The organism is Mycolicibacterium fallax (genome assembly GCF_010726955.1).
GTDB classification, from domain to species: Bacteria; Actinomycetota; Actinomycetes; order Mycobacteriales; family Mycobacteriaceae; genus Mycobacterium; species Mycobacterium fallax.
On the sequence record NZ_AP022603.1, the window covers coordinates 1,823,062 to 2,737,016 of the forward strand.

Sequence of the window (913,955 nt, forward strand, 5' to 3'; positions counted from 1 at the left end):
CGTTCACCGCGCCGGTGACTTCGCTAAGGTGCGTTATGCGCGCCATCCAGATCACCCGACTCGACGGGCCCGAGGCCGTGGAGCTCAACGAGGTCCCCGAACCGGTGGCCGGCCCGGATTCGGTGATCATCGACGTGCACGCGGCCGGCGTCGCCTACCCGGATGCACTGCTCACCCGGGGCCGCTACCAGTACACCCCGACGCTGCCGTTCACTCCCGGCGGTGAGGTCGCCGGGGTGGTGCGCAGCGCCCCGGACGGCACCGGCCTGACGGCCGGGGACCGGGTGCTGGGGCTCAGCATGATCGTCGACGGGATGGCCGAAACCATCGCGCTGCCGCCCGAGCGGGTCTTCGCACTGCCCGACAACATCTCCTTCGAGGCCGGCGCCGGGACGTTGTTCAACGACCTGACCGTGCTTTTCGCGCTGCGCACCCGGGGCAGGCTGATGCCCGAGGAAACCGTGCTGGTGCACGGGGCCGCCGGCGGCATCGGCACCTCGGCACTGCGGTTGGCCCGCGCCCTGGGCGCCGGGCGGACCATCGCGGTGGTCTCGGGCGCCGACAAGATCGACGCGGCGACGGCGGCCGGGGCCGACGAGGTGGTGCTGGCCGACGGATTCCGCGCCGCGGTGACCGAACTGACCGGCGGGCGCGGGGTGGACATCGTCGTCGACCCGGTCGGCGGCGACCGCTTCACCGACTCGCTGCGCAGCCTGGCCCCGGCCGGGCGCCTGCTGGTGATCGGGTTCACCGGCGGGGAGATCCCGACGGTGCGGGTGAACCGCTTGCTGCTCAACAACATTGACGTCGTCGGTGTCGGCTGGGGCGCCTGGGCGCTGAGCCACCCGGGCTATCTGGCCGAGGCCTGGGACCAGCTCAGCGCACTGCTGACCTCCGGCGCGGTGACCGCGCCCGACCCGCAGGTGTTCGAGCTGGCCCGCGCCGGGGAGGCGATCGCCGCGCTGGAGAACCGCGCCGCCCGGGGCAAGATCGTGCTGAAGGTGCGGTGACCCGATGGCCGAAGAAGTGGATGTCGTCATCATCGGCGCCGGCTTCGCCGGGCTGGCCGCCGCCCGCCAGCTGGCACGCACCGGCCTCGACGTGCTGGTGCTGGAGGGCCGCGACCGCGTCGGCGGACGATCCTGGACCCAGGCGACCGCCGGTATCCCGCTCGACCTCGGCGCGACCTTCGTCGGTCCCGGCCAGGACGCGGTGCTGGAGTTGGCCCGGGAACTCGGCGTCGCGACGACCCCGACGTACTGCGCGGGCAACAACGTCATCCACTGGCGCGGCAAGCTGCGCAGCTACCGCGGCACCGTTCCGAAGCTGTCGCCGGCGACGCTGGCCAACCTCGGCTGGGTGCGCTGGCAGCTGGCCCGGCTGACCCGCGACGTCCCGATCGACGCGCCGTGGAAGGCGCCGGAGGCCCGCCGGCTGGACGCCATGTCGCTGCGGCAGTGGCTGGTATCGGTCCGCGCCGCCCCGGCCACCCACGACCTGATGGCGATCGCCGCGCGGGTGACCTGGGGCGCCGAGCCCGACGACGTGTCGATGCTGCATGTACTGCGCTACGTCAAGGCCGCCGGCGGGCTGGATCGGATGCTGGATGTGACCGGCGGCGCCCAACAGGACCGCTTCCCCGGCGGCACCCAGGAGATCGCCGAGAAGATGGCCGCCGAACTCGGTGACCGGGTGCGGCTGTCGACGTTGGTCGACCGGATCATCCGGGACGAACGCGGCGTGCGGGTCCGCTGCGGGCAACCCGAAAAACCCGCCGGCGACGACGAGAACTGCGAGGTGAACGCCCGCACCGCGATCATCGCGATCCCGCCGCAGCACCGCGCCGCGATCGAGTTCTCCCCCGCGCTGCCCGCGGAATACCAGCGGCTGATGCGCTGCTGGCCGCAGGGCCGGCTGTCGAAGGCCTACGCCGTCTACGAGTACCCGTTCTGGCGGATCGACGGCCGCTCCGGGGAGGGCCTGTCCGACACCGGCCCGGTGTTCATCACCTTCGATGTGAGCCCGAGCCCGGCCGGGCCGGGTGTGCTGCTTGGCTTCGTCGACCCGCGCAATTTCGACGAGCTGGAACCCGGTCAACGCCGCGAGGCCGCCCTGGCCGGGTTCGCGAACCTGTTCGGCGAGCGGGCCCGGCACCCGGTCGCCTACGTCGACCACAGTTGGGGCGGTGAGGAATTCGCTCCCGGCGGGCCGACGGCCGCGGTGCCGACCGGGTCCTGGACCGGGGTCGGGCCATGGCTGCGCAAGCCGCTGGGGCCGATCTTCTGGGCCGGCACCGAGACCGCCGACGAGTGGACCGGTTTCCTCGACGGCGCGGTTCGCTCGGGCTATCGGGCCGCCGATGAGGCGGCGTCCTGGTTGGCCCGGCCGGACTGAGCTACCCGGCGGCCGCGGCGATCAGCGCGCGCAGGTGCCCGTTGACGGCTGCCGGGTGCTCCAGGATGGTGGAATGCCCGCCGGGCAGTTCGACGACGCCGAACACGTTCGGCGCGGACTGGGCGATCCGGTGGGTGGCGCCGATCGGCAGCAGCCGGTCGGCCTGACCGCCGATGACCAGCGTCGGCACCACCAGAGCGTCGAGCCGAATGTGCTTGCGGTCCATCGTTTCCAGCAGCATCCGGCCGTATTCGGCCCGGCCGCGCCGCGACGTCGAGGTGGCCAGGTGGTGCATGACGGCATGCACGTCGGGGTGCGCGTCATCGCCGACGGCCAGTCGGGACACCAGCAGGTTGGTCGGCTTGTGCACCGCGCGGGGGGCCGGCACCGCGCCGAGGTGGCGCACCACCCGCCGGCCGATGGCCGCGCGTCCGCCGGCCAGTCGCTCCGGGGCCGAGAGCAGCTTGATCTGCCGGAGCACGTCGCCGGTGGAACTGTTGATCAGCGCCACCCCGTCGGCCCGGTCGGGCACCCGGTGCGGGTAGCGCTCCGACCACGCGCCGATGGCCATGCCGCCCATCGAGTGACCGGCGATGACCGCCCGCTGACCCGGCGCCAGGGTTGCCTCAAGTACCGCATCGAGGTCGGCCGCCAGATGGTTGAGGCTGTAGTGGCCACGGCCGGGCACCCCGCTGCGGCCGTGCCCGCGGTGGTCGAAGGCGATCACCTTGTGGTCGCGGGACAGGTCGATGATCTGCTCGCGCCAGATGCCCATCGCGCAGACGAACCCGTGGGTGAGCACGATCGGATAGCCGTCCTCGGGCCCGAAGACCCGGGTGTGCAGGTGAGTGCCGTCGGCCGCGCGGACATCGACGTCCCGGCTGGCCGGCAGCAGCAGGTGTGCAGCCATCGGGGCAGCCTAGCCAATACCGGTACCGGCAGTCACGCACAGTCGACGCGTCGGCCGGCCGCCGCACCGGGCGCGGGCCGGGCGGCTACCGGTAAATCAGCCGGTCACCAGAGCACGGCCACCGCGGCCGCGGCGAGGGTGGCCAGGCCGGCGGTCCAGAACAGCGCCGGCGGTGCCGGTTCGCCGTTGCGCTTCTGCCGCGCGCTGCCGATGCCGAGCACCGCGCCGATGACCAGCAGCAGCGCCAGCTTCACGGTGATCTTCGGGTAGTTCAGTACCGCTCCGCCCCAGGGCGCGGCCAGCGCGAAGCCGGTGACGAAGGACAGTGCCAGGCCGTAGTTCATCACCGAGGTGATGCGGAACCGGCGCGCGGCCGCCTCGGCGACCCAGGCGCCGAAGATGATCGCGAAACCGACGACGTGCAGCAGCACAACTACATTCCGTAGTACTTCCATGGCTCGTAGGGTACCCGGGTTCGGATATCCCGGCACCGTGCGGCGCGGTGTGCTGGGATGACGGCATGGTGGACCCTGCCCCCACAGATACCGGCCGTGCCCCGGCCGACGAGCCGGCCGCGCGCCCGGCCGTGCGGATCGCCGTCGCCCAGCGGGTCCCGCCCCGATACGGCGACCCGCCGGCGCTGCGCCGGCTGGCCACCGCGGCCACCGACGCCAACGGCGCGGACCTGCTGCTGGTGCCCGAGCTGTACCCGGCGGGCTTTCGCCTGGACACCGACGAGCTCGCCGAACTGGCCGAGTCGCGGGAGAGCTTCGCAGCGCACCTCGGTGCGGTGGCCCGCACCCACCGGATAGCGATCGTCGCGGGTTATCCGGAACGCGGCCCCGACGACACGGTGTACTCCTCGGCGATTTTCGTCGACGCCGACGGCACCGAGCTGGCCCACTACCGCAAGCTGCACCTGTTCGGCGACGAGACCGCCGCCTTCGGCCGCGGCCACCAGGTGCCGCCGGTGTGCCGCTGGCGCGGCTGGGGCGTCGGTCTGGCGCTCTGCTACGACATCGAGTTCCCCGAGCTGGCGCGGCTGCTGGCCGACCGCGGGGCCGACCTGATCTGCGTGCCGGCCGGGAACATGGTCGGCTACAGCGAGGTCCCCGAGGTGCTGGTCCCGGCCCGCGCCTGCGAGAACCAGGTGTTCGTGGCGTACGCCAACTACTGCAACTCGGACGACGAGTTCGACTACGACGGGCACAGCGTCGTCGCCTCCCCGTACGGGTCGCTGTTGGCCGAGGCCGGCCAGGACGAGCCGCAGGTGCTGATGGTCGACCTGGACCCGGGCCTGCAGGCCGCGGCCCGGGCACACAACACCCATCGCAACGACCGGCGCCACGACGTGTATCGGGGACCGGACCCGACCATCGGGTGACGGCAGCGCCGAAATCTTCGCGCCGACCGGTTCCGCCGGCCGCCCGCGCGGATTACTGTCGAAAACATGGGTAAGGCAACGGTGGCGCGCAGGGCGGGCGCCGCGGCGGTGGCCGTGGCGATGATCGGTGCGGGAGCGGCCTGCAGTTCGGGCACCTCCGGCGGACCGGAACCGAGTACCTCGGCGAGCACCTCGCAGACCGCGCCGGCCGAGCCGTTCACCGGGTTCATCGAACCCGTCACCGGCACCGCGGGCACCGTCAGCTACACCGCGGAACTGCCGCAGTTGCGCGGCGGCGACGCCGCGGTCCGGGACCGGTTCAACGCCGCCATGCGCGCGGCGCTGGACGGCTATCTCACGCCCACCGAGGACAACACGCCGATGACGGTGGCGCCCGGCATCCTCGACGAGGACGACCGCAGCGAGGTCGCCCACATCGGCACCGGCGCGGTGGCCGGGGTGCTGCTGCTCAACATCTTCGTCGACCACGCCGCGCACCCGTTCAACACGGTGGCCACCGCGGTGATCGACGCGCGCACCGCCGAGCCGATCATGATCCGCGACCTGTTCACCGACGAGGCTGCCGGACTGGCCAAGCTGGTCGAGGGGATCACCGCCGACATCGCCGACGAGGACAAGCTGGTCGGCCAGAGCGCCCCCGAACCGGTCGCCGAGCAACTCGCCAATTGGCTGCCCGACGATGACGGCCTGGTCGTCTACATTCCGGTTGCGCACGTGCTCGGCGACTACTACCCGGCGACGGTGGACTGGAACAGCCTGGCCGACGTTCTGGTGCCCGGGATGCGGGAGAAGCTGACGAGGTAGCGGCCCGGCACAACCCCGCGCCGTGGCACCATCCACGGTCTACGCCGGCACGATTTCTGCCAGACTGGCCCCATGGATTCCACCGCCGGGCGGCTCGGCGAACCCAACCTCACCCTGAGCTCGCTGGGCGCGGCGAGCACGGTGACCGGCTCCAAGCATCTGCTGGAGGCCGACGGCAAGCGGATCCTGGTGGACTGCGGCCTGTTCCAGGGCCTGAAGAACCTGCGCGAACTGAACTGGAAACGGCTGCCGATCGACGCCGAGAGCATCGCCGCCGTGATCCTCACCCACGCCCATCTCGACCACACCGGCTACCTGCCGCGATTGGTGCGCGACGGGTTCCGCGGGCCGATCTTCGCCACCGCGGCGACCGGCGCGGTGGCCGAGATCATCCTGCGGGACAGCGCCTACCTGCAGGAACGCGAGGCCGACTTCCTCAACCGGCACCATGTCACCAAGCACTCCCCCGCCCAGCCGCTCTATGACGGCCAGGACGCCGAGCGCACCCTGGAGCTGTTTGCCACCCGGGAGTTCGGCCGGGAGTTCACCGTGCCCGACGGCGGGCCGACGGTGCGGTTCCGTCGCGCCGGCCACATCCTCGGTGCCGCCACCGTCGAGCTGTGCTGGCACGGCCGGCGGATCGTGTTCACCGGGGACCTCGGCCGCTACGACGATCCGCTGATGCTCGACCCCGAGCCGGTACCGGCCGCGGACTACCTGGTGATGGAATCCACCTACGGCGACCGGGTGCACGAGCGCAGCGACCCGGCCGACACCCTGGCCGGCATCGTCGATGAGACGGTCGCCCGCGGCGGCACCATCGTGGTCCCGGCGTTCGCGGTCGGCCGCGCCCAGACGTTGCTCTACTACCTGTGGCAGCTGCGGCGCGCCGGGCGGCTGCCGAGCGTCCCGATCTACCTGGACAGTCCGATGGCGATCAACGCCTCCGACCTGCTGGGCCGATACCGCGACGATCACCGGCTCACCCCGGACGTCTACCAGGACATGTGCGCGATCGCCACCTACACCCGCGACGTCGAGGAGTCCAAGCTGCTCTCGGCCGACCGCGCTCCCAAGATCATCATCTCGGCCAGCGGAATGGCCACCGGCGGCCGGATTCTGCACCACCTCAAGGCCTTTGCCTCCGACCGCCGCAACACCATCATGCTGACCGGCTACCAGTCGCCGGGCACCCGCGGTCGCGCCATCGCCGACGGCACGCCGCAGGTGAAGATCTTCGGCGACTGGGTGCCGATCCGGGCGCAGGTGGCCAACCTGCGGATGCTCTCGGCCCACGCCGACGCCGACGAACTGATCCGGTGGGCCGGCGGCTTCGACACCGCCCCGCAGCGGGTGTTCGTCGTGCACGGCGAACCGCAGGCCGCGGACGCGCTGCGGTCCCGACTGGATCGGGAATTCGGTTGGTCGGCAACGGTTCCCCGACAGAATCAGGTGTTCAACCTGTAGCCGCGGGCAACCGGTTCGCGGCGTTCATCGGCGCGCCCGCACCCCGGACGCAGGATCCGGTGTGCCCTCGGTCACAATTGTCCGCATGTCCGTTCCACGTCGCGTGCGCGAAGAACAAGAACTCAAGCCCTTCCAGGCGGAGTTGCTCAAACTCCAGCGGCACCTGGAGGACGAAAACCGCCGGATGGTCGTGCTGTTCGAGGGCCGTGACGCCGCGGGCAAGGGCGGCACCATCCGGCGCGTCACCCGCTACATGAACGAGAAGCACTACCGGGTGGTGGCGCTCGGCAAGCCCACCGAGGAACAGCGCAGCCAGTGGTACTTCCAGCGCTACGTGGCGCAGTTCCCCACCGGCGGTGAGATGGTCCTGTTCGACCGGTCCTGGTACAACCGGGCGATGGTCGAGCCGGTGTTCGGCTTCTGCACCGACGAGGAGTACCGCAACTTCCTCAAGGGCGTGGTGGGCTTCGAGAAGGACCTGGTCCGCCAGGGCACCATCCTGGTGAAGCTGTACTTCAGCGTCACCAAGGACGAGCAGGCCCGCCGGTTCGAGCGGCGGCGCGACGATCCGCTGCGGCAGTGGAAGCTCTCGGAGATCGACGTGCAGGCCCAGGAGCACTGGGACGACTTCACCGACGCGAAGTACCAGATGCTGCGGCGCACCAGCACCAACGATGCCCCGTGGACCATCATCCGTTCGGAGAACAAGCACGACGCCCGGCTCAACGCGATCCGCGTCATCCTCAACGCCGTGCACTACCCGGGGCGCTCCGAAGATGTGGACTTCGTCCCCGATCCGGCGATCGTCGTCCCGGCCGCGCAGGAGCTCGCGCTGATGGAGGCCGACCGCATCCGCAGCGGCAAGTTCACCGGCTGACCGCGCGGGCCGGCCCGCGCGGCCGGCCCGCGCCGGCGGCCCGCGCCGGCGGTTGCAGCTCGGCGCGTCAGCCGGCGTTGGCCAGGGTCCGCACCGACTTGGCCGACCCGCCCGCGGCGTGCCAGGCCGCCAGCGCCTCGACCGGGCCGTCGGCCGCGGCGGGGACCGCCGCCTGGTGCCCGGCGGCGTAGACGATCGACAGCGGGTGCGGTTCGACGCTGGCCCGGGCGACCGCCGCGGCGAACTCCGGGACCGCCGGGTCGTGCTGCGGGAAGAGGTTGACCACCTGGGCGCAATCGGTGCCGTCGTCGGCCAGGGTGTCGACGAAGTCGCCGGACACCACGGTGCAGTGGATGCCGCGGCGGCCGAACTCCGCGCGCATCGCGTACAGGGTGGTCTCGTCGGCGCGCTTGCTCGCCGCGATCGGCTCGTAGCCCTTCAGCACGCCCTTGTCGGGGTAGAAGTGCGCCTGGTTGCTGGTGATGAACACGATCCGGGCGCCGGGGGCCATCAGCGGCAGCGCGGCCTCGACCAGGCGGCGCTGCGCGTCACGCTTGGCCGGCTTGGCATCGGTGCTGGTGACGGCGTTGAGCACCAGGGTGTCGAGGTGGCCGAAGCGGTGCGCCACGTCGTCGATCATGGCGGTGACGGCGTCGTCGTCGACGATGTCGGCGGACACCGCCGAGGCGTGTCCGCCGGATCGGCGGATGGCGCCCACCACGGTGTCGGCCTCCCCCCGGCGATTGCGGTGGTTGACGATGACGTGGGCGCCGGTGCGCGCGAGGTGTCGGGCGACCTCGGCTCCCAGTCCGCAGGACGCGCCCGTGACCAGTGCGATTGGTGATTGAGCAGGCATATCGGGACCTTTCGCTGTGGTTTGCGCCCGGGGCGGTTGCCTTCGGGGCGCGTAGCCGAGACAGCTTCGGCGGTTATGCATGCCCACCCTACACCTAAATTAAGAATCCTAAGAAGGAGTTTAAGGTAACGGTGAGGTCAGGGTTTAGCGGTCAATCCCGTCACGCGCAGACGTCCGGGGCGTCGATGCGGGCCGGTGCGCCGGCCGGCAGCGTGTAGGTCACCACCACCGTCGCGGTATCCGGCCCGGCATTGGTCACCCGGTGCACGACGCCGGCGGGAATGAACACCGCCGCGCCCTGCCCGTGCTCGGCCCCGGCGCAGCCACCGGCCGTCTGCACTGCGACGGTGCCCGCGGTGATCGCCGAATACTCCGGACCGGGGTGGGAGTGCCACCCGCTGCCGCCCCCGGGACGCAGCGCCAGGCTCTGCACGGTCAGCGTCGTCGGGGCACCGTCGGTGACGATGTGGATCGGCGTCGTCGCGGTGCCCTCGGCCAGGTCGGTGCGCTCCACCTCCCCTTCCGGCGGTGTCGCCGCCGCGGGTGCCGCAGCACCCCACAGCAGCAGACCGGCAGCGGCACTGGCAACGACGAGCGGGACACCGCGGCGATGCATCATGGCCTCATTGTGCGCACCATCGGTGCCGCGCGGGCGACGATCGCCGCGGCCGCAGCCACCGGCGCCCGCCATTCCCGACAATTTCCCGGGGGGCCCGGGCTAGGGTTGCCGAGCATCTGAAAGCTGTTTCACATCGGGGGATTCCATCATGATTCGTGCGTTGTTGGCTGCTGTCGCCATCTCGGCTGTCGGGGTGAACATCGCGCCCGTCGCCGTCGCCGCGCCGTACAAGAACTGCACCGAGGCCCGCAAGAACGGCGACACCAACATCCCCTCGAGCAGCGACAAGTACGGCGAACACCTGGACCGCGACGGCGACGGCTTCGGCTGCGAGTCGTGATGCTGCGGGGCGGCGCGCTCGCCGCGCTCGCGGTGATCCTGCTGGCCGGGCTGCTCGGTGCGCCGGTGGCCGCGGCCGAATCGGTGCCGACCACCGCGACCGTGCTCAAGGTGGTCGACGGCGACACCATCGATGTGCGCGATGACAACCGGGGCCGGCTGCGGATCCGGGTCCTGGGCATCGACACCCCGGAGACCAAGAGGCCCGGCTACACCGTCGGCTGCGGCGGCCCGGAGGCCACCGCGTTCGCCCGGGAGAACCTGCTGAACCAGCGGGTCGCGATCATCTACGACCCCGGCCAGGAACTCCACGACCGTTGGGGCCGCACGCTGGCCTACCTGGTCAAGGGCGACGGCTGGGACTACTCGGTGGAGGCCGCCCGCGCCGGGATGGCGCACGCCTACGTCTTCGGCGGAAAACCCGTGGCACGCTACCCGCAGATCGCCGCCGCCGAGTCCGAGGCCCGCGCCGCCGGCCGCGGTCTCTGGGGCCCGCCGTGCCGAGGCAACACCGAGTCGACCAAGCGCTGACGCCCGCCGCGTATAACTACAACCGGGTCGCCGACACCGGCACGGGGTCGGCACACACCGGATGACGAGGGCGGTACGTGAGCGACATCGGTAGGCAGCTGGTCGACAGTCTCTACACGGAGCTGATGATCGACGGCGAATGGGCGGTGCGCCGGGACCGGGGCTTCACCTGGTGGGGGTACCGACTGGCCCAGCACGTCGAGGCCAGCCCGACGGTGCACCTCGGCGACCAGCAGCGCTGCGTGGTCCGGGTCTGGACCGAGGTCGCCCGGGAGGTCGCCCCGGCAAGCAACCCGGCCGCGGCGCTGGCCGCGGTCAACCGCCAGCAGTCCATGAGCGCCGCGGTGTGGGACCGGCCGGCCCGGCGGGTCAACGAGTGCGCCACCACCGTGGTCAGCACCGACACCCTGGACTGGCACACCCAGCTGCTCGCGACGGCGGCGGTGCTGCAGAACGTTTCCGCGCACGCCAACGCCCCCGCGCTGGCCCAGGCCTGCGGCGGCACCCCGGCGCTGTCGAACCATCCGGACGCCGGGGAGCGCGCCGAGATGGACGGCGTGCTCGGCGTCCCGGCGCAGCGAGTGATCCCGGCCGGCGCGGGAGGTTCGCGCTACACCGGGCCGCTGGTCGAAGGCCTCGGCGGGTACGCCGCCAAACTGGGTTTCCGGGCCACCGCCGACGCCACCGGGCTGGTGTGCGAGGTGCCCTACCCGGCGCAGTCCGGCCGGGACACCGCGCTGCTGCGGATCAGCACCACCCAGGCCCACCCGGTCCTCGGCCACGGCGCGCTGGTGGTGCTGCGGCTGCCGGTGGCCCCGGGCGGCATGCGGGTGGCCCGGCTGGCCAACGAGCTCAACGCCGCCGAGGCCCGCGGCGAGAGCGCGGTCCCGCTGCTGGGCGCCTGGTGCCCGGACGTGCTGGCGACCGACGGCAACGGGCTGGCCTTCACCTGTTTCCTGCCGAATCTGCTGGCCCGGACCGGGCTGCTGGAGGACCAGATCGGCTACCAGGCCGCGCGCGCGAGGTTTGCGCAGGCCCAGCTGTCGGGTTAGGCGTCGATGCCCAGCCGGCGCGCCAGGTCCGGCCCGCCGACCGCGCGGACGAACTCCGGGTCGCGCACACGTTATCTGTAGGCGTGCGTCGGGTGTATCCGACTGTGTCTCATGGTTTGTGGCGAGCCATGTTTGATCGTGCGGAGCAGTGTTATCTGTGGGGCTGTGTCTGATGGTCCGGAGTTCGGTGAGCGAGTTCGTTGAAGCATTGGCATGTCGTTCTTGCCTGAGCTGATGCGGGCGACCATCGGCAGCGCCCGAGGTGCCTGTTTAGGCAGTGGTGGGTCAGGACTTTCGGGCGGCGCCGATGAAGATGAGTCCTCCGAGGTGGTGTTCGATCCGCGCGGTGCCGTGGAGGCCGTGGCGGGACAATTCTGCAGTGAATTCGTTTGGTTCGAAACGGTTTTCGCGTGGGTGAACGGTGAACTTGCGGAATGTCCAGGTGTCGAGGATGTGGCGTGGGACTTCTTCGAACAGCAGCAGCCCGTCGGGGCGTAGTACGCGGGCGATTTCTGCGATGGCCTGTTGCCAGTGCGGGACGTGGTGGATGATGCCGAAGTCGACGGCTGTGTCGTGGCTGGCGGCGGGTTGCTGGATGTCGCAGATGTCGCCGACCGAAAGGGACACGGGCCGCTGGTGTAGGCGTTGGCGCGCGAGTTCGACCATCGTGTCGTCGAGGTCGAATGCGGTGACGTGATTGGCGTGGAGGCGGTCGAGGAGGACTTCGGCGCCGACGCCTCGGCCGCAGCCGACCTCGAGCACGTTCTGGCCGGCCAGGTTGCCGCCGGCGAGCCGGTGAAACCACGCGGCCTCCCGGTGGTGTTGATGGGCGGCGCGGATCGGATTGTTCATTGCTGCTCGTTCGATCGCGTTCAGTTTCATCGGGTTACCTCGTCATCGGAATTGGGGTGAGGCGGCTGTTGGCTGGCACCGGTGGCCGATCATTCGATAAACACGCTATCATCGGAATATGCCGATGAATAGTTGGGAATCCGAGATGATACCGCCGGGGCGTGAGGGGCGTGAGGGGCTGGATGCGGCGGTGGCGTTGTTTCACGGCCTGTCGGACCCGACCCGGCTGGCGATCACCCGTCGGCTCGCCCACGGAGAGGCCCGCGTGGTGGACCTGACCCGGCAGCTGGGGTTGCCGCAGTCCACCATCTCCTCGCATCTGGCCTGCCTGCGTGACTGCGGTCTGGTGGTCGGCCGGGCGCAAGGCCGCCAGATGTTCTACAGCCTCACCCGCCCCGAGCTGATGGACCTGTTCGCCGCCGCCGAGACGCTGTTGGCCGCTACCGGTAACGCGGTGGCGCTGTGCCCGAATTACGGCACCACACCCAGTACGAAGCGTGCTGACTCGACCGGAAAGGCGGCGTCGCGATGAGCGACGCGTGCGGCTGCGGAAACGATGAACCCCGCACCGGCGAGGACGGCGGGGAGCACGAACCCGAGCGGCTGTGGGAGATCACCGAACTGCGCGCTGCTGCCGCCTCGGGGGTGCTGCTGGCGGCCGGGTTGATCATCGGATGGGTTGGCGGACCACACACGGTCAAGCTGGTGCTCGAGTGGTTGGCCCTGCTGATCGGCGCCTACACATTCGTTCCCTCGACGCTCAAGCGGCTGGCCAAGGGCCAGATCGGGGTCGGCACGCTGATGACCATCGCCGCGGTCGGCGCGGTGATTCTGGGCGAGGTGGGCGAGGCCGCGATGCTGGCCTTCCTGTTCTCCATCAGTGAGGGCCTGGAGGAATACGCCCTGGCCCGCACCCGCCGCGGTCTGCGCGCCCTGCTGTCCTTGGTGCCCGATGAGGCCACCGTGCTGCGCGACGGCACCGAAATCGTTGTCGCCCCAACCGAATTGCGGGTCGGTGACCGGATTCTGGTCAAGCCCGGTGAGCGCGTCGCCACTGACGGCACTATCGTGTCGGGCCGCACTGCCCTGGATGTCTCGGCGATCACTGGCGAGTCGATGCCGGTGGAGGCCGGACCCGGTGACGAGGTGTTCGCCGGGTCGATCAACGGCACCGGGGTGCTGACCGTCGAGGTGACTGCCGGCGCCGAGGACAACTCCCTGGCCCGCATCGTTCGCATCGTCGAGGCCGAACAGTCCCGCAAGGGCGCCAGCCAGCGGCTGGCCGACCGCATCGCCAAACCGCTGGTGCCCGGCATCATGGTCGCCGCGGCGCTGATCGCCGGGATCGGGAGCCTGCTCGGTGATCCGTTGGTGTGGATCGAACGCGCCCTGGTGGTGCTGGTCGCCGCCTCACCGTGCGCGCTGGCGATCTCGGTGCCGGTCACCGTGGTGGCCGCGATCGGCGCGGCCAGCAAGCTTGGTGTCCTGGTCAAGGGCGGGGCGGCGCTGGAAGCCCTGGGCGCGGTGCGAACTGTGGCTCTGGACAAGACCGGCACCCTGACCGCCAACCGTCCCACCGTCATCGAGGTGGCCACCACCAACGGCGCCACCCGCGAGCACGTGCTGGCGACGGCGGCAGCGTTGGAGGCCCGCAGCGAACATCCCCTGGCCGCGGCGATCATGGCCGCCGCCGGCCCCGTCTCCCCGGCCGAGGATGTGGAGGCCGTCACCGGCGCCGGGCTGACCGGTCACCGCGACGGGCGTCGGCTTCGGCTGGGGCGGCCCGGGTGGCTGGATGCGGGCCCGCTGGCCGAGCAGGTGGCGGCCATGCAGGCCGCCGGGGCGACCGCAGTCCTCGTCGAAGACAACCACCAGCTCATCGGGGCGATCGCGGTCCGTGACGAACTGCGGCCCGAAGCCCGCCAGGTCGTCGAGGACTTGCGGCGCAGCGGCTACCGGGTCGCGATGCTCACCGGTGACAACACCGCCACCGCTGAGGCCCTCGCGCGGGAGGTGGGCATCGATACGGTGCATGCCGATCTGCGTCCCGAAGGCAAAGCCGAGCTGATTGGTCAACTGCGCCAACACCAGTCGACGGCGATGGTCGGCGACGGCGTCAACGACGCCCCCGCGCTGGCGACCGCCGATCTCGGCGTCGCGATGGGTGCGATGGGCACCGACGTGGCCATCGAAACCGCCGACGTCGCCCTCATGGGCGAAGACCTGCGCCACCTCACCCAGGCCCTGGCCCATGCCCGCCGGGCCCGGCGGATCATGCTGCAAAACGTCGGCCTATCGCTGGGATTGATCGCGGTACTCATTCCCCTGGCGCTGTCTGGCGTGTTGGGTTTGGCTGCCGTTGTCGCGGTGCACGAACTCGCCGAAATCGTCGTCATCGCCAATGGTGTCCGTGCCGGACGCACCAAGCAACTGGCCATCACCACAGCGCCCGAACCCACTGTCACGCCGGCGATACCAGCGGCCACCCGGTAATGAGCTTGCCGGGGCGCGTCAGCCGGGGACAGATTTCGGTGTGTACTGGTATTTCCGTTTAGGTAAGCCGATCTGAGTTGGCTCCGACCGGAAACGGGTTGTCATTCGTGGGGCTGTGCCTGATGGTCGGCGGTGAGTCGGTGGGCGAGTTCATCGACGCGGGTGGCGATGTCGTCGCGGATCAGCCGCATTCGGTCGATGCCCTCGATGCCGCGCAGTGAGGGTTCTTCGGTGTCCCAGATTTCGACCGGTGTGCGGCCGGCAGGTCGATCGAGTTGTGCTTGGGTGCCGAGGATCACGATGAGGTCGGCGGCGGCGATGAGGGTGTCGTCGAGTTGGGTCGGTTGGTGTCCGCTGATGTCGATGCCGAGTTCGGCGAGCACTTGCGCGGAAAGGGTGTTGACGCTGGTTTTGGCGTGGGTGCCTGCGGAGGTGGCGGCGATCCGCTCTGCGGCGGTGTGCCGCATGAGCCCTTGGGCCATCACGGATTTGCCGGAGTTGCTGACGCAGATAAACAGCACTGTCGGTGTGCTCGGTTCGCTCATGTGGGGCTGTCCTGGAGTTGGGGGTTAGAGGCCGGTGCGGGTGCTGCGGCGTTCGAGAAGCAGGACGTCGCGCCAGCGGCCGTGGTGTTGGCCGAGGCGCTGTTGAGTGCCGACGATGCGGAATCCCGCGTTGTGGTGCAGGGCCAGGCTGGCGGTGTTCTCGGGGAAGATCCCGCATTGCAGGGTCCAGATCCCGGCGGTCTCGGTGGAGGTGATCAAGGTGTCGAGCAGGTGCGTGCCCAGGTGTTGCCGGCGAGCCGCAGCACTGATGTAGACGCTGTGCTCGATGACGCCGGCGTAGACGCAGCGCGAGGAGATCGGCGCGGCGGCAACCCATCCCGCCACGTGTCCGCCCTGATCGAGGGCCACGTGGCGGTGGGCGGGCAGGTGTTCGGTGTCGAAACTGGCCCAGTCGCCGGCGGTCGTGGCGAAGGTGGCATGGCCATCGTCGATGCCTTGCTGGTAGATCGCGAGCACATCCTGGGCGTGCTCGGCGGTCATCGCCACGATCCGAGGCGGGCCTGCGCTCATCCGATGGGGACGTTGAGTTCGGCTAGCAGGGTGCGCACGCGTTGTTCGATGAGGTCGCGGATGGGCCGCACGGTCTCGACCCCTTGGCCGGCGGGGTCGGGCAGTTCCCAGTTCTCGTAACGCTTTCCGGGGAAGATGGGGCAGGCGTCCCCGCAACCCATGGTGATCACGACGTCAGCGGCTTGCACGATTTCGTCGGTCCAGGGCTTGGGGAATTCGCCGGTGATGTCGATGTCGACTTCAGCCATCGCCGCGATGGCGGCGGGGTTGATCTCGTTGCCGGGCTCCGAACCGCCCGACCAGGCCAGCGCCTGCTCACCGGCGAGGTGGGTGAAGTAGCCTAAAGCCATTTGGGAGCGGCCGGCGTTGTGGGTGCATAAGAACAGCACGGTGGGTTTGCCGTCGCTGATTTTGCCTTCCACGCGGGCCAGGGCGTACAGCCGTTGGCGGGCGAACCGTTCGGCCAGCAGTGGCAGGAACCGGGCGATGGTGGCCCGCCCGGCGAACTGGTCGTAGGACGACTCGAGGAATCGCTGGATGGTTTCGGTGCCGAAACTGTCGGCGAATTCGGTCTGCAGCCGGGTGGCTGCGGTGCGCAGCGCGAGTTGCTGATCGATGGAAAGGTCGCGGGTCGTGTGGGTGACGGGACTCTCGGTCATCGGTGGGCTCCAGGCTCGGCAGTGGGCAACACGGGATCAACGGTGGGTGTTGTGGTGGGGGCGAAGCGTTTTCGCAGCGCCAGGGAGACGTAGACCAGTGCCACCAGGACGGGGACTTCGATCAGGGGGCCGACGACGCCGGCCAGGGCTTGCCCGGAGGTCGCGCCGTAGGTGGCGATCGCCACAGCGATCGCCAGCTCGAAGTTGTTGCCCGCCGCGGTAAACGCCAGCGTGGTGGTCCGCTCGTAGCCCAGCCCGAGAGCGGCGCCCAGTGCGTAGCCGCCACCCCACATGATCGCGAAGTAGGCCAACAGGGGCAGCGCGATGCGGGCCACGTCGAAGGGATGGGTGGTGATCTGTTCACCTTGGAGCGCGAAGAGGATCACGATGGTGAACAGCAGCCCGTAGAGGGCCCACGGCCCGATGCGGGGCAGGAATTTCGACTCGTACCAGTCGCGGCCCTTGGTGGCTTCCCCGAGGCGCCGTGAGAGGTAACCGGCGGCCAGGGGGACGCCCAGGAAAATGAGCACCGATTTCGCGATCTGCCACGGCGAGGTGTCGATGGTGGTCTGTTCCAGTCCCAGCCAGCCGGGCAGCACCGCGAGGTAGAACCAGCCCAGCACGGCGAACATCACCACCTGGAAGATGGAGTTCAGCGCCACCAGCACGGCGGCGGCTTCGCGGTCACCACAGGCCAGGTCGTTCCAGATGATGACCATGGCGATGCAGCGGGCCAGCCCGACGATTATCAGCCCGGTGCGGTATTCGGGCAGATCCGGCAGCAGCAGCCACGCCAGGGCGAACATCAACGCCGGCCCGAACACCCAGTTGAGCACCAGCGAGGAGATCAGCAGTTTGCGGTCACCGGTGACGGTGTCGAGACGGTCGTAGCGCACCTTGGCCAGCACCGGATACATCATGATCAGCAGGCCCAGAGCGATCGGCAGCGAAACCCCGTCGATGGCAACACTTTCCAGAGCTGTGTTCAATCCGGGGATCGCGCGGCCCAGCAGCAGCCCGGCGAGCATCGCCGCACCGATCCAGACCGGCAGAAACCTGTCCAGGGTGGAGAGCTTGCCGACGACCGCCGGCGGTGTCGCGGTGTCGGTCATGCCGGCACCCCCGCCGCGGTGTCGGCGGTGGTGGCGCCGAGCAGCACCGCCAGGCTGGCCAACGCATCGGGAACCACCGCGTAATACACCCAGGAGGCTCGCCGCTCCGAGGTCAGCAGCCCGGCATCGCGCAACACCTTGAGGTGATGGGAGACCGTCGGCTGGGAAACCTCCACCCCGACGGAGATGTCACAGACACATGCCTGGCCGCCGGCGTGGCTGGCGATCGCCGAGAACAACAGCAGCCGCACCGGATCGGCCAGCGCTTTGAGTTTGACCGCCATATCCGCGGCGGTGGCCGCCGAAAGCGGCTCACTCAGCAACGCCCCAGGCGGGCAGCACTGCTGCTCCAACAGATCCCTCGATTTCGACATGCATCGATATTGACAGGCATCGAATCTGAGGGCAAACGAACACCGGATGAACACTGCCTGGGAAAACCTTCTGGGTGAAGATCGTGTCGTATCTGTTCAGTTCCAGTGCCGGGGAGGAATCCTTCGTGGCCTGCGACGCCTAGCGGCAGCCGCAGGGCGAGCACCTACTTAGGTTATTATCTAGTTATGGATGCAGATAGTGAGGCTTCGCGTGGGCCGATCGGCGAGGATCAGGCCGCGCTGATCGTCGAGGTGTTCCGGATGCTGTCGGATGCCACCCGCATCCAGCTGTTGTGGGCCCTGGTCGACGGGGAACGCTCGGTCAACGAGCTGGCCGAACACATCGACAAACCCGCACCGTCGGTGTCCCAGCATCTGGCCAAATTGCGGATGGCGCAGTTGGTCGGCACCCGACGCGCGGGCACCACGATCTTCTACAGCATCGACAACGAGCACGTCCGCCAGCTGGTCACCGACGCGGTGTTCAACGCCGAACACGCCGGCCCCGGTGTGCCCGAGCACCATCGCGACCACAACGTGGCCAGCTTCGAGGGGGCACGCCGCACCACCGGCCAGCACTGATCCGCCATGCGCGATCGAAAGCCCTGACATGTTCGCGATCCTCAAGAACCCCACCTTCGCCCGGCTGTTCGCCGCCCAAGTTGTGGCCCTGCTGGGCACCGGGTTGCTCACCGTCGCACTGGGACTGTTGGCCTACGATCTGGCCGGCAGCCGCGCCGGCGCGGTATTGGGCACCGCGTTGGCGGTCAAGATGTTCGCCTATGTCGCGGTGGCTCCGGTCATTTCGGCAGTGACCTACCGGGTATCGCGACGCATCCTGCTGATCGGCTCCAACATCGTGCGCGCCAGCATTGCGGTGCTGCTGCCGTTGGTTGGCCAGACCTGGCAGATCTACGTGTTGATCTTCGCCCTGCAGGCCGCCTCGGCCACCTTCACCCCGGCGTTCCAGTCGGTCATCCCCGCCGTACTGGTCGACGAAGACGACTACACCAAAGGTCTGTCGCTGTCGCGGCTGGCCTACGACCTCGAATCCCTGCTGAGCCCCGTCATCGCCGCCGCGCTGCTAGCAGTGATGGCCTACAACTACCTGTTCATCGGGACTGTCGCCGGGTTTGCGGTCTCGGCAGCCCTGGTGCTCACCACCACGCTGCCGGCGATCGCCGGCGATAAATCCAGTGAATCCTTTTGGCAGCGCACCACTTCCGGTGCGCGAGTGATGTTGGACCGTCCCGTGCTGCGGGCCCTGCTGGCATTGAACATGGTCGTCGCGGCCGCCACCGGCTTGGTGATCGTCAACACCGTCGTCTACGTCCACGACATGCTGGGCTCCACAAATACCGCGCTCGCGCTGCTGCTGGCCTGCTATGGCGGCGGCTCGATGGTCATCGCCGTCGCTTTGCCGCGGGTGCTGCACGCCATCGCCGACCGGTGGGTCATGCTCACCGGAGCAACCGTCATCCCCGTCGTCCTGGCCGCCACCGCCGGCCTGCTGGTCCTGCACCCCAGCCCCGCGGTCGGCTGGGCGGGCTTCATCACCGCCTGGATCTTGCTGGGCGCCGCCACCTCACTGATCAACACCCCCTCAGCGCGGCTACTGCGCTACCAATCCGCACCCGATGCGCTGCCCTCGGTGTTCACCGCCCAGTTCTCCCTGTCGCACGCCTGCTTCTTCCTCACCTACCTGCTGGCCGGATGGCTCGGTGTGGCGGTCGGCCAACCGGCCGCCGCCGCGACCCTGGCCGTCCTCGCCGCGTTCGCGGCGATCCTGGCGGCACGGATCTGGCCCGCCAAGCACGCCACGATCAGCGACCCCCATCGAACGCCCGCGGCTGCCCACCGCTGACGAGCACCGCCCAGTAGCCCGGTGAGAGCGGCGAGTCCAGTCCTGCAGCAGTCCGGTGAAGGGGGTGCCCGGTGGCTGGTCAGGTTGCCGCGGCCAGGCGTTCCAGCTCGCCTTGGAGGGCGGCGATGACGGTGTCGCGTTGGCGCAGTAGGGTTCTCAGGTCGGCGATCTGGGTGTCTTTGGCGGTCAGCCGGGTCCTCAGCGCGGCGATGATGCTCGATTCGGGTCCGGCGCCAGAACGTGGTGGGTGCGCCTCGGTGACCGCTTCCAGTGGTTGATGGGCCCGGATCATGGCCAGCAGCTCGGGGCGGCGGTAGATGCTGTTGCGGCCCACTCCGGCGCGCTGTGCCACGCTGCTGGCGGTGATGGCGGCGTTCTCGCGGCGCATCTCCTTGAGCGCTTTGCGGACCCGTTTGTCCACGGAGTCACGCCGGGTTTGGGTGTGGGCGGCCAGGGCGGCCAGCGAGGCTTGGGTGGCGGTCACGCGCCGGCCTGGGGGTCGGCTTTGCGCAGTGCCGAATCGTGGGCGCCGCGGGTGGCGATGGGCTGCAACGGTAGCCGCCCGGTGGTGCCGGCCCCGCTGATCGCCGCGCTGTGAGCGGCCTGCTCCTTGGTCAGTCGCCCCAGGATGGCGTCCAGGGAATGCAGCTCGCGCAGCCGTGCGGCGATCCACACGTTGTCGTCGGTCAACTCGCGGCCGGTGCGGGCCAGGTACTGACTGCGGCGGACTTCGATCAGGGCGGTGGTTTTGGCGTGCTGGTCGGCCAGCTCATCAGCATGGGTGGCGTCGGTGGCGAAATGCCCGCAGCTCAAACACGCATTGCCTTTGTCGCACGATTTCAGCGGCGGCAGCAGGCACACCCCGTTGGGCAGCACCCGGTCGGTGCGGGCCGAAAGTTGGGTCATGTCCAGGATGTCGGCCGGGCTGATCGCGATGTCCACCCCGTGGGCGCCGATCTTCTTGTGTTTGAGGAACTCGGCTTCGGCGGTGGCCGCCAGGGTGGCCGCATAGCGCAGCGTCATCTCCGGGCTCTTGTGCCCGAGATAGCGCTGCACCACGTGGATCGGCACCCCGTCGTTGAGCAGTTCGGTGGCCCGGGTGTGCCGCAGCCGATGGGTTTGGCTGAACCGCAACGGATTACCCGCGGCATCGGTCATCCCGTGCAGCGCGTCGAGTTTGTTCAAGGACTGGCTGTAGGTGGCATAGGGGCGGGGCCGTTGACCGTTGAGGTTCGACCTGGTGCCGATGAACAGATACTTCGGCGTGAGGTGCCCAAAGTTCTGGGCCAGCCACTGCTGCTGTTCGGTGATCACGTTGACCACGGCTTGCTCCACCAGGATGGTGGGTTCCACGCCGTCGACTTTGGTCTGCTGGTAGCGCAGCTTGGCCACGAAGGCATCCGAGTCCTCGGAGTCCGTTGGGCGCTGCGCCCCCGGGATCGGTTGCAGCGGACGGTGATCGAGCATCAGGATTTCTGAGGCGCGGCGCCCGGTCAACGCTTGCAGCAGCCAGATCCGGGCGGCCTGCGGGTCACCGAGTCCCTTGATCAGCGACGCACTGCCATCGGGGTGGGTCAGCCCGACCAAGGTGGAACGGTCAGCGCCCAGCACATCGAGGTAGGCCAGCATGCGTTGCAGATCAGCGGTGCCATACCAGCTCAGCTCCCGGACCCGGTTGGCGCGGCGGCTGCGAAACGCCGGACCCCACAGCCGGGTATGGGCGGCACCGAGCTGCGCCCACCGAGGATCGCCGGTCGCGGCGGCAGCCTCAGGGGCGTGGTCGACCATAAACGTGTAGAACACCTGGGTTTGGGACTGGATCGCGTCGATCGCCGCCGGGGTCAACGGCTTGTCCGGGTTGGCGGCCGCGGCCGGGGATCTCAGATATTCGGTGAACGCGGTGAAGATCAGCCGCAACTGCGCAGGGTCCTCGGCCAGGACGGGGTCGGTGTCGCCGCGGGCGGTCAGAAACGGGCCCAGGTGCCGCGCGGTGTCGCGGGCCCGCTCCACCACCGAGGACCAGCGCAGCAGTTCGGCGTCCAGGGCGGTGCGCAGCCAGAACCGCACCCCCTCCCGCAGCCAGCCCGGGTTGATCGCGGCGAGGTTGACTGACAGGTCGTGGCGCGGTTCGTGTTCTCGCTGAGGAATGCGGGGATCGGCGTCCAGATCCCAGAGGTCATGCGCCCACCAGTCGGTGTCGCTGCAGCGCACCGACAGATGCAGGTGCAGATGCTCGACCAGGTGGGTGATATTGCGCCGGGCCCCCGCCGACGGCAGCCGTGCGTTGCGCCGCTCGAAGACCAGCACCGCCTGGCGCAGTATCGCCGCCACGCCCAGGTCGGTGATGCTCACCGGTGGATGGCCGTGTTGCGCGCGGTAGTCCGCGGTGGCGGCGGTCAATGCCTGGCCAGCCCACCGCAACAGAGACGGCTCGATTTTGCGCAGGCCTTCGTGATGACAGAGCCACACCCACCAGGCGATCTCGTCGGCGAAGCGGGTCGGCACCCCGACCGGGGTGAAGTCATGCTCAGTGTGCGCCCGGTTTTCCCGCAGGTAGTAGCGGTTACGCAGAAACACTGTGTTGGCAGGGGCGCTATCGATCCGATACACCGGTGTTCGCCACGGCGGCGGCACCAACGCCCACTGCGCCTGCCACGAGCGGTCCTCATGCCGCCGAACGGGTTTCGGGTCGTCATGGCCGGCCATCGGCAAGGCCCTTCCAGCCGGCGACGTAGTTCTTCCAATGGGCCAGGGAACGCATCTCGGCGTCCTGGGTGACCCATCCGTAGGTCGAGAGGGTGGTCTGCACGTCGGCGTGCCCGAGGCGGCGCATCACCACATGCTCGGGTACCCCGGCCAGCAGCAGCGCAGTGGCATGGGTATGGCGCAGCCAGTGCGGGCTCCAGTCCACCGGCAACTGTGGGTGGGCTCCTTTGATGCCGCGGACCTTCTCATAGACAGTCTCGACTCGCATCGGCGAAAATCGGGGGCCACGAACCAGATTCACGAACACGAAGTGTGTGGCCAGATCTGGCACGGTCACATCTGCGGCCATCGCCACCAGCTGCCAGACATATTCCGAATACAGCGCTTCGAGGTCGTCTCCGACGTAGACCCGCCGCGACCCGGTCTTCACCCGCACCCCGTGCGGGTGATCCTGGCGGTCGACGATCTCGATGAACGGAGTCGCCCCGGCGCCGATGTGAAAGTCGTGATGGCGCAGCGACAATGCTTCACCGAGGCGCATCCCGGTCTCGGCCAGCACCGCGAACAACAACCGGTTACGCACCCCCGCCGGCCCACCCGACCACCCACCTTCATCGGTTTGGGTCGAGCAGCCATCCAGGATGGTGTTGACCTGTGCCGGGGTCAGCACCGGGGTGGCGGAGCGGTTCGGGGTCCGCATCCGGTAGATCGGGTGATCCCCTCGGCGGGCAGGCCCGACCCCGTCGAGGAAACCGACATAGCGGCGATAGCGGCGCCAAGAACCCCGCGAGGTGAACAACCGGCCATAGGGCACATCGGTGCCGTGTGCATCGGCGTGGTAGCGGTACATCGACAACACCGCCGCGGCCCGAGGCTGCAACGAGGACGCGGCCAGCTTCTGAGTCGGTGCTCCGATCCGGGCCGCACCGGGCAGATCCCCGGTCCGCAGATACCGCAGAAACTGCCCAAACAGAGTGGTGGGAAAGTCATCCCACGCGTGCCCGGTGTGCTCCAGCACAGTGAACCACTCCGCCAGGCCCGCACAATATGCCCGCACGGTGTGCGGGGAGGCCCCACCGTCGCGCAGAAACCGCAGATACGCCGCGGCCGGGCCGATCGGCAGATGATCAGCACCGACCACTGTGTAAGTGTCGGATTCGCCGTCGCTGAAACTGACCCGCTGTACTCGCGCCACCGCTGACCTGACCCCCGAGAACCCGTCAGCCCCGCCGCCGGCCCACCGGCAACGTCAACACATTGGAGTGCGTACCGGTCATCGCCACCGCCGGCGCCGGATCTGCCACCGCCCGGGCCGCGTTGACAGCTACACCGGTGCGCTGACCAACAGTGAAGTCCTCCAACATGTCCTGGGGCCACATCAGGTCATAGGGGGCCAGCATCATCGCCGAAGTCGCCGAGAACGCCATCTCCAACCACTTACTGATCAGCCGGGGCCGCTCCACATCCCGGTCGTTCCAGCCTGGCTCCACCCGACCCCATGTGGTGTCGGTTTCGGTGTTGGTGCGGGTGTAAAGCTGGCGGCGCAACGCCTCAAACCGCTGATCACTCAACAGCTTCGAGGTATGCAGGTGTTTGAGCAACGCCCCCAGCGATATACCCCACCGGGCTTTGACCGGCAACAACTCCGCCAGCGACGGCGCCCGCGACACCTCGTCGGCGAGCACAGCCGCCGGCGCCAACAACTCCGAAGCGAACCGTGAGGCCTGCTCCTCACGCTCCTCATTGACACTGCCCGAGGCGTGCAACGCCAGGTGCCCAACCTCATGGGCCAGCGTCCAGCGTGTGCGCTCCCACGAATGTGACTGCCGCACAACGATCAACGGCCGCGTGTTGAACTCACCGACCCGCACCGAGTACCCCAGATGCTTGTCGAGTTTCCCAGTGGAATCCTCATCGCCGAGGATGCGCCGCGACGACGACGTCAACAGCCGGCGCATCACGATCGCCACACCATTGCGTTCGATCTCATGGGTCAGGTAGTCGACCGGCCCATCAGTATCCAGCCCCCACGCCTTGCGCACCGCCTCGGCGGCCTGATCGACCGGGGTCTCACTGTCCAGGACCGGCAACCGCACCGGCGGCAACTTCACCCGGGTATGCAACTCGTCGAGAAACTCCCCAGTCAACGCGGCAAACTGGGCCAGATACTCCCGCTCAGTGGCCGTGATCGAGCGCGGCGCCCGAAACAGCAGATCTGTGGGATGCACCCGCGATGTCGGTGCGGTGGTGAAGAACTTCGGCGGGAACCGCAGCACTGCCACCAACTGCTCAAAGTCCTCGACCGGCAACGCCGTGGTCGCCGAACGCTCCAAACGGTTGAGCCGAGAATGCTTCCAGCCCAACGCTTCCATCACCGCGGTCACCGTCATCGCACGGATCACCCGAGCCTGGTTGACCCGCACTCCATACACATCCACGGTCGCCTTCATCGCAGCCCCGATTCAACAACGACCCCACGACATGAAATACGCCGCCCCCCACCGCAACCACCATCATCGCGTGCTACGCCGGTTCCGGCTCGTCGGGATCGTCGGTACCCGACCCCGAAGCAGGAGGCGCCCATTCGCCGAAGTCGTCCACCGGCGCCACCGGCGGCCGCTTGCCCGCCGCCAACAACGGCGACTCCGTCACCGGCGGCAACGCCGCCGTCGCCAAAACCTGTACCCGAGAAGCATTGTCGACATCCAACACCGCCGCCAACACCGCCTCCGCCAGGCCGAACCCGTCGTCGGTCGGCCACCACAACGCGAAGATGTCCGGCTTGCCCGCCGGCGTAACCTTCGGAACCGGGAACATCTCGGCACCCGACCCCTCGTCGAGGATCATCTGCTCGCCCTCGGTCGCCGGCACTCGCACCAGCGGATGCCCACCCCCACCCGGAGTGACCACGGTTCGCACCCGCTCCCCGTGCAGCACCCGCGACGGCCACCGCCGCATCCGAAAATCCATCCCCCGCGAATCCGACACCTGCACCGACAACCCGCTGCCGCACGTCGTCAACAACGTGTCCCCAGGCATCGGCCCGCGCAATTCCCGCATCCGCAACACCATCAACCGCACATCGGTACAAAACGCCTGCCCGTGAATACTCCGCGGATCGTCGAACAGCGGCTTCCACATCTCGGCGACCCGAGGAATCACCCGCTCCAAGTCGTAACGCAACGTCGCGCACGACGGCCGATGATCGGTGACCACCCGATCCAGCCACCCCTGTAGGTTCATGCGGCGAATTTCGCACACTAAAGCAGTCTATGCAAGCAACACGCCCAAGGGGCGTACCACCCAAATTCTCACCGGCCAGCATCACCATAGGATACGTGTTCCTGACGATGAAACCGCAGATAAACACGCTAAATGGACACAAAATATTGTGTACCTACTGATAAGTCACCACGGGAAGTGCAGTTCGATACCCGCATCGGTGGGTCTCCTCGGAGAGCTTCGTCAGTCCGGCGAGTTTATTCGTGGAGTGGAACCACCGTGATCCTTTCGACCGGATGCTGGCTGCCCAGGCCATACTCGAATCGATGACCCTCGTTACAGGCGACGCCGCCTTTGGCGGACTTCCCGGCCTACGGACGCTGTGGTGACCATCCGGCGCTGAGTCCGCGCCGTCTCCTCAGATGCCCAGGCGGTGAGCAAGTTCCGGGCCGCCAACCGTCCGGAGGAAGTCGGGGTCGCCGCACACCACGAGCTGATCGCGGGCCCTGGACAGCCCGACGTAGAGCCGTTCACGGGAGCGTTCGAAGGCCTGCTGTTCGTTGACGACAAGGACGACCGCCCGTCGTTCCAGGCCCTTGAATCCGAGCACGTGCCCGTAGAAGACCTGCTCGGTGTCCCAGAAGCTGGCCCAGTAGGCGGTGTTGCCGGCGGCTTGGCGTTCGCGCTGCTCGGGGTGCCGGCTGCCGGTGGTCAGCAGCGCGACGTCCTCGGGCCGCCAGCCCTGGTCCAGCAGCCAGTCCACCTGGTCGTCGCCGGCGTCCATCGCGGTGTCCGCCGTGCAGGCCACAAAGCTGACCGTCGGCCCGTCACCGCCGAGGAACCGCATCGGGTGGTCGACCAGCGGCTGGAACGCCTGGGCGATCTGGCGGGTGTTGCGCAGATTGTGGTCGAGGACCAGCGGCACCAGCGGCACCGGCGGTGACCCGTACCGGTCGAAGACCCGCTGCCCCTCGTCGCTGAAGACGTAGAGCCCGCCGGCCTCCTCGTCGCGCAGCGCGCCCAGCAGCGGCTCCCACCAGGCGTCGGCGAAGTCCTGGGCCTCGTCCACCACGATCGCGTCGAAGCGCTGGCCGTCGTCGAGCCCGGCCGCCAACTCGGCCATCTGGCGGGGCAGCTCATGCTCCCAGAACCGCACGGTGTCCTCGTTGCGCAGCGCCTCGTCCGGGCCGGCGGGCGCTCCCCAGGTCTTGCCGAGGTCGTGGAATTCGCCGACGTAGGCCGGGCGCTGGCTCCTGTTCCAGCCGGCGGTGACCCGTTCCAGATACGACGCCAACCCGTGCGAATAACAGACCAGGGCCACCCGCTGGCCGGCGCGGGCCAGCCGGCGGGCCTGTTCCATCGCCAGGAACGTCTTGCCGCTGCCCGCCCCGCCGCGGATCTCCACCCGGTTCAGCAGCTGGATGGCGCCCAGGATCACCGCCTGCTGGTCGGTGAGCACGTCGGCGGCGTCCTCGTTCTCCCGCGCCCGGGACACCACGTCGAGCTGTGGCAGGCCGCGCCCGCCCAGCGCGACACCGAGTTGCTCGATGCCCGCGGCGCCCAGCAGCGGCCGCGGGAGCTCCTGGTCGAGCAGGACCTTGCGCAGCCGAGCGGCGAGCTCGCCCAGTTCGGTGCGATCGATGACCTTCCAGCGCGGGCAGTCCGGCAGCGCAAAGCCTTCGGGCAGTTCGGTATTCGGCAGCACGACGAGGTGATCCCAGCGCTGTCGGCCCTGCGTCCAGCGCGGGTCGCCCTCGACGAAGCTGCGCAGCGCGTAGCAGGCCTCACGGGCCTGCCGGACCGGCTCGATGGTGTGGTCGCTACGGCCGCGGCGCTGCCGCCAGGACTGGCCGTCGTGCCAGACCTGTCCGCCCTTCACCTCGAGGCACGCGATGCCCGCACCCTCGATGGCCACCACGAGGTCGACCTCGTGGTCCTTGAGGTGGTCGGTGACCCGCTGGCCGGGGATCAGCAGGTCTTCGGGCTTCAGCTGGTCATCGAGCGCCTGCCAGACGGTGCGCTCGGCACCGTTGGCCAGCCGGGGCTTTTCCCTGGACACTGCTAGACGAACAGCCCCGGCAGCGGGCGCGCGACTCGACGGATCATGGTGAGACTTCCTTCCGGCTGAGCCTTGCCGCCTTCCGGCGGGGCCTTGCCACCCCCGGCTGGGCCTTGCTACAAGGTATCGGCTTGCCCGCGGATACCCGGCGTCGCCACGCACGAATGCCCGCGGGTATCCGAGTCGCGGGCGGGGGTCAGCCCAATCGCTGCCGCACCCAGGCCCAGTCGATGCGTTCCTGTTCCAGGCGAACCCGCTCGCCCAGCACGTCGGTGACCAGTTCCTCGTACAACCGCGCTTCGGACGCGGTCAGCCGGGTCAGCGACGACGTGGCCGGGCGATCCTCACTGCCCCACCGGTCCCGGTGGGCAACCAGGGTGTCCCGGTCCATCAACACCGACCGGGCGTGCGGAACCCAGGCCCGCAGCCGGTCCAGGATGGCGAAGCCGTGGGTGTCGATGTCTCCCCAATAGATCACCTCGGCCTCGGCCAGCCAGGGCAGCCGACCCACCGCGTCCACCTCGAAGCCTTTGCCCCAGATCACGACGCCGCCCGCAGGCACCTCAACCGACAGGTAGCTGATCTCGTTCTCGATGACCAGCACCGTCCGCGGTGCCAGCGGGAGCCGCGCCAATTCCCCCACTCGCAGCGCCAACTCGGTGATCGGGGCCGGCAGCCACGGTGCCGGCGCCGGACGCAACCGCACCAACGCCGGCTTGGCGCGCAGTCCCAGGCCGTCGAGGAAACCGGCCGCGCCCGACGACACCCCCAGCATCGCGGCCAGCGTCGCGCGGTGCCGTTCGGCGAATTTCGTGTCGACCCCGGGCGCGGTGATCTCGCGCAGATACCGGCCCGAATCGCGCTGTGCGTCGAGCCAGTCGTAGGCGGCGATCAGCCTCGGCAGCTCCGCGGCCAGGGTCAGCGCGGCATGCGGATGCCCAACGATCCACTCCCACACCGGCCCTCGTTCGCCGGCCGCGGCCAGAAGTTCGTCGAAGCGCCGGACCGCACCCGCCACCCCCAGCAACGCCTGGGCCTGCTCAGGCGTGTCGACCGTGGCACTGACCGGCAGCCGATTGCGCCCGATCCGCCGTCCACCGATCTCCCGCCACTGCAGTGCGTAGCGGCGGTCGTCGTGCCGGCCGACGTCCAGCGCCGCGACCCAGTCCCGGGCCGCGCCGAGATCGTCGCCGATCTGCGAGGGCTTCGGGCCGCGCAGCGGCACCTTGATCGGTGCGAACGGCTCTCCGACGGCGTGCGCGCGCAGCAGCGACCCGTCGTCCCAGCGCCGCCGTACCCGGGCGGCGATGTCGGCGGGCGTGGTCCACCCGGCGGTCACGACGCCGGCTCGCGACGGCGGCCGCGGTATTCCTCGATGGTCATCGTCTGCAACCGGGAGTAGGCCCCGTCTGGGTTGTCGACGAATCCGATCGCCTGCACGTAGGGCTCGATGACCTGCACCTTCTGCAGCGGCGTGACGATCAACAACTGCAGGCCGAGCTTGGCAAAGAGCTCAAGAGCGTAGCGGGTGGAGACGTCCGAGCCACGCCCGAACGCCTCGTCGATGACGGCGAACCGGAAATCCCGAGACTTCTCCGCGCCCCACTCCAGGCCGAACTGGTAGGCCAGCGACGCGGCCAGGATGGTGTAGGCCAGCTTCTCCTTCTGTCCCCCGGACTTGCCGTCGGAATCGCTGTAGTGTTCGCACTCCACATCGGTTTCCAGGTCCCGCTCGGAGGCCGAGAAGACGAACCAGTTTCGGACGTCGGTGACGTGCCGGGTCCACTTGCGGTCGGTGTCGGCGTAGCCGTCGCGGCCGCGGAATCGTTCGATGATCCGCTTGACGTCAAGGAACCGCTGCTCGGCATACTGGTCGCCGTCGACGGCCAGGCTGTCGTTGGTCAGATTGCGCAGCTCCGAACGGAACTGCACGACATCCTGGTTCGTGGTCGCCAGTGGAACCAGCTTGATGTAGTGACCGGGGTTGTAGGGCACCGCGCCCAGCGCCTCGTTGATCCGGTCTACCCGCTCGTCGATGACCGACGCCTGCCGGCCCAGCCAGTTGTTGAAGCCGGCGAGCTCCTGGATCGCGTTCTTGTTGAGCTGGTCTTTGAACTCCTGCTCAAAGCGCGGCAGGTCGTCGGTGGCAACCCGGTTCCGCAGGGCCAGGAACTCCTGGCGGGCCTCCACGCCGGCGTCCAGGTCCGCGCGCAACTCCGGCCAGCGGCGCAGCACCTCGGCCATCTGCTGGCCCAGGTTCTGGCCGTAGCCACCGAGCTCACGGGTGAGCTTCTCGATCCGCCGGTGCAGGTCCTCGGACAGTTGATCCTGCGCGGCAGCGCAGTCCGCCGCCCGCGTCGGTCGCTTCGCACCCAGCCGGGCCTGCAACCCGGGGTAGGACTCACGCGCCGCGGCGCGTTCCCGATCTGGGTGCGCCGCCAGCAGCGCATCGTCGCGATCCTTCTCCGCCTGGGCCCGCTGCACGGCGGCCTGCAGGGTGGCGAGCCGGCCGGTGAGATCCTTGATCAGCGCGGCCACCGCCTCGGCCTCGGCGGCGTTGCGGTCCAGCGCGCGGGTGATCTCCTCCAGCCGCGACGAACCGGCCTGCAGCCGAACCCGTTCGGCGTCATGGTCGTTCGCGCGATCAAGCGCCTCCGCAACATCCAGGTCGATCCAGGCCCGGAAGCCCTCGATGCGCAGCAGCGCATCGAGGCGCTCCTGCAGGCCCGCACGCCCCTGGTCGAGCCGCCGTTCCTCGGCGGCGGCCGCCGCGTGCTGGGCCTCCAGTTCCTCCAATTCGGCGCGCAGCGCGGCGATCTTGCGTTCGTTGGCCCAGCCGAGCACCCAGCGCCGCGGGTCATCGACGCGGTGCCGGTCGTCCTTCTCGTGGCGCTCCCCGGAGCGGACCTGCCCCTCGACCGTGACGGCGCGCCGCAGCCCGGAGAACTCGGCGAGGGTGGACGCGCAGCGGAAGTCGGCGCGTTTGGTCAGTTCGTTGCGCAGGTAGTCGTGGAACGGACCGTCCTTGATCTCGATGCAGTCGGCGAGCAGCAGCCCGTCGTGCGGCGACTGCTGCAGCCGGACCTGTTGGCGTGGAACGCGCTCGTAGACCAGTTTCGCGCCGGTGAGTCGACCGCCGCGGCCGCGAAACGTCAGGCGACGGCCGTTGACCCAGCTCGCGACCGCATCGTAGTGCTGCTGCGGCACCAGCAGCGACAGGGCGAACCCACGCAGTACCCGCTCGGCGGCCCCACGCCACTGTGCCTGTTCGTCACGCACATCGAGCAGCTCACCGGCATACGGCAGCTCATCGGGCCGCAGTCCCAGCGCGGCACAGAGCTCATCGCGAAGCTCGACCTGCTCCGGCGGCAGGTTGGAGGTGCGCTGCGCCAGGCTGGCCAGCTCCTCGGTGACCGCGTCACATCGACGCCGGCAGTCCCGGGTGTTTCCGATCGCCTCCGCGGTGGCGGCGTCGAGGTCGCGTTTCTCGCCGGCCAGCCGTGGCCGCTCGGTGCTCACCAGCGCCGACAGCGCCGCGAAGCCCTCCGCGCCGTCAACCGGCGCGAGCCCCGCGGCCCCGACCGCGTCGTCGAACCGGGTTCGGTTGTCACGACGGGTGTCGGCCTGCGCACGGGCTTCGCCGGCCAGTCGCTCCAGTTCGCCGATCCGGTCCCCGCCCGCGGTGGCACGCTCCTCGATGAGCGAGTCGCGCTGCGCGGCCAGGGCACGCTGGTTCGCCTCGGCGGCCTCCAGCTCCTGCAATCCGGCGCCACCGTCGGTCTGCAGCGCGATGATCTCACCGGCCAGCAGATCCGAACGCAGCTCCGCGATGAACAGCCGCACCGAGGCTCGCTGTCGCTCCAGGGTGTCCCGGTCTTCCAGCGCCGCATCATATTTCGCGGTCGTCACGGCTATCGGTTCGAGAGCCTCGAGCTGTTCGCGGGCACGCTTGACCGCGTCGTGGGCCTTGGTCAGATCGTCGAAGTGCGCGATGATGTCGCGAACCCGGTCGCCGGCGTCGCTGGGCTCCAGCATGTGGTCGCGGACGAAGTCGTTGAGGTTGCCCACCGACTTCATCGAAACGGTCTGGTGGAACAACTCCAGGGCCTGTTCGGAACGGATCCCGAGCAGCCGTCGCAACGACGTCGCGTACTTGGGGAACTCGTCGAAAAGTTCTGCGCCGCCGGCGCGCAGCCGCCTACGCAGATCGCGCAGGTCGGTGCCGAAGTCGGCGAAGTCGGTGGCGATCGACAGTGCCTTCGGCGCGGTGACGAAGAACCGGTACGGCTGGCCGGTGGTTTCGCGCTGCTGAAACACCTGCGCCAGCGTCACGGTCTCGTCGTATCCGGAGTTGACGAAGACGCCCAGCACCACCGAGTAACTGCGGGCGTTCTCCCGCAGGCCCTTGGCTCGGGATTTCCCGGTGGCCTCGTTGCGCTCGGATTTGTAATGCCCCTCCACGTAGGAGCGAAGCGTGCGCTCCTTGGCATCGGCGCCGGCGGCCTTGTTGTAGGCCGCCTTGTGGCTGGGCACCAGCAGCGTGGTGAGCGCGTCGACGATGGTCGATTTTCCGGAGCCGATGTCTCCGGTGAGCAGCGCGGTGTCCGCCCCGGGACTGAACCGCCACACGTGCTTGTCGAAGGTGCCCCAGTTGTGCACCTCCACGTACTGCAGCCGGTAACCGGCCCGCGGTGAGCTGCCGAGTTCGACCGCGCTGAACAGTCCCTCAGTCATCGGTGGCCACCTGTCCGGCGTACTGGCGCAGCTTGGCCGCGAAGTCCGACAGGGTTTGGGCGTCGACGTAGGCCTTGAGGATCCGGCGCACCTCCCACTGGTCGCGCTGATTGCGCAACTGCCGCAGGAAGCCCAGTTCCGCGGCCTTGCGGATAGTCGTCTCGGCCTGGTCGACGACGCGGGCATCGTTGGTGGAGTCGGCCTGGAACAGTCTCAGCATCTCCACCATCTGATCGGTGCTGAGCACCAACCGGCCCTCCCCGCCGCCGGTTTCGAACTCGACGAGCCGCTTGCGCAGCAACACCAGCAGCAGGCTGACGTTGTAGGTCAGCGCCCGCCGCCGAACCAGACGCGGCAGCGCCTCCTCGCCCTCGGAATCCGGGCGAGATCGCAGGTAGGCATATCCCTCGACGTCGTCGATCACCACGTCAACGCCGATCGCGGCGAAATGATCCCGGACCCCGGCACCGGAGCGGTCCAGCGTCTGCCAGCTGTCCTCGTCGGAATCGCGATAGACCACGCCCTGCATCAGCCGGATGATCGCTCCGGCGACGGCATGTTCGGTACTCATCGTCGTCGCACCGTCACCCTCGGCAGTGTCGCCCGCCGCAGAATGCTGCGATCGCTCGGATCGGCGTACTCCAACACGGTTTCCTCGGCATCGTCCATCTCGACGGTCAGGTCCTCGTCGTCCAGCGCAAGATAGCCGACGATCTCCGCGGCGCCCTGCTCGATGGGATGCACCACCAGCACATCGGACAGCAGCGCCGAGGTGTTTTCCGGCAGGGTCGCCCGGATGGCATCGGCCAGCCGCGCCGAGTCAATGTAGGTCTGGGCGAACAGCAGTCCGGTGTCGGCGTCCTCGGTCGCGGCGGTCACCGCACTTTCCACGGCGACGGCCACCGGCATCTGATAGAGCGGACGTTCGAACGGCAGCGCGATGTCCAGCCCCGGCTCGTCAACCAACAGGCCGAAGTCGGGCGGGCGGGCGCGCGCGTCGAGCGCCGCGGCCTCGACCGCTCGGACCAACTCCAGCACCCGGCGGTTCTCCAGCCACACCTGGTCGTCGAGAAACCGGCGCAGTTGCTCGGAGATCTGGCGGACGGTGCGCTGAGCGCGGTCGGCTGCCTCCGACCAGTCGTGGTGGATGCCCCGGATGCGCGAGTCCGCGTCGATGGTGTCCAGCGCGGACACCTTCACCAGCAGGTCGGTCAGCTCACCCTGGCGAGCCTCGGAGAGCAGGAAGTCGTAAAACGCCTGGAAACTGCGGCCCTGGTCGGATCCCGCGATCTGCGAGCGGCTGCCAACGAGGTCGGCCAGCAACTCGCCCTTGGACCCGTCCCAGGCGGCGATCTTCTCCCGAGCGGCCCGGTCCAGCTGCCGGAAGTTCTCCTCCACCTCGCGGAAGTCCGACAGCAGCTCGCGGGCAGTGGACGACAGCTGCTGGTAGCGATCCCGGATGCCGGTGGGATCCAACACGGCCAGGTCGCCGGCCTGCACGTCGGCGATCTCAGCGTCGATCTCGGCGCGCCGACGACGTAGTTCGGCCAGCCGGACCTCCGGCTCGATCTCGGTACCGTGCACGATCTGGCGCAGCAACTCCACGACGATGTGCAGCCGGGATTCGGTGCCGACGAACGCCCGGCCGCGCAGCCCGGTCACCCAGGCGTAGGCCTTCTCGAAGGCCGGAGTCACCTCGTAGTGCACCTCGTCGTCGCCGGGTGGGTAGAACCGGCGCAGGTAGCCCGCATCCGTGGCGGCCCAGTCCTCCAGGTAGCCGCGCGGCTCCTTGGGGTAGCGGACCTCCTCGGCGTTCAGCGCGTAGAGCAGATCATCGAGGGCGTCGGCGACCGCGCCGGCGGCGCAGGCCCCGCGATTGCCCTCCACGAAGAACTCCCCGAGGAAGGACAGGATCAGCGGGGCATTGCCGGCGCGCAGCAATCGCCAGGCGGGATGGTTCTCCCGCAGTGCCGTGATGCCCTGATAATCCACCCCGTCAGGGTAAGCACGCCCTCCGACATTCAGCCGCGGCAGCCCGCGCTCACCCCGGCCCGGCCGGCTCCCACATCTGCATCACCCGGTCCAGGGTGGTGTCGGCCAGCGCCGCCACCGGCAACCCGTCCTGGTCCGGTCGCGCCCGCATGCCGTCGAGCAGCATCTCGACGTACCGGCGCCACAGCTGCGAATCGACCTCACCGGCGAACTCGCTGACCGTGCCGGCCAGCAGCGCGAAGATCGGCAGGTCCGTCGAGCTCACCCCGTCGCGCAGATGCCCGTCGGCCTGTGCCCGGGCGACCAGTTGCTGCAGCAGCGGCACCAGCCGGTCCCGGGCCTCGCGGACCCGCTCCCCGCCGTAGGCCTTGCTGAAGACGATCTCGCGCATCGCGCGATCGGTCGCGGTCTTCTCGCACATCTGCCGAACGTAGAATTCGAAGCCCAGCCACGAATCCTCCAGGCGCAACGCCGATTCCGCCAACCCCGTCAGCATGCCGAGACCGTCGGCGTAGATCTCCTCGATCAGCTGCTCCTTGCCGGGGAAGCGCCGGTACACCGTGCCCACCCCGACACCTGCGTGCCTGGCCACGTCGTTGAGGTTCGGCTCCAACCCCTTGGCCGCGAACAGTTCCTGGGCCGCGTCGATGATCCGCCGCCGATTGAGCTCGGCGTCCCGGCGCAGCGGGCGCCCGGCGGTCGGACAGCTGTTCATCGCGCCGAGTGTAATGGCCATGACACCGAAGGGGATTGACTTGATCCACTTAGCCCCGATAACTTGACCCGAGAACATCGCGCACGGGCGAGCATCCCGCGGACCAGGAACCCTGAAAGGCAGATGAATTGATCAGGCTGATCCGTCGGGCGTGGCTGCCCATCCTGATTCTCGTCGCCGCCTCCGCCGGTGCGCTGGTGGTGTCGAACGTGCGCACGGTTTTCGGCGCCCATCCGGTGATCATCACCGACATCACCTCTGACAACGCCGAAGACTTCAACCCGACCGTCGTGATCTACGAGATCTACGGCTCGGGCAACACCGCCGTCATCAACTACATGGACCTCGAGGGCAAGCCGCAGCGCGCCGAAGACGTGCCGTTGCCGTGGACGCTGCGGCTGGAGACCACCCTGCCCTCGGTGCAGCCCAACATCATGGCCCAGACCGACGGCGACAGCATCAGCTGCCGCGTGACCGTCGACGACGTGGTCAAAGACGAGAGGACGGCCACCGGAGTGACTGCCCAGACCTTCTGCTACGTCAAGGCGGCGTGAGCGTGTCCACCGACGACACCGCGACCGCTCCGGCCGCTAAGGCAAAGGGACAGCCGCACCCCAAGGGGCACGGCGGCATCGCACGCTTCATCCGGATCTTCGCGGTTCCGATCATCCTGGCGTGGATCGTCATCGTCGCGGTGCTGAACACCGTTGTCCCGCAGCTCAACGTCGTCAGCGAGCTGCGCGCGGTGTCGATGAACCCCAACGACGCGCCGTCGATGATCGCGGTCAAGGAAGTCGGCAAGGTCTTCCAGGAGTACGACACCAGCAGTTCGGTGATGGTCGTGCTCGAGGGCGAGCAGCCGCTGGGCTTCGAGGCCCACGAGTTCTACGACGAGATGGTCCGAGACCTGCGCGCCGACACCGCCCACGTGCAGCACGTCCAGGACTTCTGGGGTGACACCCTGACCGCCAAGGGCGCCCAGAGCCGCGACGGCAAGGCCGCCTACGTGCAGGTCTACATCGCCGGCGACCAGGGTGAGGCGCTGGCCAACGAATCCGTCGACGCGGTGCGCACGATCGCCACCGATCGGCCCACTCCCGACGGCGTCAAGGCCTATGTCACCGGGTCCGCCGCGGCCAGCACCGACCAGCGCCTGGTCGGCGACCGCAGCATGCACGTGATCGAGGGGGTGACCTTCCTGGTCATCACCGTCATGCTGCTGATGGTCTACCGGTCCATCGTCACCACCGCGATCGTGCTGGCCATGGTGGTCCTCGAGCTCGCCGGCGCCCGGGGCGCGATCGCCTTTCTCGGCTATCACGAGTTCTTCGGCCTGACGACGTTCGCGACGAACCTGTTGATCACCCTGGCCATCGCCGCGGCAACCGACTACGCGATCTTCCTGATAGGCCGATATCAGGAGGGCCGCCGCAACGGCTTGGACAAGGAATCGGCCTACTACGACATGTATCACGGCACCGCGCACGTGGTGCTGGCCTCCGGCCTGACGATCGCCGGTGCGACGTTCTGCCTGCACTTCACCCGGCTGCCCTACTTCCAGACCATGGGCATCCCGCTGTCGATCGGCATGCTGGTCGTGCTCACCATGGCCCTGACGCTGGGGCCCGCGGTGATCTCGGTCGTGACGCGGTTCGGCAAGATCCTGGAATCCAAGCGCCAGCACAAGGCGCACGGCTGGCACAAGGTCGGCACCGCCACCGTGCGCTGGCCGGGGGCCATCCTGGTCACCGCCGTGGCGCTCTCGCTGATCGGCCTGCTCACCCTGCCCGGCTATCACACCAGCTACGACGATCGCATCTATCTGCCCGAGGACACCCCGGCCAACGTCGGCTACGACGCCGCGTTCCGGCACTTCTCCGAGGCCAAGATGAACCCCGACCTGATGATGATCGAGACCGACCGCGATCTGCGGAACCCGGCCGACTTCCTGGTCATCGACAAGATCGCCAAGGCCCTGCGCAACGTGCACGGGATCGCCCAGGTGCAGACCATCACCCGGCCCGACGGCGAGCCGATCAAGCACTCGACTATCCCCTACGTGGTGGGCCAGAGCGGCAGCGCGCAGATCATGAACAACGACTACGCGCAGGCCAACCTGGAGAACATCCGCAGTCAGATCGACGATCTGCAGGACAGCATCGACGCGATGACCGAGATGATGAGCATCCAGACCAAGCTGGCCGAGGTGTCCCAGCGGATGGCCGACAAGATGCAGACCACCTCCGACCACATGGGTGACACCCGCGATCATCTCGCCGACTTCGACGATCAGTTCCGGCCGCTGCGCAACTACCTGTACTGGGAGCCGCACTGCTTCGACATCCCGGTCTGCTGGTCGATGCGGGCGGTGTTCGAGAGCATCGACGGCATCGCGATCATGAGCGACGATTTCGAGGACCTGGTCCCCGAGATGCACCGGATGGCCGAACTGATGCCGCAGATGGTCGCGGTGATGCCGGCCCAGATCAAATCGCTGAAGAACCAGAAGAAGACCCTGCAGACCCAGTACCAGATCCAGAAGGCACAGCAGGATCAGGCGATGGCGATGCAGGACAACGCCACCGCGATGGGTGAGGCGTTCGACACCGCCAAGAACGACGACTCGTTCTACCTGCCGCCGGAGGCCTTCGAGACCGAGGACTTCAAGCGGGGCATCAAGCTGTTCATGTCCCCCGACGGTCATGCCGTGCGGTTCACCATCATTCACCAGGGCGACCCGCTGACCCCGGAGGGCATTGCCCGCATCGAGCCGCTGAAGGTCGCCGCGACCGATGCCATCAAGGGCACCCCGTTCGAGGGCGCCAAGATCTACCTCGGCGGTAGTTCGGCCACCTTCAACGACATTCAGCTCGGCGCGGACTACGACCTGCTGGCCGTCGCGGCGGCCGCTCTGGTGCTGATCTTCATCATCATGCTGGTGCTGACCCGCGCCGTGGTGGCCGCGGCGGTGATCGTCGGCACGGTGGCGCTCAGCCTGGCCTCGGCGTTCGGCCTGTCGGTGCTGCTGTGGCAGCACATCATCGGTATCCCGTTGCAGTGGATGGTGCTGCCGATGTCGGTCATTGTGCTGCTGGCCGTCGGCGCGGACTACAACCTGCTGCTGGTCTCCCGGATCAAGGAGGAGGTCGGTGCCGGGATCAACACCGGCATCATCCGCGCCATGGTCGGCACCGGCTCGGTGGTGACGGCGGCCGGCATGGTGTTCGCCTTCACCATGATCGGGATGTCGGTCAGCCAGCTGATCACCATCGGCCAGGTCGGTACGACGATCGGGCTGGGCCTGCTGTTCGACACCCTGGTGGTGCGCTCGCTGATGACCCCCTCCATCGCCGCCCTGCTCGGGCGCTGGTTCTGGTGGCCGCAGCATGTGCGCCAGCGTCCGGTGCCCCAGCCCTGGCCCAAGCCCAAGGCTGAGCCGGAGCCGGAGCCCGAGCTGGTTTCCTGACGTCCGACGGCTGCCCCGGTAGTTGCCTGCCCCGGTAGTTGCCTGCGGCGGTAGTTGCCGCCAGCGCTCAGATGTGTACACGTTTTTCGGCGTGTCGCGTACCGGGCTGCGCGCTGGGCCAACAGCCCTGCCGCCAGCGCTCAGTTGCGTACACGATTTTCGGCGCGTCGCGTACCAGGGTGCGCGCTGGGCAGTGAGCGGCCCGGCACCCGCGGCACCCGCGGCCCTCAGGTCGGGGCCGGACCGCGATGGGTGGCCCGCCGACCGTCGTCGCCGCCCAGGCGCATCGCGGCGAAGCCGAACAGCAGGACCGACAGCGCAGGGGCGCCCAGCAGCAGCAGCATTGCGGCGACCGGGCCGACCGAGCCGGCCAGCGCCTCCGCGGCGGCGAACGTCGCGGCAAGGTAGGTCAGCACGGCGGTCGGGGCCAGCACCAGCGCCGCTATCGCGATGCTCCGGGAACTGCCGTAGTAGGCCGCGCTGGTGGTGACCAGGATCAGCGCCGCCGGTGCCACCAGAATCAGCGCCGAAAGCCACAGCATCATCGGCCGGTCCAGGAACCACGACGCCGGCAGCGCCAGGAATGCGGTGAGAATCGCCGCCACCACCACCCCGGCGGCGGTCATGCTGCGAACGCTGGAAATGTTCATTGCACTGGGGTTCCCCCGCCGCGGCCGGCCAAACCTTCGCGGGGCTGCAGGGACGGGTGCGACGGCTGTGATCCGACACGCCGGGGCGGCCCACCCGCGGCTCGGGCGATGTCGGCCCGGTGCCCTATCTTGGACCGTCCGACATCGACGCGGCGCAGAAGGGAGCGGCTCGTGGATCACCCCGGTACCGCGGCGTCCGCCGCCGTGACCCCGGTCACCGAACTGGTCGAGCAGTACCGCGACATCCAGGGCTCCCCCGCGCTGCGACTGCTGGCCACCCTGAATCTCGGCCTGTACGCCACCCTGATGGAGCGGCACCTGACCGCCGGGGTGATGGCCGAGACCGAGCTCGTCGTCGCCCTGGAGCGCGACCTGGCCGAGCTGGGGCATCCCGACGGCCAGTCCGGGCTGTCGCTGATCAAGACGTGGGCCAGCCAGGGCTGGCTGCACCGGGTCGCCGACAGCCGGGCCGGCCACGAGCGCAACCTGTGCTACCTGACCCAGGACGCCCGCCGCGCGCTGGATTTCCTGCGCGGGCTGCGGCGCGGGGACACCATCGCCACCGGCGGCTCGATCGGCGGTATCGCGGCCCGGCTCAAGCAGGTCGCGCTGCGGGTCGGCACCGACCCGGATCGGCTTCGCGCCGGCATCGAGGCCGAGATCGCCGCCCTGCACGCCGAGCTCGACGCGCTGGCCGACCGGCCCGCCGCCGGCCCCGCCGCCACCGACGCCGAGCTCACCGACTCCTACGACGAGGCCCGCGCCATCGCGCTGCAGATGGAGCGGCTGATCACCGACATCGGCCAGTACGGGGCGATGATCGAGGCCGCCACCGCCGCGCTGGACGAGCCGATCGACACCAACACCGAATACCGCGACCGCCAGCGCCAGATGTACGCCGACTACCAGGCGGCCTGGGATTCGCAGGGCCGCGACAGTCACCGGGCGTTCCTGCGGATGATCAACGACCCGGATCAGCGCGCGGAGTTCGAGGCCGACGTGGCCGCCGTCGCCGCGGCGCTGCCCGCCCTGGACCCGGAGCTGCGCACCGTGATGGCCGGGTTCTTCGAACTGGTCGGCCACCAGATCGACGAGGTGGAACGCATCCAGCAGCGCTGCGCTCAGCGGGTCAAGCGGTTCACCGCATTCGGCACCCTGGAGCAGAGCCGCGGGGTGGCCCGTCAGCTCAACGAGGCGATCGGCGCCGCCCGCAATCTGCTGCGCGCCTCGCTGACCGACTCGCGGCTGGACCTCGATCTGCCGCTGGCCCGGCACACCATCAGTTCCGTTGGGGCACTGAGCTTCCGGATCGGCGAGCTGTCGCAGCCGCAGCCCGCGCTGGCCGCCGAGGCCGACCTGGATCTGTCCGGGTTCTCCGCGCTGACCAGCCAGGTCGACGCACCGGCGATGTCGGCGATGATCAACGACGCGCTGGCCGACGGCCCGTTGTCGCTGCCCGATGCCGTCGAGCGGCTGGAGTCGGCCTACCTGGGTCACGTGATCGTGCTGTGGTCCTGGGCGCTGGCGCAGCCCGGCGCCGACCCGGTCGCCCCCGAATCGGCCCGGGTGCGGTTCCGCTCCCTCGACGGCGGCGACCGGCTGATGGACGTGCCCCGGCTGCTGTTCACCGAACCGATCTCGACGCTGCTGGGAGCCGCACCGTGACCCTGGAACCGGACACCGACTACGCCGCGCTGGCCGCGCTGCCCGAGGTCGACCAGAGTGCCCGCACCCCGGCGCGGCGGCGACCGCGGTTCGAGGGCGACGTCTCCGAGCTGCCGGACCGGGCCTGCTGGGCGCTGCAGCACCTGCTGGCCCGGCGCTACATCTCCGCCGAGACCGACCGGGACCTGTACGGCTGGGTGCTGGAGTACCGCCCGCAGCTCACCGTGCGGCTCTCCGAGCTGGACCTGATGCTGCGGGTCGCCGACGGCATCGTCGAGGGCGGCGGCGTCGCGTTCGTCGAGCAGGCCCGCTACGAGTCCGCCCGCGGGGTCAAGCTGCTGCGCCGCGAACCACTGGGCACCTACGACTCCATCCTGGCGCTGCACCTGGCCCAGTTCATGCGCGCGGCCGGCGATCAGAACGTGGTGATCAGCCGCGACGAAATGCACGGGCTGTTCGCCGGGGTGCTCAACGAGGTGGACCGCGACGCGGTGGCGTTCACCGCCCGCATCGACGCCGCGATCGCCCGGCTGACGTCGTTGGAGATCCTGCGCCGCAGCCGCGACGACGAGGACAGCTACACCGTCAGCCCGGTCATCTCCGCGGTGCTGACGGCCTCGGTGATCAGCGAGCTGCAGCAGCAGTTCGAGGCGCTGCTGGGCGGCACGCCGGTCGATTCCGCCGGCGCGCCCACCGACGAGGAAGCCGAACTCGATGTCTGAACAGTTCCACCTGTCCCGGCTGCAGATCATCAACTGGGGGGTGTTCGACGGCTACCACGACATCGGCTTCAGCGCCGGCGGCGCGCTGATCGCGGGCGCCTCCGGCAGCGGCAAATCCTCACTGCTCGATGCGATTTCGCTGGGCTTCCTGCCGTTCAACCGGCGCAACTTCAACGCCTCCGGCGATCACACCGCGGCCGGCTCCAGTGCCGGGCGGCGCACCGTCGACAAGTACGTGCGCGGTGCCTGGGGCCAGCGCAGCGACGGCGGCACCGCCAAGGTGATGTACCTGCGCGGCGAGGGCACCGCCTGGTCGGCGGTGGCGGTGACCTACACCGGGGACAGCGGCCGGGCCGTCACCGGGCTGGTGCTCAAATGGCTGACCGGCGAATCGCGCACCGACTCCTCGAGCCGGTTCGTGCTCGCCGACGGCGACCGGGACATCGAGGACGTCTGCAACCGTTGGGCGGCAGCACGTTTCGCCGCCCCGGTGTTCAAGGACGACGACTGGCGGTTCTCCACCAAGGTGGAGTCGCAGTACCTGGCCCAGTTGTACGCCACCATCGGCATCCGCGGCTCCGATGCCGCCCAGCAGCTGCTCGGCAAGGCCAAATCGCTCAAGTCGGTGGGCGGACTGGAGCAGTTCGTCCGCGACTTCATGCTCGACGAGCCCGAAAGCCTGGCCCGGCTGCCCGAGGCGCTCAAGCAGATCGACCCGCTGGTGGAGGCCCGCGAGCTGCTGGCCGTCGCGCAGCGCAAGCGCAAGATCCTCGGCGACATCGAGAAGATCCAGCAGCGCTACGCCTCGGAGTCCTCGGACCTGGGCATCATCGACCTGGTGGACGCCCCGATGGTGCGGGCCTACACCGATCACCTGCGGCTGGCGTCCTGCCCGGGGCAGATCGCCTCGCTGGATCAGACCATCGACCAGCTCGGCAACGAGTACGAGGACATCACCCGGGCGCTGAATCTGGCCAAGGCCGAGGCGGATTCGCTCAACGGGCAGATCAGCGGGTCCAGCTCCAGCATCGGGCCGCTGCAGTCGCAGGTGGCCGCCGCCGAGGCCGCCGCCGAGGAGGTGTCCCGCCGCCGCGCCGGGTACGAGACCCTGCTGGCCGCGCAGCAGCTCGACGTCCCCGAGACCGCCGAGCAGTTCTGGAACCTGCGCGAGGAACTCGCCGGCCAGGCCACCGAGCTGCTGGCCCGGCTGGACCGCGGCCGGGAGGCCTCCACCGACGCCGAGTACACCCAGAAGTCGGCCCGGCTGGCCCGCGACCAGGCCGCCAAGGAACTCGCGCGCGTCGAGCAGGTCGGGTCTGCGCTGCCGGAGTCGGCGATCACCGTGCGCGACCACATCTGCGCCGCCGTCGGGCTCGATCCCGCCGAGCTGCCCTATGTCGCCGAGTTGCTGGACCTGCGACCGGAGCAGAACCGGTGGCGGGTCGCGGTGGAGAAGGTGCTGCGCGGGGTGGGGCTGCGGCTGCTGGTGCCCGATAAGCATTACGGCGCGGTGCTGCGGTTCGTCAACGAGACGAACATGCGCGGCCGGCTGCAACTGCACCACGTGCGGGCCTCGCTGGTCGGCGCGGACCCGGCCGAGGCCGAGCCGAAAACGTTGGCCGGCAAGCTGTTTGTCGTCGACCCCGGCCATCCGTGCGCGGCCGAGGCCGCCGACATCATCGCCGCGGCCGGCGACCACATCTGCGTCGACAGCCCGGACGTCTTCGTCCGGTTCCGCCGCGCGGTCACCGACACCGGCCTGCACAAGGACTCCGAGCGGCTGGCGATCAAGGACGACCGCCGTCCGCTGCGGCCCTCGGAGTACATCTACCAGGGCGAGGTGGCCGCCAAGATCGACGCGCTGACCGTCGAGCTGGCCAACGCCGAGCAGTCCTATCAGCAGGCCCGCCGGGCCGCCGACGACATCGCCGCGCAGCGGCAGCAATGGCGCGACCGGGCCGGCGCCGGCAAGGCGATCTGCGAGCAGTTCCCGCAGTGGAATCACGTCGACGTCGAGACCGCCGACCAGCACGCCGACCGGCTGCGCGAGCAGTTCGAGATTCTGCTGGCCGATCACCCCGACATTGAGGCGCTGTCGGCCCGCGCCGAGGAATGCTGGACCGAGATCCAGACCCTGATGACCCGCCGCGGGGCGATCGCCACCCGCCGCGACGATCTCGACCAGCGCCGCACCCGGCTGCTGGAGCTGCAGGATCGGCTGAGCCCGGCGTTCGTCTCCGAGCCGCTGACCGAACTGCTGCACCGCTACGCCGCCGAGCTGCCGGTGTCGCTGGAGCTGCTCAGCCCCGAGCCGCACCGCGAGGCGCTGTTCGGCGCGATCCGCCGGGAGCGCGATCAGTTGCGGGACAGTCGCCGTCGGTCCTACGACGAGCTGGCCCGCATCCTGGCCACCTTCGACACCGCCTTCCCCGACGCGATCCCCAACGACAGCGACGTGTTCGACGAGCGGGTGCACGACTATGTCGCGCTGTGCCGGCACATCGACGAGCGGGAACTGCCCGAGGCCTACGAGCGGATGATGCGGCTGGTGACCGAGCAGGCGCCCGACGCGATCCTGACGCTGCACCGGGTCGCCGAGCAGGAGGCCCGCCGGATCAGCGACCAGATCGCCCGGGTGAACACCGGCCTGGGGGCGGTGGAGTTCAACTCCGGCACCCGGCTGACCCTGCGGGCCACCCCGCGCCCGCTCACCGCGGTGGCCGAGCTGACCGACATCGTGCGGGCCATCTCGCGGCGCATCGCGGAGGTCGGGCTCGGCGACAAGCAGGCGATCCTGGACCAGTACGCCGACATCCTGCGGCTGCGCAACCGGTTGGCCTCCACCGCCCCGGAGGACCGGGCCTGGACCCGCGACGCCCTGGATGTGCGCAACCGGTTCGCCTTCGACTGCGCGGAGTGGGACGCGCGCAGCGACGAGCTGATCCGCACGCACAGCAACGCCGGGGACAACTCCGGCGGCGAGCAGGAGAAGCTGATGGCGTTCTGCCTGGCCGGGGCGCTGAGCTTCAACCTGGCCGCGCCCGGCAGCGCCGACGGGGAGCAGGCCAATCGGCCGGTGTTCGCCCAGTTGATGCTCGATGAGGCGTTCTCCAAGTCCGATCCGCAGTTCGCCCAGCAGGCGCTGCAGGCGTTCCGGAAGTTCGGCTTCCAGCTGGTGATCGTCGCGACCGTGCAGAACGCCACCACCATCCAGCCCTACATCGACTCGGTGGTGATGGTGTCCAAGCGCGGCGGCCAGGGCCGCAACGCCCGCCCGGTGGCCTCGGTGGTGACCAAGACGATCTCGGAGTTCACCACGCTGCGCCAGGAGATGACCGCGGCCGAGCGGGTGCCGGCGGGGGTGTAGGCCGCAAGTGCGCCGCAGCGCTGCGGGACAATGATCCGATGGCCGCCGACCTGCTTGACGAGTTCGCCCGCTGGGTCGATGCTCACCGAACTCCCGACGCCGACAACGTTGTGAACAGCGTCGACACCTTCCTGAGTTGGTGGGACGGCGCCGGCCGCGGTGACCTGTCGTCCCTCGGCGAGGAGCACCTGCGGGAATTTCTGCTGCGCTGGTGCCCGCGGCATCTGTCCGCCGCCCCGGAGGAATCGGCCCAGATCTGCGGCGCCCTGGCCGACTTCATCGACTTCCTGGCTGAGACCCGGCGGTTGCCGCGCCGCGCCGCGCCGCTGGCGCGAGTCACCCTCGACCTGGCCGACGCCATGCAGGCCGCGATGGCCGACCCGAGCAATTGGGGCATGAGCAAGACCCTGTTCGCCGGCATCGTGGGCGCCGAGTCGATGTCCGAGGACGAACTGCGGGCCGCACTGGCGCGCCGCGTCGAGGAGCACAATGCGCTGCCCCTGGAGCAGCGCCGGGCCGCGACCGACGCGTTCTTCGACGCTCCGCCGGCTGCGCTGGAGCTGCCGTTTTTGCATGTGCCGCCGCCGGAGGCAGAGGTGGCCGCCGCCGCCGCATCGGCCGAGCTGCCCGCGCGGATCCAGGCGCTGCGCGACTATCTCGGCGAGAACGGCAAGACCCTGACCGCCAAGGGCAACCTGAAACTCGCCGACGGGCGGGCGCTGGTCGAGATCCTGGACACCGGCGACGAAATGGATCCGGCGTTCGGCGATCGTATCTACCGCACCCGCTCGACCGCGGACCTGAGTTACCTCAGTTATCTGCTGGCCGTCGCCGACGCCGCAGGCGCGGTCCGCGTGGTCAACAACCGGCTCGTCCCGGTCAAGGCGTGGGCCCGGCGCGCCCCCGTCGACGCCGCGTCCAAGCTCTTTGACACGGTGCTCGAATACGGTGTGATGTCAATGAATTCGCATGCGACCGGTTTCTACGGCGAGATGCACGACTTTCTCGACGACGGGGTCCCGCATTGGCTGTCCCGGCTGCTGGATCCGGGACTGGCACTGCCATTCGACAAGCTGCTCGAGCTGCATCAGCACATGCTGTCTCAACAGCTCGACGGCTATACGGCCGAGTACTACCAGTACGAGGGCGGGCTGGCCCGCGACCTGAGCCGGATCGTGAGCGTCCTGGCGCTGACCGGCGCGGTGGCCTGGACGGATCGAACGCAGACGCAAAGCAAATGGGGACCGGCCTACGACACCGGCGGCACCATCACCATGACGGCGCTCGGCCGGCACGCCCTGCCCCCGCTGCTGCCGGCGGCGGGCATCGAGTTGCGCAGCGCCGAGGACGTCACCGACCTTGAGCTGGCAGATCTGATCGACGTCATGGCGGACGTGCCGCACGAACAGCATTCGGCGCTGCTGCAGCAGTGGCGCCCCGCGCTGACGGCGACCGAGCGCGCGGCGCTGGTCTCGGCGCTGATCGCCGAGGCCGACGACGCGCACACCCGGCTCGTCGGCTTGCGCCTGCTCGGCATGTTCGATACCGCGGTGGCCGAGTCACAGATGCGGCAACTGCTCGACAGCACCGCGGCCGGGCATGCGGCGATCTGGTTGCTCGAGGAGGGCCTGGCCGACGCCGACAGCGTCAGCGGGTTCATCACGCCCGCGGTGCTGCTCGACATGCTGTCGCTGCTCGTCGACGAACCCGACGAACTGTGCCGGCTGTTTCTCGCCGGCCACCACCCCGAGGACGCCCTGGAGTTCTTTTGGCGGCACCGGGCGCCGGAAACCGCCGAGGTGCTCGACATCCTGGGCCGGCATCTGCCCGACGCGAAGCTGGCGAAACAGGCCCGCAAGGCGGCCATGCGCCACCGCAGTTGGATCGCCAACCGCGGCCTCGGCTGATCGAGGCCGGCCGCGGATCGGTGCAGCCCGGCCGATTCAGCAGGCCGGACTAGGCTGCGCGCATGCCGGAATTCACGACGTCGCCACCACCGCTGCTCGACGACGTGCCGTCGGCGACGGGCACGCTGCCCGGCCCCGACGCCCTGCTCGGCCGGCCGTACGCGATCCCGGTGGACATCCTCGGCGAGCTGCACGGCCCGATCTTCTACGCCGACTACAACGGGCCCCGCAAGCTGTATGTGTGCTCGCTGGAGTTGGTGGCCGAGGTGTGCGACGAGAGCCGGTTCGCCAAGAACCTGACCGGGACACTGGTGCGGGTGCGTCCGCTGGCCGGCGACGGGCTGTTCACCGCCTTCTACGGTGAACCGAATTGGCGCAAGGCGCACGACGTGCTGCTGCCCGGCTTCAGCTATGCCGGGCTGCGCAACTATCACGGCGCGATGCTCGACATCAATGCCCAGCTGATCGCCCGCTGGGATGCCGCCGTGGGCCAGCACCGCGTCGACGTCTCCGGGGATCTGCAGAAACTCGCGATGGACACCGTCGGGCTGGCCGGGTTCGGCGCCCGCTTCGACTCCTACGCCCACGACGGCCTGGCGCCGATCCCCCGGTGTTTCACCGACGCGCTGATCGAGTCGGTGAACAACGGCGTCACAGCGGATTTCGAGCGCGACCGGGACAGGTTGCACCGCTACTTCGCCGAGATGATCGCCGAGCACCGCGCCGACGGCCGCGGCGACGACCTGCTCTCGCTGATGCTGGCCGAGGACGCCGACGGCACACCGGTGCTCGAGGCCGACAACGTCGTCAACCAGATCATGACGTTCCTGATCGCGGGCCAGTTGACCACCTCCGAGCTGATGCCCTCGGTGATGTACAACCTGGTCCGTCATCCGGCGGTGCTCAACCGGGTGCGCCGCGAGGTCGACGCGGTCTTCGGCCCCGACGACGACTATCTGCCGAGCTACGACGACATCGGCAAGCTCGGCTACCTGAGCCAGGTGATCAGCGAAACGCTGCGACTGTCTCCCCCGGTGCTGGGTTTCGACCGAATGGCGCTGGAGGACACCGTGATCGGCGACCGGTACCCGGTGCGCCGGGGCGAGGCCGTCACGGTGCTGACCGGGGCGCTGCACCGCCAGCCGCAGTGGGGCGACAACGTCGAGTTCTTCGACCCGGACCGGTTCGAGCCGGACCGGGTCGCCGCCCGACCCACCGCGCTGTTCAAACCGTTCGGCACCGGCGAGCGGTCCTGCATCGGGCGCCAGTTCGCGCTGCACGAGGCCGCCATGCTGATCGCCCGGGTGGTGCACCGGTACCGGCTGATCGACTCGGACCACTATGTGCTGCAGTCCGAAAGCGCGATCAGCCACCGGCCGGTCGGCTTCGAGCTGGACCTGGCCCGCCGCACCCCGCAGGACCGTCGAGTCCCGGTCGAGGCCGCAGCGGCCCCGGCGACCGGCGCCGGGGCGGGCGCGGTGACACCGGTGCGGGCCGGAACCGCCGTCGCGGTTCTGCACGGCTCAAACCTGGGTACCTGCCGCACACTGGCCGCGCTGCTGGCCGAGGAGATCACCGACCTGGGCTGCGCCGCGACGGTCGGTGCGCTCGACGACGCGGCCGGCGGCTTCCCGGCGGCCGACGTGGTGCTGATCGTGGCTTCGTCGTACAACGGGCAACCGACCGATGACGCCCGCGCGTTTCAGGACTGGCTGCTGGGCGCCGACGCCGCCGTGCCGGCGCAGACCCAGTTCGCGATCCTCGGTGTGGGGGACCACAACTGGGCCGACACCTACCAGTCCGTGCCGATCCGGTTCGAGGAGCAACTGAGCGCCCTCGGCGCCCGGATGCTGCTGCCGCGAGCCTCGGCGGACACCTCCGGGGATCTCACCGGCGCCGTCGAGGAGTTCAGCACCGCGCTGGCCGGCGCCCTGTCGGCCGGCTTCGGTGACCCCGACGCGGTCCCCCGAAGCGACGAGAACGAACCGCTCTACGACCTGCGCACCATCACCGGGCCGGTCACCGCCGCCATCGACGCCCGGTTCCGGGTGCAGCCGATGGAGGTGGTGCTCAACGACGAACTGGTCGCCGCGCAGGACTCCGTCGGACAGGCCAAACGCTATGTGCGGGTGAGCCTTCCCGAGGGCGTCGAATACCGCACCGGTGATCACCTGACGGTGCTCGCCGACAATCCGCCCGAGGCCGTCGACGCCGCCCTCGAGCTGCTCGACATCGATCCGGAGTTGCGGTTGTCGATCAACCCGCGGCGCACCTCGCGCCGGGTGATCGCACTGGACCGCGAGGTCAGTGTGCGAGAACTGTTGACCCACTTCGTCGAACTGCGCAAGCCCGCGACGCCGAGCCAGCTGCGCCGGCTGGCCGCGGCCAACCCGTGCCCGCCCGAACGGCAGCGGCTCACCGAGCTCGCCGACGGCCCGGCGGCCTGCGAACTCAGCACGCTGGAGTGCCTGCAGGAGTTCCCGGCGTGCGCGCTGACCGGCGCGGACCTGCTGGAGCTGCTGGAACCGATGACCCCGCGGCACTATTCGATCGCATCGTCCTCGCGGCTGTCCCCGCGGGAGGTGGCGCTGGTGGTCAGCGTGCTGGACACCCCGGCGCGCTCGGGCCACGGCCTGTTCAAGGGGGTGGCCTCCAACCATCTGGCCGACCTGCCGCCCGGCGCGCAGATCCGGGCCCGGATCGACCCGGCGCGCCAGGCGTTCCGGGCCGGCGCGGAACCGCAGCGCAACGTGATCCTGGTCAGCGCCGGTACCGGCGTCGCCCCGTTCTGCGGTTTCCTCGGCGACCGGCTGGCCGCCCGGCAAAATCGCCAACCCTACGCACCGGCGTTGTGCTTCTTCGGTGTTCGCGATCCCGACGTCGACTATATCTTCCGCGACACCTTCGAGATGGCCGAGCACTTTGGCCTGATCCGGATGCGCCCGGCGTTCTCCCGAGCCCCGCAGAACGGGGTGCGTTACGTGCAGGACCGGATCGCCGCCGAGGCCGACGAGGTGTGGGAGTTGCTCGGCGACCCCGCCCGGGACACCCACGTGTACGTCTGCGGCGACGGGGCCCGGATGGCCCCGGCGGTGCGGACGGCGTTCCGCGACATCTACCGGGCGCGCACCGGCGCCGACGAGGACGCCGCCCGGGATTGGCTGGAGTCGCTGGTGGCCGCCGACCGCTACGTCGAGGACGTCTGGGCCGGCTGAGCGTCCCCCCCGAATCATCCGGTGACGGTGTGCCGGTGCGGCTACGGTGACCTGATGGTCCTGATCAGCCTGGGCGCCCAGTGAGCGCCGACGAATTCGACACCGCCCGACTGCAGCGCTGGCTCGGCGCCGAGGTCGACCCGACCATCACCGGCCTGACGGTGACCCGGATGGGCGGCGGCAACTCCAGCGGCGCCTGGCAACTGGATTTCCGGACCTCCGCCGGGCCGGGGATGCTGGTGCTCAAGACCACCTCGGACACCGGGCTGGTCTATGACTGCCGGGCCTCCCGGGAGGGCCGAATCTTCGCCGCGGCCAACCGGGTTGGCGCCCCGCTGCCCGCGGTGGTCGCCATCGACGACGCCGACGCGGCGGTCGGCCGGCCGTGCTTTGTGATGGAGCGCATCGCGGGCCGCACCGTCCCAGAGTCGACTCCGGCCAGCTTCCACGGCGACGGCTGGTTCCGCGACGAGGACGCCGCGGTCCAGCAGGCGGTGTGGTGGTCCTTCCTGGACACCCTGGCGGCCCTGCACGCGGTGCCGCCCAACGACATTCCCGCGCACTACGACACCCCCGGACCCGCTGGTGTCCTGGACTACTGGCGCGGCTCCCTGCTCGATGCCGCGCCCGCGGACCGGGTGCCGCGCCAGCTCGCGGCGATCGACTGGCTGCGCGACAACCTTCCCGAGGATGCCGACGAGCAGCCGGCACTGTGCATGGGCGATGCGCGGCTGGGCAATGCGCTGCTCGACGGCAACCGGGTCACCACGCTGGTGGACTTCGAGGTGGCCTACATCGGTAACCCCGCCGCCGACATCGGGTACTGCCTGATGCAGGAGTCGTTCACCCGCCTGCTGACCGATCGCCCGGCGACCGGAATCCCGTCGCCGCAGCAGACCTGGGACCGCTGGGAACAGCTCACCGGCCGCTCGGTGCCGCAGCGCGACTACTGGACGGCGTTCGGCGCCACCGTGTTGTGCGTGACCGGCACCCGGGCGATGCTGAGCTGGGGTGTCCCGGTGGAGACCATCGACACCGCCAACATCGTTGTGCCGGAATGGGAAGCGCTGATCGAACGCGCCGCCGCGGCCTAGGGCTGCGCGGCGGCGTGCGCCCCGGCCCGCCGCCCGGAGAACACGCAGTCCGAGATCGACAGCCCGCTGACGTAGGAGTTGGCGCAGATCCCGACGGCGGTGCGCCCGGCCGCGTACAGCCCGCGGATCGGCGCGCCGTCGGCGGTGGTGACCTCGCCGGTCTCCTCGTCGACCCGCACCCCGCCGAGGGTGAACATCGGGCACGGGTAGATGACGCTGGGCCGCACCGAGATGTCGAGCAGGGTGTACGGGCCGTCGCCGATCACCCGGGTGAAGTCGGCCGGTTTGCCCATCGGGTCGGGGTTGCCCTGCGCCAGCGCCGCGTTGTGGGCGGCGACGGTCGCGGTCAGTCCGGCCGCGTCGATGCCGGCCTTGCCCGCGACCTCGGCCAGGGTCTTGCCCCGGACCCGCCCGGCGGAGACCAGGCCCAGGGTCAGCACCAGCTGGAACCACAGCGATTCGCGCGGCAACTGCCGGGCCGCGGTGCGCATGGTCGCGGCGTCGGCCAGGATCCAGCCGCGGCCGTCGTGGTCGCGGACCAGGGTGCGGCCCAGCGCCGCACCGTAGCGGCTTTCGTCGATCATCCGGTTGCCCTGCTCGTCGACCACGATCGCCCCGAAGAAGGCGCTCGGCGGGGTGATGAACCGCCAGGCGGACACGTCGTCGAGGTGGTCGGTGACCCCGCCGGCCGCGACGGCCATCGCGATGGCGGCGCCGTCGTCGCCGGTGGTGCCGAGCGCCAGGCCGCCGGCGAATTGCGGTGCGTGGGTGGCGATCATCTCGGTGTTGGCGATGTAGCCGCCGGCGGACAGGATCACGCCCTTGCTCGCGCGGATCCGGATCCGCCGGCCGAACTTGGCCTCCAGGCGCGCCATCCGGGACTCCAGCACCCGCCGCATCGGCGGGTAGTAGATGCCGGGCTTGGCGGCCAGCGCCGCCATCCTCGCGAACCGGCGGCTGATCCGCGCGGGCGCGTCGGCCAGCGTCACCGCCTCGGCGCCGACCACCCGGCCGTCCTCGACGATCAGCCCGGTCACCCTGGTGTGCAACCGAATTCGGGCACCGGAGCGCTGCACCGAGGCGGCCAGCGGGCCGAAGACCTTCTTGCCGGAGGCGCCGCGGCCCTTGGCCCGGTGCCCGCGCTGCACCGGCGGGGTCAGGTCCCGGAACGCCCCGGAGGCCTCGCTGCCCGAGTAGTACAGGTAGTAGCGGTTGTTCGGATACGACGTCTTGTACGGGCAGACCGACGCATCGAACGGCACGCCGTGCTCGCTGAGCCAGTCGATCATCGCCGGGCTGGTGTCCACGAAGCGCTGCAGCGTCTCGGGGCGCACCGCGTCGCCGACCTCGGCCCGCAGGTAGGTCAGCATGCCCTCGGCGGTGTCCTGCACGCCGGCGGCGCGCTGCACGGAGGTGCCGGCGCCGGCGTAGATGATGCCGCCGGAGATCGCCGTCGCGCCGCCGCCGTTGAACCGGTCGACGACCAGCACCTCGGCGCCGGCGGCCCGGGCCTCCAGCGCCGCGCTGGCCCCTGCCGCGCCGAATCCGACGACCAGGACCTCGGTGCTCAGTTCCCCGTCGGGTGTCCCCGACCCGCCGACCGCGCTTGCAGTTTCGCTCACGGCTGCCGATGGTAGCCGTCGCCGGTTCGGCCGGCGGTCACCACGGGCTGGGCGCGTAGTCCTTCAGGAAGCAGCCGAACAGGTCCTCGCCGAGTTCGCCGCGCACGATCGGGTCGTACACCCGGGCGGCGCCGTCGACCAGGTCCAGCGGCGCGTGGAAGCCCTCCTCGGCCAGCCGCAGCTTGGTCGGGTGCGGGCGCTCGTCGGTGATCCAGCCGGTGTCCACCGCGGTCATCAGAATGCCGTCGGAGCTGAGCATCTCCGCCGCGCTGGTGCGGGTCAGCATGTTCAGCGCGGCCTTGGCCATGTTGGTGTGCGGATGCCCGGGCCCCTTGTAGCCGCGGCCGAACTGGCCCTCCATCGCCGAGACGTTGACGACGTACTTACGCCGGGCCGCCGCCGCGGCCAGCGCCGGACGCAGCCGGCTCACCAGAATGAACGGCGCGGTCTGGTTGCACAGCTGCACCTCCAGCAGTTCCATCGCGTCGACCTCGTGCACCCGCTGGGTCCAGCTGTTGATCGAGGCGGTGTCGGGCAGCAGGCCGCCGGCGTCGATCGCGAGCCCGGCGGCGATCCGCTCCGGGGAGGCGCTGCGGGCCGTCAGCGACAGTTCGGTCAGGGCTTCCGGCTCCAGATGATCACCGGTCAGGGCGTGCGGGGCCGGGTGCTCGCCCAGGCTGCCGGCCAGGGCGTGCGGGTGGGCGTCGCTGACGTGGTCGAAGGTGATGACGTCCACCAGCTCCGGAGGCGGGGTGCGTTCGGCCTCCACCAGCGCGGCGTAGGAGCCGGGCGGGCGGCGGACCGTCTGCGCGGCGTTGTTGATCAGGATGTCCAGCGGCCCGCGGCCGGCGACCTCGTCGGCCAGGGCGACCACCTGGGCCGGGTCGCGCAGGTCGATGCCCACCACCCGCAGCCGGTGCAGCCAGTCGGCGCTGTCCTCCATCGCGGCGAACCGGCGCACCGCGTCGTTGGGGAAACGGGTGGTGATGGTGGTGTGCGCGCCGTCGCGCAGCAGCCGCAGCGCGATGTACATGCCGATCTTGGCCCGCCCGCCGGTCAGCAGCGCGGTCCGCCCGGTCAGATCGGCGCGGGCGTCGCGCTTGGCCCGGTTGATCGCCGCGCAGTCCGGGCACAGCTGGTGGTAGAACGCGTCGACGACGGTGTAGTGCTGCTTGCAGATGTAGCAGGGGCGCGAGCGCAGCAGGGTGCCGGCGCTGGCGCCGACCGCGGTGGACACCAGCGGCAGGCCCTGGGTTTCGTCGTCGATCCGGCCGGGTGCACCGGTGGCGGTGGCGGCGACGACGGCGCGGTCGGCGGCGGCGATGGCGTCGCGCTTGGCGTGCCGCCGCGCCCGCTTGACCGCCTTGAACAGGCCCGCGGTGGCCCGGCGCACGCTGAGCGCGTCGGGATGTTCGGGCGGCAGCGCGGTCACCTCGGCCAGCACCCGCAGGCAGGTCTGCAGGTCCTCGGGATCGATCTCGGTCACCGTCGCAGGGTACGGGGATCGGGCCGGACACCGGGAATGCGCGGTCCCCGACACTCGGAGACCCGCGTCGGGGTGAGCCGGCGTCGGCGGCTTGTGCTCGGGCCTTCGGTACCGGTCGCCAGCGGGTTCGGTGCGGCAACCGGCCGCACCGCTCAGTGCTGGCGCAGCGCGTCGATCAACTCGTCCTTCTTCATTGACGACCGCCCGTCGATGCCGATCTCGCGGGCCCGCTTGCGCAGATCGGTGACGTTCCAGTCCTCGTACGACGGCGACGAACCGCCGCGCCGGCCGACGACGCTGCGGCCGGATTTCGCGGCGGCATTGGCGATGCGCGCCGCCTTCTGCTTGGAGGCGCCTTCGTCGCGGAGTTCCTCGTAGAGCTTCTTGTCCTTGACGCTGGGCCCGGGATCACGCTTGGGCATGGTCAATCCTTCCGCTGGTGCGATCATCGCTGTCGGCCGGATACCCAGACCCCCGCGGCTTCACACCACCGGGTCAGCCGTCGTCGCGGGCCGCCTGGATCTGGGCCTTGATCTCCCGGAAGGCCGCGACGCGGGCCATCACCCGGTCGGTGCCCGAGTCGAGCTCCGGAATCGCCGGGGTGGACTCGATCCCGTAGAGCAGCCCGCTGAGCCTGCCGTGCAACTCGGCGCGCTGCTCGGCGGTGCGGGCGTCGGCGCGCTCCTGGCGCAGCGATTCGTCGATGCCGTGGGCCTCGCTCGCGCATTTGCGAATGAGTTTCACGCGCTCGGTGGCCGCCGATTCCAGGGCCTCGGCCGTCGCGTTCGCCTCGGCGAGGATCCGGCGATCCTCGGCGCTGGGGTTGTCCAGGGCCGACAGTTCGTCGATCACGCTGCGCAGGGCGTGCGCCTTGCGGAAATTCTCGGTGATCGCGGCGATGTCGGCGCTGAAGTCGACGTCGCCGAGCCAGCCCACCCGGGCCGCCTCGGTGCCGGCGAGTTGGCGCGCCGCGCTCTGCGCGGAATCGACCCGCGCCGCGTTCTTGTCCCCGAGCAACGCGATCCGCTGTCGCCTCGCCTCGGCCGCTTCGGCGGCCCGCTGCCGGCGTTGGCGTTCGGCGGTCTCCAGCTTGTTCTTCTCGACGGCCTTGGCGATGCCGTGGGCGGCCCACGCCAGCAGGGCCATGCCGACGCCGATGCCGATCATGATCCAGATCTCCTTCGGGATGGCGCTGATCACCGTCACCACCACGACGAGGGAAAACAACACGCTGCCTCCGCAGCCGCTCTTGGACCCCTCGGCCACCCTTGCCCCCTTTCCCGCGCTCCCCCAGCAGCGGTCTGCCTGGATGCTATCGGCGGACTCCGACAGCCGGCGGCGGTCGTGACATTCCCACGCCGGCCAGCTCCTCGACGACGCCGAGTTCGGCACCCAAGCGGGCGATCACGTGCAGGCCGGAGCCAGCCCGTCAACCGATTCCAGCACCGCGCGCCACCTGTTGCCACGCTCTGAAATTGCCTACGGTGCTGTCACTTTCGGTGCACGCGAAGCGCGGAGTGGTTCGCGTGCACCCACATCCGGTACGCACTCGGACGTCGCGGCGTAGCATGCCAGCCTGCCGAGACACCCAAGGAGACTCCATAACCTGCCTCGATCCGTCGCCGACCGGAGACTCTGACCACGACGACGTCCACCTCCGCCTCATCTGGCCCCAGTGGCAGGGCGCGGGCAAATCCAGCGTCCAGGCGTTCGCACCCGAATTTCCCCTCGATGTCGCCCGCCGCGGGTACAGCGTGGGCACGGCCATCCTCGAAGCGGTGTTGCCGCCGCACGACGGGCCTACCGCGACCGCGCCGGTCACACTGTCCGACCAAGGCCTTGAGGAGCACGGCGGTGTCGAGGCCAAGGCGGTCATCTTGGACCAGCTCGCAGGCGCCCTCAGAGTCATCCGCGAGCAGGACCCGGCGCGAATCACGACCTTGGGCGGCGAGTGTTCGGTGAGCGTGGCACCGTTCACCGAGCTCGCCTGCCGCTACGGCGACGACCTGGCGGTCGTCTGGATCGACGCGCACCCCGACATCGGCACCCCGAAAAGTGAGTACCCGGGCTACCACGCGATGGCCGTTGCCACGCTCACCGGCCACGGCGACTCCGATGTACAGGAACTGCTCCCGGCGAACGTCTCGCCGGACCGGGTCGCCCTCGTGGGGCTGCACTCCTGGACCGAGGACGACTTCCCGAACGTGGCCGAATGGGGCATCCGCTCATTCGGCCCCGACGAGCTTCGCACGTCCACTGAGCCCCTGCTCAACTGGCTCGCGGCCACCGGCTGCTCGCGGGTGGCCGTTCACTTCGACCTTGACGCAATCGACAGCAACGAGGTCGTGCTCGCGCTTGGTATCGAACCGGACGGGCTCACCAGCGCCCAGGCGCGGCGCATCGTCAAGGACGTCGAGGGGGCCGTGGACATCGTCGGGCTCACCATCGCGGAGTTCATCCCCCGACAGGTGATGCACTTGCAACAGCTCCTGACCGGCTTCCCGCTACTCTCCGCAAGGACGGCCCGAGACGATTTATAGTCTGGCAGCCCGTTCTCGTCACAGTGTCACAGTGTGATTCATAGTTTGAGCGATGATTCATAGTTTGAGCGGTCAGAGGCCTTCACGTCGCCCTACCGACCTTGGCCAGACCGTCGATACCGCGTGTTTCGACGGCCCCGCCCTCCCTCACTGGAGAGTCGGCCGACCCGAACGAGCGCATTGAGGCCCCTCGGCCGTCGGTGACAGCAAGGCCGGCGTTCAGGATCGCTCGCTGCATATCGGAGAGCCCTGCGCTCGGAGCAACCGCCGCCAACCAACCGATGTCCGTGGATGAGAGCGCGGCGGTCACCACACGCCGGCCGGTCCGGGCCATCGGCGACACCCGACGTGCCCGCCCGAGGAGCTACGCGACGACGTTGGCCAGCGCCTCGATGCGCTGGCGGGCCTGCTCGGCGAGCGCCGCGACGTCGTGGCCACCGGACCTGCTGCAGGTGGTGATCTCGATCGCCGCGTTGTGGGCGGCCACGAACGCGTTGTCGCAGTTCCAGTCCGGATTGCGCAGCGCCCACAGCACCGCGGTCGGTGACTCGGCGCCGGCCTGCACCTCGAAGGGGTCGACGTCGCCGTCGAGCGTGGTGACGGTGATCGTGGTCCCCACGCACGACTCGATGGTCGCCCGGGTGCTGCGCATCGCGGCGACCGGGTCGAAGCCCGACGGATAGACGGCCACCATCTCCTCGACGACGGTGCGGCCCACCTCGGTCATCCAGTGTCCGCCGGTGGAGGTCAGCGGCCCGAGTGACTGCAGCAGCGGCGGGTCCACTTCCCGGGCGGCCCCGGCGCACCGCTCGGGGTCGACGACGGAGAACAGGTCGCCGTCGCCGTGGCCGGCCCGCTTGCTGAGCAGGTCGTTGACCTGAAGTTCGGAAATCGGCGCCGCCGTCGACGCCGGGCTGGGCACTGTGCTGGGTTCGCCGCTGTCGACGACCCGCGTGCAGCCGCACATCGTCAGGGCGAGCGCAGCGGCGATCATCGCCGTCCGCGGTGTCCGGTTCGCGGTCATGGTCTCGAGCCTATGGCGCGCTGGCCGGGGTCGCCGACGCCGATCACCCAGATGTCGCCGGCACCGGCGGCCGCGGGGAGGGCCGGCAGCGCGTCGGTCACCTCGCCACAGATCAGCCGCACGTCGGCGCCGTCGGGCACCGGCAGCTCGCGGGAGGTGAACACGAAGGTGGGCTTGTCGCCAAAGAGCCTCTGCCACTTGGCCGGTTCGGCGATCAGGTTCTCGTTGCGCAGCACCCACTCGTAGGTGTGGGATCCCTCGACCAGCACTGCGGCGTCGGCCGGGTACTGCTCCGGTGTGGGCGCGGCGCCGCCCTCGACGGCGAACAGCCAGTCCAGGGAATGGTTCTCGTCGGCGATCCACCCGTTCAGCGTTGTCGCGGCGTCATAGATGATCCGGCCCATATCTCTCGAAAGTACCCCGGCGGGACGTCACACCGGGGTGCCCAGATCAGCGCAGGAAAGCTGTCGGTGCCCGGTCGTAATCTCGGCACCAACCAGGAGGTGTGCCATGAAGATCCTCGTCGCAACAGCACTGACCCAGGGCGCCCGCAGCAACGACTACTGCTACTGCGTCAGCGGGGAGCCCGTCTGGGTCCAGGACCCGTGCGATCGGGACCGACGCGACCCCAACGACGAATGCGGCTGCAGCCGGGGTTTCGCCGGCGCCGCGTCCCACCGGGCCACGACCACGGCGCAGGTGGCCGACCTGCCGCTGACCCGCGCCGAGCTCATCGACGCCATGCGGATGAGCCTGGACGACGGCGGCTGGCCGGTGGAATGGGCCGAAGACGTGGTCGACGACAACTTGATCATCGCGTCGGTGTTTTCCGTCGGGACGGTCATCGAGCGCAGTTTTGATCAGTTTCGGCCGCGGGCCGCGTGAGGTTCACGGGCGCCTGGGTGCGCCCCCGCGCGGCCCAGAACCGCTGCTAAGACAGAGTCCGGGCGACCGGATTGCCGGCCTCACCAGCACTCGCCGGCGTGCTCCTGGTGGCATTGCGCGCAGACGTTGCGCGCCTCGGGTTGCTTGGACGGTCGACGGCTTCGCCCATCGCAGCGAAGCGGCTCAAACAGCTGATTCGGCCGGTGCTCCGCCTTGATCCGCGCCAGCCGGCTGTCGATGTACTGGCGCAGGCCGCCGGACAGCTCTGCGGGAAAGTGCAGCAGGGCGCGCAGCACGGCCTGCTCGTAGTCGGCTTGGCGCGAGCCGTTCGAGAGTCGACCATCCACGACGTGGCGGACTTCGCCCCGCAACTCGCTAATGCGGTCCGGCTGAACCTTGCGCTTCAGCGCGGCTTCTTTCTCGCTCAGCCCTTCTTCCTGGTCGCGCACCGTGTTGCCGTAGTGGCAATTTGCGCGTCGCAGAAACCCCAGAATTTCGTCGCGGTGGACAAACTCGTCGGCCACTGATCTCCCCCTTCGTCCCGATTGTCATCGAAGCGCGGTATGTCACTCCGGTCGGCGTTTTCTCACGACCGGCATTCCTCGTCCTCGCCCGGCACGCACTCTAGGACGACGGTCTGACAATCGGCCCGAACGTCCTTCGGCCGGACACCGCCCGCGCGAACTCGGTGTCCCCAGGAATGATGAGCGCATGGACGTTTCCCTGGCCGACGCGGTCCTCCCGCTGATCCGCACCCGCGCCGACCTCCATCGGTACAGCAGCGCCAACCAGCACGGCCACCAGATGCACGAGGCCATCGACATTCTGGAGTCGGCCATCTCCTCGACCGATCCGGCCGAGGTTTACACCGTCACGCACAAGGCGCTGGCGAGTGCGATCGGGGTGATCGCGCGGGCCGACGACTCGGCGGGGATCATCGGTGACGCCTGCCGGCGGTTGCTCGCGTTGCACCCCACCGCCGCGGCGGCCGCCCGCGTGCCGGCGGCCAGGTTGGTCGATTGGATGATGAAGTTCCAGTTCGACGGCGACGTCGACTATTTCGAACTCGATCCCGTCGCCTACGCCCCGGCGCTCGGCGGCGCCGGGATGGCGAAGTATCGGGCCAGGCTCATGGAGGTACGCACGGGGCTGAGCCCAGACCCCGGGGATCTCCTGGCCCCCGACCCGGACCGAGGCGCTCGGTGGGTCGTGGAATGGAATGACCGGCGACTGGCGGTCCTCGATCACGACGTCGATGCGGTCATCCGGACCCACGCCCGGGATCGCCGTGTCGCCGCGTGGTTCGTCGACACCGCCGAGGCCTTGACCGAGATCGGCGAGTTCGACCTGGCGATCGACTGGGCCCGCCAAGGCGTGGACATCGGTCCGTGGCACCAGTCGCTCAAGGCCGCCGACTTCTGGTGCCGGCTGCTCTCCGAGCACCGACCCGCCGAGGAACTCGACGCCCGGCTGACGGTGTTCCGGTGCTGGCCATCCTCGAGTACGGCCGCCCAGCTGCACAAGACGGCCGGCGGTGAGTGGCCGTCGTACGCCGAGGAGGTCATGACCACCCTGTCCGAGAGCCCAAGAAACGCAGTCCAGTTCGCACTGCACACGCTGAAGAACGCGAACCTGGCGTGGGAGCTGGCGCACTCGCTGGCACTCGACGACGACAGCCTCTGGGCCGAACTGGTCAAGTCCTACGAGAAGATCGATCCGGTCGCGACCCTGCCGGTGCACCGTCGGCTGGTCGACGGTGCACTCGTCTCGGCCGACGCGCAGCAGTACCGCCGCGCCGCACGCCGGCTGGCCAAGATGCGCAAGATTGCCGCCGGGACCGACCAGTCCGCCGCGGTCGACGACTACGTCGCCGAGTTGCGCGAGGCGCACCGGCGTCGGCCTCGGCTGCAGCAGGAATTCGACCGCGCCGGGCTGCCCTGACCGCACCCGCGGTTTCTCCGCCGACGGCGGGCCTGGCCGGGCCGGCCGACGCCGTCGGCTACCCGGGTTCGGGGCTGGTTGGCCAACCGGGCGGGAATGCGACATCGAGGCGCTGGATCCGCCGGTACCCAGCCCAGGTGGGCACGCCGGCGGGTTGACCGCGGTAGATGCCCCGAGCCGCGGCAACCACCCGGTCGTGCTGAACCGGCCACTGAATGTCGTCGGCGATCGCTTCGAGGACCTGCCGGTCGCGGTCAAGCACCCGATGCACGAGCCCGACGGCAGGCACCGAGCCGCTCTTGTCGCCGTTGCACCGCCGGCAGGCCAGCACCAGGTTCGCCAGGCCATCGATGCCCACCAGCGACCACGGCAGCACGTGGTCGATGGGGCTGCCGGCGGGTAGGCCGGCCTGGCAGTAGAAGCAGTACGGGCCGAAAGCGTCCTTGAAGGGCTCACGCACCGCGGCGAGTGCCTGGCGTGTTCGTCCGAACAGGTGGCCCGCGATATCGGGAACACCGTCTTCGAGGAACTTGTTCATTCGGCGAACGTCGTCCACCCACATGATCTCCAGCGCCGGCCTGAGCAGTCCGGACAGCCGCGCAAGTCCGTGCGCAACGCCCGGCTTCAGAACGATCGAAAAGTAATGCTCCTCGAGAACTTTCCGAGACACCTTGTCGTGCAGGAAGGAGTCGTCGTAGAGGAACGCGTCCTCGCCGTCGGCACCGGGCAGACGCTGCAATCGATACAGCGGTTGTTGCGCCAGGCACATGGTGATGTCGTCGATGGCGCGCTGGTATTCATCAGGCGCACGCAGTTTTACGACGTCAACCGATCGGCGCGGCTGGCCCGCGGCCACCCACAGCCGACGGGTGGCATCGATGATCCGCGCCTTCTTCCCGTTCATCTGCCGAAGCTCGCGGCCCTCGAAGGGACGGATCTGCGGCCAGTAGGAGTCGAGCACCCGGGCCGCCAGATCCGGAATCGGAACGGTGAGGGTGTCGGACGATTGCGCGGGGAGATTCTCCACGCAGTGATCGATCAGCGCCCGCAGTGCCGCCAGCTTGTACGTCGCCGTTCGCTGACCCGTTTCCAATATCGCGACGACCCGCTGCCCCAGCAGCAGCGGATCATCACCCACCCCAGGACCTCCGCAGCCGGCGCTGTGCCGGGCCGGCTGTTCTGGGGCATCGAAATGCTGCGGCATCGTTCCAGTATCGCCAGGGAACCAGCCTCACGTGCGTCCTTCGCTGCCGTCGTCCTCGATCGCCTCCCGCAGCTGGGCGGCGAACCCGCGGGCCACCGTCGGCAGTGCGCCGTAGGGCAGTTCCGTGCCGTCCTCCCAGTTGGCCAGCAGTACCTCGAGGTGGTCCAGCAGTTCACCGGTCGGGCGGGCCGTCGCGCGGTCGACTCGGCGCAGCTGTCGTTGTCGTTCCGCAGCGGCCGCGTTGAGATGGGCGAACTTTCGCTCGATCTGGGCCGGCGTCAGGATGCGCCAGATGTTTCCGCAGTCGCAGTCCCACCGCTCCGGATTCTCCTGGGTGGGCGCCGGATTCGGATGATGGCCGGCGCTCAGGTGACCCTCGACCCATTCTTCGCGGTTCATTTCAGCTCCTCTGCAACGGCGATCCGATCGCCCTTCGGTGTGCGGTCATCACTCATCGGCCGGCCCTTCGTCGCGGTCGGCCGCCGCCAGCAGCGTGGTGAAGATCCCGTTGACCTGATCGACGGTCAGCACGCCGTTGTCCTCGGCGACGCTGAGCCAGATCAGGTCGTCGTCCTCGGGGACCCGCGCGCTGCGGTGATAGACCTCGGCCCAGTCGGCCGGCTTCTCCACGACGCCGCTGCGGGCATCCCAACGGCCCAGCACGCCGTCGGTCAGGGCCTGCAGGTCCCGGTCGTGCTCATAGCGTTCGGTCAGGATCTTGATCGAATCCCTTTGGCTACCAACGCCGTTGGATTCTTCGGCCGGACCCTTACTCGACAGTTCCGGTTCCTCGAAGGATTCGAGGACACCGCTCGGCAGCAGGGTGGCGCCCCACCAGTGCCCGTTGCGGAACTGCTCCTCGTAGCTGCGGTGCCGTCTGACCATCCGTTCCTCGGCGGTCTTGACCGATGCTTCGATGAACACGGTGTGCACGAGGGGATCGGCATCATCGTGGCTCGGTTTCCAGCCGGCCGGGACCGCCATCTCCATCAGGACGTTGCGGCCGAAGCGGATGCTCGCCAGCATCAGCCGGTGGGCGATCTCCCAGGCCTCCTCGTAGACCAGCGGAACGGTCTCCATCGGCGACATTGCGCCCTTGGGTATCCCGAGGTTGGAGGTGACCATCAGCTCCGCGATCTCGTCGGGGTCGACGACGACGAAGCCCTCCGTCAGCCCATGCTCCGGATCCTGGCGAAAGGTCGTCTTGCCGGCACACGGGATGCCCCACAGGTAGACAAACCGTCCCTCACGCCCGGCCGTCGACGCCTGGCTCGCCCACCGATAGTCCAGGACTCGCCGCTGATCGGCGCGCCGTTCGGGCGGCCAGAGCACCCACCCGCGGACGACCCGGCCGAATTCCGTTCGGGTGTCGATGTTTTTCGACCGTGCCCATTCCAGCGCAGCCTCGACCCGATGAACATGCTCGGCATAACTGTCATTGCTGAATTCGAAGTTCGCCATTCCTACTTTCCCCCCCGGGTGTTTTTCGCTAAGTGATGATCAATCCGTGTCCGGATCCAGCCGGCGCAGCGCCGCCCGGAAGTCCGCATTCGGGTCGGCGGCCGGCAGGGCCGCCAGCACCTCGGCCAATGCCTGGCCGACGCCGATTCCGGCCCGGCGCGCCCCGTACAGCGCCGCGACGGTGGGCGTGCGGCTTTGGGCGGAGACGCAGTGCAGCAACACCGTTCGGCCCTGGGCCCGCAACTCCTCGACCGCCCGAACCGAGTCGAGCAGCACGAAGTCCAGGTGTGGATTGGCGTCCACCCGGTCGATCAGGCGCACCTCGACGCACTCGACCCCGCCCAACTCGACCTCGGGGATGCGGCACAGCGACACCACCGCATCCACGCCGTCGGGTCGATGCAGCAGCGCGTCCACCCCGCCGATCCATACGCCGTCGTCGTGCGGATGGCGCGCCAGTGCCTCGGTGCCGCCCCAGCCGGTGTAGTCCACCGGCGAGTGCAACGGGCCGGTGGCGATGGCGGTGGCCAGCCGGATCAGGTCCGGGGTGCGCAGGCCGGGCCAGCCGTGCAGGATCCGCCGCCAGTGCGCGGGAACCGCGGAGGCCCCGTGGGCCGCACCGAGCAGGCCGCCGGCGATCGCCGCGACGGTGTCGGTGTCATGCCCGCCGCGCACCGCGGCTTCCAGCGCCAACCGCAGGTGATCGGCGCGGAACGTCCCGGCGGCCGGGTCGTCGCCGGGCACCGCGGTGGTGACGATCGCCGACCAGGCGCCCTGCAGCGCGTGCACCACCCAGCCGTTGCGGGTGAAGTCGCGGGGCCGGGAGTTCTCGGCCTCGACGATCCGGTCCTCCCACAGCGTTCGGCGCTCGGCGTCGATGTGCCCCAGCCCGATCCGTACGTCCAGTTCGCCGGTGAGGACCGCGTGCCGGATGGCCGCGCACCAGAGCACGCAGGCGTCGGCCGCCTCGGGGTCGTAGTGGGTCAGCACGCTGATGGCGCGGGCCGCCTGCACCAGGGCCGCCTCGTCGTCGAGGTAGGCCAGCGCGACCGGCGCGGTGCGCATCAGCGAGCCGTTGCCGCCGCTGCGTCCCCCGCTGCGGTGATGCGAAGCCGCCGCCTCCCGGGCGGCCGCCGCGGTGCTGCCGGACCTGGCGGCCGAACTCAGCACCGAGGAGGTCTGCACCCCAATGTCGCGGGCGACCGCGCGCCACTGGTTCCAGCGGTCGATCAGCCGGTCCTGGCTGGCCTCGTCGCGCAGATCGGCGCCGGTGGCGGCGATCTCGGCGATGGCGATCGCCATCGAGGTGTCGTCGGTCCACTCCCCCGGCGCGAACGGCCCCAGGCCGCCGCCGATCATGGCGACCGGCGTCTCGGGCGGCATCGGCGCCCCGAACTCGTAGCCGGCGCCCAGCGCGTCCCCGGCGGCGGTGGCCAGCAGCGCCCCGCAGGCCCGATCAAGTTGTTGGCTGGTGAGTTTCATTTCGCTTCCCCTTCGGTGGTGAATTCACGTGCCGCGACCCACACGTAGTTGCTCGGGTCGATGCGACCTTCGCCGGCCGACCAGCGGTAGGCCATCAGGACGTTGCTCTTGATCGCGCTGAAGTCGACGCACGCGGTGTAGTCCGTCCAGTCCTGTTGGCGGATCGGTTCTTTTCCGCGGCGCCAGTAGTGGCCGTAGAACACCGGCACCTGATCGGTGTAGCGGTGCGAGTTCGATTCCGCCACAGTGGTGTTCGGCAGTGGCGGATATTTGGTTCCGTCCGTGGCGCGAAAGTTTCCCATTTCGGCGAGATCGCGCAGCGTGACCGCCGCCGGGTCCCACCAGCGCATCCTGGCACGCTTGCGCTCGATGCCGTCCTTGTCGCGGTAGGCGGGTTGCCCGTGGTCGACGAGGCTGATCTCGGGGCCCTTGAGGATCGTCTCGACCGCGGTGTACAGCTCGTCGCCGGGATCCGAGGCCCTCGCCAGCTGGGCGACGGTGCGGAACCGGTCGCCGCCGAGGGCGCTCTCCAGCAGGCTGATCGAGTCCGGGTGCCAGCAGGCGTGCACGACCCGGATCTCGCCGAGGTCCAGCCACAGCGGCTGGGTCCAGAACCACTTCAGGTGACGCTTCCGGTATTTCCCGCGGACCTGCCCCACGAACGCCTTGTGCTGGCGCTCGTTCTTCTCCGACCACCCGTTTTCCGGGTCGCCGTGCGGGCGCAGGTACTTTCCGGGCTTGGCCGGATCCTCGGTGTGATAGGCCATCGCGTTGAATTCGTGGTTGCCGAGGACCATTTGGGCGGCGCCGGCGTCCACCATGTCCTTGACGATCCGCAGCACCCGCAGTTGCTCGGGTCCGCGGTCGATCAGGTCGCCGACGTAGAGGGCCTGCCGGCTCTGATGCCGGTAGGCGCCGTCGTCGCCCTGGCGGTAGTCCAGCCGGGTCAGCAGTGACTCCAGCTCGGTCGCGCATCCGTGGATGTCGCCGATGATGTCGTAGCCGTCAAATTTGTTGTGTGTCATGTTCATCCCCCTTCACTGCATTGAATTTCTGACGGACCCGTACCGCCACCGGAGTGGCGGCACGGGTTCGCGTGGCCGGCGGGCACCAATCGGGTGCACCGGGTGGCGCGTTCCTAGGAACCGCGGAAGTGAATCGTGGACATTGCCGGACTCCCGAAGGGTCGGGCCTCCGTCGGGAGGCGCTCTTGCCGATCCCGGTCGGGGTCGGCCGCTTCGTCATCCGAGCCACCCAACGAGCGTGGGGTTGGCGTGCCATCAAGTCGGAGCTTTGCGACGGCAACTCGTGAAGCTATGTCCATTATACCGACGGCACCGACAAGTCCGGCCGACGCCACCTCGGTCACGGGCAGCGCTCGGTGTCGACGCGAACCACACCGAAATTGATCGCGGTGTCCTTGGTGAACGTCGCCCCGGGCGCCGGCGTGGACGTGCACACCTGCCAGTTGCGGTCCAGCACCTGGTTCCGCCCCCGGCCGGTGAGGTCGGTCGAGCTGGTGAAAAACACCTCGTCATTGGTCAGCGCCTGGATGGCGTCCTGCGCCGCCTGCAGATTCCGTCCGGTCAGATCCGGCATCGTCCAACTCCGCGTCGGCGCCGAGGTCGGCACCACCACCGAGGTCGGCGCCTCGGTGTCCTCCGTCGGTGCGGCCGCGACCGAGGTGACGGTCTCCCGAACCGTCACGGTCGACGGCGAACTGTCGGCCTGCTCGCTGCCGCACCCCGCCAGCGTCACGGCCGTGGCAACCGTCAACAAAATCAGTCGACGCATCCGGATCCCCCCCTTGTTGATGAGTCGAAACTGACGTTAGACCATGCCTCCGACAAAGAGGTTGAACGGACGCACGAGCGTGGCGATACCCCACTGCATCACGCAGGATGCAGTTGCGATCAGCATCGCGCCGACACACGAAGCACCGCTCAAGCAACCGCCGCACGCGCGCCAAGGTAGATCTCGGTGGGCATGGGTCGATGTAGGCGCCAGGTAATCGCCATCGGCCGGGATCCCTCGTGGGTCACGTAGTCGGCCGGCCCGAGAAATACGTAGGGCGCGGGACCGAAGGCATCCGTCTTCGTCGCCCGCACAAACAGCAGAATCCGCGAGCCACCCTGCCGGTGATTGATGTACCGCCGCCCAGTCGGCGAGGTATCCGACGTGGTTGATTGCGACTCCCAGTGGAACAGCTCGGGGCTCAGCGCGAAATCGCGGTACATCGTCGTGGGTGAGTAGTCGCGGTCGGACTTGTTCAGCGTAATCAGGAACGCGTCAGCGTTGACGCCCTCACACCACGCCACGCCTTCACGCATCGTCGCTGGAGTTCGCTTCTGCGACGCCCAGCCCAACCCGGCGAGAATCTCCTCGCGCAGGTAGCTGGCGTGCAATTGCAGGGGCACATCAGCGAGTTCGGCATCGAGGAACCCCAGTCCGGTGGTGCTCCGCCGCGCGGCATCGAAGGCGATGCCGACGACCTGCTGGAGTTCGTCCACGATGGCCTCGCCGCGTAGGGCCGCAAGTCCCGCCGCCGCGCTATCGAATTCGCCGCCGTTCGGGAACAGGGAGAAGAACAACATCGCGGCGACCCGCAGTTCGAGTTCGCTCTGCGGCTGCTCGCCAGCCAGCAATCTGCGATACCACTGGTGCCGCACCGGGTCGTCCACGTGGGCGAAAGCCCGAACCCGCTTGACCAGATCGGCTTCCAACGGCCCCCGCTCTGGGCTCAGCTTTCCGGCATCGCGGCATAGGGATGTCCAGGATCGGTCTTTCCTCAGGACATCTGCTAAACCACGGCCCCAGTTGTCCAGGTAACCGGCAAGGCTGCGGTCCGGGTGATCGCGCACCTCGGCGATCAGTGTGGCGCGCCGCGGCGCCACCTGCTGCTTGATGCTGTCCAGCACAATGTCTTGCGCTACGGAGTCCAACACGATCTGACTGCCCGAAGGGAGGAACGGAAAACCCCGCTCAACTTGGCGTTGCAACTGTTTCCCGCCGACGCCGGTTAGGGCACGGAACCGCAGGTCGAATCGAAAGTCCTTGTTCTGATGCCCGACAAAGTCCAAGGCCGTCAGGACCGTCTTGCCTGGCGCCAGCCGCAACCCACGCCCCAACTGCTGCAGAAACACCGTCGCACTTTCGGTGGGGCGGAGGAACAGCACGGTGTCGACGTCGGGGATGTCGAGACCCTCGTTGAACAGGTCGACGGCGAACACGATCTTGATCTCGCGTCTCCGCAGTGCCGCGAGGGCCTGCTCCCGTTCCGAACTCGACGAGTCGCCCGACACCGCGGTCGCGCTGATTCCCGCTTCGTTGAATCGCGCGGCCATGTAGTGGGCATGGGCGACCGATACGCAGAATCCCAAGGCACGCATGGAAGAAACGTCGCCAACCTTGTCGACAAGCTCCTTCACGATGATGCGGGTGCGCGCATCGCCGGCGGTGTAAAGATTGCCCAGTTCCGTCGAGTCGTACCCGCTGCCACGCCGCCAGGCGATCCGGGCAAGATCAGTTCCGTCGTAGATTCCGAAGTACTGAAATGGGCACAGCAGGTCCTGCTCCAGGGCGTCCCACAGGCGCAGCTCCGCCGCTACCCGACCACCAAAGAAGCTGCGGACATCGGTGCCGTCAGAGCGCTCAGGAGTGGCGGTCAGACCGAGCATCTCTTTGGGTCGCACATGGTCGAGCAACCGGCGGTAGGAGGCCGCCTCGGCGTGATGAAACTCGTCGATGACGACGACATCGAAGTGCGCCGGGTCCAGGGTGGCCAAGCGTGCTGCCGAAAGCGATTGGACACTGGCAAAGACATGCGTCCAGCGGGTGGGTGTGTTTCCGTCAACCAGCAGTTCCCCGAACGTGGCGTCGGTGAGCACTTCCTGATACATCCGCCGGGCCTGCTGCAGGATCTCCTTGCGGTGCGCGACAAACAGCAGGCGCAGGTCCCGGTTCGCGGACGCTAACAATCGCCGGTAGTCCAACGCCGCGACGACCGTCTTGCCGGTCCCGGTCGCCGCGACGACCAGATTGCGATGACGGTCATGCAAGCTGCGCTCCGCATCGAGCTGCTCCAGGATCTCCGCTTGAAAGGGCTTCGGTGTGACTTCCAGCCCGGACAGAGTGATGACGGTGGTGTCGCGCTGCCGTGTTCCCGAGGCAACTTCGAGGGCAACCGTCAGGCGCTCGCCATCGTCCTCGGGGCGGTAGAGCTCGAATGCCCGGTTGGTCCAATAGGAGTCAAACGTGGCGCGGAACTTCTCCAACAGGTGAGGGGTGGAAACTGCGGAAAGCCGAACATTCCATTCCAAGCCGTCGACCAACGCGGCGTGCGACAGGTTGCTGGACCCGACGTAGGCGGTGTGGAAGCCGGTGTTGCGCCGCAACAGCCAGGCCTTGGCGTGCAACCGGGTGTGGTCCGTCTCGTAGTTGATCCGCACCTCGGCCCCGAACTCGTTGACCAGAGCGTCTAGCGCACGGGCATCGGTGGCACCGAGATAGGTCGTGGTGATCACCCGAAGTGGAATACCGCGTTCCCGCAGTAGCTTGAGCTCGTTTTCCAGCACCCGAAGCCCATGCCATTTCACGAAGGCACACAACAGATCAACGTGATCGGCGGTAGCCAGTTCCGCGCGCAGTTCGGCGGCCAAGTTCGGCTCGTTACGCGCGTTGGTCATCAGCGCGGCGTCTGAAAATGGGGTCGCTGGCCGCGGCAACCGTTGGGCGCCACCATCACGGGCGGCAACAATTTGGTCGAGTCGACTGATGCGGCCAGGCAGGTGCGGGTGCAGGGCGTGCTCAGGCGCCTCGGCATCGGGGAGCACCGCGAGGATGTCCCTCACCAGCTGCTGTCGGTCCTCGACGGACCGCAAGCCCCGCATCGAGTGCTCGATGATCGGCGCCAGGTGGCGAGCAAGTGCCAGGGGCTGTTCGGTGTCGTCGACGGTGTCGTAGCCGGGCAGAACCCCCTCGGCGCCGGCAAGTTCGGCGGCCAGTCGCTCGGTGAGCAGCGACTCATATATCCCCTGATCCATGCGGCGCACGTTAGCTGACGAGGACCCCGGAATCGCCCCGCCGCCCCGCCACGAATCGACGGTCGCCACGGCTCACGCCCCGCCGGAGTCCGACGCGCCCCCGCACGCCTCGACAAACGCGTTGAGCGTGCCGATCAACCGCATGTCCTCGACGGTCCCGGCTCGGGTATCCAGCAGCGCGTCGGTGCACACCAGGTAGGCCAGGCAGCGGGCACGGCTCACGGCGACGTTGAGGCGGTTACGGGAGAACAGGAAGTCCGTCCCGCGGACCATGTCGCCACCGGTGGAAGTCGCCATGCTGAAGAACACCACCGCCGCTTCCCGGCCCTGGAACTTGTCGACCGTGCCGACCTCGACCGCCTCCAGTTCCGGATCCTGATTGAGGCGCGTGCGGATGGTTTTCACCTGGTCGTTGTAGGGCACCACGATCATGAAGTCGTTGGGCCGCAGTGGCTGGGTGGCGCTGTCGTGGTTGGTCCAGGCGCTTCCCATCAGCCGCGTCAACTCCGCGGCAATCACCTCGGCTTCCTCCACCGAGCGGGTGCGGTTGCCGGTGTGGTCGACCCGCAGCCAGCGCAGCCCGGTGCCTGAACCACCCCGGGTTTGATGCACACCTTCTTTCGAGGGAAGGTAAGGCGCATCATGCCGAAGAAGTACGACGACGAGTTCAGGGCCCGGGCGGTGCGGTTGGTCATCGACCATGCCGAGGAGTACGACACCCGCACGGCGTGTATCAGCGCGGTGGCCAAGCGGTTGGGGGTGTCGTATGAATCGCTGCGTCGGTGGGTCAACCAGGCCGAGGTCGACACCGGCCAGCGTGACGGGTGTCCTCCGATGCCGTACGGGAGTTGCGCGAGCTCAAACGCAAGAACCGTGAGCTTGAGGAGACCATCGAGATCTTGAAGGCGGCGACAAGTTTCTTCGTGCGGGAGAGCGACCCGCGACACCGTTGATCTGTGCGTTCATCGCCGAGCATCGCGCTCGGTTCGGGTCGCTCCGATCTGCCGCGTGCTCACCGAGCACGGCTGCCAGATTGCCCCGAGAACGTTCCACGCCTGGCTGAAACGGCCGCCGTCGAAGCGTGCGTTGTCCGATATCGCCCTGACCGGGGTGCTGGCCGGCTACTACGAGCCTGATCAGGCGGGCCGACGCGCCCCGGAGTCGTTGTACGGGGCGGTGAAGATGTGGGCGACCCTGCGGCGTCAGGGCATCGAGGTGGCCCGCTGCACGGTGGAGCGGTTGATGCGGGCCAACGGCTGGCGCGGGGTCACCCGCCGGCGCAAGGTCCGCACCACGATCGCCGATCCCGCCGCCGAGCGCGCGGCCGACCTGGTCGATCGCCAGTTCGGGGCGCCCGCGCCCAGCGTGCTGCTGGTGGCCGATTTCACCTACGTGCGCCTGGCGTGCGGGATGTTCGTCTATACCGCGTTCGTCATCGACGCCTACGCCGGGCGGATCGTGGGCTGGGCATGTTCGACGAGCAAGAGCGACCTGTTGGTGCGTCGAGCGATCCGGCACGCGGCACAACTCCGCGAACGTGAGGGTAAACCATTGCAGGGCAAGGTGATTCACCACTCGGATGCGGGCTCGCAGTACACCTCTGTGTGCTGTGGGGAGACCTTGGCCCTGTCCGGGCTGATCCCGTCGATCGGCTCGGTCGGCGACGCCTACGACAACGCACTGGCCGAGACCACCATCGGCTTGTACAAGCACGAGGCCGTCCGAGCGGACTCCCCGTTCCGCCGCGGCCCGCTGCGCCGACTGGCCGACGTGGAACTGCTCACCGCCGACTGGGTCAGCTGGTACAACACCGACCGGATCATGCACCGCCTCGGCCGGATCCCACCCATCGAATACGAGCAGATCCACTACGCTCAAAACACAGCCCAATCCGCGGCTGCACACCAGTAACCAAGTGTGCATCAAACCCGGGGTGGTTCAGCCCTCGACCGTGCGCTGCTTGTGTTTTGTCAATAGGTTTCCGGCCGTTTGAGCGCTAATTTTCCGGCCATGTTGTTGGGATTTCCGGCCATGTGAGCGCTGCGGTTGGGCGATGGGCTGGGTCATGGTCGGATTGTGTTGCGGCACTGTGGATTTGTGGTCGGAGGGGGTGGGTCAGAAGGGTGGCTGGTGGGGGTTCGGTGTCGGTGGGGGCTGGTGGCGGGGCTCCAATCGTCGAAGTTGTCGGGCTAGGGCGCGGGGCGGCCGGTGCCGTCGTAGAAGTCGGATTCGCCGTCGCCGGTGAGCATCGCGGTGTTGAGGCGGTCTCGTTCGGTGGCGTCGGGGACGCCGAGGTGGGCGTAGGGTGTTCGGTCATCGCTGTTGGTTTTCCTGGTCCGGTGGGTGGGGTCATTTCATGAGGGCGTGGCTGACGCGGTAGGAGTCGCCGCGGAAGCGTAGGAGCCGTCCGTGGTGCACGAGGCGGTCGATGATCGCCGCGGCCATGTTGTCGTCTCCGAACACCGTTCCCCACTTCGAGAATTCAAGGTTGGTGGTGATGATGAGGCTGCGTTTTTCGTAGGCCTCGGAGATGACCTGGAACAGCAGCCGCGCTCCTTCGGGGTCGATCGGTAGGTAGCCGAGTTCGTCGAGGACCAGCAGCGGGATTTTGGCGAGGGTGGCCAGCTCCCGGTCGAGGCGGCCGGTGTCTTTGGCGCGGCGCAGCGTCATCACCAGGCTGGAGGTGGTGAAGTAGCGGGCCGGGATGCCGCGCTGGCAGGCTTCGGCGGCCAAGGCGGTGGCCAGATGCGTTTGCCGGTCCCGACATCGCCGAAGAGGATCAGGTCTTGGGCGTGGTCGAGGAATTCCAGGTCGGCGAGCTGCTGGCGTCCGTAGCCGTCGGGGAACCCGACGGCGGTCCAGTCGTAGCCGTCGAGGGATTTGGCTGCGGGCAGCCGGGCGGCGGTCAGCAGCCGGGCCCGCCGGGAACGGGCCCGGGAGTCGTTCTCCGCGGTCAGCATCCCGTGGAGATACTCACGCTGGCGCGGGTGGCCTTGGTCGCCCATTCCTGCAGCACCGCCACGGTCAGATACGCCTGCCGGCCCGCGGCGACGACATCGGCGACGCTGACCGCGCTCACGCCGACACCTGCCCGGCGTCAGCGGCGGCCATCGCGGTTTGGTCCAGTGCTGTGGCCTCGGCGATGGCGAGGGTGTCGTAGACGCTCAGGTCCACGGCCGAGGCCAGGGGTTCGGCGCCGGCGGCGATGCGCCGGGCCAGCATGCCGACCGCGGCTGGTTCCGCGGCGCCGGTGGCGATGACGGTCTCCGCGGCGATGATGGTGTTGCCGAAGCCCGCTGGGCCGGCCGCCGCGTGGATCGCGGCGAGCATGTCACGGCGCTCCCGGACGGCGGCGGCGTCGAGCCAGTCCCGCACCGGGTCGCTGACCAGGGCGCGGACCGGGGTTGCCCCAGGTGCCGGGCTTGGCCGCCAGCAGCGGCAACAGTGCCACCGGGTCGAACACCGTCTCGGTGGTGTTGGTGTAGGCCCGCGGCAATGAGATCACCGGGTGGCCGTGGGCATCGAGGAACTCGATGCGGTCAAAACGCACTCCGACGGTGACCGTCTGGGCGGCCATCGCCGGCCCGGCGCAGTAGGAACGGCCCTCGACGAGCAGACTGCCGGTCTTGTCGGTGCGCCGCGCCACATAGCGCACCGGGTCGAACCCGACACCGGGCAGCGCCAGCAGCGCGGCCCGGTCGGCGTCAAACAGTTCACTGATCGGGGTCTGCTTGCGGTAATGCCCCGTGGCGGCGAGCTCCTCGCAGCGGGCCAGCAGCATCGCGTTGAGCCCGGACAAGCTCTCGGCCCGGGGTTCGGGGACCATCAGGTTGCGGCGCAAGAACCCCACCGCGTTCTCCACACTGCCCTTCTCATGCCCGGAATACGGGTTGCAGTACCGCGCCGCACACCGATAGTGCGCGCGGAACGCCCCAAACAGCGTCGATTCGACGACCTTCTCCCCGCGACGGCGCCCCGCCCCGGCGGCGTTGTCGAAAATCAGCTCCCGCGCCGCGCCGCCGATGTGCTCGAAGATCACCCGCAGGCCATGGCACACGCTCTCAGCAGTTTCCCCCGGATAGGCCTGGACATAGCGCATGTTGGAGTGCGGGAAGGTGACCACCAGCACGTGCAGCACCTGCATCACCCGGCGATCACCGCTTGGGCCTGCCCGAAGTCGACCTGCCCGACCCCCGGCGGCCACACCAACTCGGAGAACCCCTGCCGCGCGCTGCGGCGCGCGGCCCGGTAGGCCTTCACATAGCGCTGCACCGCCGAATACGACCCCCCATACCCGTGTTCGGCGACCAGCCGGTCACAGACCCGCTGGGCAGTGTGGCGCTGCTTGCGGGCCGACCCTCATCCTCGGCCAGCCACTCATCGATCACCGACGTGAACCCGGTCAGCACCGAAGCACCCGGACGCCGATGAATCACCGGCGGCTTCGGTGAGAAATCCTGCACGGCAATGTATTTCGCGACCGAGTCGCGGGAGATCCCCAGATCCTTGGCGATCTGGCGGGCCGAAACACCGGCAGCGTCGAGCTTCCGGATCTGTTCTTGCATCGTCATAGCTATCGTCATCTGCTTTCCGGTTCTCCCCTTCCACGAGCCGCTGCACAACCGCAGCAGCACCGCGAGAGAACCTACGAAGGGACACACCACCGCAGCACCGACTGGCCGGATTCTTACCGCTGAAATGGCAGGAAACCAGCCGCGCAGCTGGCAGGAAAACCCCGCCGAAACGGACTACCTATAGACGATCACAGACAGACCATCCACGCGCACGGTGACTCAATTTCTGGACGAGTGGTTCACCGCCGTTGAGGCATCGATGGACGCGACGACTTGGCAGAACTGGAGGGACTACGCGAAAAGCTACGTCGTGCCGCATATCGGGGACGTAAAGCTCCAGCAGCTTGATGAGCCAGAGCTGCTGCGGCTTTACGCGAAGTTGCTGATCGAAGGCCGGATCAAGCAAGACCGAAACTACGAAATGTACTGCTATTGGCGTCGCCATGCGATCGACGGAGAGTCGCCGACGCCGCGCGAAGTCGCCGACGCCTGTGGCACAACGATTCACGCCGCGCGCGCCGCTGTCCGGCGATACAAGAGCGGCATCCTTCCGACAAGGGTGGATCCCGGACTGGCGCCAAAGACCGTTCGAAACGTTCACGCCATGATCCATCGAGCGATGGCTGATGCCGTCGCGTGGAAGTACAAGGCTCACAATCCAGCGGCGAACGTTCGACCACCGAAGCGCTCCCGCTCGCGACGCACCGTGTGGAACCCAGAGGACATACAGAAGTTCCTCCGCGCGGTCAGCCACGACCGATTCGCTGCTCTCTTTCTGCTGGAGCTCACGACCGGCATACGTCGTGGGCAGATCTGCGGCCTTCGATGGCCCGACGTCGACCTGAACGTTCGCGAGGTCACCGTGCACGACAACCGAGTAGTGGTCGCCGGGCATGCGAGAGACAAATCGGCTCTTCCGGTTTGGGAGTGCGTGGCGGGGTGTGGCGCTGACGCGGTGAGGCTGGGGATGTAGGCGGGCCCTGGGGTGTGAGGATGAGAGTTCCTACACACTTATCGACCACCCACAGGACCCAATGTCTGAGCCTACGTGCCTTGTTGCTGACACCATCTGCCGAACGGTCGAGTTGGGGGTGGCGATCACCGGCGCGGCGATCGCCAAGGAGCTGACCTGGATCGATTGCCGGCCGGTCGAACACGATCCGACCTGCCCGAAATGCGGCCAGCCCGGTGGGTTGCGTGATCACGTTGAACGAGTCCTGACCGACCTACCCGTCGTCGGGCATCCGACCCGGTTGCGGGTCCGCGTACCGAGGTTCACCTGCGGCAACGACGGCTGCGCGGTGACGATCTTCCGGCAGCGCACCGACCGGGTCGCCGCACCGAAAGCGTCGACGACCCGCCGCTGCGCCCGCTGGATTGTGCAGCGGCTGGCGATCGACAAGATGTCAGTGGCAGCGATCGCCAAAGCCCTGGGCTTGAGCTGGAACACCGTCAACATCGTGGCAGCGGAGTTGGCGCGTGAGCTGGTGTTCGGCTCCCCGGCCCATCTCGCCGGAGTCCGCTACCTCGGGGTCGATGAGCACAAGTGGAAACACCGCCGCGGCCAGGGCGACCCGGACTTCGTGACCGTGCTGGTCGATCTGACCCCGGTCATCGACGGCACCGGCCCCGCCCGGCTGCTCGACATGGTCGCAGGGCGCTCCGCCGAGGTCCTCAAGGGCTGGCTCAACGCCCGCGAGGCGAACTTCCGCAGCCGAGTCACGGTGGTGGCGATGGACGGGTTCGCCGGCTACCGCACCGCCACCGCCGATGCCCTGCCCGCAGCACGGGCCGTCATGGATCCATTTCACGTAATCCACTTAGCAGCAGACAAACTCACTGTATGCCGCCAGCGCATCCAGCAGGACACCTGCGGTCATCGCGGCCGCACCGGTGACCCGCTGTTCGGAATCCGGAGGATTCTGCTCACCCGAACTGAGCTGCTCACCGACAAGCAGAAAGCCAAGCTGGACAAGGCCCTTGCCGCCCATGATGCGCACGCAGCGGTGGAGGTCACCGCCTGCTACTACCAGGACTTGATCGGCGCCTACGCCGACCCCGACCGGCGGGCGGGCAAGTTGGCGATGTTCAAGTGCCTCAAACGGATCCGATCCGGGCTGCCCAAGGGTCTGGAGGAGTTGGCGCAGCTGGGCCGCAGCCTATGGAAACGCCGTCGCGAGATCCTGGCCTACTTCGACGTCGGCGTCTCCAACGGCCCCGTCGAAGCCATCAACGGCCGCCTGGAACACCTACGCGGCATCGCCCTGGGATTCCGCAACCTCAACCACTACATCATCCGAGCCCTGATCCACTCCGGCCAACTTCAGGATCGGATCAACGCACTCTGAATCAGGAAGAGCCGACAAGGCTCTTCGCAGTTGAGGGTGTAGTGGTGGCTGGCGCGTCGTTGCCGCGGTAGGGGTCGAGGTCTTCCGATGATGGAGGTTCCTACGCCGCCCATCCGAAAGACCTCGACGTGCCTGACGCTACCTTCGCCTGCCCTGACCTGACCACGTTCTGCCGCCTCGCCGAGCTCGGTCTGGAGGTGACCGGACAGCGGCTTGAGCCTGACCGAGCGATGCTGGCCTGTCGGATCATCGAGGACGATCGCTGGTGTCGGCGCTGCGGGGAGGAAGGCAGCCCGCGTGACACGGTTACCCGGCAATTGGCCCACGAACCGTTCGGGTGGCGACCCACCACGCTGCTGGTCACCGTCCGCCGCTACCGCTGCGCCGGCTGTGCTCATGTATGGCGCCAAGACGCCAGTAAGGCCGCTGAGCCGCGAGCATCGTTGTCTCGTCGCGCTCTGCAGTGGGCGCTGAAAGCTATTGTCTGCCAGCACCTGAGCGTGGCCCGGGTCGCCGAAGGACTCGCGGTGTCGTGGAACACCGCCAACAACGCGGTGCTCGCCGAAGGCCGTCGCGTCCTCATCGCCGATCCGGCCCGCTTCGACGGTGCGGCAGTGATCGGCGTCGATGAACACGTGTGGCGCCACACCCGCCGCGGCGACAAGTACGTCACCGTCATCATCGACTTGACCCCCGTACGCGACGGGACCGGTCCGGCGCGGCTGTTGGACATGGTCGAGGGACGCTCCAAGAAAGCGTTCCAACAATGGCTGGCCGAGCGGCCCGAACAATGGCGTGATCGCGTGGAAGTAGTTGCCATGGACGGCTTCACGGGTTTCAAGACCGCGACCGCCGAAGAGCTACCCGAGGCAGTGGCGGTGATGGATCCCTTCCATGTGGTCCGGCTGGCTGGCAACGCCCTCGATGAGTGCCGGCGCCGGGTCCAACTGGCCACCTGCGGGCACCGCGGCCGAAGAACCGACCCGCTCTACCGATCGCGGCGGACCCTGCACACCGGAGCTGATCTGCTCACCGACAAACAGAAAGCCCGGCTGCAGGCACTGTTCGCCGTTGACGCCCACGCCGAGGTCGAAGCCACCTGGACGATGTATCAGCGCACCGTGGCCGCCTACCGACACCCCGACCGCAAGACGGGCCGCGCACTCATGTCAACGCTGATCGGCACCCTCAGCGCCAGCGTGCCCAAGCCCCTGCAGGAACTCATCACCCTCGGACGGACACTGAACAAACGCGCCGCCGACGTCCTGGCCTACTTCGACCGACCCGGCACCTCCAACGGTCCGACCGAAGCGATCAACGGCCGCCTGGAGCACCTGCGCGGATCGGCCCTAGGATTTCGCAACCTCACCAACTACATCGCCAGATCACTCCTGGAAGCCGGCGGATTCAGACCCCAACTACACCGTCAATTCTGAAGAGCCGCTAATCTTCCCAGCCCTGGAAGCCGTCGGCGAACGCAAGCACACGCGGAGCAAGGGGGCTCAGAGGCGGGCACATGTTCCTACGCGTGAAGCCGGGTCCGTTCTGCAACGCCCGGTATCCCTCTGCACCTTCCGGATACCGAGCCAAGAACTCCCGTATTGTCGCAGCGTCTACGCCGGCATCGGGATATAGGACTCGGTCCAGCTTCTCCTGCAACGGCCCCATTAGCGGCTGAAGTTTTTTGATCATGTCCAGCACGCCGGGGTCAGACGTCATGTTTTCCAACTCGTCACGCTTCAGCCAGGGCTTTCCCCGTTCCTCCTTGGTGAACTCGAACATGTACCGACGATCCATGTACACGTTGACGGCGTTCTCCCCCTTGAGACGCGCGGCGAAGTCGTACTTGAAAGCGTTGATGTCTCCGTGCAGCAAGGCATCGCGCATCTTGAGCAGCCAACGGTACTCAAACGAGGTCGCCTTCAGTTCGGTGAACAGCGCGAGTACGGCCTGTTCCTGGGGTGTTTTGCGGGCGAAGGTTTCGCGCACTGCGCGAAGGGTTTGATCTTCATGGCTCTGTAGGGCGCTGGTGAAGCTAATCAGCGCGGACCGCACTTGGCGCCTGTGCTCATCCCACGCATCTTCATCGAAGATGCCGATCCTATTGTCCTGCAGGTCTTTAAGTATCGAGACCAGCTGGTCCAGAAACCTGTCGCTCTCATCGGATATGTGTCCCAGTAGCTCACTGTCCAACATCTTCCGAAGCCGTTCGTACGCATCGCGATACCGCTTGTGGTCGTCTTCAGTCAACGAACACACCTTCTCGAAAATTGGGGCGTCGGAGCGGCTGGGGTCCAGATGGATCAGGATCGCGCCGTATGGGTCTGTTGCGGCCTCTGCGTCCTGTGCCTCAAGTTCGGCGTTAAGCTTCCCCAGCAGTTCCATCGCTTCCTGCATCTGCTTGGCCGCGCCGGCAATGCGCTGCTCAACCTCGTCGGTTGCGGGCAGACCTTCAGTGAGCCAACGCTTGCTACCAGACAACACATCGTCCAGCGCAGCCTTCAGGTGCGCGTGGGCAGTGGCGCGGGAGTATCTATCTCGCACGTCAGGCGTGTCTGCCCAGTCTACGATCACGTCGGTCGTCGCCTGCGTTACTGCGACGACGGCTTCCAGCGCCAGCAGCATCGCGGGCGTCCGAGACGCGACGATGTGCGGCATCACCACGGCCTGCAGAGCCTCAAGTGCGTTATTGGCAAAATCGGTCGCGCTGTCGCCGTCGATGTCGCCTAACGCCCAGGCAAACTTCTCCAGCCGGTCGACCCAGCTTCGTACCCGATCTAATTCTTCCTGATTGTCGTCCTCCACGTCCGTACCTTTCCTCGTACTGTCACACCGTCTGTGGCTCCCTTCGTGTGGGCAGCCGTACAGAATGACACACGAGCCCGACAAGCGCACGACAATTTCGGGTCGTGTCGTCCACCCACCTGCCCTCACCGCGGCGGGGTCGGGCGGTAAAGGAGCCGCGACCACTATTGGTTGCAGACCCAGACCCCCGGGGCGAGACGCGTGGCCGCGGCCGGGCCGCTCAGGACGATGACCGTCGTCGTTATTCACGGCTAGGACCCATCGCGTGAACGCATGGTGCTCCACGCGATTGGTGTCCTGCATGACCGCGGGTGCCACAGCGTGCGGATTGAAGCCGGCGAGAGTTCGACGGGCATGTGGTACGAGGACCACCGCGGCTATTGGCGCGTCGGCCGAGATCCGTTTCCGAAGCCGCCGCCACTCGTGCATGACGTTGGGCCGTCTCCTGGTTGACCCGATTTGGGGCCGAGGAAGCGCTCGATGCTCGCCGCCTTCGTCGGCAAAACAAGCTGCACGCGCGCGCCGTTCATGGACTGGGGGCCTAGCACCCATAGGCTGTTGCTCGCCAACTACGCTCCGCCCGAGAGCCCGTTCAACCCTGCAGCCGCATGAATGGCGGTCTTGAGTTCGTCGAAGGAACACTGCCTCGGCCCAAGGGCTAGCAGCGGTCCGAGCCTAATCTTCTTCTGCTCCGGAACTTTTCGGTTAAGTTCGCTCGTGGGCATCACATAGAACGTCCATTGCCTGACGTCGAGCGGATCGACCGGTTCGCCAATCGAGCCATTCAGCAGGCAGAAGACGTACACTTTGGCGCTTCGCCTCGCACTGGGCGCATAGGTGTTGGTGTGGGCGTCCCAGCCCTTTGCCGGACCAATGCCGAACTCGATCACCGAGGGTCGGGTCTGCTCCCACGATTGCACGTAGGCAGCCGATTTCACTTCCACCCCGACCTTGACACCGTCGAGGTCGACGTCGAGGTCGTGACTGTGCCATTCGACGCGCTTCACCTCATCAATGCCGAGTGCTGTCGCCACGATGTACTCGGCCAGCACGCCGCGGGTGGTGTTGGCGAGCAGGTCGTCGTACGCCCAGGCTTGGAACTTCTGTTTGTCCATCCGAGTCATCGCCGAGCCTTCAACGCTTGAGCCGTCCCCCTGCCAAGTACTGTCGTCACTTTGAGCCGATCGATGTCGTCGATGGTCAGGACCGCTTCGGGTCGGGTGATCCGCTTGATGTCCTCGGCTTGCGGTTGCGGCGCCAACAGAGCCAGTTCGCGTGCCTCGTCAACGTCGATGTTTGTATGTACCCACTGGCGCTGATCGGTGCGCACGTGGTCGACGCTCACGAACCAGTTAGCCAAGAATTCCTGCAGGTGCGGGATCAGTGTCCACACCTTGCGCCGGGCCAGCGCCGAACGCGCATCTGGCCGGGTGAATGCGAGCCAGACGAGTTCTTCACTATCGGTGTCAGTGAGCTTCCAGAACACCCGGCCGTTGTGCGCCAAGGGCCGGGTGACAGCGATGCGCTCTCCGGTCTCGCGGGCCCGCATGGTGTAGTCGGGAAGCGTGTCGGTGTGGTCGGGAACGCTGTAGAAATAGTCGTGTGGCCTCTGCGGTCCCGGCCGTCCGGTTCGATTGTTGTCCATCAAACGCGCCCTCTCACCGCCAAGAATGTTGCCATGTCATCGGCCCCCGCGTCTGACGATCCGACTAGGGGTCGTTGGCCGAACGGCAACAGAGTCGCACACGCCTCCGACAAGACGCCGCCGGCAGGGGTCCTACATAACCCCGAGGGCACCATCGCCGGCATCCCGGAGGACGCCGCACTCTCAGACGGTCATGGAAAATCCGCCGAATCCGGATCACTCAGGTATTCGCGGAACACTCTCAAGAAAGTAGTGGATCGGACAGCACCAGTGCCTACGACATTGGGCTTGGCCCATACCGTCCTGCCGCCACGGTGTTTCGTTTCGTTTCGTCGTTTCGTTTCGTCGTTTCGTTTCGTTAATTGCTCTCGTCGTCGCGCCTGCGGAAGTACCTCAATGCGCTCGCCGTGGACCATCTGTGCCGCCGGCGACAGCGACACCCAACCCGCTCACCGAGGCCGAGCAGACCACTCGCGGTCAGCTCACGCTCGTAGTTGCGAGGGAAGCCACAGACCGGCGCGGAAGGCCACCCCGGAGGAGTGCGCTCTCTCGTTTAGCGTGGCTAATGTTCACAAATGCGTTCACAAACCCCATGAGAACGGCCCCCGGAGTCTCCTCCGAGGGCCGTTCTACCTAGTAGCGGGGACAGGATTCGAACCTGCGACCTCTGGGTTATGAGAAGCCGCCCGCAACAGACCGCAGGAAACCGCAGAAATCAGGGGTCTACCAGCGGTTTGACCAGCGAGAACGGCAAATCGCCAGGTAGTTCGACTGCGGGAACCTATGTCATAAACGTCGAATAAACGTCGAATATCTTGATGCTTACAGCGCAGAACTAGCGTTACGCTGCGTTGAACAAGTCAGACTCGGCGGTCTGTTCGAGGGTAGCCGATCACTCCCCCGCTGCTCAGCGTCACGTCCCTGCCCGAGCTTCCCACCTGTCGGAGTCCAGAGGGAAGCTCGGCTCATGGACATCGACAGCATCAGGGCGCGCTGCTCATCAGGCATCAGCGTGGATGAGGGCTGGCGTCCCCTGCTCATCACCCTGGACGCGGCGTTGACCGAAGCTGACCCCGAGCTGCGCTACCTCACCATCAGCCAGAAGTACGGGCGGCTGTCGGTCATCCTCACCAGCGACACCAACGAGGAAGCCCGTCAGCTCATCCGTGATGCCGAGGAAGCGGCGCTGAAAACCTGTGAGATGTGCGGTGACAACACCGCGACCCTGTGCCAGCGCGGATCCTGGTTACGCACCCTGTGCCCGTCCTGCGCTGCTGAACAGAAGTACGTGGTGAAGACGTGACCGAAGACGAACTCGACCACATCCGGAGGCGGTTCTCGCGGATCTACAGCCCGTTCATCGACGTAGGCAAGGGTTGGTACCTGATCCTCATCGAGCTAGACGCTGAACTCGCCACCATCGACCCCGACCTGCGGTACGTCCAGATCAAAGAGAGATTCGGCGAGTTGCGGACATACACCACCCGCGCCTGTCCGGAGACTTGGAACAGAGTTCGAGACGCCAAGCTCAAGGCGCGGGAGAAGGCTGCGGTGACATGTGAGTCCTGCGGCAGGACGGGAACCCTGCACGTCAACACGGGCTGGTATCGCACCTTGTGCCCGAGTTGCGCCGCCGAGGCTGACTACGTTTCTGTCCAACAGTGAGTCCACTGGAACAGCCCCGTTCCGAACGTAGTGAGGATCCTGCATGCCCGCCTAGCGGCGGCACCTTCTAGGAAGTCCCGTGGGCTGTACCTGGGAACCTCTACGTCCCCAGAGAGCCGTTAACGTCCCCTGAACACCTACGCCGCAGCGTCCTCCCGCAGCGTGCGATACAACGCTGACCGTCCCGAGCGTTCGCGATTCCGTGAGAAATCGCTCTGCGAGAGTCCAGTGTCACAGTTCGTCACCCCGCTGGCACTCGGATGCCCCGAGCACGTCGTGTCCCGCCTGGGTTCCCGTTTCCCGGGCGATGAGATAGAGAGGCGTTCGGCACATGTTCCATAAAAGAGCCAGGTCAAGAGCTATTTCTTCGACATCCTGGGTTGATGGCTTGTGGTCGCTGTATAGCGTTGGTATGGGATTCCTCTAGTTTTCGTTTAGTCTGGTAGGCGACTGATGAGGGAGGTGAAAACGATGAATAAGTACCAGCGCCAGATGCGGATGCAGCAGACGGCGGTTGGCGTGCTGCGTCGTGACCCCTCCCTGCTCAATGATCCCAGATTGCTTGATCGCTTGGACACCATCTCCGAACATACATTCGGAGAGCCTTACAGGCAGTGCATCGAGCGGTGGCGGAGCCTCCTTCAACGTGGAGACCTCGACACCCTGTCTCACATGGTCTTGGAGGACAGCGAGTACGGCGGGTACCTGCGCACCGTGTCACCGCTAGGGATGTTGCTCACTGGTGAGCAGCGTCGCGCGGTTGTCTATGGCAACGCCCTCGTCGCGGCGTGAGGGTTGACCAGCTCGCCCTCGGGATCGCCGAAGCATGTCGTGTACTGCATGAGCCATTTGTTGTGGTGTTCGGTTCACAGTCCATCCTGGGTAGCTACTCGGAAACCCAGCTCCCTGCCGTGGTGACACGTTCACGCGAAATGGATGTGTCGCCGTGGCGGGAGCTGGTCAACAATGCCACTCGCGAGGAGATTGCCGACGCCATCAACACCGTCAACTATCACCTCGGCGAGGAATCGAAGTTCGACTACCAGCACGGTTTCTACATCGAGGCGATTTCCCGCGACATGGTGTTACTGCCAGAAGGTTGGGACAACCGCCTGGTGCATTTCACCGCCGAGCTTTCCGACCAGTCCTACGGTGTCAAAGGGTTCTGCCTGGAACCGCATGACCTCTGCGTGTCCAAAGCCCTTGCAGGGCGGGAACATGATCACGTATTCGTCGCCGAACTGATCAAGGCTGAACTCGTTGACCCCCAGGTGATCCTAAGCCGCCTTCAAGGGACGATTCTGTGGACGCCCGACTACACCCATAACAAGGACTTGGCGGTGAAACGCGCGGTGGATCACGTCAAGTTCGTGATGCGCGGCGCCTCGGACTGACATCCAACGAAGCGGTACTACGCCGCGTCCTCACGAAGCGCCCGATACAACGTGCTCCGCCCCACGCCCAGCGTCTTCGCAACGTCGCCAACTCTGTGACCCGCTGACACCAACGTCTGTGCTTGTGCCAGCTGATCCCTGGTGACGGCAGCAGGTCGCCCGATGCGGGCACCACGGGCACGGGCAGCTTCCAGCCCCGCAGCGGTGCGTTCCCGGATGAGTTCCCGTTCAAATTCGGCAAGCGCGCCGAACACCGACAACACCAGCCGTCCCGACGCCGAGCTGGTGTCGATGCTCTCCGTCAAGCTCCGCAGGTGAACGCCGCGCTGGGACAGAAGCTCAACCAGGTCGAGGAGATTACGCAGGGAGCGGGCAGCCCTGTCGAGTCGCCAGACGCACAAAACGTCACCCTCCCGCAGCATGTCGAGGCACTTGTCCCACTCAGGACGGGATGCGAGGGAACCGGACACACCCTGATCCGTGTAGACCTTCTCCACGCCCGCAGCCTCTAACGCCCGAAGCTGAAGGTCGGCGTTCTGGTCGGCGGTGGAGACGCGGGCGTATCCGATCAGCATGGTTCAGAACCCTCCGACTCGCTATTAACGGGAATCACGTTGCGGGACAGGGTTTCAGGAACCCAAACGTTAAGGTCAGCACAACACCGTCGCGCAGCGCGGCGCTGTACCTGTAGGCAACGTTTGCGGGACATCAGGAAAGCCCCTTCGGGCACTTCTTGTACGCACCGCAGCATCGGCGCGGCTTCGGCACCGTCACGGTCGCGGGTCGCGGCGTCGGCGGGGTCAGGAATCCAGCGATCCCCGAGTGCCAGGTGTTGTGCTCGTGTCCGCAGTCGTAGATGACACCCCGCTTGTGGGGTCGTCCCGCGAGTCGGTTCACCAGCACCAGTTCCCCGGGGACGGGAAGCAGCACCTGGGCAGCCCAGCACGCCGCGTTGAAGGTGTTCGCCTGTTCGTGAGCGGCACTGAGCGCGGCAGCGCAGCGGGACAGTTCCGTGTCCCCTGACCAAACGCCAGTGGCGAGGTTCGTCCGCGTCCAGGTGAGAGTCCGCCCAGCGGGGTCGCTGACGGTGAAGGCGTCCATCCAGGGGAACTCGCTGCGGGTCTGGAGCGGGCAGGTAGTCGGGGCGGTCATCGTGTCTCCTCTAACTTGACGGTCAGCGTCCATGTGTTCGTTGACACCGCAATCGACATGCTCTGCGGCACCAGGAAATTCAGCGTCCCCAGGTCTACTTCGTCGGGCAGGTCGAGGGCGTCTCGGAGCTTGGTCATGTTCATAGTCCCGTCCGGGTTCAGGAAGCGTCCCCTAGCCGAGACGTTGCCAAAGGTGACGGTGACAATCGGACTCATGTTGCCCTCCGAAGCGTTGTGCCAACGGTGATGGAATCCAGCTCCTGAGCAGCCGCCAGGATGGTCTCCACGTAGCCCACAGCGGCGGGATGCGGGTCGATGTCCGTGTCCCCGCCCGTTTCCACCAGCAGCGCGGCGACACGGATCGGTGAGTAGTTCTTGCCCAGCTCCTGGGCGTAGTCAGCGCAGGCACCCGTCCATGTCGCAACGTCCCATTCGGCGATGACGTTGTTGTCGCGGTCTAGGATTTCGAGGGGCTTCACTGTGGTTCCACCAGGTCGAGTCGGATGCTGAACTGGCGGCAGGACAGCCGCACCAGCGGTCGCCAGGAGAGCTGGCGGTCAACCTCCGCGCACACCTTCAGGTACAGCCGCTCATCATCCAGGTAGTGCAGGAGACCGAGTTCCTTTGCGGCTTCCTCTATCCCGCAACAGAGGACGGGGATAGGCGCGGCGTCCAGGTAATCTCCTGTCGCCGTTCGGGTTCCACCATCAGGCAGCGTGACGGTGACGCGGCACCAGACGTGTCCTTCGGCGGCGTCGGTGTACGCGGCGGGGTTGTACCGCAGGGTCTCAGACACGCTCAACCACCACGGTTCCGCACTCGCCCAGCTCCACCTCGGCTTCATCGTCGGACAGCAGCTGGTAGCAGATCGCATACAACGTGCGGTAGACGAACATGTCCGTGAACCAGTCGCAGGGCAGATCCATGTCGGCAGCCGCTTCCAGCAGCGCATCCGAGGTGAGATCACGCAGCGTGTGAGACACGGGCGTCCCGTTCAGGTACCAGGTCAGGCAGTATCCCGTCATCGTCCCGCCTTGTCGTCCAGTAGTGCCTTCAGCACCAACAGGGAAACGACTAGAACACCCAGCCCAGCGACGACCAGGAAAACCACATACTCGGCGGTGAACCCCTCTCCCGCACTGACGATTACGAGTGCTAGAAGCGAGCCGATGAACAGCGCGGCGTTGCGGTACGGCTTCATGGAACGAGCTTCGCTCGGCTGTCCGACATCTCCAAACACCATTTTCGGGACACCTATTCAGACGGGCTTAACAGCGTCGGGCTGCGGGTCGCTGAGCCGCTCGATGCGGGCAACCTCGGTGCTCACCCTGGTCTGTACCCGTGTCGCGGTGTCGTCCAACGCGACGTAGAAACTCTCGCCCACTTTCGGAAACGCCTTCACGCACCAGATGCGCTGCGGGACACCATCACCCTGGAAGTTTCCGCGTCCCCGCCCAGGTCGGCGGGTGTACGTCCAAGCGTCGAGATCCCACACATGCGTGCTGCCCTGGGTGGTTACCAGCCATCGACCAGTCATGTCGGCGGTCAGTTCATCAACGGTCTCGGTTTCGTTTTCGCTCATTCACCGAGCATCGCTCCGCTCGGTGCTGGAAATCCAGTTCTACGGGGACGTGACGGAAGCGCTGCGCGGGCGTGTTCAGGCGTGATTAACAGGGTCGCGCCGCGTCGTGCCTTCCCAAGGGAATGCCTAGAAGTGTGCGTCCGATAGGACGCATCGGGGCTCGTCCCTGGGGACTTACACAGCAGCGAGGAGGTCGAGGGGGTCACCAGTCACTGGCGGCGCGGCTGGTGCTGGGTCACCAACCACAGGAGCGGGCGGGGCGGGCTGTTCCGTCACAGGCGCGGGCGCGGCTGGTGGTGGAACCACGGGCTGTTCGGGCGCAGCGGCAGGTGCTGGTGCGGGAGCATCAGCCTCGGTGGTCTCCAGACGGAAGATCCCGTGTCCCGCCGAGTCAACCTTCGCCACTTCCTCGATTGGCTTCACTTCGCCGGACTCCATCAGCACTTCGCCATTACCGATAGCGACTCCCGTTCCGTCCGCGCCCTTCACAACATCCCCTGGCTGTACGTCCATTGGCGGTACTGGCTGACCAATATCGGTTCCCATCGGCGGGAGCTGGAAACCAGCTCTGTCGGCGGCGTCGTACAGCGAAACAGGGTTCTCCGGGTTGGACGCTGCCATTGTGCGAACCATGTCCGCCAGCTTCTCGTTCGGGAACGTCACCGTCTTGCCGTCAGGAAGCTGTACAGTCCGCTTCTGCTCGTCGGTGGGCTCTGGCGCTGCGGGTTCAGGTGTGGTGACGGGATCACCGTTCTCATCCGTCACCACTTCGCCATCGGAAGTGTCGTCGGACTTCTCCGGAGAATCGTCCGTGCTGTCCACGGTCTGGGGGTCGGTGAGTTCAGCCTTGTCGTCGTCAGACTTATCCGTGTCCTCGGCGGCGGTGTCCTCATCGCCCAGGGGGACTTCCGTTCCCTCGAACAGCTCAGGTGTCGCCTCGGGCTGGTTGCCCATCAGCGAGTCGAACGCTGCGGGGGTCATCATGCTGGACGTTGGTGTCGCCGCGCTGGGCGTTCCCATGCTTGGTGTCTGCATAGACCCCAGGGGGCTGGACATGGACGGTGTGCCCATGCTGGGGGTCTGAACATTGCCCCGGGGGCTTGTTGGTGTCGCGGTCGTCGGCGTCTGCGCCCCTGGGGACGTGTCACTCGGACTGTCCGTGCTCGGTGACGTGTTACTCGGACTGTCCGTGCTCGGTGACGTGCCCAGGGGGCTTGCTGCGATGTCACCGAGGTTGCCCAGGGGGTTGATGCCGTCGCCAACACCAGGAATGTGGTCAGGAATGATGCCGTCCACAGCGTCCGTTACCTTGCCCCACACGTCCCCGAGGGCGTTCTTGGCGCGGTCGAGGACACCCTCCCCGCTGCGCGTCGCGCCACCGAAATCCGCAACGGTGGCGTTGAACCGCTCCACGTCGTCGTCGGCATCACCAAGTGCCGCTTTGGCTTTCCCCGCGGCGTCGTCCAGGCGGGTGTCGAGGGCTTCCTTGATGTCGTCCGGGAAGTGGTCTCCCCACAACCCGCTGACGAGTCCAGCGCCTACCGCGCCGATCCCTGCGCCGACTATCCCTTTCTTGAGTCCTGCGGCTGCTCCCGCTGCGGTCGCTGTCCAGGAGAAGCCCGACTGACCATGCGTGTATCCGTGTGCCAAGTCCGCTCGGGTTTTCCTAATTGTGTTGCGCAGCAAGGACTGCGCTTCCTCCGCTGCGGAGTTGGTGCTTCCCAACATCTTCCCCGCCGCCTGGCTGATGGTCTGCACCTCGTCCTGGCGGTCGGACAGGGTGCCGTACCTCTGCTGGATCAGGGTCTGCACCCACGGCTCATCAGAGGCGGAGTTGAGGTCGGAGATGGTGTCGCCGTAGGCGTCGTGAACCGCTGCGAAGTACTTGTCAGCGACATCTGCTGTCAGCGTTGAAGGTTCGGTGATGGTGTCTACGCAGCCGTCCACACATTTGAAGTTGTGGAAGCTGCGGATGGATTCGCTGTCGTACCCGAAGGTTTTGGCGTTGAGATCGGCGGTCAGGGAGTCCAGCTTGTCAACGTCCGCCGCGTCGTCGTAGTTGCCGTTTCCGGTTACCGGATAGAACTGCGTGCGTCCATGCTCGGGAGCCTTGCATGCCCATTTGTGGTCACCTTCACCCGCGAGCTGGTCGGTGATTTTTGGGGTGATGAGGCTGGCGGCGTAGGTCGCCATGCCCACGATCCCGGCTTTCTTCAGGATGCGGGACAGAGCTGCTTTGCGCGCGGGACTGAGATTGTCGAGGTGACGCTGCGCGGCGTTGACGAGTCCCTGTTTGCCAGGAGACACGTTGCGCGCCTTGATTTTCGGCTTGTCATCGTCGTACTCGACGCTGATCACCTCGGCGTCTATGACGTTGCTGTTCTTGTTCTTGGTCATGGTGTCCAACTCGCGCAGGTTTTAGGGGTTCCGGTGTAACCGGCGTCCATTGCCTTGGCGGACTTGGATCCGTACAAGACGTTCTTCATGCGCTCCAAGGGAAGTTGACCCATCGCGGAGTCGCTGGTGGTCATCGTCCAACGCGAGTACCCCGCAGCGAGGCAGTCAGCCCGCACTTCCTTCGTCATCAGATCGTCGCCCGCTGAGTTCCAGCCATCGAGGACAACATGCGCGACTTCATGGGCGATAGTTGCGCGAATCGTATCGCTAAGCGTCGCACCACGTTCCACAGCCCATGAACGCAGCAGTGCTGGGTTCCATCCGCCAGTGTGAGTGCTGACGCATGTCCAGGCTGTTGCGGACACGTCGCGTCCATGCGGGCAGTCCGCCGCACCGTTCTTGTAGAGGTGAAGATTAGGATTGACGTTGAGGTTCTTCCACATGTTTGCGACATCAACAATGGACTCGGACACCAGTCGGTCAACCTCGTCATCGGACGCCCCGAGGTTGCAGTTGTCGCCGTCACACGCGGACACGGACGGAAGTGCGGCGGTGGGGTTCGCGTTCGGCGCGGCGCTCGGTGAAGTGGTGGTCGGCGCTGCGTCAACACACTTGCCGATCTTGGACAGGACTGTGCCACTAGGGCAAGTGACAGAGGTTGTGGTGGTTGAAGTTTCCTGCACGCGCGGCGGTTCGGCGGTAGAGCAGCCACCGAGAACCAGTGTTGCTGCTACCGCTGAAATCCCAAGTACGCGCGCAGTTTTCATTATCCAGCTTTCTTGTTCATCAATCTCTTGACGCTTTCGCGCATGGCTTCTTGCATGCGGTCTTTCTCAGCTTCGCGAGCCTTGTCTGTGGCAGCGAGGCTGTCACGGCTCAGCGAGCCAGAGTTCACGCTTTGGTCGTCATCGTCGCGCTTCGTGAACAGCGATTCCAGGTCAAAGCGTTTCGATGACCTCTTGCTTGCGGTGTCGGACTTGCTGCCCGCTCCGATGGGCGCTCCACCGCCCACCATTCCACCGCTACCGCCCATACCGCGCTGATTGTTGGCGTTGGCTGCTCCCGGTACTTGTCCAGCGGTGCTCAAGCCAGTTGAAGGCTTCCCGGAAACGTCGCGGGTCGTGATGCCCGTACCGCTCGTTCCCCTGTCGATGGGCACAGGTGTCGCTACTGGCGCTGCGATTGGCAACACGCCCCTGTCGATGTCACTGTCCTGGCGCTTGTCCTTGTCCCGATCACGGGGGCGCGGACTGTTCAGCGACATGCTGGGCGACTGTGACTGCGGCATACCCGCCGAGGGCGACATCGCCGCCGATGGCTGTTGCTGCTGTTGCTGAGCCTGCTGCGGCGTAACGCTTGGGTACGCTTGCTGCTGTTGCTGGGTCGGCGTCGCGGTGTCCGAACTCAGCTTGGTCTGCCCAGGGCTGTCGGATGAGGTGCTATCTCCAGGCGAATCCCCAGGCTTATCCGATGAAGGACTGTCCCCGGGCTTGTCCGAGGACGGCTTGGGCTTGGTCGGATCCTGGTCATCGTCGCGCCAGTCCTTGCTGTTGTCAATTGGGCTACCGTCATCACCAATACCGAGGATCTTCGCCAGGATGTCCGCCAGCTTCGCCAACAGTTCCTTCTCGCGGCGGTCGTACTCGGTCTGCGCGGCTTCCAGCGCGTCCTTGGCTTCCTGCACCCCTTTGTCGTAGGTTTCCTGGTCGCTCTGGTCGGCGGCGTAGGCATCATCGAGCGCCTTCTCCGCAGCGTCCAGTTTCTGCGCTTCCTCGATAGCTTCCGCCGCAACGTCCTTCAACTCGTCCAGAACGTCGGCGGTGATGGTGACCGAGCCGTTGAGCTTCGCGAGACGCCCGCCGAAGGCATCAGCGACGATGCCCTGGAACTCGGTGGGGTCGATGGTGAGAGGCGAATCTGCCATATCCCGCGCGCTGTCACCTGGTCTGGTCGCCATCTCACGCCCCCTGCAGCGTGCGCCAGGTGTGGTAGGTCTCCTTGAGCTTCGCCGAGGCTGCGCGAATCAGCTTCGGGTCGGAGGTGTTGTTGATGACGCGGTTGAACTCCCGCTCGGCGCGCTCGTAGGTGCGCTTCGCGTCATCTACGACGGAGGTGCTGGTGGTGGTCATGGTCGTTTCCCCTTCGGTTCTATCTTGCACGGTCTGTTGAGCGCTTCGTAACAGCGAATCGCGGCGGTGAGCGGTGATCACGCGGCTGACCGCTGACTGGTCGATGTGAGCCAGTGCGGCGACCTCCATCTGCGTCATGCCCGAGTAGTAAGCATCGACAATGAGCTTGTCCCGCTGCGTGCGCAGCAATGGTGAGTTCCCCAGCGTCTCGCCCAGAGCCTGAAGCTCTTCACGGACAGACTCCTCATGTGTCTGTTTATTATCCGCATATGTGACGGTCATATACCTACAATAACTCGACTTACGCGAAATAGGAAGCGTTTAGCTGTTACAAGTTTATTATCAATTTGACGGGGACGGAAAATGAATAGAAATAGGTTAAACTAACGAGAAAGAAAAGGAGACTTCCATGTCTAATCAAATTCCAACCAGCTGGGACACACCAGCTGTGACAAACGCTGGCGACACGTCCGGGGTGGACTCGACGGCGGTAAACTCGCTGGCAGGCAAGCTGGACGGGCGCGCGACGGCGCTGCGCGGAGTCGCTGGACAAGGCTCAGGTATCGCCACTGCAGCACGGAAGAAGGCAACAGAATCCTGCCGTGGGAAACTCCCAGGGGATTGTGATGCGTTGTTCGCGAAGCTGGACGACGTGGGGGCGGCGCTCAAAACCGCAGTTGACTCGCTCGCCACTAGTGCGGAAACGGATGCAACCAATCTGCGGACGGTTGTCACAGGACGTGAACACATCGAAGCGGACACCAAGAAGAAACTGGACAATCTCCAGCCCGGTGGCACGTACATCTGACCGCTGCGGAACCGACCGCATTGTTCCCCGCTCAGGCGGGGATGACTCCAACGCGACCTCCACCGCCGCGTCGCTGGTTGAGTATTCCCCGCCAACGCGGGGTGTTGTTCCCCGTAACGGGGTTAGAAAGCCCCGGAAATTCCACGGGGGCTTTCTCCATGTCCAGGGGAAAACCTAGGAGTGCGACCGCCGCCTCGAAGACGCCCGCCATTGCGGTAACGACGCTTCCGGCATTCGGGTGTATCCACCCTCACTTGGGATCGTCAAGGCTCCAGCGGATGTATGCCTTGCCAGGCGCACAATCTGGTGTGATGCTAACAAATCGGTAGACGCTATAATCGGTGTCGCGGTACTGAATATCGTCGCCAGTTGTCCAGTTCGTCAGCTCAGCGCCTGAGCGTAACGATGGATAACACACGATGGGGGCGCTGCCATCGCGTTCCTTCGAAGGGCGAGGCGTAAGCACCGCATCGGGGTAATATCCCGCGATGTAGTCGCGCCACTCATCATTGGGCATAAAGAAGTCGATGCCACTGTCAGTATGTCCAACAATATCCGTTGCCGATTGTGGGATCCGAATCTTGAGAAGGCTAACGATATCGCTTCCTTTGTCGGTTTGCCCAGGTCCGACGAAGCAACTCGTAGTCAGCAAAAGCACCGACACGGCGTGTAAGGATCCTAGAATTGGGTGACGCAACCTGATCATGGATACGTGCTTCTCTGTTAGCTGGAAGTTCCTACGGTGTCAAAGTTTTGCGCCCATCCTGCTCTATGTAGATTATTCAAGTCCGACGCCTGAGGATAACCGGATCTATTCGGTTGAGTGGTTTCGTAGTTGTAGTAGTCGTAAATACTCGTGCGAGAGGAGACGGTGTAGTTTCCCTCACTGGTGGGAGTAGCGATTCCGCTTGATTGGTAGCTGAACGTCCCTACCGTTGCCCACCAATCAGGGTTGGACGTGAGCGAAGGACGCGCGGGTGATCCGTCTGGTCTGGTATTGCTGTAGTCGCTTTGAAACGCAACTGGTCCTTTATAGCCCGCCGGCATAGCTGCTATCGCCGTCGCAACGGTTGCGCGAGTCTGCGCCTGAGCCGCGTCCTTAAACCAGGGCATATCGTAGAGCATGTTATCGACGGGAATCTTCATGGTCGTCCCAGACCCGTCAAGGAAGTGCTGTAGCGCGCTCGCTGCAAAGGGCATTGGCATGTCGGTCGCACTAATTCCCGCTTCGGCTATGAGCTTGGTACGCTGAAGCAAGAGTTTGTGATTCCAGTCTGGATGGTCGGTGTTGTATTGATTTGGACCAGATCCATCCGCGTTGGCATCGGTCTTAGGATCCGTTGGGAGCGCTGTTTGCGGGGGAAAATATGTCGGGGTGTATGTCAAGTCAAATGACTCGCCCAGCAGTGCTCTGGTGGTGTTTTGATCGTAGAGATTACCCGCGAGCTCTGCCGTCGCCAACAAAGACCGGAGGGACGTTTCCAGTGTGGCTCTAGCCATTTCAGCGTTCCGCTGATCTTCTCTTGTCTTGAGGGATTCGGCGTACTCCTCCGTGAGGTCGACATTTCCATCGTCAGCAATGAGGTACATCCGTTTATTGTCTGGGTCGTCTTTGATGTCGAGGATCGCTGTGCGAAGTAACCCCATCTGCTCCGCAGCTTCGTCCAGAACCGTAGCGGCGTTGTTCCAGCGCTTCGCTTTTGCTTCGAGCACTTGCGCGTGATCCTTTCCATCGACCTTCGCCCGGTCACGGGTGTCGCCGTCCCAGTCGTCCGGTGTGAGTCCTGCGAAGCCGTTGATCAATGACACTGCGCCACTGCTCAGGGTTGTTGCCCCGCTGCGCAGCCCAGTCGCAGTTGTAGTCAAATCACTCAGCGTCCAGGAACGAACCTGGGGGATTGTCAGACTCACAGGTCGCGGTCGATGGCGGGTGCGGTGGGGACGCGGCTTTCACTGACGCGGCGGATCGAGTCGATGGCAGTTTTCATATTCGCGGCGTAGGTGTCTAGCCCATCAGTGACACGGCAAATGTCGCTGTACTCGTCAACGGCGTTCTTACCCAACCCATTGACCAGAGCGGTTCCTTCGCAGGCTCCTGCCCCGCCATGGAGCACATTGTCTATTCGCGTTTTCGACACGGCGTCAGATACTTCATACGCACGTCCGATGTAGGCGAGTACACGCTCGTAGTCCAGCGCCACACGTTTCTGCATATCGTCCCTCCCCCATGGCGTGATTCCGGTTTGAGGGTATCAGCGTGCGTCAAAGTGAAGCCCTCAGCCGCGTCTGTCAACGCGGTCGGACTTGTCGCGAGTTTTCAGCCACTGGTGGTATTCCGCCTCGTCGGCGGGTTTCACATTCGCGGGGGCCGGTGGGATGACCAGCGTGAAATGTCTCCATGACGATCCAGGCTCCACCGCGCGGACATTCCCACATCTGTCCAGAACGGACGGAACGAGACGCCCAACGTCGAGCCTGCGCTGCTTGAGGAACGCGAACACGGGCTCGTTGCTCACAACATAGGGCGGACTGTTCACGTCAGGCTTGTCCGTTGCCCACTGGTGCACAACCAACGGCGTCGGCGAAGGGAACACCTCGACGGTCTCCCAATCATCATCTGCATACGGTGTCGCATGAATCATGCCAAGGACGCTACGGACGTTGGCGCTGCAGTTCTACGTCTTCGGGGATCGTGTCGCGCAGCGGGGTCAGAGGCGGTGTTGGGCGCAGTACGCGGCGTACTCATCCGGTGTCATCATCACGCCGTCGAAGTCATCACTCTCGAAGATGGCGTACTCCTCGGCGCGCGCCAGGATCTCCTCAGTGGTGCGCAACCGATGAGGTTCGGGGACTTCAGGCATCAGGACGAGGGTACTCGCGGCGTTTCGGTACGGCAGACGGCGCGGCGTACCGGAAGTAGGCGGCGCGGGGATACCCCCAGGATGGCTGTTTCGCGGCGGACAGCGACCCGTATACGGGCGGAACGCGGCGGGTGGGGTGATGTGGGTTGGGCGGCGGCTTCTGGGCGTGTTCAGCGCGGCGTTGACAAAACCTCCCAGAAAACATGGGAGTTATGGGAGGTTTCTCCCATGTTTTCACTGGCGCGAATATCCGGGAGCGCGGCGTCCTTCATAACACGAAGTGATAAATTTTCTATTTTATATAATATAGCCTCTGAGCTGCGGTTATACAGTTAGGCTCCTACGCGGCGGTACAAACTTGAGGGCTCCCGCACACACGCGGCGTCAACCTCCCAAAACTCCCAAAACCCCCATGTTTGGCTGTTTCATGGGAGAATGACAGCTTTCCATGGGAGGTTCCATTGCGTCACGTCCCAACCATAAACGCGGCGGATTATGCGTCATCGCTACTCGTTTTCGCCGCCATCTAGCGGCGACCGTTCGTTACCAAATTGTTACATTCTGCCATTTCGGTGTTAAGGCGACATTAGACCCGCAGGTAGGCGTCCTGGCATTTTGCAAGAAACTGGTGAAGTTAAGCCCTGATTAACAGAAACGGCAGGTCAAAGGCTGTTTTGACTATTGACTTCTGTTTATTAGGAGTTAAATTTGGCACAAGAACAAAGCGGCGGCTTGATAACTACGTAGAGGAGGTCAAATGGACACCACGGGAACTATTGCGAAACGGTACGGACTGACTTCAAACGCTGTATGGATGGCGGTAAGTCAAGGACGGCTCAAAGCCACAAGCGTGCCTAGCGGGTCACGGAGCATGCATCTTGTAGATCCACAGGACGCTGAACGCCTCTGGGGGCATCGCCTCCAGAAAGCCTCATAGATGACAAAACCCCCGCGCCAACGGGGGCTTGTCGGACAAGAACATGACATCAACCAACAAGGACTCTAGCATGACTTCATCAACAAGCCAAGACAAACCTACAACTAATTCCGGGACTACCGGGAACGCGGCGTCATCTATGCAAGTCGCGGCGGACGCGTACAACAAACCGTGCACTCCACAATTCTCCTACATTGATGACGGGGAGGAGCCTCACCTTCTCGCGGTTTCAGAACTGTACGCGGAGGTGATGAATTGCGGCGTCCCGTTACTGGAAATCTTCGAAGCGCAGGCGCGCGGCTATCAGTTCGGAAACCCGCTCGGCGTACTCGCTAAGGGCATAGCCACAGCGGCGTGTGACGCACCCGGCGCGGGTGTGGCAACAGGCGTCGGTTCCCGCCCCGCCCCGCTGAACTTCCAAAAGCTCTACGTGGCACCTAGCGGCGTTGGTAAAGGGCTCAGCATGGATGCTCCGATGGTGTGCGCCTCCCCGATGGGGGGCTATCGCAGGGACGCTGCTCCTGCCTCCGGGGAAGCGCTCATCAACATGTTCTACGAAGAGGTACCCCCCGCTGACGGTAAGGGGAAACCGGAAACGCAACGGCACACCGATCCTGTTTGGGTGTCGTGGGGGGAGATTGACTCCCTCACGGCGAAGGCGTCGAACGCTAGCTCAACCCTGGACTCGCACATGCGCGCTATATGGAGCGGGGAGAACGTGGGAGACATTTCCATCACTCGGCAGAAAAACGGCATGGGCTGTTTCCTGGAGGAGGACTCATATCGTTGCGTCATCAGCATCGGCGCGCAGCGGGATCACTTGACGCACATTCTCGCGGACGAAACGGGCGGGACGCTGCAGCGTTGCCTTTTCATCCCTATTGACGATGAGGACGCGCCGGATAAGTGCGCCGATATTGACGCCTACTGCCACAAGCTCTACCGCTTAATTGGACGCACGGCAGGAGTAAACCTGGATAGGGCACCGATAATCTCCGTATGGGGACCCGGAAACGGGATCACGGTGGACGCGGCGATCAGGGAAGAAATCAAGGAGCACCGTGCGAAAGTCATTAAAGGCACGATTGAGGTAGACCCCCTCGACACACACGCGAACAACCTTCGTGCGCGTCTCGCAGCGGTGTTTGCAGGTTGGGTAGCCGGACAGGGAAACCCGGCAATTGTAGACCGCAACGCCTGGTGGTGGGCAGGTTGCCTTATGGCTATCAGCAGGAGCCTCCGCGAGGAACTCCGTGACGAAGCGCAGAAAAAGAAAACGAAGGGCGCGCGGGATCAGGGCAAGACCGACGCGGAACGGTGGGACGCGCGTCAGGAAGCACTCCGTGAAAAGGAAATCGCGCGGCAGCTTAAGTACAACGAAACCTATGTCAAAGCGGCGGTGAGGATCGCTAAGCGAAGCGGACGCGGCGCATCTATGGGGGAAATCAGCGCGGAGGTAGGTCGCGGCGGCGCTCGTGACAACCTGAAGGATTACGGCGAAGAAGTATTGAAGTACCTCGTTGATACGGGCGAATTCGTCTTCGAGGCAGGTAAACCCAACAGGTACATGCCAAACATAAAACGCATGAACGCAGCAGCGTGACCGTTAACCAAGCCCAACAACGAACAGGAGAACTGACATGGCACTTTTCGCGCCCGACCCCGCCGCCGTGCTCGCAGAGCGCCGCCGCGTCTTGCGTGAGGTGCTTCTTCGTGGCGGCATGAAGCCGCGCGCCGAGCCTGATCGCGTATATCGCGAAGCGCTCGCAGAACTCGACCGCGACGGATTCGCGTGGGCTGACGACCGCGACGTTCTGCGTCCCCATGTCGATGCCGACGAGGCTGCCGAACACGACGTGATCGTCTCTGCGCGCTGGGTTCTCGTTGAACTGGAGAACGCCAGCGACCGCGCGCTCTCAATGGACACGCTGCGTGATCGGTCAACCGCCGAGCGCATCCCCGAGGACACCCTGAAGGCAGGCGTCCGCTGGCTCCGCGGCGCTGATCTGTGCAAGCTCAAGGACGGTGTTCTCCGCGATGTCACCGGGGAGAAGGGACGGAAGGCAGACCGCGCCATCCGTCCCGAGCTGAAGACGCTGCGCCGTCCGGTGCCCGCGCCGACTCCGCCGCCAGCTCCCGCACCGCGCACGGTCACACCGTCGCGGATGGATCCTCACGACGATCCTTTTCACCCCAGCCATCCGGACTACATCGCACCGTCGCCGCCACCGCGCCCGAAGCCGCCCGCGCCCCCTGCTCCTGTCCGCGCCACCGCCCCAGTGGGCAAGGGAACGGACAGCAGCAGCGATTCCCGGGGATCTCTTTCTGCGACCGCTACGGCACCCGCACCACCGAGCGTCGGCAACGGGATGGAGATCCTGCTCGATGTCCACCGCCGCGTGAAGCGCCTGGAGGACGCCTTCGCCTCAACGGAGCCAGACGTTGCGGACGTGAGCACACTCATCACAGCCGCTCATCCGGACACGGTGAACTGCTTGCGGAGATTGTGCGTCTTGCTGCAGGTGTACGGCGACTCTAAACGTCACGCACTCACCGATGGGCGCATCAGCACAAAGTTCAAAGTCCGTCTTCCAGAAGCGATTTCGCTCGGATTACGGACGGGGACGCTCGGATTATCAACGTCCGACGGGAAATCGCTCACGCTGCGCGACCACGCCGTTGCAATGTCCGACGCCGAGCTTGAACAGCGTGCCGCAGAACAGCGGGAGCGGGACAGCAAGAGAGGCAAGAAGCGTGCCTGATTGCGGGGACGTGACGCCCCACTCTGACCGATTTTGACCGGCTGGTTCCGGTCGAAAACTGGAGCTAGCTTCTTCGAACCAAATGCTTAAAGGGAGAGAGAAAATGAACGGAACGAACTCACCACCCAAGGCGGACAACCTCGCCCGCTGGGTGTCCTGGCTCGTGCTCATCGCCTTCACCGCGCTGAGCTGCTATCTGAACGCGGAGTACGCACGCGCACACGGAGACGCTGTGAACTATCACGTTGCGCTCCCGCTGTTGGCGCTGACGGCAGGGCTGTACGCCGAGATCATCTACCTGTCTCAGGTACGCCGCACTGTCCGATGGGTGACGGGCGTTCTGGTCGGCGTCGGCTTCATCGTGGTGATGATCGCGTCCTACATCAGCATCCGTGGCGTGGTCTACGTCCAGTACACGACCTTCCCCGGTTGGCTCAACGACGCCATCGCCGCCTTCCCTGATGGGTTCATGATCATCGCCGCAACCGTTCTCCTGGCGCACCGCTGGACGCGCGTGAAGGGCATGGCGACAGCCGCCGCGAAGCCCTTCACCCCGTCGCCCGCGAAGCAGATCCTGGGCAACTACACGCGGAGATGGGTTGAGCACAGTGAGGGGAAGGAAGCGCAGGCAGAACCCCTCGTGGAGGTTCGTGAAACCTTCACAGCGCCCTCTCTGAATGCGCGCGTAGAGGGAGCTGAGCCCTCTGCAGCGCCCGCCGTGGAGGTCGCCAAGCCCTCTCCGAAGCCATCTTCCAAGCCGCCCGTGAAGGTGCGCAAGCAGTCCGTGGAGCCCTCTGTGGACGAGACCCTGATCCCCTTCATGGACGCCGCTGGGCACATGGTGGAGACCTCCGTGGTGGCGCGCAAGACCGCCGCCGAACTCGCCCAGGTGATCGCTGCGGTGGAGGCTGGGAAGTCGCCGAACGCCATCAAGTCCGAACTCGGTATCAGCCCCAGCACGACGGCGAAGGTCAGCGCCGCGTGGGCTGAGTGGCGGCGTGAACACCGTCTGGTAGCGGTGTAGCAACGCCGCGTCGCCCCCCCCGATCAGAACCCCTCACCGACTCTCCCCGGTGAGGGGTTCTTCTCGTTCCAGGCGTGTTACAGGCATCGGGAAACGGGTGCTTCCTGAACCCGACCTTCTCTCACGCCGACGCTTCCCTATAGCGGGCTGAAAAGGCTGTTTACGGCGTCCCGGGAGCCTTGTCGGGCACGGAGCACCTGTTACAGGTGCTGTTACGGGTGTGCTGCTACAGAGGGTGTTCCGAACCGCGTTCCAGACGGCGTTACAGAGTCCGTTACAGACCAACGTCAGTGCCGCCCGATGCCCCGCGCGATGGCTTCCAGCGCCTTCACTTCACGCCGCTGCATCCCCTTATCGTCGGTATTGCTCGGATACCCAGCGGTATGACCCCGCAGGACATCCATCGTCAGGTCGTAGCTGTCCGTGTACTTGTGCCCGTGCATGTCGTAATAAGTGATCGTGGCGGTGAAGTCGTCGGGCGTCGGTTCGTCGTTGTCGTTGGCGTCTTGGTACGAGTTGTACAGTGCCAGCCCTGGCGGAAATGTCGGGATAACCTGGCTGTAGCGCCGTTGCAGGTACGGAGTCGCAAGTCCCTCAGCAGCGTCCCCCTCCAGGACGGGCAGTGGCGGGTCGAAGTCCACCTTCACATCCCTGGCGACCGACTGACCCACGTTCCTCACGATGAACTCCGCGTCACGGGTGAGCACCGCCGCACGCAGCTCCGCGAGGATCACTGGACGGGTGCGGTCAGCGCTGTCGCGTTTCAGCGCGACGAGAGTCCATATCGCCACCACGGCGGCGGTGATGGTGGCGAGAGAACCGAACGCCGTCCAGGTCGTCGCCGCGTTCGCCACGTCATTCGCCGACAACCACGCGACACCACCCAACAGCGCGGCGAGGCTCACCAACGCCGCTGCCGAGACCTTGGCGACCGTCTCCTTGCTCCTAGCCATCGGACGGAAACCTATCTAAGTTTCGGACGGGAATCTCATCCCGATCAGATGCGAACACCGACAGATCGTATGCGTCACCACGGTCTGCCCTCCCCCACAGCGTCCCGACCTGTGCGACTGTCAGTAGTAGCAAGGGGCTGATTTCCAGTAGCGGGCTGCCACGTCAGGGTGGGTCACTTCGGACAGCTTGTATATCTTCTGCCCGCTTCCCAAGCTGAACGATGTGTCCATCGTCTTGGTGATACGCAGCCGCGCCCGCGTCACGTCCCTGTCGTTTGTGCTGATCACGGAGCTTTTTGGCTCGCTCATGGTAGGGTTTTCCCATCTCTTGTAGGTGAGATAGCCCCGCATTGCCGTCCAAAGCTCGCGGGGTTTTCTCGTTTCTGGCGGCGGTTGCCGCCATCGCGAGTGTCACGGACTCGAACCGTGATGTGCCGCCGGTCGGCTCACCCATCCGGCTACGCGGACACCTTCGCCGCGTTTTCGCCCCAGACGGCGTCCTCGTGCCGCTGGACATCAGCCAGGCGGTACATCGCCCGGTGCCCGAACTTCCTGAACTCCGGACCTTTGCCTTCGCGTCCCCACGCCTCCAGCGTCCTGGTGCTGATCCCCCACCGTTTGGCGAGTTCAGCCCTGGTCAGGAAGGGCGTTTCCGCTACCTTCATCGTTCACATCTCCTGCGCTACATTCCGCAACAAACCAGTATTATTGCGTTGTTAGAAGTAACTCTAGCATGCAATCGCGCTTATTCGCGCTCCTGCGCGCATTTTATCTGGTATATTGCGTTCCATGACTCAGCAAGACTGGCAGCAGACCACGGTGGATCGTGTCGGCGAAGCGGTGAAAGCGCTGCGTGGAGACCGTTCGGCTCAGTGGCTCAGCGACGTGACCGACGAACTCGGGTGCAGGGTTGGACGGTCAACCATCAGCGACATCGAAAACGGACGGCGCAAGTACATCGCAGTCCACGAGCTGATCCTCATCGCCGCCGCGTTGGGCACGTCCCCCGCCGTGTTGCTGACGTTCGGCAGCGTCCCTGACGGTGAACTAGAACTTCTCCCCGGACGTAACACCAGCGGTATTGACGCGGCGGACTGGATCGGCGGTGGGAGGCTGAACCGCTTCACACCAGCGGCTGCTGGTCTCCCCCAGGATCACGAACCGTCAGCACAGCTCATCGCGGCGGCACGGGAACGGCGACGGGTCAACAGCGCCCTCATCGAGACCCAGCTTGGCGGACTGACCGACTACCCCGATCCCGCTCTCGTCCCCGCACTCAAAGAGCGGTTGTCCGGACTCATCAGCCGTATCCGTGAACTCGGCGGCGTCATCCGAGACGGTGGTGGCGATGCCTCGGGGTAGACCGCCGCTGAAGATCGGTCAGCACGGCAAGATCGCCCGCGACCAGATTGCTCCGAACGTGTGGGTGGCTCGGTGTCGATACCGCGCATTGGATGGTGTCGTTCATCCCGCGCAGCGTCAGACACCCGAAGGGGTGAAGGATCGTCACGGCGCGGCGGCAGAAGCGGCTCTGGAGTCCCATCTCGCCGAACTACTCAGCGGTGGGACAGGTGGCGGTGATGGCGTGGTTACCAGCGGCACTCTGGTCAGCACGCTGCTGGAGCGTCATCTCCAGGCGCTGCGGGACGCGGAGAAGGCACCCCGCACCATCGACACCTACATGCTGCGGGTGAAACACTGGAACGCGGTAGCCAGCGGCATCACCGTGGGCGACTGCACCCCCGGACAACTCAACCGCCACATCGAGCAGGTTCGCAAGGGTCACGGGGACACGGACGCGAAACAGCTCCGCAGTCTTCTCGGGTTCGCGCTCGACTACGCGGTGAATGACGGTGTGCTGGACTCCAACCCCGCACGGGCGACCAAGACTCCGCCGACCAAGAAGAAGCCGAAGGACACGGGCGCTGCCCCGCTCGACCCGACCGTCCTGCCCTCGGTGTTGAAGGCACTGCTGGAGTCGGAGGCGTGTCGGACAAAGGATCTGACAGACGGCATCCTCTTGCATCTGGCGACGGGGCTGCGGGTGTCCGAGGTGATGGGGTTCCTGTGGGAGGAGTTCGACCCTGACGCGGCGACCATCACCAGCACGGGACGAATTATCAGGCAAAGCGGCGTCGGACTGCGGCGGACACCTGTGGAGAACAGCAGCAAGGGAACCTCGGGTGTCATTCACCTCCCACCGTTCGCCGTCGCCGCACTGCTCACCCGCTCCCAGGAGGAACGCCCGAACAAGTACGGACTGATCTTCCCGTCCGCAACAGGCACCATGCGCGACCCCAACAACTTCGCCCGTCAGTGGAGAGAAGTGCGCGACGACCTGGAACACCTGGCGGGCACTACAGGGCACTCGTTCAGGAAGACTGTCTCCGACCTCGCGGCGGACGGTTCAGGCGATCCCCGTGTGGCTGCGGATGTGCTCGGACACCGTGACGTAGCTACCACGCTGCGGCACTACCTGTCTCGCGGGCGACAGCACCCCGAGGTAGCTCAGTGGATCGAGAAGGCGGTCACGGGGAAGCCAGCCAAGCCACGTCGGGTGAAGAAGTCAGCGTGAACCGTGCCGTGTAATAAACGTCGAATAGACGTCGATTCAGGGTCTTGAAAAGAAAGCAGGTCAGAGGCAAAACAGCCTCTGACCTGCTCACATAGTAGCGGGGACAGGATTCGAACCTGCGACCTCTGGGTTATGAGCCCAGCGAGCTACCGAGCTGCTCCACCCCGCGGCGGTAATGACTAGGTTACCGGGCGGGGTCGAACGCTCCAAATCGCCTGCTCAGCACCGTTAATCGCCGGCGATTGCACGGTCAAAGACCGGCCATCGGCGACGCAGAACAGCCATCCTCAGGGGCAAGCCGTCGCAGCACCACGCGAGCACGAAGCGCACGCCGCCGAAATACCGCCCGCCACCGCAGAATTCACGCAGGCGCCACACGTCCACCTAGCCGGCGGCAACCGCCGGACCCGTCGCCCGGCCGGCGGTCCCCCACCGCGCCGCCCGTCAGCCGCTACGGCGCGCTGTCGTACTTGTCCATCGCGTCGTTGAGCTTGTCCAGTGCCTGGCCGTACTCGCCGAAGTTGCCGGACTGCTGCGCCTTGCGGGCCGCATCCAGGGCCTGGCCGATCTCGGTCAGCGCCGCGGACTTCTGCGGCGACAGCGTCACCGGGGCGCCCGGGGGCAGCGCGGCGGCCGGCAGCGGCGCGGCCGGGACGTTCTGCGCGCCGTCCGGGGTCGCGGCCGGCTGCTCGCCGTCGGGAACCGCGGCCGGCGGCGGGGCGCCGCCGGCGGCCGGGGCCGGGCCGGTGGCCGCCGCGCCGGCGCCGCGGCCGAAGATGCCGTCCAGCGCATCGCGGACCGTCGGGCCGTAACCGACCCGGTCGCCGTACATCATCGCCACCCGGATCAACCGCGGGTACGTCGATCCGGCGTCGGTGTTGGGCGAGGCGTAGATCGGCGCCACATACAGCAGGCCGCTGGTCCCGACCGGCAGGGTCAGCAGGTTGCCCCAGCGGATCCGGTTCTGGTTGTCCCGGCCGATCATGCCCAGGTCCTGGCTGACGGTGGTGTCGGTGCTCATCGCGTTGAACGCCAGCTTGGGGCCGTTGACCTGCCCCGGGATGGTCAGCACGGTGATCTTGCCGTAGGTGTCCGGGTCACTGCTGGCGCTGATGTAGGACGCCAGGAAGTCCCGCCGCAGCCGGTTCATCGCGCTGGTCAGCTGGAACGACGCCGTCTTGTTCTGCGCGGCCAGGTTCTGCGCCACGATGTAGTACGGCGGCTGGTAGCTCGACGCCGTCGGGTTCGGGTCGGCAGGCACGTCCCAGAAGTCCTGCGCGGAGAAGAACTCCACCGGATCGTTGACGTGGTACTTGGCCAGGAGCGCGCGCTGCACCTTGAACAGGTCCTCCGGGTAGCGCAGGTGCTCGGCGAGCTCCTCGGAGATGTCGCTCTTGGGCTTGACCGTGCCCGGGAACACCTTCATCCAGGCCTGCAGCACCGGGTCGGCCTCGTCTTGGGCGTACAGCGTGACGGTGCCGTCATAGGCGTCGACGGTGGCCTTCACCGAGTTGCGGATGTAGGACACCTGCTTGTCGGGCACCAGCCGGTTCAGCGCCACCTCGTTGGAGTCCGCGGTCGCCGAGGACAGCGAGGTCAGCTCCGAGTACGGGTAGTTGTCCAGGGTGGTGTAGCCGTCGATGATCCACACCAGCCGCTTGTTGACGATCGCCGGGTACTGGCTGGAGTCGGTGGTCAGCCACGGCGCGGCGGCCTGCACCCGCTTGGCCGGGTCCCGGTTGAACAGCAGCTTGGAGTCCGGGCCGATCACCCCGGAGAACAGGAAGTTGCGCTCGGCGAACTTCGCCGCGAACAGCGAGCGGTTCAGCCAGTTGCCGATCGGCACGCCGCCGGAGCCGGTGTAGGTGTAGTTCTTGGTCTCGGTGTTGGTCTCGTAGTCGTACTCCCGATCCCCCTCGCCGTTGTCGCCGACGATCGCGTAGTCGGCCGCGGTGCTGGCGATGATCGGGCCGTAGTAGATCCGCGGCTGGTCCAGCGGCGCCGGGCCCGGGGACACCACGGTGCCGCCCGCGCCGACCACCGAGGACAGGAACTGCGGGTAGCCGCCGTTCTGGTTCGGGTCGTTGGCGATGCCGCGCACCGTGTTGGCCGGGGAGGCGATGAACCCGTTGCCGTGGGTGTACACCGAGTGCCGGTTGATCCAGTCGCGCTGGTTGTCGATCAGCCGGGTCGGGTTGAGTTCGCGGGCCGCCACGACGAAGTCGCGCAGCTGCCCGTCACCCATCGTGTAGCGGTCCATGGACAGCTGGTCGGGGAAGCTGTAGAAGTTCTTGCCCTGCTGGAACTGGGTGAACGCCGGGGCCACGATCGCCGGGTCGAGCACCCGGATGTTGGACACGGTGGCCCGGTCGGCGGCGATCTCCTTGGCCGTGGTCGGGGTGTCGCCGCTGTAGTCGCGGTAGGTGACGTGCTCCTCGGTCAGCCCGTAGGCGTCTCGGGTGGCGGTGATGGAGCGCTGGATGAACGCCGACTCCTTCTGCGCGGCGTTCGGCTTCACCGAGAACTGCTCGACGATCATCGGCCAGCCCGCGCCGATCACCAGCGAGGACACCAGCAGCAGCACCAGACCGATCGCCGGGATCCGCAAGTCCTTGAGCACCAGCGCGGAGAACACCGCGATCGCGCAGATGACCGCGATGGCCAGCATGATCATCTTGGCCGGCAGCACCGCGTTGATGTCGGTGTAGCCCGCCCCGGTGAACGGCTTGCCGGCGCGGGTGTGGCTGAGCAGCTCGTAGCGGTCCATCCAGTAGGCGACGGCCTTGAGCAGCACCAGCACCCCGACGATCGCCACCAGCTGGATGCGCGCCGGACGCGACAGCATGCCGTCGCCACCGGTCAGCCGCAGGCCGCCGAAGATGTAATGGCCGACCAGGTTGGCCAGCAGCGCCAGGAAGAACGCCACCATCAGCAGGGTCAGCAGCATCCGGTAGAACGGCAGGTCGAAGGCGTAGAAGCCCATGTCCTTGCCGAATTCGGGATCGGTGATGCCGAAGCTGCCGCCGTGCAGGTACAGCTGCACCAGCACCCAGTAGGACTGCGCCACCAGCCCGGCCAGCAGGCCGATCACCGCGGGAATGCCGAACCCGAACAGCTTGAGCCGCATCAGCGCGGCGGTCCGGTAGCGGGCCACCGGATCCTCCGGCCCGGACACCGGCACGAACACCGGCCGCATGGTGTAGGACAGCGCCAGCCCGGCGAACACGATCGCCCCGACGCCGAGGAACACCGCGGCGAACACCAGCAGCCGGGTGCCCAGCACGGTGGTGAACACCGACCGGTAGCCCAGTTCGCCGAACCACAGCCAGTCGACGTAGGTGTCGATCACCCGGGGGCCGGCCAGCAGCGCCAGCATGGCCAGCGCGGCCAACACGATCAGCATCCGGCTGCGTCGGGTAAGTGCCGGCATCCGGGCCGCGGGCCTCATTGCCACGTCTGCGCTCCTGGGGGTGTCGATGGCGTGGGGCGACCTCGGACCGAGGCCGGTTCGCCACAACTCTACGCAAACTCCCAGGCGAGTCGGCAGCCGCGGCGTTTCAGCAGGTGGGGGCGTCGCCGCCGGCGGTGAGGGACTTCAGCGCGTCGACCGCCGAGGTCAGCGTGTCCACCTTCACCAGCGTCATGCCGCCGTTGTGCGCGGTCTCGGCCTCCGCGCAGTTGCCGGCCGGCACCAGGAACACCTCGGCCCCGGCCTCCTCGGCGGCCAGGATCTTGTGGGTGATGCCGCCGATCGAGCCGACCTCCCCGGCCGGGTTGATGGTGCCGGTGCCGGCGACGAACTTGCCGCCGTTGAGGTCGCCGTCGGTCAGCTTGTCGACGACGGCGAGGCTGAACATCAGCCCGGCCGACGGGCCGCCGACGTTGGCCAGGTTGAAGTCGATCTCGAACGGGGCCCACGGGGTGTCCATCACCGCGACCCCGACGTAGCCGCGGTCCGGTTCCGGACCGGGCCCCAGCGTGATGGCGGCGATGCCGGGCGGCTCGTTCTTGCGCCGGTAGTCGATGACGACGCGCTGGCCGGGCTTGGTGTTCTTCAGGTACTCGGTGAACTCATCGACGGTGGCGATCGGGTGTCCGTCGACGGCGTCGACCGCGTCGCCGGGCTCCAGGTGCCCCTTGGCCGGGCCGTCGTCGGTCACCGACTGCACGGTCGCGGCCTTCGGGTAGTCCAGGTAGCCCAGCGCGGCGAACTCGGCGCTGTCCTCGGAGCGCTTGAAGTCCTTCGAGTTCTGGTCCTCGACGTCCTTTTTGGTCTTGTCCGGCGGGAACACCATGGCCCGGGGCACGATCTGCTCGCGCCCGGACAGCCACATCAGCATCGCCTGGGCCAGGGTCAGGCCGTCGCGCTGGGCGACGGTGGTCATGTTCAGGTGCCCGCCGTAGGCCTTGAGGTCGGCGCCGCGGACGTCGACGACCTTCTTGCCGTCGTACTCGCCGAGGGTGTCGAACGTCGGCCCGGGCCCCAGCGACACGAACGGCACCCGCACCGCCCCGAGCAGCACCCCGAACACCAGGATCGGCGCCAACGCCACCATCAGGGTCATGACCCGCCTGTTCACGTCGGACAGCGTAGACGGTTGGGTGCGGCGGCTTCTCTGAGAGCACAACCCGGGCCTACGCACGCCCGGCCCGCGACCAGTACCGTTGAGGGATGGCTGATCTTCCGTTCGGATTCTCCTCAGGCGGGGACGGCGACGACCGCGACAAGGCGCGCGGCGCCGACCCGTTCGGGCTGGGCGGGGCCGGGTTCAACCCCGGTGACCTGGGCGAGCTGTTCACCAAGCTGGGCCAGATGTTCGCCGGGGCGGGCAGCGCGATGGCGTCGGGCTCGGGCGGGGCGGTCAACTACGACCTGGCCCGCCAGCTGGCGTCCAACTCGATCGGGTTCGTCGCGCCGATCCCGGCCGGCACCACCCAGGCCGTCGGCGACGCCCTGCACCTGGCCGACACCTGGCTCGACGCGGTCACCGCGCTGCCCGCGGGCAGCACCTCGGCCGTGGCGTGGACCCCGTCGGACTGGATCGACCACACCCTGGGCACCTGGAAGCGGCTGTGCGACCCGGTCGCCGAGCAGATCTCCTCGGTGTGGACCCAGGCGATGCCCGAGGAGGCCAAGGCGATGGCCGGGCCGCTGCTGGCGATGATGTCGCAGATGGGCGGGATGGCGTTCGGCTCGCAGCTCGGGCAGGCGCTGGGCACGCTGAGCAAGGAGGTGCTGACCTCCACCGACATCGGGCTGCCGCTCGGGCCGGTCGGCACCGCCGCGCTGATGCCCGCGGCGATCGACGCGTTCTCCGAGGGCCTGGAGCAGCCCAAGAGCGAGATCCTGACCTTCCTGGCCGCCCGCGAGGCCGCCCACCACCGGCTGTTCGCCGGGGTGCCGTGGCTGGCGCCGCAGCTGCTGGGCGCGGTCGAGTCCTACGCCAAGGGCATCACCATCGACATCTCCGGCATCGAGGAGCTGGCCCAGGGCCTGAACCCGATGGCGATGACCGACCCGGCGCAGATGGAGCAGCTGCTCGGCGAGGGCATCTTCGAGCCGAAGATCTCCCCCGAGCAGACCGCCGCCCTGGAGCGGCTGGAAACGCTGCTGGCGCTGGTCGAGGGCTGGGTGCAGACCGTCGTCGCCGCGGCGCTGGGCGACCGGCTGCCGGGCGCGGCGGCGCTGGCCGAGACGCTGCGCCGCCGGCGCGCCTCCGGCGGGCCGGCCGAGCAGACCTTCGCCACCCTGGTGGGCCTGGAGCTGCGGCCGCGCAAGATGCGCGAGGCGGCCGCGCTGTGGCAGCGGCTGACCGACGCCGTCGGGATCGACGTGCGCGAGGGCGTCTGGGGGCACCCGGACCTGCTGCCCGGCAGTGCCGACCTGGACGAGCCGGCCGGGTTCATCGACCGGGTGATCGGCGGGGACACCTCCGGTATCGACGACGAGATCGCCAAGCTGGAGCGGCAGTTCGGCAGTCCCCCCGAGGACCCCAGCCAGGACTGAACTGACAGCGCGCCGGCGGCGTGCTTGGCTGCGGTATGACCGGACCGCGGTATCGGCTCGACCCGCATCTGGCGGTGCTGTGCCGGCCCGACGGCAGCGCCCAAATCGGCTGGGATCCGCGCCGCGCGGTGCTGGTCCGGCCCGACGACGGGCTCGATCCGGCCGGGCTGGCCGCGGTGCTTGCGGAACTGCAGGCCGGGGCCGAGCTGTCGTCGTTGACGGCGCGGTATCCGGGCCCGGTGATCGACGAGCTGGTGCGGGGGCTGCGCGCGGCGGGGTTGCTGGACGTCGCGCCGTCGGCGGCGGCGGTGCGGACCCCGGTGATCCGGGTGCATGGGCCCGGGCCGATCGCGACGGCGCTGGCCGACGGGCTGCGCTGCAGCGGTGCCCGGATCAGCCGCAGCACCGGCCCGCACTTCACCGTCAGTCCGGCCGGCACCGACCTGGTGCTGCTGGCCGACACCCAGGTGGTCAACCCGCGACTGGTCCGCGAGCTGACCCGCGGGCGGGTCGCGCACCTGCCGGTGCGGTTTCGCGACGGGCTCGGGGTGGTGGGGCCGCTGGTGCTGCCGGGCACGACGTCGTGCCTGCGCTGCGCGGATCTGCACCGCACCGACCGGGACCCGGAGTGGCCGGCGCTGGCCGCTCAGCTGCGCGACCGGGTCGGGTCGGCGGATCGGGCCACCCTGCTGGCGACGGTGGCGCTGGCGCTGCGGCAGGTGTCGGCGGTGATGGCGGCGGTCCGGTCCGGCGGGTCCGGGTCTGGGCCGGCGCCGGCGACGCTGTGGACGACGCTGGAGGTCGATGTCGGGGCGGGGTCGATCCTGACCCGGCGCTGGCCCAAGCATCCGGCCTGCGGCTGCTGACAGCGCGCGTTGCCAATAGCCGCGGTTATGTTCAGCCGGTTGGGGGATGATGGTCCGCGTGGCAGAGATCAAGCGCACCGGGATGGCCCGCAACGCCAAGCTGGTCGGGTTGGCCGGCGGGGTGGCGGGCCGCGCCGCACTGGGCCTGGGCAAGCGGCTGACCGGCGCGTCCAAGGATGAGGTCAACGCCGAGCTGATGGACAAGGCCGCCAAGCAGCTGTTTCAGGTGCTCGGGGAGCTCAAGGGCGGCGCGATGAAGGTCGGGCAGGCGCTGTCGGTGATGGAGGCCGCGATCCCCGAGCAGTACGGCAAGCCGTACCGCGAGGCGCTGACCAAGCTGCAGAAGGACGCGCCGCCGCTGCCGGCGGACAAGGTGCACCGGGTGCTCGACGGGCAGCTCGGGACCCGCTGGCGGGAGCGTTTCGCGTCGTTCGACGACGCGCCGAAGGCGTCGGCGAGCATCGGGCAGGTGCACAAGGCGGTGTGGCACGACGGGCGCGAGGTGGCCGTCAAGATCCAGTACCCGGGTGCCGACGAGGCGCTGCGCGCGGACCTGAAGACGATGAAGCGGCTGGTGTCGGTGTTCAAGCAGGTGGCGCCGGGCGCGGACGTGCAGGGCGTGATCGACGAGCTGATCGAGCGCACCGAGATGGAGTTGGACTACCGGCTGGAGGCCGACAATCAGCGGGCGTTCGCCAAGGCCTACGACGGGCATCCGCACTTCGTGGTGCCGCACGTGGTGGCCAGCGCGCCGAAGGTGGTGATCAGCGAGTGGATCGAGGGCATTCCGCTGGCGGAGATCATCCGCAACGGCACCCGCGAGCAGCGCGATCTGATGGGCTACCGGCTGTTCGAACTGACCAGCGACGCGCCGCTGCGGGTCGGGCTGATGCACGGCGATCCGCATCCGGGGAACTTCATGCTGATGCCCGGGAACAAGATGGGCATCATCGACTTCGGTGCGGTGGCGCCGATGCCGGGCGGGCAGCCCCGCGAGCTGGGCGAGATCCTGCGGTACTCGGTGGACAAGGAGTACGACAAGCTGCTGCCGACGATGGAGCGGATCGGCTTCATCCAGTCCGGCGGTCAGGTCTCGACTGTCAACATCGACGACATCGACAACATGCTCAGGCAGTACGTCGAGCCGCTGGGGGTGCCGGTCTTCCACTACAACCGCAAGTGGTTGCAGCGGATGGCGGCGAACAACATGGACCGGGCCCCCGGGCAGCTCAAGACGGCGCGGCAGATGAACATCCCGCCGCGATTGATCATCCCGATGCGGGTGATCGCCTCGATTGTGGCGATCTCGTGCCAGCTGGACGCGCACGTGCCGGTGCGGCAGATCGCCGACGAGCTGGTGCCGGGGTTCGCGGACGCGGAGTAGAGCGCGGGGCTACCGGCGGCGGGGCGGGGCCGGCTGGCGGGCACCATCGGCCCCGGCAGGCTCAGCACGCACCAGAGCCACAACAGACACTGGCGCCTCAGTGAACACCGGCGCCTCAGCAGGCCCGCCATCGAAGGCATGCGCCGAGTGCCCACCTATGAGCGACGGATTCTCGCCCCTAGCGACTCTGTGCCACGGTGAGCGACAACCCCCGGCTGGCCGAAAGGAAGCACGTGGGGCGGGCGAGGCAAGGGGGCCGGTCCGCGCCGGGCAGCGGGCCCGACCGAACCGGAGCCGACAGCCGGAGGGCGCACCAGAGCGAGAGGGCCGGTCAGCTCGGCGTGGAGCGGCCAAACCGGCCGGCTCAGGAGCAGCCAGGCCGGCCGAGTCAGGAGTGCCCGCCGGCCGAGTCAGGAGTGCCCGCCGGCCCTGACCCCAAGTGGGCCGGCCCAACCCCACACCAGGGGCAGACCGGCCACCCCTCACCAGGGGCCGGCCCAATCCCTCACCAGGGGCGGGCCGGCCCACCGTCAGGCGGCGGCGGGGGTCTTGCGGGGGCGGCCGCGGGGGCGCTTGCGGGCGACGATCGCTCCCCGCTCCAGGATCTCCCCGCCCCAGACGCCCCAGGGCTCGGCGCGCTCGAGAGCGGCCGTCAGGCAGGCCCGTCGCAGCGGGCACGCGCCACACAGCTGCTTGGCCGTCTCCAGGTCCGCCGGGTCGTCGGCGAACCACAGGTCCGCATCGTTGACATGACACGGCAGGGCGGGGCGCGTTCGTTCGAGGGTCGGTGCGGTCATCGTGTTCACCTGCTTCCTGGTCGGGCGAGTCGATCGCGGGAGCGACTCGGTGGGGCCGGAGCGGTGACCAGGGTTTCGGCGGGCTGTCCCGCGAAAAACAATGGCCACGGATCCGGGTGATCGGGTCCGTGGCCATTTCGGCTGCTCGTGGTTCTGGCTAGGCAAAACCTCGAATCGGGGACCCGGTCGTCGCGGCGTGACGCTTGGCCGCCGGAGCGGCGGCAGCGGCCTGCCAGCCGGCAAACGGCGCGGCGGCGGCATGCCAGGCGGCAAACAGCGCAACGGTCGCCAGGGCGGCGACGGGAGCGGCGAACTGCACGGCATCCACGGTTACGGTGATGCTGTTCATGTCGCCCCTCCTCTCGGGTCCGAAAATTTCCACGTGTCGACGGCCGGCTGGCACGGTCGACGGGTTCGAGGCTAACCGCCCCGCGGCGATCGCCACAACCCATTTTTGACCTGCGGTTATGTGTCCCTCATCGCTCAGCCGTCGGCGCGGGCGCGCACCATCGCCAACACGTCGTCGCCGAACTGCTCCAGTTTGCGCGCGCCGATCCCGGGAATCGCGGTCAGCGCCGCCGCGTCGGTGGGCAGCGATTCGGCGATCGCGATCAGGGTGTTGTCGGTGAACACCACGTAGGCGGGCACCTTCAGCTCGTCCTTCATCCGCGAGCGCCAGTCCTTCAGCTCGGCCAACAGCGTCTCGTCCAGATTCGACGGGCAGGTCGAACACCGGCCGACGATGATCGCGTCCCGCTCGCTCAGCACCGCGTTGCACACCCGGCACCGCGCCGGCCCACCCTTGCCGCGCCGCGACCCGGACCGAGCCGGGCGGGCCGCCGTCGTCGCGCTCTGCGGCGCGATCCCGTTGAGGAACCGCGACGGCCGCCGGGACTGCCGGCCACCCGGCGCCCGGGCCAGCGCCCAGCTCAGGCCGAGATGCTCGCGCGCCCGGGTCACCCCGACGTAGAGCAGCCTGCGCTCCTCCTCGACCGCCTCGCTGTCCGGGCCGTGCGCCAGCGCATGCGAGATCGGCAGGGTGTTGTCGGCCAGCCCGACCAGGAACACCGCATCCCACTCCAGCCCCTTGGCCGCGTGCAGCGACGCCAGCGTGACGCCCTGCACCACCGGTGGGTGCCGGGAGTCGGCGCGCACCCGCAGCTCGGCGACCAGCGCGGGCAGGTCCAGCTCCGGGCGCAGCGTGAGCTCCTCGTCGACCAGCTCGGCCAGCGCGTCCAGGGCGTCCCAGCGTTCCCGGGCCCGCGCGCCGGTCGGCGGCGCCGCGGTCAGCCCCAGCGGTTCGAGCAGCTCGCGGACCAGCCCGGCCAGGTCGGTGTCCGGGTCGGGCCGACGCTCGGCGGCGCGCTGCAGCGCGACCAGCGCCTGCCGGATCTCCTGGCGGCTGAAGAACCCCTCGCCGCCGCGGACCTGGAACGGGATGGACGCCGCGGTCAGCGCCTCCTCGTACACCTCGGACTGGGCGTTGATCCGGTACAGCACGGCGATCTCGGCGGGCTCGGTGCCGGCCTCGATCAACGCGGCGATGGCCCGCGCCACCCCGGTGGCCTCGGCGACCTCGTCGGGATACTCGTCGAACGTCGGCTCCGGGCCGGGCGGGCGCTGTCCGATCAACTGCAGCCGGCTGCCGGCGACCCGGCCGCGCGCCGCCCCGATCACCCGGTTGGCCAGCGACACCACCTGCGGGGTGGACCGGTAGTCGCGCTCCAGCCGCACCACCGTCGCCTCCGGGTAGCGCCGGGAGAAGTCCAGCAGGTAGTTGGGGGTGGCGCCGGTGAACGAGTAGATGGTCTGGTTGGCGTCGCCGACGACGGTCAGGTCGTCGCGCTCCCCCAGCCACGCCGTCAGCACCCGGTGCTGCAGCGGGGTGACGTCCTGGAACTCGTCGACGACAAAGCAGCGGTACCGGTCGCGGAACTCCCCGGCGACCGCGGCGTCGTTCTCGATGGCCGCGGCGGTGTGCAGCAGCAGGTCGTCGAAGTCCAGCAGCGCCACCTCGCCGCGGGCCTTGAGCGACTCGTAGTTCGCGTACACGGTGGCGATCTGGGCGGCGTCCATCGGCACGTCGCGGGCGGTCTTGGCGGCCGCGGCGGCGTAGCCCTCCGGGGTGATCAGCGACGCCTTGGCCCACTCGATCTCGCCGGCCAGGTCCCGGACGGTGTCGGTGCCGGTGCCGACCCTGGCCCGGTTGGCGGCCTGCGCGACGATGGCGAACTTGCTGTCCAGCAGCTGCCAGCCGGTGCCGCCGACCACCCGGGGCCAGAAGTACTGCAGCTGACGGCGGGCGGCGGCGTGAAAGGTCAGGGCCTGCACCGAGCCGAGCCGGGCCACCCCGCCGTCGCACGACTCCAGCGCGCGCAGCCGGCCGCGCATCTCCCCGGCGGCGCGGGCGGTGAACGTCACCGCCAGCACCTGCGAGGCCGCGACGTGGCCGGAGGCCACCAGGTGCGCGATCCGGTGGGTGATGGTCCGGGTCTTGCCGGTGCCGGCGCCGGCCAGCACGCACACCGGGCCGCGCCCGGCCAGCACGGCCGCACGCTGCTCGTCGTCGAGACCGGCCACCAGGGCCGAGGAGATCGCGTTCATGGTTCGCGCCCAGTCTGTCAGGCCGCACCGACAGGTCCGATACGTTGGTAGGCACTATGAGCGACCAACTGATCATGTACACCACGGTGTGGTGCGGCTACTGCCGCCGGCTGGAAACCCAGATGAAGGCCGCCGGCATCGACTACGGCAAGGTCGACATCGAGCACGATCCGGCGGCCGCGAAGTTCGTGGCCGGGGTCAACGGCGGCAATCAGACCGTCCCGACGCTGAAGTTCCCCGACGGCAGCACGATGACCAACCCGAGCATCCGCGAGGTCAAGGCGAAGCTGGGCATCTGATGACCGCGGAGGCCGGCATGGACGAGGAGTTCGGCCGGTACCGGCTGCGCGGGACCCTCGGCACCGGCGGGATGGGTCAGGTGTACCGGGCCTACGACACCGCGCTCAACCGCGAGGTCGCGCTGAAGGTGCTGCACGCCGGGGCGGCCAGCGACCCGGTGTTCGTGGCCCGGTTCAAGCGCGAGGCGCTGGTGGCGGCCGGCATCGACGAGCCGCACGTGGTGCCGATCTATGACTCCGGGGAGATCAACGGCCGGCTGTTCATCGCGATGCGGCTGATCGCCGGAACCGACGTCGCCAGCATGCTCAAAAAGGGCCCGCTGCCGCCCGAGCAGGCCGTGTCGCTGATCGAACAGGCCGCTGCCGCACTGGATTCCGCGCACGACGCCGGTCTGGAGCACCGCGACATCAAGCCCGGCAACCTGCTCGTCACGCCGAAGAACTTCCTGTACCTGATCGACTTCGGGATCGCCCGCGCGCCCGGCGAGGCGCAGCTGACCAACACCGATGCGACGATCGGGACCGCGGCCTACATCGCGCCGGAGCGGCTCACCCGCGGTGTCGCCGACCACCGCGCCGACGTCTACTCGCTGGCCTGCGTGCTCTTCGAGTGCCTCACCGGGTCCAAGCCGTATGCCGGGGAGTCGCTGGAGCGTCAGCTCTACGCGCACGTGCACGAGCCGCCGCCGCGGCCCAGCGAGGTCAACCCGGCGGTGCCCGCGGCGTTCGACGCGGTCATCGCCCGGGGCATGGCCGTGGACCCCGACCAGCGCTTCAGCAGCGCCCCGTCGCTGGCCGCGGCCGCCCGGGCCGCGCTCACCGAGGGCGGGTCGGCGCCGGTGCTGTCCACCGCAGAGATGGCGATGCCGGACTTCACCGGGGAGCTGCCGACGCCTACCGGGCCTACCGGGCCGGGTGGGCCGTTCGGTCCGAACCCGACGCGGCAGCTGGAAACCCCCGGCCCGGGCTACCCCGACACCCGGATCCTGCCGGCCGATGCGCTGCCCCCTGCCGTGCTGCCCCCTGCCGTGCCGCCTCCTGCTGTGCCGCCTCCTGCCGTGCCGCCGCCGGCGGTCGTGCCCGCGGCCGTGGCGCCGACTCCCCCGCCGCTGCCGCCGGAGCTCGCCGAACCCGCGGAGACCCCGGCACCGAACCGGCGGCGCCGCTGGATCGTCGTGCTGGCCGCCGCGGCGGCCGCGGTGATGCTGGTCGTCGCCGTCGCGATCGGGCTCCCCGGCGGCGACGACGCCGCCGAGCCCGGTCCCGTCGTCACGCCGACGCAGGCCACGGTGTTCTCGGTCGGCGGTGAACCCGACCACCCGGACCGGGCCGGGCGGGCCATCGACGGCAACCCGGACACCGGGTGGACCACCGACATCTACTCCGACGCGACGCCGTTCCCGACCTTCAAGGCCGGCGTCGGCCTGATGCTCACCCTGCCCAGCCCGACCCGGGTCGCCACCGTGAGCGTGGCGGTACCCAGCACCGGAACCGCCGTCGAGATCCGCTCGGCGCAGACCGCCAACCCCGCGTCGCTGGCCGACACCACCGTGCTGGCCGGGCCGACCACCCTGACCCCCGGCGACAACACCATCACCGTCGGCGCGACAGAGCCGACATCCCATCTGCTGGTGTGGATTTCCACCCTCGGCAGCACCGACGGCCAGAGCCGCACCCGGCTCTCGGAGATCGTGGTCCACGCCGCCAGGTAGGACGCCGGGTGGTCAGCCCTGCTCGGCGTAGGCCCAGGACTCGATGATCTCCCGGGCGATCGACACCGCGCCGGGCAGCAGGTACTCGGCGGTCGACCCCGGCGTCGTCCAATCCCCGGCGGCCAGCGCCGCGCACACCTGCGCGCGGCTGAACCAGCGGGCCTCGGCGATCTCGCCGTCGAGATAGGCGAACGCCTGGGCCGGGTCGCCGAGGGCGTGGAAGCCCACCATCAGCGACCGCGGGAACGGCCACGGCTGGCTGCCCAGGTAGCGCACGTCGGTGACGTCGATGCCGATCTCCTCGCGGATCTCGCGCACCACGCAGGTCTCGAAGGATTCGCCGGCCTCCACGAACCCGGCCAGCAGCGAGTACATCCGCTCCGGCCAGCCGTGCTGGCGGGCCAGCACGATGCGGTCGGCGCCGTCGTGCACCAGCGCGATGATCGCCGGGTCGATCCGCGGGAACTCCTCCCGGCCGGTCACCGGATCGGCGCGGGCCCAGCCGGCGCGCACCACCCGGGTCGGGGTCCCGTCGATCGGGCTGAACCGCGCGTTGTCGTGCCAGTTCAGCAGGGCGGTCGCGGTGACCAGCAGCTGGGCGCTGAGGTCGTCGAGGTCCACCCCGCCGCGGCGCAGATCCACCACCCGGGCCGCCGCGTCGCCCGGGTCGGGCAGCGGGCCGCGCAGCGCCCAGGCGTGCCGGCCGTCGGGCAGCCGGCCGACAAACACCGCCTCGGCCGGCGGGGTGTCGCCCAGCCCGCCGGTCGATGACAGCACCACGGTGTTGCCCGCGACCAGCGCCTGGCCCCGGCCGTCGACCCATAGCACCGCGGCGTCGGTCCAGCCGGCCACGGCGGCGTCGATGTCGGTGCGCAGTTCGTCGCTGCGGTCGGCGCCCACCCGGGACAGCAGCGGGACCGCGCGCAGCCGGAAGTCAGCCATCGCGGAGGTCAGGCATCCTCGTCGGCGACGGTGCGGACGTAGAGCAGCCGGTCCTCGGCCTCCACCGCGTCGGCCCGCGGGTCCCCGACCCGCATCAGCTTCCCGTCGCGCACGATGCCCAGCACCATGTCGCCGAGGTGCTTGGGCGACCCGCCGATCTCCTTGCGCTCGACCGCGCGCTCGGAGATCGCGAAACCGGCGTCCGGGGTCAGCAGGTCCTCGATCAGCTCCACCACGCTGGGCATCGCGGTGGCGATGCCCAGCAGCCGGCCGGCGGTCTCCGAGGACACCACCACCGAGTCCGCGCCGGACTGCTTGAGCAGGTGCTGGTTCTCCGACTCCCGGATCGAGGCGATGATCTTGGCGTTCGGCGCGAGTTCGCGGGCGGTCAGGGTGACCATCACCGCGGTCGGGTCGCTGTTGGGCGCCACGATGATCGAGGAGGCGTGCTGGGCGCCGGCCAGCCGCAGCACGTCGGCGCGGTTGGCGTCGCCGCGGACGGTGACCAGGCCCGCCGAGGCGGCCCGCTCCAACATCACCGGGTCGGTGTCGACGACGACGATCTCCGCGGGCGGCACCCCGTCGCTGACCATCGCGGCGATCGCGGTCTTTCCCTTGGTGCCGTAGCCGACGACGATGGTGTGTTTACGCACCGATCTCCTCCAACGCTGAATCTTGAACGCCTGCCGCGACGCCGCGGTCAGCGTCTCGACGGTGGTGCCGATCAGCACGATCAGGAACGCCACCCGCAGCGGGGTGATGACCAGGACGTTGACCAGCCGGGCCGACGGGCTGATCGGGGTGACGTCGCCGTAACCGGTCGTCGACAGCGACACCGTGGCGTAGTACAGGCAGTCCAGGAACGACAGCTCGTTGCCCTGCGCGTCAATGTAGCCATGCCGGTCGATGTAGACGATGAACACCGCGGCGAACAGTGCGCCGAGGGCGTACAGGATCCGGCGAGTGATTCGGTTGACCGGGCTGACGAACCGCTCCGGCATGTGCAGGGTGTCCGCCAGCACCGCCACCGGCTTGTTGGTGAGGCTGTCATCGAGGCCGCGCAGCCGGCGGCGCAGTCTGTTACTGGCCACGCCGTTGACTCACCGATTCCGCCCGACGCACCCCACAATGAAAGCATGACCCTTCCCCTGAGCCGGACCGACGCACCCGATCCCGGCAAACTCGCGCTCGGCATGGCCGCGACGCTCGGCCTGATGGGCGTGGTGCATTTCGCGGCGCCCAAACCGTTCGACGCGATCGTGCCCGAGCAGCTGCCCGGCGGCCAGCGGCTCTACACCTACGCCTCCGGGGTCGCCGAGCTCGGCACGGCGGCCCTGCTGGCGGCGCCGCAGACCCGGCGGGCCGGCGGGCTGGCCGCGATGCTGGTGTTCATCGGGGTCTACCCGGCGAACATCTACATGGCGGTGCAGTGGTGGCACAAGCCACTGCCGATGCGGCTCATCGCGTTGGCGCGGCTGCCGTTGCAGATCCCGATGATCCTGGCGGCGCGCCGGGTGTGGCGGCACTCCTAGCGCCGGTGGCGGCCTGGGCGGCGGGCTCGGTTGCCGTCTCGGCGGTCTCGGCGGCGGTCTCGGCGGCGCCCTCGGCGCGGCCGATCAGCGCCGCCAGCTGCCCGGCGCCGGGCAGCGCCTCCGGGTAGACGGTGTCACCGGAGCGCACGTAGTGGAACGCCGCGCGGACCTGTTCGGGGTCGCAGCCGCGCAGGCCGGCCCACGCGATTCGGTACACCGCGAGCTGAATCGCGTTCTGGCGCAGGGTTTCCGGGTCGGTCGGCGGTGAGCCGGTCTTCCAGTCCAGCACGGTGAAGTCGTCGCCGTCGGCGAACACCGCGTCGATCCGGCCGCGCACCACCTTGCCGCCGATGGACATCTCGAAGGGCACCTCGATGTCGACCGGGGTGCGGTTGGACCACGGCGAGGCGGTGAACGCGGCCTGCAGCGCGGCCAGCTGGTCGGGGTCCACCGGCGCGGCGTCGGCGGCGCCGGGCAGGTCCTCCAGGTCGAAGAGCCGGTCGGCGCGGTAGAACCGCTGCACCCATTCGTGAAACGCGGTGCCCAGCAGCGCGTGCGAGTCCGGGCGCGACGGCAGCCGGCGGCGCAGCCGGATCGCCGCCGCCGTCGGATCGCGGTCCAGGTCGACCAGCGCGCTGACCGACAGTTGCGGGGGCAGCGCGGCCGGCCGGGCCTGCCGCGGGCGGGCCCGCTCGGCCAGCAGCGCGTCGACCTCGGCGGCCCAGCCGTGCGGGTCCCCGGGCGCGGCGGATTCGGGATCTGGTTCGGCGGGTTCGGGTTCGGGAGCGGCATCGGTGCCAGCCGCGGCCATCGCGGCGGCCACCAGCGCGGCCCCGCGCTGCACGTCGGCGCGGGCACCGCCGAGCGGATCGTCGGGCCAGGACACCTCGACGGTGTTCTCCTGCAACGGGTTCTGCGCGCCGACCGGTGGCTCCGGGGCCCACTGGTCGACCTCGCCGCAGGGGTCGCCGGCGGCGCGGTCGGCCTCGATGATGCCGGCGAGCTCGGTGAGGAACTCCGAGGGCCCGCGCGGCTTTTGCCCCGTCTCGCCCCAGTGGTGACCGGAGATCAGCAGGGTGTCCTCGGCGCGGGTCAGCGCGACGTACAGCAGCCGGCGTTCCTCGTCGTTGCGGCGCTGGGCCAGCTGCGCCTTGTGCGCGGCGATGATGTCGGCCAGCTGCTTGCGGTCGGTGACCTCCGCGGTGTCGAGCACCGGGACGCCGTGCTCGCCGAGGGTGACCCGGTCCCCGCGCAGCACCGGCGGCAGGTCGCCGGGGCTGCTCAACCAGGTCCGGCCGGTGGCCCCGGACGGGAACACCCCGGCCGACAGGTGCGGCACCGCGACCAGCTGCCACTCCAGGCCCTTGGCGGCGTGCACGGTCAGGATCTGCACCCGGTCGGCCGCGGCGGTGACCTCCGCCGGGCTCAGACCGCCCTCCTGCTCGACGGCGGCGTCCAGGTAGCCGAGCAGCCCCAGCACCGGGTCGGTGTCGCGGGCGCTGACCCGGGCGGCGTAGCCGTCGACGACGGCGGCGAACGCGTCGAGCTGCTCGGTGCCGCTGCGGCCCGGTCCGCCGTGCGCGGCGGTGACCTCGACGTCGACGCCGAGGGTGGCCCGCACCGCGGCGACCAGGTCGGCCAGCGGGTGCTGCAGCTGGGCGCGCAGCGCGGTCAGCTCGGCGGCCAGCGCGGTGATCCGGCGGTGCCCGGCCGGGGAGTAGGCCTGTGCGGGGCCGGGATCGCAGATCGCATCGGCCAGCGCGGGGCTGTCGGCGTCGGGCGCCAGCTCGGCGACGACCGCCGCGGCCGCCGTTGCCGTCGCGGCGGCCCCGGGCCGGTAGTCCAGGTCGCGGGCCCGGCGCCACAGCGCGGCGAGGTCGGCGGCGCCCAGCCGCCAGCGCGGCCCGGTCAGCACCCGCAGCGCGGCGCTGCCGGCGGCCGGGTCGGCGACCAGCCGCAGCATCGCCACCACGTCGGCGACCTCGTCGATGGCCAGCAACCCGGCCAGCCCGACCACCTCGGCGGGCACCCCGAGGGCGCGCAGTTCCTCGGCGATCGGGGCGGAGTCGGCGTTGCGCCGGACCAGCACCGCGGCGGTCGGCGGGTCCTGGCCGGCGGCGGTCGCGGCGTGCCAGCGGCGGGCGATCTGTTCGGCGACCCAGCGGCGTTCGGCGACGACGTCGGGGCACAGCGCCAGCGCGACGGTGCCCGGTTCGGCGCCGGGCTTGGGCAACAGCTCGCCGACCTCCACCGATCGCCGGCGGGCCGGTTCGGACACCGCGTTGGCCAGCCGCAGCGTCGAGGGCGGGTTGCGCCAGCTGGTGCGCAGTTCCAGCATCGGCGCCGGGCCGCCATCGGCCAGCGGGAAGTCGGTGGCAAAACGCGGCAGGTTGGTCGCCGACGCGCCGCGCCAGCCGTAGATGGACTGGATCGGGTCGCCCACCGCGGTCAGCGCCAGGCCGTCGTCGGCACCCCCGCCGAACAGTCCGGACAGCAGCACCCGCTGGGCGTGGCCGGTGTCCTGGTACTCGTCGAGCAGCACCACCCGGTAGCGCTCGCGCAGCGCCCGGCCGACCTCGGGGGTGCGCTGCACCAGCCGGGCCGCCGCCGACATCTGGGCGCCGAAGTCCATCACCTTGGCCTCGCGCATCCGGGCGGCGACGGCGTCGATCAGCGGCACCAGCTCGGCGCGCTGCTCCTGGATCTCCAGAATGGCCAGCAGGTCCTTGGTCGGCTCGGCGCGCTGGCGCGGACCCGGCGGCAGGGTGGTGATCAGCCGGCCCAGCTCCTGGTGGGTGAACCGCACCGCGTCGGTGTCCACCAGGTGCTCGGCCAGCTGGCCGGCCAGGTCCAGCACGATGCCGGTGACCGCGGCCGGGGTCCGTTCCATCTCCAGGGCGCCCGGGTAGCGGCTGACCACGTCGAAGGCCAGCTGCCAGGTCTCGGTCCGGTCGATCAGCCGGGCGTCGGGCTCCACCGGCAACAGCAGCCCGAACTCGGTCAGCAGGGTGCCGGCGAACGCGTGATAGGTGGCCACCGCGGGCGGGGTGTCGTCGACGGTGCCCGGCGGCACCAGGCCGGCGGCGGCCAGCCGGGCCAGCCGGGTGCGGACCCGCCGGGCCAGTTGGCCGGCGGCCTTGCGGGTGAAGGTCAGCCCGAGCACCTGCCCGGGGGTGGCGTAGCCGTTGGCGACCAGCCACACCACCCGGGCGGCCATCGTCTCGGTCTTGCCGGCACCGGCGCCGGCGATCACGACGAGCGGCCCCGGCGGGGCGGCGATGACGGCGGCCTGCTCGTCGGTGGGCTGGTGCAGGCCGAGGATGTCGGCGAGTTCGGTCGGTGACAGCGGGTTCATCGGCGGCTCCCCGGGTCGCGGTGCGCGGGACAGCCGGCCCGCATCGGGCAGTTGCCGCAGCCGGTGTTGCGCCGGGCGGTGTAGGCCGGGCCGGCCATGTCGGCCGCCGCGGCGTCGATCCGCTGGCGCCAGTCGGCCCGGGTCTGCTCGGTCAGCGGATCCTGCTCGCGCACGGTGGCCCCGTCGCGGCCGGTCTTGGCCAGGTAGACCAGCCGGGCCCCGCCGGGGGTCTCCTCCGCGCCGAGCAGGCCCTCGGCGACGGCCAGCTGGTACATGGCCAGCTGGGCGTGCGCGGCGGCGTCGGCCTTGCTGACCGGGCTGCGGCCGGTCTTGATGTCGACGATCACCAGTCGGCCGGCCTCGTCGCGCTCCACCCGGTCGGCCCGGCCACGGACCGCCACCCGCTCGTCGAGGGCACCGGTCACCGCCAGCTCGGTGCCGACCTCGGTGAGCTCGCCGCGGGTGCGGGCCCGCCAGTCGTGGAACGCCTCCAGCATGGCCAGGTGCCGGCGCAGCTCGTTGCGGGCATGCCACGGCGATCCGAAAGGCAGCTGCTCCCAAAGCTTTTCCAGTTCGTTGGCCAGCGCCTCGGGGCCGCGGTGCCCGTCGGCGATCAGGGCGTGCACCAGGGTGCCCAGCGCCGACGGCAGATCGCGGGGATCGGCGCCGCCGTGCCGTTCGGCCAGCCAGCGCAGCGGGCAGTCGGTCACCGTCTGCAGCACCGACGGGGACATCCCGACGACGGCGTCGGCGGCGAACACCGGCGCGTCGGTGCTGACCGGGGCCAGCCCGTACCAGTGCGCCGGGTCGGCGCCGGGCACCCCGGCGGCGGCCAGCCGGGCCAGCTGGCTGGCGGCGGCGAACCGGTCGGCGTCCTCGATCGCGCCGTCGGGGGCGCAGACCGCCGCGCGCAGCCGGCCGACGACCGAGGACTCCGAGAGCACCGCCGGCGCGATCAGCGGGGCCGGCGCTTGGTCTGGGCCTGGGCCTGGGCCGCCCGGATCGCCGGGGATCGCCAGCCGGGCGATCTCGTGGAAGAACGCCGAGGGCAGTTCCACCCCGTCGCCGCTGCCGCCGGTCTCGGCGTCCACCGCGGTGACGATCAGCGTCCGCCGGGCCCGGCCCATCGCGGTCAGCAGCAGCCGGCGCTCGTCGGCGACCAGCGGGGCGCGCACCGAAACCGTGCCGGTGACGCCGTCGAGCAGGTCCAGCAGGCCCTGGGTGCCGAGCACCCCGCCGCGCGGAATGGTGTTGGGCCACAAGCCTTCCTGCAGTCCGGCGATGACCACCACGTCCCATTCGGCGCCGAGGGACTGCTGCGGGCTGAGCACGGTGACCGCGTCGGGGGCCTCGATCGGTTCGGTTGCGGTGATCGGCAGGGTCAGGCCCCGGACGTGGTCGACGAGGGTGGCCGGGGTCGCGCCGGGGCTGCGGTCGACGAACTGGTCGGCGATGTCGAAGAGCTCGGTGACGGCGTCGAGGTCGGCCTCGGCGCGGGCGGCGCCGGGGCCGCCGCGCTCGATCGCCGCGAGCAGCCGGGCCTGCAAGCCGCTGCGCTGCCAGGCCTGCCACAGGCCGCGGCGGGGGTCGTCGGAGCCGGCGGCCGCGGCCGCGTCGAGCACCTTCTTCAGCCGCTGCAGCGGGCGGGCGTGCGGGCCGGCCAGCCCGTCGGGCACCGGGCCGGCCAGCGCCGCGACGACCAGTTCGCCGAAGCCCAGCGGCGGGGCCGCGCCGTCCAGCCGGCGCAGTGCGCGGCGCAGTTGGCGCAGCGTGACCGGGTCGAGCCGGCCCAGCGGGCCGGACAGCAGGGCCAGCGCGTCCTCGCCGGTCAGCCCGTCGTCGGCGGCGCCGAGCACGGTCAGCAGCGCCCGAACGGTCGGGTTCTCGGCCAGCGGCGGGCGGCTGCGCCCGGGGGCCACCGGCACCCCGGCGGCGGTCAGGGTGCGGGTCAGCGCGGCGCCGACCCGGGACACCGAGCGGACGATGACGGCCATCTGCGACCACGGGGTGCCGCCGATCAGGTGCGCGCGGCGCAGCGCGTCGGCGATGGCGGCGGCCTCGGCGTGCGGGGACCCGGCCAGCAGGGCGCGGACCCGGCCCGGGTCGGGCTCGGCGGTGTCCGCGGCCGGCGCGGCGGCGCCGTCGATTCGGCGGGCCGGGCCGGCGCCGGGCAGCCCGGCGGCCACCGCGGTGATGGCCGCGGCGACCGCCGGCGCGCAGCGGTGCGAATCGTGCAGTTCCAGGGCCGGGCCGTCGGCGTCGTCGAGCAGCAGTTCCGGGGAGGCGCCGCGGAACCCGAACGCCGCCTGGTTGGGGTCACCGGCGATGACGGTGAGCGCCGGGCCGGGGGCCAGCAGCCGGACCAGGCGGACGGCCTGCGGATCCAGGTGCTGGGCGTCGTCGACGAGCAGCACGCTGAGCCGGGCCCGTTCGGCGGCCAGCAGATCCGGGTCGGTGAGCAGCGCGTCGGCGGCGGCGCCGATCATCTCGGCGGCGCCAAGGGCGGGCACGGTGGCCTGCGGGGCGGCCATCCCGACCGCGGCGCGCAGCAGCATGACCTGCTCGTACTGCTGGGCGAACCGGCCGGCGGCCGCCCATTCCGGGCGGCGCATCCGGGTGCCCAGGCGGCGCAGGTCGGTGCCGTCGAGGCCGCGTTCGGCGCAGCGGGCCAGCAGGTCGCGCAGTTCGGTGGCGAACGCGGCGGTGCCCAGCGCGGGGCGCAGCGGCGGCGGCCAGTGTTCGGCGCCGTCGGCCTGGTCGCCGGCCAGCAGTTCGCGGATGATGCCGTCCTGCTCGGTGCCGGTGATCAGCCGCGGCGGCGGGTCCCCGGCGCGCTGGGCGGCCCGGGCCAGCAGCGCGAACGCGTAGCTGTGGGCGGTGCGGACCAGCGGTTCGCGCACCACGGCCGACTCCGCCGGCGTGCCGACGCCGGTGGTGAGCAGCGCGGTGGTCAGCGCGGCGCGGGTGGCGGCGGCGGGCCGGCCGGCGCCGGTGAGCAGCAGCACCGATTCGGGGTCGGCGCCGGCGGCGATCCGGTCGGCGGCCAGGCCGATCAGCAGCGCGCTCTTGCCGGTGCCGGGACCGCCGAGCACCCGGACGATCCCGCGCGCGTCGTGCAGCGCGGCGGCACCACCCGGGAGTTCGGCGGCGTAGCTGATCGTCATGGGGACATGACAGCACGGCGGTCCGACATTTCCGGGCGCCGACACAGCGGGCCGCCCGCGGCGCAGCGGGCCCTGTCAGCGCCCGGCGCGGGCGGGCGACTTGACCAGCAGCGCCATCGCGACCACGACCCCGCCGATCACCGCCCCGAGCAGGAACGCGGTGTGCAGCCCGGCGGCGTCGGGCACCGGGAACTCCGAGCGGGTGGCCATCGCCGCAACGGTGACGAACAGCGCGATGCCCAGTGCCCCCACCACCTGCTGCACGGTGGCCATGATCGCGCTGCCGTGCGAGTACAGCTGCTCGGGAAGCGCCGACAGCGCGTCGGTCATCAGCGGCGTCATCATCATCCCGACGCCCGACATCAGCAGCACGTGCGCCACGACGACCAGCCACAGCGGAGTGTGCGCGCCGAGCACCGCCAGCAGGCACAGCCCGACGAACGAGATGACCGCCCCGGGCAGCACCAGGATGCGGGCGCCGAGCCGGTCATAGACCCGCCCGACGATCGGGCCGAGCACGCCGAGGACCAGGCCGCCGGGCAGCATGACCAGGCCGCTGACCAGGGTGCCCTCCCCGTGCACGGTCTGCAGGTACAGCGGCAGCAGCACCGCGACGACGGCGATCATGCACATGAACAGCATGGCGACCATGCTCAGCGCGACGGCGAAGGTGCGGTTGGCCATCGGGCGCAGGTCCAGCATGGCGCGGTCGCGTTTCTGCATCCGCAGTTGCCGCAGGATGAACGCCGTCAACCCGAGCGCGCCGACACCCAGGGTCACCCCGGTCACCGCGGGCGCGGTGCCGCCCGCGCCGACCGCCGACAGCCCGTAGAGCAGGCCGCCGAACCCGATCGCCGCCAGCGGGATGGACAGCACGTCGAGCGGGACCGCGCGGGCCGAGGCCCCCGCGGAGAGCTTGACCAGACCGACGGCCAGGGTCAGGACCATCAGCGGCAGCACGCTCCAGAACAGCCAGCGCCAGTCCAGCCGGGCCAGGATCACCCCGCCGACGGTCGGGCCGAGGGCCGGTGCGAAGGCGATGACCACGGTGATGATGCCGATGACGCCGCCGCGGCGGGATTCCGGGACCATCCGCATGACCGTCGTCATCAGCAGCGGCATCACCATCGCGGTGCCGCAGGCCTGCAGCACCCGGCCCACCATCAGCACGCCGAACCCGGCCGCGAGCGCGCAGATCAGGGTGCCCGCGGTGAACAGCAGGCAGGCGGCCAGGAACACCTGGCGTTCGGTGAACCGCTCCAGCAGGTAGCCGGTGGTGGGGATCACCACCGCGGTGGTCAGCAGGAAACCGCTGGTCACCCACTGCACGGTGGAGGTCGAGATCCGCAGCTGGTCGCTGAGGGTGGGCAGCGCGACGCTGAGCACGGTCTCGTTGAGCAGCATCACGAAGGCGGCCAGCACCAGGACCGCGATGACCAGCCCGGCGCCCGCGGGCAGGGCGGCGGACGAGCCCCGCTGGTCGGCCTCGGAGCTGGGATGTTCGGTCTGGGATTTGCCGGCGGCGGAGCGCACGGAACCTCCTGCGGCCGCGTCGCTTCGGCGTGGACACGGCGGTTTTGGGTGGAGACGCAACGATATTGACATCGGGCGTGGCCCGCAAACGATATTGACATCGGGCGTGGCCCGCAAAACGTTATCCGGCGGGTGGCAGCATGGCGCTCATGCCCGCACCGCTGCACGTGTACCGCTACGGCCCGGCCGGCCCCGCCCGGGTGCTGGCCCTGCACGGCCTGACCGGCCACGGCAGGCGCTGGGAGCATCTGGCAAACGGTTTCCTGCCCGACGTGCCGGTCCTGGCACCCGACCTGATCGGGCACGGCCGCTCGTCGTGGGCGGCGCCGTGGAACTTCGACGCCAACATTGCGGCGCTCGCCGCGCTGCTGGAGGCCGACGGCGGCGGGCCGGTCGTGGTTGTCGGTCATTCGTTCGGCTGCGCGGTGGCGGTGCAGCTGGCCGAGCGGCGTCCCGATCTGGTCGCCGGGCTGGTGCTGCTGGACGCCGCGGTGGGTCTGGACGGCGACTGGATGTCGCAGATCGCCGCGGCGATGCTGTCCTCCCCCGACTACCCGGACCGGGCGGAGGCGCGCGAGGAGAAGTCCGGCGGGTCGTGGGCCGACGTCGACCCCGAGTTGCTCGACGCCGACGTGGACGAGCATCTGATCACGCTGCCCAACGGTCGTTTCGGCTGGCGGATCTGCATCCCGGCGATGGTGTCGTACTGGAGCGAGCTGGCCCGGCCGGTGGCCTACCCGCGGCCCGGGACGCCGACGGTGCTGGTCCGGGCCCGCTGGACCGATCCGCCGTATGTGACCGAGGAGCTGATCGGCGGGCTGCGCGAACGGTTGGGCGACGCGCTGCGGCTGGTCGAGCTGGACTGCCTGCACATGGTGGCCCAGGCCAAGCCGGCCGAGACCGCGGCGCTGATCCTCGAGCTGCTGGACCACTGAGATGGCCAAGGTCGGCGACGCCGACATCGAGCGGGTGCGCGCGTTGATCGCCGCGGTCCCGCCCGGCCGGGTCGTCACCTACGGCGACGTCGCGGCGGCCGCCGGGCTGTCCAGCCCGCGGATCGTCGGCTGGATTCTGCGCACCGATGCCGCGGACCTGCCCTGGCACCGGGTGATCGCCGCGTCGGGGCGGCCGGCCACCCACAAGAGCAACCGGCAGCTCGAGCTGCTGCGCGCCGAGGGGGTGCTGGCCGACGACGGGCGAATTGCGTTGGGTGAGTACCGGTTTGTGTTCTGACCGCAGGTTGCAACCTGCGGTGTCGGGCGCGAAAGTTAAAGTGACGCCGCGGACGACGGTGGCGCCGGGGAGGATGAGCAAATGACGAATAGCGGACTGCCTGCAGTACCGGTGTGGACTTTGACGACGCAAGAGGTCAACGTCCCCGAGATCTTGGCTGACGCAGTGTCGCCGGAACGTCTGCGTGAGCTTCGCGGCGTCCTGGCTGCGATGGCCGCGGCTCCCATCGTGACGCTTGAGGCCCATCCGGCCCCCACAGATCTCGACCGCAGCACCGGGATGCCGCTCGACGCGGCAAGCCCGCTCGCCACGCACCTGTCCAATCTCATCAAGCAGACCTCTACACCTGTTGGCCAAGCCGGCGCCAGCAGCGAAACCCTCTACCGAATGGTGGTGCCGGCAAAGGTGGCTTCTGAGTGGAGCTCAGGGTTGGTGAAGCCGATGGCGTCAAAGGCAGCGGCGGGAGGGATTTACGGCGCGCTGACGAAATCCTCGGGGATCGCCGCACAGGCCACCTTTATCCCAGTAGCCGGGGGTAAGGCCGCGGCCGCTGGCGCAGTCGGCGGCTCGGCCGCGACCGTTGGAGCTACCGCCGCCACGGCCACTGCGCTGACGGTTGCAGCGCCGCTGGTGCTGATGGCGGTAGCGGTGGGAGTCAGTGCCCACGCCGAGCAGAAACGCCAGCAAGCGATCGAAAAGATCACCTCGCTGCTGGAGAAGTTGCATGACGATGCACTTCAGCAAGAACGGACTGCTCTGAACGGCTGCCGATCTGCAATCGAAACAGCGACCGCCATCCTGCTCGATCAGGGCCGCATTGGCGCATCGGTGGGGCTCGGTAACGCAGTTCATACGATCAACACCGCAGTCGCCCAGGCTGAGCACCGGCTGCAAACGTGGAAGAAAGCCCTCAAGAGGTTCCAGGGGCGCCGGGTTGGCCTCGCATCACTTCGCGAAAAGTTCACAGGTATAGACGACGGGAATGGTGGGCTCTTCCGTGCCCACTTGGACATTGCGGAACTGGCGATCGCACTGAAGAAGCGGGTGCTGGTTCTGCAGGCCGTCGAGCACGCCCAAATGGACGAATCGAATGCGTTCGAAAGTTTTGTTCGGGCAATCAAGACCGACCAACGCCACCTCGAAGAACTTGAGGCCGGCATCGCTGAAGTCCTAACGGGTCTGTCGAATCTGGAGCTCGATCGCGCTCGAGGTATCCGAGACGTGGTGTTCTCTCGCGGAGAGGTGGACGAGCTTCTGCACACCTCGCACCTGCTCCATGAATTGGGCAACGAGATCAGTATCGAGGATCCACGCGCGGAGGTCGCGATCGAGATGCTCCGGGCCCCAAACGGATCGGTCACGGTATTCCCCGCCCACGCCATCTGAGAACCCCGGTCGCGATGGACCGGTTTGTGTTCTAGCCCGCAGCCCGCACGGTCGGCCAGAACAGCGTGAACAGCCGCTGGCGCCAGTCCTCGGCGCGCGCGCCGGTGCGCGAGTATTCGGCCAGGTAGGACCCGACGATGGCGTCGATCAGGGTTGCGGCGTCGAGGTCCGCGCGCATTGAACCGTCGGCCCGGCCGGCCTCGACGGCGGCGATCAGGGGCGCCCGCTGGTCGGCGAGGATCCGGCGGAACAGCTCGGTGAAGGCCGGGTCGTCGTCGGTCAGCAGCAGGGCCGCGCGCCCACCCAGCCCGATGCCGTGATCCACCGGATCGATGGCGTGTTCGATGATCCAGCGGAGCCGGTCCGCCGCGCTGGTGCCGAACTCCGGCGGCGGCGGGATGACCACCCTCGACAGCGCGGTGGCCAGCATGTCCCGGCGGTCCGGGTGCCGCCGGTAGATCGTCGTCTTGGCGATGCCCGAGTGATCCGCGACCGCTTCGACGTTGACCGCGCGCGGGCCGCCGGTGCGCAGCAGGTGCAGCGTGGACTCGGCGATACGGTCCTCGATCGTCGCCATCCTGGGCTCCTCCGTCATCGGGGAATAAAACCGGGCCGCGAAACGCTACACGTAGCGTTTCCATCTCGTAAGGACTCTCGTGAGGTAACCATCATGTTCAAGAACTACAGCGGGATGTCGCTGGCCGTCGCCGCGTTCTCCTGCCTACTCCTCGCATTCATCTCCCTGGGCACCATGGTCGTCAGCCTGGCCAGCGGCAGCACGCTGGCCGTCATCGCCGGCGTCTGCCTGGTGGTGTTCATGACCGCGGCCATCATCGGATTCCGGATGTCGGCGGTCCGGCTGGCCAACGCCCGCAAGCGTGGCGGCGGTGCCACCAGCGCGGGTGTCTTCGGCGAAGCGCTCCGGCGCGACCAGGTCGATCGATACCTGCAGACCTACCGCGGCGCACACTGACCCGCCGTCAGAGCACCAGCCGCACCAGCGCCGCGGTCCGGGCCAGCCCCGGGAACGCCGCGGCGGTGGAACGCGGGTGCAGTGCGTGCACCGCGAGCCGGAACATCAACGCGCGCAACAACATCTGCGGCCACTCCGGCAGCGCGTCCCAGCGATCGATCAGCCCGTCGTCGGCGTCGCCCCAGGACAGCGCGTCGACGACGGCCACCCCCGCCGCCCACGGCGCCGGCCGCCAGTACGGCGTGATGTCGGTGATGCCGGGCGCGGCAGCCCCGGCGAACAGCACGGTGCCGTACAGGTCGCCGTGCACCAATTGATTGGGGCTGCGGGTCGGCTTGCGCAGGGTGGCCAGCTCGTTGAGCAGATCGACCGAGCGCTGGCCGTCGGCCGACCCCGGGGACAGTCGCGCGCCCGACGGCAGCGAGTGCAGCGGGCGTTCCTCCCAGGCGGCCCGGTCCGCGGCGGTGAACACGTCGACCTCCGACCACGGCGCGATCGGCGGCTGAGTCAGAAAGCGCGGCCGCTCCAGCTTGGCGGTGCCCTCGTGCAGCCGCACCGCGGCGGAGACCACCTCGTCGTGCCGCGGCTCGGGGGTGCCGGCGACGTAGGTGTCCGCCCGCCAGCCCGAGACCACGAACCGGCCGTCGGTGGAGCGCACCGGCCGGGCCAGCCGCAGGCCGTCGACGAACAGCGTCTCGCGGACCTTGGCCGACCAGGCCGCCCGGGCGTGGTCGGCGACCAGCGACAACACCACCTCGCCGAAGCGCCAGCCGTCCTCCCAACCGGCGCCGAGCTGCACCGAGCGGGCGGCGTTCAGCCCGAACGCGGCAAGCACGTGATCCGGTGGCCGTTCGACAGTCACCGGATCACCCTAACGCCGCGACCCCGGCGGCCCGGGCTTGCGGCGGGCTGTGTCGCGCCTCAGTAGACGACCATGTCGGGGTCGAACCGCCGCGCCCACTCGACGATGCCGCCCGTCAGCGACACCACATCGGTGATCCCGGCCGCGCGCAGGGTGGCCGCCACATCGGCCGAGCGCAGCCCGGATTTGCAGTACAGCACCACCGGGCGGTCGGCCGGCACCCGGTCCAGACCCACCCCGGCGTCGATCTCGGACTTGGGCACCAGCACCGCGCCGTCGATCCGGTTGATCGCCCACTCCCCCGGCTCGCGAACGTCGATCAGCGCGAACTCTGTTCCCGCGCAGCGCAGTTCGTGCAGCTCGGCGGGACCGATGGTGCCGACGCCGGTCGGGGCGGCCGGGATGCCGCAGAACTCGTCGTAGTCGATCAGCCCGGTGATCGGCGCGCCCGCCGGGTCCTTACCGAGCCGGATGGTGCGGTAGGTCATGGCCAGCGCGTCATAGAGCATCAGCCGGCCGAGCAGGGATTCACCGGTGCCGGTGATCAGCTTGATCGCCTCGGTGCCCATGATCGAGGCGACCGAGCCGCACAGCACACCGAGCACCCCGCCCTCGGCGCACGACGGCACCATGCCCGGCGGCGGGGGTTCGGGGTACAGGTCGCGCAGGTTCAGCCCGCGGCCGTCCGGGGCGTCCTCCCAGAACACCGCGATCTGCCCGGTGAACCGGTAGATCGATCCCCAGACGTAGGGCTTGTGCGCCAGCGCGGCGGCGTCGTTGACCAGGTAGCGGGTGGCGAAGTTGTCGGCCCCGTCCAGGATCAGGTCGTAGTCGGCGAACAGCTCGACGGCATTGGCCGCCTCCAGCCGAAACTCGTGCAGCCGCACCGTGATTGCCGGATTGAGCGCCAGCACCGACTCGCGCGCGCTGACCGCCTTGGGCCGACCGACGTCGGCCTGGCCGTGAATGATCTGACGCTGCAGGTTGGATTCCTCGACGACGTCGAAGTCGATGATGCCCAGGGTGCCCACCCCGGCGGCGGCCAGGTACAGCAGCGCCGGGGAGCCCAGCCCACCGGCCCCGATCACCAGCACCCGGGCGTTCTTCAGCCGTCGCTGCGCCTCGTCGCCGAAACCGGGGATGATCAAATGTCGGCTGTACCGGGTGATTTCGTCCCGGGACAGCTCGGCGGCGGGTTCCACCACGGGTGGCAGCGACGGCATGGTGAGCTCGGATCAGGCGATCGGGTAGGGCCAGGGGTTGAATCGACAGGACTTGCCGTCGGCCCCGACCTGCCCGGGGTCGAACTTCGAGGCGTCGTCGTTGGAGGTGGAGAAGGTCTGCTGCATCATGATCGGCGCCAGCGCCCCGTTCTCGGCGCACGGCTCGTGCTGCTGGTAGCCGATGGCGTGGCCGACCTCGTGGTTGATCAGGTACTGCCGGTAGGAGCCGATGTCGCCCTGGAACGGCATCGCGCCGCGCACCCAGCGGGCCTCGTTGAGGAACACCCGGGACTGCGGTTCGCCGCCGTCGGCCGGCCGATAGGCCGGGTTGAAGCAGGAGGCTTCCAGCTCGATCTCGTAGCCGCAGCCCTCCCGCACCGTCATCGGCGAGGTCAGTGACACCCGGAAGTCCGGTTCCCCCTCGAACCCGGCATCCACCCGGCGGAACGCGATCCGCGGGTCATGGGTCCAGCTCTTCGGGCTGGCCAGGGTCTGGGTGACCATCGCGGCGAACGCGTCGTCGCCGTAGTAGTTGGTCGGGTCCAGCCCGTCCTCCACCTCGATGGTGTAGTTGAACACCTTCACCGTGCCCTGCCCGACCTGCTCACCGGTGCCCGGCACGATGCGCCAGCTGCGCTCCCCGGCCTCGGTGTAGGGGTCGTTGCCGGGCAGCAGGCCGGTCGGCAGGTTGGCGTCGAATTCGGTCAGGCCCTTGGGCGGGGCGCCGATGATCGTGGTGGCGTGCGCGCCGAGTTCCGAGCCCTGCGCCGGCGGCTCCTCGATGGCGGCCGGCGGCGTCGAGCTGCCGGCCACCGTCTGGTACAGCACGATCACGGTGACGACGGTCAGCACCGGCAGCGCGTAGGCACGCCAGCCGTAGGTGGCGATGAAGCGGCCCAGCCAGCTCTGCTTGGGGTACTGGCGGCGATCGTCGCGGTTGGACCGGGGCCGGCCGGCGTCCCCGGCCAGCGGGTCGCGCTGGGCGCGCAGGGGTTCCCGCAGGTCGCTGCGCAGCACGGGCACGCGACTTCCTCCGCCACGTCCCGGGTAGGTCACCGTCCCAGGATGGCACATTCGGCGGTACCGCCCGGTTTGGCGCGCCCACCGCACCCGGCCACTGCTGCCGGGGCTGCGGCCGCGACAGGAGTAAGGTCGGGACGGCGTTGGGCCATCGGGCCGTCGCCGCGACCGCCCGCCGACCGTGAGGGAATTTGATGAGCAATCTGGCCAATTCGGCCCGCCCGAACGGCGGTTCCCCGGACGGCGCGGAGCGCACATCGGGTTCCGGTTCGAGCCGCCGCGGGGTCCGGATGCCGCGCGACGAGCGCCGCGGCCAGCTGCTGCGGTCGGCCTCGGAGGTGTTCGTCGACCGCGGCTATCACGCCGCGGGCATGGACGAGATCGCCGACCGGGCCGGGGTCTCCAAACCGGTGCTCTACCAGCACTTCGCCTCCAAGCTGGAGCTGTACCTGGCGGTGCTGGCGCTGCACGTGGACAACCTGGTCTCCGGGGTGCGACGGGCCCTGCGCACCACCACCGACAACCGGCTGCGGGTGCGCTCCGCGGTGCAGGCGTTCTTCGACTTCATCGAGCAGGACGACCAGGGCTACCGGCTGATCTTCGCCAACGACTACACCAGCGAGCCGACCGTCAACGCCCAGGTCAAGGTCGCCACCGAGTCCTGCATCGACGCGGTGTTCGACCTGGTCAGCCACGACTCCGGGCTGGACCCGCACCGCGCCCGGATGATCGCCGTCGGGCTGGTGGCGATCAGCGTGGACTCGGCGCGCTACTGGCTGGACAACGGGAAGCCGATCACCAAGGATTCCGCCGTCGAGGGCACCGTCGCGTTCATCTGGGGCGGCCTGTCGCACGTCCCGCTGGCGCGGGCCTGACGCCGACAGCGGGTTCGACAAAAACCGGCCGAGCGGTGTGCCCGCCCGGCCGGTGTCGTTCTGGGAGCTGCTGCGGCTACTTGGCCGCACCGCCGATGCCGAAGCCGACCCGGCCGCCGTCGGCGGGGCCGATCTCCACGTAGGAGATCTTGGCGGTCTGCACCAGGAAGCGGCGGCCCTTCTCGTCGGTCAGGCTCAGCACCGAGTTGCCGTCGCCGGACAGCGCGGCGCTGACCTGCTTCTCCAGCTCCTCGGGGGTTTCGGTGCTGGCGAAGACGAGCTCGCGCGGGCTGTCCGTGATGCCGATCTTGACGTCCACGCTGGACCCTTTCCTTGGTCGGATATGCCTTGCCAGGCTAATCGACGTGGCAGCGCTGCGGCGGCGTGGGCCGTTCGCGCTGCGCGAAGCCCGATCACCGGACACACCGCCGCGGTTCGCCCCCGATACCGCGAACGTCCGTACCATCGAGTTAGAGAAGTGACTGATGTGACAGATGTGAAATCGAGTGTGCGGGTGGTGAGGCAATGAACAGGCCGTACTGGAACGGCGGGACCGGTTACGCCGACGACCGCGGCGGCCGGCGCTACGGCCGTCGCTCGGCGACCACCGCGCTCTACGACGACGCCCCGGAGTACCAGCCCGAATACACCCGCAACCTCGGCTACGACGATGACACGCAGGACCTCGGCGAGCCGATGGACTACGAGGATTACGACGACTTCGACGACGGGCACCCGGGCTACTACGGCGCCGACAACCGCTGGCGCTGGGTCGCCGCGATCGCCGGAGTGGTGCTGCTGATCGCGCTGGTCGGCACCGCCGTCGCGTTGCGCGGCGGGGACGCCTCCACCGCGGCCACCACCCCGACCGCCAGCAGCCCGGTGCAGGACGCCGTCACCACCACCCCGCGGACCGTCACCGCGACGGTTTCGCCGCGCACCCCGGCCGCCCCGGTGCCCCAGCAGTCGCTGCCCCCGGAAACCGTCGTCACCGTGCCGCCGAACCCGTCGGACCATCAGAACCCGCAGGACATTCCGGTGCCGCCGCCGGCTGCCGTCGTCGACCCGACCGTCGCCGCCCGGACCATCACCTACTCGGTGACCGGCGACCGGCAGCTGTTCGACCTGGTCACCGTCATCTACACCGACGCGCAGGGCTTCCCGCGCACCGACATCAACGTCGCGCTGCCGTGGACCCGCACGGTGGTGCTCAATCCGGGGGTGTCGCTGAAGTCGGTCACCGCCACCAGCATCGGCGGCAAGCTGAACTGCGCGATCTCCGACGGCACCGGCGCGGTGCTGACCCAGCAGAACGCGGGCACCATGCTGGCGGCCTGCTCCAACTGACGCCCCTTGCGGGGGCCCTTTTGGCGGGTCCCTTTGCGCGGCCGGGCGGGCCCCCTTTGCGCCGAGCGCTCACCTGTGTACAGCGTCCACGGCGTGTCCTGTACCTGGATGAGAGCTCGGCAAATCCGGCCCGCGCCAGCGCTCAACTGTGTACAGATTCCCCGGCGTGGCGTGTGCCTGAGTGAGCGCTCGGCAAAAAAAAGGGGGCAGCTCGGCAAATCCGGCCCGCGCCAGCGCTCAACTGTGTACAGATTCCCCGGCGTGGCGTGTACCTGAGTGAGCGCTCGGCAATAAAGGGGGCGGCCCGGCAGCTGTGCACGGCAAAAAGGGGCCAGCCAGGAAAAGGGGCCTAGGCCAGGCCGAGCTCGGCCATCCGGTCGGCGTGGGTGCGCTGCAGCCGCTCGAAGAACTCGGCCAGGTGCCCGAGCCCGTCGGTGCCGGAGACCACCAGGTCCACCAGCTCGTCGCGCTCGGCCAGCACGTACTGCGCCTGGGTGATCGCCTCGCCGAGCAGCCGGCGGGACCACAGCGCGAGCCGGTGCCGCTGCTGCTGGCTGGCCGTCACCGCGGCCCGCACCTCGGACACCACAAACTGCGAGTTCCCGGTCTCGGCCAGCACCTCGCGGACCACGCCGGCCACCTCCTCGGGCAGCGCGTCGGCGATCTCCAGGTAGAAATCGGCCGCCAGCGCGTCACCGATGTAGGTCTTGACCAGCGCCTCCAGCCAGGTGCGCGGGATGGTCTGGGAGTGGTAGGACTCCAGCACCGGCGCGTACGCCGCCATTGCCTCCTGCACGTCGACGCCGCGCTGCTGCAGGGCCTCGCGTAGCAGGCCGTAGTGGCCCATCTCGGCGGCGGCCATCTGGGCCATGTTGATCCGGCCGCTCAGGTCCGGGGCCATCCGCGCCTCGTCGGTCAGCCGGTAGAACGCGGCCACCTCGCCGTAGGCCAGCAGGGCGAACAGTTCGTTGATCCCGGGGTGGTCCGCCGAGACCGTTGTCGAACGCATGCGGTCACTCTAAGGCCTGCGCCGCGGGCGGCCGGTCCGGCCCCGTGAGCACGCGAAAGCGGCTTGTGAGCATGCGGGGGGTTATGCTAATTGCAGGCAGTGGCAATCCGTGCTGCTACCTGGTAAGTGTGCGTGCACGCAGTCGGTCCGCCTCAGACAGAGCGCCGGGCCCCGCGAATCCGGCACCGAAACGTGCCGGAGCCTCGTTCGAATCCGAACTCGTGCGCGCGTTGGACGACGCGACGAGCAAAAACTCGGACCAGAATTGAAAGGCACCTCCGCACCCTCATGACTCATATCAACAAGTCCTTCGCCGAACTCGGCGTGCGCGACGAGATCGTCCGCGCCCTGCGTGAGCGCGGCATCGAGCATCCGTTCGCCATCCAGGAACTCACCCTGCCGATGGCCCTGGCCGGCGACGACCTGATCGGCCAGGCCCGCACCGGCATGGGCAAGACCTTCGCCTTCGGCGTGCCGCTGCTGCACAAGGTCAGCACCGACGCCGACCGCCCGCTGTCCGGCGCGCCGCGCGCGCTGATCGTGGTGCCCACCCGCGAGCTGTGCATCCAGGTCTACGAGGACCTGTGCGGCGCCGCCCAGTACCTGACCGCCCCCGCCGGCGAGGGCGAGCGCCCGCTGTCGGTCGTCGCCATCTACGGCGGACGGCCCTACGAGCCACAGATCGAGGCGCTGCAGGCCGGCGCCGACGTCGTCGTCGGCACCCCGGGCCGGCTGCTGGACCTGGCCAACCAGGGCCACCTGCAGCTCGGCGGGCTGTCGGTGCTGGTGCTCGACGAGGCCGACGAGATGCTGGACCTGGGCTTCCTGCCCGACATCGAGCGGATCCTGCGGCTGACCCCGGACACCCGGCAGTCGATGCTGTTCTCCGCGACGATGCCGGATCCGATCATCACGCTGGCCCGCACCTTCATGAACCAGCCGACCCACATCCGGGCCGAGGCCCCGCATTCGGCGGCCACCCACGACACCACCGAGCAGTTTGCCTACCGTGCGCACGCGCTGGACAAGGTGGAGATGGTCAGCCGGATCCTGCAGGCCGAGGGCCGCGGCGCCACGATGATCTTCACCCGCACCAAGCGGACCGCGCAGAAGGTCGCCGACGAGCTCGGCGAGCGCGGCTTCAAGGTCGGCGCCGTACACGGTGACCTGGGCCAGATCGCCCGGGAGAAGGCGCTGGCGGCGTTCCGCACCGGCGACGTCGACGTGCTGGTCGCCACCGATGTCGCCGCCCGCGGCATCGACATCGACGACATCACCCACGTGATCAACTACCAGATCCCCGACGACGAGCAGTCCTACGTGCACCGGATCGGGCGCACCGGCCGGGCCGGCAAGACCGGCATCGCCGTCACCCTGGTGGACTGGGACGAGATGCCGCGCTGGGGCATGATCGACAAGGCCCTTGGCCTGGACACCCCGGAGCCGGCCGAGACCTACTCCAACTCGCCGCACCTCTACGAGGAGCTCAACATCCCGACCGGCGCGACCGGCAGCATCGGCGCGCCGAAGCGGACGTCGTCCAAGCGAACCGAGCGCGCCCCGCGCGCCGAGCGGGAGTCCAAGCCGCGCGAGCGCACCCGGGAGCGTCGCCGCACCCGCGGTGGCCAGGCCGCGACCGCCGCCGCCGCGGCCGACGGGTCCGAGGCCACCGCGACCGTCATCGCCGAGCCGTCCGCCGGATCCGCCGAGGGTTCCGAGGCGCCGCGGCGTCGTCGCCGCCGGCGCCCGCGCAAGGCCCCGGCCGCCGCTGCCGCCGCCCCGGCCGCCGACGGCTGATCCCGCCCGCGTCCGCACCCGATGGTCAAACCCGAGCGCCGCACCCGCGGCGACCTGATCGCTGCCGGGGTGATCGCCGTCGTCGTGATCCTGGTGGCCGGCGTGTTCTGGTGGACCAGCGATTCGCGGGCCACCGAGCAGCGGTCGGCCACCGAGCCGCTGCCGACCCCGGCCAAGGCCACCGAGGTGCCCACCGGGCTGCGTGAACTGTGGCAGGCCGCCAGCCCGGCCACCGCCCGGCCGGTGCTGGTCGGCAACGCCGTGATCAGCGGCGAGGGCGGCACCATGGCCGGCCGCGACCCGGTCAGCGGCGAGGTGCGCTGGAGCTACCGCCGGGACCGGCCGCTGTGCGGGGTCACCTACGTCTACCACTGGGCGGTCGGGGTGTACCCGGACTCGCGCGGCTGCGGGCAGGTGTCGGCGATCAAGGGCGCCACCGGCGGGCGCGGCCCGACCCGGACCTCCTACGCCGACAAGACGGTGACGCTGTCCTCCGACGGCAGCACCATCTTGTCCGCCGGCGACACCCGGCTGGAGCAGTGGCGCACCGACCTGGTCCGCACCATCGCGTTCGGCGAGGTCGACGCCCGCTACAAGCCCGGCCACATCGGCCTGGGCAAGGGCTGCCGGCTGCTGTCGGCGGCGGCCACCGCGTCGTCCACCGCGGTGCTGCAGGCCTGCCCGGACCAGGCTGACGTCAAGCTCACCCTGCTCAAGCCCGCCGACAACGACGACGAGCCGACCGTCCGCGACGTCCCGCAGCCCGGGGTCACCGCGGACTCCGGGGCCCGGGTGGTGGCGGTGTCCTCGTCGACGACGGCGGTCTACGTGCCGACGCCCAAGCCGAAGCTGTCGATCATCGACGAGAACGGCGAGGAGACCGCCGCGGTGCTGCTCAACGAGCCGCCGACGTCCCCGATCGGGCCGACGGCGACGTCGACGGCGGGCAGCGTGCTCACCTGGTGGACCGGCCGGACCGTGGTGGTACTGAGCACCGACACCATGCGCTACAAGTACTCGGTGGTGGCCGCCGGCACCGATGTGCCGCTGGGGCCGGCGACGATCATGGCCGACAAGCTGCTCATCCCGCTGACCGGCGGGATCGGCGTGTTCGACGTCAAGACCGGCATCAAGCAGCGGCTGATCCCGGTGGCGCGGCCCGCCTCGGTGACCGCGGTGACGCTGGCGGTCAGCGGGTCGACGATCATCGAGCAGCGCGGCGACCAGCTCGTCGGTCTGGGCGCCTGAACCCGCCGGGGCCCAAACCTGCGGGGTTGGCGGGTCGGTTCCCCGCCGAGCCTGGCCTAAACCTCCGGGGTGAACGTCGGCATGGCGGTCCCGGACTTCCAGTACCGCAGCAGCGACGCCGCCAGCTCCCGGTAGGCGATCGCACCCTTGTTCTTGCGGCCGGACAGCACCGTGGCGCCCGACGCGCTGGCCTCGGCGAACCGCACGGTGCGCGGGATCGGCGGCGCGAGCACCGGCAGCTGGTAGCGGTCGGCGACGTCGAGCAGCACGTCCCGGCTGTGGGTGGTCCGCGAGTCGTAGAGGGTGGGCAGCGCGCCCAGCAGGGTCAGGTCGGGGTTGGTGATCTGCTGCACGTCGGCGACGGTGCGCAGGAACTGCCCGACGCCCCGATGCGCCAGCGTCTCGCACTGCAGCGGCACGATCACCTCGCCCGCGGCGGTCAGCCCGTTGAGTGTCAGCACCCCCAGCGACGGCGGGCAGTCCAGGATCACCACGTCGAACCGGTCGGCGATCTTGGCCAGCGCCCGCTTCAGCGCGTACTCGCGCCCGGCGCGCATCAGCAGCATCGCCTCGGCGCCGGCCAGGTCGATGTTGGCCGGCAGCAGCATCATGCCCTCGGTGGTCTCGACCAGCGCCGCATCCGGCTCGACGTCACCGAGCAGCACCTCGTGCACCGACACCGGCAACTTGTCCGGGTCCTGGCCCAGCGAGAAGGTCAGGCAGCCCTGCGGATCCAGGTCGACCAGCAGCACCCGCTTACCCTCGGCGGTCAGCGCCGCGCCCAGCGACGCCACCGTCGTGGTCTTGGCCACGCCGCCCTTCTGATTGGCCACCGCCAGCACATGCGTCCCGCTCACGCGCACCATCCTGGCACGGCGACTTCCGGCCCGGCGGGAGCGACCCCACCGCGGCGCCGCGATCCGGCAGAATCGGTGAACGTGAGTGTGGGTAATCATCGGCCGGTCCTGTTGCGCCGCGGCCAGAACGGTGCCGCGCGGTGACCCCGGCGTTCGTCCTGACCGGCAAGGACGGCACCGTCGTCGGCGCCGGGGCGGCGGCCACCTACACCGACCCCGCCGACGCCGCGGAGGCGCTGCGCCGCGGATCGGTGCCGCTGGTGGCAGGCGCGCTGCCGTTCGACCCGGCCGCCCCGGCCGCGCTGACCGCCCCCGCCACCCTCGGCGACCGGCTGCCGGACTCCCCCGGCGCCGCGCTGCCCGGCGGCGCCGACGTCGTCGCCCACCCCGCCCCGGCCACCCACCGGGGCCGGGTCGCGGCCGCCATCGAACGGCTGCGGGCGCCCGGCCCGCTGGACAAGGTGGTGCTGGCCCGGGCGCTGACGCTGACCGCGCGCGACGGCGGGTGGGATCCGCTGACGGTGCTGCACCGGCTGCTGGCCGCCGACCCGGCCTGCTACGGCTACCTGGTCGACCTGTCCCCGGCCGGCGGGGGGTATCGGGGTGCCACGCTGGTCGGCGCCAGCCCGGAGCTGCTGGTGGCCCGGGCCGGCGACGTGGTCAGCTGCCATCCGTTCGCCGGGTCGGCGCCGCGCGACGCCGACCCGGAGGTGGACGCCGCCAACGGGGCCGCGCTGGCCGCCTCCGGCAAGAACCGGCACGAGCACGCGCTGGTGATCGACGCGATGCGCGAGGTGCTCTCCCCGCTGTGCAGTTCGCTGGAGATCGCCGACGGGCCGGAGCTGCACCGCACCGACGCGCTGTGGCATCTGGGCACCCCGATCACCGGGCGGCTGCGGTCGCCGGCGACGACGGCGCTGGACCTGGCGCTGGCGCTGCACCCCACCCCGGCCGTCGGCGGGGTGCCGACCGCCGCGGCCACCGAGGTGATCGCCGAGCTGGAGGGCGACCGCGGCTTCTACGCCGGGGCGGTCGGCTGGTGCGACGCCGCCGGCGACGGCCGCTGGGTGGTGTCCATCCGCTGCGCCCGAATCGCCGCCGGCGGCGGCACCGCGACCGTGCACAGCGGCGGCGGGATCGTCGCCGAATCCGATCCCGACGACGAGGTCGCCGAGACCACCGCAAAGTTCCGCACCATCCTGTCCGGACTGGGAGTCACACCATGACCGTCATCCGCCCCGCCCGCCCCACCGATGTGGCCGAGATCGTCGCGATGATCCGCGAGCTCGCCGAGTTCGAACGCGCGCTGGATCAGTGCACCGTCACCGAGGCCCAGCTGCACGCCGCGCTGTTCGGGCCCGAGCCGGTGGCCAGCGGGTTCGTCGTCGAGGTCGACGGCGCGGTGGCGGCCACCGCGGTGTGGTTCGTCAACTTCTCCACCTGGGACGGCGTCGGCGGCATCCATCTGGAGGACCTGTATGTACGCCCGGCGTACCGCCGCCGCGGACTGGCCCGCGCGTTGCTGGCCGAGCTGGCCCGGGTCTGCGTGGCCCGCGGCTACACCCGGCTGAGCTGGGCGGTGCTGAACTGGAACGTCGATGCCATCGCGCTGTACGACGCCGTCGGCGGGGTGCCGCAGCACGAATGGACCGGCTACCGGGTGTCCGGCGCCGAGCTGACGGCGCTGGCCGAAGAGGCCCGGCCCTAACCGGTCCGGTCCGCGGTCAGGTCTCGGTGGGCGGCGGGGCGGGCCGGCCGGCGTCGCCGGAGCGGGCCACCCAGTTCACCGCGGACGGGCTGAACAGCAGCACCAGCGCGGCCACCGCGGTCAGCGCGACCAGCGCCGCCCACAGCGGCTGGCCGTCGCCGCGGATGTACCAGGCCACGCCGAGCAGGATCAGGTTGGCGAACACCGCGATGCCGCGGCCCCACCGTCGTCCGGTGATCAGCGCCCAGCCCGCGGCCAGCACCCCGGCGCCCATGATCACGAACCAGCCGGCGGTGCCGTAGCCGAACCCGCCGGCCCCGGCCTGATCACCACGCACCACGTCGCTGTTGGTGCCGGTCAGCGCGTGCAGCAGGTAGATCGCGGCGACCAGCAGAGCCGCCGCGCCCTCGGCGGTGACCAGGTATCCGGCGTAGCGGACGGTGTTGGGCCGGTTCATCCGGCGAGCCGTTCGGCGAGGTAGCGCACCGCGAACTCGTAGCCCAGCGGGCCGGCGCCGGAGATCACCGTGTCGGCGACCGCGGAAACATAGGAGTGGTGCCGGAACGCCTCGCGGCGGGCGATGTTGGACAGGTGCACCTCGGCGACGGGCAGCTCGACGGCCGCCAGCGCGTCGGCGATCGCGACGGAGGTGTGGCTGTAGGCGGCCGGGTTGATGATGATGCCGGCGCAGTCGGCGCGGGCGGCCTGAATCGCGTCGACGAGCTCGCCCTCGTGGTTGCTCTGCACGGCGCGGATCTCCAGGCCGTGCTCGGCGGCCACCGCGCGGACCCGGTCGACGATCTCGGCGAGCGTGCCGGCGCCGTAGATCTCGGGTTGCCGGGTGCCGAGCAGGTTGAGGTTCGGTCCGTTGAGCAGAAGCAGGCGCCGTTCGGTCACGGGTGTACCGTACCGCCGGCCGGACCCGCGGCGCCCCCGCGCATCGCGCCGCGGTCAGCCTCGGCGTTGAGTAAGGTCGTTGCCCATGTCCCGGATCAGCCGCGCCGCCGCAACCGCGGGAAGCGCCCTGGCGACCGCCGCCGCCGGCGCACTGGCCGTCGTCGCGCTGGCCGGGCCCGCGTCGGTCCCGGCGCCGGCCTCCGCGACCGCGGCGATCCGGCTGGTCGACAACACCGGCGCGCTGACCCCGTTCGACACCGCCGACCCCAGCGTCGGCCGGCTCGACCCGGCGCTGCTGTCGGCGATCCAGCAGGCCGCGGCCGCCGCGGCCACCGAGGGTATCGCCATGACCGTCACCTCCGGCTGGCGGACACCGGAGTTCCAGCAGCAACTGCTCGACGACGCGATCGCGACCTACGGCAGTTACGCCGCGGCCCGCCAGTACGTGCAGACCCCCGAGCATTCCCGGCACGTCACCGGCCAGGCCGTCGACATCGGCGGCTACGGCGCGAACCAGTGGCTGATCGACAACGGCGCCCGGTTCGGGTTGTGCCGGATCTACGCCAACGAGATGTGGCACTTTGAGCTGGCCACCGATGCCGCGGGCCGGTGCCCGGCGCTGCTGCCCAACGCTGCCGCCTGACCCACCCTCGGCGGGTTAGGCTCTGGGATCGTGCGCGCCGTGCTGATCGTCAACCCCAACGCCACCTCCACCACCCCGGCGGGCCGCGACCTGCTCGCGCATGCGCTGGAGAGCCGGACGCGGCTGACCGTCGCCCACACCGGCCACCGTGGCCACGCCATCGAGATCGCCCAGCAGGCCGTCGAGGACAACATCGACGTGGTCATCGCGCACGGCGGCGACGGCACCGTCAACGAGGTGGTCAACGGCCTGCTCGGCAAGCCGGGCCGGCTGCCGCTGGGCCAGCTGCCCGCCGTCGCGGTGGTCCCGGGCGGCTCGGCCAACGTGTTCGCCCGCTCGCTGGGCATCCCGGCAGATCCCGTCGAGGCGACCAACCTGCTCGTCGACCTGATCGACGCGCACGTCGCCGCCGGCGGCGGGGACTGGCGCCGGGTCGGCCTCATGGACTGCGGGGAGCGCTGGGGGGTGTTCACCGCCGGGATGGGCGTGGACGGCGAGATCGTCGCGGCCGTCGAGGCGCACCGCAAGGACCGCCAGAAGGGGGTCAGCGCGGGCCGCTACATCCGCGTCGCGGTGCCCGCCCTGCTGCGCAGCACCCGTCGGGAACCGCAGTTGACCCTGCATTTGCCGGACCGCGAGCCGATCAGCGGCGTGCACTTCGCGTTCGTGTCCAACTCCAGCCCGTGGACGTTTGCCAACGCCCGGCCGATCTACACCAACCCGGACTGCCGGTTCGAGACCGGGCTGGGAGTGTTCGCGACGACCAGCATGAGCGCGTGGCGCAATCTGTGGCTGGCCAGGCGGATGTGGTCGAAGCGGGCGGACATCAAGGGCCCGCACCTGATTCGCGACGACGACGTCGCCTCGGTGAAGATCACCGCCGCCACCCCGATCGCCGCCCAGATCGACGGTGATTACATCGGCGAACGCGAATCCATGACCTTCGTCTCGGTGCCCCGGGCCCTGAGTGTGGTGGCACCGCCGCCGCAGCCGACCGACCAGCGCTGATGTTCGCGCTGCCGTAGATTTCAGGCGCAGCTGGGTTGATATTAGCCCAGTCAACCAGCCACGCCGGTCACCCCCCGGCCTAGTGACATCCCCCACTTGTTAACTGAGTCCTATTGACATCTGTTCATGCTCTGGAACGATCAGATGCAACGGCGCGGAAACATTTAGCTGCGCGAGTTAACAGCAACACTAATTGGCGGGCATATCCGCACGCCCAGATAGGAGTTAAGGCCATGGATTGGCGGCATAAGGCAGTCTGTCGTGACGAGGATCCGGAACTGTTCTTCCCGGTGGGGAACAGCGGGCCGGCGCTCGCCCAGATCGCCGACGCGAAGCTGGTCTGCAACCGCTGCCCGGTGACCACCGAGTGCCTGACCTGGGCGCTGGAGTCCGGCCAGGACGCCGGGGTGTGGGGCGGCATGAGCGAGGACGAGCGTCGCGCGCTCAAGCGTCGCAATGCCCGCACCAAGGCGCGCACCGGCGTGTAGCGAACTCCCCATTCCACCGCGATGGCCTCGGCAATTTGCCGGGGCCATCGTTTTTGTTTGCCGCTATTGACCCAATCGGGCGCGCCGGCCCAGCGGAACGCTCAGCAGCACGTCGGTGCCGCCCTCGGCGACCTCGCGCACGCTCAGCGTGCCGCCGAGCTCGGCGGAGACCAGGGTCTGCACGATCTGCAGCCCGAGCCGGTCGGACTTCTCCAGGCTGAACCCGTCCGGGATGCCGCGGCCGTCGTCGCGGACCACCACGTCCAGCGAGCGCGCCGAGCGCTCGGAACGGATGGTGACGGTGCCGACCCGGTCGTCGGGGCCGTAGGCGTGCTCGATGGCGTTCTGCACCAGTTCGGTGATCACCATCACCAGCGCGGTCGCCCGGTCCGCGTCGAGCACCCCGAGGGAGCCCTCCCGGTTGATCCGGATCGGCCGGTCGACGGAGGCCACGTCGTTCATCATCGGCAGGATCCGGTCGACGACGTCATCAAGGTTGACCTCCTCGTCGACCGACATCGACAGCGCCTCATGCACCTGGGCGATAGAGGCGACCCGGCGCACCGATTCCATCAGCGCCTCGCGGCCCTCGGCGTTGTTGGTGCGACGGGCCTGCAACCGCAGCAGCGCGGCGACGGTCTGCAGGTTGTTCTTCACCCGGTGGTGAATCTCCCGGATGGTGGCGTCCTTGCTCAGCAGCGCCCGGTCGCGACGCTTGATCTCGGTGACGTCGCGGATCAGCACCGCCGCTCCGACCGCCGCGCCGTGCAGCACCAGCGGCATGGTCCGCAGCAGCACGGTGGCCCCGCCGGCATCGACCTCCATCCGCATGCTCGCCCCGCCGGAGATCGAATCGCGGATGTGCGCGGCCAACTCCTGGGCCTCGAACGGGTCGGAGATCACCGGCCGGGTGATGGCCAGCAGGTTCTGCCCCTCCAACTCCAGCGCCAGCCCCATCCGGTGAAACGCCGACAGCGCGTTGGGGCTGGCGAACTCGATGTTGCCGTCGACGTCGAGGCGGAGGAAGCCGTCGCCCACCCGCGGCGAGGACCGCGACATGGACAGGTCCCCGACGTTGGGGAAGGTGCCCTCCGAGAGCATGTCGATCAGGTCGTCGGCGCAAGCCAGGTAGGCCCGCTCCAGCGGAGAGGAGACCCGGCGGGCGGCCAGCGCGGTGCGATGGGTCAGCACGGCGACGACGGCGTCGTCGTAGCGGACCGGGACCGCCTGGACGTCCAGGCCGGTGCGGCCGGCGTCGGCGCCGTCGGGCTCGCGCACGATGGCGCCGGTCGCGAAGGCCTCGCTGACCAGCGGCAGCTCCGCGGCGGTGGCGACCGAGCCGACCGCATCGCTGAGCAGCACGGTGGAGGCGGTGTTGGGCCGGACCTGCGCGACGCACACCAGCGGGCCGTCGTCGCGGCGCACCCACATCAGGTAGTCGGCGAAGGACAGGTCGGCCAGGATCTGCCACTCCCCGACCAGGGTGTGCAGGTGATCGACCGCGCTGCCCGGCAGGACGGTGTGCTCGGCGAGCAGGTCACCGAGGGTGGACACCGCTAGTCGATGACGGCGATGAGGTGACCGGCCTGAATCTGGTCACCCGCGGCGACGTGCACCGCCGTCACCGTGCCGGCGACCTCGGCGAGCACCGGGATCTCCATCTTCATCGACTCCAGCAGCACCAGGGTGTCGCCGGTATTGACCGGGTCGCCCTCGCGGACCAGCACTTCAAGCACGGTTGCCACGATCTCGGCGAGCACGTCCTCGGCCATCGTCACCTCACTCCTCATACATCGCACGACGTCGCATCTATGGAACCACAGGCACCGGGATTTCCGGGCGGTGGCAGGCACATGAGACAATGGGCGACGACGTCCCCCGGCTGTTTTCCGAAACCGCGCCGGAGGCGGACCGCACCCAGCGACCAACCTATGGAGGTTCACCATGGCCAAGCGTGGCCGTAAGAAGCGCGACCGCAAGCACAGCAAGGCCAACCACGGCAAGCGCCCCAACTGCGGGTCGAAGTCCGTCTAGAGCTCTACCGGGGCCGATGTCCCCGCAAATCCGCCCGAGCGCAGTGCGCCCGGGCGGATTTTTTGTGCTCCGGTCCGGCCGGTCAGGCGGCCAGCTCCGCCGCGGGGTCGGCGGCAGCGGGGTCGGCCGCGCCGCGGTTGGCGCCGCCGTTGTCGAACAGCCTGCCCTCATCTGCCGCGGCCGCCTGCAGCTGCGGGATGGTCAGCTCGCCCCACTCGTCGACCCGGCCGGTCGGGTTGCCCAGCCAGGGCACCACACCCGGGTCGGGGCTGACCCCCAGGTGGTGGGCCTGCACGGCCGGCAGGTGGTACTGGAAGAAGTTGACGGCCACGTCGATGATCACCACCGGAAGGAACAGCGGGCTGCGATCGAGCAGCGCGGCGGCGTTGATCATCGGGTAGGCCGCCTCCTGGTCGCCGATCATCACGATGTTGCCGTAGTGCGGCTTGTTGCTGCCGCCGGGCATGATCCGCATGATCGGTCCGAGCCCGGGCACGTCGGAGGAGAAGTAGGCGGCGGCGTCGCCGTAGGTCAGCACGTTGACGAAGTTGGAGTCGGCGCCGTTGTTGTTGCCGGGGTTGACGGTGTTGAGTCCCGGGCCCTCGAACCCGATGCCGCCCAGGCCGGTGTTCTGCGCGACGTACTGGGCCTCCCAGGCGCCCAGCGAGTGCCCGGTGACGAAGATGTCCTCGTCGGCGTAGCCCTGCTTGTGCGCCTCCGCCTGGACCTGCTGGGCGAAGTCCAGCGAGTCGTGGAACGCCCACGGGGTGGTGCGGGTGGCGATCACCTGCACGTCGGCGAGGATCTGGGTCACCGCGATCACCGGGTTCACCAGCAGGTTGGTCCCGCCGGTGGTGCCCGAGTAGGCGATGATGACCTGCCCCTCCGGGGTCACCCACGCCGTGCCGGACATGCCCGAGAGGGTGTTGGTGGACTGCATCTGCTGCCCGTCGACCACGAACGGCTTCAGGTCGCCGGGCTGGCCGCCCAGCACGTACTTGGCGCTCGAGGCGTTCAGGAACTGCGCGACGGTGGGGGTCTTGGTGGTGCAGGTGTTGTGCTCGGAGCAGGTGTAGCCCAGCGACGTGGTGGTGGGCTGCTCGGCCGGGGTCCGGCTCAGCCCGAGGAGGTCCTCCACCTCGCGGAACACCGCGAAGATGGCCTGGTCGATCGGGCTCCAGTCAAACGGGCTGCGCGGGCCGTTCTCGGACACCGTGAGGTCCAGGACCTGCAGCACGGTGTTGATCAGCCGGGCCGGGGCCTGGGCCAGTTTCGCGATCTTCGACAGCGGCTGCGGCTCCGGGATGTCCTCGACGGCGGGGTCGGGGGCCACGGCCGGGTCCGGCACCACGGCCAGCGCCGGGCGGGGCGAGTCCACGACCTGCGGGCGGTCCAGCACCTCGCGCAGCGGGCGGGGCACCAGCTCAAGCAGCGGGCGCGGGCCGGCCTGCCGGTCGGCGGCGAGCTCCCGCGGCTCGGACAGGTTGGAAAGACGCGGCGCGTCCGCGGCCAGTTCCCGCGGCAGTGCGGCCAGCTCGCGGGGCAGCGCCGCCAGCTCCCGCGGCAGGGCCGCCAGCTCGCGCGGCAGGTCGGCTGCCTCCGAGACCAGCCGCAGCAGCCTGCCCTGCGCCGGTCCGGTCAGCGGCCGGTCCGGGTTCTCGGTCGGTGCCGCGCCGTCGGCAGCAGCGCCGTCGGTAACAGCGCCGCCGGCAGCCGGCTCGTCGGTACCGGGCCGGGGCACCAACGCCGCGGCGACCCGGTCCAGCGGCCCCGTGACGGCGGCGACCAGATCGGTGACGGCCGGCGGCCGGAACGCCACACCGGGCCGGTCCGAGGATTGCCCGGCGGCGGTGGGCTTGGCCTCGGCCGGATCGGCCTGCACCCGCGCCCGGATCTGCTTCAAGCGCGACAGCGGATCGCGCGGCCGGTTGTCCTCGCGCGAGCCGAATCTGCTCGAGGTGGTGGACTTCCGTTCGGAGCGGTCGCGCCGCGGCGCCGTCGACCCGGGCGCCGTCCGCTCAGCTGTCGTATCCTCAGACGACGCCTCGCGCGCCGACGAGCCGGGTGCCGTCGACCCGGACCCCATCGAACCGGACTTGCTGTCCGGTCCGTCTGAGCGGTCCTGGGTCGCCGCGGGCCGGGCCGGCCCACCGCCGTCGCCGGCGGCGTCATCGGCCCAGGCGACCGGGGACGCGCCGGTCAGCGCGATCCCCACCCCCAGGGCCACCGCCACCAATCCGTACCGACCGGACGTGCGCCAACCACCATGCTGCATGGGTTCCCCGTGCTTTCTCCTCGTCGATCCCACGGACCGACAAGGAGGTCGTCGATCGATGGACCGACAAGGAGACTGCCACCGATCGTTGGCGCCCCGGTGGCAAATGGCGCAAACTCACCGCGGCCGCCCGATGGCGGTGAGACTCAGAACAGGCCGGTTTCCCGCACGATGGTGGTGCGGCTGATCTCAATGCGCAGCCGGGCCCGCAGCGTCTCGGGCGCCTTCTCCCCCGCGCACTTGACCGCGATGAGCTTCTTGACCCGTTCCTCCACGCCGTACTGGCGCAGGCAGGCCGGGCATTCGTCGAGGTGGTGCCGCAGCTTCTCCCGGGTTTCCGGGGTGGTCTCGCCGTCGAGCAGCATCCACACCTCGGCCATCACCGTCGAGCAGTCCTGGTGGTCGGGATCGATCGGGCCGATCGGCACCTGGCAGCCGCGCTCCAGTTCGTTGTCATCGGTCACGATGACACCTCCTCGGCCGCGGCGGCCGGTTGGCCGCGCAGGAATCCCCGGTCCTTGGCGACGTCGGCGAGCAGTTCACGCAGTTGACGACGGCCCCGGTGCAGCCGGGACATCACCGTCCCGATCGGCGTATCCATGATCTCGGCGATCTCCTTGTACGGGAAACCTTCGACGTCGGCGTAGTACACCGCCATCCGGAATTCTTCGGGCAGCTGCTGCAGCGCCTCTTTGATCTCGCTGTCGGGCAGCGCTTCGAGGGCCTCGACCTCCGCCGAGCGCAGCCCGGTCGAGGTGTGCCCGGCGGTCGCCGCGAGCTGCCAGTCGGTGATCTCGTCGGTGGGGTATTCGGCCGGCTGCCGCTGCTTCTTGCGGTAGCCGTTGATGTAGGTGTTGGTCATGATCCGGTACAGCCAGGCCTTGAGATTGGTGCCGGCGCGGAAGGACCGGAACCCGGCGAAGGCCTTGACCATGGTTTCCTGCACCAGGTCCTCGGCGTCGGCGGGATTGCGGGTCATCCGCAGCGCGGCGCCGTAGAGCTGGTCGACCAGCGGGATCGCGTCGTTTTCGAATCGGGCGGTGAGCTGCTCGTCGGTCTCCTCGACCGGCTCGGCATCCACCGCCCGCTCGTCGGTTGTGGCCTCGTCCTCGGTTTCGCTCATCCTGGTTGACCTTAGACCGTCGCCGCCGCGGTGGCCTGCCCGCGAGCCCGGACCGGCCAGTACCCGGGTGCTCGGACCCGCGGCGGGCAGCGAAACCGGGGTCGCCGACGAGGCCCGGACCCGTTCCGGGGCGCGGGTCCGGTCCATGCACAGCGCGGCCACCGCATCCCCTTTCCACCGGTCTGCGCCCGTTGCGGTCTGCACCGGGTCTGCCTGAACAACGAGTTTTGTCGGCCGAGTATTTCCGGCGACGTCTACCCTCGACCCGTGGCGAAGGCGGCGACCCCGGCGATCGCGGCGCTGGTGGCCGCCGGCGCCGACCACCAAGTTCTGCAGTATCACCACGATCCCCGCAGTCACGACTTCGGCGCTGAGGCCGTCGCGGCCCTGACCGGCGCGCAGCTGGTGGCCGGGCAGATCCTCAAGACGCTGGTGCTGGCGCTGCCCGCCGGGCTGGCGGTGGCGGTGCTGCCGGTGCCGGCGAAGTTGTCGCTGAAGGCGGCCGCCGCCGCGCTGGGGGTGCCGAAGGTCGCGATGGCCGACCCGGCCGACGCGCAGCGCTCCTCCGGGTACGTGCTGGGCGGCATCTCGCCGCTGGGCCAGCGCCGCCGACTGCCGACGGTGCTCGACCGCGGCGCGCTGGACTTCGATCGGGTGCTGGTCAGCGCGGGCAAGCGGGGCCTGTCGCTGGCGGTGGCGCCGCAGGATCTGGTGCTGCTGACCGATGCGGTGGTGGCCGACCTCTGCGCGCAATAGAGTCGAGGCCATGTCCTCGAGTGCAGCTCCCCTGGCCGGCAAGACCCTGTTCATCTCCGGCGCGAGCCGCGGCATCGGCCTGGCGATCGCCAAGAAGGTCGCCGCCGACGGCGCCAACATCGCCCTGGTCGCCAAGACCGCCGAACCACATCCCAAGCTCGACGGCACCGTCTACACCGCCGCCCGCGAGATCGAGCAGGCCGGCGGGCAGGCGCTGCCGATCGTCGGCGACATCCGCGACGGCGATTCGGTGGCCGCGGCGGTCGCGGCGGCCGTCGAACAGTTCGGCGGCATCGACATCTGCGTGAACAACGCCTCGGCGATCAACCTCGGCTCCATCGAGGAGGTCGGGCTCAAACGCTTCGACCTGATGAACGGCATCCAGGTGCGCGGCACCTACGCCGTCGCGCAGGCCTGCATCCCGCACATGAAGGGCCGGGAGAATCCGCACATTCTGACCCTGTCGCCGCCGATCCGGCTGGAGCCCAAGTGGCTCAAGCCGACCCCGTACATGATGGCGAAGTACGGGATGACGTTGTGCGCGTTGGGTATTGCCGAGGAGATGCGTCAGCACGGGATCGCCTCCAACACGCTGTGGCCGCGGACCATGGTGGCCACCGCCGCGGTGCAGAACCTGCTCGGCGGCGACGAGGCGATGGCCCGGTCCCGCAAGCCGGAGGTGTACTCCGATGCGGCCTACGCGGTGCTGACCCGGCCGTCGAGCTACACCGGTAACTCGCTGCTGTGCGAGGACGTGCTGCTGGACTCCGGCGTCACCGACCTGTCGGTCTACGACTGTGTGCCCGGCTCGGATCTCGGGGTGGACCTGTGGGTGGACACGGTGAACCCGCCCGGTTACACCGCGCCGTGAGCCTGTGGTCGCGGGGCCGGTATCAGGCGGTCGGCACCCGGATCGCCGGGATCGCCGCGGCCACCGTCGCCGCGGCGGGCCCGCTGGCCGGACGCCACGTCGTCGACCTGGCCTGCGGGACCGGGAACGCCGCGCTGGCCGCGGCCGACGCCGGCGCCCGGGTGACGGCGGTGGACCTGACCCCGGAGCTGATCGCGCTGGGGGCCGAGGCCGCCGGCGCGCGGCCGATCGACTGGGTGGTCGCCGACGCCGCCGACACCGGCCTGCCCGCCGCGAGTTTCGACGCCGCGGTGTCCAACATGGGCATCATCTTCGTCGACCCGCGGCGCCAGCTCGACGAGATCGCCCGACTGCTCAAACCCGGCGGGACGCTAGCGTTTTCGGCGTGGGTGCGCACCGGGTCCAGCCCGCTGCAGGACCCGGTCGCCGCGGTGTTCGGGCCGCCGCCGGACATCGGGTTCAGCCCCGAGCAGTGGGGCGACCCCGAGATCGTCGCCGCCCGGCTCGGCCGGCGGTTCACCGACCTGGCGCTCACCGCCGGGGTGCACCGCTGGGAATTCGACTCGCTCGCCGCGGCAATGCACTTCATCACCGCCGAGTCCCCGATGCACGTCGCGGCGTTCGAGCGCGCCGACGCCGAGCAGCGCGCCCGGCTGTCCGCCGGGTTCGAGGCGGCGCTGCGCGCGCACGCCGACCCGGCCGGCGCGGTGTCCTTCGATTCGCCGTACCTGGTGATCAGCGCCGCCCGGGCGGCAACTGTCTGACCGGGTGCAGGATGCCGCGGGCGATGCCCTGGCGGATCTCCGGCAGCGCGGCGTCGGCCAGCGCCTCGGCGTCGACGCCGTGGTGGGTGGCCAGCAGCTCCAGCAGGGCGCCCAGCGGCACCTCGCCGCGGCAGCCGGCCAGCAGCGCGGTGAACACCTCGTCGACACCCAGTGCCGCGCCGGGACCGCCGGGGCGGCGCACCACCGCCGAAATCTGCTGCCAGCCCTGCGGTCCGGGCAGCGCGTGGCGCTCCAGCAGCACCGGCGCGGTGGACAGCCGGGTGGCCAGCAACTCGTCGTCGGTGTGCTCGTGCAGGTAGTCCATTCGGGCGAAGAACGCGGCCACCTCGGCCCCGGTGAGGGCGTCGTCGGGGCCGGTGAGTTCCTCGCACACCCGTCGCGGCGCCCTCGTATGGGCGGCGGCGCGCACCGTGATGGTGCCCATCCCGATCCCGGTGATGCCCTGCTCGTCGAACCAGTCCAGCCAGGCGCCGCCCCGGCGGGCGGTCTCGGCGGGGGTTTCCCCGGCGTCGGCGGTCCACAGCGCGACGTAGCTCAGCGGGTCGGCCAGCTCGCGCTGCACCACCCAGGCGTCCAAAGGCGTTGCCGCCAGCCAGCCGTCGACCCGGCCGCGCCAGTCCGCGCCGTCGCGGACCACCCAGTTGGCCATGATCTGCGCGACGCCGCCGGGCGCCAGGTGATCGGCGACCTGCTCGATCAGGCTGCGGCACAACCCGTCTCCGGCGATGCCGGAGTCGCGGTAGATGTAGTCGCGGCCCCCGGCGCCGACCACGAACGGCGGGTTGGACACGATCAGGTCGAAGCGGTCCCCGGCAACCGGCTCGAACAGGCTGCCCGCCCGCAGCTCCCAGCTCAGGCCGTTGATCCGGGCGGTGGCCGCCGCCAGCGCGAGCGCGCGGTCGTTGGTGTCGGTGGCGACGATGTGCTCGGCGTGTCCGGACAGGTGCAGCGCCTGGATGCCGCAGCCGGTGCCCAGGTCCAGCGCGGTGCGCACCGGTTCGCGGATCACCGCCCGCGCCAAGGACATCGAGGCGCCACCGACGCCGAGGACGTGATCGCGGCGGACCGGGCCGTCGCGCATTCCGGCGTCCAGGTCGGCGATGACCAGGAAGTCCGGTGTGGCGCCGGGCTGCGGCCGGATGTCCAGGGCGGCGGCGACGCCGCCGTCGGGCCGGGTCTCCAGCACCCCGGCCGCCAGCAGCGCGGGCAATCCGGCCGCCGGGAAGGCGTCCTCGACGCGGCCGGCGGGTTCGGCCGCGCCGAGGGTGAACAGTCGCACGATGGTGGCCAGCGGGGTGTCCGCGGCGGCGGTGGCGCGCAGGGCGGGCCAGCGCAGGCCCCGGCCGAGCGCGGCGCGGACCGGTTCGCCGAGCAGATCGGTGACGGCCTGCACGCCGTAGCCGGCGGCGCGCAGGTCCGCGCCCAGCGCGTCGACGACCGTCAGATCCGACAGCGGTTGGGGATTCAAAACAGTTCCGCCTGTTCGGGTTTCGGTTCGGCTGGGGCGATCAGCTCCGGGCCGTTGTTGCGGGCGCTGTTGACCAGGGTGGACACCTCGCGGATGGCGATGCGGTCGAGGTCGCCGTGGCCGCGCAGCAGCCCGGGGTCCAGTGGCGCGTCGGGGTCCAGCCAGCGGTCGGCGTCGGCGGCGCTGATCGACAGCGGCATCCGGTCGTGGATGCCGGCCAGCGGCCCGGCGGAGTCGGTGGTGATGATGGTGGTGCTCAGCAGCGCGGGCCGGGCCGGCTCGCCGCCGCGCCACACCGACCACAGCCCGGCCATCAGCAGCGGTTGCCCGTCGTCGGCGTAGAGGTAGAACGGGGTCTTGGCGCCCTTCTCCCCGCGCCACTCGTACCAGCCGTCCATCGGGATCAGGCAGCGTTTGTGCGCGGCGGAGGTCCGGAACGCCGGCGAGTCGGCCAGCGTCTCGGCGCGGGCGTTGATCAGCAGCGGGCCACCGGCGGCCGGGGTGCCGTCGGCGCGCGGTTTGGTCCACGAGGTCACCAGGCCCCAGCGCATCAGCCGCAGCCGCCGGATCGGCTCGGAGTCCGGGTCGTCGCGGTCACGCCGGGACACCAGGGTGCAGATGCCGGTGGTGGGGGCGACGTTGTAGTTCGGGCCCGGGCCGGCGGCCGCCGGCGCGTCTTCGGGCTGCGGCGGGACCTCGTTGACCGCATCGAGCCGCCGGGCCAGCAGCGCCGGGTCGGTCGTCACCGCGAACCGTCCGCACACGTTTGGTTCCTCTCCGCCGCCCCGTCCACCCGATGCCGGCGCCGGCCGCTCGTCCGCCGGACCAGCGGTTCGACGGGGCCCGCGGCGCCGTCGCACCGGCCCGCGACCGGCGCCATTTTATCCCGGTTGCCCACCCCGGGGCGGCCGCGGCGCCCGCCGGCGGTGGGGAGGTGGCCCCGCGGGAGCGGCGGACTTGGCAGGATGGGGGCATGTCCGAGCTCCCGCTGTGGCCCGCCCCGAGCGCCTCGACGCCGGTGCGCGCCACGGTGGCCGTCCCCGGATCGAAGTCGCTGACCAACCGCACCCTGGTGCTCTCCGCGGTGGCCGCCGCCCGCGGCGCCGGCGCCTCCACCATCACCGGGGCGCTGCGCAGCCGCGACACCGACCTGATGATCGGGGCGCTGCGGACCCTCGGGCTGTCCGTCGAGGGCGCCGGCACCGAGCTGACCGTCGCCGGCGCGCTGGCCGCCGAGGTCACCGGGCCGGTGGACTGCGGGCTGGCCGGCACCGTGCTGCGCTTCGTGCCGCCGCTGGCGGCCCTGGGCACCGCCCGGGTGATCTTCGACGGCGACGAGCAGGCCCGGTCCCGCCCGATCGCCCCGCTGCTGGGCGCGCTGCGCTCACTCGGAGTGGCGCTCGACGGAGACCGGCTGCCGTTCACCGTGACCGGCACCGCCGAGGTGCCCGGCGGCGCCGTGGCGATCGACGCGTCGGCGTCCTCGCAGTTCGTCTCCGGGCTGCTGCTGTCGGCGGCGGCGTTCACCGGGGGTGTCACGGTGCGGCACTGCCCCGGACCCGGCGGCGCGGCGGTCCCGTCGGCCCCGCACATCGCCATGACCATCGACATGCTGCGCCAGGCCGGGGTTCTCGTCGACGACGGCGAGCCCAACGTGTGGCGGGTGCACCCCGGCCCGGTCGCCGCGCGGCACTGGATCGTCGAACCCGACCTGTCCAACGCGGTCCCGTTCATCGCCGCCGCGCTGGTCACCGGCGGCCGGGTGCGGATCCGGAACTGGCCGACCCCGAGCCTGCAGCCCGCCGGCGCCATCTTCGACCTGCTGGCCAAGCTGGACGCCCGAATCACCCCGGCCGATGCCCACCTGGAGGTCAGCGGCCCGGAACGCTACGGCGGGTTCGACGCCGACCTGTCCGACATCGGTGAGCTCGCCCCGGCCGCGGCGGCGCTGGCCGCCCTGGCCACCGACGGATCGGTGTCCCGGCTGACCGGTATCGCGCACCTGCGCGGCCATGAGACCGACCGGCTGGCGGCGCTGAGCACCGAGATCAACGCCCTGGGCGGGGACTGCCGGGAGATCCCCGACGGCCTGGTCATCACCGCGGGCCCGCTGCACGGCGGCACCTGGCACTCCTACGCCGATCACCGGATGGCGACCGCGGGCGCGATCATCGGCCTGCGGACCCCCGGGGTGCGGATCGAGGACATCGCCACCACCGCCAAGACGCTGCCCGATTTCCCCGGCATGTGGACGGCCATGCTGGCGGGCCGGGACTAGAGCACCCCGGTGGCCAGGCGCGAGTACGACGAGTCCGACGTCCGGATCCGCCCCGGCAAGGGCAGCCGCCCGCGCACCAAGACCCGGCCCGAGCACGCCGACGCCGAGCCGGCGATGGTGGTCACCGTGGACCGCGGCCGGTGGGGCTGCGTGCTCGGCGGCGACCCGGACCGGCCGGTCACCACCATGCGGGCCCGCGAGCTGGGCCGCACCCCGATCGTCGTCGGCGACGGCGTCGACGTGGTCGGTGACCTGTCCGGCCGCCCGGACACCCTGGCCCGGATCGTCCGGCGGGCGCCGCGGCGAACGGTGTTGCGCCGCACCGCCGATGACACCGATCCGACCGAGCGGGTGGTGGTCGCCAACGCCGATCAGCTGGTCATCGTGGTCGCGCTGGCCGATCCGCCGCCGCGCACCGGGTTCGTCGAGCGGGCCCTGATCGCCGCCTACGCCGGCGGCCTGTCACCGATCCTTTGCCTGACCAAATCCGATCTGGCCCAACCCGATTCGTTCGCCGCCCACTTCACCGACCTGGACCTGCGGATCGTCACCGCCGGACGCGGCGACGACATCGGCGAGCTGAGCGAGCTGCTGACCGGGAAACTGACCGTGCTGCTGGGGCATTCCGGGGTGGGCAAGTCGACGCTGGTGAACCGGCTGGTGCCCGACGCCGGCCGGGCGATCGGCACGGTGTCCGGGGTCGGCAAGGGCCGGCACACCTCCACCCAGTCGGTGGCGCTGGCGCTGCCCGGCGGCGGCTGGGTGATCGACACCCCCGGGGTGCGGTCGTTCGGCCTGGCGCACATCAGCCCCGACGACGTGCTGTTGGCCTTCTCGGATCTGGCCGCGGCGATCGAGGACTGCCCGCGCGGCTGCGGCCACCTGGGACCGCCGACCGACCCGGAGTGCGCGCTGGACGAGCTGACCGGGCCTGCGGTACGACGGGTGGCCGCCGCCCGGGTGCTGCTGGCGCTGCTGCGCGACGGGGAGGCCGCCGAGCCGGGCCGCTGACACCGGCCGGGGCGTTGACACCGGCCGGGGCGGGCAGCAGGCTGGCCCGATGGGAACCGTGACGAACATCGAACTGAACGACGGCCACACCATCCCCGCGCTGGGCTTCGGGGTCTTTCAGGTGCCGCCCGCGCAGACCGCGGCGACCGTCCGGGCCGCGCTGGAGGCCGGCTACCGGCACATCGACACCGCGCAGATGTACGCCAACGAGCACGGGGTGGGCGAGGGTATCCGCGATTCCGGGCTGGACCGCGCGCAGGTGTTCGTCACCACCAAGCTCAACAACGGCAAGCACCTGCCCGAGGACGCCCGGCGGGCGTTTGACGCCAGCCTGGCCGCCCTTGGGATGGACTACGTCGACCTGTTTCTGATCCACTGGCCGCTGCCGGGGCTCTACGACGGTGATTTCGTCTCCACCTGGAAGACCCTGGAGGAGTTCCGCGACCAGGGCCGGGCCCGCAGCATCGGGGTGTCGAACTTCCAGGTCGGGCACCTGCGGCGGCTGGCCGCCGAGACCGCCACCGTGCCGGCGGTCAATCAGATTGAGGTGCACCCGCATTGGGGCAACAACGAGGTGCGCCGCTACGGCGCCGAGCACGGCATCGCCACCGAGGCGTGGTCGCCGATCGCGCAGGGCCGGGTGCTCGACGACCCGGTGATCACCGGGATCGCCGACGGCCTGGGCAAGTCGGCGGCCCAGGTGGTGCTGCGCTGGCACATCCAGAACCACAACATCGTGTTCCCGAAAACCATGTCACCGCAACGGATGCGGGAAAACTTCGCGATCTTCGACTTCGTCCTGGACGACGCCGCGATGGCCGCGATCGACGGGCTGGACCGGGGCACCGCGGGCCGGATCGGCCCGGACCCCGACGAGTTCAACTGGATCCCCGAGTAGGCCGGGCCATCCCGGCAGCCGGCAGGGTGGCGCCGTAGGGCAGCACCTCGGATTCGGCGTACACCGGGGGTGCGGGTCTTCGGCCCGTCACGACGGAGGTTTGCGCCCCGACCCGGTGCCGGGCAACGGCTCGGCTCAGGCCGCTACCGGCCCGTCCTGGCCGGACCGCGGGGCCCCGGCGTCGGGGACCGGGGTGGGGGTCTTCGCGGCCCGCTTGCGGGCGCGACGACGCTCCTGCCGGGCCACCCGGGCCGCGGTGATGGCGCTCTTGAGCCCGCGCCTGCCATACGGGGACGGCCCCTCGGCCTCGACAACGAGGCCGGCGAACATCAGCTCACTGCGGGTCTCCGGGGCGTCGTCGGCGGTGTCGCGGAGGAACTTGTCCGGCACCGACAGCTTGGCGATCGTCCGCCAGGTCTTGGCGTACTGCACCAGGAACGGCCCGGTGGTGTAGGGCAGGTCGTAGCGCTCGCAGATCTGCTGCACCCGCAGCGACACCTCATAGAGCCGGTTGCTGGGCAGGTCCGGATACAGGTGATGCTCGATCTGGTGGCACAGGTTGCCACTCATGAACCGCAGCGCCGGCCCGTTCTCGAAGTTGGCGCTGCCCAGCATCTGGCGCAGGTACCACTGCCCCTTCGACTCGCCGACCATGTCGGTCTTGGTGAACTTCTCCGCGCCGTCGGGGAAGTGACCGCAGAAGATCACCGCGTTGGACCAGATGTTGCGGATGATGTTCGCCACCGCGTTCGCGCTCGCGGTGGATCGGTAGGTCGCCGCCGGCGACAGCGAGGTCAGCGCCGGGAACATCACGTAATCCTTGAAGATCTGCCGGCCGGCCTTGCTGGTGAACTCGCCGAGCCGGACCAGGGTGGCCTGGCGGTCGTCGCGGTCCTTGAAGATCTTGCCGAGCTCCAGGTGCTGCAACGCCACCCCCCACTCGAACAGCACGCTGAGCATGGCGTTGTAGACCACGTTGAACACGTGGTTGGGCTTCCATCGCTCGTCCCGGGTGACCCGCAGCAGGCCGTAGCCCACGTCGTCGTCCATCCCGAGGATGTTGGTGTACTTGTGGTGCATGAAGTTGTGGGTGAACCGCCAGTGCTTGGACGCCCCGGCCATGTCCCACTCCCAGCTGGAGGAGTGAATCTCGGGATCGTTCATCCAATCCCACTGGCCGTGCATGACGTTGTGGCCGATCTCCATGTTCTCGATGATCTTGGCCGTCGCCAGGGTCGCCGTCCCGGCCCACCACGCCTTGCGCTTGGAGCTGGCCGCCAGGATCAGCCGGCCGGCCACCTCCAGCGCGCGCTGGGCGGCGATGGTGCGGCGGATGTAGCGGGCGTCGCGTTCACCGAGCGACTCTTCGATATCCCGGCGGATCTCGTCGAGTTCCGCACCGAGATTCTCGATGTCGGCGGCGGTGAGATGCGCGAACTCCGGCACGTCGGTAATCGCCATGCACGGTCTCCTTTCCGTTACCTACGTCAGGGTAACCTACGGAACCGTAAGTTACCTAGCAGTAAAGATTTAGGCGTTCACCACGCAGTCGCCCGACGGCGAGGAGACGCAGGTCTGGATCCGGGTGCCCGGATCGTGTTCCACCCCGGTGCGCAGGTCCCGGACATGCCCGTCGACCAGCTCCACCACGCAGGACTGGCAGATGCCCATCCGGCAGCCGAACGGCATCAGCTCACCGACCCCCTCGCCGGCCTCCAGCACCGACGTCGCCGCATCCGCGGCCACGGTCTTGCCGCTGCGGGCGAAGGTGATGGTGCCGCCGGCGCCGTGCGGGGCGGCCCGGGACACCGCGAACCGTTCCAGATGCAGCCGGTCGGCGATCCCGGCACGGGTCCACACCCGCTCGGCGTCGGCCAGCATGGCCTCGGGCCCGCAGGCCCAGACCTGACGCTCCCGCCAGTCCGGCACCTCGTCGTCGAGGCGATCCAGGTTCAGCCGACCGTCCGAGCGGGTGGCCCGCACCCGCAGCCGGTAGCCCGGGTGCTCGCGCTGCAGGGCGGCCAGCTCGTCGGCGAACAGCACGTCCGGGGCGGTCGGCGCGGAATGCACGTGCACGATGTCGGTGATCTGGTCGTGGCGCACCAGGGTGCGCAGCATCGACATCACCGGGGTGACGCCGGAGCCGGCCGTCACGAACAGCACCTTCTCCGGCGCCGGGTCGGGCATCACGAAGTTGCCCTGCGGGTCGGCCAGCCGGACGACGGTGCCCGCGGCGATGCCGTCCACCAGGTGCGAGGACAGAAAGCCCTCCGGCATCGCCTTGACGGTGATCGAGATGGTGCGGTCGCGCCGGTCCCCGGCGACCACCGGGGCCGAGGTCAGCGAATAGGACCGCCAGCGCCACCGGCCGTCCATCAACACGCCGATCCCGACGTACTGGCCGGGCTGGTAGTCGAAGCTGAAGCCCCAGCCCGGGCGGACCACCAGGGTCGCCGAGTCGGCGGTCTCGCGGTGCACCGACACCACCCGGCCGCGCAGCTCCCGCGCCGACCACAGCGGGTTCACCAGGTGCAGGTAGTCATCGGGCAGCAGCGGCGTGGTCATCCGCTCCACCACGCCGCGCACCGAATGCCAGATCGGGTGCCGGTCGGCGCCGGCCACCGTCGGCCGGATGGTGTCGACCACCTTGGCGTTGGTCTTGGTGTAGTTCTTGGCCATCGTTGCCCCTGCTCGCCCCGAGGTCGGAAGTCTGGAGTTCCGGGCCGGCCGTAGATCCGCCGCACCCGGTGTCTAACCTACGGTACCGTAAGTTACGGTTCCGTAGCCAGCCCGCTCCACAGATTCACAGGAACTCCAGCAGGAACGGCAACTCCTGGGTGGCGTACCAGGCCAGGTCGTGGTCCAGCGCGTCACCGACCACCAACTCGGCGTCCTCATCGCCGAGATCGGCCTCGTCGATCACCCGGATCGCCGCGCGCACCGCGGGCTCCGCCGCGGCGTTGTCGACGAATCCCGCGGCCACCCGATCCAGGGTCACCGGACCGGCCAACCGCACCACCGCATCGTCGAGATCCGGTCGCGCCGTGGCGTTGTCGACGTCGGCGACCAGCACCACCCGGCGCGGCCGGACCGGCGAATCGGCGTCCCCGCCGTCGGGCAGCTCGGCGGCCAGCAGCCGGATCGAGGCCAGCGCCGCCTCGCGCAGCGCCACCTCGGCCAGCTCGTCCTCGTCGCCGGCGGCGTAGGCCTCCCGCAGCGTCGGGGTGACCGCGAACGCGGTGCCGTTGACCACGCTCAGCTCCGCATCCGCGACCAGGGCCGCCACCATCGGCAGCGTCGCCGGAAGATAGACCCGCATCGGCGCGCTAGGACCGATCACCGAGCAGGCTGGCGACGTGGTCGGGCACAAACGTCGACAGGTCCCGGGACGGGCGGACATAGCTGCCCGCGGGCCGGTGCTTGGGCAGTTCCACCACCGGCCGTTCCACGTCGTGGTAGTCGATGCTGGACAGCAGGTGCGCCATCATGTTGAGCCGGGCGTGCTTCTTGACGTCGGATTCGACGACGTACCACGGGCTGGACTTGGTGTCGGTGTGCACCATCATCTCGTCCTTGGCCCGCGAGTAATCCTCCCACCGGTACAGCGACTCCAGGTCCATCGGCGAGAGCTTCCACTGCCGCACCGGGTCGTTGAGCCGGGCCCGGAACCGCCGCAGCTGCTCGGCGTCGGACACCGAGAACCAGTACTTGCGCAGGATGATCCCGTCGTCCTGGAGCATGTTCTCGAAGATCGGGGTCTGCCGCAGGAACAGCGTGTGCTCCTGCGGCGTGCAGAATCCCATCACCTTCTCCACCCCGGCCCGGTTGTACCAGGACCGGTCGAACAGCACGATCTCGCCCTTGGTGGGCAGGTGCTGGACGTAGCGCTGGAAGTACCACTCGCCCTTCTGCCGCTCGGTGGGCGCCGGCAGCGCCGCGATCCGCGCGGCCCGGGGGCTCAGGTACTCGGTGATCCGCTTGATGGTGCCGCCCTTGCCCGCGGCGTCGCGGCCCTCGAAAAGCACCACGATGCGCGCACCGGTGGCCTTCGCCCATTCCTGCATCCGAACGAACTCGGTTTGCAGCCGGAACAATTCGGCCTCGTAGACGTCGCCGGTCAGCTTCGGCGCCGACTTCGCCTTCTTGTCGGAACCGTTCTTCTTCGACTTACCGGCCGCACCGTTGGACTTTGGCATTGGGGCATCCTACGTCGGCCGGCCGAGCCGGCGGGCCGGACTCAGCGGGCGGCTTCGAGCAGCTCTTCGAGCGACTCGGTCAGCAGGGTCGGCAGCATGTCGACGTCGCTCATCGCCTCCCGGTCGGCATTGATCCCGAAGTACAACATGCCGTTGTAAGAGGTGACGCCGATCGCCAGCACCTGATCGTGCAGCAGCGGCGGCACGGCGTAGGTCTCCAGCAGCTTGGTGCCGGCGATGTACATCTGTGCCTGGGCGCCGGGCACATTGGTGATCAGCAGGTTGAACTGGCGCGCCGAGAAGCCGGTCGCCACCCGGATGCCCATGGCGTGCAGGGTCGGCGGCGCGAACCCGGACAGCGTGACGATGGTGCGGGCGTCGACCAGGCTCGCGGCGGTGGAATGCGATTCGGTGGCGTGCGAGATGTGCGACAGCCGGATGACCGCGTTGCCCTCCCCGACCGGCAGGTCCACCAGGAACGGCGCCACCTCGTCGACAGCCTGACCGGGCCCGGCCGAGCCGTCCGAATCCGGGTCGGCGTACACCGACATCGGCGCCATCGCCCGCACCGTGGTGGTCGGGGTGACCGGCTCGCCGCGGGACAGCAGCCAGTTGCGCAGCGCCCCGGCCACCACCGCGAGCACCACGTCGTTGACGTCGCAGTCGTAGCGGGTGCGCAGCATCCGGTAGTCCTCCAGCCGCCCGCCGGCCACCGCGAACCGACGGTTGCGCGACACCGTGGTGTTCAGCGGGCTGCTCGGCGCGGTACCGCGGGCGAAGGTGCGGGCCACGTCGGCCAGCCGGCGCCCGGCGTCCACCAGCTCCGAGGAACTGGTGACCATGCCGACCAGCGTCGACTGCACGGCGCCGAGCTGCTGGCGCGGCCCGGCGATCCAGTCCCCCACCGCGCCCAGCAGCAGCGACCCGGTGCCCGGCTCGCGGCCCGGCACCCAGATGTCCTCGCCGAACGCCGGCGGCTTCGGCGTGCGATCGGCGATGACGTGCCCGATCTCCAGGGCGGACATGCCGTTGACCAGCGACTGGTGGGTCTTGGTGTAGATCGCCACCCGGTTGCCGGCCAGCCCCTCGACCAGGTACATCTCCCACAGCGGGCGGGTTCGGTCCAGCGGCCGCGACCCCAGCCGGGCGATCAGGTCGTGCAGCTGATCGTCGGAGCCCGGCGACGGCAGCGCGGAGCGCCGGATGTGATAGGTGATGTCAAAATCTCGGTCGTCGATCCACACCGGGCGGGCCAGCCCGAGGGTCACCTCGCGGACCTTCTGCCGGTACCGCGGGATCAGCGGCAGCCGCTGCTCGACGGTCTCCAGCAGGGTCTCGTAGCTCAGCCCGCCGCGCGGCTTGCGCAGGATCGACAGCGACCCGACATACATCGGGGTGGAGCTGTTCTCCAGCCGGTAGAACGAAGCGTCCGACGACGACAGCCGAGTCACCATTGGCCCGCCTCCTCCCCCACCCGAATTCGCCATTCACGGTACCGGCGGCGGGCATCGCTGCACACGCGCCGGCCGACGATCTGCCATGATCGCATGTGTCTGTTTCTCTCCGGCAGGCCACATCCACCGTCGCGCGCGGCGCGTGCGAAGACCGCTGGAGGCCACCATGACCGTCGTCCCCGTCATCGATTACGAGCCGCCCGCCGGACCGGCCGAGCGCCCCGCGCCGGCACCGCGCGCGGTGTGCCGGTCGCTGCCGCCGCATCGCCCCCGGGCCGCGGCCCGGGCCGGCCAGTCGGCCCGGCACCGGGACGCCGCGCGGTTCGCCGAGGCGGCGCTGCGGGCGGTGCTGGAGGCCGTCGACCGGCGCCGCCAACCCGGCCAGCTGCGCGCCCTGCTGGCCGGCCGGCTGCTCGACGCGGTGGACGCGCTGCGGCACCGGGTCGGCGCCGGGGCCGAGACCGCGGTGCTGCGCCGGGTCCGGCTGCAGGCCGTCGACCCGGCCGAGACCGCGTTCGAGGTCGCCGCGAGCTACGCCCGCGGCCCCCGGGTGCATGCCATCGCGGCCCGGATCGGGCCGGCGCCGGGAACCCGCTGGCGGGTCACCGCGCTGCACATCGGCTGACGGCTCAGCGCTTGTTCTTGGCCCGGCGCTGCGCCTCGCGGCGCTCCTTGCGGCTCCCGCCGGCCGGCCGCGACGGCGCCGGGGTGCCGTCGTGGTTCTGCACCGCGGCGCTGCCGTCCTCCGACGGCCCGGTGTAGGTGAGCTTGCGGTTGTCCTCGCCCGCGATGCCCTTGGCCCGCAGTTCGCGCTGCGGGGCCGCCGGCTCGGCGTCCTCGCCGCCCTCGCGGGCCTTGGCGGCGAACTCGGCCAGCCCCTCGGGCACCGCGATCGGCGCGACCGTCGGGGCCGGGGCGGCCTCGACCGCCACGTTGAACAGGAAGCCGACCGACTCCTCCTTGAGGCCGTCGAGCATCGCGGTGAACATGTCGTAGCCCTCGCGCTGGTACTCGACCAGCGGGTCGCGCTGGGCCATCGCGCGCAGCCCAATGCCCTCCTTGAGGTAGTCCATCTCGTAGAGGTGCTCGCGCCACTTGCGGTCGATCACGTTGAGCAGCACGTTGCGCTCCAGTTGGCGCATCGCGCCCTCGCCGGCCAGCGAGGTGATCTCGGCCTCGCGCCGGGCGTAGGCCGCCTCGGCGTCCTCGACCAGCGCGTCGAGCAGTTCCTCGCGGGTCAGCTCGCCGGGCTCGCCGATCTCGTCGGAGCCCATCAGGTCGTGGTGGTCGATGCCCACCGGGTAGAGGGTGCCCAGCGCCTCCCACAGCTGCCCGAGGTCCCAGTCCTCGGAGTAGCCCTCGGCGGTGGCGCCGTTGACGTAGGCGGTGATGACGTCGACCAGCATGTCGTGGGCCTGCTCGGCGAGGTTCTCGCCCTCCAGGATCCGCTTGCGCTCGGCGTAGATGACCTTGCGCTGCTGGTTCATCACCTCGTCGTACTTGAGCACGTTCTTGCGGACCTCGAAGTTCTGCTGCTCGACCTGGGTCTGCGCGCTCTTGATCGCCCGGGACACCATCTTGGCCTCGATCGGCACGTCGTCGGGCAGGTTGAGCCGGTTGAGCAGCGACTCCAGCGTCTCGCCGTTGAACCGTCGCATCAGCTCATCGCCCAGCGACAGGTAGAACCGGGACTCGCCCGGGTCGCCCTGACGCCCGGACCGGCCGCGCAGCTGGTTGTCGATGCGGCGGGACTCGTGCCGCTCGGTGCCGAGCACGTACAGCCCGCCGGCCTCGCGAACCTGCTCGGCCTCCTCCTCGACCTCGGCCTTGATCTTCTCCAGGACCTCGTCCCAGCCGGCCTCGTACTCCTCGGGCGTCTCGACCGGGTCCAGGCCGCGTTCCCGCAGCCGCACGTCGGCCAGGAAGTCGACGTTGCCGCCGAGCACGATGTCGGTACCGCGGCCGGCCATGTTGGTGGCCACCGTGACCGCGCCGAGCCGGCCGGCCTCGGCGATGATGTTGGCCTCCTGCTCGTGGAACTTGGCGTTGAGCACGTTGTGCGGGATCTTGCGCTTGGTGAACTGGCGCGACAGGTACTCCGAGCGCTCGACGCTGGTGGTACCGATCAGCACCGGCTGGCCCTGTTCGTGGCGCTCGGACACGTCGTCGACGACGGCGATGAACTTGGCTTCCTCGGTCTTGTAGATCAGGTCGCCCTGATCGGCGCGGACCATCGGCCGGTTGGTCGGGATCGGCACCACGCCGAGCTTGTAGATCTCGTGCAGCTCGGAGGCCTCGGTCTCGGCGGTACCGGTCATCCCGGCCAGCTTGTCGTAGAGCCGGAAGTAGTTCTGCAGCGTGATGGTCGCCAGGGTCTGGTTCTCGGCCTTGATCTCGACGCGCTCCTTGGCCTCGATGGCCTGGTGCATGCCCTCGTTGTAGCGCCGGCCCACCAGCACCCGGCCGGTGAACTCGTCGACGATGACCACCTCGCCGTCGCGGACGATGTAGTCCTTGTCGCGCAGGAACAGTTCCTTGGCCTTCAGCGCGTTGTTCAGGTAGCTGACCAGCGGCGAGTTGGCCGCCTCGTAGAGGTTTTCGATGCCGAGCTGGTCCTCGACGAACTCCACGCCCAGCTCGTGCACGCCGACGGTGCGCTTGCGCAGGTCGATCTCGTAGTGCACGTCCTTCTCCATCAGCGGCACGATCCGGGCGAACTCGGTGTACCAGTGCGAGCTGCCGTCGGCCGGGCCGGAGATGATCAGCGGGGTGCGGGCCTCGTCGATCAGAATGGAGTCGACCTCGTCGACGATGGCGAAGTTGTGGCCGCGCTGCACCATGTCCTCGACCGAGTGCGCCATGTTGTCGCGCAGGTAGTCGAAGCCGAACTCGTTGTTGGTGCCGTAGGTGATGTCCGCGGCGTAGGCGGTGCGGCGCTCCTCCGGGGTCAGCCCGCTCAGGATCACCCCGACCTCCAGGCCGAGGAACCGGTGCACCCGGCCCATCCATTCCGCGTCGCGTTTGGCCAGGTAGTCGTTGACGGTGACGACGTGCACACCCTTGCCGCCGATGGCGTTGAGGTAGGCCGGCAGCACACAGGTCAGGGTCTTGCCCTCACCGGTCTTCATCTCCGAGACGTTGCCCAGGTGCAGCGCCGCCCCGCCCATCAGCTGGACGTCGAACGGGCGCTGCAGCAGCACCCGGGCCGCGGCCTCGCGGGCGACGGCGAACGCCTCGGGCAGCAGCTCGTCGAGGCTCTCCCCGTCGGCGTGCCGGCTGCGGAACTCGTCGGTCTTGGCGCGCAGCTCGTCATCGCTGAGCTTCTCCACACCGTCGGACAGTGTCCCGATGTGGGCTGCGACCCCCTTGAGCCGCTTGACCATGCGGCCTTCCCCGACACGCAGAACTTTAGACAGCACTGACACAGATTTCCCCTTTAAGGGTCGACGCGTTGTTCGCGTCCATCGTAGGGGACGCCCCAACGGACACGGCCCGACCGGAATGCCGGTCGGGCCGTGTCGGTGCTGCGGGGCCGCTCAGACGAGGCGGATCAGGCCGTAGTCGAAGGCGTGCCGGCGGTAGACGACCGACGGCTTCTCGGTCTCCTTGTCGTAGAACAGGAAGAAGTCGTGGCCGACGAGCTCCATCTCGTAGAGCGCGTCGTCGACGGTCATCGGCTTGCTCTCGTGGTCCTTGACGCGCACCACCTGGCCGGGCTCGGCGTGGTCGCGGGCGGCGTCGGCGGCCTCGACGGCGTCGATGTCCTCGGGCGAGGCGGCGTTGGGCTCGAACGCCGGCGCGATCGCGGCCGCCTCATGCAGCGCGACCGGGGTCTTCTCGCCGTAGTGGATCTTGCGCCGATCCTTGCTGCGACGCAGCCGCTTCTGCAGCTTGGTCAGGGCCAATTCCAGTGCGGCGTAGAAGTTTTCCGCGCTGGCCTCGCCGCGGATGACCGGGCCCTTGCCGCGGGCGGTGATGTCCACGTGCTGGCTGCTCTTGCGCTGGCGCCGATTGGGCTCGTGGTAGAGCTCGACGTCGAACATGTAGATGGTGCTGTCGTAGCGCTCGAGACGAGACAGCTTCTCACCGACGTGCACCCGGAAGTGGTCGGGCACCTCGACGTTGCGGCCCTTGACCACGATGTCGGCGTTGCCTTCGCCGGGGGCTACGGCCTGGACGGCATCAACAGACTGGCTTGACATGCTCGTCAACTCGTTTCTCTTGCTTCGCGCGCAAAATTGCGCACTGAACTGTCACAACAACAACTTGAACGGGGAGTCTACGGGGTCTGTCACCCCCGGCGGCGGGGGTGGTCGCATCACCTCCTGCCGAATGGGCCCGTCCCGGATCGCGCCGGACGACTAGTCCCGACCGTAGTCCGATTCAACCCGCTCTTGCCACCCCTATTGCGCACCATTTGCCGGTTCTTTGGACCCTTGTTACATGGCCGGGAGTCCCTGCGGGGTGCGCCGACCCGCTCAGGCGTAGGCCAGCGTCAGCACCGCCACGACCGGGACTCCCGCCGACCGCAGCACCCGCACCGATTCCGCGGCGGTGGCCCCGGTGGTGACGATGTCGTCGACCAGCAGCACCTCGCCGCCGGGCAGCGGGCACCCGGTCAGCCGGACCCGGCCGGCCAGGTTGCGCTGCCGGGCGTCGACGCCCAGGCCCACCGAGTCGCGCACCCCGGCGGCGGTGCGCAGCGCGGCGGCCACGGTGATGCCGGGCGCGGCGGCGGTGGCGGTGCGGGCCAGCAGCGTCACCGGGTCCCCGCCGCGACGACGGGCCGCCCAGCGCCGGGTGGGTGCGGGCACCACGGTCAGCGGGGTTTCGACGATGCCCCAGCACAGCAGCCGGTGCAGCCCGGTGGCCAGCGCGACGGCCAGCGGCCCGCGCAGGTCACGGCGGCCGTGTTCCTTGAGCGCCACGATCGCCGAGCGCCGCGGTCCGGCGTGCCTGCCCAGCGCGAACACCGGCACGCCGGGGTCCAACCGCGGGCTGACCAGCAGCGGCTCGTCGGCGTGCACCCGCAGCGCCGTCGCGCAGACCGGGCACCAGCGCTGCCCGGGCGTCCCGCAGCCGCCGCATTCGACCGGCAACACCAGGTCCAGCAACGCGCCGAGCATGGCGCCAGTGTGCGCCGGCGCGGGCCCGGGCGCAGTTCAGCCCGGCAGCACCGGCACCGCGCCGTCGATCATCAGCGGCCGCACCTCGGTCCAGAGCTGCTGCCCGGCCTCGGCACCGGCGCCCGAGAGCGCCATGATCCCGCGCCGGTCGGCGACGTAGACCGTCGACGGGTTGGCGGCCACCACCGACACCGGCGCCGACAACCCCACCGCCGGGCCGTCGGAGTTGACCCCGTCGAGGTTCACATAGGACACCGGGTGCTCGGGATCGGTGCGGGTGACGACCATGTCGTCGCCGGTCCGCCAGGACAGCGACACCACCGAATCGCCCAGCCCGTAGCCCAGCCGGCGCGGCCGGGTCAGCGCGAACTCGCCGCCGGGGGCCTGCTCCACCCCGGCCAGCACCACCCGGCCGTCGATCACCATCGCCGCCCGGGTGCTGTCCCGCGACAGCGCCAACTCGGTGATCGCGCCGGGGAACTTGCCGGCCACCGCGGTGCTGTCGACCGGGACGCGGGCCGGCTGCCCGGAGGCCGCCTCGGTGATCACCCGCACCACGTTGTTGCCGTCGAGCACCACCCACACCGCGTTGTCCAGCGCCCAGCTGGGCCGGGAGATGCTGCGGCCCTCGGTGCCCAGCACACCGGCGCCGCCGTCCGGGCCCATCCACAGCTGGGAGGCCATGTCGGGGGCGCCGGGCCGGGTGACCACGACCGAGGCGATGGACCGGCCGTCGCGCGACAGGGCGGCGGCGCGCTGCTCGGGCAGCTGCCCGAAGGTGCCGCCGACCCGGTCGAAGCGCGGACCGTCCAGCGCGACCAGCGACCCGCCGACCAGCGCGTGCAGCCCGGCCGCGGCCCCGTCGGAGGCGCCCGGGTCGGTGGCCGCCACATCGGTGGTCGCCCAGCCCTCGGCGAACCGGTCGTCCAGGGCGGCGCCGTCGGCGTTGATCACGTACGGGCCGCGGATGTCGGCGCGCACCAGCGTCCAGATCAGCTGGGCGGCCAGCAGCAGCCGGCTCTGCGGGTCGGTGGTCGACAGGTTCTCCAGGTCGATGCGGGCTCCGCCGTAGCCCTTGCCGATGCCGGTCTTGCCGCCGTCGGCGCGGGTGACCGGGCCGCTCAGCTTCAGCGGCGCGCCGGCCAGGTTGCGCACGCTGTGCTCCAGTTCCGGCCGCGGCCCGGCGATCAGCTTGCTGACCAGTTCGGTCGGCAGCTGGTCGGCGTCGGAGACCGCCAGGTAACGCGGGTCCGGCACGGTGGTGTGCCCGGTGGGGTCGACGAAGTACAGCGTGTAGCGCTTGTAGGTGGCCTGGAACTGCGCCCAGTCCAGGTACACCCCGTTGGGCAGCTTGTCGATCCGCCAGCCGTCCGGGGTTCGCACCAGCTCGATCGGTCCGGGGTCGGGCAGCGCGCCGTCGGCGGTCTCGAATACCCCCATGTCCGAGAGGGAGCCGAGGATGTCGGCCTTCATCTGTACCGAAACCCGGTCGGCGGCCCGGGTTTCCACGAACACCACCTGGTCGATGAGCAGCGCGCTGCCGGCGTCGTCCCAGCCGTTGGAGGCGTTCTCGGTGAGGAACTGCCGGGCGGCCAGGTGCCGGTTGGACGGATCCGCGGTGGCCTTGAGGAACTCCCGCAGCAGCATGTCGGGGTCCATGCCCGGGGTCGGCTTGGGCAGGCTGCGCGGCGCCGGGGTTTCCACCGTGCCAATGGCCTGCGGTGCCGACGTGCTGGGCACCCCGGCACAACCGGCCGCCGTGACCACGAGGACGACCGCGGTCAGCAGGGTCCACGCCGCGCGGATCATCCGGGCTCCCCCGACTCGATGCTGAGTTGCCGCCGCGCGGCGGCCCGCTCGGCGCTCGGCGGTTTCAGCGGCAGCGGCGAGGTGGTCACCTTGTGCCCGCGCACCAGCGGCAGGGTGAGCCGGAAGCAGGCGCCGTTGCCGGGCTCGCCCCAGGCCTCCAGCCGGCCCTGATGCAACCGGGCGTCCTCGATGCTGATCGCCAGGCCCAGGCCGGTGCCGCCGGAGCGGCGCACCCGGGACGGGTCCGAGCGCCAGAACCGGCTGAACACCAGCTTCTCCTCGCCCGGACGCAGGCCCACCCCGAAGTCGCGGACGCTGACCGCGGCGGTGTCCTCGTCGGCGGCCATCCTAATCTGCACCGGCCGGTGTTCGGCGTGGTCGATGGCGTTGGCGATCAGGTTGCGCAGGATCCGCTCCACCCGGCGGGCGTCGACCTCGGCGATCACCTCGTCCTCGGGCATGTCGAACTGCAGCTCGACGCCGGCCTCGGCGGCCAGGTGCCCGACGTTGTCCAGCGCGCTGTTGACCGTCGAGCGCAGGTCGATCGACTCCACCGACAGCTCGGCCACCCCGGCGTCGTGCCGGGAGATTTCCAGCAGGTCGCCCAGCAGCGACTCGAACCGGTCCAGTTCGGCGACCATCAGCTCGGTGGAGCGGCGCAGCGCCGGGTCGAGTTCCTCGCTGTGGTCGTAGATCAGGTCGGCGGCCATCCGCACCGTGGTCAGCGGGGTGCGCAGCTCGTGGCTGACGTCGGAGGTGAATCGGCGCTGCAGGTTGCCGAACTCCTCCAGCTGGGTGATCTGCCGGCTCAGGCTCTCGGCCATGTCGTTGAAGGACACCGCCAGCCGGGCCATGTCGTCCTCGCCGCGCACCGGCATCCGCTCGCTGAGGTGGCCCTCGGCGAACCGTTCGGCGGTCCGCGAGGCCGACCGCACCGGCAGCACCACCTGCCGGGACACCACCGCGGCGATGCCGGCCAGCAACAGCAGCAGCACCAACCCGCCGGTGGCCATGGTGCCGCGGACCAGCGAGATGGTGTTCTCCTCGCTGCTCAGCGGGAAAATCAGGTACAGCTCCAGGTTCGCCACCCGCGAGGACGCCGGGGTGCCGACGATCAGGGCGCGGCCGGAGAACGACTCGGTGCTCACCGTGGCGTACTGGTAGCTGACCTGCCCGGCCCGGACGAACTCGCGCAGCGGCGCGGGGACCTGCCCGACCGGACCGGCCGACGTCGCCTCCCGCGGGCCGTCGCCGGGCACCACCAGCACCGCGTCGAAGGCCCCGGCCAGCCCGGCACCGGAGGTCGGTTCGGGCTTGGACAGCAGGGTGTTCCGGGCCAGCTGCAGGCTGGAGTGCAGCGAACGGGTCTCCTCGCCGCCGACGATGCCGCCGACCGCGACCCGGGCGCGTTCGACCTCCTCGGTCGCGGCCCGGACCTTCACGTCGAGGATCCGATCGGTGATCTGGCTGGTCAGCACGAAGCCGAGCACCAGCAGCACGGCCAGCGACAGGCCGAGCGTCAGGACCACCACGCGCAACTGCAGGGAACGCCGCCACAGCACGCCGACGGCGCGGCCGATGGCCTTCAGTCCGCGGACCAGCGGATCGGCCGGTCCCCAACTGCCCTGAATGCGCCGTTTAGAGCGCCACATGCATCAACCCGGGCATGGCTACGGAGGGCCGGCCTTGTAGCCGACGCCGCGGACGGTCAGCACCACCTGCGGGTTCTCCGGGTCCTTCTCCACCTTGGCGCGCAGTCGCTGCACGTGCACGTTCACCAGCCGGGTGTCGGCCGGATGACGGTAGCCCCAAACCTGCTCGAGCAGCACCTCGCGGGTGAACACCTGGCGCGGCTTGCGGGCCAGCGCCACCAGCAGGTCGAACTCCAGCGGGGTCAGCGCGATCTGCTCGTCGTTGCGGGTGACCTTGTGGGCGGGCACGTCGATGTCGATGTCGGCGATGGAGAGCATCTCGGCCGGCTCGTCCTCGTTGCGGCGCAGCCGGGCCCGCACCCGGGCGACCAGTTCCTTGGGCTTGAACGGCTTCATCACGTAGTCGTCGGCGCCGGACTCCAGCCCGAGCACCACGTCGACGGTGTCGGTCTTGGCGGTCAGCATGACGATCGGCACGCCGGATTCGTTGCGGATCGCGCGGCACACGTCGATGCCGTTCATGCCGGGCAGCATCAGGTCCAGCAGCACCAGGTCGGGACGCAGTTCGCGCACCGCGGCCAGCGCCTGGCTGCCGTCGCCCACGACGGCGGTGTCGAATCCCTCCGCGCGCAGCACGATGGTGAGCATCTCGGCCAATGATGCGTCGTCGTCGACGACAAGGATCCGTTGCCTCATGGCGTCCATGTTGTCATCAGATCGCAACAATCCTGGGTGTCCCACGCCGGGGGCGGCCGTTTGTATTTTGCCGGCCCCGCTGTTTTGCCGACCCCGCTGCGTGGCCACCGGGTCGGCGAGGTCAGGCGCCCAGCGCGGCGGTGACCGTCGCCGCGGTGGCGGCCGGCCCGACGGTCAGCCAGCGGCCCGCCCAGTTCGCCGCGGCCAGCCCGGCGTAGACGGCGGCGGTGCGCCGCTGCAGGCCGTCGTCGCGTTCGTAGCGGTCCCGGGCCCGGTCGGACTCGGCGGCCTCGCGGCCGCGAGCCCGGTCGGCGGCCAGCTCCGGGGAGACGTCGAGCAGCAGCTGCCAGTCCGGCTTCGGCAGTCCGAGCCGGCCGAACTCCAGGTCGCCGATCCAGTCGACGGCGTCCCCGTCGGCGTCCTGGTGCAGCCGCGCGGCGGTGTAGGCGGCGTTCGAGGCGACGTAGCGGTCCAGGATGACGACGTCGTGCTCGCCGCACAGGGTCTGGATCCGGCCGGCGGCGCCCGCCCGGTCCAGCGCGAACAGCATCGCCATCGCGTAGATCGAGTCGGCCAGCCCGTCCTGGCCGCCGTGCAGTGCCTGCGCGGCCATGTCGGCGGGCATCGAGTCGCCGTACCGCGGGAATGCCAACGTCGCGACGGATTTCCCGTCGGCCTGCAGGTGGGCTTGCAGACCGTCGGCAAGGGTCCGCTTCCCCGCGCCGTCCAGGCCCTCGATGACGATCAGCACGCGCCGAGCCTAACCGGCGACGCGCGGGGACCCGCGCCGGATTCGGCGCGGCTGCGATCAGTACCGGTAGTGCTCCGGCTTGTACGGGCCCTCGACGTCGACGCCGATGTACTCGGCCTGATCCTTGGACAGCTTGGTCAGCGTGGCGCCGAGTGCCTCGACGTGGATCCGGGCGACCTTCTCATCGAGGTGCTTGGGCAGCCGGTAGACGGCGTTGTCGTACTCGTCGTTCTTGGTCCACAGCTCGATCTGGGCGATCACCTGGTTGGCGAAGCTGTTGCTCATCACGAACGACGGGTGGCCGGTGGCGTTGCCGAGGTTGAGCAGCCGGCCCTCGCTCAGCACGATGATCGAGCGGCCGGAGTCGAAGGCCCACTCGTCGACCTGCGGCTTGATGTTGATCCGGGTGGCGCCGCTGCTCTCCAGGGCGGCCATGTCGATCTCGTTGTCGAAGTGGCCGATGTTGCCCAGGATGGCCTTGTCCTTCATCGCCTTCATGTGGTCGAGGGTGATGATGTCCTTGTTGCCGGTGGCGGTGATGACGATGTCGGCGGTGCCGATCGCCTCCTCCACGGTCACCACGTCGAAGCCCTCCATCAGCGCCTGCAGGGCGTTGATCGGGTCGATCTCGGTGACCGCGACCCGGGCGCCCTGGCCCTTGAGGGACTCCGCGCAGCCCTTGCCGACGTCGCCGTAGCCGCAGATCAGCACCCGCTTGCCGCCGGTCAGCACGTCGGTGCCGCGGTTGATGCCGTCGATCAGCGAGTGCCGGGTGCCGTACTTGTTGTCGAACTTGCTCTTGGTGACCGAGTCGTTGACGTTGATCGCCGGGAACGGCAGCTCACCGGCGGCCTCGAACTGGTAGAGCCGCAGCACGCCGGTGGTGGTCTCCTCGGTGACGCCCTGGACCGAGTCGGCGATGATGCCCCACTTGGTCTTGTCGGTCTCGAAGCGCTCGCGCAGCAGGTTCAGGAAGACCTTGTACTCGGCGGAGTCGCCGTCCTCGGCGGGCGGCACCACGCCGGCCTTCTCGAACTGGGCGCCGCGCAGCACCAGCATGGTGGCGTCGCCGCCGTCGTCGAGGATCATGTTGGCGGGCTTGTCGGCGTCCGGCCAGGTCAGCATCTGCTCGGCGCACCACCAGTACTCCTCCAGCGTCTCGCCCTTCCAGGCGAACACCGGGGTGCCCTGGGGCTCCTCCTCGGTACCGTGCGGGCCGACCACGACGGCGGCGGCGGCGTGGTCCTGGGTGGAGAAGATGTTGCAGGACGCCCAGCGCACCTCGGCGCCGAGGTCGACCAGCGTCTCGATCAGCACCGCGGTCTGCACGGTCATGTGCAGCGACCCGGAGATCCGGGCGCCGCGCAGCGGGGCGACGTCGGCGTATTCGCGGCGCAACGACATCAGGCCCGGCATCTCGTGCTCGGCAAGCCGGATCTCCTTGCGACCGAACTCGGCCTCGGACAGGTCGGCGACCTTGAAGTCGATGCCGTTGCGGCTATCGGCGGTCAGCGTCATGCGGGCCCACTTTCTCGGGGTGCGGGGTTAGTTAGCTCGGGTACACATTAGACCGGCGGCCGGGCCGTGTGCGGCCCCGGCTCAATCGACCTGCCCGCCACCGTACCGGTCGACGAACGGCGCCATCAGCCGCGCGAGATCGGCGGCGACGTCGTGGTCGGCCTCCGGCGGCATCGAGACGTAGCTGATCGCCAGCCGCACGATCGCCCGCGCCAGCACCCCGGCGTCCTCGGCGCCGATCGGAATCCAGCTGCCCAGCAGGGCATCGGTGAGCCGGGCCGAGCAGCGGGTGATGATCGGCGCGCTGTCGGTGGTGATGATCTGCAGCAGGTCGGGCTTGGCCGCCCCGGTCAGCAGCGAGATCACCAGCGGGTCGGCGGCCGAGGTGGCGAAGAAGTGCCGAAAGCCCTCCAGGAACGCGGCGTCCGCGTGCCCGACGTTGCCGTCGATGGCGACCCCGATGGCGTCGACGAGCCGGTCGGCCAGCCGCAGCGCGTAGCCCTGGGCCAGGCCGTGCCGGGACCCGAACTCGTTGTAGATACTCTGCCGGCTGACCCCGGCCGCGCCGGCGACGTCGGACAGCGTGATCGAGGACCAGTCCCGGCTCAGCAGCAGGTCGTGCATGGCGTCGAGCACCATCGCGCGCAGCAGACCCCGAGACGCCTCGGCGTAGCCGGCAGCCCGACCCCGCCGCGGCGGGGTCGGGCTCGACGGCGTCATACCGGAGAGCGTAACCGTCACGACCGGACGACCTCGATCATCTCGAAGTCCTCCTTGGCCGCCCCGCAGTCCGGGCAGCTCCAGTCGTCAGGAATGTCGTCCCAGCGGGTGCCCGGGGCCAGCCCGTCCTCCGGCCAGCCCTTGGCCTCGTCGTACTCGAATCCGCACTGCATGCAGCGGAACAGTTTGTAGGGTTGCTCGCGCATCTTCGGCTGCCTTTCGCTGTTCGTGGCCGCTAGGCGACCGGGGTGAAGTCGACCTTTTCCCGCACCCCGCAGTCGGGGCAGCACCAGGCGTCGGGCACATCGGCCCAGGCGGTGCCGGCCGGGAAGCCCTCGCGGGGCGCGCCGATCGTCACGTCGTAGACGTAGCTGCAGTTGGGGCACTGGTACCGGGTCGCGACCAGCGTCGCGACCGCGGCGACCGGGGCCTCGGCGACGGTCTCCGGGCCGGCCGCCGGGGCTGCGCCGCCGTAGCGGGCCAGGATCTTCGCCCGCTTGGACGGCTGGATGTTCACCCGGGTGATGTCGCCCTGGTAGTGCTCCAGCACCCGGTGGTCCATCATCCGGCGCCACAGCGGCGGGAAGTAGGTCAGCCCGATCAGGCTGGCGTAGCCGGTCGGCAGGTTCGGCGAGCCGTCCATGCTGCGCAGCGTCTGGTAGCGCCGGGTCGGGTTGGCGTGGTGATCGCTGTGCCGCTGCAGGTGGTACAGGAACAGGTTGGTCACGATGTGGTCGGAGTTCCAGCTGTGCTGCGGCGTGCAGCGCTCGTACCGGCCGCTGGGCAGCTTCTGGCGCAACAATCCGTAGTGCTCCAGGTAGTTCACCGATTCCAGCAGGGAGAACCCGAACACCGACGAGATCACGATGAACGGCCACAGCGACCAGCCGAAGACGGCGATCAGCGCGCCCCAGAACACCAGCGACATCACCCAGGCGTTCAGCACGTCGTTGGACGGGTGCCAGGTGCTCTTGCCGGCCCGGCGCAGCCGGTTGGCCTCCAGCTCCCAGCCCGACTTCAGCCCGCCCCACACGCTGCGCGGCAGGAAGGTCCAGAACGACTCGCCGAACCGCGACGACGCCGGATCCTCCGGGGTGGCGACCCGGACGTGGTGACCGCGGTTGTGCTCGATGTAGAAGTGCCCGTAGCAGGTCTGCGCGAGGGCGGCCTTGGACAGCCAGCGCTCGACCTCTTCCTTCTTGTGCCCGAGCTCGTGCGCGGTGTTGATGGCGACACCACCCAGGGTGCCCACCGACAGGGCCACGCCGATCTTGGCCGGCCACGGCAGCGCGCCGTCGAAACCGAGCCAGCTCAGGTCCGCGGCGGTGAACAGGTACGCGCCGAGGATCACGCTGATGTACTGGAACGGCAGGTAGAGGTAGATGCAGCGGCGGTAGTACTGATCGCGCTCGAGCGCCTCCATCACGTCATCGGGCGGGTTCTGGCCGTCCGGCCCGAAGCGCAGGTCCAGCAGCGGCAGCAGCACGAACAGCAGCAGCGGCCCGATCCACAGCGGCACCTGCGCGGCGGTGTGCCAGCCGAGCTGGTTGAGCCCGTAGACCACCGGCATCATCACCAGCAGCGCCACCGCGGGGATCAGGCCCATCAACCACAGGTGGCGCTTTTTGTCGCGCCACTGCGTGGTCGGTTCCTTGGCCTCCAGTGAAGTCATCTGCCACCTCCATGTGAACGGCATCACGTCGATGACTTGACTATAGGCGGTAATTTGTCACATGTCTAGACATATGACCTTCCATTGTAAAGTCGTTGGCGACGACCTGTGGATGACGGACTCCGGCCGGTGCCACGGCAGCGCCACGGTGGGGCATGGATCGGATATTCCTCGGGAAAGAGGCGCTGGCGGCGGAAACCGTCACCCGCCAGGACCTGCGCCGGTACTGCACCCGGTTGCTGCCCGGCGTCTACGCCAACGCCTCGATCACCCCCACGTTCGCCGACCGCACCCGGGCCGCGTGGCTCTGGTCGCGCCGACGCGGGGTGATCACCAGCCTGGCCGCCGCGTCGTTGCTCGGCGCTCAATGGGTCGACGACGAGGAGCCCGTCGACCTGAACTTCGCCAACAACAAGGCCCCGGCGGGGGTGCGCACGCACCGCAACCTGCTGCTGCCCCAGGAGACCGCGCCGATCGGCGAGATGACCGCGACGGTCCCCGCGCGCACCGCGCTGGACCTGGCCCGCAGCGGCACCCTCCGGCAGGCCGTCGCCCGACTCGACGCGCTGGCCCGCGCCACCGCGGTCACCGCCGATGCGGTGCTGGAACTCGCGCGCCTGCACCCCAACCTGCGCGGCGTCCGCCGGGTCAGCGAGGCACTGACCCTGATGGACCCCGGCGCCGAGTCACCGCGGGAGACCTGGCTGCGGCTGATGTTCATCGAGGCGGGGTTCCCGCGGCCCCAGACGCAACTGCCGGTGCTGCGCGACGACGGCGAGTCCAGCTTCTTCCTCGACCTGGGCTGGCAGGAGGTCATGGTCGCCGCCGAGTACGAGGGTGACCAGCACCGCACCGACCCGGAGCAATACCGCGACGACATCACCCGCCTGGAGTACATCCAGTCGCAGGGCTGGACCGTCATCCGGGTCGCCGCCCAGATGCCCCGCACCGAAATTCTGCGCCGCACCCGGTTGGCCTGGCAGGCTGCGCGGACTGCCGGCCGGGGCACCGCGGCGGATGCGCCCATCGAGTGAGAACCCAGGGACGTTGGTGGGAAGTTTCGGTGGGCGGCGGCATCGAGTGAGAACCCAGGGACGTTGGTGAGACATTTCGGCGGGCGGCTGCATCGAGTGAGAACTCAGGGACGCTGGTGAGAAGCCACGGACGCTAGTGAGACATTTCGAAAGCCCCGCCCATCGAGTGAGAACTCAGGGACGTTGGTGAGAAGCCACGGACGCTAGTGAGAACCCAGGGCGTCGCTCAGCATCGAAAGAGAATCTAGGGACACGTTGTTCGAGAAGACCCCGCCCAGAGTTCTCACTCGATGAAAGCAGCCGCCACCACGTCTCACCAACGTCCCTGAGTTCTCACTAGCGTCCACCAGTTCTCACTCGATGCAGCCACCCGCCGAAACGTCTCACCAACGTCCCTGGGTTCTCGCCAACCGCCACCAGGTCTCACTCGATGACGGCAGCCGCCACCACGTCGCCGTCGACCGCCGCCACGTCGCCGCCACCCGCCGCCACGTCGCCGTCGACCGCCCGCAGTTCTCACCAACGTCCACCAGGTCTCGATGCAGCCGCAACGGTCAGCCCCGGACGCAGCCCTCAGCCCTTGGCGCGCTCGGCCTCGGCGACCCGGGAGTGGCGGTATCCGTAGAGCAGGTAGACCACCACGCCGATGGCCATCCAGATGCCGAACCGGATCCAGGTCAGCCCGGTGAGGTTCAGCATCAGCCACAGGCACGCGATGATCGCGGCGATCGGCAGCCACGGCGACAGCGGCACCCGGAAACCGCGCTTGAGATCGGGGCGGGTGCGGCGCAGGATCAGGACGCCGGCGGAGACCAGCACGAAGGCGAACAGGGTGCCGACGTTGACCATCTCTTCGAGCTTGTCCATCGGGAAGACCACCCCGGCAAGGACGATCAGCACCGAGATCAGCACCGTCAGCCGCACCGGGGTGCCGCGGCTGCCGGTCTTGGCCAGCGATCGGGGCAGCAATCCGTCGCGCGACATCGCGAACAGCACCCGGGTCTGGCCGAGCACCAGCACCATCACCACCGTGGTCAGGCCGGCCAGCGCGCCGACGGAGATCAGCACGGCCGCCCAGTCGACGCCGTTGGCGGTGAACGCGGTGGCCAGGTTGGCGCGCTGCCCGTCGGGCCCGGTGCGCAGTTCGGTGTAGGACACCATCCCGGACATCACCACCGCCACCGCGACGTAGAGCACCGTCACGATCGCCAGCGACGCGAGGATGCCCTTGGCCACATCGCGCTGCGGATCCTTGGTCTCCTCGGCGGTGGTCGCCACCACGTCGAAGCCGATGAAGGCGAAGAACACGATCGAGGCGCCGGCCAGTACGCCGAAGATGCCGTAGTGGCTGGTGGTCGCGCCGGTCAGCATGGAGAACAGCGACTGGTCGACGCCGGTGCCTGCGACCGAACCGGCCTCGGCCGGCGGGATGAACGGCGAATAGTTGGCCGGGTTGATGTGGAACGCCCCGACCGCGACGACGATCAGCACCACCGTCACCTTGATCGCGGTCACCACCAGCGAGAACCGCGAGGACAGCCGGGTGCCCAGGCAGAGCACGGTGGCGACCACCGCGATGATGGCGACCGCGCCGAAATCCACGTGCAGCACGCCGAACTCCCAGCGCAGGCTGCCGATGTCGAACCGGTAGCCCAGCACCGTGGACAGGTACGACGACCAGCCCTGGGCCACCACCGCCGCGGCGACCGCGAACTCCAGGATCAGGTCCCAGCCGATGATCCAGGCGATGAACTCACCGAAGGTGGCGTAGGAGAAGGTGTAGGCGCTGCCGGCCACCGGCACGGTCGAGGCGAACTCGGCGTAACACAGCGCGGCCAGCCCGCAGGTCACCGCCGCGATCAGGAACGAGACGATGATCGCCGGGCCGGTGATGTTGCCGGCGGTCGAGGCGGTGACGGTGAAGATGCCGGCGCCGATCACGATCGACACCCCGAAGATGGTCAGGTCGACCCAGGTCAGGTCCTTGCGCAACCGGGTACCCGGCTCGTCGGTGTCGGCGATCGACTGCTCGACGGATTTGGTGCGCCAGTTCACAGCCATTCGGGGAATCTACAGCGCGGCCGGGCCGTCGCGGGCTCAGTCCTCGCCGCCCAGCCCGACGGTCGCCCGGAACAGTTGGGCCGGCTCGGCGGCGCGCAGCCGCAGCGGCCCGTCGTCGGCCGGCACCCAGGCCGCGTCGCCGCGGTCAAGATCCAGCGTGCCGGCCTTGCCCCGGACCTCGACCGTGCCCCGGGTGCACACCAGGATCTGCGGCCCCTCATACGGGCACGGCGCGTCGATCTCGTGGCCGAGCCACTCCCCCTCGATGTCGAACACCGACACCGCGAACTCCGGGGTCGGGGTCCGATAGATCCGCATGCAGCCGTCGTGGTCGACGTCGGGCCGCAGGTCGGCCTCGGCCACCGGATGAAAGTCCAGCACCCGCATCAGCTCCGGCACGTCGACGTGCTTGGGCGTCAGGCCGCCGCGCAGCACGTTGTCGGAGTTGGCCATCACCTCGATGCCGACGCCACGCAGATAGCTGTGCAGGTTCCCGGCCGGCAGCGCGATCGCCTGACCGGGGTCCAGATGCATCCGGTTGAGCAGCAGCGCGGCCAGCACCCCCGCGTCGCCCGGGTAGCGTTCCCCGAGCTCCAGCAGGGTGCGGGCCTCGGCGGCGAACTCGGTGCGCCCGGACTGCACGTAGCTGATCGCGCCCTCCAGCACCGCGGGCACCAGCACGTCGAGCCCCGGCTGCGGGGCGGTGATCCAGGTGGTGAACAGCGCGCGCAGGCCGTCGGCCTCCGGCTGACCGGCCAGCAGGTTGATGTAGGGATCCAGGTCGGCGACGGCCAGCGCCCGCATCAGCGCGATGGTCTGCTCGACGGGGCGGAAACCCGCCAGCGCCTCGAACGGCCCGAGCGCGACCAGGATCTCCGGCTTGTGGCTGCTGTCGCGGTAGTTGCGCTCCGAGGAGGACAGCGGGATGCCCATCCGATCCTCCCGCTCGAAACCCTCCACCGCCTGCGCGCTGCTGGGGTGGGCCTGCAGCGACAGCGGCTCGTCGGCGGCGAGCACCTTCACCAGAAACGGCAGCAGCTCGCCGAACCGGTCACACACCGCCGCGCCGAGCTGCCCGTCGGGATCGGCGCGCAGCAACTCCGGCAGCGACTCCTCGCCGTCGGCGGTGGTCACGGTAGCCGGATCGCCGGGATGGGCGCCCAGCCACAACTCGGCCTCCGGGTGCGGGGCCGGGGTGGGGCGTCCGGTGAAGTCGGCGATCGCGGTGCGCGATCCCCAGGCGTAGGTCCGAATCGCGCCGCGCATCCGGTTCACGACGCCGCCCCCTCGACCAGCCGCAGGTACGCCGCGGCCATCTCCAGGCGCACCGCCAGCACCGCCAGCTGCGGTTCCGGGCGCAGCGCCGCGGCGGGCGCCCCGGCGACCGGGGACCGCTCCGGGGACGGCAGGCCGTCGTCGACGGGCCGGCCCTCCCCGGCCGGCTCGCCGCCGGGCGCGACATCACCGATGCCGATCAGCTCGACGTCGCCGTACCCGGCGGTGCGCGCCTCGGCCACCGCGCGGTCGGCGACCAGCGTCGGCACCAGCACCAGCGGGCGGTCCGGCAGCGGTCCGTCGAGTTCCTCGTCGTGGAACAGCGCGGCCACGTCCGCGCCGCCGGTGCCCGCCAGGCCGGTGTGCAGGGCGACCAGGGCATCGGCCAGCCCGGCCGCCGCGACCACCCGATGCCCGACCCGCAGCAGCACCTCGGCGGCGTGCCGGGCCAGCGCCAGCGTCGCCGCGCAGTCCCCGGCCAGCACCGTGGCATGCCCCGAAATCCGTTGCGCCAGAATCTTTGCCGGGTTGGTGAACAGGTCGCGGCCGGCGCTGTTGCGCAACGCCTCGGCGTCCAGGTCGTCGGCCAGCGCGGCCAGGTCGAGTCGCGCGGCGGGGTCGATCGCGCCGGCCACCGCCAGCCCGACGGCCAGGTAGCGGCTCAGCCCGAACTCGTCGGGCACCGGCAGCCGCGGCGCCAGCTCGGCGGCCCGGCCCGCAACCGCGTCGCGCAGCGGTCCCTCCAGCGGCGCGGCGACCACCACCCGGGCACCGCGGCGCACCCCCACCCCGGCGGCGTGCACCAGCGCCGGGTCCGCGGGGTCGTCGCCGGCGAGCACCAGCACGTCCAGCGCGCCGATCCACGGCGGCACCGTCGGGGTCAGCACCATCGGCGCGGCGGCGACCGGGGCCAGCGTCGCGGCCAGCATGGCACCGGCGGTGGCGGCCGGGCCGCGGCCGGCGACCCAGATCAGGCAGCGGGGCTGCTCGGAGCCCAGCCGGGCCAGCGCGCCCTCGTCGAGGGCGGCGGCGACCGCGCGGACCTGCGCGCCGGCCATCGAGGCGCCGCGCAGCAGACCCTCGCGGTCCGCGCCGATCAGCCCGTCGGCGTCATCGAGGTCCAGCCGCTGGCGCACAGCGCTCACGGCGCTCCGGTCTGCGCGTCGATCACCGCACTGACCTGTTCGACGATCCGGGCGACCCCGGCCTCATCGGGGGCCTCGGCGTTCAGCCGCAACAGCGGCTCGGTGTTGGAGCTGCGCAGGTTGAACCAGACGCCGTCGCCGAGGTCGACGGTGACGCCGTCGAGCCGGTCGGTGTCGACGATCTGCGCGGCGAACCGCTCCAGCACGGCGGCCACGCAGGCCGGCGCGTCGGCGACGGTGAAGTTGATCTCGCCGGAGGCGGCGTAGCGCTCGTAGCCGGCGGCCAGCTCCGACAGCGGCCGATCCTGCCCGCCGAGCTCGGCCAGCACATACAGCGCGGCCAGCATGCCGGAGTCCGCGCACCAGAAGTCCCGGAAGTAGTAGTGCGCGGAGTGCTCGCCGCCGAAGATCGCGCCGGTCTCGGCCATCAGCGCCTTGATGTAGGAATGCCCGACCCGGGAGCGCACCGGCGTGCCGCCCCGCTCGGCGACCAGCTCCGGCACCGCCCGGGAGGTGATCAGGTTGTGGATCACCGTGCCGCCGGGCACCCGGGTCAGCTCGCGGGCGGCGACCAGCGCGGTCACCGCCGACGGGGACACCGCCTGGCCGCGCTCGTCGACGACGAAGCACCGGTCGGCGTCGCCGTCGAAGGCCAGGCCGATGTCGGCGCCGGTCTCCACGACGAAGCGCTGCAGGTCCACCAGGTTCGCCGGATCCAGCGGGTTGGCCTCGTGGTTGGGGAAGCTGCCGTCGAGCTCGAAGTACAGCGGCAGCATGGTCAGCGCCTCGATCGGGCCGAGCACCGCCGGGGCGGTGTGCCCGGCCATGCCGTTGCCGGCGTCGACGGCCACCCGCAGCGGACGCAGTCCGGTCACGTCGACCAGGGTGCGCAGGAACGCGCCGTAGTCGGCGAGCACGTCACGGTCGGTGACCGCGCCGGGCGGGCCGTCGTGGCCGGGCACCCCGGCGATGACCTCGTCGCGGATCTCGGCCAGCCCGGTGTCCTGGCCGACCGGTTTGGCGCCGGCCCGGCACAGCTTGATGCCGTTGTAGGCGGCCGGGTTGTGGCTCGCGGTGAACATCGCGCCGGGGCAGTCCAGCAGGCCGGAGGCGAAGTACAGCTGGTCGGTGGAGGCCAGCCCGATCCGCACCACGTCGAGTCCCTGCGCCCGCACCCCGTCGGCGAACGCGGCCGCCAGCGCCGGGGAACTCTCCCGCATGTCGTGGCCGATCACCACCTGGGACGCCTCGCCGCGGACCAGCCGGGCAAACGCGCCGCCGACCTCGGCGACGAACGCCTCGTCGATCTGTTCGCCGACGACGCCGCGGACGTCGTAGGCCTTGATGACACGGTGGACCGCCGCGGCGGGTCGGGACATCGGAAAACTCCTGACGGGACGGGGAATGTCTGCCGTCAGCCTAGTCGGTCGCCGTAGCGCTGTTGCCGCTCCGCGGAGACTAGTCGGCCGGGTCCGGCAAAACCCGCAGGTGCCCGCGGCGCCGACCCATCGTGGTCGGCCGGTTGGCCGGCGGGCTCAGCAGCGAGGCGGTCGCCGGGGCGCCGCCCGGGGAGCCGGCCGGATCGACGAACCCGGCCCGCACCGCGGCACCGCGGGTGTCGCGGCCGCCCTCGCGGACCGCGTCGGCCAGCGCGACCAGGTCGTCCTCGTCGGGATTGGTGGGCAGCGGTCCGGCGTGCCGGACCAGCTCCCAGCCCCGGGGGGCGGTGATCCGGCTGGCGTGGCCGACGCACAGATCCCAGGAGTGCGGCTCACGGATCGTGGCCAGCGGGCCGACGACGGCGGTGGAGTCCGCGTAGACGAAGGTCAGCGTCGCCACGGCATAATGGGGGCACCCCGGCCGGCAGCAGCGACGAGCAACATTCACGGCTGTGAGGCTATCCTGCCGGGTCGGCCACCGGGTACCGGACACGCGGCATCGCGGCCGCTCCGATGTCCAACCGTTACGATCCCAGCGTGGCCAAACCCCGCAGTGCCCGCGCCGCCGCGCGGCACGGACGCGCATTCCGTGGGCCGCTGCTGCCGCCGTCGGTCCCGGGTTGGCGCAGCCGCGCCGAGCGTTTCGACATGGCGGTGCTGGAGGCCTACGAGCCGATCGAACGGCGCTGGCATCAGCGGCTGTCCGAGCTGGATGTGGCGGTCGACGAGATCCCGCGAATCTCCGCGCGCGACCCGGAGAACGTGAACTTCCCGCCCGAGGTGATTGCCGACGGGCCGATCGCGCTGGCCCGGCTGATCCCGGCGGGCGTGGACGTCCGGGGCCAGGCCACCCGGGCACGAATCGTGTTGTTCCGCCGCCCGATTGAACGGCGCGCCAAAGACACCGTGGAATTGGGGGATCTGCTGCACGAGATCCTGGTCGCCCAGGTGGCCACCCATCTTGGAGTCGAACCCTCCGTTATCGACCCCACGATCGGCGACTGACCTCGCAGCGGTTGCCGGCGTGGCCGGCTCGGGTACTGCCGGCTAGATCACGCCGCGTTTGAGCCGACGACGCTCCCGCTCGGACAGTCCGCCCCAGATGCCGAACCGCTCATCGTTGGCCAGCGCGTACTCCAGGCACGCGTCCTTGACCTCGCAGCCCAGGCAGATGCGCTTGGCCTCGCGGGTGGAGCCGCCCTTCTCCGGGAAGAACGCCTCGGGGTCGGTCTGCGCGCACAGCGCGCGCTCCTGCCACTGATCGTCGACAAGTTCCGATCCGGCGTCGAACGCGTCGGTCACCAGGCTCAGGTGCGGCCGAGGCGGCAGGCCCGGCAGCCCCAGCGGAGTCGGAACGATGTCGGCGCGGGAAGTATTTGCCATCGCGCCCAAAAAATGCTCAAAGGACATGTTCCCCCTCCTCATCCTCGTGTCGTGGTTGTCGTCCGCAAGATCGTGCTCATCCACTATTGAACTGGCGCCATTTCATTCGAACATTCGATCGAATTCCGGTCTGCGACACCGGAACCGGTGTGACGTACCGGGAAATGACACTGGTGTGATTAGACACGGGTTAGCTGCCGAGGTCAAGCGATTCGGGCGTCCGCCATAGCATTTTCCGCCGACAATCCGGTGTGTCGAAACACCCGCGTGTCGTGTTAGTAACCACACCGAGACGCCGGTCAACCCCGGCGGCCGGCGACGCCCTAGGCTCGTTCGACGTGAAGGTCACCGTTTTGGTCGGCGGCGTCGGCGGCGCCCGGTTCCTGTTGGGTGTGCAGAAGTTGCTGGGGCTCGGGCAGTTCGCCGGGTCCGGCGCCGACCCCGGCGAGCACCAACTGACCGCCGTGGTCAATATCGGCGACGACGCCTGGATGCACGGGGTGCGGATCTGCCCGGACCTCGACACCTGCATGTACACCCTCGGCGGCGGCATCGACCCGGAACGCGGCTGGGGCCATCGCAACGAAACCTGGCACGCCAAGGAGGAACTGGCCGCCTACGGCATACAACCGGACTGGTTCGGCCTCGGCGACCGCGACCTGGCCACCCACCTGGTGCGCAGCCAGATGCTGCGGGCCGGGTATCCGCTCGGCCAGGTCACCGAGGCGCTGTGCGCGCGCTGGCAGCCCGGCGCCGCCCTGCTGCCGGCCAGCGACGACCGCTGCGAAACCCACGTGGTGATCACCGATCCGGACACCGGGGACCGCCGGGCCATCCACTTCCAGGAGTGGTGGGTGCGCTACCGGGCCCAGATCCCCACGCACAGCTTCGCGTTCGTCGGCGCCGAACAGGCCACCGCGGGCCCCGGGGTCGCCGAGGCGCTGGCCGAGGCCGACGTCGTGTTCCTCGCGCCGTCGAACCCGGTGGTCAGCATCGGGGCGATCCTGGCCGTCCCGGGGATCCGCGGCGCGCTGCGCTCCACCGCCGCACCGGTGATCGGCTACTCCCCCATCATCGCCGGAAAACCGCTGCGCGGGATGGCCGACGAATGCCTGAGTGTGCTCGGCGTGGAATCCAGTTCGCAGGCCGTGGCGCAGCATTACGGTGCGCGTTCGGGTACCGGACTGCTCGACGGCTGGCTGATCAGCGAGGGCGACCGCGCCGAGGTGCCGGGCGTGCAGGTGCGCGCGGTACCGCTTTTGATGACCGATCCGGCGGCCACCGCGCAGATGGTGCGCGCCGGGCTGGACCTGGCCGGGTTGCCGGCGTGACCGTCGTTGAGCACGGCACCGGCGCCGAACTGCAGGTGCTGCCGGTGGCCGGGCTGCCGGAGTTTCGGCCGGGCGACGACCTGGCGGCCGCACTGGCGGCCGCGGCGCCCTGGCTGACCGATGCCGACGTCGTTGTCGTCACCAGCAAGATCGTGTCCAAGTGCGAGGGCCGCATCGTCGCCGCGCCTGCCGACCCCGAGCAGCGGGATGCGTTGCGGCGCAAGCTGATCGACGAGGAGGCGGTGCGGGTGCTGGCCCGCAAGGGCCGCACGCTGATCACCGAGAACTCCTACGGCCTGATCCAGGCCGCCGCCGGGGTGGACGGCTCGAACGTCGACAGCGGCGAATTGGCCCTGCTGCCAACCGATCCCGATGCCAGCGCGGCAGCTCTGCGGTCGCGGCTGCGCGAGCTGCTCGGCATCGAGGTCGCCATCGTCATCACCGACACGATGGGCCGGGCCTGGCGCAACGGGCAGACCGACACCGCGATCGGCGCCGCGGGGCTGCCGGTGCTCTACAACTACTGCGGCGCCGTCGACGAGCACGGCAACGACCTGCTGGTCACCGAGGTGGCCCTCGCCGACGAGATCGCCGCGGCCGCCGACCTGGTCAAGGGCAAGCTCACCGGCATCCCGGTCGCGGTGGTCCGCGGGCTGCGGCTGCCCGACGACGGGTCCACCGGCCGCGACCTGCTGCGCGCAGGCACCGAGGATCTGTTCTGGCTGGGCACCGCCGAGGCGATCGAGCTGGGCCGCCGCCAGGCGGTGCCGCTGCGCCGTTCGGTGCGCCGGTTCGCCGCCGCGCCGGTCGCCCCGGAGCTGATCGAGGCGGCCTGCGCCGACGCGCTGACCGCCCCGGCCCCGCACCACAGCCGGCCGGTCCGGTTCCTCTGGCTGCGCACCCCGGCCCGCCGCGCCGCGGTGCTGGCGGCGTTGACCGAACGCTGGCGCGCCGACCTGCGCGGCGACGGCCGGTCGGCCGAATCGGTGCAGGCCCGGCTGGCCCGCGGGCAGATCCTCTACGACGCGCCGGAGGTGCTGATCCCGTTCCTGGTGCCCGAGGGCGCGCACCACTATCCCGACGCCGCGCGCAACGCCGCCGAGCAGACCATGTTCACCGTCGCCGCGGGCGCGGCCGTGCAGGCCCTGCTGGTGGCGCTGGCCGCCCGCGGGGTGGGCAGCTGCTGGATCGGCTCGACGATCTTCGCCCCCGATGTGGTGCGCGCCGAGTTGGCGCTGCCGCCGGACTGGGCACCGTTGGGCGCCGTCGCCGTCGGATATCCGGAGGATCCCGACGCGCTGACCGAGCCGCGCCCGGTCGGTCCGGCCGGCGACCTGCTGGTCACGCTGTGAGCCTGCACGCCTCGGTGGTCGCGACGCTGACCGACTGGGACGCCCCCGACGACGACCGGGACGCGCTGCGCCAGGCGGTGCTCGGTTTCGTGCTGGCCCGCGCCGACGCCTGCGAGCGGGCCTGCGAGCCCGGGCACATCACCGCCTCGGCGGCGGTGCTCGACCACACCGGGACCCGGGTGCTGCTGACGCTGCATCCGCGGCTGGGCCGCTGGGTGCAGCTCGGCGGGCACTGCGAACCCGAGGACGGCGACATCCGCGCGGCGGCGCTGCGGGAGGCCACCGAGGAGTCCGGCATCGCCGGGCTGCGGCTGCTGCCCGACCTGGCCACCCTGCACGTGCACGCGCTGACCTGCTCGTTGGGCCGCCCGACCCGGCACCTGGATCTGCAGTTCGTCGCCGTCGCGCCGCCGGGCGCCGAGCCCGCCCGCAGCGACGAGTCGCTGGATCTGGGCTGGTGGCCGGTGGACGCGCTGCCGGCCGGCAGCGACGCCGCGCTGACCCGGCTGGTCGCGGTGGCCACCGCGGCGGCGGCGAACTACACGTCGCTGGAGTAGCGGATCCCGCAGTCCGGCAGCACCACGCCCGGCCACACCCGGGCGCCGCGCAGCAGCTCGCAGCGGGCGCCGATGTCGGCGCCGTCGCCGACGATGCCGTCCCGGATCAGCGCCCGCGGCCCGATCTTCGCGCCGTAGCCGACGATCGACCGCTCGATCACCGAACCGGCCTCGACCTTGGCGCCGTCGAAGATCACCGCGCCGTCCAGCCGCACCCCCGGCCCGATCTCGGCGCCGCGGCCGACCACGGTGCCGCCGTAGAGCAGCGCGCCCGGCGCGACCGAGGCCCCGTCGTGCACCAGTGATTCGCCGCGGTGCCCGGCCAGCGCCGGCGACGGCGCGATGCCGCGCACCAGATCCGCCGAGCCGCGCACGAAGTCCTCCGGGGTGCCCATGTCGCGCCAGTAGCTGGCGTCGACGTAGCCGAAGATCGGCACCCCGTCGGCCAGCAGTCGCGGGAACACCTCGCGCTCCACCGACAGTTCGCGCCCGCGCGGCAGCGCCTCGATGACGGCGCGGTTGAACACGTAGCAGCCGGCGTTGATCTGGTCGGTGGGCGGATCCTGGGTCTTCTCCAGGAACGCGGTGACCCGGCCGTCGGCGTCGGTGGGCACCGAGCCGAAGGCGCGCGGGTCGGCCACCCGCACCAGGTGCAGCGTGACGTCGGCGTTCTTCTCGGCGTGGAAGCGCAGCAGCTCGAGCTCGTCGACGCCGGAGAGCACGTCGCCGTTGAACACCGCGACGGTGTCGTGGCGCAGCGCGGGCAGCACGTTGGCGATGCCGCCGCCGGTGCCCAGCGGCTCCGGCTCGAAGACGTAGTCGATCTGCAACCCCAGCTTGGCGCCGTCACCGAACTCGACCTCGAACACCTCGGCCTGGAACGAGGTGCCGAGCACCACGTGCTCGATGCCGGCCGCGGCGATCCGAGACAGCAGGTGGGTCAGGAACGGCAGCCCGGCGGTCGGCAGCATCGGCTTGGGCTTGGACAGCGTCAGCGGACGCAGCCGGGTGCCCTTGCCGCCGACCAGAACGACCGCGTCGACCTGCTTGGGATCCAGTGTGCTCATCGGTTGCCCTTCCTCATCTCCCGCCGGGACATCTCCCGCCGGGACTTGCGCACCACCAGCCGCGACCGCGCCGCCAGGGCGCCGCGCATCGCCCAGCGCAGCGGGGCCTTGGCGGCCCCGGTGTGCCGGTCGGACAGGTAGGTCCAGGTGCTCCGGTGATGCGCGGCCAGGTTGCGGGCCGGATCCCGGCCGGTGGAATGCCCCTTGTCGTGCAGGATTTCCGCGGACGGGGCGAAGACGTTCTGCCAGCCGGCCCGGCCCAGCCGGTCGCCGAGGTCGACGTCCTCCATGTACATGAAGTAGCGCTCGTCGAAGCCGCCGATCTCCTCGAATGCCTCGCGCCGGACCAGCAGACAGGACCCCGACAGCCAGCCGACGGCACGCTCGCTGGGCGCCTGGTGATCCTGGCGGTAGGCGGCGGTCCACGGGTTGCTCTTCCAGAACGGGCCGACGACGGCGTGCATGCCGCCCCGCACGATGCTGGGCAGCTGCCGCGCCGAGGGGTACACCGAGCCGTCCGGGTCGCGGATCAGCGGGCCCACCGCGCCGGCCCGCGGCCAGCGCCGCGCCACCTCCAGCAGCGCGTCGATGCTGCCGGGGCTCCACACCACGTCGGGGTTGGCGATCACGATGAACTCCGGGTCGCCGTCGGCGACGCTGGCGACGCCGCGGTTGACCGCGCTGCCGTAACCGAGGTTGCCGCCGGTGCGCAGCAACACCGCGTTGGGGTAGCGCTCGACGGCCTCCTCGGGGGCTCCGTCGGTGGACCCGTTGTCGGCGATCACCACCGTCGCCGGGCGGTCGGTGGCCACTGTCAGCGACGACAGGAACCGTTCGAGGTGCTCACCCGGTGAATAGGTCACCGTCACCACGGGCAATTCGTCGGTCACCGCTAGAGGGTAAACGGTCAGCGGTGGCCGGGGCCGCCGACGCCGCTCAGCGCATCGTCGAGGGCGGCCCGCCAGTCCCGCAACCGGGTCAGTCCGGCCCGTTCGGACAGCACCGAGCCGAGCGCCGAGTAGCCCGGCCGGGCCGCCGGGCGCGGGTGCCGGGCGCTGGGCACCGGCCGCACCAGTTTCGGGTCGGCGCCCGCCGCGGCGTACACCGCGCGGGCCTGCCGGTACCGGCTGACCGCACCGGCGTTCGCGGCGTGCACGATCGGCATCGTCACGTCGAGATCGACGATCGTCAGCAGCGCGGTGACCAGGTCCCGGACGTAGGTCGGCGAGCCGATCTGGTCGTCGACCACCTCCGACACCTCCCCCGCCCTGGCCCGGGCCCGCATCACCGAGACGAAGTCGCGGCCGCCGTCGTCGCCGGTATAAACCCAGGCAGTGCGGACAATCCGGGCCTGCGGGCAGGCCGCCAGCACGGCGCGTTCACCGTCGAGCTTGGTCCGGCCGTAGACCGACAGCGGCGCGGGCTGATCGTCGGGTTCATAGGGCCGGTCCCGGCCGGGCGCCCCGCCGAAGACGTAGTCGGTGGAGATGTGGATCAGCCGCGCGCCGACCGCCGCGCAGGCCGTCGCCAGGTGCTCGGGTCCGGCGGCGTTGACCGCGCGGGCCCGCTCCGGATTCGCTTCGGCGCCATCGACGTCGGTGAAGGCCGCGCAGTTGATCAGCACGTCGCCGGGCTCGATCAGGTCCCGGGCCGCAGCCGGATCGGTGATGTCCCACTCGGCGGAGGTGAATCCGGTCACGCTGCGGCCGACGGCGGCGCGCACCAGGGCGCGCCCGACCTGGCCTGCGGCGCCGGTCACCACGATCCGGGCGAGCCGGACGCTGGCGGCGGCTTGGGAAGGGGGCACCCGCCGAGTCTGGCACGCCGGTACCTCGGTTACCGGGGAAGGCGCGGACCCGCCAGTAACCTGAGGTCGTGCCGAACCGGATCTTTCGCGCCTTCGTGACGCTGATGGCGGTGACCATCGTCTGCGGCACCGGCCTGGCCTGGACGAAGGTCCGCTCGTTCGAAAACGGCATCCACCACATCAGCACCACCGCGCTCGGCGGCGGCAAGGACGACGGCGCGATCGACATTCTGCTGATCGGGATGGACAGCCGCACCGACGCGCACGGCAACCCGCTGTCGTCCGACGAGCTGGCCCGGTTGCGCGCCGGCGACGACGTGGCCACCAACACCGACACCATCATCCTGGTGCGCATCCCGAACAACGGGCAGTCGGCGACGGCGATCTCCATCCCGCGCGACTCCTACGTCAACGCCCCCGGCCTGCGCAAGATGAAGATCAACGGGGTGTTCGGCGAGGTCAAGCTGGACACTATGAAGGAGCTGATCGAGCAGCAGGGTGTGGACCCGGCGATCGGCGAGAAGCGCGGCACCGAGGCCGGCCGCGAGGCGCTGATCGAGACCGTCGCCGACCTGACCGGGGTGACCGTCGACCACTACGCCGAGATCGGCCTGCTGGGGTTCGCGCTGATCACCGACGCGCTCGGCGGCGTCGACGTGTGCCTGAAGAACGACGTCTACGAGCCGCTGTCGGGCGCGGACTTCCGGTCCGGCTGGCAGAAGCTCGACGGCGCGCAGGCGCTGAGCTTCGTGCGGCAGCGCCACGACCTGCCCCGCGGCGACCTGGACCGGGTGGTCCGCCAGCAGGTGGTGATGGCGCAGCTGGCCCACAACGTGATTTCCGGCAAGACGCTGACCAGCCCGTCGACCCTGAGCGCGCTGCAGGAGGCGGTGCAGCGTTCGGTGGTGCTGTCCGACGGCTGGGACATCATGAACTTCATCCAGCAGCTGCAGGACCTGGCCGGCGGCAAGGTGGTCTTTGCCACCATTCCGGTGCTGCGGGAGGACGGCTGGAGCGACGACGGCGAGCAGTCCGTGGTGCGGATCGACTCGGCGGAGGTCAAGGACTGGGTCGCCGGCCTGCTGCACGACCAGGCCGAGGGCAAGTCCGAGGAGGTCAGCTACACCCCGGACAAGACCACCGTCGAGGTGTACAACGACACCGACATCAACGGGCTGGCCTCGTCGGTGTCGACGGTGCTGGCGGGCAAGGGGTTCTCGGAGGGCCCGGTCGGCAACCATGAGGGCGATCGCGCGGAGAAGTCGCAGGTGGTGGGCAGCTCCGCGGACGACCTCGGCACCAAGGCGGTGGCCGAGGCGCTCGGTGGGCTGCCGGTCGTCGCCGACGAGTCGATGCCGACCGGACGGGTGCGGGTGGTGCTGGCCGACGACTACGCCGGCCCCGGTTCGGGCCTCGACGGCGGCTACCTCTCCCTCGGCGGGACCGAGACGACCACCACCACCACCGAGGAGGAGGTGCCGGTGCTGCCGCCGTCGCCCGTCTTCACCGCCGGAAACGATGATCCGCAGTGCGTGAACTGACCCTGACCGGCGCGCTGCTGGATCCGATGCTGGCCGCCGACCCGATGGGTCCGCGGATCACCTTCTACGACGATGCGACCGGCGAGCGGATCGAGCTGTCGGCGGTGACGCTGGCGAACTGGGCCGCCAAGACCGCCAATCTGCTGCGCGACGAGTTGCTCGCCGGTCCGGGCAGCCGGGTCGCGGTGCTGCTGCCGGCGCACTGGCAGAGCGCGGCGGTGTTTCTCGGGGTCTGGTGGATCGGCGCCGAGGCAGTGCTGTCCGGGCCCGCCGACGTGGCGGTGTGCACCGCCGACCGGCTCGACGAGGCCGACGACGCGGTGTCCGCGGCGATGGGCGAGGTCGCGGTGGCCTCGCTGGATCCGTTCGGCCGGCCCGTCGAGGACCTGCCGATCGGGCTGACCGACTATGCGACCGCGGTGCGGGTGCACGGCGACCAGATCGTGCCGGAGGCCCAGCCCGGCCCGGCGCTGGCCGGCAAGTCGGCGACCGAGGTGCTCGCCGCGGCCCAAAGTGCCGCCGCCGCAGCGGGTTTGCGCCCCGGCGAACGGGTGCTCTCGACGGCGGACTGGGACAGCCCGGACGCCTTGATCGCCAACCTGCTGGCGGTGTTCGCCGTCGGCGGCTCGCTGGTGCAGGTCGCCAACCCCGATCCCGCCGCGCTGGGGCGCCGGACCCAGACCGAGAAGGTCACCCGGGTCCTCTAGCCCCCTTTTGCCGCGCCCCCTTTTGGCGCGAGCTCTCAACTGTGTACGCAATCCACGCCGTGTCGCGTACCAGGATGAGCGCTGGGCATTACTCCGCTGCGCCAGCGCTCAACGGTGTACACAATCCGCGGCGCGTCGCGTACCAGGTTGAGCGCTCGGCGGGGTGGGGGCGCGCGGCCCGCGGGGCTAGGCTGGCCGCCGTGACCGCCGATCGCGCCCCACTGGACCCGGACTTTCTGCGCTCCCACGCCCCGAGCTGGCGGCGCCTGGACGTCGTCGACGAAACCGGTTCCACCAACGCCGATCTGGTGGCCCGCGCGGCCGCCGGCGAGGAGATCGCCGGCGCCGTGCTGCTGGCCGAGGCGCAGACCGCGGGCAAGGGCCGGCACGGTCGCAGCTGGACCACCCCGCCGATGGCGCAGGTCGCGCTGTCGGCCGGTGTCGCCGTCGACGGCGTCGGGCCCGACGGCTGGGGCTGGCTTCCGCTGCTGACCGGGGTGGCGGTCGTCGACGCGGTCCGCGCCGTCGCGGGGGTCGACGCCGGGCTGAAGTGGCCCAACGACGTGCTGGTGGCGGGCCGCAAGCTGGCCGGGATCCTCGCCGAGGTGGCCGCCGGCCCGGTGATCGTGGTCGGGCTGGGCCTCAACGTCTCGCTGCGCGCCGAGGAGGCGCCGGTGGACACCGCCACCTCGCTGGCCATGCTGGGCCGCCCCGGCGACCGAAATGTGTTGGCGGCGGCGGTCCTGGAGAACCTCGCCGCCCGGGTGTCGGACTGGCGCGCGGCCGGCGGTGCGTCCGCCGCGCTGCGGGCGGATTACCGCCGGCTCAGCGTCACGCTCGGCGCACCGGTGCGGGTGCTGATGCCCGGCGAGGCCGAGATCACCGGAACCGCAGTCGATCTCGACGAGCTGGGCCGCGTCGTCGTCGACGACGGCAACGCGCGCACCGCGGTGGCCGCCGGCGACGTCACCCATCTGCGCCCGCAGCACTGACGCCGCGAGCGCTCACCCCGATAACCGGGGTGAGCGCTCGCGGAACGGCGTCAGCGCAACAGCGCGCGGCTCATCACCACCCGCTGAATCTGGTTGGTGCCCTCGTAGATCTGGGTGATCTTGGCGTCGCGCATCATCCGCTCGACCGGGAAGTCGACGGTGTAACCGGCGCCGCCGAACAGCTGCACCGCGTCGGTGGTGACCTCCATCGCCACATCCGAGGCCCAGCACTTGCTGGCCGCCGAGATGAAGCCCAGGTTGGTCTCGCCACGCTCGGCGCGGGCGGCGGCGTGGTAGACCATCAGCCGCGCCGACTCCAGCTTCATCGCCATGTCGGCGAGCATGAACTGCACGGCCTGGAACTCGCTGATCGACTTGCCGAACTGCTTGCGGTCCTTGGTGTATTCGAGCGCCGCGTCCAGTGCGCCCTGGGCGATGCCGACGGCCTGGGCGCCGATGGTCGGGCGGGTGTGATCCAGGGTGGCCAGCGCGGTCTTGAAGCCGGTGCCGGGATCGCCGATGATCCGGTCGCCCGGGATCCGGCAGTTCTCGAAGTGCAGCTCGGTGGTCGGGCTGCCCTTGATGCCGAGCTTGCGCTCCTTGGATCCGACGATGAAGCCCTCGTCGTCGGCGTGCACCATGAACGCGGAGATGCCGTTGGCACCCTTGTCGGGGTCGGTCACCGCCATCACGGTGTACCAGGTGGACTTGCCACCGTTGGTGATCCAGCACTTGGTGCCGTTGAGGATCCAGTCGTCGCCGTCGGCCTTGGCCCGGGTCCGCATCGCGGCGGCGTCGGAGCCGGCCTCGCGCTCGGACAGCGCGTAGGAGGCCATCGCCTCACCGGCGGCGATCGACGGCAGCACCTGGGCCTTGAGCTCGTCGGAGCCGCGCAGGATCAGGCCCATGGTGCCCAGCTTGTTGACCGCCGGGATCAGCGAGGCCGAGCAGTCGACGCGGGCGACCTCCTCGATGACGATGCAGGCCGCCACCGAGTCCGCGCCCTGGCCACCGAACTCCTCGGGCACGTGCACGGCGTTGAAGCCCGAGGCGACCAGTGCGTCCAGCGCCTCCTGCGGGAAGCGGGCGTTCTCGTCGACGTCGGCGGCGTGCGGCGCGATCTCCTTCTCGGCGAGCGCGCGAATCGCGGCCCGCAGTTCCTGGTGCTCCTCGGGCAACTGGAACAGATCGAACGACGGGTTTCCACCCCATGCGGCCATCAGAATCCTCCTAAGCTACTCGCCGGTAACCCTACTCGGCGTGCCCCGGCTCCGGGAAATCAAACGCCGCAGACCAATTCTGGCAGGGACGCGCGCCGAATCGGCCGTCACTGCAACAATCGGCGCCGCAGCGCCTCGTCCTTCTCCAGCACCATCGCCTCCAGGTCCTCCTGGAACTCGACCATCTTGTCCCGCAGCTCACGGTCGGCGGCGCCCAGAATCCGGACCGCCAGCAGGCCGGCGTTGCGCGCCCCGCCGATGGACACCGTCGCCACCGGCACCCCGGCCGGCATCTGCACGATCGACAGCAGCGAATCCATCCCGTCGAGCCGGGCCAGCGGCACCGGCACCCCGATCACCGGCAGCGGGGTGGCCGCGGCGACCATGCCCGGCAGGTGCGCGGCCCCACCGGCACCGGCGATGATCACCTCGATGCCGCGGTCGGCGGCGCCGCGCGCGTAGTCCATCATCCGCGTCGGCGTGCGGTGCGCGGACACCACGCCCACCTCGAAGGGCACCTCGAAATCGGCCAGCGCCTCGGCCGCGGCGTCCATCACCGACCAGTCGCTGTCACTGCCCATGATCAGCCCCACCCGGGGCCCCGGTCCACTCATCGCGTTCTCCTCGGTCATGACGAATGCGGGTCCCATCCGTCGGTCCACTCCGCGTGCGACAGCCAGTGCGACGCCCGGTTCGCCCGCTCGCGCACGGTCGCCACGTCCTCACCCGGCCGGCCGACGACATTGACGTGCCCGAGCTTGCGCCCGGCCCGCTCCCCCTTGCCGTACATGTGCACCTTGGCATCGGGAATCCGGGCGAACAGGTGATGCACCCGCTCGTCGAGGCACATCGCCGGCGGCTGCGGCGCGCCGAGCACGTTGGACATCACCGTCACCTCCGAGCGGGCCGCGGTGTCGCCGAGCGGATAGTCCAGCACCGCGCGCAGATGCTGCTCGAACTGGCTGGTCACCGCGCCGTCCATGGTCCAGTGCCCGGAGTTGTGCGGGCGCATCGCCAGCTCGTTGACCAGAATCTCGCCGTCGACGGTCTCGAACAGCTCCACCGCCAGCACGCCGACCACGCCGAGTTCCTCGGCCAGCCGCAACCCGAGTTGCTGCGCGGCGGCGGCCGTCGCCGCAGGCAGCTCCGGCGCGGGGGCCAGCGTCTCCACGCAGATGCCGTCGCGCTGCACGGTCTGCACCACCGGCCAGGCCGCACCCTGCCCGAACGCCGAGCGGGCCACCAGCGCCGACAGTTCGCGGCGCATCGCCACCCGGTCCTCGATCAGGATCGGCACCGACTCCGCGAGGTACCCGGCGGCGGCCTCGCGGGCCTGCTCGACGGTGTCGCACAGCACCACGCCGCGGCCGTCGTAACCGCCGCGAATCGTCTTGATCACCGCGCCGCCACCGGCCTGCGCGGCGAACGCGGCGGCCCCCTCGGCCGAGTCGACGGCGGCAAACCGCGGCACCGGGGCCCCCAGCGCGGTGAGCCGCCGGCGCATCACCAGCTTGTCCTGGGCGTGCACCAGCGCCTCCGGCGGCGGGGCGACGTCGACGCCGTTGGCCACCAGCCGCCGCAGGTGTTCGGTCGGCACGTGCTCGTGGTCGAAGGTGACCACGGTGGCGCCGTCGGCGACCCGGACCAGCGCGTCATAGTCGGTGTGCGCGCCCAGCACGATATCGGGGCTGACCTGCGCGGCCGGGTCGGTGGCGTCGACGGCCAGCACCCGTAGCGTCTGGCCGAGCGCGATGGCGGCCTGGTGGGTCATGCGGGCCAACTGGCCGCCGCCGATCATGGCGACCACCGGCGCGGTCGGCCGCGGCCTGCGGGGCGGATTGTCACGGGGTTCGGGCACCCGGATATGGTGGCACGCCGGGCCCCGCTGCCCCGAGCGTGGTCAATCTCACCCGGGCAGATCGGGTCTTCGTTTGGGTCCAGAGGTCCCAGTTTCCGTACACTGGACTCTCGTGTCCTTCGCCGATGCCACGATCGCCCGCCTGCCGCGGCAGATCCGTCCCCTAGCCGAGCGGCACCATGAGCTGATCAAGTTCGCGATCGTCGGCGCCACCACGTTCGTCATCGATATGGCGATCTTCTTCTCGCTGAAGCTGACGATCCTGGAACCCAAGCCGGTGACCGCCAAGATCATCGCCGGCATCGTCGCGGTGATCGCGTCCTACATCCTGAACCGGGAGTGGAGCTTCCGGGACCGCGGTGGGCGCGAACGCCACCACGAGGCGCTGCTGTTCTTCGGGGTCAGCGGCATCGGCGTGCTGCTGTCCATGGTCCCGTTGTGGTTCTCCAGCTACGTGCTGATGCTGCGGGTGCCGATGGTGTCGCTGGCCGTGGAGAACATCGCCGACTTCGTCGCCGCTTACATCATCGGCAACCTGCTGCAGATGGCGTTCCGGTTCTGGGCGTTCCGCCGATTCGTGTTCCCGGAGGAATTCGCCCGCGACCCGGAGAAGGCGCTGGAGTCCGCGCTGACCTCCGGTGGCGTCGCCGAGGCGCTGGAGGACGGCTTCGAGGCCCGTCACCTGGGCGACGACGTGATCCGCTCCGGGGTCGACCTCGGCCCCAACGTCACCCCGCTGCGCCGGTCGCGGCGCCGGGCCGCCCGTCAGCTGGACCGCCACCCCGATCCCCGGATCCCCAAGTCCAGCTAGCGCTCGTCGGCATCGAGGGTGTCGAACACCTCGTGGTAGAGCAGCGAATGCACCCGCTCGACCCGGGGCACGTCGTAGAACTCCAGCGGGTCCTGGCTGGCCGATTCGATGATCAGCGTGCCGGTGCGCAGCAGTCGATCGAAGAGCCCGTGGGTGAATTCGACGCTGTTGATCCGGGCCAGCGGAATATCTATGCCGCTGCGGGTCAGCAGGCCGTGCCGGAACATCACCCGGCGGTCGGTGACGACGAAGTGGGTGCTCAACCAGGTCAGGAACGGCCACAGCGTCAGCCAGCAGACCAGCAGCAGCCAGATCGCGCCGATCACCGCCGAAACCACCGCCTTGGCGTTGGGCGCCCAGGACAGCGAATCCACCCAGGCCGCCGCGGCGGCCGCCAGGAACGTCGCGATCAGCAGGATCAGCACCGGCCCGACCAGGCGTTTCCAGTGCGGATGCCGGTGCAGGACCACCACTTCGTCGTCGGCCAGAACGCTGTCGGGATACCCCATGGCAGGAACCCTAACCGCCGCCGGCGGACCCGGTCACGGCCCGATCTCGGCGACACCTTAAGGAATAAATAAGACCCTCTCCCCATCGGCGCCCACCCTGCCGATAACATCAACGGATGACCAGCGTCTCCGAGCACACCGCCGAACCGGCCGCCGAGCACACCATCGACATCCACACCACGGCGGGCAAGCTCGCCGAGCTGCGCAAGCGCGCCGAGGAGGCGCTGCATCCGGTCGGCGAGAAGGCGATCGAGCGGGTCCATGAGAAGGGCAAGCTGACCGCCCGCGAGCGGGTCCTGGCCCTGCTCGACGACGGCTCCTTCGTCGAACTCGACGCCCTGGCCAAGCACCGCAGCAACAACTTCGGCATGGAGTCCAAGCGGCCGCTCGGCGACGGCGTCATCACCGGCTACGGCACCATCGACGGCCGCGAGGTCTGCGTGTTCAGCCAGGACGCCACCGTGTTCGGCGGCAGCCTCGGCGAGGTCTACGGCGAGAAGATCGTCAAGGTGCAGGAGCTGGCGATCAAGACCGGCCGCCCGCTGATCGGCATCAACGACGGCGCCGGCGCGCGCATCCAGGAGGGCGTGGTCTCCCTCGGCCTGTACAGCAAGATCTTCCGCAACAACATCCTGGCCTCCGGGGTCATCCCGCAGATCTCGCTGATCATGGGCGCGGCGGCCGGCGGCCACGTGTACTCCCCCGCGCTGACCGACTTCATCGTGATGGTCGACCAGACCTCCCAGATGTTCATCACCGGCCCCGACGTGATCAAGACGGTGACCGGCGAGGACGTCACCCAGGAGGAACTCGGCGGCGCCCACACCCACATGGGCAAGTCCGGCACCGTGCACTACGTGGCCTCCGGCGAGCAGGATGCCCTGGACTACGTCCGTGACCTGCTCGGCTACCTGCCCCCGAACAACTACGCCGAGCCGCCGCGCTACCCGGCGCCGGCGCACCCGGGTGCCATCGAGGACAACCTCACCGCCGACGACCTTGAGCTCGACACGCTGATCCCGGATTCCCCGAACCAGCCCTACGACATGCACGAGGTGATCAACCGGATCCTCGACGACGCCGAGTTCCTGGAGGTCCAGGCCGGCTACGCGGCGAACGTGATCTGCGGCTTCGGCCGGGTCGACGGCCGGGCGGTGGGCGTGGTGGCCAACCAGCCCACCCAGTTCGCCGGCTGCCTGGACATCAACGCCTCGGAGAAGGCCGCCCGGTTCGTGCGGACCTGCGACGCGTTCAACATCCCGATCATCATGCTGGTCGACGTCCCGGGCTTCCTGCCGGGCACCGACCAGGAGTACAACGGCATCATCCGCCGCGGCGCCAAGCTGCTCTACGCCTACGGTGAGGCCACCGTCGCCAAGGTCACCGTCATCACCCGCAAGGCCTACGGCGGTGCGTACTGCGTGATGGGTTCCAAGGACATGGGCTGCGACGTGAACGTCGCCTGGCCGACCGCGCAGATCGCGGTGATGGGCGCCTCCGGCGCGGTGGGCTTCGTCTATCGCAACCAGCTCAAGGAGGCCGCCGCCAGCGGCGAGGACGTCGACGCGCTCCGGCTGCAACTGCAGGACGAGTACGAGGACACCCTGGTGAACCCCTACGTGGCGGCCGAGCGCGGCTACATCGACGCCGTCATCCCGCCGTCGCACACCCGCGGCTACATCTCCACCGCACTGCGGCTGCTGGAGCGCAAGATCGTGCAGCTGCCGCCGAAGAAGCACGGCAACATCCCGCTGTAGTTGATGGTCGATTCATCAACGAGCCTGCCGAGCAAAGGATTTCGACCATGAACCACGATGCCGACATCACCGAGGTCAGCGACCACCGGGACATCACCATCGATGACCCCAAGCGCGATGCGCCGGAGATCCGTGTCGTCAAGGGCAATCCGACCGACGAGGACGTCGCTGCCCTGACCACGGTGCTGTCCGGGTTGACGGCCAACGGCGGCGATCCCGGCCCCCAGGAGTACAACCCCTGGGGACACCCGGTGGACAAGCTGCGCTACGCGTTGACCAGCTGGCAGCGGGTGACCCTGCTGGAGCGCACCCACCTGCGGCGATGACAGTGCGTCGAGCCCGCCGGTGACCCGCCTGGTGCTGGGGTCGGCCTCCACCGGCCGGCTCTCGGTGCTGCGCGGTGCCGGCGTCGAACCGACGGTGATCGTCTCCGACGTCGACGAGGACGCGGTGCTGGCCGCGCACGCCGGGGCCGATCCGGCGGATGCGGTGGCGGCGCTGGCCCGCGCCAAGGCCGAGGTGGTGGCCGCACGGGTGCCGCCCGGCCTGGCCTCCGATTGCGTTGTGATCGGCTGCGATTCGATGCTGCTGTTGCGGGATCGTTTGTGCGGCAAACCCGGGACCGTCGAACGCGCCCGCGCTCAATGGGCGTCGATGGCAGGGCACTCCGGACGACTGCTCAGCGGGCACGCCGCAATTCGGTTGCGCGACGGCGAGATTGCCGGCATCGAGACCGGAACCGATTCCACCACCGTGTATTTCGGCACTCCGACACCGGACGACCTGGATGCCTACCTGGCTTCCGGCGAACCGCTGGGAGTGGCCGGCGGATTCACCCTGGACGGGCTGGGCGGCTGGTTCGTCGACCGGATCGACGGCGACCCGTCGAATGTCGTCGGGTTGAGCCTGCCGCTGCTGCGCCGGTTGCTGGCTCGCCTGCAGGTTTCGGTGGCCGCGGTGTGGGCGGCCAATCCGCCCCGCTGACGTCCGCCCGCGGACAGGAATGCACCGTGCCGCCGTGGGCCCCGGAGTAGGCTCGCCAGCGTGCCGCTGCCTGCAGATCCCAGCCCCGAACTCGCCGCCTACGCCCACCCGGAACGCCTGGTCACCGCTGACTGGCTGTCCGCGCACCTCGGCTCACCCGGCCTGGCCATCGTCGAATCCGACGAGGACACCCTGCTCTACGACATCGGCCACATCCCCGGTGCGGTGAAGGTCGACTGGCACACCGATCTCAATGATCCGGTGGTCCGCGACTACATCGACGGTGCGCGGTTCGCCGCGCTGATGGACAGCAAGGGCATCTCCCGAGACGACACCGTGGTCATCTACGGCGACAAGTCCAACTGGTGGGCCGCCTACGCGCTGTGGGTCTTCACCCTGTTCGGCCACCCCGACGTCCGGCTGCTCGACGGCGGCCGGGACCTGTGGCTCTCCGACGGCCGGGAGACCACCCTGGACGTCCCGTCCCGGACCAGCACCGGCTACCCCGTCGTCACCCGCGGGGACGCCGCGATCCGCGCCTACAAGGACGACGTGCTGGCCACCCTCGGCGCCGAGACCCTGATCGACGTGCGCTCCCCGCAGGAATACACCGGCGAACGCACCCACATGCCGGACTACCCGGAGGAGGGCGCGCTGCGCGGCGGGCACATCCCCACCGCGGTGTCGGTGCCGTGGTCGCGCGCGGCGGCCGACAACGGGCGGTTCCGCCCGCGCGCCGAACTGGAACAGGTCTACGACTTCGTGCTGGACAACCCCGAGGACAAGGTGATCGCCTACTGCCGGATCGGGGAACGCTCCAGCCACACCTGGTTCGTGCTCACCCACCTGCTCGGTGTGCCGGGCGTGCGCAACTACGACGGCTCCTGGACCGAGTGGGGCAATCTGGTGCGGGTGCCGGTCGTCGCCGGCGAGGAACCCGGCACCGCACCCGGAGCCTGAGCCGCCGCATGACGATGCCCGCCGCACTGGCCGAGGTGGTCGCCGACTTCACCGAGGTGACCGGCCAGGACAAGCTCGCCCTGCTGCTGGAGTTCGCCGGGGAACTGCCGCCGCTGCCGCCGGAACTGCAGGAGGCGGCGATGGAACCGGTACCCGAATGCCAGTCGCCGCTGTTCCTGCACGTCGACGCGGCCGACCCGGCGCGGGTGCGGCTGTATTTCAGCGCCCCGCCGGAGGCGCCGACCACCCGCGGCTTCGCGTCCATCCTGGCCACCGGGCTCGACGGCCAGTCCGCCGCCGAGATCCTGGCGGTTCCGGACGATTTCTACGCCGAATTGGGCCTTGCGGCGCTGATCAGCCCGCTGCGACTGCGCGGCATGTCCGCAATGCTCACTCGGATCAAGCGCCGCATCCGGTCCCAAACCCGACCCTGACCAGCCCCCGGGTCGCCACCGCCGCCCCGGATCAAGCGCCGCATCCGGTCCCAAACCCGACCCTGACCAGCCCCCGGGTCGCCACCGCCGACTCGGATCAAGCGCCGCATCCGGTCCGAAACCCGAGCCTGACCAGCCCCATGGTCGCCACCGCCGCCCCGGATCAAGCGCCGCATCCGGTCCGAAACCCAAGCCTGACCAGCCCCATGGTCGCCACCGCCGCCTCGGATCAAGCGCCGTATCCGGTCCGAAACCCAAGCCTCGGGAAACAACCCAACCCGCCAGTAACCCGGACCCGCTCGCCGAGAGCGAACCAGCGTGCTTAAACTCTGACCCGACGCATTATTAAAGACCTTTCTTAGAGATGCCAGCTGCTAGGAGGCACAGGTGCCCAATTCCGCTAACGCGACCATCACCAAGGTCCTGGTAGCCAACCGTGGAGAGATCGCCGTCCGCGTGATCCGCGCCGCCAAGGATGCCGGTCTGGCCAGCGTGGCGGTCTACGCCGAGCCCGACGCCAGCGCCCCGCACGTGCGGCTGGCCGACGAGGCGTTCGCCCTGGGCGGGCAGACCTCGGCCGAGTCGTACCTGGACTTCGCCAAGCTGCTGGACGCGGCCGCCAAGTCCGGCGCCAACGCGATTCACCCCGGCTACGGCTTCCTCTCGGAGAACGCCGAATTCGCCCAGGCCGTCATCGACGCCGGGCTGATCTGGATCGGGCCCAGCCCGCAGTCGATCCGGGACCTCGGCGACAAGGTCACCGCCCGGCACATCGCCGCCCGCGCCAAGGCCCCGCTGGTGCCCGGCACCCCGGACCCGGTCAAGGACGCCGACGAGGTCGTCGCGTTCGCCAAGGAGTACGGCGTGCCGATCGCGATCAAGGCCGCCTTCGGCGGTGGCGGCCGCGGCATGAAGGTCGCCCGCACCATCGAGGAGATCCCCGAGCTGTTCGAGTCGGCCACCCGCGAGGCCGTGGCCGCGTTCGGCCGGGGCGAGTGCTTCGTCGAGCGCTACCTGGACAAGCCGCGCCACGTCGAGGCCCAGGTCATCGCCGACCAGCACGGCAACGTCGTCGTCGCCGGCACCCGCGACTGCTCGCTGCAGCGCCGCTTCCAGAAGCTCGTCGAGGAGGCCCCGGCACCGTTCCTGAGCGACGCCCAGCGCACCGAGATCCACGAGTCCGCCAAGCGGATCTGCAAGGAGGCCGGCTACTACGGCGCGGGCACGGTGGAGTACCTGGTCGGCCAGGACGGCCTGATCTCCTTCCTGGAGGTCAACACCCGCCTGCAGGTGGAGCACCCGGTCACCGAGGAGACCTCCGGCATCGACCTGGTGCGCGAGCAGTTCCGCATCGCCAACGGCGAGAAGTTGGACATCACCGAGGACCCGGAGCCGCGCGGGCACTCCATCGAGTTCCGGATCAACGGCGAGGACGCCGGCCGCGGCTTCCTGCCGGCCCCCGGCCCGGTCACCCGTTTCGACCCGCCCACCGGCCCCGGCATCCGGATGGACTCCGGTGTGGAGACCGGTTCGGTGATCGGCGGCCAGTTCGACTCGATGCTGGCCAAGCTGATCGTCACCGGCGCGAACCGCACCGAGGCGCTGGAGCGCGCCCGTCGCGCCCTGGACGAGTTCCACGTCGAGGGCCTGGCCACGGTCATCCCGTTCGACCGCGTGGTGGTTCGTGACCCGGCCTTCGTCGGCGACGAGAACGGGTTCACCGTGCACACCCGCTGGATCGAGACCGAGTGGGACAACACCGTCGAACCGTTCACCGGTGGCGGCGAGAACGACGCGGAAGAGGCCGAGCCGCGGCAGAAGGTCGTCGTCGAGGTCGGCGGCCGTCGCCTCGAGGTCTCGCTGCCCGCCGACCTGGTCGCCGGCAACGGCGGCGGACACGGCGCCGTGCGGCGCAAGCCCAAGGCCCGCAAGCGCGCCGGCGGCGGTGGCGCCAAGGCCTCCGGCGACTCGGTGACCGCCCCGATGCAGGGCACCGTCGTCAAGGTCGCCGTCGAGGAGGGCCAGCAGGTCGCCGCCGGTGATCTGGTGGTGGTCCTGGAGGCCATGAAGATGGAGAACCCGGTCACCGCGCACAAGGACGGCACCATCACCGGCCTGGCGGTGGAGGCCGGCGCGGCCGTCACCCAGGGCACCGTCATCGCCGAGATCAAGGACTAGCCTCCCCCGAGGATGCAGCCGATCGAGATCAACGCCGGCGGGTGGTACCTGCGCGCGCTGCGGTCCGACGAGCGGATGGACGATCGCCCCGCGCTGGCCGACCTGGGCACCGATGACCCCGGTTACGTCGCGCGGTGCGAGGCCGACTGGGCCGCCGACCGGCGGTACAGCTGGGCGGTCTGTGAGCCGACGACCGGCGAGATGCTGGCCGAGCTGACCCTGGACCCGGCCACCGGCGCGGTCGACTCCCGGGCCCGCGACGGGCACGCTGAGGCCGCCCGGGTCGGCGCCGACGCCGTGCGTCGTTTCGCCGCCGCGCACCCCTTAGGGTGAACGCCATGACCCGACCCCAGATCGTCACCGTCACCGGGGCCGCCGGCCAGATCGGCTACGCGGCCCTGTTTCGGATCGCCGCCGGCGCCATGCTCGGCCACGACACCCCGATCGTGCTGCGGCTGCTGGAGCTGCCCGCCGCGGTGCGGGCCGCCGAGGGCGTGGTGATGGAACTCGACGACTGCTCGTTCCCGCTGCTGGCCGGCCTGGAGATCTACGACGACCCGGTCCGGGCGTTCGACGGCGTCGACGTCGCGCTGCTGGTCGGCGCCAAGCCGCGCAGCAAGGGCATGGAGCGCGCCGACCTGCTCGGCGCGAACGCCGAGATCTTCGCCACCGCCGGCAACGCGCTGAACGCCGGGGCCGGCGCCGACGTGCGGGTGCTGGTGGTCGGCAACCCGGCCAACACCAACGCGATGGTCACCGCCAAGCACGCCCCGGACATCCCCGCCGAGCGGTTCACCGCGCTGACCCGGCTGGACCACAACCGGGCGGTGGCGGCGCTGTCCCGGCACAGCGGCGTGCCGGTCGCCGACATCACCCGGATGACCATCTGGGGCAACCACTCGGCCACCCAGTACCCGGACATCTTCCACGCCCGGGTCGCCGGCCGCTCCGGCGCCGACTATGCCGCCGACACCGACTGGCTGACCGAGGACTTCATCCCGACGGTCGCCAAGCGCGGCACCGCGATCATCGAGGCCCGCGGCGCGAGTTCGGCGGCCTCGGCCGCCAACGGCGCCATCGACCACATCGACGACTGGGTGCACGGCACCGATCCGGACAACTGGACGTCGGTCGCACTGCCCTCCCCCGGGGTCTACGGCATCGAGGAGGGGCTGGTGTGCTCGCTGCCGTGCCGCTCGGTCGACGGCCACTGGCAGGTCGTCGAGGGCCTGCAGATCAACGAGTTCTCCCGGCAGCGCATCGACGCCTCGGTCGCCGAGCTGCGCGGCGAGCGCGACGCCGTCGCCGCCCTGGGCCTGCTGTAACGGACCGGCGACGACCAGCGGTTAACCCGGTGCTGGGGTACATTCGCCACAGACCACGATGATGGGGGTTTCACCATGAGGCGCACTGCCGCGCTGGCCATCACCGCCCTGTTGCTTGCCGGTCCGTTCGCGACGGCCGGCACCGCCGCCGCCGACGACGACGAGGGCGGCTCCGGAGTCGCGATGCCCGACCTGCGCGGCGGCAGCCTGGCCGAGGCCCAGGAGACCATGGCGCACCTGGACGCCGGGTTCCCCGTCGAGCTCGACTCGATCAACATTGCCGGCTACCCGCAGAAGCAGTACGCCACCAACATGTGGAAGGTGTGCTCGCAGCTGCCCAAGCCGGGCACCGCCGTCACACCGGAGACCTACGCCGCCGTCGGCGTGGTCCGCAAGGGCGAGAGATGCGGCTGACCCACGGCGTGGGCGGCTAACCCGCGCTCAGGCCCGAGCCGGCCAGCGCCGGCAAGAACGTGGTCAGGACCAGCACCATCAGCGTCAGCAGGAACCAGCCGACGCCCTGCCACCCCCACCAGGTGCGCCGGACCCGCCACACCCGGATGGTCTTGACGAACGCGTAGCAGGCGGTACCGAACAACACCAGCGGCGACAGCACCGCCAGCGAGATGCGTTCGGGCCGGCCGCACGCCGCGGTGCTGACGTCGGTCATCGGCCCGCAGCCCCGCAGCCAGAACGACGTGATCAGCAACACCAGTCCGGCGGCCGCGGTGGCGATCACCGCGAATCGGAACGACGCGCGCACGTCGTCGTCGATACGGCCGAGATTGTCACCGGTGCTGGGTTCTGGTTTGTCGGGCATAGCGCCATTGTCCCTGGCGCGCCCCGGACTGTCAGTGCCGGCACATACTCTCGGCCCCGTGCGACTCACCTCAGCGCTGCCGGCCGGGCTGCTCGCCGGCGCAGCGGTCGCGGCCGCCGGGGCCGACCCGCGGTTCGCCCTGGCGGTGGCCGCGCTCGCCGTGCTGGGGCCGATCGCCACCTCCCGCCCGGTCGCCGGGTTCCTGGCCGGCACTCTGACCGGACTGCGCACGCCGCGGCCCGGCGAGGACCGCGGCGCCCGGCACTTGGCGATGTCGGGCACCGAGTTCGAGGAGCACATCGCCAACCTGGCCCGCGGCGCCGGCCTGCCGGTGATCATGACGCCCTACTCCGGCGATTGGGGGGTGGACCTGATCGTCGGGCACCGGCCCCGCCGCGTTGCCGTGCAGTGCAAGCGGCTGTCCCGCCCGGTCGGCCCGGACGCGGTGCAGCAGGTGGTGGCCGGCGCCCCGATGCAGGACTGCACGCGCACCATGGTGGTGTCCAACCAGGGCTTCACCCCGGCGGCCCGGCGGCTGGCCGAAGAGCATGGCTGCACGCTGGTCGGCGGGTCGGAGCTGACCCGGTTCCGCCGGATCCTGCGCGAGGTGACCTTGGACCCCGACGACGGTGACCGCTGCACCGGCTGAGCAAGGTTTGGCATGGCTAAACTCTGAACTGCCGCGGGCATCGTCGCCCCGGCCGAGCATGCCCCCGAGAGGCCCGACGATGTCCGAGTCCCCACCCGCAGCGTCCCCACCCGCAGCGTCCCCACCCGCAGCGTCCCCACCCGCAGCGCCGTTCTCGCTGACCCAGCTCAAGACCGGGTCCAGCGCGCTGATCGTCGGGCTGTCCGAAGACGCCCCGGTCGAGGTCACCACGCGGCTGCGCCACCTGGGCTTTCGCGCGGGCAACGTCGTCGAGGCCCGCCGCCGGGCGCCGCTGCGAGACCCGGTGATGTACCGCCTGCTCGGCTACGACATGTGTCTGCGAGCCAACGAGGCGTGCCACGTCTCGGTGGTCGCGCTGTGACCGCGGCCTGCCACGGCCCCGACGCCTCCGTCGAGCCGACCCCGGGGACTACCCGGATCGCGCTGGTCGGCAGCCCCAACGCCGGCAAGACCAGCGTCTACAACCAGCTGACCGGGATGCGCGCGCGGACCGGCAACTACCCCGGGGTGACCGTCACCCGAACCGTCGGCACCGGGCGGTACAAGGGCCCCGACGGCATCGTCGAGTTCACCATCGAGGACCTGCCGGGCACCTACAGCCTGCACCCGATCAGCCCGGACGAACAGATCGTCGCCGACGTGCTGAACGGCGAGATGACCGGTATCACCGCACCGGAGTCGCTGTCCGTCGTCGTCGATGTCACCGTGCTGGAACGGTCGATGTCGCTGATCGCCCAGGCGATGTCACTGGGCAAGCCGACCATGATCGTGTTGACCATGATCGACGAACTCGCCACCCGCGGCGGGCACGTCGACATCGACGCGTTCGCCGCGGCGATGGGCGTCCCGGTGGTCGGCGTGGTCGGCAGCCGGGGCAAAGGCTTCGACGCGCTGCGCCGGCTGCTGGCCGCCCCGCAGGACTGGCCGCGGGCGCCCATCGCGCCGCCGCGCGACGACGACGAGTTCAACGCGTGGATCACCTCGGTGCTCGACGCCGCCCGGTACCGGGCCCCCGAGCCGGACGCCCGCAGCGCCCGCATCGACCGGCTGCTGCTGCATCCGATCTTCGGCACGCTGATCTTCTTCGCGGTGATGTTCCTGTTCTTCCAGGTCATCTTCACCGTCGCGGCGCCGCTGCAGGACCTCGTCGAGCAGGGCTTCGGCTGGCTCGGCACCCAGGCCGCCGAGCTGATCCCGAACTCGATGATCGCCGGGCTGGTCGCCAACGGCATCATCGGCGGCGTCGGCGCGGTGCTGGTGTTCATCCCGCAGATCATGCTGATGTTCCTGCTGCTGGCGCTGCTGGAGAACGTCGGCTACATGTCCCGGGCGGCCTTCCTGGTCGACCGGGTGATGGCGCTGACCGGCCTGGAGGGTCGGGCGTTCGTGGCGATGCTGTCATCGATGGCGTGCGCGGTGCCCGGCATCATGGCCACCCGCACCATGCCGTCGTCGCGGGACCGGATCGCCACCTCGATGGCGGCCCCGCTGATGACCTGCTCGGCGCGGCTGCCGGTCTACATCCTGCTGATCGGGCTGCTGGTCGACAACTCCTCGCGGGTTGGCCCGTTCTCCACCCAGGGCATCGCGATGTTCGGCATGTACCTGCTGGGCGGCGTGTCAGCGATGCTGGCGGCCGGGGTGTTCAAGGCCCGCGTCCTGGGCGGCGAACTGCTGCCGTTCTACATGGAGATGCCGCCCTACCGGTTCCCGTCGCCCAGGTCGGTGGCGCTGAGCCTGTGGGACTCCACCCGGGCATTCCTGCAGCGCGCCGGCACCATCATCCTGGCCACCTCGATCGTGCTGTGGTTCCTGCTGAACCTGCCGACCCGCACCGCCGAGATCGCCGGGATGAGCGAGGCGGACGCCGCGGCCCACGTGCTGGACAATTCCATCGCCGCGTCGATCGGCAAGTTCCTGGCGCCGATCTTCGAACCGCTGGGCTTCGACTGGCGCATCGTCGTCGGCCTGATCGGCGCGATGGCCGCCCGCGAGGTGTTCATCTCCACGATGGGCCAGATCTTCGCCGCCGTCGACCCCGAGAACCCGACGCTGTCGCTGACCAGCGCGGCCTGGACCTCCGGCCCGCACCAGGGCGAACTGCTGTTCAACACGCCGACGATCGTCGCGCTGCTGATCTTCTTCGCCTACGCGCTGCTGTGCATGTCGACGGTCGCGACGATCCGGCGGGAGACCAACTCGTGGCGCTGGCCGGCGATCGCGTGGACCTACATGATCGTGCTCGCCTGGGTGGGCGCCTTCCTCGCTCGCCAATTAACGCTTGCGCTCACCGGGTGACAGACTGGTCGCCATGAGCAGCGGCCCGGCCACCACCACGGTGTCGCTGCACCCGCAGGCATCCACCGATCCCCAGATGCTGCGCTGGGTCACCACCGCGACGCTGCCCGCCGAACTGCCCGTGCTGGACCGGCTGGTCGCCGACGGCGTGCTGGCCAGGTCGGAGATCGGCGCCGGGGAGATCCGCACGTGGCTGGCCGACGGCAGCTCCTGGGACACCGCGGGCCCGGTGGTGCGCACCGCCCTGTTCGCCGCGCTGCGCCAACTGCCGCACACCCCCGCGCTGTCCGGCGAGCTGCTGGCCGAGCGGATCGCCGAGCTGATCGCCCGCGAGGTCGCGCCGGTCGCGGCCTCACACGGCGGCGGCATCACCGTCGAATCCGTGCGCGAGGGCGTCCTGACCGTCGCCATGACCGGCGCCTGTCACGGCTGCTCGCTGGGGCACAAGACCCTCGACGATCTGGTCCGCGAGACCGTCACCGCACACTTCCCGCAGATCCACACGGTCCGGGCGGCCAACCCCCGCCGATCCCGATTCGCCCTGGGTATCCCCGGCCTCAAGAAAAGCAAGTAAAGGGACACGATTTTCATGGGACTGCTGTCCACCCCGTTTCGGGTTGCTCAGTTCGCCGTGGGCGCCGCCCTGGTCGGCGGCGACACCGCGCTCAAGGCCGGCCGCAACGTCACCGGGGCGGTGCTCGGCGCGGCGCTGGCCCCGGTGCCGCAGGCCGCCGAACTGGTGCAGGACGCCGCGGGCATGGTGGTCGAGGCGCTGTCCGGTCCGCCGGTGCGGCGCACCAGTACCCGCGGCGAGCGCCGGTGGATCGAGGTGCGCGGCCTGGCCGGCCCGCACGGCGAGCGGATCGCCGCCGAGGTGGCGATTTTCCTCACCGAGACCGACGGGGTCCGCGACGCCGTCGTCAACCAGGCCACCGCGCGCGTCGTGGTCACCGTCGGCGAGCACGGGCCGAGTGCCCGCGCGCTGGCACGGATCGTCGCCGAGGCCGAGGAACACGCCGCAGGCGAGCGGCAACGCGAACTGCCGACCACGCTGCCCGGCGACGACGCCGCGCTGGCCGGCCGGCTGCTGGCCGCCTCGGTGTCCACCGTCGGGCTGGGCATCGGTACCGCCGGTGCCGCGCTGCGGATGATGGGCCTGACCCGGGCGGTGGCGGCACCGTTCACGCTGGCCGGCTCGTCGCCGACGGTCCGCCGCCGGATCCAGGCGCACCTGGGACCCTACGGCAGCGAACTCGCGATGGCACTGGCCGCCGGCGTCACCGGCACCGTGACCCTGTCCGCCACCGGGCTGGCCAACGAGGCCGCCACCCGGTGGATGCTGGCCGCCGAGACACTGACCGCCCGACGCGGCTGGCAGCTCGCCGAGGAACAGCTGGCCCGTCAGGCCCTCGCCGCCCCCGACACCCACCCCAGGGTGCCGCGCAACGCCGCCGACCTGGCCCGCGGCGTCGGAGACCGCTACGCCGACCGGGCCGCGGCCGTCGGGCTGGGCGCGGCCGCCGCGCTCGGCGTCTTCACCCGCGACAGCGACCTGGCCGGCGCGGCCGCCGTGACCGCCGCCGCCCTACCCGTCCGCAGCACCCGGGAGTCGTTCGCGATCTCGCTGGGCCGCGGGCTGATCGGCCGGCACGACGCGCTGATCCTGCGCCCGGCGGTGCTGCGTCGGCTCGACGTCATCGACACTCTGCTGATCGACCCGCGGGTGCTGCACACCGACGAGCTGACCGTGACCCAGATCACCGGCGTCGACCCCGCCGATCGCGGGCCGGCCTGGGCGGCCGCCCGGGCCGCCCTGCAAGAGGGTGCGCTGTCCCCCGGCTGGCACCCGCTGGCCGACATCCCCGGAGCCGGCGACACCGGGCAGGCCCTGGTCAGCCCGCTGCGCGATCCGCTGGCGGCCGCGCTGGTCACCGAGGCCCGCCGGGTCGGGCTGCGGGTCGTCGCGCTCGCCGACGACGGGCTGCGCTCGCTCGGCCAGGGCTTCGACGAACTGTTCGCGCACACCGGCTCCGCCGACGCGGCGCTGGCCGCCGCGCTCGGCGAGCTGCACGACGCCGAGCGGCAGGTCGCGGTGCTGACCGGCTCGGCCGAGGTGGCCGCGCTGCCCAGCGCGATCACCGTCGGACTGTGGCGCGACGGCAGCACCCCGCCCTGGGGTGCGGACCTGCTGCTGCCGGACCTGGCCGGGGTGTGGCGGTTTGTCCGCGCCCTGCCTGCCGCCGCCCGGGCCGCCGAACGCGGCGTGCAGGCCGCGGCGTCGGGCTCGGTGCTCGGCGCCCTGATGCTGATCCCCGACGTGCCCGGCAGCGGCCCCGGCTCGGTCAACCTGTCCGCGCTGGCCGCACTGTGGACCGGTTACCGGCTCGGCGCGAAGGTGTTCGACGGTCCGCTGCCGCACCCGGAGTCCGGCCACGACTGGCACGCGCTGCCGGTCGACGAGGTGACCCGGCTGCTGCCGCGCCCGGATCGCACCGACGAGGCCGCCGACGGTGACGACGGCACCGTGCTGGCCGGCGCGCTGACGCCGCTGCGGCCGCTGACGGCGGCCGTCGGGGCCGTCTGGGGCTGGGCCGGCGACATGTTCGAGGCGATCCGCGAAGACCTCGACGACCCGATCACCCCGATCCTGGCGACCGGTGCCGTGGCCACCGCGCTGCTGGGTTCGCCGCTGGACGCCGCCATGGTCGGCGGGGTGTTGCTGCTGAACACCAGCATCTCCGCGCAGCAGTCGGTGCACGCCGAACGCGTGCTCGGCGAGTTGCTGGCCGTGCAGGAGCCGCTGGCCCGCCGGCTGCGCGGCGCCGTCGGGGAACCGGACTTCGAGATGGTGCCGGCCGGGCGGTTGGCGCTCGGCGACCTGATTCTGGTGGTCTCCGGCGAGGTGGTGCCGGCCGACGGCCGGATCCTGGCCGCCGAATCCGCTGAGGCCGACGAGTCCGCGCTGACCGGGGAATCGCTGCCGGTGCCCAAGGACCTCGACCCCACCCCGGGCGCCCCGCTGGCCGAACGCTCCGGAATGCTCTTCGCCGGCACCACCCTGGTGACCGGCCGGGCCACCGCCGTCGTCACCGCCGTCGGCGGCAGCACCCAGATGAACCGGGCCTCGGCGATGCAGGCCCGCAAGGCCCGCAAGGTCGGCCTGCAGGCCCAGCTGACCCGGATCACCAACCAGGCGCTGCCGTGGAGCCTCGCCGGCGGCGGTGCGGTCGGGCTGCTGTCGCTGCTGCGCGGCAACCCGCTGCGGACGTCGGCCGCCTCCGGGGTGGCGATCGCGGTGGCCGCGGTACCCGAGGGGCTGCCGTTGGTGGTGACGCTGGCGCAGCTGGCCGCCGCCCGCCGGCTGACCGAGAACGAGGTGCTGATCCGCAACCCGCGGGCCATCGAGGCGTTCGCCCGGCTCGATGTGGTGTGCTTCGACAAGACCGGTACGCTCAGCGAGAACCGGCTGCAGGTCACCGCCCTGCGCGGGGTCAACGGCGTCGATCAGGCCGACCTGCTCAGCGCCGCCCTCGACACCGTGCTGCCGCGCAAGGGCCAGCGCATCGACCACGCCACCGACGAGGCGATCCGGCTCAAGGCCACCGAACTCGGCCTGGACATCACCGGCGTCGACGTACACCTGCCGTTCCAGTCCGATCGGCAGTACGCCGCGGCGATCAACGGCAACCGGTTGTCGGTCAAGGGTGCCCCCGAGGCCATCGTCGGCGCGCTGTACGGCGGCGACCCGCTCAGCCCGCTGATCGCGGAGATGACCGCGGCCGGGCTGCGGGTCATCGCCGTCGCCGACCGGTACCTGACCGACGAGCAGGTGGCGGCCGCCGAGGCCGATCCGGTGGTGTTCGCCGAGCTGTGCGCCGCCGAGCTGTCCCCGATCGGTGCAATCGGCATCGCCGACACCCCGCGGCCGTCGGCCCGACCGCTGCTGGCGGAACTGCAGTCCCGCGGCATCGGGGTGCGGCTGATCACCGGCGACCACCCGGTCACAGCCAGGGTGATCGCCGGCGACCTGGGCCTGACGGTGTCCGACACGGAGATCATCACCGGCACCGAATGGGAGGTGCTGACCACCGACGGCCGGATCGAGGCGGTCCGGCGCTGCCAGGTGTTCGCCCGGATGGCGCCCGAGCACAAGGTGCAGGTGGTGCAGGCCCTGGAGGCCGCCGACCTGGTCACCGCGATGGTCGGCGACGGCGCCAACGACGCGGCCGCGATCCGCGCCGCCACCGTCGGCGTCGGGCTGGTCGCCAGCGGCAGCGACACCGCCCGCACCGCCGCCGACGTGCTGCTGCTCGACGGCCAGATCGGCGCGCTGGTCGACGCCATCGACGAGGGCCACCAGCTGTGGCGGCGGGTGCAGGCCGCGGTGTCGATGCTCGTCGGACACAACCTCGGTGAGGTCGCCTTCGCGCTGATCACCAGCCTGCTGACCGGGCAGCCGGCGCTGTCGGCCCGGCAGATCCTGCTGATCAACATGCTCACCGACGCGCTGCCCGCGGCGGCGCTGGCGGTCAGCCCGCAGCTGGGCAACGGGCTGGCCGACTTCGACGAGGACGCGCTGTGGCGGGCGATCTACGTGCACGGCGCCTCGACCACGCTCGGCGCGACGACGGCGTGGGCGATGGGCCGGATGACCGGGCGACCCGAACGCGCGGCGACCGTCGGCCTGGCCGGGCTGGTGTTGACCCAGCTGTTCTCGATCGTCTCGGAGTCACACGGGCCGCTGGTGGTGGCCACCAGCGCCGGCACCTTCGTGGTGATGGCCGGGATGATCAGCACTCCCGGGATCAGCCAGCTGTTCGGCTGCACCCCGCTCGGGCCGATCGGCTGGGGTCAGGCGGCACTGGCCGCGGGCGCGGCAACCGCGTTCGCCAAGGTGGCCCCGGACCTCGTCGAGAAGGCCGGTCAGTGGGCCGGGCAGAAGCTGGCGTCCGGCGCGGAGACGGTACTGAAGTCCGCGGACACTGCCGTCCCCGGGGACCGGGAGCGGGCCGAACGCCGGCGCGAAGCCGAAGAGCAGGCCGACGAATCGTTGGGTGCGCAGGTCGCCGAGGAGGCCGTGCTGGATCTGGTGGCGGACCTCATCGAGGACCTGTGATGCCCGCTTGCGCTACGGCGGGGTCAGTCGTCGGCGTTGCCGGGACGACGGGACCCGCCTCCGCTGGCGCTACGGCGGGTCAGTCGTCGGCGTTGCCGGGACGACGGGACCCGCCTCCGCTGGCGCTACGGCGGGGTCAGTCGTCGGCGTTGCCGGGACGACGGGACCCGCCTCCGCTGGCGCTACGGCGGGGTCAGTCGTCGATGACGAGGACGCCCGCGCGGACCAGCAGCGCGTAGAACTCGCGAATGGGCGGGGTGAGCAGCTGGACACCGGTCGACAGCAGGGTGTCCGGACTCATTGCCCGAGCGATCTCACTCATGTAGGGCAGCCTAACCGAAGCATCGGTAAAAAGTCAGTACTCAGTGACTGAACGGAGATAAAAATGTTGGAATCGACGAAATCGTTCGTGGACGAGCACCGGGACATCAGCAAGCTGGTGCAGCAGGCCGAGCGGTTCTCCATCCAGCTTCCGCTGGTCGGGCGGGTTTCGGTACCCCCGCCCCGGCAACTCGCGTTCTACGGCGCCCTTGGTGCGCTGGCCGCGCTGCAGGTGCTCGACTGGCCGGTCGCGCTGGCCGTCGGCGTCGGGCACCTGGTCACCACCCGCAGCCTGACCCAGCGGGTGGAGGCCGCCGAGGCCGACGTCCAGCACACCGAGGAACTGCTGGAGCAGGTCCAGGCCGCCGTCGAGGACGTCGTCGTCGCACCGGCCACCCCGGCCGGGGCCGCGTCCGTCTCGGCGGCTGCCGCCCCGGCCAAGAAGGCCACGCCCGCCGCCAAGAAAACCACTCCCTCGGCGAAAAAGGCGCCGCTGAAAAAGGCGCCGGCGAAGAAGGCGCCGGTGAAGAAGACAGCCGCCACATCGACCGCCCGGAAGGCCCCCGCCAAGAAGGCATCGGCCACGACCGCCGCGGGCACCCCGGCGAAGAAGGCACCCGCCAAGAAGGCCGCCGGCAAGGCCTCGCCCAAGACCTCGCAGACCTGAGTCACGCCCTCCGGTACGCCCGCGACACCGACTGTCGGGGCCCGTTGGCACCATGGAGGGATGGACCGCAGCCCCGACCCGTTGGCGCGGTTCTCCCCGCTGACCCGGGAGTGGTTCGCCGGCACCTTCGCCGCCCCCACCGCCGCCCAGGCGCAGGCCTGGGACGCCATCGCCGACGGCGAGAACACCCTCGTCATCGCCCCCACCGGCTCCGGCAAGACCCTGGCGGCGTTCCTGTGGGCCGTCGACCGCCTCGCCGCACCCGCGGCGCCCGAGGCCCACGAGCCTGCCGCCCACGAACGCGCTGCCCCGGCCACCCGGGTGCTCTACATCTCGCCACTGAAGGCGCTGGCCGTCGACGTCGAACGCAACCTGCGCACCCCGCTGGCCGGCATTGCCCGCACCGCCGCCCGGCACGGCCTACCGGCCCCGGAGATCACCGTCGGCGTCCGTTCCGGCGACACCCCGCCGCACCGGCGCCGCGAGCTCGTCACCCGCCCGCCGGACATCCTGATCACCACCCCCGAGTCGCTGTTCCTGATGCTGACCTCGGCGGCCCGGTCCACCCTGAGCGGCGTCAGCACCGTGATCGTCGACGAGGTGCACGCCGTCGCGGGCACCAAGCGCGGCACCCACCTGGCGCTGTCGCTGGAACGCCTCGATGCGCTGCTGGAGCGCCCGGCACAGCGGATCGGCCTGTCCGCAACGGTGCGCCCGCCCGAGGAAGTCGCCCGGTTCCTGTCCGGGGCCCGGCCGGCCAGGATCGTCGCTCCCCCGGCGGCCAAGACCTTCGAGCTCGACGTGGTCGTCCCGGTGCCCGATATGACCGACCTCGACGGCGGATCACTGTGGCCCGACGTCGAAGCGCGCATCGTCGACCTGATCGAGACGCACAATTCCTCGATCGTGTTCGCCAACTCCCGTCGGCTGGCCGAACGACTCACCGCCCGGATCAACGAGATTCACGCCGAACGCTCCGGGGTCACCCTCGGCGGCCACAACCCGGCGGTACCCGGCGGCGCACCCGCGCAGATCCAGGGCAGCGGCCAGACCTACGGCGCCGAGTTGGTGCTGGCCCGCGCCCACCACGGCTCGGTGTCCAAGGAAACCCGCGCCGAGGTGGAGGAATCCCTCAAACGCGGCAGCCTGCGCGCCGTCGTCGCCACCTCCAGCCTGGAGCTCGGGATCGACATGGGCGCGGTCGATCTGGTCATCCAGGTGGGCTCGCCGCCATCGGTGGCCAGCGGCCTGCAGCGCATCGGGCGGGCCGGCCACCAGGTCGGCGAGATCAGCCGCGGTGTGCTGTTCCCCCGGTTCCGCAGCGATCTGATCGGCTGCGCGGTCACCGTCGAGCGCATGCGGGCCGGGCGGATCGAGACCCTCACCGTGCCGTCGAACCCGCTCGACGTGCTGGCCCAGCACACCGTCGCCGCCTGCGCGCTGGAGCAGCTCAACGCCGACGACTGGTTCGACACGGTGCGCCGCAGCGCGCCGTTTGCGGCGTTGCCGCGCAGCGCGTTTGAGGCCACCCTGGACCTGCTTTCGGGTAAGTACCCGTCCACCGAGTTCGCCGAACTGCGGCCGCGGATCGTCTACGACCGGGACACCGCGACCCTGACCGGCCGGCCGGGGGCGCAGCGACTGGCGGTGACCTCCGGCGGCGCGATCCCCGACCGTGGCCAGTTCACCGTGTACCTGTCCGGCTCCGACGTCGAAAAGCCCACCCGGGTCGGCGAACTCGACGAGGAGATGGTCTACGAGTCCCGGCCCGGGGACGTCATCTCGCTGGGCGCCACCAGCTGGCGGATCACCGAGATCACCCACGATCGGGTGCTGGTGCTGCCGGCTCCGGGTGCCCCGGCCCGGCTGCCGTTCTGGCGCGGCGACAACGTCGGTCGGCCCGCCGAGCTGGGTGCCGCGGTCGGCGCATTCACCACTGAGCTGGCCGGCCTGGAACCCGGCGACTTCGAGGCACGCTGCGCGGCAATCCGTTTCGACGACTACGCCACCGAAAATCTGCGCCGGCTGTTGGAGGAGCAGCGCGCCGCGACCGGCGCGGTTCCCGGGGACCGCACCCTGGTGGTGGAACGGTTCCGCGATGAGCTCGGCGACTGGCGGATCATCCTGCACTCCCCCTACGGCCTGGGCGTGCACGGTCCGCTGGCGCTGGCCATCGGCCGCCGGCTGCGGGATCGCTACGGCATCGACGAGAAGCCGACCGCCTCCGACGACGGCATCATCGTCCGACTGCCCGACAGCACCGCGCAAACCCCGCCCGGGGCTGAGCTTTTCGTGTTCGACGCCGACGAGATCGAGCCCGTGGTGACCGCCGAGGTGGGCGGCTCGGCACTGTTCGCCGCCCGGTTCCGCGAGTGCGCCGCCCGCGCGCTGCTGCTGCCGCGGCGCCACCCGGGCAAACGCTCCCCGCTGTGGCATCAGCGCCAGCGGGCCGCGCAGCTGCTCGACGTGGCCCGGCGCTACCCCGACTTCCCGATCGTGCTGGAGACGGTCCGCGAGTGCCTGCAGGACGTCTACGACGTGCCCGCGCTGACCGCGCTGATGCGCGACGTCGCCGGGCGCCGAATCCGCGTCGTCGAGGTGGAAACCGGCAGCCCGTCCCCGTTCGCCGCGGCGCTGCTGTTCGGCTACGTCGGGGCGTTCATGTACGAGGGCGACAGCCCGCTGGCCGAACGCCGCGCCGCCGCACTGGCACTGGACACCACGCTGCTGGCCGAGCTGCTCGGCCGGGTGGAGTTGCGCGAGCTGCTCGATCCCGACGTCATCGCGAGCACCGGCGCCGCGCTGCAGCATCTTGATCCCGACCGGGCCGCCCGCGATGCCGAGGGGGTGGCCGACCTGCTGCGGATGCTCGGCCCGCTGACCAGCGCCGAAGTCGCCGCGCGCGCCGCCGCGGACCCCGCCGGCTGGCTGGGCGAACTGCACCGGGCGCGGCGGGTGCTGGCGGTCAATTACGCCGGGGCGCAGTGGTGGACCGCGATCGAGGACATCGGCCGGTTGCGCGACGGCGTCGGGGTCGCCGTCCCGCCCGGGGTGCCGGCCGAATTCACCGACCCGGTCACCGACCCGCTCGGCGAGCTGCTCGGCCGCTACGCCCGCACCCGGGCACCGTTCTGCACGGCCGACGCGGCCGCCCGATTCGGGCTGGGCCTGCGGGTCGCCGGGGACGTGCTGGCCCGGCTGGCCGTCGACGGCCGGCTGATCCGCGGCGAATTCACCGACGCCCCAACCGATTCCCCGGGCGCCGAGCAGTGGTGCGACGCCGGGGTGCTGCGGGTGCTGCGGCGCCGCTCGCTGGCCGCGCTGCGGGCCCAGATCGAGCCGGTCTCCACCGCCGCCTACGCCCGCTTCCTGCCGGCCTGGCAGCAGTTCGGTGCCGGCTCCGGGCCCGACGGGCTGCTGGCGGTGATCGATCAGCTGGCCGGGGTGCCGCTGGCCGCCTCCGCCGTCGAACCGCTGATCTTCGGGCAACGGGTCCGGGACTACTCCGCCGCGATGCTCGACGAGCTGCTGGCCTCCGGGGAGGTGCTGTGGTCCGGCGCCGGGGCGCTGCCCGGCGGCGACGGCTGGGTCGCCTTCCACCCGGCCGACACCGCCCCGGCCACCCTGGCCGCCCCCGCCGAGCTGGACCTGTCCCCGGCCCACACCGCGATCCTGGCCGCGCTGGCCGGCGGCGGCGCGTACTTCTTCCGGCAGCTCGAAGCCGGGGTGCTTGACGCCGCGGTGCCCAAGGAGGAGGCCACCGAGGCGCTCTGGCAGCTGATCTGGTCCGGCCGGGTCACCGGGGACACCTTCGCCCCGGTGCGCGCCCGGCTGCTCGGCCCGGCGCGTCGGCCGCGGCCCGGCACCCCCGGTCGACGGCGGCCGGCGCGGCCCAGCCGGTTCGGCCAGCTCGGCGCGCACCCCCGGTCGGTGGATCCGACGGTGGCCGGGCGCTGGTCGGCGCTGCCCGAGCCGGCGCCCGACAGCACCGCCGGGATGGCCCTGCTGGCCGATCTGCTGCTGGCCCGGCACGGCGTGCTGACCCGCGGCGCGGCGACCGCCGAGCAGGTGCCCGGCGGGTTCGCCATGCTCTACAAGGTGCTGACCGCGCTGGAGGAGGCCGGCGGCTGCCAGCGCGGCTACTTCGTGGAGTCCCTGGGCGGGGCGCAGTTCGCCTCGGCCGCGACGGTCGACCGGTTGCGCGGCTTCGCCGATCCGCTGGAGCCCGCGGCCGGCCCGCCGACCGGCCTGGTGCTGGCCGCGACCGATCCGGCGAACCCCTACGGCGCCGCGCTGGGCTGGCCGTCGCGACCCGACCAGGCCGACGGCGCGCACCGGCCGGGCCGGCGGGCCGGGGCGCTGGTGGTGCTGGTCGACGGCGAGCTGGTGTGGTTTCTGGAACGCGGCGGCAAGTCCCTGCTGAGCTTTCCCGCCGACCCGGCGGCGCTGACCGTCGCCGCCGAGGCCCTGGCCCGGCTGGTCGGCGAGCACCGGATCGGCGGCCTGCTGGTGCAGCGGATCGACGGGGTGTCGGCCCTGGACGCCCGCGGCCCCGATCCGGCCGCGCTGGTCGAGGCGGGCTTCGCGCGCACCCCGCGCGGACTGCGGCTGCGGAGCTGAGGCCGTGCCCGAGGGCGACACCGTCTACCGCACCGCCGCCGCGCTGCGCACCGCGCTGACCGCGCAGGTGTTGACGCGCTGCGACATCCGGGTACCGCGGTTCGCGACGGTGGATCTGACCGGCGCGAGGGTCGATGAGGTGTTCTGCCGCGGCAAGCACCTGTTCATCCGGGCCGGCCGGGCCAGCATCCACTCGCACCTGGGGATGGACGGCACCTGGCGACTCGGGCCGCCGCGGGTGCCCGACCACCGCATCCGGGTGATCCTGGCGACCGCCGAGAACCGCGCCACCGGGGTGGATCTGGACCTGCTGGAGGTGCTGGATCGCTCGGCGGACCTGGCCGCGGTGGCCCAGCTGGGCCCGGACCTGCTCGGCCCGGACTGGGATCCGGGGCCGGCGGTGGCCAACCTGCTGGCCGCCCCGGACCGCCCGCTGGCCGCGGCGCTGCTGGATCAGCGCAACCTGGCCGGTATCGGCAATGTGTACGCCAACGAGCTGTGTTTCGTCACCGGCGTCGCCCCGGGGTCCCCGGTGCGCGCCGTTCCCGACCCGGTCCGGCTGGTCAATCGGGCCCGACTGATGTTGTCGACCAACCTGACCCGGGCCATCCGGACCACCACCGGCGACACCCGCCGCGGCCGGGAGCTGTGGGTGTACGGCCGGGCCGGCCGGGACTGCCGGCGCTGCGGCACGCCGATCCGGCGCTCCGACGACGGTCCGCGGATCAGCTTCTGGTGCCCGTCGTGCCAGCGCTGACCCGCAGCCAAGAGCGCCCCGGCCGGTTTCCCGGCCGGGGCGCCCGGCGGTCGATGAGCTACCCGGTGATCGCCTTCACCCGGTAGGGCTTGACCGACGGCTCGCCGGCATCGCGAACAACCTCGCCGGCGGCCTCGGCGGCCTGGCGGGCGTCGAACTCGGCCCGGACCTGGCGGCGCGGGGCCCGCTTGGCACGCTCGCCGATGCCGCCGAGGCCCGGCGGCAGCGCCAGCTTGATGATCTTCTTGATCACCGAGCCGAACTGCTTGTGAATCGGGCCGCTGTTGTACGGGATGCCGTAGCGGCGGCAGATGTCCTGCACCTGCGGGGAGATCTCCTGGTAGCGGTGCGCCGGCAGGTCCGGGAACAGGTGGTGCTCGATCTGGAACGACAGGTTGCCGCTGAAGATGTGGAACCACTTGCCGCCGGTGAGGTTCGCCGAACCCAGCACCTGACGGAAGTACCAGTGGCCGCGGGACTCCTCACGCGCCTCGTCGAGGGAGAACTCGCTGACGCCGGCCGGAAAGTGACCGCAGAAGATGATCGTGTACGACCACACATTGCGCATCAGGTTGGCGACCATGTTGCCGGCGAACACCACCGGCGCGAACGGCCCGGCCAGCAGCGGGAAGGCCACGTAGTCCTTCATCGTCTGCTTCTTGACCTTGCCCCAGACCTCGGAGAGCACCTCGCGCTTGTCCCGGAAGCCGATCTCGCCGTCCCGGATCCGCTCGGCCTCCAGCTCGTGCAGCGCCACGCCGTACTGGAACAGCACCATCAGCAGGAACGCCCACAGCGGGTTGAACAGGAAGTAGGGATCCCACTTCTGCTCCTTGCTCATCCGCAGGATGCCGTAGCCGACGTCCCGGTCCAGGTCGACGACATTGGTGTAGGTGTGGTGCATGTAGTTGTGGGTGTAGCGCCACTGGTCGGCCGGGCAGGCGTTGTCCCACTCGAACTCCTGGCCGCGCAGGCCCGGATCGCCCATCCAGTCGTACTGGCCGTGCATGACGTTGTGGCCGATCTCCATGTTGTCGAGGATCTTGGCCAGGCCGAGCATCGTGGTGCCGGCCAGCCAGGCCGGCGGCAGGATGCCCAGGAACAGCAGCGCGCGGCCGCCGACCTCCAGCTTGCGCTGCAGCTTGATGATGTCGCGGATGTACTCGGCGTCCCGGGTGCCCAGGTCGGCGAGGATCCGGTGCCGGATGGCGTCGAGCTCGCGGCCGAACTCGTCCATCTCGGTCTTGGTCAGCCGGACGTGGACGTCGCCCACCTGCTTCTCGAAGACCTGCTCGGGCTGGAGAACCTCGGCGGTGTCGTCGATGTAGATCGGTTCTGCGACAGCAGTCATGTCGCGTCCTTTCTGGGGAGTGTTCTAAGGGGTTGGCGGGATGCGGGTGGTTCGGATTCAGAGCTCGACGACGACGTCGCCGCAGGGCACCGTCACGCAGATCTGGATTTCTTCTTCCTCGGCCGAGGACACGACGCCGGTGGTGACGTTCTTGACCACGCCGCTGGACTTCAGCCGGGTGCAGCCGTGGCAGATGCCCATCCGGCAGCCGAACTCCGGGGTGAGCCCGACGTTCTCGGCCTGCTCCAGCAGGGTCTTGCCGTCGTCCTCGACGAACACCTCGCTGCCGGCGAACGAGACCAGGCCGCCGGAGGCGGCACCGGGGCGAAACGCCGGCGGCACGAAGCTCTCCGAGCGGGCCTCGGGGTGCACCTCGCGCACCGCGTCGACCAGCGCGGCGGGGCCGCAGACGTAGACCGCATCCGGGTCGGCCAACGCGGTGGCCAGGTGCTCGGCGCGCAGGTGGCCGGACAGTTCGCCGGCGCCGGAGCGGGTGTAGCCGAACAGCACGGTGGTGTGCTCGGCGGCGGCCAGCTCGCGCAGTTCGGCGGCGTAGGCGACGTCCTCGGGGGTGCGGGCGTAGTGCACGAAGGCCACCTCGCCGGTGTGGCCGCCGGCTCGCAGGGTGCGCAGCATGGACAGCACCGGGGTGATGCCGCTGCCGCCGGAGACCAGCAGGATCCGGGCGTCGGTCGGGTCGAGCACGAAGTCGCCGGCCGGTGCGCCGATCCCGACCACGGTGCCGGGGCGGGCGTGCCGGTACAGGTGGTCCGACACCAGGCCGCCGTCGTGCCGGCCGATGGTCAGCTCGATCAGCGCACTGCCCTCGGCGGCCACCGGCGAGTAGCACCGGGTGTGCCGGCGGCCGTCGATCTCGACCGCGACGTTGATGTGCTGCCCGGCCCGAAAATCGGCGAACAACTGTGCTCCGAGCGCGTTCGGGCGCAGGGTAAGGGTGACGCTGCGCGGGGTCTGCCAGCGCACCGCGGTGACGGTGGCGCGACCCTCGTGCTGCGTCCAGGACCGGTCGGCGACCTCGGTGAAGCTGTCCACACCCTGCGGCCAGGACAGCACCTTCAGCAGCGACGATTCCGACACTCGCGCTTTGAGGCGAGGGCTCAGCATTTCAGTGAACATGTGTACACCATGCGGGCGGGCGGCCTGGTTCGTCAATGGCGAATCGCCGATTGTGTTAGCGTTCACATTCAGTGGACAGTCGTACACCCAAACCGTCATCCGGACGCGCCGCGCGCATCCGGGAGGCTCGTGCGCGCTCGAACTCGCGGTCCCGCGGAACGACCGACGCCGCGGTGGCCACCTCCCGCGACGAGCGCAAGGAAGCGACCCGGCGGGCGATCCTGGACGCGGCCCTTGACCTGCTGTCCGAGCGCAGCTTCTCCGCGCTGAGCCTGCGCGAGGTGGCCCGCGGGGCCGGCATCGCCCCGACCGCGTTCTACCGGCACTTCGACTCGATGGACGCCCTGGGCCTGGTGCTGATCGACGAATCGTTTCGCACCCTGCGCGACCTGCTGCGCAGCGCCCGCACCGGCCAACTCGACCCCAGCCGCATCATCGAGTCCTCGATCGACATCCTGATCAGCGGCGTACGCCAGGAGCCCGAGCACTGGCGGTTCATCGCCCGCGAACGGCACAGCGGGGTGGCCACCCTGCGGCACGCCATCCGCAGCGAGATCCGGATCATCACCTCCGAGCTGGCCGTCGACCTGGCCCGCATCCCCGGCCTGACCCGCTGGACGCACGAGGACCTCAATGTGCTGGCCAGCCTGATGGTCAACTCGATGATCTCGATCGCCGAGGCCACCGAGGACTCCACCGACCCGGCCACCGTCGAACAGATCCGCCAGACCGCGGTGCGGCAGCTGCGGATGATGCTGGTCGGGGTCTACAACTGGCGCAGCGGCGGGCAACCGTCGGCCACCGAGCAACTCGGCCCGCGGTCCGCGGCCAACTGAGCCCGGCTGACGAACCGCCGCAGCGCGCCGGTGCTCGGGTCGGTGAACTCCAGGCTGTGCGCCAACAACTGCAGCGGGGCGCCGAAGTCGTCGGGGGCGACGTCGATCACCTCGGGGTAGAGCGGGTCCCCCTGGATCGGCAGGCCGAGGGAGGCCAGCTGCACCCGCAGCTGATGGGTCCGCCCGGTCCGCGGCGTCAGCCGGTACAGCCCGTCGCCGAGATGCTCGATGCGGGTCTCGGCGTTGGGCTCCCCCGGTTCCTCGAAGGCCTGCAGCCGACCGCGCTGCTTGATGATGCGCGAGCGCAGGGTGATCGGAAACCGCAGCGCCGGGTCGACGCCGGCGCGGGCCAGGTAGGTCTTGTGCACCTCGCCGCGGGCGAACAGGCCCTGGTAGGCCGCGCGGATCTCGCGGCGGGTGGTGAACATCAGCACCCCGGCGGTCAGCCGGTCCAGCCGGTGCGCGGGCGAGAGCTCGGGCAGGTCCAGGTCGCGGCGCAGTCGCACCAGCGCGGTCTGCACCACGTGCCTGCCGCGCGGCATGGTGGCCAGAAAGTGCGGCTTGTCGACGACGACGAGGTCGTCGTCGCGGTGCAGGATCGGGATCGCAAAAGGCACCGGGACCTCCTCGGGCAGGTCGCGGTAGAGGTAGACCGGCGCGCCGGGCCGCGCCGTGGTGGCCGCATCGACGATCCCGCCGTCGGCGGTGACCACCTCACCGGCCCGCACCTTGGCGGCGGCCGCCGGCCCGAACCGCCGGGTCAGCTCGGCCAGCACCGGTCCGCCCTCCAGCCGGACCCGGGTTGGGCCCAGCCCGTCGCGGACCGGCAGCGGGGCGGCGCGGCGGCGCGTCACGGCCCGTTGAGCGGCACCGGTTCGAGGATCTCCGCGCGCGCCTCGGGCGCGGCGACGCGCAGCGCGTCGGCGGATTCGTCGTCGGGCTGGGCCTGGGACAGCACCTCGGCCTCCACCCGGGCGGTGTAGCCGGCCACCTCCCGGTCGATGTCCGCCTCGCTCCAGCCGAGGATCGGCGCGACGATCTGCGCGACCTCGCGAGCGCAGTCCACCCCGCGGTGCGGGTATTCGATGGAGATCCGCATCCGGCGGGACAGGATGTCCTCCAGGTGCAGCGCGCCCTCGGCCGCCGCGGCGTAGGCGGCCTCCACCTTCAGGTAGACCGGTGCGGCGGTGATCGGCTCCAGCAGCTCGGGGTCGGCGCCCGCCAGCTCCAGCACGTCGCCGATCAACGAGCCGTAGCGGTCCAGCAGGTGCCGGACCCGGTACGGGTGCAGCCCGAACGGCTCGCCGACGTGCTGGGTCTGGTTGACCAGCGCGAAGTAGCCGTCGGCGCCGACCAGCGGCACCTTCTCGGTGATCGACGGCGCCACCCGGGTCGGCACGAACTCGGCGGCCGCGTCGATCGCGTCGGCGGCCATCACCCGGTAGGTGGTGTATTTGCCGCCGGCGATCGCGACCAGCCCGGGCGCGGCGATGGCCACCGCGTGCTCGCGGGACAGCTTGGAGGTCTCGTCGCTCTCCCCGGCCAGCAGCGGCCGCAGCCCGGCGTACACGCCGTCGATGTCGTCGTGGTTCAGCGGCGTGACCAGCACCCGGTTCACCTGGTCCAGGATGTAGTCGATGTCGGCCTTGGTGGCCGCCGGGTGCGCGAGATCGAGGTTCCAGTCGGTGTCGGTGGTGCCGATGATCCAGTGCGTGCCCCACGGGATGACGAACAGCACCGACTTCTCGGTGCGCAGGATGATCGCGACCTCGCTGACGATCCGGTCCCGGGGCACCACGATGTGCACCCCCTTGGATGCCCGCACCCGGAACCGGCCGCGCTGCCGGGACAGCGCCTGGATCTCGTCGGTCCACACCCCGGTGGCGTTGATGACGACGTGCCCGCGCACCTCGGTGACCGCGCCGTCCTCCGAGTCCCGCACCCGCACCCCGACCACCCGGTCGCCCTCCCGCAGCATGCCGACCACCTGGGTGGAGGTGCGCAGCACCGCGCCGTAGTGCACGGCGGTGCGGGCCACCGTCATGGTGTGCCGGGCGTCGTCGACGACGGTGTCGAAGTAGCGGATGCCGCCGACCAGCGAGCTGCGCTTGAGCCCGGGGGCCAGCCGCAGCGCCCCGGCCCGGAACAGGTGCTTCTGGGCGGGCACCGACTTGGCGCCGCCGAGCTGGTCGTAGAGGAAGAAGCCGGCGGCCATGTAGGGCCGCTCCCACCAGCGTTTGGTCAGCGGGAACAGGAACGGCAGCGGCTTGACCAGGTGCGGGGCCAGCGTCTTGAGCGACAGCTCGCGCTCGTGCAGGGCCTCGCGGACCAGTCCGAACTCCAGCTGCTCCAGGTAGCGCAGCCCGCCGTGGAACATCTTCGAGGACCGGCTGGAGGTGCCCGAGGCCAGGTCGCGGGCCTCCACCAGCGCCACCTTCAGCCCGCGGGTCGCGGCGTCCAGCGCGGCGCCCGCGCCGACCACGCCCCCGCCGATCACCACGACGTCGAACTGCTCGCTGCCCAGCCGCGCCCAGCTTTCGGCGCGCTGGGCCGGATTCAGCATCGAGCTCGGCAGCGGTTCACTCACCGGTGCACCCCTTTGTTACTCGTCGGTACGGGCACCAGACTACGGCCTAATCCAGGTCGTCGTGGGCCATCAGTCGGCGCGCGGCCTCCACGATCGACCCGGACAGCGACGGGTACACCGACAGCGTCTGGGCCAGATCGGTCACCGAGATCCGGTTCTGCACGGCCAGCGCGATCGGCAGGATCAGCTCGGAGGCGATCGGCGCGACCACCACGCCGCCGATCACCACGCCGGTGGCCGGCCGGCAGAAGATCTTGACGAAACCGTGCCGCAGCAGGCTCATCTTCGCCCGCGCGTTGGTGGTCAGCGGCAGCATGATGGTCCGCGCCGGCACCGACCCGTCGTCGATGGCGCGCTGCGGGATCCCGACGGCGGCGATCTGCGGCCGGGTGAAGGTGGCCGAGGCGACCGTCCGCAGCCGGATCGGATTGACCCCCTCACCGAGGGCGTGATACATCGCGATGCGGCCCTGCATGGCGGCCACCGACGCCAGCGGCAGCAGCCCGGTGCAGTCACCGGCCGCGTAGACGCCCGACGCCGGGGTCCGCGACACCCGATCCACCGGGATGTGCCCGCTGGGCGTCAGCTCGATGCCGACGTTCTCCAACCCCAGCCCGGCGGTGTTCGGGGTGGAGCCGATGCTCATCAGGGCGTGGCTGCCGTGCACCTCCCGGCCGTCGGCCAGCGCCACCTTGATCCCGTCGGCGGTGCGGGTCACCGATTCGGCGCGGCCGTTCTTGACCAGGGTGACGCCGCGCTCGGCGAACACCTGCTCCAGCACGGCGGCGGCGTCGGGGTCCTCGTGCGGCAGGATCAGGTCCCGGCTCGCCACCACGGTGACGGTCACGCCGAGCTCGGTGTAGGCGTTGCAGAACTCCGCACCGGTCACCCCGGAGCCGACGATCACCAGGTGTTCGGGCAGTTCGGCGAGGTTGTAGAGCTGACGCCAGGTCAGGATCCGCTGGCCGTCGGGCACCGCGTTCGGCAGGATCCGCGGGCTCGCGCCGGTGGCGATCAGCACCACCTCGGCCTTGAGCACCCCGACCTGACCGTTGCTGGCGGTCACCCGGACCCGGTGGTGCGCCATCCCGGGCACGTCGTCGACGAGTTCGCCGCGCCCGCGCACGATGGTCACCCCGGCGTTGCTGAGCTGGGTGCCGATGTCCACCGACTGGGACACCGCCAGCGTCAGGGCCCGCCGGTTGAGCTCGGGCAGGGTGACCGTCGCGTCGTCAACGCCGATGTCGAAGCCCAGGCCCTCGGCGCGGCGCAGCTCGGTGCGCACCCCGGTCGCGTCGATGAACGCCTTGGACGGCACGCAGTCCCACAGCACGCACGCGCCGCCGATGCCGTCGGAATCCACCACCGTCACCCGGACCTCGGGCCCGCGCGCCGCGGCGACCAGCGCCGCCTCGTAGCCCGCCGGTCCACCGCCGATGACCACAATCCGGGTTATCACGGGCATCAACCTATCGCCTGCGAGCGGCCCCCACCGGCGGACGGCGAACCGCGGCCCCGTTTAAGATCAGCCCGTGCCGCTGTACGCCGCCTACGGGTCCAACATGCATCCCGACCAGATGCTGGAGCGGGCCCCGCATTCCCCGATGGCGGGCACCGGCTGGCTGCACGGCTGGCGGCTGACCTTCGGCGGTGCCGACATCGGCTGGGAGGGCGCGCTGGCCACCGTCGTTCAGGATCCCGGCTCGCGGGTGTTCGTGGTGCTCTACGACATGACCTCCGAGGACGAGAAGAGCCTGGACCGCTGGGAGGGCTCCGAGCTCGGCATCCACAAGAAGATCCGCTGCCGGGTGCATCGGGAATCCTCGGACACCACCACCGATCCGGTGCTGGCCTGGCTGTATGTCGTGGACGCCTGGGAGGGCGGGCTGCCCTCGGCGCGCTATCTCGGGGTGATGGCCGACGCGGCCGAGATCGCCGGCGCGCCCGGGGAGTACGTGCACCACATCCGCACCCGGCCGGCCCGCAACATCGGGCCCGGCACCCCGGCATAGCGGGCGATCAGAACGCGGCGCTCTGCCGCACCAGGTTGACCAGCACCCGAACCCCAATGGCCAGGGCCCGCTCGTCGATGTCGAAGTTGGGCTGGTGCAGGTCCAGCTGCGGGCCGACGCCGCTCCACACGCCCAGCCGGGCCATCGCGCCGGGCACCTTCTCCAGGTACCAGGAGAAGTCCTCGCCGCCGCCGGACTGGCGGGTGTCGGCCAACGCGTCGGGCCCGACGTCCTCGATGGCGTGACTGAAGATCCGGGTGCTGACCTCGTCGTTGACCACCGGCGGCACCCCGCGGGTGTACTGCACGGTGTGCTCGATGTTCAGCGGGGCCAGCAGGCAGTCCACCACCTCGCGGACCAGGTCCTCCATCTGCGCCCAGGCGGTGCGGCTGGCGGTGCGCACGGTGCCCGACAGGGTCCCGCTCTGCGGGATCGCGTTGGCCGCCATCCCGGCGTTCACCGCGCCCCACACCATCACGGTGGAGTCCCGCGGGTCGATCCGCCGGGACAGCACGCCGGGCACCCCGGTGATCAGCGTGCCCAGCGCGTAGACCAGGTCGCCGGTCAGGTGCGGCCGGGAGGTGTGCCCGCCCGGTGAGGACAGCGTGACGGTCAGCCAGTCCGCGGCCGAGGTGATCGGGCCCGCGGTGATCGCGACCTTGCCGGCGGCCAGCCGCGGATCGCAGTGCAGCGCAAAAATCCGGGACACCCCGGCCAGCGCGTCGGCGGCGATGACGTCCAGCGCGCCGCCGGGCATCAGCTCCTCGGCCGGCTGGAACACCAGCCGGACCCCGACCGGCAGGTCGGGCACCTCGGCCAGCGCCAGCCCGGCGCCCAGCAGCATCGCGGTGTGCGCGTCGTGCCCGCAGGCGTGCGCGACGCCGGGCACCGTCGAGCTGAACGGCCGGCCGGTCTGCTCGGCCATCGGCAGCGCGTCCATGTCGGCGCGCAGCGCGATGCGGGGCCGGAAGTCCGGGCCGATGTCGCAGGTCAGGCCGGTGCCGCCGGGCAGCAGCCGTGGCGACAGGCCGGCCGCCGCCAATTTTTCGGCGACGAAGGCGGTGGTGGCGTGTTCCCGACGGCCCAGTTCGGGGTGGGCGTGGATGTGCCTGCGCCAGGCGACGACGTCATCGACGTTGCGGGCCAGCCAGCCCTCCGCGATCTGGGTCATGCTCACGTCCTGCCTCCCCCGGGTGCGGCGGCGGCGATCGGCATTGGTGCAGTATCCCACCCGCGACCCCCGCGGATTAAGCTGCCCGGCCATGAGCCCCGACCCGATGCGGTCCGCCGCGGCCGCGGCCGCGGTGATCGCCGAGCGCACCGCCGTCCCCGAGCACGACGTGGCGGTGGTGCTGGGGTCGGGCTGGGCGCCGGCCGCCGATGCGCTCGGGGCGCCCGACACCGTGCTGGCGATGGCCGAGCTGCCCGGGTTCAGCGCGCCGACGGCCGCCGGCCACGGCGGGCAGCTGCGGTCGCTGCGGATCGGCGCGCACCGGGTGCTGGTGCTGCTGGGCCGCATCCACGGCTATGAGGGCCACCCACCGGCCGACGTCGTGCACCCGGTGCGCACCGCGTGCGCGGCGGGGGCTGGCACGGTGGTTCTGACCAACGCCGCCGGCGGCCTGCGCCCGGAGTACACCGTCGGTCAGCCGGTGCTGATCGCCGACCATCTGAACCTGACCGCCCGGTCACCGCTGGTCGGCGCCCAGTTCGTCGACCTGGTCGACGCGTATTCGCCGCGGCTGCGGGCGGCGGCCCGCCGGGTCGACCCGGCCCTGGCCGAGGGCGTCTACGCCGGCCTGCCCGGCCCGCACTACGAGACCCCGGCCGAGATCCGGATGCTGCGCACCCTCGGCGCGGACCTGGTCGGGATGTCGACGGTGCACGAGACGATCGCCGCGCGCGCGGCCGGCGCCGAGGTGCTCGGGATGTCGCTGGTGACGAACCTGGCGGCCGGGATGACCGGTGAGCCGCTGTCGCACGCCGAGGTGCTGGCGGCCGGCCGTCGTTCGGCGGCGGCGATGGGCGCGCTGCTGGCCGCCACCATCGCCGGGCTGTGACGTCGGCGGGGTGATCGGATCGGCTCAGCGCGGCCCGAACTGGCGGTCCCCGGCGTCGCCGAGCCCCGGCACGATGAACGCATCCGGGTTGAGGCCGTCGTCGACGACGGCGGTGATCAGCCGCAGCCCCGGCATCGCCGCCTCGGCCGCCGCCAGCCCCTGCGGCGCGCACACCACGCACACCGCGGTCACGTTGGTGGCACCCCGCTCGGCCAGCCGGCGCAGCGCATCGACCATCGACCCGCCGGTGGCCAGCATCGGGTCCAGCACCAGCACCGGGGTGCCGCGCAGGTCCTCGGGCAGCGAGACCAGGTATTCGTCGGCCCGGTGGGTGTGCTCGTCGCGGGCCACGCCGATGAACCCGCAGCGCGACTCCGGCAGCAGCGCCTGGGCGGCCGCCAGCATGCCCAGCCCGGCGCGCAGCACCGGGACCAGCAGCGGCGGGGTGGCCAGCCGGTAGCCGAGCGTCTCGGTCAGCGGGGTGGCGACCGGGTAGCCGACCCGATCCAGATCGCGGGTGGCCTCGTAGACCAGCATGGTGGCCAGCTCGGCCAGGGCCACCCGAAACGCCGCGTCGCCGGTGTCGCGATCGCGCAGGGTGCTCAGCCGAACCGCGGCCAGCGGATGGTCGACGACGCGGATGTCCATGCGGGCAAACCCTACGAGATAGCCGAGCCGGGGTGCGCACCTTCGACAACAGCGCCGTTATCCTTGCCCGCATGGCAGCTGACCTCGTACCGATCCGGCTGAGCGTGACCGCCGGCGACCTGTTCACCATCTGGGCCCCGCCGTGGCGCGACGCCGGAGACGAGTGGGAGGCCTTCCTCGGCAACGACGAGGACCTGTACGGCTTCGACAGCGTGGCCGAGCTGACCGCGTTCGTGCGGTCCGGTGCGGCCAACGATCTGAACGATCACCCGGCCTGGGCGGCGCTGACCGAGGCCAACGCGCACGCCCTGGACCCCGACGAGGAGCACCGGTTCGACCTGGTCGGCGTCGAGGAACTGTTCGCCGGGAAGCCGACGGAAGAGTCGGTGTCCGCGCTGGCCGCGATCCTGGCGGTGGTGTCGGCGATCGGCTCGGTGTGTGAGCTGCCGCCGGTGACGAAGTTCTTCAACGGCAACCCGTCGCTGGCCATGCTGAACAACGGCGTGCTGGAGTTCGGCGGCCGGGTCGGACGCAAGCGCTGGGCGGCGCTGGCCGAGATCGTCGGACGGAACTGGGAGAAGGTGCTCGGCGCGATCGAGGAGGTGCTCACCAGCCCGGAGGTCGACGAGTCGGCGGTGGACGCCGCCAAGGAGCAGTTGGCCGCCGATCCGCCGGAGCCCGAGGAGATCGAGGAGATCCTCGCGGTCGACGAGGACACCTCCGACGAGGACGACGATGACCAGGACGAGACCAACGACGCCCGGGCGGCCGGTGACACCGCGGTGCTGGGCAGCGACGCCGATTTCTGGGGTCGGGTCGGCATCGACCCGGTCCGGCTGATGTTCGGCACCGGCACGCTGTACTCGCTGCGCTGCTACTTCGGCGACCGGCCGCTGTTCCTCGGCCGCAACGGCCGGATCAGCGTGTTCGGCTCCGAGCGCGCACTGGCCCGCTACCTGGCCGACGAGCACGATCACGACCTGGCGAACCTGGTCACCTACGACGACATCCGCACCGCCGCCAACGACGGCTCGCTGGTGGTGAAGGTGACCGACGAGAACGTCTACGTGCTGACCGGGCTGGCCGACGACATCGCCGACGGCCCGGACGCGGTCGATCACCAGCAGTTGGAGCTGGCCGTCGAGCTGCTGCGCGACGTCGGTGACTACTCCGAGGACGACACCGTCGACACCGCCCTTGACCCGGAGCAGCCGTTCGGCGGGTTCGTCAGCCGGGTGCTCGACGACGCCGAGGTCGAGGTTTCCGCGCAGCGGGCCGCCGAGGCCTACGAGGCGCTGGAGCGCTTCGTGGAGTCACGGCTGCGCCGGGAATGAGTCGCGGCCGCTAACCGCCGATCAGCACCGCGTAGCGGGGCTTGATGACGTCGTCGATCAGCGCCAGCCGCTGATCGAACGGGTAAAACGCGGATTTCATCGCGTTGATGGTGAACCGCTGCAGGTCGGCCCAGCCGTAGCCGAAGGTTTCTACCAGTCGCAGCATCTCCCGGCTCATGCTGGTGTCACTCATCAGCCGGTTGTCGGTGTTGACGGTGACCCGAAACCGCAGCCGGGCCAGCAGATCGAACGGGTGCTCGGCGAAGCTGGGCACCGCCCCGGTCTGCACGTTCGACGACGGGCACAGCTCCAGCGGCACCCGGTTGTCGCGGACCAGCGCGGCCAGCCGGCCCAGCCGCTGGCCGCCGTCGGCGGCCTCGGTGATGTCGTCGACGATCCGCACCCCGTGCCCGAGCCGGTCGGCGCCGCAGAACGCCAGCGCCTCGTGGATCGACGGCAGCCCGAACGCCTCGCCGGCGTGGATGGTGGAGTGCCCGTTGTACTCCCGGATGTGCTCGAAGGCGTCGAGGTGGCGGGTCGGCGGGTGACCGGCCTCGGCCCCGGCGATGTCGAAGCCGCACACCCCGCGGTCGCGGTAGTCGATCGCCAGCTCGGCGATGTCCAGCGAGCGGGCGGCGTGGCGCATCGCGGTGACCAGGGTGCGGACCACGATCGGGGTGCCGGCCGCCGCGGCGTCCTGCTGGCCGGCGGCGAAGCCGGCCAGCACCGCCTCGACGACCTGGGGCAGGGTCAGCCCGGCGGCCAGGTGCAGTTCCGGGGCGAATCGCACCTCGGCGTAGACCACCGCGTCGGCGGCCAGGTCCCGCACGCACTCGTAGGCCACCCGATGCAGCGCCTCGGCGGTCTGCATGACCGCGACGGTGTGCGCGAACGGCTGCAGGTAGCGCTCCAGCGAGCCGCTGTGCGCGGCGGTGCGGAACCAGTCGGCCAGCGCCACCGGCTCGTCGGCGGGCAGCTCGCGGTAGCCGGCCCGCTCGGCGAGTTCCAGCACGGTGTCCGGGCGCAGTCCGCCGTCGAGGTGGTCGTGCAGCAGCACCTTCGGCGCGTGCCGGATCGAGCCGAGGTCCAGTTCGGTGGTCACGGCGTCACTCCTCAACTCGGCCCAGCAGCAGTCGCCGGGGTGGCGGGGGCAGCGCCCCGATGCTCCAGGCGCCGTCGAGCTCGGCCAGCGCCGGGGCCAGCCGCTCGGCAGTATCGGCGGACAAGGTGAACAGTGGTTGGCCGGCGGCCACCGGCTCGCCGGGGCGGCGGTGCAGTTCGATGCCTGCCCCGGCGGCGACCGCGTCGCCCGGCGCGGTGCGTCCGGCACCGAGGCGCCAAACCGCCCTGCCGACGGCCAGCGCGTCGATGTCGCCCATCACCCCGGAGTCGGGCGCGATGACGGTCTCGGTGCAGGCGCCGGTCGGCAGCGGCGCGTCCGGGTCGCCGCCCTGGGCGCGCACCAACGCCCGGTAGGCGTCCATCGCGGTGCCGTCGGCCAGCGTGTCGGCGGGGTCGCGGCCGTCCAGGCCGGCCAGGTCCAGCATCTCGGCGGCCAGCGCCAGGGTCAGCTCGAGGACGTCGGGCGGCCCGCCGCCGGCGAGCACCTGCACGGATTCGACGACCTCGACGGCGTTGCCGACCATCCGGCCCAGCGGCACCGACATATCGGTGAGCAGCGCCCGGGTCGGCACCCCGTAGGCCGCGCCGAGTCCGACCATGGTGCTGGCCAGCCGGGCCGCCTCCGCCGGATCCTGCAGGAATGCCCCGGAGCCGGACTTGACGTCGAGCACCAGCGACCGGGTGCCCTCGGCGAGTTTCTTGCTCATGATCGACGAGGCGATCAGCGGCAGCGAGTCGACGGTGGCGGTGATGTCGCGCAGCGCGTACAGCTTGCGGTCGGCCGGGACCAGTTCGCCGGCGGCGAAGATCGCGGCACCGATGCCGGCCAGTTGGTCGCGGATCTGCGCGACGGACAGTTCGGCGGAGAACCCGGGGATGGTCTCCAGCTTGTCCAGGGTGCCGCCGGTGTGGCCCAGTCCCCGGCCGGAGGCCTGCGGGACCGCGCCGCCGCAGGCCACGATGATCGGCACCAACGGGATGGTGATCTTGTCGCCGACCCCGCCGGTGGAGTGCTTGTCCACCAGCGTCAGCGGCTTGCCGCCGGGCCCGCGCAGGTCGGCAAAGTCCAGCCGGGGCCCGGAGTTGATCATCGCCGCGGTCCAGCGGGTGATCTCCTCGGCGTCCATGCCGCGCAGGAAGATCGCCATCAGCAGGGCGGCCATCTGTTCGTCGCCGACGGTCCCCGCGGTGTAGGCGTCGATCACCCAGTCGATGGCGGCGTCGGGCAGGCGCCCGCCATCCCTCTTCATCCGAATCACGGTCGGAGCGTCGAACGGAGGCGGCGTCTTTTCCGCCGACGGGCGACGCGACATCTGATCCCGCGCGTCGAACGGAGGCGGCGTCTTTTCCGCCGACGGGCGACCCGCGTTCATCGGCGCACCCGGTCCAGATCCTCGGGCCCGAACGCGTCCGGCAGCAGCTCGGCCAGCCGGCGCGGGCCGGCCCCGGTGTCGACCAGCAGGTCCGGTCCGCCGTGTTCGTGCAGCAGTTGTCGGCACCGTCCGCACGGCATCAGGGCGCGCCCGTCGGCGTCGACACAGGCCAGCGCGCGCAGCCGTCCGCCGCCGCCGGCGAACAGGGCGCAGACCACAGCGCACTCCGCGCAGAGACCCAGGCCATATGAGACATTCTCCACATTGCAGCCGGTCAGCACGCGCCCGTCGTCGACCAGCGCGGCGGCCCCGACCGGGAACCCGGAATACGGCGCGTAGGCCCGGGCCGAAACCGCTATTGCACTGTCGCGCAACAGCTTCCAGTCGATCGATGATTCTGTCGGCATTATCGGTCCCGTTCTTCTGAATCCATTCCGACCGTCACCGCTACGCGCAAGTAAGCTAGGATAGCCAAACCTGACCCCTCCGTTTCGTCATTGCCCATACCACCGAGTCGGTTGGTTCGCCGCCGCGCAATGGGACTAGAGTCCACCCGACGGTCTTCCCGGTTGACTTGCCCTCGCTCCGGGAGTCTTGAAACACCGCCACGCCGGGGTGGGCACGCCTCCCCGGCGTCCACCGACGACGTTGGAGGCGCTGATGACAGCAGCGGCACCGGCAGAGCCCGCCAAGACGGGCACCCGACGCCGACGCAGCCTGTACCGGGGCGACCCGGGCATGTGGTCGTGGGTACTGCACCGAATCACCGGTGCGACCATCTTCTTCTTCTTGTTCGTGCACGTGCTGGACACCGCCCTGGTGCGGGTCAGCCCGGAGGCGTACAACGCCGTCGTCGGCACCTACAAGACTCCGCTGGTCGGGCTGATGGAGGTGGGGCTGGTCGCGGCCGTGCTGTTCCACGCCCTCAACGGTATCCGGGTCATCCTGATCGACTTCTGGTCCGAGGGCCCGCGTCATCAGAAGAAGATGCTGATCGCCGTCGCCGCCGTGTGGCTGGTGGTCATGGTTCCCGCGCTGGTCGTGCTGGGTATGCACATGGCAGAGAGGTTCCTGTAGATGACTGCCCCGTGGACTCCCCATCACCGTGACGGCCGCGCCGCCCCCGTGCTGGAGAAGGAATACGACCGGCCGGCCGCCCTGGATCACCCGCGCGCCCCGCGCCGGCCGCGCGGCGTCCCGTACTTCGAGAAGTACGCCTGGCTGTTCATGCGGTTCTCCGGTGTGGCGCTGGTCTTCCTGGTCATCGGCCACCTGTTCATCATGCTGATGTGGTCCGACGGCGTGTACCGGATCGACTTCAACTATGTCGCCGAGCGCTGGGCCTCGCCGTTCTGGCAGATCTGGGACATGTCCCTGCTGTGGTTGGCGATGCTGCACGGTGCCAACGGGATGCGCACCATCATCGGTGACTACACCCGCAAGAACACCACCAAGTTCTATCTGAATTCGCTGCTGCTGCTGGCCACCGGGTTCACCGTCGTCCTGGGCAGCTACGTCCTGGTGACGTTCAACCCGAACATCGGTTAACCCGGGAGGATCCTCGATGATTCAGGAACACCGCTACGACGTCGTGATCGTCGGCGCCGGCGGCGCCGGGATGCGCGCCGCGGTCGAGGCGGGCCCGCGGGCCCGCACCGCCGTGCTGACCAAGCTCTACCCGACCCGCTCCCACACCGGCGCGGCGCAGGGCGGCATGTGCGCCGCGCTGGCCAACGTCGAGGAAGACAACTGGGAGTGGCACACCTTCGACACCGTCAAGGGCGGCGACTACCTCGCCGACCAGGACGCCGTGGAGATCATGTGCAAGGAGGCGATCGACGCCGTCCTGGATCTGGAAAAGATGGGGATGCCGTTCAACCGCACCCCCGAGGGCCGCATCGATCAGCGCCGGTTCGGCGGTCACACCCGTGACCACGGCAAGGCCCCGGTCCGCCGGGCCTGCTACGCCGCCGACCGCACCGGCCACATGATCCTGCAGACGCTGTACCAAAACTGCGTCAAGCACGACGTGGAGTTCTTCAACGAGTTCTACGCCCTGGACGTGACGCTGACCGACACCCCGTCGGGCCCGGTCGCCACCGGTGTCATCGCCTACGAGCTGGCCACCGGCGACATCCACATCTTCCACGCCAAGGCGATCGTGTTCGCCACCGGCGGTTCGGGGCGGATGTACAAGACCACCTCCAACGCGCACACCCTGACCGGCGACGGGCTGGGCATCATCTTCCGCAAGGGCCTGCCGCTGGAGGACATGGAGTTCCACCAGTTCCACCCGACCGGCCTGGCCGGCCTGGGCATCCTGATCTCCGAGGCCGTGCGCGGCGAGGGCGGCCGGTTGCTCAACGCCGACGGCGAGCGGTTCATGGAGCGCTACGCACCGACCATCGTCGACCTGGCCCCGCGCGACATCGTGGCCCGTTCGATGGTCATCGAGGTGCTGGAGGGTCGCGGCGCCGGACCGAACAAGGACTACGTCTACATCGACGTGCGGCACCTCGGCGCCGACGTGCTGGAGGCCAAGCTCCCCGACATCACCGAGTTCGCCCGCACCTACCTGGGCGTGGACCCGGTCACCGAGCTGGTGCCGGTGTACCCGACCTGCCACTACGTGATGGGTGGTATTCCCACCAACGTGCACGGCCAGGTGCTGCGGGACAACAACAACTACGTGCCGGGCCTGTACGCGGCGGGCGAGTGCGCCTGCGTGTCGGTGCACGGCGCCAACCGGTTGGGCACCAACTCGCTGCTGGACATCAACGTGTTTGGTCGGCGGGCCGGCCTGGCCGCCGCCGAGTACGCCGCCAGCCACGACTTCGTCGACCTGCCGCCGGAGCCGGCGCGGATGGTCGTCGAGTGGGTCGGCGACATCCTCGGTGAGCACGGCCACGAGCGGGTCGCCGACATCCGCGGTGCGCTGCAGCAGACGATGGACAACAACGCCGCGGTGTTCCGCACCGAGGAGACCCTCAAGCAGGCGCTGACCGACATTCACGCGCTCAAGGAGCGCTACGGCCGGATCACCGTGCACGACAAGGGCAAGCGGTTCAACTCCGATCTGCTGGAGGCCATCGAGCTGGGCTTCCTGCTGGAGCTGGCCGAGGTCACCGTCGCCGGGGCGCTCAACCGCAAGGAATCCCGCGGCGGCCACGCCCGGGAGGACTACCCGAACCGCGACGACACCAACTACCTGCGGCACACCATGGCCTACAAGGAAGGTGCCGAACTGCTGTCCGACATCCGGCTGGACTACAAGCCCGTCGTCCAGACCCGGTACGAGCCGATGGAGCGGAAGTACTGATGAGTGCACCTGTCGTGGATCAGCCCGAAGCCGGCGATCCGCCGCTGCCCCCGGTGCCCGACGGCGCGGTCATGGTGACGTTGAAGATCGCCCGGTTCAACCCGGAGGATCCCGACGCCGCCGGATTCCAGAGCTTCCGGGTGCCGTGCCTGCCCAGTGACCGGCTGCTGAACCTGCTGCTGTACGTGAAGGGTTACCTGGACGGCACGCTGACGTTCCGCCGGTCCTGCGCGCACGGGGTGTGCGGCTCGGACGCGATGCGGATCAACGGCGTCAACCGGTTGGCCTGCAAGGTTCTGATGCGCGATCTGCTGCCCAAGAACGGCAAGCCGCTGACCATCACCATCGAGCCGATCCGCGGCCTGCCCGTGGAGAAGGACCTGGTGGTCGACATGGAGCCGTTCTTCGACGCGTTCCGCGCGGTCAAGCCGTTCCTGATCACCAGCGGCAACCCGCCGACCCGCGAGCGGATCCAGTCGCCGACCGACCGGGCCCGCTTCGATGACACCACCAAGTGCATCCTGTGCGCCTGCTGCACGACGAGCTGCCCGGTGTTCTGGAGCGAGGGTTCCTACTTCGGCCCGGCCGCCATCGTCAACGCGCACCGGTTCATCTTCGATTCCCGGGATGAGGCGGCCGCCGAGCGCCTCGACATCCTCAATGAGGTCGACGGCGTGTGGCGCTGCCGCACCACGTTCAACTGCACCGACGCCTGCCCCCGCGGCATCGAGGTCACCAAGGCGATCCAGGAGGTCAAGCGGGCGCTGATGTTCGCCCGCTGACGACCGAGGTCGACGAAGGAGACCGAGGGAGGAAGCGGGCGCGTCGATACCGCCCGCTGACGACCGAGGTCGACGCCCCCTACCCGGTTGGCCCCGGCTTGCCCTTGTGGTCGCCGTACGGCTCGTCACGCTCCCGGACGGCCTCGCGGAACCCGACGGTCGCCGCCCGCAGCTGGAAGGCGTAGCCCTCCCGGGTGTGCCGCGACACCCCGTCGAAGACGGTGCTGATCATGGTGGAGTTCGCCACGCCCTGCGCCAGCAGCGCCGAGTTCAATGCGAGTTTGGCCATCATCAGCTGGTTGACCGGCATCCGGGCGATCCGCTCGACGAGGTCTTCGGCGCGCTCGTCGAGGGACTCCGGCGGGCAGGATTCGACCGCCAGCCCCCATTCCGCGGCCTGCCGTCCGCTGATCCGATCGCCGGTGAACAGCAGGCGTTTGGCCCGCTGGTCGCCGAGCCGGTGCGCCCACATCCCGGCGGCCGGGATGCCCCAGACCCGGGTCGGCGGGTAGCCGATCATCGCGTCGTCGGCACAGATGATCTGGTCGCAGTACAACGCGATGTCGGTGCCGCCGGCGATCGCGAAGCCGTGGATCTTCGCGACGGTCGGTTTGTTCGCGTGCAGCAGCGAGGCGAAGCCCTTGTTGAAGCGGCTCATCATCGCGTAGTCGAGCATCGGATCCCAGCCGCGCCACGGATTGTGGTTGCTGGCCTGCACCACCGGGTCGATGGCGCTGCCTGCGGTGGCGTGCTCACCGACCCCGCCGCCGCCGGCCCCGCCCTCGGCGAAGATCTGCAGGTCGTAGCCGCCGCAGAAGCCCTTGCCACGCCCGGACAGCAGCACCACGTGCACTCGGGGGTCGAGGTCGGCGGTCTCGACGGCGTGCGCGAGGTCCAGCGGGGTGTCCGCGGTGATCGCGTTGCCCTGCTCGGGGCGGTTGAAGGTGATCCGGGCGATCCGGCCGGTGCGCCGATAGGTCAGCGTGCGGTAGTCCCGGTCGTCGGCGGGTTCGGGGCGGTCGCGCCAGGGCGAGTCCGGCGCCTCGGTCCAGTTCTCGTACCAGGCCGCTGCGCGGTTTCCGTCATGGTCGTGCTGTTGCACCTGCGGGTCCTCACTGTTGGATCGGGTCGGGCACGCCGAGGGCTCGGCGCAACAGCTTTGGGTCAAGCAATCGATCCGGCGCCGAAATCGCCGCCTCTCAAGTAACAATCGCAACTTTAATCCCACCAGCCACAGCGCGGCGCGGCAAGATCGCCGCTCCGCTGGCCTACTCTGCTCCTCACCATGCTGACTTCACGTAGCCCCCGGACCCGGCTGGCGGCGCTGACGGCGGCGCTGTTCATCGCCGCCGCGCCGGCCGCGCTGACCCCGGCCACGGCGCTGGCCGACCCCGAGCCGCCCGCCCCGGAATGCCCGTTCCGGATCACCACCCCACCGGCCGTCGACGCCTCCGAGGTGCCCAAGCCCGGCGAGCCCGAACCCGGCCCGCTGGCGGTGCCCGCCAAGACCGTCGGTGGGTCCGATCTGGCCGGCTGCGGCATCATCACCGCCGCCGACACCCCGCCGGTGCCCGGGGACGTCTCCGCCGAGGCCTGGCTGGTCGCCGACCTGGACTCCGGCGAGGTGATCGCCGCCCGCGACCCGCACGGCAGGCACCGGCCCGCCTCGGTGATCAAGGCGCTGACCGCGATGGCCTCGATCAACGAACTCAACCTGAACAAGCCGGTCGCCGGCACCGTCGAGGACGCCCGCTCCGAGGGCACCAAGGTCGGCGTCGACGTCGGCGGCACCTACACCGTCAACGACCTGCTGCACGGGCTGCTGATGCACTCCGGCAACGACGCCGCGCACGCGCTGGCCGGCCAGCTCGGCGGCATGCCGGTGGCCCTGGGCAAGCTCAACACGATGGCCGCCCTGCTGGGCGCCCGCGACACCCGGGTCGCCACCCCGTCCGGGCTGGACGGCCCCGGCATGAGCACCTCGGCCTACGACATCGGCCTGATCTACCGGTACGCCTGGCAGAACCCGACGTTCGCCCAGATCGTGGCCACCCGGACCTACAACTTCCCCGGCCACTTCACCCCGGAGACCGGCGACCACCCGGCCTACGAGCTGGAGAACGACAACAAGCTGCTGGTCAACTACCCCGGCGCCCTCGGCGGCAAGACCGGCTACACCGACGACGCCGGACAGACCTTCGTCGGCGCGGCCGAGCGGGACGGCCGCCGGCTGGTGGCGGTGCTGCTGCGCGGCACCCGCCAGCCCATCGCGCCGTGGGAGCAGGCCGCCCGGCTGCTGGACTACGGCTTCGCGACCGCGCCCGGCACCGCGATCGGCCAGCTGGTCGACCCCGACCCGGCGCTGACCCGCGTCGAACCCGAGCCGACCGCCGCCGTCAACGCCGCCACCCTGATCCCGGCCGCCGACGCGACGCCGGTGCGGGTGGGCGTCGGAGTGGTCGGCACCCTGGTGGTGTTCAGCCTGATCATGGTCGCCCGGTCGATCAACCGTCGCAGCGTCGGCGCCGGCCTGGCCCGCTGAGCCCGCCTCGGGTCAGCGCGCCCAGCGCCCCAACAGCCCGGCGGCCTGCCCGCAGAGGTCGTCGAGCACCACCGCGGCCGGACGCGCGGCGCGCACCGCCCCGACGCCCTGGCCGGCGTTGACCGGCAGCGCGGCGCCGTCGGCGTCGACGAGCACCCGCTCCGGCTGCCACGACGGCCACGAATAGCCCAGCGCCAGGTCGAACTCGCTGGTGTTGACGGTGTCGGTGGACGCCGCGGCCAGCAGCAGATCGCGGTCGGCGGGCCGGGTCAGCGCCTCGGTGCTGGCCGCCAGCACCGTGCCCAGCCACGCCCCGGCCGCCCCGGCGGCCAGCACCGCGGCCAGCGCCCGGCCGGTGGCGATCCCGCCGGCGGCCAGCACCGGCACCTCGACCGCGTCGAGCACCTCGGCCAGCAGCGGCAGCGTGCCGACCCGCGGCTCGCCGTGCCCGCCGCCCTCGGCGCCGCGGGCCACCAGCACCTGGACCCCGGCGTCGACCGCGCGCAGCGCCGCGGGCACGGAGGCGACCTGGGTGGCCGTGCTGATGCCCGCGGCGCGCGCCCGGGACACCCAGGACCACTCGTCGCCGAAACTGACGCACAGCAGGTCCGGGCGGGCGGCCAGCGCGGTGTCCAGCAGACCCGGTGCGGCCTCGGTCACCCAGTGCACCAGGCCGATGCCGAACGGCCGGACCGCGCCGAGCTCGGCCAGCTCGGCGGTCAGTGCCTCGGCGCTGGCGGCCGAGCCCATCCCGATCATCCCCAGCCCGCCGGCCGCGCTGACCGCGGCGGCCAGCCGGCCGCCGGCCGCGCCGCCCATCGGCGCGTTGACGACCGGGTGGCGCAGACCCAGCGAGGCACTCCACGGCGTCGCGATCGGCATGGCCGCGACGCTACTCGGGTTGCTACCGTCGCCAGTGCCACACCCCGTGGCACCGGACGAGGGGCCCCGTACCCGGTCAGCGACAAGACGGCGCCGGAAGGTTGCTGTCATGGCCTGGCTGATCCTGGTGCTCTCCGGCGCGCTGGAGGCGGTGTGGGCGACCGCGCTGAGCCGCTCCGACGGGCTGACCCGCCCGATTCCCACCGCGATCTTCGGGGTGTCGGTGGTGATCTCGATGTTCGGGCTGGGCTACGCGATGCGCTTCCTGCCGCCGGGCACCAGCTACGCGGTGTGGGTCGGCATCGGTGCCGCGCTGACCGTGCTGGTCGCCATGATCACCGGCACCGAGGCGGCCTCGCTGGCCAAGGTGGCCCTGCTGACCGGCCTGATCGGCTGCGTCATCGGGCTGCAACTGGTCAGTCAGTGACGCCGGGCCCGCGACGACGGGTCAGCGACGACGGCGGCGGCCCAGCAGCCAGCCGCCGACCCCCGCCGCCGCGGCCGCCGCGGCGGCCGGCCCCAGCGCGGGCCGGGTGATCACCCGGTTGCGGATCACCGCCGGCCCGGGCGGCACGATCTCCGGGGCCAGGTTCTCCCGCGCGGTGGCCGCCCACGCGGTGGCGAACAGCACCAGCCGCGCGGTGACGTAGGCGAACACCATCAGGCCGAGTACCGGGCCGAACGTCGCCCCGGCCGGGCCGGTGAGCACCGACTTGAGGTAGATCGAGGCGACCTGCTTGAACGCCTCGAAGCCGACGGCGGCGATCAGCCCGGCCCGCAGACAGGACCGCAGGCTGGCCGATTCGCGTGGCAGCCGGGCGATCATCCAGGTGAACAGCGCCCAGCCGACCAGCACCGACATCACGATCGACGCCGCCCGCAGCGCCGCCGAGGTCAGCGGCGAGTCCGGCACCCCGGCCCAGCGCAGCAGGTCGGCCAGCAGCGAGGTGCTGCCGAGGGCGGTCAGCCCGATGGTCAGCCCGAGCGCCACCCCCGCCGAGGCCAGCGCACCCAGGTCCGACAGCTTGCCGCGAATGAAGGTCGGCTTGACGGTGCGCTGGCTGCCCCACATCTGGGTCAGCGCCTCCCGGACGTTGTTCATCCAGCCCAGCCCGGCCCACGCCGCGGTGGCCAGGCCGATCACCCCGACGGAGGTGCGCGAGGCGATCGCGGAATCCATCAGCGCGATCAGCTGCTCCCCCAGCTCCCCGGACACCACGCCCTTGATCTGCCCCTCGATGCTGTCGAGCAGCTCGGGGTGGTTGACCAGGATGAAGCCGCCGACCGCAAACGCCACCATCAGCAGCGGGAACAGCGAGAAGATCGTGTAGTAGGTGATGCCGGCGGCGTAGAAGTCGCCCTTGCTGTCGTTGTAGCGCTGCTGGGCCCGCCAGACATGGTCGAACCAGCGCCAGCGGGCCCGCAACCGAGCCAGGACGCCCGGGCGCGCTGCCGTCTCCGGCAGCTCCGCTCGCGCGTCCGTCGTTGTCATCTCAGGACCGTCGGGGCAGCAATCCGAGCGCGTCGTAGGCCCGGGCGACGGTCCGCTCCGCGACCTGTCCGGCCCGCTGCGCTCCGGCGGCCAGGATCGATTCCAGTTCGGCGGGGTCGGCCAGCAGCTCGGTGACCCGGGCCCGGATCGGCGTGACGTACTCGACGACGACCTCGGCGGTCTCCTTCTTCAGGTCGCCGTAGCCGCGCCCGTCGTAGCCGGCGACCAGCTCGGCCACCGGGGTGCCGGTGACCGCGGACTGAATGGTCAGCAGGTTGGAGATGCCGGGCTTGTGCTCCGGGTCGAAGCGGATCTCCCGCTCGCTGTCGGTGACGGCCGAGCGGATCTTCTTGGCGATCCGGGCCGGATCGTCGAGCAGCGCGATCAGCCCGGCGTCGGTGGCCGCGGACTTGCTCATCTTCGCCGACGGGTCGGCCAGGTCGTAGATCTTGGCGGTGGCCTTCGGGATCAGCGCGTCGGGCACCACGAAGGTGCCCGGGAACCGGGCGTTGAACCGTTGCGCCAGGTCGCGGGCCAGCTCCAGGTGCTGGCGCTGATCCTCCCCGACGGGCACCAGGTTGGCGTCGTAGAGCAGGATGTCGGCGGCCATCAGCACCGGGTAGGTGAACAGCCCGACGGTGGTGGCGTCGGCGCCGTGCCGGACCGACTTGTCCTTGAACTGCGTCATCCGCGACGCCTGCCCGAAGCCGGTGAAACACCCCAGCACCCAGGCCAGTTCGGCGTGCGCGGGCACGTGGCTCTGCACGAAGACGGTGGCCCGGGCCGGGTCGATGCCCAGCGCCAGGTACTGCGCGGCGGTGGTCAGGGTGCGGCGGCGCAGCTCGGCGGGATCCTGCGCGACGGTGATGGCGTGCAGGTCCACCACGCAGAAGTACGCGTCGTGATCGTCCTGCATGGCCGCCCACTGCTTGACCGCGCCAAGGGCATTGCCCAGGTGCAGCGAGTCGGAGGTGGGCTGGGCTCCGGAGAAGACGACCTGCTTAGCGCTCATGATCCGACGATCTTGTCACGCTGCCCCGGCCCGGCGGCGTCGGCCGGGCGCGGGGCGTACTCGACGGTGACCGGCGCGTGGTCAGACCAGCGCAGCGCGTAGGCGCCCGGGCGTTCGGTGCCGCCGGCGATCGCCCGGCCGGCCAGCCCGGCGGTGGCCAGCTGGTAGTCGATCCGCCAGCCGGCATCGTTGTCGAAGGCCTGGCCGCGCCAGCTCCACCAGCTGTACGGGCCGGTGACCTCGGGGTGCAGGGTGCGCATCACGTCGACCCAGCCGCCGGACAGCCGGTCGGCGACCCAGGCGCGTTCCTCCGGCAGGAACCCGGCCTTTTTCAGGTTGCCCTTCCAGTTCTTCAGGTCGGCCTCGGCCGGGGCGATGTTCCAGTCCCCGCACAGCACCGCGTCGGGACCCCCCGACCCCGCCCGGGCGGCCAGCTCGGCCATCCGGGCCTCGGTGGCCGCCAGGAAGCGTTCCTTCTCGGCCTGCCGCTCGGTCAGCGCCTCCCCGGTCGGCACGTAGATGCTGGCCACCGTCAGCGGCTGGCCGCCGTCGTCGAGGTCGACCTCCAGGTAGCGGCCGTGGTCGGCGAACTCGTCGTGCCCGCAGCCGGCCCGCACCTCGGTGATCGGGACCCGGGACAGCACCGCCACCCCGTTGCGGCCCTTGCGCTCCGACAGCGCCGAGGCCAGCTGCCAGCCGTCGGCCAGCGCGGGGGCCAGCGCCTCGGTGAGCTGACCGTCGTCGGCGCGGGTCTCCTGCAGGCACACCACGTCGGCGCGGGTTTCCTTCAGCCAGGCCAGCAGCCCGGGATTGTCGGTGGAGCGCTCCCGGACCGCGGCCCGGATGCCGTTGACGTTGACGGTCGTGACGATCACGGCCGTCAAGGTTAGGTCACCGCCGCGACCCGGCCCCGGCCCGATACCGGCGGTACCGGCTGATTGCTACTGTCAAGGAATGAGGCCCGTGCGCGACGCCATTCACCTGGGATCCGGCGAACCGGTGCTGCTGCTGCACCCGTTCATGATGTCGCAGAACGTCTGGAAGGACGTCGCGCCAATGCTGGCCGACACCGGCCGCTACGAGGTGTACGCCCCCACCATGCCCGGCCACAACGGCGGGGTGAAGGCCCGGATGTTCCTCGACACCAAGGAACTCGCCGACGACGTCGAGCGGCGGATGGACGAGCTGGGCTGGCCCACCGCGCACATCGTCGGCAATTCGCTGGGCGGCTGGGTGGCCTTCGAGATGATGCGCCGCGGCCGGGCCCGCACCCTGACCGCAATCGCCCCGGCCGGCGGCTGGCGACACTTCTCCCCGGTCAAGTTCGAGATCGTGGCCAAGTTCCTGCTCGGCTTCCCGGTCTGGATCATCGCCAAGCTGCTGGGTGCCGGGCGGGTGCTGAAGTTCCCGTTCACCCGCTGGTTCGCCAGCGTGCCGATCAGCGCGACGCCGCAGGCCCTGCCGGAGGCCGACCTGCCCGCCATCCTCGACGACGTCACGCACTGCGCGGCCTACTACCAGCTGCTGGTCAAGGCACTGCTGCTGCCGGGACTGCAGGAGCTGGCCAACGCCGACGCCCCGACCAACCTGGTGCTCTGCGAGAAGGACCGGGTGCTGCCGCACCCGCGGTTCGCCCGCCAGTTCATCCGCGAGCTGCCCGCAGACACCGTGGTCACCCGGATGGACCGGGTCGGCCACATCCCGATGTTCGAGGACCCGGCCCGCACCGCGGCGCTGATCACCGACTTCATCGAGGCGAACCGGGTTCCGCCGGCCGCCGAACAACCCGCCTGAGAAGGCACCGAGCTGGCAGAGTTTCACCGGATTGCGATACTCTGCATATCGGTCATGAGCGCCAGCATCAAGCCCCGGCTTGCTGGCCGGCAACCCTCCACCGCGGTGGGGTGCCCCGGGTGATGACCAGGTTGAGTAGCCACGGCTACGCGGCAAGCGCGGGTCCGACCATTCTCCGGGCCCCATAGAGACAAGGGAGCCTGATGCGGTCCGATATGTGTCCCTGCTGAGGTCAGTCAATCCACATCATTTGACCCCCGCAAGGAGAAGTTCGTGTCCACCCCCACCACGGCCGACTGGTCGTTTGAAACCAAGCAGATTCACGCCGGCCAGCAGCCCGACCCCGCCACCGGGGCGCGCGCGCTGCCGATCTACCAGACCACGTCGTATGTCTTCAACGACACCGACCACGCCGCCGCGCTGTTCAGCCTGGCCGAGCCGGGCAACATCTACACCCGGATCATGAACCCGACCGCCGACGTCGTCGAGCAGCGGATCGCCGCGCTCGAGGGCGGGGTGGCCGGGCTGTTCCTGTCCTCCGGGCAGGCCGCGACGACGCTGGCGTTGCTCAACGTGGCCGGTGCCGGAGACCACATCGTGTCCTCACCCCGGCTCTACGGCGGCACCTACAACCTGCTGCACCACACGCTGCGCCGGCTCGGCATCGAGATCAGCTTCGTCGCCGATCCCGACGACCCGCAGTCCTGGGCCGCCCAGGTCCGGGAGAACACCCGGGCGTTCTTCGGCGAGACGATCTCCAACCCGCAGGGCGACATCTTCGACATCCCCGGCGTCGCCGAGGTCGCGCACGCCGACGGCATTCCGCTGATCCTGGACAACACCATCGCCACGCCGTACCTGATCCGGCCGTTCGAGCACGGCGCCGACGTCGTCGTGCACTCGGCCACGAAGTACCTCAGCGGGCACGGCACCGCGATCGCCGGGGTGATCGTCGACGGCGGCACCTTCGACTGGACCCAGGGCAGGCACCCCGGCTTCACCACCGGCGACGACAGCTACCACGGCGTGGTGTACGCCGACCTGGGCGCACCGGCGTTCGCGCTCAAGGCCCGGGTGCAGCTGCTGCGCGACCTGGGCTCGGCCGGGTCGCCGTTCAACGCGTTCCTGGTGTCCCAGGGCCTGGAGACGCTGAGCCTGCGGGTCGAGCGGCACGTCGCCAACGCCGCGCGGGTGGCGCAGTTCCTGGCGGACCGCGACGAGGTCACCGCCGTGCACTACGCCGGGCTGCCGAGCTCGCCGTGGCACCAGCGGGCCCAGCGGCTGGCGCCGCGCGGCACCGGCGCGGTGCTGGCCTTCGAGCTGGCCGGCGGGCTGGCGGCCGGCAAGGCGTTCGTCGACGCGCTGACCCTGCACAGTCACGTCGCCAACATCGGCGACGTGCGCTCGCTGGTGATCCATCCGGCCTCGACCACCCACCAGCAGCTCTCCGAGGCCGAACAGCGGGCCTCCGGCGTGACGCCGGGCCTGGTCCGGCTGGCCGTCGGGATCGAGGGCATCGACGACATTCTGGCCGACCTGGAGCGCGGCCTGGCGGCCGCCGCGACCGCCGCCTAGGGGCGAGAGGTGACCATTTCCGAGATCCCAACCACCGTGGCCCTGCCGGCTCAGGGCGAGGTCGGCATCGTCGACATCGGTGAGCTGAAGCTGGAGAACGGCGCGCTGCTCGACAACGTCAGCATCGCCGTGCAGCGCTGGGGCGAGCTGTCCCCCACCCGGGACAACGCCGTCATCGCGCTGCACGCGCTGACCGGCGACTCGCACGTCATCGGGCCCGCCGGCCCCGGGCATCCCACCCCCGGCTGGTGGGACGGGATGGCCGGCCCCGGCGCGGCGATCGACACCGACCGCTGGTGCCTGATCGCGACGAACGTGCTGGGCGGCTGCCGCGGCTCGACCGGTCCGGGCTCGCTGGCCCGCGACGGCCGGCCGTGGGGCTCCCGGTTCCCGCAGCTGACCATCCGCGACCAGGTCGCCGCCGACGTGGCCGCGCTGGCCGCGCTCGGCATCACCGAGGTGGCGGCGGTGCTCGGCGGTTCGATGGGCGGTGCCCGGGCACTGGAATGGGCGCTGGCACACCCGGAATCGGTGCGTGCGGCGCTGGTGCTGGCGGTCGGTGCGCGCGCCACCGCCGACCAGATCGGCACCCAGAGCACCCAGATCGCGGCGATCAAGACCGACCCGAACTGGCTCGGCGGCGACTACCACGGCACCGGGCGGCGCCCGGACGCCGGCCTGGAGGTGGCCCGCCGGGTCGCGCATCTGACCTACCGCGGCGAGGTCGAGCTCGACGAGCGGTTCGGCAACGCCGCGCAGGGCGGTGAGGATCCGCTGACCGGCGGCCGGTACGCCGTGCAGAGCTACCTGGAACATCAGGGCGCCAAGCTGGTCAACCGGTTCGACGCGGGCAGCTACGTCGCGCTGTCCGACGCGCTGAGCAGCCACGACGTCGGCCGCGGCCGGGGCGGGGTGGCCGCGGCACTGGCGGCCTGCCCGGTGCCGACGGTCGTCGGCGGGATCACCTCCGACCGGCTCTACCCGCTGCGGCTGCAGCAGGAGATCGCCGAGCTGCTGCCCGGCTGCGCCGGCCTGGACGTCATCGACTCCCCGAGTGGGCACGACGGCTTCCTGATCGAGGCCGACGCGGTGGCGGCGCTGCTGCGCCGCACCCTCGAGCTGGCCGGGCAATGAACGCAACGCCGCGCTCGCTGTCCTTCGGCTCGCAGGCCGCGGCCTACGAGCGGGGCCGGCCCTCCTACCCGCCGGAGGCGGTTGACTGGCTGCTGCCCACCGGCGCGCGCACCGTGCTGGATCTGGGCGCGGGCACCGGGAAGCTGACCACCCGGCTGGTCGAACGCGGCCTGGACGTGGTGGCCGTCGACCCGATCGCCGAGATGCTCGAGGTGCTCTCCGCGTCGCTGCCGGACACCCCCGCGCTGCTCGGCACCGCCGAGGAGATCCCGCTGCCCGACGACAGCGTCGACGCGGTGCTGGTCGCGCAGGCCTGGCACTGGGTGGACCCGGATCGGGCGATCCCGGAGGTGGCCCGGGTGCTGCGGCCCGGCGGCCGGCTCGGCCTGCTGTGGAACACCCCGGATCAGCGGCTGGGCTGGGTCCGCGAACTCGGCGAGATCGTCGGCTTCGACCACGATCCGCTCGATGCACATTCCGGGCTGCCCGCGCCGTTCGCCGAGGTGGCCCGGCACCGGGTGGAGTGGACCAACTACCTGACCCCGAAGGCGCTGATCGACCTGGTTGCCTCGCGCAGCTACTGCATCACCTCGCCGGCGGAGGTCCGGACCCGGGCGCTGCAGGGGGTACGCGATCTGCTGGCCCGGCACCCGGCGCTGACCAACTCCCCCGGCGTGGCGCTGCCCTACATCACCACCTGCGTGCGCGCCGACCTGCCCGCGGGCGACTGACCGCGGCGACCGGTCCGGGCGCGGTCAGCTGGTCCCGAGCGGGTCGATGGTCGCGGCGATGAACATCATCGCGGTCGCGGCACTGGCCATGGTGGCGAAGTCCAGCGCGCGGGAGCGGATCACCAGCAGCCCGGCGGCCTCCTCGCCGAGCAGCAGCCGCAGCCCGGCGCCGACCGCCACCCCGATGCCGATCAGCAGCGCACCGCGGCGCCAGAACCCGGCGGCGACCAGACCGAACGCGCCGACGAAGATCAGGAACACGCAGATGATCGGCCACTGCCGACGGACCCCGGCCTGCCAGTTCCAGCCCGCGGCGGTGTTCACCCGAGCGACTCGGCGCGCTCGACGACGTTGGTGAGCAGAAACGCCCGGGTCAGCGGGCCGACGCCGCCCGGGTTGGGCGAGACGTGGCCGGCCACCTCCCACACGTCGGGGTGCACGTCGCCGGTGAGCTTGCCCTCGACCCGGGACACCCCGACGTCGACGACGGCCGCGCCGGGGCGAACCATGTCGGCGGTCACCAGGTGCGGCGCCCCGACGGCGGCGACGATGATGTCGGCCTGCCGGGTCAGCGCGGGCAGGTCGGCGGTGCCGGTGTGGCACAGCGTGACGGTGGCGTTCTCGCTGCGCCGGGTCAGCAGCAGCCCCAGCGGGCGCCCGACGGTGACGCCACGGCCGATCACCACCACGTGCGCGCCGGCGATCGGCACGTCGAAGCGGCGCAGCAGCGCCACGATGCCGCGCGGCGTGCACGGCAGCGGCGCCGGGGTGCCGAGCACCAACCGGCCCAGGTTCGTCGGGTGCAGCCCGTCGGCGTCCTTGTCCGGGTCGATGCGCTCCAGCGCGGCGTTCTCGTCGAGCTGCCGCGGCAGCGGCAACTGCACGATGTAGCCGGTGCAGGCCGGGTCGGCGTTGAGCTCGTCGATGGCCGCGTTGAGCTGCTCGGTGGTGGTGTCGGCGGGCAGGTCGCGGCGAATCGAGGTGATGCCGACCTTGGCGCAGTCGGCGTGCTTGCCGCGGACGTAGGCCTGCGAGCCCGGATCGTCGCCGACCAGGATGGTGCCCAGTCCGGGGGTCCGGCCCGCCGCCGTCAGCGCCGCCACCCGGGCGGTGAGGTCGACGAGGATCTCGTCCCGGGTTGCCTTGCCGTCGAGCACCATCGCAGTCACGGCCGCAATTCTGCCACCGGTGCCCGCACCCGCCGCGATTGACACCGGTGGCGTCACCGTGTTGGAGTGCGGAGGTGAACACCAGCCCAAATGTGTTTAGTCCGGCCAAACTGGGTCCGATCACGCTGCGCAACCGCGTGATCAAGGCCGCCACCTTCGAGGCATCCACCCCGGAGGCCCTGGTCACCGACGATCTGATCACCTACCACCGGCGCCCGGCCGCCGGTGGCGTCGGCATGACGACGGTGGCCTACTGCGCGGTCACCCCGGGCGGGCGCACCGACCGCAGACAGATCTGGATGCGGCCCGAGGCGGTGCCCGGACTGACCCGGCTGACCGAGGCCATCCACGCCGAGGGCGCGGCGATCAGCGCGCAGATCGGCCATGCCGGCCCGGTCGCCGACTCCCGCTCCAACCGGGCCGACGGGCTGGCCCCGGTCCGGTTCTTCAACCCGATCGCGATGAAGTTCGCCCGCCGCGCCACCCGCGACGACATTCTCGATGTGATGGCCGCGCACGCCAACGCCGCCCGGATCGCCATCGACTCGGGGTTCGACGCCGTCGAGATTCATCTCGGCCACAACTACCTGGCCAGCTCGTTCCTGTCTCCGCTGATCAACCGCCGCAAAGACGAGTTCGGTGGGTCGCTGGAGAACCGGGCGAAGGTGGCCCGCGGGGTGGTCCGCGCGGTCCGCCAGGCGGTCGACGAGTACGGCGGCGGCAAGATCGCGGTGACCGCCAAGCTGAATATGTCCGACGGCGTGCGCGGCGGGATCAACCTCGACGAGTCGATCCAGACCGCGCGCTGGCTGCAGGAGGACGGCGGCCTGGACGCCCTGGAGCTGACCTCGGGCAGTTCGCTGCTCAACCCGATGTACCTGTTCCGCGGCGGCGCCCCGATCAAGGACTTCGCCGCCGCGTTCTCCCCGCCGATGAGCTGGGGGATCCGGATCAGTGGCAAAAAGTTCCTGCGCGAGTACCCGTACCAGGAGGCCTACCTGTTGAAGGAGGCCCGACGGTTCCGCGCCGAGCTGACCCTGCCGCTGATCCTGCTCGGCGGGATCACCAATCGCGAGACGATGGACCTGGCGATGGACGAGGGCTTCGAGTTCGTCGCGATGGGCCGCGCGCTGCTGGCCGAGCCGGATCTGCTGAACCGGATCGAGGCCGACGGCCGGGTGCGTTCGGTGTGCAACCACTGCAACGAGTGCATGCCCACCATCTACAGCCACACCTACTGCACGCTGACCGGTGCGCCGGACCGGTAGCCCATTGGGCAGCCGTTAAGGTTGGTCGCGATGACTGGATCCGCCGCGCCCACGTTGACCGTTCGCTACGACGGCTCGCAGCGCAACTTCGCCCCCGGCAGTGACATCGTCGTCGGGCGCGATCTGCGCGCCGACGTTCGAGTCGCCCACCCGCTGATCTCCCGCGCGCATCTGATCCTGCGCTTCGACAACGGCCGCTGGGTCGCGATCGACAACGGGTCGCTCAACGGCATGTACCGCAACGGCCAGCGGGTGCCGACCGCCGACATCCACGACGGCGCGGCGCTGAACCTGGGCAACCCGGACGGCCCGCTGCTGTCCTTCGAGGTGGGCCGGCACGTCGGCTCGGCCGGCCGGACGCCGACGACGGCGGTGCCGGTGGTCGGCGGCTATCCGCCCGCGGGCGGCCCCGGCTACCCGCCCGGCGGCCCCCGCCCGCCGTTCCCGCCCAGCGGCGCCCAGCCGCAGTACCCGACCGGCGGCCCCCGCCCGCCGTTCCCGCCCAGCGGCGCCCAGCCGCAGTATCAGACCGGCGCCCGCCCGCAGTACCCGACCGGCGCCCGGCCGCAGTACCCGCCGAGCGGGCAGCTGCCGCCGCAGAACCTGCCGCCGGCCCCCGGCAACACGCCGACGATGATGGGTCCGGCGGCCACCCCGCCGCCGGCCGGCGGCGACGGCGCCAACCTGGCCACCAGCATGCTCAAGATGCTGCGGCCCGGCCGCACCCCGGCCGCCCCGCCCGGGTCGATCAAGATCGGTCGCGCCACCGACAACGACATCGTCATCCCCGACGTGCTGGCCTCCCGCCACCACGCCACCCTGGTGACCACGCCGGCCGGCACCCAGATCCTGGACAACCGCTCGATCAACGGCACCTTCGTCAACGGCCAGCGCGTCGAGTCGGCGATGCTGCGTCCCGGCGACACCGTCACCATCGGCAACATCGACCTGGTCTTCGACGGCGCCACGCTGGGCCGTCGCACCCAGACCGAGGCCGACACCAAGACCGGTGGCCTGGAGGTCCGCGGCCTGACCTGGACCATCGAGGGCAACAAGACGCTGCTGGACAACATCTCGGTCACCGCCCGGCCGGGCACCCTGACCGCGGTGATCGGCCCGTCCGGCGCGGGCAAGTCCACCTTCGCCCGCCAGGTCGCCGGCGTCACCAGCCCGACCACCGGCACCGTCAGCTTCGAGGGCCACGACATCCACGCCGAGTACGCCTCGCTGCGCTCCCGGATCGGGATGGTCCCGCAGGACGACGTGGTGCACGGCCAGCTGACCGTGCACCAGGCGCTGATGTACGCCGCCGAGCTGCGGCTGCCGCCGGACACCACCAAGGAAGACCGCGAGCAGGTCGTCGCGCAGGTCCTCGAGGAACTCGAGATGACCAAGCACCGCGACACCCGGGTGGAGAAACTCTCCGGCGGCCAGCGCAAGCGCGCGTCGGTGGCCATGGAGCTGCTGACCGGCCCGTCGCTGCTGATCCTCGACGAGCCGACCTCGGGCCTGGATCCGGCGCTGGACCGCGCGGTGATGACGATGCTGCGCCAGCTGGCCGACGCCGGCCGCGTGGTGCTGGTGGTCACCCACTCGCTGACCTACCTGGACGTCTGCGATCAGGTGCTGCTGCTGGCCCCGGGCGGCAAGACCGCGTTCTTCGGCCCGCCGTCGCAGATCGGGCCGGAGCTGGGCACCACCAACTGGGCCGACATCTTCTCCACCGTGGCCGCCGACCCGGAGACCGCCGGGCGCCGGTACCTGGAGCGCTCCGGCCCGGCACCGGTGGCACCGCCCACCCAAACCCCATCGGATCTCGGCAAACCCGCCAAGACCAGCCTGATCCGGCAGTTCTCCACGGTGGCCCGCCGCCAGGTCAAGCTGGTGCTCGCCGACCGCGCCTACACCGGCTTCCTACTGTTTCTGCCGTTCATCATGGGCGTGCTGTCACTGTCGGTGCCCGGCGGCGGGGAGAACGACAAGAGCGTGGGCTTCGGTCAGGCGGTGCCGGCCATTCAGGGCGGCGCGGCGCCGAACGAGCCGGGCCAGATCCTGGTCATGCTCAACGTCGGCGCGATCTTCATGGGCACCGCGCTGACCATCCGCGCGCTGATCGGCGAGCGGGCGATCTTCCGCCGCGAGCAGGCCGTCGGGCTGTCCACCACCGCCTATCTGGGCGCCAAGGTCGCGGTGTTCACGGTGTTCGCGATCGTGCAGTCCTCGATCGTGATAACCATCACCCTGATCGGCAAGGGCTGGGGTCCGGGCGCCGTCGAGCACGGCGCGTTCTTCAGCAACCGCAGCCTGGAGATGTACGTCGACATGTCGATGACCTGTATCGCCGCGGCGATGACCGGATTGGCACTGTCGGGCCTGGCCAAATCCGCCGAGCAGATCATGCCGCTGCTGGTGGTGGCGGTGATGAGCCAGCTGGTGTTCTCCGGTGGCCTGATCCCGGTGACCGGGCGGGTGGTCCTGGACCAGCTGTCCTGGGTCACCCCGGCCCGCTGGGGCTTCGGGGCCTCGGCGTCCACCATCGACCTGACCCGGCTGGTCGGGCCGCCGCTGCTGCCCGACGACCCGTTCTGGCATCACACGGCGGGCGCCTGGTGGACCAACATCGGCCTGCTGATCCTGCTGTGCGTGGTCTACACCGGGTGGGTGCGCTGGCACATCCGGCTCAAGGGCGAGGGCACCCTGCTGCGCCGGGTCACCAAACGCGCGGTCAGTTAGCGCCGACGACCAGCCCGTGCGCGACGGCGTAGGCCAGCGCCTGGTCCACGTCGATCCGCGCCCCGCGCAGCGACGCCGTCGTCCACAGGTCGGCGCCCACCCGGGCGCCGCGCAGGTCGGCGCCGTCCAGCCGGGTGCCGACGGTCCGCGCCCCGGACAGGTCCGCCCCGGTCAGGTTCGCCTCGCGCAGGTCGGCCTGCACCAGCGAGGCCTCCCGCAGCCGGCAGCCGGACAGATCCGCCTTGCGCAGATCGGCGCCGCCGAGCACCGCGAGGGTCAGATCGACCTCGTGGAAGGTCACCGGGCGCAGCCGGCAGTCGCCGAACACCGCGCCGACCATTGAGCAGCCGGTGAAGCTGGACTGCCACAGCGTGGCCCGGGTGAAGACGCAGTTGCGAAACGCCGAGCCGACGTGGTGCGAGTCGGTCAGGGTGGCTCCGGTGAAGTCGCAGCCGTCGAACACCGTGCGTTCGGTGCGCAGCCCGGCCAGGTCGTCGTCGCGGAAGTCGGCGCCGGTGAACTCCCGGTCGGTCCATTCGAGTTCGGCCATGCTGACATCATCGTCGACATGTTCCGTGTCCTGTTCCACAGCCCCCGGATCGCCCCCAACACCGGCAACGCGATCCGGATGGTCGCGGGCACCGGGGCCGAGCTGCACCTGGTCGAACCGCTGGGCTTCGACCTGTCCGAGCCGAAGCTGCGCCGGGCCGGGCTGGACTACCACGACCTGGCCTCGGTGACCGTGCACGCGTCGCTGCCCGCGGCCTGGCGGGCACTGATGCCGGCGCGGGTGTTCGCGTTCACCGCCCGTGCGCAGACGTCGTTCACCGACATCGCTTACCGGCCCGGGGATGTGCTGATGTTCGGACCCGAGCCCACCGGCCTGGACCAGCAGACGCTGGCCGACCCGCACATCAGCGCGCAGGTGCGGATCCCGATGCTGGCCGGCCGGCGGTCGATGAACCTGTCCAACGCCGCGGCGGTGGCCGCCTACGAGGCGTGGCGCCAGCAGGGTTTCGCCGGCGCGGGGTGAGCGACCGCGGGCGCTACCAGCTGTTCCAGTGCGTGAGGTCCGCGGCGGGCAGCCGCTGCACCTTCCGGAAGTCGGTGCCCTTGGTGTAGGCGATCGGGAACAGCCCGCCCTGCGCGTACTGCTCGAACGGGATGCCGAGCAGCTCGGCGGCCTGCCGCTCGCCCTCGCCCAGCAGGTGCAGCGTGGTCCACGACGAGCCCAGCCCGCGGGCCCGCAGCGCCAGCATGAAGCTCCACACCGCCGGCAGCAGCGAGCCCCAGTAGGAGGCGGTCAGCCCGGCCTCCGCCCCGTCGGGCCGGCCCTCCAGGCACGGGACCATCAGCACCGGGGCCTTCTCGAAGTTCTCGCTGAGGTAGCGGGCCGAGTCCTGCACCTTGGTGATCTGCTGATCGCGGATGTCGCCGCGCTCCGGGCTCGGCAGGCTCAGGTACGGCGTCGCGTTCATCCGGTAGATGTCGGCCAGCGCCTTCTTCTTGTCCGGGTCGTCGACGAAGACCCACTGCCAGCCCTGGGCGTTGGAGCCGGTCGGCGCCTGCAGGGCGATGTCCAGGCACTCCATCAGGATCTCCCGCGGCACCGGCCGGTCGAAATCGAGACGTTTGCGCACCGAGCGGGTGGTGGTCAGCAGCTCGTCGTTGGTCAGTTCCAGGGTCATGCCTGTGAGATTACCGCCCGCACCACCGACCCAGTGAACACATTGCCAAAGTTGTACACAATGCTCAGCGGAAATCCCGCGACCGCGACCCCACCCCCAGCTCCAGCCGGGCCATCGCGTCGGCGATGACGGTGACCGCGCCGCTGGCGTTCTGCACGATGCCGCGGATCTCCAGCGCGACCGCGGTCTGCGCCAGCCGCCGGTAGCGCGCCCACACCCCGGGCGAGCACAGCACGTTGACCATGCCGGTCTCGTCCTCCAGGTTGACGAACGTCACCCCGCCGGCGGTGGCCGGGCGCTGCCGGTGGGTGACCGCCCCGGCCACCAGCACCCGGGTCCCGTCGGGCACCGACGGCAAGGCCGCGGCGGGCAGCACCCCGCGCTCGTCGAGCACCCCGCGCAGGAACTCGGTGGGGAAGCTGTCCGGACTGACCCCGGTGGCCCACACGTCGGCGGCGGCCAGTTCCAGCCGGCTCATGCCCGGCAGGCTCGGCGCGGCGGCGACGGTGCCGATCCCGGGCAGCCGGTCGGGCCGTTCGGCCGCGGCCGCCCCGGCCGCCCACAGCGCCCGACGACGGTCGGTCCCGAAGCAACCCAGCGCCCCGGCGGTGGCCAGCGCCTCGGTCTGCGGCACGCTCAGCCGGATCCGGCCGGTCAGATCCAGCAGCGAGGAGAACGCCCCACCCGCTTCGCGTTCGGCGACCAGCCGCTCGGCGAGCTCGGTGCCGATCTGCCGGACCGCGCCGAGGCCGAGCCGCAGCTCGGCACCGCGGTTCTCCAGGGTGGCGTGCACCAGGCTGGCGTTCACACACGGACCGTGCACGATGACCCCGTGCCTGCGGGCATCGGCGACCAGCGATTGCGGCGAGTAGAAGCCCATCGGCTGGGCGCGCAGCAGCGCCGCGCAGAACGCCGCCGGGTAGTGCAGCTTGAGCCAGGACGAGTAGAACACCAGCGAGGCGAAGCTCAGCGCATGGCTCTCCGGGAACCCGAAATTGGCGAAGGCCTCCAACTTCTCATAGATCCGCTCGGCCAGCTCGCCGGTGACGCCGTGCAGCCGCTCCATCCCCTGGTAGAACCGCCCGCGCAGCCGATGCATCCGCTCGGTGGAGCGTTTGGAGCCCATCGCCCGGCGCAGCTGATCGGCCTCGGCCGCGGTGAACCCGGCGCAGTCCACCGCCAGCTGCATCAACTGTTCCTGAAACAGCGGAACCCCCAAGGTTTTCCGCAGCGCATTCTGCATCGACGGGTGCTCGCAGTCCGGCGGCTCCAGGCCGTTGCGGCGCCGGATGTAGGGGTGCACCGAGCCGCCCTGGATCGGCCCGGGCCGGATCAGCGCCACCTCGACCACCAGGTCGTAGAACTCCCGCGGCTTGAGCCGGGGCAGGGTGGCCATCTGGGCGCGGGACTCCACCTGGAACACCCCAACCGAGTCAGCGCGCTGCAGCATTTCGTAGACCGCCGGTTCGGCGAGGTCCAGCTTGGCGAAGTCGACCTCGATGCCGTGGTGCTCGGCCACCAGGTCCTTCGCGTAGTGCAGCGCCGAGAGCATGCCCAGCCCCAGCAGGTCGAACTTCACCAAACCGATTGCCGCACAGTCGTCCTTGTCCCACTGCAGCACGCTGCGGCCCGGCATCCGGGCCCATTCCACCGGGCACACCTCGGCGATCGGCCGGTCGCAGATCACCATGCCGCCGGAGTGGATGCCCAGATGCCGTGGCAGATCACGAATCTGGCCGGCCAACTCCAGCACCTGCTCGGGGATGCCCTCGGTGTCGACAGGCCCGGATCGCCCCCAGCGGCCGATCTGCTTGCTCCAGGCATCCTGCTGGCCCTGCGAAAATCCCAGCGCCCTGGCCATGTCGCGCACCGCGCTGCGGCCGCGGTAGGTGATGACGTTGGCCACCTGCGCGGCGTGCTCACGGCCGTACCGTTGGTAGACGTACTGGATGACCTCCTCGCGGCGGTCCGATTCGATGTCGATGTCGATGTCGGGCGGCCCGTCGCGGGCCGGGGACAGGAACCGCTCGAAGAGCAGGTTGTTGACGATCGGGTCCACCGCGGTGACCCCGATCGCGTAGCAGACCGCGGAGTTGGCCGCCGATCCGCGGCCCTGGCACAGGATGTCCTGCTCGCGGCAGAACGCGACGATGTCATGCACCACCAGGAAGTACCCGGCGAAGCCCAGCTGGGCGATGATGCCCAGCTCGCGGTCCAGCTGGTGGTAGGCCCGCTCGGCGGTGGCCGGCGGCCCGTAGCGGTCGGCGGCGCCGACCCGGACCAGCTCACCCAGCCAGCTGTCCTCGGTGTGCCCGTCGGGAACCGCGAACGGCGGCAGCCGGGGCGCGATGAGCGCCAGCCCGAACGCGCACTGCTCGCCGAGTTCGGCGGCGGCGGTGACGACCTCGGGCCGGTGGGCGAAGATCGCCGCCATCTCCGCCCCGGACCGCAGGTGCGCCCCGCCGAGCGGGGCCAGCCAGCCCGCGGCGGCGTCCACCGACTGCCGCGCCCGGATGGCTCCCATCGCCGCGGCCAGCCGGCCCCGGTCCGGGGTGGCGAAGTGCGCCCCGGTGGTGGCCACCACCCCCACCCCGAACCGCGGGGCCAGCGCGGCCAGCGCGGCGTTGCGCTCGTCGTCGAGCGGGTGGCCGTGGTGGGTCAGCTCGACGCTGACCCGGTCGGCGCCGAACCGGTCCACCAGGTCGGCCAGCGCGGCCGCGGCGGCGTCCGGCCCGGCTGCGGTCAGCGCCGAGCGCACATGGCCCTTGCGACAGCCGGTCAGGATCTGCCAGTGTCCGCCGGCGGCCTCGGTCAGTGCATCGAAGTCGTACCGCGGCTTGCCTTTTCGGCCGCCCGACAGGTGCGCGGCGGCCAGTTGCCGGGACAGTCGCCGGTAGCCCTCGGGACCGCGCGCCAGCACCAGCAGGTGCGGGCCGGGCGGGTCGGGATGGTCGGTGCGCTCCCCCGGCCCCGGGTCCAGGGAAAGCTCGGCGCCGAACACCGTGGCCAGCTCCAGCTCGCGGGCGGCCTCGGCCAGTCGCACCACGCCGTAGAGCCCGTCGTGATCGGTCAGCGCCAGCGCCCGCAGGCCCAGCCGGGCCGCCTCGGCGGCCAGCTCCTCGGGGGTGCTTGCGCCGTCGAGGAAGCTGTAAGCCGAATGCGCGTGCAGCTCGGCATACGCCACGTCGGCACCGGCTGCCCCGCCACCGGCCCTCGCCGGGGCCCGCGGCTTCGGCCGGGCCGGTGAATCCAGCGGCAGGCCCGCGCGCCGGTGCGATCCGCCGGCCGGCCGGCCGCCCAGCACCCGTTCCATCTCGGCCCAGCTCGGCGGCCCGTTGTGCCAACCCACCCGAACAGATTATCGAATCTTTGTTCGAAGCGCCACGGCGGCCGCCGACCCGCCCGCCCCGCCGTCGGGCCGGGCTTTGGGCCCGAGGTCCCCGTCGGCACCGCCCTCCGGCACTGCTGAGACCCACCTCACAGCGGGCATAGTGGAGATATGGAGCAGCTCTCGGTTCTGGATGCCGGGTTCCTGCAGGTCGAGGACTCCGACCCGCGGATCAGCCTGGCCATCGGCAGCGTCACGGTGCTGGAGGGTCCGCCGCCGGGCTTCGACGAACTCGCCGACAGCCTGGCCCAGCGGCTGGCCCGGGCGCCCCGGCTGCGCCAGGCGGTGCGGACCCACCCGCTGGACCTAGAGCCCCCGCACTGGGTCGACGTGCCCGACCTGGACCTCGGCCACCACCTGCGCCACGTCGCGCTGCCGGCCCCCGGCTCCGACACCGAACTGTTCGCCCTGGTCTCCGACATCATCGAGCGCCGCCTGGATCGCGACTACCCGCTGTGGGAATGCTGGGTGGTCGAGGGGCTGGCCGAGGGGCGCTGGGCGCTGATCATCAAGCTGCACCACTGCATCGCCGACGGGGTCTCGGCGACGGCGATGATGGCCGCCTTCAGCGACGACGGCGAGCTGGACTCGTTCGCCACCCAGCTGCCAGACGCCCACTCACCCGACGCCCCCGCCGACGCCGGCCCGCTGTCCCGGATCAGCCTCAACCCGCTGGACTGGGGCAAGGCGGTCTGGGAGCTGTCCAGCGGCGCCGCCGACCTGGCCGCGCAAACCGTACGCGGCACCCTCGGCATCGTCGGTGACATCGTGCGCCCCACCTCGGGCAACTCGCTCAACGGGCCGGTCGGGAGCCTGCGCCGGTACCGCGCCGCCCGGGTTTCGATCGACGACATCCGCGCGATCGGCCGCGCCTTCGACGCCACCTTCAACGACGTCGCGCTGGCCGCGGTCACCCACGGCTACCGGCAGGTGCTGCTGCACCGCGGCGAGACGCCCCGACACGATTCGCTGCGCACGCTGATCCCGGTCTCGGTGCGCGACACCGCCGCGCTGCACACCCCGGACAATCGGGTGTCGCTGATGCTGCCGCTGCTGCCCGTCGACGAGCCCACCCCGCTGGCCCAGCTCAAGGCGCTGCGGCTGCGGATGCGCCGAGCCAAGTCCAACGGCCAGCGCCAGGCCGGGGCCAACGTCGTCGGCGCCGCCAACCGGTTCCTGCCGTTCCCGCTCACCGCGTGGACGGTGCGCGCGGTCAGCCGACTGCCGCAGCGCAACGTCACCGGGCTGGCGACCAACGTGCCCGGTCCCCGCCAGCCGGTGCGGATGTTCGGCCGCCGGGTACTGACCATGCTGCCGATCCCACCGCTGGCCCTGCGGCTGCGGGTCGGCATCGCCATGCTCTCCTACACCGACCAACTGACCTTCGGCATCCTCGCCGACTACGACAGCAGCCCGGACCTCGAGGTGCTCGTCGACGGCATCGAATCGGCGATCGCCGGGCTCGCCGAACTGGCCCGGCGGGCCTGACCGCCGCTACCGCGCGCGGGCGGCCTCCAACAGGATCCGCTGCTCGGCGGCAGCCACCACCCGGCGGGTGGCCGCCGCCGCGTCCGGGTTCACCGATATCGAGGTGATCCCCATCCGGACCAGATGTTCGGCGAACGCCGGATCATTCGACGGGGCCTGCCCGCACAGCGACGAGGTGATCCCGCCCCGCCGGGCCGCCGCGATGATCTGGCCGATCGCGTCGAGCACCGCCTCATCGGCGGTGTCGAACAACTCCGCGCAGATGTCGGAGTCCCGGTCCACCCCGAGCATCAACTGGGTCAGGTCGTTGCTGCCGATCGACACCCCGTCGATGCCCAGCCCGATGTAGGCCGGCAGCCAGTGCACCACCGAGGGCACCTCGGCCATCACCCAGCGGTGCAACCCGCGCTGGGCGCCCAGCTCACTGCGGTCGACCAGCGAAAGGCATTCCTCCAGTTCCCATTTCGTTCGCACGAACGGGATCATCAGCCCCAGGTTGGGGCTGGATTCGCGGATCTGGGCCAGCGCCCGGCACTCCAGCGCAAACAGCTCGGGTTCGGTGACGTAGCGGTAGCAGCCGCGGTAGCCGATCATCGGATTGTGTTCGACGGGTTCGTATTCCGCGCCCCCGGCCAGATTCGCGAACTCGTTGCTGCGAAAGTCGGTGGCACGGTAGATGACCGGGCGGTTGCCGAACGCGGCGGCGATCTGCCCGACCGACTCGACCAGCGCGGCCACCAGCGCGTCGCCCTCTCCGGCGGCGATCAGGGCCCGCGGATGCCGCCCGCCCAGCGCCCCGGTCAGGATCAGCTCGGCCCGCAGCAGCCCCACCCCGTCGACGTCCTGGGCGGCAACCGCCTGCGCGGTGTCCGGCATCCCCAGGTTGACGTAGATCCGGGTGGCGGTGATCGGCGCGACGGCGGCGGCCGCCACCGGACGTTCGGCGACGGTCACCGGCGCCGCGGCCGGCGCACCGGCGCGCACCTGCCCGTGCGTGCCGTCCACGGTGACGTCGATCCCGTCGGCCAGATCGGTGGTGGCCGAACGGGCCCCGACAATGCACGGCACGCCCAGCTCGCGCGCGACGATTGCGGCGTGGCAGGTCATGCCGCCGGTGTCGGTGACGATCGCCGCGGCCCGGCGCAGCGTCGGCAGCCAGTCCGGGTTGGTCATTGGGGCCACCAGCACCTCGCCGTCGGCCAGCCGGACGCCCTGGTCGGGGGTGCGCAGCACCCGCACCCGCCCTCCCGCCACCCCGGGGGCGGCCGACAGCCCGCGGGCCAGCACGGTGCCGGCGGCCGGGGCGGCGGTGCCCAGGGTGGTGATCGGGCGGGCCTGCACCAACCAGGTGTTCCCGTCGGCGATCGCCCACTCGGTGTCCTGCGGGCAGCCGTAGTGCCGTTCGACGGCCACCGCCAGCCCGGCCACCCGCGCCAGCGCGGCGTCGTCGAGCACTCGGGCGCCGGCCAATTCGACGCCGAGCTTCTCGGTGCGGTCGTGGCCGTCGTCGCCCCGGACGATCCGGAAGTCCTGGTGACCGACGCGGACGTCGAGCACCCTCAGCCCGTCCTTGTCCAGCACGTAGGTGTCGGGCTGCACCAACCCGGAGACCACCACCTCGCCCTGACCGAACGCGGCTTCCACCACCACGTGATCGCGGGCCCCGGTCGACGGGTCAGCGGTGAACGCCACCCCCGAGCGCTCCGAGGCGATCATCACCTGCACCACCACCGCCATCGCCGGTTCGGCGGTGAAGCCGCGGCTGGCCCGGTAGGCGATCACCCGCGGCCCGAACAGCGACATCCAGCATTGCCGCACCGCGTCGAGGAGTTCCTCGTCGCCGGTGACGTTGGTCAGCGTCTCGTTCATGCCCGCGAACGACGCATCCTTGCCGTCCTCGCCGGTGGCCGAGGACCGCACCGCCACCGCCACGTCGGGGCCCAGGCGGTGGTAGTGCTCCAGCAGCTCGGCACGGACCGCGGCGGTCATCCCGGCCTGGGACACCAGCTCACGGCAGCGGCTGGACAACTCGCCCAGCCGCGTCTCGTCGGCCGATGCCTCCAACGCCTCGCGGTGCAACCGGAGCAGCTCCCGGTCGACGCCGACCGCGCGCACCGACTCCCGGTAGGCGTCCCGCAGCAACACGAAGCCGGGCGGCACCGGCAGCCCGGCCGAGGTCATCTCACCGAGGTTGGCGCCCTTGCCGCCGGCTTCCTCGGCGTCGGCCAGCCGCAGCTCCGCGAAATCCCGCACCGTGCCCGTTGTCGTCATGATGCCCCCTGTCACCGGCCGTCCTTCGATACTGGCCGTCGAATCGCCCGCGCGCCAGCCATCGGGCGTCCCCGGCACCCCGCAATGGTCACGATGCACCCGTGACATTCGGCCCTAGTTGTTCGCCGACCCGCGCATTCGGGCGCCGTAACCGCCGGCAACGACGATGATCGCGCCATGCTCGTCACGATCACGATGAATCCGGCGCTGGATGTCACCACCGACACCGACACGGTGCGGCCCACCCACAAGCTGCGCTGCCACAGCGTCCGGCACGACGCCGGCGGCGGCGGCATCAATGTCGCCAAGGTCGCGCACGTGCTCGGCGCGCAGGTGGTCGCGATCTTCCCGGCCGGCGGGGTGGCCGGCGAGACGGTGTGCCGGCTGCTCGACGCCGCCCAGGTGCCCATCGCCCCGGTGCAGGCCGCCGAGGCGACCCGGGAGAGCATCTCGGTCAACGAGCTGTGCAGCCGGGACCAGTACCGGTTCGTGCTGCCCGGGCCGCGGATCTCCGAGGCCGAACAGATCGAATGCCTGCAGCGGCTGCGGGAGGTGGCCGCCGGCGCCGAGTTCGTGGTGGCCAGCGGCAGCCTGCCGCCCAGCGTGCCGGCCGACTTCCATCAGCGGATCTCTGATATCTGCGGGCAGCTGGGCACCCGGCTGATCGTGGACTCCTCGGGCCCCGGGCTGGCCGGATTGCGCACCGGCGCGTTTCTGATCAAGCCCAGCCTGTCGGAGCTGCGCGCCGTCGTCGGCGACGATCTGGCCACCCTCGGCGCCCAGGCCGCCGCCGCGCGGACGCTGATCGCGGCCGGGCGCGCCGAGAACGTGGTGGTGTCGATGGGCGGCGACGGCGCACTGCTGGTGACCGCGGACGCCGCCTGGCACTATCCGCCGCTGCGGGTGGCGCCGGGCAGCGGCGTCGGGGCCGGCGACGCGATGGTCGCCGGCATCGCCACCGCGCTGGCCCGCGGCGAGGCACTGACCGACGCCGTCGCGCTGGGGATGGCGTGCGGGGCGGCGATGCTGCTCACCCCCGGATCCGCCGCGTGCACCCGCACCGACGTGGCCCGCCTGCTGGCCGCCGCACCTGCCCCGCGGCCTGTTTAGGACCTCCGCTGCGCTACGGGTCAGCCCCGAACAGCATCATCACGCTCGGGAGGCTGACCCTCCGCTGCGCTACGGGTCAGCCCCGAGCAGCATCATCACGCTCGGGAGGCTGACCCTCCGCTGCGCTACGGGTCAGCCCCGAGCGACGATCACCGGCATGCGGACGGACTGCACCACCGACGCGCTGACCGACCCCAGCAGCATTCCGGCGAAACCACCGCGGCCGTGACTGCCGACCACCACCAGCTGGGCGCCCTCGGACTGTTCGACCAGGGTGCGAGCCGGCTTGTCCCACACCACGATCCGCCGGACCGCGACGTCGGGGAAGCGCTCGGCGAAACCGGCGAGCCGCTCGGCGAGGATCTCCTGGCCGCGCTGCTCGAACTCGGCGAACTCCCGGCCCGGCATCGACAGCACATCGGAGTCGCTCATGGCGTGCAGGGCGATCAAGTCGACGCCGCGGCGCGACGCCTCGTCAAAAGCGATCTCGGTGGCGGCCTCCGAGGCCGGTGAACCGTCGACGCCGACGAGCACCGGCGCCTTCGCCGGCTCCGGCATCAGCGGGTCCTCGTCGTGGATAACCGCGACCGGGCACTTGGCGTGCCGAACCAGGCTGGAGCTGACCGAGCCGAGCAGGCCCCGGGCCACCGCGCCGCGACCCCGGCAGCCGACCACCACGATGGCCGACTCCTTGGACAGCTCGATCATGGTGGACAGCGTTGGGCCACTGATCAGTTCGCTGGTCACCGTGATGTCGGGGGCGGCCTCGGCGGCCGTCGCCTCCGCGTCGTCGAGGGTCTCGCGGCCCTGCTCCTCCTGCCACTGCAGGTACCCGTCGGGCAGCGGCGCCTCGGGCCAGGCCATCATCACCGGCGGGCTCAGCACACTGACCAGCCGAAGCGGGCGGCCGTGCAGTTTCGCGTACCGGGCGGCCCAGTCGACGGCTACCCGCGCCGACGGCGAACCGTCTACCCCGACCAGTACCGCGCGATTCGATTCGGACGTCGACATATTGGAGCTCCCTTCCACCGGCGACCTTAGTCGGCTCCGGACCGGAAGTCCGGGAGGACGAGGTCCCCGAGTTCCGGGCCGAACGGCACTGGCACCCGGGTACCGGCCCACCCATGATGTCCTCATGGTCGACTCCAGCGTGCTCAGCCGTGCCGTCTCGCTCGCCTCGCGGGCGCCCTCGTTGCACAACACCCAACCGTGGCGCTGGGTCGCCTACCGCGGCACCCTGGCGCTGCATCTGGACCGTCGGCGCATCGTCACCAACACCGACGACGCGGGCCGCCAGGCGCTGATCAGCTGCGGGGTGATGCTCGATCACCTACGGGTGGCGATGGCCGCCGCCGGCTGGCGGTCCAGCATCCACCGGTTCCCAAACGACCGGGACCCCGACCTGCTGGCCACCGTGTCATTCACCGCCGCCGACCCGGAGCCCACCGACCTGGCCCGGGCCGACGCGATCCTGCACCGGCGCACCGACCGGCTGCCGCTGCTGGCGCCGACGGACTGGACCATCGTCGAGGCCGCCGTGCAAGACCTGCTCGATGGGCCCGACGGCGTCGATCCGGCCCCGGCACTGCTGGACACCCTGGCCGAGGAGCTGCGCCCGGATCTGTCCCGCGCGGCGTCACTGACCGAGGCGATCCGCCGGTTCGATTCCGCCTACCAGCGTGATCTCGATTGGTGGACAACACCGTTCGAGTACACCGAGGGGATTCCGCGGACCGCGCTCACCTCGGTCGACGAATCCGACCGGGTGGAGGTGAACCGGTCCTTCCCGGTGGAGGGCCGCGGTCATCGCCGCCCCGGGGTGGGCGAGGACCAGGCTCAGATCCTGCTGCTGTCCACCGGCGGCGACACCGCCGCCGACGCCCTTGGCGCCGGCGAGGCACTGTCGCGGGTGCTGCTGGAATGCACGGTCGCCGGGCTGGCGACCTGCCCGGTCACCCATGTCACCGAGCTGCCGGAGGTGCGGTCGGCCATCGCGGCGGTCACCGCCGTCGACACCGTGCCGCAGGCCCTGATCCGGGTCGGCCAGATCCCCGGCGCCCTGACCGAGAACCCGGCGATCACCCCGCGCCGGCCGGTCGCCGAAATCCTGCGATTCGCCGGCTGAGACCGGCGGCGTCAGCGCACGGCGGCGCAGCGTTCGCGGGCCTGCGCCAGCGACTCGGCCGGCGGGCGGGTGGTGTCCACCTGCGTTGCACCCGGCCAGGTTCGGCCCTCGCGGCGCTCGGCGATCGCGCCGGCGATCGCGCCGGTGGCGTCGGAGGTGGTGTTCGTCCGGGTCGCGATCCGCACCCGGGCGTGCTCCAGCGGGGCCACGCATTCGAGTTCGACCAGCCCCGCCCGGGCGGCCTGCGCCGTTTCCTCGGCTGCCCGGCGGTGCGCCGGATCGAGCCAGGTGCCATCGAGAATCACCGAATGTCCTGCGCCAAGCCAGATCCGGGCCTGCCGCAGCACGGCGGTGTAGACCGCGGCGACGTTGGCCGCCGAGTACAACCCGGTGTCCAGTGAACCCGGATCGCCCTCAATGACCCCGTCGCGCAGCAATTCGCGCCGCACGTCGTCGGTGGAGATCACCCGGGCACCCACGTCGGCGGCCAGCGCGCGAGCCAGCGTGGTCTTTCCGGTGCCCGGCCCGCCGCCGACGAGCACCAGCCGCACCGTCGCGGCCCGCAGATGCGCCTCGCCGAGCTCCAGGTGCGCCAGCGCGTCGGCCTTCGCCGCGGCGTGGCCCTGCCGGTACCGGATGCAGTCGACCTTGCCCCGCATCACCGCCCGGTAGGCAATGTAGAAGTGCCGCAACGATTCCGGGGCCCGGTCGGCGGCGTGCCCGCAGTACCGGGCCAGGAATTCGGCGGCCAGGTCGGGGCGGCCGAGGAACTCCAGGTCCATCGCCAGGCAGGCCGCGTCGTCGAGACCGTCGACGAAACGCAGCTTGTCGTCGAAGTCCAGGCAGTCCAGCAGCACCGGGGTGCCCGCCCCGCAGAAGATGTCGTCGGCCAGCAGGTCGGCGTGCCCGTCCACGATGCGCCGATCGGCGATCCGCTCGGCGAACAGCACCGCGCGGCCGGCCAGGTAGCGGTGCGCCAACTCGGCGATCCGGGCCACCAGCTCGGCGGGCACCACGTCATCGGTGAACGCGCCGAGCTCGGCGATGTTGGCGTCCCAGCGGGCCGTGACGGCGCACAGCCGGCCGGCGTCGTCGATCCGCGGGCCGCGGGCCGCGCCGGTGTGAAAGTCGGCGAGGATCTCGGCGACCGCGTTCAGGTCGGCGGGCAGTCCGTCGGCGCCGCGGCGCACCCGGGTGGCCAGCCGGGTCTCGTCGGGATAGCGCTGCATCACCAGCACCGGCTCCCCCTCGCCCGACTCGACACCGTCGAAGGTCCCGATGCCCAGGTAGGCCTGCGGCGCCAGCCGGGCGTTGAGCTCGAGTTCGCGGCGCAGCGCCGCCTCGCGCCGCTCCCGGGTGGAGAAGTCCAGAAAGTCGGTGACGACGGGCCGCTTGGTCTTGTAGGCACGATCGCCGACCATGACGACGAGGCCGGAGTGGGTCTCGGCGACCTGGGCATACGGCTGCATACTTCGATGGTGCCCGGTTCGGCCCGCTCCGGCAAAGATTCCTGGGTCACCCCGCGCCGGGACCTAAGAACTCAGGCCGACTCCCCGTCGACCCGCCCGGCTCCGACAGGTCCGACGAGCCACCCGGCTGCGCGCGGACCGGCGCGGCATGGCTGGATAGGGGGCATGGCGGCGTCGCTCAACGACATCCTGGCAGTGCTGCGTCCGGTGCCCGAGGGCCCGAACGTCTACCTGGGCCCGCAGCCCGACGACGGGTCGGCGCGGCTGCGGGTGTACGGCGGCCAGGTGGCCGCCCAGTCGGTGCTCGCCGCCGCCGACACGGTGGCCGGGCGACGACTGCACTCCCTGCACGTGGCGTTCCTGCGGCCCGGCAACCCGCGAATCCCGCTGCGCTACGAGGTCACCTCGCTGCGAGAGGGCCGCACCTTCTCCACCCGCCGGGTCACGGTCACCCAGGAGGGCGTCTTCCTGATGGAGGCGCTGGCGTCGTTCATCGCCGACGTCGACGGGCCGGAGTTCGCCGCGACGATCCCGGCGGTGCCCGCCCCCGAGTCGCTGCCCCCGGTCACCGCGCAGGTCGGCCCCGAGGACTTCAGCCCCACCGAGTCCGCCGGTCCCAATGCCGGCGGACCTCTTCCTCGCGGAACTACACCGCTCGTCGAGTCCGCCGAGCTGGCCTGGCTGAACACCTGGGACATGCGCTACATCGACCCGCCGCCGCTGCGCAGCGCGCTGAACCGGCCCGCCGCGGCGATCACCGACGGTGCCGCGCGGTGCCGGATGTGGCTGCGCGCCGCCGAGGATCTGCCCGACGAGTTGCTGGCGGACCCGCTGCTGGCCACCGCGCTGCTGGTCTACATCACCGACTGGTCGGTGCTGGATCCGGTGCAGCTGGCGGTGCGGCGCAACTGGCAGGACCTGGAGTCGATGGCCTCGCTGGATCACGCGGTCTGGTTTCACCGGCCGGTCGACTTCACCGACTGGCTGCTGTTCGATCACCGCTGCGCCTCGGTCGCCGGCGGCACCGGGCTGGGCGGCGGCGAGGTGTACAACCGCTCCGGCTCGCTGGTCTGCACGGTGACCCAGGAAGGGTTCCTCGGCCGCCGATGAACACCCGACGCCTCCCCGTCTTCGCCGACGTCGACACCGGGGTCGACGACGCGATGGCGCTGGTCTACCTGCTGGCCAGCCCGGAGGCCGACCTGATCGGCCTCGGCTCAACCGCCGGAAACGTTGGCGCGCAACAGGTCTGCGCCAACAACCTGGCGCTGATGGAACTGTGCGGACGCCCCGACATCCCGGTGTCGCTGGGATCGGCGGTGCCGCTGAGCATTCCGCTGCGCACCGCCGAAGACACCCACGGCCCAACCGGTCTGGGCTACGCGCAACTGCCCGTCGCGCGCGCCGCACCGACCGGGCATGACGCCGCGACGGCCTGGATCCGGTCGGCCCGCGACCATCCGGGCGAGCTGATCGGGCTGGCCACCGGACCACTGACCAATCTGGCGCTGGCCCTGCGCGCCGAGCCCGAGCTGCCCCGGCTGCTGCGCCGGCTGGTGATCATGGGCGGCGCATTCGACTACCGGGGCAACACCACCCCGGCCTCGGAATGGAACATCGCCGTCGACCCGGAGGCCGCGGCCGAAGTGTTCGGCGCCTGGGGCGACGCGGTCGCCGCCGGGCACGTCGGCGAACTGCCCATCGTCTGCGGGCTCAACATCACCGAGCGGATGGCGCTGCACCCGCCGTACCTGGACCGGCTCGCCGAGGCGGCCGGCCCGCATCCGGTGATCGGGGTGCTGCGGGAGGCGCTGCGGTTCTACTTCGAGTTCCACGACTCCGTCGGCGAGGGCTACCTGGCGCACGTGCACGACCCGTTCGCCGCCGCCGTCGCACTGGATCCGGCGCTGGTGATCACCCGGGACGCCTGCGTCGGTGTGGAACTCGACGGCGCGCTGACCCGCGGCATGACGGTCGCCGACTGGGCCGGGCACTGGGGACGGCCGGCCAACGCCCGCATCGCCGTCGACGGGCCGGGCCTGCCCGAGGTGTTCTTCGACCGGTATCTGGCGCGGGTGGCCCCGTTCGCCCGCGGGCTCGGGGAGGCAATGTGAGGCTGCGACAACGTCACCCTTCGGGATCAGCGGCTACCTTCTGATTCTCTGTTCGACCATGACCGCCATTGTCGCCCAAGGCTCAACCGCGACCCGTCTCGCGCCACTTGTCGAGCGCTCTGCGGTCCCGTTTCGTGGGTCGCCCGGTACCGCGGTCGCGGACCGCCACGGGTGCTGCGGCCACCGGCCCCACCGGGGCGCGGTCCAGATAGCAGGTCGCAGCGTCGGGCCGGGTCTTGGTCAAGCGCACCGCCCACAGCCACCGGTCCACGCGCGTCGATTCCATGGGGTCCATGATGGGCGCTCCGGAGCGGGGAGCGGCGGGAAGTATGGCGACTGCTGGCATCGTTCCGGGTCGAACCGGCCACCGAGATCATCGCGCGTCGCGCCGGCGGCTTCCAGCGTCAGTATCGGCGGAATCATGTCGGGATCGGCCTCGGTGACTATCTGATCGCCGGAACGGCGGAGGTAAAAGGCTGTGGCTTGGCGACATTGACCGTGCGGCACTTCCCGATGTTCCCGAACTTGCGGGCACGGTTCGATTTCTGACCTCAGGTCAGTCGTCCCGATAGGTGACCAGCAGTGCAGCATGGTCGGACCGGCGCTGTTCTGGGGTGGCTTCCTTGTCGACGGCGACCGACACCGCGCGTGCCGCGAGCCCCGGGGTGGCCAGTTGGTGGTCGACCCGCCAGCCGACGTCGTTGCCGAACGACCATCCGGCCCAACTCCACCAGGTCAGCGGGCCGGGCCGGTCACCGTGCCGCAGCCGCACCACGTCGACCAACCGCCGAGTCCCGAGCACCCCGTCGAACCACTGCCGGTCCTCCGGCAGGAAACCGTCCATCCGTCCGGCGGTACGCCAGTTGGTGACGTCGTACCGGGTGTGTGCCACGTTCAGGTCGCCGAGCAACAGATAATCGCGTCCGGCCCGCACCGCCGCGCGCCGGTTGCGGTCCAGTTCGCGGCCGAATGCGGCGAAGAAACGTTGCTTGCGTGCATGTTTGGCACCGCCGTCGGGCTTCTCGCGCATCGAACCCGCCCGTTGCAGGTGTGCGGGCAGGCCGCCTTTGGGCAGGTACAGGGAGGCGACGGTCAACGGACGGTCGGCCAGGTCCACCTCCACCCAGCGGCCGTGGTCGGCGAACTCGGCGAGCCCGCGGGCCTTCGGTGGATGTGTCGTCCAGCTCCGCACGGCTGCGGGTTCGGTCCGGGTCAGCAGCGCCACCCCGTTGCGGCCGGGAATCGACCCGACGTCCAGAGCTGCGGCATACCCCGGGAAGTCGCCGACGTCCATCGCGCTGCACCGCAGTTCCTGCAAGGCGACGATGTCCGGTGCCCGATCGGCCAGCCAATCGTCGAAGCCGCGGCGGCGGGCCGCGCGGATGCCGTTGACGTTGAACGTGGCGACGGTGAAGCGGTTCAAATCTTGCCCATCGTCTTGGCTGCCTGCGTGAGCATGTCGCGGGCAGAGTCCTTGCCGCCGTTCCAGCAGCAGAACCAACCCACCTTATTCATACATGAAGGCCACGCCTGGTCGCTTCGGCGGCGAGTGCCTTATTGAAAGTCGCCAGGCTTGCCCGGTTTCCGAATTGCGACATCGAGGACACAGCAGTCTGGCAGCTTCAGACGCGTCGTGGCCCGAAGTTCGGCCAGCCGAAGCGATTCCCCGTCATCGCGCGCAGCGATGACGATCCCGGCGGCCTGCAGGTCAGCATGCATCGACGCGCCCTGCCCGATCCGGACGCCGCCCACCAGGACTTCCGCCAGTGTGATGCTGTGCACCAGCATCTCGCCAGCCGATCCTGCCAGCAGGATCTCGGTAGCCGTCGCGTGGTGCGGATCGGCCGGATTCAGATGCGCGATGAGGACGCTGGCATCCAGCGTGATCACGCCGGCCAGTCCTCCCGCAGTTCCGCGAGATAGCCGGGTCCGAACGCCTCCCCGTAGCGACCGGCACTGGCCAATACCGCGGCTCGATGATTGCGGTCTTCGGCGTTCTCCTCACGCTCCAGAGCGCTGCTCCCCGCCTCGACCAGACGCACCAGCAGTTTCGAGCGAGGCTCACCGGGCCAGCGCTTCGCGGCCCGGTCCAGGGCCCGCGCGACGGCTGGCGTCTCGGTCACCTGATGACGTGGGCGGATCGTCGGCACACCGAAGTGTGTCACCGGAGCAACAGGTGACACACCTTGAACGGGGCCACTGTTCGCCCCCGGATCGCTACTCATAACCCCCCTCCAGGTACCAGCGTTTACGCCGGTAGCACAGCAGCAATGCCACACCCGGATCCCCGTCGAGCAGCACCTGGGCGCGCGCGGTCCGCCCCGGTGAAGCCGCCTGCGGGTCCCACCAGCGTTCGTCGACCGGCCACGGCCCCGCCCACCAGGCCAGCGGACCGGCGTAGCGCCCGGACAGCCGGGCCGGGGTGGAGCTGAACAGGCCCCGGCCGGTGACATGCACCGCCGCGCCGTCGCCGTCGAGCAGCTCCACCGGGTCGTCGAGCAGCACCGCGGGCGCCGGTTCGGGCAGCCGGCCCGGCCAGGGCTGGTCCGGGTCGAACCGGATGACCGGCTCGTCGCCGAGCGGGGTCAGCGCCACCTGGTCGGCCGGGCCGCGGCCGCCGCAGCGCACCGGGATCTGCACCGCCTCCGGGCCGAGCAGTCCTTGCACCCGGACCAGGGCGCGACGGGCCCGCTGCCGGTCGGCGTCGCCGGCGCCGCCCCACAGCGGCAACTGCAGCGCCGCCGCGGTGATCACCTCGACCGGCTCCAGCCGCAGCGTCGTCACCGGCCCGTCCAGTCGGTCGGCCCCGCGCCGGTTGAGCCAGCCGTCGAGCTGCCAGCGCACCCGGTCGGCGGTGGCCTCGGCGGTCAGCGGTTCCGCGCACCGCCAGACCCGGACCAGTTCGGACCCGGTGTCGGTGACGGCGTGGATCGCCAGCCGGGTGCAGCCGACACCGGCGGACTCCAGGCCGCGGTGCAGCGTGGCGGCCAGCGACCGGCCGGCGAACGCCGCGGCGTCCACCCGGTCGATCGGCGGGTCGCAGCGCAGTTCGACGGCCAGCTCGGCCGGCGGTTCCCGGCCGGCCGGGGGCCGCATCGGTTCGGCGCAGGCCATCCGGTGCGCGATCACCGCGTCGGCGCCGAACCGAGTGGCCACCTCGGCCCGGCCCAGTGCGGCGAATTGGCCGAACCTGCGAATCCCCATCCGCCACAACAGATCCACCAGGTCGGCGCGACCCGGGCCGGACAGTCCGGGTTCGGTGGCCAGCTCCCGGATCGACAGTTCGGACAGGAACGCCGCGTCCCGCCCGGGTTCGACGGCGACTCCCGCGCGGGCGGCCAGCACCGCGGTGGCCAACTGCCCGGCCAGCCCGATCTGGCATTCCGCGCCGGCGGCGGCCACCGCATCGGCCAACCGCTCAGCGGCCAGCGACTCCGACCCGAAATAGCGGGCCGGCCCGGCCGCGGCGGCCACCAGCAGGCCGGGTCGCAGCACCTCGGCGCGGGGAATCAGGTCCTCGACGGCGGTCAGCACGGCCTCGAAGAACCGGGCGTCACGCCCGGCGTCGGCGACGGCGACGTGCGCCGCCGGGCAGCGGGCCTGCGCCTCCCGGCGGCGCAGCCCGCGCCGGACGCCGGCGGCCCGGGCCGCGGCCGAGCAGGCGATCACCCGGTTGGTGCAGGTGACCGCCACCGGCGTGGTGGCAGGCAGGTCCGCGGCCGCCGCGGCCGCCGCCGCGGGCCAATCCATGCACCAGACCGCCAGCACCCGGGCGGCCCCGTCGCGGCCGCTCATGCCGACCGGATGCCCACCCCGCGGCCGCGGGCCCGCACCGCCAGCCGCACCCGGGACAGCCGACCGCAGCCGGGCGTCGCCGAGGTCGTCTCATAGCCGCGCACCCGGGCGTCCAACCGCAGGGCGGTGCCCGGCCAGTCCCCGTCGACGACCACCAGCGCGGCGCCGCTGTGCCGCAGCCGCCCGGCCACCACCCGGGCCCGCGACGGCGCCACCGCCGCGCCGCGCAGCCCCAGCAGCACCAGGTCGACGCCGTCGGCGAGCACCGCGGCCACCTCCACCGGATCGGCCCCGGGATCCGGGATGACCGCGATCCGGCTCAGGTCCGCGCCCATCGCCGCGGCGGCCAGCAACCCCGCCCCGGGCAGCCCGACGATCGCCGCGTGCCCGCCGGCCGCGGTCACCGCCGCGACCATGCCCAGCGGCAGCGAACGGGCCCCGGACGTCACCGCCACCGCGCCCCGCGGCAACCCGCCGGGAAGCGCCCCGAGCAGCGATTCCGGGACCGGCAGCAAACTTTTTGTCGCAACCTCGGCGGCCGACGACGGCGGCCCCGCGCGATGCCCGGCACCGACTCGCCCGGAGATCGCCGCCATCCGCTGACGCAGCTGTTTCAGCTGGTCATCTCGATTTTCCTGGGTGGCAACCGCCATTACCGACAACCTCCGCGCACACCGAACACTCACCCATGTTCGAATATTTGTTCGATGTGCTCGAGTAAACACCCGCCCACCGACAGGCGTCAACGGCCATCCGTCGCCCTCGGCGTGTCTACGGCGTGTTGCACCCCCGGTGCCTCAGCAGCCCCCGGCGCCTCAGCGGCTCAGCGTGCCGTCCGAGACGACGTCGAACGCTTCCGCCGAGGTTTCACCGGCCCGAGGCCGGTCGGCTACTCCCACTCGATGGTGCCCGGCGGCTTGCTGGTGACGTCCAGCACCACCCGGTTCACCTCGGGCACCTCGTTGGTGATCCGGGTCGAGATCCGCTCCAGCACCTCGTAGGGCACCCGGGTCCAGTCCGCGGTCATGGCGTCCTCACTGGAGACCGGCCGCAGCACGATCGGATGCCCGTAGGTCCGGCCGTCGCCCTGCACCCCGACCGAGCGGACGTCGGCCAGCAGCACCACCGGGCACTGCCAGATCTGCTGGTCGAGCCCGGCCATAGTGAGTTCCTCGCGGGCGATCGCGTCGGCCCGGCGCAGCGTGTCCAGCCGATCGGCGGTCACCTCCCCGACGATCCGGATGCCCAGCCCGGGTCCCGGGAAGGGTTGGCGGGCAACGATTTCCTCGGGCAGGCCCAGCTCGCGGCCGACCGCGCGGACCTCGTCCTTGAACAGCAGCCGCAGCGGCTCGACGAGCTTGAACTTCAGGTCCGCGGGCAGGCCGCCGACATTGTGGTGACTCTTGATGTTGGCGGTGCCGCTGCCGCCGCCGGATTCGACGACGTCGGGATAGAGCGTGCCCTGCACCAGGAACTCGGTCTCGGTCTCGGAGCTGCCGAGCGCGCCGCGCACCGCGGCCTCGAACGACCGGATGAACTCCCGGCCGATGATCTTGCGTTTGCCCTCCGGGTTGGTCACCCCGACCAGCGCGTCCAGGAACTGGTCGCGGGCCTCAATGGTCACCAGCTTGGCGCCGGTGGCGGCGACGAAGTCGCGCTCCACCTGGGTGCGCTCGCCGGCCCGCAGCAGCCCATGATCTACGAACACACAGGTCAGCCGGTCTCCGATGGCGCGCTGCACCAGCGCGGCGGCGACCGCCGAGTCCACCCCGCCGGACAGCCCGCAGATCGCCTGACCGTCGCCGATCTGCTCGCGGACCGCCTCGATGAGTCCCCCGGCGATGTTGGCCGGGGTCCACACCGCGTCGATGCCGGCCATCTCGTGCAGGAACCGGCTCAGCACCTGCTGGCCGTGCGGGGAATGCAGCACCTCGGGGTGGTACTGCACGCCGGCCAGCCGTCGGGCACGATCCTCGAACGCCGCGACCGGGGCACCGGCGCTGTGGGCCACCACCTCGAATCCCGACGGGGCCTCGGTCACCGCGTCGCCGTGGCTCATCCACACCGGCTGCAACGACGGCAGACCCGAATGCAGCACTCCGCCGGTCACATTCAGGTCGGTGCGGCCGTATTCACTGGTGCCGGTGCGGGCGACCGTGCCGCCCAGCGCCCGGGTCATCACCTGGAATCCGTAGCAGATCCCGAACACCGGAATGTCCAGATCGAACAGCGCCGGATCCACCGTCGGCGCACCCTCGGCGTACACGCTGGCCGGGCCGCCGGAGAGCACCACCGCCAGCGGATTGCGCTCGGCGATCTCGGCGGCGGTGATGGTGTGCGGGACGACCTCGGAGTACACCCGGGCCTCTCGGACCCGGCGAGCGATCAGCTGGGCGTACTGCGCGCCGAAGTCGACGACGAGTACCGGGCGGGGGGCATGGGAGGCGGGCGGCGTTTCCACCGGCTCAGTCTAATGATCCAACCCCATCGCGTTTTCGCCGTACCGCTCATGGGGGCGACGCCCTGCCGCCGGTCCCCCGGCTGGCGCCCTCACCGCCGCCGCCACCGGCCACTGCCGCGGATACCCCGCCGGCAACGCCTGGGTCGCGGTCCCGGCATTTCGAGTGTCCCAGCATTCGAGTGAGCACTCAGGGACGTTGGTGAGAAGCCAGGGAGGTGCCCGACATCGAGTGAGAACCCAGGGACGTTGGTGAGAATCGACGGGGGCACCCGATATCGAGTGAGAACCCAGGGACGTTGGTGAGAACTCAGGGACGTCCGTGAGAACTGAGGGCGGGTGCCGTCATCGAGTGAGACAACTGGGCGGGGTCTACTCGAACAACGCGTCCCAGGATTCCCTCTCGATGACGGCGCCCGCCACCAGTTCTCACTAACCGCCGAGGGTTCTCACCAGCGTCCCTGGTTTCCCACTCGATGCGAACCCCCGCCGCCAGTTCTCACCAACGTCCCTGGTTTCCCACTCGATGCGAACCCCCGCCGCCAGTTCTCACCAACGTCCCTGGCTTCCCACTCGATGAGCCGCCCCGTCGCGGTGCCCGGCTAGCTCTCTGCCGGCTCCTGCTCGGTCTTGCGGACCGGCTCGATCGGCAGCCGCCGCAGTGCACCCGGTGCGTCGGCCGGGACCACCGGCCGGTTCGGCGCGACCGGATCCAGCCGGCGGTACGCCTCGCCCTGGGCCGGACGCAGATCCTCTTCACCCCGGTTCGGCCACAGCGAGGTGGCCCGCTCGGCCTGGGCGGTGATGGTCAGCGACGGGTTCACCCCGAGGTTCGCCGAGACCGCGGTGCCGTCCATGACGTGCAGCGTCGGGTAGTTGTACACCCGCTGATACGGGTCGATGACGCCGCTGTCGGCCTTGTCGGAGATCACCGCGCCGCCGAGGAAATGCGCGGTCAGCGGGATGTTCGCGATCTCGCCCCAGGTCCCGCCCGCCACGCCGTCGATCTTCGCGGCGATCCGGCGGGTGACCTCGTTGCCGGCCGGGATCCAGGTCGGATTCGGCTCGCCGTGGCCCTGCTTGCTGTCCATCACCCGGATACCGGCCTTGGTCTTGCGGGTGAAAGTGGTGATCGAGTTGTCCAGGTGCTGCATGACCAGCGCGATCACGGTGCGCTCGCTCCACTGCTTCGGGTTCAGCAGCCGGGCCATCCGCCTGGGGTTCTCCCGGACCTGGTCGACCAACTGCTTCCACCGCGGCACGTCGGTGCCCTCGGGACCGGTGCCGTCGGTCATCAGGGTCTGCAGCAACCCCATCGCGTTGGAGCCCTTGCCGTAGCGCACCGGTTCCACGTGGGTGTCCGGGGTGGGGTGGATCGAAGAGGTGATCGCGACGCCGTGGGTCAGGTCCAGATCACTGCCGACCTCCAGCCGACCGGCGCCGACGATGGACTCCGAGTTGGTCCGGGTCAGCACACCCAACTGGTCGGACAGCTTCGACAGCCTGCCGGTGTCACGCATCTTGAACAGCAGCTTCTGGCTGTTGTAGGTCCCGGCGGCGACGATCACGTGCCGCGCGGTGAAGGTCAGCTTCCGGCGCCGGGCCTTGCTCCCGGTGCGCACCGTGTGCACCTCCCAGATGCCGTCGTTGCGCTGCTCGAAGCTGGTCACCGTGGTCAGCGGGAACACCTGCGCGCCCGCCGACTCCGCGAGCCCCAGGTAGTTCTTGACCAGGGTGTTCTTGGCGTTCCAGCGACAGCCGGTCATGCACTCGCCGCATTCGATGCAGCCGGTGCGCGCCGGTCCGGCCCCGCCGAAGTACGGGTCGGGCACCGTCTCGCCGGGAGTCTGGGTGCCGTCGGGACCGAAGAACACCCCGACCGGGGTGTGCACGAAGGTGTCACCGCAGCCCATGTCCTCGGCGACTTCCTTCATCACCCGGTCGGCGTCGGTGAAGGTGGGGTTCATGACGACGCCGAGCATCCGCTTGGCCTGCTCGTAATGCGGCATCAGCTCCGCGCGCCAGTCGGTGATGTGCGCCCACTGCTTGTCGGCGAAGAACGGCTCCGGCGGCACGTAGAGGGTGTTGGCGTAGTTCAGCGAACCACCGCCCACCCCGGCCCCGGCCAGGATCATCACGTTGCGCAGCAGGTGGATTCGCTGGATGCCGTAGCAGCCCAACTGCGGCGCCCACAGGAATTTGCGCAGGTCCCAGGAGGTGGAGGCGAACTCCTCGTCGGTGAACCGGCGGCCGGCCTCCAGGACGCCGACGCGGTAGCCCTTCTCGGTGAGCCGGAGCGCGCTGACGCTGCCCCCGAAGCCCGAGCCGATGATCAGAACGTCATAATCGGGATCCATCGGGCCAGTATGGCGCTACCCCGCAGTAACCGGCTAGATAGGCAAACCTAACTCTGACCTCTTCCTCGCGGAAAAACGCCGCTCGTCGAGTCAGCCGTTCCATCCGGCTGACCTCTTCCTCGCGGAAAAACGCCGCTCGTCGAGTCAGCCGTTCCATCCGGCTGACCTCTTCCTCGCGGAAAAACGCCGCTCGTCGAGTCAGCCGCGAGTCAGCCGGCGACCGACAGCCCGACCTTCTGGAACTCCTTGAGGTCGCAGTACCCGGCCTTGGCCATCGCCCGGCGCAGGCCGCCGACGAGGTTCAGCGACCCGAACGGGTCGTCGGACGGGCCGGAGAGCACCTGCTCCAGCGAGGGCCGCTCCTCCACCTCGACCTGCAGCAGCGCGCCGCGCGGCAGCGACGGGTGCGCCGCGGCCGACGGCCAGTACCAGCCGCCGCCCAGCGACTCGGCGGCCGCGGCCAGCGGGGTCCCGAGCATCACGGCGTCGGCGCCGCAGGCGATCGCCTTGGCCAGGTCGCCGGAGGTGTGGATGTCGCCGTCGGCCAGCACGTGCACGTAGCGGCCGCCGGTCTCGTCGAGGTATTCGCGGCGCGCGGCGGCGGCGTCGGCGATCGCGGTCGCCATCGGCACGCTGATGCCCAGCACCTGATCGCTGGTGGTCACCCCGGCCGTCGAGCCGTAGCCCACGATCACCCCGGCCGCGCCGGTCCGCATCAGGTGCAGCGCGGTGCGGTGGTCGAGCACGCCGCCGGCGACGACGGGGATGTCGAGCTCGGAGATGAAGGTCTTCAGGTTCAGCGGCTCGCCGCCGTCGTTGTCCTGGCTCACCCGCTCCGCGGAAATGATGGTGCCCTGGATGACCAGCAGGTCGATGCCGGCGGCCACCAGCGCGGGGGTCAGCGCCGCCGCGTTCTGCGGGCTGACCCGCACCGCGGTCGTCACCCCTGCCTCGCGGATCCGGGTCACCGCCGCGCCGAGCAGCTCCGGGTCCAGCGGCGCGGCGTGCAGCTGCTGCAGCAACCGGATCGCGGCGGTGGAACCGAACGGGCCGTCGGGATCGCTGGCGGCGACCTCGATGACCCGGGCGACCTGCGCCTCGACGTCGGCGTGCCGGCCGATCAGTCCCTCGCCGTTGAGCACCCCGAGCCCGCCGTTGCGCCCGAGCTCGATGGCGAACTCCACCGACGTCAGTGCGTCCGTCGGATGGGAGAGCACCGGGATCTCGAACCGGTAGGCGTCCAGCTGCCAGGCCGTCGACACGTCCTTGGAGGACCGGGTCCGCCGGCTCGGCACAATATTGATGTCATCGAGTTCATAGGTACGACGGGCGGTACGGCCCATGCCGATCTCGACCAGATCACGCATATTGATTTGTCCCCTAGCGGGAGTAGTAGTTCGGCGCTTCGACGGTCATGGTGATGTCGTGCGGGTGGCTCTCCTTGAGCCCGGCGGCGGTGATCCGGACGAACTGGGCCCGCTGCAGATCCTCGATGGTCGCCGCACCGGTGTAGCCCATCGCCGCGCGCAGCCCGCCGACCAACTGGTGAATCACCGTGTTCAGCGGCCCGCGAACCGGAACCCGGCCCTCGATGCCCTCCGGCACCAGCTTGTCCTCGGACAGCACGTCGTCCTGGAAGTAGCGGTCCTTGGAGTAGGACCGGCCCTCGCCGCGGCCCTGCATCGCGCCGAGCGAGCCCATACCGCGGTAGCTCTTGAACTGCTTGCCGTTGACGAAGATCAGGTCGCCCGGGGACTCCGCGGTCCCGGCCAGCAGCGAGCCGAGCATCGCCGTCGACGCCCCGGCGGCCAGCGCCTTGGCGATGTCACCGGAGTACTGCAGGCCGCCGTCGGCGATCACCGGGACGCCGTGCGGCGCGCACGCCGCGGTGGCCTCCAGGATCGCGGTGATCTGCGGCGCGCCCACCCCGGCGACGACCCGGGTGGTGCAGATGGAGCCCGGTCCGACGCCGACCTTCACCGCGTCGGCACCCGCCTCGACCAGCGCCGTGGCCGCGGCGCGGGTCGCGACGTTGCCGCCGACGACCTCCACCCGCTCGCCGACCTCGGCCTTGATCTTGCCGACCATCTGCAACACCATCCGGTTGTGCGCGTGCGCGGTGTCGACGATCAGCACGTCCACCCCGGCGTCGACCAGGGTCATCGCCCGCAGCCAGGAGTCGTCGCCGACGCCGACGGCGGCACCGACGAGCAGTCGGCCGTCACTGTCCTTGGTCGCATTGGGGTGCTGCTCGGTCTTGACGAAGTCCTTGACGGTGATCAGGCCGGTCAGCTTGCCGTTGCCGTCGACGATCGGCAGCTTTTCGATCTTGTTGCGGCGCAGCAGCCCCAGCGCGGCGTCGGCCGACACCCCCTCGCGGGCGGTGATCAGCGGCGCCTTGGTCATCACCTCGGCGACCGGCTTGTCCTGGTCGGCCTCAAAGCGCATGTCCCGGTTGGTGATGATGCCGACGAGTTCGCCGCCGTCATTGACCACCGGAAGCCCGGAGATCCGGAACCGCGCGCACATCGCGTCGACCTCGGCCAGGGTGTCGCTCGGCGAGCAGGTGACCGGATCGGTCACCATGCCGGCCTCGGACCGCTTGACGGTTTCCACCTGGCTGGCCTGGTCGGCCACCGGCAGGTTGCGGTGCAGCACTCCCATGCCGCCGGCCCGGGCCATCGCGATCGCCATCCGGGCCTCGGTGACGGTGTCCATCGCGGAGCTGACCAGCGGAACGTTCAGCCGGATCCGGCGAGTCAGCTGGCTGGAGGTGTCGACGGTCGCCGGGATGACATCGGAGGCCGCCGGAAGCAGCAGCACATCGTCGAAGGTCAGACCGAGCATCGCGATCTTGTGCGGGTCGTCCCCGCCGGTCGGGACACCGCCGTCTGTGAACCCTTCGGCAACGGGCATAACTTGGGCCTCCCATCGGCGCACGCGAGGACTTCATCTTATCGGCGCGGTGGTGGCCGTGGCGCCGGGCCTCGAGCCGGGCCCGCGGCTGGCCCGTTGACGTGTGTCTCGGTGGCGCTTTGTCGGCCCGGCTGCGTAGGGTGGACGCGTGCGCGACCACCTGCCCCCGGGTTTGCCGCCCGATCCCTTCGCCGACGACCCGTCGGATCCGGCGGCCGCGCTCGAGGCGATGGAGCCGGGCCAACCCCTGGATTCGCACGAGCGCACCGCGGTCGAGGCCGACCTCGCCGACCTCGCCGTCTACGAGGCGCTGCTCGCCCACCGCGGCGTCCGCGGCCTGGTGGTCTGCTGCGACGACTGCCAGCAGGATCACTACCACGACTGGGACATGCTGCGTGCGAACCTGCTGCAGCTGCTGGTCGACGGCACCGTCCGGCCGCACGAGCCGGCCTACGATCCCGAGCCCGAGGCCTACGTCACCTGGGACTACTGCCGCGGCTACGCCGACGCCTCGCTGAACGGCGCGACGCCGGACCCCGACGGCTTCCGCCGCTGAGCGGCCCCTGGTCCAGCGGGTCCGGCTAGTTCAACAGATTCGGCTTAGTTCAACAGGTCCGGCAGCGCCGGGAGCTGCGGCAGCTGCAGTCCCCGCTGGCTGGCCGGCGCATGATGCACCGTCGGCGCCTCGCCACCGGCCGGTGCCGATTCACCCGCCGGCGCTGATTCACCCGCCGGCGCCTGGTCGCCGGCCGGCACCTGCACCGACGTTTCCGGCTCCGCCGCCGGAACCTCCGTGGTGGGGGCCGAGGTTGGGGCGGTCTCCGGCGCCGCGCGCTCGGTCTGGGTGGTGGTCACCGCGGACTCCGAGGTGGCCGCATTCGAGGTCGCGGTCGTCGACGGAGCAGCCGTGCTCGACGGCGCAGCGCTCGAGGTGGCCGCGCTCGAGGTCGCCGCGCTCGAGGTCGCCGCGCTCGAGGTCGCGGTCGTCGCCTCGCTGGTGGTCGTCGCGGCGCTGGTCGTCTCGCTGCCCGAGGTCGCCGTGCTCGACGTCGGACTGGTCGCCGTCGAACTGGTAGAGGTCTCGGCGCCCGAGGTGCCCGTCGTCGGCGTGGTCGACGTCGCGCCGGTGTCGGTGCTGGTGACCGGCACCGAGGTGCTCACCGGGCTGGCGCCCGGGTCGGTGCTGGTCGGCGTCACCGTCGCCGCCGGATCCCGGTTCTCCACCTTCACGTTCAGCTGGTTCCACTCGTCGAGCAGATCCTGCTTGACGGTCTGGTTGCCGACGTCGGCGACCTTGGTGCTGATCACCTCGAGCCGCTCCTGGGCCTGCTCCCACTTGCCGTTGTCGATCAGCTGGCGCACCTCGGCCATCTCCGACTTGGCGGCCAGCGCCACGGTGTCGTCACGAACCGAGGACACCTCGCCGAACAGCACGCTGCGCAGTCCGTACAGACTGTCGCCGGGCCCGGCGCCGTGGATCACCGCGCCGAAACCGCCGAGCGCCATCACCGCCGCCGCCAGCGACCCGACCAGCGCGAACCCGCGCCGCGGCCGGTGCATGTGGTGCGTGGTCAGGCCGTCGCGCAGCGCGGCGGCGGCCTCCCCGTCGGTGACGACGTCGTCGTGCGAGTGCAGCCGGATGTCGTCGCGCCAGCCTTCCAGCAGGGCGATCAACTCGATATCGGCGGCATCGTTGGCGACGATGCGCCGCTCATCCGCGAGCGCGTCGAACAGCCCGGCACTGCGGGCGATGTCCTCTAAGCGTTCCGGCTCAGGCATGGTCGTATCCCGTCGCCGCGATTTCGGTCCGAAGTTTGGTCAAGGCGCGGTGTTGGGCGACCCGTACCGCGCCGGCGGTACTGCCGACGGCGTCCGCGGTCTCCTCCGCGGAGAGCCCGACGACGACGCGCAGGATCACGATCTCGCGTTGCTTGTCCGGCAGGATCTTGAGCAACGCGTCCATCCGGGTTGCGGCGTCGGCGTCGATCGCCCGCTGCTCCGGGCCCGAATCGAGTGAGTACCGCTCCGGCACCTCGTCGGTGGGTTCGGCGCGATTGCGGGCTGAGGCGCGGTGGGCGTCAGCAACCTTGTGCGCTGCGATGCCGTACACGAAGGCCAGGAAGGGTCGCCCCTGGTCCTGGTAGCGCGGCAGCGCCGTCATGGCGGCCAAGCACACCTCCTGTGCCACATCGTCAGCTGACAGACCGCTGCGTTCCGCGGTTCCGATCCGGGCCCGGCAATACCGGACCACGATCGGGCGGATGGTCGCCAGCACTTCCTGAAGGGCACCTCGATCGCCGGCGATCGCTTCCACGACCGCAGCGTCAAGACGCTCTCCTGGAATGGTCATCGACGGCGGTCTCTCCAACGTTACGAGCCGGTCGTCCCCGGCTAGAGCGGCACCAGCCCACAATAACGGCAGGCCATCTCAGTTCTGTTCACGCTCGGTCTCAACTCCGCCAGACACCGCCGCGATACCGGACCAGTTCGGCGGCCTCGTCCCGGATCACGGCGACCTCAGCGGCGGTGTGCGCCGCGCTGCCGATGCCGGCCAACAGGCTCGCCAGTGCCCAGCGCAGCGGCACCAATCCGTGCCGCGCGGTCGCCGCCAGCCCGTCGTCGGCCAGCGCCCGGGCCTCCGCCACATTGCCCGCACAGCACTGCGCGGCGGCCAGCACCACCGCGCTCTTGACCCGGTGCCGCACCGACGGCAGGTCGGCGGCCAGCGCCACGGCATGGCGGGCGCGCTCCAGCGCGACGGCCCCGTCGCCGGTGGCCATCGCCAGCTCGGCGCCGACCCAGCCCAACCGCACGGCGCACCGGCCCGGCGCCCCGTCGTCGACGGGGCCGGCGGCGCGCCGCAGTAACACTGCCGAGGCGGCGAAGCGGCCGAGCCCGAGGGCGTCGGCGGCCAGCCCGGTCAGCGCGTCGGCGCGGGATTCGGCGTCGGTGGCCAGCGCCAGCGCGCGGCCGTCCCAGCCGCGGGCCAGCCGGTGCCCACCGAGCTGGCGCAGCAACGACCCGCGGGTGCTGTGTGCCAGGGAGGCTACCGATCCACCGGCGTCCAGCAACCTTTCAAGGTCGGCGTCCGCGGACGCGTAGCGGCCCTGGCCGCCGGCCGCGACCGCCCGCAGCCAACGCTGCTCGGGGGTGTGCGCGGCCGGCAGTGGCCAGCGTTCCGGCACGCCGCCGAACGCGGCGTCGGTGAGAATGTCCCGGCCCATCCGCGAACGTTAACAGTTGACCTACCCGGTGCTACGCACAGGCCGCAGCCGCGTTTCGGCGCGGCAAACCGAATTGCCCTCACCGGAGCAAAACCCCAGCTCACCGGCCGGTGACTAGCATCAATGCGCCGAATACGGAAATCAAAATGATGAACGTGACGTAAATTCTCGGCCTGCCACTATGCGATTCCGCACAGCCGTCGGCTATTGACTCAATTTCGGCATCAGCCCTACCTTGAGTGCGACGAGGGGTCATCGACGACCGCACTCGGATCGGTTCCACGTCCAGCTCAGGACCCGCGCGTCGCGACGTGCACACAGGGAGAAGGTGTTCCCACATGCCACAGCCACAGCAACTTCCCGGCCCGAACGCCGACGTCTGGGATTGGCAGATGAACGGCCTGTGCCGCGGAGAGGATTCCGCGGTCTTCTTCCACCCCGACGGCGAACGCGGCCATGCCCGCGCCGCCCGGGAGAGTCGCGCCAAGCAGATGTGCCGGCAGTGCCCGGTGATGACGCAGTGCCGCACCCACGCGCTGGCCGTCGGCGAGCCGTACGGCATCTGGGGCGGGCTCAGCGAGACCGAACGCGGCCTGCTGCTCAAGCAGGGCATCCGCCGCACCGCCTGAACCGCCCCCGGCGTGACAGGATGACGCCGTGCTCGCCCGCCACGCACTGATCCGCCGGACCTCCGACCTCCTCGCCGACGGACTGGTCACCCACATCGACCGCCGCCCGGTCGACATCGAGTTGGCCCGGCGGCAGTGGGACGGCTACCGGGCCGCGCTGCACCAGGCCGGCTGGACCACCCACGAGGTGGACCCCGCCCCGGACTGTCCGGACTCGGTGTTCGTCGAGGACACCATGGTCGTCTACGGCGACCTGGCGGTGATCAGCCGCCCGGGCGCCCCCGAACGCCGGCCCGAGACCGTCGCCGCCGAACAGGCGGTGCGGGCTCGGGGCTACCGGATCGCCCGCATCGAGGCGCCCGGCACCCTCGACGGCGGTGACGTGCTGAAGCACGGCGGCACGGTCTGGGTCGGGCAGGGCGGGCGGACCAACGCCGCGGGCATCGCGCAGTTGCGCGCGCACCTGGCGCCGCTGGGCGCCGACGTCGTCGCGGTGCCGCTGACCAAGGTGCTGCATCTGAAGACGGCGGTCACCGCGCTGCCCGACAGCACCGTGATCGGCTACCCGCCGCTGGTCGACGACCCGGCGGTGTGGGCTGAGCGGTTCCTGGCGGTGCCGGAGGAGTCCGGTGCGCACGTGGTGCTGCTCGACGACGACGCGCTGTTGATGGCAGCGTCGGCGCCGCGGACCGCGGCGCTGCTGCGCGAGCGCGGCTACCGCGTACTGACCGTGGACATCTCCGAGTACGAGAAGCTCGAGGGCTGCGTCACCTGCCTGTCGGTACGGCTGCGGCGCCACCCGTAACGATGACCGACTGGTTCACCGCCCACGGCCTGGAGTTGTTCGGCTTCGTCACCGGCGGGCTGTGCGTGTGGCTGGCCGCCCGGCGCAACATCTGGAACTTCCCGCTGGGTCTGCTCAACAGCTCGGTGTTCATCGTGGTGTTCACCGGCGCCGCGCTCTACGCCGCCGCCGGGCTGCAGCTGGTGTACATCGCACTGGGCATCGCCGGCTGGATCGGCTGGCAGCGCGGCGCCCACCTGCGCGACGACCGGATCGCCACCCTGCGCACCCCGCGCGCCGCGGTGCTGCCGCTGGCGGTGGCCGCCGTCGCGATGACCGGGCTGCTGTGCTGGGTGCTGGACACCTGGACCGACTCGACCACCCAGCTGGCCGACGGGGCCACCACCGCGGTGAGCCTGACCGCGCAGTTCATGCTCAACCGGCGCTGGCTGGGCAGCTGGCTGGTGTGGATCGCCGTCGACATCGGCTTGGTCGGGCTGTACCTGTTCAAGGGGCTGGTGCCGACGGCATTGCTGTACCTGATCTTCATCGGCATCGCGGTCGGCGGTTACCGCAGTTGGCGGGCGGCGCTGACCGACGATCCGGTGCCGGCGCGGTGAGCCGGCGCTACCGGCACGGCCTGGTGATCGGCAAGTTCTACCCGCCGCACGCCGGGCACGCCGCGCTGATCCGGCGGGCGAGCACCGACTGCGACCGGGTCACCGTGCAGGTGCTGGCCTCGCAGGTGGAGAGCATCGCGCTGGAGCACCGGATGGCGTGGCTGCGCGAGGAGCATCCCACCGCGACGGTGGTCGGCGGCTACGACGAGGCCGAGGTGGACTTCGACTCGGCGACGGCCTGGGACGCCCACATGCGGGTGATCGCGGCGCTGCTGGACGGGCCGGTGGACGCGGTGTTCACCGGCGACGACTACGGGGCGGAGCTGGCCCGCCGGTTGCGCGCGGCCTGGGTTCGGCTGGACCGCGCCGCGATCCCGGTGTCCGGGCGCGCGGTGCGCGCCGATCTGGCCGGGCACTGGCGGCTGCTGCCGGCCGCGGTCCGGGCGGCGCTGACCCCGCGGGTGGTGATCCTGGGCGCCGAATCCACCGGAACCACCACCTTGGCCGCCGACCTCGCCGGCGCCCTGGACACCGACTGGGTGCCCGAATACGGCCGGGAGTACAGCGTCATCCGGCCCGGCGGGCCCACCGCACCGTGGCGCGACGACGAGTTCGACCTGATCGCTGACCGGCAGCTGGCGCTGGAGGCCGCCGCGGCCCGGCGGGTGCGACGACCGGTGCTGATCTGCGACACCGACATGCTGGCCACCGCGCTGTGGTTCGAGCGCTACCGCGGGCACTGGCCGGCCGCCCTGCACCGCCGCGCGCTGGCCCATCCCCCGCTGCTGTACCTGCTGACCGGGGACGAGATCCCGTTCGTGGCCGACGGTCTGCGCGACGGCGAGCATCTGCGCGCGGACATGGCCGACCGATTTCGGGCGGTGCTGGCCGATCAGCCGGTGCCGTGGGTCGAGCTGCGCGGCGACCGCCGGGAGCGGCTGGCCGCGGCCCTCGACGCCGTGCGGGCGGAGCTGACCGACGCCTTCCGGTTTGCCGACCCGCTGGAAATGCGCGACCGGGAGGGCGTTTCCGCGCCGATAGACTGACCGCCATGGCCGACCACTGGGGGCACGTGTCGCAGTCACCCACCCGACCGCAGGCGGTCACCGCCGGCCCGTTGACCGCCACCGACCTGTTCGGCGAGCGGGTCCCGGCCACCCCGCCGCTGGATGAACGGCTGCGCCAGGCCTACTTCTGGATCGTCAACAACGCGGTCATCTCACCGTTCTACGACATCAGTTTCACCGGCGACACCGGCCTGTCGGTGCCGGTCGGCGACGCCGGCGCGGTGCTCGAACTCGGTGGAGACCAGAGCTATTCGTCGAACGTACTGCTGCCGCTGCTGAGCTTCGCCGTCGGCGGGCGCTGCCTGCTCATCGGCGGCCCGGGCCGCGGCAAGACGTCGCTGGCGGTGGTGCTGGGCGTGCTGGCCGGCACCGACCCGCAGCGGGTGCGCACCGCGGTCGTTCAGGGCCAGCCCCAGCTGACCGTCAGCGATCTGGTCGGCACCCCGCTGCCCAAGGACCTGATCGGCGCCGAACGCCTCGACGAGGTGCGGGTGGCCTGGCGCAACTGGCTGCGCCTGCCGGTGAAGATCATCGACGAGTACAACCGGATCCCCACCAAGACCCAGTCCGCGCTGCTGACCATGGTCGCCGAGGGCTACGTGGAAACCTACGACCAGTCACTGTCGACGACCGGGGACACCGGCATCGACAGCTGGTTCTTCACCGCCAACGACGACAGCGGCGGCGGCACCTTCGCGGTGATCCAGGCGCTGCGCGACCGGATGGACGTGACGGTCGCCGCGCTCGGCTTCAACTCCCGCTTCCTCGACGAGTTGATCGCCCGGGTGGAGGCGAACGAGCGCCCGGAGGAACACCTCCCGGCCGAGTTGCTGCTCAGCGACCAGGACCGCCGTGACATCGCCGCGGCGATCCGGGCGGTGCCGGTGCCCGACCCGGTACGGCGGCGCATCGAGTTCTTCGTCTCGCACTTCGAGTTCGTCCAGCACGGCGGGCGACGCTTCGAGTACCGCACCAAGGACACCGCCGCGACCGCCGCCGCCGACATCGGCGATGTCGTCGAACGCAACTCCGGCGCCGACCTGGAGATCGACCCGGGTGCCCAAACCACCACCAGCATCTCGGTGCGGGCCATCCTGGTGCTGATCAACTACGCCAAGGCGATCGCCTGGTTCCGCGGCCAGCCCGAGGTGGGCATCGACGACGTCGGGGCGGTGCTGCCGTTCGTGCTGCGCGGCAAGCTGCTGCCCAACCCGCGCCATCCGCGCTTCGACGGCGACGCCGACCGGGAGCTGGGCCTGGACTCGGTGAGTTGGCTGGCCGACCTGTGGTCCGAGTCGAATCGTCAATTCGTCGGCCTGGGCAGGGATTCCGACGATCCGGTGGGCGCGCTGCTGGCCGAGTTCGACGCCGGCATCGACGGGCTGGACCGGGTGCAGGTGGCCGGCCGCATCACCGCGGTGGAGGCCGAGATCAACCGGATCGCCGGCACCGGCAAGCTCTACGGTCGGGACTACGACGATCTGCTGGCGCTGAAGTACCTGCACCAGCGCTACGGCAACTACCGACGCTGGCTCGACGCCACGCGATGATCGCCGCGGGCTTCGCCGTCAACGCCGCGGTCCCCGGCGCCGCCGAGCTGCCCGCCGGCGCACCGGCGGAACTGCGCGACACCGTCGACCGGGTCCGGGGCTGGTTCGGTGACCCCGGCCGCTACCGCCACTTCCTCGGCGCCGCAATGGTTTTGCCCGCCGGCGACACCGAGGTGCTGCGCTCGGCGGCGGTGCTGGCCGGCTGGCGCGCGGGCGTGCTGCGGCTGCGCGCCGACGCGCTGGCCCGCGCCGCCGCGTTGCCCGCGGCGGTGACCGAGGCCGCCCTCGGGCTGCCGGCCGGTGGCGCCGCGGGGTTCCTGGCCGGCCAGGCCCGCGACCCGTTTCACTTTCCCGGCGCCGCGCCGTTCATCGGGCTGGCCGGCGGATTCCGCGGCCTCGGCGGCCCGTGGTTGCAGCCACCGGACCGGGTGCACACGACCGGCGCCGCGACGGTCGCCGCGCGCACCGGCACCCAGTGGTGGCAGCTGACCGCCGACGTCTTCGGCGTGCTGATCCGGCCCGTCGAGGATCCGCAGCCAGCGGCCCCGGGGCTGCTGACCGCCGACCTCGGCACCTCCTACCACGTGTGGTTATCCCGATGCCCGCGTTGACATTCGCGCCGCTGACCGCGGCGCAGCGCGACGCCTGGGAGGACGCCCAGGACCTGTGGGGAGTGCGGCTGCACGACGCCCGCCAGGCCCCCGACGCCGCGCAGCCCAGCTTCGCCTGGTTCAGCTTCCCGCCGTCGATCACCATCGATCCGGTGCTGGCTGCCCGGATGGGCGCGGACGTCGAGTTGGCCACCGTCTTCGCCCACGAGATCGGCCACCACGTGCTGGCACCGTCCACCCGGCGCAATTCCCTGCTGATCAACCAGCAGATGGCCCGCGCCCTGAGCGCCAGCAGCGCCGGGATCCTGGTCAACCCGGCCGGCACCGCGGCGCTGGCCGCGAACCTGTGGTGCGACCTGCTGATCAACACCAAGGTGATCGACCTGCAGCGCCGCCGCGACCCGGCCGCCGAGCCCGGCATGGTGCGGTTGTGGCGCATCCTCGCCACCCCGCGACCCGACCCGCTGTTCTGGGTGGTGCTGCGGGCCAGCGAGGAACTGTGGGGCCTGCCCGACGGCACCATCTGCCCGGCCGCCGCCCCACCGGCCCCGCCGCCGAGCACCTACGGCACCGAGGTCCTCGCGGTCGCCGACCCGGCGCTCGACGCCCGGCTGTTGGCCCGCAGCGCCCGGCTGTTCGCCACCGACCCGGTCCGCGGGGCCCTGCGGTTCGGTCTGATCGCCGCGCCGTATCTGCTCGCCGAGTCCGATCACCGGTCCGGGGCGTGTGGGGGTGACGCGACCGCGGGCCCGCCGTCGGCGGCCGAGCTCGCCGACGTGCTGCGCGACGCGCGACTGCGGGAGCTGCCGATCCATCCGGCTCTGGAGGCCCGCGGCGGCGTCGAGGGGCGTGCCGCCGCGGAGGGCGCCGCCGACGACGACCCGCAGGCCGGCGGGCAGGGCTACGGCCTGGCCGAGACGCTGCGACTGTACGCGACCATGCCGGTGACCGACGTGCTGACCGCCTGGTACACCGAGCGGTCCCGGCCGTGGGTGCGGCCGTTCCGGCAGCCCGACGAGCCGCCGCCGCAGGACCTCGACACCCCCGGCGCGGTGACCCTGTGGGAGGTCGACGACGACCCGGCGCTGTTGGACTGGCCGGCCACCGTCGCGGCCAGTCCGTGGGTGATTCCGGGGGTGACCACCCGGCGCCGGGAGCCGATCTCCGAACGCCCGGCGCGCCCGGACGCTCCGGTGGAGCTGGACCTGTACATCGATTCCTCGGGCTCGATGCCCGCCCCCGAACGGGATTCGCCGGCGCTGCTGGCCGGGGCGATCCTGGTGCAGTCGGTGCTCGCCGGCGGCGGACGGGTTCAGGTGACGTCGTTCTCCGGGCCGGGGCAGGTCGCCGGGACCGCACAGCCCACCGCCAACCGCACCGAGGCGATCGCCGCGCTGCTGCACTTTTTCCGCGGCGGCACCACCTTTCCGCTGGACCTGCTGGCCGCCCGCTACGACCGGTTGCGCCCCGAGGTGCGCCGGCATCTGGTGGTGCTGTCCGACGAGGGGTTGCACTCGTTCTTCGGCCGCGGCCAGGACGACTACGCGGGGGTGGCCGCCGCGGTGCGCAGCAAATGCGAGACCGCGACGCTGATCCTGCTCGACTCGCGACACTCCACCGCCGCCGACGCCGCGGCCGCCGGATACGACGTGGAGTACCTGGACTCGATGGCCGACGCCCCGGCGGCCTGCGCGCGGCTGGCCGAACGGATCCGCAATGGCTGACTACCAACCACCCGCCGACGAGTTGCCCGCCGAGCTGGCGGCCTGGTTCGCCCTGGGCTACGACGAGCCGGCCCTGTGGCTGCGGCTGACGCCCGGGCCGGCGCTGCGCGCGATCACCACCCGGCTCGGCACGCTGCCCGCCGACTTCCTCGACGAGCGGGTCGCGCTGCCGGCGCTGGCCGCCGACGTGCTGGGCGCCGATGTGCTCGGGAGCCCCGAGCTGCGTGCACTGACCGGGTTCGCCACGGCCCGGCTCGGTGCGGCCGTCGGGCTGTGGCTGCTGGCCAGCCAGCACGTCGTCGACCCGTTTGACCCGCGGATCGCCGAGTCCGCGGCACTGCCCGCGCTCGCCGCGCTCGGCCTGCGACTCGCGCCGGTGGTGGCACCGCGGCGCTGGCTGTCCGAACCGGATCGCCGGGAGGAGGCGGCCCGGCTGTTCCTGCTCTGGTGCGGGCATCACCCGGCCGGTGAAACGCCCGTCGTCGCAAGGTCTTTCGCGGACCGGCTGGACTCGATCGGCCGCGACCGGGAGCTGGCCGCCGTCGCCGAGGAGCATCGGCACCGGATGGAGGTGCAGCGCCGGCTGCGGGAACGCCGCGCCCAGGAGGCGGCCGCCCGGTACACCCATGAGTGACCCGGACGCCCCGGATCCGTTGGCGCTGGCCGACTATGCCCCCGGCGCCGGGGTCGAGCTGTCCGATGCCCAGCGCTGGCCGGGGATGACCGCCACCCAGCGGGCCGCCTTGGCCGCCGTCCGAGGCGATCCGAACGCCCCGCCGTGGCGGCACCGCGCCGGGCACCGGCTCGACGCCGCGGCGCTGGCCCGGGCCCGCGAGCCGCTGCCGCACACCGGTTGGCTGGCCGAGCACCTCGGGATCGCCCGCCGACTGCCGGCCTACCGGCGCTACCCGAAACTTGCCGCGCTGCAAGATTTTCCGCTGCTGACCCGCGATCATCTGCGGGCCGACATCGCGGCCTTCGTGCCACTGGACGCCGACCTGGACCGGATGGTGACCGGGTCCAGTTCCGGCACCACCGGCGCGGCGCTGATGATTCCCGACGACGTCGAGGACGTCGCCCGGACATTCTGGCTGCTGGTCCGGCTGCTGGCCGCACACGGCATCGCCTGGGCACCGGACCCGGACCGGCTGGCGCTGGCGTATCTGGTGTGGCAGCGCCAGGCCTTCACCTACGCCTCGCTGGTGCCCGGGTTCGGCGACGCAGCGATGGCCCGGCTGAACCTCGATCCGCGGGACTGGGATCCGTCGGCCCGAGACAGCTTCCTGCGCCGGTGGGATCCGCAGCTGCTCAGCGGCAGCCCGCCGAGCCTGGCCGCGCTGCTGGACAGCCCGGCCGCCGACCGGCTGCACCCGCTGGCGATCGTCTCCGGCGCCCAGCACCTGTCGGCCGGGCTGCGCGCGGCGCTGCAGCACCGATTCGGGGTGCCGGTCTTCGACATCTACGGCCTGCACGAGACCCGGCCGATCGCCGTCAGCCCGGACGGCGGGCCGTTCCGGTTACTGCCGACCCGGGTGCACGTCGAGGTCGTCGACGATCGGGGCCGGCCGCTGCCGGCGGGCGAGCGCGGCGAACTCGTCGTCACCTCCGGCGCCAACCCGCTGCTGCCGCTGGTGCGCTACCGCACCGGCGATTACGGCAGGCTGGTCCACCTCGACGGTGCGGTGGCCATCGCCGAGCTGGAGGGCCGGGCGGACGTGGTGTTCACCGCCGCCGACGGCTCGGCCGTCCCCTGCGTGGATCTCACCCAGCAGTTGCAGGACGCCGGGGCGCTGGGCTGGGTGGTCGAGCAGTCCGGCGACGGGGTCCGCGCGACGGTGTGCGGCGGGGATGATCGCGACGTCGCCGCTCGGCTGCGGCTGATCTTCGGGACGCCGGTTCCCGTCCGCACCGTCGACAGCCTGGCCGACCTCGGCGAGGGCAAGCCGCGGCGGTATCGAGTGCTTCCCAGGCCCTGACCGCACGGCGTATCGTTCGGCCATGCAGACGGTGCTGTTCGAACTGGGGCTGGCGCTGTTTCTGCTCGGCCTGCTGACCGGGTTGGCCATCCCAGCCATGAAAAACCCTCGGATGGGCCTGTCCAGCCACCTTGAGGCCGTGCTCAACGGCATGTTCCTGGTGCTGCTTGGGCTGCTCTGGCCGCACGTGGAGCTGACGCCGGGCCTTGGCCTGACCGCCGTCGTGCTGATCGGCTATGCGGCCTATGCGAATTGGCTGGCGACCCTGCTGGGCGCCGTGTGGGGGGCCGGCCGCCGGTTCGCGCCCATCGCGACCGGCGAGCACCGAGCCTCCTCAGCCCGGGAGCGGATCGTCGAGGTGCTGCTGGCGTCCCTGGCGGTCGCCATCATCATCGGGGTGATCCTGGTGATGATCGGCCTGGCGTAGTCACGCGTCCGCGCCGGCGGCGATCACCTCGTCCACCTCGGCGACCCGGCGGGTCATCTCGCCGCGCGCCCGATCCAGCGCCGCGGCGTGGTCCTCGTCGGCCTGCATCATCGCGTCGATGTCGAAGCCGGCCATGTCGAGCACACCCATGTCGGCGAACGCCCGCCGCACCTTTGGACCCCACAGGCCGATGTCCTTGACGATCGGCACGATTCGGCTGAACAGGTGCGCCCGGAACTGGGCCATCATCGGCGCGGATTCGACCCAATCGGTGCAGGCCTTGACGTCCAGGCCCAGGGTCTCGAAGGTCTCATCGCCGCGGAACCGGTCGCGCATCAGGTAGCAGGCGTCCACCACGAACTCCTCGCGCTCAGCGCGTTCGGCATCGGAGAGCTCGGCGTAGTAGTCCTTCAGTGAGATCCGCCCGAACGCGACGTGCCGTGCCTCGTCCTGCATGACGTAGGCCAGCACGTGCTTGGCCAGTGAGCCCGGTGCGGCCAGGTCACGCTGCACCCCGAAGGCGGCGAGCGCCAGCCCCTCGATGAGCACCTGCATACCGAGATACGGCATGTCCCAACGGGAGTCGCTCAGGGTGTCGTCGAGCAGCGAGGACAGGTGGGGGTTGATCGGGTAGACCAGGCCGACCTTCTCCTGCAGGAACCGGCCGAAGGTTTCGACGTGCCGGGCCTCGTCCATGGTCTGGGTGGCGGCGTAGAACTTGGCGTCCAGGTCGGGCACGACCTCGACGATCTTGGCCGCGCACACCATCGCGCCCTGCTCGCCGTGCAGGAACTGGGAGAACTGCCAGGCCTGGAAGTGCTGGCGCATCTCGGCTCGGCGGGCCTCGTCGGCGGCCTCCCACATCGGGCTGCCGAACAGCGGCATGACCTCGTCGGGCAGCCCGATCGGGTTGAACGGATCGACATCCTGGCTCCAGTCGATCCGCGACGCGGCGTCCCACTGCTTGTCCTTGCCCTTTTGGTACAGCGACAGCAGCCGGGCCCGGCCGTCGTCGTACTCCCAGGTGAAACGGGCATCGCCGGCGCTGGGCACGGCCCGCGAGTACGGGGAGGGCACCTCGGTGTACATCGGTTTGGTGGACATGTGAGCAGCCTCCCGGCCCCGCAGGTACGTGACCCACATCACGATCCTCGCGGGGCGGGCGGGCGTCAACACCCGAATGGACGAGGCGCGGCGGGTACCGGGCGCGTCACACTCCGCTGTTCACGAACACCCACCTGGGCCAAGCCCCGTACCCGTATCCCCTCGCCGTTAGAGACCGAGCAGGGCTCCCCTCGAAAACATCGAATCGTGGACCTTGATCGCCTCGGGCGTCGCACCGGGCGGGATGTCGAACGCCACGCTCGCGTCAATGCTCAGGCCGGGATTGATGTCCTCAATCCAGTGTTCGTCGCTGATAGAGCTGGAAGCGTCGTACTTATTGCCATCGATGATCAGATGCTGATTGGAGGCGGAGAAGCTCCGAGCGTCGTCACCGACGTTCGTCACCCGGAGACGGACAGTGAAGAACTCCCCCTTGGCCTGTGTCGACGAAAAGGTCCCCTGCTTCGACGATGATCGCTCGACGCCGAGCACCTGGAACTCGAATTTGCCATCACGGACCGACGACCCCGCGGGCGCGGGTACGTCAGTGGCGGGCGGCACGGATGCGCTCGCCGGGGATGTCGACTCCCTGTCGAACAACGACGCACTCGGAGTGGTCGACCCGGATTTGGCCTCATTGTTCTTGTCGGCGCCGCTCCCGATTGAGCTGAGAACGCTCAGGGCAAGAATGCCTCCCACGACACCGAGGACAATCTTCGCGCCCTTGGACATTCCGGGCTTCACGGGTAGGTCAGAGCCCGGCGGCTGAGTCGACAACGGGGCGTAGTTCTCCGTCCACACACTGCCGTCGAAGTATCGCTGACGGCTCGGATCAGTTGGATCTGGAAACCAGCCTGCGCTCGGTTGTGTCATGAAATTCCCCCCTCGTTGTTCACCTGCTCTGCTACGGCGCGAGAAGACTATCCACGGGGTCTGACACCGCGCGGAATGCCATCGCTGACGTCCGGATCTCTTCCGTTGAATCAACCGCTGCCGAGATGACAGAAGACCCTCAGCTTCTGGAAGCTGAGGGTCTTCTGCGTCGATCAACTAGTGGGCGTGACCGTGGTGGCCGTGCCCGTCGTCGGCCTCCTCGGCCGGCTTGTCCACAACCGCCGTCTCGGTGGTGAGGATCATCCGGGCGACCGACGCGGCGTTGAGCACCGCATTGCGGGTCACCTTGACCGGGTCGATGATGCCCTCGGCAACCAGGTCTCCGTAGCTCAGGGTCGCGGCGTTGAAGCCTTGTCCCGCAGGCAGTTCGGCAACCTTGCTGACCACGACCGCACCGTCGAGGCCGGCGTTGGCGGCGATCCAGAACAGCGGCGCGGTGATCGCGGCCTCGAAGACGTCGACGCCGAGCGCCTCGTCACCGGGCAGCGAACCGCGCAGCGACTCCAGCGCGGCGCGGGCCTGCACCAGCGCCGAACCGCCACCGGGGATGACGCCCTCCTCGACCGCGGCCTTGGCCGCGGCGACCGCGTCCTCGACGCGCATCTTGCGCTCCTTGAGCGCGGTCTCGGTGGCCGCACCGACCTTGATGACCGCGACGCCGCCGGCCAGCTTGGCCAGCCGCTCCTGCAGCTTCTCGCGGTCCCAGTCCGAATCGCTGGTCTCGATCTCGGCGCGCAGCACCCGGACCCGATCGGCGATGGCCTCCTTGCTGCCACCCCCGTCGACGATCACCGTGGCGTCCTTGCTGACGGTGACCCGGCGGGCGGTGCCCAGCACGTCGAGGCCGGCCTCCCGCAGCGTCAGGCCGACGTCGGGGTTGACCACCTGGGCGCCGGTGACGACGGCGAGGTCCTCCAGGAACGCCTTGCGGCGATCGCCGAAGAACGGCGCCTTGACGGCAACGGCCTTGAGCGTCTTACGGATTGCGTTGACGACCAGGGTCGACAGCGGCTCACCCTCGACGTCCTCGGCGATGATCAGCAGCGGCTTGCCGGATTCGGCAACCTTCTCCAGCAGCGGCAGCAGATCCGGCAGCGAGCTGATCTTGTCGCGGTGCAGCAGGATCAGCGGGTCGTCGAGAACCGCCTCCTGCAGGTCGAAGTCGGTGACGAAGTAGGCCGACAGGAAGCCCTTGTCGAAGCCGACGCCGTCGGTGATCTCCAGCTCGGTGTTCAGCGTGGAGGACTCCTCGATGGACACCACGCCGTCGTTGCCGACCTTGGTCATCGCCTCGCCGACCAGCGCGCCGACCTCCTCGTCGCGCGAGGACACCGTGGCGACCTGCGCGATGGCGCCCTCGCCGGACACCGGGTTGGCGGCGGCCAGCAGCGCGTCGGAGACCGCGTCGGCGGCCTTGCCGATGCCGGCGCCCAGCGCGATCGGGTTCGCACCGGCGGCGACGTTGCGCAGGCCGGCCCGCACCAGGGCCTGCGCCAGCACGGTCGCGGTGGTGGTGCCGTCGCCGGCGACGTCGTTGGTCTTGGTGGCCACCGACTTCACCAGCTGCGCGCCGAGGTTCTCGAACGGGTCTTCCAGGTCGATCTCGCGGGCGATCGTCACGCCGTCGTTGGTGACGACCGGACCGCCGAATGCCTTGGCCAGCACCACATGCCGGCCGCGCGGGCCCAGAGTGACCCGGACGGCGTCGGCGAGCTTGTCGACGCCGGCCTCCAGGGCCCGGCGCGCTGACTCGTTGAACTCAATTAGCTTGCTCAAAATTATTTCCCTCTTGCCGGACGTGATTGGCTGCTGGACGCGCACCGCCCCGGAGACCACCCGAATGTGCGGGAATCTCCGGGGCGGAACACGATTCGTTTACTTGCCGATGACAGCCAGCACGTCGCGCGCCGACAGGATCAGGTACTCCTGGCCGTTGTACTTGATCTCGGTGCCGCCGTACTTGCTGTAGATGACCACGTCGCCCTCCGACACGTCCAGCGGAATCCGCTCGTCGCCGTCTTCATTCCAGCGGCCGGGGCCAACTGCGACGACGGTGCCTTCCTGCGGCTTCTCCTTGGCGGTGTCGGGGATGACCAGACCGGACGCGGTCGTGGTCTCGGCCTCGTTGGCCTGCACGAGGATCTTGTCCTCAAGCGGCTTGATGTTCACGCTCGCCACGATGTGGAGCCCCTTCACTAATGAGGTTGTGGTCCGGGACCTGGCCCGGACCGTTGTTACCAGGTATCGGCAGATGGCCAAGCCCCTCGCATCGTCGTCGCGGGTGCCGACACAGGGGATATCCACCTGCCGCCTAGCACTCTATACATCCGAGTGCTAGCACTCAAGGGCAGGGCTGTGCGGAATCGGCGATGCTCGCTGTGGGCGAACGGCACCGGCCCATCCCGCCAAGGCGGCCGAAAATCTTATCGAACAATTATTCGATACGGGTGGATTTGCCCTGGCGAGTGTCGCAAACCGGGCGTAGATTAGACAGTATGTTCGAATCAACGGTGTACGACCCCGGGGAACTCACCGCCCTGGACGACGCCGCCCTGATCGACACCATCACCGACGCCACCCGCATCACCGCCGCGATAGAAGCCCGGCGCCTGGCCGCCCTGGCCGAATTCGCCCACCGCCGCTGCGACCAAGCCCTACACCCCTCCTGGGGCTGCGACGACTGGGACAACGCCGCCGCCGAAATCGCCGCCGCCCTGACCCTGCACCACGGCCGCGCAATGAACCTGATGGACACCGGCCTGGCCCTACGCGACCGACTCCCCGCCATCGGCGCCCTACTACTCGGCGGCCACATCACCGCGGCCACCGCCACCACCATCGCCCACCGCACCGCCCTGATCAACGACCCCACCGCCCTGACCCAGGTCGACACCGACCTCGCCGACGCCGCCACCAGTTGGGGCCCACTGTCGAACTACAAACTCGACCAGGCCATCGACACCATCGTCGACCGCCACGACCCCGACGCCGTCCGCCGCGCCCGCACCACCATCCGCAGCCGCGACATCACCATCGGCGACCCCCGCACCGACCGCGACGGCCTGACCGCCCTCTACGGCCGACTCGCCACCCCCGACGCCGCCCTGCTCGACGCCACCCTGACCGCCATGGCCAAAAGCGTCTGCGACGACGACCCCCGCACCCTGGCCCAACGCCGCGCCGACGCCCTCGGCGCCCTGGCCGCCCACACCGACCACCTCACCTGCGCCTGCGAGGACCCCGACTGCACCGCCAAAACCGGGCCCCACCCCGCCACCCACATCACCATCCACATCCTGGCCAACGCCGCCACCGCCACCCCCGCGGCACTGGCCCGAGCCGCCCGCACCTCCATCCACGGCACCGGCAAAAACCCCCGCACCACCCGCGGGAACAACAGCACCGAACTGCGCCCCGAGCCCGGCACCCCCGCACCCTCGGGCATCGTCCCGGGCCGCTCCGGAGCCACCATCCCCGCCCCACTGCTGGCCGACCTCATCGCCCACGGCGCCCGCATCCGCACCGTCACCACCCCCACCGGCCCCGCCGAACCCCGCTACCGGCCCTCCGCCCGACTCGACGAGTTCATCCGCTCCCGCGACATCACCTGCCGCCACCCCGGCTGCGACCGCCCCGCCACCGACTGCGACCTCGACCACATCATCGCCCGCAACAACGGCGGACCCACCCACCCCGCCAACCTCGGACCCCGCTGCCGACTGCACCACCTACTCAAAACCTTCTGGCCCGGCTGGACCGACACCATGACCCCCGACGGCACCCTCACCATCACCACCCCCACCGGCCACAGCTACACCCAAAAACCACTGAGCCACCTCCTGTTCCCCGACTGGAACACCACCACCGGGCCAGCCCCACCACCACGACCACCCACCCGAAAAACCCGCAGCCCCGGCGCCACCGTGATGATGCCCACCCGAAAACAACCCCGCAGCAAAACCCGCGCCCAACACATCACCACCGAACGCGCCGCCAACGCCGCCCAAGCCGCCACCGAACGCGCCGCCATCATCGCCAAAGCCAAAGCCGAAAACCGCACCCCACCACCGGACTACCACGACCCACCACCCTTCTGACGTAGCGTCACGGGTATGAACACCGCCGTCGTGGTCGGCGCCGGGCCCAACGGCCTGGCCGCCGCCGTCACCCTGGCCGCGGCGGGCATGACGGTCACCGTGTTGGAGGCGGCCCCGACGATCGGCGGCGGCACCCGGTCCGGCGAAGCGATCGTGCCCGGCCTGCTGCACGATGACTGCTCGGCCATCCATCCGATGGCCGTCGGCTCGGCGTTCCTGACCGGCCTGGACCTGGAGCGCTACGGGCTGAGTTGGCGCTGGCCCGAGATCGACTGCGTCCACCCGCTCGACGACGGCTCGGCCGGGGTGCTGCACCGGTCGGTCGAGCAGACCGCGGCCGGCCTCGGCCGCGACGGCGCGCGCTGGCGAGCGTTGTTCGACGGGCCGTCGGCCAGCTACGACACCCTGGCGCAGGACATCACCCGGCCCCTGCTGCACATTCCGGCGCACCCGCTGACGCTGGCCCGATTCGGCGTGCCGACGGTGCTGCCGGCATCCGCGCTGGCCCGGGTGTTCCGCACCGAGGCCGCCCGCGCGCTGTTCGGCGGCGTCGCCGCGCACGCGTTCCGGCCGCTGCACCTGCCGCTGACCTCGGCGATCGGGCTGGGCATCCTGACCGCCGGGCACCGGCACGGCTGGGCGGTGGCCGCCGGCGGCTCGCAGGCCATCACCGCCGCGCTGGCCGCCAAGCTCGCCGACCTGGGCGGCACCATCGAGACCGGGGTGCGCGTCGACTCCGCCGATCAGTTGCCGCCGGCCGACATCACCATGTTCGACCTGGCTCCCACCGCCGTGGCAGACATCCTCGGCGACCGGTTGCCGTCCCGGATCTCCCGGGCGCTGGCCCGGTTCCGGTACGGCCCGGGCGCCTTCAAGGTGGACTTCGCCGTCGACGGGCCGGTGCCGTGGACCCATCCGGCCGCCGCCCGGGCCGGGACCGTGCACCTGGGCGGCGACTACGCCGAGATCGCCGCCACCGAGCGCGCGGTGAACGCGGGGCAGATGCCGCAGCGGCCCTTCGTGCTGGTCGGCCAGCAGTACCTCGCCGACCCAGCGCGCTCGGTGGGCGACGTGCACCCGCTGTGGTCCTATGCGCACGTCCCGCACGGGTACACCGGCGACGCCACCGAGGCGATCATCGCCCAGATCGAACGGTTCGCCCCCGGCTTCCGCGATCGGATCGTCGGCTACCGCACCCGCTCAACGACCGAAATGTCCTGCTACAACGCCAATTACGTGGGCGGAGACATTCTCACCGGGGCCAAGGACATCCGGCAGCTGGTGTTCGGTCCGCGGGTCACGTTGCGGCCGTACGCGCTCGGCACGCCCGGGCGGTATCTCTGCTCGGCGGCCACCCCGCCGGGGCCCGGGGCACACGGGATGTGCGGCGCCAATGCCGCGGAGGTCGCGCTGGCCGCGCTGCGCGCGCGCCGCTGAGCTCAGCCGAGGTCCATCAGCAGATGCTCGGACACGTCGCCGACCATCTCCACCTGGACAATGCGCTCGGTGAAGTACCAGCCGTCGGCGTCGCGGGCAAAGGCGTCCCGGTACCGCCCGACCACAATGGGCTGCAACGGCAGCGTCTCGGTCCGCTGCACCACACAGAACGTCGAGCGCGCGGTCGCCCGGTCCCCGTCAACCTGCACGATCGGGTTGAGCACCAGGTGCCGGGTCCGCGGGGTGCCGCCGGAATCCGGGTGACGACGGGTGGTCGCGGCGAACAGTTCCCCAATCGCGGCCGCACCGGCCACCCCCATGAAGGTGCCGCGGCCCAGCAGCACGCCGACCCCGTCGAAGTCCCCGTCGTCGATGAGTTCGGCGTAGCGATAGAGCAGTTCGGTGATCGCCGCGGCGTCGCTCATGACACCTGGCTCGCGACGATCGGCAGCCCCGGGTCGCTGGCCACCGTCAACGGTGACGGCGCGGCCCCGGCGGCCAGCAGCTGCGCGGCGAACGCCGCGATCATCCCGCCGTTGTCGGTGCACAGCCGCGGCGGGGGCACCCGCAGCGTTAATCCTGCTGCCGCGCAACGCTGTTCGGCCAGCTCCCGCAGCCGCGAGTTGGCGGCCACCCCGCCGCCGATCAGCAGCGTGCCGACCCCGAGATCGGTCGCCGCGCGAACCGCCTTGCGGGTCAACACATCGGCGACGGATTCCTGAAAGCCGGCGGCGATGTCGGCCGGCGATGCGTCGGGGTTGGCCTCCAGGTAGCGGGCCACCGCGGTCTTGAGCCCGGAGAAGCTGAACACGTACGGGTCATCGCGCGGCCCGGTCATCCCGCGCGGGAACACGATCGCGCCCGGGTCGCCGGTGCGGGCCAACTCGTCGAGCACCCGGCCGCCCGGGTAGCCCAGGCCCAGCAGCCGGGCCACCTTGTCGTAGGCCTCCCCCGCCGCGTCGTCCACCGTGCTGCCGAGCTCGACGATCGGCTCCCCCAGCGACCGGACGTGCAGCAGGTGGGTGTGCCCACCGGATACCAGCAGCGCAACGCATTCCGGCAGCGGCCCGTGCGCGTAGACGTCGGCGGCCAAATGCCCGCCGAGGTGGTTGACGGCGTAGAACGGCACGCCCCAGGCGGCGGCGTAGGCCTTCGCCGCGGCGACCCCGACCAGCAGCGCCCCGGCCAGGCCCGGGCCGATCGTGGTCGCGACGACGTCGGGCCGGTCGATCCCGGCGGTGTCCAGCGCCCGGCGCATCGTCGGCCCGAGCGCCTCCAGGTGCGCCCGCGAGGCGATCTCGGGCACCACCCCGCCGTAACGGGTGTGCTCGTCGACGCTGGAGGCCACCTCATCGGCCAGCAGGGTGATTCCGCCGTCGGCGTCGAGTTCGGCGATCCCGACACCGGTTTCGTCGCAGGAACTTTCGATGGCCAGCACGGTGGTGCCCCGTCGCACGGTCATGTGGTCTCCTCGGGATCGCGGCGCATGGTGAACGCATCGGCCCGGCTGCCCGGGTAGTACCGCTTGCGCACTCCGACCGTGACGAACCCGACGCTCTGGTAGAGCGCCAGGGCCGCCGCGTTGTCGGTGCGGACCTCCAGGAAGGTGGGCCCGTCGGCGGCGAACGCCAGCAGGTCGGCCAGCAGCCGCCGCCCGATGCCGCGGCCCTGCTGCGCCGGATCCACGCCGATGGTGTGCACCTCGTACTCGAACGGCGGCCGCACGCCCAGCCGGGCCGCCCCGGCGTAGCCGACCAGCCGGCCGTCCAGCCGCGCGGCGACGTAATGGTTCTGCGGTGCACCGAGTTGCTCGACGAACGCCCGCGCCGGCCACGGGTCGTCGCCGGGAAACAGCAGCGCCTCCAGTTCGCCGCAGCGCGCGCCGTCGGCGCGGGTCAGGGCGTCCAGCACGACGACGCCGGGCTGCGGATCGGTCACGCCAGCCCCCGCTCCGCCAGCGTCCGGGCATCCGGGCGGCGCAGGTACAGCGGCACCAGCGGCTCCGGTTCGGCAGCCCAATCCGGCACCGCGCCAACAAGTCCCAGCGCCGACGGGTACTCCCGGTCGATCACCGGGAGGCCGAACTGCGCGGCGACCGCGGCCGGTCCGGCCACCGCGGCCACGCCGTCCACCGCGACGTCGGCGGGCGCGCTGACGCCCGGCCCGCCGGTCCGGACTCCGTCGCGGTAACGCGCCCAGTACACCTCGCGCCGGCGCGCGTCGGTGACCACCAGCAGCTGTCCCGAGGTTCCCGCGGCGATCGCGTCCAGGCTGCACACCCCGTGCACCGGGATGCCGAGCGCCTGACCGAATGCCGCGGCGGTGGCCATCCCGACCCGCAGCCCGGTGAACGGCCCCGGCCCGCAGCCGACCACCACCGCGGCCAGCGCCGCCATCTCCAGCTGCGCATCCGCCAGCGCGGCAAGCACATTCGGGGTCAGCCGCTCGGCGTGCGCGCGGGGGTCCACGGTGATCCGCTCGGCCAGCAGCTCGGGCCGCGCGCCGCCGAGCCGGATCAGCCCCGCGGTCACCGCCGGGGTGGCGGTGTCCAGGGCGAGCACCACGCGGCTCATCGCGGTGCCCCCCAGCTCCACACCGCGGTGCGGGTCTCGGAGTCGACGGCCCGGTCCAGCCGGACATCGAGGTGCCGCTCGGAGAGCCGCTCGGCCAGGCCCTCGCCCCACTCGACCACCACGACGGCCTCCTCCAGGTCGGTGTCCAGGTCCAGCGAATCCAATTCGCCGAGCAGATCGGTGGCGTGGTCCAGCAGTCGGTAGACGTCGACGTGCACCAGGTCGGGTGCGCCGGCCCGGCGGGCGGGATGCACCCGGGCCAGCACGTAGGTCGGCGAGGTGACCGGGCCGTCGACGTCCATGCCCGCGGCAATGCCCTTGGTCAGCATGGTCTTTCCGGCTCCCAGCGGCCCGGCCAGCACCACCACGTCGCCGGCGGACAGGCCGGCGCCGATCCGGGCGCCCAGCACCAGGGTGTCCTCGGCGGTGTCCAGCACCGCCGACCCGTCGGGGATCCGCGCGGGTTCAGCCACGGGTCCGCAGCCGGTAGCGCACCCGGCGGGTCAGCGCGACCATCCGGTTCGGGGTGGCCCGGACCACCAGCCGCTGCAGCGCGTCGTTGATCACCTCGGGCTCCTCCAACTGCACCATGTGGCCGGCGTCGCCGACGATCAGCAGTTCGGCGCCGGGCAGTTCGGCGGCCATCTCCAGGGAGTGCTCCGGGGTGGTCAGCACATCCGCGGAGCCGCAGGCGATCAGCACCGGCACCCGGGCCAGCGCGGGCAGGCCGTCGACCTCGTCGTGCACGCTCAGCGCGTGCAGGAAGCCGACCATGGTCGGCACCGGGGTGCGATGGATGATCCCGTCGTTGTACCGGGCCACCGTAGGGCTGACCTCGTCGTTGCCGAACGAGGCGGCCTGCAGCACCGGGGCCAGCACCGACCGGGCCAGGCCGCGGCCCCGCTGGATCACCCCGGGCGCGTAGCGGGCGGTGAACCGGGCCGCCTCCAGCGCCGGGTTCTGCAGGATCTCCCCGAGCGGGGACCGGGACAGGCCCTGGGCGGCCGAGGAGATGATCGCGGCACCGGAGATGGTGGTGCCGTAGCGCTCCGGGTGCTGACGGGCATGCGACAGCACGGTCATGCCGCCCATCGAATGGCCGACCAGCACCACCGAACCGCGCGGCGTCAGCAGTTTCAGCACCGTCTCCAGGTCCCGGCCGAGCTGGTCGATGGAGTAGCTGGCCGGGTCCCCGGCGGTGGATTCGCCGTGGCCGCGCTGGTCGTAGAACACCATCCGGACCTGCTCGCCCCACATCTCGACCATGTCGCGGCGCTGAAAGTGGTAGGCGCGCATGCTGTTACAGAAGCCGTGCGAAAACACCACGGTGACCCGGGCGTCGGCAGGCCCGACCTCGCGGATCTGCAGGTCCACCCCGTCGGGGGTGGTCACCACGCAGCTGCGGTCGGCGTCGAACACGCCAAAGTCCTCGCCGCGGTGCGGATCCCGGCCGCGGCGCCGGGCCACCGCCCGGGCGGTGGACATGCCGGCCACCGTCCCGACCGTGCCGATGCCGGCCGCGCCGGCCAGCCAGCGCCGGTTGTTGCGGGTGTCCTTCATCGGGCACCGCCCCGATACCGGCGGGTCACCCGGCCGCGCGGGCTGGTGACCACCTCGTAGTCGATGGTGTCGATCAGCTCGGCGACATCGGTGGCGGTGGCCTCACCGGCGGAGCCGGGGCCGAACAGCAGCGCCGCGTCGCCCTCGGTGACATCGACCGTCCCGGGGCCCAGGTCCACCACGAACTGGTCCATGCAGATCCGGCCCACGTTCGGGTAGCGCCGCCCGTTGATGGCGACCTGCAGCCGACCGCTGAGCGCGCGGAACACCCCGTCTGCGTAGCCGAGCGGGATCAGCGCGACGGTGGTGTCACGCTCGGCGGTCCAGGTGTGCCCGTAGGACACCCCCGCGCCGGCGCGGACCCGTTTGACCATCGTCACCGGGGCGCTCAGCGTCATCGCCGGGGTCAGCGGCGCGTCGCTGTACCGCGGCACCGGGTTGAGCCCGTACACCGCGATGCCCGGGCGGACCACGTCGAAGGCCAGGTCCGGGCGGGTCAGGGTGGCCGCCGAATTGGCCAGGTGCGCGACCCGGAACCGCACCCCGCGGCGCTCGGCGGCGGCCCGCAGGTCGGCGAGCAACCCGGCCTGCGCGTCGTTGGCGGGGTGCCCGGGCTCGTCGGCGCAGGCCAGGTGCGACATCAGGCCGTCCACCCGCACCGCCCCGGCGGCCGCCGCGCGGCCGAGGTCGTCGATCAGCGCGTCGAAGTCCTCGGCGGGGACCCCGGAGCGGTTCAGGCCGGTGTCGGCCTTGACGGTGACCGCGGCGGTCTGTCCGGTGCGCTCGGCGGCGTCGAGCACCTCACCGAGCTGGCGCCGTGAGCTGACGCCCAGCCCGATCCCGGCGAGCAGCGCCGGACCGAAATCGGTGCCCGGCGGGTGCAGCCAGGCCAGCAACGGGGCGTCGACGCCGTCGGCGCGCAGCGCCAGCGCCTCCCCGACGGTGGCAACGCCCAGCTCGGCGGCCCCGGCGGCCAGCGCCACCCGGGCCACCGCGGCGGCGCCGTGTCCGTAGCCGTCGGCCTTCACCACCGCCATGACCTGCGCCGATCCGGCGGAATCGCGCAGCACGGCGACGTTCGCGGCGATTGCGTCGAGGTCGACAAGGACCGTCGGGGTCACCGACGGGTCAGCGGGGGCCCTGCTCGGGGCGGGTTCAGTCATCACCGCCCGCCATTGTCCCAGGCCCGCCCTCAGTGGGCGAAATGCTCCTCCGTGGCAAACCCACCCGGGCGCAGCCGGTCCAGCTTGGCCAGCACCTCGACAATGTCGTCGCGCATGGCCCGGGCCAGGTTCATCGAGAAGCCCTCGCGGACCACGATCCGCAGCACCGCGACGTCGGTGGCGTCGGCGGGCATGGTGTAGGCCGGCACCTGCCAGCCGTACTGGCGCAGCCCGGCCGAGACGTCGAACACCGTGTACCCGGGGTCGCCGATCAGCCGGAAGGCCAGCACCGGCAGCTCGGTGCCGTCGCTGATGACCTCGAAGCGGGACATCTCCGCGAGCTCGCGGGCCAGCCACTGCGCGATCTGCCGCAGCGTCCGCATCACCGTGGTGTAGCCGTCGCGGCCCAGTCGCAGAAAGTTGTAGTACTGGCCCACCACCTGGTTGCCGGACCGGGAGAAGTTCAGCGTGAACGTCGGCATCTCCCCGCCGAGGTAGTTCACCCGGAAGATCAGATCCTCGGGCAACGCGTCGGCGTTGCGCCACACCACGAACCCGATCCCCGGATAGGTCAGCCCGTACTTGTGGCCGCTGACGTTGATCGAGACCACCCGGGGCAGCCGGAAGTCCCACACCCGCTCGGGCTGCAGGAACGGCACGACAAAACCGCCGCTGGCCGCGTCGACGTGCACCGGAATGTCGCACTCGGGCCGCTTTTCGGCCAGCGCGTCCAGCGCGGCGCAGATCTCGGCGACCGGTTCCAGCTCACCGGTGTAGGTGGTGCCCAGGATCGCGACCACGCCGATGGTGTCCTCGTCGACCGCCTCGACCACCTGCTCGGGGGTGATGGTGTAGCGGCCTTCGGCCATCGGCAGGTAGCGCGCCTCGACGTCGAAGTAACGGCAGAACTTCTCCCACACCACCTGAACGTTGGAGCCCAGCACCAGGTTCGGGGTCCGGCCGCGCCAGGCGTCCTTGCCGTGCCGGGCCTCAAACCGCCGGCGCCACTGCCACTTCATCGCCAGCCCACCGAGCATCACCGCCTCGCTGGAGCCCACGGTGGACGCCCCGACCGCGCTGGACGGGTCGTCGTCCCGCAGGTCCTCGGCGTGGAACAGGTCGGCCACCATGCACACGCAGCGCTGCTCAATCGCAGCGGTGATCGGGTACTCGTCCTTGTCGATCATGTTCTTGTCGAAGGTTTCGGCCATCAACTGCTCGGCCTCGGGATCCATCCAGGTGGTCACGAAGGTGGCCAGGTTCTGCCGCGAGCTGCCGTCGAGCATCAGCTCGTCGTGGACGAACCGGTACACCTGGCCGGGGTCCATCGACTCGTCGGGCAACCGGAGCGCGGGGATCGGGGCGACGGACATCCGGCCGGTGTAGGCCGGGGTGATCGAGGACTGCGAGATGTACGGCATGGTGTCCTGTCTACAGAATTGTCGCCAGCGCCGCTCGCAGGTGGCCGAGTATCCGCGTGGCGGAAATCGGGACCGCCGCCGGGCCGGGGTCTTTCGCGGCCAGATCGGCGGCCGCCGAATGCACGAACGCGCCCGCGGCGGCCGCCTCGGCCACCGGCAGCCCGGCGGCCAGCAGCGCGCCGATGACGCCGCTGAGCACGTCGCCGGAGCCGGCGGTGGCCGCCCAGGAGTTCCCCGCGGGGTTCAGGTAGGCCGGGCCGTCCGGGCCGGCGATCACGGTGACATTGCCCTTGAGCAGCACCGTGGCGCCGAGGCGGGCGGCCAGGGCGCGGGCGGCGCCGAGGCGGTCGGGCCCGGGCGGCCGCCCGGCCAGCCGGGCGAACTCCCCGGCGTGCGGGGTCAGCAGGGTGGGCGCCGCGCGGTCGGCGACCAGCTCGGGGTGAGCGGCCAGCACGGTCAGCGCGTCGGCGTCGACGAGCACCGGCAGGTCGGTGGCCAGCGCGAAGCGCAGCACCGCCGACGCGTCGTGGCCGGTGCCCAGCCCCGGCCCGACCACCCAAGCCTGCACCCGGCCGGCGGCGCGGTGATCGGCGACCGCGATGGTCTCCGGCCAGTGCGACACCACCTCCGCGGCGGCCGGGCCGGCGTAGCGCACCATGCCCGAGTGGCTCGCGACGGCGGCGCCGGCGCACAGGATCGCCGCGCCCGGGTACGTCGCCGAACCGGCCAGCACCCCGGTGACCCCCTGGGTGTACTTGTCGTCGGCGCGGCCGGGAACCGGCCAGCGGGCGGCGACGTCGGCGGCCTGCATGCCGCGCAGGTCAGACTCGGGCAGCTCCAGGCCGATGTCGACGAGTTCGACCCGGCCGCAGTCGGCCAGCGCATGCACCGGTTTCAGGCCGCCGAAGGTCACCGTGAGTGCCGGACGCACCGCGGGGCCGGTGATTTCGCCGGTCTCGACGTGCACGCCGCTGGGGGTGTCGACGGCGACGACCGGGGCGGTGTTGGCCGCGAAGAGTTCCGCCGCGGCCGGCCGCAGCGGACCGGTCGCGCCGATGCCGACCACCCCGTCGATCACCAAATCGGTTGCGGGCAGGATACTTTCAACGATTCGCCCGCCAGCCGCCCGGAACGCGGCCAGCGCCGCGCGGTGGGCGCGGTCGGGGTTGAGCAGCACCGCGTCGGCGGCCGCGCCGCGGCGGCGCAGGAAGGTTGCCGCCCACAGCGCGTCGCCGCCGTTGTCGCCGGAGCCCACCACCGCGCACACCCGCCGGCCGGCCACCGCACCGGTGCGGCGGCGCAGTTCGGCGGCGATCGCGACCGCCAGCGGCCAGGCGGCCCGGCGCATCAGCGCCCCGTCGGGCAGGGCGGCCAGCAGCGGGGCCTCGGCCGCGCGGATCTGTTGGGCGCAGTAGTAGTGCCGCATGAGGACCAGAATGGCACGCGGATCAGCCCCGGCGTGCCGGGTCGGGCCTGACGAGCCGGCCGTGCGCGACCAGCTCGATGGTCACCGCGACCGCGCAGCTCTGCGCCAGCAGCAGCCCGACCAGCACCAGCACCTGAACGGCGCCGGCCTGGGCGGCCGACCCGGTGCTCAACAACACCCCGACAAAGGCGCCCGGCAGGGTGACCAGCCCGGCGGTTCGCGCCTGATCCACGCTCGGCAGCAGCGCATCCGGAGCCGACTCCCGGATGACCAGCAGCCGCGCCTCGCGCTCCAGGAACCCCAGGCTCAGCGCCGCCTCCACCTCTCCCACGCCGGTACCCAGCGCGTCCAGCGCCCGGCGGGCCGCCAGGCTGACCGCGGTCATGGTGCCGCCCAACAGGATTCCGGTGATCGGCACCAGCGCGACGCCGGTCAGCGGCACCAGGTCGGTGACCAGCAGCAGCGGCAGCACCGATGCCAGCCCGAGCGCAATCGGCGCCGCCAACCACCAGGAGCCGCGCGCGGCCCTGCTGCGCCGCGCCGCCGTCGCCGCGGCCACGCTGAACATCACCAGCAGAATCAGCAGCGACGACCACAGCCGCGCCATCGCGGCCGTCAACACCACCGCCACCGCCGCCAGCTGCACCGCGGCCCGCACCGAGGCGCTCGGCACCACCCACCATGGCCCCAGGTCGGCCAGCCGGTAGACCAGCGCCGCCAGCAGCGCCAGCACCGCGCAGACCACCAGCAGGGTCGGCCCGAGCACCGTGGACGTCATCGGTTCAGTGTCCGCCACGGCGCGGCCGCTATGGTTGCGGCATGGCGAGGAACCTTCGGTGGCTGTTCGCGGCGGCGCTGGTGGCGCCGTACGGGCTGATCTCCCCGATGCTGCCGACAGCGACCGCCGACAACCCGATCCCGATCTGCCCGCCGAATCAGGTGTCCGGCTTCGACGGCAATCAGTGCACGCCGCAGCCCTGCCAGCCGCCGTTTCAGCAGGGCATGATGCCGCCGTGCATCATGCCGATCACCCAGGTCTGCCCGCCGGGAATGGTGTCGTACTACAACGGCTCGCCGTGCACCCCGCAGCCCTGCACCCCGCCGTACGCCCCGGGAATACCGCCGTGCTTCATGCCGCCGCCGACGATCGGGCCCAACGGCATGCCGGGGATGGGCTGAGTCACCGCGCGATCACGCCCGGGTCTGCACAGATGTCCGCTGGGAGCGGACTCATCTGGATAATCCACTTGGACCCCTGAATTTCACCCCATTTGTGCAGGCTCCGCCGCGGACTCCTACTCGACGGCATCCCCGCGCCGATCCGCGCCACGGACTCCTGCGCTGGGGCTCCTCCGTCGCCCCGCTCCGTCGCCCGCGCGCTACTCGACGGTGACGCTCTTGGCCAGGTTCCGCGGCTTGTCGACGTCGTAGCCGCGGGCCCGGGCCACCGAGGCCGCGAAGACCTGCAGCGGGATGGTCGCCAGCAACGGCTGCAGCAGCGTCGACACCGCGGGCAGCTCGATCAGGTGGTCGGCGTACGGGCGCACCGTCTCGTCGCCCTCCTCGGCGATGACGATGGTGACCGCGCCGCGGGCCTGGATCTCGCGGATGTTGCTAAGCAGCTTGGAGTGCAGCAGCGGCGCGCCCTTGGGCGAGGGCATCACCACGATCACCGGCAGATCGTCCTCGATCAGCGCGATCGGGCCGTGCTTGAGCTCGCCGGCGGCGAACCCCTCGGCGTGCATGTAGGCCAGCTCCTTGAGCTTGAGCGCACCCTCCAGCGCCACCGGGTAACCGACGTGCCGCCCCAGGAACAGCACCGTCGGGGACGCGGCGAAGCGCTGGGCCAGCTCGGTGACCGGATCCATCCGGTCGATCACCCGCCCGACGAGGTCGGGCATCGCCTCCAGCTCGCGGTACTCGCGGGCCACCTCGTCGGGGTACTTGGTGCCGCGGGCCTGGGCCAGCGCCAGCCCGACCAGGTACGCCGCCACGATCTGGGCGAGGAAGGTCTTGGTGGCCGCGACGCCGATCTCCGGCCCGGCCCGGGTGTAGAGCACCGCGTCGCACTCCCGCGGGATCTGGCTGCCGTTGGTGTTGCAGATCGCCAGCACCTTGGCCTTCTGATCCTTGGCGTGCCGGACGGCCTCCAGGGTGTCGGCGGTCTCGCCGGACTGCGACACCGCCACCACCAGGGTGCCGCGGTCCAGCACCGGGTCCCGGTAGCGGAACTCGCTGGCCAACTCGACCTCGACCGGCAGCCGGGTCCAATGCTCGATGGCGTACTTGGCGACCAGACCCGCGTGGTAGGCGGTCCCGCAGGCCACCACGAACACCTTGTCGATGTCGCGCAGTTCCTGATCGGAGAGCCGCTGCTCGTCGAGGATCACCCGGTTGTCGGCGAAGTGCCCCAGCAGGGTGTCGCCGACGGCGGCCGGCTGCTCGGCGATCTCCTTGAGCATGAAGTAGTCGAAGCCGCCCTTCTGCGCGGCCGACAGGTCCCAGTCGATGTGAAACAGCCGGGACCGGTCCGAGGAGTCGTTGCCGTCGAAGTCCAGGATCTCGGCGCCGTCGGCGCGCAGCACCACGGCGGTGTCCTGGCCGAGTTCGATGGCGTCGCGGGTGTGCTCGATGAACGCCGCCACGTCCGAGCCGATGAACATCTCCCCGTCTCCGACCCCGACCACCAGCGGGGTGGACCGCCGCGCGGCCACGATGGTGCCGGGATCGTCGGCGCTGGCGAAGACCAGGGTGAAGTGGCCCTCCAGCCGGCGCAGCACCGCCAGCACCGAGGCGACGAAGTCCCCGGCGGTCTCCCCGGTGCGGTAGGCGCGGGCGACCAGGTGCACGGCCACCTCGGTGTCGGTGTCGCTGGAGAACTCGACGCCGTCGTCCTCCAGTTCGGCGCGCAGCGGCGCGAAGTTCTCGATGATGCCGTTGTGCACGACGGCGAACCGGCCGGAGGCGTCCCGATGCGGGTGGGCGTTGCGGTCGGTGGGCCGGCCGTGGGTGGCCCAGCGGGTGTGCCCGACACCGGTGGTACCCGCCAGTTCCGCCGGATCGGTGCCGGCCAGCTCCTCCTCCAGGTTGGCCAGCCGACCGGCGCGACGCCGCACCACCAGACCCTGCTCGGGGTCCACCAGGGCCAGGCCCGAGGAGTCATAACCGCGGTATTCCATCCGGCGCAGCGCATCGACGACGATGCCACAGGCCGGTCTGGGCCCGACGTAGCCGACGATTCCGCACATGACTGACCAGGGTAGTGCAGAGTCCCACATCACCCGCTGTCGCCGACGGTGAGCTAGGTTCATCGGGTGGCCAGACCCAAGGGACTCCTCGCCCGGCTCACCCACCGCGGACCGCACCGCATTCTGCGCGGTGACCTGGCCTTTGCCGGTGTTCCGGGGATCGTGTACACCCCGGAATCCGGCTTCGGACTGCCCGGGCTGGCCTTCGGCCACGATTGGATCACACCCGTCGCCGGATACGCCGGACTGCTCGAACATCTGGCGTCCTGGGGCATCGTGGCGGCCGCACCGGCGACCGAGACCGGGCCGGTGCCCTCGGTGCTGAACCTGGCGCACGACCTGGGCAGCACCCTGGACATCATCTGCGGGGTGCGGCTCGGTCCCGGAAAGATCAGCGTCGACCCGGCCAAGCTGGCCGCGGCCGGGCACGGTTTCGGCGCATCGGCGGCGGTGTTCGCCACCGCCGGGCTCGGGTCCCGGCTGCGCACCGCGGCCGCCGTCTTCCCGTCGGTGACCAAGCCCGACGCGGTCGCCCCGGCGGCGACGCTGCGGACCCCGGGCGTGGTGTTCGGCGCGCCGGGCGACGAGCTCAGCATCACCGCGAACTCGCTGCAGCTGGCGGCGGCCTGGCCGGGCGCGACGCTGCGGATCGTCGACAAAGCCGCGCCGGGTGGGCTGGCGTCGGGACGACGGCTGCACCGGTTCGCCGGGCTGCCGGGCACCGACCGGCGGACCCAGAGCGCCGTCCGCGGCCTGCTGACCGGCTACCTGCTCTACACCCTGACCGGCGACAAGCAGTACCGGACGTTCGCCGACGCCGAGGCCGAACTGCCCAAGACCTCCGCCCCGGCACCCGAGCTGGCGCCGGCCGGGCCGGAGGAGAAGTTCGTCGCGCTGCTGCGCGGCTGAATCCCGCAGTTCAGGCGCCCACCTGGGGCAGCGCGTCGGCAGCGATCTCACAGGGGGTGGCCGGCGGGTCGGCGGTAACCTCCGGCTCCGCGAGCACGGGCTCGGCGGCGGATTCGGGGTCTGCGGCGTCGGGGTCTGCGGGCTCGGAGTCATCGGCGTCGGGGTCTTCAGGATCGGCGTCATCGGGGCCGGGGTCATCGGCGTCTTCGGGCTCAGCGTCTTCAGGCTCAGCGTCTTCGGGCTCAGCTTCTTCGGGCTCAGCTTCTTCGGGCTCAGCGTCTTCGGGCTCAGCTTCGTTGGCGTCGGGGCCCGGTTCATCGACGGGGCCGACATCTTCGAGTGCCCCGAAATCGGGGCTGCCGGACTCCGGGACGCCGAAGTCGGGGATGCCCAAATCCGGGATGCCCAATCCGGGTAGCGGGGACCCACCGGAGCCCGCCGGGCTCGGCGGCGCGGCAAAACCCGGATCCGGGGCGGGCGGCGGAACCGCGGCCGCCGCGGGAACCGTTGCCGGAGGCGTTGTGGGAGCCGTTGTGGGTGGCGGAACCGGCTCGGCGCCGAGCGGCGGTGCGCCGAGCGGCTCACCGGGCGGCGGGGCACCGGCTGCCGAGCCCGCCGGCGGCGCCATCCCCGGGCCGGCCAGAGCCATCGGCGGAGGCGGCACCAGGTCGCCGGGCACCTCAAAAAATGCCGGCGGCGCGGCGGCCAGCTCGGCCGCCGCGCCGCGGCAGGCCTCGTCGACCGCGCCCAGCGCGGTCCGCATCGCCGACAGCCACTCGCCGCAAACATGCTGGACAACAAAGGGTTTGACCTCGTCGTCGACGGTCCGCAGCACCGCTTCGTCGGTGCCGCCGGCGATCACGGCAGCGCTCGCGGCCCGCCAGTCGGCGCGCCGCCCGGCGGCCGCGCCCAGCACCGCCGCCACCGCGGACACCTTCGCGTCCACCGCCTCCCACAGTCGGTCCCGCAGCCCGCCGTAGCAGCGCAGCGCACCGCGCAACCGACCGCACACCAGCTCGGCCGCGGCCAGGTGCCGGTCCAGGAAACCCTGGGCGGCGCCGCCGGAACCACCGGCCCACGCCGCGGCCAGTGCCCGGCGCTGCTCGCCGCCGTCGCGCAGCGCCTCGGCGGCCCGCTCCCCCAGCGCGCGCAGCGTCGCGCAATCGGCGTCCAATGCGGCCAGGTCCAGGCCGTCCTCGGTGGCGTACCAGTCCCGGACCTGGCCCGGATGCAGGGTCAGATCGGGATGCTGGAACCCGCGCAGGTGCGCGGCCCACACGTATCCGCCGATCTCCTCGATCGCTTCGCGGCCCTCGGCCAGCCGGGCCGCGACGTCGTAGCGGGCGGCCACGGCTCAGCGCAGTCCGGCCGCGGCGGCGGCCTCGGCGTCGCGATACCGCCGCGCCCCGCAGGACAGTCCGGCCCCGATCTCGGCGGCCGCCAGCGCCCAGGCGGCCAGCTCCGCGGCCAGCGGGTCGACGGCCCGGCGTACCCCCTGGCCCGCCGCCAGATGTGCGCGGCCGGCCGTCACACCGTCAAACAGCAGGCGCGACAAACCATTTCGCCCGCACTCGGCGAGCCCAGCGGCCAGCGCGTTGAACCGCCCGGCCACCGCGTCGACCGCGGCAAGGTCAACCGATGTCCCGGCGGGAATTCCCATACCCGCTTTTGACGCGGCGAACCCGCCGGCGGTTCCCCTCAGCCGTGCGCGGCGACGGCGTCGGCCACCCGCCGCGCCAGCCGGTCGGCGGTGTCGGCATCGGCGGCCTCGACCATCACCCGGACCAGCGGTTCGGTGCCCGAGGGCCGCAGCAGGATCCGGCCGGTGTCGCCGAGCTCGGCCACCGCGGCGGCCACCGCCGCAGCCACCTCGGGGGCGGCCGCGACCGTCGCCTTGTCCGCGACGGCCACGTTGATCAGGATCTGCGGCAGGGTCCGCATTGCGGCGGCCAACTGCGCCAGCGAACGGCCGGTGGCCGCCATCCGCGACATCAGCCGCAGCCCGGTGACGATGCCGTCGCCGGTGGTGCCGAATGCCGGCAGCACGATGTGCCCGGACTGCTCACCGCCGAGGCTGAAGCCGCCGCGCAGTTCCTCCAGCACGTAGCGGTCACCGACCGCGGTGGTGCGGACCTCGATGCCGGCCTCGCGCATCGCCAGGTGCAGGCCCAGGTTGCTCATCACGGTGGCCACCAGGGTGTTCGACGCCAGCTCGGCGGATTCGGCCATCGCCAGGGCCAGCACCACCATGATGTGGTCACCGTCGACGATGTTGCCCTCGGCGTCCACCGCCAGGCAGCGGTCCGCGTCGCCGTCGTGGGCCAGGCCCAGATCGGCGCCGTGCGCCGCGACGGCGGCCCGCACCACGTCCAGATGGGTGGAGCCGCAGCCGTCGTTGATGTTCAGCCCGTCCGGCTCGGCGTTGATCGCCAGCACCGTTGCCCCCGCCGCCCGGTAGGCGGCCGGCGCGGCCGCCGACGCGGCGCCGTGCGCGCAGTCCACCACCACCGTCAGCCCGTCCAGCGGCGCGGTGGCCGCCTTGCCGACGTGGCGCAGGTAGCGGTCCAGCGCGTCGGGGGCCTCCAGCACCCGGCCGAGGCCGGCCCCGACCGGACGCTCTCCGGGGCCCGCGGCGTAGAGCTCCTCGATCCGGTCCTCGGTGTCGTCGTCGAGCTTGTGGCCGCCGGGGCCGAAGAATTTGATGCCGTTGTCGGGCATCGGGTTGTGCGAGGCGGAGATCATCACGCCAAGGTCGGCGTCGTAGCCGCCGGTCAGGTAGGCGACCGCCGGGGTGGGCAGCACGCCGACCCGCAGCACGTCGACGCCCTCGCTGGTCAGCCCGGCGATCACCGCGGCCTCCAGCATTTCGCCGCTGGCCCGCGGGTCGCGCCCGACGACGGCGGTGCGGCGCCGGCGCTCGCCGACGCACAATCGGCGGGCGGCCGCCGAGCTCAGTCCCAGTGCCAGTTCCGCGGTCAGCTCGCGGTTGGCGAGGCCTCGCACGCCGTCGGTGCCGAACAGTCGGGCCACCACCGCCCCTTTCGCTCAAGGTTTGCGATACACCGCGGGCGGGCGTGCCAGACTGCGGCACGCCCGCCCGTGGAGACAGACAGGTCGATCAGCGCTTGCTGTACTGCGGCGCCTTACGGGCCTTCTTCAGGCCGTACTTCTTACGCTCGGTGGCACGCGGGTCACGAGTCAGGAAGCCGGCCTTCTTCAGCGCCGGACGGTCCTCGGGCGACACCAGGATCAGCGCCCGGGCGATGGCCAGCCGCAGCGCGCCGGCCTGGCCGGACGGGCCGCCACCATCGAGGTGGGCGTAGATGTCGAAGCTCTCCAGCCGATCCACGGTGACCAGCGGGGCCTTGATCAGCTGCTGGTGCACCTTGTTCGGGAAGTAGTTCTCCAGGGTGCGGCCGTCCAGCTCGAACTTGCCGGTGCCGGGCACCAGGCGGACGCGGACGACGGCCTCCTTGCGGCGGCCGACGGTCTGGATCGGACGGTCGATGTAGACCGGCTCACGCGGGGTGGACACCTCAACGGTCTCGGGGGTCTCGACGACCTCCACGACCTCGGTGGTTTCGATCTCGGTCACTGGCTCACCTGCTTGATCTCGTAGACCTGGGGCTGCTGGGCCGCGTGCGGGTGGTTGGGGCCCGCGTAGACCTTCAGCTTCTTCTGGACCTGCCGGGACAGCTTGTTGTGCGGCAGCATCCCGACGATCGCGTTCTCCACGACCCGGGTCGGGTGCTTCTCCAGCAGCTCACCGATGGTGCGCTTGCGCAGGCCGCCGGGGTAACCGGAGTGGCTGTAGGCAAACTTCTTGGTGAGCTTGTTGCCCGACAGGGCAATCTTCTCGGCATTGATGATGATGACGAAGTCACCCTCATCGGTGTTCGGCGTGAATGTCGGCTTGCCCTTGCCGCGCAGCAAATCCGCTGCGGTGACGGCAAGGCGGCCGAGCACCACGTCGGTGGCGTCGATGACGTACCACGCACGCGTGGTGTCACCCGCCTTCGGCGTGTATGTAGGCACAGATCTACCTCTCCGGTTATTCCAGATGCCGGTCAACAGGTGCGATGTGGACAATCCCGGCGACCGACATTGACCCGGGTCCAACAGCCCGAGAACGGGCACGCACACCAGCGCAGGAGCTTACCGGCCGTCGTCACCGCTGGTCAAAACCACCGGCAGCACGCTGCGCAGGATCGCCGCCGAGGTGCGCGCAACCGCGGCCCCGAACGCGGCGAAGTCCCGGATCGAATCCCGGCCGGCCAGGTCCGACAACGCCCGGATGACCAGCCAGCGCACCCCGAAGCTCTCGCAGACCTGGGCCAGCGCGCCGCCCTCCATCTCGATGGCCGCGCCGGTGAACTCGGCGTGCAACCGGTTGCGGGTGTCCTCGCAGTGCAGGTACTGGTCGCCGGTCAGCACGGTGTCGTAGACGACGCGGGCGTCCAGCCGCACCCCGGACAGCGCCTCGCGGACCCGGGCCAGCAGCTGCGGGTCGGTGTCGTAGCCCAGCCGGTCGGTCGGGTTGAAGAACTCGACGTGCCCGGGCTGGTAGACCCGCAGCCGGCCGTCCTCGATCCGCCCGGCGTCGCATTGGATGACGCGGTCGGCGATCACCACGTCGCCGACGTTCAGGTCCGGCCGCAGGCCGCCGGCCACCCCGGTGAACACCACCGCGCGGGCGCCGAACCGTTCGATCAGCAGGGTGGCCACCACCGCGGTGTTGACCTTGCCCATCCCGGCGCCCACCAGCACCACCCGGTGCCCGTCGAGGGTGCCCTCGACGAACCGGGTGTGCGCGATGTCGGTGTGCGTTTCGGCGATCAGCGCGGCGCTGAGGGCGGCCAGTTCGGACTCGATGGCGCAGATCAGGCCGATGGTCACCGCGCCGAGTGTAGGTCAGCGCGGGGCCGGCTACCGGTAGTCGATGACGACGCGGCCGTCGATCTCACCGCGCTTCATCCGGTCGAACACCTCGTTGATGTCCTCGAGCGCCGCCGTCTCGACGATCGGGTGGATCAGCCCGCGGGCATAGAAGTCCAGCGCCTCGACCATGTCCTGCCGGGTGCCGACGATCGACCCCCGAATGGTCAGTCCCTTGAGCACGATGTCGAAGATCGGCGCCGGGAAGTCGCCCGGCGGCAGGCCGTTGAACACGATGGTGCCGCCGCGGCGGGCCAGCCCGATGGCTTGGCCGAAGGCCTGCGGATGCACCGCGGTGACCAGCACCCCGTGCACGCCGCCGGTGGCCTGCTGCACCTCGGCGATGACATCGGCGGTCCTGGCGTTCACCGTGACCTCGGCGCCCAGCCGAGTGGCCAGGGCCAGCTTGGCGTCGTCGATGTCGATGGCCACCACCCGCAGCCCCATCGCCCGGGCGTATTGCACGGCAACGTGTCCCAGGCCGCCGACACCGGATATCGCCACCCACTGGCCGGGCCGGGTGTCGGTGACCTTCAGGCCCTTGTAGACCGTCACGCCGGCGCACAGGATCGGCGCCACCTCGACCAGATCGACGCCGTCGGGGATCCGCGCCGCATAGGCCGCGTTGACCAGCATGTAGCTGCCGAAACTGCCGTCCACCGAGTAGCCGCCGTTGCGCTGCTTTTCGCACAGCGTCTCCCAGCCGGTGCGGCAGTACTCGCAGGTGCCGCACGCCGACCACAGCCAGGCGTTGCCGACCTTGTCGCCGACCGCGAGGTCCTCGACGCCCGGCCCGAGCGCGACGACGGTGCCGCAACCCTCGTGACCGGGGATGAACGGCGGGCTGGGTTTGACCGGCCAGTCACCTTGCGCCGCATGCAGATCGGTGTGGCACACGCCGGAGGTCTCCAGTTTGACCAACGCCTCGCCCGGGCCGGGGGTTGGCAGTTCGGTCTCCGAAACCTGCAGCGGCGCACCGAATTCGGTGACGACGGCGGCGCGCATCGCGGCCGAGGGATCCAGGGTCTGTGTCATGATCGTCTCCAAGTCTTGTTGTTCGGGGGATTCGTGATTGGTCGGCGCCGGCTTCAGAAGAAGCCCTGGCCCTTGGCCGCGTAGGACACCAACAGGTTCTTGGTCTGCTGGTAGTGATCGAGCATCATCAGGTGGTTCTCCCGACCGATACCGGACTGCTTATAACCACCGAACGCCGCATGCGCCGGATACTGGTGATACGTGTTCGTCCACACCCGACCCGCCTTGATATCCCGGCCCGCCCGATACGCCAACGCGCCATCGCGACTCCACACCCCCGCCCCCAACCCATACGGCGTGTCATTGGCAATCCGAATCGCCTCGTCATAATCGGCGAACGGCGTCACCGCCAACACCGGACCGAAAATCTCCTCCTGAAAAATCCGCATCCCGTTATCACCGGTGAACACCGTCGGCGTGATGTAGTAACCACCACCCAAATCACCACCCAGATCGGCCCGCTCACCACCGGTCACCAACCGAGCACCCTCACTCTTACCGATCTCGATATACGACAAGATCTTGTCCAACTGCTCCTTGGACGCCTGCGCACCGATCATCGTGTCGGTGTCCAACGGATCACCCTGACGAATCTCCTTCGTCCGGATCTCCGCCAAACCCAAAATCATCAAAATACCGGCCTGAATCAACGACCGCGACGGACACGTACACACCTCCCCCTGATTCAACGCGAACATCGCAAACCCCTCCAACGCCTTGTCACAGAAGTCATCACTGGCCGCCATCACATCGGCAAAGAAAATGTTCGGACTCTTCCCACCGAGCTCCAACGTCACCGGAATCAGATTCTCGGTGGCATACCCCATGATCAACCGGCCCGTACCGGTCTCCCCGGTGAACGCAATCTTCGAAATCCGCGGACTCGACGCCAACGGCTTACCGGCCTCCACCCCAAAACCATTGACCACGTTGACCACCCCGGCCGGCAACAAATCCCCAATGATCTCCATCAGGAACAACACCGACACCGGCGTCTGCTCAGCCGGCTTCAGCACAATCGCATTCCCCGCCGCCAACGCCGGCGCCAACTTCCACACCGCCATCAAAATCGGGAAATTCCACGGAATGATCTGCCCCACCACCCCCAACGGCTCGTGAAAGTGATACGCGACAGTGTCCTCATCGATCTGACTCAACGACCCCTGCTGCGCCCGAATCGCCCCCGCAAAATACCGAAAATGATCCACCGCCAACGGAATATCGGCGTTCAACGTCTCCCGGATCGGCTTACCGTTATCCCACGACTCCGCAAGAGCAATCGCCTCCAGATGCTGCTCCATCCGATCAGCAATCCGATTCAACACCAACGCCCGCTGTGCCGGCGACGTCCTACCCCACCCCGGCGCCGCCGCATGCGCAGCATCCAGCGCCAGCTCCACATCCTCAGCACCAGAACGAGCAACCTCACAAAACACCTCACCGGTCACCGGACTGCGATTCTCGAAATACCGGCCCCCCACCGGAGCCACCCACCCCCCACCAATGAAATTCTCATAACGCGACTTAAACGACATCGCCGCACCCTCAGCGCCCGGTCGCGAATAAACAGTCATCACAGCCTCCAGAATGTGTTGTTGATCACACCCTAGGAGTTGCCGGGTTGCATCACCGTTGCAGCGGTGGACCCGTCAGACCGGGGCGCGAGGTGTCCTTGAGGTCCACCCCGGAGCGGCCCAGTTCCCGCGCCCCGGCGACCAGACCGGCGGCGATCCGGGCCGCCTCGGCGTAGCCGAGCCCGTCGGGCGGGTGGATGTTGGAGATGCAATTGCGGTCGGCGTCGGACAGTCCGACTCGGGGCCGGTGGGTCAGGTAGATGCCCAGGCTGTCGGCGACCGACAGGCCGGGGCGTTCGCCGATGATGACCAGCACGGTGTCGAATCCGGCTCGGGCGCCGATGTGGTCGCCGAGGCCGACGCGGGCCTGGGTGGCGATCACCGGCGGCGCCAACCGGTGCCGCGGGCCGAGCGCGGCGACCAGTTCGGCCAGCAGCGCTGCGCCGTGCCGCGCCAGGGCGCGCGGGCTCAACCCGTCGGCGAGCACGAACCCGACGTCCCAGTGCCCGTCGGGCAGCGCCATCGGCTCGGCGGGCAGCCGGCCCAGGTCGGGGCGGCGCAGGTAGTCGGCGCGGGTACCGGCGCGGCTGGCCACCACCAGCGGCTCGCCGATGCCGACGCCGGCGACCCCGGCGGCCAGTGCCGCGACATCGAGCGGTTCGTGCACGGCGTCGCGGGCCGCGGCGTGCGCGGCGGCCAGTTCCAGCACGTCGCGGGTGCGCAGCGAGTTGCCGGCCCGGCCCAGCCCGATCCGGGCCGCGGTGCCGTCCCGCAGTTCGACCCAGAAGTCCTGAACCGCAGCATCATTGGGCGCCGCAGCATCATTGGGCGCCGCAGCATCATTGGGCACGGTGGCCTCCGGCGATCGCGCGCAGCGGTGAGTGGGCCAGGTCCAGCGGGGTGAGCCGGCCGGTGTCGTCGACCATGCCGACGCCGCGCAGCCAGTCCTCGAACTCCGGGGCGGGACGCAGCCCGAAGGTGCGCCGGGTGACCAGGGCGTCGTGGAAGGACAGGCTTTGGTAGCCGAGCATCACGTCGTCGGCGCCGGGCACCGTGATGACGAACGCCACCCCGGCGGCGGCCAGCAGGTTCAGCAGCACGTCCATGTCGTTCTGGTCGGCCTCGGCGTGGTTGGTGTAGCAGACGTCCACCCCCATCGGCAGGCCGAGCAGCTTGCCGCAGAAGTGGTCCTCCAGCCCGGCGCGGATGATCTGCCTGCCGTCGTAGAGGTACTCCGGTCCGATGAACCCGACGACGGTGTTGACCAGCAGCGGTTGCAGGTCCCGGGCCACCGCGTAGCCGCGGGCCTCCAGGGTCTGCTGGTCGACCGGTTTACCGTCGGTGCCCAGGTGGGTGCCCGAGCTCAGCGCCGAGCCCTGCCCGGTCTCCAGGTACATCACGTTGCTGCCGACGGTGCCGCGGTGCAGCGACCGGGCCGCGTCGTTGCCCTCCCGCAGCAGCGCCAGGTCCACCCCGAACGCCCGGTTGGCGGCCTCGGTGCCGGCCACCGACTGGAACACCAGGTCCACCGGGGCGCCCGCCTCGATCAGGCCGATGGTGGTGGTGATGTGCGAGAGCACGCAGGACTGGGCGGGGATGGCGAAGCGCTGCCGAATGTCGTCGAGCAGGTGCAGCAGGTCCGCGGTGGCCCGCGGCGAGTCGGTGGCCGGGTTGATCCCGATGACGGCGTCGCCGCAGCCCAGCAGCAGCCCGTCGAGCACGGCGGCGGCGATGCCGCGCGGATCGTCGGTCGGGTGGTTGGGCTGCAGCCGGGTGGCCAGGGTGCCCGGCAGCCCGATGGTGGTGCGCAGCGCCGCGGTCACCCGCAGCGCCGCCGCCACCGCGATCAGGTCCTGGTTCCGCATGATCTTCGCGGTCGCGGCGACCATCTCCGGGGTCAGCCCGGGGGCCACCGCGGCGATCCGGGCCGCGCCGTCGTCGGCGGTGATGGTCTCCAGCAGCCAGTCCCGGAACCCGCCGACGCTGAGCTGCGCGATCGGCGCGAACGCCGCCCGGTCATGGCCGTCGATGATCAGCCGGGTGACCTCGTCGGTCTCGTACGGCACCACCAGCTCGGTCAGGAACACCTCCAGCGGCAGGTCGGCCAGCAGCCAGGCCGCCGCGGCGCGTTCGGCGTCGTGCTCGGCCGCGCAGCCGGCCAGCTGGTCGCCGGAGCGCAGCGGGGTGGCCTTGGCCATCAGCTCGACCAGCCCGTCGAAGGCGTAGTTCACCCCGCCCAGCTGCTGGTGGCGCCTCACTTGAGGTCGTCCTCCGCCGCCGCCAGCATGGCGAACTCCTCGTCGGGCGAGTTGGCCACCAGCCGATGGCGGCTGTACAGCGCGAAGTAGGCCATGAAGGCGGCGAACACCAGCAGGCACAGGCCGGCGGCGGTCGGGCTGACCAGGAAGGTCGCGATGACCGCGACGACGGCGACGGCCAGCGCGAAGCCGGTGGTGAGCACGCCACCCGGGGTGCGGTAGGGCCGGGGCATCTCCGGCTCGCGGATCCGCAGCACGATGTGGCTGACCATCATCAGCACGTAGCTCAGCGCGGCACCGAACACCGCCATGTTGAGGATCAGTTCGCCGTGCCCGGTCAGCGACAGCAGGAAGCCGATCGCGCCGGGCACGATCAGCGCCAGCGTCGGGGCCTTTCGCCGGTTGGTGATCGACAGCGTGGTGGGCAGGTAGCCGGCCCGCGACAACGCGAAGGTCTGCCGGGAGTAGGCGTAGATGATGGAGAAGAAGCTGGCGACCAGGCCGGCCAGCCCGATGTAGTTGACCAGTTTGGCCGCGATGCCCTGCCCGCCGAGCGCCTGCACCAGCGGATCGTCGACCCCCGACATGGCCTCGGCGCCGCCGGCGCCGGTGGTCAGCAGCAGCACCGTCACGCAGGTGACGATCAGCACCGCCATCGCGGCGATGATGCCGCGCGGCACGTTGCGCTCCGGGTTGGCGGTCTCCTCGGCGGCCAGCGGCACCCCCTCGACGGCCAGGAAGAACCAGATCGCGAACGGGATGGCCGCCCAAATGCCCAGGTAGCCGTGCGGCAGGAACGACGACGCCCCCGCCGCGGTGGCATCCGGCACGATGTTGGTCAGGTTGGCCGCGTCGAACCGCCCGATCGCGTTGACCGCGAAGACGACCAGTCCCAGCAGCGCGACGGCGGTGATCACGAACATCAGCCGCAGCGCCTCACCGACGCCGGCCAGGTGGATGCCGATGAAGATGACGAACGCCGCCAGGTAGATCCACCAGCCCTTGTCGATGCCGAACAGCCCGAGGGACTCCACGTAGCCGCCGATGAAGGTCGCGATCGCCGCCGGGGCGATCGAGTACTCGATCAGCACCGCGGTGCCGGTGGCGAAGCCGCCCCACGGCCCCAGCGCCCGGCGGGCGAAGGTGTAGCCGCCGCCGGCGGCCGGCAGCGCCGAGGACAGCTCGGCCAGCCCGAGCACCATGCAGAAGTACATCGCGGCGATGACGACGACGGCCAGCAGCAGGCCACCGAAGCCGCCCTCGGCCAGGCCGTAGTTCCAGCCCGAGTAGTCCCCGGAGATGACGTAGCTGACACCGAGGCCGGCCAGCAGCAGCCAGCCGGCACTGCCCTTGCGCAGCTGGCGCCTGCGCAGGTACTCGTCGCTCTCCAGATGCTCCTCGACGGTGAGGTCAAGGTGGTGTTCGTTTGACTGCGGATGCGACATGAGGGAACTCCTCAATTACCTTCGGGGAAGGCCCAATTCGTGATCGGACGGCGTCGGCCGAGTCAGAAGAAGCCCTGGCCCTTGGCAGCGTAGGACACCAACAGGTTCTTGGTCTGCTGGTAGTGATCGAGCATCATCAGGTGGTTCTCCCGACCGATACCGGACTGCTTATAACCACCGAACGCCGCATGCGCCGGATACTGGTGATACGTGTTCGTCCACACCCGACCCGCCTTGATATCCCGGCCCGCCCGATACGCCAACGCGCCATCGCGACTCCACACCCCCGCCCCCAACCCATACGGCGTGTCATTGGCAATCCGAATCGCCTCGTCATAATCGGCGAACGGCGTCACCGCCAACACCGGACCGAAAATCTCCTCCTGAAAAATCCGCATCCCGTTATCACCGGTGAACACCGTCGGCGTGATGTAGTAACCACCACCCAAATCACCACCCAGATCGGCCCGCTCACCACCGGTCACCAACCGAGCACCCTCACTCTTACCGATCTCGATATACGACAAGATCTTGTCCAACTGCTCCTTGGACGCCTGCGCACCGATCATCGTGTCGGTGTCCAACGGATCACCCTGACGAATCTCCTTCGTCCGGATCTCCGCCAAACCCAAAAAATCATCAAAAATACCGGCCTGAATCAACGACCGCGACGGACACGTACACACCTCCCCCTGATTCAACGCGAACATCGCAAACCCCTCCAACGCCTTGTCACAGAAGTCATCACTGGCCGCCATCACATCGGCAAAGAAAATGTTCGGACTCTTCCCACCGAGCTCCAACGTCACCGGAATCAGATTCTCGGTGGCATACCCCATGATCAACCGGCCCGTACCGGTCTCCCCGGTGAACGCAATCTTCGAAATCCGCGGACTCGACGCCAACGGCTTACCGGCCTCCACCCCAAAACCATTGACCACGTTGACCACCCCGGCCGGCAACAAATCCCCAATGATCTCCATCAGGAACAACACCGACACCGGCGTCTGCTCAGCCGGCTTCAGCACAATCGCATTCCCCGCCGCCAACGCCGGCGCCAACTTCCACACCGCCATCAAAATCGGGAAATTCCACGGAATGATCTGCCCCACCACCCCCAACGGCTCGTGAAAGTGATACGCGACAGTGTCCTCATCGATCTGACTCAACGACCCTGCTGCGCCCGAATCGCCCCGCAAAATACCGAAAATGATCCACCGCCAACGGAATATCGGCGTTCAACGTCTCCCGGATCGGCTTACCGTTATCCCACGACTCCGCAAGAGCAATCGCCTCCAGATGCTGCTCCATCCGATCAGCAATCCGATTCAACACCAACGCCCGCTGTGCCGGCGACGTCCTACCCCACCCCGGCGCCGCCGCATGCGCAGCATCCAGCGCCAGCTCCACATCCTCAGCACCAGAACGAGCAACCTCACAAAACACCTCACCGGTCACCGGACTGCGATTCTCGAAATACCGGCCCCCCACCGGAGCCACCCACCCCCCACCAATGAAATTCTCATAACGCGACTTAAACGACATCGCCGCACCCTCAGCGCCCGGTCGCGAATAAACAGTCATCACAGCCTCCAGAATGTGTTGGTCGTCACAGACCCTACGGGTGGCGCCGGGCTCAGGGCCCGGGCCGGCCGAACGCGTAGTCAATGCCGGCCATCTGCCCGGCCGCGCGCGCCCGGGCGACGGGTTCCTCGGCGCCGTCGCGCAGCGCGCACCAGCCGTCCCGGTCGTCGCGGCCCTCCGGCAGTTCCAGCCAGCGGCGCAGCAGCGCCGAATTGCCGCGGGCGGATTCGGCCAGCACGGCGGCGCGCAGGCTGGCCGACAGTTCGGCGCGCAACCGGGCCACCGCCGGGGACACCGACTGCGGCAGCAGCGGGCCCGGATAGCCGAACAGCGCGGCCCGCAGGTCCCCGGCGTCCAGGGCGGCCAGCACCGCACCGACGTCGCTGGTGATCGGTTCGCGCAGCCGGTAGGGCCGCGACGCCAGCTGCCGGGCGCCGATCACCTTGCGCAGCCGGGACATCTCGGCGCGGACGGTGACGACGTCGAGGTCCTTCTCGTCGAGCAGCACCGCCAAGTGGTCGGCCGACAGTCCCTCCGGGTGGCGGCTGAGCACCACCAGAATGTCGGCGTGCCGGCCGGTCAGGGTGCGGACCCGCGGGCAGCCGGTGTCGGTGCCGGTGATCCAGCGCGGCCGCTGGGCACCGAGCACCGCCAGGTGCGCGGGCGCCGCGGCCGGGACCGCACCGGCGCCGGTCAGCCGCAGCAACGCCAGGTGGTTCTCCACCGCGACGGCGGTGGCCCGGACCAGCGCCAGGGTCTGCGCGGAGGCCACCGCCATCCCGCCGGTCAGGTCGATCGCGCCGAGGGCGACACCGGTGCCCGGGTCGTGCACCGGTACCGCGGTGCAGCTCCACGGCCGGGCGGCGCGGGAGAAGTGCTCCGGCCCGGTGATCTGCACCTCCCGGTCCAGTGCCAGCGCGGTGCCGGGGGCATTGGTCCCGGCGCCGGGCTCGCTCCAGTCCGCGCCCGGCACGAAGTTCATCCGTTCCACCCGGCGGCAGGCCGCCGGGTCGCCCTCGACCCACAGCAGGGTGCCGTCGGCGGCGCTGACGGCCACCACCACCCCGGCGTCGAGGGCGTCGGCGACCAGCAGCTTGCGGATCACCGGCAGCGCGGCGGCCAGCGGGTGGGCCGCCCGGACGTCGTCGAGGGAGCGGGTCGTCGGCGCGGGCACCAGGTCGGGGTCCACGCCGCTGGCCAGGCTGCGCTGCCAGCTGCCGGCGATCACCGGCCGCACCACCGGGTCCAGCGCAGCGGCATTCAGCTCACCGGCCAGGAACCGGTCGTGAGCGGCGCGCAGCGCTCGGGCCGCGGTCCGGTCCGAGGTCTGGGATATCCCGTCGGCCATCGCCCCAGCGTAATCCCGATGACCGCCGCGCGGACGGGCATTGCGGTGCCCGGGCGGCCCGGCGGAGCTCTCCTCTCCGGCCGGGCCCCCGGATCGTTTCAGGCCCAGCGGCGGGCCTCGGCCCGGTCGGCGTCGGCGACGCCGTCGGCGCCGGTTCCGACGGCCACCGCCAGCCGGTCCAGGATCGCGTTGAGCGCCCCGGCCGCCCGGTTCCAGCGGTCGGCTTCGACGCCGAACGCGGCGGCGGTCTGCCGGGTCCAGCTGGCCCGCAGCGGCGCCACCCGGGCGCGCAGGTCGGCGAGGCTGCCGTTGAGCAGCGCGGAGGTGGCCCGGATCTGCCGGCCCACCTGGTCCTCGATGGCGGCGAAGTCGTAGGAGATGGTGTCGTCCATGCTGCTCACCGCCCCGGCAGCTCGGCGCCGACGGCGGCGATCCGGTCGGCGTGCCCACGGCTGGCCTCACCCAGCCCGGCGGCGTTGCCCCGCAACGTGGTGGCGATCGCCGACAGGGCCGCGCACAGTTGCACCGACTCGCGGTTCCACCGCGCCATCACGGCGCGGAACTGGTGGGCGGCCGCGCCGCCCCACACCGCCGGCGGTACCGCCAGCATGTCGTTGCCGAAGCGGGTCAGCGACATCCGCAGCTCACCGCTGCGGGCGTCGGCGAGATCGGCCACCGCGGCCATCAGGGTGAAGTCACTGCGCAGAGCGTTGGTCGGGTCCATCGGTCTCCCCTCACGGGTTGTGGGTCGGGCTTTGGTTGTGCGTCGACGGGTATTCAGACATCGGGTATTCAGACGTCGGGTATTCAGACGTCGGGGCCGCCGTTCCGGTTCCCCGGGCCGAGGCGACCGCGGCGTCGCAGACCGCGTCGATGCCGCGGCGCTGCCCGGGTGCGCTCTGGCAGCCGATGCCGATCCGCAGCCGGCCCTCGATCAGCACCACCCAGTCGATGTCGCGGCCGGGCCTGCGCTCCCGGTAGGTGATCGCCGGCCGGTCCGCCCGCCGGGCGTCGGGGGTGAAGTCGACGAACACCCCGGCCGGTTGCGCCGCGATGGCCCGGCGCAGCGTGTCGGCGGCGGCGGCCCGGTCGGCGCCCGAGCGGGCCTGGGTGACATGCAGCATCTCGGCCGGGTTGGTCGGCGAGGCGACCTCCAGGCGCGGCGAGCCCGGTCCCGCGGTGATCCGGCGCACCGTCCAGTCCGCGGGGACCTGGATCGCCACCGCGCCCTCGATCAGGGTGGTGCCGGCCCCCGGGGGCGGCGGCCGAGGCACGGTCGCCGCGATCACCGGCGCCGCGGCGGCCACCAGCAGCGCCGCGGCCAGCAGCAGGAGCCGCCGACGGCTCCGGTGCCGGGCCGGGTCGGCCGGCTCGGCCGGTGGGTTCGCGGGTGGGGCCGTGGGTGGGGCCGCGGCCGCCAGCAGCGCGGCGGGGCTCGGCGTCGTGACGGTGTGCCCGCCGCGGCGCAGCCGGGTCATGATGAGCGCGGCCAGCGCGGCCGCCCCGGGTACCGGCGGCGGTGCGTCCAGCAGCACCGGGCCGGGTGGGCACAGGGCCGCGGCGACGGCGTCGGCGACCGCGCCGGGATCCCGGTCGCGGGTCACCCGCGCCACCATCCGGCTGCCGCCGCCCGGGGTGCCCCGGCTGATCAGCACGGCCTCGGCGTCCACCTCGAGCAGCCAGTGCCCCGGACGGGACAGCAGCGCCGCGCGGCTGTGGGTGCTGACCGGGCGGCCGAGAAGGTCGGCGGCGATCCCGGCGACCAGCCGGGTGCGCCGGGGCGGCCAGCCGCTGGGGTGGACCAGCACCGCGTCGCCGGCGCCGGCCAGCGGCGGGCCCAGCGCCAGCCGCCAGGCCTGCGCGGTGTCGACGACGCGGTCGGCCAGCAGGGTGACCGGGTCGTCCCCGGCCTCCAGTGCCGCGGCGACGGCCACCGGGTCGGGCGCGGCGGCGCCGCCGGGCGCATCGATCCCGGCCGGGCCGAGGGCACAGACCACGGTCATTGCGGTGCGCTCCAGGCCAGTTGCACCAGCTGCTGCCCGCCGTCGCGGGTGAGCAGCACCGCCCGGCCGGGCGGCAGTCGGCGCGGCCGGATCCGCTCGAAGACCGGTGGCTCCTCCGGGTTGCCGCCGAGCTGCACGCCGATCGGGTCGGCCTCGCGCAGCGCGGCCAGCAGCGGCTCGTAGCTGGCCCGGCCGGTGCCGGTGCTGCGCCGGGCCAGCAGCACCGGCATGCCGATGTCGCGGGCGCGCGGCAGCAGCTCGACCAGCCCGGCCAGCGCGCCGGACCCGGCGGCCCCGACCAGGTCGTGATCGTCGATGACGACGACGGTGTCCGGGCCCGGCTCGGCGGCCAGCCGGTCGGCGGCCAGCACCCCGGCCAGGGTGCGCCGCGGATCGCACAGGAAGAAGCGCCGGCTCGGGTCCCGTGCCAGCGCCAGGCACAGCAGCCGCAGCAGCGCGGTCTTGCCGGTGCCGGCGTCACCGAGCACCAGCAGCTGCGGCTGGTTTTCCACATCGATGGTGGCGACGCTGGATTCGTCGTCCTCGGCCACCCCGATCGGGATGCCGGCGCCGGTCGCGGCGGGCAGCTCGGCGACCGGAAGCAGCGACGGCAGCAGCCGTACCGGGGCGACCCGGGCGCCGTTGTGCCGAGCCGTCAGCCGACCGGTGAGTTCGGCGGCCGGCGCGGGCCGGGCCAGGGTGGCCGGCAGTCCGTCCGGGGCCAGCGCCGCGCCGGGCCGCCCGATCGGCACCGCGCGGGCGCGCTGCCGGTCGATCTCGGAGTCCAGCGGCTCACCGAGGCGCAGCTCGATCCGGGTACCGAGCTGGTCCTTGATCCCCGGGCGCAGGTCGGCCCAGCGGTGCGCGGTCAGGATCAGGTGCACGCCGTGGCTCAGGCCGGTGCCGGCGATCGCGGTGATCACCGGTTCCAGGGCATCGAATTCGGCGCGCAGCGTGCTCCAGCCGTCGATCACCAGGACCAGCCGTCCGGGCCGCAGCCCGCCGCCCGGCCCGTCGTCGCGGCGACGCAGTTCGGCCTCGACGTGGCCGACGATGCGCCGCACCAGATCCGGCTGCGCCCGGGTGGCCACCGCCGCGACCTGGGGCAGGTCCGCCAGCTCCAGAAGTGCGCCGCCGCCGAAATCCACGCAGCAGAAGCAGATCTCGTCGGGGCCGTGGCGCAGTGCCAGCGCGCCGATCAGGGTGGCGACGGCGGCCGATTTGCCCGCGTGCGCACCGCCGATCACCGCGACGTTGCCCTGGGCCCCGGACAGGTCCACGCACCAGCTGCCGCGGCGCTGCTCGGCGACCCGGTCGATCAGGCCGATCGCCACCTGTAGCGCTCCGGCCGGCTGGCTCAGCTCGGCCAGTGCCGGGGACTGCCGCAGCGGCGGCAGCCAGATCTGATGGGCCCTCGCGCCGACGGCGGCCGCCCGGGCCAGCACGGTCTCGGCGGGCGTGGGCGCCGGGGTCGCCGCGGTCGTGCGCGCCGCGGCGGTGAACAGCTGCGGGCGCCCGAGCGCGGCGGGCCGGTCCCCCGGCGCGGGACCGGAGACATAGGCGGCCCGGAACCCGACCGGATCGGCGGCGCCGACCTGCAGGTACGCGGCGCCGGGGGCGTTCGGCAGCCGGTAGGCCGCGTCGCTGCCGAGCACCGCCCGGGATTCGCCTGCCGACAGCGTGCGCAGGCAGATCCGGTAGGACAGATGGGATTCCAGGCCGCGCAGCCGGCCCTCCTCCAGCCGTTGGGTGGCCAGCAGCAGGTGCATGCCCAGTGACCGGCCCAACCGGCCGATCGCGGCGAACACCTCGGCGAACTCCGGGTGCTGGGCCAGCAGTTCGGAGAACTCGTCGATGATCAGCAGCAGGGTCGGCAGCGGGGTCAGTGCGGCCCCACCGGCGCGGGCCCGGCGATAGTCGGCGATGCCGGCGAGGTTCCCGGCCTCGCGCAGGATCTGCTGGCGGCGGTTGATCTCACCGGTGAGCGCCTCGGCCATCCGGTCGACCAGGTGCGCCTCGTCGGCGAGGTTGGTGATCACCGCGGCGGTGTGCCCGGTGCCGTCGAGGTCGAGAAAGGTTGCGCCGCCCTTGAAGTCGATCAGCGCGAGGTTGAGTTCGTCGGGGTGGTGGGCGGCGATCATGCCGAGGGTGATGGTGCGCAGCAGCTCGGATTTCCCCGAGCCGGTGGCGCCGACGCACAGCCCGTGCGGCCCCATTCCGCCGGCCGCCGCCTCCTTGATGTCCAGAAACGCCGGTGCGCCGTCGCTGCCGCGGCCCAGCGGCACCCGAAGGTCCCCGGCGCGCTCCAGCAGGTCGGGCCAGTCGGTGCGGGGGCGGCGCGGGTCGGCGGCCAGTCGGCGCGCGCAGGCCGCGGCGGTGGCCGAATCCAGCAGGTCGGGCACCGCGCCGGGCAGCGGGCCGAGGCCGGCCGCGCGCACCCACTCCGGGGTGACGGCCAGGCTGCGCCGCGCGGCGTCGCGTGGTCCGGCGTGCTCGTCGCCGGGCGGCGCGACGGCCAGGATGCAGGCGCCGGGCAGCGGGCCCGGCTGCCCGGCGGTGCCGGTGTCGGTGTCGCAGACCAGCAGCAGCGGTCCGGTCGCGCCGCGGCGGGCGGCCGCCGGGTCGGGGTACAGCGGCGGGTCGGCGTGCGGCAGCCACTTGAGCCACTCCCATTGCGGCCGGGTCGTTTCGGTGACGACGGCGGCGATCGCCAGGTCGGTGGGCCGGTGCCGCGCGGCGATCCCGCAAACCATCGCGCGCAGCAGCGCCCGGGTGTGCTGCGGGTCGCCGGCGACGGCGATGACGGTCCCGGCGGCAAGTGGCACGGCGACCGGTGCGGCGGGGACGCTGCGGTGCGCGCGCAGCACGGCGCCGAACGCGTCCCGGGCGACCGGGTCACCGGCATCGGCGGGTTCGGGCAGCGGCTGCTCGGCGGCGACCGCACCGAGCCCGATCCGGGCGTGGCCGAAGTCCGGGTCGGCGGGGTCGGCCGGTTCGGCCCGGTCGGTCGGTTCGGCCCACAGCGTCGCCGGGTCGGGGTAGCGCGCCAGCAGCCGATTTCGTTGCGCGGCATCGGCATCGAGCAACCGGCGGTGCGCGGCGGCCAGCGCCGCCAGGTAGTCGCGGCGCTGCTCGTCGAGATCCCGGCGATACTGACCGCGGGAGCCGGAGGCGGCCAGCCCGGCCAGCGCCGAACCGAGCATGGTAACCGGGAACAGCAGGCTGACCGGATTGTGCGCCAGCGGCGAGCCGGACCCGGCCAGCACCGCCAGCATCCCGATGCTGGAGAGCACCATCAGCAGGGGCAGCGCCCGGGTGACCGGCGGCACCCGCACCGGCCGGGGCGGGGTCGGTGGCGGCGGCGGTTCGCCTGCGGCGGCCATGCCGTGACGGTAGGCCCCGCGCCCGGCGCCCGCAATTCAGTGCCCGGCACCGGCAATGGGGGTGTGCATGACCGACTACCCCGACCGCGGCGGCGGTCCTACCGTGGCCCGATGTCCGAGGTAAACCCCGCCGTTGCAGGCGATTCGGTGCGCGTTGCGGTGTGGTTGGGCGAGGCCGGCGCGGATCTGACGGTGCCGTCGCGGTTGCCGGTGGCGGCGCTCATCCCGGAGCTGCACGCGCTGCTGTGCGACGCGGTGGCACCCGGGCTGGCCCCGCCGCGCTGGTTGCGCACCCCGACCGGGCCGCCGCTGGATCCGGCCACCGGGCTGGCCGACAACGGGATCGGTGACGGTGCCACCCTGCTGCTGTGCACCGCACCGGGAGCCCCGGACCCCGAACCGCTGGATGCCGCCGCGGCGCTGGCCGAGACCGCCCGGCGCGGGCTGCGGCCCTGGTCGGGTGCGGCCGCCCGGTGCGCGGCCGGCTGCGCGGCGGTGTGGGGCGCGGGCCTGGCCGGTGCCCTGGCGCTGCCCGCCGAGGCCGGCGCGCCGTGGGGCTCGCCGCCGCGGCTGCTGCTGGCCGGCGCGGCCGCCGGTACCGCGGCCGTGCTGTGCCGCCGGTTGTGTACCGGCAACCCAATGGTTTTCACCATGCTGGCGGCGGCGGCCGGACCGGTTTGGCTGGCCGCGCTGGTCGCCACGGTGCTGCCGGTCCGGCCCGCCGCCGTCGGCGCCCTGACGGTGCTGGCCACCCTGGTGGGCCTGTCCGCGGCGGCCCGGTTGGCGCTGCGGCTGGGCGACCCGGACGGCGCGGCCGACCGGTTGACCGCGCTGACCGCCGGGACCGCGGCGGCCGCGGCGCTCGGCGCGCTGCTCGCTCAGCTGGTGCCGACCGGCCCGACGGTGGCCCTCGGTGTCGCGGCCGCGGCGGTGCTGGCCGCCCGGGTGCCGCCGGAGCTCGATGCGCTGCGGCGCGCGGCGCTGCTGGCCGGTGCGGCCGGCTGTGTGAGCGCCGCGGCGATCGGGCTGGCCCGCTGCTGGCCCGGCCACGGCGGGTGGCCGGCGTGCGGAACCCTGGGCGCCGCAGTGGGTTTGGCCGCACTGGGCAGGCTGCGGCCGGCCGGCGCGGACCTGCCGCGGCGCTGGCCGCCGCCGCTGGGCGCGCTGGCGCTGGCCGCGACGGTGCCGCTGACGGTGTGGACGCTGGGGTTTCCGGGGTGGCCGCGGTGAGTGCGGCCGGGCGGCTGCTGGCGGTCGCGGCGGCCACCCTGATCGGGGTCGCCCCGGGTGTCGCCCCGTGCGCCGCCGCCCCGGCCGGCTTGCTGCCGCCGCCGGTGGACCCCGCCGCGTTGCCGCCGCCGGCCACCCCGCGCCCGGCGGTGCCGACCGCGCAGCGGGTGACCTGCACCGCGCACCCGGTGGCCCGTCATCCCGGGCCGGGGCCGCTGGCCGGCCTTGACCTGCCCGCGCTGTGGGCGCTGAGCCGGGGCCGCGGGCAGCAGGTGGCGGTGATCGACACCGGGGTGAGCAGGCACCGGCGGCTGCGCGACGTCCGCGGCGGCGGCGACTTCGTCTCGACCGGGGACGGCACCGGCGACTGCGACGGGCATGGCACGCTGGTCGCCGGGCTGATCGCGGCGGCCCCCGATCCGGCCGATCCGGCCGGTTTCGCCGGGGTCGCACCGGAGGCCACCGTGCTGGCCATCCGGCAGACCAGCGTCAAGTTCGGCCCGGCCGCCGAGCGCGACACGGTGGGGGTCGGCGACGTGGACTCGCTGGCCCGGGCGGTGCGTACGGCCGCCGATCTGGGCGCCGGCGTGATCAACATTTCGACGGTGGCCTGCCGGGTGGGCTCGATCGACGACCGGGCACTGGGGGCGGCCCTCGGCTACGCCGTCGACGTGAAGGACGCCGTCGTCGTCGCCGCGGCGGGCAACACCGGCGGGCTCGGGCAGTGCCCGGCGCAGTTGCCCACCGGCGCCGGGCTGAGCTGGGACACCGCCACGGTCGCGGTCAGCCCGGCCTGGTACGACGACTACGTGCTCACGGTGGCCGCGGCGGCGCCGGACGGGACGGCCTCGGCCTTCTCGATGCCCGGCCCGTGGGTCGACGTCGCCGCCCCGGGCGAGGGGCTGGTGTCGCTGAACCCGGACGGGTCCGGGCTGCTCGACCAGGTCGAGACGTTCGGCCGGCTCGGCCCGGTGTCGGGCACCAGCTACGCCGCGCCGGTGGTCGCCGGGCTGGTGGCGCTGGTCCGGGCCCGGTTTCCGGAGCTGTCCGCGCGGCAGGTGATGGCCCGGATCGAGGCGACCGCGACCGGTCCGGGCTGGAATCCGGCGCTGGGCAATGGGCTGATCGATCCGGCCGCCGCGCTGCGTCCGGACACCGCGCCGCCGGCCCCGGCGCCCGGCACCTCGGCGGTGCCGGCCCCGGACCCGGGGCCGACCCGGATGCCAGCCGGCCGGGTTCCCGCGGTCACCGGGTCGGCGGTCTGCGCGGTGCTGCTGGCCGGCTGCTGGGCGCTCAGCCGTCGCGGGCGACCAGCGCGGCGGAGCGGGTGAGCCGCGCACCGGCCGGCAGCGCGGCGATCAGCCCGGGCGGCGCGGGCACCGGATCGTCGCCGAGCCCCAGCGCGGCGGTGGCCTCGTCGTCCAGGCCGAACCGAACCCCGGTGTCGGTGATCAGCCAGCGTCCGGCCCGGTCCCGGGCGTACACGCTGCGGCCGGGCGGCACCCCGACGGCGTCGACGCCGGGTCCGGGCCCGTCGGCCCCGGCCAGCCGGACCGGGCGAACCCCGGCCGGCCGCGACCCGGTCCACACCCGCAGCTCCCCCGGGGTCCAGGCCGCGCACAGCTCGCCGGGTCCGGCGCCCGCCACCGCATCGAGGTGGTCGGGCAGCTCGCGCAGCGCCAGCACACCGACCGTCGGGACGGCGGCCAGGGCGGCCGGGTCGACGGTGCCGATGCCCGGGTCGGGGCGCCCACTGGTGAACCGGACCAGGTCGGCGGCCAGCGCACCGATGCGCTGCACCCCGCCGGCGAGCACCAGGTAGTACTCGGTGGTTCCGGCCCGCTGGGTGCGCAGCACGTCGCCGACGGCGGCGGGCCCGAGCGCGGCCGGCCCGGGCCCGCCGGCGCCGGGGATGACCGGCGCGGTCAGCGGCGGGCGTTCGGGTATCAGCGCGAGCAGGGCCGCGGACACCCGGCGGGGCCGCAGGCCGTCCAGGTGCAGCGCCCGGGTGACGCCCGGGTCGCCGACCGGGACCTGGTGGCGGTGGCCGTCGGCGATCAGCTGCAGGCGCCCGGACGGGCCGGCGGCCAGCACGGCGGTGTCCGGGCCGGTCCGGCCCTCGCCGATCAGCACCGTGCTGGCGGCGCCGTCGCAGACGGTCCAGGTCAGCCCGGCGGCCGGCAGCGGGATGCCCGGGTCGTCGGGGGCGCCGGGGATGCCGAGCAGCGGGCCGCGGCCGGCCTCGCGCAGCGCCGCGGCGGCGATCCGGCGGGGCGGGTCGGTCGATCCGGTGATCAGCCGCGCCGAGGTCAGGTTGCGGACCGGGTGCACCAGTTCGCCGATCCGCACGTACAGCGCGCCGGTGTCGGCGGTCATCACGATCGGTGCGTCGGGCAGGGTCGGCGCGGGGCGCAGCAGGCTCAGCGCAGCGGCCCCGGCGGCCAGCAGCGCGGCGACGACGGTGCCCGCGGCCAGTGCCGCCGCGGCGGCCCCGGAGTCCTCGGCCGCGTCCGGGTCACCGCTGCGCAGCGCCGCCGCGGCGCGGCGGCGCAGGAAGCGGGGGGCCGACGCGGTGGTCACGGACCGACGCTAGGACGCTGCCCCCGCCGCGGTGAGTCCGTTGTGCACAGACTCCGTTGTGCACAGCCGCCCTCAGGCCGGTCCGGCCTGCGCGCGGCGTTCCCGGTAGGCGGCGACGTGCTGGCGGTTGCCGCAGTTGCCGGTGTCGCAGAACCGCCGGGACCGGTTGCGGGACAGGTCGATCAGCACCGCGTCGCAGTCCGGGGCCGCGCAGCTCTTCAGCCGGCGCAGTTCGCCGTCGCGGATGACGTCGGCCAGCGCCATCGCGGTTTCCGCGCCCATCCGCCGGGCCAGCGGATCCTGGTCGTCGGCCAGGTGCAGATGCCAGTCCGGCAGTTCGGCGTGCCGGGTCAGCCAGGGCCGGGCCTGGGTGTCGGCCAGCAGCGCGTTGACCTCGGCGACCATCGCCTCCTCGTCGCGGGCCAGCGTCCACATCGCGCCGAGCCGGGTGCGCAGCGCGTGCACGGCGGCCAGTTCGGCGTCGTCGCGGTCGCGTCGCCCGGTCCAGCCCCATTCGGTCAGGAAGTCGTCCAGCGCGGCGACCTGGCCGAGCTGCTCGCCGTCGACCCGGTCGGTGTTGACCAGCGCGCACGCCGACCGCAGCGACAACTCCGTGTCATGACTGAAATTCATTTGACTCGTGACCCCCTCCGGCCGTAGTGTCATGAGCAATATCGACTTTACTCATGAGGGGTGCGCGATGTTGCAGCGGATCTCCCCGGCCGATCACTTCCGCATGGGCCTGGCTTTTGCGCTGACCTCGGCGCTGTGCTTCGGGCTGTCCGGACCGTTCGCCAAGTCCCTGATGGTGGCCGGCTGGAGCCCGACCGCCGCGGTCACCGCCCGGCTGTTCGGCGGCGCCGTGGTGATGGCCGTCGTCGCCACCGCGGTCAACCCGAGCTGGCTGGGTGAGGCCCGCGCGCATGCCCGCACCATCGTGCTGTACGGACTGTTCCCGATCGCCGGGGCACAACTGTGCTTCTACAACGGGGTCAAGCACCTCTCGGTCGGGGTCGCGCTGCTGCTCGAATACACCGCCCCGGTGCTGGTGGTGGCCTGGCTGTGGGCGCGGACCCGGCGCCGGCCCGGGACCCGGACGCTGGCCGGGGTGGCGATGGCGATCATCGGCATCACGGTGGTGCTCGACGTGTTCCACGGCGCCAGCATCAACGCGATCGGGGTGGCCTGGGGCCTGGGCGCCGCGGTCTGCGCGGCCAGCTACTTCATGATGAGCGACATCAGCGACACCACCGCCGCGGGCACCCCGCTGAGCCCGATCACCCTGGCCGCCGGTGGCCTGTGGGTGGGCGCGGCCGGCGTCGGGCTGCTCGGCCTCACCGGGGTGATGCCGCTGACCGTCACCGCCGACGACGTGCTGCTCGCCGGCGCGACCCTGCCGCCCGCTGTCGCGGTGGCCGCGCTGGCGATCCTGTCCACCGCCGTCGCCTACACCCTCGGCATCGTCGGGGTGGCCCTGCTCAAACCCGGTTTCGCCTCGCTGCTGGGGCTCTCGGAGGTGCTGTTCGCGGTGCTGTGGGCGTGGCTGCTGGTCGGCGAGGCGCTGAGCACCACCCAGGTGATCGGCGGCGCGGTGGTGCTGGCCGGGCTCGCGCTGGCCCGCCCCGGCGACCGGCGCGGCGAACCGCCGGCGGGCACCGGAGCGGCCACCGAGGCCCGCGGCCCGCAAACTTCGGCAAAACTCGCTGCTCGCAGCGGCTAACATCGCGGGGGTGAATACCGACATAACCGTCGTGCCCCGCACTCACCGCACCCGTGCCCCGTTTGTCGCCCGCGCGCTGCTGGCCGCCGCCGCAGGCGCGCTGACCGTCGGCCTGCTGAGCGCAGCCCCCGCGCCGGTCGCCGCGCCCGCCCAGGCCGCACCGTGCCCGGACATCGAGGTGGTCTTCGCCCGCGGCACCACCGAGGATCCGGGGGTGGGCCGGGTCGGCAACTCCTTCATCCAGGACCTGCGCGGCATGGTCGGCGGCCGCTCGGTCGGCGCGTACGGGGTCAACTACCCGGCCGACTACGACTTCATGCAGGCCGCCGCGGGCGCCAACGACGCCAGCGCGCACGTCCAGTGGATGATGAACAACTGCCCGGCCACCCGGCTGGTGCTCGGCGGCTACTCCCAGGGCGCCGCGGTGATCGACACCATCGCCGCGGTGCCGGTGCCCGGCCTCGGCTTCGACAACCCGCTGCCGCCGAACGCGCCCGAGCACGTCGCCGCCATCGCGGTGTTCGGCAACCCGAGCGCCAAGCTCGGCCTGCCGCTGACCAGCAGCCCGGTCTGGGGTGCCCGGTCCATCGACCTGTGCATCCCCGGGGATCCGGTCTGCAACCTGGGCCTGTTCGAGGCCACCGACGTCGAGGCGCACCGCGCCTACCCCGGCGGCGCCACCCAGCAGGCCGCGGGCTTCGTCGCGGGCCGGCTCTGATCGGACGGGGGCCGGCCATGTCGCGCGCGCACGTCACCACCGCACTGGGTGCCGCCGTTTTCGGCGTCGCCGCAACGCTGCTGGTGACGCCCGCGGCCGCGACGGCCACCCCCTGCCCCGACGTCGAGCTGATCTTCGCCCGCGGCACCAGCGAGGACCCCGGCCTCGGCCGGGTCGGCACCAAGCTGGAAAGCGAGTTGCGCGCCAAGCTGCCGGACAAGACGCTGACGACGTACTCGGTCACCTACCCGGCGACCTGGGACTTCCTGGCCGCCCAGGACGGCGCGCTGGACGCCCAGAACCGGATCGTGACGATGTCCTCGACCTGCCCGGACACCCGGCTGGTGCTCGGTGGCTATTCCCAGGGCGCGGCGATCATGGACATGCTGATGGGTGTGCCGCCACTGGGCGACAAGATCGGTGCGATCGGGTCGGCCCCGCCGCTGCCGGCCACCCTGCGGCACAACATCGCCGCGATCGCGGTGTTCGGCAACCCGTCGACCAAGTTCAGCAAGCCGATCACCATCGGCCAGCTCGGCAACCGGTCGATCGACCTGTGCAGCGACGGCGATCCGATCTGCTCGCGCGGACGCAACCCGTTCGCGCATACCAACTACGAGGACGGCCCGATGGTGGGCCAGGCCGCCGAGTTCGCCGCCAACCTGATCTGAACCGCTACCGGTCCGTGACCTTAGCCAGCTGGCAGTCGGCGTAACGCTGGCTACCATGGAGCTGTGAGGGGTCGCCGATGGTCAGCGCTGCTGGCGGCGGCCCTGTTGGTCGGTCTACCCGCGGTGGCACCCCAACAGCTTCGACTCACCCCCGCCGCCGAGGCGGCCGGCTGCCCGGACACCGAGTTGGTGTTCGCGCGCGGCCGCAACGAGGCGCCCGGCGCCGGGCAGATCGGCAACACCCTGTTCACTCGGTTGCAGGCCAAGACCGGCAAGAACATCCGGCTCTATGCGGTGCGCTATCCGGCCAACACCGAGGTCGACCTCGGCGCCAACGATATGAGCCGGCACATTCAGGCAATGGTCGCCAGCTGCCCGCGGACCCGGATCGTGGTCGGCGGCTACTCGCTCGGCGCGGCAGTCAGCGATGTGGTGCTGGCGGTGCCGCTGCCGTTCGTCACGTTCCGCAACCCGCTGCCCGCCGCGGCGGCCGGCAATATCGCCGCGGTTGCACTGTTCGGCAACGGGTTCCAGTGGGTCGGGCCGATCACCAGCTTCAGCCCGGTGTACCGCGACCGCACCATCGAGCTGTGCCACGGCGACGACCCGGTGTGCAATCCGACCATCCCGCAGAACTGGCGGGCCCGCTGGCCCGACCACCTGGCACCGGCCTACATCAAGGCCGGGCTGGTGGAGCGAGCCGCGAATTTCGTCGCGGGCCGGATTTGACCGTCAGTCGGCGAGTTCGTTGCCCGCGGCGTCCCGATGCCACTTGCTGCCGGGCGCCGACACCAGAATCAGGATGCCCTCGACGAGGCCCCAGATTCCACCGATGCCGAGGGTGACCACAGTGACCACGATCTGGATGATCCCGCGGGTGTTGTTGCCCAGGTAAAAGTTGTGAACGCCCAGGCTGCCCAACAGGATTCCCAGAATTCCCGCGACGACCTTAGATTTCTGCGCAACACCGTAGCCATTGCCCTGTGTCATTTCTGCCCCAATTCTCGTGATTTTCGAACCTTCCGCAGGAACACTAGCTGCGGGGAAGGCGCCCGCGCGTCCGACGTTCGGCGGACACCGATTCAGCGCGGGTCGGTGCGCAGGTCCCGGGTGATCAGCGTCCGTGCGGCGAGTTGGTCCTCGGCCGGGTAGTCCACCCCGACCAGGCTCAGCCCGCGCGCCGGGGCGGCCGCGAAATCGCTGGACCGGCGGTCGGATTCGAGCAGTCCGACGATCCAATCGGGCGACCGGCGGCCTTCCCCCACCGCCAGCAGCGCGCCGATCAGCGAGCGCACCATGTTCCAGCAGAACGCGTCCGCGCTGACCCACGCGACGACATCGTCGCCGTCGCGCTCGATCTGCAGCCGCTGCAGTTCGCGGATCGTCGTCGCGCCCTCCCGGCGCCGACAGAACGCGGCAAAATCATGCAGCCCCAACAGTTTCGCCGCGGCGGCGTTCATCGCCTCGACGTCCAGCGGGCGCGGCCATGGCGTGACGAACCGGGCGCGCTGCGGATCCACCCCGAACGGCGCGGTGGTCAGCCGGTAGACGTAGTGCCGGCGCAGCGCGGAGAACCGCGCATCGAATCCGGCCGGGGCACGGGTGATGTCGCGGACCCGGACGTCGGAGGGCAGGAAGCGGGCCAGCCGGCGGATCAGCGGAAGGAACTCGGCCTCCCCGCCCGGTCGCGGCGTGCGCGGACGGCCGTGCCGCAGCGCGGATTCCGGTACGTCGACGTGCGCGACCTGACCGGTGGCGTGCACCCCGGCGTCGGTGCGACCGGCGGCCCGCAGGATCACCGGCTGCCGAAACACCGTCGACAGCGCGTCCTCGATCACCCCGGCGACGGTGCGCTGCCCGGCCTGGGTGGCCCACCCGGCGAATTCGGTTCCGTCGTAGGCGATGTCGAGCCGCAGCCGGACCGGTTCGCAAACACCGACATGCCCGCCACCGGTGTCGGTGACGGGCATGTCGGGTGTCTTACCGCTACTTGGCAGCGTCATCCTCGGCGGGCGCGTCGGCCTCAGCCTCGGTGACCTCAGCCTCGGTGACCTCAGCCTCGGTGGCTTCAGCCTCGACGACCTCGGGCTCGGCGGCCTCAGCCGCGGCGGCCTCAGCCTGCTTGGCGGCGGCACGTCGGGCACGGTCGGCCTCGGAGGTGACGGTCTTCTCCCGGACCAGCTCGATGACCGCCATCGGGGCGTTGTCGCCCTTGCGGTTCTCGACCTTGATGATCCGGGTGTAACCGCCGGCGCGGTCGGCGTAGAACGGCGCGATCTCCGCGAACAGGACGTGCACGATGTCCTTGTCGCGGATCTTCTTCATCACCTCACGACGGTTGTGCAGCGCACCCTTCTTGGCGTGGGTGATCAGCTTCTCCGCGTACGGCCGCAGCGCCCGGGCCTTCGGCTCGGTGGTGGTGATCCGGCCGTGCTCGAACAGCGCGGTGGCCAGGTTGGCCAGCAGCGCCTGCTGGTGCGAGGACGACCCGCCGAAACGGGCACCCTTGGTGGGCTTGGGCATTGCGACTATCTCCTAAATGGGGCCGGCCCCCGTATCAGGTAGGACCGGGACGGTGGGTTTGAAAACCCCGGTGGGTCAGAGCTGCTCGGTCTCGGCGTAGTCCTGGTTGTCGTCCAGGTCGTAGCCGGCTTCGCTGTTCCAGGTGCCGGTGGCGACGTCGTAACCGGCCACCTCCGACGGATCGAAGGAGGCGGGCGAGTCCTTGAGTGCCAGACCCAGCTGATGCAGCTTGATCTTGACCTCGTCGATGGACTTCTGGCCGAAGTTGCGGATGTCCAGCAGGTCGGACTCGGTGCGGGCCACCAGCTCGCCGACGGTGTGCACACCCTCGCGCTTGAGGCAGTTGTACGAGCGCACCGTCAGGTCCAGGTCGTCGATCGGCAGCGCGAAGCTGGCGATGTGATCGGCCTCGGCCGGGGACGGCCCGATCTCGATGCCCTCGGCGTCGACGTTGAGCTCGCGGGCCAGACCGAACAGCTCGACCAGGGTCTTGCCGGCCGACGCCAGGGCGTCGCGCGGGCTGATCGAGTTCTTGGTCTCGACGTCCAGGATCAGCCGGTCGAAGTCGGTGCGCTGCTCGACGCGGGTGGCCTCCACCTTGTAGGTGACCTTCAGCACCGGCGAGTAGATCGAGTCGACCGGGATCCGGCCGATCTCGGCGCCCGAGGCCTTGTTCTGCACGGCCGGGACGTACCCGCGGCCGCGCTCGACGACGAGCTCGACCTCCAGCTTGCCCTTGTCGTTGAGGGTGGCGATGTGCATGTCCGGGTTGTGCACGGTGACCCCGGCCGGCGGCACGATGTCCGCCGCGGTGACCTCACCCGGGCCCTGCTTGCGCAGGTACATGGTGACCGGCTCGTCCTCGTCGGAGGACACCACCAGGCTCTTGAGGTTCAAGATGATGTCGGTGACATCCTCCTTGACCCCCGGCACGGTGGTGAACTCGTGCAGCACCCCGTCGATCCGGATGCTGGTGACCGCCGCGCCCGGGATGGACGACAGCAGGGTGCGGCGCAGCGAGTTGCCGAGGGTGTAGCCGAAGCCCGGCTCCAGCGGCTCGATGACGAACTGCGACCGGTCGTCGGCCAGTACCTCTTCGCTCAGGGTGGGTCGCTGAGAGATCAGCATGGTGTTTCTCCTTCTCGGCACCCGCTATTTGATGCCGGTTGGGGTGGTCCCCCGCGGCACGTCGCCGCGGAGGACCCTCATCGGTTACTTCGAGTAGAGCTCAACGATCAGCTGCTCGGACAGCGGCACGCTGATCTGCGCGCGCTCGGGCAGCTGGTGAACCAGGATGCGCTGACGCTCGCCGACGACCTGCAGCCAGCCCGGGATCGGGCGCTCACCGGCGGTTTCCCGCGCGATGATGAACGGGTCGGTGTTCAGCGACTTGTCCCGCACATCGATGATGTCGTACTGCGACACCCGGTAGCTCGGGACGTCGACGCGCACGCCGTTGACGGTGAAGTGGCCGTGGCTGACCAGCTGACGGGCCATCCGCCGGGTACGGGCCAGGCCCGCGCGGTAGACGACGTTGTCCAGCCGGCTCTCCAGGATGCGCAGCAGGTTCTCGCCGGTCTTGCCCGGCTTGCGAACCGCTTCCTCGTAGTAGCGGCGGAACTGCTTCTCCATGACGCCGTAGGTGAAGCGAGCCTTCTGCTTCTCCTGCAGCTGCAGCCGGTATTCGCTCTCCTTGATCCGCGCGCGGCCGTGCTGGCCGGGCGGGTAGGGGCGCTTCTCGAACGACTGATCGCCGCCGACGAGGTCGACGCCGAGGCGGCGCGACTTGCGGGTGACGGGTCCGGTGTAACGAGCCATCTTTCTAAATCCTCCCTAGCCCTAGACCCGGCGCCGCTTGGGCGGACGGCAACCGTTGTGCGGCTGCGGGGTGACGTCGGAGATCTGACCGACCTCGAGGCCGGCGGCCTGCAGCGAACGGATGGCGGTTTCACGGCCCGAACCCGGGCCCTTGACGAACACGTCGACCTTCTTGACGCCGTGCTCCTGCGCCTTGCGGGCGGCGTTCTCGGCGGCCAGCTGGGCGGCGAACGGGGTCGACTTACGCGAACCCTTGAATCCCACGTGACCCGAGGAGGCCCACGCGATCACGTTGCCCTGGGGGTCGGTGATCGAAACGATGGTGTTGTTGAAGGTGCTCTTGATGTGAGCGGCACCGTGCGGAACGTTCTTCTTTTCCTTGCGCCGCGTGGTGGTCTTGCCGCGCTTGGCGGTGGCGGCTTTCTTCTGCGGGGGCATCTGCTTACCTGGCCTTCTTCTTGCCGGCGATGGTGCGCTTCGGGCCCTTGCGGGTGCGCGCGTTGGTCTTGGTCCGCTGGCCGCGCACCGGCAGGCCGCGACGGTGCCGCAGGCCCTGGTAGCAGCCGATCTCGATCTTGCGGCGAATGTCGGCCTGCACCTCGCGGCGCAGATCACCCTCCACCTTGAGGTTGCCCTCGATGTAGTCGCGCAGCTGGGTCACCTGATCGTCGGTCAGGTCCTTGCTGCGCTGGTCCCGGTCGATGCCGGTCGCATCCAGGATCTCCTGGGAGCGGGTACGGCCGATGCCGTAGATGTAGGTCAGCGCGATCTCCATGCGCTTATCGCGCGGGAGGTCGACGCCCATGAGACGTGCCATGTGGCAGTTTTCCTTCTTCAGTGCGGAGGTCTGGTCCCAGCCCGTTCCCTGATGGGGCCCGGCCTCCGTGCCGGGCGTTGTCGGGCGGCCAATCCGCCCGGTGGTGCTGGGAGTTCATCGTTGAGTTGTCGGTATTGAGTTGTGGGTACTGCGATGTGGGTACTGCTGACGCCGGCCCGCGGGCAGGCGCCGATCTGCTAACCCTGCCGCTGCTTGTGGCGGGGATCGGAGCAGATCACCATGACCCGCCCATGCCGGCGGATCACCCTGCACTTGTCGCAGATCGGCTTGACGCTCGGGTTCACCTTCACGGCTGTTCGATCCTTTGGGGTCTCGGGCGCCACGGACGGAGCCGTCCGCGGCGCGGGGTTTCGGTTGTGTGTGACCGGCGGGTGCTACTTGTAGCGGTAGACGATGCGACCGCGGGACAGGTCATAGGGCGAGAGCTCCACGACCACGCGGTCCTCGGGCAGGATGCGGATGTAGTGCTGCCGCATCTTGCCGCTGATGTGGGCGAGCACCTTGTGTCCGTTCTCCAGCTCAATGCGGAACATCGCATTGGGCAGGGGCTCGATCACGCGGCCCTCAACCTCGATGGCGCCCTCTTTCTTGGCCATGCTTACTGACGATCCTGTCGCTCGGTTTCGTGTCTGCGCTGTGTCACTGCACCTGTCTGGCGGCAGCCAACACTCCGACTAAAACGTGGGATCCTAACTGGGCATACCGCCATGCGAAGAAAACACGCAAAAAAGCCGGCGCGATGGCCGCACCGTCTGCCCACGATACCCGCTGCGAGGCCAGGCACCAAAACCGCGCGGAACCCGCCGGCCGCCGGCAAATCTGCCGCTCTCCACCACGCCCCGGCGCTGCCACAATGGAATCCGCGGGGCCGGCCCGCGCCCGGGAGAGGAAGCTGTGACCGCAGCATATGTGGCGATGTTCGCCGTCGGGGCGATCGCGGTCCTGACCGCACTGCTGCTCACCGACTTCGATCTCGGCGCGCACCACGACGGGCTGCCGTTTTTGAGCCTGACCGGGCTGTCGGCCGGCCTGATCGGCGCGGGCACCGGCGGCCTGATCAGCAGCTGGGCCGGGCTGCCCGCGGTGGGCGCGGGCGCCGTCGCGCTCGGTTGCGGCGTCACGCTGATGGCCGCCTTCCAGTACCTGCTGCTGCCGTATCTGCGCAGGCAGGAGGGCAATTCCCACCGCGGCCGGGCGGACTACATCGGCCGGCTGGGCACCGTCACCCTGGAGGTGGCCCCCGGCGGCTGGGGCGAGGTCACCTTCCTCGACGCCGACGGCAACCGGGTGCACGCCCGGGCCGTCACCGCCGAACCCGCACCGCTGGCCAAGTCCACCCGGATCTACATCGCCGACGTCGACGCCGACGTCGTGCACGTCGTCGCTGTCCCCGAGTCCTGACCCCCAGTCCTAGCGCTCCCGAGTCCAAGCACCCCCGAGTCCTGCCGAGAAAGGCCCCCGCTTGTCCACCCTGCTGATCGTCGTCATCGCCGTGCTGGCCGTCCTGCTGCTGGTCGCGCTGCCCATCGTGTACGTGAAGAACTACATCAAGGTGCCGCCCAACGAGGTCGCGGTGTTCACCGGCCGCGGCACCCCGAAGGTGGTGCGCGGCGGCGCGCGGTTCCGGATGCCGGGCATCGAACGCGTCGACATCATGAGCCTGGAGCCGTTCAACGTCAGCATCAACCTGCAGAACGCGCTGAGCAACAACGGGGTGCCGGTCAACGTCGAGGCCGTCGGCCTGGTCCGGATCGGCTCGGCCGATGAGGCCGTGCAGACCGCGGTGCAACGCTTCCTGACCTCCGACCTGGCCGAGCTGCAGCGCCAGATCAACGAAATCCTGGCCGGCAGCCTGCGCGGCATCACCGCGACCATGACCGTCGAGGACCTGAACTCCAACCGCGACTCGCTGGCCCGCAGCGTGGTGGAGGAGGCGGGCACCGACCTCGCCCGGATCGGCATGGAGGTCGACGTGCTCAAGATCGCCGGCATCTCCGACCGCAACGGCTACCTGGAATCCCTGGGCCAGCGCCGGATCGCCGAGGTCAAGCGCGACGCCACCGTCGGCACCGCCGAGGCCGAGCGGGACGCCCAGATCCAGTCCGCCAAGGCCCGCCAGGAGGGCTCGATCGCCCAGGCCGAGGCCGACACCGCGATCGCCACCGCCAACCAGCGCCGCGACGTGGAACTGGCCCGGTTGCGCGCGCAGACCGAGGCGGAGAACGCCCAGGCCGATCAGGCCGGGCCGCTGGCCAATGCGCGGGCCCAGAAGGACGTCGGCATCGCCGTCGAGCAGGCCGAGGCCGCCCGGGTGCAGGCCCGCATCGAGGTCGAGCAGCGCCGCAGCGAGCAGGCCCAGGCCGCGCTGGCGGCCGACGTGATCGCCCCGGCCGAGGCGCAGCGCCAGGCCGACGTGAAGCTGGCCGAGGGCCGGCGGCAGGCCGCGATTCTGGCCGCCGAGGCATCGGCCGCGGCCGCCCGCCAGGCCGGCGAGGCCGAGGCCGACGCCCGCAAGGCCGCCGCCGACGCGCTGCGGGTGGAACGTCAGGCTCAGGCCGACGGCACCCGGGCCGAACTGCTGGCCCAGGCCGAGGGCACCAAGGCGGAGCTGACCGCCAAGGCCGACGGCACCAAGGCCGAGCTGATGGCCGAGGCCGACGGCATCAAGGCCCGGCTGTTCGCCGAGGCGGAGGGCAAGAAGGAGGTCGCCGCGGCGCTGAACAGCTTCAGCCCGGAGGCCGCCCGGCTGCAGACGCTGCCGGACGTACTCAACTCCGTGGTCAAGGCGACCGAGGCCGCCGCGTCGCCGCTGTCCTCCATCGACCGGCTGTCCATCATCGGCGGGTCGGCCGACGCCCAGGCCGGAATCGCCGGCCTGCTCGGGGTCAGCCCGCTGGCGGTCGCGAACATCGTGGAGGCGCTGAAGTCCTCGGGCATCGATCTGGCCGCGCTGCTGGGCCGGCCGTCGAACCCGGAGCCCGGCCCGGCCGACTGAGCGGCCGGGCGCTGCTCACAGCAGGTGGCCCCTCTCGGTCGGCCGCCGGATCGTCGCGCAGGGCCAGCAGTCGGCCACAGTGCCCGGAAACCGACACTGGTGCACCGTGGCCGCAACCGGCGGGCCCGCCGACGCCAACTCACTCCCCGGGGCATCACCGGCCCGAGCCCGCCCGCATTCTTATCGAACATTTATTCGATCAGGGTCTTGCGCTCTTGTGTCGACGGAGTACTCTCGAACATATAGGCGAATAAACCCTCGCCACCGCGTACCCCACCGCCCGACCCGACACGGGTCGAGCACCGACAGGCTCCCCCACCGAGCCGACTCACGTATCCACCCTCGATCGCATCCCCGCCCCGGGATGCATCCGCTGGGAAGTACCGGTACCCGCCATGACCAACCCCCACCCCGCCGGCGGCCTCGACGCCGTCATCGCCGGACTCGACGCCTTCATCAACACCCTGATCGACCAGCTCGCCCCGACCCCGGCCACCGGGAACGACGACGACGGCGGCCGATCCCTGTTCCAGCTGCTGCACACCGCGTCTTCGACGACACCCACCTGCTGACCGTGCTCAAATCCGCGGTCACCCTCACCAACCTGACCACCCACCTGATCGCCACAGCAACCGCGGCCTGCGAACGCGCCGGCGTCCCCGCCCGCCAACACGCCCGCCACGGCGCCGACCTGCTCACAACCTCGCCCTCACCCCGGCGCCGCCCACCGCTACACCCGCGTCGGACGCGCCGCCGTCCTACTGCCCGCCACCACCCGGCTCCAACGCCTCGGCGCCATCAGCATCGAACTCGCCGACGCCATCGGCAAAGGCCTGACCCACATCGAGCGCCGCACCGAACTCACCGACGACGACCGCACCCGGATCGAACAACAACTGCTCACCCAAACCACCCCGGCCACCGTGGCCAACAAAGCCCGCCACATCGCCATCGCCCGAACCCCCGGCCCCGGCCAACCCGGCGCACCCACAATCCCCGCCGCCGAAAACACCGACCTCAACGACATGACCCTGACCCAAAACGACGAAGGCCGCATCACCGCCACCCTCGACCTCGACGTCCTGACCGGCGAAGAACTCACCACCGCCCTCGCCCCGCTGACCCGGCCCATCCCCCAACCCGACGGCACCCCCGACCCCCGCCCCGCACCACAACGCCGCGCCGACGCCCTCGGCCACGTCATCCGCCACTACCTACACGGCTACCAGCGCCCCACCTCCGGCGGCGTCCTACCCCACGTCACCCTCATCCGGCCCCCCACCACCGCCTTCGGCCAACCGACCCCAACACCCACCGGAACCGCGACCGAAGTCGACTTCCTCGCCTTCACCGGCCCCATCAGCTGCCACACCGCCGACCTGATCACCTGCGACTGCACCCTCGACACCGCCCACCTCGACCACAACGGCGTCCCGCTGGACATCGGCCGCAGCAAACGCCTCTTCACCCCAGAAATCCGCAAAGCCCTCGGCCTGCGCGACCAAGGCTGCGCCTTCCCCGGCTGCGGACGCCCCATCGCCTGGTGCGACGCCCACCACATCCACCACTGGCACGCCGACCACGGCCACACCTGCCTCGACAACGGCGTCCTACTCTGCCGCCACCACCACACCCTCATCCACCACACCGACTGGCAGATCTACCTCGGCCCCGACCGACACCCCTGGTTCATCCCACCCACCGACCCCAAACACCCCAACCGACCACCAGAGCACCTACGCTCCCACGCCCGCCGCACCCTCACCACAGAATCCGCCGCCGCATAACCAGCAGCAAACACCGTCGCCAAACACGCAGCTTGACAACTACACAGCGGAAAATACGGCGGGCGCCGGCCCACCCTGAAAGGAATCGGACCGGCACCCGCCACGACGCCAGGGCCGCCCGGCCGAGCGATAGGGTTTCGGTATGCGACTGCTGGTGACCGGAGGGGCGGGGTTCATCGGCGCCAACTTCGTGCACAGCACCGTCGCCGAGCACCCCGAGGACACCGTCACGGTGCTGGATTCGCTGACATACGCCGGCAGCGCCGAGGCGCTCGCGCCGCTCGGCGACGCGGCGACGCTGGTGGTCGGCGACATCACCGATGCGCCGCTGGTCGACGAGCTGGTCGCGGGCGCCGACGCGGTCGTGCACTTCGCCGCCGAGACGCACGTCGACAATTCGCTGGCGGATCCGTCGGCGTTCGTCACGTCCAACCTGGTCGGCACGTTCACCGTGCTGGAGGCGGTGCGCCGCCGCGGCGTGCGGTTGCACCACGTGTCGACCGACGAGGTGTACGGCGACCTGCCGCTGGAGGATCCGACCGTCCGGTTCACCGCGGACACCCCGTACAACCCGTCCAGTCCGTACGCGGCGACCAAGGCCGGCTCGGACCTGCTGGTGCGGGCCTGGGTGCGCTCCTACGGGGTGGCGGCCACGCTGTCGAACTGCTCGAACAACTTCGGGCCGTATCAGCACGTGGAGAAGTTCATCCCGCGTCAGATCACCAACCTGCTGACCGGGCGGCGGGCCAAGCTGTACGGCACCGGCGCCAATGTCCGGGACTGGATCCACGTCGCCGACCACAACACCGCGGTCCGGGCGATCCTGGCCGGCGGACGGGTCGGGCAGACGTATCTGATCGGCGCCGACTGCCAGCGCTCCAACCTCGATGTGCTGCGTACCCTGCTGGGGATCATGGGCCGCGACCCGGACGACTTCGACCACGTCAGCGACCGGGCCGGGCACGACCTGCGCTACGCCATCGACCCGACCGCGCTGCGCGACGAGCTGGGCTGGGCACCGGTGCACACCGATTTCGCCGCCGCGCTGGCGGCGACGGTGCACTGGTACCGCGACAACGAGGCCTGGTGGGCGCCGCTGAAGGACGCCGTCGAGGCCGGCTACGCGAAACGGGGGCAGTAGATGGCATTCCGCGAACTGGCGGTCCCGGGGGCCTGGGAACTCGTCCCGACCGTGCACGACGACGACCGCGGCAGCTTCTTCGAGTGGTTCACCGACGCCGAGTTCACCGCGATGACCGGGCACCGGCTGGACCTGGCGCAGGCCAACTGCTCGAGCTCCTCGGCCGGGGTGCTGCGCGGGCTGCACTTCGCCCAGACCCCGCCGGGGCAGGCCAAGTACGTCGGCTGCCTGCGCGGTTCGGTGTACGACGTGGTCGTCGACGTCCGGGTCGGCTCACCCAGCTACGGGCACTGGGACGCGGTGACCCTGTCGGCCCAGCGGCACAACTCGGTGTACCTGGCCGAGGGGCTCGCGCACGGATTCCTGGCCCTGGAGGACGACGCGACGGTGGTCTACCTGTGTTCGGCGGGCTACTCCCCCGGCCGCGAGCACACCATCAGCGCCACCGATCCGGCCATCGGGATCCGCTGGCCCGACACCGTGTTCGGCGCGGTGCACCTGCAGTCCGATCGGGACCGGGACGCCCCGACGCTGGCGCAGGTCGCCGCGGCCGGGCTGCTGCCGGACTGGGCGCAGACCCGGGCGTACATCGAGGGCCTGGGCCGGTGAGACGGCCGCCGGCGCCGTCGGTGGCAGCACTGCTCCGGGACGCCTGCGGCCCGCTCGCCGAAGCGCTGGGCCAACACTCCGACGCCGAGGTCCGCGACGTCCGCCGCGGCAACGGGCCGTTCGGACCGCTGCCCGGACCGTTCCAGCGGTGACGACCGGGGGTCAGACCCTTGCGCAAGATACTTGCACGTCCTACCATTATTCCGTTACTAGGACATCCAAGTATTTCCCAACAGCAACTCCCAAACGCAGCTAAGAACCAGGACACCACCATGACCACCCAGATTCCGCACTTCATCGACGGCCAGCGCGCCACCCTGACCTCCACCCGCACCGCCGACGTGCTCGACCCCAGCACCGGCGGCGTGCAGGCCCAGGTGCTGATGGCCTCCACCGACGACGTCAACGCCGCCGTCGCCTCGGCCGTCGAGGCGCAGAAGGGCTGGGCCGCCTGGAACCCGCAGCGCCGCGCCCGGGTGCTGATGAAGTTCATCGAGCTGGTCAACGCCAACGCCGACGAGCTGGCCGAGCTGCTGTCCAAGGAACACGGCAAGACCGTCGCCGACTCGCTCGGCGACATCCAGCGCGGCGTCGAGGTCATCGAGTTCGCCGTCGGCATCCCGCACCTGCTCAAGGGCGAGTTCACCGAGGGCGCCGGCACCGGCATCGACGTGTACTCGATCCGCCAGCCGCTCGGCGTGGTCGCCGGCATCACCCCGTTCAACTTCCCGGCGATGATCCCGCTGTGGAAGGCCGGGCCGGCGCTGGCCTGCGGCAACGCCCTGATCCTCAAGCCGTCCGAGCGGGACCCGTCGGTGCCGCTGCGGCTGGCCGAGCTGTTCAGCGAGGCCGGCCTGCCCCCGGGCGTGCTGCAGGTCGTCAACGGCGACAAGGAGGCCGTCGACGCCATCATCGAGCACCCCGACATCAAGGCCATCGGCTTCGTCGGCAGCTCCGACATCGCGCAGTACATCTACTCCGGCGCGGCCGCGCACGGTAAGCGGGCGCAGTGCTTCGGCGGCGCCAAGAACCACATGGTCGTGATGCCCGACGCCGACCTCGACCAGGCCGTCGACGCGCTGATCGGCGCCGGCTACGGCAGCGCCGGGGAGCGCTGCATGGCGATCAGCGTGGCGGTCCCGGTCGGCGAGGAGACCGCGAACCGGCTGCGCAACCGGCTGGTCGAGCGGATCGAGCAGCTGCGCGTCGGGCACAGCCTGGACCCGAAGGCCGACTACGGCCCGCTGGTCACCGGTGCCGCCCTGGAGCGGGTGCGCGGCTACATCGCCGCCGGCGTGGAGGCCGGCGCCGAGCTGGTCGTCGACGGCCGGGACCGCGGCGCCACCGAGCTGACCTTCGGCGACGAGGACCTGTCCAAGGGCTACTTCATCGGACCCACGCTGTTCGACAACGTCACCACCGACATGTCGATCTACACCGACGAGATCTTCGGCCCGGTGCTGTGCATCGTGCGGGCGCACGACTACGAGGAAGCGCTGCGGCTGCCGTCGGAGCACGAGTACGGCAACGGCGTTGCGGTGTTCACCCGCGACGGCGACACCGCCCGCGACTTCGTGTCCCGGGTGCAGGTCGGCATGGTCGGCGTCAACGTGCCGATCCCGGTGCCGGTGTCCTACCACAGCTTCGGCGGCTGGAAGCGGTCCGGCTTCGGCGACCTGAACCAGTACGGCACCGCGTCGATCCAGTTCTACACCAAGGTCAAGACGGTGACCGAGCGCTGGCCGTCGGGCATCAAGGATGGCGCCGAGTTCGTCATCCCGACGTTCAAGTAGGCACCGTTGACCGCCACCTACGAACTCGACGAGGACGATCGGGTCATCACCGAAACCGCCGCCGCCTTCGCGGCCAAGCGGCTGGCCCCGTTCGCCCGGGAGTGGGACGAGACCAAGCACTTCCCCGTCGACGTGCTGCGCGAGGCCGCCGAGCTCGGCATGGCGGCGGTCTATTGCGCCGAGGAGGTCGGCGGCTCCGGGCTGCGGCGGATCGACGCGGTGCGGATCTTCACCGAACTGGCCGCCGCCGACCCGGCGATCGCGTCGTTCCTGTCCATCCACAACATGTGCGCCTGGATGGTGGACAGCTACGGCACCGATGCGCAGCGGGCCCACTGGATCCCCCGGCTGGCCTCGATGCAGACCGTCGCCAGCTACTGCCTGACCGAGCCGGGCGCCGGCTCCGACGCCGCCGCGCTCAGCACCCGTGCGGTGCGCGACGGCGACGAGTACGTGCTCGACGGGGTCAAGCAGTTCATCTCCGGGGCCGGTGTGTCAGACCTGTACCTGGTGATGGCGCGCACCGGCGCCGAGGGGCCGCGCGGCATCTCGGCGTTCCTCATCGAGCGGGACACCCCCGGGCTGTCCTTCGGGGTCAACGAGGCGAAGATGGGCTGGTCCGCCCAGCCCACCGCGCAGGTGATCCTGGAGGGCGTCCGGGTGCCGGCCGACGCGCTGCTCGGCGGGCCGACCGCCGAGGGCACCGGGTTCGGCATCGCGATGAACGGGCTCAACGGCGGCCGGATCAACATCGCGGCCTGTTCGCTGGGCGGCGCCCGGACCGCCTACGAACAGGCCCGCGGCTACGTCGCGGACCGCCAGGCCTTCGGCGGCGCGCTGATCGACGAGCCGACCATCCGGTTCACCCTGGCCGACATGGCCACCGCGCTGGAAACCTCCCGGCTGATGCTGTGGCGCGCCGCGGCAGCCCTCGACGCCGGCGCGCCGGACAAGGTCGAGCTGTGCGCGATGGCCAAGCGCTACGTCACCGACGCCTGCTACGACGTCGCCGACTCGGCGCTGCAGCTGCACGGCGGCTACGGCTACCTGCGCGAATACGGCGTCGAAAAGATCCTCCGGGACCTGCGGGTGCACCGCATCCTGGAGGGCACCAACGAGATCATGCGGGTGGTGATCGGGCGCGCCGAGGCCACCCGGGCCCGCGCGTCGGCATGACCGGCGACCACACACACGAGAGGCAGACCGCGATGACATCCACGACAGCGGCAACGGTGGCGTTCCTGGGACTGGGCCACATGGGCGGGCCGATGGCCGCCAACCTGGTCTCCGCGGGGTTCGCGGTGCGCGGCTTCGACCCGGTGCCGGCCGCCCAGCAGGCCGCCGCGGCCAACGGTGTGACGGTCCTGGGCAGCGTCGCCGAGGCGGTCACCGGCGCCGACGTGGTGCTCACCATGCTGCCCAACGGGGACCTGGTGCGCAGCTGCTACGCCGACATCCTGCCGGCCGCCAAGCCCGGCGCGCTGCTGATCGACAGCTCGACCATCTCGGTCGACGACGCCCGCGCGGTCAACCGGCTGGCCGACGACGCCGGCTTCGCCCAGCTCGACGCGCCGGTGTCCGGCGGGGTCAAGGGCGCGGTCGCCGGCACCCTGGCGTTCATGGTCGGCGGCAGCGACGACGCCGTCGCCGCCGCCCGGCCGGTGCTCGAGCCGATGGCCGGCAAGGTGGTGCACTGCGGGGCCCCCGGCGCCGGCCAGGCCGCCAAGGTCTGCAACAACATGGTGCTGGCCGTGCAGCAGATCGCCATCGGCGAGGCCTTCGTGCTGGCCGAGCACCTCGGGCTGTCCGCCCAGTCGCTGTTCGACGTGATCACCGGCGCGACCGGCAACTGCTGGGCCGTGCACACCAACTGCCCGGTGCCCGGACCGGTGCCGACCTCGCCGGCCAACAACGACTTCCAACCCGGCTTCGCGACCGCGCTGATGAACAAGGACCTGCAGCTGGCGATGAGCGCGGTGGCCTCCACCGGCAGCACCGCCCCGCTGGGCAGCCACGCCGCGCAGATCTACGCCGATTTCGCCGCCGAGCATGCCGGGCTGGATTTCAGCGCCGTCATCCAGGCGCTGCGCGAGAGCTAGAAGTCGCCGGCGCTGCGCCGCAGGGTGTCGATCACCGCGGCCAGCGTGCGGGAGTCCGCACCGGAGACCCCGATGTCGGCGAACACCTCGTCGTTCAGCGTCGCGGTGGCCTGCTCGACGGTGCGCCTGCCGTCCTCGGTGATCTGCACCAAGGTGGTCCGCCCGTCGGTCGGATGCGGCAGCCGGCGCACCAGCCCGGCGTCCTCCAGCCGGCGGATCGCGTGGGTGACGCTGGTGACGTGCACCTGCAGCCGCGCCGACGCCTTCGCGATGGGCAGCGAACCGGTCCGGCTGAACGCCAGCAGCCGCAGCAGCTCGAATCGGGAGAAGCTCAGCTCGTAGGGCCGCAGCGCCGTCTCCACCCGGGCCAGCAGGATCTGGTGGGCCCGCATCACCGAGGTGACCGCGACCATCCCGTCGGCGACATCGCCCCACCCGGCACGCACCCAGTGTGCGCGCGCGGTGGCTATCGGGTCCGGTTTGTCCGGTGTGTCGGGCATCGGTTCACGCGAGGGTCAGGATCCGCGGGCCGTCGTCGGTGACCGCGACGGTGTGCTCCCAGTGCGCGGCGCGCGACCCGTCGGCGGTCACCACCGTCCAGTCGTCGGCCAGGATCCGGGTCTTGGTGGTGCCCAGGGTCAGCATCGGCTCGATGGCCAGCACCGACCCGGCGGCCAGCCGCGGCCCGCGGCCGGGGGCGCCCTCGTTGGCCAGGAACGGGTCCATGTGCATCTCCCGGCCGATGCCGTGGCCGCCGTAGCCGGCGACGATCCCGAACGCCCGGCCGAACCGGTCGGCCGCCGCGCGGGTGCCGCGCTCGATGGCGTGCGAGACGTCGGTCAGCCGGTTGCCGGGCAGCATCGCCGCGATGCCCGCCTCCAGGGATTCCCGGGTCGCCGCGCTCAGCGCGGCGTCCGCCTCGCCGAGCGGCCCGACCCCGAAGGTGATCGCCGAGTCGCCGTGCCAGCCGTCCACGATGGCGCCGCAGTCGATGGAGACCAGGTCCCCGGCCGCCAGCCGCTCGCGGGCCGTCGGGATGCCGTGCACGACGCGGTCGTTCACCGACGCGCAGATGGTGGCCGGAAAGCCGTGGTAGCCCAGGAACGACGGGACGCCGGCGCCGTCGCGGATGACGGATTCGGCAACCTCGTCGAGCTCCAGCGTGGACACCCCGAGGGCGGCCGCCTCCCGGACCGCGGCCAGCGCCCGGGCCACCAGCGCGCCCGCGGCGGCCATCGCGTCGAGCTCACCGGCGGTGCGCTGGGGCACCACCTTGCGGCCGCGCAGCCCGGGGATGCCCATCCCCGGTTACCGGCCCAGTGCCCGCAGGGCCCGGCCGAAGACCTCGTCGAGTTCGCCGACGGCCTCGACGGTCTTCAGCTCGGCGCGGTAGAAGTCCAGCAGCGGTGCAGTCTCGCTCTGGTACACCTTCATCCGGTTGCGGATGATGTCCTCGGTGTCGTCGGCGCGGCCGCGGCCCTTGAGCCGGGCGACCAGCTCGTCCTCGGGCACCCGGAACTCCAGCACCGCGTCCAGCCGCAGGCCGCGGCGGGCCAGCATCTCGGCCAGCGCCTCGGCCTGCTCCACCGACCGCGGGAAGCCGTCCAGGATGAAGCCGGCCGCCGCATCCTGGTCGTTCAGCCGGTCGTCGACCAGCGCGTTGGTCAGCGACGCGGGGACCAGATCGCCGGCATCGAGGTACTTCTTGGCCGCCACCCCGAGTTCGGTGCCTGCGCCGATGTTGTGCCGGAACAGGTCGCCGGTGGAGATCTGCGGGACGCCGAGGGTCTCGGACAGCTTGATCGCCTGGGTGCCCTTACCGGCGCCCGGGGCACCGAGCAGAACAATTCTCACTTCAGGAACCCTTCGTAGTTGCGCTGCATGAGCTGGCTTTCAATCTGCTTCACGGTATCGAGTCCGACGCCGATCATGATCAGAACGGCCACACCGCCGAACGGCAGGTTCTGCAGCGTCTGCCCGCCGCCCATCTGCAGGAACACGTTGGGCAGCACCGCGATGACGCCCAGGTAGATCGACCCGGGCAGGGTGATCCGGCTGAGCACGTAGCGCAGGTAGTCGGCCGTCGGCTTGCCGGGCCGGATGCCCGGGATGAAGCCGCCGAACTTCTTCATCTCGTCGGCCCGCTCGTCGGGGTTGAAGGTGATCGAGACGTAGAAGTAGGTGAAGAAGATGATCAGCCCGAAGTAGACGGCGATGTAGATCGGATCGGCCGGGTTGGTCAGGTTGTTGCCGACGAACTTGTCCCACCAGCTGGTGCCCGCATCGGCCCGGCCGCTGTTGACCAGCTGGGTGATGAGGTTCGGGATGTAGATCAGCGAGGAGGCGAAGATGACCGGGATGACGCCGGCCTGGTTGACCTTCAGCGGCAGGTAGGTCGAGGTGCCGCCGTACATCTTGCGGCCGACCATCCGCTTGGCGTACTGCACCGGGATGCGGCGCTGGCCCTGCTCGACGAAGATCACGCCGACCAGGATGGCCATCGCGGCCACGCAGACCAGGGTGAAGGTGGCGGCGCCACGGCTCTCCAGGATCATCCCGCCCTCGGACGGGATGCGCGCGGCGATGCCGGCGAAGATCAGCAGCGACATGCCGTTGCCGATGCCGCGCTCGGTGATCAGCTCGCCCATCCACATCACCAGGGCCGCGCCGCCGGTCATCACGATGACGATCACGAACAGCGTGAAGATGGAGTCGTCGATCAGGATCTGCGCGTCGCAGCCCTGCATCAGGCCGCCGTTGGCGGCCAGCGCGACCACGCTGGTGGCCTGCAGGATCGCCAGCGCGATCGACAGGTAGCGGGTGTACTGCGTCATCTTGGCCTGGCCCGCCTGGCCCTCCTTGCGCAACTGCTCGAAGCGCGGGATGACCACGGTCAGCAGCTGCACGATGATGCTGGCGGTGATGTAGGGCATGACGCCGACGGCGAACACCGCCAGCTGCAGCAGTGCCCCGCCGGAGAACAGCGTGATCAGCGAGTACAGCTGCGCCGAGTCACCGCTCTGCAGCTGATCCAGGCACTGGTGCACGTTGCGGTAGTTGACCCCGGGCGAGGGCAGCGAGGCGCCGACCCGGTAGAGCACCACCAGCGCCAAGGTGATGAGGATCTTGCGCCTGAGGTCCGGTGTCCGCAGCGCAGAGGTGAAAGCGGAGAGCACTCATTCCTCCTGGGCCGCCGGGTCGGGTCTCGGCGTGCCGGTGGGGCTGGTCTGACCAGCGTCGGATAATCCTGGGTCGAGCACCGACACCGTCAGACCGGGCGGCCTGTGGACTCGGGCGTCAAACAGTCTACGAGAGTAACAGTTGATGCTGACCGTCCCCGAATGCGGCGAGCTCAGCGGATTCACAGCCGGGACCACTAGCATCAGTTACATCGCCTAACTAATTGTTGGGCCCGACGAGAATGAGGTGCCCGATGGCCCGAACCGCCGACGACAGCTGGGACCTGGCCTCCAGCGTGGGCGCCACCGCCACCATGGTCGCCGCCGCCCGCGCGGTGGCCAGCCGCGGCCCCGACGCCGTCATCGACGACCCGTTCGCCGAGCCGCTGGTGCGCGCCGTCGGAATGGACTTCTTCACCCGGCTGGCCGCCGGCGAGCTGACCGCCGAGCACCTCGACACCGACGACTCTCCCACCGACATCACCGCCTTCGTCAACGGGATGGCCGCCCGCACCCGGTTCTTCGACGACTTCTTCGCCGCCGCGGTGGCCGCCGGGGTGCGCCAGGCGGTGATCCTGGCCTCCGGTCTGGACTCCCGGGCCTGGCGGCTGGACTGGCCGGCGGACATGGTGGTCTTCGAGATCGACCAGCCCGAGGTGATCGCCTTCAAGTCCACCACCCTGGCCGGGCTCGGCGCGGCACCGAAGGTGCAGTTGCGCCCGGTCGCGGTGGACCTGCGCGCCGACTGGCCGGCCGCGCTGGCCGCCGCCGGCTTCGACGCCGCCGCGCCGACCGCCTGGATCGCCGAGGGCCTGCTGGGCTACCTGCCGCCGGAGGCCCAGGACCGGCTGCTGCAGACCATCGGTGAACTGTCCGCCCCCGGCAGTCGGCTGGCGGTGGAGTCGGTGCCCTCACAGCACGCCGCCCCCGACGACAAACTCGCCAGCCGGATGCAGCAGGTCCGCGAGCAGTGGCAGCGGCACGGTTTCGACCTGGATTTCTCCGAGCTGGTCTATCTCGGCGAGCGCGCCGACGTCGGCGACTACCTGACCGCCCGCAACTGGTCGGTCCGGGTGCTGTCGTCCAACGACATCCTGACCGGCTGCGGGCTGCCCGCGATCGAGGACCCCGAGCGCCTCCCGACGGCCGCCTACCTGACCGCAACCCGGTGACCCGCACCGACAGCGACAGCTGGGACCTGGCCTCCGGCGTCGGCATCACCGCCACCATGGTCGCCGCCGCCCGCGCGCTCGCCAGCGCCGAGCCCGAACCGCTGATCCACGATCCGTTCGCCGCGCCGCTGGTGCGGGCCGTGGGCGTCGAGCACTTCGTCGGGCTGGTCGACGGCACCGCCGCGGTGCCCGAGCAGGCCGCGGACGCGGTCGCGATGCTGACCGCCGTGCTGGCCGTGCGAACCCGGTTCTTCGACGATTTCTTCGCCGACGCGGCGGCCGCCGGGGTGCGTCAGGCGGTGATCCTGGCCAGCGGCCTGGATTCGCGCGCCTACCGGCTGGACTGGCCCGCGGGCACCACGGTCTACGAAATCGACCAGCAGGCCGTGCTGGACGGCAAGAACGCCGCGCTGGCCGCGCTGGGCGCCGCCCCGACCGCCGAGCGCCGCGCGGTGACCGTCGACCTGCGCGAGGACTGGCCCGCCGCGCTGCGCGCCGCCGGCTTCGACACCGCCGCGCCCACCGCCTGGATCGCCGAGGGCCTGCTGATCTACCTGCCGCCGCAGGCCCAGGACCGGCTGTTCGACAACATCACCGCACTGTCGGCCCCCGGCAGCCGGCTGGCCACCGAGTTTCACCGCGGCGACGTCGTCGCGGCCCTGAACGAGCGATCCCAACAGTTGGCCGACTCCTGGAAAGGTGCCGGAGTGGGCCTGGATTTCGCCGCGCTGACCTACCGTGGTGAGCGCAACGACGCGGCGCAGTATCTCGCCGAGCGCGGCTGGTCGGTGACCGGCCGGGCCCGCACCGAGGTGTTCGCCGGCTACGGGCGTGCCTTCCCGACCGGGCAGGAGGCGGCCGGGCTGAGCGACTCCACCGCGATCGTCGCGATCCGCGACTGAGCCGGCCCCGCAGGAGGCGAGCATGACCCGATCCGACAATGACAGCTGGGACCTGGCCTCCAGCGTGGGCGCGACGGCGACCATGGTCGCCGTCGGCCGCGCGTTGGCCAGCCGCGATCCGCGGCCGCTGATCGATGACCCGTTCGCCGCCCCGCTGGCCCGGGCGGTCGGCATCGAGTTCTTCACCCGGGTGCTCGACGGCGACATCGACACCCAGATCCCCGGCGCCTCCCCGGCGCGCACCCAGGCCATGATCGACGGGATGGCGGTGCGAACCCGGTTCTTCGACGACTACTTCACCGAGGCCACCGCCGCCGGGATCCGGCAGGTCGTCATCCTCGCCGCCGGCCTGGACGCCCGGGCCTACCGGCTGGCCTGGCCGGCGGGCACCGTGGTCTACGAGATCGACCAGCCCGAGGTGATCGCGTTCAAGTCCGAGACGCTGGCCGGCATCGGGGCCGTCCCGACCGCCACCCGGCGCACCGTCGCCATCGACCTGCGCGAGGACTGGCCGGCCGCGCTGGCCGCGGCCGGTTTCGATCCGGCCGCGCCGACCGCGTGGCTGGCCGAGGGGCTGCTGATCTACCTGCCGCCGGAGGCCCAGGACCGGCTGTTCGACGAGATCGCCGCGCTGTCCGCGCCGGCAAGCGCGGTGGCCACCGAATACGTGCCCGGGATCATGGACTTCGACCGGGAGCAGGCCAGGGCGGCCTCCACCCAGCTGCGCGAGCGGGGCCTGGACATCGACATGGGCGCGCTGGTGTTCGCCGGTGCCCGCAGCCACGTGATGGACTACCTGACCGGCCAGGGCTGGGCGGTCACCGGGGTGCCGCGCGCGGAGCTGTTCACCCGGCACGACCGGGTGCTGCCCGCCCCCGAGGAGGACGACGTGCTCGGCGAGATCGTCTACGTGTCGGCGACCCGCTAGTCAGAACCGCCAGTCGCCCAGCCACAGCGCGTTGACGCCGTTGAGCGCGCGGCCGGTCTGCTCGACCGCGCCGGCCACCGAGCCCAGTACCGCGCCGGCCAGCACATCGGCCAGCGCCGCGGCCGGCTGCGAGGACGCCTTGGGCCGCAGCAGGTCCTTGACCGACGAACCGGGCAGGAACTCCGCCTTCACCTTGGTGTCCGGGTCGATGCCGGCCAGGATCTTGGCCCGGCGGATCGCGGTGCGCAGCCCGCCGAGCTCGTCGACCAGCCCGCGCTCGGCGGCGTCGGCGCCGGTCCAGACCCGGCCCCGGGCCACCTCGTGCACCGCCTCGACGGTCATCTCCCGGCCCTCGGCGACCCGGGCGACGAAGTCGTCGTAGAACATCTCCGCCGACGCCGCCACCTGGGCGTGCTGGTCGGCGGTGAACGGCGCGTCCGGCGACCAGGCGTCGGCGTTGGCGTTGGTGCGCACCACGTCCGAGCCGACCCCGAGCTTGTCCTTGAGGCCGCGCGCGATGAGCTTGCCGGTGATCACCCCGATCGAGCCGGTCAGGGTGCCCGGGTTGGCGACGATCGCGTCGGCGGCCATCGACACGTAGTAGCCGCCGGAGGCCGCCACCGCGCCCATCGAGGCGACCACCGGGATGCCGCGCTCGCGGGCCCGCACCACCTCCCGCCAGATGGTCTCCGAGGCGGTCACCGACCCGCCGGGACTGTCCACCCGCAGCACGATCGCCGCCGTGCCCGGCGCCGCGGCGGCCTGCCGCAGCGCCGCGGCGATGGTGTCCCCGCCGGCGCTGGAGCCGCCCAGCGGCAGCAGCGGGCGCTCCCCTCGGCCGTTGACGATCGGGCCGGACAGCGTGACGACGGCGATCCGGCGGTCGGACTTGACCCCCGGCAGCGACGGCGTCGGCAGCCCCGGGGCCCCGGAGCGGGCGTAGCGGGCCAAAAACAGCCGCTGCGGGGCGTCGTCGCCGTCGGCGCCGGCCGGGCCGGTCACCGGCGCGCCGGCCAGCTCGGCAATCCGGGCGTAGGCCTGGTCCCGGAAACCGATCCGGTCGACCAGCTTGGCCTCGACGGCGGCATCGCGGCGCAGCGGCGCCCGATCGGCCAGCGCGTCCAGGGCGGCCTCGTCGATACCGCGGCTGGCGGCGACGTCGCGCCAGACCTGCTCGGCCAGGCTGTCGAGTAGCCGGGCGTCGGCCTCCCGGTGTGCCTCGGTGTAGGCCTGCTCGGTGAACATGTTGGCCGCCGACTTGTACTCGCCCTTGGCGATGAACTCCGCCGAGACCCCGGCCTTGTCCAGGGCGTCGCGCAGGAACATCGGGTGGGTGGCGAAGCCGATCAGGCCGACGGTGCCCGACGGCTGCAGCCAGACCTCGCCGAACGCCGAGGCCAGGTAGTAGGACAGCGTGCCCGGGTAGTCCTCGGCCCAGGCCAGCGACGGCTTGGCGGCGGTGAACGCGGCGATCGCCTCGCGCAGCTCCTGCACCGGACCCGGTGCGGCGGCGCTGAGCTGTACCCGGGCGATCAGCCCGGCGACCCGGTCGTCCTCGGCGGCCCGGTGGATCGCGGCGACCGTCTCGCGCAGCAGCAGCGGGCGACGGCCGCCGGCCAGGCTGCTGACGATCGCGACCGGATCGAAGTGCGCGGTCTCGGCGGGCACCGTGGTCAGATCGAGCTCCAGGATGCACCCGGCCGGGACGCCGTGATGGCGGGCGGTGTCGACACGACGGGCGATGGCACGAAAGTCGTCGGCTCCGGGCAGGCCGGACAGCAAAGACAGCATGCGTCGAGCCTACCGAGCGGGTTGTGCCCTACCGGCCGATGTAGCGGCCGTACTGCGGGCAGTACGTCGCGACCGACATCCGCAGCAGCGTGACGGCCTGCGGCTTGGTCAACCCGTTGGATTCCAGGGTCGACACCGTGCCGCGGACCGCGGGCACCGGGTTGATCTGCCCCTTCAGGCCGGAGGTCATGATGTCGCAGACCTGCCGGCCGAGCGCCGGGATGTTCTGGTCGGGCGCCACCGGGATGCCGAGCTGATTGAAGGCCTCGGTGAACTTGGTGTCGGCGGCGGTGGGCACCGGATCCTCGGTCGGATCCGCCGAGGCCGCCCCGGCCGCGGTTACCGCGGCGGCAGCACACCCGAGGGCGACGCACCCGGCGGCGAGCACCGCCGTGACGAACCGATGACTGGACACGTTTGTCTATCTCCTCATTCACCCCACCCGTTACCGGGCCGACGCCAGTTTAGTCGGCGCGCCGACCTCCCGCTTCCCACGACCGGGCACCGGCGGCGGCCGAGCGAATTCCGGGCTCGTTCCCGATCCGCGGCGCTGTTGAATCCGTCACACTGAATCGGTGGGGCCGGCACCGTTCATCGGCGCCTCGCCGTCGCGGGTCCCGGCGGCGCGGTCCCTCCCGGCGGCCCCGGACCGGCTGCGCCGGATCGTGCTGCACCGCTGGATTCTGGCCGGCGCCGGGGTCAACGCCCTCGGCGGCGCGATCGTCTTTCTCTTCCTGTTCCTCGCCGCGCCGATCCTGCTGACCCCCGAACAGTTCCGCGAGCAGTTGGCGCTGGCCGGGATCGCGGTCGGGGCGGTGCTGGCCGTGGTGCTGCCGCTGCTGCTGCGACACCGGCGGCGACAGTTCGCCGCCGCGACCGCCTGGCTGGCCGAGAACCGGTTGCCGACGCCGGCCGAGGCTCAGCTGACCCTGGCCGCGCCGTGGGATGCCGCCCGGATCTCGGCGGCGATCTGGACCGGCTGCGCGGTGCTCTGCGCGGGGCTGGCGCTGCGCGCGACGCCGGCCGCCGCGGCGTACGTGCTGTGCGCGGTGCTGCTGTGCGGCCTGAGCACCACCGGGGTGTGGTACCTGGTGGTGGAATGGGTGATGCGGCCGCTGTCGGCCGGCGTGCTGGACGGCAGCTCGCCGCACCGCGACTACGGCCCCACCATCACCCGTCGGCTGCTGGCGGCCTGGACGCTGGCCACCGGGGTGCCGCTGGTCGGGATCGCCACCCTGACCATCGGCTATCTGACCGCCGCCGAGTTCCGGGTGCCGCGCACGCTGGCCGCGATTCTGGTGCTGGTGACCTCGGCGGTGGTGACCGGGCTGTCGCTGATCGTGATCGCGGTCCGGTCGATCGCCGCGCGGATCGGCGCGCTGCGGGCCGCACTGCGCCGAGTGCAGCAGGGTGACTACGCGGTGCGGGTGCTGGTCGACGACGCCAGCGAGATCGGCCGGCTGCAGGTCGGGTTCAACGCGATGACCGCCGGGCTGGCCGAGCGGGAACGGATCCGGCGGACCTTCGGCACCTACGTCGACCGCGACGTCGCCGAGCACATCCTGCGCACCGAGTCGGGCCCACCGGCCGAGGAGGTCGAGGTGACGATGATGTTCGTCGACGTCCGGGGGTTCACCGCGCTGGCCGAGGCGCTGTCCCCGGCCGCGGTGGTGGCGATCCTCAACCGGCTCTTCGAGACGATCGTGCCGCTGGTGCACGCCCACGGCGGACACGTCGACAAGTACGCCGGCGACGGGCTGCTGGCGGTGTTCGGGGCGCCGCGGCGCCAGCCCGACCACGCCGAGCGGGCGCTCACCGCGGCGCTGGCCATCCCCGAGGCGGTGCGCACCGAGTTCGGCGACACCCTGTCGGTGGGCGTCGGGCTGAATTCCGGGCCGGTGATCGCCGGGAATGTCGGCGGGGCCGGGCGGCTGGAGTTCTCGGTGATCGGCGACGCGGTCAACGTCGCCGCACGGGTCGAGTCGGCCACCCGCCAGACCGGCGACACCGTACTGCTGACCCAGCACACCCGGGAGCTGCTGGGTGCCAGCCCGGTCACGCTGGTGGAGCGGCCCGGCATTCAGCTCAAGGGCAAGACCGCCGCGGTCCGCCTCTTCGCTCCCCTCGACGCCCCCGGCTGACGCCGGCCGGCCCGAAACGGCCGAAAGGGGCCCCCGCCGAAGCGGGAGCCCCTGTCGTGCTTGGTCGAACTACAGCTCGGTGGCGGTGCCGCCGGCGGCGGTGATCGCCTCCCGGGCGGAGCCGGAGAACTTGTGCGCGGTGACGTCGACCTTGACGGCCAGCTTGCCGTCGCCGAGCACCTTCACCAGCACGTTCTTGCGGACCAGGCCCGCATCCACCAGCTCGGAAACACCGATGGTGCCGCCGTTCGGGAACGCCTTGGCGATGTCGCCGACGTTCACCGGGCCGTACTCGGTGCGGAACCGGTTGCGGAAGCCCTTCAGCTTGGGCAGCCGCATGTGGATCGGCATCTGGCCACCCTCGAAGGTGACCGGCACGTTCTTGCGCGCCTTGGTGCCCTTGGTGCCGCGGCCCGCGGTCTTACCCTTGGATCCCTCACCGCGACCGACGCGGGTCTTGGCCTTCTTGGAGCCGGGAGCCGGCTTCAGGTCGTGCAGCTTGATGACGCTCATTTGACTTCCTCCACCTCGACGAGGTGATCAACAACGCGGATCAGGCCGCGGGTCGCCGGGGTGTCCTCACGGACCACCGACTGGCGGATCTTGCGCAGGCCCAGCGTCCGCAGGCTTTCCCGCTGATTCCAGCGCGCCCCGACGATGCCCCGCACCTGGGTGATCTTCAACTCGGCCATGGCTACACATTTCCTTCACGCGCGGCCGCGGCGGCCTGCGCCTCGCTCTCGCGACGCGCACGCAGCATGCCCGCCGGCGCGACGTCCTCGATGGGCAGACCGCGACGGGCCGCCACCTCTTCGGGACGCTGCAGCATCTTCAGCGCGGCAACGGTGGCGTGCACCACGTTGATCGCGTTGTCGCTGCCCAGCGACTTGGCCAGGATGTCGTGCACGCCGGCGCATTCCAGCACCGCGCGCGCCGCACCGCCGGCGATCACACCGGTACCGGGGCTGGCCGGGCGCAGCATCACGACGCCCGCAGCGGCCTCGCCCTGCACCGGGTGGACGATGGTCCCGCCGATCAGCGGCACCCGGAAGAAGTTCTTCCGAGCCTCTTCGACGCCCTTGGCGATGGCGGCCGGAACTTCCTTGGCCTTGCCGTAGCCCACGCCGACCATGCCCTTGCCGTCGCCGACGATGACCAGTGCGGTGAAGCTGAACCGCCGACCGCCCTTGACCACCTTCGACACCCGGTTGATGGTGACGACGCGCTCCAGGTAGTTGCTCTTGTCGCCGCGGTCGTCACGGCCACCCCGGCCGCCGCGATCGTCCCGACGGCCACGGCCGCCGCGATCGTCGCGACGCCCACGGTCGTCGTTGCCGCCACCGGTGGTGGCAGCGCTGGTTCCGGCGTCAGCGGCCGTAGTCTGCTCCGCCATCATGCGGTCCTTCCGTTGTTGGAAAAGTCGTTCACTAGAACTTCAGCCCCCCTTCACGGGCGGCGTCGGCCAGTGCCGCGATCCGCCCGCCGTAGGAGTAGCCGCCGCGGTCGAAGACCACGGTCTCCACGCCGGCGGCCTTCGCGCGCTCGGCGATCAGCTGACCGACCCGGGTGCTGACGGCCTTCTTGTCACCGTCGACCCCGCGGACGTCGGCCTCGATGGAGGACGCGGCGGCCAGCGTGGTGCCGGTCAGGTCGTCGATGAGCTGCACGTGGATATGCCGCGACGACCGGTTGACCATCAGGCGGGGACGCTCGGCGGTGCCGGCGACCTTCTTGCGCAGCCGGGCGTGGCGGCGCAGCCGCGCGACCCGACGGGTGGCCGAGACGTTCTGCCCGACCGGCTGATGCTTCTTGGTTGCTTCGTCAGTCTTGGCCATGACTACTTACCTGTCTTTCCGACCTTGCGGCGGATCTGCTCACCCTCGTAGCGGATGCCCTTGCCCTTGTACGGGTCGTTCTTCCGCAGCCGACGGATGTTGGCCGCGATCTGGCCGACCTTCTGCTTGTCGATGCCGGACACCGTGAACCGGGTGGGGTTCTCCACTGTGAAGCTGACGCCCTCGGGGGCGGTGATCAGCACCGGGTGGCTGAAGCCCAGAGCGAACTCCAGGTCAGAACCCTTGGCGACGACGCGGTAGCCCACGCCGTGGATTTCCATCTTGCGGGTGTAGCCCTCGGTCACACCGGCGATCAGGTTGGCGATCAGGGTCCGCGACAGCCCGTGCAGGCTGCGGTTCTCCCGATCATCGTTGGGACGGCTCACCACGATGGCGCCGTCGTCGTTGCGGGCGACCGAGATGGGCTCGGCGACATCCAGGGTCAGGGTGCCCTTGGGGCCCTTGACCGAAACGTTCTGCCCGTCGATCGTGACGTCGACCCCAGCGGGGACCGGGACCGGCTGCTTTCCAATACGCGACATGTCTACTGGCTCCTATCCCGCTACCAGACGTACGCGAGGACTTCGCCGCCCACGCCCTGACGGGCCGCCTGGCGATCGGTCAACAGGCCGGTGGACGTGGAGATGATCGCCACGCCCAGGCCACCGAGCACCCGCGGCAAACTGGTGGACTTCGCGTAGACCCGCAGGCCGGGCTTGGAAACCCGGCGCAGGCCCGCGATGCTGCGCTCACGGCTGGGGCCGTACTTGAGCTGAACAACCAGCGACTTGCCCACCCGGGCATCCTCCGTGCGGTAGTCGCTGATGTAACCCTCGCGCTTCAGGATCTCGGCGATGTTGGCCTTGATCTTGCTGTGCGGCAGGGTCACCTCGTCGTGATACGCCGAGTTGGCGTTGCGCAGACGCGTCAAGAAGTCTGCGATCGGATCCGTCATTGTCATGACAGCGGTGTCACCTTCCTCGCGGCGGTTCCCGGCCCGGACCTCATCCGGCGGGCCTGCCGCGCACCTTTGTTAGTGGTCTGTTGGTCTGTGGTGCGCCGGGTTCGTCGCGTAGTTCTGCGGGGACGAGGCACGGCGCTTCCGTCTCTGTGGGTTACCAGCTGGACTTCTGCACACCCGGCAGCTCGCCGGCGTGCGCCATCTCGCGCAGGCAGATCCGGCACAGGCCGAACTTGCGGTACACGGAGTGCGGGCGACCGCACTTGTTGCAGCGGGTGTAGCCACGCACCGCGAACTTCGGCTTCTTGTTGGCCTTGTTGACCAGAGCCTTCTTTGCCATCTGCTCAGTTCTCCTTGAACGGGAAGCCAAGGGCCCGCAGCAGTGCTCGCCCTTCGTCGTCGGTCGCCGCCGAGGTGACGACGGTGATGTCCATGCCGCGCGGACGGTCGATCGAGTCGACGTCGATCTCGTGGAACACCGACTGCTCGGTCAGGCCGAAGGTGTAGTTGCCGGTGCCGTCGAACTGCTTGGGGCTCAGGCCGCGGAAGTCGCGGATACGCGGCAGCGAGATCGACACCAGGCGGTCCAGGAACTCCCACATCCGGTCGCCGCGCAGGGTGACGCGGGCGCCGATCGGCATGCCCTCACGGAGCTTGAACTGGGCGATGGACTTGCGGGCCTTGCGGATCTCGGGCTTCTGGCCGGTGATCAGGGTGAGGTCGTTGACCGCACCGTTGATCAGCTTCGCGTCCCGGGCGGCCTCGCCGACACCCATGTTCACCACGACCTTGACCACGCCCGGGATGAGCATGACGTTCGGGTAGGCGAACTCCTTGTTCAGCGTGTCCCGGATTTCCTCGCGGTAGCGCTGCTTCAGCCGCGGCTGAACCTTTTCTGTCGTTGTCATGCCTTGATGTCCTTGCCGTTGGTCTTGGCGATGCGGACCCGCTTGCCGGTCTCGGAATCGGTGCGGTAGCCGACCCGGGTCGGCTTGCCGTCGGAGTCCAGCACCATCACGTTGGAGACGTGGATGGACGCTTCCTGGGTGACGATGCCGCCGGACTGCGCGCCACGCTCGTTGGCCGAGACCGCGGTGTGCTTCTTGATCCGGTTGACGCCCTCAACGAGGATCCGGTTGCGGGTCGGGAAGGCGCGCAGCACCTTGCCCTTGGCGCCCTTGTCCTTGCCGGAGACAACCAGAACGGTGTCGCCCTTGTGGACCTTCATTTACAAAACCTCCGGAGCCAGCGAGACGATCTTCATGAAGCGCTTCTCGCGCAGCTCGCGACCCACCGGGCCGAAGATGCGGGTGCCGCGCGGATCGTTGTCGTTCTTGATGATGACGGCGGCGTTCTCGTCGAAGCTGATGTAGCTGCCGTCGGCCCGACGACGTTCCTTCTGGGTGCGCACCACGACGGCCTTGACGATCTCGCCGCGCTTGACGTTGCCGCCCGGGATGGCGTCCTTGACGGTCGCCACGATGATGTCACCGATGCCGGCGTAGCGCCGCTTCGAGCCACCGAGCACGCGGATGCACAAGATCTCCTTGGCGCCCGTGTTGTCGGCGACCTTCAACCGCGATTCCTGCTGAATCACTCGATCTCCCTGTTTCTTGTGTGCATGGCAGAAAAGGCCGCCCCGAAGGGCAGTCTGAGTAACCTGACATGCGCGGTCTTTGTCACCGAAAGGCACGCGGGGCCGACTGACGCCGGCCGAGGTCTGCCCACGGCAACCCCCTGAGTCTAGGGGAGAAGCGCCCGGTCGCCAAATTGTCGCCGGCCGGGGCGCCAGGACGGGCGGGCCGGGCGGGGGCCGCCAACCTCAGCGGAGCCGCTCAGTGGATCCGCGAGGCCGCGGCACCTCGCCCCGTACTCCATCAATGGGCCCGCCTCGCGGTTCCGCAACCAGTCGGCGATGGCGGCCTCCCCTTGCCACGATTGCGGTCCACCGGTCCCGCGCAAGACGCGGGGTTCGAGCGATTGCAGTCCAGCCTCGGGCTTTCAGGAGGCCCCGTGCCGCAACCGAGGAAAGGGACTCCGAACTGGGATGATTCGGCTTACCCATGGTCGAATATTGGCAGCTGAAGGAGTCCTTTCCGGCGGGCAAGTCGACGACGTGGCACCCGTCGCGGTGCGCCGACGCCACCACCGCATTCTTGTCGAACATTTATTCGATCAGGGTCTTGCACTCTTGTGTCGACGGAGTACTCTCGAACATATAGGCGAATAAACCCTCGCCACCGCGTACCCCACCGCCCGACCCGACACGGGTCGAGCACCGACAGGCTCCCCCACCGAGCCGACTCACGTATCCACCCTCGATCGCATCCCCGCCCCGGGATGCATCCGCTGGGAAGTACCGGTACCCGCCATGACCAACCCCCACCCCGGCGGCGGCCTCGACGCCGTCATCGCCGGACTCGACGCCTTCATCGACACCCTGATCGACCAGCTCGCCCCGACCCCGGCCACCGGGAACGACGACGACGGCGGCCGATCCCTGTTCCAGCTGCTGCACACCCCACACCGCGTCTTCGACGACACCCACCTGCTGACCGTGCTCAAATCCGCGGTCACCCTCACCAACCTGACCACCCACCTGATCGCCACAGCAACCGCGGCCTGCGAACGCGCCGGCGTCCCCGCCCGCCAACACGCCCGCCACGGCGCCGACCTGCTCACCAACCTCGCCCTCACCCCCGGCGCCGCCCACCGCTACACCCGCGTCGGACGCGCCGCCGTCCTACTGCCCGCCACCACCCGGCTCCAACGCCTCGGCGCCATCAGCATCGAACTCACCGACGCCATCGGCAAAGGCCTGACCCACATCCAGCGCCGCACCGAACTCACCGACGACGACCGCGCCCGGATCGAACAACAACTGCTCACCCAAACCACCCCGGCCACCGTGGCCAACAAAGCCCGCCACATCGCCATCGCCCGAACCCCCGGCCCCGGCCAACCCGGCGCACCCACAATCCCCGCCGCCGAAAACACCGACCTCAACGACATGACCCTGACCCAAAACGACGAAGGCCGCATCACCGCCACCCTCGACCTCGACGTCCTGACCGGCGAAGAACTCATCACCGCCCTCGACCCGCTGACCCGGCCCATCCCCCAACCCGACGGCACCCCCGACCCCCGCCCCGCACCACAACGCCGCGCCGACGCCCTCGGCCACGTCATCCGCCACTACCTACACGGCTACCAGCGCCCCACCTCCGGCGGCGTCCTACCCCACGTCACCCTCATCCGGCCCCCCACCACCGCCTTCGGCCAGCCGACCCCAACACCCACCGGGCCCGCGACCGAAGTGGACTTCCTCGCCTTCACCGGCCCCATCAGCTGCCACACCGCCGACCTGATCACCTGCGACTGCACCCTCGACACCGCCCACCTCGACCACAACGGCGTCCCGCTGGACATCGGCCGCAGCAAACGCCTCTTCACCCCAGAAATCCGCAAAGCCCTCGGCCTGCGCGACCAAGGCTGCGCCTTCCCCGGCTGCGGACGCCCCATCGCCTGGTGCGACGCCCACCACATCCACCACTGGCACGCCGACCACGGCCACACCTGCCTCGACAACGGCGTCCTACTCTGCCGCCACCACCACACCCTCATCCACCACACCGACTGGCAGATCTACCTCGGCCCCGACCGACACCCCTGGTTCATCCCACCCACCGACCCCAAACACCCCAACCGACCACCAGAGCACCTGCGCTCCCACGCCCGCCGCACCCTCACCACAGAATCCGCCGCCGCATAACCAGCAGCAAACACCGTCGCCAAACACGCAGCTTGACAACTACACAGCGGAAAATACGGCGGGCGCCGGCCCACCCTGAAAGGAATCGGACCGGCACCCGCCACGACGCCAGGGCCGCCCGGCCGAGAGGCCGGCTGTCGCCGGGTCAGCGCGGTGCGCGCACCTTGAACACGACGCAGTCGTGCAGGCACCCGGAGTCCGCGACCGCCGCCGGCTCGGCCCGCCGGTGCAGCAGCGCCTTGGTCGGCACCACGCGCAGGGTGTCGGCGGCGGGCTCGGCGCGGCCGTCGACCATCAGGGCGTAGCCGCCCGGCTGCCGCGGCGGCCACAGCAGGGTGACCATCGGGTGGCCGGCGATGTTGGTCGCGGTGTGGCCACCGAATGCGCCGACGTCGAACACGCCGTCAACCAGCACCGGGTCGACCATGACCGAATGCGGGAGGTGGTCGTCGCCGACGGTGACCAGAAACGCCTGGTCGTAGTCGGGCAACGCGTTCGCCAGTCGCTCCAGATCAACGCTGCTCATGGGGTTCCTCCCGGTCGGTCTTCCCAGGATCTCACTCCGGCAGCCGGCGCCCCGATGCTCGTACCCCGGCGCAGGTCAGCGGGGCGTCGGGCCCGCATACGGCAGCAGCGCCATCTCCCGGGCGTTCTTGATGGCGGTGGCCACCTGCCGTTGCTGTTGCACGGTCAGTCCGGTCACCGCGCGTGATCGGATCTTGCCGCGATCGGAGATGAACAGCCGCAGCGTCGCGGTGTCCTTGTAATCGACGGTCGTCACCCCGAGCTGGCGCAGCAGGTTCTTCCTGGCCGGCCGGGCTTCGGCGCGGCGGGCGCGGGCTCTGGACGCCTGGGGGGCCATCAGCGCTCCTCCCGGAACTCGACGTGCCGGCGCACGATCGGGTCGTATTTGCGCAGCACCAGCCGGTCGGGGTCGTTGCGGCGGTTCTTGCGGGTGACGTAGGTGTAGCCGGTGCCGGCGGTCGAGCGCAGCTTCACCACGGGCCGGATGTCGGTGGCTCGGGCCATCAGATTCGCTGCCCGTCTCGGCGCAGCCGGGCGATGACGGCGTCGATGCCGTCGCGGTCGATGACCTTGATGCCCTTGGCGCTGACCCGCAGCGTGACGCGGCGGCCCTCCGAGGGCAGGTAGTAGGTCTTGGACTGGATGTTCGGGTTCCAGCGGCGCCGGCTGCGCCGGTGCGAGTGCGAAACGGTGTTGCCGAAGCTCGGCTTGGCGCCGGTGACCTGGCAGTGGGCGGACACGGGGTGTTTCCTCCTTCGCGGCCGCACCGGGCGGCTTAATGAAAATCATTTTCGACAAGGTCGGCCTCGGACTGTACTCTCAAACCCGAACTAATGAAAATGATTGTCATTAACGGTTCGGCGGGCGCCCTCTTCCAGCGCGCCTCGCGGCCAACCGTTCGCGACGAAGGAGGCAAATGCGGACCCCGGTGATACTGGTCAGCGGTCAGTGCGGCAGCGACGCCGTCGTCGATCAACTGGTGCGACACCCCGGAACAGTGGTGGTCTCGCACCGCTTCGACGGTCACGTTGTGCACCGCAGCACCCGCACCATCGTGCGAGAGGTGACACTGCGCAACGAGATGGTGCTGGAGCTCGCGCACGGCTGCACCGCGTGCACCATCCGCAACGACCTGCTGGTGCTGCTGCGTCAACTGCACCGCCGCGACGAGGTCGCCCGCATCGTGGTGCACCTGGAGCCCTGGCTGGAGCCCGAACCGATCTGCTGGGCGATCCGGCACGCCCGGGTCACCGGGATGCCGGGCGCCGTGGACGGGCCGGCCGTCCGGGACGTGATGATCGCCGCCGTCATCACCTGCATCGACGAGAGCCGTTGGCTGCAGCAGGCGCTCGGGGGCGCCGATCTGCCCGACGGTCGCACGGTGGCCCAGGTGGTGGTGGGCCAGGCCGAGTTCGCGGACCTGCTGGTCTGCGGCGGGGACGCCGAACTCGACGCCGTCCTGCACCGACTGTCCCCGCGGGCGCTGGTGGTGCCCGCGGCCGACGACGTCGAGGCGGCACTGACCCGGTTGCCCTCCGCGGCGCGGCGCGGCGACCAGGACCACCCGCACGGCCCACTGTTGGCCGGCCAGCCGCCGCTGCAACCGGCCGGCCGGGTCACGCTGCTGCACTACCGGGCCAGCCGGCCGTTCCACCCGGCCAGGCTGGACGCGGCGCTGGAGGTCCTGCTCGACGGCGTGGTGCGTACCCGCGGCCGAATCTGGCTGGCCAGCAACGACACTCAGGCGATGTGGCTGGAGACGGCCGGCGGCGGCCTCCGCGCGACGGCGGGCGGCAAGTGGCTGGCCGCGATGACCGACTCCGAGGCCGCCTACGTCTGCCCGCAACGACGGGTGCTGTCGAGCCTGATCTGGGACCGGGTGCACGGCGACCGGCACACCGCCATGACGATCCTGGTCTGCGGCGCCGACCCGGAGGAATTGGTCAGCGCGCTCGACGGCGCGCTGCTGACCGCCGGGGAAATGCGCCGCAGCGCGGACTGGTCCCGGCTGCCCGATCCGTTCGGCGACTGGAGCCGAGACGGCGCCGACGCCGAAGACCTGGTCTCCCTCACCGACGAGGGGGGCCACCGGTGAGGGCCGCCCGCCCGCCCGCGCAAAGCGCCGAGGACTGGGACTGGCAGCTGCGGGCGCGCTGCCGTGGGCTGCCGGCCGAAACGTTCTTCACCACCGCGAGGGAAAAGGGCCGCCGGCGCGACGAGCACGAGGAGACCGCAAAGGCGATCTGCCGGCGGTGCCCGGTGCTGCGCCGCTGCCTCGACTACGCACTCGCGGCCGACGAGACCTACGGCATCTGGGGTGCCACCACCCCCGGCGAGCGCCGGGCGCTGCGCCCCCCGGACTCCGCAGCGCAGCGGGCGGCCGGATAGCTCACCGCACGCAGCGGAACCCGATGTGGGTGGTCGCGCTGTCCTGGGACTGCGGGGAACGGGCGGCCGGCCGGTAGCGGTGGCAGTACTCCGGGGCGCACAGGTGCGAGCCGCCCTTGAGCACCTGGTTGACCGACGGATCGGGCTCGCGCCCCGGCGTGCAGCAGCCGCTGCGCTGTCCCGGCCGATGCCCGCCGCGGAACCGGGTCGTGGTCCATTCCCAGACGTTGCCGATCATGTCCACCAGCCCGAAGCCGTTGGCCGGAAAGGTGCCCACCGGCGAGCTGCCGACCCAGCCCAGCGCCCCGTCGTTGCGGTACGGAAACGCGCCGCGCCAGGTGTTGGCCATCGGCCGTCCGCCCGGGGCGGGGTCCTCGCCCCACGGGTAGGTCGATGTCGTCCCGGCCCGGGCGGCGTACTCCCACTCGGCCTCGGTCGGCAGCCGCCGGCCGGCCCACCCGGCGTAGGCGGCGGCATCGGGGTAGGCGATCTGGACGACGGGATGGTCGCCGCGGTCGGCGATCGAACTGTCCGGCCCGAACGGGCGGCGCCAGCAGGCCCCCGGCACCCAGGCCCACCACTGCCGCCAGTCGGTCAGGTCCACCGGTCCCGGCGTCGGGGTGAAGACCAGCGCCCCGGGCGCCAGGTCCGCGGCGGCGACGCCGGGATAGTCGGCGGGATCCATCGGGCGTTCGGCGACGGTGCGGTAGCCGGTGTCGGCGACGAACCGGGCGAACTGCGCGTTGGTCACCGGATGGCGTTCGACGGCCAGCGGACCGACCGATACGGTGTGGACCGGCATCTCCTCGGGATAGAAGTCCGCGGAACCCAGGGTGACGGTGCCGCCGGGCAGCTCGACGAGGTCGGTGAGCGGCGCCGTGACCATCGCACCAGTGTAAAGCCCGATTTACCCGCCCGAGTCGCGGCATCCGGTTTACCGTCGAGTCACCAACCTGGAGGAACCAATGGGCAGCATGGTCAAGAAGTTCGTCATGGCGGTGGCCGCCGCCGCGGTACCGGCCATGGTGGTGAGCGCCGTCCCGGCACACGCCAACGGGCTCACGCTGACCGCCGCCCCGCAAATCACCGATCAAGGCGTCTGGATCGGCTGGGTCGGCGGCAGTGGCGCGTCCTGGTGCACGGTTAGCACCGACTGGCTGACCAGCAAGGCGTTCCAGGACGATCAGGGCAAGGGCGGCGTGCTGATGGGCAGCACCCCGCTGTGGCGGGCGTCGAACTACCAGGTCAGCTGCGAGAACGGCGACGAGGGGTTCATCGGCGGCGTCTGGTACTGACCCGCCGGACGGTCAGTCCCGCTCGAACGCGGCGGCCAGCTCGGCCTCGGCGTCCAGGTAGGGCGTCCCGGAGATGTCCACGGTCACCGTCGCGATGGTCGCGCCGGTCAGTGGGTTGGGCGCGCCGTAGCTCGCCGACACCGCCTGCCCGGAGTTGCGCCCCACCCTCGCGCTGACCCCACCGAGTCCGAAGGTGCCCGGATGCGTCCGGACCTCGTCGCGGGTGCCGACCACGGCGTCGTCGACGTAGAGCGTGAGCACCCCGACCGGGGTGTGGCTGCCCTCGGCGGTGCCGGTGCGCTCGAACCGGGCACCCAGCACATGCCGGCCCGACGGCAGCGGCGCCTCGGCGCGGACCAGCTGCTCGTCGGCGCCCATGAAGTTGTAGACGAACGACAGTCGGCCGTCGTCGACGAACAGCACGTAGCCGCCGTGCCCGCAGCCGTGTTTGAAGATCACCCCGTCCGGCTCGGGCCCCAGCTCGACCTCGGCGAGCACCGAGAACGACTGCCCGCGCAGTTCCGGCGCCGCCCCCATGCCGACGTCGGCGGTGCCCGGGTAGAAGGTGAACCGCTCGCGCTCCCCCGCCACGCCGGGCCGGGCCCGGCCGAAGATCTCCGCGACGCTCAGGTCCGCCAGCGGCAGGCCGTGGTACTTCGCCGCCTCGGCGAACCACAGCTGCTGCATCTCGGCGAGCTTGTCGGGCTGCTCGGCGGCCAGGTCGCGGCATTGGCTGCGGTCGGCGTCGATGTGGAACAGTTCCCAGCGGTCGTCCTCGAAATGGCCCCAGCCGCTGGGGGTGGCCGCGTGCACGGTGTTGGCGAACCAGCCGCGATGCCAGATCCCGCGGGTGCCGAGCATGCTGTAGAACTGGGTCTCCTTGCCGGTCGGCAGCTCCGGATCGCGCAGCGCCGCGGCGAAGCTGGTGCCCTCCAGCGGCCGCTGCGGGATGCCGCGCACGGTGGCCGGCGGCGTGATGCCGAGCAGCTCGTACACCGTCGGGGTGACGTCGGCGACGCTGATGTAGTTGTCCCGGAGTTCCCCGGCCGCGCCGATCCCGGCCGGCCAGGAGATGATCGCGGTGTCGGCGATGCCGCCCTCGTGGCTGGCGTAGCGCTTGAACAGCTTGTAGGGCGTGTTGAACGCCATCGCCCAGCCGATCGGGTAGTGCCCGTAGGTCGACGGGCTGCCCAGCTCGTCGTAGAACCGCAGGCTTTCGGCGACGGTGTCGATGTAGCCGTTGAAGAACTTGACCTCGTTGACCGAGCCGTTCGGACCGCCCTCGCCGCTGGCCCCGTTGTCGGAGATGACGACGATGATGGTGTTGTCCAGCTGACCGGACTCCTCCAGGTAGTCCAGGATCCGGCCGATCTGCGCATCGGTGTAGGACAGGAACCCAGCGAACACCTCCGCCATCCGGGCGAACAGCCGCCGCTCGTCGTCGGACAGTTCGTCCCACGGCCGGACGGTGTCCTGGACCGGCCAGGGCTGCCCGGCCGGCCCGGTGACCTCGGCGTACGGGTTCATCGGGGAGAGCTCGGTGTCCGGCGGGACGACGCCGAGCCGCTTCTGGTTCTCCAGCACGATCTCCCGGTACGCCTCATAGCCCATGTCGAAGCGCCCGGCGTAGCGGTCGGCCCACTCGCGCGACACCTGGTGCGGGGCGTGCCCGGCGCCTGGGCAGACGTAGGAGAACCACGGCTTGTCCGGCGCGATCACCTTGGCGTCGCGGATGAACTCGATGGTCTTGTCGGCGAGGTCCTTGGACAGGTGGTAGCCCTGCTCCGGGGTGGCCGGCGGGTCGACGGGATGGTTGTCGTAGACCAGCTCCGGGTACCACTGGTCGGTTTCCCCGCCCATGAACCCGTAGAACCGGTCGAAGCCGCGCGAGCACGGCCAGTGCCGCCGGGTGGCGGCCAGGTTGGATTCCTCCAGCGGGGCCAGGTGCCATTTCCCGACGGCGTAGGTGCTCCAGCCGCGTTCGGCCAGCACCTCCGAGAGCAGCGCGGTCTCGGCCGGGATTCGCCCGTTGCTGTTCGGGAAGCCCTCGGTGAATTCCTCGACGGTGGCCATCCCGACCGACGTGGCGTTGCGCCCGGTCAGCAGCGAGGCCCGGGTCGGCGAGCACAGCGCGGTGGTGTGGAACTGGGTCAGCCGCACCCCGGCATCGGCGATCCGGGTCATGTTCGGCATTTCGACCAGGCCGCCGAAGCAGTCCCAGGTGGCGATCCCGGTGTCATCCCAGACCAGGTACAGCACGTTCGGGGCGCCGTCGGGGGCGTTCGGCGCGACGTAGGGCGCCCAGTCCGGTTCGGAGTCCCGGATGTCCAGGGCGATCTTCCCGTTGAATTCTGCTGCCATGGCGGTTCCTCGAGGTCCGGCCGCGGCCGCTCCGCGGGGCATACACCGACGACACTAATCACCGCGGGCCCCCCCGACCACCGGTTTCCGCGGCACTCGTTTGCCACCGGGGCGGCTATTCCCGATCGCCGGCCGACGGTTCGAACACCCGGTACAGCCGCCAGTTCGGCTGACTGTCGCCGTCGTTGGCGATCTCCAATTCCAGGGTCGCCACCTCGGCGCCGGTCTCGTACAGGGTTGGGTACCGCTGGTTCAGGGCGTCCGAGGCGCCGCGTCCGGTGTCCGGGACGGCAAGCAGGTACCGCACATCGCCGCCGATCGGATCGTTGAGCAGCTGCACGAAATCCGGATCGGACGGGATGACGAAGGTCCGGGGCTTGCGCGAGGCGGCGACCACGGCGAAACCGTAGACCGTGTCGGTGATGACCGAGCTTTCCGGCAGGTTCAGCCGATCCAGATACTCCGCGATCTGCCGCTCGGTGGAAAACGTCGCCGCGATCCGCCGCTCGACGGTCTTGCGGGCACTGGTGTCGTCGGGGTCCGGGCGCAGCACCGCACCCAGCGCGTATTCCTGCGGCGCGTACTTCGGCAGGCTCATCCCCCACCCGGCGACCGGCAGTCCCACCGCCAACAGCACCGCGACCACCGGGTAACCGGCGCGGCCGGCCCGGGTGGTCGCGACGGTGGCCGGCGGCGGGGCGTGCCGACCGGGTCGCTTGGCGGGCAGCAGCGGCCCCTCGGGTACCGCCAGCATGGCCAGGCAGGCCGCCAGTGGCAGCGCCGCGATGTAGAACCGCAGGAATCCGAAGGTGGAACCGGTGGCGTAGGAGTGGGCCTGAAACACCAGCACCGCGCCGAACATCACCGTCGGCACCAGCAGCACCGTCCAGTTCGGCCGGCGCCACCGGACCCAGCCCGCCCACACCGCGATCGGGATGACGGTGGGCGCCAGCAGCAGTACCGACACCGCCGCGAACAACAGCCCCGACCCGAACCCGCCCACCTGCGAGCCGCCGGATTGCGCCAGGATCGCCGCGTTGCCGTAGCGGGAGCTGAACTGTGCGAAGGCGTCCCCGGTGATCAGCCAACTCGCGGCCGCCCAGCCCAGAAACGACCCCGCCCCGGGCCCGGCCACCAGGATCAGATCCAGCAGCGCCCGCCGGATCCTCGGCGGCGCCGGCGCCCGCAGGTAGGTGGTGGCGAAGACCAGCGCCCCCGCACCGGCCACCGCGCCGGCGGCGTCGTAGCGGGTCAGGTAGGCCAGCCCCATCGCGATGAAACCGGCACTGATCAGGTGGTGGACGTCGTCGTCGACCATCCACAGAATCAGCCGGCGGACCGCCCAGATGCTGAAGAACAGGAACGGGGCTTCGCTCATGCCGTTGGAGCCGTAGAAAAGGATCATCGGGTTCAGGGCGAACATCGCGGTGATGGCCAGTCGGTAGCGCCGCGGCAGTCCCCGGTCGGTTCCAATGCCCAGGATCTGTACCGCCGCGCCGGCCATGAACAGCGCCGAGACGATGCTGCCGGCCAGCGCCCGGCCGGTCAGCTCCGGCAGCACCTGCATGAACGGCATCGCCGGCAGCTCGATCAGCGCGGTCAGCGGGGTGAAGACGAAGCCGACCGCGGCCACGTGCGGGCTGCGGCTGTACAGCACGCTCTCGGCCGCGGCCACCCGGGACAGCGCGTCACCGAGGATGAAGCCGTTGCACACCTGCAACCAGTAGCCGACCCCCAGGTACAGCGCGAACAGCAGGCAATAGACCAGCACCGCCAGCCGGCGATCCGAGAGCCGGCTCACGGCGGCGGTTCCGCGGGCCGCTGGGCCAGCCCGTGAAAGGTCTTCTCCCAGTACGACGGGTTGCGGATCAGCTGGTAGGTGCCCTTCGCCGCGGCCACGCTCATCATCAGCCAGAACGCCGGCACGGTGAGCGCCGGGACCAGCAGGTCGGGCCGGTCGTCCTCACGCAGCGCGATGACGTTCATGTACAGCGTCGCGGCATTGCCCAGCACCAGCGCGACCAGCGCGGGAAAGTAGATGAACCACGGGAAGATGGACCCGACGACGGCCGGCTGACCCAGGAACCACACCATGGTGATGAACCAGAACACCAGGTTGAGCACCGCGATGAGCGGCGTGCCGGCCAGCACCAGGTTGAACCGCAGAAAGCTGCGCGGCCCCAGCGTGCGGTACAGCTGAAGCGGCTGGCGAATGTTCACCAGCCAGGTCTGCAGGTAGCCCTTGTACCAGCGGGAGCGCTGCCGGATCCAGTTGATCGGATCGCTGTTGGCCTCCTCCAGCGTGGACGAATCCAGCACGGCGGTGTGATAGCCGGACGCGTCGATGCGCAGGCCGAGGTCAGCGTCCTCGGTGACGTTGAACGGATCCCAGGACCCGATCTCGTCAAGCACCTCGCGCCGCAGATGGTTGGAGGTGCCGCCCAGCGGGATCGGCGAACCGCTGCTCATCATGCCCGGCAGCAGGTAGCCGAACCACAGACCGTATTCGGCGGTGAACCAGCCGGTCAGGAGGTTCTGCCCGCCGTTGTGGTAGACCAGCTTGGCCTGCACGCAGGCCACCTCATCGGGGAGCTGCGCGAACGCCGCAACCACCCGGCGCAGTTGCAGCGGCTCGGGCAGATCCTCGGCGTCGTAGATGGTGACGATCTCGCCGGTGGCGAAGAACAGCCCGTAGTTGCAGGCCTTCGGTTTGGTCCGGGGATCGGCCGGCGGCACCTCCAGGATGGTGATGACCTCGGAGGACGCGCAGCCCTGCGCCGCGGCGATGGTGACCGCGTCGTCGGCCTCCAGCAACAGCAGCACCTGCAGCTTGTCGACCGGATAGTCCAGCGCGCCCATCGCGGCGATCAGGTCGCCGACCACCTCGGGCTCGTCGTAGGCCGGTACCAAGATGGTGTACGGCGGCAGCTCGTCGTCGGGGATCGCGCGGGCCTGCTCGTCGGAGATCAAGATCGGCCGGGACTTCAGGCCCTGCCGGAAGATCAACACCCGGTCGGTCATGGTGAGCACGTAACCCAGCGTGCACAGCCCGATCAGGAAGATCGCGGTGCCCATCGGGCGCCAGACGGCGAAGCCGCCGAGGACCGCCAACAGCGAGTAGAGCGCCGGTTTCTGCCAGCCCCAGATCGAGACCGACGACGAGCGGATCGGATGGTCCTCGCGCAGCCCGTTGATCGCCCGGTCCAGCGCCCACTCCGGGTCGACGCCCGGCGGCGTGCTCATCGGGACGGCCCCGCCCCGGCGAACTGCCGGTCAACCACCCCACGGGCGAACTCCAGCACCAGGTCGTCGTCCTTGAGGTTGGGTTGGTCGTCGGTGAGCGCGGCGTTCCCGCGGAACAGCAGGATCAGGATGGTGTTGAGGGTCTGTACCAGCCCGCCGGTCGGTTCCGGGAACGGCGCCTTGTCCTCATGGTTGTCCACCGCGACCACCATCATCCGCTGCGACTGGGTGCCGTTGGTCCAGGTCCAGGTGAGTTCCTTCCAAGTGACCAGCAGCCGGTCGTCGACCGCGCTGCCCAGGCTGCCGGTCACCCCGTGCCCGAGATCGACGGTGCGCGACGCGCCGAACCGCAGTTCGCTGGTGTCGTAGATGACGACCGGCGGGAACACCTTGAGCCGGTGCGGGAACTCGGTGGTGAGGGTGTCGAGCACCAACGTGCGGGGCCGGGCGAACTTGTCGAATCGGTGGTCGCCGGTGACCGCGGCGAGCTTCTGCCGCTGCAGCAGCGCGTCGCGGCCGAACACCCGGCTCACCCACGGGTAGTCGGCGGTGGCGGCCACCCGCCAGCCGGGCGGCGGGGCGGGCGGCCCGTCGAGCATCCGCGCGTCAACATGCCGGGGCACGCCGGTCTCGGGCTCGGGCAGCGGCACCAGCGACAGCCCGACGGCGACGGCGGCGATCACCGGCACCACCTTCCACACCTGGTTGGTCGACAGCGGTTCCATCTTGCGGTCGAACAGTCTCTTGGGCGCGCCGCGCCGTGACAGCAGGTACATCGCCAGGCCCGTCCCGGCGATCGCCGTCAGCGCCGGGAGCAGCTGGTAGACGACGATCGGGACGTTCGGGGCGATGAGCGCCAGCAACCCCAGCACACCCAGCCCGACCGCCCAGGCCACTGCGGCGCCGATCACCCCGCGGCGGGCGGTGCGACCGACCGCGATGCCGGCGGCCGCCCCGGCGATCGCCAGGGTGCCGACGGCCGCCGCGCCGGAGCCGCCGCCGGCCAGGATGACCAGCAGGTAGTACCACAGCGGGAAGACCGCGCCCATCAGGACCCAGACCGCGGTGAACCGGATCACCGGCCGCAGCCCGAACAGCAGGGTCGCCGCGCACACCAGGAAAACCCACATCGCCAGCAGATCCAGCTGCAGCAGCCGGTAGTACTGCTGGTAGCGGGCCAGCAGCACCGAATGCAGCAGGACGCTGAGCACCAGGCCCATGCCGCCGACGATGAGGTCGGTCTGCCGGTCGTGGATCGGCAACTCGGTGCGCTGCCGGCGGGCCACCCCGAGCGCCGCGAGGGCACCGGCCGGCGGCAACAGCCATACGTAACTGATCAGGCTGCCGCCGGAGGTGGCCAGCACCAGGTCGGCGAGGCTGCGGTGGAAGGCGACGACGGTCAGCACCGCGATCAGCGCCCAGCGCAGCACCAGACGCGCGGAGGGATGCCAGTGCTCGAGCTCCCAGATCCGGGTCCGGGTCCGGGTCACCGTCGGCGCGGCGGCGACCGTCTCAGTCACCGGCGGCACGCCGCCGCAACAGCAGCACCGCGGCCCCGACCAGCGCGGCCCCGGCCAGCACGCCCGTCAGGGTCCAGGCCCAGGTCGGCATGGTCGGGCCCGCGGCGGCGACGGGGACGGCGATTTCCGGCACCAGCACCGGGTCGCGGCCCGGCACCGACAGCAGCGCCCGCCCGTCCAGGTTAGACCAGCGGCGCTCGTCGGCGGCCAGCCAGTCCAGCAGCCTGTCGAGTTCGGCGGGCGCCCCGTTGGACGTCGCGACCAGCACCGTACGCCCGCGCTGGTACACCACCTCCAGCGCACCGAACCGCAGCGCCGGATCCAGCGTCAGGGTGGTCGACTCTCCGGTGCTGTCGGTCACGTTGATGGTCGTCGGCACGGTGTCCGGGGCCCGCAGCGGCAGCGGGATCTCCTCGAAGGTCCAGTCGCCGGGGGCGATCACCACCGCCGGGAGCGCCGAGGCCACCGCGTCGGCGGTGTCCACCACCTGCGGATCCAACGGCAGTGCACTCAGCCGCTGCAGGCCCACCACCACGCCGATCGCCCGGTCGATGTCGCCGCGGCTGCTGCTTTCGATACCGATCTGGGTTTTCGGCATCAGGGCCTGGGGCAACGACTGGAAACCCTCCGGGATCGGCGGCGCGGCCGGGGTGCTGGTGACCACACTCTCCCCGTCGATCATCAGGGTGACCGGCTGGAACTCACCGCAGCGCCCGGTATTGCCGGAGATGCCCACCTGGACGGTGAGGTTCATGTACCGCTTGAGCAGGCGGTCGGGCACGTCGACCCACCGGTCGATGACGCCGCCCGGTTCGGCGGGCCAGCGTGCCAGCGTCTCACCGGCGAGCGCGACCACCACCTGGCCACCGATGTCGCCGGGCAGCGGGGTGTAGGACCCGATCAGGTGCACCCGCACCGATTTGACCGATCGGCCCAGCCTGGTCTGGTCCAGCGCGACGCCGACCATCGGGTTCAGCGCGCTGGCGTTGACTCCGGGCTGGCCCAGCTGCCGGATGGTGGTGGTGTTCGCGGGCAGCTGGGCCGACCGATGCAGCGGTCCGGCCACGGCCGCCGAACTCAGCGCGAAATACAGCGTGCCCGAGGTCAGCAGCCGGGTCTGGTTGATCAGCTCGTTGCGGGGCCCCGACACCAGCAGCGCCGGCACGCCGCCGGCGCCGGGCAGCAGCGACACCCCGGTGTCGTCGCGTTCGGAGATCACGATGTGGCGTTCGAACGGTGCGGCCGGCGCCGGCGGCACCGCGCCGGGCCCCGGCAGGCCGGCCACCTCGATCGCCGGGTTCTGGTCCCCGTAGCGGGCGGCGATCGCCGCGGCGAGGTTGACCACGGCGTCGGCCTCCGCCCAGGTCGGCTCGGGCCGCACATAGAAGATCAGCTTGCGCAGCACCGGCGGCAGAAAGTCCGCGACGACGGTCGGCGGCCGCTCGGTGCCGGCGAAGGTGACGCCGATTTCGGTCAACCGCAGCGGGTTCGTCGGGTCCAGGCAGTAGCCGTCCAGCGGCAGCAGGTAGGAACGCAGCTGGACAGTCACCGCGTTCTCCCGGACCCGGGCTCCGGCCAGCGGGATCACCAGCGGCCCCGCCGGTCCGGGCGGCACCTCGACGGTGGCCAGCACCCGCTCGTCCTGCGACACCGTGATCGAGGCCGAACGGACGTAGACCGGCAGGCCGACCGTCACGTTCAGCGACGCCGGGTCCATTCCGGCCGGCACCGGGATGGTGAGCGTAGCGGTGCCCTGCTGCCCATAGAGCGCCAGGTCGGGGGTGGAGGCGCCGAGCTCCAGCAGCCGCAGCGTCGGCGAACTCGCCAGCGCCGGTTCGGCCGGGGTGGCCTGCTCGCCGGGCTCCGCCCCGGCCGGCGGCGCACCCAGGAACGTCACGGCCACCGCGAGCAGTGCGGCGAGCAGCCGAATACCCGGAGGGAGTGTCATGAAAACGCAGCATACGCACAGTTATCCCGAGTACCCATCGATCCCGCGTACCCATCATTCGCGGTCCCCCCGGGACCCAAAAAAGCCCGGCGCGGGGCGCCGGGCTCTTCTGGGTTCGCGGTCTTACTTGGCCTTCTCCAGGACCTCGACCAGCCGCCACCGCTTGGTGGCCGACAGCGGCCGGGTCTCCATCAGCGAGACGCGGTCGCCGATGCCGGCGTCGCCGTTCTCGTCGTGCGCCTTGACCTTCTTGGTGGTCCGGATGATCTTGCCGTAGAGCGGGTGCATCTTGCGATCCTCCAACTCGACGACGATCGTCTTCTGCATCTTGTCGCTGACCACGTAGCCGATGACCGTCTTACGACGGCCGCGCGGCTGCTCGGTGCGCGGGGTGTGGTTGGGCCCCTTGGTGCCAGTGTCTGCCATTACGATTCCTCACCTGCGGGCCCGGCGGACAGGCCCAGTTCACGTTCGTTCAGCACGGTGTAGAGCCGCGCGATCTCCTTGCGGACCCGGCCCAGCGCGTGGTTCTTGTCCAGCTGACCGGTGGCCAGCTGAAAGCGCAGGTTGAACAGCTCTTCCTTCGACTTGCGCAGGCGATCGGTGAGCTCCTCATCGGTGAGCTCGCGCAGTTCGCCAGCGGTAACTCCCACTGCCATCAGAACTGCTCCTCTCGGGTGACGATGCGTGCCTTGATCGGCAGCTTGTGGATCGCGCGGGTGAGCGCCGCCCGCGCGGTTTCTTCATTGGGGTAGCTCAGCTCGAACAGCACGCGTCCGGGCTTGACGTTGGCGACCCACCACTCCGGCGAACCCTTACCCGAACCCATCCGGGTCTCGGCGGGCTTCTTGGTCAGCGGGCGGTCCGGGAAGATGTTGATCCACACCTTGCCGCCACGCTTGATGTGCCGGTTGATGGCGATACGAGCGGACTCGATCTGCCGGTTGGTGATGTAGGCGTGCTCCAGGGCCTGGATGCCGTAGTCACCGAAGGTCACGGTCGTGCCGCCGCTGGCCAGCCCACGCTGCTTGGGGTGGTGCTGCTTGCGGTGCTTGACCCTGCGGGGAATCAACATGGCTAGCTCTCCGTATTCTCTGCGGCCGGCGCCTCGACGGTGACCGGGGTCGCCGACTCAGCGGTCTCGGCAGCGCCGTCGCTGGCCGCCCGGCCGGCATCGGTGCTGGTGGCCGTGGTGCCCGAGGCGCCGCTGCGACGCGGGCGGGTGCCCGTCGGACGCTCCCGGCGGGGGCGATCGGCGGGCGCAGCAGCGGCCAGCTCGCGACGGCCACCGACGACGTCACCCTTGTAGATCCACACCTTCACGCCGATCCGGCCGAAGGTGGTCTTGGCCTCGTACAGGCCGTAGTCGATGTCGGCGCGCAGCGTGTGCAGCGGCACCCGGCCCTCGCGGTAGAACTCCGAACGGCTCATCTCCGCACCGCCCAGGCGGCCGGAGCACTGCACCCGGATGCCCTTGACGTTGGGCTGACGCATCGCCGATTGGATGGCCTTGCGCATCGCGCGGCGGAACGCCACCCGGTTGCTCAGCTGCTCGGCGACACCCTGGGCGACCAGTTGGGCCTGGCTCTCCGGGTTCTTCACCTCGAGGATGTTCAGCTGAACCTGCTTGCCGGTCAGCTTCTCCAGGTCGGTGCGGATCCGGTCGGCCTCGGTGCCGCGGCGACCGATGACGATGCCCGGCCGCGCGGTGTGGATGTCGACCCGAACCCGGTCACGGGTCCGCTCGATCTCCACATCGGCGATGCCGGCCCGCTCCAGGCCGGTGGCCAGCAGCTTGCGGATGGCCACGTCTTCCTTGACGTAGTCGGCGTACTGCTTGTCGGCGTACCAACGGGACTTCCAGTCGGTGGTGATCCCGAGGCGGAAGCCGTGGGGATTGATCTTCTGGCCCACTACTTCGAGCCTCCCTTCGCTTCGCTCGAAGCCTCGGTGCCTGCAGTTGCCTTCTTCGCCGCGGCGGCCTTGCTGCCCTGGGCGCGACGTGCGCGGGCACCGGAGGCGCTCGCACCGGACTTCTTTTCCTTGGCCGGGCGGCTCTCCACGATCACCGTGATGTGGCTGGTCCGCTTGCGGATCCGGAACGCCCGCCCCTGGGCGCGCGGCCGGATGCGCTTGGCGGTCGGGCCCTCGTCGGCGTAGACGGTGGCCACCACCAGGGTGGCCGGGTCCAGGCCGTCATTGTTCTGGGCGTTGGCGGCGGCGGAGGCGATCACCTTGGCGACCGGCTCACTGGCGGCCTGGGGCGCCCAGCGCAGGATGTCGAGGGCCTCCTCGACGGACTTGCCGCGGACCAGGTCGATGACCCGGCGAGCCTTGCTGGCCGAGACCCGGACGAACCGGGCCTTCGCGGTGGCGGACGGGTATTCGGTAACGGTGCTCATCGGCGCTTACTCTTCCGGTCGTCCTTGATGTGACCCTTGAAGGTCCGCGTCGGGGCGAACTCGCCGAGCTTGTGCCCGACCATCGACTCCGTCACGAACACCGGCACGTGCTTGCGGCCGTCGTGGACGGCGAAGGTGTGTCCGATGAAGTCGGGGATGATGGTCGACCGACGGGACCAGGTCTTGATGACCTGCTTGGTGTTCTTCTCGTTCTGGACGTCGACCTTCTTCAACAGATGGTCGTCGACGAACGGACCCTTCTTCAGGCTGCGTGGCATGCTCTGTGTCTCCTCTTCCGGATCCGGCTAGCGCTTCTTGCCGGTGCGCCGGCGGCGGACGATGAGCTTGTCGCTCGGCTTGTTCGGTTTGCGGGTGCGGCCCTCGGGCTTGCCCCACGGGCTGACCGGGTGGCGACCACCGGAGGTCTTGCCCTCACCACCACCGTGCGGGTGGTCGACCGGGTTCATCACGACACCGCGGACGGTGGGGCGCTTGCCCTTCCACCGCATCCGGCCGGCCTTGCCCCAGTTGATGTTCGCCTGCTCGGCGTTGCCGACCTCGCCGACGGTGGCGCGGCAGCGCACGTCGACGCGGCGGATCTCGCCGGAGGGCATACGCAGCGTGGCGTAGCTGCCTTCCTTGCCGAGCAGCTGGATGCTGACACCGGCGGAGCGAGCCAGCTTGGCGCCGCCGCCCGGCCGCAGCTCCACGGCGTGGATAACGGTACCGGCCGGGATGTTGCGCAGCGGCAGGTTGTTGCCGGGCTTGATGTCGGCGGTCGGGCCGGCCTCAACAATGTCGCCCTGCTTCAGGCCCTGCGGCGCGATGATGTAGCGCTTCTCGCCGTCCAGGAAGTGCAGCAGCGCGATGTTCGCGGTGCGGTTGGGGTCGTACTCGATGTGCGCGACCTTGGCGTTGACGCCGTCCTTGTCGTGGCGACGGAAGTCGATGACGCGGTAGGCGCGCTTGTGCCCGCCACCCTTGTGCCGGGTGGTGATCCGGCCGTGGGCGTTGCGACCGCCGGTCCCGTGCAGCGGGCGGACCAGCGACTTCTCCGGATGGTCGCGCGTGATTTCGGCGAAATCGGAGACGCTAGAGCCGCGGCGACCGGGGGTCGTCGGCTTGTACTTGCGAATTCCCATCAGTAGGTCTCTCTAGTCTTTCGTCGGCCGGCCTCAGGCCGGCGCTCCGAACACGTCGATCGGCTTCTCGCCGGCGGCCAGGGTGACGATCGCGCGCTTGGTGCTCTTGCGCTGTCCGAAGCCGGCCCGGGTGCGCTTGCGCTTGCCCTGCCGGTTGGCGGTGTTCACCGAGTCGACCTTCACCTGGTAGATCTTCTCGACGGCGATCTTGATCTGCGTCTTGTTCGAGTCCGGGTGGACCAGGAACGTGTACACGTTGCCCTCGATCAGGCCGTAGGCCTTCTCCGAGATCACCGGTGCCAGGATGATGTCGTGGGGTGCGGAGACGGTTGCCATCAGGCGGAGACCTCCTGCTCGGTGTTGGCGGCGATGTAGGCGTTGAGCGCCTCCACCGAGAACACCACGTCGTCGGCGTAAAGCACGTCGTAGGTGTTCAGCTGGTCCGGGGCGATGATGTGCACGCCCGGCAGGTTGCGCACGCTGCGCGCGCCAACCTCATCGGTGCGGCCGATCACCACGAGCACCTTGCCGTTGGAGGTCAGCTCGGCCAGGAACGACTTGGCGCTCTTGGTCGAGGGGGCCTGACCGCTGACCAGCTCGGTGACGGCGTGGATCCGGTCGTTGCGGGCCCGGTCGCTGAGTGCACCGCGCAGCGCGGCGGCGATCATCTTCTTCGGGGTCCGCTGGCTGTAGTCGCGCGGCTTGGGGCCGTGCACGACGCCACCGCCGGTGAACTGCGGGGCGCGGGTCGAGCCCTGACGGGCGCGGCCGGTGCCCTTCTGCCGGTACGGCTTCTTGCCGCCGCCGGAGACCTCAGCGCGGGTCTTGGTCGAGTGGGTGCCCTGACGCTTTGCGGCCTGCTGCGCGATGACCACCTGGTGCATCAGCGCGATGTTGGGCTCGACGTCGAACAGGGCGGCCGGGAGCTCAACCGTGCCGTCGGTCTTGCCGCCCGGGGTCCGGACGTCAATCTTGAGTGCCATAACTACTTCTCACCTCGTTTGATCGCAGTGCGAACCATGACGAGCCCGCCGTTGCGGCCGGGGATGGCGCCCTTGATCAGCAGCACGCCGTTCTCGGCGTCCACCTTGTGCACCTTCAGGTTCTGCGTGGTGACCTTCTCGTGGCCCATCCGGCCCGACATCCGGGTGCCCTTGAATACCCGGCCGGGGGTGGCGCAGCCACCGATGGAGCCGGGACGACGGTGCACCGCCTGGGTGCCGTGGCTGGCGCCCTGGCCGCTGAAGCCGTGCCGCTTCATGGTGCCGGCGAAGCCCTTGCCCTTGGAGGTGCCGGTGACGTCGACGTAGCTGCCGTCGGCGAAGATCTCGGCGGTCAGCTCCTGGCCGACCTGGTAGTCGGCGGCGGCGGCCTCGTCGTCGAGACGCAGCTCGGCGAGGTGGCGACGCGGGTTGACCCCGGCGGCGGCGTACTGGCCGGTGACCGGCTTGTTCACCTTGCGGGGGCTGATCTCACCGTAGGCGAGCTGCACGGCGGAGTAGCCGTCGCGCTCAGTGGTACGGATGCGGGTCACCACGTTGGGGCCGGCCTTGACGACGGTCACCGGGACCACCCGGTTGTTCTCGTCGAACACCTGCGTCATGCCCAGCTTGGTGCCCAGAATGCCTTTTCTAGCCATTGTGTTCTGGTCTCCTACTGGATGTTCACGTCGACGCTGGCCGGCAGGTCGATGCGCATGAGGGCATCCACCGTCTTCGGCGTCGGGTCGAGGATGTCGATGAGGCGCTTGTGGGTCCGCATCTCGAAGTGCTCGCGCGAATCCTTGTACTTATGCGGAGACCGGATGACGCAGTACACGTTCTTCTCGGTCGGCAGCGGCACCGGGCCGACCACACTGGCGCCCGTACGGGTGACCGTTTCCACGATCTTGCGCGCCGAGGCGTCGATCGCCTCATGGTCGTAGGCCTTGAGCCTGATGCGGATCTTCTGTCCCGCCACGCTTCTCCTACCTCACTGTCATGCCTGGCCACCTGGCCAGACGTGGTGCCTCCGGCGCATTTCGCGCTCGATTGCCGCCGCTGTTTACCTGTCTGAAGTTCACCGACCCCCGCGCTCGGGCGTGTCGCCGTTGCGCAGCCCGGAGGGTTCCGAGAGATTCTCGTCGCCGTCCAGGTTGGGACCGGACGCGCCCGCATGGGCGCCGGTCGTATGCCCGGCCAGGTGCGAACCCGGCTCAAGGCAACCCGAACAGTATGCCCCAGATCGGCGCACGCTCCAAATGCGGTGGTATCTGCGCCGAGGACGCCCCGCGGGGTGCCCGGCGGCCGTCCCGCGGGCGTCTAACTTACTTTGAAGTAAGATGGTGGTCATGAGCGTCTCCCCCACCTACCGGGCCTGGCAGCGACTGTCCGGCAAGCCCGGCGGCTCGGCCCTGTTCTCCGCCGCGATGATCGCCCGGGTGCCGTATTTCGCCTCCGTCGTCCCGCACGTACACCGGATGGAACCGGGGCGCTGCGAGGTGACCGCGCCCAAGTGGTACGGCGTCTACAACCATCTCGGCACCTTTCACGCGATCGCCGCCTGCAACCTCGCCGAGGTGTCGATGGGCATGCTGATGGAGGCCACCGTGCCGGCCAGCCACCGCTGGATCCCCAAGGCGATGACGGTGCAGTACCTGACCAAGGCCAAAACCTCGCTGCGCGCGGTGGCGACGCTGGCGGTCCCGGATTTCGCCGCGATCACCGAGGGCACCGAGGTGACGGTGCCGATCAGCATCACCGACCGCGACGGCACCGAGGTGGTCAGCGCCGAGATCACCACCTGGGTCACCCCGGCCTGAGCCCGGTCAGCTGCCCAGCCCGGCCCAGAACTCGCAGCGGTGCTCGGCGGCGTAGTCGGAGATCGGCCGGGAACCGTCGGTCCGCAGCGACAGCACCGGGCCCGCGCCGGCGGCATCGGCGACGGCGGGCCAGCTCGGCGCGCCGGGAACCGCGGGCACCCCGGTGGTCACGAACGCCGACCAGTACCCGATCATCTGCGCCGACAACCGGCGCTGGGCGGCGCTGAGCGCCGGCGCGCCGACGATGTCGAACAGGTACCGCAGGTCCAGCGAGTGGCTGGCGCCCACCCGGAATGGCACCCGGGTCAACGGCTCGGGCCGCGGCGCCGCCGGGTCGTCGAACTCGTAGAAGTAGACCGGCGCCGCACCCGCGAGCGCGGCCGCCATCCGGGTCGCCGGGCAGGCGAACGCGCCGTCGGTGACCGTCCGGGCGTACCGCTCGGTGACCTGCGCGGGCGTCGCGCCCGCGGGCAGCGGGTAGCGGGCCGCGACCGCAGCGCCGTGCCGCCCGAAGGCCTGCGCCAGCAGGCCCGGGTAGTCCGCGGCCGTCGGCAGCCCGGCACCGGTGCGCAGATACTGCAGCGCCGGGAACAGGGTGAACTCGTCGGCGGTGGTGCCGATCAGCACCGGCACCGACACCGCGTCGGGTCCGCCCATCGCGGTGACCGGGTCGACCGGCAGCACCGGGGTGCCCAGCACCGGGCCGGTCAGCGGCTCATCCCCGAGCCGGGTGTACCACGGGGATTCCTCCAGGTCGGTGGCCGCGATCGCCCGCAGGCAGCCGGCGATCTCCTCGTCGCGCCCGCGCGCGCAGCCCGCCGCCGCGACATAGTCGCGGCCCACCCGCTCGGCGGTGGCCCGGTCGGCCTGGGCCCGGCACGGGCCGCTGGCGATGACGGCAGAGCGGAACAGTCCGGCCGAATCCGGCGCGGCCAGGTGGTCGCAGACCGACATCGCCCCGGCGGATTCCCCGGCGATGGTCACCCGGTCCGGGTCGCCGCCGAAGCCGGCGATGTTGGCGCGGACCCAGCGCAGCGCGGCCTGCTGATCGGCCAGCCCGTAGTTGCCCTCGCCGAGGGCCGGATGGATCAGGAAACCGAGCGCGCCGAGCCGATAGTTCAGTGTGACCACCACGACGTCACCCTCGGTGGTCAGCCGGCGGGCGTCGTACATCGCGCCGCTGCCGTTGGCGAAGCCGCCGCCGTGGATCCACACCAGCACCGGCCGGGCCACCGCGCCCGCCGGGCTCCACACGTTGACGAACAGGCAGTCCTCGGAGTCGCCGTGCCCGCCGCCGGGATCGAGCCGGACGTCCTGGATGCAGCGCTTGCCCGGCCGGCTGGCGTCGCGGATCCCGGGCCAGGGCTCCGCCGGCCGCGGCGGCTGCCAGCGCAGCGGTCCGATCGGGGCTGCCGCATAGGGGATGCCCTGGAACAGCCGGTAGCCCTGGCCGATCTCGCCGCGGACCCGCCCGGCGGTGGTGTGCACCATCCCGTCGTCCAGGCCCGGGTCCGGCGGCGCGGGCAGCGCGGTGCCGGCGGGGGCGGATCCGCGGGTTCCGCAGCCGCCCAGCGCGGTGGTCAGCATCAGCAGTGCGGCCGCGACGGCTGCCCACCTCGCGGTCCGAGGCGCCCGATGCTGCACGACCGCCGTGCCTAGGGCTGCTCGGACGCGGCCGGCCGGCCGTAGACGTGCAGGAATCCCTCGACGGAGGCGCGGACGGTCTCCCGGTAGTCGGCGTCGACCAGGGTGGAGAGCCGGGCGGTGACCAACGGCCCGACCAGCAGCGTCATCGCGGTGGCCCGGTCGAACTCGACGAGTTCGGCGGCGGTCTGCGGGCTGTCGAAGATCGCGTCGAACGGCGCCGCGTACTGCTGGGCGATCCGCTCGCGCAGGGTGCGCACCTCCTCGCTGTCCGAGGACGCGTGCGTGTCCGGCATCTGTTCGAGGTCGCGGCCCAGCGCCAGCCAGTTCATCGCGGTCAGCAACGCCGGCGCCTCGGCGATGTGCTCGGCGAAGGCCTGCAGCAGCCCGGTCAGCCGGTCCCGCAGCGAGCCGTCCTCCGGCGGCATCGGGGCCGGCGGGATCAGCGACTGGAACGCGGCCGCCAGCAGGTCGGTGCCGCTGGAGAAGTGTCGGTACAGCGTGGCCCGGGCGACGTTCGCCCCGCGCAGCACCGCGTCGACGGTCACCGCGCTCGGGCCGCCGGAGTTCAGCAGCGTGGTCGCGGCCTCCAGCAGCCGGGCCCGGGATCGGGCCGGGCGCGGATCGGTACGGCCACCGCTCACCGGGTCACCTCCCTGATCTCGGGGCGCAGCGATTCCATGCTGGCGAACGCGTGGGCCCCGCGCGGGCAAACCGCGCGATCCGGGCCGATCCAGTTTACAAGACTGTTAGTCTCGGACAGATTTGAGACACAGCGTCTCGAAACGTGCGACGGGAGCGCCCGGTGACCGATGCCCTGCTCGCCCCGCCCGAGCCCGGCACCGCCACCGCCCACCGCCGCGGCTGGACCCTGACGGTGGCCTGCCTGGGCGTGCTGCTGGTGATGTCGTCGATGGTCGCGCTGAACACCGCGCTCGGTGACATCGCGATCCAGACCTCGGCCAGTCAGACCCAGCTCACCTGGATCGTCGACGGCTACACCCTGGCGCTGGCCTGCCTGCTGCTGCCCGCCGGCGCGATCGGCGACCGGTTCGGCCGCCGCGGCGCCCTGCTGTTCGGCCTGGTGCTGTTCGGCGCGTCGTCGTTCCTGCCGATCTTCGTCGCCGACGCGACCACCCTGATCGTCTCCCGCGCCATCGCCGGGCTCGGGGCCGCGTTCGTCATGCCGGCCACCCTGTCGCTGATCACCTCGGTCTACAGCCGGCAGCAGCGCACCAAGGCCGTCGGCGTGTGGGCCGGGGTGTCCAGCTGCGGGGGCATCGTCGGGATGCTGGGATCTGGTGTGCTGCTGCACTTCTGGTCCTGGCCGTCGATCTTCTGGGCGTTCGCGCTTTCGGCGATCCTGCTGATCCCGCTGACCCTGCTGGCGCGAGGTTCCAAGGAGGAGAACCCGCATCCGCTCGATGGCACCGGCGCGGCGCTGATCGCCGCGGCGGTGGCGGCGTTCGTGTTCGGGATCCTGGAGGCGCCGGCCCGGGGCTGGTCGGACCCGGTGGTCTACGGCTGCCTGATCGCTGGTGTCGGGCTGGCGGCCGGCTTCGCCGCGGTCGAGGTGCGGCACGAATTTCCGCTGCTGGATGTTCGGCTGTTCGCCGACACCATGTTCGCCACCGGTGCGGCCGCCATCACCGTGGTGTTCTTCGCACTGTTCGGCTTCTTCTTCATCTACATGCAGTTCATCCAGCTCGCCCTGGACTACAGCGCGCTAGGCACCGCGGTGGCGATCAGTCCGCTGGCGGTGCCGCTGCTGATCCTGTCGCTGCTGTCGTTCTGGTACCTGCCCCGAATGGGACTGCGGCTGGTGGTGTTCCTCGGCCTGGCCATCACCGGGGTCGGTTTCCTGTGCATGCGGTTCCTGTCACTGGATTCGGACTACTGGGCGCTGGCCTGGCCGCTGCTGGTGCTGTCGGCCGGCCTCGGCCTGACCGTGGCGCCGACCACCTCGGCGATCATGACCGCCATTCCCGACGACAAGCAGGGCGTCGGATCGGCGATCAACGACACCACCCGGGAGGTCGGCGCCGCCCTGGGCATCGCGCTGGCCGGCTCGATGCTGGCCTCGCAGTACGCCCAGGTGCTGCGACCGCTGCTGTCGGCGTTCCCCGAGCCGATCCGGGAGTCCGCGGCCCGCTCGCTGGGCGAGGCACTCGGGGTGGCCGGTTCGCTCGGCCCGGACGGCCAGGCGCTGGCCGACGCCGCCCGGGCCGCCTTCACCGAGTCGGTGCACTCCTCGCTGACCGCGCTCGGTGCGGTGACGACGATCTCCGCGGTGCTGATCGGCGCCTGGGCGCCCGGGCGCGACGGCCGTCAGCTCGCGATCGTGCGGCGGCTGCGCGGGCAGCGCCCCGGCGGCAGGCATCGGCGCCGGGCGGGCGCCTGAACCGTCAGCCGGCCGTGACGAACGATGCGGCCCGGTGCGCGATCATCACCGTGCTGGCGTGTGGCCCGCGGCTCGGGACGCTGGGCAGCACCGACCCGTCGATCACCCACAGATTCTGCGCCCCGCGAACCCGGCAGCGCTCATCGAGCACCGCCCGTGAGTCGCTCTCGCCGCCCATCGGCGCGGTGCCGCACAGATGCTGCGAGGTGGCCCACGCCGGATCACCGAGTCTGACTGTGCCACCGAGGATTTCGCGGACCAGGCCGACACCTTTGGCCAGTGCTCGAGCGTCACCGTCGGCACTGTCGTAGCGGTGCCGGATCTCCGGGCCGATCCGCGGATCCGCGGAGAGGAGCCGAAGTCGTCCTCGCGCAATCGGATTCATCAGCGCGACGCCGATCTGCGGACGATCATCGGAAACCTCGCCAGCGCCCGTCATTGCGGCGAAACCCTGTGTGTAGGGCCGTATTTCAATGCCATCGGCGGTGCTCAGCACCGCTTGCAGTGCCGGCCCCGGCGCGCCGGATGCCCAGTCCGTCGGCAGCAGCCACTCCGGGTGGTCGGCGAACGCAGCCCCGACGGGCGCCTCGATCAGCGGCTCAATGCCCAAGTCTCGCAACATATCCGGATCGCCGATACCGGAGCGCAGCAACAGCGTGGCCGAGCCGATCGCGCCGGCCGACAGCACGATCCGGTCGGCGGTGAACACCGTGGCCGAGTCCGGTCCGGTCGCCTCGACACCGGTCGCGCGCAGCCCGTCGAACCGGATCCGGTGCACGCTGCGCACCGGCAGCACGCTCAGGTTGGGCCGGCCGGCGGTCCGGGCCAGGAAAACCTCACCGGGGCCGTAGCGGTGCCCGCCCAGGATGTTCGACGGCACCGCGCCGATCCCGTCGACCGGGCCGGCGCCGTCGGTACCGCCGTTGAGGTCGTCGATCCAGCCGAAGCCGGCATCGGCCGCCGCGGCGGCCAGGGCGGCGGCCGGCCCGGTCAGCTCGGCGGCCCGGCGCACCGGAACCGGGCCGTCGCGGCCGTGCAGCGGCCCGGCCACATCGTGATCGGTCTCGATCGCCCGGAAGTGCCCGAGCACGTCGGGCCAGGCCCAGCCGGGCAGTGCCCAGCCGTCGAAATCCCGCGGCAGGCCGCGGCAGAAGTAGCCGCCGTTGACCGCGCCGGAGCCGCCGACGGTGGCGCCGCGGACCAGTTCGGCCGGCCGGGCCGGGTCGTCGGTGAGCACCGCGGAGTACCGCGCGATCACCGGGCTGTCGGCGGCCAGCGGCAGCCGGGTGCCGTCCCCGGTCAGCGCGGCCACCCGGGGGTCCGGACCGGGACCCGCCTCCAGCACCGTGACCCGGCAGCCGGGGTCCGCCGAAAGGCGTTCGGCCAGGACGGATCCGGCACTGCCCGCACCAACGATGAGGACGTCGCTGTGCACCGCCGCGATCACATCCGAATCTGTGGACGCAGCGGCACCAGGGTCTGGTTGCGCAGCACCGAGTACCACAGCCCGGCCCCGTAGGCGAGGTCGTCGAGCCGCTTGAGCAGCAGGTAGGCGATCGGACCCACCGGCCGCACCTCGTCGTCGTCGGCGGCGCCGCTGCGGTGCCCCAGCCAATCGGCCACCCCGTCCAGGACGGCCGCCAGCAGCACCACCTGGCGAAACCGCGGTGAGAGCACCGCGGCCACCGCCGCCACCGGCCAGTAGTGCCGGCAGATCGCCGCCGCCAGTTGCAGCCCCGCCGCGCCGAGCCCGCGGGCGGCGACCACCGCCACGTCGCGCGGCGCGGCCTCCGGGGACCGCATCGAGCGGGCCACCTTGGCGCCGACCACCCCGGCGGCCAGCAGCGAGGCCAGCGCCGTCAACCGGGTGCCCAGCGCCAGCAGCAGCCAGGTCAGCAGCGACCAGCCCGAGATGACCATCGGGGCCACCTTGCCCGGGTGCCGGGCCGACAGCGGCCCGGTCGAGGTGCCGTAGAACGCCTTGCGCCGCAGCCACGCCCCCGGTTCGATCCGGTGCTCGTGGGAGACCAGGGCGATCGGCTCGTAGCGCAGCCGCGCCCCGGTTTCGATCAGCCGCCAGCACAGGTCGACGTCCTCGCCGCAGCGCATGTCCTCGTCGAACCCGCCGACCGCGCGCAGCGTCGCGACCCGGCCGATGATCGCCGCGCTGGGCAGATAGGACACCGTGCCGTACGGGGTCACCGGCGCCTCCCGCCGGCCCAGGTCCAGCGAGGAGCGCACCGCCTCGTAGCGGGCCAGCAGGTTGTCCGGGCCGGGCAGGCCGACGATCCGCGGGGCGACCAGGGCCACCGCCGGATCGCAGAAGTGCCCGAGCAGCACCTCCAGCCAGCCGCGGCGCGGCAGCACATCCGAATCCAGGAACGCCACGAAGTCGGTGTCGCAGGCCGCCAGGCCGGTGTTGCGGGCCGCGGCCGGACCGCGCGGTTCGTCGTGCCGCAGGATCGTCACCTCGCAGCCGGCACCCTGGAAATCGTTGCCGGACAACGGCACCGGTGAACCGTCGTCGACGACGACGACCCGGACCCCGCGCAGCGCGCCGACCAGCCGGATCACCCCGGCCGGGTTGTCGTGCACCGGGATCACCACCGTGACATCCAGGTAGGACGGGCCGGTGGCCGGCCGGGGGTGGGCGACGGTGGCGTCCAGCAGGGCCCGGGCCAGCTGGGCGCTGCTGGCGTCGCGGACCTCCAGCCGACCGTCCCCGAGCATGTCGCGGGCGGCCGGCGCCAGCCGCAGCAGCCGGGTCGGGGAACCGCCGAGCAGCGCGCTGCCCGCGCCGAGCACTCGAACCCGGCGATCGACCTGCACCGCGAAACCGTCGGGCAGCCGGGGCCCGGCGGTCACGCCAGCATCCCCGTCCCGCCCGGATTCCACTCGCCGATGCGGCGCGCGCACCCGTCGACCATGGCGGCCAGGATGCGCGCCCCCGCCGCAGCGGTCGCCGTCCTCGGATCGCCCAAGATACCTACCTCGCTCACTGCTGCCAGTCCCCCTCGGCGCATCATCGGCATCAGCTCGCTCAGCGGCGCGCTGTTGCCGGCCTCGATTCGTTCGGTCCGCACATCCGCCGGGCAAAGATGCAGCAGGACCGAGGTTTCGGTGTGCCCCGCGTGCGCGTCGGCACCGTCGACCAGCGGGGCGCACCAGGCGACGTCGCGGCCCTCGGCGCGCAATCGACGCACCGCGCCGACCAGCGCGGGCACGTTACCGCCGTGCCCGTTGACGAACACCACCCGCCGGGTCCAGCGGCACGCCGAGCGGCCGTACTCGACCAGCACCGATTCCAGCACCTCGGTGCCGATGGAGACGGTGCCGGCAAAGCCCTCGTGCTCGCCGCTGGCCCCGTAACACAGCGCCGGGGCGCCCAGGTAAGCCCCGGGCGCCAACCGGTCCAGCACGGCGGCGACCACGGCGTTCGCTATCCGGGTGTCGGTGTCCAGCGGCAGGTGCGGCCCGTGCTGCTCGACCGAGCCCACCGGAACCACCAGCGTCGGGTCCAGCGGGGCCACCTCGCTCGAGGTCGAGTCTGCAAGCCAGGTGGGGGACTCCACGCTTGAGAATGTTAGGCGGTATCCATCCGGCGCGCACCGGTTGTTGGGGTCCGGTTTGCACTTCTTGCGGCCCGCTGACCGCATAGCGCCACCGTGGTCCCGCCAGTCCCGGGCGCCACAGGCGCCCGCCCGGGGCGTCTCAGATGTTGGGCACGCCCAGCGCGCGGGTGAAGCCCTCCGGGATCAGGATGTCCTCGGCGGACAGCTCGTGGATGGAACTGCGGCCCAGACCCATCAGCGCGGAGTCGATGCCACCGCGCAGGATGTCGAGCACGTTCTCCACGCCGGTCTGCCCGCCCGCGGCCAGGCCCCACAGGTAGGCCCGGCCGATCATCACCGCGCGCGCCCCCAGCGCGACCGACTTGACCACGTCGCTGCCGCGGCGGATGCCACCGTCGAGCAGCACCTCGACCTCGTCGCCGACCGCGTCGGCAATCGCCGGCAGGCAGCGGATCGAGGCCGGTGTGCCGTCCAGGTTGTTGCCGCCGTGGTTGGACACCGAAATGGCCGAAACCCCGGCATCCACAGCACGTTTGGCGTCGTCAACGCGGACGATGCCCTTGAGCATGAACGGGCCGCCCCACAGCTCCCGCAGCCAGGCGATGTCCTCCCAGGTGGGCGGCGGGGTGCCCATCCATTCGCCGTAGGCCTGGAAGAACGGCGGACCCGGCTCACCGCGTCCGCCCTGGTTGGGCACCCGCAGGTTCGGCGGTCGCAGGGTCTTGGCCCATTGCAGGAACCAGCCCGGCCGGCTCAGCCCCTCGGGCATCATCTTGGCGATGGTCTTGAGGTCCATCTGCTCGGGGATCTGCGGGCTGCCCCAGTCCCGGCCGTGCGAGAAGCTCCAGTCGGTCGTCACGATCAGGCCGACCGCACCGGCCTCCTTGGCGCGCTGAGCCCGGGCGGCGATCGCCGCGCGATCCCCCAGCCAGTAGATCTGGAAGAAGATCTTGCCGTTGACGGCGACGACCTCCTCGATCGGCTTGCTGGCGAACGAGGACAGCCCCATCGCGGTGCCGCGGGCCGCAGCGGCGCGGGCAACGGCCACCTCACCGTCGGGATCGACCGCCTGAACCCCGGTCGGCGAGATGATGACCGGCATCGAAATCTCTTGGCCCATAACGGTGGTCGCCATGTCGCGCTTCTCCGGCGCGCCGATGACATGCGGCGCGAACCCGAGTTCGCCGAAGGACTCGACATTGTCGGCGACGGTCAGCCCCTTCTCGCTCGCCGAGATCAGCGAGGAGTAGACCGACTTGGGCAGCCGCTTCTTCGCCCGCTGTTGGGCGATCGCGACCGTCTCGAACCAGGTGTTGCGTGGCATTGCTCAGACCGGGCTTTCGTTGCAGAACTTCTTCGGCGGAGTTGTCAGGAGCTTCAACGGGATCGGGCCCGCGGGGGTGCCGCGGCCGCCGGACCGGGAGTGGTCGATGTGCGAGCGCGGCTTGTCCCGGTCGCCGGCCAGCGCCGACTCCCCGTGGCCGACAACGCATTCGGGATCCGGGCCGTCCATCGGCAGGCCGGTGAAGAACTTCGCGGCCATGCAGCCGCCGCGGCAGGCGTCGTAGTGACCGCAGCTCCCGCAGGCGCCGGCCGACTGTGGTTCGCGCAGCTCACGGAACAGCTCCGCGTTCTTCCACACGTGGTCAAAACCGCCGTCGGACAACACGTTTCCGGCCAGGAACTTTTCGTGGATGGCGAACGGGCAGGCATAGACGTCGCCGACCGGATCGATCAGGCAGACCACCCGCCCGGCCCCGCACAGGTTCAGCCCGGCCAGCGCACCGGGCTCGCCCAGCCCGGACAGGTGGAAGAACGAGTCACCGGTCAGCACCCCCTCGCCGTGCGCGACCAGCCAGTCGTAGAGGGTGACCTGCTGGGCGGCGGTGGGGTGCAGGTCGTCCCAGACGTCGGCGCCGCGGCCCGATGGGCGCAGCCGGGTGATCCGCAGGGTGGCGCCGAAGCTGTCGGCCAGCGCCTTGAAGTCGTCGAGTTGCTCGACGTTGTGCCGGGTCACCACCACCGAGATCTTCGCGTCGCGGAAGCCCGCATCGCGCAGGTTCTCCAGCGCCCGCACCGCCATCGCGAACGAGCCGGGCCCGCGCACCGCGTCGTTGATCTCGGCGGTCGCGCCGTCCAGTGAGATCTGGACGTCGACGTAATCGCTGGCGGCCAGCCGGGCGGCGACCTCCGGGGTGATCCGAACTCCGTTGGTGGAAAACTTGACTCCGACCTGGTGGGCGGTCGCGTAGTCGACCAGTTCCCAGAAGTCCGAGCGCACGGTGGGCTCACCGCCGCCGATGTTGACGTAGAACACCTGCATCCGCTGCAACTCGTCGATGATCGACTTGCACTGCTCGGTGGTCAGCTCGCGCGGATCCCGCTTGCCCGAGGAGGACAGGCAGTGCACGCAGGACAGGTTGCAGGCGTAGGTGAGCTCCCAGGTCAGGCAGATGGGAGCGTCCAAGCCCAGCTCGAACTGATCGACGAGCCGGGGCACCGGGGCGACCGCGGTCACGGATTCTCCTTCGGGACAATCATTCTGGAAGTGGCGAGCACGCTCAACGCGTGCAGGTAGGGCGCCCGGGCGTCGTCGTCGATGTCGACGGCGCGGCAGGCCGCGGCGACGTCGTCATGCTCGCCGAGCACCCGGACCAAATCGGCCACCGTGCGGTTTTTGAGGAAGGACAGCTTGCGGGTGCCGAAGTGGTAGAGCAGCGCGCCGAACGGCTCCGGGCGCACCGCGACCTGCGGGTGCAGGCGCCAGCCACGATCCGGGTCGAACGGCGGCGGCCGCCCGGTCCCGGCGGTGACTGGCGCCGCCGACACGGTCAGTAGACCCCGCACATACCGTCGATGGACACCTCTTCAACGAGGGCCTCGGCGACGAGCTCGGTGTCGACCTGCTGGTTTTCTGCCATCTGCTGCACCTTTCGTGATGTGGTCCTCGACACATCGGTCGGGCTCGGTAAGAATATGGCATCGAGTGCAGAAATGGAAGGTGGGATTTTCATGACGACGGTTTCGGGCCCCCGGGCCGGCCGGCGGCCGTCGACCACCCACGATCAGATCGCCGCCGTCGCGATCGAACTGTTCGGCGAACGCGGCTTCGACGCGGTCAGCGTCGACGACGTGGCCGCCGCCGCCGGCATCGCCCGGCGCACCCTGTTCCGCTACTACTCGTCGAAGAACGCCATCTGCTGGGGCGACTTCGACACCCACCTGGACCACCTGCGCGGCCTGCTGGCGAGCGCCGACCCCGCACTGTCGATGCGCGACGCGCTGCGCGCGGCGCTGCTGGACTTCAACGACTTCGGCGACACCGAGGCGCACCGGCACCGCCAGCGGATGCGGGTGATCCTGGAAACCGCCGAACTGCAGGCGTATTCGATGACGATGTACGCGGGCTGGCGCGCGGTCATCGCCGAGTTCGTGGCCCGCCGCCGCGGCGAGTCCGCCCGCGACCTCGCGCCGCAGACCATCGCCTGGACCATGCTCGGGGTGGCGCTGGCGGCCTACGAGCACTGGCTGGCCGACGAGTCGGTGGCGCTGCCGCAGGCTCTCGGCGCGGCGTTCGACCTGGCCGCACCCGGCGACCGCCCGCGGGTCTGAGAGTCGGCCGCCGCGGGCGGCTACCCCAGCACGTCGGCGATTGGGGCGCCCGCGGCGATCTTGGCGCGCACCTTCATCACCTTGCCGGGCATTCCGCCGCCGACCACACCGACCACCATGCCGTCGCGCTCGTAGAAGGCCAGGAACTTACGGCCGTCGTCTTCGACCAGATGCACGATGTCGTCGGCCTCGGGTTCACCCAGGCACTGGATCTTGACGTCGTACTGGTCGCTCCAGAAGTACGGCACCACAACGGCTTCCGGGGCGTCGGAGCCCAGCAGCGCGGGCACCAGCACGCGCGCCTGCTCGGCGACGTTGCTCCAGTGCTCGACGCGCACCTGGTGGCCGGACGCGTCACGCCAGGACGCCACATCCCCGAGCGCCCAGACGTGCGGCGCGCTGGTGCGGCCCACGTTGTCGCAGACGATGCCGTTGTCGACCTCGATGTCGGAGTCGGCCAGCCAGTCGGTGGCCGGGCGCGAGCCGATCCCGACCACGACCAGATCGGCCGCCACCTCGGTGCCGTCGGACAGCGTGACCCCGGCGACCCGGTCCTGGCCGGTCACTCCGGAAACCCCGGTGCCGGTGCGCACATCGACGCCCTCGGCGCGGTGCAGCCGACTGACCAGCCCGCCGATCTGGGTGCCCAGCACCGAGGCCAACGGCTCGGCCTGCGGCTCGACGAGCACGACCTCGACGCCAAGGGCGCGCAGGCTGGCGGCCACCTCGCAGCCGATGAAACCGGCGCCGACGATCACCGCGCGCCGCGCCGAACCGGCCTCGGCCCGCAGCTTGGCGCCCTCGTCGTAGTTGCGCAGCACGTGGATGCCGTCCAGCTCCGGGAACGACGGGATCCGCTTGGGCACCACGCCGGTGGCGATGATCAGGTCGTCATAGCCCAGCGCGGCGCCGTCGGACAGCGCCACCGTCTTGGCCTTGACGTCGACCCCGGTCGCGGCGGCGCCGAGACGCAGGGTGATGTTCTGCTCGTCGTAGAAGGCCTGCGGCTTGAGCGTGACATCGATGTCGGGGTTGCGCAGCACCTCCTTGGACAGCGGCGGACGATCGTAGGGCAGATGCAACTCGTCGCTGACGATGGTGATCGGGCCGGCGTACTCCGCCCGACGCAGCTGCTCGGCGAGCCGGGTCGCACCCAGCCCACCGCCGACGATCACAGTTCCGATTTCGCTCACGCGTCCGTTAATACACGATGAACCCCGAGTACCGGTTATCCACCCTCGCCCGGATCGGCGGTCCGGGACCGGTCGATCAGATTGGTCAGCACCACGATCGATTCGCTGCGCTTGAGGTCGGCCCGGCTGCGGATGCGTTCCAGCGCGCTTTCCAGATGCTGCATGTCCCGGGCCAGCACGTGCAGGATCGCGTCCGCGGTGCCGGTGACGGTGGCCGCGCTGAGCACCTCCGGAATGTCCTCCCAGGCCCGGCGCAGCTCCGCCGGAGCGATCGCACCCTGGCAGTACACCTGCACGTAGGCCTCGGTGTGCCAGCCCAGCGCGCTGCGGTCCACCACGGTGGTGAAGCCACGGATCACCCCGAGGTCGAGCAGCCGATCGACCCGGCGCTTGACCGCGGGCGCCGACAGATTCACCCGCGCACCGATTTCGGCGAAGGTGGCCCGGGCGTTGTCGGTGAGCGCGGCCAGGATCTGCTCGTCGGTGGCGTCCAGCCGAGGCAACACGGCTCCCTTCCGGCCAAGGACGCAACAAAGCGCCCGCGAATTTGAATCGACACATTGTTTGCTGTTTGTACTCGCACTATATGGCGATTGCTTGCGTATTTCTCCGCCAATACGCTCGTTTCATGACGATCCTTGATGTTTCGCCCGGGGTCTTCCGCGCCGCCCGCCCCCGGCACTACGTGATGGCGCCGCCCACCCACTTCGCCGTGACCTACGAGATCAACCCGTGGATGGACGCCAGCCGCGGGGTCGACCGCGCGCTGGCGCACCGGCAGTGGGACGCGCTGCGGCAGACCTACCTGAGCCTCGGGCACCGCGTCGAGGTGCTCGATGCGGTGCCCGGACTGCCGGACATGGTGTTCGCCGCCAATGGCGGCACCGTCATCGGCGGTACGGCCGTGCTGGCCCAGTTCAAGTTTGCCCAGCGGGCCGACGAGGCACTGGCGCACCGAGCCTGGATGACCGCCGCCGGCCACCGCCCGATCCCCACCACCGGCGTCAACGAGGGTCAGGGCGACCTGCTGACGGTGGGCTCGATGATCCTGGCGGGCACCGGATTTCGCACCGACCGGCACAGCCACGCCGAGATCGCCGCGATCACCGGGCTGCCGGTGATCAGCCTGCAGCTGGTCGATCCGCGGTTCTACCACCTCGACGTCGCGCTGGCCGTGCTCGACGACCACACCATCGCCTACTTCCCGGCGGCCTTCGCCCCCGAATCCCGGCTGCTGCTGGCCGAGTTGTTCCCGGGCGCCATCGAGGTTGGCGAGGCCGACGCGCTGGCGCTGGGTCTCAACGCCGTCTCCGACGGTCGGCACGTCGTGCTGCCCGCCGCTGCCACCGGTTTCGCCGCCCGGCTTCGCGACGCCGGATTTGCGCCGATCGCCATCGACCTTTCCGAACTGATCAAGGGCGGCGGGTCCGTCAAATGCTGCACATTGGAGGTGCATCCGTGATCATGCTGAACACCGTGACCGACAGCTTCGCCGACGCCGCGACCGATGGCCTGACCAACACCGATCTGGCCATCGAGCTGGAGGCCAAGCACACCGCGCGCAACTACGCGCCGCTGCCGGTGGTGGCGCACTCGGCCACCGGTGCCTGGATCACCGATGTGGACGGTCGCCGCTACCTGGACTGCCTGGCCGCCTATTCCGCGGTCAACTTCGGGCACCGCAACCCGACGATCACCGCGGCCGCGCACGCCCAGCTCGACATCATGACGCTGGCCAGCCGGGCGTTCCACTCCGACCGGCTCGGCCCGTTCAACGAGGCGCTGTCCCGGCTGGCCGGCAAGGACATGGTGCTGCCGATGAACAGCGGCGCCGAGGCCGTCGAGAGCGGGATCAAGGTGGCCCGCAAGTGGGGCGCCGAGGTCAAGGGCGTGCCGGCCGGCCTGGCCAATATCGTGGTGGCCGAGAACAACTTCCACGGCCGCACCATCAGCATCGTGAGCTTCTCCTCGGACCCGGTGGCCCGGGACGGCTTCGGCCCCTACACCCCCGGCTTCCGGGCGGTGCCGTTCGGCGACGCCGACGCGGTGGCCGCGACCATCGACGAGAACACCGTCGCGGTGCTGCTGGAACCGATCCAGGGCGAGGCGGGCATCATCATGCCGCCCGAGGACTTCCTGCCCCGGGTCCGCCGGATCTGCACCGACCACAACGTGCTGATGATCGCCGACGAGATCCAGTCCGGCCTGGCGCGCACCGGCTACACCTTCGCCTGCGAGCACTGGGGCGTGGTGCCGGATGTCTACCTGCTCGGCAAGGCGCTCGGCGGCGCGGTGGTGCCGCTGTCGGCGGTGGTGGCCGACGCCGATGTGCTCGGCGTGCTCAACCCCGGCGAGCACGGCTCCACCTTCGGCGGCAACCCGCTGGCCACCGCGATCGGCACCACCGTGGTGGAGATGCTCGCCACCGGCGAATTCCAGTCCCGCTCAAAGGAATTGGGCGCCCGGCTGCACGAGCGGCTGCGGGCCCTCATCGGCCGCGGCGTGCTGGCGGTCCGCGGGCTCGGGCTGTGGGCCGGCGTCGACGTCGACCCGGCGCTGGGCACCGGCAAGCAGCTGAGCCTCGCGCTGGCCGACCGGGGCATCCTGGTCAAGGACACCCACGGTTCGACGCTGCGGTTCGCCCCGCCGATCGTGATCACCGCCGAGGAGATCGACTGGGCGGTGGACCAGCTCGCCGAGGCGCTGGCCCACGACCTGCCGCGCTGACCGCTGCTCAGTAGCGCATCACGCCGCGGTCGATGTTGATCTGCGAGCCGGACAGGTTGCCCGAACCGTCCCCGGCCAGCCAGGCCACCACGTCGGCGATGTCGGTGACGGTCATGAAGTCCGAGCGCTGGGCGTCCCCGGAGGGCACCGGCTGATACGGCATCGGCGCGAAGGCGTGCAGATAGTTCGGATGCTTCTGCAGGATGCCGATCATCGAGTCGTTCTCGATCATCGGGGTGGCCACCGAGTACGGGTGAATCGAGTTGACCCGGATGCCGTACTCGCCGGCCTCCAGCGCCAGCGAGTTCGTCAGGGCGGTCAGGCCGAACTTCGACGCCGCGTAGTGCCCGTTGCCCGGGGAGGCCTTGATGCCGGCCGCACTGCTGACGATGATGATCGAGCCGCCGTTGCCGGCCTCGATGATGGCGGGCACCGCGGCCCGGATGGTGCGCCAGGTGCCGGTCAGGTTGGTGTCGATGACGGTGTTCCACTGGTCGTCGGTGAGCTCCCAGAGCCGGCCCCAGCTGAGCACCCCGGCGTTGGCGACGACGATGTCGAGCCGGCCGAACTCGGCGACCCCGTCGGCGACCGCCTGGCGCACGGCCGCGTCGTCGCGGACGTCGACCCGGCGGGACAGGATCCTGGCGCCGGTGGCCTGCACCTCGGCGACGGTCTGCGCGAGGTCCTCGGGCGTCGCCGCGGCGTAGGGCACCGAGTCGTCGACCGGACCGCAGATGTCGATGGCGATGATGTCGGCGCCCTCGGAGGCCAGCCGGACCGCGTGCGCCCGGCCCTGCCCGCGGGCCGCGCCCGTCACGAATGCCACTCGCCCCTGCAGCGGTCCACCGGTCATCCTCGGTCCTTTCGGCTCTGCATGCTGATCGCATCGAGGCTACCAGCCGAAATAGAACGTGTTCTAGAAATGTCGCATCCCCGAGCGCTCATCCCGGTACCCGACACGCCGCGACCGGCGTACCCCGTTGCGCGGTGGCGGAGGGCAGCCGGGCCGGAAACGACAATGGCGCCCACCCCCGAAGGGGTGAGCGCCACGGTCGTTGTGGTCGAGCTAGATCACTTGATGATCTTGGTGACCCGGCCGGCACCAACGGTACGGCCGCCCTCGCGGATCGCGAAGCGCAGGCCCTCGTCCATGGCGACGGGCTGGATCAGCTTGACGGAGATGTCGGTGTTGTCACCGGGCATCACCATCTCGGTACCCTCCGGCAGCGTCACAACACCGGTCACGTCGGTGGTGCGGAAGTAGAACTGCGGGCGGTAGTTGTTGAAGAACGGGGTGTGACGACCACCCTCGTCCTTGCTCAGGATGTACACCTGGCCCTCGAACTCGGTGTGCGGGGTGGTGGTGCCGGGCTTGACCACGACCTGGCCGCGCTCGACGTCCTCACGCTTGATGCCACGCACCAGCAGACCGACGTTGTCGCCCGCCATGCCCTGATCCAGCAGCTTGCGGAACATCTCGACACCGGTGACGGTGGTCTTGGTCGAGGTCGGGCGGATGCCGACGATCTCGACTTCCTCGTTCACGTTGATCACACCGCGCTCGATGCGACCGGTCACCACGGTGCCACGACCGGTGATGGTGAACACGTCCTCGACGGGCATCAGGAACGGCTTGTCGGTCTCGCGGACCGGGTCCGGGATCGACTCGTCGACGGCCTCCATCAGGTCCTCGACGGACTTGACCCACTTCGGGTCGCCCTCGAGCGCCTTCAGCGCGGAGATCGGGATGACCGGGGCGTCCTCGTCGAAGTCCTGGCTGGCCAGCAGTTCGCGGACCTCCATCTCGACGAGCTCCAGCAGCTCCTCGTCGTCAACCATGTCGGCCTTGTTCAGGGCGACCAGGATGTAGGGCACACCGACCTGGCGGGCCAGCAGCACGTGCTCGCGGGTCTGCGGCATCGGGCCGTCGGTGGCGGCGACCACCAGGATCGCGCCGTCCATCTGGGCGGCACCGGTGATCATGTTCTTGATGTAGTCAGCGTGACCGGGGGCGTCCACGTGGGCGTAGTGCCGCTTCTCGGTCTGGTACTCCACGTGGGAGATGTTGATGGTGATACCGCGCTGACGCTCCTCGGGCGCATTGTCGATCTGGTCGAATGCGCGCGACTCGTTCAAATCGGGGTACTTGTCGTGCAGCACCTTGGTGATCGCTGCAGTCGTGGTGGTCTTGCCGTGGTCAACGTGACCGATGGTCCCGATGTTGACGTGCGGCTTCGTCCGCTCGAACTTCGCCTTCGCCACTTCTGTGTCCTCCTGGACTGTTGTGCTTTGTGTAAAGCAGGTTGGTTACTTCAGTTGTTTGCCGGGTTAGCAGCGTAATGCACACTTCCCCGCCGCCGTCGCTCGCCTGGGCGTGCGGTTGGCACGACTCCGGACTACTCGCCCGTCGCCTTCGCCAGACCTTACGACTCGGCTCCGGACTCGTTCGCTACGCTCACTCGCCCGTCGCCTTCGCGATGATCTCCTTCGCCACCTGCGCCGGAACCTCGGCGTAGGAGTCGAACACCATGGAGTAGTTGGCCCGGCCCTGGGTCTTCGACCGGAGGTCGCCGACGTAGCCGAACATCTCCGACAGCGGCACCTGCGCCTTGACGACGCGCGCACCGCTGCGCTCCTCCATGGCCTGGATCTGGCCACGGCGGGAGTTCAGGTCGCCGATCACGTCGCCCATGTAGTCCTCGGGCGTGGTGACCTCGACGGCCATGATCGGTTCCAGGATGACCGGCTGCGCGGCCTGCGCGGCCTTCTTCAGCACCTGGGAACCGGCGATCTTGAAGGCCATTTCCGAGGAGTCGACGTCGTGGTAGGCGCCGTCGAGCAGGGTGACCTTCAGGTTCACCAGCGGGTAGCCGGCCAGCACGCCGTACTGCATGGCGTCCTGGGCGCCGGCGTCCACCGACGGGATGTACTCGCGCGGGATGCGGCCACCGGTGACCTTGTTCTCGAACTCGTAGGTGGCGCCGTCCTCGCCGCTGAACGGCTCCAGGCTGATCAGCACCTTCGCGAACTGGCCCGATCCACCGGTCTGCTTCTTGTGGGTGAACTCCACCTTCTCGACCGTCTTGCGGATGGTCTCGCGGTAGGCCACCTGCGGCTTGCCGACGTTGGCCTCGACCTTGAACTCGCGGCGCATCCGGTCCACCAGGATGTCCAGGTGCAGCTCGCCCATGCCGCCGATGACGGTCTGGCCGGTCTCGGAATCCTGGTGCACCTTGAAGGTGGGATCCTCTTCGGCCAGCTTCTGGATGGCCAGCGACAGCTTCTCCTGGTCGCTCTTGGTCTTGGGCTCGATGGCCACCTCGATCACCGGATCGGGGAAGGTCATCGACTCCAGCACGATCTGGTTACTCGGATCGCACAGGGTGTCACCGGTGGTGGTGTCCTTGAGGCCGATGACCGCGTAGATGTGGCCGGCGGCCGCGGAATCGACCGGGTTCTCCTTGTTGGCGTGCATCTGGAACAGCTTGCCCAGCCGCTCCTTCTTGCCCTTGGTCGCGTTGACGACCTGGGCGCCGGACTCCACGTGACCGGAGTACACCCGGACGTAGGTCAGCTTGCCGAAGAACGGGTGCGAGGCCACCTTGAACGCCAGGGCCGAGAACGGCTCGTCGATCGAGGGCTTGCGGCTGATCGGCTCGTCTTCCTTGCCGGGCACGTGGCCCACGGCGGCGGCGACGTCCAGCGGGGTCGGCAGGTAGTCGACAACAGCGTCGAGCATGGGCTGCACGCCCTTGTTCTTGAACGCCGAGCCGCACAGCACCGGGTAGATCTCGGAGTTGACCGTCAGCTTGCGGATGCCGCCCTTGATCTCCTCGATGGTGAGCTCCTCGCCACCGAGATACTTCTCCAGCAGCTCCTCATCGGTCTCGGCGACCACTTCGAGCAGCTTGGTCCGGTATTCGTCGGCCTTTTCCTGCAGCTCGGCCGGGATCTCGACGACCTCGTACTTCTCGCCCATCTTGGTCTCGCCGCGCCACACCTTGGCGACCATCTCGACCAGGTCGACGACGCCCTCGAAGTCGTTCTCGGCGCCGATCGGCAGCTGGATCGGGATGGCGCGGGCGCCCAGGCGCTCCTCCATGGTGCGCACCGAGAAGTAGAAGTCGGCGCCCAGCTTGTCCATCTTGTTGACGAAGCAGATACGCGGGACGTCGTACTTGTCGGCCTGCCGCCAGACCTGCTCGGACTGCGGCTCCACGCCCTCCTTGCCGTCGAACACCGCGACGGCGCCGTCGAGCACCCGCAGCGACCGCTCCACCTCAACGGTGAAGTCGACGTGCCCGGGGGTGTCGATGATGTTGATCTGCGTGCCGTTCCAGAAACAGGTCACCGCAGCGGAGGTGATGGTGATACCCCGCTCCTGCTCCTGCTCCATCCAGTCGGTGGTGGCACCGCCATCGTGGGTCTCACCGATCTTGTAGTTGACCCCGGTGTAGAACAGGATCCGCTCGGTGGTCGTGGTCTTGCCGGCATCGATGTGCGCCATGATGCCGATATTGCGGACCTTGCTCAGGTCGGTGAGCACCTCTTGTGCCACGGCTAAATTCCCACTCTTTCGATCAACTTGTCCAGGTAAGCGGCGGCGGCGCCGGCGGTCAACATCGACCGCCGGGCGTCATCACCAACGGTAATGAGCGAAGGCCCGGTTGGCCTCGGCCATCTTGTGGGTGTCCTCACGCCGCTTGACCGACGCGCCCAGGCCATTGCTGGCATCGAGGATCTCGTTGGCCAGCCGCTCGACCATGGTCTTCTCCCGGCGCTGCCGAGAGAAGCTCACCAGCCAGCGCAGCGCCAGCGTGGTGGACCGGTCCGGACGGACCTCGACGGGCACCTGGTAGGTGGCGCCGCCGACGCGGCGGCTGCGGACCTCCAGCGAGGGCTTGACGTTGTCCAGCGCGCGCTTGAGGGTGACGACGGGATCGGTGCCGGTCTTGTCCCGGGCCTGCTCCATCGCACCGTAGACGATCCGCTCAGCCAGCGACTTCTTGCCGTCGAGCAGGATCTTGTTGACCAGCTGGGTGACCAGCTGCGACCCGTAGACCGGATCGTTGACCAGGGGGCGCTTCGGCGCCGGGCCCTTGCGCGGCATTAGCTCTTCTCCTTCTTGGCGCCGTAGCGGCTACGTGCCTGCTTGCGGTTCTTGACACCCTGGGTGTCCAGCGACCCGCGGATGATCTTGTAGCGCACACCGGGGAGGTCCTTCACTCGACCGCCGCGCACCAGCACCATGGAGTGCTCCTGCAGGTTGTGCCCCTCGCCCGGGATGTAGGCGGTGACCTCGACCGCGCTGGTCAGCCGCACGCGGGCGACCTTGCGAAGCGCCGAGTTCGGCTTCTTCGGGGTGGTGGTGTACACCCGGGTGCACACGCCACGGCGCTGCGGGCTGCCCTTGAGGGCCGCGGTCTTCACCTTGGCGGCCTTGTCGTGGCGGCCCTTGCGGACCAGCTGGTTGATGGTTGGCATTTACCGGCTTCCTGTGTTGCTACTTCTCTAAGGTTGTCGACGCGAGGTCTCTGTACTGCAGTTATGCCCCGGTCGCTTAACCTGACCGGGCGTGTCGCGCGAGCCCGCTCGGCCCCAATCGCCTAGATTGGAACTCCGATGCTTGCACATGCGAATTCGCCCGGCGTGCGCACATAACCGCTGGTCACCCAGGGCGTGCGCGCCTGGTGGCCAGGCACGAGGTACTAGCTTACCTGCCGCCCGTAGTGCAGGTCAAAGCGCCCGATCACTGCTTCCGCAGCCCCGCCGCCAGTCGCTGCACCATATCGGCGAAGACCGCGTCGGCGTCGACGTCGTCCATCACCCCGGTCATCTCCAACAGCACAAAGCCGTGCATCGCCGACCAGAACTCCAGCGCCGCGAAATAGGCCTGCTCGCCGTCCAGGCCGTAGGAGGCCAGCACCGCGATGACCGGCGCCGCGGCCAACCGGGTGGCGGCGGCGTACCCGGGATCGTCGTCACCGAACGGCAGTCTGGTGAAGGCGGCGTACCGGCCCGGGTGATGGTGGGCGTAGCTGCGGTAGGCGCCCGCCATCACCAGCACCGCGTCCTCGCGGACCCGGCCCTCGGCGGCGGTGTTGATCATCGAAATGATGTCGTCGATCACCCGCATCCGGACGGTGCGGCGCAGATCGTCGAGGCTGGCGACGTGGTTGTACAGCGACGGGCCCTTGGTGCCCAGCTGGCCGGCCAGCGCGTTGATGGTCAACGCGTCCCAGCCCTCCCGGTCCAGGAAGGACAGCGCGGCGTTGACGATGAGGTCGCGGCTGAGCTTGGTGGCCCGCCCCGATGTGCGCGTACGCGCCGGATCGGTGGATGGCGGCATGCCGGGTCCTCTCGGGTCGGAACTGGTCAGCAACGAACCTTAGTTGACGTAGGCTGCCGAACATGAGGCGGAGTTTGGCCGGCGGCACAGCGATCATTGCCAGCATGTCCCTGGCCGCGGCCTGCGCGGCCGTGGCGGGCGGCATCGGCGCACCGGTGGCCGCCGCGAAGAACGGTGACACCCACATCTACAACATCAATACGGTGGTCACCATCGACTGCAACAACGCCACCGTGTTCGTCAACGGGTCAGGCAACACGGTCAACGCGCTGGGCAGCTGCTGGGCGGTGACGACGCAGGGTTCGGACAACACCGTCATCGCCGACAACGTCGTCAACGACATCACCGTGTACGGCTTCAACAATTCGGTGATGTACAAGTCCGGCGACCCGTTCATCTGGGACCGCGGCCGCGAGTTGGGTATGACCAACATCATCAGCCGGATTCCGGGCTGACCGCCGCCGCGACCACCCGGGCCGGCGCAGCCGCGCTGCTGGCGACGCTGATGCTGGCCGGCTGCGGTTCGCCGGCCGGCACCGACGAGCACGGCGGCAGCATCGACGGGCCGATCAGCTATTCACCGGTCGGCACCACCATGACCATCGACTGCGGCCCGGGCCGGGCGCTGAACATCACCGGGTCGAACAACGCGCTGACCGTCACCGGTCGCTGCAGCGACGTCGAGATCACCGGCAGCGACAACCGGGTCACCGTCGAGGAGATCAGCGGCACCATCCGGGCCGCCGGGGTGAACAACACGGTGACCTACCGGGCCGGCACGCCGCGGATGACGGTCTCCGGCGCCGGCAACACCGTGGCGCGCGGTTAGGGCCCGGCGCGGTTAGGCTTGCGCGCCGTGCCGGCCCGCCCCGTCGGCGAACCGCCGGGCCCCGGCGACCGACTCCTCGGCCACCCCGGCCGCACCGGCGAACTCGCCGGCCAGCGCGTCGGCCTCGCTCATCCCCCACTGCTCGATCGCCGAGCGCCGGTCCGCGCGCAGGCAGCGCTGCGGCAGGGCGGCCAGTTCGGCGGCGAGTTCCTCGGCCACCGCCCGGGCCTGTCCCGGCTCGACGACCCGGTTGACCAGGCCGATGTCGAGGGCCTCGGCCGCGCCGACGGCGCGGCCGGTCAGGATCAGGTCCATCGCGCGGCCGTGTCCGATCAGCCGGGGCAGCCGCACCGTGCCGCCGTCGATCAGCGGCACCCCCCAGCGCCGGCAGAACACGCCGAAGGTGGCGTCGGACTCGGCGACGCGCAGATCGCACCACAGCGCCAGTTCCAGGCCGCCGGCCACCGCGTAGCCGCTGACCGCGGCGATCACCGGCTTGGACAGCTGCATCCGGGTCGGTCCCATCGGGCCGGGACCGTCTGGCTCGACGCGGTTCATCTCCGGGGTGCCGAACGCCTTGAGGTCCGCGCCCGCGCAGAAGGTGCCGTCGTCGCCGCAGAGCACCGCGACCGCGGCGGTCTCGTCGGCGTCGAACTCGGCGAACGCGGCATACAGTTCCGCGGCCGCCGACCGGTTCACCGCGTTGCGCGCGCCGGGCCGGTTCATGATGATCGTGGTGACCGCGCCGTCGCGCTGCACCCGCAGTCCACCCGCGGTCATTCGGTTCTCCTCGCGCTCAGACGTCGATCCGCCGGCCCAGGCCCTCCAGTGGGTTCCAGGACCGGCTGTGGGCCACCACATGCAGGTAGTAGGCGTAGTTCGCGGTCAGCATCGCGGTGACGCCGGTGACCAGGTTGCCGAGCTGACCCAGCGCCGCGGGCCACTCGGCGGCGGACAGCACCAGCGGGATGGTGAGGTTGATCGCCAGCAGGGTCAGGCCCTTGCGCCACATGCCCTTGACGAAGAAGTACAGCGCGGCGAACAGGAAGCCCCAGACGTTGACCTTCATGGTCAGCCGGGGCGCCAGCGTCAGCCGGGCCAGCGCCGCCCGGGCGCTCGGCGACGACGGCGCGCCGTAGCGATCGTAGAAGTCGAACCGGTACTGCCAGATGGCCGGCAGCGCGGCGTACTTCGAGGACGGTTGGGTCATGACGGCCAGGCTAGCGGGGGCGGCGCCGGGGTCGGTCATGGCACCGCGACCGTCCGGCCGCGGGCGGCGAACTCGACGGCGAAATCGCGGTAGGCCACGCGCAGCTCGTCGCCGGGCCAGCCGCCGGGCAGCAGCTCGGCCGGCAGCACCGGGTCGCTGCGCAGCAGCCGCACCGTGGCCGCGGCGACGGTGAACCGGGCCGGCACGTCCGGGGCCGCCGCCATCGCCGCCAGCAGCCGGTGGCCCGCGGCCGACCAGCCGGGCAGATCCCACAGCGTCGCGGCCAGGCCGGCCGGATCGGCATCCCGGGCGCGCAGCTCCCGCGCCCGGCCGGCCAGTTCGGCCCGCAGCTCCGGGTCCGGCGCCAGGTTCGCCGGCCGCAGCCAGATGCCCTCGCGCAGCTCGCCGAATCGGGCCTCGCGCAGCCGGCCGCGCAGCGCCGCCCGGGATCGGGCGTCGGCGCCGACGGCGGTGATCACCAGCGTGCTCCAGTCGCCGTCCCAGGGCTCCGTCCGGGGCACCAGCGCGGCGTCCTGGCGGCGCTGGCGTTCCCGCAGCCGGTCGGCGAGCCGGTAGCCGTCGTCGCAGCGGATCAGGTCACCGGCGGCGACCATCCGGGTCAACGCGACCCGCAGCGTCGACTCCCGGATGCCGAAGCCGTCGGTCAGCCGGATCAGGTCGGCCGCGGTCGCGCACGCCGGATGGGCGCCCAGCAGCACCGAAAGCACCACCGAGCGGGCGGTGAGGCGGCGCTCAGACACCCTTGACCAGGGCCCGTTCCAGGATCGGCGCCAGGTCGAGGCCGGTCGGCAGGGTGCCGTAGGCGCCGCCCCGCCTGCCGTCGAGCCGGGTGCTCAGGAACGCCTCGGCGACCGCCGGATGCCCGTGGTCGACCAGCAGGGCGCCCTGCAGCGCCAGCGCGATGTCCTCGGCGACCCGGCGGGCCCGGTATTCCAGGGTTGCGGCGTCGCCGAGCTGTCGGCGCAGACCGGCCACGTGTGCGGCCAGCCGCGGGTCCCGGGCGGCCGGGTCGGCCAGCTCGTCGAACAGCACCTCGACGCATTCGGGCTTGGTGACCATGGCGCGCAGGGTGTCCAGCGCGCTGACGTTGCCGGAGCCCTCCCAGATGCCCATCAGCGGCGCTTCCCGGTAGATCCGCGGCATGCCGGATTCCTCGGCGTAGCCGTTGCCGCCGAAGCATTCCATCGCCTCGGCGGCGTGCGCGGTGGCCTGCTTGCAGATCCAGTACTTGGCGGCGGCCAGGCCGATCCGGCGCAGCAGGGTCTCCCGCTCATCGCCGCGGACCGCGCGGTCGGTGGCACCGGCCATCCGGACCGCCAGCATGGTGGCCGCCTCGGCCTCGACGGCCAGGTCGGCGAGCACGTTGCGCATCAGCGGCTGGTCGATCAGGTAGGCGCCGAAGGCCTTGCGGTGGGTGGTGTGGTGCATCGCCCGGGCCAGGCCCTGGCGCATCGAGGTGGCGCTGCCCAGCGCACAGTCCAGCCGGGTCAGATTGACCATCTCGATGATGGTCCGCACTCCCCTGCCCTCCTCGCCGACCGGCCAGGCGATCGCGCCGTCGTACTCGATCTCGCTGGAGGCGTTCGCGCGGTTGCCGAGCTTGTCCTTGAGCCGCGCGATGTGCATCCCGTTGCGAGTGCCGTCGGGCAGCACCCGCGGCAACAGGAAGCAGCTCAACCCGCCCGGCGCCTGCGCCAGCACCAGGAAGATGTCGCTCATCGCGGCCGAGGTGAACCACTTGTGCCCGGTCAGCCGGTAGCTGCCGTCGCCGTTGGGCACCGCCTGGGTGGTTCCGGCGCGCACGTCGGAGCCGCCCTGCTTCTCGGTCATCGACATGCCGGCGGTGATGCCCGCCTTGCCGGCCGGGACGACGAGTTCGGGGTCGTACACCCGGGAGGTCAGCAGCGGCTCGTAGCGGGCGGCCAGCTCCGGGTTGGCCCGCAGCGCGGGAACCACGGCGTAGGTCATCGAGATCGGGCACAGGTGGCCGGGTTCGACGGTCCAGACCCCGTTCTTCACCGCGCGCACGACGTGCGCGCCGGGCCGGTCGTCGGCCCACGGCGCGGCGTGCAGGCCGTGCGCGACGGCGGTCCGCATCAGCTCGTGATAGGCGGGGTCGTACTCGATCTCGTCGATCCGGTGGCCGTACCGATCGTGGGTGTGCAGGATCGGCACGTTGCGGTCGGCCAGCTCGCCCCAGCGTTCGGCGGTCGCGGTACCCGACAGCGCGCCGAGCTCGAAGACCTCCTCGGCGCCCCAGCCGCCGCCCTCGCGCACCAGCGCCTCGGACAGCACCGGCGAGGTGGCGGGGTTGTACCCGCACAGCGGCGGGACCTGGTTGAACACGGTGTGGGTGGCCGACATGACCACATATTACATTTTTTCGCCAGTTGTGAACATATTGTTCGCGGCTCAGGCGTAGCCGGTGATGGTGCCTTCTTTACGGTCGACGACGAGCAGCGCGCCGGGCGCCACCACCAGGTCGTCGGCGGGCACGTGCAGGTCGGCGCCGGGCAGCGGCGCGCACGCCCCGGAGTCGGTGGCGCGGTACGCCCGGACGCCGTCGCGGGTGCCGATCAGCAGCATCGAGCCCAGCCCGGCCACCGTCACACCGCCGGTGCCCTGGACGTCCACGCTGCACCGCAGCCGCCCGTCGACGCCGTCGTACAGGCCGAGGGTGCGGCCGCCGAAGATCGGCGACTCGGTGACGAACCCGTCGGGGCCGTCGCCGCGGGCCAGGGCGCCGGGGCGCAGCGGGAAGACCCGCCCGGTCGCCACGTTGAGATACCGAGGCTGGCCGTCGCCGCCGGCGAAGACCAGGCCGTCGCGACCGGCGGCCTCGGCGCTCACCCCACCGCCCTCCCACCGCGGATACCGCCCGACCGCAATGTCGTGCCGGATCGCGCCGGTCGCCGGATCGACCGCCAGGTAGCGCATCGCGACGTCCTGCTGCTGCACCTGGCCGCTGAAAAGCCCGATGTCCGCGCCGGTGCCTGCGACCAGGTGGCTGTTCGGGTAGCCGATGTCGGTGCGCCACAGGTCCCGGCCGGTGCGGGTGTCGATCCGGGTCAGGTTCGGTCCGCTGAACGTGACGAGGTAATGCGCCTGGCCGTCGGTGGGGGTGTCGCCGGGGGTGTCGGTGACGGCCACCACCAGCACCCGGTCGTCGGTGCGCCACAGCAGCGTCCCGGTCTCGGCGTCCAGGCCGACCAGCACACCGGCCTGATGCGCCCCGGAATCGAACCGCACCACGACGGTGCCGCCGTCGTCGTAGACGCCGAGGTACGTGGCGTCCCAGTCCCGGTGCCGGTGCGCCCAGCGCAGCTGCCCGGACACATCGAAGGCCCGCACCCCGTCGGGGGTGCGCACCACGAACCCCGCCCCGGCGGCCCGGACCGCGTCCTCACCGATGCCGTCGACCCGGACGGTGAACGCCGGCACCCGGCCCACGTCGGTGGGCACCGGGGGCGCCGGGCCCCCCGCCGCCGCCGTCGTCGCCTCGAAGCCCCGGCCCGGATCACCGTCGGGCAGCACCAGCACCGCGGCCGCCAGCCCCGCGATCAGTCCGGCCGCGCCGCCGCCGAGCAGCGCGCCGGGACGGATCGCGCGGCCCCGGCCCAGGTAACCGAGGGCGCCGCCGGCCACCAGCAGCGCACCGAGCAGCCCGAACCACCACGCCAGGTATGCCGTCGGCACCCGCTGCGAGGACAGGTAGTCGTCGGTGATCGCGGCGTAGTTGCCGGGTAGCGCACTGAGCGCGAAGGGCGGCGCCGCGAAGCCGGCAACGACGGCCAGCACGATCCAGGACCGGCCGCCGACCGCGATGGCCACCACGGCCGCCACCAGCACCAGGGTGCCGAGGACGACCGCGAGCCAGCTGGCGAACCCCGGGGTGCTGGCGTCCCAGCGCAGATTGACCACCGGCAGCGCACTGCTGCTGGCCCGCGTTCGGCTGAAGTGCCCGAACCCGATCGCCGCGGCCAGCAGCAGCAGTCCGGCGCCGAGGCAGAGCGCGACGATCACCGGGCGGCGCCGCGGGGCGCCCGCGCGCAGCTCAGCACGGGTCATCTGCTCAACCTACGGCCCGGCCGCGCCCGGGCCGGACAGTAATCTGCCGATCCGGCGGTTGGCCGCCGGGGACCGTGCCGCGGACATGACAAGCCCGGAGACGAGAACTGCCCCCGCCGAGGCGGGGGCAGTGCTCGTTATGACCGGTGACTAGCGGTAGTCGCTGTAGCCGTAGTCGTCCAGCGGAACCGCGGCGCCGGTGCTCTGACCGAAGTCCGGGCTGTAGTACTGATCCTCGTAGGACGGGATCGTGTACGCCGCCGCCCGGGCCTCCTCGGTGGGCTCCACCTGGATGTTGCGGTACCGGGAGATGCCGGTGCCGGCCGGGATCAGCTTGCCGATGATCACGTTCTCCTTCAGGCCCTGGAGCTTGTCGCTGCGGCAGTTGATCGCCGCATCGGTCAGCACCCGGGTGGTCTCCTGGAAGGAGGCCGCCGACAGCCAGGAGTCGGTGGCCAGGCTCGCCTTGGTGATGCCCATCAGCACCGGACGGCCGGCCGCGGGCTCGCCGCCCTCGGCCACCACGCGCCGGTTCTCCGACTCGAACTCGCCGCGCTCGGTCAGCGAACCGGGCAGGAACTCGGTGGCGCCCGAGTCGATGATGGTCACCCGGCGCAGCATCTGCCGGACGATCACCTCGATGTGCTTGTCGTGGATCGACACGCCCTGCGCCCGGTACACGTCCTGCACCTCGTCGACGAGGTGGACCTGCACCGCACGCGGACCCTGCACCCGCAGCACCTCGTGCGGATCGGCCGAGCCCTCCATCAGCTGCTGGCCGACCTCGACGTGGTCACCGTTGGCCAGCGGACGCTCTTCGCCGTCCTCGTGCTTGAACACCTTCAGGCGCTGGCGTCGCGGCAGCTTGTCGTAGACGACTTCCTCGCCGCCGTCGTCGGGGACGACGGTGATCTTGTAGAACTTGTCGCCCTCCTCCAGCTGCACCCGGCCGCTGACGTCGGCGATTGGGGCCCGCGCCCGCGGCACCCGGGCCTCGAACAGCTCCTGCACCCGCGGCAGACCGCCGGTGATGTCGCCACCGACACCACCCTGGTGGAAGGTCCGCATGGTCAGCTGCGTGCCGGGCTCACCGATGGACTGCGCGGCGACGATGCCGACGGCCTCGCCGATGTCGACCAGCTTGCCGGTCGCCATCGAGCGGCCGTAGCAGGTCGCGCACACCCCGGTACCGGTCGTGCAGGTCAGCACCGAACGCACCTTCACCGCGGTGATACCCGCGGCCAGCAGCGCGTCGATGGCCGGGTCGCCCAGGTCGTGACCGCGCTCGATGATCACGGCGCCGTTGGCGTCGACCGCGTCGGCGGCCAGGGTCCGGGCGAACGCGCTGGTCTCGACGTGAGCGTCGCGGATCAGCGTGCCGTCGGGCTGACGCTCGGCGATGGTGACGGTGATGCCCCGCTCGGTTCCGCAGTCGTGCTCGCGGACGATGACGTCCTGGCTGACGTCCACCAGACGACGGGTCAGGTAGCCCGAGTCGGCGGTACGCAGCGCGGTGTCGGCCAGACCCTTGCGGGCACCGTGGGTGTTGATGAAGTACTCCAGCACCGTCAGGCCCTCGCGGAACGAAGACTTGATCGGACGCGGGATGTACTCGCCCTTCGGGTTGGTCACCAGGCCCTTCATGCCGGCCAGGTTGCGCACCTGGGTCAGGTTGCCGGTGGCACCCGACTTCGGCAGCAGGGTGATCGGGTTGTCCTCCGGGTAGTAATCCTCCAGAGCCTTACCGACCTTCTCGGTGGCCTCCTGCCAGATCTTGACCAGGGCCTCGTTGCGCTCCTCGTGGTTGAGCTTGCCGCGCTGGTACTGCTTCTCGATCGCGTCGGCCTCGCCCTCGTAGTGGTCGAGGATCTCCTTCTTCTGCGGCGGCACCAGCACGTCGGCCATCGAGACCGTCACGCCGGAGCGGGTCGCCCAGTGGAAGCCGGCGTCCTTGAGCTTGTCGACGGTCTGCGCGACCACGATCATCGGGTAGCGCTCGGCGAGATCGTTGATGATCGCCGCCTGCACCTTCTTGTGCATCTGCGCGTTGACGAACGGGTAGCCCATCGGCAGCAGCTCGTTGAAGAGCACCCGGCCCAGGGTGGTCTCGGCGATCCAGGCGTCGCCGGGACGCCAGCCGTTGGCACCGAACAGCTCGGTCTCCACGGCGGCGGCCGGACGCTGGTGGGTCAGCCGCACCTTGATCGGCGCGCGGGCGCTCAGCGCACCGCGGTCCATCGCCATGATGGCCTCGGCCGGGCTGCTGTACACGCCGGCCTCCGGGCCGTCGGCGTCGGCGGGGGCGTAGGCCCCCGGGGAGTCGGCGATCTCGGTGGTCAGGAAGTACAGCCCGGTCACCATGTCCAGCCGGGGCATGGCCAGCGGGCGGCCGGACGCCGGGGACAGGATGTTGTTCGAGGACAGCATCAGGATGCGGGCCTCGGCCTGCGCCTCGGCGCTCAGCGGCAGGTGCACGGCCATCTGGTCACCGTCGAAGTCGGCGTTGAACGCCTCACAGACCAGCGGGTGCAGCTGGATGGCCTTGCCCTCCACCAGCTGCGGCTCGAAGGCCTGGATGCCCAGGCGGTGCAGCGTGGGGGCGCGGTTGAGCAGCACCGGGTGTTCGGCGATGACCTCTTCGAGCACGTCCCACACCTGGGCGCGCTGCCGCTCGACCATCCGCTTGGCGCTCTTGATGTTCTGCGCGTGGTTCAGGTCGACCAGCCGCTTCATCACGAACGGCTTGAACAGCTCCAGCGCCATCAGCTTCGGCAGGCCGCACTGGTGCAGCTTGAGCTGCGGGCCGACCACGATGACCGAGCGGCCCGAGTAGTCGACGCGCTTGCCCAGCAGGTTCTGCCGGAACCGGCCCTGCTTGCCCTTGAGCAGATCGGACAGCGACTTGAGCGGGCGGTTGCCCGGGCCGGTGACCGGCCGGCCGCGACGGCCGTTGTCGAACAGCGCGTCGACGGACTCCTGCAGCATCCGCTTCTCGTTGTTGACGATGATCTCGGGCGCGCCGAGGTCGATCAGTCGCTTGAGCCGGTTATTGCGGTTGATCACCCGGCGGTACAGGTCGTTGAGGTCGCTGGTGGCGAACCGGCCACCGTCGAGCTGCACCATCGGACGCAGCTCCGGCGGGATCACCGGGACGGCGTCGAGCACCATGCCCATCGGCGAGTTGCCGGACTGCTGGAACGCGGCGACGACCTTCAGTCGCTTGAGCGCACGCAGCTTCTTCTGGCCCTTACCGTTCTTGATGATGTCGCGCAGCAGCTCGGCTTCGGCGTCGATGTCGAAGGTCTGGATGAGCTTCTGGATCGACTCGGCGCCCATCGAGCCCTCGAAGTACTCGCCGTAGCGGTCGACGATCTCGCGGTAGAGGTTCTCGTCGATGATCAGCTGCTTGGGGGCGAGCTTGACGAAGGTGGTCCAGATCTCGTCGAGCCGGTCCAGCTCACGCTGGGCACGGTCCCGCAGCTGACGCATCTCGCGCTCGCCGCCGTCCCGCACCTTGCGCTTGACGTCGCTCTTGGCGCCCTCGGCCTCCAGCTCGGCCAGGTCGGCCTCCAGCTTCTGCGAGCGCTCGGCCAGGTCGAGGTCACGCTGATCCTCGACCCGCTTCTTCTCCACCACCATCTCCGCCTCGAGCGTGGACAGCTCGTTGTGGCGCATCTCGGTGTCGACGGCGGTGATCACATACGCCGCGAAGTAGATGATCTTTTCCAGGTCCTTGGGAGCCAGGTCCAGCAGGTAGCCCAGCCGGCTCGGCACACCCTTGAAGTACCAGATGTGGGTGACCGGCGCGGCCAGCTCGATGTGACCCATCCGCTCACGACGCACCTTGGCGCGGGTCACCTCGACGCCGCAGCGCTCGCAGATGATGCCCTTGAAGCGGACCCGCTTGTACTTGCCGCAGTAGCACTCCCAGTCGCGAGTCGGTCCGAAGATCTTCTCGCAGAACAGGCCGTCCTTCTCGGGCTTGAGCGTGCGGTAGTTGATGGTCTCCGGCTTCTTGACCTCGCCGTAGGACCAGTTACGGATGTCCTCCGCGGTGGCCAGGCCGATGCGGAGCTCATCGAAGAAGTTGACGTCTAGCACGTAAACTCCCTTTCCCCTTGCGGGATAGAAACTTCAATACGGACGAGGGCTCAGACCGGACCTAGGCCAGGTCCTCGACGGAGGCCGATTCGTTGCGGGACAGGTTGATGCCGAGGTTGGCAGCGGCACGCTCCAAGTCCTCGTCGTCGCCGTCGCGCATTTCGATCGCGGCACCGTCGCTGGAGAGCACCTCGACGTTGAGGCACAGCGACTGCAATTCCTTGAGCAACACCTTGAACGACTCCGGGATGCCCGGCTCGGGGATGTTCTCGCCCTTGACGATGGCCTCGTACACCTTGACCCGCCCGACGGTGTCGTCGGACTTGATCGTCAGCAGCTCCTGCAGCGTGTAGGCGGCGCCGTAGGCCTGCATGGCCCAGCACTCCATCTCGCCGAACCGCTGGCCACCGAACTGCGCCTTACCGCCCAGCGGCTGCTGGGTGATCATCGAGTACGGGCCGGTGGAGCGGGCGTGAATCTTGTCGTCCACCAGGTGGTGCAGCTTGAGGATGTACATGTAGCCGACCGTGACCGGGTACGGGAACGGCTCGCCGGAGCGGCCGTCGAACAGCCGCGCCTTGCCGTCGCCGCCGACCATGGTCTCGCCGTCGCGGTTGGGCAGCGTCGAGCTCAGCAGCCCCTGCAGTTCCTCCTCGCGGGCACCGTCGAACACCGGGGTGCTGACGATGCTGTCGCTGGGCGCGCTGAGCAGCTCCGCGGGCAGCTTGGCGGCCCACTCGGGGACCTCGCCGTTGCCGTCCGCGCCGGGGATGTTCCAGCCGGCCTTGGCCGCCCAGCCCAGGTGGGTCTCCAGGATCTGGCCGATGTTCATCCGTCGCGGCACACCGTGGGTGTTCAGGATGATGTCGACCGGGGTGCCGTCCGGCAGGAACGGCATGTCCTCGATCGGCAGGATCTTGCCGATGACGCCCTTGTTGCCGTGCCGGCCGGCGAGCTTGTCGCCGTCGGAGATCTTGCGCTTCTGCGCCACGTAGACGCGGACCAGCTCGTTGACGCCGGCGGGCAGCTCGTCGTCGTCCTCGCGGGAGAACACCCGGATGCCGATGACCTTGCCGGACTCGCCGTGCGGCACCTTCAGCGAGGTGTCGCGGACCTCGCGGGCCTTCTCGCCGAAGATGGCACGCAGCAGCCGCTCCTCCGGGGTCAGCTCGGTCTCGCCCTTCGGGGTGACCTTGCCGACCAGGATGTCGCCGTCGCGGACCTCGGCGCCGATGCGGACGATGCCGCGCTCGTCGAGATCGGCCAGCACCTCATCGGAGACGTTCGGGATGTCCCGGGTGATCTCCTCGGCGCCCAGCTTGGTGTCGCGGGCATCGATCTCGTGCTCCTCGATGTGGATGGACGTCAGGACGTCCTCCTCGACCAGGCGCTGCGAGAGGATGATGGCGTCCTCGTAGTTGTGGCCCTCCCACGGCATGACCGCGACCAGCAGGTTCTTGCCGAGCGCCATCTCGCCGTTCTCGGTGCACGGCCCGTCGGCGACGACCTGGCCGGACTCCACCCGCTGACCGGCGTCGACGATCGGACGCTGGTTGGCGCAGGTGCCGTGGTTGGAGCGGGCGAACTTGCGCATCCGGTAGGTCTGCCGGGTGCCGTCGTCGGCCATCACGGTGATGTAGTCGGCGGAAACCTCCTCGACCACACCGGACTTCTCCGACACCACCACGTCGCCGGCGTCGATGGCGGCCCGCAGCTCCATGCCGGTACCGACCAGCGGCGCCTCGCTGCGCACCAGCGGCACCGCCTGACGCTGCATGTTCGCCCCCATCAGGGCGCGGTTGGCGTCGTCGTGCTCCAGGAACGGGATCATCGCGGTGGCCACCGACACCATCTGGCGCGGCGACACATCCATGTAGTCCACGTCGTCCGAGGAGACGTACTCGACCTCGCCGCCCTTACGGCGGACCAGCACGCGCGGCTCGGCAAACCGCAGGCCCTCCACCGTGTCGGCGGTCGGCGAGTTGGCCTGCGCCACGACGTGGCGGTCCTCCTCGTCGGCGGTCAGGTAATCGATCTGGTCGCTGATCACGCCGTCGATGACCTTGCGGTACGGCGTCTCGATGAAGCCGAACGGGTTGACCCGGGCGTACACCGACAGCGAGCCGATCAGGCCGATGTTCGGGCCTTCCGGGGTCTCGATCGGGCACATCCGGCCGTAGTGGCTGGCGTGCACGTCGCGGACCTCCAGGCCGGCGCGCTCACGGGACAGACCGCCGGGGCCAAGCGCGGACAGCCGGCGCTTGTGGGTCAGGCCCGACAGCGGGTTGTTCTGGTCCATGAACTGCGACAGCTGGCTGGTCCCGAAGAACTCCTTGATCGCCGCCACCACGGGACGGATGTTGATCAGGGTCTGCGGGGTGATCGCCTCGACGTCCTGGGTGGTCATCCGCTCGCGGACGACGCGCTCCATCCGGGACAGGCCGACCCGGATCTGGTTCTGGATCAGCTCGCCCACGGTGCGCAGCCGGCGGTTGCCGAAGTGGTCGATGTCGTCGACGTCGACCGGCACCTCGACGCCACCGGGCACCGTCATGCTGGTCTGGCCCTCGTGCAGCCGGACCAGGTACTCGATGGTGGCGACGATGTCCTCTTCGGTCAGCGTCGAGCTGGTGATCGGCTGGCCGGCGTTGAGGCCGAGCTTCTTGTTCACCTTGTACCGGCCCACCCGGGCCAGGTCGTAGCGCTTCTCCTTGAAGAACAGGTTCTCCAGCAGGGTCTGCGCGGACTCCTTGGTCGGCGGCTCGCCCGGACGCAGCTTGCGGTAGATCTCCAGCAGTGCCTCGTCGGGACCGGCGGTGGGATCCTTCTCCAGGGTGCCCATCATGATCTCGGAGAAGCCGAAGCGTTCCCGGATCTGGTCGTTGGTCCAGCCGAGCGCCTTGAGCAGCACGGTGACCGGCTGACGGCGCTTGCGGTCGATACGCACGCCGACGGTGTCGCGCTTGTCGACGTCGAACTCCAGCCAGGCACCGCGGCCCGGGATCACCTTGACGCTGTGCAGCGTCTTCTCGGTGGACTTGTCGATGCTGTCGTCGAAGTAGACGCCCGGCGAGCGGACCAGCTGGCTGACCACGACACGCTCGGTGCCGTTGATGATGAAGGTGCCCTTCTCGGTCATCATCGGGAAGTCACCCATGAAGACCGTCTGGCTCTTGATCTCGCCGGTGTTGTTGTTGATGAACTCGGCCGTGACGAACAGCGGCGCCGCGTACGTCATGTCCTTGTCTTTGCACTCCTCGACGGGGGCCTTCACCTCGTCGAAGCGCGGATCGGTGAAGCTCAGCGACATCGCGCCGGAGAAGTCCTCGATCGGGGACAGCTCGTCGAGCACCTCCTCGAGGCCACCCTTGGGGTTGGCGATGTCGCCGCGGGCGGCCGCTTTGTCACGCCACCGCTGCGATCCGATCAGCCACTCGAACGAATCCGTCTGCACATCAAGCAGCCCCGGAACTTCCAGCGGCTCGCGAAGTTTGGCGAAGGAAATCCGGTTCGGCGCTCCGGGAACGGAGTTGGTAGCCACTGACTTGCTCTGGCGGGAGACAGCCAAGATGCGTCCTTCCAGCACCTCATGCGACTTGCTCAGACTCCCGGCGGCCGCCGGATGATGCTCGCACGTCGCGTTATCTGCGTAGTTTGGCCGGCGGCACCCCACCCAGGCCCTAGACGCACGACACGAGGCCGGTCACTGAGCAGGGCTCAGGCTCGGTCCACGTTGACCGGTGCGGGTCGGAATTGTGTGATGGGCAGGAGGCAGCCAGCGCAACGTCCAACAATAGCGCAGGACGGCGCATTCCTCAACTGTCCGGTAAATACCGCATGTCAACGACCTTCAAGCGCTGGCCGGCAGCCCGATCGATCCGTTGAAACATGCTGCCCAACAGAGTGGCCCCTTGGCGCCCGTCCGTCAAGGGGCCCGCGCCGCTAACCCTCCTGCTGGACCGGAATGACCGCGGTGGCCTCGTCGTCGCGCTTGCCCAGGCTGACCGTCTCGGCGTCGTAATCGGCCGGGGCGTCGCCACCGGTGGCGGCCAGGTCGGCGCGGATGGCCTCCTGGGCGGCCAGCGGCAGGGTGTGCATCATCTCGCGCACCCGGGCCTGCCGACGGGCGACGGCCTTGCGCACCGGCATCCCCGGGGAGGCGGTCAGCTGCGGGGGCACCCCGCTGACCTCCTCGACACCGCCGTGCCCCTGACCCATCTCCAGGGCGGCGGCCTCGGCGGCGGCGGTGGCCTCGTCCTTTTCCTCCGACATGCCGATCGGACCGATCCGGCGGCCGTTGAGGAACTGCTCGACGGCGGGCTCCTCGCTGGTCAGCAGCACCTCGCGGGGCCCGAACATGACCAGCTTCTTGCGGTAGAGCATGCCGATGTCGTCCGGCACGGTACGCACGATGTTGATGTTGTGCGTCACGATCAGGATGGTGGCGTCGATCTGCGCGTTGATGTCGATCAGCAGCTGCGACAGGTACGCGGTACGCACCGGGTCCAGACCGGAGTCCGGCTCGTCGACCAGGATGATCTCCGGATCGAGCACCAGCGCGCGGGCCAGGCCGGCACGCTTGCGCATACCGCCGGAGATCTCGCCGGGCATCTTGAGCTCGTGGCCGGTCAGACCCACGATCTCCAGCTTGTCCATGACGATCTTGCGGATGTCGCTCTCGCTCTTCTTCGTGTGTTCACGAAGCGGGAACGCGGTGTTGTCGTAGAGGTTCATCGACCCGAACAGCGCGCCGTCCTGGAACATCACTCCGAACAGCGTGCGGATCTCGTAGAGCTCCTTGGCCGAGCACTGGATGATGTCGGTGCCGTCGACGATGATCTTGCCGCGCTCGGGCCGCAGCAGGCCGATCAGCGACTTCAGGAACACCGACTTACCGGTACCGGACGGCCCCAGCATGACGCTGACCTCGCCGGCGGGCAGATCGAACGTGACGTCTTCCCAGATGCGCTGAGACCCGAAAGACTTGGTGAGCCCCTCGATCTGGATACCAATGCCCACGTTCGATCCTTCCGACTTCGGCACACGGCCGATCTGTGGTTTGCGGGGACGGAGGCAGTCTCCGACCTGTGGTAGGGCTCACTGTATCGCACGGCCAACGGCCCCACTCACGTTGTGCGAACACCCGTTTTATACCGCAGTGGCCCTCGGACACCAATTGCCGTGGAATCCCAGCGGCACCCGCTGCGGCAGATGCACGGTCGCAACGGTCTCCAGGGTGCCCGCGTCGAGCACCAACAGCCGGCCCTCATCCCGGTCGCGGTGCCAGCCGAAGCCCATCAGCACGCCGTCGTCCTCGGCGGTGCCGCCTGGCGTCGGGACGAAGCACAGCTCGCCAACCGCGACGCCCGGCTCCAGCCGGGCCGCAACGGTGCCGCCGGTGTGGAAGTCCTGCTTGAACACCGAGCCGCGCAGGTCGGCCGCCCCGGCGAACAGGCCGTCGATGCCGACGGTGTAGCCGAACCGGTGCGGCCGCCCGGTGCGGGACTCGTTGATCCGGGGGAATTCCTGCGGGCGGTCGTCGCGGGTCTGGCCGGTGACCCGGCCGGTGCTCAGGTTGATCTCCCAGCGGTCCAGCCGGGCCTCGCCCTCGCTGGGCCCGCGGCGGTCCCGGTCGAACATCCGCTCGTACCGGATCACATCGAGGACCAGCACCTCCTGGCCGTCGCGCTGCTCGCTGAAGCCGTTGACCGGATGGAAGACGAAGCACGGATCGACGTCGAACCAGCGGATGTCGTCGGCCTCGCCGTCGCGCGGCAGCACCCCGACCCGGGCCGGGTAATCCGGGTTCCAGGCGAACGGCAGCGACTGCAGCGCGGTGGTGTCGGCGGCGATCCGGGCCGCGATCGGTCCGGGTACCCGAACCCGGCCGGCCAGCCGCGAGATCAACGCGCGGGCCGCCGGGCGGACCAGCCGCGGCACGCTGTCCGGGATGGCGCCGGCGGGGTCGAAGGTGACCGGCAGGTCGTAGATCACCACGTACTTCTCGGTCAGGGTGAAGTCGTGCATCATCGGGAAGCCGTGCACCGGGATGTCGACGCTGCGCCGCAGCCGGCCGGCGGCGTCGATCACCGAGTAGGTCACATTGGTTCCGCGCGCGAACGAGTAGGACACCGCGTGCAGTTCACCGGTGTGCGGGTCGCGGTGCGGATGAGCGGTGTAGCCGCCGCGCAACGTGCCGTCGAAGTCACAGGTGCCCAGGGTGCCGAGGTCCTCGGACAGCCGATAGTTCGCGCCGCCGCCTTCGACCAGCGCGAGGGTCTGCCCGGCGTGCTCGATGACGTTGGTGTTGGGCGCGACGGACAGCATGCCGGCGCCGGGGTCCAGCGGCGGCCTCGGCTCACCGAGGGTCCGCGCCACCGCCGCGGTGCGCACCCACCGGTTGCGGTACCACAGTGCCCGGCCGTCGCGCAGCGCCAGGCCGTGCACCATGGCGTCGCCGGCGAACCAGTGGTAGCGCGCCGGGTCCACCGGGCCGGCCGGGTTGGGCCCGTTGCGCAGGTAGCGGCCGTCCAGGTGTGCGGGCAACTCGCCGGTGACCCGCAGATCGGTGGCCTCGACCTCGGCGGCGACCGGACCCAGCACCCCGGTCAGGTACGGGTTGGTGGCCGCGGGGGCGGGCGTCGATGTCGTCATGAGTCCTCCAGAAGGCCGATTCGACCAGCTATAACATTGTTATGCGGAATGACTCCGAGGCTACCCCGGTGCCGCGGGTGGGGCAACGGGCAAAATCAGAGTGCTCTGCATCCGGCTCAGAATCGACGGCGATGACTCAACCCCCCGGCGCACCGCCCACCGTGCGCGACAACCTGCTGACCGCGGCGTTGGCCCTGCTCGACGACCACGGCCCCGACGCGCTGCAGACCCGCCGGATCGCCACCGCGGCGGGCACCTCCACGATGGCCGTCTACACCCACTTCGGCGGGATGCCCGCGCTGATCGCCGCCGTCGCCGACCGCGGACTCGACGAGTTCGACGCCGCGCTGACCCTGCCCGACACCGCCGATCCGGTCGCCGACCTGCTGTCCTGCGGTACCGCCTACCGCCGCTTCGCCATCGAACGCCCGCATCTGTACCGGCTGATGTTCGGCAGCACCAGCGCGCATGGCATCAACGCCCCGGCCCGCGACATCCGCGCCGGCGAGCCGGCCCGGGACCTGCACCCCAGCCTGCTGCATCTGGTGCGCCTGGTGCGACGGGCCGTCGCGGTCGGCCGGATCACCGCCACCGGCGCCGACGACGAGGCCGCGGTGCTGGCCATCGCCGCGCAGTTCTGGACGATGATGCACGGCTTCGTGATGCTGGAGCTGGCCGGCTTCTACGGCAGCGACGGCACCGCCGTGCCGCCGGTGCTCGGCGCGCTGGCCGCCCACACCCTGATCGGCCTCGGCGACACCGCGCCGGCGCTGCAGGCGTCGCTGCAGGCGAGCACGGCCCGGCCCTGAGCGAGGCACCCGCACCAAACCGTCCCGGGTGCGGCCAGGTCGGGCGCCAAGCCGGGTGAACCGAGCCGGCGAACCGGGCCGGGAAAATGCCGGATCCCCGGAGATCCGAAGATCTCCGGGGATCCGGAAAAGCGGGGAAACCTACTTGACGGTGACCGACGCGCCGGCCGCCTCGAGCTTGCCCTTGGCGTCCTCGGCGGCCTCCTTGGTGACCTTCTCCAGCAGCGCCTTGGGGGCGCTGTCGACCAGATCCTTGGCCTCCTTGAGGCCCAGGCCGGAGACGATCTCGCGGACGACCTTGATCACGCCGATCTTCTTGTCGCCAGCACCCTCGAGGATGACGTCGAACTCGGACTGCTCCTCGGCGGCCTCGGCGCCGGCGCCACCGGCGGCCGGGGCGGCGGCAACGGCGACCGGAGCGGCGGCGGTGACCTCGAAGGTCTCCTCGAACTTCTTAACGAACTCCGACAGCTCGAGCAGGGTCAGGTCCTTGAACGCGTCGAGCAGCTCGTCGGTGGTCAGCTTGGCCATTGTGTGTCCTTTCGGAGGGGTTGATTGATTGCCGGATTGTTGACGTGGGTTATTCGGCGGCTTCGGTGGCGTCGGCCTCGGCGGCCGGAGCCTCAGCAGCCGGAGCCTCGGCGGCCGGGGACTGCTCGCCCTCGGCTTCCCGCTTCTCCTGCAGCGCGGCCGCGAGGCGTGCGACCTGCGACGCCGGAGCGTTGAACAGGGCCGCGGCCTTGGACAGGTTGGCCTTCATCGCGCCGGCCAGCTTGGCCAGCAGCACCTCGCGGCTCTCCAGGTCGGCGATCGCCTCGACCTGAGCGACGGTCAGTGCGGCACCGTCCATGTAGCCGCCCTTGATGACCAGCTGCTTGTGGTCCTTGGCGAACTTCTTCAGCGCCTTGGCCGCATCGACCGGCTCGCCCTCGATGAAGGCGATCGCGGTCGGTCCGGCGAACAGCTCGTCCAGGCCCTCGATACCCGCCTCCACCGCGGCACGCTTGGCCAGGGTGTTCTTGGCAACCGAGTAGGTGGCCGTGGCACCGAGCGCGCGGCGCAGTTCGACCAGGCTGGCCACGGAAAGACCGCGGTACTCGGTGATGACCGTTGCCGTCGAAGCCTTGAACTGCTCGGCGATCTCGGCAACGGCGGTGGCCTTGTCAGCCTTGGCCATGCATGCCTCCTGGGGTGTCGGGGACCTGTTTGTCGAGAAAAGTCGGGTTGTCCCACCCAAGAACGTCAAACGCCCCGGCGCAGGAATGCGGCCGGGGCGTGCACGATGGTGTCTGCCTCGTCCTCCTGCGTGGGCCGCCGGGAGTTATCCCGGACCTTCAACCGATTGCTCGGTGACCGACGGTCTTCGGTGGATCGCCGACAACGATAACGGCTCGACGCCGTTCTGCCAAACCGGCGGCGCTCAGTCGGTGCGCAGCAGCGCGGCCGCGCCGATCAGCCCGGCCTCGCCACCAAGTTCGGCGGGGATCACCTCCAGCTCGGCGATGAACTCCAGCCCGGCGTACCGGGCCAGCGCGGCGTGCAGCGGCTCAAAAAGCAGCTCACCGGCCTTGGCCACCCCGCCACCGACCACCACCAGATCCAGGTCGCAGACCGCCGCCACCGACGCGATCATCGCGGCCAGCGCGGTACCGGAGCGGGCGAACGCAGACCGCGCGATGGGGTCGCCGTCGGCCGCTGCGGCGGCCAGCGCACGGGCGTCGCCGGCCGGCCCCGACCAGCCCTGCGTCTTGGCCCAGGCCACCATCGACGGGCCCGCGGCGATGGTCTCCACACAGCCGTGCCCGCCGCAGGCGCACGGTCCCCCGGCGGTGTCGACGACGACGTGCCCGACGTGCCCGGCGTTGCCGGTCCGCCCCGGGTAGGGCTGCCCGTCGAGCACCAGGCCACCGCCGATGCCGGTGGACACCACCATGCCGAGCAGGAAACCGGCGCCCTGCCCGGCGCCGCGCCAATGCTCACCGAGCGCCATCGCGACACCGTCGCCGGCCAGCCGGACCGGCCGGCCCGGCAGCAGTTCGGCGACCCGGTCGCGCAGCGGGAAGTCCCGCCAGTCCGGCACGTTGATCGGGCTGACCGTGCCGGCCTGCAGCTGCACCGGCCCCGCCGAGACGACGCCGGCACCGCGCACCCCGACCCCGGCCGTCAGCTCCGCAACCAGGTCGGCGACCACCGCCCACACCGCCTCGGCACCGGCCCCGCGCGGAGTGGGCCGCTGCTGCGAGGTCAGCAGGGCGCCCCCGGGGTCGACCAGGCCCGCCGCGATCTTGGTACCGCCGATGTCGATGGCCAGCACGTTCTCGGACATCTGCCGATTGTGCGCCATCTGCCGATTTCGGGTGAGCACCGCCCGCGCGGCAACCACCGTCATGTGACGTTCACCTGGCCGCGCTGCCGTCGCAACGTTTGCGTGCCACCCTGGAAGCACTGTGAATAATCAACATCGCACCGGGTCGTCCTGGCCCGATCCGCTGTCCCTGGGTTGGCAGGCCCACCGCGGCCTGCTGTTGCTGCGACTGCGCTGGCACCAGAGCTCCCCGCGACTGCGGGTGGTATTGCGCAGGCACTGAACCCGCGCCCGTCACAATCACCACACTCGCGTGACCGAGACCATAAAAGTGCAGGTCACGAAAGTTCGTGGGGCTGCGGCGAAGTTTGAGACACTACAACGATGAGTGCGACCAAACAGCATCGGGAGGTCACCAAGCTGGACCGGGTGCCGCTTCCCGCCGAGGCCGTCCGGATCGGCACCACCGGCTGGCAACTGGCCTGCACCGCGGCCCGGTTCGCCGGCCGGATTCCCACCCCGGCAACCTGGCAGTCCAAGCTGATCGGGGAGATCCCGCAGACCTTCGCCGACCTCGGCCCGACCTACGTCAAGTTCGGCCAGATCATCGCCTCCAGCCCCGGGGCGTTCGGCGAGCCGCTGTCCCGGGAGTTCCGCAGCCTGCTCGACGCGGTGCCGCCGGCCGACCCCGACGATGTGCACCAACTGTTCATCGAGGAACTCGGCGATACACCGCAGAACCTCTTCAAGCACTTCGAGGAGCGGCCGTTCGCCTCGGCGTCGATCGCCCAGGTGCACTTCGCCACCCTGCACAACGGCACCGAGGTGGTGGTCAAGATCCAGCGCCCCGGCATCCGGACCCGGGTGGCCGCCGACCTGCAGATCCTCAAACGGTTCGCCCAGCTCGTCGAGGTGGCCAAGGTGGGGCGCCGGCTGTCCGCCCGCGACGTCGTCGCCGACTTCTCCGACAACCTCGCCGAGGAACTCGACTTCCGGATCGAGGCGCAGTCGATGGAGGCCTGGGTCAGCGGACTGCGGTCCTCTCCGCTGGGCAACAACATCAAGGTGCCCGACGTGCACTGGGACTTCACCAGCGAGCGGGTGCTGACCATGGAGCGGGTGCACGGCGTGCGGATCGACGACGTCGCCGCGATCCGCAAACAGGGCTTCGACGGCACCGAGTTGGTCAAGGCGCTGCTGTTTGCCACCTTCGAGGGCGGCCTGCGGCACGGCCTGTTCCACGGCGACCTGCACGCGGGCAACCTGCTCGTCGACGACCAGGGCCGGATCGTCTTCCTGGACTTCGGCATCATGGGCCGGATCGATCCGCGCACCCGCTGGCTGCTGCGCGAATTGATCCACGCCCTGCTGGTGAAGAAGGACCATGCCGCCGCCGGCAAGATCGTCGTGCTGCTCGGCGCCGTCGGGCGCACCAAGCCGGAGGCCCAGGCCGCCAAGGACCTGGAGTCCTTCGCCGCGCCGCTGACCCTGAAAACCCTCGGCGACATGTCGTACGCGGAGATCGGCAAGCAGCTGTCCACGCTGGCCGACGCCTACGACGTCAAGCTGCCCCGGGAACTGGTGCTGATCGGCAAGCAGTTCCTGTACGTCGAGCGGTACATGAAGCTGCTCGCCCCGAGGTGGCAGATGATGAGCGACCCGCAGTTCTCCGGCTACTTCGCCAACTTCATGGTGGAGGTCAGCCGCGACCACCGCGAGGACCTGGACCTCGACGACAGCGCGGCACCGGCTCCCGACGCCGCGGCAACGCCACCCGGCGAGGCGGTCCGGTGACCGCCGCGGTGCGCTCCGGCGTCGCCCGCTCCGGCGACCTGGACATCTACTACGAGGACATGGGCGATCCCACCGATCCGGCGGTGCTGCTGATCATGGGTCTGGGCGCTCAGTTGCTGCTGTGGCGGCCCGGCTTCTGCCAGCAGATCATCGACCGCGGATACCGGGTGATCCGGTTCGACAACCGCGACGTCGGCCTGTCCAGCAAACTCGATGGGCAGCGGGTACCCGGATCGCAGTACGCCGGCATGGTGCGCTCGACGCTGGGCCGGCCCAGCCCCGCGGTGTACACCCTGGAGGACATGGCCGACGACGCCGCGGCCGTCCTCGACCACCTGAGCCTCGACGGTGCCCACATCGTCGGCGCCTCGATGGGCGGGATGATCGCCCAGGTGCTGGCCTCCCGGCACGCCGAACGCACCCGCTCGCTCGGCGTCATCTTCTCCAGCAACAACCGGGCCGCGCTCCCGCCGCCGCACCCGAAGGCGCTGTTCGCGCTGCTCAAGGGCCCGCCGGTGGATTCGCCGCGGGAGGTGATCATCGACAACTCGGTGCGGGTCAGCCGCATCATCGGCAGCCCCGGTTTCCCGGCGCCGGAGGAGCGGCTGCGCGCCGATGCCGCCGAGGGCTACGACCGCAGCTACTACCCGGTCGGCATCGCCCGGCAGTTCGGCGCCATCCTGGGCAGCGGCAGCCTGCGCCACCACAATCGGCGCACCACCGCACCGACGGTGGTGATCCACGGTCGCGCCGACCGGCTGATGCGGCCGACCGGCGGCCGGTCGATCGCCGGCAACATCGACGGTGCCCGGCTGGTGCTGCTCGACGGGATGGGTCACGACCTGCCCGAGCCGTTGTGGACACCGATCGTCGACGAGCTCGACACGACCTTCCGCGCGACGCCGAATTAGCCGCTGCGACCAGCGCAAACACCGCGGCGGACGGTTCGAAAACCCCGCCCGCGGCGGCACGGTCGTACCATTGACCCGGTAGCACCAACGAACCGGGAGGTCGTTGTGACCGAGAAGTCAAAGCTGAGCCCGAAATACGAGGAACTCGCCGAGATCTACGACATCTCCAACGAGTTCTACCAGCTGTTTCTGGGCGAGACCATGGGCTATACCTGCGGTTATTTCGAGCGCGAGGACATGACCGGCGACCAGGCCCAGCTGGCGAAGTTCGATCTGGCGCTGGGCAAGCTCGGCCTGCGGCCCGGCATGACGCTGCTCGACATCGGCTGCGGCTGGGGCGCCGGCCTGGCCCGCGCGGTGCAGCAATACGACGTCAACGTGATCGGGCTGACGCTCAGCCGCGAGCAGCAGCGGTACGCCGTCGAGAAGCTGGCCACCATCGACACCGACCGGACCATCGAGGTCCGACTGCAGGGCTGGGAGGAGTTCGACGACCACGTCGACCGCATCGTGTCGATCGGCGCCTTCGAGCATTTCGGCTTCGACCGCTACCCGGCGTTCTTCGAAACCACCCACCGCGCGCTGCCCGACGACGGCGTCATGCTGCTGCACACCATCACCGGCTTCGACCTGCGCCGGGCCCAGGAACTGGGACTGTCGCTGACGTTCGAGCACGCCCGGTTCGCCAAGTTCATCGCCGACGAGATCTTCCCCGGCGGCCGACTGCCGTCGGTGCCCAAGGTCGAGGAGAACGCGGTGGCGGCGGGCTTCACCGTCGCCCGGGTGCACGAGATCGGTCCGCACTACGTGCGCACCCTCAAGATCTGGGAGGACGCCCTGACCGCGCACCGCGACGAGGCGATCGCGCTGCAGGGCCAGGTGGTTTACGACCGGTTCGCCAAGTACCTCACCGGCTGCCAGAAGTACTTCGCCTCCGGGCACATCAGCGTGCACCAGTTCACCCTGACCAAATAGCTCAGGTCAGCGGAACCTCGATGATCGGCCGGTCGACGGCGGCGCCGGGCCCGTCAAAGTGCCACCATTCCCCGGAATACACCGTCAGCCCGCCGGCGGCCATCGCCTCCCGCAGCAGCGCCCGGTTGGCCCGCTGGGCGGCGGTCACCCCGTCGGTGGCGTAGGCCAGCGCGGGCGGGGTGAAGCTGTCGAAATCGGTGCCCATGTCGACCAGTCGGCCGGCCGCGTCGGCCAGCGTCACGTCCACCGAACGGCCCGCGGTGTGGCTGCGTGCGGTGCTGCCCGGGCGGGCCACCCAGTTCGGGTTCGACACCACCTCAAACATCGTGACCTGCACCGAATGCGGCCGGTAGCAGTCCCAGAACACCAGCCGCGCGCCCGCGGCGCGCAGCGTCGCGGCGGCGGTGGCCAGCCCGGGGGCCAGCGACTGGTGCACCAGGCAGCGGGCACCGGTCGGGTAGAGCTGCCGGCCGGTGAAATTGTTGGCCCCGGCGTAGCGCAGGTCGACCAGCGCGTCGGGCACCGCCCGGTGGATCTCGACGAACCCGGCGTCGGCCGCGGTCGGCGCCGCCTGCGCGGGCGCCGACAGCGCCACCGCGGCACCCAGGCCCACCGAAACGACAATGGACCTGCTGCGCATTGTCCGAATCGTCATGCGCATCAGGTCCACGGTCGATGGGAGCGGCTCGGCCTACTCCTCGGTATCAATGGTCGGATCCGGCCAGCGCCGGCTCCGCAAGCTCCGCCGGCTCGGCCTACTCCTCGGTGCCAATGGTCGGATCCGGCCAGCGCCGGCTCCGCAAGCTCCGCCGGCTCGGCCTACTCCTCGGTGAAGTTCCGGGTGACGGTCGTGTCGACCGGGATGCCCGGGCCGGTGGTGGTGGAGACGACGATCTTCTTCAGGTAGCGGCCCTTGGACGACGACGGCTTGGCCCGCAGGATCTCGTCGAGGGCGGCGCCGTAGTTCTCGGCGAGCTTCTTCTCATCGAAGGAGGCCTTGCCGATCACGAAGTGCAGGTTGGCCTGCTTGTCGACGCGGAAGTTGATCTTGCCGCCCTTGATGTCGGCGACCGCCTTGGCGACGTCGGCGGTGACGGTGCCGGTCTTGGGGTTCGGCATCAGGCCGCGGGGCCCGAGCACACGCGCGATCCGGCCGACCTTGGCCATCTGGTCCGGGGTGGCGATCGCGGCGTCGAAGTCCAGGAACCCGCCCTGGATCTTCTCGATCAGGTCCTCGCTGCCGACCACATCGGCGCCGGCGGCCAGGGCCGCCTCGGCCTTCTCGCCCACCGCGAACACCGCGACGCGGGCGGTCTTACCGGTGCCGTGCGGCAGGTTCACGGTGCCGCGGACCATCTGGTCGGCCTTGCGCGGGTCCACGCCGAGCCGGATCGCAACCTCAACGGTGGCGTCCTGGTTCTTCGACGAGGTTTCCTTGGCCAGCTTGGCGGCCGCCAGCGGGCTGTACGCCTGGGTCTTGTCGATCTTGGCGGCGGCCTCGCGGTAGGCCTTGCTGTTCTTGCTCATTGCACTCTCCTGATTTCAGAGGTTGTGGTTGCGGGCCGAAGCGGGCCCTCCCACGGGGTGTCGATCACTCGACGGTCTTGGTTGCGTCGACAGGTCCGTCGGACTACTCGACGGTGATACCCATCGACCGGGCGGTGCCGGCGATGATCTTCGCCGCGGCGTCGATGTCGTTGGCGTTCAGATCGGCCTTCTTGGTCTCGGCGATTTCCCGGACCTGGTCCCAGCTGACCTTGGCGACCTTCGTCTTGTGCGGCTCGCCCGAACCCTTCTGCACACCGGCGGCCTTGAGCAGCAGCTTGGCGGCGGGCGGGGTCTTCAGGGCGAAGGTGAAGCTGCGGTCCTCGTAGACGGTGATCTCCACGGGGATGACGTTGCCGCGCTGCGACTCGGTCGCCGCGTTGTACGCCTTGCAGAACTCCATGATGTTGACGCCGTGCTGACCGAGCGCGGGGCCGACCGGCGGGGCGGGGTTGGCCTGCCCGGCCTGGATCTGCAGCTTGATCAGCCCGGCGACCTTCTTCTTCGGTGCCATTGGGGGGTGTTTCCTTTCCTAAGTTCAGATCTTGGCGACCTGGTTGAAGCCCAGTTCCACGGGCGTCTCGCGTCCAAAAATGGACACCAGCACCTTGAGCTTCTGCTGTTCGGCATTGACCTCGCTGATCGACGCGGGCAGCGTCGCGAACGGGCCGTCCATGACGGTGACGGATTCACCGACCTCGAAGTCGACCAGGATCTCCGGCTGCTCCAGGCTGGCCTCGGAGCTCGCACCGGCCGCGGCCGCCGCGGAGGACTTCGCGGCCTTCTTGGCCGCGCCCTGCGGAAGCAGGAACTTCACCACGTCGTCGAGCGAGAGCGAGGTCGGCCGCGACGTGGCGCCCACGAATCCGGTCACCCCGGGGGTGTTGCGCACCGCGGACCAGGAGTCGTCGGTGAGGTCCATCCGGACCAGGATGTAGCCCGGCAGCACCTTGCGGTTGACCTGCTTGCGCTGGCCGTTCTTGATCTCGGTGACCTCTTCGGTGGGGACCTCCACCTGGAAGATGTAGTCGCCGACGTCGAGGTTCTGCACGCGGGTCTCGAGGTTGGCTTTCACCTTGTTCTCGTAGCCGGCGTAGGAGTGGATGACGTACCAGTCGCCGGGCTTGGACCGCAGCTCCTTCTTCAGCGCAACGGCCGGATCCAGCTCCTCTTCGGCCGGGCTCTGGGCAGCGGTCTCGACGACGTCCTCGGCGACCGCGGCAGTCGCGTCGCCCGAGTCGGCCTGGGGCGTATCGCCCTCGGAGCTCGTCACGGTTGTCAGTCCTCTCTCAAATCCTCGGTACCCGGCGGTCAGCCGAACACCGACAGCACCAGTTTGGCCAGCCCCAGGTCGGCCAGGGAGATCAACGTCACCATGAACACCAGGAACGCCAGCACCACCGAGGTGTAGGTCACCATCTGCTTGCGGTTCGGCCAGATCACCTTCCGCAACTCGGCGATGACCTGCTTGAGGTAGTTGAAGACGAACACAAACGGGTTGCGCGACGGCCCGGTGCGGGCCTTCTTCTTCGGCTTCTTCTTCGCCTTGCCGGCGGCCGCCTCGTCGTCGTCCTTCTCGACGGACTTGACGTCCAGCGCCTCGGTGATCTCGGCGCCCTCGGCCTGTCCGGCCCGCTCGCGGCGCCGCTTTCCGGTCGGACGCGGCGGCGTCCCGGCCCGGGCCGTCAGGCCAGCAGCGCCCGCGTCATCGCCGCCACCGACGATGTCGTCGGCGTCGTCGCGCTCGTCGCTCACCCGCCAGCTCCTTTAATGGTTCAGCATTGCTTTATTCAGTTGAGCAGGGGCGACAGGACTTGAACCTGCAACCTGCGGTTTTGGAGACCGCTGCTCTGCCAATTGAGCTACGCCCCTCGGCCTGCTCCGGAAATCCCCGACAAAACTCGCGCGCTCTCCGATCGGTCCAACCTACCGAACCGCCGAACAGCGCGCTTGTCCCGGGAGAATCCCGAGGTCCGAGTGTACATCGGCGTTTGGCCGATGTACTAATCCGCTACCCGGGTGACCTGACCGGTGGCAACGTCGAACTTGATCTTCGCGGACTCCTCGCCCTGCTGGCCCATCATGGTGGTGAAGGCCTCCAGCATCACCTCGCCGTTCTCGTCGTGCAGCACGTTGCGGGTCACCACGATGTCCGCCCCGAACCGCTCGTCGACGGAGTGGATGTGCATGACCGGGAACAGTTTGTCGCCGACCTTGATCGGCCGGTGGTAGATGAACTGCTGGTCAACCTGCACGATCTGCATGGTCTCGAAGCCGGTGTCGACCTTGCGGAAGAAGTCCTGCTGCACGATGAGCGCGACGGTGGAGACAAAGGTCAGCGACGCCACCAGCCCGTCGTAGCCCAGCTCGGCGGCGGCGGCATCGTCGTGGGTCGCCGGGTCCATCGACTTGACGGCCTTGGCAAACTCGCGAACCTTCTCACGCCCCACCACGAAGTAGTCGTCGTAGGTGTGGACCATGCCCCGGATGTCGGTCTTGATCGCCATCCGTCAGGCCAGCCTCGCCTTGGCGATGGCGCGGCCGAAGATCTTCTTACCCCCGGTGGTCGCGTTGATCGCGATGGTGGCGATCTTGGTCTCCTCATCGACCGACTTGACCCGGCCGTTGAAGACCAGCTCGGCGCCGCGGCCGTCGTTGGGGACCGGGACGATCGCGGTGAAGCGGACGTTGTACTCGGTCACCGCGCCGGGGTCGCCGACCCATTCGGTCACATAGCCGCCACCGATGCCCATGGTCAGCATGCCGTGCGCGATCGCGGTGTCCAGGCCGACAATCTTGGCGATCTCGTCGTCCCAGTGGATCGGGTTCAGGTCGCCGGAAACGCCGGCATAGTTCACCAGATCCTGCCGGGTCAGCGGGATGACCTTCTCGGGCAGCTCATCGCCCACCTTGACCGAGTCGAAACTACGCAGTGCCATCGCTAAAGCCACTCTCTCCATTATCTTCGTCGCTACGCCCCGCCAGGGTGGTGTAGGCCTCCTGCACAACGTCACCGTCCTGATTGGAGATGACCGTCTTGTTGACGATGATGTCCGTGCCGTGCGCCTTGCGCACCGAATCCACGGTCACATCGCAGTAGAGCCTGTCGCCGGCCTTGATCTGCCGGACGAACCGCAGCTCCTGATCGACGTGCACGATCTGGGCATCCGCGAGGGCGATACCGGCGTCTTCGAACATGGCGACCTGGGCGGTGTAGCCGAAAACCGAGATGAAAGTGAGCGGAGCGGGCAGGCTGTCATAGCCCAGCTCGGCGGCGGCAGCCTCATTGAAAAACGACCGGTCTTCGTTCTTGACGGCCTTGGCGTATTCGCGAATCTTCTCGCGTTCGACCTCGTAATGATCGGGATACCGAAAATGGTGCCCGAGAAGCTTTTCACTCAGCACGGTCTTGAACCTACCTAATCGGACCCGACGAATCGAACCCGCGCCGTGGCGTTGGTTCGATTCATCAGCGAGTCGCTTCGATCAGCGAGATTCGCGGTGCGCCTGATGCTGGCCGCAGTTCGGGCAGAACTTCTTCAGTTCCAGCCGATCCGGGTCGTTGCGGCGGTTCTTCTTGGTGATGTAGTTGCGATGCTTGCACACCTCGCAGGCCAAGGTGATCTTCGGCCGCACATCGGTACTGGAGGCCACGTCAGCTGCCCTCTACTTTCACGTCTCGATTGCTTTGTAGCGGTGGGGGGACTCGATCCCCCGACCTCACGATTATGAGTCGTGCGCTCTAACCAGCTGAGCTACACCGCCCCGATAGGCGCGGGCGGCGCTGGGCCGCGCGTCCACCGAGCCCCCTAACGGAATCGAACCGTTGACCTTTTCCTTACCATGGAAACGCTCTGCCGACTGAGCTAAGGGGGCCAGACCTGCATGCCTCTCCCGGCGACGCCGGGTGAGCCTTAAGAAGGGTACAGGCTGGCACTGGGCTACACCAAACCGCTGGTCAAACCGGCCGAAACCGGCCGAAACCGGCCGATCCGGGCGGGTGGGCCCGAACCGGCCGGCGTCGTCACGGCCGGGTGCGGCTCAGTTCAGCAGCCAGTCGTTGGGGCTGAACAGCTCGCAGTGCACCCGGGCGGCCGGCACCCCGGACATCGTCAACGCGTCGCGCTGCGCCCGGACGAAGCCGTCCGGACCGCAGAGGTAGACGTTTGCGCCGGCGGGGACGTCGACGTCGCCGATGCTCATCTGGCCGGGGCGGGCGGCCACCTCCTCGGCGCCCTGCTCGTACCACAGTTCGACGGTGGCGTTCGGCAGCCGCCTGGCCAGCTCGAGCTGGCGGTCGCGCAGCGGGTGGCTGGCGGCGCTGCGGTCGGCGTGCAGCACCCGCACGATGGCCTGCGGGGCCTGCTCGGCCAGGTGCTGAAGGATCGAGATCATCGGGGTGATGCCGATGCCCGCGGAGATCAGCACGATCGGCGCGGACGCGTCGGGCATCGGCAGATCCCCGAACGGCACCGTGACATCGAGCAGGTCGCCGACCTGCAGGTTGTCCCGCAGCCAGTTGGACACCTCGCCGGCGGGGGTGTCGCCGGTCGACTCGACGGGCTTGACGGCGAAGGTCAGCGCCTCCCCGTCGATGCCGACCAGGCTGTACTGACGCAGCTGGCGGGCGCCGTCGGGCAGCGTCACACCGACCGAGACGTACTGCCCGGGCAGCGCCTGCGCGGCACCGGCGTTGACGGTGATCAGCAGCACGCCCGAGGGGTCCTCGCTGCGCTCGAGCACCCGCAGCCGGCGAAAGACGTCGCCGTCGGACACCCCGGCCGCGCGGTAGAGCTCGCGTTCCTCGTCGATCAGCGATTCGGCCATCACCCAGAACACCCGGTCCCAGGCAGTGGCAACCTCCTCGGTCACCACGTCGGCCCCGAGCACCGTCACGATCGCGGCGAACAGGTTTTCGTAGACGATCGGGTACTGCTCGGCGACGATGCCCAGCGAGGTGTGCTTGTGCGCGATGCGGCTCATCAGCTCGGCCGGGTGCGGCAGGTTGGGATCGATCAGGTGGGTGGCGAACGTCGCAACGGAGGCGGCCAGCGCCTTCTGCTGGGCGCCCTGGGCCTGGTTGCCCCGGTTGAACAGGTTGCGGATCAGCTCGGGGTGGGCGGCGAACATCCGCTGGTAGAACTCCGTGGTGATCTCTTCGATATGGGCCCCGACCAGTGGCAACGTGGCCTTGATCACCTCGGCCTGCTCGGGCGAGAGTTCGGCGCGTTCGACGGCGACGGTCATGACGGGATCCTTTCGGTGGTCAGCAGAACGTCGGTGTTCAGCTGCAATACGACGGGGAGCGAGCTGTCCCCGGCGAGTTCGGTGACGGTGTGCCGGTCCAGTTCGGCGTAGAACGCCTCCTTGGCGGCCGCCATCGCGCGGCGCAACCGGCAGGCGCTCACCAACGGGCAGGGCTGGTCCCCCGCACAGTCGATGACCTCCTGGTCACCCTCCAGGCGACGGACCAGCCAGCCGACGGACACGTTGCGGCCGGCGTCGGTCAGCGCCAGTCCGCCGGCCCGCCCGCGCCGGGTCGCGACGAGGCCGAGTTCGGCCAGCCGGGACACCGCCTTGGCGATGTGGTTCTCCGACGCCCCCGCCGCGGTGGCGATGCTGCGGGTGGTGACCCGCTGCTCGCGGGCCTCGGCGGCGGCGAGCAGCATCACGGCCCGAAGGCCGAGGTCGGTGAACCGGGTGAGCTGCACAAGATGCACGCTAATAAAATGCGCATCAACGATGCCAGTTTTAAATGTGTGCCCTTAAACACCCTTTGAAATGCGGTTTTTGTAGCTGCGAGGACCGTGTCGGGCGGCACCGGTGGGCGCCGCCGGGACACTTCCGTAAGCTCACCGCATGGCTTCCGGTAACGACGACCGCCTCTACTTCCGCCAGCTGCTGTCCGGGCGGGATTTTGCCGCGGGCGACATGATCGCCACCCAGATGCGCAACTTCGCCTACCTGATCGGCGACCGGGAGACCGGTGACGCGGTGGTGGTGGATCCGGCCTACGCCGCCGGCGACCTCGTCGACGTGTTGGAGAACGACGGGATGCGGCTGTCCGGCGTGCTGGTCACCCACCACCATCCCGACCACGTCGGCGGCACCATGATGGGGTTCACGCTGTCCGGGCTGGCCGAACTGCTGGAGCGAACCAGCGTCCCGGTGCACGTCAACGAGCTGGAGGCGGACTGGGTGGCGAATGTCACCGGCATTGCGCGCAGCGAGCTGACCGGGCACCGGCACGGCGACACGGTGTCCGTCGGCGACATCGACATCGAACTGCTGCACACCCCCGGGCACACCCCGGGCAGCCAGTGTTTCCTGCTGGACAACCGGCTGGTCGCCGGGGACACCCTGTTCCTGGACGGCTGCGGCCGCACCGACTTCCCCGGCGGCAACGTCGACGACATGTTCGCCAGCCTGCAGCAACTGGCCCGACTGTCCGGCGATCCGACCGTCTTCCCGGGGCACTGGTACTCCGAAGAGCCCAGCGCCGCACTGGAGGACGTCAAGCGGACCAACTACGTCTATCGGGCCTCGAACCTGCAGCAATGGCAGATGCTGATGGGCGGCTGAGCGCGGCTCAGCAGACGGCGCCGCAGAAGAACGCGGCGGCAACCAGCCCGATGATGATCGCGATGGTGGGTTGGCCACTGAGCGTGGCAACCACGACGCCGGTCAAGGCGGCGACGGCGATGAGGACGAACATGATCGCCATCAGCAGCCGAATCCCATTGACCGAGCCACCGGCGGCCGGCGGCATCGAGCTGCCGGTGCGAGGCGTCCGATCCTTGAAGTCGACCATCGCTCATCCCTTCGATAACGTGTTACAAAACACATTCTAGGGATTTCTGTGAATTACGCCACTTACGTAAGCCTGCCTAATTACGAGCTGTACTAACGGATTTCGGAAATCCGTTCGGTGAACGAGGCTCGATTCAGTGCGCGGAAAGCTTTGGTCGGCTCGATTCAGTGCGCGGGCAGCTGTGGTCGGCGATCCGGATGCTCGGCCAACCAGCGCCGCTCCACCCGGTTCACCCGGTGGTGTTCGGCGGTGATCAACGCGAAACCGGCCACCATCAGCGCCGCCGTCAACAGGCCCAGCGGTGGCAACAGCTCGAGGTGGCGGTAGGCGATGGCGGCGATGAAGCCGGCGACGCCCAGCACCCCCAGCGCGATGGACAGCAGGCCGGGCAGCCACAACGTGTCGATGAACGATTCCCCGGCATGCGGTTGCGTGGTTCGGGAGTGGTCAACCGGATCCCGATAGGCGCCTTTCATGTCGCGCCTCCCTTCGGCGAGGATGCCCGTATCCTACGCCGAAATGTGACAACAATCACTTGCGCGTTGCTGCCGCACGGGTTCCTGCTGCCGGCTACACGTTCCGACTGCCGGCTACACGTTCTGACTGAAAGCACTGCCGCGGCGCCACTGCTCCCACGGCACGCTCCAGTCACCGCCCTGCGCCAGCGTCAGCCCCGGCCCGCCGGTGTTCTTGACCTCGACGATGTCGCCGGGCTGGGCGAAGTCGTAGAACCACTTGGCGTTCTCACTGCTGAGGTTCAGGCAGCCGTGCGAGACGTTGGTGTTGCCCTGGGCCCAGATGGTCGAGTTGAGCTGGTGCAGGTAGATGCCGTTGGTGCTGATCCGGGTCGCCCACGGAATGGTCAGCTTGTAGCCCAGTCGGGAGCCGACCGGCACCCCGTAGGTGGACGAGTCCATCACCACCGACTCGGCCTTGTCGAAGACGCTGTAAACCCCCGGCGGGGTCCAGTAGGTCAGGGTGGTCCCGTTGATGGTCTCGACGCCACCCATCCCCATCGAGGTCGGCATGGTGCGGACCAGTTGCTGGTTCTCATACACCCGGACCTGCTTGTCGACGTCGTCGACGATGCTGACCCGGCGCGACCCGATCACGAAGGAGACCTTCTCGTCCTGGGCGCCGTAGAGCCCGTCGCCGAGCCGGGCGCCGTAGATCGGCACGTCGACGGTGACCTTGGTGCCGGTCGGGTAGTAGTTCTCCGGGCGCCAGTGCGCGGTCTGCTCGTCGACCCAGTTCCAGGAGCCGGCCAGCGGCGGGTCGGTGACGACCTTCATCCGGGTCTCGGCGACCGCGCGGTCGGCGATCGGGGTGTCAAAGCGCGCCGAGATGACCGCGCCGACCCCGTACATGCCGCCCTCGGCGATCGGGATGCCCGAGGTCATCCGCAGGTAGACCTGGGTCTGGTAGTCCGGCGCGACCGTCGTGAACGACGAGACCCGTCGGGACGGGGTGCCGCCGGGGCCCTGCGCCGCCACGGTCATGGTGTAGGTCCGGCCGTATCCCAGCTCGGTGGCCGGGCGCCAGCTGGTCCGGTCGTCCGACAGCGTGCCGGCCACCTCGGTGCCGTACTCGTTGACCATGCTGACCGCGACGAGCTGGCCGGTGTAGGCCGTCACCCGCACCGGTGCGCTCGGCGACACGTCGGAGGCATCCGGCGAGGGCACGATGGCCAGTCGGGCCGGCGCGGGCGTCGGCGGCACCGCGTCGACGGGATGGCTGGTGTGCAGCACGCTCGGGCAGCGGCCCGGGCACTCCGGCAACCAGGTCACCAGCACTCCGCCGGAAACCGCAAGGACCGCGAAAACTGCCGCGAGGCCCGCCCCAAAGAAACGGCGATTACGACGCAAAACACCCAACTCCACTATGAATTCAGCCAAACCGGCCCGACCGATTCCCGGCTGGCTCCATAGATGTTAGCCCGCAACCGCTACCCGTGAGTATTCGCCACGCTCGGCACGCGCGTCGGCCCAGCCGGGCCCGGCGCGTCGGGTCAGCGACCCGCCGGGATGAAGCCCGGACCCCAGGTTCCGGACCCGTCGCGGACGTAGGCCACCAGGGCGTCGATCGGGAATCCGTAGGCACCCAACTCGGCCCCGTTGTCGGCGTCGGTCAGGTGCCCGATGGTGATGCCGTAGAGCACCGGGCCCGACTCGTCCTCGCCGTACCAGGGCGAGCCGCTGTCCCCCGGTGACGCCGTCAGCGTCGAGCGCATCACCGAGTACCGCGGGTAGTCGGCGTCGAGGGTGACCGTGCCGATGGTGCCGCCGGTTTCGGCGGTGGTGCTGCCGTACTTGTGCACCGGGTCGCCGGGGCGCGGGTTGGCGTAGCGGGTGAAGAAGGCGTCGGGAATCTCGACGTCGTCGGCGAGCACCAGGATCGTCACGCCGAACCCGTCGGCGAGCACGCTGCCGTCGCCCTGCTGGGCGACGACCTCGCCGTCGCCGTACTTGTTGTAGACCAGCTTGCCGACGCCCTGCGCGCAGTGCCCGGCCGTCACCCCGAGCCGGCGGCCGGCATCGTTGCCGGCCAGGAACCCCAGCGTGCAGGCGCCGCCGCTCTCCAGCACGATCGCCATGCCGGGGGCCACCCCGACCCGGGCGGTCGCCGGCGGCGCCGGGCACAGCGCCGCGGCGAGTGCCACCGCACCCGCGAGCACCAGCAGCCGTCGTCGCATCGTGGTCGGACCATAACGCGTGGTTCGCGGCGCGGTCCGAAAACAACTCAGGCCCCCTTAAAAAAGGGGGCCTGAGCAGGTGTGGCAGGTACAGGATTCGAACCTGTGTAGGCGTAAGCCGACGGATTTACAGTCCGCTCCCATTGGCCGCTCGGGCAACCTGCCGGGTACCGCGCCGCCCCGCGACCCTCCGATGTGGGAGGGTCTGGTTTGGTGCGATAAGCAGGGTACAACGAGGATGTACCCAACACGAAAACGGCCAGCTGAGCAGAGGAGACGGACCCAGTGGCGGATTCATCGTTCGACGTCGTGAGCAAGGTCGACCGGCAGGAGGTCGACAACGCGCTCAACCAGGCGGCCAAGGAACTGTCCACCCGCTTCGACTTCCGGGGCACCGACACCAGCATCGCCTGGAAGGGCGAGGAGCAGATCGAACTGGTCAGCTCCACCGAGGAGCGGCTCAAGGCCGCCGTGGACGTCTTCAAGGAGAAGCTGGTCCGCCGGGACATCTCGATGAAGGCGTTCGATGCGGGCGAGCCGCAGGCCAGCGGCAAGGTCCACAAGGTCACCGGTTCGCTCAAGCAGGGCATCGACAGCGAGCAGGCCAAGAAAATCACCAAGATCATCCGGGATGCCGGCCCCAAGGGCGTCAAGGCGCAGATCCAGGGCGAGGAGATCCGGGTCAGCTCCAAGAAGCGCGACGACCTGCAGGCCGTCATCGCGCTGCTCAAGGGCTCCGACCTGGACGTCGCGCTGCAATTCGTGAACTACCGCTGAGAAACGGGGACACCGTGGATGCCAACCCGCCGTTCGTCGACGTCGTCATCATCGGCGCCGGAATCTCCGGCATCGGCGCGGCCTACCGCATCGCCGAACGCAACCCGCGGTTGCGCTACGTCATCCTGGAGCAGCGCGCGCGGATCGGCGGCACCTGGGATCTGTTCCGCTACCCCGGCGTGCGCAGCGACAGCAGCATTTTCAGCCTGAGCTTTCCGTGGGAGCCGTGGACCCGCCGGGAGGGCGTCGCCGAGGGCGCCGACATCCGCGACTATCTGGCCGAGACCGCGCACCGGCACGGCATCGACGAGCACATCCGGTTCGGCCACCGGGTGCGCTCGGCGGACTGGGACAGCGGCACCGACACCTGGACGGTGCGGGCCGCCGTCGGCGACACCGAGCAGACCTACCGCGCCCGGTTCGTGTTCTTCGGCACCGGCTACTACGACTACGACGCCGGGCACACCCCGGAGCTGCCCGGCAGCGCCGAGTTCGGCGGCACCGTGGTGCATCCGCAGCACTGGCCCGAGGACCTGGACTGCGCCGGTAAGCGGGTGGTGGTGATCGGCAGCGGCGCGACGGCGATCACCCTGGTTCCGGCGCTGGCGCGGGCCGGCGCGAAGGTGGTCATGCTGCAACGCTCCCCCACCTACGTGGCGGCCGGCGCCCGGGTCAGCCCGACCCTGCAGCTGATCCGAAAACTGCTGCCGGCCAAGGTTTCCCACCGGATCGGCCGAAACAAGGGGGTGGCCTACGAGGGCATCGTGTGGTTCCTGGCCCGCAAATCGCCGCAGCTGATGCGGCGCTACCTGCGGGCCCGGGCGATCCGCGCGCTGCCGCCGGGCTACCCGGTCGACGTGCACTTCAATCCCAGCTACGACCCGTGGGATCAACGCCTGTGCCTGGACGCCGACGGCGACCTGTTCGCCTCGATCAGCGCCGGCGGCACCGAGGTGGTCACCGACCGGATCGACCGGTTCGACGCCACCGGCATCTGGCTGGAGTCCGGCAGGCACCTGGCCGCCGACATCGTCGCGACCGCCACCGGGCTCAAGCTGCAGGCGCTCGGCGGGATCACGGTGCGCGTCGACGGCACCGAAATCGACCCCGCCGACCGGTTCGTCTACAAGGCGCACCTGATCGAGGATGTGCCCAACCTGGCCTGGTGCGTCGGCTACACCAACGCGTCCTGGACGCTGCGCGCCGACATCACCGCGCAGTCCACCGCAAAATTGTTGGCCCACATGGATTCTCACGGCTACACCCACGCCTACCCGCACCTGGGGAATCGGCCGATGCCGGAGAAGCCGGCCTGGGACATCAACGCCGGCTACGTCAAACGGGCGATGCACACGCTGCCCAAGTCCGGCACCCAGCGGCCGTGGAACGTGCGACAGAACTACTTCGCCGACGCCATCGACAATCGCTTCGACCGGATCGACGAGGACATGGTGTTCGGCGCCGCCGCGGCTTCGCCAACTTCGCCCGCGCAGGACCAGACCGTCATAGCCTGACGGCATGTCTTCAGCACATCGCGAACCCAAGGTCGTCGTCCTCGGCGGCGGGTCCTGGGGTACCACCGTCGCGTCGATCTGCGCCCGCCGCGGTGACACGCTGCAATGGATGCGGTCGGCCGAAACCGCCGCCGACGTCAACGAGAACCACCGCAACTCGGCCTATCTCGGCGACGAGGCGATCCTGCCCGACTCGCTGCGCGCCACCACCGACTTCTCCGAGGCGGCGCACTGCGCGGATGTGATCGTGATGGCGGTGCCCTCGCACGGCTTTCGCGGCGTGTTGGAGGAACTGGCCAAGGAACTGCGGCCGTGGGTACCGGTGGTGTCGCTGGTCAAGGGCCTGGAGCAGGGCACCAACCTGCGGATGAGCCAGATCGTCGAGGAGGTGCTGCCCGGGCATCCGGCCGGCATCCTGGCCGGGCCGAACATCGCCCGCGAGGTCGCCGAGGGCTACGCCGCGGCCGCCGTGCTGGCCATGCCCGACCAGAACCTGGCGGCGAACCTGGCCCGACTGTTCCGCACCAAGCGGTTCCGCACCTACACCACCGACGACGTGATCGGCGTCGAGATGGCCGGCGCGCTGAAGAACGTCTACGCCATCGCGGTCGGGATGGGCTATTCGCTGGGCATCGGCGAGAACACCCGGGCCATGGTGATGTCCCGCGCGGTGCGGGAGATGTCCAAGCTCGGCGAGGCGGTCGGCGGGCAGCGCGACACCTTCGCCGGCCTGGCCGGGATGGGCGACCTGATCGTCACCTGCACCAGCCAGCGCAGCCGCAACCGGCACGTCGGCGAGCAGCTCGGCTCCGGCAAGACGGTCGAGGAGATCATCGCGGCGATGAACCAGGTCGCCGAGGGCGTCAAGGCCGCCAGCGTGATCATGGAGTTCGCCGAGGAGTACGGGCTGAACATGCCGATCGCCCGCGAGGTCGACGCGGTGATCAACCACGAGGCCTCCGTCGAGCAGGCCTATCGCGGCCTGATCGCCGAGAACCCCGGCCACGAGGTCTATGGCAGCGGGTTCTAGTTGGCGAACGGGTTGGTGCCGCGCGGTCGGTCCAGCAGCGGGTTCACCGCACCGAAGGCGTAGCTGCCGCCGGGGGCGATGACGAAGCCACTCTGGTCGTAGCTGTTGGTGCACACCACCCCGCCGGCGAGCACGCCGCAGCTGACGGTGCCCTGGCCCAGCCGGCTGCCCTCGGGCAGCTCCCGCGGCGGTCCGTTGAACGCGTACAGCGGCCGGTCGGTGACGGAGAAGCCCGGCTCGCCGCCCGGTCCGCCGGTGACGACGTTCGCCCCGCCGGGCGCGCCGGGCAGGTTGCCGCTGCAGCCGTAGCTGCGGCTGTTCTTGCTCATCACGCAGTTCACCCCGATCGGCGCCGAGAACGCGTAGACGCCGTCGTTGACGATGTAGTCCACCGGCGAGGTCGGGGTCAGCGTCGCGGCGTTGGGCGGGGCAGGCGGCGCCGGCTCCGGGTCCGCGCCGGCCACCGGGGCGCACAGCACGGCGAGCGCGGCCGCACCGGCCGCCGAGGTCAGGAGTCTGCCCAGCACGTCAGCCACCTTAGGTCCTTCCGTCCGTGTCCGCCGGACGTCCCCCGGCGGCGCCGATATGCTCCTAGCCGTCGCGTCGGCCACGGGGAGGGGTCCGGATGAGGTCAGCTGTCGCAGCGGTCACGATGAGCATCGCGGTCACCGCCGCCGCCGTTACCGCGGTGTGCCCGGAGCCACCCGGCGGAAGCCGCAGCATGCCGGTCGCGCTGACCACCCTGGTGGTCGAGGGCAGCTCGACGAACCCGGGCGGTGACGGCATCGCCGACTTCTACGGCGGCCGGTTCGCCGACCCCGACACCACCACGGTGAATTTTCTGACCGGCCCGTACGGCATCTGGTCGGCGCTGCGCTCCAGCGACTCGGGCCCGGACACCGTGTTGAGCTCGGGCTGGGGCGCGGCCAACGCCAGCCTGCTGCTGGGGTATCTGGGCGCCACCGGCGACCCGATGCTGACCGGCAGCACCTGGGTGCTCGACAACAACGTGGCCGGCCCCAACGGCGGGTTCGGCACCCGGTACCCGGTGTTCGCGGCGATCGGGGTGAACCCGCTGCCGACCGCGCTGCCCGACACCGCGGCCGGCGACGTGGTGGTCATCTCGACCGCCACCGAGTACGACCTCAACAGCAACGCGCCCAAGTACCTGCTGAACCCGGTCGCCGACCTGAACTCGCTGGCCACCTACCTCGACGGCCGGCTCGGCCAGGGCTCGCTGGTGCTGCCGGTCAACGACGACGGGACCCCGGGCTGCGCCGGGGCCGCCGGGTGCACCGCGACGACGACCCCGGGCGGCCCGACCGAGGTCAGCTTCACCACCGCCGACGGGCAGCCGGCCGGCGCCCGCGTCGAGCAGGTCGACGGCGTCACCTACGTCGGCTATCGGACCGAACGGCTGCCGCTGCTGGCCCCGCTGCGCCGCTACGGCGGCGCCACCGGCACCCTGCTGGCCGACGCCGCGGAACCCGCGCTGCGCGCCACCGTCGACTACGGCTACCCGAACAACGATCCGCTGGCCGATCCGGGCAGCCACCGGCCGGCCGGGCTGCTGCCCACCCCGACCGAAACCCGCACCTACCTGCGCGAGCTGCGGGCCGGGCTGGCCACCGGCGGGCAGCTGCTGCGCAGCGGTGCCGCCGACCGGACCGGCGCCGACCGCCCGGCCGCCGACACGGCCGGGGCCCAGACCCAGCCGGGTGCCGACGGCCGGCGGTCGGTGCGCGGCACGGCGGACTCGGTGCGGCCACCGGCCGTCCGCGCGGCGGTGCAGCGACTGTCCCGGTCGCTGGGTATCGGTCAGCGCGACGCCGCCAAGCCCGACGCCCGGCAGCACACCGACGGTCAGTAGCGGGTGCCGCGGCGACCGGCGATGTCCTCCAGCCGGCGGATCCGGTCCTCGATCGGCGGGTGCGTGGAGAACAGCTTGCCGATCTTCTCCCCCGCCCGGAACGGGCTGGCGATCATCAGGTGCGCCTGGTCGGCCAGCTGCGGCTCGGGCGGCAGCGGTGCGCGCTGCACCCCGCCGGAAATCTTCCGCAGCGCCGAGGCCAGCGCCAGCGGGTCACCGGTGAGCTCGGCGCCGGACTCGTCGGCCTGGTACTCCCGGGACCGGGACACCGCCAGCCGCACCACCGTCGCCGCGATCGGGCCGAGCAGCTGAATCAGCAGCAGGCCGAACCCGCTGCCGCCGCGCCCGTCGCTCCGGCCGAACATCCCGGCGATGAACGCCACGTTGGCCAGCGCGGTGATCACCGAGGCCATCGCCCCGGCCACGCATGAGATCAGGATGTCGCGGTTGTAGACGTGGGACAGCTCGTGGCCGAGCACCGCGCGCAGCTCCCGCTCGTCGAGGATGCTCAGGATGCCGGTGGTGCAGCAGACCGCCGCGTTGCGCGCGTTGCGGCCGGTGGCGAACGCGTTCGGGTTGGCGGTGTCGGAGATGTAGAGCCGCGGCATCGGCTGGTGCGCGGTGGTGGCCAGCTCGCGCACGATCCGGTACATCTCCGGGGCCTGCACCTCGGTCACCGGCTGGGCGTGCATGGCCCGCAGCGCCAGCTTGTCGCTGTTGAAGTAGGTGTAGAAGTTGGTGGCCAGCGCGAACGCCAGCGCCCCCCAGATCCAGATGGTGTTGCCGGTGGCCGAGGCGAACATCGCACCGACCAGACCGATCAGCGCGGTGAAACCAACCAGCAGGACGAACGTCTTGATCCGGTTACCGGTCGGGTGCCAGTGCATCGGTCCTCCTCGGTGGCGATCCGCTGATTAAACGCCGCAGCCGCGCGAACGGTTCCTCGACACGTCGCGCCGCGCGCTAGCCGTGCCGGTTGACCGTGTACTGCACCAGCGACGCCAGCGCCGCCCGGCCCGGCAGATCCGGCAGCTCGGCCAGCTCTTCGTCGGCCCGGCGGGCATAGTCGCGGACCACGTCACGGGCCTTTTCGATGCCGTCGGAGGCGCGCAGCAGGGCGAGCGCCTCGGCGACCTCGGCGTCGTCGGTCAGCGGCTTGTCCAGCAGTTGGCGCAGCCGGTCGGCGCCGGGCCCGGTTTCCCGCAGCGCGAACAGCACCGGCAGGGTGTGCACGCCCTCGCGCAGGTCGGTGCCGGGCAGCTTGCCGGACTCCTCCGGCTCGGCCTCGATGTCGATGATGTCGTCGGAGATCTGGAAGGCGGTGCCGACCAGCCCGCCGAGCCGGCCGAGCCGATCCACCTGCTCGGGGCCGGCGCCGGAGAAGGTGCCGCCGAACCGCCCGGACGCGGCGATCAGGCACGCGGTCTTCTCGTAGACCACCTTCAGGTAGTGCTCGACCTCGTCGACGCCGTCGGCGGCGCCGCGGGTCTCGCGCATCTGGCCGGTCACCAGCTCGGCGAAGGTGTCGGCGATGACCAGCACCGCCTCGGGGCCCAGCTTGGACACCAGCCGCGAGGCGGTGGCGAACAGGTAGTCCCCGGCCAGGATCGCGATGTTGTTGCCCCACCGGGCGTTCGCGCTGTCGGCACCGCGGCGAACCTGCGCCTCATCCATCACGTCGTCGTGATAGAGCGTGGCCAGGTGCACCATCTCGATCACCGCGCCGGCCACGGTGACCTGCCAGGAGTCCCGGTCGGGGCCCAATTGGGCGCACAACACGGTGAACAACGGCCGGAACCGCTTGCCGCCGGCCATGAACAGATGCTGGACCGCCTCGGACATCAGGGCGTCGGCACGGCCGAGCTCCTCGTGCATCAGCGCCTCGACCCGATCGACGCCCTCGCGGACGTCACGCGCCAGCTCGGGATCCCCGAAGTCCACCCCAGCGACCACGCTGCCCGGAGTTTTCATTGGTCCAACATACTGAAGGGCATGGACATCGACGTCGAGGTGGCGGTGGTCGGCGCCGGTCCGGCCGGTTCGGCCGCCGCCGCCTGGGCCGCCCGGGACGGCCGCGACGTGCTGCTCATCGACGCGGCGGAGTTCCCGCGGGACAAGACCTGTGGTGACGGTCTCACTCCGCGGGCGGTCGCCGAGCTGCGGCTACTCGGCCTCGGCGACTGGCTCGACGGCCACATCGCGCACCGCGGGCTGCGGCTGCGCGGGTTCGGCTCGGCCGTCGAGGTGCCCTGGCCGGGGCCGTCGTTCCCGGCCACCGGATCGGCCGTGCCGCGCACCGAGCTCGACGACCGGATCCGCGCCGTGGCCGCCGACTCCGGCGCCGGGATGCGACTCGGCAGCAAGGCCGTCGACGTGGAGTACGGCCCGGCCGGCCGGGTCACCGCGGTGCGGCTGGCCGACGGTTCCCGGGTCCGCGCCCGGGCGTTGATCGTCGCCGACGGGGCCCGCTCCCCGCTGGGCCGGGTGCTGGGCCGGCGCTGGCACCGCGAGACGGTGTACGGGGTGGCCGCCCGCGGCTACCTGGCCTCCCCGCGGCACGACGAGCCGTGGATCTCCTCGGACCTGGAGTTGCGCGGCCCCGACGGCGCCGTGCTGCCCGGCTACGGCTGGATCTTCCCGCTCGGCAACGGGCAGGTGAACATCGGCGTCGGCGCGCTGGCCACCCTGAAACGGCCCGCCGACATCGCGCTGCGGCCGCTGATCGAGCACTACACCGACCAGCGCCGCGCCGAGTGGGGGTTCGACGGCCGGCCCCGCGCGGTGGCCTCGGCGCTGCTGCCGATGGGCGGCGCGGTGTCCGGGGTGGCCGGCCCGAACTGGATGCTGATCGGGGACGCCGCGGCCTGCATCAACCCGCTCAACGGCGAGGGCATCGACTACGGCCTGGAGTCCGGCCGGCTGGCCGCCGAGCTGCTGGACTGCCCGGACCCGTCGCTGGCCTGGCCGGACACCCTGGCGCGGCACTACGGGCGCGGCTTCTCCGTCGCCCGCCGGCTGGGGCTGCTGCTCACCGTGCCCCGGTTCCTGCCGCTGGCCGGCCCCGTCGGGCTGCGTTCCCCGCGACTGATGAAACTGGCGGTGCGGGTGATGGGCAACCTGGTCACCGACGAGGACGCCGACTGGGTGGCCCGGCTGTGGCGGGTCTCCGGTGCGGGGTCCCGGCTGGCCGACCGGCGCAAACCGTTCACCTGAGCCGGCCGCCGGTGTCGGCGGGCCGCCGTATCGTCGAGGAGCAATGGCCGAGATCATCCTGGGCGGCTACCCGGCGAAGCGCTGCGCCCGGCGCACCCACAACGCCTTCGACCCGACCGCGCCGCCGCTGGGTCCGGCCGACGCCGGGCGGCAGGCGCTGATCGAGGCCGGGCTGGCGTTCGAGGCCGTCGTCGTCGACGCGGTGCGCCGCGCCCTCGGCGACACCGGGCAGCTGCGGGTCATCGACGAGCCGGACTGGGCACAGGCCACCGCGGCCACGCTGGCGGCGATCGCCGAGCGGGTGCCCGTCATCGCCGGCGCCCGGCTGCCCAACCGCGGCGGCCGCTCCGGGGCGCCGGACCTGCTGGTCCACCGCGCCGGCGGCTACCTGCCCGTCGAGGTCAAGAACCACAAGGTGCTGACCTCGACGACCCGTTCCAGCAAACCGAAGTCCCGGTCGGCGGTGCTGGCCTCGGCGCTGGGCGCCCCCGCGGCGATCCACACCGTCGCCGGGTTCGGCGCCAAACCCGACCGGCGCCGCGACGACGGCATGCAGCTGGCGCACTACACCCGGATGCTGCAGGACCTCGGCTGTCATCCGGGCGGCGGCACCGACGATCCGGAGCTGCTGCTCGGCGGCATCATCGGGACCTCCGACCTACACGAGCTGCTGGGTGCCGAGCTCGGCATCCTCTGGCACCGGCTCGGCGACCCGCCCGGCTCGGTGCTGGCCCGCTACGACGAGGAGTTCGACCTGCGGCTGCGGGTGGCCCGGGCCGCCGCGGCCGGCGGCGAGCTGGTCCGCCCGGTGCGCATCCCGGAATGCGGCAGCTGCGACTGGTTCGCGCACTGCGCGCAGGTGGTCGCCGACGACGACGCGTCGTTCGCGCTGCAGACCGGTCAGCTGAGCCTGCCCGAATGGCGCTACCTGTACACCGCGGCCGGCGACGGGTCGGCGCTGACCGTGGCGCAGCTGGCCGCGGTGGACGTCGAGGCGCAGTTGGACGGCTTCGCCGCGGTGTCCGGCGGCGGCAAGCCGGCGCGGGCCCGGCTGGCCGGCGCGGTGCGGCGCGCGCGGATGACGCTGGACGGGCAGGACGTGGAGCCCCGGGGCGCGCACTGGCCGACGATCCCCTCGGCCGACGTCGAGGTCGACTTCGACATCGAGTGGGACACCGACGAGCGGATCTACCAGTGGGGCATCCGGATTCGCGACGGGCACCACGACGCCGGCGCGCGCTATGAACCGGTGGTGTCGTTCCGGCCGCTGGACGACGCCGCCGAGGCCGCCCTGGCCGAGGAGTTCGCCGCGCGGCTGGAGCGGCTGCGCGCGGCGGCCGACCGCGACGGCAAGAGCCTGTCGATCTATCACTGGAGCGCGGTGGAGATCACCCGGTCCGCGCGGTTCCCCCGGGTGGCGGCCGCGCTGTCCGGGGTGAGCGTGGACCTGTGCGCCTGGTTCAAGCGGGAGTTCTTCGCCCGGACCTCGTCGTCGATCAAGGCGGTGGCACCGCTGTTCGGCTTCGATTGGGGCGACGCCGACGCCGGCGGGCTGACCGCGCAGGCGCGGATCGAGCAGGCCCGCGGATCCGGCCCGGACGCCGCGGCGGCCCGCGACTGGTGCCTGCGCTACAACCGCGACGACGTCGCCGCCCAGGCCGCCATCCGGGATGGGTTGCGCCGGCTGGGCGCAGCGGCCGGGCCGCCGTGACCCCGCCGGGCCGGGGTCAGTCCTTGCGGGCGGAATGCAGCGCGACGATGCCGCCGGTGAGATTGCGCCAGCGCACCCGGGACCAGCCGGCCTCGGCGATCTGCCGGGCCAGCGCGGCCTGATCGGGCCAGGCCCGGATGGACTCGGCGAGGTAGACGTAGGCATCGGGGTCGCTGGAGACCGCGGTGGCGATCGCCGGCAGCGCCCGCATCAGGTACTCCTTGTAGACCGTGGAGAACACCGGGAGGGTCGGGGTGGAGAACTCGCAGACCACCAGCCGGCCGCCCGGCCGGGTCACCCGGGCCATCTCGCGCAGCCCCGCGACGTGGTCGACGACGTTGCGCAGCCCGAAGCTGATCGTCACCGCGTCGAACGACTCGTCGGCGAACGGCAGCGCGGTGGCGTCGGCGCCGACCTTGGGCACCGGCCGGTGCGCGCCGGCGGACAGCATGCCGACCGAGAAGTCGGCGGCCACGCACCAGGCGCCGGAGCGGGCCAGCTCGACCGTCGACACCGCGGTGCCTGCGGCCAGGTCCAGCACCCGGTCGCCGGGGCCGATCTGCAGGGCGGCGCGGGTGGCGCGGCGCCAGTACCGGTCCTGCCCGGCGGAGAGCACCGTGTTGGTCAGGTCGTAGCGGCGGGCGACGGCGTCGAACATCGACGCCACCTCGTGCGGATCCTTGGCCAGCGTCGCTCGACTCACCCCGTCGACGTTAGGCCACCGCGGTGGAATCCGGCATCCTGGGTGCCGCCGTCACCGCGCGGTAGTGCCCGAGCAGCTCGTCGCAGACCGCCGGCCAGGTGCGGTGCAGCACCGCCCGCCGGGCGTTGGCGGCGTACCGGTCGCGGTCGGCAAGCAGCTGCTCGACGGCGCCCGGCAGCCGGTCGCCAAAGCCGTCGACCGGCAGCAGCAGCCCGGTCTGCATCGGCTGCACCAGGTCCCGCGGCCCGCCCCGGTCCGGGGCCAGCACCGGCAGCCCGGAGGCCATCGCCTCCTGCACCGCCTGGCAGAACGTCTCGTGTTCGCCGGTGTGCACGAAGACGTCCATGCTGGCGTAGGCCGCGGCCAACGCCGGGCCGTACAGGGCGCCGGTGAACACCGCCGAGGGCAGCAGCCGCGCCAGCTTGTCCCGGTCCACCCCGTCGCCGACCACAACGAGCTGCAGGTCGTCGCGGCCGTCGAGCACGGCCAGCCGTTCCACGTGCTTCTCCGGGGCCAGCCGGCCGACGTACCCGATGATCGGCCACCCGGACGGCGACCAGGCGCGGCGCAGCGCCGCGCTGCGCGCCGACGGCGCGAACCCGGCCACGTCCACCCCGCGAGCCCACCGGTGCACCCGCGGGATCCGCTGGGCGGCAAGCACTTCCATCGCCGCGGTGGACGGGGCCAGGGTGCGGTCGGCCAGCGAGTGCAGCCGGCGGCCCCAGGCCCAGACCGCCCCGGCGGCGGCGCCCATGCCGTAGCTGGCGGCGAACCCGGCGACGTCGGTCTGGAACACCGCGACGGTCGGGACGCCGAGGCGCCGGGCGGCCCACATGCCGCCGCTGCCCAGCAGCGCGGGTGAGGCCAGGTGCACCACGTCGGGATCGAACCCGCGCAGCACCCGCAGCAGCCGCGGCATCGGCAGCCCCATCGGCAGCGAGGTCACCCCGGGCAGCATCAGCGCCGGCACCCGGTGCACCCGGATGCCGTCGTGGCAGCGGGTCGCGGCGGGTTCCCCGCGCGGGGTGTCCGGGGCGATCACCAGCACCTCGTGCCCGCGGTCCCGCAGGTGTTCGAGCACCCGGAGCACCGAGTTGGTGACGCCGTTGACGTTGGGCAGGAAACTTTCGGCCACGATTGCCACTCGCACGGGTACAGCGTGGCAGCCGCCGGTGACCGGCGGGTGTCGGCGGGCGAACGGGCCGGCAAACCCCGGCGGTCGGCCTACTCCGGGGCCGCGGCGCGGCGCCGGTCCAGCGTTTTCTCCAGCACCGCCAGCCCGATCAGCAGCGTCCCGGCGACCAGCCAGTCGGCCAGCACCACCGACCCGGCCGGGATGATCGCCAGCCGGGCGTTGCGGTTCTGCACCCGGACCAGGTTGGGGTCGTCGCGGTCGTACTCGACGTAGATCCGCATGCCGTTCTCCAGCTCGGAGGGGTACAGCACGCCCAGCTCGGGCCGGTAGGTCACCCGGTCCGGGGTGACGAAGGCGATGGTGGAGCGGCGCGGCCCGGCGTTGAGCACCTCGGCGGCGGCCACCCCCATGTTGGCTTCGATCTGCCGGTCGTTGCGCCACGCCCCGGCCACCAGCAGCACCGCCTGCAGCGTCACCGCCGCGGCGATGACCAGGATCGCGACCCGGGCGCCGCGGATCACCCGGCCGGCCCGGGTGTGCGACACCTGGCCGCCGGGGCCGTGGATCATCACCGCCCAGACCAGCTTGATCAGCCGCACCAGCTGGACCCGCAGTTCGGTGACCCGCTCCGGCAGCCCGCTCACGGCGCGATCGCCGCCCGGATCGCGGCGTGCAGCCCGCGCAGCGTGCCGCGGTCGGATTTGACCTCAAGCACCCGCAGCCCGGCGGCCGGTTCGGCCAGCGCCGCGGCCAGCCCGTCGGCGTCGACTGCGACGTGTTCGACGTGGTAGGCCCGGCACAGTGCGGCCAGGTCGACGTCGTGCGGGGTGCCGAAGATCCGCGAGGACACGTCGGCGAACCGGGGATCGCCCTGCTCCAGCAGCTCGAAGATGCCGCCGCCGTTGTCGTTGGACACCACCACCGACAGCCGCTTGGGCCGCGGTTCGGTCGGCCCGATCAGCAGGCCGGAGGCGTCGTGCACGAAGGTCAGGTCGCCGATCAGCGCGACGGTGTGCCCGCCGGTGCGGTCGTGGGCCAGCGCCGCGCCGATCGCGGTGGAGACGGTGCCGTCGATGCCGGCGACGCCGCGGTTGGATCGCACCGTCACCCCGGCCGGCAGCAGGCCGCCCAGCGCCACGTCGCGCACCGGGTTGGAGGCGCCGAGCACCAGTTGGTCGCCGGGGCCGAGCGCGGCGGCCACCGCCGCCGCGACGTGCAGCCCGGTGGTCGGGCCGTGGCCGGCCAGGGTGTCGGCGACGGCGGTCGCGGCGCGGGCGTTGAGCTCGGCGCAGCGGCGCAGCCAGGCCGGGTCCGGCGCGCCGTGGGTGACCGCGCGGGTGCCGGTGGCCAGCGAGTTGCCGGACACGTCCGGCCAGCGCGGCCCGGTGGTCAGCGCGTACACCGGCACGGCCGGGTCGGCCAGCAGCGCCGAGACCGGCCGGTGCAGGGTGGGCCGGCCGATCATGATGACCTGCGCGGGCGCCAGCAGCGGCAGGGCCAGCGGGTGCAGCGGGGTGGCCGGGGCCGGGGCGGTCGGCTCGGCGACGGTCGGCAGCGCGGCCAGGTTCGGGTGCGCGCCGGCGCCGTGCCCGGCGATCACCACGGTGTCCGGGGTCAGGTCGATGTCCAGCGGCTGGTCGAAGCTCACCGGCGGGGTGTAGGTCCACGGCCGCCCGTCGGGGCGGCCGGCCGGCAGCGCGGGGTCGTCGGCGTCGATGTCGGGCACCAGCGGCTCGCGCAGCGGGATGTCGAAGTGCACCGGTCCGGCGTTGGCGGTGCGGGCCCCGGTCGCCGCGGCCAGCACCCGGCAGGTCGCCGAGCGCCACTGCGCGTTGAAGCCGTCCATCCGGGCCGGATCGTCCTCGGCCAGGCCGAGGCTGATGGTGGCCCGGACCTGGGTGCCGAAGTAGCCGAACTGCTCCATGGTCTGGTTGGCGCCGGTGCCGAGCAGTTCGTAGGGCCGGTTCGCCGACAGCACGATCAGCGGCACCCGGGCGTAGTTGGCCTCCAGCACCGCCGGGCCGAGGTTGGCCACCGCGGTCCCCGAGGTCATCGCCACGCACACCGGGGCGCCCTGCGCGACGGCCAGGCCGACGGCCAGGAACCCCGCGGTGCGCTCGTCGATCCGGACGTGCAGCCGGAGCCGGCCCGCCGCGTCGGCCGCGGACAGGGCGAACGCCAGCGGCGCGTTGCGCGACCCCGGGCACAGCACCACGTCGCGCACGCCACCGCGGATCAGCTCGTCAACGACGATGCGCGCCTGGGCCGTCGAGGGGTTCACCCGTACAGCGTTTCACACCAGGTTCAGCGGCCTGGGCCGACCGAAGAACTCCAGAATCGCGCCGTTGACGGCGTCCGGTGCCTCGATGAAGCCGAGGTGCCCGGCGTCGGGAATCTCCAGATAGCGGGCCCGCGGGATGGCGGCGGCGACCTCCGCCGACAGCGCCGGGGGCAGCACCGCGTCGTCGGCGAAACCGATCACCAGCACCTCGGTGGTGATCCCCCGGTAGGCGGCCAGCCGGTTCTCGGTCGGCGCGATGGTCAGCTGGTTGAGCAGCCCGGGGGTGTGCTCGATCGGCCACATGGTGAACATGTCGTACCAGTCGGCGGCCACCCGGTCGTCGGACAGCGTCTTGGGCGAGAAGCTCTCCAGCATCCGCATCCGGGCCTGATATTCGACCGGCAGCGTGACGCCGGAGGCCGCCAGCGCCCGCTCGGAGACGGCGCCGATCTCGCGCATCCGATCGACCCGGCCGCGGGTGGCCATCAGCGCCGCCTGGGTGACCAGGTCGGGGCGGGCCAGCATCAGTTCCTGGGCGATGAACGAGCCCATCGACACCGCGACGATCCGCACCGGCCCGCCGACCAGCTGCTCGATCAGCGCGGCGGTGTCGGCGACCATGGTCTCGGTGGTGAACGCCGAGGCGCTGCCGGTGGCGCCGATCCCCCGGTTGTCGAAGGTGATGGCGCGGAATCCGGAGCGGCGGAACTCCGGCACCTGGCCCAGGTGCCAGGTGCGCCCGGCACCGCCGCGACCGGCGATGAACAGCACCGGATCGCCGGTGCCGCGATCCTCATAGGCCAGGTTGATCACCGAATCACGCTAGCGCAGCAGCGCGTGGCACTCGGCGATGCGCCGCAACCACCAGTCCCGGCGGTCCGGTCCGGCCCACAGCGCGGCCAGCCGGGCCGGGTCGGGCACCGCGGGCCGGGCCGGCAGCCGCCCGTCGACCGGCAGCCGCGGTTCGACGACGTCCTCGACGAACAGTCCGCCGGTGCCCAGTCCGCAGGCGTGCTGCAGCGACGGCAGCGCCGCGGCCGCGCACAGCCCGACCCCGATCCCGACCGCCGAGTCCAGCGCGCTGGAGACCACCACCGGGATGTCGATCTGGGCGGCGATCCGCAGCAGCGCGGCCGCCCCGCCGAGCGGAGCGACCTTGAGCACCGCGACATCGGCGGCGCCGGCGCGCACCACCCGCAGCGGGTCGGCGGCCTTGCGGATGCTCTCGTCGGCGGCCACCGGCACGTCGATCAGCCCGCGCAGCTCGGCCAGCTCGGCGATGCTCGGGCAGGGCTGCTCCAGGTATTCCAGCGGGCCGTCGGCGGTCAGCGCGGCGGCCGCGGCGACGGCCTGCGGCACCGTCCAGCCGGCGTTGGCGTCGACCCGGACGGTGGGGATGATCGCGCGGACCGCGTTGACCCGCGCCACGTCGTCGGCGAGCGTCTGGCCGGCCTCGGCGACCTTGACCTTGGCGGTGCCCGCGCCGGGGAACCGGGCCAGCACCTCGGGCACCCGGTCGGCGGCGACGGCGGGCACGGTGGCGTTGATCGGGACGTCGGCGCGCCGCGGCGCGGGTACCCCGCGGTAGCCGGCCTCGATGGCGGCGGCCAGCCAGTGCGCGGCCTCCGGTGCGCGGTATTCGGGGAAGGCGCCGAATTCTCCCCAGCCGGCCGGGCCGTCGATCAGCGCGACCTCGCGGGTGCTGATGCCGCGGAACCGCACCCGCATCGGCAGCGCCACCACGTGCGCCCGGTCCAGCAGATCGTTGAGGGCGGGCAGCTCCGCGCGGTCGGACACGTCCTCGGGCATCTCCCGATGGTAGGTCCCTATGCGAAAACTGGAACACGTTCTAGTGTGGCTGCTATGAGCGACGACCTGCTGCGCCATCCCGTCCACTCCGGCCACCTGCTGATCGGGGCGCTCCGGCGACACCGCGACTCCCCGGTGCTCCAGCTCGGCGAGACCACCCTGACCGGCGGCCAGATGGCCGACAAGATCAGCCAGTACGTACAGGCGCTGGAGGGGCTCGGCGCGGGTCGCGACGAGGTGTCCGGCCTGCTGTCGCTGAATCGGCCCGAGGTGCTGATGATCACCAGCGCCAGCCAGACCCAGGGCTACCGGCGGCTGGCGCTGCATCCGCTCGGTTCCCTGGACGACCACGCCTATGTCCTGATCGATTCCGGGGCGACCCGGCTGATCATCGACCCCAACCCGGCGTTCACCGAGCGGGCGATCGGCCTGCTGGCCAAGGTGCCCCAGTTGCGCCAGGTGCTCACCATCGGGCCGGTGCCCCCGGAGCTGGCCGCCACCGGCGCCTCGGTGATCGACCTGACCGCCGAGGCCGCCAAGTACCAGCCGGGCCCGCTGGCGGCGGCCGAGCTGGCGCCGGACTATGTCAGCGGGCTGTCCTACACCGGCGGCACCACCGGCAAGCCCAAGGGCGTCATGGTGACCGCGCAGTCCGCCATGACCATGACGACGGTTCAGCTCGCCGAGTGGGAGTGGCCGGACAACCCGCGGTTCCTGATGCTCACCCCGCTGTCGCACGCCGGCGCCGCCTACTTCCTGCCCACCCTGATCAAGGGCGGCGAGATGCACGTGATGGCGCGGTTCGATCCGGGCGAGGCGCTGCGCTACATCGAGGAGCACAAGATCACCGCGACGTTCGTGGTGCCGGCGATGCTGTACGCGCTGCTGGACCACCCGGATTCGCGCACCCGCGACCTGTCCTCGCTGCAGACCGTCTACTACGGCGCGTCGGCGATCAACCCGGTCCGGCTGGCCGAGGCGATCTCCCGGTTCGGCAAGATCTTCGCGCAGAGCTACGGCCAGTCCGAGGCGCCGATGGTGATCAGCTACCTGGGCAAGCAGGATCACGACGAGGCCCGGCTGACCTCCTGCGGGCGCCCGACGCTGTTCGCCCGCTGCGCCCTGCTCGACGCCGACGGCAACCCGGTCCCGCCCGGCGAGGTCGGCGAGGTGTGCGTGTCCGGCCCGCTGCTGGCCGACGGCTACTGGAACCTGCCGGAGGAGACCGCCAAGACGTTCGCCGGCGGCTGGCTGCGCACCGGGGACATGGCCCGCGAGGACGCCGACGGCTTCTGGTTCATCGTCGACCGGGTCAAGGACATGATCGTGACCGGCGGATTCAACGTGTACCCCCGCGAGGTCGAGGACGTCATCGCCGAGCATCCGGCGATCGCCCAGGTCGCGGTGGTGGGCGCGCCCGATGACAAGTGGGGTGAGACGGTCACCGCGGTGGTCGTGCTGCGCGCCGACGCCGGCGCCGACGAGGCGTCGGTGGCGACGATGACCGCCGAGATTCAGGCCGCGGTCAAGGACCGCAAGGGCTCGGTGCAGGTACCCAAGCAGGTCGTCGTCGTCGACGCGCTGCCGCTGACCGGCCTGGGCAAGCCCGACAAGAAGGCGGTGCGGGCCCGATTCTGGGAGGGCGCCGGGCGCGCCGTCGGGTGACCCCGGCGCGCCGGGTGGAGGGCCTCCCGCCGGCACCTACACTGACCGGAACACGGCGAGGACCAGGGCGGATTCGGATGCGGCAGGTGTGGGCGACGGGCGCGGCGGCGGCCTGCCTGCTGCTGGCCGGCTGCGCCGTCACCACCTCCGGTACCGCGGTCCGGGCCGGTGACCGCGGCCCGGTGCCGGGACCGCCGGTGGCGATGGCGGAGCTGCCGAGGCTGCTGCTCGACGCGGGCACCGTCGGCACCCTGCTCGACGCGCCGGCGATGGCCGCCGCCGACTCCGCCGACCGCCTGCTCAACGACGCTCAGCACCTGGACAAACAGGACTGCCTGAGCGCCTGGTCGCCGGGTGAGCAGCCGGCCTACCGGGGCAGCGGGTTCCTGGCCGCCGCCGGACGCCTGCTGCACGACGACCGCGGCACGCCCGGGGACCGGGCGTCGGTGATCGAGTTCGTCGTCGGGTTCGCCGATGCCGGCGCCGCCCAGGAGCAGCTGGGCCGGACCACCCGGGAGTGGGGCGGCTGCGCCCGCCAGGAACTGACCGACGCCGAGCCCGGCGCCCGGCCGGTGGTGATCGTGCTCGGCGACCTGACCCACCCCGGCGACGACGTGATCGGCATCAGCCACACCGCTCGCGGGCCCAGCGGGCGCGGCTGCCAGCGGGCCCTGGGCGCCCACCGCAACGTGGTGATCGACGCCGTGGTGTGCGGCCGCGGCGTCGACGCCGACGCCGCGGCCCGGCTGGTCGGCCGGATCGCCGAGAAGATCGACGGCGCCACCATCTGACCGGGCGCCGACGCGGTGGTGCCGGGGCGGGCCGGCGACTCTACAGTCGTTGCTGTGACCGAGAACCCGTTCGACCCCTCGCTGTGGCGGCCCGTCGCGGACTACGACCCGCAGTTCGCCGACCTGACCGACATCACCTATCACCGGCACGTGGTGGACGGCAGGCCGCAGCCGACGGTGCGGGTGGCCTTCGACCGGCCCGAGGTGCGCAACGCGTTTCGGCCGGGCACCGTCGACGAGCTGTACCGCGCGCTGGACCACGCCCGGATGTCCCCGGACGTCGGGGTGGTGCTGCTGACCGGCAACGGGCCCGCGCCGAAGGACGGCGGCTGGGCGTTCTGCTCCGGCGGTGACCAGCGCATCCGGGGCCGCAGCGGCTACCAGTACGCCAGCGGCGAGACCGCCGACACCGTCGACGTGGCCCGGGCCGGCCGGCTGCACATCCTGGAGGTGCAGCGGCTGATCCGGTTCATGCCCAAGCCGGTGATCTGCCTGGTCAACGGCTGGGCGGCGGGCGGCGGGCACAGCCTGCACGTGGTGTGCGACCTGACCCTGGCCAGCCGCGAGCACGCCCGGTTCAAGCAGACCGACGCCGACGTCGGCAGCTTCGACGGCGGCTACGGCTCGGCCTACCTGGCCCGCCAGGTCGGCCAGAAGTTCGCCAGGGAGATCTTCTTCCTGGGCCGCAGCTACACCGCCGAGCAGATGCACCGGATGGGCGCGGTCAACGAGGTCGTCGACCACGCCGACCTGGAGAAGGTGGCGCTGGAGTGGGCCGAGGCGATCAACGGCAAGTCCCCGCAGGCCCAGCGGATGCTCAAGTACGCGTTCAACCTGCTCGACGACGGCCTGGTGGGCCAGCAGCTGTTCGCCGGTGAGGCGACCCGGCTGGCCTACATGACCGACGAGGCGGTCGAGGGCCGCGACGCGTTCCTGGAGAAGCGCGACCCGGACTGGACGCCGTTCCCACGCTACTTCTGATGCCGCGCCGCCGCCGCGCGAACTCCCCGCACCGACCGGAAGGAACCCGATGAGCCGCAAACCGTTGCTGCGCCGAATTTCCGACACCGTCATGCTGGCCGGGATGCGGCCGCCGCTGAGCCTGCCGACCGGGGTGAACATCGACCTGCGCGGCAAGACGGTGCTGCTGACCGGCGCGTCGTCGGGGATCGGCGCGGCCGCGGCGGAGAAGTTCGCGGCGGCCGGCTCGACGGTGATCGCGGTGGCCCGGCGCGCCGAGCTGCTCGAGGAGCTGGCGGCCCGGATCACCGCCGCCGGCGGACAAGCCCGCGCGCTGCCGTGCGACCTGGCGGACCTGGACGCCATCGACGCCCTGTGCGAGTCGGTCGGGCCGGTCGACATCCTGGTCAACAACGCGGGCCGGTCGATCCGCCGGCCGCTGGCCGACTCGCTGGACCGCTGGCACGACGTCGAGCGCACCATGACGCTGAACTACTACTCGCCGCTGCGGCTGATCCGCGGGCTGGCGCCGGGGATGATCGAGCGCGGCGACGGGCACATCATCAACGTCTCGACCTGGGGCGTGCTGAGCGAGGCGACCCCGCTGTTCGGGGCGTACACCGCCTCGAAGGCCGCGCTGAGCTCGGTGAGCCGGGTGGTGCAGAGCGAGTGGGCCGGCCGCGGCGTGCACTCCACCACGCTGTTCTATCCGCTGGTGGCCACCCCGATGATCGCCCCCACCCGCGCCTACGACGGGCTGGCGGCGCTGTCGGCCGAGGAGGCCGCCGACTGGATGCTGGAGGCGGCGCGGCACCGGCCGGCGCGCATCGCCCCGCGGGTGGCCTACGGCCTGCGGGCCATCGACACCGTCGCGCCGGGGGTGGTCAACGGCATCATGAGCCGCCAGCGGATCCAGCCCACGCCCGTCGACGGTTAGCGGCCCGGGCGGCGATCCCGGGCGCCGGGCCGGAGCTCCGCGGCATGATGGGGCCATGGAGGTGCTCTCAAGCCGGGTGCTGCTGCGGCCGGCGGACTACCAACGGACCCTGGCGTTCTACCGGGACACCCTCGGGTTGGCGATCGCCCGCGAGTACCCGGGCGGCACGGTGTTCTTCGCCGGCCAGTCGTTCATCGAGATCGCCGGGCACGACCGGGGTTCGGCCGATGCCGCGCCGTTTCCGGGCGCACTGTGGCTGCAGGTCCGCGACGTTTACGCGGTCCAGCAGCAGCTGACCGCCGGCGGCGTCGCGATCGCCCGGGAGGCCCGCGCCGAACCGTGGGGACTGCACGAAATGCGGGTCACCGATCCGGACGGCGTTGACCTCATTTTCGTGCAGATTCCGGCCGATCATCCGCTGCGCCGCGACGTCCGAGGTTAACGCCAGGCAAACATTGCCCGTCCGGCAGAAATTCTCCTGGATCTTCTTCATCCATTGGTTTGGTGTAAAGGCCGCCGAACCGACAGAATCCATACGTGGACTTTCAGTTCTTCCTGCTCATCATCGTGGTAATCACCGCGTTGGCGTTCGACTTCACTAACGGCTTCCACGACACCGGCAACGCAATGGCTCCCTCGATCGCCAGCGGCGCCCTGAAGCCGAAGGCCGCGGTCACCCTTTCGGCAGTGTTGAACCTGGCGGGGGCGTTTCTGTCCACGGCCGTCGCGGCCACCATCGCCAAGGGCCTGGTGGACGCCAACCTGGTGACCCTGGAGCTGGTGTTCGCCGGGCTGGTCGGCGGGATCGTGTGGAACCTGCTGACCTGGCTGCTGGGCATCCCGTCGAGCTCGTCGCACGCGCTGATCGGCGGCATCATCGGTGCCATGCTGGCGGCCGCGGGCATTCAGGGTGTGCTCTGGAAGGGCGTGGTGTCCACCGTGCTCGTCCCGGCGGTGCTGGCGCCGTTCGTCGCCGGCCTGGTCGCGACCGTCGGCGCCTGGCTGGTCTACCGCAACGTGCGCAAGGTGCCGGCCGACCGCACCACCCGGGGCTTCCGCTACGGCCAGATCGGGTCGGCCTCGCTGATCTCGCTGGCGCACGGCACCAACGATGCGCAGAAGACCATGGGGGTCATCTTCCTGGCGCTGATCTCCTACGGCGCCGCCGAGCAGTCCGATCACATGCCGCCGCTGTGGGTGGTGGTCTCCTGCGCCGTCGCGATCGCCGCGGGCACCTATCTGGGCGGCTGGCGGGTGATCCGCACCCTGGGCAAGGGCCTGGTGGAGATCGAATCCCCGCAGGGCATGGCCGCCGACACCTCGTCGGCCGCGGTCATCCTGCTGTCCAGCCACTTCGGCTACTCGCTGTCCACCACGCACGTCGCCACCGGTTCGATCCTGGGCAGCGGCGTCGGCAAGCCGGGCGCCGCGGTGCGCTGGAACGTCGCCGGCCGGATGGCCACCGCCTGGCTGATCACGCTGCCGGCCGCCGCCCTGGTCGGCGCGCTGACCTACGGCGTCGTCGCCGGCATCGGCGGCTGGGCCGGCACCGTGGTCGGCGTGCTGGCCCTGGTCACCGTGTCCGGGCTGATCTACCGGCAGTCCCGCAAGGCACCCGTCGACCACACCAACGTCAACGCCGAATGGGAGGACAAGCTCACCGCCACCGCGGGCGAGGTCGCCGAATGCCCCGCGGCGGCCGAGCCGGCCGACGCCGCGGCGCCCGCCGAGCGGGCGGCAACCCCCGCCGAGCGGGCGGCAACCCCAGCCGAGCGGGCCGAGACCCCCGCGGTCTGACCCCGAACCCCGAAGCGAGAGGCTGCACGCACAATGCATGGCTGGATCAACCTCACCGCCGTCTTCCAGATCGTGGTCGCCGGCCTGGTCGTCGGCGCCGGGCTACCGGCCCTGTTCGCCCTCGGGGTCCGGTTGAACGCCGAGGGCGCCGGGGCCACCGAGCACGGCGGCAGCACCGTGCGCAGCCCGCTGTTGACCGCGCTGAGCTGGGTCATCTTCGGCCTCGTGCTCACCGCGACCATCATCGGCATCCTGTTCGTCGCCCGGGATTTCATCGGCCACCACACCGGCTGGTACATCCTGGGTGCAATCCAGCGCTAGTCCCAACCACCGCGGCAGACCTGCCGAAACTCGGAGCACGGGAGGTGATGCCGAGTGACTGAATTCCTCAACAAGGTGATCTCCTGGCTCCGCGCCGGCTATCCCGAGGGTGTCCCGCAGACCGACTACCTGCCGCTGTTCGCCCTGCTGCGCCGCCAGCTCACCATGGACGAAGTGCGGGTCATCGCCGCCGAGATGATCCAGCGGCCCGGCGGCGTCGACGACATCGACATCGGCACCGAGATCCTGGCCGTCCTCGACGACCTGCCCGCCCCGGTCGACGTGGAGCGGGTCCGCGAGCATCTGGTCGCCAAGGGCTGGCCGATGGAGGAATGGACCAACGGCCGCAGCCTGCAGAGCCGACCGTCCGACGGGACTTCCGAATCGCCGTCCTGACCGCGCGGGCGTTGACCGCGGCGCTGCCCGACGACGAGCTCCTGCGCCTGCTGGACGACGTGCTGGCCGGCCGGGTCGCCCCGCTGCTGCCGCTGGCCGGCGACGACCCGCACAGCCGCGCGATCGCCGCCGCGCTGCGCGCCGGGGCGCCCATCGACGATGACATCACCCTGGTGGTCCCCACCTCGGGCAGCACCGGAATCCCCAAGGGCGCGTTGCTGTCCACCGCGGCCGTGCTGGCCGGCGCGGCCGCCACCCACGCCCGGCTCGGCGGTCCGGGCAGCTGGCTGCTGGCGCTGCCCGCCCATCACATCGCCGGCCTGCAGGTGCTGGTGCGCGCGCTGGCCGCGGGCACCACACCGGTCCGGCTGGACGTCTCGGCCGGCTTCGACCCGGCCGCGCTGCCGGCCGCGGTCGCCGCGCTGGCCCCGGGCCGGCGCTATCTCTCGGTGGTGAGCAACCAACTCGCCGCCGCGCTGGCCGACCCGGCCGCCACCGCCGCGCTGGCCGAGCTCGACGCCGTGCTGCTCGGCGGCGGTCCGGCGCCCGCCGGGGTGCTGGCCGCGGCGGCGGCCGCCGGCGTTGCGGTGGTCCGCAGCTACGGGATGAGTGAGACCGCCGGCGGCTGCGTCTACGACGGGGTGCCGCTGGACGGGGTCCGGGTACGGCTGGACCCCGGCGGCCGGATCCGGCTCGGCGGGCCGACGCTGGCGCGCGGCTACCGCAACCCGGTGCACCCCGACCCGTTCGCCGAACCCGGCTGGTTCGCCACCGACGACCTGGGCGAGTTCGACGACGCGGGCCGGCTGCGGGTGATCGGGCGGCGCGACGACGCGATCGCCACCGGCGGGCTGAAGGTGTTCCCGCAGCCGGTCGAGGAGGCGCTGCTGAGCCATCCGGCGGTCGCCGAGGCGGTGGTGTTCGGGCTGCCCGACGAGCGCCTGGGCCAGCGGGTCGCGGCGGCGATCACGCTCGTTGCCGGCGCCGCGGCGCCCGACGTCGCCGAACTGCGCGACTGGGTGGCGGGCAGGCTGGACCGCCGGGCCGCACCGCGGGCGGTGTTCGTCGTCGCGGAGATTCCCCGCCGGGGCATCGGCAAGCCGGACCGGCGCGCGCTGGCGGCTCGGTTCGGCTGATCCGGCTGGTCCCCCGCCGAGGGCCGGGTGGCCGGGTCACGCCGGCGGGTCTGGCTACGATTTCCCGATGGCCACCGTCGCGCAATGGATCGAAGGCGCCCGCCCCCGGACCCTGCCCAACGCCGTCGCACCGGTGCTGGCCGGGACCGGCGCGGCGGCCTGGCTGGGCTCGGCGGTGTGGTGGAAGGCGCTGCTCGCGCTCGCGGTGTCACTGGCCCTGATCATCGGCGTCAACTACGCCAACGACTACTCCGACGGCATCCGCGGCACCGACGACGACCGGTCCGGCCCCCTCCGGCTGGTCGGCGCCCGGCTGGCCGCCCCGCGCGCGGTGCTGACCGCCGCGGTGCTCAGCCTCGTCGTCGCCGGGCTGGCCGGGGTGGCGCTGGCACTGGTCAGCAACCCGTGGCTGATCGCGGTCGGCGCGGTCTGCATCGCCGGCGCCTGGTTCTACACCGGCGGCGCCAAGCCGTACGGCTACCTGGGGTTCGGCGAGATCGCGGTGTTCGTGTTCTTCGGGCTGGTCGCCGTCTGCGGCACCCAGTACACCCAGGCGCTGCGAGTCGACGCGGTGGGCCTGACCGCGGCCGTCGCGGTCGGGGCGCTGTCCTCGGCGGTGCTGGTCGCCAACAACCTGCGCGACATCCCCACCGATGCCACCTCCGGCAAGATCACCCTGGCGGTGCGCCTCGGCGACGCCGGAACCCGCCGGCTCTACCTGGGGCTGCTGGCGGTGGCACCGCTGGCCAGCCTGGGACTGGTCGCCGCGACGCCCTGGGCGCTGGGCGGGCTGCTCGCGGTGCTGCCCGCGATCCGGGCCGCCCGCCCGATCGTCACCGGCGCCCGCGGGGCCGCGCTGATCCCGGTGCTGCGCGACACCGGGCTGACCATGCTGGTCTGGGCGACGGCGACCGCGGCCGCACTGGCGCTGGCCCGCTGAGCGGACTCAGGCGTCGTCGCCGCGCAGCCGGTCCTGCAGCCGGTCCCGGTCGGCCCGGCGTTGGCCGTCGAACGCCGCGACGCTGGCCGTCGCGCGCTGCCGCAGCGGGCGCAGCGCCCAGATGCCCAGCGGCATCGCGATGATCAGCCCGAACAGCGCCGCGACGATCAACGGCATGTCCTCGACGCCGATCAACAGCGCGCCGTAGTAGATCACCGCGGTCACCGCCACCACCAAGGCGATCCGCGCCAGCGTATACACCAGTACGTCGAGCACCATCCGGTTCACTTGCCGCTCTTCAGCCACCAGCCGAGCCTACCGACGCGGGTATATTCGTTGCCAGGAGGTTCGTCGTGCTGTACCTGTTGTTGCTCGTTGCGCTGGGCACGCTGATCTTTATCGGCTATCGCGTGACCCGAACGCGCCCCGCGCCGCCGACCCGGCGGGTCATCGGACCCGACGACGACCCCGACTTCCTGTGGCGGCTGAGCCGCGGCGACAACAACCCGCGCTGAGCCGGTCCGGCTAGCTGCGGTCCGCGCCCGGGGCCGGGAAACCGTCGGCGACCACCGCGGCCAGCTCGATGAGCGCCTCCCGGGTCGGTGGCCGAAGCCGATGCAGGTCGATCTCGGCGCCCTCCTCCAGATGCGGGTCGAACGGCACCAACCGCACCGCCCGGGTGCGCCGGGAAAAGTGGTCGACGACCTTCTGCAGGTCCACCTTGCGGCTGCGCGGCCGCACCGCGTTGATCACGACCACGCAGTTCTGCACCAGCTGCTCGTGGCCGTGCGCGTCGAGCCAGTCCAGCGTCGCCGAGGCGCTGCGCGCCCCGTCGACCGAGCCGGAGCTGACCACGATCAGGGTGTCGGCGCTGTCCAGCACCGCCGAGGTCGCCGAGTTCATCAGGCCGGTCCCGCAGTCGGTGAGCACCAGGCTGTAGTAGCGCTCCAGCACGTCGAGCACCCGGGTGTAGTCCTCGCCGCTGAACGCCTCGGACGCGGCCGGGTCGGCGTCGGAGGCCAGCACCTCCAGCCGGCTGGGCCCCTGCGAGGTGTGGCTGCGGACGTCGCTGTAGCGGGCGATCGAATCGGCGTCGCGGAGCAGGTCACGCACCGTGTCCGGGGTCTGCAGCGGCACCTTGTGGCCCAGCGTGCCGCGGTCGGGGTTGGCGTCCACGGCGATCACCCGGTCACCGCGCAGCGAGGCGAAGGTGGCGCCCAGGGTGGCGGTGATGGTGGTCTTGCCGACGCCGCCCTTGAGGCTGAGCACGGCGATCCGGTAGCACCCGGTCAGCGGCTGCTCGGCGTGCGCGATGAGGTTCTTGCGGTGCACCTCGCGCGGGCCGTCGCCGACGTTGACCAGCTTGCCGGTGCCCAGGTACAGCCAGCGCCGCCAGCCTCCCGACGGCGCCGGGCGGGCCTGGGGCAGCAGCGCGCTGGTGGACAGGTCGGGGTACGGGGTCGACGGCACCGACGGGCGGACCGGCGGCGGCAGCGGCGCACCCGGCGGGGTGGCCACCGGCCGCGGCGCGCCCTGGCCGGGGAAGCCGCCGAGGTAGCCGGCCTGACCGCCGGTCTGCCCGAACGGGTCGACCGAGGGCATGCCGATCGGCGGGGTCTGCGGCTCCGGCGCGGTGAAGCGTCGCTCGGAGCGGAAGTCGCCGGCCGCCGCGCCCGGATAGCCGGGGTGGTCGTCCCGCACGGCTTCGATCAGGCTGGTCGGCGCCTCGTCGATGTCCCGGCCGTGCCGCGGTTCGGATCCGAAGCTCTGCTGCTCTGACACCCGGTGCACTCCTCCTGCTGCGATGTGGTCAATGGTTGGCCGGGACCGCTCAGCCGACTCCGGCGTAGGAGTGCAGGCCGACGGTCACCAGGTTGATGAAGAACAGGTTGAACACCATGGCGACGAAGCCGACGACGTTGATCCAGGCCGCCCGGCGGTCCCGCCAGCCGGCCGTCGACCGGGCGTGCAGGTAGGCCGCGTAGACCACCCAGGCGATGAACGACACCGTCTCCTTGGGGTCCCAGCCCCAGAACCGGCCCCAGGCCTCCTCGGCCCAGATGGCGCCGAAGATCACCCCGAAACCGAACACCGGGAAGGCGAAGATGGTGGTGCGGTAGGCGATCCGGTCCAGCGACTTGGCGTCGGGCAGCTTGCCGATGAACCGGGCCAGCGCTCCGGTCTGATCCGGTTCGGCGAACCGGGAGGTCTTCAGCAGGAACAGGATGCTGGCCACGCCGGCGACCAGGAACACCCCGGAGCCGACGATCACCACCGACACGTGGATCGGCAGCCAGTAGGACTGCAGCGCCGGCATCACCGGGGCGGCATGGGTGTAGAGCCACTTACCGGACACGCCCAGCAGGATCAGGATCGGCACCAGCACGAAGACCCACAGCGACCGGTAGGCCGGACGGCGCAGCACCACCGCGGCGGCGATCAGCCCGGCCAGGCAGACGCCGTTGATGAACTCGTACATGTTGCCCCACGGCACCCGCGAGGTGGACAGCCCGCGCAGCACCACGCAGGCGATCAGCAGCCCGATGCCCAGGTAGATCAGCGCCAGACCGGCGCGGCCGGCGCGTTCCTCCAGGCCGCGGACCGGGGCGTCCTTGACCACGCCGGGCAGGCTGCTGTCGGCGCTGACCGGGGCGCCGACGGCGACCAGCTCGCGCTCGGCAACCCGGCGGCTGCGGCTGTAGGCCAGCTCGGTGGCCAGCAGCAGCAGCGCGAGCACCAGCACCAGCACCGACGAGGTGAATGCCCAGTCGGAGTAGCGCGCCAGATCGACGTCAACGTGCTCGGTGTTCATCCGACCTCCAGCTGGCACCCACGCGGGTGTCGTCCGTTGTGTTCTGCGGCGTTCATCGGGTCTTCCGGTCGCCGGGCGAGCCGGTGTCGGCCAGCAGATGCTTCGTCAGCCGCTCGAATTCGTCGCCCCAGCCGGAGTTGTCGGTACGCGCCAACCCGCCCAACTCCACGTTCACGGTACCCGGACGATCGGTCGCGGGCTCAATTCGCGCCCACACCCGGCGGCGGCGCACCAGCAGCGAAACCAGCAGGCCGGCCATCATCGCCATCGCCGAGACCAACACCCAGATCTGCGCGGGATCGTGACTGACCTGCAGGTTCACAAACGGCGTGACGCCGTCGAAGGTGATCACCGAGCCGTCTTCGAGGGTCACGCTCTGACCGGCGGACAGGTTCTTCCGGTTGACCTTGATCAACCGGCCCTGCTCGATCATCCGCACGTCGAGATCGAAGATGGACTGCGGCCGGCCGGTGTCCAGGCCGGTGTCGCCGCGGTAGATGTCGATCGCCACCGCCGGATCGCGGGCCTCCGGCGAGGACGACGTCAACAGCGTGCCGTCCAGTTCCTTGGTCGGGGCCAGCAGGCCCTGGATGGCGATCTGATGCTTGCGCCGCTGCACCGGGTCCGGGTAGGTGCCGGCCGGCGGGTCGATGCGCACCACGCCCGAGGACAGCAGGGTGGTCTGCACGTCGGGGCGCCACTGCACGGTCTGGCTGCGCTGCTGGCCGTCCGGGAAGCGCACCGTGAACGTCGGGGCGTAGCCGTGGCCCTGCAGGTAGATCCGGTCCCCGCCAACCCGCAGCGGATGGTTGACCTCCAGCCGATACGGCTGCCAGGTCCCGTCGGCCAGGTCCGCGCCGGTCTGATAGTCGATGTCGGCGGCGTAGGACAGTGCCTGCCCGCTGGACAGGTACTTCGCCTCGAAGTCGTTGACCCGGATGCAGATCGGGTTCAGCGAGGTGCCGTCGACGGTGTTGCCGGCCCGGAACGAGTCGAACGCCGCCGGCGAGGCCGAACAGAACCCGGGGCCGCCGTCAGCGATGACGATGACGTTGCCCTCGTAGCCGACCAGCTTGCCGACGGCCACCGCGGCCAGCAGGCCCAGCAGCGCGACGTGGAACACGATGTTGCCGAACTCACGCAGGTAGCCCTTCTCCGCCGACACGGTGACCCCGTCGCCGTCGGGCCGGGTGACGGTGCGCCAGCCGCGCAGCCGCCGGGTCACCGTCGCCGCGACCTGTTCGGGGTCGCCGGCCGCGGTGCCCGCGGCGTGTTTGGGCAGCCGGGCCAGGTTTCGCGGCGCCGGGACCGGGACCGCGCCGAGGGTGCGGACGTGCTCGATCATCCGCGGCGTCAGGCAGCCGACCAGCGAGACGAACAACAGCACGTAGATCGCGGTGAACCAGAAGCTGGAGAAGACGTCGAACATCTCCAGCCGGTCCAGCCACGGGCCCACCGTCGGGTGCTGGGCCAGGTACTCGTCGACCTTGCCCGCGTTCAACGAACGCTGCGGCAGCATCGCGCCGGGCACCGCGCCCAGGGCCAGCAGGAACAGCAGCACCAGCGCGGTGCCCATCGAGGTCAGCGCCCGCCAGGTGTTGCGCACCAGGCTCACCACCCGGCTCACAGCGGCATCCGCACGTCGCTGACGAACGCGTCGCGGACCCAGGAGACGAACTCGTTCCACGCCCCGGTGACCAGCGCCAGCCCGACCAGGATCAGCAGCACCCCGCCGACGATCTGGATGACCCGGGAGTTGCGGCGCAGCCAACCGAGCCCGGAGACCGCCCAGCCGGCGCCCAGCGCCAGCAGCACGAACGGCAGGCCCAGGCCGAGGCAGTAGGCGATGACCAGCAGCACCCCGCGCGACACGGTGGCGCCGTCGGTGGCCGAGGCCGCGGTGATGACCCCGGTCAGGGTCGGGCCCAGACACGGCGTCCAGCCCAGCCCGAACACCGCGCCGAGCAGCGGCGCGCCCGCGACGGTGCTCAGCTGACGGGGGGTGAACCTGGCCTGGCGCTGCAGAGCCGGGATGAACCCGATGAACACCAGCCCCATCAGGATGGTCAGCACGCCGCCGACGCGCTGCAGCAGCACCTGGTTGACGATCAGCGTGGTCGTCATGCCGAGCACGGCGACCGTGCCGAGCACGAACACCGCGGTGAAGCCCGCGACGAACAGCAGCGCCGACCCGGTGACCCGCAGTCGTTCCCGGCCGCGGGTGGCCAGCCCGGCCCCGCCGGCACCCGATACCGCCCCGCCGGATGCTGCCCCGCCGGACACTGCGGCGCCGGGCCGGTCCTCGACGCCGACGACGGCGGCCAGGTACGACAGGTAGCCGGGCACCAGCGGCACCACGCACGGCGAGGCGAACGAGATCAGCCCGGCCAGCACGCACACCCCGAGGGCGAGCAGCACCGGACCGTTGGCGGCGAGTTCGGTGGCCCAGGTCATGGCTTGCCGGCCCAACGCGTCCCGGCCGGCCCCGGCTCGGCGGCGAGCTGTTCGACCACCGGTTGCAGGTCGCTGGCCAGCAGTTCGCGCAGGAACACCGCGGCCACCCGATGCTCCCGGTCGAGCACGATGGTCGCCGGCGTGGTGGTGGTCGGGTACTTGCCGCCGAACGCGATCAGGGTGCGCAGCGCCGGGTCGTAGATGGACGGGAAGGTGATGTTGCGGTCGGTGATGAAGTCCACCGCGGCGTCGCGGTTGTAGTCGCGGACGTTGATGCCCAGGAACGCCACGCCGAGGTCCCGGGTGGCCTGGTAGACCTGCTGCAGGTCGGTGATCTCGGTGCGGCACGGCCCGCACCACTGGCCCCACACATTGAGCACCACGACCTCGCCGGGGAAGTCCTCGACGCCGATGGTGCGGTCCGGGTCCAGCAGGTCCGGTCCGGAGATCTTGCCGGGCGCGCCGCGCTCCGACGGCGGGTCGTAGCGGATGTCGGTCTTGCCGCCGGGGGCGACGAACTCGAAGGTGCCGCCCTGGGCGACGGCGTCGTCACCGGTCGAGCAGCCGGCCACCAGCACCGTCAGCAGGGCCGCCGCCAGCCCCGCCACCAGACGAGACAGCACCGGTCGGGACTGGGCGCTCACCGTCCGGCCGGCTCCGCGTAACCCCAGCCGACCAGCACGTCGCCCTCGTAGGCGAAGCTGGTCAGCGACGCCAGGTTGCACTTGCGGTGGGTCGGAAAGTGCGCCAGCCGCTTGCCCGTCGTGACCCGGCGCAGCGTCTCCACCGGCAGCTGGTGGCTGACGACGACGGCCTCGTGGCCGGCGGCCGCCCGTCGGGCGCGGTCCAGGGCGCCCTGCATCCGGGCCGCGATCTGCCGGTAGGGCTCGCCCCAGGACGGGGTGATCGGGTCGCGCAGGTGCTTCCAGTTGCGCGGATCGCGCAGCGCGCCGTCGCCCGGGGAGACCCGCTTGCCCTCGAATACGTTCGCCGACTCGATCAGCTCGTCGTCGGTGGTCACGGTGAGGCCGTGCGCGGCGGCGATCGGCGCGGCGGTCTCCTGCGCGCGCTGCAGCGGGGAGGCGATCACCGCGGTGATGTCGTTGCCGGCCAGCCAGCCGGCCACCGCCTCGGCCTGGCCGCGGCCCCGGTCGGACAGCCGGTAGCCGGGCAGCCGGCCGTAGAGGATCTGCTCCGGGTTGTGCACCTCGCCGTGCCGCATCACGTGCACGATCGTCTTCTCAGCCATGGGCCTCTTTCGGGTCGGTGGCCGCGGCGGCGGCGCGGGCCGCCGCGGGCAGCGCCGCGGCGATGGTGCCGAAGGCGTCGTCGTCCAGCGCCGCCGAGACGAACCACGCCTCGTAGGCGCTGCACGGCGGGTACACCCCGGCGTCGAGCAGGGCGTGGAAGAACGGCGCGAACCGCCAGGTCTGGGTGGCCTGGACCTCGTCGAAGTTCGTCACCGGCGCATCCGGTGCGGAGTCCGGCAGGAAGAAGACGCTGAGCATGTTGCCGGCGCGCGCCACGGTGTGCCCGACGCCCTCGGCGCTCAGCGCGGCGGTGAGCAGCCCGGCCAGCCGGTCGGCGTTGGCATCCAGCGCGGCGTAGACCGCGTCGTCGGCGGCCCGCAGGGTGGCCAGGCCGGCGGCCACCGCGACCGGGTTCCCGGACAGCGTGCCGGCCTGGTAGACCGGGCCGAGCGGGGCGAGCCGCTCCATCACCTCGGCGCGGCCGCCGAACGCCGCGGCGGGCAGGCCACCGCTCATCACCTTGCCGAAGGTGAACAGGTCGGCCTGCACCGGCTGCACGCCGAACCAGCCGCTGCGGCTGACCCGGAAGCCGGTCATCACCTCGTCGAGGATCAGCAGCGCGCCGTGTTCGGCGGTGATCCGGCGCAGCGCGGCGTTGAAGCCGGGCAGCGGCGGCACGCAGCCCATGTTTCCCGGGCTGGCCTCGGTGATGACGGCGGCGATCTCGTGCCCGCAGCGGTCGAAGGCCTCCTCGACGGCGGCCACATCGTTGTAGGGCAGCACGATGGTGTCGGCGGCGCTGGCCCCGGTGACCCCGGGCGAGGTGGGCAGGCCCAGGGTGGCCACCCCGGATCCGGCGGCGGCCAGCAGCGCGTCGACGTGGCCGTGGTAGCAGCCGGCGAACTTCACCACCTTGGCCCGGCCGGTGTAGCCGCGGGCCAGCCGCAGCGCGCTCATGGTGGCCTCGGTGCCGGAGTTGACCAGCCGCAGCCGCTGCACCGGCTCGACCCGGCCGATGATCTCGCGGGCCAGTTCGGACTCACTGGCCGTCGGCGCCCCGAAGGACAGCCCGTCGACGGCGGCCCGGGTGACGGCCGCCACGACCGCCGGGTGGGCGTGGCCCAGGATCATCGGGCCCCAGGAACACACCAGGTCGACGTAGTTGTTGCCGTCGGCGTCGGTCAGCCGGGCACCGCTGGCGGAGCTGATGAACCGCGGGGTGCCGCCGACCGACTGGAAGGCCCGGACCGGCGAGTTCACCCCGCCGGGGATCACCCGGGAGGCTTCGGCGAACAGGGCGGCCGACAGGTCGGTCTTGCTCATGCCGACCAGTCTCCCAGGAGCGCAGGTGGGCGCCTAATCGCGGCCCGGCTCGGCGTAGGTGACGACGATGACCTCGGCGGGCTCCGCGCCGACCCGGCGCAGCGCGTGCGGCGCGGCGGCGTCGAAGTAGGCGCAGTCACCGGCCTCCAGCGCGGTGACCCGGCCGTCGTGGTTCAACTCGACGCTGCCGCGGTGCACGAAGATGAATTCCTGCCCGGGGTGGGTGGCCTGGTCCAGGGTGGCGAACTGGCGGCCGGGCCGGACCAGGAACGGTGCCATCGCCTTGCCCAGCATGGTCGCGGCGATCGGGTGGCTGCGGCCGCCGGCGTGCTCGGCGGCGCGTTCGACGGTCAGCGACGCGGCGGCCGGGTCGTCGGTGAACAGCCGGGCGACGTCGACCTCGAGCGCCCGGGCGATCTTCATCGCCGCCGAGATCGACGGCGTGCTGCGGGCCCGCTCGACCTTGGACAGGTAGCTCTTGGTCAGGCCGGTGGCGGCGGCCAGGTCCGCCAGGGTCAGGGCCCGCTGCCGTCGCACGGTGCGCATCAGCGCCGTCATTGCCGGTTCCTCCGTTTTCCGCCGTCGGCGTCAGACTACCGGCCCAGAGGCAACTTCATTGACGATATGACACAGAGTGTCTTAGGGTGGGCTATCGCACCGAGAGGACGCCCGATGAGCACCTTCCACGACAGCAAGTCCGACCTGATGCGGCGCGCCCTGGACCGACTGTCCGGGCAGGTGGCCGACTCGACCCTGAGCACCCGGGCGAAGATCGCGCTGACCTGCCGGGCGCTGTTCGACGCCGGCCACGACTCCGGGCTGGCCGGGCAGATCACCGCCCGCGCCGAGCGGCCCGGCACCTATCACACCCAGCAGCTCGGGCTCGGTTTCGACGAGATCACCGAGGACAACCTGCTGCTGGTCGATGAGGACCTCAACGTGCTGGAGGGCACCGGGATGGCCAACCCGGCCAACCGTTTTCACTCCTGGATCTACCGGGCCCGTCCGGACGTCAACTGCATCGTGCACACCCACCCGTTCCACGTCGCGGCGCTGTCGATGCTGGAGGTCCCGCTGATCGTCTCGCACATGGACGTCACCCCGCTCTACGACGACTGCGCGTTCCTGGCGGACTGGCCCGGGGTGCCGGTCGGCAACGAGGAAGGCGAGATCATCACCGCCGCACTGGGCGACAAGAAGGCGATCCTGCTGGCGCACCACGGGCACGTCATCGCCGGCGCCAGCGTCGAGGAGGCCTGCTCGCTGGCGATCCTGATCGAGCGGGCCGCCAAACTGCAGCTGGCCGCGATGGCCGCCGGCACCGTCGCCGAGCTGCCGCCGGCGCTGGCCCGGGAGGCGCACGACTGGACGCTGACCCCCAAGCGCAGCCAGGCCAACTTCGCCTACTACGCCCGGCGCGCGCTGGCCCGGCACCCCGACGCGCTGTCGCACTGATCGATCCGCACCGACCGAGAGGACCCGCCCCCGTGAGCACCGAGATCCACGGCATCATCGCCTACCCCGTCACCCCGTTCGGCGCCGACGGCGGGATCGACACCGCCGCGCTGACCGGCCTGGTCGACACCCTGGTCAACACCGGGGCGCACGCCATCGCCCCGCTGGGCAGCACCGGGGAGGCCGCCTACCTCAGCGAGGACGAGTTCGACACCGTCGTCGAGGCCACCGTGGACGCGGTCGGCGGCCGGGTGCCGGTCATCGTCGGGGCCGGGGACCTGACCACCGCCAACACCATCCGCCGGGCCCGCAAGGCCGAGCAGGCCGGGGCCACCGCGGTGATGGTGCTGCCGGTGTCCTACTGGAAACTCAACGACCGGGAGATCGCCACCCACTACGCGGCGATCGGCGCGGCCATCGGCATCCCGATCATGGCCTACAACAACCCCGCGACCAGCGGCGTCGACATGTCTCCGGAGCTGCTGGTGCAGATGTTCGGCGACGTGGACAACCTCACCATGGTCAAGGAGTCCACCGGTGACCTGAACCGCATGCTGGCGCTCAGGGAACTCTCCGGCGGGCAGCTGCCGTACTACAACGGCAGCAACCCGCTGGTGCTCGACGCGCTGACGGCCGGTGCGACGGGCTGGTGCACGGCGGCGCCGAACCTGCGCCCGCAGCCGTGCCTGGACCTGTACGCGGCGGTGCGCGCCGGGGACACCGAGCGGGCCCGGGTGATCTACGACGAGCTGGCCCCGCTGCTGCGTTTCATCGTCGCCGGCGGGCTGCCCAGCACCGTCAAGGCCGGCCTGGAGCTGCTCGGCCGCGGCGTCGGGGATCCGCGCCGCCCGCTGCTGCCGCTGGACGACGCCGGCCGCGCCGAGTTGCGCGGGCTGCTGGGCTGAGCCGGCCGCGCCGAGTTGCGCGGGCTGCCGGGCTGAGCCGGTTCAGTCCGGCTCGCCGGCCCCCGGGGCCGCGCCGGCCTGGTGGGCGGTCAGCCAGCCCTGCCCGGCGCGGGCGGCCCGGGCCAGCGCGCCGTGCTCACCGAAGTAGCTCGCGATCCAGCCGATCCCGGGCAGCATCGCCGTCCACCGGTACCACCTGGTGGGCTGCGGACGCTTGCCCGCCTCCTCGAAGATCGCCCGCAGGATGCCGGCCAGCTGCCACATCGTCCGGGTCACCTGCACCGGCATCGAGGAGGTGATCGCGCTCAGCGGTTTCCAGCCGGTCGGCGGCGCCTGCGGCAATGGCTCTGGCCGGGGCGGCTCGGCCGGCTGGGCGCCGTCGGGCAGGGTGCCGTCGGGCAGGGTGCGCCGGCACAGCACCTCGGCGAGCAGCCGGACCTGCTGGGACTGATCGGTCACCCCGTACTCGCGGGCCACCGCGCACAGGATGACGGCCTGGTTGACGAACCCGGCGAGGTCGGCGACCGGCACAAAGCGGGCCAGCGCGCCGAACGCCCCGGGAGAGGCGACCACCAGGTTGTCCAGCGCGCCGACCCGGTTCACCCACCAGTGCACCCGCTCGTCGCGGTCCATCCGCTGCCAGGACGCGGTGCCGGGCAGATCGGCGGCGTCGAGCACCCGGGCACCGGCGTTGCGGGCCCGGTCGGCGCTGCTCGGCGCCCGGCCGGCCTTGGCGCGGCGCCGCCGCAGCCGGTACCTGCGGATGCGGTCGCGCAGCCGGCGCGGCGGCCGCAGCAGGCGGTGGGTGCGCCCACGCAGCCCGGTCGCGTCGGTCTCGGCCAGCAGGTCGAGCAGCGGATTGATCACCGCGACGGCGCGCCCCAAACCGTCGGCGACCTCGGCGTCACCGAGCGTGGCGCGCGGCTTCGGCAGGATTCCCATGGCGTTGATTGTGGCCCGCCGGCCAGTCCCCGGCGGCCGGTCCCCCGGCCCCGCCGCCAGCGGTCCCCCCGCCCCGCCGCCAGCGCTCACTCCGGTACACACTTCCGCGCGTGTCGCGTACCCCGTTGCGCGCTGGGCAAGAAGGGGCCCATCCCTCCGCCGCCAGCGCTCACTCCGGTACACATTTCCCCGCGCGCCGCGTACACCACTGCGCGCTGGGCCAGAAGGGGCCCATCCCTCCATCGCCAGCGCTCACTCCGGTACACATTTCCCCGCGTGTCGCGTACACCACTGCGCGCTGGGCCAGAACGGGCCAGTCCCCCGTCGCCCCGCCGCCAGCGCTCACTCCGGTACACAGTTCCCCGCGTGTCGCGTACACCACTGCGCGCTGGGCCAGGACGACGGGCCAGTCGGAGTGGAACACTGAACAGATGCGACTTCCCCAGCGACTGGCCCGGTTCAACCGGCACGTCACCAACCCCATTCAGCGGCTGTGGGCCGGGCGGGCCCCGTCGTTCGGCATCCTGGAGCACGTCGGGCGAAAGTCCGGCAAGACCTACCGCACCCCGCTGACGGTGTTCAGCACCGACGAGGGGGTGGCGATCCTGCTGACCTACGGCCCGGACCGGGACTGGCTAAAGAACCTCGTCGCCGACGGCGGCGCGCTGATGACCCGGCACGGCAAGACCTTCCGGGTGGTCGACCCGCGGGTCGTCGACAAGGCCGCGGCGGCCCCGCACGTCACCGGCGCGGCCCGCGTCGTGTTCCCGCGGCTGCCGTTCGAGCAGGCCGTGCTGCTGCGCCGGGCCGACTGACCGGCGCCCCACCGACTCGGGCCGGCCGACCGGCCCGGCTCAGCGGAACCGGCGCAGCCGCAGGCTGTTGCCGACGACGAACACGCTGGACAGCGCCATCGCGGCGCCGGCGAGCATCGGGTTGAGCAGCCCCGCCGCGGCCAGCGGGATGGCCGCCACGTTGTAGGCGAACGCCCAGAACAGGTTGCCCTTGATGGTGCCCAGCGTCTTGCGGGACAGCCGGATGGCATCGACCACGCTGCCCAGGTCGGCGCGCACCAGGGTGATGTCGGCGGCCTCGATGGCGGCGTCGGTGCCGGTGCCCATCGCCAGGCCCAGGTCGGCGGTGGCCAGCGCGGGGGCGTCGTTGACCCCGTCGCCGACCATCGCGATGACCTTGCCGCGGGCCTGCAACCCGGCCACCACCTCGACCTTCTCGGCGGGCAGCACCTCGGCGATCACCTCGTCGATGCCAACCTCGGTGGCCACCCGGGCGGCCACCGCGGCGTTGTCGCCGGTCAGCAGCACCGGGTGCAGGCCGAGCCCGCGCAGCCGGGCGACGGCGTCGGCGCTGTCGGGTTTGACGGCGTCGGCGACCACCAGCAGGCCGCGGGCGGCGCCGTCCCAGCCGGCCACCACGACGGTCTGACCCCGGGCCTCGGCCGCGGCCTTCGCCTGGGCCAACTCCGGGCCGATCGGCGCATCGGCCAGCAGCGACTCGCGGCCGACGACCACCGAGCGGTCCTCGACGATCCCGCGCACGCCCCGGCCCCGCACGTTGGCGAAGTCCCGCGCCGCCGGCAGCGCGCCGACCCGGTCCGCGGCGGCGGCCGCGATGGCCGCCCCGATCGGATGCTCGGAGGCGTCCTCCAGCGCACCGGCCAGCCGCAGCAGCTCGTCGCGGTCGGTGCCGGGTGCGGCGACGACGTCGACCAGCGTCATCCGCCCGGTGGTGACGGTGCCGGTCTTGTCCAGCACCACGGTGTCGACCCGGCGGGTGGATTCGAGCACCTCCGGGCCCCGGATCAGCACGCCGAGTTGGGCGCCGCGACCGGTGCCGACCAGCAGCGCGGTCGGCGTGGCCAGTCCCAGCGCGCACGGGCAGGCGATCACCAGCACCGCGACGGCGGCGGTGAACGCCGCGGCCGCCGGGTAGCCGGCGACCAGCCAGCCGATCAGGGTGCCGACGGCGATGACGATGACGATCGGGACGAACACCCCGGAGATCCGGTCGGCCAGCCGCTGGACCTGGGCCTTGCCGGTCTGGGCGTCCTCGACCAGCCGGGCCATCTGGGCCAGCTGGGTGTCGGCGCCGACCCGAGTGGCCCGCACCACCAGCCGGCCACCGGCATTGATGCAGGCCCCGGCGACCCGGTCGCCCACCCCGACCTCGACGGGTACCGATTCGCCGGTCAGCATGGACGCGTCGATGGCCGAGCTGCCCGCGACGACCTCGCCGTCGGTGGCGATCTTCTCCCCCGGCCGCACCACGAACTCGTCGCCGACGGCCAGCTCCTCGATCGGGATCTGCCGCTCGACGCCGCCGCGGAGCACCGCGACGTCCTTGGCGCCGAGCTCCAGCAGCGCGCGCAGTGCCGCGCCGGCCCGGCGTTTGGCCCGCCGCTCGAAGTACTTGCCGGCCAGGATGAACATGGTGACCCCGGCGCCGACCTCCAGGTAGATGTTGGCCGCGCCGTCGGAGCGCTGCAGGGTCAGGTCAAAACCGTGCCGCATCCCGGGCTCGCCGGCGGTGCCGAGGAACAGCGCGTAGAGCGACCAGCCGAACGCGGCGAGCGTCCCGATCGAGATCAGCGTGTCCATGGTGGCGGTGCCGCGGCGCAGGTTCGCCCAGGCCGCCCGGTGGAACGGCCAGGCGCCCCACACGATGACCGGCGCGGCCAGCGTCAGCGACGCCCACTGCCAGTAGGTGAACTGCAGCGCGGGCACCATCGCGAGCGCGATCACCGGCACGGTCAGCGCGGTGCTGACGAGCAGCCGGGTCCGCAGCGCGGCCAGCTCGGGGTCGGCGTCCTGATCGGCCGGGGCGCCCGGGGCGGCGTCCGGCTGCTCGGGCAGGGTGGCCGAATACCCGGTGTTCTGCACCGATTCGATCAACCGGGCCGGGTCGTAGCCGTCGGGCACCCGCACCTTGGCCTTCTCGGTGGCGTAGTTGACCGTGGCGGTGACGCCGTCGAGCCGGTTCAGGTTGCGTTCGATGCGGTTTGCGCACGACGCGCAGGTCATGCCGCCGATCCGCAGCTCAATGGCCGCCGAGGAGGCCGCGGGGTTCATGGCAACCGGACGGCCGAGTACCCGGCCTCGGCCACCGCGGCCAGCACCGCGGCGTCGTCGACGGCGTCGGCGGTGACGACCAGGCGCCCGGTCTGCGCGCTGACCTCGATGTTCGCCACGCCGGGCAGGCCGCCGACCTCGTCGCGCACCGCCTTCTCGCAGTGCCCGCAGGACATTCCGCTGACCTGGTATTCGCTGCTGGCCATCTTCAACCTCATTCTGTCAGGTACCCCCATGGGGTATAGGGAAATAATATACCCCATGGGGGTATCCGCCAAGGCCTGGGTGACCGGTTGCTCAGCCGCGCGCGGCGCACACCCGCCCGGCCACGCCGAGCACCACCGCGATGCCGGCGGCCGCGGCCGCAAGCAGCGACAGTGCCAGCCACTGCGGGTCATAGACCACCGTCACGGTGGCCGGCGCGCCCTCGATCACCGGCGCGACGTCGACGCTGCGCTGCGCGGTGGACCAGGCGATCACACACGCCACCGCGGACAGCGCCGCGATGGCGAACCAGACCGCCGGGCGCGCCCGCGTGCGGGCCGGGCTCATCGGCCCGACTCCGCGCGCTGCTCCAGCAGCGCGGTCAGCGCCGCCCGCAACCGGCGATGATTACGCGCCCAGGCCTGCACGGTGCGCGGCCCGGCCATCTGCAACCCGATCCCGGTGCGGCCCTTGGGCACCCCGGTCAGCTCGCCCAGCGCCGGCGCGGCCTGCCACTTCTCCGCCAGCTTGGCGGCGTCGTCAAGCTCGGGCTCGGGCTCGTCCTCCAGGTCCACCCCGGCCCGGCGCAGCGCCCGGGCGGTCAGCGGGTTCATCGCCACCGGCCCGGACGTCGCCGAGCGCACCGGCGCCTCCGGGTACAGCCCGAGGATCTCCGACACCGGGGTGATCTGGGTGCCCTGGCGCAGCTCGTCGGCGGTCAACTGCACCGAGGTGTGCACCCGGGCGGCGAACACCATGATCCCGACGAAGAAGGTCACCAGCACGAAGAAGACCGTGGGGACCAGCCAGTTGATCGGCGCGCCGCTGGTGAACTGGATGTAGACCATCATTCCCGCGGCGGCCGGGCCGGACAGCAGCCACAGCAGGCTGGAACCGCTCTCGGCGAACAACACCGGGGTCTGCGGATCGCGCTCGGTCATCGCACGCCTCTCGTTCCTCCGGCCGGCCGGATCAGCCGCCCAGCCAGCCGGCCGCCTCGGCGGCCCAATAGCTCAGCACAATATCGGCGCCGGCCCGGCGGATGCACAGCAGCGACTCCAACGCCGCCGCCCGGCCGTCCAGCCAGCCGTTGGCCGCCGCCGCCGCGATCATCGCGTACTCGCCGGAGACCTGGTAGGCCGCGACCGGCACCGTCGACACCTCGGCGGCCGCGCGCAGCACGTCCAGGTAGGCCAGCGCGGGCTTGACCATCACCAGGTCGGCGCCCTCGGCGAGGTCCAGCTCGATCTCGCGCAGCGACTCCCGGATGTTGGCGCTGTCCTGCTGATAGGTACGACGGTCCCCGGTCAGGCTGGACCCGACCGCCTCCCGGAACGGCCCGTAGAACGCCGAGGCGTACTTCGCGGCGTAGGCCAGGATCGCCACGTCGGCGTGCCCGGCGTCGTCCAGGCCGGCACGGATGGCGGCGACCTGGCCGTCCATCATGCCGCTGGGCGCCACCACCTGCGCGCCGGCCGCGGCCTGGGCCAGCGCCAGCGCCACGTAGCGGTCATTGGTGGCGTCGTTGTCGACCCGGCCCCGGGCGTCGAGCACCCCGCAGTGGCCGTGGTCGGTGAATTCGTCGAGGCAGGTGTCGGCCATCAGCACGGTGGCCTCACCCAGGTCGGCGGCCAGATCCGCCAGCGCGACGTTGAGGATGCCGTCGGCGTCGGTGCCCACCGAGCCGCAGCCGTCCTTGTCCTGTTCGCGCGGCACCCCGAACAGCATCAGCCCGCCGACCCCGGCGGCGACCGCCGATTCGGCGGCCGCCCGCAGCGAGTCCCGGGTGTGCTGGACGACGCCGGGCATCGAGGCGATCGGCCGCGGCTCGTCGATGCCGTCGGCGACGAACATCGGCAGCACCAGCTGCCGCGGTTCCAGCGAGGTCTCGGCGACCAGCCGGCGCATCGCGGCCGTGCCGCGCAGCCGGCGGGGCCGGTGCCGGGGATACATGTTCGGGAACCGACCCGGTTACCGGCGCCGGCTCTTCTTGCGCGGCGGGGGCAGTGCGCCCTCGGCGCGCAGCCGGGCGGCGTGCTCGGCCAGCGCGTCGACCAGCGGCCCGATCGCGGCGGTCTCCGGTTGCACGTCGACCCGCAGCCCGAACTCGGCGGCCGTCTCGGCCGTCTTCGGGCCGATGCAGGCGACGATGGTGCGCGCGTGCGGCTTGCCGGCGATGCCGACCAGGTTGCGCACCGTCGAGCTGGAGGTGAAGCACACGGCGTCGAACCCGCCGGTCTTGATCATCTCCCGGGTCTGCGCCGGCGGCGGCGCCGCCCGCACGGTCCGGTAGGCGGTGACGTCCTCGATCTCCCAGCCGCGTTCCCGCAGCCCCTCGGCCAGCGTCTCGGTGGCGATGTCGGCGCGCGGCAGCAGCACCCGGTTCACCGGGTCGAAGATGTCGTCGTAGGGCGGGAACTCGTCGAGCAGCCCCAGCGAGGACTGCTCACCGGCGGGCACCAGCTCGGGGCTGATGCCGAAGGCCCGCACCCGCTCGGCGGTCGCCTCGCCCACGCAGGCGATCTTGACCCCGGAGAACGCCCGGGCGTCCAGGCCGAACTCGGCGAACTTCTCCCACACCGCGCGCACGGCGTTGGTCGAGGTGAACACCACCCACTGGTAGCGGCCGTCGACCAGGCCCTTGACCGCGCGCTCCATCTGGGCGGGGCTGCGCGGCGGCTCGACGGCGATGGTCGGCACCTCCATCGGCACCGCGCCGTGGCAGACCAGCCGGTCGCTCATCTCGCCGGCCTGGTCCTTGGTGCGCGGCACCAGCACGGTCCAGCCGTACAGGGCGCGGCTCTCCCACCAGTTCAGCCGCGCCCGGTGCGACACCGTGCGGCCGATGGTCACCACCAGCGGGCCGGTCAGCGGGCCGGCCGGGTCGGTGCCGCCGAGGGCGGCCCGGTCGGTCAGGCCACCGAGGGTGGTCTCCACCGAACGCTGCTGGCAGGTGGTGCCCTGCGCGGTCACCACGCAGGCGGTGTTCTCGGCCAGGCCGTACTCGATCAGGGTGCGGGCGGCGTCGGCGAGGTGCTCGGGGCCGGCCTGCAGGATCAGCGGGCCGGGCGCGGCGGCCAGCGCCGCCCAGTCCACGTCGCCGCGGACGTCGGCGACGGTGTGCGAGGAGCCCAGCGGCAGGCCGCCGTAGGTGGGCACCGCGGTGGTCGCCGGCAGCCCGGGCACGATCTCGAAGCCGACCTGAGTCTTGGCGACGGCGTTGACCTCGGCGAGCACCGGGTCCAGCGACAGCGGGTCACCGAAGACCAGGCGCACCACGTCGTGACCGCGGCGAGCCTCGGCCACCATCGTCTTGGCCACCTCGGCCGGATCGCCGAGGGCCGGGCGCACGTCGGCGTCACCGGACAGCACGGCCGGGTTCGCCGCGGCGGTGGCCTTCTCGTCACCCTCGGGGGCGCGCGCGGGCCCGACGGCCGGCGGCAGTTCGGCGCCGACCAGGCGCAGCACGGACTCGGGCACGTCGGGGTCGGTGAATACCAGCGCCGCGTGACCCAACACCGCCTTCGCCCGCATCGTCAGCAGCCCCGGATCACCGGGCCCCGAGCCCACGAACGTGATGAGGCCCGGCTTGGCCTTACGCACTCGCGTGGTCATCTATCACACCCACTGCTTTCCGGACGCCCCGCTAGCGCGAGGCGGCCATCAGTTCACGCGCACCCAGCTCGAAGAGCTCCGCAGCCACCGAACGTCCCAGTTCGGCGGCCCGTTCGGGAGACCCGATGCCGGACGCGCGGATCACGTCGGATCCGTCGACCGCCGCCACGCACGCGCGCAGCGACAGTTCCTCGAAAACGTTGCCGTCCTCATCGATCGACTCGACCACCTCGGCGATCGCCCCGACCGGTGCGGAACAGCCCGCCTCCAGTTCGGCGAGCAGGATTCGCTCCGCGGTGACGGCTGCGTGCGTGTCGGCGTCGTTCAACTTCGCCAACAGTTCGATCAGCTCGGTGTCACCGGCACGGCATTCGAGCGCGAGCGCCCCCTGAGCCGGGGCCGGCAGCATCTGTACCGGCTCCAGCGTCTCGGTGATCGCATCCACCCGCCCGATGCGGGTGAGCCCCGCTCGGGCAACCACGATGGCGTCGAGTTCGCCGCTGCTTACCCTGTTCAACCTGGTATCTAGGTTGCCTCGTAGGGGGCGGATTTCCAAACCGAGACCCAGTGCTCTAAGCTGCGCGGCCCGGCGCACCGACGAGGTGCCCAGCAGCGAGCCGACCGGCAACTCCCCCAGCACCAGCCCGTCGCGGGCCACCAGGGCATCGCGCGGGTCCACCCGGGCCGGGGTGGCGGGGACCGCCAGCCGCGGGTCGACGGCCGTCGGCAGGTCCTTGTAGGAGTGCACGGCGATGTCGACGCGGTCGTCGGCGATCGCCTCGCGCAGCTCCGCGGTGAACACCCCGACGCCGAGTTCGGCGATCGGCGCGCCGGAGCGGTCGCCCTTGGTGGAGATGATGACCAGCTCGGCGGGATACCCCAGGGCGATGATCGCGTCCCGGATGGTGCCGGCCTGGGTGGTGGCCAGCTGACTTCCGCGGGTACCCACCCGGACCGGGTTGTCCCCGGTGAATCGTGCAGTGCTCAAGGGACTACTCGGTGCTCTCGCCGAACGCGGAGCCCGCGCCGAACGCGGTGCTCGGATCAAAAGCGGTGCCCTCGCCGAGCGCGTCGACGGCGGGCAGCTCACCGGCGGTGGCGACGGCGTCGACGGCGGTGGGGTCGAGCTCGAACAGCTCGCGCAGCGCCTCGGCGTAGCTGTCGCCGCCGGGCGCGCCGGCCAGCTGCTTGACCCGCACGGTCGGGGCGTGCAGCAGCTTGTCCACCACTCGCTTGACGGTCTTGGCGACCTCATGGCGGTGGGTGGAGTCCAGCTCCGGCAGCCGGTTGTCCAGCCGCAGCAACTCGGCCTCGATGACGTCGGCGGCGCGCTGGCGCAGCGCGGTGACGGTCGGGGTGACCTCGGCCATCCGCTGCCGGGCCAGGTAGGTGGCGACCTCGGTGGCGACGATGGTGCGGGCCGCGTCGGCGTCCCCGGCGGCCGCCCGGGCGGCCGGCTCACGCTGAATGCGGTCCATGTCGACGACGACGACCCCGGGCAGCCCGCTGACCGCCGGATCGACGTCGCGGGGCATACCCAGATCGCAGATCACCAGCGGGCGGTCCTGCTCGGCCGCCGAACGCTGGGCCAGCGCGTGGTGCACGTCGGCCAGCGACACCACCGGCCGGACCGCACCGGTGCTGGAGATCACCACGTCGGCACCGACCAGCGCGCCCGCGACGTCGTCGAGCGATACCGCGGTCGCCAGCACGCCCTGCTCGCACAGGTTCTCCGCGAGCCGACGGGCCCGCGGCATGGACCGGTTGACCACGTAGGCCCGGCCGATGCCGGCCCGGGCCAGGTGCGCGCCGCTGAGAGCGCCCATCGATCCGGCCCCGACGATGACGGCGGTCCGCCCGGCCAGGCCGCTCAGCGGCGCCTCGGCCATGCCGAGCGCGACCGACACCACCGAGGCGCCGGCGGCGTCGATGCCGGTCTCGGTGTGCACCCGCTTGCCGACCGACAGTGCCCGCTGGGACAGCTCGTGCAGGGTGCGCCCGACGGTTCGGTTGGCCTCGGCGGCGGCGTAGGCGCGCCGCACCTGGCCGAGCACCTGCTGTTCGCCGATCACCGCCGAATCCAGGCCCGCGGACACCGAGAACAGGTGCTCGACGGCCGCCTCGGCGTAGCGCACGTAGGCGTATTTGGTCAGGTCCCCCAGCGACATGCCGGACCGTTCGGCGAGTACCTGGCCGATCACCGACAGGCCGCCGTGGAAGGCGTCGACCACCGCGTAGACCTCGACCCGGTTGCAGGTCGCCAGCACCATCGCCTCGGTGACCAGGGCGGACTGCAGCAGCTGATCGATGATCTTGGCCTGGTCGGCCTCGTCGGTGGAGAGCTGTTCGAGCACCGACACCGGTGCGCTGCGATGTGAAACGCCGAACAGCAGCACACTCACCGCGTCACCTCGGAGGACATCACCCTGCCCGCTCCCTTGCCGTCGCCGGTGAACACCCGTAAAGAAAACTTCGATCCACGGTAGACGTTGACGGCGCGGCCCACCAAATTATTCGCGTTTGAGTTCGAATTCCCTGGTCAGCCGGGCTGGTCGGGTCCGCGGCGGGCGGCCAGGTCGGCGCGCAGTCGCGGCTCGTCGAGATCCCAGTAGCTGTGCTCGACGTCATCGAGCAGCACCACCGGCAGCCGATCGCCGTATTCGGCCCGCAGCGCCGGACGCCCGGCGGCGGCTTCGTCGTCGACATCGGTGACGACCAGCCCGAAGCCCAGCTCACCGGCCAGTTCGGTCAGTCGTCCGGCCAGCCGGGTGCACAGGGTGCAGCCGGCCCGGCTCAACAGTTCGATCCGCGCGGGTTCCATCGGCCACCAGTGTGGCGCAGCGACGCGGGCGGTGCGGCGACGGGTGTCCGGAATGTGCGGTCCCCGGGTGATCGTTAAGGTTGATGTCCGACGCCTGCAACCAGGGGGAGTAATGACCGACGACACCTTTTCGGCTGGCGCCGGCGAGGCGAGCGCCGAGCGCGCCGTCGCGGACCTGGACGCCGCCGCCGAGGCGGCGCAGGCCGAGGCGGCGCAGGCCGAGGCAGCGCCCGCCGAGGGAGAACCCGCCGAGCGGCCGGCCCCGCCGGCCGACCTGACCGCGGCCGCCTTCTTCGACGTCGACAACACGCTGGTGCAGGGCTCGTCGCTGGTGCACTTCGCCCGCGGGCTGGCGGCCCGCGATTACTTCACCTATCTCGACGTCGCGAAGTTCGTCTACGCCCAGGCCAAGTTCCAGCTGACCGGCCGGGAGAACAGCGAGGATGTCGCCGAGGGCCGACGCAAGGCGCTGTCCTTCATCGAGGGTCGGCCGACCGCCGAGCTCAGCGCGCTGGGCGAGGAGATCTACGACGAGATCCTGGCGGACAAGATCTGGCCGGGCACCCGGGATCTGGCGCAGATGCACCTGGACGCCGGCCAGCAGGTCTGGCTGGTCACCGCTACCCCCTACGAGCTGGCCGAGACGATCGCCAAGCGGCTGGGGCTGACCGGCGCGCTGGGCACCGTCGCCGAATCCGTCGACGGGGTGTTCACCGGCCGACTGGTCGGCGAGATCCTGCACGGCCCCGGCAAGGCGCACGCGGTGCGCGCGCTGGCCATCCGGGAGGGGCTGAACCTGCGGCGCTGCACGGCCTACTCCGACAGCTACAACGACGTGCCGATGCTCACCCTGGTCGGCACCGCGGTGGCGATCAATCCGGACGGGGACCTGCGCGAGGTGGCCCGCGAGCGGGGCTGGGAGATCCGCGATTTCCGCACCGCGCGCAAGGCCGCCCGGATCGGGGTGCCCTCGGCGCTGGCCCTGGGCGCGGCAGGCGGCGCACTCGCGGCGCTGGCCTCCCGCCGTCACGACAAGGGCTGAGCGACGCCGCGGCAGGGCTCGACGGTGGGGCACCGCCGTGGGGCACCGCCGTGGGACACGGCCGTGGGACACCGCCGATCCGCCCAGGCTTGATAGGCTGCGCCCGCTGAGCGCCGATTGCATTTCACACCCGGCACCCGACGTCGACCAGGGGAACGAGCACCGTCATGACCATCGCCGAGGAGATCATCGGTTCGCACTACCGCTACCCCGATTACTTCGAGGTCGGCAGGCAGAAGATCGGCGAGTTCGCCCGGGCGGTCAAGGACGAGCATCCCGCGCACCGCAGCTACGAGGCGTCCGCCGAGCTGGGCTACGACACCGTCATCGCGCCGCTGACCTTCGTCGCGGTGGCCGGCCGGCAGGTCCAGCTGGAGATGTTCAAGCAGTTCGATGTCGGCATCAACCTGGCCCGGATCATCCACCGCGACCAGAAGCTGGAGTTTCACCGCCCGCTCAAGACCGGCGACAAGCTGTACTTCGACTCCTACCTGGACTCGATGATCGAGTCGCACGGCACCGTCATCGTCGAGCTGCGCGCCGAGGTCAGCGACGAGGCGGGCCAGCCGGTCATCACCAGCATCGTCACCATGATCGGTGAGGCCGCCAGCGACAGCGAGGCCGACGAGCAGGTCGCGGCCATCGCCGCCCGGCTCGGTCTGTAGCCGGGCGGCTCAGCCCGGGGCCGTCAGCCCAGGAAGGTGTTCCGGCGGTTGCTCAGCAGCTGGTAGAGCGTCTGCTGGATGGTCTCGCGGACCTGGTCGGTGAGCTCGAAGGTGACCATCGGGTCATCGGCCGCGGTGTCGTCGTAGCCGGCCGTTTCGATCGGGGTGCCGAAGGCGATGTGCCACTTCGACGGCAGCGGGATCAATCCGGCCGGTCCGGCCAGCGGGAACAGCGGCGTGACCGGGAAATACGGCAGCCCCAACAGCCGCGCCAGCAGCTTCAGGTCGGCCACCATCGGGTAGATCTCCTCGGAGCCGACGATCGAGCACGGGATGATCGGGGCTCCGGTCCGCAGCGCCGCCGCGACGAACCCGCCGCGGCCGAACCGCTGCAGCTTGTAGCGATCCCGGAAGTGCTTGCCCAGGCCCTTGTAGCCCTCGGGGAAGACCGCGGTCAGCTCGCCACCGGCCAGCAGCCGGTGCGCGTCGGCGGCGCAGGCCATGGTGTGCCCGGCCTTGCGGGCCAACTGCCCCAGCATTGGGGTGTCGAACACCAGATCCGCTGCCAGCAGTCGCAGGTCCCGCCCGCTGGGATGGTGATCGTGCACCGCGACCGAGGCCATCAGGCCGTCCAGCGGCAGCACCCCGGCGTGGTTGGCCACCACCAGCCCGGCGCCGCTGACCGGCAGGTTCTCGATCCCGCTGACCTCGACCCGGAACCAGTTGTTGAACAGCACCCGCATCATCGGCAGCAGCACGGCGTCGTTCAGATGCCGGTCGAAGCCGAAGCCGTCGACGACGTAGTCACCGGTCAGCCGCTTGCGCAGGAACTCCGACACCGCGCTGATCCGCGCGGCCAACTCGTTGGGGCCGGGTTCGCCCGCCGACCGCTGCGCGTCGATCTCCAGCACCACCGCGGCCATCTCCTCGGCGGTGGCGCGTTGATCGGGATTGGAGAGCAGCGACGGATGTCGGCGCGCTGCCTCCGCGCGCTGCGCACCGCGCCGGAGCGCCGCCGCCGTCCTGTTCGAATTACCATGCAGCGGAATAACATTCGCTTCAGAATTAGTCGCCACGTCTCACCTACTCCCCACTTCTCACGTGCAAATCTCGGGCCACCGGCAACGCTGCCGGTCAGTTCCCCCAGTGTCGCGCCAACGCCACGGCGTGCCTCTCCGCAGAGCGTACCCACTGCGGATCAAAGATGGCTGTCAGCCCGCGTCCGCGAACGTAGTCGTCGAACGCCTCCAGCGTCGTCCAGTTCGGCTCAAACCCCAGCTCGGCGCGCATCCGGGTGGTGTCCATCACCCGCCCGAAGGTCATGTAATCCAGTTGATCCTCAGTGATCTCGCCGCCGCCGGTGGCGCGCACCACCGAATCCATCAACCGCACCCCGATCGACGGCAGCGGCAGCGCCAGCCGACCGGACCGCCGCACCGCCTGGGACATCATGATGATGCCGTCGGCGCCGATGTTGAAGGTGCCCGGTTTGGGGTGCACCGTGGCGTGCTCCAGCGCGCCGAGCGCGTCCTGCTCGTGCAGCAGCTGCAGCCGGGCGTCGCGACCGGCGACCGTCGGGACCACCGGCCCGGCCAGGTAGCGCGACAGCCCGGTGTCCATCGCCGGGCCGATCATGTTGGCCAGCCGCAGAATGGTCACCGCGATGTCGGGCCTGCGCCGGCCCAGCCCGCGGGCGTAGCTCTCGATGTCGGTGCTGTCCCGGGCGAACCCCTCCCGCGACGGCCGGCGCGCGCTGCTGTCCTCGGTGAAGGCCACCGGATCGAACGCGCTGGATCCGTAGATCTCCGAGGTGGACTTCAGCACCACCCGGCGCACCAGCGGGGCCTTCTGGCAGCACGCGAACAGCTGCATGGCGCCCATCACGTTGAGTTCCTTCAACGCGGCCCGGCCCCCGGACCGGGGCACGTAGGAGGCGGCCGCGGCGTGCACGACGGTGTCCACGTCGCCGTTGCGGATCACCTTGCCGATGAACGGGTTGCGGATGTCGGCCCGGACGAACTCGGCCCGGCCCATCCGCCGGAGCATGTCCTTGCTCGGGGCGACCGCGTCGACCGCGATCACCTTTTCGATGTCCTTGTTCTGCGCGAGCCGCGCGGTCAGGTAGCCGCCGAGGAATCGGCAGGCACCGGTGACCAGCACCACCCTGGGCCGCTCCGCGGCCGTCCCGTCCGTCTGATCGCCACCCCGTCCGGAATCCATCCCGACAGGCTACCGACCGGGTGGACCGACGGCGCCAACGCATCGGTCGACACCGGCGCCGACCAGGAGGCAGCCGGCCGGGGCAGCAAGCCCCGGTCCGGCGCGCGGACTACTTACCGAGTTTTCTGCGCTGCACCCGGGTGCGGCGGAGCAGCTTGCGATGCTTCTTCTTCGACATCCGCTTGCGCCGCTTCTTGATGACTGAACCCATGAACTCCGCTGACTACGCACGCGACGCCGAGCGCCGCACCTGACACAACCCGGTCACCTTACCGAAGGACCGGCCTCAACTCGAAAACGGGCCGCAGGCCCCGCCACACCGGACCGACCGGCGGACGCCACGACGGAGCCCGGTGCAGACATCACAGCCGCCGCACCGGCACGCCGAGAACGCCGGCCCCTGAGCCCCGGGCCTGACCCGCGTCGAAGGCCCCGGGCTAACCTGCGTCGAAGTAAGACTTCTCCAGCAGATCGTGGACGGCCTTGGCGTGCACCCGGAACGAACGGCCGACCCGAACCGCGGGCAGCTCGCCGTTGTGCACCAGCCGGTACACCGTCATCTTGGAGACCCGCATCAGCGCGGCCACCTCGGCCACGGTGAGAAACTGCGTCGCCGTCACCGACTGACCGTCGGCAGCTCCCTCGTTCGCGCCCTTGGCGCCACCCGACGGCCCGTTCATAGAGGTCATTGCAACCCATTCCTTCAGGCACGGCCAGCCCCAGCGGCTTCCCCACCGCTGGCACGAACACGTGCTTCCACGAGGAGAATAGCGGGACTGATGGGGTTCCTGCGACGGGTGTGGGGTAATCAGTCGAAAATTCTCGAACTACTCCGGTGTGATTCCCAGCTGCTCAGACCGGGTTTTCGCGGATTCGACGGCCGCGGCGACCGCCGCCCGCAAACCCCCCTTTTCGAGTTCCCGCAGGCCCGCAGCGGTGGTACCCCCCGGCGAGGTAACCGTCGCACGCAGCTGGGCGGCGGTGGTGTCGATGCCACCGGGCAGCGCGCCGTCGGCCCCGCGGCGGTCCCGGTCCATCCGCTCCAGCAGCATCGCCGCCGAGCCCGCCATGGTCTGCACGGCCAGATCGGTGGCCACCGAGCGGGTCAGGCCCGCGGCCACGCCGGCGTCGACGAGCGCCTCAACCATCAGGAAGAAGTACGCCGGGCCCGACCCGGACACCGCCGTAACGGCGTCCAGCTGCGCCTCAGGAACCTCCTCAACCGATCCGACGGCCTCGAACAGCGCGGCCACCTCCCGCAGCTGCTCGGGGGTGGCAAAGCGGCCGCGGGCCAGCGCGGTGACGCCGGCACCGACCAGCGCGGGCGCGTTCGGCATCGCCCGGACCACCGCCGCGCCCGCGGGCAGGCTCGACTCGTAGAAGGCGGTGGACACCCCGGCGGCGACCGAGACGAACACCTGCTCGGCGATGCCGTCGTCGCCCTTGACCGACGCCGCGGCGATCTCGGTGACCACCTGCGCCACGTCGGTCGGTTTGACCGCGACCACCACGTAGCCGGCGTGGCCGGCCGCATCGGCGATGTCGGAGGTCACCTGAACCGCGTAGGTCGTCGACAGCTGCCGGGCCCGGGCCGGGGCCTTTTCCACCACCACCAGGTCCTTGACCTGGCGCCCGCTGCGCAGCAGCCCCGCCAGGATCGCCTCGCCCATACTTCCGCCGCCGATGATCGCGATTCTTGCCATGGCGAGCAACCCTAGCCGCACCGCGTGGCGGTCAGCGCAGAAGATGGGTGCGGGCGAACTGCAGCGACTCGGCCAGCAGCGCGGTCCGTTCGGCGTCATCGCGGGCGTCGGAGGTGGTGACCTCCAGCACGACGTGGCCGTTGAAATCGGAGGCCGCCAGGTTCTGGCACACCTCGGCGGTGGGCTGGGTGCCGCGGCCCGGCACCAGATGCTCGTCGGCGGCCGCCCCGTTGCCGTCGCACAGGTGCAGGTGCACCAGCCCGTCGCCCATCCGGGCGGCCATCTCCAGCGCGTCGGTGCCCGCGGTGGCGGTGTGCGACAGGTCCAGCGTGTAATGCGCGTGGTTGCCGTCCAGCGGATCGTAGGACGGCGCGAACGCCGAGATGCCGGCCCCGGGATGGCCACCGCGACGACGCATCCGCTCGATCGACGGCGCCCCGGTGCCGAAGATCCGGTCGGCGCGGAACGGGAACATGTTCTCCACCGCCACCAGCACGTCGCTGCGCGACTCCAGCTCGGCGACCTGGTCGCTGAATCCGGCGGCGTAGCGGCGCTGCCAGCGAAACGGCGGATGGACCACGACGGTCTGCGCGCCGAGTTGCTCCGCGGCGTGCACGCTGCGCTCCAGCTTGGCGATCGGGTTGGCGCCCCACACCCGCTGGGAGATCAGCAGGCACGGCGCGTGCACCGACAGCACCGGAACGCGGTACTTCCGCGACAGTGCCGCCACCGCGGCGACGTCCTGGCTGACCGATTCGGCCCACACCATCAGCTCGACGCCGTCGTAGCCGAGCCGGGCGGCGTACTCGAACGCGGCCTCGGCCCGCAGCGGGTACACCGAGGCGGTGGACAAGCCCACCTGGATCGCCGGTCGCACGGTTGCGGCTGCTTCGCTCAGACCGATTGCAGCATGGCCAACGGCCCGAGCGTCACCAACGCTCCGACCGCGACGGCGATCAGCGTGCTGGCGATGTCCTCGGTCTTGCGGACGACCCGCACACCGATCACCAGGCCGAGGATCACCAGCACCGAAAGCACCAGGGCAATGATGCTGTTCCACTGCCAGAGCCGGTCGAAGGCCAGGAACAGCCCGGCGCCGAACGCCACCGCGACGACGGACTGCAGCGCGATCGCCGCGCCGTACATCAGCCGGTGCCCGCCGCCGCCGGTGGCCGGGGCCGACCGCAACGCGACCGGTTCGGGCTCGCCGTCGTCGTCGCCGTCGTCCTCGGCGGCCTCGGCACCGGCGGCGACCTCGGCGGCCACCCGGCGGCGGGCCAGTTCGTCGGCGACGCTGTCGCCGCCGAACAGTGCGTCGTCGGCCTCGGCCTCCAGTTCCAGGTCGATGATCGCGACCGATTCGGCGTCGTCGACCAGATCCGGGCTCATCGCCTCGGCGGCCTCGAGGTCCTCGGCGGCGCTGGCGGCGTCATCGACGTCCTCGGTGGCCCTGGCGGGGCCGCGGCCCAGCACCGGGCCGCGGGAACTGCGGCGCACCGGCCGCGGGTCCGGACTGCGCTCTGGGCCCGGCGACCGCCCGCGCCGCGGCGCCGGACGCGACGAACGCTGCGGCGGCAGCTCGGCCAGCCCGGCGGCCTCGGGCGTGAGCTCGGCGGGCGCGGGCGTGGCGGGTGCGGGCGTGGGCTTGGCGGGTGCTTCGGCGGTCTTGGTGGCCGCCTCACGGCCGGCCTGACGGGCCGCGGCGCGCTTGGCCTCGGCGGCCCGGCGGCGGGCCTGCTCGGCCTCGCGGGCCTCCCGGGCCTGCTTCAGCTCTTCGGCCCGGCGCTCGGCCGCGGCCTCAGCCTCGGCCGCCTCTTCCGCGGTCTGGGTGTCGCCGGCCGGATCAGCCGGGGCGGTCTCGGCCGGCTCGGCGGCCGGTTCGGTGGCCGGTTTCTTGGCCTGCTCGGCGGCCTCGGCGTCGCGCAGATCCTGCTCGGTGACCACCGGGAACGATCCGGTGCGGATGACCGGGATCTCACCGGTCAGCTCGGCGACGGTCACCGCGTCGGCGTTGCCGCGCCGCCGCCGGCGCCGGCCGCCGGCCGGCGGCGAGCCGATGGTGCCGTTCTTCGCCAGCAACTCGGCCACCGAGACCGGCCGGGTGCTGGTCTCCTCAGAGTTCGTCATCGCTTCCCGCCCTTCGACTGCTCGGCACGCGGTTCCGCGGTACGTGGTCCAGCATCCCCCACCGGTGTCTCAACCAAGGCCGTTCCATCCGCTTCGGCGTCGAGTTTGCGCAGAATCAGGCCCTCCCGCAGGGCCCACGGGCAAATATCGACGGTTTCTATTGACAACGCACGCATGCTCGCCTCGGCCACCAGAGCACCCGCCACAATCTGCGGCGCGCGCTCGGAGCTCACTCCCTCCAACTCGGCACGATCTGCCGTGGTCATCCTAGAGATGAACGATATGAGCTGTCTGAGACCGCTGGCCGTCAGCGTCCGCTTCACCCGGGGTCCGGCCCCCGACGGCGCGGCCCCGGTCAGCCGGGCCAGCGACCGGAAGGTCTTCGACGACGCCACCGTGAGGTCCGGTGCGCCCGCGGCCAGCACCTCCTTGGCCGGGCCGGCCAGCTCGTTGTCCAGCCAATCGCGCAGTACCCCGACCCGGCGCCGGCCGGGCGGATCCTCGCTGAGCCACTCCCGGGTCAGCCGGCCCGCGCCCAGCGGCAGCGACAACGCGATCTCGGGTTCCTCGTCGAGGCCGCTGGACAGCTCCAGCGACCCGCCGCCGATGTCGAGGTCGATGATCCGGCCGGCGCTCCAGCCGTACCAGCGCCGCACCGCCAGGAAGGTCAGCCGGGACTCGTCGCGCCCGGACAGCACCTGCAGCCGCACCCCGGTCTCGTTGAACACCCGGGCCAGCACGTCCTCGGTGTTGGTGGCGTCGCGCACCGCGGAGGTGGCGAACGCCAGCAGCTCACTGCAGCCGGAGCTGCCGGCGATCTTGGCGAAGTCACCGACGGTGGCGATCAGCTTGTCGGCACCCTTGCGGGTCAGTTTGCCCGAGTCGTCGATCGCCTCGGCCAGCCGCAGCGCCTCCTTCGTCGAACTCATCGGCGTGGGATGGCCGCCGCGGCGGGCATCCACCACCAGCAGATGCACCGTGTTGCTACCCACATCGAGTACGCCCAATCGCACGCACACAAACTAGTCCGATATCCGCCGTCGTGCCGCGAGTGGGGCGGCGTTTCCTCCGCCCGGGGCGAACCGGCCGCGGCCCGGCCCCGGGCGTGGCTTCCTTTGCCAGCCGCGTGCATTACCGTGGCAGCCGTGAATGCCCGGTCCCCCGACCACCCCCGCGAGGTGGCCCTGGATTTCCCCCGCGAGTGGGTGGAATTCCTCGACCCGGACAACGCCGAGCATCTGATCTCCGCCGACCTGACCTGGTTGCTGTCGAGGTGGAGCTGCGCGTTCGGCACCCCGGCCTGCCTGGGCACCGTTGCCGGTCGCCCCGATGACGGCTGCTGCAGCCACGGCGCCTTCCTGTCCGACGACGACGACCGGGCCCGGCTCGACGACGCCGTCGCCCAACTCACCGACGAGGACTGGCAGTTCCGCGACCGGGGCCTGGGCCGCAAGGGCTACCTCGAGGAGGACGAGTACGACGGCGAACCGCAGCTGCGGACCCGCAAGTACAAGGGTGCCTGCATCTTCCTGAACCGGCCCGGCTTCGCCGGCGGCATCGGCTGCGCGCTGCACTCCAAGGCGATGCGGCTGGGCGTCGAGCCGCTGACCATGAAGCCCGAGGTGTGCTGGCAGCTGCCGCTGCGACGCAGTCAGGAGTGGGTCAGCCGGCCCGACGGGTCGGAGATCCTCAAGACCACCCTCACCGAATACGACCGCCGCGGCTGGGGTTCGGGCGGGGCGGACCTGCACTGGTACTGCACCGGCGATCCCGCGGTGCACACCGGGGCGCGGGCGGTCTATGAGACCTACGCCCCGGAGCTGACCGAGCTGATCGGCGCCAACGCCTACGCCGAGCTGGCCGCGCTGTGCCGTCGGCGCGCCGAGCTGGGCATCGTGGCGGTGCATCCGGCGACGGCAGAGGCTCAGGCCCAGGCGGACCAGCAGGCTCAGCCCTCCAGCTTGTAGCCCAGGCCGCGGACGGTGACCAGGTGCACCGGGCTGGCCGGGTCGGCCTCGATCTTCGAGCGCAGCCGCTTGACGTGCACGTCGAGGGTCTTGGTGTCCCCGACGTAGTCCGCGCCCCACACCCGGTCGATCAGCTGGCCACGGGTCAGCACCCGGCCGCTGTTGCGCATCAGGTACTCCAGCAGGTCGAACTCCTTGAGCGGCAGGGTGATCGGTGCGCCGTTGACGCTGACCACGTGCCGCTCGACATCCATCCGCACCGGACCGGCCTGCAGGATCCCGTCGGCCAGCGCGGGGTCGGCGTCGGCCCCGCGGCGCAGCACCGCCCGGATCCGGGCGATCAGCTCGCGCGCCGAATACGGCTTGGTGACGTAGTCGTCGGCACCCAGCTCCAGGCCCACCACCTTGTCGATCTCACTGTCGCGGGCGGTGACCATGATCACCGGCACCGCGGAGCGGGCCCGCAACTGCTTGCACACGTCGGTGCCGCTCATCCCGGGCAGCATCAGGTCCAGCAGCACGATGTCGGCGCCGCTGCGGTCGAACTCGGCCAGCGCCGACGGGCCGTCGGCGGCGATGGTCGTCTCGAACCCCTCCTTGCGCAGCAGGAAGGCCAGCGGGTCGGCCAGCGACTCTTCGTCCTCGACGATCAGCACGGTGGTCATCAGTTGTCATCTCTTTCTTCGGGATCCTCGACGGTGTCCGGCCAGGCCGGAATCGACAGGGTGAAGGTGGATCCGGTGCCGAGTTGGCTCCACAACCGGATCGATCCGTTGTGATTGGCGGCGACGTGCTTGACGATGGCCAGCCCGAGGCCGGTGCCGCCGGTGGCCCGGGACCGGGCCGGGTCGACGCGGAAGAACCGCTCGAAGACACGCTGCTGGTCCTGGCGCGCGATGCCGATGCCGCGGTCGGTGACGGCGATCTCGATGTTGTCCCCGCGGCGCTGCCGGGAGATCGACACCGGCGAGTTCTCCGGCGAATAGGCGATGGCATTGCCGATCAGGTTGGCCACCGCGGTGGCCAGCAGCGCCGGGTCCCCGAGCACGCTGCGGCCACTCGGCTCGTCGGTGACGACCGCGATGCCGGCGTTCTCCGCGGCCACCTTGGTCCGCGACACCGCCTCGGCCACCACCGCGTCGACGTCGACCTCGGCCAGATCGGGCAGCGGCTCGGCGCCCTGCAACCGGGACAGCTCGATCAGTTCCCCGACCATGTTGCCCAGCCGGGTGGATTCGGCCAGCACCTTCGCCCCGAAGTGCGCGACGACCTCGGGGTCGTCGACGGACTCCAGCAGCGCCTCGGCCAGCACGCTCATCGCGCCGACCGGGGTCTTGAGCTCGTGGCTGACGTTGGCGACGAAGTCACGCCGGGTGGCCTCCATCCGGGCCTGCTCGGACTGGTCGTCGGCGTAGACCAGCACGAACCGGCGATCCACCCCGGTCATCAGCCGGGCCTGGCCCCGCACCGCCAGCCCGGAGCGGCCCGGGGCCGCGCGGCGCGGCGCCGAAAGTTCCAGCGGCCCGTCGTTGCCGGTGGCGAAGATGCGCTGCACGACCTGCCAGACCCGCTCGTCGAGCAGCCGGTCCCGCACCAGGCCGAGTTCGGTGGCCCGCTCATTGAAGTAGACGACGTCGCGGAACCGGTCGACGACGACGACCGCCATCGGCGCCCCGGCGACCACGTGCGAGAGCAACTGCGCCATCGTCAGGCCGGATTGCTCGGCGACCGCGGCGCGGCGCCGCTGCACCACCCGCGGGGCCAGCAACGCGCCGAGGGCGATGCCGCCCAGCGCGGCGATGCCCGCGAGCAGCACTGCCGCCACGACACTCACGTGCCAGATCGTACGCATGCGGTGAACGCCATCCCAGCAGCGTGCGGCCGATCACGGCACACATCACAGCCGCTGAACCAGGAGTTTTACCCGCGTTCACCGGGGTTCACCGACCGTTCAACCGGGGTTGTCCGGGGGTGGGCGCTCCCTGCCGGGGGCTACTCGGCGGGGGCTACTTGTCGTTGGGCTACTTGGCGTTGGGCTACTTGGCGTTGCCCTGGTTGGCGACGGCGGCGGCACCGGCGGCGGCCGCCTCCGGGTCCAGGTAGGTGCCCCCGGCCACGATCGGCTTGAGGTTCTCGTCCAGGTCGTAGCGCAGCGGGATGCCGGTCGGGATGTTCAGGCCGGTGATCTCGTCGTCGGACATGCCGTCGAGGTACTTCACCAGCGCGCGCAGCGAGTTGCCGTGCGCGGCGATCAGCACCGTCTTGCCGGCCCGCAGGTCCGGCACGATGGTCTCCTCGAAGTAGGGCACCAGCCGGGCCACCACGTCGGCGAGGCATTCGGTCAGCGGCCCGCCACCGATCGCCGCGTAGCGCGGGTCGGCGTCCTGGCTGAACTCGCTGCCCTTCTCGATCGCCGGCGGCGGGGTGTCGTAGCTGCGGCGCCAGGCCATGAACTGCTCGTCGCCGTAGCGTTCCTTGGTGGCGGCCTTGTCCAGCCCCTGCAGCGCGCCGTAGTGCCGCTCGTTGAGCCGCCAGTCCCGGTGTACCGGGATCCAGTGCCGGTCGGCGGCGTCCAGCGCCAGGTTCGCGGTGGTGATCGCCCGGCGCAGCAGCGAGGTGTACAGCACATCGGGCAGCAGGCCTTCGGCGGCCATCAGTTCACCGCCGCGGACCGCCTCGCGGCGGCCCTGCTCGGTCAGGTGGACGTCCACCCAGCCGGTGAACTGGTTCAGCGCGTTCCATTCGCTCTGGCCGTGCCGGAGCAGCACCAACGTCGAGGTTCCCATGCCGGGCATCCTCTCACGACGACTCGGTGGTCACGTCCTGGTCCTCGATCAGATGGGAGAACGCGCGCAGGTTCTTCAGCGATTCCCCGCGCTCCACCCGCCACGCCCACTCCTTGCGGATCGAGTTGGCGAAGCCGAGTTCCAGCAGGGTGTTGAAATCGGCGTCGACGGCCTCGAGCACCTGGCCGAGAATCCGGTCGATCTCGTCGGCGGTCACCGACTCCAGCGCGATCAGCCCGACCAGGTAAATGTCGCCTACATTGTCCAGGGTGTAGGCCACCCCGTAGAGCCGCCGGTTGCGCCGCAGCAGGAACCGGTAGACGCCCTCGTGGTTCTCGTCGGGCCGCCGGCAGACGAACGCCTCGACCCGCACCGAGTGCCCGCCGATCGACAAGATGGTGTTGGTCTTGAGCCGGCGTTCACCGGGCAGCTCGACGACCAGGGCCGGCAGTTCCCCGTCGGTGCCGGGCACCCGGTGGTAGGTCAGCTCGCGGTCGTCCAGCGCGGCGGTGATCAGCGCTTCGGCATTCATCGGGACTCCGTCGGTACTCATCGGGACTCCGTCGCTACGTTGCGGACCACGCCGCGGCGCATGGTCCAGCGCCGGCCGGCCCGCCGCGCGATCAGCGCCCGGCCGGCGGCCGGCGGCCGGGCCCGGCCGTAGTCGGCGATCGCCCGGCGGTAGGACTCCAGCAGCGCGTCGGCGGTGTGCCCCCAGGAAAAGCCGGCGGCGTGCGCCACGGCGTTGCGGCCCAGCCGCTCGAGCAGTTCGGGGCCGCCGTCGAGCAGGTCGCCGATCGCCGCGGCCCAGCGCGCCGGATCGTGGCCGTCGACCAGCACCCCGGTGACCCCGTCGCGCACCGCGACCGGCAGGCCGCCGACCCGGGCGGCGACCACCGGTGTGCCGCAGGCCTGCGCCTCCACCGCGACCAGCCCGAAGGACTCCGAGTAGCTGGGCACCGCGACCAGGTCGGCGGCGCGCAGCAGGGTGACCAGGTCGGGGCGGGACTGCGGCGGCAGGAAATGCACCCGCTCGGCGATGTCGAGATCCTGCGCCAGCCGGGCCAGGCCGTCGGGCGCGGACAGCCCGGAGCCCGACGGGCCGCCGGCCACCACCACCTGCACCCCGGGGCGGAGCGCGATCGCCCGCAGCAGCACGTCGGGGGCCTTGAGCGGCTGGATCCGGCCGACGAACGCCGCCAGCGGCCCGTCCCCCAGGCCCAGCGCCGCGCGGGCCTGCGCCCGGTCGCCGGGGGTGAACATGTCCAGGTCGACGCCGGGATGCACGACGTCGATGCGGGCCGGGTCGGCCCGGTGGTGCGCCACCAGCTCGGCGGCCTCGGTGTCGGTGTTGACGATCAGCCGGTCCGCCTCGTCGACGACCTGCTGCTCGCCGACCGCACGCAGCGGCGGCTCGGGGGTGTCGCCGTCGGCCAGCGCGGCGTTCTTCACCGCGGCGAGGGTGTGCGCGGTGTGCACCAGCGGCACCGCCCAGCGGTCCGCGGCCAGCCAGCCCACCTGCCCGGACAGCCAGTAGTGCGAGTGCACGACGTCGTAGTAGCCGGGCTCCTGGACCGCCTCGGCCCGCAGCACCGCGGCGGCGAACGCGCACAGCTGGGTGGGCAGGTCGTATTTGTCCAAGCCCTCGAACGGGCCGGCGACCACGTTGCGGACCGTCACCCCGGGCGCGACCGACACCATCGCCGGGTCCGCGGAGCTGGTGGCCCGGGTGAAGATGTCGACGGCCACCCCGCGGCGGGCCAGGTTCAGCGCACTCTGCAGCACATAGACGTTCAGGCCACCGGCATCACCGTTGCCGGGCTGGGCCAGCGGTGAGGTGTGGACCGAGATCACGGCAACGCGCACACTCCCATACTTGCACGGTCGGGATCGGCTCAGCCGACCCGGCGCAGCGCCCGCAGCGGGTCGGTGTACAGGGCACCCAGCGAAACAATGCCGGCGCCGGCCTCCTGCACCCGGGCCCCGAACGCGCTGACCCGGATCTCCCGCGGGCCCGGCGCACCGCGCCCGGCATAGGCCTCGGCGAGCGCGGCAAGGCCCTCCGGGTAGTCGGTGAACGCCTGCCCACCGACGATCAGCTCGTCGGGGTTGAGCAGGTCGCTCAGCAGCCCGATCGCCCGCCCCAGCACCCGGGCCCGTTCCTGCAGCAAACTCGTCGCGGTGTCGTCACCGGCGCGGGCGGCGGCCAGCAGCGGGGCCAGCACCGCGCCGGGGCCCGCCGCGGCGGGCAGCGTGACCCCGGCCCGCCGGGCGGCCGCCAGCACCGCCTCGTCGATGACGGTGGATGCCAGGGTTCCGTTGCCGCCCAGCAGTTCCGAGGTGACCGGCAGGGTGGCGATGGTCCCGGGACCGCCGGCCGGGCTGTGCACCCGGCCGCCGATCACCAGTGCGTAGCCGACGGTGTCGCGGGCGTAGACGTAGAGCCGGGTGTCCGACTCCGACGGCGCGGCGCGCTGCCCCAGCAACAGCTCCGCGGCGGCCATCGCGTCGACGTGGGTGGCCACCGACACCGGCAGGCCCAGCGCCTCGGCCAGCACCGGTCCGACCGGCGCCTGAGTCCAGCCCAGCCGCGGATGGTCGACGTAGCCGGCGGCGCTGTCGACCGACCCGCCGATCGTCACCCCGACCGCCAGCGTGCGGCGCCGCCGCCAGCGGCTCAGGTAGCGCCGGGCGCTGGCCGCCACGGCGGCCAGCGCGGCCCGCTGATCGCCGTGCGGGGTCGGGATCTCCACGGTGTCCAGGGCCCGTCCGCGCAGGTCGGTGGCGACGATGCTGGTGGCCCGGACGCCGATGTGGATGCCCAGGGTCAGGTACGGCTCGTGGTTGACCTCGACCGGGATGCGCGGCCGGCCGATCGCACCGGCGGCGGCCAGATCGGCGCGTTCGCGCAGCAGTTCGGCCTCCAGCAGCGCCGCGACCTGGCGGTTGACCGTCGCGGCGGACAGCCCGGTGGCCCGGGCGATGTCGTCGCGGCCGATCGGGCCGCGGGCCCGGGCCGCGCCGAACACCACGGCGGTGGCCGACGAGGCGACCCGCAGCGAGGGCGTGACGATCCGGTGCCGCGACCGCGGCGGGTGCAGCCGGATCGGGGAAGCGGGAGTGGAAACGGGAGAAAGAATGGCGGTGCGCACGGCGGTGGTCCTTGGGATGTCGGGGCGGGGAGACCGGTCCGCACCGACAGACAGAGCCCGTCAGGCGCGGCAGAAACCGGGACAACAACTGCCGGCGTGCACCGCGGCAAAGGTTCCCGTCACCATGGCGGTGAATCTAACACGCTGACTAAAGTTGCCCCAATGACCAGTTCCGCCGCCGGTTCGCCGGATCAGGCCCGGCCCGCACCGATCGCCGTCGTCACCGGGGCCAGCTCCGGGATCGGTGAGGCCACCGCGAAAACCCTCGCCGCGCAGGGCTTTCACGTCGTCGTCGCGGCCCGCCGCGGTGACCGGCTGCAGGCGCTGGCCGCCGAGATCGGCGGCACCGCCGTGGTGGTCGACGTCACCGACCCGGACCGGGTCGACGCGCTGGCGGCCGCGGTCGCCGCGCTGCCCGGCCCGGTGCGGGTGCTGGTCAACAACGCCGGCGGGGCACGCGGCCTGGCGCCGGTCGCCGAGGCCGACATCGAGCACTGGCGGTGGATGTGGGAGACCAATGTGCTGGGGACCCTGCGGGTCACCCGGGCGCTGCTGTCCGCGCTGATCGACTCCGGTGACGGGCTGATCGTGACGGTCACCTCGGTCGCCGCGTTCGAGCTCTACCAGGGCGGCGCCGGCTACACCTCGGCCAAGCACGCCGAGAGCGCGTTGCACGGCACGCTGCGCCGGGAACTGCTCGGCAAACCGGTGCGGTTCACCGAGATTGCGCCGGGAGCGGTCGAAACCGAGTTCTCCCTGGTGCGCTTCGACGGGGACCGGCAGCGCGCCGACGCGGTGTACGCGGAGATGACGCCGCTGACCGCCGGCGACATCGCCGAGGTGATCGGCTTCGTGGCGTCACGCCCGGCGCACGTCTGCCTGGATCGGGTGGTGATCCGGCCGCGCGACCAGTCGCCGCGCTGAGCCTCAGCCCGGCGGCTCGGCGCCGTCGCCGGGCGGGGTGGTCGCCGGCCGGGTGGTTGTCGTGGCGGGCGGGGTGGTTGTCGGGGTGCCCGAGAGCGTCGGCGCGTTCGACGGGGTGGCCGGCGCGCGCGACGGCAGGTTCATCGTGGAGGCCGAATCCGCCAGCGCCGACATGGATTTCCACTCGTCCCAGTCCACCGCCCAGTCCCAGATGTCGCCGTCGGCGTAGGACAGCTCGATCGAGGTGCCGGTGACCTCCACCGGGTCGCCGTAGATCGCGGTGTAGAAGTACTGCTCGGCGTCGCCGGTGGACAGGTTGATGCAGCCGTTGGTGACGTTGGTGTTGCCCTGGGCGTCGGCGCTGTTGGGGTTGGCGTGGATGAACTCGCCGTTGTTGGAGATCCGCACCGCCCAGCGCTCGTGCACGTTGGTGTAGCCGGCGGCCGGGTTGGACATCCAGAAGTCGGCGTACTTCTCGGTGACGACGTGGATGCCGCTGCGGGTGACGTTGCGCGGCAGGTCCCCCTCGCCGTAGCTGCACGGGAAGTCGAACAGCACGCCGTCGTCGGTGAGCACCCGGATCCGGTGGCTCGGCGCGTCGGCCTGGACCAGCTGGCGGCGACCGATGCTGAAGTCCAGGGTGGAGTCGGCGCCGCCGAAGTTCCCCTCGCCGAAGTCGACGCCGTACAGCGGGGCGGTCACCCGCACCGTGGTGCCGGCCGGGAAGTAGTCGCGGCTGCGCCAGTGCACCCGCGAGCCCGCGGCCTCGTCGGGCAGCCAGGCCCAGCTGCCCTCGACCGCCGGCTCGGTGTGCACCGCCAGGGCGCGCTCGACGGCGGCCTTGTCGGCGATCGGCGCGTCGAACTGCAGGATGATCGGCGCGGCCACCCCGACGGTCTGGCCGTCGGCGAGCTGGAACTGCCCGTTGACCACGGCGGCCGGGGCGATGGTGCGAAACGTCGCGGCCACCTCGACCGGGTTGCCGTCCTGCCCGACCACCGACCCGCTCCAGGTGTAGGTCTGCGCGTAGCCCAGCGGCTCGGTCACGGTGAACGCGGTGCGGTCCCGATTGAGCACCCCGGCGACCACCTTGCCGTCGGCGTTGATCAGCGCGGCCCGCTGCAGCCAGCCGTCGGTGACCGCCAGCCGCACCGGGGTGCGCGGGTTGACCTCGACGGCCGCGTCGGCGGGGCTGAAGTTCAGCGTCGGCGACGGCGGCGGGCCCGCGGACTGCGGGCCGTCAGACCCGGACCGGCAGGCCGCCAGCGCCCCCGACGCGGCGACACCGAGCGCCAGCGCGCTCAGCGCCCGGCGCCTGGTCATCGGCGCAGCTGTCGGGGTATTGCGGTCCGGATTCACTGGGGCCAAGGATACGGACCGGTCACGATCGGGGCGACATCCGCACCGGGGCGGCAGCTCAGAGTTCGGCGCCGACCAGCACCGGTTCGGGCACCAGCTCGACGCCGAACCGATCGCGCACCCCGTCGCGCACGGTGCGGGCCAGCCGCAGGATGTCGGCGGTGCGGGCGTCGCCGCGGTTGGTCAGCGCCAGGGCGTGCTTGGTGGACAGCCGGGCCGGGGCGTCCGGGCCCGGGAAGCCCTTGCCGAAGCCGGCCTGCTCGACCAGCCAGCCGGCGGCCAGCTTGACCCCGTCGGGGGCCGGGTAGTGCGGCACCGGGCCGGGCACCGCCGCGCACAGCCGGGTGTACACCGCTTCGGGCACCACCGGGTTGGTGAAGAACGAGCCGACGCTCCAGGTGTCGTGATCCTCGGCGTCGAGCACCATGCCCTTGCCCCGGCGCAGCGCGAGCACCGCCGCGCGCACCCGGGCCGGGTCGGCGCGCTCCCCCGGCGCCACACCCAGGGTGCTGCCGAGTTCGCCGTAGCGCAGCGGCGCGCTGCGCCCGGTGTCGTCCAGGTCGAACTCCAGTTCCAGCACGACGGCGTGATCGGAGCCCTTCAGCACGCTGGTGCGGTAGCCGAAGCCCAGCCGCTCGGCGGGCACCCAGTCGACCGCACCGGTGTGGCGGTCCAGCAGTCGCACCCGGGTCAGCAGGTCGGCGACCTCGACCCCGTAGGCGCCGACGTTCTGCACCGGGGTGGCGCCGGCCGAGCCGGGGATGCCGGACAGGCATTCCAGGCCGCCGAGGCCGGCGTCCAGCGCCGCGGCCACCACGTCGTCGAACACCGCGCCCGCCTCGACCCGCACCCGGGGGCCCTCGACGGTGATCGCCGCGGCGGCCAGCCGCAGCACGGTCAGGTCGGCGATGTCGTCGGCGATCACCACGTTGGAGCCGCCGGCCAGCAGCAGCGGCCGGGCCCCCTCGGCATCGAGTTCACCGACCGCGGCGACGATCTGCGCGACGCTGCCCGCGGTGATCACCCGGGCAGCCACCGGCCCGGTGCGCAGCGTGGTCAACGACGCCAGCGGCACCTGCTCGGCCACCACCGCGCCTGCGTACCGTTCACCGACCACGGGGCGTAACGGTAGCCTGACCAGCCATGGCGCGCTCATTCGACATGTCCGCCGACTACGCAGGCAGCGTCGAGGCGGTGTTGGGGGCCTTCGCCGACGAACGGTACTGGCTGGCCCGGCTGGCCCAGTCCGGCGCCGACGAGGCGTTGCTCGAGGAGCTGGCGGTGTCGCCGTCGGGGGCGGTGACGGTGGCGACCACCCAGGTGCTGTACCGCGACAAGCTGCCCGGCGTCGTCGCCCAGTTCCATCGCGGCAACCTGCGCATCACCCGCCGCGAGCAGTGGGAGCCGATCGCCGACGGGCGTTCGGCGGCGACGGTCAGCGGCGCGGTGCCCGGGGCGCCGGTGACGCTGACCGGGGACGCCCGGCTGCAACCCGCCACCACCGCGGACGCGTCCCGGGCGACGCTGCGGCTGGCCGTCGAGGTGCGGGTGCCGCTGGTCGGCGGCAAGATCGAGGAGATGCTCGGCGGCCGGCTGCGGGAGCTGATCCGCATCGAGGGCGACTTCACCAACGGCTGGATCGCCGGGCCGCACTGATGGCCAAGCCGCTGGGCGTGATCACCCGCGGCACCACCGGCCGCAACCGGCTCCGGCGCTGCGACCGCTGGCTGGTGCATTCGCCGCGGGTGCGCCGGGCGCTGACCGCCGCGGCCGATCCGCTGGTCGTCGACCTCGGTTTCGGGGCGATGCCGGTCACGACGCTGGAGCTGGCGGCCCGGCTGCACGCGGTGCGCCCGGACATCCGGCTGGTCGGGCTGGAGATCGACCCCGGGCGGGTGGCCGCGGCGGCGCCCGCGGCGATCCCCGGGGTCAGTTTCGCTCTCGGCGGTTTCGAGCTGGCCGGCCTGCGCCCGGTGCTGGTGCGGGCCTTCAACGTGCTGCGGCAGTACCCGGTCGAGGCGGTTCCCCGGGTGTGGGAACGGCTGCGCGGGCAGCTGGCCGACGGCGGTCTGATCATCGACGGCACCTGCGACGAGCTGGGCCGGCGCTGCGCCTGGGTGCTGCTGGACGCCGACGGGCCGATCAGCCTGACGCTGGCCTGCGACCCGCACCGCATCGACCGGCCGTCGGATCTGGCCGAGCGGCTGCCCAAGGCACTCATCCACCACAATGTGCCGAGCCAGCCGATTCACGACCTGCTGGCCGCCGCGGACCGGCACTGGGCGGCGGCCGCCGGGCACGGGGTGTTCGGGCCGCGGGTGCGCTGGCGGGCGATGCTGGCGGGGCTGGCCGACGACGGCTGCCCGGTCGCGCCGCAGCGGCGCCGGCTGCGCGACGCGGTGCTCACCGTGCCGTGGGCCGCGGTCGCGCCCGCCGGCGCGGACCCGACCGGCCTACCCTGAGGATCATGCGGATCGCCTTGGCCCAGATCACCAGCGGCACCGACCCGGCCGCCAACCTGGCGACGCTGACCGAGTACACCCGCCGGGCCGCCGACACGGGGGCGGCGCTGGTGGTGTTTCCGGAGGCCACCATGTGCCGGTTCGGGGTGCCGCTGCGCGGCGTCGCCGAGCCGATCGACGGCCGCTGGGCCGACGGGGTGCGCCGGGCCGCCGGCCAGGCCGGGATCACCGTGGTGGCCGGGATGTTCTGCCCGGCCGACGGGCACCGGGTCACCAACACCCTGCTGGCCACCGGCCCGGACACCGAGGCCCGCTACGACAAGATCCACCTCTACGACGCGTTCGGGTTCGCCGAGTCCAAGACCGTCGCCCCCGGCGCCACCCCCACCCTGATCAGCGTCGACGGCGTCCGGGTCGGGCTGAGCACCTGCTATGACATCCGCTTCCCCGAGCTATACGTCGAGCTGGCCCGCCGCGGCGCCGAACTGATCACCGTCAGCGCGTCGTGGGGCGCCGGTCCGGGCAAGGCCGAGCAGTGGAACCTGCTGGCCCGGGCCCGGGCGCTGGACGTCGCCGGTTACGTCGCGGCCGTCGACCAGGCCTACCCCGGCGACCAGATCGCCGGCACCGGGCCGACCGGGGTGGGCGGCAGCCTGCTCGCCTCGCCGCTGGGCGAGCAGATCGTGGCGGCCGGCGCTGATCCGGCGCTGCTGATCGCCGATGTTGACCCCGACCGGGTGCGCTCGGCCCGCGGCACCCTGGCGGTGCTCTCCAACCGTCGCTCGGGCGGCACTCAGTTCGATAGGGCAGAATCGCGCGGGTGACGTATCCGCCGCAGGGCCCGCCCGCTCCCGGAGGCCGGCCAGACCCGTCCGCACACTCCCCCGGTGACCCGTCCGAGTGGTCCCAGTCCGGCGAGGTGCCCCCGACCGAGCAGATCCCGCGGCCCGACGCCGCCACCACTGCGATTCCGGCGCCTCCGGTCAGCGCGGCGCCGCCGCCGGTGTCCGGGGACGTCCCCGCCGCGCCGCACGGCGACCGGCCCGGGTCGGAAGCCGGCAAGCCGCGGGGCCGGTTCGGTGACCTGCTGCGAGATCCACTGTCGGTGACGCTGGTGTTGATCATCGTGGTCGCGCTTGGCCTGGCCGGGGTGATCGGCGGCGAACTGTTCGCCCGCAACCGCGCCGACAGCGTGGTCGCCGGGGTGGTGCAGTGCGTGGTCCAGGACAGCGCCACTGCCTCCTTCGGGATGCTGCCGCCGTTCCTGTGGCAGCACGCGACCAAGCGGTACTCCAGCATCTCGATCCAGACCGCGGGCAACAACGTCCGCGATGCCAAGGAGATGTCGCTGGACATCCAGATCCGCGACGTCGCGCTGGCCGAGACCGCGGACGCGGCGGGCACCATCGGCTCGCTGGTGGCGACGGTGAACTGGACGGCCGAGGGCATCAAGCAGACCCTGCAGGGCGTGCTTCCGCTGGTCGGGTCGCTGATCTCGTCGGTGACGCCCAATCCCGCCGACGGCACGATCACCGTCGACGCCGGGCTGTCGACCATCGTGGCGGAGCCGACGGTGTCCGACGGCGGGGTGTCGCTGCGGGTGCTCAGCCTGACCGGGCTGGGCTTCACCCTGCCGCGCGAGACCATTCAGCCGATCCTGGACAGCGCCACCGACAAGCTCACCAAGGATTACCCGATGGGCATCAAGGCGGACAGCGTGACCGTCACCAAGGACGGCGTGCAGAGCGTGTTCTCCACCCGCAACGCCAGCATCCCGAAGGCCAACGAGGATCCCTGCTTCGCCGCACTGTGACGGTGCGACGGCTCAGAACGGTTCTTCGGCGTCACCGGGGTTGCAGCCGGCCAGCAGCAGCCGGTCGGCGCTGACCACCGGGCGCCACGGTTCCAGGTTCCAGCTGGCCTTGCCGGGTTCGGCGAACTCGGCCCAGTCCCAGTGGCAGTCGAACTGGGCGCGCATGCCGGGGCTGCCGGCCTCAGGCGCCAGCGCCAGCACCTCCGACCAGGCCCGATCGGCCAGCGCCCGGCCGCCGGGCCCGGTCACCGCGGCCCGGGCCGCAGCGCTCGGGTACACCCGCAGGCTGGGCCGGCCCTGCCAGCTGGCCCACTCGGTGTGATCGATGTAGGCCGTCATCTCGGCGGGCGGCGCCTCGGCGGGCGGCTTCTCGTCGGCCGGCCTCTCCTCAATCGGCGCTGCGGCAGCCGGTGCGGCACCGCCGCCGGCCAGCCCGCCGAGCAGCCCGGCGGCGACCAGCCCCGCGGCGGCCGGCGCCCCGAACCGCCCCGCGCGCATCAGCGCGACTTCCCCTGCACCTCGAGCAGCCGGGGACGCACGTCGGCCAGGTACACCCCGGCGGCGGCCGCGGCGATCGCGGTGCCCATCACCGACAGCCAACCCGTCACCGCCAGCAGGATCGCCAGCCCGAGGATGGCCAGCCAGATCGGCTTGGTCTGCTTGCCGGTCGCGGTGTAGGCGTCCGGGCGCTGCATCGCGGCGTTGACGAACGCGTACACGCAGACCGCGAACACACCCACCGCGATCACCAGCAGGATGTTGGCCATCAGGCCGTAGAGATGCATGCCCATAGCGTAGAACGACGACAGGGCCGACCTTTTCGGCCGGCCCTGTCGGGTTCTTGATATTTACTTCTGGGTGACCTTGGCGGCCGGGGCCTTCTTGGCCGGAGCAGCCTTCTTGGCCGGAGCAGCCTTCTTGGCCGGGGCGGCCTTCTTGGCCGGGGCCTTCTTGACGGCCTTGGCGGCGTCCTCGACCTTGACCTCGGCGTCCAGCACGGCGTCATCGACCTTCTTGGGCAGCTCGACGCCGACCAGCTTGGCGGCACGCTCGCCGACCGCGCGGGTCTGGCTGGCCACGTTGCCCAGCGCCTCCTGGGTCAGCTCGACGGCCTGGTCGACGTAGCTCTCGGCCCGCTCGGCAGCCTCTTCGACGGCGGGCTGGTTGCGCAGCCGCTCCAGGGCGGCCTCGCCGCGCTCGATCAGCTTGCTGTAGGTGGCCTGGGCGCTCTCGGCGTAACCCTCGGCGACCTTGCGCAGCTCGTCGGAGGACAGCTTCTCGCGCAGCTCCCCGATCTGCTCGGGCAGCTCATCCTGCAGCTTGGCGATGTCGTCCTGCAGCTTGTTCAGCCGGCCGCGGGCCTCTTCGCGACGCGCGGTGGCGTCGGTGCGGGCCTCGCCGGCGCGCTCGCGCAGGGTGGCGACGATCTCGTTGACGGTGGCCAGCGCCAGATCGGCGGCGCCGACGGCGGCAAGCAGCGGGGCCTTCAGGTCCTCGACAGTGTTCTCAGCCATTTTCTCTTCTCCCTTTCGTGGTACGTACTTCGTGGTCAGTTCCCGGGTTTACCCGGGATTCGGATCGGACAATCAATCAGTGCTGGGCTCTTCGGCGGTCGCCTCCGGTGGCGGCTGCGCCTGCGCGGCGTTCTGCTGCAGGAACGATGTGTAGATGTCGAGCAGTGAGCGCTTCTGCCGTTCGGTGATGGCCGAATCGTTGATCACCGCGTCGCGTACCGCGCTGCCCTCGCCCGGCTCCAGGATCCCGGCGCGAACGTAGAGCACCTCGGCGGACACCGTCAGCGCCTTGGCGATCTGTCCGAGTACCTCGGCCGACGGGTTGCGCAGCCCCCGCTCGATCTGGCTGAGGTAGGGGTTGCTGACGCCGGCTCGGGCGGCCAGTTGCCGGATCGACACCTGGGCGCCCTCGCGCTGCGCCTTGATGAAGGCACCGATGTCGGATGCGGCATGGGTGACCACCGTGGCAATGTTTTCGTCCTGCGACATCGGCAGCGGCCTCCCCTCGTCATCAATCGCTACTGCTTGGTAACAACCAGGCTACGCGAGGGTGCTAACTTTTGCAAGCGCCTGCTAGCGCAGGTCAGAATATGATCTGCGCCACGGTGTAGATCACCAGCCCGGCCAGCGCGCCGACCACGGTGCCGTTGATCCGGATGAACTGCAGGTCCCGGCCGACGTGCAATTCGATGCGCCGGCTGGCGTCCTCGGCGTCCCAGCGCTCGATCGTCTCGGTGATGATCGAGGTGATCTCCACCCCATACTGGGCGACCAGATGTTTGCCACCGCGGACAATCCAGCCCTCCACCTTGGCGCGCAACTCGGCGTCCGTGCGCAACGACTCACCGATGCCCATCACCGAGTCCGCAACCCGCAGCCGCAGCGTGCTGGCCGGATCGTCGGCACCCTCCAGCAGCAGGTTCTTCAGCGTCTTCCACGCCGTCTCGGCCGCCCGGGTGACCTCGTCGCGGGCCATCAGCTCACCCTTGACCACCTCGGCCTTGGCGATGGTGGCCGGATCGGTCTGCAGATCGTTGGCAAACTCGAACAGGAAACGGGTCGCCGAGCGGCGCAGCTCATGGTTCGGGTCGCGGCGGACCTTGTCGGTGAAGTCCATCAGCTCGCGGTGGATCCGATCCCCGACCAGCTGGTCGACGAACCGCGGCGTCCACCCCGGGGAGTCCCGGGTGACCACCCGCTCGATGGTGTCCCCGGCGGCCAGCGCCCACTCGAAGGCCCGGTCGCACAACAGCTGCAGCAGCGCCTCCTGGCGGTGCTCGGCGAGCAGCGAGGCCAGCACCCGGCCGACCGGCGGTCCCCACTGCGGCTCGCCGAGCCGGCGCACGATGACCCGGTCGATGACCTGCTGGATGTCGTCGTCGTTGAGCAGTTCGACCGCCACCCGCATGACCGTCGCGGTCTCGGTGGCCACCCGCATGGCGTGCGCCGGGTCGGCCAGCCAGTCCCCGAGCCGCGCCGGGATGTCCGCGCCGCGGATCTTCGCCTCGACCACCTCCGGGGACAGGAAGTTCTCCCGCACGAAGCTGCCCAGCCCCGCGCCGAGCTGGTCCTTCTTGCGCCGGATGATCGCGGTGTGCGGGATCGGCAGCCCGAGCGGGTGCTTGAACAGCGCGGTGACCGCGAACCAGTCGGCCAGTGCGCCCACCATGCCGGCCTCGGCGGAGGCCCGCAGGTAGCCCACCCAGCCGGGGGCGTCGCCGTCGCGCTGCGCCCAGGTGCAGACCAGGAAGACCACCGTCGCGGCGACCAGGAAGCCCGCGGCGACCAGTTTCATCCGGCGCAGCCCGCGGCGCCGCTCGTCGTCGGCGGCGACCAGGGACGCCGCCAGCGAGTCGGTCAGCGTGCTGCGGCGGGCCGGCAGCCGGTGCCGGCCGGACGCGGCCACGGCGATCTCCCGACGCGCGATGTCCGGGGCGGGCGAGGCGGGCGGCTGCGTCACCCCTCCATCATGGGCCATCCCGGCCGGCGGCGCCGGGACACCGAGCCCGCCCAGTTACTGTGACCGCCCCGGTGGGTGCGACCCGGCCCACACCCGGCCGGGCCGTAGAATCGGCGCAACTGATGGAACGGAAACCTGTGACAGTGCCTCAGCAAAGCCCGGCCGAACCGCCGAAGGTCGATGGCCGAAAACGCCGTTGGCATCAGCACAAGGTGGAGCGCCGCAACGAGCTCGTCGACGGCACCCTGGACGCCATCCGGCAGCGCGGCCGCGACGTCAGCATGGACGAGATAGCGGCCGAAATCGGGGTTTCCAAGACCGTTCTGTACCGCTATTTCGTCGACAAGAACGACCTGACGACCGCCGTCATGATGCGCTTCGCGCAGACCACCCTGATCCCGAATATGGCGGCGGCGCTGTCGACCAAACTGGACGGCTACGACCTGGCCCGGGAGATCATCCGGGTGTACGTGGAGACCGTCGCCGCGGAGCCGGAAATCTACCCGTTTGTCTTCGCCAACAGCTCCGCCAGCAAAAGCAAGGTGATCGCCGACAGCGAACGGATCATCGCCGGAATGCTGACCGTGATGTTCCGCAGGCGGATGCAGGACTCCGGGATGGACACCAAGGGCGTCGAGCCGTGGGCCTACATGATCGTCGGCGGCGTGCAGCTGGCGACGCACTCCTGGATGTCGCACCGGCGGATGAGTTCCGACGAGCTGATCGACTACCTGAGCATGATGGCGTGGAGCGCGCTGTGCGGCATCGTCGAGGTCGGCGGCTCACTGGAGGTGTTCCGCAGCAATCCGCACCCGTCCCCGGAGTTGCCCCGGAAGATCACCCCGGCCTGACCGGCGCACCCTTAGGGTGAGCGTCATGTCAGCGCTGCCCGAGCTGTGGACCCACCAACCGCGGTCCGTCCTGGCCTTCCGGCCCGGCCGGCGGGTCGCCGACATCGACACCAACGCCACCCCGGGGTTCCGCGGGGAGAAGGCCGGCGCGCCGGAACTGCAGGCCGAGCGCAACGCCGCCTTCGCCGAGCTGCAGGAAATGCTGTACGCCAACGGCAAGGCCGCCGGCGACCACCGCTCGGTGCTGCTGGTGCTGCAGGGCATGGACACCGCGGGCAAGGGCGGCATCGTCGAGCACGTGGTCGGGGCGGGCAGCCCGATGGGCATCCGCTACCGGGCGTTCGGGGTGCCGACCGCCGAGGAACGCAGCCACCACTACCTGTGGCGGATCCGCAACGCGCTGCCGCCGGCCGGGCTGCTGGGGGTGTTCGACCGCTCGCACTACGAGGACGTGCTGGTGGTTCGGGTGCACAACCTGGTCGAGCCGGCCGTCTGGGCGCCGCGCTACGACGAGATCAACGCCTTCGAGAAGGAGCTGGTCGACGCCGGCACCACGATCGTCAAGGTGGCCATGTTCGTGTCGCTGGACGAGCAGAAGAAGCGGCTGGCCGAGCGGCTGGAGCGGCCGGACAAGCACTGGAAGTACAACCCGGGCGACCTCGACGAACGCCAGCTCTGGCCGCAGTACCAGCAGGCCTACCAGGACCTGCTGGACAAGACCTCCACCGAGCACGCGCCGTGGCATGTGCTGCCGTGCGACCGCAAGTGGTACGCCCGGCTGGCGGTGACCGAGCTGCTCATCGAGGCGCTCACCGCGATGCGACTGTCCTGGCCGCCGGCCGACTTCGACGTCGAGGCCGAGCGGGCCCGGCTGCGGGCGCTGTGATCCCTACGCAACGATCCCTACCCAGCCCTGACTAGTACTCGGCCCCGTACTCAGCCCTTGGCCAGGGTGAACTGCCCGACGTTGGTGATGCCGCGGTGGAAGAAGTCCGCGCAGCCGGTCAGGTAGTGCATGTACTTGTCGTAGATCTCTTCGCTCTGCATGGCGATCGCCGCGTCCCGGTTCGCCGTCAGGTTCTCCGCCCAGATGTCCAGGGTCTTGGCGTAGTGCGGCTGCAGCAGGTGCACCCGCTCCAGGGTGAAGTTGCTGTCGGCGGCGAGCTTCTCGATGCCTTCCACCGCGGGCAGCTGCCCGCCGGGGAAGATCTCCTCGCCGATGAACTTCATGAACTTCAGGTCGCTGATGGTCAGCTTGATGCCGTTGTCCCGGAAGAACTTCTGGGTGTGCGCCAAGATGGTGTGCAGCAGCATCCGGCCGTCCGCGGGCAGCACGTCGTAGGCCTTGGCGAAGAACGCCGGGTAACGCTCGGCCTTGAAGGCCTCGAACGCGCCGATGGACACGATGCGGTCCACCTTGTCGTCGAATTCCTCCCAGCCCTGCATCCGCACCTCGACGGTGCGCTGGGTGTCCAGGCCGGACAGCAGTTTGCGGCTGTAGGCGCTCTGGTTCTTGCTGAGCGTGATGCCGATGACGTTGACGTCGAACTTCTCCACCGCGCGCCGCAGCGCACCGCCCCAGCCGCAGCCGATGTCCAGCAGCGTCATGCCGGGTTCCAGGTTGAGCTTGCCCAGCGCCAGGTCGAACTTGGCGTTCTGCGCCTCCTCCAGCGACATGTCGTCGCGCTCGAAGTACGCGCAGGTGTACCCCATCGTCGAGTCGAGGAACAGTGCGAAGAACTCATCGGAGACGTCGTAAATCGACTGAGACTCCTCGTAGTAGGGCTCGAGTCCCGATTCTGCCTGTGCCATCTCTATTCACACCTAACTCAACATCGACTACGGCGAACTAAACAAACACCATAGAACAGCTACCTGCGATCTTCCGATTCGCGGCGATCCATTCAGTATGTGTAAAAGCCCCGGCCAGCCTTTTTGCCCAACATTCCGGCCTCCACCATCCGCTCCAGCAACGGCGGCGAGCCGTAGTGCGGCTCCTTGAACTCATCGTACATTTTGTCCGCGATCAGCTTGAGCGTATCGAGGCCGACCAGATCGGACAGCCGCAGCGGACCCATCGGGTGCGACAGCCCGGCCACCACGGCCTTGTCGACGTCCTCGACGGTGGCAAAGCCGGCCTCGACCATCCGGATCGCCGAGAGCAGATACGGCACCAGCAGCGCGTTGACGACGAAGCCGGAGCGGTCCGAGCAGCGCACCACCTGCTTGCCGAGCACACTGCCGGCGAACTCCTCGGCGCGGGCCAGCGCGGCCTCGCCGGTGACCAGGGTGCTGACCAACTCGACCAGCGGCAGCACCGGCACCGGGTTGAAGAAGTGCAGGCCGATCACCCGCTGCGGGTTCTTGGTGGCCGCGGCGATCTTCATGATCGGGATGCTGGAGGTGTTCGACGCCAGGATGGCGTCCGGGTCGTCGATGACGGCGTCGAGCTCGGCGAAGATCTTCGCCTTGACCTGCTCGTCCTCGATGACGGCCTCGATGACCAGCTGGCGGTCGGCCAGATCCTTGAGGTCGGTGGTGAACGACAGGCCGTCCAGGGCCCGGTCCCGCTCCCGCTCGGTGATCTTGCCCGCGCTGACCCCGCGCTCCAGGGACTTCACCATCCGGTTGCGTCCGGCGGTGACCAGCGCGTCGGAATTCTCGAACACCAGCACGTTGACCCCGGCCCGGGCACACACCTCGGCGATACCGGCACCCATCTGGCCGGCACCGACCACACCCACTCGCTCGATCGCTTGCGTTGTCACGTCTTTCACTTCTTTCCGCGGTTGAGGTCTTCGCCGGCGACACAACCGGCAGTTACGCCCAAGGCCCCGCCCAGAACGGGCCGGGCGGGGCCAGGGTCATTCGATTCTCAGTGGCTCGGTTCGCGAGCTGACTTGATCGTCAGCCTCAGTGGAACTGGCCCTCTTCGGTCGAGCCGGACAGCGCGGTGGTCGAGCTGTTCGGGTCGACGGTGGTGGCGATCTTGTCGAAGTAGCCGGCACCGACCTCGCGCTGGTGCTTGGTGGCGGTGTAGCCCCGCTCCTCGGCGGCGAACTCGCGCTCCTGCAGCTCGACGTAGGCCTTCATCTGCTCGCGGGCGTAGCCGTAGGCCAGGTCGAACATCGAGTAGTTCAGCGCGTGGAAGCCGGCCAGCGTGATGAACTGGAACTTGAAGCCCATCGCGCCCAGCTCGCGCTGGAACTTGGCGATGGTGTCGTCGTCGAGGTGCTGCTTCCAGTTGAACGACGGCGAGCAGTTGTAGGCCAGCATCTGGTCCGGGAACTCGCTCTTGACGCCCTCGGCGAACTTCTTGGCCAGCGCCAGGTCCGGGGTGCCCGTCTCCATCCAGATCAGGTCGGAGTACGGCGCGTAGGCCTTGGCGCGGGCGATGCACGGCTCCAGGCCGTTCTTGAGGTGGTAGAAGCCCTCGGCGGTGCGCTCACCGGTGATGAACGGACGGTCGCGCTCGTCGACGTCGCTGGTGATCAGGGTGGCGGCCTCGGCGTCGGTGCGGGCGATGACCACGGTCGGGACGTCGGCGACGTCGGCGGCCAGCCGGGCGGAGGTCAGGGTGCGGATGTGCTGCTGGGTCGGGATCAGCACCTTGCCACCGAGGTGGCCACACTTCTTCTCCGAGGCCAGCTGGTCCTCCCAGTGCGAACCGGCGACACCGGCGGCGATCATCGCCTTCTGCAGCTCGTAGACGTTCAGCGCGCCACCGAAGCCGGCCTCACCGTCGGCCACGATCGGGGCCAGCCAGTTCTCCACCGAGGTGTCGCCCTCGACCTTGGCGATCTCGTCGGCGCGCAGCAGCGCGTTGTTGATCCGGCGGACCACCTGCGGCACCGAGTTGGCCGGGTAGAGGCTCTGGTCGGGGTAGGTGTGGCCGGACAGGTTGGCGTCGCCGGCGACCTGCCACCCGGACAGGTAGATGGCCTTCAGGCCGGCGCGGACCTGCTGCACGGCCATGTTGCCGGTCAGCGCGCCGAGCGCGTTGACGAAGTCCATGTCATGCAGCTGCGCCCAGAGCACCTCGGCGCCGCGACGGGCCAGGGTGGCCTCCTCGACGACGGTGCCCTGCAGGGCCACGACGTCGGCCGGGGTGTACGTACGGGTGATGCCCTTCCAGCGGGGGTTGTGATCCCAGTCGTGCTGGATCTGTTCGGCGGACTTGGGGGTGCCAACGGTGGACACTGTGGACTCCATTCGACGAGACGGTGCTTGCAGGCTGCAAGTTGCCTCGGTGCTACCGGGATCGCCGGCTTGCTAACACCGCCGCAACTTCGCTGATGCGCTCCCAAGAGCGTGCCACGCGACATATGCGCAGGTCCACCCCATTCCGCTGCCAATTTTGGCAAGTTCAGCAACCGTCTCGCTAACTTTGCGAAGAAAGCTCTGCACTGAACCGGTTCAGCTGTTACGCGCCGGTAACATGTCCGCGCAGGTCAGCCCGGAAAAATACCGGACAACCGTACTGTTAGAGCGCGAACAGCGCCGCGACGGCCTTCACGTCGTTGCCGACGACGTATGTGAGCGTTATTACATCCCGATCGGTCAGGTCCGCCCCGAATTTGTCGGTGGACCCGGCCGGATAGACGTGCGTGAGGATCTCCAACTCGTCGCCACCGGCCACCGCAGCGTCGTGCTCGATGGTCACCCGCAGCGGCCCGGCCAGCAGCTCCGGGTGCCGATCCAGGTAGTCCTCGATGACCGTCCAGTACACCGAGTTGTTCATGTGATCCCACATGTCGATGTCGGTGACCCGCAGCGGATACGGCCGGATCTCCAGGGCGTCGTCCCGCGACCCCGCGGTGAGGTAGGCCTTCCAGCGCAACCGGTCGACGTCGGTGGTGGCCTGCAGGCCGCGCAGGAAGTCGTCGGAGATCCGGGCCGGGGTCCCGGTGTCCTTGTTGGCGTTGATCCAGAACGCCTCGGACTCCACCAGTCCACCCTTGCGGCCGTCGATGCGCACCCGCATCTCGCACCACCGGTTCGAGGTGCCCGAGCACCAGCGCCGCAGCCGCAGGATGTCGGAGAATTCGATCGGCCGGATCAGGTCGACCATGGTGCGCCGCACGATCCAGGCCGGGTGGGTGTCCTCCTGCCCCAGCTCGCGCAGATGGTCCTGCCCGACGTCCTGGATATGCCGGCAGGCGGCGTCGAACCGCAGTCGGCCGGTGCGCTCGATGTCGCCGACTCGCAGCGGCCACTCGCGTTCGAACACATCCGGATGCCCCTCGGGCACCGGCATCAGAATCTTGCCCAGTCCAGACACGGCACGCGTAGCGGTGTTGTTCTCCACGAACGCCGATCATGCCAAACCGCGCCGTAGCGCACCTCGGACCGCGCGGATTCGACCGGGCCGCGGCGGTTGCCAATGCTGCGAATTCATCGTTAACACGCAGGTAGGCTGGCCGGGTGTCCAAGACGTACGTCGGTGCGCGGGTACGCCAGCTGCGCAGCGAACGCGGCTACAGCCAGGCCGCACTCGCCCAGCAGCTGCAGATCTCGCCGAGCTATCTCAACCAGATCGAACACGATGTCCGGCCACTGACCGTCTCGGTGCTGCTGCGCATCACCGAGGCCTTCGGGGTGGACGCCACCTTCTTCTCCACCCAGGACGACACCCGGCTGATCGCCGAGCTTCGGGAGGCGACGCTGGACCGCGATCTCGGCATCGACGTCGACGTGTCCGAGGTCGCCGACATGGTGCACGCGCACCCGGCACTGGCCAAGGCGATGGTCAACCTGCACCGGCGCTACCGGCTCACCACCGCCCGGCTGGCCGCCGCCACCGAGGCCCGGTTCAACCTGAACACCGGCGGCAGCGGCACCGGGTCGATCTCGATGCCGCACGAGGAGGTCCGCGACTACTTCTACGAGCGGCAGAACTACCTGCACGAACTCGACACCGCGGCGGAGGATCTCACCGTCCGGATGCGCATGCACCGCGGCGATCTGGCCGGCGATCTGTCCCAGCGGCTCATCCAGAAGCACGGGGTGCGCATCGCCCGCCGGATCGACCTCGGCGACGACGTGCTGCACCGCTACGACCCGGACACCAAGACCCTGGAGATCAGCGGCCACCTGACCCGCGGCCAGCAGGTCTTCAAACTGGCCACCGAGCTGGGCTATCTGGAGTACGGCACACTGATCGACGCGCTGGTCGCCGAGGGCAGCTTCACCAGCGAGGAATCCCAGACCCTGGCCCGGCTCGGGCTGGCCAACTACTTCGCGGCCGCGGCGATGCTGCCCTACCGGCAGTTCCACGACGTCGCCGAGAACTTCCGCTACGACATCGAGCGGCTGTCGACGTTCTACCAGGTGTCCTACGAGACGGTCTGCCACCGGCTGTCCACCCTGCAGCGGCCGTCCATGCGGGGGGTGCCGTTCTCCTTCGTCCGGGTCGACCGGGCCGGCAACATGTCCAAACGCCAGTCCGCGACCGGATTCCACTTCTCCTCCACCGGCGGCACCTGCCCGCTGTGGAACGTCTACGAGACGTTCGCCAACCCGGGCAAGGTGCTGGTGCAGATCGCCCAGATGCCCGACGGCCGCAACTACATGTGGGTGGCCCGCACCATCGAGCGGCGCACCTCGCGCTACGGCCAGCCCGGCAAGACCTTCGCCATCGGGCTGGGCTGCGAGCTGCGGCACGCGCACCGGCTGGTGTATTCCGAGGGCCTGGATCTGTCCGGCGACCTGTCCGCCGTCGCCACCCCGATCGGGGCCGGCTGCCGGGTGTGCGAACGCGACAACTGCACCCAGCGGGCCTTCCCGGCGCTGGGCCGGGCGCTGGACCTCGACGCGCACCGGTCCACCGTCTCGCCGTACCTGGTGCGGCCCTGACCGCACACCACCCGGGCACCGATAACCGTCGGCACGCGGCTCCCGCCGGACCACGGCGCCCGCTGCGCTGTGCCACACTCGACCCTCATGAGCGACATCGAGCCCGCCCGCGTCCCGGTGAGCTCCGGCGTCCGCGACATCGGGCCGATCAACTGGCTGATCTGCCGGCTCGGCGCCCGCGGCATCCGGGCCCCGCAGTTCCACCTGTTCAACGCGCTGTCCCGGCACAGCCTGGCGTTCTGGAGCTGGCTGCCGTTCTCCGGGGTGCTGCTGTATTGGGGCCGACTGTCCCGCCAGGACGCCGAGCTGGTGATCCTGCGGGTCGGGCATCTGCGCGACTGCGAATACGAGCTGCAGCAGCACCGCCGGCTGGCCCGCTCCCGCGGCGTCGACGACGAGTTGCAGCAGCAGATCTTCGCCGGCCCGGACGCCGCCGGGCTGACCGACCGGCAGCGCGCCCTGCTGCGGGCCACCGACGAGTTCGTCATGGACCGCGGGGTGTCGGCGCCGACCTGGGCGGCCCTGGCCGGCCACCTGGATTCCCGCCAGCAGATCGAATTCTGCCTGCTGGCCGCCCAATACGACGGCCTGGCCGCCAGCATGAACACCCTCAAGCTGCCGCTGGACTTCCCGGACTAATCGCCCCGGTCCGCGGTCTCGGCGTAGCGGGCCAGCGCCTCCCGCCGTTCCTCGGCGTGGTCGACGATCGGCTCCGGGTAGCCCGGCGGCCGCCCGTCGGCCAACCGGTGCACCCGCTTGCCGGCGACCCCGCGCAGCTCGGGCACCCACCGCCGGACGTAGTCGCCGTCAGGGTCGAACTTCTCGCCCTGGCCGATCGGGTTGAACACCCGGAAGTATGGCGCAGCGTCGGTGCCCGATCCCGCGGTCCACTGCCAGCCATGCTGGTTGGAGGCCAGGTCGCCGTCGACGAGGTGCCGCATGAAGTGCCGGGCGCCCCAGCGCCACGGCAGGTGCAGATCCTTGGTCAGAAACGACGCCACGATCATCCGCACCCGGTTGTGCATCCAGCCCTGCGCCAGCAGCTGACGCATCCCGGCGTCCACGATCGGGAACCCGGTGCGGCCCTGCGCCCACGCCTCGAACAGCCGCTGGGCATCCGGGCCGGTGTCGTGGCGGATCCGGTCGAAGCGCGGGTTGTAGTTGCGCTGCGCGGTGTCCGGGCGGTCGTGGAGGACGTCGGCGTAGAAGTCCCGCCAGCACAGTTCGCTGCGCAGGGTGGCGGCGGCGTCGTCGCCGCGACCGCGCAGATCCTGCAGCACGGTGCGCGGGTGCAGGCAGCCGAACTTCAGGTACGGCGACAGCCCGGTGGTGCCGGACAGGTCGGGCCGGTCCCGATCGCGGTGGTAGCGGTCCAGACCGTCGGCCAGGAAGCTGTGCCACCGGGCCGCGGCGGCGGCCTCCCCGGCCGCGGGCAGCGCGACGGCGCCGTCGTCGGTCGGGATCGGCACCCGCATGCCGAGTCCGGCCGGGTCCAGCCAGCGCACCGTGTCCGGGCCGGTGCGGGCCGGTGCCCGCCAGCCGTGCTCCAGCCAGGCCCGCCGAAACGGGGTGAACACCCGGTAGGCGGTCCCGTCGGATTTGCGGATCCGCCCGGGTGCGACGACGTACGGCGAGCCGCTGGGCAGCAGCGGGACCGCGCCGAGCGCGGCCGCCACCGCCCGGTCGCGGCGCGACCCGTACGGGCCGAAGTCGGCCGAGATGTGCACCGCGCCGGCGCCGAGCTCGCGGGCCAGCGCCGGGATCACCGCGACCGGGTCGCCACGGGTCACCAGCAGCCGGCCGGCCAGGGCTTCGTCGAGGCGGCGCAGGCAGTCGAACAGGAAACTGCGCCGCGGCCCGGGCCGCAGCAGCACGTCGTCCAGCACGAACACCGCGGCCGCGGTGTCGGCAACGGCCAGCAGCGTCGGCAGATCCGCCAGCCGAAGGTCGCGGCGGAACCAGACCAGGTCAATCGCGCTCATGGCGCCGGTGCGCGGCCGACCGGCTAGAAGTTGATCATGTGCCCGGCCAGCCCGTGGAAGCATTCCTGCAGCGCCTCGGACAGCGTCGGGTGGGTGTGCACGTTGCGGGCGCACTCGTTGACGGTGAGATCCCACTTCTGCGCCAGCGTCAGCTCCGGCAGCAGTTCGGAGACGTCCGGCCCGATCAGGTGGCCGCCGATCAGTTCACCGTGCTTACCGTCGGCGATCAGCTTGACGAACCCGGTCGGGTCGGCCAGCCCGTGCGCCTTGCCGTTGGCGGTGAACGGGAACTTGGCCACCCGCACGTCGTAGCCCTCGTCGCGGGCCTGGGCCTCGGTCAGCCCGAAGCTGGCCACCTGCGGCTGGCAGAACGTCGCCCGCGGCATCATCCGGTAGTCACCGAGGGTCATCGTCTCGGCCCCGGCGATGGTCTCGGCGGCGACCACCGCCTGCGCCTCCGCGACGTGCGCCAGCTGCAACTTGGCGGTGACGTCACCGATGGCGTAGATGTTGGCGATATTGGTGCGCATGTAGTCGTCGACGGCGATGGCGCGACGGTCGGTCAGCGCGACGCCGATGTTCTCCAGGCCGTAGCCCTCGACGTTGGGGGCGAAGCCGATGGCCTGCAGCACCTTGTCGGCGCGCAGTTCCTCGGTGTTGCCGTCCTTGCTGACCACGACGGTGACCGCGGACCCGTCGTCGGTGATGGACTCGACCTTGGTGCCGGTGCGGATCTTCACCCCGAGCTTCTTGTACTGCTTCTCGATCTCCTTGGAGACCTCGGCGTCCTCGTTGGGCAACGCGCGGGGCAGGAACTCGACGATGGTGACCTCGACGCCGTAGTTCTTCAGCACGTAGGCGAACTCCATGCCGATCGCGCCGGCCCCGGCGATGATGATCGAGCCGGGCAGCTCGCGGGTCAGGATCTGCTTCTCGTAGGTGACGACGTTCTCGCTCAGCGCGGTGCCGGGCACCAGCCGGGTGCTGCTGCCGGTGGCGATGATGGCGTTGCCGAAGGTGACGGTCTCGGTGCCGCCGTCGTTGAGGGCGACGCTCACGGTGCCGGCATCGACGAAGGTTCCGTAGCCGTGGATCTCGGTGATCTTGTTCTTCTTCATCAGGTAGTGCACGCCGGCGGTGCGGCCCTCCGACACCTTGCGGCTGCGGTCGAAGGCGGCCCCGAAGTCGAAGCTGACCTGCCCGCTGATCCCGAAGGTCTTGGCCTCGGAGTTGAAGATGTGCGCCAGCTCGGCGTTGCGCAGCAACGCCTTTGACGGGATACAGCCCACGTTCAGGCAGACCCCGCCCCAGTATTTGGGTTCGATGATGGCGGTCTTGAGCCCCAGCTGGGCTGCGCGAATGGCGGCGACATAACCGCCGGGGCCGGCTCCGAGAACGACGACGTCATAGTGGGTCACGTCCCTCAGCCTATCGGCAGACCGGGCGTCGCGAACAGCGATCTCGGACGCACCGGCACCGCGAATTCGGCTACGGGGTCAGCCACTTGAACACGTACATGCCATACAGCGCGGCGGCACCGATTCCGGAGGCGAACGGCGCGGTCATCAGCGCCACCGCCAGCCCGGCGATCAGCGGCCTGCGCTGCTCGACCAGCGAGGTCAGCAGCGCCGCGACCGCGGCGACCACCACATAGCACAGCACCGCGAAGTCCGGCCAGATCTTGTCCGCCGCGAGGAACCACCAGCGGTAGGCGCCGACGCCGATCGCCGCCGCCACCAGCCACACCCCCGCCAGCAGCAGCCCGAACTGCCACAGCTTCACGCTCTGGTAGGCCCCCGGCACCACCATCGGCTGCGCCGGGCCGGGGTGGCGTCCCCGTCGCCCCGGCATCGCGTGCCGCGGACCGGCGGCCGACGGCTCGGGCGCCGGGTTGTCCGGGTCCGCGGTGAGACTGTCGGCGTCCAGGTCCAAGATGTTGAGGTTCTCGGTGTGGCCGTCGTCCTCGACGTCGCCGGGTGCGGCCGGCGCGACGGCGCCGGGCTCGGCGGCCTCGGGCACCGGGTCCGGTGTCCGCCACTGCAGCTGCTCGTCGGAGAACGCCCAGGCCGACACCACCGGCGCGGGTTCCTCGGCGAGGTCGGCGGGAAGCTCGGCGGCGTCTTGGGCGGCGCCCTTCGCTGGGTCCTCAGCTGCGGCTTTGGCTGAGTCCTCAGCTGAGTCCTTGGCCGCGGGCTTGGTCGCGGGCTTCCCGGCCGCGGTGTCCCCGGTCAACGGCTCGGGGTGCGGGCCGGTGTCGAAGATCGGCGCGGGGTGCGGCTCGGTGTAGGGCATCGAATCCATATCCACTGCGGGTTTGGCCGGCCGTCGGGCGGCGAGTTCCTCGGCGGTGTCGATCGGGCTATCCGGCACCGTTGACCACCTGTGCCAGCACCAGCACGGCGAACCAGCCGGGTGCCACCGAGACCAGGAACGCACCGGTGGCGGTCACCCACCGTCGGCCCGCCACCAGCACCGTGAGCACCCCGAGCACCGACGGCACCCCGAGCACCAGCCCCATCACCAGGTCGGGGCGCACCGGTGACTCGACCAATACGGCTCCGAGCACCCCGGCCAGCACGCCCGCAGCGAGGCCGAGCAGCATCACGGCGGTCAGGATGGGCGCCCGCGGCAGCGGAATCATGCCTCGACCATACGTCGCGCGGGCGGCTGCACCGCGGAACCGCGCGGCGCGCCCCGGGGACCGGCTGACCGCCAGCCGCGGCCCGGCAGCCAGAATGGCGGCATGGCCGAACACACCCCGACCGCCGCGCCCGACGATCCGCACCTGTGGCTGGAGGACATCAGCGGCGAGGCCGCGCTGGACTGGGTCCGCGCGCACAACGAACCCACCCTGGAGGAGTTCTGCGACGACGAGTTCGAGTCGCTGCGCACCGAGGCGCTGGAGGTGCTCGACACCGACGCCCGCATCCCGTACGTCCGTCGCCGCGGTGAGCTGCTGTACAACTTCTGGCGCGACGGGTCCAACCCGCGCGGGCTGTGGCGCCGCACCACGCTGGAGTCCTACCGCGGCGACGCCCCGGACTGGGACGTGCTGATCGACCTCGACGCGCTGGCGACCACCGAGGACGAGAACTGGGTGTGGGCCGGCGCCGACGTCATCGAGCCGGAGCTGACCCGCGCCCTGGTCTGCCTGTCCCGGGGCGGGTCGGACGCCGTCGTCGTCCGCGAGTTCGACATGGCCACCCGGGAGTTTGTGCCCGACGGCTTCGTCGTGCCCGAGGCCAAGACCGACATCAGCTGGGAGGACCCGGACACCGTGCTGATCGGCACGGACTTCGGCCCCGAGTCGCTGACCGACTCCGGCTATCCGCGGATGGTCAAGCGGTGGCGCCGCGGCGAGCCGCTGGAGCAGGCCGAGACGCTGTTCAGCGGGGCCGCCACCGACGTCAGCGTGGGCGCCGGCGTCGACCGCACCCCGGGCTTCGAACGCACCCTGGTGGTGCGGGCACTGGACTTTCACAACGCCGAGCGCTACGAGCTGGCCGACCGCGACTACGGCCCCAAGCTGATCCGGATCGACGTGCCGACCGACGCCTCCATCTCGCTGCACCGGCAGTGGCTGCTGATCCGGCCGCGCACCGACTGGGCGATCGGCGAGCGGACCTACCCGGCCGGGTCCCTGCTGGCCGCCGACTACGCCGAGTTCCACTCCGGCACCGTCGAGCTGCAGGTGGTGTTCACCCCCGACGAGCACACCTTCCTGGACAGCTACGCCTGGACCCGGGACCGGCTGGTGCTGGTGACGCTGTCGGACGTGACCAGCCGAGTGGAGATCGTCACCCCCGGCGACTGGTCCCGGCGCCCGGTGCCCGGGCTGGCCGACAACACCACCACCGCGATCGTCACGGCCGACGACCAGAGCGACGAGATCTTCCTGGATTCCAGCGGATTCACCAGTCCGTCCCGGCTGCTGTGCGGGTCGGTGGACGGCGAGCTCACCGAGGTCAAGAGCGCCCCGGCGATGTTCGACGCCGACAACCTCGCCGTCGAGCAGCACTTCGCCATCTCCGCAGACGGCACCCGGATCCCCTACTTCGTGGTGGCACCGCGGGATTCGACCGGCCCGAGCAAGACCCTGCTGGGCGGCTACGGCGGCTTCGAGGTGTCCTCTCTGCCGGGCTACGGCGGGGTGCTGGGCCGGTTGTGGCTGAGCCGGGGCGGCACCTACGTGCTGGCCAACATCCGCGGCGGCGGCGAGTACGGCCCCACCTGGCACACCCAGGCCACCCGGCAGGGCCGGCACCTGGTCGCCGAGGACTTCGCGGCCGTCGCCGCCGACCTCGTCGAGCGCGGGGTGACCACCGTCGGGCAGCTCGGCGCCCAGGGCGGATCCAACGGCGGCCTGCTGATGGGCATCATGCTGACCCGCTACCCGCAGCTGTTCGGCGCGCTGGTGTGCAGCGTGCCGCTGCTGGACATGCGGCGCTATCACACGCTGCTGGCCGGGGCGTCCTGGATGGCCGAGTACGGCGACCCGGACAATCCCGACGATTGGGCGTTCATCTCCGAGTACTCGCCATACCAGAACATTTCCGCCGACGCGCAGTACCCGGCACTGCTGATGACCACCTCCACCCGCGACGACCGGGTGCATCCGGGGCACGCCAGGAAGATGACCGCGGCGCTGGAGGCCGTCGGGCACCGGGTGCGCTACTACGAGAACATCGAGGGCGGTCACGCCGGCGCGGCGGACAACTCGCAGGCGGCGTTCAAGGCGGCGCTGACCTACACGTTCCTGCACCGGTTGCTGGGGTGACCCTGCGTCCGGACTGACCCGGCGTCCGGGCTGACCCGGCGTCCGGGCTGACCCGGCGCCCGGCCTGTGGATAACTGGCCCTCGGTGAGGTAACCCAACCGCCCGTCGGCCGCACAATCGGCGGATGGACGAGATCCCCGAGCGCGCCGCGGCGGAGCTGCCGTTCTCCCGCTGCCAGGCGCTGCTGGACGCCCGGATCACCCCCGGCGCGCTGCGCGGCCCGAACTACCAGCGGCTCTACCGCGGGGTGTACCTGTCGGCCGAAGTCACCCCGACGGCGGCGATCCGGGCCCGGGCGGCCTGGCTGTCCACCGGCGCGACGCTGGTCTGCGTGTCGGCCGCCGCCATGCACGGCACCAAATGGCTCAACGCCGACTGGCCCGCGCAGATCAGCCGCCGATCGCATCGCAACCAGCCGGGCCTGATCGCCTACTCCTGGCTTCCGCTGCCGCAGGAGGTGATGACCGTCGACGGTTTGCCGGTCACCACCGCGGCGCGCACCGCCTTCGACCTGGGCCGACTGCTGCCCGCCGAACGCAGTGTCGCCCTGCTCGACGCGCTGATGAACGCCACCGGGATCACCCCCGCGGAGGTGCTGCCGTTGCTCGACCGGCATCCGCGGCTGCGTGGACGGCGCCGGCTGCGGACCGCCCTGGCGCTGTGCGACCCCGGCGCGGAGTCCCCACCGGAAACCCGGCTGCGGTTGACCCTGTGCACCGCCGGGCTGCCCGTCCCGCAGACCCAGATCGAGCTGCCCTACCAACCCGGTGCACCGATTCGGCTCGACCTGGGCTGGCCGCAGTGGCGGGTCGCCGTCGAGTACGACGGCGCGCAGCACTGGGACGACCCGCGTCAACGGGCATGGGACATCGAACGCGCCGAACTGATCGAGGCGGCGGGCTGGACGGTGATCCGGGTGAGCGCGGCGATGCTGGAGCGGCCGAACGAGATCGTCAAGCGGGTGCGCGACAAGCTGCGGGCCGCGGGCTGCCCGATCTGACCCCGGCGTTTCGCGACGGTGACACTTTTGGCGGGTCCGGTGCGCGGCGGTGGCACTTCCGTCGGGCCCGGTTCGCGACGGTGACACTTTTGGCGGGTCCAGCGCGCGACGGTGACACTTCCGTTGGACCCGTTTTGCGACGGTGACACTTTTGGTCGTCAAAATCAGCGACGGTGACACTTCCGTCGGACCCGGTTCGCGACGGTGACACTTTTGGTCGTCAAAATCAGCGACGGTGACACTTCCGTTCGGCCAGCCCCGCGACGGTGACACTTTTGGTAGGAGAATCGCATTCTCACTACCAAAGACGTCACCGTCACGCAGGGCCGGAGCAAGAAGTGTCACCGTCGCGCAAAACAACAGCCAAAAGTGTCACCGTCGCTGAAGCGGGCCACCCTGGCCTGCGCGACGGTGACACTTCTTGCAGTTCAGGGGCGCCGAACCGGGCTCACGGGCGCCCAATCGGGGTCACGGGACCGCCGAACCGGGCACGCGGCCGCCAAACCGGGCTCCGACGCCGCCAAACCGAGCGCACGGGACCGCCAAATCGGGTACAGGACCGCAAAACCGAGCTCCGCCGCCGCCAAACAAGCCGGCCCGACGCCGTCAAACCGGATGCACGGCGTCCAGCCCGGCACGGAACTCACCCGCACCCTCAAACCGCCAGACAAACCGAGCTCCGCCGCCGCAAAACCGGATGCACGCCAGCCAAAACGGCCGGCCAAAACGCCCGCCCGACACCCGCCCGCCCGACGCCCCCCTCAGCTGGCCCGGCGCAGTCCGCTCAGCAGCGTGACGATCACCCCGACGATGACCAGTCCCCCGCCGACCGCGAGGGTCACGTTGAGCCAGCCGTGCAGGCTGGACTGGACGGTGACGACGACGGCGTCGGCGGCCGCCCGGATGTCGGTGGACATCGGGGCCAGCGCGTCCTTGAGTCGACCGCGGCCGACCTCGAGTCCGGCCCAGCCGGCCGCCCCGACCAGCAACCCCGAGACGCCGAGGGCGGTCAGGCCCCGGCCGAACCGTCGCGCCGACCACAGCGTCGCGATGGCCCCAGCCGCGGCCAGCACCGCCGCCGCGATCGCGATCCACGGACCCCACACCGCGGCCGGACGCAGCACCCCGGGTCGCAGCCCGTTCGGGGCGGCCTCGGTCAGCGGGATCGGCAACGTCGACGGCACCGTGACACCCAGATCGGACAGGGTCTCCTGGAACGCGGCGTCCGACAGCATCGGGGCCACGTCGATCACCCAGCGGCCCTGCGGATCCACGTCGGAGCGGATGGCGTCGGTGAACATCCAGCGGTGCGCGTAGCGGTTGGCCTGGGCGAACTGCCCGGGGAACTCCGGGCTACGGACATAGGCACCGGCCACCGCGCGGATCACCGCGGGCGTCGCGGTGGCGTCCTCCCGACCGGCCAGCGCGTTGATCTGACTGCTCAGCTCGCCGGCGACGGCCTGCTGCAGGCTCCGGTCGGCGGCGGCGCGCTGTGCCAGCGCGGCGTAACCGTCGGCGCGGACCAGGTTCTGCTGGGCCCAGCCGACCGGCACCGCGACGGCCAGCAGCGCCGTCGTCAGCAACCACAGCAACGCCGTCAGAATGAACCGCACGCGTCGTTCCTCCACCCGATGATCTGTTTGGGACACGCCAGTGTGGCACGCGATCGGGTGTGACCTGCGTCAGCTACCCGCGAGTGGCCGGCAGCCGGGCGGCGGACAGCCGGCCAGTACCGCCGCCGCGGCGACGATCGCGCTGCCCAGCAGCAACCCGCCGACGGTGTCGGTGAAGTAGTGGTAGGTCAACGATTGACCGAGCATCCCCCACACCGTCAGCACCCCGGCGGCGATCACCGCCCAGGTTTTCCAGGCGGCCAGCAGCACCAGCATCCCGAGGACCACCACCAGCACGGTGGTGTGACCGCTGGGATAGGCCCAGGTCCCGCCCTTGGTGCGGCCGAAGAGTTGCTTGCAGGCCGGCACCAGCAGCGTCGTCACCGGGACGGTGACCAGGGCGACCAGTGCCAGCCGGGTGCGCTGCTGCCACAGCGCGATGCCGACACCGACGGCCCAGGCCACCGTCACCACCCGGGCGTCGGAGACGAACAGCAGCACCAGCCGCCAGTCGTAGATCGCGGTGTTGTCCCGCAGGAAGTACCGGTCCACCCGGGTCGAGCCGGTCCCGACGACGCGGGCCAGCCCCGCCATGGCGAGCAGACCGAGCACCGGCCACCAGCGAAAGAGCAGCTGCAGGGGCCGCCACGCCGCCGACGCACGTTGGGCCAAGGGGGTCAGCCGTCGATCAGGCCGCGCAGGTAGGCGGCCTGCCCGAGATGCTGCGCGCAGTCGTCGATGATGCTGACCAGCCGCACCGACGCGGTCACCGGCGGGGTCCACCGGGTGTCGACGATGCGGGACAGTTCCTCGGTGGTCACCGAGGCGATGTACTCCAGGGTGACCCGGTGCACCGCGCGGTAGTAGCCGGCCAGCAGCTCCGCGGACGCGCGCACCTTGCCGGCGTCCTCCGGGCTCTGCCCGTAGCCGGTCTCCTCGGGCGCCAGGCCCAGGGCGAAGCGGTCCACCCAGCCGTCGCGCAGCCAGACCTGCTCGATCCCGGCGATGTCGCAGAGCTGGACGTCCTGCACCCGGGCGCTGTGCCAGATCAGCCAGGCGATGCTGTTGGCCCGCGGGCCCGGCCGGTGCGCGGCCTGCTCGTCGGACAGGCCGTCGGTCAGGGCGTCCACGTGCTCGATCAGGCGGGTGAATGCGTCGCGCAGGATCTCCCGGGCGGCCTGGGCTTGCGACATGGCGCCGACGCTACACCGGTCACCCGATCGGCAACCCCGGACAGCCGGGAAGGTAGCCGATGTCCGGGGACACCCACTCATCCCACTGCTCCCTGCTCATATTTATGGTGAGCTTGTCGCACAGCGCCCGCGGCGCGGCGGTCATCGGCCAGGACCGCACGGTGCCGTCGTCGGATGCCGACAACAGCGCCCCGCCGTTGGGGGTGAAGGCGACCGTCGTCACCCGACCCCGATGTCCGACAAGGGGATCCATCAGCGCGGTGGCCGTGCTGACATCCCACACCCGCACCGTGCCGTCGGCGCCGCCGGAGGCCAGCAGTTCACCGTCGGGGCTGAAGGCGACGCTCCAGATCAGGCCGGTACGACCGAAGACCGGGCCCGGTTCTGCACTGTCCACATCCCAGGTCTGCACCATGCCGTTCATCCCGGCCCCGACGACCGTGCGGCCATCCGGGCTGAAACCGACCGCCAGCGAGTTCTCCTGGGTGAACGGGCCCACCAACGGTTCGCCGACCGGCTCCGCGGTCTCGGCGTCCCAGAGCCGCTCCGAACCGTCGAAGCCGGTCGAGGCCAGGAGCCCCCCATCGGGACTGAAGGCCAGCGCGGTGACCGTGCTGGGGTGAGCGGGGAAGGCATGCAACCGTTTCGGTGCATCGCGGACATCCCAGATCTCGATGAACCCGGCCGCCCCGGCGGCGGCGATGAGGTCGCCGCCGGGGCTGAAGACCGCCGCCCACAACGGCTTCCCGGGCCGGGGCGGCAGGGTCTGGACCGCGCCGTCGGCCGCATCCCAGATCCGGAAGGAGCCGTCGAAACCGGCCGCCGCGATCCGATGACCATCGGGCGAAAACGACAGCTCACCCACCTCTTTGGTGTGTCCGGTCAGCGCGGGACCCACCCGATTCCCCTCGGCGTCCCAGCGCGCCACGATGCCATCGCCGGCCCCGGTCACCAGCTGCTCACCATCGGGGCTGATCGCCAGGGCGGTCAGCGGGACCTCGGCGCGGATGATCGGCGACGTTGCGCGCGGATTCCAGATCCGGATCGACATGTCGTCGGCGCCGCTGACCAGGCGGCCGTCCGGCAGGAATGCCAGAGCCCGCACGGTGGCGGTGTGGCCGGCCATCGGCTCACCCAACGGTTGCTGCGTTGCGGTGTCCCAACGGTGCACCAGATGGTCCTCGCCGGCAACGGCGAGTGACGCACCATCGGGGCCGAAGGCAACGCTGGTCAGCATCTCCGGCCCGGAGGTCATCGGCTCACCGATCGGGGCTCCGGTGGTGCCGTCCCACAACCGGACCGTGCCGGCACCGCCGGCGCTCGCCAGCCGATCGCCGTCGGGGCCGAACGCCAACCCATCACCGGCTCCCCACCGTTGCCGGTGTCGGCCAGCGGGTTGAGGTCGCGGTCCCAGATGCGGATGACGCCGTCGGTACCGGCGGCGGCCAGCCGGCGCCGGTCCGGGCTGAACACCACGGCCCGCACCACCGGGGCACCGGTGCGGGCGGCGCGGAGCTGCCTCCCGGTCTCGGCGTCCCACAGCCGCAGCTCGCCGTCGGAGTCGCCGGTGGCCAGCCTGCGGCCGTCGGGGCTGTAGGTCACGCTGATGACCTGGGCGTTGACGGCCAGCAGCGGGTCGGCCGGCAGTTCGCCGGAGTCCGCGTCGACGATCCGCACGGTCCCGTCGGCACCGCTGCTGGCGATCCGGCGCCCATCGGGCCCGAAGGCGACCGATCCGATCGCCTTGGCGTGCTCGGCCACCGGTGGCGCCACCGGATCTCCGGTGGCGGTATCCCAGACCCGCAGTTGCCCCGCGCTGTCACCGACGGCCAGCCGGCGCCCGTCCGGACTGACCGCGACGGCGTTGACCGCGGGGCATTCGCAGAAGATGAGCTTCTCGGTGTCGGCCCGACGGGCCAGCGCGTTGCGGGTCGGCCCGGTCGAGGTCTGCGGATCGAGGTTTTCGGCGGCCAGGATCTGTTGGAAGGCACGGAAATCCGAGCCGGGCAGAGTGCCGGCCAGCATGCCCTGGGCCTCGGCGGTCAGCTTCCGGGCGACGGCCACCCGCATGTTGTGCTCGGCCTGGCGCTGGGCGAGGGCCGCGATACCCGCGGCGACCGTGGCCGCCACCGTCAGCATCGCCAGCCCGGCGACCGCGGCCCGGCGCAGGCGCCGGAACCGACGCTGCTCACGCAGGTCTTCCCCGGCCAACTCGTATTTCGATCTGCCGTGGATGGGGGCCGCCAGATCGGTCAGCCGGTCCCGGAATCCGGCCTCGGCGGGATCCCACGGCGCGTCGCCGGACAGGTCGACGAACAGCGGTTCGGCCCCCAGCGTCGCGGCCCGGGTGAGTATCGGCAGTGCCGCATCGGAGGCCTCCGGGTCGAAGCGGCCGGTGGACTCGTCCCACACCAGGGTGCCGCCGACCAACGCGAAGATGATCTGCGCCGGGCCGCGTCGGTCCAACCAGTACTCGACCTCGCGACTGACCCAGTGCGAGGTGACCGCCCGCGGAGACAGCAGCACGACCAGGTAGCGCGCGGAGTCCATCGCCTCGCGCACCCGGCCCCACAGGTCCGGGTTGGCGCTCAGGTCGGTGGCGTCGCGGAACACCCGCAGTGCATGCAACCGGCCCGCCCGCCGCCCGATCCGGTGCAGTCCGCGCTGGATGCCCGCGGCCGCGGCGGCATCGGCATGACTGTAGGACAGAAATGCGTCGTAGGCATCGGCCACCGGTTCACCCCCGAAACCAGGTTCGCCCCGCGCGTGCGGTTGCGCACGAAAATCGAAAAAACCCGGCCTGCCGAAGCAGACCGGGTTTCCTCGAGTTCGAACTCAGAAGTCCATGCCACCCATGCCACCGGTCGGGTCGCCGACGGGAGCGGCGGCCTTCTCCGGCTTGTCGGCCACGACGGCCTCGGTGGTCAGGAACAGCGCGGCGATGGAGGCCGCGTTCTGCAGGGCAGAACGGGTCACCTTCACCGGGTCGGCAACGCCGGCCTTCAGCAGGTCCTCGTACTCGCCGGTGGCGGCGTTGAGGCCGGTGCCCGCCGCCGAGTTGGTGACCTTCTCGGCGACAACGCCCGGCTCCAGGCCGGCGTTGAAGGCGATCTGCTTGAGCGGGGCCGACAGCGCAACACGCACGATGTTGGCGCCGGTGGCCTCGTCACCGGTCAGCGACAGCTCGTCGAGCGCCGGAGCCGACTGCAGCAGAGCCACGCCACCACCGGCGACGATGCCCTCCTCGACGGCGGCCTTGGCGTTACGCACGGCATCCTCGATGCGGTGCTTGCGCTCCTTGAGCTCCACCTCGGTGGCAGCGCCGGCCTTGATCACCGCAACACCGCCGGCCAGCTTGGCCAGGCGCTCCTGCAGCTTCTCGCGGTCGTAGTCGGAGTCGCTGTTCTCGATCTCGGTGCGGATCTGGGCCACCCGGCCGGCGATGGCGTCGGAATCACCGGCACCCTCGACGATGGTGGTCTCATCCTTGGTCACCACGACCTTGCGGGCGGTGCCCAGCAGCGCGACGTCGGCGGTCTCCAGGGACAGCCCGACCTCTTCGCTGATGACCTGGCCACCGGTGAGGATCGCCATGTCCTGCAGCATCGCCTTGCGGCGGTCACCGAAGCCCGGGGCCTTGACGGCGACGGACTTGAAGGTGCCGCGGATCTTGTTGACCACCAGGGTCGACAGGGCCTCGCCCTCGACGTCCTCGGCGATGATCAGCAGCGGCTTGCCGGCCTGGATGACCTTCTCCAGCAGCGGCAGCAGGTCCTTGACGGTCGAGATCTTGGAGCTGACCAGAAGGATGTAGGGATCCTCCAGGACGGCTTCCTGACGCTCGGCGTCGGTGACGAAGTAGCCCGAGATGTAGCCCTTGTCGAAGCGCATGCCCTCGGTGAGCTCCAGCTGCAGCCCGAAGGTGTTGGACTCCTCGACGGTGATGACACCCTCGTTGCCGACCTTGTCCATCGCCTCGGCGATCAGGTCACCGATGGTCTGGTCGCCCGCGGAGATCCCGGCGGTGGCAGCGATCTGCTCCTTGGTCTCGACCTCCTTGGCCGAGGCCAGCAGGGTCGAAGAGACCTTCTCGACGGCCTTCTCGATGCCGCGCTTCAGGCCGAGCGGGTTGGCGCCGGCCGCGACGTTGCGCAGGCCCTCACGAACCAAGGCCTGAGCCAGCACGGTGGCGGTGGTGGTGCCGTCGCCCGCGACGTCGTCGGTCTTCTTGGCGACTTCCTTGACCAGCTCGGCGCCGATCTTCTCGTACGGGTCCTCCAGCTCGATCTCCTTGGCGATGGACACACCATCGTTGGTGATCGTGGGGGCGCCCCACTTCTTCTCCAGGACGACGTTGCGGCCCTTGGGCCCCAGCGTCACCTTTACCGCGTCGGCGAGGGCGTTCAGGCCCCGCTCGAGACCGCGACGGGCCTCTTCGTCGTACGCAATTTGCTTGGCCATTGCGAAGTATTCCTCCGGATTGGGGGTGACTCGTTACTTACGCTGGCCGGGTGCAGTGCCCGCGACGGACGGCCGTGGGCTAACGGAAGCCCTGCCTCACCGTCCCGACCTGGCACTCACCGGTCGTGAGTGCCAACAGCATTCTTAGCACTCGACATAAGAGAGTGCAAGGTCGTGCCGTCGGGTGGGCGCCGGTTTCCCTCACAGCGATACCGGGCGGCCGCCGATGCCGCCGCCGCGCTCCGTGCCCGCCGTCGAGCTCCGCTCAGTGCCCGTTCGAGCTGCGCTCAGTGCCCGCCGTCGAGCTCCGCTCAGTGCCCGTTCGAGAACACCAGCAGCTCGACGCGCTGCCCGGTGTCCACCACCAGCAGTGACTCGGCGTCGGTCGGGGTGCCGTGCGCGGTCGTCGCCGGCAGGGGGGACGAGCCGGCATGCGCAGTGGTCGCGGCCAGCCGGGTGGTCGGGGTGCAGTTCAGGCCGGCATTCTCGACGAAGCTCTCCACGACCTCGTCGGCGCAGCTCACCGGCCGCAGCGGCGGAAAGTCCGGGTTGGCGGCGGCCACCGCGGCCGAGGTCGCGTCGAAGTCGGCCGGGGCGCCGTAGCGGACCCAGTAGCTGTCGGCGCCGGTGAACACCAGGTAGCCGGTCGCGTCGGCGAACTCAAAACCGTCCGGGACGGTGACGCCGCGGCGTTCCAGCGCCGTCGCGGCGTCCTGCCGGTCCATCGGCTGAAAGCCCCTGTCCTCGGTGCCGCCGAAACCCGCCAGCACCCCCCAGGCGAACAGCCCGATGACCGCCACCCCGGCCAGCGCCGTCACCCCGGCCACCGCGATCAGCGCGATCTGCCACCAGCGCAGCCGTGTCCTCATGGTCTCCAGGCTAGGTGGACCCGGCGGTGGTCGGGCACGGGAATTCCGGTGTCATAGCGACGAATCCCGGCCAAACGGACCCCGAGCGCACCCTTCCGACACGCCGCATCCGGGCGTACCGTTCTGCACATCCGGAGATCGCGTCGAGAGTCCCGGGCGGCCGGTCCCGGGCGGAACGGCGTCAAGGAGACCGGCATGTTCGGTACCCGCACACTCATCCCCGCGGCGCTCGCCGCGGCCCTGCTGGTACCGCTCGCCCCGGCCGGTCACGCCGAGCAGGCCGTGCTGATCCCGGGGGCGACGGTGCTCAAACCGATCAACCCGCTGTACCCGCTCGTCGCCACCAGCTACCCGGCGATCGGCCTGCACTTCCACAGCGATCCGGACCCCCAACTGGTCGACTACTCCCAGGAGGCGCTGGCCGCCGATTTCGCGCTGCGCGACGGCCTGGCCCGGTCCAACGCCACGCTGCGCCAGGCCCGCAGCACCGCAGCCGAGACCGACGGCAAGGTGGTGGTCATCGGCGAATCGATGGGCTCGATGGTCGCCGCGAGGTTGGCTGCCGACCTGGAGCACCAACCCGACGCCCCCGACCCGGCGGACATCCGGTTCGTCCTGATCGCCCCGCCGGAGGCCGGTGTCGCCGAGTACTTCCCGGCGGGCACCTTCATTCCGGTGCTGAACTACCGGGTCAGTCGCATTCCGGAGACGCCCTACGACACCACCCTGGTCATCGGGGAGTACGACGGCTGGTCCGATCCGCCCGATCGGCCATGGAATCTGCTGGCTTCGGCCAACGCGCTGCTGGGCATTGCCTACGTGCACGGCCCCCCGGTGGCGGCGACCGACCTGTCGACCGTGCCCGCCGACCACATCAGCACCGCGACCAACACCAAGGGCGGCACGGTCACCACGGTTCTCGCGCCGACGCGCAACCTCCCGCTGACCCAACCGCTGCGCGACCTCGGGGTGCCCGGGGCGCTGGTGGACCGGGCCGATCGGGTGCTGCGCCCGGTCATCGACTCCGGCTACCGCCGCCACGACCGGCCCGGCGACACTCGCCCGTACCTGTACGACGGTCAGATCCGCCGCGACGCCGCGGCGACGAACCCGCTTCGGCAGCTACGCTCAGCCACCGACGATCCGGCCGCCGACAAGCAAGCCGCCGAACCGGCCGCCGAACCCCGCGCGCTGGTCCGGCGCATCCGGGCCGGGCTGCGCGAGAAGGTCACCGCCGGCCTTCAGCCGTCGCCCCGCAAACCCGCCGGACCGCAGCCGGCGAGCCGGCCGGCCGACGGCGGCGACGGCACGCCGTCCTGACGCCGCTTCGACGCTCCCGGGTTCCCGCAGGACACGCCGCGACGATATGCGTGCGGCCAAATCGCTGCCCTAGACTGCAACCCGATCGATTGGAGTCTTCGGGTGCCGGCTGACATAGCGCCCAGCACCCAGAGTCTGCGGGGCTGGCAGCGACGGGCGCTGGTCAAATACCTGGCCGCCAAGCCACGTGATTTCCTGGCCGTGGCGACCCCCGGCGCAGGTAAGACCACCTTCGCCCTGCGGATCGCCGCCGAACTGCTGGCCGAGCGGACCGTCGAGACCGTCACCATCGTGGTGCCCACCGAACACCTGAAGGTGCAGTGGGCACAAGCCGCGGCCCGGATGGGCATCGCGCTGGACCCGCGGTTCTCCAACTCGAACTCGCAGACCTCCTCGGACTACCACGGCGTCGTCGTCACCTACGCCCAGGTCGCCAGCCATCCGGCCCGGCACCGGGTGCGCACCGAGAACCGCAAGACCCTGGTCATCTTCGACGAGATCCACCACGGCGGGGACGCCAAGAGCTGGGGCGAGGCGATCCGGGAGGCCTTCGACGACGCCGCCCGCCGGCTGGCCCTGACCGGTACCCCGTTCCGCAGCGACGACAGCCCGATCCCGTTCGTCGACTACGAACCCGACAACGCCGGGTTCCTGCGGTCCAAGGCCGACCACGTCTACGGCTACTCCGACGCGCTGGCCGACGGGGTGGTCCGCCCGGTGGTGTTCCTGGCGTACTCCGGGGAGGCCCGCTGGCGGGACTCGGCCGGCGAGGAGTACGCCGCCCGGCTCGGCGAGCCGCTGAGCGCCGAGCACACCGCGCGGGCCTGGCGCACCGCGCTGGACCCGGCCGGCCAGTGGATGCCGGCGGTGATCGCCGCCGCCGACCGCCGGCTAACCCAGAAGCGCGAACACGTGCCCGATGCTGGCGGGATGATCCTGGCCTCGGACCAGACCGCCGCCCGGGCCTACGCGGAGTTGCTGCGCACCATCACCGGTGAGCCGCCCGCCGTCGTGCTCTCCGACGACCCGACCGCCTCCGACCGGATCAGCGCGTTCTCCGACTCGACGTCGAAGTGGCTGGTCGCGGTGCGGATGGTGTCCGAGGGGGTGGACGTGCCCCGGCTGTCGGTCGGCGTCTACGCCACCAGCGCCTCGACGCCACTGTTCTTCGCCCAGGCGATCGGCCGGTTCGTCCGGTCCCGGCGCCAGGGCGAGACGGCCAGCATCTTCCTGCCGTCGGTGCCGAACCTGCTGCAGCTGGCCAGCGAACTGGAGGAGCAGCGCAACCACGTCCTGGGCAAGCCGCACCGCGAATCCACCGGCGACGACGAGGATCCGCTGGACGCCGAGCTGGCCGCGCAGCGCCGCGAGGAGAAGGCCGAGGAGGAGAAGGGCTTTGAGTCCCTCGGCGCCGACGCCGAGCTCGACCAGGTGATCTTCGACGGCTCGTCGTTCGGCACCGCGACCCCCGCGGGCAGCGACGAGGAGGCCGACTACCTCGGCATCCCGGGCCTGCTGGACGCCGGCCAGATGCGCGACCTGCTGTCCCGGCGCCAGGACGAGCAGCTGCAGAAGCGCACCGCCTCCGGGGAGCTGCCGAAGCTGGCGTCCACCCACGGGCAGCTGCGGGAACTGCGCCGCGAGCTCAACGCGCTGGTGTCGGCGACGCACCACAAGTCCGGCAAGCCGCACGGCTGGATCCACAACGAGCTGCGCCGGCGCTGCGGCGGACCGCCGGTGGCCGCGGCCTCCCGGGACCAGCTGGCCGCCCGGATCGAGCAGATCCGGATCCTGCACCGCGAGCTGTAACCCGCCCGCCGGGGCGGGTCAGGCCGGGATCCGCACCGGGAACAGTTCGTGCTCGCCCCGGATGCCCTTGAGCTCGACGACCCGCGGGGCCCCCAGCTCGATGTCCGGGTCGTCGACGACGGCGTCGCGGACCTCCTCGCTGATCAGGATCTCCCCGCCGGCGGCCGCCGCCGCGACCCGGGCGGCCATCGCCACATTGCGGCCGAACAGGTCGTCGCCGCGGCGCACCGAACTGCCCCGGTGCATCCCGATCCGGACCCGGATGGGTTGGCCCCGGTCCGGCTTGGCCAGCGCCCGCTGGATGTCGATGCCGCAGGCCACCGCCTGCCCCGGGTCGGCGAACGCGATCATGAAGCCGTCGCCCTGGTTCTTCACCACGTGCCCGCGGTGCTCCTCGACCAGCCTGCTGACCAGCTTGTTGTGCCGGTCCAGGACCCTCACCCAGTCCCGGTCACCGAGGGATTCGTTGAGTTCGGTCGAGCCCTCGATGTCGGAGAACGCGATCACCACCTCACCGTCGGCGGTCAGCCGGGCCAGGTCCGGCCGCTCCACCCGGGCCCACCCGGCCAGGTCCTCGATCGAGTTGCGCACCGTCGCCCCGATGCCCTTGGTGAGCAGCGAATCGGCGGTCTGCCACACCGTCTTGACCGCCAGCGGGGCGATCCCGATCCGACGGCGACGACGGCGGCCCGCCGCCTCGTGGAGCTCGGTCAGCTCGGCGCGCGCGGCGGCCAACTGCCGTCGGGACACCGCCAGCAGCACCGCCAGAGTGATGATCGCGGCCAGCGCCAGCACCCCGGCCGCCGCCGCCAGCACGATTCGCTCGTCCACGCCCCGACCCTAGGCGGTACCCGCGGTCCCGGTCCGTATGTTGAGTGCCATGAACCGCAACTGGAGCGAGGCCGACGTCCCCGAGCAGGCCGGCCGGGTCGCCATCGTCACCGGATCCAACACCGGGCTGGGCTATGAGACCGCGCGGGTGCTGGCCGGCCGCGGGGCCACCGTGGTGCTGGCCGTGCGGGACACCGCCAAGGGCGAACAGGCCGCCGAGGAGATCCGCGCGCTGAGCCCGGCCGGGGCGGTGTCGGTGCAGCGCCTCGACCTGGGTTCGCTGGAATCGGTGCACACCGCCGCGACCGAGCTCAAGGCCGCCCACCCCCGCATCGACCTGCTGATCAACAACGCCGGGGTGATGTACCCGTCGCCGCGGCAGACCACCTCCGACGGCTTCGAGCTGCAGTTCGGCACCAATCACCTGGGCCATTTCGCGCTGACCGGCCTGCTGCTGGAGAACCTGCTGCCGGTGCCCGACTCCCGGGTGGTGGTGGTCGCCTCGGTGGCGCACCGGATCCGGGCGGGCATCCACTTCGACGATCTGCAGTGGACCCGCGGCTACGACCGGGTCGCGGCGTACGGCCAATCCAAGCTGGCGAATCTGATGTTCGCCTACGAGCTGCAGCGCCGGCTGTCGGCCGACGACGCCGACACCATCGCGGTGGCCGCCCACCCCGGCATCTCCGACACCGAGCTGATGCGTCACCTGCCCGCCCTGATCCGGCCGGGCTTCAAGGCGATCGCGCCGGTCGTCGTGCAGAACGCGGCCGCCGGTGCGCTGCCCACCCTGCGCGCGGCCACCGACCCGGCGGTGATCGGCGGGCAGTACTACGGTCCCGACGGCCTCGGGGAGCTGCGTGGGCGGCCCAGGCCGGTCGGATCGTCGCGGGAGTCCCGCGACCCGGCCGTCGCGCAACGGCTGTGGGAGGTCTCCGAGAAGCTGACCGGCGTCACCTTCCCGCTCTGACCGGCCGGCGGCACCGTCACCGCGGCACCGCCACCGCGGCACCGCCACCCGGCCCGGTTGCCCCGGCCCGCACATAGCGCGCCGCGCCCCCGGCGGCCTTCTCTAGACTGGCGCGGTGGCCCGACGCCCCCGAACGTCCGAAACAGCGCACCTGCTCGGACTGATCCGCTCCCAGATCCCTCCCATGCACCGCGCCGGTGTGCCGTTCGTCGGCGCCGGACTCGCGGTCGCCGCCCTCGGCTACCGGCGCCGCTGGGTGCGGACGGCGGGCCTGGCCGCCGCCGCCGCCAACGCCGCGTTCTTCCGGGAACCGACCCGGGTGCCGCCGACCCGGCCCGGCGTCATCGTCGCCCCCGCCGACGGCCAGGTCTGCCTGATCGAGCACGTCGCGCCGCCGCCGGAACTCGGCCTCGGTGACGAGCCGCGGCTGCGGATCTCGATCTTCCTGTCGGTGCTCGACGCGCACGTGCAGCGCGCGCCGGTCGGCGGCGAGGTGATCGCCGCCGTGCACCAGCCCGGACGGTTCCTGTCCGCCGACCTGCCCGAGGCCTCCGACGCCAACGAACGCAACAGCGTCGTCATCCGCACCGCCGACGGGCACGAGGTGATCGCGGTGCAGATCGCCGGGCTGATCGCCCGGCGGATCGTCTGCGACGTCGGCGCCGGGGACCACCTGGAGATCGGCGCCACCTACGGCCTGATCCGGTTCGGGTCCCGGCTGGACACCTACCTGCCGGCCGGTGCGGTGCCGCAGGTCGCCCTCGGCCAGCGCGCCGTCGGCGCCGAGACCGTGCTGGCGGAGCTTCCGCGGTGAAACCCCGGATCAAACCCCAATCCGGGTTGCGCATCCTGCCGTCGGCGATGACCGTCGCGGCGATCTGCTTCGGGCTGTCGGCGGTCAAGCTGTGCCTGGACGCCCTGAACCACCCCGATCCGGAAAGCCGCTACACGGTGGCGATGGCGTTCCTGGCGGTCGCGGCGATCCTGGACGCGCTCGACGGCCGGGCCGCCCGGATGCTGGGCGCCACCTCCCGGATGGGTGAGGAGATCGACTCGCTGGCCGATGCCGTCAACTTCGGCGTCGCCCCGGCGTTCATCGTCTACCTGAGCCTGTTCCACAACACACCGCTGGCCCAGACCGGCTGGGTGGTCGCCCTGCTGTACGCGGTCTGCATCGTGCTGCGGCTGGCCCGGTTCAACGCCCGCCTGCACGGCGACGGGCCGGCCTACGAGCAGCAGTTCTTCACCGGGATGCCGGCCCCGGCGGGCGCCATCGGCGCGATCGGCCCGCTGGCCGCCAAGCTGCAGTTCCCCGACACCTCCTGGTGGGACACCATCGCCGCGCAGTGGGTGGTGATCGGCTGGATGGTCGGGGTGTCGCTGCTGGTGGTCAGCACCATCCCGATGCGCAAGATCCACACCTTCACCGTGCCGAAGAAGATGGCGGTGCCGCTGCTGGCGGTGCTGGCGCTGTTCATCGCGGCCGCCATCCAGCAGGGCTACCTGGTGATCCTGATGATCATCGCCGCCTACGTGATCCACATCCCGTTCGCGGTGCGCTCCCGGGCCTGGCTGGCCGGCCACCCCGAGGTGTGGGACGACAAACCCAAGCAGCAGCGTCAGGCCCGGCGGGAGATCCGCCGCGCCGCGCACCCCAACCGAAAGGTGATGCGCCGCTCGGCCGCCCGGCTGGGACTGCGCAAACCCGGCGGAAAGTGATCGGCGTGGCCCCGCAGCTGACCCTGACCGCGCGGTTGAACACCGCCGCGCTGGACTCCCGCCGCGGTGTGGTCCGGCTGCACCCGGAGGCCATCGCCGCGCTCGGCCTGCGCGAATGGGACGCGGTGTCGCTGACCGGGTCGCGCAGCACCGCCGCCGTCGTCGGGGCGGCCGGGCCGGGAGTGCCGACCGGCACCGCGCTGCTCGACGACGTGACGCTGTCCAACGCCGGGCTGCGCGAGGACGCGACCGTCGTGATCGCCCCGGTCACCGTGTACGGCGCCCGGTCGGTGACGGTCACCGGGTCGGCGCTGGCCGCCGGCTCGGTATCGCCGGCCACGCTGCGCCGGGCACTGCTGGGCAAGGTGATGACCGTCGGCGACACCGTGTCGCTGCTGCCGCGGGACCTCGGCCCCGGCACCTCGACGTCGGCGGCCAGCTCGGCGCTGGCCGCGGCGGTCGGCATCACCTGGACCTCCGAGCTGCTGACGGTGTCGGCGGTCGATCCGGCCGGACCGGTCAGCGTGCAGCCCAACTCGGTGGTGACCTGGTCCGACGGCGCCGCCCCGGCCCCCACCGCTACCCCGGACCCAACCGCACCGCGCCGCCCGGCGGTGCCGTTCGACGACCTCAAGGGCTGCCACCTCCCGGCGGCCAAGCTGGCCGAATGGCTCAAGCTGTCCCTGGACCAGCCCGAGCTGCTGGCCACCCTCGGCGCCGAAAGCAACCTCGGGGTGCTGGTCACCGGGCCGGCCGGGGTCGGCAAGGCCACCCTGGTGCGCAGCGTGTGCGCCGAGCGGCAGCTCGTCGAACTCGACGGCCCGGAGATCGGCGCGCTGGCCGCCGAGGACCGGCTGGCCGCGGTCCGCGACGCCGCCGCGGCGGTGCGCCGCACCGGCGGGGTGCTGCTGATCGCCGACGTCGACGCGCTGCTGCCGGCCCCCGGCGAGCGCCCCACCGAGCCGGTGTCGAACCTGATCCTGGCCGAGCTGCGCGACCTGGTCGCGGCCGACGGCGCGGCGTTCATCGCGACCTCCGCGCTGCCCGACGGGCTGGACCCGCGGCTGCGCGCCCCCGAACTGTGCGACCGCGAGCTCGGGCTGAGCCTGCCCGACGGCACCACCCGCCGCCAGCTGCTGGAGGTGCTGCTGCGCGACGTGCCCGCCGGCGAGCTGGACCTGGCCGCGATCGCCGACCGGACCCCGGGGTTCGTGGCCGCCGACCTGGCCGCGCTGATCCGGGAGGCCGCGCTGCGGGCCGCGGCCCGGGCCAGCGCCGACGGCGGCGCGCCGCGGCTGGACCAGGACGACCTGGCCGGCGCGTTGACGGTGATCCGGCCGCTGTCCCGATCGGCCACCGAGGAGGTGGCGGTCGGCTCGGTCACCCTCGACGACGTCGGGGACATGGTCGAGACCAAGCAGGCGCTGACCGAGGCGGTGCTGTGGCCGCTGCAGCACCCCGACACCTTCGCCCGGCTCGGCGTCGACCCGCCGCGCGGGGTGCTGCTGTACGGGCCGCCCGGCTGCGGCAAGACCTTCCTGGTGCGGGCACTGGCCAGCTCGGGCCGGCTGTCGGTGCACGCCGTCAAGGGCGCCGAGCTGATGGACAAGTGGGTCGGCGCCAGCGAACGCGCGGTGCGCGACCTGTTCCGGCGGGCCCGCGATTCGGCGCCGTCGCTGGTGTTCCTCGACGAGATCGACGCGCTGGCCCCGCGGCGCGGGCAGAGCACCGATTCGGGGGTGACCGATCGGGTGGTCGCCGCGCTGCTGACCGAGCTCGACGGCATCGACCCGCTGCGCGACGTGGTGGTGCTCGGCGCCACCAACCGCCCCGACCTGATCGACCCGGCGCTGCTGCGGCCGGGCCGGCTGGAGAAGCTGGTGTTCGTCGCCCCGCCGGACGCCGACGCCCGCCGGGAGATCCTGCGCACCGCGGCCCGCTCGGTGCCGCTGGCCGACGGCGTCGACCTCGATGCGCTGGCCGCCGACCTGGACGGCTACAGCGCCGCGGACTGTGTGGCGCTGCTGCGGGAGGCCGCGCTGACCGCGATGCGCCGCTCGATCGACGCCGCCGACGTGACCGCCGCCGACATCGACACCGCCCGGGCGAAGGTGCGGCCGTCGCTGGATCCGGCGCAGGTGGCCGCGCTGCAGGCGTTCGCCGCGGGCCGCTGACCCTGCGGCGTCCCGGCCCCGCCGTCGCACCGAGCCAACTGCCCCGCCGGGCCCGACCACCAGTAAAGTTGCACAAGCCCTAGCCGTTTCCGGCTGACACCCCGAACGCCGGCGTCTCCGCGCCGAGAGGTAGGAGTGCCGTGCTCGCCGTCCTGTTCGCGCATGCGATCGCCGCTGTGCTGGCGCCGCTGCTGGTGAACCGGTGGGGACGACGGGCCTTCTACCCGCTGGCGCTGGTGCCGCTGGCGTCGCTGGGCTGGGTGGCCGGCAACTGGCCGTCGAACGGTCACGCCGCGACCCTGCACATCCAGTGGGTGCCGGAGCTGTCGATGGACATCGACCTGCGCTTCGACTCGCTGGCCGCGATGATGAGCGTGCTGGTGCTCGGCATCGGCGCGCTGGTGCTGTGCTACTGCGCCGAGTACTTCCACCACCACGACGAGCACACCGAGAAGCGGCTGCCGAGCTTCGCCGCCGAACTCGTGGCGTTCTCCGGCACCATGTTCGGCCTGGTGGTCAGCGACAACATGCTGGTGCTGTACGTGTTCTGGGAACTGACCTCGGTGCTGTCGTTCCTGCTGGTCGGGCACTACGCCGAACGCGCAACCAGCCGCCGCGCCGCCACCCAGGCGCTGCTGGTCACCACCTTCGGCGGGCTGGCCATGCTGGTCGGCATCATCATCGTCGGCCAGGCCGCGGGCAGCTTCCTGCTCTCCGACGTCGTCACCCACCCACCGGCCGGGACCGCCGTCAGCGTCGCGCTGGCGCTCATCCTGATCGGTGCGCTGAGCAAGTCGGCCATCGTCCCGATGCACTTCTGGCTGCCCGGCGCGATGGCCGCCCCCACCCCGGTCAGCGCCTACCTGCACGCGGCGGCCATGGTGAAGGCCGGGGTCTACCTGATCGCCCGGCTGGCGCCCGGCTTCGCCGACGCCGCACCCTGGCGGCCGATGATCGTCGGGCTCGGCGTGCTGACGGTGCTGCTGGCCGGCTGGCGCGCGGTCCGCGAATACGACCTCAAACTGATCCTGGCGTTCGGCACGGTCAGCCAGCTCGGCCTGATCGCGGTGCTGGTCGGCGTCGGCGACGGCGACACCATGCTGGCCGGGCTGGCCATGCTGTGCGCGCACGCGATGTTCAAGGCGACGCTGTTCATGGTGGTCGGGGTGATCGACCATGCCACCGGCACCCGGGACATCCGCAAGCTGGCCTGGCTCGGATCCCGGGCACCGGTGCTGCTCGCCATCGCCGCCGCGGCCACCGCCAGCATGGCCGCCGTCCCACCGTTCCTCGGGTTCGTCGCCAAGGAGGCCGCGTTCCAGACGCTGCTGTCCACCGCGGCGCTCGGCGGCTGGGGTCCCTGGGTGCTCGGCGCGCTGGTCGTCGGCGCGACGTTCACCACCATCTACAGCCTGCGGTTCCTGTGGGGCGCGTTCGGCCGCAAGGGTCTGCGGGAACCGTCCATGCGAGTGCGCGAACTGCACCGGCCGCCGCCGTCGTTCCTGGCCGCCCCGGCGGTGCTGGCCGCCGCCGGGCTGCTGCTCGGGCTGTTCCCCGGCGCGCTGGAGCGGCTGATCGGCGGCTACCCGGGCAGCTTGGCCGGCCGCACCGGCTACCACCTGGGCCTGTGGCACGGCCTCGGGCTGCCGGTGCTGCTGTCGGCGCTGGTGCTGACCGTCGGCGCCGTCGCGTTCGTCGCCCGGGCCCGGTTGCACGATTTCCGGCTGGGCACCCCGCCGCTGGGCAACGCCGACCGGATCTACGACGCCACCCTGCGCGGCCTGGAGTTCGCCGCGCTGCGACTGACCGCGGCGACCCAGCGCGGTTCGCTGCCGTTCACCCAGTCGGTGATCCTGGCGACCCTGGTGGTGCTGCCCTCCACGGTGCTGTTCCTCGGCTCCCGCAACGCCCCGGAGCTGGCGCTGTGGGACACCCCGATCCAGTCCTGGATCGGGATGCTGATGCTGGCGGCGGCGGTCGGGGCGATCGTGATGCGCAACCGACTGGCCGCGGTGCTGCTGGTCGGGCTGACCGGCTACGGCTGCGGCACCATTTTCGCCTTCCACGGCGCCCCCGACCTGGCGCTGACCCAGTACCTGGTGGAGACCCTGACGCTGGTCTTCTTCGTGCTGGTGCTGCGCGCGCTGCCCGCCGAAACCGATGTCCGCAGCCGGCGGCACGTGCTGCCGCGGGCGGTGCTGGCGCTGGCCGTCGGGGCGGCGGTCAGCGTGGCGGCCGCCTTCGCGATCGCCGCGCGCAGCGGACGCAGCGTTGCCGAACTGCTGCCCGACGCGGCCTACCTGCGCGGCCACGGCGCCAACACCGTCAACGTGATCCTGGTCGACGTCCGGGCCTGGGACACCCTCGGCGAGATCTCGGTGCTGCTGGTGGCCGCCACCGGGGTGGCCTCGCTGGTGTTCCGGCATCACCGGTTCGGCACCGCGCCCCGGGTGGCCGACGCCAACCCGATGCCCGACGTCACGCCGGTGCCCTACAGCCCCGCCGTCGGCGACATCACCTGGCTGCGCGGCAGCGACTACCGCGACCCGCGCTATCGCTCGCTGGTCCTGGAGATCGCCACCCGGTTCATCTTCCCGCTGATCATGGTGGCCTCGGTGTACTTCTTCTTCGCCGGGCACAACACCCCCGGCGGCGGATTCGCCGGGGGTCTGACCGCCGGGCTGGCCCTGGTGCTGCGCTACCTGGCCGGTGGCCGCTACGAGCTCGGCGAAACCCTGCCGCTGGACGCCGGCAAGATCCTCGGGGTGGGCCTTGGCCTGTCCGCGGGCACCGCGGTCGCCTCGCTGCTGGCCGGCGCGCCCGCACTGTCCTCGGCGCTGATCGAGTTCGACGTCCCGGTGTTGGGGCACGTGAAGATGGTCACCGCGCTGTTCTTCGACCTCGGGGTGTACCTGATCGTCGTCGGCCTGGTGCTCGACGTGCTGCGCAGCCTCGGCGCCCGGCTGGACACCGAGATCGGCGAATCCGGCACCACCCCCAACGCGGCGGTCAGCGGATGACCGTCTACCTGTTCCCCCTGCTGCTGATCGGCGCGCTGACCTCCTGCGGGGTGTACCTGCTGCTGGAGCGCAACCTGACCCGCATCCTGCTGGGCCTGTTCCTGATCAGCAACGCGCTGAACCTGCTGCTCCTGGTCGCGGGCGGACCGTCCGGCAACCCGCCGATCCGCGGCTACAGCAGTGCCGATCAGACCGGCACCGCCGACCCGCTGGCCCAGGCGATGATCCTGACCTCCATCGTCATCACCATGGGCGTGGCCGCGTTCGTGCTGGCGCTGACCTATCGGTCCTACCGATTGACCACCGCCGACGACGTCGCCGACGACGACGAGGACACCCGGGTCTCCCGGGAGGCCGAGGAGGGCCCGCCGGCGGAAATCGATGAGGACGAGCCGGTCACCCACCCCGACACCGACGAGCCCGACGAACTGGACGCCCTACCCGGCCCCGCGGAGGACCGATGATGTCCTGGCCGCAGCTGGCGCAGCTGCTGATCCCGCTGCCGGTGCTGATCCCGATGGTGGCCGCGGCGCTGACGCTGTTCGGCAGTCGGCGCCCGCGCGGGCAGCGGCTGATCACCCTGGCCGCGCTGGCCCTGGTCACCGCGGTGTGCGGGGTGCTGCTGTACCTGACCGACCGGCACGGCACGCTGGTGCTGCAGGTCGGCGGCTGGGGGTCGCCCGCCGAGGCGGGCTACGGCCCGCTGGGCATCAGCCTGGTGGTGGACCGGCTGTCGGCGCTGATGCTGGTGGTGTCCTCGATCGTGCTGCTGGCGGTGGTGTTCTACGCCATCGGGCAGGGCGTGCGCGACGGCGACGACCGCCAGCCGGTGTCGATCTTCCTGCCCACCTACCTGGTGCTGTCGGCCGGTGTCTGCAACGCCTTCCTGGCCGGTGACCTGTTCAACCTGTTCGTCGGGTTCGAGGTGCTGCTGACCGCCAGCTTCGTGCTGCTGACCATCGGCGCCAGCCGCACCCGGGTGCGGGCGGGCATCTCCTACGTGATGGTGTCGATGGTGTCGTCGCTGATCTTCCTGTTCGGGATCGCGCTGGCCTATGCCGCCACCGGCACGCTGAACATGGCCGAGCTGGCGCTGCGACTGGACCACGTCGAATCCGGTACCCGCACCGCCATCTACGCGGTGCTGCTGGTGGCGTTCGGGATCAAGGCCGCGGTGTTCCCGCTGTCCACCTGGCTGCCCGACTCCTACCCCACCGCTCCGGCCCCGGTGACCGCGGTGTTCGCCGGCCTGCTCACCAAGGTCGGCGTGTACGCCATCATCCGCTCGCACGCCCTGCTGTTCCCCGGCGGCAGCCTGGACACGGTGCTGATGGTGGCCGGGTTGCTGACCATGATCGTCGGCATCCTCGGCGCGGTCGCCCAGAGCGACATCAAGCGGCTGTTGTCGTTCACGCTGGTCAGCCATATCGGCTACATGGTGTTCGGCATCGCGCTGTCCACCGGGCTGGGCATGGCCGGCGCCATCTACTACGTGGCGCACCACATCATCGTGCAGACCACGCTGTTCCTGGTGGTCGGGCTGATCGAACGGCAGGCCGGCGCCTCGACGCTGCGCCGGCTCGGCGGGCTGGCGGCGGCCAGCCCGCTGCTGGCGCTGGTCTTCGCGGTGCCCGCGCTCAACCTGGGCGGCATCCCGCCGTTCTCCGGGTTCATCGGGAAGGTGGCGCTGCTGGAGGCCGGCGGCCGGGAGGGGTCGGTGCTGGCCTGGCTGCTGGTCGCGGGAGCGGTGCTGACCAGCCTGCTGACCCTGTGGGTGGTCACCCGGATCTGGACCAAGGCGTTCTGGCGGGCCCGGGCCGACGCGCCGGAGGGCGCGCTGGCGATGGCGGCACCGTCGGCGCTGCTCGACGAGGCCGACGACATCGAGTTCGCCGACCGTGACGACGTCGGCCGGATGCCGGTGTCCATGCTGATCCCGACCATGGCGCTGATCGCCGTCGGGCTGGCGCTGACGGTGTTCGCCGGGCCGATCTTCGGCTACGCCGAGCGGGCGGCGACCCAGGTGATCGACCGCGGCGAGTACATCTCGGCGGTGCTGGGGACCGGCTCATGACCCGGCCGGGCCTGCGTCAGCGGGCGGTGCGGCTGGCCATGCTGGCCTGGCTGGTCGCGGTGTGGATGCTGCTGTGGGGCGACGTGTCCTGGGCGAACCTGCTCTCCGGCCTGGTGCTCGCGCTGCTGATCACCTTCGCGTTGCCGCTGCCACCGGTGCCGGTGCAGAGCCGGGTCCGCCCGCTGGGGGTGCTGCGGCTGGTCGGCTACCTGGCGGTGAACCTGGTGGTGTCCAGTCTGCAGACCGCGTGGCTGGCGATCCGGCCCGGACCGCCACCGCTGACCGCGGTGCTGCGCGCGCAGCTGGCGATCCGCTCGGACCTGATGCTGGCGCTGGCCGTCAACATCATCAACCTGACCCCGGGCACCATCGTGCTGGAGATCGACCAGGTCCGCCGGATCGTCTACATCCACGTGCTCGACGTGGGCTCGCAGCGGGCCGTCGCCAAGTTCTACGCGCAGGTCCAGCAGGTGGAGCGGCTGGTCAATGCGGCCTTCCCGCCGATCGAGGACGCGCAGTCGGGAGCCCTGTCATGAGCGCGGTCTTCGTCGTCGCCGGGACGCTGCTGATGCTGGCCGCCGCGATCACCATGTATCGGCTGCTGGCCGGGCCCAGCACGCTGGACCGCCTGGTCGCGCTGGACACCCTGGTCGCGGTCACCATGTGCGGGGTGGGCGCCTGGGCGGCGTTCAGCCTGGACACCTCGGTGACCTACAGCCTGGCGGCGCTGGCGCTGATCAGTTTCGTCGGCTCGGTCAGCATCGCCCGGTTCCGGGTGCCCGACACCGACACCCCCAACGACCCGGAGCGCCGATCCTGATGAGCATCTCCGACATCGTCGCCGCAACGCTGATCCTGGCCGGGTCGGCGCTGGCGCTGACCGCCGCGATGGGCGTGGTCCGGTTCCCCGACACCCTCTCACGCATGCACGCCGCCACCAAGCCGCAGGTGCTCGGGCTGCTGCTGGTGCTGGCCGGGGCGGCGATCCGGCTGCGCGGCAACGTCGACGTCGGCATGCTGATCCTGACCGGGATGTTCACCCTGATCACCGCGCCGGTGGTGGCCCAGCGGGTGGGCCAGCTGGCCTACCGGGAGCAGAACCTCACCGAGCGGCTCGCCGTCGACGAGTTTGAGGACTGAACGAGTCCGCGGTGTAGCGACACTGCGCCGCGATCAGCGCAGCCGCCAGGACTCATAGGAGCGGGGATCCTCGGCCGGCTCCAGGTGAATGATCGGGACCAGGCCGTCGACGGCCAACCGAAGCTGCTGCTCGACGGCCTCGCCCAGGTCGTGGCCGCGCTGCACCGGCCAGTCGCCGGGGACCAGCATGTGCAGCTGCAGAAAGCGTTGCCGCCCGGAGACTCGGCTGCGCAGATCGTGGAAGCTCACCTCGCCGCCGCGGAAACCGTCGAGCACCTGCTGCACCGCCGCCAGCTCCGCATCGGGCATCGCCACATCCATCAGCCCGGACAGCGACCGCCGGACCAGCAGGAATCCCACCACCAGGATGTTGATCGCGACGCCGATGGCGACCAGCGCGTCCAGCGGCAGCCAGCCGGTCAGCGCGACCAGCCCCACCCCGACCACCACGCCCGCGGTGGTCCACACGTCGGTCAGCAGGTGTTTGCCGTCGGCCTCCAGCGCCAGCGACCGATGCGTCCGGCCGACCCGCAGCAGCAGCGTGCCGACCACCCCGTTAACCCCGGCCGCAACCACCGAGATGAGCAGGCCGACGCCGAGGTTCTGCAACGGCTGCGGGTTGCGCAGCCGCTCCACGGCGCTGATCAGGATGACCGTGGCGGCCGCCGCGATCAGCAGCCCCTCCAGCACCGCGGAGAGGTATTCGACCTTGGAGTGGCCGAAGTTGTGCCGCCGGTCCGGCGGCCGGGCCGCGACCCGCAACGCCATGAAGGTGACGACGGCGGCGATCAGGTTGACGACGGATTCCGCGGCGTCGGAGAGCAGGCCGACCGATCCGGTCAGCGCCCAAGCGCCCGTCTTGAGGGTGATCGTCGCGATCGCGGCGGCGATACTCAGCAGCCCCCACCGGCTCAGGTCGTGCGCCGAGGTCTGCATCCGCTCATCGTCTCCCGTCGGGCCCGCCCGGCCGGACCCAGGCTGCCCTCACCGTTGGCTCTCGAAGGCCAGCAGCGCCGCCGCGGTCGCCACCGCATCACGCAGCGCCGCCATCCGCGGCACCGGGCCGGGCGCGGCGAGCACCGCGTACTTGTCGGCCGGCCCGATCGGCACCCCGGCGGCCAGCGCGAACAGCCGCGGACCGTCCTGCTCGGGCAGGCCGGCGAACACCTCGTCGCGGGCCGGCAAGGTCAGCCCGCGGGCGGCGGCGAGATCGCCGAGCAGCGCCCAGATCTCGTCCTGCAACGCCAGCATGTCCGACGGCACCACCTCGCCGGGCTCGTCCGGCCAGGGGTCGATCTCGGCGCGCGGATAGGGATCGTCGGGCAGCCAGCGGCGCACCCGGATCCGCTCGGCCATCACGGCCCGCAGCTGATAGCGGCCGCCGCCGACGGCGGTGTGCTCGACAATCCGGGCCAGCGCCCCCACCTCGCAGCGGCTGTCCCCGCCGCCGACCTCCCGCCCGCGGGAGATCAGCACCACCCCGAACACCGGGTCCGCGGCGGCCAGGCAGTCGGCGACCAGCGCCGAATAGCGTGGCTCGAAGATCCGCAGCGGCAGCAGCTCGCCGGGCAGCAGCGCCGACTGCAGCGGGAACATCGGCGTGGCGGTCACCGGCTCAGACGTCCAGCTCGCCGATCAGCGAATCGACCACCGCGCGCAGGTCACCCTCGTGCTCCTCGGCGACCCGGCGCTGCCGCTGGTACGACGCGCCCTCGCGCGGGATGTCGGCCACCGCGCGCAGGTCGTCGGCGCAGTCCAGCGAGCGGGCGACCGGCTCCAGCCGGTTCAGCAGCTCGTCGAGGTCCTCGGTGACGAGCCGCTCATTGCTGTCGGAGTCCAGGATGATGACGGCGTCCAGGCCGTAGCGGGCCGCGCGCCACTTGTTCTCCTGCACGTGCCACGGCGGCATGGTGGGCAGTTCCTCGCCGGCGTCCAGCCGCCGGTCCAGATCAACGATCAGGCAGTGCGTCAGCGCCACCAGCGCGGCGAGCTCGCGCAGGTTGGACACCCCGTCGAAGACCCGCACCTCGATGGTGCCCAGGTGCGGCGACGGCCTGATGTCCCACCGGATCTCGTTGATGTGGTCGATGATGCCGGTCTTCTTCTGGTCGTAGACGAAGCCCTCGAACTCGTTCCAGGTCTGGAACTGGAACGGCAGGCCCGCCGTCGGCAGCTGCTGGAACATCATCGCCCGGTTGCTGGCGTAGCCGGTGTCGCCGCCCTCCCACCAGGGCGAGGACGCCGACAGCGCCAGCAGGTGCGGGTACTGGTTGAGCAGCGAGGAGATGATCGGCATCACCTTGTGCGCCGAAGACACCCCGACGTGCACGTGCACGCCCCAGATCAGCATCTGGCGGCCCCACCACTGGGTGCGGTTGATCAGCTCGGCGTAGCGCTGCCCCTCGGTCAGCTGCTGGGCATGCCATTCGGCGAACGGGTGGGTGCCCGCGCAGAACAGCTCCATGCCGCGGGCGTGCACCACGTCGCGCACCGAGCCGAGGGTGCCGCGCAGGTCCGCCATCGCGGCGACGGAGTTCTCGCAGATGCCGGTCACCACCTCGATGGTGTTGCGCAGCATCTCCTTGTGCACCCGCGGGTTCTCGCCGACCTCGGCGATCACCGAGGACGCCTCGTTGGACAGGTCGCGGGTGTCGGCGTCGACGAGAGCGAACTCCCACTCGACGCCGACCGTCGGCCGGGCTGACCCGGCGAATCGGATCCGCTCGCTGTTACTCGGCGCCGATGACACCGCAGGCAACCCGCTGCCCCGCGTCGCCGGTGGCGATGGTGTTCGCGTCCGGCCCGGCGACGCCGTCGGCCTGGTAGCGCTCCGGGATGTTGGCGAAGTTGTCCGAATCCTGGTGGATCATCAGCGCGGTCTTCGCGCCGGCGAGCAGGTCTTCCTCGGTGAAGGCGTCGGTGGTGGTCACCAGCAGCGCCGAGCCGTCCTCGCGGACCTGCAGCGAGCTCAGGTCGCCGCTGCTCGGGTGGCCGCTGTGGCCGGGGGCCTGGAAGTGCCCGCCGGCGGACAGGAACGCGCCGGGCGCGCCGCCGGCCGGGGCCACCGAGTTGGCCTCGCACTTGCCGACCGAATGCACGTGCACGCCGTGGAAGCCGGGGGTCAGCTTGCCGGTGCCGGTGCTCTCCACGGTGATCTTGACGTAGCCGGGGTTGAACTCCAGGGTGGCGGTCGCGACCTCGGCGCCCTCGACATTGCGCATCGGGACGATCAGCGAGTTGGCACCCGGGGCGTTCTCGGCGGGGGTGGCGTGCTCGGTGGCCGTCCCGTGGCCGGTGGCGGTGCCCGGGTCGGGCGCGCCCGTCCAGATCGACGGGGTGGTTCCCGGGCTGTCCGAGGGAACCTCCCCGGGCGGGGCGCACGCGCTCAGCAGCGCGACCGGTGCGGCGAACAGGACTGCGACGGCTGTTTTACCCCACAGCTGTGGGCGAGCGGGCTTGACCATGGGTGAGAGCCTATCCGGTGACCACGACGATTACGCCGGGTGGCTGGTGTGCAATTTCGGGAGTTCGTTCGGCGACCGGCGCGTGCAGCAGTTCACCGATCTGCTCGGCGGCCTGCTGCTCGCCCTCGGTGGGGCCCCAGTACACGGTGTCCACCGTCACCCCGGGCAGTTCCGGCGGGCCTTCCGGGCCCACCAGTTCGGCCAGGTTGCCGGTCTCGGTCACCGTCCAATGCTGCTCGGTGAGCAGGTCGGAGACCCGGGCGGCGGCACCCGCGACCTCGGAGATGTTGTAGACCCGGACGTCCGCCTTGGGGGCCGGCTCGGCCGAGGTGCTGGGGGCCTCGGAGGTCGCGGTGGCAGAGGACGACGTCGTGGTGGCGGCGGCCTGGTCGCCGGAGCCACCGTCGGAGGCCATGTTCTGGATGGCGACCAGCAGGAAGATGCCGCCGAGGAACAACAACACCATCACCATGGCCCGCAGCGGGAGCCCGGAGGAATCTGGTACGCGCTCGTTCATCGCGCCCACTGTATCGGTGGGCCCGGCCAAAGCAGCAATTGTCAGCTCAGTTCGAAACCAAGCCGACGCGCGGCCTTTGCCTTCTGCCGGGTCGCCCGGACCCGGCGCAGCCGCTTGACCAGCATCGGGTCGGCGGCCAGCGCCTCCGGGCGGTCGACCAGCGCATTGAGCACCTGGTAGTAGCGGGTGGCGGACATGGAGAACAGCTCCTTGATGGCCTCTTCCTTGGCGCCGGCGTACTTCCACCACTGCCGCTCAAAGGCCAGGATGTCGTGTTCGCGGCGGCTCAGCCCGTCGGCGGGTTCGGCGTCGGCGTCCAGCGGGCCGTTCTGCACAGGTCCCGCATTCGACACGGCGCCACCCCTCATCTCAACCGGCCCTTTCGACTCACCAAATGCCATCGGTGTAGTTCCGGCGCTCATTCAATCACGGCGGCGTCGCTCGGGATGCCACCGCTGCCCGCGCGTCACGGGTTCGCCCGGAAACCGCGGCGACGGGCCCGTCGCGGCGACCTTTAAGCTCTGCAGACCATGGCCGTGAGACCGATCGTCGTCGTGGGTGACCCCGTTCTGCACAATCCGACCGTCCCGGTCCGGATCGGCGACGACGGCGCCCTGCCGGCGGAGCTGGCGGAGCTGATCGCCGACATGTACGAGACCATGGACGCCGCGCACGGCGTCGGCCTGGCCGCCAACCAGATCGGTGTGGCGCTGCGGGTGTTCGTCTACGACTGCGCCGACGACCGTGGCCAGACCGCCCGTCGCCGCGGCGTGGTGATCAACCCGGTGCTGGAAACCTCGGAGGTCCCCGAGACGATGCCCGACCCGGACCACGACGACGAGGGCTGCCTGTCGGTGCCCGGCGAGTCGTTCCCGACCGGCCGGGCCGACTGGGCGAAGGTGACCGGGCTGGATGCCGACGGCAACCCCGTCGAGTTGGAGGGCACCGGCCTGTTCGCCCGGATGCTGCAGCACGAGACCGGTCACCTCGACGGGTTCCTCTACCTGGACCGGCTGGTCGGCCGCAACGCCCGGGCGGCGAAGAAGACCGTCAAGCGCAACGGCTGGGGGGTGCCGGGGCTGTCCTGGATGCCCGGCGACGTACCCGATCCGTTCGGCCACTGAGCCGGCCGTGCGCCTGCCGTCGGTGGGAAGCCGGGTCAGCCTGCGCTACCGGCTGCCCGCGGGGTCCGAGCCGCCGCTGACCGAGGCGGTGGGGCACCTGGAGGCGGTGGCCCCGCAGCTGCGGCTGCGCACCCGCTCCGGCGAGCTGGTGACGGTCGAGCCGGCCGATCTGCTCAACATCAAGGAGATCTCGGTCCGCCCGGTGCGGACCTCGCAGATCCGGGCCCTGGAGCACGCGGCGGCGCTGGCCCGGCCGTGCCCGCAGCAGGACTGGGTCGACGGCTGGCTGGTCCGCGCCGGCAGCTCGGAGCCGCTGCTGAACACCGCTGTGCCGCTGGAGGTTTCGGCCCAAATCAGCGGGCTGGCCGGGGTGGCGCGATGGTACGACGAGCGCGGCCTGGCTGCGCTGCTGGCGCTGCCGGAGCGGTTGCTGCCGCTGCGCAGCTCGGCGGCGGCGCCGGAGAAGGTGCTGGTCCGCGACCTCACCGACATGCTCGACATCCCGGGCGGCGAACCGGTGGAGTTGACCGACGGGCCGGGCGCGGCGGCAGACGGCGCGCTGACCGTCGCGCGGCTGCCGGGCGCCGCCGTCGCGCAGGCCGCGGTCACCACCGCGCCGGACGGGTCGAGCTGGCTCGGCATCTTCGGGCTGCGGGTCGACCCGGCGCACCGGCGCACCGGCCTGGCCGGCCGGGTCTGCGCGACGCTGCTGGACTGGGCCGCCGGCCACGGCGCGACCCGGGCGTATCTGCGGGTCCCGGCCGACGACGAGGCGGCGCTCGGGTTCGCCGAATCGCTGGATTTCCGATTGCATCACCGCTGCCGCTATGTCGAGGCCCAGGCGCTGCTGGGCGGCCCGCCACCTACCATCTAGGCCATGCGACTGGCGACCTGGAACGTCAACTCGATCCGGACCCGAGTGGAACGGGTGACCGACTGGCTGGCGCGCGCCGACGTCGACGTGCTGGCCATGCAGGAAACCAAGTGCACCGACGCGCAGTTCCCGGCGCTGGCGTTCGAGGCCCTGGGCTACGAGGTCGCCCACGTCGGCTACAACCAGTGGAACGGGGTGGCGATCGCCTCCCGGGTCGGGCTGGCCGAGGTGACCGTCGGCTTCGACGGTCAGCCCGGTTTCGGCAAGGACGACGCGCCCGCCGAGCAGGAGGCCCGCGCCCTCGGCGCGACCTGCGCCGGGGTCCGGGTGTGGAGCCTGTACGTGCCCAACGGCCGGACCCTGACCGACCCGCACCTGGCCTACAAGCTGGATTGGCTTGCCGCGCTGCGGGATAACGCCGCGGGGTGGCTGGCCCAGGATCCGGACGCCCCGATCGCCCTGGTCGGCGACTGGAACATCGTGCCGCGCGACGACGACGTCTGGGACATCGCCGCGTTCGAGGGTAAGACGCATGTGTCGGCGCCCGAGCGGGCGGCGTTCGAGGCGATGATCGACGCCGGCTTCGCCGACGTGGTGCGGCCGTTCACCCCGGGCCCGGGCGTGTACACCTACTGGGATTACACCCAGCTGGCGTTCCAGAAGCGCCGCGGCATGCGGATCGACTTCATCCTGGGCTCACCCGGTTTGGCGGCGCGGGTGACCGGCGCCGAGATCGTCAAGGACGAGCGCCGGCCGAAGAAGGGCACCACCGCGCCCAGTGATCACGCGCCGGTCGTCGTCGAACTGAACTGAGCCCGGCGCGGCCGGGTCAGCGGTGCACGCACCAGCGCTGGGTGGCGGGCAGCCGCGTCGCCACCGCAGCGGCAATCGGCACCAGCAGCGGCAGCACGGTCCACAGGATCCACGCGCCGGCTTCGCCGACGCCGTCCTCGCCGTCCACGTCACCGAGGTACCACCAGCCGGCCGACAGCGCGACGGCGGCCGGCACCGCGACGGCGAGGCCGACGAGCACCAGGGTGGGCCCCCGCCGGCGGCCCCGCCCAATCTGGAACGCGGCCAGCCCGAACAGCACGCTCGCCGCGAGAAACCCGAGAATGGCCGCCGCCCCGGCCAGCATCGGCATCAACGCGGGGAGTTCCTGGCTTCGGTCCACCGCGGCGAAGCCGATCTGCACGATCAGCGCAAGCACCATGGCCACGGTCCCGAGCCCCGCCAATACCGCCAGCCCCGCTGCGACGGCGCCGGACAGCGCGGTCAGCACCACCGTCGCCATCGGCCGCATCGCGCTCCCCTGCCGTCACCAAAAGATGTCGGGTTCGACGCTAACGCAGCCGGGGCCCCGGTGCGCGCGGCAAATCACCCGGCGGAAACTCGCTCGACCGACACTCGCTCGGCGCCGTAGCGGCCCGCGCTGAACATCGAGGCGATCGCGCCGACCACCATCATTGCCGCGGCCGCGCCGAACACCACGATCAGCCCGGCGTGGAACGGTCCGGTGATCAGCTCGGGGAAGAAGCTCTGGCCGGTGCGGGTGGGCCGAGTCCGGACCGGGCCGCGGCCGGGTGCGTCGCGATGGCCATAGAAAAATATGTGTCAGCTATTCAAAGTTTTTTCCGTCAGTCCTCAACCGGGCGGCCCTCAACCACGCGGCGGCGCCAACCGTCGGCTAGATTGGCCGGGTACCCACGGGAGCGCAACCGAAGGCGCTGAGAGGACGGCTGGGGCCGTCGACCGTATGAACCTGACCGGGTAATTCCGGCGTAGGAAGAGGATGTCGAATGACTGTTTCTGTTGACCCCACCGTCACCACCGGACCGATCGCCGGTTCCACCAAGGTCTACCGCGAGGTCGACGGGCTGCGGGTGCCGTTCCGCCGGGTGCACCTGACCAACGGTGAGCACCTGGATCTCTACGACACCTCGGGCCCCTACACCGACGACGCCGTCGAGATCGACCTGGACCGCGGCCTGGCCCGCCGCCCGGGCATCGTCACCGACCGCGGCACCCAGCTGCAGCGGGCCCGGGCCGGGGAGATCACCGCCGAAATGTCCTATATCGCGGTGCGCGAAGGGGTTTCGGCCGAACTGGTCCGCGACGAGGTGGCCCGCGGTCGCGCCGTCATCCCGGCCAACCACAATCACCCCGAGGCCGAACCGATGATCATCGGCAAGGCGTTCGCGGTGAAGGTCAACGCCAACATCGGCAACTCGGCGGTGACCTCCTCGATCGCCGAGGAGGTCGACAAGATGGTGTGGGCGACCCGCTGGGGTTCGGACACCATCATGGACCTGTCCACCGGCGCCGACATCCACCAGACCCGGGAGTGGATCCTGCGCAACTCGCCGGTCCCGGTCGGCACCGTGCCGATCTACCAGGCGCTGGAGAAGACCAACGGCGACGCCACCGCGCTGACCTGGGAGCTCTACCGCGACACCGTGATTGAGCAGTGCGAGCAGGGCGTGGACTACATGACCGTGCACGCCGGTGTGCTGCTGCGCTACATCCCGCTGACCGCAAACCGGGTGACCGGCATCGTCAGCCGCGGCGGGTCGATCATGGCCGCCTGGTGCCTGGCGCACCACACCGAATCGTTCCTGTACACCCACTTCGCCGAACTCTGCGAGATCCTGGCCCGCTACGACGTCACCTTCTCCCTCGGCGACGGGCTGCGCCCGGGCAGCATCGCCGACGCCAACGACGCCGCTCAGTTCGCCGAGCTGCGCACCCTCGGCGAACTCACCGCAATCGCCAAATCCCATGGCGTGCAGGTGATGATCGAGGGGCCGGGGCACGTCCCGATGCACAAGATCGTGGAGAACGTGCGACTGGAAGAGGAACTCTGCGAGGAAGCCCCGTTCTATACCCTCGGGCCGCTGACCACCGACATCGCGCCCGGCTACGACCACATCACCTCGGCGATCGGCGCGGCGATCATCGCCCAGGCCGGCACCGCGATGCTCTGCTACGTGACCCCCAAGGAGCACCTGGGGCTGCCCGACCGCAAGGACGTCAAGGACGGCGTCATCGCCTACAAGATCGCCGCGCACGCCGGCGATCTCGCCAAGGGCCACCCGCACGCCCAGGCCCGCGACGACGCGCTGAGCCGGGCCCGCTTCGAGTTCCGCTGGCACGATCAGTTCGCACTGTCCCTGGACCCGGACACCGCGCGGTCCTTCCACGACGAAACCCTGCCCGCCGAGCCCGCCAAGACCGCGCACTTCTGCTCGATGTGCGGGCCGAAGTTCTGCTCGATGCGGATCACCCAGGACATCCGGGCCGCCTATGGCGATGGCCGGCAGATCGTCGAGGCCTCCGACGCCGACCTGATCGCCGCCGGGATGGCCGCCAAGTCCGCCGAGTTCGCCGAACACGGCAACCAGGTGTATCTGCCGATCGAGACGGTCGAGCGCTAGCCGCTCTGCCAGGATGAACAGCGTGAACCTGCTGCCGTTGACCCCGCCCGGCCAGACCCCGGTCCGGGTGCTGACCATCGCCGGCTCGGACTCCGGCGGCGGCGCCGGCATTCAGGCCGACCTGCGCACCTTCGCCATGCTCGGGGTGCACGGCTGCGTCGCCGTCGTCGCGGTAACCGTGCAGAACTCGGTGGGGGTCAAGGCCTTTCACGAGGTGCCGGTGCCGATCATCGCCGGCCAGATCGAGGCGGTGACCTCCGACATCGGCATCCTGGCGGCGAAGACCGGGATGCTGGCATCGGCCGAGATCATCGAGACGGTGGCGGCCACCTGGCGGGCTCAGGGACTGGACGGCACTCCCCTGGTCGTCGACCCGGTGTGCGCCTCCATGCACGGCGACCCGCTGCTGCACCACAGTGCGCTGGATTCGTTGCGCAACACGCTGTTCCCGCTGGCCACCCTGGTCACCCCGAACCTTGACGAGGTCCGGCTGCTGGTGGACGTCGACGTCGTCGACGAGGCCTCCCAGCGCGACGCCGCCCGGGCACTGCACGCCCTGGGCCCGCGCTGGGTGCTGGTCAAGGGCGGGCATCTGCGCGGGGCGGCCGAGAGCCCCGACCTGCTCTACGACGGCACCGATTTCCACCAGTTCAGCGCCCCCCGGATCGACACCGGCCACGACCACGGGGCCGGCGACACCCTCGCCGCGGCCACCACCTGCGCTCTGGCGCACGGCTATTCGGTGCCCGAGGCGGTGGCGTTCGCCAAGGGCTGGGTGACCGAGTGCCTGCGCGCGGCCTACCCGCTGGGGCAGGGCCACGGCCCGGTGAACGCGCTGTTCCGGCTGCAGGGCCGATGACGGCAGAGGGCCTGGCCACCCAGATCGCCGGCGTCGTACACGCCCCCGGCGGCACACCCCGGGGCATCGTGCTGCTCACCCACGGCGCCGGCGGCAACCGGGACGCGCCGCTGCTGGTCGCGCTGTGCGACGAGTGGGCGGCCCGCGGCTGGCTGGCCATCCGGTACAACCTGCCCTACCGCCGCCGCAGGCCCACCGGTCCGCCGTCGAACTCGGCGGCCGCCGATCAGGCCGGGATCGCCGAGGCGATCGCAACCGCGCGCACCCTGGTCGACGGCCCGGTGATCGCCGGCGGGCACTCCTATGGCGGCCGGATGACCTCGATGGTCGCCGCCGCAGGCACCAACCTGGACGTGCTGGCGCTGAGCTCCTATCCGCTGCACCCGCCGGGCAAACCCGAGCGGGCCCGCACCGAGCACCTGCCCGACATCACCGCGCCGACGGTGTTCACCCACGGCGCCCGAGACCCGTTCGGCAGCCTCGACGAGCTGACCGCGGCGGCCGCGTTGCTCGGCGCCCCGACCGAAATCGTCGCGATCGCCAACGCCGGGCACGACCTGGTGCCGCGGCGGCCGCGGTCCGGGCCGGCTGGTCCGCTGCCGCAGGTCCCGGCGCTGGCCGTGGACGCCGCGCTGCGGTTGCTGACCGCGCCGCGGTAGCCCCGCCCCGAGACCGCACAGTTCCCGGTACCTGCGGTACCGTCGGGGCATGGGAAGCTCACCCGAGGCCGTCATCATCGGAGCCGGATTCGGCGGCATCGGCGCCGCCATCGCGCTGCACCGGGTCGGCATCACCGACCTGGCCATCCTGGAACGCGAGGACGACCTCGGCGGCACCTGGCACGTCAACCGCTACCCCGGGCTGGCCGTCGACATTCCCAGCACCACCTACAGCTACTCCTTCGAACCGAATCCGAACTGGACGCGGCTGTTCGCCCCCGGCGCCGAGCTCAAGCGGTACGCCGACCACGTCGCCGACAAGTACAGCGTCCGCCGGTTCATCCGGTTCGGCGTCGCCGTGCAGAGCGCTCAGTGGGACGAGGAGCAGCAACGCTGGCGGGTCACCCTCGACGACGGCAGCACCCTGACGCCGCGCTACCTGATCGCCGCCACCGGCTTCCTGTCCCAGCCGCACACCCCCGACATCCCCGGCATCACCGAGTTCGCCGGCACCGTGGTGCACACCACCGCCTGGGACGACGACCACGACTTCACCGGCAAGCGGGTGGCGATCATCGGCACCGGCGCGACCGCGGTGCAGCTCATCCCGGAGCTGGCCAAGCGCGCCGGGCGCCTGACGGTGTTCCAGCGCACCCCGATCTGGGTGGTGCCCAAGATCGACTTCCCGATCCCGTCCCCGGTGCGCCGGCTGTTCGGCCGGGTTCCCGCGGCGCAGCGGGCCGTCCGCCGGGTCACCGACGCGATCTACGAGGTCATCATGATCGCCGGGGTGCTGCACTTCCGGCAGCTCAACCCGCTCAACCGCGGGGTCGCGCAACTGGGCAACGCGTTCCGCACCGTCAGCGTGAAGGACCCCAAGACCCGCGCCGCGCTGGCCCCGGACTACGACTTCGGCTGCAAGCGCCCGACCTACTCCAACGAGTACTACCGCAGCTTCAACCGCCCCAACGTCGAGCTGCAGGCCGGCGGTATCGAACGGATCACCGCTGAGGGCATCGTCACCGCCGACGGCACCGCGATCGACGTCGACACCCTGGTGCTGGCCACCGGCTTCGACCTGTGGGACGCCAACTTCCCGGCCATCGAGATCATCGGCCGCGACGGCCGGAACCTGGGAAAGTGGTGGCGGGACAACCGGTTCCAGGCCTACCAGGGCATCTCGATGCCGATGTTCCCGAATCTGTTCAACCTGGCCGGCCCGTACTCCTACAGCGGGCTGTCCTACTTCACCACCATCGAATGCGAGATGATCCACCTGCAGCGGGTGCTCGGTGAGGCGCTGCGCCGGGACGCCACCGTGGTGGAGGTGACCGAGCGCGCCAACGACGCCTTCCTCGCGGCGATGACCGAGCGGCTCGACGACACGGTGTTCAACGCGGGCGATTGCGCCTCCTCCCGGTCCTACTATTTCAACCACGCGGGTGAAGCCACCCTGCTGCGCCCGACGTCGACCGCCAACGCCTTCCGCGACGCCGAGACGTTCCCGCTGACCGACTACGACTACGCCTGAACCGACGAAGGGATCCCCGTCACGTGTCCGAAGAATCCAAGACCCGCTCGCTGGCCGGCTACGCCGGAGTCGTGCTCGCCGCCGCCGGGGTCTCGCACTTCGTCAAGCCCGGCATCTACGAGCCGGCCACCACGGCGGCCTTCCCGGACAACACCCGTCGGCACGTCTACACCAACGGCGGCATCGAGACGCTGCTCGGGCTGTCCCTGATCGCGCCGCGCACCCGCCGAATCGGCCTGGCCGGCATCGTCGCCTACCTGGCCTACCTCGGCGGAAACCTGCTGCGCGGCAAGAGCTGACGGGCTAAGGTTTCCGCGTCGAGGGGAGCAACGGTGGACGTGCTGCGCGGGCTGCTCAAACACCAATTCACCGTCGCTGAGTTGATCGGCCTTGCGGTCCTGCTGGCCACCCCGTATCTGGTGATCGGCGTGCTGTGGGTGGCCACCCACACCGACCGGCTGCCACCGGCCGGCGGTGTACGACTGGTGTTTTCGGTGCTCGCCTCGGTGCTGGCCTGGCCGGTACTGCTGCTCTCGCACGCGTGCCCGGTATGAGCACGTTCACCCGGATCTCGATCCGCCGGCGCACCCCACGCTGGGACGACGAGCCGGCCACCGCCGCCGATGCGCTGGACCTGTGGTCCTTCGGCGCCGCGGCCGCCAACGTCGTCATGCAACTCGCCGCGCCGCCGGTGGGCCACGGCGTGCTGGAGAGCACCGTGGAGTCCGGCCAGCTGATGCGGCACCCGTGGAAACGCGCCCGCACCACGCTCAGCTACATCAGCGTGGCGCTGCTGGGTTCGGACGCCGACCGGGGGAGCTACCGCGAGGCCGTCGACACCGCGCACCGCCCGGTGCATTCGGGCCCGGACAGCCCGGTGCAGTACAACGCCTTCGACCCGGACCTGCAATTGTGGGTGGCCGCCGCGATTTTCGTCGGGCTGGAGGACTGCTATCAGCTGCTGCGCGGGGAGCTCTCCGCGGAGGCCGCCGAGGTCTTCTACCGGTCCGCCTTTCCGCTGGGCACCACCCTGCAGGTCCGCGAGGAGCAGTGGCCACCGACCCGCGCGGACTTCGACCGGTACTGGGACCAGGCCTGCGCGTCGATCCAGATCGACGAACCGGTCCGCGATTATCTGCAGGATCTGATCGCGCTGCGGATGCTGCCCTGGGTGCTGCGGCCGGGCTGGGCGCAGTTGCTGCGGTTTCTGACCACCGGGTTCCTGGCGCCGGTGTTCCGCGACGCGCTGGGGCTGGCGTGGTCGGCGCGCAGGCAGTGGCGCTTCGAGCGGCTGTTCCTGCTGGTGGCGCTCGGGAATCGGTTTCTGCCGAAGTTCATCCGGCAGGCGCCCGGCTACCTGCTGCTGTTCGACGTGAAGCTGCGGCTGCGCCGCGGCGCGCCGCTGATCTGAATCAGCGGCCCCGGGCCAGCGGGCTGCGGTGCCGCTTGTCCCGGGCCGGCACCCCGTTGACGCCCTCGATCGAGCTGGCGTAGCTGCCGACGGCGAACCCGACCCCGGGCCCGGCGATCGCCAGCGCATCCCGGTTCACCGCGGTCAGCACGTCCCGGGGGCTGTGGTAGTTCGGGTCGAAGGGCGCGCCGGCCTTGCCGCCCCACAGCCGGGCCTGCGTCTTGGTCTTGAGTTCGGCTGCCCCGGTGGTGATTCCGCCGACCGGAACCCCGGCGGCCAGGAACGCCCGAGGGTCCGAGCGCTGGTCCAGCGGCGCGTCGGCGGGCCGCTTGCCGGCCAGGTTGAGGTAGCCGGCCAGCGCGCGTTCGATACCCGCCGAACCGATCGGCACCGTGTCGGGGTCCGGGTTGCCCGCCGCCGGGCCGGACAGGTCACCGTCGTAGGTGAAGTAGCCGGCGTTCGGCGAGCCGAGCATGTCGAAGTTCAGGTACAGCGCGATGTCGTTGAGCGCGTCGCGGTCCAGGCCCACCAGGTAGTCCATCGCCCCGGCGAGCTGGCGCTCCTCACCGCCCCAGAACGCGAACCGCACCGCGTTGCTGACGTCGGGTTCGGGGCCCAGCGCCAGCGCCGTGGCCAGCACCGCCGCCACCCCGGTGCCGTTGTCGTTGAGGCCCGGTCCGGTGCGGATGCTGTCCAGGTGGGCGCCGACCAGCACCACATCACGGGTCGACCCGGTCCTGGTCTGCGCCAGCAGGTTTCGTGAGGTCACCGTGACGGTCTTGCCGTCCAGCAGCACCCGGACCGGGGTCTTGGATCGGCGCATCGCGGCGCCGCCCTGGCTGCCGATCACCCCGACCGGGATCGGCAGGTCGTGGTAGTAGCCGTGCGGGAACAGGCCCTTCGGGCTGCCGTTGCGGCCACCGTCGCTGACCACCACCAGCGCGTCCGCGCCGCGCGCGGCCGCCGCGCGGGCCTTGTCCCCGACCCCGCAGCCGGTGTCGTCGACGATCGCGATGGCGTCCTTGACGTTGCCGCGGTAGTCCGCGGCCGCGCAGCCCGCCGGTTTCACCGGGGCCCGCACCGCCCCGGTGATGCCGCCGGCCGGCGTCGGCAGCAGCAGTGAGGCCTGGTCGACCTGGTAGTCGCGGCCGGCCACGGTGACCGTCGGGTTGCCCGGTTTGATCGTCTCCAGCCGGCTGAACTCCGGGGTGTCGACCTCGAAGCCCGCCTCGCGCAACGCCGCCGCCGCGTAGTCCAGGCCGGCCCGATAGCCGGGGCTGCCGTCGGCGCGGTTGCCGCCGTTGGCCCGGGCGGCCTCGGCAAGCGCCTCCAGGTGCGGCCACATGCCGTCGGCGGTGACCGCGGCGGCCAGCGTGTCGGCCAGCGGGCGGACCGGTTCGGGCGCGGGTTGCGGCGCCGGGCTGCACCCGGACAGCACACCGAGCGCGCACACCAGGGCCAGCGCCCGCCCACGTTTCACCCGCTCAGGCTACGGTCCTGGCGCATCGGTGAGATCACGGTCAGGAACCCAGATGGCACCGGCATCACTCCGGCTTCACCACGTGCCTGGTCCGGTCCTCGCGGACCGGCACCCCGTTGCGGCCGCCGAGATCGAGCGCGTAGCGGCCGACGGCGTATCCGACGCCGGGGCCATGGATGCCCAGGGCGGTGCGGTTGATGTGCTCCAGGGTGTCGGTCTTCTGGTGGTAGTTCGGGTCGAACGGCGCGTCGGCGACGCCGTCCCACAACTGCGCCTCCTCGCCGGTCATCTTGGCCTCCGCGCCGGCGAACAGTCCGCCCGCCGGGATGCCGGCCAGGGTGAACCCGTCGTAGTCGGAGCGGCCGTCGAAGGCGGTGTCGCGCCCGGGTTTTCCGGCCCCGTCCAGGTAGTCGACGAACAGCCGCTCGATGCCCGCGGAGCCCTCCGGCACCCGGGGCACCAGCTGGCCGCGCGGGATGCCGGTGGACTGGTCCCCGTCGTAGGTGAAGTAGCCGGCGTTCGGTGAGGCGAGCATGTCGAAGTTCAGGTACAGCGCGATGTCGCGCAGCGCCTCCTCATCGAGGGATTCGATGTAGCGCTGGCTGCCCATCAGGCCCACCTCCTCGGCGCCCCAGAACGCGAACCGCACCGCGTTGGTGACCTCCGGTTCGGCGCCCAGTTGCAGCGCGGTCTCCAGCACCGCGGCCACCCCCGAGCCGTTGTCGTTCATACCGGGGCCCTCGGGCACCGAGTCCAGGTGCGCGCCCGCCATCACCACGTCGACGTGTGAGCCGGTCTTGGTGTCGGCGATCACGTTGCGTCCCTTGATGTTCCGCACGGTGGCCGCCACCTTGACGGTGACCGGGCCGGGGTGCTCGCGCAGCCGGGCGCCGTCGTCCTTGCCGACCGAGACCACCGGGATGGTGACGTCGGTGGCCGTGCCCAGGGTGCCGCCCATCTGCGGCTGCTCGACGGTGTCGGCGATCACCACGGCCGCGGCGCCGCGCTTGGCCGCCGCGGCCAGCTTGTCGGCGAACGGGCATTTGCCGCGATTGACCAGCACCACCGCGCCGGTGGCGGCTACCCCGTCGTAGTCGTCCTCGGTGCAGCCGGGGCTGTCATCGTCGGCGCGCAGCGCGACCAGCGGGCCGGACACCCCGTCGGCCGGGGTACCGATGCTGAACTTCAGCGCGTGCGCGGTGAACGACGCGTCACCGGCGGACACCGTGCCGGGTTCGGATTCGCTGACCCGGACATCGAATTCCGGGGTGCTGACCTCGAAGCCGTGCTCGCGCAGCAGGCCGGCGACGTAGTCGATGCTGGCGTCGTAGCCGGGGGTGCCGACGGCCCGGTTGCCGCCATTGGCCTCGGCGATGTCCTGGAGTTTCTGCAGGTGCACGAACATCGCGTCGGTGCTGATCTTGGCCTGCAGGTCGCGGGCGAACTGCTCGGCTCCGGCCGCGTCGAGGTCGCTGGCCTGCGGCGCCGGCGTCGACGAGGTGCACCCGCCGACGGTCAACGCGGCGGTCAGCGCAGCGACGGCGCCGAGCAGAACGGGGCCGCGGCGAGCGCGGTCGGAGATGATGCCCATGGGAATCCACCGTAATGGTTGCCCGCCGGGCTCCCCGACGCCCGATTCCCCACCGCAAGCGCATTCCTCACCGCGAGCGCATGCCCCACCGCGAGCGCACCCCTCACCGCGAACCCCTTCCTCACGGCGAGCGCGCAACCAGGTACGCAACACGCCGCGGCGGGTGTCCCCCGTTGAGCGCTCGGCACTCCGGGAGCGACACCGGCGCCCTCGGGGAGCGACACCGGCGCCCTCGGGGAGCGGCGCAGCGCTGCTCAGGCGTCCCGGCGGACGATCACCACCAAACCGGCGCCGAACACCACCGCCACCACCGCGGTCAGGTAGGCCAGCGAGCCGAGCCGATCCCACGCCATTGCGTACGGGCCGGCGAACATCCGCGTCCCGGTGAACGCCAGCCCGTTGGCGAACGGCAGATACGGCCCCACCCGGTCCGAGATCGACGGCAGCGTGCCGAGCACCGTCTCGATCACCAGCGGCCACATCAGCAGCACCGCGACCGCCGCGGCGGCCTCCCGAACCAGCGCGCCCACCCCGACCGCGAGCACCGCCGCCAGCGCCGCGAACACCGCGACCGCGCCGGCGGTCTGCCAGCTCGCCGCGGCGGTCGGGTTCAGCCCGACCGCCGCGCCCGGGGCCGCCACCGCCCCGGCCGCCAGCACCGCCAGCACCGTCGCAACGCCGGCGACGACGGCGGAGAACACCGCAGCGACAACGGCCTTGGCGCACAGCACCATTGCCCGGTTCGGCGTGGCCAGGAAGGTGGTGCGGATCAGGCCCGAGCGGTACTCCCCGGTCACCGTCATCGACGCCGCCGCCATCAGCGCGGGCACTCCGAGCAGCGCCACCCCGGTGGCCGCCTTGTCCGGGAACATCGGGCTCAACGGGTAGGCGGTGTAGCCCAGCGCCAGCGCGACCGCCAGCCCCAGCAGCGTCACCGCGACCGCCGTCCACACCGGCATCCGGGTGCTGGTCAGCTTCAGCCATTCGGCGGCCACCGCGCGGATCATCACGACGCCCCCGATCGGTAGTCGGTCACCGCGTCGGTGACCTGCAGGTAGGCCTGCTCCAGCGACGGCGCCCGGGCGCTCAGCTCATGCAGCACCAGGCCGCGGGCGGCGGCGAGTTCACCGACGGTGTCGGTGTCGGCGCCGGTGACCAGCAGCGCATCCCCCTCGTCGGCGACCCCGATCCCGGCCTCGGTCAGCGCGGCGCGCAGCCGGTCGCGCTGCGGGCTGCGGACCCGCACCGCCGCCCCGGCGGCGCCCGCGACGAAGTCGGCGACCGAGGTCGCCGCCACCAGCCGGCCGCGGCCGATGACCAGCAGCGCGTCGGCGGTGTCGGCCATCTCCGCGAGCAGATGCGAGGACACCAGCACGGTGCGGCCCTGCCCGGCCAGCTCGCGCATCAGGGTGCGCACCCAACGGATGCCCTCCGGGTCCAGGCCGTTGACCGGCTCGTCGAACAGCAGCACCGGCGGGTCGCCGAGCAGCGCGGCGGCGATCCCGAGCCGCTGGCACATGCCCAGCGACAGCGTCCCGGCGCGGCGGTCGGCGACGCCGTCGAGCCCGACCTGCCCGAGCACCGCCTCGACCCGGGACCGGGCGATGCCGTTGGCCGCGGCGATCCAGCGCAGGTGCGCGCGCACCGACCGGGACGGCGCGAGCGCCCGGGCGTCCAGCAGCGCACCGACCTGGTGCAGCGGCCGGCGCAGGCTGCGGTAGGCCCGGCCGTCGATGGTGGCGGTGCCCGCGGTGGGCCGGTCCAGCCCGAGGATCAGCCGCATGGTCGTCGACTTGCCCGCACCGTTGGGGCCCAGGAAGCCGGTGACCACACCGGGGGCCACGGTCGCGGTGAGGTCGTCGACCGCGGCGGTGGCGCCGTAGCGCTTGGTCAGGCCGCGCAGCTCGATCATCGGGCACCGCCGGCCAGGCGGCCCGGCAACCCGCGGCCCGGCAACCCACGGCGTAGCGCAAGGGTGCAACGCAGCGGGCGCACCTAGGATTCGCAGCCGGTCGCGGTCCAGGACGCCACCGAGCCGGTCGGCGAGGAGGCCTGCGCCCAGAACCGTTTCGGGATCCGCCCGGCGTTCCGGGCCAGTTCCCCGGCGGTGACGGCGGCGGCCATCGCGGCGGCCATCGCCGGCGGGTCGGCGGCCCGGGTGACGGCGCTGGCCAGCAGCACCCCGGAGCAGCCCAGCTCCATGGCCAGCGCGGCGTCGCTGGCGGTGCCGATCCCCGCATCGAGGATCACCGGGACGCCGGCGGCGGCGACGATCATCTCGATGTGGTGCGGATTGGAGATGCCCAGCCCGGTGCCGATCGGCGAGCCCAGCGGCATGACGGCCGCGCAGCCGGCGTCCTCCAGCCGGCGGGCCAGCACCGGGTCATCGTTGGTGTAGGGCAGCACCACGAAGCCGTCGTCGACGAGTTCCTCTGCGGCGCGCAGCAATTCGACGCCGTCGGGCAGCAGGGTGCGCTCGTCGGCGATGACCTCCAGCTTGACCCAGTTGTTGTCCAGCGCTTCCCGGGCCAGCCGGGCGGTGAGCACCGCCTCGGCGGCGCTGCGGCAGCCGGCGGTGTTCGGCAACGCCGCGATACCCAGCCGGTTCAGCAAATCCAGCAGGCCCGTACCGGTCTGCGCGTCGATCCGGCGCATCGCGACGGTGGTCAGCTCGGTGCCCGAGGCGATCAGCGCCTCCTCCAGCGCGGTGAGGCTGGTCGCGCCGCCGGTGCCCAGGATCAGCCGGGACCCGAAGGTGCGCCCGGCGATCGTCAGGCTGCCCGGGGCGGCGTCCGCCGGCGCCGCCGCGCCCGGCTCAGCCACCCTGCACCGCCGTCAGGACCTCGACCCGCGCCCCGTCGGTCAGCGGCCGGTCCCACTCCGATCGCGGCGCCACCGCCCAGTCCACCGCGACCGCGACGCCCTTGTCGGGCACCCCGAGCCGGTCCAGCACCGCGGCGACGGTGGCCGAGTCGTCGACCTCCATCTCCTCGTCGTTGACAATCAGCTTCATTGCCTCATCCCTCCAGTTCCTCGGCGATCCGCTGGGCCGCCCACGGCGCCAGCAGAAAACCGTTGCGGCCGAGTCCGGTGGCCGCCAGTGTCGTCGCATCGAGCCTGCCGACCACCGGCAGGTTGTCCGGGGTCATCGGCCGCAGCCCGGCCGCCGCCTCGGCGAACTCGTAGTCACCGAGCCCGGGCATCACCGTGCAGGCGTCCTCCAGCAGGTCGCGCACCCCGCTCACGGCCGGCGCGGTGTCCCGGCCGTGCTCGTACTGGGTGGCTCCGATCACCACGCCGTCGGCGCGCGGCACCAGGTACAGCGGCCGGCCGTGCACCCGGGCGCGGACCACCCGGGTGGGCACCGCCATGCTGCCGGGCCTGCGCCGCAGCCGCAGCACCTCGCCCTTGACCGGCCGGATCGGCAGGCCCGGCCACAGCGCGGGGGCGTCGATGCCGTTGGCGATCACCCGCTGGTCGGCATCGGCGGTGTCGGACAGTTCGGCGACCGGCGGCGCCCAAAGCACCCCGAGTCGTTCGCAGTCGGCGGCCAGTGCCGCGACGACGCCGCGGTTGTCGACGGCCAGTTCGGTGCCGGCCAGGAAGCCGTGCCGAATGTGCCGGGCCAGCATCGGTTCCAGGTCGCGGGCGGCGGTGGTGGCGGCCACCGGCTGGCCCTGGTCGGCCAGCCACTGCCGCACGGTGGCGAGGTCGGCGACATCGGCCGGGTCGACGGCGACCACCAGGGATTCGTGCGCGGTGACGATCTCGGCGGGCAGCCCGTCGCGGTAGCTGCCGGGGCCCTCGGCGCGCCACAGCGCCAGCGATTCCAGGCCGATCCGCAGCTGCTGGTCCTCACCGGGCCAGCCCTCGCTGTGCGGAGCGAGCATGCCGCCGGCGACCCAGGACGCACCGGGCGCCTCGGTGCGGTGCACCCGCACCGCCCAGCCCAGCCGCAGCGCCTGCCGCGCCACCGAAAGTCCGATCACCCCGCCGCCGATCACGGCCAGCGTCGGCGTCCCGACCATGGTGTGAACTCCCTTCCGCAGGCTGCCGATTCAGCCTACTTCGTGCAACCGACCACCCCGGCGACGGCCGCGGGCCACCGGCGGACCGCGGTTTTGCCGCCCGCCGCCCGCGGCAACCGCCGGTAGGTTCTCCCCCGTGCGGCAACGAATTCTCGCCCTGACGATGCTGGTGCTGGCCGGGATCGCCGGCTGGCTGGCCACCCGGACCAACCCGCACTACGCCGAGCCCGTGGCGGGGCTGCCGTCCCGCGGCACACTGCTGCCCCTGGCCGGGGTGCTCGTCGCGCTGGCCGGGGTCTGCCTGGCCGCGGCGCTCGGCGCCCGCCGGCGCCCGGCCCCCGCCGGTTTCCCGGCCGAGCCCGGTGCTGGCTAGGGTCGACGGCGTGCCGCATTCGACGATCCGCGAGCTGGGCCGGCTGTACCTGTGCACCGACGCCCGGCGGGAGCGCGGCGATCTGGCCGAGTTCGCCGACGCCGCGCTGGCCGGCGGAGTGGACATCATTCAGCTGCGCGACAAGGGCTCGCCCGGTGAGCAGCGGTTCGGTCCGCTGGAGGCCCGCGCCGAACTCGACGCGCTGGCGGTGCTGGCCGAGGCGGCCCGCCGGCACGGCCGGCTGCTGGCCGTCAACGACCGCGCCGACATCGCCCGGGCGGCCGGCGCCGACGTGCTGCACCTGGGCCAGGACGACCTGCCGCTGGCGGTGGCCCGCGACATCGTCGGCGACGGCGTGCTGATCGGCCGGTCCACCCACGACGAGGCGCAGGTGCGGACCGCCGCGGCCGAGGCCGTCGACTACTTCTGCGCCGGGCCGTGCTGGCCGACCCCGACCAAGCCGGGCCGCCCGGCGCCCGGGCTGGACCTGGTCCGGTTCGCCGCCGACCTGGGCACCGACAAGCCGTGGTTCGCCATCGGCGGCGTCGACGAGCAGCGGCTGCCGCAGGTGCTGGCGGCCGGTGCCCGCCGGATCGTGGTGGTCCGGGCGATCACCGCCGCCGAGGATCCCGGCGCGGCGGCTAGTCGGCTGGCGGCTGCGTTGCGCGCAGCGGCATAGCGGCGATCAGTTCCCGCAGCCGCGGCCAACTGGCCGCGAACGCCGGGTGCAGCCGCAGTTCGGTGACCGCGGCCTCGGCCACCCAGCGCAGCTCGGCGCTCTCCCGGTTGGCGACGGTGTCCAGCAGCGCGGCTGCGTCGGCGATCACCGTGGTGTAGCTCCAGCTGCCGCCACCGACGGCGGCCACCTCGGCGGTCACCAGGGTGTGGCGCACGTGCACCGCCTCGGCCGGCAGCCCGGCCTCCTCGTGGGCCTCCCGGACCGCGGCCTGCTCCGGGGTTTCGTGGCTGTCCAGCGCGCCGCCGGGCAGGCCCCAGGTGCCGCCCTGGTGACTCCACGGCGCCCGGTGCTGCAGCAGCACCGCGGCCCCGCCGCCCGGTTGCGGCGCCCGCAGCAGCAACCCGGCCGCGCCGTGGCGGCCCCAATGGTGGCTACCTGACTCCGCAATCACCCAGCCGTCACCGTCACCACGCACCCGTTCAGGATAAGCAGCAGGACTTCCCCGGCGATCCTTACCCACCCGTCACAAATTGCTCTTAGACTTTGCTTAAGAGGACCGGCTTCGGAAGGCAGGCGCAACAGGTGACGGTTGAGGTGGCGCATCCGTCGACCGAGCCGTTGGCGTCGCGTACCCGCAATGATCCGGCCCATCCCCGCTGGTGGTTCATGTGGACGACGCCGGGCCGGATCCTGGCGATCGGATTCACCCTGGCGATGCTGGGGGTGCTCACCGCGTTCGCCACCTCCACCACCGTCTCCAACCGCCAGGACGCGCTGACCACCGTGCTCGACCACACCGAGCCGCTGTCGTTCGCGGCCGGGCAGATCTACACCAAGCTGTCGGTGGCCGACGCGGCGGCGGCCACCGCGTTCATCTCCGGCACCGAACCGCAGCCGGTCCGGCAGCGCTACGAGCAGTCGATCACCGACGCGACGGTCGCGGTGACCCAGGCGTCCTCCGGGCTGACCGACGAGAAGATGCGGGAGGTCCTCGGCCGGATCAACGCCCGGGTCGCGGTCTACACCGGGCTGATCGAGACCGCCCGCACCAACAACCGGGCCGGGAACCCGGTCGGCTCGTCGTACCTGTCGGAGGCCTCCGCGCTGATGCAGGACAACATCCTGGTCGACGCCCAACGGCTCTACGAGCAGACCGCGGCCGGCGTCGACGCGGAGACCTCGGCGTCCACCCGGGTACCCGCCCCGGTGATCCTGGTGGTGGGTTCGACGATCGTGTTCGGGCTGTTCGCGCACCGCTGGCTGGCCCGGCGGACCCGCCGGCGGGTCAACCTCGGGCTGGTGGCCGGCGGGCTGGCGATCGCCGTCATGGTGATCTGGGTGGGCACCGCGGTGGTCATCTCGACGGCAGGCAGCAGGCAGGCCAAGGACACCTCGGCCGAATCGCTGCGGGTGATCACCAACGTGGCGATCACCGCCCAGCAGGCCCGCGCTGACGAGACGTTGTCGCTGATCCGGCGCGGCGACGAGGACGCCCGCAAGAAGAGCTACTACCAGCGGATGGACACCATGGCCGAGCAGCTCGACGCCTACCTGTCCCGCAAGGGCGCCGTCGACAAGGACGATCTGGCCAACGCCGCGCAGCTGCTGGCCAAGTGGCGCGCCGCCGATGAGCGGATCAACGCCTACATCGCCGTCGGCAATTATCAGGCCGCCACCCAGGTGGCGCTCGGCACCGGCGAGGACGACTCCACCCCGGCTTTCGACAACCTGGAGCGGGCCCTGTCGGACGGGCTGAAGGCCAGCCGCACCCAGCTGCGCACCGACATCGCCTCGGCGCGGCGGGTGCTCTCGGGCACCACGGTCGGCGGGGTGGCGCTGTCGCTGAGCGCGGCGGTCGCGGTGGCACTGGGCCTGTGGCCCCGACTGAATGAGTACCGATGACCGGCCGGGGCGGGGTGCGCGGGTGGGCCGCGGTGGCGGTGCTGCTGGTGACCGTGCTGTTGGTGGTGACGGGCTGCGGCAGCACCAGTTCGCCGTCCGGGCCGCCCGGGCTGACGCTGGCCCCGCCGACCCCGGCCGGGATGACCGAGCTGCCCCCGCAGCGCGCGCCGGCACCCGAACCCACCGAGGACTGCGACCTGACCGCCAGCCTGCGGCCGTTCCCGACCCGCGCCGAGGCCGAGGCCGCGGTCGCCGACATCCGGGCGCGCGGCCGGCTGATCGTCGGGCTGGACGTCGGCAGCAACCTGTTCAGCTTCCGCGACCCGGTCACCGGGCAGATCACCGGTTTCGACGTCGACCTGGCCGCCGAGGTCGCCCGCGACATCTTCGGCAACCCCAATCAGGTCGAGTACCGGATCCTGTCGTCGGCCGACCGGATCGCCGCGCTGCAGAAGAAGAGCGTGGACATCGTCGTCAAAACCATGACGATCACCTGCCCGCGCCGCAAGCTGGTCAATTTCTCCACGGTGTACCTGTACGCGTACCAGCGGATCCTGGCGCCGCGCAACTCCCCGATCCGGCAGAGCTCGGACCTGGCCGGTCGGCGGGTCTGCGCGGCCCGCGGCACCACCAGCCTGGAGCGGCTCCAGCAGATCTCCCCGACGCCGATCATCGTGTCGGTGGTGACCTGGGCGGACTGCCTGGTCGCGCTGCAGCAGCGGCAGGTCGAGGCGGTGTCCACCGACGACACCATCCTGGCCGGGCTGATGACCCAGGACCCGTACCTGCACATCGTCGGGCCCAGCATGAACCAGGAGCCCTACGGCATCGGAATCAACCTGCACAACACCGGGCTGGTCCGGTTCGTCAACGGCACGCTGGCCCGGATCCGCTCCGACGGGACCTGGAACACGCTGTACCGCAAGTGGTTGACGCTGCTGGGCCCCATCCCGTCCCCGCCGGCACCGAGGTATCTGGACTGATGCGCGACGACGAGATCGACACCTGCGACGAGGGCCCCGGCACCCAGCGCGCCGACCCCTTCGCCGACGACGACCAGCCGGATTCGGGCCCCGGCACCCAGCGCGCCGACGTACTGGTCGACACCGCGGCCGGCGGCCGGCCGATGGCGACCCAGGCGGTGTACCGGCCCAACTTCGCCGACGACGACGAGGACGACGACGCCTTCAGCGTCGACTCCGAGCAGGCCACCTCGGCCCCGACCCGGGCGGTCGCCCCGATCCGGCAGGTCGGCGGCGGGCTGGTCGAGATCCCGGCGATACCCGAACTCGATCCGCTGGCCGCCCTGATGGTCGATCCGGTGGTGATGGAGGCCAAGCGGTTCTGCTGGAACTGCGGCAAGCCGGTCGGCCGCGGCCGCGGGAATACACCGGGGCCGGTGGCGGGCACCTGCCCGCACTGCGGCAGCGAGTATTCGTTCCTGCCGCAGCTGGGACCCGGTGACATGGTTGCCGACCAATACGAGATCAAGGGCTGCATCGCCCACGGCGGGCTGGGCTGGATCTACCTGGCCGTCGACCACAACGTCAACGAGCGCCCGGTGGTGCTCAAGGGCCTGGTGCATTCCGGGGACGCCGAGGCGCAGGCGATCGCGATGGCCGAGCGGCGGTTCCTCGCCGAGGTGGCGCACCCGTCGATCGTCAAGATCTACAACTTCGTCGAGCATCCGGACAGCCGCGGCGAACCGGTCGGCTTCATCGTGATGGAGTACGTCGGCGGCAGGTCGCTCAAGCAGCGCGGCGAGCAGCGGCTGTCGGTGCCGCAGGCGATCGCCTACATGCTGGAGATCCTGCCCGCGCTGGGCTACCTGCATTCAATTGGGTTGTGCTACAACGACCTCAAGCCGGACAACATCATGCTGACCGGCGATCAGCTCAAGCTGATCGACCTCGGCGCGGTGTCGCGGATCAACTCCTTCGGCTTCCTCTACGGCACCCCGGGGTATCAGGCGCCGGAGATCGTCCGGACCGGCCCGACGGTACTCAGTGACCTCTACACGGTGGGCCGGACCCTGGCCGCACTCACCCTGCGGCTGCCCGCCAAGAAGGGCCGCTACCTCGACGGGCTGCCCGCCGACGATCCGGTGCTGGCCCGCTACGACAGCTTCGCCCGGCTGCTGCTGCGGGCCACCGACCCCGATCCGCGGCGGCGGTTCGGCAGCGCCGAGGAGATGTCGGCGCAGCTGCTCGGGGTGCTGCGCGAGGTGGTCGCCCAGGACACCGGCATCCCGCGGCCCGGGCTGTCCACCGTGTTCAGCCCGTCGCGCTCGACGTTCGGGGTGGAGCTGCTGGTCGCACACACCGACGTGTACCTGGACGGCAAACCGCACTCGGAGAAGCTGACCGCGGCCGAGATCATCACCGCGCTGCCGGTGCCGCTGGTGGATCCGACCGACGTCGGGGCGAAGGTGCTCTCCGCGACGCTGCTGTCCCAGCCGGTGCAGGCCCTCGATTCGCTGCGCGCGGCCCGGCACGGCCGGCTCGACACCGAGGGAGTGAACCTGCGGGACTCGGTGGAGCTGCCGCTGATGGAGATCCGGGCGCTACTGGACCTCGGCGATGTCAGCAAGGCCACCCGCAAGCTCGACGAGCTGTCCGGCCGGGTCGGCCGGGCCTGGCGGCTGGTCTGGTTTCGGGCCGTCTCGGAGCTGCTGACCGCCGACTACGAGTCCGCGACCAGGCATTTCACCGAGGTGCTCAACACCCTGCCCGGCGAACTCGCGCCCAAACTGGCGCTGGGGGCGACCGCCGAGCTTTCCGGCAGCGCCGGCGAAGAACGCCACTACCGCACCGTCTGGCAGACCGACAACGGGGTGATCGCCGCCGGGTTCGGGCTGGCCCGCGCGCAGTCGGTGGCCGGCGAGCGCGACGCCGCGGTGCGCACCCTGGACGAGGTGCCCGCCACCTCCCGGCACTTCGCCACCGCGCGGCTGACCAGCGCGATGACGCTGTTGTCCGGCCGGTCGATCAGCGAGGTCACCGAGGAGCAGATCCGGGAAGCGGCCCGGCGGGTGGACGCCCTGCCCGAATCCGAGCCGCGGGTGCCGCAGATCCGGGCGCTGGTGCTGGGCACCGCGCTGGACTGGATCGCCGACAACACCGCCGACCCGCACCACATCCTGGGCTTCCCGTTCACCGAGTCCGGGCTGCAGCTGGGCGTGGAGGCCTCGCTGCGGGCGCTGGCCCGGCTGGCGCCCAGCCAGCAACACCGCTACGCCCTGGTCGACATGGCCAACACGGTGCGCCCGATGACGACGTTCTGACCGGCCCCGCTCAGCCCTCCGGCCCGGCTCAGCCCTCCAGTACCGCGACGACGTCGCGGGCGATGGCCAGTTCCTCATCGGTGGGCACCACCAGCACGGTGATCGCGGAGTCGTCGGCGGAGATCACCCGCGCCTGCCGGCTCCGGGCGGTGTTGCGCTCGGTGTCGATCCGGATGCCCAGCGGCTCAAGGCCACTGAGCGCATCGGCGCGCACCGCGGCGTCGTTCTCGCCGACCCCGGCGGTGAACGAGATGACGTCGGTGCGGCCCAGCACCGCCAGGTAGGCGCCGACATACTTGCGCAGCCGGTGCACGTAGACGTCGTAGGCCAGCCGGGCGTCGGCGTCGCCGGCGTCGATCAGCCGGTGCACTTCGCGGAAGTCGATCTCCCCGCCCAGCCCGAACATCCCGGACCGGCGGTTGAGCATCGTCTCGATGTCCGCCGGGCTCATCCCGGCGGCGCGCGCCAGGTAGAAGATGATCCCGGCGTCGATGTCCCCGCAGCGGGTGCCCATCACCAGCCCCTCCAGCGGCGTCATGCCCATCGAGGTGTCCACCGCGCGGCCGCCGGCGATCGCCGAGGCCGACGCCCCGTTGCCCAGGTGCAGCACGATCTGGTTGACCTCCGCGGTGGGCCGGCCCAGCAGCGCGGCGGCCTGCTCGCTGACATAGCGGTGCGAGGTGCCGTGGAAGCCGTAGCGGCGGACCTGCCAGGCCTCGGCCACCTCCCGATCGATGGCGTAGCTGGCCGCCGCGGCGGGCAGGTCGTGGAAGAACGCGGTGTCGAAGACCCCGACGTGCGGCAGGTCCGGCAGGATCCGGCGGGCGACCTCGATGCCGAGCAGCCCGGGCGGATTGTGCAGCGGCGCCAGCGGGGCCAGTTCGGCGATGACGGCGACCACGTCGTCGTCAAGCCGGGTGGGCGCGAAGATCCGCTGCCCGCCGTGCACCATCCGGTGCCCGACGGCGACCAGCCCGAGGTCGGCCAGGTCCGCGCCGGCCTCCAGGAACATCGCGAACGCCACCCGCAGCGCGGCGTCGTGGTCGGCGACCCGGCAGTCCCGGGTGAAGGTGCGACCGCCGAAGGAAAGTTTCGCCGCGGACTCCGCCTCACCGACCCGCTCGACGATGCCGTCGGCCAGCGAGATCCCGGCATCGGGGTCAACCAGGCTGAACTTCACCGACGATGATCCCGAATTGACCACCAGCACAGTGCGTTTCATCTGTCACTCCCCCTGCGCCTGAACGGCGGTGATCGCCACCGTGTTGACGATGTCGGCGACCAGTGCGCCCCGGGACAGGTCGTTGACCGGCTTGTTGAGCCCCTGCAGCACCGGGCCGACGGCGATCGCGCCCGCGCTGCGCTGCACCGCCTTGTAGGTGTTGTTGCCGGTGTTGAGGTCGGGGAAGATCAGCACGGTGGCCCGCCCGGCCACCGGCGAGTCCGGCATCTTCTGCGCGGCGACGGTCGGTTCGACGGCCGCGTCGTACTGGATCGGGCCCTCGACCAGGATCTCCGGCGCCCGCCCGCGCACCAGTTCCGTTGCGGCACGGACCTTGTCGACATCGGCTCCGGCGCCGGAGGTGCCGGTGGAGTAGGACAGCATCGCCACCCGCGGGTCGATGCCGAACTGGGCGGCGGTGCGCGCCGAGCTGATCGCGATGTCGGCCAGCTGTTCGGCCGTGGGGTCCGGCACGATGGCGCAGTCGCCGTAAGCCAGCACCTCGTCGGCCAGGCACATCAGGAAGATGCTCGACACGGTGGAGATGCCCGGGGCGGTGCGGATGATCTCCAGTGCCGGGCGCACGGTGTGCGCGGTGGTGTGCCTGGCCCCGGACACCATCCCGTCGACCAGCCCGGCGTCGACCAGCATGGTGCCGAAATACGCTCCGTCGCGCATGATTTCGCGGGCCTGCTCGTGGGTGACGCCCTTGTGCTTGCGCAGTTCGGCGTAGCGGGCGGCGAACCCGTCGCGCAGCGGGCTGGCCTTCGGGTCGATCACGGTGGCCGCCGCGAGGTCCAGTCCGAGCTCGGCGGCCCGCAGCCGGACCGCGGTCTCGTCGCCCAGGATGGTCAGGTCGGCCACCGAGCGGCGCAGCAGCCGGCCCGCCGCCCGCAGGATCCGGTCGTCGTCGCCCTCGGGCAGCACGATGTGCTTGCGGTCGGCGCGGGCCCGCTCCAGCAGCTCGTACTCGAACATCTGCGGGGTGACCACGTTGGGGATCGGCAGCGACAACGCCGCCACCAGGTCATCGATGTCGACGTGGCGTTCCATCAGTTCCAGCGCGGTGTCGATCTTGCGCTGCGAGTCGACAGTGACCCGGCCGCGGGCGTGGGCGACCGCGCTGGCGGTGTGGTAGGTGCCCAGCTCGGTGGCGATCACCGGCAGTCGCAGCCGCAGCCCGTCGACCAGCGCCTTGATCGCCGGGTGCAGCTCCAGGCCACCGTTGAGGATCACCGCCGACAGTGATGGGAAGCCGGCGGCGGCGTGCGCGCTCATCACCGCGAGCACCACGTCGGAGCGATCCCCGGGGGTGATCACCGCGAGGCCCTCGGTGAGCCGTTCCAGCACGTGCTCGGCGGTCATCCCGGCGACCATCACCCCGAGCGCCTCGCGGCCCATCAGCGCCTCGTCGCCGTTGATCAGCGTGCCGCCGACCGCGGTCAGCAGTTCCGACACCGATGGCGCCACCAGCATCGGCTCGTCGGGCAGCACATAGGAGTTCGGCCCCAGCGGCGCCAGCGCCGCGGCGACGTCGGCCAGCTGATCGGGGGCGCAGCGGTTGGCCACGATGGCGGCGGTATGGGCGTGCTGGGCGGCGATGTCGGTCAGGCAGACCCGGGCCACGTCGGCGACCTCGGCGGGCGTGCGGCCGGCGGCGCGCACCGCCAGCACCACCGGGGCGCCGAGATTGGCGGCGATCCGGGCGTTGACGGACAGCTCGCTGGGGGTGGCGACGTCGGTGTAGTCGCTGCCGACGATCAGCACCGCATCGCAGCGGTCGGCCACCGCGTGGTAGCGGTCCACGATGGTCACCAGCGCGGTGTCGGGATCCTCGTGCAGCTGCTGGTAGCTGACCCCGACGGATTCCTCGTAGCACAGACCCGCGGTGGTCTGGGCCAGCAGCAGCTCGGCGATGTAGTCCCGGGACTCCCCCACCCGGGTGATCGGCCGGAAGATCCCGACCCGCGGCACGGTGGCACACAGCCGGTTGAGGATGCCCATGGCGATCGTCGATTTACCGGTGTCGCCCTCGGGCGCGGCGATGTAGATGGCGGTGGTGCGGCTGTCGGAATCGGACACGGCCTACAGCTTGCCAGCCCCCGCCCCGTCGGCTCAGCCCAATGCGCGCAGCCGCGGGGCGAGATCGCGTTCGAACAGCTCCAGGAACCGGCGCTGATCGTGCCCGGGGGCGTGGAAGACCAGGTGGTTGAGCCCCCACCGCACGTAGTCGGCGACCTTCTCGACGGCCTCGTCGGGATCGGATGCCACGATCCAGCGCTTGGCGACCTGCTCGATCGGCAGGGCGTCGGCGGCGGCCTCCATCTCGATCGGATCGTCGATCGAATGCTTCTGCTCGGCCGTCAGCGACAGCGGCGCCCAGAACCGGGTGTTCTCCAGCGCCAGCTGCGGATCCGGGTCGTAGGAGATCTTGATCTCGATCATCTTGTCGATGTCGGCGACGTCGCGGCCGGCCGCGGCCGCTCCCTCGGCGACCGCGGGCAGCAGCTTGTCGGCGTAGAGCTCCTCGCCCTTGCCGGAGGTGCAAATGAACCCGTCGCCGGCGCGCCCGGCGTACTTGGCGACGACCGGCCCGCCCGCGGCGATGTAGATCGGCACGCCACCCTCGGGCACGTCGTAGATCGAGGCGCCCTTGAGGTGGTAGTAGTCGCCGTCGAAGTCGACCCGGTCCCCGCCCCACAGTTCCCGCATCAGCCGCACCGATTCACGCAGCCGGGCGAAGCGTTCCTTGAACTCCGGCCAGGTGCCGGTGAAGCCGGTGGCGATCTCGTTGAGCGCCTCCCCGGTGCCGACCCCGAGGAACACCCGGCTCGGGTACAGGCAGGCCATCGTCGCGAATGCCTGCGCGATGACGGCCGGGTTGTATCGGAACGTCGGGGTGAGCACCGAGGTGCCCAGCTGCAGTCGTTCGGTGCGTTCGCCGACCGCGGTCAGCCAGGCCAGCGAGAACGGCGCGTGGCCGCCCCGGTGCCGCCACGGCTGGAAGTGGTCACTCACGGTGGCGCTGTCCATGCCGTGTGCCTCGGCCAGCACCGCCAGCTCGACGAGTTCCCGCGGGGCGAACTGTTCCGCCGACGCCTTGTATCCGAGTTTGAGTTCAGCCACGCCCTTGTTTCTACTCCAGGGCGGGTCCGCCGCGCAGGTCGCCCTACGCTCGAGCGATGGCCGCCGCCGGAACCCGCCTCGTCCGCGTCACCGACGCCGTGTACGCGGCCGTCACCGGGCACGTCAATTGGACGCTGGTCACCGGTGACGACGACCGGGTGCTGCTGATCGACGCCGGGTACCCCGGGGACCGCGCGGCGGTGCTGGGCACCCTGGCCGAGCTCGGCCGTCGGCCCGAGGACGTGGCGGCGATCCTGCTGACCCACGCCCACGTCGATCATTTCGGCACCGCAATCTGGTTCGCCGCCGAGCACCGCACCCCGGTGTACTGCCACGCCGACGAGGTCGGGCACGCCCGCCGGGACTACCTGGAGCAGGTGTCCGCGGCCCAATTGGCCCGGCACGCCTGGCGGCCGCGCTGGCTGCGCTGGTCGGCGCAGATCGCCGCGCTCGGCGCGCTGACCCGGGCGGGCATTCCGACCGCGGCGGCGCTGACGGCGGAGTTGGCCGCGACGCTGCCCGGGGCGCCCCGGCCGGTGCCCACCCCCGGGCACACCGGCGGGCACTGCTCCTATCTGGTGGACGCGGTGCTGGTCAGCGGCGACGCGCTGATCACCGGGCATCCGGTCAGCGACCGCGTCGGCCCGCAGCTGTTGCCGTCGGTGTTCAACCACGACCAGGCCCGCTGCCGGGCCAGCCTGGCGACGCTGGCCGCCGTCGACGCCGAGCTGCTGGTACCCGGTCACGGCGACGTCTGGCACGCCCCCATCCGGGACCTCGCCGCCCAGGCCTAGCGGGCCCCCTCCTGCGCGCATCCTGGTGCGGGGTCCCCTCCTGTGCGCACCCTGGCGTGGGGTCCCCTCCTTTGCCGAGCGCTCACCCTTGGACACGACACGCCGATGACGGTGTACAGGAGTGCGCGCTGGCGCCAACCCCCTACGCCCAGCGCTCAAGCAGGGACACGACACTCCGACGCAGGCGTACACGGTTGCGCGCTCGCCGCAAAGGGGGTGCCACCGCAAAGGGAGCGCCGCAAAGGGCGTCAGCCCAGGGCCCGGTCCAGGTCGGCGATCAGGTCCTCGGTGTCCTCCAGGCCGATGGAGATCCGCACCGCCCCGTCGCCGAGCCCGATCGCGGCCCGCCCCTCCGGCCCCATCGCCCGGTGCGTGGTGGTGGCCGGATGGGTGATCAGCGTCTTGGCGTCACCGAGATTGTTGGAGATGTCGACCAACTCCAGCCCGTTGAGCAGGTCGAACGCCCGCCGCTTGCCCTCGCCCTCGGGGGCCTCCAGCTCGAAGGTGATGACGGTGCCGCCGCCGGACATCTGCCTGCGGGCCAGCTCGTACTGCGGATGCGAGGCCAAAAACGGGTAGCGCACCCAGCGCACCGCCGGATGCCCCTCCAGGAACTCGGCGATCCGCTGCGCGGAGCGGTTGGCGTAGTCCACCCGGATCGCCATCGTCTCCAGGCCCTTGAGCAGGGTCCAGGCGTTGAACGGACTCAGCGCCGGCCCGGTGTGGCGCATCAGGTTCTGCACCGGCCCGTCGATGTACTCCTTGCCGCCCAGGATCGCCCCGCCCAGCACCCGGCCCTGGCCGTCGATGTGCTTGGTGCCGGAGTAGACGACGACGTCGGCGCCCAGCGGCATCCCGCGCTGCAGCAGCGGGGTGGCGAACACGTTGTCCAGCACCACCTGCGCGCCGGCCGCGTGCGCCAGGTCGGCCACCGCGGCGATGTCGACCAGCGACTGCATCGGGTTCGACGGCGTCTCGAAGAACACCGCCTTGGTGGGCACCGACAGGGCCTGCTCCCACTGGTCGAGGTCCTCGCCGTCGACGAACACCGTCTCCACACCCCAGCGCGGCAGGATCTCGTTGCACACCACAAAGCAGGAGCCGAACAGGCTGCGCGCGGCGACCAGCCGGTCACCGGCGCTCAGCAGCGCCCCCAGCGCGGTGAACACCGCTGCCATGCCGCTGGCCGTCGCGAACGCCGCCTCGGCGCCTTCGATCAGCCGCAGCCGCTCCTCGAACATCGACACCGTGGGGTTGCCGTAGCGCGAGTAGACGAACCGGTCGATCTCCCCGGTGAACGACTTCTCGGCGTCCTCGGCGGATTCGAAGACGTAGCCGGAGTTCAGGTACAGCGCCTCGGAGGTCTCGTCGAAACCCGAGCGCAGCAGGCCGCCGCGCACCCCGATGGTGGCCTGGCCGACGCCGGGCGGCAGCGCCGCCGGGATCCGGACCGACGGGATCTCCGGCGTGCTCACGACTGCCGCCACGGCAGGCCGGCGGACTTCCAGCCGTCCGCGCCGCGGTGCGAGTGCGCGTCGAGTTCGCCCTCGAAGCCGTCGAGCAGGTTGTACGACGGGCCGATGCCGGCCGCGGTGGCCAGCTCGGCGGCCGCCACTGACCGGCCGCCGGAGCGGCACAGGAAGATCACCGGACGCTCACCGGGGGTGATGCCCGCGGCGGCCAGATCGGCGAGGAAGTTGTCGTTGTGGGTGCCGTCGGAACGGTTCCACTGCACGAACACCACGTCGCGGTCCAACTCGCTGACATCGGGCACCCCGACGAAGCTCCACTCCGCGGCGGTGCGGACGTCGACCAGCGCGGCGTCGGGATTTTCCTGCAACAGCTTCCAGGACTGTTCGGGGCTGAGGTCTCCGGCGTAGCTCACGCCTGCGAGTTTCCCACACCGCCACCGCGGGCCGCGGGCCGCGCCGACTCAGCTGGGTCCGGAACTGCACACCTGCCAGCGCCCGTCGCGCTTCTCGAAGACGGTGGGCGCGTCGACCTTCTCGTCCTTGTCGCTGTCGAAGTAGTAGACGACGGTGGCGGTGGCCCGCTCGCCGTTGACGGCGATGTTGTTGATGGTCTCCAGGTACCGCGCCCCGCGCGCCTGCACCGAGTTCTTCTGCCGCAGCGCCAGGTCGTCGGCGCTGCCGGCCAGCGCCGGGCAGGTGTAGTCGGCGTACGCCGGATAGTCGACGCGCTGCAGGGCGTCGTTCTGGCCGATCGCCGCGCGAATGATCTGCTCCTGATCGGAATTGCGCTCGGCGGAGAACATGTTCGTCAGCCCGATACCGACCAGCACCAGCACCACGACCACCAGCGCAATCATGAACGGCGCGGCGCTGGAGCCGCTGTTGCCCTCATCGCCGCCGCCGAACCATCGTCGCGTCATTGCCGTCCTCCCGGGTGAGTGCGCCAACTGGTGTGCAGCGCGGTGGTCGCCCGACGGACCCGATCGCGGGCGGTGGTCACGTCCGCAGCGGTGGCCAGTGCCAGGCCCAGCCGGCGCCGCGGCACCCGACTCGGACCGCCGAATACTCGCACGTCGCTCTCCGGCACCCGCAGGGCGGTGGCCAGCTCGGCCGGGCCGGGGCCCGGGACCGCGCCGTCGCCGTAGGTCAGTTCGGCGGCCGCCGGGGAGATCATGATGGTGTCCAGCGGCAGGCCCAGCACCGCTCGGGCGTGCAGGTCGAACACCGACAGCCGCTGCGAGCGCAGGGTGACCAGTCCCGCGTCGGTGGGCCAGGCGTTGACGTCGGAGAAGTACACCTCGTCGCCGGCGACCAGCAGTTCCACCCCGAACAGCCCGCGCCCGCCGAGGGCGTTGACGATCCGGGCGGCGATCGAGTGCGCGGTCTCCAGCGCGACCCGGCTCATCCGCTGCGGCTGCCAGGACTCCAGCACCGTCTGGCCGGCGAACCCCTCGACCTGGCAGTGCCCGATCGGTTCGCAGAACACCAGCCCATCGGCGCTGCCGAGGGTGAGCAGGGTCAGCTCGTGGTCGATCTCCACGACGGTCTCGGCCAGCACCCGCGGGTGGCTGATCCGGCCGGCCACCGACACCGCGCGCCGCCACGCCGGTTCGACGTCCTCGGCCCGCAGCAGCACCGACTGCCCGTCGCTGGGCAGCGTCACCAGCGGTTTGACCACCATCGGGAAGCCGGCGTGCGCGGCGATCGCGGCCAGTTCGGCGGCCGAACTGGCAAACCAGAACGGCGCGGTCGGCAGGCCCAGCCGGTCCGCGGCCAGCCGGCGCAGGCCCTCGCGGTCCAGTGCCATCCGCACGTTGCGGGCGCTGGGCACCACGGTCGCCTCGCCCTCGAAGGCGGCCAGCGCGTTGGCGGCCACCCGGTCGGTCGCGGTGACGATCACCTCCGGCGCCAGTCGGCGCAGCGCCGCGGTCAGCGCCACCGGGTCGGTCAGCGTCACCGTTTCGGCGGCGTGCGCGACCCGGGCGGCCGGGCCGCCGGGCACCGAATCGACGGCGATCACCTCCGCCCCCAACCGGGCGAAGGCCGTAACGTGATCGGCACCCAGTTCGCCGGAGCCCAGCAGCGCAATCCGCATCTGACCCAGGATAGGGGCAGGCGAGGATCGGAGGTTCGGGCTTTGTCCGCGGAGATACTCGCCACGCTGGTGACCGCCGTGCTGGTCGCGGCCCTGGCCCGGCGATTCGGCCTGCCCTCCCCGCTGGTGCTGGTGGTCGCCGGACTGGCCGCCACCGCGATCCCGGGCCTGCCGGTGCTGGTGCTCGACCCCGAGGTCGTGCTGTTCGTGATCCTGCCGCCGCTGCTGTGGTCGGCGGGGCTGGAGAGTTCCTACCTGGGGCTACGCAAGAACTTCACCCCGATCGCCCTGCTGGCGGTGGGCCTGCCGCTGGTCACCGCCGCCGCCGTCGGGCTGGTCGCCTACTACGCGGTGCCGCAGTTGACCCTGTCCGCGGCGCTGGTGCTTGGCGCCATCGTCGCCCCACCGGACGCGGTGTCGGCGACGGCGATCGGCCGCCGGCTGGGGTTGCCGCGCCGGCTGATGACGATGCTCGGCGGCGAGAGCCTGCTCAACGACGCCACCTCGCTGACCGCCTACCGGGTCGCGCTGGCCGCGGCGGTCGGGATCACCGAAACCTGGGGTCACGCCACCGCGGTGTTCGGCTGGGCCGTGGTCGGAGGGGTGCTGGTCGGCGTGCTGCTCGGCCGGATCATCATCGCGATCCGGCGCCGGCTCGACGATCCGCTGGCCGAGAGCGCGATCGGCCTGCTCGCCCCGTTCGTCTGCTACCTGCTCGGCGAGCAGGTACACGCGTCCGGGGTGCTGGCCGTGGTGGTGGCGGCGCTGATGCTCGGTCAGCGCGCCACCGACGCCGGGTACGCCACCCGGCTGCAGGACGACGCGGTGTGGCGGTCGGTGCAGCTGGTGCTGGAGTCGTTTGCGTTCCTGCTGATCGGGTTGCAGTTGCCGCAGGTGGTCAATGACCTGACCGGGATTCCCACAATGATGTTGGTGTCCTCGTCGGCGGCCGTGTTCGCCACGGTGCTGCTCACCCGGATCGTGTGGGTGTTCGGCACCGCCTACCTGACGCCGTCGCGGCCCGGCGCCGGACGCGGCGGCACCCGGCCGCCGCCGGCGCACCTGTTCGTGGTCGCCTGGGCCGGGATGCGCGGCGTGGTGTCACTGGCCGCGGCGTTCGCGGTGCCGTTGACGACGCTGTCCGGCGACCCGTTCCCGGGCCGGTCCTACATCGTGTTCCTGACGTTCGTCGTGGTGATCGGCACCCTGCTGCTGCACGGCCTGACGCTGCCGTGGATCATCCGGCGCCTCGACGTGCACGGTGACCGGCGCGCCGACCGGCTGGCCATCGTGGCCACCCGGACCCGGGCCGCCGACGCCGCCGAACACCGGCTCACCGAACTGATGATGCAGGCCCGCGCCTCGGGGCGGCCGATGGAGAACTACGAGGCGGCCGCGCGGCCGCTGCGGGAGTGGAACAGGCACCGCCGCGATGAGGCCTGGGCGGCCGAGCTGGAACACAGCGAGGACGAGCTCGCGGCGGCGCCCGCGGCGGTGTACCGCCGGCTGCGGCTGCAGATGCTGGCCGCCGAGCGCGAGGCGGTGATCGCCGAACGCGACGCCGACCGGATTGACGACGAGACGCTGCGCGCCCTGACCTACGACCTGGACCTGTGGGAGGCCACCCTCAACCGGTGATCAGGGCTGGCCGGGCAGCAGCCGCAGCATCAGGCCGTTCGCCTCGGCCAGCAGGTTGCCGTCCGGGTCGCGCAGTTCGGCGGTGACGAACGCCTTGCGCCCCTGCTCCTCGGTGATCCGGCCGGTGGCGGTCAGCTCCACGTCGATCGGGGTGACCTTGCGGTAGTCGACGTGCAGGTAGGCGGTGCGGCTGATCGGGCGCCCGGCGGCGTGGATGACCATGCCGAACACCGAGTCGAACAGCAGCGGCAGCACCCCGCCGTGCACGGCGTAGTTGCCGCCGACGTGGTACCGGCTGAACGTCACGGCCAGCTCGACGCCGTCGGGCTCGAAACGCACGACCCGCCACGGCGGCATCAGCAGGTGACCCGCCCCGGGCAGCTCCGGGACCCGCCCCGCCGGGCCGACGCCCTCGGCGACGGCGAACGGCTCCAGCATCCGCACCAGCTCGGCGACCCCCGCCGCGGCCCGCGCCCAGGTGTCGGTGTCCGGGTCGGCGGACACCGCCAGGTCCTGCAGTCGGCGCATGCCGGTCAGGAAGTCGGCGAAGCCGGGGCTCGGCCGGGCCGGTTCGTAGACGGGGAAACCGCCGTGCTGCTCGTGGTCGAAGGCCTCGGGCACCGGGTCGGGCACTAGCGGGCCGCCAGCACGTCGCGGCGCACGATGGTCTGCTCCCGGCCCGGGCCGACCCCGATGCAGGAGACCGGCGCCCCGGCCAGTTCCTCCAGCCGCAGCACATAGTCGCGCGCCCTGGCCGGCAGCTCGTCGAACTCGCGCGCCGCGGAGATGTCCTCCCACCAGCCGGGCATCTCCTCGTACACCGGCTCGGCGCGGGCGATGTCGGCCTGGGTCATCGGCATCTCGTCGGTGCGTTTGCCGTCGACGGTGTAACCGACGCAGATCGGCACGGTCTCCAGCGAGGACAGCACATCGAGCTTGGTCAGGAAGTAGTCGGTGATGCCGTTGACCCGGGTGGCGTAGCGGGCGATGACGGCGTCGAACCAGCCGCAGCGCCGGGCCCGGCCGGTGGTGACACCGACCTCGCCGCCGGTCTTGGCCAGGTAAGCGCCGTGCTCGTCGAACAGTTCGGTCGGGAACGGGCCGGAGCCGACCCGGGTGGTGTAGGCCTTCAGGATGCCCAGCACGGTGGTGATCCGGGTGGGTCCGATCCCCGAGCCCACGGCCGCGCCGCCGGAGGTCGGGTTGCTGGAGGTGACGAACGGGTAGGTGCCGTGGTCGACGTCGAGCAGGGTGCCCTGGGAGCCCTCCAGCAGCACGGTGTCGCCGGACTCCAGCGCCCGGGCCAGCAGCAGCCGGGTGTCGGCGATCCGGTGCCGGAAGCCCTGGGCCTGCTCCAGCAGCGCGTCGACGATCTCCTGCGGATCCAGCGCCTTGCGGTTGTAGATCTTGACCAGCACCTGGTTCTTGAACTCGCAGGCGGCCTCGACCTTGGCGGTCAGCGAGCCCTCGTCGAGCACGTCGGCCGCGCGGATGCCGATCCGGGCGATCTTGTCCTGGTAGCAGGGCCCGATGCCGCGGCCGGTGGTGCCGATCTTGCGGCTGCCCATGTAGCGCTCGGTGACCTTGTCGATGGCGACGTGGTAGGGCATCAGCAGGTGCGCGTCGGCGGAGATCAGCAGCCGATCGGTGTCGACGTCGCGGTCCTCCAGCCCACGCAGCTCGGTGAGCAGCACCCCCGGGTCGATCACGACGCCGTTGCCGATCACGTTAGTCACCCCCGGGGTGAGGATGCCCGATGGGATCAGGTGCAGCGCAAAGTTCTCCCCGGTCGGCAGCACGACGGTGTGCCCGGCGTTGTTACCGCCCTGGTACCGCACGACCCACTGCACTCGCCCACCGAGCAGATCGGTGGCCTTACCCTTGCCTTCGTCGCCCCACTGGGCGCCGATGAGGACGATTGCCGGCATGGCACAAATCTCCTGCTCATGTCGCCGGATACCGCATCCAGCCGGTGAGTAACCTTATCCGACCGAAGACCTCCATCCGGCAAAAGGAGCCGCGTTGACCGTCGTGCTGCGATTCGGTGACCGCCGGATCCCCCGCCCGCTGCGCCGGCTGGCGGTGCACGACGTCACCGAGCCGGCCGATGTCGACGCGGTCACCGAGACCGCCCAGCGGGTCGTCGTGCTGGGCGGGAACGCCGACCTGGCGACCGTCCTGACTCGTTTGCTGCGCACCGAACGACTCGGCGTCGAGGTGGCTCCGGTGACCCGCCCGTGGCGAGCCCGCCGGGCCCGCTCGGGCACCGCGCGCCGGGTGCCGCTGATCCGCGACGAGACCGGATCTGCCCTGTTCGGCACCGCATTGTGGCGACCTGCCGAGGATGCCGCGGCGATCGAGGGCGAGGCCGTCGTCGATGACACCGTGCTGTTCGACGGGCACGCGCCGGGCCTGCGGGTGCAGCCGCTTGACCGGGTACCGGGTTTGCGGGCCTGCGTCGACCGGGGGCCGTGGCGGCGCCGCCGCTGGGTTGCCGGGCGGGCCGCCCAGCTGGGCACCACCGCGGCGACGGTGCTGCGCGACGGGGTGCCCGCGCCGCGGCCGGTGCGGCGCTCGACGTTCTACCGCAATACCGAGGGCTGGCTTCGTGTCGGCTGAGGCCGTGCGGGTGCGGCCCAGCCCGATCTTCCTGGCGATCCTGGCCATCGCCGCCGGCGGCGGCGCGCTGGCCTACTCGGCCGGGTCCGCCGGCACCGACAACTCGCCGGCCGGCTACGCCGGGGTGTTCATCCTGGTCATCGCCGGCTGGGTGGTGTCACTGAGCCTGCACGAGTTCGGCCACGCGTTCACCGCCTGGCGCTTCGGCGACCGCGAGGTCGCGGCCCGGGGCTACCTGACGCTGAACCCGCTCAAGTACGCCAACCCGGGATTGTCGCTGCTGCTGCCGGTGCTGTTCATCCTGATCGGCGGCATCGGCCTGCCCGGCGGCGCGGTCTGGGTGCGCACCGACTTCATGACCAAACGCCAGCGCACGCTGGTCAGCCTGGCCGGGCCGGCGGCCAACCTGGCGCTGGCGGTGCTGCTGCTCGGCGCGATCTGGCTCGGCTACTCCAACGACCACAGCGTGTTCTGGTCCGGCCTGGCGTTCCTGGCCCTGCTGCAGGTGATGGCGCTGGTGCTCAACCTGCTGCCGATCCCGGGCCTGGACGGCTACGGCGCGCTGGAGCCGCACCTCGGCGCGGCGGCCCGCCGGGCGATGGAACCGCTGCGCACCTGGGGCTTCCTGATCCTGCTGGTGGTGCTGGTGACCCCGCCGCTCAACGGCTGGTTCTTCGAGTTGGTGTTCGGCCTGTACCGGTGGCTCGGCGGGTACGACTGGCTGGCCGGCATCGGCTACAGCCTCACCCTGTTCTGGCGCTGAGCGGGGCGGTCCGCCGCCGAGCCGGGGCGGTCCGGCGCCGAGTCGGGGCGGCCCGCTTTAGGTGACGCCGAGCTCGGTGCGGGCGGCCGGATCGCAGTCGTCGAGCAGGTCCAGGCAGCGCCGGTACTCGTCGGTCTCGCCGATCGCGGCGGCGGCCCGCGCCAGCACCGCCACGCAGCGCAGGAAGCCCTGGTTGGGTTCGTGCGCGAACGGCACCGGGCCGAAACCCTTCCAGCCGTTGCGGCGCAGCTGATCGAGCCCGCGGTGGTAGCCGGTCCGGGCATAGGCGTAGGCGGTGACCACCTTGTCGTCGGCCATCGCATGTTCGGCCAGCGACGCCCAGGCCACCGACGCCGACGGATGCCCGGCGGCAACCTCGACGGCGCGGCGGCCGTCGGACAGTTCCTGTTCGGCCTCCGGGTCGCCCGGCAGCAGGACGGGTTGCGGACCCAGCAGATCACCCATGTGCGTCATGACGCCCATTCTGCCGTGCCGGGTGCCGCGCGACCGGAGGGCCTCTGAGGCCGTAGGCTCAGGGCACTGCACGATCTCAACGGGAGGACCGCAGCACCGATGTCGACAGGCCCGGGTCCCGGTCGGGACAACACCGAGGACGAAACCGACGTCGTCGACGTCGACGCCGCCACCGCCGAGCCCGCGACGGAGATCTTCGCGCCCGCCGACCCGACCGAGATGTTCGCCCCGGTCGAGGAGCCCGCCGAGGACCAGCGGCGGTTCACCGCGCCGTCGGCGTTCGACAGTTCCACCCAGATCATCGGGGCCGCCCCGGCCGATCCGGCCACCGAGATCCTCGACCTGCCCGGCGCCGAGGAACCCGCCGCACCGCGGACCGCGGGCCCGCAGGCCATCCCGGCCCGCGGCGAGGTGCCCGCCGTGCCGTCGCCGCGGCGCCGCAGCTGGGGCTGGGTGATCGCGCTGGTGCTGGTGATCGCCGCGCTGGTGGCGGTCGCGGTGCTGGTGACGGTGCTGCTGACCCGCGGCGGCTCGCCGAGTGACCAGGTCCGCTCGGCGATCGAGAGCTACACCACCGCCGTGCAGAACGGCGACCTGGCCACGCTGCGCAGCATCACCTGCGGCGACTACGACGCCTTCGAGGATCAGCAGTGGCAGGAACTGCACGCCAAGATGGTGGCGAACAAGGAAGTCCCGGTGATGTCGAGCATCGACGCGGTGGTCGTCGACGGGGACCGCGCCGAGGCGAACGTGACGACCTACCGGCCGGCGGACCCGGGCGCGCTGTCCACCCGCAGCTTCGATCTGCGCCGGGTCGGCGACACCTGGAAGGTCTGCGAGGGCACCGAGTAGCTCCGCCCGCGAGTGCGGCGGTGCGGCCCGCGGGCGTCCTCGCCCACGGACCGCACCGGCGGCAAACTCAGCCCTTGGCGGACACGCTGCGACCGGCGCTGTGCAGGTCGTTGCACGCCTCGATGACCCGCTCGGTCATCGACGCCTCGGCCTTCTTCAGGTAGCTGCGCGGGTCGTAGACCTTCTTGTTGCCGACCTCGCCGTCGATCTTCAGCACGCCGTCGTAGTTGGCGAACATGTGCCCGGCGACCGGCCGAGTGAACGCGTACTGGGTGTCGGTGTCCACGTTCATCTTCACCACGCCGTAGCGCAGCGAGTCCTCGATCTCCGACTTCAGCGAGCCCGAGCCGCCGTGGAAGACGAAGTCGAACGGCTTGGCGTCGGCACCGAGGCCGAGCTTGGCGGCGGCGACCCGCTGCCCCTCCGCCAGCACTTCGGGCTTGAGCACGACGTTGCCCGGCTTGTACACCCCGTGCACGTTGCCGAAGGTCGCGGCCAGCAGGTACTGGCCCTTGTCCCCGGCGCCGAGGGCGTCGATGGTTTTCTCGAAGTCCTCGGAGGTGGTGTACAGCTTGTCGTTGATCTCGGCCTCGACGCCGTCCTCCTCGCCGCCGACCACGCCGATCTCCACCTCGAGGATGATCTTGGCGGCCACCGCCTTGGCCAGCAGTTCCTGCGCGATGGTCAGGTTCTCCCCGATCGGCACGGCCGAGCCGTCCCACATGTGCGACTGGAACAGCGGGTTGCGGCCCGCGGCGACCCGCTCGGCGGAGATCGCCAGCAGCGGCCGGACGAAGGTGTCCAGCTTGTCCTTGGGGCAGTGGTCGGTGTGCAGCGCGACGGTGATGTCGTACCGCTCGGCGATGACGTGGGCGAACTCAGCCAGCGCGACCGCGCCGGTCACCATGTTCTTGACGCCGAGTCCGGAACCGAATTCCGCGCCGCCGGTGGAGAACTGGATGATGCCGTCACTGCCGGCGTCGGCGAAACCCTTGATGGCGGCGTTGATGGTTTCCGAGGAGGTGCAGTTGATGGCCGGGAAGGCGAAGGAGTTCTCCTTGGCGCGGCTCAGCATCTCGGCGTAGACCTCGGGCGTCGCGATGGGCATGGGAAATCTCCTCCTGGCTGGATTACCTGCGGGGTTGGACTCCCGGTCAGTATCGCAGAGCGCCGGGACAACAGCAGCCGTGCCCGAAGATCTCCCGGGTACCCTTGACCGTCGTGACCGCAAATGTTCCCCTCGAGGCCACCACCTACCTGGCGCTGATGCCGGACTTCCTGGACCCGCTGCACCTGCTGAACTCGTTCGGCACTTTGGCGCTGGCCGGGCTGCTGCTGGTGATCTTCATCGAGTCGGGCGTGCTGTTCCCGATCCTGCCCGGCGATTCGCTGCTGTTCGTGGCGGGCATGCTGGCGGCCACCTCGGCCGCCGGGGCGGCCGAGGCGGGGGCGGGGCAGGCCAATTTCCAGCTGTGGCAGCTGCTGGTGTTCATCCCGATCGCGGCGGTGCTGGGCGGCCAGGTCGGCTACTTCATCGGCCGGTTCATCGGGGTGGAGATGTTCAAGCCCGACGCCCGGTTCCTCAAGCAGAAGTATCTCGACGAGGCGCACGCGTTCTTCGAGAAGCGCGGCCCGATCGCGATCGTGATCGCCCGGTTCGTGCCGATCGTGCGGACCCTGGCCCCGCTGTCGGCCGGCGCGGCCCGAATGAACTACGCGGTGTTCAGCATCTACAACATCGTCGGCGCGCTGGTGTGGGGCATCGGCCTGACCCTGCTGGGCTACTGGCTGGGCGGCTTCCCGATCATCCAGAAGCTGCTGGAGCCGATCTTCGTGGCGATCGTGCTGGCCTCGCTGGCGCCGATGTTCATCGAGTGGTGGCGCCGGCGCAAGGCCGCCAAGACCGCCGGCACCGACGACGGGGCCGCCGAGGCCGCCGCCGAGCAGGCCTGAGCCGCACCCGTCACCTGGCGCCGCGGCCCGGCCCGGTTTATCTTCTAGCGGTACACATCCGACCGGGCAGTGCCATCCGGCTGCCGGATCGGTCGCTGAGGCAGGGAGCGGCGATGAAGCTGACGGGTTTTGCCGCTGCGCCGGTGGTCGCGCTGGCCGCCTTCGGCGCGGTCGTCGCCGGTGCGCCGACCGCGGCCGCCGACTGCGTGAACAGCGGCGGGACCACCATCTGTTCGCAGGGCGATGTGCGCGGCGCCGATTCCAGCGGCTCAGGCACGTATGCGCCGTACCCCTGCGAGTACGACTGGTACTGCTATGACGGCGGGGGCGTCGGTGTCGTGTTCGGCGCCGGCGACGGCGATGTGGGCCTGCCCGGCACCCCCGGCAACCGGCCCGAGGTGAGTCCGCACCGGGGACCGTCCCGCGACGGCGGCGGGCGCGGGCGACGCTGACGAACCCGGGCCGGATTCCGGCCCGGCCGACCATCATCCAACGAGGAGCGGCCATGTCTTTTCTGATCCGATCCGGCGTCGCCGGCCTGGCGGTGGGCGCCGCGCTGTTCGGTGCGGCCGGGCTGGCTGCCGCAGACGACACCCCGGCGCCGCCGAACTGCACGGCCGCCGACCTGGCCGGGGTGATGGGCGGGGTCAACATCGCCACCTCCGCCTACCTGCACACCCACCCGCAGGTCAACGACTTCCTCACCAGCCTCAAGGGCCTGCCGCGCGAGGAGGTCGCCACCCGGATGCGGGAGTTCGGCGAGAGCCACCCGCAGGAACGCGACGAGCTCAAGGGCATCCGCCAGCCCGCCGCGGACTTCCACGACCGGTGCGGCTGAGCGCTCAGGCCAGGTAGATCCCGAAGACCGCGCCAAGCAGCACGATCAGCCACACCTCGGTCCCGATCCGCAGCCAGCGCGGCGACGAGCGCACCTCCATGAAGTACCGCAGGATCACCCGGGCCTTGATGTAGGTCAGCACCAGCACCAGTGCGGTGACGCCGGTGCTGGCCACCACGGTGTCGGTGAAATGCGCCGGGGCCAGTCGCCAGGACGCCACGGTGATGACGACGAGCACCACCCAGGCCCAGCCCAGGGTGCGCGCGGTGGTTTCGGTCTTTTCGGTCGTGCCGGTGGTTGCTGCCATGGTCACCTCATTACGTAGAGCAGGCCGAAGATGATCACCCAGAGCAGGTCGACCATGTGCCAGTAGGTGGCGCCGGTTTCGACCATCCAGGTGCGCCGCCGGCCCGGGTTCTGCAGTTCGCGAACCACCACGCCCAGCACGATCAGACCGATCAGCACGTGCACCAGGTGTACGCCGGTGATCACGTAATAGAACGAGAAGAACATGTCCGAATTGGTGTGCCCGGCACTGATTTTGGCGGCCCACTCATAGCCCTTGAGGACCATGAAGAGCACGCCGCAGCCGCCGGCGGCGTAGACGAACCCGATGGCCTGCCGGTGCGCGCCGGCCCGGGCGGACAGCACCGAGCGGGCGACGAACAACGAGCTGGTCAGCAGCACCACGGTGTTGATCGACCCGATGTTGATGTCGAGGTGCTGCTGGGCCCGCAGGAAGGACTCCGGGTCCATGCTGCGGTAGATCAGGTAGATGAGGAAGTAGCTGGAGAAGACGATCAGGTCGCCCAGCACCATCACCCACATGTGGACATCGCCGGGCAGCCTGCCGTCGGGCACCGCGACGGTCTCGGTATCCGGTTGTTGCACAGTCACTTTCCCCATCGCCTCAGTCCATATCCGGTTCGTCGGCCGGCTCGGCCGCGGCGGCGTTGCGCAGGATCACGATGAGCGCGCCCAGCCAGACCGAGAACACCACCACCGCGACCCAGAACGAGATCGAGCCGTTCCAGGCGAACGGCCCGGAGTAGAAGACGACCATCTGGCTGGCGATCACCTCGGTGACGATCTGCCAGACCGAGATGTAGGCGAACCACTTCGGGAAGATGTTGTTGCGGTCGTAGAGCACCGCGATCGCCAACACCAGGTACGCGGCGGTGAAGCAGCCCAATGAGGCGTTGTAGGACAGCATTCCGAGGTCGTAGAGCAGTCCGATGAGCTCGGGGTCGCGGTCGGGGCGCAGCGTCGCGGTCAGGAAGCAGACGCCGACCAGCAGGAAGCCCGGCAGTGCGCCGACACTCATGCCGGCCAGGTAGCCGTAGGCCAGCACCGAGCCGGTGGACATCCGTTTCATCTGGTAGGCGACCAGACCGTTGGTCATCGCCGCACCGCCGAGCAACACCAGCAGCACGACGAAGCCGAGCTGGATGGTCAGCCCGTTCTGGCTGAAGAATGCGACCTTGTCGGCGGTGCTGACATCCGGCCGCGGCGGCGGGGTGACCCGGGCCAGCAGGCAGATGATGATGCCGAACAGGCCGTACCAGAGCGGGAAGAACCACGTCATGATCCGGACGTCGGGTTTACCGGCCGGCCGCCCGTCGGCGGTGGTGACGTACCCGTCGGGGGTCAGTGCCCGCACTGGACTCACCCGGCCACCACGCCGTCGGCGATCGCCTGGCGCAGCACGGCCCGTCGCAGCACGAAGAACATCACCACCACGAAGGCGGCCAGCGCCCCGTTGCGCACCCAGAACGACAGCAGTCCGTCCCAGGCCAGCGGCCCGGTCTGGAACACCGCGGCGGCGGCCGACGGGACGATCGCCACCCCGGTGGCCAGCGAGTACCAGCCGACCCAGGGCGGGAACACCGGGTCGGGTCCGTTGTCGAACCGCACCGCCAGGGCCAGCAGCACGAACTGGGACAGCAGCATCCCGATCGGCGCGATGAACACGATCCAGGCCAGGTCGTTGAGCAGTTGGATCAGGTCGGGGCTGCGGTCCGGGCGGAAGGCCGCGACCAGGAAGAACACGTTCGACAGCGCGAAGAAGGTGGCGCCGCTGACCACCGCGGTCAGGTAGCAGTAGGCGAACACGTGACTTTGGCCCCGCATCCGCTTCATCTGCACGACGATCACCATGAAGAACGGCACCACCAGGATGCCGCACAGGTTGAAGGTGACCTGGCCGAACCGGATCCAGGCGGTGTGCTCGGCGTAGAACCGGGCGACCTCCTCGGCGGGCAGCGTCGGGGACATCGGCGGCCAGAACCCGGGGAAGGCCGCCGCGGCGATCAGCAGCACGAGTCCCACCGCGGGCCCGGACCACAGGCAGACCCACTGGGCCTTGATGTTGCCGGCATTCGGCAGGTCCTGGACCCGCTCGAGAATCTGCACCGTACCTCCTGTTTATGACTTGAGTCAGTAGATCGACGACGCCGTCGATCCCGGTTGCCCCACGTGCACGCTAGCGTTCGCGGCCAGGAACGGAAAGGGGTTTTCTGATTTAAGTCAGTTTTGTATGGCCTAGACTGGCCCCATGACGAAGCCGGCCGCAACCGTGCGGGGCCGCAAGGGCCACCAGACCCGGGAGCGACTGCTGGGCGCCGCCATCGCGGAGTTCCGCCGCGCCGGGATGGCCGCCGCCGAGATCGGCCCGATCGTGTCGGCCGCGGGCGTCGCGCACGGCACCTTCTTCTTCCACTTCCCCACCAAGGAACACGTGCTGATCGAGTTGGAGCGACGCGAGGAGGACCGGATGGCCACCGAGCTCACCCGGATCTACGCCGAGCCGCACGACGTGCGCACCACCTTGACCCAGGCCGTCGCCGCGCTGCAGAAGCTCAAGAGCCGGCTGGGCCGGCACCTGTTCAAAGACTTTCTGGCGCTGCACTTCTCCTCGACGCGGCCGCCGACCGACGAATGGACCACGCACCCGCTGATCGTCGCGGTGGTCGAGGATCTGCAGCACGCCCGCGACCGCGGGGAGATCCCGGCCGACGTCGACGTGATGCACAACGGCATCTCGTTTCTGGTCGGGCTTTACGCCCTGCTGATCACCATCCCCGAGCCGATCCGGGAACCGTTCCTCGACGAGTACCTGGACACCTATCTGCGCGGGCTGCGGGTACTCGCCTGACCGGCGGGCGCCGGGCCGGCTACCGTCCCAGACCCAGCTCGGCGGCCAGCGCCCGCAGCGCCGGGCGCGGATCCATCCCGGGACCGTCCCCGAGCACCTGCACCACCACGTGGTCGGCCCCGGCGTCCAGGTGCGCGGTCAGCGAGGCCGCGGCGTCGCTGACCCCACCCATCCCGACCAGCGCGCGGGCCAGCCGGTCGGACCCGCCGCGCACCACGTCGGACTCGTCAAAGCCCTGGCGCAGCCACGAGTTTCGGTAATTGGGCAGCAACGAGTACATGTCCAGGTGCTGGTGCGCGAAGGCCAGCTGCTCGGCGTCCTCGCCACCCACCACGACGGCCTGCTCGGACACCACCCAGCGGTCGGCGCCCACGATCTCCCGGGTGACCCGGGTCTGCTCCGGGGTCACCAGGTACGGGTGCGCGCCGTCGGCGTGCGTGCCGGACAGCTCGATCATCTTCGGGCCGAGCGCCGCGAGCAGCCGCGGCGGCCGGCCGACGCCCGGCTCGATCTGCGCCGGCACCGCCGCCATCGCCTCCAGATAGCCGCGCATGGTGGCCAGCGGCTTGGTGTAGCTGCCGCCGATCGCGTCGACCAGCGGCCCGTGGCTGACCCCCAGCCCGAGCACGAACCGACCCGGATACAGCGCGGTCAGGGTGCGCGCCCCGGCCTCGGCGGCCGAGGGCACCCGGTAGTGGATGTTGGCGATCCCGGTGCCGACCACCAGCCGGTCGGTGGCCGCCAGGAACGCCGCCGACTGGGTCAGGCACTCCTTGCCGAACGCCTCGGGCAGAAACAGCGAACCGAATCCCAGCGCCTCGATCTCCCGGGCCACCTGCTGGGCGTCGGGCATCGACCAGGTGTCGCTGCCCCACCACACGCCGATGCGGGAACCGAAGTCGATGTGGGCGCGCGCCGAGGAGGTCATGGTCACGATCGTAGGCACTGCGCCGTCCGGCCCGGCGGGCCCGGTGGTTCCCCCAGCGCCGGGCGGCGACGACGCGGCACGCCCCCGCCGTCAGACCATACGTGTAGGTTTCTTAACGTATGGTCTACGTGACCGACGTCTCACCTACCGGGAAGGACCCCGATGACCAGTACCCTCGGCTGCCCATTCAGCTCGCGGCCCGACGGCATCGACTTCGTCGACCCCGACGTGCTCGGCCAGGGCGTGCCGCTGCGCGAATTCGCCGAACTGCGCCGCAACGCGCCGGTGTGGTGGAACGCCCAGGAGCCGGGCACCGGCGGCTTCACCGACGGCGGATTCTGGGTGATCAGCCGGCACGCCGACATCAAGGCCATCTCCCGCGACCCGGACACCTGGTCGGCCAACCGCAAGGGTGTGGTGATCAGCTTCTTCGAGGGCATGGATGAGGAGAAGATCGAGCTCACCAAGGCCCTGCTGATCAACCACGATCCGCCCGAGCACACCCGGCTGCGCCGGATCGTCTCCCGGCTGTTCGCCCCGCGCGCGGTCGCCGAACTGGAGGAGAAGCTGCGCATCGCGGCCCGGCGCATTGTGGCCGAGGCCGCCGAGTCCGAGTCCGGCGACTTCGTCGCCGACATCGCCGCCAAGCTGCCGCTGCAGGCCATCGCCGACCTGATCGGTGTCCCCGCGGAGGACCACCAGAAGGTGTTCCACTGGGCGAACTCGGTGATCAACCTGGAGGACCCCGACGCCGGGCTGGACGACCCGACCGTCGCCAACGCCCAGCTGCTGGCCTACGCCTACGGCATGGCCGACGAGCGCAGGCGCTGCCCGGCCGACGACATCGTCACCAAGCTGGTGCACGCCGACCTCGACGGCGAATGGATGACCCAGGAGGAGTTCGGCTTCTTCGTGGTGCTGCTGGCGGTGGCCGGCAACGAGACCACCCGCAACGCGATCACCCACGGGCTCAACGCCTTCCTGGACCATCCCGAGCAGTGGGAGATCTACCGGCGGGATCGCCCGGAGACCGCGGCCGACGAGATCGTGCGCTGGTCCACCCCGGTGTACGCGTTCCAGCGCACCGCCACCCGCGACGTGCAGCTCGGCGGCGCGGCGATCGCCGCCGGCGACCGGGTCGGGCTGTTCTACGCCTCGGCCAACTTCGACGACGAGGTGTTCGAGAACCCGCACGAGTTCAACGTGCTGCGCAATCCCAACCCGCACCTGGGCTTCGGCGGCCAGGGTACGCACTTCTGCCTGGGCGCCAACCTGGCCCGCACCGAAATCAACCTGATGTTCAACGCGATCGCCGACGTGCTGCCCGACATCACCAAGCTCGGCGAGCCGCGGCGGCTGCGCTCGGCGTGGCTCAACGGGGTCAAGAGCTTCGACGTGCGCTACCGCTGAACCGGTTGGGCCGCAACGGCCGAACCCACCCAGCGGGTCAGATACCGGCGCAGCTCGGCACCGGCGCGCGGCGGGTCGCCCGGGTCGGTCACGAAGGTCTGCACCGTCCGCAGCACGAACTCGACCAGATCCTCCAGCGCCGCGTCGTCGTAACCGTGCGACGCCCAATCCACCTCGAACCGCGCCAGCATGGAGCGGCCGAAGCTCCGGGCCTGCGTCGAGGTGATGGCCGGCAGGAACCGGTTGGTGTGCGACGGGGTCAGCAGCAGCCCCAGATGCGGGGTCCGCGGCAGCGTCTCCAGCACGTAGGCCAGGCCCTCGCACACCGCCGCCGCCGGCTCGGTCAGCCCGCGGGTCTGCGCCTCGATGCGGTCCAGGAAGGCGCCGACCGAGGCCACCGCGGCCGCGGTCATCAGCGCCTCGGCGTTCGGGAAGTACCGGTACACGGTCTGCCGGATCACCCCGAGCGAGCGCGCCACATCGGCGATGCTGATCTCCGCACCGGTCTCGTCGATGACCGCGATCGCCGCGCCGACGATCCGGGCCACCGCCTCCTCATCGGTTCCCGGCGGGTCCCCCGCCCAGCCGTGCCTGCGCGCCATCGCTCAGCGTCGGACGTATTCGGTGAAGCCGTCGAGCAGCCCCGGATCGTCCACCGCGGCAGCGGAAACCACCTGCGCCGGTGCCGCGCCGAGCAGGATCCGCTTGATCGGGATCTCCAGGCGCTTGCCGGTCATGGTGCGCGGAATGCCCGGCACCGCCAGGATGTCGTCGGGCACATGCCGCGGCGACGCGCTGCCGCGGATGGCCGCGGTGATCTCGGCGCGCAGCGCATCGTCGAGCACCGCGCCGTCGGCCAGCGCGACGAACAGCGGCATCCAGTAGCCTCCGTCGGCCAACTCCACCCCGACCACCAGGCAGTCCCGGATCGCCGGCATGCTCTCGACCGCGTTGTAGATCTCCGCGCTGCCCATCCGGATGCCGCCGCGGTTCAGCGTGGCATCCGAACGGCCATGCACCACAACCGATCCGCGTTCGGTGATGGTGATCCAGTCGCCGTGACACCAGACCTCGGGGTACTTGGCGAAGTAGGCGTCGCGGTAGCGGGCACCGTCGGGGTCGTTCCAGAAGAACACCGGCATCGACGGCATCGGCTTGGTGATCACGAGTTCCCCGGCCACCCCGATGACCGGCTGCCCGTCGTCCCACGCCTCGATCGCCGCACCCAGCGACAGGCAGCCCAGCTCCCCGGCGCGGATCGGCACGGTGGGCGCGCTGCCGATGAACGCGGTCACCACGTCGGTGCCGCCGCTGCAGGACTGCACCGGCACCGCCCGGCCCAGCCCGCGCTGCACCCAGGCGAACCCCTCGGCGGGCAGCGGCGAGCCGGTGGACCCGACGCCGCGCAGCCGGGACAGGTCATAGCGCTGCCCGGGCAGCAGGCCCTCCTTGGCACACGCCAGCAGGTAGCCGGCCCCCGCACCGAACACCGACACCCGATGGTCGGCCAGCACCCGCCACATGCCGTCGGTGTCCGGGTGGGTGGGGCTGCCGTCGTACAGCACGATCGTCGCGCCCACCAGCAGCCCGGCGACCTGGAAGTTCCACATCATCCAACTGGTGGTGGTGTACCAGCAGAACCGTTCCTCGGGACGCAGATCCAGTTGCAGGCCAAGGTATTTGACGTGCTCGAAGACCACCCCGCCGTGCCCGTGCACGATGCCCTTCGGGGTGCCGGTGGTGCCCGAGGAGAACAGCACCCACAGCGGATGGTCGAAGGCCACCGGTTCGGACTGCAGGTCGCCACCGACCGCGATCGCCTCGGCCCAGCCGGTCACCTCGCCGAGCTCGGCGAGGTCCAGGCCCAGCCGGGGCACCACCACGGTGGACCGCAGCCCCGGCAGCGCCGCCCGCAGCGCGGCGATCTCGGCGCGCTTGTCGTGGCGTTTGCCGCCGTAAACGGTGCCGTCGGCCGCGATCAGCACCGTCGGCTCCAGTTGGCCGAGCCGGGCGACCACGCCGTCGACGGCCAGGTCGGGGTTGCACACCGCCCACACCGCGCCGATGCTGGCCGCCGCCAGGAACGCCACCACCGTCTCGCCGATATTGGGCAGGTAACCGACCACCCGGTCCCCGGGCCGCACGCCCAGCCCGCGCAGGTAGTTCGCGAAGCCGGCGGTCTCCGATTCCAGCCGCTGCCAAGACCATTCGGCCGCACCGTCCTCGCCGGCCACCACCATGGCGGGGCGCTCGGGATCGGCGTGCCGAAACACCTGGTCGACGTAGTTCAGCCGGCCACCCGGAAACCATTGCGCGCCAGGCATTTCCGCTGAGCCCAGGATCTCGGTGGGCGCAGCGCGCAGCGGGATCTCGAAGAACCGCCAGACCGCCTCCCAGAACCAGGCCACGTCGCTGACCGACGCCCGCCACAGTTGCTGGTAGTCGGCGAAGTCGCCGTTGTCGTTGGCGCGCAGCCAGTCGCAGAACTCGGTGATCCGGGCGTGTGCGACAGTCCTCACGTCGGGAGTCCACCCCCCGGGCTCGGGGGCCGAACCAGCGGGGTCAGTCGTCATCGGCGTCCCATTCGAATTCCCGTTCCTCATCGGCGATCTCGCCGTGCAGCGGCTCCACGGCGCCGGCCGTGACGGTGTGCGCGGCCTCCATCAACATCCAGCCGGACAGCTGCACCGACAGGTCCCGCTCGGGCACCTCGGAGGGGTTGACCGCGCCGTCCACCTTGTCCGCCGCCCCGGAAACGGCCGTCGGGATCACCGCGTTTTCGTCCCAGGACGGGCCGAACAGCGGCAGCCCGTCGACGTTCTGGCGGTAGTCCCAGGCCGACTGCGCCGAGGCCAGCACGATCGCGGCGGCGGTGTCGCGGGCGGTTTGGGCGGCGTCGTCCTCGCCGGGCAGCGCGGTGGCGACCAGCGCCAGGTAGCGGGCGGTGATGCCGGGGAACAGTCCGCCGTCGCCGCCGCCCCCGCCGCGCAGCACCTTCTCGTCGGTCATCTCCTCGGCGACCGCCGCCACCAGCCGGGCCACCCGGTGGCGGTGCCGCTCCTCACCGCTGCGCACCGCCAACTCGGTCTCCAGGCCCAGCACCACGCCCTGGCAGTAGGTGTACTGGGCGCGCACCAGCGAGCCGCCCTTGATCCCGTCGAACACCAGGTGGGTGTCCGGGTCGATCAGGGTGTCCTCGATCCAGTCGGCCATCTGGGTGGCGCGGCGGACCCGGCCGTAGCGGGCCAGGAAGATCCCGGCCGGCCCGTTGGCCGGGGCGTTGAAGAACTGATCGGATTTGCGCCACGGGATGCCGCCGCCGTCCTCGGGCACCCAGGCGTCGACAAACTGGGTGGCCAGCTTGTCCAGCGCCCGCGGCTTGTCGATCGCCAGCGAGCGTCCGGCGCGCTGCAGCGCCAGGGCCAGCCAGGCCATGTCGTCGTAGTAACTGTTGGTCCAGCCCGGGTTGCGCAGCCAGTGCCCGCGGATCTGGCGCCGGATCAGCTGCAACCGCTCCGGGTTCGGGGCGCGCAGCTGCGCGTCGATCAGGCAGTCCAGCAGGTGCGCCTGCCACCAGTAGTGCCAGGTCCCGAAGTAGCGTTCCCGCCGGACCGGCGGCCAACCCACCACCCCGAGTCGGGTACCCGGCAGGCCCCACAGCTTTCTCAGGTGCCGGGTACTGATCGCGATTTCGGCGGTTCCGGCGCGATTAGCCCATACCTGGTCCATGGCAGTTCATCCTGCCACCCGCCGAACTACCAGGCGTGGGCGAGTTCCGCATGCCGGCGGATCCAGGCGTGCATCGCGATGCCCGCCGCCACCGACGCGTTGATGCTGCGGGTGGAGCCGAACTGGGCGATCGACACCAGCAGGTCCGCGCCGGCGCGGGCGTCGTCGGTGATGCCGGGTCCCTCCTGGCCGAAGATCAGCAGCGCGTTGCGGGGCAGCTCGGCGGTCTCCAGCCGCACCGAGCCGGGCACATTGTCGACGGCAACCACGCTCAGCCCGGCGCCGGCGGCAAACGCCAGCAGCTCGGCGGTGCTGTCGTGGTGGCGCAGCCGCTGGTACCGGTCGGTGACCATGGCACCGCGCCGGTTCCACCGGCGCCGGCCGACGATGTGCACGGTGTCGACGGCGAACGCGTTGGCGGTGCGCACCACCCCGCCGATGTTGGCGTCGTTGCCGAAGTTTTCGATGGCGATGTGCAGCGGATGCCGCCGGGTGTCGATGTCGGCGATGATCGCCTCCCGCGACCAATACCGGTAGGCGTCCACCACGTTGCGGGTGTCGCCGTCGCGCAGCAGCTCGGGGTCATAGCGCGGGTCGACGGGGGTCGGGCCGTCGTGCTCGTCGACCCAGGGGCCGACGCCGGTGCCGGCCCCACCGCCGGAACCGGTGGCCCATTCGGTGGGTCCGGGTTCCTCCCGCAAGGTCACTTCGTCGTCCACAGCGCCGCGTGGGTGCCGATCACCGACACCGTCGGGTACAGCACGGCCTGGTTGATCTCGCCCTGCGTGCACAGCGACACGTCGAGCACCACCGAGTCCAGGGTCGCGTCGGGCAGCACCAGCGTCGAGGCGCCGTAGGCGTTGCACGCCGGATTGACCCCCGGCGGCGGCCGGGTGGGGGCGACCACGATCATCAGCGGCCCGCCGCGGGCGGCGGCGTCGTCGCGGTACTGGGCGGCGACCGCCTCGGCGCGCAGGCCCAGCAGCATGGCTCCGTCGCCGGTGAAGGCGACCGGGTCGCCGAGCGCGGCCGGGGTCAGCGGCATCCCGTCGGCGCGCCAGGCCTCGGCGCTGGTGCTGGCCATGATCAGGCCGGTGTCGGCGACGCCGGTGCGCGGCAGCCCGAGCGGAAACGCCGCCGGGTAGGCGACGGTCGTCTCCGGGATGCGTTCGCGCGGGGAGTACAGGTAGATGCCGCGGACCTGGGACTGCGCCCGGGACGGGCCGAGGCAGACGGTGCCGCTGATCCGGTCGCCGTCCTGCACCCGCAGCATTGCGGCGGGGGCCTCGGCGCCGGTCATCGACTCACAGCTGCCGATTCCGGTCGCCTCGATCGGGTGCGCGAGCGCGCCGTACAGGCCGAAACGCAGGTCGCCCGGGTCGGCGCGGGGGGCGTCGGGGTCCTCGGAGGACGGGGCGGCGGTGACGTCGACGAGCACCCGGTCGTCGGCGAAGCGCAGGTTGGCCACCGCGATGTTCCAGCCGAGGATGGCCTGGGTGTCACCGATCGCCGCGGTGTGCGCGCCGTAGACGGTGTTGTCGGATCCGCAGCCACCCAGCAGCAGCGCCAGCGCCGCCATCACGGCCAGGACCGCACCCGAGGATCTCCGCACCGCGCGCACCGTGCCGCTCAGGCGTCGGGCAGCCCGAGATCGGCCAGGCCCAGCACGCTGCGGTAGGCCAGGCCCTCGGCCTCGATGATCTCGGCGGCGCCGGTGGCCCGGTCGACGACGGTGGCCACCCCGACCACCTCACCGCCGGCCTCCCGGACCGCCCGTACCGCGGCCAGCGGCGAGGCCCCGGTGGTCGAGGTGTCCTCGACGACCAGCACCCGCTGCCCGGCCACGTCGAACCCCTCGATGAGGCGCTGCATGCCGTGGGTCTTCGCGGATTTGCGGACGACGAACGCGTCGATCGGCCGGCCGGGGGCGTGCATGATCGCGGTGGCGACCGGGTCGGCGCCCAGGGTCAGCCCGCCCGCGGCGGCGTAGTCCCAGTCCGCGGTGAGTTCACGCATCAGCACCCCGATCAGCCGGGACGCCCGGTGCTGCAGGGTGGCGCGGCGCAGGTCGACGTAGTAGTCGGATTCCTTGCCGGAGGACAGCGTCACCCGGCCGTGCACGACGGCCAGCGCGCGCACCAACTCGGCCAGCTCGGCCCGGGGGTCAGTCACGGCTCAGGGCTGCAGATTCGAGGTCTGGCGGCCACCGCGCGGCACACCGCGGTGCAGCGGCTCGGGCCGCGTCGACCGGGCCTCGGTGCGGATCGCGCCGGGCTCCTGGCTGCGGCCGGTCGGCAGTTCGGCCGGGGCGGGAGCCACCGGGCGGCCCGGTTCGCCGCGCCGGGACGCGGCGCCGAGGGCGCGCTGTACGGGCGGCAGCACCCGCAACAGGTCGTTGAACTGGCGCACGGTCCGCAGGCCCTCGTCCCACTCGGCGCGGGCACTGCTGATCGGCATGCTGATCAGGGTCCAGTTCTGCTCGTTCCACATCACCTCGGCGCAGTCCGGGGCGGTGTGGGCGAAGGTGACCATCCGGCGGTCGCAGGCGCGACGGGCGGCGTCGAGGTTGGTGGAGTACACCATCCGCGGGCCGATCGCGCCGAGCAGCCAGATGTCGCTCTCGCGGGGCTCCTTGAGGCCCTTGAGGCGCAGGTCGACGACGACGTTGGTGCCGACCTTGCGGTGCAGCGCGATGATGGTGGACACGTCGTCGAGGTCGAAGATGAACACGGCCTCACCGCGGATCTGGCCCAGCACGACGTTGCGCGCGGACACGTCGCCGACGGTGGACATCACGCCGCGCTTCCACTTCTCCAGAATCTCGTTGGAGACCGGCTCGTAGTCGAAGCCATGCGAGCGCGCCCACGCCTTGCGCCGGCGGCCGAGCCCTCGGCGCCGGTCGTAGTCGACGTACAACAGAACCGCCGCACCCACAAAACAGAGTGCGGACAGCGTGAACCAAAACGGGACCATCGCCCACAGCCTAATCGCTGGCCCGAGATTTCGAGAATCCGATCGGGTTACAACCCGGTCACCGTGGCGGATGTCTCGTCGTCGGGCAGAATCGGGTGCCGTCATAGTTGCCCCGGCCATGAGGAGCCGACTTTGTTAGCCATCACCATCGCCGCGGTCGGCTTCGTACTGGCGGTCATCGCCGTGTTCGGTGTGGTCGCGTTCAACTCGCTGCGCAACCTGGACGTCGGCGCCCAGGAAGCCCTCGGCGGCATCGACGTCCAGCTCACCCGGCGCGCCGACCTGGTGCCCAACCTGGTCAACGCCGTCAAGGGCTACGCCCAACACGAGAAGGCGCTGTTCGAAGAGGTCACTGCCGCCCGCACCGGCGCCGCGCAGGCCGCCGCCTCCAACAACGTCGACGAAAAGGCCACCGCCCAGGCCCGACTGGACCGCGCGATCGGCAACGTCATGGTCGTCGCGGAGAACTACCCGGACCTCAAGGCTTCGGCGAACTTCCTGCATCTCCAGCAGCAACTGGCCGACACCGAGAACCAGCTGGCCTTCGCCCGTCAGTACTACAACGACGCGACCGCCCAGCTGAACAAGAAGGTCGTCACCATCCCCTGGATGTTCTTCACCGGCCTGGCCAAGGTCGGCAAGCGCGACTTCTACAAGGCCCCCGAGGGGCAGCAGGCCCCGCCGCAGGTCAGCTTCTGAGGACCGGAAACGCCGATCGCCCCGACTCGCAAGAGTCGGGGCGATCTGCGTTTCTCGGTCCTTCGTCGTCAGCGCTGTTTATTCGGCCGACTCCTCAGACCTCAGCCGAGCACCAGCCCGTCGCCGTCGGCGTTCAGGTTCACCGGCACGACGTCTCCGTCGTGGATCTGACCGGCCAGCAGCAGCTTGGCCAGTTGGTCGCCGATGGCCTGCTGCACCAGCCGGCGCAGCGGCCGGGCGCCGTAGAGCGGGTCGAAGCCCCGCTCGGCCAGCCACTGCTTGGCATCCAGCGAAACCTCCAGCGTGAGCCGCCGCTGCGACAGCCGCTTGGCCAGCTGCTCCAGCTGGATGTCGACGATCCGGACCAGCTCGTCCTCCTGCAGGTGGTCGAACATCAGCACATCGTCAAGGCGGTTGATGAACTCGGGCTTGAAGGCCGCCCGCACCGCCGCCATCACCTGCTCCTCGGAGCCACCGGCCCCCAGGTTCGACGTCAGGATCAAGATGGTGTTGCGGAAGTCGACCGTGCGGCCCTGCCCGTCGGTCAGCCGGCCCTCATCGAGGACCTGCAGCAGCACGTCGAACACGTCCGGGTGCGCCTTCTCCACCTCGTCGAACAGCACCACGGTGTAGGGCCGACGGCGGACCGCCTCGGTCAGCTGACCGCCCTGGTCGTAGCCGATGTAGCCCGGAGGGGCACCCACCAGCCGCGCGACCGAGTGCTTCTCGCCGTACTCGCTCATGTCGATGCGGGTCATGGCGCGCTCGTCGTCGAACAGGAAGTCCGCCAGCGCCTTGGCCAGCTCGGTCTTGCCGACCCCGGTCGGGCCGAGGAACAGGAACGAGCCGGTGGGCCGGTTCGGGTCGGCGACCCCGGCGCGGGCGCGGCGCACCGCATCCGACACCGCGGCAACGGCCTTGCGCTGGCCGATGACCCGCTTGCCGAGTTCGTCCTCCATCCGCAGCAGCTTGGCGGTCTCGCCCTCCATCAGCCGGCCGGCCGGAATACCGGTCCAGGCCGCCACCACGTCGGCGACGTCGTCGGGCCCGACCTCCTCCTTGAGCATGAGGTCTTCCTGCGCCCGGGCCGCCGGAACCGCGGCGTCGAGCTGCTTCTCCACCTCCGGGATGCGGCCGTAGCGCAGCTCGGCCGCCTTGGCCAGATCGCCGTCGCGTTCGGCCCGGTCGGCCTCCCCGCGCAGCTGGTCCAGCTGCTCCTTGAAGTCACGCACCACGTCAATGGCGTTCTTCTCGTTCTGCCACCGCGCGGTCAGCTCGGCGAGCTTCTCCTTGCGGTCGGCCAGCTCCGAACGCAGCTTCTCCAGCCGGTCCTTGGAGGCGTCGTCCTCCTCCTTCTCCAGCGCCATCTCCTCGATCTCCAGGCGCCGCACGATCCGCTCCACCTCGTCGATCTCGACGGGCCGGGAGTCGATCTCCATCCGCAGCCGGGACGCCGCCTCGTCGACCAGGTCGATGGCCTTGTCCGGCAGGAACCGGCTGGTGATGTAGCGGTCGGACAGCGTGGCGGCGCTGACCAGCGCCGAGTCGGTGATCCGGACGCCGTGGTGCACCTCGTAGCGGTCCTTGAGGCCGCGCAGGATGCCGATGGTGTCCTCCACCGTCGGCTCCCCGACGTAGACCTGCTGGAACCGGCGTTCCAGCGCGGCGTCCTTCTCGATGTACTTGCGGTACTCCTCCAGCGTGGTCGCGCCGACCAGCCGCAGCTCGCCGCGGGCCAGCATCGGCTTGATCATGTTGCCGGCGTCCATCGCGCCCTCGCCGGTGCCGCCGGCCCCGACGATGGTGTGCAGTTCGTCGATGAACGTGATGATCTGCCCGGCGGAGTTCTTGATGTCGTCGAGGACGGCCTTGAGCCGCTCCTCGAACTCACCGCGATACTTGGCGCCGGCCACCATCGAGCCCAGGTCCAGCGAGACGACGGTCTTGTCGCGCAGCGATTCCGGCACGTCGCCGGCCACGATCCGCTGAGCCAGGCCCTCGACGATCGCGGTCTTGCCGACGCCGGGTTCGCCGATCAGCACCGGGTTGTTCTTGGTGCGCCGGGACAGCACCTGAATGACGCGGCGGATCTCGGTGTCACGGCCGATGACCGGGTCGAGCTTGCCTTCCTTGGCCCGCGCGGTCAGGTCGGTGGAGTACTTCTCCAGCGCCTGGTAGCTGCCCTCGGGGTCCGGGCTGGTCACCCGGGCGCTGCCGCGGACCTTGACGAACGCCTCGCGCAGCGCGTCCGGGGTGGCACCGTGGCCGGCCAGGCTCGCGGCCACATCGGTGTCACCGCCGGCCAGGCCGTAGAGCAGGTGCTCGGTCGAGACGTACTCGTCGTCCATCTCGGTGGCCAGATGCTGGGCGGCGGTGATCGCCGCGATGGACGGCGGGCTCAACTGCGGTGTCGAGCTCGATCCGGTGGCGCTGGGCAACCGGTCGATGATGCGCTGGGTTTCGGTGCGGATGAGGGCGGGATCGACTCCGACCGCCTCCAACAGCGGCGCGGCGATGCCGTCGTTCTGCGTCAGCAGCGCCATCAGCAGGTGGGCAGGGGTGATCTGCGGGTTGCCTGCGGCGGTGGCCGCCTGCATCGCCGAGGTCAGCGCTGCCTGGGTCTTCGTGGTCGGATTGAACGAGTCCACGACACCTCCATTTCTCTTTCAGGCACGGGCAAGGGCATGCCCGGCAAATGCTTGTCGTAGAGTCCAACCTCATCAGGGTTGAGCCTATTCCGCTCAACCCTGATGGTGGGTGCGACCGTCGTCACAGTTCGATCATCCGTCGGCGGGCGGACACAACTCGGGGCGCATCCGGCCCACGCTACGTCGGCCGGCGTCGCGGCGATGACCGCTTCGACATCCCGGTCACGACGGGCCGGATATCCGCCGGGGAACCCCGCGGAGAACACATAAGCTGGGCGCGCGGCGTGCGCTTCGCCGCAGAAGAGGACGGCGGCGTGCAGTTCGCCGCAGAGAGGGCCGCGGCGTGCAGTTCGCCGCAGAGAGGGCACTGTGACTGCACCGGACCGACTGACCGCACTGTCCGCGCGGGTCAGTGCGCTGACCGGGCAGCAACTGCGCCCGGACCAACTCGACACCGTCGTTGCGCGCGCCTTCCAGCACGGCATCGATCTCCAGGACGACGGGCAACTGCGCGCGCTGGTCGGCGGGCTCGCCGCCGGATTCACCGCACCGGTCAGCACCCCGCCGCTCCACCAGGCACCCACACCGCAGCCGCACTACCCGTACTACCCACCGGCCGGCCACCCGCAGCCCACCCAGGGCTGGCCGGCACCCGCCACACCGACCCGACGGCCGGCCGGGTTCATGGCGGCGGGCATCCTCATCGTGCTGGGAGCGATGGTTGGAGCCGCGGGAGGCGTCCTGATCCACCTCCGCGGTATCGCCCTGCCGTCGGCGAGCTCACTGGCGCTTGCCGCGGCGTTTCTGCTGATCGCCCTGAGTGCGACGTCCGGGGCCACCAAGGCGATCGCCGCCGTCGCCGCGGTATCCGCCGGTGCGGGTCTGGCGGTGGCCATCGCAGCGCAACCGCTCTACCACATGCTGCCGTTTCCCCGGTTGCTGTTTGCGCTGCCGGGGATCGCCCTGGCCGTCGCCGTCCTGGTGCTCGGCATCACCGGGCGCTCGCATTTCGGCACCTTCGGGATGGTCGCCGGGATCGGCTACGCCGTCGTCGACGCCGTGGGATCGGTGCTCAACCTCATCGGCATGAGCTACAGCGCCTGGATAATCCCCTCTCTGATCGCCCTGCTGTTCCTGGTGCTGTTCGGCATCGCCGTCCTGCTCGGCCGCGTCCCCGCAGAGGAACCAGCGTGAGCGCCCCGGATCCGCTGACCGCCCTCGGCCAGCGCGTCACCGCCCTGACCGGCCGCGACCTGCGCCGCGACCAGCTGGAAACGGTGATCACCCGCGCCTTCGAGCACGACCTCAACCTCGGCGACGACGCCCAGCTACGCGCCCTGGTGGCCGGGCTGCCGGCCGGTGACTCCGCGCAGCCGCCGATCTCCCATGCGCCGCCACCCCCGGCCTGGGGCCACCCGAATCCCACGCCGGCCCACCCGCAGCCCGGCTACCCGCAGCCCGGCTGCCCGCAGCCGGCCCACCCGGCCCAACCCTGGGCCGGGCATCCCCCGGCCCCGGCCCCGCCAGTAACGCCGATGCGACGCCCGGCGGCGTTCCCCGTGGCCGGGCCGCTGCTCGCGGCGGGCGTCATCGCCGCGCTGACCGCGAGCGACGGAGCGCTGAACTACCGCAACGGTCATCTCGTCCTCGACCACCTGATGCTGTTCGGGCTGAGCTTTCTGCTGCCGGCCGCCGCGTTTGCGCTGGTCGCCTACGGTGCGCGCCCCGCCGGGCAGGGCCTGGCCAGGCGGGCCGCGCTGGTGGCCGCGGCGGCAATACTGGTCACCCTGGCGACGATGTTCGCATCGTTCCTCATCCCGAACAGCCCTACGATCGTCCTGCCCGCGGTGCTGCCGGGCATCGCCAACCTGGTATTCGCGGTCACCCTGGTGGTGTTCGCCGCCCGTTGCCGGCCGATCTTCCGGATGATCGGGGTGCTCACCGGAACCGTCGCGGGCATCCTCGGGCTGGGCCTGCCGATCCTGCTGCTCGTGGCCGCATGGCAGTACAGCCTGCTACCTCCGGTGCTCTTCAATGTGCTGGTGGGGTCCTGGCTGGTCGCCCAGCTGTTTCTGCTGATCTTCGCGATCACGGTCACCCGCGGCCGGCTGCCGCGCCACGCCGATCCGGCCCGGCCCGGCCCAGCATGATCTCCAGACTGCTCGGCGAGCTCGCCCCGCTGGCGCTGGTGATCGCCCTGTCGCCGCTGTCGATCATCCCGGCGGTCCTGGTGCTGCACGGTCCGCAACCCCGGGCCCGCGGCCTGGCGTTCCTGTCCGGCTGGCTCGTCGGCCTCACCGCGCTGACCGCGGCGGCCATCGGGGCCTCGGGCCTGCTCGGCGGGTTGCACGAGGAGCCGCCGGCCTGGGCGTCCTGGGTCCGCATCGGGGTGGGCGCCGCGCTGATCGCCTTCGGCCTGTTCCGCTGGTTCACCCGGCACCGCCGGCCACACCAGCTGCCCGGCCTTCGGCACCTGAACGATTCCTCGCCGGTGCGGCTCGCCGGCATCGGGGCGCTGCTGACCGTCGCCAACGTCAAGGTGCTGTTCATCTGCGCCGCGGCGGGTTTGGCGATCGGCAGTGCGGGCCCGGACATCGACATCGTCGTCGCCGCGGCGGCGTTCGTGGCGGTCGCGTCGTCCACCGTCGCGGTGCCGATCCTGGGCTACGCACTGTCCGGCAAGCGGCTGGACCCGTCGCTGACTCTGCTGCGGGAGCGGATGGAACGGCACAGCGCGGCGCTGGTCGCGGTCATCCTGATCGTCATCGGCGCCATGCTGCTCTACAAGGGACTGCACGGCCGGTAGCCCGCGCCGCGCAACCCGTGCCGCTACCGCGTCCGAGGTGCCGGCGCGGTGGTGGTTCGCCACGATCGGGGCAATCCCCGGTCGCTACCATCACCGGGTGGGACTCGATGACCGGAATGCGCTGGCGACCCTGCGTGCGGCGTTCACCGGCCCGGACAGCGACGAGGTGATCGGCCGGATCTTCACCTGCTGGTTCGCCCTGGACCCCGAGATCCGTGATCTGTTCGGCGCCGACATGACCGACCAGCGCCGCACCTTCGGCCGGGTGCTGGATTGGCTGCTCGGCGAGTTCATCGCCCAGCGCGCCGACGAACCGGTGTCGCTGCTGGCCCAGCTCGGCCGGGACCACCGCAAGTACGGGGCGACCAAACAGCATTACGAGACGATCGCCCACGCGTTGTTCGCGACCTGGGCCGCCGAGCTCGGCGAGCTGTGGACCGGCCCGGTCGAGGAGACCGCCCGCGACGTGGTGAACCTGATCGCCGGCGTGATGATCGGCGCCGCCGACGCCGAGGGCGGCCCCGCCTGGTGGGAGGGCACCGTGGTCGAGCTGCACCGGGTGTCCCGCGACATCGCGGTGGTCCGGCTGATCCTGGACCGGCCGCTGGACTATCAGCCCGGCCAGTACGTCAACGTGCAGGTCCCCCAGGTGCCGCGCAGCTGGCGCTACCTGTCACCGGCGATGCCGCCGGACCCCGAGGGCCGCATCGAGTTCCACATCCGTTCGGTCTCCGGCGGGATGGTCAGCAACGCGATCGTCGACGAGACCCAGATCGGCGACCGCTGGCGGATATCCAGCGCGCACGGCGGCCTGGAAGTGGACCGCGACGGCGGTGACGTGCTGATGGTCGCCGGCAGCACCGGGCTGGCCCCGCTGCGGGCGATCATCATGGACCTGTGCCGATTCGGCGAAAACCCTCGGGTGCACCTGTTTTTCGGCGGCCGCTACCCGTGCGAGCTCTACGATCTGCGCACCCTGTGGGAGCTGGCCGCCGCCAACCCGTGGCTGTCGGTGACCCCGGTCTCGGAGTACAACACCGATCCGCCGTGGGCCGCGGACTATCCCGACGTGGCCCCGCCGCGGGGACTGCACGTGCGACAGAAGGGGCTGCTGCCGGAGGTGGTCAGCAGCTACGGCGGTTGGGGTGATCGGCAGATCCTGATCAGCGGCAGCCGCGCGATGATCGCGGCGACCCGGGAGGCACTGATCGCCAAGGGTGCCGCGGCGCAGCGGATCCAGCACGACCCGGTCTGATCACGACGTCCTGCGGTCCCGCGGCTTCCAGACCACCAGCGCGGTGCCCGGGCCCGACGCGCGGCGAACCGACCGTGCGGCCTCGAGCTCGGCGGCCATCTCGCGCAGCCGATCCTGCAGTGCCTCAACCTGGTTGGTCAGTTCGATGATTCGCTTGATCCCGGCCAGGTTGACACCGTCGCGCTGGGACAGTCGCTGCACTTCGCGCAGCAGCTCCACGTCGCGCTCCGAATAGCGGCGGCCGCCGCCGGAACTGCGTTGCGGCCGAACCAAACCCAGCCGGTCATAGGTGCGCAGGGTCTGCGCGTGCATGCCGGCCAGTTCGGCGGCCACCGAGATCAGGAAGGTACGGGTTTCACCACGAGATTCCGGATTGGTCATCGCCCGTCACATCCTGTTCCCGGCCCATCCCGCGCGCGGGTCGAACCCGCTGGCCTTCTCCGCGGCGGCATAGGCCTCCAGCGCCTCAAGCGCCTCGCCCTCCAGGTTGGTCGGCACCGCGACCTTCACCGTCACCAGCAGGTCACCGCATCCGCCGCTGCGCTTGGGCACGCCGCGGCCACGGACCCGCAGGATCCGGCCGTCCGCGGTGCCCTTGGGCACCCGGACACCGACCCGGCCGTCCAGGGTGGGCACCGAAAGCGTGGTGCCCAGCGCGAGTTCGGCGAAGCCGACCGGGATGGTGAGCTTCAGGTCGTCGCCGTCGCGGCTGAACACCTTGTCCTGGCGCACGTGCACCGTGACATACAGGTCACCCGACGGCGCGCCGCGCAGGCCCGCCTCGCCCTGGCCGGCCAGCCGAATCCGCTGACCGTTCTCGACACCCGGGGGGATCCGGACGTTGATGGTCCGGGTCCGAGTGGTGACCCCGCTGCCGTGGCACTCACCGCACGGGTTCTCGATGATGGAACCGCTGCCGCGGCAATCGGTGCACGGTTCGGAAAATCCGAACGCGCCCTGATTGTGGTTGACGACGCCGGCGCCGTTGCAGGAGGCGCACACCTTCGGGCTGGTACCCGGCCGGGCACCGCTGCCGTGGCAGTTGGTGCACGGCGCCGGACTGGTCAGCCGCAGCGGCATGGCCACACCCTTGGCGGCCTCGACGAAGTCCAGTTCGGTCTCGGTCTCCAGGTCCTTGCCGCGGCGGGGCCGGCTCGGGCGCGGCTGGGCACCGCGGCCGAACAGCCCGCCGAACAGATCCCCGATGTTGGCGCCGCCGGACTCACCGGCCGCGTTGAACAGATCACCGAGGTCGAATTCGGCTCCGTCGGAACCGAATCCGCCACCGAACCGTCCCCCGCCAGCACCGCCGTTGAACCGGCGCCCAAAGCCGCCGCCCCCACCGGCGAACAGCCGTCGGGTCTCGTCGTACTCCTTGCGCTTGGCCGGATCGGTCAGCACGTCCTTGGCCTCGGAGGCGGCCTTGTACTTCTCCTCGGCCGCGGCGTTCCCGGGATTGCGGTCCGGGTGGTGCTCGGCGAGGACCTTGCGGGCGGCCCGCTTGATGTCGTCCTGGGTGGCGTCGGAGGCGACGCCCAATTCGGAGTAGAAGTCCTTCTCAACCCATTCACGCTGGGCCATCGGGCGTCACCTCCTTACCTGTCTTCATCTGAATGTTCGTCTCTCGCTTATGAATCCGCGGGCGCATCGGCACCCGATTCCGGGGTGTCACCGCCGACGGCGTCGACGACGGCGACCATCGCGTGCCGCAGCAGCTGCTCGCCGAGCTTGTAGCCCTTGCGCATCACGGTGCCCAGCACCGGGGCCAAACCATCGCCCTCGTGCTGAACCGCCTCGTGCAGCTCCGGATCGAACTCGTCGCCCTGCTCGCCGAATTCACTGAGGCCCAACCCCTTCAGGGTCGAGACCAGCTTGTCGCCGACGGCCTTGAGCGGCCCGGACTCCAGGTCCCCGTGCTCGCGGGCCCGGTCCAGGTCGTCGATGATCGGCAGCAGCTGGGCGACGACGACGGCCTTGGCCCGGTCGATCGCCACCTGCTGGTCACGCAGCGAGCGCTTGCGGTAGTTGGCGAAGTCGGCCTGCACGCGCTGCAGGTCGGCCAGCAGCTCGGCTGCCGCATCGTTCGGCGTCTCCTCGGCGGCCGCCTCCGGCTCCGGCCCACTGGGGGCCGGGCCGGAGGCTGCCTCGCGAGATTCCCCGGTCTGGGGATCGATACGCCGCTTGTCGGTGATGGTCACCGGCTCGTGCGAATCGTTCTCACTCACTTGTTCTCCTGGTCATCCTCGACAACCTCGGCGTCAACAACGTCATCGGCGCCCGCACCCGGGGCTCCGGCGTCACCGCCACCGGCGGCCTGCTCGGCCTGAGCGGCCGCGTAGATCGCCTCACCCACGGCCTGGCTCTGCTCGCCCAGGGCCTCCATCGCGGACTTGATCGCCGCCAGGTCGGTGCCGGCCAGCGCGGTCTTGGCATCGGCGATGGCCGCGTCGACCTTGCCCAGCATCTCCTCGGGCACCTTCGAACCGCCCTCGGCGCCACGCTGCTCACCGACGAACTTCTCGGTCTGGTAGACCAGCGACTCGGCCTGGTTGCGAACGTCGGCCTCCTCGCGACGCTGACGATCCTCGTCGGCGTGCGCCTCGGCGTCCTTGATCATCCGGTCGATCTCCTCCTTGGACAGGCCGGAGCCCTCCTGGATCTTGATCGTGTTCTCCTTGCCGGTGCCCTTGTCCTTGGCGGTGACGTGCACGATGCCGTTGGCGTCGATGTCGAAGGTGACCTCGATCTGCGGCACACCGCGCGGGGCCGGCGGGATGCCGGTCAGCTCGAAGCTGCCGAGCAGCTTGTTGTGCGCGGCGATCTCGCGCTCACCCTGGAAGACCTGGATCTGCACCGACGGCTGGTTGTCGTCGGCGGTGGTGAAGGTCTCCGACCGCTTGGTCGGGATGGTGGTGTTGCGCTCGATCAGCTTGGTCATCACCCCGCCCTTGGTCTCGATGCCCAGGCTCAGCGGCGTGACATCGAGCAGCAGGACGTCCTTGACCTCGCCCTTGAGCACACCGGCCTGCAGCGCGGCGCCGGCCGCGACGACCTCGTCGGGGTTGACGCCCTTGTTGGGCTCCTTACCGCCGGTGAGTTCCTTGACCAGATCGGTCACCGCGGGCATCCGGGTGGAGCCACCGACCAGCACGACGTGATCGATGTCGCCAACGGCGATGCCGGCGTCGGCGATCACCTGCTGGAACGGCTTGCGGCTGCGGTCCAGCAGATCCTGGGTGATCTTCTGGAACTCGGCGCGGGTCAGCTGCTCGTCGAGGAACAGCGGGTTCTTGTCCGCGTCGACGGTGATGTAGGGCAGGTTGATCGAGGTGGACTGGCTCGAGCTGAGCTCGATCTTGGCCTTCTCGGCGGCCTCGCGCAGTCGCTGCATGGCCATCTTGTCCTTGGTCAGGTCGATGCCCGAGGTGGTCTTGAACTTCTCGACCAGCCACTCGACGATCCGGTCGTCCCAGTCGTCGCCACCGAGGTGGTTGTCACCGGAGGTGGCCCGCACCTCGACCACGCCGTCGCCGATTTCCAGCAGCGAGACGTCGAAGGTGCCGCCGCCGAGGTCGAAGACCAGGATGGTCTGTTCCTTGCTGCCCTTGTCCAGACCGTAGGCCAGCGCGGCAGCGGTGGGCTCGTTGACGATCCGCAGCACGTTGAGCCCGGCGACCTGACCGGCCTCCTTGGTGGCCTGGCGCTGGGCGTCGTTGAAGTACGCCGGCACGGTGATGACCGCGTCGGTGATGTCCTCGCCCAGGTAGCTCTCGGCGTCACGCTTGAGCTTCATCAGCACGCGCGCGCTGATCTCCTGGGGGGTGTAGTTCTTGCCGTCGATCTCCACGGACCAGTCGGTGCCCATATGCCGCTTGACCGAACGAATGGTCCGGTCGACGTTGGTCACCGCCTGGTTCTTGGCGGGCTGGCCGACCAGCACCTCGCCGTTGCGCGCAAACGCGACAACCGACGGGGTGGTCCGGGAGCCCTCGGAGTTCGTGACGACGACGGGGTCGCCACCCTCCAGAACCGCGACGACGGAGTTGGTGGTCCCGAGGTCGATGCCGACCGCACGAGCCATAGTTACTGCCTCCTGAATAGCATGGGTGGATCTGAGTGAACCGCACTCAAGACTGCTCCCGGATCGGCCGGTTGTCAAACCAGAGTTGAGCCGATATCACTCATGTTGTCATGGGGGTCAACCGTGGGGTTTGCGGATTCATTCCCGGTTCCGGCGAAAATTCTCCCGACCGGCGGCACGGCCGCCGCCTCACGACTTGATAAACAACACTCGCCCCACCCGCCTCAACCGTCACGGGCCGGGTAACCTGGCGGCAAGGTCCAAGGAGAGCCGTCAGGTGCGCACATTCAACTCCCGGCTGGCGCTGGCCGGCGTCAGCGTCGTCGTCGCCGCGCTGACCGGCTGCAGCACCGTCATCGACGGCACCCCGAGCTGCCCGGGCTGCGGCATCAACGCCGAACCGGAATTCCGCACCCCACGCCCGTCGGCCACCCCGCCGCCGGTCACCGCCGCGCCGTCCAGCGCGGTCCCCTCGCCGGCGCCCGGACCGACCGCACCGGCCCCCGGCGCCCAGACCCTGCCCGCCGACGAGTCCGGCTACGTGTTCATCCAGACCAAATCCGGCCAGACCCGCTGCCAGCTGAACGCGACCGAGGTCGGCTGCGAATCGCAGTTCTCCAACGCCCCCACCGTCGAGGGCGGCCAGGCCAACGGCGTCAGCGTCACCAGCGGCGGCGCGCTGCGCTGGGTGCTGGGCAACCTGGGCGCGATCCCCGCCGTCACCCTCGACTACGCCACCTACCGTGCGGTGGGCTGGACGATCGTCGCCGATTCCACCGGCACCCGGTTCACCAACGACGGCACCGGCCGCGGCATGACCGTCTCCACCGAGGGTGCCGAGGCCTTCTGAGCGTCGCCGCGGCCCCTAAGCTGACCGGGTGGACTTCCGGGTATTCGTCGAACCGCAGCAGGGTGCCGGCTATTCCGACCAACTCGCCGTCGCGCAGGCCGCCGAATCACTGGGCTACTCGGCCTTCTTCCGCTCCGATCACTACGTTGCGATGAGCGGCGACGGGCTGCCCGGCCCGACCGATTCCTGGATCACCCTGGGTGCGCTGGCCCGCGAGACCACCCGGATCCGGCTGGGCACCATGGTCACCTCCGCCACCTTCCGGCACCCCGGCCCGCTGGCCATCTCGGTGGCCCAGGTCGACCAGATGAGCGACGGCCGGGTGGAGTTCGGCATCGGCGCCGGCTGGTTCGAACGCGAACACCAGGCCTACGCCATCCCGTTCCCGCCGCTGGGCGAGCGCTTCGACCGGCTGCAGGAGCAGCTCGACATCGTCACCGGGCTGTGGGACACCCCCACCGGGTCGACGTTCGACTACTCCGGTCGGCACTACTCGATCCTCGACTCCCCCGCGCTGCCCAAGCCCGCGCAGCGGCCGCGCCCGCCGATCATCATCGGCGGCACCGGCCCCCGGCGCACGCCCGCGCTGGCCGCCCGCTACGCCGACGAGTTCAACGTGCCCTTCGACACCGTCGAGACGATCAGCACCCAGTTCGGCCGGGTCGCCGACGCGGTGGCCGCGGCCGGCCGCGAGCCCGACTCGATGACCTATTCGGCCTGCTTCGTGGTGGCCGCGGGCCGCGACGACGCCGAGGTCGCCCGGCGCGCCGCCGCGATCGGGCGCGACCTGGACGAACTGCGCAGCAACACCCCGCTGGTCGGCACCCCCGCCGAGATCGTCGACCGGCTGGCGCCGTTCGCCGAGGCCGGCGTGCAGCGGGTGTATCTACAGGTCCTCGACCTGGCCGACCTGGACCACCTGGCGCTGTTCTACGACGGGGTGGCCGCCCAGCTGCGCTGAGCTAGGGCAGGTCGACCTTCTCTGCCAGCCAGCGACCCTCGACGTTGCGCATGGTGATCTTCAACCGGGAGCGGTCCAGCCGGGGATCGGGCGAGTTTTTGCCGGAGACGGCCTGGTCGACGAACAGCAGCACCACCCCGACGTCGCCGTCGAAGGACTGCACGGCGGAATCGACGACGTTGCCGCGCGAGGTGGAATTGTTGTCGATGAGCAGCTGACGCAGCTGTCCGCTCGTCTCGCCGTACATGTCCTTGAACTCGCCGGTCGAGCCGTCCAGTATCTGGGCGATATCACTGTCCAGGTTCTTGGCGTCGATACTGGTCAGCAGCACGGCGAACGCCTCGGCCGCCGATTGCATCTCCTTGGCGGCGCGCTGGTCGGCGGCGGCCTGGTCGCCGGCCTCGACCGCAACGACCGCCTTGCGCCATTGCGCGCCCAGCACACCCGCACCGATCGCGGTACCGAGCAGCAGCACCGCCAGCACACCGGCCAGGATCCGCGCGCCCCGACCGGACTTGGCGGGCTCCGGGGCCGGGCGCGACCAGCCGGGCGGGGCGCCGGGCAGGGCGCCGGGCAGGTTGCCGGCGTCCGGGTACGGCCGCGGGTACGGCGGCGCCTGCGCGACGGACGGGGCGATGGGCGCGGGGGACGTGTGGGGCGCAGACGTGTGGGGCGCAGCGGCGTACGGCACGGCCTGCACCAGGGCCGTGACAAACTCCGCGCAGCTGGCGAACCGGGCGGCCGGATCCTTGCTCAGCGCCCGGGCCAGCACCGGATCCAACGCTTCCAGCCACCGGTGCGTGGCGGCCAACCGGGGCGGCGGGGCGTTCAGCTGCCGGCCGATCACCACCGCGGGGTCGGCATCGTGGAACGGCGCGGCACCGGTCAACAGGAAATAGCAGGTGGCCGCCAGCGAGTACTGGTCGGCGCGGCCGTCCACGGCCTGGCCCAGCAGTTGCTCGGGCGCGGCGAAGTCGACCGCGCCGACGGTGACGTCGGCCGCCGCCAGTCCGGACCCGCCGTCAAGTCGACGCGCAATGCCGAAGTCGGTCAACAGGATTCGCTGATTCCGCGCATCCTCGGAGGTGATCATGATGTTTCCGGGTCGGACGTCGCGGTGCAGCAGCCCCTTGCCGTGCGCGTAGTCCAGCGCCGAGGCGACCGCTCCAACGACGGCGACCACCCGCTCCAGCGGCAGCCCGCCCGGGTGCTGTTCGACCATCCGGCCGGTGTCCTCACCCCGCACGTAATCCATCGCGATCCACAGCCGGCCGTCCTGCTCACCGCGGTCATGCACGCCGACGATGTGCGGATGCCACAGCCCGGCCGCCCGATCCGCCGCGCTGCGGAATCGGTCCCGGAACTGCGGGTCGGCCGACACCGACTCGGACAGCACCTTCAGCGCGTCCTCGCGGGGCAGTCGGGGATGCCGCGCGAGATACACCTGGCCCGTCTCACCGCCGCCCAACAGGCCGACGATGGTGTACCCGGCGAAAACCTGACCAGCCCCCAACTGCATGGTGGCAATCCTAGGCGGCCGCCGCGGGGGTCCAACGCGGATGATCAGACCGCCGCGCGGGTTCCCAGCGACGCTCGACGCAGCCACGCCCGGCACCGAGGTCACATCCCGGTCGCAGCCCCGCGGATACTTGGTCACGGTCGGCCGGTGACGCCGAGGCCCGCCGCCGGGGCGGTTAGCATCGGGTGCCGTGGCTAACGGACGACCGGACGACCCCTATAACGAGCCCACCCAGTACGGCGGCTTCAGCGACCCGACGCAGGCGGCGAACTACGGCGGCGGCGCGGGCAACACCGGCGGCCAGGCCTACAGCGAGTACGAGGGCCCCGAGTACTCCGACTACGGCGCACCCACCGAGCAGGTCGGCGCGCCGGCCGCTCCCGAACCGCCGACCCCGTGGTTCCGCAAATCCGCGGTGATGGTCGCGGTCGGCGCGATCGCCGCGCTGGTGCTCGCCCTGGCGATCTACGGCATTGTGTCGCTGACCAGCGATTCGTCGACCTCCGGTGAGGAGACGACCACCGCGCCGAGGACCACCAGCGCCGTCGAAACCACCAGCACCACCGCGCCGGGCACCGAGAGCCCCACCAGCGCGGCGGTTCCGCCGCCCGTCTCGTCCGAGGCCCCGGTCCAGGAGACCACCACCGAGGTCACCGAGACCACCGAGGAACCGACCACCACGGAAACCACCACCGAGGCCCCGTCCACGACGGAGACCACGACGGAGACCACGGCCGAGACCACCACCGAGGCGCCGTCCACGGTGACGGTCACCGAGACCGCCAGCCCGTCGAGCACCCGGCCGGCGATCACCATCCCCATCCCGACGCTGCCGCGCGGCAACGGGTAGCGGTCAGCGCCGGTTGGCGTAGCCGGCGACCATCGCCTCGGCGCTGCGCACCGCGGCCCGGCAGGCCCGGGTGGTGAACGGATCATTGAGCGGATGCTCGGCCCGGCGCCGCCAGCGCTGCGCGGCGGCGAACGCCGCACGCGGACCGTCGTAGGGCTGCTCGGCGGTCAGACCCAGCCGGCTGGCCGCGTCGGTTCCCGAACCGCCGATGATGCGGCGCAGCGAGGCCACCTCGTCCTCGGTCAACGTGGTTGGCCGGGAACGCAATTGACTCAGCAGTCGCAGCTCCTCGAAGGCGTGCGAATCGGCCAGCAGCGGATCGATGTCGGCGATCACGTACGGGGTGGCGCGAATCGGATTGTCCGACACCAGCCGTCGCAACGCCAGCAGCGCGGTGTGCGCCTTGAGCAGCTCGGAACGCTGGGCGAACTGCTGGTCGATCACGTCGCGCAACGCCACCAGGCCGCTGCGTTCGAGCAGCTCGTCGGCCAGCGCCACCGAGTCGGTGATCCCCGAACGCAGCAGCGTGATGGAGATCCGGATGCCGAACATGCCGAACCGGTCCAGCAGCGCCGCCCGGGTCGGGGCGTCAACCGGGATCGAATCATCTTCGCGGACAAAGCGATCCACCGACAGCATGACCTTGTTCAGCTCCGCGGGGTCCATCCCGGCGAGCTTCTCCAGCGCGATGAACTCACCCTGCCGCAGGGTGCGCGCGGTCAGCGCCAACAGACCCGAGACCGGAACGACGGCCTGACAGATGCCGGTCTTCTCCATCTCCGCGGTGAACCGGCCGGCGACCTCACGGGCGGACAGCATCGCGTCGATGCGCCCGGCGCCGATCTCGTCGGCCCGCGACGCCACACCGATCACCCCAAGCGCGCCTGCCGAGCCGCCGACCAGCTCGCCGATCTGCGCCAGCAGCGCGATGTCGGCGGCGTTGAGGGTGCGCAGCAGGAACACCACGGCGTCCACCCGGGGCACCCCGTCGTCGGGCACCAGCAGTCGCAGGGTCCGCTCGGAGACGTCGCGGGACAGCGACGAGGTGCCGGGGGTGTCGATGATGGTGGCACCGATCAGCTCGGTGGCCGGCCACGCGACGTCCAGGAAGGACACCGCGCGCGCGTCGAGGTCGGCGAAGTCGAAGGTCAGCCCGTCGGCCCGGACGATCGGGACGTTGCTGCGCCGGCCCCGGTGATCGACGGCGGTGACCTTCGGCGTCGGCCCGTGCCGGAACCAGGTGACGATGCGGGTGGCCTCGGTGGCGTCGGTCGGGGCGATGTTCTCCCCCACCAGCGCGTTGACCAGCGTCGACTTGCCGGCCTTGAGGCTGCCGGCCAGCGCGATCCGGATCGGCTCGTTGAGTTGGCGGCCAATCCGGTTGAGCTGTTCGAAGACGTCGGCGCGTCCCCGATAGCCGGGTTCGCCCTGGTAGGCGCGGATTGTCGCGGCCAGGATGGCCCGCACCTGATCGCTGGTACTCATCGGCGCCCCAGTTTACGGCGAGCCGACTAGGATCGGCGCACGTGACCGACGACGAGGAACCCTGGTACCGGACACAGACGGCCATCTTCGCCGCCGGCGGCCTGGGGCTGGTCCTGGTCGTGACGCTGTTCGCCATGGTGGTGCGGATGTCCGGCGAGTGGGAGAACCCGACGCCGACCACACCGCGGGTGACCGCGTCGTACCCGTCGGAAACCGAGACCTCGATCCTGACCCCGTCCTCGTCGACCACGACGTACACCACCAGTGTGCCGCTGTCGACCTCGGAGATCCCCGGCGAGCCGCTGCCCTCGGAGACCTCGGAGACCTCCGAGTCCGAGGACCCCGACGAGACCACGACCGAGACGACCACCGGAACCGGCGCCGAGACGACGACCACCACGTCGTCGTCCGGACCGGTGACGACCACCGACGAGCAGGACTACGACGCCGAGGAAACCACCACCACGCGCAACCGGCCGCGGTTCAACGAGACCCGAACTGTGTACCCGGCGCCCTGAGTGTCAGCGCGGCTTGCTCACCCGCCTCAGCGCAGCTTGTTCGCCCGCCTCAGCGCAGCTTGTTCACATTGTCGGTGACCTGCGTCAGGATGTTGTCCTGACGCTGCAGCTCGGTCACCCGGCCGACCCGGTCGCTCTCCTGCAGCCGGGCCGCGGCCAGGGTGGCCTGCAGCGACTCGTTCAGTGACCGGGTCGCCCGGTTGGCGATCTCCCGGTAGTGGTCGCGCAGCTGGCGCTGGATCGTCTTGAGCCGGTCCCGGGATTCCTTGCCGACCACGAAGGACACGTCGTCGGCGAATCGCCGCAGGTTGGTCTTGGCCTCGCCGCGCACCCGCAGCATCCGGGCGTCCATGTCCTCCCGGTAGGCCTTGCGGCCCAGCAGCAGCCCCGCCCCCAGCGACAGCGGGTTGAACATGCCCAGCCCGGCGACCGTGGTCAGCATGCCGAACATCAGCACGCCGCCGTAGGAGCCGCGCATGCTGGTCACCGCCTTGTGCCCGAGGCCGATCGGCTTGGACTCCAGCCGGGCGATGCCGCGCAGCCCACCGAACGCGGCGCCCATCTGCGCGGCGCTGACCTCGGGCAGGTCGACGGCGTCCATCCCGTTGGACAGGAAGGTGCGGGCCACCTCGGCGGCCAGCGCCTCGGCCCGCTGGAACGCCCAGACGAAGTTGTCGCCGACCGCGGTGGCGATGGCGTTTTCGGCCTCGGTGCCGATCTCGGCCCAGTGCAGGGTGGGATCGCAGCCGTCGACCACCGATTCGAGGTGGTTGACGATCGACCGGAACCGGGCCCGCAGGTCGTGGTCGACGTCGCCGGTCAGGTCCGCGATGCCGTCATTGAGCACCTGCTGCCACAGCGCGGTGTTGGCCAGCGCGTCGGCGGCCTCCTGCTTGCGGCGTTCCAGGTCGTCGGTGAGCCGGCGGACGTCGTCGGGGTCGTTGATGGCGTCCAACTCGGCGCGCACCGCCAGGGTCAGATGCTCGGCGGCGGCGGCGATCTCGTCGAGCACCTGATCGCGGACCCGATCGGTCTCCCGGGTCAGCACTCGCTCGGACAGGAACTTCACCAGGGCCGGGAAGTTGGACTCCTCGTTGAGTTCGGCGTCGTTGCTGGTCACCGCGTGGCTGCGCAGCAGCGACGACACCGGGATCAACGCCAGATCGAGCCGGGCCCGCTGCAGGTGCGCGGCGTTGGCGGCGACGATCGCCCGCCAGTGCGGGTACAGGTCGGTCTTGGTGGCGACGATCGCGCCGACCGGGCAGATGTCATGGGCCTGCCGGATGAACCGCAGCTCGGGTTCGGTGAACTCCTGACTGGTGTCGCTGATCATCAGCATGGCGTCGGCATCGGGCAGCAGACCCAGCGTCGCCGACAGGTGCGGCTGGCCGTGCCCGCCGACGCCCGGGGTGTCGATGAAGGTCAGGCCGCCGCGCAGCAGCGGGCTGGGGGCGCCGACCTCCACCCGCAGCACCTCCCGGCCGCGGGCCGCCGGGGCGCGGCGCAGGTCCGCCCGGATGTCCTCGACCGGGATGTCGATGAACTCCGGTTCGCTGCCGCCGGGGGCGGGGGCGACCACCAGCCGGGCCGACGGGGTGTCGGCATAGCCGACGACGGTGATCAGCGCGGTGGTCTCGTCGTCGCCGACCCGGGCGACCGGCAGGTTCAGCAGCGAGTTGAGCAGTTGGCTCTTGCCCTGCTTGAGCTGGCCGGCGATCACCACGCGCAGCTGCGGATCGGTGATCCGCTGCCGGGCCGCCGCCAGCCGGGCGCACAGGTCGCCGCGGTCGTAGAGCTCGGCGATCCGGGTGCTGTGGTCGATCAGTTCGACGATCACCTTCACCCGGCGCGGGTCCTCCGGTTGGGTCACGGTCTTCGTCCTCCTGGGTTCTCACACACGGTAGGACGCGAACGTGGCGGGGACCCGTACAGGTCCCCGCCACGCCGCGTCGGGGGGTTCGGCCGCCGGCTCAGAAGCCGAACGGGCTGTGGTGCTCGGCCGGGGCGCCGACCGCCACGTGCTCACCGCCGGCCACCGACTGGTCGCCGCCGAACAGCGACTGGGACCCACCGGTGTTGCCGAACAGCGACTGGTCGCCGCCGAACAGCGAGTTGGAGCCGCCGCTGTTGCCCAGCAGCGAGTGATTGCCACTGTTGTCGACCAGGGTGTGCTCGGTGGTGGTGCTGGTCACCGTGCTGGTGTGGGTCGGGTTCAGCGAGTGGTCGATCACCGTGTTGCCCGACGACGAGTTGTCGTCGATCACCGAGGAGGTGGTGGTCTCCGAGACCGTGTGGGTGCTGGAGCTGGTGGTGTTGCCGGTGTCCTTGCTGACCACGGTGATGCCACCGCCGCCCGCGTTGCCGCCGGAGCTGCTGTTGCCGATGCCGACGCCGAGCAGCCCGCCGCCGTGTCCGCCGGCCGCGCCGCCGCCGTTGCCGCCGCTGGCGTCGACGTCCTGGAACACCGGGGCATCGTTGTCGCGGATCACCGAGCCGCTGCCGGTGCTGGTGGTGTTGCCGGTGGTGTGCACGACGCCGTGGCCCTGGGCGACGCTGGCGCCCGCCCCGGCGATGGTGTCGCCGTTGGAGACGTCGTTGTTGTTGCCCAGCACCGCGCCGTCGCCGCTGACGATGTCGCCGTCGTTCTCGCCGCCGACCACCACGCCGTTGCCGCTGGCGGTGTTGGAGGTCTTGTCGCCGAGGGTGATGTCACCGAAGCCCAGGTTGAACCCGCCCTGCTGGGCGTTGGCGCCGGCGCCGCCCTGATTGGGGCTCATGATCGGCGTCTGGTTGTGGCTGGCCAGGTCGGTCTGGTTGTGCGAGGCCAGATCGGTCTGCGGGGTGAAAGTGTTCTGCGGCGCCCAGCTCGGCGACAGCAGGCTCGGGGAGGCCACGTTCGGCGAGTACTCGTAGCCGGGGGCGTAGTTGCTGGAGTACGGGGTGTAGTCGTTGTAGCCGTAGTGGTTGGCCACCGCGCGCTGCAGGCCGCCGACCGGGTCGCTGGCGCTGGCGAGCATCAGTTCCGGCATCGCGGTGCTGGCGACCGCGGTCAGCTGGGCCGGGGAAACCCCGGACAGGCCGGCATCACGCAGCGACTGATCGGGCGCCAGCACGAAGGCGCGGGCCGCGGCGTCGTTGTTGAAGAGGTTCAGGAGCCAGTCGATGATGTTCAACATCTCGGTGCCTTTCGCGTTATCCGCCGGACTGCCCGGCGATCTGAAATACACGTTATGGCCGCCGCAAGCCCCCGGAAACGGGGTTGTTTCCCGTCGTCAAAGCCAAACCCCTAGGGGTGTTTCACCCCCCAACGTTAGGGGATTAGGGGGCGGCTAGGGGTGTTTGCCGGAAACGAAAAACCGCCCGGCAGCGCGATCGGCTGCCGGGCGGTCTGGGGACAGGTTTCAGACCAGGAAGTCGAACCCCGGGTGCTGCGGGTCGACGTGCTGGACGTCCTCGGCCCGGTGGATCCAGTCGGACACCGGGAACGTCGGGTCGAGATGCTGCTCGACCGGCAGATCCGGCAGCACCGGATCGAGCGGGGCGAACACCTCGGCGGCGGGAGCGACGAGGTCCGGGACCGCCGCCAGCTCCCCGATCGTCGATCCAGCCTGGATGACCGCGGCCGCCGGATCGTGCACAACCGGCAGGTCCAGGCCGCCGGGCAGGTTCGGTGCGCCGGCATCGAAGGCCTCGAAGGCGGCGTGCGCGGCGCCCGAGGACCACACGTTGTCCAGGTTCACGTTGTCCAGCACGGCGCCGGCCGGACCGTCCAGCGACGGCGTGGTGGGACCGAACCCGGGGGTGGACATCGACACCGAGTCCGACACCATCGGGATCAGGTTGTCGACGTCGACGCTGGTCACCCCGGTCAGGTGGGCGTCGGCGATGGCCCTGGCGGGGTCGGCGGCGTAGCTGGCCGCCGCGGCCGGATCCCGCACCAGGCCCATCACGAAGTCCAGGAGTTCATTTGCCATGACGCCCCGCCTTCCGAGTTTCCGGGCCCACCGTGGGCCTCGCTGTGCCATGTTAGGCGGCCGCACCGGCGGGACGGATCGGGTCACACCCCCAGCCTGCCAAATCTCCCTTAGGGGATTGCCTATTAGGGGATTGTCGCGGCTAGGGGGCGGAAGTAATGTGGCGGGCACACAAACGAGCGGATGAGGTGCGCATGGACTCGCTGGGCCTGTCGATCGGGGCGACCAACATGGTGGCCGTGCGGGCCGGGCAACCGCCGGTCCGCCGCCGCTCGGTGCTGACGGTGTTCCCGCACCGGCCCGCCGAGGTCGGACTGCCCGGCGAGAACCCGGACCTCACCGAGTCCGGGCTGGTGCTGTGGGGGTTTGCCGATCGGGTCGGCGACCCGGTGCCGATCGTCGCGCCCGACGGCTCCTCGCACCGCGCCGAACTGCTGGCGGCCGAGGCGCTGGCGGCGCTGGCCCGTGCCGCGGGGGCCGCCGGCCCGCAGCGGCTGGCGATCACCGTGCCCGCGCACTGGGGTCCGGCCGCCGTCGACGCGCTGCGTGCGGCGGTGCGCGCCCGCCCCGAACTGTCCTCCGAGGGGGCCGCCCCCGAGCTGATCCCCGACACCACCGCCGCGCTGACCGCGCTGGCCGCCGATCCCGGCCTGCCCACCCGAGGTGTGCTGGCGCTGCTCGACTTCGGCGGCACCGGGACGACCGTCGCGCTGGTCGACGCCGGAGCCGGGCTGCGCCCGATCGGCGCGCCGGTGCGCTCGACGGAACTCTCCGGCGAACTGATCGACCAGGCGATCCTCAATCATGTGCTGGCGGGTCTGACCTCCGCCGGCGGCGCCGACCCGGCCGGGACCGCGGCCGTCGGCGTGCTGGGCCGGTTGCGCAACGAATGCCGGCGCGCCAAGGAGCAGCTGTCCGCCGACACCGTCGCGGTCATCCCGGTCGAGCAGGGCGGTACCTCCACCGACGTGCGGCTGACCCGCGCCGAGCTGGAATCGCTGCTGGCCGGCCCGCTGGGCGCCGTCCTCGACACCGTCGGCGACCTGCTGGAACGCAATCGGATCCCGGCCGCGAACCTGTCCGCGGTGGCCACGGTGGGCGGCGGTGCGGCCATCCCGCTGTTCACCGAGCGGCTGTCGCAGCAACTGCGGGTCCCGGTCGTCACGGTGGCCGACCCCGGTGCCGCCGCGGCCACCGGGGTACGCCTGCTGGCCGAGCGCGGTCCGTCGGCCGACGCCATGACCGGGATGGCCCCGACCGGGCTGGCGATGGCCGCGGGCGCTGCGGGCGCCGCCCCCGACGCCCCGACCGGGCTGGCCCCGGCCGCCGACGACCCCAACGCCCCGACCGGGCTGGCGCCGGCGGCCGGCGATGCGACCGGCATGGCGCCGGCGTCGTGGGCCACCCACGGCGATCCCGGCGGCGAGGGCTCCCCCGACGCCACCTCCCGCGGGCTGGCCTGGTCCGAGGGTGCCACGGGTGCCGAACCGGTGCCCTACACCGGCCCGGAGTACGCGGCGCCGCCGCAGGGCGCGACCGCGGCCCGCCCGCCGGTGGAGTTCGACGCCGAAACCGAGCAGTACGACGCGGCGGCCACCCCGCTGCCCTGGTACCGCCGCCCGCCGCTGCTGTTCGGCATCGCCGCGGTGGCCGCGCTGGCCTCCGCCGGCGGGCTGGCCGTCACGCTGTCCAGCAGTGACGCCGACTCCACCCCGGTCACCACAACGATCACGCTGCCCAACGGAGAGGTGATCACCACCGCACTGCCGCCGTCGCAAAGCGCGACGGTGACCTACACCGGGGACAACGGTGAGGTCACCAGCTCGATGGTGCCGCCGCCGACCACCACCGCCCCGACCACCACCACCGAGTCGAGCACCACCGAGGAGTCCTCGGCGACGACCACCACCACCGAGTCGACCACCGGCACGACCACCACCGCGCCGACCACCACCACGACGCAGCCGACCACCACCCAACCCACCACGACCCAGCCCACCACCACGCAGCCCACCAGCGCCCCACCGACGACGACCGAGGCTCCGCCGACCACCACCCAGGCTCCGCCCACCACCACCCAGGCTCCGCCACCGACCACCCAGCCGCCGACGCAGCAGCCGACGCTGACCCAGGAGGCCCCCGCAGTCGACGAGCCCGCCGAGCCGTGACCACTCCGCCGGCCGGGCTGCCCGCCGACCTGCTCCGCGCGCTGGAGCAGGTGCCGGAGACGCCGCTGAAGCTGGCGATCAGCGGCGGGCTCGACAGCGGCAAGAGCGTGGCGGCCGCCGCCGCGCGCGACACCCTGCGCGCCGTCGGGCTGACGGTGCGGACCCTGCCCGGCCCGGCCGACGGGGCGGCCTTCGTGATCGACGACGCCGACGCGCTGTCCGACGCCGAGCTGGCCGCGCTGACCGCGATCGCCGCCGATCCAGCGGCCACCGTGGTGGTGGCGACCCAGCCGCTGCGGCACCGCGCGGCGCTGCGCGAGCTGCTGGAGACACTCGGCCGGGAGCGCGCGGTACTGCGGTTGACCGCGCACCCCGAGGTCGATCCGGCTCGGCTCGCCGCGCGGCTGCGCGGGCTCGACGAGCCGCTGCTGGACACCCTGGCCGTGCTGAGCCTCGACGACGCGCTGGGGCCCGCCGACGTCGCCGCCGCGCTGGGAGTTCCCGCGGAAGTCGCTCGCGACCTGGTCGATCGCGGCCACGCCACCGGCCTGCTGGAGCCCGGCGCGGGCGGCCCGGCGCGCGCGCTCGCCCATGAGGCGGTGGCCCGGGCCGTCGGCGCGGTACGGCACCGTGAGATCGAGGCCGCACTGCTGGACTCCCAGCTGGCCGCCGACACCCTGGGCGTCCGGCTGGCGCTGACGCTGGCCGAGCACGGCATCGACGACCCGCGGCTGGCCGACCGGCTGGCCGCCGCCGCCGACGCCGCCGACCCGGCCGCGGCGGCCCGGTTGTATCGCGCCGCGCTGGCCGCGGGCACCGGGACGCCGGCGGATTCGCTGCGGTTCGCCGACGCGCTGGCGCTGGCCGCCGACTGTCCGTCGGCCGCCCGGGTGGCCGACGGCCTGCTGTCCGCCCCAGACCCGACGGTGCGGGCCGCCGCCGTGCGCATCGCGGCCAGCGTCGCCTGCCACGACGGCAACACCGCGCAGGCCGCCGAGCTGTTCGGCTGGCTGGCCGGCGCACACGACGACGACGCGGATGCCGACCCGGCCACCGGTGCGGCGGCGGCGATCGTGGCGATCGCCGCCGGGGAGCCGGCCGCCGCCCGCGCCGCGGTGGCCCGCCCGGCCGCCGGCCCGCCGACCACCGCGGCCCGCGCCGCCCGCAACCTGGCCGAGGGCCTGCTGGGCACCGTCGCCCCCGGCGCCGACCCCGGATCAGCCGTCGCCCGGCTCGGCCAGTCCCTCGGTCCTGCGCCCGCGGTGGCGATGCCCGACGACGCCGCGGCGCTGGTGGCGCTGACCGCCCTGCACACCGGGGATCCGGTGCGGGTCCGCAGCGTGCTCGGCCGGGCGCTGCGCGAGGACGCCGGACGCCCGGCGCAGACCCTGTTCACCCACCGACATGTGCTGCTGCACGCCTGGACGCTGATGTCCGACGGGCAGCTGACCGGCGCTACGGCCGCCGCTGCGACGGTGCCGCAGGCCGGTCTGCACGCCCGCGACGCGCTGTGGTCGGCGGCACTGCAGACCGGCATCGCCCGGCGCGCCGGTGACACCGGGGCGCTGCACCGGCACTGGTACGCGGCGATGGAGGTGCTCGCCGAGTACTCGGTGGACCTGTTCTCCCTGCTGCCGCTGGGCGAACTGTGGGTGGCCGCCGCGCGGATGCGCCAGCTCGACCGGTTGGCTCACCCGCTCAGCAGCGCGTTTGCCCTGCTCGCCGGGTTCGGTGACCCGCCGTGCTGGTCGCTGCCGTTGCACTGGGCGGGGGTGCACGCGGCGATCCTGGCCAATGCCCCGGAGGCGATGGCCCCGCACGGGGCGGCGCTGACCGCCGCGGCCGGTCACAGCGACTACGCCCGGGTGCTGGCCACCGGCGGCCGGGCCTGGCTGCGGGTGCTGGCCAACCAGGTCGATCCCGACGAGGTGGCCGGCGCGGCCCGCGGGCTGGCCCGGTTCGGGTTGACCTGGGATGCCACCCGGCTGACCGGGCAGGCCGCCCTGCAGACCGCCGACTCGCGGGTCTCGGCGCTGATGCTGGCGCTGGCCCGCGACCTGAAGCTGGCCGCCGGGCCGCCCGAGGCGCCGCCGGAGGCCGCCGCCGACGGGCCCGCGCCCGCCCCGGCCGTCGCTGCGGCGCCGCGGGGGGTCGCGGCACCTGGGGCGGCGGCACGTGGGTCGGCATCATTACGTGGGTCGGCATCATTACGTGGGTCGGCATCATCACGTGGGGCGGCACTGTCGGAGCGCGAGCGGGAGGTCGCCGAGTTGCTGTTGCTCGGCCTGCCCTACCGCGACATCGGCGCGCAACTGTTCATCTCGGCCAAGACCGTCGAGCATCACGTCGCCCGGATTCGGCGCCGGATCGGAGCCGGATCGCGGACCGAAATGATGTCCATGTTGCGGGCGATGCTCGCGCCGACCGCCTGACGCGGTGCGGCCGGCGGTCGAGATCCGCACCACATCTCCACCGAACTTAGGCAAGCCTCGGTAGCGGTAAGAATCGGCAAAATGTCAGTATGAGCTGAACGAAGCCATGTTACCCACGGGTAACTATGCTCAAGTTACTAGCCAGTAACTCGCGATACGGAGGCGTTTCTGTGGATCTCGAACACACCCTGTTCCTGTGGCGAGGGATCATCATCGCGATCGCCACGGTCATCGTGGTCGCCTTCGCCGCCAAACGGGTGCTGTGGCTGACCCGGCTGATCAGCTCCGGCCAGAAGGTCGGCGACGAGCGCGGCCGCAAGGACCACCTGCTCCAACGCTTCCTGAACCAGAACAAGGAAGTCTTCGCCCAGTCCAAGCTGCTGAAGTGGTCGATCCCCGGCCTCGCGCACTTCTTCACCATGTGGGGCTTCTTCGTCCTGGCGACGGTGTACCTGGAAGCCTTCGGCGTGCTGTTCACCCCCACCTTCCACCTCCCGTTCGTCGGGCGCTGGCCGGCGCTGGGCTTCCTGCAGGACTTCTTCGCCGTCGCCGTGCTGGCCGGCATCATCGTCTTCGGGATCATCCGCATCATCCGCGATCCGAAGAAGCTGGGCCGCGAGTCGCGCTTCTACGGTTCGCACAACGGTGGCGCCTGGGAGATCCTGATCATGATCTTCTTCGTCATCGCGACCTACGCGGTGTTCCGCGGTGCCGCCGCCAACGTCCTGGAAGAGGACTTCCCCTACCAGTCCGGAGCGTTCTTCTCGCACTGGATGGCGGGGCTGCTGCACCCGCTCGGCCACACCGCCAACGTCTGGCTGGAGACCATCGCACTGCTGGCACACCTGGGCGTCATGCTGGCCTTCCTGCTGATCGTGCTGCACTCCAAGCACCTGCACATCGGCCTGGCCCCGGTCAACGTCACCTTCAAGCGGCTGCCCAACGGCCTGGGCCCGCTGCTGCCGATGGAGTACAAGGGCGAGCTGATCGACTTCGAAGATCCCGCCGAGGATGCGGTGTTCGGCCGCGGCAAGATCGAGGACTTCACCTGGAAGGGCAACCTCGACATGGCCACCTGCACCGAGTGCGGGCGATGCCAGTCGCAGTGTCCGGCCTGGAACACCGGCAAGCCGCTGTCGCCGAAGCTGCTGATCATGGACCTGCGCGACCACCTGTTCGCCAAGGCCCCGTACATCATCGAGGGCAAGCCGATGCCCGCCGAGGGCTCGGTGGACTTCGCCCACGACGAGTTCGAGCACGGCCACGGCGTGCCCGAATCCGGCTTTGAGCGGATCGTCGGGTCCGGCCCGGGCCAGGCGCTGCGCCCGCTGGTCGGCACCGCCGAGGCCGGCGGCGTCATCGATCCCGACGTGCTGTGGAGCTGCACCAACTGCGGCGCCTGCGTCGAGCAGTGCCCGGTGGACATCGAGCACATCGACCACATCGTGGATATGCGCCGCTACCAGGTCATGGTCGAGTCGGAGTTCCCCTCCGAGCTGAGCGTGCTGTTCAAGAACCTGGAGACCAAGGGCAACCCGTGGGGCCAGAACGCCAAGGACCGCACCACCTGGATCGACGAGGTCGACTTCGACGTGCCGGTCTACGGCCAGGACGTGGAGTCCTTCGACGGTTTCGAGTACCTGTTCTGGGTGGGATGCGCGGGCGCCTATGAGGACCGCGCCAAGAAGACCACCAAGGCCGTCGCCGAACTGCTGGCCGCCGCCGGGGTGAAGTTCCTGGTGCTGGGCACCGGCGAGACCTGCACCGGCGACTCGGCCCGGCGCTCCGGCAACGAGTTCCTGTTCCAGCAGCTCGCCGGCCAGAACGTGGAGACCCTCAACGAGCTGTTCGACGGCGTCGAGGCGGTCAACCGCAAGATCGTCACCACTTGCCCGCACTGCTTCAACACCGTCGGCCGCGAGTACCGGCAGCTGGGCGCCGAGTACACCGTGCTGCACCACACCCAGCTGCTCAACAAGCTGGTTCGGGACAAGAAGCTGATCCCGGTGTCGCCGGTGTCCCAGGAGGTCACCTACCACGATCCGTGCTTCCTGGGCCGGCACAACAAGGTCTACGAGCCGCCGCGTGAGCTGATCGGCGCGGCCGGCGCGCAGCTGACCGAGATGCCGCGGCACGGCGAGCGGGGCTTCTGCTGCGGTGCCGGTGGCGCCCGGATGTGGATGGAAGAGCACATCGGCAAGCGGGTCAACACCGACCGCACCGAGGAGGCCATCGACACCGGGGCCGCGCAGATCGCCACCGGCTGCCCGTTCTGCCGGGTGATGATCACCGACGGCGTCGACGAGGTCGCCGCGGCACGCGAGACCGAGGACAAGGTCGAGGTGCTCGACGTGGCCCAGCTGCTGCTGGCCTCACTGGACATGGACGCCATCGCGCTGCCGGCCAAGGGCACCGCCGCCGAGGAGGCGGCCGCCCGCGAGGCCGCCAAGCCGAAGCCCGCGCCGGAACCGGAGCCGGTGCCGGCTCAGGCCGCCGCCGCGCCCGCCGAAGCCAAGCCCGCCGAAGCCAAGCCCGCCGCCGAGGCCAAGTCGGCCGCGCCGGTCAAGGGCCTGGGCATGGCCGGTGCCGCTAAGCGCCCCGGTGCCAAGAAGGCCGCACCCGCGGCTGCAGCGGCTGCCCCGGCCGCCGAGGCTGCCGCCCCCGCGGCACCCGCGGCGCCGGTGAAGGGTCTGGGCATGGCCGGTGGCGCCAAGCGTCCGGGCGCCAAGAAGGCCGCTCCGGCAGCTCCCGCCGCCGAGGCGCCGGCTGCTGCGGCCGCTGAGGCTCCGGCCGCCGAGGCCGCACCCGCGGCCCCCGCGGTGCCGGTCAAGGGACTCGGGATGGCCACCGGGGCGCGTCGCCCCGGCGCCAAGAAGGCCGCGGCGGCTCCGGCTCCCGCACCGGCGGCCGAGCCCGCCCCGGCCGCCGAGGCTGAGGCACCCGCCGCCGAGTCGTCGACCCCGGCCGTTCCGGTCAAGGGCCTGGGCATGGCCCCGGGTGCCCGCCGACCGGGCACCAAGCGCTAAAGCGCAGTACGAGAAGGGGCGGGACCGGAAACGGTCCCGCCCCTTTCTCGTTGGCTGGGGTGACGGCGTCGGCGCAACCGCCCCAGCACCCAGAGGCCGCCGTATTCAAACGTACCGATCGGTGCGCAAGTGACCGCCGTGGCCAGAGTGGCACTGAAACCCCGAGAGGCCTTCCGAACGGTACGTCCGGCTACGGCCGGCCGGTCGGGCTCAGCGGACCTTGTGAAACTTGAACGGTGTCTGATTGATCACGCCGCCCGGGCAGTCGCCGTTCGAGTCGGCCGACATCACCCCGCTCATGGTGTCCGGGTTGACCGTGTAGTGCACGGTCACCGGGGCCAGGGTGCGGTCCGGGCAGAGCTGCCCGTCGGGCCGGCTGTAGTGGAAGGACCACAGTCCGTCGGACTCGGTGGCCTGACTGACCCAGCCGACGTTGCTGGACACCACCCGCACGCACCCGTAGGCCCCGCACTGGGTGGACACCGTCACCTCGCTGATGCCGTCGCCGCCGTCCATGGCGTACACCCCGTCGGCCAGCGGCGCGGCCTGGGCGATGCCGGCGCTGCCCAGCACCGCGGCGAACGCCAGCAGCGCGCCCGCACCGAACTTCCGCGAATTGATCACGGCGCGAACGTACCGCCAACATTCAGCAACTTCCCAGCTCAACGCGCGAATGCGCCATGTTGTGTCCGGGTCGCAACCAAACCGAACCCGAACCGCGCCGCACTCCTCGAGCCCACCGCGCCCGGAAAACCCGGTGGACAACCGTGGGAGAATAATTCCCGTGACCACTCACCAGCTGCCCGGCCAGACCTCGGGCAATCCGCATCACCGGCAACGGGTGTTCATGCAATCGACCAAATTGCAGAACGTCCTCTACGAGATCCGTGGGCCGATCCACGATCACGCCGCGCGACTGGAGGCTGAGGGACACCGGATCCTCAAGCTCAACATCGGCAACCCCGCCACGTTCGGATTCGAGGCGCCGGACGTGATCATGCGCGACATGATCCAGGCGCTGCCGTATGCGCAGGGCTACTCCGATTCCAAGGGCATCGTCAGCGCGCGACGGGCGGTGTTCACCCGGTACGAGCTGATCGAGGACTTCCCGAAGTTCGACATCGAGGACGTATACCTCGGCAACGGGGTGTCCGAGCTGATCACCATGACCCTGCAGGCGCTGCTGGACAACGGCGACGAGGTGCTCATCCCGGCCCCGGACTACCCGCTGTGGACCGCCTCGACGGCGCTGGCCGGCGGCACCCCGGTGCACTACCTGTGCGACGAGACCCAGGGCTGGCAGCCCGACATCGCCGACCTGGAGTCCAAGATCACCGACCGCACCAAGGCGCTGGTGGTGATCAACCCGAACAACCCGACCGGCGCGGTGTACAGCCGCGAGGTGCTGACCCAGCTGGTGGAGCTGGCCCGCCGCCACCAGCTGATGATTCTGGCCGACGAGATCTACGACAAGATCCTCTACGACGACGCCGAGCACATCAGCATCGCCACCCTCGCCCCGGACGTGTTGACGCTGACCTTCAACGGGCTGTCCAAGGCCTACCGGGTGGCCGGCTACCGGTCCGGCTGGCTGGTCATCACCGGCCCGAAGGAGTACGCGTCCAGTTTCATCGAGGGCCTGAGCCTGCTGGCCAACATGCGGCTGTGCCCGAATGTGCCTGCCCAGCACGCGATTCAGGTCGCGCTCGGCGGCCACCAGAGCATCGAGGAACTGGTGCTGCCGGGCGGCCGGCTGCTGGAGCAGCGCGACGTGGCCTGGGAGAGCCTCAACGAGATTCCCGGGGTGTCCTGCGTCAAGCCGCGCGGCGCGCTGTACGCGTTCCCGCGGCTGGACCCGGAGGTCTACGACGTCGACAACGACGAACAGCTGGTGCTCGACCTGCTGCTGCAGGAGAAGATCCTGGTCACCCAGGGCACCGGGTTCAACTGGCCCAGCCCCGATCACCTGCGGGTCGTGACCCTGCCGTGGGCGCGGGACCTGGAGGCCGCCATCGAGCGACTGGGCAACTTCCTGGTCAGCTACCGCCGCTGAGCCCGGGCCGAACGACCCGGTGACGCACTCACACTCGCATTCGCACTCACTGTCCGGCCCGTCGCCGTTGGGGCCGGTGGCGGCCCGCATTGTCGTCGGCCTGCTGGTGGCCATCGCCGCGCTGGTCGCCGTCGGGGCGGTGGCGCTGTGGCCCAGCGGGCAGCAGGTTGATATTCCGCTGCCGTTTCAGAATGCCAGCGGCGGCGCGGTCAGCACCGAGGCCGGCCGGGTGGTGTCCACCACGATGGCCGATTGCGGCAGCCCGTCCTCGGGCAGGGTGCTCAGCGGCCCGGCGCAGGCCGGCCAGCCCGGCGCCGGGGACTGCGTGCAGGCGTTGATCGCCATCGATTCCGGCCCAAACCGCGGCGCGACCACCATGCTGGAGTTCACTCCGGGCCCGGGCCAGCCGAATCTCGCCGCCGGAGAGCACGTTCGGGTGATCCGGGCGGTCGACGAGGCCGGTGCCACCGGCTACGGGTTCTACGACTACGAACGCGGTCTGCCGCTCACGCTGCTCGCGCTGACGTTCGCAGTGGTGATCGTCGCGGTGGCCCGCTGGCGCGGGTTGCGAGCGCTGATCGGGATCGGCGTGGCGTTCGGGGTGCTGGTGGTCTACCTGCTGCCGGCGCTGCGCGACGGGGCGCCTGCGGTACCGGTGGCCCTGGTCGCCTCGGCGGGCATCCTCTACGCCGTCATCTACCTAGCGCACGGGGTCAGCCTGCGCACCAGCGCCGCGCTGCTGGGCACCCTGACCTCACTGCTGGTGGCCGCCGGACTGTCCTGGGCGGCAATCGAACTGGCGCACCTGACCGGACTCTCGGAGGACCAGAACAACGAGGTCGCCGCGTATCTGGGGCACGTGTCGATCACCGGGCTGCTGCTAGCCGGGTTCATCATCGGGTCGCTCGGCGTGCTCAACGACGTCACCATCACCCAGGCGTCGACGGCCTTTGAGCTCGCCGCGGCGTCCGAAACCGGCTCGCGGCGCGAGGTTTTCGTCGGCGCGATGCGGGTGGGCCGCGATCACATCGCCTCCACGGTGTACACGCTGGTGCTGGCCTACGCGGGTTCCTCGCTGCCGCTGCTGCTGCTGTTCAGCGTGGCCAACCGGTCCCTCGGTGACGTATTGACCTCGGAGGCGGTCGCCATCGAGATCGCCCGCTCGGCGGTCGGCGGCATCGCGCTGGCGCTGTCGGTGCCGTTGACGACGGCGATCGCCGCCGCGCTGGCCACCCCACCGAAGCGCCCTCGCCAAGCCCAGGCGGCATAGATAGCAGAATTGCTATACTCGAAGGATGCGTGGGATTGGCAACGACTTGGTCCGCGAAGCGCGCAAGCGCGCTGGCCTGACCCAACGCGAACTGGCCGCGTTGGCGGGTACGACGCAGAGCGCCCTCGCGAGAGTCGAGTCCGGACGCACCGCACCGAGTTTCGATCAGGTGCTACGACTCATCCGGCTGTGCGGACTCGATCTCGACATCATGCTGGTCGAACGCGATGATTCTGACTACGCACAGGCGTCACGGCTTGCCGAGCTCACGGCCGAGCAACGGTGGACGCGCGCCACACAGGTCGCTGATCAAATGCGACAGTTCCGCAACGCCAGGAGTCGAAGTGCCTGAGCCCTGGCAACCTGGCCCCCTGCTCGAGGTGCTTCTTCGCCGCGGCGTCCGCTTTGTGCTGATCGGCGGCTTCGCCGCCATCGCCTACGGTTCCCCGTTTCCCACTGAGGACGTCGACATCACCCCCGAGGCCTCGACGGCCAATCTGAAGCGACTGTCCGATGCGCTGCACGAACTCAAAGCGAAGATCCGCACGGAAGGCGTCGATGACGGTTTGCCTTTTGATCCCGATGCAGCCTCGCTCGCCGCGGCCAGGATGTGGAACCTGACCACCTGTTACGGCGATCTGGATATATCAATGGCTCCCAGCGGGACCACGGGATACGCCGACCTCATCAAGGATTCCGTCGACCACGCAGCCTTTGGCCTTTTGATTCCCACCGCGTCCCTCGCCGACATCATTCGAAGCAAGCAGGCGGCCAACCGACCAAAAGACCAGCGGGTGTTGCCGGTACTGCGCGAACTGCTCGCGTCACGCCACGACCAGCACACCGACGACGACTGACATCGGCTACTGCTCCAACAGCCCCAAAAGGTAAGTGCCGTAACCAGATTTGCGCAGGGCCTCCCCGCGCGCGGCCACCTGCTCGTCGTCGATGAAGCCCATCCGCCAGGCGACCTCCTCGGGGATGGAGATCTTCAGTCCCTGACGCCGCTCGATGGTGCGGACGAAATCGCTGGCGTCCAGCAGTGAGTCGAAGGTTCCGGTGTCCAGCCACGCGGTGCCCCGGGCCAGGGTCTCGACGTGCAGCCGCCCGGCACGCAGGTAGGCCTGGTTGACCTCGGTGATCTCGTATTCGCCTCGCGCGGAGGGACGCAGCGACCGGGCGATCTCCACCACGTCGCTGTCGTAGAAGTACAGACCGGGAACGGCGTAGTGCGACTTGGGGTTCTGCGGCTTCTCCTCCAGCGAGACCGCGCGGCCGTCGGCGTCGAACTCGACCACCCCGTAGGCGCTCGGGTCGGCGACCCGGTAGGCGAAGATCGCGCCGCCGTCGACGTCGGCGAATCGGCGCAGGCTGCTGCCAAGACCGGGTCCGTAGAAGATGTTGTCGCCCAACGCCAATGCCACCCGGTCGCTGCCGATGTGGTCGGCGCCGATGACGAACGCCTGCGCCAGCCCGTCCGGACTGTCCTGGGTGGCGTAGCTGATCGCGATGCCCAGCTCGGAGCCGTCGCCGAGCAGCCGCTGAAACGCCTGCGCGTCCTGGCTGGTGGTGATGAGCAGGATGTCGCGGATGCCGGCCATCATCAGGGTGGACAGCGGGTAATAGATCAGCGGCTTGTCGTACACCGGCAGCAACTGCTTGCTGGTGCCCATGGTGATGGGGTACAGCCGTGTGCCCGAACCGCCGGCCAGGATGATCCCGCGCATACCTGCAGCCTATGCCGCCGAGCCGGCTGATCGTCGGACGGTCCGGGTGATTCGCGGCTGCTACCGTCAACGCTGCCAGCTATCACCGCGCTGACGGTGGCCCCACTGGGCATCGTCTTCGGGCACATCGCGCTGTCGGAGATCAACCGGACCGGCCAGGACGGCCGGGCCTTCGCTGTCGCCGGACTGGTGCTCGGCTGCGTCGGGCTGGTGACCCGGATCGTCGCCGCCATCGTCTGGATTGCGGTACTCAACGGCGCCATCTCCTGACGCCGCGGTGGCCTGACTGCGCGGTGTCCTGACGGCGCGGTGTCCGAGCCCCGGAGTCACCGCCCGGCGCCCGGGCGGGTCAGTCGTCGCGCAGGTCGGCCTCGGTCATATCGGTGGCGGCCAACGCCTCCTCCAGGCTCCGGTGCCGGAACACCGAGGTCACCTGGTCGCGCACCACCCGGAACCCGCTGGCCTGCACCGTGCCGTCGGACAGCAGCTCCTCGGCGACCACCGCGCCGTCGTGCACAAACAGCCGCCCGACGCTGACCTCTCGGTGCGCGCGCTGGGCCCAGTCGCGCATCGCGGCCAGGCCCTGCGTCGCCCCCTCCGGCTCGCCGATCTTGATGTCGTCGCTGGACAGCTGCACCAACGTGTCCAGATCCCCGGCGTTGAGGGCGTCGTGCCAGGCCAGGACGGTCGCGATCTCCGAAACAGTCATACCGGCAAATCTATCGCCTCAGAACTTCATCCCGTCGAGCCAGGTCGCCAGCAGTTCCTCGTCGCCGAAGATCTCCACCGCGGCCTCCACGGGCGGGCGACGACGGGTGGTGACCAGCATCAGCTCCCGCACCGGCCCGCGCAGCGCCACATCCCCGGAACTGTGCCCGTGCGTCCAGGTGCCGTCGGCGATCGTCCACTCCCCCAGATCCCCCAGGTCGGCCTCTGCGGCGTGCAGATGCACCCGCCCCGGCAGCCCGGGATTCAGCGCGCTGGTCAGGTCCAGCCACTCGTCGATGCAGTCCGCGGCCAAGTCCGGACGCACCTCAAAGTCCAGCCCGCCGGCGAACGCGGCGTCGACGCGGTGCACCAGCACCTCGTGCAGCCGGCGGCGCAGCCACCAGGCCGCGGGCCGCTGCCCCAGAAACGTCCACACCGATCCGTCGGTGCCGTCCTCGGCGATGATCCGGTCGACACTGTCGACGAGCAGTCGGGCGCCGTCGTCGAGCCAGGCCAGCGCGCCGTCGAGGTCTGCCGGCGGGCGACCGTCGGGTACCTGGGCGGGGTCGGCGGCCCCGGTGGCGCGCTCGGCGACCATTTGGGCCGCCCAGCGGTTACCGCGGCCGACGTGCCGGAACAATTGCTTGACGGTCCAACCCGGGCAGGTCGGCACCGGCGCGTCCTGGTCGCATCGGGCCACCGCGGCACCGAAGGCCCGGTTCTGGTCGAGTAGCTCTGCGCCGAAATCCACGGCCTCAGCGTACGAGGCGACCCAGGCAGTGCACCTGCCAATCCGCGGACTGCCACCGCGCCACGTCCAAACAGTTGCGCCCGTCGACGATCACCTTCGCCCGCACGAGGCCGTCGAGGTCGGCCGGCTCAAGGTCGACGAACTCTCGCCACTCGGTCAGCACCAGCACCGCGTCGGCCTTCTCGCAGGCCTCGCCGATCGAGGTGGCGTAGTTCAGCGTCGGGAACACCCGCCGGGAATTCTCCAGCGCCTTGGGGTCATACACCTGCACGGTCGCGCCGTTGAGCTGCAGCAGCCCAGCCACGTTGAGCGCCGGGGAATCGCGCACGTCGTCGGACTCCGGTTTGAACGCCGCGCCAAGCACCGCGATGTTGGCGCCCAGCAGCGATCCGCCGCAGGCCCGGGTGGCCAGCTCCACCATCCGGGTGCGGCGCCGCATGTTGATGCTGTCCACCTCGCGCAGGAAGGTCAGCGCGTGGCTGGCACCGAGCTCGCCGGCGCGGGCCATGAAGGCCCGAATGTCCTTGGGCAGGCAGCCACCACCAAATCCCAGGCCGGCGTTAAGAAATCGCCGGCCGATGCGCGGGTCATGGCCCAGCGCATCGGCCAGCACAGTCACGTCTGCGTCCGCGGCCTCGCATACCTCCGAGATCGCGTTGATGAAGGAAATCTTGGTCGCCAGAAAGGCGTTCGCCGAGACCTTGACCAGCTCGGCGGTCTGCAGGTCGGTGACCAGGAAGGGCACGTCCTCGGCGAGCATCGGCGCGTACAGTTCACGCAGCACCGCCTCGGCCCGCACCGAATCCTGCTGCACGCCAACCACAATGCGATCCGGGTGCAGGGTGTCCCCGACGGCGAAACCCTCCCGCAGGAACTCCGGGTTCCACGCGACCTCGACGTCGATCTCGGCCAGATTCCTGACCCGGCGCGCCAATTCGGTGGCGGTGCCGACCGGAACCGTGGATTTACCGACGATCACCGCGGGCCGGCTCAGTCGGGGCAGCAGCTCGTCGATCACCGCGTGCACGTGGCGCAGGTCGGCGCCGAGCTCGCCCTTCTTCTGCGGGGTTCCGACGCCGAGGAAATGCACGTCGGCGAAGTCGGCGGCCAGCTGGTAGTCAGTGCTGAACCGCAGCCGTCCGGCCGCCAGGTTCTCCCGCAGCATCCGGGCCAATCCGGGCTCGTAGAAAGGGATTTCGCCGGCGGCCAGCTTGGCCACCTTGCCCGGGTCGATGTCGACACCGATCACCTCGTGGCCGAGCTCGGCCATCCCGGCGGCGTGAGTGGCGCCCAGGTAACCCGTTCCGAATACCGCGCATCGCATACCGACATGTCTAGGCCGTCGATGTGAAACGACGGCGGCGTCACCGCGAGCGGAAGGCGAACGCCAGGTGACCAGTCAGCTCAGCGGTTGCCGAACGGCCAGGGCAAAAACGGCAGCCTCGGGCTGTGGTCGCGCTTGCTGCGCCCGTTGGAGCCGCGGTCGAAGTCGTAGTCACCGCGGCGCGGGTACTGCTGCTGGGGGTACTGCTGCTGGGGGTACTGCTGCTGGGGGTACTGCGGATATTGCTGCTGCGGGTACTGCGGGTACTGCTGCCGCGGGCGCTCGTCGTCCCCCGGGTTGAAGGTGCCCAGTTGCGGGCTCTGCCCGGGGAAGAACCCGATCGGCGGGGACGACTGCACCGGAACCGCCGCGGGCACCGGCGCCTCGGGGACGACCGCCGGGACCGGGGCCGGGGCGATCGGCGCCTCGGGGACCACCACCGGGACCACCACCGGCGGCTCGGGAACCACCACCGGCACCGGGGCGGGAGCCGGCGCCGCGGGTGCGGGAGCCTCGACCCGGACCGGGGCCGGCGGCTTGGCCTGCACGGGCTGGACGACCGGCGCGGGCGCCGCCGGGACGGGGGCGGGCGCAGCGGGGGCGGGCGCGGCGGGCGGCTTGACCTCGGGTGCGGCGGGCCGGGGTGCCGGAACCGCGGCGGCCGGCTCGGCCGCCTGCATCTGCTGCGCCGGCACGACGACGGCGTCGTTCTGCTCGGGCCGCTGCTGCGCGGTCGGACGGATGGTGACCGCCAGCGAGATCGCCAGCGCGGCGATGCCGACCACGAACACCGTCGTCAACGCGCTGCCCACCAGCAGGAACGGCTTGCGCTCGGCGCCCTCGGGCTGGTCGGCGTCGGTGAGTTCGGCCTCCGCGGCCGCCAGTTCCGCGGCGAAGGCGTCGTCGTCGACGTCGTCGTCGACCGCGCTGTAGGCCAGCTGCGACGATCCACCGTATTCCGCCCCGGCCACCTGGGTGACCGCCGCCGCGAGGCTCGCGGCAAAGGGGGAACCGGCCGTCGCGCCCTCCTCCGCCGCCAGCGCATAGGCCAGCCCGGCGGTGGTCGCCTCGAACAGCGGGGCCTGGGTTCCGGCCAGCGCCGCGCCGCGGGCCAGCGCCAGGTCCGCCTCGCCCGGCGCGATCACCGGCAGTGCGGTCGCGGACTCCAGCTGCAGCTTGATCGCCGCGACATTGACCCCGGAACCGACCACGAACACCCCGTCGGGCGGGGCGGGCAGATCTTCGAGGCCGGCCAGCATCGCGCCGAGCTCGGCGACCGCGTCCTCGCTGTGCAGTTCCCGGCGCTGGACCTTGACGATGGAGCCGTCGGAATTGTCGACCACCGACAGCGTCGCGATGTCGCGCTCCAGGAACATCAGCCCGGTGCGCTGGTATTCCATCGCGCCGCCGGCCGCGGTGGCCAGCGCGCCCGCGGCGTGCAGCTCCGAGACCAGCAGGACGTCGTCGATGTTGTTGGCCTTGACCGCGTCGCGCAGCGCCGCTGCGCTGACGTGATCGCTCCAGGTCACGCCGGTGGAGACCAGCCGGTGACCGCTTTCCAGCGCGCTTTCCCGGGTGCCGAGGATGGCCGCGATCACCTGCGCGGGGGCATCTTGCCCCTCGGCGATGGTGAACACGTCATGGTCGACCGTGACGCCGTCCGCGTTCTCGCCCTCGACGAGTACCATCCGGACGGACGTGGGGGTCATCGACACACCAAGAACGATGTCCACTGCCCCTCCAAGTCTCGTTGCGTACGGTTGCGTTCTGTTCTGGGCTTCTGGCTTGGTTCTTTGCCTATGGCTGTTGCGCCGAGTCCACGGCGGCTGGTGGTTTATCGCCAATTCCGTCGGCGGCGTTACCCGCGGCGGTGCGCTCCGCGGCCGGACTCGACACGGACCACCCTACGCCCGTGACGCGCGTCGGTGATCGGTCAGTCCTTGCGGAAGTTCAGGTAGGACCGCGACGGGGTGGGGCCGCGCTGGCCCTGGTACTTGGACCCGGCCTTGTCGCTGCCGTAGGGGTGCTCGGCGGGGCTGGTCAGCCGCAGCAGGCAGAGCTGCCCGATCTTCATGCCCGGCCACAGCGTGATCGGCAGGTTCGCCACGTTCGACAGTTCCAGGGTGATGTGCCCGGAGAAGCCCGGATCGATGAACCCGGCGGTCGAATGGGTCAGCAGGCCCAGCCGGCCGAGGGACGATTTGCCCTCCAACCGGCCGGCCAAGTCGTCGGGCAGGCTGCAGCGTTCGAGCGTCGCACCCAGCACGAACTCGCCCGGATGCAGCACGAACGGCTCGCCCTCCTTGGGTTCGACCAAGGAGGTCAGGTCGTCCTGGCGCTCTGCGGGGTCGATGTGGGTGTAGCGGGTGTTGTTGAAGACCCGGAACAGGTTGTCCAACCGGACGTCGACACTCGAGGGCTGCAGCAGGGAATCGTCAAACGGATCGATCGAGAGTCGGCCGGAGGTCAATTCTGCGCGGATATCGCGGTCAGAGAGCAGCACCACAGGAGCGTATCGGCTCCCCGAGATGGGGTGCCCGGCAGATGCGTGCACAGATGTCCGCCAGGAGCGCCGCGAGATGGATTATCCACATGGCACCCCTGATTTCACCCCATTTGTGCAGACCATCCCCAGGCACCCCCGTGCTGAACAGCGCACCGGGGAGGTTTCGCCGACACTGACGCCATGGACGACCCCGGCGTGCACCCCTATCGGGAGTGGATCCGGCTCGGGGTGAGCCGGGGTGATCTCGCTCGGGGCCTCAAGGACGGCCGCTACCGGCGGCTCAGGCGCGGGTGGTACGGGCGCGAGGGCGCCGATGCGGACATCGTCACCGCGGTCACCAAGGGCGGCGCGCTCAGTTGCGTCTCGGCCTTGCGCCGCCGCGGCGTCTGGGTGCCGCCGCAATTCGGCAAGGTCCACATCCGGGGCGACAAACACGCCGGCGACGCCCACCCGAAACGGTTCTGCCGACAGGTCGGCGGTCCGCAGCCGGTGCTCGCGGCGGTCGACGAACCGTTGCTGGCGCTGCGGCACGCGCTGCACTGCCTGGACCACGAGGGCATCACGGTGGTCTGCGATTCGCTGCTCAACACCGCGCGCCGGGCCCTGGCGGACGAACCGGTGCTCGCTATCCTCACCCGGACCGAGGTGGAATCGGCCTTCGAGGATGCTCCCGCTGCCGTCCGGGACTGCCTAGACCGCTGCGATGACCGCGCAGCGTCCGGAACCGAGACGATGGTCCGGCTGCGACTGCGGAGCAAAGGAGTGCAGGTTCAGGTTCAGGCTCCGATCGAGGGACTCGGCCATGTCGACCTATTGGTCGGCGAGCGGCTGATCATCGAGGTCGACAGCGTCAAACACCACACCGGGGTGCAGCAGTATCGCGAGGACCGCAGGCGCGACCAGGTGGCGGCCACGCTGGGACTGCTGCGCATGCGGTTGACCTACGAGAACGTCGTCGATGAGTGGGACGACACCCTGAACACCATCCTGTCGGTGGTCCGCCAGGGCCTGCACCGGGCACCGAGGCATCGCGAGAAGCCCGTTTGATAGCCTGTCTCCCGCACCACGCCGATGTAGTTCAATGGCAGAACATCAGCTTCCCAAGCTGAATACGCGGGTTCGATTCCCGTCATCGGCTCAACGATCACCTGGGCATATCGGCCCGACTGCGACACCGGCCAGGTGTCCTCACCCCGGCTCAGCACCGGACGATTTGCCGCCCGATGCGAACGCAAGTTTGGCAAGCAGCGGGCGCGAGCGCCGGACTCGCCGATTGACCCCAATCGAATTCGGAGCGATCATGACCACACCGGCCAGGCCGGCCGCGTGATCGAACCGGGGCCCGATTGTGCAGCAAACCCGGTGAGGGCCGCAAAAATCCGGCCGCGAACCGCAGCCGGCAGTGCACAAAGGGGGCAAAGCTATGCGACTCGTCGATTCATCAGACCCTGGGGCCGTCGCCAGGTACGACATCGAAGTGCACTACACCCAACGGCTCGTGCTGACCGCTGGAGTCTGCCAAGAACTCAGACGCAGCAGCGACCACCTGGGAGCCATGCGGCCCCAGAACGCGCTTTCCCTGCTTGCGCAATGGATGCGGGCCTCTTACGAACTGCCGAAGAACCGCGACGTCGACTACATGCACGACCTCACCAATCCACTTCTGCGAGAAACGGTTCCGCAGCTTGAGGACGAATTGGTAGCTGGTTCTGAGGTGTGTGCGGCTCTGGCCTTCTCGTACACGGCCGACCATTCTTGGGAACTGGAGAAAGATCAGAGGAAGGTTCGCGGCCTCCTCCGAGGCTATCTCACCGAGTTCGACCCCCACCCCGGCGCCGTGCGCTGACGAAAAGCAGGATGCCCGCTCACTGCGGGTTCCCGGTCGCTGGCGCCGGGCGCGGTCGCTGGCGCCGGGCGCGGTCGTGACGTCGGGCGCGGTCTTCACCGGGCACGGCGATCCGACCGCACTCGAAGACACCATCAGCGTCTGACCCGGCTACTGGAAGTAGACCTCGGAGCCGGTCGGGTAGCCGCCACCCTTGGTGGTGACGTGCACATGGTCGTAATGGCCGTAACCGCCGGGCTGCGCGCCGCCCGGGGTGTAGTAGGTGTCGCGCCAAATGCAGTCCTGCAGCGCGAAGCGATCGGCATTTCGCATGGCGAACGCCACGATCTCGTTACCGAGCGCGATGCCCTCCGCCGAATTCGGGTCGCCGATCATCACATCCAGCGCCAGGCCGTTGGGATGCCAGCGCAGCGAATCGGGCCGCACCCCGCCGATGGAGAGAATCTCTGGGAAGGCGGCGCTGATCGCGCGGGCGGCCAGGATCGTCTTGACCTGCAGGCCGGACTCGGCGGCGACGCCGACGGGCAGTGCCTGCACCACGGGCTCGGCCTCCACCGCGCGCCACTGCGCCGTGTCGACCGGCGCGATTCCCGCCGCCACCAGGGTGGCGGGGCTCGCAGCACGTTCGATGACGGGCGCGGTGTCCTGGGCAACCGGGCTGACTCCGCCGCCGGCGGTCATGGCGGCGGCGACCGGCACGGCCATCACGGCGAGCGCAATCGGCGACCATCGGCGACGCTGCCGGGCTAATTCATGCCTACCCACCCAAGCACGATAACTGTTCGGTAACGGCTAGCCAAAGGAATGGCCACAATTGAGACACAGCGAACATGCCCGAATTGAAATTCGCCCCCGGGCAGTGCGTCCGGACAATGGCGCATTGCGGTCGCGATCCGCAATGCGGGCGGTGTCAGTTCTTCGCCGCCTGGGCGGGTCTACCCGGGCTTGGCAGTTCTATCCGGCCCGGGCTGGGTCTATGCCGCCTGGCCGGGTCTATGCCGCCTTGGCGTTCTATGCAGCCGGCGGGTCTATGCCGCCTTGGCGGGCCGGACCTTGCGCTTCTCGCCGCAGCGCCAGCAGTTGTAGCCGGTGTCCGCCTCGGGGATGTCGCTCTCGGCGCCGCAGCGCGGGCAGACGAACCGCCGACGGCCGTCGGCAACCTTGCGCGGCTCCGGTTCGGGGGCGACGTCGGGGCGAGCGACCAGCGCGAACCCGGGCCCGACGGGCCCCAGGAAGAACAGCGTCACCAGGAAGAACACCAGCGGATTGCGGCCACGCTGGTGCGCGATCACCGCGGTCACCGCGGCGGCGATCACCCAGATCAGCATCACGCTCAACACCGACGCGAGTCCAAAGCTGCCGTTCATGTTCTCCTCCCACCGCCGGTCGACGCCGCGACCGTGCACCGCGTGATCGCCACCATTGTGTACGACTGGGGCGCCGGGCCATCGACCGGCCGACGGGCATCGCTCAGTTGGAGCCGAAGATGCTCCCGCCGCCGAGGCTGGGGAGTTCGAGGATTGGGCTGCGCGACGACGGCTCCTGCACCGGTGCTTGCACGGGCGCGCGCTGAACCGGCGCCTGAACGGGCGCCTGCACCGGAGCTTGAACGGGCGCTTGCACCGGCGCCTGAACAGGCGCTTGCACCGGAGCCTGCAGCACGGGCTCCTGGACCGGGGCCTGGACGGGCGCTTGAACGGGAGCCTCGATGGGCGCCTGCTGCACCGGTGCCTGTTGCACCGGTGACTGAACGGGCGCCTGCTGCACCGGCGCCTGGATGGGCACCTGTGGCGCGGGCCGTTCGACCGATACCGGCGCCTCCGGCGCGGATCCGCCCGGCGTCCCGTCGTCCTGGCCGGCCTCGGGCGCCGACGGACTGCCCGCGCCGGTCTCGGGCTTTTTCGGCGTAGCACCCGGGCTCGGCTGGAGCGGCGGTTCCGCCGGCTTCTGCGGCTTCGGGGATTCCCCGGGCACCTTCAAGGTGCCCGACGGGATGACCTCGTCGCTCTGGTCGGCGGGGTTCGACGGGGTGTCGGCGCCGGTCTCGGGCTCCTTCGGCGTGCCGACGGTGCCGTCCCCGGGGGTCGATTCCCCCGGCGTCTTGTCGCCGGATCCGCCGGGCGAATCGGATCCGCCGGGCTGATCGGATCCGCCGGGCTGATCGGACCCCGGCTCGGTGCCCGGCTTGGTGCCATCGCCCGTGTCGGTGCCGTTGCCCGTGTCGGTGCCATTGCCCGGCTGGGTGCCATCACCGGTCCCGGTCCCGGTCCCGGTGCCGTTCCCGCCCTCGGTCCCGCCCTCAGTCCCGGTCCCGCCCTCGGTCCCGGTCCCGTCCTCGGACGGTTTCGTGCTTTCCGGCTTGGTCTTGTCGAAGAAGTCCTTCCACGGGTTGCTGCCGGGAGTCGCCGGGTTGACCTGCACGACGTCGCGCAGCACCGCACCGAGCAGCAGCGGGTTCAGCATCGACTGCCCCAGGCCCGGGTTGAAGCCGGGGGTGAACCCCGGTGTGACGCCCGGGATCGGAGCGGTGGGGCCGATCACCGGCGCGACCGGCGACGGGATCGGGGCGGCATTGCCGACCGACACCGCTCCGTCGGGGAAGACCCGCACGGTCTGCGCACCGGTGTCGCGCAGCGCCGAGTTGGCCCGGCCCACCGCCAGCGGCTCAAAGGTGCGCACCGGCGTCGTCGCACCGGGGGGCGGCAACTGCTCGACCATCGTCCAGGCATCACCGTCGCGCTGCACGCCCTGGCCGGGCGCGGCGGGAAAGTACTTGCCCGGCACCGCGTCCTGCTGCAGCCGCAGCGCCTGCTGGGACGCGGCCGGGCGGACCGCGACGGCGACGCTGACCGCCAGCGACGCCACCCCGACGATGAGCACCGCCGCCACCGAGGAGCCCACCAGCAGCGGCAGCCGGGATCGGTCGTCCTCCTCGTCCTCGGCGGGGGTGCCGCCGTAGACGGCCGACGACGGGTCGTAGTAGTCCTCGGCGTACTCCTCGGGCTCGGGGTACTCCTCCGGCCCGGACTCCTCCTGGGAGTAGGCCAGCTGGTTGCGCTCGGTGTCGAGTTTCGCGTCGGATCCGGCGGGCACGGCGGAGGTCGCGTCGCCGTCGAGCGCGGGGGCACGACCGGTCGGCGCCCAGTCCGGCGCGTCGGCGACCGGTGCGAGGCCGGTGGCCGCGGCAGCTTCGGCCGCGGTGATCGGGGCCAACCCCGTCGCGTCCGGGTCGACGGCAGACACCGCCCCGGTCTCGGACGTCGCGGCCGGCGCCCAGCCGGTCGCCTCCGGGTCCACGACGGGTGCCAAGCCGGTGGCCGCGGTGGCTTCGGCAATCGCCTGCGAGCCGATCGCGCCGGTCAGCGCCGCGCCGAGCGCCAGGTCAGCTCCGCCGACTGCGCCGGCCTCCCCGGGGGCCACCGCCGCGACGTTGGACAGTCCGGCGGTGTCGAGGTCCTCGACCAGCCGGCCGGCCAGGTCGGCGTCCGCGCTGCACAGCCGGGTGGCCACCAGCCGGTGGCCGGCCGCAGCGAGCTCGCGGTGGGTGGCGATGACCCGGGCAACCAGCACCGACTCCGGGGCTCCGGCCCCCTCGACATCGGCCCGGTCGATCACCGCGTGGCGGTCGGACGCGTCGAGCAGCGCGATCTGCCCTCGGCCGCCGTCCACCGAAACCCCCAGCATGACTTCCATGCAGCACGTCCCTCGAATTGAACCGCGTTGCGCGATAACAATTTTGTCTCAGCCTCGCCCACGCGGCAAGGAATAAACCTGTCGTCTTGCCTGGATCTTCGCAACCCGCGCGCCGCTCGTTACCCACCCCGGCCACTACTGTGGGCCGGGCAACGTCAGGCGGAAGGCACCGGATCCATCATGGCCCCACCCTCGGAACCCGCGCCGCAGCGGTGTTCGCGCTGCGGCGCCGGATTCGCCGAGGAAGACCCGTACTGCCCGTCGTGTGGGGCCGATGCGGCAACCACCCTGCTGCCCGCGCCGACGACGGGTGTCCGGTACGCCGGCCGGTCGGTGCGCTGCGCCGCCTACCTGATGGACGTCGCGGTGATGATCGTTCCGGCGTTCCCGCTGTCGATCGCCGGGATCCTGCTCGGGGTGTCCGCCGTCATCACCGTGGTGGTGCCGCTGGCCTTCCTGGCGGTCTGGCTGTGGCTGCAGATCTGCCTGGCGCTGACCGGCCAATCCCTGGGCAAATCGATGCTCGGGCTGCGCCTGGTCAACCTGGACCATCGGCCGCCCGGGTTCGGACCGACGGTGCTGCGCAGCCTGGTGTTCGTCGCGACGCTCGGCCTGGCGGCCCTGCCGCTGCCCGGGCTGCACGACCGGGTGAGCGGGCTGCGCGTCATCGACGTGGCCGCCGGGGCGAATCCGCTCGGTCCGCCGACCCGGGCCAAACTGCGGCGGGCCCACCCGTGAACGGGCCGGATCCGATCATCAACCCGCGGACCCCGGGGATCCTGGCGTTGTCCGCGCTGACCTTGACGGTGCTGGTGCTGACCGCCCTGGTCACCGTGGTGCTGGCCGACGATCCCGACCGGCCGCCGGCCGCCCCGGCCACCCCCGAGGTGCTGCTGGTCGGGCCGAACGCCGTCGTGCAACCGTTCACCAATTCGATTCTGACCGCGCCGGTTGTCGTCGCCGAGCCGACCGCGCGCAGCGCCGACACCGCGATGTGGCGACTGCCGGTGTCGCCGACCCGCGGCGTGCGTACGGTGTCCGGTCGGGCGCCGGAACTGTACGGCGGCACCGCCACCGGCCACCCGTGCGACGTCGTCGCGCTGGCCAACTACCTGGACGCGCACGCCGACCTCGCGCAGCGGTGGGCCTCGGTGCAGGGGCTGAGCACCGAGCAGATCCCGTACTACCTGAACACCCTGACGCCGGTGGTGCTGCTCAACGACACCTGGGTGACGCTGCACAACACCGATGGGGCCGAGCACGCGGTGCTGGCCGCGGACACCGCGGTGCTGATCGACCGGGTCGGGGTGCCGCGCACGCACTGCGCCTCCGGTGCCCCGCTGAGCCCGCCGGCCGACGCCGACCTCGGCCGGTTCGAGTTGCGGGGCACGCCGTGGCCGTATTTCTCCCGGACCACGGTGCTGGCGCTCAACTATGCCGCCGGCGACCGGCCCGGCCTGGCCGACGAGTTCGTTCTGCTCGACATCGCCGACGCGGATCGGCTGACCCGGGTGACCGGAGGGATCATCGAACTCGGCGGTGCGACGGTGCCGCTGCCCGATCCCGCCGCGGCCAATGTTCCCGCGACCGGTCTCCCGGTGCCGGGCTGATCGTTACGCCGGGTTCCGGGCCGGCGGCGGTGTTAGGTTCGACCCCGGACTCACTCCGACGTCGAGAGGGACCCGCCATGCCCGACTCCGGCACCCAATCCCCGCTCCATCCGCCCGCCCCAGGCCCGTCCGCGCAAAGCCTGCAGGCTTCAATGCCCCTGCCCCGCGCCGACGCCGTGCGCGACGGCATCGGCGCGGCGCTGGTGCTGATCGCGCTGGTGCTGCCGTGGAACATTCAGTTCGGGCTCGGCGTCCCCGGCAACTACGGCTGGCTGTTCGCGCTGCTGTTCCTCGGCTCGCTGGGCCCGTGGGCCGCGGTGGCACTGACCCGACGGCGGCTGGCCGACCCGGCGGCGGCACCGGAAAGCGTGACCAGGATGCGGCTGCTGCTGAACCTGCCCTACCTGGCGCTGGTCGCCGCGACGGTGGTGTTCGCGGTGATCGGCGCGATCGTGCTCGGCGGTACCGGCGACCCCGCCCCCGGCGTCGGCCCGGGCGCCTGGTTCGGCCTGGCCGGGGCACTGCTGTGCGCGCAGCCGGTGTTCGGCATCGGCACCAGTTCCGGGCACCGGGCCCGCGGCTGCCGGCTGGTCACCAACGTCTTCGTCGGCCTGGCGGTGCTGGCCGCGCTGTTCAACGTGTTCTGGCGGGTGCGGTTCGTGGTGCCCGGCATCTTCGACGGCGACGCCGTCGGGCAGAACCTGACCGTGGTGGCGGCGGCGGTGCTGTACGCCGCCGCGGCGCTGACGCCGATCCTGCTGGTCGCGCGCTGGCTGCGCACCGACGCCGAGCCCGACCGGCTGGCCACGCTGCTGCTGGGCGGCGCGACCCTGATCGCCGGCGCGCTGGTGTGGCTGCTGCCGGCCGGCCGGCAGATCGACGGCTTCCACGGCATCGCGCAGAACACCGGGACCGCCGGCGTCGGCTACGAGGGCTACCTGGCCTGGGTCGCGGTCGCCGCGATCGCCGGACCGCTGGCGATGCTGCGGGCCGGCAGCTGGCGGGCGCCGGATGCGGCGGCCTGGCGGGGCGCGGTGCGCCGGTCGCTGCAACTGATCGCGGCCTGGGCCGCGGTGTCGGCGGTGCTGCGGATCACCGACCTGGTGTTGGCCGGGGTGCTGGAGGTGCCGGAGCTGCCGTATGTGAAGACCGCACTGATGGCCGTCGACGTGCTGACCGCGGTGCTGGCCGGCTGGCTGGTGCTCAACGGGTTCGCCCGGCTGCCGAAGATGGCGGCTCGGGTGCTGCTGTTCGGCCTGGTCGCGCTGACGGTGTGCCGGGTCGCCCTCGGGGTGCGGCTGTCGCCGCGGGTCGACGCGCTGGTGACGCCGGAACGCACGGCGGTGTTCGGCAACGACCAGTTCCAGCAGATCACCTCGACGTTCGACGTGGTGCTGTGCGTGCTGGCGGCGGCCGTGGCGGTGACGGCTCTGACGGTGCTCGACCGCCGGCCGCCGGCGCTGCCTGTCGATCCCGCCGTCGCGGCCGACCGGACCGAGGGGACTCACGGGGTCCAGGCCGAACTGAGCCAGGCCGACGAGGTCCAGGCCGACGCCGCACGGCCCGCCGGCGCGGCCCCGAAGATCGCCGCGGCACCGCCGGCGACGCCGAGGATCGCCGCCGCACCCGCCGATACCGGCGCCACCCCGGAAGACGCCGCCCCGGAGGACCCCGCATAGACAATCCGGAGCAGCGCTACGGTTTAACTTGCACCGCTACGGTTTCTCTGTCATAGTTACCTCATGCCCGCTATGAAACCGTAGCGGAAGGAGATGAGGAGACCACCATGAGCGGCACCGCCACCCTCGCCAAGAACACCGTCACCACCAGCGTCGACACCGGCAATCCGGAGTTCCGCGTCGAGCTGGTCCGGCGCGTCGGGGTCGGCCTCACCGCCCTGACCGTGCGCTACGACTTCACCGGCAGCTACCGGCAGTGCCGCGACGAGATCGACCGGGCGCAGCAGCAGAACCGTCGCATCGGCCGCTGGGATCTGGGCGCGCTGCTGCCCGGCAACCGGGCGGCGCTGGCCGCCAACGACACCGCCCGCGCCGATCTGGCCCGCCGGGCCGCCCGCGCCTTCGGTCACCCGTGCGCCTGGGTTCCCGCGAGCGACGCCGCCACGACCGCCGCCTGAGCCGACTCAGCCTGAGCCCGGCTCCCGCAGAATCCGTTCCGCGCGAACCCGTTCCGCCGGACCCCGTTCAGTCGGCCAGCGCCAGCACCTCGGCGAACCCCTCGACCAGGCAGCGGTGGAATACCGCCGGGTCGGGGATCGCCCCGACATCGATGTCGATGCCGAACGCGCAGGTGTCCACGTAGGTCAGCAGGGTGACATTGACGGCCGCGCCGATGGTCGGGCCGAACGCGTACTGCTCGACCACCCGGGCACCGCCGAGGAACACCGGAACCGGGATCCCCGGCACGTCGCTGGCCAGGAAGTCCACCCGGGTCAGCACCGACCCCAGCACCTCGCGCGGCACCAGGTTCAGCGCGCCGGCGATCAACTGGGTGTAGGGCAGCGATTTTTCCGAGCGCACCCGGCGGACCCGGCGGTGGATTCGCTCGATCCGGGTGGCCGGATCCAGCTCACCGGCGGGCACATCGAAGCGCATCAGGGTGATGTGGTTGCCGCCCATCGCGTCGGCCTCGGTGCGCAGGCTGATCGGCATGGTCAGGTGCAGCTCGTCGATCTGCGACCCGTGCTGCTCGTGATAGCGGCGCAGCCCGCCGGTGACCCCGGCCAGGAACGCATCGTTGAGCGCCGCGCCGCGGGCGTTGGCCACCGCGCGCAGCTGCGCCATCGGCACCGAGTAGGTGGACAGATCGCGAATCAGGGTGCGTTCCTTCATCAATGGCGATCCGGTCCGGCTGATCGGCCGCACCGTCCGGTACACCGACGCGGCCGTCTCGGCGACCTCGACGACCGCGCCGCGCGGATCCCGCAGGCCGTCGTAGAACAGTCGCGGGGCGGCGGTCAGCGCACCGGTCACCGCCGAGCCCAGCAGCCCCGCCCCGTAGCGCAGCGCGGCCCGGTACTCATCCCAGCGATCGGCCACGGCGCCGCCGGGCGGGTCCGGCAACTCCGGGGTGGGCGCCTCCGGTTGCAGGTCGAACAGCGTCATCCCGATCTGAATGCCGCCGATGCCGTCGGTCAGCGCGTGATGAACCTTGCTGATCATCGCGGCCCGGCCGTCGGCCAACCCGTCGACCAGCGTGACGTGCCACAGCGGCCGGGCGGTGTCGAAGGATTCCATCGCCGCGACCCGGCACAGCTCCAGCAGCGCGTCGGTGTCCGCGGGGGGCGGGGCGGCGATCCGTCGCACGTGGTAGTCGAGATCGAAATCCGGGTCGTACTCCCAGCGCGGCGGGGCCAGCACCGGCGAGGCCACCACCCGCTGCCGGAACACCGGCAGCACCCGCGACAGCCGGTCGAAGCGGTGGGTCACCGCATCCCAGTCCGGGCGCTCATCGAGGATCAGCAGGCTCACGATCGTCGATCGCAGCCGCGGATCCGCCTCCATCGCCCAGGTGAAGGCGTCGCTGTTACTCATGAATTCGGCCATGTGCACTCCCGCGCCTCAACCTACGGTGACGACGGTGATCCGGGCGGGTTTTGCCTGGTGTCGACGGCTACTGCGGCGGCTGCTGCTCGGGCACCGGGATCGGAATCGGCGGCAGCCCGGGGATATTCAGGTGCGTGGTGGTCATCCGCGGCGGGGTGGTCGTCGTGGTCGGGGTGCTGGTGGTCGTCGGCGGCGTCGTTGTCGTGGTTGTCGTCGTCGGCTCGGTCGTCGTCGTCGTGGTGGTGGTCGTCGTGGTGGTGGTCGTCGTGGTCGTCGTGGTGGTGGTCACCGGCGGTTCGGTGGTCGTCGTCGGCGTCCACTCCGGGGTCGTGGTCACCGGCGGCGGGGGCGGGGGCGGCGGCGGTTCGGGTGTCTGTTCGACGGGCGAGGGCTCCGGCGGCGGCGGCGGCAGCTTCGCCTTCGTGGTCACCGGCTCGGTGACGCTCGGGGCCGACTCGATCGGCTTGGCGTCGTTGGCCAGGTTGTAGATGACCGACCCGAAGGCGAACAGCGCGATCAGGCCCGCGCCGGCCACCGCCAGCCCGGGCAGCCGACTGCGCCGCGGGCGCGGCGCGGCAATCGGGTCCGCGTCGTCGTACTCCACCCGCGGGCGCGGGCCGTCGGGCCGATACGGGTTCTCGGCGCTGCCGAAATCGGCGGCACCGAAATCCGCGCTGCCGAAATCGATCTCGCCGCCCTGATAGGGCAGCGGATCGGCGACCGCGTCGGCGGCCTCAGACCAGGCCAGCCCGCCGCCGTCGGTGCCGGCTCCGGCGGCCGGGTTCCGGGCGGTGTCGGGCTCGCCGACCGCCGGGGCCAGCCCGGTCGCGGCCGACGCGGTCGCCGCGGACATCCCGGTCGCGGCGTCGGCGTCCGGGCCGCGGGCCGACAGCAGCGCCGCACCGATCGCCCCGCCCTGCCCCGACCACGCGGTGGTCAGCACCGGCGCCTGGGACAACTGCGAAAGCCGTTGCGTGACAAGGGGGATCGCCGCTCCCCCACCCACCGTCGCGACGGCGGAGATCCGCGCCCACGGAATCCGGCCGCGGTCCAGCAGCTGCTGCAGGGCGTCGAGCACACCGCCGAGCCCGCCGACCATCAGCGCGTCGAGCTCGGCGCGGGTGAACCGCACCTCCACCCGGCCGGCGCCCTCGGGCAGCTCCAGCGGCAGCGTCGTGACGGTCTGTGCCGACAACCGTTCCTTGGCCCGACGGGCCTCGCCGCGCAAGGTCGCCAGCGAGCCGACGGCGGCGGTGGCCGCCGGGTCCAGGTCCCCGCGCGCCTCCAGATCGGCCAGCACCGCCGCGAGCACCGCGGCATCGATCTGGTCCCCGGAGAAGTCCGGATACCGGACGGTCTCGCCGAGCTGGGCGAACCCGGCGTCGGCGTCGAACAGGGTCATGCTGGTGCCGCTGGCACCGAAGTCCAGCACCGCGATGACACCGTGGCCGGGCAGCCCGGGATCGGTCTGCAACGCGGTCAGCGCGGCGGTGGCGTCGGGCACCAGCCGCGGTGCCACCCCACCCGGGCTCAGCCGGGCGTCGGCGCGCACCGCATTTTCCAGGGCCCGGCGCACGCCCGGACCCCAGTACGACGGCACCGCGAGTGTCACCGCACCCCCGGCGCCGCCGACCGCGCCGACCATCGAGGCCAGCGCCGCGGCCAGCAGCCGGTCGGCCGGATGCGCGGAGCCGTCGGGGGCGACCAGCGGAATCGGGTCGCCGACCCGCTCGACGAAGCCGCGCAGCACCAGGCCGGGCTCGGCGGCGGCAAGTACGGGATTGTCGGCGGGTGTGCCCACCTCGGGCGGTCGCTGCCGGAACAGCGTCAGCACGGATCGGCGGGTCACCGGCGGTGCGCCCACCCGCGCCGCAACCAGGTGCATGGCGCCGATCGACAGCCCGGTCGGGTCAGTCACCCGGCCACCATATCGGTCGGGCGCCGTCGCTCCGGCCTCCGACACCCCTACCCGAGGGCTTGGCCGCCGGGCCGGTGGCCGCTACAGGACGGTCAGCGGCAGCGATTCGCGCGGCGCGAAGACGAACGCCGCCCCGCCGCTGACCTTGACCACCGCGACCTCCCCGGATTCCCGCAGCGGCCGCTCACGGTGCCCCAGGGTCATGGTCCAGTCGTCGGCGGTGCCGTCGATCTCGACCGCCAGGTGGGGGTCGATTGCGGTGGCGATGGCCTGCAGCGCCTCGGTGTGGCCGGGGCCGCACAGCGTGATCCAGGCGCCGTCGTCGTGCGCGGCGCTGCGGCGCACCCGCATCCGGCCGTCGCCGAACTCGGCGTCGACGTAGCCGGCCGGGTTGACCAGCGGGTGCAGTTCCAGGGTCCGAAGCACGCCCTCGGACCCGCCGGGCAGCCGCAGCGCGCGGTGGATCCGCTCGGCGGCCACCCCGGCCAGCCCGGTGAGCTGCTTGGTGCAGATCTCGGTGAGCTGGGCGGCGTCGGCGGCGCGCAGCTGCACGGCCAGCACGAACGACAGGTGCAGCAACTGCATCTGCAGGCACACCTCGTCGGCGATGCGGACCAGCGCCGAATGCGAGTAGGCGGCGAAGTCGAAGTCCGACAGCAGCTCGCCGGAGTAGTCCGCCCGGCCCTGGTCGGCCGGGTCGATGTCGGCGAGTTCCCAGCTCGCGGCCCGGGTCGCCTCGATGATCGCCAGCGGCGGCAGACCGGTGACCTCCGGGTTGTCCTCGTCGATATTGACCGTCCAGTGACAGTGCGGGGACCGGTCGGCCGGGGTGCGGGGCGGGCGGTGAATCGGGCGGACCTGCGCCTTCGGGTTGGTCGCCACCGCGGTGGCGTCGAAGGTCGGGTCCTCGATGTCATGGCACATGCCGGTGACGTAGTCCTCGCCCATCGGTTCGACGTCGAGCAGCGCGCCGCAGTGGTCGAGGTAGAACTCACCGTGCCAGCGGTCGTGGACGATGTAGCGGAAGTCCATGAACTGCGGCGGGGCGCCGATGTCGAGCTGCAGGCCCTTGAAGATGGTGTAGATGTCGGTGCCCTCGTACTTCAGCGCCTTCTGCATCCGCCGGGTGTAGACCGGGCTGGCGCCGGACCACTCCTCGATAGCGATCTGCAGCATCTCCTCGCGGCCGAAGTTGACGATGCACCACGCCATCCCGGACCGGTCGATGAGCTGGCCGATGAGCAGCAGCTCCGGCACGAGGGTGGCAAGTTCCTCGCGGGACAGGCTGGCGAAGCGGCTGGGGGTGGGGCTGGGCTTTACCGTCACCAACTAAACATAGAGTTGACAATGTTATTAAGTCAACAATGCTATAAAGAAGACGATGACGAACCGCTCGACGGCACCCACCCGCCGCACCCAGGCGCCGCGCCGGCGCGGCGACCAGACGCGGGCCAAGATCATCGACGAGACGGTGCGCTGCATCCTCGAGGAGGGTTTCGGCGCCGCCACCGCCAAGCACGTCGCCGAACGCGCCGGGGTCACCTGGGGAGTCATCCAGTACCACTTCGGCGACCGCAACGGCCTGCTGATGGCCGTGGTGTCCGACGGGGTCGCCCGGCTCATCGAGCGGCTGTCCGGCGCCCGGGTCGCCGACCTGCCAACCCGCCGGCGGCTGGAGACCGTCATCGACATCGCCTGGGAGTGCTACAGCAGCCCGACGTCGATGGCCGCCCTGGAGATCCTGCAGGCCACCCGAGGCGGCGATCCGCAGCACCGACACCTGGCCGAGATGAACACCGCCACCCAGGCGCTCGGCCGGCTGATCTCCGACGACCCCGCCGATCACCCGGTCGCCGAGGTGATCTGGGCGGCGCTGCGCGGCATGGTGCTCGCGCAGTTGATCGTCGGGCAACCGCTGGACTGGCGCGCCGAACGGGCCACGCTCACCGAGATGGCCGCCCGAACCCTGGCCGGCGGGCAATAATCGCGGGCATGGACGAGCTGCGGGACGACGATCTGCGAAACATCGAGGCGCTCAAGTACCGCTATCTGCGGGCCCTGGACACCAAGGACTGGGACACCTTCACCGACACCCTGACCGAGGACGTCGTCGGCAACTACGGTTCGGCGCCCGACGGTGTGCCGCTGCGGTTCACCGACCGCGCCTCGCTGGTCGGCTACCTGCGCACCGCGATGCCGGCCGCGGTGATCACCGAGCACCGGGTCGGGCACCCCGAGATCACCGTGACCGGCGACGAGGCCACCGGCCGCTGGTACCTGCAGGACCGGGTGATCCTCGCCGAGGCGAACTTCATGCTGATCGGCGCGGCGTTCTACGCCGACACCTACCGGCGCACCCCGGACGGCTGGCGGATCTGCGCCACCGGCTACGAGCGCACCTACGAGGCGACGATGTCGTTGCAGGGCTTGTCATTTCACCTCACCCCGGGTCCCGCCCTGCACGGTTGACCCGCTATTTCGAGATGGCGATCAGCGCACCCGGGCGCAGCCAGCCGATGATCTTGGTGAGCATGCCCGGATCGATCGCGACGCACCCGGCGGTCGGCCCGCCGTCGGTGTCGTGCAGGAAGAACGCGCTGCCCTTGCCCGGCGTCCGGGCGGCGTTGACGCCCATCACCACCGCCTGCGCGTACACCGGGATGTCCAGGTTCTCCGTCGGCGCGGCGGTGCTGAACGGGCAGTCCGCCGGCGCGCAGACCGCCATGGTGTTGTACAGCGGGCTGTTGACGTCACCGACCCACCAGTGCTGGGGGCCGACCTGTACGTAGGGCAACCCGGAGCCCGGATTGGGTTTGGTGCCGAACGCCGAGTTAAGGGTGAAGATGCCCATCGGCGTCGCCCCGGAACCCTCAAAGGTGTTGCGCGAGATGCCCTGCCCACCGACCTTCGCCGGGATCCCGGCACCCACCGGCGCCCAGCCGGCCGGGCCGCGCTGCCAGAGGTCCACGGTGGCGTTCGAGCCGCCGGTGCCGACCACCGAGATGACCTGGGTGGCATTGCCGACCTGCCCGCCGAACCACGGTCCGGCGGCGTACCCGGGGGCGACGACGACCAGCGCGATGACCAGCGCACCGGCCACCGCGCAGCACAGATCGACCAGCCGGCGCATCCAGCCATCGTCACGACCGGCTGCCGCCGGGGTCAAGTCAAGCTTTGGTCACGGCGCAGGGTCATTCGCTGGAAAAGTCAGTCGCCGGGAAAAGTGAATACCGCCGCCGCCGGCCCGGAACTACCCTGGAGCGATGGCGCCGACCATCAACGCCGAGGCGGTCCGGTACCTCGAGCTGCTGGGGCTGCCGCCACCACCACCGATCCCGTCGGATCCGGTGCTGGCCGGCACGGTGCTGACCGAGTGGTGGGCCCAGGTGCTGCAACTCGCCGCGAACTGGGGTGATCCCGCCGACGCCGAGCGGGTCGCCCGGGAGCAGGCCGAGCGCGAGCTCAAGGCCGCCGACGCCGCGGCCAAGTTCCCCGCCAACGAGGAGGCCTCCGCCCGGCAGTTGGCCGCGGTCGACCCGGGCGGCCAGGGCGATCAGTTCGCCCAGCAGATCCCGCAGTTGATCAGCGGCCTGGTCGGCGGCCTGACCGGTGGTCTCGGCGGGCTGGTGGCGCCGCTGAGCCAACTGCCCGCCCAGGCCGGTCAGCTCGGCCAGCAGCTCGCCGAGCAGCTGTCCTCGGCCGCCGGTCAGGCCGAGCCGCCCGTCGAGGACTGGCTCGACGACCCGCTGGGCGACGAATTCCTTTCCGGCGCGGACGGATTCGGCTCGGATGGATCCGGCGGCGCGGGTCCCGGCGGTGCGGACGCACCCGGGTCCGGGCCGACCACCCCCGCCACCCTGCTCGGCCCGCCGCCGGCCCCGTCGGGCGCCACGGTGCCGACGTCGGGCCGCAGCGTGCCCGTCGTCCCGGCACTGCCCGCACCGCACGCAGCGCCGATCGCGCCGGGGGTTGGCGGGATGCCGATGATGCCGGCCGCACCGTTGGCCGGCGCGCCCGCCGGTGGCGGCGGGGCCGAGCCGACCGGCACCCGGCGGGTTTCGGTGCCCACGGTGCGCAACGGCGCCCCGGTGCAGGGCCGGATCGATGCCCCGCCGGCCGCGCCCGCGGTCACCAAGCGGGTCGAGGGCCGGGTCACCGCGACGCGGCGGATCATCGTCGAACCCCGCGGGGGCGACCGGGCCGATTAAGGTGTCCGGATGGCCCGATCATTGCCCGGCAGCCGCGGATTCCAGGAGATCACCGAGGGACTGAGCACGCTGGACCGGGAGGTGTTCGACGCCGTCGCCGGCACCGAGACACCGCTGCTGGACGCCATCCTGCCGCCGCTGACCCGCGCCGCCGACCACTCCAAACTGTGGATGGGCATCGCCGCGCTGCTGGCCGCCACCGGCAACCCGTCGCTGCGCCGGGGCGCGGTGCGCGGGCTGCTCACCCTCGGGGTCACCAGCCTGGTCACCAACCAGGTCGCCAAGCGGATCTGGCGCCGGGAACGCCCCGGGCACACCGCGGTCCCGCTGCTGCGGCGCATCCACCGCTACCCGCGGTCGAACTCCTTCCCGTCCGGGCATTCGGCCAGCGCCGCGGCGTTCGCCGTCGGCGTCGGGATGGAATCCGCGCCGGCCGGGCTGGCGCTGGCCGGGCTGGCCAGCCTGGTCGGACTGTCCCGGGTCTACACCGGTGCGCACTACCCCGGCGATGTGCTGGCCGGGTTCGGCATCGGCGCGGCGGTCGCGGTGGCCGGCGCCCGGCTGGTGCCGCCGGTCGTCGATACCAAGCTGCCGCCGACCGAGCCGCTGACCGTCGACACCCCACCCCGGGTCGACGGCGCCGGCCTGGTGGTGGTGATCAACCCGGCCTCCGGCAGCGGCACCGGAACCCGCGTGCTGCAGCAGATCCGCCAGGAGCTGCCGGCCGCCGAGATCGTCGAGCTGACCTCCGACGACGACGTCGCGCAGGTGCTGCGCAGCGCGGCCGGCCGCGCCGAGGTGCTCGGCATCGCCGGCGGGGACGGCACCGTCGGCACCGCGGCGGCGGTCGCGCTGGACACCGGCCTCCCGCTGGCGGTGTTCCCGGCCGGCACCTTCAACCACTTCGCCAAGGACATCGGCTGCCCAACCCCGGCCAAGACCATCGCGGCAGTGCGGAACGGCACCGTCAGCCGGGTCGACCTGATCCGGCTCAACCAGACCCATATCGTCGTCAACACCGCCAGCATCGGCGCCTACCCGCAGTTCGTCGCCACCCGGGAGCGTTACGAGAAGCGGATCGGCAAGCCGCTGGCCGGCGGCTACGCACTGTGGAAGACGCTGCGGGGCGAGCGGTCGGTGCGGATCCGCTACGACAACACCACCATCGAGACGTCGCTGTTCTTCCTCGGCAACTCCATCTACCTGCCGGCCGGGTTCGCCCCGGCCCGCCGCACCCGGATGGACGACGGCCTGATCGACGTCCGGATCCTGGAGGTCGGCCGGCGGTTTGCCCGGCTGCGGATCCTGTCCGCGCTGGCGCTGGGCCGGCTGACCCGCAGCCCGCTGTATCACGAGCTGCAGGTGCCGGAGTTCTCCTTCACCGCCGTCGACGGCCCCACCCCGCTCGCGCACGACGGGGAGGTCAGCCCGCCGCTGACCCAGGCGTCGTTCGCCTCGCTGTATCGGGCGCTGCCGGTGTTCCGTCCGCCACGCTGAACGGCGGGCACACCCACCGGCAGAACGCGAAGTAGAGGTATCCCAGCGCCCACCCGGCCAGCACGTCGGAGGGGTGGTGCACGTTCAGCACCACCCGGCCGACGCCGGTCGCCACCACCAGCGCCACCCCCGCCCACAGCGCCGGGGCGCGCCAGCCGGCCGGCAGGTCGCGCAGGTACACCGTCAGCAGCGCGGCCACGATGACCAGCAGCCCCAGCGCGTGGCCGGACGGGAACGACAGCCCGTGCGCGTACACCAGCGCGGTGTCCGGGCGGGCCCGGCCGGCCAGCCACTTGGCCAATTCGGTCACCGCGGCGCTGAGTTCGACGCTCAGCAGCAGGAATGTCGCCACCCGCGCCCGGCGGCGGACGAACTCGACGATGATCAGCACCGCGACCAACCCCCGCAGCACCACGGTGCCCAAGACCGTGCAGAACACGTCCCAGCCGGTGACCCAGCCCGGCCGGCCGACCGCGAAGTCGTAGCAGTGCCGCAGCGCCCAGTCGTCGGCGACCCGCAGCCAGGACCAGTCGGCGGCGAAACCCACCCACATCAGCAGGTAGACGGCGGCCGCGGCGACCGAGAGGGCGAGGGTCAGCCGGTGACGGGTCATGCGTTCACGACTACCACACCGACACCGGGGTTAACATCGACAGCCGTGGGCGTAACTCCGCAGACCGAAGACCCGCTGGACCCGCCGCTGCCGGTGCCGGACATGCCCGGCGGCGAAGCCGGTCCGCGCGGCCTGCCCGCCCGCGCCGACCTGACCTGGGCGCAGCGCGCGGTGGTGGACGCCTCGGCGGCCGCCGACTTCGGGTTGCGCACCGCGATCTCCTCGCTGGTGGGCGCGGCGTTGCTGCCGCCGATGGTCACCGGGCTGCTGCGCGGCAGCGAGACGATCGCCGAGCGGCGCAATCTGGCGTTCTACGCCGAGCTGGCCGCCGCGCGCAGCGTCGCCACCTCCTTCCCCGCGCCGACCGACCCGCCGAAGGTCAGCACCCGCCCGGCCGGGCCGGTCGCCCAGTGGGTGGCGCACGGCCGGGTCGAGCAGGTCCGGTTCGCCAGCGGCTTCCGGCCGCTGAACCCGGAGCTGCGCGGGCTGTGGGCCGGGTTCGAGCACAACAACACCGTGCACGCCCAGCACTGGCGCCACGATGACGGGCCGCGGCCGACGCTGTGCGTCATCCACGGTTTCCTTGGCTCGCCGTATCTGTTCAACGGGCTGTTCTTCTCGCTGCCGTGGTTCTTCAAGTCCGGCTACGACATCGTGCTGTACACCCTGCCGTTCCACGGCCCGCGCGCCGAAAAGGGTTCCCCGTTCAGCGGTTACGGCATCTTCGCCAACGGGATGGCCGGCTTCGCCGAGACCATGGGGCAGGCCGTCTACGACTTCCGCTCGCTGATGGACTACCTGGAGTTCACCGGGGTGGACCGGATCGCGCTGACCGGGATGAGCCTCGGCGGGTACACCTCGGCGCTGATCGCCAGCACCGATCACCGGCTGCGCGCGGTCATCCCCAATGTCCCGGTGGTGGAGCCCGAGGCGATGTTCGACTCCTGGTTCCCAGCCAACAAGCTGGTGGCGCTGTCCCGGCTCGGCGGCGGGGTCAGCCGCGCCGACGCGCGCGCCGCCTCGGCGTATCACTCGCCGCTGAACTACCGGCCGCTGGTGCCGCGGGAACGCCGGCTGATCATCACCGGCCTCGGCGACCGGCTGGCGCCGCCGGAGCAGTCCGAGGCGCTCTGGCGGCACTGGGACCGCTGCGCGCTGCACTGGTTCCCGGGCAACCACATCCTGCACGTCAGCCAACCCGACTACCTGCGCCGGATGACCCGGTTCCTGGCGCCGGTGATGTTCTGATCCCGTTCAGAACCGGCCGGGCTCAGCCCGCGGCGACCCGTTCGTCGAGCACCGCGGGCCAGGACAGTTCGCCGAGCACCTCGACCGAACCCGGCCGGGCCAGCACCGGATCGGTGGACATCGGGTGCAGCGCGGCCAGCGCCGCACGCTGACGCCCGCGCACCGCGGTCAGGGTCGGCAGCGGCCCGTCGGGGGCCGGGGTGTCCGCGCTGCGCACCGCCGCGGCGACGGCCAGGCCCGCCGCGCTGATCTCGGCAACCGTCCAGATCTCCGCGGACTCCAGCGCCCACAGTTCGGCCAGGGTGTCGGGCAGCTCGTCGTCGACGGTGACGGCGTAGCCGCTGACGAAGCCGGTGGACCCGTCGGCCACGGTGCGCCACCGCTCGGCGGCGGCCGGGCCGAGCAGCTCGGGCACCTCCAGCTGGCCGGTGACCGCGGTGGCCTCCCAGCCCAGCTCGCGCAGCGCGTCGGCGAGCCGGCGGGCCACCGTCTCGGCGGTCCGGCGCAGCGGAATGTCGGGGCCGCGGCCTTGCAGCGCAACAAGATTCGGGGTGGCGGCGACCGTCAGCCCGATGAAGGTGCTGCGCCGGTCCGGGGTGTCGCGGCTGGCGATCCGGACCGATTCGCAGCGGATCCCGTATCGGTCGAGGTAGCCGGCGATCAGCGGCAGCGGCAGTTCCTGCGGCACGTCGTCCTCGTCGTGGACGGCGGCCGCGGGCCGAACCTGCAGCACCGCGGTGGTGCGGGCCTGCGTCGGGGTGTGCTCCAGCAGCTCGGGCGCGCCGGGCTCGCGGCGCCGCCGCGCCAGCATGGCGATCCGCCGGCCCGCCATGGTGCTCAGGTGCGCGCCGCGCCACCACGGCAGCAGCAGCACCGCGACGGCCACCCCGACGCCGAGCACCCAACGCTGCCCCACGGTGTGCCACGGGTAGGCCATCGCCGCGGGCACCGCGCACAGCGCCACCAGGGTGAGCCGGCCCGGCCCGGGCCAGACCATCGTCGGTCGTCGCATGCTCAGTGTTCCTTTCCTGGCCCGGCCGCGGCGAGGCGGTCGGGGTGGTCCTGGTCGCGGCGGCGCACCGCGACCGCGGTGCCCGCCACCACCAGCGCCAACACCCCGGTGACGGCGAAGGCGATGTTGCGGGCGGTGTGATCGGGTGCCGGCGCCGGGATCGGCGCGGCGATGGCGGTGGTCTGCGGCCCCCGGGCGGTGGCGGGCAGCTCCCAGGTCAGCGCGGCGACCGGGTCGACGGTGCCGGCGCCGACCAGGTTCGACGGGGCCCGGGCACCGTTGTGCGCGGTGCCGGTCAGGCGCTCCACCACCTGGCCGGCGGACAGCTGCGGGAAGCGGCTGCGGACCAGGGCGGCCACCCCGGAGACGTAGGCCGTCGCGTAGCTGGTGCCGCTCAGTGCCCGCAGCTTGCCCTTGTCGTCGGGGGTGCCGTCGGCCAGGCCGCCGTCGGGGGCGTTGGACACCGACAGGATGTTCTCCCCGGGCGCGGAGATGCCCAGCCACGGCCCGGGCATGCTGAACGACGACGGCGCCCCGGCCGGGCCGAGCGCGCCGACCGACACCACGTACGGCTGCCACCAGGACGGCACCGACACCGAGGTGACCCCCGACCAGTCCCGCGGATCGGCCGGATTACCCAGCCCGCCAAGCGGATTCGGTGCGCAGCTGCCGATGTTCGCGGCGCCGGAGCCGGCATTGCCCGCGGCCGCCACGATGACGGCATCCTTGTCGACGGCGGCGTAGCGCAGCGCCGCCCCGAGCGCGTCCTGGTCCAGGGTGTTGTCCGCGGGCAGGCAGGTGGTGACCGAAATGTTGATCACCCGGGCGCCGCGGTCGGCGGCCCGCACGATGGACTGGGCCAGCGAGGCGATGTCGGCGCGGGCCCGCTCCAGGGCGGGGTCGGCGCCGGGGGTGTTCGGCGAGAAGCGCGGGGAGGCCTGCCGGATCGAGATCAGCCGGGCCGCCGGGGCCACCCCGGAGAAGCCGCCATCGGGCTGGCCGGCGATGATGCCGGCGACCAGGGTGCCGTGCCCGTCGCAGTCGGTCAGGCCATCGCCGCTGCCGAGGAAGTCGCCGCCGCCCTCGACGTTGGGCAGCAGCCGGCCCGGCTGCACGCCGGTGTCGATGACGGCCACCGTCTGGCCCTCCCCGCGGGAGAACCGCCAGGCGCCGTCGAGGTTGAGCAGTTGCGCCGCGGCCGGTACCGCGGCCGGGTCCGCACCGGCCCGCAGGCCGGTGGTCACGCAGGCGTTGCGCTGGGTCATCGGCACGCCGCCGCCGGACGGCGGGGCCGCGGAGTCGGGAACGGTCGGCGGGGTGATCGCCGAGGCCGGCGGGCAGGACGCCGCGACGGCGGCGACCGCGGCCAGCGTTGCCAGCCCGGCTCGGCCCGCACCGGTGCGCCGTCGGGTCACCGCTGCAGCACCAGCGCGAAGATCCCGACCAGGTAGGCGATCACCGGGATCAGCGAGGCGTCCACGCCGGCCGACAGGAAGCCCACCAGCCGGCGGATCGGCAGCGAGTAGCCGTCCGGGTCGGCCAGCCTCGGGTTGCCGGCGACGATCAGCCAGCCGCCGGTCAGCACGGCCAACGCGACCAGGGTCCACAACGCCGAGGCGTAGTCGGCCTGCCAGACGAACAGTCCCAGCAGCGCCACGGCCAGCAGGAACGGCTGGGACAGCAGCCAGGTCTTGCAGACCGCGGAGTCCCACACCCGGGCCCGCAGCACCGAGGCCAGCGAGGTGCCGCCCACCAGGTACCAGGCCCAAACCCCGGCCGGAGCCTGGCCGGCCACCGGGACGACGACGGCCAGCGAGCCCAGCACGGTGAGCGCCACCGCGGCGGCCAGCAGGCCGCTCTGGTGGGCGTCGGCCCGCTCGACCCGGCGCGGCAGGTCGGCCAGCACCGAGCGGCTGGGCGCGGCGGGAACCGGATCGCCGGGGGCGGGGATGACCGGCAGCGGCAGCCGCGCCCACACCGCCGACAGGCCGGCGGCCTGCACGGTGACCAGCAGCGCGGCCAGGATCAGCCCGGCACCCAGGGTGGCCAGCGGCAGACCGGGCCACAGCACGGCGATGCCCGCGGTGACCGACAGCGCGGCACCGACCACCGCGACGGCGGTGAACAGCGCGGTCCGGCGCGCCGACAGGATGACGTTGATCGCCGCCCACGCGGTGACGCCTGCGGCGCCGAGCAGCAGCTGGGCGGCGCCGAACTCGCCGGGCACCGCCAGGGTGAAGGCCGCCGCGATCGGGACCAGGGCGGCCACCGCCGGGACGTCCCGGCGGTCGCGCAGCGTCAGCGCGGTCAGCACGGCGATCGCGGCGGCCGCGCTCACCACGTACAGGCCGGTCACCGAGCCGGCCGAGAGCCGGTAGGCCACCCCGACGCCGGTCACCGCGAGCAGCAGCAGCACCGCCGCGGCCCGGGCCAGGGTGCGGATCCGGTCGATGCCCCAGCCGGTCAGCCGGGAGCGGGAGAAGATGACCGCCGCGTCGGCGATGTCCTCGACGACGCCGGGTGCGGCGGGGCCGGCCGGGACCGGCACCAGGGCCAGCAGGTCGCCGTCGACCACGCCGACGGTGTCCAGGCTGGCGTCCAGGCTGTACGGCGCGCCGCCGATCGGAGCCAGGCTGCGCCGGCGCGCGGTCGGCGCGGCGGTCTCGGCGGACTCGGCGGACTCGGCGGAGTCGTCGTCCAGGTGCACCAACCGCTCGACCGCGGGCATCACCTCGCGCAGCGGAACCTCGGTCGGCAGGGCGATCTCGACGATCCGGCGCTCGGCCAGGACGGCGACGCGGACGATGGGCAGCACCGGGGCCGGCAACACCGGGTTGTCCAGGGTCTGGGTCATGCGTGGGTCTTCTCTCTGCTGGGTGGGTCTCGTACTGAAGTTGTGGTCGCGGTCAGACCGCGAAATCCCGGGTGAGCCGGGCTTTTTCGAACCAGTGGCCGGTGGCCAGGGTGGCGGTCAGTTCGTCGAGCGCCCGCGCGATCGCCAGCGGGGTGCCCGGGGTGAAGGTGGACACCCACTGGCCGTCGTTGGCGCGGGTTGGGGTGACCAGGATCCGGCCCTGGGCGGAGTCGACGATGCCCAGCCCGACCTCGGTGGTCGCCTCGGTGCCCTCCCCGCGGCCGCCCGCGACGATCTCGGCGTAGCTGCGCTGGCCGGTGTACACCGCGGCAACGACGTCGCGGGCCCCGCGCGGGATGCCGAGTTCGGCCACCACCTCGGTCACCGGCGCGCCGCGGCGCAACCGCTCGTCGGCACGCGCCCCGGCGCGGGCGGGCAGCGCGAACTCGGGGAACCGGGCCGGCGCCGCACCGGGCAGGCCGGCGGTGACCACCGGCACCAGCCCGGCCGGGTCGACGATGTCCATCGCGCTCAGGGTGATCAGCCCGCCGCTGCGCAGCGCCACCACCACCCGGCCGTCGCGCTGTGCGACCACCCCGCGCAGCACGTCGTCGGCGTGCCCGGACCGGCCGACGAACCGCAGTTCCAGCCAGCGCTGCGGGAAGCAGACCGCGGACACCCAGCGCGCGACGGACGCCGAGATCGTGCCGTCGGCGCCGATGACCTGCAGCCGGCGCAGTTGCTCGCGCTGCCGCTCGGCGAACGCGCCGCGCTCGGCGTCGTCGGTGAACGGCACGGTGATGGCCAGCACCCAGGGGAAGGAACCGGCCCCCACCTCGTCCGCGATGAACCAGGCCGCCTCGGTCGTCAGCTCGACGGCGTTAGCGGCGGCCACCGGTCAGACCCACTTGGAGCCCTCGGCCTGATCGCGGGCCATCATCGACATGGTGTTCTGCTCGTGGGTGCCGGCCATCGCGCGGTAGGCGCGCACCAGCTCATCCATGGCGGTGTTCCACTGCGCCTGCCAGGCCTGGTAGGTCAGCCCGGTGTCACCCTGCCAGGAGGCGTGCAGGGCGGCCTGCTCGGCGGCGATGTCGGCACCGACGCCGGCCAGCGTGCCGGAGTAGCCACTCATTTCGGCGGCGGTACCCAGCATCGCCGGGTAGTTGTACATGATCTGTCCCATGGCGAATGTTCCTCTCTAGCTGTTGTTTTGGGCGGTCAGTTTCTGGGCGATCAGAAGGTGCCGTAGCTGCCGGCGGCCGCGCCGTCCTGCGCGACGTAGGAGGCGCCGGCGTCGCCGAGGTTGATCTGCGCGACGTCGAGCAGCAGGTTGACCTTGGCGGCCACCTCCAGGAACCGGGCGTGCGCGGCCTGGAACGCGGCCGAGGACTCGCCGCGGTGGAAGGCCTGGGCGGACAGCGCGGACTGCTCGGCGCCGTTGATGGTGGCGCGCATCAGGCCGGCCTTCACGCCGAAGTTCGCCTCCGAGGCGACCAGCTGCGGGATGTGGGCGTCCAGAAAGCTCATGGTGATTCTCCGATCGGGGTTGTTGTGCCGGGCCGGTTTTCAGGGCCGGGGTGGATGGGAACTGCGGTGCGGCGGGCCGCGTCAGCGTTCAGGTTCAGCCGGCGGCCCCCCTTCGTTTCCGGGCGGTGCGTCGCGCCAGCCGCCGGGCAGCAGCGGACCGGCGGGCCCGGTGCCGTAACCGTCGTCGGGCAGCGCGGTCAGCCCGGTGGCGGTCTCGGTCTGCGCCGGTGTGGTCCCGGAGAACGCGCCGGCCGCGCCGACGGTGCCCGCCCCGGGCCCGGCGGCCCGGGTGGTGGCGGCCGGGGCGGGGCGCCCGGCCGGCTCGGCGGCCGGCGGCGGAGTGCCGAGGTCGTCGTCAAGGGTCAGGTACTCGTCGCGGTTGCCCTGGTCCTTGATGGCGGCGCCGCGGCGGCGCCGGGCCCGGCGCTTGGCGGCCGCGGCGGCGGCGATCGCGGCGGCGGCCGCCGGTGCCGCCAGCCCCTGCGCCGGTGCCTGCGCGCCGGTCCGGTCGGTCAGCGTCGGTCCGACGCCCTGCTCGGGATCCATCCGCACCGCGTAGCCGATCATCGCCGCGGGCGCGGCCGGGGCGGGCGCGGCGGGGGCGGCCGGTGCCGCGGGGGCCGCCGGGGCGGCGGGCGCGGGGGGCGCCCCGGCCGGGGTACTCGGGGCGACGGTGGTGGCCGGGTAGTGCTGCTCGGCGCCGGGGGTGCGCTGCTGGCCGGGCTCCTCGCCGGGCTGCTCCATCCCCTCGGGGCCCAGGTCCAGCTGGCTCAGCACGCCGCCGACGACGCCGAGCCCGGCCGCGGCGATCAACGGCAGCCACAGCGGGGCGGTCAGCATCGTTCCCCAGAACCCCCAGCCGAACACCTGGAAGAACGCCTGGTAGCCGACGACCAGCAGGAACGGCAGCGCGGCCGCCGGGTTGGCGATCATCCAGCTGAGGGTGTCCAGCGGGTACTGCAGCAGCCGGGCCAGCTCGGCGCCGCCGGGCATCGTCGGGTTGTCCAGGTAGCTCGCCAGCGCCTTGATCAGCGCGTTCTCGCTCCACCAGTCGGGGGTGAGGTTGCCGCCGGATTCGCCGGCCTGGGCGGCCGCGGCGGCCTGCGACGGTGCGGCGGCCAGCGCGGCGACCTCGCCGCCGGGGGCCATCACCATCGGCGCCGGGGTGGTCGGCGGCGTCGCGGCCACCATCGAGCTGGCCACCGCGTCGTAGCCGGCCATCGCGGTGGCGGCCTGGATCCACATCCGCACGTAGTCGGCCTCGTTGACGGCGATCGGGATGGTGTTGATGCCCAGGAAGTTGGTGGCCAGCAGCACCCCGTGGATGACGTGGTTGGCGGCCAGTTCCGGCAGCGTCGGCATCATCGCCAACGCCGCGGTGTACGCGCCCGCGGTGGTCTCCTGGGCCAGCGCGGTCGCGGCGGCGTCCACCCCGGCCTGCTCCAGCCAGGCCAGGTACGGGCCGTGCGCGGCCGCGTACTGCGCGGCGCTGGGGCCCTGCCAGGATCCGGCGTTGACCGCGCCCAGGATTGCGGTGAGTTCGGCTGCCGTCGTGACGTATTCGGCGCCCAGACCGGTCCAGGCACCGGCGGAGGCCAGCAGCGCCGCCGGGCCGGGCCCGGCCGACAGCAACGCCGAATGCACCTCCGGCGGGGAGGCCAACCACACCGGCGCGGTCATCAGAGCCCGCGGGCGATCAGGTAGGTGCCGGCGGCCTGCAGGTCACCGGTGCTGTAGCTGACGCCGGACTCGCCGACGCCCATCCCGGCGCGGCCCAGTTCGGTGACACCCTCGCCGGCCAGCGCGGTGTGCTGGGCGCCCTTGGCGCTGAACCCGACGGCGGAGCGCAGCGAGACCGGGTCGGCGGCCGGCGGGATCACCGCGCTGATGGCCGGGGCGGCCGCGGCGTGCACGGCGGCCAGCCGGGCGGTGAGTCCCTCCACCGCGGCTCCGGCGGCGGCGAGCCCTTCGGGCAGCACACGAAGTGTCATGATCCGAACTCCTCTCTCTTATCCATCGATGTACTGGAACGGGTTGCGCTGGAAGCGGATTCGACGGGCTGCGGGTTGATCAGCTGCAGATGCGTCGGGCTGTCGCCGTGGTCGAGCAGCATGCCGCGGCCGGCGGGCAGCCGCGCGAATCGGTGGCCGCGGATCTTGCCGCCCTCGGCCGGATTGCCCGACAGCATGATCGTGGTGGCCTGCAGATCGTTGAGCCGGCGCAGCAGCGGGCTGGTCATCAGCAGATGCCCGGAGCCGGTGGCCCGCGCGGTGACGATCACCCGCAGGCCCAGGTCGCCGGCCTCGGCCAGCAGCCCGACCAGCGGGGTCCACGGCCGCTGCCCGACGTATGGGCCCGACAGCGCCGGGCTGTCCGGAATGGCGTCGACGTCGTCGATGATCAGGTAGTGGACCCGGTCGTCCGCGCCGCCGCGGAACGACCAGTCGGCCAGTTCCGCCGGGCTGAGCCCGGCCGGCGGACGACGGCCCTCGATCAGCCCCGCCAGGCCGAGCATGGCCGGGGTGATCCGGTCGATGTTGGCGGTGTACTCGCTGTCGCCGAACAACGGCTCGTCGACCAGGTGCAGCCGCCGGTCGATGACGGTGAAGCCCACCGCCGCCGGGCCGGCGTCCTCGCGCAGCGTCCGGATCAGCTGGCGCAGCAGCGTGGTCTTGCCGGTCCGGGTGTCGCCGAACACCATCACCAGCGGGTTCTGGGCAAAGTCCAGCGCGACCGGGGCCAGGTCCAGCTCGCGCTGGCCGATCACCACGCGCTCCGGGGCGCTGAACAGCGGGGCCACCGTGGCCGGTGCCAGGTAGGTCGGCAGCAGTCGCACCGCGGGCGCCCGGCGGCCCGGGTGCCGGGCGTTGAGCTCGGCGACCATCCCGGCCTGCGGGGCGGCGAACAGGAAATGCTCGGCGGCCATGGTCAGGCCGCGGCCGGGCTGGTCGATCGGCACCGATTCGGCCGGCCGGCGGATCGCCCCGACCACCCGGACGTTGCTGTCCCGCACGTCGGGCAGCCGCAGCTCCAGCCGCAGACCCAGACCGTCGCGCATGGCCAGCGGCACCTCCAGCCAGTTCGGCGTGCTGATCACCAGGTGGATGCCGTAGGCCAGGCCGGAGTTGGCCAGCTCGGTCACCTTGGCCAGCAACGGGTTTCGGGTGTTGAACTGGTCGGTGTTGTCCCGGGAGAAGCCGTAGAGGTTGTCGATGACCAGGAACACCTCGCCGTAGCCGTCGTCGTACCCGCCGCCGGCCCGGGCACCGCCGGCCTGCCGGGACTCCAGCAGCGTCTCCAGCTCGCCGAAGGTGCGCCGGATCCGCTCCGGCTCCAGCGGGGAGGCCACCGAGCCGACGTGCGCGAGCCCGGCCAACTCGGCCAGCTTCCCGCCGCCGTAGTCCAGGCAGTAGAAGCTGACCTCGCCGGGGGCGTGCAGCGCGGCCGCCGACAGCATGAAGGTCTGCAGCGCGGTGGACTTGCCGGCCTTCGGGCCGCCGTGGATCAGCAGGTTCGCCGCACCGGAGGTGGCGTCGAAGATCAGCGGGTCGCGGCGCATCTCGAAGGGCCGGTCGATCTCGCCGAGCGGCCAGCGCCGGCCGCCGTGTGCCAACGGCGTTTCGGCCAGCAGCGTGGTCAGCGCGATCGGCTCGTCCAGCGGCGGCAGCCACAGCGCGGGCGCGGTCGGGCCGTAGCCGGCGAGCTGCTCACCGATGGTGGCGATCAGCTTGCGCGGCGGGCCGAGCGGCTCGTCGGCGCCGGGCAGTTCGATGATGTCCTGGTCGGCGTCCACCGCGCCGGCGCTGAACCGTCGGGGCCGCGGAACCGTCGGCACCACCATGGTTCTGGCCGCCCGGGGCGGCTCGTAGATGCCGTCGACGTAGGTCGCGCGGAACTTCACCGGGGTGGAGCCGGGGGCGGGCACCAGGAAGCCCTCGCCCTTGTGCTGCTTACCGGATTCGATGTGGTACGCGTCGTCGACGCCGATGATCTGCCGGGAGATCGCCGGGCTGGCCACCTTCAGGCCGATCCGGTAGGAGGTGTTCTTGTCGATGTCCTTGATCTTGCCGACGTCTAGGGTCTGCGACGCGAACAGCAGGTGGATCCGGAACGAACGGCCCTTGCGCGCAACGTAATCGAACAGTTCGGCGTACTCCGGGTGGTCGGCGAGCATCAGGGTGAACTCGTCGGCGACCACCAGCAGGGTGGGCAGCGGGTCCAGATCGTGGCCGGCGTCGATCGCGGCCTCGTATTCGGCGACCGAGTTGAACGCGCTGCCCTGGATCGCCCGGCCGGTCTCGCGCAGCAGGTTCTCCCGCCGGGCCACCTCGCCGCGCAGCGTGTCGGCGAACCGGTCGGCCAGCGACTTCTTCTCGGCCATGTTGGAGATGACGGCGACGACCTGCGGGAAGTTGCGGAAGATGTCGGCGCCGGCCTCGCCCTTGAAGTCGGCGTAGATGACGATCAGCCGCTCGGCGGAGTGGGTCGTCAACAGCGACAACAGGATTGACATCAGGGTCTGCGACTTGCCGGAGCCGGTCATGCCGATCATCAGGCCGTGCGGGCCCATGCCGCCCTCGGCCTCGTCCTTGAGGTCGAAGTACAGCGGTTCACCGGTGGCGGTGACGCCGATCGGCACCCGCAGCTCGTCCTCGCGGCGGCGCGGGGCCCACAGCGTCGGCACGTCCAGCGCCGAGGCGTCGGCGATGTCGAGCAGGGTGTTGAAGGTGGCGCCGTTGGTGGCGGCCGAGCGCAGCCCGGCGTGGGTGGGGTTGGAGTCCCAGCGGGCCAGCGCGCGGGCCAGGTGGGCGGCCTCGGCCACCGCCAGCGTGTCGGCGGCGTCGATCTCGGGTTCCCAGCCCGAGGACTGCCAGCGGTCGATCCGGCCGTCGGTGACCCGCAGGATCGGCCGCTGCGGATCCGGGTACTGGTCGCGGCCGGGTTCGATGTCCCCGGCGATGCTGATCACGGTCACCCCGGCCAGCCCCTCGGACAGCACCGAGGCGGACAGCTCGTAGCCCGGATCGTCGACGACGATGATCAGGTGCCGAAGGCCGTGCTCGTCGGCGCCGTCGAACAGCGGGCGGGCGGCCAGCGCCGGGCCGATCGCGGCGATCAGCCCGTCGGCGCTCGGGCTCAGGTAGCGAGCCGGCCCGAGGCCGTCCACCGCGCCCGGGACATCCACGTGCGCAACCCATTTCAGCCAGGACCAGTCGGCGGTCTCCAGCCCGGGGCTGGCCAGCGCGACGCCGAGCACGGTTGGGTCGTGCCAGGTGACGGCCTGGGCGATCCAGGCGCGCACCGCGGCGCGGGCCACGGCGGGGTCACCGGCCACGGTCACCTGGGAGATCCGGCCCAGCTTCAGACCCGACGGCGCGTCGGGCAGGGTGCGCTGGGCGGCCAACAGGGCGCGCAGCGCGGTGTGCGAAACCGGCTCCAGGTCGACCTCGTCGGCGGCGTCGGTGACCTTGAGGGTGGCGTCGAGGGCGACCTCGGACAGCCCGGTGCGCAGCAGCAGGAAGTCCGAGTCGTCGGGGTCGCGTTCCCACTGCCTGCGGGTGCCGGCGAACGCGGCGAGCTCACCGGGGGCCGGGTGCGACCAGTTCAGCGCGGCCCGCTGCTCGCCGGCCTGGGCGCGGATGTTGTCGCGGACCACCGACAGGTAGCGCAGGTAGTCGGCGCGCTCCATGTCGACTTCCTCGGTGCGCATCCGGCCGTCGTTGCCGCGGTAGAGCGCGGTGGCCGCCAGCAGCAGCACGAACGGGAAGAACAGCATCTGCGGGGACAGCACCCGCATGCCGCTGGCGAACAGCGCCACCACCATGCCGACGATCAGCGCGACGATCAGGTACGGCAGCACCCGGCGCAGCAGCGAGGCCGGCACCACCCGGGGCAGCTCCGGCGGCGCCTGGATGACGATGTTGCCGCGGCGGGTGGCCGGGCGCGGCAACCGGCGGCGGCTCTCGAAGATGAGTCTGCTCATGGTTACCGGTTCTCCGTGAAGGTGGATGCGACCAGCGCATCGGTGGGTGCGAGCGCGGGGCCGGCCGCCAGCAGCGACAGCATCGACCACGGGATCGGCAGCGGCGGCTCGGTCAGCCCGAGCGCTGCGGCGGTCTTGACGGCCTCCTCGGCGCCGGCGGCCTCAATGCCGTAGCGCATTCCGGTGTCGGACACCCAGAACAGCGAACCGTCCGCGGGTGCGGCCGGCGCGGAGCCGACGGTCTGCACCAGGTAGCCGCGGCCCGGGGCGATGGCGACCCGGGCGGCGGCCCCGCCGACCTGGGTGACGGCCCGCGCGGCGTCCTGGACCGGCAGCGTCGCGCCGCTGCGCAGGGTCAGCGTGCTGGTCGCGGCGCCGTCGGCCTTGGCCCAGCTCACGCAGGTGATCGGGGCGCCGGCCGGGTCGACCAGCTTGAGCCGGGTCTGCGGGTAGCCGGCGGTGTCCAGCAGCCGGGACACCGGCAGCCGGCTGATCTCGTCGGAGCCCAGCCGCGGCGGCTGGGTCAGCCCGTGCGAGTCGGTGTTGCGCAGGATCGCCGCCAGCACGCCGGAGACCGGTTGCAGGCCGTCGGGCAGCACCGCGAAGTGGTTGATGGTGTTGTCGGTGCTGTAGGACACCAGCACCGCGCCGACCGGTGCGTCGACCGACAACTCGAAGCCGGGCTTGTCGCCGGCGCCGGGGATCACCGGGGCACGCAGCGCGGCGGCCTCGGGCACCGCGTTGAACAGCGCGACCGACACCGGACGGGGGACGGGTTGCTGGTCGCCCCAGCCGAGCGCGGCGGTCACCGCCTGGTCGCGCAGGTCGATCGGGCTGCGCCGGCCGTCCCACAGCAGCCAGGTTCCGGTGCCGTTGTCGACGAGCACCGCGGCGCCGGGGGCCAGCGCGGCGGCCCGCTCACCGCCGGCGGCCGGCGGGCCGGCGATGACGGTGACCCCGGCGGCGGCGCTGCTGGGCGGGCCGTCGCACACCGTCCAGTCGGCGTCGCGGGCGGTGTGCTGCACCATCCGCTCCGGCGCCCCGGGGATGCCGATCAGCGGGCCGCGGTCGAACCGGTCGAGTTCCTTGGCCGAGACCGCCTTGGGGTTGACCGGCTTGCCGGCGATCAGCCGGGCCGAGGCCAGGTTCAGCACCGGGTGCAGCTCGTCGTTGACCCGGACGTAGAGCGCCGAGGTCTCCCGATCGGCGAGCACCACGTCGTTGCCGGCCACCCCGCCGGGGCGCAGCAGCGAGAAGATGAAGCAGCCGATCAGCCCGGCGACCACCACCAGCACGCCGGTGGTCAGGGCGCGGGACTGGCTGCGCAGCGGGTCGACCAGCATCCGGGCGTCGTGCAGCGCCACGCCGGAGGCGATCCGGCGCATCAGGAACCGCCAGCCGGTCACCTGGTGCTTGGTGACGAAGCCGCGCCGGTAGGACACCCGGTCGGGGTTCTCGTTGACCGGGCTGCGGGAACTGAAGCCGCGGCGGTCGTCGTCGTTGGGACTGGTCACGCCGGGACCGCCAGTCCGAGGCCGCGCAGCAGCGGGGTGACGGAGTTGCGGACGTCTTGGGCGGTGATGGTCATCAGGGCCTCATCGGTGAAGTCGTCGGTGCCGGCGAGCTCGGAGTGATCCAGCCGGAATTCGCGCTCCTCCTCGGAGCGCTCCACCACGTTGCGGACGAACCGGCCGTTGCCGGCGATGTCCAGGCTGCGCCGCGAGACGCCCTGGGAGTCCGGGGCGCTGGCGGCGGCCAGCTCGGCGAACAGTGCCTGCAGGGTGTCCAGGGCGGCCTGCTCGAACACGCTGTCGCGCTGGGCGGCCATCGAGGTGGCGATCTCCACCAGTTCGGCGGCGCTGTAGGACGGGAAGTCGATGCTGCGGGTGAACCGCGAGCGCAGCCCCTCGTTGGTGTCCAGGAACCGGTCCAGGTCGGCGCGGTAGCCGGCGATGATGACCACCAGCCGGTCCCGGTCGTTCTCCATCCGGGCCAGCAGGGTGTCGATGGCGACCAGCCCGAAGTCGTTCTTGGCGCCGGTGGCGACCAGCGCGTAGGCCTCGTCGAGGAACAGCACGCCGTCCAGGGCGCTGTCGATGATCGCGTTGGTCTTGGCCTCTGTCTCACCGATGTGCTGGCCGATCAGGTCGGCCCGGTGGACCTCCTTGACGTTCTCCCGCTTGAGCAGCCCCAGCCCGCAGTAGATCTTGGCGACGACGCGGGCGATGGTGGTCTTGCCGGTGCCGGGCGGTCCGGCGAACACCAGGTGGTGGCTGCGCTGGGCGACGGCCAGGCCGCGTTCCTGGCGCAGCAGTCCCATCGCCACCGAGCTCTTGAGCCGGGCCACCTGCGTCTTGACCTCGTCCAGGCCGATGAAGTGAGTCAGTTCCTCCTCGGCCTCGGCCAGCAGCTGCGCCTTGCGCTCGTGCGCACCGGGGTCGATGAAGTCGTCCTCGCTGGGTTCGGTGCCCGGGTCCCACGGGTCGGTGCGGGCGTCGATGCGGGCCGCGGTGGTGGTGACGATGCCGTACGTCGGGTCCGACAGCGCGGCCTCGACCTCGGCCTTCTCCGGGTTGGCGGCGTACAGGTCGGCCAGCACGTCGGCGGCCTCGCCGTCCTCGCCGTGGCCGCGCAGCGCCAGCGCCTTGGCCAGCGCGCCGTCGACGGCGGCGACCGGCACCGGGCCCTCGGGCTCCTCCAGGTGCGACAGCGCGGGGGCGAACATGCCGAGCCGGGCCAGCGCGGTGCCCAGCGCCATCCGGGCGGCGTGGGCGAACAGCGCGTCGAGCCGGGGATCGTTGACGACGGGGGTGAGCAGCCGCACCACGTCGGCCCAGCGGTGCGCCCGGTAGTGGACGGCCGCCGACACCCAGCGGGCCTCGGGCCAGTCCGGCCGGTGCGCCAGCACCGCGGCGACCCGTTCGTCGGCCTCGGCGAACCGGCCGGTGCCGGCCAGTGCGGCGGCGTAGGCGAGCTGGTATTCGTCGGCGGTGGCGGCCCGGAACTGCAGGTAGAGCCCGGTCTCGTAGTCGAAGCCGAGGGCGCGGGGGGCCAATTCGGCGCGCCGGGACAGCAGCCCGGCGGTGCCGGCGGTGCGGGCGGCGGCCTGCAGCACGTCGGTCGATCGGTCCCCGGCGGCGGCCAGCCCGACCCAGGCGTCGCACTGTTCGTGGGCGACCCGGGTCAGCGCGGCGAAACCGGTGCGGGCCGCGGCCAGGTCGGCCGGCCGGCGCCGGTCGTAGACCGTCAGCCCCAGCGCTTTGCAGCAGGTGGCGAACCTGCTGACCACCTCGGCGTCGGCGCGCAGCTCGCGCACCGATCCGACTTCACTGCCGTTTGTCATGGCTACCCGTGTGGGCGCGCGCGGCGGCGCGACCCACCAACCCCTTCAGATAGATATGCCTAAGCTAACTTGCGGAAGTTAGCATTGCATAAGCTAACTGTCGAGGGGTGTCCAGCACCGCCCGAGACGTCCGAATTCCTCACGTCGAGTTGGTCGCACCAAACTGACCTGCGGTTCCCGGCACAACTGTGTCGCAGCTAACGTTTCACGCCGGCCGCGCCCGGATGGCTCAGCCCTTGGTGGCGACCACCAGGGTGGTGCGGGCAACCATGTCGCCGCCCTCGGACTCCGGCGGCACCGGGCGTCCCGATGCCCGCAGGTACTCCGCCAGCGGGGTCGCGGTCGCATCCCAGCCGTGCTCGCCGAACCAGTCCTGCGACGGCTGGTGCTGCTCGTTGTAGATCAGGTGGAAGAACTCGCTGGTCGGCCCCGCCGGGGTGACGGCCCGCGCGGCGGCGAACTCCTGCTCCGGCATCGGGCTGCCGTCCTCCACCGCGACCCAGCTGCCCGGGGCGGCCAGCGCGTCGATGCCCTCGCACAGCCGGCGCTGGGCGGCGGCGGTCAGGTAGATCAGCAGCCCCTCGGCGATGAAGGCGGCCGGACGGCCCGGATCGAAGCCCTGCGCGCGCAGTGCCGCCGGCCAGTCCTCGCGCAGGTCGACGGCCACCTCGACCCGCCGGGCGGTCGGCTGCGCGGACGCGGCGGCCAGCACCTCGTCCTTGAACGCCAGCACCGAGGGCAGATCGAGCTCGTAGACCACGGTGTCCGCCGGCCAGTCCAGCCGGTAGGCGCGGGAGTCCAGGCCCGCGGCCAGGATCACCACCTGGCGCACTCGCGCGCCCGCCGCCCTGCCGAAGTAGTCGTCGAAGAACCGGGTGCGGGCACCCTGGAAGTTGACGAAGGCGGCACCGAAATCACTGGTTTCCAGGGGCGATTCGGGATCCTGGCCGGTCGCCATCGCCGGCCACGGGCCGCCGGCCGCGCGGCAGAACGCCTCGGCGAACCGGTCCCGGGACAGCGGCGCGGGTTTGGCGCCCTCCCGGGCTCGGGCAGCCGCGACGAACAGGGCCGTCGAGCCGACGCTGGTGGTGATGTCCCAGGAATCTCCGTCACTGCGCACCCTCGCGACGTTACGCCGGATCGCCGGCCCGGGAACCGAACGGCACCGCGCCCCGACTATCACCCCGACACAGCTACTACGCCCAGTAGGAGAAAGGGGGTCGGGTTGTCCGCCCCGATCTGGATGGCATCGCCGCCCGAGGTGCATGCGGCGCTGCTGACCAGTGGCCCCGGTCCGGGGTCGCTGCTGGCCGCCGCCGCGCAGTGGTCCTTGCTCAGCGGCGAGTACGGCGCGGTCGCCGCCGAGCTGTCGGCGGTGCTGGCCGAGGTGGCCGCCACCGCCTGGCAGGGACCCAGCGGCGCCGAATATCTTGCCGCGCACGGCCCCTACCTGGCCTGGCTGGAACAGGCCGCAATCGACAGCGCGGCCACCGCCGCGCAGCACGAGATCACCGCGGCGGCCTACAGCACCGCCCTGGCGACCATGCCCACGGTGGCCGAGCTGGCCGCCAACAAGCTGTCCCACGGACTGCTGCTGGCCACCAACTTCCTGGGCATCAACACCATCCCGATCGCCGTCAACGAGGCGGACTACCTGCGGATGTGGATCCAGGCCGCGGTGACGATGACCGCCTACCAGAGCGTCGCCGAGGCGGCGGTGGCCGCGGCCCCCAGCGCCCCGGCCGCCCCGCGGATCCTCACCGCCGACGCGCCGGCGGCCCAGCGTCAGGATCTGACCGGCCGGCTGGAGCAGGTCTTCGGCGACATTTCGGATTTCATCGCCGACCCGTACTCGCACTTCCTGGAGTTCTTCACCCAGCAGGGCCTGAGCCCCGAGACCGCGATCGTGCTGGCCGGCATCGCGCTGCTGGCCTACGACGTGTTGTGGTGGCCGTACTACGCCTCCTATTCGCTGCTGTTGTTGCCGTTCTTCGCCCCGGCGCTCAGCGCGCTGAGCGCCCTGAGCGCGCTCGGGCTGCTGCTGAACACCCCCGGCGGCCCGCTGCCGGCCGACGCGGCGAGCACCGATGCCGGGACCGGGCGCGCCGCCGACACCGAGCCCGCCGCCGCTGCGGTCCCGGCGCCGACCGCCGGCGGGGCGTCCGCGGGCACCGGCGCCCCGTCCGCGCCGGCCACCTCCGCGGCCGGGGCGGGCGCGCCGTCGTCGGCGCCGCCGGGCCCGTTCTACGCGGTGGGCGGGCTGACCCCGCCGCGGATCGGTGCGGGGCCGCGAACCGGCACCCGCGCCGTCGAGGAGGCCGCCGCCGAACTGGCCGACACCGCCGCCGCCAGCGCCGCACTGCGCACCCGAACCCGGGCTCGGCGCACCGCGCGGGGCCGCTCCCCCGCCCGCGGCGACCGCCGCGAAAAGCTCGACGTGACAGCGGATGCCGACATGACGGCGACCACGGCCATGACCGGGGGCACTGTGCCGGTCGACGCCGCGCCCGCAACCACCGCTGCAGCCACGGTCGGTGCGGCGGCCGCCGGCCGGATGGGCGCCGGTGGCGTCCGGCCGGTCGAGGCGGCGCCGCTGCCCGCCGGCCTGACCACCCTGCCCGACGGCGGGCACACCGAATCCCTGCCGCTGCTGCCGTCCAGCTGGGCCGAGGCCACCGATCCCGAACCCGGTGGAACTATCCGGGGCGCCGGCCCGACCCTGTCAACGGAACCACCGAAGTGAACAGAGGACTGCGAACATGCCGCTGAACGTCAAGGGCGACGGGCTGGGGGCCCAGGTGACCGGGATCGACCCCGACCACCTGGAGGATCTCACCGGGACCGAGCTCCGCGAGCTCGTCTACACCCACAAACTGATCGTCCTCAAGGACGTCCATCCCAGCCCGCGGCAGTTCCTCGAGCTGGGCCGCATCCTCGGCGAGGTCGTCACCTACTACGAGCCGATCTACCACCACCACGATTACCCGGAGATCTTCGTCTCCTCCACCGAGCAGGGCCAGGGGGTGCCCCGGACCGGGGCGTTCTGGCACATCGACTACATGTTCATGCCGGAGCCGTTCGCGTTCTCCATGGTGGTTCCGCTGGCGGTCCCCGGCACCGACCGCGGCACCTACTTCATCGATCTGGCGAAGGTCTGGGCGGCGCTGCCGGATGAGCGGCAAGCACCGGTCCGCGGCACCTTCGCCACCCACGACCCGCGCCGGCACATCAAGATCCGCCCCGACGACGTCTACCGCCCGATCGGCGAGGTGTGGGACGAAATCACCCGCACCACACCGCCGATCAGCTGGCCGACGGTGATCCGCCATCCCCGCACCGGCGAGGAGATCCTCTACATCTGTTCCTCCGGGACCACCCGGATCACCGACCGGGACGGCAACCCGCTGGACCCGGCGCTGCTGGCCGAACTGCTGGACCACAGCGGACAGCTGGACCCCGACTTCACTTCGCCGTTCATCCACACCCAGCACTACGAGGTCGGCGACATCGTGCTGTGGGACAACCGCGTGCTGATGCACCGCGCCAAGCACGGCACCGCGGCCGGCGCCCTGATCACCCATCGGCTGACCATGCTGGACGGCCTCGAGACACCTGGATACCCGGTATGACCACAACCGAACTGAGCCCCGCCGCCCAGGCCCACCTGAACACCTCGGACATCGCCCCGATCACCGAGGATCTGCTCACCCGGGTGCTGGAGCCGTACTCGCACAAGGGCTGCCGATACCTGCGCACCGCGAGCTACAAGGCCACCGAGACCTCGATGTTTTCGCTGGGCACCTTCGCCATCGCGGAGTCGTCCTACATTCGCTCCACCGGACACTTCAACGCCGCGGAGATGATGGTGTGCTTCAACCAGATCGCCTACAGCGCGTTCGCGCCGGCGATCCTCAACGAGCAGATCCCGCCGTTCCGCGGCTGGTCGATCGAGGACTACTTCGACCACCAACTGCCCAGCATGCTGATCAAGAACTTCTCCGCCCGGTTCAGCAGGCCGATCAACGCCGCGGGTTTCTCGGCCCGGCTGTGGTGCGAGGACTTCGAGGTGGTGGACCGGACCTGGCGCTACCTGCGTATCCCCTGCACCATCGAATTCTGGGATGCCGACGGCGGTTTCGCCTCCGGTGAGGTCGAGCTCGCCGCGCTGAACATCCCGTAAGACTCCCGAAACTGACAACGAGGAAGCTCTGATCACCATGCTCACTGTGTGGCAGCGGGTCGCGGCCGAGGCGGCCCGCCGACCCGGCGACGTCGCGCTGCGGCGCGCCGACGGTTCCGGCACCCTCCGATACGGCCGGCTGGATCCGCTGACCCGCCGGATCGCCGCGGACTTCGCCGGCGCCGGGGTCGGTCCGGGAGACCGCGTGCTGATCTTCTCCGACAACGGGCCCGAGACCTACCTGGGTGTGCTGGCCTGCGCCCGCACCGGCGCGATCGCGGTGCTCGTCGACGGCGCGCTGCCGCCCGCCACCGTCGCGCGGTTCGCCGAGATCACCACACCGTCGGCCATCGCCCTCGCGCCGGGCGCCGCGCTCACCGAAGACGCCCGCCCCGGCGGGCTGCCCGTCATCGACATCGGAATCGATTCCCCGACCGATGATTCCGGGCTCATCGCGGACCCCGGCGTGGTCTCGGCTCCCGACGATCCGCTGGCGATGATCTTCACCAGCGGCACCACCGGCGAACCGAAGGCGGTGCTGCTGGCGCACCGCACGTTCTACGCCGTCGCCGACATCCTGGCGGCCGAGGGACTGGACTGGATCGACTGGGCGCCGGGCCAGAGCACCTACTCCCCGCTGCCGGCCACCCACATCGGCGGGCTGTGGTGGATCCTCAACTGCCTCATGCACGGCAACCTCTGCATCACCGGCGGTGAGCACGGCGCGTCCACCCTGGAGGTGCTCACCACCCACGCGGTGACGACCTGCTGCCTGGTGCCGACCCTGATCGGCCGACTGGTCGCCGAGCTGCGCAGCACGGGTGCGACATTGCCGGCCGCGTTGCGGTTCGTCGGCTACGGCGGCTCCCGGGCCGTGGCCGCCGACATCGACGTGCTGGAGGCGGCCGGGGTGCGCACCGCACAGGTCTACGGATTGAGCGAAACCGGCTGCACCGCACTGTGCCTGCCGACGGCCGCCGGGTCGTTGACCCGGATCGCCGCGGGGGCGGTGGGCCGCCCGTATCCCGGGGTGCTGACCCGGCTGGATGAGACGGGCGCGCTGTGGGTGAACTCGCCGGCCAACATGCTCGGCTACTGGAACAACCCGGCCAAGACCGCCGAGACTCTGGTCGACGGCTGGGTGAACACCGGTGACCTGCTGGACCTCGGCGACGACGGGTACTTCTACATCCGCGGCCGGGCCTCGGAGATGATCATTTCCGGCGGCGTCAACATCGCCCCCGACGAGATCGATCGGATCGCCGAAGGGGTCGACGGGGTCCGGGAAGCGGCCTGCTTCGAGATCCCCGATCCCGAGTTCGGTGCGCTGGTCGGGCTGGCCGTGGTGCCCACCGGACCGCTCGATGCCGCCCAGACCCGCGGGCTCAAGCGGGACCTCGCCGCGCGGTTCCGGCGGGAGTCCGAAGCCATCGCGCGCCCGGCGCGGATCATCACCGTCGCGGCGATCCCCCGAACCCCGTCCTCCGGCAAGGTGATTCGCGCCGAGCTGGCCCGGACCGCGGCCGGGGGCCGGTCCGATGACTGAACCGCTGCGCGACCGGATCCTGGCCGCGCTGGCCGAGGTGCTCTACGTCGAGGGCCCCGACTTCACCGACGGGGACGACACCGATCTGCGTGACCTCGGGCTCGATTCGGTTCGCTTCGTGCTGCTGATGACCGAGCTCGGCGTGGACCGCGAGTCCGCGCTGCCGCAGCGGCTGGCCGATGACCTCACGGTGGCCGGCTGGGTCCGCGAACTGGCCGACCCGTGACTCCCGTTCGCCTCCCGCTGAGTCGCTCGCAGCGCAACATCTACAACGGCGTTGCGCAGGACAACGATCCGGCCCTGTACCTGATCGGCCGGCGCTACCGGTTCCATCCGGTGGACCTGCCGGTGCTGCTGTCCGCGCTGGAGGCGACCATCCGGGCCAGCCCGGTGCAGCTGTGCGTGTTGGCCGAGGATCCCGGAGCCGACTATCCGGTGCTGGTGCCCACGCTGGCCGCCCAGGACCTGGTTCGGGTGTGCGCCGACGACGCCGCGGACACCGCCGGGCAACTGGCGGACAGCTGGGCGGGCGGCCTGCTCGGTGTTCCGCTGGCGCGCTATGTGGTGCGCACCGATGACGCCGGCGCCGTCGCCGGCCTGGACGCCTACTGTCACCACCTGCTGCTCGACGGCGGCGGGACCGCGATCTTCGAGGACCGGCTCGGACGACGGCTGGCCGGCGACACCGAATCCATCTGCGTCGAAGACGGATTGCATGCGCTGGCGCGGGCACACCGGCACGAGGCCGCCCGGATCGACGAGTCGCTGGAGCGGCTGAGCACCGTCACCGCAGCCGAGCTCACCGCCGAGGCGACCGGCCATCGCCCCGGCTCCCCGAACGTCCCCGGGCACGCCGTCCGCGGGGTGCCGGCCGGGTCAATCACGATCTGCGGCGCCGACTTCGATGCGCTCCAGGATGTCTGCACCGAGCACCGGGTGCCGCTCAACGTGCTGGTGGCCGCGGCGGCGGTCGCCGTCGACGCGGGCGCCGCGGGCAGCACCGACGCGCTGCTGGTACACACCATCGATCCCCGGTTCGGCGAGCCCGACCTCGATGTCGCCTCCTGCCTGGTCAATTCGGTGGCCCAGCCGGTCCGGTTCGCCCCGTTCGCCTCGGCCGGCGATCTGGTCCGGTCGATGGACCGCGGCTACGTCCGGGCGCTGCGGCGCCGGTGGCTGCGCGAGGAGCGTTATCGCCGAATGTATCTGGCGATCAACCGCACCACCGGGGTGGCGGCCCTGACCCTGAACTTCCTGCCGCAGCCGTGCGCCCCCGCGCTGCAACCGTTTCTGACCGACCCGCCGACGACCACCGACATCGGGCCGATCGAGGGCAACACCGTCGCCGCGGTCGCCGACCAGGCGCAGCGCCGACTGCAGATCTCGATCTGGGCCCGGGCCGACACCCCGCCGGACGCGGTGACGGCCGGGATGGCCGCGCGGATCGGCGCGGCGCTGAACTCCTTTGCCGCCCACTGGGACCGGCCGGTCGCCGCGGCCGTCGGCGCCTGGCAGGTGATCACCGCCGACGGCACCCTGGCCCCCGGCACCGACGCCATCCCCGAGCGCCGCGGCGCCCCGGCCTGGTTCACCCCCGCGCCGGCCGGCCTGGACCGGCGGCCGCAGCTGCGGTCCTGGCTGGCCTGGCTCGAGGCGAACGACGTAGCGGCCGGCGAGGTGCTGGTCATCACCGACGACGGCACCGACCGCACCGTCGACCTGCTGCTGGCCGGTCACCTCGCCGGCTGCCCCTACAGTCCCTGCGACAGCGCGCAGCAGGCCGAGGCGCGGGCACAGCGGATCGCCGAGGCCGGCTTCGCGGTCCGGATCGTCGACCCGGCGACCGTCTCGCTGCCCGCCGAGATCGACGCCGGCACCGGCGCGCGCATCGACACCCGGCTGGCCGCGGTGGCCGCCGACCCCGGCCTGCGCGCCCGCACCGCCTACCTGATGCCGACCTCGGGAACCACCGGCGAACCCAAACTCGTTGAGATCAGCCACGGTTCGCTGGCCGCGTTCTGCGCCGGCATCGCCGACGCCTACCGCTGGGCGCCGCCGGACACCGTCCTGCAGTGCGCGCCGCTGACCTCCGACATCAGCGTCGAGGAGATCTTCGGCGCGGTGTGCGCCGGGGCGACGCTGATCCGGTCCACCGCGACCCGCACCGGCGACCTGGCGGCCCTGGCCCGCGACGTGGCCGGCAGCGGCGCGACCGTGCTGGATCTGCCCACCGCGCTGTGGCAGCTGCTGGGCGCGGACCCCGACGCGCTGGACGCCGTCGGCAACTCCCGACTGCGGCAGGTCATCATCGGCGGGGAACCGGTGCGCAGCGGCGCCGTCGACCGCTGGTCCGAATCGCCTGCCACCCGGGCGATCTCGCTGATCTCCAGCTACGGCCCCACCGAGACGACGGTGATCGTCAGCCGGCTGACCCTGGCCCGCGCCGGGGTGGCGATCGAACCGGCGGCCCGCCCGCGGGTCGGGCGGCCACTGCTGGCCGGCACGGTGTTCGTGGCGTTCGGCGAGATCGTCGTGGTGGGCGACCTGGTCGCGGCCGGCTACCTCGGCGGCCCGGCGGAGTCCTTCGGTTCGGTGCTGCTGGCCGACGGTATCGCCCGGCCGGCGTTCGCCACCGGCGACCGCGTCGCGGTCAGCAATGGTCATCCGGTGTTCGCCGGGCGCCGGGATGCGCTGGTGAAGATCGGCGGCCGGCGGATCGACACCGCCGCGCTGACCCGCCGAATCGGCGCCGACACCGCCATCGTCGATCTGGCCGTAGAGGCCACCGACGGCGCGCTGGGCGTCTGGTTCTGCACGCACCGGACCCGCGCCGGGCACGACGATCCGGCCGCCGCCGGGGGAATCCGCGCCGTCCTCGCGGCCGCGGGGGTGCCGTCGTACTTCGTCACCGGGGTGCCCGGCATCGCGCGCAAGGCCGGCGGCAAGGTGGACCGCGCCGCACTGCCGCAGCCCGCCGAACCGAGCGAACATCCCGACCGCGGCGACCGCGCCGACGCCCTGGCCGCGCTGTGGAGCGCGGCACTGGGCCGGCCCATCGGCACCGAGTCCTCGCTGCTGGCCGAGGGCGTCGGCTCCCTCGACCTGATCAAGATCCTGCCGCCGACCCGCCGGATCCTCGGCTGGAGTCTGTCCATCTTCGACCTGATCAGCGCCGACACCGCGGCGAACCTGGCCGCCGCGGTGCCCCCGGAGTCCACCGCGCTGGACCCGGTGACCGTCGCCGAGATCGATGCCGACATGCGCGCGGCGAAACTCGTCCGCGCCCCCCAACCCCTGCCGGGCGCACCGGTGGCCGGCCACACCGACACCATCGTCGTGCTCGGCGCCTCCGGCATCCTCGGCCGGGGGTTCGCCGAGGCGGTGCTGGCCGCCCGCCGCGCCGGCACCCCGCTGCCCGAGGTGGTGCTGGCGATGCGTTCGGCACTGCCCGACGAACAGCCGTGGGCCGCACTGGCCCGCTGCCCGGGTGTCCGGTTGGAGCGGCTGCGGGCGGGTTTCGGGCCCGACGAGATCGACGCGCTGCTGCGGGAGACCGGCGCGGCGACCCTGATCAACTGCATCGGCAGCGCGAACATGCTGGTGCCGTATGCGCAACTGCGGCCGGCCAACCTCGACATCGTGCCGGTCACCGTGCAGGCCTGCCTGCGCCGGTCGGTGCGCCTGGTGCACCTGTCCACCTCGGTGGTTGTCAACGACGTCGGCGCGGCGCACGTCGTCGATCCCCGCTGGGCGCCCTACCCGTACGCGGCGGTCAAGGCGCTGGCCGAGATCGTGGTGGCGGGTTCCCCCGAAGCGCTGGACTTCACCATGGTGCGGCTGCCGCGGATCCTCGGCGAGCCCGATCAGCTCACCGAATCCACCGACATCCTGGTTTCGATGGTCGATGCCTGCGCCGCGTTGGGTGCCCGCCCTGCGCTGGCGGTGTCCGAGGAGGTGACCACCGGTCACGCTGCGGCACAGGCGATCCTGGGCCGGTTGCCCGGCGCCGGCGGCGCGGGGAGGCTGGGCCGCGGCATCACCGCGCTGCGCGGAACGGTCGTCGACTATCCGATGTTTCTCGCGGATTTCGCGCCCCGGGAGGTCGACGCGGCGGTGTGGAAACAGCAGCTCGACGACAGCAACTGGGCCCGCGCCCATCCCGGCCGCTGGTCGATCATCGACGCCTGGCTGTCGCTGGGCGCGCGGCTCGACGGGCGGAGCTACGGCGAGTTCCTGGCCGGGCTGCCGTCGGTCGGCCTCGACGTCGGGGCGGCAACGCACATCGATGCGCCGGCCGAGAACCTGCGGGAACTTTGCGGCGCGGTTCCCCGACTGATAGCTCGGGTGCCCGTCGGGTGAGCAGTGCCCGGCGGACCGATGGAGAAGGGACCACGACGTGACGGATCTGGCAGAGCAGCAGCACATCCGGGCCACCCGGCGCATCGAACTCGACGTGACCGGAATGACGTGCATGATGTGCGCGCGCCGGGTGGAGAAGGCCCTGAACAAGGTCGACGGCGTGCAGGCGTCGGTGAAGATCGCCACCAAGATCGCCACCGTCGACGCCGCCCCGGGGGTGACCGTCGAGCAGCTGTGTGCGGTTGTCGAGCAGGCCGGCTATCAGGCCACCGAGCACGTGCCGGGTGCGGCCGCCGCCGAGGACACCGGCGCGGACGACGCCGCATCCGACACCGAGCCGGCGGCCCGCGGCTGGTGGGCGAAGCTGCGCGCCCGGTTCACCCGCAACCGAGCGGAATGAGCGGGGCGCCTGGTCGCACTGCATGCAGCGCAAGGCCGGTCGACTTCTCCTGGTGCAACGCGCGTGGTTGACCGGCTGACCTCATAGGATCATGTCCATCGACACGCTCGGGGGAGGACACCATGACGCAGCCACCACAGCCGCCCGGAATGGGTGCGCAGGCAGCGGCGCTGCCTCCGCCTCCGATCCCCCCGGGGTATCGGATGCCTCCGGGAGCCGTGCCGCCGGGGCCGAACGCAAAGAAGCACACCGGATGGAAGGTGGCCGCTGGCGCTCTCGCCACGACCGCGGTCTTCGGTCTCGGATTCCTCGCCGCACAAGCGATTCCGCGGAGTGGAGACGACGCCAGCGCAGAAGCCCCCGCAGCGGTGTCAGAACCCGCACCGACTGTGGACAGCACCACCCAGACCCAGCAACTGTGCACCACCTACGCACTCGCCCGGGGAAGCACACCTAAGGAGGTGCAGACCGCAGTCGATTTCCTCTCGATCGCAACGGCACTTCGGCTAGGACTGCTGGAGAATCCCGGAGCCGACCCTGAAGTGCGTGCAGCCATCACCGAGCTAGCCGAGGTTTATGAGGGCTGGATTGCCCAGAAAATTAACCTCGCGACGGGCGAGCTCGTACAGCCGCCCCCGTGGACTAGGCCTCGATCGAGCGCCGCATTTTTTCAGGCAGCTACTGTCTGCCAGCTGAGCTAGGGGGTAATCCCCAGGGACGCTGATCAAGAATCGGTCACCCGTCTCACGACAACGAGCCGGCGGCGCGAGGCTACTGCGCAAAGCTGCGCGCGGCGGTGCATGCCGCCTGCGCGTCGTGCTTGTGCTCGAAGCACTGATCCACCCCCGGCCCCTCCGCAAACCATTCGCCGGTATCAAGCTGGCCGACGAGGTACCCGCCAGAACGGTAAAGGCCCGGCTTGACGCGCTTCCAGGTCATTGGGCCGGCCGCGTTCCGCAGCCAGCCGGCGAGCGCCCGCACCGGGCTGTTGCCGTTCTCGTCAGCCAATACCGCGATCGGAGTGGCCTCCCCGCCGTCGATCAGGTATGCCGTCATCATCCAGCCCAGGTCGTCCACTTCGACCACGAACAGCAAGTCGCCGGATCGCACCGCGTCCGCATCGTCGAGGCGCCACGGCTCGCCGAGGCCGCCGCTGGCGTCAATGGCATCGCGAACGATCCCAGCGGCACTGGTGGCTAGCGCGCGGCCGGGAGGCACGTCGCGTCGTCGCTGTCGAATTCAGTGCCGCGCTCGGAGTTTGTCGGCTCCCGCCGAAACGCCTCGATCACCTGGTGGATCGACCCCAAAGCACTGTCCCCTCAATGAACCCCGGCACCCGCGCGCAGCGGCGCGCGGGCTGTCCCGGTGACGATAGTCTCCGGCCGAGGTATTAGCGGGCGGTTGGGCGCCGAGGGGGTCTGCGCGGCGGATCAACCGCCGAGTTCCAGCGAGAAGTGGTGCGACGAGATCCGCAGGTGGTTCCGCATGTACAGCCGATGCGCCGCCGCCCGGTCGCTGCCCACGCCCGAATCCAGATGAATCTCTTCGCATCCAAGGCGCTCGGCCTCGGCGATCACCCACCGCAGCAGTTCGTCGGCAAATCCCTTGCCCCGCGCCGTTTCCAGCGTGCTGACGTCGTCGACATAGAGGTAATGCCCCCACGCCGTCGACCACACCTCACGGAACCCCAGCACCGACACGGCCGAGTCCGAGGACTCCTCGAACGCCCCGACCAACCGATAGCCGGCCGGCCGCAACCGATCATCGATGAGGTCGACGACGGCGCCGGCAGTGCGCCAGCGGGGCCGGAGCAACAGCATCGCCTCGGCGGCGCTGCCGGTCTCGCCCGCCCTGATCTCCCGGATCTCGGTCATGCTCCGAAGCTCACCACGGGCGGCGGCAAACGATCAACGGAATTTCTGCGGTCGTGCCCGCCGGCATCGGTGCCGTCAGCAGTGAACGCCGGTGTCCCGCTGTTCGTCGGCGCCCACCCCACCTCGCCCCCGAAATCGCCCGAGTCCCCCCAACCCGTCCGGGTAGGCTCGCAACGGTCAACCCGGACCGACCAGTTGGTAGACCTACAGAAGGGTGCTCCATGCCGATCGCGATCGCCGAAGAACACCTCGCCCTGGCCGACTCGGTCCGGGCCCTGGTCGCCAAGGTGGCGCCCGCCGAGGTGCTGCACGAGGCGCTGGAAACCCCGCTGGACAACCCGCCGCCGTACTGGCGGGCCGCCGCCGAGCAGGGCCTGACCGGCGTGCACCTGGCCGAGTCGGTCGGCGGGCAGGGCTTCGGCATCCTGGAGCTGGCGGTCGTGCTGGCCGAGTTCGGCTACGGCGCGGTACCCGGCCCATTCGTGCCGTCGGCCATTGCCAGTGCGCTGATCGCCGCGCACGACCCCGACTACCCGCTGCTGGCCGAGCTGGCCGCCGGCACCTCCATCGCCGCCTACGCCATCGACTCGGGGCTGACCGCCACCCGGCTCGGCGAGGTGCTGGTGATCCGCGGCGAGGCCCGCGCGGTGCCGGCCGCCGGGCAGGCCGACGTGCTGGTGCTGCCGGTCGCGATCGACAGCGGCGAGGAATGGGTGGTGCTCAACGCCGCCGACCTGGAGATCGAGCCGCGGGTCAGCGTCGACCCGGCCCGGCCGATCGCCGACGTGCGGGCCAACGCCATCGAGATCGGCGACGACCGGGTGCTGACCACGCTGTCCCGGGCCCGCGCCCGCGCGCTGATGTCGACGCTGCTGTCGGCCGAGGCCGTCGGGGTGGCCCGCTGGTGCACCGACTCGGCCTCCGGCTACGCCAAGATCCGCGAGCAGTTCGGCCGGCCGATCGGCCAGTTCCAGGCCGTCAAGCACAAGTGCGCCGAGATGATCGCCACCACCGAGCGGGCCACCGCCGCGGTGTGGGACGCCGCCCGCGCGCTCGACGAGGCGACCGCCGGGGACCCGGCCGCCACCCAGCACGAGTTCGCCGCCGCCGTCGCCGCCACCCTGGCGCCGGTCGCCGCCCAGCACTGCGCCCAGGACTGCATCCAGGTGCACGGCGGCATCGGTTTCACCTGGGAGCACGACACCAACGTCTACTACCGCCGGGCACTGGCCCTGGTGGCCTGCTTCGGCCGGGCCGCGGACTACCCGCAGCTCGTCGTCGACGCCGCCACCAGCACCGGGATGCGCGGCATCGACATCGACCTGGATCCGCAGACCGAGAAGCTGCGCGGCGAGATCCGCGCCGAGGTCGACGCCCTCAAGGCCCTGCCCGGCGGCCCGGAGCGCAACGCCGCGATCGCCGAGGGCGGCTGGGTGCAGCCGCACCTGCCCCGGCCGTGGGGCCGCGCGGCCAGCCCGATCGAGCAGGTGATCATCGCCCAGGAGTTCAGCGCGGGCCGGGTCAAGCGGCCGCCGATGGGCATCGCCGCCTGGCTGATCCCGTCGATCGTGGCCTACGGCACCGAGGCCCAGCAGCAGCGCTTCCTGCCGGCCACCTTCCGCGGCGAGATGATCTGGTGCCAGCTGTTCTCCGAGCCGGGCGCCGGCAGTGACCTGGCCAGCCTGACCAGCAAGGCCACCAAGGTCGACGGCGGCTGGCGGATCACCGGGCAGAAGATCTGGACCACCGGCGCCCAGTACTCGGCGTGGGGCGCGCTGCTGGCCCGCACCGATCCGAGTGCGCCCAAGCATCAGGGCATCACCTACTTCCTGCTGGACATGACCGCCCCCGGGGTGGAGGTCAAGCCGCTGCGGGAGCTGACCGGCAACGCCATGTTCAACACGGTGTTCATCGACGACGTGTTCGTGCCCGACGACATGGTGCTCGGCGAGGTGAACCGGGGCTGGGAGGTCAGCCGCAACACCCTGACCAACGAGCGGGTCTCGATCGGCAGCAGCGAACCGGCGTTCCTGGCGAACCTGGACCTGTTCGTGGAGTTCCTGGCCGACGGCCAGTTCGACCAGATCGAGCAGAATCACGCCGGCCGGCTGATCGCCGAGGGGCACGCCGCCAAGCTGCTGAACCTGCGCTCCACCCTGCTCACCCTGGCTGGCGGCGACGCCATGCCGTCGGCGGCGATCTCCAAGCTGCTGTCGATGCGCACCGGCCAGGGCTACGCCGAGTTCGCGGTGGCGTCCTTCGGCACCGACGGCATCGTCGGTGACCCGGACACCCCGTCGGGCAGGTGGGCCGAGTACCTGATGGGCAGCCGCGCCACCACCATCTACGGCGGCACCTCCGAGGTGCAGCTGAACATCATCGCCGAGCGGCTGCTGGGCCTGCCCCGGGATCCGTAGCCCGCCGGGCCGCGGGATCCGTGGCCGGGCCCGCCGGGGCCTACTTCGGGTCGTCGCCCCCGTCAGGGTGCAGGACGTCGGCGATCTTCTCGGAGAGGTTGGCCACGGTGTCCTCGACGGTGGCCACCCCCTCGCCGATGTCGCGCAGCACCCGCTTGAGGATCTTGCCGGTCGGGTTGCGCGGCAACTCGTCGATGAACACCACCTCGCGGGGCACCTTGTAGCGGGCCAGGTTGTCCCGGACGTAGGCCTTGACGGCGTCCTCGTCGATCTCGGCGCCCTCGGCCTTGACGACGAACGCCCGCAGCCGTGATCCCCATTCCTTGTCGTCGACGCCCAGCGCCGTCGCCTCGACGATCTCCGGGTGCCCGGACAGCAGGTCCTCGATTTCGGCGGGGAAGACGTTCTCGCCGCCGCAGATGATCATCTCGTCGTCGCGGCCGCTGACGTAGAGCAGGCCGTCGGCGTCGAAGTAGCCGACGTCACCGGAGGACATCAGGCCGTCGATGACCTGCTTGCCGCCACCGCCGGTGTAGCCCTCGAACGGGAAGGTGTTGCCGACGAAGATCCGGCCCACCTGCCCCTGGGGCACCTCGTTGCCGTCGTCGTCGACGATCTTGATCCGCACGCCCTTGACCACCGGCCCGACGGTGGCCGCGTCCTTCTGCAGGTCCTGCGGCCGGGCGATGGTGGCGAACGCGATCTCGGTGGAGCCGTACAGGTTGTAGACGACCGGGCCCAGATCCTTCATCGCCCGGGTGGCCAGCTCGGCGCCCAGCTGGGACCCGGACACGAAGACGATCCGCAGGCTGGAGGTGTCCGGCTTGGTCTCCAGGGTGTCGCGGTAGTCCAGGATCCGCGAGAGCATCACCGGCACCACCACCATGGCGGTGACCCGGTGCTCCTCGATGTCGGCCAGCACGGTGGCTGGCTTGAAGCGGCGCCGCAGCACCAGGGTGTTGCCCAGCATCATCGCGATGGTGCAGTGCAGGAAGCCCAGCGCGTGGAACATCGGCGCCGGCAGCGAGGTCACCTCACCGCTGCGGAACGGCACGGCCGACAGGATGCCGCCGATCGGCGCCAGCGACGGCGGGGCGGCCCGGTTCGCGCCCTTGGGGGTGCCGGTGGTTCCGCTGGTCAGGATGATGATCTTGGCCTGCTTGGTGGCCCGGGGCGCCGGCCGGTCGTCGCCGCCGGCGATCAGGTCGGCCAGCGTCTGGGCGGTGCTGCCCGACGGGGTGTCGGAGTCCGGGTTGGTGGGCAGCGCCCGCAGTTTGCCCAGCGGCGGGTCGGCCTCGGCAACCGCGGCGGTGTATTCGTCGTCGTGGATGATCAGCTGGGCGCCCTCGCGCTCGGAGACCTCCTTGATCTGCGGGCCGGAGAATTCGCTGTTGAGCAGGATCATCCGAGCGCCGACCCGGGCCGCGCCGTAGAGCGCGATGAGGAACCACCGGTGGTTGCGGATCAGCAGCGCCACCCCGTCGCCGTCGCTGACGCCCCGGGCCCGCAGCGCGTTGGCCACCGCGTGCGCGGCGGCGTCGAGCTCGGCGAAGGTGAGCTGGCCGTCGTCGTCGATGATGGCGATGCCGTTCGGGTTCCGCCGCGCGTTGAGCGCCGGGATCATCCCGATCTCACCCCAGCGGGCGATGTCGGCCAGCAGGTTGGCAAAGGTCAACGGGTCCATCTTCAGCGCCCCGGCCTCGAACATCTTTCGGGCGTAATGCAATTCGGCCGCGCCGCGTTCGGCGTACTTCGACACGGATTCACCCAGGGCACCGGCGGTCTGGAGGGCCAGATCTGTCAGCTTCGACATGGCTCAAGCCTAGGGCGGTCGGGGGTGTTTCGGCGTGGATTAGTGGCGATCGGGTTGCCTATCCTCTGTTTCAGCGGCCACAACGGAGGAGAACGCAGATGGCGGGAGCACCCGAGCAGCCGACGGCAACGGAACCGGCGGACACCGCCGCGCCCGCGCGCAATCTGTCGGTCGACTACTACCGGGTCTCCGGGGTGGCCCTGATCGTCTTCGGGCACTGGCTGCTGTCCAGCATCACCTACCGCAACGGTGAGTTCGGTCTGGAGCAACCGCTGGTCGACATCCCGTGGACGCAGTGGCTGGTCTGGCTGATGCAGGCGGTGCCGGTGTTCTTCGTCGCCGCCGGCTACGCCACCGCGGTGTCCTGGGCGCACTGGCGCGACACCGGCCGGATGAGCCGGCAGGACTGGGTCCGGCGCCGGTTGAGCGCCGCGCTCGGACCGACCGGCGCCTACCTGGCCTTCATCTGGACGCTGATGATCATCGCGAAGCTGGTCGGCGCGCCGGGTGCGGTGCTGGACTACGCGGGCTGGGCGGTGGCCATGCAGCTGTGGTTCCTGGCGGTCTACGCCCTGGTGGTCTACCTGACCCCGGTCGTCGTGGCCGCGTTCCGGCGCTGGGGGCTGTGGGTGCCGGCGACCCTCGGGCTCGGCGTTGCGGTGGTCGACCTGCTCAGCATCGTCGGCAAGGTGCCCTACCTGCACTGGGCGAACTACCTGCTGTGTTGGGGGGCGATGTACACCATCGGCATCGCCTGGCACGCCGGCCGGTTCGACGAGCGGTGTAGTTCCGCGAGTAAGAGACCGGCCGGCAACAACGCCGGCCGGTTCTCGGCCGGTTCGACGAGCGGTGTAGTTCCGCGAGGAAGAGGCCGGCCGCGGGGCATGAACGAGCGGCGTAGGCCGCTGCTCATGCTGGGGGTCTCCGCGGTGATGCTCGCGGTGCTGATCGGCTGGGGTCCCTATCCGGTTTGCATGATCGACATTCCCGGCCAGCCGATCCAGAACTCCTCGCCGCCGTCGCTGGCGATGTTCTTCTTCGGCTGCGCGCAGGCCGGCATCGCGATCTCGCTGGGCACGCTGGTCACCCGGGCGATGAGCGGCCGGCGCACCCGGCGGTTCCTGTCGGTGGCCAACACCAACGTGATGGCGCTGTACCTGTGGCACATGGTCCCCGTCGTGGTGGTGGCCGCGATCGCCTACCCGCTCGGGCTGCTGCCGCAGTACCCGGAGGACAGCGGCCCGTGGTGGGCGATGCGGGGCGTGTGGGTGCTGATCCTGGCGGTGGTGACGGCCGGGCTGATGCTGACCCTGTTCAAGCTGCGGCGGATCTTCGCCGCGTCGCTGCCCGAGATCCGGGTGGGCTGGTCACCGCGCTGGACGGACCTGACCCTGTTCGCCGGGGTGGCGCTGGCGGCCTACGGCATCACGGTGGTCTCGGCGGCCGGGTTCGCCCCCCACGGCGTCATTCCCTGGCATTCGGTGATCGCGTTCGCGGTGGGCGCGGTGCTGGTGGCCGTGCAACCTCGCCGGGAGTCTTGACCCGCACCCGCGGCGGGTGCTAAGCAGGTGCTCAGCATTGTGGCGTGACGTGCGCCACGCACCCGAGGAGGATTCCGTTGTCGCTGAGTGCCGTCGCCAGTTCGGTCATCGATGATCTTGCCGCCCGTCCCGGCACCGGCGAGGCCATCGCCGTCGTCGACCCGTCCACCGAGGAGCGGATCACCGAGTTCCCCGACGCCGGGCCCGAGGCCGTCAACACCGCCGTCGCCGCCGCCAAGGCCAGCTACGACTCCGGGGTGTGGACCGACATTCCGGGCCGCCAGCGCGCCAAGGCGCTGTGGCGCCTGGGCGACCTGATCGACGAGCACGCCAAGGCGTTCGCCGAGTTGGAGTCGCTGGATGCCGGGATGCCGCCGATGCAGGCCGAGATGATCGTGTCGACCTGCGCGGAGTTCTTCCGCTACTACGCCGGCTGGTGCACCAAGATCAACGGCAGCAGCTACCAGGTGCAGATGGAGGGCGGCGTCAACAGCACGCACGCCAACTTCCACGCCTACACCCAGAAGGAGCCCTACGGCGTCGTCGGGCTGATCTACCCGTGGAACGGGCCGCTGTTCAACGCCTGCGCCAAGATCGCCCCGGCGCTGGCGGCGGGCTGCTCGGCCGTGGTCAAGCCGGCCGAGGAGACCCCGCTGTCGGCGGTGCTGCTGGAGCGGCTGATCGCCGAGGCCGGCATCCCCGAGGGGGTGGCCAACTTCGTCATCGGCTACGGCGCCACCGCGGGCGCGGCGATCACCGCCCACCCGGACGTGGAGAAGGTCGCCTTCACCGGCTCGACCGAGGTCGGCAAGCAGATCATGCGCGAGTCGGCGGACAACCTGAAGAAGGTCACCCTCGAGCTCGGCGGTAAGTCCCCGGTGCTGATCTACGAGGACGCCGACCTGGACATGGCCATCATGATGGCCTCGATGGGCATCTTCGTGCACTCCGGCCAGGGCTGCGTGTGCGGTTCCCGGGTGTTCGTGCAGCGCAGTGTCTACGACCGGGTGGTGGCCGGGATCTCGATGATCGGCGAGAACCTGGTGCTGGGCGGGCCGCAGGACGAGGGCGCCATGATCAGCCCGCTGGTCAGCCAAAAGCAGCTCGACCGGGTAATGGGCTACATCGATCAGGGCAAGCGCGACGGCGCCGAGATCGTCAGCGGCGGCTACCGGCTGGACCGCAAGGGCTACTTCATCAAGCCCACCGTGGTCACCGGCGTCGACCCGGAGACCAGCAGCCTCTACAAGGAGGAGATCTTCGGCCCGGTCGTCACCATCTTGCCGTTCGACGACGACGACGAGGCCATCGCGATGGCCAACGACACCAACTACGGCCTGGCCGCCACCGCCTGGACCACCAACCTGGCCCGCGCGCACAACCTGGGCAAGCGGCTCAACGCCGGCATGGTGGGGCTGAACTGCCAGCTGACCTTCGACCACAACGTGCCGTTCGGTGGCTACAAGCACTCCGGCGTCGGCAAGGAGTTCGGCTACGAGGGCATCGACGGCTACCTGAAGACCAAGTCGATCTGGGCCGCCCTCTGAGCGACCCGGTCGCTCACCGTGTTCCGGCCGGCCGATAACCCTCGGTCAGCCGGAACACGGTGCGCTCCAACGCCGGCAGGATGTCGGCGATACCGATCTCGCCGGCCACGAACCGGCCCAGCAGGCCGTAGATGACGTTGGAGACGACGATGTCCAGGTCGGCGACGAACTCCGGGTCCACCCCGGCGAGCACCTCGCGGCTGGCCGGCAGCACCTCGTCGAACCCGCGGCGCACCAGCGCGTCGCCGCCCGGGGCCGAGCGCGCCCGGTAGTAGGCCTTGAGCATGCCGGGGTGCCGCTCCCACGGCTCGAAGATGGTGCGCAGCATCCGCATCTCGCCCTCATACAGCGACTCCTCGGCATCGCCGGGACCTTGCCGCAGGCCGGCCCAGCGGTGCTCGTCCATCCACCGGGACAGCGCCGCCCGGATCAGGTCGTCGCGGGTGGGGTAGCGCTTGTAGATGGTGGCCAGCGAGGTGCGGGCCCGGCGCGCGACGGTGCGCAGCGCGACGGCGTCGTAGCCGTCGGACTCCAGGATCTCCGCGACGATCCGCAGCACCCGGTCGTCGGCGGCGTCCGGCCCGTCGGCGCCCCGACGGTCGGCATCGACAATGGCCATCCTCACCCCCTTGTCCGCGTGATGTAACGCCGTTACGCTACCGCAGTAACACGGTTACACCCGATCGGAAAGTGAGGCCCCATGCCAGCCCTCGACGGGAAAGTCGCCTTCATCACCGGGGTGGCCCGCGGCCAGGGCCGCAGCCACGCGCTGCGGCTGGCCGCCGACGGCGCCGCCATCATCGGCGTGGACAGCTGCGCGGACATCGCCACCAACTGCTACCCGATGGCCAGCCGCGCCGAACTCGACGAGACCGTCGAACTGGTGCGCGCCGCCGGCGGCCGGATGCACGCCTCGGTCGCCGACGTCCGGGACTACCCGGCGCTGGCGGCCGCGCTGCAGGCCGGGGTCGACGAGTTCGGCCGGCTCGACATCGTCTGCGCCAACGCCGGCATCGCCGGGATGGCCTTTCGGGAACTGTCCGTCGAGGAAGACCTGCAGACCTGGACCGACGTCATCGACGTCAACCTGGTCGGCTCGTTCCACACCGCCAAGGCCGCCATCGGGCACCTGATCGCCGGCGGCCGCGGCGGCTCCATCGTGTTCACCAGCTCGACGGCCGGGCTGAAGGGCTTCGGCGGGCTCGGCGGCGGCGGGCTGGGCTACGCGGCGTCCAAGCACGGCATCGTCGGGCTGATGCGCACCCTGGCCAACGCCCTTGCCCCGCACAGCATCCGGGTCAACACCGTGCACCCCACCGCGGTCAACACCATGATGGCGGTCAACCCGGAGATGACCGCGTTCCTGGAGAACTACCCCGGTGGCGGCCCGCACCTGCAGAACCCGATGCCGGTGCAGATGCTGGAACCGGCCGACATCAGCGCGGCGATCGCCTTCCTGGCCTCCGACGCCGCCCAGTACGTCACCGGGGTCACCTTCCCCGTCGACGCCGGCTTCTGCAACAAGCTGTGAACGGGCGCGTAGCGGGCAAGCGGGTGCTGGTCACCGGCGCCGCCCGGGGAATGGGCCGCAGTCACGCGGTGCGACTGGCCGAGGAGGGCGCCGACCTCATCCTGGTCGACATCTGCGCGTCGCTGCCCGACATCGACTACCCGCTGGCCGCGACCGAGGACCTCGCCGAGACCGCGCGACTGGTCGAGGAGCAGGGCCGCCGCGCCATCACCCACGTGGTGGACGTGCGCGACGCCGCCGCGCTGACCGCCGCGGTCGACGACGGGGTGACCCGGCTCGGCGGACTGGACGCCTCGGTTGCCAACGCCGGGGTGATCACCGGCGGCACCTGGGACACCACCACCGCCGAGCAGTGGCGCACCGTCGTCGACGTCAACCTGATCGGCACCTGGAACACCTGCGCGGCGGCGCTGCCGCACCTGGTCGACCACGGCGGCAGCCTGGTCAACATCAGTTCGGTGGCCGGCCTCAAGGGCAGCCCGCTGCACACCCCCTACACCGCCTCCAAGCACGGCGTCGTCGGGATGAGCCGCGCGCTGGCCAATGAGCTCGCCGCGGTCAACGTCCGGGTCAACACCGTGCACCCCACCGGGGTCGACACCGGGATGCGGCCCGATGCGCTGCACGCGCTGCTGCACGGCGAGCGCGCCGATTTGGGCCCGATCTTCCAGAACGCGCTGCCGATCGTGATGACCGAGGCCCGCGACGTCAGCAACGCCGTGCTGTTCCTGGTCTCCGACGAGTCCCGGCACGTCACCGGCCTGGAGTTCAAGGTCGACGCCGGGGTGACGCTGCGATGACCGACCGGGGAGCCGCGATGTACGCGGAGGTGATGACGGTGCCCGCGCCGCAGCCCGTCGCACCCACCGAGCGCGCCCTGCTCGATGTCGTGTTCGGGCAGGTGTGGACGCGCCCCGGGCTGAGCCGACGCGACCGGCGGTTCATCACGCTGGCCTGCGTGGCCGCCGCCGACGCCGAGGGCCCGCTGCGCGAGCACGTCTACGCCGCGCTGCGCAGCGGCGACCTGAGCATCACCGAGATCCAGGAGGCCGCGCTGCACTTCGCGGTGTACAGCGGCTGGCCCAAGGCGTCCCGGCTGAACATGATGATCGACGAGCAGTGGGCCCGCATCCACGCCGAACGCGGCACCCCGGTGCCGCCGCCGGAACCGCTGCTGCCGCTGCCCACCCCCAGCGATCCGGAGGCCCGGCTGGCCACCGGCGAGCAGGCGTTCATCGACGTCAACTGCCTGCCGTTCGTGCCGACCCGGGACAACCCGTACTCCGGGGCGGGCATCCTGAACTTCGTCTTCGGCGAGGTCTGGCTGCGCCCGGGGCTGGGCCGGCGGGAACGACGGCTGCTCACGGTGGCCTGCGTGGGCTTCCAGGACGCGCCCTACCCGATCATGAGCCACGTCTACGCCGCGCTGCGCAGCCGGGATCTGTCCTTCGACGAAATGGACGAGCTGATCCTGCAGTTCGCCGCCTACTACGGCTGGGCCAAGGCGGCCACCCTCCAGGCCGTCGCCCACGAGCAGCAACAGCGGGTCCGCCAGGAGTTGTCGGGGCAGGACTTTGCGGTTCCCAAGTGACCAAAGTAGTTGAATAGGACACAATGGGCGTCATGCCCGACAGCGAGCCCGGTCCCGGTCTGCGCGAGCGGAAGAAGATCCGCACCCGGGAAACCCTCCGGCGCGAGGCCCTGCGCCTGATCGCCGAGCAGGGCTTTGCCGCCACCACCATCGAGCAGATCGCGGCGGCCTCGGAGGTGTCCCCCAGCACGTTCTTCCGCTACTTCCCCAACAAGTCCGCGCTGCTGGTGCCCGACCAGCTGATGGACCCCATCATCGACGTTTTTCTGCAGGCGCCGGCCGAGCTGTCCCCGATCGCGGCCTACCGCTACGCCGTCGAACAGGTCTTCGGCCAGTTCAGCGACCCGGAGTGGGCCGAAGAAGCCGGCCGCCAGGCGTTGATGTACACCCTCCCGGAGGCCGCAGGCCCGCTCTACCGGCAGTACATCTTCACCATCGGGCGGATCACCGAGGCACTCGCGGTGCGGCTGAGCCGCCCCGCCGACGATCCCGAGCTGCGGATCGCCGCCGGCGCCATGACCGGGGTGATGATGCAGGCGCTGCACGGCACCCCGATGCAGCCCGAGATGATCTACCGGGCGCTAGATTTCCTCGATGCGGGGCTTCCGCTGATCTGAGCCGCCCCCGACCACCCGGAAAGGGCGCCATGGGCAAGAGCGTTTTCATCACCGGGGCGGCCGCCGGCATCGGCCGGGCCACCGCCCGCCGGTTCGCCGAACTCGGCTACACCGTCGGCGGCTACGACCTCGACGAGGCCGGCCTGGCGACCCTGGCCACCGAGATCACCGCGCTCGGCGGCACCCCGGTCACCGGCCACCTCGACGTCACCGACTACGCCGAGCTGAGCCAGCGGATCACCGAGTTCACCGCGGCGACCGGCGGCCGGCTGGATCTGCTGATCAACAATGCCGGGATCCTGCGCAGCGGGCGCTTCCCGGACATCGACATCACCGCCCAGCAGCGAATGATCGACATCAACTGCAAGGGCGTGACCAACGGCTGCCACGCGGCGTACCCGGCACTGCGCGACACCCCCGGCGCGACGGTGATCAACCTGTGCTCGGCATCGGCGATCTACGGCCAGCCCGAGCTCGCGGTCTACAGCGCCAGCAAGTTCTTCGTCCGCGGCCTGACCGAGGCGCTGGACCTGGAGTGGGGCGCCGACGACATCCGGGTGATCGCGATGTGGCCGCTGTACGTGCAGACCGCGATGACCGACGGCGTGCACACCGGCACCACCGCCTCGCTGGGGGTGAACCTGACCGCCGAGGACGTGGTCGCCGCGATCGTCGCGGCGGCCGAGCCCGGGCCGCTGCAGCGGTTGCTGCACGTGGTGCACTTCCCGGTCGGCCGGCAGACCGCGCTGATGGCCGGCGCGGTGCGGTTCTCCCCGGCCTGGCTGACCCGGCTGGTCAACAAGCGGCTGGCCCGGCTGTGACCGCGCCGACCCCCACCGGACCCACCCGCCGCGGCTTCCTGGCGCTGGCCGCCGCGGCCGGTGTCACCGCCGTCGCCGCCGGCTGCGGGTCCGAACAATCAGGCTCCGAGGGCGCCGACGGCGGCGCGGTCACCGTCACGCACGCGTTCGGCGAGACCACCGTCGCGGCCCCGCCGACCCGGGTGGTCAGCGCCGGGTTCACCGAGGCCGACGACCTGCTGGCGGTGGGCATCGTGCCGATCGCCACCACCGACTGGTGGGGCGAGCAGCCCTACGGGGTGTGGCCGTGGGCCCGCTCGGCGCTGGGCCCGGCCCAACCCGAGCTGCTCAGCCTCGCCGACGGCATCCAGGTCGAGCGGATCGCCGCGCTGCGGCCCGACCTGATCGTGGCGATCAACGCCGGCGTGGACGCCGAGACCTACCGGCGGCTCTCCGAGATCGCCCCGACCATCCCGCAGGCCGGCCGCGCCGCGTTCTTCGAGCCCTGGCGCGAGCAGGCCAGCACCATCGGCGCGGTCGCGTTCCAGGGCCCGCGGATGACCGAGCTGATCAAGACCGTCGATGAGGGCTTCAGCGCCGCCGGGACCGCGCACCCGTCGTTCACCGGCACCAAGGCGCTGCTGCTCGGCGGCAGCACCGACTGGGAGAACAGCGTCCGGGTCAGCACCGAGGGCTGGCGCACCGAGTTCCTCACCCGGCTGGGCTTTCACATTCCCAAGGTCGACGGCACCCCGGCCGGCGACGGCCGGGTGCTGGTGCCGCTGGACCGGATCGACGGGGCGCTCGACGGCGCCGATGTGCTGATCTGGACCACCGAGAGCGACGAGGAACGCGACCGGCTGCTGGCGGTGCCGCAGATCGCCGCGCTGGCCGCCACCAAGGCAGGCCGCAACGTCTTCACCGACCGGGAGCTGGCCGGGGCCATCGCGTACTCCTCGGTGCTGTCGTTGCCGGTGGTCGCCGACCGGCTGCCCCCACTGCTGGCCGCCGCGCTGGGATGAGCTTGGATTGACGCCGTGACCGGCCCCGACCGCTTCCGCCCCGGCCCCGGGTCGACGCCGGGGTTCGCCGCGGTCGGGTCCCGCTACTACCCGGGCCTGGTCGCGGCCTTCACCGCGCTGGTGATCATCTCCAACGTCACCGCCACCAAGGGGGTGGCGTTCGGCCCGATCATCACCGACGGCGGCTTCATCGTGTTCCCGCTGACCTACGTGATCGGCGACGTGCTCTCCGAGGTCTACGGCTTCAAGGCCGCCAGTCGGGCGATCCTGCTCGGCTTTGCGATGAACATCCTTGCCGCGCTGGCCTTCTGGGCGACGGTCTACCTGCCCGCCGCCGACTTCTACCAGAATCAGCAGCATCTGGAGAACGTCGTGCAGGCCTACACCCAGCTGATCGCCGCGGGGCTGGCGGGCTTCCTAGTCGGCCAGACCCTCAACGCCTGGAGCCTGGTCGCGATCAAGGCCCGGACCCGGGAGAAGCATCTGTGGGCCCGGCTGGTCGGCTCCACCGTCGTCGGCCAACTCGGCGACACCGTGGTGTTCTGCACCATCGCCGCCGGCGCCATCGGCATCCGCACGGTGCGCGACTTCCTGGTGTACACCGCGCTGGGCCTGGTCTACAAGACCACCGTCGAGGTGCTGTTGCTGCCGGTCACCTATCGGGTGATCGCGTTCCTCAAGCGCCGGGAACCGAGCTACCAGTACCTGCCGTGAAGATCCGCGACTACGGCGACACCGCGCTGCTGCTGGAATTCAGCGGCACCGCCGAGGTGCTCGCGGCCGCCGACGCGGTGCGCGCGGCCGCGCTGCCCGGCGTCCTCGACATCGTCCCGGCCGCCCGCACGGTGCTGCTGACACTGTCCGGCGCCACCGTCCGCGATCGGGTGCGGGATCGGTTGTCCGGACTGCCTTTCGGCGCCGCCGGCGATGCGCTGCGCCCGCCGCCGGGCCGGCCCGACGTCGTCGTCGACGTGGTGTACGACGGCCCCGACCTCGACGAGGTGGCCGAGCACACCGGCCTGACCCGCCAGGACGTCGTCGCGGCGCACACCGGCCGGCCGTGGCGGGTCGCGTTCGCCGGCTTCGCGCCCGGCTTCGGCTACCTGATCGGCGGCGACCCGCGGCTGGCGGTGCCCCGCCGCGCCGAACCCCGCACCCGGGTGCCGGCCGGGGCGGTGGCGCTCGCCGGGGAGTTCAGCGGCGTGTACCCGCGGGACTCCCCGGGCGGCTGGCAGCTGATCGGACGCACCGACGCGGTGCTGTGGGACATCGACCGCGACCCGCCGGCCCTGCTGACCCCCGGCCGGTGGGTCGGGTTCCGGGCGGTGCCGGGCCGATGAGGCGACTGCAGATCGTGCGCACCGGAGCACTGGCGCTGATCGAGGACCTCGGCCGGCCCGGGCTGGCCGCCCTCGGGGTGGGCGCGGGCGGGGCCGCCGACCGCGGCGCGCACGCGCTGGCCAACCGGCTGCTGGCCAACCCCGCCGGGGCGGCCACCGTCGAAGTCACCCTCGGCGGGTTCGCCGCCCGGGTGCTCGGCGGCGACGTCGAGATCGCGGTGACCGGCGCCGACGCCGGCGCGACCGTCGACGGCACCGGCTTCGCCGTCAACACCGTGCAGCCGGTGCGCGCCGGTCAGTTGCTGGAACTGTCCGCCCCGAGCGCCGGGGTGCGCAGCTACCTGGCGGTGCGCGGAGGCATCGCGGTGGCACCGGTGCTCGGCTCGCGCAGCCGCGATCTGCTGTCCGGGATCGGCCCGGCGCCACTGCGGGCCGGGGACCTGCTGCCGATCGGGGCGCCCGGAGCCCAGCATCCGCCGGTGCGGCTGGCACCGGTCCCGGCGGTCGGGGCGGGCCCGGTCGAACTTCGGGTGCTGCCCGGCCCGCGGCGCGACTGGTTCACCGATCCCGACGCTTTGCTGCGCACCGCCTGGACGGTCGGCGAGCGCGCCGACCGGGTCGGGATCCGGTTGGTCGGGGCACCGCTGCGGCTTCGCGAGCCGGGCCGTCAGCTGCCGCCGGAGGGCCTGATTCGGGGCGCGATCCAGGTGCCGCCGAACGGGCTGCCGGTGATCCTCGGCGCCGACCACCCGGTGACCGGGGGTTATCCGGTGATCGGGGTGATTGCCGACGCCGACACCGATCGGCTCGCCCAGCTGCGGCCGGGTCAGCCGCTGCGGCTGTGCCCAGCCGCCGGGCTCAGATACAGCCGCTGACGCTGATCCGCCGGCCGAGGCTCGCGCAGACGTTGACGTCGGGGGCCGGTGGGGGCGGCGGGGGCGGCTGCTGGAAGTCCTCGGGCATCGGCGCGTACTCCGACGGCGGCGCCACCCAGGGCGCGACGGCGTCGGCGATGCTGCCGCAACTGCTGACCGAAACATGCCCGCGCCGGCCCCCGACGCTGCCGCAGACGTCGGCGTGCGCGTCGGCCGGACCGGCCAGCACCACCACCCCCTGCAGGCCGAACAGCATCGCGGCGATCGCCGTCCCCAGCAGCACCGGTCGTAGAAACCTCGGCATGTCGGGCTCCTCTCCGCAGAGAAATTGTGCTGGTGAAGATATCCCGGATCAGCGACCCGCGCAGCCGCGCGGCCAATTTCTCGCCACGCCCACCGATCGGGTTAAACGTGATGCAGGTCACCCTCGGATCCAGATGTGGCTAGCATCGAGACCCGTACTGTGATTTACGACACCTTCAGCCCAAGGAGGTCATCTTGTCCACCACAACGGAATTGGCGGAGCTCTTCGAACTCGCCGGCCGACTGCGCCACACCGTGATGGCACTGCGTGCCCGGCACGCCGCCACCCCCGCGATGCGCCGCATTCTGCTGGACGCCGACCGGATCCTCGGCGACCTGGACCTGCTCGACGCCGACGCCCAGGAACTCGGCCTGTCGCGCTACACCCCGCCGTCGTCCGGAGAAAAGATCCAGGTGCCGCACGCCGGCTACGGCGACGACTTCTGGCGTGACGTCGACGACGAGGGTGTGGGCGGCCAGCCTCGCTGACCCACGCCGACGATGCCCGGCACCCGGCCGGATGACAGACGAAGGGACCCCACCAATTGAGTGCACCCGCCGCCCAGCGTCCAGGCCGGGGAACCGGCATCTTCTCCCCCACCCGCGCGGCCATCGCCGCGCGCACCCTGCGGACCGATCGGTGGTGGAAGGCGCCGCTGCTGACCGATCTCGGCCTGGCGGTGTTCATCGTCTATGCCACCGTGCGGGCGTTCTGGGGCAGCGCCTATTGGGTACCGGAGTACCACTATCTGACGCCGTTCTACTCGCCGTGCGTCAGCACCGCCTGCGCACCGGGTTCCAGCCACCTCGGCCAGTGGGTCGGCGCGCTGCCCTGGTTCATCCCAATGGCGTTCATCAGCCTGCCGTTCCTGCTGCTGTTCCGGCTCACCTGCTACTACTACCGCAAGGCCTACTACCGGTCGGTCTGGCAGTCCCCGACCGCCTGCGCGGTCGCCGAACCACGAGGCAACTACACCGGTGAAACCCGGCTGCCGCTGATCATCCAGAACTCGCACCGCTACTTCTTCTATGTGGCCGTGCTGATTTCGACGCTCAACACCTACGACGCGGTGGTGGCCTTCCATTCCGACGAGACCGCGAGCGGTTTCGGCTTCGGCCTGGGCAACCTGATCCTGGTCGGCAACGTCACCCTGCTGTGGATCTACACGGTGAGCTGCCACTCCTGCCGGCACGCGACCGGCGGCCGGCTCAAGCATTTCTCCAAACATCCGGTGCGCTACTGGATCTGGACGCAGGTCTCCCGGCTGAACACCCGGCACATGGAGTTCGCCTGGATCACCCTGGGCACCCTGATGCTGACCGACTTCTACATCATGCTGGTCGCCAGCGGCACCATCACCGACCTGAGATTCATTGGCTGACAACCGCTTCATTGGCTGGCGACGACTCATTGGCCGACGACACCGCCGGCGGAACTACCCAGAAGGAAGTACATGGCTGAGCTGGAACGGCATCAGTACGACGTCGTCGTGATCGGTGCCGGCGGCGCCGGACTGCGCGCGGTGATCGCGGCGCGCGAGGCCGGCCTGCGGGTCGCGGTGGTGTGCAAGTCACTGTTCGGCAAGGCCCACACCGTGATGGCCGAGGGCGGCTGCGCCGCGGCCATGCGCAACGTGAACACCAAGGACTCCTGGCAGGTGCACTTCGGCGACACCATGCGCGGGGGCAAGTTCCTGAACAACTGGCGGATGGCCGAGCTGCACGCCAGGGAGGCCCCCGACCGGGTCTGGGAGCTGGAGAGCTACGGCGCGCTGTTCGACCGCACCGCCGACGGCCGGATCAACCAGCGCAACTTCGGCGGCCACACCTACCCGCGGCTGGCACACGTCGGCGACCGCACCGGCCTGGAGATCATCCGCACCCTGCAACAGAAGATCGTCTCGCTGCAGCAGGACGACCTGCGCGACCTCGGCGACTACGAGGCGCGGATCAAGATCTTCCACGAGTGCACCATCACCGACCTGCCGATGGACAACGGCCGGATCGCCGGTGCGTTCGGCTACTACCGGGACTCCGGCGATTTCGTGCTGTTCGAGGCACCGGCGGTGGTGCTGGCCACCGGCGGCATCGGCAAGTCGTTCAAGGTGTCGTCGAACTCCTGGGAATACACCGGCGACGGCCTGGCGCTGGCGCTGCGGGCCGGCTCGTCGCTGATCAACATGGAGTTCATCCAGTTCCACCCGACCGGGATGGTGTGGCCGCTGTCGGTCAAGGGCATCCTGGTCACCGAGGGGGTGCGCGGCGACGGCGGCGTGCTGAAGAACTCCGACGGCAAGCGCTTCATGTTCGACTACATTCCCGCGGTGTTCGCCGGGCAGTACGCCGAGACCGAGGAAGAGGCCGATCAGTGGTTGCGGGACAACGACTCCGCGCGCCGCACCCCCGATCTGCTGCCCCGCGACGAGGTCGCCCGGGCGATCAACTCCGAGGTGAAGGCCGGCCGCGGCTCGCCGCACGGCGGGGTGTACCTGGACATCGCCTCGCGCATGACGCCCGAGGAGATCAAGCGCCGGCTGCCGTCGATGTACCACCAGTTCCTTGAGCTGGCCGAGGTGGACATCACCCGCCACGAGATGGAGGTCGGCCCGACCTGCCACTACGTGATGGGCGGCATCGAGGTCGATCCGGACACCGGCGCCGCCGCCACCCCGGGGCTGTTCGCCGCCGGGGAGTGCTCCGGCGGGATGCACGGCTCCAACCGGCTGGGCGGCAACTCGCTGAGCGACCTGCTGGTGTTCGGCCGCCGGGCCGGGCTCGGCGCGGCGGAGTACGTGCAGTCGCTGCCGGCGCGGCCGGCGGTCAGCGAGAGCGCGCTGGCCGCCGCGGAGGCCACCGCACTCTCCCCGTTCGAGCCGCACGCTGACCCGGAGAACCCCTACGACCTGCACCACGAGCTGCAGGAGTCGATGAACGACCTGGTCGGCATCATCCGCAGGCACGACGAGATCGAGGCCGCGCTGGCCAAGCTCAACGAGCTGCGGGCCCGGGTGCACCGGGTCACCGTCCAGGGCGGGCGGGTGTTCAACCCGGGCTGGCACCTGGCCGTCGACCTGCGCAACATGCTGCTGGTCAGCGAGTGCGTGGCCCGCGCGGCGCTGGCCCGCCAGGAGAGCCGCGGCGGGCACACCCGCGACGACTTCCCGGAGATGGACGCCGACTGGCGCAACACCCTGCTGGTTTGCCGGACCGACGGCGGGGACCCACTGGTGCCCGACGTCGCGGTCACCTCGGAGGCGCAGCTGCCGATGCGCCCCGACCTGCTGGCCACCTTCGAACTGTCCGAGCTGAAGAAGTACTACACCGCCGCCGAACTTGCCGAGCACCCGGAACAGAGAGGCTGAACATGGCCCAGTCCATTGGCACCTACGACGCCCGGTTGCGGGTCTGGCGCGGCGACGACGACGGCGGCGAGCTGCACGACTACACCGTGGCCGTCAACGACGGCGAGGTGGTGCTCGACATCATCCACCGATTGCAGGCCACCCAGGCCCCGGACCTGGCGGTGCGGTGGAACTGCAAGGCCGGCAAGTGCGGATCGTGTTCGGCGGAGATCAACGGCATGCCCAAGCTGCTGTGCATGACCCGGATGTCGACCTTCTCCCCCGACGAGACGGTCACCATCACCCCGATGCGCACCTTCCCGATCAAGCGGGATCTGGTCACCGACGTGTCCTTCAACTACCAGAAGGCGCGCCAGATCCCGTCGTTCACCCCGCCGCCGGACCTGAAGCCCGGCGAATACCGGATGCAGCAGGAGGACGTCAACCGCAGCCAGGAGTTCCGCAAGTGCATTGAGTGCTTCCTGTGCCAGGACGTCTGCCACGTGCTGCGCGACCACGAGGACAACAAGGAGGCGTTCGCCGGCCCGCGCTTCCACATCCGCATCGCCGAACTGGACATGCATCCGCTGGACACCGTGGATCGCAAGAAGATGGCCCAGGACGAGTTCGGTCTGGGCTACTGCAACATCACCAAGTGCTGCACCGAGGTCTGCCCGGAACACATCAAGATCACCGACAATGCGCTGATACCGATGAAGGAACGGGTGGTCGACCGCAAATACGACCCGATCGTCTGGCTGGGCAACAAGCTGTTCCGCCGGGGCTAGCCGTCCCGGCGGCGAACCCCGCTCGTCAGCTGCGCGAGCATGGCGGCGAAGACCAGCGCCCACACCGCCAGCGCGATCCAGATTTCTACGGCGCCGACCCCGGCGACGATCGGCAGGCCGTCGGCGTGGCCAAGGAAGATCGACCCGACCCCGTACATGCCCAGCGGGAACACCATGCTCCACAGCGTGGGCTCGTAGCGCAGCGGGATGCGGTGCACGACGTGCCGCCACACCCCGGTGGCCAGCAGCGGGATGACCAACCAGGTCCCGAACCCCCAGAACAGCACCGAGGTCCCGCCGATCAGACCGCGGGTGGCGGCGACCATCGGCGCATCGGCCATCTCCACGATGCTCGCGCCGGCCACCACGGTGATCGCGGTGGCGCCCATCGCCACCCAGTAGGGCGGGGTGAGGTCCTCGGCTTTGACCGGGTACAACATCAGCCGCAGCGCGACGAGCACCCCGACCGCGCCGTACAGGAACACCCCGACCGACCAGGAGAACACCGCCAGCACGGCGAGCTCGCGACGACCGAACTCCGGTTGCAGCGCGGCGGCCAGCACCGCGACCGACTGACTGGCGACCACCCAGGTGAACCAGCTGCCGTTGGCGGCGGTGAGCACCGGCCGCACCGCGCGGCCGAACAGCGCCGTCCAGGGCACCACGTAGCCGAGGATCAGCCAGGCCACCCAGCCGACGGTCAGCAGGATCCCGGCGTAGAGGTAGTGCCGGTCGACCGCGAGCCGGGTGCCCAGCACATCGGTGGCCGCGACGAAGGTGAAGGTGGCGAAGCCGCGGCGCGGGTCGGTCAGGTCGGCGACGAACTCCCGGCGGAAGGCGACGACGCGAGCGACGGTCGCGACCAGCAGCACGGCGTAGCTGAGCACCCCGATCCACAGCAGCGCCACCGACAGCGCGTGGGCCCCCTGGTACCGCATGCCGATCGAGACGATGCCGGTCGCCATGACCAGCGCGAAGTAGCCCGGGTGCAGGGTGCGCACCGCGTCCCGCACGACGGGTGCTTACCCTCCGAGCCGGCGGAAGGTGCTGCGGTGGAAAACGATCGGCGCGACCTCGTCGTGCACGGTCAGGGCGTTGACCCGCAGCAAGACGATGGTGTGATCGCCGGCGGTGACCAGCTGCTCGATCTCGGTCTCCAGCCAGACGCTGGTGCCGTGGATGAAAACCGCACCGTTGTTGGACACCGTCTCCAGGCCGGCAAACCGGTCCCCGGTCTTGGCGGCCAGGGTGCGGGCGGCCGCGTCGTGCGCCTCGCCGAGCACACTGATCCCCAGCGCCGGGCGGCCCTGGAGCCGGGGCCAGGTCGACGACGAGTTCTGCACACAGAACGACACCAGCGGCGGGTCCAGCGAGACCGGGACGAACGTGCTGGCCGCCAGGCCCACCCGTTCCCCGTCGATCTCGGCCGCAATGGCGATCACGCCGGACGGAAAGTGGCCGAACGCCTCCCGCAACGAGGTGGGATTCAGTTCCACTGCGCTCATAACCAAGCATCCTGACATGCGCGCGAAGCCGGTGCTGCGCCCGGGTGCACCGACCTCGGCGGCACCGCGCCGGCCGCAGCGGCCGCGGCGCCCACGCTCACCTCCGGTTTACCGGGCTGACCTGCGACGGCCTCACCAAACCCACCGGTGGGTTGAATGGATCACAGGGCTTGCTTTTGCGGCAGAACTGGGTTTAAATTGTAGTTACTGGTGGGTAACTTAGATCGATGCCCAACCTTGTAACAACAAGTTCAAGTGGCAATTTCTCATCGAGGAGGATTGACGTGGGCCACTACAAGTCCAACGTACGCGACCAGGAATTCAACCTGTTCGAGGTTTTCGGCATCGACAAGGCGCTCGGCAAGGGCAAGTTCGCCGACATCGACGTCGACACCGCCCGCGAAATGCTTGCGGAGATGGCCCGTCTGGCCGAAGGCCCGATCGCCGACTCCTTCGAGGACGGCGATCGCCATCCCCCGGTCTTCGATCCCGAAGCCCACACCGTCACCCTGCCGGAGTCCTTCAAGGCCTCCGTGCGCGCCGCCATCGAGGGCGGCTGGAACAAGGTCAGCCTCGATGAGGAGCTCGGCGGCATGCCGGCTCCCCGCGCGCTGCTCTGGGCCCTCAACGAGCACATCCTCGGCGCCAACCCGGCCGTCTGGATGTACGCCGGCGGCGCTGCGTTCGCAAAGATCTTCTACGACAACGGCACCGAAGAGCAGAAGAAGTGGGCCGTCCTGGCCGCCGAGCGGGACTGGGGCGCCACCATGGTGCTGACCGAGCCGGACGCCGGCTCCGACGTCGGCGCCGGCCGCACCAAGGCCATCGAACAGCCCGACGGCTCCTGGCACATCGACGGGGTGAAGCGGTTCATCACCTCCGCGGAGTCCGACGACCTGTTCGAGAACATCTTCCACCTGGTGCTGGCCCGCCCCGAGGGCGCAGGCCCCGGCACCAAGGGCCTGTCGCTGTTCTTCGTGCCGAAGTACCTGTTCGACTTCGAGACCGGTGAGCCGGGCGAGCGCAACGGCGCCTTCGTCACCAACGTCGAGCACAAGATGGGCCTGAAGGTCTCGGCCACCTGTGAGCTGACCTTCGGCCAGCACGGCATCCCGGCCAAGGGCTGGCTCGTCGGCGAGGTGCACTCCGGCATTGCGCAGATGTTCGAGGTCATCGAGCAGGCCCGAATGATGGTGGGCACCAAGGCCATCGCCACCCTGTCGACCGGCTACCTCAACGCGCTGGAGTACGCCAAGGAGCGCGTGCAGGGTGCAGACCTGACCCAGATGATGGACAAGGCCGCCCCGCGCGTCACCATCACCCATCACCCCGACGTCCGTCGCAGCCTGATGACCCAGAAGGCCTACGCCGAGGGCATGCGAGCGGTCTACCTGTACACCGCCTCGTTCCAGGACCGAGAGGTCGCCGAGGCCGTGCACGGCATCGACGCGGACCTGGCCTTCAAGATCAACGATCTGCTGCTGCCGATCGTCAAGGGCTGCGGTTCCGAGCGGGCCTTCGTGCTGCTGGGCCAGGAGTCGCTGCAGACCTTCGGCGGCTCCGGCTTCCTGCAGGACTACCCGATCGAGCAGTACGTCCGCGACTCGAAGATCGACTCGCTGTATGAGGGCACCACCGCCATCCAGGCGCAGGACTTCTTCTTCCGGAAGATCATCCGGGACAAGGGCCAGGCGCTGGGATGGGTGGCCGGCCAGATCGACGAGTTCATCAAGAACGAGACCGGCAACGGCCGGCTGAAGGCCGAGCGCGCCGCGCTGGCCACCGCGCTGGCCGATGTGCAGGGCATGGCCGCCTCGCTGACCGGCTACCTGATGGCCGCCCAGGAGGACGCCCCGAGCGTCTACAAGGTGGGCCTTGGCTCGGTGCGATTCCTGATGGCCGTCGGCGATCTGCTGGTCGGCTGGCTACTGGCCCGCCAGGCCGCGGTGGCGATCGAGAAGCTCGACGCCGGCGTCACCGGCGCGGACAAGTCGTTCTACGAGGGCAAGGTCGCCGCGGCGTCCTTCTTCGCCAAGAACATGCTGCCGCTGCTGACCTCCACCCGCACCGTCGTCGAGAACCTCGACAACGACGTGATGGAGCTCGACGAAGCCGCCTTCTGATCCGCTGAATCACCTCTGTCACCGAAACGCTCGGCTGGGACTTCCCAGCCGAGCGTTTCGCTTTGCTGGCCGCCGCGCCGTAGTCAGACGTACCGTTTGGTACCAGAGTGACCGGCGAGACGAAAGTGCCACCGAAATCCCGAGAGGCTCGCGGATCGGTACGTTCGGCTACGGCAGCCCGACCGGTACCTCAGGCCGGACCCGGCGCCCCCAGGATGTATGCACCGGTGTCCGGGTGGTGGTACCAGCCGCCGGCCGCACTCGTCCCGCCGTCGACGTGGATGGTCTGCCCGGTCACGTAGGCGCTCAGTTCGGTCGCCAGAAACACTGCCGCCCCGCCCATTTCGTCCACATGCCCGGCCCGGCCGACCGGGATGTTGTTCGCCGCATTGGCCATCGACTCGACCGCGCCGATGCGTTCCAGTCCCTCGGTGAGGGTGAAATCGGGGGCCAGGCAGTTGACCCGGATTCGGTGCGGCGCCAATTCCAGGGCGGCGGTCTTGGTGAAGTTGATGACGCCGGCCTTGGCCGCGGCGTAGGCCGCGTAGCCGGGGGCGGCGCGGGTGCCCTCGATGCTGCTGATGTTGATGATGCTGCCCGCGCTGCCGCGGTCCACCAGGGTCCGCGCCAGCCGCTGGGTGCACAGCAGCACCTGCGTCAGGTTCGCCCGGATCAGGCTGTCCCAGCCGTTGACCGAGGTGTCCAGAAACGGCGACTTGAAGGTCCCGCCGGCATTGTTCACCAGCACGGTCGGCACGCCGAGTTGGTCAACGGTGCGGGCCAGCGCCGCGTCCACCTGATCGGGATCCCGGACGTCGATGACGCAGGCCAGCCCGCCGATCTCGGCGGCGACCGCCTCCGCGGTCTCGGCGTCGCGTTCCCAGATCGCCACGGTTGCGCCGTACTCGGCGAAGGCCTGCGCGATGCCGCGGCCGATACCCGCGCCGCCCCCGGTGACGACGGCGACCCGGCCGTCCAGCGCGGCGGCGTTCCTGGACAGTGCCATCGGGATCCTCCTGGGGCGATCTGCGGTCAGCCGGTGCTCAGCACCGGCTCGCGGTGTTCGGTGAATACCACAGCGCACCACACCCTCGGGGTCACCACGGTCGACACCCCCGGGATCACCTCGGTCGACACCCTCGGGGTCACCAGGATCGTCGGCCCGGCGTCGGGCCCGGAGAGAAATGCGCCCCGGACCCGAGGCCACCGGACTCCCCTCGGGTCCGCCGGCGACGCGCCCGGGGCTGCATAAGGGGCCCCGCGTTGCCGTCGGGTCGGGGGGGTCGGACGACAACACGGGGCTGTGCGGGGTATCGCTGCCCGCCCGCCCGGCGTTACACCGGCGCTCAGGCCTCCATGATGGCGGTGACGCCCTGACCGCCGGCGGCGCAGATCGAGATCAGCCCGCGCACCGGCTTGCCGGTCGCCGCCTTCTTCTCGGCCAGCTGCTTGGCCAGCTGCGCGATGATCCGCCCGCCGGTCGCGGCGAACGGGTGCCCGGCCGCCAGCGATGAGCCGTTGACGTTCAGCTTGGACCGGTCGATGGCGCCCAGCGGCGCGTCCAGGCCGAGCTTCACGCTGCAGTACTCCGCGGACTCCCAGGCCGCCAGGGTGGCCAACACCACCGAGGCGAACGCCTCGTGGATCTCGTAGTAGTCGAAGTCGGCCAGCGTCAGGCCGTTGCGGGCCAGCAGTCGCGGCACCGCGTAGGTCGGCGCCATCAGCAGGCCGTCGGCGCCGCTGACGAAGTCCACCGCCGCGGTCTCGCCGTCGACCAGGTAGGCCAGCGGCTCGTGACCGTGCTCGGCGGCCCAGTCCTCGCTGGCCAGCAGCGCCACCGAGGCGCCGTCGGTCAGCGGGGTGGAGTTGCCTGCGGTCATGGTGGCGTCGCCGAGGCGCACGCCGAACACCGGGCGCAGCGTGGCCAGCTTCTCCACCGACGAGTTCGGCCGCAGGTTGTCGTCGCGGTACAGGCCCAGGAACGGGGTGACCAGGTCGTCGAAGAAGCCCCGGTCATAGGCGGCGGCCATGTTGCGGTGGCTGGCGGCGGCCAGTTCGTCCTGGTCGACGCGCTTGACGCCCATCTGCTTGGCGGTGATCGCGGCGTGCTCGCCCATCGACAGACCGGTGCGGACCTCGGAGTTGGCCGGGGCGTCCAGTCCCAGGGTGGCGGGCAGCCTGCCGGCCAGCTTGAGCCGGTCGACGTTCGATTTGGCCCGCCGGATCGACAGCATGGTGCGGCGCATCTCGTCACCGAAGGCGATCGGGGCGTCGGAGGTGGTGTCCACACCGCCGGCGGCGACGACCTCGTAGCGGCCAAGGGCAATGCCGTCGGCGCCGATCAGCGCGGACTGCAGGCCGGTGCCGCAGGCCTGCTGAACGTCGAAGCCCGGGGTGTAGGGCGACAGCCGGCTGCCCAGCACCGACTCGCGGATCAGGTTGAAGTCGCGGCTGTGCTTGAGCACGGCGCCGCCGATCACCATGGACAGTCGCTGACCGTCGAGGCCGAACCGCTCCACCAGCCCGTCCAGCGCCGCGGTGAACATGTCCTGGTTGGAGGCGTGGGCGTAGGCACCGTCGGACCGCGCGAACGGAATGCGGTTGCCGCCGAGCACGGCGACCCGGCGCCGGCCGGCCTGGCTTCCGGTGGATGCCTTGCTTCCGGCGGAAGCCTTGCTTGCTGAGGTAGCCACGAGATCTCTCCCTAAATTCGGCGTAAGTGGCGAGCGTCACCGCCCTGTCGGGCAGCAATACTACCCACTATTCTTACTCTGGAGTAAGTTAGTGTCCGACCGCATACCCACTGCGATATGAGAGGCAGCCTCCGTGGCCCCCAAGCTCCCAACCGACCTGTACTCGACCGTCTTCGGCTCCGGCCTCGGATCGCTGCTGGCCAAGCAGCTCGGCGTCCCGCAGGCGGAGACCCTGCGTCGCTACCGCGCCGGCGAACCCGCGCTGGCCGGGCCGCTGCTGATCGGCGGCGAGGGCCGGATCGTCGAGCCGATGCGCGCCGCGCTGGCCGACGACTACGACATCGTCGGCAACAACATCGGCGGCCGCTGGGCGGACCGATTCGGCGGCCTGCTGTTCGACGCCACCGGCATCACCGACGGCGCCGGCCTGAAGGCCCTGCACGACTTCTTCACCCCGCTGCTGCGCAACGTCGCCCCGTCCGGCCGCGTCGTCGTCGTCGGCACCACCCCGGAGCTGACCGGCAGCGTCGACGAGCGGATCGCCCAGCGCGCGCTGGAGGGCTTCACCCGATCGCTGGCCAAGGAGATGCTGCGCGGCGCCACCGTGCAGCTGGTCTACCTCTCCCCCGACGCCGCCCCCGGCGCCAGTGGCCTGGAATCGACCCTGCGCTTCCTGCTCTCGGGCCGTTCGGCCTACGTCGACGGCCAGGTGATCTACGTCGGCGCCGACGACGCCGTCGCCCCCGCCGACTGGGACAAGCCGCTGGCCGGCAAGGTCGCCATCATCACCGGCGCGGCCCGCGGGATCGGCGCGACGATCGCCGAGGTGTTCGCCCGTGACGGGGCCAAGGTCGTGGCGATCGACGTCGACGCCGCCGCCGACGCGCTGGCCGAGACCGCCGCCAAGGTGGGCGGCACCGCGCTGCCGCTGGACGTCACCGCCGAGGACGCCGTCGCCAAGATCACCGCGCATCTGGCCGAGCACTACAACGGCAAGGCTGACGTGCTGGTCAACAACGCCGGCATCACCCGCGACAAGCTGCTGGCCAACATGGACGACGCCCGCTGGGACGCGGTGATCGCGGTGAACCTGCTGGCCCCGCAGCGCCTGGCCGAGGGCCTGGTGGCCGGCGGTGCGATCGGCTCCGGCGGCCGGATCATCGGGCTGTCCTCGATGGCCGGCATCGCAGGCAACCGCGGTCAGACCAACTACGCGGCCACCAAGGCCGGCATGATCGGCCTGACCGACGCGCTGGCCCCGGGGCTGGCCAAGCAGGGCATCACCATCAACGCGGTGGCGCCGGGCTTCATCGAGACCAAGATGACCGAGGCCATCCCTTTCGCCACTCGCGAGGTCGGCCGCCGGCTGAACTCGCTGTTCCAGGGCGGCGAGCCGGTCGACGTCGCCGAGGCCATCGCCTACTTCGCCAGCCCCGCCTCCAACGCCGTCACCGGAAACACCATCCGGGTCTGCGGCCAGGCGATGCTGGGGGCCTAGCACCATGACCGAGCAGCCCAACAACCTCGCGAACATGCTGCGCGCCGCCGTCGGCGCACTGCCGGTGATCCCGCGCGGCGACGCCCTGCCGTCGCGCACCGTGGAACTCGACGACATCACCATCGACCCGGAGAACGTCGCGGAGTACGCCGCGGTGACCGGCCTGCGGTTCACCGACGCGGTGCCGCTGACCTACCCGTTCGTGCTGACCTTCCCGGCGGTGATGGCACTGGCCACCGGGTTCGACTTCCCGTTCCCCGCAATGGGTTCGGTGCACACCGAGAACCACATCACCCGGTACCGGCCGATCTCGGTGACCGACACACTGGGCATCACGGTGAACGCGGAGAACCTGCGCGAGCACCGCAAGGGCCTGCTGGTGGATCTGGTGTCGAAGGTCAGCGTCGGCAATGAGCTGGCCTGGCACCAGGTGACGACGTTCCTGCACCAGCAGCGCACCAGCCTGTCCGGCGAACCCAAGCCGGAGCCGACCAAGCAGCCGAAACTGCCGCCGCCCAACGCGATCCTGCGGATGACCGGTGGCCAGATCCGTCGCTACGCTTCGGTCGGCGGTGACCACAACCCGATCCACACCAGTTCGATCGGCGCCAAGCTGTTCGGCTTCCCAACCGCGATCGCGCACGGGATGTTCAGCGCGGCAGCGGTTCTGGGCAACATCGAGGCCCAGCTGCCCGATGCGGTGCGCTATTCGGTCCGGTTCGGCAAGCCGATCCTGCTGCCGGCGTCGGTGGGCCTGTACACCGACCGGGTCGACGACGGCTGGGACCTGAGCCTGCGCAACCTGAAGAAGGGCTACCCGCACCTGACCGGAACGCTTCGCGGCTAGGGCTTGGGGGCACTGGGGGACGCTGGTGCAGCGCACGGGGGCAGCGCTGCACCGCAAGAAGTGTCACCGTCGCGGAAACTTTTCCGCGGCGGTGACACTTTTTACCTTTCGCGGCGCGGAGATCACCACCGGGTCGCGGCAACAGGCCGTCGGCGCATCGAGTGGGAACTCAGGGACGTTAGTGAGAACTTTGGCCGGGTGCGCTCATCGAGTGAGAACGCAGGGACGCTGGTGAGAACTTCTGCAGGCCGGGTTCATCGAGTGAGAAACCAGGGCGCTTGGTGAGAACCCAGGGACGTTAGTGAGAACCCAGGACGGCGCTCGTCATCGAAAGAGAAACCTGGGATGCGTTGATCGAGTAGACCCAGCCACAATGTCTCACTCGATGAAAACCCCCGCCCTCGGTTCTCACCAACGTCCCTCCGTTCTCACTAACGTCCCTGAGTTCTCACTCGATTTCGGGCCCCGCCACAATGTCTCACTAAGCTCCCAGGGTCCTCACTCGATGCCGAGCCCCGGCAGAACTTCTCACCAGCGTCCCTGCGTTCTCACTCGATGAGCGCGGGCACCGACCGGAACCGCGCGGCCGCCAAAAGCGTCCCTGGTTTCTCACTCGATGACGGGGGCCACCAAGGAGTTCGCACTCGAGGCCCGCGAAACCGCCCGCGCCGCAAGCAGAAGCCCCGCAGTCCGCGCTCGCAACAAAGTCAGGTCGGAAGATTTTCCGGCTTGCCCTTCAGGCCCCGCCAGAACAGGTTGATCAGCAACTCGGCGGCATCGTCGACGTCGACGTCGCCGACACTGACCTGGTTCGCCACCGCCTCACCGGCGCCGACCAGCGCGACGGCGATCAGCTGAAAGTCGATGTCCGGGTCGGGATTTCGAGTGCCCGCCGACAACAGCCGGGCGACCATCTCGATGACCCGCTCGCGGCCCTCGCGCACGGTGTGGGCAAACGCCTGCGAACTGGTCGCCTGGGTGTACAGCACGATCCAGGACGCCCGGTTGGTGTCGATGTACTTCAGGTACGCACCGATGGTGTTGCGCAGCATGTCCCGCGCCGGCAGCGTGAAGTCGACCTCGGCGCCGACGGCCTCGATGAACCGGCCCAGTTCCCGATCCAGCACCGCGCCGAACAGGTCCTCCTTGGAGCCGTAGTACAGGTACAACATCGGTTTGGAGATCTCCGCGCGCGCGGCGATCGCGTCCATCGACGTCTCGTGGTAGCCGCTGACCGAGAACTCCTGGACCGCGGCGTCGAGCATCTGCTGTTCGCGCACCGCGCGCGGCAGCCGCTTCGTTCCGCCGGCCATCTGTCACCTCCCGATCCGAATCCGGACACAGAGTATGCGGCCGATCAGCAGGGCAGCGCCCCGCCCTTCATCGCCACCGCACGGCGCAGCGCCTCGTCGACCCGGGCCTGCGGCAGCTCACCGGAGTTCACCGCGGCCTCCAACCGGTCCAGCACCGCGGGCACCTCGGCGGTGGTCACCCACAGCGCGACATCAGCACCGGCGGCCAGCGCCTTGAGCACCGCCTCCGGCACCGGGTAGACATCGCTGATCGCCTGCATCGAGGACAGGTCGTCGGTGAACACCGCACCGCCGAAGCCCATCTGGCGCAGCAGCCCGTAGGCCGCCGGGCTCAGCGAGGACTGCTGGCCGCCGGTCAGCCCGGGCACCGCCATGTGGCCGACCATCACCGCGGCCGGCCCGGCCCCGATCAGCGCCCGGTACGGCACCAGGTCGCTGGTCTCCAGATCGGCCAGCGGCGGGGTGGTCACGCCGCCGGTGTGCGAGTCTCCGGAGGCCCGGCCGTGACCGGGGAAGTGCTTGTAGACCGGCAGCAGTCCGCCGTCGCGCAGCCCGGCTGCATAGGCGCCGGCGTACTCGGTGACGACGTTCGGGTCGCCGCTGAAGGAGCGGTCACCGATCGCGCCGTCGGCGTCGCCGGCGGTGACGTCGAGCACCGGGGCGAAGTCAATGGTGATGCCCAGCCCGGACATCTTGCGGGCCCGCTCGGCGGCGATCGCCCGGACCTGCTCGGGGGTGTTGTTCGCGGCCAGCTCGCGCGGCGACGGCTGGGCGCCGATGACCGACTTCAGCCGGGACACCCGGCCGCCTTCCTCGTCGACGCTGACGGCCAGCGGGATCGCGCCGGCGGCGGCCTTGACCTCGGCCAGCGGGCCGCCCAGCATCGACAGGTCGGTCCAGCTGCCGATGAAGATGCCGCCGACGTGATGTTCGGTGACCACGGCCCGGGCGTCGGCGGCGTTGCGCACCCCGACCATCAGCAGCTGGGCCAGCTGATCGCGCAGCGACAGGGTGCCGCAGACCGGGGCCTTCGGCGCCGGGGCCAGCGTGCGGGCGGCCGGTGTGACCGGGGGCGCGGCGTGCGCGACACCCACACCGCCGTCGGAACCGGCACGGACCTGCAGCCCGATCACCACCGCGGCGACCATCGCCACAACGGCCAGGAAACTGAGGATGATGGTGCGCGGGCGGGTGGCTACGCGGGCGGCGTTGCCCTTCTTCGGGGACGTCGACATGGCCGGAATCCTAACCCGCGCGCCCCGCAGAACCCGCTTCGCCGCCGGACCCAGGTGATAGTCATGAGGGATGACCGTCGTCGTCATCGCCTACGACGGCACCCCGAACGCGCGGCGTGCCGTGGGCTTCGCCGCACGCTTTCTCGCCCCGCACCGCACCGTCGTGCTGACCGTCTGGCAGCCGCTGCGGCAGCCGACCGAGCAGGCCAGCTACGACCTCGACGGCCCGCCGGACCCGCGCGACCCCGACGACGTGGACATCGCCCTGGCCGACGCCCAGCGCACCAACGACGAGGGCATCGCGCTGGCCCGCAGCTCCGGTCTGCCCGCCGAGCCACTGTGCGTGGCGGTCCGCTCCACGGTGTGGCGCACCATCATCGACACCGCCGACCGGCTCGACGCCGACCTGATCATCACCGGCACCCGCGGCACCACCGGATTCCGGGCCCTGCTGCAGTCCAGCATCGCCGACCGGGTGCTGCGCCGCGGCCGCCGACCGGTGCTCATCATTCCGCCCGGGCCCGCGTCCTGACCGGGGCGCAACGGGTGTCATCTGCTAGGTTGGCGGGCGACTCAACCATCCGTCGTCCCCGCCGAGGAGAGCCCACATGACCCGGTTCGTGGTGCCGGCCGCCGCCAGCATCGTGGTCGGCCTGCTGCTCGGCGCGGCCGGTGTGTTCGGCGTGACGCTGATGGTGCAGCAGGACACCAAGCCCCCGGTGTCCGCCGGCAACCCGGATTCGGCCGTGCTCAACCGCGTCGAATACGGCGAGCGGAAATAACCGCAGGCACCGCCGCATCACCGACCCTTCGGGGCGGGTCGGACCCGGGTGCACCGCGGCCCGGCCTGTCCCGACGCTGGTTGTGGCTGGTCGGCGCGCTCGCGCTGATCCTGACCTTCGCGCAGTCCCCCGGCCTGATCTCCCCGGACACCAAGCTCGACCTGACCGCCAACCCGCTGCAGTTCCTGGGCCGGGCGGCGAACCTGTGGAACTCCGACCTGCCGTTCGGGCAGACCCAGAACCAGTCCTACGGCTACCTGTTCCCGCACGGCACCTTCTTCGCGCTCGGTGATTTGCTCGGCCTGCCCGGCTGGGTCACCCAGCGGCTGTGGTGGGCACTGCTGCTGGCCGCCGGGTTCTGGGGGCTGCTGCGGTTGGCCGAGGCACTCGGCATCGGCACCACCTCCTCGCGGGTGGTCGCCGCGACCGCGTTCGCGTTGTCGCCGCGGGCGCTGACCACGCTGGGCTCCATCTCCTCGGAGACGCTGCCGATGCTGCTGGCACCGTGGGTGCTGCTGCCGGTGGTGCTGGCGTTCCGCGGCGACGGCACCACGCCGCGGGTGCTGGCCGCCCGGTCCGCCGTCGCGCTGGCCCTGATGGGCGCGGTCAACGCGGTCGCGACGCTGACCGCCTGCCTGCCCGCGCTGATCTGGTGGGCCGCGCACCGCCCCAATCGACGCTGGTGGCGGTTCTCCGGCTGGTGGCTGGCCGCCAGCGCACTGGCCGTCACCTGGTGGCTGATCCCGCTGCTGCTGCTCGGCCGGATCAGCCCGCCGTTCCTGGACTTCATCGAATCCTCCGGGGTGACCACCCGGTGGGCGTCGCTGACCGAGGTGCTGCGCGGCACCGACAGCTGGACCCCGTTCGTCGCACCGGACGCCACCGCGGGCAGCTCCCTGGTCACCGGGTCGGTCGCGGTGCTGGCCACCACCCTGGTCGCCGCCGGCGGGCTGGCCGGGCTGGCCCTGCGCAGCATGCCGGCCCGCGGCCGGCTGATCACCATGCTGCTGATCGGGGTGGCGCTGCTGGCCGCCGGGTACGCCGGCGGGCTGGGCTCCCCGATCGCCGAGCAGGTGCAGAACTTCCTGGACGGGCCCGGGGCCCCGCTGCGCAACGTGCACAAGCTGGAACCGGTGATCCGGATCCCGATCGTGCTGGGCATCGCCCACCTGCTCGGCCGCATCCCACTGCCCGGCGCCGCCCCCACCGCGGTGTGGCGGCGGGCCTTCACCCATCCCGAGGAGGACCGCCGGGTCGCGGTCGGGATCGTGGTACTGGCCGCGCTGGCCGCGGCGACGTCGCTGGCCTGGACCGGCCGGCTGCTGCCGCCCGGCGGGTTCACCGCCATCCCCGACCACTGGCAGCAGGCCGCCGACTGGATCACCGGGCACAACACCGGCGACCCCCTGGCATCCCGGGTGCTGGTGGTGCCCGGCGCCCCGTTCGCCAACCAGACCTGGGGCAACAGTCACGACGAACCGCTGCAGGTGCTGGCCACCACGCCGTGGGGGGTCCGCGACTCCATCCCGCTGAACCCGCCGCAGACCATCCGGGCGCTGGACTCGGTGCAGCGGCTGCTGGCCGCGGGCCGGCCGTCGGCCGGACTGGCCGACACGCTGGCCCGGCAGGGAATCGGCTACCTGGTGGTCCGCAACGACCTGGACCCCGACGCCTCCCGGTCGGCGCGGCCGATCCTGGTACACCGCGCCGTCGACGGCTCCCCCGGCCTGGAGAAGGTCGCCGAGTTCGGCGAGCAGGTCGGTCCCGGCCTGCTGGAGGGCTTCATCACCGACAGCGGGCTGCGGCCGCACTACCCGGCCGTCCAGATCTACCGGGTCACCGGCGCCGGCAACGCGATGTCGCCCTACCTGGCCGACATCGCCGCGATGCCCCGCATCGACGGCGGGCCCGAGGCGCTCGCCCGACTCGACGAACGCCGCCGGCTGCGGCACCGACCGCCGCTGGGGCCGGTGCTGCTGACCCAGGACGCGGTCGCCGCCGGGCTGCCCACCCCGCTGGTCACCGTCACCGACACCCCGGTGGACCGGGAGACCGACTACGGCCGGGTCGACGACCATTCCTCGGCCGCCCGCGCCGACGGCGACGCCCGGCACACCCACAATCGGTCCAAGGACTACCCGGCGCCCGGGGCGGCGCCGGTGCACGCCGGCTGGACCGGCGGCCGGCTGACCGTCTCCAGCTCCGCGGCGGATTCCACCGCGCTGCCCGTCGTCGCACCGTCGACCGGGGCACCGGCGGCGATCGACGGGGACAGCGCGACCGCCTGGGTGTCCAACTCGCTGCAGGCCGCGGTCGGCCAGTGGCTGCAGGTCGACTTCGACCATCCGGTCACCAACGCCACCGTGTCGATCACCCCGAGCGCCACCGCCGTCGGCGCCCAGGTCCGCCGGATCGAGATCTCCACCAGCAACGGCACCACCTCGCTGCGGTTCGACGAGCCCGGCCGGCCGCTGATCGTCGCGCTGCCCTACGGCGAGACCCCGTGGGTCCGGATCACCGCCACCGGCACCGACGACGGCAGTTCCGGCGTGCAGTTCGGCATCACCGACCTGTCCGTCACCCAGTACGACGCGTCCGGGTTCGCCCACCCGGTGAACCTGCGGCACACCCTGCTGGTGCCCGGCCCGCCGGCCGGCGCCGCGGTCGCCGACTGGGACCTGGGCCAGGAGCTGCTCGGCCGGCCCGGCTGCGCGGCGGGCACCGACGCCGTGCACTGCGCGGCCGCGATGGCGGTGGCACCGGAGGAACCGGTGAACCTCAGCCGCACCCTGACCGTGCCCGAGCCGACCACGGTGGTCCCGACGGTGTGGGTCCGCCCGCGCCAGGGCCCCACGCTGGCCGACCTGATCCGCGCGCCAGGCGCCAGCTACGCCGAGGGCGACTCCGATGCCGTCGACGTGGCGGGCTCGGCGTACGCCGCCACCGACGGCGACCCGCGCACCTCCTGGACCGCGCCGCAACACTTCGTGCCCGGCCACGGCAGCCCGACGCTGACGGTGCGGCTGCCGGCGGCCACCGAGGTCGGCGGGCTGCGGCTGACGCCGAGCGCCGCGACGCTGCCGACCCACCCGAGCCTGGTCGCCGTCGACCTCGGCACCGGCCCGCAGGTGCGATCCCTGCAGACCGACGGGCCGACCACGCTCACGCTGACCCCGCACCGCACCGACACCATCCGGATCAGCCTGCTGGACTGGACCGACGTGATCGACCGCACCGCGCTGGGCTTCGACCAGCTCAAACCGCCCGGCCTGGCCGAGCTGGTGGCGCTGACCCCCGGCGGCACCGCCATCGCGCCCGCCGACACCGCCGTCAACGCCGACCGGGTGGTGACGCTGGCCTGCGGCCGGGGCCCGGTGATCGGCCTGGCCGGGCAGTTCGTGCAGACCTCGGTGCGCACCACCGTCGGCGCGCTGCTGGCCGGCGAACCCATTCCGGCGCGGCCGTGCCGCACCGCGCCGATCGCGCTGCCGGCCGGCCCGCAGGAGCTGATCATCAGCCCCGGGCAGGCGTTCGTCGTCGACGGCGCCGAACTGGCCACCCCGCTGGCCGCCCGGGTGCCGACCGCGCACGCCGAGCCGGCGCCGACCGGGGCGTGGTCCACCGACCGTCGCGAGGTGCGGGTGTCCGCGGCGCCGGGCGAGCGGGCCCTGGTGGTGCCCGAGAGCGTCAGCCCCGGCTGGACCGCCCGCGGCCCGGACGGGTCGGTGCTGCGGCCGCTGATCGTCAACGGCTGGCAGCAGGGCTGGGTGGTGCCGGCCGGCGCCGACGGCACGGTCACGCTGAGCTTCGGCTCCAACACCGCCTACCGGGCCGGGCTGGCCGGCGGCCTGGCGCTGCTGCCGCTGTTGCTGCTGCTGGCCCTATGGCCGGCCCGGCGGACCGAGCGGGGCGCGCCGCCTGCCCCCTGGGCCCCGCCGCCCGCGGTGGCGACCGCCGGGATGCTGGTGGCCGGGACCCTGATCTCCGGGCCGGCCGGGCTGGCGGTGTTCGCCGGCGCCGCCGGGCTGCGGTATCTGCTGGCCGATCGCCCGCGGGCGACCCGGTGGGTGACCCTCGGCGGGGTGCCGGCCGGGCTGATCCTGGCCGGCTGCGTGCTGTCGCGGTATCCGTGGCGCTCGGTGGACGGCTACGTCGGGCATTCCGCCGGGGTGCAGCTGCTGGCGCTGATCTCGGTCGCGCTGCTGGCCGCCTCCGTCCTGCCGTACTCGCCGAGGGCAGCTCGGCAGTAAGCAACCTCAGTGCGCGACGGCGGGCTCCGGGGTCTCGGTGACCGAACTGTCCAGCGGCGGCACCCGCCCGGAGCGGCGTTCCCAGTTCCGCAGCGCCTGCCGGCAGGGCTGCTCGACCAGCGCGTAGCTGACCGCGGCCATCGCGAAGCCGAAGATCAGCGTCAGGATCAGGATGATCACCATGTCGCCGTTGAAGACGAACCGGCCGACCACCGGGAACACCAAGGTCAGCGCCGCCAGATGCCAGACGAACAGGCCGTAGGACCAGCGGCCCAGGGTCACCATCAGCGGGCTGCCGAGCAGCCGGTGGCTGGTGTCGGGGCGGTCCAGCACCAGCGGGGCCAGCAGGCCGAACGCGATGATCGCGCCCATCGCGGTGCGCACGACGAACTGGTCCAGGGTCGCCGGCGTGAGCCCCTCCGGGCCGGCCACCGGGGAGGCCGACACCGCGTAGGCGACCAGCACGATCACCGCCATCAGGATCCGCCGGCGGGCCAGCCGGTGCACCCAGCCGATCGGGGTGACGGTCCACTCGGCCAGCAGCATCCCGGCGGCGAACCACGACCCGTAGGCCGGCGGCCAGTTCAGGAAGTTGACCCCGTCGGAGGTCTCGATCGGCAGCAGGCCCCAGGCCAGGCTGGCCGCGCCGACGGCGGCGATCACCGGGATCCGGGCCCGCACCGGCAGCCGGGCCGCGAAGAACGCCAGCAGCGGCAGCACCAGATAGAAGGTGACCTCCACCGACAGGCTCCACATCTGGGTCAGCCCGGGCGTCAGGGTCAGCGGCACATAGATCTGGGTCAGCGTCAGGTTCGCCAGCCACACCGTCGGGCTGGCGCCCCAGGCGTCGGGCAGCAGCAGCAGGATGATGACGACGGCGACCAGGTAACCGGGCATGATCCGGACCAGCCGGGAGCGCAGGTAGTGCACGGTCGGCGGCTTTCTGCGCAGCCCGCGGGCCGCGGCGGCGTGGCCGCGCCACAGCAAAAAGCCCGACAGCGCGAAGAACACCGCCACCGCCAGGTCGAACCGGCCCAGCAGCCGGCCCAGCGGCCCGGAGGACACCGCGGTCTGAAACGACACGTGGGTGATCACCACGCCGATCGCCGCCCAGGCCCGCAGCCCCTCCACCGCGGGCAGGAAGCCGCGGGTGCCGCCGACCTGCTGGTCCTCTGTTCGCTGCGTCACACCCGCTCCGGTCGTCGGTCCTGCCCGCCCCCATATTGCCCGCCGCCGGCACCGGCGGTGCCAGTGCCGACGGCACGGGCGGCGGCACGGCGATTGACACCGCTAATGGCACGGGGAATCGGTGGCCGGGCGATGGGCCGTTACCCTATCTGCTGTTAGGGTCCAATGGCCGGAGGGTCGGGCGCTGCCCGCTGCCGCCGCAACCCGGATCCGGAAGGAAGGTACTGCAACGTGAATCGTGCAGTTCTGTTGCGCATCGCGGCATGCGGCCTGCTTGGCCTGGGGTCCGGGCTGTTGATCGCCGCGCTGCTGTTGTCGACCTACACCTCGAGCCGGGTCCGCCAGATCCCGCTGGACCTGGACACCACGCTGGTCAGCAACGGCACCGGAACCGCGCTGGATCCCGCCTCGCTGCTCGGCGAGCGGTTCATCATCAGCAACGACGTGCCGCTGGTTTCCCAGCAGGCCCTCAGCGTCGAGCAGCCGTCCAACGCCGACGTCGTCACGCTGCAGGTCGGCACCTCGGTCAAGCGCACCGATCAGCAGCAGGACAAGGGCCTGCTGCTGGCCATGGTCGACACCGTGACGCTGGACCGCAGCACCGCGATGGCGGTGTCCGACGACAACCATCCCGGCGGCTCGATGCAGAAGCCGCGCACCATCGAGGACACCAAGCCGGCGACCAACATCGCGCTGCCGCACGAGGGCCTGTCCTACCGGTTCCCGTTCGACACCGAGAAGAAGACCTACCAGGTGTTCGACCCGATCGCGCAGCAGGCGTTCGACGCCAACTACGTCAACGAGGAAGACGTCAACGGCCTGACCACGCTGCGGTTCCAGCAGAACGTCGGCTACAACGCCGAGGGCAAGCTGGTCGAGCCGATCCGGTACGCCTCGCTGTACGAGAACGACGAGGACGGCGAGGTCACCGCCCGCGCCGAACTGTGGGGCATCGAGGGGGTCGACCCGCAGGAACCGATCACCATGACCCGCTACTACGCCGCGCAGCGGACGTTCTGGGTGGATCCGGTCTCCGGCACCATCGTCAAGTCCCAGGAACACGCGAACCACTACTACGCCCGCGAGGCGCTGCACCCGGAGGCCAGCCTGGCCGACTACAAGGTGACCTCCACCGAGAGCACCGTCGAGTCGCAGGTGGCGGCCGCCCGCTCCGAGCGCGACCGGATCGGCCTGTGGACCCGGGTGCTGCCGATCAGCTTCACCGCCGCCGGGTTGATCGCGTTGATCGCCGGCGCGCTGCTCGGCTCGTTCGGGCTGCGCACCGACGCCGCGCTGATCGACCCGGGCCTGGACAACCGGGGCGGGCTGTTCAGCCGCCGCCCCGCCGACACCGGGCCGATGCCCGCCGCGCAGGCCGAGACCGAGAAGCTGCCCGCGCTGCGACCGGACCTGCATCCCGACGAGTAGCCCGATGCTGCGGCGGGCCGCGGCGCGGGCCGCGGTGCCCGGCTACTGCCTGGCGCTCAGCCTGCTGATCTGCGCCCCGCTGCTGGGGGCCGGCTATCTGCTGCTGCGCGACGCCGTCTCCACCCCGCGGTCCTGGCTGACCGACGCCGCACTCGGGCTGTCCGAGTCCGCGGCCCGCGCGGTCCCGCAGGATTTCGCCGTCGCACTGGCCTCGGGGTTCCTCGACGGCGGTGTACTGGTCACGGTGCTGCTGGTGGCCGGGTTGTGGCTGGCCGGCTGGGGCGCGGCCCGGCTGGTGGCGACGGTGGCCGGCGCTGTTATGTCCGGCGCGGCGGCGGGCGGCCAGTTGCTGGCGGCCACCCTGGCGGTGTGGAACCCGTACGTGGCCGAGCGGCTGCTGCAGGGGCACTGGAGCCTGTTGCTGGGCTATGGCTGCCTGCCCTGGGTGGCGCTGACGGTGCTGCGGCTGCGGGGCGGCGCCGGCGGCCGGGACTGGTTTGCGCTGGCCTTTTGGATCGCGCTGGCCGGGCTGACCCCGACCGGGCTGCTGCTGGCCGCGGTGGTCGGCGGGGTCTGCCTGCTGGCGCCGGGCGGACGACGGTGGCCGGGCGCCGCGGCGCTGCTGGGCCTGTCGGTGGCCGCGGCGCTGCCCTGGCTGGTGGCCTCGGCCGGTGGCTCGCTGGGCGCCTACCGGGCGTCCGGGGCGCCGGGCTTCGATGCGTTCGCCGCCCGCGCCGAACCCGGCCTGGGCACCCTGGGCAGCCTGGCCGGGCTGGCCGGGATCTGGAATTCCGATGCCGTCCCGCCGTCGCGGGTCGGCTGGTTCGCGACGGTGGCCACGATCGTGCTGGTCGCGCTGGTGCTGACCGGGCTGCGCGCAGCCTGGCGGCGGCCGGCGGCCCGGCCGCTGCTGGTGCTGGCCGCGGTGGCGGTGCTGGCGCCCGCGCTGGCGGCCACCGGGGTGGGCCGGGCGCTGCTGCAGGCCGGCGCGGAGTCCTTCGGCGGGCTCGGGGTGCTGCGCGACGGGCAGAAGTGGGTGGCGCTGGCGATGCCGGGCTACGCGCTGGCGGTCGCCGAGGTGCCCGGGGTGCTGGCCGCGCGGTGGCCGCGGCTGCGCCCGGCGGCGGTGTCCGCGGTGGGTGTCGCACTGCTGATCGCGACGCTGCCGGACCTGGTGTTCGGGGTCGGCGGGCGGGTGCACGCGGTGCACTATCCGCCCGGGTTCGCCGCCGTCGCCGCCCGGATCAACGCCGACCCGGCGCCGGTGGCGGTGCTGCCGGCCGACGGCATGCGGCGGTTCGGCTGGGCCGGGCCGGCCCCGGTGCTCGACCCGCTGCCGCGCTGGGTGGCCGCCGAGGTGCTCTCCACCGGCGACCTGACCATCGCCGGGCAGACCATCGCCGGCGAGGGCGACCGGGCCCGCGCGGTGCAGCGGCTGCTGCTCGACGGCGCCGACGCCGCGCAGCTGTCCCGCGCCGGGGTGGGCTGGCTGGTGCTGGAGGCCGGGTCGGCCGGGGAGCTGGGGGCCTCGGCCCGCACGCTGGCGCCGCTGACCCCGGTCTACGCCGACGACGAACTGCGGCTCTACCGACTGGCTGAGGGACCCGGGCCCGCGCCGTCGCCGCGGCGCCCGGCGCTGATCGCCGCGCACCTGAGCTGGCTGGCGGTGCTGCTGGTCGGTGGCGCAGGGGCGGTGGCCGCCGGGCTCAGACGACGCCGCCGAGACGCCGACCGGCGTTGACCTCGGCCAGCACGGTCCCCATCGCCGCGGCGCTCTGCGCCCAGGAGAACTCGCCGGCCCGGGCGGCGGCCTTGCGGCCCAGCTCGGTGCGCAGCACCTCGTCGGAGAGCAGCTCGTCGAGCCGGGCGACAAGTTCACCGTGATCGCCGACCAGCATCCCGGTCACCCCGTCGACGATCGAGTCGCACAGACCGCCGGCGCTGCGATAACCGATCGTCGGCACCTCGTGCTGGGCGGCCTCGATCACCGCCAGGCCCCAGCCCTCCTTGCGCGACGGCAGCAGCGCCACCCAGGCGCGCTGCACCAGCCGGTGCTTGGTGAGCTCGTCGACGTGGCCGTGGAAGGTGACCGCGTCGGTGATGCCGAGGCGACGGGCCTCCTCGACCAGCCGGTCGCGCCACCAGCCGCCACCCACCACGTCCAGCTGCAGCTCCGGGTACGACGGGCGCAGCGCGGCGACGGCGGCCAGCGCATCCTCGATCTGCTTGTGCGGCACCAGCCGGGACAGCACCACCACCCGCGGGGTCGCCGACCGCGGCACGGCCGGGCCGGACACCGGCGGCTCATCGACGCCGTTGCGCACCACCGCGATCCGGTCCGGGCTCACCCCGAGGTCAACGAGTTCACGCATGGACGGCAGCGACACCGTGACGTACTGGTTGCGCCGGTGCAGCCGCGGCGACAGCCGGGATTCGACGAACCAGCCGATCCGGGCCAGCCGACGTCCGGCGACCGGCCACTGCTCGCGGTGGCAGTGATGCACCAGCAGTACCACCCGGCGGCCATACGCCAACCGGGCCAGGAACGGCAGCCCGTTCTGCGAGTCGATCACCACGTCGGGCCGCACCCGGCGCAGCGGGCCAAGACCGATCCGGGCGGCAACCATGGCCAGCCCGGCCCGGATGTACACCGTGTAGGGCCCGCCGCCGCGGCTGATCTGCACCCCGTCGATCTCCCCGCGCCGCGGCGCGCCCGGGTAGCGGGCGGTGCGCAAGGTGACGGCGGCACCGGAGGCCGCCAGCTGCGCGCCGATGCGCTGCAGGTAGGCCTCACTGCCGCCGCCCTGCGGGTGCCCGGTGTCGCGCCAACACAGCAGCAGCACCGAACGGACGGGGTGATCGGACATCGGTTCCAAGCGTAAAGCAACGACATAAGGTGGCCCGGTGGCCATCACCGACGCCCTCGCCCGTCGGGCGACGCTGCGCCGGTCGGTGCGGCTGCTCGGCGAGTTCCGCTTCGAGCAGCGCGACCCGGCCCGGTTCTACGGCGCGCTGGCCGACGACACCGCCGCGATGGTCGACGAGCTGTGGTCCGGCCGGCATCCGGGCGCCGGGCTGGCCGGCACCACCGTGCTCGACGTCGGCGGCGGACCCGGCTACTTCGCCGACGCCTTCGCCGGCCTCGGGGCCCGCTACATCGGCGTGGAGCCGGACGCCGCGGAGATGCACGCCGGCCCGGTGCCGCCGGCCGGCGGCGCCGGCGCCTTCGTGCGGGCCTCCGGCATGGCGCTGCCGTTCGCCGACGACAGCGTCGAGGTCTGCCTGTCCTCCAACGTCGCCGAGCACGTCCGGCACCCGTGGCGGCTCGGCGCGGAGATGCTCCGCGTCACCCGGCCGGGCGGGCTGGCGATCCTGTCCTACACGGTGTGGCTGGGCCCGTTCGGCGGCCACGAAATGGGCCTGACGCACTACCTCGGCGGGGCGCGGGCGGCGGCCCGCTACACCCGCAAACACGGCCATCCGCCGAAGAACAACTATGGCTCGTCGTTGTTCGCGGTGTCGGCCGCCGACGGCCTGGACTGGGCCCGCAGCACCGGCACCCTGGTCGCCGCATTCCCGCGCTACCACCCGCGATGGGCGTGGGGCATGACGGCGCTGCCGGGGCTGCGGGAGTTGCTGGTGAGCAATTTGGTGCTGGTTCTTTCCCCACCGGTCCCGTCAGACTGAAACAGGTTCTTGTTTTGCCGCATTGTTGAGTAAGGTGTGTCCCATGACACAGACCACCGAGCCCGGCTACCGCACCGATTTCGACAAGCTGTTCATCGGCGGCCAGTGGGTCGCCCCCGCCAGCAGCGACGTCATCGAGGTGTTCTCACCCGCCACCGGCGAGAAGGTCGGCCAGGTGCCGCTGGCCACCGCCGCCGACGTCGACGCCGCCTGCGCCGCCGCGCGCCGGGCGTTCGACGAGGGCCCCTGGCCCCGGATGACCCCGCACGAGCGCCAGGCCGTGATCGCCAAGGCCGTCGAGCTGATCACCGCCCGCGCCGACGAGTTCAAGCACCTGCTGACGCTGGAGACCGGCCAGCCCGCCACCATCGTCGACATCATGCAGTTCGGCGCCGGCGTGACCGGCCTGCAGTACTACGCGGGCGCGGCCGACAAGTTCAGCTGGCGCGACATCCGCGACGGCATCTACGGCCAGACCCTGGTGCTGCGCGAGCCGATCGGCGTGGTCGGCGCCGTCGTCGCCTGGAACGTGCCGTTCTTCCTGGCCTGCAACAAGCTGGGCCCGGCGCTGCTGGCCGGCTGCACGATGGTGCTCAAGCCCGCCGCCGAGACCCCGCTGTCGACGAACCTGCTGGCCGAGGTGTTCACCGAGGCCGGGCTGCCCGAGGGCGTGCTGTCGGTGGTGCCGGGCGGGCCGGAGACCGGCCGCGCGCTGACCGCCAACCCGAACCTGGACAAGTTCACCTTCACCGGCTCCTCGGGCGTCGGCAAGGAGATCGGCAAGATCGCCGCCGAGAAGCTCAAGCCGTGCACGCTGGAGCTCGGCGGCAAGTCCGCGGCGATCATCCTGGAGGACGCCGATCTGGATTCGACGCTGCCGATGCTGATCTTCTCCGGCCTGATGAACTGCGGCCAGGCCTGCGTCGGGCAGACCCGCATCCTGGCCCCGCGGTCCCGCTACGAGGAGATCGTGGAGAAGATCGGCGCGGCGGTCGCCGCGATGCCGGTCGGCCGCCCCGACGATCCGGCGGCCGCGATCGGCCCGCTGATCTCGGAGAAGCAGCGCGAGCGGGTCGAGGGCTACATCCGCACCGGCATCGAAGAGGGCGCCCGGGTGGTGACCGGCGGCGGCCGACCCGAGGGCCTGGACACCGGCTGGTTCGTGCAGCCGACGGTGTTCGCCGACGTGGACAACTCGATGACGATCGCCCAGGAGGAGATCTTCGGGCCGGTGCTGGCGGTGATCGCCTACGACACCGAGGACGACGCGGTGCGCATCGCCAACGACTCCGATTACGGCCTGGCCGGTTCGGTGTGGACCACCAACAACGACAAGGCCATCGAGATCGCCGCGAAGATCCGCACCGGCACCTACGCGGTGAACATGTACGCCTTCGACCCGGGCGCACCGTTCGGCGGCTACAAGAACTCCGGCATCGGCCGGGAGAACGGCCCGGAGGGTATCGAGGCCTACTGCCAGGCCAAGAGCGTGCTGCTGCCGTTCGGCTACACCCCGGCGACCTAGTCCGCGAATCGGGCGCCCCGGCCTGCGGGCCGGGGCGCCCGTCCGCCGGGGGGCTCAGTCCACCTGGTAGATGACCACCGCGGGCGCCGCGGCGCCGGCGGCAGCCGCCTCGGGACTGCTCGCCAGGCGTTCCGATTCGGCCTGGACCATCGCGATGACGAGTTGCACCGTGTTGGCCGAGGCGTACAGCGTGGTCTGCGCACCGGGCGCAGCCGGCCCGACCACCGGCGCCGGATCGGTGACCGAACGTTTGGGGGCGGTGTCCAGCGAGGCCGCCGCCCACTCCAGAAATGCGTCGACCTCGTCCTCGTGGTAACCGCGCTTCCCGAAGCCGGGCTTGCCGAACAGCGTCTCTCGGATGACGGCCCCGCTGAGTTGGCCAGACGCCGACGGGTGCTGTTCACGACGGGTCAGTTCCGCCTCGATCAGATCGAGCAGATCATCAACCTGCTGGACGTTGTAGCCACGCTTGCCGATCGGCGGCGTGCCGAACCTGATCTGGCGCACATCGTTTGCGGTCATCTGCACAACCACCAGTATCGGCGTGCGGGTCCCCAGGTCTCGGGATCGGGCCGCGGCGGGTCGGCACCGATACACTGCGTCGGCCCGGCATATTCCGTTGGTTTGGGCCCGCTCACCGTCCGGCGATGCGCATGACACGAGGAGTTCCCATGGCGGTATCGGTTGATCTGGCCAAGTCCCTGGACAAGGCCTACGAAGAAAAGTCCCTCAAGGAGATCCTGGACGCGTCTCCGGCCGCGCTGGCCGGCGTGACCGACCAGGACGCCGAGTTGCTGCAGCAGGCGTTCAACATCAAGACCGTCCGCCAACTCGGTTCCAACAAGTTCTTCGCCGTCGCGCAGGCGCTGGCGGCCCTGGAAAACGCGGGCTGACCTCCGCTTCTCCCCCGAGCGTGAGTGTCCCCGGTGCCTGTCGCACCGGGGACACGCGCGCTCGCGTTATATTGCCCTGCGGTGACCGGTTTGCCGACCGTCCACCGCGTTACGGTATTCTTTGATTTTGTAAACCATACCCGGCCTTCGGAGAACCCCATGACCGCTAAGAGCAAGGCCGCCATCATCGCGGCCGCCCGCAGTGCCATCGGCACCGCCCGCAAGGGCACCCTGGCCAACATGCCGGCCATCGAGGTGGCCAAGCCCATCGTCACCGCCGCCGTCGAACGGTCCGGCCTGGACCCGAGCGCCTTCGAGGACCTGATCCTGGCCGAAAGCCTGCAGGGCGGCGGCGACAGCGCCCGCTACATCGCCGTCGACCTCGGCTACGACTCGATCCCGGGTGCCGCGGTGAACCGGCAGTGCGCCTCCAGCCTGGCCGCCATCGCGTTCGGCGCCGGCCAGATCGCCGCGGGCATGAGCAGCCACCTGCTGGCCGGCGGCATGGAGTCGCTGTCGACCATGCCGCAGTTCCTCAAGCGCAAGGCGTTCAGCACCGGCAAGGAGGCGACCGACTGGGAGCGCTTCGCCCCGGCCGCCAACCCGGTGGACACCCCGGACGCCCCGCCCTATGACATGTCCATCACCGTCGCGCACAACTGCGCGGTCGAGTACGGGCTGACCCGCGAGGACCAGGACGCCTGGGCGCTGCGCAGCCACCAGCGCGCCGTCAAGGCCATCGACGCCGGCTCGTTCGTCGACGAGATCGTCCCGATCAGCGTGCCGCAGGCCGACGGGTCGACGATCACCTTCGCCGTCGATGAGCATCCGCGCCGGGAGACCTCGCTGGAGACGCTGGCCGGCCTGAAGGTGCTGCACCCGGAGATCGACGGCTTCACCGTGACCGCGGGCAACTCCTCGGGTACCAACGACGCGGCCGCCGTCGTCGCGCTGGCCTCCCCGGAGACCGGGCAGAACGTGCTGGCCAACATCCTGAGCTGGGCGCAGATCGGCCTGCCGGCCAAGCGCACCGGCAGCGGCCCGATCTACGCCATCCCGAAGGCCCTCGAGCTGGCCGGGCTGACCATCGCCGATGTGACGCTGTTCGAGATCAATGAGGCGTTCGCCGCGCAGGCGGTGGCCTGCACCCGGCAGCTGGGCCTGGACGAGGAGAAGGTCAACGTCTACGGCTCCGGCATCAGCCTGGGCCACCCGATCGCGGCCACCGGCGCCCGGATGGTCACCTCGGCGATCTACGAGCTGCGTCGCCGCGGCGGCGGCATCGGCGTGCTGTCGATGTGTGCCGGCGGCGGCATGGGCGCGGCGATGGTGATCGAGGTCGGCTGAGCCGCACCGCCCCGTAGTACCTGCAAAACGCTCGACCGGGATTTCCCGGTCGAGCGTTTTGCGTCGTCGGCCGGTCCGGTGCCGCGCCCGGGCACAGTCGTCGCAGGTGGCAGGTGGCATGGTGGCGATGGTCGCCGGCACCGGTGCTCCAGCCGGCGGGACAACTCCTTGGCGCTAGTCGGAGGTGGTGGACGCCAGTGGATGCTGCTCCGCGAAGGCCACCGCGCGAAGCGATGTGGTGGCCTGTTCGAACTGCGAGACAATCTCGGTGAGGGTCGGTGCGACCGGCGACTTATGCGCGTTGAACGACTCATGCCTGTTGAAGAGCGCCAGGAGCTGCTCGCGCGCCACGGTCGATGACGGCAGACCACGCTGCTGCGCGATCCGCTCGATCGCCTCGAATTCCGCGGGACTCAGTCTCACCTGCAGCACCTTGGATCGCGTCTGGTTTGGCCGGCTGACCTTGACGTGCGGGGGGATGGGGCGGTCGGTCTGGTCAGCTTCGCCAGCCTCAGCTTCGGCGCCGAGGCGGACCAGTCGATCATCGAGCGTTTCCTTCATTGCGGCCTCCGTGCTTGTAGTAGTTGCGGTCGCGAGGGTTTGACCGCCAAGCGTTGACGCCGTACACGGCGCCTTCGTGTTCAACGGTGATGACCGTGAGCACGTCGCCGCAGCTGGGCGATTCGCCGATGGTTCGGACGCTCTCGCCGGAGTCGCTGTTGTAGTCGGGGTCGAACACGATGGCGGCGGGGTCGGCGAGAGCTTCCTCTGCGTGATCGGCGGTTACGCCGCGCTTTCGGACGATGTACTCGTGTCGCTTACTCCAGTCGACCACACCATCAGTGTAATACAACTGTATTACACTGATGAAGGGCTGTTGAGGCAGCAATCTTCTCCCCGCCGCGGCTACCGTGACCGATGAGGCAATACCGTGACCGATGACTGGACACGGGGTCGGCACCCGACGAGTGCGCATCATGAGGGAGAACCACTGCCATGCACGACGAGATCGGCCTCCCCGAGATCGGCCTCCCCGACATCGACCTCACCGACCTGGATCGCTTCACCGCCGGGTTCCCGCACCGGGTGTTCGACGTGCTGCGCCGCGACGCCCCGGTCTGGTTCCACCCGGCCACCGCCCACACCCCCGGCGGCGAGGGCTTCTGGGTGCTCAGCCGCTACGCCGACATCGTCGCCGCGGCCACCGACGACGCCACCTTCTCCTCGGCGACCGGCGGGAACCGCGACGGCGGCGGCACCACGCTGGAAGACATGCCGATGGGTTTCGCCGTCGGCGCACTGCTGAACATGATGGACGATCCGCGGCACGCCAAGATCCGCAGACTGCTCGCCCCCGCCACCACCCCGCGCGCCCTGGCCGCCATCGAGGCGGGCCTGCGCTCCCGCGCCGTCGCCATCGTCGAGGCGGCGCTGGCCAAGCGGGACTGCGATTTCCTGGTCGACGTCGCCGCCGAGCTGCCGCTGCAGGCGGTGGCCGAGCTGGCCGGCGTGCCGCAGGAGGATCGCCACGAGCTGATGAACTGGGCCAACGTCACGCTGGACTACGACGACCGGGAAATCGGCGAGGTGAACGACCGGGTCGTCCAGGCCCAAGCCCGGATGTTCGCCTACGGCAGCGATCTGCTGGAGCGCAAACGCGCCAGGCCTGCCGCCGATCTGCTGTCGATCGTGACGCACGCCGAGGTCGACGGCGAACCGCTCAGCCAGCATGAGCAGCAGTTGTTTCTGAGCCTGATCGTCGCCGCGGGCAGTGAAACGACGCGCAACTCGATCGCCATCGGGATGTCGGCGCTCGGTGCGCGCCCGCAGGACTGGGAACGCCTGCGCGCCGACCGCACCCTGCTGCACGCCGCGGTGGAGGAGATCCTGCGGTGGGCGTCGTCCACTCCGTACAACCGGCGGACCGCCACCCGCGACGTCGAGCTGCACGGCCAGCGCATCGCCGCCGGGGACAAGGTCACCCTGTGGTGGGCCTCGGCCAACCGCGATGACACCGTCTTCGCCGACCCGCACACCTTCCAGCTGGCCCGAAACCCCAACCCGCACCTGGCGTTCGGCCGCGGCGTGCACTTCTGCCTGGGTGCCTCACTGGCCCGGATGGAGATCCGGGTGCTGCTGGAGGTGCTGCTGGACCGGGTCGGCACCATCACCCCGACCGGGCCGATCGAGTACGTCCGCAGCAACAAGCACACCGGGGTGCGGCACATGCCGGTGACCGTCGAGGCACGTTAGGACGCCTCACCGCGCTGAGCGCGGGGCACCGCCGTGCGGGCGGGCGCCCGGCCGGTGCTCAGTCGCTGGCGGGCAGCGGCTTGGCCTCCTTGAGGCTCAGCGCGGTGGCCCCGATGCTCAGGGTGCCCTGCCCGGCCTTGGTGACCAGCAGCTCCGCCCCGCTGTCGTCGACGTAGCGCTTGCCCATCAGGGTGCCCTCGGCAAACCCCGGGTCGACCGCGCCGCCGGAGCGCTCGGCGTCCAGTGCCACCATCGGCGCCCCGCCGCAGCGCAGGTCGTCGAGGCTGTCGGCGGTCTTGACGACGATCACCTGGGTGTCGTCGACCTGGCTCTGCAGGCGGGTGCCGTTCTTCACCATCGGATGGTCCCTTCGGGTTCTGGTGTGGTCAGTCGGTGGCGGTCAGTCGGTGGCAAGCCCGGCGACGATCTCGCGCCGCAGCACCTTGCCGGTGGCGTTGGTGGGCAGCTCGTCGCGGAACACCACCCGGTCCGGGGTGCGCGATCCGCGCAGCGCCTTGCGCACATGGTTGCGCAATTCCTCGGGGTCCGGGTCGATTCCGGCGACCGGAACGACGACGGCGACGATGATCTGGCCCCACTGGGCGTCCTCGGCGCCGACCACGGCGACCTGGTGGACGTCGGGGTGCTCGATCAGCACGTCCTCCAGCTCGGCCGGGGCGATGTTCTCCCCGCCGCGGATGATGGTGTCGTCGCTGCGCCCGGAGATGAACAGGTAGCCGCCCTCGTCGAGGCTGGCGATGTCGCGGGTGGGGAACCAGCCCTGCTCGTCGAGCACCGAGCCGATGCCGGTGTAGCGGCCGGAGACCTGCTCGCCTCGGACGAACAGTTCGCCGGTCTCGCCGGGGCCGAGCACGGTGCCTGCCTCGTCGCGGATCTGCACCTCGATGCCCGGCACCGGCCGGCCGACCGAGCCGAGCCGGCGGGCCAGCGATTTGTCGTCGTGGCCGTGCGCGAGGCGGTGGTCCTCGGGGCCCAGCACCGCGATGGTGGAGCTGGTCTCGGTCAGTCCGTAGGCGTTGACGAAGCCGACGTGCGACAGCAGCGACAGCGCCCGGCGGACCAGCGGCAGCCCGACCTTGGAGCCGCCGTAGGCCAGCGTCTTCAGGCTCGGCAGCCGGTCCCCGCCGGCCTCCAGCACCGCGACGATCCGGTCCAGCATGGTGGGCACCACGGTGGCCGAGGTGACCGCCTCCTGCTGCACCAGGGCGACCCAGCGCTCGGCGTCAAAGTTGGGCAGATACACCATCTTTCGGCCCGCGTACAGGTTGGACAGCGCCGCGGACACCCCGGCGATGTGATACGGCGGCACGCAGATCAGCGCGGCGTCGCCCGGTTCGGCGGCGCCGTACTCGACGGTGCCGGTGATGTAGGACGTCAGGTTGTTGTGGGTGAGTTCGACGGCCTTGGGGGCGCTGGTGGTGCCGGAGGTGAACAGCACCACCCCGACGTCGTCGGGGTCGGCGAACTCGGCGACCGGTTCGGCGGTGCGGGCGGCGGCGAGGAACTCCGCGGACTCCAGCACCGCCAGGCCGGCGTCGCCGACCATGTCGCGGTAGCGGGGGTCGACGATCACCAGTGGGTTGGGCAACCGCTCGATCAGCGCCTGGATGCCCTCGGCGGACAGCCGGTAGTTGATCGGGGTGAAGGCCCGGGCGGCCCGCGCCGAGGAGAACAGCAGCAGCGGCAGCAGCGCGCCGCCGGCGCCGACGTAGACGACGTGCTCGGCGCCGGAGCCGGCGATGACGCCGGCGCCGCCGTCGGCCAGGTCGGACAGTTCCTGGGTGGTCAGTCGCATGTCGTCGGAAACCACCGCGGTCCGCTCCGGATCACCCGAAACGGCCATCTCCAGCAGAAGCGAGATACTCACCGACACCGCCCAAGATTGCCATTATCCGAAAGGAAGAACATGATTCTCCGATTAAACCACAGCCAGGCATTTCACTTCACCGAAGCGCAGCGCATCGGATGGTTAGGATCCCCCGCATGGCCGAGAACGAGCGCCCCCAGCCCAGCGACGTCGACGCCGGGCGCACCGGCGCCGAGGTGACCGGCGCCCGGGTGGCCGCGCCGGCGACATCTCCGCGGCTGACCGGCGCCGGCCACAGCTGGATCCTGCCGATGACGCTGGTGCTCTCGATGGCCGCGCTGGCCATCTCTATCTTCGTCGCGCTGAACCGCGATGACGAGCCGCACACCGGCGGGGCCCACACCGAATCGGTCGAGTCGGCAAAGGACCGCACCTGCGCGGCCGCGCAGGTCGTACAAACCGCGGTCGGTCTGCAGACCAAGACCGAGCTCGGCACCGAACCCGTCGCCAAGCATGCGGTGGCCGCCAACGCCCGGCTGGCCACCCTCGGCGGCGGACACTACCTGCTCGACGAGGTCACCGCCGCCACCCCGCCCGACCTTGCCGAACAGGCGCGCGCCCTGGGCAACGCCCTGGTCGGGTTAGGGATCCATCAGCTCGCCGGCGAGACCGACGACGACCCGGCCCAGGCCGTCCGGCTGCAGGCCGCCGAGACCGCGTCGGCCCGGCTCGCCGCGCTCTGCCGGTAGCCGCTCAGCTACCGGTCCACTGCGGGGCACGCTTCTCGGCGAACGCGACGGCACCCTCGCGGGCGTCCTTCGACAGGAACACCGGCGCCAGGATCTGCATCTGCTCGGTCCACTGCTCCTGCTCGCCCCAGTACCGCGACGCCACGATGATCTTCTTGGTGGCGGCGACGGCCAGCGGGCCGTTGGCGCAGATCTTCTCGGCCAGCGCCAGCGCGCCCGCCAGCGCCCCGCCCGGCTCGGTCAGCGTGGTGACCAGGCCCAGCTCATTGGCCCGCGCCGCGGACAGGTTGTCACCGGTCAGCGCCAGTTCCATGGCGATGGCGTACGGAATGCGCTGCGGCAGCCGCAGCAGCCCGCCGCCGCCGGCGACCAGGCCGCGCTTGACCTCCGGGATGCCGAACGCGGAGTCGTTCGCCGCGACGATCAGGTCGCACGACAGCGCCACCTCGGTGCCGCCGGCCAGCGCGTAGCCCTCGACCGCCGCGATCAGCGGCTTGGCCGGCGGGCACTGGGTGAAGCCAAGGCCGCGGCCGTCGATGTCGCAGCGCTCGCCGCGGGCAAACGCCTTGAGGTCCATGCCCGCGCAGAACGAGCCGCCCGCGCCGGTCAGCACGCCCACCGACAGGCCCGGATCGGCGTCCAGCCGGTCCATCGCGTCGGCCAGCCCCTGGCTGACCGCCAGGTTGACGGCGTTCTTGGCGTTCGGACGGTTGATCGTGATGAGCAGAATGCGGTCACGCTGCTCGACGAGGACGGCGGGTTCGGTGGCGGAGTCATCGCTCATGCCGCCGACGATAGAGGATACCGAAAGCATTACCGGAGCGGCCCCCGGCGATCCTCGGCCGTCGCCCCGGGGCCGGTGAGTACCGGCCGGTACCATGACCGGTGACCTGAAGGGAGCCCATCGGACGTGGCCACCAACGATCCCTCCCCGGTGCCGCGGGCTCCCGGCGCCGACTGGAACCCGGACCGGGTCCGCCGGTACGTCTCGACGATGGGCCCGCTGATCCGGGCCTACCACCGCGCCGAGGTCCACGGCCTGGACGCGTTCCCCGACGGCGCGGCGCTGGTGGTGGCGAATCACTCCGGCGGGATGCTGGCGATGGACCTGCCGGTGTTCGCCAACGCCTTCTACCGCCGGTTCGGGTATCGCCGGCCGCTGTTCACGCTGAGCTTCGACCTGCTGTTCGCCAGCCCGCTGGGCGACGTCTTCCGCAGCTTCGGCTTCATCCCGGCCAACCCGGGCAACGCCGCGGCCGCGCTGCGCGACGGCGGCGTGGTGGTGGTCTTCCCCGGCGGGGACTACGACGTGTACCGGCCGTTCACCGCCCGCAACACCATCGACTTCGACGGCCGCACCGGCTATGTCCGGACCGCGCTGGACGCCGGCGTGCCGATCGTGCCCGTCGTGCAGATCGGCGGGCAGGAGACCCAGCTGTTCCTGTCCCGCGGCACCGCGCTGGCCCGAATGCTGGGGCTGCACCGGCTAGTGCGGGCCCGGATCCTGCCCATCTCGGTGGGCTTTCCGTTCGGGCTGTCGGTGGTGCTGCCGATCAACGCGCCGCTGCCGTCGAAGATCGTGATGCAGGCCCTCGAGCCGATCGACCTGACCGAGACGTTCGGCCCCGACCCCGACATCGACGAGGTCGACACCCACGTGCGCGCCGTCATGCAGGCGGCGCTGGACCGGCTCGCCGCGCAACGACGACTCCCGGTCATCGGCTGAAAGGTTCCACGACACATGCCACGCACCCGCTCGCCGCGGCGCACCCTGATCCGGGCCGCCGCGGAACTGGCCAACGCCGCCAACGCCGTTCGGCCGGTCACCCGGGACGGCTACGGCGCCATCTGGTCGTTCTCCTTCGGCTGGCCGGCCGGCGAGCTGGCCCCCTGGCTGGGTACCGCCTCGGTGATCGACGCCGCGCGGCGCTGGCGCCGCGGCGACTTCGGCGGCCGCTCCGGGATGCTGGCCCTGCTGCTGACCGCGGCGTCCTGGGTGCTGCTGGCCGGGGTGCATCAACGCAACCTGCGCTCCTCCCCGTACTTCGAGGAGCCGCTGCGCGAGGAGCTCGGACCCAGCTACACCGAGGTGGTCCGGCCCAGCCGGATCCGGTTGGCGGCCGGGCTGTTCCGCGCCGGCTCGGCCCGCCGCCGCTACGTGGAGCGCGCCGACGTCGTCCGCTACGGCCCGCACCGGGCCAACCGCGCCGACATCTGGCGCCGCCACGACATGAAGCCCAACGCCAAGGCGCCGGTGCTGGTCAACATCCCCGGCGGCGCCTGGGTGATCGGCATGCGCCGGCCGCAGGCCTACCCACTGCTGGGGCACCTGGCCGACGAGGGCTGGGTCTGCGTGTCGATCGGCTACCGGGTCAGCCCGCTGCACACCTGGCCCAACCAGATCGTCGACGTCAAGCGCGCGCTGGCCTGGGTGCACGAGCACATCGCCGAATACGGCGGTGACCCCGACTTCATCGCGGTCAGCGGCGGCTCGGCGGGCGGGCACATGTGCGCGCTGGCCGCGCTGACGGCCAACGATCCGGCCTGGCAGCCCGGCTTCGCCGACGCGGACACCTCGGTGGCCGCCGCGGTGCCGGTGTACGGCCGCTACGACATGCTGTCCACCGAGGGCGTCGGGCGCGGGCTGTTCGTCAAGATGCTGCTGCGGTGGCTGGTGATGAAGAAGGACTACCGGACCCACCCGGAGATCTACGCCGACGCCTCCCCGATCAACCACGTGCACGCCGACGCGCCGCCGTTCTTCGTGCTGCACGGCAGCAACGATTCGCTGATCCCGGTGGAGGAGGCCCGCGACTTCGTGGCCGCGCTGACCCCGGCCTCGACCGCGCCGGTGGTGTACGCCGAGATCCCGGGCGCCCAGCACGCGTTCGACCTGTTCGGTTCCTCGCACGGCCACTACACCGCGGTGGCGATCGCCCGGTTCCTGGACTGGGTGCGCGGGATGCGCGAGCAGGGCCTGCCACTGCTGGGTTCCGACGATCGGGCCCGCGCGCAATTAACGGGCCGCCCGGAGTGATCCGGCCCGGCGGCGGCCGTCGGCTACGGTGGCCCAGGTGACCCTCGCCGAAATTCATCCGGAGCTGCGCAACATCGCCCGGGTACTGCCCCGCCAGCCGATCCGGCCGCTGACCCTGCGGCTGTTCCGGGCCGCCACCGGCCTGCTGGAGCGCCGCACCCCGCGCAACGTCTCCGTGCTGACCACCGCCGGCGGTGTGGGCATCCGGCTGTTCCGGCCGCCGAACCAGACCGCGCCCGCGCCCGCGGTGCTGTGGATCCACGGCGGCGGCTACCTGATCGGCAGCCCGGCCCAGGACGACGCGCTGTGCCGGCAGCTCGCCGACCGACTCGGTGCGGTGGTGGCCGCGGTCGACTACCGGCTGGCCCCCGAACATCCCTACCCGGCGCCGCTGGAGGACTGCCATGCGGCGCTGAGCTGGCTCGCCGCGCTGCCCGGGGTCGACCCGACCCGGCTGGTGGTGGCCGGGGCCAGCGCCGGGGGCGGGCTGGCCGCCGCGCTGGCGCTGCTGGCCCGCGACCGGGGTGCCCCGAAGCTGGCCGCGCAGGTGCTGGTCTACCCGATGCTCGATGACCGCACCTCCTATGACGGCAACGAGGACAAAGCGACGTTCCGGTTGTGGGGCCGCCGCAGCAATGCGTACGGCTGGCGGTCCTACCTCGGTGACACCGACCCGAACCTCGCGGTGCCGGCCCGCCGGACCGACCTGGCCGGCCTGCCGCCGGCCTGGATCGGGGTGGGCACCCACGACCTGTTCCACGACGAGGACCTGGCCTACGCCGACGCGCTCAGCGCGGCGGGGGTGCCCACCGAGGTGCTGGTGGTGCCGGGCGCGTTCCACGGTTTCGATCAGCTGGCCCCCAAGACCAAGGTCAGCCGGGACTGGTTCGACGGGCAGATCTCCTGGCTGACCCGGACGCTGGACTCCGCGGCCGACTGAGCCGCGCGGGGCGGGCACTGCCGGGCGCCGCGCTCAGCGCCGCCAGGCCACCCGGCCGCCGATGATCGTGGCCGCGACCCGGCCGGAATCCGGTTCGGCGAGCGCCTCGACCGGGTTTCCGGCGAGCACGCAGATGTCCCCGGGCTGCCCGGGTGCGATCCGCCGCGGCCGGGCCGGGTCCTGCGGGCGGCCCAGCAGCATCCGCAGCGCCACCGCCGCCGAGACCCGCTCGTCGGCGCCGAGCAGCCGCCCGGACGGGGTGCGCCGGTGTGCGGCCGCGGCGACGACGCGCCACGGGTCGGCATCGCCGAACGGCAGGTCGGTGGACAACGCCAGCGGGATCCCGGCGCTCCGCAGGCTGGCGACCCGCCACAGCCGGTGCCGGTCGGCCGCGGGCACCTCGGCCAGGTACTCATCGCCCCGCTCGGCGACGAAGTTCGGCTGGGTGACGACGGTGACACCCAGTTCGGCGAGCTGGGCGACGCAGTCGTCGGGCACCAGCGCGGCGTGCTCGATCCGATCGCCGGGGTGCCGCCCCGCCTCGCGCAGCGCCGCCATCGTCACCACCAGCTGGGCGTCGGTCACGCAGTGCACGGCCACCGGATGATCGAGGCGGTGACTGTCGGCGATCCAGTCGCTCACCCGGTCCAGGTCCAGGTCGGTGTCATCGAGGATGAGTTTCGCCGGGCCGAGGGTGATGCCGGCGACGGCGGCGGTGCCGGCCGGGGCCATCGCGTGCAGGCGCTGGGCGATCTCGCCGGATTGTGCTGCGGCGGCAAGGTTTTCCAGGTCCGCCGGGCGCTGGCCGGGGGTGGCGTCGGTGAGCCCGGTGACGCCGTGGCTCAGCAGCCTTGTGCTCAGCGCCGCCGCAGAGGGGGCCCGCCCGGGCAGCTGCAGCGCCTCGGTGTCGCGGTGGAAGCGGCCGTCGGGATGGCCGGTGCGGCCCAGGACGGCCAGCCCGGCGGAGTTGACGATCCACAGGGCGCCGCTGCGGTGCTGCACCCGGACCGGGAGGTTTTCGACGACGGCGTCGAGGGCGGCGGCGTCCAGCGGGCCCGCCACGCTGTCGTGGTAGCCCACCGCCCGGATCCAGCCGTCGGCCCCGGGGGCGGCGGTGCGCAGCGCGTGCCGGAACTCGGCGGGGCCGGCCACCTGCGGCGGGCCGACCCGGACCGAGTCGTGCGCGGCGACCGCCGCCCGCAGGTGCACGTGGTGATCGTGCAGCCCGGGCAGCACCAGCGCGCCGGCGGCGTCCAGAACGTCCTCGCCGGCAACGGGTTTGAGCCGCGCGGCGACCGCGGTGATGGTGTCGCCGACCCGGATGTCGACGGTGCCCCCGCCGCCGGGTTCCGCACCGCCCGGGTCTGCGCCGTCGAGCAGCACCGCCCGGGTGATCAGCACCGCGGGCTCCGGTCGGCGACCAGCCGGTCCACCGCGGCGGTGTCGGCACCGAGGGCGGCGGCCGGTGCCGACGGCGGCGGTGCGACCGGGGGCCGCGCCTGCGGCGGATGCCCGGGCGAGATCACCGGCAGCGCAGCGTAGTTCGCCGCGACGGCGGCCATCGACAGCTCGATCAGTTCGCCGCCCCCGCGGGTCAACGACTCGATCACCGCGGCGGCGGCGGCGATACCGGTCAGCGGGTCGGCGATGGCGTCGCCGCAGAACACCGGCGTTCCCCCGCCGGCGCCGACCAGGCCGCCGCCGACGGCGGCGTCGTCGCCGAACGCGACCCGCCCGGATTCCGCGCCGTGGCCGGTGACCCGCAGCCACACCCGCCCCGGCGGGCCGGCGACGTCGCCGGGGCCAAGCCCCCGGCGGGTCAGCGCCGCGGGCCGGGAGCCCTCCAGCACCACGTCGGCGGCCCCGATCAGGGCGCGCAGCCGATCGGCGTCGACGTCGAAATCCGCCGCGTAGGAGAGCTTTCCGGTGTTGATCCAGTCGAAGAACCGGCGGTCCCCGGCCCGGGTGCCGTCCGGGCGGCGGGGGCTTTCCACCTTGACGACGGTGGCCCCGGCGTCGGCGAGCAGCCGCCCGCACAGCGGCCCGGCCCACATCGAGGTGAGGTCGGCGACCAGCAGCCCGGCCGGCGACCGGGGTGCGGCGCTCGGGCCGAGGCGGTGCACCCGCGGCGCGGCGGGCGCGGTCTCGCCGAGGGCGGCGACCGGCAGGTCCAGCAGCACCGCCCGCTCCACGATCTCGGCGGCGGGCCGGGTGGCCGCCCAGCCGGTCAGCGCCGGCCACGGGTCGGCGCCCAGCCCATCACGGCGCAGCAGCGCCGGGACCGCATCGAGGTCGTCGGGCCGGGACAGCGTCAGGGCGATCCAGCCGTCGGCGGCGGGCAGCAGCCGGGTCGCGCCGCCGGCGCTGACCGTGCCGCGCCGGGTCAGCCCGAGCAGCCCGGCCCGCCCGGTCAGCAGCAGGCCGGCATCGGGGCGGGCGTCGGTGGCGGCGGCCAACACGGCGGCCCGGCCGAAGTCCGGGGGGCCGTCGGCGTGGCCGGTCAGGGCCGCCAGTCCACCGGCCGCCCAGCGCGCCGCCGCATCGTTCACACCGGCCATTGTTCCGCAACCCGTTTCCCGGCGGTGTGACGATCCGGGTGCCCGGGTGCGCTGGCCCCGGCCTGCGGGCGCACCCGCGCTCAGAACATCAGCGCGGTGTAGCGCCAGTCCAGCACCGGCCGGGGTTCCTCGGCGCCGGCGGCGTAGACCAGCGAGCGCAGCGTCAGCACCCCATTGGGCGCGGCGGCCTCGATGTGCAGCTCACTGTGCAGCACATCGCCCTCGTGCACGGGTCCGGTGTGATCGCAGGACTGCCAAGCCAATACGGTCACCAGGTTCGGCAGCAGCCGGCAGGCCTGGGCCAGTGCCAGGCCGATGGTGTGGCCGCCGTAGACCAGCCGCCGGGCGCCGTGGTGGGCGGCGGCGATGTTCAGGGTCAGCCGGGCGAGTTCGGGTGCGCTGCTGACCACGTCGGGGGTGCTGGTCAGCACCGCACCGGCCACGGCGGGATCGAAGTGCGGGCCGGGCACCCGGCGGCGGTACGCGTCGGCGTCCCAGCCGCCGGTGGGATCGGCGGCCGCGCCGTCGTTGTCGCCGATTCCGGACAGGTCATCGGCATGCCCGGTGGCCAGCTCCGCGCTCAGCGGCAACATCGCGCAGCGGTGGAAGTCCAGCACCAGCCGGCCGTCCTGGTCGACCGTCGTCATCCGCAGTGCGGCCAGGCCGGTCGCGGGCCGGTCGGGCCGGATCGAATTCTGTTTGAGGCCAACCACTTCGGTTCGGGTGGCCAGGGTGTCGCCGATCATCGGCAGCCGGTGAAACCGCAGGCCGCGGTAGAACAGGTTGGCCTTGACCCGCTGGGTGACCAGGGTGGATTGGCCGATCGCGACGTCGCAGACCAGTCCGGGGTGGGCGATCCGGCCGCCGGTGACCGCGCGGGACAGCTCGGCGTCCAGCGGCAGCCGCATCCGGTCGCCGAGGATCGACTGGTGCACGGCGGCCACCCCGTCGGTCAGCGTCATCGACGGCGCCCAGTCGAAGCGCTGACCGCGGGTCAGGTCATCGAAGTAGGGCCCGCCCGCGCGGATCGTGTTCACGCTCATCGCCTTTCGCTCAGCTCGTCGACCAGCCCCCAGGCCAGCGCGGTGGTCGCGTCGATGGTGTGCCCGGAGAGCACCAGGTAGCCGGTGCGCCAGCGCCCGATCCGCCGGGTGATGCTGACGGTGCCGCCGGCCCCCGGCAGCAGCCCCAGGCTCAGCTCGGGCAGACCCAACACGGCGGCCGGATCGCAGACCACGGTGCCGCAGTAGCAGGCCATCTCCAGCCCGCTGCCCAGCACCCGGCCGTGGATTTCGGCGCGGGCGGCGGTGCCCAGCCGGGCGGTGACCGCGTCCAGTGCCAGCGCCGGGCTGTGCCGGGTGCGGGCCAGGTGCGCCGACGACGGGTCGGCGAAGGTGCCGAATTCGCCGAGGTCACCGCCGCTGCAGAAGGACGGACCGTTGCCGGTGAAGATCAGTTCGGTGACGTCGGGATCCAGCAGCACCACCCGCAGGCCGTCGAGCAGCGCGGCGCGGGCTGGAGTGGAGAAGGCATTGTGCCGCTGCGGGCGGTTGAACCGGATGACGACGGTGTTCCCGGTGCGTTCGACGAGCACCGGGTCGGCGCTCTCGGGCACCCGGGCCGGGCCCCGCTCGGCGAGCCAGCGGGCGAACTCCGGGCCGGCCTGCAGCGTCGAGTAGGCCAGCGATTCGGTGATGACCCCGGACCGCGCGGGTGCCTGCGGGTCCAGCGCGCGCAGCACGTCGTCGCAGACCGCGGCAGCCTGCGGCCAGCGCGCCACCCGCTCGGCCAGCTCGGCGACCGCGGCGTCCACCGAATCCACCGCGATCGCTCGGCGGTCGCCGATGTCGCCGGGCAGCAGGGTGAAGGTGGCTGCCTGCAGCCAGTACTGCGCGTTCGGCGCGGCCGGGTCACCGACCGCGACGATCACCTCCCCGACGGTGCTGGGATCCGCGTCGTCCGGGTCGTCGGCCAGGTCGACGACCCGCAGCGGCCCGGTCACCGGGAGTACTTGTCGATCAGCGACTGCTTGTAGAGCTTGCCGGCATCGGTGCGCGGCAGCGCCGGCTCAAAGACGATCGATCGCGGACACTTGAAGTGCGACAGGTGATCTCGCAGCCAGTCCAGCAGCTCGTCCGCGAAGTCCGCGGTGGCGTCGGCCGGGTCGACGGTCTGCACGACGGCCTGCACGCTCTGGCCCATCTCGTCGTCGGGGATGCCGAACACCGCGGCGTCGGCCACCTTCGGGTGGCTGACGAGCATGTTCTCGGTCTCCTGCGGGTAGATGTTCACGCCGCCGGAGATGATCATGTGGTGCCGGCGGTCGGTCAGGTAGAGGAACCCGTCCTCGTCGAGGTAGCCGACGTCGCCGCAGGTGCGCCAGCCGTGCCGGTCCCGCGATGACGCGGTCTTGGCCGCATCGCCGAGGTACTCGAAATCCCTTCCGCCCTCGAAATAGATCTCGCCCGGGGATCCGGGGGGCAGTTCCTCGCCGTCTTCACCGAGGATGTGAATGGTCGCCAGCGCGGATTTGCCGACCGAGCCGGGGTGGGTCAGCCAGTCCTCGGCGGTGATCATGGTGGCGCCGATGGCCTCGGAGGACGCGTAGTACTCGTCCACGATCGGCCCCCACCAATCCATCATCTGCTTCTTGATCGGCACCGGGCACGGGGCCGCGGCGTGAATGACCCGCTGCAGGCTGGACACGTCGTAGGAATCCCGCACGGCGGCGGGCAATTTCAGCATTCGGGTGAACATCACCGGGACGAACTGACCGTGGGTGACCCGGTGCCGGGCGATGGCGTCCAGGCAGCCCTCGGCGTCGAACCGTTCCATCACCACCGTGGTGATGCCACCGGCCTGCGCCTGCATGCTCCAGACCGACGGCGCGGTGTGGTACAGCGGCGCCGGGCTGAGGTAGACCGCGTCGGGCTGCATCCAGAACGCGATCAACGCGGCCATCGGGCCGGGCGTCTGCGCCGGATGCACGTGCGGCAGTTCCCGTTTGATGCCCTTGGGCTGACCGGTGGTGCCCGAGGAGTACTGCAGCAGGTCGCCCTCGATCTCGTCGTCGATCGGCTGCTCGGGTTGGTCGGCGACGCACTGCGGGTAGCGCAGCCAGCCCTCGGGTGCCGGTCCGGCGCCGGCCACCAGCAGCAGTTCCGGCATCCCGTCGGGCAGCTCGGCGGGCAGCTGCGCCAGCACGTCGGCCAGCGCGGTGGATCCGATGACCGCCCGGGCACCGCTGTTGGCGATGATGTAGGCCGCCTCCGCCGCGGCCAGGTGGGTGTTGATCGGCACGTAGTACAGCCCGGCGCGCCGCGCCGCCCACATCACCGCGTGGTAGTGCTCGTTGTTCTCCATCAGGATCGCGACCGCGTCGCCCTCGGACAGCCCGCGGGACCGGAAGAAGTGCGCCAGCCGGTTGGCCCGGGCCTCCAGCTCCCGGAAGCTGACCTCGGTGCCCGACGGGTACATCACGATGGCGGGCTTGTCGCCCGCGCCGGGACCGGTGTGCTCGCGGATCTGCATGCGATGACTCTACTTCGACGAAGTTGACAGGTGTCAAGTACTAATCGAGGCGCGGCCGCGCCGGAAGAAACTTTACACAAGCACTCACTTTTGTCACTGCCGTGGACGCCCGCGCCGGGGTCAGGACCGCCCGCCCCCGGACCGCACCGCCGTGGGCACACCCGCGAACGCACCCTCGGACGCCGCACCCTCGGACGGCACCGCCCCGGACGACGCTCCCTCGGCTTCGGCCACCGCGCCGAACGGCGCCCGCAGCGTCGCCAGGATCTCCCGGCGGTTGATCACCAGCCCGGCCACCGCCAGCGCGGCGTACACGCAGGACAGGATCACCCGGCCGTGCTCGGAGATGATGACGAACTGCACCAGGAACAACCCGAGCAGCGCCCACGCGGTGTGCCGGTGGAATCGCAGCGCCAGGATCAGCGCGACGCCCATCATGGTCTGCGTCGCGGTCAGCAACATCTCCTCGATCTGCCGTCCGTCGAGCACCAGCGCGGTGCTGCCGCCGCCGGCCAGGTGCGCGATCGGCAGCGAGCCGACCAGCAGCGTCCACTGGTTGACCTTCGACGAGATCAGCATGGCGATCGCCGCGGTGCCCTTGCCCCGGCTGGCGAAGATGATCGCGATGATGAACTCGGGCGCCTCGGAGGCCAGCGGGGCCAGCCACTGCACGAGCAGGAACTGGTCGATGCCCAGCTGGGTGCCCGCGCCGATCAGCGACTCGGCGAATGGCTCGGCGCAGGCCAGGATGACCGCCGCGGCGATCACGAACAGCGCGATCACCAGGGTGCGGCGAGGCCGATCCGGCAGCGCGCCGATGGCGGCGGCCGTGCCGATCAGCTCCGGTTCCTCGACGCCGCCGCGGGACAGCTTGTAGAGGTAGAACCCGAACCAGGCCAGCAGTGCGATGCCGAATGTCAGGTGGATCCGCCCGGTGGCCGGGATGACGAACGCGACGATGCCGGCGATCAGCAGGAAGCCCAGCTCGAGCCGGTTGCTGGGCTCCAGTTGCAGCACCGACGCACGGCGTCCGGACATCCGCTTGGCGAGCCACAGGCTGACCAGCACCACCACCGGCCAGCCGATGCCCATCAGCAGCCGGTTCGACCCGGTCATATTCGCCGCGGCGTATTGGACGTAGGCGGGGTCCGACCCGGAGACGTAGGCGTAGTAGAGGTCGACGGCGTATTCGGGCAGCACCGCGATGAGCGCCAGCGCGGCGATCGCCAGGCCGCCGGAGACATCGATCTGGGCGGCCTCGGCGGCCCAGGCGAGCAGGAAGCTGGCGGCGACGACGGCCGCGCCGTAGACGATGACGGTGAGCACCGGCTCGGGATGGATGCCGCCGATCCGCAGCACCAGCGCCGGGAGGATGAACACCGCGGTCAGGCCCAGGGAGCGGGCCAGCGTCCGCCGGGTCGGCGGCGCATCGGCCGGTGTTTCGGTGAGGGTGTCGGGCGTCATCGCGGTGCCCCTTCGGGTCCTGCGACCCGGATTCTCGTAACTGCGCAGCGAGACCTCGGGTCGACAACGGGTGTCGGCCTGAAGGTCTCGCTCGCCGGATTGGGTACCCGGTGGATGACCGGGCGGCACGCGTGCCGCCAGTATGTCGACCATCCGCATTCCCGCCGGGCGGAAACGGAACTACTCCCCTTCGCTGAGGTGAACCTTACCTCAGCATCGGGGAGCTAGCAACGTAGGTCGTCTATTCGTTTACCGGACACCTCAGCGCAACTGCGCAGTTCGTGGCCTTAAAACAGATATTTCGGCTGCCCTAATTACACACCTACGACAAGTCCATCTCCATCACATCGTCGAGGCGCAGTGCGTCATGGCCAACGTTGGCCGAGCGCAGGTACTTGGTCATCGACGGCCCGACGGCTCGGTCCGGGGAGCGCTGCCGGCCGAGTCGAATATCGAATGCGTCATCTGCCTTGGCATCGGGCTGCTCGGCGTCGTTGGTGAGCACCTCGCGCCGCATCAGCAGCAATGCGGCCAGGGCATCGGCCTCGCGCTCGGTGGCAGCCAGCGCGTCGGCGACGGCGGCGATGACGGCGACGATCTGCGCCTGCGTTTCCAACGGCGGGAGCACCGCCGGCAGTTCGAGAAAGTCGGGGACCTTGAGCCGGTTGCGACTCACAGCAGTGGCGCCATCGGACCTGCCCAAGGCCTTGCGGGCGAAGATCGGTGAGGCGCAGTACAGGGCGAGGTACTCCGCGGTGGCCAGCTCGGGGTTGACGTCGAACTGGGGGAACTCGTCGGATGCTATGACGTCGGCGAAATCGCCGGTGACCACGGCGAATGACTGCTTCCAGGCGAAGAGCCTGCTGTATATGAGAGTGCCGGGCTTGAGCGTGTAGTAGGTCTCGCCCTTGATGTCGGACCGTTTGGCGGGCTTGGCGAATAGGCCCATGCCGTACCAGCGGATGCCGACGGTGGCGATGTCGTCGTCCGGGTCGTGTATCGCCAGTTCCGGCTCGTGCAGTGTGACGACCTCATGCAGTGGCCGGGTGACCCAGCCGTCCTCAGGCATCGAAGCCGCCGATGCCGGCGCGGGTGAGCACCTCGGACATCTTGGTGATTGCGGCCTCACGCAGCGTCCGGGCCTCTTGGTAATCGGCCACGGCGGCCTCCCAGTCGTGCTCCTCAGTCTCAGGCCAGGGGGTCTTGCGCACGCCGCGGCAGTCGAGTGTGCCCTCGTCGTCGTAAATGCGCGAGCGCCACGAGCGAGCAAGCTCGTCCTCGGCGCGGTCGCGGATCGCGCGCGTGGCGGCCTCGGCGATCGCCGGCCAGCGACCGGTGTCGCGGCGACCGGCGCCCGAGCGGACCTGGTGGCCATCGTCCTGCATGTCCATGAAGCTGACCAGCGACTCTGGGTCGTGGCCGCTGCTGTCCTTGGTGAAGCCGAATATCGAGGTCTTGACGCCACGCTGCTGCTCGAAGAACAGCTGCTGGGGCATATCGATCACGAAGTCCAGCGTGGCGCGCTCAAGAATCGCGGTGGCCGCCTTGGAGTCCTTCGACAGCGTGTTCACCGGCATGATGATGACGAGCCTGCCTCCCTCCTCAAGGTACTCAATCGCTGACATCGTGAAGTTGATCGGGTTGTCCTGCTCGTAGGGCGGGTTGATGATGCATTTGGACACGCTGAGGTCGCAGATGTAGTCCCGGAAGTCCTCGTCGGCCTCGGCGACGTCGAAAGACTTGCCGCGGGTGACCAGGGAGTCGTGGAAAATGAGATTCGAGCGCCCGTCGCCATGCAGAAACATGTTGCTGCACGCGAGTGCGAACAGCACCGGGTCCAGCTCGATGCCGACCAGCTGCTCGTTGTGGATCTTCTCGATGCGCCGCTTGGAGCCTTTGGCCTTGGCCACCAGCTGCTCCATCGCCTCCATGAGGAAGCCACCCGACCCCATGCAGGTATCGAGCACGACGTCGTCGCGCCCCAGCTCGGCGAGGTCGACCATGAACCGCTTAATGTGGTCGGGGGTCAGGATGATGTTCTTGTTGTCCATCTTCCCGGCGCGGGACAGGAAGATCTTGTACGCGCGGCCCAGTACATCGTGGTTGTTCGACTGCTTCGACGGCTGGTGGACGCGGTCGTCGATGTCGGCGATGATCTTTTTGTACTCGCCCAGAGGGATGTCAATGGTCTTGATGAAGGCGAAGCGGTCCTGCCAGTCGATCATTTTCGACTCGTAGTTGACCCTCTTCTCTAGCTGGCGAGAGACAGCATCGACGATCTCGTCGTTGAGGTAGCGGGCCTTGACCCTGCGCGGGTCCTCGGGGGGAATCAAGGATTGGTAGATGCTGCGGAACTTCGAGTCGTCGAGCGCGATCATCAGCGCGGAGAAGAACAGCGACCGGTCAGTGTCACGCACGCGAGAGTCTTTGTGAAAGCGCTCGTTGAGGTTGACCAGGAAGCGGTGCAGCTCGGTATCGGACAGCGGGTCGCCGTGGGCGAGGACCTGATATTGGCGTGCGAGCGTATCGAGGTCGATCAGGCCGTGGAGGCTGTCGACCTCCTCGATCAGGTCAGTGTCACCCTTGCGGAAGAAGTAGGTGACCTTCAGCGTCCGATTCGTCTGGCCGGATACCGCTATTCCCACGATGTCGGCGTGCGGGACCGCGTTGTCGGCCATGTAGCTGCGGACGTCGGCCTCGGCGGCGGCGTGGCTCGTCTTGGGCCCCGGTGCTCCGGACTTGGCCTCGGCGACGATGAGCCAGCCGCCGGGCATCTCCTTGAAGAAGTCGGGGTAGCCGTCGTCGGTTGAGCCGGCCCGCTTGGATTGGAAGCCGAAATCCTTGGGGATGTCGCGCTTCTCGATGAAGGCATCGGTGCCGTGGAAGCTACGGAACAGGTTTTCGGTCTTGCTCTCGGCCACGGACTGATCGTAGGGGGCCCTACACCGCGAGCGACCGGCCCCGCTCAGCGTGTTCGGTTCTCCCACTGAGCGACCAGGGCCAGCACTTCGGCGCCGTGGCCGGATCCAATGCCGCAGTAGTCGATGAGTTTGACCGCCAATTCGGGAGTCGTTTGACCACCAATTCGGGAGCGGTCGCGTGGCGGTGGCAGGCCGCTGGGTATCGGCCCACCCCTTGCATGTAGCACTATTGCTACAATTGTCGCATGCAATCCGTTGGCTTGCGTGAGCTACGCCAGAACGCCTCTGAGCTGGTGCGCCGGGTGGAAGGCGGCGAGGAGATCGCCGTCACAGTGGCTGGCAGACCCGGCGCGAGATTGGTACCAGCCAAACCGAGAATCTGGCGACAGTGGTCCGACGTGTCCGAGCTGTTCACTGGACCCGCCGATCCCGATTGGGCCGCCGACCGCGACGAGATCGCCCACGACATTCGCGACCCCTGGGCCGGCCAGTGAGGGCGATCTTGGACACCAGCGTGGTGATCGCCGGGGGCGTCGACCCCCTCGATGGAGACCTCGCGATCAGTGCCGTCACGCTCGCCGAGCTGCATTTCGGAGTTCTCGTCGCTAGGACTGGCGCAGTGCGCGCCGAAAGATTGCGGCGACTCCTCGCCCTCCAGCGCGGATTCGATGCGCTGCCAATCGACGAGGCTGTGGCGGCCAGCTACGGCCAGATCGCGGCAGCAGTTGTCGACGTCGGCCGTCAACCCCGCGCCAGGTCGATGGACTTACTCATCGCGGCGACCGCCCACGCGCACTCAGCAGCGCTCTACACGCGCAACGCCGGCGACTTTCGCGGACTTGACGACCTGGTCGACGTCATCACCGTGTAGAGCATCACCGTGCTCGGTTCTCCCACTGAGTGACCAGGGCCAGCACTTCGGCGCCGTGGCCGGCTTCAATGCCGCAGTAGGCGATATCGGCCGGATCCGGCGCCGGATCCCGCCACGACCGCACCAGCTCCACTATCCTGCCCCTGCGGTAGAGGGTCTCATACAGCCGTCGCATCGTCACATTCGCTGCCGCGTCATCAAGATCGCGCGGCCGAATCGCGGCCCCCGGGAAAAACAGGCCGCCATTGGCCCGGCCCTGGGCGTGTGTGAGCTGCTGGTCCCAATCGACCGGATGACCCCCGGCCACCGCTTGCAGCGCCGCTAGGTCATAGCTATCGAGCAGATCCGCGCCGCCAGCTGCCTTACTGACCTGCGTCGCATCGGCGACCGCCCGCGTGATGTCCCACGCCAGCATCTGCCGCTGCTCAGTCCCCCGAGCCAACGCCGAAATACGTTGAGCCAGATCCTGATCCAGCGTCACCAGGCGATGCCAATGCCCGCCATCGAGGACCGGTGCCGGGGCCATGCTCAGCAGAATGTCTTTCGGAGAGACCACCAGATAATCGGGCCCGTCCGGCCGCGCGCTCGCCGCAGCGGTGGTGGCCACCGCCGACAGGGTGACTCCCGCGGTCCGCTCCGACATCAGCCCAGCGTGCGCGGTGACAATATCGACCGGGTACTTCCAGCCCATGTACTGCTCGGCCCATCCGATCGGCAGCAGCCGATCATTGACCGCCACGTGGACACCCACCGGCACATACACCGAGGCCGGCAGATACCCGCCATCACCCATATTTCCGGCGATCACCGTCCGCACCCCTGCCGGAGTGCGCAGCACCGACACCGCCCAATCCATCGACACCGGATCGGCCAGGGCCGCGGTGCCCAGCACCAGGCCCTCCAACACCCGCCGGGCGAGCAGCAAATCCGGATTCAATTCATCACCCATCAACTGCGCGGCCGCCGCACTGCTCGATGCCGCCAGCACCGCCGGGGGCGCCTGCCCCGCCTGCTGCGCCCCACCCTGCGGCCCACCCGCCGCGGGCGGCGGCGGTCCTGCCGTTGCCGGCGCGGTCGGACCCGGGCCGCCGGTGCCCGCCGGCGGGACGAAGGGCACCGGACCCCCACCGCCGCCCGCCGACCCCATCCCGGCCGCCGGTATGTGCGGCACCCCGCCACCCATACCCGGCACCGGTGCCGGGGCGGCGTGCGCCGGACCCACCACTCCCGAATTTCCTGCCGCCAGTGGCATCGCCTCCGCATACCGCAACCCCGACGCCGGCATCAGAGGAGGGGGCGTCGAGGCGATCGCGCCACTACCACCAAGCCCGCTCATGAAGCTCTGCCCCAGACCACTATCCAGCGGTGAGGACAGCGACGCCGGTGTCGTCGGCACCGACGGCGTCCCCGGAGCTCCCGGGAGTCCCCCCGGCATCCCCGGCGGCTTCAAATTCCCCAGCGGTGAGGACGGCATCGACGGCGCTGAGGGAGCAGACGGCATTGACGGCGCACTCGGCATCGATGGGGCCGTCGGCGCCTTCGGCACCTGCGACAAAATCCCCGGCCCCACCGGGTCGAGTGGGCTGGTGTTCGGCTTTGCCGTTGGGTCGAGGGGATTGGCTACAGGGCTATCCACGGGGTCGAGTGGGCTGGTGTTCGGCTTTGCCGTTGGGTCGAGGGGAGGGCTATCCACGGGGTCGAGTGGGCTGGTGTTCGGCTTTGCCGTTGGGTCGAGGGGATTGGCTACAGGGCTATCCACCGTATCTAGAGGGCTGGTGGTCGGAATTTCGTTGTTGACGGGCCGGATGACCGGCTGGTCTTGGGTGGACATCGGGGTTGCGCCCATCGGGCTGCCGCCCATCGGGCTCACCGGTATCATGCCCGGCTGGGGTGCTGTAGCGGCGTCCTCCAGGCCGCGTTCAACGGCAGCCAGCACCTCGCCGTTGTAGCGCTCAATCAGAAGAGCCTGGACCTGTCCCACTGGCAGGTCCAGGCTCTCTAGCCGCCGCAGATCCTGCTCGGCGGCTTCAGCTGCCAAGCTCAGTGCCTTTTTGGTGCCGCGGATCGCTGCGGCGTAATGCTCCCGTTTGGACGCCCGTGTGGTCAGCCAATCGGCGCCGCCGAAGACGTAATTCAGCAGGCGGCTCACCGCCGTGCGATCAGCATCGCCGGCCTCGCCCTTCAGTAGGTCGGCGGTGTGATCGCGGTGGCCGCGCAGCCAGTTCCCGGACTCCTCCCACGCTGCGGCGATCGACCTATCCGCAGTTGCAAGCTGCTCAAGGCTTGTCTCGCTGAGCTGTGGAAATACCGCCGGAATCCCCAGCAAGACGGTCGCCCGACCCTGAGGTGGCGGAATGTCGCCCCCAAGCATCTAAGCTCCTATTGATCCAGGCAGACGGTCGCGGCCTGAGCGTAGGCAGCGGCCTCTCGCTGTCTCTCGTAGGTCGGAAGTTGGGCAAGGCCCCTAGACTCCGCTCCGGTCTTCGCAACGATCCACGCCTCATTGACCTCGGCGAGTTCACCGATGGCTTGTCGGATATCGCTGTCAGCAAGGGGATTCTCCAGCAGCGCGATGCGAAGTGCGGCGCTCACCGTCAGCACGTCCAGTGGGCTTTGGCCACTGCTGGGCGTGCTTGCACGTGCGATGGCGTATGCGGTGCACAAGCGCTCATTCTGACTGGCGTCACCAGCGGTAGATGCGGGCGGCGATACCACTGCGGGGGCTTCTGTGCTGGCGTCGTGTCCACTCCGCGGAATCGCTTGTGCGGCGAGGAATCCGAGACCGAAGACTGCGGTCGTGGCGAGCGCGCCAGCGGCCACCTTCCATCCGGTTCGCTTCTTTGCGCTCGGCCCCGGCGGTAGGGACCCTGGAGGCATCTGGTACTCCGGGGGGATCGGAGGCTGAGGGGGGGGAGGCAACGTCGCTGCCCGCACACCCATTCTGGACGGCTGTAGTGGCTGCGTCATGGTGTCCTCCCGGATCGTGTCGATGGTCATAATTCTATGAGGTAGGCCTGTCAACCACGCGCGTTACACCAGGACTACGCCAGGACTCGGGGCTACCGCTCCCCCACCCTGACCGACTGCGTGGCTAACCTCAAGTCCGGCGGATGGCCGGATAAACGCAGATCGCCCGGGTCCAGACGGACCCGGGCGATCAACGGTTGTGCGGTCAGGCGAGGCGCTGCTTGAGGGCGTCGAACTCGTCCTTGATGCCGGTCGGCAGCTTGTCCCCGACGAAGTCGAACCACTCCTGGATCAGCGGCAGCTCGGCACGCCACTCGTCGGCGTCGACCTTCAGCGCCTCCTCGACATCGGCGAGGGTGACATCCAGGCCGTTCAGGTCCAGGTCGGCCGCGGTCGGGACGACACCGATCGGGGTGCTGGCACCCTCGCCGGAACCCTCGATCCGCTCGATGACCCACTTGAGCACCCGGCTGTTCTCACCGAAGCCCGGCCACAGGAACCGGCCGTCGTCGCCGCGGCGGAACCAGTTGACGAAGAACACCTTCGGCAGCTTGGACTCGTCGCTGTTCTTGCCGATGTTGATCCAGTGCTGGAAGTAGTCGCCGACGTTGTAGCCGATGAACGGCAGCATCGCCATCGGGTCGCGGCGCACCGCGCCGACCTTGCCCTCGGCGGCGGCGGTCTGCTCGGAGCCGATCGTCGACCCGATGAACACGCCGTGCTGCCAGTCGTGCGCCTGGGTCACCAGCGGGACGGTGGTCTTGCGCCGGCCGCCGAACAGGATCGCCGAGATCGGCACGCCCTCGGGGGTCTCCCACTCCGGGGCCAGCGTCGGGCACTGCGAGATCGGGGTGCAGTACCGGGAGTTGGGGTGGGCGGCCTTGGTGCCGGACTCCGGGGTCCAGTCGTTGCCCAACCAGTCGATCAGGTGCTGCGGCTCACCCTCCAGCGCCTCCCACCAGACGTCGTCGTCGTCGGTCTTGGCGACGTTGGTGAACACCGAGTTGCCCTTTTCCAGGGTGCGCATGGCGTTCGGGTTGGAGTCCCAGTTGGTGCCCGGCGCGACGCCGAAGAAACCGAACTCGGGGTTGGTGGCGTACAGCCGGCCGTCCTTGCCGAACCGCATCCAGGCGATGTCGTCGCCGACGGTCTCCGCGCGCCAGCCCGGGATGGTGGGCTGCAGCATGGCGAGGTTGGTCTTGCCGCAGGCCGACGGGAACGCCGCCGCCACGTAGTAGGCCTTGTCCTGCGGGCTGATCAGCTTGAGGATCAGCATGTGCTCGGCCATCCAGCCCTCGTCGCGGGCCATCACCGAGGCGATCCGCAGCGCGTAGCACTTCTTGCCGAGCAGCGCGTTGCCGCCGTAGCCGGAGCCGAAGCTCCAGATCTCCCGGGTCTCCGGGAAGTGGGTGATGTACTTCGTCTCGTTGCACGGCCACGGCACGTCGGCCTGGCCGGGCTCCAGCGGCGCACCGATCGAGTGCAGCGCCTTGACGAAGAAGCCGTCGGTGCCGAGCTTGTCCAGCGCGGCGCGCCCCATCCGGGTCATCACCTTCATCGAGACGACGACGTACTCCGAGTCGGTGATCTCCACGCCGAGCTTGGGGTCCTCGGCGTCCAGCGGGCCCATGCAGAACGGGACGACGTACATGGTCCGGCCGCGCATCGAGCCGCGGTACAGCTCGGTCATCAGCGGCCGCATCTCGGCGGGGTCCATCCAGTTATTGGTCGGGCCCGCGTCAACCTCACGCTCGGAACAGATGTAGGTCCGCGACTCCACCCGGGCCACGTCGGACGGATCGGACAGCGCCAGGTAGGAGTTGGGCTGCTTGTCCTCGTTGAGCTTCTGGAAGGTACCGGCGGCTACCAGGTGCTCGCACAGTTCCGCGTTCTGCTCGTCCGAGCCGTCGGCCCACACCACGCGGTCGGGCTGGGTGAGTTCGGCGATCTCGGCGACCCAGGCCAGCAGGCCCGGATGCTCGGTCGGTGCGGTATCAAGTCCGGGAATTGTCGCTGCGGTCATCGAAGTCTCCTACCCCAAGTTCTCGATCCGAATTTCTGCCCCGCGCCGGGCGCGACGGCGCGCCGACAGAAACGGACGGCTCTCCCTACGAGGTTATCGCGAGTGCCCAGGTCATGGTGAATCCAGGGTGTGTCCGATCACTCACATGAACGATTCAGTACGCCACATCTCATCGACCGCGGTGCTCTCGGTCGCACCGGCCGCCGATTCTGCCGCCGCCCCGGCCGCCGATTCCTCCGGAGCACCGGCCGCCCGGCACAGTTCGGCGCGGACCAACACCAACGCGGCCTGCAGGTCCGGCAGTCGTCGCTCGGCCAGCGCCGTCGCCCGCGCCCCGGCCAGCGCGTGCTGACGCAGCCCGGCCACCACGTCGGCGAGCGCGGCCGCGGTGGCCGCCGCCCGCTCGTCCTCGTCGCGGGCGAGTTCCCGGGTCAGCCACGCCTCGGCGGCCAGCAGCCCGGCAGCGATCCGCTGATCGGCGCAGGCCCGCACCGCCGCGGCCAACGTCGCCGACCAGCCGGTCAGCATGGCCCGATCACGCAGCAGCCGCCGGCCGGCCACCACCCAGCCGCTGGCCGCGGCACCGGCCAGCGCGGCGAGCACCGCCCCGGCGACCGCCAGACCCGGCGCCAGGCCCGCCAGCAGCCGGCTCAACGTCAGCGCCAGGCCCAGCCCGAAACCGGCGCCCAGCACCAGCATCAGCCGACCCTCCAGCCCACCGGCCCGCCACCCGGGCGGACCGCAGCGCGGCCCGTCGGCCTGCTCCCCCGGCGCCGGCGGGACCGGCAGCCCCACCCCGGCGGCGATCTCGGCGACCCGCGCGGCGATCGCGTCGTCGACCTCGGCGAGCAGCCGATGGCCGCGCTCCCGGGCCGCGGGCTCGAAGCCGGCCAGCCGCCGGCGGGTCACCGCGGCGGCGTCGGCGGCCAGCTCGTCGCGCAGCGCCGCGGCGCGGTTGCGGGCCAGGCTGCCCAGCTCGATGCGGGCCGCCCCGAGGCCGGTGCGCAGCGTGACCGCGCGTTCGGTGCGATCCCGGCGGGCCGAGCGCAGCAGCTCGGTGCGCTCGACGCCGAGGGCCGCCACGGCCGCCGCCCGGCCCACCCCGTCGGCGTCGCGGCGCAGCGCCCCGGCCTCGGCGGCCAGCCGGTCCTCCCAGGCCCGCAGCCGGTTGCGCCGTGGCAGGTCGGGATCGGCGAGCACGACGCCGACGGCCTCGACCAGCTCATCGACCCGGGGTTCGCCGAGGTCGGGGGCGGCGGCCGCGCCGACCCAACGGATCACCCGGCCAGCCCCGACCGGCACCGCACTGTTGGCCTCCAGCACCTCCCGCCAGCGGCGGTGCACATCGATCTTGGTGACGACGGCGACCACCGCGTCGGTGGCCGCGGCGGCGCGCTCCAGCAACGCCCGGTCCGACGGCGTCAACGGCGCGGTCGCCGAGGCGACAAACACGGTCAGCGTCGCCACCTCGCCGTGCCGCAACGCCCCGGCCTCCACGACCTGCAGCTCCGGCAGCCGGCGGGCCAGAATCTCGCACACCGAGCTGGCGCCCGCCAGCCAGGGACCGGTGACCAGCACCACGTCCCGGCGGGTGACCGTGGGCGGGCGCACCCCGGGCGCCGCGGCGGCGATCAGCGCGTCGACGCTCATCGGGTCGGCGCTCATCCGGTCGGCGCTCATCCGGTCGCCGCTCATCGGGTCGGCCCGCATCGGGTCGGCCCGGCCGGGGCGGGCCGCAGCGCGGCACGGACCAGGTCCCCGGCGCAGTCGCGGTGCAGCGCATCGAGCGGGCCGTCGCGGTAGCGCCGCCACCGCAGCGCCGCGCGCAGCCCCGGTTCGGGGCGCCCCGGCCCTTCGGGGTCCGCCGCGCCGCTTTCGACGGTCAGGCCCGCCGAGGCCAGCACCGCGGCGGCCGCGGCGGCCCGCGCGGCGACGGCGTCGTCCCCGGCCAGGAAGCCCGCCACCGCATCCTCGGCGTCGGGATCACCGCAGGCCAGCTCCCGCAGCCGGGCGGTGGCGGCCGCGACCCGGCGGTACATCGGCGTCGCCCCGGCCCGAGCCAGCGCCGCGATCACCGGTTCGATCCGCCCGGCGCGGCGCAGCGCCGCGCACACCTCGGCGCCGCCTGCCGCCGGATCGGCGCGCAGCGCCACCACCGCGTGCGCGATGCCGAACAGGTCCAGGCGCTCCAGCAGCCCGGCCCGCACCCGCGCCGACAGCGGGTGCGCACCGGCCAGGAAGGCGTCCGGGGAGCTCAGGTCGGCGGGCGCGGTGACCAGCACCCGCAGCGCGGCCAGGGCCCCGCCGTCGGGGTCTTCGGGACCGTCGGCCAGGCCGTCGGCGGCGACGGCGGCCAGCGCCACCATCGGTTCGGCCGGTACCCCGGTGCTCGCGGCCAGCCGGACGCAGTACCGAGCGGCCGCGGCCACCGGACCGCCCGGCCGGAACCCGGTCAGGTCCGCCTTGTTGAGGATCAGCAGCCCCGGCCGATCCGGGCCGGCCAGCGCGGCCAGGTCCTCGGGCTTGGGCACCTCGGCCAGCACCCGGACGACCAGCTCCGCGCCCCGGTCCACCGTCGTCACCCCGGCGCAGGTCAGCGCCCGGGCGACGGTCCGCCGGCCCACCCCGGGCCGGCCCCGCACCGCCACGGTCAGCGGCGCGCGCAGCCGGTCGGCGAGATCGATGAGATCCCCGCTGCGGTCGGCGGGCAGCGCCGGCTCGGTCGCCGCGCAGCGTGCCAGCGCGTCGGCGAACATCCGGTGGCCTGGTTCGGTCATGGCCTCCCCCACTACGGGCCCGGCGCCCCGGGCGTGACGAGTGGGGCCATCGTGACAGCCGGGTCGCCGGGCCGCGAGTCGGTCATCCCCAGACCGGTGCGCCGGGAAAGCAACCGTTGAGTATCAATCTGCGCCAGGATTGCGGTCTACCGGCCCCAATGAGGGACGATGGGGGGATGCATGCGCATAGTGGGCCCGAGGCTGCCGAGATCCGGCCATCGCACCCGCATCGCCGCGTCACCAGTTTCCGGTCCCGGCGCTCCTCGCTGAGCGACTCCCAGCAGGCCACCTGGAACCGGTTGTGGCCCGAGATCGGCACCGTGGCCCGGCCCGCCGAGCCCGGCGGCCACTACCCGGCGCTGGACACCGACGCCTGGTTCGGCCGCAGCGCCCCGCTGGTGTTGGAGGTCGGCTGCGGAACCGGGATCTCGACGCTGGCGATGGCCCGCGACGAGCCGGACCTCGACGTGATCGCCGTCGAGGTCTACAAGAAGGGCCTGGCCCAGCTGCTCGGCGCGATCGACCGGACCGCGGCCACCGACGCCCCGGTCACCAACATCCGGCTGATCCGCGGCGACGGCATCGACGTGCTCCAGCACCTCATCCCGTCCGGCGCGCTGACCGGGGTGCGGGTGTTCTTCCCGGACCCGTGGCCCAAGGCCCGGCACCACAAGCGCCGGCTGCTGCAGCCGCAGACGCTGGACCTGATCGTCGACCGGCTGCGCCCCGGCGGGGTGCTGCACGCGGCGACCGATCACGCCGACTACGCCGAGCAGATCACCGAGGTGGGCGCGGGCGAGCCGCGGCTGCGCCGGGTCACCGACGAGGCCGAGTTCGCCGGCCTGCCGATCTCGGTGCGCCGACCGACGACGAAGTACGAGGCCAAGGCCGCCGAAGTGGGCAGCCCGATCAACGAGTTCATCTGGGTGCGATTGTGACAACCACCACCGACAGCACTGAGACCGACGCCGTCGCCGACCGCCCGGCCACGCCGCCGCGGGTGCTGCTGGTGTGGGACGCCCCGAACCTGGACATGGGCCTGGGTTCGATCCTCGGCGGCCGCCCCACCGCCGCGCACCGCCCCCGGTTCGACGCGCTGGGCCGATGGTTGCTGGCCCGCACCGCGGAGTTGACCGAGGAGCTGTCCGCCGGGCCGGACGGGCCGGTGCTGCTCGAACCCGAGGCCACGGTGTTCACCAACATCGCGCCGGGCACCGCGGAGGTCGTCCGGCCGTGGGTGGAGGCGCTGCGCAACGTCGGCTTCGCGGTCTTTGCCAAGCCGAAGGTCGACGAGGACAGCGATGTCGATTCCGACATGCTCGCCCACATCGCGCGGCGGCGCGCCGAGGGGCTGGCCGCGCTGCTGGTCGCCTCCGCCGACGGGCAGGCGTTCCGGCTCCCACTGGAGGAGATTGCCCGCGATGACGGCACCGACGTCGCGGTGCTCGGATTTCGCGAACATGCCAGCTGGGCGCTAGCGTCGGATACCTTGGAGTTTGTCGATCTGGAAGACATCACCGGTGTCTTCCGGGAGCCGCTCCCGCGAATCGGCCTCGATTCGCTCCCCGAACAAGGGGCATGGCTGCAACCGTTCCGGCCGCTGTCGTCGCTACTGGCGGCCAAAGCGTGACACCGGACACGCATCGGGGCCACATACAGACTTATCGAACAGCGTTAGGAGCCTAGGTGTTCGCCTGGTGGGGTCGGATGGTTTTCCGCTTCAGGTACATCGTGATCGGCGTGATGGTCGCACTGTGCCTCGGCGGCGGTGTATACGGCATAACACTGGGTGAGCACGTCACCCAGAGTGGCTTCTACGACGAGGGCAGTCAGTCCGTGCACGCCTCGCTGGTCGCCGACGAGGTGTACGGCCGCGACCGGACCAGCCACGTGGTGGCGATCCTGACGCCGCCGGACGGCAAGAAGGTCGACGACCCCAAGTGGGCCGACGCCATGGTCAAGGAACTCGACTCCTTCGTCGCCGACAACAGTGATCAGGTGATGTCCTGGGTCGGCTGGCTCAAGGCCCGCGACACCACCTTCGAAACCGTCCAGCAGATGAAGACCGCCGACCTCAAGCACACCTTCATCTCCATCCCGCTCAAGGGCGACAACGACGACGCGATCCTGAAGAACTACCAGACCGTCGAACCCGCGATGCGCGAGCTCAACGACGGCAACATCAAGCTGGCCGGGCTCAACCCGCTGGCCAGCGAGCTGACCGGCACCATCGCCGTCGACCAGCAGCGCGCCGAGGTGATGGCCATCCCGCTGGTCGCGGTGCTGCTGTTCTTCGTCTTCGGCGGCGTGATCGCCGCCGCGCTGCCGGCCATCATCGGCGGCCTGTCGATCGCCGGCGCGCTGGGCATCATGCGACTGGTCGCCGAGGCCACCCCGGTGCACTTCTTCGCCCAGCCCGTCGTCACGCTGATCGGCCTGGGCATCGCGATCGACTACGGCCTGTTCATCGTGAGCCGCTTCCGCGAGGAGCTGGCCGAGGGCTACGACACCGAGGCCGCGGTACGCCGCACGGTGATGACCTCCGGCCGCACGGTGATGTTCTCCGCGGTCATAATCGTGGCGTCGTCACTGCCACTGCTGCTGTTCCCGCAGGGCTTCCTGAAGTCGATCACCTACGCCATCATCGCCTCGGTGATGCTCTCGGCGATCCTGTCGATCACCGTGCTGGCCGCCGCGCTGGCGATCCTCGGCCCCAACGTCGACGCGCTGGGCGTGCGGACGCTGCTGCGGGTGCCGTTCCTGCGCAACTGGGGCTTCTCCCGCGCCATCATCGAATGGTTCGCCGCGCGCACCCAGAAGACCAAGACCCGCGAAGAGGTGGAGAACGGCTTCTGGGGCAAGCTGGTCAACATCGTGATGAAACGCCCGATGGCGTTCGCGGTACCGATCCTGATCCTGATGATCGCGATGATCATCCCGCTGGGTGGCCTGTCCCTGGGCGGCATCAGCGAGAAGTACCTGCCGCCGGACAACTCCGTGCGGCAGGCCCAGGAGGAGTTCGACCAGCTCTTCCCGAACTTCCGCACCGAGCCGCTGACGCTGGTGATCGAGAGCACCAACGGGCAGCCCGTCTCGGAGGCCCAGATCGCCGAGATCCGCAGCCGCGCGATGAACATCTCCGGGTTCGTCGAGCCCGACGGTGACCGCGACAAGATGTGGCAGGAGCGCCCCGGCAACGAGGACAGCGCCAAGCATCCCGACGTGCGGGTGCTGCAGAACGGCCTGGAGAACCGCAACGACGCCTCGGACAAGATCGCCCAGTTGCGTGACATCCCGGTGCCGCGCGGCCTCATAGTGTCCGTCGGCGGTACCCCGGCGCTGGAGCAGGACAGTATCCACAGTCTGTTCGCCAAGCTGCCGCTGATGGTGTTGTTGCTGATCACCACGACGACGGTGCTGATGTTCCTGGCCTTCGGTTCGCTGGTGCTGCCGATCAAGGCGGCGTTGATGAGCGCGCTGACCCTCGGCTCCACGATGGGCATCCTGACCTGGATGTTCGTCGACGGGCACGGGGCCGGGCTGATGAACTACACGCCGCAGCCACTGATGGCACCGATGATCGGCCTGATCATCGCGGTGATCTACGGCCTGTCCACCGACTACGAGGTGTTCCTGGTCTCCCGCATGGTGGAGGCCCGCGAGCGCGGCATGTCGACGGCCGAGGCGATCCGGATCGGCACCGCGACCACCGGCCGGTTGATCACCGCCGCGGCCCTGGTGCTGGCCGTCGTCGCCGGCGCGTTCGTCTTCTCCGACCTGGTGATGATGAAGTACCTGGCCTTCGGTCTGCTGATCGCCCTGCTGCTCGACGCCACCATCGTCCGGATGTTCCTGGTCCCGGCGATCATGAAGATGCTCGGCGACGACTGCTGGTGGGCGCCGCGCTGGATGAAGGTCCTGCAGGTCAAGATGGGTCTCGGCGAGACCGATCTGCCCGACGAGCGCAAGGCCCCGGTGGCCCGTCCCGAGGAGCCAGCCGCGGTGCTCGCCGGAGCCCCGGCCCGCGAGCCGTCGCAGCGCCGCCCGCACGATCCGACCCACCCGGCGCCCGAGGGTGCCGCCCGCGGCCCGGCGCGCCCCGCGCTGCGTCCGCCCCGGGAGACGCCGTCGACGGCCGGGACCTCGCGGATGCCCGCGCCGGATCCGATCGGCGAGGCGGGCACCAGCCGGCTGCCTGCCCCCGAGCCGCCGCGCCCGGCACCCGAGCCGCCGCGCCCGGCACCCGAGCCGCCGCGCCCGGCGCAGCGTCCCGACGACGCACCGACCACCCGGTTCGGCGGTCTGTCCGGGGCCCGCGACAAGATGCGCCGCGCGGTCAGCAGTGCCGGTGCGGCACTGCCCCGGCACCAGCGCCCCGAGCAGCCGGCCGCCCCGACCGGTGAGCGGGAGATCGAGTCCTGGCTCGGCGAACTGCGCGGCAAGCAGGCCGGCCCGCCGGCGCCGCCCGCACCGGACGCGGTTCCGACGACCGCGCTGCCGACCCAACCCGAGCCCGACCGGCCCGAACCGGACAACCCCGAGGCCGCCACCCACGCGTTCCCGGCAGCCGGGAAGCGCGACACCGACGCGGCGACGGAGAAGCTGAACGCCCGGGGTGAGGCCGAACCCGACACGAAGACCGACAAGAACCCCCGCCGCGGCGGCGGGGTCAGCGCCCAGGATCTGCTGCGCCGGGAGGGCCGGCTCTAACGAGCCAGCTTCCCCGGTTCATCGATCCGGTTGCACCGCAAAAAGTGTCACCGTCGTGGAGAAGCGGCCTACCGCTGTCCGCGACGGTGACACTTTTGGTTGTGTTCGGCCACGACGGTGACGCTTCTTGCAGTCGACCTTCGCGACGGTGACGCTATTGGCAGCGAGAACGCGATTCTCCAACCAAAGGTGTCACCGTCGCAAAGCCGGCCGTACGGAACCGTCACCGTCGCTGAAATGCACGACCAAAGGTGTCACCGTCGCGCAGCCGGCCGTACGGAACCGTCACCGTCGCCGAAATTGCACCACCAAAGGTGTCACCGTCGCGAAGCCGGCAGCGGACTATTCGTCGTCGGGCGGATCGACCGCGCCTTCGGAGATCATCGGTCCGCGGATGGCGTCGATCTTGGCCTCCTCGGCGGCGGGGTCGTCGGCCAGCAGCACCCGCGTGGCACTGTTGAGGAACGCGATGATCGGCACCGCGAGCAGCGCGCCGACGATCCCGGCCAGCACCGCGCCTCCGGCGATGCCGAGCACCACCGCCAACGGGTGGATCGACACCGCCCGGCCCATCACCACCGGCTGCAGCACGTGGGCCTCCAACTGCTGCACGGCGATGATCAGCGCGAACGTCAGCAGCGCGTACACCATCCCCTTGGTCAGCAGTGCGACGACGACGGCGAGGAATCCGGTGACGACCGCGCCGACCAGCGGAATGAAGGCGCCCAGGAAGACCAGCGACGCCAACGGCAGCGCCAACGGAACCGTCATGATCGCCAGGCCGACGCCGATGCCGACGGCGTCGACCAGCGCCACCAGGAAGGTCGCCCGCACGTAGCCGATCAGCGACCCGAAGCCGGCCCGGCCCGCGTCGCTGACCCGATCGCGCACCCCGGCCGGGAACATCCGCACCACGAACGCCCAGATCGCCCGGCCGCCGTGCAGGAAGAACAACAGCGCGAACATCACCAGCAGGGCGCCGGTGACAATCTCGGTCACCGTCGCCGCGGTCGACAGGGCGCCGCTGGTCAGCCGCGCCTGGTTGTTCCGCAACGCCTCGACCGCGGAATTGCCCGCGGTGTCGATCTGCTCGATGCTCAGGTGCAGCGGGCCCTCCATCAACCAGCGCTGCGCCGAATCGATACTGCGGGTGACCTGCTCGACCAGATCGGGCAGGCCCTTGACGAACTGACCGACCACGAAGGCCAGCAGCCCGCCGAGGGTGGCCAGCCCACCCAGCAGCATCAGCGCGACGGCCGCGCCGCGCGGCACCCGGCGGCGCTCCAGGGCGTCGACGGCCGGCAGCAGCAGCGCGGTCAGCATGGTGGCGATCAGCACCGGCACCACGATCACCTTCAGCCGGCTGATCACCCACAGCCCGGCCAGCACCGCCGCCAGCAACACCAGCAGGCGCCACGCCCAGGCCGCCGCCTTGCGCACCGCGGGGGTGACAGATTCGTCGTCGAGCACCGAAACAGCGGGCATATCGCCAGGATAACGGTCCGATACCGGGCTGGGGGCGCAGCACAATCGGCGCGCCGAATCCCCCTGATCCGCCGTTACGCTGACTGGGTGGCGAACACGGTGCACCAGCGCGACACCTCGCGCCGCCGGTACTGGTGGCTGCGCTGGGCGATCTTCGGCACGGTCGTCGCGGTGCTCGCCGTGGAGGCCACCCTGGTGTGGGACCAGCTGGCCCAGGCCTGGCGCAGTCTGCGCGACGCCAACCCGGCCTGGGTCCTCGCCGCCGCGGTGGCCGCGATGATGTCGATGCACAGTTTCGCCCAGATCCAGCGCGAACTGCTCAAGTCCGCCGGCGTCCGGGTGCGGCAGTGGCGTTCGGAGGCGGCCTTCTACGCCGGGAACGCGCTGTCCACCACGCTGCCCGGCGGGCCGGTGCTGTCGGCGACGTTCATCTATCGGCAGCAGCGGATGTGGGGCGCCTCACCACTGGTGGCGTCCTGGCAGCTGGTGATGTCGGGCGCCCTGCAGGTGGTCGGGCTGGCGGTGATCGGGCTGACCGGCGCGTTCATGCTCGGCGCCAAGAGCAACCCGTTCTCGCTGCTGTTCACCGTCGGCGGCTGCGTGCTGCTGCTGCTGTTGGCCCAGGCCGTCGCCACCCGCCGGGAGCTGCTGGAGGGCATCGGGGTGCGGGTGCTGGGCTGGATCAACGAGCTGCGCAACCGGCCCGTCGAGGCCGGCCGGGAGCGCTGGAGCGCGATGCTGCGCCAGCTGGAGGCGGTGAAGCTGCGCCGCGGTGAGCTCGCCACCGCGTTCGGCTGGTCACTGTTCAACTGGATCGCCGACGTCACCTGCCTGCTGTTCGCCGCCTACGCCGCCGGCGGCCACCCGTCGTTGGCCGGGGTGACGGTCGCCTACGCGGCGGCCCGCGCGGTCGGCGCGATCCCGCTGATGCCGGGCGGTCTGCTGGTGGTCGAGGCGGTGCTGGTGCCCGGCCTGGTGTCCAGCGGCATGTCACTGCCCGACGCCATCTCGGCGATGCTGATCTACCGCCTGGTCAGCTGGATCTTCATCTCGGCGATCGGTTGGGTGGTGTTCTTCTTCAATTTCCGCACCGAGAGCCACGTCGACCTGGACGACGCACCCGGCTCGGGCACCGACCCCCGCGGCCACCGGGACTGAGCAAACCGCGCCGGGGCGGTCCGCGGCCGTGCTTGGATCGGCGGATGAGGCGAAACCCGCTGTTGACCGCCGTATTGGCCGGCGCCTTGCTGCTGGCCGGCTGCGGATCGAAGGACACCGCGTCGGGCCCGCCGCCGGCACTGCCGCCGGCCGAGCCGACGGCACTGATCGGCACCGTGCTGGCCGAGCCGGTACCGGTGGCGGCCACCGACGGCCGCACCCACCTGGCCTACGAGCTGCGGCTGACCAACGCGACGGGCGGCAACGTCACCCTCACCTCGCTGACCGCCCGCGACGGCGACCGGCAGCTGCTGACGCTGTCCGGGGACAACCTGAAGTACTGGACCCGCGCGCTCGGTGCGCCCGGCACCCCGACGACGGTGCTCGGGCCCGGGCAGTCCGCGACGGTGTGGCTGGACATCGCCGTCGACGGCGCCGCGGTGCCCGAACAGCTCACCCACGCGGTGGAGCTGAGCGTCGCCAAACCGGTACCGGGGCTGATCGCGGCCTCGGCCACCCAGCAGGTCGCGCCGACCGCGGTGTCGAGCCGGACGCCGATCAGCCTGGCGCCGCCGCTGGACGGCGCCGGCTGGATGGACATCAACGGCTGCTGCGGCATGACCTCGCACCGGATGGCGCTCAACCCGATCAACGGGTCGCTGTGGGCGGCCGAACGCTTCGCCGTCGACTACCTGCAGCTCGACGGGAACACTCGGATCGCGACCGGGGACCCGGCGGCGCTGACCAGCTACCCGTACTACGGGGCGCCGGTGCACGCCGTCGCCGACGCGACGGTGCGCGCGGTCCGCGACGATCTGCCCGATCAGACCCCCGGCAAGGCCCCCGGCGGGCTGGCGCTGGATCAGTACCCGGGCAACTATGTGGTGCTCGACCTGGGCGACGGCAACCACGCGCTCTACGCGCACCTCAAGCCGGGCAGCGTCGCGGTCAAACCCGGCGACCGGGTCACCCGCGGGCAGTCGCTGGCCGAGCTGGGCAACTCCGGCAACAGCACCGCGCCGCATCTGCATTTCCAGGTGATGGACGGCCCCGACCCGCTGGCCGCCAATGGGCTGCCGTTCGTGATCGACAGTTTCCGGCTCTCCCAGCGGGTGGCCGGCGACCCGGATCTGGACCGGCTGCTCGCCGCGCAGCCGGCGAAGCTGACCCCCGGCTTCGCCAAGCGCGACCTCACCGAGGTCGGGCCGCTGGTCTGGGATGTGATGGATTACTCTGTCTCACAATGAATTCGGTAGCTGATCCAACCTCCCGTGCCGGCCGGATGATCGTCGCGGCGGTGGTTCTCGACGTCGTCGCCGTGCTGGTGTTCTGCGCGGTCGGCCGGCGCAGTCACGCCGAGGCGGCCACCCTGGCGGGTTTGGCGCAGACCGCCTGGCCGTTTCTGGCCGGGGCCGCGGTGGGCTGGGTCGCCGCGCGGGCCTGGCGCAATCCGATCGCACTGCTGCCCGCCGGCGTGAGCATCTGGGTGGCCACCGTCGCGGTCGGGATGGTGCTGCGGGCGGTCTCCGGGCAGACCGTGGCCCCGAGCTTCATCGTGGTCGCCTCGATCGCCACCGCGGTGCTGCTGCTCGGCTGGCGGGCGGTTGCCGCCCTTCTGGTTCGCCGCTGAGCCGGCCGCACCGACACCGCAGGCCCACCCCCGGCATCCGGGAATGGGCCTGACGGCTTCGGTTCGCTAGGGCGTGGGCGCGACGTTGGAGAAGCCGCACCGATTCTTGATGTCGGCCAGCGGCTGACGGATGTTGGTCAGCTCGTCGCGGGCCTGCGGGTTCGCGTTGAAGTAGTCCTGCACGTCGCTCTTGATCTCGGTGCGCGGCTTCCCGTGCAGGCCGGTGAAGAACGCGTTGACGTCCGGGTGGGTGAACAGGTACGCCGAGGTGGCCGCCGAGACCCCGGAGTTGACGCCGGCGAAATCGGCGGCGGTGCAGTTCGGCGGCGGCGGCGGATCGTCGGCCAGGGCCGTCGGGGCCACGGCGAACGCCAGCGCACCGAGCAGAGTGCCGGAGCCGATCAGCGCGGCGGCCCCGCGGCGGACAGACAGCTTCATGGGACGAGCTCCAATCTCGAATACGTAACGATCGCTACCCAAGCTAAGCAGACTTTGCGCCGCGACACATGGCGAACATCGGCCGCCGGGCTCGGCGCGCACCGCCGCCGCCCGTGCAGCGGCCCGGCGCCGGGCGTCGGCGAGGAAATCAGCGCGCGATCATGGCCGGCGACTGGGGTCGCCCGACCGGCACCAGCGGGGTGGCGGCGGGCACCGGCGGCGTCGCGGCAGGCACCCGCGGGGTGGCCACCGGAGCCGGCGGGGTGGCGGCGGGCACCGGCGGGGTGACCACCGGCACGATCGACAGGCCCGGGGTCGCCGGCGTGCTGCCGACCTGCGTCAGCGACGGCGGCGTCACCGCACCGGGCTGCTGGGCGGCCTGCACCAGGCCCAGCATCTGCGGCATCGCGATCGGCATGCCGCACTTACTGGACAGCGCGCTCAGCGGTTGCTGGATGAGCTGCAGATCCCGGCCGGCCCGCGGGTTCTTCTCGAAGTAGGCCTGCACGGCCGCAACCGCCCGCGGATCACCGGGCTTGGCGGCGATCGCGGTCAGCGCCCGGTTGGTGTCCGGGTTCGCGTCCAGGTAGTTGCCGGTGTCCAACGACACCGCGCTCATCGTCTTGGAGATCTCGCTGGCCGAGCACGGATCGGCGGTGCCCGGCGTGCCCGCGTCGGGGGTCCCTGAGTCGGGGGCAGCCACCGCCATCGGCGCGACGGCCAGCGCGGCCGCCAGCAGCGGCGCGGCGGCCAGCGCTGCGCCCGAGACGGGATGACGACGAACGGTGCGAATCACGCGGAGCCTCCTGGCGGTCGGCGGACGGCGCAGCCGGACACCCGCCGCAACGATCCCCCGACCGGATACGGTTGCCCCCATCCTGCCAGGACGCCCGGCCGAGAGCCACTCGTCGCCATCGGATAACGGTTTAGCTGCAGGTCAGCGTATTCAGCCGGGCCATATTCGGCTGTTGTAGGCTCACGGCACGCAGGCCGTCTGCGGGTCAGGGAGTGTCGTCATTCAGCAATTCATGATGCGGATGAGCGCCACCCTCCGCACCCACCGCTGGCTGGTCTTCGCCGGCTGGCTGTTGGCGCTCGTGCCGGCCGTGGGGTTGCTGCTGACCGGTTCCAACCAGCTGACCGGCGGCGGATTCGAGGTGTCGGGCTCCCAATCGCTGCACGTGCAGCGCACCATCGAGGACCACTTCCCCGACGAGGGCGCCTCGCCGCTGGCGTTGGTCGCCGCGCCGCGCGCCAACGCCACCTACGCCGACATGACCGCGGCGGTGGCCGAGTTGGAGCGGGTGGCCAGGGAGGCCCCCAACGTCACCATCACGCCGAACCCGACCCAGCCGCCGCCGCAACCGGACCGCCCCTACGTGGTGTCGCTGCGGCTGGATTTCAACAACACCGGCGCCGTCGACGTCGCCCGGCAACTGCGGCAGGCGATCGGGGTCACCGGATCCGAGCCCGGCGAGCACGCCTCGGGCACCGTCCGGCTCTACGTGATCGGCCAGGGCGCGCTCGGCGCGGCGGCGCAGACCAGCACCAAGCACGACATCGCCGCGGCCGAGCGGTGGAACCTGCCGATCGTGCTGATCGTGCTGATCGCGGTGTTCGGTTCGCTGGCTGCGGCCGCGGTGCCGCTGATCCTGGGCATCTGCACGGTCACCGTGACGATGGGGGTGGTCTATCTGCTCTCGCAGCTGACCACCATGAGCGTGTTCGTCTCCTCGACGGTGTCGATGTTCGGCATTGCGCTGGCCGTCGACTATTCACTGTTCATCCTGATGCGTTATCGGGAGGAACTGCGTCAGGGCCGCACGGTGCCGCAGGCCACCGACGCCGCGATGGCCACCTCGGGTCTGGCGGTGGTGTTGTCGGGGCTGACCGTGATCGCGTCGCTGACCGGCATCTACCTGATCGACACCCCGGTGCTCGCCTCGATGGCCACCGGCGCGATCCTCGCCGTGGTGCTGTCGGTGCTGACCTCGGTGACGATGACCCCGGCCATCCTGGCCACCTTCGGTCGCTCGGCGGCCCGGCGGTCCCCGCTGCTGCAGTTGTCCCGTCGGCGCGGCGAATCCGAGGCGATGCCGTTCTGGTCGGTGTGGGTCCGACGGGTGATGCGACGCCCCTGGCTGTCGGCGCTGCTGGCGACGTTGGCGTTGCTGCTGGCCGCGGCCCCGGCGTTCTCGATGGTGCTGGGCAACAGCATGCTGCGGCAGTTCCCGGCCAGCCACGAGATCCGCGGCGGGGTGAACGCCGCTGCCGAGGCGCTCGGTCCGGGCGCGCTGGGGCCGGTGCGGGTGCTGCTGGAGTTCCCCGACGGGATCGCCTCGGCGCCCGACCACGCGCCCCTGGTCGACGCCGTCGCCGCGGAGATGGACCGCGCCATCAACATCGTCACGGTCAGCCCGCCGGTGTACGGCAACGACGACCACTCGGTGCTGCTGTCCGGGGTGCTGTCGGTGGACCCGGAGGATCTGGCCGCCCGGCGCACGGTGGACTGGCTGCGCGTCCAGCTGCCCAGGGTGCTGGCCGGCGGAACCGGCGCCGTCGCCGACGCCAGCCCGGTGACCGTCTCGGTGGGCGGGCCGACGGCGCTGATCAAGGACTTCGACGACCGGGTCGATCACACCGCCCTGCGGGTGCTGTTGTTCGTCTCGGTGATCGCGTTCGTGATGCTGCTGCTGGCCATCCGCTCGGTGTTCCTGGCCCTCAAGGGCGTCGTGATGACGGTGCTCTCGGTCGCCGCCGCCTACGGCAGCCTGGTGGTGGTGTTCCAGTGGGGCTGGCTGGAGGCGCTCGGCTTCCAGCGGCTCACCTCCATCGACAGCACGGTCCCGCCGCTGGTGCTGGCGCTGACGTTCGGCCTGTCGATGGACTACGAGATCTTCCTGCTGACCCGGATCCGGGAGCGGTTCCTGCTGACCGGGGACACCCGCGACGCGGTCGCCTACGGCGTCTCGACCAGCGCCCGCACCATCACCAGTGCGGCGCTGATCATGATCGCGGTGTTCATCGGGTTCGCCTTCGCCGGCATGCCGCTGGTCGCCCAGCTCGGGGTGGCCTGCGCGGTGGCGATCGCCGTCGACGCGACCGTGGTCCGGCTGATCCTGGTCCCGGCGTTGATGGTGATGTTCGAGCAGTGGAACTGGTGGCTGCCGCGCTGGCTGGACAGGATCCTGCCGTCGGTCGACTTCGAGAAGCCGCTGCCCGGGGTCGACGGCACCGAGATGGTGACGTTCGCCGACGACCTGCCCGGCCTGGCGGCCTCCAACGCCGACGTCCGGATGGTGGTCAAGGGCGCGGCGCGGCTGCAGCGGCTGGCCCCCGACGCGATCACGGTGGCCGACCCGCTGGCGTTCAGCGGCTGCGCCGCGCTGGACGGGCGGGTCCGCGGTGGCGACGGGGCCGCCCTCGGCGGCGCCCGATCCCCGCTGGATGCCCGCTCCCCGCTGGATGCCGCGATGCCCGCGGCGATGACCGAGCGGATCACCCGGCCGGTGCATCCGGTGGCGGTGTGGCGCACCCGGCTGGCGGTGGCGCTGGACGCGCTGAGCGCCCAGTCCGACGACCCGGTGCCGGAGTTGATCCGCAGCCAGCCGGTCGAGACCGCCAGCGTGCAGTTGCCGACCGGGGACCGGCTGCGCATCCCAACCTGCGCGGAAACCTTCCGGCTGAAGGGATATCTGCTGCTCAGCCGCAATACTCGGCAGGATTTCGCGGAGTTCGCCGAGCTGGTCGAGTCCACCGACGCCGAGACGGTGGCGGACGTGCTGGCCCGGATGGACGAGTACTACTGTGGTCGATGGTCCGAATGCGAGCCGCCCGGCCGCCCCTGGGTGAGCACCCGGCTGGTCCGCCGGCTCGCCGACCCGGACCCGCGTGACGGACCCGGTGGATTCGCCGAGTCGGCAGCCCCCGGGTCGGCCGCCCCCGGGGCGGCGCCACCCGGGTCAGGCACGAACGCGGCCGCCGGTCGCGACTGGGAACGGATTCGGGAGCGCTGCCTGTCGGTGGCCGTGGCGATGCTTGAGGAAGCGAGGTGACGTTGACCGCCAGCGATACCGGCGACCTCGGCCGCCCCGCCGCCGAGCGTCCGCCCTCCGACAGCGGCCGTCCGGTCGAGTTCTGGTCGACGGCCGCCATCCGGGCGGCCCTGGAGGACGGCGACATCTCGGTGTGGCAGCGCATCGTCGTCGCGGTCAAGCGGGACCCGTTCGGCCGCACCTCCCGGCAGGTCGAGGAGGTGCTGGAGACCAACCGGTCCGACGGCAGCGAGCTGCGCGGCATCGCCAAGGCCATGCACGAGGTACTGACCCGGTCGCGGACCCATCTGGAGGCCACCGAACGCGCCGAGGTGTCCCGGCACGTCCGGATGCTGCTGGACCGCTCCGGGTTGACCCAGCGTGAGTTCGCCTCCCGGATCGGGGTGGCCGCCACCCAGTTCGCCGACCACCTGGCCGGCACCGACTGCCCGCCGGCCTCGCTGATGATCCGGATGCGCCGGCTCTCGGACCGGTTCGCCAAGATGCGCGCGCAGCGCGAGCACCCCACCCAGGGGTAGCCGGGCTGCGGTCAGCCGTCGACGCGCTGCAGCGGCGCGATGTCGACGACCCGCCAACCCTCGGCGCTCGGCTGCAGCGACAGCCGCAGCCCGACCACCGCCCGGCTGGCCGACTTGCCCGGCGCGGTCTGGCTGGTGCGCATCACCACCACCGCGGTGGCCCCGTCCGGGGCCAGCGATTCCAGCCCGGCCGAGACGGTCTGCGCCTGCGCGGTGATCCGGCGCTTTGCCAGGTCCGCGGTCGAGCGGCCGAAGTTGTCCCGGAACGCGGTGGCCGACCCGGGCACCATCAGCGCGGCGGCCCGCTCGATCCCGGCGGTCGGCTCCGCCGGGGAGAACGTCGCGGTCGCCTCCGCCACCTCGGTGGCGACGCTGACCACCGCGGCGCGGTCGGCCTCAAAGGTGCGGTCGGCGACCGTCCAGTGGGTGTGGGCGACCAGCGCGGCGGCCACCGCGGCTCCGGCGGCAACGCCGGCGACGGCCAGCCGCAGCCCGGGCGCGTCGTCGTCGGTGCCGACCGACACCCCGTCGCGGCGCAGCAGGTACAGGTTCACCAGGACGCCCTGCACGACCAACAGCCCCAGCATTGACGCGACGGACACCCACCAGGTGGGCCAGTCCAGCACGACGCCGATGCCGGCCAGCGCGGCCAGGATCAGCGCGGGCGCGGCCAGGTCGAAGGCCAGCAGTCGCCACAGGTTCCTCATCGCAGCGGCTCCAGCCGGGAGATCAGCAGCTGGCCGTCGACCTCGGCGACCTCCAGGCGCAGCAGCCAGGACCGCGCCTGCGGCTTGCCGGCGGCGTTCTGGCTGGTCGCGTTCGCCACCACGATGACCGATTCGGTGCGCTCGGCCAGCCCGTCGGGCAGCGCCGGCTCCGGCGCCGGTCCGTCGTCGCGGCGCACCGACTCGATGGCCACCGCGTCGATCTGGCCGGTGGTGGCCGCCTTGACCTTCTGCACGACGTCGCGGAACGGCCCCAGCACGGCCTCGAAGTCGGTGTTCAGTTCGCCGACGGTGCCGTCGCGCAGCGTGGCCAGGCTGGCCTCGACGTTCTCGGCGTTCATGTTGACCAGGGTGTTGGCCCACTGCGCGGCGACCTGCAGCACATCGCTCTGGTGGCTGCGCTCCGCCTCGGCGGCGCTGTGCCGGGACCAGGCCAGCCCGCCGCACACCACGGCGGCGACGGCGAGCACCGCCAGCACCGCCGAGGCGATGCCGAATCGGGAGAACATTGGGCCGGACTCGGCCGGGTCGGCGCCGGTCGTATCGGCGTCGGGGTCGGTCTGGTCGTCGCTGGGCACGGCCCGAGGCTACCCGCTGGGGTAATCCTTCCCGCCGGGCCGCACCGCCGGGTTCTGGAAGGATGGAGCTGTGACGGTAGCTAGCAATCCCTCGGGCCTGGACCTTCGGTACGTCGACGTGGCGCGCCGACCGCAAGACGACCTGTTCGGTCACGTCAACGGCCGGTGGCTGGACTCCTACGAGATGCCGGCCGACCGCGCCACCGACGGGGCCTTCCGCACCCTCTACGACCGGGCCGAGGAGCAGGTCCGCGAGCTGATCGACGAGGCGGCCGCCGCGAACGCGCCGGCCGGCACCGATCAGCAGCGCATCGGCGACCTGTACGCCAGCTTCTCCGACGCCGATGCGGTCGAGCGCCGCGGCCTGGCCCCGCTGCTCGACGAGCTGGCGCTGATCGATGCGGCGGCCGACGCCGACGCCCTGGCCGCCACCCTCGGCGCCCTGGCCCGCACCGGGGTCGGCGGCGGCTTCGGGGTGTACGTCGACACCGACTCCAAGGATTCCACCCGCTATCTGCTGCACCTGTCGCAGTCCGGGCTGGGCCTGCCCGACGAGTCCTACTACCGCGACGACGCGCACGCGGCGGTGCTGGCCGAATACCCGCGCCACATCGCCCGGATGCTGCGGCTGGTCTTCGGCGATCAGTACGGCGCCGAGGACACCGCCGAGCGGATCGTGGCGCTGGAGACCAAGCTGGCCGCGGCGCACTGGGACGTGGTCCGGCGCCGCGATGCGGAGCTGTCCTACAACCTGCGCACCTTCACCGAATTGTCTGATCAGGCAACGGGATTCGATTGGTCCGGCTGGCTCGGCGGGCTCGGCCTCGACCGGCAGCGGGCCGCCGAGTTGGTGCTGCGCCAACCCGACTACCTGAGCGCGTTCGCCGCGCTGTGGGCCGGCGAATCGCTGTCGGACTGGCAGGATTGGGCCCGCTGGCGGATCATCCACGCCCGCGCGGGTTTTCTCACCGATGCGCTGGTCAGTGAGGACTTCGCCTTCTACGGCCGCACCCTCAGCGGCACCGAGGAGATCCGGGACCGCTGGAAGCGCGGGGTGTCGCTGGTCGAGTCGCTGATGGGTGAGGCGCTGGGCAAACTGTATGTGGCGCGGCATTTCCCGCCCGGGCACAAGGCCCGGATGGACGAGCTGGTGGGCAACCTGCGCGAGGCCTACCGGGCCAGCATCACCGATCTGGAGTGGATGACCCCGCAGACCCGGCAGCGGGCGCTGGCCAAGCTCGACAGGTTCACCGCCAAGATCGGTTATCCGCCGAAGTGGCGCGACTATTCGGCGTTCGAGGTCGCGCGTGACGACCTGTACGGCAACTACCGCCGGGGCTACGCGGTGAACTATGACCACGAGCTGGGCAAGCTCGGCGGGCCGGTCGACCACGACGAATGGTTCATGACGCCGCAGACGGTGAATGCTTACTACAACCCGGGGATGAACGAGATCGTCTTCCCGGCGGCCATCCTGCAGCCGCCGTTCTTCGACGCCGACGCCGACGACGCCGCCAACTACGGCGGCATCGGCGCGGTGATCGGGCACGAGATCGGGCACGGCTTCGACGATCAGGGCGCCAAGTACGACGGCGACGGCAACCTGGTGGACTGGTGGACCGACGCCGACCGCGCGGAATTCGGTTTGCGGACGGCGGCGCTGATCTCCCAGTACGACGAGTTCTCGCCGGCCGCACTGGGTTCCGAGCATCACGTCAACGGCGCCTTCACGGTGGGTGAGAACATCGGCGACCTGGGTGGCCTGTCGATCGCGCTGCTGGCCTACCGGCTGTCGCTGGCCGGTCGGGAGGCCCCGGTGATCGACGGGCTGACCGGCGTGCAGCGGGTGTTCTTCGGCTGGGCGCAGGTGTGGCGGACCAAATCTCGGGACGCCGAGGCGATCCGGCGGCTGGCCACCGATCCACATTCGCCGCCGGAGTTCCGCTGCAACGGCGTGATCCGCAACATCGACGAGTTCTACGAGGCGTTCGCGGTGACCGCGGACGACGAGTTGTTCCTGGAGCCCGAGCACCGGGTCCGGATCTGGAGCTGAGCCGAGGGTGCGGCGTTGGTGGATCGGACTGGTCGTCGCGGCGGTCCTCGCGGTCGGCGCGCTCGCCGCGGTACCGCTGTCCGGCTATGACCTGTCCCGGATCCGCTTCGACGGCAGCCCGCCGTCCGCGGAGAAGGTGCTGGCGATTCGAATCCCGTGGCGGGCCAAGCAGATCAAGGAGAAGTTCCGGGAGCTGACGCCCTACGGCGTGACGTTCCTGATGCCCGAGGGGCGCTGGCGCGAGCACGTCACCCGCTATGTCCCGGAGGATCGGCTCCGCTTTGCCGAGTTCGGCGCCGACCGGCGGCCGGCCGAATGCACCGAAAGCGCCGCCGGCGCCTGGGCCGGGCGCGCGCCGTTCTTCAAAACCTCCTACGGCATCCCGAACGAGTTCACCGCGGTGCGCAGCGTGTCGGTTGTCCCGGACTGCCAGCCCGGCTGGGCGCTGGTGTCCTGGACGATCCGCGAACCGGGCAGCGGCCGCCGCTGAGGCCTCGGTCAGCCGCCCGAACGCCGGTATCCGGGTATCCGGGCGATCACGTCGGCGCGTACCGCCGTCGCCTCGGCCAGCCGCACCGCGGTTCCCGGGGCCACCGTCGCACCGCAGGCGTCGACGTCGACGACGACGGCGCCCGCGACGGTCAGCGCGTGCTCGCACTGCCACGGCTCCGGGTCGCCCTCGGTCGCCCGCCGGGTCAGCAGGAGCGACAGCACCCCGCGCTCCTCGCGGACCGGCCCGGCGGACCAGACCTCGCCGTCGCGGCCGGGACCGGCGGCCGTGACGTGGATGTCGCGATCGGCGCAGCCCCGCCACGCGGTGGCCGCCGCGGCGAACACCGCCCGGGCGGCGCCGGGGTCCGGGTAGTTGATCACCGCCAGATCCGAGCTGTCGGTGGTGGGGCCCGGCGACAGAATCGGCGCGACGAACGCCCGCTTACTCATGCTGTCCCGCCGCGCGCCCGGGACGGTCGCGTAGAAGCCGTCGACGGCGACGTACCGCGCACCGACACAGCCCGGCTCGGCGATCGACTCGGTGTACATCGACCACACGCCGCCGGCTGGCAGCACCGAGGCGATCTCCGGGATGCCCATCAGTCGCGCCACCAGCTCGGCGCCGAGCGGCACCCGGTCGATCGGTCTGGACTCACCGCGCAGATAGCTGTCCAGCGGGCCCGGGGCGCTCAGGTTCACCTCGGCGGCGTGATCGACCCGATCCTGGGCGGGCACCAGCAGCACCGCGCCGGCCAGCAGCGCACCGATCGCGGCGGCCAGGCCGTATCGCAGCCCGGCTCGGCGGCCCGAGGGACCGCGCGGTTCGCCGCTGTCACCCACCCGCCCAGCGTATCGGTGCCGCCGCGGCGGCCAGCGCACCGAATCTGCCCGGGAAACGACGAATCCCCCGGCGGTTGCCGGGGGATTCGCCAGGCGTAAGCCTTCGAACAGCGGCCTTGGCCTTGGAACAGCGGGCTTGGCCTTAGAACATCTGCCAGTCGGAGGCGCCGTCGGGCTGGTTGTACCAGCCGCCGCCGGTGCCCTTGATGACCACCGGGTCACCACTGCCGAAGTTGTCGAAGAACCACTTGGCGTTCTCCGGGCTCAGGTTGACGCAGCCGTGGCTAACGTTGCTGTTGCCCTGCGCCTCGATCGACCAGGGCGCGCTGTGCACGAACACCCCGGAGTTGTCGATTCGGACGGCGTCCTTCACCTTGATCTTGTAGCCCTCGGCGGAGTTGATCGGCACCCCGTAGGTCGACGAGTCCATCGTCATGTCGGCGAACTTCTCCAGCACGTAGTAGGTGCCGTTCTTGGTCTCATACCTGCCGCCGGGCCGGCCCATCGACATCGGGAAGGTCTTCTCCAACTTCCCGTTGCGCATGACCTCCATCTTCTTGGTCTTGTCGTCGATGGTGGCCACCAGGTAGTCACCGGTGCGGAAGGTGGACTTGGTGCCGCCGGCGTCGATGTTCACCACGGTGTTGGCCGGCCAGAAGTCCTGCGGGCGCCAGCGCAGCTGGGTGTCGGTCACCCAGTAGAACCGGCCGGGCACCGGCGGGTTCGAGGTGATGTGCACGGAGTCCTGGGCCAGCTGCTTGTTGGCGATCGGCACCGCGAAGTTGATGTAGATCGGCTTCGCCACACCCACCATCGACCCGTTGACCGGGTTGAAGGTCGGCGGCCGGAACGGCGCCTCACCGACGAACGGGGTCGGGTTCTGGCCGGCGGGGGTACCGGCCGGGATCACCGCGGGGGCGCCGTAGTTGTTGACCACCGGCGGGGTCGCCGGGGCGAACGGATCTGCCGGCGGCGCCGGAGCGAACGGATCGACCGGCGGCGGCGGCGGGGCGAACGGATCGACCGGGGGCGGCGGGGCCGGGATATCACCCGGTTCCGCGAACGCGGGGCCGGCGGTGAACGCCGCGGTCAAACCGATCAGCGCGGCACCGATGACCGCCGCGATCGAGCGACCAGTGCGGGTACGCATAGACATTCCTCCAGAAATTCGGGGGTTCATTCAAGTGTGGCACAGCGGCGAACGGCTCAGCGTCCGCCGAAGCGCCCCGACCTGGGCAGATACCCCGGTATCAACCCAATTACCTGCACCGTTATCGGCCTGCGGCGCAGTTTTGTTAGCTCACCCACGGTGACTCAACGCACTGCCGTGCGGGGATCAACTGCGCACCAACCGCGCGATCGCCGCCGACGCCTCGGCGAGCTTGGCGTCGGCCTCCTCGCCGCCGGCGGCCACCGCGTGACTGACACAGTGCCCGAGGTGCTCGTCGAGCAGCCCGAGTGCGACGGACTGCAGCGCACTGTTCACCGCACTGATCTGGGTCAGCACGTCGATGCAGTACTTGTCCTCGTCGATCATCTTGGCGATGCCGCGGACCTGACCCTCGATCCGGCGCAGCCGCTTGGCGTAGTTCTCCTTCTGGGCGGTGTAGCCGGGGGAATCGCCGGCGGCCTCACCGGCGCAGGCGTGTTCAGGCATTTCCGAGCATCGTTTTCATCTGGGTGATCTCGGCCTGCTGACCGTCGATGATCTGCTGCGCCAACTCCTTGGCCTGCTCATTCTGGCCGCCGGAGAGCTCGGTCCGGGCCATCTCGATGGCACCCTCGTGGTGGGCGATCATCGCGGTCAGCCAGAGCTTGTCGAACTCCGGCCCCGACGCCGCCTTCAGCTTGGTCATGGTCGCGTCGTCGACCATGCCCGCCATGCCCGCCATGCCGGGCTGGTGTCCGGAACCGTGGTGCTCGGAGGTCGTGCCGCCATCCTTGGGCTGCCACTGCTCGATCCACCCGGTCATGGTGGTGATCTCGGGCCGCTGGGCGTCGCGGATCTTGCCGGCGAGCTCGACCACCTCGGCGTTGGCGGTGCGGCCGGGCAGCAGATCGACGAGCTCGATGGCCTGCTGGTGATGCGGAATCATCTGCTCGGCGAAGGTGAGGTCGGCGGCGTTGTGCGGGCCGTCGGCCTCCGCCGAGGTGCCGTGCCCCTGGCCGCCGTGGTCACCTTCGGTCGTCGTCCCGCACGACGACATGGACACCGCCAACGCGACGGCGGCCAGCGCGATACCGAGGCGGGCGGTCAACTTCTTCGGCTGTGAGGTCATGGCGAACATCCTACCAGATACCCCCAAGGGGTATCGGAAAGGCTCGTAATTGTCATACTGAAACGATGTCCGACCAGCCTGCACAGCCCGCAGCTCCCGATCTGAAGCCCCGCAGTCGCGACGTCACCGACGGCCTGGAGAAGGCCGCCGCACGCGGCATGCTCCGCGCCGTCGGGATGGACGACGACGACTTCGCCAAACCGCAGATCGGGGTGGCGTCGTCGTGGAACGAGATCACCCCCTGCAACCTGTCCCTGGATCGCCTCGCCAAGGTGGTCAAGGAGGGCGTCCTGGAGGCCGGCGGGTTCCCGATGGAGTTCGGCACCATCTCGGTCTCCGACGGCATCTCGATGGGCCACGAGGGCATGCACTTCTCGCTGGTCAGCCGGGAGATCATCGCCGACTCGGTGGAGACCGTCATGCAGGCCGAGCGGCTGGACGGCTCGGTGCTGCTGGCCGGCTGCGACAAGTCGCTGCCCGGCATGCTGATGGCCGCCGCGCGACTGGACCTGGCCAGCGTGTTCCTCTACGCCGGTTCGATCATGCCGGGCCGGGCCAAGCTGTCCGACGGCACCGAGCGTGACGTCACCATCATCGACGCCTTCGAGGCGGTCGGCGCGTGCGCGCGGGGGCTGATGAGCCGCGAGGACGTCGACATCATCGAGCGCGCCATCTGCCCGGGCGAGGGCGCCTGCGGCGGGATGTACACCGCCAACACCATGGCCAGCGCGGCCGAGGCGCTGGGCATGTCACTGCCGGGCAGCGCGGCCCCGCCGGCCCCGGATCGCCGCCGGGACGGGTACGCCCGGCGCAGCGGGCACGCCGTCGTCGAACTGCTGCGCCGCGGGATCACCGCCCGCGACATCATGGTCAAGGAGGCGTTCGAGAACGCCATCGCCGTGGTGATGGCGTTCGGCGGCTCCACCAACGCGGTGCTGCATCTGCTGGCCATCGCCTGGGAGGCGGGTGTCCCGCTGAGCCTGGCCGACTTCACCCGGGTCGGCGCCAAGGTCCCGCACCTGGCCGACGTCAAGCCGTTCGGCGCCTACGTGATGAACGACGTGGACCGCATCGGCGGCGTGCCGGTGGTGATGAAGGCGCTGCTGGACGCCGGTCTGCTGCACGGCGACGTGATGACGGTGACCGGTCAGACGATGGCGGAAAACCTCAAGGACATCGCCCCGCCGGATCCCGACGGCAAGGTGCTGCGCGCCCTGAGCCAGCCGATCCACCCGACCGGCGGCATCACCATCCTGCACGGCTCGCTGGCGCCCGAAGGCGCGGTGGTCAAGTCCGCCGGGTTCGACTCCGACGTGTTCGAAGGCACCGCAAGGGTTTTCGAGCGTGAGCGCGCTGCACTGGATGCGCTCGAGGACGGCACCATCACCGCCGGGGACGTTGTCGTCATCCGCTACGAGGGCCCCAAGGGCGGCCCGGGCATGCGCGAGATGCTGGCCATCACCGGTGCCATCAAGGGCGCCGGACTCGGCAAGGACGTGCTGCTGCTGACCGACGGCCGGTTCTCCGGCGGCACCACCGGCCTGTGCGTCGGGCATGTGGCCCCCGAAGCCGTCGACGCCGGCCCGATCGCGTTCATCCGCGACGGCGACCGGATCCGGCTCGACGTCGGCAACGGCACCCTCGACGTGCTGGTCGACGCCGCGGAATTCGAGGCCCGCAAGGACGGCTGGGAGCCGCTGCCGCCGCGCTACACCACCGGCGTGCTCGCCAAGTACACCAAGCTGGTCGGGTCCGCCGCCGTCGGCGCGGTCTGCTCCTAACTCCAGAACTGCCAGCCCGCCGGCGCTGGCGGCCAGCCGGGGTCTGGCCGCCAGCCCTGCGGCGGTGTCCAGCCCGCTGGAATCGGCCATCCCGGCGGCGCATTGAACCGCCCGGCAGTCGTGGGCGCCGCGGGGGCCGAGCGTTGCCACGTGTTCTTCAGTGCCCGGAACGGCCTTGCCAGCAGCGCGAACAAACGGTCCAGGATCCGGTCTGCGAAGGTATCCACCATCCACAGCCCGAGGCCGACCACCACGACGGTGAGCAGCACAATGCCGATGGTCGCCATCGCGCCCCCTTTCAACGGCTCGAATTTACAATGCCCTCGGACCGGCAGGACGCGGCAAATGCGTGCCCGCGTGCGGTGCATCCCCGACCGGTACCGGTGTGGTCACAGCTGCACTGATGATCTGTCTGCCGACCCGCTGCTGACCGCGCTTACCCTGAAACGACGATGATCACCAAAAACACCGACGCGGCCGCACCGCCATTCCAATCCTTCACCCGGGTCATCGGCTCGGCGATCTTTGTCAGCCGCTGGCTGCAGGCACCGCTGTACCTGGGCCTGATCGTCGCGCAGGCGGTCTACGTGGTGGTGTTCTGGAAGGAACTCATCCACCTCTCCAAGGACTTCAATCACCTCGACGAGGCGTCGGTGATGCTGATCGTCCTCGGCCTGGTCGACGTGGTGATGATCGCCAACCTGTTGATCATGGTGATCATCGGCGGCTACGAGACGTTCGTGTCGCGGATCCGGATGGACTCCCACCCCGACAAGCCGGAATGGCTCAGCCACGTGAATCCGAACGTGCTGAAGGTCAAGCTGGCCATGTCCATCATCGGGATCTCCTCGATCCACCTGCTCAAGTCGTTCATCAACGCCGAGAACCTGGAACCCGAAACGCTGAAGTGGCAGACCATCATCCACATGGCGTTCATCTTGTCGGCCATCGGGCTGGCGTTCGTCGACTGGCTTTCGGCCCGCGCCGCGGTGATCGGCCAGCACACCGCCGACGAGCATTCCGGGGACTGAACCGCGCTATTACTGCGACCCCTGCGACAACCCGCCGCGGCGCACCACGGTCCCGACAGCTCGTCGAAAACCGCACGCAGCCAATCCGATTGGGTACGCGCCTGACCGCGCAGCGCGGCATGTCACCGCCGCGAAACGGCGATCCGTCAGCCCCGGTGCTTGCCGTACCGGCGCTCGTGCTGCTTGACCAGGGCCAGTGCGAAACCGTCCCAGCCCTTACACCCGACGGTCTGGATCGCCGCGGTGTCCAGATCGGGGCGGGCGCCCATCGTCTCCAACATCTCGGCGACGGCCCGGGCGGCCCGGTCTTCCTCGTCGGCGGACAGGATCCGGCCGGCCCGCACCACGTTGTCGACGACGATGGCGGTGCCCGGTCGACCCAGCCGCACCGCCCAGTCCAGATAGGCCGGGTAGTTCTCCTTGTCGGCGTCGATGAACACCATGTCGAAGCCGCCGCCCAGGCCGGGCAGGGTGTCCAGCGCGGCGCCAACGACGATCTCGACCCGATCCTGCAGGCCCGCGCGGCGCAGGTTGGCGGCGGCAACCTCGGCGTGCCGCGGTTCGGACTCCAGGGTGACCACCGCGCCCTCGGCGCCGACCGCCCGCGCCAGGCAGATGGTGCTGTAACCGCCGAGCGTGCCGATCTCCAGCACCCGCCGCGCCCCACACATCCGCGCCAGCAGCCCGAGCAGCTGCGCGGTCTGCGGCGAGACCGCAATGTCGGGCAGTCCGGCGGCCCGACTGGCCTCCAGCGCCTCGGCCAGCACCGGGTCCTTGTCCAGCAGGAGCTGGTTGAGGTGATCGTCGACGGCTTCGGGGCTGAAACTGGTTTCGGTCACCCATCCCACGCTAGTCACCCGATCGCCCGGAGACGAACGCAGCTCAGCGCGCCGCGAACAATGCCCGTGCGACCTGGTCCAGTTGCGCACCGCCGAGCGCATCCGGACGGAACTCCCAGAGCCGACGGGTCCACGGATCGGGGATCCGGGCCCCGGCCGCGGCCGGCACCGGCAGGGCGACCTCGGAGATCTCCCGCAGCAGCGGCGCCGGGGCGAGCCGTTGCCAGTTCGACTCGCCGGTGAACACCAGCGACAGCCGCGCCTCGGCGGCCAGGTTGATCAGCGCAGCAACTTCGCCGAGCACCGACTCGGGCAGCGCGAAGCCAAAGTTGGTGATGACGATGATGCCCGGCGGCGGCACGGTTCCCTCGCTGCGCAGGCGCAGGGCCGCCAGGTCCGCCGCGCTCGCGAGCTGGCGCAGCCGATCCACCGCCTCGGTGGGATCGGTGACGACCGGTCGTCGCAGATAACCACCCAGCGCCGAGCCCAGCGGCCGCAGCTGCCGACCGATGTCGACAATGTCGACGGTGACGTCCGGCTCGGGCTGCGCAGCGAGCAGTCGCATCACCACCGAGCTGGCCACCGGCGACCCCGATTCCGGGCTCTCCTCGTCAACCCACACCGGCCGGCGCAGCGGCACCGGCACGCAGAACGGCAGGTCCAGCGGACCCGCCTCGCCGTCGAACATCACCCCGAGCCGAATCCCGGGTCCGCCGCGCCGGCTCGGACGCTGCCAGCTCGGTGCGCTCCAGGAGGCAAGTGCCGGCGGCAACTCGGTGTCCAGGACCGCCAGCTCGGCACCGAGATAGGCGGCGTCACGCTGGTAGTCGGCCCTGGCCCGGTCCACCAGCTCATCGCGCCGGTGTCCGATCGCGGCGAACACGGTGTCGGTCGTCGGCGACGTGCGCGCGGCGGGATCTGCCACCGCCGCGGACATTTCGGCGTCATGGCGATCCTCGGCGAAGGCCCGAGCGTCGGTGAACGCCGCCGTCATGCGGACGGCGTCCTCATGGATCATCGCAATCCGCTCCAGCGGGTCCGAATCACCCAGCGGTGGGGGTACGTCGTGCCGAGCCGGTGGGGGCGGCGGCGGGGCCGGGGGCACCGCGGGTGGGGGCGGCGGCGTCAGTCCCGGCCGGGTCCCGTCTCGCCCGGCGGCGTCCCGCGGGGCATAGTGGTGCGCGCTCAGCAACTCCCCGATTCCACCGGCGTAGCCCTGGCCGACCGCGCGGACCCGCCAGGATCCGTCCCGGCGGTACAGCTCAAAGCCGATGATCGCCGGAAAGAGTTCGGCCGCAGCGACATTGAATTCGATGTCGCTGTTCGGTTCAGCGTCGCCGCGCAGCCAGCAGCACAGTCCGGTCGGAGCGACCGGGTTGAGCACCAGGCACAGCACCCGCTCGACGTCGCCGGACAGCGCGGCCAGATCGATGTCGGCCTGACTCCCGACGGCAACCCCGGGTGCCACCGACTGCTGGTCTGCACCGAGATAGCCGGTGGCCCGCCGCTGGCCGTCGAGCAACAGCACCCCCGGGGCGCCCGCGCCGCCGAAGTCGACGCGCACCCGACCTCCGGACAACGCGCAGTTCTGGCCCGGCACCAGGCTGGTCATCGAATTCCGCCTACAGGAATCGGGCCAGTTGCGGCACTGCCTCGCCGGGGTGCTTGGCCTGCATGCCCTCGCCGATCGCGGCCAGCTTCCACTCGGCTCCGGAGCGGAACATCTTCGCCATCACCATGCCGGTGCACCGCAGGTTCCCCCCGTCGAGGGTGTACCGCGCCAGCTCGGCATTGACGGTGGCATCGACCAGCCGGCAGAACGCGTTGCTCAGCTGGTCGAAGGTGTGTCCCTTGTAGGACGTCACGATGAACAAGATGGTGCTGATGTGCGCCGGGATCCGGGTCAGGTCGACGCTGATGACCTCGTCGTCACCGTCGCCCTCGCCCGTGCGGTTGTCACCGTTGTGCCTGATCGAACCGTCCTTGGAGCTCAGCTGGCCGTAGTAGCAGACGTCGGCCACCTGATGGTCGGCAAACAGCACCGCCGAGGCGTCCAGGTCGACCTCCGGGGTGCGCCCGCCGAACAGTCCGCGCCTGATCGGATCCCAGCCCAGGCCCATCCGGACCTGGGTGAGCGCGACGCCGTCGTCCTTGCGCAGCGAAACCCGCTGCCCCTTCAGGAGATTGACGGTTCGGCCCTTCACCAGGCTCACCTCGCCGGTGGCCGGCCCGGGCGGGGCCGGTGGCGGCGCGGCGGGTGCGGGCGGCGGGGGCGGCGCGGGCGGGGACACCGGCGGGGTCCAGCTCGACTCCGGTGGCGGCTGCTGCGACCAGCCCTGCAGAGCCGCCGACACCGACGACGCCGGTTGCGCCGGCGGGTACGGGGACGGGGCCGGCGGTGGGGGTGGCGGCGTGAACGCCGGCGGGGTGAACGGCGGCGGGGCGGCCGCGGGCGGCGGGGTGAACGGCGGCGGGGCGGGCGCGGGCGGCGGGGTGAACGGCGGCGGGGCGGGCGCGGGCGGCGGGGCCGGCGCGTCATCCACGGTGACGCCGTGATCGGTCACCAAGGCGGCGAATCCACCCGCATAACCCTGGCCGACGGCCCGGACCTTCCACGCGTCGCCACGGCGGTAGACCTCCACCGCGATGACGATCGCCTCGGACGCCAGTCCGTCGATCCGGTACTCGTAGAGCGGCACGCCGGCGGCGTCGGCGATGATCGCCAGCGGCGCGGGCAGCGAGCCAAAAGTGCTGCCCGGGGTGTCCAGGGTGATCACCGCGCGAACCTTGGCGATGTCGGCGGGCACCGCCGCCGTGCTGACCGCCAGGCTCGACGGCTGACCGGCCGAGCCGGGAACCAGTCGGACACCGGGCCCCGACGGTTGGTTGAAGAAGACAAAGTCCGCGTCGCTGCGGACCTTTCCGGTGTCGGTGACCAACAGTGCGGACAGGTCCGCAGCCGCTCCGACCTGCACCGAAATCCGCAGGTCCGCCGCCGTCAGCGCGGCATTCTGTCCCTTGCTCAGCGGTGTCGCCACACGCCCTCCCCTCGTGCTGTTTCTCGGGCCACCCTATCGCGGCCGGCCGCACCCGGAGCGCGCTGTTTGCGCCCGGTCGGTCAACCACGCCAGGATCTGCTCGGCCGCCGCAGCGCCGGCCCGCGACGTCACCGTCACGGAGTCCCGGTGCCAGGCCAATTCCTCCAGTTCGCCGTGCGCCGGCCTGATCGCGGCGTCGGCGCCGGCCAGCAGCTCGGCGTCCAGCGCCCCGTCCCCGGCGGCCAGCAGCACCGCGTCGCGGGCCAGTTCCCCGGCGGCAACGAGTCGGCGCCGAACTTCGGCGACCGCCCGCGACTTGCACAGCACCGACGGCACCGCGTAAATCTTGCGGCCCTGGCGCGACACCCGCCAGCCGCGCGGCGCACACCAGTCGGTCCAGCCGGCCACGAAGTCCCCGGGCAGCAGCTCCTGCCGGACCACCAGATAGCAGAACAGTCCCTCGGCCACCTTGAAGTTGCGTACCCACGGTTGCGGCAGCGTCGGCGCCAACGCCTCGACCACCTCGTCGATCCCGACGCCGCCGGCCCGGATCGCCTCGGCGGTCTGTTCGGACCAGTCCCGGTCGGCGGCGCCGTCCACCAGGATCCGCCCACCGTTGCTGGTCACCGCGTACCGCGGCGGCGGCCCGGGCAGCCGGACCCGGCGGTACTGCGCGATCGTCCGGGTGGTGGCGGGAACCACCGGGTACCGGGCGGCCAGGTCCGCCAGGGCAGCCATGGCAGCCTCGGTCATGTAGGAGATCGGCCGGCCGTCGTGCACCTCGACGCACAGCTCCGCCCCCGGCACCGCGGGAAAGAACTTGCGCGAGTAGATCAGCGTGCGGTCCAGGTCCGAGGCGATCAGCGCCGCCGTCATTGCGCCGCCGTCATTGCGCCGCCAGGTCCTTGATCAGTCCGACGCAGGCATAGGCGAGGTCCGGGTCGTGTTCAACGGGTACGCCGCGGTCCTCGGCCAGCATCCTGATGTGCCGGTGCTCGGGTGCGGCGGGATCACGCAGCACGATCCGCCACGGCAGCCGACGCAGCAGCACCCGGGTGGTCTCGCCGATGCCGGGCTTGACGAAGTTGGCGGAGCCGATGCCGTAGCGCCGCCGAATCGTTTCCACCGTCGCCAGCCCGGCCCAGGTCGGCGTGCGATCACCGGCCGTCAGTTCCCGCAATGTGGCGCCCACCTGCGGCGCCACCGCGTCGAACTGCCCGGACACCGCGTCCAGAAATGCCGCCGACCGATCACCGGCGCGCAGCTCTCGATAGAACTTCGCCCCGTGGAACTGATCGGGTCGGGTCAACCGCGGGTTGAGCACGGTGCGCGAGACCAGGCCCGAAACCGTCGAGTTCAGGCACGCCGAGGCGATCAGAAAGTCATCGCGGGTGCCGAAGGTCCGCACGCAGTTCCCCGGGTCCGCCAACACGGCCAGATCCGGGTTGAATACGATTCCGGTCCGCTGCGCGTACTCCCGCAGCGCCTCGGTCAGCTCCCGCGCGATGGCGCCCTTTCCGGTCCACCCGTCGATGAAAACCACACCCGCCGGGTCATGGTTGCCCGCCAGGTACCGCAGCGCCTCGGTGTCGATCCCGCGTCCGCGCACGATGGAGATGGTGTGGTGCGGCAGCCGCAGCCCGCGGCGGGCGGCCCAGCGCCGCATCAGGATTCCGATCGGTGTGCCGGCCCGGGCCAGCGACACCAGCACGATGTCGGTGCCGCGTTCGGCCAGTACCAGCTCGGTGACCGCCCCGACCGCGGTCGCCAGCCGCTGCGCCGTTTCGGCCAGGACGGTGTCGAACAGTTCCTGGTAGGCGGCGTCGGGTTGATACTCGATGGGCAGCGACTCGGCGTAATGCGCCAGGCCGCCCTGTATTTCGCGTTCCCGAAGCTCGGTCGGCGCCTCCAGGTCGATTCCGGACAGGTCCGTCAACAGCCAGCTGACCTCATCGGCGGAGTAGCTGCCGAACTCCGGACCGAACAGCGGGCGATTCACCGCGTCCCCGCGCGGTACGCGCCGAGTGCCTCGATGTCCGGCCCGTTGACCCGCACAACGGTCACCCGGTGGCCGGCCGCCGCCAACACCGCGGCGACCTCGAGGTCACCGGCCGCGGCGACCTCGTCGAGCACCAGCAGCAACTGGACCGGCCCGGCCTCGGCCGCGGGCCAGCCGTTGTAGAGATAGCGGGGCGCGGTCTCACCGGGTTCGCAGGGCGCGAAGGTCCAGCCCCGCCGCAACGGGTAACCGGGATCGTCGCGAACATAGGCCGGTGAGCGGGTGGTGGTCTGGTAGCGCACCCGAAAACCGTTTCGCGCCAACGCCTCGGCGATACGCAGCGGTAGGTACATCAACTCCTCGTGGCCGACCACCAGGACCGCAAGGCCGGGGTCCAGGGTGGCCCGGATCCGGTCGACCGCCCGGGCCAGCGGGTCGGCGAAGGCGCGGCGGTCCGCGGCCAGGAAGCCGTGTCGCCCGCCGACCGGAACCTCGGCCGGCCAGTCGATCTGCACCGTGCCGAACTCCCCGGCCGCACCGAGGTCCCGGTTGAGATCCGGTGGGGCCAGCGCGCACACCCGCTCGACCAGCCCCTCGGGCAGGTCGACCCGGCCGCGCGCCAGGCTGACGAACTCAACCCGGGTGCCGAGTTCGGCCGCCGCGGCATCGACCTGGGCCCGCTGCCCGTCATCGCGGACGTCGACCAGCGACGCGACGACGTAGCGCCGCCGGGCCCGCAGCCGCTGCAGTTCGGCGATCATCGCCAATGCGGTTTTCCCGGTGGATATTTCGTCGTCCACCAGCACCAGGGTCCGATCATGGTCGAACAGTCCGGCAGCGCTGGGCTGCATGCTGTGGTCGGTGGCGTGGGAGTGCTCCTCACGGAACTCCGCGTAGCAGCCGCGGCCCGGGGCGGGGCGGCGGGTGGTGTGCAGATACATCTGCGCGTCGAGTCGGTCGGCCACGCAGTGGCCCAGCCCGGTGGCCGTCTCGGCCATTCCGATCACGTCCACCGGTTCAACCTGGCCGGCCAGCCCGGCCGCGACCGCCGCGCCCAACCGGTGGCCGGCCGCCATCACCCGATCCGGGGACACCGCGATGTGTTTGCCCAGCACCGACGACACCAGCAGGTGCGCGCGGCGCGGATTGCGCCGCAGGCCCGGCGCGACGAGATCACCGATCCGCTCGGCGCCGCCGTCGTGCCGAATGCGCAGCCCGAAAACCTCGGTGGCCCAGGGAGTCACCGGCCTCACCCCAGCCCCGCCAGCGCCACCAGCAGATCGACGAAGGTCACCCCGTCGTTCGCCACCCCGAACACCTCGGCGCGGCGCAGCACCTGCCGGGCCCAGATGGCATGCGGGCGCGCCTCGTTCATCTTGTTGCGATAGTCCGAGCGCAGCACGCCGCCGGCGTCGGCCCCGACGATCGCGCAGGCGTCCCGATATTCCTCGGCGGTCACCACCGACAGGGCGTGCACCGGCGCGACGTGGTTGGGGTGGATGACGGTCTTGCCGAGCATCCCGTTGACCCGATCAAGGCTGATCTCGCGCAGCAACCCGTCCAGGTCGCGGCTGACCAGTTGGTCGCGGAACCGGACCGCGCGGTGTTCGACGAAGGGGGTGGCCCGCAAGAACGGCCGGAACATCCGCTCGTGGTCGGCGAAGTACTCCCAGACCGGCGCGGTGACGACGAACCCGGTGCCGTCGCGGCGGCCGAGTCGATTGACGATGTCGGCGAGCACGTCGGCGACGACCCGGACGTCGTAGATGGTGTGATCGCGGTCCCGGCGGATCCCCAGCGCACCGCACATGTCGGTGGCGCCGACCCGCACCGCGAGCACCGATTCGCGGTGCTCGGCCAGCACCGTCGAGAGCGTCTCCAGCTCGGCGTCGCGGGTCTCCCGGTACAGGATGCGCTCGGATTCCAGCACCGGCATCACGTAGAGGTGCTTGCCCAGCGCGGCAGCGGCGTCGGCGGTCTGGGCCAGCCAGGCCTCGGCCGTGCGGCCGTCGAACTTCGGGATGACCAACCCGGTCAGCGCGTCCGCCGCGGTCGCGCTCATCAGCTCGACGATGCGCGGGATGCACCCCATCCCGCGGGCCCGCAGGAATACCAGCGCGGTGCACGGATCCCCGGCACCGGCCAGTTCGTCGAGGGCGCCGACGGCGTTGCGGGTCGCCTCCTCGATTCCGGACTCGCGCACCGCGTCCTCAAGGTCGAGCACCACCGAGGTCATTCCTTCGGCCGATCGCCGCAGCACCGTGTCGGCCAGGCCGGGCCGGTCGGCCGGGATGTAGAGCGTGGCGCCCAGCGCCGTGGCGAGCAGCTCGCGGTCACCGTCGACCCGGATCTCACCGGGCTCGGTGAGAAACAGCCGAGCGCGGTCCGCCGCCGCGAGGTGATGGAAGTGTCGCACCGTGCGCGACGCGGCCGTCAAGCCCGGCCGGCTCACCGCGCCGAACGCTGACGCATGCGATTAACGATGTCCGCCACAAACTCTGACACGTCCTCCAGCTCCCGTTGGTATTTCAGGTAGTCCGGATTGCGTTCGGGCAGTGCCGCCACAATCCGGTCGATCCGGCCGGCCTGCGCATCCAGCACGCTGCCCCACTCCCCGACCATGCCGCGGTCGATCGCCAGGCGCTGGGCATCGCGCACCCGGAACCGAGCATCGCGCTCCGGCTTGGCCGGGTCCGCGCGAATCCCCTGCAACAGCTCCAACCGGTCGGCCACCGAGTCGACCAGTTCTTCGGCCGACCCGATCTCCTCGCGGGCCTGCCCCACCAGGGCCAGCGCCTGCTCGGGACGGTCCTGCGCCGCTTCGGCCTTCGCACTGGCCAACAGTTCCGCGGCAGCGCCCAGATGCCCGTGGCTGCGGCGCTCATTGCCGGCGAGATCGGCCGAACTGCCGGCAGGAAACTCCCGCAGCAGCGCCGACATCCGGCCCGGCACCCCGGTCGCCCGGTTGCGCACCGCAGCCAGCCGGGTGCCGGCCGAGTCCACCGCCCGGCGGGCCTCCTCGACCAGCCCCGGGGCCCGCTCCAACAGTTCGCGCAGCTGAGCACCGGCGCGCTGCAGTTCGACGGTGGCCGCGCGCCGGTCCGCCGGAGTCCCGACATCGCGGGCGTCGCGCAGCACCCGGTCCCTGGTCTGCAGCGCGGCGGTCGCCGCCGCCACCGCCGGATAGCTCAGCCATCGGCCGTCCGGACCGGTCAATCGCTGTTGGAGCAGTCCGGAGTCGGCCAGCGCGGCGTCGACGTCGTTCCTGGCGACCGCCGCCGCGGCGGCCGCCCGGCGCAGCACCGCCTCGTTGTCGAAATAGAAGTCATCGACCCGGCGGGCGGCGGCAACGAGCAGTTGGTGCACCTGGGCAACCGAGGACGTCGCGTCGGGACCGGTCAGGGCCAGGTACGCCGACACCGCCGCGTAGCACTGCGCGGCGACCTCGTCCCAGGCCCGCTCGACCGGCGAGTCCGGGTCCAACTCGGCCGCCGCGACCGCGGCCTGGGCGATGCCCTGGCGGTTGTCGAGGTCGAGAAAGACGGCGGTGGTTTGCTCCGGCACCTCCGGAGCGCGCGCCTCGCCCCGCGGGCTGCGCGTGTTCCTCAGCCACCGGATCGGCACGAAATCATCCTAACCGGCCGCCGGAGACCGCTGTTGACGCGGATTCTTCCGCGTCCGAGGCCCCTCGGGGATGCACTATCGTTGGACAGGTCACAGCGCGGTAGGGGATCGCGTACTCACCGAAAGGCCAATTTGCATGGGTGTCAGTCTGACCAAGGGCGGGAATGTTTCGCTGACCAAGCAGGCTCCGAACCTTACCGCGGTGGCGGTCGGGCTCGGTTGGGATATTCGCACCACGACCGGTGCTGACTTCGATCTCGATGCCAGCGCGATCGGCTGTGGCGAGAGCCGCAAGGTGCTCTCCGACCAGCACTTCGTCTTCTTCAACAACCTGCGCTCGCCCGACGGCAGCATTGAGCACACCGGCGACAACCTCACCGGCGAGGGCGACGGCGACGACGAGGTGATCAACGTCAACCTCGCCGCGACGCCGCCGAACATCACCAACATCTTCTTCCCGGTGTCGATCTACGACGCCGACAACCGCAGCCAGAGCTTCGGCCAGGTGCAGAACGCCTACATCCGGGTCGTGGACCGGGCCACCGGCGCCGAACTGGCCCGCTTCGACCTGTCCGAGGACGCCTCGACCGAGACCGCGATGGTCTTCGGCGAGTTGTACCGGCATGGCGCCGAGTGGAAGTTCCGCGCCATCGGCCAGGGCTACGCCTCCGGGCTGGCCGGCATCGCCCGCGACTACGGTGTGAACGTCTAACTTGCCGCAGGTCCGCGTCGCCGGACCCGGCACGATCGCCCGCCGGTCGACCCCGGCGGGCGGTTCCACTCTCATCCCAATCGGGGGCTCCTTCCGTGGTATTTCGTACATTCCGACTGTCACTGCTGGTCACGGTGGTGGCGCTGATCGTCGCCTTCCTCTACGGCGGATTTGAGGCGTTCCTGCTGTGCGCCATCCTCGGCGTCTTCGAGGTGTCGCTGTCCTTCGACAACGCGGTGGTCAACGCCACCGTGCTGAACCGGATGAGCGAGTTCTGGCAGAAGATGTTCCTGACGATCGGCGTGCTGATCGCGGTGTTCGGCATGCGGCTGGTTTTCCCGCTGGCCGTCGTCTGGATCACCGCGGGCCTGAGCCCGGTCCGGGCGCTGGACATCGCGTTGAACCCGCCGGCCGACGGCGCGATGCATTTCCCGGACGGATCACCGAGCTACGAGACCGCACTGACCGCCGCGCACCCGCAGATCGCCGCGTTCGGCGGGATGTTCTTGATGATGCTGTTCTTGAACTTCATCTTCAGCGAGCGGGAGGTCACCTGGCTGAGCTGGCTGGAACGCCCGCTGGCCAAGGCAGGCAAACTCGACCAGCTGGCGGTCGCCGTCGCACTGGCGGCCCTGCTGCTGGCCGCCGAGTTCCTGACCCCCGACGACCACCGGTCCACCGTGCTGATCGCCGGCCTGCTCGGCGTCTTCACCTACATCCTGGTCGACGGGCTCGGCTCGATGTTCGAGGTCGACGACGAGGACATCGACGGCGGCGCCGAGGCGTCGACGGGCAACGGCGGCCCGTCCAAGCTGGCCGGGGCGACGGGCAAGGCCGGCTTCTTCCTGTTCCTCTACCTGGAGGTGCTCGACGCGTCGTTCTCCTTCGACGGCGTCATCGGCGCGTTCGCGATCACCTCCGACCCGATCATCATCGCGCTCGGCCTGGGCTTCATCGGCGCGATGTTCGTCCGCTCGATCACCATCTACCTGGTCCGCAAGGGCACCCTGGCCGACTACGTCTACCTGGAGCACGGCGCGCACTGGGCGATCGGTGCGCTGGCGGTGATCCTGCTGATCTCGCTCGGCGTCCACGTCAACGAGCTGATCACCGGCCTGGTCGGGGTGGTGCTCATCGTGGCCGCCCTGGTGTCGAGCATTCTGCGTAATCGCCGCACCGAGAACGCCGAGCCGGCGCCCGTCCCGACACCCTGACCATTTCCCGACCGGACCATTTCCCGGCCGCATCCGGTCCCCGGCGGCCCGCCGCCCATCGTTTGAGGAGTTCACATGGCGATCGACTACACCCGCCGCACCCCGCGCCCCGGCGCGGCGCCCGCCGCCCCGGCAACCCCGCCCGCGGCCCCCGCGGCGCCGGTCAACCTGAGCAAGATCAGCCTCACCAAGGCCGCGCCCAGCGTCAACCTGACAAAGGGGGCCGGTCAGCAGGGGGTGATGCGGGTGAACCTGAACTGGTCGCAGGGCGGCGGCTCGCAGAAGTCCGGCTTCTTCGCCCGACTGGCCGCCGCCGGTTCGTCGGTGGACCTGGATCTGGGCTGCCTCTACGAGCTGGCCGACGGCCGCAAGGGTGTGGTGCAGGCCCTGGGCAACGCGTTCGGGTCGCTGCACGGCCCGCCGTTCATTCAGCTCGACGGTGATGACCGGACCGGAAACACCGCCGGCGGCGAGAACATGCACATCGACCTGGCCCAGCCGCAGCTGTTCCGGCGCATCCTGATCTTCGCGATGATCTACGAGGGCGCCCCCAACTGGGCCGCCGTCGACGGCGTCGTCACGCTGTTCCCGACCTCCGGGCCGCAGGTCGAGGTCCGGCTGGATTCGCCGGTCGACGGCGCCCGCATTTGTGCGATCGCCCTGCTGAACAACACCGGTTCGGGCATCGACGTCACCCGCGAGGTGCGGTACATCACCGGCAGTCAGCGCGATCTCGACAACGCCTACAGCTGGGGCCTGCAGTGGGCGGCCGGCAGGAAGTCATGACGACGGTGGTGTGACGGTTGTCGGCCTATCAACTTCGCAAGGGCGAAAACCGCCCGATCCCGACCCAATCGGTGGTGGTGTCCTGCCATTGGGTCGGCGTCGTGGACCGCGAGGCCGACCTGATCGCCCTGCCGCTGACCGGTGGCAGCGTGCGTTCCGATGATGACCTGGTCTTCTACAACCAGCCGAGCGCGATCGGCGGGGCCGTTGCGCTGCGCGACAAGGAACACCTCGGCGGGCTCGTCGAGGCGTCGGTGCAGATCGACCTCGCCGCGATGCCCGAGGACCTCGATCGGGTGGCCATCGCGCTCAGCGTGGACGACGACCGACTGCTGGCCGAGCTCGGACCCTACGAGATCGAGCTTGCCGCCCTGGACGGCACCGCGATCGCCGGCTTCGCCATCACCGACATGACCACCGAGGCGGCCGCCGTCGTGCTGGAGATCTACCGCCGCGCCGACGGCTGGCGGATCCGGGCGGTCGGCCAGGGCTATCCCGCGGGGCTGGCCCGCCTGGTGCAGGATTACGGCGTCGCGGTCGACGACCAGTCCACCCCGCCTGCCGGTTGAGCCACCGCCCCGTGGGGCATCACCGCAGGTCAACGTGGGTGGCGGGCCCATCGTGCCGGACCATGACGTACGGTACTACCGGGAAATAAGCACAGTTCACCGGTAGGAGGACCGCCGTGACGTCGGATGCCGCCGCAGTCGATCGGGCCCTGGCAGATCTCGTCGAGGGCGCGCAGACCTGGGCCGCGACGCCGCTGAGCCGGCGCCGCCAGCTGCTCGAGCAGGTCCGCGCACTCACCGTCGAGCACGCCTCGGAGTGGATCTGCGCCGCCGCGGGGATCAAGGGACTGCCGGCCGACTCCCCGCTGCTCGGCGAGGAATGGCTGTCCGGTCCGTACGCGGTGGCGCTCAACACCGCCGCGCTGGCGAACTCACTGGCCAAACTCGAGGCGGGCGACAGCCCCCTGCAGGGCGTCGAGTTCGGCTCCGCCCCGGGCGGGCGCACCGCCGTCGAGGTCTTCCCGCTGGACGCGTTCGACCGGTTGCTGCTGTCGGGCTTCTCCGCCCAGGTCTGGCTGCAGCCCGGTGTCGGGCGCGAGCAGGCCCTGCGCGAGGCCGGCCTGGCCCAGCGCGATCCGAGCCACAGCAACGGAGTGGGCGCGGTGCTTGGCGCAGGCAACATCTTCTCGATCGCCCCGCTGGACACCCTCTACGAGCTGTTCGCGCACAACCGGGTGGTCGCGCTCAAGCTGAACCCGGTCACCGACCCGCTGCTGGGGGTGTGGACCAAGGTGCTGCAGCCGTTCATCTCGCTGGGCGTGGTGCGGATTCTCACCGGTGGCGCCGAGACCGGGCAGTACCTGGTCTCGCATTCGCTGGTCGACCACGTGCACATGACCGGCAGCGCGCTGACCCACGACGCCATCGTCTACGGCACCGGCGCCGAGGGGGCCCGGCGCAAGGCCGCCGACGAGCCGATCCTGGACAAGCCGGTGACCAGCGAACTCGGCGGCGTCTCGCCGACCGTCGTGCTGCCCGGGCAGTGGAACAAGGCCGACATCCGGTTCCAGGCCCAGCACGTCGCCACCCAGCGGCTGCACAACAACGGCTACAACTGCATCGCCGCGCAGGTGGTGGTGCTGAACTCGCGGTGGGCCCAGCGCGAGGAGTTCATCGACGCGGTGCGCGCGGCCGTCGACGCCGCGCCGGCCCGGCAGGCCTACTACCCCGGTTCCGACGATCGGGTGGCGGCGGCCCGGGCCAGCTACCCGCAGGCCCAGCACCTCGGCCAGGGCGGCGGGCGGGTGCTCGTCGTCAATCCCCCCGATCGCACCGCGCTGCTGCAGACCGAGTACTTCGGCCCGGTCCTGGGCATCATCGAACTCGACTGCGCCGAAGAGGATTTCGCGGCCGAAGCGTCGCGGGTGGTCAACGAGGAGTTCATCGGCACGCTGGGCATCAACGTGCTGGCCGCACCGTCCACCATCAAGGCGATGGGCGCCGGGTTCGACGAGTTCATCGCCGGGCTGCACTACGGAACCGTCGCCGTCAACGCCTGGACCGGGGTCGGCTACCTGACCGCCACCGCCACCTGGGGCGCCTTCCCCGGGCACACCCGCAATGACGTGCAGAGCGGAATCGGCGTGGTGCACAACGCCCTGCTGATCGACAACACCGAGCGCACCGTGGTGCGCGGGCCGTTCCGGCCGGCGCCGCGGTCGGTGGCCGGCGGCGAGATGTCCATCTCGCCGAAGCCGCCGTGGTTCGTCAACAACCGCACCGGCTCGACCACCGGGCGGCTGCTGGTGGCCTTCGCCGGCAACCGGTCGTGGCTGAAGATTCCCGCCATCGTCGCCTCGGCGCTGCGCGGCTGAACCCGGGGGTTCGCGCTGCGGTCACTCGACCGCGACACCGTCCTTGGCGTAAACCACCCGCAGCAGGTAGCCGGCCTCCGGCCCCATCACCGCGGCGGCCAGGTCGCACAGCGTGCCGGTGAAGGCCGGTCCGTGCTTGGCGTCCGGGCACAGGTGGTGGGCGATCTCGTGCAGCACCACCAGTTCCCGCAGCGCCCAGCGGGTTTCACGTTCGGGCACCGCGATGGTCGGCACCGCACCGGCGCGTTCGTAGCTGGCCGCGGTCAGTCCGCGCCGGGCCCGGACCGCCACCGGCGACACCGGCCACCGCTCGGCGACCGCGGGCAGCGCCAGCACCTGGTCGACATACCGTCGCACCGACTGAACCGAGGAGAACTTCGCCTCCGGCGGCAGGGTCAGCTCGGTGCCGAAGAATTCGACGACGCGGGAATCCTGCTGGGCGGCCGTGTCGAAGATTGCCCGCACGAAGGCCTCGGCCGCATAAACCTTGGCCCGCTGGACATCCCGGTCGGTCACGGACGCAACGGGGTCCGGGCACTCGGCAGTTCCGGGTTGGCCCCGATCCGGGCGCGGCGCCCGGCCCGGTCGCCGGCCCGCCGGGCCGCCGAGGAGTAGCCGGCGTCGGCGCGGGCCGCCCGCCAGGTGCCGCGCGCCTTGGACACCGACCGGTAGTGGTCGCGCAGCTCGATCTCCTTGTTACGCAACGCCAGCGCGGTTCCGGGGGCACTGTCGCGCCCGGCGACGGCCTCGGCCCGGGCGGCCTCGCGGGCCTCGGCCAGCCGCGCCCCGATCCGCGATCCGAAGGCCAGCTGAAAGTTCAGCCGGGCGGTGATGGTCGGAGTCGGCCGGTGCTCGCCCGCGGCGAGGTAGCCGTCGCAGGCCTTGACCATTTGCACCACCAGGCTGGCGTAGAGCGCCTGGGCGGCATCGAGGTCCTCCCGAAAACCGTAGGCGTGCAGGTAACTTGAGTTGTGCGCGACGTCGCAGCGGATGTCGTTGGCGTGCGCGATCGCGGCGAACAGGGCCACGTAGGTACGCAGTCCGCGGGTACCGGGGTCCCCGATGGTGACGGTGCGCTGCACCGGGGCCGTCGCCGCCTCGCGCTGTGCCGAATGGGATCGGGCGACCGCCAGATCGATGGCGGTGGCGGTGGCCAGCCGCTGCGCGGCGGCCAGGAACGCCTCCGCCTCGTGCGGGTTGTCGGTCCCCTCGGCCTGGCGCAGCAGGGCGGCGATCCGAGCGAGCATCTTGTCCTCAGCCATGGCCTCAGCGTAGGTTCCCGCGGCGGTTGACCCGCCTCACCGCCGGGGCAGGCTGTGGATAACCCGGCTCAGATCCGGGCATCGAGCCAGGACAGCACGTCGCCGAGCACCATCGCCTGCTCCGGCTCGTTGAACACCTCGTGGTAGAGCCCCGGGTAGACCTTGAGGTGCACGTCGTCGGAGGCCACCGCCTCCACCAGGCGCTCGCTGCCGCGGTAGTGCACCAGCCGGTCATCGCTGCCGTGCACGACCAGCAGCGGCCGGTCGATCGCGTGCGCGCGGTCCGGCATCGTCTCGCCGACCCGGATCAGCTCGCCGGCGATGCCGGCCGGAACCTTGCCGTGCCAGACCAGCGGGTCGGCCTGATAGTCGGCCACCACCTCCGGGTCGCGGGACACCGCGGTGGCGTCCAGGGTCTGCACCGGCACGCCCGGGGCGATCCGGCCGAGCACCTTGCCGACCGCCGCCAGCAGCGCCGACACCCCGTCCTGGGCGGCCACCGCCGGGCCGGACAGCACCATCAGGTCGTAGTCCTCGGGCCGCTCGACGCCGTAACTGAACACGATCGCCCCGCCCATGCTGTGCCCGAGCACGATCTTCGGCACGCCGGGGTGTTCCCGCTTGGTGATCCCGACCAGGGTGGCGAAGTCGGCGGTGTATTCCTCGATCCGGCGCAGGTACACCCGCTTGCCGCCGGACCGGCCGTGGCCGCGGTGGTCCAGCGCGCAGGTCGCCAGGCCGGCCGCACCGAACCGCTTCGCGACGTGGTGGTAGCGCCCGGCATGCTCGCCGAGGCCGTGCGACAGGATGACCACCCCGCGCGGTTGGCCCTCCGGGGTCCAGGTGTCGTACACAATGGGAATTCCGCCGACCCCGTCGAAGGTCCGCTCGGTACGCGTGGTCGTCATGGCCGGAAGCCTAATCGTCGGTGTCTGCGGTGACCGCCGCCCAGGTCGCGCGCAGCGTGTTGGCCGAGCCCCGCAGGCCGTCCAGTTCGGGCGCCGACAGCGGAATGTCCAAGACCCGGTCCGCGCCGCGCGCGGTGATCACCGTCGGCAACGACAGGCACACGTCGGCAATGCCGAACGCCCCGGTCTGCCGGGTGGACACCGGCAGCACCGCGCGCTGGTCGCCCAGCACCGCCTCGATGATCCGCGCCGAGGACAGCCCGATCGCCAGATTCGTCGCGCCCTTGCCGTTGATGATCTGGTAGGCGGCGTTGACCACGTCGAAGGACAGCTGCCGCTTGACGGCGTCGGTGAAGACCAGCTCGCCGTCCCGGCGGAACTCGTCGGCGCGCACGCCGCCGATCGACACCGCCGACCACAGCGAGATCTCCGAGTCGCCGTGCTCCCCGACGATCAGGCCGTGCACGTTGACGACGTTCACCCCGGCCCGCTCGGCGATCAGGTAGCGGAACCGGCTGGAGTCCAGCACGGTTCCGGAGCCGAAGATCCGGCCGGGCGGCAGCTCGACGGATTTGATCGCCGCGTAGCTGACGACGTCCACCGGGTTGGTGACGTAGACGATCACCGCGTGCGGGGAGCGCTGCAGCAGCTGCGGGGTCAGCGACCGCGCCATCGCGACGTTGGTGGCGGCGAGCTCAAGGCGGGTCTGGCCGGGCTTCTGCTTGGCACCCGCGGTGACCACGATGATCGCCGAATTGGCCGTGACGTCCAGCTCGTCGGATCCGGTGACCCGGCAGTGCGGCACGAACTGGCTGCCGTGGTTGAGGTCGAGGACCTCGGCGCGGACCTTCGCCGCGGCCAGGTCGTAGAGCGCGATCTCGTCGGCCGAGCCGCGGATCAGGCAGGCGTAGGCGATGGCGGTGCCGACGCTGCCTGCGCCGACGATGCCGACCTTGGCTTTGGACGCGATGCTCACCGCGCCATCATGGCGCGTTTCGGTCCGGTCTGCCCGTCGAACGCACACCGGCCGCGGACCCCTCGTCGTCGAACGACGAGCGGGCCGCGGCCGGCGGGTGAATCAGCGAACTACCTGGGAAGGATTACTTGGGAGGCATCCGGATGCCGCCGTCGACGCGGACCACCTCGGCGTTCATGTAGGAGTTGGTGACCAGCTCGACGACCATCGAGGCGAGCTCGTCGGGCTGGCCGAGCCGGTGCGGGAAGAGCACGGACTCGCCGAGCTTGGCCTTGAACGCCTCGGAGCCCTCGCCCTCGCCGTAGATCGGGGTGTCGATCAGGCCCGGGGCGATGGTGTTGACCCGGATGCCGACCGCCGACAGGTCGCGCGCGACCGGCAGGGTCATGCCGACCACGCCGCCCTTGGACGACGAGTAGGCGGCCTGGCCGATCTGGCCGTCGAACGCCGCGACGCTGGCCATGTTGACGATGGCGCCACGCTCGCCGTGGGCCAGCGGCTCGTTGCGGCTCATCGCGGTGGCCGCGATGCGGATGCAGTCGAAGGTGCCGACCAGGTTGATGTTGATGACCTTCTTGTAGAAGTCCAGGTTGTGCGCGGAGGCGAACTCGCCGTCCTTGCCGATGGTGCGCTGCGCCCAGCCGACGCCCGCGGAGTTCACCAGGGCGCGCAGCGGACCGAGTTCGGCGGCCTTGGTGACGGCCTCCTCGATCTGCGCGGTGTCGGTGACGTCGACGCGGACGAACGCCCCGCCGATCTCCTTGGCCAGCTCGGTGCCGCGCTCTTCCTGCAGGTCGGCGACGATGACGATGGCGCCCTTGGCCGCCAGCTGGCGGGCCGCCGCGGCGCCGATGCCCGACGCCGCGCCGGTGACGATTGCACTTGCTCCAGTGATATCCATGCCGACACCCTAAGACCCGACCCCGTGCCGTCCGACGTCGACCCGGCACGGTAACCCGACGCGGCCCGCAGCAAACTTTCTCACCCCGATTGAGACCGGCCCACCGCCCAACCGTGATGCCATTGTTACTAAAGTTGACAGTGTTGCTACAGAGGTTTATGAGTTAGTTGCATTAATGACTCTGACGCCGAAAGGGCGCCCGTGAGGAAACCGGCCGAATTTCTCCGGCGCGCCGCCGCCGGCGCCGCCGCGGTGCTGCTGGCCGCGGTCACCGCGGCGACGGCCGGGCTGCCGTCGGCGCAGGCGGCCGGCCGCGATCTGCTGGCCGGCGCGATCGCCAACACCAAGGGCTCCTACCTGGTCTACAACTTCGGCAGTGGTTTCCCGGCGCCGATGCTCAACGCCGGCGGCAACTGGTACGAGGCCAACAACGGTGGCCGGGTGATGATCATCAAGAACGCCTCGTCCCGGCTGACCCCGCGGCTGCTGGTCGACTCGCACGCCGGGGCCCAGAGCCGCTGCGAACGCGATCCGCGGGCCCGCACCGGCGAGGGGTTGATGCAGGCCTCGGAGACCTACGCCCCGGTCGCCGCCTGGCAGGCGCTGGGCGCGCCGACCATCGCGGTCAACGCGAACTTCTTCGACGTGCGCGGCCAGAAGGGCGGCTCGTGGAAGTCCACCGGGTGCTCCTCGCCGCTGGGCGCCTACGTCGACAACACCCGCGGGATGGGCAAGGCCAACGCCGCGGTCACCGGCAACATCGCCTACGCGGGCAAGCAGGGGCTGTCCGGGGGCAATGAGCACTGGACGCCGCTGAGCACGATGATCCTGCCGGTCTCCGGGGCGCCCAGCGTCATCGCGCCGCGGCACGGCCAGGACTACGACGCCGCCGGACCGGTCATCAACGACCTGGTCGGCCGGGGCAGCCGGTTCGTCGCGGTCGCCGGGATCGGGCTGCTGGCTCCCGGCGACACCGGCCAGCTCAACGACGGCGGCCCGTCGGCGGCCCGCACCGCGATCGCCTACAACCGCCAGCGCGACGAGTTCTACGTGTTCCAGGGCGGCTCCTACACGCCCGACCAGATTCAGGACCTGTTCCGCGCGATGGGCTCGGACACCGCGATCCTGCTCGACGGCGGCGGATCCTCGGCGATCGTGCTGCGCCGCGACACCGGCGGCATGTGGGCGGGCGCCGGCGTGCCGAAGGGTTCCTGCGACACCTATCAGGTGCTCTGCGATTCGCGGGAGCGGGCGCTGCCGAGCTGGCTCGGCTTCGCCTGAGCCGCTACCCGCGCACCTTCGCCACGGCCTTGACCAGCAGGTCGCCCAGCAACTTGGGGTCCTCGGAGCCCTGAACCATCACCGAGGTGCGCGGGCTCAGCACGGCGACCAGGGTGTAGGTCTCGATGGTGCGGCTGGCACCGCCCTCGGTGCCCTCGATCCGGCTCCTGGTCGCCAGGGTGCCCGCGCCGGGGATCTGCGGGGCCGGGATCGCCTCGGCGGTGCCGGTCATCGAACCGGGCGAATTCATCGCGACCTTCGTGCAGCCGGGCGCGACCAGCGGATCCGGGCCGGGCAGCGGCATCCGCGCCGCCAGCACCGAGATGGTCCGCGGCTCACTCGAGCGGATCCCGGCGGTCTCGGAGCCCTCGGTCATCCGAAACGGCTCGGCCAGCGATCGGCACCGCGGCGGGTCGTAGCTGATCGGCACCGCGCGATGCATGCCGGCCAGCTGCTCGGCCTCCTCGCGCGACACCACCGCCTTCGGCAGGCCCGCGGCGACATAGCCGGCCGGGAAGATGTCGGCGGCCTCGCTGAGCCGCCCGACGTCCAGATCCCCGTCGGGCGCTCCGCCGGCAATGGCGGGGACCGCGGACTGGGTGCCGCCGGCCTCGGCCCCGCCGGAGTCGGATCCGCCGCAGCCGGCGAGCAGCCCGCCCAGCACGGCGGCGGTCAGCGCGACGGCGGGGACTCCGGCTCCGATTCGCATCCCGTCAGCGTAGTTTCCCGAGTGGAGTGCCCCCGCGACGGAGTGTCCCCGCGACGGAGTGTCCCCGCGACGGAGTGTCCCCGCGACGGAGTGTCCCCGCGACGGAGTGTCCCCGCGACGGGGTGCCCCGTCTGCGGAGTGCCCCGCGGCCGCCCTCAGCCGGCGGCGAGCCGCTCGGCGCGGCTCTTCAGCGCGCCGGCCAGGTGCTCGAGCACGTCGTTGGCCACCTTCTTGACCATCATCGCCGGCACCCCGGGCATCGAGGTCTCGACGTCGAGGTCGACGGTCAGCAGCGCGGTGGGGCCCATCGCCACCACCGAGAACAGCTGTTCCTGCTTGGCGAACATGTCGCCCTGCTGCAGCACGGTCTGGATCTGGTTCTCACCCGGGTAGTACACCGCCTGAATGAAGGTGCCCTCGAAGCCCTGCACCTTCATGTCCAGGCGCAGCTGACTGGGCCGGCCGTCGTTGTAGCGATGCAGCACCCAGCAGCCGAGGACCTCGTCGTTCCACTGCGGATACGCCTCGAAGTCGGCGACGATCGACATGATCAGGGCGGCGTCCGCGGTGACCTCGACGGTCTTGCTCACGATGGGCATCAGCAGATCTTAGTCCGCCGCCCCGGCGCGGTTGGCGGTCGCGACGCGGGCGCCCAGCGGCTCCTCGGTCCGGACGGTCTCGTCCCGGATCAGCCCGCGCAGCAGCGCGATGCTGAACTCCTGGGCGACCTCGACGGCGCTGCGCCGGCCGCTGGCCCGCAACCACCGGTAGGCGCCCAGCGTCATGCCGATGTAGCCCAGCGCCAGCACATGCGAGTCGCACTCGTAGAACTCGCCGCTGGCGATGCCCCGGTCGATCAACCCGTGCACGTGCTCGTAGACCTGGGTCTCCTTCTCCCGAACCTCGGCGACCTGCTCATCGGTGAACCACTCGGTGATGTAGGGCTGCTCCTGGAAGTACACCGCCGCGCCCTCGGGGTTCTCCGCGATCTGGGTCAGCAGCCGGACGGTGTACTGGTAGAGCGCCTCGCGGGCGGTCCAGCTCGGGTCGTCGTGCACGGCGGCCAGGGTGCGTTGGGCGGCCTGGCGGTAGATGTCGAACAGGATCAGCGACTTGCTGGCGTAGTAGTGGTAGACCGTCGCCTTGTTCAGGCCGACCACCTCGGCGACGTCGTCCATCCGGGTGCCGTGGTAGCCGCGGGCGGCGAACAGCTTGGTGGCAACGTTCAGCAGTTCCTCGCGGCGGGTGAGTCCATTATCCGAGGACATGCGGCGGTCTCCCTGCGTTCCGGCCCGAACGGCCACCCAACTAACTGGTTAGTAGTCTATCGGTGCGGGCTGCCCCGCCGTCGACGTGCACTCCCCCGGCCGAACTCGGCGCGGGTGCCCCGTCGATTTGGCCCGGCTTTTACACTGGCACCTTAAAACCGTCGGCAGGCACGTGGCCGACAGCCTTTCGACGAACCAACCAGATCGGACCGAAATCGATGATCATCGGGATCCCCCGCGAGTCTTCACCTGGTGAGACCCGCGCTGCCGCCACGCCGCAGACCGTCGGGCAGCTGATCAAGCTCGGCTACGCGGTCGTCGTGGAGAGCGGCGCCGGAGCCGCCTCTAGCTTCGCCGACAGCGCCTACGTGGCCGCGGGCGCCGAGATCGGGTCGCCCTGGTCCGCCGACATCGTGCTGAAGGTCAACGCCCCCGACGACATCGAGATCGCCCTGCTGCGGGACGGCAGCACCCTGGTCAGCCTGATCTCCCCGGCGCTGAACCCCGATCTGGTCGCCAAGCTCGGCGACCGCGACATCACCGTGCTGGCGATGGACGCGGTGCCGCGCATTTCCCGCGCCCAGTCCCTCGACGTGCTGTCCTCGATGGCCAACATCGCCGGCTACCGCGCGGTCGTCGAGGCCGCGCACGCCTTCGGCCGGTTCTTCACCGGCCAGGTGACCGCGGCGGGCAAGGTCCCGCCGGCCAAGGTGCTGGTCGTCGGCGCCGGCGTGGCCGGCCTGGCCGCCATCGGTGCGGCAGGCAGCCTGGGCGCCATCGTCAAAGCCACCGACCCGCGTCCCGAGGTCGCCGACCAGGTGAAGTCGCTGGGCGGCGAGTACGTCTCGGTCGACCCGAACGCCGGCGAGGTCTCGGCGACCGGCTACGCCAAGGAGATGGGTGACGACTACAAGGCGCGCGAGGCGGAGTTGTACGCCGAGCTGTGCAAGGACGTCGACATCATCGTCACCACCGCGCTGATCCCGGGCCGGCCCGCGCCGCGCATCATCACCGCCGACATGGTCGCCTCGATGCGGCCCGGCAGCGTGATCGTCGACATGGCCGCGGCCAACGGCGGCAACGTCGAGGGCAGCGTCAAGGACCGCTCGGTCGTCACCGACAACGGCGTGACCATCATCGGCTACACCGACCTGGCCGGCCGGCTGCCCGCCCAGGCCTCACAGCTCTACGGCACCAACCTGGTCAACCTGCTCAAGCTGCTGACCCCGGGTAAGGACGGCGAGCTGGTGCTGGACTTCGACGACGTCGTGCAGCGCTCGATGACCGTGGTGCGCGCCGGGGAGATCACCTGGCCGCCACCGCCGGTACAGGTCTCGGCCGCCCCGGCGGCGGCCGCGGCCGCCGCGCCCGTCGAGGTCGCGCCGGCCAAGGAACCGATGTCGACCGGCAGGCGGCTGAGCATCACCTTCGCCGCGGCCGCGCTGGTCTTCCTGCTGCTGGCCCTGTCACCGGCCGTGCTGCAGGCCCACCTGACGGTGTTCGCGTTGGCCATCGTGATCGGCTACTACGTGATCGGCAACGTTCACCACGCGCTGCACACCCCGCTGATGTCGGTGACCAACGCCATCTCCGGCATCATCGTGGTCGGTGCCGTGCTCCAGGTCGGTGAGTCCGACATGGCCATTGCCGCCGTGGCGACCCTGGCCATCCTGTTGGCCAGCATCAACATCTTCGGCGGTTTCGCGGTGACGCGCCGCATGCTCGCGATGTTCTCCCGCAGCTAGACGCCTGCCTACCCGATCGGAACCCCACACCCATGTTCACCCTGGAAAACACCGCCACCGCGGCCTACGTCGTCGCGGCGCTGCTCTTCGTCCTGTCGCTGGCCGGGCTGTCCAAACACGAGACCTCCCGCGCCGGCATCAGCTTCGGCATCGTCGGCATGGCCATCGCGCTGATCGCCACCATCGCGCTGGCCATCAAGGATGAACTGCAGCCGCTGGGCCTGGCACTGCTGTTCGGCGCGATGGCCATCGGTGCAGCCATCGGGCTGTGGAAGGCCAAGGTCGTCGAGATGACCGGCATGCCGGAGCTCATCGCGCTGCTGCACTCGTTCGTGGGTCTGGCCGCGGTGCTGGTCGGCTGGAACGGCTACCTGCACATCGAGGCCCATCCCGTCGGCGCGGACGCCGTCAAGATGGCGGCCGAGGGCATGCTCGGCATCCACTCCGCCGAGGTGGTCATCGGCGTCTTCATCGGCGCGGTGACCTTCACCGGTTCGATCGTGGCGAACCTGAAGCTGTCCGCCCGGATGAAGTCCGCCCCGATGATGCTGCCCGGCAAGAACCTGATCAACGTCGGGACGCTGCTGGTGTTCGTCGCGCTGACGGTGTGGTTCGTCATCGACCCGCAGCTGTGGCTGCTGGCCGTGGTGACCGTGCTGGCGCTGCTGCTGGGCTGGCATCTGGTCGCCTCCATCGGCGGCGGCGACATGCCGGTGGTCGTCTCGATGCTCAACAGCTACTCCGGCTGGGCCGCCGCGGCGGCGGGCTTCCTGCTCGGCAACGACCTGCTGATCATCACCGGCGCGCTGGTCGGCTCCTCCGGTGCCTACCTGTCCTACATCATGTGCAAGGCGATGAACCGGTCGTTCATCTCCGTCATCGCCGGCGGGTTCGGCATCGAGGCGGGCCCGGCCGAGGACAAGGACTACGGCGAGCACCGCGAGATCAACGCCGAGGCCGCCGCCGACCTGCTGCGCGGCGCGGACTCGGTGATCATCACCCCCGGCTACGGCATGGCCGTCGCGCAGGCCCAGTACGGCGTCGCGGACCTGACCCGCAAGCTGCGCGAGCGCGGCGTCAACGTGCGCTTCGGCATCCACCCGGTCGCCGGCCGGCTGCCCGGCCACATGAACGTGCTGCTGGCCGAGGCGAAGGTGCCCTACGACATCGTGCTGGAGATGGACGAGATCAACGACGACTTCGACGGCACCTCGGTGGTGCTGGTCATCGGCGCCAACGACACCGTCAACCCGGCCGCCTCCGAGGATCCCAGCAGCCCGATCGCCGGCATGCCGGTGCTGACGGTGTGGAATGCCGACAATGTCATCGTGTTCAAGCGCTCGATGGCCTCCGGCTACGCCGGCGTGCAGAACCCGCTGTTCTTCCGGGAGAACACCCAGATGCTGTTCGGCGACGCCCGGGACCGGGTCAACGACATCCTGGCCTCGCTCTGACCCGGCGGGACCGGTGACCGGGCCCAGGATCATCGTCCCGGCGTGGATGCGCTCGATGCACGACGAGCATCACTTCGCCCCGGGGATCCTGGACGGTGACCTGCTGCGCTGCTCGGGCATGCTCGGGCTGCGCCCGGACCTCAGCCTGCCCGCTGACCCCGCCTGCCCGCTGACCCCGCGGCGCAGTTCACCCAGGCCTTCGAAAACCTGCGCGGACTGCTCGAGCTGGCGTCGCTGACCTTCGCCGACGTCGTCGAGATGACCAGCTATCACGTCGGGCTGCGGCGGCATTTCGCGGTGTTCGCCGAAGTCAAGGATCGGTTCCTGGAAGCGCCCCACCCGGCCTGGACGGCGGTCGGGGTCGTCGAGCTGGCGGTACCCGGGGCGCTGGTGGAGATCGCGCTGACCGCGCGACTGGGTACAGTTGCACCGCCACAAAACTAGGAGATGCAACTATGTCCGTCGATCGACTGCTCCCGTCTGCGGAGGCCGCCGAGCTGATCGCGCTGACCCGCGACATCGCCGAGAAGGTCCTCGACCCGATCGTCGACGAGCACGAACGCACCGAGCGCTATCCCGACGGGGTGTTCGCCACCCTCGGTGAGGCCGGCCTGCTGAGCCTGCCGCAGCCCGAGCAGTGGGGCGGTGCCGGACAGCCCTACGAGGTGTACCTGCAGGTGCTGGAGGAGATCGCGGCCCGCTGGGCGGCGGTCGCGGTGGCGGTCAGCGTGCACAGCCTGTCCTCGCACCCGCTGCTGGCCTTCGGCACCGATGAGCAGCAGCGGCGCTGGCTGCCGGGGATGCTCTCCGGACAGCAGATCGGCGCCTACAGCCTGTCCGAGCCGCAGGCCGGATCCGATGCGGCCGCGCTGCGCGCCACCGCCACCGCCTGCGCCGACGGCTACCTGCTCAACGGCACCAAGGCCTGGATCACCCACGGCGGCATCGCCGACTTCTACACCCTGTTCGCCCGCACCGGCGACGGCTCACGCGGCATCTCCTGCTTCCTGGTCCCCGGCGACCTGCCCGGGCTGTCCTTCGGCAAGCCCGAGGAGAAGATGGGCCTGGCCGCGGTGCCGACCACCTCCGCGTTCTACGACAACGCGCTGGTCGAGCCGGACCGGCTGATCGGCGCGCCGGGGCAGGGCCTGCAGATCGCGTTCAGCGCGCTGGATTCCGGCCGGCTCGGCATCGCGGCGGTGGCCGTCGGGATCGCCCAGGCCGCCCTGGACGAGGCGGTCCGCTACGGCAATGAGCGCACCACCTTTGGGCGCACCATCATCTCCCATCAGGGCCTGGGCTTCCTGGTCGCCGACATGGCCGCCGCGGTGGCCTCGGCCCGGGCCACCTACCTCGACGCCGCCCGCCGGCGCGATGCCGGGCTGCCGTACTCCCAGCACGCCAGCATCGCCAAGCTGGTCTGCACCGACGCGGCGATGAAGGTGACCACCGACGCGGTGCAGGTGTTCGGCGGGGCCGGCTACACCCGCGACTACCGGGTCGAGCGCTACATGCGCGAAGCCAAGATCACCCAGATCTTCGAGGGCACCAACCAGATTCAGCGGCTGGTCATCGCCCGCGGGCTGACCGATTCCGGGGCGAGCCGCTAAGCCGCGAGGAAATCGGTCACCGCGGCCAGGAACTCCTCGGGCCGCTCCACCATCACGCTGTGCCCGGACCCGGCGATCACCCGCGGCGGCAGCCCGGCCGCGGTGAACCGCGCGACGTTGGGCCCGGTCGGGGTGATCACGTCACGCTCACCCCAGAGCACCAGCACCGGGCGGCCGAGCCCGGCCAACCGATCGGCCACCGGACGCACCGCGTTGAGGTCCTCGATGGCGTCGGAGTCGCACACCCCGGTGTGGGTGAGTCGCTGCAGCGACCGGTAGGCGAAGTCCGGCACCGGGTAATCGGCGGCGAACCCGGTCTGCAGCGAGCTGGTGCTCAGCGCGTCGATACCCCGGAACCGGTCCACCGCCGGACCGAGCACCGGCGCGCACACCACCGAGCGCATCGCCGGGATCGCCACCAGCCCGGTGTCGCCGTAGGTGTCGACCACCACGACCCGCTCGATGCGCTCGGGTTCGGCCTCGGCGACCGCGGTCGCCACCCCGCCGCCCATCGAATGCCCGACCAGCGCCGCGCGCCGCACCCCGAGCGCGTCCAGCGCCGCGCGCACCGCCGCGGCCTGCCCCTCGGCGCCGTACGCCTGGGCCGCCCGCGGCGCCTCGGAGCCGCCGTGCCCGACCAGGTCGAGGGCGATCACCCGGCGACCGGTGGCCGCCGCCAGCGCCTCGGCGACCGGCTCCCACCACTGGATCGACGCGGAGTAGCCGTGCAGCAGCACGATCGCCGGGCCGCCGGCGGGGCCGTACTCCCGGACGTTGAGATCCGGGCCCGGCAGCGCCAGCACCCGGCCCCCGCCGAACGCCTCGGCGGCCCGCTCGGTGCGGGCGACCAGCACCGCGTTGCCGCCCAACCCCACCAGCACGACGAGCAGCATCACCGCCAGCACCCTGCGCTTCACGGCCGGTGACGCTACCAGCGGCGGCCGCGGTGCTGTCCAGCGATTTTCCGGCTCGACCGGGCGCCCACCGGCGGGGTGCGCATTCCGCGGGGACCGTGCGCGCGCACCTCGACGGGTGTCTATCGTGGCGAGCATGGACTTCGCACCCTCGGACCAGGCCCGCGACTATCAGGACCGTCTCACCGAGTTCATGGTGGACAAGGTGTTTCCCGCCGAGGAGTCCTACGACGCCTACCGGGCCGCGGCAGGCCCGAATGACTTCACCGTGCCGCCGGTGGTCGAGGAACTCAAGGCCGAGGCCCGCCGCCGCGGACTGTGGAACCTGTTCCTGCCGTCGGAGTCGGGTCTGAGCAACCTGGAGTACTCGCCGCTGGCCGAGATCTCCGGCTGGTCCACCGAGATCGCCCCGGAGGCGATGAACTGCGCGGCGCCGGACACCGGGAACATGGAGACCCTGCACCTGTTCGCCACCGAGCAGCAGCGCCGCGATTGGCTGGAGCCGTTGCTGGCCGGGGAGATCCGCAGCGGATTCTCGATGACCGAGCCCGCCGTCGCCTCCAGCGATGCCCGCAATATCGAAACGCTGATCACCCGTGACGGCGACGAGTACGTCATCAACGGCCGCAAGTGGTGGACCTCCGGCGCGAACGACCCGCGCTGCAAGATCCTGATCGTGATGGGCCGCACCAACCCCGATGCCGCCCCGCATCAGCAGCAGTCGATGGTGCTGGTGCCGATCGACACCCCCGGGGTGCAGATCCTGCGCTCCACCAGCGTGTTCGGCTGGCAGGACCAGCACGGCCACGCCGAGATCGTCTACGACAATGTCCGGGTCCCGGTGGCAAACCTGTTGGGCGAGGAGGGATCCGGCTTCTCCATCGCCCAGGCCCGGCTGGGCCCGGGCCGGATCCACCACTGCATGCGCGCCATCGGGGTGGCCGAGCGCGCGCTGGCACTGCTGGTCGACCGGGCCAGCAGGCGCATCGCGTTCGGCAAGCCGCTGGCCGAGCAGGGCATGGTGCAGCAGGCGATCGCGTTGTCGCGCAACGAGATCGATGCGGCGCGGCTGCTGTGCGAGCGGGCCGCCTGGACCATCGACCTGCACGGCAACAAGGCCGCCCGCAACCAGGTCGCCCAGATCAAGGCGGTCGCCCCGCAGATGGCCTGCAATGTCATCGACCGGGCGATTCAGGTGCACGGCGCCGCCGGGGTCAGCGATGACACCGTGCTGGCCCGGATGTACGGCTGGCAGCGCGCCATGCGGATCTTCGACGGCCCCGACGAGGTGCACCTGCGCGCCATCGCCCGCGCCGAGCTCGGCGCGGCCAAGAGCCCGCTGGCCGCCGCGGTGGTCGCGCCGTGACCGATCTGCTCAGCGGCGCGTGGAACTTTCGCGACGTCGCGCACTCGACGTCGGGCGCGATCCGGCCCGGGCTGCTGTACCGGGCCGGGGAGCTGACCCAGCTCGACGACACCGGGTTGTCCCAGCTGCGGGAGTTGGCGGTCACCGACGTCGCCGACCTGCGCAGCCCGCCCGAGGTGGCCCAGCACGGCGCCGATCTGGTGCCCGCCGGCGTCGTCGTGCACAACCTGCCGTTCGTCGAGGTGGTCGCGTCGGTCGACGCCGAGGCGCCGCACGAGCACGCCTTCCAGCGCCTGATGACCGAGAAGCCCGACGACGAGTCGATGAAGGACGCCGGGCGGCGCTACATGGTCGAGGAGTACGCCCGGTTCGCCACCGCCGAGGGTGCCCAGCGCGCGATGCGGCAAACGGTCGCGCTGCTGAGTTCGGGTGCCGCGGTGCTGACGCACTGCTTTGCCGGCAAGGACCGCACCGGGTTCTCGGTGGCCGTCGTGCTGGAGGCCGCCGGGATCGACCGCGACACCGTGATGACCGACTACCTCGCCAGCAATGCCGCCGCACCGCAACTGCGCGCCCAGATCATGGAGCGCATCCGGATCCGGTTCAACGGCGAAATCCCCTCCGACGCGGCGGAATTCACCGAGGCACGGCTGTCCGACGACGTGCTCGGGGTGCGCCCGGAGTACCTGGATTCCGCGCTCGGCCGGATCGAGGCCGACTTCGGCTCGGTGCCCGGCTACCTGCACGCCGCGGGCATCACCGACGAGCAACTCGCCGCGTTGCGCACGCAGTTGCGCGGTTAGCGCATCGCGGGGCTCAGGCGGCGGGCGCGGCCTCGCGGTGCACGCGGTGCCGCACCCACCCGCGGTGACCCCAGCGCGCTCCGGCGCGGTGTGCTGCCGGTGCACCCACGCCCCGCGCCACCGCGGGCCGCTCGCGGCCGGCCCGCGCCGGCCGAGCATCGGGCCCGTCGGTCGGCTCCGCGGGGTCCCGGGTCGCCGCGGCGTCCCGAACCTTCCTGGTGATCGCCGCCGCGGGGCTGGCCGGCGGCTGCGCCGCCGCTTCGTCGGACCCCGCTTCGTCGGACGCCGCTTCGTCCGACACAGTAGCGTCGGCCAGTTCCGGTGTGCCGCCGGCCGGTTCCTGCGCGCCCGCCGGTTCCTGCGCGCCCGCCGCCGCCGCCGCAGCCCGGCTGTGGGGCGCCAGCACCGCCCGGAGCCGCGGAAGCTCCGGTGCGTCCCGGTCGAGCAACCGCGCTCCGGCCGACCCACGCAGCAGCATGGCGCCGCGCTCGGCAGGCGGCTCGGCGACAGCCCGATCCCCGGCAGCCGGACCCTCGGCCGGCGGCTCCCCGGCCGGCGGCTCCCCGGCCGGCGGCTCCCCGGCCGGCGGCTCCTCGACAGCCCGGCGCTGCCCGTCCGCCGCGACGCTGGCCGGTGCCGGCCCCCCGACCGCGGCGGGCGCCAAGGCCGCCAGGTCCGACCACTGGAACTGCGGCACCCCGAACGGCCCGGTCTTCGCGGTGCCCAGCGGCCGGAACCCGGGGTTGCCGGAGGCCGTCGCGACGGCGTCGTCGATGCCGGTGGCCAGGGCGATCCCGACGGTGATCGCGTCACGCAGCGGGCTGAGCCGCAGCAGCCGGGCCGGGGTCGGCGCACCCGGGGAGATGGACCGGTCGTAGCCGAGTTCGATGATCGTCCGCAGCGGCGCGTCCAACCCGGCGTACAGCGGCGCCAGCGCCGCGTTCACCTCGGCGGGCAGCACCCCCTGCAGCACGCTCAGGATCGGCAGCGTCGCGGTGGGGATCAGCCAGTACCTGGTGTCGCCGTAGCTACCCTGGTCGATGAAGCCGGCCGGGTCGACGTCGTAGTAGTTGCCGTGCACGGCGAAGATGCCGGCCAGCGCATTGAGGTCGGCCAGCAGGTTCAGCGGGTAGAGCGGAAAGTCGGAGTAGCCGTCGTACTGGCGGGAGTAGTCGGCGGTGGCGAACTTGCAGCCATTGGCGCAGTCACTGTCGGTGGGGGTGGCCCCGTCGAAGCTGATGCCGAAGAACGGGATCGACAGCCCGGCGAACCGCTCCAGAATGCCGCCGTTGGGGCGGTTCGGGTTGCCGATCAGCACAAAATCCAACGCCGGCACGGTGGCCCAGTCCCCGGCGGCGTTGTGCGTGGCGATCAGTGCCCGCTTGAGATTCGTCGCCACCCGCGCGCTCTGCGAATACCCGAAGACCAGGAAGCGCTCCGCGCCGTCCGGCGAGCTAGCGCCGGTGGCGGTGGTGTTATACGTGCAGGCTCCGCGCGCCGCGCACCCGGCCAGATTCACCAGCCCGGTCTGGGTCGACTCGTCGAAGGTCAGCTGCTGGTTGGGCAGCGGCCAGAACTCCTCGGGGGTGTAGACCGCCACCGATCCGGCGTAGCTGTCCCCGGCACGCAGCGACGGGGTGATGTAGGTGTTCTTGGTCCAGCCCAGGTACCAGGACGTGACGGCGTCCGGGGTGGCGACCGGGCCGGTGTTCAGCAACGGCATCCCGGTGCCGCCCATCACCAGCGCCGTCACCGCCGCCAGCGGGGTGACCGCCGCGACGACCACCGTCCAGGCCGCCGCCAGCGCCGCCGACACCGCGACCGCCAGCACCGTGAATACCCGAAATATTGACCCCATCGCGCGGCCCCCCGGCCCGCGGAAATCCCCGACTCCCCAATCGGGCACAGCGGGCCGAATCGCCCGGTGGGGAACTGCTCAGCGCAGCGTAGAACCGCCGACGCCGACTAGGTGGCAAATAGCCGGAAACTCACAGGTTTCACCAGACGGTCACCACAACCAGCCAGGCGATCGCCGACAGCAGAGCGCCGGTGAAGTCCACCCCCACCGACAGCGCAACGCCGCGCAGCGCATGCACGGTGGACACCCAGGCCCGACGCAGATCCCGGCGCAGCACCAGCTCCGCCGCGAACACCCCGAGCACGAACCCGATCAACAGCCCGATCACCGGGATGACGAAGAACCCAATCACGCCGCACACCGCACCGATCGCCAGGATCGACATCCGGACGTCGGCGGCGCGCATCCGCTTGACCGGCCAGGTGTACTTGATCACCTCGGCCGCGACGAACAGCGCGGCCGCGATGCCCAGGGTCACCCAGCCCACGGTGCTGCGCTCAATGATCGCCCAAACCGCGATCGCGCCGAACACCAGCAGCCCACCGGGCAGCACCGGCAGCAGAATGCCGACCAGTCCGACGGCGATGACCAGCCCGACCAGCACCAACCCGAGCGCGCTCACCGCACCCCCCTCACCTGCTGATCGCCGACCGGCGGCCCGCCGGGCGGGTCAGCGCATGACCTGCCCGGCGCGCCCCAGAGTTGTTTCACCTCACCGGCTTTCACCGGCCGACGATCGGGTCACTGCAGGCTGAAGGTGGCCTGCTTGGCCTCCGACAGGTCGTCGATCTCCGACCAGCGGGCGGCGATGTCGTCGACCGACGGCGGGTTGGTGAAGGTGACGCCCTCGTTCTGGAACAGCGCGGTGCGCTGCACCTTGCCGCCACCGACGATGAACACCGACGCCGAGTCCGGCACCTCCTCGGTGCACAGGTAGCCCACCACCGGCGCGACGTACTCCGGGGTGAGGTTCTTGAGCACCTCCGGCGGCAGAATGTCCTCGGTCATCCGGGTGGCGGCGATCGGCGCGACCGCGTTGGCCTTGATGTTGTACTTGGCGCCCTCCTGGGCGAGGGTGTTGATCAGCCCGACCAGGCCGAGCTTGGCGGCACCGTAGTTGGCCTGGCCGAAGTTGCCGAACAACCCGCTGGTCGAGGTGGCCACCACGATCCGGCCGAAGCTCTGCTCGCGGAAGTGCGGCCAGGCCGCCCGGATCACGTTGTAACCGCCGTACAGGTGCACCTTGAGCACGGCGTCCCAGTTCTCGTCGGTCATCTTGTGGAAGGTGCCGTCGCGCAGGATGCCGGCGTTGCTGACCACGCCGTGCACCGCACCGAACTCCTCGATCGCGGTCTTGACCATGTTGGCCGCACCGGCGGCCTCGGCGACGCTGTCGTAGTTGGCCACCGCGCGGCCACCGGCGGACTTGATCTCCTCGACCACCAGGTCGGCCATGTTCTGGCCGGCGCCGGTGCCGTCGCGGGCACCGCCGAGATCGTTGACCACCACGGCCGCGCCCTCGCGGGCCAGCGTCAGGGCGTACTCGCGGCCCAATCCGCCGCCGGCGCCGGTGACGATTACAACGCGATCTGAAACTCCGGGCATGACTTCCTCTCTGATGGGTGCGCGGCGCGGGCGGTCAGAACAGCCGGCGCGCCAATTTCCACGCCCTGTCTGTATACGGGGGGTAGACCAGGGCGGCGAAGTCGGGTCGGCTCGGCTTGGTCAGCACCGTCTTTCGGTGGCTGAACTCCTCGAAACCGTGCCTGCCGTGGTAGGCGCCGATGCCCGACGGCCCGACACCGCCGAACGGCAGCTTCGCGGTGGCGAAGTGGAAGAGCAGGTGGTTGACCACCATGCCGCCGGCGGACACCCGGCGGATCACCTGCTCGCGGATCGCCTTGCTCTTGGTGAACAGGTAGGCGGCCAGCGGCTTGTCCCGGGCGTTGACGAAGGCGATGGCCTCCTCGACGGATCCGACCGTCAGCACCGGCAGGATCGGCCCGAAGATCTCCTCGGTCATCAGCGGCTCGTCGACCGACGGGTCGACCACCACGGTCGGTTCGATCTCGATCTTGGCGGCATCGGACCCGCCGCCGACGGCGACGCGGCCCTCGGTGGCGGCCAGCGCCCCGGTCAGCCGGGCGAAGTGCCGCTCGTTGACGATTCGCTTCCCGCCGGTGTTCTTGGCCTCGAACTTCGCCACGGCCTCGGCCATCTTGTCGACCAACCGGTCGCGCACCGACTCCTCGACCAGCACGTAGTCCGGCGCGATGCAGATCTGCCCGGAGTTGATCAGCTTGGTCCAGACGATCCGCTTGGCGGCGACGTCGATGTCGGCGTCGGCCGCCACGATCACCGGGCTCTTGCCGCCCAATTCCAGCGTCACCGGGGTCAGCTGCGCGGCCGCGGTCTGGTACACCTTGCGGCCGATCTCGGTGCCGCCGGTGAAGCAGACCCGGTCGAAGCCCTGCTCGATCAGCTGCTGGCTGACCATGCCGTCGCCCTCCAGCACCACGATCGCCTCGTTGTCCAGGTAGCGCGGCACCAGCTCGGCCATCAGCGCCGACGACGCCGGGGCCACCTCCGAGGGCTTGAGCAGCACGGTGTTGCCCGCGGCGATGGCACCGACGGCCGGTCCCAGGGTCAGCGCGAACGGGAAGTTCCAGGCGCCGATGACCAGCACCGTGCCGTAGGGCTCGTACTCGATCCAGCCGCGGCCGGGCAGCTGGGACGGTTCCAACAGCCGGTGCCGGCGCCTGGCCCACTTGCCGACGTTCTTGGCGGCGTCCTTGGCCTCGTTGATGGTGGTGCTGACGTCGGCCAGCCAGCCCTCGAACGGGCTGCGGCCCAGGTCGATCTCCAGCGCGTTGAGGATCCGGGTCTCGTTGTCGGCCACCATCCGGGCCAGCGCGTTGAGCTGTTCGCGGCGCCAGTCCAGCGACCGGGTGCGGCCGGAGGCGTGGGTGCTGCGCAAACCGGCGACGATGGCCGGGATATCGACGTCGGTGCCGGCGGCATCGGTGGTGCGGGCGGTCATGGGGCTTCCTCCTGCCCCGGCCCAAGGCCGGGTCGCTGTGGTGCTGCCCATCGTAGGCAACCCACCGATCGGTTGGTAGGGCCAACGCCCCACCGCCGATCGGTCAGCGACGCTCTGCGGTGACGAACAGCGAGAAGGCGTCCTCGTCGACCTCGCCGTCGAGGGTGCCGCGGCCGTACCGCGCCATCTCGTCGAGCGATCGGACCGCGGCGGCCGTCCAACCGTTCGCGTTGAGCCAGCCGGCCAGCTCGGCGCGGTGCTCGTCGTGGTAGATCAGGTCCCCGATGTCCAGTCCCGGCGACACCCCGAGAATGTCGGTGACCTTGCGGAACCGGGCCCGGGCCGCGGCGCGGGCCTCCTCGCTGCGGGTGGTGGCGGTCTCGGCCGCGACCCGGCTGCCCGGCGCGCTGAGCGCTCCGATGTTCTCGAACAGCCGGTCCTGGGCCTCGGCCGGCAGGTACATCAGCAGCCCCTCGGCCAGCCAGGCCGTCGGACGGGACGCGTCGAACCCGGCGGCACGCAGCGCGGCCGGCCAGTCGGCGCGCAGGTCGACCGGCACCTGGGCGAGTTCGGCGGTGGCCGCGACGCCGTTGCGGGCCAGCACGGCCGACTTGTACTCCAGCACCTTGGGCTGATCGATCTCGAAGACCGTGGTTCCGGCCGGCCAGTCCAACCGATAGGCGCGCGCGTCCAGGCCCGAGGCCAGGATCACCACCTGCCGGATCCCCGCGTCGGTCGCGGCGGCGAAGAACGCGTCGAAGAAGCGGGTGCGCACGGCCTGATATCCGCGCATGTGCCGGGCGATGCCGGCCACCTCGGCGTCGATGTCGGCGAGCTGGACGAGCTTGTCGTCGGAGAGCAGGTTCTCCGCCCACAGTCCGGGTCCGGCGCCGGAGACCAGCAACTCGGCGTGCGGATCGTTGATCAGCGGATCCGCCGCGGCGGTTTCGGCCGCCCGGGCGGCGGCCACCATCACCGCGGTGGTGCCGACGCTGGTCGCGATGTCCCAGCTGTCGTCGTCGGTGCGAAGTGCGCTCACGGGATTTCCACCTCCGGGTAGTGCGGTTCTGCTAGCCATGCTAACCAGCGGGCGCACCTGGGGCGACGGCGGTTCCGGGAGCCTTTCGGCAGCGGAGCCTCAGCGGAGGACATATGGTGCGTTGTCATGGCAAGCGTCGTTTCTAGGGAGGCGTACTTCGACACCGGGCTCGAGGTATTGGCCGACGCAGGCTTCGGGGGTCTCAAACTGGCGGTGGTCTGCAACCGCCTGGGTGTCACAACCGGATCCTTTTATCACTATTTTTCCAACTGGGGTCACTACACCCGGGAGCTGATCGAGCACTGGGGGCAGTCGACGCACAAGCGGGTGGCCGCGCTGCAGGCCATCACCGACCCGACCGACCGGATCCGCAAGATCACCCACGTCGGGCTGAACCTGCCGCACGAGGCCGACGCCGCGATCCGCACCTGGGCATCGGTGGATCCGGAGGTACGCGCCGCCCAGGTCGAGGTCGATTTCGAGCGGTTCGAGGTGATCCGGACCGCGGCGCGGGAGATCGTCCGCAACGACCGGCAGTCCCGGATCTTCGCCGAACTGGCGGTGTACCTGCTGACCGGCTACGAGCAGTCCACCCTGCCGCACCAGAGCGAGGACCTGGCCTGGATGTTCAACCGGTTGATCGACGACCTGATCGGCGGCCACTGGGCCGAGCCTTCCTCGCCGGAGGTCGTCACCGACGGCGCCGAGCCGGCCTGATCAACCCCGCTGCCGCACCGGCCGGCTGGCGCTAGGTTGAGCGGATGCGCCTGCCGCGTCCGGTCCGCCGGCTGCTCGACGCGCTGACCGAGCGCGATCCGGAGTACGACGCCCGCCGGCGCGCCGCCCGGGCCGGGCTGATGATCCCGGTGGCCGCCGCGCTCGGCATCGCCTTCGGCACGGAACAGACCACGATGTACGCCATCTTCGGCGCCATCGCGCTGCTCATCGTGGTGGACTTCCCCGGCACCCGGCCGGGCCGCGCGGTCAGCTACCTGACCCTCGGCGGGATCGGCGCCGGGCTGATCGCGCTGGGCACCGCGGTGGCGCCGCACCCGGGGCTTGCCGTCGCGACGATGTTCGCCCTTGGCGTGGCGGTCACCTTCTCCGGGGTGCTGAGCGCCTCGGCGGCCGCCGCGCAGCGGGCCATCCTGATGACGTTCGTGTTGCCGGTCTGCACCCCGGTCGGGCCGGTCCCCGACCGGCTGCAGGGCTGGGCCATCGCGCTGGCCGTCAGCCTGCCCGCCGCGCTGTTCGTCTTCCCGCCGCGGCACCACGACAAGCTGCGTCGGCACTGCTCCCGGGTGTGCACCGCGCTGGCCGACCGGCTGGAGGGCCGCGCCGATGCCCGCGCGGTCAACGCCGCGATGAACGCGTTGTTCGCGCACTACGTCAACGGGGAATTCCGCCCGGTCGGGCTGACGGCGGGCAGCCGGGCGCTGGTCCGGGTCGTCGACGACCTGGGCTGGCTCACCGACCGGGTCACCGGCGACACCGCTGCCGCGCTCGGCGCGGTGGCCGGGCCCGCGGTGCGGGTGCTGCGCGAATCGGCGCTGCTGCTGGCCGATCCGCGCAACCGGCGCCACCCCCCGGACCGAACCGGCCTGGTCACCGCCATCACCGAGTTGCGCGACGTCTCGGCGGGCAGCTACCGCGAGGCGATCCGCGACATCCTCACCGAGCCCGACGACCGGGCGGCGGTCGCGGTGGGCCGGCGACTGCTGGAGCGCCGGACCTTCGGCGCCCAGGTGGGCGCCACCGGACGACTGATCAACCGGGCCGCCGCGGCCGACTCCCGGCCGGTGCTCAGCCAGGTGCTGGGCCGGGGCATGCCGGCCGCCCGCGCCTCGGACTGGGTGCTCTCGGAGATCGAGGCGGTGGCGCACATGCCGTCGGGCTACCTCAGCGGGCGCTCGGTGGTGGTCCGCAACAGCCTGCGCACCGGTCTTGGCCTGGCGCTGGCGGTGGCCACCACCCAGCTGTTCCCGGTGCAGCACGGATTCTGGGTGGTGCTGGCCAGCATCTCGGTGCTGCGCAGCACCGCCCTGACCACCGGCACCACCGTGCTGCGCGCGGTGCTCGGCACCTGCGGCGGCTTCGCGGTCGGCGCGGTGCTGATCGAGCTGCTCGGGGTCAATCCGGTGGTGATGTGGCTGATGTTGCCGGTGGTCGCCTTCCTGGCGGCGTTCGTGCCCAAGCTGTGGTCATTCGCGGCCGGCCAGGCCGCGTTCACCATGCTGGTGTTGATCGTGTTCAACCTGATCCACCCGTCGGGCTGGCAGGTCGGGCTGCTGCGGATCGAGGACATTCTGGTCGGCGGCACGGTCGGCGCGGTGGTCTCCACGCTGCTGTGGCCGCGCGGCACCGGCAATGCCGTGCAGCGGGCCATCCGGGCGGCCTCCGACGTCGGCTTCGCCTACCTGCGCGCGGCCGTCGGCCGGATCACCGGCCGGACCGACCCCGCGGCCGTCGCCGCCCTCGGGGTGCAGGCGCTGGCCGCCGCCAGCACCCTGGACGACGGCCTGCGCCAGTACCTGTCGGAAAGCGGCGGGCCGGCCGACATCCGGACGCCGATCATCCAGGAGACCAACCGGGTCACCGCGCTGCGCGCGGCGGCCGATCTGATCGCCGACATTCCCCGGCCACCGGCGCCGGAGGCCTACCCGGGCACCCGCGCGGTGCTGGACGACTTCGCGACTGCGGTGTGCGATCGCGCCGGGGACCCGGTGGCGTTCACCGCACATTTCGTGACGGCGCTGCGCGCCGAATCGGCCGAGGTGGGGCGACCGGTCACCGATGCGTTGCCGCTGGTGTCGGTCGCCGCCAACCTCGGCGAGCTGGCAGTGCTCTATCCGGAGCTCTATCCGAAGCCCTACCCGGAGCGCTGACCGGTCGCCCGGTGCGGCCGCAGTGCGCCCGCCGGGATCGCCCCGAACCGGCCCGCCTGGTAGTCCTCCAGCGCCTCGATCACCTCGGCCTTGGTGTTCATCACGAACGGCCCGTAGTGGAAGACCCGCTCCCGGATCGGCTTACCGCCCAGCAGCAGCACCTCCAGGGCCGGCCGGTTGGCGTCCTGGGTTGCGGCGGCGTCCACCGTGATCCGGTCGCCGGCGCCGAGCACCGCGAGTTGGCCCTGCTCGATCGGGTGGCCGTCGGGTCCGACGCTGCCCCGCCCGGACAGCACGTAGACCAGCGCATTGAAGCTCCGGTCCCAGGGCAGGTTCAGCCGCGCACCGGGTTGCACGGTGGCGTGCGCCACGGTGATCGGGGTGTGCGTGACGCCGGGGCCGCGGTGCCCGTCGACGTCGCCGGCGATCAGGCGCAGCAGCGCGCCGCCGTCGGCCGAGGACAGCAACCCGGCCTGCTCGGCCTCGATGGACTGGTAGCGCGGGGCGGCGAACTTGTCGGCGCGCGGCAGGTTCACCCACAGCTGCAGGCCGTGGAACAGGCCGCCGCTCTCGACGAGTTCGGCGGGCGGGGTCTCGATGTGCAGGATGCCCGACCCGGCGGTCATCCACTGGGTGGCGCCGTCGCCGATCAGCCCGCCGCCGCCGTGCGAGTCCTGGTGGGCGAACTGCCCGTCGATCATGTAGGTGACGGTCTCGAAGCCGCGGTGCGGATGCCAGTCGGTGCCGCGCGGTTCGCCCGGTTCGTAGTCGACCTCACCCATCTGGTCGAGGTGGACGAATGGGTCGAGGTCGGCGGCGGACACCCCGGCGAAGGCCCGGACCACCGGGAATCCCTCGCCCTCGATGCCGCGCGGGCCGGTGGTGATGGATCGCACCGGCCGTTCGGCCTGGTCGGGGGTGGCCGCGGTGATCCGCGGCAGGGTCAACGTGTCGGCGGTGATGGCAGGCATCGGATTCCTCCTTGAATTGAGAACTACCCCAATCAACCGGACTGCGGTCCGTTTATTCCCGGATCAGCCGAGCAGGGCGTGCGCGGCGGCGCGCGCCTCCGCGGCGCCGGCCGCGGCCAGCACCGCCGCGGCCGCCTCCTCGCACTGCGCGAGCGATACCGCGGCGAGCCGGGCGCCCACCGCGGGGACCGCGGCCGAGGCCGCCGACAGCGAGGTGACGCCCATCCCGGCCAGCACGCAGGCCAGCAGCGGGTCGGCCGCCGCCTCCCCGCACACCCCGACCGGCTTACCCGCGGCGCGGCCCGCGGCGGCCGCCACCGCCACCAGTGCCAGCACCCCGGGCTGCCAGGGGTCGGTCAGCGCCGCCAGCTCGGCCGACATCCGGTCGGCGGCCATCGTGTACTGAGCCAGATCGTTGGTGCCGACGGACAGGAAGTCCACGTGTTCGAGGATCCGGTCGGCCAGCAACGCGGCGGCCGGGATCTCGATCATCACCCCGGGCCGCAGGCCGTGCGCCCGGGCCCGCTCGGCGAAGTCCCGGGCCTCGGCGGGGGTGGCGATCATCGGCGCCATCACCCAGGGCGCCACCCCGGCGAGTTCGGCGGCCCGGGCGATCCCGGCCAGCTGACGGTCCAGCAGGCCGGGGTTGGCGACCGCGATCCGGATGCCCCGCACCCCGAGCGCCGGGTTCGGCTCATCGGCGTGTCCGGCGAACTTCAGCGGCTTGTCGGATCCGGCGTCCAGGGTGCGGATCACCACCTTGCCCGCCGGGAAGGCCGCCAGCACCTCGGCGTAGATCTGGGCCTGCTCGGCCACCGACGGTTCGGTCTCCCGGTTCAAGAAGCACAGCTCGGTGCGGAACAGCCCCACCCCCTCGGCCGGGGTGTCCGCGGCGGCCCGGGCGGCGGCACCGTCCTGCACATTGGCCAGCACCTCGACGCGGTGGCCGTCGGCGGTGCCGCCGGGTCCGGCCCAGTTCGCCAGCGCGGCGGCGGCCCGCTCGGCCGCCGCAACCTCGGCCGCGGCCCGGGCCGGGTCCGGTTCGACGACGACGACCCCGCGGGTGCCGTCGATCAGCACCATCGTCTCGGCCGCGACGCCGTCGAGCCCGGCCACCGCCACCACGCACGGGATGCCCAACTGCCGGGCGATGATCGCGGTGTGGCTGGTCGGCCCGCCCAGGCTGGTCGCCAGCCCGACCACCAGCGACGGGTCCAGGCCCGCGGTGTCGGCGGGGGCCAGGTCGTCGGCGCACAGGATCGACGGCGTCGCCGGCACCGGCACGCCGGGCTCGGGCAGGCCGAGCAGTTCGGCGGTGACCCGGTCCCGGATGTCGCACAGGTCGGTGACCCGCTCGGCCATCAGTCCACCCGCCTTGGCGAACATCTCGGCAAAGAAGGCGACCGAATCGTGGGTGGCCCGCGGCGCCGGGACGCCCGCGGCGATGCCGCTGCGGGCCCGGCTCAGCCAGGCCTTGTCCAGGGCCAGTTGCGCGGTCGCCGCCAACACTTCCGCGGCCACGCCGGTGGCCGCCGCCGCCCGGTCGCGCAGCCGCGCGGCCACCGCCGCGGCGGCGGCATCGAAGCGGGCGGCTTCGGCCTCCCGATCGGCGGCCGCCAGCTCGGCCAGCCCGGCCAGGTCCGGCTGCGGCGCGCGGCCGGGCCGGATCACCGGCGCGTAGCGCACCCCGGAAACGACGGGGACTCCGGCCAGTGAGATGGGTGGCGTGACGATGTTCATGTGAGCCAGATTACAAGAAACTCTTGACAAAGCAACACATTCACGATTAAAACAACATATATCCAAATGAATCAGGCGTAATCCAACCGGCCCGGCCGCCAACGGCGGGGCGTCGACAGTCCGGAGCACCGTGTACCCCGAAGAACGTCAGCAGGCCATCGCCTCGACCGTGCTCGCCCGCGGGCGGGCGTCGGTGACCGAGCTTGCCGAGGCCTACGCGGTCACCACCGAAACGGTGCGCCGCGACCTGGCCGCGCTCGAGCGCACCGGGGTGCTGCAGCGGGTGCACGGCGGCGCGGTCCCGACCCGCGCGGTGCGCCTGGTCGAACCCGGGGTCAGCGAACGCGAGAGCACCCACGCCGAGGCCAAGGCGGCCATCGGCGCCGCCGCCGCCGACTTCTTTCCGCCCGACGGCGGCACCGTGCTGATCGATGCCGGCACCACCACCGCGCGGGTCGCCGACCACATCCCCACCGACCGGCGGCTGTCGGTGGTCACCAACAGCATCCCGGTCGCGGCCCGGTTGTTCGGGCTGCCCACGGTGACGCTGCACCTGCTCGGCGGCCGGGTCCGCGCCCAGACCCAGGCCGCCGTCGGCGACGCCGCAGTGCGGATGCTGGAGACCCTGCGGGTCGACGTCGCGTTCCTGGGCGCCAACGGCGTCACCGTCGAGCACGGCCTGTCCACCCCGGACAGCGAGGAGGCCGCGGTGAAGCGCGCCATGGTCCGCAGCGCCAACTACGTCGTGGCCGTCGCCGACTCCGCCAAGCTCGGCCGGGAATCCTTCATCGGCTTCGCGCCGATCACCGAGATCGACGCGCTGGTGACCGATCGCGGCATCGCCGACGCCGACCACCGGTCGCTGACCGCCGCGGGCGTTGAGGTGGTGCTCGCGTGATCCTCACCGTGACCCCGAACCCCAGCATCGACCGCACCATCACGCTGCCGTCGGCGCTGGTCCGCGGCGCCGTCCAGCGGGTCGAGGCGGTCTGCGCCGAGCCCGGCGGCAAGGGCGTCAACGTCGCCCGCGCGCTGACCATGGCCGGGGTGGACACCGTCGCCCTGCTGCCCGCCGGCCCCGGCGACGCCTTCCTGACGCTGCTGGCCGGCACCGCCGTCCGACACGCCACCGTGACCGCCCCGGGCATGGTGCGCACCAACCTCACCCTCACCGAACCCGACGGCACCACCACCAAGCTCAACGAGCCCGGCGCCGTGCGCGACGCCGGCGACACCGCCGCGCTGACCGAGGCGGTGCTGGCCCGGGCCGGCGGCGCCGACTGGGTGGTGCTGTCCGGATCGCTGCCCCCGGGCATGCCGGTGACCTGGTACGCCGACATCACCCGCCGGCTCACCGGCGCCGGTACCCGGGTCGCCGTGGACACCTCCGACGCGCCGCTGGCCGCGCTGGCCGCCGGCTTCACGGCCGCCGCGCCGGATCTGATCAAGCCCAACGCCGAGGAGCTGGCCGGGCTGGTGGGCGCCGACCCCGCGGCGCTGGAGTCCGCCGCCCGGCACGGCGATCCGGGGCCGGTACTGGCCGCGGCGGCCCAACTGGTGGACCGCGGGGTGAGCGCCGTGCTGGCCACCCTCGGCGCAGCCGGGGCGGTGCTGGTCAACGCCGACGCCGCCTGGCTGGCGGTGCCGCCGCCGATCGCCGCGCGCAGCACCGTCGGGGCCGGGGACTCGTCGCTGGCCGGCTACCTGCGGGCCGAGGTCAGCGGCGCCGAACCGGCCGACTGCCTGGCCATGGCGGTGGCCTACGGCAGCGCCGCCGCGGCACTGCCGGGCTCGGCGCTGCCGGGCCCCGAACAGCTGGACCCCGCCGCGGTCACGGTCACCGCACTGGCCGGCCGCCGATCCTGAATCCCCTGATCACGCCGACGAAAGTACTGCCATGACGAACACCGAACAGCCGGTCACCACCGCGGACCTGGTCCTCCTGGACATCGACGCCGGTGCCGACAAGGCCGCCGTGATCGGCCGGCTGGCCCGCCAGGCCGCCGACGCCGGCCGCTGCACCGACCCGGACGGTCTGACCGGCGCGGCACTGGAGCGCGAGGCCAAGTCCGCCACCGGGCTGCCCGGTGGCATCGCCATCCCGCACTGCCGCTCGCCGTACGTCGAGGTCCCGACGATTGGCTTCGCCCGGCTGCACCCCAAGGTCGACTTCGGCGCACCCGACGGCGGCGCCGACCTGGTGTTCCTGATCGCCGCACCGGACGCCGGCGGCGCCGAGCACATGAAGCTGCTGTCCAGCCTGGCCCGCGCGCTGGTGCGACCGGACTTCGTCGCGGCGCTGCGGGACGCCGGCACCGCCGAGGACGTGGTGACGCTGATCGACGGCGCGGTCCACCCCGCGCCCAAACCCACCTCGCCCAAACCCACCTCGCCCAAACCCACCTCGCCCAAGCCGGCCGCCACACCGGCCGCACCCGGCACCCCGGCCACCCCGGCAGCGCCGCAGGCCGCCGACGCGCCGAAGAACGCCGCCCGGGTGGTCGCCGTCACCGCCTGCCCGACCGGCATCGCACACACCTACATGGCCGCCGACGCGCTCACACTGGCCGCCGAACGTGCTGGGGTGGAGTTCGCCGTCGAGACCCAGGGCTCCTCCGGCAGCACCCCGCTGGCCGCCGACGTCATCGCCGCGGCCGACGCCGTCATCTTCGCCACCGACGTCGGGGTCAAGGACCGCGGCCGGTTCGCCGGCAAGCCGGTCGTCGCCTCCGGGGTCAAGCGGGCCATCAACGAACCCGACACGATGCTCGCCGAGGCGGTCGCCGCCGCGGGCAATCCGGCTGCCGCCCGGGTCGAGGGCGGCGGCGGGGCCGGCGGCGCGGCCGATGCCGCGCCGGGCTCCGGCGATGTCGGCTGGGGCACCCGCACCCGGCAGATCCTGCTCACCGGCGTGAGCTACATGATCCCGTTCGTCGCCGCCGGTGGTCTGCTGATCGCGCTGGGCTTCCTGGTCGGCGGCTACCAGCTCGGCAATGGTGTCGACGGGCAGCGTCCGGCCGGCTACGGCCTGAACTCGGTCGGCGCACACATCGCCGCCGCGAACTCGCTGACCGACCTGCCCGACGGCGGCCTGCGGGTCTACCTCGGCGCGGTGCTGTTCAGCGTCGGGCAGCTGGCGTTCATGTTCCTGGTGCCCGCGCTGGCCGGCTACATCGCCTTCGCGATGGCTGACCGGCCCGGCCTGGCGCCCGGCTTCACCGCGGGTGCGGTGGCGGTCTTCGTGCAGGCCGGATTCATCGGCGGCCTGGTCGGCGGCGTGATCGCCGGTCTGGTCGCCGCGGCCCTCGGCCGGATCGACGCGCCCCGCTGGCTGCGCGGCCTGATGCCGGTGGTGATCATCCCGCTGGGCGCCTCGCTGGTCGTCGGACTGTCGATGTTCCTGCTGCTGGGCCGTCCGCTGGCGGCCGCCAAGAACGGCCTGGAGCACTGGCTGGCCGGGATGACCGGCGCCTCGGTGATCGTGCTCGGGATCATCCTCGGCCTGATGATGTGCTTCGACCTCGGCGGGCCGGTGAACAAGGCGGCCTATGCCTTCGCGGCGGCCGGGCTCTCGGTCACCGATGTGCCGTCCATGCGGATCATGGCCGCGGTGATGGCCGCCGGCATGGTGCCCCCGCTGGCGATGGCGCTGGCCACCGCGCTGCGGCCCCGGCTGTTCAGCGCGCCGGAGCGGGAGAACGGCCGGGCGGCCTGGCTGCTGGGCGCCTCATTCATCTCCGAGGGCGCCATCCCGTTCGCCGCGGCCGACCCGCTGCGGGTGATCCCGTCGATGATGGCCGGCGGCGCGGTGACCGGCGCGCTGGTGATGGCGTTCGACGTCACCTCGAAGGCGCCGCACGGCGGCATCTTCGTGATCTTCGCAATCGGCAATGTGCTGGGCTTCGTGCTGGCGCTGGCCGCGGGCACCGTCGTCGGCGCGATCGCCGTCATCCTCGCCAAACAGCTGACCGGGTCCACACCCGCATCCCCGGCGCCCGTCGCCGCCTGACCCCCACCGGAAAACCCCGAGATAGGAGCATCAGATGCCCAGCAAGAATGTCATCGTCGGATCCGCCGTCGGCCTGCACGCCCGCCCGGCCGCGATCATCGCCGACGCCGTCACCGCCTCCGGCGCCGAGGTCACCCTGGCCTATGACGGCGGCGAGCCGGTGGACGCCGGTTCCGCGCTGATGATCATGACCCTGGGTGCCGGCAACGGGGCGGAGGTGACGGTGGCCTGCGACGACGCCGCGGTGTTGGCGCAGATCGCCGAACTCGTCGGCAAGGACCTCGACGCCGAGTGAGCTCGGCGCCCGGGCGCGGTCAGGACGCGTCGCGCGGCTCGCAGATCAGCAGCGGGATCACCCGGTCGGTCTTGGCCTGGTAGCCCGCGTAGCCGCGGTAGGCCTTGACCACCCGGGGCCAGAGCTGGTCGCGCTCGGCCGCGGTCGCGGTGCGCGCGGTCATCGGGCGCACCACCCCGTCCACGGTCAGCGTGACCTCCGGGTTGGCCACCGCGTTGCGATACCAGTCCGGGTCCTTGGGGTCCCCGCCCTTGGACGCCACCAGCACGATCCGGTTGTCGTCATGCACCGGCGTGGTCAGCATGTTGGCGAACCGCCGTCCGGATTTGCGCCCGACGGTGTGCAGCTCGACGGTCTTCATGCCCATGATGGTCCGCGGGTACCGGCCGAAGGTCAGCGCCAGCAGCAGCCGGTGCCCGATCTCCAGCGGATTGCCCCGGCCCTTTTTCTCGGGTTCGGCAGCGCTCATGGCTCCACGGTAGTCCGCCCCGCCCCGCGAGCGCTCACCCCTGGACGCCCGCACCGGCGCGTCCCGTACCGGGTTGAGCCGTCGGCGCGGTGGCCGCCCGGGCCGACGGTGCAGCAACCGGCGGGCCCGGGGCGTCCCGGGTCGCGGACACCCCGTCGCGGCCGTTGACGACGGCGGCCGACCGGGCCAGGATGAGCGGCGTGACCACGCCGTTTGATGACCCGCAGGCCGAGCTGGGCTGGATGTTCGTGCAGAGCATCGGCACCGGCGGCGACCTGGACGAGGCGTTCTCACTTGTCAGCGACGACTTCAGCTACTGGTCCAACGTCACCCGCCGGGAGTACGACGCCGCCGCGCTGCGGCGGGTCATCGAGCGGATCCGGAGCCGCGCCGACATCGAGTTCCACCTGATCCGCTGTCTCAACGAGGCGGAGAACACCGTCATCGAGGCGCAGGCCGAGGGCACCACGGCCGACGGCCGCCGCTACGACGCCCCGCTGGTCTTCCTGTTCGACACCCACGACGGGCTGATCACCTCGCTGCGCGAGTACGGCGACACCCAGCTGGCCCGCGAGCTGTTCGGGCCGCTGCCCTGATCCCGCGCCGCGACCCGTCCTAAACTGGCCCGATGGCACCCCAAGCAGCCCCCAACGCCACCGCCTCGGTCGACATCGCCGCCGACCCGCAGGCGGTGTACGCGCTGATCACCGATCTGTCCACGCTGGCCGCACTGGCCGAGGAGACCACCGAGATGGTCTGGAAGAAGGGCGATTCGGCCGTGCCGGGCGCGGTCTTCACCGGCCGCAACCGCAACGGCTCGAAGACCTGGTCGACCAACTGCACCGTCACCCGGGCCGCCGCCGGCCGGGAGTTCGGCTTCGACGTGCGGGCGATGGGCATCCCGATCGCGCATTGGAGCTACCAGCTGGAGCCGACCGAGACCGGCACCCGGCTGACCGAGAGCACCTGGGACCGTCGGCCGGGCTGGTTCTCGCCGCTGGCCGGCCTGCTGACCGGGGTGTCCGATCGTGACGCCGCCAACCGTCAGCACATCGAGGCCACCCTGGCCCGGCTCAAGCGGCGCGCCGAGAACCCCTGATCAGCCCCGTCGGCGGGCCGCCCGGCGGTCCGCCCAGAATCGCGCGGCCTCGCGCACCGAGCGCTGCACCGGAGCCGGGTCGAAGCCCAGCTCGCGGCGCGCCTTGCCGCAGTCGACCGGCGCCTCGGCGCGCATCAGCCGCACCGACGCCAGGGTGAGCCGCTCGTCGGTGCCGCGCAGCCGGGAGGTGAGGGTGCCCAGCAGCCCGAGCGCGTACAGCGCCGGGATCGGCAGCACCCGCCGCGGCCCGGGCACCCCGGCCTCCTCGGCGGCGATCGCCACCACCTCGGCGTTGCTGATCATCGACTCCGAGATCAGGTACCGCTCGCCCACCCGGCCGTGCTGCGCGGCGGCGATCATCGCCCGGGCCGCGTCGTCGATCCCGACGGCCTCCAGCGACACCCCGCCGAACACGAACGGCAGCTTGCCGAACACCGTCCCGGCGATCAGCGCGCCGTGCGGGGTCATGCCGTAGTCGCCGGCGCCGTAGGTGGTGGAGATGCACATCGCGACCGCGGGCAGGCCCCGATCCCGGGCGTAGTCGAGCACGGTCTCCTCGGCCTGCACCCGGGACCGGACGTAGTCGGTGAGCCCGCGTGGCGAGATCCGGTCGTCCTCGGTGGCGGTCGTGCCGCGGCGCCGCCCGACGGTGGCGTAGCTGCTGGTGAACACGAACTTCTTCAGCGATCCGGCGGCCGCAAGTTCGGCGGCGATGTCCAGCACGCCGCGCAGTCCCTCGACGTTGGTGCGAAACAGCGGCGCGGTGTCGCGCAGCCACGCCCGGGTGTCGACCACGCAGTAGTAGACGACGTCGACGCCGGTCATCGCCGCCCGCACGGTGTCGGTGTCGAAGATGTCCCCGGTGAATCGGGTGACGGCCAGGTCGTCGATGCCGGTGGTGTCGGCGCCGGCGCGGACCATCGCGCGCACCTCGACGCCGTCGCCGACCAGCGCCCGGGTGACGTGCGAACCGAGGTAGCCGTTGGCGCCCATCACCAGCGCCGTCGGTGCGCTCACCGGCCGCCGCCGAACTGCTCGTACCAGCGCGCCGCCTCGCCGTCGAGGGTGCCCAGCTCGGCGGCCCGCCGGCACCATTTCTGGGTCGCTTTGAGGAAGCGCAGCGGGTTGTAGACGTCCTCCTGGCGCTTCCACAGCCCGTCGCCGGCGTAGTCGATGATGGAGATGTTGGTGGCGCTGATGATGGTGCCGTCGCCGGGATCGCGCATCGGGTTGTCGAGCTCGCAGATCACCCGGCCGCGGGCCTCGTCGATCACCGACCATCGCGACGGGAACGCCGTCATGTAGCTGCCCGGGAAGCTGCCCATGGTCTCTTTGATCCAGCTGCGCACCTGTTCGCGGCCCTTCATGGTGCCGGCGGCGTGCTCGATGTAGTCCACATCGGGGGTGTAGTGCGCGACCCACAGGTCCCAGTCCTGGGTCTTGGCGGCATCGTCGACGGTCTGCTCGAACCGGGCGAAGGCGTCCTCCAACTCGGCGCGGCTGAAGGGTCCAACGGCAGGGGCACTCATCCGTCAACTAGAACATGTTCTATTCGGAAAGTCTCGCGAATCCTGCGCCCAAAGGGCCGGACGTATGGTGTGAGGTGACGGTCGACGGCACCGAACCGAGGAGCAGCGATGGCAACGCAGACCGCGATCCTGGCGGGCGGATGCTTTTGGGGCATGCAGGAACTCATCCGCAACCGCCCCGGCGTGCTCGACACCCGGGTCGGCTACACCGGCGGCGAGAACGACCAGCCCAGCTACCGCAACCACCCGGGCCACGCCGAGGCCATCGAGATCGTCTTCGACCCCGCCCAGACCGACTACCGGGCGCTGCTGGAGTTCTTCTTCCAGATCCACGACCCGAGCACGCCCAACCGGCAGGGCAATGACGTCGGCTCCAGTTACCGCTCGGCGATCTTCTACCTCGACGACGACCAGCGCCGCGTCGCGCAGGACACCATCGCCGAGGTCGACGCGTCCGGACGCTGGCCCGGGCCGGTGGTCACCGAGCTGGTGCCGGCGCAGCCGTTCTGGGCGGCCGAGCCCGAGCATCAGGACTACCTGCAGCACTACCCGAACGGGTACACCTGCCACTTCCCCCGGCCGGACTGGACGCTCCCGGCCCGCGGATAGCCGCTACCTGACCAACGCCCGCAGTTGGTAGTGCCCGGTGCTGGTGGCCACCACCACACCATTCGCGTCGGTGACCGTCGCGGCCACGGTGAAGTCGGACTTGCCGCGCTCGGCCGCCTCCGCCTCGATCCGGGCGATGGTCTCCTCATCGATCCGGGCCTCGCCGCGCAGGTCGGTGTTGGCCATCGCGCGGTAGCTGATGTCGAGGTTCTTCACCAGCGGGAAGTACTTGGCGGTGTCGAAGGTCACCAGCGCGATGATCCCGCCGAGCACCTCCGCGACGGTGAACTGCACGCCGGCGTAGATGACGCCGAAGTGGTTGCCGTTGCCTTCGGCGGGCACCGAGGTGACGGCGTACCCGCGCCCCGCCTCGACCACCCGCACGCCCATCTTCCCGGCGATTGGGATGGTAGTGGCCAGCGCGGCGTTCATCTGCTCGACGAGCGATTCGGTCATGGCTCAGATCGTCGCACGCCCCGCCCCGGCGGGGCAGAGGTTCGCACGCCCCGCCCCGGCGGGGCACAGGTTCGCCCGCCCCGCCCCGGCGGGGCAGAGGTTCACAGCCGGTGCACGGTGACCCGCCCGCCGTCGCGGGGGGTGAACGCGACGCCGCGGTTGTGGATTTTCTCCGCCGGGCGGTCGGTGGTGTCGATCCGGACGCTGCGCAGCACGGTCCGCAGCACCACGTCCATCTCCATGTTCGCGAACGCCGCCCCGACGCAGCGCCGGGTGCCGCCGCCGAACGGCATCCAGAACGACACGCTGGGCCGCTGGCCCAGAAAACGTTGCGGGTCAAAGCGCTGCGGCTCGGGGAACGCGGTGGCGTTCCAGTGCATCTGCGCCAGCGACACCGACACCGAGGCGCCCCGCGGGATCCGGTAGTCGCCGAGTTCGAAGACCGGGGCGTTGACATTCCGGGCGGCGAAGTCGATGACGGTGCGGTTGCGCTGCACCTCGTAGATGACCGCCTGGCGGTACTCGTTGTCGTCGGTGTCGGCCTCGGCGACCAGCCGCGCGAGCACCTCCGGGTGCCGGGAAATCCGCTCGAACGCCCAGGCCAGCGTCGAGGCAGTGGTCTCGTGGCCGGCGGCCAGCAGGGTCAGCAGTTCGTCGGCGATGTCGGAGCGCGACATCGCGGTGCCGTCCTCGTAGCGGCTGCGCACCAGCACCGAGAGCACGTCGGTGCGATCGTCCAGGTCCGGGTCGGCGATCGCCCGGTCGATCAGGGTGCCGACCAGCGCGTCGTATTCCTCGCGGTACTGCCGCAGCCGCCGCCACGGTCCGAAGTCCCGGCGCGGGCTGGGCAGCACGACCAGCCGGGAGCCCAGCGTCACCCACGGCGGGATGCCCCGGCGCAGCCCCTCCAGTTCCGCTCCGCCGGCCCCGAAGATGGCCCGCAGGATGATGTTGAGGGTGATCCGCATCATCGGTTCCAGGGTCTGGAACTCGGTGTTCTCCGGCCAGCAGGCGAGTTCGCGGCGGGTTTCCTCCTCGACGATGGCCTCGTAGCGGTGCATGGCCTTGCCGTGGAACGGCGGGGTCAGCAGCTTGCGACGGGCCCGGTGCTCGGCGCCGTCGAGCGCGAAGATCGATCCGGGGCCGAACATCCGGCTCAGGTTCGGCTGGATGTTGCCGAGGACTTCCGGATCGGCCGCGAACACCTGCTTGGCCAGCGCCGGGTCGGTGACCACCACCATTCTTCCCCACAACGGCACGTTGAGGCTGAACGCGCCGCCGAACCGGGCGGTGAGCCGGTTGACCACCCGCCGGCGCTGCAGCGCGTACATGGCGCCCTGCACGCTCTTGGGGACCCGGCGCGGTGCCGGCGGCCAGTTGATCGGCTCGGCGGCCGGGCCGACGGCCGGCTCAGCCGCCGGGTTGCCGACCGGGTCGGTGACGGTTTCGGTCATGGACGCACCTCCGCGAGAACCTGCTGGTACCCACCGGTACCAATGCTTGTCCGGTACGGTACCCGTTGGTACCAGTGGCGGCAAGAGGTTGGGAGGAGTTCGGCGTGCAAACCCCCGACCCACGCACCCGGCTGTTCGAGGGCCTGGCCGACGCCATTATCGCGCGCGGCTACCGGGACACCACGGTCGCCGACATCGTCCGGGCCGCCAAGACCTCCAAGCGCACCTTCTACACGCACTTCACCAGTAAGGACGACTGCCTGCTTGAGCTGCTCGACGCCGACAACGTCACGATGATCGCCACCATCCGCGCCGCCGTCGACCCCGAGGCCGACTTCCCCGAGCAGATCACCGCGGCCGTCGACGCCTACGTCACCGTCATCGAGAACCGCCCGGCGGTCACCCTGACCTGGATCCGGGAGTTCCCCGCCCTGGGCGAGGCCGCCTACCCGGTGCAACGCCGCGGCATGGACCGGTTCGCCGAGCTGCTGCTGGAGATCACCGCCAACCCCGGATTCGCGCGCGCCGGGCTGGCCCCGATATCGCGGGCGACCGCGGTGATTCTGCTCGGTGGGCTGCGCGAACTGACCGCGCAGACGATGGAGGACGGCGGCAGCATCACCGAGATCACCGCGGCCGCCATCGCCGCCTGCATCGGGCTGGTCACCGGTCCGCGACCCACTGCGAGCGCAGCGCCGGCGGGCCGTACCGACTAAGTTGACGGGGTCGATACGTACGAGGAGCGGAGAGTATGGATATCCCCCCGGGAATTGAGGTCTGGCCGGGCAAGGCGTATCCACTCGGCGCCACCTACGACGGGTCCGGCACCAATTTCGCGGTGTTCAGCGAGGTCGCCGAGCGTGTCGAGCTGTGCCTGTTCGACCCGGACGAGGACGGCGAGCTGCGCGAAACCCGCATCGAGATGCCCGAGGTGGACGGATTCGTCTGGCACGCGTTTTTACCCCGAATCGTCGCCGGGCAGCGCTACGGCTTCCGCGTGCACGGCCCCTACGATCCGCCCGCCGGGCTGCGCTGCAACCCGAACAAGCTGCTGCTTGACCCCTACTCCAAGGCCATCGACGGGCGCTTCCAGTGGGACCAGTCGATGTTCGGCTACAACTTCGGGGACCCCGACAGCCGCAACGACGACGACTCGGCCGCCCACATGCCCAAGTCGGTGGTGATCAACCCGTACTTCGACTGGGGTGTGGACCGGCCGCCGCAGCACGAATACGCCGATTCGGTCATCTACGAGACGCACGTGCGGGGACTGACCATGACCCACCCCGACATTCCCGAGCAGATCCGCGGCAGCTACGCCGCGATCGCCCACCCGGCGATCATCGACCATCTGAAATCGCTCGGGGTGACCGCACTCGAGCTGATGCCGGTGCACCACTTCGCCAACGACTCGACGCTGATCGACAAGGGCCTGAGCAACTATTGGGGCTACAACACCATCGGGTTCTTCGCCCCGGACTACATCTACACCTCCAGCACCACCCCGGGCGCCCAGGTGCAGGAGTTCAAGGCGATGGTCCGCGCGCTGCACAGCGCCGACATCGAGGTGATCCTCGACGTGGTCTACAACCACACCGCCGAGGGCAACCACCTGGGCCCGACGCTGTCGATGCGCGGGATCGACAACCCGGCCTACTACCAGCTCGTCGACGACGACAAGCGCTACTACATGGACTACACCGGCACCGGCAACAGCCTCAACGTCCGGCACCCGCATTCGCTGCAGCTGATCATGGACTCGCTGCGCTACTGGGTCACCGAGATGCACGTGGACGGGTTCCGCTTCGATCTGGCCTCGACGCTGGCCCGGGAGTTCTACCACGTCGACCGGCTGAGCACCTTCTTCGAGCTGGTGCAGCAGGACCCGGTGGTCAGCCAGGTCAAGCTGATCGCCGAGCCGTGGGACGTCGGCCCCGGCGGCTACCAGGTCGGCAACTTCCCGCCGCAGTGGACCGAGTGGAACGGCAAGTACCGCGACACGGTGCGCGACTTCTGGCGCGGCGAGGACGCCACCCTCGGTGAGTTCGCCTACCGGATCACCGGCTCACCGGATCTCTACGAGGCGACCGGACGACGCCCCGTCGCCTCGATCAACTTCGTCACCGCGCACGACGGCTTCACCCTGGCCGACCTGGTGTCCTACAACGAGAAGCACAACGAGGCCAACGGCGAGGACAACAACGACGGCGAAAGCCACAACCGGTCGTGGAACTGCGGGGTGGAAGGCCCCACCGACGACCCGGAGATCCGTGCCCTGCGCTCGCGCCAGCAGCGCAACTTCCTGACCACCCTGCTGCTCAGCCAGGGCGTGCCGATGCTGTCGCACGGAGATGAGCTGGGCCGCAGCCAGGGCGGCAACAACAACGGCTACTGCCAGGACAACCCCGTCACCTGGGTGGATTGGGCGGCAGCCGACGCCGGGCTGCAGGACTTCCTGCGCCGGGTCGCCGAACTGCGCGCCGCCCACCCGGTCTTCCGACGCCGGCGGTTCTTCACCGGCCGGCCGGTCCGGCAGCGCGACGCGGCCAGCTCGGACATCTCCTGGTTCCGCCCCGACGGCTCGGAGATGACCGACGAGGACTGGGATTCCGGGTTCGGCAAGTCCGTCGCGGTCTACCTCTACGGGCACGGCATCCCCGGCCTCGATCAGCGCGGCCACCCGGTCAACGACGATTCGTTCCTGCTGTGCTTCAACGCCCATCACGAGCAGATCGACTTCCGGCTGCCGCCGGCGAACTTCGGCGCGCAGTGGCTGCCGGTCATCGACACCACGGCCGAGCGCGGGGCGCCCGAGGACCCGCCCGAACCGCTGCCGGCCGCCTCGACGGTGACCGTCGGGCCCCGCGCGATGGTGGTGCTGCAGGCCCCCGCGGCGCCCTAGCCGCACCCCTAGACACTTTCGGTAATCTGTCCGCATGCGCAGCGTGGTGATCGACGCCCCCGGCCAGATCCGCATCGACAATCGGCCCGACCCCGTGCTACCGGGGCCCGGCGGCGCCATCATCGCCGTCGGCTCCGCCGCCATCTGCGGCTCGGACCTGCACTTCTACGAGGGCGACTACCCGCTGGTCCAGCCGGTGGCCCTGGGCCACGAGGCGATCGGCACCGTCGTCGAGGCCGGCCCCGACGTCCGCAACGTGGCGGTCGGCGATCTGGTGCTGGTGTCCTCGGTGGCCGGCTGCGGGCACTGCGCGGGCTGCGCGACCCACGACCCGGTCTGCTGCGTGCAGGGACCGCAGATCTTCGGCGCCGGCGTGCTCGGCGGCGCCCAGTCCGAGCTGCTGGCGGTGCCGACGGCCGACTTCCAGCTGCTGAAGATCCCCGAGGGGATCGACACCGAGGAGGCGCTGCTGCTGACCGACAACCTGGCCACCGGCTGGGCCGGCGCGCAGCGCGCCGACATCCCGCCGGGCGGCACGGTCGTCGTCATCGGCCTCGGCGCGGTCGGGTTGTGCGCGGTGCGCAGCGCGATCGTGCAGGGCGCCGGCCAGGTGTTCGCCGTCGACCCGGTCGAGGGCCGCCGAGAGCGGGCCTCGCTGGCCGGCGCCACCGCGGTGGAGCCGTCGGCGCTGGCCGCGGTACTGGAGGCCACCGGCGGGCGCGGCGCCGCGGCGGTGATCGACGCCGTCGGCAACGACGCCACCATGACCGAGGCGCTGGCGATGGTGCGGGCCGGCGGCACGGTGTCGGTGATCGGCGTGCACGACCTGAACCCGTTCCCGTTCCCGGCGACGCTGAGCCTGATCCGCAGCATCACGCTGCGGATGACGACCGCACCGGTGCAGCGCACCTGGGGCGAGCTGATCCCGCTGATCCAGTGCGGACGGCTGGACACCGGCGGCATCTTCACCCACACCATGCCGCTGGCCGACGCCGCGGCCGGCTACGCCGCCGTCGCCGCCCGGACCTCCGACTGCGTGAAGGTCACGCTCAGCATCTGAGCCCGGGGACTACCGTTCGTCGCCGTCGATCACCGAGTAGAACGACTCGCCGTCCTCCGGGGCGCCGTCGATCTGCCCGCGATGCTGCCGGGTCGGGCGAGCCGGCTGTGCCTCGCCGGTGAGCACGTCGGGCACCTCCGCGGCCAGCCGCTCGGCGAGGCTCTGCTCCTCGATGACCGGGATCCAGCGCTCCGGCGGGTCGACCACGATGTCGCCGTCGTCGTTGCGCACCTCATCGGAGTCCAGCGACTCGCTGGGGTTCAGGGTCTGGTCGGGGCCGTTGTCGTCGACGTCCATGTCGGGGCCGTCCTCTCTGCTAGACGTACAGCGGGTAGCCGCCGCTGATCTTGAGCGTCTCACCGGTGACAAACGACGCCTGCCGCGAACACAGGTACAGCATCGCCGACACCGCATCGTCGGTTGTTCCGGGCCGGGTGATCAACTGGCGTTCGGCGACGATTTGCTGCATCAGGCTATACGGCAGTTCCCCCAGCGTGCTCTCGGTCGTCGTCAAGCCCGGGGCGATACCGTTGACCCGGATCCCGTCGGCGGCCAACTCCGCGGCGAACGCCGTGGTCAGCCCGCGCACGGCCAGCTTGGACACCCCATACGGGGTGGTGCTGAGATAGCCGGCCATCGACGAGACGTTGAGCACCGCCCCGCCGCCGCGGGCCCGCATCGCCTCGCGGCAGGCCAGCGTGGCGTTGACGACGCCGACCACGTTGACCTCGAGCAGCCGGCGCAGTTCCGCGCGGGGCAGCGCGGCGAACGGCTGGTTGTACCGCATCAGGTGCAGCCCGGCGTTGTTGATCAGGATGTCGACCCCGCCGAGTTCGGCGACGACGGCCTGCACCGCCGCCGCCATCTGCTCCTCGTCGGCGACGTCGGCGACCACCGCGACCGCCCGCGCCCGGTCCCCGCGCAACTGCGCGGCGGTCTGCTCGGCTCCGGCCCGGTCGACGTCGACCAGCGCCACCGCGGCACCGGCCTCGGCCAGCGCCCGGGCGAACGCCCGGCCCAGGCCGACCGCACCGCCGGTGATCACCGCCACCGCACCGTCGAAACCGCTGTCCCCCGCCGTCACGAAAGCCACGCTAGCGCGGATCGCGGGGCGGGCGGGCAGCCCCGCCGGTCAGTACGCGATGAAGAGGATCTCTTCGCGGCTGTAGTCGTGGCCGGGGTGGTTCGCGGTGAGGTGGGCCTTGGTCTTGTCGACCAGATCGTCCTCGTCGGTGCCCACGATCGACTCGCCGCACGGGCAGTTCAGGTGTGTCTTCATGACTGAAAGGTCTACCCGAGAACGCCGTTCCGCGGTAGAGCGGGTGTGCTCAGCTCAGGTAACGCAGCACCGATTCGGCCACGCACGACGGCTTGGTCCCGCCCTCGGTCTCGATGACGGTCGAGACGATCAACTGCTGGGCGCCGTTGCCCAGGTCCTCGGCGTCGATGAGGGTGCTGGTGGCCCGCACCCGGGCGCCCACCTTGACCGGGGCCGGGAACCGGACCTTGTTCACCCCGTAGTTGAGCGCCATCTTGACGCCGTTGACGGTGTAGATCTGGTGCATCAGCACCGGCAGCAGCGACAGCGTCATGAACCCGTGCGCGATGGTGCCGCCGAACGGGCCCGCCGCGGCCTTCTCCGGGTCGACGTGGATCCACTGGTGATCGCCGGTGGCGTCGGCGAACTGGTTGACCGCCTCCTGGGTGATGGTGAACCAGTCACTGGTGCCCAGCACCTCGCCCTTGGCGGCGGCGAAATCCGCCAGTGATTCAAACGTCCGCATGGTTGCCCCTTCGGTGGTCGACGGCCGGTTACCCCGGGCCGGTTCTCGTTTTCGGTAACGCTATTCTCGCGCGGCCAGCAGGCCTTCCTGCACCAGGGTCGCGGCCGGTCGGCCGTCGGCGCCCAGCAGCGTCGCGGTCACCACCGCCCGCCCCGATCCGGCGGCCGGGGATTGCGAGCGCAGCAGGTTCCAGCCGTCGGCCCGGATCGGGCCGTGGAACCAGATCGCGGCGTCGGTGGTGCCGGCCCGGTGGCTGCGGTCGGACATGGTGCGGCCGTGCACCCGCAGCGCGGTGTCCAGCAGGTACAGATCGCTCAGGTAGGCCGCGACGCAGTGGTGCAGGATCGGCTCGTCGGGCAGTTGCATCGCGGTGCGCCAATAGAATTCGCGGACAAAACCCTCCCCGTCGCCGTGCTCGCGGTAGCGCAGGTCGAAGTCGTGCAGCGGCACCCCGAGCGCCGGGCCCGGCGGCGCGGTCACCGGCAGCGCCGCCGGGTCCGGGATCGGCTCGCCGGCCCGCGGATGCTCGGGCCCGGCCAGCTCGGTGGCAAACGAGGCCGTCGCGACGGTGGTGAGCCGGCCGTCCTGGTACGAGCACACCCGGCGGGTCATCGCGGTGCGCCCGTCGTAGGTCGGCTCGACCCGGTAGTCCACCGGGGCGCAGCTGCCGGCGCGCAGGAACTGGATGTGCAGGCTGGTCGGCCGGGCCCCGGGCCCGACGGTGGCCGCGGCCGCCCGCAGCGCCTGGGCCAGGAACTGGCCGCCGAAGGCCCGCTTGTCGGCCGGGCCGTAGCCGGTGCCGACGAACAGCTCTCCGGCCGGGCGCACGGTCAGCAGCCGCAGCAGCTCGCTGCCCGCCGGATGCGGCTGGTCGGCCATCCACACTCCCCTCGCCGAGGCACTGCCGGCCAGTCAACCAGCCCGGCCCGCCGGCCTCAGTTACCAGGTCAACGCGCTGCGCGGGCTGCTGCTGGGCACCCCGGCCAACCTGTGGGTCGATGTGGGTGTGCTGCTGGTGGCGGCGGTGGCGGGCATTACCGCCGCGGCCGCGGTGATCCGCCGGCTGGTGCGGTAGCCCCGCTCAGCGGTCGCCGACATTGCGGGCGATCAGGTCGAAGACGCCGCGGGCCTGCTCGCCGGGACCCTCGGCGCAGTGCAGCACCTCGATCGCGATGTTGTTGCGCACTCCGAGCACATGCTGGCAGCCCCAGCCCCGGCCGCCCTCGGCGGTCTGGGAGATCTGGATGACGTCGTCACCGGAGATCACCGGACCCAGGCTCCAGTTGGTCTGCTTGCCGCCGTCCTGGGTGTAGACGACGGACTTGTCCGAGCAGGCCTTCCAGCGTTTGGTCACGCCGGAAAAGAAGGTGTCCGCGGCATCGGAATCGTTGAACGACACCACCGCCTGGGTGATCACGTTGTCCGGCCGGGTCTCCTTGTCGCGCTCGTCGCTGAGGATCTTTCCGGCCACCGAGATCCAGCCCGACCCGTCGTAGCTGGCCTTCTGCAGCGGCGACCAGGCCGACCGGCAGTCCCGGCTGGAGATTCCGGTGGAGTCGCTCATCCCGGTGGCACGCGCCTGCTGCACCAGCGTGGTTCCGCTGCCGGCGACCTTGGAGACCTCGACCGGGCCGGCCAGCAGGTCCTCCACCGCCGAGGTCGCCACCGGCTTCGGCTTGAGCGGACCGTCAGAGTCTGCGGGCACCGCGGTTCCCGGGACCATGACCGTGCATCCCGCCAGCAGCAGCATGCCGACCACCGCGGTGAACAGAATTCGCACCTTCACACCGTTGACCCTAGCGTCGCCGCGACCCCCGCCGATGCGGCAGTTCGCCGCGGGTGGGTCACGGCTCGGTGACGGCCGGGCCACGGCGTCGTGACGCAATCGTTAGCCAACCGCGATTGCGCCGCGCAGTCCACCGAACCCAAACCTCACTGGCCCCATGATTCACTTTTGTCACACAAGTAACAGGCGTGTAATTACGAGTGACGGAGGAACTCAGTCGTGAAGGTCCCAGTCGTGAAGAGGCCAGTCGTGAAGAGGATTGAGAAATTGCGCGGAAAGGCCACCACGTCCCTGCGCCGGGCGGCGGTGGCCGCGGTCGCCGCCGCCACCCTGCCCGCCCTGATCGGGGTGGTCGGCGAGACCGCCACCGCAGGTGCGTTCTCCCGGGAAGGCCTTCCGGTCGAGTACCTGGATGTGCCGTCGCCCTCGATGGGCCGCAACATCCGGGTGCAGTTCCAGGGCGGCGGACCGCACGCGGTCTACCTGCTCGACGGGCTGCGCGCCCAGGACGACTACAACGGCTGGGACATCAACACCCCGGCGTTCGAGTGGTTCTACAACTCCGGGTTGTCGGCGGTCATGCCGGTCGGCGGCCAGTCCAGCTTCTACACCGACTGGTACCAGCCGTCGCAGGGCAACGGGCAGGCCTACACCTACAAGTGGGAAACCTTCATGACCTCCGAGCTGCCGACCTGGCTGGCGGCGAACCGGGGCGTGTCGACCACCGGCAACGCCGTCGTCGGCCTGTCGATGGCCGGCAGCGCGGCCCTGACCTACGCGATCTGGCATCCCCAGCAGTACATCTACGCCGCCTCGCTGTCCGGCTTCCTGAACCCGTCCGAGGGCTGGTGGCCGATGCTGATCGGGCTGGCCATGAATGACGCCGGCGGCTACAACGCCAACAGCATGTGGGGGCCGTCCTCGGATCCGGCCTGGCGCCGCAACGACCCGATGGTCAACCTGGGCCGGCTGGTGGCCAACAACACCCGGCTCTGGGTGTACTGCGGCACCGGCACCCCGTCGGACCTGGACGCCGGCTCCGACGGCGGCAACCTGATGGCCGCGCAGTTCCTGGAGGGCCTGACGCTGCGCACCAACGTCACCTTCCGGGACAACTACATCGCCTCCGGTGGCCGCAACGGCGTGTTCAACTTCCCGGCCAACGGCACGCACAGCTGGAACTACTGGGGCCAGCAGCTCCAGCAGATGATCCCGGACATGCAGAACACCCTCAACGGTGCTCCGGCCGTGGCCAACTGACCCCGCCCCCGGCACCCCGGCGCGGCCCTCACCTCATCGCGGGTGGGGGCCGCGCTGCGTTTGGGCACCGGACCTCAGCTGCCGGCGAGCCGGCCGCGCAGCCCGGAGGCGCGCAGCACCCGGCGGTCCAGCGCCGCGCGAACACTGTCCTCGGTGCCGACCACCCGCACGGTGTCCTTGGCCCGGGTCACCGCGGTGTAGAACAACTCCCGCGACAGCAGCCGCGAGTCCGCACCGGGCAGCAGCACGGTGATCTCGGCGGCCTGACTGCCCTGGCTCTTGTGGATGGTCATGGCGTGCATGGTCGCGACATCGGACAGCCGACTGGTGGCATAGCTGACCGGGCCGAGCCCGCTGTCGATCACCACCCGCAGCTGACCGGCCTCGGCGACCGTGACCCCGGTGTCCCCGTTGTACAGGCCGATCCCGTAGTCGTTGGCGGTCACCAGCACCGGGCGCCCGACATACCAATCCGCCCAAAGGTTTTCCGCGGTTTCGTCACCGATCCAGCGCTCCACCTGGCGATTCCAGTGCCGCACCCCGAACGGACCCTCGCGGTGCGCGCACAGCAGCCGGTGCCGCTCCAGCACGTCCAGCGCGGCCCGGCCACCACCCTCCAGGGCGGCCGACCGCAGCCGCAGGGCATGCGGCAACAAAATCCGTCGCAGCGCGGCCGTGGGCTCCGGATCCTCGATGAACGCGATGCCGGGATCGCCGCCGCGCAGCAGCGCCAGCACCTGCTCGGCGTCACCGGCCCGGATGGCGCTGGCCAGCGCACCGATCGCCGAGCCGAACCGGTGCGAGGTACGCAGTCGCGCAATCCGATTGTCCTCGCGTTCGCCGAGGCCGTCGACCAGATCGGCGAGCACCGCGCCGGCGTCCACCGAGGTCAGCTGGTCGGGATCGCCGACCAGGATCAGCCGCGCGTCCGGGCGGATGGCCTCCACCAGCCGGGCCATCATGGTCAGCGACACCATCGACGTTTCGTCGACGACCACCACGTCGTGCGGCAGCCGGTTGCCCCGGTGATGCCGGAACCGGGTGGCGCTGCCCGGCCGAAAGCCCAGCAGTCGATGGATCGTGACGGCGTGCAGTTCGGGCAGCCGGTCGCGGTCGGCCGCGCTGAGCAGCCCGAGCTCCTCGCCGACGGCCTGCTGCAGCCGGGCCGAGGCCTTGCCGGTCGGGGCGGCCAGCGCGATCCGCGGCGGCCGGTGTCCACCGATTTCTGCCTGCTCGGCGATCAGTGCCAGCAATCCGGCGACGGTGGTGGTCTTCCCGGTGCCGGGTCCGCCGGTGAGCACCGTGGTGGCCTGGGTGAGCGCGATCCGCGCCGCCTCGCGCTGCTCCTCGGAGCCGGTCCGGTGGAACACCCGCAGCAGTCCGGCCTCCAGCGCCGCGCCGGCCGGCCCGTCGGCCAGCGGCCGGATGGCGGTCCGTTCCAGCAGGTCTCGGCAGACCTGGTCCTCTTCTCGCCAGTACCGGTCCAGGTACAGCAGCCGATCATGCTCGAGGCGCAACACCGGCGGCGTGCCGGAAAGCGGGCTGTCCCGGATCGCCGCGCGCCAGGCCGCGGGTTCCGGCCAGGTCAGCCCCGCCGGGGCGCCGGCGGCCTGCAGGTCCACACCGACGGAGCCGGAATCCACACCGATGGAGTCGAGGCCGACGCCGATGGACGCCAGATCCACACCGACGGAGTCCAGGTCCACACAGACCGATCCGTTGCGCACCGCCCGGACCGCCAGCGCCACCGCCAGCCCGACGTCGGGGTTGGCCTCGCCGGCCAGGGCGCACAGCCGCTGGGCGACGTGCACATCGGCGGCCTCCAGCACGCCGGCCCGGTTGAACTGCGCCAGCACCCCCTCGGCGCGCAGCGCGAGCCGACGATCGAACGGGTCCTCGACCGTCGGCGGCGGGGCGGGCATCGTCATGCGCGAACCTCCTGCGCGGCCAGCAAATCCGAAAGTTCGACGATCAGTTTCGCCGGTGGCGCCCAGCTGAACACCCCGGCGGGCACCCCGTCGACGGCCGGGGTCTCCGGCCCGCACATGCCGCGCAGGAACAGGTACAGCACGCCACCGAGATGCCGATCGGGGTCGTAGTTCGGCTGCCGCCAGCGCAGGAACCGATGCAGCACAACCGAATACAACAGTGCCTGCAGCGGGTAGTGGGAGTGCTCCATGGCGGCGACGAGCTGCGACTGCCCGTAGTCGGCAGAGGTCAGCGGGCGCGCCGGATCACCGAGCTTGTTGGTCTTGTAGTCGACGATGAGATAGCGCCGGCCCGGCACCCGCAGCACCACGTCGATGGACCCGGACAGATAGCCGCGCAGCGGCTGGCCCCCGAGTTCGGGCGTCATCAGCCGCTCGGCGTAGCCGACCAGCGGATCGTCGGGGCTCAGCCGCGCCGCGAGCAGCTCGCCGATCCGGGCCACCGTGATCCTCGGCGCGTCGGCACACCCGTCCCCGCCCGCCAGCGGGATCTCGAAGTCCAGCTCGCACAGTCGGTCTCGGTGGCCGATGTTCCGCAGCGTCAGACCGCCGGCCAGCGGACCGAGCGGGGTGTCGTGCATCGGCAGCAGCGCCGCACCGAGTTCCTCGGCCGACACCGCAACCGGCCACCACTTCTGCTGGGCCCGAACCTGCGCGGTGAGTTCGGCGGTCAGGTCGGCGGCCGCCGGGTCGGCGACCTCCAGCACGGCGTGCACCAGCGACCCGAGCTCCGCCCCGGCGGGCACCTGCGCCATCGGCGAGATCAGCGCACCCTCGGAGACCGCGCTCGGACCGGCGGCCACCCCGCCATCGACGGTGTGCGTCTCGTCGTCCTTGCCCGCGTCGGTGGCCTCGCTGCCGACCCCGCTGGCCGGCAGCACGCCCTCGGCGGCGCGCAGCAGAGCGCTGTAGGAGGTGCGGCGCCAACCGGTGTCCAGGGTTCGGGTGAACTCCCGGACCGCCAACTCGGCCGATGGCCGTTCCCGGGCAACCGGTTCGACGGCGCGGATCTCCGACGGTTCGACCACCAGCGCACCGGCGGCCTCCCACTCGGCGAACGCCTCGGGAACGACGTCGTCGCTTTCCATCGGCAGGCAGGCCGCGGGCACCTCGGACTGGCCCGGCCGCCTGCCGCGCACCAGCCGGGAAACACCGCCGGTCGGTTCGTTCCAGGACGGCGCCCACCACAGCACCAGCTGGGACTGCGCCCGGGTCAGCGCCACGTAGCTGACCCGCAGGGTTTCACCGGCGGTTTCGGCCTGCGCGGCCGAAACCGCCTGCTGGCGTTGCGGTCCGGAATCGCCGCCGATGTGCAGGCACCGCACGTCGCCGTCGTGGTAGCGCGGGAAGTCCGGCTCACCGAGGTAGCGGTTGAACGAGTAGGGCAGGTAGACAACCGGGAACTGCAGGCCCTTGCTGCCCCACACGGTGAGCACCTGCACGGCGTCGGCGTCACTGTCCAGCCGGCGGCGGCGCTCCCCCATCCCGTCGCGCTCGGTGCGGCGGCGGCGCAGCCAGTCCCGCAGTCCGGGCAGGCTGAGCCGGTCCCGGTGCGCGGCCTCGGACAGCAGGTGGCTCAGCTGGGTCAGGTCGGTCATCGAGCGCTCGCCGCCGGTGTGGCCCAGCAGCCGCTGGCTCATCCCGGCGAGCTGGGCGGCCTCCAGCACCGCGGCGATCCCGCGGCCGCGGGCGTGATCGGCCCACTCCCGCAGCGTCTCGGCGAGCCGATCGGTCAGCTCCGGCCCGCCCGCGGCCAGGGTGGCGGCGGTTTCGCCGAAGAAGACCGTCGCCCCGGCGGCCCGGACCACGCCGGTGCGGTCCGGCTGGTCGAAGGCCTCCAGCAGGGTCAGCCAGTCCGCGGCGGCCTCGGTGCCGAAGATGTCCAGGTCACCGGTGAACACCGCCGGGATGCCGGCGGCCAGCAGCCCCTCGTAGCAGCGCACCGCATCCTCGTTGCGTTCGGTGATGACGGCAATGTCGCCGGCGCTCAGCGGGCTGCCGTCAAAGCGGACCCCGCCGGCCAGCATCCGGGCGACGTCGCCGACCAGATCCGCGGCGATGTGAGCGCGCAACACCTCGATGCTCAACGGCTTGTTCGGCGGGACGCCGACGGCGTCGCGGTCGGCGATCCGCAACCGGATCGGTGCCTCGCAGCTCGGCCCGGTCAGCCGGCTGCCGGGGTGCTGCGCGTCGACCGGGTGCACCCGGATCCGCGGGTCCCCCAGCGCGGCGCCGCCGAGCAGCGTCTGCAGCGACGCGACCAGCCGCGCATCGCTGCGCCAGTTGCGGTTCAGCGTCTTGCGCACCGCGGCACCGTCGGCCGCGCGCAGGTAGGTGTTGATGTCGGCGCCGCGGAAGGCGTAGATGGCCTGCTTGGGATCGCCGATCAGGATGAGCGCGGCGTACCCGTCGAACGCGGACTCCAGCACCTGCCACTGGATCGGGTCGGTGTCCTGGAATTCGTCGACCAGCACCACCTTCCAGCGGCTGCGCATCCGGGCCCGGGCGGCGTCGGCGCCGCCGGCCTGCAGCGCGCCGGCCAGCCGGGACAGCAGGTCGTCGTAGCTCAGGATCCGGTCCCGGCGTTTGCGGATCTCCAGCTCCGCCAGCACCTTCCCGGCGAAGTCGCGGCGCACGGCCGCGGGGGTGCCGGGTGCCGGGTCGGCGGGCCGCAGCTCGACGCCGGGATGGGCCACCACCTCCTTGGCCAGCTTCCCGGCGTCGGCCCGGGTCATCACCGGCCGGTCCTCGGCATGGGCGAAGCCGGCCAGGTAGAGGTCGTCGGTGATCTCCGAGACCAGGTCGTCGAGGTTCTCCACCAGGGTGACGTTGCTGTCGGAGTCCCCGGCCACCCCCAGTGAGCGCAGCACCAGCTGGCAGAAACCGTGGGTGGTGGTGACGCTGGCGTCGTCGAACGCGGCCAGCGCGTCGCGCAGCCGCTTGGCCCGGACCTCGGCCTCGGCCGCCGGCACGTCGACGAGCCGGCGCAGCACGTCGTCGGTGACCGACTCCGGGCGCCCGAACGCCTCGACGGCGTTGAGCAACTGGGCGCGGACCCGTTCACGCAGTTCGCGGGTGGCGGCGCGGGTGAAGGTGATCAGCAGCATCTCGTCGAGGGTGGCCCGGCCCTCGGCGAGGTAGCGGGCCACCAGGGCGGCCAGCGCGTAGGTCTTGCCGGTGCCCGCGCTGGCCTCCAGCACCGTGGTGGTGCCGGCGGCGGGCAGCTCGGCCCACAGGTCGAACGGGTCCAGTTCGGTGCTCTGGTTCACGCGCGGTCCTGTCCGTCGATCAGCGGCGCCCAGACCCGGGCGGCGTAGCAGCCCATCCGGGTCTGCTGCCCGGGGACCTGTTCGCCGGGGCGCGGCGGGGCCATCAGGGCGCCCCAGCCGTCGGCGCCCCAGGCCCGCCGGACACCCGGGCTGCGTTCCTCGCCGTCGTACCGGTCGGTGGACACCCACTGCTTGCGGGCCCGGACCTCGGCGGCGTCGGCGACCCGGGTGGCCGCCCAGGCGTAGGAGGTCTTCACCGGCAACGGCAGCGGCTCCGCCCGCCCGGCGTCATAGACCGCGACCAACTCGGTCAGCACCGCGACCGGGTCCGGCGGGGTGGCCAGCCGGGCCTGCTCCACCGGGTGCCGGCCCCAACCCTTGGCGATGCAGCGCGCCGAGTACCGGGTTCCCGGGGTCTGGGCGGCCAGTGCCAGCAGCGGGATCCAGGTCTCCATCAGTTGTTTGGGGCCCAGCGAGGAGTAGCTGTAGGACACCAGCTGGGTGCCGTGCACCGCGCCGACGGTGCCCAGAATCCTGCGGCCGCCGGCCAGCTCGATGTCGACGTCCACGGCCCGGGGGTCGGCGCCGAGGTGACTGCGGGCCTCCTCGGCGACGGCGGCGGCCTTGTCCACGATGGAGTTCGCGGTGCGCCAGCCCAGCCGGCCCGGCGGGAGCGTGCCGCGCCGCCACTCGGCCTGCAGCACCCCGTTGCGGTCGGTGCCCCGCACCAACTCCGCCAGCATCCGGGTGCCGACGGCCCAGCCGGTCAAGCCGCCGACCTCCACCGCCATGGCGTCCTCGACGTCGTCGGCCTGCCACGGCAGCGCGACGTCCAGCGCCCGGAAGAACCCGCGGATCGGGTCCCGGAAGAAGTTCACCAGCTCGTCGAGGGCGACGTCGCCGGGCGGCGGCACCGGCAACGGGCCGCTCAGGAACACCGGTGCCGGGCCGCGCGGGCCGGCCGCCATCGCCCGGGCACCGGCCAGCGCGGTCGGGTCGAAGCTGAACGGGGTGCCCGGCGCGGCCAGTTTGCTTCCGGGAGTGACGTTCTCGGCGTCGAACGACAGCAGCGGGTGCTCGATGAGGATCTGGGTGCGCACCGGCTGGGCCGCGGTGCGGTCCAGGGTGTCGAGCAGTTCGGCCAGCGGCACGGCGGGCGGCCGGAGTTGCCCGGACACGTCGTCGCGGCCGGTGTAGGTGATCACCAACGTCTCGGTGGCCGCGCCGATCGCGTCGAGCAGCAGCTGACGGTCCTCGGCGCGGCGGTCGCGCTCTCCGGCCAACGGGTCGCGGGCCAGCACGTCGTCGCCGTCGACGGCGTGGCTGCGCGGAAAGACCCCGTCGTCCAGGCCGACCAGGCAGACCACCCGGTGCGGCACCGACCGCATCGGGGTCATGGTGCAGACCGTGATGGCGCCGGTGCGGAAGTTCGCCCGGCTGGGCCGGCCGACCAGGTGATCGCCGAGCAGGGACCGAATGTCGTTGAGCCGCAACAGGGTGTCCCAGTGGCTCGCGGCGAACTCGGTGACCTCGGCGAGTTCGCGGTCGAGCTGGTTGCGCTGCCAGGCGTCCTCGCCGGTGGCCCGGGCCAGCCCGTCCACCCCGTCGCGGAGGGTCTGCACCCAGTGCGTCAGTGGATGCGCCCCGGACAGCCGGTCGAGCACGTCGGCCAGGCGGTCGGCGAACTCGGCGAACCGCCCGGCCAGGTCCACCTGGTTGCTGCCGACGTCGTCGAGCGGCAGCGCGGTGCCGATCCAGGCCTCGGCGTCCTGCGACATCGCCACCCCGGCCAGGATCCGGTCCAGTCCGAACCGCCAGGTGTTGTGCACGACGCCGTCCAGGCCGTAGGGCCTGCGGTGTTCGGCGTCGATCCCCCAGCGGATGCCGGATTCCCGGACCCACTCGGTCAACGTTTCGATGTCGTCGTCGGTGAACCCGAACCGCGCCCGCACCGGCGCGGCCTGCGCGACGTCGAGCAGTTCGGTGGCGGTGCCGCGGCCCTCGGCCATCGCCAGCAGTTGCTCGGCGACGCCGAGCAGCGGGTTGGTCTGGCTCAGCGAACGGTCGGCGAGTTGGACGCGCAGCCGGTAGGCCGGATGCGTCGCCTCGGCGCCGTCGGGCCGGTGCCCGGTCAGGTCGCCGAGCCCGAACGCGGCCAGCACCAGCGGTGCGTACCGCTCGATGTCCGGGCACATCACCAGGATGTCGCGGGGCTCCAGGGTGTCGTCGTCGGCCAGCAGGCCGAGCACGGTCTCGCGCAGCACCTCGATCTGCCGGGCCGGCCCGTGGCAGCTGTGCACCTGAACCGACCGGTCCCCGGCGGCCGGCTTGCGGCCGTCGGGCCGCAGGGCATTGGCGGCCAGGTCGGACTGCAGCCAGCCCAGCAGGTCCTCGCGGTGCCGCGTATCGGGCAGGTGCTCGTCGTGCAGCCCGTCGGCCGGCAGCGCGCGCTGCAGTTCCCGCAGGTCGCGGCCCAGGCTGGCGAGCAGCGGATGCCCGGCCGCCCGGTGATCGGGGTCCTCGCGCCGGCGCACCGGGCCGTGCCGGCCGGCCAGCGCGCGCCACAGCGCGTCGCTGGGGTGCGGCAGCCACAGGTGCAGGTCATGCCCGGCGGCCACCGCGGCGAGCAACTCGATGTCGGTGGCGCTGAGCCGGGTGTGGCCGAACAATGACAGCCGCTCGGGCAGCTCCAGCCCGCCGGCGGCCAGCCGCGCGACGGTGCGGCGGTGCCGCACATCCGGCGGGTCGGCCGGCACCCGTTCGACCAGCCCGCGCCACAGCCGCGGCTGCCAGGCCAGGTCGGCGGCCAGCGCGCGCCCGGCGCCGTCGGTGTCGCGCCCGGCGGCCCAGTCGGTGAGCAGTTGCGGCCGCTGCCGGCCGTACGAGGCGAACAGCCCGGCGATCCGGCGGGCCACCGCGTAGCGGCGACCGCGGCGCAACTCGGCCTCATCGCTGTTCGGCCCGGCGCTGTTGGTCCCGGCGCCGTCGGTCCCCGCGCCGGTAGTCCCGGCGCCGAGGTGGGCGGCCAGCGGCGCGCACCAGGGCTGGGTCACCGCGTCGTCGATCACCGCGAGCAGCGGCCAGGTCAGCGCGTCGGGATCCCAGGGATCGGCGTCGGCGTCCCCGGTGAGCTCGGCGATCAGCGACCGCGGCGAGCGGAACCGGACCCCGGCGCACACCCCGTCGTTGTGCTCGGCGCCGAGCAGGTGGGACAGCCGCTGGCTCAGCCAGCGCTCCACCCCGCGCGCGGGCACCAGCACCAGGTCGGTGCCGAACGGGTCAGCCGGCGGGGTCGCCAACAGCTCGCCCAGGCCCTGGGCGAGCAGGTCGGTGCGCTCGGCGCGGTGCAGGTGAAAAGCCATCCCGGCAAATCTATGCGCATCGTCCGACAACCCGGCCGCGAGGCCGCGGACACTCCGTCCGGCGCGCCTCGCGGCGAATTACATCGATGTGTGTTATGGGGTTATTGAGACAGAAGTGAAACCATCTGGCACGCTCGGGGCATGACGACGGATCGTCGGCCCTGGACGACACTGCGGATCGCGCTCATTGCGCTGGCCGCGGTGGCACTGCTGGCCGCCGCGATCACCGTCATGCACATTGCCCGGACCGCCGCTGCCGACGGCATCCGCGCGCAGTCCTTCACCGTCGGCGGCTGCGTGACGTTGCCGGCCTCCGGCGTCGCGCGGGCCGCGGTGTGCAGCGAGGATCCCAGCTACACCGTCGGCGCGGTCACCGCCGCCGGGGTGTCCTGCCCGAGCGCCGCCTACCAGCGCGCCGACGCCGACGACGCGCACACCCTGTGCCTGGTGCCCAACCTGGTCGCCGAGCACTGCTACCTGCTGAGCATGCCGATCGGCACCCTGGCCCGCAGCACCTGCGCGGCCGAAACCGAGTCCGGGGACGGGGTGCTGGTCCAGGTCACCGAGCGCCTCGAGGTGGCCGACGGCGACGCCTGCCGCGCCGGCGCCGGCGATCACGCCTGGCCGTATCCGACGCCGGCGCGTACCTACTGCACCCGCACCCTGCTCTGAGCGACTCAGAGCCCTGAGCGACTCAGACCAGATCGGCGACCGAACCCAACGGGATGGTCAGCCAGGCCGGCCGATGCCGGGCCTCATAGGCGGTCTCGTAGATCGCCTTGTCCAGCTGGTAGGCGGCCAGCAGTTCCGGCTCCGACCGCGGGTCCAGGCCCCCGCCGGCGACATAGCCCTGGCAGAACGCCTCCTCGTTTCGGCCGGTCCACTCCCGGGCGCGGGCCGCCAACTGCTTGTCCTGGGGATCCCCGCCCTGCCCGAGCAGCGGGTGATAGGCCGCGTACTCATAGGACCGCAGCATGCCGGCCACGTCCCGAAGTACCGAGTCCGGCCGCCTGCGCTGCTCCAGCGGGGTTCCCGGCTCGCCCTCGAAGTCGATCAGCAGCCAGTGCTCCGGGGTGCGCAACACCTGGCCCAGATGCAGGTCGCCGTGCACCCGCTGCACCGACATCGGCATCCCCGCCAGCGCCTCGAACCGCCGGCGCGCGGCGTCGGCGTACGGAACCAACTCCGGTGCGCGCGACACCGCGAACGCCAACCGGTCCAGCGCGGCGGCCACCGGAAACTCCCCCGGCGCGGTGCCCAGCCGCTCGGCGAGCACGGCGTGCACCGCGGCCACCGCGTGCCCGAGCCGGTGCGACTCCCCGGCGAAGTCGCCGCCCACCTCCTCGGCGTACAGATCGCCCTCGGCGTAGAGGTCCCGGGAGCTGGCGGTCGCCATGTCCCAGCCCTCCGAGGAGTTGGACGCGAACTCGGTCAGCATGCCCAGCGGGGCGGGCTGCCCCTCCCAGCGAATCTGGTAGGAGCCCAGCAGTCGGGCGACGTTCGGGCTGTGCGCCCGGCCCAGCACCCGGTTGAGTTCGACGTCCGGGTTGATCCCGGGGTTGACCCGGCGGAACACCTTGAGGATGGCGTGCTGGTGATAGATCACGCTGGTGTTGCTCTGTTCGGCGCTGGTCACTCGCGCCGGCGCGGCCGGGTCCAGTTGCGCGCCCGGTTCGGCGCTGAACGTCACGTCGCCGCGGACCGCGTCGGTGGCGAGCAGTTCCAGCAGCCGCGCGGCTGAATTCGGTTCATACAGCGCGTCGTAGCCGATCCGGGCACCGTCACTGCCGATGGTGGCGGTTTCGGCGTACTCGGCCAGCGGCTCACCGTCCCATCCCACGATCACCTGATAGCACTCGCTGCCGCCGTCGGCGTAGACCGCGTCGACGAGCATCAGGTCCAGGCCGTCGTCCAGCGCCACCACCACCGCCGGGTCCGCCGACACCAATTCGCGCCCGCGGCCGGCGAACCAGCGCCGGCTCGGCAGCCAATCCAGGAAGGGCAGGCTCATCGGGTCACCTCCTGCGGTGCATCGAGATTCAACAGTTCGAACCAGTAGAAGCCGTGCCCCGGCAGGGTGAGCAGGTAGGGCAGTTGCCCGATCCGCGGGAAGTGCACCCGGCCGGTCAGTTCCACCGGGGTGTGCCCGGACCAGGTCTGCAGGTCCAGCTCGATCGGCTGCGGGAAACGCGACAGGTTGTTGACGCACAACACCACATCGTTGCCGTCGGCATCGATCCGCAGGAACGCCAGCACCGACGGGTTGGAGCCGCCGAGTTCCAAGAACTGCCCGGTGGCAAACGCTTCGCGACGGCGGCGCACCGCCAGCATCCGCCGCGTCCAGTTCAACAGCGACGCCGAATTGTCGCGCTGCGCCTCGACATTGACCGACTGATAGCCGTACACGGCGTCCTGGTTGGGCGGCAGATACAGCCGGCCCGGGGTGGCGGTGGAGAACCCGGCGTTACGGTCGGGAGTCCACTGCATCGGGGTCCGCACCCCATCGCGGTCGCCGAGCCAGATGATGTCGCCCATCCCGATCTCGTCGCCGTAGTACAGCACCGGCGACCCCGGCAGCGACAACAGCAGCGCGGTGAACAGCTCAATCTGGTTGCGATCGTTGTCCAGCAGCGGCGCGAGCCGACGCCGGATCCCCACGTTCGCCTTCATCCGCGGGTCCTTCGCGTACTCGGCGTACATGTAGTCGCGTTCCTCGTCGGTGACCATCTCCAGGGTCAGCTCATCGTGGTTGCGCAGGAAGATGCCCCACTGCGCCGACTCCGGGATCTCGGGCGTCTGCGCCAGAATCTCCGAGATCGGGAACCGGGACTCCCGACGCACCGCCATGAAAATCCTTGGCATCAGCGGGAAATGGAACGCCATGTGGCATTCGTCGCCGCCGGTGGCCGGGTCGCCGAAGTACTCCACGACGTCGGCGGGCCATTGGTTGGCCTCGGCCAAGAGCACCCGTCCGGGATACTCGTCATCGATCACCTTGCGGCAGCGCTTCAGGAACGCGTGCGTCTCGGGCAGGTTCTCGCAGTTGGTGCCCTCCCGCTCAAACAGATACGGCACCGCGTCGAGGCGGAACCCGTCGATGCCGAGATCCAGCCAGAACCGCAGCACGTCGAGCATCGCCTCGGCGACCGCCGGATGGTCGTAGTTCAGGTCGGGTTGATGGGCAAAGAACCTGTGCCAGTAGAACTGTCGCCGCACCGGGTCGAAGGTCCAGTTGGACTCCTCGGTGTCGACGAAGATGATCCGGGCGTCGGTGTAGCGCTCGGCGGTGTCGCTCCACACGTAGTAGTCGCCGTAGGGTCCGGTCGGGTCGCGCCGGGACTCCTGGAACCAGGCGTGGGTGTCGGAGGTGTGGTTCATCACCAGGTCGGTGATGACCCGGATGCCGCGGCCGTGCGCGGCGTCGAGCAGCGCGACGAAATCCTCGACGGTGCCGAATTCCGTTAGCACGCGGTGGAAGTCGCGGATGTCGTAGCCGCCGTCGCGCAGCGGTGAGTCGTAGAACGGCGGCAACCAGAGGCAGTCCACGCCGAGCCACTTGAGGTAGTCCAGCCGTTCGATCAGCCCGCGCAGATCGCCGCAGCCGTCACCGTTGGAATCGTAGAAGGCGCGGACCAGGACCTCGTAGAACACCGCCTTCTTGAACCAGCTGGGGTCCGCGGGCAGCGCACGGGCGTGCGCGTAGTCCCCGGCGTCGGGCAACTCGACGATGCCGTGGCTGAGGTGGCTACCGTCGGATGCGCCCGGATTCATTGTTCCCATACTCGCCTTCGACCGTAGGCCGGTGCCACCGGTTTCGCCACCCGTACGCCAACTCAGCGCTCGGGGACCACCAGCAGTGGACCGGGCCGCACCCCGACCTTGACCCTGGTCCCGGGCGGAAATTCGCGGCCGCGCACGCTGCCGAGTTCGGCGATCAGCAAGGTGCCGTCGACGAGCACCACGTGCACCCGGGAGATCGGCCCGAGGAACGCGTTGGACTCCACCGTGCCGGGCCCGTCCGCGGCGGCCCGCAGCGCCAGCGCCTCCGGGCGGACCAGCGCCAGCCCCTCGCCCGCGGTGATCGAGCCCGGCTTGGTGGGCAGCGACACCCCCAGCAGCCGCGCGGTGCCGTCGGACACCGCCGCCGGAACGTAGTTGGACAGCCCGATGAAGTCGGCGACGAACGGGGTGGTCGGGTGCGCGTACAGCGCGGCCGGGGTGTCGATCTGCTCCAGGGTGCCGCCGTTGACGACGGCCACCCGGTCGGCCATCGCCAGCGCCTCTTCCTGATCGTGGGTGACGAACAGCGTGGTGATGCCGAGCTCCAGCTGGATGTGCCGGATCTGTTCGCGCAGCTGGGCCCGCACCTTGGCGTCCAGCGCCGAGAGCGGCTCGTCGAGCAGCAGCACCCGCGGTTCGATGGCCAGCGCCCGGGCCAGCGCGACCCGCTGCTGCTCTCCGCCGGAGAGCTGGTCGGCGAACTTGTCGGCGTGGTCGGCCAACCCGACCAGCTCGAGCATCTCGGCGGCCCGGCGCCGCCGGTCGGGGGCCGAGATGCCGCGCAGCTTGAGCCCGAACGCCACATTGTCCAGCGCGCTCAGGTGTGGGAACAGGCTGTAGGCCTGGAACACCATGCCCATGTCCCGCTTGTTTGCGGGCACCCCGGTGACGTCGGCGCCGTCGATCAGCACCCGGCCGGTGCTCGGCTCGTCGAGGCCGGCCACGATCCGCAGTGCGGTGGTCTTACCGCAGCCCGACGGGCCCAGCAGCGCCACAAACTCGCCGGGTTCGACGCGCAGGGTCAATCCGTCCAGGGCGCGCACCGCGCCGTAATGCCGGCCCAGCTCGACCAGGTCGACCGAAACACTCCTGCGCGCGGTCATCCGCCACCTCCCCGCGCCGCCACCGGCGCCCAGATCCGTCGGCCCCGGGTCAGCACGGCCAGCCCGGTCAGTAGTAGGAACCCGAAGATCAGCACCGCCAGCGAGGCGGCGACCGAGGTGGTCCCGTCGGTGGTGCTGACCGCCACGATCTCCACCTGCAGGGTCCGGTAGCCCAGCAGCGAGGCGATGGTGTATTCGCCGAACACCACCGCGGTGGCCACGAAGGCCGCCGACAGAATCCCGGACCAGATGTTGGGCACCACCACCCGCACGATCGCGGTCAGCCAGTTCGCCCCGAGCGAGCGGGCGACCTCCACCAGGGTGCGCAGTTCGGTGGCCGACAGCGCCACATCGAGTGCCCGGTAGCCGAACGGCAGCACCAAGATGACGTAGACGAAGGTCAGGGTGAACGGCGAATCGCCGAGCAGGTAGGTCACCCACAGGTACACGTTGCGCAGCCCGACGACGATCACCAGGGCCGGCACCACCAGCGGCAGCAGGCAGAGAAACTCCAGCAGTCCGCGGGCGCCCGGCGCGCGCAGCCGCACCCAGATCATCGTCGGCAGCAGCAGCGCGAGCAGCAGCGCGACGGTCAGCAGCGCCAGCCCCACCGACACCCCGACCGCGCCGTAGAGCGCCGGATCGGCGACCAGGTTCCCCCAGGCCGCCAGGGTGCGACCGCCGTTCCACAGGTCGCGGGTGGAGAAGTCGGCCATCGCGTACAGCGGGAAGCCGAAGAACAGCGCGAAGGCCGCAATCAACCCGGCCCGGACCCAGCGCTGCCCGGTCATGACAGCCACCGGGCGGTGCGGCGGACCAGGCGGGCGTAGCCGAACATCACCGCGGCGACGACGACGATCATCTCGCAGGCCAGCGCATAGGCCAGCCCGGTCTGCCCGAGCAGCACCTCGCTGGTCAGCGCGGAGCGAATCAGCAGCGGCACGATCGGGCTGCCCTGGGTGACCAGCGCCGCCGCGGTGGCGTAGGCGGCGAAGGCGTTGGCGAACAGCAGCAGCGTCGAACCCAGGAACACCGGCCACAGGATCGGGACAGCCACCTCGCGCCAGTACTGCCACTCCGAGGCGCCCAGCCCGACGGCGGCCTCCCGCCACTGCCGGCGCAGCCCATCCAGGGCGGGCAGGAACACCACCACCATCAGCGGGATCTGGAAGTAGGTGTAGACCAGGATCAGCCCGGGCATGCCGTAGAGGAACCCGCCGGCCAGCCCGAGCACCCCGAACGTCGCCATGAAGGCGAACGCCAGCGCGACGCCGCCGAACTGGGCCAGCACGCCGCACAGCGCCAGTCCCGCCCGGCGGACCGCCGACTCCGGCCGGGCGGCCACGATCAGCCAGGCCAGCACCGCGCCGAACACCGCACCGAGCAGCGCCGAGGCCAGGGACAGCAGCAGGCTGCGGCCCAGCGCGGCCAGCGCGGTCCCGGAGAACAACGCGCCGACGTTGGCACTCGACGGCGATCCGTCCACGATGAACGCGTTGACCAGCACCGTCACCGAGGGCACCACCAGGAAGATCCCGACGTAGCCGGCGAACGGCAGCAGCGGGAGCCACTGCCGGGCCAGGCCCGGCAGCCGGCGCACGGCCTGGCTCGACACGTCAGCCGACTGCCTTGGCCCAGTTGTCGACCAGGTATCTGGCCGCGGCGTCGGTCTGGGCCTGGGTGGGGATGGTGATCGGCCCGTCGATGGTCACCATCGTTTCGAAGGCCTTGCGGTCCAGCGTGCCCGCCATCATCATCACGTCGGCGCGGACCGGGCGGACCCCGCTGTGCGCCAGCAGGTTCTGGCCCTCGTCGCTGAAGATGAACTCCTGCCACAGCCGGGCGGCGGCCGGGTGCGGGGCGTCGGCGTTGATGGCCTGGAAGTAGTACCCGGCGACCGCGGCGTCGTTGGGCACGAAGATCCGCCAGCTCGGCAGCTTCTTGGATTCCTCGCCGTTGAGGTAGTTCCAGTCGATCACCACCGGCGTCTGCCCGGCCTCGATGGTCGCCGGGGTCGGGTCGACCGGCAGGAAGTTGCCCGCGGCGTTGAGTCGGGCGAAGAAGTCCACGCCCGGGGCGATGTCGTCGGCCGAGCCGCCGTTGGCGACGGCGGCCATCAGCACCCCGGAGAAGCCGGCGCCGGCCTGGGTGGGGTCGCCGTTGAGCGCGACCCTGCCCTTGAACTCGGGTTTGAGCAGATCGTCGACGGCGGTGACCGCCGGGACCTTCGCGGAGTCGTAGCCGATCGACATGAACCCGCCGTAGTCAGCGACCCAACGGCCCTCGGGGTCCTTCAGCTTGTCCATGATGTCGTCGAAGGTGGCGACCCGATAGGGCGCGAACTTGTCCACGTTCGCCAGCGTGACGGCCTGGCCCAGGTCGAACACGTCCGGCGCGGCGCTCTTGCCGCGCAGCTGGACCGCGGCGTTGATCTCCTCCTGGCTGTTGGCGTCGGGCAGCGTGGAGTTGACCTTGATCCCGTACTTCTCGCTGAATCGGGCGATGATGGTGCCGTAGTTGGCCCAGCCCGGCGGCAGCGCGATGACGTTGAGCTCGCCCTCGGCCTTGGCGGCGGCCACCAGGGCGTCCATCCCACCGAAGTCGGCGGCCGAGGTCGCGGTGGCCGCGGCCCCGGTGTCGGATTTCCGCTCCGGCGGGGCGCAGCCGCCGAGCGCGACCAGGACGATCAGCGTCGCGGCCAGCGCGACGGACCTGAGCCGGGCCGTCCTCATCGCCATACCCAAACCTTCATGCCCATACCCAAACACAACGCGGCGCCCGGGAGCCAACCCGGCGCAAAGAAACCGGACCCCCCACCCAAAGGGGTGGGGGGTCCGGCCGTTGAGCGTGTGGGCTTAGCCGCCCAGCATGACGCGCTGCAGGTCAGGCTTCATCGCCTGCAGTTCGCGGCCCCAGTAGGCCCAGTTGTGGGTGCCGTTGTCCGGGAAGTTGAACACACCGTTGGTACCACCGGCAGCGATGTAGTTGTCGCGGAAGGTGACGTTGGTGCGGATGGTCAGGCCCTCCAGGAAGGTCGCCGGCAGGTCGCCGCCGCCCAGCTCGTTGGGCTGGCCGTTACCGCAGTAGATCCAGATGCGGGTGTTGTTGGCGACGATGGTCGGGATCTGCACCATCGGGTCGTTGCGCTGCCAGGCGTTGTTCGGGTCGCCCGTCGAGCCCCACATGTCGTCGGCCTTGTAGCCGCCGGCGTCACCCATCGAGATGTTGATCAGGAAGGGCCACCAGCCCTCGGACGGGTTCAGGAAGCCCGACATCGAGGAGGCGTAGGTGAACTGGTTCGGGTGGTAGACCGACAGCGTCAGCGCGGCCGAGCCGGCCATCGACAGACCGATCGCGGCGTTGTTGCTCGCGCTGACCCCACGGTTGGCCGACAGCCAGCCGGGCAGCTCGGAGGTCAGGAAGGTCTCCCACTTGTAGGTCTGGCAACCGGCCTTGCCGCAGGCCGGCTTGTACCAGTCGGCGTAGAAGCTGGACTGGCCACCGACCGGCATGACCATGGACAGGCCCGAGTCGACGTACCACTCGAACGCGGCGGTGTTGATGTCCCAGCCGTTGTAGTCGTCCTGAGCACGCAGGCCGTCGAGCATGTAGACGGCCGGGGAGCCCTCGCCACCACTCTGGAACTGCACGCGGATGTCGCGGCCCATCGAGGGCGACGGCACGTCCAGGTACTCGACCGGCAGGCCGGGACGGGAGAAGGCGCCCGCGGTGGCGGTCTCTCCGACCAGGCCGACCAGACCCGGCAGCGTGGCGGCGGTCACCGCCGCGACGGTCGCCCGTCGGGCCCATTTTCCACGGAGCTTATGAACGAGATTCATCCTTGCTTTCCAGCCGTTCCTGTTGTTCGCGACGCAGTTCCGCCGCTTCTCCACTGCTTTTCCGCATCCGTTGCGAAAAGCCCTTACGTACGAAGTTGTGGCAAGCACCCACCGCACTCCTTGCCAGCTGACCCTAACAGGGACCAGCCGTGCGGTAAAAGCCGCAGGCGCTCCGGTGAGGACATCGTCGCGGGAGGGTCCCGGCGTTACACGGCGCCGGGGGAGCCGCCCCGGCAGCTCCGCGCCGGCCCACCGTCACCGCTTCAAATTACTCGATGACCAGCATGAATGCGAACGGCGCCGGCGATGGTGGCGGTTGCGCGGCGACCGAACCGGTGACGGGGTCGGCGCCCGGTGTGGGAAATTCCACTCACTACGGCGCAGACCCGGGTGGCCGATGGCCCGCCGATCGTTATCCGGCCTTTGCCGGGACTTGACCGACTCGTCGTCGGAACCGCCGGCCGGCCTCGCAATGTCCACCGGGCCGGGCACGCCGGGCGGTAACGAATTTCGGTCCGGCGCCGACCAACAGGGAGCAGCAAGGCTGAGCCACTACCATCGGTGGTTCACCCCACGTCGAAGGGACTGCAAACCGATGCGCCGAAGTGTGCGTTCCGTGATCGTCCTGCTGGCGACCCTGACCCTGGCGTTGCTGGGATCTGCGCCCGTCGGCGGAGCCGCGGTGTCCACCGCGCCGAATGTGCCGATCCGGGAGATCCAGCCGGTCGCGGGTTCGACCGTCGGTGTCGCACACCCGGTGATCGTCAGCTACGGCGCCCCGGTGCCGGTGACCGCGCGCGCCGCGGCCGAGCGGTCGATCAGGATCACCGCGCCGGCCAACGCGACGGGCCGCTACGAGTGGCTCGACGATGCGACCGTGCAGTTCGTGCCCGACGAGTACTGGCCCGCGCACTCGCAGATCAGCGCGACCGTCGGCAATGTGCCGCTGAACTTCAACACCGGCGCGGCGGTGCTGGGCGTGGTGTCGATCTCGAATCACACCTTCACCGTCAGCATCGACGGCGTGACGGCCCGCAAGATGCCCGCGTCGATGGGCAAGCCGAAGTTCCCCACCCCGGTCGGTGAATTCACCGTGCTCGGCAAGGAGAACCCGGTGGTGATGGACTCGCGCACCATCGGCATCCCGCTGAGCGATCCCGAGGGCTACAAGCTGACCGTCAACTACGCGGTCCGGATCACCTGGGGCGGGGTGTACGTGCACTCCGCACCGTGGTCGGTCGGTCAGCAGGGCTACTCCAACGTCAGCCACGGCTGCATCAACCTCAGCCCGGACAACGCCGCCTGGTACTACAACACCGTCGGGCTGGGCGATCCGGTGGTCGTCAACTCCTGAGCCCGGCGATCCAGAACCCGCGGGTCAGGATCCCGCGGCTTCAGGACGCCGAGATGGCGTGCTCGGGGCAGGCCGCGACGGCGTCGTTGACCGCGTTGACGAATTCCTCGGGCACCTCGGTGTCGATCGCCTCGGCGTAGCCGTCGTCGGTGAGGGTGAACACCTCCGGGCAGATCGCCACGCAGGCGCCGTGCCCGCGGCACAGCGAATCGTTGACCGCGGCCTTCACGACGCGTCCTCGGCGGCAGCGTCCTCGGCGACAGCGACCTCCAGGTGCAGGTCGGTCAGGCCACGCAGGATGAACGTCGGCACGTAGTTGAATCGGCGCGCGCCGGGTGCCCCGTGGTGGTCTTCGGACAGCCGGATCTCGGTGGTGGCCGCCAGCAGCCGGTCCAGGGCCACCTTGGCCTCGGCCCGGGCCAGCGGGGCGCCGGGGCAGCTGTGCGGGCCGCGGCCGAAGGAGATGTGCCTGCGCGCGTTGGATCGGTCGACGTCGAAGGTGTCCGGGTTCTCGAACTGCCGGGGATCGCGGTTGGCCGCGCCGTTCATCACCATCACGGTGGCGCCGGCCGGGACCTCGACCCCGCCGACCACGGTGGCCCGCCGGGCCAGCCGGAAATCGCCCTTGACCGGGCTCTCGATCCGCAGCGTCTCCTCGATGAAGTTCGGGATGCGGCTCGGCTCGCTGCGCAGCAGCTGCTGCAGTTCGGGGTCGTCGGCCAGGATCTTCAGCGCGGTGCTCAGCAGCCGGACGGTGGTTTCCTGGCCGGCGGTGTAGAGGTTGGCCGCGATGCGCACCACGTCCATCACCTCCGGGGTGGAGCCGTCCGGGAAGGTGGCGTTCGCCATCTCGGTCAGCGCGTCGTCGCGCGGGTTGGCCCGGCGGTCGGCGATGTAGTGGGAGAACTTCTCGTAGAGGTATTCCAGCGGGCTGTGGCCGATGGTTCCGCTGGAGGTGCTGCCGACGCCGCCGCCGCTGCCCTGGTGGCTCATCTTGGCGGCGAACTCGGCGCGGTCCTCCTCGGGCACCCCGAGCAGGTCGGCGATGATCGCCAGGGTGAACGGCTGGGCGAAGTCGGCGATGTAGTCGCCGCCGCCGGCACTCAGGTACGGCGCCAGCGCCGCGTCGGCGTGCGCCCACATGAAGTCCTCGTTGGCCTTGAGCCGCTTCGGGGTGATCAGGCCCATCAGCAGCGCCCGGTGATCGGTGTGCTTGGGCGGGTCCATCACGGTGACCTGGTCACTGAACGGCAGCTGCTCGCGGTATTGCTCGATGAGGTCGGAGACGTCCTCGGCGGCGCCCTCGATCTGGATCGGGAAACCCGGGAAGGGCCCGGTCACCGCGGTGCACGAGGAGAACGTCTCGGCGTCGCCGAACACCGCCACCGCCTCCTCGTAGCCGGTGACGACCATGACGTTCTGATGCGGCTCCCGGCGCACCGGGCAACCCTGGCGCATCGCCTCCATGTACGGGTAGGGGTCGGCGACCAGGTTCGTATCGGTGAAGAAGTTGAGCTCTTCGAGTTCGGGCATCCGCCGGTTCCTCCCAGTGATAACTTTACGATCGACTAGCACGCTACTATACGATCGTAAAGGAGATGTCCGGGTTCGAGAAGAGGAGACGCCGTTGTCGACCGCGACCCCTTCCCGCACCGACGGCGCGGGCGACACCCGGGGCCGGCTGATCGAGGTCGCCATCGACCTGTTCACCCGGCACAGCTTCGCGGGCACCTCGCTGCAGATGATCGCCGACGAGCTCGGCTTCACCAAAGCCGCCATCTACCACCACTTTCGGACCCGCGAGCAGCTGCTCGACGCGGTGATCGGCCCGATCCTGGACCGGCTGCGCGAGGTGATCGAGGAGGCCGAGGGGCTGCGCGGCACGCACGCCCGGGCCGATCACCTGCTGACCGGGTTCGCCGAGTTGGCCGTCAGCCATCGCGCGGTCCCGGTGCTGGCCGCAGATCCCGCGGTGGCGCTGCTGCTGCGCGCCAACAGCGACTGGAACGACCTGATCGAGCGCCAGCTGGCCCTGCTGTCTGTCGACGAACCGGCCCCGGCCGGGGCGGTCCGGGCCTCGGTCGTACTGGCCGGCATCGCCGGCGCCTCCGGCCCCGCCTTCGACGAGCTGGACCGCGACGAACTGCGCGATCAGCTCATCGCCACCGGCCGCCGGGCCCTGGGCCTGCGCACCCCCCGCTCCCCCGCTCGAACCCGAAAGGAACAGCACTGATGTCAGCAGCCCCCAGCACCCCCCGGATCGCCCTGGTCACCGGCGGAGGCTCCGGTATCGGCAAGGCCATCGTGGCGCGGCTGGCCGCCGACGGCCACCGGGTCGCCACCCTCGACCTGGTCCCCGGCGACGGCGAGTTCGCCTACACCGCCGACGTCACCGACCGCGGCCAGATCGACGCCGCGCTGGCGCAGATCCACCAGCAGCTCGGGCCGGTCGGGATCCTGGTGAACGCGGCGGGGCTGGACGGCTTCAAGCCGTTCCTGAAGATCTCGTTCGAGGACTGGCAGCGGGTGGTCAACGTCAACCTGCACGGGGTGTTCCACATGTGCCAGGCCGTGCTGCCGGAGATGCTCGCCGCCGGCTGGGGCCGGATCGTGAACATCTCCTCATCCAGCACGCATTCCGGCACGCCGTATATGTCGCACTACGTCTCGGCGAAGTCGGGGGTCAACGGGCTGACCAAGTCGCTGGCCCTGGAGTTCGGGCCGCAAGGGGTCACCGTCAACGCCGTGCCGCCGGGCTTCATCGACACCCCGATGCTGCGCAAGGCCGCCGACAAGGGCTACCTCGGCGACATCGAGAAGACCATCGAGGCCACCCCGGTCCGCCGGATCGGCCGGCCCGAGGACATTGCCGCGGCGGTGGCATTCCTGGCCTCGGAGGAGGCCGGGTACATCACCGGCCAGATTCTCGGCGTCAACGGCGGCCGTAACACCTGAGTCGCCGCGGCCGGTCTGCACAATTGAGGCCGCCGGCGGGGGCCCAAGTGGATTATCCCGCTGGACCCCCGCGCAGCGCCCATTTGTGCAGACCCTGCGGTCAGAAACCGGGGATGATCACCGCGTTGCAGTTCGCCGCGGCCTGGCGCAGCTTGGCGGCGGCCTGGTAGGCGTCGGAGTAGTACCAGGCCTTGGCCGCCTCGACCGACTCGAACTCCATCACCACGGTCTGGCCGACCCAGTCGCCCTCGATCACCTCGGCCTGCGGGGCGACCGCGAGCACCTTGACGTCGGGGGTCATCGCACCGGCGGCGGTCTTCGCGTATTCCTTGAAGCCCTCCGGGTCGGTGATGTCCTCGGTAACGATGATGTAGGCCTTAGCCATCTCTCTCCTCAAACTGAAAAGCTGACAGTACGTTTTACGAGAATCCCGCTCTCAAATACTGTCACGCCATTTCCGTGCGGCTTCGACCACCCTCGACGCCGCGATGGAACGTGTTCTAGATTGCAGGGTGTCGCACGCGAACGCGCGCGACCGCGAGCCGAGGAGGATCATGGCCGACACCGCAACTGACCCGGTGACCTTCGACCTGAGCACGGTTTTTCGCACCATCGCCGCGACGATCCCCGATCATGAGGTGCTGGTCTGGCGCGACCGGCGGTTCAGCTATGCACAGTTGGCCGCGCGGGTCGACGGCGTGGCCAACTACCTCGCCAGCCAGGGCCTGGGCGCCCACGCCGAGCGCCCCGAGTTGGCCGGCCACGAGTCCGGCCAGGACCACATCGGGCTGTACCTGCGCAACGGCAACGAATACCTGGAGTCGATGATCGCCGGCTACCACGCCCGCGTCGCGCCCTTCAACGTGAGCTACCGCTATGTCGAGGAGGAGCTGCTCTATCTGCTCACCGACAGCCGGGCCGCCGCGCTGGTCTATAACGCCGAGTTCGCCCCGCAGGTCGCCCACATCCGCGACCAGCTGCCCGACCTGAAGGTGCTCATCCAGGTCGCCGACGAGTCCGGCAACGAGTTGCTGCCCGGAGCGGTGGACTACGAGTCGATCGTGTCCACCCCGGCCCCGGCCGGCGGCCTGCCCGCACCGGTCGGCGACGACCTCTACGTGCTCTACACCGGCGGCACCACCGGCATGCCCAAGGGCGTGCTGTGGCGTCAGCACGACATCTTCGTCTCCGCGATGGGTGGTCGGCCGTTCGGCAGCCCCGATGCGCTGGGCTCCTACACCGAGCTGGCCGACCGGGTCCGCGCCGCGGCCGGGCACATGTCGCTGCTGATGCTGCCGCCGCTGATGCACGGCGCCGCACAGTGGGCCGCCTACAACATCATGACCATGGGTGGCCGGCTGGTGATCCCCGACGACGTGGAACGGATGCGCCCCGACGAGGTGCTGCGGCTGATCGAGCGGGAGAAGGTCGTCAGCATCCCGGTGGTCGGCGACGCGATGGCCCGTCCGCTGGCCGACGAGATCGAAAAGGGCGGCTACGACCTGTCGTGTCTGGTGTCGATCACCAACGGCGGCGCGCCGCTGTCCCCGGCGGTCCGGGACCGGCTGCGCGCGGCGCTGCCGCATGTCCTGTTGATGGATGCCGTCGGCTCCTCGGAGGGCGGCCAGCAGATGAGCACCGTGCTCGGCGACGACGCCACCCATTCGGCGGTCTTCACCCCGCAGGCCGACACCACCATCGTGACCGCCGACTACCGCCGGGTGCTGACCGTCGACGACGAGGAGGACACCGGCTGGCTGGCCCGCCGTGACCTGATTCCGCTCGGCTACCTCGGCGACGCCGACAAGACCGCGCGCACCTTCCCGACCATCGACGGGGTGCGCTGGTCGGTGCCCGGTGACAAGGCCCGCTATCTGCCCGACGGCCGTATCGAGCTGCTGGGCCGCGACTCGGTGACCATCAACTCCGGCGGCGAGAAGATCTTCGCCGAGGAGGTGGAGCGCGCGGTCGCCTCGCACCCGGCGATCTACGACGTCGTGGTGGTGGGCCGGCCCTCGGGGCGCTGGGGTTCGGAGGTGGTCGCGGTCGTGCAGCTCGCCGAGGGGGCGACGGCCACGGACGAGGAGCTGGCCGAGGTGTGCGGCACCCACATCGCCCGCTACAAGGTGCCCAAGGCCTTCATCCGCACCGCGAAGGTGGTGCGCTCACCCGCGGGAAAGGCCGACTACCGCTGGGCCAAGGAGCTCGCCGCCCAGGCCTGACCCGCGGCGCCGAACCCCGGCGTGCCTCAACCGCGCAGCGGCCGGCCCGCCGTCTCTGCCAGCGTCAGCACCGCGGCCAGTGAAATGACCGCCGCCGCAACGATGTAGTACGCCGGCGACAGCGGGTTGGCGGTGGCGCCGGTCAGCCAGGTGACGGCGTAGGGCGTGGTGCCGCCGAACACCGCCACGCACAGGTTGTAACCGACCGCGAAGCCGCTGTAGCGCACCCGGGTGGCGAACAGCTCAACCCCGGCCGACACCGCGGCGCTGATGTAGACGCACTCCACCAGCGCCAGGCCGATGTGCGCGGTGATCGCCGCGGCCAGTGATCCCGAATTCAGCAGCAGGAACAGCGGATAGCCGAGCACCGCGAAGCCGACCGATCCGGCGATCAGCAGCGGGCGGCGGCCGATCCGGTCCGACAGCGCGGCCAGCGGCAGGATCACCACGATCGCGACCAGGCAGGCCAGCGTGCTGGAGACGAACGCGTCGGTCGTGGAGAACCCGAGGTTCTTGATGAAGTAGGTCGGCAAGTAGGTGAACACCACGTAGTAGCCGACGTTGAACACCACGAACACCCCGATGACGGCCAGGATCTGCCGCCAGGAGCTCCGGACCGCCTCGCGCAGTGGCGATTTCGCGATGTTGTCGGCGGCGTCGAGCTCCTTGAACTGCGGGGTGTCGTCAAGCCGCACCCGGATGTAGAGCCCGACCAGCCCCAGCGGCCCGGCGATCAGAAACGGGATGCGCCAGCCGTAGGACGCCATCTGCGCGGTCGTCAGCCACGCCGAGAGCGCGGTCACCGTCGCCGATCCGAGCAGGAAGCCGACGACGCCGGACCACACCATGAAGGTGACGGTCCGGCCGCGGTTACGGACCCCGCCGTACTCGGCGAGATAGACCGCGCCGCCGCCGTATTCGCCGCCGGCGGAGAAACCCTGCAGGCAGCGCAGCACCAGCAGCAGCACCGGCGCCAGCACCCCGATCCCGGCGTAGGTGGGCAGCAGCCCAATGGCCAGGGTGGCCGCCGACATCAGCAGGATGACCAGTGCCAGCACCCGGTGCCGGCCGATCCGGTCGCCGAGCGGGCCGAACACGAACCCGCCCAGCGGGCGCATGAAGAAGGCCGCCGCGAAGATCGCAAAGGTGTTCAGCAGCGCCGCGGTGTCGTTACCGGCCGGGAAGAAGTTGGCCGCGATGTGGGTGGCCAGGAAGCCGTAGATGGCGAAGTCGAACCATTCCACGGCGTTGCCGATAGAGGCACCGGCGATGACCCGCCGCAGGGTCACGGGCGCGGTGTCGGTGATCCCGGACATGAAAACTCACCTCTCGCTGGTCAGCTCCCGGCGCAGCTGCGCCGGAGTGCCGAACAGCGCGCGGTTGAGGGTGGCCCGCTTGAGGTAGCGATGCACGTCGGCCTCCCAGGTGTAGCCGATGCCGCCGTGCAGCTGCATGGCCTTGCCGGCCACCGCCACCGCGGCCTCACTCGCGTAGGCCTTCGCCATGATTGCGGCTCGGTGCGCCGAGGGATCACCATCGGCGACCGCAGCAACCGCGGCCCCGACCAGCTGTCGGGACACCGCGATCTGCACCGCCAGGTCGGCGCAGGCGTGCTTGACGGCCTGGAACGAGCCGATCGGCCGGCCGAACTGCTGGCGCATCGAGACGTAGTCCACCGTGGCGTCCAGCATCGCCGCAGCCACCCCGAGGCTGTCGCAGGCCACCGCCACCAGCGCCCGGTCTCCGATACTCGCCGCCTCGACACCCTCGCGGTAGCTCAGCAGCGCCCCATCCGGTACCCGCACCGCATCCACCGAAACATCGGCCAGGCAGCGGGTTTCGTCAAGTACCTGGCGTGCCGTCACGTTCAGCCCGGCGGTATCGCGGGCCAGCACCGCCACGGCGGCCCGATCGTCCGGGCCCAGCACCGGCACCAGCAGGGCCTCGGCGGCGCCGGCGTCCAGCACCAGCCCGACCCGTCCGCTCAGCAGCGCGCCATCGAAGGCGATCCGGCCGGGATCGGACGCCTCGGTTCCGGCGGTCACCGCCACCGTCGCGGCGCCCTCGGCGATCCGGGTCAGCAGCCCGTCGCGAAGCTCGCCGGGGCGCAGCATGTTCAGCAGTCCCACCCCGAGCACTGCCGAACCGAGGAAGGATCCACCGGCCACGGCGCGGCCCAGTTGCTCGCACAGCACCGCCGTTTCCCGGAACGATGCCCCAGCCCCGCCGAGGTCGTCGTCGACTTCCATTCCGGTCCAGCCCAATTCGGCCAGCAACTCGCCCGGCACCGCCGTGCCGATCCGGGCACCGAGCACCTCGGCGGCCACCGACCGCAGTTCGTCGTGCAATTCGGAGAAGTCGCTCACGCCACACCCGGTTCCCGCGGCAGCCCGAGGCCGCGCTCGGCGATGATGGTCCGCTGGATCTCGCTGGCACCGCCGGGAATCGTCCACTCCCAGGAACCAATGAAGTCGAGCACCCAGGAACCCGATTCCCAGCCGCTGGACTGCGGTTTGGTCAGCACGGTGTGCGCGGCCACCCCGCCGAGTTCGGCACCGAAGTCGGTCATCCGTTGCAGCAGTTCGCTGTAGTACAGCTTGACGATGGAAGCGTCGGCGGCCCCGGCGGTGCCGGCGTGGCTGCGCTCCACCAGGTCTGCGCACAGACCGCGCAGCCCGGCGATCTCGATCTCGAAACCGGCCAGCCGGTCCGCGGCCACCGCGTCCCCGGGCGGGCAGGCCGCCGCCAGCCACCGCAGTCCGGCGTTGCCGAGGCGTTCGGCCAACTCCAGCATGGTCATCCCGCGTTCGGCGCCCAGGGTCGCCTGGGCGACCTGCCAGCCGGCGTTCTCCGCCCCGATCAGATTCGCCTCGGGAATCCGGACATCGTTGAGGAACACCTCGCAGAAGTGCGAGTCCCCCAGCGCATTCCGGATCGGCCGAACCGTGACCCCGGGGCTGCGCATGTCCATCAGGAAGTAGGAGATGCCGCGGCGCTTCGGGGCGTCGGGGTCGGTGCGGGCCAGCAGCAGGCACCAGTCGGCGTGCGCGCCGCCGCTGGCCCACAGCTTCTGGCCGTTGACGACGAACTCGTCGCCGTCGCGGCGGGCGGTGGTGCGCAGCGACGCCAGATCGGAGCCGGCCTCCGGTTCGGAGAAACCCTGCACCCAGATCTCCCCGTCGAGGATCGCCGGCAGGTGCCTGCGGCGCTGCTCGTCGGTGCCGGCGACCAGCAGGGTGGAGGCCGCGTGGTGGATGCCGACGAAGGCCAGCACCAGCCGCGGCGCGTCGTGCGCGGCCAGCTCGGAGTACAGCACCACCTGGTGGGCCATCGACATGCCACCGCCCCATTCGGCGGGCCAGTGCGGCACCGCGTATCCCGCGGCGTGCAGTGTCGCGAACCAATCCTGCTGGAACGCCGCGAATTCCGTCTCGCTGGTGTCGGCCTGGGTCGCCCGCCAGTCGGTCGGCACGTGTTCGGCGCACCAGGCCCGCACCTGCTCCCGGAACGCCTGCGGGTCGGTCACGGCGTGTACAGCCCGGTCAGACCGCGCCGCCCGATCCGGGTGGCGAGCAACTCGCGGGTGGCCGAAAGGCCGTGCGGCAGCCGGCGCAGCGGCTGGCTGTAGCGCGACACCCAGCTCAGGGTGGTCTCGTCGCAGAACCCGGAGGCCCCGTGCAGCTGGTGGCAGACCCGGAACACCACCTCGGCGGCCTCGATGGCGGCCGCGCGCAGCGCCAGCGCATCATCGACGGCGTCCTCGGGTGCGGCGTGGCCGCTCCACAGCGCGTACTTGGCCAGCATCTCCAGGCCGGAGCGTTCCACCTCCGCGTCGGTGAGCTGGAACTGCGCGCCCTGGAACTTCGCCAGCGGCTGGCCGAACTGCTGGCGCAATCGCACGTGCGCGACGGTCAGCTCGATGGCGCGATCCAGCATCCCCAGCAGCGTCCAGCAGCCGAGCACCAGCCCCATCGCCAGCGCGGCATCGGACTGCTGCCCGCCGGCATCGAGCTCCAGCTCGCGGACGAACCCGTCGTGCACCGGGCCGCGGGGCGCGGCGGTGTGCAGCCGGCCGTCGAGGGTGACGGCGGTCCAGGTCAGCTCCAGCCCGCCGATCGGGGCGGCCGGGTTGGTGTCGGCGACCACCAGCAGGGCATCGGTGTCGCCGACCCGGGCCAGCCGCTCGGCCACCGGGTACGGCAGCAGCGCATGGCCGGCTGCCCGGCACAGCGCGGCGGCGGCCTCGGCGGATTCGGCGTCGGCGTACGGTTCCAGCTCCCAGGCGCCCAGGCCGGCCAGTACCGACGTGCCGAGTTCCGCGCGGCGAGCCGGGTCGGCCTCGGCGGCCAACAGCAGCTCGTCGCCGCCGGCGGCGGCGAACGCACGCCGGGCTTCGCGGCCGTATTCCAGGGCTTCCTCGGACAGTTCCAGGATCATGACGCCGCCAGCATGGCCCGGGACAGCAGGATTCGCTGCATCTCGATGCTGCCGGAGGACACCGTGGACGCCTGCGAGTAGCGCCAATGGTCCTGCACCTCGCCGCGGAACCAGCCGTAGCGGTCCCCGTCGGCCGGCGCGGCGGCCAGGATCTCCATCAGTACCTCCGCGCTGTCCTGGTCGAGTTTGGTCACCGCGATCCGGTAACCGGAGGCGTCCCCGGGCCCGACCTTGCCGTCGGCCTGGGCGGCCACCAGCCGATAGGCCAGCAGCCGGGCCCGCCTGCAGTGCACCAGCATCCGCGCCCAGCGGGCCCGCAGCTCCCCCGGCAGGTCGTCCCAGGCCTGCCCGAGGATGCCGGGTGCGGCGTGCAGCAACCGCTCGCAGCGGGCGTAGCGGGCGATCCCGACGCGTTCGAAGGACAGCACGTCCCCGACGATGGACCAGCCGGCGCCGACCTCACCGAGCACGTCGGCCTCGGTGACCCGCAGGTTGTCGAAGAACACCTCGTTGAGGTGGTGCGGACCGAGCATGGAGCGGATCGGCCGGACCTGGATGGCCGGGTCCGACATCGGGACCAGGAAAATGGTCAGGCCGGCCTGCTTCTTGCCGCCCGGTTCGAGCTTGGTGGTGCGCGCCAACAGGAAACACCACTGCGCCATGGTCGCGTAGGAGGTCCAGATCTTCTGGCCGTTGATCAACCAGCCGTCGTCGTCGCGGGTGGCGAAGGTGCGCAGCGACGCCAGGTCCGAGCCGGCCTCGGGTTCGGAGAAGCCCTGGCACCAGATCACCTCACCGGCCGCGATCGGCGGCAGGTGGGTGCGCTGCTGGGCCTCGGTGCCGTGCCGCATGATGATCGGCCCGACCCAGTTCACCCCCATGTACTGGGCACCGCGCGGTTCGTGGTGGGCCCACATCTCCTCGCGCACGACGGTCTGTTCCCACGCCGTGCTGTCCCGGCCGCCGAACCGCGCGGGCCAGGAGCTGCACAGCATGCCGTCCTCGGCGAGTGTCTTGCAGAAGCGTTGGGCGACTTGCAGATCCGCGGGATCATCACTGAACGCCCCGAGGTAGTCGTGCGGCACCTGGTCGGCGACCAGCTCACGCAGTTGTGTGCGCAGCGCGGCGGCGCCCTCACCCATGTCGAAGTCCACGGGTCCCCTTCTGTTGGATTTCGTTGAGTACCTCGGCGGTGTCGGCACCCAGTTCCGGCGCGTACCCGGCGACGTGCCCCGGAGTCCGGGAGAACCAGGTCGGCACCCCGGGAAAGCGCACCGGACCGTGCGGGGTCTGCACGGTCTCGAACAGCCCGACCGCGGCCAGGTGCGGATCGTCGAACAACGCCCCCGGCGAGTGGATCGGCGCGGCCGGAATTTCCAATTCGCGGAACAGTTCCAGCCAGTCGGCGGTGGTGCGTTCGGCCAGCGTCTCGGCGATCAGGCCGTAGACGGTGTCGATGTGCCGGGCCCGGTCGGCCAGGGTGGCGTATTCGTCGGTGGCCCAGGCGGGTTGGACGGCGCCGACGAACGCGTCCCAGTGCTTGTCGTTGTAGATCAGCGCGGCGATGTGGCCGTCCTTGGTGGCGTACGGGCGCCGGTTCGGGGCGACCGTGCGCGGGTACACCGCCGGCCCCAGCGGCGGGTCGAACATGGCGCCGTTGGCGTGCTCGACGAGCATGAAGGCGGCCATCGTCTCGAACATCGAGACCTCGACCTCCTGGCCCTCGCCGGTGCGCTCGCGGTGGAACAGCGCCATCATGGTGGCGTACAGCGCGGTCAGCCCGCCGACCTTGTCGGCGATGATGGTGCCGACGTAGCTGGCCTCGCCGGTGAGCTGCTCCTGCACGTGCGGCAACCCGCATTCGGCCTGAATGGTGTCGTCGTAGGCCGGCCGGTCGGCCTCCGGCCCGCGGCGACTGTAGCCGTAGCAGTTGGTGTAGACGATCGACGGATTGGCCTGTGCCACCGCCTCATAACCGAAGCCGAGCCGTTCGATCGCCTTGGCGCGCATGGAATGGATGAACACGTCGGCGTCGGCGATCAGCGCCCACAACGCCGCCGCGCCCTGCTCGGTGCGCAGGTCCAGCACCACGCTGCGCTTGCCGCGGTTGACGTTGACGAACACCCCGGACATCCCCGGGGCGGGCCCGACCGAGATGTAGCGGGTGTTGTCCCCGGCCGGCGGCTCGACCTTGATGACGTCGGCGCCCATGTCGGCCATGATCTGGGTGCAGTACGGCCCCATCACCATCGCGGTCAGGTCGACGACCCGGATCCCGCGCAGCGGCCCGGTCACGCCGATCCCCCACCGGCCATCGCGAAGCTGTCACCGATGTGCCGATTGTGCCCGTCGGGCACCACCGGCAGGATCCATGGGTCGCGCAGATTGCGGATGCCGTCGATCTGCGCGGCGACGTCCTCCATCGTCCAGGACGGCCGGTACACCCCGGGTGCTTCGGCGACCGCGATCCGGGCGATCCGGCCGGCGATCGCGGCGTACATTTCGCCGGTGACCGAACAGGTTTCGTGTGCCAGCCAGCCGACCGCGGGCGCGACCAGATCGGCGCCCATCGGCGGGTAGGCCGAGGTGTCCAGCCCCTCGGCCATCCGGGTCAGCGCGGCGGGCGCGATGACGTTGCATTTGATGCCGGCCTCGGCGCCCTCGAGTGCGGCCACATTGGACAGCCCGACGATGCCGGACTTGGCGGCGGCGTAGTTGGCGACCTGGTGGTTGCCGTACAACCCGCCGATCGACGAGGTCAGCACCACCCGGCCGTAGCCGGCCGCGCGCATCCGGGCGAAGGCCGGTTGCAGGACGTGAAACGCGCCGCGCAGGTGTACATCGAGAACCGCGTCGAAATCCTCGGGTGTCATTTCCGCCAGCGGTGCCCGCCGCACGTTGCCGGCGTTGTGGATCAGCGCGTCGACGCGGCCGAACGCGGACACCGCGGTGTCGATGATCGCCGCGCCGCCCTCCGGCGTGGCCACCGATGCGCTGCAACCGACCGCCTCGCCGCCGGCCGCGACGATCTCCTCGACGACGGCGGCGGCCGGCCCGGGATCGGCTCCCGCGCCGGTCAGTTCACCGCCGACATCGTTGACGACGACCCGGGCCCCGCGCGCGGCGAGCAGCAGCGCGTATTCCCGGCCGAGTCCACGCCCGGCGCCGGTGACCACGGCGACGCGGCCGTCGAAGCGCAGTTCGGTCACGTCAGCTCGAGGCCTTCCAGGTCGCCGCGGTCGCGCCACTGGGCGAGCAGGTCGCCGAACTCGTAGAAGCCCGGCGAGTAGAAGTCGCCGAGGAAGCCACCGTTGTTCACCGCCGCGCCGCGCCCCTCGTTGTTGTAATAGCCGGGCGTGCAGGAGAGTTCGAACGCCGAGTTGTCGAGCGCGAGTTCCCGAACGGTGTCCACCCAGCCCTGCTGGCCGGCCTCGCTGGGTTCGACGGTGCCGGCGCCGCGCTTCTGCGCTTCGGCGATGATGTAGGCGATGTGTTCGGCCTGCTGCTCGAACATCGCCGTGGTGTTGGCCGAAACGCCGCCCTGGATGAATCCGGTGAAGAACTGGTTCGGGAAGCCGCGGCTGGTCATCCCGTGCAGCGTCTGATACCGATCGTGCCAGTAGTCGAACAGCGACAGTCCGTCGCGGCCTTCGATGCGGTCGATGGCGTAGCGGCGACTCAGCTCGGTGGAGATCTCGAATCCGCTGGCGAACACCACGCAGTCCACCTCGTACTCGACCCCGTCGGCGACGATGCCCTTCTCGGTCAGCCGCTCCACGCCCTTGGTCTCCGAGACGTCGACCAGCCGCACGTTGGGCAGATTGAACGCCGGCAAATAGGTCTCGCTCGACGTCGGCCGCTTGCACATGAACCGGTAGTACGGCTTGAGGGCCTCGGCGGTCTGCGGATCGTCCACCAGATCATCGATGCGGCGACGCAGCCGCTCCATGATCTTGTAGTCCTCCTCCTCCCGGATCGCCATGATCTCTTCCAGGCCCAGGGCCGCCGGGTTCTCCGCGCCGGCGATCCGCGCGGACATGTTGCGGCCCAGCTCGGTCCAGAAGTCGCAGACCAGATCCGGCTGCCCGAACACCACCCCGACAAACGGTGACCAGTTGTGGAAGTTGCGCTTGCGCTCCTCCTGCCAGCCGGGCTGCAGCTCGGCCGCCCACTGCGGGTCGGTCGGGGGGTTGGATCGCGCGTCCACCGACGACGGGGTGCGCTGGAACACGATGAGTTCCTTGGCGTCTCGGCCCAGGTGCGGCACCAGCTGGACGCCGGTGGCACCGGTTCCCACCAGCGCGACCCGCTTGCCGGCCAGCTTGTGCAGGCCGCCGGTCCCATCACCGCCGGTGTAGTCGTAGTCCCACCGCGCCGAGTGGAAGGCGTGCCCGCCGGCCGCCAGGTACTCCTGAATCCCCGGGATTCCGGGCAGTTTCGGCTTGTTGTAGGAGCCCTGCGCCATCACCACGAACCGGGCGCGCAGCTCGTCGCCGCGGTTGGTGGTGACCCGCCAGCGGCGAAGGTCGTCATCCCAGCGCAGCGTCTCGACCTGCGTGGAGAAGATGGCGCCGTCGTAGAGACCGAAATGCTTGGCCATCCGCTGGCAGTGCGCGAAGATCTCGGCGCCGTCGGCGAACTTTTTGCTCGGCACGAAGCCGAGTTCCTCCAGCATCGGGATGTAGCAGTAGGCGTCGTTGTCGCACTGGATGCCCGGGAAGCGGTTCCAGTACCAGACCCCACCGAAGTCGCCGGCCATGTCGATGACGCGGATGTCGGTGACGCCGGCCTTCTTCAGGTATGCACCGGCCAGCAGTCCGGCGAAGCCGCCGCCGAGCACCAGCACCTCGACGTCGTTGTCGATCCGATCGCGCGGCGTGACCGGGGTGTAGGGATCCAGCTCGTAGAGGTCGGCGAGATCGCCGTCGAGGTCGAGGTATTGCGCCGCACCTTCGGTGCGGACCCGCTTCTGGCGTTCGGCGGCGTACCGGGCCCGCATCGCCTCGATGTCGACGTCCTGCGGGACCTCGGTGGGTCCGCACTCGGTGACGGCCTCGGTCATGCGTGGACGTCCTCGGGCAGCGCGGCCGGATGCAGCGGGGCGGGCATGTCGTGGACGGCGGGGAGCACCTCGGCGGCGAACAGCCGGGTGGATTCCATCGCCTTCTCGTACGGCATGGTGCCGAACTGCGGGACGATGGTGACCTCGCAGAACGAGCAGGCCTCCTGGGCGGCCTTGAGCTTCTCGAACACCGTCTCCGGGGTGCCGATCAGCAGGTTGGAGGCGTGGTATCCGGGCGGCCCGCCCTTCTTCTGGTTGCCGACCTCCGAGGCCAGCAGCGCGGTGGCGCTGGCCTCCCGGTTGGCGTAGGCCTCGTAGCCCTTGACCCCGGTGAAGTTGGAGGCGTCGGCGAATCCGTAGTGCACGTTGACATCCCGGTTCGCGGTCCAGATCCATTCCTCGGTCTGGGCGACCTCGTCCTCGCTCGGCACGCAGTACATGAACATCACGTTCTTGGGCTGGCACGGCGCCAGGCCCTCCTCGGCGCGGAAGGTGTTGACCTTGCGGACTTCCTCGCCGGCGTCGGTGATCGGCTTGTTGCCGACGAACAGCGGCACCATGCCGCGGCGGGACAGGATCTCCAGGGACTCCGCGGTCGAGGAGGAGCTGTAGATCCGGTCGTACAGGTCGGTGCTGATCGGCTCGGGTCGCAGCGACATCTCCGGGAAGGAGAAGATCTTGCCGTCGTAGGAGAACCGTTCCCCGGAGAACGCGAGCTTGAGGATGTCCAGGGTCTCGTTGAACCGGTCGCGGCTCTCCTCGCGGGGCACGCCGACCGCGTCGAACTCGCTCTTGGACACGCCGCGGCCCAGCCCGATGGTGGTGTAGCGGCCCTTGGAAACGATGTCCAGGTAGGCGATCTGGGTGGCCAGCCGTACCGGGTTCCACCACGGCACGACGGCGACGAAGGTGCCCAGGCTGACCCGCTCGGTGCGGCCGGCGAAGTAGGTGAGCGCCTGAATCGGGTTGGGCGTCATCCCGTACGGGGTCCCGTGGTGTTCCGGGAACCAGATGCCGTCGAAGCCCAGCGGTTCGGCCAGATCGCCGAGGGCGAGCGCGGCCTGCACGCAGGCCGCGTCCGGGGTGGCCGGGGGTGTGCTGAAGTCGCCTGCGAGCACCCGCTCCCAGTCGTGGGAGTTCTGCGCCCCGGTACCGAGGTTGACCTTCACTATTTCTCCTTGATTTCGCGGGGTTCGCCGGCGCCCAGGTATTTCGACAATTGGGTGTGCAGGTTGACGGTGCTGCGTTCGCGGTACGGGTTGGGCAGGGTGCCGGGGAAGCCGGCGGACTTCATCCCCTGCTGCACCGCCGCCATGTTTGAGAAGTCCTGTGGGAGCACGGATTTCCAGCGTGGATCACCGACCGGGGTGTATTCCCATTCGGTTTCGGGCTCTTCGCCGGGCGGGTACAGCTCGAACACCGACACCTCGAAGATGCACTTGTCGGGGTTGTAGCCCGGGTCGGGGCGCGCCGAGTAGCACAGCGCACTGGTCAGGCCCTGGCCCACCTGGAAGTTCGGGAAGATCTGCCAGGCGGTGCCGCTCTGGCCGAGGATCTCCGGCGGGATGGTCGGCCAGATCACTCCGCGTGCGGCGTCGTCGGCGCGCGCGGAGGCCAGCCAGTGTTCGAGGACCTTCTCCGGCGGGGTGCCCTCGGGGAGTTCGTCGACCAGCCGCAGCGCCGCGTTGACCAGGGTTTGGGTGGTCGTCGCGTTGGTCTCCTCCATGGTGTAGACCTGCATCTCGGCGGTGGAGATGCGCGGGTCCCCGGTGCCCAGCCGGATCTTGGATTTGGTTTCCGCCAGGTCCTTCGGCGCGTCGTAGCCGATGTTGGAGTGCTTGCCCTGGGCCTTGGCCCAGCCCTTGAACTCCCCGAACCGGTTGAACTCGGGGTGGGTGGTGAAGACGTGGTAGGTCTCGTTGAAGGCCTCCAGCGCGACCTTCCAGTTGCAGTCGAAGTGCACCCATTTGCGCCACTTGCAGCGCATGTTCTCCAGGCCGAACGGGTCGAGGATCTTGGCGGCCGGGTGTAGGTAGTCGGCCAGCGATTCGGCGTCGGGGTCCATGTTGATCCACAGCCAGCCGCCCCAGATGTCCACCCGCACCGGCGCCAGGTGGGTGTTGTCGGCGGTCAGTGCGCCCTGCCAGTCGTCGCGCTCCCGGATGTGGGTGCAGGCGCCGTCCAGACCGTAGGTCCAGCCGTGGAAGCCGCAGACGAAGGACTTGCGGGCCCGGCCGCAGGCCGACTTGGCCCCGGGTTCGGCGTCGACCAGGCGGCGGCCGCGGTGCATGCAGACGTTGTGGTGCGCGGCGAAATCCTCGGCGGAGTTCCCGGTTCCGGTGCGCGCCACAATGATCGAGTCGTCGAGGATGTCGTAGGTCAGGTAGCTGCCCACCTCGGGCACCTCCTCGACCCGGCCGACCTGCTGCCAGACCTTGCGCCACAACCGGTCTCGTTCGGCGCGGGCGTACTCCGGCGAGATGTAGGCCGCCACGTCGATGGTCACCGGCGCGGCAAGCTCCTCGGCGACCGGGCTGTCCGGGTCGGCGGGGCTGGTGGTGGTCATGGTGCCTCCCAACGTGTGATGGCGGACCGGAAATCGTCGTCGGCGAGAAAAAGCGAGGTGTTGTCCGCGCCGAGGTGAGTCCAGCGCAGGTCCAGACCGCCGTCGACGAGCAGGGTCTGGCCGGTGACGTAGCCGGACAGCGCCGACAGCAGGAACAGGATCGGTCCGGCCTGCTCCTGTGGTGTGCCGCGGCGGCCCATCGCGATCGCGCGGCGGTCCCGCTCGGGGTCGGCCGCGACGTAGGTCGCCGAGGCCGGGGTCTCGGTGACCCCCGGTGCGACGGCGTTGACCCGGATGCCGTGGCCGGCCAGCTCGACGGCCATGGTGCGGGTCGCCGCGACGATCGCGGCCTTGGCGGTGCCGTAGCCGATGTGTAGCGGGGCGGTGTTCATCCCGCTGATCGAGGACACCGAGACGATGGAGCCCGGCCGGCCGGTCTCGCGCAACCGGGCGGCCACCGCCTGGCTCATGAAGAACATCGTCTCCAGGTTCTGGGCGAAGAGCGCACGCCAGTCCTCGCGGCTGACCCGGGTCGACGGCATCCAGGTGGCCGGGTCGGCGCCGCCGGCGACGTTGACCAGGCCGTGCAGCGGGGCGCCGGTGGCCTCGGCGGCGGCCAGGGTGGTGGCGATGCCGGCGTCGGTGCCGGCGTCGGCGGCCACCGGGACGATCGGCAGGCCTTCGGCCACCAGCGGCCCGATGTGCCGGTCCAGGTTCTCCGGCGAGCGGCTCACCGCGACGACGGTGGCGCCGGCCCGGGCGACGGCCTCGGTCACCGCGGTGCCGATGCCGCCGCCGGCGGCGCCGGACACGATCACCGTGCGGCCGTTCAGCCCCAGCAGATCCGTCACCCAAACTCCCATTTAGTCCGGACAAATAATGCTCATTGCTCCAACGCAGAACATCATTCTCCAGAGTCGGCGATGCCGTCAAGTGCCAATATCCGGCCCCTGTCGCACTATTGTCCAGACCAGGGCGTCTTGGTAGTGTTTTGCGCGTGACCAGCGGATCCCCGACGCGTTACCCCCTTTCCACGCCCCCTGCGGCCGCCCCGGGCTGGCGGCTGGACCGGATCAGCCCGCCGAGCCGGGTGTTCGGCGCCAACGGTCTGCGCACTGGTCCGGACGGTCGGGTGTACATCGCCCAGGTGACCGGCAGCCAGATCAGCGCCCTGAACATCCACACCGGCGCCGTGACGGCGATCAGCCCGAAGGGCGGCGACATCGTCGCCCCCGATGACGTGGCCTTCGACCCGGCCGGCCGGCTGATCGCCACCGAGGTGATGAACGGCCGGGTGTCCATCCTGGAGAACGGGGTGGCCCGGGTGGTGCGCGACGACCTGCCGTCGGCCAACGGCATCACCGTGCACCAGGGCCGGTTGTTCATCGGCGAATGCCGGCCCGGTGGCCGGCTGTGGGAACTGGACGCCGACGGCGGGCCGTCGCGGCTGATCGCCGAGAACCTGCCCTCGCCCAACGCGATGGAGTTCGGCCCGGACGGGCTGCTGTATTTCCCGGTGATGGAGGCCAACGAGATCTGGCGGCTCGACCCCGACGGCGACGGCATCCCGCAGCGAGTGGCCGGCGACCTCGGGGTGCCCGACTCGGTGAAGTTCGACGCGCAGGGCTTCATCGTTTCCACCCAGGTGTACAGCGGTCAGGTGCTGCGCATCGATCCGCGCACCGGCGAGCAGCGCGTCCTGGCGCAACTGTCGCCGGGCCTGGACAACTGCACCTTCGTCGACGGGCGGCTGTTCGTCTCCAACTTCACCGGCGAGATCACCGAGATCAACGCCGACGGCAGCACCCGCGCGGCGCTGCCCGGCGGGCTGAACTGGCCACTGGATCTGGCCGTCGCCGAGGACGGCACGCTCTGGGTCGCCGACGGCACCTTCACCTACACGATGTCCGACACCGGCGAAAGTTCCGGCACCGGCGAACGCGAGATCGCCGGGATGATGTTCACCCCCGGCTATCCGGGATTCCTGCGCGGCCTGGCACCGGCCGGCCCGGGCCGGTTCCTGGTCACCACCGCCAACGGCGAGGTCGGCTACTGGCACCCGGACCCCAGCGAAACCGAGGTGCTGGCCGACGGCTTCGATCAGCTCTACGGCGTGGCCGCCGGGCCCGGCGACAGCGTGCTGGCCGTCGAGCAGGGCACCGGGCGGCTGCTGGGCATCCGCGGCGGGCAGACCGAGGTGCTCGCCACCGGCCTGCACACCCCGGTCGGTGTCGCCGTCGGCGCCGACGGCGCGGTGCTGGTCTCCGAGTCCGGCGCCGGCCGGGTGGTGCGGGTCCGCGGCGGGGCCACCGAGACGGTGGCCGACGGCCTGGACTGCCCGCACGGCCTGCTGATTCGCGGCGGCCGGGTCTACGTCGTCGACGCCGGCGCCAAGGCCGTCCTGGAGATCGACCCGGAGACCGGGACGACGCGCACCATCGCCGCCGGACTGCCGGTCGGCGCGCCGGCCGGGGTGACCCCCAAGCCGCTGCTGGGTATGCCGCCGTTCTCCGGGCCGCAGGGTCCGTTCGCCGGTATCGCCGCCGGCGCCGACGGCACGCTGTATGTCTCGGCCGATGCCGACGGCAGCGTGCTGGCCCTGCGCCGCGAGGTGCCGGCGTCGTGACCGCCACCCGCACCGACCCGCGCTACCTGCAGGTCGCGCACACCCTGCGGCAGGAGATCGTCGACGGGATCTACCCGGTCGGCTCCCAGCTGCCCACCGAACACGAACTGTGCGAACGGTTCTCGGTGAGCCGCTACACGGTGCGCGAGGCGCTGCGCCGGCTGCGCGAGGACAACCTGATCACCTCCAAGCCACGGGCCGGGACGCTGGTGGTGCCGCGCACCACCAGCGGCTCCTACGCCCAGGACGTGATGTCCATCGACGACCTGATGTCCTTTGCCACCGGGGCCCGGTTCGTCATCCAGGCCAGCCGGATGATGACGATCGACGCCGACCTGGCGCAGCGCACCGGGCTGCCGACCGGCACCGAGTGGCTGGCCGTCGGCGGCTACCGGCAGGCCGAGGACGCCGCGTTCCCGGTCTGCTTCACCGAGTACTACATCAACCGGGAGTTCGCCGCCGTCGGCCGAATCCTGCACCGGCACAACGGTCCGGTGTTCCCGTTGATCGAGGACATGTTCGGCCGCAACATCGTCGAGGTGCATCAGGAGATCACCGCGGTGCTGATGCGGACCGACCTGGCCGCCCGCCTCGACGTCGACCCGGGTACCGCCGCACTCGAGGTGCGCCGCACCTACACCACCTCCGATGACGAGGTCGCCCAGGTCACCATCAGCACCCATCCCGCCTCGCGGTACCGGTACTCGATGACGCTGCGCCGGGTGCGGGGCTAGCCGGTGGGTGCAACGCTGGGCGAGGCCCTGGCCGTCGCCGCCGCGGCGACTCCCGAGCGGGTGCTGCTGGTCGACGGCGACGTGCAACTGGATGCCGCGACCCTGTACCGGCAGTCCCTCGCGCTGGCCGGCGCGCTGCGCCAACGCTTCCCGGCCGGCTCGACCGTCTCGTTCATGCTGCCGAATTGGCATGAGGCGGCGGTGATCTACCTCGGCGCGGGCCTGGCCGGGATGGTGGTCAACCCGGTGCTGCCGTCGCTGCGGGAGCACGAGCTGTCCTTCGTCCTGGCCGACGCCGGGTCGGTGGCGATCTTCATTCCGGGTGACTTCCGCGGCCACGACTACCCGGGGATGCTGGACCGGGTGGCCGCGCAGCTGCCCGACCCGCCGGAGGTGGTGGTGGTCCGCGGCGACGGCCACACCGCGTACCAGGATCTGCTGACCGCGGCGGCTGCGACCGCAGCCCCGGCCGCCGATCCCAGTGCCGCCTCGATGACGCTCTACACCTCCGGCACCACCGGGAGACCCAAGGGCGTTCTGCACAGCCAGAATTCGCTGGCGGCGCTGCTGGCCCAGATCGGTGAGCACTGGGAGGTCGATCCGGGCGACGCCTTCCTGGTGCCCTCCCCGATCGCGCACATCGGCGGCTCCATCTATGCCTTCGAGGCCCCCCTGCTGCTCGGCAGCACCGCGATCCTGATGGACCGGTGGGACGCCGACGAGGCGGTGGCGTTGATCGACGCACGGCAGTGCACCCACATGGCCGGTGCCACACCGTTTCTGGTCGGTCTGCTGGCCGCGGCCCGGCGGGCCAGTACCCGGCTGCCGAGCCTGAAGGTGTTCATCTGCGGCGGCGCCTCGGTTCCGCCGTCGCTGATCCGCGAGGCCACCGACTACTTCGCCGGCGCCCGGGTGAGCCGGGTCTACGGCTCCACCGAGGTTCCGGTGACCACCGTCGGCTCCACCGATCCCGACGGCGCCGCCGACACCGACGGCCGGCCCGGCATCGCCGAGATCCGGCTGGTCGACGGCGAGATCCGGGCCCGCGGTCCGCAGATGCTGCTCGGCTATCGGCACGCCGACGACAACGCCGACGCCTTCGACGCCGACGGCTTCTTCCGCACCGGCGACCTGGGCCGCTGGGAGAACGGCCATGTCGTGGTGACCGGCCGGGCCAAGGATCTGATCATCCGCAACGGCGAGAACATCTCCCCCAAGGAGATCGAGGACATCCTGATCGCCGCCCCCGGCATCGCCGAGATCGCGATCGTCGGGATCCCGGACGCCCGCACCGGGGAGCGGGCCTGCGCGGTGATCGTGCCCGACGGCGCCGCAGCCACGCCGGACGTCGCCGCCCTCGCGGCGATCCTCGACGGCCTCGGGGTGGCGCGATTCAAGTTCCCCGAACGGGTCGAGATCCGGGATCGGTTGCCCCGCAACGATGCCGGCAAGATTCTCAAACATCAGATCCGCGCGCAGCTGATCGCCGCGGAACCGACGAAAGGGTGCGCATGCAGGTAGCGATCGTCACCGGCGCCAGCAGTGGGATCGGGTTCGGCTGCGCGGTTAAACTCGCCGAGTCGGGCTGCGCGGTGCTGGGCACCGGCCGCGACGCCGGGCGGCTGGCCGAGCTCACCGATGCCGTCGTCGCGGCCACCGGCGACCCGAACCGGGTCGGCACGGTCGTCGCCGATGTCACCACCGACGACGCTCCGGCACAGATCGTCGGCGCCGCGCTGGACCGCTGGGGCCGAGTCGACTTCCTGATCAACAACGCCGGCATGGGCAGCCCGAAACCGTTGCACGAGACCGACGACGAGACCCTGGACGAGTTCCTCGGGCTGATGCTGCGGGCTCCGTTCCGGCTGGCCCGCGAGGCGATCGGGCACATGACCCCGGGCTCGGCGATCATCAACATCACCTCGACCTTCGCCGTCGTCGGCGGGCTCCGCGGCGGGGCCTATTCGGCCGCCAAGGGCGGCCTGACCGCGCTGACCACCCACATCGCCTGTCAGTACGGCGCCCAGGGCATCCGGTGCAATGCGGTGGCGCCGGGCGTGACGGTCACCCCGATGGTGCAGGGCCGCCTCGACGACGACCGGTTCCGCCGGATCAACACCGAGATGACCCCGCACCAGCGGCTGGGCCGGGTCGAGGACATCGCGGCCACCGTGGCGTTCCTGTGCTCGGACGGCGGAAGTTTCATCAACGGGCAGACCATCGTGGTCGACGGCGGCTGGAGCTCCACCAAGTACCTGTCGGACTACGCACTGAGCACCGAGTGGGTGCAGCGGTGAACATGTTCACGGTGCTCGACCAGGCCGCGGCCCGGTTCCCGGACCGCGGGGCGGTATTCTCTGGCACCGAGCAGGTCGCCAACTGGGCCGAACTGCGCGATCGTGCGCGCCGGCTCGGGGCGGCGCTGCGGGCCCGGTTCGGCCCGGGCGCCCGGGTCGGCGTCGCCAGCGAGAACCGCCCGGAGATCGTCGAGCTGATGTTCGGCATCTGGGCCGCCGAGTGCGTCTTCGTCCCGCTGAACTTCAAGCTGCATCCGCGCGAGATGGCCGACATCCTCGCCGACTGCGACGCCGCAACGGTTTTCGCTTCGCCCAAGCTCGCCGGCGGCCTGGCCGGCGCCGGGGTGGGCCCGGTCGAGGTGCTCGGAACCGATGGCTACGCCGAGTGGTTCGCCGGCGAACCGGGGGCCGCGCCGGACACCGACCCCGAGGAGCTGGCCTGGCTGTTCTACACCAGCGGGACCACCGGAAAGTCCAAGGGCGCCATGCTGTCCCACCGGAACCTGATGGCGATGACGGTCGCGCACCTGGCCGATTTCGACGACCCCGACGAGAACGCCGCCCTGGTGCACGGCGCCCCGATGTCGCACGGCTCCGGCCTTTACATCCCGCCGTACGTGCTGCGCGGTGCCCGGCAGGTGATCCCGGCATCCGGCGCCTTCGATCCCGGGGAGTTCCTCGACCTGTGCGAGCAGCACCCCGGCGCCGCGGCGTTCCTGGCCCCGACGATGGTGGGCCGACTGGTGGCGACCGGGCGGCCGCGGCCGGCAAACCTGCGGACCGTCGTCTACGGCGGCGGACCGATGTACGTCGAGAGCCTCAAGGCCGCGCTGGACGCGTTCGGCCCGGTCTTCGTGCAGTTGTACGGACAGGGTGAGGCGCCGATGACCATCACCGGACTGCGCCGCGCCGATCATCTTGACGCCGACGGCGGCTGGGCCCCCGACGAGGTGCTGGGCTCGGTCGGCCATCCGCGATCCGGGGTGCAGGTCGCGGTGTGGCGGCCCGACGGCACCCCCGCCGAGATCGGGGAGATCGGTGAAATCGTTTGTCGCGGCGACGTGGTCATGTCGGGCTACTGGAACAACCCGGCAGCCTCGGCGGCGACGCTGGCCGGCGGCTGGCTGCACACCGGGGACATGGGCTCGGTCGATGCCCGCGGGAATCTGACGCTGCGGGACCGCTCCAAGGATGTGGTGATCAGCGGGGGCAGCAACATCTACCCGCGCGAGGTGGAGGAGGTGCTGATCGCCCACCCCGGCGTCACCGAGGCCGCGGTGATCGGCGCCCCGGACCCGGAGTGGGGCGAGGTCGTCGTCGCGTTCGTGGTGGCCGGCGGCTCGGCACCCACGCCCGCCGAGCTCGACGCCCACCTGCTCGACCGGATCGCCCGGTTCAAGCGGCCCAAGCGCTACGTATTCCTCGACGAGCTGCCCAAGAGCAGCTACGGCAAGGTGCTCAAACGGGAACTGCGCGAACGACTCTGACGCCGGATTCACCGGTGGGTACGTCACCGGCGAGCCGAAGGACGGCCCCCGATTTTTCTCAGAGATTCCTCATGGTTGGGGTCCCGATTTGTCGGTTCCGGGGCCGGTTTCTGTCGGTGGCTCGATCTAACGTTCTATACATGGGGAACAGTGCGTACGCCGACCGGGACACCGTCCTGGCAGCACTGGCCGCCGCCGAATCCGCGGCCGCCGCCCTGGCCGGTTGCCGCCTCGACGGGTTCACCCCCGAAGAACTCCTCGACGTGCTGGCCCGCCGCCAAGCCCTCGCCTGGGCCGCCCCGGCGTTCGATCACACCCTGACCGCCCACCTGGCCGCCACCGCCGACCCCGGCGTGCTCGGGGCAGCCAGCCTCAAACTCGTGCTCGCCGAACGGCTCCGCATCTCCCGCCGCGCCGCCGCCCGCCGCCTCGCCGAGGCCGCCGACCTCGGCCCCCGCACCACCCCGGGCGGCCAACCGCTGGAACCCCGACTCCCGGCGGTGGCCGCGGCGGTGGCCGCCGGGGCCATCGGGCCCGAACACGTGGACATCGCCCGCGACATCTACCGGCAACTCCCGGCGAACCTGGACCCCGACTACCGCCAAGCCGCCGAAGCAGACCTGGCCGGACTGGCCACCCAGTTCGCCCCCGAGCAATACCGCACCCTCGCCACCCATTTGTTGACGATCCTGGACCCCGACGGCGACTACCAGGAACGCGCCCGCCGCGCCCAGCGCGGCCTGACCCTGGGCCCGCAACGCCGCGACGGCATGAGCGCCCTGCACGGCACCCTGACCCCCGAAGCCCGCGCCACCCTGGAGCCGATCCTGGCCAAACTCGCCGCCCCCGGCATGTGCAACCCCAACGACGAACACCCGTGTGTCAGTGGGACCCCAAGCCAGGAGCAGATCAGCGCCGATCAGCGCAGCGCCGCCCAACGCGGCCACGACGCCCTGATCGCCCTGTGCCGCGCCGTCCTGGCCGCCGGAGACCTCGGAAAACTCAACGGCCTACCAGTGACCGTGGTCATCACCGCCACCCTCGCCGAACTCCACGCCGCCGCCGCCACCCACCCCGACGCCACCCCCAACTGGACCAACACCCACAACAACGGTGGCGGCGAAGACCACGGCAACCACGGCGGCACCACCCCCACCAGCAGCAACGATGGCGGCAACAGAGATGCCGCTGACTCCGGTGGTGGTGCCGGCGGCGGGTCGTGCCCGCCCGGGTCTGCGGTCCTGGGTCCGGCCCCGGCCCTGAACCCCGACAATGGGTGGGCCATCACCGCCGGCGGCACCCGCGTCCCCATGCGCGACCTCCTGCGCATGGCCAGCCACGCCCACCACTACCTGAGCATCTTCGACGGCCACGGCCGCGCCCTATGGCTCGGCCGCTCCAAACGCCTGGCCACCGCCGACCAACGCCTGGTCCTGTTCAGCCGAGAACGCGGCTGCACCCGGCCCGGCTGCCCCGAACCCTTCTACCGAACCCAAGCCCACCACCTCGACCCCTGGACCCCCAAACCCGGCACCACCAGCCCACCCCAACCCGGCAGCCGCGGCGACCCCGGCGACCCCAACCCACCCAATGGTGCCCCTGGTGCCCCTGGTGCGGCCGGGGAGCCCGGTGCGGCCGATGCGGCGGGCGGGAACACCAATATCGACGACCTCGCCCTGGCCTGCCGCGCCGACAACAACATGGCCGACAAATTCCACTGGACCACCATCCGCAACACCGACGGCTACGTCGAATGGATCCCCCCACCCGCCCTGGACCGCGGCCAACCCCGCACCAACACCATCAACTTCCCCGAACAACTCCTGGCCCGCTACCGCAACCTGCGCCAAACCCACCCCGACCAGGACCTCCCACCCCAAGACGAACCGCACTGGCTCGACCAAGCCATCGACGCCCACCGCCGCTACGACACCGACCCCACCGACACCGAACTCACCCAACAACTCATCCTCGACAACACCCCCTACCCCGACGACTGGAACGACCCCAGCACCTGGCAGAAAATCCGGCCCGGCGACACCGACGACACCGCAGACGACACCGACCACAACACCGAGGACGACCCCGGCACCAGCGACGACACCGACTGGGCCGACCACCCCGACCGGTACGACGACGACACCACCGACCCCGGCTGGTACGACGACGAAACCACCCTCACCGCAACCGAACTCGCAAACCAGTCACACCCCGCCGACCCCGACAGCCACACTGCATAACCCCGCCCGGCCGCCCCACCACCAGGCCACCCCGGCAGCACCGCGGCGCCCCGGCGAATCCGGGCGATCAGCCGATGCTGAGCCGCAGCCGTTCGCGCCGGCGCACCAGGATGCTGGGCAGCCAGTCGCCGACCTCGTCGGCCACGATCCATTCGGTGTGCTCCAGCAGATAGCCGAGCACGATGCGGGCCTCCATCCGGGCCAGCGCAGCTCCGATGCAGAAATGCGCGCCCTTGCCGAAGCTGAGGTGGCTCTTGGCGCCAACCCGATCGAGCCGGAATTCCTCGGGCGCAGCGAACTGGACCGGGTCTCGATTTGCCGATCCCCACAGCAGCAGTAGGTGCGAATTTGCCGGCACCGCCACCCCGCCCAGCGTGGTGTCCCGCCAGACGTGTCGGTAGTGACCGCGGAACGGCGCCTCGTAGCGCAGCGTCTCCTCAATGAACGCCGCGAGCAGGTTCGGGTTGTCCCGAAGTTGCCGCTGAACCTCGTCGTTGGTCGCCAGAATCCACGCCGCGCTGCCCAGCAGCGAGGCCGTCGATTCACCGGCCGCGCTGAACAGCGTGAGCATGATGCTCATCGCCACGATCTGCTCGAGTTCCCCCGAGCCGTAGCGCCCAGCCATGTCGCCGATCAGGCCGGGCCCCGGGTCGGTGGCCGCCGCCTCGAAATGCTCCATCACGTACCCGGCCAGTTGCATTGCCGCGGCGCCGGCGGCCTTGATCTGGTCCGGTCCGACGATACCGTCGAGCAGGGTGGTGGTGGCGTACCCGAGCCGGATGAGCTCGTCGACATCGGCGCCGGGCAGCCCGAGCAGTTCGGCGACCACCATCATCGGCAACCGGTTGGCGACCGCACCCATCCATTCGATCTGACCGTCCCGCAGGTTTTCCGCCCAGAGTCCGGCGATGGTGTCGGTCGCGAATTCCTCGATGGCCCGCACCCGCTTCGCCGACAGATGTGGGAGCAGGATCTTGCGGTGCGCGGTGTGCACGGGGTCATCGGCGGTGGCCAGCGCGTGGATCGGCGCGCCGGGCTCCCCCATCGGCAACGCGGTCACCGACCCGTCGTCGCGAAAGACCATCGTCGCGGTGAGATTGGAGGAGAAGTCCTCGACCCGGGTCACCGCCTCGATCACCGCGTCCCAACCGCAGACCGCATAGAAGTCCGACGTTCCGATCCGGTGCACCGGCGCCTCGGTGCGCATCCGTCGGTACAGCGGGTACGGGTCCTGGATCGCTGCGACGCCGAAGAAGGCCCGCGGATCCTCCAGCAAGCTCACGTCAGGTAAACCCCGACGAGTTGCTCGGTGCGCCACCAGCACAGCGCGACGAACAGCGCCGCCAGTGCCAGTGGCACCGCGGCATGCACCAGCTTCTGCTGGGCGGGCTTGGCGTAGGCATACCCGGCGGCGATCAGCGAACCGGCCACCAGGCCGCCGACGTGGCCCTGCCAGCTGATCGACTGCGCGCTGACCGCCGGCAGCACGAAGGTGATGACCAGGTTGATACCGATCAGCACGGCCACCGCGCGGACGTCGAGGTTGAGCCGCTTGCCGACGACGAAGGTTGCGCCGAACAGACCGAAGATCGCCCCGGAGGCACCGGCGGTGGCGGTGTTCAGCGGCGACAGCAGATAGACCAGCACCGCTCCGCCGAGCGCGCTCATCCCGTAGAGCACCCCGTAGCGGGTACGGCCCAGCAACGATTCCAGGGCCGGCCCGACCAGGTAGAGCGCCCACATGTTGAACAGCAGGTGCACCGGGCCGTAGTGCATGAAGGCCGAGGTGACCATCCGATACCACTGGCCGTCGCGGAAGATACCGATCGGCCACAGCGCGAACGCGTCATTGATCGCCGGCGACACCTGCTGCACCACGAACACCGCGACGCAGACCGCCATCAGGGTGTAGGTCACCAGCGGCCGGCCGTCGTTGACCCGGCCGCCGAACACCGTGCGCACCTTGCGGACCGACCGCCGTCCCTCCCGTACACAGTCCGGGCACTGGTGCCCGACGGCCGCGGCGGTCATGCAGTACGGGCAGATCGGCCGCCCGCAGCGAGCGCAGCCGATCCGGGCGACGTTGTGGGGGTGGCGGTAGCAGGCCGGTGCCTGCGGCGCATTCGGGGTGCTCATCGCTCTCAAAGATAGCGGTCAGGGGCAGATCAGCGGAGTCAGCAGCAGCAGCGGCCACAGCAGCGTCGACTCGGCGAACGCAACGATGTTCGCCCCGGCGGGCAGCACCTGGTTGAGCTGGGCTTCCATCCAGTCCACCCGGGCGGCGTTCAGGAAGGTGTAGACGATGCCGATCAGCAGGTAGGGCAGCGCCAGCCACAGTCCCAGCTCGATCAGCGCCTCGACGCTGATCCGGCGGCTCAGCACCCGTCGCAGCAGTGCGGTCATGCCCCTATTGACCATCAGCGCCGGTGATTGCGGGCGGTTTTCGCCGAACTCAACTGACCACCTCGAGCCGACCGGCGCCGGCGGCGAGCACCCGGTGGAAGTCCTCGCTGTCGGTGATCCGGCCACCGCCGCCCGCGGCAAGCAGGGCCTGCGCCTTGAAGGCGCGCGCCGCGGTGCTCAACCGGTGCCGCAGCGGGCGGCCGTCGGCGGTCTGCCCGCCCCACACCCGCACCTCGGTGTCGCCGATCTCCAGCAATTGCGCGACGTGCTCACGGACCTGCGGAACCGCGCGCAACACCGCGGCCGACACCGCAAGCGCCTCGGGGCGACGGGTGGTCAGCCCGGGGAGCGCATCAACCCGCTGTGCCTGGGCGCCGATGATGCGCAGCGCGCGTTCGTCCACCTCGCCGGAGACCAGGACGGTGGCGGTCCAGCCGTCCATCACCCGATCGAACAGCCAACCGCCGGCGGCCGCGGCGACGTCGGCGACGTCGAGGCCGATGACGTCGATCAGGTAGCTGAGTTTGGGTGCCATGGATGTCCGCTTCTGTCGATGGGTCAGGTCAGCTGATGGTCGGCCGGGTCGATGCCCCGGGTCATGCGCCAGTAGTCCACCGAGCGCCACGGGCTGAGCACGTAAACGTTGCCGTCGGCGGCCTTGTACCAGGAGTGCTCGATGCTCGGATGGCCCCACATCAGGGTGGCGACCTCGGCCTGCAGCGCATCGCGGTAGCGGGTGTAGGCGGCCTCGGTCGGCTCGATGCTGCGATGCCCGTTCTCGATCAGCGTGCACAGGGCGGCGCCGACGTAGCGCATCTGGCATTCGGTCATGA

General features: G+C 70.9%; 879 protein-coding genes, 6 tRNA genes, 5 pseudogenes and 4 riboswitches (1 of these 894 running past the window's edge). Of the genes and pseudogenes, 358 read left to right on the plus strand and 532 right to left on the minus strand.

Translation table 11 applies throughout. The annotated features are described in order from the left end of the window. Positions 1-35 precede the first annotated feature (35 nt). Together G6N10_RS08635 and G6N10_RS08640 are read left to right on the plus strand one after the other, a co-directional pair. Positions 36-1,010, plus strand: a complete 975-nt coding sequence (locus G6N10_RS08635) for an NADPH:quinone oxidoreductase family protein (protein ID WP_085097714.1) — start codon at positions 36-38, stop codon at positions 1,008-1,010. Positions 1,011-1,014: 4 nt separating this feature from the next. Further along, positions 1,015-2,394 (plus strand): flavin monoamine oxidase family protein, encoded by a 1,380-nt coding sequence (locus tag G6N10_RS08640; protein ID WP_085097711.1) that lies wholly within the window; start codon positions 1,015-1,017, stop codon positions 2,392-2,394. A 1-nt stretch (position 2,395) separates the two neighbouring features. Here G6N10_RS08640 and G6N10_RS08645 read toward each other — a convergent pair whose 3' ends face one another. Together G6N10_RS08645 and G6N10_RS08650 are read right to left on the minus strand one after the other, a co-directional pair. Next, on the minus strand, positions 2,396-3,304 hold the full coding sequence (locus G6N10_RS08645) for an alpha/beta fold hydrolase (RefSeq protein WP_085097708.1): 909 nt from the start codon (positions 3,302-3,304) through the stop codon (positions 2,396-2,398). A 104-nt stretch (positions 3,305-3,408) separates the two neighbouring features. Beyond that, positions 3,409-3,759: a Fe-S protein gene (locus G6N10_RS08650; RefSeq protein WP_085097705.1), complete on the minus strand. Its 351-nt coding sequence runs from the start codon at positions 3,757-3,759 to the stop codon at positions 3,409-3,411. A 65-nt stretch (positions 3,760-3,824) separates the two neighbouring features. Between G6N10_RS08650 and G6N10_RS08655 the strand changes: the two genes are divergently transcribed. From G6N10_RS08655 to ppk2 (G6N10_RS08670), 4 genes are all read left to right on the plus strand, one after another. Further along, positions 3,825-4,688: a carbon-nitrogen hydrolase family protein gene (locus G6N10_RS08655; RefSeq protein WP_133055160.1), complete on the plus strand. Its 864-nt coding sequence runs from the start codon at positions 3,825-3,827 to the stop codon at positions 4,686-4,688. 66 nt (positions 4,689-4,754) lie between these two features. Continuing rightward, positions 4,755-5,513 carry a hypothetical protein gene (locus tag G6N10_RS08660; protein ID WP_133055159.1) on the plus strand — a complete coding sequence of 253 codons (759 nt, stop codon included), beginning with the start codon at positions 4,755-4,757 and terminating at the stop codon, positions 5,511-5,513. 72 nt (positions 5,514-5,585) lie between these two features. Further along, positions 5,586-6,980 (plus strand): MBL fold metallo-hydrolase RNA specificity domain-containing protein, encoded by a 1,395-nt coding sequence (locus G6N10_RS08665; RefSeq protein ID WP_085097696.1) that lies wholly within the window; start codon positions 5,586-5,588, stop codon positions 6,978-6,980. Between the two features lie 85 nt (positions 6,981-7,065). Beyond that, positions 7,066-7,857, plus strand: a complete 792-nt coding sequence (ppk2, locus tag G6N10_RS08670; RefSeq protein WP_085097693.1) for a polyphosphate kinase 2 — start codon at positions 7,066-7,068, stop codon at positions 7,855-7,857. A 67-nt stretch (positions 7,858-7,924) separates the two neighbouring features. Here ppk2 (G6N10_RS08670) and G6N10_RS08675 read toward each other — a convergent pair whose 3' ends face one another. Next, entirely contained in the window at positions 7,925-8,713 is a 789-nt protein-coding gene (locus G6N10_RS08675) for an SDR family oxidoreductase (protein WP_085097690.1), read from the minus strand. A gap of 160 nt (positions 8,714-8,873) precedes the next feature. Beyond that, positions 8,874-9,332, minus strand: a complete 459-nt coding sequence (locus tag G6N10_RS08680; RefSeq protein WP_085097881.1) for a cupin domain-containing protein — start codon at positions 9,330-9,332, stop codon at positions 8,874-8,876. A gap of 148 nt (positions 9,333-9,480) precedes the next feature. Here G6N10_RS08680 and G6N10_RS08685 point away from each other — a divergent pair, with 148 nt between their 5' ends. From G6N10_RS08685 to G6N10_RS08695, 3 genes are all read left to right on the plus strand, one after another. Next, entirely contained in the window at positions 9,481-9,672 is a 192-nt protein-coding gene (locus G6N10_RS08685) for an excalibur calcium-binding domain-containing protein (RefSeq protein WP_085097687.1), read from the plus strand. Further along, complete coding sequence (locus G6N10_RS08690) at positions 9,672-10,202, plus strand: thermonuclease family protein (protein ID WP_085097684.1); 531 nt, start codon at positions 9,672-9,674, stop codon at positions 10,200-10,202. The genes G6N10_RS08685 and G6N10_RS08690 overlap by 1 nt, the downstream gene beginning before the upstream one ends. Before the next feature lie 77 nt (positions 10,203-10,279). Then, entirely contained in the window at positions 10,280-11,254 is a 975-nt protein-coding gene (locus G6N10_RS08695; RefSeq protein ID WP_085097681.1) for a hypothetical protein, read from the plus strand. Between the two features lie 285 nt (positions 11,255-11,539). Here G6N10_RS08695 and G6N10_RS08700 read toward each other — a convergent pair whose 3' ends face one another. Then, complete coding sequence (locus G6N10_RS08700; protein ID WP_085097678.1) at positions 11,540-12,136, minus strand: class I SAM-dependent methyltransferase; 597 nt, start codon at positions 12,134-12,136, stop codon at positions 11,540-11,542. A gap of 88 nt (positions 12,137-12,224) precedes the next feature. On the opposite strand from G6N10_RS08700, the gene G6N10_RS08705 reads away from it, so the two are divergent. Together G6N10_RS08705 and G6N10_RS08710 are read left to right on the plus strand one after the other, a co-directional pair. Next, positions 12,225-12,638, plus strand: a complete 414-nt coding sequence (locus G6N10_RS08705) for an ArsR/SmtB family transcription factor (protein ID WP_085097675.1) — start codon at positions 12,225-12,227, stop codon at positions 12,636-12,638. Beyond that, positions 12,635-14,599 carry a heavy metal translocating P-type ATPase gene (locus G6N10_RS08710; RefSeq protein WP_085097672.1) on the plus strand — a complete coding sequence of 655 codons (1,965 nt, stop codon included), beginning with the start codon at positions 12,635-12,637 and terminating at the stop codon, positions 14,597-14,599. Before G6N10_RS08705 ends, G6N10_RS08710 begins: the two co-directional genes overlap by 4 nt. A gap of 101 nt (positions 14,600-14,700) precedes the next feature. Here G6N10_RS08710 and G6N10_RS08715 read toward each other — a convergent pair whose 3' ends face one another. Genes G6N10_RS08715 through G6N10_RS08735 form a run of 5 tightly spaced genes read right to left on the minus strand, consistent with a single transcriptional unit; the run spans position 14,701 to position 17,820 of the window. Further along, positions 14,701-15,144: an arsenate-mycothiol transferase ArsC gene (locus tag G6N10_RS08715; protein WP_085097669.1), complete on the minus strand. Its 444-nt coding sequence runs from the start codon at positions 15,142-15,144 to the stop codon at positions 14,701-14,703. Positions 15,145-15,168: 24 nt separating this feature from the next. Then, positions 15,169-15,645 (minus strand): GNAT family N-acetyltransferase, encoded by a 477-nt coding sequence (locus G6N10_RS08720; protein WP_197745638.1) that lies wholly within the window; start codon positions 15,643-15,645, stop codon positions 15,169-15,171. Positions 15,646-15,671: 26 nt separating this feature from the next. Further along, positions 15,672-16,334: an arsenate reductase ArsC gene (locus tag G6N10_RS08725; protein WP_085097663.1), complete on the minus strand. Its 663-nt coding sequence runs from the start codon at positions 16,332-16,334 to the stop codon at positions 15,672-15,674. Further along, positions 16,331-17,446, minus strand: coding sequence for an ACR3 family arsenite efflux transporter (arsB, locus tag G6N10_RS08730; RefSeq protein WP_085097660.1), 1,116 nt, complete (start codon positions 17,444-17,446; stop codon positions 16,331-16,333). Before arsB ends, G6N10_RS08725 begins: the two co-directional genes overlap by 4 nt. Further along, positions 17,443-17,820, minus strand: a complete 378-nt coding sequence (locus tag G6N10_RS08735; protein ID WP_085097657.1) for an ArsR/SmtB family transcription factor — start codon at positions 17,818-17,820, stop codon at positions 17,443-17,445. Before G6N10_RS08735 ends, arsB begins: the two co-directional genes overlap by 4 nt. Before the next feature lie 186 nt (positions 17,821-18,006). On the opposite strand from G6N10_RS08735, the gene G6N10_RS08740 reads away from it, so the two are divergent. Further along, the gene (locus G6N10_RS08740) at positions 18,007-18,402 is read left to right on the plus strand and encodes an ArsR/SmtB family transcription factor (protein ID WP_085097653.1); all 396 of its coding nucleotides are present in this window, start codon (positions 18,007-18,009) and stop codon (positions 18,400-18,402) included. Positions 18,403-18,430: 28 nt separating this feature from the next. Beyond that, a complete protein-coding gene (locus G6N10_RS08745) occupies positions 18,431-19,684 on the plus strand; it encodes an MFS transporter (RefSeq protein WP_085097650.1) in 1,254 nt (417 codons plus the stop codon). 79 nt (positions 19,685-19,763) lie between these two features. Here the strand turns inward: G6N10_RS08745 and G6N10_RS08750 are convergent, their stop codons facing one another. From G6N10_RS08750 to G6N10_RS08800, 11 genes are all read right to left on the minus strand, one after another. Then, on the minus strand, positions 19,764-20,168 hold the full coding sequence (locus G6N10_RS08750; RefSeq protein WP_085097647.1) for a hypothetical protein: 405 nt from the start codon (positions 20,166-20,168) through the stop codon (positions 19,764-19,766). Beyond that, positions 20,165-22,390: a tyrosine-type recombinase/integrase gene (locus G6N10_RS08755; protein ID WP_085097644.1), complete on the minus strand. Its 2,226-nt coding sequence runs from the start codon at positions 22,388-22,390 to the stop codon at positions 20,165-20,167. Before G6N10_RS08755 ends, G6N10_RS08750 begins: the two co-directional genes overlap by 4 nt. Beyond that, on the minus strand, positions 22,377-23,585 hold the full coding sequence (locus G6N10_RS08760; RefSeq protein ID WP_085097641.1) for a tyrosine-type recombinase/integrase: 1,209 nt from the start codon (positions 23,583-23,585) through the stop codon (positions 22,377-22,379). The genes G6N10_RS08755 and G6N10_RS08760 overlap by 14 nt, the downstream gene beginning before the upstream one ends. A gap of 25 nt (positions 23,586-23,610) precedes the next feature. Next, positions 23,611-24,840 carry an ImmA/IrrE family metallo-endopeptidase gene (locus tag G6N10_RS08765; protein ID WP_085097638.1) on the minus strand — a complete coding sequence of 410 codons (1,230 nt, stop codon included), beginning with the start codon at positions 24,838-24,840 and terminating at the stop codon, positions 23,611-23,613. A gap of 73 nt (positions 24,841-24,913) precedes the next feature. Next, positions 24,914-25,633, minus strand: a complete 720-nt coding sequence (locus tag G6N10_RS08770; protein WP_085097636.1) for a hypothetical protein — start codon at positions 25,631-25,633, stop codon at positions 24,914-24,916. Positions 25,634-26,030: 397 nt separating this feature from the next. Then, positions 26,031-27,671 (minus strand): NERD domain-containing protein, encoded by a 1,641-nt coding sequence (locus G6N10_RS08775; RefSeq protein WP_085097633.1) that lies wholly within the window; start codon positions 27,669-27,671, stop codon positions 26,031-26,033. A gap of 196 nt (positions 27,672-27,867) precedes the next feature. Next, the gene (locus G6N10_RS08780; protein ID WP_085097630.1) at positions 27,868-29,010 is read right to left on the minus strand and encodes a Wadjet anti-phage system protein JetD domain-containing protein; all 1,143 of its coding nucleotides are present in this window, start codon (positions 29,008-29,010) and stop codon (positions 27,868-27,870) included. Then, on the minus strand, positions 29,007-32,405 hold the full coding sequence (locus tag G6N10_RS08785; protein ID WP_085097627.1) for an ATP-binding protein: 3,399 nt from the start codon (positions 32,403-32,405) through the stop codon (positions 29,007-29,009). Before G6N10_RS08785 ends, G6N10_RS08780 begins: the two co-directional genes overlap by 4 nt. After that, entirely contained in the window at positions 32,398-32,976 is a 579-nt protein-coding gene (locus G6N10_RS08790; RefSeq protein WP_085097624.1) for a DUF4194 domain-containing protein, read from the minus strand. Before G6N10_RS08790 ends, G6N10_RS08785 begins: the two co-directional genes overlap by 8 nt. After that, a complete protein-coding gene (locus G6N10_RS08795) occupies positions 32,973-34,397 on the minus strand; it encodes a DUF3375 domain-containing protein (protein ID WP_085097621.1) in 1,425 nt (474 codons plus the stop codon). Before G6N10_RS08795 ends, G6N10_RS08790 begins: the two co-directional genes overlap by 4 nt. A 49-nt stretch (positions 34,398-34,446) precedes the next feature. After that, positions 34,447-35,112: a TetR/AcrR family transcriptional regulator gene (locus G6N10_RS08800; protein WP_085097619.1), complete on the minus strand. Its 666-nt coding sequence runs from the start codon at positions 35,110-35,112 to the stop codon at positions 34,447-34,449. 128 nt (positions 35,113-35,240) lie between these two features. On the opposite strand from G6N10_RS08800, the gene G6N10_RS08805 reads away from it, so the two are divergent. Both G6N10_RS08805 and G6N10_RS08810 read left to right on the plus strand, forming a co-directional pair. Further along, entirely contained in the window at positions 35,241-35,666 is a 426-nt protein-coding gene (locus G6N10_RS08805) for an MmpS family transport accessory protein (RefSeq protein ID WP_085097616.1), read from the plus strand. Beyond that, positions 35,663-38,578 carry an MMPL/RND family transporter gene (locus tag G6N10_RS08810; RefSeq protein ID WP_085097613.1) on the plus strand — a complete coding sequence of 972 codons (2,916 nt, stop codon included), beginning with the start codon at positions 35,663-35,665 and terminating at the stop codon, positions 38,576-38,578. Before G6N10_RS08805 ends, G6N10_RS08810 begins: the two co-directional genes overlap by 4 nt. 227 nt (positions 38,579-38,805) lie before the next feature. Here G6N10_RS08810 and G6N10_RS08815 read toward each other — a convergent pair whose 3' ends face one another. Continuing rightward, positions 38,806-39,228: a hypothetical protein gene (locus G6N10_RS08815; RefSeq protein WP_085097610.1), complete on the minus strand. Its 423-nt coding sequence runs from the start codon at positions 39,226-39,228 to the stop codon at positions 38,806-38,808. Between the two features lie 108 nt (positions 39,229-39,336). Here G6N10_RS08815 and G6N10_RS08820 point away from each other — a divergent pair, with 108 nt between their 5' ends. The 6 genes from G6N10_RS08820 to G6N10_RS08845 all read left to right on the plus strand — a co-directional run bounded on the left by G6N10_RS08820 (position 39,337) and on the right by G6N10_RS08845 (position 51,198). Beyond that, on the plus strand, positions 39,337-40,893 hold the full coding sequence (locus G6N10_RS08820) for a DUF3375 domain-containing protein (RefSeq protein WP_085097607.1): 1,557 nt from the start codon (positions 39,337-39,339) through the stop codon (positions 40,891-40,893). Then, a complete protein-coding gene (locus G6N10_RS08825; RefSeq protein WP_085097603.1) occupies positions 40,890-41,615 on the plus strand; it encodes a DUF4194 domain-containing protein in 726 nt (241 codons plus the stop codon). Before G6N10_RS08820 ends, G6N10_RS08825 begins: the two co-directional genes overlap by 4 nt. Further along, positions 41,608-44,982, plus strand: a complete 3,375-nt coding sequence (locus G6N10_RS08830) for an ATP-binding protein (RefSeq protein ID WP_085097600.1) — start codon at positions 41,608-41,610, stop codon at positions 44,980-44,982. Before G6N10_RS08825 ends, G6N10_RS08830 begins: the two co-directional genes overlap by 8 nt. 38 nt (positions 44,983-45,020) lie before the next feature. Further along, on the plus strand, positions 45,021-46,889 hold the full coding sequence (locus G6N10_RS08835; protein ID WP_085097597.1) for a hypothetical protein: 1,869 nt from the start codon (positions 45,021-45,023) through the stop codon (positions 46,887-46,889). Between the two features lie 62 nt (positions 46,890-46,951). Then, complete coding sequence (locus G6N10_RS08840; RefSeq protein WP_085097594.1) at positions 46,952-50,104, plus strand: bifunctional cytochrome P450/NADPH--P450 reductase; 3,153 nt, start codon at positions 46,952-46,954, stop codon at positions 50,102-50,104. Positions 50,105-50,184: 80 nt separating this feature from the next. After that, entirely contained in the window at positions 50,185-51,198 is a 1,014-nt protein-coding gene (locus G6N10_RS08845) for a phosphotransferase family protein (RefSeq protein WP_109750553.1), read from the plus strand. Here G6N10_RS08845 and G6N10_RS08850 read toward each other — a convergent pair. The 4 genes from G6N10_RS08850 to G6N10_RS08865 form a co-directional block, all read right to left on the minus strand. Continuing rightward, the gene (locus tag G6N10_RS08850) at positions 51,195-52,820 is read right to left on the minus strand and encodes an FAD-binding protein (RefSeq protein ID WP_085097591.1); all 1,626 of its coding nucleotides are present in this window, start codon (positions 52,818-52,820) and stop codon (positions 51,195-51,197) included. The two genes, G6N10_RS08845 and G6N10_RS08850, sit on opposite strands and share 4 nt — an antisense overlap. A 37-nt stretch (positions 52,821-52,857) precedes the next feature. After that, on the minus strand, positions 52,858-54,306 hold the full coding sequence (locus tag G6N10_RS08855) for an SDR family NAD(P)-dependent oxidoreductase (protein ID WP_085097588.1): 1,449 nt from the start codon (positions 54,304-54,306) through the stop codon (positions 52,858-52,860). A gap of 152 nt (positions 54,307-54,458) precedes the next feature. Next, positions 54,459-54,728, minus strand: coding sequence for a DUF7218 family protein (locus G6N10_RS08860; RefSeq protein WP_085097584.1), 270 nt, complete (start codon positions 54,726-54,728; stop codon positions 54,459-54,461). Positions 54,729-54,801: 73 nt separating this feature from the next. Further along, positions 54,802-55,536: a hypothetical protein gene (locus G6N10_RS08865; protein WP_234810599.1), complete on the minus strand. Its 735-nt coding sequence runs from the start codon at positions 55,534-55,536 to the stop codon at positions 54,802-54,804. Between the two features lie 524 nt (positions 55,537-56,060). Between G6N10_RS08865 and G6N10_RS08870 the strand changes: the two genes are divergently transcribed. Beyond that, complete coding sequence (locus G6N10_RS08870; RefSeq protein ID WP_234810598.1) at positions 56,061-56,846, plus strand: arginase family protein; 786 nt, start codon at positions 56,061-56,063, stop codon at positions 56,844-56,846. A 364-nt stretch (positions 56,847-57,210) separates the two neighbouring features. Here the strand turns inward: G6N10_RS08870 and G6N10_RS08875 are convergent, their stop codons facing one another. Together G6N10_RS08875 and G6N10_RS08880 are read right to left on the minus strand one after the other, a co-directional pair. Then, positions 57,211-57,870, minus strand: coding sequence for a sensor domain-containing protein (locus G6N10_RS08875; RefSeq protein ID WP_085097572.1), 660 nt, complete (start codon positions 57,868-57,870; stop codon positions 57,211-57,213). Further along, positions 57,867-58,274, minus strand: coding sequence for a dihydrofolate reductase family protein (locus tag G6N10_RS08880; RefSeq protein WP_085097569.1), 408 nt, complete (start codon positions 58,272-58,274; stop codon positions 57,867-57,869). The genes G6N10_RS08875 and G6N10_RS08880 overlap by 4 nt, the downstream gene beginning before the upstream one ends. A gap of 106 nt (positions 58,275-58,380) precedes the next feature. Here G6N10_RS08880 and G6N10_RS08885 point away from each other — a divergent pair, with 106 nt between their 5' ends. Next, positions 58,381-58,755 carry a DUF7715 family protein gene (locus G6N10_RS08885; RefSeq protein ID WP_085097567.1) on the plus strand — a complete coding sequence of 125 codons (375 nt, stop codon included), beginning with the start codon at positions 58,381-58,383 and terminating at the stop codon, positions 58,753-58,755. Positions 58,756-58,835: 80 nt separating this feature from the next. On the opposite strand, the gene G6N10_RS08890 is transcribed toward G6N10_RS08885, so the two are convergent. Continuing rightward, complete coding sequence (locus tag G6N10_RS08890) at positions 58,836-59,279, minus strand: hypothetical protein (protein ID WP_133055158.1); 444 nt, start codon at positions 59,277-59,279, stop codon at positions 58,836-58,838. Positions 59,280-59,466: 187 nt separating this feature from the next. Between G6N10_RS08890 and G6N10_RS08895 the strand changes: the two genes are divergently transcribed. Next, positions 59,467-60,696, plus strand: coding sequence for a DUF6880 family protein (locus G6N10_RS08895; protein WP_085097558.1), 1,230 nt, complete (start codon positions 59,467-59,469; stop codon positions 60,694-60,696). A 58-nt stretch (positions 60,697-60,754) separates the two neighbouring features. Here the strand turns inward: G6N10_RS08895 and G6N10_RS08900 are convergent, their stop codons facing one another. The 8 genes from G6N10_RS08900 to G6N10_RS08935 form a co-directional block, all read right to left on the minus strand. Beyond that, positions 60,755-61,900 (minus strand): HNH endonuclease, encoded by a 1,146-nt coding sequence (locus tag G6N10_RS08900; RefSeq protein ID WP_085097555.1) that lies wholly within the window; start codon positions 61,898-61,900, stop codon positions 60,755-60,757. Positions 61,901-61,927: 27 nt separating this feature from the next. After that, the gene (locus tag G6N10_RS08905) at positions 61,928-62,299 is read right to left on the minus strand and encodes a hypothetical protein (RefSeq protein ID WP_085097552.1); all 372 of its coding nucleotides are present in this window, start codon (positions 62,297-62,299) and stop codon (positions 61,928-61,930) included. A gap of 48 nt (positions 62,300-62,347) precedes the next feature. Continuing rightward, positions 62,348-63,361 carry a hypothetical protein gene (locus tag G6N10_RS08910; RefSeq protein ID WP_085097549.1) on the minus strand — a complete coding sequence of 338 codons (1,014 nt, stop codon included), beginning with the start codon at positions 63,359-63,361 and terminating at the stop codon, positions 62,348-62,350. 39 nt (positions 63,362-63,400) lie between these two features. Next, positions 63,401-64,843, minus strand: a complete 1,443-nt coding sequence (locus G6N10_RS08915; RefSeq protein ID WP_085097546.1) for an ADP-ribosylglycohydrolase family protein — start codon at positions 64,841-64,843, stop codon at positions 63,401-63,403. Further along, entirely contained in the window at positions 64,840-65,868 is a 1,029-nt protein-coding gene (locus tag G6N10_RS08920) for a metallophosphoesterase (RefSeq protein WP_085097874.1), read from the minus strand. Before G6N10_RS08920 ends, G6N10_RS08915 begins: the two co-directional genes overlap by 4 nt. Before the next feature lie 176 nt (positions 65,869-66,044). Continuing rightward, positions 66,045-66,157: riboswitch (SAM riboswitch) on the minus strand. Positions 66,158-66,208: 51 nt separating this feature from the next. Then, positions 66,209-66,637, minus strand: coding sequence for a hypothetical protein (locus G6N10_RS20370; RefSeq protein ID WP_234810597.1), 429 nt, complete (start codon positions 66,635-66,637; stop codon positions 66,209-66,211). A 149-nt stretch (positions 66,638-66,786) separates the two neighbouring features. After that, positions 66,787-69,885 (minus strand): DEAD/DEAH box helicase, encoded by a 3,099-nt coding sequence (locus G6N10_RS08930; RefSeq protein WP_085097543.1) that lies wholly within the window; start codon positions 69,883-69,885, stop codon positions 66,787-66,789. Positions 69,886-69,957: 72 nt separating this feature from the next. Further along, positions 69,958-70,587, minus strand: a complete 630-nt coding sequence (locus tag G6N10_RS08935; protein WP_163742336.1) for an AAA domain-containing protein — start codon at positions 70,585-70,587, stop codon at positions 69,958-69,960. Here G6N10_RS08935 and G6N10_RS20575 point away from each other — a divergent pair. Beyond that, positions 70,528-70,788 (plus strand): transposase, encoded by a 261-nt coding sequence (locus G6N10_RS20575; protein WP_197745633.1) that lies wholly within the window; start codon positions 70,528-70,530, stop codon positions 70,786-70,788. The two genes, G6N10_RS08935 and G6N10_RS20575, sit on opposite strands and share 60 nt — an antisense overlap. A gap of 51 nt (positions 70,789-70,839) precedes the next feature. Beyond that, positions 70,840-71,796: an IS3 family transposase gene (locus G6N10_RS08940; protein WP_276509310.1), complete on the plus strand. Its 957-nt coding sequence runs from the start codon at positions 70,840-70,842 to the stop codon at positions 71,794-71,796. A 438-nt stretch (positions 71,797-72,234) separates the two neighbouring features. Here the strand turns inward: G6N10_RS08940 and istB are convergent. The 3 genes and pseudogenes from istB to istA form a co-directional block, all read right to left on the minus strand. Next, positions 72,235-72,890 (minus strand): annotated as a pseudogene (istB, locus tag G6N10_RS20720) (IS21-like element helper ATPase IstB). Next, complete coding sequence (locus G6N10_RS20590; protein ID WP_276509278.1) at positions 72,839-72,964, minus strand: hypothetical protein; 126 nt, start codon at positions 72,962-72,964, stop codon at positions 72,839-72,841. The pseudogene istB and the gene G6N10_RS20590 overlap by 52 nt, the downstream one beginning before the upstream one ends. Further along, positions 72,961-74,456: pseudogene (istA, locus tag G6N10_RS08950) on the minus strand (IS21 family transposase). Before istA ends, G6N10_RS20590 begins: the two are co-directional and overlap by 4 nt. Before the next feature lie 217 nt (positions 74,457-74,673). Between istA and G6N10_RS08955 the strand changes: the two are divergent. From G6N10_RS08955 to G6N10_RS08965, 3 genes are all read left to right on the plus strand, one after another. Then, positions 74,674-75,432 (plus strand): site-specific integrase, encoded by a 759-nt coding sequence (locus tag G6N10_RS08955; protein WP_244960452.1) that lies wholly within the window; start codon positions 74,674-74,676, stop codon positions 75,430-75,432. Positions 75,433-75,493: 61 nt separating this feature from the next. Further along, complete coding sequence (locus G6N10_RS08960) at positions 75,494-76,807, plus strand: ISL3 family transposase (protein ID WP_085100864.1); 1,314 nt, start codon at positions 75,494-75,496, stop codon at positions 76,805-76,807. A gap of 128 nt (positions 76,808-76,935) precedes the next feature. After that, entirely contained in the window at positions 76,936-78,243 is a 1,308-nt protein-coding gene (locus G6N10_RS08965) for an ISL3 family transposase (RefSeq protein ID WP_085092461.1), read from the plus strand. Positions 78,244-78,250: 7 nt separating this feature from the next. On the opposite strand, the gene G6N10_RS08970 is transcribed toward G6N10_RS08965, so the two are convergent. From G6N10_RS08970 to G6N10_RS08980, 3 genes are all read right to left on the minus strand, one after another. Continuing rightward, complete coding sequence (locus tag G6N10_RS08970) at positions 78,251-79,612, minus strand: hypothetical protein (RefSeq protein ID WP_085092462.1); 1,362 nt, start codon at positions 79,610-79,612, stop codon at positions 78,251-78,253. 569 nt (positions 79,613-80,181) lie between these two features. Continuing rightward, positions 80,182-80,727, minus strand: a complete 546-nt coding sequence (locus G6N10_RS08975; protein WP_234810399.1) for a hypothetical protein — start codon at positions 80,725-80,727, stop codon at positions 80,182-80,184. 5 nt (positions 80,728-80,732) lie between these two features. Continuing rightward, complete coding sequence (locus tag G6N10_RS08980) at positions 80,733-81,257, minus strand: hypothetical protein (RefSeq protein WP_011895485.1); 525 nt, start codon at positions 81,255-81,257, stop codon at positions 80,733-80,735. A gap of 967 nt (positions 81,258-82,224) precedes the next feature. Between G6N10_RS08980 and G6N10_RS08985 the strand changes: the two genes are divergently transcribed. The 4 genes from G6N10_RS08985 to G6N10_RS09000 all read left to right on the plus strand — a co-directional run bounded on the left by G6N10_RS08985 (position 82,225) and on the right by G6N10_RS09000 (position 84,316). Continuing rightward, positions 82,225-82,560 (plus strand): hypothetical protein, encoded by a 336-nt coding sequence (locus G6N10_RS08985; protein ID WP_085092463.1) that lies wholly within the window; start codon positions 82,225-82,227, stop codon positions 82,558-82,560. Then, positions 82,557-82,922 (plus strand): hypothetical protein, encoded by a 366-nt coding sequence (locus G6N10_RS08990; RefSeq protein ID WP_085092464.1) that lies wholly within the window; start codon positions 82,557-82,559, stop codon positions 82,920-82,922. The genes G6N10_RS08985 and G6N10_RS08990 overlap by 4 nt, the downstream gene beginning before the upstream one ends. Before the next feature lie 471 nt (positions 82,923-83,393). Next, positions 83,394-83,714 (plus strand): hypothetical protein, encoded by a 321-nt coding sequence (locus tag G6N10_RS08995; RefSeq protein WP_133055045.1) that lies wholly within the window; start codon positions 83,394-83,396, stop codon positions 83,712-83,714. Then, complete coding sequence (locus G6N10_RS09000) at positions 83,711-84,316, plus strand: DUF6036 family nucleotidyltransferase (RefSeq protein WP_133055046.1); 606 nt, start codon at positions 83,711-83,713, stop codon at positions 84,314-84,316. Before G6N10_RS08995 ends, G6N10_RS09000 begins: the two co-directional genes overlap by 4 nt. A 17-nt stretch (positions 84,317-84,333) precedes the next feature. Here G6N10_RS09000 and G6N10_RS09005 read toward each other — a convergent pair whose 3' ends face one another. The 12 genes from G6N10_RS09005 to G6N10_RS09060 all read right to left on the minus strand — a co-directional run bounded on the left by G6N10_RS09005 (position 84,334) and on the right by G6N10_RS09060 (position 91,857). Beyond that, on the minus strand, positions 84,334-84,891 hold the full coding sequence (locus G6N10_RS09005) for a recombinase family protein (RefSeq protein ID WP_085092467.1): 558 nt from the start codon (positions 84,889-84,891) through the stop codon (positions 84,334-84,336). 133 nt (positions 84,892-85,024) lie between these two features. After that, a complete protein-coding gene (locus G6N10_RS09010; protein WP_133055047.1) occupies positions 85,025-85,468 on the minus strand; it encodes a hypothetical protein in 444 nt (147 codons plus the stop codon). Continuing rightward, the gene (locus G6N10_RS09015; RefSeq protein WP_085092468.1) at positions 85,465-85,683 is read right to left on the minus strand and encodes a hypothetical protein; all 219 of its coding nucleotides are present in this window, start codon (positions 85,681-85,683) and stop codon (positions 85,465-85,467) included. The genes G6N10_RS09010 and G6N10_RS09015 overlap by 4 nt, the downstream gene beginning before the upstream one ends. Beyond that, positions 85,680-85,946: a hypothetical protein gene (locus tag G6N10_RS09020; protein ID WP_085092469.1), complete on the minus strand. Its 267-nt coding sequence runs from the start codon at positions 85,944-85,946 to the stop codon at positions 85,680-85,682. The genes G6N10_RS09015 and G6N10_RS09020 overlap by 4 nt, the downstream gene beginning before the upstream one ends. Then, a complete protein-coding gene (locus tag G6N10_RS09025) occupies positions 85,943-86,263 on the minus strand; it encodes a hypothetical protein (RefSeq protein WP_085092470.1) in 321 nt (106 codons plus the stop codon). Before G6N10_RS09025 ends, G6N10_RS09020 begins: the two co-directional genes overlap by 4 nt. After that, the gene (locus G6N10_RS09030; RefSeq protein ID WP_085092471.1) at positions 86,256-86,492 is read right to left on the minus strand and encodes a hypothetical protein; all 237 of its coding nucleotides are present in this window, start codon (positions 86,490-86,492) and stop codon (positions 86,256-86,258) included. The genes G6N10_RS09025 and G6N10_RS09030 overlap by 8 nt, the downstream gene beginning before the upstream one ends. After that, on the minus strand, positions 86,489-86,710 hold the full coding sequence (locus G6N10_RS09035) for a hypothetical protein (protein WP_163742339.1): 222 nt from the start codon (positions 86,708-86,710) through the stop codon (positions 86,489-86,491). Before G6N10_RS09035 ends, G6N10_RS09030 begins: the two co-directional genes overlap by 4 nt. Positions 86,711-86,725: 15 nt before the next feature. Then, a complete protein-coding gene (locus G6N10_RS09040; protein ID WP_133055048.1) occupies positions 86,726-87,049 on the minus strand; it encodes a hypothetical protein in 324 nt (107 codons plus the stop codon). Positions 87,050-87,223: 174 nt separating this feature from the next. Beyond that, positions 87,224-89,446, minus strand: a complete 2,223-nt coding sequence (locus G6N10_RS09045; RefSeq protein WP_133055049.1) for a hypothetical protein — start codon at positions 89,444-89,446, stop codon at positions 87,224-87,226. After that, positions 89,443-89,919, minus strand: a complete 477-nt coding sequence (locus G6N10_RS09050; protein WP_163742342.1) for a hypothetical protein — start codon at positions 89,917-89,919, stop codon at positions 89,443-89,445. The genes G6N10_RS09045 and G6N10_RS09050 overlap by 4 nt, the downstream gene beginning before the upstream one ends. Before the next feature lie 293 nt (positions 89,920-90,212). Further along, entirely contained in the window at positions 90,213-91,403 is a 1,191-nt protein-coding gene (locus G6N10_RS09055; protein WP_085092474.1) for a hypothetical protein, read from the minus strand. A 1-nt stretch (position 91,404) separates the two neighbouring features. Next, positions 91,405-91,857, minus strand: a complete 453-nt coding sequence (locus G6N10_RS09060; RefSeq protein WP_133055051.1) for a hypothetical protein — start codon at positions 91,855-91,857, stop codon at positions 91,405-91,407. 127 nt (positions 91,858-91,984) lie between these two features. On the opposite strand from G6N10_RS09060, the gene G6N10_RS09065 reads away from it, so the two are divergent. Continuing rightward, the gene (locus G6N10_RS09065; RefSeq protein WP_133055052.1) at positions 91,985-92,383 is read left to right on the plus strand and encodes a hypothetical protein; all 399 of its coding nucleotides are present in this window, start codon (positions 91,985-91,987) and stop codon (positions 92,381-92,383) included. Between the two features lie 250 nt (positions 92,384-92,633). Here the strand turns inward: G6N10_RS09065 and G6N10_RS09070 are convergent, their stop codons facing one another. From G6N10_RS09070 to G6N10_RS09090, 5 genes are all read right to left on the minus strand, one after another. Next, complete coding sequence (locus G6N10_RS09070) at positions 92,634-93,047, minus strand: hypothetical protein (protein WP_133055053.1); 414 nt, start codon at positions 93,045-93,047, stop codon at positions 92,634-92,636. A 59-nt stretch (positions 93,048-93,106) separates the two neighbouring features. Continuing rightward, positions 93,107-94,192, minus strand: coding sequence for a hypothetical protein (locus G6N10_RS09075; RefSeq protein WP_234810400.1), 1,086 nt, complete (start codon positions 94,190-94,192; stop codon positions 93,107-93,109). Between the two features lie 98 nt (positions 94,193-94,290). Continuing rightward, on the minus strand, positions 94,291-94,596 hold the full coding sequence (locus G6N10_RS09080) for a hypothetical protein (protein WP_133055054.1): 306 nt from the start codon (positions 94,594-94,596) through the stop codon (positions 94,291-94,293). Between the two features lie 63 nt (positions 94,597-94,659). After that, complete coding sequence (locus G6N10_RS09085) at positions 94,660-95,025, minus strand: hypothetical protein (protein ID WP_133055055.1); 366 nt, start codon at positions 95,023-95,025, stop codon at positions 94,660-94,662. Positions 95,026-95,091: 66 nt separating this feature from the next. Then, entirely contained in the window at positions 95,092-95,244 is a 153-nt protein-coding gene (locus tag G6N10_RS09090) for an OTU domain-containing protein (protein WP_163742345.1), read from the minus strand. Between the two features lie 1,076 nt (positions 95,245-96,320). Between G6N10_RS09090 and G6N10_RS09095 the strand changes: the two genes are divergently transcribed. The 3 genes from G6N10_RS09095 (at position 96,321) to G6N10_RS09105 (ending at position 99,967) form a co-directional block, all read left to right on the plus strand. Next, positions 96,321-97,784, plus strand: coding sequence for a hypothetical protein (locus G6N10_RS09095; protein WP_163742347.1), 1,464 nt, complete (start codon positions 96,321-96,323; stop codon positions 97,782-97,784). Between the two features lie 37 nt (positions 97,785-97,821). Continuing rightward, entirely contained in the window at positions 97,822-98,943 is a 1,122-nt protein-coding gene (locus G6N10_RS09100; protein ID WP_133055057.1) for a hypothetical protein, read from the plus strand. Positions 98,944-99,046: 103 nt separating this feature from the next. Next, positions 99,047-99,967 (plus strand): hypothetical protein, encoded by a 921-nt coding sequence (locus tag G6N10_RS09105; protein WP_133055058.1) that lies wholly within the window; start codon positions 99,047-99,049, stop codon positions 99,965-99,967. Between the two features lie 287 nt (positions 99,968-100,254). Here G6N10_RS09105 and G6N10_RS09110 read toward each other — a convergent pair whose 3' ends face one another. Continuing rightward, a complete protein-coding gene (locus G6N10_RS09110) occupies positions 100,255-100,920 on the minus strand; it encodes a DUF8453 domain-containing protein (RefSeq protein ID WP_085092477.1) in 666 nt (221 codons plus the stop codon). A gap of 458 nt (positions 100,921-101,378) precedes the next feature. Next, positions 101,379-101,585 carry a helix-turn-helix transcriptional regulator gene (locus G6N10_RS09115; RefSeq protein ID WP_085092478.1) on the minus strand — a complete coding sequence of 69 codons (207 nt, stop codon included), beginning with the start codon at positions 101,583-101,585 and terminating at the stop codon, positions 101,379-101,381. A 124-nt stretch (positions 101,586-101,709) separates the two neighbouring features. Here G6N10_RS09115 and G6N10_RS09120 point away from each other — a divergent pair, with 124 nt between their 5' ends. Both G6N10_RS09120 and G6N10_RS09125 read left to right on the plus strand, forming a co-directional pair. Next, positions 101,710-102,282, plus strand: coding sequence for a helix-turn-helix domain-containing protein (locus tag G6N10_RS09120; protein ID WP_085092479.1), 573 nt, complete (start codon positions 101,710-101,712; stop codon positions 102,280-102,282). Beyond that, positions 102,233-103,495, plus strand: coding sequence for a site-specific integrase (locus tag G6N10_RS09125; protein ID WP_133055059.1), 1,263 nt, complete (start codon positions 102,233-102,235; stop codon positions 103,493-103,495). Before G6N10_RS09120 ends, G6N10_RS09125 begins: the two co-directional genes overlap by 50 nt. Before the next feature lie 95 nt (positions 103,496-103,590). Here the strand turns inward: G6N10_RS09125 and G6N10_RS09130 are convergent. From G6N10_RS09130 to G6N10_RS09140, 3 genes are all read right to left on the minus strand, one after another. Beyond that, positions 103,591-103,664, minus strand: a tRNA-Met gene (locus G6N10_RS09130). A gap of 282 nt (positions 103,665-103,946) precedes the next feature. Next, the gene (locus G6N10_RS09135) at positions 103,947-106,949 is read right to left on the minus strand and encodes a UPF0182 family protein (RefSeq protein ID WP_085092481.1); all 3,003 of its coding nucleotides are present in this window, start codon (positions 106,947-106,949) and stop codon (positions 103,947-103,949) included. Positions 106,950-107,052: 103 nt separating this feature from the next. Beyond that, positions 107,053-108,075, minus strand: a complete 1,023-nt coding sequence (locus tag G6N10_RS09140) for a YlbL family protein (protein WP_085092482.1) — start codon at positions 108,073-108,075, stop codon at positions 107,053-107,055. Between the two features lie 92 nt (positions 108,076-108,167). Between G6N10_RS09140 and G6N10_RS09145 the strand changes: the two genes are divergently transcribed. Genes G6N10_RS09145 through G6N10_RS09155 form a run of 3 tightly spaced genes read left to right on the plus strand, consistent with a single transcriptional unit; the run spans position 108,168 to position 111,752 of the window. Next, positions 108,168-109,502: a zinc-dependent metalloprotease gene (locus G6N10_RS09145; protein WP_085092483.1), complete on the plus strand. Its 1,335-nt coding sequence runs from the start codon at positions 108,168-108,170 to the stop codon at positions 109,500-109,502. A 35-nt stretch (positions 109,503-109,537) separates the two neighbouring features. After that, the gene (locus tag G6N10_RS09150; RefSeq protein ID WP_085092484.1) at positions 109,538-110,368 is read left to right on the plus strand and encodes a bacteriocin biosynthesis cyclodehydratase domain-containing protein; all 831 of its coding nucleotides are present in this window, start codon (positions 109,538-109,540) and stop codon (positions 110,366-110,368) included. A gap of 49 nt (positions 110,369-110,417) precedes the next feature. Further along, a complete protein-coding gene (locus G6N10_RS09155; RefSeq protein ID WP_085092486.1) occupies positions 110,418-111,752 on the plus strand; it encodes a macrolide-binding ATPase MABP-1 in 1,335 nt (444 codons plus the stop codon). 530 nt (positions 111,753-112,282) lie between these two features. Here the strand turns inward: G6N10_RS09155 and G6N10_RS09160 are convergent. From G6N10_RS09160 to G6N10_RS09170, 3 genes are all read right to left on the minus strand, one after another. Then, positions 112,283-112,549, minus strand: a complete 267-nt coding sequence (locus G6N10_RS09160; RefSeq protein WP_163742350.1) for a WhiB family transcriptional regulator — start codon at positions 112,547-112,549, stop codon at positions 112,283-112,285. Between the two features lie 157 nt (positions 112,550-112,706). Then, positions 112,707-112,898, minus strand: coding sequence for a hypothetical protein (locus G6N10_RS09165; protein WP_085095111.1), 192 nt, complete (start codon positions 112,896-112,898; stop codon positions 112,707-112,709). A gap of 134 nt (positions 112,899-113,032) precedes the next feature. After that, positions 113,033-115,153 (minus strand): ATP-dependent DNA helicase UvrD2, encoded by a 2,121-nt coding sequence (locus G6N10_RS09170; RefSeq protein ID WP_085095113.1) that lies wholly within the window; start codon positions 115,151-115,153, stop codon positions 113,033-113,035. Positions 115,154-115,209: 56 nt separating this feature from the next. Between G6N10_RS09170 and G6N10_RS09175 the strand changes: the two genes are divergently transcribed. Together G6N10_RS09175 and G6N10_RS20375 are read left to right on the plus strand one after the other, a co-directional pair. Next, the gene (locus G6N10_RS09175) at positions 115,210-115,452 is read left to right on the plus strand and encodes a mycoredoxin (protein WP_085095115.1); all 243 of its coding nucleotides are present in this window, start codon (positions 115,210-115,212) and stop codon (positions 115,450-115,452) included. Beyond that, a complete protein-coding gene (locus G6N10_RS20375) occupies positions 115,452-117,164 on the plus strand; it encodes a serine/threonine-protein kinase (RefSeq protein WP_234810516.1) in 1,713 nt (570 codons plus the stop codon). The genes G6N10_RS09175 and G6N10_RS20375 overlap by 1 nt, the downstream gene beginning before the upstream one ends. 12 nt (positions 117,165-117,176) lie before the next feature. On the opposite strand, the gene nudC is transcribed toward G6N10_RS20375, so the two are convergent. Together nudC and G6N10_RS09195 are read right to left on the minus strand one after the other, a co-directional pair. After that, a complete protein-coding gene (gene nudC / locus G6N10_RS09190) occupies positions 117,177-118,106 on the minus strand; it encodes an NAD(+) diphosphatase (RefSeq protein ID WP_085095117.1) in 930 nt (309 codons plus the stop codon). Positions 118,107-118,114: 8 nt separating this feature from the next. Then, complete coding sequence (locus G6N10_RS09195) at positions 118,115-119,197, minus strand: potassium channel family protein (protein ID WP_085095119.1); 1,083 nt, start codon at positions 119,195-119,197, stop codon at positions 118,115-118,117. A gap of 45 nt (positions 119,198-119,242) precedes the next feature. Between G6N10_RS09195 and G6N10_RS09200 the strand changes: the two genes are divergently transcribed. Next, positions 119,243-119,638 (plus strand): DoxX family protein, encoded by a 396-nt coding sequence (locus G6N10_RS09200; protein WP_085095121.1) that lies wholly within the window; start codon positions 119,243-119,245, stop codon positions 119,636-119,638. Here the strand turns inward: G6N10_RS09200 and G6N10_RS09205 are convergent. The 3 genes from G6N10_RS09205 to G6N10_RS09215 form a co-directional block, all read right to left on the minus strand. Then, positions 119,565-122,993, minus strand: a complete 3,429-nt coding sequence (locus tag G6N10_RS09205; protein ID WP_085095123.1) for an ATP-dependent DNA helicase — start codon at positions 122,991-122,993, stop codon at positions 119,565-119,567. The two genes, G6N10_RS09200 and G6N10_RS09205, sit on opposite strands and share 74 nt — an antisense overlap. Continuing rightward, positions 122,990-126,151: a PD-(D/E)XK nuclease family protein gene (locus tag G6N10_RS09210; RefSeq protein WP_407664022.1), complete on the minus strand. Its 3,162-nt coding sequence runs from the start codon at positions 126,149-126,151 to the stop codon at positions 122,990-122,992. The genes G6N10_RS09205 and G6N10_RS09210 overlap by 4 nt, the downstream gene beginning before the upstream one ends. An 81-nt stretch (positions 126,152-126,232) precedes the next feature. Continuing rightward, positions 126,233-127,690 (minus strand): MDR family MFS transporter, encoded by a 1,458-nt coding sequence (locus G6N10_RS09215; RefSeq protein ID WP_234810517.1) that lies wholly within the window; start codon positions 127,688-127,690, stop codon positions 126,233-126,235. A gap of 149 nt (positions 127,691-127,839) precedes the next feature. Between G6N10_RS09215 and G6N10_RS09220 the strand changes: the two genes are divergently transcribed. The 3 genes from G6N10_RS09220 (at position 127,840) to G6N10_RS09230 (ending at position 130,309) form a co-directional block, all read left to right on the plus strand. Beyond that, complete coding sequence (locus G6N10_RS09220) at positions 127,840-128,625, plus strand: alpha/beta fold hydrolase (RefSeq protein WP_085095404.1); 786 nt, start codon at positions 127,840-127,842, stop codon at positions 128,623-128,625. Between the two features lies 1 nt (position 128,626). Beyond that, positions 128,627-128,923, plus strand: coding sequence for an MGMT family protein (locus G6N10_RS09225; RefSeq protein ID WP_085095130.1), 297 nt, complete (start codon positions 128,627-128,629; stop codon positions 128,921-128,923). A gap of 81 nt (positions 128,924-129,004) precedes the next feature. Then, complete coding sequence (locus tag G6N10_RS09230; protein ID WP_085095132.1) at positions 129,005-130,309, plus strand: hypothetical protein; 1,305 nt, start codon at positions 129,005-129,007, stop codon at positions 130,307-130,309. 31 nt (positions 130,310-130,340) lie between these two features. Here the strand turns inward: G6N10_RS09230 and G6N10_RS09235 are convergent, their stop codons facing one another. Further along, positions 130,341-130,886 (minus strand): TetR/AcrR family transcriptional regulator, encoded by a 546-nt coding sequence (locus G6N10_RS09235; RefSeq protein ID WP_234810518.1) that lies wholly within the window; start codon positions 130,884-130,886, stop codon positions 130,341-130,343. 93 nt (positions 130,887-130,979) lie between these two features. Between G6N10_RS09235 and G6N10_RS09240 the strand changes: the two genes are divergently transcribed. Then, complete coding sequence (locus G6N10_RS09240; RefSeq protein WP_085095136.1) at positions 130,980-131,282, plus strand: hypothetical protein; 303 nt, start codon at positions 130,980-130,982, stop codon at positions 131,280-131,282. A 7-nt stretch (positions 131,283-131,289) separates the two neighbouring features. Here G6N10_RS09240 and G6N10_RS09245 read toward each other — a convergent pair whose 3' ends face one another. Genes G6N10_RS09245 through G6N10_RS09255 form a run of 3 tightly spaced genes read right to left on the minus strand, consistent with a single transcriptional unit; the run spans position 131,290 to position 134,423 of the window. After that, the gene (locus G6N10_RS09245) at positions 131,290-132,144 is read right to left on the minus strand and encodes a TIGR02569 family protein (protein ID WP_085095138.1); all 855 of its coding nucleotides are present in this window, start codon (positions 132,142-132,144) and stop codon (positions 131,290-131,292) included. Between the two features lie 59 nt (positions 132,145-132,203). After that, complete coding sequence (gene moeZ, locus G6N10_RS09250; protein WP_085095140.1) at positions 132,204-133,367, minus strand: adenylyltransferase/sulfurtransferase MoeZ; 1,164 nt, start codon at positions 133,365-133,367, stop codon at positions 132,204-132,206. Between the two features lie 12 nt (positions 133,368-133,379). Continuing rightward, positions 133,380-134,423: a DUF3152 domain-containing protein gene (locus tag G6N10_RS09255; protein WP_085095142.1), complete on the minus strand. Its 1,044-nt coding sequence runs from the start codon at positions 134,421-134,423 to the stop codon at positions 133,380-133,382. Between the two features lie 158 nt (positions 134,424-134,581). On the opposite strand from G6N10_RS09255, the gene G6N10_RS09260 reads away from it, so the two are divergent. Further along, entirely contained in the window at positions 134,582-135,262 is a 681-nt protein-coding gene (locus G6N10_RS09260) for an HTH-type transcriptional activator FasR (protein ID WP_085095144.1), read from the plus strand. Between the two features lie 76 nt (positions 135,263-135,338). Here the strand turns inward: G6N10_RS09260 and G6N10_RS20380 are convergent, their stop codons facing one another. Further along, on the minus strand, positions 135,339-135,581 hold the full coding sequence (locus G6N10_RS20380; RefSeq protein WP_234810519.1) for a DUF3107 domain-containing protein: 243 nt from the start codon (positions 135,579-135,581) through the stop codon (positions 135,339-135,341). Between the two features lie 206 nt (positions 135,582-135,787). Between G6N10_RS20380 and G6N10_RS09270 the strand changes: the two genes are divergently transcribed. Further along, on the plus strand, positions 135,788-136,609 hold the full coding sequence (locus G6N10_RS09270; protein WP_085095148.1) for a hypothetical protein: 822 nt from the start codon (positions 135,788-135,790) through the stop codon (positions 136,607-136,609). Positions 136,610-136,958: 349 nt separating this feature from the next. On the opposite strand, the gene G6N10_RS09275 is transcribed toward G6N10_RS09270, so the two are convergent. Continuing rightward, a complete protein-coding gene (locus G6N10_RS09275; protein WP_085095150.1) occupies positions 136,959-137,618 on the minus strand; it encodes a ferritin-like fold-containing protein in 660 nt (219 codons plus the stop codon). A 288-nt stretch (positions 137,619-137,906) separates the two neighbouring features. On the opposite strand from G6N10_RS09275, the gene G6N10_RS09280 reads away from it, so the two are divergent. Further along, complete coding sequence (locus G6N10_RS09280) at positions 137,907-139,415, plus strand: DEAD/DEAH box helicase (RefSeq protein ID WP_085095152.1); 1,509 nt, start codon at positions 137,907-137,909, stop codon at positions 139,413-139,415. Positions 139,416-139,436: 21 nt separating this feature from the next. Further along, entirely contained in the window at positions 139,437-140,663 is a 1,227-nt protein-coding gene (locus G6N10_RS09285) for an Rv3212 family protein (RefSeq protein ID WP_085095153.1), read from the plus strand. A gap of 56 nt (positions 140,664-140,719) precedes the next feature. Here G6N10_RS09285 and G6N10_RS09290 read toward each other — a convergent pair whose 3' ends face one another. After that, positions 140,720-141,520 (minus strand): ParA family protein, encoded by an 801-nt coding sequence (locus tag G6N10_RS09290; RefSeq protein ID WP_179962826.1) that lies wholly within the window; start codon positions 141,518-141,520, stop codon positions 140,720-140,722. A 140-nt stretch (positions 141,521-141,660) separates the two neighbouring features. Here G6N10_RS09290 and G6N10_RS09295 point away from each other — a divergent pair, with 140 nt between their 5' ends. Together G6N10_RS09295 and G6N10_RS09300 are read left to right on the plus strand one after the other, a co-directional pair. Further along, a complete protein-coding gene (locus G6N10_RS09295) occupies positions 141,661-142,746 on the plus strand; it encodes an isochorismate synthase (RefSeq protein ID WP_085095157.1) in 1,086 nt (361 codons plus the stop codon). After that, positions 142,743-143,228 carry a GNAT family N-acetyltransferase gene (locus tag G6N10_RS09300; protein WP_085095159.1) on the plus strand — a complete coding sequence of 162 codons (486 nt, stop codon included), beginning with the start codon at positions 142,743-142,745 and terminating at the stop codon, positions 143,226-143,228. The genes G6N10_RS09295 and G6N10_RS09300 overlap by 4 nt, the downstream gene beginning before the upstream one ends. Before the next feature lie 16 nt (positions 143,229-143,244). On the opposite strand, the gene G6N10_RS09305 is transcribed toward G6N10_RS09300, so the two are convergent. Together G6N10_RS09305 and aroQ are read right to left on the minus strand one after the other, a co-directional pair. Next, entirely contained in the window at positions 143,245-143,685 is a 441-nt protein-coding gene (locus G6N10_RS09305) for a hypothetical protein (RefSeq protein WP_085095161.1), read from the minus strand. After that, positions 143,682-144,125, minus strand: coding sequence for a type II 3-dehydroquinate dehydratase (gene aroQ / locus G6N10_RS09310; protein WP_085095163.1), 444 nt, complete (start codon positions 144,123-144,125; stop codon positions 143,682-143,684). The genes G6N10_RS09305 and aroQ overlap by 4 nt, the downstream gene beginning before the upstream one ends. An 85-nt stretch (positions 144,126-144,210) precedes the next feature. On the opposite strand from aroQ, the gene G6N10_RS09315 reads away from it, so the two are divergent. The 3 genes from G6N10_RS09315 (at position 144,211) to whiB1 (ending at position 146,264) form a co-directional block, all read left to right on the plus strand. After that, complete coding sequence (locus G6N10_RS09315; protein WP_085095165.1) at positions 144,211-144,768, plus strand: M15 family metallopeptidase; 558 nt, start codon at positions 144,211-144,213, stop codon at positions 144,766-144,768. Positions 144,769-144,798: 30 nt separating this feature from the next. Further along, on the plus strand, positions 144,799-145,776 hold the full coding sequence (locus tag G6N10_RS09320; RefSeq protein WP_085095167.1) for a diacylglycerol/lipid kinase family protein: 978 nt from the start codon (positions 144,799-144,801) through the stop codon (positions 145,774-145,776). Between the two features lie 233 nt (positions 145,777-146,009). Then, positions 146,010-146,264, plus strand: a complete 255-nt coding sequence (gene whiB1 / locus G6N10_RS09325; protein WP_059165613.1) for a transcriptional regulator WhiB1 — start codon at positions 146,010-146,012, stop codon at positions 146,262-146,264. A 63-nt stretch (positions 146,265-146,327) separates the two neighbouring features. Here the strand turns inward: whiB1 and G6N10_RS09330 are convergent, their stop codons facing one another. Together G6N10_RS09330 and G6N10_RS09335 are read right to left on the minus strand one after the other, a co-directional pair. Beyond that, complete coding sequence (locus G6N10_RS09330; protein WP_085095169.1) at positions 146,328-147,818, minus strand: two-component system sensor histidine kinase PdtaS; 1,491 nt, start codon at positions 147,816-147,818, stop codon at positions 146,328-146,330. Between the two features lie 2 nt (positions 147,819-147,820). Continuing rightward, positions 147,821-148,036: a biotin/lipoyl-binding carrier protein gene (locus tag G6N10_RS09335; protein ID WP_085095171.1), complete on the minus strand. Its 216-nt coding sequence runs from the start codon at positions 148,034-148,036 to the stop codon at positions 147,821-147,823. Positions 148,037-148,208: 172 nt separating this feature from the next. On the opposite strand from G6N10_RS09335, the gene G6N10_RS20725 reads away from it, so the two are divergent. Further along, positions 148,209-148,298 carry a 50S ribosomal protein bL37 gene (locus G6N10_RS20725; RefSeq protein WP_109519535.1) on the plus strand — a complete coding sequence of 30 codons (90 nt, stop codon included), beginning with the start codon at positions 148,209-148,211 and terminating at the stop codon, positions 148,296-148,298. A gap of 82 nt (positions 148,299-148,380) precedes the next feature. Here G6N10_RS20725 and G6N10_RS09340 read toward each other — a convergent pair whose 3' ends face one another. The 3 genes from G6N10_RS09340 to G6N10_RS09350 all read right to left on the minus strand — a co-directional run bounded on the left by G6N10_RS09340 (position 148,381) and on the right by G6N10_RS09350 (position 151,696). Continuing rightward, the gene (locus tag G6N10_RS09340) at positions 148,381-150,525 is read right to left on the minus strand and encodes an alpha/beta hydrolase family protein (protein WP_163742354.1); all 2,145 of its coding nucleotides are present in this window, start codon (positions 150,523-150,525) and stop codon (positions 148,381-148,383) included. 194 nt (positions 150,526-150,719) lie between these two features. Then, complete coding sequence (rsrA, locus tag G6N10_RS09345) at positions 150,720-151,037, minus strand: mycothiol system anti-sigma-R factor (protein ID WP_085095175.1); 318 nt, start codon at positions 151,035-151,037, stop codon at positions 150,720-150,722. Beyond that, complete coding sequence (locus G6N10_RS09350) at positions 151,034-151,696, minus strand: sigma-70 family RNA polymerase sigma factor (protein ID WP_085095177.1); 663 nt, start codon at positions 151,694-151,696, stop codon at positions 151,034-151,036. Before G6N10_RS09350 ends, rsrA begins: the two co-directional genes overlap by 4 nt. A 267-nt stretch (positions 151,697-151,963) precedes the next feature. On the opposite strand from G6N10_RS09350, the gene G6N10_RS09355 reads away from it, so the two are divergent. From G6N10_RS09355 to G6N10_RS09365, 3 genes are read left to right on the plus strand one after another with little or no spacing between them, the layout of a single operon-like run. Next, complete coding sequence (locus G6N10_RS09355) at positions 151,964-152,452, plus strand: YbaK/EbsC family protein (RefSeq protein WP_085095179.1); 489 nt, start codon at positions 151,964-151,966, stop codon at positions 152,450-152,452. A gap of 10 nt (positions 152,453-152,462) precedes the next feature. Then, complete coding sequence (locus G6N10_RS09360; protein ID WP_085095181.1) at positions 152,463-153,323, plus strand: SDR family oxidoreductase; 861 nt, start codon at positions 152,463-152,465, stop codon at positions 153,321-153,323. Next, on the plus strand, positions 153,320-154,087 hold the full coding sequence (locus G6N10_RS09365) for a class I SAM-dependent methyltransferase (RefSeq protein WP_085095183.1): 768 nt from the start codon (positions 153,320-153,322) through the stop codon (positions 154,085-154,087). The genes G6N10_RS09360 and G6N10_RS09365 overlap by 4 nt, the downstream gene beginning before the upstream one ends. Here the strand turns inward: G6N10_RS09365 and G6N10_RS09370 are convergent. Both G6N10_RS09370 and G6N10_RS09375 read right to left on the minus strand, forming a co-directional pair. Next, a complete protein-coding gene (locus G6N10_RS09370) occupies positions 154,059-155,576 on the minus strand; it encodes a DUF7782 domain-containing protein (protein WP_085095185.1) in 1,518 nt (505 codons plus the stop codon). The genes G6N10_RS09365 and G6N10_RS09370 overlap by 29 nt on opposite strands. Continuing rightward, the gene (locus G6N10_RS09375; protein ID WP_179962827.1) at positions 155,573-156,340 is read right to left on the minus strand and encodes an SOS response-associated peptidase; all 768 of its coding nucleotides are present in this window, start codon (positions 156,338-156,340) and stop codon (positions 155,573-155,575) included. Before G6N10_RS09375 ends, G6N10_RS09370 begins: the two co-directional genes overlap by 4 nt. A gap of 209 nt (positions 156,341-156,549) precedes the next feature. Between G6N10_RS09375 and aroA the strand changes: the two genes are divergently transcribed. Genes aroA through G6N10_RS09390 form a run of 3 tightly spaced genes read left to right on the plus strand, consistent with a single transcriptional unit; the run spans position 156,550 to position 159,763 of the window. Continuing rightward, a complete protein-coding gene (gene aroA / locus G6N10_RS09380; RefSeq protein WP_085095187.1) occupies positions 156,550-157,854 on the plus strand; it encodes a 3-phosphoshikimate 1-carboxyvinyltransferase in 1,305 nt (434 codons plus the stop codon). Between the two features lie 9 nt (positions 157,855-157,863). Then, entirely contained in the window at positions 157,864-158,865 is a 1,002-nt protein-coding gene (gene rsgA, locus G6N10_RS09385) for a ribosome small subunit-dependent GTPase A (protein ID WP_085095189.1), read from the plus strand. 49 nt (positions 158,866-158,914) lie between these two features. Continuing rightward, positions 158,915-159,763 carry an aldo/keto reductase gene (locus G6N10_RS09390; RefSeq protein ID WP_085095191.1) on the plus strand — a complete coding sequence of 283 codons (849 nt, stop codon included), beginning with the start codon at positions 158,915-158,917 and terminating at the stop codon, positions 159,761-159,763. Positions 159,764-159,898: 135 nt separating this feature from the next. On the opposite strand, the gene G6N10_RS09395 is transcribed toward G6N10_RS09390, so the two are convergent. From G6N10_RS09395 to G6N10_RS09415, 5 genes are all read right to left on the minus strand, one after another. Next, positions 159,899-161,224 carry a fatty acid desaturase family protein gene (locus G6N10_RS09395; RefSeq protein ID WP_085095193.1) on the minus strand — a complete coding sequence of 442 codons (1,326 nt, stop codon included), beginning with the start codon at positions 161,222-161,224 and terminating at the stop codon, positions 159,899-159,901. Between the two features lie 69 nt (positions 161,225-161,293). Next, positions 161,294-162,442, minus strand: a complete 1,149-nt coding sequence (locus G6N10_RS09400) for a ferredoxin reductase (protein ID WP_085095195.1) — start codon at positions 162,440-162,442, stop codon at positions 161,294-161,296. 124 nt (positions 162,443-162,566) lie between these two features. Further along, positions 162,567-163,082 carry a DUF6912 family protein gene (locus G6N10_RS09405; RefSeq protein ID WP_085095197.1) on the minus strand — a complete coding sequence of 172 codons (516 nt, stop codon included), beginning with the start codon at positions 163,080-163,082 and terminating at the stop codon, positions 162,567-162,569. A 7-nt stretch (positions 163,083-163,089) separates the two neighbouring features. Further along, on the minus strand, positions 163,090-163,959 hold the full coding sequence (gene ppk2 / locus G6N10_RS09410; RefSeq protein ID WP_085095199.1) for a polyphosphate kinase 2: 870 nt from the start codon (positions 163,957-163,959) through the stop codon (positions 163,090-163,092). Positions 163,960-164,000: 41 nt separating this feature from the next. Further along, on the minus strand, positions 164,001-165,413 hold the full coding sequence (locus G6N10_RS09415; RefSeq protein ID WP_085095201.1) for a WS/DGAT/MGAT family O-acyltransferase: 1,413 nt from the start codon (positions 165,411-165,413) through the stop codon (positions 164,001-164,003). 166 nt (positions 165,414-165,579) lie between these two features. Between G6N10_RS09415 and G6N10_RS09420 the strand changes: the two genes are divergently transcribed. Next, positions 165,580-166,038, plus strand: a complete 459-nt coding sequence (locus tag G6N10_RS09420; RefSeq protein ID WP_085095203.1) for an Rv3235 family protein — start codon at positions 165,580-165,582, stop codon at positions 166,036-166,038. A gap of 4 nt (positions 166,039-166,042) precedes the next feature. Here the strand turns inward: G6N10_RS09420 and secA are convergent, their stop codons facing one another. The 11 genes from secA to G6N10_RS09475 all read right to left on the minus strand — a co-directional run bounded on the left by secA (position 166,043) and on the right by G6N10_RS09475 (position 179,357). Further along, on the minus strand, positions 166,043-168,832 hold the full coding sequence (gene secA, locus G6N10_RS09425; protein WP_085095205.1) for a preprotein translocase subunit SecA: 2,790 nt from the start codon (positions 168,830-168,832) through the stop codon (positions 166,043-166,045). Between the two features lie 117 nt (positions 168,833-168,949). Further along, positions 168,950-169,615 carry a ribosome hibernation-promoting factor, HPF/YfiA family gene (gene hpf / locus G6N10_RS09430; RefSeq protein WP_085095207.1) on the minus strand — a complete coding sequence of 222 codons (666 nt, stop codon included), beginning with the start codon at positions 169,613-169,615 and terminating at the stop codon, positions 168,950-168,952. A 276-nt stretch (positions 169,616-169,891) separates the two neighbouring features. Next, on the minus strand, positions 169,892-170,527 hold the full coding sequence (locus G6N10_RS09435) for a ComF family protein (RefSeq protein ID WP_085095408.1): 636 nt from the start codon (positions 170,525-170,527) through the stop codon (positions 169,892-169,894). 48 nt (positions 170,528-170,575) lie between these two features. Then, positions 170,576-172,348, minus strand: coding sequence for an MtrAB system accessory lipoprotein LpqB (gene lpqB, locus G6N10_RS09440; RefSeq protein ID WP_085095209.1), 1,773 nt, complete (start codon positions 172,346-172,348; stop codon positions 170,576-170,578). Continuing rightward, on the minus strand, positions 172,345-174,000 hold the full coding sequence (gene mtrB / locus G6N10_RS09445; RefSeq protein ID WP_085095211.1) for an MtrAB system histidine kinase MtrB: 1,656 nt from the start codon (positions 173,998-174,000) through the stop codon (positions 172,345-172,347). The genes lpqB and mtrB overlap by 4 nt, the downstream gene beginning before the upstream one ends. 18 nt (positions 174,001-174,018) lie before the next feature. Further along, a complete protein-coding gene (mtrA, locus tag G6N10_RS09450) occupies positions 174,019-174,705 on the minus strand; it encodes an MtrAB system response regulator MtrA (protein ID WP_085095213.1) in 687 nt (228 codons plus the stop codon). Between the two features lie 112 nt (positions 174,706-174,817). Continuing rightward, complete coding sequence (locus G6N10_RS09455) at positions 174,818-175,447, minus strand: dTMP kinase (protein WP_085095215.1); 630 nt, start codon at positions 175,445-175,447, stop codon at positions 174,818-174,820. A gap of 57 nt (positions 175,448-175,504) precedes the next feature. Then, a complete protein-coding gene (ahcY, locus tag G6N10_RS09460; RefSeq protein WP_085095217.1) occupies positions 175,505-176,965 on the minus strand; it encodes an adenosylhomocysteinase in 1,461 nt (486 codons plus the stop codon). Positions 176,966-177,046: 81 nt separating this feature from the next. After that, a complete protein-coding gene (gene alkX / locus G6N10_RS09465; RefSeq protein WP_085095219.1) occupies positions 177,047-177,685 on the minus strand; it encodes a TetR family transcriptional regulator AlkX in 639 nt (212 codons plus the stop codon). 17 nt (positions 177,686-177,702) lie between these two features. Then, complete coding sequence (locus tag G6N10_RS09470) at positions 177,703-177,891, minus strand: rubredoxin (protein WP_085095221.1); 189 nt, start codon at positions 177,889-177,891, stop codon at positions 177,703-177,705. A gap of 29 nt (positions 177,892-177,920) precedes the next feature. After that, positions 177,921-179,357, minus strand: coding sequence for a fatty acid desaturase (locus G6N10_RS09475; protein ID WP_085095223.1), 1,437 nt, complete (start codon positions 179,355-179,357; stop codon positions 177,921-177,923). A gap of 155 nt (positions 179,358-179,512) precedes the next feature. Between G6N10_RS09475 and G6N10_RS09480 the strand changes: the two genes are divergently transcribed. Then, the gene (locus G6N10_RS09480; protein ID WP_085095225.1) at positions 179,513-180,391 is read left to right on the plus strand and encodes a hypothetical protein; all 879 of its coding nucleotides are present in this window, start codon (positions 179,513-179,515) and stop codon (positions 180,389-180,391) included. Between the two features lie 573 nt (positions 180,392-180,964). Here the strand turns inward: G6N10_RS09480 and G6N10_RS09485 are convergent. From G6N10_RS09485 to G6N10_RS09505, 5 genes are all read right to left on the minus strand, one after another. Further along, the gene (locus G6N10_RS09485) at positions 180,965-182,452 is read right to left on the minus strand and encodes an amino acid permease (protein ID WP_085095227.1); all 1,488 of its coding nucleotides are present in this window, start codon (positions 182,450-182,452) and stop codon (positions 180,965-180,967) included. A 36-nt stretch (positions 182,453-182,488) separates the two neighbouring features. Beyond that, positions 182,489-183,727 (minus strand): mannose-6-phosphate isomerase, class I, encoded by a 1,239-nt coding sequence (manA, locus tag G6N10_RS09490; protein WP_085095229.1) that lies wholly within the window; start codon positions 183,725-183,727, stop codon positions 182,489-182,491. After that, a complete protein-coding gene (locus tag G6N10_RS09495) occupies positions 183,724-184,872 on the minus strand; it encodes a TobH protein (RefSeq protein WP_085095231.1) in 1,149 nt (382 codons plus the stop codon). Before G6N10_RS09495 ends, manA begins: the two co-directional genes overlap by 4 nt. Then, a complete protein-coding gene (locus G6N10_RS09500) occupies positions 184,869-186,251 on the minus strand; it encodes a phosphomannomutase/phosphoglucomutase (RefSeq protein WP_085095233.1) in 1,383 nt (460 codons plus the stop codon). The genes G6N10_RS09495 and G6N10_RS09500 overlap by 4 nt, the downstream gene beginning before the upstream one ends. Before the next feature lie 79 nt (positions 186,252-186,330). Further along, positions 186,331-186,759, minus strand: coding sequence for a DUF3499 domain-containing protein (locus G6N10_RS09505; RefSeq protein ID WP_197745639.1), 429 nt, complete (start codon positions 186,757-186,759; stop codon positions 186,331-186,333). 65 nt (positions 186,760-186,824) lie between these two features. Here G6N10_RS09505 and G6N10_RS09510 point away from each other — a divergent pair, with 65 nt between their 5' ends. Beyond that, positions 186,825-187,316 carry a metallopeptidase family protein gene (locus G6N10_RS09510; RefSeq protein ID WP_085095235.1) on the plus strand — a complete coding sequence of 164 codons (492 nt, stop codon included), beginning with the start codon at positions 186,825-186,827 and terminating at the stop codon, positions 187,314-187,316. A 42-nt stretch (positions 187,317-187,358) separates the two neighbouring features. Here the strand turns inward: G6N10_RS09510 and G6N10_RS09515 are convergent, their stop codons facing one another. Then, positions 187,359-187,694, minus strand: coding sequence for a WhiB family transcriptional regulator (locus G6N10_RS09515; RefSeq protein ID WP_234810524.1), 336 nt, complete (start codon positions 187,692-187,694; stop codon positions 187,359-187,361). A 338-nt stretch (positions 187,695-188,032) separates the two neighbouring features. Between G6N10_RS09515 and cofD the strand changes: the two genes are divergently transcribed. From cofD to G6N10_RS09530, 3 genes are read left to right on the plus strand one after another with little or no spacing between them, the layout of a single operon-like run. Beyond that, positions 188,033-189,025 carry a 2-phospho-L-lactate transferase gene (gene cofD / locus G6N10_RS20385; RefSeq protein ID WP_085095237.1) on the plus strand — a complete coding sequence of 331 codons (993 nt, stop codon included), beginning with the start codon at positions 188,033-188,035 and terminating at the stop codon, positions 189,023-189,025. After that, positions 189,022-190,377: a coenzyme F420-0:L-glutamate ligase gene (locus G6N10_RS09525; protein WP_085095239.1), complete on the plus strand. Its 1,356-nt coding sequence runs from the start codon at positions 189,022-189,024 to the stop codon at positions 190,375-190,377. The genes cofD and G6N10_RS09525 overlap by 4 nt, the downstream gene beginning before the upstream one ends. After that, positions 190,374-190,934 (plus strand): NUDIX hydrolase, encoded by a 561-nt coding sequence (locus G6N10_RS09530; RefSeq protein WP_085095241.1) that lies wholly within the window; start codon positions 190,374-190,376, stop codon positions 190,932-190,934. Before G6N10_RS09525 ends, G6N10_RS09530 begins: the two co-directional genes overlap by 4 nt. Here the strand turns inward: G6N10_RS09530 and manB are convergent. From manB to rfbD, 3 genes are read right to left on the minus strand one after another with little or no spacing between them, the layout of a single operon-like run. Continuing rightward, positions 190,916-192,001 carry a mannose-1-phosphate guanylyltransferase ManB gene (gene manB / locus G6N10_RS09535; RefSeq protein ID WP_085095243.1) on the minus strand — a complete coding sequence of 362 codons (1,086 nt, stop codon included), beginning with the start codon at positions 191,999-192,001 and terminating at the stop codon, positions 190,916-190,918. The two genes, G6N10_RS09530 and manB, sit on opposite strands and share 19 nt — an antisense overlap. Further along, positions 191,998-192,891 carry a glycosyltransferase family 2 protein gene (locus G6N10_RS09540; protein WP_085095245.1) on the minus strand — a complete coding sequence of 298 codons (894 nt, stop codon included), beginning with the start codon at positions 192,889-192,891 and terminating at the stop codon, positions 191,998-192,000. The genes manB and G6N10_RS09540 overlap by 4 nt, the downstream gene beginning before the upstream one ends. 17 nt (positions 192,892-192,908) lie before the next feature. Next, positions 192,909-193,808 carry a dTDP-4-dehydrorhamnose reductase gene (gene rfbD, locus G6N10_RS09545; protein WP_109750478.1) on the minus strand — a complete coding sequence of 300 codons (900 nt, stop codon included), beginning with the start codon at positions 193,806-193,808 and terminating at the stop codon, positions 192,909-192,911. Between the two features lie 104 nt (positions 193,809-193,912). On the opposite strand from rfbD, the gene G6N10_RS09550 reads away from it, so the two are divergent. The 3 genes from G6N10_RS09550 (at position 193,913) to G6N10_RS09560 (ending at position 197,048) form a co-directional block, all read left to right on the plus strand. Beyond that, a complete protein-coding gene (locus tag G6N10_RS09550) occupies positions 193,913-195,349 on the plus strand; it encodes an LCP family protein (protein WP_109750480.1) in 1,437 nt (478 codons plus the stop codon). Between the two features lie 26 nt (positions 195,350-195,375). Next, on the plus strand, positions 195,376-196,056 hold the full coding sequence (locus G6N10_RS09555; protein ID WP_085095249.1) for a TIGR03089 family protein: 681 nt from the start codon (positions 195,376-195,378) through the stop codon (positions 196,054-196,056). A 200-nt stretch (positions 196,057-196,256) separates the two neighbouring features. Further along, positions 196,257-197,048 (plus strand): biotin--[acetyl-CoA-carboxylase] ligase, encoded by a 792-nt coding sequence (locus G6N10_RS09560; RefSeq protein WP_234810520.1) that lies wholly within the window; start codon positions 196,257-196,259, stop codon positions 197,046-197,048. A gap of 50 nt (positions 197,049-197,098) precedes the next feature. On the opposite strand, the gene G6N10_RS09565 is transcribed toward G6N10_RS09560, so the two are convergent. The 3 genes from G6N10_RS09565 to G6N10_RS09575 all read right to left on the minus strand — a co-directional run bounded on the left by G6N10_RS09565 (position 197,099) and on the right by G6N10_RS09575 (position 200,126). Next, the gene (locus G6N10_RS09565; protein WP_085095253.1) at positions 197,099-198,268 is read right to left on the minus strand and encodes an acyl-CoA dehydrogenase; all 1,170 of its coding nucleotides are present in this window, start codon (positions 198,266-198,268) and stop codon (positions 197,099-197,101) included. 107 nt (positions 198,269-198,375) lie between these two features. After that, positions 198,376-198,882, minus strand: coding sequence for a 5-(carboxyamino)imidazole ribonucleotide mutase (gene purE / locus G6N10_RS09570; protein ID WP_085095415.1), 507 nt, complete (start codon positions 198,880-198,882; stop codon positions 198,376-198,378). Positions 198,883-198,896: 14 nt separating this feature from the next. Next, entirely contained in the window at positions 198,897-200,126 is a 1,230-nt protein-coding gene (locus G6N10_RS09575; RefSeq protein ID WP_263993561.1) for a 5-(carboxyamino)imidazole ribonucleotide synthase, read from the minus strand. Between the two features lie 112 nt (positions 200,127-200,238). Between G6N10_RS09575 and G6N10_RS09580 the strand changes: the two genes are divergently transcribed. Then, positions 200,239-200,937, plus strand: a complete 699-nt coding sequence (locus G6N10_RS09580; protein WP_085095255.1) for a GtrA family protein — start codon at positions 200,239-200,241, stop codon at positions 200,935-200,937. Here the strand turns inward: G6N10_RS09580 and G6N10_RS09585 are convergent. Next, the gene (locus G6N10_RS09585) at positions 200,934-201,446 is read right to left on the minus strand and encodes a PH domain-containing protein (RefSeq protein WP_085095257.1); all 513 of its coding nucleotides are present in this window, start codon (positions 201,444-201,446) and stop codon (positions 200,934-200,936) included. The two genes, G6N10_RS09580 and G6N10_RS09585, sit on opposite strands and share 4 nt — an antisense overlap. A gap of 116 nt (positions 201,447-201,562) precedes the next feature. Here G6N10_RS09585 and G6N10_RS09590 point away from each other — a divergent pair, with 116 nt between their 5' ends. The 9 genes from G6N10_RS09590 (at position 201,563) to G6N10_RS09630 (ending at position 209,498) form a co-directional block, all read left to right on the plus strand. Beyond that, positions 201,563-203,203 carry an acyl-CoA carboxylase subunit beta gene (locus G6N10_RS09590; protein WP_085095259.1) on the plus strand — a complete coding sequence of 547 codons (1,641 nt, stop codon included), beginning with the start codon at positions 201,563-201,565 and terminating at the stop codon, positions 203,201-203,203. Between the two features lie 47 nt (positions 203,204-203,250). Further along, complete coding sequence (locus G6N10_RS09595) at positions 203,251-203,529, plus strand: acyl-CoA carboxylase subunit epsilon (RefSeq protein WP_085095261.1); 279 nt, start codon at positions 203,251-203,253, stop codon at positions 203,527-203,529. 19 nt (positions 203,530-203,548) lie between these two features. Continuing rightward, positions 203,549-204,187, plus strand: a complete 639-nt coding sequence (locus G6N10_RS09600; RefSeq protein ID WP_085095263.1) for a Maf family protein — start codon at positions 203,549-203,551, stop codon at positions 204,185-204,187. A gap of 60 nt (positions 204,188-204,247) precedes the next feature. Next, entirely contained in the window at positions 204,248-205,147 is a 900-nt protein-coding gene (locus G6N10_RS09605; protein WP_085095266.1) for a sulfurtransferase, read from the plus strand. 8 nt (positions 205,148-205,155) lie between these two features. Continuing rightward, a complete protein-coding gene (locus tag G6N10_RS09610; RefSeq protein WP_085095268.1) occupies positions 205,156-205,581 on the plus strand; it encodes a SufE family protein in 426 nt (141 codons plus the stop codon). A gap of 387 nt (positions 205,582-205,968) precedes the next feature. After that, a complete protein-coding gene (locus G6N10_RS09615) occupies positions 205,969-207,759 on the plus strand; it encodes an acetyl/propionyl/methylcrotonyl-CoA carboxylase subunit alpha (protein ID WP_085095270.1) in 1,791 nt (596 codons plus the stop codon). A 12-nt stretch (positions 207,760-207,771) separates the two neighbouring features. Next, complete coding sequence (locus G6N10_RS09620; RefSeq protein ID WP_085095271.1) at positions 207,772-208,092, plus strand: hypothetical protein; 321 nt, start codon at positions 207,772-207,774, stop codon at positions 208,090-208,092. Positions 208,093-208,097: 5 nt separating this feature from the next. Next, positions 208,098-209,084 carry a malate dehydrogenase gene (locus G6N10_RS09625; protein WP_165757664.1) on the plus strand — a complete coding sequence of 329 codons (987 nt, stop codon included), beginning with the start codon at positions 208,098-208,100 and terminating at the stop codon, positions 209,082-209,084. A 75-nt stretch (positions 209,085-209,159) separates the two neighbouring features. Beyond that, positions 209,160-209,498 carry a PASTA domain-containing protein gene (locus G6N10_RS09630; protein WP_085095274.1) on the plus strand — a complete coding sequence of 113 codons (339 nt, stop codon included), beginning with the start codon at positions 209,160-209,162 and terminating at the stop codon, positions 209,496-209,498. Positions 209,499-209,514: 16 nt separating this feature from the next. Here G6N10_RS09630 and G6N10_RS09635 read toward each other — a convergent pair whose 3' ends face one another. After that, positions 209,515-209,904, minus strand: a complete 390-nt coding sequence (locus G6N10_RS09635) for a hypothetical protein (protein WP_085095275.1) — start codon at positions 209,902-209,904, stop codon at positions 209,515-209,517. Positions 209,905-209,962: 58 nt separating this feature from the next. Here G6N10_RS09635 and G6N10_RS20390 point away from each other — a divergent pair, with 58 nt between their 5' ends. From G6N10_RS20390 to G6N10_RS09660, 5 genes are all read left to right on the plus strand, one after another. Then, positions 209,963-210,553, plus strand: coding sequence for a restriction endonuclease (locus G6N10_RS20390; RefSeq protein ID WP_234810521.1), 591 nt, complete (start codon positions 209,963-209,965; stop codon positions 210,551-210,553). 79 nt (positions 210,554-210,632) lie between these two features. Next, the gene (locus G6N10_RS09645; RefSeq protein WP_163742357.1) at positions 210,633-210,935 is read left to right on the plus strand and encodes a FeoA family protein; all 303 of its coding nucleotides are present in this window, start codon (positions 210,633-210,635) and stop codon (positions 210,933-210,935) included. After that, positions 210,932-212,872, plus strand: a complete 1,941-nt coding sequence (feoB, locus tag G6N10_RS09650; protein WP_085095277.1) for a ferrous iron transporter B — start codon at positions 210,932-210,934, stop codon at positions 212,870-212,872. Before G6N10_RS09645 ends, feoB begins: the two co-directional genes overlap by 4 nt. A gap of 13 nt (positions 212,873-212,885) precedes the next feature. Then, the gene (locus G6N10_RS09655; RefSeq protein WP_085095278.1) at positions 212,886-213,446 is read left to right on the plus strand and encodes a NifU family protein; all 561 of its coding nucleotides are present in this window, start codon (positions 212,886-212,888) and stop codon (positions 213,444-213,446) included. 15 nt (positions 213,447-213,461) lie between these two features. Then, positions 213,462-217,988 (plus strand): cation-translocating P-type ATPase, encoded by a 4,527-nt coding sequence (locus tag G6N10_RS09660; RefSeq protein ID WP_085095279.1) that lies wholly within the window; start codon positions 213,462-213,464, stop codon positions 217,986-217,988. Positions 217,989-218,181: 193 nt separating this feature from the next. Here the strand turns inward: G6N10_RS09660 and G6N10_RS20595 are convergent, their stop codons facing one another. Next, a complete protein-coding gene (locus G6N10_RS20595; protein ID WP_263993560.1) occupies positions 218,182-218,310 on the minus strand; it encodes a hypothetical protein in 129 nt (42 codons plus the stop codon). Positions 218,311-218,373: 63 nt separating this feature from the next. On the opposite strand from G6N10_RS20595, the gene G6N10_RS09665 reads away from it, so the two are divergent. From G6N10_RS09665 to nei2, 3 genes are read left to right on the plus strand one after another with little or no spacing between them, the layout of a single operon-like run. After that, positions 218,374-218,976 carry a hypothetical protein gene (locus tag G6N10_RS09665; protein ID WP_085095280.1) on the plus strand — a complete coding sequence of 201 codons (603 nt, stop codon included), beginning with the start codon at positions 218,374-218,376 and terminating at the stop codon, positions 218,974-218,976. Positions 218,977-219,036: 60 nt separating this feature from the next. Next, complete coding sequence (locus G6N10_RS09670; protein ID WP_085095281.1) at positions 219,037-223,596, plus strand: ATP-dependent helicase; 4,560 nt, start codon at positions 219,037-219,039, stop codon at positions 223,594-223,596. 4 nt (positions 223,597-223,600) lie between these two features. After that, entirely contained in the window at positions 223,601-224,353 is a 753-nt protein-coding gene (gene nei2 / locus G6N10_RS09675; protein ID WP_085095282.1) for an endonuclease VIII Nei2, read from the plus strand. A gap of 58 nt (positions 224,354-224,411) precedes the next feature. Here nei2 and G6N10_RS09680 read toward each other — a convergent pair whose 3' ends face one another. Beyond that, positions 224,412-225,590: a fatty acid desaturase family protein gene (locus G6N10_RS09680; RefSeq protein ID WP_234810525.1), complete on the minus strand. Its 1,179-nt coding sequence runs from the start codon at positions 225,588-225,590 to the stop codon at positions 224,412-224,414. Between the two features lie 171 nt (positions 225,591-225,761). Then, positions 225,762-226,841, minus strand: coding sequence for a flavin reductase family protein (locus tag G6N10_RS09685; RefSeq protein ID WP_085095284.1), 1,080 nt, complete (start codon positions 226,839-226,841; stop codon positions 225,762-225,764). A gap of 71 nt (positions 226,842-226,912) precedes the next feature. On the opposite strand from G6N10_RS09685, the gene G6N10_RS09690 reads away from it, so the two are divergent. After that, complete coding sequence (locus G6N10_RS09690; protein ID WP_085095285.1) at positions 226,913-227,677, plus strand: TetR family transcriptional regulator; 765 nt, start codon at positions 226,913-226,915, stop codon at positions 227,675-227,677. Here G6N10_RS09690 and G6N10_RS09695 read toward each other — a convergent pair. The 3 genes from G6N10_RS09695 to G6N10_RS09705 form a co-directional block, all read right to left on the minus strand. After that, positions 227,608-228,531: a pseudouridine synthase gene (locus G6N10_RS09695; protein ID WP_085095286.1), complete on the minus strand. Its 924-nt coding sequence runs from the start codon at positions 228,529-228,531 to the stop codon at positions 227,608-227,610. The genes G6N10_RS09690 and G6N10_RS09695 overlap by 70 nt on opposite strands. After that, positions 228,528-230,240 (minus strand): glycerol-3-phosphate dehydrogenase/oxidase, encoded by a 1,713-nt coding sequence (locus G6N10_RS09700; RefSeq protein WP_275994596.1) that lies wholly within the window; start codon positions 230,238-230,240, stop codon positions 228,528-228,530. The genes G6N10_RS09695 and G6N10_RS09700 overlap by 4 nt, the downstream gene beginning before the upstream one ends. Positions 230,241-230,310: 70 nt before the next feature. Continuing rightward, positions 230,311-231,723 (minus strand): NAD(P)H-quinone dehydrogenase, encoded by a 1,413-nt coding sequence (locus tag G6N10_RS09705; RefSeq protein ID WP_085095419.1) that lies wholly within the window; start codon positions 231,721-231,723, stop codon positions 230,311-230,313. Positions 231,724-231,796: 73 nt separating this feature from the next. Between G6N10_RS09705 and G6N10_RS09710 the strand changes: the two genes are divergently transcribed. After that, complete coding sequence (locus G6N10_RS09710) at positions 231,797-232,276, plus strand: gamma-glutamylcyclotransferase family protein (RefSeq protein ID WP_085095288.1); 480 nt, start codon at positions 231,797-231,799, stop codon at positions 232,274-232,276. Positions 232,277-232,283: 7 nt separating this feature from the next. Here the strand turns inward: G6N10_RS09710 and G6N10_RS09715 are convergent, their stop codons facing one another. Then, positions 232,284-233,447: a M20 family metallopeptidase gene (locus G6N10_RS09715; protein WP_275994593.1), complete on the minus strand. Its 1,164-nt coding sequence runs from the start codon at positions 233,445-233,447 to the stop codon at positions 232,284-232,286. 91 nt (positions 233,448-233,538) lie between these two features. Between G6N10_RS09715 and G6N10_RS09720 the strand changes: the two genes are divergently transcribed. After that, complete coding sequence (locus tag G6N10_RS09720) at positions 233,539-234,336, plus strand: purine-nucleoside phosphorylase (RefSeq protein ID WP_085095292.1); 798 nt, start codon at positions 233,539-233,541, stop codon at positions 234,334-234,336. 24 nt (positions 234,337-234,360) lie between these two features. Here the strand turns inward: G6N10_RS09720 and upp are convergent, their stop codons facing one another. Continuing rightward, entirely contained in the window at positions 234,361-234,984 is a 624-nt protein-coding gene (gene upp / locus G6N10_RS09725) for a uracil phosphoribosyltransferase (protein ID WP_085095294.1), read from the minus strand. Between the two features lie 71 nt (positions 234,985-235,055). Between upp and G6N10_RS09730 the strand changes: the two genes are divergently transcribed. Continuing rightward, positions 235,056-236,318 (plus strand): SatS C-terminal domain-containing protein, encoded by a 1,263-nt coding sequence (locus G6N10_RS09730; protein ID WP_085095307.1) that lies wholly within the window; start codon positions 235,056-235,058, stop codon positions 236,316-236,318. A 10-nt stretch (positions 236,319-236,328) separates the two neighbouring features. Here G6N10_RS09730 and G6N10_RS09735 read toward each other — a convergent pair whose 3' ends face one another. From G6N10_RS09735 to G6N10_RS09745, 3 genes are read right to left on the minus strand one after another with little or no spacing between them, the layout of a single operon-like run. Then, positions 236,329-237,420, minus strand: coding sequence for an adenosine deaminase (locus G6N10_RS09735; protein ID WP_085095309.1), 1,092 nt, complete (start codon positions 237,418-237,420; stop codon positions 236,329-236,331). Positions 237,421-237,424: 4 nt separating this feature from the next. Then, positions 237,425-238,753: a thymidine phosphorylase gene (locus G6N10_RS09740; RefSeq protein ID WP_085095311.1), complete on the minus strand. Its 1,329-nt coding sequence runs from the start codon at positions 238,751-238,753 to the stop codon at positions 237,425-237,427. Positions 238,754-238,809: 56 nt separating this feature from the next. Further along, entirely contained in the window at positions 238,810-239,220 is a 411-nt protein-coding gene (locus G6N10_RS09745; protein WP_085095313.1) for a cytidine deaminase, read from the minus strand. Between the two features lie 253 nt (positions 239,221-239,473). On the opposite strand from G6N10_RS09745, the gene sdhC reads away from it, so the two are divergent. Genes sdhC through G6N10_RS09765 form a run of 4 tightly spaced genes read left to right on the plus strand, consistent with a single transcriptional unit; the run spans position 239,474 to position 242,914 of the window. Beyond that, complete coding sequence (gene sdhC, locus G6N10_RS09750; RefSeq protein WP_085095421.1) at positions 239,474-239,890, plus strand: succinate dehydrogenase, cytochrome b556 subunit; 417 nt, start codon at positions 239,474-239,476, stop codon at positions 239,888-239,890. Further along, entirely contained in the window at positions 239,891-240,361 is a 471-nt protein-coding gene (locus tag G6N10_RS09755) for a succinate dehydrogenase hydrophobic membrane anchor subunit (protein WP_085095314.1), read from the plus strand. Between the two features lie 16 nt (positions 240,362-240,377). Beyond that, positions 240,378-242,132, plus strand: coding sequence for a succinate dehydrogenase flavoprotein subunit (gene sdhA / locus G6N10_RS09760; RefSeq protein ID WP_085095315.1), 1,755 nt, complete (start codon positions 240,378-240,380; stop codon positions 242,130-242,132). Next, complete coding sequence (locus G6N10_RS09765; RefSeq protein ID WP_163742361.1) at positions 242,132-242,914, plus strand: succinate dehydrogenase iron-sulfur subunit; 783 nt, start codon at positions 242,132-242,134, stop codon at positions 242,912-242,914. The genes sdhA and G6N10_RS09765 overlap by 1 nt, the downstream gene beginning before the upstream one ends. Positions 242,915-242,993: 79 nt before the next feature. On the opposite strand, the gene G6N10_RS09770 is transcribed toward G6N10_RS09765, so the two are convergent. Continuing rightward, complete coding sequence (locus G6N10_RS09770) at positions 242,994-244,016, minus strand: crotonase/enoyl-CoA hydratase family protein (protein WP_085095317.1); 1,023 nt, start codon at positions 244,014-244,016, stop codon at positions 242,994-242,996. 183 nt (positions 244,017-244,199) lie between these two features. Here G6N10_RS09770 and G6N10_RS09775 point away from each other — a divergent pair, with 183 nt between their 5' ends. Then, on the plus strand, positions 244,200-245,456 hold the full coding sequence (locus G6N10_RS09775; protein ID WP_085095318.1) for a D-alanyl-D-alanine carboxypeptidase family protein: 1,257 nt from the start codon (positions 244,200-244,202) through the stop codon (positions 245,454-245,456). 12 nt (positions 245,457-245,468) lie between these two features. Here G6N10_RS09775 and G6N10_RS09780 read toward each other — a convergent pair whose 3' ends face one another. Then, positions 245,469-246,338, minus strand: a complete 870-nt coding sequence (locus G6N10_RS09780; protein ID WP_085095319.1) for a nitronate monooxygenase — start codon at positions 246,336-246,338, stop codon at positions 245,469-245,471. 31 nt (positions 246,339-246,369) lie between these two features. Beyond that, a riboswitch (guanidine-III (ykkC-III) riboswitch) is annotated at positions 246,370-246,435 on the plus strand. A gap of 12 nt (positions 246,436-246,447) precedes the next feature. Between G6N10_RS09780 and G6N10_RS09785 the strand changes: the two genes are divergently transcribed. Further along, the gene (locus G6N10_RS09785) at positions 246,448-246,765 is read left to right on the plus strand and encodes a DMT family transporter (protein WP_085095320.1); all 318 of its coding nucleotides are present in this window, start codon (positions 246,448-246,450) and stop codon (positions 246,763-246,765) included. Between the two features lie 21 nt (positions 246,766-246,786). Here the strand turns inward: G6N10_RS09785 and yhjD are convergent, their stop codons facing one another. Genes yhjD through G6N10_RS09800 form a run of 3 tightly spaced genes read right to left on the minus strand, consistent with a single transcriptional unit; the run spans position 246,787 to position 249,717 of the window. Next, positions 246,787-247,830 (minus strand): inner membrane protein YhjD, encoded by a 1,044-nt coding sequence (gene yhjD, locus G6N10_RS09790; RefSeq protein WP_085095321.1) that lies wholly within the window; start codon positions 247,828-247,830, stop codon positions 246,787-246,789. A 1-nt stretch (position 247,831) separates the two neighbouring features. After that, positions 247,832-248,842: a tryptophan--tRNA ligase gene (trpS, locus tag G6N10_RS09795; RefSeq protein ID WP_085095322.1), complete on the minus strand. Its 1,011-nt coding sequence runs from the start codon at positions 248,840-248,842 to the stop codon at positions 247,832-247,834. Continuing rightward, positions 248,839-249,717 (minus strand): exodeoxyribonuclease III, encoded by an 879-nt coding sequence (locus G6N10_RS09800; protein ID WP_085095323.1) that lies wholly within the window; start codon positions 249,715-249,717, stop codon positions 248,839-248,841. Before G6N10_RS09800 ends, trpS begins: the two co-directional genes overlap by 4 nt. A 79-nt stretch (positions 249,718-249,796) precedes the next feature. On the opposite strand from G6N10_RS09800, the gene G6N10_RS09805 reads away from it, so the two are divergent. From G6N10_RS09805 to G6N10_RS09820, 4 genes are all read left to right on the plus strand, one after another. Beyond that, positions 249,797-250,636, plus strand: coding sequence for an epoxide hydrolase EphH (locus G6N10_RS09805; RefSeq protein ID WP_085095325.1), 840 nt, complete (start codon positions 249,797-249,799; stop codon positions 250,634-250,636). A 50-nt stretch (positions 250,637-250,686) separates the two neighbouring features. Beyond that, positions 250,687-250,801, plus strand: a riboswitch (SAM riboswitch). Between the two features lie 48 nt (positions 250,802-250,849). Further along, entirely contained in the window at positions 250,850-252,211 is a 1,362-nt protein-coding gene (locus G6N10_RS09810) for a bifunctional o-acetylhomoserine/o-acetylserine sulfhydrylase (RefSeq protein WP_407664023.1), read from the plus strand. A gap of 9 nt (positions 252,212-252,220) precedes the next feature. Continuing rightward, entirely contained in the window at positions 252,221-253,345 is a 1,125-nt protein-coding gene (metX, locus tag G6N10_RS09815) for a homoserine O-acetyltransferase MetX (RefSeq protein WP_085095329.1), read from the plus strand. Further along, complete coding sequence (locus tag G6N10_RS09820) at positions 253,342-254,076, plus strand: class I SAM-dependent methyltransferase (protein ID WP_085095331.1); 735 nt, start codon at positions 253,342-253,344, stop codon at positions 254,074-254,076. The genes metX and G6N10_RS09820 overlap by 4 nt, the downstream gene beginning before the upstream one ends. A gap of 24 nt (positions 254,077-254,100) precedes the next feature. Here the strand turns inward: G6N10_RS09820 and G6N10_RS09825 are convergent, their stop codons facing one another. Both G6N10_RS09825 and G6N10_RS09830 read right to left on the minus strand, forming a co-directional pair. Further along, positions 254,101-254,400, minus strand: coding sequence for a DUF3017 domain-containing protein (locus tag G6N10_RS09825; protein WP_085095333.1), 300 nt, complete (start codon positions 254,398-254,400; stop codon positions 254,101-254,103). Next, complete coding sequence (locus G6N10_RS09830) at positions 254,397-255,245, minus strand: bifunctional methylenetetrahydrofolate dehydrogenase/methenyltetrahydrofolate cyclohydrolase (protein WP_085095334.1); 849 nt, start codon at positions 255,243-255,245, stop codon at positions 254,397-254,399. Before G6N10_RS09830 ends, G6N10_RS09825 begins: the two co-directional genes overlap by 4 nt. Before the next feature lie 74 nt (positions 255,246-255,319). Between G6N10_RS09830 and G6N10_RS09835 the strand changes: the two genes are divergently transcribed. Beyond that, a complete protein-coding gene (locus G6N10_RS09835) occupies positions 255,320-256,513 on the plus strand; it encodes an NADH:flavin oxidoreductase (protein ID WP_085095336.1) in 1,194 nt (397 codons plus the stop codon). Positions 256,514-256,543: 30 nt separating this feature from the next. Beyond that, a complete protein-coding gene (locus tag G6N10_RS09840) occupies positions 256,544-259,246 on the plus strand; it encodes an ATP-binding cassette domain-containing protein (RefSeq protein WP_163742364.1) in 2,703 nt (900 codons plus the stop codon). On the opposite strand, the gene G6N10_RS09845 is transcribed toward G6N10_RS09840, so the two are convergent. Beyond that, positions 259,239-259,796 (minus strand): pentapeptide repeat-containing protein, encoded by a 558-nt coding sequence (locus G6N10_RS09845; protein WP_085095340.1) that lies wholly within the window; start codon positions 259,794-259,796, stop codon positions 259,239-259,241. The genes G6N10_RS09840 and G6N10_RS09845 overlap by 8 nt on opposite strands. A gap of 18 nt (positions 259,797-259,814) precedes the next feature. On the opposite strand from G6N10_RS09845, the gene G6N10_RS09850 reads away from it, so the two are divergent. Next, on the plus strand, positions 259,815-260,279 hold the full coding sequence (locus tag G6N10_RS09850; protein ID WP_085095342.1) for a tRNA (cytidine(34)-2'-O)-methyltransferase: 465 nt from the start codon (positions 259,815-259,817) through the stop codon (positions 260,277-260,279). A 13-nt stretch (positions 260,280-260,292) separates the two neighbouring features. Here G6N10_RS09850 and G6N10_RS09855 read toward each other — a convergent pair whose 3' ends face one another. Both G6N10_RS09855 and G6N10_RS09860 read right to left on the minus strand, forming a co-directional pair. Further along, a complete protein-coding gene (locus tag G6N10_RS09855; protein ID WP_085095344.1) occupies positions 260,293-260,934 on the minus strand; it encodes a nitroreductase family protein in 642 nt (213 codons plus the stop codon). A gap of 64 nt (positions 260,935-260,998) precedes the next feature. Then, positions 260,999-264,283, minus strand: a complete 3,285-nt coding sequence (locus tag G6N10_RS09860) for an error-prone DNA polymerase (RefSeq protein ID WP_085095346.1) — start codon at positions 264,281-264,283, stop codon at positions 260,999-261,001. Positions 264,284-264,433: 150 nt separating this feature from the next. Between G6N10_RS09860 and G6N10_RS09865 the strand changes: the two genes are divergently transcribed. After that, positions 264,434-265,810, plus strand: coding sequence for a WS/DGAT/MGAT family O-acyltransferase (locus G6N10_RS09865; protein ID WP_085095348.1), 1,377 nt, complete (start codon positions 264,434-264,436; stop codon positions 265,808-265,810). Between the two features lie 6 nt (positions 265,811-265,816). Here G6N10_RS09865 and ppsA read toward each other — a convergent pair whose 3' ends face one another. Beyond that, complete coding sequence (gene ppsA, locus G6N10_RS09870) at positions 265,817-268,081, minus strand: phosphoenolpyruvate synthase (RefSeq protein WP_085095350.1); 2,265 nt, start codon at positions 268,079-268,081, stop codon at positions 265,817-265,819. Between the two features lie 177 nt (positions 268,082-268,258). Between ppsA and G6N10_RS09875 the strand changes: the two genes are divergently transcribed. Beyond that, positions 268,259-269,191, plus strand: a complete 933-nt coding sequence (locus G6N10_RS09875) for a 1-phosphofructokinase family hexose kinase (protein WP_179962828.1) — start codon at positions 268,259-268,261, stop codon at positions 269,189-269,191. A gap of 132 nt (positions 269,192-269,323) precedes the next feature. Here the strand turns inward: G6N10_RS09875 and G6N10_RS09880 are convergent, their stop codons facing one another. Next, the gene (locus G6N10_RS09880) at positions 269,324-270,202 is read right to left on the minus strand and encodes a universal stress protein (protein WP_085095352.1); all 879 of its coding nucleotides are present in this window, start codon (positions 270,200-270,202) and stop codon (positions 269,324-269,326) included. Between the two features lie 124 nt (positions 270,203-270,326). On the opposite strand from G6N10_RS09880, the gene G6N10_RS09885 reads away from it, so the two are divergent. Then, positions 270,327-271,316 (plus strand): Acg family FMN-binding oxidoreductase, encoded by a 990-nt coding sequence (locus G6N10_RS09885; protein ID WP_085095354.1) that lies wholly within the window; start codon positions 270,327-270,329, stop codon positions 271,314-271,316. 11 nt (positions 271,317-271,327) lie between these two features. Here the strand turns inward: G6N10_RS09885 and G6N10_RS09890 are convergent, their stop codons facing one another. After that, a complete protein-coding gene (locus tag G6N10_RS09890; protein ID WP_085095356.1) occupies positions 271,328-272,785 on the minus strand; it encodes a bifunctional aminoglycoside phosphotransferase/ATP-binding protein in 1,458 nt (485 codons plus the stop codon). Between the two features lie 165 nt (positions 272,786-272,950). Between G6N10_RS09890 and G6N10_RS09895 the strand changes: the two genes are divergently transcribed. Both G6N10_RS09895 and G6N10_RS09900 read left to right on the plus strand, forming a co-directional pair. Next, positions 272,951-273,895, plus strand: a complete 945-nt coding sequence (locus G6N10_RS09895) for an acyl-CoA thioesterase (RefSeq protein ID WP_163742367.1) — start codon at positions 272,951-272,953, stop codon at positions 273,893-273,895. Continuing rightward, positions 273,892-274,899: a nucleoside hydrolase gene (locus G6N10_RS09900; RefSeq protein WP_085095358.1), complete on the plus strand. Its 1,008-nt coding sequence runs from the start codon at positions 273,892-273,894 to the stop codon at positions 274,897-274,899. Before G6N10_RS09895 ends, G6N10_RS09900 begins: the two co-directional genes overlap by 4 nt. Before the next feature lie 82 nt (positions 274,900-274,981). Here G6N10_RS09900 and G6N10_RS20395 read toward each other — a convergent pair whose 3' ends face one another. The 10 genes from G6N10_RS20395 to guaB form a co-directional block, all read right to left on the minus strand. Continuing rightward, the gene (locus G6N10_RS20395; RefSeq protein WP_085095427.1) at positions 274,982-275,185 is read right to left on the minus strand and encodes a hypothetical protein; all 204 of its coding nucleotides are present in this window, start codon (positions 275,183-275,185) and stop codon (positions 274,982-274,984) included. 270 nt (positions 275,186-275,455) lie between these two features. Continuing rightward, entirely contained in the window at positions 275,456-276,322 is an 867-nt protein-coding gene (locus G6N10_RS09910) for an exodeoxyribonuclease III (RefSeq protein ID WP_109750479.1), read from the minus strand. A gap of 131 nt (positions 276,323-276,453) precedes the next feature. Continuing rightward, positions 276,454-276,789 (minus strand): type II toxin-antitoxin system VapC family toxin, encoded by a 336-nt coding sequence (locus G6N10_RS09915; RefSeq protein WP_163742370.1) that lies wholly within the window; start codon positions 276,787-276,789, stop codon positions 276,454-276,456. Continuing rightward, complete coding sequence (locus tag G6N10_RS09920) at positions 276,786-277,022, minus strand: hypothetical protein (RefSeq protein WP_085095359.1); 237 nt, start codon at positions 277,020-277,022, stop codon at positions 276,786-276,788. Before G6N10_RS09920 ends, G6N10_RS09915 begins: the two co-directional genes overlap by 4 nt. Positions 277,023-277,116: 94 nt before the next feature. After that, positions 277,117-278,694: a DNA polymerase Y family protein gene (locus tag G6N10_RS09925; protein ID WP_085095360.1), complete on the minus strand. Its 1,578-nt coding sequence runs from the start codon at positions 278,692-278,694 to the stop codon at positions 277,117-277,119. Beyond that, positions 278,691-279,347, minus strand: coding sequence for a DnaE2-dependent mutagenesis accessory factor ImuA' (locus tag G6N10_RS09930; protein ID WP_085095361.1), 657 nt, complete (start codon positions 279,345-279,347; stop codon positions 278,691-278,693). The genes G6N10_RS09925 and G6N10_RS09930 overlap by 4 nt, the downstream gene beginning before the upstream one ends. Positions 279,348-279,583: 236 nt before the next feature. Next, positions 279,584-281,155, minus strand: coding sequence for a glutamine-hydrolyzing GMP synthase (gene guaA, locus G6N10_RS09935; protein WP_085095362.1), 1,572 nt, complete (start codon positions 281,153-281,155; stop codon positions 279,584-279,586). A gap of 599 nt (positions 281,156-281,754) precedes the next feature. Beyond that, positions 281,755-283,509: a GMC family oxidoreductase gene (locus G6N10_RS09940; RefSeq protein WP_085095377.1), complete on the minus strand. Its 1,755-nt coding sequence runs from the start codon at positions 283,507-283,509 to the stop codon at positions 281,755-281,757. Positions 283,510-283,718: 209 nt separating this feature from the next. Next, complete coding sequence (locus G6N10_RS09945; RefSeq protein WP_085095378.1) at positions 283,719-284,876, minus strand: GuaB3 family IMP dehydrogenase-related protein; 1,158 nt, start codon at positions 284,874-284,876, stop codon at positions 283,719-283,721. 13 nt (positions 284,877-284,889) lie between these two features. Then, positions 284,890-286,425 (minus strand): IMP dehydrogenase, encoded by a 1,536-nt coding sequence (guaB, locus tag G6N10_RS09950; RefSeq protein ID WP_085095379.1) that lies wholly within the window; start codon positions 286,423-286,425, stop codon positions 284,890-284,892. Between the two features lie 148 nt (positions 286,426-286,573). Between guaB and G6N10_RS09955 the strand changes: the two genes are divergently transcribed. Further along, positions 286,574-286,981 carry a DUF5319 domain-containing protein gene (locus G6N10_RS09955; RefSeq protein WP_085095380.1) on the plus strand — a complete coding sequence of 136 codons (408 nt, stop codon included), beginning with the start codon at positions 286,574-286,576 and terminating at the stop codon, positions 286,979-286,981. A gap of 44 nt (positions 286,982-287,025) precedes the next feature. On the opposite strand, the gene G6N10_RS09960 is transcribed toward G6N10_RS09955, so the two are convergent. The 3 genes from G6N10_RS09960 to G6N10_RS09970 all read right to left on the minus strand — a co-directional run bounded on the left by G6N10_RS09960 (position 287,026) and on the right by G6N10_RS09970 (position 289,649). Then, positions 287,026-288,204 (minus strand): anti-sigma-D factor RsdA, encoded by a 1,179-nt coding sequence (locus tag G6N10_RS09960; RefSeq protein WP_085095381.1) that lies wholly within the window; start codon positions 288,202-288,204, stop codon positions 287,026-287,028. After that, positions 288,197-288,775 (minus strand): sigma-70 family RNA polymerase sigma factor, encoded by a 579-nt coding sequence (locus tag G6N10_RS09965; RefSeq protein WP_085095382.1) that lies wholly within the window; start codon positions 288,773-288,775, stop codon positions 288,197-288,199. Before G6N10_RS09965 ends, G6N10_RS09960 begins: the two co-directional genes overlap by 8 nt. A gap of 100 nt (positions 288,776-288,875) precedes the next feature. Next, positions 288,876-289,649, minus strand: coding sequence for a hypothetical protein (locus G6N10_RS09970; protein ID WP_085095383.1), 774 nt, complete (start codon positions 289,647-289,649; stop codon positions 288,876-288,878). 338 nt (positions 289,650-289,987) lie between these two features. On the opposite strand from G6N10_RS09970, the gene G6N10_RS09975 reads away from it, so the two are divergent. Genes G6N10_RS09975 through G6N10_RS10020 form a run of 10 tightly spaced genes read left to right on the plus strand, consistent with a single transcriptional unit; the run spans position 289,988 to position 299,037 of the window. After that, positions 289,988-290,278 (plus strand): WhiB family transcriptional regulator, encoded by a 291-nt coding sequence (locus G6N10_RS09975; RefSeq protein WP_085095384.1) that lies wholly within the window; start codon positions 289,988-289,990, stop codon positions 290,276-290,278. 28 nt (positions 290,279-290,306) lie between these two features. Continuing rightward, positions 290,307-291,083: a dimethylargininase gene (ddaH, locus tag G6N10_RS09980; RefSeq protein ID WP_085095385.1), complete on the plus strand. Its 777-nt coding sequence runs from the start codon at positions 290,307-290,309 to the stop codon at positions 291,081-291,083. A gap of 2 nt (positions 291,084-291,085) precedes the next feature. Continuing rightward, positions 291,086-291,682 (plus strand): nicotinamide riboside transporter PnuC, encoded by a 597-nt coding sequence (gene pnuC, locus G6N10_RS09985; RefSeq protein ID WP_085095386.1) that lies wholly within the window; start codon positions 291,086-291,088, stop codon positions 291,680-291,682. Further along, complete coding sequence (locus G6N10_RS09990; RefSeq protein ID WP_085095432.1) at positions 291,679-292,728, plus strand: AAA family ATPase; 1,050 nt, start codon at positions 291,679-291,681, stop codon at positions 292,726-292,728. The genes pnuC and G6N10_RS09990 overlap by 4 nt, the downstream gene beginning before the upstream one ends. Before the next feature lie 5 nt (positions 292,729-292,733). After that, positions 292,734-294,299, plus strand: a complete 1,566-nt coding sequence (locus tag G6N10_RS09995) for an AAA family ATPase (RefSeq protein ID WP_085095387.1) — start codon at positions 292,734-292,736, stop codon at positions 294,297-294,299. Continuing rightward, positions 294,296-294,910: a hypothetical protein gene (locus G6N10_RS10000; RefSeq protein WP_085095388.1), complete on the plus strand. Its 615-nt coding sequence runs from the start codon at positions 294,296-294,298 to the stop codon at positions 294,908-294,910. The genes G6N10_RS09995 and G6N10_RS10000 overlap by 4 nt, the downstream gene beginning before the upstream one ends. After that, positions 294,898-296,634: a vWA domain-containing protein gene (locus tag G6N10_RS10005; RefSeq protein ID WP_085095389.1), complete on the plus strand. Its 1,737-nt coding sequence runs from the start codon at positions 294,898-294,900 to the stop codon at positions 296,632-296,634. Before G6N10_RS10000 ends, G6N10_RS10005 begins: the two co-directional genes overlap by 13 nt. Continuing rightward, the gene (locus tag G6N10_RS10010; RefSeq protein WP_085095390.1) at positions 296,627-297,268 is read left to right on the plus strand and encodes a hypothetical protein; all 642 of its coding nucleotides are present in this window, start codon (positions 296,627-296,629) and stop codon (positions 297,266-297,268) included. The genes G6N10_RS10005 and G6N10_RS10010 overlap by 8 nt, the downstream gene beginning before the upstream one ends. Next, positions 297,261-298,610, plus strand: a complete 1,350-nt coding sequence (locus tag G6N10_RS10015; RefSeq protein WP_085095391.1) for an AMP-binding protein — start codon at positions 297,261-297,263, stop codon at positions 298,608-298,610. Before G6N10_RS10010 ends, G6N10_RS10015 begins: the two co-directional genes overlap by 8 nt. A gap of 22 nt (positions 298,611-298,632) precedes the next feature. Next, positions 298,633-299,037: a styrene oxide isomerase gene (locus G6N10_RS10020; protein ID WP_085095392.1), complete on the plus strand. Its 405-nt coding sequence runs from the start codon at positions 298,633-298,635 to the stop codon at positions 299,035-299,037. Here G6N10_RS10020 and G6N10_RS10025 read toward each other — a convergent pair whose 3' ends face one another. The 5 genes and pseudogenes from G6N10_RS10025 to groES all read right to left on the minus strand — a co-directional run bounded on the left by G6N10_RS10025 (position 299,038) and on the right by groES (position 303,213). Beyond that, positions 299,038-300,141: a ferritin-like domain-containing protein gene (locus G6N10_RS10025; RefSeq protein ID WP_085095434.1), complete on the minus strand. Its 1,104-nt coding sequence runs from the start codon at positions 300,139-300,141 to the stop codon at positions 299,038-299,040. Positions 300,142-300,309: 168 nt separating this feature from the next. Continuing rightward, entirely contained in the window at positions 300,310-300,873 is a 564-nt protein-coding gene (locus tag G6N10_RS10030; RefSeq protein WP_234810527.1) for a DUF4352 domain-containing protein, read from the minus strand. Positions 300,874-300,912: 39 nt separating this feature from the next. Further along, positions 300,913-301,014: pseudogene (locus G6N10_RS20400) on the minus strand (DUF2510 domain-containing protein); the annotation flags it as partial. A gap of 177 nt (positions 301,015-301,191) precedes the next feature. Then, positions 301,192-302,811, minus strand: coding sequence for a chaperonin GroEL (gene groL, locus G6N10_RS10035; RefSeq protein ID WP_085095396.1), 1,620 nt, complete (start codon positions 302,809-302,811; stop codon positions 301,192-301,194). 99 nt (positions 302,812-302,910) lie between these two features. Next, entirely contained in the window at positions 302,911-303,213 is a 303-nt protein-coding gene (gene groES, locus G6N10_RS10040; RefSeq protein ID WP_085095436.1) for a co-chaperone GroES, read from the minus strand. Positions 303,214-303,530: 317 nt separating this feature from the next. Between groES and G6N10_RS10045 the strand changes: the two genes are divergently transcribed. Both G6N10_RS10045 and G6N10_RS10050 read left to right on the plus strand, forming a co-directional pair. Continuing rightward, positions 303,531-305,132, plus strand: a complete 1,602-nt coding sequence (locus G6N10_RS10045) for an HNH endonuclease signature motif containing protein (protein WP_163742372.1) — start codon at positions 303,531-303,533, stop codon at positions 305,130-305,132. A gap of 15 nt (positions 305,133-305,147) precedes the next feature. Next, positions 305,148-306,569: a phytoene desaturase family protein gene (locus G6N10_RS10050; RefSeq protein ID WP_085092548.1), complete on the plus strand. Its 1,422-nt coding sequence runs from the start codon at positions 305,148-305,150 to the stop codon at positions 306,567-306,569. Positions 306,570-306,571: 2 nt separating this feature from the next. Here the strand turns inward: G6N10_RS10050 and G6N10_RS10055 are convergent, their stop codons facing one another. From G6N10_RS10055 to G6N10_RS10100, 10 genes are read right to left on the minus strand one after another with little or no spacing between them, the layout of a single operon-like run. Further along, positions 306,572-306,994, minus strand: coding sequence for a nuclear transport factor 2 family protein (locus tag G6N10_RS10055; RefSeq protein WP_085092549.1), 423 nt, complete (start codon positions 306,992-306,994; stop codon positions 306,572-306,574). Continuing rightward, positions 306,991-308,031 (minus strand): tRNA (adenosine(37)-N6)-threonylcarbamoyltransferase complex transferase subunit TsaD, encoded by a 1,041-nt coding sequence (gene tsaD, locus G6N10_RS10060; RefSeq protein ID WP_085092550.1) that lies wholly within the window; start codon positions 308,029-308,031, stop codon positions 306,991-306,993. Before tsaD ends, G6N10_RS10055 begins: the two co-directional genes overlap by 4 nt. Then, positions 308,028-308,507, minus strand: a complete 480-nt coding sequence (gene rimI, locus G6N10_RS20405; protein WP_109750362.1) for a ribosomal protein S18-alanine N-acetyltransferase — start codon at positions 308,505-308,507, stop codon at positions 308,028-308,030. Before rimI ends, tsaD begins: the two co-directional genes overlap by 4 nt. After that, positions 308,504-309,142 carry a tRNA (adenosine(37)-N6)-threonylcarbamoyltransferase complex dimerization subunit type 1 TsaB gene (gene tsaB, locus G6N10_RS20410; protein WP_109750365.1) on the minus strand — a complete coding sequence of 213 codons (639 nt, stop codon included), beginning with the start codon at positions 309,140-309,142 and terminating at the stop codon, positions 308,504-308,506. Before tsaB ends, rimI begins: the two co-directional genes overlap by 4 nt. Beyond that, complete coding sequence (gene tsaE / locus G6N10_RS10075; protein ID WP_234810402.1) at positions 309,139-309,615, minus strand: tRNA (adenosine(37)-N6)-threonylcarbamoyltransferase complex ATPase subunit type 1 TsaE; 477 nt, start codon at positions 309,613-309,615, stop codon at positions 309,139-309,141. The genes tsaB and tsaE overlap by 4 nt, the downstream gene beginning before the upstream one ends. Further along, the gene (locus tag G6N10_RS10080) at positions 309,608-310,702 is read right to left on the minus strand and encodes an alpha/beta fold hydrolase (protein ID WP_085092551.1); all 1,095 of its coding nucleotides are present in this window, start codon (positions 310,700-310,702) and stop codon (positions 309,608-309,610) included. Before G6N10_RS10080 ends, tsaE begins: the two co-directional genes overlap by 8 nt. Further along, complete coding sequence (alr, locus tag G6N10_RS10085; protein ID WP_085092552.1) at positions 310,699-311,865, minus strand: alanine racemase; 1,167 nt, start codon at positions 311,863-311,865, stop codon at positions 310,699-310,701. Before alr ends, G6N10_RS10080 begins: the two co-directional genes overlap by 4 nt. 29 nt (positions 311,866-311,894) lie before the next feature. Then, positions 311,895-313,286 carry a glutamate decarboxylase gene (locus G6N10_RS10090; RefSeq protein ID WP_085092553.1) on the minus strand — a complete coding sequence of 464 codons (1,392 nt, stop codon included), beginning with the start codon at positions 313,284-313,286 and terminating at the stop codon, positions 311,895-311,897. Positions 313,287-313,296: 10 nt separating this feature from the next. Continuing rightward, the gene (locus G6N10_RS10095) at positions 313,297-314,712 is read right to left on the minus strand and encodes an NAD(P)H-hydrate dehydratase (RefSeq protein ID WP_085092554.1); all 1,416 of its coding nucleotides are present in this window, start codon (positions 314,710-314,712) and stop codon (positions 313,297-313,299) included. Between the two features lie 22 nt (positions 314,713-314,734). Beyond that, positions 314,735-315,490 (minus strand): ABC transporter permease, encoded by a 756-nt coding sequence (locus G6N10_RS10100; RefSeq protein ID WP_085092555.1) that lies wholly within the window; start codon positions 315,488-315,490, stop codon positions 314,735-314,737. A 41-nt stretch (positions 315,491-315,531) separates the two neighbouring features. Between G6N10_RS10100 and G6N10_RS10105 the strand changes: the two genes are divergently transcribed. After that, positions 315,532-315,891 (plus strand): hypothetical protein, encoded by a 360-nt coding sequence (locus G6N10_RS10105; RefSeq protein ID WP_085092556.1) that lies wholly within the window; start codon positions 315,532-315,534, stop codon positions 315,889-315,891. Between the two features lie 200 nt (positions 315,892-316,091). Here G6N10_RS10105 and glmS read toward each other — a convergent pair whose 3' ends face one another. Next, on the minus strand, positions 316,092-317,960 hold the full coding sequence (glmS, locus tag G6N10_RS10110; protein WP_085092586.1) for a glutamine--fructose-6-phosphate transaminase (isomerizing): 1,869 nt from the start codon (positions 317,958-317,960) through the stop codon (positions 316,092-316,094). 66 nt (positions 317,961-318,026) lie between these two features. Here glmS and G6N10_RS10115 point away from each other — a divergent pair, with 66 nt between their 5' ends. Beyond that, positions 318,027-318,869: a dienelactone hydrolase family protein gene (locus G6N10_RS10115; protein ID WP_085092587.1), complete on the plus strand. Its 843-nt coding sequence runs from the start codon at positions 318,027-318,029 to the stop codon at positions 318,867-318,869. A 10-nt stretch (positions 318,870-318,879) separates the two neighbouring features. Here G6N10_RS10115 and G6N10_RS10120 read toward each other — a convergent pair whose 3' ends face one another. The 17 genes and pseudogenes from G6N10_RS10120 to eccCb all read right to left on the minus strand — a co-directional run bounded on the left by G6N10_RS10120 (position 318,880) and on the right by eccCb (position 338,434). Next, on the minus strand, positions 318,880-320,220 hold the full coding sequence (locus G6N10_RS10120) for a hypothetical protein (protein WP_085092557.1): 1,341 nt from the start codon (positions 320,218-320,220) through the stop codon (positions 318,880-318,882). 3 nt (positions 320,221-320,223) lie between these two features. Beyond that, on the minus strand, positions 320,224-320,529 hold the full coding sequence (locus tag G6N10_RS10125) for a hypothetical protein (protein WP_085092558.1): 306 nt from the start codon (positions 320,527-320,529) through the stop codon (positions 320,224-320,226). Positions 320,530-320,567: 38 nt separating this feature from the next. Continuing rightward, positions 320,568-321,899 (minus strand): phosphoglucosamine mutase, encoded by a 1,332-nt coding sequence (gene glmM / locus G6N10_RS10130; protein WP_085092588.1) that lies wholly within the window; start codon positions 321,897-321,899, stop codon positions 320,568-320,570. A gap of 88 nt (positions 321,900-321,987) precedes the next feature. Continuing rightward, positions 321,988-322,464 (minus strand): 30S ribosomal protein S9, encoded by a 477-nt coding sequence (gene rpsI / locus G6N10_RS10135; RefSeq protein WP_407663977.1) that lies wholly within the window; start codon positions 322,462-322,464, stop codon positions 321,988-321,990. Continuing rightward, positions 322,461-322,904 (minus strand): 50S ribosomal protein L13, encoded by a 444-nt coding sequence (gene rplM / locus G6N10_RS10140; protein WP_085092559.1) that lies wholly within the window; start codon positions 322,902-322,904, stop codon positions 322,461-322,463. Before rplM ends, rpsI begins: the two co-directional genes overlap by 4 nt. 120 nt (positions 322,905-323,024) lie before the next feature. Beyond that, the gene (locus G6N10_RS10145; RefSeq protein ID WP_085092560.1) at positions 323,025-323,765 is read right to left on the minus strand and encodes a 5'-methylthioadenosine/adenosylhomocysteine nucleosidase; all 741 of its coding nucleotides are present in this window, start codon (positions 323,763-323,765) and stop codon (positions 323,025-323,027) included. Positions 323,766-323,795: 30 nt separating this feature from the next. Further along, on the minus strand, positions 323,796-324,839 hold the full coding sequence (gene adhP / locus G6N10_RS10150) for an alcohol dehydrogenase AdhP (protein WP_085092590.1): 1,044 nt from the start codon (positions 324,837-324,839) through the stop codon (positions 323,796-323,798). A gap of 53 nt (positions 324,840-324,892) precedes the next feature. Continuing rightward, positions 324,893-326,413 carry an acetaldehyde dehydrogenase ExaC gene (gene exaC, locus G6N10_RS10155; RefSeq protein WP_163742377.1) on the minus strand — a complete coding sequence of 507 codons (1,521 nt, stop codon included), beginning with the start codon at positions 326,411-326,413 and terminating at the stop codon, positions 324,893-324,895. 52 nt (positions 326,414-326,465) lie between these two features. Next, positions 326,466-327,263 carry an ethanolamine ammonia-lyase subunit EutC gene (eutC, locus tag G6N10_RS10160; RefSeq protein WP_085092561.1) on the minus strand — a complete coding sequence of 266 codons (798 nt, stop codon included), beginning with the start codon at positions 327,261-327,263 and terminating at the stop codon, positions 326,466-326,468. Then, complete coding sequence (locus G6N10_RS10165) at positions 327,253-328,671, minus strand: ethanolamine ammonia-lyase subunit EutB (RefSeq protein WP_085092562.1); 1,419 nt, start codon at positions 328,669-328,671, stop codon at positions 327,253-327,255. Before G6N10_RS10165 ends, eutC begins: the two co-directional genes overlap by 11 nt. Beyond that, positions 328,668-330,116: an ethanolamine permease gene (gene eat, locus G6N10_RS10170; RefSeq protein ID WP_085092563.1), complete on the minus strand. Its 1,449-nt coding sequence runs from the start codon at positions 330,114-330,116 to the stop codon at positions 328,668-328,670. Before eat ends, G6N10_RS10165 begins: the two co-directional genes overlap by 4 nt. A gap of 62 nt (positions 330,117-330,178) precedes the next feature. Next, positions 330,179-331,700, minus strand: a pseudogene (gene exaC, locus G6N10_RS10175) (acetaldehyde dehydrogenase ExaC). 52 nt (positions 331,701-331,752) lie between these two features. Next, entirely contained in the window at positions 331,753-333,048 is a 1,296-nt protein-coding gene (locus G6N10_RS10180) for a helix-turn-helix domain-containing protein (protein WP_085092565.1), read from the minus strand. 98 nt (positions 333,049-333,146) lie between these two features. Beyond that, positions 333,147-333,440, minus strand: a complete 294-nt coding sequence (locus G6N10_RS10185; RefSeq protein ID WP_085092591.1) for a WXG100 family type VII secretion target — start codon at positions 333,438-333,440, stop codon at positions 333,147-333,149. Positions 333,441-333,445: 5 nt separating this feature from the next. After that, entirely contained in the window at positions 333,446-333,772 is a 327-nt protein-coding gene (locus G6N10_RS10190) for a WXG100 family type VII secretion target (protein WP_085092566.1), read from the minus strand. A 10-nt stretch (positions 333,773-333,782) separates the two neighbouring features. Beyond that, a complete protein-coding gene (locus tag G6N10_RS10195; RefSeq protein ID WP_085092567.1) occupies positions 333,783-335,051 on the minus strand; it encodes a type VII secretion-associated protein in 1,269 nt (422 codons plus the stop codon). Beyond that, positions 335,048-338,434, minus strand: coding sequence for a type VII secretion protein EccCb (gene eccCb / locus G6N10_RS10200; RefSeq protein WP_085092568.1), 3,387 nt, complete (start codon positions 338,432-338,434; stop codon positions 335,048-335,050). The genes G6N10_RS10195 and eccCb overlap by 4 nt, the downstream gene beginning before the upstream one ends. Positions 338,435-338,545: 111 nt before the next feature. Between eccCb and G6N10_RS10205 the strand changes: the two genes are divergently transcribed. Beyond that, the gene (locus G6N10_RS10205; RefSeq protein WP_085092569.1) at positions 338,546-339,664 is read left to right on the plus strand and encodes an EsaB/YukD family protein; all 1,119 of its coding nucleotides are present in this window, start codon (positions 338,546-338,548) and stop codon (positions 339,662-339,664) included. Then, complete coding sequence (mycP, locus tag G6N10_RS10210) at positions 339,631-340,995, plus strand: type VII secretion-associated serine protease mycosin (RefSeq protein WP_407663978.1); 1,365 nt, start codon at positions 339,631-339,633, stop codon at positions 340,993-340,995. Before G6N10_RS10205 ends, mycP (G6N10_RS10210) begins: the two co-directional genes overlap by 34 nt. On the opposite strand, the gene eccB (G6N10_RS10215) is transcribed toward mycP (G6N10_RS10210), so the two are convergent. Together eccB (G6N10_RS10215) and G6N10_RS10220 are read right to left on the minus strand one after the other, a co-directional pair. Next, positions 340,958-342,244: a type VII secretion protein EccB gene (gene eccB, locus G6N10_RS10215; protein ID WP_085092570.1), complete on the minus strand. Its 1,287-nt coding sequence runs from the start codon at positions 342,242-342,244 to the stop codon at positions 340,958-340,960. The genes mycP (G6N10_RS10210) and eccB (G6N10_RS10215) overlap by 38 nt on opposite strands. Before the next feature lie 72 nt (positions 342,245-342,316). Then, positions 342,317-342,877 (minus strand): CGNR zinc finger domain-containing protein, encoded by a 561-nt coding sequence (locus G6N10_RS10220; RefSeq protein WP_085092571.1) that lies wholly within the window; start codon positions 342,875-342,877, stop codon positions 342,317-342,319. Positions 342,878-342,944: 67 nt separating this feature from the next. On the opposite strand from G6N10_RS10220, the gene G6N10_RS10225 reads away from it, so the two are divergent. From G6N10_RS10225 to G6N10_RS10240, 4 genes are all read left to right on the plus strand, one after another. Beyond that, the gene (locus G6N10_RS10225; RefSeq protein WP_109750363.1) at positions 342,945-343,964 is read left to right on the plus strand and encodes an EamA family transporter; all 1,020 of its coding nucleotides are present in this window, start codon (positions 342,945-342,947) and stop codon (positions 343,962-343,964) included. A 31-nt stretch (positions 343,965-343,995) separates the two neighbouring features. Beyond that, positions 343,996-344,682 carry a cutinase family protein gene (locus tag G6N10_RS10230; RefSeq protein WP_407664024.1) on the plus strand — a complete coding sequence of 229 codons (687 nt, stop codon included), beginning with the start codon at positions 343,996-343,998 and terminating at the stop codon, positions 344,680-344,682. A gap of 17 nt (positions 344,683-344,699) precedes the next feature. Then, complete coding sequence (locus tag G6N10_RS10235) at positions 344,700-345,353, plus strand: cutinase family protein (protein ID WP_085092573.1); 654 nt, start codon at positions 344,700-344,702, stop codon at positions 345,351-345,353. A 63-nt stretch (positions 345,354-345,416) separates the two neighbouring features. Then, entirely contained in the window at positions 345,417-346,082 is a 666-nt protein-coding gene (locus G6N10_RS10240) for a cutinase family protein (protein ID WP_109750364.1), read from the plus strand. A gap of 3 nt (positions 346,083-346,085) precedes the next feature. On the opposite strand, the gene G6N10_RS10245 is transcribed toward G6N10_RS10240, so the two are convergent. The 9 genes from G6N10_RS10245 to infA form a co-directional block, all read right to left on the minus strand. Next, positions 346,086-346,343, minus strand: a complete 258-nt coding sequence (locus G6N10_RS10245) for a TM2 domain-containing protein (RefSeq protein WP_085092574.1) — start codon at positions 346,341-346,343, stop codon at positions 346,086-346,088. Positions 346,344-346,435: 92 nt separating this feature from the next. Continuing rightward, the gene (gene truA / locus G6N10_RS10250) at positions 346,436-347,356 is read right to left on the minus strand and encodes a tRNA pseudouridine(38-40) synthase TruA (RefSeq protein WP_407663979.1); all 921 of its coding nucleotides are present in this window, start codon (positions 347,354-347,356) and stop codon (positions 346,436-346,438) included. Then, a complete protein-coding gene (gene rplQ / locus G6N10_RS10255; RefSeq protein WP_085092576.1) occupies positions 347,340-347,876 on the minus strand; it encodes a 50S ribosomal protein L17 in 537 nt (178 codons plus the stop codon). The genes truA and rplQ overlap by 17 nt, the downstream gene beginning before the upstream one ends. 75 nt (positions 347,877-347,951) lie before the next feature. Continuing rightward, on the minus strand, positions 347,952-349,004 hold the full coding sequence (locus G6N10_RS10260; protein WP_085092577.1) for a DNA-directed RNA polymerase subunit alpha: 1,053 nt from the start codon (positions 349,002-349,004) through the stop codon (positions 347,952-347,954). 84 nt (positions 349,005-349,088) lie between these two features. Beyond that, complete coding sequence (gene rpsD, locus G6N10_RS10265) at positions 349,089-349,694, minus strand: 30S ribosomal protein S4 (protein ID WP_085092578.1); 606 nt, start codon at positions 349,692-349,694, stop codon at positions 349,089-349,091. A gap of 21 nt (positions 349,695-349,715) precedes the next feature. Then, on the minus strand, positions 349,716-350,132 hold the full coding sequence (gene rpsK, locus G6N10_RS10270) for a 30S ribosomal protein S11 (RefSeq protein WP_085092579.1): 417 nt from the start codon (positions 350,130-350,132) through the stop codon (positions 349,716-349,718). Positions 350,133-350,136: 4 nt separating this feature from the next. After that, a complete protein-coding gene (gene rpsM / locus G6N10_RS10275; protein ID WP_085092580.1) occupies positions 350,137-350,511 on the minus strand; it encodes a 30S ribosomal protein S13 in 375 nt (124 codons plus the stop codon). Between the two features lie 197 nt (positions 350,512-350,708). Continuing rightward, on the minus strand, positions 350,709-350,822 hold the full coding sequence (gene rpmJ / locus G6N10_RS10280) for a 50S ribosomal protein L36 (RefSeq protein ID WP_003879483.1): 114 nt from the start codon (positions 350,820-350,822) through the stop codon (positions 350,709-350,711). Between the two features lie 84 nt (positions 350,823-350,906). Beyond that, positions 350,907-351,128, minus strand: a complete 222-nt coding sequence (gene infA, locus G6N10_RS10285; RefSeq protein WP_085092581.1) for a translation initiation factor IF-1 — start codon at positions 351,126-351,128, stop codon at positions 350,907-350,909. A 298-nt stretch (positions 351,129-351,426) separates the two neighbouring features. Here infA and G6N10_RS10290 point away from each other — a divergent pair, with 298 nt between their 5' ends. The 10 genes from G6N10_RS10290 to mmsB all read left to right on the plus strand — a co-directional run bounded on the left by G6N10_RS10290 (position 351,427) and on the right by mmsB (position 360,956). Then, positions 351,427-351,933 (plus strand): hypothetical protein, encoded by a 507-nt coding sequence (locus tag G6N10_RS10290; RefSeq protein ID WP_085092582.1) that lies wholly within the window; start codon positions 351,427-351,429, stop codon positions 351,931-351,933. A 61-nt stretch (positions 351,934-351,994) separates the two neighbouring features. After that, positions 351,995-353,527 (plus strand): flotillin family protein, encoded by a 1,533-nt coding sequence (locus G6N10_RS10295; protein ID WP_085092583.1) that lies wholly within the window; start codon positions 351,995-351,997, stop codon positions 353,525-353,527. A 395-nt stretch (positions 353,528-353,922) separates the two neighbouring features. Then, positions 353,923-354,099 (plus strand): hypothetical protein, encoded by a 177-nt coding sequence (locus tag G6N10_RS20415; protein WP_244960453.1) that lies wholly within the window; start codon positions 353,923-353,925, stop codon positions 354,097-354,099. Positions 354,100-354,288: 189 nt separating this feature from the next. Beyond that, a complete protein-coding gene (locus G6N10_RS10300; protein ID WP_244960460.1) occupies positions 354,289-355,314 on the plus strand; it encodes a DUF222 domain-containing protein in 1,026 nt (341 codons plus the stop codon). A 142-nt stretch (positions 355,315-355,456) separates the two neighbouring features. Further along, on the plus strand, positions 355,457-356,455 hold the full coding sequence (gene rfbB / locus G6N10_RS10305) for a dTDP-glucose 4,6-dehydratase (RefSeq protein WP_085096473.1): 999 nt from the start codon (positions 355,457-355,459) through the stop codon (positions 356,453-356,455). Next, positions 356,456-357,064 (plus strand): dTDP-4-dehydrorhamnose 3,5-epimerase, encoded by a 609-nt coding sequence (rfbC, locus tag G6N10_RS10310; protein WP_085096471.1) that lies wholly within the window; start codon positions 356,456-356,458, stop codon positions 357,062-357,064. A 20-nt stretch (positions 357,065-357,084) separates the two neighbouring features. Further along, positions 357,085-357,216, plus strand: coding sequence for a hypothetical protein (locus tag G6N10_RS20600; RefSeq protein ID WP_263993296.1), 132 nt, complete (start codon positions 357,085-357,087; stop codon positions 357,214-357,216). 120 nt (positions 357,217-357,336) lie between these two features. Further along, positions 357,337-358,857 (plus strand): CoA-acylating methylmalonate-semialdehyde dehydrogenase, encoded by a 1,521-nt coding sequence (locus tag G6N10_RS10315; RefSeq protein WP_085096469.1) that lies wholly within the window; start codon positions 357,337-357,339, stop codon positions 358,855-358,857. Between the two features lie 6 nt (positions 358,858-358,863). Continuing rightward, on the plus strand, positions 358,864-360,033 hold the full coding sequence (locus G6N10_RS10320; RefSeq protein ID WP_085096467.1) for an acyl-CoA dehydrogenase family protein: 1,170 nt from the start codon (positions 358,864-358,866) through the stop codon (positions 360,031-360,033). Next, the gene (gene mmsB, locus G6N10_RS10325; protein WP_109750523.1) at positions 360,030-360,956 is read left to right on the plus strand and encodes a 3-hydroxyisobutyrate dehydrogenase; all 927 of its coding nucleotides are present in this window, start codon (positions 360,030-360,032) and stop codon (positions 360,954-360,956) included. Before G6N10_RS10320 ends, mmsB begins: the two co-directional genes overlap by 4 nt. Here the strand turns inward: mmsB and G6N10_RS10330 are convergent. The 4 genes from G6N10_RS10330 to secY are packed head-to-tail and all read right to left on the minus strand — an operon-like array spanning position 360,953 to position 364,132. Beyond that, positions 360,953-361,456: a MarR family transcriptional regulator gene (locus G6N10_RS10330; RefSeq protein WP_085096465.1), complete on the minus strand. Its 504-nt coding sequence runs from the start codon at positions 361,454-361,456 to the stop codon at positions 360,953-360,955. The genes mmsB and G6N10_RS10330 overlap by 4 nt on opposite strands. A gap of 4 nt (positions 361,457-361,460) precedes the next feature. Further along, positions 361,461-362,258, minus strand: a complete 798-nt coding sequence (gene map / locus G6N10_RS10335; RefSeq protein WP_085096463.1) for a type I methionyl aminopeptidase — start codon at positions 362,256-362,258, stop codon at positions 361,461-361,463. Positions 362,259-362,264: 6 nt separating this feature from the next. Further along, on the minus strand, positions 362,265-362,810 hold the full coding sequence (locus tag G6N10_RS10340; RefSeq protein WP_085096462.1) for an adenylate kinase: 546 nt from the start codon (positions 362,808-362,810) through the stop codon (positions 362,265-362,267). Next, positions 362,807-364,132: a preprotein translocase subunit SecY gene (gene secY / locus G6N10_RS10345; protein WP_085096460.1), complete on the minus strand. Its 1,326-nt coding sequence runs from the start codon at positions 364,130-364,132 to the stop codon at positions 362,807-362,809. The genes G6N10_RS10340 and secY overlap by 4 nt, the downstream gene beginning before the upstream one ends. Before the next feature lie 257 nt (positions 364,133-364,389). On the opposite strand from secY, the gene G6N10_RS10350 reads away from it, so the two are divergent. Genes G6N10_RS10350 through G6N10_RS10360 form a run of 3 tightly spaced genes read left to right on the plus strand, consistent with a single transcriptional unit; the run spans position 364,390 to position 367,137 of the window. After that, entirely contained in the window at positions 364,390-365,307 is a 918-nt protein-coding gene (locus tag G6N10_RS10350) for an SAM-dependent methyltransferase (RefSeq protein ID WP_085096457.1), read from the plus strand. After that, on the plus strand, positions 365,304-366,209 hold the full coding sequence (locus tag G6N10_RS10355; RefSeq protein WP_085096455.1) for an SAM-dependent methyltransferase: 906 nt from the start codon (positions 365,304-365,306) through the stop codon (positions 366,207-366,209). Before G6N10_RS10350 ends, G6N10_RS10355 begins: the two co-directional genes overlap by 4 nt. Before the next feature lie 22 nt (positions 366,210-366,231). Then, positions 366,232-367,137, plus strand: a complete 906-nt coding sequence (locus G6N10_RS10360; protein WP_085096453.1) for a class I SAM-dependent methyltransferase — start codon at positions 366,232-366,234, stop codon at positions 367,135-367,137. On the opposite strand, the gene sppA is transcribed toward G6N10_RS10360, so the two are convergent. Together sppA and G6N10_RS10370 are read right to left on the minus strand one after the other, a co-directional pair. Beyond that, entirely contained in the window at positions 367,138-368,928 is a 1,791-nt protein-coding gene (sppA, locus tag G6N10_RS10365; RefSeq protein ID WP_085096451.1) for a signal peptide peptidase SppA, read from the minus strand. It lies immediately after the preceding gene. A gap of 28 nt (positions 368,929-368,956) precedes the next feature. Further along, entirely contained in the window at positions 368,957-369,343 is a 387-nt protein-coding gene (locus tag G6N10_RS10370) for a DUF732 domain-containing protein (RefSeq protein ID WP_085096449.1), read from the minus strand. Between the two features lie 160 nt (positions 369,344-369,503). Between G6N10_RS10370 and G6N10_RS10375 the strand changes: the two genes are divergently transcribed. Further along, complete coding sequence (locus tag G6N10_RS10375; RefSeq protein ID WP_234810564.1) at positions 369,504-371,069, plus strand: adenylate/guanylate cyclase domain-containing protein; 1,566 nt, start codon at positions 369,504-369,506, stop codon at positions 371,067-371,069. 69 nt (positions 371,070-371,138) lie between these two features. Here the strand turns inward: G6N10_RS10375 and rplO are convergent, their stop codons facing one another. The 10 genes from rplO to rplN form a co-directional block, all read right to left on the minus strand. Next, positions 371,139-371,582: a 50S ribosomal protein L15 gene (gene rplO / locus G6N10_RS10380; protein ID WP_085096447.1), complete on the minus strand. Its 444-nt coding sequence runs from the start codon at positions 371,580-371,582 to the stop codon at positions 371,139-371,141. Continuing rightward, the gene (rpmD, locus tag G6N10_RS10385) at positions 371,579-371,761 is read right to left on the minus strand and encodes a 50S ribosomal protein L30 (RefSeq protein ID WP_085096445.1); all 183 of its coding nucleotides are present in this window, start codon (positions 371,759-371,761) and stop codon (positions 371,579-371,581) included. Before rpmD ends, rplO begins: the two co-directional genes overlap by 4 nt. Before the next feature lie 2 nt (positions 371,762-371,763). Then, the gene (gene rpsE, locus G6N10_RS10390) at positions 371,764-372,462 is read right to left on the minus strand and encodes a 30S ribosomal protein S5 (protein WP_085096503.1); all 699 of its coding nucleotides are present in this window, start codon (positions 372,460-372,462) and stop codon (positions 371,764-371,766) included. Positions 372,463-372,496: 34 nt separating this feature from the next. Further along, positions 372,497-372,904 carry a 50S ribosomal protein L18 gene (rplR, locus tag G6N10_RS10395; protein WP_085096443.1) on the minus strand — a complete coding sequence of 136 codons (408 nt, stop codon included), beginning with the start codon at positions 372,902-372,904 and terminating at the stop codon, positions 372,497-372,499. A 2-nt stretch (positions 372,905-372,906) separates the two neighbouring features. Then, positions 372,907-373,446: a 50S ribosomal protein L6 gene (rplF, locus tag G6N10_RS10400; RefSeq protein WP_085096441.1), complete on the minus strand. Its 540-nt coding sequence runs from the start codon at positions 373,444-373,446 to the stop codon at positions 372,907-372,909. A gap of 20 nt (positions 373,447-373,466) precedes the next feature. Then, entirely contained in the window at positions 373,467-373,865 is a 399-nt protein-coding gene (gene rpsH / locus G6N10_RS10405; RefSeq protein ID WP_085096439.1) for a 30S ribosomal protein S8, read from the minus strand. A 154-nt stretch (positions 373,866-374,019) separates the two neighbouring features. After that, complete coding sequence (locus G6N10_RS10410; RefSeq protein ID WP_085096437.1) at positions 374,020-374,205, minus strand: type Z 30S ribosomal protein S14; 186 nt, start codon at positions 374,203-374,205, stop codon at positions 374,020-374,022. 4 nt (positions 374,206-374,209) lie between these two features. Beyond that, positions 374,210-374,773, minus strand: coding sequence for a 50S ribosomal protein L5 (gene rplE, locus G6N10_RS10415; RefSeq protein ID WP_085096435.1), 564 nt, complete (start codon positions 374,771-374,773; stop codon positions 374,210-374,212). Continuing rightward, positions 374,770-375,093: a 50S ribosomal protein L24 gene (gene rplX / locus G6N10_RS10420; protein WP_085096433.1), complete on the minus strand. Its 324-nt coding sequence runs from the start codon at positions 375,091-375,093 to the stop codon at positions 374,770-374,772. Before rplX ends, rplE begins: the two co-directional genes overlap by 4 nt. Beyond that, positions 375,094-375,462: a 50S ribosomal protein L14 gene (gene rplN, locus G6N10_RS10425; protein ID WP_085096431.1), complete on the minus strand. Its 369-nt coding sequence runs from the start codon at positions 375,460-375,462 to the stop codon at positions 375,094-375,096. A gap of 774 nt (positions 375,463-376,236) precedes the next feature. Here rplN and G6N10_RS10430 point away from each other — a divergent pair. Then, entirely contained in the window at positions 376,237-377,637 is a 1,401-nt protein-coding gene (locus G6N10_RS10430; protein WP_163742381.1) for a DUF222 domain-containing protein, read from the plus strand. Positions 377,638-377,782: 145 nt separating this feature from the next. Here the strand turns inward: G6N10_RS10430 and G6N10_RS10435 are convergent, their stop codons facing one another. From G6N10_RS10435 to rpmB, 4 genes are all read right to left on the minus strand, one after another. Next, positions 377,783-378,163 (minus strand): pyridoxamine 5'-phosphate oxidase family protein, encoded by a 381-nt coding sequence (locus G6N10_RS10435; RefSeq protein ID WP_085096426.1) that lies wholly within the window; start codon positions 378,161-378,163, stop codon positions 377,783-377,785. A 75-nt stretch (positions 378,164-378,238) separates the two neighbouring features. Then, positions 378,239-378,499, minus strand: a complete 261-nt coding sequence (gene rpsR, locus G6N10_RS10440; RefSeq protein WP_085096424.1) for a 30S ribosomal protein S18 — start codon at positions 378,497-378,499, stop codon at positions 378,239-378,241. Further along, on the minus strand, positions 378,499-378,666 hold the full coding sequence (rpmG, locus tag G6N10_RS10445) for a 50S ribosomal protein L33 (protein ID WP_085096422.1): 168 nt from the start codon (positions 378,664-378,666) through the stop codon (positions 378,499-378,501). The genes rpsR and rpmG (G6N10_RS10445) overlap by 1 nt, the downstream gene beginning before the upstream one ends. Next, positions 378,666-378,902 carry a 50S ribosomal protein L28 gene (rpmB, locus tag G6N10_RS10450; RefSeq protein ID WP_085096420.1) on the minus strand — a complete coding sequence of 79 codons (237 nt, stop codon included), beginning with the start codon at positions 378,900-378,902 and terminating at the stop codon, positions 378,666-378,668. Before rpmB ends, rpmG (G6N10_RS10445) begins: the two co-directional genes overlap by 1 nt. 176 nt (positions 378,903-379,078) lie before the next feature. Between rpmB and mrf the strand changes: the two genes are divergently transcribed. Together mrf and G6N10_RS10460 are read left to right on the plus strand one after the other, a co-directional pair. After that, positions 379,079-380,257 carry a ribosome hibernation factor-recruiting GTPase MRF gene (gene mrf / locus G6N10_RS10455; RefSeq protein WP_085096418.1) on the plus strand — a complete coding sequence of 393 codons (1,179 nt, stop codon included), beginning with the start codon at positions 379,079-379,081 and terminating at the stop codon, positions 380,255-380,257. Next, positions 380,254-380,550: a WhiB family transcriptional regulator gene (locus tag G6N10_RS10460; protein ID WP_234810563.1), complete on the plus strand. Its 297-nt coding sequence runs from the start codon at positions 380,254-380,256 to the stop codon at positions 380,548-380,550. Before mrf ends, G6N10_RS10460 begins: the two co-directional genes overlap by 4 nt. A 1-nt stretch (position 380,551) precedes the next feature. Here G6N10_RS10460 and G6N10_RS10465 read toward each other — a convergent pair whose 3' ends face one another. Further along, positions 380,552-381,436 (minus strand): formylglycine-generating enzyme family protein, encoded by an 885-nt coding sequence (locus tag G6N10_RS10465; protein WP_085096416.1) that lies wholly within the window; start codon positions 381,434-381,436, stop codon positions 380,552-380,554. 79 nt (positions 381,437-381,515) lie between these two features. On the opposite strand from G6N10_RS10465, the gene G6N10_RS10470 reads away from it, so the two are divergent. Next, complete coding sequence (locus G6N10_RS10470; protein WP_085096414.1) at positions 381,516-381,845, plus strand: hypothetical protein; 330 nt, start codon at positions 381,516-381,518, stop codon at positions 381,843-381,845. A gap of 12 nt (positions 381,846-381,857) precedes the next feature. Here G6N10_RS10470 and G6N10_RS10475 read toward each other — a convergent pair whose 3' ends face one another. The 16 genes from G6N10_RS10475 to rpsJ all read right to left on the minus strand — a co-directional run bounded on the left by G6N10_RS10475 (position 381,858) and on the right by rpsJ (position 396,420). Continuing rightward, positions 381,858-384,206: an arylsulfatase gene (locus tag G6N10_RS10475; RefSeq protein ID WP_085096412.1), complete on the minus strand. Its 2,349-nt coding sequence runs from the start codon at positions 384,204-384,206 to the stop codon at positions 381,858-381,860. A 115-nt stretch (positions 384,207-384,321) separates the two neighbouring features. Beyond that, entirely contained in the window at positions 384,322-386,007 is a 1,686-nt protein-coding gene (locus G6N10_RS10480; protein ID WP_085096410.1) for a glycosyltransferase family protein, read from the minus strand. Continuing rightward, complete coding sequence (locus G6N10_RS10485) at positions 386,004-387,449, minus strand: glycosyltransferase family 2 protein (protein WP_085096407.1); 1,446 nt, start codon at positions 387,447-387,449, stop codon at positions 386,004-386,006. The genes G6N10_RS10480 and G6N10_RS10485 overlap by 4 nt, the downstream gene beginning before the upstream one ends. Then, a complete protein-coding gene (locus G6N10_RS10490) occupies positions 387,446-388,969 on the minus strand; it encodes a hypothetical protein (RefSeq protein ID WP_133055142.1) in 1,524 nt (507 codons plus the stop codon). Before G6N10_RS10490 ends, G6N10_RS10485 begins: the two co-directional genes overlap by 4 nt. After that, positions 388,962-390,917: a hypothetical protein gene (locus G6N10_RS10495; protein ID WP_234810562.1), complete on the minus strand. Its 1,956-nt coding sequence runs from the start codon at positions 390,915-390,917 to the stop codon at positions 388,962-388,964. The genes G6N10_RS10490 and G6N10_RS10495 overlap by 8 nt, the downstream gene beginning before the upstream one ends. 123 nt (positions 390,918-391,040) lie before the next feature. Continuing rightward, positions 391,041-391,343 (minus strand): 30S ribosomal protein S17, encoded by a 303-nt coding sequence (rpsQ, locus tag G6N10_RS10500; protein WP_085096402.1) that lies wholly within the window; start codon positions 391,341-391,343, stop codon positions 391,041-391,043. Next, positions 391,343-391,576: a 50S ribosomal protein L29 gene (gene rpmC, locus G6N10_RS10505; protein WP_085096400.1), complete on the minus strand. Its 234-nt coding sequence runs from the start codon at positions 391,574-391,576 to the stop codon at positions 391,343-391,345. The genes rpsQ and rpmC overlap by 1 nt, the downstream gene beginning before the upstream one ends. Continuing rightward, a complete protein-coding gene (gene rplP, locus G6N10_RS10510; protein ID WP_085096398.1) occupies positions 391,576-391,992 on the minus strand; it encodes a 50S ribosomal protein L16 in 417 nt (138 codons plus the stop codon). Before rplP ends, rpmC begins: the two co-directional genes overlap by 1 nt. Before the next feature lie 2 nt (positions 391,993-391,994). Then, positions 391,995-392,831: a 30S ribosomal protein S3 gene (gene rpsC / locus G6N10_RS10515; protein WP_085096396.1), complete on the minus strand. Its 837-nt coding sequence runs from the start codon at positions 392,829-392,831 to the stop codon at positions 391,995-391,997. Continuing rightward, positions 392,831-393,319: a 50S ribosomal protein L22 gene (gene rplV / locus G6N10_RS10520; RefSeq protein WP_085096394.1), complete on the minus strand. Its 489-nt coding sequence runs from the start codon at positions 393,317-393,319 to the stop codon at positions 392,831-392,833. The genes rpsC and rplV overlap by 1 nt, the downstream gene beginning before the upstream one ends. After that, entirely contained in the window at positions 393,316-393,597 is a 282-nt protein-coding gene (gene rpsS / locus G6N10_RS10525; RefSeq protein ID WP_011739061.1) for a 30S ribosomal protein S19, read from the minus strand. The genes rplV and rpsS overlap by 4 nt, the downstream gene beginning before the upstream one ends. Positions 393,598-393,624: 27 nt before the next feature. Next, the gene (rplB, locus tag G6N10_RS10530; RefSeq protein WP_085096392.1) at positions 393,625-394,461 is read right to left on the minus strand and encodes a 50S ribosomal protein L2; all 837 of its coding nucleotides are present in this window, start codon (positions 394,459-394,461) and stop codon (positions 393,625-393,627) included. Positions 394,462-394,494: 33 nt separating this feature from the next. Continuing rightward, positions 394,495-394,797: a 50S ribosomal protein L23 gene (gene rplW, locus G6N10_RS10535; RefSeq protein ID WP_085096390.1), complete on the minus strand. Its 303-nt coding sequence runs from the start codon at positions 394,795-394,797 to the stop codon at positions 394,495-394,497. Beyond that, positions 394,797-395,444 carry a 50S ribosomal protein L4 gene (gene rplD, locus G6N10_RS10540; protein ID WP_085096389.1) on the minus strand — a complete coding sequence of 216 codons (648 nt, stop codon included), beginning with the start codon at positions 395,442-395,444 and terminating at the stop codon, positions 394,797-394,799. Before rplD ends, rplW begins: the two co-directional genes overlap by 1 nt. Positions 395,445-395,446: 2 nt before the next feature. After that, positions 395,447-396,100 carry a 50S ribosomal protein L3 gene (gene rplC, locus G6N10_RS10545; RefSeq protein WP_085096387.1) on the minus strand — a complete coding sequence of 218 codons (654 nt, stop codon included), beginning with the start codon at positions 396,098-396,100 and terminating at the stop codon, positions 395,447-395,449. A gap of 14 nt (positions 396,101-396,114) precedes the next feature. Further along, complete coding sequence (gene rpsJ, locus G6N10_RS10550; RefSeq protein WP_003883485.1) at positions 396,115-396,420, minus strand: 30S ribosomal protein S10; 306 nt, start codon at positions 396,418-396,420, stop codon at positions 396,115-396,117. Positions 396,421-396,790: 370 nt separating this feature from the next. Here rpsJ and G6N10_RS10555 point away from each other — a divergent pair, with 370 nt between their 5' ends. Then, complete coding sequence (locus G6N10_RS10555) at positions 396,791-397,261, plus strand: hotdog fold domain-containing protein (RefSeq protein ID WP_085096385.1); 471 nt, start codon at positions 396,791-396,793, stop codon at positions 397,259-397,261. Between the two features lie 6 nt (positions 397,262-397,267). Here the strand turns inward: G6N10_RS10555 and G6N10_RS10560 are convergent, their stop codons facing one another. Beyond that, positions 397,268-398,848: a carboxylesterase/lipase family protein gene (locus tag G6N10_RS10560; RefSeq protein ID WP_085096383.1), complete on the minus strand. Its 1,581-nt coding sequence runs from the start codon at positions 398,846-398,848 to the stop codon at positions 397,268-397,270. Between the two features lie 68 nt (positions 398,849-398,916). After that, positions 398,917-399,549, minus strand: coding sequence for a TetR/AcrR family transcriptional regulator (locus G6N10_RS10565; RefSeq protein WP_085096381.1), 633 nt, complete (start codon positions 399,547-399,549; stop codon positions 398,917-398,919). 161 nt (positions 399,550-399,710) lie between these two features. On the opposite strand from G6N10_RS10565, the gene G6N10_RS10570 reads away from it, so the two are divergent. Beyond that, a complete protein-coding gene (locus G6N10_RS10570) occupies positions 399,711-401,306 on the plus strand; it encodes an MFS transporter (RefSeq protein WP_085096379.1) in 1,596 nt (531 codons plus the stop codon). 4 nt (positions 401,307-401,310) lie between these two features. Here G6N10_RS10570 and mftG read toward each other — a convergent pair whose 3' ends face one another. From mftG to mftA, 7 genes are all read right to left on the minus strand, one after another. Continuing rightward, the gene (mftG, locus tag G6N10_RS10575) at positions 401,311-402,753 is read right to left on the minus strand and encodes a mycofactocin dehydrogenase MftG (RefSeq protein WP_085096377.1); all 1,443 of its coding nucleotides are present in this window, start codon (positions 402,751-402,753) and stop codon (positions 401,311-401,313) included. After that, entirely contained in the window at positions 402,750-404,171 is a 1,422-nt protein-coding gene (mftF, locus tag G6N10_RS10580; protein WP_085096375.1) for a mycofactocin biosynthesis glycosyltransferase MftF, read from the minus strand. Before mftF ends, mftG begins: the two co-directional genes overlap by 4 nt. Beyond that, positions 404,168-404,878, minus strand: coding sequence for a mycofactocin biosynthesis peptidyl-dipeptidase MftE (gene mftE / locus G6N10_RS10585; protein ID WP_234810561.1), 711 nt, complete (start codon positions 404,876-404,878; stop codon positions 404,168-404,170). Before mftE ends, mftF begins: the two co-directional genes overlap by 4 nt. A gap of 139 nt (positions 404,879-405,017) precedes the next feature. Further along, positions 405,018-406,202 (minus strand): pre-mycofactocin synthase MftD, encoded by a 1,185-nt coding sequence (mftD, locus tag G6N10_RS10590; RefSeq protein WP_085096371.1) that lies wholly within the window; start codon positions 406,200-406,202, stop codon positions 405,018-405,020. 3 nt (positions 406,203-406,205) lie between these two features. Further along, positions 406,206-407,396, minus strand: coding sequence for a mycofactocin radical SAM maturase (gene mftC / locus G6N10_RS10595; protein WP_085096369.1), 1,191 nt, complete (start codon positions 407,394-407,396; stop codon positions 406,206-406,208). Beyond that, complete coding sequence (gene mftB / locus G6N10_RS10600; RefSeq protein ID WP_234810560.1) at positions 407,393-407,707, minus strand: mycofactocin biosynthesis chaperone MftB; 315 nt, start codon at positions 407,705-407,707, stop codon at positions 407,393-407,395. The genes mftC and mftB overlap by 4 nt, the downstream gene beginning before the upstream one ends. A gap of 2 nt (positions 407,708-407,709) precedes the next feature. Further along, positions 407,710-407,799: a mycofactocin precursor MftA gene (mftA, locus tag G6N10_RS10605; protein ID WP_109750526.1), complete on the minus strand. Its 90-nt coding sequence runs from the start codon at positions 407,797-407,799 to the stop codon at positions 407,710-407,712. A 91-nt stretch (positions 407,800-407,890) separates the two neighbouring features. Between mftA and mftR the strand changes: the two genes are divergently transcribed. Further along, the gene (mftR, locus tag G6N10_RS10610; RefSeq protein ID WP_085096363.1) at positions 407,891-408,490 is read left to right on the plus strand and encodes a mycofactocin system transcriptional regulator MftR; all 600 of its coding nucleotides are present in this window, start codon (positions 407,891-407,893) and stop codon (positions 408,488-408,490) included. A 20-nt stretch (positions 408,491-408,510) separates the two neighbouring features. Here the strand turns inward: mftR and G6N10_RS10615 are convergent, their stop codons facing one another. After that, positions 408,511-409,683 carry an NAD(P)/FAD-dependent oxidoreductase gene (locus G6N10_RS10615; RefSeq protein WP_085096360.1) on the minus strand — a complete coding sequence of 391 codons (1,173 nt, stop codon included), beginning with the start codon at positions 409,681-409,683 and terminating at the stop codon, positions 408,511-408,513. A 35-nt stretch (positions 409,684-409,718) separates the two neighbouring features. Further along, the gene (locus G6N10_RS10620) at positions 409,719-410,186 is read right to left on the minus strand and encodes an Rv2324 family transcriptional regulator (RefSeq protein ID WP_085096497.1); all 468 of its coding nucleotides are present in this window, start codon (positions 410,184-410,186) and stop codon (positions 409,719-409,721) included. A gap of 125 nt (positions 410,187-410,311) precedes the next feature. Between G6N10_RS10620 and ddaH (G6N10_RS10625) the strand changes: the two genes are divergently transcribed. Both ddaH (G6N10_RS10625) and rocD read left to right on the plus strand, forming a co-directional pair. Continuing rightward, on the plus strand, positions 410,312-411,145 hold the full coding sequence (ddaH, locus tag G6N10_RS10625) for a dimethylargininase (RefSeq protein ID WP_085096358.1): 834 nt from the start codon (positions 410,312-410,314) through the stop codon (positions 411,143-411,145). A gap of 2 nt (positions 411,146-411,147) precedes the next feature. Continuing rightward, positions 411,148-412,410, plus strand: coding sequence for an ornithine--oxo-acid transaminase (rocD, locus tag G6N10_RS10630; protein ID WP_085096495.1), 1,263 nt, complete (start codon positions 411,148-411,150; stop codon positions 412,408-412,410). A gap of 7 nt (positions 412,411-412,417) precedes the next feature. Here the strand turns inward: rocD and G6N10_RS10635 are convergent, their stop codons facing one another. The 6 genes from G6N10_RS10635 to G6N10_RS10660 all read right to left on the minus strand — a co-directional run bounded on the left by G6N10_RS10635 (position 412,418) and on the right by G6N10_RS10660 (position 418,759). After that, on the minus strand, positions 412,418-413,263 hold the full coding sequence (locus tag G6N10_RS10635) for a mycofactocin-coupled SDR family oxidoreductase (protein WP_085096356.1): 846 nt from the start codon (positions 413,261-413,263) through the stop codon (positions 412,418-412,420). A 218-nt stretch (positions 413,264-413,481) separates the two neighbouring features. Then, positions 413,482-414,672 carry an elongation factor Tu gene (tuf, locus tag G6N10_RS10640; protein ID WP_085096354.1) on the minus strand — a complete coding sequence of 397 codons (1,191 nt, stop codon included), beginning with the start codon at positions 414,670-414,672 and terminating at the stop codon, positions 413,482-413,484. Positions 414,673-414,865: 193 nt separating this feature from the next. Beyond that, positions 414,866-416,968, minus strand: coding sequence for an elongation factor G (gene fusA / locus G6N10_RS10645; RefSeq protein ID WP_085096352.1), 2,103 nt, complete (start codon positions 416,966-416,968; stop codon positions 414,866-414,868). Positions 416,969-417,049: 81 nt separating this feature from the next. Next, complete coding sequence (gene rpsG / locus G6N10_RS10650) at positions 417,050-417,520, minus strand: 30S ribosomal protein S7 (RefSeq protein ID WP_085096350.1); 471 nt, start codon at positions 417,518-417,520, stop codon at positions 417,050-417,052. Next, positions 417,520-417,894 (minus strand): 30S ribosomal protein S12, encoded by a 375-nt coding sequence (gene rpsL, locus G6N10_RS10655; protein ID WP_085096348.1) that lies wholly within the window; start codon positions 417,892-417,894, stop codon positions 417,520-417,522. Before rpsL ends, rpsG begins: the two co-directional genes overlap by 1 nt. A gap of 265 nt (positions 417,895-418,159) precedes the next feature. Next, positions 418,160-418,759, minus strand: coding sequence for a TetR/AcrR family transcriptional regulator (locus G6N10_RS10660; protein WP_085096346.1), 600 nt, complete (start codon positions 418,757-418,759; stop codon positions 418,160-418,162). Positions 418,760-418,851: 92 nt separating this feature from the next. Between G6N10_RS10660 and G6N10_RS10665 the strand changes: the two genes are divergently transcribed. After that, positions 418,852-419,214, plus strand: coding sequence for a DUF3060 domain-containing protein (locus G6N10_RS10665; RefSeq protein WP_407664025.1), 363 nt, complete (start codon positions 418,852-418,854; stop codon positions 419,212-419,214). A 50-nt stretch (positions 419,215-419,264) separates the two neighbouring features. Further along, positions 419,265-419,588 carry a DUF3060 domain-containing protein gene (locus tag G6N10_RS10670; RefSeq protein WP_085096342.1) on the plus strand — a complete coding sequence of 108 codons (324 nt, stop codon included), beginning with the start codon at positions 419,265-419,267 and terminating at the stop codon, positions 419,586-419,588. 12 nt (positions 419,589-419,600) lie between these two features. Here G6N10_RS10670 and G6N10_RS10675 read toward each other — a convergent pair whose 3' ends face one another. The 9 genes from G6N10_RS10675 to G6N10_RS10715 form a co-directional block, all read right to left on the minus strand. After that, the gene (locus tag G6N10_RS10675) at positions 419,601-420,368 is read right to left on the minus strand and encodes a crotonase/enoyl-CoA hydratase family protein (protein ID WP_085096340.1); all 768 of its coding nucleotides are present in this window, start codon (positions 420,366-420,368) and stop codon (positions 419,601-419,603) included. Positions 420,369-420,384: 16 nt separating this feature from the next. Beyond that, a complete protein-coding gene (locus G6N10_RS10680; protein ID WP_234810559.1) occupies positions 420,385-420,798 on the minus strand; it encodes a DUF2628 domain-containing protein in 414 nt (137 codons plus the stop codon). A gap of 35 nt (positions 420,799-420,833) precedes the next feature. Next, complete coding sequence (locus tag G6N10_RS10685; RefSeq protein WP_085096338.1) at positions 420,834-421,559, minus strand: PaaX family transcriptional regulator C-terminal domain-containing protein; 726 nt, start codon at positions 421,557-421,559, stop codon at positions 420,834-420,836. Continuing rightward, complete coding sequence (locus G6N10_RS10690) at positions 421,552-423,183, minus strand: acyl-CoA dehydrogenase family protein (RefSeq protein WP_085096336.1); 1,632 nt, start codon at positions 423,181-423,183, stop codon at positions 421,552-421,554. Before G6N10_RS10690 ends, G6N10_RS10685 begins: the two co-directional genes overlap by 8 nt. Before the next feature lie 48 nt (positions 423,184-423,231). Next, complete coding sequence (locus G6N10_RS10695; RefSeq protein WP_085096334.1) at positions 423,232-424,887, minus strand: BamB-related PQQ repeat family beta-propellar protein; 1,656 nt, start codon at positions 424,885-424,887, stop codon at positions 423,232-423,234. 150 nt (positions 424,888-425,037) lie between these two features. Further along, positions 425,038-428,988 (minus strand): DNA-directed RNA polymerase subunit beta', encoded by a 3,951-nt coding sequence (locus G6N10_RS10700; RefSeq protein WP_085096332.1) that lies wholly within the window; start codon positions 428,986-428,988, stop codon positions 425,038-425,040. Positions 428,989-429,049: 61 nt separating this feature from the next. Continuing rightward, positions 429,050-432,574 (minus strand): DNA-directed RNA polymerase subunit beta, encoded by a 3,525-nt coding sequence (gene rpoB / locus G6N10_RS10705; RefSeq protein ID WP_085096330.1) that lies wholly within the window; start codon positions 432,572-432,574, stop codon positions 429,050-429,052. A gap of 356 nt (positions 432,575-432,930) precedes the next feature. Further along, positions 432,931-434,007 carry an ABC transporter ATP-binding protein gene (locus tag G6N10_RS10710; RefSeq protein ID WP_085096328.1) on the minus strand — a complete coding sequence of 359 codons (1,077 nt, stop codon included), beginning with the start codon at positions 434,005-434,007 and terminating at the stop codon, positions 432,931-432,933. A 129-nt stretch (positions 434,008-434,136) separates the two neighbouring features. Beyond that, entirely contained in the window at positions 434,137-435,642 is a 1,506-nt protein-coding gene (locus G6N10_RS10715) for a carotenoid oxygenase family protein (protein ID WP_085096326.1), read from the minus strand. 131 nt (positions 435,643-435,773) lie between these two features. Here G6N10_RS10715 and G6N10_RS10720 point away from each other — a divergent pair, with 131 nt between their 5' ends. Next, positions 435,774-436,451: a TetR/AcrR family transcriptional regulator gene (locus G6N10_RS10720; protein ID WP_085096324.1), complete on the plus strand. Its 678-nt coding sequence runs from the start codon at positions 435,774-435,776 to the stop codon at positions 436,449-436,451. A gap of 141 nt (positions 436,452-436,592) precedes the next feature. On the opposite strand, the gene rplL is transcribed toward G6N10_RS10720, so the two are convergent. From rplL to G6N10_RS10735, 3 genes are all read right to left on the minus strand, one after another. Next, on the minus strand, positions 436,593-436,982 hold the full coding sequence (gene rplL, locus G6N10_RS10725; RefSeq protein ID WP_085096322.1) for a 50S ribosomal protein L7/L12: 390 nt from the start codon (positions 436,980-436,982) through the stop codon (positions 436,593-436,595). Between the two features lie 49 nt (positions 436,983-437,031). Then, positions 437,032-437,628 carry a 50S ribosomal protein L10 gene (gene rplJ, locus G6N10_RS10730; protein WP_085096320.1) on the minus strand — a complete coding sequence of 199 codons (597 nt, stop codon included), beginning with the start codon at positions 437,626-437,628 and terminating at the stop codon, positions 437,032-437,034. 243 nt (positions 437,629-437,871) lie between these two features. Further along, positions 437,872-438,777, minus strand: a complete 906-nt coding sequence (locus tag G6N10_RS10735; protein WP_085096491.1) for an ROK family protein — start codon at positions 438,775-438,777, stop codon at positions 437,872-437,874. A gap of 121 nt (positions 438,778-438,898) precedes the next feature. Here G6N10_RS10735 and G6N10_RS10740 point away from each other — a divergent pair, with 121 nt between their 5' ends. From G6N10_RS10740 to G6N10_RS10755, 4 genes are all read left to right on the plus strand, one after another. After that, complete coding sequence (locus G6N10_RS10740; RefSeq protein WP_163742385.1) at positions 438,899-439,039, plus strand: hypothetical protein; 141 nt, start codon at positions 438,899-438,901, stop codon at positions 439,037-439,039. 101 nt (positions 439,040-439,140) lie between these two features. After that, positions 439,141-440,550, plus strand: a complete 1,410-nt coding sequence (locus tag G6N10_RS10745) for an ABC1 kinase family protein (protein WP_085096318.1) — start codon at positions 439,141-439,143, stop codon at positions 440,548-440,550. A gap of 59 nt (positions 440,551-440,609) precedes the next feature. Further along, positions 440,610-441,461, plus strand: coding sequence for an alpha/beta fold hydrolase (locus G6N10_RS10750; protein WP_085096489.1), 852 nt, complete (start codon positions 440,610-440,612; stop codon positions 441,459-441,461). Between the two features lie 105 nt (positions 441,462-441,566). Beyond that, positions 441,567-442,436, plus strand: a complete 870-nt coding sequence (locus tag G6N10_RS10755; RefSeq protein ID WP_085096316.1) for a cyclopropane mycolic acid synthase family methyltransferase — start codon at positions 441,567-441,569, stop codon at positions 442,434-442,436. 1 nt (position 442,437) lies between these two features. Here G6N10_RS10755 and G6N10_RS10760 read toward each other — a convergent pair whose 3' ends face one another. The 14 genes from G6N10_RS10760 to G6N10_RS10825 all read right to left on the minus strand — a co-directional run bounded on the left by G6N10_RS10760 (position 442,438) and on the right by G6N10_RS10825 (position 449,692). After that, positions 442,438-443,076, minus strand: a complete 639-nt coding sequence (locus tag G6N10_RS10760; protein WP_085096314.1) for a M15 family metallopeptidase — start codon at positions 443,074-443,076, stop codon at positions 442,438-442,440. Between the two features lie 179 nt (positions 443,077-443,255). After that, complete coding sequence (rplA, locus tag G6N10_RS10765) at positions 443,256-443,963, minus strand: 50S ribosomal protein L1 (protein WP_085096312.1); 708 nt, start codon at positions 443,961-443,963, stop codon at positions 443,256-443,258. A gap of 103 nt (positions 443,964-444,066) precedes the next feature. After that, entirely contained in the window at positions 444,067-444,495 is a 429-nt protein-coding gene (rplK, locus tag G6N10_RS10770) for a 50S ribosomal protein L11 (protein WP_085096310.1), read from the minus strand. A gap of 24 nt (positions 444,496-444,519) precedes the next feature. Beyond that, complete coding sequence (gene nusG, locus G6N10_RS10775) at positions 444,520-445,254, minus strand: transcription termination/antitermination protein NusG (RefSeq protein ID WP_109750522.1); 735 nt, start codon at positions 445,252-445,254, stop codon at positions 444,520-444,522. Between the two features lie 38 nt (positions 445,255-445,292). Beyond that, positions 445,293-445,736 (minus strand): preprotein translocase subunit SecE, encoded by a 444-nt coding sequence (gene secE / locus G6N10_RS10780; protein WP_085096306.1) that lies wholly within the window; start codon positions 445,734-445,736, stop codon positions 445,293-445,295. 44 nt (positions 445,737-445,780) lie between these two features. Continuing rightward, positions 445,781-445,853, minus strand: a tRNA-Trp gene (locus tag G6N10_RS10785). Between the two features lie 131 nt (positions 445,854-445,984). Continuing rightward, complete coding sequence (gene hadC, locus G6N10_RS10790) at positions 445,985-446,488, minus strand: (3R)-hydroxyacyl-ACP dehydratase subunit HadC (RefSeq protein WP_085096304.1); 504 nt, start codon at positions 446,486-446,488, stop codon at positions 445,985-445,987. A gap of 3 nt (positions 446,489-446,491) precedes the next feature. Further along, positions 446,492-446,920, minus strand: a complete 429-nt coding sequence (gene hadB / locus G6N10_RS10795) for a (3R)-hydroxyacyl-ACP dehydratase subunit HadB (protein ID WP_085096302.1) — start codon at positions 446,918-446,920, stop codon at positions 446,492-446,494. After that, positions 446,907-447,386 (minus strand): (3R)-hydroxyacyl-ACP dehydratase subunit HadA, encoded by a 480-nt coding sequence (gene hadA / locus G6N10_RS10800; RefSeq protein WP_085096300.1) that lies wholly within the window; start codon positions 447,384-447,386, stop codon positions 446,907-446,909. Before hadA ends, hadB begins: the two co-directional genes overlap by 14 nt. Positions 447,387-447,467: 81 nt before the next feature. Continuing rightward, positions 447,468-447,635, minus strand: a complete 168-nt coding sequence (rpmG, locus tag G6N10_RS10805; RefSeq protein WP_085096298.1) for a 50S ribosomal protein L33 — start codon at positions 447,633-447,635, stop codon at positions 447,468-447,470. A 37-nt stretch (positions 447,636-447,672) separates the two neighbouring features. Further along, positions 447,673-447,746, minus strand: a tRNA-Met gene (locus G6N10_RS10810). 38 nt (positions 447,747-447,784) lie between these two features. Next, positions 447,785-447,857 (minus strand) — tRNA-Thr (locus G6N10_RS10815). Positions 447,858-448,022: 165 nt separating this feature from the next. Next, entirely contained in the window at positions 448,023-449,228 is a 1,206-nt protein-coding gene (locus G6N10_RS10820) for a globin domain-containing protein (protein ID WP_085096296.1), read from the minus strand. After that, the gene (locus G6N10_RS10825) at positions 449,225-449,692 is read right to left on the minus strand and encodes an RrF2 family transcriptional regulator (protein WP_085096294.1); all 468 of its coding nucleotides are present in this window, start codon (positions 449,690-449,692) and stop codon (positions 449,225-449,227) included. Before G6N10_RS10825 ends, G6N10_RS10820 begins: the two co-directional genes overlap by 4 nt. A gap of 148 nt (positions 449,693-449,840) precedes the next feature. On the opposite strand from G6N10_RS10825, the gene G6N10_RS10830 reads away from it, so the two are divergent. Next, on the plus strand, positions 449,841-450,563 hold the full coding sequence (locus G6N10_RS10830; RefSeq protein WP_085096292.1) for an MBL fold metallo-hydrolase: 723 nt from the start codon (positions 449,841-449,843) through the stop codon (positions 450,561-450,563). A 7-nt stretch (positions 450,564-450,570) separates the two neighbouring features. Here G6N10_RS10830 and G6N10_RS10835 read toward each other — a convergent pair whose 3' ends face one another. The 5 genes from G6N10_RS10835 to G6N10_RS10855 form a co-directional block, all read right to left on the minus strand. Continuing rightward, the gene (locus tag G6N10_RS10835; RefSeq protein WP_085096290.1) at positions 450,571-450,792 is read right to left on the minus strand and encodes a hypothetical protein; all 222 of its coding nucleotides are present in this window, start codon (positions 450,790-450,792) and stop codon (positions 450,571-450,573) included. Between the two features lie 164 nt (positions 450,793-450,956). Then, positions 450,957-451,268: a protein UsfY gene (gene usfY, locus G6N10_RS10840; protein WP_085096288.1), complete on the minus strand. Its 312-nt coding sequence runs from the start codon at positions 451,266-451,268 to the stop codon at positions 450,957-450,959. Between the two features lie 114 nt (positions 451,269-451,382). Further along, entirely contained in the window at positions 451,383-452,666 is a 1,284-nt protein-coding gene (locus tag G6N10_RS10845) for a L,D-transpeptidase (protein WP_234810566.1), read from the minus strand. Between the two features lie 134 nt (positions 452,667-452,800). Continuing rightward, positions 452,801-453,484: a chymotrypsin family serine protease gene (locus G6N10_RS10850; protein ID WP_085096283.1), complete on the minus strand. Its 684-nt coding sequence runs from the start codon at positions 453,482-453,484 to the stop codon at positions 452,801-452,803. A gap of 82 nt (positions 453,485-453,566) precedes the next feature. After that, positions 453,567-453,649: transfer RNA gene (locus G6N10_RS10855), tRNA-Tyr, on the minus strand. Between the two features lie 120 nt (positions 453,650-453,769). Between G6N10_RS10855 and G6N10_RS10860 the strand changes: the two genes are divergently transcribed. From G6N10_RS10860 to G6N10_RS10870, 3 genes are read left to right on the plus strand one after another with little or no spacing between them, the layout of a single operon-like run. Next, the gene (locus G6N10_RS10860) at positions 453,770-454,261 is read left to right on the plus strand and encodes a YajQ family cyclic di-GMP-binding protein (protein WP_085096281.1); all 492 of its coding nucleotides are present in this window, start codon (positions 453,770-453,772) and stop codon (positions 454,259-454,261) included. Further along, positions 454,243-455,775 (plus strand): flavin-containing monooxygenase, encoded by a 1,533-nt coding sequence (locus tag G6N10_RS10865; protein ID WP_085096487.1) that lies wholly within the window; start codon positions 454,243-454,245, stop codon positions 455,773-455,775. Before G6N10_RS10860 ends, G6N10_RS10865 begins: the two co-directional genes overlap by 19 nt. 4 nt (positions 455,776-455,779) lie before the next feature. Continuing rightward, on the plus strand, positions 455,780-456,805 hold the full coding sequence (locus G6N10_RS10870) for an NAD(P)H-dependent glycerol-3-phosphate dehydrogenase (protein ID WP_085096279.1): 1,026 nt from the start codon (positions 455,780-455,782) through the stop codon (positions 456,803-456,805). On the opposite strand, the gene G6N10_RS10875 is transcribed toward G6N10_RS10870, so the two are convergent. Beyond that, entirely contained in the window at positions 456,802-457,332 is a 531-nt protein-coding gene (locus G6N10_RS10875; RefSeq protein WP_085096277.1) for a hypothetical protein, read from the minus strand. The two genes, G6N10_RS10870 and G6N10_RS10875, sit on opposite strands and share 4 nt — an antisense overlap. Before the next feature lie 98 nt (positions 457,333-457,430). Between G6N10_RS10875 and G6N10_RS10880 the strand changes: the two genes are divergently transcribed. Continuing rightward, complete coding sequence (locus tag G6N10_RS10880; protein WP_085096275.1) at positions 457,431-458,675, plus strand: PE-PPE domain-containing protein; 1,245 nt, start codon at positions 457,431-457,433, stop codon at positions 458,673-458,675. Here the strand turns inward: G6N10_RS10880 and htpX are convergent. Beyond that, positions 458,669-459,562, minus strand: coding sequence for a zinc metalloprotease HtpX (gene htpX / locus G6N10_RS10885; RefSeq protein WP_085096273.1), 894 nt, complete (start codon positions 459,560-459,562; stop codon positions 458,669-458,671). The two genes, G6N10_RS10880 and htpX, sit on opposite strands and share 7 nt — an antisense overlap. A 76-nt stretch (positions 459,563-459,638) precedes the next feature. Further along, positions 459,639-460,646 (minus strand): nonaprenyl/(2E,6E)-farnesyl/geranylgeranyl diphosphat synthase, encoded by a 1,008-nt coding sequence (gene grcC1 / locus G6N10_RS10890; protein WP_179962830.1) that lies wholly within the window; start codon positions 460,644-460,646, stop codon positions 459,639-459,641. 21 nt (positions 460,647-460,667) lie between these two features. Between grcC1 and menJ the strand changes: the two genes are divergently transcribed. Both menJ and G6N10_RS10900 read left to right on the plus strand, forming a co-directional pair. Beyond that, entirely contained in the window at positions 460,668-461,888 is a 1,221-nt protein-coding gene (gene menJ / locus G6N10_RS10895) for a menaquinone reductase MenJ (protein ID WP_085096271.1), read from the plus strand. Between the two features lie 43 nt (positions 461,889-461,931). Continuing rightward, a complete protein-coding gene (locus G6N10_RS10900; RefSeq protein WP_085096269.1) occupies positions 461,932-463,599 on the plus strand; it encodes a ribonuclease H-like domain-containing protein in 1,668 nt (555 codons plus the stop codon). Between the two features lie 16 nt (positions 463,600-463,615). Here G6N10_RS10900 and G6N10_RS10905 read toward each other — a convergent pair whose 3' ends face one another. From G6N10_RS10905 to G6N10_RS10930, 6 genes are all read right to left on the minus strand, one after another. Next, positions 463,616-464,302, minus strand: a complete 687-nt coding sequence (locus G6N10_RS10905) for a demethylmenaquinone methyltransferase (RefSeq protein WP_085096267.1) — start codon at positions 464,300-464,302, stop codon at positions 463,616-463,618. Between the two features lie 10 nt (positions 464,303-464,312). Next, the gene (locus G6N10_RS10910; protein ID WP_085096265.1) at positions 464,313-465,452 is read right to left on the minus strand and encodes a glycosyltransferase family 4 protein; all 1,140 of its coding nucleotides are present in this window, start codon (positions 465,450-465,452) and stop codon (positions 464,313-464,315) included. A 74-nt stretch (positions 465,453-465,526) separates the two neighbouring features. Further along, positions 465,527-466,006 carry a DUF3592 domain-containing protein gene (locus G6N10_RS10915; RefSeq protein ID WP_085096483.1) on the minus strand — a complete coding sequence of 160 codons (480 nt, stop codon included), beginning with the start codon at positions 466,004-466,006 and terminating at the stop codon, positions 465,527-465,529. 71 nt (positions 466,007-466,077) lie between these two features. Continuing rightward, positions 466,078-467,718 carry a 2-succinyl-5-enolpyruvyl-6-hydroxy-3-cyclohexene-1-carboxylic-acid synthase gene (gene menD, locus G6N10_RS10920; protein WP_085096263.1) on the minus strand — a complete coding sequence of 547 codons (1,641 nt, stop codon included), beginning with the start codon at positions 467,716-467,718 and terminating at the stop codon, positions 466,078-466,080. 12 nt (positions 467,719-467,730) lie between these two features. Further along, on the minus strand, positions 467,731-468,528 hold the full coding sequence (locus G6N10_RS10925) for an alpha/beta fold hydrolase (RefSeq protein WP_085096481.1): 798 nt from the start codon (positions 468,526-468,528) through the stop codon (positions 467,731-467,733). Positions 468,529-468,540: 12 nt separating this feature from the next. After that, entirely contained in the window at positions 468,541-469,527 is a 987-nt protein-coding gene (locus G6N10_RS10930) for an o-succinylbenzoate synthase (RefSeq protein WP_085096261.1), read from the minus strand. A 54-nt stretch (positions 469,528-469,581) separates the two neighbouring features. Between G6N10_RS10930 and fadD8 the strand changes: the two genes are divergently transcribed. The 10 genes from fadD8 (at position 469,582) to G6N10_RS10980 (ending at position 478,470) form a co-directional block, all read left to right on the plus strand. Further along, a complete protein-coding gene (gene fadD8 / locus G6N10_RS10935; RefSeq protein ID WP_085096259.1) occupies positions 469,582-471,192 on the plus strand; it encodes a fatty-acid--CoA ligase FadD8 in 1,611 nt (536 codons plus the stop codon). 77 nt (positions 471,193-471,269) lie between these two features. Next, the gene (locus tag G6N10_RS10940; protein ID WP_085096257.1) at positions 471,270-471,983 is read left to right on the plus strand and encodes a sensor domain-containing protein; all 714 of its coding nucleotides are present in this window, start codon (positions 471,270-471,272) and stop codon (positions 471,981-471,983) included. A gap of 54 nt (positions 471,984-472,037) precedes the next feature. Then, positions 472,038-472,964, plus strand: coding sequence for a 1,4-dihydroxy-2-naphthoyl-CoA synthase (locus G6N10_RS10945; protein WP_085096255.1), 927 nt, complete (start codon positions 472,038-472,040; stop codon positions 472,962-472,964). Between the two features lie 49 nt (positions 472,965-473,013). Next, on the plus strand, positions 473,014-473,880 hold the full coding sequence (locus G6N10_RS10950; protein WP_085096253.1) for an SDR family oxidoreductase: 867 nt from the start codon (positions 473,014-473,016) through the stop codon (positions 473,878-473,880). A gap of 55 nt (positions 473,881-473,935) precedes the next feature. Next, on the plus strand, positions 473,936-474,322 hold the full coding sequence (locus G6N10_RS10955; protein ID WP_085096251.1) for a VOC family protein: 387 nt from the start codon (positions 473,936-473,938) through the stop codon (positions 474,320-474,322). Positions 474,323-474,417: 95 nt separating this feature from the next. Further along, positions 474,418-475,677 (plus strand): inorganic phosphate transporter, encoded by a 1,260-nt coding sequence (locus G6N10_RS10960; RefSeq protein WP_085096249.1) that lies wholly within the window; start codon positions 474,418-474,420, stop codon positions 475,675-475,677. A gap of 33 nt (positions 475,678-475,710) precedes the next feature. Further along, positions 475,711-475,998: a hypothetical protein gene (locus tag G6N10_RS10965; protein ID WP_085096247.1), complete on the plus strand. Its 288-nt coding sequence runs from the start codon at positions 475,711-475,713 to the stop codon at positions 475,996-475,998. A 54-nt stretch (positions 475,999-476,052) separates the two neighbouring features. Continuing rightward, a complete protein-coding gene (locus G6N10_RS10970) occupies positions 476,053-476,394 on the plus strand; it encodes a DUF3349 domain-containing protein (RefSeq protein WP_085096244.1) in 342 nt (113 codons plus the stop codon). Positions 476,395-476,453: 59 nt separating this feature from the next. Further along, the gene (gene menE / locus G6N10_RS10975; RefSeq protein ID WP_407664026.1) at positions 476,454-477,530 is read left to right on the plus strand and encodes an o-succinylbenzoate--CoA ligase; all 1,077 of its coding nucleotides are present in this window, start codon (positions 476,454-476,456) and stop codon (positions 477,528-477,530) included. A gap of 67 nt (positions 477,531-477,597) precedes the next feature. Beyond that, entirely contained in the window at positions 477,598-478,470 is an 873-nt protein-coding gene (locus G6N10_RS10980) for a 1,4-dihydroxy-2-naphthoate polyprenyltransferase (RefSeq protein ID WP_085096240.1), read from the plus strand. Between the two features lie 6 nt (positions 478,471-478,476). On the opposite strand, the gene G6N10_RS10985 is transcribed toward G6N10_RS10980, so the two are convergent. Further along, a complete protein-coding gene (locus G6N10_RS10985) occupies positions 478,477-478,749 on the minus strand; it encodes a DUF4229 domain-containing protein (RefSeq protein ID WP_179962891.1) in 273 nt (90 codons plus the stop codon). A 74-nt stretch (positions 478,750-478,823) separates the two neighbouring features. Here G6N10_RS10985 and G6N10_RS20030 point away from each other — a divergent pair, with 74 nt between their 5' ends. Next, positions 478,824-478,985: a hypothetical protein gene (locus tag G6N10_RS20030; RefSeq protein WP_165757670.1), complete on the plus strand. Its 162-nt coding sequence runs from the start codon at positions 478,824-478,826 to the stop codon at positions 478,983-478,985. 10 nt (positions 478,986-478,995) lie between these two features. On the opposite strand, the gene G6N10_RS10990 is transcribed toward G6N10_RS20030, so the two are convergent. The 8 genes from G6N10_RS10990 to G6N10_RS11025 are packed head-to-tail and all read right to left on the minus strand — an operon-like array spanning position 478,996 to position 486,867. Then, positions 478,996-480,252, minus strand: coding sequence for a MinD/ParA family ATP-binding protein (locus tag G6N10_RS10990; RefSeq protein ID WP_234810558.1), 1,257 nt, complete (start codon positions 480,250-480,252; stop codon positions 478,996-478,998). Positions 480,253-480,301: 49 nt separating this feature from the next. Next, on the minus strand, positions 480,302-481,282 hold the full coding sequence (ccsB, locus tag G6N10_RS10995) for a c-type cytochrome biogenesis protein CcsB (protein WP_085096237.1): 981 nt from the start codon (positions 481,280-481,282) through the stop codon (positions 480,302-480,304). A 52-nt stretch (positions 481,283-481,334) separates the two neighbouring features. Then, positions 481,335-482,858: a cytochrome c biogenesis protein ResB gene (gene resB, locus G6N10_RS11000; RefSeq protein ID WP_085096477.1), complete on the minus strand. Its 1,524-nt coding sequence runs from the start codon at positions 482,856-482,858 to the stop codon at positions 481,335-481,337. A gap of 47 nt (positions 482,859-482,905) precedes the next feature. Next, on the minus strand, positions 482,906-483,736 hold the full coding sequence (locus G6N10_RS11005; RefSeq protein ID WP_085096235.1) for a cytochrome c biogenesis CcdA family protein: 831 nt from the start codon (positions 483,734-483,736) through the stop codon (positions 482,906-482,908). After that, positions 483,733-484,356 carry a TlpA disulfide reductase family protein gene (locus G6N10_RS11010; RefSeq protein ID WP_085096475.1) on the minus strand — a complete coding sequence of 208 codons (624 nt, stop codon included), beginning with the start codon at positions 484,354-484,356 and terminating at the stop codon, positions 483,733-483,735. The genes G6N10_RS11005 and G6N10_RS11010 overlap by 4 nt, the downstream gene beginning before the upstream one ends. 20 nt (positions 484,357-484,376) lie before the next feature. Then, entirely contained in the window at positions 484,377-484,985 is a 609-nt protein-coding gene (locus G6N10_RS11015) for a histidine phosphatase family protein (protein WP_085096233.1), read from the minus strand. Further along, positions 484,978-486,309, minus strand: a complete 1,332-nt coding sequence (hemL, locus tag G6N10_RS11020) for a glutamate-1-semialdehyde 2,1-aminomutase (protein ID WP_085096231.1) — start codon at positions 486,307-486,309, stop codon at positions 484,978-484,980. The genes G6N10_RS11015 and hemL overlap by 8 nt, the downstream gene beginning before the upstream one ends. Positions 486,310-486,342: 33 nt before the next feature. Continuing rightward, positions 486,343-486,867, minus strand: coding sequence for a helix-turn-helix domain-containing protein (locus tag G6N10_RS11025; protein WP_085096229.1), 525 nt, complete (start codon positions 486,865-486,867; stop codon positions 486,343-486,345). A 114-nt stretch (positions 486,868-486,981) separates the two neighbouring features. Between G6N10_RS11025 and G6N10_RS11030 the strand changes: the two genes are divergently transcribed. Together G6N10_RS11030 and G6N10_RS11035 are read left to right on the plus strand one after the other, a co-directional pair. Beyond that, complete coding sequence (locus tag G6N10_RS11030) at positions 486,982-487,764, plus strand: aldolase (RefSeq protein ID WP_085096227.1); 783 nt, start codon at positions 486,982-486,984, stop codon at positions 487,762-487,764. Between the two features lie 32 nt (positions 487,765-487,796). Further along, positions 487,797-488,669 carry a dihydrodipicolinate synthase family protein gene (locus tag G6N10_RS11035; RefSeq protein WP_085096225.1) on the plus strand — a complete coding sequence of 291 codons (873 nt, stop codon included), beginning with the start codon at positions 487,797-487,799 and terminating at the stop codon, positions 488,667-488,669. Between the two features lie 42 nt (positions 488,670-488,711). On the opposite strand, the gene G6N10_RS11040 is transcribed toward G6N10_RS11035, so the two are convergent. Further along, entirely contained in the window at positions 488,712-489,611 is a 900-nt protein-coding gene (locus tag G6N10_RS11040) for a hypothetical protein (protein WP_085096222.1), read from the minus strand. Positions 489,612-490,042: 431 nt separating this feature from the next. Between G6N10_RS11040 and G6N10_RS11045 the strand changes: the two genes are divergently transcribed. Next, entirely contained in the window at positions 490,043-490,426 is a 384-nt protein-coding gene (locus tag G6N10_RS11045; protein WP_085096186.1) for a nitroreductase family deazaflavin-dependent oxidoreductase, read from the plus strand. A 39-nt stretch (positions 490,427-490,465) separates the two neighbouring features. Here G6N10_RS11045 and G6N10_RS11050 read toward each other — a convergent pair whose 3' ends face one another. The 9 genes from G6N10_RS11050 to G6N10_RS11090 form a co-directional block, all read right to left on the minus strand. Beyond that, a complete protein-coding gene (locus G6N10_RS11050) occupies positions 490,466-492,697 on the minus strand; it encodes a heavy metal translocating P-type ATPase (protein ID WP_085096184.1) in 2,232 nt (743 codons plus the stop codon). Beyond that, positions 492,694-492,903: a heavy-metal-associated domain-containing protein gene (locus G6N10_RS11055; protein ID WP_085096182.1), complete on the minus strand. Its 210-nt coding sequence runs from the start codon at positions 492,901-492,903 to the stop codon at positions 492,694-492,696. Before G6N10_RS11055 ends, G6N10_RS11050 begins: the two co-directional genes overlap by 4 nt. Before the next feature lie 91 nt (positions 492,904-492,994). Next, positions 492,995-493,249: a hypothetical protein gene (locus G6N10_RS11060; protein ID WP_085096180.1), complete on the minus strand. Its 255-nt coding sequence runs from the start codon at positions 493,247-493,249 to the stop codon at positions 492,995-492,997. Next, a complete protein-coding gene (locus G6N10_RS11065; RefSeq protein ID WP_085096178.1) occupies positions 493,246-493,842 on the minus strand; it encodes a transport-regulating membrane protein Mce1N in 597 nt (198 codons plus the stop codon). The genes G6N10_RS11060 and G6N10_RS11065 overlap by 4 nt, the downstream gene beginning before the upstream one ends. Before the next feature lie 31 nt (positions 493,843-493,873). Further along, entirely contained in the window at positions 493,874-494,854 is a 981-nt protein-coding gene (hemB, locus tag G6N10_RS11070) for a porphobilinogen synthase (protein WP_085096176.1), read from the minus strand. An 18-nt stretch (positions 494,855-494,872) separates the two neighbouring features. Continuing rightward, positions 494,873-496,516 (minus strand): bifunctional uroporphyrinogen-III C-methyltransferase/uroporphyrinogen-III synthase, encoded by a 1,644-nt coding sequence (locus tag G6N10_RS11075; protein WP_085096175.1) that lies wholly within the window; start codon positions 496,514-496,516, stop codon positions 494,873-494,875. Positions 496,517-496,547: 31 nt separating this feature from the next. Beyond that, positions 496,548-497,504, minus strand: coding sequence for a hydroxymethylbilane synthase (gene hemC / locus G6N10_RS11080; protein ID WP_085096173.1), 957 nt, complete (start codon positions 497,502-497,504; stop codon positions 496,548-496,550). Positions 497,505-497,508: 4 nt separating this feature from the next. Further along, a complete protein-coding gene (locus G6N10_RS11085; RefSeq protein WP_085096171.1) occupies positions 497,509-498,918 on the minus strand; it encodes a glutamyl-tRNA reductase in 1,410 nt (469 codons plus the stop codon). A 137-nt stretch (positions 498,919-499,055) separates the two neighbouring features. Continuing rightward, the gene (locus tag G6N10_RS11090) at positions 499,056-499,337 is read right to left on the minus strand and encodes a glutaredoxin family protein (protein ID WP_085096169.1); all 282 of its coding nucleotides are present in this window, start codon (positions 499,335-499,337) and stop codon (positions 499,056-499,058) included. Between the two features lie 112 nt (positions 499,338-499,449). Between G6N10_RS11090 and G6N10_RS11095 the strand changes: the two genes are divergently transcribed. Both G6N10_RS11095 and G6N10_RS11100 read left to right on the plus strand, forming a co-directional pair. Beyond that, positions 499,450-500,379, plus strand: a complete 930-nt coding sequence (locus G6N10_RS11095; protein ID WP_085096167.1) for an HAD family hydrolase — start codon at positions 499,450-499,452, stop codon at positions 500,377-500,379. Positions 500,380-500,546: 167 nt separating this feature from the next. Further along, the gene (locus tag G6N10_RS11100; protein ID WP_085096165.1) at positions 500,547-501,044 is read left to right on the plus strand and encodes an FAS1-like dehydratase domain-containing protein; all 498 of its coding nucleotides are present in this window, start codon (positions 500,547-500,549) and stop codon (positions 501,042-501,044) included. Positions 501,045-501,067: 23 nt separating this feature from the next. On the opposite strand, the gene G6N10_RS11105 is transcribed toward G6N10_RS11100, so the two are convergent. From G6N10_RS11105 to G6N10_RS11140, 8 genes are all read right to left on the minus strand, one after another. Further along, complete coding sequence (locus G6N10_RS11105) at positions 501,068-502,120, minus strand: lysophospholipid acyltransferase family protein (protein ID WP_085096164.1); 1,053 nt, start codon at positions 502,118-502,120, stop codon at positions 501,068-501,070. 58 nt (positions 502,121-502,178) lie between these two features. After that, entirely contained in the window at positions 502,179-503,264 is a 1,086-nt protein-coding gene (locus G6N10_RS11110; protein WP_085096162.1) for an NAD-dependent epimerase/dehydratase family protein, read from the minus strand. A 109-nt stretch (positions 503,265-503,373) separates the two neighbouring features. After that, complete coding sequence (locus G6N10_RS11115; protein WP_003402602.1) at positions 503,374-503,475, minus strand: 30S ribosomal protein bS22; 102 nt, start codon at positions 503,473-503,475, stop codon at positions 503,374-503,376. 226 nt (positions 503,476-503,701) lie between these two features. Next, positions 503,702-503,953: a helix-turn-helix domain-containing protein gene (locus G6N10_RS11120; RefSeq protein ID WP_085096160.1), complete on the minus strand. Its 252-nt coding sequence runs from the start codon at positions 503,951-503,953 to the stop codon at positions 503,702-503,704. A gap of 138 nt (positions 503,954-504,091) precedes the next feature. Next, positions 504,092-504,967: a pyrroline-5-carboxylate reductase gene (gene proC, locus G6N10_RS11125; protein WP_085096158.1), complete on the minus strand. Its 876-nt coding sequence runs from the start codon at positions 504,965-504,967 to the stop codon at positions 504,092-504,094. Between the two features lie 31 nt (positions 504,968-504,998). Then, positions 504,999-505,844 (minus strand): sugar phosphate isomerase/epimerase family protein, encoded by an 846-nt coding sequence (locus G6N10_RS11130; RefSeq protein ID WP_085096156.1) that lies wholly within the window; start codon positions 505,842-505,844, stop codon positions 504,999-505,001. Positions 505,845-505,861: 17 nt separating this feature from the next. Next, the gene (locus tag G6N10_RS11135; protein WP_085096154.1) at positions 505,862-507,094 is read right to left on the minus strand and encodes an Rv0497 family membrane protein; all 1,233 of its coding nucleotides are present in this window, start codon (positions 507,092-507,094) and stop codon (positions 505,862-505,864) included. Further along, positions 507,091-508,107: a Ppx/GppA family phosphatase gene (locus tag G6N10_RS11140; protein WP_085096152.1), complete on the minus strand. Its 1,017-nt coding sequence runs from the start codon at positions 508,105-508,107 to the stop codon at positions 507,091-507,093. The genes G6N10_RS11135 and G6N10_RS11140 overlap by 4 nt, the downstream gene beginning before the upstream one ends. Positions 508,108-508,239: 132 nt before the next feature. Here G6N10_RS11140 and G6N10_RS11145 point away from each other — a divergent pair, with 132 nt between their 5' ends. Then, the gene (locus tag G6N10_RS11145) at positions 508,240-509,061 is read left to right on the plus strand and encodes a DUF3109 family protein (RefSeq protein ID WP_085096150.1); all 822 of its coding nucleotides are present in this window, start codon (positions 508,240-508,242) and stop codon (positions 509,059-509,061) included. On the opposite strand, the gene G6N10_RS11150 is transcribed toward G6N10_RS11145, so the two are convergent. The 6 genes from G6N10_RS11150 to G6N10_RS11175 all read right to left on the minus strand — a co-directional run bounded on the left by G6N10_RS11150 (position 509,043) and on the right by G6N10_RS11175 (position 514,999). After that, positions 509,043-509,726 carry a winged helix-turn-helix domain-containing protein gene (locus G6N10_RS11150; RefSeq protein WP_085096148.1) on the minus strand — a complete coding sequence of 228 codons (684 nt, stop codon included), beginning with the start codon at positions 509,724-509,726 and terminating at the stop codon, positions 509,043-509,045. The two genes, G6N10_RS11145 and G6N10_RS11150, sit on opposite strands and share 19 nt — an antisense overlap. Continuing rightward, complete coding sequence (locus G6N10_RS11155) at positions 509,726-510,895, minus strand: sensor histidine kinase (protein ID WP_085096219.1); 1,170 nt, start codon at positions 510,893-510,895, stop codon at positions 509,726-509,728. Before G6N10_RS11155 ends, G6N10_RS11150 begins: the two co-directional genes overlap by 1 nt. Before the next feature lie 202 nt (positions 510,896-511,097). Then, a complete protein-coding gene (locus G6N10_RS11160; RefSeq protein ID WP_085096146.1) occupies positions 511,098-511,847 on the minus strand; it encodes a phosphoglyceromutase in 750 nt (249 codons plus the stop codon). A gap of 13 nt (positions 511,848-511,860) precedes the next feature. Next, positions 511,861-512,400: a type III secretion system chaperone family protein gene (locus G6N10_RS11165; RefSeq protein ID WP_085096144.1), complete on the minus strand. Its 540-nt coding sequence runs from the start codon at positions 512,398-512,400 to the stop codon at positions 511,861-511,863. Beyond that, positions 512,397-513,746: a D-inositol-3-phosphate glycosyltransferase gene (mshA, locus tag G6N10_RS11170; protein WP_109750509.1), complete on the minus strand. Its 1,350-nt coding sequence runs from the start codon at positions 513,744-513,746 to the stop codon at positions 512,397-512,399. Before mshA ends, G6N10_RS11165 begins: the two co-directional genes overlap by 4 nt. Further along, a complete protein-coding gene (locus G6N10_RS11175) occupies positions 513,743-514,999 on the minus strand; it encodes an ROK family transcriptional regulator (protein ID WP_085096142.1) in 1,257 nt (418 codons plus the stop codon). Before G6N10_RS11175 ends, mshA begins: the two co-directional genes overlap by 4 nt. 162 nt (positions 515,000-515,161) lie before the next feature. On the opposite strand from G6N10_RS11175, the gene G6N10_RS11180 reads away from it, so the two are divergent. Continuing rightward, positions 515,162-515,923 (plus strand): SDR family NAD(P)-dependent oxidoreductase, encoded by a 762-nt coding sequence (locus G6N10_RS11180; RefSeq protein WP_085096140.1) that lies wholly within the window; start codon positions 515,162-515,164, stop codon positions 515,921-515,923. A 3-nt stretch (positions 515,924-515,926) separates the two neighbouring features. Here G6N10_RS11180 and G6N10_RS11185 read toward each other — a convergent pair whose 3' ends face one another. Both G6N10_RS11185 and G6N10_RS11190 read right to left on the minus strand, forming a co-directional pair. After that, entirely contained in the window at positions 515,927-517,246 is a 1,320-nt protein-coding gene (locus tag G6N10_RS11185; RefSeq protein WP_085096138.1) for a L,D-transpeptidase, read from the minus strand. Between the two features lie 94 nt (positions 517,247-517,340). Beyond that, the gene (locus tag G6N10_RS11190; protein WP_407663980.1) at positions 517,341-518,438 is read right to left on the minus strand and encodes a UDP-N-acetylmuramate dehydrogenase; all 1,098 of its coding nucleotides are present in this window, start codon (positions 518,436-518,438) and stop codon (positions 517,341-517,343) included. Between G6N10_RS11190 and G6N10_RS11195 the strand changes: the two genes are divergently transcribed. From G6N10_RS11195 to G6N10_RS11210, 4 genes are read left to right on the plus strand one after another with little or no spacing between them, the layout of a single operon-like run. After that, entirely contained in the window at positions 518,426-518,938 is a 513-nt protein-coding gene (locus tag G6N10_RS11195; RefSeq protein ID WP_085096134.1) for a DUF2505 domain-containing protein, read from the plus strand. The two genes, G6N10_RS11190 and G6N10_RS11195, sit on opposite strands and share 13 nt — an antisense overlap. Further along, positions 518,938-519,744, plus strand: coding sequence for an SAM-dependent methyltransferase (locus G6N10_RS11200; protein ID WP_085096132.1), 807 nt, complete (start codon positions 518,938-518,940; stop codon positions 519,742-519,744). Before G6N10_RS11195 ends, G6N10_RS11200 begins: the two co-directional genes overlap by 1 nt. Before the next feature lie 5 nt (positions 519,745-519,749). Continuing rightward, on the plus strand, positions 519,750-520,568 hold the full coding sequence (locus G6N10_RS11205) for a carbon-nitrogen hydrolase family protein (RefSeq protein WP_085096130.1): 819 nt from the start codon (positions 519,750-519,752) through the stop codon (positions 520,566-520,568). Then, on the plus strand, positions 520,565-521,557 hold the full coding sequence (locus G6N10_RS11210) for an LmeA family phospholipid-binding protein (protein WP_085096128.1): 993 nt from the start codon (positions 520,565-520,567) through the stop codon (positions 521,555-521,557). Before G6N10_RS11205 ends, G6N10_RS11210 begins: the two co-directional genes overlap by 4 nt. 12 nt (positions 521,558-521,569) lie before the next feature. Here G6N10_RS11210 and G6N10_RS11215 read toward each other — a convergent pair whose 3' ends face one another. The 5 genes from G6N10_RS11215 to G6N10_RS11235 form a co-directional block, all read right to left on the minus strand. Continuing rightward, a complete protein-coding gene (locus G6N10_RS11215; protein WP_085096126.1) occupies positions 521,570-522,055 on the minus strand; it encodes a DUF2599 domain-containing protein in 486 nt (161 codons plus the stop codon). Then, positions 522,055-522,342, minus strand: coding sequence for a DUF2516 family protein (locus tag G6N10_RS11220; RefSeq protein WP_085096215.1), 288 nt, complete (start codon positions 522,340-522,342; stop codon positions 522,055-522,057). Before G6N10_RS11220 ends, G6N10_RS11215 begins: the two co-directional genes overlap by 1 nt. Before the next feature lie 63 nt (positions 522,343-522,405). After that, the gene (locus G6N10_RS11225; protein WP_085096124.1) at positions 522,406-523,071 is read right to left on the minus strand and encodes a heparin-binding hemagglutinin; all 666 of its coding nucleotides are present in this window, start codon (positions 523,069-523,071) and stop codon (positions 522,406-522,408) included. Between the two features lie 72 nt (positions 523,072-523,143). Continuing rightward, on the minus strand, positions 523,144-523,560 hold the full coding sequence (locus G6N10_RS11230) for a helix-turn-helix domain-containing protein (RefSeq protein WP_085096122.1): 417 nt from the start codon (positions 523,558-523,560) through the stop codon (positions 523,144-523,146). A gap of 94 nt (positions 523,561-523,654) precedes the next feature. Beyond that, positions 523,655-525,049, minus strand: coding sequence for a DUF445 domain-containing protein (locus G6N10_RS11235; RefSeq protein ID WP_085096120.1), 1,395 nt, complete (start codon positions 525,047-525,049; stop codon positions 523,655-523,657). 104 nt (positions 525,050-525,153) lie between these two features. On the opposite strand from G6N10_RS11235, the gene G6N10_RS11240 reads away from it, so the two are divergent. After that, on the plus strand, positions 525,154-525,882 hold the full coding sequence (locus G6N10_RS11240) for a TetR/AcrR family transcriptional regulator (RefSeq protein WP_407663981.1): 729 nt from the start codon (positions 525,154-525,156) through the stop codon (positions 525,880-525,882). Between the two features lie 25 nt (positions 525,883-525,907). Next, the gene (locus G6N10_RS11245) at positions 525,908-526,768 is read left to right on the plus strand and encodes a polyphosphate kinase 2 family protein (RefSeq protein ID WP_085096116.1); all 861 of its coding nucleotides are present in this window, start codon (positions 525,908-525,910) and stop codon (positions 526,766-526,768) included. A gap of 50 nt (positions 526,769-526,818) precedes the next feature. Here G6N10_RS11245 and G6N10_RS11250 read toward each other — a convergent pair whose 3' ends face one another. The 4 genes from G6N10_RS11250 to G6N10_RS11265 form a co-directional block, all read right to left on the minus strand. Continuing rightward, positions 526,819-527,694, minus strand: a complete 876-nt coding sequence (locus G6N10_RS11250) for a cyclopropane mycolic acid synthase family methyltransferase (RefSeq protein WP_085096114.1) — start codon at positions 527,692-527,694, stop codon at positions 526,819-526,821. A gap of 92 nt (positions 527,695-527,786) precedes the next feature. Further along, positions 527,787-528,650, minus strand: a complete 864-nt coding sequence (locus G6N10_RS11255; RefSeq protein ID WP_085096112.1) for a 3-hydroxybutyryl-CoA dehydrogenase — start codon at positions 528,648-528,650, stop codon at positions 527,787-527,789. Positions 528,651-528,795: 145 nt separating this feature from the next. Then, on the minus strand, positions 528,796-530,082 hold the full coding sequence (gene aceA, locus G6N10_RS11260) for an isocitrate lyase (RefSeq protein ID WP_085096110.1): 1,287 nt from the start codon (positions 530,080-530,082) through the stop codon (positions 528,796-528,798). 283 nt (positions 530,083-530,365) lie between these two features. Then, entirely contained in the window at positions 530,366-531,139 is a 774-nt protein-coding gene (locus tag G6N10_RS11265) for an acyl-[acyl-carrier-protein] thioesterase (RefSeq protein WP_085096213.1), read from the minus strand. 167 nt (positions 531,140-531,306) lie between these two features. Between G6N10_RS11265 and ramB the strand changes: the two genes are divergently transcribed. After that, positions 531,307-532,737: an acetate metabolism transcriptional regulator RamB gene (gene ramB / locus G6N10_RS11270; RefSeq protein WP_085096108.1), complete on the plus strand. Its 1,431-nt coding sequence runs from the start codon at positions 531,307-531,309 to the stop codon at positions 532,735-532,737. An 87-nt stretch (positions 532,738-532,824) separates the two neighbouring features. After that, the gene (locus G6N10_RS11275; RefSeq protein ID WP_085096106.1) at positions 532,825-533,376 is read left to right on the plus strand and encodes a carboxymuconolactone decarboxylase family protein; all 552 of its coding nucleotides are present in this window, start codon (positions 532,825-532,827) and stop codon (positions 533,374-533,376) included. On the opposite strand, the gene G6N10_RS11280 is transcribed toward G6N10_RS11275, so the two are convergent. The 4 genes from G6N10_RS11280 to G6N10_RS11295 form a co-directional block, all read right to left on the minus strand. Then, a complete protein-coding gene (locus tag G6N10_RS11280; RefSeq protein WP_085096104.1) occupies positions 533,373-534,719 on the minus strand; it encodes a cryptochrome/photolyase family protein in 1,347 nt (448 codons plus the stop codon). The genes G6N10_RS11275 and G6N10_RS11280 overlap by 4 nt on opposite strands. Before the next feature lie 23 nt (positions 534,720-534,742). After that, positions 534,743-536,137: a dihydrolipoyl dehydrogenase gene (gene lpdA, locus G6N10_RS11285; RefSeq protein ID WP_085096102.1), complete on the minus strand. Its 1,395-nt coding sequence runs from the start codon at positions 536,135-536,137 to the stop codon at positions 534,743-534,745. 70 nt (positions 536,138-536,207) lie between these two features. Then, positions 536,208-537,089, minus strand: coding sequence for a hypothetical protein (locus tag G6N10_RS20420; protein WP_234810551.1), 882 nt, complete (start codon positions 537,087-537,089; stop codon positions 536,208-536,210). Next, complete coding sequence (locus G6N10_RS11295; RefSeq protein WP_085096209.1) at positions 537,079-537,360, minus strand: putative holin; 282 nt, start codon at positions 537,358-537,360, stop codon at positions 537,079-537,081. Before G6N10_RS11295 ends, G6N10_RS20420 begins: the two co-directional genes overlap by 11 nt. 102 nt (positions 537,361-537,462) lie before the next feature. Here G6N10_RS11295 and G6N10_RS11300 point away from each other — a divergent pair, with 102 nt between their 5' ends. Together G6N10_RS11300 and G6N10_RS11305 are read left to right on the plus strand one after the other, a co-directional pair. Beyond that, positions 537,463-539,496 (plus strand): prolyl oligopeptidase family serine peptidase, encoded by a 2,034-nt coding sequence (locus G6N10_RS11300; protein ID WP_085096100.1) that lies wholly within the window; start codon positions 537,463-537,465, stop codon positions 539,494-539,496. A 124-nt stretch (positions 539,497-539,620) separates the two neighbouring features. After that, the gene (locus G6N10_RS11305; RefSeq protein ID WP_085096098.1) at positions 539,621-540,496 is read left to right on the plus strand and encodes an endonuclease domain-containing protein; all 876 of its coding nucleotides are present in this window, start codon (positions 539,621-539,623) and stop codon (positions 540,494-540,496) included. Between the two features lie 761 nt (positions 540,497-541,257). On the opposite strand, the gene G6N10_RS11310 is transcribed toward G6N10_RS11305, so the two are convergent. The 7 genes from G6N10_RS11310 to G6N10_RS11340 all read right to left on the minus strand — a co-directional run bounded on the left by G6N10_RS11310 (position 541,258) and on the right by G6N10_RS11340 (position 548,632). Beyond that, positions 541,258-542,109, minus strand: coding sequence for a hypothetical protein (locus G6N10_RS11310; RefSeq protein WP_085096096.1), 852 nt, complete (start codon positions 542,107-542,109; stop codon positions 541,258-541,260). Between the two features lie 69 nt (positions 542,110-542,178). Further along, positions 542,179-542,781: a phosphatase PAP2 family protein gene (locus tag G6N10_RS11315; RefSeq protein ID WP_179962833.1), complete on the minus strand. Its 603-nt coding sequence runs from the start codon at positions 542,779-542,781 to the stop codon at positions 542,179-542,181. Between the two features lie 5 nt (positions 542,782-542,786). After that, a complete protein-coding gene (locus tag G6N10_RS11320; RefSeq protein WP_085096094.1) occupies positions 542,787-543,302 on the minus strand; it encodes a mycothiol transferase in 516 nt (171 codons plus the stop codon). Between the two features lie 19 nt (positions 543,303-543,321). Next, the gene (locus tag G6N10_RS11325) at positions 543,322-544,656 is read right to left on the minus strand and encodes a WD40 repeat domain-containing protein (RefSeq protein ID WP_085096092.1); all 1,335 of its coding nucleotides are present in this window, start codon (positions 544,654-544,656) and stop codon (positions 543,322-543,324) included. Then, positions 544,554-546,035: a toll/interleukin-1 receptor and WD40 repeat domain-containing protein gene (locus G6N10_RS11330; RefSeq protein WP_085096090.1), complete on the minus strand. Its 1,482-nt coding sequence runs from the start codon at positions 546,033-546,035 to the stop codon at positions 544,554-544,556. The genes G6N10_RS11325 and G6N10_RS11330 overlap by 103 nt, the downstream gene beginning before the upstream one ends. 102 nt (positions 546,036-546,137) lie before the next feature. Beyond that, a complete protein-coding gene (gene groL, locus G6N10_RS11335; protein WP_085096089.1) occupies positions 546,138-547,763 on the minus strand; it encodes a chaperonin GroEL in 1,626 nt (541 codons plus the stop codon). 311 nt (positions 547,764-548,074) lie between these two features. Next, on the minus strand, positions 548,075-548,632 hold the full coding sequence (locus G6N10_RS11340) for a hypothetical protein (protein ID WP_085096087.1): 558 nt from the start codon (positions 548,630-548,632) through the stop codon (positions 548,075-548,077). Between the two features lie 195 nt (positions 548,633-548,827). Here G6N10_RS11340 and G6N10_RS11345 point away from each other — a divergent pair, with 195 nt between their 5' ends. Together G6N10_RS11345 and G6N10_RS11350 are read left to right on the plus strand one after the other, a co-directional pair. Next, a complete protein-coding gene (locus tag G6N10_RS11345; RefSeq protein WP_085096085.1) occupies positions 548,828-549,952 on the plus strand; it encodes a PE-PPE domain-containing protein in 1,125 nt (374 codons plus the stop codon). 102 nt (positions 549,953-550,054) lie between these two features. Continuing rightward, a complete protein-coding gene (locus G6N10_RS11350; protein WP_085096083.1) occupies positions 550,055-551,761 on the plus strand; it encodes a DEAD/DEAH box helicase in 1,707 nt (568 codons plus the stop codon). 18 nt (positions 551,762-551,779) lie between these two features. Here the strand turns inward: G6N10_RS11350 and G6N10_RS11355 are convergent, their stop codons facing one another. After that, the gene (locus G6N10_RS11355) at positions 551,780-552,592 is read right to left on the minus strand and encodes an adenylate/guanylate cyclase domain-containing protein (protein ID WP_109750506.1); all 813 of its coding nucleotides are present in this window, start codon (positions 552,590-552,592) and stop codon (positions 551,780-551,782) included. Positions 552,593-552,641: 49 nt separating this feature from the next. On the opposite strand from G6N10_RS11355, the gene G6N10_RS11360 reads away from it, so the two are divergent. The 10 genes from G6N10_RS11360 to mnhG all read left to right on the plus strand — a co-directional run bounded on the left by G6N10_RS11360 (position 552,642) and on the right by mnhG (position 563,689). After that, positions 552,642-553,562 carry an SDR family NAD(P)-dependent oxidoreductase gene (locus G6N10_RS11360; RefSeq protein ID WP_085096081.1) on the plus strand — a complete coding sequence of 307 codons (921 nt, stop codon included), beginning with the start codon at positions 552,642-552,644 and terminating at the stop codon, positions 553,560-553,562. 115 nt (positions 553,563-553,677) lie between these two features. After that, entirely contained in the window at positions 553,678-554,376 is a 699-nt protein-coding gene (locus tag G6N10_RS11365; protein WP_085096079.1) for a phosphatidylserine decarboxylase, read from the plus strand. Then, entirely contained in the window at positions 554,373-555,281 is a 909-nt protein-coding gene (locus G6N10_RS11370; RefSeq protein ID WP_085096077.1) for a CDP-alcohol phosphatidyltransferase family protein, read from the plus strand. Before G6N10_RS11365 ends, G6N10_RS11370 begins: the two co-directional genes overlap by 4 nt. A 5-nt stretch (positions 555,282-555,286) precedes the next feature. Continuing rightward, on the plus strand, positions 555,287-557,455 hold the full coding sequence (locus G6N10_RS11375) for an AAA family ATPase (RefSeq protein WP_085096205.1): 2,169 nt from the start codon (positions 555,287-555,289) through the stop codon (positions 557,453-557,455). A gap of 140 nt (positions 557,456-557,595) precedes the next feature. After that, on the plus strand, positions 557,596-560,475 hold the full coding sequence (locus tag G6N10_RS11380; protein WP_085096075.1) for a Na+/H+ antiporter subunit A: 2,880 nt from the start codon (positions 557,596-557,598) through the stop codon (positions 560,473-560,475). Continuing rightward, positions 560,472-560,939 (plus strand): Na(+)/H(+) antiporter subunit C, encoded by a 468-nt coding sequence (locus tag G6N10_RS11385; protein WP_085096073.1) that lies wholly within the window; start codon positions 560,472-560,474, stop codon positions 560,937-560,939. The genes G6N10_RS11380 and G6N10_RS11385 overlap by 4 nt, the downstream gene beginning before the upstream one ends. Then, complete coding sequence (locus G6N10_RS11390) at positions 560,939-562,549, plus strand: Na+/H+ antiporter subunit D (RefSeq protein ID WP_085096071.1); 1,611 nt, start codon at positions 560,939-560,941, stop codon at positions 562,547-562,549. The genes G6N10_RS11385 and G6N10_RS11390 overlap by 1 nt, the downstream gene beginning before the upstream one ends. Then, the gene (locus tag G6N10_RS11395; RefSeq protein WP_085096069.1) at positions 562,546-563,085 is read left to right on the plus strand and encodes a Na+/H+ antiporter subunit E; all 540 of its coding nucleotides are present in this window, start codon (positions 562,546-562,548) and stop codon (positions 563,083-563,085) included. Before G6N10_RS11390 ends, G6N10_RS11395 begins: the two co-directional genes overlap by 4 nt. Beyond that, positions 563,082-563,369 (plus strand): monovalent cation/H+ antiporter complex subunit F, encoded by a 288-nt coding sequence (locus G6N10_RS11400; RefSeq protein ID WP_085096067.1) that lies wholly within the window; start codon positions 563,082-563,084, stop codon positions 563,367-563,369. The genes G6N10_RS11395 and G6N10_RS11400 overlap by 4 nt, the downstream gene beginning before the upstream one ends. Beyond that, the gene (mnhG, locus tag G6N10_RS11405; RefSeq protein ID WP_085096066.1) at positions 563,369-563,689 is read left to right on the plus strand and encodes a monovalent cation/H(+) antiporter subunit G; all 321 of its coding nucleotides are present in this window, start codon (positions 563,369-563,371) and stop codon (positions 563,687-563,689) included. Before G6N10_RS11400 ends, mnhG begins: the two co-directional genes overlap by 1 nt. Before the next feature lie 33 nt (positions 563,690-563,722). Here mnhG and G6N10_RS11410 read toward each other — a convergent pair whose 3' ends face one another. Genes G6N10_RS11410 through G6N10_RS11435 form a run of 6 tightly spaced genes read right to left on the minus strand, consistent with a single transcriptional unit; the run spans position 563,723 to position 568,005 of the window. Then, positions 563,723-564,625: a cation diffusion facilitator family transporter gene (locus G6N10_RS11410; protein WP_085096064.1), complete on the minus strand. Its 903-nt coding sequence runs from the start codon at positions 564,623-564,625 to the stop codon at positions 563,723-563,725. Positions 564,626-564,673: 48 nt separating this feature from the next. Next, complete coding sequence (locus G6N10_RS11415; protein WP_109750515.1) at positions 564,674-565,285, minus strand: LON peptidase substrate-binding domain-containing protein; 612 nt, start codon at positions 565,283-565,285, stop codon at positions 564,674-564,676. 19 nt (positions 565,286-565,304) lie between these two features. Then, positions 565,305-566,438 carry a glutamate--cysteine ligase gene (locus G6N10_RS11420; RefSeq protein ID WP_085096060.1) on the minus strand — a complete coding sequence of 378 codons (1,134 nt, stop codon included), beginning with the start codon at positions 566,436-566,438 and terminating at the stop codon, positions 565,305-565,307. Beyond that, the gene (gene sodC / locus G6N10_RS11425; protein ID WP_085096058.1) at positions 566,419-567,153 is read right to left on the minus strand and encodes a superoxide dismutase[Cu-Zn]; all 735 of its coding nucleotides are present in this window, start codon (positions 567,151-567,153) and stop codon (positions 566,419-566,421) included. Before sodC ends, G6N10_RS11420 begins: the two co-directional genes overlap by 20 nt. 10 nt (positions 567,154-567,163) lie before the next feature. Beyond that, positions 567,164-567,670 carry a LytR C-terminal domain-containing protein gene (locus tag G6N10_RS11430; RefSeq protein WP_109750505.1) on the minus strand — a complete coding sequence of 169 codons (507 nt, stop codon included), beginning with the start codon at positions 567,668-567,670 and terminating at the stop codon, positions 567,164-567,166. Between the two features lie 41 nt (positions 567,671-567,711). Then, a complete protein-coding gene (locus tag G6N10_RS11435) occupies positions 567,712-568,005 on the minus strand; it encodes a nucleoid-associated protein NapA (RefSeq protein ID WP_407664027.1) in 294 nt (97 codons plus the stop codon). 195 nt (positions 568,006-568,200) lie between these two features. Between G6N10_RS11435 and G6N10_RS11440 the strand changes: the two genes are divergently transcribed. The 3 genes from G6N10_RS11440 to G6N10_RS11450 are packed head-to-tail and all read left to right on the plus strand — an operon-like array spanning position 568,201 to position 570,481. Then, entirely contained in the window at positions 568,201-568,794 is a 594-nt protein-coding gene (locus tag G6N10_RS11440) for a peptide deformylase (protein WP_085096052.1), read from the plus strand. 7 nt (positions 568,795-568,801) lie between these two features. After that, positions 568,802-569,668, plus strand: a complete 867-nt coding sequence (locus tag G6N10_RS11445; RefSeq protein WP_234810550.1) for a GNAT family N-acetyltransferase — start codon at positions 568,802-568,804, stop codon at positions 569,666-569,668. A 3-nt stretch (positions 569,669-569,671) separates the two neighbouring features. After that, positions 569,672-570,481, plus strand: coding sequence for an exodeoxyribonuclease III (locus G6N10_RS11450; protein ID WP_085096050.1), 810 nt, complete (start codon positions 569,672-569,674; stop codon positions 570,479-570,481). 16 nt (positions 570,482-570,497) lie between these two features. Here G6N10_RS11450 and G6N10_RS11455 read toward each other — a convergent pair whose 3' ends face one another. Continuing rightward, on the minus strand, positions 570,498-570,971 hold the full coding sequence (locus G6N10_RS11455; protein ID WP_085096048.1) for a hypothetical protein: 474 nt from the start codon (positions 570,969-570,971) through the stop codon (positions 570,498-570,500). A 393-nt stretch (positions 570,972-571,364) separates the two neighbouring features. After that, positions 571,365-571,473: riboswitch (TPP riboswitch) on the plus strand. On the opposite strand from G6N10_RS11455, the gene thiC reads away from it, so the two are divergent. From thiC to G6N10_RS11490, 7 genes are all read left to right on the plus strand, one after another. Continuing rightward, positions 571,468-573,102, plus strand: a complete 1,635-nt coding sequence (thiC, locus tag G6N10_RS11460) for a phosphomethylpyrimidine synthase ThiC (protein ID WP_085096046.1) — start codon at positions 571,468-571,470, stop codon at positions 573,100-573,102. (Overlaps the previous riboswitch by 6 nt.) Positions 573,103-573,115: 13 nt before the next feature. Next, positions 573,116-573,961 carry a bifunctional hydroxymethylpyrimidine kinase/phosphomethylpyrimidine kinase gene (gene thiD / locus G6N10_RS11465; RefSeq protein ID WP_085096045.1) on the plus strand — a complete coding sequence of 282 codons (846 nt, stop codon included), beginning with the start codon at positions 573,116-573,118 and terminating at the stop codon, positions 573,959-573,961. Then, positions 573,958-574,620 (plus strand): alpha/beta hydrolase family protein, encoded by a 663-nt coding sequence (locus tag G6N10_RS11470; protein ID WP_085096043.1) that lies wholly within the window; start codon positions 573,958-573,960, stop codon positions 574,618-574,620. Before thiD ends, G6N10_RS11470 begins: the two co-directional genes overlap by 4 nt. 49 nt (positions 574,621-574,669) lie before the next feature. Then, the gene (locus G6N10_RS11475) at positions 574,670-576,151 is read left to right on the plus strand and encodes a flavin-containing monooxygenase (RefSeq protein ID WP_085096041.1); all 1,482 of its coding nucleotides are present in this window, start codon (positions 574,670-574,672) and stop codon (positions 576,149-576,151) included. Between the two features lie 23 nt (positions 576,152-576,174). After that, a complete protein-coding gene (locus G6N10_RS11480; RefSeq protein ID WP_085096039.1) occupies positions 576,175-576,450 on the plus strand; it encodes a DoxX-related protein in 276 nt (91 codons plus the stop codon). Between the two features lie 33 nt (positions 576,451-576,483). Continuing rightward, entirely contained in the window at positions 576,484-576,705 is a 222-nt protein-coding gene (locus G6N10_RS11485) for a hypothetical protein (RefSeq protein WP_085096036.1), read from the plus strand. Further along, the gene (locus G6N10_RS11490; RefSeq protein WP_085096034.1) at positions 576,702-577,562 is read left to right on the plus strand and encodes an oxygenase MpaB family protein; all 861 of its coding nucleotides are present in this window, start codon (positions 576,702-576,704) and stop codon (positions 577,560-577,562) included. The genes G6N10_RS11485 and G6N10_RS11490 overlap by 4 nt, the downstream gene beginning before the upstream one ends. 1 nt (position 577,563) lies before the next feature. On the opposite strand, the gene G6N10_RS11495 is transcribed toward G6N10_RS11490, so the two are convergent. The 7 genes from G6N10_RS11495 to thiO form a co-directional block, all read right to left on the minus strand. Then, the gene (locus G6N10_RS11495) at positions 577,564-579,042 is read right to left on the minus strand and encodes a M28 family peptidase (RefSeq protein ID WP_085096032.1); all 1,479 of its coding nucleotides are present in this window, start codon (positions 579,040-579,042) and stop codon (positions 577,564-577,566) included. Positions 579,043-579,106: 64 nt separating this feature from the next. Then, complete coding sequence (locus G6N10_RS11500) at positions 579,107-580,633, minus strand: M28 family metallopeptidase (protein WP_085096030.1); 1,527 nt, start codon at positions 580,631-580,633, stop codon at positions 579,107-579,109. A 254-nt stretch (positions 580,634-580,887) separates the two neighbouring features. After that, positions 580,888-581,640 (minus strand): ABC transporter permease, encoded by a 753-nt coding sequence (locus G6N10_RS11505; RefSeq protein ID WP_085096028.1) that lies wholly within the window; start codon positions 581,638-581,640, stop codon positions 580,888-580,890. After that, positions 581,640-582,545 carry an ABC transporter ATP-binding protein gene (locus tag G6N10_RS11510; protein ID WP_085096026.1) on the minus strand — a complete coding sequence of 302 codons (906 nt, stop codon included), beginning with the start codon at positions 582,543-582,545 and terminating at the stop codon, positions 581,640-581,642. Before G6N10_RS11510 ends, G6N10_RS11505 begins: the two co-directional genes overlap by 1 nt. Before the next feature lie 83 nt (positions 582,546-582,628). Beyond that, entirely contained in the window at positions 582,629-583,408 is a 780-nt protein-coding gene (gene thiG, locus G6N10_RS11515; RefSeq protein ID WP_133055141.1) for a thiazole synthase, read from the minus strand. Positions 583,409-583,448: 40 nt separating this feature from the next. Then, the gene (gene thiS / locus G6N10_RS11520) at positions 583,449-583,646 is read right to left on the minus strand and encodes a sulfur carrier protein ThiS (RefSeq protein WP_085096022.1); all 198 of its coding nucleotides are present in this window, start codon (positions 583,644-583,646) and stop codon (positions 583,449-583,451) included. Between the two features lie 4 nt (positions 583,647-583,650). Continuing rightward, positions 583,651-584,661, minus strand: a complete 1,011-nt coding sequence (thiO, locus tag G6N10_RS11525) for a glycine oxidase ThiO (RefSeq protein ID WP_085096020.1) — start codon at positions 584,659-584,661, stop codon at positions 583,651-583,653. Positions 584,662-584,797: 136 nt separating this feature from the next. Between thiO and G6N10_RS11530 the strand changes: the two genes are divergently transcribed. Together G6N10_RS11530 and thiE are read left to right on the plus strand one after the other, a co-directional pair. After that, a complete protein-coding gene (locus tag G6N10_RS11530; protein ID WP_133055139.1) occupies positions 584,798-585,034 on the plus strand; it encodes a hypothetical protein in 237 nt (78 codons plus the stop codon). A gap of 10 nt (positions 585,035-585,044) precedes the next feature. Continuing rightward, a complete protein-coding gene (thiE, locus tag G6N10_RS11535; protein WP_085096016.1) occupies positions 585,045-585,713 on the plus strand; it encodes a thiamine phosphate synthase in 669 nt (222 codons plus the stop codon). Here the strand turns inward: thiE and G6N10_RS11540 are convergent. Continuing rightward, positions 585,676-586,188 (minus strand): NUDIX hydrolase, encoded by a 513-nt coding sequence (locus tag G6N10_RS11540; protein ID WP_085096014.1) that lies wholly within the window; start codon positions 586,186-586,188, stop codon positions 585,676-585,678. The genes thiE and G6N10_RS11540 overlap by 38 nt on opposite strands. A gap of 107 nt (positions 586,189-586,295) precedes the next feature. On the opposite strand from G6N10_RS11540, the gene glnX reads away from it, so the two are divergent. From glnX to G6N10_RS11555, 3 genes are read left to right on the plus strand one after another with little or no spacing between them, the layout of a single operon-like run. Then, the gene (gene glnX / locus G6N10_RS11545; RefSeq protein WP_085096012.1) at positions 586,296-587,615 is read left to right on the plus strand and encodes a protein kinase G-activating protein GlnX; all 1,320 of its coding nucleotides are present in this window, start codon (positions 586,296-586,298) and stop codon (positions 587,613-587,615) included. Beyond that, positions 587,612-588,598 carry a glutamate ABC transporter substrate-binding protein gene (locus G6N10_RS11550; RefSeq protein WP_085096010.1) on the plus strand — a complete coding sequence of 329 codons (987 nt, stop codon included), beginning with the start codon at positions 587,612-587,614 and terminating at the stop codon, positions 588,596-588,598. The genes glnX and G6N10_RS11550 overlap by 4 nt, the downstream gene beginning before the upstream one ends. Next, on the plus strand, positions 588,598-590,898 hold the full coding sequence (locus tag G6N10_RS11555; RefSeq protein WP_085096008.1) for a serine/threonine-protein kinase PknG: 2,301 nt from the start codon (positions 588,598-588,600) through the stop codon (positions 590,896-590,898). Before G6N10_RS11550 ends, G6N10_RS11555 begins: the two co-directional genes overlap by 1 nt. A gap of 28 nt (positions 590,899-590,926) precedes the next feature. On the opposite strand, the gene G6N10_RS11560 is transcribed toward G6N10_RS11555, so the two are convergent. Genes G6N10_RS11560 through fgd form a run of 3 tightly spaced genes read right to left on the minus strand, consistent with a single transcriptional unit; the run spans position 590,927 to position 595,246 of the window. Further along, the gene (locus tag G6N10_RS11560; RefSeq protein WP_085096006.1) at positions 590,927-592,120 is read right to left on the minus strand and encodes an acetate kinase; all 1,194 of its coding nucleotides are present in this window, start codon (positions 592,118-592,120) and stop codon (positions 590,927-590,929) included. Between the two features lie 3 nt (positions 592,121-592,123). Further along, positions 592,124-594,202 carry a phosphate acetyltransferase gene (pta, locus tag G6N10_RS11565; RefSeq protein ID WP_085096003.1) on the minus strand — a complete coding sequence of 693 codons (2,079 nt, stop codon included), beginning with the start codon at positions 594,200-594,202 and terminating at the stop codon, positions 592,124-592,126. A gap of 33 nt (positions 594,203-594,235) precedes the next feature. Further along, on the minus strand, positions 594,236-595,246 hold the full coding sequence (gene fgd / locus G6N10_RS11570; protein WP_085096001.1) for a glucose-6-phosphate dehydrogenase (coenzyme-F420): 1,011 nt from the start codon (positions 595,244-595,246) through the stop codon (positions 594,236-594,238). Between the two features lie 56 nt (positions 595,247-595,302). Between fgd and G6N10_RS11575 the strand changes: the two genes are divergently transcribed. Continuing rightward, positions 595,303-596,040 (plus strand): MBL fold metallo-hydrolase, encoded by a 738-nt coding sequence (locus G6N10_RS11575; protein ID WP_085096000.1) that lies wholly within the window; start codon positions 595,303-595,305, stop codon positions 596,038-596,040. Between the two features lie 248 nt (positions 596,041-596,288). On the opposite strand, the gene G6N10_RS11580 is transcribed toward G6N10_RS11575, so the two are convergent. From G6N10_RS11580 to purT, 4 genes are read right to left on the minus strand one after another with little or no spacing between them, the layout of a single operon-like run. Beyond that, on the minus strand, positions 596,289-597,515 hold the full coding sequence (locus G6N10_RS11580; protein ID WP_085095998.1) for an O-succinylhomoserine sulfhydrylase: 1,227 nt from the start codon (positions 597,513-597,515) through the stop codon (positions 596,289-596,291). After that, positions 597,512-597,925, minus strand: a complete 414-nt coding sequence (locus G6N10_RS11585; protein WP_085095996.1) for a rhodanese-like domain-containing protein — start codon at positions 597,923-597,925, stop codon at positions 597,512-597,514. Before G6N10_RS11585 ends, G6N10_RS11580 begins: the two co-directional genes overlap by 4 nt. Before the next feature lie 48 nt (positions 597,926-597,973). Next, positions 597,974-598,432: an Rv0361 family membrane protein gene (locus G6N10_RS11590; RefSeq protein ID WP_085095994.1), complete on the minus strand. Its 459-nt coding sequence runs from the start codon at positions 598,430-598,432 to the stop codon at positions 597,974-597,976. After that, a complete protein-coding gene (purT, locus tag G6N10_RS11595; RefSeq protein WP_085095992.1) occupies positions 598,429-599,607 on the minus strand; it encodes a formate-dependent phosphoribosylglycinamide formyltransferase in 1,179 nt (392 codons plus the stop codon). Before purT ends, G6N10_RS11590 begins: the two co-directional genes overlap by 4 nt. 42 nt (positions 599,608-599,649) lie before the next feature. Here purT and G6N10_RS11600 point away from each other — a divergent pair, with 42 nt between their 5' ends. After that, a complete protein-coding gene (locus G6N10_RS11600; RefSeq protein ID WP_085095991.1) occupies positions 599,650-601,245 on the plus strand; it encodes a Na+/H+ antiporter in 1,596 nt (531 codons plus the stop codon). Here the strand turns inward: G6N10_RS11600 and G6N10_RS11605 are convergent, their stop codons facing one another. Then, entirely contained in the window at positions 601,246-601,878 is a 633-nt protein-coding gene (locus G6N10_RS11605) for a PaaI family thioesterase (protein ID WP_234810549.1), read from the minus strand. Further along, positions 601,878-603,173: an adenylosuccinate synthase gene (locus tag G6N10_RS11610; RefSeq protein WP_085095989.1), complete on the minus strand. Its 1,296-nt coding sequence runs from the start codon at positions 603,171-603,173 to the stop codon at positions 601,878-601,880. Before G6N10_RS11610 ends, G6N10_RS11605 begins: the two co-directional genes overlap by 1 nt. Before the next feature lie 94 nt (positions 603,174-603,267). Here G6N10_RS11610 and G6N10_RS11615 point away from each other — a divergent pair, with 94 nt between their 5' ends. Beyond that, positions 603,268-603,864 (plus strand): peptidase M50, encoded by a 597-nt coding sequence (locus tag G6N10_RS11615; protein ID WP_085095987.1) that lies wholly within the window; start codon positions 603,268-603,270, stop codon positions 603,862-603,864. Beyond that, a complete protein-coding gene (locus G6N10_RS11620) occupies positions 603,854-604,627 on the plus strand; it encodes a site-2 protease family protein (protein WP_085095986.1) in 774 nt (257 codons plus the stop codon). The genes G6N10_RS11615 and G6N10_RS11620 overlap by 11 nt, the downstream gene beginning before the upstream one ends. A 57-nt stretch (positions 604,628-604,684) precedes the next feature. On the opposite strand, the gene G6N10_RS11625 is transcribed toward G6N10_RS11620, so the two are convergent. Continuing rightward, complete coding sequence (locus tag G6N10_RS11625; RefSeq protein WP_085096198.1) at positions 604,685-605,101, minus strand: DUF3151 domain-containing protein; 417 nt, start codon at positions 605,099-605,101, stop codon at positions 604,685-604,687. A 99-nt stretch (positions 605,102-605,200) separates the two neighbouring features. Here G6N10_RS11625 and G6N10_RS11630 point away from each other — a divergent pair, with 99 nt between their 5' ends. Continuing rightward, positions 605,201-605,953, plus strand: a complete 753-nt coding sequence (locus G6N10_RS11630; protein ID WP_085095984.1) for an Rv0361 family membrane protein — start codon at positions 605,201-605,203, stop codon at positions 605,951-605,953. A gap of 67 nt (positions 605,954-606,020) precedes the next feature. Here the strand turns inward: G6N10_RS11630 and fbaA are convergent, their stop codons facing one another. Then, on the minus strand, positions 606,021-607,061 hold the full coding sequence (gene fbaA, locus G6N10_RS11635; RefSeq protein WP_085095983.1) for a class II fructose-bisphosphate aldolase: 1,041 nt from the start codon (positions 607,059-607,061) through the stop codon (positions 606,021-606,023). A 158-nt stretch (positions 607,062-607,219) separates the two neighbouring features. On the opposite strand from fbaA, the gene G6N10_RS11640 reads away from it, so the two are divergent. The 3 genes from G6N10_RS11640 to G6N10_RS11650 all read left to right on the plus strand — a co-directional run bounded on the left by G6N10_RS11640 (position 607,220) and on the right by G6N10_RS11650 (position 608,744). After that, positions 607,220-607,906 (plus strand): VTT domain-containing protein, encoded by a 687-nt coding sequence (locus tag G6N10_RS11640; RefSeq protein WP_085096196.1) that lies wholly within the window; start codon positions 607,220-607,222, stop codon positions 607,904-607,906. A 113-nt stretch (positions 607,907-608,019) separates the two neighbouring features. Continuing rightward, positions 608,020-608,358 carry a hypothetical protein gene (locus G6N10_RS11645; RefSeq protein WP_085095981.1) on the plus strand — a complete coding sequence of 113 codons (339 nt, stop codon included), beginning with the start codon at positions 608,020-608,022 and terminating at the stop codon, positions 608,356-608,358. A 53-nt stretch (positions 608,359-608,411) separates the two neighbouring features. After that, positions 608,412-608,744, plus strand: coding sequence for a heme-binding protein (locus G6N10_RS11650; protein ID WP_085095980.1), 333 nt, complete (start codon positions 608,412-608,414; stop codon positions 608,742-608,744). 4 nt (positions 608,745-608,748) lie between these two features. On the opposite strand, the gene G6N10_RS11655 is transcribed toward G6N10_RS11650, so the two are convergent. Genes G6N10_RS11655 through G6N10_RS11670 form a run of 4 tightly spaced genes read right to left on the minus strand, consistent with a single transcriptional unit; the run spans position 608,749 to position 611,156 of the window. Beyond that, positions 608,749-609,051, minus strand: coding sequence for a cytochrome C oxidase subunit IV family protein (locus tag G6N10_RS11655; RefSeq protein WP_085095978.1), 303 nt, complete (start codon positions 609,049-609,051; stop codon positions 608,749-608,751). Positions 609,052-609,053: 2 nt separating this feature from the next. Then, positions 609,054-609,650, minus strand: coding sequence for a cytochrome c oxidase subunit 3 family protein (locus G6N10_RS11660; RefSeq protein ID WP_085095976.1), 597 nt, complete (start codon positions 609,648-609,650; stop codon positions 609,054-609,056). A gap of 4 nt (positions 609,651-609,654) precedes the next feature. After that, the gene (locus G6N10_RS11665; RefSeq protein ID WP_085095974.1) at positions 609,655-610,404 is read right to left on the minus strand and encodes a hypothetical protein; all 750 of its coding nucleotides are present in this window, start codon (positions 610,402-610,404) and stop codon (positions 609,655-609,657) included. 5 nt (positions 610,405-610,409) lie between these two features. Continuing rightward, the gene (locus tag G6N10_RS11670; protein WP_085095972.1) at positions 610,410-611,156 is read right to left on the minus strand and encodes a hypothetical protein; all 747 of its coding nucleotides are present in this window, start codon (positions 611,154-611,156) and stop codon (positions 610,410-610,412) included. 142 nt (positions 611,157-611,298) lie between these two features. Between G6N10_RS11670 and G6N10_RS11675 the strand changes: the two genes are divergently transcribed. Continuing rightward, positions 611,299-611,898, plus strand: a complete 600-nt coding sequence (locus G6N10_RS11675) for a TetR family transcriptional regulator (protein ID WP_085095970.1) — start codon at positions 611,299-611,301, stop codon at positions 611,896-611,898. Between the two features lie 19 nt (positions 611,899-611,917). Here G6N10_RS11675 and G6N10_RS11680 read toward each other — a convergent pair whose 3' ends face one another. Further along, positions 611,918-612,826 (minus strand): LLM class F420-dependent oxidoreductase, encoded by a 909-nt coding sequence (locus tag G6N10_RS11680; RefSeq protein ID WP_085096194.1) that lies wholly within the window; start codon positions 612,824-612,826, stop codon positions 611,918-611,920. Between the two features lie 162 nt (positions 612,827-612,988). On the opposite strand from G6N10_RS11680, the gene G6N10_RS11685 reads away from it, so the two are divergent. Continuing rightward, positions 612,989-614,236, plus strand: coding sequence for a cytochrome P450 (locus tag G6N10_RS11685; RefSeq protein ID WP_085095968.1), 1,248 nt, complete (start codon positions 612,989-612,991; stop codon positions 614,234-614,236). Here G6N10_RS11685 and G6N10_RS11690 read toward each other — a convergent pair. From G6N10_RS11690 to ttfA, 7 genes are read right to left on the minus strand one after another with little or no spacing between them, the layout of a single operon-like run. Continuing rightward, complete coding sequence (locus tag G6N10_RS11690; protein WP_085095965.1) at positions 614,227-614,838, minus strand: TetR/AcrR family transcriptional regulator; 612 nt, start codon at positions 614,836-614,838, stop codon at positions 614,227-614,229. The two genes, G6N10_RS11685 and G6N10_RS11690, sit on opposite strands and share 10 nt — an antisense overlap. Before the next feature lie 3 nt (positions 614,839-614,841). Further along, positions 614,842-616,809: an acetoacetate--CoA ligase gene (locus G6N10_RS11695; RefSeq protein ID WP_085095963.1), complete on the minus strand. Its 1,968-nt coding sequence runs from the start codon at positions 616,807-616,809 to the stop codon at positions 614,842-614,844. Next, positions 616,799-617,965 carry a glycoside hydrolase family 76 protein gene (locus G6N10_RS11700; RefSeq protein ID WP_085095961.1) on the minus strand — a complete coding sequence of 389 codons (1,167 nt, stop codon included), beginning with the start codon at positions 617,963-617,965 and terminating at the stop codon, positions 616,799-616,801. The genes G6N10_RS11695 and G6N10_RS11700 overlap by 11 nt, the downstream gene beginning before the upstream one ends. Before the next feature lie 26 nt (positions 617,966-617,991). Next, positions 617,992-618,666, minus strand: a complete 675-nt coding sequence (locus G6N10_RS11705) for a TrmH family RNA methyltransferase (RefSeq protein WP_085096190.1) — start codon at positions 618,664-618,666, stop codon at positions 617,992-617,994. Positions 618,667-618,668: 2 nt separating this feature from the next. Continuing rightward, positions 618,669-619,544: a hypothetical protein gene (locus tag G6N10_RS11710; RefSeq protein WP_085096192.1), complete on the minus strand. Its 876-nt coding sequence runs from the start codon at positions 619,542-619,544 to the stop codon at positions 618,669-618,671. Positions 619,545-619,594: 50 nt separating this feature from the next. Next, complete coding sequence (pyrE, locus tag G6N10_RS11715; RefSeq protein ID WP_085095959.1) at positions 619,595-620,137, minus strand: orotate phosphoribosyltransferase; 543 nt, start codon at positions 620,135-620,137, stop codon at positions 619,595-619,597. A 3-nt stretch (positions 620,138-620,140) separates the two neighbouring features. After that, a complete protein-coding gene (ttfA, locus tag G6N10_RS11720) occupies positions 620,141-620,938 on the minus strand; it encodes a trehalose monomycolate transport factor TtfA (RefSeq protein WP_085095957.1) in 798 nt (265 codons plus the stop codon). A 132-nt stretch (positions 620,939-621,070) separates the two neighbouring features. On the opposite strand from ttfA, the gene G6N10_RS11725 reads away from it, so the two are divergent. Next, positions 621,071-621,637: a LemA family protein gene (locus G6N10_RS11725; protein ID WP_085095955.1), complete on the plus strand. Its 567-nt coding sequence runs from the start codon at positions 621,071-621,073 to the stop codon at positions 621,635-621,637. Positions 621,638-621,738: 101 nt separating this feature from the next. Here G6N10_RS11725 and clpB read toward each other — a convergent pair whose 3' ends face one another. Continuing rightward, a complete protein-coding gene (clpB, locus tag G6N10_RS11730) occupies positions 621,739-624,285 on the minus strand; it encodes an ATP-dependent chaperone ClpB (protein ID WP_085095953.1) in 2,547 nt (848 codons plus the stop codon). Between the two features lie 369 nt (positions 624,286-624,654). Here clpB and G6N10_RS11735 point away from each other — a divergent pair, with 369 nt between their 5' ends. The 4 genes from G6N10_RS11735 (at position 624,655) to G6N10_RS11750 (ending at position 628,346) form a co-directional block, all read left to right on the plus strand. Next, positions 624,655-625,479 (plus strand): hypothetical protein, encoded by an 825-nt coding sequence (locus G6N10_RS11735; RefSeq protein WP_085095951.1) that lies wholly within the window; start codon positions 624,655-624,657, stop codon positions 625,477-625,479. After that, positions 625,476-626,435 carry a hypothetical protein gene (locus G6N10_RS11740; protein ID WP_085095949.1) on the plus strand — a complete coding sequence of 320 codons (960 nt, stop codon included), beginning with the start codon at positions 625,476-625,478 and terminating at the stop codon, positions 626,433-626,435. Before G6N10_RS11735 ends, G6N10_RS11740 begins: the two co-directional genes overlap by 4 nt. Further along, positions 626,432-627,091: a GAP family protein gene (locus G6N10_RS11745; RefSeq protein WP_085095947.1), complete on the plus strand. Its 660-nt coding sequence runs from the start codon at positions 626,432-626,434 to the stop codon at positions 627,089-627,091. The genes G6N10_RS11740 and G6N10_RS11745 overlap by 4 nt, the downstream gene beginning before the upstream one ends. Positions 627,092-627,188: 97 nt before the next feature. Then, complete coding sequence (locus G6N10_RS11750) at positions 627,189-628,346, plus strand: FAD-binding oxidoreductase (protein ID WP_085096188.1); 1,158 nt, start codon at positions 627,189-627,191, stop codon at positions 628,344-628,346. Here G6N10_RS11750 and G6N10_RS11755 read toward each other — a convergent pair whose 3' ends face one another. From G6N10_RS11755 to dnaK, 4 genes are read right to left on the minus strand one after another with little or no spacing between them, the layout of a single operon-like run. Continuing rightward, positions 628,347-628,727 carry a heat shock protein transcriptional repressor HspR gene (locus G6N10_RS11755; protein ID WP_085095945.1) on the minus strand — a complete coding sequence of 127 codons (381 nt, stop codon included), beginning with the start codon at positions 628,725-628,727 and terminating at the stop codon, positions 628,347-628,349. It lies immediately after the preceding gene. A 6-nt stretch (positions 628,728-628,733) separates the two neighbouring features. Then, positions 628,734-629,927: a molecular chaperone DnaJ gene (gene dnaJ, locus G6N10_RS11760; protein WP_085095943.1), complete on the minus strand. Its 1,194-nt coding sequence runs from the start codon at positions 629,925-629,927 to the stop codon at positions 628,734-628,736. A 47-nt stretch (positions 629,928-629,974) separates the two neighbouring features. After that, positions 629,975-630,571: a nucleotide exchange factor GrpE gene (gene grpE, locus G6N10_RS11765; protein WP_085095941.1), complete on the minus strand. Its 597-nt coding sequence runs from the start codon at positions 630,569-630,571 to the stop codon at positions 629,975-629,977. Further along, positions 630,568-632,427 carry a molecular chaperone DnaK gene (dnaK, locus tag G6N10_RS11770; protein ID WP_085095939.1) on the minus strand — a complete coding sequence of 620 codons (1,860 nt, stop codon included), beginning with the start codon at positions 632,425-632,427 and terminating at the stop codon, positions 630,568-630,570. The genes grpE and dnaK overlap by 4 nt, the downstream gene beginning before the upstream one ends. A gap of 277 nt (positions 632,428-632,704) precedes the next feature. Here dnaK and G6N10_RS11775 point away from each other — a divergent pair, with 277 nt between their 5' ends. Further along, a complete protein-coding gene (locus tag G6N10_RS11775; RefSeq protein WP_085095937.1) occupies positions 632,705-633,277 on the plus strand; it encodes a hypothetical protein in 573 nt (190 codons plus the stop codon). A 28-nt stretch (positions 633,278-633,305) separates the two neighbouring features. Continuing rightward, positions 633,306-634,238 carry an LLM class F420-dependent oxidoreductase gene (locus G6N10_RS11780; protein WP_085095935.1) on the plus strand — a complete coding sequence of 311 codons (933 nt, stop codon included), beginning with the start codon at positions 633,306-633,308 and terminating at the stop codon, positions 634,236-634,238. A gap of 1 nt (position 634,239) precedes the next feature. Here the strand turns inward: G6N10_RS11780 and G6N10_RS20120 are convergent, their stop codons facing one another. Next, the gene (locus G6N10_RS20120; protein ID WP_109750504.1) at positions 634,240-635,757 is read right to left on the minus strand and encodes a serine/threonine-protein kinase; all 1,518 of its coding nucleotides are present in this window, start codon (positions 635,755-635,757) and stop codon (positions 634,240-634,242) included. A gap of 190 nt (positions 635,758-635,947) precedes the next feature. Between G6N10_RS20120 and G6N10_RS11790 the strand changes: the two genes are divergently transcribed. Then, positions 635,948-636,607, plus strand: a complete 660-nt coding sequence (locus G6N10_RS11790; protein ID WP_085095934.1) for a hypothetical protein — start codon at positions 635,948-635,950, stop codon at positions 636,605-636,607. 3 nt (positions 636,608-636,610) lie between these two features. Here G6N10_RS11790 and G6N10_RS11795 read toward each other — a convergent pair whose 3' ends face one another. Beyond that, positions 636,611-638,092, minus strand: coding sequence for a dynamin family protein (locus G6N10_RS11795; protein WP_085095932.1), 1,482 nt, complete (start codon positions 638,090-638,092; stop codon positions 636,611-636,613). Positions 638,093-638,133: 41 nt separating this feature from the next. On the opposite strand from G6N10_RS11795, the gene G6N10_RS11800 reads away from it, so the two are divergent. Continuing rightward, positions 638,134-638,610: a hypothetical protein gene (locus G6N10_RS11800; RefSeq protein ID WP_085095929.1), complete on the plus strand. Its 477-nt coding sequence runs from the start codon at positions 638,134-638,136 to the stop codon at positions 638,608-638,610. 49 nt (positions 638,611-638,659) lie between these two features. Here the strand turns inward: G6N10_RS11800 and G6N10_RS11805 are convergent, their stop codons facing one another. From G6N10_RS11805 to G6N10_RS20180, 3 genes are all read right to left on the minus strand, one after another. Then, entirely contained in the window at positions 638,660-640,480 is a 1,821-nt protein-coding gene (locus tag G6N10_RS11805; RefSeq protein ID WP_085095926.1) for a dynamin-like GTPase family protein, read from the minus strand. Between the two features lie 100 nt (positions 640,481-640,580). Then, entirely contained in the window at positions 640,581-641,786 is a 1,206-nt protein-coding gene (locus tag G6N10_RS11810; protein WP_085095924.1) for an IniB N-terminal domain-containing protein, read from the minus strand. 225 nt (positions 641,787-642,011) lie between these two features. Next, a complete protein-coding gene (locus tag G6N10_RS20180; RefSeq protein ID WP_085095921.1) occupies positions 642,012-642,584 on the minus strand; it encodes an Rv0340 family IniB-related protein in 573 nt (190 codons plus the stop codon). 194 nt (positions 642,585-642,778) lie between these two features. On the opposite strand from G6N10_RS20180, the gene G6N10_RS11820 reads away from it, so the two are divergent. From G6N10_RS11820 to G6N10_RS11830, 3 genes are all read left to right on the plus strand, one after another. Next, positions 642,779-644,752 (plus strand): Hsp70 family protein, encoded by a 1,974-nt coding sequence (locus G6N10_RS11820; protein ID WP_085095919.1) that lies wholly within the window; start codon positions 642,779-642,781, stop codon positions 644,750-644,752. Beyond that, on the plus strand, positions 644,749-647,184 hold the full coding sequence (gene iniR, locus G6N10_RS11825) for an isoniazid response ATPase/transcriptional regulator IniR (protein ID WP_085095917.1): 2,436 nt from the start codon (positions 644,749-644,751) through the stop codon (positions 647,182-647,184). Before G6N10_RS11820 ends, iniR begins: the two co-directional genes overlap by 4 nt. Before the next feature lie 125 nt (positions 647,185-647,309). After that, positions 647,310-650,210, plus strand: coding sequence for a (Fe-S)-binding protein (locus G6N10_RS11830; protein ID WP_085095915.1), 2,901 nt, complete (start codon positions 647,310-647,312; stop codon positions 650,208-650,210). A 210-nt stretch (positions 650,211-650,420) separates the two neighbouring features. Here the strand turns inward: G6N10_RS11830 and G6N10_RS11835 are convergent, their stop codons facing one another. Beyond that, positions 650,421-650,834, minus strand: a complete 414-nt coding sequence (locus G6N10_RS11835) for a hypothetical protein (protein WP_085095912.1) — start codon at positions 650,832-650,834, stop codon at positions 650,421-650,423. Positions 650,835-650,967: 133 nt separating this feature from the next. On the opposite strand from G6N10_RS11835, the gene G6N10_RS11840 reads away from it, so the two are divergent. From G6N10_RS11840 to G6N10_RS11855, 4 genes are read left to right on the plus strand one after another with little or no spacing between them, the layout of a single operon-like run. Then, positions 650,968-652,263 carry a pyridoxal phosphate-dependent aminotransferase gene (locus G6N10_RS11840; RefSeq protein WP_109750503.1) on the plus strand — a complete coding sequence of 432 codons (1,296 nt, stop codon included), beginning with the start codon at positions 650,968-650,970 and terminating at the stop codon, positions 652,261-652,263. A 19-nt stretch (positions 652,264-652,282) separates the two neighbouring features. Then, complete coding sequence (locus tag G6N10_RS11845) at positions 652,283-653,533, plus strand: YibE/F family protein (protein ID WP_085095906.1); 1,251 nt, start codon at positions 652,283-652,285, stop codon at positions 653,531-653,533. A 25-nt stretch (positions 653,534-653,558) separates the two neighbouring features. Next, positions 653,559-653,885 (plus strand): type II toxin-antitoxin system RelB family anti-toxin, encoded by a 327-nt coding sequence (locus tag G6N10_RS11850; RefSeq protein ID WP_085095903.1) that lies wholly within the window; start codon positions 653,559-653,561, stop codon positions 653,883-653,885. Then, entirely contained in the window at positions 653,878-654,390 is a 513-nt protein-coding gene (locus G6N10_RS11855; RefSeq protein WP_085095900.1) for a hypothetical protein, read from the plus strand. The genes G6N10_RS11850 and G6N10_RS11855 overlap by 8 nt, the downstream gene beginning before the upstream one ends. A gap of 6 nt (positions 654,391-654,396) precedes the next feature. Here G6N10_RS11855 and rfbA read toward each other — a convergent pair whose 3' ends face one another. Continuing rightward, entirely contained in the window at positions 654,397-655,260 is an 864-nt protein-coding gene (gene rfbA / locus G6N10_RS11860) for a glucose-1-phosphate thymidylyltransferase RfbA (RefSeq protein WP_085095897.1), read from the minus strand. A gap of 96 nt (positions 655,261-655,356) precedes the next feature. Between rfbA and G6N10_RS11865 the strand changes: the two genes are divergently transcribed. After that, entirely contained in the window at positions 655,357-655,530 is a 174-nt protein-coding gene (locus G6N10_RS11865) for a DUF4190 domain-containing protein (RefSeq protein ID WP_234810547.1), read from the plus strand. A 79-nt stretch (positions 655,531-655,609) separates the two neighbouring features. On the opposite strand, the gene G6N10_RS11870 is transcribed toward G6N10_RS11865, so the two are convergent. The 5 genes from G6N10_RS11870 to dcd form a co-directional block, all read right to left on the minus strand. Beyond that, the gene (locus tag G6N10_RS11870) at positions 655,610-655,969 is read right to left on the minus strand and encodes a nuclear transport factor 2 family protein (RefSeq protein WP_085095891.1); all 360 of its coding nucleotides are present in this window, start codon (positions 655,967-655,969) and stop codon (positions 655,610-655,612) included. Between the two features lie 18 nt (positions 655,970-655,987). After that, positions 655,988-656,719 carry a maleylpyruvate isomerase family mycothiol-dependent enzyme gene (locus G6N10_RS11875; RefSeq protein WP_085095888.1) on the minus strand — a complete coding sequence of 244 codons (732 nt, stop codon included), beginning with the start codon at positions 656,717-656,719 and terminating at the stop codon, positions 655,988-655,990. Between the two features lie 4 nt (positions 656,720-656,723). Continuing rightward, on the minus strand, positions 656,724-658,043 hold the full coding sequence (locus G6N10_RS11880) for a UDP-glucose dehydrogenase family protein (RefSeq protein WP_085095885.1): 1,320 nt from the start codon (positions 658,041-658,043) through the stop codon (positions 656,724-656,726). Between the two features lie 80 nt (positions 658,044-658,123). After that, positions 658,124-659,776, minus strand: coding sequence for a DUF7159 family protein (locus G6N10_RS20125; RefSeq protein WP_456152504.1), 1,653 nt, complete (start codon positions 659,774-659,776; stop codon positions 658,124-658,126). Between the two features lie 200 nt (positions 659,777-659,976). Beyond that, positions 659,977-660,546, minus strand: coding sequence for a dCTP deaminase (dcd, locus tag G6N10_RS11890; protein WP_085094584.1), 570 nt, complete (start codon positions 660,544-660,546; stop codon positions 659,977-659,979). A 183-nt stretch (positions 660,547-660,729) separates the two neighbouring features. On the opposite strand from dcd, the gene G6N10_RS11895 reads away from it, so the two are divergent. The 3 genes from G6N10_RS11895 to G6N10_RS11905 all read left to right on the plus strand — a co-directional run bounded on the left by G6N10_RS11895 (position 660,730) and on the right by G6N10_RS11905 (position 662,395). After that, positions 660,730-661,596: an endonuclease domain-containing protein gene (locus G6N10_RS11895; RefSeq protein ID WP_085094533.1), complete on the plus strand. Its 867-nt coding sequence runs from the start codon at positions 660,730-660,732 to the stop codon at positions 661,594-661,596. A 20-nt stretch (positions 661,597-661,616) separates the two neighbouring features. Further along, positions 661,617-661,687, plus strand: a tRNA-Gly gene (locus tag G6N10_RS11900). A gap of 285 nt (positions 661,688-661,972) precedes the next feature. Next, the gene (locus G6N10_RS11905) at positions 661,973-662,395 is read left to right on the plus strand and encodes a hypothetical protein (protein ID WP_133055105.1); all 423 of its coding nucleotides are present in this window, start codon (positions 661,973-661,975) and stop codon (positions 662,393-662,395) included. Between the two features lie 150 nt (positions 662,396-662,545). On the opposite strand, the gene G6N10_RS11910 is transcribed toward G6N10_RS11905, so the two are convergent. From G6N10_RS11910 to G6N10_RS11920, 3 genes are all read right to left on the minus strand, one after another. Then, a complete protein-coding gene (locus G6N10_RS11910; protein ID WP_109750453.1) occupies positions 662,546-663,160 on the minus strand; it encodes a VldE C-terminal domain-containing protein in 615 nt (204 codons plus the stop codon). 263 nt (positions 663,161-663,423) lie between these two features. Next, positions 663,424-663,762: an Rpo12/RPC10 RNA polymerase subunit family protein gene (locus G6N10_RS11915; protein WP_133055106.1), complete on the minus strand. Its 339-nt coding sequence runs from the start codon at positions 663,760-663,762 to the stop codon at positions 663,424-663,426. 103 nt (positions 663,763-663,865) lie between these two features. After that, entirely contained in the window at positions 663,866-666,088 is a 2,223-nt protein-coding gene (locus G6N10_RS11920) for a hypothetical protein (RefSeq protein WP_085094542.1), read from the minus strand. 180 nt (positions 666,089-666,268) lie between these two features. Here G6N10_RS11920 and G6N10_RS11925 point away from each other — a divergent pair, with 180 nt between their 5' ends. The 4 genes from G6N10_RS11925 (at position 666,269) to G6N10_RS11940 (ending at position 669,835) form a co-directional block, all read left to right on the plus strand. After that, positions 666,269-666,826, plus strand: a complete 558-nt coding sequence (locus G6N10_RS11925; protein WP_085094579.1) for an RDD family protein — start codon at positions 666,269-666,271, stop codon at positions 666,824-666,826. Further along, complete coding sequence (locus tag G6N10_RS11930) at positions 666,823-667,698, plus strand: DUF6777 domain-containing protein (protein ID WP_085094546.1); 876 nt, start codon at positions 666,823-666,825, stop codon at positions 667,696-667,698. Before G6N10_RS11925 ends, G6N10_RS11930 begins: the two co-directional genes overlap by 4 nt. A gap of 152 nt (positions 667,699-667,850) precedes the next feature. Beyond that, positions 667,851-669,377, plus strand: coding sequence for a DUF7937 domain-containing protein (locus G6N10_RS11935; RefSeq protein WP_085094548.1), 1,527 nt, complete (start codon positions 667,851-667,853; stop codon positions 669,375-669,377). 107 nt (positions 669,378-669,484) lie between these two features. Continuing rightward, positions 669,485-669,835, plus strand: a complete 351-nt coding sequence (locus tag G6N10_RS11940; protein WP_085094550.1) for a hypothetical protein — start codon at positions 669,485-669,487, stop codon at positions 669,833-669,835. 67 nt (positions 669,836-669,902) lie between these two features. On the opposite strand, the gene G6N10_RS11945 is transcribed toward G6N10_RS11940, so the two are convergent. The 3 genes from G6N10_RS11945 to G6N10_RS11955 all read right to left on the minus strand — a co-directional run bounded on the left by G6N10_RS11945 (position 669,903) and on the right by G6N10_RS11955 (position 674,508). Then, complete coding sequence (locus G6N10_RS11945) at positions 669,903-671,264, minus strand: wax ester/triacylglycerol synthase domain-containing protein (protein WP_085094552.1); 1,362 nt, start codon at positions 671,262-671,264, stop codon at positions 669,903-669,905. Positions 671,265-671,331: 67 nt separating this feature from the next. Beyond that, positions 671,332-673,182 carry an Hsp70 family protein gene (locus G6N10_RS11950; protein WP_085094554.1) on the minus strand — a complete coding sequence of 617 codons (1,851 nt, stop codon included), beginning with the start codon at positions 673,180-673,182 and terminating at the stop codon, positions 671,332-671,334. A gap of 81 nt (positions 673,183-673,263) precedes the next feature. After that, a complete protein-coding gene (locus tag G6N10_RS11955) occupies positions 673,264-674,508 on the minus strand; it encodes a hypothetical protein (protein WP_085094556.1) in 1,245 nt (414 codons plus the stop codon). A gap of 55 nt (positions 674,509-674,563) precedes the next feature. On the opposite strand from G6N10_RS11955, the gene G6N10_RS11960 reads away from it, so the two are divergent. Then, positions 674,564-675,166 (plus strand): TetR/AcrR family transcriptional regulator, encoded by a 603-nt coding sequence (locus G6N10_RS11960; protein ID WP_085094558.1) that lies wholly within the window; start codon positions 674,564-674,566, stop codon positions 675,164-675,166. Between the two features lie 8 nt (positions 675,167-675,174). After that, on the plus strand, positions 675,175-675,651 hold the full coding sequence (locus G6N10_RS11965) for a nuclear transport factor 2 family protein (protein WP_085094560.1): 477 nt from the start codon (positions 675,175-675,177) through the stop codon (positions 675,649-675,651). 4 nt (positions 675,652-675,655) lie between these two features. On the opposite strand, the gene G6N10_RS11970 is transcribed toward G6N10_RS11965, so the two are convergent. After that, the gene (locus G6N10_RS11970) at positions 675,656-676,312 is read right to left on the minus strand and encodes a L,D-transpeptidase family protein (protein ID WP_085094561.1); all 657 of its coding nucleotides are present in this window, start codon (positions 676,310-676,312) and stop codon (positions 675,656-675,658) included. A 133-nt stretch (positions 676,313-676,445) separates the two neighbouring features. Here G6N10_RS11970 and G6N10_RS11975 point away from each other — a divergent pair, with 133 nt between their 5' ends. After that, a complete protein-coding gene (locus tag G6N10_RS11975) occupies positions 676,446-677,390 on the plus strand; it encodes a WXG100-like domain-containing protein (protein ID WP_085094562.1) in 945 nt (314 codons plus the stop codon). Between the two features lie 9 nt (positions 677,391-677,399). Further along, complete coding sequence (locus G6N10_RS11980; protein ID WP_085094564.1) at positions 677,400-678,887, plus strand: bifunctional phosphatase PAP2/diacylglycerol kinase family protein; 1,488 nt, start codon at positions 677,400-677,402, stop codon at positions 678,885-678,887. Here the strand turns inward: G6N10_RS11980 and G6N10_RS11985 are convergent. Further along, a complete protein-coding gene (locus tag G6N10_RS11985) occupies positions 678,814-679,500 on the minus strand; it encodes a phosphatase PAP2 family protein (protein ID WP_085094566.1) in 687 nt (228 codons plus the stop codon). The two genes, G6N10_RS11980 and G6N10_RS11985, sit on opposite strands and share 74 nt — an antisense overlap. 102 nt (positions 679,501-679,602) lie before the next feature. Here G6N10_RS11985 and G6N10_RS11990 point away from each other — a divergent pair, with 102 nt between their 5' ends. Further along, positions 679,603-680,748, plus strand: a complete 1,146-nt coding sequence (locus G6N10_RS11990; protein WP_085094591.1) for an alpha/beta hydrolase family protein — start codon at positions 679,603-679,605, stop codon at positions 680,746-680,748. Positions 680,749-680,770: 22 nt separating this feature from the next. Here G6N10_RS11990 and eccE read toward each other — a convergent pair whose 3' ends face one another. The 12 genes from eccE to G6N10_RS12050 all read right to left on the minus strand — a co-directional run bounded on the left by eccE (position 680,771) and on the right by G6N10_RS12050 (position 696,590). After that, positions 680,771-681,760: a type VII secretion protein EccE gene (eccE, locus tag G6N10_RS11995; RefSeq protein WP_109750454.1), complete on the minus strand. Its 990-nt coding sequence runs from the start codon at positions 681,758-681,760 to the stop codon at positions 680,771-680,773. A 2-nt stretch (positions 681,761-681,762) separates the two neighbouring features. Next, entirely contained in the window at positions 681,763-683,175 is a 1,413-nt protein-coding gene (gene mycP, locus G6N10_RS12000) for a type VII secretion-associated serine protease mycosin (protein ID WP_085094568.1), read from the minus strand. Then, the gene (gene eccD, locus G6N10_RS12005) at positions 683,172-684,587 is read right to left on the minus strand and encodes a type VII secretion integral membrane protein EccD (protein ID WP_163742681.1); all 1,416 of its coding nucleotides are present in this window, start codon (positions 684,585-684,587) and stop codon (positions 683,172-683,174) included. Before eccD ends, mycP (G6N10_RS12000) begins: the two co-directional genes overlap by 4 nt. Before the next feature lie 79 nt (positions 684,588-684,666). Beyond that, positions 684,667-685,509 carry an ESX secretion-associated protein EspG gene (locus G6N10_RS12010; RefSeq protein WP_085094572.1) on the minus strand — a complete coding sequence of 281 codons (843 nt, stop codon included), beginning with the start codon at positions 685,507-685,509 and terminating at the stop codon, positions 684,667-684,669. Between the two features lie 3 nt (positions 685,510-685,512). Next, complete coding sequence (locus G6N10_RS12015) at positions 685,513-685,800, minus strand: WXG100 family type VII secretion target (RefSeq protein WP_085094574.1); 288 nt, start codon at positions 685,798-685,800, stop codon at positions 685,513-685,515. Between the two features lie 50 nt (positions 685,801-685,850). After that, complete coding sequence (locus tag G6N10_RS12020) at positions 685,851-686,144, minus strand: type VII secretion protein EsxS (RefSeq protein ID WP_085094576.1); 294 nt, start codon at positions 686,142-686,144, stop codon at positions 685,851-685,853. An 81-nt stretch (positions 686,145-686,225) separates the two neighbouring features. Further along, positions 686,226-687,824 carry a PPE family protein gene (locus G6N10_RS12025; protein WP_163742396.1) on the minus strand — a complete coding sequence of 533 codons (1,599 nt, stop codon included), beginning with the start codon at positions 687,822-687,824 and terminating at the stop codon, positions 686,226-686,228. After that, complete coding sequence (locus G6N10_RS12030; protein WP_085097399.1) at positions 687,824-688,135, minus strand: PE family protein; 312 nt, start codon at positions 688,133-688,135, stop codon at positions 687,824-687,826. The genes G6N10_RS12025 and G6N10_RS12030 overlap by 1 nt, the downstream gene beginning before the upstream one ends. Then, positions 688,132-692,127, minus strand: coding sequence for a type VII secretion protein EccCa (gene eccCa, locus G6N10_RS12035; protein WP_085097396.1), 3,996 nt, complete (start codon positions 692,125-692,127; stop codon positions 688,132-688,134). Before eccCa ends, G6N10_RS12030 begins: the two co-directional genes overlap by 4 nt. A 2-nt stretch (positions 692,128-692,129) precedes the next feature. Further along, the gene (eccB, locus tag G6N10_RS12040) at positions 692,130-693,641 is read right to left on the minus strand and encodes a type VII secretion protein EccB (protein ID WP_085097393.1); all 1,512 of its coding nucleotides are present in this window, start codon (positions 693,639-693,641) and stop codon (positions 692,130-692,132) included. Beyond that, a complete protein-coding gene (gene eccA / locus G6N10_RS12045; RefSeq protein WP_085097390.1) occupies positions 693,638-695,470 on the minus strand; it encodes a type VII secretion AAA-ATPase EccA in 1,833 nt (610 codons plus the stop codon). The genes eccB (G6N10_RS12040) and eccA overlap by 4 nt, the downstream gene beginning before the upstream one ends. A 229-nt stretch (positions 695,471-695,699) precedes the next feature. Then, complete coding sequence (locus tag G6N10_RS12050) at positions 695,700-696,590, minus strand: class I SAM-dependent methyltransferase (RefSeq protein ID WP_085097387.1); 891 nt, start codon at positions 696,588-696,590, stop codon at positions 695,700-695,702. Between the two features lie 105 nt (positions 696,591-696,695). On the opposite strand from G6N10_RS12050, the gene G6N10_RS12055 reads away from it, so the two are divergent. The 7 genes from G6N10_RS12055 to G6N10_RS12085 are packed head-to-tail and all read left to right on the plus strand — an operon-like array spanning position 696,696 to position 705,955. Continuing rightward, positions 696,696-698,213 (plus strand): PPE family protein, encoded by a 1,518-nt coding sequence (locus tag G6N10_RS12055; protein ID WP_133055151.1) that lies wholly within the window; start codon positions 696,696-696,698, stop codon positions 698,211-698,213. Between the two features lie 16 nt (positions 698,214-698,229). Then, a complete protein-coding gene (scoE, locus tag G6N10_RS12060; RefSeq protein WP_085097382.1) occupies positions 698,230-699,099 on the plus strand; it encodes a (3R)-3-[(carboxymethyl)amino]fatty acid oxygenase/decarboxylase in 870 nt (289 codons plus the stop codon). Next, on the plus strand, positions 699,096-699,650 hold the full coding sequence (locus G6N10_RS12065; protein ID WP_085097379.1) for an FcoT family thioesterase: 555 nt from the start codon (positions 699,096-699,098) through the stop codon (positions 699,648-699,650). The genes scoE and G6N10_RS12065 overlap by 4 nt, the downstream gene beginning before the upstream one ends. A gap of 46 nt (positions 699,651-699,696) precedes the next feature. Next, complete coding sequence (locus G6N10_RS12070) at positions 699,697-701,196, plus strand: AMP-binding protein (RefSeq protein ID WP_179962894.1); 1,500 nt, start codon at positions 699,697-699,699, stop codon at positions 701,194-701,196. Beyond that, positions 701,189-701,422, plus strand: a complete 234-nt coding sequence (locus tag G6N10_RS12075; RefSeq protein ID WP_085097373.1) for an acyl carrier protein — start codon at positions 701,189-701,191, stop codon at positions 701,420-701,422. The genes G6N10_RS12070 and G6N10_RS12075 overlap by 8 nt, the downstream gene beginning before the upstream one ends. Next, positions 701,419-705,555 (plus strand): AMP-binding protein, encoded by a 4,137-nt coding sequence (locus G6N10_RS12080; RefSeq protein ID WP_085097370.1) that lies wholly within the window; start codon positions 701,419-701,421, stop codon positions 705,553-705,555. Before G6N10_RS12075 ends, G6N10_RS12080 begins: the two co-directional genes overlap by 4 nt. A 37-nt stretch (positions 705,556-705,592) precedes the next feature. Further along, entirely contained in the window at positions 705,593-705,955 is a 363-nt protein-coding gene (locus G6N10_RS12085; protein ID WP_234810593.1) for a heavy-metal-associated domain-containing protein, read from the plus strand. Positions 705,956-706,726: 771 nt separating this feature from the next. On the opposite strand, the gene G6N10_RS12090 is transcribed toward G6N10_RS12085, so the two are convergent. Further along, positions 706,727-707,173 carry a hypothetical protein gene (locus G6N10_RS12090; RefSeq protein WP_085097367.1) on the minus strand — a complete coding sequence of 149 codons (447 nt, stop codon included), beginning with the start codon at positions 707,171-707,173 and terminating at the stop codon, positions 706,727-706,729. A 212-nt stretch (positions 707,174-707,385) separates the two neighbouring features. Further along, a complete protein-coding gene (locus tag G6N10_RS12095) occupies positions 707,386-707,829 on the minus strand; it encodes a GNAT family N-acetyltransferase (protein WP_085097364.1) in 444 nt (147 codons plus the stop codon). 221 nt (positions 707,830-708,050) lie between these two features. On the opposite strand from G6N10_RS12095, the gene G6N10_RS12100 reads away from it, so the two are divergent. Further along, the gene (locus tag G6N10_RS12100; RefSeq protein WP_085097360.1) at positions 708,051-710,246 is read left to right on the plus strand and encodes an acyl-CoA dehydrogenase family protein; all 2,196 of its coding nucleotides are present in this window, start codon (positions 708,051-708,053) and stop codon (positions 710,244-710,246) included. A 40-nt stretch (positions 710,247-710,286) separates the two neighbouring features. On the opposite strand, the gene fadD2 is transcribed toward G6N10_RS12100, so the two are convergent. Next, a complete protein-coding gene (gene fadD2, locus G6N10_RS12105) occupies positions 710,287-712,059 on the minus strand; it encodes a long-chain-fatty-acid--CoA ligase FadD2 (RefSeq protein ID WP_085097357.1) in 1,773 nt (590 codons plus the stop codon). A gap of 98 nt (positions 712,060-712,157) precedes the next feature. Here fadD2 and G6N10_RS12110 point away from each other — a divergent pair, with 98 nt between their 5' ends. Further along, positions 712,158-713,600, plus strand: coding sequence for an acyltransferase family protein (locus tag G6N10_RS12110; protein WP_109750543.1), 1,443 nt, complete (start codon positions 712,158-712,160; stop codon positions 713,598-713,600). A gap of 83 nt (positions 713,601-713,683) precedes the next feature. Then, complete coding sequence (locus tag G6N10_RS12115) at positions 713,684-715,147, plus strand: aldehyde dehydrogenase family protein (protein WP_085097433.1); 1,464 nt, start codon at positions 713,684-713,686, stop codon at positions 715,145-715,147. Positions 715,148-715,160: 13 nt separating this feature from the next. On the opposite strand, the gene G6N10_RS12120 is transcribed toward G6N10_RS12115, so the two are convergent. Then, entirely contained in the window at positions 715,161-715,766 is a 606-nt protein-coding gene (locus tag G6N10_RS12120) for a TetR/AcrR family transcriptional regulator (protein WP_085097354.1), read from the minus strand. A gap of 81 nt (positions 715,767-715,847) precedes the next feature. Here G6N10_RS12120 and G6N10_RS12125 point away from each other — a divergent pair, with 81 nt between their 5' ends. Genes G6N10_RS12125 through G6N10_RS12165 form a run of 9 tightly spaced genes read left to right on the plus strand, consistent with a single transcriptional unit; the run spans position 715,848 to position 722,923 of the window. Continuing rightward, complete coding sequence (locus tag G6N10_RS12125; protein ID WP_085097351.1) at positions 715,848-716,678, plus strand: mycofactocin-coupled SDR family oxidoreductase; 831 nt, start codon at positions 715,848-715,850, stop codon at positions 716,676-716,678. Next, positions 716,675-717,478, plus strand: a complete 804-nt coding sequence (locus G6N10_RS12130; protein WP_085097347.1) for a mycofactocin-coupled SDR family oxidoreductase — start codon at positions 716,675-716,677, stop codon at positions 717,476-717,478. Before G6N10_RS12125 ends, G6N10_RS12130 begins: the two co-directional genes overlap by 4 nt. Continuing rightward, positions 717,475-718,269, plus strand: a complete 795-nt coding sequence (locus tag G6N10_RS12135; RefSeq protein ID WP_085097344.1) for a carboxymuconolactone decarboxylase family protein — start codon at positions 717,475-717,477, stop codon at positions 718,267-718,269. The genes G6N10_RS12130 and G6N10_RS12135 overlap by 4 nt, the downstream gene beginning before the upstream one ends. Positions 718,270-718,301: 32 nt before the next feature. Continuing rightward, entirely contained in the window at positions 718,302-718,886 is a 585-nt protein-coding gene (locus G6N10_RS12140) for a TetR/AcrR family transcriptional regulator (RefSeq protein WP_085097430.1), read from the plus strand. A 29-nt stretch (positions 718,887-718,915) separates the two neighbouring features. Continuing rightward, positions 718,916-719,707 (plus strand): SDR family oxidoreductase, encoded by a 792-nt coding sequence (locus tag G6N10_RS12145; RefSeq protein WP_085097341.1) that lies wholly within the window; start codon positions 718,916-718,918, stop codon positions 719,705-719,707. Next, positions 719,704-720,708, plus strand: a complete 1,005-nt coding sequence (locus tag G6N10_RS12150; RefSeq protein ID WP_085097338.1) for an ABC transporter substrate-binding protein — start codon at positions 719,704-719,706, stop codon at positions 720,706-720,708. The genes G6N10_RS12145 and G6N10_RS12150 overlap by 4 nt, the downstream gene beginning before the upstream one ends. Positions 720,709-720,723: 15 nt before the next feature. Next, on the plus strand, positions 720,724-721,422 hold the full coding sequence (locus G6N10_RS12155; protein ID WP_085097335.1) for a queuosine precursor transporter: 699 nt from the start codon (positions 720,724-720,726) through the stop codon (positions 721,420-721,422). Beyond that, the gene (locus tag G6N10_RS12160; RefSeq protein ID WP_085097333.1) at positions 721,419-722,048 is read left to right on the plus strand and encodes a 5-oxoprolinase subunit B family protein; all 630 of its coding nucleotides are present in this window, start codon (positions 721,419-721,421) and stop codon (positions 722,046-722,048) included. The genes G6N10_RS12155 and G6N10_RS12160 overlap by 4 nt, the downstream gene beginning before the upstream one ends. Next, positions 722,045-722,923, plus strand: coding sequence for a 5-oxoprolinase subunit C family protein (locus G6N10_RS12165; protein WP_085097424.1), 879 nt, complete (start codon positions 722,045-722,047; stop codon positions 722,921-722,923). The genes G6N10_RS12160 and G6N10_RS12165 overlap by 4 nt, the downstream gene beginning before the upstream one ends. On the opposite strand, the gene G6N10_RS12170 is transcribed toward G6N10_RS12165, so the two are convergent. Next, positions 722,907-723,227 (minus strand): hypothetical protein, encoded by a 321-nt coding sequence (locus G6N10_RS12170; protein ID WP_109750542.1) that lies wholly within the window; start codon positions 723,225-723,227, stop codon positions 722,907-722,909. The two genes, G6N10_RS12165 and G6N10_RS12170, sit on opposite strands and share 17 nt — an antisense overlap. A 194-nt stretch (positions 723,228-723,421) precedes the next feature. Here G6N10_RS12170 and G6N10_RS12175 point away from each other — a divergent pair, with 194 nt between their 5' ends. The 4 genes from G6N10_RS12175 (at position 723,422) to G6N10_RS12190 (ending at position 727,355) form a co-directional block, all read left to right on the plus strand. Further along, complete coding sequence (locus tag G6N10_RS12175; protein ID WP_085097330.1) at positions 723,422-723,715, plus strand: Rv0250c family protein; 294 nt, start codon at positions 723,422-723,424, stop codon at positions 723,713-723,715. Between the two features lie 56 nt (positions 723,716-723,771). Then, on the plus strand, positions 723,772-724,608 hold the full coding sequence (locus tag G6N10_RS12180) for a succinate dehydrogenase subunit SdhC (protein ID WP_085097327.1): 837 nt from the start codon (positions 723,772-723,774) through the stop codon (positions 724,606-724,608). 72 nt (positions 724,609-724,680) lie between these two features. Further along, positions 724,681-726,588: a fumarate reductase/succinate dehydrogenase flavoprotein subunit gene (locus G6N10_RS12185; protein ID WP_085097324.1), complete on the plus strand. Its 1,908-nt coding sequence runs from the start codon at positions 724,681-724,683 to the stop codon at positions 726,586-726,588. A gap of 2 nt (positions 726,589-726,590) precedes the next feature. Further along, positions 726,591-727,355, plus strand: a complete 765-nt coding sequence (locus G6N10_RS12190; RefSeq protein WP_085097321.1) for a succinate dehydrogenase/fumarate reductase iron-sulfur subunit — start codon at positions 726,591-726,593, stop codon at positions 727,353-727,355. On the opposite strand, the gene G6N10_RS12195 is transcribed toward G6N10_RS12190, so the two are convergent. Both G6N10_RS12195 and G6N10_RS12200 read right to left on the minus strand, forming a co-directional pair. Continuing rightward, on the minus strand, positions 727,352-728,368 hold the full coding sequence (locus G6N10_RS12195; RefSeq protein WP_085097318.1) for a tellurite resistance/C4-dicarboxylate transporter family protein: 1,017 nt from the start codon (positions 728,366-728,368) through the stop codon (positions 727,352-727,354). The genes G6N10_RS12190 and G6N10_RS12195 overlap by 4 nt on opposite strands. Positions 728,369-728,377: 9 nt before the next feature. After that, positions 728,378-728,860, minus strand: coding sequence for a flavin reductase family protein (locus G6N10_RS12200; RefSeq protein WP_109750541.1), 483 nt, complete (start codon positions 728,858-728,860; stop codon positions 728,378-728,380). A 284-nt stretch (positions 728,861-729,144) separates the two neighbouring features. On the opposite strand from G6N10_RS12200, the gene G6N10_RS12205 reads away from it, so the two are divergent. Beyond that, a complete protein-coding gene (locus G6N10_RS12205; RefSeq protein ID WP_085097312.1) occupies positions 729,145-730,983 on the plus strand; it encodes an acyl-CoA dehydrogenase in 1,839 nt (612 codons plus the stop codon). 190 nt (positions 730,984-731,173) lie between these two features. On the opposite strand, the gene G6N10_RS12210 is transcribed toward G6N10_RS12205, so the two are convergent. Next, positions 731,174-731,989, minus strand: a complete 816-nt coding sequence (locus tag G6N10_RS12210) for an SDR family NAD(P)-dependent oxidoreductase (RefSeq protein WP_085097309.1) — start codon at positions 731,987-731,989, stop codon at positions 731,174-731,176. 340 nt (positions 731,990-732,329) lie between these two features. Next, complete coding sequence (locus G6N10_RS12215) at positions 732,330-733,676, minus strand: acetyl-CoA C-acetyltransferase (protein WP_085097306.1); 1,347 nt, start codon at positions 733,674-733,676, stop codon at positions 732,330-732,332. 133 nt (positions 733,677-733,809) lie between these two features. On the opposite strand from G6N10_RS12215, the gene G6N10_RS12220 reads away from it, so the two are divergent. Beyond that, a complete protein-coding gene (locus G6N10_RS12220; RefSeq protein WP_085097303.1) occupies positions 733,810-735,174 on the plus strand; it encodes a 3-oxoacyl-ACP reductase in 1,365 nt (454 codons plus the stop codon). A 4-nt stretch (positions 735,175-735,178) separates the two neighbouring features. Continuing rightward, positions 735,179-736,021: a MaoC/PaaZ C-terminal domain-containing protein gene (locus G6N10_RS12225; RefSeq protein WP_085097299.1), complete on the plus strand. Its 843-nt coding sequence runs from the start codon at positions 735,179-735,181 to the stop codon at positions 736,019-736,021. Positions 736,022-736,728: 707 nt separating this feature from the next. On the opposite strand, the gene G6N10_RS12230 is transcribed toward G6N10_RS12225, so the two are convergent. Then, the gene (locus G6N10_RS12230) at positions 736,729-737,334 is read right to left on the minus strand and encodes a TetR/AcrR family transcriptional regulator (RefSeq protein ID WP_085097296.1); all 606 of its coding nucleotides are present in this window, start codon (positions 737,332-737,334) and stop codon (positions 736,729-736,731) included. 44 nt (positions 737,335-737,378) lie between these two features. Continuing rightward, positions 737,379-738,482, minus strand: a complete 1,104-nt coding sequence (locus G6N10_RS12235; RefSeq protein ID WP_109750548.1) for a glycoside hydrolase family 3 N-terminal domain-containing protein — start codon at positions 738,480-738,482, stop codon at positions 737,379-737,381. Positions 738,483-738,639: 157 nt separating this feature from the next. Here G6N10_RS12235 and G6N10_RS12240 point away from each other — a divergent pair, with 157 nt between their 5' ends. From G6N10_RS12240 to G6N10_RS12250, 3 genes are all read left to right on the plus strand, one after another. Beyond that, a complete protein-coding gene (locus G6N10_RS12240) occupies positions 738,640-739,101 on the plus strand; it encodes a universal stress protein (RefSeq protein WP_085097290.1) in 462 nt (153 codons plus the stop codon). Positions 739,102-739,177: 76 nt separating this feature from the next. Beyond that, positions 739,178-739,351 carry a DUF2613 domain-containing protein gene (locus tag G6N10_RS12245; RefSeq protein ID WP_085097287.1) on the plus strand — a complete coding sequence of 58 codons (174 nt, stop codon included), beginning with the start codon at positions 739,178-739,180 and terminating at the stop codon, positions 739,349-739,351. A gap of 65 nt (positions 739,352-739,416) precedes the next feature. After that, the gene (locus tag G6N10_RS12250; protein WP_179962895.1) at positions 739,417-743,601 is read left to right on the plus strand and encodes an alpha-(1->3)-arabinofuranosyltransferase; all 4,185 of its coding nucleotides are present in this window, start codon (positions 739,417-739,419) and stop codon (positions 743,599-743,601) included. Positions 743,602-743,607: 6 nt separating this feature from the next. Here G6N10_RS12250 and G6N10_RS12255 read toward each other — a convergent pair whose 3' ends face one another. After that, positions 743,608-744,789 (minus strand): acyltransferase family protein, encoded by a 1,182-nt coding sequence (locus tag G6N10_RS12255; protein ID WP_085097284.1) that lies wholly within the window; start codon positions 744,787-744,789, stop codon positions 743,608-743,610. Positions 744,790-745,020: 231 nt separating this feature from the next. On the opposite strand from G6N10_RS12255, the gene G6N10_RS12260 reads away from it, so the two are divergent. Together G6N10_RS12260 and G6N10_RS12265 are read left to right on the plus strand one after the other, a co-directional pair. Then, positions 745,021-746,217: a cell envelope lipid trafficking protein PgfA gene (locus G6N10_RS12260; RefSeq protein WP_085097281.1), complete on the plus strand. Its 1,197-nt coding sequence runs from the start codon at positions 745,021-745,023 to the stop codon at positions 746,215-746,217. 4 nt (positions 746,218-746,221) lie between these two features. Continuing rightward, complete coding sequence (locus G6N10_RS12265) at positions 746,222-747,958, plus strand: MmpA family trehalose lipid delivery protein (protein ID WP_109750540.1); 1,737 nt, start codon at positions 746,222-746,224, stop codon at positions 747,956-747,958. On the opposite strand, the gene G6N10_RS12270 is transcribed toward G6N10_RS12265, so the two are convergent. Then, on the minus strand, positions 747,924-749,084 hold the full coding sequence (locus G6N10_RS12270) for a glycosyltransferase family 4 protein (RefSeq protein WP_085097278.1): 1,161 nt from the start codon (positions 749,082-749,084) through the stop codon (positions 747,924-747,926). The two genes, G6N10_RS12265 and G6N10_RS12270, sit on opposite strands and share 35 nt — an antisense overlap. Before the next feature lie 37 nt (positions 749,085-749,121). Between G6N10_RS12270 and G6N10_RS12275 the strand changes: the two genes are divergently transcribed. Both G6N10_RS12275 and G6N10_RS12280 read left to right on the plus strand, forming a co-directional pair. Continuing rightward, positions 749,122-749,904 (plus strand): class I SAM-dependent methyltransferase, encoded by a 783-nt coding sequence (locus G6N10_RS12275; RefSeq protein WP_085097275.1) that lies wholly within the window; start codon positions 749,122-749,124, stop codon positions 749,902-749,904. Positions 749,905-749,947: 43 nt separating this feature from the next. Continuing rightward, positions 749,948-751,429 carry an aldehyde dehydrogenase gene (locus tag G6N10_RS12280; protein ID WP_085097272.1) on the plus strand — a complete coding sequence of 494 codons (1,482 nt, stop codon included), beginning with the start codon at positions 749,948-749,950 and terminating at the stop codon, positions 751,427-751,429. 54 nt (positions 751,430-751,483) lie between these two features. On the opposite strand, the gene G6N10_RS12285 is transcribed toward G6N10_RS12280, so the two are convergent. Then, positions 751,484-751,951 (minus strand): DivIVA domain-containing protein, encoded by a 468-nt coding sequence (locus tag G6N10_RS12285; protein ID WP_109750547.1) that lies wholly within the window; start codon positions 751,949-751,951, stop codon positions 751,484-751,486. Positions 751,952-752,100: 149 nt separating this feature from the next. Between G6N10_RS12285 and G6N10_RS12290 the strand changes: the two genes are divergently transcribed. After that, on the plus strand, positions 752,101-752,322 hold the full coding sequence (locus tag G6N10_RS12290) for a hypothetical protein (RefSeq protein ID WP_085097265.1): 222 nt from the start codon (positions 752,101-752,103) through the stop codon (positions 752,320-752,322). A 159-nt stretch (positions 752,323-752,481) separates the two neighbouring features. After that, positions 752,482-753,669, plus strand: a complete 1,188-nt coding sequence (locus G6N10_RS12295; protein ID WP_085097262.1) for a thiolase family protein — start codon at positions 752,482-752,484, stop codon at positions 753,667-753,669. Positions 753,670-753,843: 174 nt separating this feature from the next. Here G6N10_RS12295 and G6N10_RS20425 read toward each other — a convergent pair whose 3' ends face one another. Together G6N10_RS20425 and G6N10_RS12305 are read right to left on the minus strand one after the other, a co-directional pair. Beyond that, the gene (locus tag G6N10_RS20425; RefSeq protein ID WP_234810592.1) at positions 753,844-754,230 is read right to left on the minus strand and encodes a hypothetical protein; all 387 of its coding nucleotides are present in this window, start codon (positions 754,228-754,230) and stop codon (positions 753,844-753,846) included. Continuing rightward, positions 754,211-754,504: a hypothetical protein gene (locus G6N10_RS12305; RefSeq protein ID WP_085097259.1), complete on the minus strand. Its 294-nt coding sequence runs from the start codon at positions 754,502-754,504 to the stop codon at positions 754,211-754,213. Before G6N10_RS12305 ends, G6N10_RS20425 begins: the two co-directional genes overlap by 20 nt. A 161-nt stretch (positions 754,505-754,665) precedes the next feature. Between G6N10_RS12305 and G6N10_RS12310 the strand changes: the two genes are divergently transcribed. Further along, complete coding sequence (locus G6N10_RS12310; RefSeq protein ID WP_085097256.1) at positions 754,666-755,922, plus strand: cytochrome P450; 1,257 nt, start codon at positions 754,666-754,668, stop codon at positions 755,920-755,922. 58 nt (positions 755,923-755,980) lie between these two features. On the opposite strand, the gene G6N10_RS12315 is transcribed toward G6N10_RS12310, so the two are convergent. Both G6N10_RS12315 and G6N10_RS12320 read right to left on the minus strand, forming a co-directional pair. Further along, positions 755,981-756,280 carry a hypothetical protein gene (locus tag G6N10_RS12315; RefSeq protein WP_085097252.1) on the minus strand — a complete coding sequence of 100 codons (300 nt, stop codon included), beginning with the start codon at positions 756,278-756,280 and terminating at the stop codon, positions 755,981-755,983. Positions 756,281-756,322: 42 nt separating this feature from the next. Then, a complete protein-coding gene (locus G6N10_RS12320) occupies positions 756,323-757,810 on the minus strand; it encodes a class I adenylate-forming enzyme family protein (protein ID WP_085097415.1) in 1,488 nt (495 codons plus the stop codon). A gap of 116 nt (positions 757,811-757,926) precedes the next feature. On the opposite strand from G6N10_RS12320, the gene G6N10_RS12325 reads away from it, so the two are divergent. Next, the gene (locus G6N10_RS12325) at positions 757,927-758,499 is read left to right on the plus strand and encodes a hypothetical protein (RefSeq protein WP_085097249.1); all 573 of its coding nucleotides are present in this window, start codon (positions 757,927-757,929) and stop codon (positions 758,497-758,499) included. A 4-nt stretch (positions 758,500-758,503) separates the two neighbouring features. Here G6N10_RS12325 and G6N10_RS12330 read toward each other — a convergent pair whose 3' ends face one another. Then, positions 758,504-759,283 (minus strand): crotonase/enoyl-CoA hydratase family protein, encoded by a 780-nt coding sequence (locus G6N10_RS12330; RefSeq protein ID WP_085097246.1) that lies wholly within the window; start codon positions 759,281-759,283, stop codon positions 758,504-758,506. A 126-nt stretch (positions 759,284-759,409) separates the two neighbouring features. On the opposite strand from G6N10_RS12330, the gene G6N10_RS12335 reads away from it, so the two are divergent. Genes G6N10_RS12335 through G6N10_RS12345 form a run of 3 tightly spaced genes read left to right on the plus strand, consistent with a single transcriptional unit; the run spans position 759,410 to position 762,476 of the window. Then, on the plus strand, positions 759,410-760,225 hold the full coding sequence (locus G6N10_RS12335) for a 1-acyl-sn-glycerol-3-phosphate acyltransferase (RefSeq protein ID WP_407663982.1): 816 nt from the start codon (positions 759,410-759,412) through the stop codon (positions 760,223-760,225). Positions 760,226-760,240: 15 nt separating this feature from the next. Then, a complete protein-coding gene (locus G6N10_RS12340) occupies positions 760,241-761,536 on the plus strand; it encodes an alpha/beta hydrolase (protein ID WP_085097243.1) in 1,296 nt (431 codons plus the stop codon). Positions 761,537-761,573: 37 nt separating this feature from the next. Beyond that, positions 761,574-762,476: an alpha/beta hydrolase gene (locus G6N10_RS12345; RefSeq protein ID WP_085097408.1), complete on the plus strand. Its 903-nt coding sequence runs from the start codon at positions 761,574-761,576 to the stop codon at positions 762,474-762,476. A 33-nt stretch (positions 762,477-762,509) separates the two neighbouring features. Here the strand turns inward: G6N10_RS12345 and G6N10_RS12350 are convergent, their stop codons facing one another. From G6N10_RS12350 to G6N10_RS12385, 8 genes are all read right to left on the minus strand, one after another. Then, positions 762,510-763,877 (minus strand): amidohydrolase family protein, encoded by a 1,368-nt coding sequence (locus G6N10_RS12350; protein ID WP_085097240.1) that lies wholly within the window; start codon positions 763,875-763,877, stop codon positions 762,510-762,512. After that, on the minus strand, positions 763,871-765,034 hold the full coding sequence (locus tag G6N10_RS12355) for a CoA transferase (RefSeq protein WP_085097237.1): 1,164 nt from the start codon (positions 765,032-765,034) through the stop codon (positions 763,871-763,873). The genes G6N10_RS12350 and G6N10_RS12355 overlap by 7 nt, the downstream gene beginning before the upstream one ends. A gap of 80 nt (positions 765,035-765,114) precedes the next feature. Next, the gene (locus G6N10_RS12360) at positions 765,115-766,077 is read right to left on the minus strand and encodes a MaoC family dehydratase (RefSeq protein WP_085097234.1); all 963 of its coding nucleotides are present in this window, start codon (positions 766,075-766,077) and stop codon (positions 765,115-765,117) included. Next, the gene (locus G6N10_RS12365) at positions 766,074-767,024 is read right to left on the minus strand and encodes an enoyl-CoA hydratase/isomerase family protein (RefSeq protein WP_085097405.1); all 951 of its coding nucleotides are present in this window, start codon (positions 767,022-767,024) and stop codon (positions 766,074-766,076) included. The genes G6N10_RS12360 and G6N10_RS12365 overlap by 4 nt, the downstream gene beginning before the upstream one ends. An 8-nt stretch (positions 767,025-767,032) precedes the next feature. Continuing rightward, a complete protein-coding gene (fadD4, locus tag G6N10_RS12370) occupies positions 767,033-768,565 on the minus strand; it encodes a fatty-acid--CoA ligase FadD4 (protein ID WP_085097231.1) in 1,533 nt (510 codons plus the stop codon). 120 nt (positions 768,566-768,685) lie between these two features. Further along, a complete protein-coding gene (locus tag G6N10_RS12375; RefSeq protein WP_085097228.1) occupies positions 768,686-770,029 on the minus strand; it encodes a calcium:cation antiporter family protein in 1,344 nt (447 codons plus the stop codon). 322 nt (positions 770,030-770,351) lie between these two features. Then, positions 770,352-771,098: a restriction endonuclease subunit S domain-containing protein gene (locus G6N10_RS12380; protein WP_163742399.1), complete on the minus strand. Its 747-nt coding sequence runs from the start codon at positions 771,096-771,098 to the stop codon at positions 770,352-770,354. Further along, a complete protein-coding gene (locus tag G6N10_RS12385; protein ID WP_163742403.1) occupies positions 771,091-772,950 on the minus strand; it encodes an HsdM family class I SAM-dependent methyltransferase in 1,860 nt (619 codons plus the stop codon). The genes G6N10_RS12380 and G6N10_RS12385 overlap by 8 nt, the downstream gene beginning before the upstream one ends. 245 nt (positions 772,951-773,195) lie before the next feature. Here G6N10_RS12385 and G6N10_RS12390 point away from each other — a divergent pair, with 245 nt between their 5' ends. Further along, a complete protein-coding gene (locus tag G6N10_RS12390; protein WP_163742406.1) occupies positions 773,196-773,444 on the plus strand; it encodes a type II toxin-antitoxin system Phd/YefM family antitoxin in 249 nt (82 codons plus the stop codon). Between the two features lie 8 nt (positions 773,445-773,452). Further along, positions 773,453-773,821 carry a PIN domain-containing protein gene (locus G6N10_RS12395; protein WP_244960454.1) on the plus strand — a complete coding sequence of 123 codons (369 nt, stop codon included), beginning with the start codon at positions 773,453-773,455 and terminating at the stop codon, positions 773,819-773,821. 4 nt (positions 773,822-773,825) lie between these two features. Here G6N10_RS12395 and G6N10_RS12400 read toward each other — a convergent pair whose 3' ends face one another. The 5 genes from G6N10_RS12400 to G6N10_RS12420 all read right to left on the minus strand — a co-directional run bounded on the left by G6N10_RS12400 (position 773,826) and on the right by G6N10_RS12420 (position 781,588). Continuing rightward, entirely contained in the window at positions 773,826-776,192 is a 2,367-nt protein-coding gene (locus G6N10_RS12400; RefSeq protein ID WP_163742411.1) for an EspK C-terminal domain-containing protein, read from the minus strand. Positions 776,193-776,200: 8 nt separating this feature from the next. Continuing rightward, complete coding sequence (locus tag G6N10_RS12405; protein WP_133055044.1) at positions 776,201-776,413, minus strand: hypothetical protein; 213 nt, start codon at positions 776,411-776,413, stop codon at positions 776,201-776,203. Between the two features lie 580 nt (positions 776,414-776,993). After that, positions 776,994-778,811 (minus strand): phosphoenolpyruvate carboxykinase (GTP), encoded by a 1,818-nt coding sequence (locus G6N10_RS12410; protein WP_085092434.1) that lies wholly within the window; start codon positions 778,809-778,811, stop codon positions 776,994-776,996. Positions 778,812-778,952: 141 nt separating this feature from the next. Beyond that, positions 778,953-780,506, minus strand: coding sequence for a hypothetical protein (locus tag G6N10_RS12415; protein WP_163742414.1), 1,554 nt, complete (start codon positions 780,504-780,506; stop codon positions 778,953-778,955). After that, positions 780,503-781,588, minus strand: a complete 1,086-nt coding sequence (locus G6N10_RS12420; protein WP_234810396.1) for a hypothetical protein — start codon at positions 781,586-781,588, stop codon at positions 780,503-780,505. Before G6N10_RS12420 ends, G6N10_RS12415 begins: the two co-directional genes overlap by 4 nt. Positions 781,589-781,746: 158 nt before the next feature. On the opposite strand from G6N10_RS12420, the gene trmB reads away from it, so the two are divergent. The 3 genes from trmB to G6N10_RS12435 are packed head-to-tail and all read left to right on the plus strand — an operon-like array spanning position 781,747 to position 786,298. Beyond that, complete coding sequence (gene trmB, locus G6N10_RS12425) at positions 781,747-782,526, plus strand: tRNA (guanosine(46)-N7)-methyltransferase TrmB (RefSeq protein ID WP_085092436.1); 780 nt, start codon at positions 781,747-781,749, stop codon at positions 782,524-782,526. Then, positions 782,523-783,218: an NYN domain-containing protein gene (locus G6N10_RS12430; protein WP_234810398.1), complete on the plus strand. Its 696-nt coding sequence runs from the start codon at positions 782,523-782,525 to the stop codon at positions 783,216-783,218. Before trmB ends, G6N10_RS12430 begins: the two co-directional genes overlap by 4 nt. Before the next feature lie 56 nt (positions 783,219-783,274). Continuing rightward, positions 783,275-786,298 carry a trehalose monomycolate exporter MmpL3 gene (locus tag G6N10_RS12435; protein ID WP_085092437.1) on the plus strand — a complete coding sequence of 1,008 codons (3,024 nt, stop codon included), beginning with the start codon at positions 783,275-783,277 and terminating at the stop codon, positions 786,296-786,298. A 342-nt stretch (positions 786,299-786,640) separates the two neighbouring features. Here the strand turns inward: G6N10_RS12435 and G6N10_RS12440 are convergent, their stop codons facing one another. Beyond that, positions 786,641-787,783, minus strand: coding sequence for an AI-2E family transporter (locus tag G6N10_RS12440; protein ID WP_085092438.1), 1,143 nt, complete (start codon positions 787,781-787,783; stop codon positions 786,641-786,643). 87 nt (positions 787,784-787,870) lie between these two features. Here G6N10_RS12440 and G6N10_RS12445 point away from each other — a divergent pair, with 87 nt between their 5' ends. The 3 genes from G6N10_RS12445 to G6N10_RS12455 are packed head-to-tail and all read left to right on the plus strand — an operon-like array spanning position 787,871 to position 790,571. Continuing rightward, positions 787,871-788,941 (plus strand): lysylphosphatidylglycerol synthase transmembrane domain-containing protein, encoded by a 1,071-nt coding sequence (locus G6N10_RS12445; protein WP_085092439.1) that lies wholly within the window; start codon positions 787,871-787,873, stop codon positions 788,939-788,941. A 44-nt stretch (positions 788,942-788,985) separates the two neighbouring features. Then, positions 788,986-790,188, plus strand: a complete 1,203-nt coding sequence (locus tag G6N10_RS12450) for a M23 family metallopeptidase (RefSeq protein WP_085092440.1) — start codon at positions 788,986-788,988, stop codon at positions 790,186-790,188. Positions 790,189-790,223: 35 nt separating this feature from the next. Continuing rightward, positions 790,224-790,571, plus strand: a complete 348-nt coding sequence (locus G6N10_RS12455; RefSeq protein WP_109750354.1) for a DUF3054 domain-containing protein — start codon at positions 790,224-790,226, stop codon at positions 790,569-790,571. Between the two features lie 66 nt (positions 790,572-790,637). Here the strand turns inward: G6N10_RS12455 and G6N10_RS12460 are convergent, their stop codons facing one another. Then, positions 790,638-791,009 (minus strand): heme-binding protein, encoded by a 372-nt coding sequence (locus tag G6N10_RS12460; RefSeq protein WP_085092442.1) that lies wholly within the window; start codon positions 791,007-791,009, stop codon positions 790,638-790,640. Between the two features lie 148 nt (positions 791,010-791,157). Then, positions 791,158-791,805: a hemophore gene (locus G6N10_RS12465; protein ID WP_163742418.1), complete on the minus strand. Its 648-nt coding sequence runs from the start codon at positions 791,803-791,805 to the stop codon at positions 791,158-791,160. Positions 791,806-792,037: 232 nt separating this feature from the next. On the opposite strand from G6N10_RS12465, the gene G6N10_RS12470 reads away from it, so the two are divergent. Both G6N10_RS12470 and G6N10_RS12475 read left to right on the plus strand, forming a co-directional pair. After that, positions 792,038-795,064: an MMPL family transporter gene (locus G6N10_RS12470; RefSeq protein ID WP_085092444.1), complete on the plus strand. Its 3,027-nt coding sequence runs from the start codon at positions 792,038-792,040 to the stop codon at positions 795,062-795,064. Next, positions 795,061-795,582 carry a transcriptional regulator gene (locus tag G6N10_RS12475; protein ID WP_085092445.1) on the plus strand — a complete coding sequence of 174 codons (522 nt, stop codon included), beginning with the start codon at positions 795,061-795,063 and terminating at the stop codon, positions 795,580-795,582. Before G6N10_RS12470 ends, G6N10_RS12475 begins: the two co-directional genes overlap by 4 nt. Before the next feature lie 11 nt (positions 795,583-795,593). On the opposite strand, the gene G6N10_RS12480 is transcribed toward G6N10_RS12475, so the two are convergent. Then, complete coding sequence (locus G6N10_RS12480; protein WP_085092446.1) at positions 795,594-796,289, minus strand: hypothetical protein; 696 nt, start codon at positions 796,287-796,289, stop codon at positions 795,594-795,596. Beyond that, on the minus strand, positions 796,286-796,885 hold the full coding sequence (locus G6N10_RS12485; protein ID WP_085092447.1) for an Rv1363c family protein: 600 nt from the start codon (positions 796,883-796,885) through the stop codon (positions 796,286-796,288). The genes G6N10_RS12480 and G6N10_RS12485 overlap by 4 nt, the downstream gene beginning before the upstream one ends. A 70-nt stretch (positions 796,886-796,955) precedes the next feature. On the opposite strand from G6N10_RS12485, the gene G6N10_RS12490 reads away from it, so the two are divergent. Together G6N10_RS12490 and G6N10_RS12495 are read left to right on the plus strand one after the other, a co-directional pair. Next, on the plus strand, positions 796,956-798,938 hold the full coding sequence (locus tag G6N10_RS12490; RefSeq protein ID WP_085092448.1) for a M13 family metallopeptidase: 1,983 nt from the start codon (positions 796,956-796,958) through the stop codon (positions 798,936-798,938). Between the two features lie 7 nt (positions 798,939-798,945). Further along, a complete protein-coding gene (locus G6N10_RS12495) occupies positions 798,946-799,428 on the plus strand; it encodes a hypothetical protein (RefSeq protein WP_085092449.1) in 483 nt (160 codons plus the stop codon). Positions 799,429-799,436: 8 nt separating this feature from the next. Here the strand turns inward: G6N10_RS12495 and G6N10_RS12500 are convergent, their stop codons facing one another. From G6N10_RS12500 to G6N10_RS12515, 4 genes are all read right to left on the minus strand, one after another. Then, on the minus strand, positions 799,437-800,270 hold the full coding sequence (locus G6N10_RS12500) for a sensor domain-containing protein (RefSeq protein ID WP_085092450.1): 834 nt from the start codon (positions 800,268-800,270) through the stop codon (positions 799,437-799,439). A 142-nt stretch (positions 800,271-800,412) separates the two neighbouring features. Beyond that, complete coding sequence (locus tag G6N10_RS12505) at positions 800,413-801,420, minus strand: L,D-transpeptidase (protein ID WP_085092451.1); 1,008 nt, start codon at positions 801,418-801,420, stop codon at positions 800,413-800,415. 186 nt (positions 801,421-801,606) lie between these two features. Next, positions 801,607-801,927, minus strand: a complete 321-nt coding sequence (ricR, locus tag G6N10_RS12510; protein ID WP_085092452.1) for a copper-sensing transcriptional repressor RicR — start codon at positions 801,925-801,927, stop codon at positions 801,607-801,609. Then, positions 801,920-802,549, minus strand: a complete 630-nt coding sequence (locus G6N10_RS12515; RefSeq protein ID WP_085092460.1) for a DUF305 domain-containing protein — start codon at positions 802,547-802,549, stop codon at positions 801,920-801,922. Before G6N10_RS12515 ends, ricR begins: the two co-directional genes overlap by 8 nt. A 65-nt stretch (positions 802,550-802,614) precedes the next feature. Here G6N10_RS12515 and ilvD point away from each other — a divergent pair, with 65 nt between their 5' ends. After that, entirely contained in the window at positions 802,615-804,330 is a 1,716-nt protein-coding gene (gene ilvD, locus G6N10_RS12520) for a dihydroxy-acid dehydratase (RefSeq protein WP_085092453.1), read from the plus strand. On the opposite strand, the gene G6N10_RS12525 is transcribed toward ilvD, so the two are convergent. Then, on the minus strand, positions 804,327-804,617 hold the full coding sequence (locus tag G6N10_RS12525) for a hypothetical protein (RefSeq protein ID WP_085092454.1): 291 nt from the start codon (positions 804,615-804,617) through the stop codon (positions 804,327-804,329). The two genes, ilvD and G6N10_RS12525, sit on opposite strands and share 4 nt — an antisense overlap. Positions 804,618-804,782: 165 nt before the next feature. On the opposite strand from G6N10_RS12525, the gene G6N10_RS12530 reads away from it, so the two are divergent. Further along, positions 804,783-805,361, plus strand: a complete 579-nt coding sequence (locus tag G6N10_RS12530; RefSeq protein WP_085092455.1) for a TIGR00645 family protein — start codon at positions 804,783-804,785, stop codon at positions 805,359-805,361. 146 nt (positions 805,362-805,507) lie between these two features. Here the strand turns inward: G6N10_RS12530 and G6N10_RS12535 are convergent, their stop codons facing one another. Genes G6N10_RS12535 through G6N10_RS12570 form a run of 8 tightly spaced genes read right to left on the minus strand, consistent with a single transcriptional unit; the run spans position 805,508 to position 814,801 of the window. Further along, positions 805,508-806,200: an O-methyltransferase gene (locus G6N10_RS12535; protein ID WP_109750357.1), complete on the minus strand. Its 693-nt coding sequence runs from the start codon at positions 806,198-806,200 to the stop codon at positions 805,508-805,510. Positions 806,201-806,243: 43 nt separating this feature from the next. Beyond that, positions 806,244-807,812, minus strand: a complete 1,569-nt coding sequence (locus tag G6N10_RS12540; protein WP_163742422.1) for a TerD family protein — start codon at positions 807,810-807,812, stop codon at positions 806,244-806,246. Positions 807,813-807,822: 10 nt separating this feature from the next. Then, positions 807,823-809,238: a TerD family protein gene (locus G6N10_RS12545; protein ID WP_163742426.1), complete on the minus strand. Its 1,416-nt coding sequence runs from the start codon at positions 809,236-809,238 to the stop codon at positions 807,823-807,825. A 33-nt stretch (positions 809,239-809,271) separates the two neighbouring features. Next, a complete protein-coding gene (locus G6N10_RS12550; protein ID WP_085098594.1) occupies positions 809,272-810,114 on the minus strand; it encodes an HAD family hydrolase in 843 nt (280 codons plus the stop codon). A 10-nt stretch (positions 810,115-810,124) separates the two neighbouring features. After that, on the minus strand, positions 810,125-811,237 hold the full coding sequence (locus G6N10_RS12555) for a cysteine protease StiP family protein (protein ID WP_085098597.1): 1,113 nt from the start codon (positions 811,235-811,237) through the stop codon (positions 810,125-810,127). Continuing rightward, positions 811,234-812,490, minus strand: coding sequence for a phosphoribosyltransferase family protein (locus G6N10_RS12560; protein WP_085098601.1), 1,257 nt, complete (start codon positions 812,488-812,490; stop codon positions 811,234-811,236). Before G6N10_RS12560 ends, G6N10_RS12555 begins: the two co-directional genes overlap by 4 nt. Beyond that, a complete protein-coding gene (locus tag G6N10_RS12565; RefSeq protein ID WP_234810627.1) occupies positions 812,487-813,689 on the minus strand; it encodes an HpcH/HpaI aldolase/citrate lyase family protein in 1,203 nt (400 codons plus the stop codon). Before G6N10_RS12565 ends, G6N10_RS12560 begins: the two co-directional genes overlap by 4 nt. Beyond that, positions 813,686-814,801 (minus strand): hypothetical protein, encoded by a 1,116-nt coding sequence (locus tag G6N10_RS12570; protein WP_133055174.1) that lies wholly within the window; start codon positions 814,799-814,801, stop codon positions 813,686-813,688. The genes G6N10_RS12565 and G6N10_RS12570 overlap by 4 nt, the downstream gene beginning before the upstream one ends. 196 nt (positions 814,802-814,997) lie before the next feature. Here G6N10_RS12570 and G6N10_RS12575 point away from each other — a divergent pair, with 196 nt between their 5' ends. From G6N10_RS12575 to G6N10_RS12595, 5 genes are all read left to right on the plus strand, one after another. Further along, the gene (locus tag G6N10_RS12575) at positions 814,998-815,573 is read left to right on the plus strand and encodes a TerD family protein (RefSeq protein ID WP_085098607.1); all 576 of its coding nucleotides are present in this window, start codon (positions 814,998-815,000) and stop codon (positions 815,571-815,573) included. Between the two features lie 95 nt (positions 815,574-815,668). Continuing rightward, entirely contained in the window at positions 815,669-816,787 is a 1,119-nt protein-coding gene (locus G6N10_RS12580) for a DUF475 domain-containing protein (protein ID WP_085098610.1), read from the plus strand. A 75-nt stretch (positions 816,788-816,862) separates the two neighbouring features. Further along, a complete protein-coding gene (locus G6N10_RS12585; protein ID WP_085098613.1) occupies positions 816,863-817,573 on the plus strand; it encodes a TerD family protein in 711 nt (236 codons plus the stop codon). A 17-nt stretch (positions 817,574-817,590) separates the two neighbouring features. Next, positions 817,591-818,142: a TerD family protein gene (locus G6N10_RS12590; RefSeq protein WP_085098616.1), complete on the plus strand. Its 552-nt coding sequence runs from the start codon at positions 817,591-817,593 to the stop codon at positions 818,140-818,142. Between the two features lie 116 nt (positions 818,143-818,258). Then, the gene (locus G6N10_RS12595; RefSeq protein ID WP_085098619.1) at positions 818,259-819,956 is read left to right on the plus strand and encodes an aldehyde dehydrogenase family protein; all 1,698 of its coding nucleotides are present in this window, start codon (positions 818,259-818,261) and stop codon (positions 819,954-819,956) included. A 21-nt stretch (positions 819,957-819,977) separates the two neighbouring features. Here G6N10_RS12595 and G6N10_RS12600 read toward each other — a convergent pair whose 3' ends face one another. The 5 genes from G6N10_RS12600 to G6N10_RS12620 form a co-directional block, all read right to left on the minus strand. After that, entirely contained in the window at positions 819,978-820,472 is a 495-nt protein-coding gene (locus G6N10_RS12600; protein WP_085098622.1) for a TIGR04338 family metallohydrolase, read from the minus strand. After that, positions 820,469-821,218 (minus strand): DUF2786 domain-containing protein, encoded by a 750-nt coding sequence (locus G6N10_RS12605; RefSeq protein ID WP_085098624.1) that lies wholly within the window; start codon positions 821,216-821,218, stop codon positions 820,469-820,471. Before G6N10_RS12605 ends, G6N10_RS12600 begins: the two co-directional genes overlap by 4 nt. 68 nt (positions 821,219-821,286) lie before the next feature. Continuing rightward, complete coding sequence (locus G6N10_RS12610; RefSeq protein ID WP_085098627.1) at positions 821,287-822,126, minus strand: alpha/beta hydrolase; 840 nt, start codon at positions 822,124-822,126, stop codon at positions 821,287-821,289. A gap of 10 nt (positions 822,127-822,136) precedes the next feature. Further along, entirely contained in the window at positions 822,137-823,102 is a 966-nt protein-coding gene (locus G6N10_RS12615; protein WP_109750577.1) for an L-lactate dehydrogenase, read from the minus strand. A gap of 124 nt (positions 823,103-823,226) precedes the next feature. Further along, a complete protein-coding gene (locus G6N10_RS12620; RefSeq protein ID WP_085098633.1) occupies positions 823,227-824,003 on the minus strand; it encodes an SDR family NAD(P)-dependent oxidoreductase in 777 nt (258 codons plus the stop codon). A 201-nt stretch (positions 824,004-824,204) separates the two neighbouring features. Between G6N10_RS12620 and G6N10_RS12625 the strand changes: the two genes are divergently transcribed. Continuing rightward, positions 824,205-825,284 (plus strand): phosphodiester glycosidase family protein, encoded by a 1,080-nt coding sequence (locus G6N10_RS12625; RefSeq protein WP_109750578.1) that lies wholly within the window; start codon positions 824,205-824,207, stop codon positions 825,282-825,284. Positions 825,285-825,288: 4 nt separating this feature from the next. On the opposite strand, the gene G6N10_RS12630 is transcribed toward G6N10_RS12625, so the two are convergent. The 3 genes from G6N10_RS12630 to G6N10_RS12640 form a co-directional block, all read right to left on the minus strand. Beyond that, a complete protein-coding gene (locus tag G6N10_RS12630) occupies positions 825,289-825,993 on the minus strand; it encodes a DUF5642 family protein (RefSeq protein WP_085098636.1) in 705 nt (234 codons plus the stop codon). A gap of 155 nt (positions 825,994-826,148) precedes the next feature. Further along, positions 826,149-826,592: an SRPBCC family protein gene (locus G6N10_RS12635; RefSeq protein WP_085098639.1), complete on the minus strand. Its 444-nt coding sequence runs from the start codon at positions 826,590-826,592 to the stop codon at positions 826,149-826,151. 9 nt (positions 826,593-826,601) lie between these two features. Next, complete coding sequence (locus G6N10_RS12640; protein WP_085098642.1) at positions 826,602-827,261, minus strand: TetR/AcrR family transcriptional regulator; 660 nt, start codon at positions 827,259-827,261, stop codon at positions 826,602-826,604. Between the two features lie 218 nt (positions 827,262-827,479). Between G6N10_RS12640 and G6N10_RS12645 the strand changes: the two genes are divergently transcribed. Genes G6N10_RS12645 through G6N10_RS12660 form a run of 5 tightly spaced genes read left to right on the plus strand, consistent with a single transcriptional unit; the run spans position 827,480 to position 832,070 of the window. Beyond that, positions 827,480-829,006 (plus strand): Re/Si-specific NAD(P)(+) transhydrogenase subunit alpha, encoded by a 1,527-nt coding sequence (locus G6N10_RS12645; protein WP_085098644.1) that lies wholly within the window; start codon positions 827,480-827,482, stop codon positions 829,004-829,006. A 32-nt stretch (positions 829,007-829,038) separates the two neighbouring features. Further along, positions 829,039-830,460: a Re/Si-specific NAD(P)(+) transhydrogenase subunit beta gene (pntB, locus tag G6N10_RS12650; RefSeq protein WP_085098647.1), complete on the plus strand. Its 1,422-nt coding sequence runs from the start codon at positions 829,039-829,041 to the stop codon at positions 830,458-830,460. A gap of 13 nt (positions 830,461-830,473) precedes the next feature. Continuing rightward, on the plus strand, positions 830,474-830,698 hold the full coding sequence (locus G6N10_RS20430; protein WP_244960455.1) for a RidA family protein: 225 nt from the start codon (positions 830,474-830,476) through the stop codon (positions 830,696-830,698). Then, positions 830,686-830,904 (plus strand): Rid family hydrolase, encoded by a 219-nt coding sequence (locus G6N10_RS20435; protein ID WP_244960461.1) that lies wholly within the window; start codon positions 830,686-830,688, stop codon positions 830,902-830,904. Before G6N10_RS20430 ends, G6N10_RS20435 begins: the two co-directional genes overlap by 13 nt. Before the next feature lie 11 nt (positions 830,905-830,915). Next, complete coding sequence (locus tag G6N10_RS12660) at positions 830,916-832,070, plus strand: acyl-CoA dehydrogenase family protein (RefSeq protein WP_085098650.1); 1,155 nt, start codon at positions 830,916-830,918, stop codon at positions 832,068-832,070. On the opposite strand, the gene G6N10_RS12665 is transcribed toward G6N10_RS12660, so the two are convergent. After that, positions 832,067-832,987: an alpha/beta fold hydrolase gene (locus G6N10_RS12665; protein WP_085098653.1), complete on the minus strand. Its 921-nt coding sequence runs from the start codon at positions 832,985-832,987 to the stop codon at positions 832,067-832,069. The two genes, G6N10_RS12660 and G6N10_RS12665, sit on opposite strands and share 4 nt — an antisense overlap. A 133-nt stretch (positions 832,988-833,120) precedes the next feature. Here G6N10_RS12665 and G6N10_RS12670 point away from each other — a divergent pair, with 133 nt between their 5' ends. Continuing rightward, complete coding sequence (locus tag G6N10_RS12670; RefSeq protein WP_085098656.1) at positions 833,121-834,350, plus strand: acyl-CoA dehydrogenase family protein; 1,230 nt, start codon at positions 833,121-833,123, stop codon at positions 834,348-834,350. Then, a complete protein-coding gene (locus G6N10_RS12675) occupies positions 834,347-835,153 on the plus strand; it encodes a tyrosine-protein phosphatase (protein WP_085098659.1) in 807 nt (268 codons plus the stop codon). The genes G6N10_RS12670 and G6N10_RS12675 overlap by 4 nt, the downstream gene beginning before the upstream one ends. Positions 835,154-835,166: 13 nt before the next feature. On the opposite strand, the gene G6N10_RS12680 is transcribed toward G6N10_RS12675, so the two are convergent. From G6N10_RS12680 to G6N10_RS12700, 5 genes are all read right to left on the minus strand, one after another. After that, on the minus strand, positions 835,167-837,011 hold the full coding sequence (locus G6N10_RS12680; protein WP_085098662.1) for a PE-PPE domain-containing protein: 1,845 nt from the start codon (positions 837,009-837,011) through the stop codon (positions 835,167-835,169). A gap of 139 nt (positions 837,012-837,150) precedes the next feature. Beyond that, a complete protein-coding gene (locus G6N10_RS12685; protein ID WP_085098665.1) occupies positions 837,151-837,633 on the minus strand; it encodes a DUF456 domain-containing protein in 483 nt (160 codons plus the stop codon). Between the two features lie 119 nt (positions 837,634-837,752). Next, positions 837,753-838,616, minus strand: coding sequence for an SDR family oxidoreductase (locus G6N10_RS12690; protein ID WP_085098668.1), 864 nt, complete (start codon positions 838,614-838,616; stop codon positions 837,753-837,755). 34 nt (positions 838,617-838,650) lie between these two features. Next, a complete protein-coding gene (locus G6N10_RS12695) occupies positions 838,651-840,051 on the minus strand; it encodes an aldehyde dehydrogenase family protein (protein ID WP_085098671.1) in 1,401 nt (466 codons plus the stop codon). Positions 840,052-840,154: 103 nt separating this feature from the next. Then, on the minus strand, positions 840,155-841,090 hold the full coding sequence (locus G6N10_RS12700) for an SAM-dependent methyltransferase (protein ID WP_085098674.1): 936 nt from the start codon (positions 841,088-841,090) through the stop codon (positions 840,155-840,157). 126 nt (positions 841,091-841,216) lie between these two features. On the opposite strand from G6N10_RS12700, the gene G6N10_RS12705 reads away from it, so the two are divergent. Continuing rightward, a complete protein-coding gene (locus G6N10_RS12705; RefSeq protein WP_085098677.1) occupies positions 841,217-841,807 on the plus strand; it encodes a TetR/AcrR family transcriptional regulator in 591 nt (196 codons plus the stop codon). A 44-nt stretch (positions 841,808-841,851) separates the two neighbouring features. Next, positions 841,852-843,975, plus strand: a complete 2,124-nt coding sequence (locus G6N10_RS12710) for an FUSC family protein (RefSeq protein WP_085098679.1) — start codon at positions 841,852-841,854, stop codon at positions 843,973-843,975. On the opposite strand, the gene G6N10_RS12715 is transcribed toward G6N10_RS12710, so the two are convergent. Continuing rightward, positions 843,960-844,946: a pirin family protein gene (locus G6N10_RS12715; protein WP_085098682.1), complete on the minus strand. Its 987-nt coding sequence runs from the start codon at positions 844,944-844,946 to the stop codon at positions 843,960-843,962. The two genes, G6N10_RS12710 and G6N10_RS12715, sit on opposite strands and share 16 nt — an antisense overlap. A gap of 63 nt (positions 844,947-845,009) precedes the next feature. Next, on the minus strand, positions 845,010-846,686 hold the full coding sequence (locus G6N10_RS12720) for a putative PEP-binding protein (protein WP_085098685.1): 1,677 nt from the start codon (positions 846,684-846,686) through the stop codon (positions 845,010-845,012). A gap of 130 nt (positions 846,687-846,816) precedes the next feature. On the opposite strand from G6N10_RS12720, the gene G6N10_RS12725 reads away from it, so the two are divergent. From G6N10_RS12725 to G6N10_RS12740, 4 genes are read left to right on the plus strand one after another with little or no spacing between them, the layout of a single operon-like run. Then, positions 846,817-847,584: a DeoR/GlpR family DNA-binding transcription regulator gene (locus G6N10_RS12725; RefSeq protein WP_085098688.1), complete on the plus strand. Its 768-nt coding sequence runs from the start codon at positions 846,817-846,819 to the stop codon at positions 847,582-847,584. Then, positions 847,581-848,552: a 1-phosphofructokinase family hexose kinase gene (locus tag G6N10_RS12730; RefSeq protein WP_085098691.1), complete on the plus strand. Its 972-nt coding sequence runs from the start codon at positions 847,581-847,583 to the stop codon at positions 848,550-848,552. The genes G6N10_RS12725 and G6N10_RS12730 overlap by 4 nt, the downstream gene beginning before the upstream one ends. 31 nt (positions 848,553-848,583) lie before the next feature. Continuing rightward, a complete protein-coding gene (locus G6N10_RS12735) occupies positions 848,584-850,695 on the plus strand; it encodes a PTS fructose transporter subunit IIABC (RefSeq protein ID WP_085098694.1) in 2,112 nt (703 codons plus the stop codon). Between the two features lie 34 nt (positions 850,696-850,729). Continuing rightward, positions 850,730-850,990: an HPr family phosphocarrier protein gene (locus G6N10_RS12740; protein WP_085098697.1), complete on the plus strand. Its 261-nt coding sequence runs from the start codon at positions 850,730-850,732 to the stop codon at positions 850,988-850,990. Between the two features lie 19 nt (positions 850,991-851,009). On the opposite strand, the gene G6N10_RS12745 is transcribed toward G6N10_RS12740, so the two are convergent. Together G6N10_RS12745 and G6N10_RS12750 are read right to left on the minus strand one after the other, a co-directional pair. Then, the gene (locus G6N10_RS12745; RefSeq protein WP_085098700.1) at positions 851,010-851,459 is read right to left on the minus strand and encodes a nitroreductase/quinone reductase family protein; all 450 of its coding nucleotides are present in this window, start codon (positions 851,457-851,459) and stop codon (positions 851,010-851,012) included. Between the two features lie 34 nt (positions 851,460-851,493). Next, positions 851,494-851,667, minus strand: coding sequence for a hypothetical protein (locus tag G6N10_RS12750; RefSeq protein WP_163742135.1), 174 nt, complete (start codon positions 851,665-851,667; stop codon positions 851,494-851,496). Between G6N10_RS12750 and G6N10_RS12755 the strand changes: the two genes are divergently transcribed. Beyond that, entirely contained in the window at positions 851,651-852,055 is a 405-nt protein-coding gene (locus G6N10_RS12755; RefSeq protein ID WP_109750582.1) for a nuclear transport factor 2 family protein, read from the plus strand. The two genes, G6N10_RS12750 and G6N10_RS12755, sit on opposite strands and share 17 nt — an antisense overlap. Positions 852,056-852,087: 32 nt before the next feature. Further along, positions 852,088-852,558, plus strand: a complete 471-nt coding sequence (locus G6N10_RS12760) for an SRPBCC family protein (protein ID WP_085098703.1) — start codon at positions 852,088-852,090, stop codon at positions 852,556-852,558. Here the strand turns inward: G6N10_RS12760 and G6N10_RS12765 are convergent, their stop codons facing one another. Together G6N10_RS12765 and G6N10_RS12770 are read right to left on the minus strand one after the other, a co-directional pair. Next, a complete protein-coding gene (locus tag G6N10_RS12765; protein ID WP_234810632.1) occupies positions 852,559-853,551 on the minus strand; it encodes an NAD-dependent epimerase/dehydratase family protein in 993 nt (330 codons plus the stop codon). It lies immediately after the preceding gene. 20 nt (positions 853,552-853,571) lie between these two features. Next, positions 853,572-854,087, minus strand: coding sequence for a nuclear transport factor 2 family protein (locus G6N10_RS12770; RefSeq protein WP_085098710.1), 516 nt, complete (start codon positions 854,085-854,087; stop codon positions 853,572-853,574). A gap of 108 nt (positions 854,088-854,195) precedes the next feature. On the opposite strand from G6N10_RS12770, the gene msrA reads away from it, so the two are divergent. Beyond that, positions 854,196-854,696, plus strand: coding sequence for a peptide-methionine (S)-S-oxide reductase MsrA (msrA, locus tag G6N10_RS12775; protein ID WP_085098713.1), 501 nt, complete (start codon positions 854,196-854,198; stop codon positions 854,694-854,696). 3 nt (positions 854,697-854,699) lie between these two features. Here the strand turns inward: msrA and G6N10_RS12780 are convergent, their stop codons facing one another. Together G6N10_RS12780 and G6N10_RS12785 are read right to left on the minus strand one after the other, a co-directional pair. After that, on the minus strand, positions 854,700-855,152 hold the full coding sequence (locus G6N10_RS12780) for a PaaI family thioesterase (RefSeq protein WP_085098716.1): 453 nt from the start codon (positions 855,150-855,152) through the stop codon (positions 854,700-854,702). A 101-nt stretch (positions 855,153-855,253) separates the two neighbouring features. Then, positions 855,254-856,606 carry a cytochrome P450 gene (locus tag G6N10_RS12785; RefSeq protein WP_085098719.1) on the minus strand — a complete coding sequence of 451 codons (1,353 nt, stop codon included), beginning with the start codon at positions 856,604-856,606 and terminating at the stop codon, positions 855,254-855,256. A 104-nt stretch (positions 856,607-856,710) separates the two neighbouring features. Between G6N10_RS12785 and G6N10_RS12790 the strand changes: the two genes are divergently transcribed. Genes G6N10_RS12790 through G6N10_RS12800 form a run of 3 tightly spaced genes read left to right on the plus strand, consistent with a single transcriptional unit; the run spans position 856,711 to position 860,568 of the window. Further along, complete coding sequence (locus G6N10_RS12790) at positions 856,711-857,322, plus strand: TetR/AcrR family transcriptional regulator (protein WP_163742429.1); 612 nt, start codon at positions 856,711-856,713, stop codon at positions 857,320-857,322. Between the two features lie 35 nt (positions 857,323-857,357). Then, on the plus strand, positions 857,358-859,508 hold the full coding sequence (gene glgX, locus G6N10_RS12795; RefSeq protein ID WP_085098725.1) for a glycogen debranching protein GlgX: 2,151 nt from the start codon (positions 857,358-857,360) through the stop codon (positions 859,506-859,508). A 34-nt stretch (positions 859,509-859,542) separates the two neighbouring features. Further along, entirely contained in the window at positions 859,543-860,568 is a 1,026-nt protein-coding gene (locus G6N10_RS12800) for an alcohol dehydrogenase catalytic domain-containing protein (protein WP_085098727.1), read from the plus strand. A 9-nt stretch (positions 860,569-860,577) separates the two neighbouring features. Here the strand turns inward: G6N10_RS12800 and G6N10_RS12805 are convergent, their stop codons facing one another. The 5 genes from G6N10_RS12805 to G6N10_RS12825 are packed head-to-tail and all read right to left on the minus strand — an operon-like array spanning position 860,578 to position 863,180. Further along, positions 860,578-860,865 (minus strand): hypothetical protein, encoded by a 288-nt coding sequence (locus tag G6N10_RS12805; RefSeq protein WP_085098730.1) that lies wholly within the window; start codon positions 860,863-860,865, stop codon positions 860,578-860,580. A gap of 19 nt (positions 860,866-860,884) precedes the next feature. Next, a complete protein-coding gene (locus G6N10_RS12810; protein ID WP_179962835.1) occupies positions 860,885-861,652 on the minus strand; it encodes an SDR family oxidoreductase in 768 nt (255 codons plus the stop codon). Positions 861,653-861,700: 48 nt separating this feature from the next. After that, complete coding sequence (locus G6N10_RS12815) at positions 861,701-861,847, minus strand: DUF1059 domain-containing protein (RefSeq protein ID WP_085098737.1); 147 nt, start codon at positions 861,845-861,847, stop codon at positions 861,701-861,703. 49 nt (positions 861,848-861,896) lie between these two features. Continuing rightward, on the minus strand, positions 861,897-862,352 hold the full coding sequence (locus tag G6N10_RS12820) for a MaoC family dehydratase (RefSeq protein WP_085098740.1): 456 nt from the start codon (positions 862,350-862,352) through the stop codon (positions 861,897-861,899). 60 nt (positions 862,353-862,412) lie between these two features. After that, positions 862,413-863,180 (minus strand): acyl-CoA thioesterase domain-containing protein, encoded by a 768-nt coding sequence (locus G6N10_RS12825; protein WP_234810629.1) that lies wholly within the window; start codon positions 863,178-863,180, stop codon positions 862,413-862,415. A 106-nt stretch (positions 863,181-863,286) separates the two neighbouring features. Here G6N10_RS12825 and G6N10_RS12830 point away from each other — a divergent pair. Continuing rightward, positions 863,287-863,427 (plus strand): annotated as a pseudogene (locus G6N10_RS12830) (ABC transporter permease); the annotation flags it as partial. A gap of 6 nt (positions 863,428-863,433) precedes the next feature. Here the strand turns inward: G6N10_RS12830 and G6N10_RS12835 are convergent. Further along, positions 863,434-864,138 carry a sensor domain-containing protein gene (locus G6N10_RS12835; RefSeq protein WP_085098746.1) on the minus strand — a complete coding sequence of 235 codons (705 nt, stop codon included), beginning with the start codon at positions 864,136-864,138 and terminating at the stop codon, positions 863,434-863,436. A gap of 249 nt (positions 864,139-864,387) precedes the next feature. Here G6N10_RS12835 and G6N10_RS12840 point away from each other — a divergent pair, with 249 nt between their 5' ends. Further along, positions 864,388-865,398, plus strand: a complete 1,011-nt coding sequence (locus G6N10_RS12840) for an esterase family protein (RefSeq protein WP_085098750.1) — start codon at positions 864,388-864,390, stop codon at positions 865,396-865,398. A gap of 74 nt (positions 865,399-865,472) precedes the next feature. On the opposite strand, the gene recD is transcribed toward G6N10_RS12840, so the two are convergent. Genes recD through recC form a run of 3 tightly spaced genes read right to left on the minus strand, consistent with a single transcriptional unit; the run spans position 865,473 to position 874,017 of the window. Beyond that, positions 865,473-867,326, minus strand: coding sequence for an exodeoxyribonuclease V subunit alpha (gene recD, locus G6N10_RS12845; protein ID WP_085098753.1), 1,854 nt, complete (start codon positions 867,324-867,326; stop codon positions 865,473-865,475). After that, positions 867,323-870,637, minus strand: coding sequence for a UvrD-helicase domain-containing protein (locus G6N10_RS12850; protein WP_085098857.1), 3,315 nt, complete (start codon positions 870,635-870,637; stop codon positions 867,323-867,325). Before G6N10_RS12850 ends, recD begins: the two co-directional genes overlap by 4 nt. Positions 870,638-870,651: 14 nt before the next feature. Next, entirely contained in the window at positions 870,652-874,017 is a 3,366-nt protein-coding gene (recC, locus tag G6N10_RS12855) for an exodeoxyribonuclease V subunit gamma (protein ID WP_085098756.1), read from the minus strand. 141 nt (positions 874,018-874,158) lie between these two features. On the opposite strand from recC, the gene G6N10_RS12860 reads away from it, so the two are divergent. Then, positions 874,159-874,689 (plus strand): hypothetical protein, encoded by a 531-nt coding sequence (locus tag G6N10_RS12860; protein ID WP_085098759.1) that lies wholly within the window; start codon positions 874,159-874,161, stop codon positions 874,687-874,689. A gap of 22 nt (positions 874,690-874,711) precedes the next feature. On the opposite strand, the gene G6N10_RS12865 is transcribed toward G6N10_RS12860, so the two are convergent. The 7 genes from G6N10_RS12865 to G6N10_RS12895 all read right to left on the minus strand — a co-directional run bounded on the left by G6N10_RS12865 (position 874,712) and on the right by G6N10_RS12895 (position 882,739). After that, positions 874,712-876,028 (minus strand): maltokinase N-terminal cap-like domain-containing protein, encoded by a 1,317-nt coding sequence (locus tag G6N10_RS12865; protein ID WP_085098762.1) that lies wholly within the window; start codon positions 876,026-876,028, stop codon positions 874,712-874,714. Continuing rightward, positions 876,025-877,788 carry a maltose alpha-D-glucosyltransferase gene (gene treS / locus G6N10_RS12870; protein WP_179962836.1) on the minus strand — a complete coding sequence of 588 codons (1,764 nt, stop codon included), beginning with the start codon at positions 877,786-877,788 and terminating at the stop codon, positions 876,025-876,027. The genes G6N10_RS12865 and treS overlap by 4 nt, the downstream gene beginning before the upstream one ends. A gap of 62 nt (positions 877,789-877,850) precedes the next feature. Further along, positions 877,851-878,900 (minus strand): ABC transporter ATP-binding protein, encoded by a 1,050-nt coding sequence (locus tag G6N10_RS12875; protein WP_085098769.1) that lies wholly within the window; start codon positions 878,898-878,900, stop codon positions 877,851-877,853. Beyond that, a complete protein-coding gene (locus G6N10_RS12880; RefSeq protein WP_085098772.1) occupies positions 878,897-879,691 on the minus strand; it encodes an ABC transporter permease in 795 nt (264 codons plus the stop codon). Before G6N10_RS12880 ends, G6N10_RS12875 begins: the two co-directional genes overlap by 4 nt. Next, positions 879,688-880,515 (minus strand): ABC transporter permease, encoded by an 828-nt coding sequence (locus G6N10_RS12885; protein WP_234810630.1) that lies wholly within the window; start codon positions 880,513-880,515, stop codon positions 879,688-879,690. Before G6N10_RS12885 ends, G6N10_RS12880 begins: the two co-directional genes overlap by 4 nt. A gap of 1 nt (position 880,516) precedes the next feature. Continuing rightward, positions 880,517-881,632, minus strand: coding sequence for an ABC transporter substrate-binding protein (locus G6N10_RS12890; protein ID WP_085098860.1), 1,116 nt, complete (start codon positions 881,630-881,632; stop codon positions 880,517-880,519). A 123-nt stretch (positions 881,633-881,755) separates the two neighbouring features. Further along, on the minus strand, positions 881,756-882,739 hold the full coding sequence (locus G6N10_RS12895; RefSeq protein ID WP_085098775.1) for an esterase family protein: 984 nt from the start codon (positions 882,737-882,739) through the stop codon (positions 881,756-881,758). 595 nt (positions 882,740-883,334) lie between these two features. Here G6N10_RS12895 and G6N10_RS12900 point away from each other — a divergent pair. Next, on the plus strand, positions 883,335-884,093 hold the full coding sequence (locus tag G6N10_RS12900; protein ID WP_085098778.1) for a L,D-transpeptidase: 759 nt from the start codon (positions 883,335-883,337) through the stop codon (positions 884,091-884,093). 40 nt (positions 884,094-884,133) lie between these two features. On the opposite strand, the gene G6N10_RS12905 is transcribed toward G6N10_RS12900, so the two are convergent. Both G6N10_RS12905 and G6N10_RS12910 read right to left on the minus strand, forming a co-directional pair. Then, positions 884,134-884,322 carry a ferredoxin gene (locus G6N10_RS12905; protein WP_085098780.1) on the minus strand — a complete coding sequence of 63 codons (189 nt, stop codon included), beginning with the start codon at positions 884,320-884,322 and terminating at the stop codon, positions 884,134-884,136. Further along, positions 884,319-885,626: a cytochrome P450 gene (locus G6N10_RS12910; protein ID WP_085098783.1), complete on the minus strand. Its 1,308-nt coding sequence runs from the start codon at positions 885,624-885,626 to the stop codon at positions 884,319-884,321. The genes G6N10_RS12905 and G6N10_RS12910 overlap by 4 nt, the downstream gene beginning before the upstream one ends. A 94-nt stretch (positions 885,627-885,720) precedes the next feature. Between G6N10_RS12910 and G6N10_RS12915 the strand changes: the two genes are divergently transcribed. Both G6N10_RS12915 and G6N10_RS12920 read left to right on the plus strand, forming a co-directional pair. After that, on the plus strand, positions 885,721-886,326 hold the full coding sequence (locus G6N10_RS12915; protein ID WP_085098785.1) for a TetR/AcrR family transcriptional regulator: 606 nt from the start codon (positions 885,721-885,723) through the stop codon (positions 886,324-886,326). Continuing rightward, positions 886,326-887,048: an SDR family NAD(P)-dependent oxidoreductase gene (locus G6N10_RS12920; RefSeq protein ID WP_085098788.1), complete on the plus strand. Its 723-nt coding sequence runs from the start codon at positions 886,326-886,328 to the stop codon at positions 887,046-887,048. The genes G6N10_RS12915 and G6N10_RS12920 overlap by 1 nt, the downstream gene beginning before the upstream one ends. 100 nt (positions 887,049-887,148) lie before the next feature. Here the strand turns inward: G6N10_RS12920 and G6N10_RS12925 are convergent, their stop codons facing one another. Next, the gene (locus G6N10_RS12925) at positions 887,149-887,433 is read right to left on the minus strand and encodes a DUF1330 domain-containing protein (RefSeq protein ID WP_085098791.1); all 285 of its coding nucleotides are present in this window, start codon (positions 887,431-887,433) and stop codon (positions 887,149-887,151) included. A 169-nt stretch (positions 887,434-887,602) separates the two neighbouring features. Between G6N10_RS12925 and G6N10_RS12930 the strand changes: the two genes are divergently transcribed. Continuing rightward, positions 887,603-889,270, plus strand: a complete 1,668-nt coding sequence (locus tag G6N10_RS12930; protein WP_085098794.1) for an acyl-CoA synthetase — start codon at positions 887,603-887,605, stop codon at positions 889,268-889,270. 26 nt (positions 889,271-889,296) lie between these two features. Here the strand turns inward: G6N10_RS12930 and G6N10_RS12935 are convergent, their stop codons facing one another. From G6N10_RS12935 to G6N10_RS12985, 11 genes are read right to left on the minus strand one after another with little or no spacing between them, the layout of a single operon-like run. Further along, complete coding sequence (locus G6N10_RS12935) at positions 889,297-890,586, minus strand: MFS transporter (protein ID WP_085098797.1); 1,290 nt, start codon at positions 890,584-890,586, stop codon at positions 889,297-889,299. Between the two features lie 6 nt (positions 890,587-890,592). Next, positions 890,593-891,636: an acyl-CoA dehydrogenase family protein gene (locus tag G6N10_RS12940; RefSeq protein ID WP_085098800.1), complete on the minus strand. Its 1,044-nt coding sequence runs from the start codon at positions 891,634-891,636 to the stop codon at positions 890,593-890,595. Then, positions 891,633-892,796 (minus strand): acyl-CoA dehydrogenase family protein, encoded by a 1,164-nt coding sequence (locus tag G6N10_RS12945; RefSeq protein ID WP_085098803.1) that lies wholly within the window; start codon positions 892,794-892,796, stop codon positions 891,633-891,635. The genes G6N10_RS12940 and G6N10_RS12945 overlap by 4 nt, the downstream gene beginning before the upstream one ends. Continuing rightward, the gene (locus G6N10_RS12950) at positions 892,793-893,707 is read right to left on the minus strand and encodes an acyl-CoA dehydrogenase family protein (protein WP_085098806.1); all 915 of its coding nucleotides are present in this window, start codon (positions 893,705-893,707) and stop codon (positions 892,793-892,795) included. Before G6N10_RS12950 ends, G6N10_RS12945 begins: the two co-directional genes overlap by 4 nt. Continuing rightward, positions 893,704-894,861: an acyl-CoA dehydrogenase family protein gene (locus G6N10_RS12955; protein WP_085098809.1), complete on the minus strand. Its 1,158-nt coding sequence runs from the start codon at positions 894,859-894,861 to the stop codon at positions 893,704-893,706. The genes G6N10_RS12950 and G6N10_RS12955 overlap by 4 nt, the downstream gene beginning before the upstream one ends. Beyond that, a complete protein-coding gene (locus G6N10_RS12960; protein WP_179962897.1) occupies positions 894,842-896,008 on the minus strand; it encodes a CaiB/BaiF CoA transferase family protein in 1,167 nt (388 codons plus the stop codon). The genes G6N10_RS12955 and G6N10_RS12960 overlap by 20 nt, the downstream gene beginning before the upstream one ends. Beyond that, positions 895,999-896,916, minus strand: coding sequence for an SDR family NAD(P)-dependent oxidoreductase (locus G6N10_RS12965; RefSeq protein ID WP_085098813.1), 918 nt, complete (start codon positions 896,914-896,916; stop codon positions 895,999-896,001). The genes G6N10_RS12960 and G6N10_RS12965 overlap by 10 nt, the downstream gene beginning before the upstream one ends. After that, positions 896,913-898,769: a flavin-containing monooxygenase gene (locus tag G6N10_RS12970; protein WP_085098815.1), complete on the minus strand. Its 1,857-nt coding sequence runs from the start codon at positions 898,767-898,769 to the stop codon at positions 896,913-896,915. Before G6N10_RS12970 ends, G6N10_RS12965 begins: the two co-directional genes overlap by 4 nt. Then, entirely contained in the window at positions 898,766-899,938 is a 1,173-nt protein-coding gene (locus tag G6N10_RS12975; protein WP_085098818.1) for an LLM class flavin-dependent oxidoreductase, read from the minus strand. Before G6N10_RS12975 ends, G6N10_RS12970 begins: the two co-directional genes overlap by 4 nt. After that, positions 899,938-901,335, minus strand: coding sequence for an aromatic ring-hydroxylating oxygenase subunit alpha (locus G6N10_RS12980; protein ID WP_085098821.1), 1,398 nt, complete (start codon positions 901,333-901,335; stop codon positions 899,938-899,940). Before G6N10_RS12980 ends, G6N10_RS12975 begins: the two co-directional genes overlap by 1 nt. Next, positions 901,332-902,186: an SDR family NAD(P)-dependent oxidoreductase gene (locus G6N10_RS12985; protein WP_109750580.1), complete on the minus strand. Its 855-nt coding sequence runs from the start codon at positions 902,184-902,186 to the stop codon at positions 901,332-901,334. The genes G6N10_RS12980 and G6N10_RS12985 overlap by 4 nt, the downstream gene beginning before the upstream one ends. 146 nt (positions 902,187-902,332) lie before the next feature. On the opposite strand from G6N10_RS12985, the gene G6N10_RS12990 reads away from it, so the two are divergent. The 6 genes from G6N10_RS12990 (at position 902,333) to G6N10_RS20440 (ending at position 910,719) form a co-directional block, all read left to right on the plus strand. Continuing rightward, positions 902,333-903,961 (plus strand): SMP-30/gluconolactonase/LRE family protein, encoded by a 1,629-nt coding sequence (locus G6N10_RS12990; protein WP_085098827.1) that lies wholly within the window; start codon positions 902,333-902,335, stop codon positions 903,959-903,961. Continuing rightward, the gene (locus tag G6N10_RS12995) at positions 903,958-904,695 is read left to right on the plus strand and encodes a GntR family transcriptional regulator (RefSeq protein WP_085098830.1); all 738 of its coding nucleotides are present in this window, start codon (positions 903,958-903,960) and stop codon (positions 904,693-904,695) included. Before G6N10_RS12990 ends, G6N10_RS12995 begins: the two co-directional genes overlap by 4 nt. A gap of 3 nt (positions 904,696-904,698) precedes the next feature. Next, positions 904,699-906,216 (plus strand): AMP-binding protein, encoded by a 1,518-nt coding sequence (locus G6N10_RS13000; RefSeq protein WP_085098833.1) that lies wholly within the window; start codon positions 904,699-904,701, stop codon positions 906,214-906,216. Further along, positions 906,207-906,992: an SDR family NAD(P)-dependent oxidoreductase gene (locus G6N10_RS13005; protein ID WP_085098836.1), complete on the plus strand. Its 786-nt coding sequence runs from the start codon at positions 906,207-906,209 to the stop codon at positions 906,990-906,992. Before G6N10_RS13000 ends, G6N10_RS13005 begins: the two co-directional genes overlap by 10 nt. Continuing rightward, positions 906,989-908,479, plus strand: coding sequence for an AMP-binding protein (locus tag G6N10_RS13010; protein ID WP_085098839.1), 1,491 nt, complete (start codon positions 906,989-906,991; stop codon positions 908,477-908,479). Before G6N10_RS13005 ends, G6N10_RS13010 begins: the two co-directional genes overlap by 4 nt. 140 nt (positions 908,480-908,619) lie before the next feature. After that, positions 908,620-910,719, plus strand: a complete 2,100-nt coding sequence (locus G6N10_RS20440; RefSeq protein WP_244960456.1) for an HNH endonuclease signature motif containing protein — start codon at positions 908,620-908,622, stop codon at positions 910,717-910,719. A 67-nt stretch (positions 910,720-910,786) separates the two neighbouring features. Here the strand turns inward: G6N10_RS20440 and G6N10_RS13025 are convergent, their stop codons facing one another. The 5 genes in view from G6N10_RS13025 to G6N10_RS13045 are tightly spaced (at most 49 nt apart) and all read right to left on the minus strand, a layout consistent with a single transcriptional unit that may run on beyond the window. Further along, positions 910,787-912,001, minus strand: a complete 1,215-nt coding sequence (locus tag G6N10_RS13025) for a cytochrome P450 (protein WP_197745640.1) — start codon at positions 911,999-912,001, stop codon at positions 910,787-910,789. Then, positions 911,998-912,855, minus strand: coding sequence for a rhomboid family intramembrane serine protease (locus G6N10_RS13030; RefSeq protein ID WP_085093125.1), 858 nt, complete (start codon positions 912,853-912,855; stop codon positions 911,998-912,000). Before G6N10_RS13030 ends, G6N10_RS13025 begins: the two co-directional genes overlap by 4 nt. A gap of 18 nt (positions 912,856-912,873) precedes the next feature. Further along, positions 912,874-913,122, minus strand: coding sequence for a hypothetical protein (locus tag G6N10_RS13035; protein ID WP_085093123.1), 249 nt, complete (start codon positions 913,120-913,122; stop codon positions 912,874-912,876). A 49-nt stretch (positions 913,123-913,171) separates the two neighbouring features. Next, positions 913,172-913,657, minus strand: a complete 486-nt coding sequence (locus tag G6N10_RS13040) for a hypothetical protein (RefSeq protein ID WP_085093121.1) — start codon at positions 913,655-913,657, stop codon at positions 913,172-913,174. Between the two features lie 23 nt (positions 913,658-913,680). Beyond that, positions 913,681-913,955, minus strand: the 3' portion of a protein-coding gene (locus tag G6N10_RS13045; protein WP_234810433.1) for a flavin-containing monooxygenase. It continues 1,678 nt past the right edge of the window; only the last 275 of its 1,953 coding nucleotides appear in the window; its start codon lies off the right edge, out of view; it ends in the stop codon at positions 913,681-913,683.

Coding starts and splice junctions, on each gene's coding strand:
- truA (WP_407663979.1), bottom strand. CDS start 347,356: ATGACGCTGCCAAGTAGCGGTAAGACACCCGACATGCCCGTCACCGAC.
- G6N10_RS09700 (WP_275994596.1), bottom strand. CDS start 230,240: ATGCTGAATCCGGCCCAGCGCGCCGAAAGCTGGGCGCGGCTGGGCAGC.
- G6N10_RS11870 (WP_085095891.1), bottom strand. CDS start 655,969: ATGACTGTTTCGGAGATCGCGACCGTCCTGGCCTGGCACGACGCCCTC.
- G6N10_RS09805 (WP_085095325.1), top strand. CDS start 249,797: ATGAGGCCCGTGCGCGACGCCATTCACCTGGGATCCGGCGAACCGGTG.
- G6N10_RS11295 (WP_085096209.1), bottom strand. CDS start 537,360: ATGATTCCGCTGCCGCGGGCGCCCATCCTGACCGCCGTGATGCTGCTC.
- G6N10_RS11015 (WP_085096233.1), bottom strand. CDS start 484,985: ATGGCTGAGAAGACGATCGTGCACGTGATGCGGCACGGCGAGGTGCAC.
- G6N10_RS08800 (WP_085097619.1), bottom strand. CDS start 35,112: ATGAACAGCTGTCCGACCGCCGGGCGCCCGCTGCGCCGGGACGCCGAG.
- G6N10_RS11265 (WP_085096213.1), bottom strand. CDS start 531,139: ATGCCGGTGCCCGAGGGGCATCCGGATGTGTTCGAACGCGAGTGGCCG.
- sdhC (WP_085095421.1), top strand. CDS start 239,474: ATGACAGCAGCGGCACCGGCAGAGCCCGCCAAGACGGGCACCCGACGC.
- G6N10_RS10930 (WP_085096261.1), bottom strand. CDS start 469,527: ATGCCCGAGGACGTGTCCGACCGCGCGGAGCTGCCCGCCCTCAACGAT.
- G6N10_RS09755 (WP_085095314.1), top strand. CDS start 239,891: ATGACTGCCCCGTGGACTCCCCATCACCGTGACGGCCGCGCCGCCCCC.
- G6N10_RS08785 (WP_085097627.1), bottom strand. CDS start 32,405: ATGACTGAGGGACTGTTCAGCGCGGTCGAACTCGGCAGCTCACCGCGG.
- G6N10_RS10180 (WP_085092565.1), bottom strand. CDS start 333,048: ATGGCCGACGGGATATCCCAGACCTCGGACCGGACCGCGGCCCGAGCG.
- G6N10_RS10680 (WP_234810559.1), bottom strand. CDS start 420,798: ATGACCCAACCGTCCTCGAAGTACGCCGCGCTGCCGGCCATCTGGCAG.
- G6N10_RS10830 (WP_085096292.1), top strand. CDS start 449,841: ATGGCTTCCGGTAACGACGACCGCCTCTACTTCCGCCAGCTGCTGTCC.
- G6N10_RS11135 (WP_085096154.1), bottom strand. CDS start 507,094: ATGACGAACTCTGAGGAGACCAGCACCCGGCCGGTCTCGGTGGCCGAG.
- G6N10_RS10735 (WP_085096491.1), bottom strand. CDS start 438,777: ATGTCCGAGAACGTGCTGGCCATCGACATCGGCGGTACCAAGATCGCG.
- G6N10_RS09895 (WP_163742367.1), top strand. CDS start 272,951: ATGGCGGCGTCGCTCAACGACATCCTGGCAGTGCTGCGTCCGGTGCCC.
- G6N10_RS11280 (WP_085096104.1), bottom strand. CDS start 534,719: ATGAGCGCGATTGACCTGGTCTGGTTCCGCCGCGACCTTCGGCTGGCG.
- rplL (WP_085096322.1), bottom strand. CDS start 436,982: ATGGCCAAGCTGACCACCGACGAGCTGCTCGACGCGTTCAAGGACCTG.
- hemB (WP_085096176.1), bottom strand. CDS start 494,854: ATGTATCCCCGGCACCGGCCCCGCCGGCTGCGCGGCACGGCCGCGATG.
- G6N10_RS09840 (WP_163742364.1), top strand. CDS start 256,544: ATGACTGGATCCGCCGCGCCCACGTTGACCGTTCGCTACGACGGCTCG.
- G6N10_RS11095 (WP_085096167.1), top strand. CDS start 499,450: ATGACCGACGACACCTTTTCGGCTGGCGCCGGCGAGGCGAGCGCCGAG.
- G6N10_RS10030 (WP_234810527.1), bottom strand. CDS start 300,873: ATGTCCAAGGGCGCGAAGATTGTCCTCGGTGTCGTGGGAGGCATTCTT.
- hadC (WP_085096304.1), bottom strand. CDS start 446,488: ATGGCGATCAAGACCGACATCCGGGGCATGGTCCACACCTACGACGAC.
- rplK (WP_085096310.1), bottom strand. CDS start 444,495: ATGGCACCGAAGAAGAAGGTCGCCGGGCTGATCAAGCTGCAGATCCAG.
- G6N10_RS09420 (WP_085095203.1), top strand. CDS start 165,580: ATGACCGTCGTCCCCGTCATCGATTACGAGCCGCCCGCCGGACCGGCC.
- rpsQ (WP_085096402.1), bottom strand. CDS start 391,343: ATGGCAGACACTGGCACCAAGGGGCCCAACCACACCCCGCGCACCGAG.
- G6N10_RS09260 (WP_085095144.1), top strand. CDS start 134,582: ATGAGCAATCTGGCCAATTCGGCCCGCCCGAACGGCGGTTCCCCGGAC.
- G6N10_RS09975 (WP_085095384.1), top strand. CDS start 289,988: ATGCCACAGCCACAGCAACTTCCCGGCCCGAACGCCGACGTCTGGGAT.
- G6N10_RS11475 (WP_085096041.1), top strand. CDS start 574,670: ATGGGAAGCTCACCCGAGGCCGTCATCATCGGAGCCGGATTCGGCGGC.
- G6N10_RS08935 (WP_163742336.1), bottom strand. CDS start 70,587: ATGGTCGATGACCAACCGCACCGCCCGGGCCCTGAACTCGTCGTCGTA.
- rpsG (WP_085096350.1), bottom strand. CDS start 417,520: ATGCCGCGCAAGGGCCCGGCGCCGAAGCGCCCCCTGGTCAACGATCCG.
- G6N10_RS09550 (WP_109750480.1), top strand. CDS start 193,913: ATGGCGGTGACCATCGTCTGCGGCACCGGCCTGGCCTGGACGAAGGTC.
- G6N10_RS10750 (WP_085096489.1), top strand. CDS start 440,610: ATGGGCGATCCCACCGATCCGGCGGTGCTGCTGATCATGGGTCTGGGC.
- G6N10_RS10475 (WP_085096412.1), bottom strand. CDS start 384,206: ATGGCAGCAGAATTCAACGGGAAGATCGCCCTGGACATCCGGGACTCC.
- G6N10_RS11990 (WP_085094591.1), top strand. CDS start 679,603: ATGCCCGGCGGCGAAGCCGGTCCGCGCGGCCTGCCCGCCCGCGCCGAC.
- G6N10_RS11610 (WP_085095989.1), bottom strand. CDS start 603,173: ATGCCGGCAATCGTCCTCATCGGCGCCCAGTGGGGCGACGAAGGCAAG.
- G6N10_RS09060 (WP_133055051.1), bottom strand. CDS start 91,857: ATGACCGTCACATATGCGGATAATAAACAGACACATGAGGAGTCTGTC.
- G6N10_RS12470 (WP_085092444.1), top strand. CDS start 792,038: ATGATGCGGATGAGCGCCACCCTCCGCACCCACCGCTGGCTGGTCTTC.
- G6N10_RS11660 (WP_085095976.1), bottom strand. CDS start 609,650: ATGGGGAAAGTGACTGTGCAACAACCGGATACCGAGACCGTCGCGGTG.
- G6N10_RS12075 (WP_085097373.1), top strand. CDS start 701,189: ATGACTGAACCGCTGCGCGACCGGATCCTGGCCGCGCTGGCCGAGGTG.
- G6N10_RS08980 (WP_011895485.1), bottom strand. CDS start 81,257: ATGGACAACAATCGAACCGGACGGCCGGGACCGCAGAGGCCACACGAC.
- G6N10_RS09105 (WP_133055058.1), top strand. CDS start 99,047: ATGAACGGAACGAACTCACCACCCAAGGCGGACAACCTCGCCCGCTGG.
- G6N10_RS10940 (WP_085096257.1), top strand. CDS start 471,270: ATGCGGCAGGTGTGGGCGACGGGCGCGGCGGCGGCCTGCCTGCTGCTG.
- G6N10_RS10915 (WP_085096483.1), bottom strand. CDS start 466,006: ATGATCCACGGCCCCGGCGGCCAGGTGTCGCACACCCGGGCCGGCCGG.
- G6N10_RS09890 (WP_085095356.1), bottom strand. CDS start 272,785: ATGCAGCCGTATGCCCAGGTCGCCGAGACCCACTCCGGCCTCGTCGTC.
- G6N10_RS12270 (WP_085097278.1), bottom strand. CDS start 749,084: ATGTCCGATCACCCCGTCCGTTCGGTGCTGCTGCTGTGTTGGCGCGAC.
- G6N10_RS11710 (WP_085096192.1), bottom strand. CDS start 619,544: ATGGCGGCGCTGGCGCTGCTGCTGGGTGGCTGCGGATCCGACAACACC.
- mtrB (WP_085095211.1), bottom strand. CDS start 174,000: ATGTGGCGCTCTAAACGGCGCATTCAGGGCAGTTGGGGACCGGCCGAT.
- G6N10_RS12605 (WP_085098624.1), bottom strand. CDS start 821,218: ATGGCTGAGGACAAGATGCTCGCTCGGATCGCCGCCCTGCTGCGCCAG.
- rpsS (WP_011739061.1), bottom strand. CDS start 393,597: ATGCCACGCAGCCTGAAGAAGGGTCCGTTCGTCGACGACCATCTGTTG.
- G6N10_RS10000 (WP_085095388.1), top strand. CDS start 294,296: ATGATCGCCGCGGGCTTCGCCGTCAACGCCGCGGTCCCCGGCGCCGCC.
- G6N10_RS08665 (WP_085097696.1), top strand. CDS start 5,586: ATGGATTCCACCGCCGGGCGGCTCGGCGAACCCAACCTCACCCTGAGC.
- G6N10_RS11450 (WP_085096050.1), top strand. CDS start 569,672: ATGCGACTGGCGACCTGGAACGTCAACTCGATCCGGACCCGAGTGGAA.
- ppk2 (WP_085095199.1), bottom strand. CDS start 163,959: ATGCCAAAGTCCAACGGTGCGGCCGGTAAGTCGAAGAAGAACGGTTCC.
- G6N10_RS12785 (WP_085098719.1), bottom strand. CDS start 856,606: ATGACCGAAACCGTCACCGACCCGGTCGGCAACCCGGCGGCTGAGCCG.
- thiS (WP_085096022.1), bottom strand. CDS start 583,646: ATGAAGCTGATTGTCAACGACGAGGAGATGGAGGTCGACGACTCGGCC.
- G6N10_RS20595 (WP_263993560.1), bottom strand. CDS start 218,310: ATGAGTGAGATCGCTCGGGCAATGAGTCCGGACACCCTGCTGTCGACC.
- G6N10_RS12695 (WP_085098671.1), bottom strand. CDS start 840,051: ATGACCGCCCGCACCACCGATGCCGCCGGCACCGACGTCGATATCCCG.
- G6N10_RS11970 (WP_085094561.1), bottom strand. CDS start 676,312: ATGCGCCGGCTGGTCGATCTGTGCTGCGCGGTGGCCGGTGCGCTGGTC.
- G6N10_RS09285 (WP_085095153.1), top strand. CDS start 139,437: ATGGTCAAACCCGAGCGCCGCACCCGCGGCGACCTGATCGCTGCCGGG.
- G6N10_RS12895 (WP_085098775.1), bottom strand. CDS start 882,739: ATGAATCTCGTTCATAAGCTCCGTGGAAAATGGGCCCGACGGGCGACC.
- G6N10_RS09205 (WP_085095123.1), bottom strand. CDS start 122,993: ATGAACCCGCTGTCACCGACCGAACTCGCCGACATCCTCGGCCTGCAC.
- G6N10_RS09590 (WP_085095259.1), top strand. CDS start 201,563: ATGACCAGCGTCTCCGAGCACACCGCCGAACCGGCCGCCGAGCACACC.
- purT (WP_085095992.1), bottom strand. CDS start 599,607: ATGCGGATTGCGCTGCTGGGCTCCGGCGAACTGGGTGCCGATCACGTT.
- G6N10_RS09200 (WP_085095121.1), top strand. CDS start 119,243: ATGACCCTTCCCCTGAGCCGGACCGACGCACCCGATCCCGGCAAACTC.
- rplW (WP_085096390.1), bottom strand. CDS start 394,797: ATGGCAACCGTCTCCGCACCCCACGACATCATCCTGGCACCGGTGATC.
- G6N10_RS11925 (WP_085094579.1), top strand. CDS start 666,269: ATGGCCCCACCCTCGGAACCCGCGCCGCAGCGGTGTTCGCGCTGCGGC.
- G6N10_RS11630 (WP_085095984.1), top strand. CDS start 605,201: ATGTCGACAGGCCCGGGTCCCGGTCGGGACAACACCGAGGACGAAACC.
- G6N10_RS12165 (WP_085097424.1), top strand. CDS start 722,045: ATGAGGCGACTGCAGATCGTGCGCACCGGAGCACTGGCGCTGATCGAG.
- rpmG (WP_085096422.1), bottom strand. CDS start 378,666: ATGGCCCGAGCCACCGACATCCGGCCCGTGGTGAAGCTGCGCTCGACC.
- G6N10_RS08835 (WP_085097597.1), top strand. CDS start 45,021: ATGGCCGCCGACCTGCTTGACGAGTTCGCCCGCTGGGTCGATGCTCAC.
- G6N10_RS11455 (WP_085096048.1), bottom strand. CDS start 570,971: ATGCGGCCGATGGCGACGGTGGTGCTGACCGCGCTGTCCGGCGCCGTC.
- G6N10_RS11005 (WP_085096235.1), bottom strand. CDS start 483,736: ATGACCTGGGCCACCGAACTCGCCGCCAACGGTCCGGTGCTGCTCGCC.
- G6N10_RS10050 (WP_085092548.1), top strand. CDS start 305,148: ATGAACACCGCCGTCGTGGTCGGCGCCGGGCCCAACGGCCTGGCCGCC.
- grcC1 (WP_179962830.1), bottom strand. CDS start 460,646: ATGAAAACTCCGGGCAGCGTGGTCGCTGGGGTGGACTTCGGGGATCCC.
- G6N10_RS12715 (WP_085098682.1), bottom strand. CDS start 844,946: ATGCCTGCCATCACCGCCGACACGTTGACCCTGCCGCGGATCACCGCG.
- G6N10_RS09095 (WP_163742347.1), top strand. CDS start 96,321: ATGCAAGTCGCGGCGGACGCGTACAACAAACCGTGCACTCCACAATTC.
- rplB (WP_085096392.1), bottom strand. CDS start 394,461: ATGGGAATTCGCAAGTACAAGCCGACGACCCCCGGTCGCCGCGGCTCT.
- G6N10_RS10095 (WP_085092554.1), bottom strand. CDS start 314,712: ATGCGGCACTACTACTGCGCCCAACAGATCCGCGCGGCCGAGGCCCCG.
- G6N10_RS11975 (WP_085094562.1), top strand. CDS start 676,446: ATGGCGCCGACCATCAACGCCGAGGCGGTCCGGTACCTCGAGCTGCTG.
- G6N10_RS12280 (WP_085097272.1), top strand. CDS start 749,948: ATGACACAGACCACCGAGCCCGGCTACCGCACCGATTTCGACAAGCTG.
- G6N10_RS09175 (WP_085095115.1), top strand. CDS start 115,210: ATGAGCGACCAACTGATCATGTACACCACGGTGTGGTGCGGCTACTGC.
- scoE (WP_085097382.1), top strand. CDS start 698,230: ATGCCGCTGAACGTCAAGGGCGACGGGCTGGGGGCCCAGGTGACCGGG.
- G6N10_RS11235 (WP_085096120.1), bottom strand. CDS start 525,049: ATGGCCCATGATGGAGGGGTGACGCAGCCGCCCGCCTCGCCCGCCCCG.
- G6N10_RS12020 (WP_085094576.1), bottom strand. CDS start 686,144: ATGAGCTTTCTGGACGCCCACATCCCGCAGCTGGTCGCCTCGGAGGCG.
- guaB (WP_085095379.1), bottom strand. CDS start 286,425: ATGCCCGTTGCCGAAGGGTTCACAGACGGCGGTGTCCCGACCGGCGGG.
- G6N10_RS12865 (WP_085098762.1), bottom strand. CDS start 876,028: ATGAGCCTGCCCTTCCTGGATTGGCTGCCGAGCCGGCGCTGGTTCGCC.
- G6N10_RS11965 (WP_085094560.1), top strand. CDS start 675,175: ATGGACGAGCTGCGGGACGACGATCTGCGAAACATCGAGGCGCTCAAG.
- G6N10_RS11940 (WP_085094550.1), top strand. CDS start 669,485: ATGAGCGGCACCGCCACCCTCGCCAAGAACACCGTCACCACCAGCGTC.
- rplV (WP_085096394.1), bottom strand. CDS start 393,319: ATGAGCACCGTTACCGAATACCCGTCCGCCACCGCGAAGGCCCGGTTC.
- G6N10_RS08720 (WP_197745638.1), bottom strand. CDS start 15,645: ATGACCGCCGAGCACGCCCAGGATGTGCTCGCGATCTACCAGCAAGGC.
- G6N10_RS12530 (WP_085092455.1), top strand. CDS start 804,783: ATGATCACCAAAAACACCGACGCGGCCGCACCGCCATTCCAATCCTTC.
- rplC (WP_085096387.1), bottom strand. CDS start 396,100: ATGGCTAGAAAAGGCATTCTGGGCACCAAGCTGGGCATGACGCAGGTG.
- rocD (WP_085096495.1), top strand. CDS start 411,148: ATGCTGAACACCGTGACCGACAGCTTCGCCGACGCCGCGACCGATGGC.
- G6N10_RS09480 (WP_085095225.1), top strand. CDS start 179,513: ATGGATCGGATATTCCTCGGGAAAGAGGCGCTGGCGGCGGAAACCGTC.
- G6N10_RS09865 (WP_085095348.1), top strand. CDS start 264,434: ATGGAGCAGCTCTCGGTTCTGGATGCCGGGTTCCTGCAGGTCGAGGAC.
- G6N10_RS11960 (WP_085094558.1), top strand. CDS start 674,564: ATGACGAACCGCTCGACGGCACCCACCCGCCGCACCCAGGCGCCGCGC.
- G6N10_RS10025 (WP_085095434.1), bottom strand. CDS start 300,141: ATGTCCACCAAACCGATGTACACCGAGGTGCCCTCCCCGTACTCGCGG.
- G6N10_RS08705 (WP_085097675.1), top strand. CDS start 12,225: ATGCCGATGAATAGTTGGGAATCCGAGATGATACCGCCGGGGCGTGAG.
- G6N10_RS09405 (WP_085095197.1), bottom strand. CDS start 163,082: ATGCGGGTCTATCTTCCGGCGACGCTGCCGATGGTGGCGGCCCTGGTC.
- G6N10_RS11695 (WP_085095963.1), bottom strand. CDS start 616,809: ATGACGACTGACCCCGCTGGTTCGGCCCCCGAGCCCGGGGGGTGGACT.
- G6N10_RS12860 (WP_085098759.1), top strand. CDS start 874,159: ATGACGACGGATCGTCGGCCCTGGACGACACTGCGGATCGCGCTCATT.
- ccsB (WP_085096237.1), bottom strand. CDS start 481,282: ATGAACACCGAGCACGTTGACGTCGATCTGGCGCGCTACTCCGACTGG.
- G6N10_RS08765 (WP_085097638.1), bottom strand. CDS start 24,840: ATGAAGGCGACCGTGGATGTGTATGGAGTGCGGGTCAACCAGGCTCGG.
- G6N10_RS09625 (WP_165757664.1), top strand. CDS start 208,098: ATGACCCGACCCCAGATCGTCACCGTCACCGGGGCCGCCGGCCAGATC.
- G6N10_RS11625 (WP_085096198.1), bottom strand. CDS start 605,101: ATGACGCACATGGGTGATCTGCTGGGTCCGCAACCCGTCCTGCTGCCG.
- G6N10_RS09390 (WP_085095191.1), top strand. CDS start 158,915: ATGGGAACCGTGACGAACATCGAACTGAACGACGGCCACACCATCCCC.
- G6N10_RS12240 (WP_085097290.1), top strand. CDS start 738,640: ATGACCGTCGTCGTCATCGCCTACGACGGCACCCCGAACGCGCGGCGT.
- G6N10_RS12100 (WP_085097360.1), top strand. CDS start 708,051: ATGCCGATCGCGATCGCCGAAGAACACCTCGCCCTGGCCGACTCGGTC.
- G6N10_RS10670 (WP_085096342.1), top strand. CDS start 419,265: ATGCTGGCCGGCTGCGGTTCGCCGGCCGGCACCGACGAGCACGGCGGC.
- tsaD (WP_085092550.1), bottom strand. CDS start 308,031: ATGACCGTGCGACGGGGCACCACCGTGCTGGCCATCGAAAGTTCCTGC.
- rpmC (WP_085096400.1), bottom strand. CDS start 391,576: ATGGCAGTGGGAGTTACCGCTGGCGAACTGCGCGAGCTCACCGATGAG.
- G6N10_RS11645 (WP_085095981.1), top strand. CDS start 608,020: ATGAAGCTGACGGGTTTTGCCGCTGCGCCGGTGGTCGCGCTGGCCGCC.
- msrA (WP_085098713.1), top strand. CDS start 854,196: ATGGCAACGCAGACCGCGATCCTGGCGGGCGGATGCTTTTGGGGCATG.
- G6N10_RS09280 (WP_085095152.1), top strand. CDS start 137,907: ATGACTCATATCAACAAGTCCTTCGCCGAACTCGGCGTGCGCGACGAG.
- G6N10_RS11920 (WP_085094542.1), bottom strand. CDS start 666,088: ATGGAAGTCATGCTGGGGGTTTCGGTGGACGGCGGCCGAGGGCAGATC.
- G6N10_RS09015 (WP_085092468.1), bottom strand. CDS start 85,683: ATGAGTCCGATTGTCACCGTCACCTTTGGCAACGTCTCGGCTAGGGGA.
- G6N10_RS09645 (WP_163742357.1), top strand. CDS start 210,633: ATGTCCGAGTCCCCACCCGCAGCGTCCCCACCCGCAGCGTCCCCACCC.
- trpS (WP_085095322.1), bottom strand. CDS start 248,842: ATGAGCGCTAAGCAGGTCGTCTTCTCCGGAGCCCAGCCCACCTCCGAC.
- G6N10_RS12815 (WP_085098737.1), bottom strand. CDS start 861,847: ATGAAGACACACCTGAACTGCCCGTGCGGCGAGTCGATCGTGGGCACC.
- alkX (WP_085095219.1), bottom strand. CDS start 177,685: ATGACGCCGTCGAGCCCGACCCCGCCGCGGCGGGGTCGGGCTGCCGGC.
- G6N10_RS12515 (WP_085092460.1), bottom strand. CDS start 802,549: ATGACCTCACAGCCGAAGAAGTTGACCGCCCGCCTCGGTATCGCGCTG.
- G6N10_RS09110 (WP_085092477.1), bottom strand. CDS start 100,920: ATGGCTAGGAGCAAGGAGACGGTCGCCAAGGTCTCGGCAGCGGCGTTG.
- G6N10_RS10485 (WP_085096407.1), bottom strand. CDS start 387,449: ATGAGCACGCCGCCGGGCGTCGACCCGGAGTGGGCGCTGGACCGGGCG.
- G6N10_RS11555 (WP_085096008.1), top strand. CDS start 588,598: ATGCGCGACGACGAGATCGACACCTGCGACGAGGGCCCCGGCACCCAG.
- G6N10_RS12170 (WP_109750542.1), bottom strand. CDS start 723,227: ATGCCGAGGTTTCTACGACCGGTGCTGCTGGGGACGGCGATCGCCGCG.
- G6N10_RS12140 (WP_085097430.1), top strand. CDS start 718,302: ATGCCCGACAGCGAGCCCGGTCCCGGTCTGCGCGAGCGGAAGAAGATC.
- G6N10_RS10220 (WP_085092571.1), bottom strand. CDS start 342,877: ATGAATTTCAGTCATGACACGGAGTTGTCGCTGCGGTCGGCGTGCGCG.
- G6N10_RS12480 (WP_085092446.1), bottom strand. CDS start 796,289: ATGAGGAACCTGTGGCGACTGCTGGCCTTCGACCTGGCCGCGCCCGCG.
- G6N10_RS09850 (WP_085095342.1), top strand. CDS start 259,815: ATGTTCCGTGTCCTGTTCCACAGCCCCCGGATCGCCCCCAACACCGGC.
- G6N10_RS09305 (WP_085095161.1), bottom strand. CDS start 143,685: ATGAACCGGCCCAACACCGTCCGCTACGCCGGATACCTGGTCACCGCC.
- G6N10_RS11430 (WP_109750505.1), bottom strand. CDS start 567,670: ATGAACGAGCGCGTACCAGATTCCTCCGGGCTCCCGCTGCGGGCCATG.
- G6N10_RS20370 (WP_234810597.1), bottom strand. CDS start 66,637: ATGCGTCGACTGATTTTGTTGACGGTTGCCACGGCCGTGACGCTGGCG.
- G6N10_RS10330 (WP_085096465.1), bottom strand. CDS start 361,456: ATGCCCGACACACCGGACAAACCGGACCCGATAGCCACCGCGCGCGCA.
- G6N10_RS08910 (WP_085097549.1), bottom strand. CDS start 63,361: ATGGCGAACTTCGAATTCAGCAATGACAGTTATGCCGAGCATGTTCAT.
- dnaJ (WP_085095943.1), bottom strand. CDS start 629,927: ATGGCCCAGCGTGAATGGGTTGAGAAGGACTTCTACTCCGAATTGGGC.
- G6N10_RS09820 (WP_085095331.1), top strand. CDS start 253,342: ATGAACGCAACGCCGCGCTCGCTGTCCTTCGGCTCGCAGGCCGCGGCC.
- G6N10_RS11945 (WP_085094552.1), bottom strand. CDS start 671,264: ATGGCCGAATTCATGAGTAACAGCGACGCCTTCACCTGGGCGATGGAG.
- G6N10_RS09995 (WP_085095387.1), top strand. CDS start 292,734: ATGGCCGACCACTGGGGGCACGTGTCGCAGTCACCCACCCGACCGCAG.
- mftR (WP_085096363.1), top strand. CDS start 407,891: ATGACGACGGTTTCGGGCCCCCGGGCCGGCCGGCGGCCGTCGACCACC.
- G6N10_RS11040 (WP_085096222.1), bottom strand. CDS start 489,611: ATGGGAATCCTGCCGAAGCCGCGCGCCACGCTCGGTGACGCCGAGGTC.
- G6N10_RS12440 (WP_085092438.1), bottom strand. CDS start 787,783: ATGCCCGCTGTTTCGGTGCTCGACGACGAATCTGTCACCCCCGCGGTG.
- ppk2 (WP_085097693.1), top strand. CDS start 7,066: ATGTCCGTTCCACGTCGCGTGCGCGAAGAACAAGAACTCAAGCCCTTC.
- G6N10_RS08895 (WP_085097558.1), top strand. CDS start 59,467: ATGGACGTTTCCCTGGCCGACGCGGTCCTCCCGCTGATCCGCACCCGC.
- G6N10_RS08840 (WP_085097594.1), top strand. CDS start 46,952: ATGCCGGAATTCACGACGTCGCCACCACCGCTGCTCGACGACGTGCCG.
- G6N10_RS09565 (WP_085095253.1), bottom strand. CDS start 198,268: ATGGCCGCATGGGGTGGAAACCCGTCGTTCGATCTGTTCCAGTTGCCC.
- rplP (WP_085096398.1), bottom strand. CDS start 391,992: ATGTTGATTCCCCGCAGGGTCAAGCACCGCAAGCAGCACCACCCCAAG.
- G6N10_RS09585 (WP_085095257.1), bottom strand. CDS start 201,446: ATGGGGTATCCCGACAGCGTTCTGGCCGACGACGAAGTGGTGGTCCTG.
- G6N10_RS10950 (WP_085096253.1), top strand. CDS start 473,014: ATGAGCCGCAAACCGTTGCTGCGCCGAATTTCCGACACCGTCATGCTG.
- G6N10_RS09275 (WP_085095150.1), bottom strand. CDS start 137,618: ATGCGTTCGACAACGGTCTCGGCGGACCACCCCGGGATCAACGAACTG.
- ppsA (WP_085095350.1), bottom strand. CDS start 268,081: ATGACGACAACGGGCACGGTGCGGGATTTCGCGGAGCTGCGGCTGGCC.
- G6N10_RS10125 (WP_085092558.1), bottom strand. CDS start 320,529: ATGGGAATTCCCGCCGGGACATCGGTTGACCTTGCCGCGGTCGACGCG.
- rplE (WP_085096435.1), bottom strand. CDS start 374,773: ATGACAACGACAGAAAAGGTTCAGCCGCGGCTGAAGCAGCGCTACCGC.
- G6N10_RS11190 (WP_407663980.1), bottom strand. CDS start 518,438: ATGAGCGCGCCATGGCTGGTCAGGCTACCGTTACGCCCCGTGGTCGGT.
- alr (WP_085092552.1), bottom strand. CDS start 311,865: ATGACTGAACCCGCCCCGAGCAGGGCCCCCGCTGACCCGTCGGTGACC.
- G6N10_RS09240 (WP_085095136.1), top strand. CDS start 130,980: ATGTTCAAGAACTACAGCGGGATGTCGCTGGCCGTCGCCGCGTTCTCC.
- G6N10_RS11905 (WP_133055105.1), top strand. CDS start 661,973: ATGCGACTCGTCGATTCATCAGACCCTGGGGCCGTCGCCAGGTACGAC.
- G6N10_RS10245 (WP_085092574.1), bottom strand. CDS start 346,343: ATGACACAGGGCAATGGCTACGGTGTTGCGCAGAAATCTAAGGTCGTC.
- G6N10_RS09720 (WP_085095292.1), top strand. CDS start 233,539: ATGAGCCCCGACCCGATGCGGTCCGCCGCGGCCGCGGCCGCGGTGATC.
- G6N10_RS10015 (WP_085095391.1), top strand. CDS start 297,261: ATGAGTGACCCGGACGCCCCGGATCCGTTGGCGCTGGCCGACTATGCC.
- G6N10_RS11560 (WP_085096006.1), bottom strand. CDS start 592,120: ATGAAACGCACTGTGCTGGTGGTCAATTCGGGATCATCGTCGGTGAAG.
- G6N10_RS09665 (WP_085095280.1), top strand. CDS start 218,374: ATGTTGGAATCGACGAAATCGTTCGTGGACGAGCACCGGGACATCAGC.
- G6N10_RS10045 (WP_163742372.1), top strand. CDS start 303,531: ATGTTCGAATCAACGGTGTACGACCCCGGGGAACTCACCGCCCTGGAC.
- G6N10_RS12025 (WP_163742396.1), bottom strand. CDS start 687,824: ATGACCGCGCCGGTGTGGTTGGCCTCCCCGCCGGAGGTGCATTCGGCG.
- G6N10_RS12610 (WP_085098627.1), bottom strand. CDS start 822,126: ATGACGACCACGCGTACCGAGCGGACCTTCGACGGGGTCGGCGGAATT.
- G6N10_RS12820 (WP_085098740.1), bottom strand. CDS start 862,352: ATGCGGACGTTTGAATCACTGGCGGATTTCGCCGCCGCCAAGGGCGAG.
- G6N10_RS08675 (WP_085097690.1), bottom strand. CDS start 8,713: ATGCCTGCTCAATCACCAATCGCACTGGTCACGGGCGCGTCCTGCGGA.
- G6N10_RS11090 (WP_085096169.1), bottom strand. CDS start 499,337: ATGGAACCCGCGCGGATCGAACTGTTGAGCCGGGCCGGCTGCACCCTG.
- G6N10_RS08660 (WP_133055159.1), top strand. CDS start 4,755: ATGGGTAAGGCAACGGTGGCGCGCAGGGCGGGCGCCGCGGCGGTGGCC.
- G6N10_RS08960 (WP_085100864.1), top strand. CDS start 75,494: ATGTCTGAGCCTACGTGCCTTGTTGCTGACACCATCTGCCGAACGGTC.
- rpsK (WP_085092579.1), bottom strand. CDS start 350,132: ATGCCCCCGCAGAAGAAAGCCGCCACCGCCAAGCGCGGCAAGACCACC.
- G6N10_RS09055 (WP_085092474.1), bottom strand. CDS start 91,403: ATGGCGACCAGACCAGGTGACAGCGCGCGGGATATGGCAGATTCGCCT.
- G6N10_RS12900 (WP_085098778.1), top strand. CDS start 883,335: ATGCGCCGAAGTGTGCGTTCCGTGATCGTCCTGCTGGCGACCCTGACC.
- G6N10_RS09485 (WP_085095227.1), bottom strand. CDS start 182,452: ATGGCTGTGAACTGGCGCACCAAATCCGTCGAGCAGTCGATCGCCGAC.
- G6N10_RS09150 (WP_085092484.1), top strand. CDS start 109,538: ATGACCGGACCGCGGTATCGGCTCGACCCGCATCTGGCGGTGCTGTGC.
- G6N10_RS12770 (WP_085098710.1), bottom strand. CDS start 854,087: ATGAGTGCCCCTGCCGTTGGACCCTTCAGCCGCGCCGAGTTGGAGGAC.
- G6N10_RS10660 (WP_085096346.1), bottom strand. CDS start 418,759: ATGCCGCCATCCACCGATCCGGCGCGTACGCGCACATCGGGGCGGGCC.
- G6N10_RS12450 (WP_085092440.1), top strand. CDS start 788,986: ATGAGGCGAAACCCGCTGTTGACCGCCGTATTGGCCGGCGCCTTGCTG.
- G6N10_RS12710 (WP_085098679.1), top strand. CDS start 841,852: ATGCGCCTGCCGCGTCCGGTCCGCCGGCTGCTCGACGCGCTGACCGAG.
- rpsD (WP_085092578.1), bottom strand. CDS start 349,694: ATGGCTCGTTACACCGGACCCGTCACCCGCAAGTCGCGCCGCCTCGGC.
- G6N10_RS12765 (WP_234810632.1), bottom strand. CDS start 853,551: ATGGGCGCCAACGGCTACCTCGGTTCGCACGTCACCCGGGCGCTGGTC.
- mmsB (WP_109750523.1), top strand. CDS start 360,030: ATGACCGGCGACCACACACACGAGAGGCAGACCGCGATGACATCCACG.
- G6N10_RS09685 (WP_085095284.1), bottom strand. CDS start 226,841: ATGTTCACTGAAATGCTGAGCCCTCGCCTCAAAGCGCGAGTGTCGGAA.
- rpsL (WP_085096348.1), bottom strand. CDS start 417,894: ATGCCAACCATCAACCAGCTGGTCCGCAAGGGCCGCCACGACAAGGCC.
- G6N10_RS12620 (WP_085098633.1), bottom strand. CDS start 824,003: ATGGATATCACTGGAGCAAGTGCAATCGTCACCGGCGCGGCGTCGGGC.
- rpsH (WP_085096439.1), bottom strand. CDS start 373,865: ATGACAATGACGGATCCGATCGCAGACTTCTTGACGCGTCTGCGCAAC.
- rpmD (WP_085096445.1), bottom strand. CDS start 371,761: ATGGCCGAGTTGAAGATCACCCAGGTGCGGGGCATCGTCGGGGCGCGC.
- G6N10_RS09740 (WP_085095311.1), bottom strand. CDS start 238,753: ATGTCGCGTCGCCCGTCGGCGGAAAAGACGCCGCCTCCGTTCGACGCT.
- G6N10_RS12635 (WP_085098639.1), bottom strand. CDS start 826,592: ATGCCCATCGTGAGCAAGACCGTCGAGGTCACCGCGGACGCCGCCCTG.
- G6N10_RS09235 (WP_234810518.1), bottom strand. CDS start 130,886: ATGGCGACGATCGAGGACCGTATCGCCGAGTCCACGCTGCACCTGCTG.
- lpqB (WP_085095209.1), bottom strand. CDS start 172,348: ATGATCCGCGCGGCGTGGACCCTGCTGACCGCGGTCGTCCTCGTGGTC.
- G6N10_RS09900 (WP_085095358.1), top strand. CDS start 273,892: ATGAACACCCGACGCCTCCCCGTCTTCGCCGACGTCGACACCGGGGTC.
- G6N10_RS10195 (WP_085092567.1), bottom strand. CDS start 335,051: ATGACCGTGGTCTGTGCCCTCGGCCCGGCCGGGATCGATGCGCCCGGC.
- G6N10_RS08885 (WP_085097567.1), top strand. CDS start 58,381: ATGAAGATCCTCGTCGCAACAGCACTGACCCAGGGCGCCCGCAGCAAC.
- G6N10_RS10850 (WP_085096283.1), bottom strand. CDS start 453,484: ATGCGACGACGGCTGCTGGTGCTCGCGGGTGCGGTGGCACTCGCCGCG.
- mtrA (WP_085095213.1), bottom strand. CDS start 174,705: ATGGACGCCATGAGGCAACGGATCCTTGTCGTCGACGACGACGCATCA.
- G6N10_RS12185 (WP_085097324.1), top strand. CDS start 724,681: ATGGCTGAGCTGGAACGGCATCAGTACGACGTCGTCGTGATCGGTGCC.
- G6N10_RS13040 (WP_085093121.1), bottom strand. CDS start 913,657: ATGGCACCCAAACTCAGCTACCTGATCGACGTCATCGGCCTCGACGTC.
- G6N10_RS11025 (WP_085096229.1), bottom strand. CDS start 486,867: ATGACGGCGCTGATGCGCACCGTGCGACGGCAGCGGGCCCTGACCCTG.
- rplX (WP_085096433.1), bottom strand. CDS start 375,093: ATGAAGGTCCACAAGGGCGACACCGTTCTGGTTGTCTCCGGCAAGGAC.
- G6N10_RS09300 (WP_085095159.1), top strand. CDS start 142,743: ATGACCGTCATCCGCCCCGCCCGCCCCACCGATGTGGCCGAGATCGTC.
- rplA (WP_085096312.1), bottom strand. CDS start 443,963: ATGAGCAAGAACAGCAAGGCCTACCGCGAGGCCGCCGCCAAGATCGAC.
- rfbA (WP_085095897.1), bottom strand. CDS start 655,260: ATGCGCGGGATCATCCTGGCCGGCGGTTCGGGCACACGGCTGTACCCC.
- G6N10_RS12805 (WP_085098730.1), bottom strand. CDS start 860,865: ATGGACGTCGACGACAACGGCCCCGACCAGACCCTGAACCCCAGCGAG.
- G6N10_RS09100 (WP_133055057.1), top strand. CDS start 97,822: ATGGCACTTTTCGCGCCCGACCCCGCCGCCGTGCTCGCAGAGCGCCGC.
- G6N10_RS11470 (WP_085096043.1), top strand. CDS start 573,958: ATGACGGCAGAGGGCCTGGCCACCCAGATCGCCGGCGTCGTACACGCC.
- G6N10_RS12135 (WP_085097344.1), top strand. CDS start 717,475: ATGACCGACCGGGGAGCCGCGATGTACGCGGAGGTGATGACGGTGCCC.
- G6N10_RS12690 (WP_085098668.1), bottom strand. CDS start 838,616: ATGCCCGGAGTTTCAGATCGCGTTGTAATCGTCACCGGCGCCGGCGGC.
- proC (WP_085096158.1), bottom strand. CDS start 504,967: ATGGCAAGAATCGCGATCATCGGCGGCGGAAGTATGGGCGAGGCGATC.
- G6N10_RS12760 (WP_085098703.1), top strand. CDS start 852,088: ATGGCACCCCAAGCAGCCCCCAACGCCACCGCCTCGGTCGACATCGCC.
- G6N10_RS11230 (WP_085096122.1), bottom strand. CDS start 523,560: ATGTCGCAGGACGAAAACATTGCCACGGTGGTCACCCATGCCGCATCC.
- G6N10_RS08725 (WP_085097663.1), bottom strand. CDS start 16,334: ATGACCGAGAGTCCCGTCACCCACACGACCCGCGACCTTTCCATCGAT.
- htpX (WP_085096273.1), bottom strand. CDS start 459,562: ATGCACTGGCACCCGACCGGTAACCGGATCAAGACGTTCGTCCTGCTG.
- infA (WP_085092581.1), bottom strand. CDS start 351,128: ATGGCCAAGAAAGAGGGCGCCATCGAGGTTGAGGGCCGCGTGATCGAG.
- G6N10_RS09010 (WP_133055047.1), bottom strand. CDS start 85,468: ATGACCGCCCCGACTACCTGCCCGCTCCAGACCCGCAGCGAGTTCCCC.
- hemL (WP_085096231.1), bottom strand. CDS start 486,309: ATGAGCAAGACCGACCTGTCGGCCGCCCTGTTCGCCGAAGCCTCCCGG.
- rpsM (WP_085092580.1), bottom strand. CDS start 350,511: ATGGCACGTCTCATGGGCGTCGACCTCCCGCGCGATAAGCGCATGGAG.
- recC (WP_085098756.1), bottom strand. CDS start 874,017: ATGGCTTTTCACCTGCACCGCGCCGAGCGCACCGACCTGCTCGCCCAG.
- G6N10_RS12065 (WP_085097379.1), top strand. CDS start 699,096: ATGACCACAACCGAACTGAGCCCCGCCGCCCAGGCCCACCTGAACACC.
- G6N10_RS09030 (WP_085092471.1), bottom strand. CDS start 86,492: ATGACGGGATACTGCCTGACCTGGTACCTGAACGGGACGCCCGTGTCT.
- G6N10_RS10820 (WP_085096296.1), bottom strand. CDS start 449,228: ATGACCGTCGCCGTCGAACGCGCCGAACTCTCGCCCGAGCAGGCCGAG.
- G6N10_RS12630 (WP_085098636.1), bottom strand. CDS start 825,993: ATGCGAATCGGAGCCGGAGTCCCCGCCGTCGCGCTGACCGCCGCCGTG.
- G6N10_RS11795 (WP_085095932.1), bottom strand. CDS start 638,092: ATGAGTACCAGCGATCAGGTGCGGGCCATCCTGGCCGCGACAATCCGC.
- G6N10_RS12645 (WP_085098644.1), top strand. CDS start 827,480: ATGATCATCGGGATCCCCCGCGAGTCTTCACCTGGTGAGACCCGCGCT.
- G6N10_RS20725 (WP_109519535.1), top strand. CDS start 148,209: ATGGCCAAGCGTGGCCGTAAGAAGCGCGACCGCAAGCACAGCAAGGCC.
- mrf (WP_085096418.1), top strand. CDS start 379,079: ATGCGGACCCCGGTGATACTGGTCAGCGGTCAGTGCGGCAGCGACGCC.
- G6N10_RS09785 (WP_085095320.1), top strand. CDS start 246,448: ATGGCCTGGCTGATCCTGGTGCTCTCCGGCGCGCTGGAGGCGGTGTGG.
- G6N10_RS09045 (WP_133055049.1), bottom strand. CDS start 89,446: ATGACCAAGAACAAGAACAGCAACGTCATAGACGCCGAGGTGATCAGC.
- recD (WP_085098753.1), bottom strand. CDS start 867,326: ATGACGATGCCCGCCCCGCCGCCGACGGTCGAGGACCCGTTCGATCGT.
- G6N10_RS11575 (WP_085096000.1), top strand. CDS start 595,303: ATGGCCGCCGCCGGAACCCGCCTCGTCCGCGTCACCGACGCCGTGTAC.
- G6N10_RS11205 (WP_085096130.1), top strand. CDS start 519,750: ATGCGGATCGCCTTGGCCCAGATCACCAGCGGCACCGACCCGGCCGCC.
- G6N10_RS10870 (WP_085096279.1), top strand. CDS start 455,780: ATGTCTTCAGCACATCGCGAACCCAAGGTCGTCGTCCTCGGCGGCGGG.
- G6N10_RS11045 (WP_085096186.1), top strand. CDS start 490,043: ATGCGACTTCCCCAGCGACTGGCCCGGTTCAACCGGCACGTCACCAAC.
- sppA (WP_085096451.1), bottom strand. CDS start 368,928: ATGCTGTCTTTGCTGTCCGGCCTGCCCGGAGCCGACGACTTTCGTGCC.
- eccA (WP_085097390.1), bottom strand. CDS start 695,470: ATGACAAACGGCAGTGAAGTCGGATCGGTGCGCGAGCTGCGCGCCGAC.
- G6N10_RS10695 (WP_085096334.1), bottom strand. CDS start 424,887: ATGACCCGTGCTGAGCTGCGCGCGGGCGCCCCGCGGCGCCGCCCGGTG.
- G6N10_RS09220 (WP_085095404.1), top strand. CDS start 127,840: ATGCCCGCACCGCTGCACGTGTACCGCTACGGCCCGGCCGGCCCCGCC.
- map (WP_085096463.1), bottom strand. CDS start 362,258: ATGGGCATCCCCGGGCTGCGCGGCCGCAAGGTGGTGCCCCAGCGCACC.
- G6N10_RS12200 (WP_109750541.1), bottom strand. CDS start 728,860: ATGAGCGCAGTGGAACTGAATCCCACCTCGTTGCGGGAGGCGTTCGGC.
- rplO (WP_085096447.1), bottom strand. CDS start 371,582: ATGAGCGTCATCAAGCTGCACGACCTGAAGCCGGCTCCCGGCTCCAAG.
- G6N10_RS12525 (WP_085092454.1), bottom strand. CDS start 804,617: ATGGCGACCATCGGCATTGTGCTGCTCACCGTCGTGGTGGTCGGCCTC.
- rplQ (WP_085092576.1), bottom strand. CDS start 347,876: ATGCCCAAGCCCACCAAGGGTGCCCGTTTCGGCGGGTCGTCCTCGCAC.
- G6N10_RS11675 (WP_085095970.1), top strand. CDS start 611,299: ATGACGAAGCCGGCCGCAACCGTGCGGGGCCGCAAGGGCCACCAGACC.
- G6N10_RS11385 (WP_085096073.1), top strand. CDS start 560,472: ATGACCGTCTACCTGTTCCCCCTGCTGCTGATCGGCGCGCTGACCTCC.
- G6N10_RS10055 (WP_085092549.1), bottom strand. CDS start 306,994: ATGAGCGACGCCGCGGCGATCACCGAACTGCTCTATCGCTACGCCGAA.
- G6N10_RS10980 (WP_085096240.1), top strand. CDS start 477,598: ATGGCCACCGTCGCGCAATGGATCGAAGGCGCCCGCCCCCGGACCCTG.
- G6N10_RS08740 (WP_085097653.1), top strand. CDS start 18,007: ATGGATGCAGATAGTGAGGCTTCGCGTGGGCCGATCGGCGAGGATCAG.
- G6N10_RS08710 (WP_085097672.1), top strand. CDS start 12,635: ATGAGCGACGCGTGCGGCTGCGGAAACGATGAACCCCGCACCGGCGAG.
- G6N10_RS12095 (WP_085097364.1), bottom strand. CDS start 707,829: ATGACCGAGATCCGGGAGATCAGGGCGGGCGAGACCGGCAGCGCCGCC.
- ricR (WP_085092452.1), bottom strand. CDS start 801,927: ATGCCTGAACACGCCTGCGCCGGTGAGGCCGCCGGCGATTCCCCCGGC.
- G6N10_RS12980 (WP_085098821.1), bottom strand. CDS start 901,335: ATGACCACCACCAGCCCCGCCGACCCGGACAGCCCGGTCGCCGAGGAG.
- G6N10_RS10985 (WP_179962891.1), bottom strand. CDS start 478,749: ATGGTGCTCGACGTACTGGTGTATACGCTGGCGCGGATCGCCTTGGTG.
- G6N10_RS12415 (WP_163742414.1), bottom strand. CDS start 780,506: ATGAGCGGCGACCGGATGAGCGCCGACCGGATGAGCGCCGACCCGATG.
- G6N10_RS08650 (WP_085097705.1), bottom strand. CDS start 3,759: ATGGAAGTACTACGGAATGTAGTTGTGCTGCTGCACGTCGTCGGTTTC.
- G6N10_RS08905 (WP_085097552.1), bottom strand. CDS start 62,299: ATGAACCGCGAAGAATGGGTCGAGGGTCACCTGAGCGCCGGCCATCAT.
- G6N10_RS11850 (WP_085095903.1), top strand. CDS start 653,559: ATGCGTGGGATTGGCAACGACTTGGTCCGCGAAGCGCGCAAGCGCGCT.
- G6N10_RS11880 (WP_085095885.1), bottom strand. CDS start 658,043: ATGCGATGCGCGGTATTCGGAACGGGTTACCTGGGCGCCACTCACGCC.
- G6N10_RS10965 (WP_085096247.1), top strand. CDS start 475,711: ATGCATGGCTGGATCAACCTCACCGCCGTCTTCCAGATCGTGGTCGCC.
- nudC (WP_085095117.1), bottom strand. CDS start 118,106: ATGGCTGACTTCCGGCTGCGCGCGGTCCCGCTGCTGTCCCGGGTGGGC.
- G6N10_RS09040 (WP_133055048.1), bottom strand. CDS start 87,049: ATGAGCGAAAACGAAACCGAGACCGTTGATGAACTGACCGCCGACATG.
- G6N10_RS12015 (WP_085094574.1), bottom strand. CDS start 685,800: ATGGGACAGATCATGTACAACTACCCGGCGATGCTGGGTACCGCCGCC.
- G6N10_RS12575 (WP_085098607.1), top strand. CDS start 814,998: ATGGGTGTCAGTCTGACCAAGGGCGGGAATGTTTCGCTGACCAAGCAG.
- G6N10_RS12585 (WP_085098613.1), top strand. CDS start 816,863: ATGGCGATCGACTACACCCGCCGCACCCCGCGCCCCGGCGCGGCGCCC.
- G6N10_RS08920 (WP_085097874.1), bottom strand. CDS start 65,868: ATGACACACAACAAATTTGACGGCTACGACATCATCGGCGACATCCAC.
- G6N10_RS10010 (WP_085095390.1), top strand. CDS start 296,627: ATGGCTGACTACCAACCACCCGCCGACGAGTTGCCCGCCGAGCTGGCG.
- G6N10_RS12390 (WP_163742406.1), top strand. CDS start 773,196: ATGCAATCCGTTGGCTTGCGTGAGCTACGCCAGAACGCCTCTGAGCTG.
- G6N10_RS12310 (WP_085097256.1), top strand. CDS start 754,666: ATGCACGACGAGATCGGCCTCCCCGAGATCGGCCTCCCCGACATCGAC.
- G6N10_RS10880 (WP_085096275.1), top strand. CDS start 457,431: ATGAGGTCAGCTGTCGCAGCGGTCACGATGAGCATCGCGGTCACCGCC.
- G6N10_RS12540 (WP_163742422.1), bottom strand. CDS start 807,812: ATGACCAGCCTGGTGCCGGGCCAGAACTGCGCGTTGTCCGGAGGTCGG.
- G6N10_RS20120 (WP_109750504.1), bottom strand. CDS start 635,757: ATGCAGTTGGGGGCTGGTCAGGTTTTCGCCGGGTACACCATCGTCGGC.
- G6N10_RS08815 (WP_085097610.1), bottom strand. CDS start 39,228: ATGAACATTTCCAGCGTTCGCAGCATGACCGCCGCCGGGGTGGTGGTG.
- G6N10_RS09855 (WP_085095344.1), bottom strand. CDS start 260,934: ATGACCCTGGAACTGACCAACGACGAGCTGCTGACCACCACCCGCTCG.
- G6N10_RS10745 (WP_085096318.1), top strand. CDS start 439,141: ATGAGTGCGACCAAACAGCATCGGGAGGTCACCAAGCTGGACCGGGTG.
- aroA (WP_085095187.1), top strand. CDS start 156,550: ATGTCCGAGCTCCCGCTGTGGCCCGCCCCGAGCGCCTCGACGCCGGTG.
- G6N10_RS11340 (WP_085096087.1), bottom strand. CDS start 548,632: ATGAGGACACGGCTGCGCTGGTGGCAGATCGCGCTGATCGCGGTGGCC.
- G6N10_RS08700 (WP_085097678.1), bottom strand. CDS start 12,136: ATGAAACTGAACGCGATCGAACGAGCAGCAATGAACAATCCGATCCGC.
- G6N10_RS11440 (WP_085096052.1), top strand. CDS start 568,201: ATGGCCGTGAGACCGATCGTCGTCGTGGGTGACCCCGTTCTGCACAAT.
- G6N10_RS20375 (WP_234810516.1), top strand. CDS start 115,452: ATGACCGCGGAGGCCGGCATGGACGAGGAGTTCGGCCGGTACCGGCTG.
- G6N10_RS09500 (WP_085095233.1), bottom strand. CDS start 186,251: ATGTCCCGACCCGCCGCGGCGGTCCACCGTGTCATCAAGGCCTACGAC.
- G6N10_RS12375 (WP_085097228.1), bottom strand. CDS start 770,029: ATGACGCCCGACACCCTCACCGAAACACCGGCCGATGCGCCGCCGACC.
- G6N10_RS12315 (WP_085097252.1), bottom strand. CDS start 756,280: ATGGTGAAGAACGGCACCCGCCTGCAGAGCCAGGTCGACGACACCCAG.
- G6N10_RS10005 (WP_085095389.1), top strand. CDS start 294,898: ATGCCCGCGTTGACATTCGCGCCGCTGACCGCGGCGCAGCGCGACGCC.
- G6N10_RS12235 (WP_109750548.1), bottom strand. CDS start 738,482: ATGGTCGCCGCGGTGGTGATCGGGCTGCAGGTCCGTGCCGGTTCCGAC.
- G6N10_RS11065 (WP_085096178.1), bottom strand. CDS start 493,842: ATGACCGAGCGCGATCCGCAGACCCCGGTGTTGTTCGCCGAGAGCGGT.
- G6N10_RS11275 (WP_085096106.1), top strand. CDS start 532,825: ATGAGCGACATCGAGCCCGCCCGCGTCCCGGTGAGCTCCGGCGTCCGC.
- G6N10_RS08915 (WP_085097546.1), bottom strand. CDS start 64,843: ATGAAACTCACCAGCCAACAACTTGATCGGGCCTGCGGGGCGCTGCTG.
- G6N10_RS08790 (WP_085097624.1), bottom strand. CDS start 32,976: ATGAGTACCGAACATGCCGTCGCCGGAGCGATCATCCGGCTGATGCAG.
- rpsR (WP_085096424.1), bottom strand. CDS start 378,499: ATGGCCCCCCAGGCGTCCAGAGCCCGCGCCCGCCGCGCCGAAGCCCGG.
- G6N10_RS09475 (WP_085095223.1), bottom strand. CDS start 179,357: ATGACTTCACTGGAGGCCAAGGAACCGACCACGCAGTGGCGCGACAAA.
- G6N10_RS09160 (WP_163742350.1), bottom strand. CDS start 112,549: ATGACCGCACCGACCCTCGAACGAACGCGCCCCGCCCTGCCGTGTCAT.
- G6N10_RS11305 (WP_085096098.1), top strand. CDS start 539,621: ATGGACGAGATCCCCGAGCGCGCCGCGGCGGAGCTGCCGTTCTCCCGC.
- G6N10_RS20395 (WP_085095427.1), bottom strand. CDS start 275,185: ATGGAATCGACGCGCGTGGACCGGTGGCTGTGGGCGGTGCGCTTGACC.
- G6N10_RS11250 (WP_085096114.1), bottom strand. CDS start 527,694: ATGGCACAGGCAGAATCGGGACTCGAGCCCTACTACGAGGAGTCTCAG.
- trmB (WP_085092436.1), top strand. CDS start 781,747: ATGAGGGACGATGGGGGGATGCATGCGCATAGTGGGCCCGAGGCTGCC.
- upp (WP_085095294.1), bottom strand. CDS start 234,984: ATGGACATCCGCGTCGTCGACCATCCGCTGGCCGCGGTTCGGCTGAGC.
- G6N10_RS11650 (WP_085095980.1), top strand. CDS start 608,412: ATGTCTTTTCTGATCCGATCCGGCGTCGCCGGCCTGGCGGTGGGCGCC.
- G6N10_RS12880 (WP_085098772.1), bottom strand. CDS start 879,691: ATGACCGGGCAGCGCTGGGTCCGGGCCGGGTTGATTGCGGCCTTCGCG.
- G6N10_RS09335 (WP_085095171.1), bottom strand. CDS start 148,036: ATGGCCGAGGACGTGCTCGCCGAGATCGTGGCAACCGTGCTTGAAGTG.
- G6N10_RS10560 (WP_085096383.1), bottom strand. CDS start 398,848: ATGCTGACCACCGCGCTGGGCGGCTGCGGAACCCGCGGATCCGCCCCC.
- G6N10_RS10235 (WP_085092573.1), top strand. CDS start 344,700: ATGTCGCGCGCGCACGTCACCACCGCACTGGGTGCCGCCGTTTTCGGC.
- G6N10_RS10190 (WP_085092566.1), bottom strand. CDS start 333,772: ATGGACCCGACCAACGCTCTGCGCAGTGACTTCACCCTGATGGCCGCG.
- rplR (WP_085096443.1), bottom strand. CDS start 372,904: ATGGCCAAGACTGACGAAGCAACCAAGAAGCATCAGCCGGTCGGGCAG.
- G6N10_RS09005 (WP_085092467.1), bottom strand. CDS start 84,891: ATGCTGATCGGATACGCCCGCGTCTCCACCGCCGACCAGAACGCCGAC.
- G6N10_RS12265 (WP_109750540.1), top strand. CDS start 746,222: ATGCTGCGGCGGGCCGCGGCGCGGGCCGCGGTGCCCGGCTACTGCCTG.
- G6N10_RS12145 (WP_085097341.1), top strand. CDS start 718,916: ATGGGCAAGAGCGTTTTCATCACCGGGGCGGCCGCCGGCATCGGCCGG.
- G6N10_RS12680 (WP_085098662.1), bottom strand. CDS start 837,011: ATGGGGTCAATATTTCGGGTATTCACGGTGCTGGCGGTCGCGGTGTCG.
- ttfA (WP_085095957.1), bottom strand. CDS start 620,938: ATGGTCCCGTTTTGGTTCACGCTGTCCGCACTCTGTTTTGTGGGTGCG.
- G6N10_RS12950 (WP_085098806.1), bottom strand. CDS start 893,707: ATGATCCTGGAACTGTCCGAGGAAGCCCTGGAATACGGCCGCGAAGCC.
- G6N10_RS08875 (WP_085097572.1), bottom strand. CDS start 57,870: ATGACCGCGAACCGGACACCGCGGACGGCGATGATCGCCGCTGCGCTC.
- G6N10_RS11410 (WP_085096064.1), bottom strand. CDS start 564,625: ATGCAGACCTCGGCGCACGACCTGAGCCGGTGGGGGCTGCTGAGTATC.
- rplD (WP_085096389.1), bottom strand. CDS start 395,444: ATGGCACTCAAGATTGACGTCCGGACCCCGGGCGGCAAGACCGACGGC.
- G6N10_RS10715 (WP_085096326.1), bottom strand. CDS start 435,642: ATGACGACATCGACGCCCGCCCCCGCGGCCACCAACCCGTACCTGACC.
- glgX (WP_085098725.1), top strand. CDS start 857,358: ATGGATATCCCCCCGGGAATTGAGGTCTGGCCGGGCAAGGCGTATCCA.
- G6N10_RS12780 (WP_085098716.1), bottom strand. CDS start 855,152: ATGACCGAATCGCTCGTCGAGCAGATGAACGCCGCGCTGGCCACTACC.
- G6N10_RS09360 (WP_085095181.1), top strand. CDS start 152,463: ATGTCCTCGAGTGCAGCTCCCCTGGCCGGCAAGACCCTGTTCATCTCC.
- G6N10_RS08745 (WP_085097650.1), top strand. CDS start 18,431: ATGTTCGCGATCCTCAAGAACCCCACCTTCGCCCGGCTGTTCGCCGCC.
- rplF (WP_085096441.1), bottom strand. CDS start 373,446: ATGTCGCGTATTGGAAAGCAGCCGGTCCCGGTCCCCGCTGGGGTCGAC.
- G6N10_RS12875 (WP_085098769.1), bottom strand. CDS start 878,900: ATGACCGCGCGCAGGAGTGTTTCGGTCGACCTGGTCGAGCTGGGCCGG.
- resB (WP_085096477.1), bottom strand. CDS start 482,858: ATGGGCACCGCGCTGGTGCTGCTGTTCCTGCTGGCCCTGGGCGCGGTG.
- G6N10_RS13035 (WP_085093123.1), bottom strand. CDS start 913,122: ATGACCGCACTGCTGCGACGGGTGCTGAGCCGCCGGATCAGCGTCGAG.
- G6N10_RS11680 (WP_085096194.1), bottom strand. CDS start 612,826: ATGACCTCCTCGGCGCGCGCCCACATCGACTTCGGTTCCCGCATCGGC.
- G6N10_RS08830 (WP_085097600.1), top strand. CDS start 41,608: ATGTCTGAACAGTTCCACCTGTCCCGGCTGCAGATCATCAACTGGGGG.
- G6N10_RS12245 (WP_085097287.1), top strand. CDS start 739,178: ATGACCCGGTTCGTGGTGCCGGCCGCCGCCAGCATCGTGGTCGGCCTG.
- G6N10_RS11980 (WP_085094564.1), top strand. CDS start 677,400: ATGGCCCGATCATTGCCCGGCAGCCGCGGATTCCAGGAGATCACCGAG.
- G6N10_RS12120 (WP_085097354.1), bottom strand. CDS start 715,766: ATGGCCATTGTCGATGCCGACCGTCGGGGCGCCGACGGGCCGGACGCC.
- G6N10_RS10185 (WP_085092591.1), bottom strand. CDS start 333,440: ATGGACGACACCATCTCCTACGACTTCGCCGCCATCGAGGACCAGGTG.
- G6N10_RS11200 (WP_085096132.1), top strand. CDS start 518,938: ATGGCCAAGCCGCTGGGCGTGATCACCCGCGGCACCACCGGCCGCAAC.
- G6N10_RS08995 (WP_133055045.1), top strand. CDS start 83,394: ATGAATAAGTACCAGCGCCAGATGCGGATGCAGCAGACGGCGGTTGGC.
- G6N10_RS10100 (WP_085092555.1), bottom strand. CDS start 315,490: ATGACGTCCACGGTGCTCGGGCCGACCCTGCTGGTGGTCTGCGCGGTG.
- G6N10_RS09555 (WP_085095249.1), top strand. CDS start 195,376: ATGCTGGCCGCCGACCCGATGGGTCCGCGGATCACCTTCTACGACGAT.
- G6N10_RS10350 (WP_085096457.1), top strand. CDS start 364,390: ATGGCCCGAACCGCCGACGACAGCTGGGACCTGGCCTCCAGCGTGGGC.
- G6N10_RS11395 (WP_085096069.1), top strand. CDS start 562,546: ATGACCCGGCCGGGCCTGCGTCAGCGGGCGGTGCGGCTGGCCATGCTG.
- G6N10_RS12125 (WP_085097351.1), top strand. CDS start 715,848: ATGCCAGCCCTCGACGGGAAAGTCGCCTTCATCACCGGGGTGGCCCGC.
- G6N10_RS09400 (WP_085095195.1), bottom strand. CDS start 162,442: ATGGCCAAGAACTACACCAAGACCAACGCCAAGGTGGTCGACACCATC.
- G6N10_RS11935 (WP_085094548.1), top strand. CDS start 667,851: ATGCCCCTGCCCCGCGCCGACGCCGTGCGCGACGGCATCGGCGCGGCG.
- G6N10_RS12325 (WP_085097249.1), top strand. CDS start 757,927: ATGGCCGAGAACGAGCGCCCCCAGCCCAGCGACGTCGACGCCGGGCGC.
- G6N10_RS09630 (WP_085095274.1), top strand. CDS start 209,160: ATGAGGCGCACTGCCGCGCTGGCCATCACCGCCCTGTTGCTTGCCGGT.
- G6N10_RS12660 (WP_085098650.1), top strand. CDS start 830,916: ATGTCCGTCGATCGACTGCTCCCGTCTGCGGAGGCCGCCGAGCTGATC.
- G6N10_RS10470 (WP_085096414.1), top strand. CDS start 381,516: ATGGGCAGCATGGTCAAGAAGTTCGTCATGGCGGTGGCCGCCGCCGCG.
- G6N10_RS11030 (WP_085096227.1), top strand. CDS start 486,982: ATGAGCACCTTCCACGACAGCAAGTCCGACCTGATGCGGCGCGCCCTG.
- G6N10_RS08755 (WP_085097644.1), bottom strand. CDS start 22,390: ATGGCCGGCCATGACGACCCGAAACCCGTTCGGCGGCATGAGGACCGC.
- G6N10_RS09730 (WP_085095307.1), top strand. CDS start 235,056: ATGGCAGCTGACCTCGTACCGATCCGGCTGAGCGTGACCGCCGGCGAC.
- G6N10_RS12640 (WP_085098642.1), bottom strand. CDS start 827,261: ATGTCCTCGGATAATGGACTCACCCGCCGCGAGGAACTGCTGAACGTT.
- G6N10_RS09845 (WP_085095340.1), bottom strand. CDS start 259,796: ATGGCCGAACTCGAATGGACCGACCGGGAGTTCACCGGCGCCGACTTC.
- G6N10_RS11510 (WP_085096026.1), bottom strand. CDS start 582,545: ATGATCGAGCTGCGCGGCCTGACCAAGCGCTACGGCGCCACCGCCGCG.
- rfbB (WP_085096473.1), top strand. CDS start 355,457: ATGCGACTGCTGGTGACCGGAGGGGCGGGGTTCATCGGCGCCAACTTC.
- G6N10_RS11050 (WP_085096184.1), bottom strand. CDS start 492,697: ATGAACCCCGCGGCCTCCTCGGCGGCCATTGAGCTGCGGATCGGCGGC.
- G6N10_RS09035 (WP_163742339.1), bottom strand. CDS start 86,710: ATGGTGTTTGGAGATGTCGGACAGCCGAGCGAAGCTCGTTCCATGAAG.
- G6N10_RS11810 (WP_085095924.1), bottom strand. CDS start 641,786: ATGTTGAACATCATCGACTGGCTCCTGAACCTCTTCAACAACGACGCC.
- G6N10_RS10760 (WP_085096314.1), bottom strand. CDS start 443,076: ATGCGCAGCAGGTCCATTGTCGTTTCGGTGGGCCTGGGTGCCGCGGTG.
- G6N10_RS11490 (WP_085096034.1), top strand. CDS start 576,702: ATGAGCACGTTCACCCGGATCTCGATCCGCCGGCGCACCCCACGCTGG.
- mnhG (WP_085096066.1), top strand. CDS start 563,369: ATGAGCATCTCCGACATCGTCGCCGCAACGCTGATCCTGGCCGGGTCG.
- G6N10_RS12380 (WP_163742399.1), bottom strand. CDS start 771,098: ATGCCTGAGGACGGCTGGGTCACCCGGCCACTGCATGAGGTCGTCACA.
- G6N10_RS11150 (WP_085096148.1), bottom strand. CDS start 509,726: ATGACCACCGTGCTGATCGTCGAGGACGAAGAGTCGCTGGCCGACCCG.
- pnuC (WP_085095386.1), top strand. CDS start 291,086: ATGACCGACTGGTTCACCGCCCACGGCCTGGAGTTGTTCGGCTTCGTC.
- sdhA (WP_085095315.1), top strand. CDS start 240,378: ATGATTCAGGAACACCGCTACGACGTCGTGATCGTCGGCGCCGGCGGC.
- arsB (WP_085097660.1), bottom strand. CDS start 17,446: ATGACCGACACCGCGACACCGCCGGCGGTCGTCGGCAAGCTCTCCACC.
- G6N10_RS09470 (WP_085095221.1), bottom strand. CDS start 177,891: ATGCGCGAGCAACCCTACAAACTGTTCCGCTGCATGCAGTGCGGATTC.
- G6N10_RS10360 (WP_085096453.1), top strand. CDS start 366,232: ATGACCCGATCCGACAATGACAGCTGGGACCTGGCCTCCAGCGTGGGC.
- G6N10_RS12340 (WP_085097243.1), top strand. CDS start 760,241: ATGCCACGCACCCGCTCGCCGCGGCGCACCCTGATCCGGGCCGCCGCG.
- G6N10_RS12460 (WP_085092442.1), bottom strand. CDS start 791,009: ATGAAGCTGTCTGTCCGCCGCGGGGCCGCCGCGCTGATCGGCTCCGGC.
- G6N10_RS11505 (WP_085096028.1), bottom strand. CDS start 581,640: ATGATCCGCGCGGTGGCCGCCGAATGGCTGAAGCTGACCAGCACCCGG.
- G6N10_RS08645 (WP_085097708.1), bottom strand. CDS start 3,304: ATGGCTGCACACCTGCTGCTGCCGGCCAGCCGGGACGTCGATGTCCGC.
- G6N10_RS09415 (WP_085095201.1), bottom strand. CDS start 165,413: ATGGTGACTCGGCTGTCGTCGTCGGACGCTTCGTTCTACCGGCTGGAG.
- G6N10_RS11220 (WP_085096215.1), bottom strand. CDS start 522,342: ATGCATCTCTACGGCCTGATGGCCAACATCCTGCTGGTGATCGCGGTG.
- G6N10_RS12355 (WP_085097237.1), bottom strand. CDS start 765,034: ATGGCCGGTGTGAACGATGCGGCGGCGCGCTGGGCGGCCGGTGGACTG.
- G6N10_RS09315 (WP_085095165.1), top strand. CDS start 144,211: ATGTCCCGGATCAGCCGCGCCGCCGCAACCGCGGGAAGCGCCCTGGCG.
- G6N10_RS08820 (WP_085097607.1), top strand. CDS start 39,337: ATGTCGGCCCGGTGCCCTATCTTGGACCGTCCGACATCGACGCGGCGC.
- eat (WP_085092563.1), bottom strand. CDS start 330,116: ATGTCGCATCCGCAGTCAAACGAACACCACCTTGACCTCACCGTCGAG.
- G6N10_RS12210 (WP_085097309.1), bottom strand. CDS start 731,989: ATGGCACTGTCCAGGAACGCCGCCGCGCTGGACGGCCGGGTCGCCGTC.
- G6N10_RS11225 (WP_085096124.1), bottom strand. CDS start 523,071: ATGGCTGAGAACACTGTCGAGGACCTGAAGGCCCCGCTGCTTGCCGCC.
- G6N10_RS11700 (WP_085095961.1), bottom strand. CDS start 617,965: ATGGACCAGGTATGGGCTAATCGCGCCGGAACCGCCGAAATCGCGATC.
- G6N10_RS11690 (WP_085095965.1), bottom strand. CDS start 614,838: ATGGCGCGCAGGCACGGCTGGGCGGGGGACCCGCCGGGAACCGATGAG.
- G6N10_RS10090 (WP_085092553.1), bottom strand. CDS start 313,286: ATGCCGTACATCTCGCAGTCCTCGATCACCCCGGCCTACACCGGCCGG.
- G6N10_RS12735 (WP_085098694.1), top strand. CDS start 848,584: ATGACGAACACCGAACAGCCGGTCACCACCGCGGACCTGGTCCTCCTG.
- G6N10_RS11215 (WP_085096126.1), bottom strand. CDS start 522,055: ATGCGCGCGGGGCGGTTCGGGGCGCCGGCCGCCGCGGGGCTGGTCGCC.
- G6N10_RS08640 (WP_085097711.1), top strand. CDS start 1,015: ATGGCCGAAGAAGTGGATGTCGTCATCATCGGCGCCGGCTTCGCCGGG.
- G6N10_RS12225 (WP_085097299.1), top strand. CDS start 735,179: ATGACCGAGCAGCCCAACAACCTCGCGAACATGCTGCGCGCCGCCGTC.
- G6N10_RS11185 (WP_085096138.1), bottom strand. CDS start 517,246: ATGACCAGGCGCCGGGCGCTGAGCGCGCTGGCGCTCGGTGTCGCCGCG.
- groL (WP_085096089.1), bottom strand. CDS start 547,763: ATGGCCAAGCAAATTGCGTACGACGAAGAGGCCCGTCGCGGTCTCGAG.
- G6N10_RS10465 (WP_085096416.1), bottom strand. CDS start 381,436: ATGGTCACGGCGCCGCTCACCGACCTCGTCGAGCTGCCCGGCGGCACC.
- G6N10_RS08900 (WP_085097555.1), bottom strand. CDS start 61,900: ATGCCGCAGCATTTCGATGCCCCAGAACAGCCGGCCCGGCACAGCGCC.
- G6N10_RS10555 (WP_085096385.1), top strand. CDS start 396,791: ATGAGCGTCTCCCCCACCTACCGGGCCTGGCAGCGACTGTCCGGCAAG.
- G6N10_RS10435 (WP_085096426.1), bottom strand. CDS start 378,163: ATGAGCAGCGTTGATCTGGAGCGACTGGCGAACGCGTTGCCCGACTAC.
- G6N10_RS11360 (WP_085096081.1), top strand. CDS start 552,642: ATGAACCGCAACTGGAGCGAGGCCGACGTCCCCGAGCAGGCCGGCCGG.
- G6N10_RS11060 (WP_085096180.1), bottom strand. CDS start 493,249: ATGAGCCCGGCCCGCACGCGGGCGCGCCCGGCGGTCTGGTTCGCCATC.
- G6N10_RS10430 (WP_163742381.1), top strand. CDS start 376,237: ATGACCAACCCCCACCCCGGCGGCGGCCTCGACGCCGTCATCGCCGGA.
- G6N10_RS12745 (WP_085098700.1), bottom strand. CDS start 851,459: ATGAGCGCTGCCGAACCCGAGAAAAAGGGCCGGGGCAATCCGCTGGAG.
- G6N10_RS12970 (WP_085098815.1), bottom strand. CDS start 898,769: ATGACCGAGGCCGTCACCGAGTGCGGACCCACCGAGGTCCCGCAGGAC.
- G6N10_RS12930 (WP_085098794.1), top strand. CDS start 887,603: ATGGCCGACACCGCAACTGACCCGGTGACCTTCGACCTGAGCACGGTT.
- G6N10_RS09155 (WP_085092486.1), top strand. CDS start 110,418: ATGGTCCGCGTGGCAGAGATCAAGCGCACCGGGATGGCCCGCAACGCC.
- G6N10_RS09350 (WP_085095177.1), bottom strand. CDS start 151,696: ATGAGCGAAACCGAGGACGAGGCCACAACCGACGAGCGGGCGGTGGAT.
- G6N10_RS11820 (WP_085095919.1), top strand. CDS start 642,779: ATGGACTCGCTGGGCCTGTCGATCGGGGCGACCAACATGGTGGCCGTG.
- sodC (WP_085096058.1), bottom strand. CDS start 567,153: ATGGTCAAGCCCGCTCGCCCACAGCTGTGGGGTAAAACAGCCGTCGCA.
- manB (WP_085095243.1), bottom strand. CDS start 192,001: ATGAGCACACTGGATCCCAAGCAGGTCGACGCGGTCGTTCTGGTCGGC.
- rfbC (WP_085096471.1), top strand. CDS start 356,456: ATGGCATTCCGCGAACTGGCGGTCCCGGGGGCCTGGGAACTCGTCCCG.
- dnaK (WP_085095939.1), bottom strand. CDS start 632,427: ATGGCTCGTGCGGTCGGCATCGACCTCGGGACCACCAACTCCGTCGTC.
- G6N10_RS10225 (WP_109750363.1), top strand. CDS start 342,945: ATGTTGCAGCGGATCTCCCCGGCCGATCACTTCCGCATGGGCCTGGCT.
- fadD8 (WP_085096259.1), top strand. CDS start 469,582: ATGAGCGACGACCTGCTGCGCCATCCCGTCCACTCCGGCCACCTGCTG.
- G6N10_RS09595 (WP_085095261.1), top strand. CDS start 203,251: ATGAACCACGATGCCGACATCACCGAGGTCAGCGACCACCGGGACATC.
- G6N10_RS10635 (WP_085096356.1), bottom strand. CDS start 413,263: ATGACCGGTGGACCGCTGCAGGGGCGAGTGGCATTCGTGACGGGCGCG.
- G6N10_RS09610 (WP_085095268.1), top strand. CDS start 205,156: ATGACGATGCCCGCCGCACTGGCCGAGGTGGTCGCCGACTTCACCGAG.
- G6N10_RS09230 (WP_085095132.1), top strand. CDS start 129,005: ATGACGAATAGCGGACTGCCTGCAGTACCGGTGTGGACTTTGACGACG.
- whiB1 (WP_059165613.1), top strand. CDS start 146,010: ATGGATTGGCGGCATAAGGCAGTCTGTCGTGACGAGGATCCGGAACTG.
- moeZ (WP_085095140.1), bottom strand. CDS start 133,367: ATGCCGTCGCTGCCACCCGTGGTGGAACCCGCCGCCGAGCTGTCCCGG.
- G6N10_RS12290 (WP_085097265.1), top strand. CDS start 752,101: ATGGCGGTATCGGTTGATCTGGCCAAGTCCCTGGACAAGGCCTACGAA.
- G6N10_RS08860 (WP_085097584.1), bottom strand. CDS start 54,728: ATGCCCAAGCGTGATCCCGGGCCCAGCGTCAAGGACAAGAAGCTCTAC.
- G6N10_RS09970 (WP_085095383.1), bottom strand. CDS start 289,649: ATGGGCCGGGACATTCTCACCGACGCCGCGTTCGGCGGCGTGCCGGAA.
- G6N10_RS09945 (WP_085095378.1), bottom strand. CDS start 284,876: ATGCGTGATCTGGTCGAGATCGGCATGGGCCGTACCGCCCGTCGTACC.
- tsaB (WP_109750365.1), bottom strand. CDS start 309,142: ATGAGCCGCGTGGTGCTCGCCCTGGACACCGCCACCCCGGCGGTGACC.
- G6N10_RS10205 (WP_085092569.1), top strand. CDS start 338,546: ATGTCCGAGGTAAACCCCGCCGTTGCAGGCGATTCGGTGCGCGTTGCG.
- purE (WP_085095415.1), bottom strand. CDS start 198,882: ATGAGTGGACCGGGGCCCCGGGTGGGGCTGATCATGGGCAGTGACAGC.
- G6N10_RS09765 (WP_163742361.1), top strand. CDS start 242,132: ATGAGTGCACCTGTCGTGGATCAGCCCGAAGCCGGCGATCCGCCGCTG.
- G6N10_RS20415 (WP_244960453.1), top strand. CDS start 353,923: ATGACCAACCCCCACCCCGCCGGCGGCCTCGACGCCGTCATCGCCGGA.
- G6N10_RS08685 (WP_085097687.1), top strand. CDS start 9,481: ATGATTCGTGCGTTGTTGGCTGCTGTCGCCATCTCGGCTGTCGGGGTG.
- G6N10_RS08985 (WP_085092463.1), top strand. CDS start 82,225: ATGGACATCGACAGCATCAGGGCGCGCTGCTCATCAGGCATCAGCGTG.
- G6N10_RS08715 (WP_085097669.1), bottom strand. CDS start 15,144: ATGAGCGAACCGAGCACACCGACAGTGCTGTTTATCTGCGTCAGCAAC.
- G6N10_RS09880 (WP_085095352.1), bottom strand. CDS start 270,202: ATGTCGACGTCCGAATCGAATCGCGCGGTACTGGTCGGGGTAGACGGT.
- G6N10_RS08680 (WP_085097881.1), bottom strand. CDS start 9,332: ATGATGCATCGCCGCGGTGTCCCGCTCGTCGTTGCCAGTGCCGCTGCC.
- yhjD (WP_085095321.1), bottom strand. CDS start 247,830: ATGACAACGACGGACGCGCGAGCGGAGCTGCCGGAGACGGCAGCGCGC.
- G6N10_RS09940 (WP_085095377.1), bottom strand. CDS start 283,509: ATGGATCCCGATTATGACGTTCTGATCATCGGCTCGGGCTTCGGGGGC.
- G6N10_RS12755 (WP_109750582.1), top strand. CDS start 851,651: ATGAGCGGCGTGACCACGCCGTTTGATGACCCGCAGGCCGAGCTGGGC.
- pntB (WP_085098647.1), top strand. CDS start 829,039: ATGTTCACCCTGGAAAACACCGCCACCGCGGCCTACGTCGTCGCGGCG.
- G6N10_RS11300 (WP_085096100.1), top strand. CDS start 537,463: ATGGCCGAACACACCCCGACCGCCGCGCCCGACGATCCGCACCTGTGG.
- G6N10_RS12670 (WP_085098656.1), top strand. CDS start 833,121: ATGGACTTCGCACCCTCGGACCAGGCCCGCGACTATCAGGACCGTCTC.
- fadD2 (WP_085097357.1), bottom strand. CDS start 712,059: ATGTCGAAGCTGACAGATCTGGCCCTCCAGACCGCCGGTGCCCTGGGT.
- G6N10_RS11590 (WP_085095994.1), bottom strand. CDS start 598,432: ATGACGCGACGATGGTTCGGCGGCGGCGATGAGGGCAACAGCGGCTCC.
- G6N10_RS10080 (WP_085092551.1), bottom strand. CDS start 310,702: ATGAAGGACACCCGCAACAACCGGCGCTGGCTGGCCGGCGCGGCCGGC.
- G6N10_RS20440 (WP_244960456.1), top strand. CDS start 908,620: ATGGGGAACAGTGCGTACGCCGACCGGGACACCGTCCTGGCAGCACTG.
- rpsE (WP_085096503.1), bottom strand. CDS start 372,462: ATGGCGGAGCAGACTACGGCCGCTGACGCCGGAACCAGCGCTGCCACC.
- G6N10_RS11100 (WP_085096165.1), top strand. CDS start 500,547: ATGACCATCGCCGAGGAGATCATCGGTTCGCACTACCGCTACCCCGAT.
- G6N10_RS09885 (WP_085095354.1), top strand. CDS start 270,327: ATGGTCGACTCCAGCGTGCTCAGCCGTGCCGTCTCGCTCGCCTCGCGG.
- mftA (WP_109750526.1), bottom strand. CDS start 407,799: ATGGCAGAAAACCAGCAGGTCGACACCGAGCTCGTCGCCGAGGCCCTC.
- G6N10_RS12420 (WP_234810396.1), bottom strand. CDS start 781,588: ATGACCGAACCAGGCCACCGGATGTTCGCCGACGCGCTGGCACGCTGC.
- G6N10_RS09680 (WP_234810525.1), bottom strand. CDS start 225,590: ATGGACGAGTTCGGCCGCGAGCTCGACGCCATCCGGCACCGGATCCTC.
- G6N10_RS09745 (WP_085095313.1), bottom strand. CDS start 239,220: ATGCCGACAGAATCATCGATCGACTGGAAGCTGTTGCGCGACAGTGCA.
- G6N10_RS09655 (WP_085095278.1), top strand. CDS start 212,886: ATGAGCAGCGGCCCGGCCACCACCACGGTGTCGCTGCACCCGCAGGCA.
- G6N10_RS12740 (WP_085098697.1), top strand. CDS start 850,730: ATGCCCAGCAAGAATGTCATCGTCGGATCCGCCGTCGGCCTGCACGCC.
- G6N10_RS08690 (WP_085097684.1), top strand. CDS start 9,672: ATGCTGCGGGGCGGCGCGCTCGCCGCGCTCGCGGTGATCCTGCTGGCC.
- G6N10_RS12360 (WP_085097234.1), bottom strand. CDS start 766,077: ATGAGCGTGAACACGATCCGCGCGGGCGGGCCCTACTTCGATGACCTG.
- thiD (WP_085096045.1), top strand. CDS start 573,116: ATGAACAGCGTGAACCTGCTGCCGTTGACCCCGCCCGGCCAGACCCCG.
- G6N10_RS10720 (WP_085096324.1), top strand. CDS start 435,774: ATGACTCAACCCCCCGGCGCACCGCCCACCGTGCGCGACAACCTGCTG.
- G6N10_RS09510 (WP_085095235.1), top strand. CDS start 186,825: ATGTCCAACCGTTACGATCCCAGCGTGGCCAAACCCCGCAGTGCCCGC.
- G6N10_RS08735 (WP_085097657.1), bottom strand. CDS start 17,820: ATGTCGAAATCGAGGGATCTGTTGGAGCAGCAGTGCTGCCCGCCTGGG.
- G6N10_RS10675 (WP_085096340.1), bottom strand. CDS start 420,368: ATGACCGCGGGTGGACTGCGGGTGCAGCGCGACGGCGCGGTCACCACG.
- G6N10_RS10260 (WP_085092577.1), bottom strand. CDS start 349,004: ATGCTGATCTCTCAGCGACCCACCCTGAGCGAAGAGGTACTGGCCGAC.
- thiO (WP_085096020.1), bottom strand. CDS start 584,661: ATGGTCGGGACGCCGACGCTGGCCGTGATCGGCGGCGGGGTGATCGGA.
- eccE (WP_109750454.1), bottom strand. CDS start 681,760: ATGCGACGACCGACGATGGTCTGGCCCGGGCCGGGCCGGCTCACCCTG.
- G6N10_RS11115 (WP_003402602.1), bottom strand. CDS start 503,475: ATGGGTTCAGTCATCAAGAAGCGGCGCAAGCGGATGTCGAAGAAGAAG.
- G6N10_RS10955 (WP_085096251.1), top strand. CDS start 473,936: ATGGAGGTGCTCTCAAGCCGGGTGCTGCTGCGGCCGGCGGACTACCAA.
- G6N10_RS11550 (WP_085096010.1), top strand. CDS start 587,612: ATGACCGGCCGGGGCGGGGTGCGCGGGTGGGCCGCGGTGGCGGTGCTG.
- G6N10_RS20575 (WP_197745633.1), top strand. CDS start 70,528: ATGCCGAAGAAGTACGACGACGAGTTCAGGGCCCGGGCGGTGCGGTTG.
- ddaH (WP_085096358.1), top strand. CDS start 410,312: ATGACGATCCTTGATGTTTCGCCCGGGGTCTTCCGCGCCGCCCGCCCC.
- rplJ (WP_085096320.1), bottom strand. CDS start 437,628: ATGGCCAAGGCTGACAAGGCCACCGCCGTTGCCGAGATCGCCGAGCAG.
- G6N10_RS11075 (WP_085096175.1), bottom strand. CDS start 496,516: ATGACCACGCGAGTGCGTAAGGCCAAGCCGGGCCTCATCACGTTCGTG.
- G6N10_RS11110 (WP_085096162.1), bottom strand. CDS start 503,264: ATGGATTCCGGACGGGGTGGCGATCAGACGGACGGGACGGCCGCGGAG.
- G6N10_RS12505 (WP_085092451.1), bottom strand. CDS start 801,420: ATGCGTACCCGCACTGGTCGCTCGATCGCGGCGGTCATCGGTGCCGCG.
- usfY (WP_085096288.1), bottom strand. CDS start 451,268: ATGAAAGGCGCCTATCGGGATCCGGTTGACCACTCCCGAACCACGCAA.
- G6N10_RS09960 (WP_085095381.1), bottom strand. CDS start 288,204: ATGCCTGAGCCGGAACGCTTAGAGGACATCGCCCGCAGTGCCGGGCTG.
- G6N10_RS09875 (WP_179962828.1), top strand. CDS start 268,259: ATGCTCGTCACGATCACGATGAATCCGGCGCTGGATGTCACCACCGAC.
- G6N10_RS09170 (WP_085095113.1), bottom strand. CDS start 115,153: ATGAACGCGATCTCCTCGGCCCTGGTGGCCGGTCTCGACGACGAGCAG.
- ahcY (WP_085095217.1), bottom strand. CDS start 176,965: ATGACGCTGACCGCCGATAGCCGCAACGGCATCGACTTCAAGGTCGCC.
- G6N10_RS08930 (WP_085097543.1), bottom strand. CDS start 69,885: ATGGATCAGGGGATATATGAGTCGCTGCTCACCGAGCGACTGGCCGCC.
- glmS (WP_085092586.1), bottom strand. CDS start 317,960: ATGTGCGGAATCGTCGGCTACGTCGGGCCCAGACCGGCCTGTGGCATC.
- G6N10_RS11160 (WP_085096146.1), bottom strand. CDS start 511,847: ATGGGAACCTCGACGTTGGTGCTGCTCCGGCACGGCCAGAGCGAATGG.
- G6N10_RS12800 (WP_085098727.1), top strand. CDS start 859,543: ATGCGCAGCGTGGTGATCGACGCCCCCGGCCAGATCCGCATCGACAAT.
- G6N10_RS11895 (WP_085094533.1), top strand. CDS start 660,730: ATGGACGACCCCGGCGTGCACCCCTATCGGGAGTGGATCCGGCTCGGG.
- G6N10_RS12110 (WP_109750543.1), top strand. CDS start 712,158: ATGGCGGGAGCACCCGAGCAGCCGACGGCAACGGAACCGGCGGACACC.
- G6N10_RS09120 (WP_085092479.1), top strand. CDS start 101,710: ATGACTCAGCAAGACTGGCAGCAGACCACGGTGGATCGTGTCGGCGAA.
- G6N10_RS09395 (WP_085095193.1), bottom strand. CDS start 161,224: ATGGCGATTACCGACGTGCCGGAGTTCGCGCATCTCACCGCCGCCGAC.
- G6N10_RS09965 (WP_085095382.1), bottom strand. CDS start 288,775: ATGACCATTCCAGGAGAGCGTCTTGACGCTGCGGTCGTGGAAGCGATC.
- ilvD (WP_085092453.1), top strand. CDS start 802,615: ATGTCCGACCAGCCTGCACAGCCCGCAGCTCCCGATCTGAAGCCCCGC.
- G6N10_RS08635 (WP_085097714.1), top strand. CDS start 36: ATGCGCGCCATCCAGATCACCCGACTCGACGGGCCCGAGGCCGTGGAG.
- G6N10_RS09930 (WP_085095361.1), bottom strand. CDS start 279,347: ATGGCGGTTGCCACCCAGGAAAATCGAGATGACCAGCTGAAACAGCTG.
- G6N10_RS09270 (WP_085095148.1), top strand. CDS start 135,788: ATGAACAGGCCGTACTGGAACGGCGGGACCGGTTACGCCGACGACCGC.
- G6N10_RS09635 (WP_085095275.1), bottom strand. CDS start 209,904: ATGCCCGACAAACCAGAACCCAGCACCGGTGACAATCTCGGCCGTATC.
- hpf (WP_085095207.1), bottom strand. CDS start 169,615: ATGTCAAGCCAGTCTGTTGATGCCGTCCAGGCCGTAGCCCCCGGCGAA.
- G6N10_RS09670 (WP_085095281.1), top strand. CDS start 219,037: ATGGACCGCAGCCCCGACCCGTTGGCGCGGTTCTCCCCGCTGACCCGG.
- eccCa (WP_085097396.1), bottom strand. CDS start 692,127: ATGAGCAGACTCATCTTCGAGAGCCGCCGCCGGTTGCCGCGCCCGGCC.
- G6N10_RS12550 (WP_085098594.1), bottom strand. CDS start 810,114: ATGACGGCGGCGCTGATCGCCTCGGACCTGGACCGCACGCTGATCTAC.
- G6N10_RS12295 (WP_085097262.1), top strand. CDS start 752,482: ATGACCGCTAAGAGCAAGGCCGCCATCATCGCGGCCGCCCGCAGTGCC.
- G6N10_RS09780 (WP_085095319.1), bottom strand. CDS start 246,338: ATGCCGATCGCGACGCCGTGGAGTGCCTCGCTGGGTCTGCGCCACCCG.
- G6N10_RS20180 (WP_085095921.1), bottom strand. CDS start 642,584: ATGGCAAATGAACTCCTGGACTTCGTGATGGGCCTGGTGCGGGATCCG.
- G6N10_RS11320 (WP_085096094.1), bottom strand. CDS start 543,302: ATGTCGCAAGCCCAGGCCGCCCGGGAGATCCTGCGCGACGCATTCACC.
- G6N10_RS09115 (WP_085092478.1), bottom strand. CDS start 101,585: ATGAAGGTAGCGGAAACGCCCTTCCTGACCAGGGCTGAACTCGCCAAA.
- hadB (WP_085096302.1), bottom strand. CDS start 446,920: ATGGCACTGCGTAGTTTCGACTCGGTCAAGGTGGGCGATGAGCTGCCC.
- G6N10_RS11195 (WP_085096134.1), top strand. CDS start 518,426: ATGGCGCGCTCATTCGACATGTCCGCCGACTACGCAGGCAGCGTCGAG.
- G6N10_RS10900 (WP_085096269.1), top strand. CDS start 461,932: ATGGCCGAGATCATCCTGGGCGGCTACCCGGCGAAGCGCTGCGCCCGG.
- G6N10_RS13005 (WP_085098836.1), top strand. CDS start 906,207: ATGCAGGTAGCGATCGTCACCGGCGCCAGCAGTGGGATCGGGTTCGGC.
- G6N10_RS09515 (WP_234810524.1), bottom strand. CDS start 187,694: ATGGCAAATACTTCCCGCGCCGACATCGTTCCGACTCCGCTGGGGCTG.
- G6N10_RS08655 (WP_133055160.1), top strand. CDS start 3,825: ATGGTGGACCCTGCCCCCACAGATACCGGCCGTGCCCCGGCCGACGAG.
- G6N10_RS11180 (WP_085096140.1), top strand. CDS start 515,162: ATGACCAGTTCCGCCGCCGGTTCGCCGGATCAGGCCCGGCCCGCACCG.
- adhP (WP_085092590.1), bottom strand. CDS start 324,839: ATGACACAGACCCTGGATCCCTCGGCCGCGATGCGCGCCGCCGTCGTC.
- G6N10_RS08770 (WP_085097636.1), bottom strand. CDS start 25,633: ATGAACCTACAGGGGTGGCTGGATCGGGTGGTCACCGATCATCGGCCG.
- G6N10_RS11055 (WP_085096182.1), bottom strand. CDS start 492,903: ATGGCCAGCAGCGAATACCAGGTCAGCGGAATGTCCTGCGGGCACTGC.
- G6N10_RS10315 (WP_085096469.1), top strand. CDS start 357,337: ATGACCACCCAGATTCCGCACTTCATCGACGGCCAGCGCGCCACCCTG.
- menJ (WP_085096271.1), top strand. CDS start 460,668: ATGGACATCGACGTCGAGGTGGCGGTGGTCGGCGCCGGTCCGGCCGGT.
- G6N10_RS09085 (WP_133055055.1), bottom strand. CDS start 95,025: ATGATTCATGCGACACCGTATGCAGATGATGATTGGGAGACCGTCGAG.
- G6N10_RS12030 (WP_085097399.1), bottom strand. CDS start 688,135: ATGACACTTCGTGTGCTGCCCGAAGGGCTCGCCGCCGCCGGAGCCGCG.
- G6N10_RS08975 (WP_234810399.1), bottom strand. CDS start 80,727: ATGGACAAACAGAAGTTCCAAGCCTGGGCGTACGACGACCTGCTCGCC.
- G6N10_RS09775 (WP_085095318.1), top strand. CDS start 244,200: ATGCTGACTTCACGTAGCCCCCGGACCCGGCTGGCGGCGCTGACGGCG.
- G6N10_RS10410 (WP_085096437.1), bottom strand. CDS start 374,205: ATGGCAAAGAAGGCTCTGGTCAACAAGGCCAACAAGAAGCCGAAGTTC.
- G6N10_RS12400 (WP_163742411.1), bottom strand. CDS start 776,192: ATGCTTGGGGGCGACATTCCGCCACCTCAGGGTCGGGCGACCGTCTTG.
- G6N10_RS12455 (WP_109750354.1), top strand. CDS start 790,224: ATGATCGTCGCGGCGGTGGTTCTCGACGTCGTCGCCGTGCTGGTGTTC.
- G6N10_RS09660 (WP_085095279.1), top strand. CDS start 213,462: ATGGGACTGCTGTCCACCCCGTTTCGGGTTGCTCAGTTCGCCGTGGGC.
- thiC (WP_085096046.1), top strand. CDS start 571,468: ATGACTGTTTCTGTTGACCCCACCGTCACCACCGGACCGATCGCCGGT.
- G6N10_RS11830 (WP_085095915.1), top strand. CDS start 647,310: ATGCTCAAGTTACTAGCCAGTAACTCGCGATACGGAGGCGTTTCTGTG.
- G6N10_RS10835 (WP_085096290.1), bottom strand. CDS start 450,792: ATGGTCGACTTCAAGGATCGGACGCCTCGCACCGGCAGCTCGATGCCG.
- G6N10_RS11120 (WP_085096160.1), bottom strand. CDS start 503,953: ATGACCTCTATGAACGGGCCGTCGGGTGGCGCCAAGGGCGCGAACGAG.
- G6N10_RS20425 (WP_234810592.1), bottom strand. CDS start 754,230: ATGAAGGAAACGCTCGATGATCGACTGGTCCGCCTCGGCGCCGAAGCT.
- G6N10_RS09145 (WP_085092483.1), top strand. CDS start 108,168: ATGGCTGATCTTCCGTTCGGATTCTCCTCAGGCGGGGACGGCGACGAC.
- G6N10_RS11755 (WP_085095945.1), bottom strand. CDS start 628,727: ATGACCAATCCGGAATCTCGTGGTGAAACCCGTACCTTCCTGATCTCG.
- exaC (WP_163742377.1), bottom strand. CDS start 326,413: ATGACTGTTTATTCGCGACCGGGCGCTGAGGGTGCGGCGATGTCGTTT.
- G6N10_RS09620 (WP_085095271.1), top strand. CDS start 207,772: ATGCAGCCGATCGAGATCAACGCCGGCGGGTGGTACCTGCGCGCGCTG.
- G6N10_RS09080 (WP_133055054.1), bottom strand. CDS start 94,596: ATGCAGAAACGTGTGGCGCTGGACTACGAGCGTGTACTCGCCTACATC.
- G6N10_RS12410 (WP_085092434.1), bottom strand. CDS start 778,811: ATGACCGCAGCGACAATTCCCGGACTTGATACCGCACCGACCGAGCAT.
- G6N10_RS09165 (WP_085095111.1), bottom strand. CDS start 112,898: ATGAACAGCATCACCGTAACCGTGGATGCCGTGCAGTTCGCCGCTCCC.
- fbaA (WP_085095983.1), bottom strand. CDS start 607,061: ATGCCCATCGCGACGCCCGAGGTCTACGCCGAGATGCTGAGCCGCGCC.
- G6N10_RS12920 (WP_085098788.1), top strand. CDS start 886,326: ATGTCAGCAGCCCCCAGCACCCCCCGGATCGCCCTGGTCACCGGCGGA.
- G6N10_RS12705 (WP_085098677.1), top strand. CDS start 841,217: ATGGCAAGCGTCGTTTCTAGGGAGGCGTACTTCGACACCGGGCTCGAG.
- G6N10_RS10495 (WP_234810562.1), bottom strand. CDS start 390,917: ATGACACTCCCTCCGGGTATTCGGCTGCTCGCCGCACTGCTCGCGGTG.
- G6N10_RS11245 (WP_085096116.1), top strand. CDS start 525,908: ATGTCAGCGCTGCCCGAGCTGTGGACCCACCAACCGCGGTCCGTCCTG.
- G6N10_RS09090 (WP_163742345.1), bottom strand. CDS start 95,244: ATGCCTGAAGTCCCCGAACCTCATCGGTTGCGCACCACTGAGGAGATC.
- G6N10_RS11745 (WP_085095947.1), top strand. CDS start 626,432: ATGATCTCCAGACTGCTCGGCGAGCTCGCCCCGCTGGCGCTGGTGATC.
- G6N10_RS11415 (WP_109750515.1), bottom strand. CDS start 565,285: ATGTTCCCGCTGCAGTCGGCGCTGCTGCCCGGCGAGCTGCTGCCGCTG.
- treS (WP_179962836.1), bottom strand. CDS start 877,788: ATGAATCCGGGCGCATCCGACGGTAGCCACCTCAGCCACGGCATCGTC.
- G6N10_RS12190 (WP_085097321.1), top strand. CDS start 726,591: ATGGCCCAGTCCATTGGCACCTACGACGCCCGGTTGCGGGTCTGGCGC.
- G6N10_RS10020 (WP_085095392.1), top strand. CDS start 298,633: ATGCAGACGGTGCTGTTCGAACTGGGGCTGGCGCTGTTTCTGCTCGGC.
- G6N10_RS12285 (WP_109750547.1), bottom strand. CDS start 751,951: ATGACCGCAAACGATGTGCGCCAGATCAGGTTCGGCACGCCGCCGATC.
- G6N10_RS11655 (WP_085095978.1), bottom strand. CDS start 609,051: ATGGCAGCAACCACCGGCACGACCGAAAAGACCGAAACCACCGCGCGC.
- G6N10_RS11400 (WP_085096067.1), top strand. CDS start 563,082: ATGAGCGCGGTCTTCGTCGTCGCCGGGACGCTGCTGATGCTGGCCGCC.
- G6N10_RS09715 (WP_275994593.1), bottom strand. CDS start 233,447: ATGACCCAGATCGCGGAGGGCTGGCTGGCCCGCAACGTCGATGACGTC.
- G6N10_RS09925 (WP_085095360.1), bottom strand. CDS start 278,694: ATGAGCGGCCGCGACGGGGCCGCCCGGGTGCTGGCGGTCTGGTGCATG.
- G6N10_RS13030 (WP_085093125.1), bottom strand. CDS start 912,855: ATGAGCACCCCGAATGCGCCGCAGGCACCGGCCTGCTACCGCCACCCC.
- G6N10_RS09225 (WP_085095130.1), top strand. CDS start 128,627: ATGGCCAAGGTCGGCGACGCCGACATCGAGCGGGTGCGCGCGTTGATC.
- fadD4 (WP_085097231.1), bottom strand. CDS start 768,565: ATGCAGATCCGCGAGCACACCGGTCCCGGCGCGGGCGACAAGCCCGCC.
- G6N10_RS10105 (WP_085092556.1), top strand. CDS start 315,532: ATGGCGAGGAACCTTCGGTGGCTGTTCGCGGCGGCGCTGGTGGCGCCG.
- G6N10_RS12230 (WP_085097296.1), bottom strand. CDS start 737,334: ATGGCCGGCGGAACGAAGCGGCTGCCGCGCGCGGTGCGCGAACAGCAG.
- mftD (WP_085096371.1), bottom strand. CDS start 406,202: ATGCCACGCAACACCTGGTTCGAGACGGTCGCGATCGCCCAACAGCGG.
- G6N10_RS12925 (WP_085098791.1), bottom strand. CDS start 887,433: ATGGCTAAGGCCTACATCATCGTTACCGAGGACATCACCGACCCGGAG.
- G6N10_RS12330 (WP_085097246.1), bottom strand. CDS start 759,283: ATGAGCGATGACTCCGCCACCGAACCCGCCGTCCTCGTCGAGCAGCGT.
- G6N10_RS11685 (WP_085095968.1), top strand. CDS start 612,989: ATGACCAGTACCCTCGGCTGCCCATTCAGCTCGCGGCCCGACGGCATC.
- G6N10_RS12890 (WP_085098860.1), bottom strand. CDS start 881,632: ATGAGGACGGCCCGGCTCAGGTCCGTCGCGCTGGCCGCGACGCTGATC.
- G6N10_RS09065 (WP_133055052.1), top strand. CDS start 91,985: ATGTCTAATCAAATTCCAACCAGCTGGGACACACCAGCTGTGACAAAC.
- G6N10_RS11165 (WP_085096144.1), bottom strand. CDS start 512,400: ATGAGTACCGACGGAGTCCCGATGAATGCCGAAGCGCTGATCACCGCC.
- G6N10_RS11345 (WP_085096085.1), top strand. CDS start 548,828: ATGTTCGGTACCCGCACACTCATCCCCGCGGCGCTCGCCGCGGCCCTG.
- G6N10_RS12720 (WP_085098685.1), bottom strand. CDS start 846,686: ATGAACATCGTCACGCCACCCATCTCACTGGCCGGAGTCCCCGTCGTT.
- G6N10_RS11390 (WP_085096071.1), top strand. CDS start 560,939: ATGTCCTGGCCGCAGCTGGCGCAGCTGCTGATCCCGCTGCCGGTGCTG.
- G6N10_RS11985 (WP_085094566.1), bottom strand. CDS start 679,500: ATGACCCGTCACCGGCTGACCCTCGCCCTCTCGGTCGCCGCGGCCGCC.
- G6N10_RS10690 (WP_085096336.1), bottom strand. CDS start 423,183: ATGTCGGCCACCCACACCGTGTTCAACCAGGTCCCGCCGCTGTGCGGG.
- G6N10_RS11915 (WP_133055106.1), bottom strand. CDS start 663,762: ATGAACGGCAGCTTTGGACTCGCGTCGGTGTTGAGCGTGATGCTGATC.
- G6N10_RS12910 (WP_085098783.1), bottom strand. CDS start 885,626: ATGCCCGAACTCGAAGAGCTCAACTTCTTCACCGATACGAACCTGGTC.
- G6N10_RS11500 (WP_085096030.1), bottom strand. CDS start 580,633: ATGGGCATCATCTCCGACCGCGCTCGCCGCGGCCCCGTTCTGCTCGGC.
- G6N10_RS11640 (WP_085096196.1), top strand. CDS start 607,220: ATGCCGGACTTCCTGGACCCGCTGCACCTGCTGAACTCGTTCGGCACT.
- eccCb (WP_085092568.1), bottom strand. CDS start 338,434: ATGGCCGCCGCAGGCGAACCGCCGCCGCCACCGACCCCGCCCCGGCCG.
- G6N10_RS11240 (WP_407663981.1), top strand. CDS start 525,154: ATGGAACGGAAACCTGTGACAGTGCCTCAGCAAAGCCCGGCCGAACCG.
- G6N10_RS12935 (WP_085098797.1), bottom strand. CDS start 890,586: ATGTCCGGGATCACCGACACCGCGCCCGTGACCCTGCGGCGGGTCATC.
- G6N10_RS08880 (WP_085097569.1), bottom strand. CDS start 58,274: ATGGGCCGGATCATCTATGACGCCGCGACAACGCTGAACGGGTGGATC.